The sequence below is a fragment of the Curtobacterium sp. MCLR17_054 genome (assembly GCF_003234335.2).
Lineage (GTDB): Bacteria > Actinomycetota > Actinomycetes > Actinomycetales > Microbacteriaceae > Curtobacterium > Curtobacterium flaccumfaciens.
The window spans coordinates 506,198-1,417,674 of record NZ_CP126263.1 but is presented as its reverse complement, the minus strand read 5'-3'; the positions used below and the strand labels follow the sequence as shown (position 1 = coordinate 1,417,674).

At 71.0% G+C, this 911,477-nt stretch carries 852 protein-coding genes, 10 tRNA genes, 3 rRNA genes, 3 pseudogenes and 3 riboswitches (2 of these 871 running past the window's edge); of the genes and pseudogenes, 327 read left to right on the top strand and 541 right to left on the bottom strand.

Annotated features, from left to right (window positions below):
- Positions 1-1,465, top strand: the 3' portion of a protein-coding gene (locus DEJ08_RS06790; RefSeq protein ID WP_111055051.1) for a DEAD/DEAH box helicase. It extends 3,323 nt beyond the left edge of the window; only the last 1,465 of its 4,788 coding nucleotides appear in the window; the start codon falls outside the window, past its left edge; its stop codon occupies positions 1,463-1,465.
- Between the two features lie 25 nt (positions 1,466-1,490).
- Here the strand turns inward: DEJ08_RS06790 and DEJ08_RS06785 are convergent, their stop codons facing one another.
- The 4 genes from DEJ08_RS06785 to DEJ08_RS06775 all read right to left on the bottom strand — a co-directional run bounded on the left by DEJ08_RS06785 (position 1,491) and on the right by DEJ08_RS06775 (position 7,068).
- Complete coding sequence (locus tag DEJ08_RS06785) at positions 1,491-2,564, bottom strand: McrC family protein (protein ID WP_220035459.1); 1,074 nt, start codon at positions 2,562-2,564, stop codon at positions 1,491-1,493.
- A 115-nt stretch (positions 2,565-2,679) separates the two neighbouring features.
- Positions 2,680-2,838, bottom strand: a complete 159-nt coding sequence (locus DEJ08_RS18955) for a hypothetical protein (protein ID WP_502869458.1) — start codon at positions 2,836-2,838, stop codon at positions 2,680-2,682.
- Between the two features lie 107 nt (positions 2,839-2,945).
- Entirely contained in the window at positions 2,946-4,550 is a 1,605-nt protein-coding gene (locus tag DEJ08_RS06780; protein WP_111055053.1) for a hypothetical protein, read from the bottom strand.
- Positions 4,540-7,068, bottom strand: coding sequence for a GmrSD restriction endonuclease domain-containing protein (locus DEJ08_RS06775; RefSeq protein ID WP_111055054.1), 2,529 nt, complete (start codon positions 7,066-7,068; stop codon positions 4,540-4,542). Before DEJ08_RS06775 ends, DEJ08_RS06780 begins: the two co-directional genes overlap by 11 nt.
- 270 nt (positions 7,069-7,338) lie before the next feature.
- Here DEJ08_RS06775 and DEJ08_RS06770 point away from each other — a divergent pair, with 270 nt between their 5' ends.
- Genes DEJ08_RS06770 through DEJ08_RS06760 form a run of 3 tightly spaced genes read left to right on the top strand, consistent with a single transcriptional unit; the run spans position 7,339 to position 19,420 of the window.
- Positions 7,339-9,447 (top strand): nuclease-related domain-containing DEAD/DEAH box helicase, encoded by a 2,109-nt coding sequence (locus DEJ08_RS06770; RefSeq protein ID WP_220035461.1) that lies wholly within the window; start codon positions 7,339-7,341, stop codon positions 9,445-9,447.
- Entirely contained in the window at positions 9,444-17,438 is a 7,995-nt protein-coding gene (proA, locus tag DEJ08_RS06765) for an anti-phage protein ProA (protein ID WP_111055055.1), read from the top strand. Before DEJ08_RS06770 ends, proA begins: the two co-directional genes overlap by 4 nt.
- A gap of 8 nt (positions 17,439-17,446) precedes the next feature.
- Positions 17,447-19,420 carry a hypothetical protein gene (locus tag DEJ08_RS06760; RefSeq protein ID WP_146248528.1) on the top strand — a complete coding sequence of 658 codons (1,974 nt, stop codon included), beginning with the start codon at positions 17,447-17,449 and terminating at the stop codon, positions 19,418-19,420.
- A gap of 102 nt (positions 19,421-19,522) precedes the next feature.
- Here DEJ08_RS06760 and DEJ08_RS06755 read toward each other — a convergent pair whose 3' ends face one another.
- Positions 19,523-20,455 carry an NADP-dependent oxidoreductase gene (locus DEJ08_RS06755; protein WP_284180515.1) on the bottom strand — a complete coding sequence of 311 codons (933 nt, stop codon included), beginning with the start codon at positions 20,453-20,455 and terminating at the stop codon, positions 19,523-19,525.
- A gap of 139 nt (positions 20,456-20,594) precedes the next feature.
- On the opposite strand from DEJ08_RS06755, the gene DEJ08_RS06750 reads away from it, so the two are divergent.
- Positions 20,595-21,167, top strand: coding sequence for a hypothetical protein (locus tag DEJ08_RS06750; RefSeq protein ID WP_111055594.1), 573 nt, complete (start codon positions 20,595-20,597; stop codon positions 21,165-21,167).
- A 57-nt stretch (positions 21,168-21,224) separates the two neighbouring features.
- Here the strand turns inward: DEJ08_RS06750 and DEJ08_RS06745 are convergent, their stop codons facing one another.
- Positions 21,225-21,695 (bottom strand): hypothetical protein, encoded by a 471-nt coding sequence (locus DEJ08_RS06745; protein ID WP_111055595.1) that lies wholly within the window; start codon positions 21,693-21,695, stop codon positions 21,225-21,227.
- Positions 21,696-21,706: 11 nt separating this feature from the next.
- Entirely contained in the window at positions 21,707-22,291 is a 585-nt protein-coding gene (locus DEJ08_RS06740; RefSeq protein WP_146248573.1) for a hypothetical protein, read from the bottom strand.
- A gap of 57 nt (positions 22,292-22,348) precedes the next feature.
- On the opposite strand from DEJ08_RS06740, the gene DEJ08_RS06735 reads away from it, so the two are divergent.
- Entirely contained in the window at positions 22,349-22,516 is a 168-nt protein-coding gene (locus tag DEJ08_RS06735) for a hypothetical protein (protein WP_284180514.1), read from the top strand.
- Positions 22,517-22,554: 38 nt separating this feature from the next.
- On the opposite strand, the gene DEJ08_RS06730 is transcribed toward DEJ08_RS06735, so the two are convergent.
- From DEJ08_RS06730 to DEJ08_RS06720, 3 genes are read right to left on the bottom strand one after another with little or no spacing between them, the layout of a single operon-like run.
- Complete coding sequence (locus tag DEJ08_RS06730; protein ID WP_111055597.1) at positions 22,555-23,022, bottom strand: hypothetical protein; 468 nt, start codon at positions 23,020-23,022, stop codon at positions 22,555-22,557.
- A 29-nt stretch (positions 23,023-23,051) separates the two neighbouring features.
- Positions 23,052-24,812 carry an alpha/beta hydrolase gene (locus DEJ08_RS06725; RefSeq protein WP_111055598.1) on the bottom strand — a complete coding sequence of 587 codons (1,761 nt, stop codon included), beginning with the start codon at positions 24,810-24,812 and terminating at the stop codon, positions 23,052-23,054.
- Entirely contained in the window at positions 24,812-25,090 is a 279-nt protein-coding gene (locus DEJ08_RS06720) for a hypothetical protein (RefSeq protein ID WP_146248574.1), read from the bottom strand. The genes DEJ08_RS06725 and DEJ08_RS06720 overlap by 1 nt, the downstream gene beginning before the upstream one ends.
- A gap of 207 nt (positions 25,091-25,297) precedes the next feature.
- Between DEJ08_RS06720 and DEJ08_RS06715 the strand changes: the two genes are divergently transcribed.
- From DEJ08_RS06715 to DEJ08_RS06695, 5 genes are all read left to right on the top strand, one after another.
- On the top strand, positions 25,298-26,137 hold the full coding sequence (locus DEJ08_RS06715; RefSeq protein WP_258367308.1) for an ABC transporter ATP-binding protein: 840 nt from the start codon (positions 25,298-25,300) through the stop codon (positions 26,135-26,137).
- Positions 26,134-26,931, top strand: a complete 798-nt coding sequence (locus DEJ08_RS06710) for an ABC transporter permease (RefSeq protein WP_111055611.1) — start codon at positions 26,134-26,136, stop codon at positions 26,929-26,931. Before DEJ08_RS06715 ends, DEJ08_RS06710 begins: the two co-directional genes overlap by 4 nt.
- A 29-nt stretch (positions 26,932-26,960) precedes the next feature.
- Positions 26,961-28,163, top strand: a complete 1,203-nt coding sequence (locus tag DEJ08_RS06705; protein ID WP_146248575.1) for a sensor histidine kinase — start codon at positions 26,961-26,963, stop codon at positions 28,161-28,163.
- Entirely contained in the window at positions 28,160-28,792 is a 633-nt protein-coding gene (locus tag DEJ08_RS06700) for a response regulator transcription factor (RefSeq protein ID WP_111055602.1), read from the top strand. Before DEJ08_RS06705 ends, DEJ08_RS06700 begins: the two co-directional genes overlap by 4 nt.
- A 79-nt stretch (positions 28,793-28,871) precedes the next feature.
- Positions 28,872-30,476: an MFS transporter gene (locus tag DEJ08_RS06695; RefSeq protein ID WP_111055603.1), complete on the top strand. Its 1,605-nt coding sequence runs from the start codon at positions 28,872-28,874 to the stop codon at positions 30,474-30,476.
- A gap of 205 nt (positions 30,477-30,681) precedes the next feature.
- Here the strand turns inward: DEJ08_RS06695 and DEJ08_RS06690 are convergent, their stop codons facing one another.
- Genes DEJ08_RS06690 through DEJ08_RS06665 form a run of 6 tightly spaced genes read right to left on the bottom strand, consistent with a single transcriptional unit; the run spans position 30,682 to position 38,424 of the window.
- The gene (locus DEJ08_RS06690) at positions 30,682-32,820 is read right to left on the bottom strand and encodes a glycoside hydrolase family 36 protein (RefSeq protein WP_111055604.1); all 2,139 of its coding nucleotides are present in this window, start codon (positions 32,818-32,820) and stop codon (positions 30,682-30,684) included.
- On the bottom strand, positions 32,817-33,710 hold the full coding sequence (locus DEJ08_RS06685) for an ABC transporter ATP-binding protein (protein WP_111055605.1): 894 nt from the start codon (positions 33,708-33,710) through the stop codon (positions 32,817-32,819). The genes DEJ08_RS06690 and DEJ08_RS06685 overlap by 4 nt, the downstream gene beginning before the upstream one ends.
- Positions 33,707-34,663, bottom strand: coding sequence for an ABC transporter ATP-binding protein (locus tag DEJ08_RS06680; protein ID WP_111055606.1), 957 nt, complete (start codon positions 34,661-34,663; stop codon positions 33,707-33,709). Before DEJ08_RS06680 ends, DEJ08_RS06685 begins: the two co-directional genes overlap by 4 nt.
- Positions 34,660-35,700, bottom strand: coding sequence for an ABC transporter permease (locus DEJ08_RS06675; RefSeq protein ID WP_084741308.1), 1,041 nt, complete (start codon positions 35,698-35,700; stop codon positions 34,660-34,662). The genes DEJ08_RS06680 and DEJ08_RS06675 overlap by 4 nt, the downstream gene beginning before the upstream one ends.
- A 14-nt stretch (positions 35,701-35,714) precedes the next feature.
- Positions 35,715-36,704, bottom strand: a complete 990-nt coding sequence (locus tag DEJ08_RS06670) for an ABC transporter permease (protein ID WP_071247140.1) — start codon at positions 36,702-36,704, stop codon at positions 35,715-35,717.
- A gap of 34 nt (positions 36,705-36,738) precedes the next feature.
- A complete protein-coding gene (locus DEJ08_RS06665) occupies positions 36,739-38,424 on the bottom strand; it encodes an ABC transporter substrate-binding protein (RefSeq protein ID WP_111055607.1) in 1,686 nt (561 codons plus the stop codon).
- Between the two features lie 116 nt (positions 38,425-38,540).
- Here DEJ08_RS06665 and DEJ08_RS06660 point away from each other — a divergent pair, with 116 nt between their 5' ends.
- Positions 38,541-41,090 (top strand): glycoside hydrolase family 2 protein, encoded by a 2,550-nt coding sequence (locus tag DEJ08_RS06660; RefSeq protein WP_111055608.1) that lies wholly within the window; start codon positions 38,541-38,543, stop codon positions 41,088-41,090.
- Positions 41,091-41,430: 340 nt separating this feature from the next.
- Here the strand turns inward: DEJ08_RS06660 and DEJ08_RS06655 are convergent, their stop codons facing one another.
- From DEJ08_RS06655 to DEJ08_RS06615, 9 genes are all read right to left on the bottom strand, one after another.
- Complete coding sequence (locus DEJ08_RS06655) at positions 41,431-43,590, bottom strand: alpha-galactosidase (protein WP_258367309.1); 2,160 nt, start codon at positions 43,588-43,590, stop codon at positions 41,431-41,433.
- A complete protein-coding gene (locus tag DEJ08_RS06650) occupies positions 43,587-45,602 on the bottom strand; it encodes a beta-galactosidase (RefSeq protein WP_111055609.1) in 2,016 nt (671 codons plus the stop codon). Before DEJ08_RS06650 ends, DEJ08_RS06655 begins: the two co-directional genes overlap by 4 nt.
- A gap of 105 nt (positions 45,603-45,707) precedes the next feature.
- The gene (locus tag DEJ08_RS06645) at positions 45,708-46,838 is read right to left on the bottom strand and encodes an ROK family transcriptional regulator (RefSeq protein WP_111055610.1); all 1,131 of its coding nucleotides are present in this window, start codon (positions 46,836-46,838) and stop codon (positions 45,708-45,710) included.
- Positions 46,839-46,966: 128 nt separating this feature from the next.
- Positions 46,967-47,083 (bottom strand): 5S ribosomal RNA (rrf, locus tag DEJ08_RS06640).
- Between the two features lie 152 nt (positions 47,084-47,235).
- Positions 47,236-50,361 (bottom strand): 23S ribosomal RNA (locus DEJ08_RS06635).
- Positions 50,362-50,793: 432 nt separating this feature from the next.
- Positions 50,794-52,316: ribosomal RNA gene (locus DEJ08_RS06630) — 16S ribosomal RNA — on the bottom strand.
- The 16S, 23S and 5S rRNA genes sit together here, the layout of an rRNA operon.
- Before the next feature lie 560 nt (positions 52,317-52,876).
- Positions 52,877-54,109 (bottom strand): dual-specificity RNA methyltransferase RlmN, encoded by a 1,233-nt coding sequence (gene rlmN, locus DEJ08_RS06625; RefSeq protein WP_111055539.1) that lies wholly within the window; start codon positions 54,107-54,109, stop codon positions 52,877-52,879.
- Between the two features lie 93 nt (positions 54,110-54,202).
- Positions 54,203-55,156 (bottom strand): C40 family peptidase, encoded by a 954-nt coding sequence (locus DEJ08_RS06620; RefSeq protein ID WP_084741318.1) that lies wholly within the window; start codon positions 55,154-55,156, stop codon positions 54,203-54,205.
- A 182-nt stretch (positions 55,157-55,338) separates the two neighbouring features.
- A complete protein-coding gene (locus DEJ08_RS06615) occupies positions 55,339-56,088 on the bottom strand; it encodes a pyridoxamine 5'-phosphate oxidase family protein (RefSeq protein ID WP_111055538.1) in 750 nt (249 codons plus the stop codon).
- A 21-nt stretch (positions 56,089-56,109) separates the two neighbouring features.
- On the opposite strand from DEJ08_RS06615, the gene pdxR reads away from it, so the two are divergent.
- Positions 56,110-57,546, top strand: a complete 1,437-nt coding sequence (gene pdxR / locus DEJ08_RS06610) for a MocR-like pyridoxine biosynthesis transcription factor PdxR (protein WP_111055537.1) — start codon at positions 56,110-56,112, stop codon at positions 57,544-57,546.
- A gap of 22 nt (positions 57,547-57,568) precedes the next feature.
- On the opposite strand, the gene DEJ08_RS06605 is transcribed toward pdxR, so the two are convergent.
- Positions 57,569-57,763, bottom strand: coding sequence for a hypothetical protein (locus DEJ08_RS06605; protein WP_071406076.1), 195 nt, complete (start codon positions 57,761-57,763; stop codon positions 57,569-57,571).
- Between the two features lie 257 nt (positions 57,764-58,020).
- Positions 58,021-58,782 (bottom strand): SDR family NAD(P)-dependent oxidoreductase, encoded by a 762-nt coding sequence (locus tag DEJ08_RS06600; protein ID WP_111055536.1) that lies wholly within the window; start codon positions 58,780-58,782, stop codon positions 58,021-58,023.
- Between the two features lie 80 nt (positions 58,783-58,862).
- Between DEJ08_RS06600 and DEJ08_RS06595 the strand changes: the two genes are divergently transcribed.
- Positions 58,863-60,458: a D-apionate lactonase family protein gene (locus DEJ08_RS06595; RefSeq protein ID WP_111055535.1), complete on the top strand. Its 1,596-nt coding sequence runs from the start codon at positions 58,863-58,865 to the stop codon at positions 60,456-60,458.
- A gap of 32 nt (positions 60,459-60,490) precedes the next feature.
- Here the strand turns inward: DEJ08_RS06595 and DEJ08_RS06590 are convergent, their stop codons facing one another.
- The 6 genes from DEJ08_RS06590 to DEJ08_RS06565 are packed head-to-tail and all read right to left on the bottom strand — an operon-like array spanning position 60,491 to position 66,751.
- On the bottom strand, positions 60,491-61,408 hold the full coding sequence (locus DEJ08_RS06590) for a phosphogluconate dehydrogenase C-terminal domain-containing protein (RefSeq protein WP_111055534.1): 918 nt from the start codon (positions 61,406-61,408) through the stop codon (positions 60,491-60,493).
- Positions 61,405-62,250 carry a sugar phosphate isomerase/epimerase family protein gene (locus DEJ08_RS06585; RefSeq protein WP_111055533.1) on the bottom strand — a complete coding sequence of 282 codons (846 nt, stop codon included), beginning with the start codon at positions 62,248-62,250 and terminating at the stop codon, positions 61,405-61,407. The genes DEJ08_RS06590 and DEJ08_RS06585 overlap by 4 nt, the downstream gene beginning before the upstream one ends.
- Positions 62,247-63,062, bottom strand: a complete 816-nt coding sequence (locus DEJ08_RS06580; protein WP_111040134.1) for a triose-phosphate isomerase family protein — start codon at positions 63,060-63,062, stop codon at positions 62,247-62,249. The genes DEJ08_RS06585 and DEJ08_RS06580 overlap by 4 nt, the downstream gene beginning before the upstream one ends.
- A complete protein-coding gene (locus tag DEJ08_RS06575; protein ID WP_071406070.1) occupies positions 63,062-63,547 on the bottom strand; it encodes a ribose-5-phosphate isomerase in 486 nt (161 codons plus the stop codon). Before DEJ08_RS06575 ends, DEJ08_RS06580 begins: the two co-directional genes overlap by 1 nt.
- Before the next feature lie 25 nt (positions 63,548-63,572).
- On the bottom strand, positions 63,573-65,336 hold the full coding sequence (locus tag DEJ08_RS06570; protein ID WP_111055532.1) for a dihydroxyacetone kinase family protein: 1,764 nt from the start codon (positions 65,334-65,336) through the stop codon (positions 63,573-63,575).
- Positions 65,333-66,751, bottom strand: coding sequence for an MFS transporter (locus tag DEJ08_RS06565; protein ID WP_111024851.1), 1,419 nt, complete (start codon positions 66,749-66,751; stop codon positions 65,333-65,335). The genes DEJ08_RS06570 and DEJ08_RS06565 overlap by 4 nt, the downstream gene beginning before the upstream one ends.
- 216 nt (positions 66,752-66,967) lie before the next feature.
- On the opposite strand from DEJ08_RS06565, the gene DEJ08_RS06560 reads away from it, so the two are divergent.
- The 4 genes from DEJ08_RS06560 to DEJ08_RS06545 all read left to right on the top strand — a co-directional run bounded on the left by DEJ08_RS06560 (position 66,968) and on the right by DEJ08_RS06545 (position 69,889).
- Positions 66,968-67,717, top strand: a complete 750-nt coding sequence (locus DEJ08_RS06560; protein ID WP_111055531.1) for a FadR/GntR family transcriptional regulator — start codon at positions 66,968-66,970, stop codon at positions 67,715-67,717.
- 198 nt (positions 67,718-67,915) lie between these two features.
- Entirely contained in the window at positions 67,916-68,587 is a 672-nt protein-coding gene (locus DEJ08_RS06555; protein WP_111055530.1) for a class I SAM-dependent methyltransferase, read from the top strand.
- 10 nt (positions 68,588-68,597) lie between these two features.
- Positions 68,598-69,407, top strand: coding sequence for a DUF6807 domain-containing protein (locus DEJ08_RS06550; RefSeq protein WP_111055529.1), 810 nt, complete (start codon positions 68,598-68,600; stop codon positions 69,405-69,407).
- A complete protein-coding gene (locus tag DEJ08_RS06545) occupies positions 69,404-69,889 on the top strand; it encodes a tetratricopeptide repeat protein (protein WP_111055528.1) in 486 nt (161 codons plus the stop codon). Before DEJ08_RS06550 ends, DEJ08_RS06545 begins: the two co-directional genes overlap by 4 nt.
- Positions 69,890-69,895: 6 nt before the next feature.
- Here the strand turns inward: DEJ08_RS06545 and DEJ08_RS06540 are convergent, their stop codons facing one another.
- A complete protein-coding gene (locus tag DEJ08_RS06540) occupies positions 69,896-70,108 on the bottom strand; it encodes a PLDc N-terminal domain-containing protein (RefSeq protein WP_239001530.1) in 213 nt (70 codons plus the stop codon).
- Between the two features lie 133 nt (positions 70,109-70,241).
- On the bottom strand, positions 70,242-71,147 hold the full coding sequence (locus DEJ08_RS06535) for an AraC family transcriptional regulator (RefSeq protein WP_111055527.1): 906 nt from the start codon (positions 71,145-71,147) through the stop codon (positions 70,242-70,244).
- A gap of 110 nt (positions 71,148-71,257) precedes the next feature.
- Here DEJ08_RS06535 and DEJ08_RS06530 point away from each other — a divergent pair, with 110 nt between their 5' ends.
- Complete coding sequence (locus DEJ08_RS06530) at positions 71,258-72,055, top strand: SDR family NAD(P)-dependent oxidoreductase (RefSeq protein ID WP_111055526.1); 798 nt, start codon at positions 71,258-71,260, stop codon at positions 72,053-72,055.
- 274 nt (positions 72,056-72,329) lie between these two features.
- Here the strand turns inward: DEJ08_RS06530 and DEJ08_RS06525 are convergent, their stop codons facing one another.
- Positions 72,330-73,742, bottom strand: a complete 1,413-nt coding sequence (locus tag DEJ08_RS06525) for a protein kinase domain-containing protein (protein ID WP_163343492.1) — start codon at positions 73,740-73,742, stop codon at positions 72,330-72,332.
- Positions 73,743-73,943: 201 nt separating this feature from the next.
- The gene (locus tag DEJ08_RS06520) at positions 73,944-75,899 is read right to left on the bottom strand and encodes a glycoside hydrolase family 43 protein (RefSeq protein ID WP_111055525.1); all 1,956 of its coding nucleotides are present in this window, start codon (positions 75,897-75,899) and stop codon (positions 73,944-73,946) included.
- Between the two features lie 104 nt (positions 75,900-76,003).
- Here DEJ08_RS06520 and DEJ08_RS06515 point away from each other — a divergent pair, with 104 nt between their 5' ends.
- Positions 76,004-76,612, top strand: a complete 609-nt coding sequence (locus DEJ08_RS06515; protein ID WP_111055524.1) for a dihydrofolate reductase family protein — start codon at positions 76,004-76,006, stop codon at positions 76,610-76,612.
- Between the two features lie 12 nt (positions 76,613-76,624).
- Here the strand turns inward: DEJ08_RS06515 and DEJ08_RS06510 are convergent, their stop codons facing one another.
- The 10 genes from DEJ08_RS06510 to DEJ08_RS06465 form a co-directional block, all read right to left on the bottom strand.
- A complete protein-coding gene (locus DEJ08_RS06510) occupies positions 76,625-77,113 on the bottom strand; it encodes a hypothetical protein (RefSeq protein ID WP_111055523.1) in 489 nt (162 codons plus the stop codon).
- 94 nt (positions 77,114-77,207) lie between these two features.
- Positions 77,208-78,071 (bottom strand): ABC transporter permease, encoded by an 864-nt coding sequence (locus tag DEJ08_RS06505; RefSeq protein WP_111055522.1) that lies wholly within the window; start codon positions 78,069-78,071, stop codon positions 77,208-77,210.
- A complete protein-coding gene (locus DEJ08_RS06500) occupies positions 78,068-79,000 on the bottom strand; it encodes an ABC transporter ATP-binding protein (protein WP_111055521.1) in 933 nt (310 codons plus the stop codon). The genes DEJ08_RS06505 and DEJ08_RS06500 overlap by 4 nt, the downstream gene beginning before the upstream one ends.
- A gap of 193 nt (positions 79,001-79,193) precedes the next feature.
- Positions 79,194-79,679: a luciferase domain-containing protein gene (locus tag DEJ08_RS06495; RefSeq protein WP_258367291.1), complete on the bottom strand. Its 486-nt coding sequence runs from the start codon at positions 79,677-79,679 to the stop codon at positions 79,194-79,196.
- Positions 79,680-79,728: 49 nt separating this feature from the next.
- Positions 79,729-80,586, bottom strand: coding sequence for a hypothetical protein (locus DEJ08_RS06490; protein ID WP_111055520.1), 858 nt, complete (start codon positions 80,584-80,586; stop codon positions 79,729-79,731).
- A 31-nt stretch (positions 80,587-80,617) separates the two neighbouring features.
- A complete protein-coding gene (locus DEJ08_RS06485; RefSeq protein ID WP_111055519.1) occupies positions 80,618-81,157 on the bottom strand; it encodes a GNAT family N-acetyltransferase in 540 nt (179 codons plus the stop codon).
- A gap of 18 nt (positions 81,158-81,175) precedes the next feature.
- The gene (locus tag DEJ08_RS06480; protein WP_111055518.1) at positions 81,176-82,909 is read right to left on the bottom strand and encodes an AMP-binding protein; all 1,734 of its coding nucleotides are present in this window, start codon (positions 82,907-82,909) and stop codon (positions 81,176-81,178) included.
- Between the two features lie 46 nt (positions 82,910-82,955).
- Positions 82,956-83,606: an HAD family hydrolase gene (locus tag DEJ08_RS06475; RefSeq protein WP_111055517.1), complete on the bottom strand. Its 651-nt coding sequence runs from the start codon at positions 83,604-83,606 to the stop codon at positions 82,956-82,958.
- Positions 83,603-84,274, bottom strand: coding sequence for an HAD-IA family hydrolase (locus DEJ08_RS06470; protein ID WP_111055516.1), 672 nt, complete (start codon positions 84,272-84,274; stop codon positions 83,603-83,605). The genes DEJ08_RS06475 and DEJ08_RS06470 overlap by 4 nt, the downstream gene beginning before the upstream one ends.
- The gene (locus DEJ08_RS06465) at positions 84,271-84,786 is read right to left on the bottom strand and encodes a GNAT family N-acetyltransferase (RefSeq protein ID WP_111055515.1); all 516 of its coding nucleotides are present in this window, start codon (positions 84,784-84,786) and stop codon (positions 84,271-84,273) included. Before DEJ08_RS06465 ends, DEJ08_RS06470 begins: the two co-directional genes overlap by 4 nt.
- Before the next feature lie 198 nt (positions 84,787-84,984).
- Between DEJ08_RS06465 and DEJ08_RS06460 the strand changes: the two genes are divergently transcribed.
- Positions 84,985-85,668 (top strand): hypothetical protein, encoded by a 684-nt coding sequence (locus tag DEJ08_RS06460; RefSeq protein WP_111092026.1) that lies wholly within the window; start codon positions 84,985-84,987, stop codon positions 85,666-85,668.
- Between the two features lie 666 nt (positions 85,669-86,334).
- On the opposite strand, the gene DEJ08_RS06455 is transcribed toward DEJ08_RS06460, so the two are convergent.
- From DEJ08_RS06455 to DEJ08_RS06440, 4 genes are all read right to left on the bottom strand, one after another.
- Positions 86,335-86,556 carry a cold-shock protein gene (locus DEJ08_RS06455; RefSeq protein WP_306789659.1) on the bottom strand — a complete coding sequence of 74 codons (222 nt, stop codon included), beginning with the start codon at positions 86,554-86,556 and terminating at the stop codon, positions 86,335-86,337.
- Between the two features lie 4 nt (positions 86,557-86,560).
- Complete coding sequence (locus DEJ08_RS06450) at positions 86,561-87,670, bottom strand: fatty acid desaturase family protein (protein WP_110864824.1); 1,110 nt, start codon at positions 87,668-87,670, stop codon at positions 86,561-86,563.
- Between the two features lie 134 nt (positions 87,671-87,804).
- Entirely contained in the window at positions 87,805-88,845 is a 1,041-nt protein-coding gene (locus DEJ08_RS06445) for an AraC family transcriptional regulator (protein WP_181438967.1), read from the bottom strand.
- On the bottom strand, positions 88,839-89,171 hold the full coding sequence (locus DEJ08_RS06440) for a hypothetical protein (RefSeq protein ID WP_181438966.1): 333 nt from the start codon (positions 89,169-89,171) through the stop codon (positions 88,839-88,841). Before DEJ08_RS06440 ends, DEJ08_RS06445 begins: the two co-directional genes overlap by 7 nt.
- A 184-nt stretch (positions 89,172-89,355) precedes the next feature.
- Here DEJ08_RS06440 and DEJ08_RS06435 point away from each other — a divergent pair, with 184 nt between their 5' ends.
- The 4 genes from DEJ08_RS06435 (at position 89,356) to DEJ08_RS06420 (ending at position 92,696) form a co-directional block, all read left to right on the top strand.
- Positions 89,356-90,144, top strand: coding sequence for a helix-turn-helix transcriptional regulator (locus DEJ08_RS06435; RefSeq protein WP_111046524.1), 789 nt, complete (start codon positions 89,356-89,358; stop codon positions 90,142-90,144).
- The gene (locus DEJ08_RS06430) at positions 90,137-90,850 is read left to right on the top strand and encodes a GAF and ANTAR domain-containing protein (RefSeq protein WP_111054343.1); all 714 of its coding nucleotides are present in this window, start codon (positions 90,137-90,139) and stop codon (positions 90,848-90,850) included. Before DEJ08_RS06435 ends, DEJ08_RS06430 begins: the two co-directional genes overlap by 8 nt.
- Complete coding sequence (locus tag DEJ08_RS06425) at positions 90,847-91,560, top strand: GAF and ANTAR domain-containing protein (RefSeq protein ID WP_111030378.1); 714 nt, start codon at positions 90,847-90,849, stop codon at positions 91,558-91,560. The genes DEJ08_RS06430 and DEJ08_RS06425 overlap by 4 nt, the downstream gene beginning before the upstream one ends.
- A gap of 89 nt (positions 91,561-91,649) precedes the next feature.
- Complete coding sequence (locus DEJ08_RS06420) at positions 91,650-92,696, top strand: LacI family DNA-binding transcriptional regulator (RefSeq protein ID WP_111054342.1); 1,047 nt, start codon at positions 91,650-91,652, stop codon at positions 92,694-92,696.
- A gap of 71 nt (positions 92,697-92,767) precedes the next feature.
- Here DEJ08_RS06420 and DEJ08_RS06415 read toward each other — a convergent pair whose 3' ends face one another.
- From DEJ08_RS06415 to DEJ08_RS06400, 4 genes are read right to left on the bottom strand one after another with little or no spacing between them, the layout of a single operon-like run.
- Entirely contained in the window at positions 92,768-95,311 is a 2,544-nt protein-coding gene (locus DEJ08_RS06415) for a glycoside hydrolase family 31 protein (RefSeq protein ID WP_284180512.1), read from the bottom strand.
- A gap of 10 nt (positions 95,312-95,321) precedes the next feature.
- On the bottom strand, positions 95,322-96,230 hold the full coding sequence (locus tag DEJ08_RS06410; protein WP_111054340.1) for a carbohydrate ABC transporter permease: 909 nt from the start codon (positions 96,228-96,230) through the stop codon (positions 95,322-95,324).
- Positions 96,227-97,198, bottom strand: a complete 972-nt coding sequence (locus tag DEJ08_RS06405; protein ID WP_111054339.1) for a carbohydrate ABC transporter permease — start codon at positions 97,196-97,198, stop codon at positions 96,227-96,229. The genes DEJ08_RS06410 and DEJ08_RS06405 overlap by 4 nt, the downstream gene beginning before the upstream one ends.
- Positions 97,199-97,223: 25 nt before the next feature.
- On the bottom strand, positions 97,224-98,495 hold the full coding sequence (locus DEJ08_RS06400) for an ABC transporter substrate-binding protein (RefSeq protein WP_111054338.1): 1,272 nt from the start codon (positions 98,493-98,495) through the stop codon (positions 97,224-97,226).
- A 258-nt stretch (positions 98,496-98,753) separates the two neighbouring features.
- Here DEJ08_RS06400 and DEJ08_RS06395 point away from each other — a divergent pair, with 258 nt between their 5' ends.
- Together DEJ08_RS06395 and DEJ08_RS06390 are read left to right on the top strand one after the other, a co-directional pair.
- Positions 98,754-99,038 carry a YrhK family protein gene (locus tag DEJ08_RS06395; RefSeq protein WP_111030383.1) on the top strand — a complete coding sequence of 95 codons (285 nt, stop codon included), beginning with the start codon at positions 98,754-98,756 and terminating at the stop codon, positions 99,036-99,038.
- Positions 99,039-99,092: 54 nt separating this feature from the next.
- Entirely contained in the window at positions 99,093-100,922 is a 1,830-nt protein-coding gene (locus DEJ08_RS06390; protein ID WP_258367034.1) for a BCCT family transporter, read from the top strand.
- Positions 100,923-101,094: 172 nt separating this feature from the next.
- Here the strand turns inward: DEJ08_RS06390 and DEJ08_RS06385 are convergent, their stop codons facing one another.
- Positions 101,095-102,249: a low temperature requirement protein A gene (locus DEJ08_RS06385; protein WP_181438965.1), complete on the bottom strand. Its 1,155-nt coding sequence runs from the start codon at positions 102,247-102,249 to the stop codon at positions 101,095-101,097.
- 151 nt (positions 102,250-102,400) lie between these two features.
- Here DEJ08_RS06385 and DEJ08_RS06380 point away from each other — a divergent pair, with 151 nt between their 5' ends.
- Together DEJ08_RS06380 and DEJ08_RS06375 are read left to right on the top strand one after the other, a co-directional pair.
- The gene (locus DEJ08_RS06380; protein ID WP_111054336.1) at positions 102,401-107,872 is read left to right on the top strand and encodes a discoidin domain-containing protein; all 5,472 of its coding nucleotides are present in this window, start codon (positions 102,401-102,403) and stop codon (positions 107,870-107,872) included.
- Between the two features lie 33 nt (positions 107,873-107,905).
- Positions 107,906-108,652, top strand: coding sequence for an NADPH-dependent F420 reductase (locus tag DEJ08_RS06375; RefSeq protein ID WP_111046533.1), 747 nt, complete (start codon positions 107,906-107,908; stop codon positions 108,650-108,652).
- Here the strand turns inward: DEJ08_RS06375 and DEJ08_RS06370 are convergent.
- Positions 108,649-109,032 carry an ArsR/SmtB family transcription factor gene (locus DEJ08_RS06370; protein ID WP_111046534.1) on the bottom strand — a complete coding sequence of 128 codons (384 nt, stop codon included), beginning with the start codon at positions 109,030-109,032 and terminating at the stop codon, positions 108,649-108,651. The genes DEJ08_RS06375 and DEJ08_RS06370 overlap by 4 nt on opposite strands.
- 89 nt (positions 109,033-109,121) lie before the next feature.
- Between DEJ08_RS06370 and DEJ08_RS06365 the strand changes: the two genes are divergently transcribed.
- The 11 genes from DEJ08_RS06365 to DEJ08_RS06315 all read left to right on the top strand — a co-directional run bounded on the left by DEJ08_RS06365 (position 109,122) and on the right by DEJ08_RS06315 (position 120,196).
- Complete coding sequence (locus DEJ08_RS06365; RefSeq protein WP_220035445.1) at positions 109,122-109,721, top strand: type 1 glutamine amidotransferase domain-containing protein; 600 nt, start codon at positions 109,122-109,124, stop codon at positions 109,719-109,721.
- Positions 109,714-110,661: an SDR family NAD(P)-dependent oxidoreductase gene (locus DEJ08_RS06360; RefSeq protein WP_111054335.1), complete on the top strand. Its 948-nt coding sequence runs from the start codon at positions 109,714-109,716 to the stop codon at positions 110,659-110,661. Before DEJ08_RS06365 ends, DEJ08_RS06360 begins: the two co-directional genes overlap by 8 nt.
- Positions 110,662-110,743: 82 nt before the next feature.
- Entirely contained in the window at positions 110,744-111,703 is a 960-nt protein-coding gene (locus DEJ08_RS06355; RefSeq protein ID WP_111054334.1) for an alpha/beta hydrolase, read from the top strand.
- Complete coding sequence (locus DEJ08_RS06350) at positions 111,696-112,187, top strand: nuclear transport factor 2 family protein (RefSeq protein WP_181438964.1); 492 nt, start codon at positions 111,696-111,698, stop codon at positions 112,185-112,187. Before DEJ08_RS06355 ends, DEJ08_RS06350 begins: the two co-directional genes overlap by 8 nt.
- A 60-nt stretch (positions 112,188-112,247) precedes the next feature.
- On the top strand, positions 112,248-112,604 hold the full coding sequence (locus DEJ08_RS06345; RefSeq protein ID WP_244993449.1) for a nuclear transport factor 2 family protein: 357 nt from the start codon (positions 112,248-112,250) through the stop codon (positions 112,602-112,604).
- Between the two features lie 94 nt (positions 112,605-112,698).
- The gene (locus tag DEJ08_RS06340; protein ID WP_111030391.1) at positions 112,699-113,214 is read left to right on the top strand and encodes a MarR family winged helix-turn-helix transcriptional regulator; all 516 of its coding nucleotides are present in this window, start codon (positions 112,699-112,701) and stop codon (positions 113,212-113,214) included.
- Positions 113,215-113,286: 72 nt separating this feature from the next.
- Complete coding sequence (locus tag DEJ08_RS06335; RefSeq protein WP_220035444.1) at positions 113,287-116,112, top strand: LuxR C-terminal-related transcriptional regulator; 2,826 nt, start codon at positions 113,287-113,289, stop codon at positions 116,110-116,112.
- A gap of 129 nt (positions 116,113-116,241) precedes the next feature.
- Positions 116,242-116,934 carry a hypothetical protein gene (locus DEJ08_RS06330; RefSeq protein ID WP_111054332.1) on the top strand — a complete coding sequence of 231 codons (693 nt, stop codon included), beginning with the start codon at positions 116,242-116,244 and terminating at the stop codon, positions 116,932-116,934.
- Positions 116,931-117,665 (top strand): ABC transporter ATP-binding protein, encoded by a 735-nt coding sequence (locus tag DEJ08_RS06325; RefSeq protein ID WP_111030393.1) that lies wholly within the window; start codon positions 116,931-116,933, stop codon positions 117,663-117,665. Before DEJ08_RS06330 ends, DEJ08_RS06325 begins: the two co-directional genes overlap by 4 nt.
- 1 nt (position 117,666) lies before the next feature.
- A complete protein-coding gene (locus tag DEJ08_RS06320; protein WP_111046538.1) occupies positions 117,667-119,037 on the top strand; it encodes an FtsX-like permease family protein in 1,371 nt (456 codons plus the stop codon).
- A 22-nt stretch (positions 119,038-119,059) separates the two neighbouring features.
- The gene (locus DEJ08_RS06315) at positions 119,060-120,196 is read left to right on the top strand and encodes a glycosyltransferase (protein WP_111054331.1); all 1,137 of its coding nucleotides are present in this window, start codon (positions 119,060-119,062) and stop codon (positions 120,194-120,196) included.
- 12 nt (positions 120,197-120,208) lie between these two features.
- Here the strand turns inward: DEJ08_RS06315 and DEJ08_RS06310 are convergent, their stop codons facing one another.
- Positions 120,209-120,808 (bottom strand): TetR/AcrR family transcriptional regulator, encoded by a 600-nt coding sequence (locus DEJ08_RS06310; protein ID WP_111030396.1) that lies wholly within the window; start codon positions 120,806-120,808, stop codon positions 120,209-120,211.
- Between the two features lie 24 nt (positions 120,809-120,832).
- On the opposite strand from DEJ08_RS06310, the gene DEJ08_RS06305 reads away from it, so the two are divergent.
- The 3 genes from DEJ08_RS06305 to DEJ08_RS06295 all read left to right on the top strand — a co-directional run bounded on the left by DEJ08_RS06305 (position 120,833) and on the right by DEJ08_RS06295 (position 122,616).
- Complete coding sequence (locus DEJ08_RS06305; RefSeq protein WP_146248475.1) at positions 120,833-121,888, top strand: hypothetical protein; 1,056 nt, start codon at positions 120,833-120,835, stop codon at positions 121,886-121,888.
- Positions 121,889-122,056: 168 nt separating this feature from the next.
- Positions 122,057-122,302 (top strand): hypothetical protein, encoded by a 246-nt coding sequence (locus DEJ08_RS06300; protein WP_284180511.1) that lies wholly within the window; start codon positions 122,057-122,059, stop codon positions 122,300-122,302.
- Complete coding sequence (locus DEJ08_RS06295) at positions 122,299-122,616, top strand: hypothetical protein (RefSeq protein WP_111054328.1); 318 nt, start codon at positions 122,299-122,301, stop codon at positions 122,614-122,616. Before DEJ08_RS06300 ends, DEJ08_RS06295 begins: the two co-directional genes overlap by 4 nt.
- Here the strand turns inward: DEJ08_RS06295 and DEJ08_RS06290 are convergent.
- Both DEJ08_RS06290 and DEJ08_RS06285 read right to left on the bottom strand, forming a co-directional pair.
- Positions 122,585-123,505 (bottom strand): NmrA family NAD(P)-binding protein, encoded by a 921-nt coding sequence (locus tag DEJ08_RS06290; protein ID WP_111054327.1) that lies wholly within the window; start codon positions 123,503-123,505, stop codon positions 122,585-122,587. The genes DEJ08_RS06295 and DEJ08_RS06290 overlap by 32 nt on opposite strands.
- Complete coding sequence (locus DEJ08_RS06285) at positions 123,502-124,095, bottom strand: MarR family winged helix-turn-helix transcriptional regulator (RefSeq protein ID WP_071404274.1); 594 nt, start codon at positions 124,093-124,095, stop codon at positions 123,502-123,504. Before DEJ08_RS06285 ends, DEJ08_RS06290 begins: the two co-directional genes overlap by 4 nt.
- A 93-nt stretch (positions 124,096-124,188) precedes the next feature.
- Here DEJ08_RS06285 and DEJ08_RS06280 point away from each other — a divergent pair, with 93 nt between their 5' ends.
- A complete protein-coding gene (locus DEJ08_RS06280; RefSeq protein ID WP_111054326.1) occupies positions 124,189-125,370 on the top strand; it encodes an epoxide hydrolase family protein in 1,182 nt (393 codons plus the stop codon).
- Here the strand turns inward: DEJ08_RS06280 and DEJ08_RS06275 are convergent.
- The 4 genes from DEJ08_RS06275 to DEJ08_RS06260 are packed head-to-tail and all read right to left on the bottom strand — an operon-like array spanning position 125,276 to position 128,341.
- The gene (locus tag DEJ08_RS06275) at positions 125,276-125,935 is read right to left on the bottom strand and encodes a signal peptidase I (RefSeq protein ID WP_181438963.1); all 660 of its coding nucleotides are present in this window, start codon (positions 125,933-125,935) and stop codon (positions 125,276-125,278) included. The genes DEJ08_RS06280 and DEJ08_RS06275 overlap by 95 nt on opposite strands.
- A complete protein-coding gene (locus tag DEJ08_RS06270) occupies positions 125,932-127,200 on the bottom strand; it encodes an RICIN domain-containing protein (protein WP_111054324.1) in 1,269 nt (422 codons plus the stop codon). The genes DEJ08_RS06275 and DEJ08_RS06270 overlap by 4 nt, the downstream gene beginning before the upstream one ends.
- Positions 127,197-127,748 carry a hypothetical protein gene (locus DEJ08_RS06265; protein WP_111033127.1) on the bottom strand — a complete coding sequence of 184 codons (552 nt, stop codon included), beginning with the start codon at positions 127,746-127,748 and terminating at the stop codon, positions 127,197-127,199. The genes DEJ08_RS06270 and DEJ08_RS06265 overlap by 4 nt, the downstream gene beginning before the upstream one ends.
- Positions 127,749-127,771: 23 nt before the next feature.
- Complete coding sequence (locus DEJ08_RS06260; RefSeq protein ID WP_111033128.1) at positions 127,772-128,341, bottom strand: alternate-type signal peptide domain-containing protein; 570 nt, start codon at positions 128,339-128,341, stop codon at positions 127,772-127,774.
- Positions 128,342-128,680: 339 nt separating this feature from the next.
- On the opposite strand from DEJ08_RS06260, the gene DEJ08_RS06255 reads away from it, so the two are divergent.
- From DEJ08_RS06255 to DEJ08_RS06245, 3 genes are read left to right on the top strand one after another with little or no spacing between them, the layout of a single operon-like run.
- Complete coding sequence (locus tag DEJ08_RS06255; protein ID WP_111054323.1) at positions 128,681-129,328, top strand: MerR family transcriptional regulator; 648 nt, start codon at positions 128,681-128,683, stop codon at positions 129,326-129,328.
- Entirely contained in the window at positions 129,325-130,287 is a 963-nt protein-coding gene (locus DEJ08_RS06250; protein ID WP_111054322.1) for an NAD-dependent epimerase/dehydratase family protein, read from the top strand. The genes DEJ08_RS06255 and DEJ08_RS06250 overlap by 4 nt, the downstream gene beginning before the upstream one ends.
- Positions 130,284-131,243 (top strand): hypothetical protein, encoded by a 960-nt coding sequence (locus tag DEJ08_RS06245; protein WP_258367033.1) that lies wholly within the window; start codon positions 130,284-130,286, stop codon positions 131,241-131,243. The genes DEJ08_RS06250 and DEJ08_RS06245 overlap by 4 nt, the downstream gene beginning before the upstream one ends.
- A 4-nt stretch (positions 131,244-131,247) precedes the next feature.
- Here DEJ08_RS06245 and DEJ08_RS06240 read toward each other — a convergent pair whose 3' ends face one another.
- Positions 131,248-131,814: a TetR/AcrR family transcriptional regulator gene (locus DEJ08_RS06240; RefSeq protein WP_111030410.1), complete on the bottom strand. Its 567-nt coding sequence runs from the start codon at positions 131,812-131,814 to the stop codon at positions 131,248-131,250.
- A gap of 78 nt (positions 131,815-131,892) precedes the next feature.
- On the opposite strand from DEJ08_RS06240, the gene DEJ08_RS06235 reads away from it, so the two are divergent.
- The 5 genes from DEJ08_RS06235 (at position 131,893) to DEJ08_RS06215 (ending at position 137,588) form a co-directional block, all read left to right on the top strand.
- Positions 131,893-132,828 (top strand): ketopantoate reductase family protein, encoded by a 936-nt coding sequence (locus tag DEJ08_RS06235; RefSeq protein WP_111054321.1) that lies wholly within the window; start codon positions 131,893-131,895, stop codon positions 132,826-132,828.
- A gap of 116 nt (positions 132,829-132,944) precedes the next feature.
- Entirely contained in the window at positions 132,945-134,117 is a 1,173-nt protein-coding gene (locus tag DEJ08_RS06230) for an ROK family transcriptional regulator (protein ID WP_071404279.1), read from the top strand.
- Between the two features lie 196 nt (positions 134,118-134,313).
- Positions 134,314-135,429, top strand: coding sequence for a sugar ABC transporter substrate-binding protein (locus tag DEJ08_RS06225; protein ID WP_110864793.1), 1,116 nt, complete (start codon positions 134,314-134,316; stop codon positions 135,427-135,429).
- Positions 135,430-135,558: 129 nt separating this feature from the next.
- Positions 135,559-136,323: an ATP-binding cassette domain-containing protein gene (locus DEJ08_RS06220; protein WP_110864792.1), complete on the top strand. Its 765-nt coding sequence runs from the start codon at positions 135,559-135,561 to the stop codon at positions 136,321-136,323.
- Positions 136,320-137,588, top strand: coding sequence for a sugar ABC transporter permease (locus DEJ08_RS06215; RefSeq protein ID WP_071404281.1), 1,269 nt, complete (start codon positions 136,320-136,322; stop codon positions 137,586-137,588). Before DEJ08_RS06220 ends, DEJ08_RS06215 begins: the two co-directional genes overlap by 4 nt.
- A gap of 186 nt (positions 137,589-137,774) precedes the next feature.
- Here DEJ08_RS06215 and DEJ08_RS06210 read toward each other — a convergent pair whose 3' ends face one another.
- From DEJ08_RS06210 to DEJ08_RS06200, 3 genes are all read right to left on the bottom strand, one after another.
- Positions 137,775-138,782, bottom strand: coding sequence for an SPFH domain-containing protein (locus tag DEJ08_RS06210; protein ID WP_152377666.1), 1,008 nt, complete (start codon positions 138,780-138,782; stop codon positions 137,775-137,777).
- 225 nt (positions 138,783-139,007) lie between these two features.
- A complete protein-coding gene (locus DEJ08_RS06205) occupies positions 139,008-139,925 on the bottom strand; it encodes a phosphotransferase family protein (protein ID WP_111054320.1) in 918 nt (305 codons plus the stop codon).
- Positions 139,926-139,947: 22 nt separating this feature from the next.
- The gene (locus DEJ08_RS06200; RefSeq protein ID WP_258367032.1) at positions 139,948-140,079 is read right to left on the bottom strand and encodes a hypothetical protein; all 132 of its coding nucleotides are present in this window, start codon (positions 140,077-140,079) and stop codon (positions 139,948-139,950) included.
- Positions 140,080-140,303: 224 nt separating this feature from the next.
- Here DEJ08_RS06200 and DEJ08_RS06195 point away from each other — a divergent pair, with 224 nt between their 5' ends.
- Entirely contained in the window at positions 140,304-140,453 is a 150-nt protein-coding gene (locus tag DEJ08_RS06195) for a hypothetical protein (protein WP_181438962.1), read from the top strand.
- A gap of 6 nt (positions 140,454-140,459) precedes the next feature.
- Here the strand turns inward: DEJ08_RS06195 and DEJ08_RS06190 are convergent, their stop codons facing one another.
- Positions 140,460-141,059, bottom strand: coding sequence for a hypothetical protein (locus DEJ08_RS06190; protein WP_146248472.1), 600 nt, complete (start codon positions 141,057-141,059; stop codon positions 140,460-140,462).
- The gene (locus DEJ08_RS06185) at positions 141,056-141,922 is read right to left on the bottom strand and encodes an SMP-30/gluconolactonase/LRE family protein (RefSeq protein ID WP_111054318.1); all 867 of its coding nucleotides are present in this window, start codon (positions 141,920-141,922) and stop codon (positions 141,056-141,058) included. The genes DEJ08_RS06190 and DEJ08_RS06185 overlap by 4 nt, the downstream gene beginning before the upstream one ends.
- Before the next feature lie 70 nt (positions 141,923-141,992).
- Between DEJ08_RS06185 and DEJ08_RS06180 the strand changes: the two genes are divergently transcribed.
- The gene (locus DEJ08_RS06180; RefSeq protein WP_111054317.1) at positions 141,993-142,385 is read left to right on the top strand and encodes a VOC family protein; all 393 of its coding nucleotides are present in this window, start codon (positions 141,993-141,995) and stop codon (positions 142,383-142,385) included.
- 63 nt (positions 142,386-142,448) lie between these two features.
- Entirely contained in the window at positions 142,449-143,480 is a 1,032-nt protein-coding gene (locus DEJ08_RS06175; RefSeq protein ID WP_111054316.1) for an LLM class flavin-dependent oxidoreductase, read from the top strand.
- A 99-nt stretch (positions 143,481-143,579) separates the two neighbouring features.
- On the opposite strand, the gene DEJ08_RS06170 is transcribed toward DEJ08_RS06175, so the two are convergent.
- The 3 genes from DEJ08_RS06170 to DEJ08_RS06160 form a co-directional block, all read right to left on the bottom strand.
- On the bottom strand, positions 143,580-144,794 hold the full coding sequence (locus tag DEJ08_RS06170; protein WP_111033140.1) for a glycosyltransferase family protein: 1,215 nt from the start codon (positions 144,792-144,794) through the stop codon (positions 143,580-143,582).
- On the bottom strand, positions 144,791-145,603 hold the full coding sequence (locus DEJ08_RS06165) for an HAD-IIB family hydrolase (RefSeq protein WP_146248471.1): 813 nt from the start codon (positions 145,601-145,603) through the stop codon (positions 144,791-144,793). Before DEJ08_RS06165 ends, DEJ08_RS06170 begins: the two co-directional genes overlap by 4 nt.
- A gap of 185 nt (positions 145,604-145,788) precedes the next feature.
- Entirely contained in the window at positions 145,789-146,481 is a 693-nt protein-coding gene (locus tag DEJ08_RS06160; protein ID WP_111054314.1) for an SDR family NAD(P)-dependent oxidoreductase, read from the bottom strand.
- Between the two features lie 117 nt (positions 146,482-146,598).
- Between DEJ08_RS06160 and DEJ08_RS06155 the strand changes: the two genes are divergently transcribed.
- The 3 genes from DEJ08_RS06155 to DEJ08_RS06145 are packed head-to-tail and all read left to right on the top strand — an operon-like array spanning position 146,599 to position 148,870.
- A complete protein-coding gene (locus tag DEJ08_RS06155) occupies positions 146,599-147,483 on the top strand; it encodes a helix-turn-helix transcriptional regulator (RefSeq protein WP_111054313.1) in 885 nt (294 codons plus the stop codon).
- A 42-nt stretch (positions 147,484-147,525) separates the two neighbouring features.
- Positions 147,526-148,065, top strand: coding sequence for an RNA polymerase sigma factor (locus DEJ08_RS06150; protein WP_083389453.1), 540 nt, complete (start codon positions 147,526-147,528; stop codon positions 148,063-148,065).
- 25 nt (positions 148,066-148,090) lie between these two features.
- Entirely contained in the window at positions 148,091-148,870 is a 780-nt protein-coding gene (locus tag DEJ08_RS06145; protein ID WP_111054312.1) for a hypothetical protein, read from the top strand.
- A gap of 61 nt (positions 148,871-148,931) precedes the next feature.
- Here the strand turns inward: DEJ08_RS06145 and DEJ08_RS06140 are convergent, their stop codons facing one another.
- Both DEJ08_RS06140 and DEJ08_RS06135 read right to left on the bottom strand, forming a co-directional pair.
- On the bottom strand, positions 148,932-150,002 hold the full coding sequence (locus DEJ08_RS06140; RefSeq protein ID WP_111054311.1) for a magnesium and cobalt transport protein CorA: 1,071 nt from the start codon (positions 150,000-150,002) through the stop codon (positions 148,932-148,934).
- Positions 150,003-150,241: 239 nt separating this feature from the next.
- A complete protein-coding gene (locus DEJ08_RS06135; RefSeq protein ID WP_111054310.1) occupies positions 150,242-150,805 on the bottom strand; it encodes a hypothetical protein in 564 nt (187 codons plus the stop codon).
- A 99-nt stretch (positions 150,806-150,904) separates the two neighbouring features.
- On the opposite strand from DEJ08_RS06135, the gene DEJ08_RS06130 reads away from it, so the two are divergent.
- On the top strand, positions 150,905-151,600 hold the full coding sequence (locus DEJ08_RS06130; protein WP_111054348.1) for a helix-turn-helix transcriptional regulator: 696 nt from the start codon (positions 150,905-150,907) through the stop codon (positions 151,598-151,600).
- 112 nt (positions 151,601-151,712) lie between these two features.
- A complete protein-coding gene (locus DEJ08_RS06125) occupies positions 151,713-152,090 on the top strand; it encodes a VOC family protein (protein ID WP_111054309.1) in 378 nt (125 codons plus the stop codon).
- A 10-nt stretch (positions 152,091-152,100) separates the two neighbouring features.
- Here DEJ08_RS06125 and DEJ08_RS06120 read toward each other — a convergent pair whose 3' ends face one another.
- Positions 152,101-152,496, bottom strand: a complete 396-nt coding sequence (locus DEJ08_RS06120; protein WP_111054308.1) for a MerR family transcriptional regulator — start codon at positions 152,494-152,496, stop codon at positions 152,101-152,103.
- A 56-nt stretch (positions 152,497-152,552) separates the two neighbouring features.
- Between DEJ08_RS06120 and DEJ08_RS06115 the strand changes: the two genes are divergently transcribed.
- Positions 152,553-153,263 (top strand): SDR family oxidoreductase, encoded by a 711-nt coding sequence (locus DEJ08_RS06115; protein WP_111054307.1) that lies wholly within the window; start codon positions 152,553-152,555, stop codon positions 153,261-153,263.
- A 9-nt stretch (positions 153,264-153,272) separates the two neighbouring features.
- Here DEJ08_RS06115 and DEJ08_RS06110 read toward each other — a convergent pair whose 3' ends face one another.
- Positions 153,273-153,926: an FMN-dependent NADH-azoreductase gene (locus DEJ08_RS06110; protein ID WP_111054306.1), complete on the bottom strand. Its 654-nt coding sequence runs from the start codon at positions 153,924-153,926 to the stop codon at positions 153,273-153,275.
- Positions 153,927-154,050: 124 nt separating this feature from the next.
- On the opposite strand from DEJ08_RS06110, the gene DEJ08_RS06105 reads away from it, so the two are divergent.
- Positions 154,051-154,485: a winged helix-turn-helix transcriptional regulator gene (locus DEJ08_RS06105; protein ID WP_309146904.1), complete on the top strand. Its 435-nt coding sequence runs from the start codon at positions 154,051-154,053 to the stop codon at positions 154,483-154,485.
- Between the two features lie 230 nt (positions 154,486-154,715).
- On the opposite strand, the gene DEJ08_RS06100 is transcribed toward DEJ08_RS06105, so the two are convergent.
- Positions 154,716-155,198, bottom strand: a complete 483-nt coding sequence (locus tag DEJ08_RS06100; RefSeq protein ID WP_111023238.1) for a MarR family winged helix-turn-helix transcriptional regulator — start codon at positions 155,196-155,198, stop codon at positions 154,716-154,718.
- Positions 155,199-155,253: 55 nt separating this feature from the next.
- Here DEJ08_RS06100 and DEJ08_RS06095 point away from each other — a divergent pair, with 55 nt between their 5' ends.
- From DEJ08_RS06095 to DEJ08_RS06085, 3 genes are all read left to right on the top strand, one after another.
- On the top strand, positions 155,254-156,444 hold the full coding sequence (locus DEJ08_RS06095) for an FAD-dependent monooxygenase (RefSeq protein WP_111054305.1): 1,191 nt from the start codon (positions 155,254-155,256) through the stop codon (positions 156,442-156,444).
- Between the two features lie 55 nt (positions 156,445-156,499).
- A complete protein-coding gene (locus DEJ08_RS06090; protein ID WP_111046568.1) occupies positions 156,500-156,838 on the top strand; it encodes an ASCH domain-containing protein in 339 nt (112 codons plus the stop codon).
- 85 nt (positions 156,839-156,923) lie between these two features.
- On the top strand, positions 156,924-157,487 hold the full coding sequence (locus tag DEJ08_RS06085) for a TlpA family protein disulfide reductase (RefSeq protein WP_258367031.1): 564 nt from the start codon (positions 156,924-156,926) through the stop codon (positions 157,485-157,487).
- Positions 157,488-157,600: 113 nt separating this feature from the next.
- On the opposite strand, the gene DEJ08_RS06080 is transcribed toward DEJ08_RS06085, so the two are convergent.
- Together DEJ08_RS06080 and DEJ08_RS06075 are read right to left on the bottom strand one after the other, a co-directional pair.
- The gene (locus tag DEJ08_RS06080; protein ID WP_111054304.1) at positions 157,601-157,807 is read right to left on the bottom strand and encodes a hypothetical protein; all 207 of its coding nucleotides are present in this window, start codon (positions 157,805-157,807) and stop codon (positions 157,601-157,603) included.
- Between the two features lie 407 nt (positions 157,808-158,214).
- Positions 158,215-158,559, bottom strand: a complete 345-nt coding sequence (locus DEJ08_RS06075; protein WP_111054303.1) for a DUF2750 domain-containing protein — start codon at positions 158,557-158,559, stop codon at positions 158,215-158,217.
- Between the two features lie 87 nt (positions 158,560-158,646).
- Here DEJ08_RS06075 and DEJ08_RS06070 point away from each other — a divergent pair, with 87 nt between their 5' ends.
- Positions 158,647-158,862 carry a hypothetical protein gene (locus DEJ08_RS06070; protein ID WP_111054302.1) on the top strand — a complete coding sequence of 72 codons (216 nt, stop codon included), beginning with the start codon at positions 158,647-158,649 and terminating at the stop codon, positions 158,860-158,862.
- Here DEJ08_RS06070 and DEJ08_RS06065 read toward each other — a convergent pair.
- The gene (locus tag DEJ08_RS06065; protein ID WP_146248470.1) at positions 158,811-159,062 is read right to left on the bottom strand and encodes a hypothetical protein; all 252 of its coding nucleotides are present in this window, start codon (positions 159,060-159,062) and stop codon (positions 158,811-158,813) included. The genes DEJ08_RS06070 and DEJ08_RS06065 overlap by 52 nt on opposite strands.
- Before the next feature lie 68 nt (positions 159,063-159,130).
- Positions 159,131-159,358, bottom strand: coding sequence for a hypothetical protein (locus DEJ08_RS06060; RefSeq protein WP_146248469.1), 228 nt, complete (start codon positions 159,356-159,358; stop codon positions 159,131-159,133).
- Between the two features lie 352 nt (positions 159,359-159,710).
- Between DEJ08_RS06060 and DEJ08_RS06055 the strand changes: the two genes are divergently transcribed.
- The 6 genes from DEJ08_RS06055 to DEJ08_RS06030 all read left to right on the top strand — a co-directional run bounded on the left by DEJ08_RS06055 (position 159,711) and on the right by DEJ08_RS06030 (position 166,132).
- Positions 159,711-161,531, top strand: a complete 1,821-nt coding sequence (locus tag DEJ08_RS06055; protein WP_111054301.1) for a histidine-type phosphatase — start codon at positions 159,711-159,713, stop codon at positions 161,529-161,531.
- A gap of 231 nt (positions 161,532-161,762) precedes the next feature.
- Positions 161,763-162,488: a hypothetical protein gene (locus tag DEJ08_RS06050; protein WP_258367030.1), complete on the top strand. Its 726-nt coding sequence runs from the start codon at positions 161,763-161,765 to the stop codon at positions 162,486-162,488.
- Positions 162,489-162,786: 298 nt separating this feature from the next.
- The gene (locus tag DEJ08_RS06045; RefSeq protein ID WP_111054300.1) at positions 162,787-163,230 is read left to right on the top strand and encodes a hypothetical protein; all 444 of its coding nucleotides are present in this window, start codon (positions 162,787-162,789) and stop codon (positions 163,228-163,230) included.
- A 57-nt stretch (positions 163,231-163,287) separates the two neighbouring features.
- Complete coding sequence (locus DEJ08_RS06040) at positions 163,288-164,193, top strand: hypothetical protein (protein WP_111054299.1); 906 nt, start codon at positions 163,288-163,290, stop codon at positions 164,191-164,193.
- Positions 164,181-165,473, top strand: a complete 1,293-nt coding sequence (locus DEJ08_RS06035; RefSeq protein ID WP_111054298.1) for a hypothetical protein — start codon at positions 164,181-164,183, stop codon at positions 165,471-165,473. Before DEJ08_RS06040 ends, DEJ08_RS06035 begins: the two co-directional genes overlap by 13 nt.
- Positions 165,470-166,132 carry an ABC transporter ATP-binding protein gene (locus tag DEJ08_RS06030; protein ID WP_111054297.1) on the top strand — a complete coding sequence of 221 codons (663 nt, stop codon included), beginning with the start codon at positions 165,470-165,472 and terminating at the stop codon, positions 166,130-166,132. Before DEJ08_RS06035 ends, DEJ08_RS06030 begins: the two co-directional genes overlap by 4 nt.
- 70 nt (positions 166,133-166,202) lie before the next feature.
- Here DEJ08_RS06030 and DEJ08_RS06025 read toward each other — a convergent pair whose 3' ends face one another.
- Complete coding sequence (locus tag DEJ08_RS06025; RefSeq protein WP_111054296.1) at positions 166,203-166,586, bottom strand: hypothetical protein; 384 nt, start codon at positions 166,584-166,586, stop codon at positions 166,203-166,205.
- Positions 166,587-166,668: 82 nt separating this feature from the next.
- Here DEJ08_RS06025 and DEJ08_RS06020 point away from each other — a divergent pair, with 82 nt between their 5' ends.
- Positions 166,669-166,974: a hypothetical protein gene (locus tag DEJ08_RS06020; RefSeq protein WP_146248468.1), complete on the top strand. Its 306-nt coding sequence runs from the start codon at positions 166,669-166,671 to the stop codon at positions 166,972-166,974.
- 49 nt (positions 166,975-167,023) lie between these two features.
- A complete protein-coding gene (locus DEJ08_RS06015) occupies positions 167,024-167,344 on the top strand; it encodes a hypothetical protein (RefSeq protein ID WP_111054294.1) in 321 nt (106 codons plus the stop codon).
- Between the two features lie 540 nt (positions 167,345-167,884).
- Here DEJ08_RS06015 and DEJ08_RS06010 read toward each other — a convergent pair.
- Together DEJ08_RS06010 and DEJ08_RS06005 are read right to left on the bottom strand one after the other, a co-directional pair.
- The gene (locus tag DEJ08_RS06010) at positions 167,885-168,091 is read right to left on the bottom strand and encodes a hypothetical protein (protein ID WP_111054293.1); all 207 of its coding nucleotides are present in this window, start codon (positions 168,089-168,091) and stop codon (positions 167,885-167,887) included.
- 605 nt (positions 168,092-168,696) lie between these two features.
- The gene (locus DEJ08_RS06005) at positions 168,697-169,497 is read right to left on the bottom strand and encodes a hypothetical protein (RefSeq protein WP_146248467.1); all 801 of its coding nucleotides are present in this window, start codon (positions 169,495-169,497) and stop codon (positions 168,697-168,699) included.
- A gap of 1,080 nt (positions 169,498-170,577) precedes the next feature.
- Between DEJ08_RS06005 and DEJ08_RS06000 the strand changes: the two genes are divergently transcribed.
- Complete coding sequence (locus DEJ08_RS06000) at positions 170,578-170,715, top strand: hypothetical protein (RefSeq protein WP_181438961.1); 138 nt, start codon at positions 170,578-170,580, stop codon at positions 170,713-170,715.
- Between the two features lie 16 nt (positions 170,716-170,731).
- Here DEJ08_RS06000 and DEJ08_RS05995 read toward each other — a convergent pair whose 3' ends face one another.
- Positions 170,732-171,568, bottom strand: coding sequence for a hypothetical protein (locus DEJ08_RS05995; protein ID WP_111054291.1), 837 nt, complete (start codon positions 171,566-171,568; stop codon positions 170,732-170,734).
- Positions 171,569-171,731: 163 nt separating this feature from the next.
- Between DEJ08_RS05995 and DEJ08_RS05990 the strand changes: the two are divergent.
- The 3 genes and pseudogenes from DEJ08_RS05990 to DEJ08_RS05980 all read left to right on the top strand — a co-directional run.
- A pseudogene (locus DEJ08_RS05990) lies at positions 171,732-172,007 on the top strand (helix-turn-helix domain-containing protein); the annotation flags it as partial.
- Positions 172,008-172,159: 152 nt separating this feature from the next.
- On the top strand, positions 172,160-172,333 hold the full coding sequence (locus tag DEJ08_RS05985) for a hypothetical protein (RefSeq protein ID WP_181438960.1): 174 nt from the start codon (positions 172,160-172,162) through the stop codon (positions 172,331-172,333).
- Positions 172,334-172,471: 138 nt separating this feature from the next.
- The gene (locus DEJ08_RS05980; protein ID WP_181438959.1) at positions 172,472-174,817 is read left to right on the top strand and encodes an AAA family ATPase; all 2,346 of its coding nucleotides are present in this window, start codon (positions 172,472-172,474) and stop codon (positions 174,815-174,817) included.
- 261 nt (positions 174,818-175,078) lie between these two features.
- Here DEJ08_RS05980 and DEJ08_RS05975 read toward each other — a convergent pair.
- From DEJ08_RS05975 to DEJ08_RS05965, 3 genes are all read right to left on the bottom strand, one after another.
- Positions 175,079-175,152, bottom strand: a tRNA-Pro gene (locus DEJ08_RS05975).
- A 137-nt stretch (positions 175,153-175,289) separates the two neighbouring features.
- Positions 175,290-175,871 carry a DUF2238 domain-containing protein gene (locus DEJ08_RS05970; RefSeq protein WP_146248466.1) on the bottom strand — a complete coding sequence of 194 codons (582 nt, stop codon included), beginning with the start codon at positions 175,869-175,871 and terminating at the stop codon, positions 175,290-175,292.
- Positions 175,868-176,698, bottom strand: a complete 831-nt coding sequence (locus DEJ08_RS05965) for an endonuclease/exonuclease/phosphatase family protein (protein WP_111054287.1) — start codon at positions 176,696-176,698, stop codon at positions 175,868-175,870. Before DEJ08_RS05965 ends, DEJ08_RS05970 begins: the two co-directional genes overlap by 4 nt.
- Before the next feature lie 70 nt (positions 176,699-176,768).
- On the opposite strand from DEJ08_RS05965, the gene DEJ08_RS05960 reads away from it, so the two are divergent.
- Positions 176,769-178,244 (top strand): hypothetical protein, encoded by a 1,476-nt coding sequence (locus DEJ08_RS05960; RefSeq protein ID WP_111054286.1) that lies wholly within the window; start codon positions 176,769-176,771, stop codon positions 178,242-178,244.
- A 76-nt stretch (positions 178,245-178,320) separates the two neighbouring features.
- Positions 178,321-180,477 (top strand): RecQ family ATP-dependent DNA helicase, encoded by a 2,157-nt coding sequence (locus DEJ08_RS05955; RefSeq protein ID WP_258367029.1) that lies wholly within the window; start codon positions 178,321-178,323, stop codon positions 180,475-180,477.
- An 82-nt stretch (positions 180,478-180,559) separates the two neighbouring features.
- On the opposite strand, the gene DEJ08_RS05950 is transcribed toward DEJ08_RS05955, so the two are convergent.
- The 16 genes from DEJ08_RS05950 to DEJ08_RS05875 form a co-directional block, all read right to left on the bottom strand.
- Positions 180,560-181,081: a hypothetical protein gene (locus DEJ08_RS05950; protein ID WP_111054285.1), complete on the bottom strand. Its 522-nt coding sequence runs from the start codon at positions 181,079-181,081 to the stop codon at positions 180,560-180,562.
- Between the two features lie 83 nt (positions 181,082-181,164).
- Entirely contained in the window at positions 181,165-181,791 is a 627-nt protein-coding gene (locus tag DEJ08_RS05945) for a hypothetical protein (RefSeq protein WP_146248465.1), read from the bottom strand.
- Between the two features lie 114 nt (positions 181,792-181,905).
- Positions 181,906-183,426: a ribosome biogenesis GTPase Der gene (gene der, locus DEJ08_RS05940; RefSeq protein ID WP_071405612.1), complete on the bottom strand. Its 1,521-nt coding sequence runs from the start codon at positions 183,424-183,426 to the stop codon at positions 181,906-181,908.
- A 109-nt stretch (positions 183,427-183,535) separates the two neighbouring features.
- Complete coding sequence (cmk, locus tag DEJ08_RS05935) at positions 183,536-184,231, bottom strand: (d)CMP kinase (protein ID WP_111038957.1); 696 nt, start codon at positions 184,229-184,231, stop codon at positions 183,536-183,538.
- 194 nt (positions 184,232-184,425) lie between these two features.
- Positions 184,426-185,538: a prephenate dehydrogenase gene (locus DEJ08_RS05930; protein WP_111030462.1), complete on the bottom strand. Its 1,113-nt coding sequence runs from the start codon at positions 185,536-185,538 to the stop codon at positions 184,426-184,428.
- A 58-nt stretch (positions 185,539-185,596) separates the two neighbouring features.
- On the bottom strand, positions 185,597-186,376 hold the full coding sequence (locus tag DEJ08_RS05925) for a pseudouridine synthase (protein ID WP_349775357.1): 780 nt from the start codon (positions 186,374-186,376) through the stop codon (positions 185,597-185,599).
- Positions 186,373-187,437, bottom strand: coding sequence for a hypothetical protein (locus DEJ08_RS05920; protein WP_284180523.1), 1,065 nt, complete (start codon positions 187,435-187,437; stop codon positions 186,373-186,375). The genes DEJ08_RS05925 and DEJ08_RS05920 overlap by 4 nt, the downstream gene beginning before the upstream one ends.
- Before the next feature lie 167 nt (positions 187,438-187,604).
- Positions 187,605-188,294 carry an SMC-Scp complex subunit ScpB gene (gene scpB / locus DEJ08_RS05915; RefSeq protein WP_258367028.1) on the bottom strand — a complete coding sequence of 230 codons (690 nt, stop codon included), beginning with the start codon at positions 188,292-188,294 and terminating at the stop codon, positions 187,605-187,607.
- A complete protein-coding gene (locus DEJ08_RS05910; protein WP_181438958.1) occupies positions 188,284-189,087 on the bottom strand; it encodes a segregation and condensation protein A in 804 nt (267 codons plus the stop codon). The genes scpB and DEJ08_RS05910 overlap by 11 nt, the downstream gene beginning before the upstream one ends.
- Positions 189,071-189,946, bottom strand: a complete 876-nt coding sequence (locus tag DEJ08_RS05905) for a ParA family protein (protein WP_017885900.1) — start codon at positions 189,944-189,946, stop codon at positions 189,071-189,073. The genes DEJ08_RS05910 and DEJ08_RS05905 overlap by 17 nt, the downstream gene beginning before the upstream one ends.
- 70 nt (positions 189,947-190,016) lie before the next feature.
- Positions 190,017-190,832 carry an SseB family protein gene (locus DEJ08_RS05900; protein WP_111054281.1) on the bottom strand — a complete coding sequence of 272 codons (816 nt, stop codon included), beginning with the start codon at positions 190,830-190,832 and terminating at the stop codon, positions 190,017-190,019.
- Positions 190,833-190,836: 4 nt separating this feature from the next.
- Positions 190,837-191,583, bottom strand: coding sequence for a bifunctional 1-(5-phosphoribosyl)-5-((5-phosphoribosylamino)methylideneamino)imidazole-4-carboxamide isomerase/phosphoribosylanthranilate isomerase PriA (priA, locus tag DEJ08_RS05895; protein ID WP_017885902.1), 747 nt, complete (start codon positions 191,581-191,583; stop codon positions 190,837-190,839).
- 97 nt (positions 191,584-191,680) lie between these two features.
- A complete protein-coding gene (hisH, locus tag DEJ08_RS05890; RefSeq protein ID WP_111030465.1) occupies positions 191,681-192,319 on the bottom strand; it encodes an imidazole glycerol phosphate synthase subunit HisH in 639 nt (212 codons plus the stop codon).
- Positions 192,316-192,918, bottom strand: a complete 603-nt coding sequence (hisB, locus tag DEJ08_RS05885) for an imidazoleglycerol-phosphate dehydratase HisB (RefSeq protein WP_111054280.1) — start codon at positions 192,916-192,918, stop codon at positions 192,316-192,318. Before hisB ends, hisH begins: the two co-directional genes overlap by 4 nt.
- On the bottom strand, positions 192,915-194,021 hold the full coding sequence (locus tag DEJ08_RS05880; protein WP_111054279.1) for a histidinol-phosphate transaminase: 1,107 nt from the start codon (positions 194,019-194,021) through the stop codon (positions 192,915-192,917). The genes hisB and DEJ08_RS05880 overlap by 4 nt, the downstream gene beginning before the upstream one ends.
- 64 nt (positions 194,022-194,085) lie before the next feature.
- Entirely contained in the window at positions 194,086-194,463 is a 378-nt protein-coding gene (locus DEJ08_RS05875; RefSeq protein ID WP_027464774.1) for a LysM peptidoglycan-binding domain-containing protein, read from the bottom strand.
- A 236-nt stretch (positions 194,464-194,699) separates the two neighbouring features.
- Here DEJ08_RS05875 and lexA point away from each other — a divergent pair, with 236 nt between their 5' ends.
- Positions 194,700-195,344, top strand: a complete 645-nt coding sequence (gene lexA, locus DEJ08_RS05870) for a transcriptional repressor LexA (RefSeq protein WP_027464773.1) — start codon at positions 194,700-194,702, stop codon at positions 195,342-195,344.
- 198 nt (positions 195,345-195,542) lie between these two features.
- Here lexA and hflX read toward each other — a convergent pair whose 3' ends face one another.
- A complete protein-coding gene (hflX, locus tag DEJ08_RS05865; RefSeq protein ID WP_111054278.1) occupies positions 195,543-197,084 on the bottom strand; it encodes a GTPase HflX in 1,542 nt (513 codons plus the stop codon).
- A 61-nt stretch (positions 197,085-197,145) separates the two neighbouring features.
- Between hflX and DEJ08_RS05860 the strand changes: the two genes are divergently transcribed.
- Positions 197,146-197,757, top strand: a complete 612-nt coding sequence (locus DEJ08_RS05860) for a class I SAM-dependent methyltransferase (RefSeq protein WP_111054277.1) — start codon at positions 197,146-197,148, stop codon at positions 197,755-197,757.
- A 111-nt stretch (positions 197,758-197,868) separates the two neighbouring features.
- On the opposite strand, the gene dapF is transcribed toward DEJ08_RS05860, so the two are convergent.
- The 14 genes from dapF to DEJ08_RS05790 all read right to left on the bottom strand — a co-directional run bounded on the left by dapF (position 197,869) and on the right by DEJ08_RS05790 (position 212,657).
- Positions 197,869-198,759 carry a diaminopimelate epimerase gene (gene dapF, locus DEJ08_RS05855; protein ID WP_027464770.1) on the bottom strand — a complete coding sequence of 297 codons (891 nt, stop codon included), beginning with the start codon at positions 198,757-198,759 and terminating at the stop codon, positions 197,869-197,871.
- Positions 198,756-199,739: a tRNA (adenosine(37)-N6)-dimethylallyltransferase MiaA gene (miaA, locus tag DEJ08_RS05850; RefSeq protein WP_502869454.1), complete on the bottom strand. Its 984-nt coding sequence runs from the start codon at positions 199,737-199,739 to the stop codon at positions 198,756-198,758. Before miaA ends, dapF begins: the two co-directional genes overlap by 4 nt.
- Positions 199,726-201,222, bottom strand: a complete 1,497-nt coding sequence (gene miaB / locus DEJ08_RS05845) for a tRNA (N6-isopentenyl adenosine(37)-C2)-methylthiotransferase MiaB (protein WP_111054276.1) — start codon at positions 201,220-201,222, stop codon at positions 199,726-199,728. Before miaB ends, miaA begins: the two co-directional genes overlap by 14 nt.
- 26 nt (positions 201,223-201,248) lie before the next feature.
- Positions 201,249-202,163 carry a regulatory protein RecX gene (locus tag DEJ08_RS05840; protein WP_111054275.1) on the bottom strand — a complete coding sequence of 305 codons (915 nt, stop codon included), beginning with the start codon at positions 202,161-202,163 and terminating at the stop codon, positions 201,249-201,251.
- Positions 202,160-203,221, bottom strand: coding sequence for a recombinase RecA (gene recA / locus DEJ08_RS05835; protein WP_027464767.1), 1,062 nt, complete (start codon positions 203,219-203,221; stop codon positions 202,160-202,162). Before recA ends, DEJ08_RS05840 begins: the two co-directional genes overlap by 4 nt.
- A 270-nt stretch (positions 203,222-203,491) precedes the next feature.
- Complete coding sequence (locus DEJ08_RS05830; protein ID WP_071405602.1) at positions 203,492-203,716, bottom strand: DUF3046 domain-containing protein; 225 nt, start codon at positions 203,714-203,716, stop codon at positions 203,492-203,494.
- Positions 203,717-203,802: 86 nt separating this feature from the next.
- Positions 203,803-204,111, bottom strand: coding sequence for a helix-turn-helix domain-containing protein (locus DEJ08_RS05825; protein WP_027464765.1), 309 nt, complete (start codon positions 204,109-204,111; stop codon positions 203,803-203,805).
- Positions 204,112-204,265: 154 nt separating this feature from the next.
- The gene (locus DEJ08_RS05820; RefSeq protein WP_110864739.1) at positions 204,266-204,793 is read right to left on the bottom strand and encodes a CinA family protein; all 528 of its coding nucleotides are present in this window, start codon (positions 204,791-204,793) and stop codon (positions 204,266-204,268) included.
- Positions 204,790-205,434 carry a CDP-diacylglycerol--glycerol-3-phosphate 3-phosphatidyltransferase gene (gene pgsA, locus DEJ08_RS05815; protein ID WP_181438957.1) on the bottom strand — a complete coding sequence of 215 codons (645 nt, stop codon included), beginning with the start codon at positions 205,432-205,434 and terminating at the stop codon, positions 204,790-204,792. The genes DEJ08_RS05820 and pgsA overlap by 4 nt, the downstream gene beginning before the upstream one ends.
- A 5-nt stretch (positions 205,435-205,439) precedes the next feature.
- On the bottom strand, positions 205,440-208,373 hold the full coding sequence (locus DEJ08_RS05810; protein ID WP_111054273.1) for an FtsK/SpoIIIE family DNA translocase: 2,934 nt from the start codon (positions 208,371-208,373) through the stop codon (positions 205,440-205,442).
- 124 nt (positions 208,374-208,497) lie between these two features.
- Positions 208,498-210,174 carry a ribonuclease J gene (locus DEJ08_RS05805; protein WP_027464761.1) on the bottom strand — a complete coding sequence of 559 codons (1,677 nt, stop codon included), beginning with the start codon at positions 210,172-210,174 and terminating at the stop codon, positions 208,498-208,500.
- A 49-nt stretch (positions 210,175-210,223) separates the two neighbouring features.
- Complete coding sequence (gene dapA / locus DEJ08_RS05800; protein ID WP_017885921.1) at positions 210,224-211,201, bottom strand: 4-hydroxy-tetrahydrodipicolinate synthase; 978 nt, start codon at positions 211,199-211,201, stop codon at positions 210,224-210,226.
- A gap of 125 nt (positions 211,202-211,326) precedes the next feature.
- On the bottom strand, positions 211,327-211,827 hold the full coding sequence (locus tag DEJ08_RS05795) for a dihydrofolate reductase (protein WP_111054272.1): 501 nt from the start codon (positions 211,825-211,827) through the stop codon (positions 211,327-211,329).
- Entirely contained in the window at positions 211,827-212,657 is an 831-nt protein-coding gene (locus tag DEJ08_RS05790; protein WP_111054271.1) for a thymidylate synthase, read from the bottom strand. The genes DEJ08_RS05795 and DEJ08_RS05790 overlap by 1 nt, the downstream gene beginning before the upstream one ends.
- 38 nt (positions 212,658-212,695) lie before the next feature.
- Here DEJ08_RS05790 and DEJ08_RS05785 point away from each other — a divergent pair, with 38 nt between their 5' ends.
- Entirely contained in the window at positions 212,696-213,610 is a 915-nt protein-coding gene (locus tag DEJ08_RS05785) for a TIGR01777 family oxidoreductase (RefSeq protein WP_110864735.1), read from the top strand.
- 19 nt (positions 213,611-213,629) lie between these two features.
- On the opposite strand, the gene DEJ08_RS05780 is transcribed toward DEJ08_RS05785, so the two are convergent.
- Positions 213,630-214,094 carry a tetratricopeptide repeat protein gene (locus DEJ08_RS05780; RefSeq protein WP_017885925.1) on the bottom strand — a complete coding sequence of 155 codons (465 nt, stop codon included), beginning with the start codon at positions 214,092-214,094 and terminating at the stop codon, positions 213,630-213,632.
- A 14-nt stretch (positions 214,095-214,108) separates the two neighbouring features.
- Complete coding sequence (locus DEJ08_RS05775) at positions 214,109-214,855, bottom strand: 4-hydroxy-tetrahydrodipicolinate reductase (protein ID WP_228513608.1); 747 nt, start codon at positions 214,853-214,855, stop codon at positions 214,109-214,111.
- A gap of 23 nt (positions 214,856-214,878) precedes the next feature.
- Between DEJ08_RS05775 and DEJ08_RS05770 the strand changes: the two genes are divergently transcribed.
- Entirely contained in the window at positions 214,879-215,370 is a 492-nt protein-coding gene (locus DEJ08_RS05770; protein ID WP_111054270.1) for a GNAT family N-acetyltransferase, read from the top strand.
- Positions 215,371-215,419: 49 nt separating this feature from the next.
- Here the strand turns inward: DEJ08_RS05770 and DEJ08_RS05765 are convergent, their stop codons facing one another.
- Both DEJ08_RS05765 and DEJ08_RS05760 read right to left on the bottom strand, forming a co-directional pair.
- Positions 215,420-216,022 carry a histidine phosphatase family protein gene (locus DEJ08_RS05765; RefSeq protein WP_027464756.1) on the bottom strand — a complete coding sequence of 201 codons (603 nt, stop codon included), beginning with the start codon at positions 216,020-216,022 and terminating at the stop codon, positions 215,420-215,422.
- 8 nt (positions 216,023-216,030) lie between these two features.
- Positions 216,031-217,365 carry a M16 family metallopeptidase gene (locus DEJ08_RS05760; RefSeq protein WP_071405593.1) on the bottom strand — a complete coding sequence of 445 codons (1,335 nt, stop codon included), beginning with the start codon at positions 217,363-217,365 and terminating at the stop codon, positions 216,031-216,033.
- A gap of 251 nt (positions 217,366-217,616) precedes the next feature.
- Here DEJ08_RS05760 and DEJ08_RS05755 point away from each other — a divergent pair, with 251 nt between their 5' ends.
- Positions 217,617-218,264, top strand: a complete 648-nt coding sequence (locus tag DEJ08_RS05755) for a TetR/AcrR family transcriptional regulator (RefSeq protein ID WP_071405592.1) — start codon at positions 217,617-217,619, stop codon at positions 218,262-218,264.
- Between the two features lie 260 nt (positions 218,265-218,524).
- Positions 218,525-219,052, top strand: a complete 528-nt coding sequence (locus DEJ08_RS05750) for a YbhB/YbcL family Raf kinase inhibitor-like protein (protein WP_111054269.1) — start codon at positions 218,525-218,527, stop codon at positions 219,050-219,052.
- Between the two features lie 182 nt (positions 219,053-219,234).
- On the opposite strand, the gene DEJ08_RS05745 is transcribed toward DEJ08_RS05750, so the two are convergent.
- Positions 219,235-221,514, bottom strand: coding sequence for a polyribonucleotide nucleotidyltransferase (locus tag DEJ08_RS05745; protein WP_110864729.1), 2,280 nt, complete (start codon positions 221,512-221,514; stop codon positions 219,235-219,237).
- A gap of 281 nt (positions 221,515-221,795) precedes the next feature.
- Here DEJ08_RS05745 and DEJ08_RS05740 point away from each other — a divergent pair, with 281 nt between their 5' ends.
- A complete protein-coding gene (locus DEJ08_RS05740) occupies positions 221,796-223,013 on the top strand; it encodes a coiled-coil domain-containing protein (protein WP_111054268.1) in 1,218 nt (405 codons plus the stop codon).
- Between the two features lie 34 nt (positions 223,014-223,047).
- Here DEJ08_RS05740 and DEJ08_RS05735 read toward each other — a convergent pair whose 3' ends face one another.
- The 8 genes from DEJ08_RS05735 to DEJ08_RS05700 all read right to left on the bottom strand — a co-directional run bounded on the left by DEJ08_RS05735 (position 223,048) and on the right by DEJ08_RS05700 (position 228,338).
- Complete coding sequence (locus tag DEJ08_RS05735) at positions 223,048-223,335, bottom strand: ferredoxin (protein ID WP_258367027.1); 288 nt, start codon at positions 223,333-223,335, stop codon at positions 223,048-223,050.
- Positions 223,332-224,597: an NADH-ubiquinone oxidoreductase-F iron-sulfur binding region domain-containing protein gene (locus DEJ08_RS05730; protein WP_111054266.1), complete on the bottom strand. Its 1,266-nt coding sequence runs from the start codon at positions 224,595-224,597 to the stop codon at positions 223,332-223,334. The genes DEJ08_RS05735 and DEJ08_RS05730 overlap by 4 nt, the downstream gene beginning before the upstream one ends.
- Complete coding sequence (locus tag DEJ08_RS05725; RefSeq protein WP_111054265.1) at positions 224,594-225,151, bottom strand: ferric reductase-like transmembrane domain-containing protein; 558 nt, start codon at positions 225,149-225,151, stop codon at positions 224,594-224,596. The genes DEJ08_RS05730 and DEJ08_RS05725 overlap by 4 nt, the downstream gene beginning before the upstream one ends.
- On the bottom strand, positions 225,151-226,113 hold the full coding sequence (locus DEJ08_RS05720; protein ID WP_111054264.1) for an FAD:protein FMN transferase: 963 nt from the start codon (positions 226,111-226,113) through the stop codon (positions 225,151-225,153). The genes DEJ08_RS05725 and DEJ08_RS05720 overlap by 1 nt, the downstream gene beginning before the upstream one ends.
- Entirely contained in the window at positions 226,110-226,442 is a 333-nt protein-coding gene (locus tag DEJ08_RS05715) for a hypothetical protein (RefSeq protein ID WP_146248464.1), read from the bottom strand. The genes DEJ08_RS05720 and DEJ08_RS05715 overlap by 4 nt, the downstream gene beginning before the upstream one ends.
- 134 nt (positions 226,443-226,576) lie before the next feature.
- Positions 226,577-227,194 carry a CE1759 family FMN reductase gene (locus tag DEJ08_RS05710; RefSeq protein WP_071245007.1) on the bottom strand — a complete coding sequence of 206 codons (618 nt, stop codon included), beginning with the start codon at positions 227,192-227,194 and terminating at the stop codon, positions 226,577-226,579.
- A gap of 324 nt (positions 227,195-227,518) precedes the next feature.
- Positions 227,519-227,788: a 30S ribosomal protein S15 gene (rpsO, locus tag DEJ08_RS05705; protein ID WP_017885935.1), complete on the bottom strand. Its 270-nt coding sequence runs from the start codon at positions 227,786-227,788 to the stop codon at positions 227,519-227,521.
- 100 nt (positions 227,789-227,888) lie between these two features.
- The gene (locus DEJ08_RS05700) at positions 227,889-228,338 is read right to left on the bottom strand and encodes a VanZ family protein (protein ID WP_111054262.1); all 450 of its coding nucleotides are present in this window, start codon (positions 228,336-228,338) and stop codon (positions 227,889-227,891) included.
- A gap of 182 nt (positions 228,339-228,520) precedes the next feature.
- Between DEJ08_RS05700 and DEJ08_RS05695 the strand changes: the two genes are divergently transcribed.
- Genes DEJ08_RS05695 through DEJ08_RS05685 form a run of 3 tightly spaced genes read left to right on the top strand, consistent with a single transcriptional unit; the run spans position 228,521 to position 231,001 of the window.
- Complete coding sequence (locus tag DEJ08_RS05695; protein ID WP_146245002.1) at positions 228,521-229,597, top strand: glycoside hydrolase family 6 protein; 1,077 nt, start codon at positions 228,521-228,523, stop codon at positions 229,595-229,597.
- A gap of 55 nt (positions 229,598-229,652) precedes the next feature.
- Entirely contained in the window at positions 229,653-230,702 is a 1,050-nt protein-coding gene (locus DEJ08_RS05690) for a M4 family metallopeptidase (RefSeq protein ID WP_111054261.1), read from the top strand.
- A gap of 29 nt (positions 230,703-230,731) precedes the next feature.
- The gene (locus tag DEJ08_RS05685; RefSeq protein ID WP_111054260.1) at positions 230,732-231,001 is read left to right on the top strand and encodes a protealysin inhibitor emfourin; all 270 of its coding nucleotides are present in this window, start codon (positions 230,732-230,734) and stop codon (positions 230,999-231,001) included.
- A gap of 150 nt (positions 231,002-231,151) precedes the next feature.
- On the opposite strand, the gene DEJ08_RS05680 is transcribed toward DEJ08_RS05685, so the two are convergent.
- The 3 genes from DEJ08_RS05680 to DEJ08_RS05670 form a co-directional block, all read right to left on the bottom strand.
- Complete coding sequence (locus DEJ08_RS05680; protein WP_258367026.1) at positions 231,152-233,395, bottom strand: HelD family protein; 2,244 nt, start codon at positions 233,393-233,395, stop codon at positions 231,152-231,154.
- A 78-nt stretch (positions 233,396-233,473) separates the two neighbouring features.
- Positions 233,474-234,310 (bottom strand): aldo/keto reductase, encoded by an 837-nt coding sequence (locus DEJ08_RS05675; protein WP_111054258.1) that lies wholly within the window; start codon positions 234,308-234,310, stop codon positions 233,474-233,476.
- Positions 234,310-234,681 (bottom strand): FKBP-type peptidyl-prolyl cis-trans isomerase, encoded by a 372-nt coding sequence (locus DEJ08_RS05670; RefSeq protein ID WP_173035534.1) that lies wholly within the window; start codon positions 234,679-234,681, stop codon positions 234,310-234,312. The genes DEJ08_RS05675 and DEJ08_RS05670 overlap by 1 nt, the downstream gene beginning before the upstream one ends.
- Positions 234,682-234,750: 69 nt before the next feature.
- Here DEJ08_RS05670 and DEJ08_RS05665 point away from each other — a divergent pair, with 69 nt between their 5' ends.
- Both DEJ08_RS05665 and DEJ08_RS05660 read left to right on the top strand, forming a co-directional pair.
- The gene (locus DEJ08_RS05665; protein WP_111054257.1) at positions 234,751-236,070 is read left to right on the top strand and encodes an MFS transporter; all 1,320 of its coding nucleotides are present in this window, start codon (positions 234,751-234,753) and stop codon (positions 236,068-236,070) included.
- A 198-nt stretch (positions 236,071-236,268) separates the two neighbouring features.
- Positions 236,269-237,354, top strand: coding sequence for a YihY/virulence factor BrkB family protein (locus tag DEJ08_RS05660; protein ID WP_110864715.1), 1,086 nt, complete (start codon positions 236,269-236,271; stop codon positions 237,352-237,354).
- 72 nt (positions 237,355-237,426) lie between these two features.
- Here DEJ08_RS05660 and DEJ08_RS05655 read toward each other — a convergent pair whose 3' ends face one another.
- From DEJ08_RS05655 to DEJ08_RS05645, 3 genes are all read right to left on the bottom strand, one after another.
- Positions 237,427-238,887 (bottom strand): aspartate ammonia-lyase, encoded by a 1,461-nt coding sequence (locus tag DEJ08_RS05655; protein ID WP_258367025.1) that lies wholly within the window; start codon positions 238,885-238,887, stop codon positions 237,427-237,429.
- A gap of 282 nt (positions 238,888-239,169) precedes the next feature.
- Positions 239,170-239,466 carry a hypothetical protein gene (locus tag DEJ08_RS05650; protein WP_111030495.1) on the bottom strand — a complete coding sequence of 99 codons (297 nt, stop codon included), beginning with the start codon at positions 239,464-239,466 and terminating at the stop codon, positions 239,170-239,172.
- Positions 239,466-240,722: an inorganic phosphate transporter gene (locus DEJ08_RS05645; protein WP_035807670.1), complete on the bottom strand. Its 1,257-nt coding sequence runs from the start codon at positions 240,720-240,722 to the stop codon at positions 239,466-239,468. Before DEJ08_RS05645 ends, DEJ08_RS05650 begins: the two co-directional genes overlap by 1 nt.
- 115 nt (positions 240,723-240,837) lie before the next feature.
- Here DEJ08_RS05645 and DEJ08_RS05640 point away from each other — a divergent pair, with 115 nt between their 5' ends.
- The 3 genes from DEJ08_RS05640 to DEJ08_RS05630 all read left to right on the top strand — a co-directional run bounded on the left by DEJ08_RS05640 (position 240,838) and on the right by DEJ08_RS05630 (position 244,361).
- On the top strand, positions 240,838-242,526 hold the full coding sequence (locus tag DEJ08_RS05640; protein ID WP_027464738.1) for a cation:proton antiporter: 1,689 nt from the start codon (positions 240,838-240,840) through the stop codon (positions 242,524-242,526).
- Between the two features lie 229 nt (positions 242,527-242,755).
- Positions 242,756-244,057 (top strand): ABC transporter permease, encoded by a 1,302-nt coding sequence (locus tag DEJ08_RS05635; RefSeq protein WP_071405578.1) that lies wholly within the window; start codon positions 242,756-242,758, stop codon positions 244,055-244,057.
- 16 nt (positions 244,058-244,073) lie between these two features.
- Positions 244,074-244,361: a hypothetical protein gene (locus DEJ08_RS05630; protein WP_027464737.1), complete on the top strand. Its 288-nt coding sequence runs from the start codon at positions 244,074-244,076 to the stop codon at positions 244,359-244,361.
- A 17-nt stretch (positions 244,362-244,378) separates the two neighbouring features.
- Here the strand turns inward: DEJ08_RS05630 and DEJ08_RS05625 are convergent, their stop codons facing one another.
- Positions 244,379-244,903, bottom strand: coding sequence for an 8-oxo-dGTP diphosphatase (locus DEJ08_RS05625; protein WP_181438956.1), 525 nt, complete (start codon positions 244,901-244,903; stop codon positions 244,379-244,381).
- Between the two features lie 64 nt (positions 244,904-244,967).
- Between DEJ08_RS05625 and DEJ08_RS05620 the strand changes: the two genes are divergently transcribed.
- Positions 244,968-245,318, top strand: a complete 351-nt coding sequence (locus DEJ08_RS05620; RefSeq protein ID WP_027464736.1) for a tryptophan synthase subunit alpha — start codon at positions 244,968-244,970, stop codon at positions 245,316-245,318.
- Positions 245,319-245,337: 19 nt separating this feature from the next.
- A complete protein-coding gene (locus DEJ08_RS05615) occupies positions 245,338-246,228 on the top strand; it encodes an aminodeoxychorismate lyase (protein WP_027464735.1) in 891 nt (296 codons plus the stop codon).
- Between the two features lie 88 nt (positions 246,229-246,316).
- Here DEJ08_RS05615 and DEJ08_RS05610 read toward each other — a convergent pair whose 3' ends face one another.
- Entirely contained in the window at positions 246,317-247,516 is a 1,200-nt protein-coding gene (locus DEJ08_RS05610; RefSeq protein ID WP_111054255.1) for an amidohydrolase, read from the bottom strand.
- A 181-nt stretch (positions 247,517-247,697) separates the two neighbouring features.
- On the opposite strand from DEJ08_RS05610, the gene DEJ08_RS05605 reads away from it, so the two are divergent.
- The gene (locus DEJ08_RS05605; RefSeq protein WP_284180510.1) at positions 247,698-248,897 is read left to right on the top strand and encodes a Fic family protein; all 1,200 of its coding nucleotides are present in this window, start codon (positions 247,698-247,700) and stop codon (positions 248,895-248,897) included.
- Between the two features lie 29 nt (positions 248,898-248,926).
- Positions 248,927-251,098 (top strand): S9 family peptidase, encoded by a 2,172-nt coding sequence (locus DEJ08_RS05600; protein WP_111054883.1) that lies wholly within the window; start codon positions 248,927-248,929, stop codon positions 251,096-251,098.
- Positions 251,099-251,209: 111 nt separating this feature from the next.
- On the opposite strand, the gene DEJ08_RS05595 is transcribed toward DEJ08_RS05600, so the two are convergent.
- Positions 251,210-252,739, bottom strand: a complete 1,530-nt coding sequence (locus DEJ08_RS05595) for a CYTH domain-containing protein (protein WP_181438354.1) — start codon at positions 252,737-252,739, stop codon at positions 251,210-251,212.
- A 58-nt stretch (positions 252,740-252,797) separates the two neighbouring features.
- Between DEJ08_RS05595 and DEJ08_RS05590 the strand changes: the two genes are divergently transcribed.
- Positions 252,798-253,070, top strand: coding sequence for a mycoredoxin (locus tag DEJ08_RS05590; RefSeq protein ID WP_071405571.1), 273 nt, complete (start codon positions 252,798-252,800; stop codon positions 253,068-253,070).
- A gap of 107 nt (positions 253,071-253,177) precedes the next feature.
- On the opposite strand, the gene DEJ08_RS05585 is transcribed toward DEJ08_RS05590, so the two are convergent.
- Both DEJ08_RS05585 and DEJ08_RS05580 read right to left on the bottom strand, forming a co-directional pair.
- Positions 253,178-255,304: a DEAD/DEAH box helicase gene (locus DEJ08_RS05585; protein ID WP_181422702.1), complete on the bottom strand. Its 2,127-nt coding sequence runs from the start codon at positions 255,302-255,304 to the stop codon at positions 253,178-253,180.
- Positions 255,305-255,756: 452 nt separating this feature from the next.
- Positions 255,757-257,001, bottom strand: coding sequence for a phosphotransferase enzyme family protein (locus DEJ08_RS05580; RefSeq protein ID WP_071405569.1), 1,245 nt, complete (start codon positions 256,999-257,001; stop codon positions 255,757-255,759).
- An 80-nt stretch (positions 257,002-257,081) separates the two neighbouring features.
- On the opposite strand from DEJ08_RS05580, the gene DEJ08_RS05575 reads away from it, so the two are divergent.
- On the top strand, positions 257,082-258,176 hold the full coding sequence (locus tag DEJ08_RS05575) for an FUSC family protein (RefSeq protein WP_111054892.1): 1,095 nt from the start codon (positions 257,082-257,084) through the stop codon (positions 258,174-258,176).
- A 72-nt stretch (positions 258,177-258,248) separates the two neighbouring features.
- Here the strand turns inward: DEJ08_RS05575 and DEJ08_RS05570 are convergent, their stop codons facing one another.
- A complete protein-coding gene (locus tag DEJ08_RS05570) occupies positions 258,249-258,581 on the bottom strand; it encodes a hypothetical protein (RefSeq protein WP_111030517.1) in 333 nt (110 codons plus the stop codon).
- Between the two features lie 171 nt (positions 258,582-258,752).
- Here DEJ08_RS05570 and DEJ08_RS05565 point away from each other — a divergent pair, with 171 nt between their 5' ends.
- Complete coding sequence (locus DEJ08_RS05565; RefSeq protein ID WP_017885962.1) at positions 258,753-259,430, top strand: response regulator transcription factor; 678 nt, start codon at positions 258,753-258,755, stop codon at positions 259,428-259,430.
- Positions 259,427-260,938, top strand: a complete 1,512-nt coding sequence (locus DEJ08_RS05560) for a sensor histidine kinase (protein ID WP_111054881.1) — start codon at positions 259,427-259,429, stop codon at positions 260,936-260,938. The genes DEJ08_RS05565 and DEJ08_RS05560 overlap by 4 nt, the downstream gene beginning before the upstream one ends.
- A 27-nt stretch (positions 260,939-260,965) precedes the next feature.
- On the opposite strand, the gene DEJ08_RS05555 is transcribed toward DEJ08_RS05560, so the two are convergent.
- The 15 genes from DEJ08_RS05555 to rplU form a co-directional block, all read right to left on the bottom strand.
- A complete protein-coding gene (locus tag DEJ08_RS05555) occupies positions 260,966-264,376 on the bottom strand; it encodes an error-prone DNA polymerase (RefSeq protein WP_111054880.1) in 3,411 nt (1,136 codons plus the stop codon).
- A 34-nt stretch (positions 264,377-264,410) separates the two neighbouring features.
- Positions 264,411-266,039 carry a DNA polymerase Y family protein gene (locus DEJ08_RS05550; protein ID WP_111054879.1) on the bottom strand — a complete coding sequence of 543 codons (1,629 nt, stop codon included), beginning with the start codon at positions 266,037-266,039 and terminating at the stop codon, positions 264,411-264,413.
- Positions 266,036-266,875 (bottom strand): DnaE2-dependent mutagenesis accessory factor ImuA', encoded by an 840-nt coding sequence (gene imuA', locus DEJ08_RS05545; RefSeq protein ID WP_181439018.1) that lies wholly within the window; start codon positions 266,873-266,875, stop codon positions 266,036-266,038. Before imuA' ends, DEJ08_RS05550 begins: the two co-directional genes overlap by 4 nt.
- Positions 266,876-266,951: 76 nt before the next feature.
- Positions 266,952-268,469, bottom strand: a complete 1,518-nt coding sequence (locus DEJ08_RS05540) for an anthranilate synthase component I family protein (RefSeq protein ID WP_111054878.1) — start codon at positions 268,467-268,469, stop codon at positions 266,952-266,954.
- Entirely contained in the window at positions 268,448-269,371 is a 924-nt protein-coding gene (locus tag DEJ08_RS05535; RefSeq protein ID WP_111054877.1) for an aldose 1-epimerase family protein, read from the bottom strand. The genes DEJ08_RS05540 and DEJ08_RS05535 overlap by 22 nt, the downstream gene beginning before the upstream one ends.
- Positions 269,372-269,450: 79 nt before the next feature.
- Positions 269,451-269,523: transfer RNA gene (locus DEJ08_RS05530), tRNA-Ala, on the bottom strand.
- A 108-nt stretch (positions 269,524-269,631) separates the two neighbouring features.
- The gene (gene rsfS / locus DEJ08_RS05525) at positions 269,632-270,006 is read right to left on the bottom strand and encodes a ribosome silencing factor (protein WP_027464721.1); all 375 of its coding nucleotides are present in this window, start codon (positions 270,004-270,006) and stop codon (positions 269,632-269,634) included.
- Positions 270,007-270,138: 132 nt separating this feature from the next.
- Entirely contained in the window at positions 270,139-271,656 is a 1,518-nt protein-coding gene (locus DEJ08_RS05520) for a hypothetical protein (protein WP_111054876.1), read from the bottom strand.
- Positions 271,653-272,252, bottom strand: coding sequence for a nicotinate-nucleotide adenylyltransferase (gene nadD, locus DEJ08_RS05515; protein ID WP_027464719.1), 600 nt, complete (start codon positions 272,250-272,252; stop codon positions 271,653-271,655). The genes DEJ08_RS05520 and nadD overlap by 4 nt, the downstream gene beginning before the upstream one ends.
- 11 nt (positions 272,253-272,263) lie before the next feature.
- Positions 272,264-272,464: a hypothetical protein gene (locus tag DEJ08_RS05510; RefSeq protein ID WP_035807661.1), complete on the bottom strand. Its 201-nt coding sequence runs from the start codon at positions 272,462-272,464 to the stop codon at positions 272,264-272,266.
- A gap of 40 nt (positions 272,465-272,504) precedes the next feature.
- The gene (locus DEJ08_RS05505) at positions 272,505-273,770 is read right to left on the bottom strand and encodes a glutamate-5-semialdehyde dehydrogenase (protein ID WP_111024155.1); all 1,266 of its coding nucleotides are present in this window, start codon (positions 273,768-273,770) and stop codon (positions 272,505-272,507) included.
- A gap of 424 nt (positions 273,771-274,194) precedes the next feature.
- The gene (proB, locus tag DEJ08_RS05500) at positions 274,195-275,013 is read right to left on the bottom strand and encodes a glutamate 5-kinase (protein WP_217499638.1); all 819 of its coding nucleotides are present in this window, start codon (positions 275,011-275,013) and stop codon (positions 274,195-274,197) included.
- Positions 275,014-275,020: 7 nt separating this feature from the next.
- A complete protein-coding gene (obgE, locus tag DEJ08_RS05495) occupies positions 275,021-276,598 on the bottom strand; it encodes a GTPase ObgE (protein ID WP_111054875.1) in 1,578 nt (525 codons plus the stop codon).
- Positions 276,599-276,702: 104 nt separating this feature from the next.
- On the bottom strand, positions 276,703-276,954 hold the full coding sequence (rpmA, locus tag DEJ08_RS05490; protein WP_017885976.1) for a 50S ribosomal protein L27: 252 nt from the start codon (positions 276,952-276,954) through the stop codon (positions 276,703-276,705).
- Positions 276,955-276,966: 12 nt separating this feature from the next.
- The gene (rplU, locus tag DEJ08_RS05485; protein WP_027464715.1) at positions 276,967-277,275 is read right to left on the bottom strand and encodes a 50S ribosomal protein L21; all 309 of its coding nucleotides are present in this window, start codon (positions 277,273-277,275) and stop codon (positions 276,967-276,969) included.
- A gap of 179 nt (positions 277,276-277,454) precedes the next feature.
- Here rplU and DEJ08_RS05480 point away from each other — a divergent pair, with 179 nt between their 5' ends.
- Positions 277,455-277,727 (top strand): DUF4031 domain-containing protein, encoded by a 273-nt coding sequence (locus DEJ08_RS05480; RefSeq protein ID WP_071405560.1) that lies wholly within the window; start codon positions 277,455-277,457, stop codon positions 277,725-277,727.
- A gap of 95 nt (positions 277,728-277,822) precedes the next feature.
- On the opposite strand, the gene DEJ08_RS05475 is transcribed toward DEJ08_RS05480, so the two are convergent.
- Together DEJ08_RS05475 and DEJ08_RS05470 are read right to left on the bottom strand one after the other, a co-directional pair.
- On the bottom strand, positions 277,823-278,746 hold the full coding sequence (locus DEJ08_RS05475; protein WP_111054874.1) for a hypothetical protein: 924 nt from the start codon (positions 278,744-278,746) through the stop codon (positions 277,823-277,825).
- A 1-nt stretch (position 278,747) separates the two neighbouring features.
- Positions 278,748-281,756 carry an Rne/Rng family ribonuclease gene (locus tag DEJ08_RS05470; protein WP_181439017.1) on the bottom strand — a complete coding sequence of 1,003 codons (3,009 nt, stop codon included), beginning with the start codon at positions 281,754-281,756 and terminating at the stop codon, positions 278,748-278,750.
- A gap of 347 nt (positions 281,757-282,103) precedes the next feature.
- Between DEJ08_RS05470 and DEJ08_RS05465 the strand changes: the two genes are divergently transcribed.
- On the top strand, positions 282,104-282,706 hold the full coding sequence (locus DEJ08_RS05465; RefSeq protein ID WP_164941242.1) for a vitamin K epoxide reductase family protein: 603 nt from the start codon (positions 282,104-282,106) through the stop codon (positions 282,704-282,706).
- Positions 282,707-282,737: 31 nt separating this feature from the next.
- On the top strand, positions 282,738-283,601 hold the full coding sequence (locus tag DEJ08_RS05460; protein ID WP_111054872.1) for a DsbA family protein: 864 nt from the start codon (positions 282,738-282,740) through the stop codon (positions 283,599-283,601).
- Between the two features lie 67 nt (positions 283,602-283,668).
- On the opposite strand, the gene DEJ08_RS05455 is transcribed toward DEJ08_RS05460, so the two are convergent.
- From DEJ08_RS05455 to ileS, 5 genes are read right to left on the bottom strand one after another with little or no spacing between them, the layout of a single operon-like run.
- On the bottom strand, positions 283,669-284,517 hold the full coding sequence (locus DEJ08_RS05455) for a DsbA family protein (RefSeq protein ID WP_071405555.1): 849 nt from the start codon (positions 284,515-284,517) through the stop codon (positions 283,669-283,671).
- Between the two features lie 14 nt (positions 284,518-284,531).
- The gene (gene ndk, locus DEJ08_RS05450) at positions 284,532-284,951 is read right to left on the bottom strand and encodes a nucleoside-diphosphate kinase (RefSeq protein WP_111054871.1); all 420 of its coding nucleotides are present in this window, start codon (positions 284,949-284,951) and stop codon (positions 284,532-284,534) included.
- Between the two features lie 35 nt (positions 284,952-284,986).
- Positions 284,987-285,403, bottom strand: coding sequence for a DUF4233 domain-containing protein (locus DEJ08_RS05445; protein ID WP_111054870.1), 417 nt, complete (start codon positions 285,401-285,403; stop codon positions 284,987-284,989).
- On the bottom strand, positions 285,400-286,968 hold the full coding sequence (locus DEJ08_RS05440) for a bifunctional folylpolyglutamate synthase/dihydrofolate synthase (RefSeq protein WP_181439016.1): 1,569 nt from the start codon (positions 286,966-286,968) through the stop codon (positions 285,400-285,402). The genes DEJ08_RS05445 and DEJ08_RS05440 overlap by 4 nt, the downstream gene beginning before the upstream one ends.
- Positions 286,965-290,222, bottom strand: coding sequence for an isoleucine--tRNA ligase (gene ileS / locus DEJ08_RS05435; RefSeq protein ID WP_111054869.1), 3,258 nt, complete (start codon positions 290,220-290,222; stop codon positions 286,965-286,967). The genes DEJ08_RS05440 and ileS overlap by 4 nt, the downstream gene beginning before the upstream one ends.
- Before the next feature lie 244 nt (positions 290,223-290,466).
- Between ileS and DEJ08_RS05430 the strand changes: the two genes are divergently transcribed.
- Positions 290,467-291,489: a cation diffusion facilitator family transporter gene (locus DEJ08_RS05430; protein WP_111030530.1), complete on the top strand. Its 1,023-nt coding sequence runs from the start codon at positions 290,467-290,469 to the stop codon at positions 291,487-291,489.
- Positions 291,490-291,834: 345 nt separating this feature from the next.
- Here the strand turns inward: DEJ08_RS05430 and DEJ08_RS05425 are convergent, their stop codons facing one another.
- The gene (locus DEJ08_RS05425) at positions 291,835-292,434 is read right to left on the bottom strand and encodes an acyl-CoA-like ligand-binding transcription factor (RefSeq protein ID WP_027464707.1); all 600 of its coding nucleotides are present in this window, start codon (positions 292,432-292,434) and stop codon (positions 291,835-291,837) included.
- Between the two features lie 32 nt (positions 292,435-292,466).
- On the opposite strand from DEJ08_RS05425, the gene DEJ08_RS05420 reads away from it, so the two are divergent.
- Genes DEJ08_RS05420 through DEJ08_RS05405 form a run of 4 tightly spaced genes read left to right on the top strand, consistent with a single transcriptional unit; the run spans position 292,467 to position 297,719 of the window.
- Positions 292,467-294,086: an ABC transporter substrate-binding protein gene (locus DEJ08_RS05420; protein WP_111054868.1), complete on the top strand. Its 1,620-nt coding sequence runs from the start codon at positions 292,467-292,469 to the stop codon at positions 294,084-294,086.
- Positions 294,087-294,091: 5 nt separating this feature from the next.
- Positions 294,092-295,087, top strand: a complete 996-nt coding sequence (locus DEJ08_RS05415) for an ABC transporter permease (protein ID WP_111054867.1) — start codon at positions 294,092-294,094, stop codon at positions 295,085-295,087.
- Positions 295,084-295,983 carry an ABC transporter permease gene (locus DEJ08_RS05410; RefSeq protein ID WP_111030533.1) on the top strand — a complete coding sequence of 300 codons (900 nt, stop codon included), beginning with the start codon at positions 295,084-295,086 and terminating at the stop codon, positions 295,981-295,983. Before DEJ08_RS05415 ends, DEJ08_RS05410 begins: the two co-directional genes overlap by 4 nt.
- Complete coding sequence (locus DEJ08_RS05405; RefSeq protein WP_111054866.1) at positions 295,980-297,719, top strand: ABC transporter ATP-binding protein; 1,740 nt, start codon at positions 295,980-295,982, stop codon at positions 297,717-297,719. The genes DEJ08_RS05410 and DEJ08_RS05405 overlap by 4 nt, the downstream gene beginning before the upstream one ends.
- Positions 297,720-297,868: 149 nt before the next feature.
- Here the strand turns inward: DEJ08_RS05405 and proP are convergent, their stop codons facing one another.
- Positions 297,869-299,431, bottom strand: coding sequence for a glycine betaine/L-proline transporter ProP (gene proP / locus DEJ08_RS05400; RefSeq protein ID WP_258367136.1), 1,563 nt, complete (start codon positions 299,429-299,431; stop codon positions 297,869-297,871).
- A 288-nt stretch (positions 299,432-299,719) separates the two neighbouring features.
- On the opposite strand from proP, the gene valS reads away from it, so the two are divergent.
- Both valS and DEJ08_RS05390 read left to right on the top strand, forming a co-directional pair.
- A complete protein-coding gene (valS, locus tag DEJ08_RS05395) occupies positions 299,720-302,314 on the top strand; it encodes a valine--tRNA ligase (protein ID WP_258367134.1) in 2,595 nt (864 codons plus the stop codon).
- A 65-nt stretch (positions 302,315-302,379) separates the two neighbouring features.
- On the top strand, positions 302,380-302,631 hold the full coding sequence (locus tag DEJ08_RS05390) for a hypothetical protein (RefSeq protein ID WP_027464702.1): 252 nt from the start codon (positions 302,380-302,382) through the stop codon (positions 302,629-302,631).
- 145 nt (positions 302,632-302,776) lie between these two features.
- On the opposite strand, the gene DEJ08_RS05385 is transcribed toward DEJ08_RS05390, so the two are convergent.
- Positions 302,777-303,616, bottom strand: coding sequence for an alpha/beta fold hydrolase (locus DEJ08_RS05385; RefSeq protein WP_111033471.1), 840 nt, complete (start codon positions 303,614-303,616; stop codon positions 302,777-302,779).
- 122 nt (positions 303,617-303,738) lie between these two features.
- On the opposite strand from DEJ08_RS05385, the gene DEJ08_RS05380 reads away from it, so the two are divergent.
- Positions 303,739-304,320, top strand: a complete 582-nt coding sequence (locus DEJ08_RS05380) for a TetR/AcrR family transcriptional regulator (RefSeq protein ID WP_111039271.1) — start codon at positions 303,739-303,741, stop codon at positions 304,318-304,320.
- A gap of 227 nt (positions 304,321-304,547) precedes the next feature.
- Entirely contained in the window at positions 304,548-306,572 is a 2,025-nt protein-coding gene (locus tag DEJ08_RS05375; protein WP_111054865.1) for a M3 family metallopeptidase, read from the top strand.
- 102 nt (positions 306,573-306,674) lie between these two features.
- Here the strand turns inward: DEJ08_RS05375 and clpX are convergent, their stop codons facing one another.
- Positions 306,675-307,955: an ATP-dependent Clp protease ATP-binding subunit ClpX gene (gene clpX, locus DEJ08_RS05370; protein ID WP_017886000.1), complete on the bottom strand. Its 1,281-nt coding sequence runs from the start codon at positions 307,953-307,955 to the stop codon at positions 306,675-306,677.
- Between the two features lie 236 nt (positions 307,956-308,191).
- Here clpX and DEJ08_RS05365 point away from each other — a divergent pair, with 236 nt between their 5' ends.
- Positions 308,192-308,920, top strand: coding sequence for a YcnI family copper-binding membrane protein (locus DEJ08_RS05365; protein WP_181433090.1), 729 nt, complete (start codon positions 308,192-308,194; stop codon positions 308,918-308,920).
- A gap of 50 nt (positions 308,921-308,970) precedes the next feature.
- Positions 308,971-309,579 (top strand): copper resistance CopC family protein, encoded by a 609-nt coding sequence (locus tag DEJ08_RS05360; RefSeq protein ID WP_181439015.1) that lies wholly within the window; start codon positions 308,971-308,973, stop codon positions 309,577-309,579.
- A gap of 63 nt (positions 309,580-309,642) precedes the next feature.
- Here DEJ08_RS05360 and DEJ08_RS05355 read toward each other — a convergent pair whose 3' ends face one another.
- The 5 genes from DEJ08_RS05355 to DEJ08_RS05335 all read right to left on the bottom strand — a co-directional run bounded on the left by DEJ08_RS05355 (position 309,643) and on the right by DEJ08_RS05335 (position 312,933).
- A complete protein-coding gene (locus DEJ08_RS05355) occupies positions 309,643-310,302 on the bottom strand; it encodes an ATP-dependent Clp protease proteolytic subunit (protein WP_027464696.1) in 660 nt (219 codons plus the stop codon).
- 26 nt (positions 310,303-310,328) lie between these two features.
- Positions 310,329-310,958, bottom strand: coding sequence for an ATP-dependent Clp protease proteolytic subunit (locus DEJ08_RS05350; RefSeq protein WP_035807635.1), 630 nt, complete (start codon positions 310,956-310,958; stop codon positions 310,329-310,331).
- Positions 310,959-311,125: 167 nt separating this feature from the next.
- The gene (tig, locus tag DEJ08_RS05345) at positions 311,126-312,433 is read right to left on the bottom strand and encodes a trigger factor (protein WP_027464695.1); all 1,308 of its coding nucleotides are present in this window, start codon (positions 312,431-312,433) and stop codon (positions 311,126-311,128) included.
- 53 nt (positions 312,434-312,486) lie between these two features.
- Positions 312,487-312,563 (bottom strand) — tRNA-Pro (locus tag DEJ08_RS05340).
- Between the two features lie 94 nt (positions 312,564-312,657).
- The gene (locus DEJ08_RS05335) at positions 312,658-312,933 is read right to left on the bottom strand and encodes a hypothetical protein (RefSeq protein ID WP_111054863.1); all 276 of its coding nucleotides are present in this window, start codon (positions 312,931-312,933) and stop codon (positions 312,658-312,660) included.
- Positions 312,934-312,987: 54 nt separating this feature from the next.
- Here DEJ08_RS05335 and DEJ08_RS05330 point away from each other — a divergent pair.
- Positions 312,988-313,061 (top strand) — tRNA-Gly (locus DEJ08_RS05330).
- 61 nt (positions 313,062-313,122) lie between these two features.
- Here the strand turns inward: DEJ08_RS05330 and DEJ08_RS05325 are convergent.
- The 7 genes from DEJ08_RS05325 to DEJ08_RS05295 all read right to left on the bottom strand — a co-directional run bounded on the left by DEJ08_RS05325 (position 313,123) and on the right by DEJ08_RS05295 (position 322,224).
- Positions 313,123-313,413 (bottom strand): DUF1905 domain-containing protein, encoded by a 291-nt coding sequence (locus DEJ08_RS05325; RefSeq protein WP_111054862.1) that lies wholly within the window; start codon positions 313,411-313,413, stop codon positions 313,123-313,125.
- 221 nt (positions 313,414-313,634) lie between these two features.
- Positions 313,635-314,612: an endo-beta-N-acetylglucosaminidase H gene (locus DEJ08_RS05320; RefSeq protein ID WP_111054861.1), complete on the bottom strand. Its 978-nt coding sequence runs from the start codon at positions 314,610-314,612 to the stop codon at positions 313,635-313,637.
- 44 nt (positions 314,613-314,656) lie between these two features.
- Positions 314,657-317,677, bottom strand: a complete 3,021-nt coding sequence (locus tag DEJ08_RS05315) for an alpha-mannosidase (protein ID WP_111054860.1) — start codon at positions 317,675-317,677, stop codon at positions 314,657-314,659.
- 14 nt (positions 317,678-317,691) lie between these two features.
- Positions 317,692-319,089 (bottom strand): glycoside hydrolase 5 family protein, encoded by a 1,398-nt coding sequence (locus tag DEJ08_RS05310; protein WP_111054859.1) that lies wholly within the window; start codon positions 319,087-319,089, stop codon positions 317,692-317,694.
- Positions 319,089-320,075: a carbohydrate ABC transporter permease gene (locus DEJ08_RS05305; protein ID WP_204166197.1), complete on the bottom strand. Its 987-nt coding sequence runs from the start codon at positions 320,073-320,075 to the stop codon at positions 319,089-319,091. The genes DEJ08_RS05310 and DEJ08_RS05305 overlap by 1 nt, the downstream gene beginning before the upstream one ends.
- Positions 320,072-320,950, bottom strand: coding sequence for a carbohydrate ABC transporter permease (locus DEJ08_RS05300; RefSeq protein WP_017886011.1), 879 nt, complete (start codon positions 320,948-320,950; stop codon positions 320,072-320,074). Before DEJ08_RS05300 ends, DEJ08_RS05305 begins: the two co-directional genes overlap by 4 nt.
- Positions 320,950-322,224, bottom strand: coding sequence for an ABC transporter substrate-binding protein (locus DEJ08_RS05295; RefSeq protein ID WP_111054858.1), 1,275 nt, complete (start codon positions 322,222-322,224; stop codon positions 320,950-320,952). Before DEJ08_RS05295 ends, DEJ08_RS05300 begins: the two co-directional genes overlap by 1 nt.
- A 118-nt stretch (positions 322,225-322,342) precedes the next feature.
- Between DEJ08_RS05295 and DEJ08_RS05290 the strand changes: the two genes are divergently transcribed.
- Positions 322,343-323,374 (top strand): LacI family DNA-binding transcriptional regulator, encoded by a 1,032-nt coding sequence (locus DEJ08_RS05290; protein ID WP_110864883.1) that lies wholly within the window; start codon positions 322,343-322,345, stop codon positions 323,372-323,374.
- A gap of 220 nt (positions 323,375-323,594) precedes the next feature.
- Here the strand turns inward: DEJ08_RS05290 and DEJ08_RS05285 are convergent, their stop codons facing one another.
- The gene (locus DEJ08_RS05285) at positions 323,595-324,425 is read right to left on the bottom strand and encodes a helix-turn-helix domain-containing protein (protein WP_111054857.1); all 831 of its coding nucleotides are present in this window, start codon (positions 324,423-324,425) and stop codon (positions 323,595-323,597) included.
- A 132-nt stretch (positions 324,426-324,557) separates the two neighbouring features.
- Here DEJ08_RS05285 and DEJ08_RS05280 point away from each other — a divergent pair, with 132 nt between their 5' ends.
- Genes DEJ08_RS05280 through DEJ08_RS05270 form a run of 3 tightly spaced genes read left to right on the top strand, consistent with a single transcriptional unit; the run spans position 324,558 to position 327,699 of the window.
- Positions 324,558-326,126, top strand: a complete 1,569-nt coding sequence (locus DEJ08_RS05280) for a sensor histidine kinase (RefSeq protein WP_111054856.1) — start codon at positions 324,558-324,560, stop codon at positions 326,124-326,126.
- 39 nt (positions 326,127-326,165) lie between these two features.
- Positions 326,166-326,828: a response regulator transcription factor gene (locus DEJ08_RS05275; RefSeq protein WP_027464682.1), complete on the top strand. Its 663-nt coding sequence runs from the start codon at positions 326,166-326,168 to the stop codon at positions 326,826-326,828.
- A gap of 13 nt (positions 326,829-326,841) precedes the next feature.
- Positions 326,842-327,699, top strand: a complete 858-nt coding sequence (locus tag DEJ08_RS05270; RefSeq protein ID WP_111054855.1) for an EamA family transporter — start codon at positions 326,842-326,844, stop codon at positions 327,697-327,699.
- 67 nt (positions 327,700-327,766) lie between these two features.
- Here the strand turns inward: DEJ08_RS05270 and DEJ08_RS05265 are convergent, their stop codons facing one another.
- Both DEJ08_RS05265 and DEJ08_RS05260 read right to left on the bottom strand, forming a co-directional pair.
- Positions 327,767-327,919 (bottom strand): hypothetical protein, encoded by a 153-nt coding sequence (locus DEJ08_RS05265; RefSeq protein WP_163343414.1) that lies wholly within the window; start codon positions 327,917-327,919, stop codon positions 327,767-327,769.
- 101 nt (positions 327,920-328,020) lie between these two features.
- A complete protein-coding gene (locus DEJ08_RS05260) occupies positions 328,021-328,350 on the bottom strand; it encodes a hypothetical protein (protein ID WP_111047786.1) in 330 nt (109 codons plus the stop codon).
- Positions 328,351-328,607: 257 nt separating this feature from the next.
- Here DEJ08_RS05260 and DEJ08_RS05255 point away from each other — a divergent pair, with 257 nt between their 5' ends.
- Positions 328,608-329,189 carry a hypothetical protein gene (locus DEJ08_RS05255; protein WP_146248512.1) on the top strand — a complete coding sequence of 194 codons (582 nt, stop codon included), beginning with the start codon at positions 328,608-328,610 and terminating at the stop codon, positions 329,187-329,189.
- 18 nt (positions 329,190-329,207) lie between these two features.
- On the opposite strand, the gene DEJ08_RS05250 is transcribed toward DEJ08_RS05255, so the two are convergent.
- The 7 genes from DEJ08_RS05250 to DEJ08_RS05220 all read right to left on the bottom strand — a co-directional run bounded on the left by DEJ08_RS05250 (position 329,208) and on the right by DEJ08_RS05220 (position 337,755).
- Positions 329,208-330,869, bottom strand: a complete 1,662-nt coding sequence (locus tag DEJ08_RS05250) for a dipeptide ABC transporter ATP-binding protein (RefSeq protein WP_111054853.1) — start codon at positions 330,867-330,869, stop codon at positions 329,208-329,210.
- Positions 330,866-331,447 carry a GbsR/MarR family transcriptional regulator gene (locus tag DEJ08_RS05245; protein WP_111054852.1) on the bottom strand — a complete coding sequence of 194 codons (582 nt, stop codon included), beginning with the start codon at positions 331,445-331,447 and terminating at the stop codon, positions 330,866-330,868. The genes DEJ08_RS05250 and DEJ08_RS05245 overlap by 4 nt, the downstream gene beginning before the upstream one ends.
- Positions 331,444-332,853, bottom strand: a complete 1,410-nt coding sequence (locus tag DEJ08_RS05240) for a serine hydrolase (protein ID WP_258367133.1) — start codon at positions 332,851-332,853, stop codon at positions 331,444-331,446. The genes DEJ08_RS05245 and DEJ08_RS05240 overlap by 4 nt, the downstream gene beginning before the upstream one ends.
- Positions 332,854-332,937: 84 nt before the next feature.
- Positions 332,938-333,828 carry an ABC transporter permease gene (locus tag DEJ08_RS05235; protein ID WP_042538539.1) on the bottom strand — a complete coding sequence of 297 codons (891 nt, stop codon included), beginning with the start codon at positions 333,826-333,828 and terminating at the stop codon, positions 332,938-332,940.
- The gene (locus DEJ08_RS05230) at positions 333,825-334,766 is read right to left on the bottom strand and encodes an ABC transporter permease (protein ID WP_027464675.1); all 942 of its coding nucleotides are present in this window, start codon (positions 334,764-334,766) and stop codon (positions 333,825-333,827) included. Before DEJ08_RS05230 ends, DEJ08_RS05235 begins: the two co-directional genes overlap by 4 nt.
- The gene (locus DEJ08_RS05225; RefSeq protein ID WP_111054851.1) at positions 334,766-336,160 is read right to left on the bottom strand and encodes a M14 family zinc carboxypeptidase; all 1,395 of its coding nucleotides are present in this window, start codon (positions 336,158-336,160) and stop codon (positions 334,766-334,768) included. Before DEJ08_RS05225 ends, DEJ08_RS05230 begins: the two co-directional genes overlap by 1 nt.
- Positions 336,161-336,168: 8 nt before the next feature.
- The gene (locus DEJ08_RS05220; protein ID WP_258367132.1) at positions 336,169-337,755 is read right to left on the bottom strand and encodes a peptide ABC transporter substrate-binding protein; all 1,587 of its coding nucleotides are present in this window, start codon (positions 337,753-337,755) and stop codon (positions 336,169-336,171) included.
- A gap of 179 nt (positions 337,756-337,934) precedes the next feature.
- Between DEJ08_RS05220 and DEJ08_RS05215 the strand changes: the two genes are divergently transcribed.
- Both DEJ08_RS05215 and DEJ08_RS05210 read left to right on the top strand, forming a co-directional pair.
- Positions 337,935-338,594, top strand: coding sequence for an FMN-binding negative transcriptional regulator (locus tag DEJ08_RS05215; protein WP_111054849.1), 660 nt, complete (start codon positions 337,935-337,937; stop codon positions 338,592-338,594).
- Positions 338,591-340,063: an amidohydrolase gene (locus DEJ08_RS05210; protein ID WP_111054848.1), complete on the top strand. Its 1,473-nt coding sequence runs from the start codon at positions 338,591-338,593 to the stop codon at positions 340,061-340,063. The genes DEJ08_RS05215 and DEJ08_RS05210 overlap by 4 nt, the downstream gene beginning before the upstream one ends.
- A gap of 41 nt (positions 340,064-340,104) precedes the next feature.
- On the opposite strand, the gene DEJ08_RS05205 is transcribed toward DEJ08_RS05210, so the two are convergent.
- From DEJ08_RS05205 to DEJ08_RS05195, 3 genes are read right to left on the bottom strand one after another with little or no spacing between them, the layout of a single operon-like run.
- Positions 340,105-341,034: an Fpg/Nei family DNA glycosylase gene (locus DEJ08_RS05205; RefSeq protein WP_071246661.1), complete on the bottom strand. Its 930-nt coding sequence runs from the start codon at positions 341,032-341,034 to the stop codon at positions 340,105-340,107.
- Between the two features lie 36 nt (positions 341,035-341,070).
- Positions 341,071-341,559 carry a ribose-5-phosphate isomerase gene (locus DEJ08_RS05200; RefSeq protein ID WP_027464669.1) on the bottom strand — a complete coding sequence of 163 codons (489 nt, stop codon included), beginning with the start codon at positions 341,557-341,559 and terminating at the stop codon, positions 341,071-341,073.
- 46 nt (positions 341,560-341,605) lie between these two features.
- A complete protein-coding gene (locus tag DEJ08_RS05195) occupies positions 341,606-342,247 on the bottom strand; it encodes a helix-turn-helix domain-containing protein (protein WP_111054847.1) in 642 nt (213 codons plus the stop codon).
- Here DEJ08_RS05195 and DEJ08_RS05190 point away from each other — a divergent pair.
- The gene (locus tag DEJ08_RS05190; protein ID WP_111054846.1) at positions 342,246-342,764 is read left to right on the top strand and encodes a GNAT family N-acetyltransferase; all 519 of its coding nucleotides are present in this window, start codon (positions 342,246-342,248) and stop codon (positions 342,762-342,764) included. The two genes, DEJ08_RS05195 and DEJ08_RS05190, sit on opposite strands and share 2 nt — an antisense overlap.
- Before the next feature lie 57 nt (positions 342,765-342,821).
- Here the strand turns inward: DEJ08_RS05190 and DEJ08_RS05185 are convergent, their stop codons facing one another.
- On the bottom strand, positions 342,822-343,382 hold the full coding sequence (locus tag DEJ08_RS05185; RefSeq protein WP_245164596.1) for a mycothiol-dependent nitroreductase Rv2466c family protein: 561 nt from the start codon (positions 343,380-343,382) through the stop codon (positions 342,822-342,824).
- Positions 343,383-343,595: 213 nt separating this feature from the next.
- Here DEJ08_RS05185 and pepN point away from each other — a divergent pair, with 213 nt between their 5' ends.
- From pepN to DEJ08_RS05170, 3 genes are all read left to right on the top strand, one after another.
- Complete coding sequence (pepN, locus tag DEJ08_RS05180; protein WP_111039296.1) at positions 343,596-346,175, top strand: aminopeptidase N; 2,580 nt, start codon at positions 343,596-343,598, stop codon at positions 346,173-346,175.
- 73 nt (positions 346,176-346,248) lie between these two features.
- Positions 346,249-347,316, top strand: coding sequence for a mechanosensitive ion channel family protein (locus DEJ08_RS05175; RefSeq protein ID WP_111054845.1), 1,068 nt, complete (start codon positions 346,249-346,251; stop codon positions 347,314-347,316).
- 56 nt (positions 347,317-347,372) lie between these two features.
- Complete coding sequence (locus DEJ08_RS05170) at positions 347,373-347,834, top strand: globin (protein WP_241660472.1); 462 nt, start codon at positions 347,373-347,375, stop codon at positions 347,832-347,834.
- A 208-nt stretch (positions 347,835-348,042) separates the two neighbouring features.
- Here DEJ08_RS05170 and DEJ08_RS05165 read toward each other — a convergent pair whose 3' ends face one another.
- Positions 348,043-348,885, bottom strand: coding sequence for an NAD-dependent epimerase/dehydratase family protein (locus DEJ08_RS05165; RefSeq protein WP_111054844.1), 843 nt, complete (start codon positions 348,883-348,885; stop codon positions 348,043-348,045).
- Between the two features lie 55 nt (positions 348,886-348,940).
- Positions 348,941-349,642: a DUF8185 domain-containing protein gene (locus tag DEJ08_RS05160; RefSeq protein WP_071405518.1), complete on the bottom strand. Its 702-nt coding sequence runs from the start codon at positions 349,640-349,642 to the stop codon at positions 348,941-348,943.
- A 91-nt stretch (positions 349,643-349,733) separates the two neighbouring features.
- On the opposite strand from DEJ08_RS05160, the gene DEJ08_RS05155 reads away from it, so the two are divergent.
- Positions 349,734-350,597 carry an acyl-CoA thioesterase gene (locus DEJ08_RS05155; RefSeq protein WP_111047794.1) on the top strand — a complete coding sequence of 288 codons (864 nt, stop codon included), beginning with the start codon at positions 349,734-349,736 and terminating at the stop codon, positions 350,595-350,597.
- Here DEJ08_RS05155 and DEJ08_RS05150 read toward each other — a convergent pair.
- Together DEJ08_RS05150 and ettA are read right to left on the bottom strand one after the other, a co-directional pair.
- On the bottom strand, positions 350,584-351,036 hold the full coding sequence (locus DEJ08_RS05150) for an acyl-CoA thioesterase (protein WP_111054843.1): 453 nt from the start codon (positions 351,034-351,036) through the stop codon (positions 350,584-350,586). The two genes, DEJ08_RS05155 and DEJ08_RS05150, sit on opposite strands and share 14 nt — an antisense overlap.
- A gap of 32 nt (positions 351,037-351,068) precedes the next feature.
- Positions 351,069-352,754 (bottom strand): energy-dependent translational throttle protein EttA, encoded by a 1,686-nt coding sequence (ettA, locus tag DEJ08_RS05145; RefSeq protein ID WP_071405516.1) that lies wholly within the window; start codon positions 352,752-352,754, stop codon positions 351,069-351,071.
- Positions 352,755-352,943: 189 nt separating this feature from the next.
- Between ettA and DEJ08_RS05140 the strand changes: the two genes are divergently transcribed.
- Entirely contained in the window at positions 352,944-353,681 is a 738-nt protein-coding gene (locus tag DEJ08_RS05140) for a hypothetical protein (protein WP_111054842.1), read from the top strand.
- Positions 353,682-353,753: 72 nt separating this feature from the next.
- On the opposite strand, the gene DEJ08_RS05135 is transcribed toward DEJ08_RS05140, so the two are convergent.
- From DEJ08_RS05135 to msrA, 3 genes are all read right to left on the bottom strand, one after another.
- Positions 353,754-354,431 carry a single-stranded DNA-binding protein gene (locus tag DEJ08_RS05135; protein ID WP_111054841.1) on the bottom strand — a complete coding sequence of 226 codons (678 nt, stop codon included), beginning with the start codon at positions 354,429-354,431 and terminating at the stop codon, positions 353,754-353,756.
- 119 nt (positions 354,432-354,550) lie between these two features.
- Positions 354,551-354,754 carry a hypothetical protein gene (locus DEJ08_RS05130; protein ID WP_027464651.1) on the bottom strand — a complete coding sequence of 68 codons (204 nt, stop codon included), beginning with the start codon at positions 354,752-354,754 and terminating at the stop codon, positions 354,551-354,553.
- Between the two features lie 37 nt (positions 354,755-354,791).
- Positions 354,792-355,319, bottom strand: coding sequence for a peptide-methionine (S)-S-oxide reductase MsrA (msrA, locus tag DEJ08_RS05125; RefSeq protein ID WP_111054885.1), 528 nt, complete (start codon positions 355,317-355,319; stop codon positions 354,792-354,794).
- 150 nt (positions 355,320-355,469) lie between these two features.
- On the opposite strand from msrA, the gene DEJ08_RS05120 reads away from it, so the two are divergent.
- Together DEJ08_RS05120 and DEJ08_RS05115 are read left to right on the top strand one after the other, a co-directional pair.
- Positions 355,470-355,736 carry a hypothetical protein gene (locus DEJ08_RS05120; RefSeq protein ID WP_017886047.1) on the top strand — a complete coding sequence of 89 codons (267 nt, stop codon included), beginning with the start codon at positions 355,470-355,472 and terminating at the stop codon, positions 355,734-355,736.
- Positions 355,737-355,825: 89 nt separating this feature from the next.
- The gene (locus tag DEJ08_RS05115) at positions 355,826-357,154 is read left to right on the top strand and encodes a hypothetical protein (protein ID WP_111054840.1); all 1,329 of its coding nucleotides are present in this window, start codon (positions 355,826-355,828) and stop codon (positions 357,152-357,154) included.
- Positions 357,155-357,216: 62 nt separating this feature from the next.
- Here DEJ08_RS05115 and DEJ08_RS05110 read toward each other — a convergent pair.
- Positions 357,217-357,289: transfer RNA gene (locus tag DEJ08_RS05110), tRNA-Arg, on the bottom strand.
- Positions 357,290-357,441: 152 nt separating this feature from the next.
- Here DEJ08_RS05110 and DEJ08_RS05105 point away from each other — a divergent pair.
- The 3 genes from DEJ08_RS05105 to DEJ08_RS05095 all read left to right on the top strand — a co-directional run bounded on the left by DEJ08_RS05105 (position 357,442) and on the right by DEJ08_RS05095 (position 360,693).
- On the top strand, positions 357,442-358,185 hold the full coding sequence (locus DEJ08_RS05105) for an acylneuraminate cytidylyltransferase family protein (RefSeq protein WP_111054839.1): 744 nt from the start codon (positions 357,442-357,444) through the stop codon (positions 358,183-358,185).
- Positions 358,182-359,054, top strand: a complete 873-nt coding sequence (locus tag DEJ08_RS05100; RefSeq protein WP_111054838.1) for an N-acetylneuraminate synthase family protein — start codon at positions 358,182-358,184, stop codon at positions 359,052-359,054. Before DEJ08_RS05105 ends, DEJ08_RS05100 begins: the two co-directional genes overlap by 4 nt.
- 67 nt (positions 359,055-359,121) lie before the next feature.
- Positions 359,122-360,693, top strand: a complete 1,572-nt coding sequence (locus tag DEJ08_RS05095; RefSeq protein WP_111054837.1) for a DUF6716 putative glycosyltransferase — start codon at positions 359,122-359,124, stop codon at positions 360,691-360,693.
- On the opposite strand, the gene DEJ08_RS05090 is transcribed toward DEJ08_RS05095, so the two are convergent.
- Together DEJ08_RS05090 and DEJ08_RS05085 are read right to left on the bottom strand one after the other, a co-directional pair.
- Positions 360,637-360,897, bottom strand: coding sequence for a thioredoxin family protein (locus DEJ08_RS05090; protein ID WP_111054836.1), 261 nt, complete (start codon positions 360,895-360,897; stop codon positions 360,637-360,639). The genes DEJ08_RS05095 and DEJ08_RS05090 overlap by 57 nt on opposite strands.
- A 29-nt stretch (positions 360,898-360,926) precedes the next feature.
- Positions 360,927-361,217 (bottom strand): hypothetical protein, encoded by a 291-nt coding sequence (locus tag DEJ08_RS05085; protein ID WP_071405508.1) that lies wholly within the window; start codon positions 361,215-361,217, stop codon positions 360,927-360,929.
- An 83-nt stretch (positions 361,218-361,300) separates the two neighbouring features.
- On the opposite strand from DEJ08_RS05085, the gene DEJ08_RS05080 reads away from it, so the two are divergent.
- From DEJ08_RS05080 to DEJ08_RS05060, 5 genes are all read left to right on the top strand, one after another.
- The gene (locus tag DEJ08_RS05080) at positions 361,301-361,750 is read left to right on the top strand and encodes a MarR family winged helix-turn-helix transcriptional regulator (RefSeq protein ID WP_111024208.1); all 450 of its coding nucleotides are present in this window, start codon (positions 361,301-361,303) and stop codon (positions 361,748-361,750) included.
- Positions 361,747-362,988: an MFS transporter gene (locus DEJ08_RS05075; RefSeq protein ID WP_111054835.1), complete on the top strand. Its 1,242-nt coding sequence runs from the start codon at positions 361,747-361,749 to the stop codon at positions 362,986-362,988. The genes DEJ08_RS05080 and DEJ08_RS05075 overlap by 4 nt, the downstream gene beginning before the upstream one ends.
- Positions 362,989-363,781: 793 nt before the next feature.
- The gene (gene orn, locus DEJ08_RS05070; protein WP_111054834.1) at positions 363,782-364,420 is read left to right on the top strand and encodes an oligoribonuclease; all 639 of its coding nucleotides are present in this window, start codon (positions 363,782-363,784) and stop codon (positions 364,418-364,420) included.
- Between the two features lie 75 nt (positions 364,421-364,495).
- A tRNA-His gene (locus tag DEJ08_RS05065) sits at positions 364,496-364,571 on the top strand.
- Between the two features lie 152 nt (positions 364,572-364,723).
- A complete protein-coding gene (locus DEJ08_RS05060) occupies positions 364,724-365,068 on the top strand; it encodes a metallopeptidase family protein (RefSeq protein ID WP_035807616.1) in 345 nt (114 codons plus the stop codon).
- A gap of 34 nt (positions 365,069-365,102) precedes the next feature.
- Here the strand turns inward: DEJ08_RS05060 and DEJ08_RS05055 are convergent, their stop codons facing one another.
- Together DEJ08_RS05055 and DEJ08_RS05050 are read right to left on the bottom strand one after the other, a co-directional pair.
- Positions 365,103-366,368, bottom strand: a complete 1,266-nt coding sequence (locus DEJ08_RS05055) for an acyl-CoA dehydrogenase family protein (protein WP_284180506.1) — start codon at positions 366,366-366,368, stop codon at positions 365,103-365,105.
- Positions 366,365-367,783, bottom strand: coding sequence for an LLM class flavin-dependent oxidoreductase (locus DEJ08_RS05050; protein WP_111055742.1), 1,419 nt, complete (start codon positions 367,781-367,783; stop codon positions 366,365-366,367). Before DEJ08_RS05050 ends, DEJ08_RS05055 begins: the two co-directional genes overlap by 4 nt.
- Before the next feature lie 102 nt (positions 367,784-367,885).
- Between DEJ08_RS05050 and DEJ08_RS05045 the strand changes: the two are divergent.
- A pseudogene (locus DEJ08_RS05045) lies at positions 367,886-369,172 on the top strand (MFS transporter); the annotation flags it as partial.
- Between the two features lie 243 nt (positions 369,173-369,415).
- Here the strand turns inward: DEJ08_RS05045 and DEJ08_RS05040 are convergent.
- The 4 genes from DEJ08_RS05040 to DEJ08_RS05020 all read right to left on the bottom strand — a co-directional run bounded on the left by DEJ08_RS05040 (position 369,416) and on the right by DEJ08_RS05020 (position 373,865).
- Positions 369,416-370,036 carry a nucleoside/nucleotide kinase family protein gene (locus tag DEJ08_RS05040; RefSeq protein WP_258367313.1) on the bottom strand — a complete coding sequence of 207 codons (621 nt, stop codon included), beginning with the start codon at positions 370,034-370,036 and terminating at the stop codon, positions 369,416-369,418.
- Complete coding sequence (locus DEJ08_RS18905; RefSeq protein ID WP_220035480.1) at positions 370,029-372,716, bottom strand: ATP-binding cassette domain-containing protein; 2,688 nt, start codon at positions 372,714-372,716, stop codon at positions 370,029-370,031. The genes DEJ08_RS05040 and DEJ08_RS18905 overlap by 8 nt, the downstream gene beginning before the upstream one ends.
- 2 nt (positions 372,717-372,718) lie before the next feature.
- Positions 372,719-373,357, bottom strand: a complete 639-nt coding sequence (locus DEJ08_RS05025; protein WP_027464637.1) for an ECF transporter S component — start codon at positions 373,355-373,357, stop codon at positions 372,719-372,721.
- A riboswitch (TPP riboswitch) is annotated at positions 373,352-373,463 on the bottom strand. It overlaps the preceding gene by 6 nt.
- Positions 373,464-373,544: 81 nt before the next feature.
- Positions 373,545-373,865 (bottom strand): hypothetical protein, encoded by a 321-nt coding sequence (locus DEJ08_RS05020; protein WP_027464636.1) that lies wholly within the window; start codon positions 373,863-373,865, stop codon positions 373,545-373,547.
- Positions 373,866-373,993: 128 nt separating this feature from the next.
- Here DEJ08_RS05020 and glgX point away from each other — a divergent pair, with 128 nt between their 5' ends.
- From glgX to treZ, 3 genes are read left to right on the top strand one after another with little or no spacing between them, the layout of a single operon-like run.
- Entirely contained in the window at positions 373,994-376,225 is a 2,232-nt protein-coding gene (gene glgX, locus DEJ08_RS05015) for a glycogen debranching protein GlgX (RefSeq protein WP_111055658.1), read from the top strand.
- Positions 376,222-378,723, top strand: coding sequence for a malto-oligosyltrehalose synthase (treY, locus tag DEJ08_RS05010; RefSeq protein ID WP_111055657.1), 2,502 nt, complete (start codon positions 376,222-376,224; stop codon positions 378,721-378,723). The genes glgX and treY overlap by 4 nt, the downstream gene beginning before the upstream one ends.
- Complete coding sequence (gene treZ / locus DEJ08_RS05005) at positions 378,720-380,474, top strand: malto-oligosyltrehalose trehalohydrolase (protein ID WP_111055656.1); 1,755 nt, start codon at positions 378,720-378,722, stop codon at positions 380,472-380,474. The genes treY and treZ overlap by 4 nt, the downstream gene beginning before the upstream one ends.
- Before the next feature lie 106 nt (positions 380,475-380,580).
- Here the strand turns inward: treZ and DEJ08_RS05000 are convergent, their stop codons facing one another.
- From DEJ08_RS05000 to DEJ08_RS04965, 8 genes are all read right to left on the bottom strand, one after another.
- The gene (locus DEJ08_RS05000) at positions 380,581-381,375 is read right to left on the bottom strand and encodes a polyprenol monophosphomannose synthase (protein ID WP_071405494.1); all 795 of its coding nucleotides are present in this window, start codon (positions 381,373-381,375) and stop codon (positions 380,581-380,583) included.
- Positions 381,376-381,420: 45 nt separating this feature from the next.
- The gene (locus DEJ08_RS04995) at positions 381,421-382,125 is read right to left on the bottom strand and encodes a class F sortase (RefSeq protein ID WP_146248585.1); all 705 of its coding nucleotides are present in this window, start codon (positions 382,123-382,125) and stop codon (positions 381,421-381,423) included.
- Positions 382,122-383,276 carry a family 8 glycosyl hydrolase gene (locus tag DEJ08_RS04990; protein WP_111055655.1) on the bottom strand — a complete coding sequence of 385 codons (1,155 nt, stop codon included), beginning with the start codon at positions 383,274-383,276 and terminating at the stop codon, positions 382,122-382,124. The genes DEJ08_RS04995 and DEJ08_RS04990 overlap by 4 nt, the downstream gene beginning before the upstream one ends.
- 99 nt (positions 383,277-383,375) lie before the next feature.
- Entirely contained in the window at positions 383,376-384,200 is an 825-nt protein-coding gene (locus tag DEJ08_RS04985; protein WP_111055654.1) for a DUF4397 domain-containing protein, read from the bottom strand.
- A 371-nt stretch (positions 384,201-384,571) separates the two neighbouring features.
- Positions 384,572-386,560: an ArnT family glycosyltransferase gene (locus DEJ08_RS04980; protein WP_111055653.1), complete on the bottom strand. Its 1,989-nt coding sequence runs from the start codon at positions 386,558-386,560 to the stop codon at positions 384,572-384,574.
- A complete protein-coding gene (locus DEJ08_RS04975; RefSeq protein ID WP_111055652.1) occupies positions 386,557-388,062 on the bottom strand; it encodes a glycosyltransferase in 1,506 nt (501 codons plus the stop codon). The genes DEJ08_RS04980 and DEJ08_RS04975 overlap by 4 nt, the downstream gene beginning before the upstream one ends.
- Positions 388,059-388,556, bottom strand: coding sequence for a GtrA family protein (locus DEJ08_RS04970; protein WP_258367311.1), 498 nt, complete (start codon positions 388,554-388,556; stop codon positions 388,059-388,061). Before DEJ08_RS04970 ends, DEJ08_RS04975 begins: the two co-directional genes overlap by 4 nt.
- Positions 388,557-388,773: 217 nt before the next feature.
- Complete coding sequence (locus tag DEJ08_RS04965; protein ID WP_071405490.1) at positions 388,774-389,778, bottom strand: aldo/keto reductase family protein; 1,005 nt, start codon at positions 389,776-389,778, stop codon at positions 388,774-388,776.
- A 362-nt stretch (positions 389,779-390,140) separates the two neighbouring features.
- Here DEJ08_RS04965 and DEJ08_RS04960 point away from each other — a divergent pair, with 362 nt between their 5' ends.
- The 4 genes from DEJ08_RS04960 (at position 390,141) to DEJ08_RS04945 (ending at position 394,021) form a co-directional block, all read left to right on the top strand.
- Complete coding sequence (locus tag DEJ08_RS04960; protein WP_284180505.1) at positions 390,141-391,073, top strand: putative endonuclease domain-containing protein; 933 nt, start codon at positions 390,141-390,143, stop codon at positions 391,071-391,073.
- 109 nt (positions 391,074-391,182) lie between these two features.
- Positions 391,183-391,743 (top strand): YceI family protein, encoded by a 561-nt coding sequence (locus DEJ08_RS04955; RefSeq protein WP_027464630.1) that lies wholly within the window; start codon positions 391,183-391,185, stop codon positions 391,741-391,743.
- Between the two features lie 683 nt (positions 391,744-392,426).
- Positions 392,427-392,993, top strand: coding sequence for a TIGR03086 family metal-binding protein (locus DEJ08_RS04950; protein ID WP_027464629.1), 567 nt, complete (start codon positions 392,427-392,429; stop codon positions 392,991-392,993).
- On the top strand, positions 392,990-394,021 hold the full coding sequence (locus tag DEJ08_RS04945; RefSeq protein ID WP_084741119.1) for an aldo/keto reductase: 1,032 nt from the start codon (positions 392,990-392,992) through the stop codon (positions 394,019-394,021). The genes DEJ08_RS04950 and DEJ08_RS04945 overlap by 4 nt, the downstream gene beginning before the upstream one ends.
- 82 nt (positions 394,022-394,103) lie before the next feature.
- Here DEJ08_RS04945 and DEJ08_RS04940 read toward each other — a convergent pair whose 3' ends face one another.
- Positions 394,104-395,030, bottom strand: a complete 927-nt coding sequence (locus tag DEJ08_RS04940; RefSeq protein ID WP_111055661.1) for an oxygenase MpaB family protein — start codon at positions 395,028-395,030, stop codon at positions 394,104-394,106.
- 95 nt (positions 395,031-395,125) lie between these two features.
- Between DEJ08_RS04940 and DEJ08_RS04935 the strand changes: the two genes are divergently transcribed.
- Entirely contained in the window at positions 395,126-396,808 is a 1,683-nt protein-coding gene (locus DEJ08_RS04935; protein WP_111022668.1) for a long-chain-fatty-acid--CoA ligase, read from the top strand.
- A gap of 27 nt (positions 396,809-396,835) precedes the next feature.
- Here DEJ08_RS04935 and DEJ08_RS04930 read toward each other — a convergent pair whose 3' ends face one another.
- From DEJ08_RS04930 to DEJ08_RS04915, 4 genes are all read right to left on the bottom strand, one after another.
- Positions 396,836-397,843 (bottom strand): EamA family transporter, encoded by a 1,008-nt coding sequence (locus DEJ08_RS04930; RefSeq protein WP_111046350.1) that lies wholly within the window; start codon positions 397,841-397,843, stop codon positions 396,836-396,838.
- A complete protein-coding gene (locus DEJ08_RS04925; RefSeq protein ID WP_250897460.1) occupies positions 397,840-399,741 on the bottom strand; it encodes an APC family permease in 1,902 nt (633 codons plus the stop codon). Before DEJ08_RS04925 ends, DEJ08_RS04930 begins: the two co-directional genes overlap by 4 nt.
- 154 nt (positions 399,742-399,895) lie before the next feature.
- Positions 399,896-400,174, bottom strand: a complete 279-nt coding sequence (locus DEJ08_RS04920; RefSeq protein WP_111055662.1) for a hypothetical protein — start codon at positions 400,172-400,174, stop codon at positions 399,896-399,898.
- Positions 400,175-400,185: 11 nt separating this feature from the next.
- Positions 400,186-401,586 (bottom strand): PspC domain-containing protein, encoded by a 1,401-nt coding sequence (locus DEJ08_RS04915; RefSeq protein ID WP_181439081.1) that lies wholly within the window; start codon positions 401,584-401,586, stop codon positions 400,186-400,188.
- 114 nt (positions 401,587-401,700) lie between these two features.
- Between DEJ08_RS04915 and DEJ08_RS04910 the strand changes: the two genes are divergently transcribed.
- Positions 401,701-402,936, top strand: a complete 1,236-nt coding sequence (locus tag DEJ08_RS04910; protein WP_111055664.1) for an ATP-binding protein — start codon at positions 401,701-401,703, stop codon at positions 402,934-402,936.
- Positions 402,933-403,595: a LuxR C-terminal-related transcriptional regulator gene (locus tag DEJ08_RS04905; RefSeq protein ID WP_111031130.1), complete on the top strand. Its 663-nt coding sequence runs from the start codon at positions 402,933-402,935 to the stop codon at positions 403,593-403,595. The genes DEJ08_RS04910 and DEJ08_RS04905 overlap by 4 nt, the downstream gene beginning before the upstream one ends.
- On the opposite strand, the gene DEJ08_RS04900 is transcribed toward DEJ08_RS04905, so the two are convergent.
- From DEJ08_RS04900 to DEJ08_RS04860, 9 genes are all read right to left on the bottom strand, one after another.
- Complete coding sequence (locus tag DEJ08_RS04900) at positions 403,596-404,444, bottom strand: ABC transporter permease (RefSeq protein WP_111046345.1); 849 nt, start codon at positions 404,442-404,444, stop codon at positions 403,596-403,598.
- Positions 404,441-405,442 (bottom strand): ATP-binding cassette domain-containing protein, encoded by a 1,002-nt coding sequence (locus DEJ08_RS04895; RefSeq protein WP_111022661.1) that lies wholly within the window; start codon positions 405,440-405,442, stop codon positions 404,441-404,443. Before DEJ08_RS04895 ends, DEJ08_RS04900 begins: the two co-directional genes overlap by 4 nt.
- 59 nt (positions 405,443-405,501) lie before the next feature.
- Positions 405,502-406,293 carry a hypothetical protein gene (locus tag DEJ08_RS04890; RefSeq protein ID WP_071246581.1) on the bottom strand — a complete coding sequence of 264 codons (792 nt, stop codon included), beginning with the start codon at positions 406,291-406,293 and terminating at the stop codon, positions 405,502-405,504.
- Positions 406,294-407,202: 909 nt separating this feature from the next.
- Complete coding sequence (locus tag DEJ08_RS04885) at positions 407,203-408,723, bottom strand: inositol monophosphatase family protein (protein WP_181439082.1); 1,521 nt, start codon at positions 408,721-408,723, stop codon at positions 407,203-407,205.
- A gap of 83 nt (positions 408,724-408,806) precedes the next feature.
- Positions 408,807-409,883, bottom strand: coding sequence for an ABC transporter ATP-binding protein (locus DEJ08_RS04880; RefSeq protein WP_258367317.1), 1,077 nt, complete (start codon positions 409,881-409,883; stop codon positions 408,807-408,809).
- A 71-nt stretch (positions 409,884-409,954) separates the two neighbouring features.
- Positions 409,955-410,767 carry an ABC transporter permease gene (locus tag DEJ08_RS04875; RefSeq protein WP_017886992.1) on the bottom strand — a complete coding sequence of 271 codons (813 nt, stop codon included), beginning with the start codon at positions 410,765-410,767 and terminating at the stop codon, positions 409,955-409,957.
- On the bottom strand, positions 410,764-411,798 hold the full coding sequence (locus DEJ08_RS04870) for an ABC transporter permease (protein ID WP_084741116.1): 1,035 nt from the start codon (positions 411,796-411,798) through the stop codon (positions 410,764-410,766). The genes DEJ08_RS04875 and DEJ08_RS04870 overlap by 4 nt, the downstream gene beginning before the upstream one ends.
- Positions 411,795-412,949 (bottom strand): extracellular solute-binding protein, encoded by a 1,155-nt coding sequence (locus DEJ08_RS04865; protein ID WP_111055667.1) that lies wholly within the window; start codon positions 412,947-412,949, stop codon positions 411,795-411,797. Before DEJ08_RS04865 ends, DEJ08_RS04870 begins: the two co-directional genes overlap by 4 nt.
- A gap of 464 nt (positions 412,950-413,413) precedes the next feature.
- Positions 413,414-414,358 carry a hypothetical protein gene (locus DEJ08_RS04860; RefSeq protein ID WP_111054498.1) on the bottom strand — a complete coding sequence of 315 codons (945 nt, stop codon included), beginning with the start codon at positions 414,356-414,358 and terminating at the stop codon, positions 413,414-413,416.
- 131 nt (positions 414,359-414,489) lie between these two features.
- Between DEJ08_RS04860 and DEJ08_RS04855 the strand changes: the two genes are divergently transcribed.
- Complete coding sequence (locus DEJ08_RS04855; protein ID WP_258367055.1) at positions 414,490-414,912, top strand: DUF3054 domain-containing protein; 423 nt, start codon at positions 414,490-414,492, stop codon at positions 414,910-414,912.
- Positions 414,909-415,922, top strand: a complete 1,014-nt coding sequence (locus DEJ08_RS04850; RefSeq protein ID WP_111054499.1) for a LacI family DNA-binding transcriptional regulator — start codon at positions 414,909-414,911, stop codon at positions 415,920-415,922. Before DEJ08_RS04855 ends, DEJ08_RS04850 begins: the two co-directional genes overlap by 4 nt.
- A gap of 299 nt (positions 415,923-416,221) precedes the next feature.
- On the opposite strand, the gene DEJ08_RS04845 is transcribed toward DEJ08_RS04850, so the two are convergent.
- Together DEJ08_RS04845 and DEJ08_RS04840 are read right to left on the bottom strand one after the other, a co-directional pair.
- Positions 416,222-416,875 (bottom strand): spermidine/putrescine ABC transporter substrate-binding protein, encoded by a 654-nt coding sequence (locus DEJ08_RS04845; RefSeq protein WP_111054500.1) that lies wholly within the window; start codon positions 416,873-416,875, stop codon positions 416,222-416,224.
- A gap of 70 nt (positions 416,876-416,945) precedes the next feature.
- Entirely contained in the window at positions 416,946-417,914 is a 969-nt protein-coding gene (locus DEJ08_RS04840; protein ID WP_111029524.1) for a DUF3097 domain-containing protein, read from the bottom strand.
- An 80-nt stretch (positions 417,915-417,994) separates the two neighbouring features.
- Here DEJ08_RS04840 and DEJ08_RS04835 point away from each other — a divergent pair, with 80 nt between their 5' ends.
- On the top strand, positions 417,995-419,044 hold the full coding sequence (locus tag DEJ08_RS04835; RefSeq protein WP_111054501.1) for a zinc-dependent alcohol dehydrogenase family protein: 1,050 nt from the start codon (positions 417,995-417,997) through the stop codon (positions 419,042-419,044).
- Positions 419,045-419,152: 108 nt separating this feature from the next.
- Here DEJ08_RS04835 and DEJ08_RS04830 read toward each other — a convergent pair whose 3' ends face one another.
- The 9 genes from DEJ08_RS04830 to mnmA all read right to left on the bottom strand — a co-directional run bounded on the left by DEJ08_RS04830 (position 419,153) and on the right by mnmA (position 432,368).
- Positions 419,153-419,875 carry a methyltransferase domain-containing protein gene (locus tag DEJ08_RS04830; protein ID WP_111054502.1) on the bottom strand — a complete coding sequence of 241 codons (723 nt, stop codon included), beginning with the start codon at positions 419,873-419,875 and terminating at the stop codon, positions 419,153-419,155.
- Positions 419,872-421,047, bottom strand: a complete 1,176-nt coding sequence (locus DEJ08_RS04825; protein WP_111054503.1) for a type III polyketide synthase — start codon at positions 421,045-421,047, stop codon at positions 419,872-419,874. The genes DEJ08_RS04830 and DEJ08_RS04825 overlap by 4 nt, the downstream gene beginning before the upstream one ends.
- Before the next feature lie 109 nt (positions 421,048-421,156).
- Positions 421,157-422,662 carry an Asp-tRNA(Asn)/Glu-tRNA(Gln) amidotransferase subunit GatB gene (gene gatB, locus DEJ08_RS04820; protein ID WP_111054504.1) on the bottom strand — a complete coding sequence of 502 codons (1,506 nt, stop codon included), beginning with the start codon at positions 422,660-422,662 and terminating at the stop codon, positions 421,157-421,159.
- Positions 422,662-424,209: an Asp-tRNA(Asn)/Glu-tRNA(Gln) amidotransferase subunit GatA gene (gatA, locus tag DEJ08_RS04815; RefSeq protein ID WP_027464607.1), complete on the bottom strand. Its 1,548-nt coding sequence runs from the start codon at positions 424,207-424,209 to the stop codon at positions 422,662-422,664. The genes gatB and gatA overlap by 1 nt, the downstream gene beginning before the upstream one ends.
- An 11-nt stretch (positions 424,210-424,220) precedes the next feature.
- Positions 424,221-424,520, bottom strand: a complete 300-nt coding sequence (gatC, locus tag DEJ08_RS04810) for an Asp-tRNA(Asn)/Glu-tRNA(Gln) amidotransferase subunit GatC (RefSeq protein WP_017887005.1) — start codon at positions 424,518-424,520, stop codon at positions 424,221-424,223.
- Between the two features lie 137 nt (positions 424,521-424,657).
- The gene (locus DEJ08_RS04805) at positions 424,658-426,979 is read right to left on the bottom strand and encodes a transglycosylase domain-containing protein (protein WP_111054505.1); all 2,322 of its coding nucleotides are present in this window, start codon (positions 426,977-426,979) and stop codon (positions 424,658-424,660) included.
- Between the two features lie 279 nt (positions 426,980-427,258).
- On the bottom strand, positions 427,259-428,671 hold the full coding sequence (locus DEJ08_RS04800) for an alpha/beta hydrolase (RefSeq protein ID WP_111054506.1): 1,413 nt from the start codon (positions 428,669-428,671) through the stop codon (positions 427,259-427,261).
- Positions 428,672-428,864: 193 nt separating this feature from the next.
- Positions 428,865-431,195, bottom strand: coding sequence for an NAD-dependent DNA ligase LigA (ligA, locus tag DEJ08_RS04795; protein ID WP_111054507.1), 2,331 nt, complete (start codon positions 431,193-431,195; stop codon positions 428,865-428,867).
- Between the two features lie 66 nt (positions 431,196-431,261).
- Positions 431,262-432,368, bottom strand: a complete 1,107-nt coding sequence (mnmA, locus tag DEJ08_RS04790) for a tRNA 2-thiouridine(34) synthase MnmA (protein WP_031259645.1) — start codon at positions 432,366-432,368, stop codon at positions 431,262-431,264.
- 56 nt (positions 432,369-432,424) lie between these two features.
- Here mnmA and DEJ08_RS04785 point away from each other — a divergent pair, with 56 nt between their 5' ends.
- The 3 genes from DEJ08_RS04785 (at position 432,425) to DEJ08_RS04775 (ending at position 434,831) form a co-directional block, all read left to right on the top strand.
- Positions 432,425-433,732, top strand: a complete 1,308-nt coding sequence (locus DEJ08_RS04785) for an MFS transporter (protein ID WP_111038788.1) — start codon at positions 432,425-432,427, stop codon at positions 433,730-433,732.
- A 166-nt stretch (positions 433,733-433,898) separates the two neighbouring features.
- Positions 433,899-433,979: transfer RNA gene (locus DEJ08_RS04780), tRNA-Leu, on the top strand.
- Between the two features lie 144 nt (positions 433,980-434,123).
- Positions 434,124-434,831: a DedA family protein gene (locus tag DEJ08_RS04775; protein ID WP_027464603.1), complete on the top strand. Its 708-nt coding sequence runs from the start codon at positions 434,124-434,126 to the stop codon at positions 434,829-434,831.
- A gap of 95 nt (positions 434,832-434,926) precedes the next feature.
- On the opposite strand, the gene rdgB is transcribed toward DEJ08_RS04775, so the two are convergent.
- From rdgB to murI, 3 genes are read right to left on the bottom strand one after another with little or no spacing between them, the layout of a single operon-like run.
- A complete protein-coding gene (rdgB, locus tag DEJ08_RS04770; RefSeq protein ID WP_111054508.1) occupies positions 434,927-435,520 on the bottom strand; it encodes an RdgB/HAM1 family non-canonical purine NTP pyrophosphatase in 594 nt (197 codons plus the stop codon).
- Entirely contained in the window at positions 435,517-436,254 is a 738-nt protein-coding gene (gene rph / locus DEJ08_RS04765) for a ribonuclease PH (RefSeq protein ID WP_027464601.1), read from the bottom strand. The genes rdgB and rph overlap by 4 nt, the downstream gene beginning before the upstream one ends.
- Complete coding sequence (gene murI, locus DEJ08_RS04760; RefSeq protein ID WP_111022679.1) at positions 436,251-437,096, bottom strand: glutamate racemase; 846 nt, start codon at positions 437,094-437,096, stop codon at positions 436,251-436,253. The genes rph and murI overlap by 4 nt, the downstream gene beginning before the upstream one ends.
- Positions 437,097-437,211: 115 nt before the next feature.
- On the opposite strand from murI, the gene DEJ08_RS04755 reads away from it, so the two are divergent.
- Entirely contained in the window at positions 437,212-438,501 is a 1,290-nt protein-coding gene (locus DEJ08_RS04755; RefSeq protein WP_027464599.1) for a nicotinate phosphoribosyltransferase, read from the top strand.
- 172 nt (positions 438,502-438,673) lie between these two features.
- Here the strand turns inward: DEJ08_RS04755 and DEJ08_RS04750 are convergent, their stop codons facing one another.
- The 3 genes from DEJ08_RS04750 to DEJ08_RS04740 form a co-directional block, all read right to left on the bottom strand.
- The gene (locus tag DEJ08_RS04750; RefSeq protein ID WP_099051947.1) at positions 438,674-438,934 is read right to left on the bottom strand and encodes a DUF3039 domain-containing protein; all 261 of its coding nucleotides are present in this window, start codon (positions 438,932-438,934) and stop codon (positions 438,674-438,676) included.
- 146 nt (positions 438,935-439,080) lie between these two features.
- Positions 439,081-440,652, bottom strand: coding sequence for an ABC transporter permease (locus DEJ08_RS04745; protein WP_111054509.1), 1,572 nt, complete (start codon positions 440,650-440,652; stop codon positions 439,081-439,083).
- A complete protein-coding gene (locus DEJ08_RS04740) occupies positions 440,628-441,899 on the bottom strand; it encodes an ABC transporter ATP-binding protein (protein ID WP_258367062.1) in 1,272 nt (423 codons plus the stop codon). Before DEJ08_RS04740 ends, DEJ08_RS04745 begins: the two co-directional genes overlap by 25 nt.
- A 297-nt stretch (positions 441,900-442,196) precedes the next feature.
- On the opposite strand from DEJ08_RS04740, the gene DEJ08_RS04735 reads away from it, so the two are divergent.
- The 4 genes from DEJ08_RS04735 to DEJ08_RS04720 all read left to right on the top strand — a co-directional run bounded on the left by DEJ08_RS04735 (position 442,197) and on the right by DEJ08_RS04720 (position 444,950).
- Complete coding sequence (locus DEJ08_RS04735; RefSeq protein WP_110862735.1) at positions 442,197-442,892, top strand: phosphocholine cytidylyltransferase family protein; 696 nt, start codon at positions 442,197-442,199, stop codon at positions 442,890-442,892.
- A 44-nt stretch (positions 442,893-442,936) separates the two neighbouring features.
- Complete coding sequence (locus tag DEJ08_RS04730) at positions 442,937-443,761, top strand: ABC transporter permease (protein ID WP_084741093.1); 825 nt, start codon at positions 442,937-442,939, stop codon at positions 443,759-443,761.
- Entirely contained in the window at positions 443,761-444,531 is a 771-nt protein-coding gene (locus DEJ08_RS04725) for an ABC transporter ATP-binding protein (RefSeq protein ID WP_071405446.1), read from the top strand. The genes DEJ08_RS04730 and DEJ08_RS04725 overlap by 1 nt, the downstream gene beginning before the upstream one ends.
- Before the next feature lie 116 nt (positions 444,532-444,647).
- Entirely contained in the window at positions 444,648-444,950 is a 303-nt protein-coding gene (locus DEJ08_RS04720) for a hypothetical protein (RefSeq protein ID WP_071405447.1), read from the top strand.
- 47 nt (positions 444,951-444,997) lie between these two features.
- Here the strand turns inward: DEJ08_RS04720 and DEJ08_RS04715 are convergent, their stop codons facing one another.
- The 5 genes from DEJ08_RS04715 to DEJ08_RS04695 form a co-directional block, all read right to left on the bottom strand.
- Positions 444,998-446,230: a CDP-glycerol glycerophosphotransferase family protein gene (locus DEJ08_RS04715; protein WP_111022640.1), complete on the bottom strand. Its 1,233-nt coding sequence runs from the start codon at positions 446,228-446,230 to the stop codon at positions 444,998-445,000.
- A gap of 42 nt (positions 446,231-446,272) precedes the next feature.
- The gene (locus DEJ08_RS04710) at positions 446,273-447,166 is read right to left on the bottom strand and encodes a glycosyltransferase family 2 protein (RefSeq protein ID WP_111054578.1); all 894 of its coding nucleotides are present in this window, start codon (positions 447,164-447,166) and stop codon (positions 446,273-446,275) included.
- Between the two features lie 26 nt (positions 447,167-447,192).
- Positions 447,193-448,014 (bottom strand): CDP-alcohol phosphatidyltransferase family protein, encoded by an 822-nt coding sequence (locus tag DEJ08_RS04705; RefSeq protein WP_110864465.1) that lies wholly within the window; start codon positions 448,012-448,014, stop codon positions 447,193-447,195.
- 4 nt (positions 448,015-448,018) lie between these two features.
- Entirely contained in the window at positions 448,019-449,062 is a 1,044-nt protein-coding gene (locus tag DEJ08_RS04700; RefSeq protein ID WP_071405450.1) for a glycosyltransferase family 2 protein, read from the bottom strand.
- Positions 449,063-449,244: 182 nt separating this feature from the next.
- Positions 449,245-451,227: a S1C family serine protease gene (locus DEJ08_RS04695; RefSeq protein ID WP_258367063.1), complete on the bottom strand. Its 1,983-nt coding sequence runs from the start codon at positions 451,225-451,227 to the stop codon at positions 449,245-449,247.
- A gap of 191 nt (positions 451,228-451,418) precedes the next feature.
- On the opposite strand from DEJ08_RS04695, the gene DEJ08_RS04690 reads away from it, so the two are divergent.
- Positions 451,419-452,627, top strand: a complete 1,209-nt coding sequence (locus DEJ08_RS04690) for an aminotransferase class I/II-fold pyridoxal phosphate-dependent enzyme (RefSeq protein WP_111054510.1) — start codon at positions 451,419-451,421, stop codon at positions 452,625-452,627.
- 32 nt (positions 452,628-452,659) lie between these two features.
- Here DEJ08_RS04690 and DEJ08_RS04685 read toward each other — a convergent pair whose 3' ends face one another.
- The 4 genes from DEJ08_RS04685 to DEJ08_RS04670 all read right to left on the bottom strand — a co-directional run bounded on the left by DEJ08_RS04685 (position 452,660) and on the right by DEJ08_RS04670 (position 458,071).
- On the bottom strand, positions 452,660-453,499 hold the full coding sequence (locus DEJ08_RS04685; protein ID WP_111054511.1) for a carbon-nitrogen hydrolase family protein: 840 nt from the start codon (positions 453,497-453,499) through the stop codon (positions 452,660-452,662).
- Positions 453,500-453,668: 169 nt separating this feature from the next.
- Positions 453,669-453,745 (bottom strand) — tRNA-Met (locus DEJ08_RS04680).
- 63 nt (positions 453,746-453,808) lie between these two features.
- Positions 453,809-456,796, bottom strand: a complete 2,988-nt coding sequence (locus DEJ08_RS04675; protein ID WP_181438987.1) for a UPF0182 family membrane protein — start codon at positions 456,794-456,796, stop codon at positions 453,809-453,811.
- 165 nt (positions 456,797-456,961) lie between these two features.
- A complete protein-coding gene (locus DEJ08_RS04670) occupies positions 456,962-458,071 on the bottom strand; it encodes a YlbL family protein (RefSeq protein WP_111054512.1) in 1,110 nt (369 codons plus the stop codon).
- A gap of 152 nt (positions 458,072-458,223) precedes the next feature.
- Between DEJ08_RS04670 and DEJ08_RS04665 the strand changes: the two genes are divergently transcribed.
- Positions 458,224-459,642 carry a zinc-dependent metalloprotease gene (locus DEJ08_RS04665; protein WP_111054513.1) on the top strand — a complete coding sequence of 473 codons (1,419 nt, stop codon included), beginning with the start codon at positions 458,224-458,226 and terminating at the stop codon, positions 459,640-459,642.
- Positions 459,643-459,702: 60 nt separating this feature from the next.
- Positions 459,703-460,560 (top strand): TOMM precursor leader peptide-binding protein, encoded by an 858-nt coding sequence (locus DEJ08_RS04660; protein ID WP_111046326.1) that lies wholly within the window; start codon positions 459,703-459,705, stop codon positions 460,558-460,560.
- Here DEJ08_RS04660 and DEJ08_RS04655 read toward each other — a convergent pair.
- Both DEJ08_RS04655 and nudC read right to left on the bottom strand, forming a co-directional pair.
- On the bottom strand, positions 460,451-462,217 hold the full coding sequence (locus DEJ08_RS04655) for an ATP-dependent helicase (RefSeq protein ID WP_181436798.1): 1,767 nt from the start codon (positions 462,215-462,217) through the stop codon (positions 460,451-460,453). The two genes, DEJ08_RS04660 and DEJ08_RS04655, sit on opposite strands and share 110 nt — an antisense overlap.
- Complete coding sequence (nudC, locus tag DEJ08_RS04650; protein WP_111054514.1) at positions 462,214-463,149, bottom strand: NAD(+) diphosphatase; 936 nt, start codon at positions 463,147-463,149, stop codon at positions 462,214-462,216. The genes DEJ08_RS04655 and nudC overlap by 4 nt, the downstream gene beginning before the upstream one ends.
- A 116-nt stretch (positions 463,150-463,265) precedes the next feature.
- Between nudC and DEJ08_RS04645 the strand changes: the two genes are divergently transcribed.
- Positions 463,266-464,264: a phosphotransferase gene (locus tag DEJ08_RS04645; RefSeq protein WP_111029543.1), complete on the top strand. Its 999-nt coding sequence runs from the start codon at positions 463,266-463,268 to the stop codon at positions 464,262-464,264.
- A 208-nt stretch (positions 464,265-464,472) separates the two neighbouring features.
- Here the strand turns inward: DEJ08_RS04645 and DEJ08_RS04640 are convergent, their stop codons facing one another.
- Together DEJ08_RS04640 and DEJ08_RS04635 are read right to left on the bottom strand one after the other, a co-directional pair.
- Entirely contained in the window at positions 464,473-467,754 is a 3,282-nt protein-coding gene (locus DEJ08_RS04640) for an ATP-dependent DNA helicase (RefSeq protein WP_258367066.1), read from the bottom strand.
- Positions 467,751-470,906 carry a UrvD/REP family ATP-dependent DNA helicase gene (locus DEJ08_RS04635; protein WP_146248486.1) on the bottom strand — a complete coding sequence of 1,052 codons (3,156 nt, stop codon included), beginning with the start codon at positions 470,904-470,906 and terminating at the stop codon, positions 467,751-467,753. The genes DEJ08_RS04640 and DEJ08_RS04635 overlap by 4 nt, the downstream gene beginning before the upstream one ends.
- 127 nt (positions 470,907-471,033) lie before the next feature.
- On the opposite strand from DEJ08_RS04635, the gene DEJ08_RS04630 reads away from it, so the two are divergent.
- On the top strand, positions 471,034-471,258 hold the full coding sequence (locus tag DEJ08_RS04630) for a DUF3107 domain-containing protein (RefSeq protein WP_031259670.1): 225 nt from the start codon (positions 471,034-471,036) through the stop codon (positions 471,256-471,258).
- Between the two features lie 4 nt (positions 471,259-471,262).
- Positions 471,263-471,559 (top strand): hypothetical protein, encoded by a 297-nt coding sequence (locus DEJ08_RS04625; RefSeq protein WP_111033226.1) that lies wholly within the window; start codon positions 471,263-471,265, stop codon positions 471,557-471,559.
- An 11-nt stretch (positions 471,560-471,570) separates the two neighbouring features.
- Here DEJ08_RS04625 and DEJ08_RS04620 read toward each other — a convergent pair whose 3' ends face one another.
- Complete coding sequence (locus DEJ08_RS04620; protein ID WP_258367069.1) at positions 471,571-472,287, bottom strand: ferritin-like fold-containing protein; 717 nt, start codon at positions 472,285-472,287, stop codon at positions 471,571-471,573.
- A gap of 156 nt (positions 472,288-472,443) precedes the next feature.
- On the opposite strand from DEJ08_RS04620, the gene DEJ08_RS04615 reads away from it, so the two are divergent.
- Positions 472,444-473,961, top strand: coding sequence for a DEAD/DEAH box helicase (locus DEJ08_RS04615; RefSeq protein WP_111054516.1), 1,518 nt, complete (start codon positions 472,444-472,446; stop codon positions 473,959-473,961).
- Between the two features lie 177 nt (positions 473,962-474,138).
- On the opposite strand, the gene DEJ08_RS04610 is transcribed toward DEJ08_RS04615, so the two are convergent.
- Positions 474,139-475,011 carry a PHP domain-containing protein gene (locus DEJ08_RS04610; protein ID WP_071405460.1) on the bottom strand — a complete coding sequence of 291 codons (873 nt, stop codon included), beginning with the start codon at positions 475,009-475,011 and terminating at the stop codon, positions 474,139-474,141.
- A gap of 70 nt (positions 475,012-475,081) precedes the next feature.
- On the opposite strand from DEJ08_RS04610, the gene DEJ08_RS04605 reads away from it, so the two are divergent.
- On the top strand, positions 475,082-476,566 hold the full coding sequence (locus tag DEJ08_RS04605; protein WP_111054517.1) for an aminopeptidase P family protein: 1,485 nt from the start codon (positions 475,082-475,084) through the stop codon (positions 476,564-476,566).
- A gap of 9 nt (positions 476,567-476,575) precedes the next feature.
- Positions 476,576-477,052 carry a GNAT family N-acetyltransferase gene (locus tag DEJ08_RS04600; protein ID WP_111054518.1) on the top strand — a complete coding sequence of 159 codons (477 nt, stop codon included), beginning with the start codon at positions 476,576-476,578 and terminating at the stop codon, positions 477,050-477,052.
- Between the two features lie 348 nt (positions 477,053-477,400).
- Here the strand turns inward: DEJ08_RS04600 and DEJ08_RS04595 are convergent, their stop codons facing one another.
- On the bottom strand, positions 477,401-478,282 hold the full coding sequence (locus tag DEJ08_RS04595) for a YflT domain-containing protein (protein WP_111054519.1): 882 nt from the start codon (positions 478,280-478,282) through the stop codon (positions 477,401-477,403).
- 130 nt (positions 478,283-478,412) lie between these two features.
- On the opposite strand from DEJ08_RS04595, the gene DEJ08_RS04590 reads away from it, so the two are divergent.
- The 4 genes from DEJ08_RS04590 to DEJ08_RS04575 are packed head-to-tail and all read left to right on the top strand — an operon-like array spanning position 478,413 to position 482,293.
- Positions 478,413-479,732 carry a magnesium transporter MgtE N-terminal domain-containing protein gene (locus tag DEJ08_RS04590; RefSeq protein WP_027464574.1) on the top strand — a complete coding sequence of 440 codons (1,320 nt, stop codon included), beginning with the start codon at positions 478,413-478,415 and terminating at the stop codon, positions 479,730-479,732.
- 52 nt (positions 479,733-479,784) lie between these two features.
- The gene (locus tag DEJ08_RS04585) at positions 479,785-480,282 is read left to right on the top strand and encodes a DUF1003 domain-containing protein (RefSeq protein WP_042539423.1); all 498 of its coding nucleotides are present in this window, start codon (positions 479,785-479,787) and stop codon (positions 480,280-480,282) included.
- Positions 480,275-481,435 (top strand): Mrp/NBP35 family ATP-binding protein, encoded by a 1,161-nt coding sequence (locus tag DEJ08_RS04580; protein WP_111054520.1) that lies wholly within the window; start codon positions 480,275-480,277, stop codon positions 481,433-481,435. Before DEJ08_RS04585 ends, DEJ08_RS04580 begins: the two co-directional genes overlap by 8 nt.
- Positions 481,436-481,444: 9 nt before the next feature.
- Positions 481,445-482,293: a class I SAM-dependent methyltransferase gene (locus tag DEJ08_RS04575; RefSeq protein WP_111054521.1), complete on the top strand. Its 849-nt coding sequence runs from the start codon at positions 481,445-481,447 to the stop codon at positions 482,291-482,293.
- Positions 482,294-482,375: 82 nt separating this feature from the next.
- Here DEJ08_RS04575 and DEJ08_RS04570 read toward each other — a convergent pair whose 3' ends face one another.
- The gene (locus DEJ08_RS04570; RefSeq protein ID WP_110894138.1) at positions 482,376-482,744 is read right to left on the bottom strand and encodes a twin-arginine translocase TatA/TatE family subunit; all 369 of its coding nucleotides are present in this window, start codon (positions 482,742-482,744) and stop codon (positions 482,376-482,378) included.
- A 64-nt stretch (positions 482,745-482,808) separates the two neighbouring features.
- Here DEJ08_RS04570 and DEJ08_RS04565 point away from each other — a divergent pair, with 64 nt between their 5' ends.
- Positions 482,809-483,441 carry an O-methyltransferase gene (locus tag DEJ08_RS04565; protein ID WP_017887052.1) on the top strand — a complete coding sequence of 211 codons (633 nt, stop codon included), beginning with the start codon at positions 482,809-482,811 and terminating at the stop codon, positions 483,439-483,441.
- Positions 483,442-483,468: 27 nt separating this feature from the next.
- On the opposite strand, the gene DEJ08_RS04560 is transcribed toward DEJ08_RS04565, so the two are convergent.
- The 4 genes from DEJ08_RS04560 to dapE form a co-directional block, all read right to left on the bottom strand.
- The gene (locus DEJ08_RS04560; RefSeq protein ID WP_071404158.1) at positions 483,469-484,197 is read right to left on the bottom strand and encodes an AAA family ATPase; all 729 of its coding nucleotides are present in this window, start codon (positions 484,195-484,197) and stop codon (positions 483,469-483,471) included.
- A gap of 114 nt (positions 484,198-484,311) precedes the next feature.
- Positions 484,312-484,482, bottom strand: coding sequence for a DUF3117 domain-containing protein (locus DEJ08_RS04555; protein ID WP_017887054.1), 171 nt, complete (start codon positions 484,480-484,482; stop codon positions 484,312-484,314).
- 147 nt (positions 484,483-484,629) lie between these two features.
- Positions 484,630-485,874 carry a hypothetical protein gene (locus DEJ08_RS04550; protein ID WP_111054522.1) on the bottom strand — a complete coding sequence of 415 codons (1,245 nt, stop codon included), beginning with the start codon at positions 485,872-485,874 and terminating at the stop codon, positions 484,630-484,632.
- Positions 485,859-486,941, bottom strand: a complete 1,083-nt coding sequence (dapE, locus tag DEJ08_RS04545) for a succinyl-diaminopimelate desuccinylase (protein ID WP_071404160.1) — start codon at positions 486,939-486,941, stop codon at positions 485,859-485,861. The genes DEJ08_RS04550 and dapE overlap by 16 nt, the downstream gene beginning before the upstream one ends.
- Positions 486,942-487,027: 86 nt before the next feature.
- Between dapE and dapD the strand changes: the two genes are divergently transcribed.
- Complete coding sequence (gene dapD / locus DEJ08_RS04540) at positions 487,028-487,993, top strand: 2,3,4,5-tetrahydropyridine-2,6-dicarboxylate N-succinyltransferase (RefSeq protein ID WP_111054523.1); 966 nt, start codon at positions 487,028-487,030, stop codon at positions 487,991-487,993.
- A 618-nt stretch (positions 487,994-488,611) separates the two neighbouring features.
- Here dapD and DEJ08_RS04535 read toward each other — a convergent pair.
- The 7 genes from DEJ08_RS04535 to typA all read right to left on the bottom strand — a co-directional run bounded on the left by DEJ08_RS04535 (position 488,612) and on the right by typA (position 496,646).
- A complete protein-coding gene (locus DEJ08_RS04535; protein ID WP_111054524.1) occupies positions 488,612-489,910 on the bottom strand; it encodes a citrate synthase in 1,299 nt (432 codons plus the stop codon).
- A gap of 164 nt (positions 489,911-490,074) precedes the next feature.
- The gene (gene dapC / locus DEJ08_RS04530) at positions 490,075-491,193 is read right to left on the bottom strand and encodes a succinyldiaminopimelate transaminase (RefSeq protein ID WP_111054525.1); all 1,119 of its coding nucleotides are present in this window, start codon (positions 491,191-491,193) and stop codon (positions 490,075-490,077) included.
- 13 nt (positions 491,194-491,206) lie between these two features.
- Positions 491,207-491,524: a ferredoxin gene (gene fdxA, locus DEJ08_RS04525; RefSeq protein WP_017887060.1), complete on the bottom strand. Its 318-nt coding sequence runs from the start codon at positions 491,522-491,524 to the stop codon at positions 491,207-491,209.
- A 35-nt stretch (positions 491,525-491,559) separates the two neighbouring features.
- A complete protein-coding gene (locus tag DEJ08_RS04520) occupies positions 491,560-492,744 on the bottom strand; it encodes a PIG-L family deacetylase (protein WP_111054526.1) in 1,185 nt (394 codons plus the stop codon).
- Positions 492,745-492,763: 19 nt separating this feature from the next.
- Positions 492,764-493,312: a hypothetical protein gene (locus DEJ08_RS04515; RefSeq protein ID WP_071404165.1), complete on the bottom strand. Its 549-nt coding sequence runs from the start codon at positions 493,310-493,312 to the stop codon at positions 492,764-492,766.
- Positions 493,313-493,429: 117 nt separating this feature from the next.
- Positions 493,430-494,623 (bottom strand): amidohydrolase, encoded by a 1,194-nt coding sequence (locus tag DEJ08_RS04510; protein ID WP_027464563.1) that lies wholly within the window; start codon positions 494,621-494,623, stop codon positions 493,430-493,432.
- Between the two features lie 100 nt (positions 494,624-494,723).
- Positions 494,724-496,646 carry a translational GTPase TypA gene (gene typA, locus DEJ08_RS04505; RefSeq protein WP_027464562.1) on the bottom strand — a complete coding sequence of 641 codons (1,923 nt, stop codon included), beginning with the start codon at positions 496,644-496,646 and terminating at the stop codon, positions 494,724-494,726.
- 121 nt (positions 496,647-496,767) lie between these two features.
- Between typA and DEJ08_RS04500 the strand changes: the two genes are divergently transcribed.
- The 3 genes from DEJ08_RS04500 to DEJ08_RS04490 all read left to right on the top strand — a co-directional run bounded on the left by DEJ08_RS04500 (position 496,768) and on the right by DEJ08_RS04490 (position 498,854).
- Entirely contained in the window at positions 496,768-497,517 is a 750-nt protein-coding gene (locus DEJ08_RS04500; RefSeq protein WP_035807570.1) for a CPBP family intramembrane glutamic endopeptidase, read from the top strand.
- Positions 497,518-497,629: 112 nt separating this feature from the next.
- Positions 497,630-498,109 carry a peroxiredoxin gene (locus DEJ08_RS04495; protein ID WP_111054527.1) on the top strand — a complete coding sequence of 160 codons (480 nt, stop codon included), beginning with the start codon at positions 497,630-497,632 and terminating at the stop codon, positions 498,107-498,109.
- 193 nt (positions 498,110-498,302) lie between these two features.
- Entirely contained in the window at positions 498,303-498,854 is a 552-nt protein-coding gene (locus DEJ08_RS04490) for a PH domain-containing protein (RefSeq protein WP_181438988.1), read from the top strand.
- Positions 498,855-498,925: 71 nt separating this feature from the next.
- Here the strand turns inward: DEJ08_RS04490 and DEJ08_RS04485 are convergent, their stop codons facing one another.
- A complete protein-coding gene (locus DEJ08_RS04485; RefSeq protein ID WP_111054529.1) occupies positions 498,926-500,644 on the bottom strand; it encodes an ABC transporter family substrate-binding protein in 1,719 nt (572 codons plus the stop codon).
- Positions 500,645-500,899: 255 nt separating this feature from the next.
- Between DEJ08_RS04485 and DEJ08_RS04480 the strand changes: the two genes are divergently transcribed.
- The 3 genes from DEJ08_RS04480 to DEJ08_RS04470 are packed head-to-tail and all read left to right on the top strand — an operon-like array spanning position 500,900 to position 504,959.
- Entirely contained in the window at positions 500,900-501,880 is a 981-nt protein-coding gene (locus tag DEJ08_RS04480) for an ABC transporter permease (protein WP_111054530.1), read from the top strand.
- Positions 501,881-501,883: 3 nt separating this feature from the next.
- Positions 501,884-502,822 (top strand): ABC transporter permease, encoded by a 939-nt coding sequence (locus DEJ08_RS04475; protein ID WP_071404170.1) that lies wholly within the window; start codon positions 501,884-501,886, stop codon positions 502,820-502,822.
- Positions 502,815-504,959: a dipeptide ABC transporter ATP-binding protein gene (locus tag DEJ08_RS04470; protein WP_071404171.1), complete on the top strand. Its 2,145-nt coding sequence runs from the start codon at positions 502,815-502,817 to the stop codon at positions 504,957-504,959. Before DEJ08_RS04475 ends, DEJ08_RS04470 begins: the two co-directional genes overlap by 8 nt.
- Before the next feature lie 105 nt (positions 504,960-505,064).
- On the opposite strand, the gene DEJ08_RS04465 is transcribed toward DEJ08_RS04470, so the two are convergent.
- The 8 genes from DEJ08_RS04465 to gcvT form a co-directional block, all read right to left on the bottom strand.
- A complete protein-coding gene (locus DEJ08_RS04465) occupies positions 505,065-505,571 on the bottom strand; it encodes a PH domain-containing protein (RefSeq protein WP_111054531.1) in 507 nt (168 codons plus the stop codon).
- Between the two features lie 62 nt (positions 505,572-505,633).
- A complete protein-coding gene (locus tag DEJ08_RS04460) occupies positions 505,634-507,376 on the bottom strand; it encodes a dipeptide ABC transporter ATP-binding protein (protein ID WP_111054532.1) in 1,743 nt (580 codons plus the stop codon).
- Positions 507,373-508,323 (bottom strand): ABC transporter permease, encoded by a 951-nt coding sequence (locus DEJ08_RS04455; RefSeq protein ID WP_111022608.1) that lies wholly within the window; start codon positions 508,321-508,323, stop codon positions 507,373-507,375. The genes DEJ08_RS04460 and DEJ08_RS04455 overlap by 4 nt, the downstream gene beginning before the upstream one ends.
- Positions 508,313-509,242: an ABC transporter permease gene (locus DEJ08_RS04450; RefSeq protein ID WP_111022607.1), complete on the bottom strand. Its 930-nt coding sequence runs from the start codon at positions 509,240-509,242 to the stop codon at positions 508,313-508,315. The genes DEJ08_RS04455 and DEJ08_RS04450 overlap by 11 nt, the downstream gene beginning before the upstream one ends.
- A 224-nt stretch (positions 509,243-509,466) precedes the next feature.
- The gene (locus tag DEJ08_RS04445; protein WP_111022606.1) at positions 509,467-511,092 is read right to left on the bottom strand and encodes a peptide ABC transporter substrate-binding protein; all 1,626 of its coding nucleotides are present in this window, start codon (positions 511,090-511,092) and stop codon (positions 509,467-509,469) included.
- 524 nt (positions 511,093-511,616) lie between these two features.
- The gene (gene gcvP, locus DEJ08_RS04440; RefSeq protein ID WP_111054533.1) at positions 511,617-514,538 is read right to left on the bottom strand and encodes an aminomethyl-transferring glycine dehydrogenase; all 2,922 of its coding nucleotides are present in this window, start codon (positions 514,536-514,538) and stop codon (positions 511,617-511,619) included.
- Entirely contained in the window at positions 514,535-514,912 is a 378-nt protein-coding gene (gcvH, locus tag DEJ08_RS04435) for a glycine cleavage system protein GcvH (RefSeq protein ID WP_017887079.1), read from the bottom strand. Before gcvH ends, gcvP begins: the two co-directional genes overlap by 4 nt.
- A gap of 4 nt (positions 514,913-514,916) precedes the next feature.
- Positions 514,917-516,062, bottom strand: coding sequence for a glycine cleavage system aminomethyltransferase GcvT (gene gcvT / locus DEJ08_RS04430; protein ID WP_111054534.1), 1,146 nt, complete (start codon positions 516,060-516,062; stop codon positions 514,917-514,919).
- Between the two features lie 49 nt (positions 516,063-516,111).
- A riboswitch (glycine riboswitch) is annotated at positions 516,112-516,213 on the bottom strand.
- A riboswitch (glycine riboswitch) is annotated at positions 516,214-516,385 on the bottom strand.
- Between the two features lie 96 nt (positions 516,386-516,481).
- Between gcvT and DEJ08_RS04425 the strand changes: the two genes are divergently transcribed.
- Genes DEJ08_RS04425 through DEJ08_RS04410 form a run of 4 tightly spaced genes read left to right on the top strand, consistent with a single transcriptional unit; the run spans position 516,482 to position 518,381 of the window.
- Positions 516,482-516,856 (top strand): BlaI/MecI/CopY family transcriptional regulator, encoded by a 375-nt coding sequence (locus DEJ08_RS04425; RefSeq protein ID WP_110864431.1) that lies wholly within the window; start codon positions 516,482-516,484, stop codon positions 516,854-516,856.
- Positions 516,857-516,869: 13 nt separating this feature from the next.
- Complete coding sequence (locus DEJ08_RS04420; protein WP_071404179.1) at positions 516,870-517,607, top strand: M56 family metallopeptidase; 738 nt, start codon at positions 516,870-516,872, stop codon at positions 517,605-517,607.
- Positions 517,608-517,647: 40 nt separating this feature from the next.
- Positions 517,648-518,130 carry an FBP domain-containing protein gene (locus DEJ08_RS04415; protein ID WP_027464546.1) on the top strand — a complete coding sequence of 161 codons (483 nt, stop codon included), beginning with the start codon at positions 517,648-517,650 and terminating at the stop codon, positions 518,128-518,130.
- Entirely contained in the window at positions 518,127-518,381 is a 255-nt protein-coding gene (locus DEJ08_RS04410) for a hypothetical protein (RefSeq protein WP_017887084.1), read from the top strand. Before DEJ08_RS04415 ends, DEJ08_RS04410 begins: the two co-directional genes overlap by 4 nt.
- A gap of 46 nt (positions 518,382-518,427) precedes the next feature.
- On the opposite strand, the gene DEJ08_RS04405 is transcribed toward DEJ08_RS04410, so the two are convergent.
- On the bottom strand, positions 518,428-519,312 hold the full coding sequence (locus DEJ08_RS04405; RefSeq protein WP_111054536.1) for a LysR substrate-binding domain-containing protein: 885 nt from the start codon (positions 519,310-519,312) through the stop codon (positions 518,428-518,430).
- Positions 519,313-519,380: 68 nt separating this feature from the next.
- Here DEJ08_RS04405 and DEJ08_RS04400 point away from each other — a divergent pair, with 68 nt between their 5' ends.
- Both DEJ08_RS04400 and DEJ08_RS04395 read left to right on the top strand, forming a co-directional pair.
- On the top strand, positions 519,381-519,869 hold the full coding sequence (locus tag DEJ08_RS04400; protein ID WP_111054537.1) for a GNAT family N-acetyltransferase: 489 nt from the start codon (positions 519,381-519,383) through the stop codon (positions 519,867-519,869).
- A 63-nt stretch (positions 519,870-519,932) separates the two neighbouring features.
- Positions 519,933-520,118 carry a hypothetical protein gene (locus DEJ08_RS04395; protein ID WP_017887087.1) on the top strand — a complete coding sequence of 62 codons (186 nt, stop codon included), beginning with the start codon at positions 519,933-519,935 and terminating at the stop codon, positions 520,116-520,118.
- Between the two features lie 105 nt (positions 520,119-520,223).
- Here the strand turns inward: DEJ08_RS04395 and DEJ08_RS04390 are convergent, their stop codons facing one another.
- A complete protein-coding gene (locus tag DEJ08_RS04390) occupies positions 520,224-521,411 on the bottom strand; it encodes a MalY/PatB family protein (protein WP_245164561.1) in 1,188 nt (395 codons plus the stop codon).
- Positions 521,412-521,523: 112 nt separating this feature from the next.
- Between DEJ08_RS04390 and DEJ08_RS04385 the strand changes: the two genes are divergently transcribed.
- Entirely contained in the window at positions 521,524-522,300 is a 777-nt protein-coding gene (locus DEJ08_RS04385) for an isocitrate lyase/PEP mutase family protein (RefSeq protein WP_111054538.1), read from the top strand.
- Between the two features lie 82 nt (positions 522,301-522,382).
- Here DEJ08_RS04385 and DEJ08_RS04380 read toward each other — a convergent pair whose 3' ends face one another.
- Together DEJ08_RS04380 and DEJ08_RS04375 are read right to left on the bottom strand one after the other, a co-directional pair.
- On the bottom strand, positions 522,383-524,284 hold the full coding sequence (locus DEJ08_RS04380) for an amidase family protein (protein WP_111054539.1): 1,902 nt from the start codon (positions 524,282-524,284) through the stop codon (positions 522,383-522,385).
- Positions 524,281-525,090: a hypothetical protein gene (locus tag DEJ08_RS04375; protein WP_111054540.1), complete on the bottom strand. Its 810-nt coding sequence runs from the start codon at positions 525,088-525,090 to the stop codon at positions 524,281-524,283. Before DEJ08_RS04375 ends, DEJ08_RS04380 begins: the two co-directional genes overlap by 4 nt.
- Before the next feature lie 139 nt (positions 525,091-525,229).
- On the opposite strand from DEJ08_RS04375, the gene DEJ08_RS04370 reads away from it, so the two are divergent.
- Together DEJ08_RS04370 and DEJ08_RS04365 are read left to right on the top strand one after the other, a co-directional pair.
- A complete protein-coding gene (locus DEJ08_RS04370) occupies positions 525,230-525,841 on the top strand; it encodes an HD domain-containing protein (RefSeq protein ID WP_111054541.1) in 612 nt (203 codons plus the stop codon).
- A gap of 272 nt (positions 525,842-526,113) precedes the next feature.
- The gene (locus DEJ08_RS04365) at positions 526,114-526,401 is read left to right on the top strand and encodes a hypothetical protein (RefSeq protein WP_017887091.1); all 288 of its coding nucleotides are present in this window, start codon (positions 526,114-526,116) and stop codon (positions 526,399-526,401) included.
- A 164-nt stretch (positions 526,402-526,565) separates the two neighbouring features.
- Here the strand turns inward: DEJ08_RS04365 and DEJ08_RS04360 are convergent, their stop codons facing one another.
- Entirely contained in the window at positions 526,566-526,955 is a 390-nt protein-coding gene (locus DEJ08_RS04360) for a DUF2510 domain-containing protein (protein WP_111054542.1), read from the bottom strand.
- Between the two features lie 627 nt (positions 526,956-527,582).
- Here DEJ08_RS04360 and DEJ08_RS04355 point away from each other — a divergent pair.
- Positions 527,583-527,804, top strand: a complete 222-nt coding sequence (locus tag DEJ08_RS04355; RefSeq protein WP_258367074.1) for a hypothetical protein — start codon at positions 527,583-527,585, stop codon at positions 527,802-527,804.
- 21 nt (positions 527,805-527,825) lie between these two features.
- Here the strand turns inward: DEJ08_RS04355 and DEJ08_RS04350 are convergent, their stop codons facing one another.
- Both DEJ08_RS04350 and DEJ08_RS04345 read right to left on the bottom strand, forming a co-directional pair.
- Positions 527,826-528,188: a type II toxin-antitoxin system PemK/MazF family toxin gene (locus DEJ08_RS04350; RefSeq protein ID WP_181438989.1), complete on the bottom strand. Its 363-nt coding sequence runs from the start codon at positions 528,186-528,188 to the stop codon at positions 527,826-527,828.
- 19 nt (positions 528,189-528,207) lie between these two features.
- The gene (locus DEJ08_RS04345) at positions 528,208-528,852 is read right to left on the bottom strand and encodes a type II toxin-antitoxin system antitoxin SocA domain-containing protein (protein WP_111054546.1); all 645 of its coding nucleotides are present in this window, start codon (positions 528,850-528,852) and stop codon (positions 528,208-528,210) included.
- Positions 528,853-529,197: 345 nt separating this feature from the next.
- Between DEJ08_RS04345 and DEJ08_RS04340 the strand changes: the two genes are divergently transcribed.
- A complete protein-coding gene (locus DEJ08_RS04340) occupies positions 529,198-529,359 on the top strand; it encodes a hypothetical protein (RefSeq protein ID WP_181438990.1) in 162 nt (53 codons plus the stop codon).
- Positions 529,360-529,494: 135 nt separating this feature from the next.
- On the opposite strand, the gene DEJ08_RS04335 is transcribed toward DEJ08_RS04340, so the two are convergent.
- Positions 529,495-529,935 (bottom strand): hypothetical protein, encoded by a 441-nt coding sequence (locus DEJ08_RS04335; protein ID WP_146248488.1) that lies wholly within the window; start codon positions 529,933-529,935, stop codon positions 529,495-529,497.
- A 76-nt stretch (positions 529,936-530,011) separates the two neighbouring features.
- Here DEJ08_RS04335 and DEJ08_RS04330 point away from each other — a divergent pair, with 76 nt between their 5' ends.
- The gene (locus DEJ08_RS04330) at positions 530,012-530,311 is read left to right on the top strand and encodes a hypothetical protein (RefSeq protein ID WP_146248489.1); all 300 of its coding nucleotides are present in this window, start codon (positions 530,012-530,014) and stop codon (positions 530,309-530,311) included.
- 66 nt (positions 530,312-530,377) lie between these two features.
- Here the strand turns inward: DEJ08_RS04330 and DEJ08_RS04325 are convergent, their stop codons facing one another.
- From DEJ08_RS04325 to DEJ08_RS04285, 10 genes are all read right to left on the bottom strand, one after another.
- On the bottom strand, positions 530,378-530,860 hold the full coding sequence (locus DEJ08_RS04325; RefSeq protein ID WP_111054549.1) for a hypothetical protein: 483 nt from the start codon (positions 530,858-530,860) through the stop codon (positions 530,378-530,380).
- Positions 530,861-530,867: 7 nt separating this feature from the next.
- Positions 530,868-531,374 (bottom strand): hypothetical protein, encoded by a 507-nt coding sequence (locus DEJ08_RS04320; protein WP_111054550.1) that lies wholly within the window; start codon positions 531,372-531,374, stop codon positions 530,868-530,870.
- Between the two features lie 278 nt (positions 531,375-531,652).
- Positions 531,653-532,216, bottom strand: a complete 564-nt coding sequence (locus tag DEJ08_RS04315) for an Rv1352/Rv1906c domain-containing protein (protein ID WP_146248490.1) — start codon at positions 532,214-532,216, stop codon at positions 531,653-531,655.
- 87 nt (positions 532,217-532,303) lie between these two features.
- Positions 532,304-533,164, bottom strand: coding sequence for a hypothetical protein (locus DEJ08_RS04310; RefSeq protein ID WP_111054552.1), 861 nt, complete (start codon positions 533,162-533,164; stop codon positions 532,304-532,306).
- Between the two features lie 167 nt (positions 533,165-533,331).
- Entirely contained in the window at positions 533,332-533,781 is a 450-nt protein-coding gene (locus DEJ08_RS04305) for a hypothetical protein (RefSeq protein ID WP_146248491.1), read from the bottom strand.
- A 288-nt stretch (positions 533,782-534,069) separates the two neighbouring features.
- Positions 534,070-534,603: a hypothetical protein gene (locus tag DEJ08_RS04300; RefSeq protein WP_111054554.1), complete on the bottom strand. Its 534-nt coding sequence runs from the start codon at positions 534,601-534,603 to the stop codon at positions 534,070-534,072.
- Positions 534,600-535,010, bottom strand: coding sequence for an excisionase family DNA-binding protein (locus tag DEJ08_RS18950; protein WP_146248492.1), 411 nt, complete (start codon positions 535,008-535,010; stop codon positions 534,600-534,602). Before DEJ08_RS18950 ends, DEJ08_RS04300 begins: the two co-directional genes overlap by 4 nt.
- A gap of 63 nt (positions 535,011-535,073) precedes the next feature.
- The gene (locus tag DEJ08_RS04295; protein WP_111054556.1) at positions 535,074-535,631 is read right to left on the bottom strand and encodes a hypothetical protein; all 558 of its coding nucleotides are present in this window, start codon (positions 535,629-535,631) and stop codon (positions 535,074-535,076) included.
- Positions 535,624-536,055, bottom strand: a complete 432-nt coding sequence (locus DEJ08_RS04290; protein WP_111054557.1) for a hypothetical protein — start codon at positions 536,053-536,055, stop codon at positions 535,624-535,626. The genes DEJ08_RS04295 and DEJ08_RS04290 overlap by 8 nt, the downstream gene beginning before the upstream one ends.
- Positions 536,056-536,209: 154 nt before the next feature.
- Positions 536,210-536,854: an AAA family ATPase gene (locus DEJ08_RS04285; RefSeq protein WP_111054558.1), complete on the bottom strand. Its 645-nt coding sequence runs from the start codon at positions 536,852-536,854 to the stop codon at positions 536,210-536,212.
- A 90-nt stretch (positions 536,855-536,944) separates the two neighbouring features.
- Here DEJ08_RS04285 and DEJ08_RS04280 point away from each other — a divergent pair, with 90 nt between their 5' ends.
- Complete coding sequence (locus DEJ08_RS04280) at positions 536,945-537,490, top strand: hypothetical protein (protein WP_111054559.1); 546 nt, start codon at positions 536,945-536,947, stop codon at positions 537,488-537,490.
- Positions 537,483-538,601, top strand: a complete 1,119-nt coding sequence (locus DEJ08_RS04275) for a tyrosine-type recombinase/integrase (RefSeq protein WP_111054560.1) — start codon at positions 537,483-537,485, stop codon at positions 538,599-538,601. Before DEJ08_RS04280 ends, DEJ08_RS04275 begins: the two co-directional genes overlap by 8 nt.
- A 27-nt stretch (positions 538,602-538,628) precedes the next feature.
- Here DEJ08_RS04275 and ychF read toward each other — a convergent pair whose 3' ends face one another.
- From ychF to DEJ08_RS04260, 3 genes are read right to left on the bottom strand one after another with little or no spacing between them, the layout of a single operon-like run.
- Complete coding sequence (ychF, locus tag DEJ08_RS04270; RefSeq protein ID WP_111054561.1) at positions 538,629-539,702, bottom strand: redox-regulated ATPase YchF; 1,074 nt, start codon at positions 539,700-539,702, stop codon at positions 538,629-538,631.
- Between the two features lie 59 nt (positions 539,703-539,761).
- On the bottom strand, positions 539,762-539,971 hold the full coding sequence (locus DEJ08_RS04265) for a hypothetical protein (RefSeq protein WP_111022593.1): 210 nt from the start codon (positions 539,969-539,971) through the stop codon (positions 539,762-539,764).
- 20 nt (positions 539,972-539,991) lie between these two features.
- Positions 539,992-540,537 (bottom strand): hypothetical protein, encoded by a 546-nt coding sequence (locus DEJ08_RS04260; RefSeq protein WP_111054562.1) that lies wholly within the window; start codon positions 540,535-540,537, stop codon positions 539,992-539,994.
- Between the two features lie 44 nt (positions 540,538-540,581).
- Here DEJ08_RS04260 and DEJ08_RS04255 point away from each other — a divergent pair, with 44 nt between their 5' ends.
- Together DEJ08_RS04255 and DEJ08_RS04250 are read left to right on the top strand one after the other, a co-directional pair.
- Positions 540,582-541,247, top strand: a complete 666-nt coding sequence (locus DEJ08_RS04255) for an exonuclease domain-containing protein (RefSeq protein WP_181435780.1) — start codon at positions 540,582-540,584, stop codon at positions 541,245-541,247.
- 156 nt (positions 541,248-541,403) lie between these two features.
- On the top strand, positions 541,404-542,162 hold the full coding sequence (locus tag DEJ08_RS04250) for a GntR family transcriptional regulator (protein ID WP_027464530.1): 759 nt from the start codon (positions 541,404-541,406) through the stop codon (positions 542,160-542,162).
- 143 nt (positions 542,163-542,305) lie between these two features.
- On the opposite strand, the gene DEJ08_RS04245 is transcribed toward DEJ08_RS04250, so the two are convergent.
- The 11 genes from DEJ08_RS04245 to iolC all read right to left on the bottom strand — a co-directional run bounded on the left by DEJ08_RS04245 (position 542,306) and on the right by iolC (position 554,643).
- On the bottom strand, positions 542,306-542,713 hold the full coding sequence (locus DEJ08_RS04245; protein WP_111054563.1) for a tautomerase family protein: 408 nt from the start codon (positions 542,711-542,713) through the stop codon (positions 542,306-542,308).
- Between the two features lie 61 nt (positions 542,714-542,774).
- Positions 542,775-543,968, bottom strand: a complete 1,194-nt coding sequence (locus tag DEJ08_RS04240) for a Gfo/Idh/MocA family protein (protein ID WP_111054564.1) — start codon at positions 543,966-543,968, stop codon at positions 542,775-542,777.
- A 218-nt stretch (positions 543,969-544,186) separates the two neighbouring features.
- A complete protein-coding gene (locus DEJ08_RS04235; protein WP_111054565.1) occupies positions 544,187-545,299 on the bottom strand; it encodes a transaldolase family protein in 1,113 nt (370 codons plus the stop codon).
- Positions 545,296-546,165, bottom strand: a complete 870-nt coding sequence (locus DEJ08_RS04230; RefSeq protein ID WP_111054566.1) for a sugar phosphate isomerase/epimerase family protein — start codon at positions 546,163-546,165, stop codon at positions 545,296-545,298. The genes DEJ08_RS04235 and DEJ08_RS04230 overlap by 4 nt, the downstream gene beginning before the upstream one ends.
- A gap of 3 nt (positions 546,166-546,168) precedes the next feature.
- On the bottom strand, positions 546,169-547,242 hold the full coding sequence (locus tag DEJ08_RS04225) for a Gfo/Idh/MocA family protein (RefSeq protein WP_111054567.1): 1,074 nt from the start codon (positions 547,240-547,242) through the stop codon (positions 546,169-546,171).
- 44 nt (positions 547,243-547,286) lie between these two features.
- On the bottom strand, positions 547,287-548,240 hold the full coding sequence (locus DEJ08_RS04220; RefSeq protein ID WP_017887103.1) for a sugar phosphate isomerase/epimerase family protein: 954 nt from the start codon (positions 548,238-548,240) through the stop codon (positions 547,287-547,289).
- Between the two features lie 33 nt (positions 548,241-548,273).
- On the bottom strand, positions 548,274-550,163 hold the full coding sequence (gene iolD, locus DEJ08_RS04215) for a 3D-(3,5/4)-trihydroxycyclohexane-1,2-dione acylhydrolase (decyclizing) (protein WP_111054582.1): 1,890 nt from the start codon (positions 550,161-550,163) through the stop codon (positions 548,274-548,276).
- A gap of 17 nt (positions 550,164-550,180) precedes the next feature.
- Entirely contained in the window at positions 550,181-551,104 is a 924-nt protein-coding gene (iolB, locus tag DEJ08_RS04210; RefSeq protein WP_111054568.1) for a 5-deoxy-glucuronate isomerase, read from the bottom strand.
- Positions 551,105-551,112: 8 nt separating this feature from the next.
- A complete protein-coding gene (locus DEJ08_RS04205; protein ID WP_027464521.1) occupies positions 551,113-552,624 on the bottom strand; it encodes a CoA-acylating methylmalonate-semialdehyde dehydrogenase in 1,512 nt (503 codons plus the stop codon).
- Complete coding sequence (locus DEJ08_RS04200; protein ID WP_111054569.1) at positions 552,621-553,610, bottom strand: class I fructose-bisphosphate aldolase; 990 nt, start codon at positions 553,608-553,610, stop codon at positions 552,621-552,623. The genes DEJ08_RS04205 and DEJ08_RS04200 overlap by 4 nt, the downstream gene beginning before the upstream one ends.
- Positions 553,603-554,643, bottom strand: a complete 1,041-nt coding sequence (gene iolC / locus DEJ08_RS04195; RefSeq protein WP_110864409.1) for a 5-dehydro-2-deoxygluconokinase — start codon at positions 554,641-554,643, stop codon at positions 553,603-553,605. Before iolC ends, DEJ08_RS04200 begins: the two co-directional genes overlap by 8 nt.
- A 190-nt stretch (positions 554,644-554,833) precedes the next feature.
- Here iolC and DEJ08_RS04190 point away from each other — a divergent pair, with 190 nt between their 5' ends.
- Positions 554,834-556,096: a DNA recombination protein RmuC gene (locus DEJ08_RS04190; protein WP_111029583.1), complete on the top strand. Its 1,263-nt coding sequence runs from the start codon at positions 554,834-554,836 to the stop codon at positions 556,094-556,096.
- Between the two features lie 23 nt (positions 556,097-556,119).
- Positions 556,120-557,220, top strand: a complete 1,101-nt coding sequence (locus tag DEJ08_RS04185) for a DUF1266 domain-containing protein (protein WP_111054570.1) — start codon at positions 556,120-556,122, stop codon at positions 557,218-557,220.
- Between the two features lie 141 nt (positions 557,221-557,361).
- Here DEJ08_RS04185 and DEJ08_RS04180 read toward each other — a convergent pair whose 3' ends face one another.
- The 10 genes from DEJ08_RS04180 to glpX form a co-directional block, all read right to left on the bottom strand.
- Complete coding sequence (locus tag DEJ08_RS04180) at positions 557,362-557,988, bottom strand: hypothetical protein (RefSeq protein WP_111054571.1); 627 nt, start codon at positions 557,986-557,988, stop codon at positions 557,362-557,364.
- A 192-nt stretch (positions 557,989-558,180) separates the two neighbouring features.
- Positions 558,181-558,957: an ankyrin repeat domain-containing protein gene (locus DEJ08_RS04175; RefSeq protein ID WP_111054572.1), complete on the bottom strand. Its 777-nt coding sequence runs from the start codon at positions 558,955-558,957 to the stop codon at positions 558,181-558,183.
- A 220-nt stretch (positions 558,958-559,177) separates the two neighbouring features.
- Positions 559,178-559,717 carry an RNA 2'-phosphotransferase gene (locus DEJ08_RS04170; protein ID WP_111054573.1) on the bottom strand — a complete coding sequence of 180 codons (540 nt, stop codon included), beginning with the start codon at positions 559,715-559,717 and terminating at the stop codon, positions 559,178-559,180.
- Between the two features lie 3 nt (positions 559,718-559,720).
- Positions 559,721-560,176 (bottom strand): SMI1/KNR4 family protein, encoded by a 456-nt coding sequence (locus DEJ08_RS04165; protein WP_146248493.1) that lies wholly within the window; start codon positions 560,174-560,176, stop codon positions 559,721-559,723.
- Positions 560,177-560,519: 343 nt separating this feature from the next.
- On the bottom strand, positions 560,520-560,801 hold the full coding sequence (locus DEJ08_RS18945) for a YrhB domain-containing protein (RefSeq protein ID WP_111054575.1): 282 nt from the start codon (positions 560,799-560,801) through the stop codon (positions 560,520-560,522).
- A gap of 161 nt (positions 560,802-560,962) precedes the next feature.
- Positions 560,963-561,721: a PoNe immunity protein domain-containing protein gene (locus tag DEJ08_RS04160; RefSeq protein ID WP_111054576.1), complete on the bottom strand. Its 759-nt coding sequence runs from the start codon at positions 561,719-561,721 to the stop codon at positions 560,963-560,965.
- Positions 561,722-562,143: 422 nt separating this feature from the next.
- The gene (locus tag DEJ08_RS04155) at positions 562,144-562,905 is read right to left on the bottom strand and encodes a PoNe immunity protein domain-containing protein (protein WP_111054577.1); all 762 of its coding nucleotides are present in this window, start codon (positions 562,903-562,905) and stop codon (positions 562,144-562,146) included.
- Positions 562,905-564,452 (bottom strand): putative T7SS-secreted protein, encoded by a 1,548-nt coding sequence (locus DEJ08_RS04150; RefSeq protein WP_349775355.1) that lies wholly within the window; start codon positions 564,450-564,452, stop codon positions 562,905-562,907. The genes DEJ08_RS04155 and DEJ08_RS04150 overlap by 1 nt, the downstream gene beginning before the upstream one ends.
- Before the next feature lie 107 nt (positions 564,453-564,559).
- Positions 564,560-565,456, bottom strand: coding sequence for a hypothetical protein (locus tag DEJ08_RS04145; protein ID WP_111038843.1), 897 nt, complete (start codon positions 565,454-565,456; stop codon positions 564,560-564,562).
- A gap of 83 nt (positions 565,457-565,539) precedes the next feature.
- Positions 565,540-566,529, bottom strand: coding sequence for a class II fructose-bisphosphatase (gene glpX / locus DEJ08_RS04140; RefSeq protein ID WP_017886722.1), 990 nt, complete (start codon positions 566,527-566,529; stop codon positions 565,540-565,542).
- A gap of 159 nt (positions 566,530-566,688) precedes the next feature.
- On the opposite strand from glpX, the gene fbaA reads away from it, so the two are divergent.
- Entirely contained in the window at positions 566,689-567,717 is a 1,029-nt protein-coding gene (gene fbaA, locus DEJ08_RS04135; protein WP_017886723.1) for a class II fructose-bisphosphate aldolase, read from the top strand.
- 105 nt (positions 567,718-567,822) lie between these two features.
- Positions 567,823-569,082, top strand: coding sequence for a M18 family aminopeptidase (locus tag DEJ08_RS04130; RefSeq protein WP_111055647.1), 1,260 nt, complete (start codon positions 567,823-567,825; stop codon positions 569,080-569,082).
- Positions 569,083-569,527: 445 nt separating this feature from the next.
- On the opposite strand, the gene DEJ08_RS04125 is transcribed toward DEJ08_RS04130, so the two are convergent.
- Together DEJ08_RS04125 and DEJ08_RS04120 are read right to left on the bottom strand one after the other, a co-directional pair.
- Positions 569,528-570,274 carry a DUF6264 family protein gene (locus DEJ08_RS04125; RefSeq protein WP_146248583.1) on the bottom strand — a complete coding sequence of 249 codons (747 nt, stop codon included), beginning with the start codon at positions 570,272-570,274 and terminating at the stop codon, positions 569,528-569,530.
- A complete protein-coding gene (locus tag DEJ08_RS04120; protein WP_081827167.1) occupies positions 570,271-571,335 on the bottom strand; it encodes a 4-hydroxy-3-methylbut-2-enyl diphosphate reductase in 1,065 nt (354 codons plus the stop codon). The genes DEJ08_RS04125 and DEJ08_RS04120 overlap by 4 nt, the downstream gene beginning before the upstream one ends.
- A 126-nt stretch (positions 571,336-571,461) precedes the next feature.
- Here DEJ08_RS04120 and xseA point away from each other — a divergent pair, with 126 nt between their 5' ends.
- From xseA to DEJ08_RS04095, 5 genes are all read left to right on the top strand, one after another.
- Positions 571,462-572,697: an exodeoxyribonuclease VII large subunit gene (xseA, locus tag DEJ08_RS04115; protein ID WP_111055645.1), complete on the top strand. Its 1,236-nt coding sequence runs from the start codon at positions 571,462-571,464 to the stop codon at positions 572,695-572,697.
- A 71-nt stretch (positions 572,698-572,768) separates the two neighbouring features.
- Positions 572,769-573,014, top strand: a complete 246-nt coding sequence (locus tag DEJ08_RS04110) for an exodeoxyribonuclease VII small subunit (protein WP_017886728.1) — start codon at positions 572,769-572,771, stop codon at positions 573,012-573,014.
- Positions 573,011-573,646: a DUF4245 domain-containing protein gene (locus DEJ08_RS04105; RefSeq protein WP_110864396.1), complete on the top strand. Its 636-nt coding sequence runs from the start codon at positions 573,011-573,013 to the stop codon at positions 573,644-573,646. Before DEJ08_RS04110 ends, DEJ08_RS04105 begins: the two co-directional genes overlap by 4 nt.
- 56 nt (positions 573,647-573,702) lie before the next feature.
- Positions 573,703-574,317 (top strand): carbonic anhydrase, encoded by a 615-nt coding sequence (locus tag DEJ08_RS04100; RefSeq protein ID WP_027464510.1) that lies wholly within the window; start codon positions 573,703-573,705, stop codon positions 574,315-574,317.
- Between the two features lie 126 nt (positions 574,318-574,443).
- Positions 574,444-575,847 carry a class II fumarate hydratase gene (locus tag DEJ08_RS04095; RefSeq protein WP_111055644.1) on the top strand — a complete coding sequence of 468 codons (1,404 nt, stop codon included), beginning with the start codon at positions 574,444-574,446 and terminating at the stop codon, positions 575,845-575,847.
- Between the two features lie 173 nt (positions 575,848-576,020).
- On the opposite strand, the gene phoH2 is transcribed toward DEJ08_RS04095, so the two are convergent.
- The 3 genes from phoH2 to DEJ08_RS04080 all read right to left on the bottom strand — a co-directional run bounded on the left by phoH2 (position 576,021) and on the right by DEJ08_RS04080 (position 579,727).
- Positions 576,021-577,382 (bottom strand): RNA 5'-3' helicase PhoH2, encoded by a 1,362-nt coding sequence (phoH2, locus tag DEJ08_RS04090; RefSeq protein ID WP_181439080.1) that lies wholly within the window; start codon positions 577,380-577,382, stop codon positions 576,021-576,023.
- A gap of 335 nt (positions 577,383-577,717) precedes the next feature.
- Positions 577,718-578,827: an aminotransferase class V-fold PLP-dependent enzyme gene (locus DEJ08_RS04085; RefSeq protein ID WP_071406125.1), complete on the bottom strand. Its 1,110-nt coding sequence runs from the start codon at positions 578,825-578,827 to the stop codon at positions 577,718-577,720.
- Between the two features lie 123 nt (positions 578,828-578,950).
- On the bottom strand, positions 578,951-579,727 hold the full coding sequence (locus DEJ08_RS04080) for an isoprenyl transferase (RefSeq protein WP_111055648.1): 777 nt from the start codon (positions 579,725-579,727) through the stop codon (positions 578,951-578,953).
- Positions 579,728-579,832: 105 nt separating this feature from the next.
- On the opposite strand from DEJ08_RS04080, the gene trhA reads away from it, so the two are divergent.
- Complete coding sequence (gene trhA, locus DEJ08_RS04075; RefSeq protein ID WP_071406128.1) at positions 579,833-580,546, top strand: PAQR family membrane homeostasis protein TrhA; 714 nt, start codon at positions 579,833-579,835, stop codon at positions 580,544-580,546.
- 183 nt (positions 580,547-580,729) lie between these two features.
- Here the strand turns inward: trhA and DEJ08_RS04070 are convergent, their stop codons facing one another.
- Complete coding sequence (locus DEJ08_RS04070) at positions 580,730-581,035, bottom strand: hypothetical protein (RefSeq protein ID WP_017886736.1); 306 nt, start codon at positions 581,033-581,035, stop codon at positions 580,730-580,732.
- On the bottom strand, positions 581,032-581,922 hold the full coding sequence (gene mca / locus DEJ08_RS04065; RefSeq protein ID WP_027464504.1) for a mycothiol conjugate amidase Mca: 891 nt from the start codon (positions 581,920-581,922) through the stop codon (positions 581,032-581,034). Before mca ends, DEJ08_RS04070 begins: the two co-directional genes overlap by 4 nt.
- A gap of 19 nt (positions 581,923-581,941) precedes the next feature.
- Between mca and DEJ08_RS04060 the strand changes: the two genes are divergently transcribed.
- On the top strand, positions 581,942-582,433 hold the full coding sequence (locus DEJ08_RS04060) for a DUF4307 domain-containing protein (RefSeq protein ID WP_017886738.1): 492 nt from the start codon (positions 581,942-581,944) through the stop codon (positions 582,431-582,433).
- Between the two features lie 71 nt (positions 582,434-582,504).
- Complete coding sequence (gene greA, locus DEJ08_RS04055) at positions 582,505-582,993, top strand: transcription elongation factor GreA (protein WP_111055643.1); 489 nt, start codon at positions 582,505-582,507, stop codon at positions 582,991-582,993.
- A gap of 132 nt (positions 582,994-583,125) precedes the next feature.
- Here the strand turns inward: greA and ilvA are convergent, their stop codons facing one another.
- Positions 583,126-584,385, bottom strand: coding sequence for a threonine ammonia-lyase (ilvA, locus tag DEJ08_RS04050; protein WP_071406124.1), 1,260 nt, complete (start codon positions 584,383-584,385; stop codon positions 583,126-583,128).
- 48 nt (positions 584,386-584,433) lie between these two features.
- Complete coding sequence (locus DEJ08_RS04045) at positions 584,434-585,693, bottom strand: AI-2E family transporter (RefSeq protein WP_051596497.1); 1,260 nt, start codon at positions 585,691-585,693, stop codon at positions 584,434-584,436.
- A gap of 92 nt (positions 585,694-585,785) precedes the next feature.
- Here DEJ08_RS04045 and DEJ08_RS04040 point away from each other — a divergent pair, with 92 nt between their 5' ends.
- Positions 585,786-587,084 carry a winged helix-turn-helix domain-containing protein gene (locus tag DEJ08_RS04040; RefSeq protein WP_111055642.1) on the top strand — a complete coding sequence of 433 codons (1,299 nt, stop codon included), beginning with the start codon at positions 585,786-585,788 and terminating at the stop codon, positions 587,082-587,084.
- 4 nt (positions 587,085-587,088) lie between these two features.
- On the opposite strand, the gene DEJ08_RS04035 is transcribed toward DEJ08_RS04040, so the two are convergent.
- Both DEJ08_RS04035 and DEJ08_RS04030 read right to left on the bottom strand, forming a co-directional pair.
- Positions 587,089-587,991: a M48 family metalloprotease gene (locus DEJ08_RS04035; RefSeq protein ID WP_111055641.1), complete on the bottom strand. Its 903-nt coding sequence runs from the start codon at positions 587,989-587,991 to the stop codon at positions 587,089-587,091.
- 19 nt (positions 587,992-588,010) lie between these two features.
- On the bottom strand, positions 588,011-588,592 hold the full coding sequence (locus DEJ08_RS04030; RefSeq protein WP_027464499.1) for a LemA family protein: 582 nt from the start codon (positions 588,590-588,592) through the stop codon (positions 588,011-588,013).
- 239 nt (positions 588,593-588,831) lie between these two features.
- Between DEJ08_RS04030 and DEJ08_RS04025 the strand changes: the two genes are divergently transcribed.
- Positions 588,832-591,210 (top strand): Ig-like domain-containing protein, encoded by a 2,379-nt coding sequence (locus tag DEJ08_RS04025; protein WP_284180503.1) that lies wholly within the window; start codon positions 588,832-588,834, stop codon positions 591,208-591,210.
- A 240-nt stretch (positions 591,211-591,450) separates the two neighbouring features.
- A complete protein-coding gene (locus DEJ08_RS04020) occupies positions 591,451-593,202 on the top strand; it encodes a class I adenylate-forming enzyme family protein (protein ID WP_111054939.1) in 1,752 nt (583 codons plus the stop codon).
- A 67-nt stretch (positions 593,203-593,269) separates the two neighbouring features.
- On the opposite strand, the gene DEJ08_RS04015 is transcribed toward DEJ08_RS04020, so the two are convergent.
- The 8 genes from DEJ08_RS04015 to DEJ08_RS03980 form a co-directional block, all read right to left on the bottom strand.
- A complete protein-coding gene (locus tag DEJ08_RS04015) occupies positions 593,270-594,610 on the bottom strand; it encodes a threonine/serine exporter family protein (protein ID WP_027464496.1) in 1,341 nt (446 codons plus the stop codon).
- A gap of 270 nt (positions 594,611-594,880) precedes the next feature.
- Positions 594,881-594,954, bottom strand: a tRNA-Leu gene (locus DEJ08_RS04010).
- Between the two features lie 71 nt (positions 594,955-595,025).
- Positions 595,026-596,501 carry an NAD(P)/FAD-dependent oxidoreductase gene (locus DEJ08_RS04005; RefSeq protein ID WP_111054894.1) on the bottom strand — a complete coding sequence of 492 codons (1,476 nt, stop codon included), beginning with the start codon at positions 596,499-596,501 and terminating at the stop codon, positions 595,026-595,028.
- Between the two features lie 40 nt (positions 596,502-596,541).
- Positions 596,542-597,090 (bottom strand): DUF501 domain-containing protein, encoded by a 549-nt coding sequence (locus DEJ08_RS04000; RefSeq protein ID WP_071406119.1) that lies wholly within the window; start codon positions 597,088-597,090, stop codon positions 596,542-596,544.
- A 75-nt stretch (positions 597,091-597,165) separates the two neighbouring features.
- A complete protein-coding gene (locus tag DEJ08_RS03995; protein ID WP_111029598.1) occupies positions 597,166-597,699 on the bottom strand; it encodes an FtsB family cell division protein in 534 nt (177 codons plus the stop codon).
- Positions 597,700-598,040: 341 nt separating this feature from the next.
- Entirely contained in the window at positions 598,041-599,324 is a 1,284-nt protein-coding gene (gene eno / locus DEJ08_RS03990; RefSeq protein ID WP_027464494.1) for a phosphopyruvate hydratase, read from the bottom strand.
- Positions 599,325-599,447: 123 nt separating this feature from the next.
- Complete coding sequence (gene hisS / locus DEJ08_RS03985; RefSeq protein ID WP_110865050.1) at positions 599,448-600,692, bottom strand: histidine--tRNA ligase; 1,245 nt, start codon at positions 600,690-600,692, stop codon at positions 599,448-599,450.
- A gap of 251 nt (positions 600,693-600,943) precedes the next feature.
- Entirely contained in the window at positions 600,944-601,639 is a 696-nt protein-coding gene (locus DEJ08_RS03980) for a MazG family protein (protein WP_111054895.1), read from the bottom strand.
- A gap of 90 nt (positions 601,640-601,729) precedes the next feature.
- Here DEJ08_RS03980 and nhaA point away from each other — a divergent pair, with 90 nt between their 5' ends.
- Positions 601,730-602,908, top strand: coding sequence for a Na+/H+ antiporter NhaA (gene nhaA, locus DEJ08_RS03975; RefSeq protein WP_111033598.1), 1,179 nt, complete (start codon positions 601,730-601,732; stop codon positions 602,906-602,908).
- A 159-nt stretch (positions 602,909-603,067) separates the two neighbouring features.
- Here the strand turns inward: nhaA and mfd are convergent, their stop codons facing one another.
- The 15 genes from mfd to DEJ08_RS03900 form a co-directional block, all read right to left on the bottom strand.
- Positions 603,068-606,676 (bottom strand): transcription-repair coupling factor, encoded by a 3,609-nt coding sequence (gene mfd, locus DEJ08_RS03970; protein WP_111047454.1) that lies wholly within the window; start codon positions 606,674-606,676, stop codon positions 603,068-603,070.
- An 82-nt stretch (positions 606,677-606,758) separates the two neighbouring features.
- Positions 606,759-607,343 (bottom strand): aminoacyl-tRNA hydrolase, encoded by a 585-nt coding sequence (gene pth, locus DEJ08_RS03965; RefSeq protein ID WP_111054896.1) that lies wholly within the window; start codon positions 607,341-607,343, stop codon positions 606,759-606,761.
- A 29-nt stretch (positions 607,344-607,372) separates the two neighbouring features.
- On the bottom strand, positions 607,373-607,996 hold the full coding sequence (locus DEJ08_RS03960; protein ID WP_071405234.1) for a 50S ribosomal protein L25/general stress protein Ctc: 624 nt from the start codon (positions 607,994-607,996) through the stop codon (positions 607,373-607,375).
- A gap of 328 nt (positions 607,997-608,324) precedes the next feature.
- Entirely contained in the window at positions 608,325-609,299 is a 975-nt protein-coding gene (locus DEJ08_RS03955; protein WP_111054897.1) for a hypothetical protein, read from the bottom strand.
- An 8-nt stretch (positions 609,300-609,307) separates the two neighbouring features.
- On the bottom strand, positions 609,308-609,964 hold the full coding sequence (locus tag DEJ08_RS03950; RefSeq protein ID WP_111054940.1) for a response regulator transcription factor: 657 nt from the start codon (positions 609,962-609,964) through the stop codon (positions 609,308-609,310).
- A complete protein-coding gene (locus DEJ08_RS03945; protein WP_111054898.1) occupies positions 609,961-611,214 on the bottom strand; it encodes a sensor histidine kinase in 1,254 nt (417 codons plus the stop codon). The genes DEJ08_RS03950 and DEJ08_RS03945 overlap by 4 nt, the downstream gene beginning before the upstream one ends.
- An 84-nt stretch (positions 611,215-611,298) precedes the next feature.
- Positions 611,299-612,213, bottom strand: coding sequence for a hypothetical protein (locus DEJ08_RS03940; RefSeq protein ID WP_111054899.1), 915 nt, complete (start codon positions 612,211-612,213; stop codon positions 611,299-611,301).
- A gap of 31 nt (positions 612,214-612,244) precedes the next feature.
- Positions 612,245-613,597: a D-mannonate dehydratase ManD gene (gene manD / locus DEJ08_RS03935; RefSeq protein WP_258367148.1), complete on the bottom strand. Its 1,353-nt coding sequence runs from the start codon at positions 613,595-613,597 to the stop codon at positions 612,245-612,247.
- A complete protein-coding gene (locus DEJ08_RS03930; protein WP_111054900.1) occupies positions 613,594-614,877 on the bottom strand; it encodes a mannitol dehydrogenase family protein in 1,284 nt (427 codons plus the stop codon). The genes manD and DEJ08_RS03930 overlap by 4 nt, the downstream gene beginning before the upstream one ends.
- Complete coding sequence (locus DEJ08_RS03925; protein ID WP_111054901.1) at positions 614,874-615,761, bottom strand: sugar phosphate isomerase/epimerase family protein; 888 nt, start codon at positions 615,759-615,761, stop codon at positions 614,874-614,876. Before DEJ08_RS03925 ends, DEJ08_RS03930 begins: the two co-directional genes overlap by 4 nt.
- Complete coding sequence (locus DEJ08_RS03920) at positions 615,758-616,969, bottom strand: Gfo/Idh/MocA family oxidoreductase (RefSeq protein WP_111054902.1); 1,212 nt, start codon at positions 616,967-616,969, stop codon at positions 615,758-615,760. The genes DEJ08_RS03925 and DEJ08_RS03920 overlap by 4 nt, the downstream gene beginning before the upstream one ends.
- On the bottom strand, positions 616,966-617,802 hold the full coding sequence (locus DEJ08_RS03915) for a sugar phosphate isomerase/epimerase family protein (RefSeq protein WP_111054903.1): 837 nt from the start codon (positions 617,800-617,802) through the stop codon (positions 616,966-616,968). Before DEJ08_RS03915 ends, DEJ08_RS03920 begins: the two co-directional genes overlap by 4 nt.
- A gap of 93 nt (positions 617,803-617,895) precedes the next feature.
- On the bottom strand, positions 617,896-618,855 hold the full coding sequence (locus DEJ08_RS03910) for a carbohydrate ABC transporter permease (RefSeq protein ID WP_220035455.1): 960 nt from the start codon (positions 618,853-618,855) through the stop codon (positions 617,896-617,898).
- Positions 618,852-619,874, bottom strand: coding sequence for a carbohydrate ABC transporter permease (locus DEJ08_RS03905; protein WP_111054904.1), 1,023 nt, complete (start codon positions 619,872-619,874; stop codon positions 618,852-618,854). Before DEJ08_RS03905 ends, DEJ08_RS03910 begins: the two co-directional genes overlap by 4 nt.
- Positions 619,874-621,229, bottom strand: a complete 1,356-nt coding sequence (locus tag DEJ08_RS03900; RefSeq protein ID WP_181439020.1) for an ABC transporter substrate-binding protein — start codon at positions 621,227-621,229, stop codon at positions 619,874-619,876. Before DEJ08_RS03900 ends, DEJ08_RS03905 begins: the two co-directional genes overlap by 1 nt.
- A gap of 120 nt (positions 621,230-621,349) precedes the next feature.
- Here DEJ08_RS03900 and DEJ08_RS03895 point away from each other — a divergent pair, with 120 nt between their 5' ends.
- The 3 genes from DEJ08_RS03895 (at position 621,350) to DEJ08_RS03885 (ending at position 624,745) form a co-directional block, all read left to right on the top strand.
- Positions 621,350-622,474 (top strand): LacI family DNA-binding transcriptional regulator, encoded by a 1,125-nt coding sequence (locus tag DEJ08_RS03895; protein ID WP_181439021.1) that lies wholly within the window; start codon positions 621,350-621,352, stop codon positions 622,472-622,474.
- 47 nt (positions 622,475-622,521) lie between these two features.
- Positions 622,522-624,018: a glucuronate isomerase gene (gene uxaC / locus DEJ08_RS03890; protein WP_111054906.1), complete on the top strand. Its 1,497-nt coding sequence runs from the start codon at positions 622,522-622,524 to the stop codon at positions 624,016-624,018.
- Between the two features lie 118 nt (positions 624,019-624,136).
- On the top strand, positions 624,137-624,745 hold the full coding sequence (locus DEJ08_RS03885) for a class I SAM-dependent methyltransferase (RefSeq protein WP_111054907.1): 609 nt from the start codon (positions 624,137-624,139) through the stop codon (positions 624,743-624,745).
- A gap of 32 nt (positions 624,746-624,777) precedes the next feature.
- On the opposite strand, the gene DEJ08_RS03880 is transcribed toward DEJ08_RS03885, so the two are convergent.
- From DEJ08_RS03880 to DEJ08_RS03870, 3 genes are read right to left on the bottom strand one after another with little or no spacing between them, the layout of a single operon-like run.
- Positions 624,778-625,155 (bottom strand): type II toxin-antitoxin system death-on-curing family toxin, encoded by a 378-nt coding sequence (locus DEJ08_RS03880; protein WP_111054908.1) that lies wholly within the window; start codon positions 625,153-625,155, stop codon positions 624,778-624,780.
- On the bottom strand, positions 625,152-625,355 hold the full coding sequence (locus DEJ08_RS03875; RefSeq protein WP_175330845.1) for a ribbon-helix-helix protein, CopG family: 204 nt from the start codon (positions 625,353-625,355) through the stop codon (positions 625,152-625,154). The genes DEJ08_RS03880 and DEJ08_RS03875 overlap by 4 nt, the downstream gene beginning before the upstream one ends.
- 42 nt (positions 625,356-625,397) lie before the next feature.
- Positions 625,398-625,937, bottom strand: a complete 540-nt coding sequence (locus DEJ08_RS03870; RefSeq protein WP_111054909.1) for a gluconokinase — start codon at positions 625,935-625,937, stop codon at positions 625,398-625,400.
- Between the two features lie 112 nt (positions 625,938-626,049).
- On the opposite strand from DEJ08_RS03870, the gene gnd reads away from it, so the two are divergent.
- A complete protein-coding gene (gene gnd, locus DEJ08_RS03865) occupies positions 626,050-627,507 on the top strand; it encodes an NADP-dependent phosphogluconate dehydrogenase (protein ID WP_027464472.1) in 1,458 nt (485 codons plus the stop codon).
- Between the two features lie 81 nt (positions 627,508-627,588).
- Here gnd and DEJ08_RS03860 read toward each other — a convergent pair whose 3' ends face one another.
- Positions 627,589-628,281: a hypothetical protein gene (locus DEJ08_RS03860; protein ID WP_146248515.1), complete on the bottom strand. Its 693-nt coding sequence runs from the start codon at positions 628,279-628,281 to the stop codon at positions 627,589-627,591.
- 172 nt (positions 628,282-628,453) lie between these two features.
- Between DEJ08_RS03860 and DEJ08_RS03855 the strand changes: the two genes are divergently transcribed.
- Positions 628,454-630,088 (top strand): molybdopterin-dependent oxidoreductase, encoded by a 1,635-nt coding sequence (locus tag DEJ08_RS03855; RefSeq protein WP_111054911.1) that lies wholly within the window; start codon positions 628,454-628,456, stop codon positions 630,086-630,088.
- 541 nt (positions 630,089-630,629) lie between these two features.
- Here the strand turns inward: DEJ08_RS03855 and DEJ08_RS03850 are convergent.
- The 10 genes from DEJ08_RS03850 to DEJ08_RS03805 form a co-directional block, all read right to left on the bottom strand.
- On the bottom strand, positions 630,630-631,409 hold the full coding sequence (locus DEJ08_RS03850; protein WP_258367152.1) for a putative protein N(5)-glutamine methyltransferase: 780 nt from the start codon (positions 631,407-631,409) through the stop codon (positions 630,630-630,632).
- A 74-nt stretch (positions 631,410-631,483) separates the two neighbouring features.
- Positions 631,484-632,461: a ribose-phosphate diphosphokinase gene (locus tag DEJ08_RS03845; RefSeq protein WP_027464468.1), complete on the bottom strand. Its 978-nt coding sequence runs from the start codon at positions 632,459-632,461 to the stop codon at positions 631,484-631,486.
- Between the two features lie 61 nt (positions 632,462-632,522).
- The gene (glmU, locus tag DEJ08_RS03840) at positions 632,523-633,950 is read right to left on the bottom strand and encodes a bifunctional UDP-N-acetylglucosamine diphosphorylase/glucosamine-1-phosphate N-acetyltransferase GlmU (protein ID WP_111054913.1); all 1,428 of its coding nucleotides are present in this window, start codon (positions 633,948-633,950) and stop codon (positions 632,523-632,525) included.
- Positions 633,951-634,100: 150 nt separating this feature from the next.
- A complete protein-coding gene (locus tag DEJ08_RS03835) occupies positions 634,101-635,483 on the bottom strand; it encodes an MFS transporter (RefSeq protein ID WP_111054914.1) in 1,383 nt (460 codons plus the stop codon).
- A gap of 624 nt (positions 635,484-636,107) precedes the next feature.
- Complete coding sequence (locus DEJ08_RS03830) at positions 636,108-637,139, bottom strand: NAD(P)-dependent alcohol dehydrogenase (protein ID WP_111029621.1); 1,032 nt, start codon at positions 637,137-637,139, stop codon at positions 636,108-636,110.
- Positions 637,136-638,398: an ROK family transcriptional regulator gene (locus DEJ08_RS03825; RefSeq protein ID WP_111047435.1), complete on the bottom strand. Its 1,263-nt coding sequence runs from the start codon at positions 638,396-638,398 to the stop codon at positions 637,136-637,138. The genes DEJ08_RS03830 and DEJ08_RS03825 overlap by 4 nt, the downstream gene beginning before the upstream one ends.
- A 47-nt stretch (positions 638,399-638,445) precedes the next feature.
- The gene (locus tag DEJ08_RS03820) at positions 638,446-639,495 is read right to left on the bottom strand and encodes a sugar phosphate isomerase/epimerase family protein (RefSeq protein ID WP_071405218.1); all 1,050 of its coding nucleotides are present in this window, start codon (positions 639,493-639,495) and stop codon (positions 638,446-638,448) included.
- A 34-nt stretch (positions 639,496-639,529) separates the two neighbouring features.
- The gene (locus DEJ08_RS03815; protein WP_111054915.1) at positions 639,530-640,642 is read right to left on the bottom strand and encodes a Gfo/Idh/MocA family protein; all 1,113 of its coding nucleotides are present in this window, start codon (positions 640,640-640,642) and stop codon (positions 639,530-639,532) included.
- Positions 640,627-641,334 carry a ThuA domain-containing protein gene (locus tag DEJ08_RS03810; protein WP_110865025.1) on the bottom strand — a complete coding sequence of 236 codons (708 nt, stop codon included), beginning with the start codon at positions 641,332-641,334 and terminating at the stop codon, positions 640,627-640,629. The genes DEJ08_RS03815 and DEJ08_RS03810 overlap by 16 nt, the downstream gene beginning before the upstream one ends.
- On the bottom strand, positions 641,331-642,527 hold the full coding sequence (locus DEJ08_RS03805; RefSeq protein ID WP_258367154.1) for a Gfo/Idh/MocA family protein: 1,197 nt from the start codon (positions 642,525-642,527) through the stop codon (positions 641,331-641,333). The genes DEJ08_RS03810 and DEJ08_RS03805 overlap by 4 nt, the downstream gene beginning before the upstream one ends.
- A 97-nt stretch (positions 642,528-642,624) precedes the next feature.
- Between DEJ08_RS03805 and xylA the strand changes: the two genes are divergently transcribed.
- The 3 genes from xylA (at position 642,625) to DEJ08_RS03790 (ending at position 646,379) form a co-directional block, all read left to right on the top strand.
- A complete protein-coding gene (gene xylA, locus DEJ08_RS03800; protein ID WP_111054944.1) occupies positions 642,625-643,818 on the top strand; it encodes a xylose isomerase in 1,194 nt (397 codons plus the stop codon).
- Positions 643,811-645,295, top strand: coding sequence for an FGGY family carbohydrate kinase (locus DEJ08_RS03795; RefSeq protein WP_111054945.1), 1,485 nt, complete (start codon positions 643,811-643,813; stop codon positions 645,293-645,295). The genes xylA and DEJ08_RS03795 overlap by 8 nt, the downstream gene beginning before the upstream one ends.
- A gap of 82 nt (positions 645,296-645,377) precedes the next feature.
- Entirely contained in the window at positions 645,378-646,379 is a 1,002-nt protein-coding gene (locus DEJ08_RS03790) for an acetylxylan esterase (protein ID WP_111054917.1), read from the top strand.
- On the opposite strand, the gene DEJ08_RS03785 is transcribed toward DEJ08_RS03790, so the two are convergent.
- From DEJ08_RS03785 to DEJ08_RS03775, 3 genes are read right to left on the bottom strand one after another with little or no spacing between them, the layout of a single operon-like run.
- Positions 646,372-646,566 (bottom strand): hypothetical protein, encoded by a 195-nt coding sequence (locus DEJ08_RS03785; RefSeq protein ID WP_111054918.1) that lies wholly within the window; start codon positions 646,564-646,566, stop codon positions 646,372-646,374. The genes DEJ08_RS03790 and DEJ08_RS03785 overlap by 8 nt on opposite strands.
- A gap of 10 nt (positions 646,567-646,576) precedes the next feature.
- Positions 646,577-647,539, bottom strand: a complete 963-nt coding sequence (locus tag DEJ08_RS03780; protein WP_111054919.1) for a helix-turn-helix transcriptional regulator — start codon at positions 647,537-647,539, stop codon at positions 646,577-646,579.
- A complete protein-coding gene (locus DEJ08_RS03775) occupies positions 647,536-647,703 on the bottom strand; it encodes a hypothetical protein (protein ID WP_163343324.1) in 168 nt (55 codons plus the stop codon). The genes DEJ08_RS03780 and DEJ08_RS03775 overlap by 4 nt, the downstream gene beginning before the upstream one ends.
- A 196-nt stretch (positions 647,704-647,899) precedes the next feature.
- On the opposite strand from DEJ08_RS03775, the gene DEJ08_RS03770 reads away from it, so the two are divergent.
- The 3 genes from DEJ08_RS03770 (at position 647,900) to DEJ08_RS03760 (ending at position 650,223) form a co-directional block, all read left to right on the top strand.
- Entirely contained in the window at positions 647,900-648,658 is a 759-nt protein-coding gene (locus tag DEJ08_RS03770) for a helix-turn-helix domain-containing protein (protein ID WP_071405212.1), read from the top strand.
- A 106-nt stretch (positions 648,659-648,764) separates the two neighbouring features.
- Positions 648,765-649,142, top strand: coding sequence for a DUF7882 family protein (locus DEJ08_RS03765; RefSeq protein WP_071245963.1), 378 nt, complete (start codon positions 648,765-648,767; stop codon positions 649,140-649,142).
- A gap of 55 nt (positions 649,143-649,197) precedes the next feature.
- Positions 649,198-650,223 carry a glycosyl hydrolase family 18 protein gene (locus DEJ08_RS03760; protein ID WP_111054920.1) on the top strand — a complete coding sequence of 342 codons (1,026 nt, stop codon included), beginning with the start codon at positions 649,198-649,200 and terminating at the stop codon, positions 650,221-650,223.
- Positions 650,224-650,320: 97 nt separating this feature from the next.
- Here the strand turns inward: DEJ08_RS03760 and DEJ08_RS03755 are convergent, their stop codons facing one another.
- Genes DEJ08_RS03755 through DEJ08_RS03740 form a run of 4 tightly spaced genes read right to left on the bottom strand, consistent with a single transcriptional unit; the run spans position 650,321 to position 656,026 of the window.
- Positions 650,321-652,828 (bottom strand): beta-xylosidase/alpha-l-arabinosidase, encoded by a 2,508-nt coding sequence (locus DEJ08_RS03755; protein WP_220035456.1) that lies wholly within the window; start codon positions 652,826-652,828, stop codon positions 650,321-650,323.
- The gene (locus DEJ08_RS03750; RefSeq protein WP_017886791.1) at positions 652,825-653,706 is read right to left on the bottom strand and encodes a carbohydrate ABC transporter permease; all 882 of its coding nucleotides are present in this window, start codon (positions 653,704-653,706) and stop codon (positions 652,825-652,827) included. Before DEJ08_RS03750 ends, DEJ08_RS03755 begins: the two co-directional genes overlap by 4 nt.
- Positions 653,706-654,728, bottom strand: a complete 1,023-nt coding sequence (locus DEJ08_RS03745) for a carbohydrate ABC transporter permease (RefSeq protein WP_027464452.1) — start codon at positions 654,726-654,728, stop codon at positions 653,706-653,708. The genes DEJ08_RS03750 and DEJ08_RS03745 overlap by 1 nt, the downstream gene beginning before the upstream one ends.
- 2 nt (positions 654,729-654,730) lie before the next feature.
- On the bottom strand, positions 654,731-656,026 hold the full coding sequence (locus DEJ08_RS03740; RefSeq protein WP_071405208.1) for an ABC transporter substrate-binding protein: 1,296 nt from the start codon (positions 656,024-656,026) through the stop codon (positions 654,731-654,733).
- Positions 656,027-656,172: 146 nt separating this feature from the next.
- Between DEJ08_RS03740 and DEJ08_RS03735 the strand changes: the two genes are divergently transcribed.
- Positions 656,173-657,216, top strand: a complete 1,044-nt coding sequence (locus DEJ08_RS03735; protein WP_181433144.1) for a LacI family DNA-binding transcriptional regulator — start codon at positions 656,173-656,175, stop codon at positions 657,214-657,216.
- A 13-nt stretch (positions 657,217-657,229) separates the two neighbouring features.
- On the opposite strand, the gene DEJ08_RS03730 is transcribed toward DEJ08_RS03735, so the two are convergent.
- Positions 657,230-658,213, bottom strand: coding sequence for an AraC family transcriptional regulator (locus tag DEJ08_RS03730; protein ID WP_111039977.1), 984 nt, complete (start codon positions 658,211-658,213; stop codon positions 657,230-657,232).
- A gap of 121 nt (positions 658,214-658,334) precedes the next feature.
- On the opposite strand from DEJ08_RS03730, the gene DEJ08_RS03725 reads away from it, so the two are divergent.
- Complete coding sequence (locus DEJ08_RS03725; protein ID WP_111029629.1) at positions 658,335-658,781, top strand: MarR family winged helix-turn-helix transcriptional regulator; 447 nt, start codon at positions 658,335-658,337, stop codon at positions 658,779-658,781.
- Between the two features lie 95 nt (positions 658,782-658,876).
- Here DEJ08_RS03725 and DEJ08_RS03720 read toward each other — a convergent pair whose 3' ends face one another.
- The 4 genes from DEJ08_RS03720 to DEJ08_RS03705 form a co-directional block, all read right to left on the bottom strand.
- Positions 658,877-659,725, bottom strand: coding sequence for a carbohydrate ABC transporter permease (locus DEJ08_RS03720; RefSeq protein ID WP_027464448.1), 849 nt, complete (start codon positions 659,723-659,725; stop codon positions 658,877-658,879).
- Complete coding sequence (locus tag DEJ08_RS03715; RefSeq protein WP_175330840.1) at positions 659,725-660,693, bottom strand: carbohydrate ABC transporter permease; 969 nt, start codon at positions 660,691-660,693, stop codon at positions 659,725-659,727. Before DEJ08_RS03715 ends, DEJ08_RS03720 begins: the two co-directional genes overlap by 1 nt.
- Positions 660,690-662,009 carry an ABC transporter substrate-binding protein gene (locus DEJ08_RS03710; protein WP_111054921.1) on the bottom strand — a complete coding sequence of 440 codons (1,320 nt, stop codon included), beginning with the start codon at positions 662,007-662,009 and terminating at the stop codon, positions 660,690-660,692. The genes DEJ08_RS03715 and DEJ08_RS03710 overlap by 4 nt, the downstream gene beginning before the upstream one ends.
- A gap of 171 nt (positions 662,010-662,180) precedes the next feature.
- Entirely contained in the window at positions 662,181-663,197 is a 1,017-nt protein-coding gene (locus DEJ08_RS03705; protein WP_181437826.1) for a LacI family DNA-binding transcriptional regulator, read from the bottom strand.
- Positions 663,198-663,350: 153 nt separating this feature from the next.
- On the opposite strand from DEJ08_RS03705, the gene DEJ08_RS03700 reads away from it, so the two are divergent.
- From DEJ08_RS03700 to DEJ08_RS03680, 5 genes are all read left to right on the top strand, one after another.
- The gene (locus DEJ08_RS03700; protein ID WP_111024619.1) at positions 663,351-664,583 is read left to right on the top strand and encodes a sugar ABC transporter substrate-binding protein; all 1,233 of its coding nucleotides are present in this window, start codon (positions 663,351-663,353) and stop codon (positions 664,581-664,583) included.
- Between the two features lie 148 nt (positions 664,584-664,731).
- Positions 664,732-665,592 (top strand): carbohydrate ABC transporter permease, encoded by an 861-nt coding sequence (locus DEJ08_RS03695; RefSeq protein WP_017886802.1) that lies wholly within the window; start codon positions 664,732-664,734, stop codon positions 665,590-665,592.
- On the top strand, positions 665,589-666,476 hold the full coding sequence (locus DEJ08_RS03690) for a carbohydrate ABC transporter permease (protein WP_111054922.1): 888 nt from the start codon (positions 665,589-665,591) through the stop codon (positions 666,474-666,476). The genes DEJ08_RS03695 and DEJ08_RS03690 overlap by 4 nt, the downstream gene beginning before the upstream one ends.
- Positions 666,477-666,522: 46 nt before the next feature.
- Positions 666,523-667,371: a ThuA domain-containing protein gene (locus DEJ08_RS03685; protein ID WP_111033626.1), complete on the top strand. Its 849-nt coding sequence runs from the start codon at positions 666,523-666,525 to the stop codon at positions 667,369-667,371.
- A complete protein-coding gene (locus tag DEJ08_RS03680) occupies positions 667,368-668,471 on the top strand; it encodes a Gfo/Idh/MocA family protein (protein ID WP_111054923.1) in 1,104 nt (367 codons plus the stop codon). The genes DEJ08_RS03685 and DEJ08_RS03680 overlap by 4 nt, the downstream gene beginning before the upstream one ends.
- 139 nt (positions 668,472-668,610) lie before the next feature.
- Here DEJ08_RS03680 and opgC read toward each other — a convergent pair whose 3' ends face one another.
- The 4 genes from opgC to DEJ08_RS03660 form a co-directional block, all read right to left on the bottom strand.
- Positions 668,611-671,100 (bottom strand): OpgC domain-containing protein, encoded by a 2,490-nt coding sequence (gene opgC, locus DEJ08_RS03675; protein WP_146248516.1) that lies wholly within the window; start codon positions 671,098-671,100, stop codon positions 668,611-668,613.
- Positions 671,097-671,507, bottom strand: a complete 411-nt coding sequence (locus DEJ08_RS03670) for an ATP-binding protein (protein WP_111054925.1) — start codon at positions 671,505-671,507, stop codon at positions 671,097-671,099. Before DEJ08_RS03670 ends, opgC begins: the two co-directional genes overlap by 4 nt.
- Complete coding sequence (locus DEJ08_RS03665; protein ID WP_258367157.1) at positions 671,504-673,576, bottom strand: glycosyltransferase; 2,073 nt, start codon at positions 673,574-673,576, stop codon at positions 671,504-671,506. Before DEJ08_RS03665 ends, DEJ08_RS03670 begins: the two co-directional genes overlap by 4 nt.
- A gap of 190 nt (positions 673,577-673,766) precedes the next feature.
- Positions 673,767-674,525 (bottom strand): TetR/AcrR family transcriptional regulator, encoded by a 759-nt coding sequence (locus tag DEJ08_RS03660; protein ID WP_111054926.1) that lies wholly within the window; start codon positions 674,523-674,525, stop codon positions 673,767-673,769.
- Positions 674,526-674,680: 155 nt separating this feature from the next.
- On the opposite strand from DEJ08_RS03660, the gene DEJ08_RS03655 reads away from it, so the two are divergent.
- Entirely contained in the window at positions 674,681-675,604 is a 924-nt protein-coding gene (locus DEJ08_RS03655) for an NAD-dependent epimerase/dehydratase family protein (RefSeq protein WP_111054927.1), read from the top strand.
- Positions 675,605-675,720: 116 nt separating this feature from the next.
- Here DEJ08_RS03655 and DEJ08_RS03650 read toward each other — a convergent pair whose 3' ends face one another.
- The 3 genes from DEJ08_RS03650 to DEJ08_RS03640 form a co-directional block, all read right to left on the bottom strand.
- Entirely contained in the window at positions 675,721-677,061 is a 1,341-nt protein-coding gene (locus DEJ08_RS03650) for a fibronectin type III domain-containing protein (protein ID WP_181439022.1), read from the bottom strand.
- A 319-nt stretch (positions 677,062-677,380) separates the two neighbouring features.
- Positions 677,381-679,189, bottom strand: a complete 1,809-nt coding sequence (locus DEJ08_RS03645) for a DEAD/DEAH box helicase (RefSeq protein ID WP_071245939.1) — start codon at positions 679,187-679,189, stop codon at positions 677,381-677,383.
- Positions 679,190-679,280: 91 nt separating this feature from the next.
- Positions 679,281-679,745 carry a MarR family winged helix-turn-helix transcriptional regulator gene (locus tag DEJ08_RS03640; RefSeq protein WP_163343313.1) on the bottom strand — a complete coding sequence of 155 codons (465 nt, stop codon included), beginning with the start codon at positions 679,743-679,745 and terminating at the stop codon, positions 679,281-679,283.
- A gap of 96 nt (positions 679,746-679,841) precedes the next feature.
- Here DEJ08_RS03640 and DEJ08_RS03635 point away from each other — a divergent pair, with 96 nt between their 5' ends.
- Both DEJ08_RS03635 and DEJ08_RS03630 read left to right on the top strand, forming a co-directional pair.
- Positions 679,842-682,031: an MDR family MFS transporter gene (locus DEJ08_RS03635; protein WP_111054929.1), complete on the top strand. Its 2,190-nt coding sequence runs from the start codon at positions 679,842-679,844 to the stop codon at positions 682,029-682,031.
- 76 nt (positions 682,032-682,107) lie between these two features.
- On the top strand, positions 682,108-682,695 hold the full coding sequence (locus DEJ08_RS03630) for a TetR/AcrR family transcriptional regulator (protein ID WP_051596480.1): 588 nt from the start codon (positions 682,108-682,110) through the stop codon (positions 682,693-682,695).
- A gap of 214 nt (positions 682,696-682,909) precedes the next feature.
- Here the strand turns inward: DEJ08_RS03630 and DEJ08_RS03625 are convergent, their stop codons facing one another.
- From DEJ08_RS03625 to DEJ08_RS03570, 12 genes are all read right to left on the bottom strand, one after another.
- A complete protein-coding gene (locus DEJ08_RS03625; RefSeq protein ID WP_111054930.1) occupies positions 682,910-683,410 on the bottom strand; it encodes a flavin reductase family protein in 501 nt (166 codons plus the stop codon).
- A 14-nt stretch (positions 683,411-683,424) separates the two neighbouring features.
- Entirely contained in the window at positions 683,425-685,146 is a 1,722-nt protein-coding gene (locus DEJ08_RS03620) for an MDR family MFS transporter (protein ID WP_258367160.1), read from the bottom strand.
- 1 nt (position 685,147) lies between these two features.
- Positions 685,148-686,482, bottom strand: coding sequence for an NtaA/DmoA family FMN-dependent monooxygenase (locus DEJ08_RS03615; protein WP_111054949.1), 1,335 nt, complete (start codon positions 686,480-686,482; stop codon positions 685,148-685,150).
- Positions 686,479-687,219: a cysteine hydrolase family protein gene (locus tag DEJ08_RS03610; RefSeq protein WP_258367162.1), complete on the bottom strand. Its 741-nt coding sequence runs from the start codon at positions 687,217-687,219 to the stop codon at positions 686,479-686,481. The genes DEJ08_RS03615 and DEJ08_RS03610 overlap by 4 nt, the downstream gene beginning before the upstream one ends.
- The gene (locus tag DEJ08_RS03605) at positions 687,216-688,280 is read right to left on the bottom strand and encodes an LLM class flavin-dependent oxidoreductase (RefSeq protein ID WP_071405189.1); all 1,065 of its coding nucleotides are present in this window, start codon (positions 688,278-688,280) and stop codon (positions 687,216-687,218) included. The genes DEJ08_RS03610 and DEJ08_RS03605 overlap by 4 nt, the downstream gene beginning before the upstream one ends.
- A 48-nt stretch (positions 688,281-688,328) precedes the next feature.
- Positions 688,329-689,486 (bottom strand): ABC transporter substrate-binding protein, encoded by a 1,158-nt coding sequence (locus tag DEJ08_RS03600; protein ID WP_258367163.1) that lies wholly within the window; start codon positions 689,484-689,486, stop codon positions 688,329-688,331.
- A gap of 147 nt (positions 689,487-689,633) precedes the next feature.
- On the bottom strand, positions 689,634-690,482 hold the full coding sequence (locus tag DEJ08_RS03595; RefSeq protein ID WP_111054931.1) for an ABC transporter permease: 849 nt from the start codon (positions 690,480-690,482) through the stop codon (positions 689,634-689,636).
- A gap of 13 nt (positions 690,483-690,495) precedes the next feature.
- On the bottom strand, positions 690,496-691,323 hold the full coding sequence (locus DEJ08_RS03590; RefSeq protein ID WP_071405239.1) for an ABC transporter ATP-binding protein: 828 nt from the start codon (positions 691,321-691,323) through the stop codon (positions 690,496-690,498).
- A 174-nt stretch (positions 691,324-691,497) separates the two neighbouring features.
- Positions 691,498-691,911, bottom strand: a complete 414-nt coding sequence (locus DEJ08_RS03585) for a hypothetical protein (protein ID WP_071405238.1) — start codon at positions 691,909-691,911, stop codon at positions 691,498-691,500.
- A gap of 44 nt (positions 691,912-691,955) precedes the next feature.
- Entirely contained in the window at positions 691,956-692,378 is a 423-nt protein-coding gene (locus tag DEJ08_RS03580) for a hypothetical protein (RefSeq protein WP_111054932.1), read from the bottom strand.
- Positions 692,375-692,980: a nucleotidyltransferase domain-containing protein gene (locus DEJ08_RS03575; RefSeq protein WP_111054933.1), complete on the bottom strand. Its 606-nt coding sequence runs from the start codon at positions 692,978-692,980 to the stop codon at positions 692,375-692,377. The genes DEJ08_RS03580 and DEJ08_RS03575 overlap by 4 nt, the downstream gene beginning before the upstream one ends.
- Before the next feature lie 72 nt (positions 692,981-693,052).
- Complete coding sequence (locus DEJ08_RS03570; RefSeq protein WP_111054934.1) at positions 693,053-693,814, bottom strand: SDR family NAD(P)-dependent oxidoreductase; 762 nt, start codon at positions 693,812-693,814, stop codon at positions 693,053-693,055.
- A 69-nt stretch (positions 693,815-693,883) separates the two neighbouring features.
- On the opposite strand from DEJ08_RS03570, the gene DEJ08_RS03565 reads away from it, so the two are divergent.
- Together DEJ08_RS03565 and DEJ08_RS03560 are read left to right on the top strand one after the other, a co-directional pair.
- The gene (locus DEJ08_RS03565) at positions 693,884-694,462 is read left to right on the top strand and encodes a TetR family transcriptional regulator (RefSeq protein ID WP_111054935.1); all 579 of its coding nucleotides are present in this window, start codon (positions 693,884-693,886) and stop codon (positions 694,460-694,462) included.
- A gap of 47 nt (positions 694,463-694,509) precedes the next feature.
- Positions 694,510-694,920, top strand: coding sequence for a VOC family protein (locus tag DEJ08_RS03560; protein ID WP_111054936.1), 411 nt, complete (start codon positions 694,510-694,512; stop codon positions 694,918-694,920).
- 19 nt (positions 694,921-694,939) lie between these two features.
- On the opposite strand, the gene DEJ08_RS03555 is transcribed toward DEJ08_RS03560, so the two are convergent.
- Positions 694,940-695,209: a hypothetical protein gene (locus DEJ08_RS03555; protein ID WP_071245932.1), complete on the bottom strand. Its 270-nt coding sequence runs from the start codon at positions 695,207-695,209 to the stop codon at positions 694,940-694,942.
- A 94-nt stretch (positions 695,210-695,303) separates the two neighbouring features.
- Between DEJ08_RS03555 and DEJ08_RS03550 the strand changes: the two genes are divergently transcribed.
- The 3 genes from DEJ08_RS03550 (at position 695,304) to DEJ08_RS03540 (ending at position 698,205) form a co-directional block, all read left to right on the top strand.
- On the top strand, positions 695,304-696,179 hold the full coding sequence (locus DEJ08_RS03550; RefSeq protein ID WP_111054952.1) for a DUF808 domain-containing protein: 876 nt from the start codon (positions 695,304-695,306) through the stop codon (positions 696,177-696,179).
- Positions 696,180-696,311: 132 nt separating this feature from the next.
- A complete protein-coding gene (locus DEJ08_RS03545; RefSeq protein WP_111054937.1) occupies positions 696,312-696,746 on the top strand; it encodes a VOC family protein in 435 nt (144 codons plus the stop codon).
- 61 nt (positions 696,747-696,807) lie between these two features.
- A complete protein-coding gene (locus DEJ08_RS03540; RefSeq protein WP_111054938.1) occupies positions 696,808-698,205 on the top strand; it encodes an FAD-binding oxidoreductase in 1,398 nt (465 codons plus the stop codon).
- A gap of 120 nt (positions 698,206-698,325) precedes the next feature.
- Here DEJ08_RS03540 and DEJ08_RS03535 read toward each other — a convergent pair whose 3' ends face one another.
- Positions 698,326-698,721, bottom strand: coding sequence for a hypothetical protein (locus DEJ08_RS03535; RefSeq protein WP_111024640.1), 396 nt, complete (start codon positions 698,719-698,721; stop codon positions 698,326-698,328).
- 277 nt (positions 698,722-698,998) lie between these two features.
- Here DEJ08_RS03535 and DEJ08_RS03530 point away from each other — a divergent pair, with 277 nt between their 5' ends.
- Positions 698,999-699,682, top strand: coding sequence for a hypothetical protein (locus DEJ08_RS03530; protein ID WP_110865654.1), 684 nt, complete (start codon positions 698,999-699,001; stop codon positions 699,680-699,682).
- A gap of 124 nt (positions 699,683-699,806) precedes the next feature.
- Positions 699,807-702,230, top strand: coding sequence for an excinuclease ABC subunit UvrA (locus DEJ08_RS03525; protein ID WP_111055359.1), 2,424 nt, complete (start codon positions 699,807-699,809; stop codon positions 702,228-702,230).
- Between the two features lie 54 nt (positions 702,231-702,284).
- Here DEJ08_RS03525 and DEJ08_RS03520 read toward each other — a convergent pair whose 3' ends face one another.
- Positions 702,285-702,440, bottom strand: coding sequence for a hypothetical protein (locus DEJ08_RS03520; RefSeq protein ID WP_155896774.1), 156 nt, complete (start codon positions 702,438-702,440; stop codon positions 702,285-702,287).
- Positions 702,441-702,673: 233 nt separating this feature from the next.
- Between DEJ08_RS03520 and DEJ08_RS03515 the strand changes: the two genes are divergently transcribed.
- Positions 702,674-703,504, top strand: a complete 831-nt coding sequence (locus DEJ08_RS03515) for a serine hydrolase domain-containing protein (protein ID WP_284180502.1) — start codon at positions 702,674-702,676, stop codon at positions 703,502-703,504.
- 41 nt (positions 703,505-703,545) lie between these two features.
- On the opposite strand, the gene mtnN is transcribed toward DEJ08_RS03515, so the two are convergent.
- Together mtnN and DEJ08_RS03505 are read right to left on the bottom strand one after the other, a co-directional pair.
- Positions 703,546-704,253 (bottom strand): 5'-methylthioadenosine/S-adenosylhomocysteine nucleosidase, encoded by a 708-nt coding sequence (mtnN, locus tag DEJ08_RS03510; protein WP_110864380.1) that lies wholly within the window; start codon positions 704,251-704,253, stop codon positions 703,546-703,548.
- Between the two features lie 57 nt (positions 704,254-704,310).
- Complete coding sequence (locus tag DEJ08_RS03505; protein WP_111055357.1) at positions 704,311-705,267, bottom strand: serine hydrolase domain-containing protein; 957 nt, start codon at positions 705,265-705,267, stop codon at positions 704,311-704,313.
- Between the two features lie 66 nt (positions 705,268-705,333).
- Between DEJ08_RS03505 and DEJ08_RS03500 the strand changes: the two genes are divergently transcribed.
- From DEJ08_RS03500 to DEJ08_RS03485, 4 genes are all read left to right on the top strand, one after another.
- A complete protein-coding gene (locus DEJ08_RS03500) occupies positions 705,334-705,666 on the top strand; it encodes a hypothetical protein (protein WP_146248551.1) in 333 nt (110 codons plus the stop codon).
- Positions 705,667-705,773: 107 nt separating this feature from the next.
- The gene (locus tag DEJ08_RS03495; protein WP_181439056.1) at positions 705,774-706,901 is read left to right on the top strand and encodes an NAD(P)/FAD-dependent oxidoreductase; all 1,128 of its coding nucleotides are present in this window, start codon (positions 705,774-705,776) and stop codon (positions 706,899-706,901) included.
- Positions 706,901-707,923: an arsenic resistance protein gene (locus tag DEJ08_RS03490; RefSeq protein ID WP_181439055.1), complete on the top strand. Its 1,023-nt coding sequence runs from the start codon at positions 706,901-706,903 to the stop codon at positions 707,921-707,923. Before DEJ08_RS03495 ends, DEJ08_RS03490 begins: the two co-directional genes overlap by 1 nt.
- The gene (locus DEJ08_RS03485) at positions 707,920-708,111 is read left to right on the top strand and encodes a hypothetical protein (protein WP_146243421.1); all 192 of its coding nucleotides are present in this window, start codon (positions 707,920-707,922) and stop codon (positions 708,109-708,111) included. The genes DEJ08_RS03490 and DEJ08_RS03485 overlap by 4 nt, the downstream gene beginning before the upstream one ends.
- A gap of 8 nt (positions 708,112-708,119) precedes the next feature.
- On the opposite strand, the gene DEJ08_RS03480 is transcribed toward DEJ08_RS03485, so the two are convergent.
- Both DEJ08_RS03480 and DEJ08_RS03475 read right to left on the bottom strand, forming a co-directional pair.
- On the bottom strand, positions 708,120-708,413 hold the full coding sequence (locus DEJ08_RS03480; protein WP_111055354.1) for a hypothetical protein: 294 nt from the start codon (positions 708,411-708,413) through the stop codon (positions 708,120-708,122).
- 155 nt (positions 708,414-708,568) lie between these two features.
- Complete coding sequence (locus DEJ08_RS03475; protein ID WP_111055353.1) at positions 708,569-709,171, bottom strand: TetR/AcrR family transcriptional regulator; 603 nt, start codon at positions 709,169-709,171, stop codon at positions 708,569-708,571.
- A 154-nt stretch (positions 709,172-709,325) separates the two neighbouring features.
- On the opposite strand from DEJ08_RS03475, the gene DEJ08_RS03470 reads away from it, so the two are divergent.
- The 4 genes from DEJ08_RS03470 to DEJ08_RS03455 all read left to right on the top strand — a co-directional run bounded on the left by DEJ08_RS03470 (position 709,326) and on the right by DEJ08_RS03455 (position 713,282).
- On the top strand, positions 709,326-710,294 hold the full coding sequence (locus DEJ08_RS03470) for an alpha/beta hydrolase family protein (RefSeq protein WP_111055352.1): 969 nt from the start codon (positions 709,326-709,328) through the stop codon (positions 710,292-710,294).
- Positions 710,291-711,268 carry an SDR family NAD(P)-dependent oxidoreductase gene (locus tag DEJ08_RS03465; RefSeq protein ID WP_111055351.1) on the top strand — a complete coding sequence of 326 codons (978 nt, stop codon included), beginning with the start codon at positions 710,291-710,293 and terminating at the stop codon, positions 711,266-711,268. The genes DEJ08_RS03470 and DEJ08_RS03465 overlap by 4 nt, the downstream gene beginning before the upstream one ends.
- 61 nt (positions 711,269-711,329) lie before the next feature.
- Complete coding sequence (locus DEJ08_RS03460) at positions 711,330-711,785, top strand: GNAT family N-acetyltransferase (RefSeq protein WP_111100045.1); 456 nt, start codon at positions 711,330-711,332, stop codon at positions 711,783-711,785.
- Between the two features lie 30 nt (positions 711,786-711,815).
- Complete coding sequence (locus DEJ08_RS03455) at positions 711,816-713,282, top strand: SDR family NAD(P)-dependent oxidoreductase (protein WP_111055350.1); 1,467 nt, start codon at positions 711,816-711,818, stop codon at positions 713,280-713,282.
- Positions 713,283-713,294: 12 nt separating this feature from the next.
- Here the strand turns inward: DEJ08_RS03455 and DEJ08_RS03450 are convergent, their stop codons facing one another.
- Positions 713,295-713,609, bottom strand: a complete 315-nt coding sequence (locus tag DEJ08_RS03450; RefSeq protein ID WP_111055349.1) for an immunity protein TriTu family protein — start codon at positions 713,607-713,609, stop codon at positions 713,295-713,297.
- A gap of 45 nt (positions 713,610-713,654) precedes the next feature.
- Positions 713,655-713,726, bottom strand: a tRNA-Gln gene (locus DEJ08_RS03445).
- A gap of 79 nt (positions 713,727-713,805) precedes the next feature.
- Between DEJ08_RS03445 and DEJ08_RS03440 the strand changes: the two genes are divergently transcribed.
- Together DEJ08_RS03440 and DEJ08_RS03435 are read left to right on the top strand one after the other, a co-directional pair.
- The gene (locus DEJ08_RS03440) at positions 713,806-714,300 is read left to right on the top strand and encodes a MarR family winged helix-turn-helix transcriptional regulator (protein ID WP_027465090.1); all 495 of its coding nucleotides are present in this window, start codon (positions 713,806-713,808) and stop codon (positions 714,298-714,300) included.
- A 47-nt stretch (positions 714,301-714,347) separates the two neighbouring features.
- Entirely contained in the window at positions 714,348-714,824 is a 477-nt protein-coding gene (locus tag DEJ08_RS03435) for a VOC family protein (RefSeq protein ID WP_111055348.1), read from the top strand.
- A 6-nt stretch (positions 714,825-714,830) separates the two neighbouring features.
- Here DEJ08_RS03435 and DEJ08_RS03430 read toward each other — a convergent pair whose 3' ends face one another.
- From DEJ08_RS03430 to DEJ08_RS03400, 8 genes and pseudogenes are all read right to left on the bottom strand, one after another.
- A complete protein-coding gene (locus tag DEJ08_RS03430; protein WP_502869461.1) occupies positions 714,831-716,186 on the bottom strand; it encodes an ABC-F family ATP-binding cassette domain-containing protein in 1,356 nt (451 codons plus the stop codon).
- A 23-nt stretch (positions 716,187-716,209) separates the two neighbouring features.
- Positions 716,210-716,678, bottom strand: a pseudogene (locus DEJ08_RS18940) (ATP-binding cassette domain-containing protein); the annotation flags it as partial.
- A 206-nt stretch (positions 716,679-716,884) separates the two neighbouring features.
- Positions 716,885-717,559, bottom strand: coding sequence for a hypothetical protein (locus tag DEJ08_RS03425; RefSeq protein WP_111055346.1), 675 nt, complete (start codon positions 717,557-717,559; stop codon positions 716,885-716,887).
- A 2-nt stretch (positions 717,560-717,561) separates the two neighbouring features.
- Complete coding sequence (locus DEJ08_RS03420) at positions 717,562-717,960, bottom strand: PLDc N-terminal domain-containing protein (RefSeq protein WP_042537802.1); 399 nt, start codon at positions 717,958-717,960, stop codon at positions 717,562-717,564.
- Between the two features lie 85 nt (positions 717,961-718,045).
- The gene (locus DEJ08_RS03415) at positions 718,046-718,486 is read right to left on the bottom strand and encodes a molybdenum cofactor biosynthesis protein MoaE (RefSeq protein ID WP_111055345.1); all 441 of its coding nucleotides are present in this window, start codon (positions 718,484-718,486) and stop codon (positions 718,046-718,048) included.
- The gene (locus DEJ08_RS03410; RefSeq protein WP_071406005.1) at positions 718,483-718,995 is read right to left on the bottom strand and encodes a MogA/MoaB family molybdenum cofactor biosynthesis protein; all 513 of its coding nucleotides are present in this window, start codon (positions 718,993-718,995) and stop codon (positions 718,483-718,485) included. Before DEJ08_RS03410 ends, DEJ08_RS03415 begins: the two co-directional genes overlap by 4 nt.
- Complete coding sequence (gene moaC / locus DEJ08_RS03405) at positions 718,992-719,507, bottom strand: cyclic pyranopterin monophosphate synthase MoaC (protein WP_284180501.1); 516 nt, start codon at positions 719,505-719,507, stop codon at positions 718,992-718,994. Before moaC ends, DEJ08_RS03410 begins: the two co-directional genes overlap by 4 nt.
- Entirely contained in the window at positions 719,504-720,736 is a 1,233-nt protein-coding gene (locus tag DEJ08_RS03400; RefSeq protein WP_111055344.1) for a molybdopterin molybdotransferase MoeA, read from the bottom strand. Before DEJ08_RS03400 ends, moaC begins: the two co-directional genes overlap by 4 nt.
- Positions 720,737-720,843: 107 nt before the next feature.
- Here DEJ08_RS03400 and DEJ08_RS03395 point away from each other — a divergent pair, with 107 nt between their 5' ends.
- The 8 genes from DEJ08_RS03395 (at position 720,844) to DEJ08_RS03360 (ending at position 730,144) form a co-directional block, all read left to right on the top strand.
- Entirely contained in the window at positions 720,844-721,788 is a 945-nt protein-coding gene (locus tag DEJ08_RS03395; protein WP_111055343.1) for an MTAP family purine nucleoside phosphorylase, read from the top strand.
- Positions 721,785-722,855, top strand: coding sequence for an NAD-dependent epimerase/dehydratase family protein (locus DEJ08_RS03390; RefSeq protein ID WP_111055342.1), 1,071 nt, complete (start codon positions 721,785-721,787; stop codon positions 722,853-722,855). Before DEJ08_RS03395 ends, DEJ08_RS03390 begins: the two co-directional genes overlap by 4 nt.
- Positions 722,856-723,239: 384 nt before the next feature.
- Positions 723,240-723,989 carry a glycosyltransferase family 2 protein gene (locus DEJ08_RS03385; protein ID WP_027465082.1) on the top strand — a complete coding sequence of 250 codons (750 nt, stop codon included), beginning with the start codon at positions 723,240-723,242 and terminating at the stop codon, positions 723,987-723,989.
- Positions 723,986-724,657, top strand: coding sequence for a TIGR04282 family arsenosugar biosynthesis glycosyltransferase (locus DEJ08_RS03380; protein WP_111055341.1), 672 nt, complete (start codon positions 723,986-723,988; stop codon positions 724,655-724,657). The genes DEJ08_RS03385 and DEJ08_RS03380 overlap by 4 nt, the downstream gene beginning before the upstream one ends.
- Positions 724,654-725,316 (top strand): class I SAM-dependent methyltransferase, encoded by a 663-nt coding sequence (locus DEJ08_RS03375; RefSeq protein WP_071406012.1) that lies wholly within the window; start codon positions 724,654-724,656, stop codon positions 725,314-725,316. The genes DEJ08_RS03380 and DEJ08_RS03375 overlap by 4 nt, the downstream gene beginning before the upstream one ends.
- A 126-nt stretch (positions 725,317-725,442) precedes the next feature.
- Complete coding sequence (locus DEJ08_RS03370) at positions 725,443-725,688, top strand: hypothetical protein (protein WP_110864358.1); 246 nt, start codon at positions 725,443-725,445, stop codon at positions 725,686-725,688.
- Between the two features lie 145 nt (positions 725,689-725,833).
- Positions 725,834-727,453 carry a phosphoglucomutase (alpha-D-glucose-1,6-bisphosphate-dependent) gene (gene pgm, locus DEJ08_RS03365; RefSeq protein WP_071406014.1) on the top strand — a complete coding sequence of 540 codons (1,620 nt, stop codon included), beginning with the start codon at positions 725,834-725,836 and terminating at the stop codon, positions 727,451-727,453.
- 222 nt (positions 727,454-727,675) lie between these two features.
- Positions 727,676-730,144, top strand: coding sequence for an MDR family MFS transporter (locus DEJ08_RS03360; protein WP_111055340.1), 2,469 nt, complete (start codon positions 727,676-727,678; stop codon positions 730,142-730,144).
- Between the two features lie 193 nt (positions 730,145-730,337).
- Here the strand turns inward: DEJ08_RS03360 and DEJ08_RS03355 are convergent, their stop codons facing one another.
- Positions 730,338-731,225: a DNA-methyltransferase gene (locus tag DEJ08_RS03355; RefSeq protein WP_111055339.1), complete on the bottom strand. Its 888-nt coding sequence runs from the start codon at positions 731,223-731,225 to the stop codon at positions 730,338-730,340.
- 66 nt (positions 731,226-731,291) lie between these two features.
- On the opposite strand from DEJ08_RS03355, the gene DEJ08_RS03350 reads away from it, so the two are divergent.
- Positions 731,292-731,582 carry a GNAT family N-acetyltransferase gene (locus tag DEJ08_RS03350; protein ID WP_027465074.1) on the top strand — a complete coding sequence of 97 codons (291 nt, stop codon included), beginning with the start codon at positions 731,292-731,294 and terminating at the stop codon, positions 731,580-731,582.
- Between the two features lie 37 nt (positions 731,583-731,619).
- On the opposite strand, the gene DEJ08_RS03345 is transcribed toward DEJ08_RS03350, so the two are convergent.
- The 3 genes from DEJ08_RS03345 to DEJ08_RS03335 form a co-directional block, all read right to left on the bottom strand.
- Entirely contained in the window at positions 731,620-731,949 is a 330-nt protein-coding gene (locus tag DEJ08_RS03345; protein ID WP_111055338.1) for a hypothetical protein, read from the bottom strand.
- A 165-nt stretch (positions 731,950-732,114) separates the two neighbouring features.
- The gene (gene lplAB / locus DEJ08_RS03340) at positions 732,115-733,164 is read right to left on the bottom strand and encodes a lipoate-protein ligase LplAB (protein ID WP_111055337.1); all 1,050 of its coding nucleotides are present in this window, start codon (positions 733,162-733,164) and stop codon (positions 732,115-732,117) included.
- A 131-nt stretch (positions 733,165-733,295) separates the two neighbouring features.
- Entirely contained in the window at positions 733,296-734,165 is an 870-nt protein-coding gene (locus DEJ08_RS03335; protein WP_111055336.1) for an alpha/beta hydrolase, read from the bottom strand.
- A 105-nt stretch (positions 734,166-734,270) separates the two neighbouring features.
- Here DEJ08_RS03335 and DEJ08_RS03330 point away from each other — a divergent pair, with 105 nt between their 5' ends.
- From DEJ08_RS03330 to DEJ08_RS03320, 3 genes are all read left to right on the top strand, one after another.
- Positions 734,271-735,428 (top strand): inorganic phosphate transporter, encoded by a 1,158-nt coding sequence (locus DEJ08_RS03330; RefSeq protein WP_071406018.1) that lies wholly within the window; start codon positions 734,271-734,273, stop codon positions 735,426-735,428.
- An 11-nt stretch (positions 735,429-735,439) separates the two neighbouring features.
- A complete protein-coding gene (locus DEJ08_RS03325; protein ID WP_111055335.1) occupies positions 735,440-735,709 on the top strand; it encodes a hypothetical protein in 270 nt (89 codons plus the stop codon).
- Positions 735,710-735,865: 156 nt separating this feature from the next.
- On the top strand, positions 735,866-736,807 hold the full coding sequence (locus DEJ08_RS03320) for an acetamidase/formamidase family protein (RefSeq protein WP_111055334.1): 942 nt from the start codon (positions 735,866-735,868) through the stop codon (positions 736,805-736,807).
- A gap of 180 nt (positions 736,808-736,987) precedes the next feature.
- Here DEJ08_RS03320 and DEJ08_RS03315 read toward each other — a convergent pair whose 3' ends face one another.
- Complete coding sequence (locus DEJ08_RS03315; RefSeq protein ID WP_111055333.1) at positions 736,988-737,740, bottom strand: SDR family NAD(P)-dependent oxidoreductase; 753 nt, start codon at positions 737,738-737,740, stop codon at positions 736,988-736,990.
- A gap of 95 nt (positions 737,741-737,835) precedes the next feature.
- Here DEJ08_RS03315 and DEJ08_RS03310 point away from each other — a divergent pair, with 95 nt between their 5' ends.
- Together DEJ08_RS03310 and DEJ08_RS03305 are read left to right on the top strand one after the other, a co-directional pair.
- Positions 737,836-738,246, top strand: coding sequence for a MarR family winged helix-turn-helix transcriptional regulator (locus DEJ08_RS03310; protein ID WP_111055332.1), 411 nt, complete (start codon positions 737,836-737,838; stop codon positions 738,244-738,246).
- Positions 738,243-739,580: an MFS transporter gene (locus DEJ08_RS03305; RefSeq protein WP_372439462.1), complete on the top strand. Its 1,338-nt coding sequence runs from the start codon at positions 738,243-738,245 to the stop codon at positions 739,578-739,580. Before DEJ08_RS03310 ends, DEJ08_RS03305 begins: the two co-directional genes overlap by 4 nt.
- A 196-nt stretch (positions 739,581-739,776) precedes the next feature.
- On the opposite strand, the gene DEJ08_RS03300 is transcribed toward DEJ08_RS03305, so the two are convergent.
- Entirely contained in the window at positions 739,777-740,670 is an 894-nt protein-coding gene (locus DEJ08_RS03300; RefSeq protein WP_071406023.1) for an alpha-E domain-containing protein, read from the bottom strand.
- Between the two features lie 131 nt (positions 740,671-740,801).
- Here DEJ08_RS03300 and DEJ08_RS03295 point away from each other — a divergent pair, with 131 nt between their 5' ends.
- Positions 740,802-741,320, top strand: coding sequence for a MarR family winged helix-turn-helix transcriptional regulator (locus tag DEJ08_RS03295; RefSeq protein WP_110864346.1), 519 nt, complete (start codon positions 740,802-740,804; stop codon positions 741,318-741,320).
- Positions 741,321-741,351: 31 nt separating this feature from the next.
- On the top strand, positions 741,352-741,555 hold the full coding sequence (locus DEJ08_RS03290) for a hypothetical protein (RefSeq protein ID WP_027465064.1): 204 nt from the start codon (positions 741,352-741,354) through the stop codon (positions 741,553-741,555).
- A gap of 86 nt (positions 741,556-741,641) precedes the next feature.
- On the opposite strand, the gene DEJ08_RS03285 is transcribed toward DEJ08_RS03290, so the two are convergent.
- From DEJ08_RS03285 to DEJ08_RS03260, 6 genes are all read right to left on the bottom strand, one after another.
- Entirely contained in the window at positions 741,642-742,478 is an 837-nt protein-coding gene (locus DEJ08_RS03285; RefSeq protein WP_258367251.1) for an NAD(P)-dependent oxidoreductase, read from the bottom strand.
- A 73-nt stretch (positions 742,479-742,551) separates the two neighbouring features.
- A complete protein-coding gene (locus DEJ08_RS03280; protein ID WP_220035469.1) occupies positions 742,552-743,166 on the bottom strand; it encodes a M23 family metallopeptidase in 615 nt (204 codons plus the stop codon).
- Between the two features lie 325 nt (positions 743,167-743,491).
- On the bottom strand, positions 743,492-743,848 hold the full coding sequence (locus DEJ08_RS03275) for a hypothetical protein (protein WP_111055330.1): 357 nt from the start codon (positions 743,846-743,848) through the stop codon (positions 743,492-743,494).
- A gap of 135 nt (positions 743,849-743,983) precedes the next feature.
- Positions 743,984-744,730 (bottom strand): lysophospholipid acyltransferase family protein, encoded by a 747-nt coding sequence (locus DEJ08_RS03270; RefSeq protein ID WP_111055329.1) that lies wholly within the window; start codon positions 744,728-744,730, stop codon positions 743,984-743,986.
- 87 nt (positions 744,731-744,817) lie between these two features.
- Positions 744,818-746,686: a DNA helicase RecQ gene (gene recQ, locus DEJ08_RS03265; RefSeq protein WP_111055328.1), complete on the bottom strand. Its 1,869-nt coding sequence runs from the start codon at positions 746,684-746,686 to the stop codon at positions 744,818-744,820.
- 9 nt (positions 746,687-746,695) lie between these two features.
- Complete coding sequence (locus DEJ08_RS03260) at positions 746,696-747,844, bottom strand: CPBP family intramembrane glutamic endopeptidase (RefSeq protein ID WP_111055327.1); 1,149 nt, start codon at positions 747,842-747,844, stop codon at positions 746,696-746,698.
- Between the two features lie 36 nt (positions 747,845-747,880).
- Between DEJ08_RS03260 and DEJ08_RS03255 the strand changes: the two genes are divergently transcribed.
- Positions 747,881-748,804: an EamA family transporter gene (locus DEJ08_RS03255; protein ID WP_111055326.1), complete on the top strand. Its 924-nt coding sequence runs from the start codon at positions 747,881-747,883 to the stop codon at positions 748,802-748,804.
- 176 nt (positions 748,805-748,980) lie between these two features.
- On the opposite strand, the gene DEJ08_RS03250 is transcribed toward DEJ08_RS03255, so the two are convergent.
- Entirely contained in the window at positions 748,981-749,415 is a 435-nt protein-coding gene (locus DEJ08_RS03250; RefSeq protein WP_111053772.1) for a GNAT family acetyltransferase, read from the bottom strand.
- Positions 749,416-749,509: 94 nt separating this feature from the next.
- Here DEJ08_RS03250 and DEJ08_RS03245 point away from each other — a divergent pair, with 94 nt between their 5' ends.
- Both DEJ08_RS03245 and DEJ08_RS03240 read left to right on the top strand, forming a co-directional pair.
- Positions 749,510-750,319, top strand: a complete 810-nt coding sequence (locus DEJ08_RS03245; RefSeq protein ID WP_241660484.1) for a class E sortase — start codon at positions 749,510-749,512, stop codon at positions 750,317-750,319.
- Entirely contained in the window at positions 750,316-750,492 is a 177-nt protein-coding gene (locus tag DEJ08_RS03240; RefSeq protein ID WP_156463787.1) for a hypothetical protein, read from the top strand. Before DEJ08_RS03245 ends, DEJ08_RS03240 begins: the two co-directional genes overlap by 4 nt.
- Positions 750,493-750,534: 42 nt before the next feature.
- Here DEJ08_RS03240 and DEJ08_RS03235 read toward each other — a convergent pair whose 3' ends face one another.
- The 4 genes from DEJ08_RS03235 to DEJ08_RS03220 form a co-directional block, all read right to left on the bottom strand.
- The gene (locus DEJ08_RS03235) at positions 750,535-753,525 is read right to left on the bottom strand and encodes an AAA family ATPase (protein ID WP_111053773.1); all 2,991 of its coding nucleotides are present in this window, start codon (positions 753,523-753,525) and stop codon (positions 750,535-750,537) included.
- On the bottom strand, positions 753,525-754,688 hold the full coding sequence (locus tag DEJ08_RS03230; RefSeq protein ID WP_111039944.1) for a metallophosphoesterase family protein: 1,164 nt from the start codon (positions 754,686-754,688) through the stop codon (positions 753,525-753,527). Before DEJ08_RS03230 ends, DEJ08_RS03235 begins: the two co-directional genes overlap by 1 nt.
- Before the next feature lie 61 nt (positions 754,689-754,749).
- Complete coding sequence (locus DEJ08_RS03225; protein ID WP_111053774.1) at positions 754,750-755,937, bottom strand: S24/S26 family peptidase; 1,188 nt, start codon at positions 755,935-755,937, stop codon at positions 754,750-754,752.
- 68 nt (positions 755,938-756,005) lie between these two features.
- Positions 756,006-756,605: a M73 family metallopeptidase gene (locus tag DEJ08_RS03220; RefSeq protein ID WP_110858866.1), complete on the bottom strand. Its 600-nt coding sequence runs from the start codon at positions 756,603-756,605 to the stop codon at positions 756,006-756,008.
- A 208-nt stretch (positions 756,606-756,813) separates the two neighbouring features.
- On the opposite strand from DEJ08_RS03220, the gene DEJ08_RS03215 reads away from it, so the two are divergent.
- Both DEJ08_RS03215 and DEJ08_RS03210 read left to right on the top strand, forming a co-directional pair.
- Positions 756,814-757,392 (top strand): MarR family winged helix-turn-helix transcriptional regulator, encoded by a 579-nt coding sequence (locus DEJ08_RS03215; RefSeq protein WP_111030860.1) that lies wholly within the window; start codon positions 756,814-756,816, stop codon positions 757,390-757,392.
- Positions 757,393-757,428: 36 nt separating this feature from the next.
- Entirely contained in the window at positions 757,429-757,938 is a 510-nt protein-coding gene (locus DEJ08_RS03210) for a mycothiol transferase (RefSeq protein WP_111053776.1), read from the top strand.
- Positions 757,939-758,084: 146 nt separating this feature from the next.
- On the opposite strand, the gene DEJ08_RS03205 is transcribed toward DEJ08_RS03210, so the two are convergent.
- Together DEJ08_RS03205 and DEJ08_RS03200 are read right to left on the bottom strand one after the other, a co-directional pair.
- Entirely contained in the window at positions 758,085-760,244 is a 2,160-nt protein-coding gene (locus tag DEJ08_RS03205) for a DEAD/DEAH box helicase (RefSeq protein WP_111053777.1), read from the bottom strand.
- A gap of 274 nt (positions 760,245-760,518) precedes the next feature.
- Positions 760,519-761,262, bottom strand: a complete 744-nt coding sequence (locus tag DEJ08_RS03200) for a polyprenol monophosphomannose synthase (RefSeq protein ID WP_111053778.1) — start codon at positions 761,260-761,262, stop codon at positions 760,519-760,521.
- 74 nt (positions 761,263-761,336) lie between these two features.
- On the opposite strand from DEJ08_RS03200, the gene DEJ08_RS03195 reads away from it, so the two are divergent.
- Positions 761,337-762,497 (top strand): mannosyltransferase family protein, encoded by a 1,161-nt coding sequence (locus DEJ08_RS03195; RefSeq protein WP_111053779.1) that lies wholly within the window; start codon positions 761,337-761,339, stop codon positions 762,495-762,497.
- Positions 762,498-762,506: 9 nt separating this feature from the next.
- Here DEJ08_RS03195 and DEJ08_RS03190 read toward each other — a convergent pair whose 3' ends face one another.
- Positions 762,507-763,361 (bottom strand): polyphosphate kinase 2 family protein, encoded by an 855-nt coding sequence (locus tag DEJ08_RS03190; protein ID WP_181433175.1) that lies wholly within the window; start codon positions 763,359-763,361, stop codon positions 762,507-762,509.
- 106 nt (positions 763,362-763,467) lie between these two features.
- Between DEJ08_RS03190 and DEJ08_RS03185 the strand changes: the two genes are divergently transcribed.
- Together DEJ08_RS03185 and DEJ08_RS03180 are read left to right on the top strand one after the other, a co-directional pair.
- Positions 763,468-764,484 carry an alpha/beta hydrolase gene (locus DEJ08_RS03185; protein WP_111091869.1) on the top strand — a complete coding sequence of 339 codons (1,017 nt, stop codon included), beginning with the start codon at positions 763,468-763,470 and terminating at the stop codon, positions 764,482-764,484.
- A 110-nt stretch (positions 764,485-764,594) separates the two neighbouring features.
- A complete protein-coding gene (locus tag DEJ08_RS03180) occupies positions 764,595-764,891 on the top strand; it encodes a hypothetical protein (RefSeq protein WP_111053780.1) in 297 nt (98 codons plus the stop codon).
- Here DEJ08_RS03180 and DEJ08_RS03175 read toward each other — a convergent pair.
- From DEJ08_RS03175 to yczR, 3 genes are all read right to left on the bottom strand, one after another.
- Complete coding sequence (locus DEJ08_RS03175; protein WP_111053781.1) at positions 764,888-768,370, bottom strand: efflux RND transporter permease subunit; 3,483 nt, start codon at positions 768,368-768,370, stop codon at positions 764,888-764,890. The genes DEJ08_RS03180 and DEJ08_RS03175 overlap by 4 nt on opposite strands.
- Before the next feature lie 109 nt (positions 768,371-768,479).
- A complete protein-coding gene (locus DEJ08_RS03170; RefSeq protein WP_111053782.1) occupies positions 768,480-769,154 on the bottom strand; it encodes a DUF6518 family protein in 675 nt (224 codons plus the stop codon).
- Positions 769,155-769,315: 161 nt separating this feature from the next.
- Positions 769,316-770,767 (bottom strand): MocR-like transcription factor YczR, encoded by a 1,452-nt coding sequence (gene yczR, locus DEJ08_RS03165; RefSeq protein ID WP_258366983.1) that lies wholly within the window; start codon positions 770,765-770,767, stop codon positions 769,316-769,318.
- Between the two features lie 61 nt (positions 770,768-770,828).
- Here yczR and yczE point away from each other — a divergent pair, with 61 nt between their 5' ends.
- The 3 genes from yczE (at position 770,829) to DEJ08_RS03150 (ending at position 773,118) form a co-directional block, all read left to right on the top strand.
- Entirely contained in the window at positions 770,829-771,512 is a 684-nt protein-coding gene (gene yczE / locus DEJ08_RS03160; RefSeq protein ID WP_258366984.1) for a membrane protein YczE, read from the top strand.
- 167 nt (positions 771,513-771,679) lie between these two features.
- Positions 771,680-772,540 (top strand): DUF4097 family beta strand repeat-containing protein, encoded by an 861-nt coding sequence (locus tag DEJ08_RS03155; RefSeq protein ID WP_111053784.1) that lies wholly within the window; start codon positions 771,680-771,682, stop codon positions 772,538-772,540.
- Positions 772,537-773,118 carry a PadR family transcriptional regulator gene (locus DEJ08_RS03150; RefSeq protein WP_071405831.1) on the top strand — a complete coding sequence of 194 codons (582 nt, stop codon included), beginning with the start codon at positions 772,537-772,539 and terminating at the stop codon, positions 773,116-773,118. Before DEJ08_RS03155 ends, DEJ08_RS03150 begins: the two co-directional genes overlap by 4 nt.
- A 141-nt stretch (positions 773,119-773,259) precedes the next feature.
- On the opposite strand, the gene DEJ08_RS03145 is transcribed toward DEJ08_RS03150, so the two are convergent.
- On the bottom strand, positions 773,260-773,712 hold the full coding sequence (locus DEJ08_RS03145; RefSeq protein ID WP_111053785.1) for a MerR family transcriptional regulator: 453 nt from the start codon (positions 773,710-773,712) through the stop codon (positions 773,260-773,262).
- Positions 773,713-773,842: 130 nt separating this feature from the next.
- On the opposite strand from DEJ08_RS03145, the gene DEJ08_RS03140 reads away from it, so the two are divergent.
- The 4 genes from DEJ08_RS03140 to DEJ08_RS03125 all read left to right on the top strand — a co-directional run bounded on the left by DEJ08_RS03140 (position 773,843) and on the right by DEJ08_RS03125 (position 777,792).
- Positions 773,843-776,089: an APC family permease gene (locus DEJ08_RS03140; RefSeq protein ID WP_111053786.1), complete on the top strand. Its 2,247-nt coding sequence runs from the start codon at positions 773,843-773,845 to the stop codon at positions 776,087-776,089.
- Between the two features lie 11 nt (positions 776,090-776,100).
- Positions 776,101-776,856: a hypothetical protein gene (locus tag DEJ08_RS03135; RefSeq protein ID WP_111053787.1), complete on the top strand. Its 756-nt coding sequence runs from the start codon at positions 776,101-776,103 to the stop codon at positions 776,854-776,856.
- 99 nt (positions 776,857-776,955) lie between these two features.
- Entirely contained in the window at positions 776,956-777,231 is a 276-nt protein-coding gene (locus DEJ08_RS03130) for a DUF3072 domain-containing protein (protein ID WP_017886246.1), read from the top strand.
- Between the two features lie 120 nt (positions 777,232-777,351).
- Positions 777,352-777,792: a DoxX family protein gene (locus DEJ08_RS03125; protein ID WP_071405836.1), complete on the top strand. Its 441-nt coding sequence runs from the start codon at positions 777,352-777,354 to the stop codon at positions 777,790-777,792.
- Between the two features lie 128 nt (positions 777,793-777,920).
- On the opposite strand, the gene DEJ08_RS03120 is transcribed toward DEJ08_RS03125, so the two are convergent.
- Positions 777,921-779,066, bottom strand: a complete 1,146-nt coding sequence (locus DEJ08_RS03120; protein WP_111053788.1) for an NAD(P)-binding domain-containing protein — start codon at positions 779,064-779,066, stop codon at positions 777,921-777,923.
- A gap of 158 nt (positions 779,067-779,224) precedes the next feature.
- On the opposite strand from DEJ08_RS03120, the gene DEJ08_RS03115 reads away from it, so the two are divergent.
- On the top strand, positions 779,225-779,443 hold the full coding sequence (locus tag DEJ08_RS03115) for a DUF3073 domain-containing protein (RefSeq protein ID WP_017886249.1): 219 nt from the start codon (positions 779,225-779,227) through the stop codon (positions 779,441-779,443).
- A 219-nt stretch (positions 779,444-779,662) separates the two neighbouring features.
- On the opposite strand, the gene purM is transcribed toward DEJ08_RS03115, so the two are convergent.
- A complete protein-coding gene (gene purM, locus DEJ08_RS03110; RefSeq protein WP_110858852.1) occupies positions 779,663-780,778 on the bottom strand; it encodes a phosphoribosylformylglycinamidine cyclo-ligase in 1,116 nt (371 codons plus the stop codon).
- Positions 780,779-780,851: 73 nt separating this feature from the next.
- Here purM and purF point away from each other — a divergent pair, with 73 nt between their 5' ends.
- Positions 780,852-782,309 (top strand): amidophosphoribosyltransferase, encoded by a 1,458-nt coding sequence (purF, locus tag DEJ08_RS03105; RefSeq protein WP_027465037.1) that lies wholly within the window; start codon positions 780,852-780,854, stop codon positions 782,307-782,309.
- Positions 782,310-782,454: 145 nt separating this feature from the next.
- Here purF and DEJ08_RS03100 read toward each other — a convergent pair whose 3' ends face one another.
- The gene (locus DEJ08_RS03100; RefSeq protein ID WP_110858851.1) at positions 782,455-782,856 is read right to left on the bottom strand and encodes a hypothetical protein; all 402 of its coding nucleotides are present in this window, start codon (positions 782,854-782,856) and stop codon (positions 782,455-782,457) included.
- 108 nt (positions 782,857-782,964) lie between these two features.
- Between DEJ08_RS03100 and DEJ08_RS03095 the strand changes: the two genes are divergently transcribed.
- Positions 782,965-785,553 carry a helix-turn-helix transcriptional regulator gene (locus DEJ08_RS03095; RefSeq protein ID WP_146248435.1) on the top strand — a complete coding sequence of 863 codons (2,589 nt, stop codon included), beginning with the start codon at positions 782,965-782,967 and terminating at the stop codon, positions 785,551-785,553.
- A 348-nt stretch (positions 785,554-785,901) separates the two neighbouring features.
- Here DEJ08_RS03095 and DEJ08_RS03090 read toward each other — a convergent pair whose 3' ends face one another.
- Entirely contained in the window at positions 785,902-786,273 is a 372-nt protein-coding gene (locus tag DEJ08_RS03090; protein WP_111053927.1) for a sterol carrier family protein, read from the bottom strand.
- A 57-nt stretch (positions 786,274-786,330) separates the two neighbouring features.
- On the opposite strand from DEJ08_RS03090, the gene purD reads away from it, so the two are divergent.
- Both purD and DEJ08_RS03080 read left to right on the top strand, forming a co-directional pair.
- Entirely contained in the window at positions 786,331-787,599 is a 1,269-nt protein-coding gene (gene purD / locus DEJ08_RS03085; protein WP_110864321.1) for a phosphoribosylamine--glycine ligase, read from the top strand.
- Positions 787,596-788,465, top strand: a complete 870-nt coding sequence (locus DEJ08_RS03080) for a phosphoribosylaminoimidazolesuccinocarboxamide synthase (RefSeq protein WP_111046672.1) — start codon at positions 787,596-787,598, stop codon at positions 788,463-788,465. Before purD ends, DEJ08_RS03080 begins: the two co-directional genes overlap by 4 nt.
- A 506-nt stretch (positions 788,466-788,971) precedes the next feature.
- Here DEJ08_RS03080 and DEJ08_RS03075 read toward each other — a convergent pair.
- Positions 788,972-790,204 carry a PP2C family protein-serine/threonine phosphatase gene (locus DEJ08_RS03075; RefSeq protein WP_111053790.1) on the bottom strand — a complete coding sequence of 411 codons (1,233 nt, stop codon included), beginning with the start codon at positions 790,202-790,204 and terminating at the stop codon, positions 788,972-788,974.
- Positions 790,205-790,292: 88 nt separating this feature from the next.
- Here DEJ08_RS03075 and DEJ08_RS03070 point away from each other — a divergent pair, with 88 nt between their 5' ends.
- On the top strand, positions 790,293-790,610 hold the full coding sequence (locus tag DEJ08_RS03070; RefSeq protein WP_071405843.1) for a hypothetical protein: 318 nt from the start codon (positions 790,293-790,295) through the stop codon (positions 790,608-790,610).
- 22 nt (positions 790,611-790,632) lie between these two features.
- On the opposite strand, the gene DEJ08_RS03065 is transcribed toward DEJ08_RS03070, so the two are convergent.
- Entirely contained in the window at positions 790,633-792,252 is a 1,620-nt protein-coding gene (locus DEJ08_RS03065; RefSeq protein ID WP_181438907.1) for an MFS transporter, read from the bottom strand.
- Positions 792,253-792,333: 81 nt separating this feature from the next.
- On the bottom strand, positions 792,334-793,065 hold the full coding sequence (locus DEJ08_RS03060) for an alpha/beta fold hydrolase (RefSeq protein WP_111053792.1): 732 nt from the start codon (positions 793,063-793,065) through the stop codon (positions 792,334-792,336).
- Between the two features lie 285 nt (positions 793,066-793,350).
- Between DEJ08_RS03060 and DEJ08_RS03055 the strand changes: the two genes are divergently transcribed.
- Positions 793,351-793,890, top strand: a complete 540-nt coding sequence (locus DEJ08_RS03055) for an MmyB family transcriptional regulator (RefSeq protein WP_111029819.1) — start codon at positions 793,351-793,353, stop codon at positions 793,888-793,890.
- A 78-nt stretch (positions 793,891-793,968) separates the two neighbouring features.
- On the opposite strand, the gene DEJ08_RS03050 is transcribed toward DEJ08_RS03055, so the two are convergent.
- The 4 genes from DEJ08_RS03050 to DEJ08_RS03035 are packed head-to-tail and all read right to left on the bottom strand — an operon-like array spanning position 793,969 to position 796,899.
- The gene (locus DEJ08_RS03050) at positions 793,969-794,826 is read right to left on the bottom strand and encodes a helix-turn-helix domain-containing protein (protein WP_181438908.1); all 858 of its coding nucleotides are present in this window, start codon (positions 794,824-794,826) and stop codon (positions 793,969-793,971) included.
- Between the two features lie 38 nt (positions 794,827-794,864).
- Positions 794,865-795,683, bottom strand: coding sequence for a helix-turn-helix transcriptional regulator (locus DEJ08_RS03045; protein WP_146248436.1), 819 nt, complete (start codon positions 795,681-795,683; stop codon positions 794,865-794,867).
- Positions 795,680-796,327, bottom strand: coding sequence for a signal peptidase I (lepB, locus tag DEJ08_RS03040; RefSeq protein ID WP_111053795.1), 648 nt, complete (start codon positions 796,325-796,327; stop codon positions 795,680-795,682). The genes DEJ08_RS03045 and lepB overlap by 4 nt, the downstream gene beginning before the upstream one ends.
- On the bottom strand, positions 796,324-796,899 hold the full coding sequence (locus DEJ08_RS03035) for a hypothetical protein (protein WP_146248437.1): 576 nt from the start codon (positions 796,897-796,899) through the stop codon (positions 796,324-796,326). Before DEJ08_RS03035 ends, lepB begins: the two co-directional genes overlap by 4 nt.
- A gap of 127 nt (positions 796,900-797,026) precedes the next feature.
- Here DEJ08_RS03035 and DEJ08_RS03030 point away from each other — a divergent pair, with 127 nt between their 5' ends.
- Positions 797,027-797,812: an SDR family oxidoreductase gene (locus DEJ08_RS03030; protein WP_111053797.1), complete on the top strand. Its 786-nt coding sequence runs from the start codon at positions 797,027-797,029 to the stop codon at positions 797,810-797,812.
- A 26-nt stretch (positions 797,813-797,838) separates the two neighbouring features.
- Here DEJ08_RS03030 and DEJ08_RS03025 read toward each other — a convergent pair whose 3' ends face one another.
- The 7 genes from DEJ08_RS03025 to DEJ08_RS02995 all read right to left on the bottom strand — a co-directional run bounded on the left by DEJ08_RS03025 (position 797,839) and on the right by DEJ08_RS02995 (position 803,194).
- Entirely contained in the window at positions 797,839-798,723 is an 885-nt protein-coding gene (locus DEJ08_RS03025; protein ID WP_111053798.1) for a VOC family protein, read from the bottom strand.
- Positions 798,724-798,946: 223 nt separating this feature from the next.
- Positions 798,947-800,038: a hypothetical protein gene (locus DEJ08_RS03020; RefSeq protein WP_146248438.1), complete on the bottom strand. Its 1,092-nt coding sequence runs from the start codon at positions 800,036-800,038 to the stop codon at positions 798,947-798,949.
- Positions 800,035-800,637: an ATP-binding cassette domain-containing protein gene (locus tag DEJ08_RS03015; RefSeq protein ID WP_111053800.1), complete on the bottom strand. Its 603-nt coding sequence runs from the start codon at positions 800,635-800,637 to the stop codon at positions 800,035-800,037. The genes DEJ08_RS03020 and DEJ08_RS03015 overlap by 4 nt, the downstream gene beginning before the upstream one ends.
- A complete protein-coding gene (locus tag DEJ08_RS03010) occupies positions 800,628-801,671 on the bottom strand; it encodes a peptidoglycan-binding domain-containing protein (protein ID WP_111053801.1) in 1,044 nt (347 codons plus the stop codon). The genes DEJ08_RS03015 and DEJ08_RS03010 overlap by 10 nt, the downstream gene beginning before the upstream one ends.
- Entirely contained in the window at positions 801,671-802,303 is a 633-nt protein-coding gene (locus DEJ08_RS03005; protein WP_111053802.1) for a hypothetical protein, read from the bottom strand. Before DEJ08_RS03005 ends, DEJ08_RS03010 begins: the two co-directional genes overlap by 1 nt.
- The gene (locus tag DEJ08_RS03000; RefSeq protein ID WP_111053803.1) at positions 802,300-802,854 is read right to left on the bottom strand and encodes a hypothetical protein; all 555 of its coding nucleotides are present in this window, start codon (positions 802,852-802,854) and stop codon (positions 802,300-802,302) included. The genes DEJ08_RS03005 and DEJ08_RS03000 overlap by 4 nt, the downstream gene beginning before the upstream one ends.
- A gap of 55 nt (positions 802,855-802,909) precedes the next feature.
- Entirely contained in the window at positions 802,910-803,194 is a 285-nt protein-coding gene (locus DEJ08_RS02995) for a hypothetical protein (protein WP_110858837.1), read from the bottom strand.
- A 104-nt stretch (positions 803,195-803,298) separates the two neighbouring features.
- Here DEJ08_RS02995 and DEJ08_RS02990 point away from each other — a divergent pair, with 104 nt between their 5' ends.
- Positions 803,299-803,865 (top strand): GNAT family N-acetyltransferase, encoded by a 567-nt coding sequence (locus DEJ08_RS02990; protein WP_181437758.1) that lies wholly within the window; start codon positions 803,299-803,301, stop codon positions 803,863-803,865.
- A 76-nt stretch (positions 803,866-803,941) separates the two neighbouring features.
- On the opposite strand, the gene DEJ08_RS02985 is transcribed toward DEJ08_RS02990, so the two are convergent.
- Positions 803,942-805,459, bottom strand: coding sequence for a catalase (locus DEJ08_RS02985; protein WP_111053804.1), 1,518 nt, complete (start codon positions 805,457-805,459; stop codon positions 803,942-803,944).
- 95 nt (positions 805,460-805,554) lie between these two features.
- Complete coding sequence (locus DEJ08_RS02980) at positions 805,555-806,061, bottom strand: Fur family transcriptional regulator (protein WP_246552610.1); 507 nt, start codon at positions 806,059-806,061, stop codon at positions 805,555-805,557.
- 169 nt (positions 806,062-806,230) lie between these two features.
- Between DEJ08_RS02980 and DEJ08_RS02975 the strand changes: the two genes are divergently transcribed.
- Positions 806,231-807,544 carry an acyltransferase family protein gene (locus tag DEJ08_RS02975; RefSeq protein WP_111053805.1) on the top strand — a complete coding sequence of 438 codons (1,314 nt, stop codon included), beginning with the start codon at positions 806,231-806,233 and terminating at the stop codon, positions 807,542-807,544.
- Positions 807,545-807,710: 166 nt separating this feature from the next.
- Positions 807,711-808,532, top strand: a complete 822-nt coding sequence (locus DEJ08_RS02970) for a cytochrome c oxidase assembly protein (protein ID WP_111053806.1) — start codon at positions 807,711-807,713, stop codon at positions 808,530-808,532.
- Positions 808,533-808,635: 103 nt separating this feature from the next.
- Here DEJ08_RS02970 and DEJ08_RS02965 read toward each other — a convergent pair whose 3' ends face one another.
- Positions 808,636-810,180, bottom strand: a complete 1,545-nt coding sequence (locus DEJ08_RS02965) for a DHA2 family efflux MFS transporter permease subunit (protein WP_111053807.1) — start codon at positions 810,178-810,180, stop codon at positions 808,636-808,638.
- Positions 810,177-810,785 carry a PadR family transcriptional regulator gene (locus DEJ08_RS02960; RefSeq protein WP_181438909.1) on the bottom strand — a complete coding sequence of 203 codons (609 nt, stop codon included), beginning with the start codon at positions 810,783-810,785 and terminating at the stop codon, positions 810,177-810,179. Before DEJ08_RS02960 ends, DEJ08_RS02965 begins: the two co-directional genes overlap by 4 nt.
- A 178-nt stretch (positions 810,786-810,963) precedes the next feature.
- Here DEJ08_RS02960 and purS point away from each other — a divergent pair, with 178 nt between their 5' ends.
- From purS to DEJ08_RS02940, 4 genes are read left to right on the top strand one after another with little or no spacing between them, the layout of a single operon-like run.
- Complete coding sequence (gene purS / locus DEJ08_RS02955; RefSeq protein WP_017886272.1) at positions 810,964-811,215, top strand: phosphoribosylformylglycinamidine synthase subunit PurS; 252 nt, start codon at positions 810,964-810,966, stop codon at positions 811,213-811,215.
- Positions 811,216-811,220: 5 nt separating this feature from the next.
- A complete protein-coding gene (gene purQ, locus DEJ08_RS02950; RefSeq protein WP_027465024.1) occupies positions 811,221-811,916 on the top strand; it encodes a phosphoribosylformylglycinamidine synthase subunit PurQ in 696 nt (231 codons plus the stop codon).
- Positions 811,917-811,933: 17 nt separating this feature from the next.
- Positions 811,934-814,315, top strand: a complete 2,382-nt coding sequence (purL, locus tag DEJ08_RS02945) for a phosphoribosylformylglycinamidine synthase subunit PurL (protein WP_258366985.1) — start codon at positions 811,934-811,936, stop codon at positions 814,313-814,315.
- A gap of 13 nt (positions 814,316-814,328) precedes the next feature.
- Positions 814,329-815,249, top strand: coding sequence for a 2-hydroxyacid dehydrogenase (locus DEJ08_RS02940; RefSeq protein ID WP_111053809.1), 921 nt, complete (start codon positions 814,329-814,331; stop codon positions 815,247-815,249).
- A gap of 16 nt (positions 815,250-815,265) precedes the next feature.
- Here DEJ08_RS02940 and DEJ08_RS02935 read toward each other — a convergent pair whose 3' ends face one another.
- Together DEJ08_RS02935 and DEJ08_RS02930 are read right to left on the bottom strand one after the other, a co-directional pair.
- Positions 815,266-816,354, bottom strand: a complete 1,089-nt coding sequence (locus DEJ08_RS02935) for a lactonase family protein (RefSeq protein ID WP_111053810.1) — start codon at positions 816,352-816,354, stop codon at positions 815,266-815,268.
- The gene (locus tag DEJ08_RS02930; RefSeq protein WP_111053811.1) at positions 816,351-816,674 is read right to left on the bottom strand and encodes a chorismate mutase; all 324 of its coding nucleotides are present in this window, start codon (positions 816,672-816,674) and stop codon (positions 816,351-816,353) included. Before DEJ08_RS02930 ends, DEJ08_RS02935 begins: the two co-directional genes overlap by 4 nt.
- A gap of 60 nt (positions 816,675-816,734) precedes the next feature.
- Between DEJ08_RS02930 and DEJ08_RS02925 the strand changes: the two genes are divergently transcribed.
- Positions 816,735-817,139 carry a DUF1304 domain-containing protein gene (locus DEJ08_RS02925; protein WP_111024254.1) on the top strand — a complete coding sequence of 135 codons (405 nt, stop codon included), beginning with the start codon at positions 816,735-816,737 and terminating at the stop codon, positions 817,137-817,139.
- A gap of 127 nt (positions 817,140-817,266) precedes the next feature.
- Here the strand turns inward: DEJ08_RS02925 and DEJ08_RS02920 are convergent, their stop codons facing one another.
- A complete protein-coding gene (locus DEJ08_RS02920; RefSeq protein ID WP_217499705.1) occupies positions 817,267-818,259 on the bottom strand; it encodes an iron-siderophore ABC transporter substrate-binding protein in 993 nt (330 codons plus the stop codon).
- Between the two features lie 73 nt (positions 818,260-818,332).
- Here DEJ08_RS02920 and DEJ08_RS02915 point away from each other — a divergent pair, with 73 nt between their 5' ends.
- Positions 818,333-819,199 carry a shikimate dehydrogenase family protein gene (locus DEJ08_RS02915; RefSeq protein ID WP_111053929.1) on the top strand — a complete coding sequence of 289 codons (867 nt, stop codon included), beginning with the start codon at positions 818,333-818,335 and terminating at the stop codon, positions 819,197-819,199.
- Between the two features lie 26 nt (positions 819,200-819,225).
- On the opposite strand, the gene DEJ08_RS02910 is transcribed toward DEJ08_RS02915, so the two are convergent.
- The 3 genes from DEJ08_RS02910 to DEJ08_RS02900 are packed head-to-tail and all read right to left on the bottom strand — an operon-like array spanning position 819,226 to position 821,036.
- A complete protein-coding gene (locus DEJ08_RS02910) occupies positions 819,226-820,179 on the bottom strand; it encodes an SDR family NAD(P)-dependent oxidoreductase (RefSeq protein ID WP_111053812.1) in 954 nt (317 codons plus the stop codon).
- Between the two features lie 34 nt (positions 820,180-820,213).
- A complete protein-coding gene (locus DEJ08_RS02905; protein ID WP_111053813.1) occupies positions 820,214-820,600 on the bottom strand; it encodes a YchJ family protein in 387 nt (128 codons plus the stop codon).
- A 10-nt stretch (positions 820,601-820,610) separates the two neighbouring features.
- Positions 820,611-821,036, bottom strand: coding sequence for an organic hydroperoxide resistance protein (locus tag DEJ08_RS02900; protein WP_027465016.1), 426 nt, complete (start codon positions 821,034-821,036; stop codon positions 820,611-820,613).
- A gap of 238 nt (positions 821,037-821,274) precedes the next feature.
- Between DEJ08_RS02900 and DEJ08_RS02895 the strand changes: the two genes are divergently transcribed.
- Both DEJ08_RS02895 and DEJ08_RS02890 read left to right on the top strand, forming a co-directional pair.
- Positions 821,275-821,910, top strand: a complete 636-nt coding sequence (locus tag DEJ08_RS02895; protein ID WP_111053814.1) for a hypothetical protein — start codon at positions 821,275-821,277, stop codon at positions 821,908-821,910.
- A 108-nt stretch (positions 821,911-822,018) separates the two neighbouring features.
- Entirely contained in the window at positions 822,019-822,750 is a 732-nt protein-coding gene (locus tag DEJ08_RS02890) for an SOS response-associated peptidase (RefSeq protein ID WP_110864292.1), read from the top strand.
- 86 nt (positions 822,751-822,836) lie between these two features.
- Here the strand turns inward: DEJ08_RS02890 and DEJ08_RS02885 are convergent, their stop codons facing one another.
- The 3 genes from DEJ08_RS02885 to DEJ08_RS02875 all read right to left on the bottom strand — a co-directional run bounded on the left by DEJ08_RS02885 (position 822,837) and on the right by DEJ08_RS02875 (position 829,373).
- Positions 822,837-828,314: an Ig-like domain-containing protein gene (locus DEJ08_RS02885; RefSeq protein WP_181438910.1), complete on the bottom strand. Its 5,478-nt coding sequence runs from the start codon at positions 828,312-828,314 to the stop codon at positions 822,837-822,839.
- Positions 828,315-828,612: 298 nt separating this feature from the next.
- Positions 828,613-828,942 (bottom strand): hypothetical protein, encoded by a 330-nt coding sequence (locus tag DEJ08_RS02880; RefSeq protein ID WP_217499688.1) that lies wholly within the window; start codon positions 828,940-828,942, stop codon positions 828,613-828,615.
- Positions 828,943-829,043: 101 nt separating this feature from the next.
- Positions 829,044-829,373 (bottom strand): hypothetical protein, encoded by a 330-nt coding sequence (locus tag DEJ08_RS02875; RefSeq protein WP_071248415.1) that lies wholly within the window; start codon positions 829,371-829,373, stop codon positions 829,044-829,046.
- Between the two features lie 259 nt (positions 829,374-829,632).
- Here DEJ08_RS02875 and DEJ08_RS02870 point away from each other — a divergent pair, with 259 nt between their 5' ends.
- The gene (locus DEJ08_RS02870; RefSeq protein WP_111053817.1) at positions 829,633-830,097 is read left to right on the top strand and encodes a VanZ family protein; all 465 of its coding nucleotides are present in this window, start codon (positions 829,633-829,635) and stop codon (positions 830,095-830,097) included.
- 69 nt (positions 830,098-830,166) lie between these two features.
- On the opposite strand, the gene DEJ08_RS02865 is transcribed toward DEJ08_RS02870, so the two are convergent.
- The 18 genes from DEJ08_RS02865 to DEJ08_RS02780 all read right to left on the bottom strand — a co-directional run bounded on the left by DEJ08_RS02865 (position 830,167) and on the right by DEJ08_RS02780 (position 850,226).
- Positions 830,167-830,724 (bottom strand): hypothetical protein, encoded by a 558-nt coding sequence (locus DEJ08_RS02865; RefSeq protein WP_111029789.1) that lies wholly within the window; start codon positions 830,722-830,724, stop codon positions 830,167-830,169.
- A 379-nt stretch (positions 830,725-831,103) separates the two neighbouring features.
- Entirely contained in the window at positions 831,104-832,924 is a 1,821-nt protein-coding gene (locus DEJ08_RS02860; RefSeq protein WP_111053818.1) for a DUF4012 domain-containing protein, read from the bottom strand.
- A 35-nt stretch (positions 832,925-832,959) separates the two neighbouring features.
- Positions 832,960-833,931, bottom strand: coding sequence for a GDP-L-fucose synthase family protein (locus DEJ08_RS02855; RefSeq protein WP_111053819.1), 972 nt, complete (start codon positions 833,929-833,931; stop codon positions 832,960-832,962).
- On the bottom strand, positions 833,931-834,959 hold the full coding sequence (gene gmd / locus DEJ08_RS02850) for a GDP-mannose 4,6-dehydratase (protein ID WP_111053820.1): 1,029 nt from the start codon (positions 834,957-834,959) through the stop codon (positions 833,931-833,933). The genes DEJ08_RS02855 and gmd overlap by 1 nt, the downstream gene beginning before the upstream one ends.
- 21 nt (positions 834,960-834,980) lie before the next feature.
- Complete coding sequence (locus DEJ08_RS02845) at positions 834,981-835,904, bottom strand: beta-1,6-N-acetylglucosaminyltransferase (RefSeq protein ID WP_181438911.1); 924 nt, start codon at positions 835,902-835,904, stop codon at positions 834,981-834,983.
- Between the two features lie 136 nt (positions 835,905-836,040).
- Positions 836,041-837,495, bottom strand: a complete 1,455-nt coding sequence (locus tag DEJ08_RS02840; RefSeq protein ID WP_146248441.1) for an oligosaccharide flippase family protein — start codon at positions 837,493-837,495, stop codon at positions 836,041-836,043.
- Positions 837,492-838,319, bottom strand: a complete 828-nt coding sequence (locus DEJ08_RS02835) for a hypothetical protein (protein WP_111053823.1) — start codon at positions 838,317-838,319, stop codon at positions 837,492-837,494. Before DEJ08_RS02835 ends, DEJ08_RS02840 begins: the two co-directional genes overlap by 4 nt.
- A gap of 143 nt (positions 838,320-838,462) precedes the next feature.
- On the bottom strand, positions 838,463-839,521 hold the full coding sequence (locus DEJ08_RS02830) for a CgeB family protein (protein ID WP_111053824.1): 1,059 nt from the start codon (positions 839,519-839,521) through the stop codon (positions 838,463-838,465).
- Positions 839,522-839,543: 22 nt separating this feature from the next.
- Complete coding sequence (locus tag DEJ08_RS02825; RefSeq protein ID WP_282818471.1) at positions 839,544-840,113, bottom strand: acyltransferase; 570 nt, start codon at positions 840,111-840,113, stop codon at positions 839,544-839,546.
- A complete protein-coding gene (locus DEJ08_RS02820) occupies positions 840,110-841,180 on the bottom strand; it encodes a glycosyltransferase (RefSeq protein WP_111053825.1) in 1,071 nt (356 codons plus the stop codon). Before DEJ08_RS02820 ends, DEJ08_RS02825 begins: the two co-directional genes overlap by 4 nt.
- Complete coding sequence (locus tag DEJ08_RS02815) at positions 841,177-842,478, bottom strand: O-antigen ligase family protein (protein ID WP_111029780.1); 1,302 nt, start codon at positions 842,476-842,478, stop codon at positions 841,177-841,179. The genes DEJ08_RS02820 and DEJ08_RS02815 overlap by 4 nt, the downstream gene beginning before the upstream one ends.
- Entirely contained in the window at positions 842,475-843,341 is an 867-nt protein-coding gene (locus DEJ08_RS02810; RefSeq protein ID WP_111053826.1) for a glycosyltransferase family 2 protein, read from the bottom strand. Before DEJ08_RS02810 ends, DEJ08_RS02815 begins: the two co-directional genes overlap by 4 nt.
- A complete protein-coding gene (locus DEJ08_RS02805) occupies positions 843,334-844,413 on the bottom strand; it encodes a glycosyltransferase family 4 protein (RefSeq protein WP_181438912.1) in 1,080 nt (359 codons plus the stop codon). The genes DEJ08_RS02810 and DEJ08_RS02805 overlap by 8 nt, the downstream gene beginning before the upstream one ends.
- A gap of 25 nt (positions 844,414-844,438) precedes the next feature.
- Positions 844,439-845,533 carry a glycosyltransferase family 4 protein gene (locus DEJ08_RS02800; RefSeq protein WP_111053828.1) on the bottom strand — a complete coding sequence of 365 codons (1,095 nt, stop codon included), beginning with the start codon at positions 845,531-845,533 and terminating at the stop codon, positions 844,439-844,441.
- The gene (locus DEJ08_RS02795) at positions 845,526-846,332 is read right to left on the bottom strand and encodes a WecB/TagA/CpsF family glycosyltransferase (RefSeq protein ID WP_111053829.1); all 807 of its coding nucleotides are present in this window, start codon (positions 846,330-846,332) and stop codon (positions 845,526-845,528) included. The genes DEJ08_RS02800 and DEJ08_RS02795 overlap by 8 nt, the downstream gene beginning before the upstream one ends.
- Positions 846,333-847,829, bottom strand: a complete 1,497-nt coding sequence (locus DEJ08_RS02790; protein ID WP_111053830.1) for a sugar transferase — start codon at positions 847,827-847,829, stop codon at positions 846,333-846,335.
- Entirely contained in the window at positions 847,813-848,760 is a 948-nt protein-coding gene (locus DEJ08_RS02785) for a beta propeller repeat protein (RefSeq protein WP_146248443.1), read from the bottom strand. The genes DEJ08_RS02790 and DEJ08_RS02785 overlap by 17 nt, the downstream gene beginning before the upstream one ends.
- A 14-nt stretch (positions 848,761-848,774) precedes the next feature.
- Positions 848,775-850,226, bottom strand: coding sequence for a tyrosine-protein kinase domain-containing protein (locus tag DEJ08_RS02780; protein WP_111053832.1), 1,452 nt, complete (start codon positions 850,224-850,226; stop codon positions 848,775-848,777).
- A gap of 151 nt (positions 850,227-850,377) precedes the next feature.
- On the opposite strand from DEJ08_RS02780, the gene DEJ08_RS02775 reads away from it, so the two are divergent.
- The gene (locus tag DEJ08_RS02775; RefSeq protein WP_181438913.1) at positions 850,378-851,100 is read left to right on the top strand and encodes a CPBP family glutamic-type intramembrane protease; all 723 of its coding nucleotides are present in this window, start codon (positions 850,378-850,380) and stop codon (positions 851,098-851,100) included.
- Positions 851,101-851,174: 74 nt separating this feature from the next.
- Positions 851,175-852,458 carry a PP2C family protein-serine/threonine phosphatase gene (locus tag DEJ08_RS02770; RefSeq protein WP_111053834.1) on the top strand — a complete coding sequence of 428 codons (1,284 nt, stop codon included), beginning with the start codon at positions 851,175-851,177 and terminating at the stop codon, positions 852,456-852,458.
- A 184-nt stretch (positions 852,459-852,642) separates the two neighbouring features.
- Here DEJ08_RS02770 and DEJ08_RS02765 read toward each other — a convergent pair whose 3' ends face one another.
- Positions 852,643-853,281 (bottom strand): TetR/AcrR family transcriptional regulator, encoded by a 639-nt coding sequence (locus DEJ08_RS02765; RefSeq protein WP_111053835.1) that lies wholly within the window; start codon positions 853,279-853,281, stop codon positions 852,643-852,645.
- Between the two features lie 206 nt (positions 853,282-853,487).
- Between DEJ08_RS02765 and DEJ08_RS02760 the strand changes: the two genes are divergently transcribed.
- Together DEJ08_RS02760 and DEJ08_RS02755 are read left to right on the top strand one after the other, a co-directional pair.
- Positions 853,488-854,348, top strand: a complete 861-nt coding sequence (locus DEJ08_RS02760; RefSeq protein ID WP_111053836.1) for an SGNH/GDSL hydrolase family protein — start codon at positions 853,488-853,490, stop codon at positions 854,346-854,348.
- 32 nt (positions 854,349-854,380) lie between these two features.
- Positions 854,381-854,875 carry a hypothetical protein gene (locus DEJ08_RS02755; RefSeq protein ID WP_111053837.1) on the top strand — a complete coding sequence of 165 codons (495 nt, stop codon included), beginning with the start codon at positions 854,381-854,383 and terminating at the stop codon, positions 854,873-854,875.
- Positions 854,876-854,906: 31 nt separating this feature from the next.
- On the opposite strand, the gene DEJ08_RS02750 is transcribed toward DEJ08_RS02755, so the two are convergent.
- The 5 genes from DEJ08_RS02750 to DEJ08_RS02730 all read right to left on the bottom strand — a co-directional run bounded on the left by DEJ08_RS02750 (position 854,907) and on the right by DEJ08_RS02730 (position 860,155).
- Positions 854,907-855,578: a response regulator gene (locus tag DEJ08_RS02750; RefSeq protein WP_110892023.1), complete on the bottom strand. Its 672-nt coding sequence runs from the start codon at positions 855,576-855,578 to the stop codon at positions 854,907-854,909.
- On the bottom strand, positions 855,575-856,897 hold the full coding sequence (locus DEJ08_RS02745) for a sensor histidine kinase (protein ID WP_146248444.1): 1,323 nt from the start codon (positions 856,895-856,897) through the stop codon (positions 855,575-855,577). Before DEJ08_RS02745 ends, DEJ08_RS02750 begins: the two co-directional genes overlap by 4 nt.
- Complete coding sequence (locus DEJ08_RS02740; RefSeq protein ID WP_111053840.1) at positions 856,884-857,858, bottom strand: CPBP family intramembrane glutamic endopeptidase; 975 nt, start codon at positions 857,856-857,858, stop codon at positions 856,884-856,886. Before DEJ08_RS02740 ends, DEJ08_RS02745 begins: the two co-directional genes overlap by 14 nt.
- Before the next feature lie 399 nt (positions 857,859-858,257).
- Positions 858,258-858,818 carry an arsenate reductase/protein-tyrosine-phosphatase family protein gene (locus DEJ08_RS02735; protein ID WP_258366995.1) on the bottom strand — a complete coding sequence of 187 codons (561 nt, stop codon included), beginning with the start codon at positions 858,816-858,818 and terminating at the stop codon, positions 858,258-858,260.
- 2 nt (positions 858,819-858,820) lie between these two features.
- Positions 858,821-860,155 carry an adenylosuccinate synthase gene (locus DEJ08_RS02730; RefSeq protein WP_017886319.1) on the bottom strand — a complete coding sequence of 445 codons (1,335 nt, stop codon included), beginning with the start codon at positions 860,153-860,155 and terminating at the stop codon, positions 858,821-858,823.
- A 210-nt stretch (positions 860,156-860,365) separates the two neighbouring features.
- Between DEJ08_RS02730 and DEJ08_RS02725 the strand changes: the two genes are divergently transcribed.
- On the top strand, positions 860,366-860,539 hold the full coding sequence (locus tag DEJ08_RS02725; RefSeq protein ID WP_071404361.1) for an antitoxin: 174 nt from the start codon (positions 860,366-860,368) through the stop codon (positions 860,537-860,539).
- Positions 860,540-860,643: 104 nt separating this feature from the next.
- On the opposite strand, the gene DEJ08_RS02720 is transcribed toward DEJ08_RS02725, so the two are convergent.
- Positions 860,644-860,808 (bottom strand): hypothetical protein, encoded by a 165-nt coding sequence (locus DEJ08_RS02720; protein ID WP_155896763.1) that lies wholly within the window; start codon positions 860,806-860,808, stop codon positions 860,644-860,646.
- A gap of 168 nt (positions 860,809-860,976) precedes the next feature.
- Positions 860,977-864,648, bottom strand: coding sequence for a S8 family peptidase (locus DEJ08_RS02715; protein WP_146248445.1), 3,672 nt, complete (start codon positions 864,646-864,648; stop codon positions 860,977-860,979).
- 160 nt (positions 864,649-864,808) lie between these two features.
- Between DEJ08_RS02715 and DEJ08_RS02710 the strand changes: the two genes are divergently transcribed.
- From DEJ08_RS02710 to DEJ08_RS02700, 3 genes are read left to right on the top strand one after another with little or no spacing between them, the layout of a single operon-like run.
- Complete coding sequence (locus DEJ08_RS02710; protein ID WP_111053843.1) at positions 864,809-865,471, top strand: TetR/AcrR family transcriptional regulator; 663 nt, start codon at positions 864,809-864,811, stop codon at positions 865,469-865,471.
- Positions 865,468-866,238, top strand: a complete 771-nt coding sequence (locus tag DEJ08_RS02705) for a hypothetical protein (protein ID WP_111053844.1) — start codon at positions 865,468-865,470, stop codon at positions 866,236-866,238. The genes DEJ08_RS02710 and DEJ08_RS02705 overlap by 4 nt, the downstream gene beginning before the upstream one ends.
- Positions 866,235-868,469, top strand: coding sequence for a YhgE/Pip domain-containing protein (locus DEJ08_RS02700; RefSeq protein WP_111053845.1), 2,235 nt, complete (start codon positions 866,235-866,237; stop codon positions 868,467-868,469). The genes DEJ08_RS02705 and DEJ08_RS02700 overlap by 4 nt, the downstream gene beginning before the upstream one ends.
- Before the next feature lie 117 nt (positions 868,470-868,586).
- On the opposite strand, the gene DEJ08_RS02695 is transcribed toward DEJ08_RS02700, so the two are convergent.
- Positions 868,587-868,961, bottom strand: a complete 375-nt coding sequence (locus DEJ08_RS02695) for an endonuclease domain-containing protein (protein ID WP_111053846.1) — start codon at positions 868,959-868,961, stop codon at positions 868,587-868,589.
- A gap of 768 nt (positions 868,962-869,729) precedes the next feature.
- Here DEJ08_RS02695 and DEJ08_RS02690 point away from each other — a divergent pair.
- Positions 869,730-870,719 (top strand): LacI family DNA-binding transcriptional regulator, encoded by a 990-nt coding sequence (locus DEJ08_RS02690; protein ID WP_111053847.1) that lies wholly within the window; start codon positions 869,730-869,732, stop codon positions 870,717-870,719.
- Positions 870,720-870,822: 103 nt separating this feature from the next.
- On the opposite strand, the gene DEJ08_RS02685 is transcribed toward DEJ08_RS02690, so the two are convergent.
- Positions 870,823-871,470, bottom strand: a complete 648-nt coding sequence (locus DEJ08_RS02685) for a TrmH family RNA methyltransferase (RefSeq protein ID WP_111053848.1) — start codon at positions 871,468-871,470, stop codon at positions 870,823-870,825.
- Positions 871,471-871,534: 64 nt separating this feature from the next.
- Positions 871,535-872,233: a TetR/AcrR family transcriptional regulator gene (locus DEJ08_RS02680; protein WP_163343243.1), complete on the bottom strand. Its 699-nt coding sequence runs from the start codon at positions 872,231-872,233 to the stop codon at positions 871,535-871,537.
- Between the two features lie 178 nt (positions 872,234-872,411).
- Here DEJ08_RS02680 and DEJ08_RS02675 point away from each other — a divergent pair, with 178 nt between their 5' ends.
- Complete coding sequence (locus DEJ08_RS02675; RefSeq protein ID WP_027464991.1) at positions 872,412-873,209, top strand: HAD-IIA family hydrolase; 798 nt, start codon at positions 872,412-872,414, stop codon at positions 873,207-873,209.
- 35 nt (positions 873,210-873,244) lie between these two features.
- Here the strand turns inward: DEJ08_RS02675 and DEJ08_RS02670 are convergent, their stop codons facing one another.
- Positions 873,245-874,174: a CPBP family intramembrane glutamic endopeptidase gene (locus tag DEJ08_RS02670; protein WP_181438914.1), complete on the bottom strand. Its 930-nt coding sequence runs from the start codon at positions 874,172-874,174 to the stop codon at positions 873,245-873,247.
- Between the two features lie 37 nt (positions 874,175-874,211).
- Here DEJ08_RS02670 and DEJ08_RS02665 point away from each other — a divergent pair, with 37 nt between their 5' ends.
- Positions 874,212-874,901, top strand: coding sequence for a metal-dependent transcriptional regulator (locus DEJ08_RS02665; RefSeq protein WP_111053931.1), 690 nt, complete (start codon positions 874,212-874,214; stop codon positions 874,899-874,901).
- Positions 874,902-875,519: 618 nt separating this feature from the next.
- Here DEJ08_RS02665 and DEJ08_RS02660 read toward each other — a convergent pair.
- Positions 875,520-876,164, bottom strand: coding sequence for a HEAT repeat domain-containing protein (locus DEJ08_RS02660; protein ID WP_111053850.1), 645 nt, complete (start codon positions 876,162-876,164; stop codon positions 875,520-875,522).
- A 108-nt stretch (positions 876,165-876,272) separates the two neighbouring features.
- Here DEJ08_RS02660 and DEJ08_RS02655 point away from each other — a divergent pair, with 108 nt between their 5' ends.
- Positions 876,273-877,226: an aldo/keto reductase gene (locus DEJ08_RS02655; protein ID WP_111053851.1), complete on the top strand. Its 954-nt coding sequence runs from the start codon at positions 876,273-876,275 to the stop codon at positions 877,224-877,226.
- A gap of 176 nt (positions 877,227-877,402) precedes the next feature.
- Here the strand turns inward: DEJ08_RS02655 and DEJ08_RS02650 are convergent, their stop codons facing one another.
- Positions 877,403-879,664 carry a septum formation family protein gene (locus tag DEJ08_RS02650; RefSeq protein WP_111053852.1) on the bottom strand — a complete coding sequence of 754 codons (2,262 nt, stop codon included), beginning with the start codon at positions 879,662-879,664 and terminating at the stop codon, positions 877,403-877,405.
- Positions 879,661-880,212, bottom strand: coding sequence for an orotate phosphoribosyltransferase (pyrE, locus tag DEJ08_RS02645; protein ID WP_071404348.1), 552 nt, complete (start codon positions 880,210-880,212; stop codon positions 879,661-879,663). Before pyrE ends, DEJ08_RS02650 begins: the two co-directional genes overlap by 4 nt.
- Before the next feature lie 96 nt (positions 880,213-880,308).
- On the opposite strand from pyrE, the gene DEJ08_RS02640 reads away from it, so the two are divergent.
- Positions 880,309-881,976, top strand: a complete 1,668-nt coding sequence (locus DEJ08_RS02640; RefSeq protein ID WP_146248446.1) for a hypothetical protein — start codon at positions 880,309-880,311, stop codon at positions 881,974-881,976.
- 74 nt (positions 881,977-882,050) lie between these two features.
- On the top strand, positions 882,051-883,403 hold the full coding sequence (locus tag DEJ08_RS02635; protein ID WP_111089396.1) for a M23 family metallopeptidase: 1,353 nt from the start codon (positions 882,051-882,053) through the stop codon (positions 883,401-883,403).
- On the opposite strand, the gene DEJ08_RS02630 is transcribed toward DEJ08_RS02635, so the two are convergent.
- Genes DEJ08_RS02630 through DEJ08_RS02605 form a run of 6 tightly spaced genes read right to left on the bottom strand, consistent with a single transcriptional unit; the run spans position 883,400 to position 886,520 of the window.
- On the bottom strand, positions 883,400-884,209 hold the full coding sequence (locus tag DEJ08_RS02630; RefSeq protein ID WP_258366986.1) for an aminoglycoside 3'-phosphotransferase: 810 nt from the start codon (positions 884,207-884,209) through the stop codon (positions 883,400-883,402). The genes DEJ08_RS02635 and DEJ08_RS02630 overlap by 4 nt on opposite strands.
- Before the next feature lie 11 nt (positions 884,210-884,220).
- A complete protein-coding gene (locus tag DEJ08_RS02625) occupies positions 884,221-884,823 on the bottom strand; it encodes a hypothetical protein (protein WP_181438915.1) in 603 nt (200 codons plus the stop codon).
- Positions 884,820-885,461, bottom strand: coding sequence for a hypothetical protein (locus tag DEJ08_RS02620; RefSeq protein ID WP_111053855.1), 642 nt, complete (start codon positions 885,459-885,461; stop codon positions 884,820-884,822). The genes DEJ08_RS02625 and DEJ08_RS02620 overlap by 4 nt, the downstream gene beginning before the upstream one ends.
- Complete coding sequence (locus DEJ08_RS02615; protein ID WP_111053856.1) at positions 885,458-885,829, bottom strand: hypothetical protein; 372 nt, start codon at positions 885,827-885,829, stop codon at positions 885,458-885,460. Before DEJ08_RS02615 ends, DEJ08_RS02620 begins: the two co-directional genes overlap by 4 nt.
- Positions 885,826-886,017, bottom strand: a complete 192-nt coding sequence (locus DEJ08_RS02610; RefSeq protein ID WP_027464859.1) for a DUF2273 domain-containing protein — start codon at positions 886,015-886,017, stop codon at positions 885,826-885,828. Before DEJ08_RS02610 ends, DEJ08_RS02615 begins: the two co-directional genes overlap by 4 nt.
- Positions 886,014-886,520, bottom strand: a complete 507-nt coding sequence (locus DEJ08_RS02605) for an Asp23/Gls24 family envelope stress response protein (protein WP_111022762.1) — start codon at positions 886,518-886,520, stop codon at positions 886,014-886,016. Before DEJ08_RS02605 ends, DEJ08_RS02610 begins: the two co-directional genes overlap by 4 nt.
- 115 nt (positions 886,521-886,635) lie before the next feature.
- Here DEJ08_RS02605 and DEJ08_RS02600 point away from each other — a divergent pair, with 115 nt between their 5' ends.
- Positions 886,636-887,472, top strand: a complete 837-nt coding sequence (locus DEJ08_RS02600; RefSeq protein WP_071404341.1) for an exodeoxyribonuclease III — start codon at positions 886,636-886,638, stop codon at positions 887,470-887,472.
- Between the two features lie 151 nt (positions 887,473-887,623).
- Positions 887,624-887,872 carry a hypothetical protein gene (locus tag DEJ08_RS02595; RefSeq protein ID WP_027464862.1) on the top strand — a complete coding sequence of 83 codons (249 nt, stop codon included), beginning with the start codon at positions 887,624-887,626 and terminating at the stop codon, positions 887,870-887,872.
- Between the two features lie 33 nt (positions 887,873-887,905).
- Here the strand turns inward: DEJ08_RS02595 and DEJ08_RS02590 are convergent, their stop codons facing one another.
- The gene (locus tag DEJ08_RS02590; RefSeq protein ID WP_111053857.1) at positions 887,906-888,313 is read right to left on the bottom strand and encodes a four-helix bundle copper-binding protein; all 408 of its coding nucleotides are present in this window, start codon (positions 888,311-888,313) and stop codon (positions 887,906-887,908) included.
- Between the two features lie 365 nt (positions 888,314-888,678).
- Positions 888,679-889,602 carry an AEC family transporter gene (locus tag DEJ08_RS02585; protein WP_111022759.1) on the bottom strand — a complete coding sequence of 308 codons (924 nt, stop codon included), beginning with the start codon at positions 889,600-889,602 and terminating at the stop codon, positions 888,679-888,681.
- An 84-nt stretch (positions 889,603-889,686) separates the two neighbouring features.
- Between DEJ08_RS02585 and DEJ08_RS02580 the strand changes: the two genes are divergently transcribed.
- The 3 genes from DEJ08_RS02580 (at position 889,687) to DEJ08_RS02570 (ending at position 891,641) form a co-directional block, all read left to right on the top strand.
- Positions 889,687-890,283 carry a nitroreductase family protein gene (locus DEJ08_RS02580; protein ID WP_027464865.1) on the top strand — a complete coding sequence of 199 codons (597 nt, stop codon included), beginning with the start codon at positions 889,687-889,689 and terminating at the stop codon, positions 890,281-890,283.
- An 82-nt stretch (positions 890,284-890,365) separates the two neighbouring features.
- Positions 890,366-890,800 carry an acyl-CoA thioesterase gene (locus DEJ08_RS02575; protein WP_017886352.1) on the top strand — a complete coding sequence of 145 codons (435 nt, stop codon included), beginning with the start codon at positions 890,366-890,368 and terminating at the stop codon, positions 890,798-890,800.
- Positions 890,801-890,882: 82 nt separating this feature from the next.
- A complete protein-coding gene (locus DEJ08_RS02570; protein ID WP_111053858.1) occupies positions 890,883-891,641 on the top strand; it encodes an HAD-IIB family hydrolase in 759 nt (252 codons plus the stop codon).
- A gap of 100 nt (positions 891,642-891,741) precedes the next feature.
- Here the strand turns inward: DEJ08_RS02570 and DEJ08_RS02565 are convergent, their stop codons facing one another.
- Together DEJ08_RS02565 and DEJ08_RS02560 are read right to left on the bottom strand one after the other, a co-directional pair.
- Positions 891,742-892,362, bottom strand: a complete 621-nt coding sequence (locus tag DEJ08_RS02565) for a phosphoribosylanthranilate isomerase (RefSeq protein WP_111033921.1) — start codon at positions 892,360-892,362, stop codon at positions 891,742-891,744.
- 55 nt (positions 892,363-892,417) lie between these two features.
- Positions 892,418-893,470 carry a serine/threonine-protein kinase gene (locus DEJ08_RS02560; RefSeq protein ID WP_071246475.1) on the bottom strand — a complete coding sequence of 351 codons (1,053 nt, stop codon included), beginning with the start codon at positions 893,468-893,470 and terminating at the stop codon, positions 892,418-892,420.
- A 198-nt stretch (positions 893,471-893,668) separates the two neighbouring features.
- Here DEJ08_RS02560 and DEJ08_RS02555 point away from each other — a divergent pair, with 198 nt between their 5' ends.
- Positions 893,669-893,872, top strand: a complete 204-nt coding sequence (locus tag DEJ08_RS02555) for a hypervirulence associated TUDOR domain-containing protein (RefSeq protein WP_071404335.1) — start codon at positions 893,669-893,671, stop codon at positions 893,870-893,872.
- A 3-nt stretch (positions 893,873-893,875) separates the two neighbouring features.
- Here DEJ08_RS02555 and DEJ08_RS02550 read toward each other — a convergent pair whose 3' ends face one another.
- Together DEJ08_RS02550 and DEJ08_RS02545 are read right to left on the bottom strand one after the other, a co-directional pair.
- Positions 893,876-894,649 carry a DedA family protein gene (locus DEJ08_RS02550; protein ID WP_253183683.1) on the bottom strand — a complete coding sequence of 258 codons (774 nt, stop codon included), beginning with the start codon at positions 894,647-894,649 and terminating at the stop codon, positions 893,876-893,878.
- A gap of 51 nt (positions 894,650-894,700) precedes the next feature.
- Positions 894,701-895,852 (bottom strand): ROK family transcriptional regulator, encoded by a 1,152-nt coding sequence (locus DEJ08_RS02545; protein WP_181438916.1) that lies wholly within the window; start codon positions 895,850-895,852, stop codon positions 894,701-894,703.
- Between the two features lie 62 nt (positions 895,853-895,914).
- Between DEJ08_RS02545 and DEJ08_RS02540 the strand changes: the two genes are divergently transcribed.
- Positions 895,915-897,612, top strand: a complete 1,698-nt coding sequence (locus DEJ08_RS02540) for a beta-N-acetylhexosaminidase (RefSeq protein ID WP_111053860.1) — start codon at positions 895,915-895,917, stop codon at positions 897,610-897,612.
- Between the two features lie 109 nt (positions 897,613-897,721).
- Here DEJ08_RS02540 and DEJ08_RS02535 read toward each other — a convergent pair whose 3' ends face one another.
- From DEJ08_RS02535 to DEJ08_RS02470, 14 genes are all read right to left on the bottom strand, one after another.
- Entirely contained in the window at positions 897,722-899,809 is a 2,088-nt protein-coding gene (locus DEJ08_RS02535) for a PTS fructose transporter subunit IIABC (RefSeq protein WP_111053861.1), read from the bottom strand.
- Positions 899,810-899,888: 79 nt separating this feature from the next.
- A complete protein-coding gene (locus DEJ08_RS02530; RefSeq protein ID WP_071404330.1) occupies positions 899,889-900,884 on the bottom strand; it encodes a 1-phosphofructokinase family hexose kinase in 996 nt (331 codons plus the stop codon).
- Complete coding sequence (locus DEJ08_RS02525; RefSeq protein ID WP_071404329.1) at positions 900,881-901,669, bottom strand: DeoR/GlpR family DNA-binding transcription regulator; 789 nt, start codon at positions 901,667-901,669, stop codon at positions 900,881-900,883. Before DEJ08_RS02525 ends, DEJ08_RS02530 begins: the two co-directional genes overlap by 4 nt.
- Positions 901,670-901,781: 112 nt before the next feature.
- Positions 901,782-902,669 (bottom strand): carbohydrate ABC transporter permease, encoded by an 888-nt coding sequence (locus DEJ08_RS02520; protein WP_241660478.1) that lies wholly within the window; start codon positions 902,667-902,669, stop codon positions 901,782-901,784.
- Complete coding sequence (locus DEJ08_RS02515) at positions 902,666-903,691, bottom strand: carbohydrate ABC transporter permease (protein WP_111046172.1); 1,026 nt, start codon at positions 903,689-903,691, stop codon at positions 902,666-902,668. The genes DEJ08_RS02520 and DEJ08_RS02515 overlap by 4 nt, the downstream gene beginning before the upstream one ends.
- 3 nt (positions 903,692-903,694) lie before the next feature.
- The gene (locus tag DEJ08_RS02510; RefSeq protein ID WP_220035430.1) at positions 903,695-905,020 is read right to left on the bottom strand and encodes a sugar ABC transporter substrate-binding protein; all 1,326 of its coding nucleotides are present in this window, start codon (positions 905,018-905,020) and stop codon (positions 903,695-903,697) included.
- 287 nt (positions 905,021-905,307) lie between these two features.
- Positions 905,308-906,495 (bottom strand): ABC transporter permease, encoded by a 1,188-nt coding sequence (locus tag DEJ08_RS02505; RefSeq protein WP_181438917.1) that lies wholly within the window; start codon positions 906,493-906,495, stop codon positions 905,308-905,310.
- The gene (locus DEJ08_RS02500; protein WP_111053863.1) at positions 906,492-907,166 is read right to left on the bottom strand and encodes an ABC transporter ATP-binding protein; all 675 of its coding nucleotides are present in this window, start codon (positions 907,164-907,166) and stop codon (positions 906,492-906,494) included. The genes DEJ08_RS02505 and DEJ08_RS02500 overlap by 4 nt, the downstream gene beginning before the upstream one ends.
- The gene (locus DEJ08_RS02495) at positions 907,163-908,281 is read right to left on the bottom strand and encodes a peptidoglycan-binding protein (RefSeq protein ID WP_111053864.1); all 1,119 of its coding nucleotides are present in this window, start codon (positions 908,279-908,281) and stop codon (positions 907,163-907,165) included. Before DEJ08_RS02495 ends, DEJ08_RS02500 begins: the two co-directional genes overlap by 4 nt.
- The gene (locus tag DEJ08_RS02490) at positions 908,278-908,808 is read right to left on the bottom strand and encodes a hypothetical protein (RefSeq protein ID WP_111039432.1); all 531 of its coding nucleotides are present in this window, start codon (positions 908,806-908,808) and stop codon (positions 908,278-908,280) included. The genes DEJ08_RS02495 and DEJ08_RS02490 overlap by 4 nt, the downstream gene beginning before the upstream one ends.
- Positions 908,805-910,013, bottom strand: a complete 1,209-nt coding sequence (locus DEJ08_RS02485) for a sensor histidine kinase (RefSeq protein ID WP_111053865.1) — start codon at positions 910,011-910,013, stop codon at positions 908,805-908,807. Before DEJ08_RS02485 ends, DEJ08_RS02490 begins: the two co-directional genes overlap by 4 nt.
- On the bottom strand, positions 910,010-910,663 hold the full coding sequence (locus DEJ08_RS02480) for a response regulator transcription factor (protein WP_111029730.1): 654 nt from the start codon (positions 910,661-910,663) through the stop codon (positions 910,010-910,012). Before DEJ08_RS02480 ends, DEJ08_RS02485 begins: the two co-directional genes overlap by 4 nt.
- Positions 910,664-910,708: 45 nt before the next feature.
- Positions 910,709-911,263: a DUF2231 domain-containing protein gene (locus DEJ08_RS02475; RefSeq protein WP_071404319.1), complete on the bottom strand. Its 555-nt coding sequence runs from the start codon at positions 911,261-911,263 to the stop codon at positions 910,709-910,711.
- Positions 911,264-911,337: 74 nt separating this feature from the next.
- Positions 911,338-911,477: the 3' portion of an ATP-dependent Clp protease ATP-binding subunit gene (locus tag DEJ08_RS02470; protein WP_111039430.1), read on the bottom strand. It continues 2,029 nt past the right edge of the window; 140 of the gene's 2,169 nt are visible here — the last part of the coding sequence; its start codon lies beyond the right edge, outside the window; it ends in the stop codon at positions 911,338-911,340.

The window sequence follows — 911,477 nt, the reverse complement described above, 5'->3', positions numbered from 1 at the left end:
TGGTGAGGAGTCCCGACGCGAAGGCGGGAAGGTGTTTGGCTCAGGCAGCCGCGCCTCCGTCGCTATCTCACTGCTGGTGAAGAACCCGGACCGGTCTTCTTCCGGCGCGATCCACTACCGCGACATCGGCGACTACCTGAGCCGCGACGACAAGCTCGGCCTCCTCGACCAGTACCGCGACTCCGACGGCGTGCCGTGGCAGCAGATCGCCCCGAACGAGCACGGCGACTGGATCAACCAACGGAACGACGTCTTCGAGACCTTCACCGCTATCGGGGACCGCAAGGCGCCCGAGTCGGCAATCTTCCGTAGCTTCTCAGCGGGGCTCCAAACCAACCGCGATGCCTGGGTCTACAACTCGTCGGAACCAACGCTTCGCGGCAACGTCACCCGAATGATCGACGCCTACAACGCCGAACTCGACCGATGGGCCGCCGCCGGTAGGCCACAACCCATCGAGGACTTCATCGACACCAATCCGGAGCGCATCAGCTGGGCACGCAGCCTCCGCAATGCCTTTAAGAAAAACCAACGGCTCGCCTACTCGGGCGAAGCGATGACCGTCGGCATGTACCGGCCGTTCAACAAGCAGCGCGTGTACTTCGCCCCGCTGATGAACCACGAACGGAGCCAACAGCCGAGATTCTTCCCGCCAGGTGAACAGAACCACGGCTTCTACTTGACTTCACCGTCAACGCACTTCCCGTCCTTCGCAGTGCTTGCAACGGACGTTCTACCTGACCTTCACACTTTGGACACTGGTCAGTTCTTCCCGCGATACGTCTACGACGTCGAGCAGCAGGACGGAGCGTTTGCGATGTTCGACGGGCCGCAACGCCGTGACAACATCACCGACACCGCGCTCGCCCGGTATCGGGAGCTGTACGGGCAGGAAGTCACGGCTGATGACGTGTTCTTCGCTGTCTACGGCCTCTTGCACTCCGAGGACTACCGGCGCGAGTTTGACGCTGACCTGAAGAAGATGCTCCCGCGCATCCCAGAGCTCACCGATCCCGCCGACTTCCGTAAATTCGCAGATACCGGACGGGCGCTGTCCGAGCTGCACATCGGGTACGAGGCCGCGCCACTGTATCCGTTGACGTTCAGCGGCCCGGTCCCTGCTGACCTCAGGGTGACGAAGATGAAGTACGGCGGCAAACCAGGCAACCTCGACCGGACGCAGATCACCGTCGCGCCGGGCCTGACGATCACCGGCATCCCGGCGGAGGCGCATGACTACAAGCTCGGCTCTCGATCGGCACTCGACTGGATCCTCGAGCGGTACCAGGTCAAGACCGACAAAGCGTCCGGCATCGTCAACGATCCCAACGACTGGGGAGCTGAACATGGCAACTCGGCTTACGTCGTCGAGCTGATCCAACGCATCGTGACGGTCAGCGTCGAAACGGTTCGCATCGTCGCGGCGCTTCCCGCTCTGGACTACCGCAGCGGACCGGACCTGTAGTGGAGCGAGTCACGGCCGACATCGTTCACGATGTCGGCCGTGACCGCTCGCACGGCACCCCGCCTGCAACGCGAGCACTTAATCGAAAGAAGCCAAGTCGGGACGCGACTCCGATTCGATCAAGATCGACCGGACTGCGCGTGACTGTCGGACCGTTCGTCAACTCCGCCGAAGAGTTTTCGCTACCCGTCCTGGCGTATACGAGCCACCCCTCCTCCAACCCGAACCGCCTGCAGTACGCCGCCATCTGGTACAGATCGGCGTTCGGGTACTGCCCGTGCTTCTCGACCTTGTACTTCACGTCGATGCACGCCCGCACCTCGCCGTCCACGAGCCACACGAGTTCAGGCGCGATGTTCACCGTCCCCTCGACGTCGAGCGTCGACTGGTACTGCGACACCAGCAGTCCCCCGTACGGCTTGAAGGCCTCGCGCAGGGCTGCCGGTACGAAGTCCTCGAAGACCCACCACATGTCGTCGAGGAATCCCGACGCGACGACCGAGCCGGCGCGCTGCTCGACCGACGCCCCCGACAGCACGAGGGACGCAAGAGCTAACGCCGACGAGTACCGCGCGTTTCGCCGCTCTGCCCGCACCACCGGCACCGGCGCCCCGACCGGGATCACCGACACCCCATCGAGTACTCGAACGGTCCGCCTCAGCGCCCCGAGCGCGTCCGCTGGCACACCCGGCAGCCGTAACAACAGCGTCGCAGCGGTCAGCAGCACCTGGTTCTCTGCGATGTCCTCGACGTAGTCGTCGAACGACACCTCGACCGGCAGCGGCTGCCCGCCTCGACGCGTCAGCTGGTCTCCGATTCGCGACCAGCCACGCACGAGCGGCAGCGCATCCTCGCGCGTGACGTACCCGCGAAGCGGTCCTCCGGCGAGCGCCCGCGAGGCCTGTCGCACGAACGCGTGCGCCAACGCCGGCACGAAGTCATCGTCCTCCTCGAAGCCGAAGTCGTCTTCGGTCCAGATCGCACTCCCGGCACGGGCGTACCCGAGCATCACGAACAGCCGCCGCACCGGCGTCTTCGGCTTCAACCACACCGTGTGCCCGGCGATCCGCGCGACGCCGACCTTCCGGACACCGCTCACGCGGTACTCGTCAGCGCCGAGCGTCGGCGCGACCGTCGCGATGTTCGCTGAGGCAAGACCGACCGCCACCGCGCGCGGCAGCCGGTGCACCACCGGCTGGTCTGCTTCCCGCAGCTCAATCGTCGAAGGAAACACCTTCGGCCCCGTCCGCAGCGTCGCGCGTCGCCTGGCGACGCAGCGTTGTCAGGCCGTACCGCGCCTCCAGGTCGACGCCTTCGCCGTAGTGGTGCTCCGCCAGGAGCGGCAGGATCTCGTACCGCCACACATCCTGCAGACCGGTCCCCAGCGAGATCGCGCATCAAGAACGACGGCACGACCTTCGCATCGTGCTCCTGGATCTGCGCATTGAGGCGCGTCAGCAGGTCGACGCCGCTATGTGGATCAGCTTCGAACTGAGCGCAATCCGTCATCTGAAGCGGCGGCCTCGAGCAGGCTGACCGCCGGGATCTCCTCCGCAGGCAGGTTCATGAAACTGGCGATCAGCTCCCCGAAGCCTGCCGCGGATCGGCGCGCTGCACCCGTCTTCGCCCACGCGGGGAAGCGGAGGGTTACGTCCGCGCCCTTGGTGATGATCTCGACGACGGGTGGCCGCTCCGGAGCGTCCGAACGACGGACGTACCGGATGTTCGCGAGGCTCAACTCGGAGTCGATCGCACCAACCCGTCGCAACGAGTCCTGCTTGGTCAGGAGCAGACGTCGGTCGGTAACGGCAACCCAACCGTCGCTCAATCGGGGAAGGGTGATCCGGTCGAACGAGACGTCCGCCAGGGCGAGCACCTGCTCCCCCGGCTGGAGGCGGAACGGGAGGATCCGAACGAGCTCCTCCGGAACGTCGTCCTCGAAGACCAGCAACGACGGAAGCTCGAGGGACTCTCGGTCGCGGGCCGCCTCGAGGCCTCGGATGTGCCCGAGGGCGTCCTGGAGCTCGCGCACCATGAGGTGCGACTCCTTCGCCGCTCGTGCGGTACCCCCGATCTTGAACGTCCGCTTGCCCGGCAGTTCGGCGATGATCGCGAACTCTCGAGCGAGTTGGTCCAGCAGCTCGTCTGTCTGGGCAAGCGACTGCTCGTGCAAATCGCGCGCGTCGGTCACCAATCCGTCGAGCAGCTTGGCGTCTGCCTCGTTCGTCTTCGCACTCCGCAACAGGTGGCCTGCGCGGAGGGATTGGTAGACGAACCAGGATGTCTGCGAGAGCAGCAGCGCCTGGACATCGGCGATGATCGCCTGCCCGTTGTCGGCGAGGTACTGCTGGCGGTCCTTGTGCCCGATCTTCTTCTCGAGCTCGTCGACGTATCGCTGGACTGCGTGCTTGTTCGCATCCCACTGCGACGTGAGCTCACCCTGGTAGCCACGCACCTCAGCGAAGACGGCGTCGGTTACTTCCCCGATCCGTCGGGCGTGCCGCAATTCGCGGATGAGGGTCTCGTAGTGTCCGGTCACCGCGGACCACTGGCCCTGGCGCACGACCTGCAGCACCTTCGAGGTCAGTTCCAGATTGTGCTGGGCAACGGCAGCGATCTGGTTCAGCTGGAACTGGATGACCATCAACGTGATCGCGGGCCCCATCGAGGCGAGGACCGAGGCAGTCGTCGCTGCAGTGGCGGGGAGCCAGCGGACCGACGCTGTGAACGAACCGCCGCCGCTCGCGAGGGTCCCGAGGTTCCAGCCGTCCTTGACTATCGGTGTCGCCGTCTTGAGCGCCTCGAGAGTCTGAGGTGCCAGTCGCACGAGTCCCTGGGCCTGCATCGCTGCGTTGACGCCCTGCGCGCCGACGCTTCCAAGGCCGACGGCGTTCCCGACGGCCGTCGAGACTGCGCGCAGCGTTGGCTCGTCGATGAACGAGAACGGAACGACCTCGAGTCCATCCGGGACATCGGTGCCGAAGAAGATGGCGAGACCGTCCTCGAACTCGACCAGCGCCGACGAGGGTGCCTCGTCGTTCTGTGACTCATCCTCGTGCACTTCGTCGTGGAGCTCATCGCTCATCGGTGTCTCCTTCAGCGTTCTGTGTGTTGGGGTTGAGCTGGTCGACAAACCACCGCAGCGCGTCAACGACCTGCTCGCGGGCAGCGGTCGCGTTGAGCACATCGATCGCGAACGACGGCCGCTTGTCGATCCTGCTGGCGGCGAGGTCGATCCCCGGCACGGCGTTGAGTCGGCTACGGAACTCTTGCCGCAGCGCGAGGTCATCGAACGGCGGGCGGACTCGTAGGTGCTGGAACACCACCTCGACGCTCCCGGAGATCGGGTAGATCGCGAAGGGCCAGTGCGACGGCCCTTCCTCGGAGCGACGCGGTGCCGTCATGAACGCGCTGCTCTCCCGGTTCGACCCGAACTCGACAGTGCCGCCGAGTTCCTTCCATGCGGCGAAGAGCTCGGAGACGGCGTGGAACGTCGTCGGCGGGTTCGCGCTGGAGAGTTGGCCCATGAAGGTGCCATCCGACACGGCGTCCGTGCCGTTGACTCCGTCAGTGACGAGGCCGACGCGCTCGGCGAGCGCCGCCGTTGAGAGACGGGCGGCCTCGTCGGCGGCGCCGTTTGTCCAGAACCGCAGGCCCTCCTCTTCCAGAACCGCACGGGGGTCTCGATCATCTGACGGGTCCGGCCAACGGAACCCAGGCGAGATTGTGCCGCCGCCCTGCAGCACCCGGTGTGCTCCGATGACCTCGTGGCTCGCTAGATGAACGCCGAGCGGGACCGGGTGCGTGCCGACGAGAGCAGCGACGTCACCGTACGACGACCAGTGGCCGGCGGGGATGGCCATGATCGCTTGGTGTACGAGCGACCAGTCGCGCCCGGTGTCGGTTGACTGCATCCGTTCGTTCGGGCCGGCCCACTGTTCGACGATCCGTTCAGCGAACCATTCACCACGAGCAAGGATCTCTGCGCGTCCCCACGTCGAAGCTTCGAGGACAAGCCGATTCAGACCGCTGAAGCTGCTCTTCCGGAAATCTTCCTGCTTCGAGGGGAAGGGCCGGTTGCTGAGCTCGGAGTTGTAGCCGGTGAGGGTCAGGTTTCCGAGCGAGTGCACGAGCTGCTCGTGCACCAGGTCGACGGTCTCATCGTCAGCGAGGTCGACATCGAGCGCTGCACGCCATTCCGGGGTCAGCGTCTGCGGCAAGATGTGCTCGATCGTCGACTTCTCGACGTCAACGGGTTCCTTCGAGTTGAGTTCCTCCTGCACCCACTTCAGGATCAGCTTCTGCTGGGTCCGCAGACCACGTAGGTAGAACGGCTGGGTGCGGACTGCGTCGCGGATCTGGTCGTCGGTCGAGAAGTACTTTCGCCCGGTCGAGAAGTAGTCGACGAGAACCCGGTCGACCGGTCGATCATCAAGGACGCCGCACGCCTGCAGGATAGTGCGGTTGAGGCCCTGGCCCGAGCGCCCGCCGATGGTCCGGCGAACGATGTAGGACTCGACTGCTGCGAGCGCGCCCGCGACCTGCTCCGTGTTGCTGGCGCCGGCGGCGCGCCGTGCAAGGAGCCGAAGGGTGAGCGGCACGGTGGTCGTCGATCCCCACTCCGCCAGGTGCTGCAGGTGCTTGCGAACACCGGGGTCAGGCTCGCGGGAAGGCTCCCGGATCACCTCGAGCTGCTCGGACAAACGGCTGAAGCGTTCGATCTCTGCGAGGATCTGCTCGTCGTCCATCTTGGCAAGCCGCGCCTGCTGGTAGCTGTAGATGTCGCCTTGCTTGAGCAGCGGTTCGTCTGCGACGGCGTCGAGCCAGAAGATCAGCTCGAGGTCGTTGACGCTGAGCCGGCGCTGCATCGGGAGCCACCACGACGTGTACACCGACTCCCCACGGGAACCGAGTCGCATGAACAGGTAGTTGCGGACGAGGTCGCCCTGCGTCAGCCGGAGTCCCGTGTTGTTGAGTGACTCGAAGATTCGGTAGACGTTGTCCTCGTCGCGAGCGGTGATGGACACGAAGCTCAGACCGCCGAGGACGGCCTCGCGGATCCGTTCAATGTCAAGAGGGTCCTCTGGGTCGTCGGCGAGCTCGAGCTCGCGACGGAAGAACGAGTAGGCATCGCCCACTCCGGACGTGGAATCGGCACCGACTGCGCCGTCGACGACGGCTCGGAAAGAGTCGCGATCCGCCTGCGTTGGCAGGAGCTTCAGTCGGGCGTCGCCGGGCTTGAAGCGGTCCGCTATGTACTGCTCGTGGATGCTCTCGGCAAGCATTGGTTGGTCGGTCTGGTGCATCCGCAGGTAGTCCCGGAGCGCGCACAGCAGGATTGACAACGTCGTCAGTCGCTGCTGGCCATCAACGACGAGGAACTCCATGCCGGTCGGCACGATTGCTCCGGTCGAGAGCACGAGTGAGCCCATGAAATGCGTCGCGCTCGGGTTCGTCCGGCGGGTCTCGGCGAGTTCGAGGATGTCGCTCCACAGGCGCTTCCGCTGACGCACCTCCCACGCGTAGGGGCGCTGGTAGAGCGGCACCAGGTACTGCTTGGGTCCGCCGAGCAGTTCCTGCAGGGTGGTTTCACGTACGTCCATGTGTCGTCCTCCGTCATCGAGATCCTAGGGACAGAACCGAGTCCTTCTCGACACTGGCGGCCGCTGTCCATGCTTCGTCTCGGCACTTCGGCGGGAACCCGCAAGCGATCGTTCACTGATGTGTAACGTATCGATTGGAAAGCCGTCGCGCCGAAGCACCCCAGAACAGGTGCTCCCGGAGCGGCGTCGCATCCACGAGGATGAATCAGCACCGCACGCTCCGGGGACGGCGAACGGTCGAGACGAACAGATCCTCCGAGGGGCAACACCATGACGATGGCCGGAGAATCCGCAGGGGTCGAGGCACACCGCCAGCGCAGCCATGCACGCGAACTCCGCCGCCAGGCGGACGACGCCGAGCAACGCGCTGCCCGCTTCGAGATCGCCCACCGCACCGAGAGCGAGACCGCGCGGATCCTCGCCCCCCTCGCCGGCATCGGCTACCACCTGCTCGCGGACCGCAGCTGGCCAGGCAGCCGCACAGCGCAGGTCGACATGGTCGTCGTCGGCCGCGCCGGCGTCTTCATCGTCGACACGAAGGCCTGGCGCGAGGTCGCGGTCCACGGCGACCGGATCACCCGCGGCCAAGAGGACGTCACCGACGACATCGCCCGACTCGCCGATCTCGCGTACAGCACCGAGGCAGCACTGGCGGACACGGGCCTGGCGCCCGGCGAGGTGCATGCGGTCGCCGCACTCGCCGGCCAGAAGCGCATGCACGCTCGCGTCGCCTCGGTCGATGTCATCGGGGCGCACGACCTCGTCGGCCACATCACGAAGCGTGGAGCCCGATTGTCCGCGTCCCGCGTCGACGAGGTCCTCGCCGCGATGCTGCACCACTTCCCCGTGATCGGCGACGGCGGAGCAACACCGCCACAGGTCGTCGTCCCGGCACCGGTACTCCCCCGCGAATCCGACGTACTCGTCCCGACGGTCGACACCGCGGACGACGAGCTGACCGACCAGCTCCTCGACGGCGTGCTCGAAGCGCCGATCGAGGACTGGATGGCGTTCCTCGACCCGGCACAGGCCAAGCTCGTCCGCCGCAGCTTCAACGGCCCGGCACGCATCCGCGGCGCTGCCGGCACCGGCAAGACCGTCGTCGGCCTGCACCGGGCCGCGTACCTCGCACGCGCGACCGGCGGTCGCGTGCTGTTCACGACGTACATCAGCACTCTGCCGAAGGTCCTCGAGTGCCTCCTCGAACGCCTCGCGCCCGACATGGTCGGTCGCGTCGACTTCATGGGCGTCCACGCGTTCGCCACGCGCCTGTTGAAGGAACGCGGCATCGCGTTCCGCACTCCTGGACGGGAGGCCCAGCTTGCGTTCGACGACGCGTGGAACGCGATCCGCGCCTCCAGTCCGTTGCGGTCGTCGCGATTCTCGCGCTCGTACTGGGAAGACGAGATCAGCCACGTCATCAAGGGCCGCGGCCTGACGCGGTTCGACGAGTACGCGGACCTGGCTCGCGTCGGGCGCAAGCACGCGCTCCCGCTGGAGACGCGGCAAGCCGTCTGGGACCTGTACGAGGCGTACGCGCGCGGGCTGCGCGAGCGACGGGCGCACGACTGGGAGGACATCGTTCTGCTCGCTCGCGACGCGGTCCGCGCGGTGCCGCTCGAGCGGTACGACGCGGTCATCGTGGACGAGGCGCAGGACCTGTCCTGCGCGATGGTCTCGCTGGTGCACCAGCTCGTGGGTGACCGGACCGACGGCCTGACGCTCATCGGCGACGGCCAGCAGACGATCTACCCCGGCGGGTACACGCTCGGCGAGGTCGGCATCAGCCTGTCCGGACGCGGTGTCGTGCTCGACGTGAACCACCGGAACACCGCCGAGATCCTCGAGTTCGCGAAGGAGATGGTGGCGGACGACCAGTTCGTGGACATCGAGGGTGTCGACGGAGTCGGTGACGCGGTGTCCGACGTCTCCCGCTCCGGTGCCGCCCCGACGACGACGCAGTTCGCGAGTCGTGCGGACCACGACCGGGCGATGCTCGACCGGTTGACCGAGGTCCTCCGGCTGGTCGGGACCGGTCACGGTGACGTCGGCATCCTCACGGCGACGAACCGGCAGGCGAACGATGTCATGGAGGCGCTCGGGCGAGCTGGCGTCGCGACCGTCTCACTGCAGCAGTACGCGGGGCGGAGCTCCGACGGGGTTCGAGTGGGGACCGTCAAACGTGCGAAGGGTTTGGAGTTCAAGCAGGTGCTCCTCGCGCACGTCGACCCCCGGCTGCTCGATGCCGCGGGCGAAGGATGGTCCGACGCAGCCCGTGAACGTCACGAGCGCGGAAAACGAGAGCTGTACGTCGGTATGACACGAGCACGGGACGGGCTCTGGGTAGGAGTCCGCGCCCGGGAAGGAAACAACCGGTGACCAACAAGGGCTTCGCAGTGGTCGACCTCGAGACGACGGGGCTGTCTCCCAAGACAGGCCACCGAGTGATCGAGATCGCCGTCGTCCTCGTCGACGAACACGGGCGGATCGAGCGCGAGTTCGAGACAGTCGTCAACCCGAACCGAGACCTCGGGCCCACGCACATCCACCGTCTCCGCGGAGCGGACGTCATCGGTGCGCCGACGTTCGGGGACATCGTCGGCGACCTGACCGACCTCCTTCAGGGACGGACGCTCGTCGCCCACAACGTGCGCTTCGAGGTCTCATTCCTGCAGGCGGAGTTCGCTCGCGCCGGTGCGCCGTTCCCGTGCACGACGGACAACTCGGTGTGCACGATGCGACTCGCGAGCACCTTCCTGCCCGGCGCCGCGCGGAACCTCGCCGACTGCTGCTCCGCGTTCGACATCGACCTGGTCGACGCGCACGAAGCACTCGCGGATGCCCGCGCGACCGCTCGGCTCCTCGGCGCCTACATGCAGGACCCCGCGGAGGATCGGCGGCGCTGGGACGAACGTCTCGAGACCGGCGTGACACTCACGTGGGGACGCCCCCGAGCGAGTGGACCGGAGTGGCTGCCCCGACGCCGCGCCTCGGCCGCCCCAGAAACGAGCGCGATGGACCGCGCGGTCGAACTCCTGCCTGCGAGCACCGACCACACCGAGCGGGAGTACCTCGCACTCGTCGACCGTGCCGTCGCGGACGGGTTCCTCAGCATCGACGAATCAGTCGCGCTCGACGACCTCGCCGTGCACCTCGCGATGCCGACGGACCAGCGCGCCCGACTCCACCAGGAGTACGTGCACACGCTCGCCCGCGCCGCCCTGCGCGACGGCGTGCTCGATCCCTCCGAACGCGCGCAAGTCGACCTCGTGGCCGAACTGCTGCGCGTCCCGTCCGACGTCGTGCGGGCGGCGCTCGCACGGTCCGCCGGGAGCCCGATGCCGTTCGGCACACCGGCTGCTGAGCCGCGGCCACAGCTCGACGCAGCGACGATCGTCGTGCTGACGGGCGAGATGCGTCGCCCCCGAGCGGAAATCGAAGACGAGCTGCGCGCGCTCGGTGTCACCGTGGGCGCCGCGGTGACGAAGAAGACGACCCTCCTCGTCGCGGCAGACCTGGACAGCCTGAGCGGCAAGGCGAAGAAGGCGCGGCAGTACGGTGTCCCGATGATCGACGAGGCGACGCTCGATTCAGCGCTCATTTCAGCCCGTGCCAGTGATGACGGCGGCTCGTGGCAAGGTGAGTCGGTGTCGGCGGGGGTTCCCGTACAACCGTCGGCTGCTCCGGAAGCGCCGTTCACCGAACCGCGCTCACGACCTGCACGAGAGGACGCTGCGATGATGACCGGCCCCGAGGACGTCGAGTACGTCGGAGCAGCGCTACGAGTCGCGGTCGCCGGCCTGGAGCCGTTCGTCAGTGACGTCCTGCAGCCCCGCATCTCGTCCGGAGCGCGGTGGCCCCAACTCATCCAGCTGCTCGACCAGCAGAAGCACGGCCGGTCGAACACCCAGTACGACGAACACGACCTGCAGGTGGTCCTCCGTGCCCTGACAGAGAAGTTGCCGCAGCTCGGATTCCCCTTCGACCTCGACCACAACGGGCGACGACTCGCCGGCGAGCTGCGCGATGTCCGGAACCGATGGGCACACAACGCCGTCTTCGACGAAGCAGACACCTACCGGGCCCTCGACACGACAGTCCGCCTCCTCGAGGCCGTGGGTGCCGAGGAGCAAGCTGCGGAGGCGACCGAGCTCCGGCGGGCGTTCCAGTCGTCAATGGCAGAGCGGACCGCGACGCGCGCGACCACGGCGCCGGTGGAGGCGACGCACGCAGCCTCGGCAACCGATTCTGCCTCGGCTGCATCGGCATCGGGCGCGGCAGGGGCCGCGACGAGGTCCACGAAACTCGCGATCGAGTGTGCACCGCTCATCAGCTACGCGATGGCGCACAACCGGATCGCGGTGGTGAACGCTGTCCGCATCCGTCACGACGGCGCGAACGTCCGAGACGCGCGGCTCACCATCGAGGTCTCCTCTGCCGGGCTCTCGCTCGGCGAGCCGAGGGAGCACTTCTTCGACCTCGCGCCCCAGTCCGAAATCGAGAAGCACGACCTCGGGTTCCGGCTCGACCCGGCCGTCACCGCGACGGTCGAGGCCGCTCGTCCTGCCGTCGTCACGGCCACGCTTCGCGACGGCGACGAGCTTCTCGCCACGGCCGCCGCTGAGGTTCACCTCGTTGCCGCCCACCAGTGGGTCGACGGCGGCACCCAGCTGTCGGAGGAGATGCTCGCGGCACACGTGCAGCCGAATCATCCGGCGCTGACCTCGCTGCTCGACGAGGCGTCGACGATCTTGGCGGCCGAGACGGGGCGAGCGAGCCTGAGCGGCTACCAGGAGGGGCCGGAGCGCGTCGATGAGACGGTCGCTGCGATCGTGCGGGCGATGCGGGACCGACAGGTCCGCTACAGCATGCCGCCCGCGAGCTGGGCCGGCGCGGGTCAGCAGGTGAGGACCCCGGCAGAAGTGCTCGAAGGCCGGTTCGGCACCTGCCTCGACACGACGGTGGTGTTGGCTGCTGCGCTGGAGTGGGCGGGGATCCGCCCGCTGCTAGTCGTCATGCGCCGGCACGCCTTCCTCGCCTACACGCGCTTCGACACACCGATGCCGTCACTCGTCTCCCCCGGGGTCACGCTGAAGAACCTGGTCGACATCGGTGCCGTGACGCCGATCGAGACCACGATGCTCACCACGGACGGCTTGGCGGCTTCGCTCGCCGACGTGATCGCCGCCGGGGCACGTCACCTGTCGGAGGAGCTCCACGACATCCAGGGTGTCGTCGACGTCTTCCTCGCACGCCGGAGCGAGATCCTCCCGTTGCCAGCGAGGACCGTCACCGAGGACGGAGAGGTGCGAGTCGTCGAGTACCAGGTCGAGCACGCGCGTCTCGCTGAGTACGTACCGGCGGACTCCGGTGCAGCGACCGAGTCCGCAGAGGACTCCACGCCCCCTCGCGTGAAGCAGTGGAAGAACAACCTGCTCGACCTGAGCCTGCGGAACCGCCTGATCAACTTCACGGACCGGGCCCGCTTTGAGCTGCACCTGGCGTCGAATGGACTCGCCGAGTTCGAGGACTACCTGAACTCCGGCAGGCCCTTCACGATCCGGGCCTCGAACGACCTCCCCGAGGTGCTCCTGCAACGCGGAGTGCGGTCAGCGGCGTCCCTCCCCGACGATGACAAGACCGAGCTGTTCCGAGGCAATAAGACGGTCTACGGGGATGTCTCCGTCGACCGCTACTCACGCCACTTCCAGACGCTCGCGCACAAGGCGAAGACCGTCGTCGAGGAGACCGGATCCAACAACCTGTACATCGCACTCGGGTCGATGGTCTGGACGGTCAAGAGCAAGCAGGTCCGTTCCCCGCTCATCCTCGTGCCCGTCACGCTGAAAGCCCGGACGCGCGGCGGCGCGTATGAAGTCGTCCTCGACGAATCCGGCATGTCCACTCCGAACTACTGCCTCCTCGAGAAGATCTGGGCCGAGCACCGCATCCGGATCCCTGCGCTCGCCGACCCGAAGTCCGACGCGTCGGGCATCGACGTGGAGCAGGTCCTGGCGGGCACGCGAGCGGCGATCCTCCATGCCGGCATCGACGCCGTCGTCGAACCCACGGTCGACCTCGCCATCCTGCAGTTCGCGAAGTTCCGCCTCTGGAAGGACCTCGACGAGAACTGGGCGGCACTGTCGACCAATCCGCTCGTGCAGCACCTGATCGAGTCACCGACCGAGCGCTTCGTCGGCGACCAGGTCGACCTCGAACACGCCTCGGCCGGGACGGACGAGCTCGACGAGCTGTTGTCCGACCTCCCCGTGCCGGCTGACTCTTCGCAACTCGAGGCGGTCGCTGCTGCGATGGCCGGCCGCACGTTCGTGCTCGAGGGCCCGCCTGGAACGGGGAAGTCGCAGACCATCACGAACCTGCTTGCGAAGTCGATCGCCGACGGCAGGCGCGTGCTGTTCGTTGCAGAAAAGCGCGCCGCCCTCCAGGTCGTTCAACGACGACTCGACGCGGTCGGACTCGCGCCCTTCACCCTCGACCTGCACGACAAGGGAGCGAAGCCCGCTGAGGTTCGCGCTCGTCTCCGAGAGGCTCTCGCGCAACGGCCGCGGGTCGACCAGGAAGCAGTGGTCCGCACCGGCGACGCAGTCTCGCAGAACCGCCGCGGCCTCAGCCGCTACGCCCGGAGGCTGCACGAGACGAACGAATCTGGTCGCTCGTTCTACATGGCACGCAACTCGGAGCTCGCGACCGCAGACATCACGCGGACACTCGAGATGCCGGTCGACGTCGCGGCACGCATCACCGAGTCGGACATCAACTCGATCCGTCGAGCGCTCAGAGAAGCGCCGGACGTCGCACTGCGGGCGCGCCCGGTCGCCGACCACCCATGGGCCTTCGCCTCGGCCGGTACTGATCCCGAAGTCCTGCGTGCCCGCGCCGTCGCGTTCGATCGTGCGGTCGACATGGTCCCGGCGCGCGACGACCCGACGCTCGGCTCCTACGCCGAAGCCCTGACCAACGCTACGAGGCCAGAGCACTTCCGAGCCCTCGCCTCGATCGTCGAGGCACCGCCCGTCACCGCGGCCGTCCTCACCGAAGCCGGGACGCAGCGGTGGCGTGATGCGACAGCCGCCGTTCAGGACCAGGTCCACTCGTTCTCGCAGCGCTACGCCGACGTGCTCGCAGTGATCCGCCCGGAATCGCTTCGAGCGGATCTCGCTGCGATCGCCAGGGAGGCCGCCACCGCCGCGACGTCGAGCATCTTCGGTCGCAAGAAACGCCTTCAGAGCGTTGCCGACGAACTCGCGCCGCACGGGGTTCCGGGTGTGGTCTTCGACCCGGACCGGCTCGTGGCGCTGACGGCGCGCGCGGCGGACATGCAGCAGGCTGCTCGGGACCTCGCGAGCAGCATCGCTGTGATCCCGGGCCTCGTCATCCGCGCGGGATGGAGTCCGCTCGACCAGGACGCCCCTGCATCGCTCGCGACCGAGGTCCGGTGGTTGAGCTGGTTGGCCGATGTGACCGGCGGTACGAGCGAGGATGCGAAGGACCGACAGTTCCGTCGATCGTTGTTCGCCTACACGACCCGTTCCGGTGCTCCGCAGCCCGAGCTCCGCGACCAGGTCGTCGCATTCTCGTCCGCTCTCGAAGTGCTCGCCTCGAGCGCGGCGTGGCTCCGCTGGCTCGGCGAAGAGCTGCCGACCAACCGCTGGAACGCGACCCGCGACGGGCGTTCGGGAGCATCTCGTGAGGGGTGCACTCCCGAGGCCTGGGCGGACTGGCTGTCGGTCCTCGAGCCGCTCCGCGCCGCGGGACTGCTCGACGCGTACGAGGTCCTGCTGACCGGCGCCCAGGGATCCGAGGACGCGCTCGAGGCCTTCGACCGGGGGCTCGCGACCGCGATGCGACTCGAACGGGCACGCGCCACGGGGCTCGACCAGTTCGACCCTGCCGCCCACGAACACAAGATCGGACGGTACGTCGACGCCGCTCGTGACCTGCGGGAGCACCTCCCGCGTGTCATTCCCGAGAAGGTCGTCAGCCGGCGGACGTTCAACGAGACCACCGCGTCCGGCGGCGCCGGGCAGTTCCTCGCCGAGGTGCGCTCGTCGAAGGTGCGCAAGCTCATGCCAGTCCGCGAGCTCATGTCGCGATACGGCCAGTACGTGACCGAACTGACCCCTTGCGTCCTGGTGAGCCCCGACTCAGTCGCACGGTTCTTCGAAGCAACACCGGGCCTGTTCGACCTCGTCGTCTTCGACGAAGCCTCGCAGGTGCGAGTGGCGGACGCGATCGGTGCCATGGGGCGGGCGAAGGCGGTGGTCGTGGTCGGTGACTCGAAGCAGATGCCACCGACCTCGTTTGCGGAGACCTCGATCGACGACTCGGACGACGACGAGAACGGCGCCGCCGAACAGGTGGCGGTCGACGAGGAGTCGATTCTCGCCCAGTGTGTGCAGGCCCGCGTGGACCGTTTCCAGTTGACCTGGCACTACCGCAGCCAGGATGAGTCGCTCATCGCGTTCAGCAACCGGTACTACTACGACGACCAGCTCACGTCCTTCCCCGCACCTGCTCTCGGTGAGGCATCCGCAGGCGTCGACGGTCACGGGGTGTCCCTCCGACGCGTCGACGGCCAGTTCATGCGCGCAGGGCAGGAGGGTACGACCCGGCAGAACCTCCGGACGAACCCGGTCGAGGCCCGCGCGATCGTCGCGGAGATCCAGCGGCGGTTCGCGGCCTCGTCCGACCTCGTCCCGTCGCTCGGTGTCGTGACCTTCAACGCGCAGCAGCGGTCCCTGGTGGAGGAACTCCTGCGTGCGCTCGAAGACCCACGCATCAACGAGGCGCTCGATTCGGCCGTGGACGGCTTGTTCGTGAAGAACCTCGAGAACGTGCAGGGCGACGAGCGCGACACGATTCTGTTCTCCACCGCCTTCAGCAAGAATTCGCGGGGCATCCTCCCGCTCAACTTCGGGCCGCTCACGAGCCCTGGCGGTGAGCGGAGACTGAACGTGGCGGTGACCCGTGCACGACGGCAGGTGGTGCTGTTCTCGAGTTTCGACCCGCAGGACCTCCGCGCTGACGAGACGACCTCATTGGGCATCAAGCACCTGCGCGCGTACCTCGAGCTCGCACAGCGCGGTGCCCGAGCGGCCCTCGGCGCACGGGACGACGCCATCTTGACGGATCGGCATCGCGACGAGATCGCCTCGGAGCTGGCTGCGCGCGGGCTCGCCGTCCAGACGGACGTGGGTCTGTCCGACTTCAAGGTCGACATCGCGGTGGCCCACGCGTCGAACCCGACGGAGCCGCTGCTCGCGGTGTTGCTCGACACCCCCGCCTGGGCAGCACGCGCTACGGTCGCTGACCGGGACGCACTCCCCCTGGAGGTCCTCGAGAACCTGATGCACTGGCCGAGCGTCCGACGGGTGTGGATGCCGCAGTGGCTGGCGGACCACGACGTCGTGGTCGACTCGATCGTCGACTCGCTCCAGAAGGCGCATGAGGAGCGAGTCGTTGCCGCTGAGGCGACAGCCGCCGTTTCGACGGCGATCGACGAGGTGCTCGAGGAGCTGCCAGGGGAGCTGGCGTTCTCAGGAGGTCCGGACGGGTCCACTGTTGACCACTCGCTTCCGGTGTCCCCGATCGACTTCGCAGCCCGGGCAGACCTCGTCGAACCAACTCCCGAGCCCTCGAATGACCCAGTCGACGTCCGCCTCGACGCTCGCGCTGGGGGCGGCGGCCCCGATGGGCCAGGCACGTCGCGCTCGCACGTCGCCCCTGCCACGCAGGTCGAGCAAAACGACCTCGCTCGTGAAGTGGTCGCGACCGGAGAGGTCGAACGGTTCCGTCCGTGGTCGCAGGCTGATCTGCACGGGGATGTCTCCGTCCTCGACGCGATCGATCTTCCGCAGAACGCTGCTCGTGTCCAGGCGCTGTTGGTCGAGGTGGTCCAGGCGGAGGGGCCGATCGCCGAGGAGCGTTTGGTGCGCCTGGTCGCGAACTCGTTCGGGCTGGATCGCGTGCACGCTGCTCGGGCGCAGGCGATCTCGGCGCTCGTGCCACCCATGCTGCGCTGGAGTGCGTTGGAGCGCTTCGTCTGGCCGATCGGCGTCGACCCCGAAGGCTGGTCGGGCTTCCGGGCATCCACTCCTCAGGACTCCCGGCCGGTCGAGGTCGTCGCGCTCCGGGAGATCGGCAATGCGATGGTCCACCTGGTCCGTCACGGCGGACCTCGGTCCGAGACGTCACTCTTGCGCGAGACGCTCGCGCTCTTCGGTGGAACGAGGATGACGCAGAACGTCAGCGACCGTATGACGATGGCGTTGATGGTAGCGCTGACCTCTCAGCGGGTCGCTCGGACTGCTCAAGGCGATGTTGACCTGGGCCGGATGGCTGATCGATGAGGAGAAACGTGGCAATGCAGGAAGTCGCCGGGAGCGCCGGCGCGTCAGCTGCGCAGGCAGCAGTGCTCGACCACGCAGTCGGCTACCGGGCAGTGCTTCGTCTGCCAGAGGACGTCTCTGCACTGGACTTGTCCGATGAGGAGCTGCGGCAGTGGCTGCGCTCCAAGCTTCGCTCAAAGCGCCGCGGAACTCTCGAATCTGCGGAATGGGACGGCGAAGGCGACGTCCGGCTCGGGAAGAGTGCGGTTGTATCGGTCACCATCGACGACGATGCTCACGGGGCCCGGAGGCGCCTTACGCGTTTCGTCGAGACCAACGATCGTGGTACCTGGCTCATCTCGGTGTTCGCGCTGTCGTCTCGGTCGAACGGCGAGGCGGTGGTGATCGAGGCGGGCATGCTCGACGTTGAGCCGGAGCGAGCGATGCGAGATGTCGCACCTCCTCGCATCGTCAAGAACCTCCTCGCTCGGACCGTCGTCCGCGACGGGGCGGCTCACCTCACATCGGCGCCGGTCCGTGTCGATGTTGATGACGTCGCAGCGCTCGTGGCCGTCATCAACGACGTAGAACGCCGAGTACCGGTGGTCGTGGCGACCTCCCTGAGCCGCGACACGGACGAGGTCTGGCAACGCACGATCGCCGACTTGACCACGATGAGCGTCGGCGTGGCTGCCACGTATGTCGTGACAGATGCCGCTGCCGTTGCTCTCGCTGCAATGCTCCCGCCGTCCCATGCTGTCTCACCGGGACGGGTCCGCACCTTTGTGACGGACGTCGACTTCGCACTTCCCGCCGACGGTGCTCGACACCGTGTCCTCGGCCCGGCGACCTTTGCTCGCTCGATCCGTGCCGGCCGAGTTGCATTGCCCCTCCAGTCTTTGCACGCGGAAGGCATCCGGAAGCACTTCCTCGGCCACGAACTCCCGAAGGACGTTCGCCGTGGAATGCGGCTGCTCATCGACGCCGAAAGTCGGAGGATTCGGGACGCTCGGATCAGTACGATCGTCGCGGAGCGCGTCGAGACAACGCTCGCGACGGACGAGGCTCACGAAACGCCCTCGGTCACGAACACGGGGACAACCGCGGCGACGGTCGGTTCTTCGATTGATTCACCAGAACCGGGTGCCCTCCCCGTCGGCCTGAAAGACCGAATCGCCCGATTCGTGCGACGGTGGCTCGGTGCCTCGAACTTGGAGCACCACCACTTCGATGCTCTGGATTCACTCCTCGCGAAGGCCGCGGGCGAGAAGTCAGCCTACGAAGAGCTGTTCGCTGAAGCCGGTGCCCGAGAGGGTCGGCTCGCCGATCAACTTCTCGCGCTCAACGAGCGCATCGATGAGCTTGAGTTGGTCGCGGCCAGCGAAGCGCAGGAAGCTCTTGACCTGAGACGGGAGCGGGATTGGCTCCGCACTTCGATGACCAGCGAGCAGCGTGCCGCACTGGCGATCGTGCCCGATGACAGCGCCTGGGCTGACCCTGAGAGCGTGAGAGAGCTGGTTGCGCGACTGACGCCCGGTGACGAAGAACACGCGGCGATTGCAAGAGTTCAGTTCACCGGCAACGAGGCTGGTCCCTTGGCTGTCGACGAGCGAGATCCCATCGGGCGCTACGCTTCCGCGCTGTGGTTGTACGTTCGCGTTCTTCACGACTACGCCGAGGCGAAGGCGGGCGGCTGGAGCGGAAACCTACACATGTATCTCACCAATGACGATGGACCAATCGGAACCCGATGCCCACGTGATCGGCACGCCTCCACAGAGAGCGATTCAGTTCTGCAGAACAAGGGTTGGCGTCAAGAACGCGTTTTCGCTATCCCCGACTCCACGGGCGCCCTGGTCCCCACGGAGATGTTCGCGCACTTCAAACCAACCCATCGCGACACGTTCGCTCCGCGCATGCACTACTTCGATGACACGGACCGGACCGGCAAAGTGTTCATCGGCTACATCGGGCCGCACCTCACGAACACGAAAACCAACTAGCCCGCGTCCGCGTACGGCGCGCCCGCCGCAATCTCTCCCCGACGACCGAGAGCCACGGCACCACCCGGCACCGCGCCTCCCGTCCATCACCGCGTCATCAACTCACCACATCAGCACGAACCGCCCCCGCGTCCCCCCAGCCTCCAACCGCTCATGCGCCTCCCCAGCCCGCGCAGCCGGCAGCACCTCAGCAACGCGCGGCGTCAGCGTCCCACTCTCCACCGCATGCCGCAGCTGCTCGAGCTTGTCGAACGACCGGTACTCCGAGAACACCATGATCTGCACGAACTCGATCCCCCGAGCCCCGTTCCCCTGCCACCCCCGCACGTCGAAGAAGACTCCCCCGTCGCGAACGGCGTCCACCACCTCGTCGCGCTGCACGGCAGCGTCGGCGAGCGCATCGACCCCCTCCGGCACGAGTTCACGGACAGCGGAGGCGAAGGAAGCACCACGCGGCACCACGTGGTCCGGCCCGAGCGACCGCACGAGGGCTTCGTCCGCCGAAGCAGCATCCGCGATCACGGTCAGCCCGGCGGCCTTCGCCAACTGCACCACGTAGTTCCCGAGCAGCCCAGCGGCCCCGGTCACTGCGAGTGTCTGCCCCGGCGCGAGCGAGGCGTGCGACAGGATCTGCAACGCCGTCAGCCCGTTCATCGGCACCGTGGAGGCGAGCGGAAGAGACGTCCCACGAGGAATCCGCGTGAACGACCCCACCGGCGCGACGAGCTCCTGCACGTAGGCGCCACCGTGGGCGCTGAGCGGCAGCGCCATCGCCATGACCTCGTCGCCGGCCTGCCATCCAGTGACGTCGAGCCCGACCTCGTCGATGACGCCGGCGGCGTCCATCCCCGGCACGTACGGCGGCGAGGCCTGCGAGCTGTCCCGCTGCCCGGCACGCACCCCCGTGTCGGTCGGGTTCACGGCGAACGCCTGCACCCGGATCCGCACGGACCCCGCACCGGCGTGCGGCTCCGGCACCTCGTGGACGGCGAGGGCCTCGGGCCCTCCGAACTGTTCGACTCCGACGACCTGCATCCCCCCGGTCTACGCGCACGTTGCTTGACGCAACCTGACGCGACCACCCCACGGCCTGGAGGCCCGGCACCACCCCGCCCCGCCCCTCCCGCCCGTCAGGGGGTGCGGTCCACGGCACGTGGTGCGCCATGCTGGCACCGTGCGTCTCGACGAACTCCTCACCCGGTCTGACGGTCCCGCGATCGCCGAGGAGCTCGCCGCCCTCCGTCGACCCGCCCGGTACGTCCTCGAGGGCGTCCACCAGGAGTCCCGGCAGAAGTACTGGCAGTTCCGCCTCGACATCGACGAGGCCGCGCAGACCTGGACCCTCGTGCGCCAGCGGGCCAAGCCGGTCTCCTACCGCGACGGCGTGCTGCACGACCCCGACGACGGTCCGGAGGAGATCTCGTTCGCCCGGAGCATGGTCTCCGATCCCGTCGTCCGGATGGCCGTGCCCGACCTGATGCTCCGATGGGGTCGCGGCCCCGAGAGCTTCCACCCGATCCTGGTCCAGCACATCGGCGAACACTCGATCCTGGTGACCTTCGAACACCGCGAGAACCCGGCGACCCGCGCGACACTGGTGATCGACGAACGCGACGGCATCGCCCGCCGCTTGTCGGAGTACGGCGAGGACACGATCATCACGAGCGTGCGGACCGCCGAGCCGGACGAGTTCCTGCCCCGCGCCCGCTTCGTGCAGCCGACGGACTGGATCCGGCCGCAGTACTGAGACCGTGACGGTTCCGGTTCGCAATCCCCGACGATCGCGAACCAGAACCGTCAGACCTCATTCGTCATCAGGCGAGCCCTCGACACAGGGCGACGTGATCTGCACGGCGACCGACGTTGCGCTCACCTGGTAGGCGGCCCCGGCCCCGCCCTCGGCGACGGCGGTCGCTGAGTAGAGGACACCGCGGGCTTCACCGAAGTCCTCCTGCGACGAGGAGACCGTCAGCCCCTCCGATCTCCACAACCGGCGCAGGGTCTGGGCCACCGAACTCGCATCGGTCTTGACCTCGACCGGAACGAAGTATTTGAAGCGAACGCCCGCCGAGCAAGGCTCGGCCGACGGTGCCGGCGTCTCCGGCCACGGCAGGTCGACCGCCGCCTGGGTCTTCCGCAGGAGCTCCAGGGCTTCGGCCTGCGCTTGCTCCGGTGTCCGTGTCGTGGGTCCGCCACCGGCACATGCGGTCACACCGAACGTGACGATCACCCCGACCGCAATGGCTGACCAGGTCGTCGTGTGCTTCGCCCTCACGGCTGGACCTCCTACCCTGCGTCGGCGTAGGGGATGCAGTCACTCGCGACGAGAAGCGTTCCCTCGCGCCGATCGAACGTGATCGTCGATTCCGCCGACATGTCCTGCAGCTGCGGATTCCCGTTGACAGTGGTGCCGAAATCCCGACGGTTCCCTCCGGTGCTCCACGAGGCCGCCAGGGTCTTCTCCGCTGCGACACGGTCGAGCGCTGAGGGAAGGTCGACCCGTTGACGGAACGACCTGCACCGGTTCCCGAGGGCGGTCGTGCTCGTCGAGAACCACGTCCGCTGCTCGACATCGCTCTCACGCAGATCCAGGACATCGAGCGCGTCGGCGACGTGGGACTGCATGGAAGCGCCGGCCGCCTCGGCCGAGGACGGCCCGTCGTACCCCACGTCTTCGAGCTCCTCCCGCTGCTGTTGCTCGCGGTACGCATCCGCTTGTCGGGCCGACCGCGGCAGCAGGTCGAAGGCGGGGACGACGACCAACAGCGCGACGGCGACCAGTCCGATGCCGCTCACGACGGTCGTCGCCGACGCCAGCCCGACCCAGGCCTTGTCGCGGAGCGCTCGGATGCCTGCGATGAGTGCCGGCACCGTGGCGACCAGACCGATCCCGATCGCGACGAACAGCGGCCCCGCTACTTCGTCTCCGTGGTGCACCCCGGCCCACGCAGCATCGATCTGCACGAGGAACCCGACGAAGAGTGCGATCAGGACCCCTACCGGAGCAACGACGAGGCCGAAGACGAGCCGGTTTCGCCGGAGGGCCGCCCGCTCGGCAGGGGGCGCGTCAGCATCGGCGCCGGCACCGGCGGCTGATCGGAGAGGACTGGGCATGCGTCGGCGCCGGTTCCCGGTTACCGGTAGTCGTCCGGATCGCCGAGCACGCAGACGGAGTCGACGTTGACATGGGCGCGCACCTTGGTCGCCGCGATCGAGGCGCGCGGCTTGTCCTTCGCACGCGCGACGATCGCGTACACCTTCCCGGTGGCGGCGTCCATCTCCGACGTCGTCGTGGAGAGCTCGTATCCGCGCTGCTTCCAGTGGTCGCCTGCTTCCTCGACCAAGGACTCGGGATCGCCCGGCTCTGCGACCTCGACGAAGTAGCTGAACTGGACGGCCGTCTGACCGTCGACCTTGCAGTCATTCGCGACGGGCTTCGGAACCTCCTGCGGCCACGTGTCCGGCGCCAGTTCGAGCACCGAGCGCAGCTCCGTGACGGCTTCAGATCGTGCTTCATCGATCGTCATGGTCTTCCCTGCTCCTGTCGTGCCGCAGCCGGCTGCACCGAGCGCGATGGCGCACGCAACGGCAGCGGCGGTCATGGGTCTCGTTGCTCGCCTCGTCATCATCCTCACCGTAGTGTCGCCTTCGCCGTCTCGAGCAGGGTGTTCGTGTCGAGATCGAGGTAGCCGTGATCAGCATCGGGGTCCCCATCGGGGTTGACGATGAGATCGTGGACGTCCACCGCTGGCGATCGGTCGGCCCCGGAGGCGTCGATCACCGTCGACCCGAAATCAGAGTCGGTGGGATCGAGTCGTTGCGGGTAGCTCAACGACCGCCCGATGTGCGCGACGTTCCAACGTTCTTCCGCCTGAGCGGAGTACACGTGGTCCGCGTTCGTCGCGGCTGCGTCCGGGATGCTGTTCGGGATCCCTGCCGATCCGTGGGTGACGAATGAGTGCACTCCGAGCTCCGGGTGGTCGTGCAAGGTGATCGCTGCGGTCGTCGATCCGTAGGAGTGCGCGACCACGTTGAGCGTCGTGTCCGGGCGGATCGCACGGAATCCACCGAGGTCGTCCGCGAGTCGCTCGGCGCCGGCCCGGGCGTGCGACTCCCCGAACACACCAGGGTCACCCGTCGTGAGCACGTTCCCGGGCGCCTCGTACCCGATCCACGAGACCATCGCCGTGTTCTGTCCTGCTTCGGACAGCCGCTGGGTGGCGGCCACGTTCGCACTCGCGCGCATGAGCACGGTCGTGTCCTGCAGGGTGGTCCCCATCCCCGGCACGAGGTAGCTCACGTTGTCGGCGGTGTCGAGGTCGCCGATGGAGATGGCACCGAGCGGTGGCTGCGCATCGCTGAAGGAGACCATCTGGCGAGGCATCCCGTCGACACCGTTCAGGCCGGTCCGGACTCCTGCGACGAAGTTCTTGAGCTGGTCGTACCGACGCTCCGCGGCGTTCAGCTTCTGCTGCGCCGCAAGCTGCGCGGTCCGACCGATCGCCGTCTTGAGGTCCTTCTTCGCGGCCTTCACCGCTTCCTTCGCCTGCACGTACGCCCGCTGCGCACTCAGCCGGTTCGCCTGGTCACGCGCCCAGTACGGCACCCCGTTCAGGTTGCCGATCACCGCGGGCAACGCCGTGATCAGCGCGTCCTGCGCCGCCGAGTGCTCCCCCGCGGTCCCGCGTCCACCGAGCCCGTCCCACCACGCCTGCACGACCTCGGGCGGCATCCCGGCGATCCGGTCGGCGACGGCCTGGTCCTGCGCCGCGAGCACTTCCGGCGGCATCCCGGCCACCGCCCGCAGGAAGTCGGCGTCGCTCATCGCGGCGAGCGTCCCCGCGTACCCGACGGCGACCCCGAGCACCTCACTTTCGGTGAGGCCCGCGGCTGCTGCCCGGTCCGCAGCAGCCCGCCGCTCCACGAGGGCGTCCCACTCCGCGTCGAGTCGCTTCGCAGCGGCGGCGAGGTCGCCGGCGTCGGTCTGCAGACGATCGACTCGTCGGTCGTCGGCTTCGGTGGCGTCGCTGCCCGCGGCGGTCGACTGAGCGCTGCCCAACGAGACGGCGTTGGCGATCGAGTCGACGGCGTTGGTCAGCTGAGCGGCTTGGATCCGTTCGGCCTCGTCCTGGATCTGTCGGACGGCCTCGGCGTAGGTGTCGAGCACGTCGATCGCTGCGTCGAGTCGACTGATGATGCGCTGCGCGGCGGGCGCGATCGTCCCGACGGTGGTGGTGAAGCGGTCCTTCGATGCGCCTTCCCACCCGTCGGCGTCGTGCAGCGCGCTGGCGACGTGATGCGCGCCCGTGCGGATGTCGTCCTGGTGATCGGCAAGCGCGCTCGAGAGCCTGGTGATCGCGCCCGGGTCGCCGGCGAGTGGATCGGCCGCCATCACTTGCCCCCGGCTTTGCCGGCCAGGTCGTCGTCGGCGTCGGCGAAGAGCGACTTCGTGTCCTTCGCGTACTCGCCGAGCGTCCGGCTCGTGTCGGCCAGCCACTCGTCCGAACGCTGTTGCGCCGTCCGGAAGGTCGCGAACGCCTGCGCGACGTCCTCTGCTCCGGACGCGCCGCCCTCGGCCGGGAGCGAGGCGCCCGTGAACGTGCCCGTCGCCTTGTCGAGCGCACCGTGGACGGCTTCGAGCGTGCTCCACGACACTGTCAGATCGGCCATCGTCTCCCCCGTCTCGCCGCAGCGGCCCCGCGCCACTTCCCCGCAGGCAACATATCAAAGAGTTGCCGGACACAACCAGTAATGGAGTGGTCTGTGAACGACCAACCTGCACCGCGCCTCCGATCCGGCACCATCCCCCGATCGGACGATGCCGAGACCACCGCCCCGGCCGATCCCCCCTGGCAGCCGGGCGGCGAAGCTGGACCCATGCCCGAGTCCCCCGCCATCGAGGTCCAGCACCTCGGCAAGCAGTACGCCACCGGCAAACGTGCCGTGGACGACGTCTCCTTCACGATCGAACGCGGCGAGACCTTCGCGCTCCTCGGCCCCAACGGGGCCGGCAAGTCCACGACGGTCGAGATCCTCGAGGGGTACCGCTCCCGCACCGCCGGCGAGGTCCGAGTCCTCGGCCACGACCCCGCACGGACGAGCCGCAGCCACAACGCACGGATCGGCATCGTCCTGCAGACCAGCGCGGAGTCCCCGAACGTCACCGTCGCCGAGCAGCTGAACCACTTCGCGACGCTCTACCCGAAGCACCGCAGTACCGAGGAGCTCCTCACCGCGACGGGGCTCGAGACGCAGCGCAACACCCGCATCAGCCGCCTGTCCGGGGGCCAGCGCCGCCGCGTCGACGTCGCCCTCGGCATCATCGGCCGCCCCGAGGTCCTGTTCCTCGACGAACCGACCACGGGCTTCGACCCCGAGGCCCGCCGACAGTTCTGGGACCTCCTGCGCCAGGTGCAGCACGAGGGCACGACGATCCTGCTCACCACGCACTACCTCGACGAAGCCGCCCAGCTCGCCGACCGGGGCGCGGTCATCGCCGACGGGAAGCTCCTCGACCTCGCACCCATCGACGAGATCGGCGGCGCCGAGGCACGCACGCCCCGGGTCCGCTGGCGTGACGACGACGGCGGACACCACGACGAGCGCACGACCGACCCGACGGCGCTCATCCGCAGCAGCACCACGCCCATGCACGACCTCGAAGTCATCCGTCCGTCCCTCGAGGACGTCTACCTCGACATGGTGGGACAGCAGTGAAGACAGCGACCAGCCGCATCTCGTACGAGATCCGCACCTACTTCCGCGCTCCCGACGCGGTCTTCTTCACCTTCCTGTTCCCGATCATCATGCTGGCGCTGTTCTCGGTGGCGTTCTCCGGCGCCGCCGACATCCAGGCCGGCCCCGACGTCAGCGTCGACTACGCCACCTACTACCTGCCCGGCCTGGTGGCGACGGGCATCCTTCTGTCCGGCACGCAGTCACTCGGCGTCGACATCGCCACCGAGCGCAGCGACGGCACGTTGAAGCGACTCGGCGGCACACCGCTCCCGGTCCTGTCGTACTTCGTCGGCAAGATCGGCATGGTCCTCGTCACCACGCTCGTGCAGACGGCCCTGCTGCTGGCGATCGCGAGCCTGGTGTTCGGCGTCGACCTGCCGACCGACGCGGGCAAGTGGGGTGTCTTCGCCGGCGTGATGGTCCTCGGCATCGCCACCAGCTGTGTCCTGGGCATCGCGGTCTCGGCGCTCCCCCGCGAGAGCCGGCGCGCCACCGCCACCATCGTCCCGATCGTGCTGGTGCTGCAGTTCATCTCCGGCGTCTACCTGCCCTTCACGCAGCTCCCCGCCTGGTTGCAGGACGTCGCGTCCGTCTTCCCCCTGCGCTGGATGGCCTCCGGCATGCGGTCCGTCTTCCTGCCCGGTGCGTTCGAGTCGGGTGAGCCGGGAGGCGCGTGGCACCTCGGCCTCGGAGCCCTCGTGTTGGCAGCATGGCTGGTCCTGGGCACGGTGGCCTGCCTGCTGACGTTCCGGTGGAACCGCAAGGACGCCTGATGGCGCCCCGCTGGTGGGATGCTGGGCACATGAACGGCGAGACGTGGATGCGCAACCGGTGGTTGCACGTCTTCTTCGCGGGCACGATGCTCCTCACCGCCGTGATCACCGTGTTCGGGTGGTCGCCGTGGGGTACTCGCTGGCCGGCGTACACCGCGGTCGTGGTGCTCGTCGTCGCCTACGCCGTGTTCGGCCACCGCGGCTACGACAGCCCCCGTGCCGCCGCGGCCTTCCTTCCGCTGGTCCTCGTCGCGGCCCTGGTGTTGCCCGCCGTCGTGCCGAGCACCGCGTTCGTGCAGTGCATCGCGTTCCCCCTCGTGTGGGTGCAGTCCGAGCGCGTCCGCACCGCCGGCCTGCTCTCGGTCGCGGTCGGCATCGCGAGCGGCATCGGCCTGCAGGTCTCCGGCGGCCCGGACGCCCTCGTCAGCACCCTGCTCATCGAGGGCATCAGTGTGATCGGTGCCTGCGCGATGGGCGTGTGGATCTCGAGCGTCGCCGGCCTGTCCGAGGAGCGCCGCCAGCTCCTCGACGAACTCCGCGCCACCCAGCAGTCCCTCGCCGACGCCCACCGCAGTGCCGGTGTGGCGAGCGAACGGGAGCGCCTGGCCCGTGAGATCCACGACACCGTCGCGCAGAACCTCGCCGGCATCGTCATGCTCACCGAACGTGCCCGCAAGGACCTGGCGAACGACCGCGGTGCCGCCCTCGACGAACGACTGGCGGTCCTCGAAGAGTCTGCACGAGCGGCGCTCGAGGACTCCCGCGCCCTCATCGCCGCCGGGCTCGCCGGTGCCACGAGCGGCAGTCTGGCCGGAGCCCTGCACCGCCTGGCCGAGCGCTACACCCGCGAGAACGGCACGCCCGTCGCCGTCGACGCGACCGACGGCCCGCTCGACCGCGACGCCCAGGTCGTGCTGCTCCGGGTCGTCCAGGAGTCCCTCGCGAACATCCGTGCGCACGCCGACGCCGGCTCCGTCCGCATCGTCCTGCAGCACGCGCGCGAACACGTCGGCGTCCGTGTGACCGACGACGGCGTCGGCTTCGACACCGGCGTCCCGACGGCCGGGCACGGTCTCCGGGGCCTCCACGAACGGTTGGCGCTCTCCGGCGGTGCCTGCACGATCACGAGCAGCCCGGGCCGGGGCACCGTCGTCGACGCGAGCCTGCCCACCGGACCCGAGCCGAGCCTCCCGGCCGTCGATCGTGACCCCGTGGCAGAGGTGACCCGGTGATCCGCGTCGTGGTCGCCGACGACCACCCGATCGTCCGCTCGGGCATCGTGGCCCTGCTACAGGACGCCGACGACATCGAGGTCGTCGGCCAGGCCAGTGACGGCCGCGCCGCGGTGACGGTGGCGCTGGCCGAACGCCCCGACGTCGTGCTCATGGACCTCCGGATGCCCGTGCTCGACGGCGATACGGCGACGGCGGAGATCCTCGCCGCCGACCCCGGCGTCCGCGTCCTGATCCTGACCACGTACGAGTCCGACGACCAGATCCTCGCCGCCATCGAGGCCGGCGCCACCGGCTACCTGCTCAAGGCCGCGCCGGAGTCCGAGATCCTCGCGGGCGTCCGGGCGACCGCACGGGGCGAGACGGCGCTGGCCCCCTCGGCTGCCGCAGCACTCGTCCGCCGAGCAACGGGTTCGCTCCCCGCCGCGGCCGGCCCGTCACTGACCCCGCGCGAGCTCGACGTCCTGCGCCTCGTCGCCCAGGGCAACAGCAACCCGGCGATCGGCCGCGCGCTGTTCCTCAGCGAGGCCACGGTGAAGACGCACCTCGGCCACGTCTTCGAGAAGCTCAGCGTGAACGACCGCACCCGCGCCGTGACCCGCGCGATGGAACTCCAGCTCCTGCCGTGAGTCCCCGGTCCGCCGGTCACCGGAAGCGGGTGTACCGTCAGGTCGTCAGCATGCTGACCATCTGAGAGGAACCACCGGAATGAGCGCTCCCGCCGCAGCACCCGCCACCACGCCGGACCGTCGTCGTTGGCTCGGCCTGGTGGTGATCAGCCTCGCCGTGGCGCTCATCATCGTCGACTCCACGATCGTCAACGTCGCGATCCCGAGCATCGTCGCCGACCTCGACATCGGCTCGACCCTGGTGCAGTGGGTGCAGGAGAGCTACACGCTCGTGTTCGCCGCCCTGCTGCTCGTCTTCGGGTCCGTGGCCGACCGGTTCGGCCGCCGACGCCTGCTCACCACCGGCGTCATCGTGTTCGCGGTGGCGTCGGTGCTCGCCGCGCTCTCGCCGACCGGTGAGCTCCTCGTCGTGTCCCGCGTGCTGCAGGGCATCGGCGGCGCGATGGTCCTGCCCACCACGCTCTCGATCCTCAACGCGACGTTCACCGGCCGGGAGCGTGGCATCGCCTTCGCCGTGTGGGGCTCGACGATCGGCGGCATGGTCGCGGTCGGCCCGCTGCTCGGCGGCTGGCTGACGACGGACTTCTCGTGGCGGTGGGCCTTCGGCATCAACGTCCCGATCGTCGCGGTCATCCTCGTCGGGCTCGCCGTCGCCGTGCAGGAGTCGCGGGATGCTCGGCACACCGGCCGCATCGACCTCGTCGGAGCGCTGCTGTCCGTGATCGCGAGTGCCGCCCTGGTGTTCGGGCTCATCGAGGGCCGGACCTACGGCTGGTGGACCCCGTCGTCGACGCCGCTCACCATCGGCTCGTGGTCGTGGGACGGCCCGGTCTCCCCGATCCCGGTCGCGTTCGTGATCGCGGTCGCTGCCGGAGCCGCCTTCGTGGTCCGTTCCCTGCGCCGGCAGCGGGCCGGACGCTCGACCCTGATCGCACTCGACCTGTTCCGCATCGGCTCGTTCCGGAACGGTTCCGTCGCAGCACTCATCGTGTCGCTCGGCGAGTTCGGCATCATCCTGTCGCTGCCGCTCTGGCTGCAGAACGTGCTCGGGTACTCCGCCCTGCAGACCGGCTTCGTGCTGCTCGCACTGGCGATCGGGTCGTTCGTCGCGAGCGGGTCCGCCGCCACGGTCGGGCAACGCGTCGGAGCACTGCCGATCGTCCGGATGGGCATCGGCGCCGAGATCGTCGGGGTCGCCGCGATCGGGTTCGTCGTGACGTCGTCGACGCCGTGGTGGGCGATCGTGCCGTGCCTGTTCGTCTACGGTTTCGGCGTCGGGCTCGCGACGGCCCAACTCACCGGTGTGGTGCTGCAGGACGTCCCCGTCGAACGCAGCGGTGAGGCGTCCGGCGCCCAGAGCACCGCGCGCCAGATCGGCTCGGCGCTCGGCATCGCCGTCCTCGGCACCGTCCTGTTCACCTCGACCGGCAGCATCCTGGAGCACCGCCTGCAGGACGCGGGCACCCCGGCCGCCACCGCGACGAAGATCGCCGACGCCGTGGTGCAGTCCTCCGGCGGAGCCATCTCCGGCCTCGACGGGGCCACGCGCGCCGACGCCGCCGACGCGTTCTCCGACGGCACCCGCGCCGCCGCCTTCTCCGCCGCCGGCTTCCTGGTCATCGGCCTCGGCGCCACCCTGCGCCTCCGGGCTCCACGACGCCCCGACGACGAGGACCAGGCGTGACCGGGGACCCCGTTCTGCAGCGCTCCTGACGGTTCTGGTTCACGATCCCCGAGGATCCTGAACCAGAACCGTCACCGCGCGGACACGAACCCGCGTCCCCCGCGCCGTGGACGCGACCACCGACGAAACGGGAGGCACGGTGCCTGCCCGCACCGTGCCTCCCGTCCGCTCCAGCGCGCGCCCTGCCATCGCGACGCGCGCCCGCTCAGGCCCCCGCGTCCGCCTCCTGCGACCGGACGCGGAGCACCCGCGCTGTGGGGGTCGATCCGCCGTTCGCGACCTCGAGCGAGCCCGAAGCGGCGTCCCACGCCACGGACCACGACCCGAGTGCCGTCGGGAACAGTGGCTCGACGACCACCGCCTGCCCGGCGAACACCGGCAGCGGCAACGACACCGACGCCGACGCACCGGGCAGCGACCACACCGACAGGTACAGGTCGCCCGAGGAGGCGCGCAGGCCGAGTGCGGTCCACGGGTCCTCCCAGGCGGGCAGCCCGAGGGGCCAGATCGGGACGGACGCCTCGACGACCTCCAGGACCTGCCGGTGTGCCGCGATCGCGTCACCGACCACCGCACGCTGCGACGACGACATCTCGTTGAGGTACCCGGACAGGTACATCCGCCCGAGCACCCCGTTCACGAGCGACAGTGTGAACAACTCCGGGTCCATCGTCGGCGCCGGGTACGCCCAGTTCCCCGCCTGTTCGGGCAGCATCGCAGCGGGAGCGGCGGCGGCGATCGTGGCGGACAGCACCGGGTCCTGCTGGTCCGATGTCGACTGCATGTGCAGGCGGGACAGCATGGCCCAGTCGGCGCGCATCGCTCCCGAGGCGCAGTTCTCGATGAGCAGTGCCGGGTACCGCTCCTGCACCGTGTCGAGCCAGTGGAGCAGCGCCCGCTGGTGGTCGAGCATCCCGACGAACGGCCCGGTCATCGTGTTGTTGTCCATCTTGAAGAACGTCACCCCGAGCTCCCCGACGAGCCGGTCGACCACCGAGTCGAGGTGTGCGCGGGCCTCCGCCGAGCGCAGGTCGAGCAGGTGCCGCCCGTGCTCCGCGACCCGGACCCCGTGGTGCTCGACGAACGCGGACGACGGCAGGGTCCCGGCCAGCGGCGAGTGGATGCCGATGACCTCGGGCTCGAGCCAGAGGCCGGCCAGCATGCCGCGCGCACGGATGTGGTCGATGACGGCCCCGAGCCCCGTCGGGAACCGCGACGCCGCTTCCTCCCACGCTCCGACGGTGTCCCACCAGTGTCCCTCGGCGTACCAGCCGGCATCGATGCAGAACAGGTCCGCGCCGGCGTCGGCGGCCGCGTCGATGAGCGGCAGGAGCTTCTCGGTGGTCGGGTCGCCCATGAGCGTGTTCATGTAGTCGTTGAACACCAGGGGCAGGGCACGGTCGGCCTCCCGCACGTGCCGGAACGCCCGACGCTGCCGGGTGAGCACCCCGAAGGCGTCGTCGATCGACCCGGCGATCCCGACGGACACCGGCACCGAGGTGAACGGCTGCTCCGGCGTGACGACGGTGGTCCACTGGTGTTCCTGGTCGGTGGGGCCGCTCAGCAGCACGTACGCGTGCCGCCGGGTCTCGCCGAGCTCGTACAGCCACGGCCCGTTGTGCTCGACCTGCCAGACGAGCGCGTACGGAAGCGACACAGCGTCCTCCGCCCGCAGCACCCCGATCGGCAGCGCCTCGCCGGTCGACCACGAGCCGCGGTTCTGCACGACGGCGCGGCTGCGGGGCGGGTGGTGCTGGGCCTCCCGGTCGATGCGCGCGAGCCCGATCGATCGCAGCGGATCGGTCCGCCACCGGCTCTCCGCTGCCCAGTCGTTGTCGGCGTGCACGAGGGCGAGCTCGTCGACGGTGGCGCCCGAGTCGGTCAGGAACGCCCCGGTCGCGAACGACGACAAGGAGTCCACGACGTGCTCACCGTGCTCGGCCGACACCTCGGTCCACGTCTGGAACGCGGGCACGCCAGCGCGCGCCCGGAACACCGACTCGGTCTGGAGGCCCGTGGCCGCGTCCGCCTGCACGATCCGGAACCACAGGTCGGTCCCGTCGTCGTGCACGTGGTGCGACACGGGCCGCAGTCGTGCCCCGATCGTGGAGTCCACGTGCCGGAACCCGCCCGGGAACCGCCCGTGCCCGATCGTCGTCAGCTCGACGAGCGGCTGCGGGTCGTCCGGCCCGTCAGCGAGCGTGCCACCGGCGAGCGCTCCGCCGGCCGACGCTCCGCCGGCCGGCACGAACGACACGAGCGCCGCGGGCTGGTCCGCACCGACCCGGAACCGTGCCGCGAACCCGTCGGCGACCCAGTCGACGAACGTCGGCCCGTCGCTCATCGCGCCCCGACCGGTGCGGGCTGGCTCGACACCCAGTCCCCGATCGTGTGGTCGTAGCAGGTGGTGTTGTCGATCTTCGTCCGGTCGAGCGGCGGCCCCGCGGTGATCCGGCGCTCGGTGCGCTCCGGGTCGGGGGCGGCCTCGGCGAGCAGCCGGGTGTAGTCGTGGTGCGGGTCGAGGATGACGGCGTCCGACGGTCCCCGCTCGACGACCCGGCCGCGGTAGAGCACGAGGATCTCGTCGGAGAAGTGCCGCGCGGTCGCCAGGTCGTGCGTGATGTAGAGCACGGCGAGCTCGTCCTCGCGCTGCAGCCGGCCGAGCAGGTTGAGCACGCTCAGGCGGATCGAGACGTCGAGCATCGACACGGGTTCGTCGGCGATGAGCACCTGGGCGCCCGGGGCGAGTGCGCGGGCGATGGCGACGCGCTGCCGCTGCCCGCCGGAGAGCTCGTGCGGCCGCCGTGACGCGAAGTCCTCGTCGAGGTTCACCCTGCCGAGCAGTTCCCGCACCTTGTCGGCGGTCTCGTCGGCGCCGCGGGCCCGGTGGTGCAGCTGCAGCGGTCGGGCGATGTGGTGCTCGATCGAGTGGAACGGGTTGAGCGAGGCGAACGGGTCCTGGAACACCATCTGCACGTGCCGCCGGTACATGCTGCCCTCGACGGGGGTGCCGTCCTCGAGCCGCACGTCGATCGAACCGCGCGTCCGGGTCTCGAGCTTGGCGAGCATCCGCGCGATGGTGGACTTGCCCGAGCCGGACTCCCCCACGAGCGCGACGGTCCGGCCGGGCAGCAGGTCGAACGACACGTCGTCGACGGCCCGCAGAGTGGTGCGCTTCAGGCCCTTGCGGGTGTGGAAGTCCTTGCCGAGGTGGCTGACGGTCACACTGGTCATCGGTCCGTCTCCTGTGCTGCCTGGACCACGACGGCCCGGGTGTCGGTCTCGGGTTCGGCGCCGTCCTCGACCCCGGTGCGGATGAACGCGCCGCGGGCCCCGGACAGGCTCGGGAACGACTGCAGCAGCTTCCGCGTGTACGGGTGCTGCGGGTCGTGCTGGATCACGCTGGCACGGTCGCACTCGACGACCTCGCCGCGGAGCATGATCGCGATCCGGTCGCTGATCTCGAGCAGCAGCGGCAGGTCGTGCGTGATGAACACGACGGCGAACCCGAGCTCGTCGCGCAGTCGGACGATCTCGCGCAGGATCTCCCGCTGCACCACGACGTCGAGCGCGGTTGTCGGCTCGTCCATGATCATGATCTGCGGTTCGAGCAGCATCGCCATCGCGATCATCACGCGCTGCCGCATGCCGCCGGACAGCTCGTGCGGGTACGCCGTGATGCGGGACGGGTCGACGCCGACGCGGCGCAGGGCGTCCTCGGCGATGGCCCGTCGTTCCTTGCGGGGCAGGCCCTTGCGGTGTTCGACCAGGGCGTCGTCGAGCTGGGCACGGATCGTGGTGACCGGGTTGAGCGCGTTCATCGCCCCCTGGAACACCATCGACAGCTTCGACCACCGCACGGCGCGGAGCTGCTCGTGCGGCAGGCCGAGCAGGTCGACGTCGGTGCCGTCGCGGTCGTGGAACGTGATGCTGCCCGACGTGACCTTCGCCGGCGGCCGGTGCAGCCGGGTGATGGCGTACGCCAGGGTCGTCTTGCCGCAGCCCGACTCCCCCGCGAGTCCGAGGATCTCGCCGGGCGCCAGGGTGAGCGAGACGTCCTTCACGGCGTGCACGGGGTGCTCGGTCTCGTAGACGACGTCGAGGTGGTCGATGGTCAGCACGGCCGGCCGGCGGCCGTCGCCCGTGACGTCGGAGGTGACCGGTCGTGCGGTGTCGGTGGCGCTCATCGGGCGACCCCCTTCGTGTCGTGACCGGCGGTGGCGACGCGGGTCGGGCCTCCCGAGCGGGCCGCACGCTTCGCACGACGGTCGCGCCGTCGCTGCGCACGCACGTTCGCGAGTCGCGGGTTGATGACCTCGTCGATCGAGAAGTTCACCAGGGACAGGCCCATGCCGAGCAGGGCGATGAGCAGGCCCGGCGGCACGAACCACCACCAGGCGCCGTTCGCCAGCGCGAAGCCGTTCTGGGCGTAGAAGAGCATGGTGCCGAGCGTCGACGAGTTCGACGCCCCGAGCCCGAGGAACGACAGCCCCGCCTCCCCGAGGATCGCGGCGATCACCGCGAACACGAACTGCGACGCGAGCACCGGCAGCAGGTTCGGCAGGATCTCGACGGCGATGACCCGCCAGGGCCGTTCGCCGGCGACCCGGGCAGCGGACACGTAGTCGCGGTTGCGGATCGACATCGTCTGCGCCCGCAGCACCCGGGCGGACCCGGCCCACGACGTGATCGCCAGGACGACCGCGATGGTCCAGAGCCCGCGGGCCTCACGCGGCACCAGGCCGGAGATGACGATGACGAGCGGCAGGCCGGGGATGACGAGGAACACGTTCGAGAACAGCGAGAACGCCTCGTCCATGATCCCGCCCAGGTAGGCGCCGAGGATGCCGAAGAACGCGGACAGCACCGTGGCGAGGACGCCGACGATGAGCCCGATCTGCAGGCTGCCCCGGGTGGCGAAGGCGAGCTGGGCCAGGACGTCCTGACCGGTCTGGGTGGTGCCGAGGACGTTCGAGCCGCTCGGTCCCTGCAGCCCGGTGTCGCGGATGGTGGTCGGGTCGCCGACGAGCAGCGGTCCGATCACCCCGAACAGCGTGACGCCGGCGACGAGCGCGATGCCCGTGACGAGCCAGGGGGTGAGGGTGGGGAGGAACCTGCGGATGCCGCCCTTCGACGCGCGCCGGGTGGCGATCGACGTGGTGCTGTCGGCCTCCTCGGTCAGCGCGCCGATGGTGGGCTCGGTCTCCTGCTGGATGTTGGTCATGGTCGTCTCCTCCCCTAGCTCCGGGCCCGCGTGCGCGGGTCGATCAGTCCGTACAGCAGGTCGACGACGAGGTTCGCGCCGAGGACCGCCAGGGTGATGAACAGGAAGATGCCCTGCATGAGCGCGTAGTCGTTGTTCGTCACCGCGGACAGCAGCTTCGACCCGATGCCCGGGTACGAGAACACCTGCTCGGTGACGACGGAGCCGGACACGATGAACCCGAGGGAGATCGCGAACCCGGCGACGGACGGCAGCACGGCGTTCCGTGCGGCGTAGTTCCGCAGGATCTTGCCGTCGGACAGGCCCTTCGCCTGCGCGGTGGTGATGTAGTCCTCGGACAGCGTCGACACCATCATGTTGCGCATGCCGAGCAGCCAGCCGCCGAGCGACGCGAGCACGATCGTCACCGCCGGCAGCACTCCGTACTGCACCGCCGAGACGATGAAGTCCCAGTTGAACCCGGGCGTCAGGATGACGTCGTAGCCGCCCTGTGCCGGGAACAGGTGGAGCCCGGTCGCGAAGAAGTACACCAGGATCAGCGCGAGCCAGAAGTACGGCACCGCGGCGAGCAGGGTGGTGGCCGGCACGAACGAGTCGAGCCAGGTGCCGGGCCGCCACCCGACGAAGGCCCCGAGGCCGACGCCGATGATCGCGGCCACGATGGTGGCGATCCCGACCAGGGCGATGGTCCACGGCAGCGAACTGCCGATCACCTCGGTGACGGGTGCCGGGAAGTAACTGACGGAAACGCCGAGGTCACCGCGGAACACGTTGACCAGGTAGTGGCCGTACTGGGAGATGAGCGGCTCCGAGGAATCGCCACCGAGGAGCAGCTCGTACGCCTCCCGGGTCGCCGGGGTCACCTGCCCGCCGCGCTGCTGGAGCTTGGCGAGCAGGATGTCCACCGGGTTGCCGGGCAGGAGCCTGGGGATGATGAAGTTCAGCGTCAGGGCCGCCCACAGTGCGACGACGTAGAAGCCGATCTTGCGCAGGAAGTAGGTCATCGTCGAGTGCCCCTCGGTCGCGATCCCATCGGTGTCAGCCCTTCGCCGGCTTGAGCGCCTTGAAGATCTCGGCGTTGTCCGGGCTCGCCCAGACCGCCGGGAACGCGTACAGGTCGTCCTCCGTCGGCCAGCCGGTGAACTTCGCCGCGTGGAACTCGCTCGTCGTGCCGCCGGTCATCACGGGGATGTAGGGCAGGTCCTCGACGATGTGCTCCTGGATCGTGTCGAGCTCGGGCTGGGTCGCCGCGGTGTCCTCGGGGTTGATCGTGGCGAGCTTCGCGATGGCCTTGTCGACGTCGGGGTTGCTGTACCGCGAGATGTTCATCGGGGCTGCTTCGCCGACCTTCGCGGTGTTCGCCGTCGTGAAGTAGTTGTTGTACAGGTAGTACGGGTTCGCCGTCGGGCCCTGGCCGAGCGAGTCGATCGCGAGCTCGAAGTTGCCCTTGGTCTTCTTGTCGGTCCACTCGTTCCACGACGACTGCTGCGCCTTGAGCTCGATGCCCGCAGCCTTGAGCTGCTGCGTCATCGTGTCGATCGCGGTGATGTAATCGGTCCACCCGGTGACGACCTCGACCGTGAGCGACAGCTTCTTGCCGTCCTTGGCGTAGATGCCGTCGGAGCCCTTCTTCCACCCGGCGTCCTCGAGGGTCGAGGCGGCCGCGTCGGTGTCGGCGGTCTCCGGCATCACGGCCGGCTCGATGTCCTTCGAGATGGTGTCCTTCTGCGTCGTGGTGAGCGCGAAGGTCGGGGAGATCTCGCTCGCGGTGTTCTCGAACGCCAGCGAGTTGAGCTGCTTGCGGTTGATGGCGTCGGCGATCGCGTGGCGGACGGCCGGGTCGGTCTGCGGGCCGGCGCAGCCCAGGTCGGTGTTCGCGCAGGTCAGCAGGGCCATCTGGTTCTGGCCGACGGTGATGCCGTCGTAGCCGTTGTAGTTGGCGGGGATGTCGTCCATGTTCGGCACCGGGCCGGTCTGCCAGTCGATCGACCCCTGCTTCAGTGCGTCGGCGCCGGCGGTGTTGCCGGAGAGCGACAGGTAGCGGATGGTCTTCACGGCCGGGGCGCCGTCCCAGTACTTCTTGTTCGCCTCGAGGGTGAACGCCTGCGCCTTGAAGGTGCCGAGCGTGTACGGGCCGGTGCCGACGGGCTCGCGCACGACGTCGGTGGTCGGGTCGATGTCCTTCCACAGGTGCTCGGGCACGATCCAGGTCTTGCCGAGCAGGTTCGGGCCGAGCACGAACGACGGCTTGTCGAACGAGACGACCACCTTGTCGTCGCCGTCGGCCTTCGCGGTGCCGTCGTAGCCGATCGAGTTCAGGGCCTTCTGCTTCTTGAGCATGTCGAGCGTGAACACGACGTCCTTCGAGGTGAAGGGCTCGCCGTCGCTCCAGGTGGCTCCGTCGCGCAGCGTGATGGTGAGCTGCGTGCCGTCGTCGTTCCACTCGTACGACTTGCCGAGCAGCGGCTTCGGGTCCTTCGTGTTGACGTTGGTGATGAAGAAGAGCGACTCGTAGATCGTGCCGACGCCGCCGATGTTGGACGGCGACCACGGGTTGAAGTTGATCTGGTAGTCGCCGGACTGGCCGGTGTACGCCACCAGGGTCGAGGCAGCGGCGTCGTTCGTGCTGGCGGTGCCGCTGGAGCTGCAGCCGCTGAGCGCGAGGCCGGCTGCGAGGAGAACGGCGCCGCCGATGGCGAGCCGTGAACGGGTTGGGTTGAACATCGTTGTCCTCTCGGTCTGCGTCGTCGCAGGGTCCACGTTGTGAGCGTGATTGTTACACGCGTAAACTAAGGCGGTCAAGGGGTCGGGTCACGGCCCCGTAACGATGAGGAGACGCAATGGAGCGGACCACCCTGGACGGCACGTGGACCCTCGAGGCGGTGACCGGGCCCGAGCAGTCGGCGGAGCACCGCGAACCGGTCGAGGCACAGGTCCCCGGCTGCGTGCACACCGACCTGCTGCGGGCCGGCCGGATCCCCGACCCGTTCGACGGCGACGGTGAGGCCGCCACCCAGTGGATCGGTGACACCGTCTGGCGCTACCGCCGCACGTTCGAGTGGACCGCGCCGGACGAGACCCGCCACGACCTCGTCGCCGAGGGTCTCGACACCCTCGCCACGATCGAGCTCAACGGCATCGTCGTCGCGACCACCGCCAACCAGCACCGCTCGTACCGGTTCCCCGTCGGGCACCTGCTCCGACCGGGCACGAACGAGCTCGTCGTCACGTTCGACGCGCCGGTCCCCGCAGCCGAGCGCCTGTCCGCCCTGCACGGCGGCGAGCTGCCGCACGTCAACCACCACCCCTACAACGCGCTCCGCAAGAACGCGTCGAACTTCGGGTGGGACTGGGGCGTCGACGTCGCGACGAGCGGCATCTGGAAGTCGATCGGCATCGAGTCCTGGAGCGGCGTCCGCATCGCGGCCGTCCGCCCGCTCGTCGACCTCGACGGCACCACCGGGGTGCTGACGGCCCACGTCGACGTCGAGCACGCCGGCTCCACCGGCTCCTTCTCGCAGGCCATCGGCAGCGCGCCCGTCGCGTCCGCGGACGGTTCCGCGGGCACCGGCCTGGAGGCCCGGATCACCCTGGCCCCGCACCCCGCGTCCGCAGGACATACCGGTTCCGACACCGACGGCCCGGTCGTCGGCGCACGTCCCGTCGTCGACGGCGCCGCGACCGTCCGCCTCGAGGTCCCCGACGTCGCCGTCTGGTGGCCCCGCGGCGAGGGCGACCAGCCGCTGTACGACGTCCGGGTCGAGGTCGGCGACGACGTGTGGACCGGCCGCGTCGGCTTCCGCACGGTCACGCTCGACACCACCGCCGACGCCGGCGGTGCGCCGTTCCTGCTCCGCGTCAACGGCCGTCCGGTCATGGTGCGCGGGGCGAACTGGATCCCCGACCACGCCTACCTGACCGAGATGACGCCCGAGCGGTACGCGGACCGGATCCAGGACGCGATCGACGCGAACATGAACCTGCTCCGCATCTGGGGCGGCGGCATCTACGAGTCCGACGACCTGTACGACCGGTGCGACGAGCTCGGCGTCCTGGTGTGGCAGGACTTCCTGTTCGCCTGTGCCGCCTACGCCGAGGAGCCCTGGCTCGCCGACGAGGTCGACCCCGAGGTCCGCGAGGCCGTCACCCGCCTCAGCCCGCACCCCTCGCTCGTCGTGTGGAACGGCAACAACGAGAACCTCGTCGCCTACGCCGAGTGGGGCTGGCGCCCGTCGCTCGTCGGGCGGACCTGGGGCAACGGCTACTACCGTTCCCTGCTGCCGTCGGTCGTCGCCGAGCTGGACCCGACCCGGCCGTACACGCCGGGCAGCCCGTTCTCGTTCGACGAGTACCTGACGCCGAACGACCAGCGGAACGGCAGCGTGCACATCTGGGACGTCTGGAACCGGCTCGACTACGGCGCCTACGCCGACTGGGAGCCGCGGTTCGTCGCCGAGTTCGGGTTCCAGGGCCCGCCGGCGTGGTCGACCCTGACCGCGGTGGTGCACGACGAGCCCCTCGACCCGGACGGCCACGAGATGCTCGTGCACCAGAAGGCCGACCAGGGCAACCGGAAGCTCGCCGACGGCATGCGGGGGCACCTGCCCGAGCCGACCTCCATCGAGGACTGGCACTTCGCCGCGCAGCTCAACCAGGCGCACGCCATCCGCTTCGGCGTGGAGTGGTTCCGCTCCCGCACACCCGACAACACCGGCATGGTCGTCTGGCAGCTCAACGACGACTGGCCCGTGGTGTCCTGGGCCCTCGTCGACCACGCCGGCATCCGGAAGCCCGTCTGGTACGCCGTCCGGCAGGCCTACCAGCCCGTGCTGCTCACCGTCCAGCCCTCGTCCGGTGCCCAGGGTGACGACGGCGACGGAGGTCTCGACGTCGTCCTCGTCAACGCGTCCGGGGCGCCGGTCGCGGACGAGGTCACGGTCTCCCGCGTCACCTTCGACGGCGCCGTGCTCGAGTCGTCGTCGTTCATGCTCGCGGCCGCCCCCGCCGATGCCGACCGGGTGCAGCTGCCGTCGTCGCTCGCGGCACCGGGCGACCCCGGTTCCGAGGTCCTCGTCGTCACGGGAGCCGGCACCCGCACCGTGCACGACTTCGCCGAGGTCGTCGACCAGGCACTCGAGCCCTCGCCCCTGTCCACGGTGGTGTCGGCGACGGACGACGGCGCAACGGTCACCGTGACGGCGACGGCGTACGCGCGCGACGTTTCGCTGTTCCCCGACCGCGTCGATGCGGCCGCCCGCGTCGACGACGGGTTGGTGTCCCTGCTCCCCGGCGAGTCGGTGACCTTCACGGTGACGGGTGCGCCGGGCATCGCTGCACAGGAGCTCGTCCACCCGCTCGTCCTCCGCCACGCAGGTTCGCTCCTGCCCTGACCCGGGTGCCCTAGGGGGACGGCGACGTTCCCTCGCGCCGCTGACGGTTCCGGTTCACCATCCCCCGGGTTCGCGAACCGGAACCGTCACCCGAGCACGCCCGCACACCTCCGCTGCACCCGCAACCCGGCAGCCCGCAGCACCGCAGCCCGCGGACGGAGTGATCGTCCCGCACCGCCGCCTCGTTCACCGCGCGGCACCCCACCGATCGCCCCGGGACGGCCATTTCCTCTCGACGCGTGACGGTTCTGGTTAACGATCGCCGAGGATCGCGAACCAGAACCGTCACGTCGCCGGTCAGGAAACGCTTCCCCGGCCGAAGCAGGGCGGCTGACGGCGCTCAGTCGATCGCGCGGAGCTCCAGCACGATCGCGGTCGCGGGTGCGAGCAGTGGCAGCCGGGCGCCGACGTCCTCGAACACGGCGCCGGTCAGTTCCAGGTGTCCGCGCACGAGCCACTCCGGCGGCACCATGTCGAGCCCGCGCGGGACAGCGAGCCCGGACACCGGGGCGAGCCGGTAGCGCCGCGACCGGTCGAGTCCGCGCACCCGGAGCGGCACCGGCAACGACCTCGGCCCCGTCTCCGTCCGCGCCACCCGCACCAGCGCACGCGAACGGTCGGTGTCCACGACCGACGTCGCCACCGTTCCCGGGTCTCCGAGGTCCAGGTGCCGCAGCCGCCCGGAGTGCAGCAGCCCGCGCACCCGTCGGTACAGCGCCGTCCAGGCCCGGAGCCGGTCGAGCTCCTCGGGCGACAGCTTCGTGATGTCGGTCTCGATGCCGGCCGAGCCGAACAGCGACACCGCCATCCGGAAGTCCAGGTCGAGGTGCCGGCCCGTGGTGTGCGAGACCTCCGGCCCGACGTGCGAGCCGATCAGCTCGAGCGGGAGCAGTGCCTCGGTCCAGCGCTGGATCGGCAGTCGCTCGAAGGCGTCGTTCGAGTCCGACGGCCACACCCGGTCGGTCCGCTCGAGCACACCGAGGTCGATCCGGGCGCCGCCGCTCGCGCACGCCTCGATCTCGAGCCGCGGGTGCCGCGCACGCAGCTCGTCCATCAACGCGTACACGCCGCGGGTGTGCGCGTCGATGCCGGCGCGTCCCGCGTGCACCGCGTGCACGATGTCCCGGTTCTGGTCCCACTTCACGAAGTCGACGTGGTGCTCGCCGATCACGCGGGACATGCTCTCGAGCACGTGGTGCCGGGCCAGTGGGTTCGCCATGTCGAGCACGTACTGGTTCCGCCACGTGCGGACATCATCCTCGGGGCGCTGCAGCATCCACTCGGGGTGTGCCGTGGCCAGCTCGGACACCGGGCTGACCATCTCGGGCTCGAACCACAGGCCGAACTCCATGCCGAGCGCGCGTACGCGGTCGACGAGCGGTGCCAGCCCGTCCGGCCACACCGACGGGTCGACGCGCCAGTCCCCGAGCGAGGTCGAGTCCGACCGCCGGCCGAGGAACCACCCGTCGTCGAGCACGAACCGCTCGACGCCGATGTCCGCCGCCGTCTCGGCCAGGGCCACCAGGGGCTCGAGCTCCTGCCGGTAGTAGACGGCCTCCCACGTGTTGAGCACCACGGGCCGGGGTCGTCGCGGGTGCCCCGGGCGGCTGCGCAACGAGTCGTGCAGGCGGTCGGACAGCCCGTCGATCCCGGCGTCGCTCCAGACGAACACGGCGTCGGGGGCGGCGAACGACTCCCCCTCACCGAGCACGACCTCGCCGGCACGCAGCAGTTCTCCGGCACCGAGCAGCGGTCGCGCCTCGGCGAGCTGGTCGTACCGGTACACGGAGTCCGCGCTCCAGGCCAGGTGCACCGCCCACAGCTCGCCCTCGGCATCCGAGAACCCGGGCGTCCCGAGCACGAGCAACGTCGGCGAGTCGTGGCCCGTCCGCCCGCGACGGCTCTCCCGCGCGTGGCTCCCGGCCGTCGCCGATCGGCGCTGCGGTGTGCGCTCACGCGTCCACCGTCCGCCCAGGTCGAGCACCTCGGTGATCCGCTCCCCCACCGGCAGCGCCGCCTCGAGCGCCTGCACGTGCACGGGCTCGGCGTGGGTGTTCGTCACCGTGTGCCGCACCCGCAGCACCCCCGCGGAGTCGAGCGCGAACTCGCTCCGGAGCGCCAACGAGTCCGACTCGGCGGTCACGACTATCCGATCGTCGTCACCGATCACCACCACGTCACGCCACCGCGGCACGAGCGGCATCCCGTCCACGTGCCCCGCGATCCCCGGTCGCCCCTCCCACCCGTCGCGCTCGGTCGGCAGCACCGTGAGCGGCCACCGCGCGTCCAGCGCACTCGGTCCGAGCGGCCGTCCGAGTGCGAGCAGCAGGTCGGCCGCATCGTCCGGCGCGACGGGCCCGACGTCCCGACCCCAGTGCAGCACCTCGGGCAGCCCGTCCGCCGCGGAGGCCAGCACCAGCGACACCCCGGCTGATCGCAGCACGTGCAGGCGTCGATCGCCGGCACCGACGGCTGTCGACTCGCGCTCCACGACGGTCACGAGACCCGCTCCTCGCGCAGCACGCGGACGCGTCCGGCCGGCACGACGGTGTCCGGCCCGTGGCCGGACCCGTCGAGCAGGTCCGTGCCGGACGCGACGACCGTGACGTCGTCAGCACGGTGGTTGACGAGGAACAGGAAGGCGGAACCGTCGTCGCCGACGCGACGCACCGCCTCCAGGCCGGGAGGCCCGGTGACCGTCCGCAGGATCCCCCGCTCCGCGATCACCCCGTCCACGAGCCGTTGGATGCTGTCGTCCGCGAGCATCGCGGACACGTACCAGGCGCCGCCGCCGACGGCGCGGCGCGTGACGGCGGCCCGGCCCGCGAGCGGGCCGTCGGTGTACCGGAGCACGGACTCGGCGTCATCGAGCACGACCGCCTCGGCCCAGTCGGTGACGACCTCGCCGTCGTCGAGGGTCCAGCGTTCGTCGCGCTGCAGCGGGGTGAACTCCTCGCTCCAGGCGCCGAGCACCTCGCGGAACGCGCCCGGGTAGCCGCCGGTGCGGATGCGGGCGGTCTCGTCGGCGACGCCGGACAGGTACGTGACGATCAGGGTGGCGCCGCGGTCCACCACGCCGGACAGCCGCGCGGCGGTCGCGTCGTCGACGATGAGCATCGTCGGCACGACGACCACGTCGTAGCCGTCCAGGTCGGCGTCGGCGGGGACCACGTCCGTGAGCACCTGCCGGTCGTGGAACGCGCGGTGCCAGGCGCGGAGTTCACGACCGTAGCGCAGGCCCCGGTGCGGCTTGAGCCCCGACTGCACGGCCCACCCGGAGGCCTCGTCCACGACGATCGCGACCCGGGCCGGCTCGACTCGGGTGCCCTGCACGGGTGCGAGGGCCTGCAGCGCCCGGCCGAGGGCGAGCACCTCGGGCCAGATGCGTGTGCGGGTGCCGGCGTGCGGGAGCATCGCCGAGTGGAACTGCTCCGCGCCCGCGGTGGAGGCCCGCCACTGGAAGAACAGCGCCCCGTCGGACCCGTGCGCGACGTGCGCCAGGGCGTTCCGGACGAGCTCCGCGGGTTCCTTGGCGCGGTTGCGCTGCTGCCAGCTCGGGCCGCCCGTCGAGTGCTCCATGAGCAGCCAGGGACGACGATCCGCCGACATCCCGCGCATCCGGTCACCGGCCAGCGCGAGGTCCTGCTCGCGGCGGGCGTCGTCGACGAGCGTGTAGTGGTCGTTCGCGACGATCGCCACGTGCTTCGCCCACCCGGCGTAGTCGACGACCTGCGACCCGGCGCCCACCATGAAGTTCGTCGTGACCGGCACGTCCGAGTGCTGCTCGATGACGGCCTTCTCGGCGTCGTACTGGCGGAGCAGGGCGTCGGACGAGTACCGCTCGAAGTCCAGCGCGAGCCCGGGGTTCGGTGCCCCGCCCACACCCCGTGGCGGCGAGACCTCGTCGAACGAGGTGTACGTGTGCCCCCAGAAGGCCGTGCCCCACGCGTCGTTCGCGGCCTCGACGTCGCCGTACTTCGCGACGAGCCAGTACCGGAAGTCCGCTGCCGACTCCTCGCAGTAGCACCGGCCGTTGCCGCCGCCGAGCTCGTTGCTCACGTGCCAGAGCCGCACCGCGGGGTGTCGGCCGTACCGCTCCGCCAGCGCGTCGACCACGCGGAGCGCGTGCTCCCGGAACAGCTCGGAGGCCGGGCACCACCCGAGTCGCCCACCGGGTCGTTCCCGCCGCTCGGTGGCGTCCACGGGCAGGATCTCCGGGTGTGCGGTCAGCAGCCAGTTCGGTGGTGCAGCGGTCGGCGTCGCGAGGTCAACCGCGATGCCGTGCTCGTGCAGCAGCGCGAGGACGTCGTCGAGCCACTCCCACGTGAAGTCCCCCGGCGACCGCTCGAGCAGTGCCCACGAGAACACCCCGACGGTGACCAGGTTCACCCCGGCCTCGCGCATCAGTCTGACGTCCTCGAGCCAGGTCTCCCGGGGCCACTGCTCGGGGCTGTAGTCGCCGCCGAACGACAGGCCGTCGGTCGGCCACGGGACGGTGGGGGCAGCGGTCACGGCATCTCCTTCGATGGTGTGGACCGCTCAAGCCTCCCGTCTGCGTCCGCGTTTGTCAACGTGTGTAACTAACGCGCCGAGACCTCTGCCTGATGCCTCGGCCGCTCACTCCCCCAGCAGCCGACGGATGGCGAGGACCGCCCCGGCGCGTGCCCACTCCGAGAACTCGAACGGCTGTACCTCCACCGTCACCGGCTCGGTGTACGGCGCCAGTGCGGCTCGCATCGACTCGTCGACGGTCGCCCGCGCCAGGTCGTACACGGGCAGCCCGTCGCCCGTCAGGACGACCGCCGAGGGGTCCGCGATGTGCACCGCGGTGGCGAGCAGGACCCCGAGGGCGCGGCCGGCATCCTCGAACGCAGCGAGGGCACCCTCGTCGCCGTCCCGCGCGAGCTCGACCACCTGGTCGTAGGTCTTCCCCTCGTGGCCGGCGTTCCGCACGATGACCGGGCTGGGAAGGTAGCTCGAGGCGCACCCGGCGTGACCGAGGCCACAGTCCGGACCGCCTCCGAGGACGGGAAGGTGCCCGATGCGCCCCAGTCGCCCGTGCTCCCCGGTGGAGACCTGCCCGTTCGCGATGAGCCCGAGGCCGAGGCCCTCACCGACCGTCACGAGCACCATCGACCCACGGCCGGCGCCCGCACCGAACCAGTGCTCCTTCGCCGTCAGCGCGTGGACGTCGTTCGCGGTGAACGTGGCGATGCCCGTCCGCTCCTCGAGCATCCGGGCGAACGGCACCTCGTGCCACCCGAGGAACACCGACGCCGCGACGACGGACTCCCCCGCGCGGACCATGACGTCTCCGGGCAGCGAGACCCCGATCGCACAGATGGCCGGGTGCGCATCCCGGAGCCGCTCGAGCACCAGGGCGATCTGCTCCGCGAGGGACTCGGCGGCGGTGTCGTCGATCGCCTCTTCGTGCAGGGCGAGGACCCGTCCGCCCAGGTCCGTGACCGCGGCGTACAGGCGGTCCTTCGTGAGCTTGACGCCGAGGAACTCCCACTGCCCACTGCTCACCTGCAGGAGCTCCGACGGACGACCGGTGGCACCGCGCACGTCAGTCCCGACCTCGACCACGAGCCGCTGTGACACGAGGATGCGCATCGCCCGCGTGAGGCTCGCCCGTGAGAGCCCGAGTGACCGAGCGATCTCGGCACGGGAGAGCACCCCGTGGATGAGGATCTCCCGCAGCGCCAGTCGGGAGCCGTCGGGCAGGGCCGGCCAGGCTTCGGTCATCGTTCCTCCGTCGTCGGCTGATCCTACGGCCTCACCGGTCCCCGTCGACAAGGACCCAGAACGGGCGGTAAACGCAGAAAACCCCTGACCACGAATGGTCAGGGGTTCCCTGGTTCTTCATACGTTAAGTCCGGCGGCGTCCTACTCTCCCACAAGGTCCCCCTTGCAGTACCATCGGCGCTGAGAGGCTTAGCTTCCGGGTTCGGAATGTGACCGGGCGTTTCCCTCTCGCTATGACCACCGGAACACCTTCGACCATGATCTGGTCTCAAAGCTGTTCCGACTGCTGCCCTCCGTGAAGAGGGCAGAGCGGTGTATTCAGTTTCGATTCCCGATCGTCTGTCGGGAACCACAAAGTGGACGCGAGCCCGTGCAACAAGTGCACGGAAATCAGTGTGTTATCAAGTCTTCGGCTTATTAGTACCGGTCAGCTCCACGGGTCGTTAGTCCCCGCTTCCACATCCGGCCTATCAACCCAGTAGTCTGCTGGGAGCCTCTCACACTCAAGGTGCATGGAAATCTCATCTCGAAGACGGCTTCCCGCTTAGATGCTTTCAGCGGTTATCCGGTCCGAACGTAGCTAATCAGCGGTGCCCTTGGCAGAACAACTGACACACCAGAGGTTCGTCCATCCCGGTCCTCTCGTACTAGGGATAGATCTTCTCAAATTTCCAACGCGCGCAGCGGATAGGGACCGAACTGTCTCACGACGTTCTAAACCCAGCTCGCGTACCGCTTTAATGGGCGAACAGCCCAACCCTTGGGACCTACTCCAGCCCCAGGATGCGACGAGCCGACATCGAGGTGCCAAACCATGCCGTCGATATGGACTCTTGGGCAAGATCAGCCTGTTATCCCCGAGGTACCTTTTATCCGTTGAGCGACAGCGCTTCCACAAGCCACTGCCGGATCACTAGTCCCGACTTTCGTCCCTGCTCGACCTGTCAGTCTCACAGTCAAGCTCCCTTGTGCACTTACACTCGCCACCTGATTGCCAACCAGGTTGAGGGAACCTTTGGGCGCCTCCGTTACTCTTTGGGAGGCAACCGCCCCAGTTAAACTACCCATCAGGCACTGTCCATGAACCCGATCAGGGTCCTACGTTAGACATCCAAAGTGACCAGAGTGGTATTTCAACAATGACTCCACGAACACTAGCGTGCCCGCTTCACAGTCTCCCACCTATCCTACACAAGCCACTCCGAACACCAATACCAAACTGTAGTAAAGGTCACGGGGTCTTTCCGTCCTGCTGCGCGTAACGAGCATCTTTACTCGTAGTGCAATTTCGCCGAGTTCGCGGTTGAGACAGCTGGGAAGTCGTTACGCCATTCGTGCAGGTCGGAACTTACCCGACAAGGAATTTCGCTACCTTAGGATGGTTATAGTTACCACCGCCGTTTACTGGGGCTTAAATTCAGAGCTTCGCCCAAAGGCTAACCCTTCCTCTTAACCTTCCAGCACCGGGCAGGCGTCAGTCCGTATACATCGTCTTGCGACTTCGCACGGACCTGTGTTTTTAGTAAACAGTCGCTTCCCACTGGTCTCTGCGGCCTTCAACGCTCACGGAGTAAATCCGGTCACGTGTCCGGCCCCCTTCTCCCGAAGTTACGGGGGCATTTTGCCGAGTTCCTTAACCACGATTCTCTCGATCTCCTTGGTATTCTCTACCTGACCACCTGAGTCGGTTTCGGGTACGGGCGGCTGCAACCTCGCGTCGATGCTTTTCTCGGCAGCATAGGATCACTGATTTCCCCTTACGGGTACGCGTCGGATCTCAGGCATACAGACGACGGATTTGCCTATCGTCAGCCCTACATCCTTACACCAGGTTCACCTTACGGATACCATCGCCTGGCTCAGCTACCTTCCTGCGTCACACCTGTTCATACGCTAACCGCACCAGCATGGGGTCGAGCGTTAGACCGGCCACCATCACCCCGAAGGGATCCGGATGTACCGGGTTAGGACTCTTAGCACCACTGGATTAGCTTGGGCGGTTGTTCGCCGGTACGGGAATATCAACCCGTTGTCCATCGACTACGCCTGTCGGCCTCGCCTTAGGTCCCGACTTACCCAGGGCGGATTAACCTGGCCCTGGAACCCTTGGTCTTTCGGAGGACGGGTTTCTCACCCGTCTTTCGCTACTCATGCCTGCATTCTCACTCGTGTAGCGTCCACGGCTGGATCACTCCGCCGCTTCACTCGCCACACGACGCTCTCCTACCACTCCGCACGACTGAACCACGAAGGCTTGTCTATAGTGCGAAATCTACAACTTCGGTGGTGTGCTTGAGCCCCGTTACATTGTCGGCGCGGAATCACTTGACCAGTGAGCTATTACGCACTCTTTCAAGGGTGGCTGCTTCTAAGCCAACCTCCTGGTTGTCTGTGCAACTCCACATCCTTTCCCACTTAGCACACGCTTAGGGACCTTAGTTGGTAGTCTGGGTTGTTTCCCTCTCGACGATGAAGCTTATCCCCCACCGTCTCACTGCTGCGCTCTCACTCACCGGCATTCGGAGTTTGGCTGACGTCAGTAACCTGTTGAGGCCATCGGCCATCCAGTAGCTCTACCTCCGGCGAGAAACACGCAACGCTGCACCTAAATGCATTTCGGAGAGAACCAGCTATCACGAAGTTTGATTGGCCTTTCACCCCTATCCACAGCTCATCCCCTCCATTTTCAACTGAAGTGGGTTCGGTCCTCCACGACGTCTTACCGTCGCTTCAACCTGGCCATGGATAGATCACTTCGCTTCGGGTCTAGAACATGCGACTCAAACGCCCTATTCAGACTCGCTTTCGCTACGGCTGCCCCTCACGGGTTAACCTCGCCACATATCACTAACTCGCAGGCTCATTCTTCAAAAGGCACGCCGTCACCCCTACTAAGGAGGCTCCGACGGTTTGTAAGCAAACGGTTTCAGGTACTATTTCACTCCCCTCCCGGGGTACTTTTCACCTTTCCCTCACGGTACTTGTCCGCTATCGGTCATCTGGGAGTATTTAGGCTTATCAGGTGGTCCTGACAGATTCACACGGGATTTCTCGGGCCCCGTGCTACTTGGGATACACATCCGGCCATAACACCATTTCGTCTACGGGGCTGGCACCCACTACGGCCCGGCTTTCAAACCGGTTCGACTATGATGCGCTGTAACCGTCCCAGTCCGGCAGAACTGAGTGACGTGTCCCACAACCCCGACCATGCAACGCCCGCCGGCTATCACACATGATCGGTTTAGCCTCATCCGCTTTCGCTCGCCACTACTCACGGAATCACATGTTGTTTTCTCTTCCTGTGGGTACTGAGATGTTTCACTTCCCCACGTTCCCTCTACCCGCCCTATATATTCAGGCGGGAGTCACCAGGTCGCAAAACGCCTGGCGGGGTTTCCCCATTCGGAAATCCTCGGATCGAGGCTCGATTATCAGCTCCCCGAGGCTTATCGCAGATTTCTACGTCCTTCATCGGCTCCAGATGCCAAGGCATCCACCGTTTGCTCTTAGAAACTTGACCACAAAGATTAAAATTGCGATCCAACGTCACCAATCAGCAGCCCGAAGGCTGATCATGGATGACGCGAATCAAGATGCTCGCGTCCACTGTGTAGTTCTCAACATACGATCGGCACCAGCACTCCCCCACCACAACGGTAGGTTCACCCTGGCCCGACGAAGGACCCGTAGGCCCAACCCCCACCACCACTCACGTGACAGCAGGAAGCCTGGTCCCTCAGGACCCAACAACGTGCACCAGCCAGCAGCTCCACCCACGACCCGTCCCAACCCTGCAAGCAGAGCGTACTGAGGTCGGAGGCATCACTCCCAACTGCACTGTCAATGTTCCACCCATGAGCTACCCGTCGGACACGTTCGGTCCGAAACAGGCGCCTGGACCAGCAACCAACCACCCCTAATGGGCGACCAGCACTGACCAGATGCTCCTTAGAAAGGAGGTGATCCAGCCGCACCTTCCGGTACGGCTACCTTGTTACGACTTAGTCCTAATCACCGATCCCACCTTCGACGGCTCCTTCCACAAGGGTTAGGCCACCGGCTTCGGGTGTTACCGACTTTCATGACTTGACGGGCGGTGTGTACAAGGCCCGGGAACGTATTCACCGCAGCGTTGCTGATCTGCGATTACTAGCGACTCCGACTTCATGAGGTCGAGTTGCAGACCTCAATCCGAACTGAGACCGGCTTTTTGGGATTCGCTCCACCTTACGGTATCGCAGCCCTTTGTACCGGCCATTGTAGCATGCGTGAAGCCCAAGACATAAGGGGCATGATGATTTGACGTCATCCCCACCTTCCTCCGAGTTGACCCCGGCAGTCTCCTATGAGTCCCCGGCATAACCCGCTGGCAACATAGAACGAGGGTTGCGCTCGTTGTTGGGACTTAACCCAACATCTCACGACACGAGCTGACGACAACCATGCACCACCTGTACACCGACCACAAGGGGGCGACCATCTCTGGCCGTTTCCGGTGTATGTCAAGCCTTGGTAAGGTTCTTCGCGTTGCATCGAATTAATCCGCATGCTCCGCCGCTTGTGCGGGCCCCCGTCAATTCCTTTGAGTTTTAGCCTTGCGGCCGTACTCCCCAGGCGGGGCGCTTAATGCGTTAGCTACGACACAGAAACCGTGGAAAGGTCCCTACATCTAGCGCCCAACGTTTACGGCATGGACTACCAGGGTATCTAATCCTGTTCGCTCCCCATGCTTTCGCTCCTCAGCGTCAGTTACGGCCCAGAGATCTGCCTTCGCCATCGGTGTTCCTCCTGATATCTGCGCATTCCACCGCTACACCAGGAATTCCAATCTCCCCTACCGCACTCTAGTCTGCCCGTACCCACTGCAAGCCCGAGGTTGAGCCTCGGGATTTCACAGCAGACGCGACAAACCGCCTACGAGCTCTTTACGCCCAATAATTCCGGACAACGCTTGCACCCTACGTATTACCGCGGCTGCTGGCACGTAGTTAGCCGGTGCTTTTTCTGCAGGTACCGTCACTTTCGCTTCTTCCCTACTAAAAGAGGTTTACAACCCGAAGGCCGTCATCCCTCACGCGGCGTTGCTGCATCAGGCTTTCGCCCATTGTGCAATATTCCCCACTGCTGCCTCCCGTAGGAGTCTGGGCCGTGTCTCAGTCCCAGTGTGGCCGGTCACCCTCTCAGGCCGGCTACCCGTCGTCGCCTTGGTGAGCCATTACCTCACCAACAAGCTGATAGGCCGCGAGTCCATCCCCAACCAAAAAATCTTTCCACCACCAGACCATGCGGCCAGTGATCATATCCAGTATTAGACGTCGTTTCCAACGCTTATCCCAGAGTCAGGGGCAGGTTACTCACGTGTTACTCACCCGTTCGCCACTAATCCACCCAGCAAGCTGGGCATCATCGTTCGACTTGCATGTGTTAAGCACGCCGCCAGCGTTCGTCCTGAGCCAGGATCAAACTCTCCGTAAAAAAATACAGACCCAACACCCGAAGGCATCAGACCGAGTTGATTCTGACTGTTGACTGTCTACTGACAATCTTCAATCCAAAAGGAATTGCTTCATGACCCAGTCAGCAAGCCGACCAGGCACGAGGTCAATCAATAAATTGGCATTGACAATGTGCACGCTGTTGAGTTCTCAAGGACCAGACGCACTCCCCGCTCGACCCACAAAAGGTTCCGCCAGAGAGGCATTCGTCTTGTTCCACCGTCAGACACGTCGAATCACTTCGACTTCTTCGGGGGGATGTTGCCTGAGCGGGACCCCGTCCGGACTGCGCATCCAGGGCTTGCACCCTGTGACCGTCTCGGCCGTTCAGTTCTCCGCCTCAGCGGCAACGAGTGATTACTTTACACACGCCCCAGGGGCCCTGCCAACCGTCGTCCCTCCCGGGCGTGTCGCAGTCGGGTGAACGGCACGTGGCCCCCGGGTTTCCGGGGATCGACGGGGGTGAGCGCGACCCCGGGAACGACGGAAGGCACGGTGCGAACCCGCACCGTGCCTCCCGACTGAACGAACAGGACCGACCTACTCGGCCGCGGCCAACTGGCCGCACGCCCCGTCGATCTCCTTGCCGCGGGTGTCGCGCAGGGTCGTCGGGATGCCGGCGGCGTTGAGTCGGCGGACGAACTCGTCCTGCACGTGCACCTCGGACGAGGTCCACACGGAGCCCGGCGTCGGGTTGAGCGGGATCGGGTTGACGTGCACCCACCCCTTGCCGCGCTTGTTGAGCTTCTCGGCGAGCAGGTCGGCTCGCCAGGCGTGGTCGTTCATGTCCTTGATGAGCGCGTACTCGATCGAGACACGACGGCCCGTCTTCACGTAGTAGTTGTGCGCGGCGTCGATCGCCTCGTCCGCCTTCCAGCGCGAGTTCACCGGGATGAGCTCGTCGCGGAGCTCGTCGTCGGGAGCGTGCAGGGACAGCGCGAAGGTGAGCGGGATCCCTTCGTCCGCGAGCTTGATCATCGCGGGCACCAGGCCGACGGTCGACACCGTGATGCCGCGGGCACTCATGCCGAGACCGTTCGGCTGCGGCGCGACCATCAACCGCACGGCGTCCATCACCCGCTTGTAGTTCGCGAGCGGCTCCCCCATGCCCATGAACACGATGTTCGTCACGCGCTCGGCGTCGACGCGGTCGTTGCCGCCCTTGCGGGGATCGCCCCCGAGCTCACCAGCGGCGATCGCGGCGTTGGCCCGGACGATCTGCTCGATGATCTCGGCGGTGGACATGTTGCGGGTCAGCCCCGCCTGGCCGGTGGCGCAGAACGGGCAGTTCATGCCGCACCCGGCCTGGGACGAGACGCACAGGGTGATGCGGCCCGGGTAGCGCATGAGGACCGACTCGACCAGGGCGCCGTCGTGCAGCCTCCAGAGGAACTTGATCGTGTCGCCGTTGTCCGTCGCCAGCCGCCGGGTCTCGGTGAGGAGCGGCGGCAGCATCCCGGCGACGAGCTGCTCCCGCTGGGCGGCGGGCAGGTCGGTCATCTTGGCCGGGTCGGACGTGTAGTGCTGGAAGTAGTGGGTCGCGAGCTGCTTGGCGCGGAACCCGGGCAGGCCGAGTTCCTTCACGCGGGCCTCGCGTTCCTCGGCCGTCAGGTCGGCCAGGTGCACGGGCGGCTTGCCACGCTTCGGGGACGCGAACTGCAGGAGCGGACGACCGTCGGTGTCGGTGGCCTGCTTCCAGCCCTCGGTGCGCGGGCGCACCTGCGGACGAGCAGACTGCTGCTGTTCGAACGGGGTGCGGGTGTCGGAAGCCATCACTCCAGGATACGGGAGGCCCGTGATCGGTGGGGACGCCCCGTCCGGGTGGTCCTGCTGGTCACCACCAGGGCCGCACCACGGCTGGTCGGGTCAGCTGCCGGCGGGCAGGACGCGCGCGAAGTGGTGCGCCGCCGAGTACATCGGGACGATGTCGACGACCTCGCCCGGGTGCGGTGCCTGCAGGACGAGTCCCTGGCCGAGGTACAGGCCGACGTGGTCCTCGTCGTCGTACACGACGAGGTCACCAGGGAGCGCCTCGGACTCGGGGATCGTGGTGGCGACGGCGTCCTGCGTCGGCACGTAGTGCACGAGCTGGATCCCCACCGCCTGGTACGCGACCATCGTGAGCCCGGAGCAGTCGATGCCCGCGTGGCTCGCGCCGCCCTCGACGTACGGGTCCCCCATGTACTGCAGGGCGGTCTGCACGATCGTGGCCCGGTCGCCGCCGGCCGAGAGTGCGGCGGACAACGCGGACTGTGCCTGCGCGGTCGTCACCCCGAAGCGGAGGTCGAGCGTCGGGTACGACACGATCGTCGTCGTCGTGGTCATGCCGTCGGTGGAGACCACGGGGACCTGGACGTCGTGCGCCACCGTGAAGGTCTGAGCGGCCTGCGCCGTGGTCGTGCCCGAGCGGGTGTCCGCGGGCAGGGTGTCGGCGTTCGCGGGCAGGGCGAGCGTCAGGCTCGAGGTCACCGCGATCGCGGGGGCGAGCAGGATCGCCGCGCGCTTCGCGTTGGCGGAGCGACGGATGTGCCGCGGGTCGACGGCGCGCTCGGCACGCAGGGTGGCGGTCCGGCTCAGCACCGCACTGCCGGCCGACGACGCGACGGGGGCGGGACGCGGCTGCATCCGCACGGTCCGGGCCGGCTTCGGGTGCTCGACGAAAGTGGAGCGGGCGGCCGCCGGGCCGAGGGCCGAGCGGCGGCCACGGGGACGGGACTGCTGCGTGTCCGGCGTCAGCGGCGCGGGGTCGACCGCGGGGTGCGTGTGCGTTCGCGCGGGCTGACGGTCGTCGGCTGCTGCAGGCAGGGTGTGGCGTCCCATGGGTCCTTCCGGGTCGGGACCACTCGGCGGTCCGGAAAGTAACGTATTGGTCACGACGGTGCTCGCGGCTGGGCAGCGCCGGAGTGTTCCTGCGGCTGGTCACAGGAACGAGCACCGCTCGCAGGCCACTCCGACGGCGCGCACGGGCGTTCCGGAGCCGGCCCGCGGCGGTGGACCCGGGCTCAGACCGGCGTGACCCGCATGACGGCGGCGATCCGGGCCTCCCGGTCGGCGGCCAGGCGGTCGAGGCGAGCCGACAGCGCGACGACCGACGCGTCCACCGGGCTGTCCCCCGAGATGTCCCCCGGGATCGGGACACCGGCGCGCACCGCGAGTGGCAGGACGCCCGCCCAGACGGAGTGGTCCTCACCGTCCGCCGGGTCCTCGCCGACACCGTGGGCTCGGACCTTGACGCTCGCGCGGTCGAGGGGCAGCTGGAGGACCTGGGTGGCGCGGACCTCCTTCGCGGTCATCTCTCGCACCTCGGCTCGGCGGCCCGGCATGAGGTGGTCCGCCACCTGCCAGAGGGCTTCGGCGCGGAGGTCGGTCGGCACCACGGTCGCGCGCCCGGCGATCATCGCGCTGCGGTAGTTCGCCGAACTGTCGTTGGTCGAGCGTGCGAACACGAGGCCGTCCAGGTGGGTGACGGTGGCGGCGACCGGGACGCCCTCGGCCCCGGCGTCGAGGAACAGCCCACCACCGGTCGAGCCGTGCAGCAGCAGGACGGAGCCGTCGCCGAGGTCCCCGACGGCGCAGAGGAACGGCAGGACGACGGGGTGGCCGCCGCGGACGATGCCGACGTGGGCGAGGTGGGCCTCGGCGAGGATCGCGTGCAGGACGGCGGGGTCGTCGGACTGACGGTCGCGCAGGCGGCGGACGTGGAGCGAGGGGCCGTCGGTGGGCGGTTCTGGTTCGGGGCTCGAGGTGGGCATGCCGTCACGCTAGGGTCACCAGTGGTCCGGTGCCTGGACCAGATCGGGGCGATCACGGTGGACCAGTCGAGCAAGGTGTCGGGTGTGGTGGCACGGGTGCGTGGGATGGTGCACGACGGCACCCTGCGCGAGGGCGATGCGCTGCCCTCGACGCGGGCGCTGGCGGCGGAGCTCGGGGTGGCCCGGGGCACCGTCGTCGCGGCGTACGAGCAGCTCGACGGCGAGGGGTACCTGCGGACGCGGCACGGTGCCCTCGCGCGGGTCGCGGCGAGTGTGACGGTGGACGCGGGCATGACGCCGGCTTCGGTCGGCGCCCGCTCCCCCGATCCGGACGCTCCGGCCCTGACGTCCTCGCTCATCGACTGCCGTCCGGGCATCCCCGCCGTCACCGCCATCCCGCAGCGGGACTGGCGGGCAGCCTGGCACGCAGCGGCGTCGGCCCCGCTCCGGAACGCGATCGCGGACCCGCTCGGCTCCCCCGACCTGCGCGCACAGGTCGTCGCCCAGCTCGGCCTGACCCGCGGGTTCACGACGTCGGTCGACCGGGTGCTCGTGACCGCGGGGACCTCGGAGGCGCTGTCGCTCGTCACCGAGGCGCTGCGGGGGCTGCTGGGTCGCGCTCCCGTCGTCGCCGTCGAGGACCCCGGGTACCGCACCGGACACCGTGCGGTCACGAGTGCGGGTGGGTCCCTGGTGGGCGTCCCGGTCGGCGAGGACGGCCTCGACCTCGACGCACTCGAGGCCGCCGGACCGATCGACGCCGTCCTGGTCAGCCCGACCCACCAGTACCCGCTCGGATCGGTGATGCCCGTCGCCCGGCGCCGGCGGCTCCTCGCCTGGGCCGCCAGCACCGGCACCGTCGTGGTGGAGGACGACTACGACTCCGAGTTCCGGCACCGCGGCACGCCCGTGCCCGCGCTGGCCGCGCTCGACGCCGAGGGTGTGGTGCTGCACGTCGGCGGCTTCTCGAAGACCCTCGACCCCCGGCTGCGCTGCGCGTACGTCGTGCTGCCGACGGTGGCAGCGACGGGCCCTCTGGTGGCGGAGGCGGTCGTGGCTGCTCGCCGTGCGCGCGGCGCCGTGGTCGCCGAACCGGTGCAGGCCGCGCTCGTGCACCTGCTGCGGACGGGTGCGCTGCGGCGACACCTGGGTCGGGTGCGCCGCGACTACACGCACCGCCGGGCCCGGATCGCGGCTCGGCTCGGCGGCGTCGCCGGCCTGGAGGCTCGTGCCCTGAACGGCGGGCTGCACGCGGTGGTCACGTGGTCTGGTCCGACCACCGGGACGCAGATCGCGCGTCGGCTGGCGGACGCCGGGGTGCTCGTCGCGACGCTCGAGGAGTACGGGCTCGCTCCCGGCAGCACGCCGCCGGGCATCGTGTTCGGCTACGGCGCCGTGACGATGCCGGAGCTCGACCGGGCGCTCGACGCCCTGGTGACGGCGGTCACGCGCGACTGACCGGGCGCAGGACCCGTCACGGTCAGCGGGAGTCGGCGGTGCCGTTCTTCCGGGCGTTCACGAGGTCGGCGAGCGAGGGTTCTCCGGCGTCGCCGGGCAGTGCGTGTCCGCGACGGGCGGCCTTGCGGACCTGTCGGTAGGTGGTGACGTGCAGGGGGTCCACACCGTCGGCGGACTCGTAGTTCGACGGGGCAGTGGTGGTGGGTGATTCGGTCATCGCGACGGACGGTACGCGTGCCGGGAGCCGCGGAACCACGTGCTGCGTTCCGCGGCCAAACGGCGGGCGCGAGACGGACTGACGGGGACGCGCCGGGCCTCCAGGGCGGTGTGGCGGTTCGGCGGCGGGCGGGACCTGTCCGCGGAAGCGACAGACCTCGTCATCGCTGCGGCGACTGTCCCGTCAGGGCGACAGTGTGCCGCGAACGTTCGGTGGAACACTGTCGCTTTCGCAGGACGGGCAGGCCGTGCGCCGGGTCAGAGGCTCGTCATGCCGCCGTCGACGCGGAACTCCGCCCCGGTGGCGTAGGACGACTCCGGGCTGGCCAGGTAGACCATGATCCCGGTGACGTCGTCCGGGGTGCCCGGGCGTCCGAGGGGCGTGCGGGCGACGATCGCGGTTCGGGCCTCGGGGTCACCGGAGATCGCCGACACGAGGCCGGTCTCGGTGTAGCCCGGCACGACCGTGTTCACCCGGATGCGGTCCCGCGCGTAGGCCATCGCGGTCGCCCGGACGAGTGCGTGGATGCCGCCCTTGGTCGAGGAGTACGCAGCGAAGTCGGCGCCCTCACCGTTCAGGCCGGTCGGCGACCCCGTGGCGATGACCGACCCGCCGGCGCCGCTCGCGAGCATCGCCCGGACGGCGTGCTTGATCGTCAGGAACGTGCCGGTGAGGTTGACCGCGAGCGTGCGGTCCCAGGTCTCGAGCGACACGTCGGCGACCTTCGCGTCGTGGCCGAACAGCTGCACTCCGGCGTTCGCGACCACCACGTCGGGGCTCGCGTCACGGTCAGCCAGTCCGGCGAACCCCGCGGCCACGCTCGCCTCGTCGGCGATGTCCATCGTCAGGCCGATCGCGGTCGGGCCGGCTGCGACGGCGGCACCGGCGGCCGCGTCGGCGTCGCGGTCGGCGTAGACGACGGTGGCCCCCTCGGCCACGAAGCGGTCGGCGATCGCGCGGCCGATGCCGGATCCCGCTCCCGTGACGAGTGCGGTCCGGCCGTCGAGTCGTGCGGTCATGTGGGACTCCGTCCTCGGAGCAGCGCTGCTCCGTCACCCCCATCATTGCCCAACCGGTTGACCGGTGCTAGGCATGCACCATGACTGCGACGTCGAACGACGAGATCGTGTCCGTCGGGCCCTGGCGTCTGGCCCTGCGCGGAGCCGAACTCGCCGACGTCACGTTCCGGGGGACGCTCGTCCTGCGCGCCTTCCGGTTCGTCGTCCGCGACCACGACTGGCGCACCGCCGACGACACGGTCTCGACACGGACGGTGGACGGCGACGAGAGCCGCATCCGCATCGAGACCAGCGCACGGTACGACGGCGTCGAGGTCGTGCGCACCGTCCTCGAGGCCACGCTCGAGGACGACACCCTGCGGATCGCCGCGGTCGGGACGGTCACGCGGGCCTTCCGCCGCAACCGCATCGGACTCGTCGTCCTGCACCCGCCGACCCTGGCCGGGCAGCCGCTGACGGTGCGGCATCCGTCCGGTAGCAGCACGGCGACCGCGTTCCCGTTCTGGATCGCGCCGCACCAGCCGGCCGTCGACGTCGCCGGGCTCGACTGGTCGGTGGGCGCGACCGCGCTGTCGCTCGACCTGACCGGCGACGTGTTCGAGACCGAGGACCAGCGGAACTGGACCGACGCCTCGTTCAAGACGTACTCGACGCCGCTCGCCGAGCCGTTCCCGGTCGCCCTCTCGCCGGGGACGACGGTTCGGCAGGGGCTCACCCTGCGTGCGACGGCGGGCGGTCCGGCAGGGGGTCCGGGCACCCGGTCGGGAGGCGCGGCCTCCCCCGCCCCGGACCTCGCGGCGCTCGACGGGCCGGGTCCCGGTGCCGTGGTCACGCCCCCACCGACGCTCCAGCTGCTCGCGGGCTCGGCGCCGGTCGCTGCGCGCCCGGACGACGCCGACCTACTCCGCGGGTTCCCGATCCTGGTCGAGCCGGTCCTCGGGGCCCCGAACGTCGAGGCGGTGCTCGCCTCGGCCCGGCGTGACGCGGGTGGCGCTCCCCTGGACGTCCGGTTCGTCACCGACGACCCGGTGCTGCTGCGCGCGGCGATCGACGAGGTGCTCGAAGCCGGGCCGGTGGCTCGCGTCGGGGCGTTCGACCCGGTGTCGCACGTGACGACGCCGGCGCTGCAGCGGGCACTGCGCGAAGCGGTGGCAGCGGTCGGCGCGCTGGAGGTCGTTGCCGGCACCCGTGCCCACTTCACCGAGCTGAACCGCTCGATCGCGGTGTTCTCGGGCTGGGACGGCCCCCTGACCTGCAGCGTGACGCCGCAGATGCACGACCGGTCGCCCGAACAGGTGACCGAGTCGATCCGGATGCAGCGCTGGGTGGTGAGCAGTGCCTCCAGGCTGGCCGCCGGCAGGGCGCTGCACGTCGGACCGGTGACGCTGCGGCCACGGTGCAACGCGGTGGCGACGGCGCCGACCCCGGTCGTGACGGACGCGACCGTCGAGCACGGGTACGGGCCGGAGACCGTTCCGGACGCGACCGACCCGGCGCAGCACACGCCGGCCGCCGAGCGGTGGTTCGCCGACGCGGCGCGAGCGCTGACGGTGCCGGGCGTGGCCTCGATCACGCTGGCCGAGGCGTGGGGGCCGCGCGGGTTCGTGGCCGCCGACGGCACGGGGAACGCCCCGCCGGAAGGGGGTCGGCGGGGCGTTCCGGTCCGGGTGCGCTGACGGGTCGGCGCGGTGGTCGGTGGCGGTCCGGCTCAGCGCCGGACTGCGTCGATCTTGAGCATCTTCGCGATGACCGAGTCGAGTTCGCTGTCGTCGAAGACCTGCTTCCAGTCCTCCTTGATGAGCTTCTCGCGGCCGTAGCCCATCGCGATGTGGCAGGCGTCGGAGAACGGGTTCGAGCCGCGCAGGCCGTTCGTGAGCGCGATCCACGTGTGGCCGTAGAGCATGGCGCGGGCGGCCTCGCGGGGTACGCCGACACCGGTGACGGTCTCCTCGAGGGCGTCGTTGAGGAAGTCGCCGATCATGCAGGCGATCGTCTCGACCAGGGTCGGCTCGAGCACGGCGAGCTGCTTCACCGTGACCCAGTGCACCTGGATGACCGGGGCGTACATGGTGGTGATGACGGCCTCGGCGACGGCCTTGGCGCGGTCGCCCTCGTCGCCGAGCGACTCCGAGGCGTCGAAGGCCGCGATGACCTCCTGCGGGGCGGCGATGCCACCGAAGGTGTCGTCCCACTCAGCCTTGGTGGTGCGCTCGAGGAACACCGACGGGTGGCACGGGTGCGCCACGGCGTAGTGGATGTCCTCGCGCTTGGCGAGGAGGCCCGCGTAGGCGGCGGCCGGGTCGAGCGTCAGGATCGACGCGCCGGGCTTCATGACGGGGACGAGCTGCTCCGAGATGGTGCCGAGCAGGACGTCCGGGACGGCGAGGATGACGACGTCGGCGGCCTTCGCGGCGTCGAGGCTGTCGGTGATCTCGCGGCCGAGGGCCTGGATGCGCTCCTGCCCGGCGGGCGAGGCCTCGCTGTACAGGGTGGTGTACTCGCTCTTCGCGAAGTTGTTCGAGACGCGGGTGCCCATCTTGCCGCCGGCACCGATCACGGCGACGGTGACGTCGGCCGTGCCGGATCCGGCAGCGACGGTGTGGGTGGTGGTGACGGCGTCGGTCATGATTCCTTGCTCCTGATGTACTCGATGGTGTGTTCGGTCCACGCCGCTTCGATGCGGGTGGTGGTCTGTGCGGGGGTCTCCCCTGGCAGCGGTTCGGCGCCGGCGTACTCGTCCTGCCACGGCAGCCAGAACTCGATGACGCGGTTGATCCCCCGGGTGTCCGGCTCGAGCGCGGCACGGACGGCGTCGTGGTCGAGGACCCCGGTGCCGATCGGGACGCCGGTGTACTGGAACCCGACCCAGCCCGGCGAGCGGGTGAAGGCGGAGTCCTTGACGTGCCAGTTGACGACGTACGGGGCGGTCATCGCGACGACGTCGGCCGGGTGTTCGAGTCGGGCGACGGTGTTCGCCGGGTCGAGGCAGATGCCGAGGCGGTCGGAGCCGATCGCCTGGACGACGGCGACGAGGTCGGCGGTGGCGACGACCTCGTAGGTCTCCAGCGCGAGGGTCACGCCCGCGCGCTCGTAGGCGGGGAGCGCCTGCCGCAGGCGTCGTTCGGTCTCGGCCGCGTCGGGCTGGTCGTCGCCGCTCGTCCACATGCTCCGCACGAGCGTCGCACCGAGCTGCTGCGCGACGTGCAGGTACCGGGCGAGGTGCTCCGGCCGGGTGCCGCGGGTGCCGACCTCGAGCGTGAGACCGAGGTCGGCGGCCAGGGACCGGATCGCGGCCAGGCGCTCGTCGGTCGCGGTGTCGAGCGGCAGGTGGTCGCAGATCTGGAACAGGTCGACGCCGTCGTGCGAGGCGGCGGCGCGCAGGGCGTCGTCGAGGGACATCGGCGACGGGATGCGGTCGGACATGCGCCAGAAGTAGGCGTAGGTGGAGAGGCCGAGCAGGGACGTCATGCCGGTGCTCCGTCCTGCGTCGCGGCCAGCGCCTCGGCTTCGTCGAGGATCGTGCGGATCGCCTCGGGGTCGTGGGCGAAGCGGCCGAGGAACAGGCCGCCGATGCGTCCGGCACCGCGGGCCAGCAGGCCCGGACCGGCACTGCCGCCGTAGATCGCGACGGAGCCGGCGAGCTCCGGCCGGGTCGCCAGGTGCTGCTCGATGCCGGCCAGGACCGCGACGATGTGCTCGTCGGGTGCGGGTTGCGGGGCACCGATCGCCCACACCGGCTCGTACGCGGCGATGAGCGGTCCGGCCAGCCCGTCGGCGGTCGCGGTGGCGGTGAAGCGGTCGAGCTGCGCGGTGACCTCGGCGATCGCTGCCGCGGGGTCGCCGTCGGCGGCGCGCTCGGTCTCGCCGATGCAGATCAGGGGCCGCAGGTGGTTGCGGTACGCCGCGTGTACCTTGCCGGCGATCTCGTCGTCCGTCTCGTGGAACAGTTCGCGTCGCTCGGCGTGTGCGATCTCGACGAGGTCGACCCCGATCTCACGGAGTTCGGCGCCGGAGACCTCGCCGGTGAAGGCGCCGCTGTCCGCCCACGCCAGGTCCTGCGCGCCGAGCGTCACGGGGGCGTCCCCGATCACCGCACGGACCGGGACGAGCGACGGGAACGTCGGCACCACGAAGAGCTCGACCGCGCCGGACCGCACCGCCGGGTGGCTCCGGGCGATGTCGGCCACGGCGGCCGCCCACTCGAGCGTCCGGGCGTGGCTGAAGTACATCTTGAGCGACACCCCGATCGTCACCGGGGCGGCTGCCGTGGTCGCGGGCATCAGGCGTCGGTCCCGACCGGGGCGGAGCCGTCGTAGGCGCAGATCGCGTTGACCTTCTCGGCGCTCGCGCTCGTCTGGTCGAAGGTGTAGCCGAGCCACTCCTTCGCCATCCGGCGCGCGACCTCGACCCCGACGACGCGCTGCCCCATGCAGAGGACCTGGGCGTCGTTCGACAGGATCGAGCGCTCGACCGAGAACGAGTCGTGCGCGGTCACGGCGCGGATGCCCGGGACCTTGTTCGCCGCGATCGCGACGCCGAGGCCGGTGCCGCAGATCAGGATCGCGCGGTCGGCCTCGCCGTTCGCCACCAGACGGGCGGCGTCGACGGCGACGTGCGGGTAGGCGGTGTGGCCGTCGGCGTCCACGCCCACGTCGACGACGGAGGCCACGCGGGGGTCCTTCGCGAGGTCGGCCTTGATGACCTCCTTGTAGTCGAAGCCGGCGTCGTCCGAACCGACGACGATGCGGAACTGCTGCTCACTCATGCGGGTGTGCCTTTCGTGGTGGGGGTCAGGCGGGGACGGCGATGGTCGCCAGGACCGCGGCGGTGATGAGCGCGAAGGAGATCGCGCCGGCGTCCGGTGTGCCGACGGCGTCCTCGCCGTGGGTGCGGGCGCGGCCCATCCGGGGCAACAGGTCGGCCGTGGCGTCCGCCGCGGTCTGTGCTGCAGCCGAGGCGGCCGACCAGGCGTCGACGAGTTCGTCACCGGCGTCGACCCGGGCGGAGAAGACCTGGTCGAACGGCACGAGCGCGTCGACCATCGTCTTGTCGCCGGGGACAGCCCCGAATGCCAGGACGGCTTCGGTGGCGGCGTGCACCGCGCTCTGGACCGTGGCGGCCGACGGGCGTTCGTCGTCGCCGAGGACGCGACCCAGTGCCTCCAGGGCGGCACCCCAGATCGCACCGGACGTCCCACCGGCCTTGTCGGACCAGGCGTCTCCGGCGATAGCGAGGACCGAACCGGCGCCGGCGCCACGGGCGGCGGCGTCCTGTGCCGCACGGTCGGCGGCGGTGGAGCCGCGCTGCATGCCGATGCCGTGGTCGCCGTCACCGGCGACGGCGTCGATGCGGCCGAGCTCGTCGGCGTGGTCGCCGATCGTGGCGCGGATCGCGGCGATCGCGCTCGCGACGCGGACTGCTGCGGCCTGGGACTCCTCGGTGCCGGGCGTCACGGGCACGACCACGCCGGCTTCGAGGACCTCGACCGGCACCGGCTGCTGCGGGACGGCGCCGCCCTTGCGGTACGCGGGGGCGTCGGCGGGGGCGGCCCAGAGCTGCTCGAGTTCGTCATCGAGCCAGAACAGGGTGAGCGAGACGCCCGCCATGTCGAAGCTCGTGACGAGTTCGCCGACCTCGGGCTCCACGACGACGATGCCGGCGTCGGTGAGCTTCCGCTGGACGGCGCCGAAGACGACGAAGAGTTCCTCGTACTTGACCGAGCCGAGGCCGTTGAGGATCGGGACGACGCGGGGGCCGGGGCGTGCTGTCGTGCCGTCTGGTGCGGTGCCGGTGCCGGTCCCGGTGCCGGTGCCGTCGGGTCGCTCGGTGAGGAGTTTGTCGACGAGCAGGTCGGCCAGGCCGTCCGCGGTGGGGACGTCGGCCTCGGCGATGCCGCGTTCGCCGTGGATGCCCATGCCGATGGCCATGCGCCCCTCGGGGACGGTGAAGAGCGGCTCGTCGGCGCCGGGCAGGGAGCAGCCCGAGAACGCGACCCCGAAGCTGCGGGTGCGGTCGTTGGCGCGGGTCGCGATCGCCGTGACCGCGTCGAGGTCGTCGCCGCGTTCCGCGGCCGCGCCGGCCACCTTGAACACGCAGAGGTCCCCCGCGATGCCGCGGCGCTTGTGTGCCTGGTCGGCGGGCGCGGACGCGACGTCGTCGGTCACGCGGACCGTGCGGACGTCGATGCCCTGTGCCTCGAGTGCCCGTGCCGCCGCGTCGAAGTTGAGGACGTCACCCGCGTAGTTGCCGTAGCTCAGCAGCACGCCGCCGCCGTGCTCGGACGCCTTCGCGACCGCGGTGACCTGCTGGGCGCTCGGGCTGGCGAACAGGTTGCCCATCGCGGCACCGGCCGCCAGGCCGTGCCCGACGAGGCCGCCGAAGGCCGGGTAGTGGCCGGAGCCACCGCCGACGACCAGCGCGACGGTGCCCTCGGGACTGGTGGTCGAGCGGGCGACCCCGCCGTGCACCCTGCGGACCCGGGCGTGGTTGGCGGCGACGAAGCCGTCCACCATCTCGTCCGCGAAGTCCGCCGGGTCGTTGAACAGGCGGGTCATGCGCCGGCCTCCTTCGCGATGGCGGTCGGTCCGTCCGTGGCGGCGACCGCGGTGTCGGCTCCGGACGCCGCGGCAGCTGCTTCGTTGCGCTTCGTGTTCCGGCCGAGCACGAACATCAGCACGCTCGACAGCACCATGAAGAAGCCGACGATGAACATCGGGACCTGGTACCCGCCGGTCCACTCGCTGACGGCACCCGTGATGTACGGGGCGGCGAACCCACCGAGGTTGCCGACGGTGTTGATGAGGGCGACCCCCGCGGCTGCGGCGGCACCGGTCAGGAACTGCGTCGGGACCGTCCAGAAGTTCGGCAGGGCCGCGAAGATCGCACACGCGGTGATCGCGATGACCGCGACGGTGGCGGCCGGGCTGTTCATGTAGAGCGCGACGGGGATGCTCAGGCCACCGACCAGGGCCGGGACGGCGATGTGCCAGACCCGGACGCCACGACGGAAGGCGTCACGCGACCAGAAGTACAGGACGACCGCGGCCGGCACGTACGGGATGGCCGTGATGAGGCCCTTCTGGAACAGGTCGAACGTGGTGCCGAACTGCTCCTGGAAGCCGTCGATGATCGTCGGCAGGAAGAAGCTGAGCGCGTAGAGGCCGTAGATGAAGCCGAAGTACACCGCGGCGAGCATCCAGACGCGGCCGGAGCCGAAGGCCGCACGCAGCCCGCCCTTGCCGTGGCCGTCACCGCCGCCCTTCGCCGCGCTCTCGGCAGCGAGCGTCGTCTCGAGCCAGACCTTCTCGTCCTCGTCGAGCCACTTCGCCTGCGACGGCTTGTCCTTGAGCACGAAGAGGCACAGGACGCCGACGATGATCGCCGGGATCGAGACGCAGAGGAACATGAAGCGCCAGCCGGCCAGGCCGCCGAGGATCCCCTCGTGGGTCATCAGCCACCCGGCGAGCGGGGAACCGATGACGCTCGTGAGCGGCTGCGCCAGGTAGAAGAGCGCGAGCATCTTGCCGCGGTGCCGGGCCGGGACCCACGTCGACAGGAACAGGATCGCGCCGGGGAAGAAGCCGGCCTCGGCGATGCCGAGCAGGAAGCGCAGGCCGACGAGCTGCGGGTAGTTCTGCACCCACGTGAAGAGCAGGGACACGATGCCCCACGTGATCATGATGCGGGCGAGCCAGATCCGGGCGCCGAACTTGTGCAGCGCCAGGTTGGACGGCACCTCGAGCACGAGGTAGCCGATGAAGAACACACCGGACGCGAAGCCGAACTGGGCGGCGGTCAGGCCGAGGTCGGCCTCCATGCCGTTGGGGGCGGCGAAGGAGATCGCGGTGCGGTCGAGGAAGTTGATGAAGAACATCAGTGCCACGAACGGCACGATGCGGATCGCGATCTTGCGGATGGCCGTCTTCTCGACGACCGAGGTGGGGATGCCTCGCGTGGCGGGGATGTCCACGATGACTCCTGCTCGGTGGGGGTGGTACGACCCTCGTCCTGGCGGCTGCGCCGGGATGGTCCGTGCTGCTGCGCGGATCGGGAGCGGGCGCATCGGTGCGCCTGATCCAGTGTGCGTCGCGCTCGGCCGACTTGTCAACCGGTTGACCATTCCGCGCACTCGGCGCCTCGGCGCTGCTCCCGCCGCAACCGGTTGACCGACCGGTACGCTCACTCCATGCCCGCGTTCAGCCCGGACGACCCCCTCAACATCCGACTCGAGCTCGAGTCCGTGCCCGTCGGGTCCCCCGCCTCGGTGGTCGCCCGACAGCTCGTCTCGCTGCTCACCGCCGGCGAGCTGGCCCCCGGCTCGCGGCTGCCCTCGGAGCGGGTCCTGTCCGAGCGGCTCGGCGTCGGACGCTCGGCGGTCCGTGAGGCCCTCGCCGCCCTCGAGATCCTGGGCATCGTGCAGATCCGCCCCGGCTCGGGCACCTACCTGCGCGGAGGCACCTCGGACCTGCTCCCGACGACCCTGTCGTGGGGTCTGATGCTCGCGTCGAACCGCACCCGCGAGCTGCTCGAGATCCGGTCCTCGCTGGAGCGCACGGCCGCGATCCTCGCCGCACAGCGCGCCACCGACGAGCAGATCACCGAACTCGGCGAGTACCTGGTCCGGCAGGAGGCGACGCTCGACGACCCGCAGGCCTTCATCGACGCCGACGTCCGGTTCCACGTCCTGCTGGCGCGTGCGTCGGGCAACGACGTGCTCGCCGACCTGCTGCAGAGTCTGCGCTCGATGCTGAGCGTCTGGGTCGCGCGGCGCGTGCAGACCCGGCAGGCGACCGAGGCCGCGTTCCACGAGCACCGCGCCGTCTTCGAGGCGTTGCGGGCCCGCGACGTGCCCGCCGTGCAGCGCGCGATGGACGAACACATGGCCACGGCGAGCGCCCGCATCGAGCACGCCGAGCCGCTGCCCGCCGACGAGTAGCGGGCGCGCGCGCTCGTGCTCGCGCTCGCGCTCGCTCCGTGAGCAGGAATGGTCGGGTCCGTCGAGCCGACCCGACATCTTCTGCTCACGATCGGGGCGGACGGGAGGCCCGGGGCGCGCCCGCCCCGCACCGTGCGGTGTTTGCCGGGTCGGCAACACCGCTTGGGTCCGGCCCGGCAGGTGCGCTGGAGTAGGTGCATGCACACCCATGACGACGGCTCCGCCGCCGGATCTGCCACCGCCGCACCGTCCGCCCGGGAGTGGTGGGAGGCCCGCTACGCCGAGCGCGACGGCATCTGGTCGGGCCGGGTGAACGTCGTGCTCGCCTCGGTGACCTGGGGGCTGCCGGTGGGGCGGGCGCTCGACCTCGGCTGCGGCGAGGGCGGCGACGTGGTGTGGCTCGCCGAGCAGGGGTGGGACGTGACGGGCATCGACCTGTCCGTGACGGCGCTCCAGCGTGGTTCGCGGGCTGCCGTCGCCGCCGGGGTCCAGGAGCGGACGGCATTCGTCGCCGCGGATCTCGCCCGGTGGGACACCGCCGCGCGGTTCGACCTGGTGACGGCCTCGTTCCTGCAGTCGTGGCCGGTGGAGATCCCCCGAGCCGACATCCTGCGTCGGGCCGCCGGCTTCGTCGCCGCAGGCGGGCACCTGCTCGTCACCGCGCACGCCGCTCCGCCGCACGACGACCTGCCGCCGGAGCTGCGGGAGTACCGGTTCCCCGCGCCGGCCGACGACCTCGCCGCCCTGCAGCTCGACGACCGGTGGGACGTCCTGGTCGCCGAGGTCCGGCCGCGCACTGCGACGACGCCGGAGGGTGATCCGCACGAGGTCCTCGACAGCGTCGTGGTCGCCCGGCTGACGCGCGGGTAGCGTCGGTGGCGTGAGCACCGACGACGGCATCCGCGGACTCGTCGTGGACGGTGTCGAGGTCGCCGTCGAACGCAGCGGCGCCGGCACGATCGCCACATCGTCCCCTCGGCCGTACCTGCACCCGGTCCGGACCCTCGGCGGCACCGTGGTCAGCGCACACCACCCGGGCGACCACGACTGGCACTGCGGGGTCGGCGTCGCGATCCCCGACGTCGACGGCGTGAACTGCTGGGGCGGACGGACCTACGTCCACGGCCCCGGCTACGTCTGGCGCGACGACCACGGGTCGGTCGAGGTCGTGCACGCCGCGCAGCACGGACTCGGGTCGACGGAGGAGCTGGTCTGGCGAGGTCCGGACCGCGCGGTGGTCCTGCACGAGGACCGCACCCTGCGCTGGCGCTCGGTCGGAGCCGGGTGGGAGTTGTCCTGGTCGTCGTCGTTCCACGCCCCCGGCGACTCCCCCGTGCACCTCGGCGGCCCCGGCAGCAACGGCCGGACCGGAGCCGGCTACGGCGGCTTCTTCTGGCGGTTCCCCGAGTGCACGGGAGCGGTCATCCGGACCGCCGATGCCGAGGGCGAGGCCGCCGTGCACGGCTCGGTCGCCCCCTGGATCACCTGGTCGGCGGTGTTCGACGGCGGTCTGGCGACGATCCGCATCGAGGCCCTCGACCACCACGACCCCTGGTTCGTCCGCGCCGAGGAGTACCCGGCGATCGGCTCGGCACTGGCGTGGGACTCCCCCGCCGTCGTGCAGCCCGGCGCTCCGCTGATCCGCTCGTTCCGCGCGACGATCACCGACGGCGGTACGCTCGCCGCATGAGCACCGGGGACTGGGAGTCACGCGTCGCGGCACTGTGGGACGACGAGACGATCGACGATCAGCAGCGGATCGAGTGGATGCGCGACCTCGCCGCCGACGCTCCGCATCCCGCACTCGGCGCGTTCGAGCTCGGCGGCGCCTTCGACTCGGGCGGACACGAGGCCGACGCCGACGTGCAGTACGCCGCCGCGACCACGGCTGGCCTGGACACGGTCGACCCGGACCGCGCCGCCAGGATGGTCGTCCAGCACGCCTCGACGCTGCGGAACCTCGGCCGGATCGACGCGGCCATCGCGATGCTCCGCGACGCGCCGGAGCACCCGGCCACCGGGGCGGCGCCGCGGGTGTTCCTCGCGCTCGCCCTGCACAGCGCGGGACGCTCCGCCGAGGCACTGCGCGTCGCGATCGAGGCCGTCGAGCCGACGCTCCCCCGGTACCACCGGTCCGTCCGTGCCTACGCTGCGGCCCTCACCGAGGACTGACGCGCGTCAAGCGTTCCGGCGCTGGAGCGCGTCCGCAGCCTTGCCGAGCAGCCAGTTCACGGCCCACCCCAGCACGCCGATCACGGGCAGCGCGAGGATGACCACCGTCCACAGCACCTTGACCACCTGCGTCCGGCGACGGTCGCGCCAGACCTGCACCAGCGCCACGGCCTCGAGCGCCAGCAGCACGAGGAGCACCACGGCGTGTGCCCCCGACACGTTCGTCAACACGAGCGGTCCTCTCCGCGGCGACGGTCGTCGCCCGCATCGATGACAGTAGGGCCTGCCCGGACTCGTCCGCGTCATCCGTCCGACTGACCGCGCGGGTCGGTCTGGCGATCACGCCGGTAGATCAGGCGACCGCGACCTCACCCCGCGCGAGCAGCTCGCGGGCCCGACCGGCATCGGCAGCCGGTGGCCGGCCGTGCAGGGCGCGGTAGTCACGCGAGAAGTGCGAGGCGCTCCGGTACCCCACCGCGACCGCAGCCTGGGCGGCGGTGTCACCGAGCACGATCATCCGCCGCCGGGCCTCCCCGAGCCGCAGCCGCCGCAGGTACTGCACCGGGCTCATCCCGGTGACCTGCCGGAAGCGCGCGAACAGCGTCGACTCGCTCGTCCGGACCGCCGCGGCCAGGCCCGCCACCGACCACGGTTCCGCCAACCGGTCGGTGAGCAGGGCCGTGGCCGCTGCGACGACGTCGCCGTCGCGGTTGCCGATCGCGGCCAGGATGCGCGGTGCCTGGTCGGTCTGCAGCAGGCGGAGCACGACCTCGCGGGTGACGAGCGGGGCGAGGACCGTCATGTCCTCCGGAGCATCGAGCAGTCCGACGAGTCGGGCGAACGCGTCCGCCAGGGCCGGGGTCCAGCTGCCGAGTCGTGCCGGCGGCGCCTCGTCCTGGTGGGGGCGGGACATCGCCGTCGCGACCTCGGCCACCACCGCGGGGTCGAGCTGCCAGACGACCGCGACGAACCCCGCGGGTGGTTCGACCTCGACCACCCCGGCGATCACGGGCAGGTCGACGGGCGTGATGATGAAGCGTTCCCGACCCCAGAGCTGGTCGTCATCCCCCACTATCGAGCGCTTCCGTCCGGCGAGCACCACCGACACCGACGGCGTGTAGCGCTGGTACCCAAGGTCGGTCGGACGGTCCACCCGGGCCAGGCGGAGACCGATCCGTCCGGCGCGCTCCGTGTCGTCCAGGTGGGCGAGGACGCTCTGCAGCGCACGGTCCAGCCGGTCCGAGGTGACGTCGTCCATGTGCCCATTCTGTCGAGGCATGCGAGGCAAGGAATGCCCGTGCAGGATTCGGCAAGCACTCCGGAGTCCTGGGCAATCACCGCCGGGTCCGTCGGACCGAGCATCGGAGCATGCAGACCAACGAAGCACTCCTCGACTCCCTGACCACCGACGACCGACTGGCCGGCCGCACCGCACTGGTGACCGGCGCCTCGAGCGGCATCGGCGAAGCCGTCGCCCGTGTCCTCGCCGCCTCCGGCGCCACCGTCGCGGTCGCCGGCCGCGACCCCGAGCGGACGCAGGCCGTGGTGGACGCCATCGGCGCCGCCGGAGGAACCGCCGTGGCCGTGGTCGGCGACCTGAACACCCACCCCGACGCGGTCCGTGACCTCGCCGCCCGCGCCACCGAGGCCCTCGGCGGCCGGGTCGGCGTCCTCGTCAACAACGCAGGCGTCTACCCGGTCGGCCCCACCGCGCTGCTCGCAGACGACGACGCCGAAGCCCTCTGGGCCACGAACGTCCGCGCACCCCACGTGCTGGTCGGAGCGCTGGCGCCTGCGATGGTCGAACGCGGCTCGGGCGTCGTCGTGAACATCGGCTCGTGGATGTCCCGCGTCGGCGTCCCGTTCACGGCGCTCTACCCGGCGACGAAGGCGGCCGTCGAGCAGCTGACCCGCGCCTGGGCAGCCGAGTTCGGACCGCACGGCGTCCGGGTGTCGACCGTGTCGCCCGGGGCTACCGCGACACCGGGCAACGCGGACTCGCACGACGTCCTCGCGCAGATGACGGCCGGCACCCCGGCCGGTGCACCCGTCCGACCGGTCGACGTCGCGTTCGCCGTGCGCTGGCTGGCCTCTGACGAGGCGACCTTCGTGCACGGCGCCACCATCGACGTGGACGGCGGCCTCGCCGCAACCCGCCTCGGCTGAGCCCGCCCCGCACGAGCGGGCGAAACAACCGGGTCGGCTCGCGGAGGCACCCCGGCATTTCGCCCGCTCGTCAGCGCCAGCCGACCCGCGCGAACCCCCACCACCACGAGGGGTCACGACACACCGCCGGCAGGTGGCCGTGCGGTCACGGACCGTCGCGCGGGAGCCCTCCAGGCGACGGGGCGCGACCGCTCGGCGGACGGCGTGGGCGCGGCGGTGGGCGCGACCACCACACGGTCGGGAGGCGCGGTGCGGGCTTGCACCGGGCCTCCCGTCAGGCGGTGTGGTCGCCGACCACCCGTGGGACCGGCAGCGAGTCGCTGGTCGTGCGGAGGGACTCCTGGCGGATCTCGAGCTGCGAAACGGCGAGCGCCGCCAGGTCGCGGAGGTTCGCGAGGTCGTCCTCGGTGGCCTGCCGCGGACGGGTGTCGAGCACGGCGAGGGTCCCGATCGGTGCGCCGTCGTGCTTGACGAGCGGGACGCTGACGTAGAAGCGGATGCCGAGCGGACCGGTGACCAGGGGGCTGTTCCGCATCTCGGGGTGCGCGGAGCCGTCCGGGATCACGACGGGGACGGGGACCGGGGCGAAGCCGTTGCGGAAGCTGATGCTGCGGGCTGCCTCGTCGACGCCCTCGGCGATGTACGACTGGGACCACTCGCGGTCCTCGTCGAGGACCTCGACCAGGGCGATCGGTGCGTCGAAGAGCCGGGCCGCCATCGCCGTGGTGCGCTGCAGCGACTCGTCGGGCAGGGTGTCGAGGGTCGCCGGGCGGTCCGTCTCGGAGCGCGTCGGCACCGGTGCCGTCTCGTCGGTCGGCTCGACCACGTGGTCGGCCGTGGCGGTCTCGGCGATCACGACGTCGCGGAGCATCGTGACCAGCTCGGCGCCGAGCGGACGGGCCGCGGGGTCCTGCGCGGTCATGGCACGGAGCAGGTGCTTCCAGTGCTCGGGCAGGGGCTCGGGGACCACGGGGTCGCGCGACAGCCGGGCGACGGCGGACTCGACGAGCGAGCCCGGGAACTCGCGACGGCGGGTGAAGCACTGCAGCAGCACGAGGCCGAGCGAGTAGACGTCGCTCGGCGGGCCCACCTCGCCGCCGCGCGCCTGCTCGGGGCTGAGGTAGGCCGCGGTGCCGGTGGTGACGCCGTCGGCGGTCAGGCGTTCGACACCGGCGGCGAGCGCGATGCCGAAGTCGGTCAGGCGCGCCCGGGCCCGGTCGGAACCGTTGCCGTAGTCGACGAGCAGGATGTTCGACGGCTTGATGTCGCGGTGCACGACGCCGTGGGCGTGGATGTAGTCGAGGGCCTCGGCCATGTCGTAGCCGATCTCGGCGATGTGCCGCGAGGCGAGCGGGCCCACGGCCAGGCGCTCCTCGAGGTCCTGCCCGACGACGAGCGACATCACGATGTAGCGCTGCTGCGTGCCGTCCTGCCCGGTGACGACTCCGGCGTCGAGCAGGCTGACGAGGTTGTGGTGCTCGAGCGACGCCAGCACGCCGAGTTCGGCCTCTTGGCGGGCGATGTCGACGATGCCCGCGTGGAAGAGCTTGATCGCGACCGGGCGGTGCAGGCTCTCGTCCACACCCCGGTAGACGACGGACATGCCGCCCTGGCCTATCGCTTGCTCCACGCGGTACCGACCGTCGAGCAGCGGCGCACTCGCGTCGTGGTCTTCCGTCGGGATCATCCAACCCTCGTTCTCGGCTCCGGCACCAACGATGCATCTTCGCATCCCGACGGGTATCTCGTTCGCCGACGTCGTTCTCCGGCTGAACGCGGGGGGTGGTGGTGCGCAAGACACCGGTGTTCGCGGGTCGAACACGCGCAGACCGCGGTTCAACGTGCGAACACCGGTGTCTTGCGATCCCGGCGCCACCCGACCACCCCGTCAGCGACGCGTCGCGACCGTGCTCACGCGGAGGTCCTCGAAGGTGCTGGTGAAGCCGGAGCCTCCGAGCGAGATGAGCCCGACGCGCGGTGCACTGCCGAGGTCCGCCGTCCAGGTCCCGCCCCGGACGAAGTGCCGACCGTCCAGGCTCGTGTAGGCCGTGTACCGGTCCTCACCCCGGACCTGGCGGTGGACGATCCGGAGCGTGGTGGTGTCCCCGACCGGACCGACGACCATGTTGCCGTAGCTCGGCGCCCCGGCCGGTTGCCCGGACACCTGCTTGCCGAACTCCGTCTGGCGCGTGTTGAAGATCGAGTTCGAGGTGAGCCGGACGTAGTTGCCATCGTCACCCCAGACGATCAGGCCGCCCTGCACGTAGTTCAGACCGTCGCCGGTGGCCGGAGTGTCCACCCCGACCGTGGTCTGGAGCACGTAGTCCCCACGGGGCGCCGGTTCGGACAGCACCGAGGCCAGCGGCGTCGCCGGCGGGTGGATGTCGGCGTCCTGCGTCTGCCAGCGGAACGTGCCGTCGGCAACGGTCCAGGTGGACGGGTCGGGCGCACGCGTCCAGGCGAGCTGGGCCGGCAGCGCTCCAGGCTCTGCCCCGGGCGCCGCCCCCGGCAGCGCTGCGCCGTCGAACGAGGTCGACAGCGCCCGGATCGTCCGACCCGGCACGTCGACGGGTGCGGTGGACGCCCGGTAGGTCGGCCGTTGCCCCGGCTGCGCGACCGGCCCCGGCTGCACCGTGTCGGACGGCCCGGCACCACCGCGGACGACCGGCCAGCCGCCCTGCCAGTCGAGCGGGTCGATCAGCGCCGGCCGCTTCGTGTAGGTCGACTGCCCCGCGTAGTACGGGTCGGTGCGATCGGCCGCGTGGTAAATGATCCAGTCCTGCCCGGCGAAGTCGGTGACCACGGTGTTGTGGCCGGTCCCGACCCACCGGTTGCCGTTCTGCGCGAGCAGGGGCGTGCCCCCGACCCGGGTGCTCGTGATCGCCACGCCGTCGCGGTCGGTGAACGGTCCCAGCGGGCTGCGCGAGCGGGCGACGAAGACGCCGTAGCCGGTCAGGGCGCCGTTGCAGCAGTTCGTGGCGGAGCCCATGAAGTACCACCAGCCGCCGTGCCGCATCAGGTACGCACCCTCGTAGCGGTTGTCGATCGCGATCTGCCGCTCGGTCGACGGGTCGGAGCGCAGGCCGTCGGCGCTGAGGCGTCGGACGTTCACGCCGCCGAAGTAGCTGCCGAAGTACAGGTAGGTCGTCCCCTTGTCGGTGATGACCTCGGGGTCGAACGCCCACCGTGCTCCGTCGCCGTTCGGTGCGGTCTGCGGTGCCACGACCGGGCCGCCGGAGTCCTTCCACGGGCCCGTCGGGCTCGAGCTCGTCGCCACCCCGACCGCGGAGCCGCCGCCGCTCGGCCCCGTCGCCGATGGGGTGTCCGAGGCCGCGTAGTACAGGTACCAGGTGCCCGCGCGGCCACGGTCCCCGGCGCGGTACACGACGTCCGGCGCCCAGATCCCGTTCGCGTCACCCACCCAGGCGGGCTTCGTCGGGAACGCGTCGTTCACGTACGTCCAGTGGGTCAGGTCGGTCGACCGGTACGTGGGCACGGCGTGCTGCACGAGGGACCCGTCCGGGTTCTGCTCCGTCGCGGTGAGCGCGTCGGTGGTGCAGTACAGGTACCAGTTGCGGTCGCGTCCGGCTCCGTGGATCACGGTCGGGTCCGCGCAGCTCGCCGCCGTCTGCCCGTCCGGCAGGCTGAGCGCGACCGGGTTCCGGTGGCTGGGTGCCGCGCGGCCGTGCCGGCTGGCGGCGTTCGACGCCGCGGTCGTGGTGGTGGTCGCCCGGGTGGTCCCGCCCGGCACCGCGGACGCATCCGCTGGCCCGGCCTGGAGGCCCGTGGTCGCGACGCCGAGGAACGTCACGACGGCGAGGAGTGCGGTGGACGATCGGCGCATGCCGGACCTGCTCTCGTCGTTGAGGAAGGTGCTGCTGGAGGGACTGCGGGTGTCGCCTGGCGACGTGCGCGAGCGTACGCTCGGCTCGACGAAGGAGTCATGCCATGCCCGCGAGGTTCGTCTACTGGATCAACGTCTCCGTCGACGGGTTCGTCGAACGGGCCCCCGGCGAGCACGACGGCCTGGACGGGCCCGACTGGATCCGGATCGACGAGCCGCTGCACCGCGAGTTCAACGCCCGCGCCGCCGCGATGACCCTGTCCGTCGAGGGCCGGGTGGTGCGCGACATGATGGACCCGTTCTGGCCGGATGCCCGGCACGACGAGTCGATGCCGCAGTACCTGCGCGAGTACGGCGAGATCTGGACGGCGCAGCCGAAGATCCTGGTGTCCCGCACACGAACCACCGCCGACCACGACACCCGGGTCATCGGCGGCGACGACGGCGACGCGATCGCCGAGCTGGCCGCGATCCGTGCCGCCGGCGACGGCGACGTCGGCGTGGGCGGGCCGAGCATCGCGAGTCAGCTGCTCGATGCCGGGCTGCTCGACGAGGTCATGCTCTTCACGCACCCGTCGGTGCTCGGCGCCGGCCGACCGCTGTTCGATCCGCCGCGCTCGGGGCACCGCCCGCTCGTGCAGCTCGACCTGCTCGAGCAGCAGCGCTACGACAACGGTGTCACCCTGCACCGGTACGACGTCCGGCGGTCCTGAGCGCTCGGGGGGTCAGTCCTCGACGGGCTCTGCGCCGATCACGCGGACGTTCCAGGCGCTGTCCCGGTCGCTGTCGAACCCGTTGAAGGAGACGCTGTCGACGTCGGCACGCCAGGTTCGCCGCAGGTCGATGCGTTGCTCTCCGTCGCCGCAGGGCATCGCCTCGGTGATGTGGTTCCGAGAGGTGCCACCGGAGACGATCATGACGGAACCGCTCATGTGCCCGTCACCGAAGCACGAGAACTCGAGGTGGTCGACCGTTTTCGGGTGCGCGAACGTGATCGTGACACCACGGTCGATCTCGTCGTCGTTCCCCGTCGCGCTCTGCCCGGCGGATTCCGGGGCGTACATCGCCCCGAGATCCCGGTCCGACTCGACTGCTCGCTGCCGCTTCTCCCAGGCGGACAGCGCTGCCTCGTCGACGGGCGGCGGACCGGCGCAGCCGGCCAGCAGGAGCACGCCCGCGATCGCGGGCAGGAGCAGGGCGGGGACGGAGCGCACGCTGTGAGCCTAGTGACGCGGTGGACCCGCCCGCGGAACGACGGGAGGCGCGGTGCCGGCTGGCACCGCGCCTCCCGGCCGTGGGGTGGTCGCGTCAGACGTCGCGACGGCGCGCGAGCGTCAGGGCGAGGCCACCCACGACGAGCACCTCGGCGGCGAGGACGCCGAAGCCGCCCCAGCCGTTCAGCACGACCCCGCTGTTGTCGACCGTGCTCGCGCCGTCGTACGAGTAGGCGTAGAGCTGGCCGCCGGCCGAGTCGGGCAGGAACGCCGCGATGTCCATCGGCCAGTCGACCTTCATCAGTCCGCTCATGAGTGCGAGCACCCCCGGAACGACCAGCAGGAGGCCGAGCGTGATAGCGATGCCGCCGGCGCTCGACCGGACGAGCAGACCGATGCCGTACGCGAGGAGCGCCAGCAGGGTCAGGAAGACCGACGAACCGAGGATCGGCAGGAACACCGACGGGTCCCCGAGCTCCGGCTCGACACCGTTGCCGGCCAGCAGCGGGAGCGAGATGAGGACGCCGATCCAGGTGGCGACGGCGCTGACGACGAAGGTCGCGATGGCGAGGACGGTGGCCTTCGCCAGGATCACGCCGGTGCGCCGCGGGTCGGCGGTGAACGTCGAGCGGACCTGGCCCGTGCCGTACTCACCGGTGATGATGAGGACGCCGAGCACGCCGACGACGAGCGACGAGAGCAGGACACCCACGGCGTTGGCGTTCACGAAGGTGCCGTTGGCGAGGTCCGTCGGCAGCTCCTGGCCGCCGCTGTTCGTGTTCGCCCCGATCAGCGCGGCCATGCCGATCGTGAGGACGACCAGGATCGCGTAGCACCAGAACGTGGACCGGATGCTGCGCAGCTTGATCCACTCGCTCCGCACCAGGTGCGGGAACGACAGGCGGGTCGAGCCGGACATCCGGGTCGACGGCGTGGTGGGCGAGGTGGTGGCGCTCATCGGGTGCCCTCCGATCGGTACTCGACGTCGTCGCGGGTGAGGGCCATGTAGGCCTCCTCCAGGCTCGCGCCGGTCGGGGTGAGTTCGTGCAGGGGGACGCCTGCCTGTGCGGCGATGTTGCCGACCGTCGGTGCGTCGGGCCCGACGACGAGGAACGAGCCGTCCTCGCGCTGGGTGACCGCGGCGTTCGGGCCGATGGCGGTGAACAGGCTGTTCGGGTCCGGCGTGCGGACGATGACGCGGCTGACGGCGGCATCGGTGCCTGCAGCGGCGCCGCCACCGGCGACGAACTCGGCGATCGGGGCGTCGGCCAGGACCTTGCCTCGGCCGAGCACGACCACGCGGTCGGCGGTCTGCGCCATCTCGCTCATCAGGTGGCTGGAGAGGAACACCGTGCGGCCGTCGGCGGCCATGCGCCGGGCGAGCTGACGCACCCACACGACGCCGTCGGGGTCGAGGCCGTTGACGGGCTCGTCGAGGATCAGGGTCTTCGGGTCGCCGAGCAGTGCGGCAGCGATTCCCAGGCGCTGCCCCATGCCGAGCGAGAACCCGCCGACGCGCTTCTTCGCGACGGAGTCGAGGCCGGTCATGTCGATGACCTCGTGCACGCGGGACTTCGGGATGCCGTGGGTCGCCGCGAGGGAGAGCAGGTGGTTGTAGGCGCTGCGGCCCGAGTGCACGGCCTTCGCCTCGAGCAGGGCGCCGACCTGCCGGAGCGGGTCGCGGAAGCTCGTGTAGGGCTGGCCGTTCACGGTGGCGCTGCCCGACGTGGGCCGGTCGAGCCCCATGATCATGCGCATCGTGGTGGACTTCCCGGCGCCGTTGGGCCCGAGGAAGCCGGTCACACTGCCGGGACGCACGACGAAGGAGACGTCGTCCACGGCGGTCTTCGGACCGTACTGTTTGGTGAGATGGCTGACTTCGATCACGGCCTCGACGCTACGGGAGGGGCCGTCGGCGCCGCGTCCGCCGTTGGGGGGAGATGTGTGCTCCCACAGGGTGACGCGGGGGGGCTTTCGCGGGGGCGGCATCGGCGTCGCGCGGGTTTTCGTGCTGGGCGACAGTTCACGCGCGCGGCCGGCCGTGAGGTGTCGCTGGACGCGAAAGGCCGGCGCGCCGTGCTCAGACGGGCTGGTGGGCCGGACGCTCATCCCCAGGGTCGCGAGCGAACGCAAGGCTCTCCTCGATGATCGACAGCACGACCGCGAGTTCCTCGGCGTCGCGCGGGCCGTAGACCATGAACTCGGTCCCGTGGTCCTCGTACTGGTGCGGGATCGCCCACCCGAGTTCGGTCAGTTCGGCTCCACGTGCGACCGGGAGGCAGAGGTGGACGGAGGTGTCCTCGACGCCGTGCAGGTGCACGGGCTCGAGTCGTCCGTCCGGCGCCAGTGACGTCCACGGGACGACGTGGTCGTGCTGATCGCGCAGGAACAACGCGCGTGACGACGCCGGCGACACCTGGCTGTGCCCCTCTTCGACGCCGGGCAGCGCGACGGCACTCCCGACGAGCGCTCCCCACAGTTCCGGCGTCGCGCGGTCGGTGAGCTGCCGCTGGGGACCGGCGTCGGACACGGCGGGCCGTTCGCCGCGGCGGATGGACCTGATCACCGCTCGACGATACCGTCTCGGCCGGGTTGCGTCGCTCCTGTTCGGGCCCTCACGAGGAGGGGGAAGCGTCCGCGTCGACCTCGTACGCCTCGAACCGGGCGTCGGCGAGGATCGCGTCGATGAGCGACCGCGACCCGGCGACGATCGTCGAGTCCCAGTCGATCTCGGTGGCGAGCACCCACTCGTGCCCCTCGGGCCAGAGCATCTGCGGGGTGTGCCCGACATCGACGTAGGTGCCCACGCGGGCGTCGTCCGTCCAGGACGGGTCGCTGAGCTGCGGCAGGGACATCGAGAGCAGGAAGCACTCGCGGGCCGGCCACGGGAAGCGCGGACCCGCGAGCGACTCTCGGAGCGCAGCCTGCTCCCGCCGGTGCTGCGCCTGGGCCTGGGCCATGTGCGCTTGCATCTCCACGCGCTCGGCCGCCGTCGGCTCGCCGTTCCCCTGCCACCCGAAGCCCAACGTCGACGCGTTCAGGTCGCCCCATCCGTCCCAGACCGCCCCGACCAGGTCGTCCGGCGTCGACGTGGCCTCGGCGAGGAGCCCGGTGAGCGCGGCGAGCTGTTTCGGCTCGTACCAGCCCTCTTCGGGCGGATGGACGACCCAGCCGTCCTCGAAGGGCAGGTCCGACTCGTCGTCCCGACCGCTGAGCGTCTGCCACGACACGAGCGGGTCGATCGTCCGACGGGTGCGCTCGGCGACGTCGGCCCAGCGCCACTCGGCCGACTCGAGGACCGGGTGCTCGTCGTACTCGTCCACCCTCGTACGGTCCTCGCGATCCGCTCGGAGCGGGTGCAGGATCCGGGCGGACGCCTCGAACCCGGTGCCCGCGACGCCGCCGAACGTGGCGAACGCGCCGGCCCGGGCCAGCAACCAGTCGCCGCGCGAGACGTCCTTGATCAGTTCCACGTATCGAGCCTAGGACTGACCGGGGCAGCCGTCAGGACGTCGTCCGGACCTCGAAACCGGGCAGGTCCGGCACCGGATCGGTCGCCAGCCGGGCGTGCGTCTCCACGTCGAACCGCTCCGAGCCGTACCGGAGCTTCTGCCGTTCGACGCCCTCCGCGCGGAACCCCGCGGTCGCGGCGACTCGGCACGAGGCCGGATTGTTCGAGCGGTGTCCGAGTTCGAGGCGGAAGAGCCCGGCGTCGAACGCCCAGGTCGACACACTCGTCAACGCACGAGTGGCGAGCCCACGGCCGCGAGCACCGGCCGCCAGCCAGTAGTGCGCCCAGGCCGTGGCGTGCAGGAACTCGATCGCCGACAGCCCGACGTTCCCGACCGCGACTCCGTCTTCCACGATCGCCCAGTTCTTCGCCCGCTCGTCGAACCGCAGGGCGCCCCTGATGTGCGCGCGGGCCTGCTCCTCGTCATCGAGCCCGACGTCCGGGAACTGCGTCGCGAGGTCCGGGTTCGACCGGCTGGCGACGAAGAGCGCAGCCGCGTCGTCGAGCGACCACGGGCGCAGCACGACGACCATGTGTGGTCTCCCCGACCGTCAGCCGGCAGCGGGTCCGGCCTGCGGGCGGGGTGCGCGGAGGCCTGGGAACTCATCGTCGCGCCACTCCGCCTCGGCGCGCGTGCCGTTGGTCACCGACCGCTCCTCGCGCTCCCGCAGCTCCACGCGGCGGATCTTGCCCGAGATGGTCTTCGGGAGCTCCGCGAACTCGACGCGGCGGACGCGCGCGTAGGCGGGGAGAGCCGTGCGTGCGTACTCCAGGACCTGCCTGGCGGTGTCGGCCGACGCCTCCCATCCGGTGGCCAACGCGACGTACGCCTTGACGACGTTGAGACGGGCGTCGTCGGGTGCCGGGACGACCGCGCTCTCGGCCACGGCCGGGTGCTGCAGCAGGGCGCTCTCGACCTCGAACGGCGACACCTTGTAGTCCGAGGACTTGAAGACGTCGTCGGTGCGGCCGATGAAGGTCAGCTCGCCGTCGGCGTCGCGGACGGCGATGTCGCCGGTGTGGAAGAAGCCGTCGCGCATCGACGAGGCGGTGCGGTCGGGGTCGCCGAGGTACTCGGCCATCAGGTTGACGGGCCGCTCGGTGAGGTCGAGGCAGACCTCGCCCTCGTCGCCCGGTTCGCCGGTGACGGAGTCGAGCAGCGTCACGGTCACGCCGGGGAGCGGCTTGCCCATCGCGCCGGGCGTCACGGCGGCGCCCGGGGCGTTGCCGATGATCGCCGTGGTCTCGGTCTGCCCGTAGCCGTCGCGGATGGTGAGCCCCCACGCCGCCTCGACCCGGCCGATGACCTCGGGGTTGAGCGGCTCGCCGGCCGAGATGAGCTCACGGAGCGCGCGCGGCTTCACGCCGAGGTCGGACTGCAGCATCATCCGCCACGCGGTCGGCGGCGCGCAGAACGTGTTGACCTCGGCCTGCTCGAGCTGCGCGAGGAGTGCGGCGGGGTCGAAGCGCGCGGTGTTGTGGATGAACACGGTCGCCTCCGCGATCCACGGCGCGAAGAAGCAGCTCCAGGCGTGCTTGCCCCACCCGGGCGAGCTGATCGTCAGGTGCACGTCACCGGGCCGGACGCCGAGCCAGTACATCGTGCTGAGGTGACCGACCGGGTACGACGTCTGGGTGTGCACGACCATCTTCGGCTTCGACGTCGTGCCGGACGTGAAGTAGACCAGGCACGGGTCGATCGTGCGGGTGACGACGTGGGGGCGGACCTCATCATTGGGAGCGGGCTCACCCAGGTCGCTCGGGTACTCCGTCCACCCGTCAGCGGGACCGCCGATGACGATGCGCGTGAAGGACCCGCGGACGTCGTCGTACTTGTGCGTCTCGCTCCGGTTCGTGACGACGTGCGCCACCGAGCCCCGGTCGACGCGGTCCTGCAGGTCGGCCGTGTCGAGCATGGTCGACGTCGGCAGGATGACCGCACCGAGCTTGATCACGGCGAGCATGGTCTCCCAGAGCTCGAGCTGGTTGCCGAGCATGACGAGGACGTGGTCGCCCTGCTGGACGCCGAAGCCGTGCAGGCGCGCGGCGAGCCGATCGGACCGTGCGGCCATGTCGGCGTAGCTGAGCCGCTGCTCACGGCCGTCCTCCTCGACGATCCAGAGCGCGGTGCGGCTGTTGTCGGTCGCGATGACGTCGAACCAGTCGGTCGCCCAGTTGAACGTGTCGCCGACATCCGGCCAGCGGAACCCGGCGCGTGCCGCTTCGGGAGAGTCCGCGGCGAGGAGCTGGTCGCGGGCGGCACGGTACGCGTCGGTCGGGTTCACAGAAGACACGGACCGATCATGCCGTATCCGCCTCGGAGCCGATCGATCAGCCGAGTCCCCGGAGCCAGCGGTCGAGCCAGGGGATGGTGCTCGAGAGGTCATCCGCATCGATCACGTCACTCGCGGCCGCGCGTGCCGTCGGACTCGCGTTGAGCGCCAACGCACTAGGGAGCGCCTGGAAGAGCGGGATGTCCGAGCGGCTGTCCCCGACGGCGCAGCAGCGTTCGATCGGTACATCGAGGTCACGAGCGAGCGCGAGCGCCCGGTCCCGCTTGTCGAACTCGTCGAAGTGCTCGGCGACGGTGCCGTCGTGGACGCCGCCGTGCTCGCCGACTCGGGGCCCGCCGTTCGGGACGAACCCGAACCGCCGCGCGAGGGAACGGGTCACGGGTTGCCACGCGAGCGACGCGAGCACGGGTTCGACGTCGTGGGCACGGCACCACGCGACGACGGTCTCGGTTCCGGGCAATACCGGCAGGCCGTCGAGCCACCGGTCGACCGTCGCGACGGACGTGCCACGCCACCCGCGTGCGTCGACCTTACTGACCTGCTGGTTGGTGAGATCGCCGGCGGCGTAGCGCGCTTCTGCATCGTCGAGCGCGTCCTGGTGCCCGAACCGGGCGGCCAGGAAACTGCTGCTGGAACCGGGGCTGACGAGGGTTCCGTCGACGTCGAAGAACACGATGCCGACGGTCACTGCTGACCGCTCCCCCGCACGACCGCTTCGAGCACCCGGATCGTCTCGTCGGTGTCGACGTGCAGGTGCGCCCCGATGCCGAGCGCACGTGCAGCCTCGATGTTCTCCGGCACGTCGTCCACGAAGAACACCTCGTCCGGGTCCGCCCCCAAGCGCTCGAGCGTGATCCGGAACGCCTCGGCATCGGGCTTGTTCACACCGATCTCATGGGAGTAGCAGATCGGGTCGAACACCGCCGAGAACCTGAAGCGCCGTTCCTCTTCCTCGCGAGCACCATCGCCAGAATTCGACAGGATCGCGAGGCCGATCGTTCCGCGGAGTCCGGCGAGGAAGTCGTACAACGGCTGGTTCAGCGTTCCGCAGTACGCATCCCAGAAGTCGGCCCGCATGACGGCGAGCTGGTCGGCCCCCAGCCCGAGCGCCGTACCGATCGCACCCCAGTACCGGTCGACGACGCCGGTCTGACGGGAGGCGTCGGGCAGGTCCGCTGCGACGAGGCGTGCGGAGAAGTCGTCCGTCGTCATCCCGAGACGCTCGGCCCACCGCGCCCGGAAGCGTCCGGGCCAGGCAGCGTCGTCCACGAGTTCGAGGACGCCGCCCACGTCGGACAGCAGCCACCGCACGACGGGCCCGGCAGCCCCGGCAGCTCCGTCCGTCCCGCCGCTCACAGCGATCCCCGCAGCTGTCGGATCATCTCGAGCTCGAGTTCGCTCGGATCGAGGACGTACGCCTCGGTCGCACCCGTCGGCTCGTAGCCACGTCGGGCGTAGAAGGCCTGCGCGCGGGTGTTCCCCTCGTGCACGTGCAGCCGAAGGGCCGATCCGTGCGCCGCCGCCCACACCTCGATCTCGTCGAGCAACGCATCGGCGACACCGGCGGAACGACCCCGGTGCGACGGTGCGACGTAGACGCCGACCAGGAGCGGCCCGACGCGGGGGCCGGGGACGAACACCCCCATCGTCCCGAGCCACCGGCCGTCGGCACCGATCGCGGCGAGGGTCGTCCCGCCGACGTCGTGCTCACGGCGACCGCGTCGACGCCAGTCACGCTCCTGCAGCCGCTCCGCGTCGGCGAGCCGCTCCCCGTACGCCTTCGGGGTGTCCCGGAGCATGTCCAGCCGCAGCGCCCGAACGGACTCCCAGTCGTCCTCCGTGGTCGGTCGGATCGTCGTTCCCCGCATGACCCGAGCCTAGGGGTGGCAGGCCCGGAGAAATCGTTCCAATCCGACTGGCGGACGACGCCGAATCACCTGCAACGACCGGGAAACACCCGGAGCGCTCACCAGCCGCACATCGCTGGTTCTCCACCCCACCAAGGGTGTGTTCGGCGCGCACACAGCAGCCGCGCCGAGCGCGACAACAGCAAAGGACTGATCACGATGCGTAAGAGCCTCAAGACCTCCATCACCCTCGCCACGACCGGCGCCCTCGTCCTCGGCGGTGCCGCGTTCGGGATCTCCTCCGCCCAGGCCGCGACCCCGAACGTGCACACGGTGTCCTCGTCGTCGTCGTCGAAGATCCCCGCACCCGTCGCCTCGGTCCCCGAGGTCCTCGGTGGCTCCACCGCCGTGAAGCTCGACTCCGGCTTCACCGACGCCCTCACCGCCCTGAAGCTCACCCCCGGCGTCTCCGGTGACGCAACCCTGGCTGACGGGTCGGTGTCGTTCCCGATCACCGCCGGGTCGGTCACCTACTGGTCGCCGGATGGCAACTACCGCCCGTACGTGCAGGGCCTGCTGAACCACGACGACTCGGGTCTGACCCTGAAGGCCGGCGACACCACCGTCACGCTGGAGAACTTCGTCGTGAACCCGGGCTCGTCCAAGCTCTACGGCGACGTCCTCGTCAACGGCAAGGTCGCCGCGGCCAACGCGTTCCTGTTCGAGCTGCACGGCGGCTCCCTCAAGCCCCTCCAGCTCGAGGGCGACAACGCCATCCTCACCGGCACCACCGTCCACATCTCCGAAGACGCCGCCGGCCTGCTGAACAAGACCTTCGGCACCGACGCCGTCAAGCGCGGCCTCCTCGTCGGCACCGCCACCATCACCGCCCAGATCAAGTAACACCCCGCACCACCAGTCGGCCCGGACCACGCAGCAGCGTGGCCCGGGCCGACTTGCGTTGCGGCTCGTGCGTCGAGCGGTACCGGGCGTACCTGGCGGAACCGGCCATACCTGGCGGAACCGGGCGTACCCGCTCGAACCGGGCGTACCTGGCGGAACCGGGCGTACCTGGTCGGTTCTTTCGACCAGGTACGCCCGTTCTTGCGAACCAACGCGCGCGCGATGGGAAAGAACGGGCGCACAGACGGACGGGAGGCCCAGTGCCAGCTGGCACCGGGCCTCCCGTCCGTCATGTGGGCACGCCGGGCCGGCGGCCGGCGTCGTCACGGGCTGGGCGACACCTCACGCGGTCGCGTCCGCGTGGTCTGTCGCTCAGCGCGAAAGACAGCCCAGCCCGCAGCTATGGACCGGGTGCAGGCGGCACGACGGCCGTGCCGGGAGGGACGGCGCCAGCTGGCACCGGGCCTCCCGTCCGTCATGTGGGCGCGCCGGGCCGGCGGCCCCCACCGAGACTCGGTCCCGCGGACAGGTTGCGGGTGCCGGGACGCGCGGTCTGTCCGGCAGGGCGAGACTCGGTCGGCCGCGGGCCGCGGCCGCGGGCACGCACGCGCGCAACGAGCAACGCCCCGACCGGACCGGTCGGGGCGTTGCTCGTGGTGGTGCCGATCAGCGGATGATCGAGATGTTGTCCGCCTGCGGGCCCTTCTTGCCGGGCCCGATCTCGTACTGCACGTGGTCGTCCTGGGCGAGCGGCCGGGAGCCGGTCGCCGCGACGATGCTGGAGAAGTGCGCGAACAGGTCCTGGGACCCGTCGTCGGGGTGGATGAAGCCGAACCCCTTGCTGTGGTCGAACCACTTGACGGTGCCCGTGGGCATGGCGGTCAGCACGGCGTCAGTGGATGCGCAGCTGCGCGACCATGGGGCACGCGAAGGGGTCGCGGGCGGCGAGGCCGACGCGGTTGAGGTACCGGACGACGATCCCGTACGAGCGCAGCAGCGTGGTCTCGGTGTACGGCACGTCGAGGGTGTCGCAGTGGTCACGCACGAGCAGGCGAGCCTGCTTCAGCGCCGGACGCGGCATCGACGGGAACAGGTGGTGCTCGACCTGGTAGTTCAGGCCACCCATCAGGAACGACACCCACCAGCCGCCACGGATGTTGCGCGACGTGCGCACCTGGCGGGAGAAGAAGTCGACCTTCGCGTCGTGGGCGATCGTCGGCATGCCCTTGTGGTTCGGGGCGAACGAGGCACCCATCATCACGCCGAACACGGCCAGCTGCACCCCGAGGAACGCGCACGCCATCCCGAACGGCAGGAACCAGAACACCACCGTCAGGTAGATCGCGAAACGGGCAACGAGCAGGGCGCCTTCGATGAGGCGGTGCTTCTTGTCGGCCTTGGTGCCGTTGCCGGTGACGATGGACATCACGGCGTAGCGGTGCAGGTTCAGGCCCTCGAGCGTGAGGAGGGGGAAGAAGAGCCACCCCTGGAAGCGCATGAAGGTCTTCATCGCGCCGCCCTTGACGGCGGCGGCGTCCTCCGGCAGGAACCGGATGCCGTCGGGGGCGATGTCCGGGTCCTTGCCGACGGTGTTCGGGTTGCCGTGGTGACGGGTGTGCTTGTTCATCCACCACGAGTAGCTGAGGCCCACCAGGAACGTGCCGAGCCAGCGGCCCGCGCGGTCGTTCCACTTCTGGGACTCGAACACCTGACGGTGCGCGGCTTCGTGCGACAGGAACGCGAACTGCGTGAACAGCACGCCCAGCGCACCGGCCACGATCAGCTGGAACCACGAGTCACCCAGGAACGCGAACGCGACCCAGGTGAGGGCGAGGCTGCCGACGAGTGCGCCGAACAGTGCCCAGTAGAAACCGGTACGACGGCGCAGGAGGCCGTTCTCCTTCACCTGCGCCAGGAGCGCGGAGTAGGTCGAGGTGCCCTTGCGGGCCCCCGTAGCGGGACGAGTGCGGGTGTAACCCGGAGCGAGCGGAGTGGTGGTCATGTGGACCGCCTTCCGGTACGGATCGGTCCTTCAACCGGTTCGAGGGAGTTCACGCGATTGCGCTTGCGGCGACCCTAGGGGCCGAACTTGCGTGTTCACCGTGGTGTCCAGAACACGTTGCGCAGTGCACGAACTCAGCCCGCGTGGCGCTCCGGACCGTCCGCGCACCGACCGGACGATGCGCGCAACGTCTGCCCCGGGTACTCCCCGAACCGACGGAAGTACGTGCCCGAGAACCGCCCCAGGTGCCGGAAGCCCCAGGCCATCGCGGCCTCGCTCACACTCGTCTCGTGCCGGCTGCTGGACTCCAGTGCCGCGCGCACCCGATCGAGCCGCATCCGCAGCAGGAACGTCATCGGCGACACACCGTGCTCCCGCATGAAGGCCGTCTGCAGGGTCCGCGGGCTCACGCCCACGGCGTCGCAGATGTCGGCCAGGCACAACGTCCGCTCGCAGTGTCCTTCGAGGTAGGCCTCGGCGAGCTCGACCGTCGACGGCGTCACCGCACGGCGGAGGACCGCGGGCGTCCGCACGCCGAAGGCTCCGAGTACGGCCTCGACCAGCGCGACCTGCGCACCGGTCCGGGCACCGGACGTGAACCCGTCGCGCGTCGCGGTGACGGCCACCTGCTCGACGCACCGGCGCAGGTGTTCGAGGGCCGCGACGGCGGGCTCAGCACCCCGCGTCGGCAGTTCGGACGCTGCTCCCAGCGACGAGCGCACCTGGTCGAGGAGCGACCGGTCGATGCTCACGAGCTGCAGCGTGCCCTTCGGGGCGCGCACCGAGAACTCCCCGGACGTCGGCATCAGGACGGGCATGCCCGGGCGGGTCTCGAGGACGACGCCGTCCTCGACGGCGATGCGGACACCGCCGGTGCTCGACCACCCGACGACGATGCGGTCGATGGGCTCGAAGACCCCGGAGAAGCCGGAGGTCGCCGACGCCGTGACGAGGCTCACGCAACCGTCCCGTCGGGTCCGGTAGCGGAAGCGGAACGGCAGCCGGAAGGCGTCGTCCTCGACGTCGAAGCGCACGTCACGGCCGTGCCCGGCCTGGGCGAGCACGCGTGCGGCGAAGGCCCGGTCGGTACCGGATCGTTCGGTGCGGCGTCGCTGCGCGTCGGTCCTCGCGGTGACGGTCCGGGCGGCGTCGGTCCCGTGCACCGCGGTCAGCACGGCGCCTCGTCGAGGTGCTGTCCGCAGCGGTGTTCGAACCAGGCGCGGGCGTCCTGCAGGCTCGCTCGCCGGTCGTTCTCGTGCAGCGCCGCCATGAGCGTGCAGTCGAACCCGTCCACCGTGCGCTCGATGAAGCCGAGGAGCATGTCGGGGTCCCCCCATGCAGCTGCGGCGTCGACCACCCGCCAGCACCCGGCGTCGACCGGCTGGACGCGGATGTCCGTCGGGTCCGTCGCGGCGAGCGCACGGATCCGATCGGTGTGGACGACCTGCTGCCAGACGGCGGCCTCGGTCATCACGGTCGTGGACCCCTGGCGGTGTCCCATCGCGCCCTCCCTGTCGGTTCGGTGTGGCGCATCGCTTCGACCGCGATGCACGAGACACTTTCAGTATCGACAGGACGATTCCGGTCATGTCAGGGGTTGACTTCGTACCGCGCAAGGTGGATCATCCGTCGCCTCGATCGGTGCCCTGGGAGCGCGCCATCGGCGGGTCCCGTACGGTCGGCGCATGAGCGACGGGAGCAGCGCGACCCAGGACGGCCCGCCCCGACTCTCGCGTGCGGTCCGGGATGCGATGCGGTTCGTCCACGAGCAGGCTGCGACCCACATCACCGTCGCCGACGTCGCCGCGGCCGTGCAGCTGTCGCCGCGGAGCCTGCAGAAGCGGTTCCAGGCCGAGATCGGGCAGTCCCCGGGAACCTTCCTGCGCGCCGTGCGCCTGGAGGGTGTCCGTCGCGACCTGCAGGAAGCCTCCGGTGCGCCGGACCGGCGGACGATCGCGGAGATCGCGGAACGCTGGCAGTTCAGCAACGCGGGCCGGATGGCTGCGGCGTTCCGTGCGGCGTACGGCATCGCGCCCTCGTCGGCGCTGCGGTCCTTCGTTCCCGAGGACGACGAAGACGGCGCACCGAGCCTGTCGGACCGGAGCCAGCGACGCTTCCGCCTGGTGCTCGACTGCGAGGTCGACGTCGACGACGCGAAGGCGGTGCTCGCCGGTGCCCTGCAACGCGCGGGGACCGGTCCGTGGCGGGACTACCGGCCGGACGGCGGCAGCGAGGACCTGATGGCGTTCCTGCTCGGCAACGCGGTGCGGACGGTGGTCCGTGAGACCTCCGGCGTGACGCTGGTGGCCCTGGACGCGATGCTCCGGGTGCAGGACGAGCAGGGGTCGTACCCGCCCGCAGAGCTGCCGGCCTGGCGCGCGGGCCCACCGCCGAACGTCCCTGCGCCGTCCGGATCGTCCGACACCGACCAGCGCGTAGGATCGAGAGACGGCAGGGAAGGCGCCCATGGATGACGCATTCGAGCGTGCACTCCGTGCGCTCCGGTCGGCGGAGATCGCCGACGACGAACTCAGTCGGCCGTTCGCGCTCGCGCTGCCGATGGGCGGTGTCTCGATCTCGACCTTCGGTGACCTGTGCCCGAGCGAGACCGTGTCCGCGACCGACGAGGTCGCCACCCGGATCGACGAGATCCAGCTCGACCTGTCCGAGGGACCGTGCTGGACCGCGCTCGCGACCGATGCCCCAGTGCTGGAGACGGATCTCGTGCAGCGTCCGAACGCCGCGTGGCCCGCCTTCAACGATGCAGTTCGGAGCGAACCCGTCGGCGCGGTCTTCGCGTTCCCGGTCGCCTTCGGGCCGTTCCCGCTCGGCGCGATCGACGTGTACGTGCCGGAGCCCGCGACGATCGAGGACGACACCGTGCGGCAGGCCATGACCCTCGCCTCGGCCGTCAGCCGCCGGGTCCTGCGCCGAGCCCTCCGCTCCATCGCGGACGAGGACGACGCCCTGCTCGACCGCAGTCCGTCGTCGCGGCGCGTGGTGCACCAGGCCACCGGGGTCGTGCTCGCGCAGCTCGACATCAGCCCCGAGGACGCCTACCTGCTGCTGCAGGGCCACGCCTTCGCCCGCCGGACGACGATGCGGCGGGTGGCGGAGGAGATCCTCGACGGCACGGTCCGGTTCGAGAAGCGAGGCGACCTGATCGAGGAGGTCCAGTGACGACGGCAGGCCGAGAAGCCCGGATCCTCGAGACGTTCACGTCGCTCGCCGACACCCTGGTGGACGCCTACGACGTCGTGGAACTCCTGCAGACCCTGGTCGAGACGTGCGCCGACGTGCTCGACATCGACGCCGCGGGCATCCTGCTCGCGAACGACGACCAGGAGCTCGAGGTCGTGGCCTCCACCTCCGAGGCGACCCGGCTCGTCGAGGTGCTGCAGCTCGACGCCGAGGCCGGCCCCTGCATGACCTCGTTCGCGACCGGACGGGTCGTGACGTGCCCGGACATCGAGGTCGCCCCGGCGGAGTGGGCGATGTTCCGCACGGGTGCGCTCGCGCTCGGGTTCCGGTCGGTACACGCCGTCCCGCTCCGGCTGGGGAGCAACGTCATCGGCACGCTCAACCTGTTCGGGGCCGGCGTCGGTGCCCTCGCGGAGTCGGACCTGCGCGTCGCCCGGGCCCTGGCGGACGTGGCCACGATCGGCATCCTGCACGAACGGTCGCTGCGCGAGCACGAGGTCGTCCGCGCGCAGCTGCAGCGGACCATCGGGTCACGCGAGGTCATCGAGCAGGCCAAGGGCGTCGTGTCGTACCTGCGCGGCGTCTCGATCGAGGACGCCTTCGCGGTGATCCGTGGGTACGCGCTCGAGCACCACGAGCCGCTCTCCGAGGTCGCCCGCGCGATCGTGCAGCGCCGACTCGTCCCCTGACGACCGCGGGCGAGCAACCCCGGCCGCGGGCGAGGACGCACGACCGCGGGCGAGCAACCACGGCCCCCTCCGCCCGCTACGGTGAGCGGATGGGCAAGGTCACGCTGCAGGACGTCGCCGCACACGCCGGCGTCTCGATGAAGACCGTGTCCAACGTCGTCCGCGGCTACCAGCACGTCAGCGACCCGATGCGCAGCCGGGTGCAGGCCGCCATCGACGAGCTGGGCTACCGCCCGAACGTCTCGGGCCGGTCCCTGGCGACCGGACGCTCGAACATGCTCGCCTTCGCGTTCCCCGACCTGCGGCGTCCGTACTTCGCCGAACTGGCCCACGTGTTCTCGCGGGTGTGCGCCGACCGCGGCTACCAGCTCCTGCTCGAGGAGACCGGCGGCGACCCCGACGGTGAACGCTCAGCGGTGCGGGGACGCGAGGCCGGTGTGGTCGACGGGGTCGTGATCCACCCGCAGGTGCTCACGCCCGAGGCCATCGACCGGATCCGCGGGGACACCGCCGTGGTGTTCCTCGGCGAGGACGTCCGGCCCCCGCACGCCGACCAGGTCGTCATCGACAACGCCGGGGCCGCGACCGAGGCCGTCGCGCACCTCGTGGCGCTCGGCTGCCGCCGCATCGGGTTCTTCGGGCACGAGACCGGCCCCTCGTCGCGCACGTCCGGACTGCGTCTGGACGGCTACCGCGCCGGACTCGTCGCCGCGGACCTGCCGCTCGACGACGCGCTGCTGGTCCCCCGCGAGGTCGGTGACGCCGCCGGTGCCGAGGTCGCCTTCGGCGCCGCGCTCGACGCCGGGTTGCGGGTCGACGGTCTGCTCTGCCGCGACGACCTGGCCGCGCTCGGGGCGCTCCGGGCGATGCGCCTGCGCGGACTGGACGCCCCCGGCGACGTCGCCGTCGTCGGGTGGGACGCGGTCGGCCTCGGGTCGAGCCTGGTGCCGAGCCTGACCTCCGTCGCGCCCGACACGGTCGCCCTCGCAGACACCGCGCTCGACCTGCTGGTCGAGCGGATGGACGGCTCCGACGTGCCGGGCCGGCTGGTCACGGTCGGCCACCGCCTGCTCGTCGGGGAGAGCGCGCCGTACGCGGACGGCACGTCGGACCGGGCGGCGCACCAGGGCGCGTGAAGGGCGGACGGGAGGCACGGCGCGCGCCCGGCCACGAGCCTCCAGTCCGCCTCTTCCCCCGTCGCGTGCCGTCAGCGGCCTGCGGGAGCCGACTCCCCCGGGTGCACGCTGCCGAGCAGCTCGACGACGACGTCCCGCAGGGCCTCGGGCAGCCCGACGGTGCCGAGCTCGACGATGCGGTCCGCACGCGGCAGGTCCTTCGCCACGACCTCCCACGCTCCGAGCTTCTCCGGGTTGCCGGCCTGCGCGCCCTCGAGAACCCGCCGCACGGCCTCCCGCGCGTCGACACCGATGATCGGAGCGCCGACCAGCGTGACCGATCCGCCCGACGCCGAGTCGACGGACAGGTCGACCGAGAACCGGTCGGCCGAGCGTGCCGACGTCGATTGCCCGTCGGCCGGTGCGGCGAGGAACGTGATCCGCCAGTCGCGGTGGGCGGGGACGACGTCGAGGGCTCCGGTGGTGGCGTGCACCCGGAACTCGGCGTGCTCGGGATCCCAGGTCAGACGGGTCCGGGCGGTGCGGCTGCCCTCGCCCTCGTGGTCCTCGACCAGGGTGAACTCGCCGGGCGCACCCGGTGCGACGAGGACCTCGAACGCCGTCGGGTTGACGGTGGCGTCGAGCTGGTCCTCCGCGGCGAGCGGCAGGATCCCACCGGCGCGCAGCAGGACCGGCACCGTGTCGAGGGTGCGGTGCAGGTCGACGAACCGGTCACCCGCGTACACCGTGCCGGTGAAGACGTCGGTCCAGGTGCCCGGCGGCAGCCAGGCCCGGGCGACCCCGTGCCGGCTGACCGGGTCGCGCGGTGCCACGATCGGGGCGACGAGCAGCTCCGAGCCGAACGCGTAGGTGTTCGGCACCCGGTACGCCTCGTCGCGGCGCGGCTCCAGGTGGTAGAGCGGCCGGACCAGCGCGGTGCCCTCGGCGGTGCCGTGGTTCATCGTGTGCAGGTACGGCACCAGGCGGTGACGGAAGCGGAGTGCCTCCCCCATCGCGGCGCGGGCGTCGGCGGGGAACGCCCACGGCTCCTTGCGGATGAACGGGTTGTTCGCGGAGTGCAGGCGCATGATCGGCGAGAACACCCCGAACTGCACCCAGCGGGTGGCGAGTTCGTCGTCGCGGACGCCGCGGGTGTGGCCACCGATGTCGTGGCTCCACCAGGGGTAGCCGATGTTCGCGGCGGTGGCGGTGAACTCGGGCTGGAACGCCAGGGACGCCCACGACACGACGGCGTCACCGGAGAACCCGACGGCGTACCGGTGGCTGCCGGGGCCGGCGTAGCGCGAGAAGGTCATGCCGTCGACGGGGGCCGGGGCCGGGGCCGGGGCCGGGGCCGCATCCTCGGCCGAGGCCGGGGCCGAGGCCGGGGCCGAGGCCGTCTCCGCGCCGTCGTCACCCCTTGCGTCGGCGTCCCCCGATGCCGCGTGCCGCGCCGAGTCGAGCAGGTGGAAGTGGTTGAGCAGCCACAGCGGGTCGACCCCGGGCAGCCCGGTCTCACGGCCCTGCTGCCAGTCGATCCACCAGAAGTCGACTCCCTGCTCCTCGAGCGGGCGGTGCAGCTGTTCGAAGTAGGCCTGCAGGAACCGCCGGTCCGTCGGGTCGAACGGGATCGGCTGCTCGGTCTCCGGGTCGACGCCCACCGCCCGGGCCACCGCGGGGTAGGCGTCCTCGAACGCCCGCACGCCGTCGGCCGGGTGCAGGTTCAGCGTCGTGCGCATCCCCCGGCGGTGCAGCTCGGCGAGGAAGGCCTCGGGGTCCGGGAACAGCGACGGCTCCCAGGAGTACCCCGTCCAGCCGTTGCCGAAGCGCGGCGGGACCGAGTCCACCCGGTGCCAGTCCATGTCGATGACGGCGACCGAGAACGGCAGGTGTTCGGCGGCGAAGCGGTCCAGCAGCTCGAGGTACGAGGTGTCGCTGTACGGGTGGTACCGGCTCCACCAGTTGCCGAGTGCCCACCGCGGCATCCGTGAGGGCGGCCCGGAGACGGCGTGGTACGTGCGGAGCGCGGCGTCGTAGTCGCGGCCGTACGCGAAGACCGTGACGTCGCGGCGCCCGGGGACCCGTGTGCCGATCCAGCCGTCGTCCGCGAACAGGAACGACTCGCTGTCGTCGAGCGCGGTGATGCCGTCGCGGGCCAGGATCCCCGGCTCGAGCGGCATCCGGCCGTCGACGTCGTCGAGGGTGCGGCCGGTGCCGCCGAGGTCGCGCGGCTCCTGCCCCCAGCGCCAGCGGTTGGCGTCCGGACCGGTGGTCTCGACGACCAGGCCGCTCGGGCTGAAGGGACGGCCGTCGTAGCGCAGGCGGGCACGGTCCGTGGTGACGACGACGCCGGCGGCGGTGCCGGTGCCGTCGGCGGCGACCGTCCGCTCCACGGTGAAGGCCGGCACGGGCAGGCGTCGGCGCATCGCGAAGGTCGACGCCCGGTCCTCGAACCCGCCGTCGTCGCTCCACTCGATGCGGAACGCCCCGGCGTCGAGCACGGTGATGCGCCAGTGGTCGCCGGTGACGACGGCTGCGGGGTCGGCGACCGGGTCCGAACCCGGGAACGGACGGATGGTGGGGAGGACGGCGCCGGTGGTGCCGGTGGTGCTGGTGCCGGTGGTGCTGCTGCTCACGTGGTGCCTCTCAGCTCTTGACCGCGCCCTGCGTCACGCCGCTGATGACCCAGCGCTGCGCGAACAGGTAGACGATGATCGTGGGCGCCATCGCCATCAGGTACGAGGCGAAGGCGACGTTGTAGTTGGTGCCGAACTGACTCTGGAAGATGTTCTGCACCACGGGCAGGGTCTGCAACCCCGGATCCGCCGTGATGAGCGACGGCATCATGAAGTCGTTCCACGATGCCAGGAAGGCGAAGATGCCGACCGTCGCGTTCATCGGGCCGAGGAGCGGCAGGATGATCCGCCAGAAGATCTGCCACGTGGACGCCCCGTCGATGCGGGCGCTCTCCTCGAGTTCGACCGGGATCGACCGCAGGTACGCCGAGTAGAGCAGCACGCTGAACGACAGTTGGAACATGGCGTGCAGGATCCCGACGCCGATCGGGTTGTCGAGGCCGATCTCGGCGGTCAGCTTGATCTGCGGCAGCGCCACCACCGGGAACGGCAGGAACATCGCCGCGAGCAGGTAGACGAACGAGTACCGGAAGAACCGCTTGTGCCAGTTCCGGACGATCGCGTACGAGGCGAACGAGCTGAGCAGCAGCGTCGCGACGACGGTGAGCGCCGCGACGCCCAGGGACACCGAGAAGGACACCGGGAAACGGGTCAGCTGCCAGGCCTCGGCGAACGAGCCCGGGTTGAACGGGAACGGCAGCGAGAGCGCGTTGCCGTCGACGGACTGCTCGGTCGTCTTGAACGCCATCGAGAGCGTCACGTACAGCGGGATGAGCACGGTCAGCGACGCGAGGCCGAGGACCACGGTCAGCGTCCAGTTCGTGCCGCCCAGCCGTCGGCGGGGGCCGCGGCCGGAACGTCCGCCGCCGGTGGTCACGGCGCGGGTGTCGGTCGGGGGTCGTGTGTCGATGGCGGTCATGCGAGTCGCAGGTTCCTTCCGCGGGTCGCCGCGAGCTGCAGCACGGAGATGAGGACGGTGATGATGAAGAACACGGTCGCGTTCGCCATCTGGTAGGCGTAGTCGCCGCCGGTGAAGCCGCCGAAGATGGTCATCGCGACGCTGCTCGTCGCGCTGCCGGGGCCGCCGTTCGTCAGACCGACGATCACGTCGTAGGCGCCGAGGTAGCCCTTCACACCGAGCACGGTGTTGATGACGATGAAGCCGCCGAGCAGCGGGAGCGTGATCGAGCGGAGCTGCTTCCAGCCGGTCGCGCCGTCGAGCGCACTGGCCTCGTACAGCTCTTCGGGGATGGACGTCAGGCCCGCCGTGTAGATGAGGAGCGCGCCGGGCACGGTCTGCCAGGCGGACACGATCACGATCGCGAGCCAGGCGAGGTTCGGGTCGCCGAGGATGCTCTGCTCGAGCGGGCCGAAGCCGACGCTCGTGGCCAGGGCCGGCACGGTGTTCGAGAACAGGAAGTTGAACACGTAGGCGACGATGATCCCCGAGATCACCATCGGGATGACGAACACCGACCGCAACCCGGCGGCGAACCGGATCTTCTTCGCCAGGGCGATCGCCAGGGACAGCGCGACGACCTGCGTGACGACGACGGTGACGGCCGCGAAGCCGAGCGTGAAGCCGTACGACGCCAGGATCGCCGGGTCGGAGACGAGCGCCTTGTAGTTCTCGACGCCGATGAAGTCCCACTGCCCGAACCCGAGGTAGTCGGTGAAGCTGTAGAAGACGCCGACGCAGGCGGGGGCGACGACGAACGCCGTGAACAGCACGAGGGCCGGCACGAGGAACAGGTAGTACATGCCCTCGGTGCGGCTGAGTGAACCGACACCGCGGGAACCCACACGCCGGTGCGTGCGGGCTGCGTCGGTCGCCGGTCCGGGGGTGTCCGGGTCGGTGTCGCGGGAGAGCGGGGTCTGCATGGTCATGGTGACTCCTGTGTCCTGGTCCGGCTCAGACCGTCGCGGAACGGCCGGCGAGCCGCCGCCAGTCCGAGTCGAGCCGCTGCAGCATCGAGGTGAAGTCCCCGCTCCGGATCGCCGACTGCAGGTAGTTGCCGAGCGGGATCGACGTGGGGATGAAGGTGCCGGCGCCCTGGTAGAACGCGGCGTCGTCGACGTACTGCTGCAGGCCGGCGAGGCGCTCGTCCTGCTGCGGGGGTGCGTCGATGCGGGGCGAGTACGCCAGGTTGTCGCGGTTGTAGGCGTCGATGACGTCGGGCTGCATGAGGAACTCGACGAGCTCCTTCGCCTGCTCCGGGTGCTCGGACGCCGTGGGGATCCAGAGCCCGAGGTCGATGTTGACCCGGGCCCTCCGGTCGGCCGGGTCGTTCGACACCGGCAGGGCGAAGGTGCCGACGGGCAGCTCGTCGTCGATCAGCGCGATCTGCCCGAGCGCCCACGGGCCCTGCAGGTACATCGCGGCCTCGCCCTTGCCGAACGCCAGGTTGCCGTCGGCGTAGGCCCGGGTGGCGTGGTCGCGGTTGAAGAACGACGAGATGGTCTTCGCGCGCTCCATCGGCACCGCGAAGTCCTTCTCGAACGACACCTCGGAGTCCGGGCCGACGTCGGCGCCGAGAGCATTCATCTTCCGGAAGAACGAGCCGGTGTCGACGAGGCTGCCCACCGAGTAGTCGAACAGGCCCTGCCAGAGCGTCCAGGTGTCCCGGTCGGTGGCGTAGATCGGCGTGATGCCGGCCTTCTGCAGCGTCCGGCAGACCTCGACGAACTCGTCCCACGTCGTCGGGACCGGCAGGTCGTGCTCGGCGAAGATCCGCTTGTTGTAGATCACCCCGGCCGCGGCGAGCGAGTACGGCAGCACGCTCGTGCGGTCCTCGAACTTCGCGTACTGGTTCGTCAGGGTGTCGATGTCCGGTCGGACCCGCGCCGCCGACGGCAGTTCGCTGAGGTCGCTGAGCACGCCGCGCGAGATGTACCGGGCGAGCTCGAGGTTGTCGTTGAAGCAGCCGACGTCCGCCGGTTCACCGCGGACGAACTGCGGGGCGATGGCCGCCGTGCTGTCGTGCACGACCGACAAGCCGGTGTGCTCCCCCTCGAACTTCCGCAGCAGCTTGTCGAAGTAGGCGATGACCTCCTGCTTCTGCTCGTAGAAGCGGAGCGTCGTGGCACCACCGGCGGCACGCCCCGGGGTCGCGCACCCGGCGAGCGCCATCGTGCCGAGTGCGATGCCACCGGCCGCGCCCGCGAGGAACCCTCGCCGGCTCACCGCCGCCTGGAGTGTTGCGGTCCTGCTTCCCACCATCGGGTCTCTCCCTCGTTGCGCATCGTCGCGCAGGCTCCTGTTTACAGCGCTGTAAAGCGTACGTCAACGTTGTAATCGCATGTGGCAGTAGTCGGTGCACCCTACGGACAGGAGGCACGGTGCCAGCCCGCCCCGCGCCTCCCGTCCGCCGCGCAGCGCGTCCACCGCCGCGCGCCGCCGCCCACCGAGACGGACACGGCACGGAGCTGGCAGGATCGTCTGATGGCTGAGGACGAACGGGACATCGCACTCCGGGTGGGGCACGAGGAGCTCCGCATCCGCGGGGTCTACGAGACCATCAGCATCATCAACGACGTGATGGTGGCGCTCTGGTTCATCGTCGGCAGCGTCCTCTTCTTCTCCGAGACCACCACGACGGCTGGCACCTGGCTGTTCCTGATCGGGAGCGTCCAGCTGCTCATCCGTCCCGTGATCCGGCTGTCGCGGAGGCTCCACCTCGGTCGGGTCGGCCGGGGGAACCCCACGGAGTCCGCGCGCGATTTCTGAACCACGACACGCCTGGGCGAACACACAGGAACGCGAGCAGGCACCATGGACTGCATGGCAAGCACCACTCCTCCCCTGCCCGGACCCGTGACCACGACACCGCAGTTGCGGCGGTGGGTGTTCTGGCCCGCCGCCGTCATCGTGCTGGGGTTCGTGGCCTTCACCCTGATCTCCCCCTCCACCGCCGAGGCGCTGTTCCTCGGTCTGCAGGACGGCATCGTCAAGAACTTCAGCTGGTACTACGTGCTGATCGCCGCGTTCTTCGTCGGCTTCTCGCTGTTCGTCGGCTTCAGCCGCTTCGGTGACATCAAGCTCGGCAAGGACCAGGACGAGCCCGAGTTCTCGACCGGTTCCTGGTTCGCACTGCTCTTCGCCGCCGGCATGGGCATCGGCCTCGTCTTCTACGGCGTCTCCGAGCCCCTCAGCCACTTCGCCTCCCCGCGCCCCGGCGTCACCGGCACCGAGAAGGAGCTCGCGCAGCAGGCACTGACCCAGACGTTCCTGCACTGGGGCCTGCACGCGTGGGCGATCTACGACGTCCTCGGCCTGGCCCTGGCGTACGCGATCCACCGCCGGGGTCGCCCGGTCTCGATCCGCTGGGCCCTCGAACCGCTGCTCGGCAACCGGGTGCGCGGTGGCTGGGGCAACCTGATCGACGTGATCGCCCTGGTCGGCACGCTGTTCGGCGTCGCGACCTCGCTCGGCCTCGGGGTCATCCAGATCGGCGCCGGACTCGAGAGCGCCGGCATCGCCGACAGCAGCATCGTCAGCCAGATCGCGATCATCGCGGTGATCACCGCCGTCACGATCGTGTCGCTCGTCACCGGCGTGACCAAGGGCATGAAGATCCTGTCGAACTTCAACCTGCTGCTCGCCGCTGCACTGCTGCTCTTCGTGCTCATCGTCGGCCCGACGCAGTTCCTGCTCCGTGACTTCGTGCAGTCGATCGGCTCCTACCTGCAGAACATCGTCGGCCTGTCGTTCAACGTCACCGCCCAGCAGGGCGCCGAGGGCGAGGCCTGGCAGGGCGCCTGGACCACCTTCTACTGGGGCTGGTGGATGTCGTGGGCACCGTTCGTCGGTGTCTTCATCGCACGCATCTCCAAGGGCCGCACCGTCCGCCAGTTCGTGTTCGGTGTCCTGCTCGTGCCGACCGCGCTCACGTTCCTGTGGTTCGCCGTCCTCGGTGGCACCGCGATCCACCGCCAGACCGACGGCTCGGGCGGCCTGATCGGCTCGGACGGCTCGGTCGACATCGAGGGCTCGCTGTTCGCGGTCCTCGGTGACCTGCCCGCCGGCATGGTCCTGACCTACGGCGCGATCCTGCTCATCGGCGTGTTCTTCGTGACCTCGTCGGACTCCGGGTCGCTCGTGATGGCGATGATCGCGTCGGGCGGTGACATCGAGCCGAAGAACTGGCTGCGGGTCTTCTTCGCCGGTGTCGCTGCGCTGCTCGCCGTCGCCCTGCTGCTCAGCGGTGGACTGAACGCGCTGAAGACGGCGGCGATCACGACCGCGTTGCCGTTCAGCATCGTCCTGTTGCTCACCTGTTGGTCGACGATCATCGCCTTCACCCGCGAGCGCCGTGCCTACGACAAGGCCGAGCGCGAGGTGTTGCTCGAGCACGTCGGCGCCTACTACGGCCTCGAGGTCGAGGCGCCGACCGAGCGTCCGGCACGGTCCGGCCTCGGCCGTCCGTGGGCCGCGGTGAAGAACCGTGTGCGCGGCGGCCGCGGAACCACCTCCCCGACGGTGGGCGCCGGTGCGCTCGACGACTTCCCGGTGCGGCCCGAGTCGATCTCGGCCGACCCTGCGGTCGACCCGAGCCTCGACGCGCGACCGGCAGCGGACGACGGGCCCGCCACGGAGCAGCCGGAGCGCTGACGCGGCGCGCCACGCGCCGCGCGCGCACGCGCCATGTGGTGCGAGGTTCCGTGTTCGGTGCGACGAACGTGCCCTCGCACCAGAGACGGAACCGCGCACGGGCCGTCGACGCGACCACCTGACGGACGGGAGGCAGTGCCAGCTGGCGCCGTGCCTCCCGTCCGTCAGTGCGTCAGGTGTCGGTCCGTGCGGACGCGACCTCGAGGGTCACGACGACCGCCACCACGGCGAGCGCCGTGACCGGCAGCGACACCGCCGGCACCGCGATCGACGCGAGGACGACGAGCACCAGGGCCACCACGACGGCGTTGGCCCGTGCCGACAGCGACGGCCGGATCGCGAGCGCCCAGATCGACAGCACCAACACCGCGACCGGCACCGCGACGGTCGCGGCGACCGAGGCGGACGACAGCGCGACGTGTCCGGCGTCGGCGCTGACGGCGACCTCGATGCCGGCGGGCAGGGCACCGGCGGCGGCGAAGACGAAGTAGTGGCCGTAGCCGAAGACGAGCGCGGTGGGCAGCGAGCGGATGTGTGCGTGCTGCTCACGGGAGAAGTAGATCCACCACATGCCGACGGTGATCACCAGCGCGCACCCGGCGAGCGCCAGCAGGGCTCCGAGGTGCTCGGTGTGCGCGAGGGCATCGATCACCGCGCCGGCCGAGGCCACCAGCCCTTCGCCCAGGACGATGAGGGTGAACAGGGAGAACCGCTCGGCCAGGTGCCGGGTGTGCCACGGGGCCGTCCCCGTCGAGGTCTGCGCCCAGATCGGCACCGACAGCTCGGCGAGCACGAGGAACGGTGCGGCGTACCCCCAGACGTCGTCGGGCAGGGCGAGTGAGACCACCCAGAGCAGCTGCACGACCGTGACGCCGACGGCGTGCAGGATGGCGGTCCGCCGGTACCGGGTGGAGGACGCGGCGGCGCGGATCCACTGCCCGACCAGGGCCAGCCGCATGACGACGTAGCCGATGACGCCGATCGTGAAGTCGTTCTCGACCATGGCCGCGTGCACCCCGGCGGCGAGGACGAGCACCCCCGCCATCTGCACGAAGGTCATCACCCGGTAGAGCCAGTCGTCGGTGTCGAACGACGTGGCGAACCAGGTGAAGTTCATCCACGCCCACCAGATCGAGAAGAACACCAGCCCGTAGGCCAGGACGGCGGAGGCGACGTGGCCCTCGAGCTCGATCTCGTGCAGGTTCGTCGCGGCGAAGCCCACCGCGACGACGAACACCAGGTCGAACAGGAGCTCCAGCGGGCTCGCTGCCCGGTGTCGCTGGTCGGGGTCGCGCGGCACCATCCGGCGCAGTCCGATGGTCGGCATGGGGCCAACGGTAGGGCATCCCCAGAACGCGGACTGCTGACGGCGGGACCGGCCCGGCCGATCTGTCCGTGTGCAGGCCCCGCACCACCAGACCCAGCCCGTCTCGGCCGTGTACGTCGTGTCCGGCCGAACCCCTCCGACAGGAGTCCCGGTGACCTCACCGCGTCCCGCCGTCCGTCCCAGGTCGTTCCGCCGAGCGGCCGTCAGCGCCACCGCCGGCGCACTGACCGCCGCCACGCTGCTGGCGTTGGCCGTCACCCCGGCGCACGCCGCGACCTCGGACATCCCGCGCTCACCGGCCGATCCGACCGCTGCGGTGGCCGCACCGCAGGAAGACCCTGGAGGCTCGTCCCGCGTCGGTCCCGCCGCGGACGGCGTGCAGGTGGGTTCCGGCTCCTACGCGCCGGCCCCGCCGGACGAGATCACGGACATCGCCGACGTGCGGAAGACGCTGGACCAGCGGCTGTACATCGACCCGTCGAAGGCCGGCGAGCCGGTGCCGACGAACCAGTGGTGGACGGACCTGCTGGTCAGCAAGTACTCCGGCGACATGTGGGCGTACCCGTTCGTCTCGTCGAACAGTGCCGCGGGCACGAAGCTCACGATCCCGACGCGGTGGAACAGCGACGGCACGGCGATGCGCCTGGAGTCCCCCGTGACGGTGGGCGGGACGGTGGAGCCGACCCCCGACGCGAGCGACCGCACCCTCGCCGACTTCGAGGACGGCCTGCCCGACGGCTGGACCGCGACCGGTGACGCCTTCACCGCCACCGCCACCGGGACGGCCGCCGGGCAGAGCGCGGTCTCCGGGTGGCTCGGCGGACGCTTCCTGAACTCGTTCAGCGACGAGGACGGCGACGGCGCGACCGGCACGCTCACCTCGCCGGCGTTCACGATCGACCGTTCGACCCTGGCGTTCCTGGTCGGCGGTGGCCGACACCCCGACCACGAAGCCGTGCAGCTCCTGGTCGACGGCGACGTCGTGGCGAGCAGCACCGGGACGGACAGCGAACAGCTGCGCTGGGACAGCTGGGACGTCTCCGCCCACCGAGGGCAGTCCGCGCAGCTGCGGATCGTCGATGACCTGCGTGCCGGGTGGGCACACGTGCTGGTCGACCAGGTCCTGCTCACCGACGCCCCGGACGGCCTCGCTGACCGCTTCGCGACCACGTTCCGGGCGAAGCAGGCCGATGCGCTCCGCTGGGGCGACTGGAACGTCAGCTGGCGGATGCCGCAGGACGGCCCGGGCGGGCAGTACATGGACGTCACGAGCGTGCAGGGTTCGCCGTACGAGTGGTTCGAGTTCCACGGCATGACCCCGCGCCTCACCCTGCAGGACGGTGCTGAGATCACCGACGGGGACGGCGAACCGCTCGACCTGCCGGTGACGACGGACCGGTTCGAGATCCGCCAGGACGGCCACGTCTTCGGCGTGCACGCCCCCGACGGGACGACCTTCACCCGTGTCGGGAACGCGCTGGAGGTCTCATCCGGCACGCCCTACCTGGTGCTCAGCGCGGTGCCCGAGCAGGGGCTGTCCCTCGATGACCTGCACCGCACCGCCTTCGCGGTCCCCCGTGACACGACGATGACGTACTCGTACGACCCGGCGGCGGCGAACGTCCGCCAGCAGTGGTCGATCCGCACCGACACGCTGCAGGGCGACGACCACGACACCGTGCAGGGCTGGCTGCAGCACCAGTACGCCGACGCCACCACGAACCTGCGCTTCACCGGCGCCACCTACGAGACCCCGCGCGGCACCATGCGGACCACCGTCGGCCACGACGGCTGGACCCTGGACTACGCGTTCACGGGCATCACGCCGATCGGTGCCACGCCCGAGGCGGTCGGGGAAGACCCGTACTCCGAGCAGGTCATGCGCGAGTACCTGCACGACTACGCCGCGAAGACGACGTACGGCGGGGACACCTACTGGGGCGGCAAGGACGTCCTGCAGCTCGCCGAGTACATGACGATCGCGCGGCAGATCGGTGCCAACGAGGACGCCCGGACGCTGCAGGACACCCTCGAGCGCGCCCTGACCGACTGGTACACGTACACGGACGGCGAAGCGGAGCACTTCTTCGCGATGTACCCGACGTGGAAGGCCCTGATCGGGTTCGCCGACTCGTACGGGTCGGCCCAGTTCAACGACAACCACTTCCACTACGGGTACTTCGCCGTCGCGACCGCCATGCTCGGCCGGGTCGACCACGAGTGGGCCGCGAAGTACCAGGGCATGGCGACGCTCGTCGCGAAGCAGTACGCGAACTGGGACCGCGACGACGCCCGGTTCCCGCACATGCGCACGTTCGGCGTCTGGGAGGGCCGGTCGAACGCCGGCGGCGTGTCGTCACCCGGCGGCAACAACCAGGAGTCGTCGTCCGAGGCGATCCAGTCCGAGGCGGGGCTCTTCCTGCTCGGCTCGGTCCTCGGCGACGAGGAGATGCAGGCCGCCGGTGCGGTGCAGTACGTCACCGAGCGCGCGGCCGTCCGCGACTACTGGCAGAACGTCCGCGGCAACCCCGCCTCGGCGTCGTACGACGGCAACGGCGCGTTCCCGGACGAGTACGAGCACGGGCAGGCGGGGATCCTGTTCGACTCCGGGCAGGCCCACGCGACGTACTTCTCCGGCGACCCCGCCTGGATCTCCGGCATCCAGTGGATGCCGATCGCCCCGTGGTTCGACTACTTCGGCTGGGACCCGGGCTTCTCGAAGGCCCTGATGCGCGAGATGATGGCCGCTCGCCCGGAGTCCATCGGGCAGGCCGGCGTCACCGACGGCAACGCGGCACGCATCCAGATGCTCACGAAGAAGTGGTGGGGCGTCGGCAGCTACGGCGACGTGAAGATCACCCGCGACCGCCCGGCCGCGATCGGTGAGCTGCAGGACGCGATCCGCGCGGTCGAGACGAACCACCCCGGGTACATCACCCGACGAACCGCAGCGAACCCCCTGTACGTCCCGGCCACCGACACCTTGCTGGTGAGCGTGGAGGACGACGGACGGGTGGTGTTCCCGGACCGGTACTGGACCCCGGAGAACCTGCCCGACTCGCTGGTGCCCACTGAGCTCGACGGTCCCACCGCCGACCGGAAGCCCCAGGACTGGCCGACGCCGTCCCCGCTGATGCCGTTCCTGGTGGACGACTTCCGCGCCGACACCGCGACCATCGACCAGCTGTACGGCGTCGACCTCACCGACCACACCCCGGGCGAGGACACCGAGCACGCCGCACGGGTGTTCAGCGGCATGGGTGACGCCCTCGGCAACGTCGTGCTCGGGTTCCTCGGGCAGTACGACCCGGACACCTACGCCGACGTGCACGCCGCTCTGTGGGCCGCCGACGACCCGGCCGTGACCGGACAGTCGATGGCTGGCCTCGTCTACCACCAGGCGATGTCGAACCGGACCGTCGGCACCGAGGTCACCGACCGGCACACCTCGGACCCGCTCAGCCAGGTGTTCCGCGCACCGGACGGCACGATCAGCTACGTGCTCGACAACCCCGACACCGTGCAGCACACGTACGACGTCTACGAGGGCACCGAGGTGATCGGCCAGATCGCGGTCCCGGCCCAGACGCAGATCACGTCGCACCTGGACGCGCGGCTCACCGAGGTGGTCGTCAGCACCCAGGGCGCCCCGAAGACGATCGTCCCCGGCGCGACCACGACCTTCACCGCCACCGGCTACGACCAGTACGGCGCCACCGTCGCGCTGGACGAGGTCACCTGGTCGACCGACACCGGCACGATCAGCGCCGATGGCCTCCACCGCGCATCGGAGCGCGCGGAGCAGGCGACGGTCACCGCCACGATCGGCGGGGTGCACGGGTCGTACGCCTTCCGGGTCGCACCGGCACCGGTCCTCACCGGGTTCGACGTCACGCCCGGCTTCGACCGGCTCGTCGTCGGGACGCCACAGCGGTTCCGTGCCGCCGGCCACGACCAGTACGGCGACCCGGCGGCCCTGCCCGCCGACGTCACCTGGTCGTACACCGGCGCCGGGAGCGCCGGGACCGACGGCACCGTGACGACCACCGCCGCGGGCTCCGGGTACGTCGTCGCGACCGGTGGCGGTGTCGAGGGCTCGGCGGTCGTCGCCTCGGTGACGTCGATCCCCGACGCCGCAGCGGGTGCCGACGTCGACGCGAGCTCCTCGGACGGCGGGAACGTCGCCGGGAAGGCCGTCGACGGGGACCGCAGCACCCGGTGGGAGAGCGCGCACGGTGTGGACGAGGTCGACTACACGATCGACCTCGGGCGGCTGACCGACGTCGGCACCGTGCGGGTGGACTGGGAGAACGCCGCCGCCGCACGGTACGTGCTGCAGGTCCGGGACACCGCCGACGGCCCCTGGCGCGACGTGCGGACCGTCGACAAGACAACGGCCGACATGGACACGGTGCCCGTGGGCGAGACCGCCCGGTTCGTGCGCCTGCACCTGACCGACCGCCTCACCGGGTACGGGTACTCCATCTGGGAGGTGCACGTGTCCGGCACCCCGGCGGCCTCGACCGTCGACGTCGAGGACGTGCTCGTCGCACCGCGCAGCGCGACCGTCCGCACCGGTGACACGGTCCGGATGGCGGCCTACGGGTTCGACCGCCACGGGTTCGGCGGGCGGCTCGCCGCGGACCGCCCGGAGTGGGCCGTCGACGGCGGCGGAAGTGTCGAACCGGACGGCGTCGTCACCGCAGCGACCGAGGGCGGCGTGACCGCGACGGTCACGGCCACCGTGCCAGGAGCATCCGGGACGGCCACCGTCACGACCCTCGACGAGGCGACCGACGGTGACGACGACGGCGGAACGGCACCCGCCCGCTCTCGTGACATTGCCGCCGGCAAGCCCGTCACCACCTCGTCGGACGAGCGCGGCGACCTGTCCGGCGGCAACTCGGTGGACGGCGACGACCGGACCCGGTGGGCCAGCGCAGCACGCGACGGTGAGTGGTTGGCGGTCGACCTCGGGCAGGTCGTGCCGATCGACCAGGTGCAGATCGACTGGGAGGCCGCGTGGGCCGAGGCCTACCGCGTCCAGGTCCGCGACGACGAAGACGCCCCCTGGCAGACCGTCGCGGAAGAAGCCCACGGGACCGGCGGCGAGGCGACCCACCGGTTTGAGGGCGACGACGTCACCGGCCGCTGGGTCCGGGTCGTCGCAGACCTCCGGCACACCGCGTTCGGGGTCTCCCTCTGGGACCTCCGCGTCACCTCGACGCAGGGCAAACCGACGCCGGACCTGGCACGACGGGCGACCGTGTCGTCGTCGGCCGACGAGGGCGACGGCGTGCCCGCGCACAACGCCGTGGACGGCGACCCGGGATCGCGCTGGGCGAGCGGGCACACCGACGACCAGTGGCTCGCCGTCGACCTCGGCGCACCGCACCGCCTGCACGGCGCGGTGCTCCGGTGGGAGGACGCCTTCGGACGCTCCTACCGGATCGAGGCGCGGAACGCGGGCGACGACGGGTGGACGACGCTCGCCACCGAGACCGACGGTGACGGCGGGACCGACCGGCACGCCCTGGACGGCTCGTGGCGGTACGTCCGCGTGCACGGTGTCGAACGGGCGACCCCGTACGGCTACTCGCTGTACGACCTCGAGATCCGGTAGCCGGGGCAGCACCCGTCGGACGACGCCGCCGCGGTGCGGTTACGTCGTCCGACGGATGCCCCCGACCGGCCGGACCACGGATCCTGGCGGGACACCACCCGCACCACGTCAGGAGCACGGACCATGACCAGCACCCCCCTCGAGACCCTCGGCATCATCGGCGCCGGCAACGTCGGCGCGCAGATCGCCCGCCGCGCGATCGCCGTCGGTCTCGACGTCGTCCTCGCGAACTCCCGCGGGCCCGAGACGCTCGAGTCCCTGATCGACGAGCTCTCCCCCGGTGCCGGAGCAGCCACCGTCGCCGACGCCGCCCGGGCCGGTGACGTGGTCGTCGTCTCGATCCCGATCAACGGCTACCGGGACCTGCCGGCCGAGGCGTTCGCGGGCAAGGTCGTCGTCGACACCGGCAACTACTACCCGGAGTTCTTCGGACCGGTGGACGAGCTCGAGCAGGGCGCGGTGCCGACCACCTCCGAGCTGCTCCAGCAGTCGCTGCCGGATGCTCGCGTCATCAAGGCGTTCAACAACCTCGGCGCCGCCGACGTCACCACGGACGGGTCCCCCGCCGGAACGCCGGGGCGCCGAGCCCTGACCGTCGCCGGGGACGATGCGGACGCGAAGGCCGTCGTCACCGAGCTGCTCGACCGGTTCGGGTTCGACGTGGTCGACGTGGGACCGCTGAGCGAGGGCTGGCGGTACGAACGCGACCAGCCGGCGTACGGCGTGCGGCACGACCGGGCCGGCATGACCGCCGCTCTGGCGGCAGCGGCTCGCCGCTAGCCCGCCGCCGTCACCCCGGGCGCCGCCTGCGCCTCGGGGTCGTCCCGCACCGCAGCCGCGACGAGGGTGTCGAGCAGCCCGGGCCAGCGCGCCTCGAGCGCGTCCCGGCGCAGCTGCACGGCGTGCTCGCGTCCCGTCACACGGGTCCGGGTCAGTCCGGACTCGCGCAGCACCTTGAAGTGGTGCGAGAGCGTCGTCTTGTGGATGTCGAGTCGGTAGTCGGTGAGGTTGCACGGGTGGTAGTCGCCGTCCGACAGTCGCTCGATGATCACGAGTCGCGCGGGGTCACCGGCCGCCCGGAGCACCCGAACGAGTTCGAGGTCGTCGACGTCGGGCAGCGGGAAGGGGTCGTGCCCGACCTTCGACTCTTCGTTTGACATGCATCAAACCTATCAGGAATGATCTCAATGGTTTGATGCTTGTCAAACAAAGCCGAGGCAACGACCTCGGAACCGAAGGAGTGACCACCGTGCCCACCACCACCGACCCCCGCGTCACCGACAACCGTGCCGCGATCCGCGCCGACCGACCGCCCATCGGCCGCATCGCGATCGTCACCGCGGACCGCGTCGAGGACGTCGAGTTCTTCTACCCCTACTACCGGTTCGTCGAGGCCGGCTACGACGTCGACGTCCTGACGCCCGACGGCGGGACCGTCACCGGGTACGTCGGCCTGTCCCTGCGGACCGGGCTGCAGCGCGTCGCGGACGCCACCGCCGAGCACTACGACGCGGTCTTCATCCCCGGCGGCCTGGCCCCGGCCGAGGTCCGGACCGTCCCCGAGGCCCTGGCGTTCCTCCGGGACTTCGCCGCCACGGGCCGACTCATCGGTGCCGTGTGCCACGGACCCCAGGTCCTGGCCTCCGCCGGGCTGGTCGACGGACGCAGCCTGACGTCCTGGCGCGAGGTCGCCGACGAGGTCCGTGCGGCCGGCGGCACCTGGATCGACGAGCCGGTCGTCGAGGACGGCCAGTTCGTCACCGCCCGGAAGCCCGGCGACATGCCGCAGCAGCTGGCCCGGATCCTCGAGCGGCTCGCCACGGCACGGACGGAACGCGACGATGTCTGATCCCGTCCGCACCCCCTTCTCCGCGTCCGCCACCGCGGCCGACGTCCTCGCCGACGTGGACCTGCACGGCCGCCGGTACCTGGTGACCGGCGGCGCCTCCGGCATCGGCGCGGAGACCGCCCGCGCCCTCGCCGGTGCCGGAGCCGAGGTCGTCGTCGGGGTGCGCGACACGGCCCGCGCGGACGCGGCGTTCGCCGACCTGGAGGCCCATGGCCTGGTCGTGCCACGTGCGCTCGACCTCAGCGACCTCGGTTCCGTGCGCCGGTTCACGGACGCGTGGCAGGGCACGGTCGACGGGGTGGTCGCCAACGCCGGCGTGATGGCCCTGCCCGAGAAGCAACTCGCGGCATCGGGTTGGGAGATGCAGCTCGCGACGAACCACCTCGGCCACTTCGCCCTGCTGCTCGGGTTGCGGGAACACCTGTTCGCCGCCGGGTCCGCCCGGGTGGTGACGGTGAGCTCGACCGCGCACCTGCGCTCCCCGTTCCACTTCGAGGACCCGCACTTCGCCGTGCGTCCGTACGACCGGTGGGCCGCCTACGCGCAGTCGAAGACGGCCGACGTGCTCCTCGCGGTGGGCGTCGCGGACCGCTGGGCGGAGCACGGCGTCACCGCGAACGCGGTCATGCCCGGCTGGATCACGACCCGGCTGCAGCGCCACCTCGACGACGCGACGCTCCGGGCGATGGGCGCACTCGACGACGACGGCAACCGGATCGAGCAGCCGTTCTTCAAGACCGCGGCGCAGGGCGCGGCGACGTCGGCACTGCTGGTCGCCTCCCCTCTGGTCGCCGGCGTGACCGGGCGGTACTTCGAGGACAACCAGGAGTCGCCCGTGCTCGACGACGGCACCGGCCACGACCGCGGGGTGGCGCGGTACGCGCTGGACCACGGTGCCGCGGAGCGGCTCTGGACGCTGGGTTCCGGATACGTCACCTGACGGATGCTGCCGGGACGGGCCTCCTGTCAGCGTGGAGCACGCCACGCACCATCCGTCACCAGCGACCCACGAGGAGCCCACCATGACCGGAAACCCGAAGCACATCGCCCTGGAGCCCGCCGCCCAGGAGTTCGTCGACGCGACGTCGAACCCGCCGTTCCTGAACGACCTGCCGCCCGCCGAGGGACGCAAGGCGGTCGACTCCGTGCAGGACTCCCCGATCTTCAAGCCCGAGGTCGACGAGGAATGGCTGGAGATCGAGGGCGGTCCCACCGGCACCGTGAACATCCGCCTGGTCAAGCCGGCCGGCACCACCGCGAACCTGCCCGTGATCCTGTACGTGCACGGTGCCGGCTGGGTCTTCGGCGACGCCCACACCCACGACCGCCTGGTGCGCGACCTCGCCATCGGGTCGAACGCCGCCGTCGTGTTCCCGGAGTACGACCGCTCCCCCGAGGTCGGCCACCCGGTCGCGCTCGAGCAGTCCTACGCCGCAGCCCAGTGGGTCGTCAAGGAGGGCGGCGAGAAGGGGTTGGACGCCTCGCGCTTCGCGGTCTCGGGCGACTCGGTCGGCGGCAACATGGCGATCGCCCTGGCGCTCCTCGCCGCCGAGCGCGGGGACGTCGAGTTCGTGAAGCTCGTCGCCTTCTACCCGGTGACGAACGCCGCGTTCGACACCGGCTCGTACGAGGAGTTCGCCGAGGGCTACTTCCTCACCCGTGCCGGCATGCAGTGGTACTGGGACCAGTACACGACCGACGAGGCCGTGCGCGCCCTGCCCACGGTGTCGCCGCTCCGCGCACCGCTCGAGGTGCTCGCGACGCTGCCCGACACCCTCGTCATCACCGGTGAGGCCGACGTGCTCCGCGACGAGGGCGAGGCCTTCGCGGCACGCCTGCGCGAAGCCGGCGTCAAGGCGACGAACGCCCGCTTCGGCGGTATCGTCCACGACTTCGTGATGGTGAACGCACTGCACGACACCGAGGCCGCGAAGCACGCGCTGATGCTCGCCACCGCGTCGCTCCGTGCCGCCCTTGCCTGAGCAGGAGCGTGCCCGCGCGAGCACCCCGGAGACGCTCGAGACGCTCGTCGCGCGCGAGGAGATCCGGACGCTGCTGGCGACCTACGCCCGCGGGGCCGACCGACGCGACGCCGTGCTCGAGGCGTCCGTGTTCACCGAGGACGGGGTCGTCGTGTTGTACGAGGGCGACCCCTCCTCGCACGAGCCGGTCGACACGATCCACGGTCGAGCGCACCTGGCCGAGACGTTCGCCGGACTGATCGCCCGGTACGACGTGACGACGTACCTCAACGGCCAGTCCACGATCCGGTTCACGGGGCCCGACACCGCCGACGGCGAGACGTACTGCCTCGCGTTCCACGTCCTGCACGACGGCGGCGAGCGGGTGCTCCTGACGATGTCCATCCGCTACCTCGACCGGTTCGTCCGGGTCGAGGGCGCGTGGGCGATCGCCCACCGGGACCTCGTCTTCGACTGGACCGACCGGTCCCCGTCGCACACGTGACTGAGACCGCCACCGCACACCGACACCGACCACCGACCACCGACCACCGACGGAGACACCATGTCGCAACCGCTCGAATCGCTCATGCACGCCAACCTGTTCGAGGTGTTCGGGGAACGCGACCCGGACCGCCGCCGCGCCGCCATCGAGCGGACCTACGCCCCCGACGTCGAGTTCCTGGACCCCGACGAGGTCGTCACCGGCCACGACGCCCTGCACACCAAGGCGCAGCGCCTGCTCGACGAGGCTCCCGGTTTCGTGTTCTCGCCGGCCGGCCCGGTCTACGAGAACCACGGGATGGGGTACCTCGCCTGGCACTTCGGACCGGAGGGAGCGCCGCCCGTCGTGTCCGGGATGGACATCTGCTTCGTCGAGGGTGACCGCATCGCGAAGGTCTACACGCTGCTGACCAGCTGAACCCACCCGCAGACGCCCGACCCGCCGCAGTGTCACGCACCCTGCGATGATGGTCGGGCGTCTGGACGGTGGGCGAGGCAGGAGGACACGGGCGATGTCGATGCAGCACGAGGTGCCCCCGGAGTCCCCGTACGCCTACATGAGCGCCGAGCAGGTGCGGACCTGGTACGCCTACATGAAGCTTCAGCTGCGCCTGCGGTACGAGATGAACCGGCAGTTGCGCGCCGACAGCGACATCTCGCTCGCCGACTACGACGTCCTCGTCGCCCTCACGAGCGAGCCGGGCGGCGAGATGACGATGTCGGCCCTGGCGACCCGCATCGGGTGGGAGCGCAGCCGTGCCTCGCACCACGCGAAACGCATGGCCGAACGCGGGTTCCTCGAACTCCGTCGGAGCGAGCACGACCGGCGCACCACCGCCGTCGCCCTGACCGACACGGGCTGGCGGACGCTCCGCGAAGCCACGCCGCGCCACACCGAACTCGTCAAGGACATGTTCTTCAGCGACCTGCGCGAGGACGAGCTGGCGGGCTTCGCCGACGTGCTCGAGCGCGTGTACGAGTCAGTGCTCGAGCACGGCACCCTGCCCCGACCGGCCGACCACCCCTAGCTCCGCTTGCCCTCACGCACCAGCGCGACGTAACTTAGGTGAAAGATCACCTAAACGAGCGAAGGGCAGCGTGTGGACGCCGAACGAGCCGTGTCACCGCCGCTCCCCGACCGTGCACTGTTCGGCCGCGCGGACGAACTCGCGGCCCTCACGCGCCTGCTCGACGACGCCGCGGCGGTGACTGCGGACGGGGCGGCCGAGGACGAAGCGGCAGAGCGCGGCGCCGCGGTCCTGGTCGAGGGTGAGGCGGGCATCGGCAAGACGACGCTGCTCGCCGCCGTCGAGCGGCACGCGCGGCGGACCGGCTTCCGCGTGCTGACCTGCACCGGCATCCAGGGGGCGAACAGCGTGGGCTTCGACGGCCTGCACGAGCTGCTCCACCCACTGCTCCCCTTCGCGTCCGCCCTGCCGCCGCGCCAGCGCACCGCACTGCTCACGGCCCTCGCGGTCGAGGACGGCCCGAGTCCGGACCGCCTGCTGGTGAGCACCGCGACGCTCGGGCTGCTCGAGGAGGCCGCGTCGCACCGTCCGGTGTTCGTCCGCGCCGAGGACCTGCAGTGGCTCGACCGGTCCACCACCGAGGTGCTCGACTTCGTGGGACGCCGGCTCACGCACACCCCGGTCGTCGTCATCGCGGCGGTCCGGACCGGACACGCCCCGGACGCCGTGCCCCCGTGCAGCTTCACGCGGTTCGAGCTCGGACCGCTCGCCGACGACGCCACCGAGGCCCTGCTCGACGCCCACGCCGGCACCCTGTCCACCTCGGTCCGGCGACGGGTGCTGGCCGAGGCCGGCGGCAACCCACTCGCCCTGCACGAACTGCCCGTCACCTGGACCACGGGCGGCCCGGCCACCATCGCGTCCCGGCTCCCCACCACGCGGCGGCTCGAGCAGGCGTTCCTCGAGCAGGTCGCCGCCGTCCCGTCCGGCAGCCGCTCGTTCCTGCTGCTCGCCGCGGCGGCCGACGACGCCGGCCTGCAGGACGTCATGGCGGCGGCCCGCACGATGGACCTCGGGGTCGACGACCTCGAGCCGCTCGAGGAACTCGGGCTCCTCCGCACCGACCTCGTCTCCTTGCGCTTCCGCCACCCGCTCCTGCGCTCGGCGGTGATCGGCAACGCCTCGGCCGCTGCACGGTCCGCGGCGCACCGGGCACTCGCGTCGGTGGTCACCGACGGCATGCGCGCCGCCTGGCACCGGGCTTCGGCGACGTTCGAGCGGGACGAGTCCATCGCCGCCGACCTCGAGACCGCCGCGGACCGCGCGGCACAACGGGGTGCCCGCCCCGAGGCGGTCCGGGCCTACGAGCGTGCGGCCACCCTGTCGCAGGGGGTCACCGGTCGGGCACGTCGGCTGGGCCGGGCTGCCGAGACCGCACGGGCCGCCGGCATGACGGCCGAGGCGATCGAGCTCCTGGAGCAGGTCGACTCCCTCGCCGCCGACCCCGAGACGGTCACCGAGACCGCCGTCACGCAGACGGTGCTGAGCCTGACCACGGGTGCTGCCGGTCGACCACGCATCGAACTCCGCCGGATCCGGCCCGTGCTCGCCGGCCCGGAGCACGCGGACCGGCTCGTGCGGGTGCTCTGGGCGGCGGCCCTCAACGCCCGCGGCCGCAACCTGCCGCGATCGGAGTGGAAGGACATCGAGGCGGCCCTGCTCGCGACACGCTCGGCGAGCCCGCTGAAGTCGGTGGCCCTCGCCGTGCTGGCGCCGCTCGGCTCCGCCCAGCACCTGCGCACCGAACTCGCACACCTGGTGCCGCAGCTCACCGAGCAACCGCTCGCGATGGCGTCCCTCGCGATCGCAGCCGAGTCCCAGCAGGACCTCGAGACCGCGCTGACGTGCTGGGAGCTGGCGTACGAGCGTGCACACCAGCTCGGCGCCGTCGCCGACGAGACCCAGGCGCTCCGCGGCCGGGCGACGGTGCTCATGCTGCGCGGGCGGGTGCGGGACGGTCTGGCCGACGCCGAGTACGCCGTCCGCATCGCCCGCGACGTCCAGCTCCCGCTCATCGCCGGGATGGCCTACGCCACGCTCGCCCGGGGCCACGCCCTGCTCGGCGACGACGAGGCCGCGCTGGCCGCCCTGCGCGAGGGCTCGGAGTTCGCGCACGGCGGGCGGCTCGCCCTGGCCAGCGCCGACGCGCGGTGGGCAGCGGGACTGGTCGCCCTCGGTCAGCGGCGCCACCGGGACGCCCAGATCGAGTTCACGCACATGACCGTCCACGCGACCCGGTCCCTGTGGGCGATCGCCGACCGCGCCGAGGCCGCGGTCCGGGGCGGTCGACCCGATTCGGTCGTCGAGAACCTCGCCGAGGCCGAGGCGGTCGCCCGTACCACCGGGTCCGCGCACCTGACCGCCCTCGTCGTGCGGAGCCGGGCCCTGCTCGCCGAGGGCACGGACTCGACGGGAACCGACACCGACGGCGCGGGCGGCGCGGACCCGGAGTCCCTCTACGCCCGCGCGATCGAGGCCGGCCGCCTCGCGGACTCCCCGGTCGAACTGGCGAGGACCCAGCTGCTGTTCGGCGAGTGGCTCCGCCGCGAGCGTCGGGTGGTCGAGGCTCGGCTGCACCTCCGCGAGGCGCTCCACGCGTTCGACGCCGCCGGCACCGCGGGCTTCGCCGCCCGCGCCGCGGCGGAACTCCGCGCAGCCGGCGAGGCCCCGGAACGGGCCGACAGCACGACGGCGCCGACACGCGAACGGCTCACACCCCAGGAGCTGCAGATCGCGCGGCTCGCCGCCGCCGGCATGACGAACCGCGAGATCGCGGACCGCATCTACCTGTCGCACCGCACCGTCAGCACCCACCTGTACAAGGTGTTCCCCAAGCTCGGCGTGACGAGTCGCACCGAGCTGGCGGCCGCGCTGGCGGCGTCCGGTCCGACGGACTGACGCACCGGGCGACGACCTGGAGGCACGGGTTACGTCACGCAACGGATGCACCGTGGGCGGACCAGCTGCGAGCCTCGTGGCGGCGACCCGGCATCGGGTCGCGACCACGACGACCACCGGGAGGCGCCCATGCCGGAAGGCTCCGCCGACGACACCGCCGACCACGCGGCTGCGCGGCTGCCGGACGCGCCGAGCGCGTTCTTCACGGCCCTCGTGACCGAGCACTTCGTGCTCCAGACCGCGCGCGGCATCACCGTCTCGGAGTCGTCGACCCGGGCAGCGATCTACCTGACGACACTGTCGAGCGCCCTGGTGGCGTTCGGGTTCCTGGCCGACACCGACTTCGCCACGGGCTACCTCGCCGTGGTGATCCCGGTCGTCGTGCTGCTCGGGGTCTTCACCTACGAGCGACTCGTCCAGACCTCGCTGGAGGACGTGGTCGCCCTCGCCGCGATGCAGCGGATCCGCCGCTGGTACGGCACGATCCTGCCCGGCGCCCGGCGGTACTTCCCGGTGCCCGAGGACCGGATCGCGCCGAACGAGCTGCTCGACATCGGGCTCCGGCTGTCCTGGCGCGGGGTGTTCTTCACGCTGTCGAGCGCGATCGCGGTCGTGAACTGCATCGTCGCCGGTGCCGGGGCGGCACTGCTGACCGCGAGCACGTGGGCGCCGTCCGGGTCCCTGGCGACCGGGGTGGTCACGGCCGTCCTGCTCGCCGGTGTGCACGGGGTCTACCAGGAGCGTCGGTACGCGCGGGTCCTCGGCATCCTGCGGTCCGACACCCGAGAACGACGACGAGAACGAGACGGACTGACACCATGACCGAACCCCTCCTGCAGGCACACGACCTGACGAAGTCGTTCCCCGGGCCGGAACAGTCGAGGGTCCCGGTGCTCCGGGGTGTCTCACTGTCCGTGCTGCCGGGCGAGTTCGTCGCCGTCGTCGGCCCCAGCGGCTCCGGCAAGTCGACGCTGCTGTACTGCCTGTCCGCCCTCGAGCCCTACGACAGCGGATCGGTGTCGATCGCCGGGCAACGCCTCGAGACCCTCCGACCGAAGCAACTGCAGGCACTCCGCCGTTCGACGGTCGGCTTCGTGTTCCAGTCCTTCAACCTCATCCCGTCGCTGACCGCGCGGCAGAACATCGCGCTGCCCGCCAGCCTCGCCCACCGGCCGGTCTCCGCGGACCAGGTCGACGCGGCGCTCGCCTCGGTCGGACTCGCCGACCGCGGCGACCACCGACCGGGCGCGCTGTCCGGCGGGCAGCAGCAGCGGGTCGCGATCGCCCGGGTCCTGGCGTCCGAACCGCACGTCGTGTTCGCCGACGAGCCGACCGGCGCGCTCGACACCACCGCCGGTGACGCGGTCCTCGACCTGCTGCGCCGGGTGGCCGACGGTGACAGGTCGGTGGTGATGGTCACGCACGACCTCGAAGCGGCTGCGCGTGCCGACCGTGTGCTCGTCCTGCGCGACGGGGCCGTGCACCGCGAGCTGGCGCACCCGGACGCCGCCGCGGTCCTCGAAGCACTGACCGCCGCCGCGCAGGAGGCCTGACGTGCTCCGACTCGTCCTGAGCGACCTGCGGCAGAACGCCGGCATCTGGATCGGCGCACTCGTCGTCAGCGCAGCCACCGCGGCGGCTGCCGCCATCGCGGCCGGGATGCTCGAGACCGGCTTCGCGCTCATCGGGTCAGGCAGGCCGACGGACCTGCTCCGGGCCGGCGGCCTCGCCACGCTCGCCTCGCTCGTCGTCGTGCTGACGATCATCGCCGTCACCGCCGTCCTCGGCAGCGTCACCCGCCTGACGATCGACCTGCAGCGGCGGGGCTACGCGCTCTGGCAGCTGGTGGGGGTGCCGTCCCGCACGGTCACGGTCGTCGTCCGGCTGCAGCTCGCCGTCGTGGCACTGGTCGGCAGCACGATCGGCTGCCTCGTCGTGGCCCCGTTCGTGCCGGCGTTCCTGCACTTCGGGCTGTCGGAGTCCGACGGGCTCCGGGACCTCGACGAAGGGTTCGGACCGACCAGCGCCGTCGCGGTCGTGCTCGCGGTGACGCTCGTCGTCGTCCTGAGCAGTCTCCGGCCGTCGCGCCGAGCCGGTCTCGTCCGCCCGATCGAGGTCCTGCGGGAGCCCGAGTCCGTCCGCACCCGGACGACCTGGACCCGCTGGGCCGCGAGTGCCGTCGCACTGCTGCTCGCCGGGCTCCTGACCAGCTCGATCGTCGACGCCGGCGTCCGGACCGGTGGCCAGGTGCTGCTGATCGGGCCGCTCCTGACGGCGGCCTGCACCGCGATCGGCCACGCGGTGTTCCCGGTCGCCCTCCGGGCATGGACCGCGGTGGTGCCCACGCACCGATCGGCATCGTGGTTCCTCGCACGCAACGCCGCCGCGTTCTCCGTCGACCGGAGCAGCGCCACGGTGAGCGCGCTCGTCATCACGATCGCCCTGCCCGGAAGCCTCTTCGCCGGCTTCGACACCCTGGGTGACGCCGTGCACCGGACCACGGGGTCGTCATCGGGTGGTGGACTCGACCTGCAGAGCGTCCTGCTCATGCTCGGCGGGCCGCTGCTCGTTTCGCTCTTCGGCGCGGCCGCCACCGTCCTGATGGCCGGACGCACCCGCGAGCAGGAGGCCGCGCTGGTCGAGGCCGCCGGCGGGTCCCGCGCCACCGTGCTCGCCCGCGCAGCCTGGGAGTCCGTCATCCTCGTCGGCACCGCGGTCCTCGTCGCCGCCGTCGTCCTCGTGCTGACCGGCTGCGGACAAGCCGTCGCGCTCGCGGTCACCGTCCCCGGCACGCAGCCCCACCTGGGTCTGCGAGCCGCCCTTCCGGCCGCCCTCGTGAGCCTCGTGCTCATGGTGGCCGCCGGCACGATCCCCCTCCTCGCGGGACGCAGACGCAGCATCCCGCTCGTCCTCGCCGCCGACTGACCCCGAACCAGGAAGACCCCTCTTGCGCATCCTCTTCTCCGGCGTCCCCGCACTCGGACACCTCCTGCCCCTCGTCCCGCTCGCCCGTGCCGCACAGGCGGCCGGCCACGACGTCGCCCTGCTCACCAGTGGTGGGATGCGCGAGCCCATGGCGACCGAACTGCCCACGGTGCCGGTCCTGGCGGCCGGACCCATGCCTCCCGACCTGTTCGCCGAGGTGGCCCGCCGCATCCCCGGCAGCGACCCCGCGAACCGGCCCGAACCGGCGGCCGTCGCCGAGTTCTTCGCTGGCACCCGCGTCGACCTGACCGCCGACGACGCCGAGCGCGCAGCGCGCGGGTGGGCGCCCGACGTGGTCGTCGCGGACGCCGTCGACCTGGTCGGACCGCTCGTCGCCGCGGAACTCGGCGTGCCGTACGCGATCGTCGCCTTCGGCCCCGAGGTCCCCGAGGAGTTCCGCCGCCCGATGGCCGAGCTCGTCCTCCCCCGCTACGCCGAGCGAGCAGTGGTGCCCACCCCGCCCATCGCCCTGCTCGACCCGACGCCGGTGTCGCTGCAGGCACCCGGGTGGACGCAGCCGCCCGTCACGATCCCGTTCCGTTCCGAACCGCACAGCCGACCCGACACCGCCGCCGCCGAGCCGCTCGCACCGGTCTCGGTGCGCGGAGGACGACCGCGGGTGCTCGTCACCCTCGGCACGGTCTTCGGCGACGCCGCGCTGCTGACGGCGATCCTCGACGGGTTCCAGCCCGACGAGGCCGACCTGGTGGCGACCGTCGGGGTCATCGGCGAGCGCCTCGACGACAGCGAGCACGTGCACTTCGTGCCGTTCCGCCCGATGCGCGAGCTGCTCGAGGGCGTGGACCTGGTCGTCGCAGCGGCCGGCGCCGGCACGGTGCTCGCCGCGGCCAGCGTGGGCGTGCCGATGGTGCTGCTCCCGCAGGGCGCGGACCAGTTCATCAACGCCGCCCGTGCCGCCGAGGCCGGTGTCGCGGTCGTGGTCGACGAGCCGTCGGCGGTCGGTCCTGCGGTGCACCGGATGCTCGCGGAGCGCAGTCACTTCGCCGCGGCACGGCGACTGGGCGACGAGACCGCGCAGCGCCCGAGCGCGACGGACGCCGTCAGGGAGCTCGTCGAACGGGTCGAGCGCGTCGCCTGACGACGACGCTCGTCAGCGGTCGGTCGGCCCGGGTCCTGTGGGGTCCGGGCCGAACACCGTCTGGGTGAACCGCTGCGCGAGCGGGTCGTCCTGGTCCCCGAGCCGGATGCCGAGCAGCGTGTTGATGAGCATCCCCTTGGCCAGGAACGACTCCGCCGCGGACTCCGACAGCCCGGCCTCCTCGACCAGGAAGTGCAGGATCCGGGTGAAGCCGTCTCGGGCGACCGGTCCGACGACGGGGTCGGCACCGAGCATGTACGACTGCATCACGATGAGGTGCACGCCGTCCTCGGTCGCGAGCGCACGGTACGCAGCGCCGAGGCGGGACGCGACGGTGCCCGGCTGCCCGTCGTCGAGTGCCGCCCGGAACGCGTCGAGCACGGCTTCGAGGCACCCGTCGACGACGGCGAGGAACAGGTTCTCCTTCGAGCCGAACATCCGGACGACGTACGGCTGGCTGATGCCCGCGGCCTGGGCGATGCGCTCCGTGGTCGCGCCGTGGTACCCCTGCCGGGCGAACACGGCGGCCGCCGCGGTCAGGGTGGCCTCGCGCCGCTGGCTGCCGGCCATGCGCTCCGCACCCTTCGGGACCGGACCCCTTGCTGTCTCCATGCCGCGAGGGTATCATCCGATTCCATGAGTAATGAATCGATTACTAACAACGCTGCGAAGCCCGCCGGCTTCCCCCCGGTCCGCCGGGTCCTGCCCGTCCTCGTCACCCAGATCCTGGTCGCGATGACCGTCGCCGGAGCGTTCGCCGGCCTGTACATCGGCCTGCAGAAGGCCCCGACACCCCACCACCTGCCCATCGCCGTCGTCGGCACCCAGGTGGCCGACGCGGCGGGCGAGGCGCTCGGCGACCGCGCCGACGTGCGCACCGCCGGTTCCCCCTCCGACGCACGCGACCTCGTCCGGTCCCGCGACGCGGTCGCAGCCCTCGTCCCCGGCAGCGACGGTTGGTCCCTGTACACGGCAGGCGCCGAGGGACGGAGCGCGACGACCGCCGCGACCACGATGCTCTCCGGGGTCGCGGCCGGCGCCGGTGCCTCCGTCACCAGCACACAGGACGTCGTCCCGCTCGCGACGAACGATGCCCAGGGCATCGCGGGGTTCTACCTGGTCTTCGGCACGACCCTGGCGGCGTTCATCCTGGCGCAGGTCATGAACTCACTCGGCGCCCTCGCGCGCCTCCGCACCCGGATCGTCGTCACGGTGGTGGGGAGCATCGCCGCAGCCGCGGTGGTCGCCGTCATCGCCGGGCCGATCGACGGCGCCGTCCCCGCAGCGACGGGCGCCGTGATCGTGGTGCTCTCGCTCCTCGCCGTCGCCGTCTCGCTGTCCACGATGGCGATCACCTCGATCGTCGGACCGATGGGCGTGATCGTCTCGACGCTCCTCTTCACCACCCTCGGCAACGCGACGAGTGGCGCGACGATCAGCACCCACCTGTTGCCGCCCGTGCTCGCCACCGTCGGACAGGCCCTCCCACCGGGTGCCGCGTTCGGCGCCGTCACCGGGTTCAGCTACTTCGACGGGGCCGGCGCGACGGGCGCGCTCCTCACATTGGGTGCGTGGATCGTCGCCGCAACCGTGTCCCTGTCGGTGGCGCACCGGGTGCGGACCGGCGCCGCACGGCGACGGCATGTCGCGGCGAGCGCCGCACCGGTGCCGCCGGCCGCCGTCGTGGCGTGAGCGATGCAGTCACCGCGAGCGGCTGACGGACTGGAGGCCCGGTACCAGCTGGCACCGGGCCTCCAGTCCGCCTGTCGGCACGGCCGATTCGTTGCCGGATCGAGACACCGGTCCGGTCCGTCGTACGGCATGGTTGACCCACCGATGGCAGGCAGAACGGAGCGCACGGTGGAACGAGTGGTGGGGTGGGCCACGGTCGCGGTGGTCGTCACCGTGACGGTGTCGATGTTGCTGGTGGTCCAGACGACCACTTGTCTCGACGCCGTCCCCGGAGCGGGCACGAGCTCCTGCACGACCACGCCGATGATCGGTGTCGCCGGCACGTGGGTCGCGGCTGTCACCGGCGCCGTCGTGCTCGCGGTCTGCGTCTGGCAGATCGTCCGGGCGGCCCGGTCTGGCAGGGCCGTCCGATGACGAGCACGGGTCCTGCGGCGAATCCGCGTCCGTGGACGCTGATCGCCGTCGTGGTGCTGGTCGGCTGGGCGATCGTGACGGCGCTGCTGTTCCCGGTCACGGGGATGGACGAGCACGAGGGGCCCGGCGACCAGGTGTGGCGGACCTCGTCGAGCACACTCGGCGTGCCGCTCTCACCGGAGTGGGACGTCCTCGTCTGGCTCGCCGCGCTCGCGCTGGTGCCGGTCGTCGTCGTCGGTCTCGCGTTCCTGCTCCGCCGCCGACGACCGCACACCGCGCCCGTCAGTCCGTCGCCGGGTGGCCCTGCCCACTGAGGTGCGCGCGGAGCACGTCACGGACGCTCGTCCACGACTGCACGCCGTAGCGGTCGTTGTCGACGTGGTGCAGCTGCGCCTGTCCGCTGAACATGCTCACGAAGTACTGCATCCCCTGCCATGCCGGGAACGTCTCGTCGGGGTCCTTCGACAGGCGCTTGCCGACGGCGCTCATCGCGGACAGGGTCCCGGTCGTGCCGGCCCACTGCAGCCGGAAGCGCTCCCCCGTCAGCTCGCTCATGGTGCGTGCGACGTCACGTGCGGTGACCTGGTCGCCCGCCATCTCGATCACCCGCGGAGCGTCGTCGTCCAGGGCGGCGAGCGCCGTGACCCTCGCGACGTCGTCCTTCGTGGTGAAGTCGAGCACCTGGTCCGCCGACGACCAGAACAGGACGAGCCGACGGCCGAACAGGATCATCGGGGCCTCGCCGGTCAGCAGGTCGGTGAACATGCCGGTCAGGATCGAGGTCGCCTGCACCGGGGCAGCGTCGAGGTCGGCGGCGAACTCGCGCCGCAGCTCGAAGTTGCGGTTGGTGCCGGGTGCGATCCGCCGGTAGTCGGCCGAGTAGTCGGACGGGATGAACCGCCGGACGCCCGCCGCCACGGTCGCCGCGAGCAGCGCGCGCTGGGCGTCGACGATCACCGGACGGGTCCCGCTCACGGCGGAGACCACGACGTCGGCCCCGCTCACGGCCCGGGTCAGGGCGTCGTGGTCGCCGTACTCGGCGGCGACGACGTCGACACGGGGGCCGTCGCCGAAGCGCTCTGCGGCGGTCGTGCTGCCGGGCCGGGTGAGGACCCGGACCCGCACGTCGTGCTGGGTGAGCTCGCGGACGATGCGGTGCCCGAGGTCGCCGGTGGCGCCGGCGACGAGGATGGTGGTGGTCATGGGCGGGGCCTCACTGCAGTGGTGGTCGACGTGGTCGTCGCGGTGCGCCGTCGGGATCGCTCCGGGACGGCGAGGGGGTGTTGGAACGTGGGGTCCGCCTGGTCCGGTCCGGCGGTGCCGAGCCCGGCGGTGAGCGCGACGCGGGCCAGCAGCCGGCGCAGTGTCGTCTGCTCGTCGTCGTCGAGGTGCCGCATGAGCACGCCCTCGGCGCCGCGCAGGGCGGACCGCGTCCGGGCGAGCAGGGCACGGCCGGCGTCGGTGGGGTGGACCTGCCGCACCCGCCGGTCCGTCGGGGCGGGGCGGCGTTCGACGAACCCGCCCGCCTCGAGCGCGTCGACGATGTAGGTCATCTGGGTCTTGTCGATCCCGAGGCGCTGCGCGAGTCCGAGTTGCGACGACGGTTCCTCGGTGGTGGTCGCGACGAGCACCTGGTAGCCACGGGGGCCTCCCGGCACGTCGGCGACCGCCTCGCTGCCCAGCCGTGTGAAGCCCTGGAGCGCCAGCGGCAGCGCCCACCCGAGTTCGGATTCGATCCCTTCGGCACCCCAGTCGATCTCGGGGAGTGCGTCGGTCGGCGTCGGACTGTCCATACCAGAGACCGTACCGGAACAAGATCGTCTTGTGCAAAGATCATCTGCGATCAAGACGGACAGCCGTCGCGACGCCGAGCACTCGAGGACCCGATGTCGGACACCGCAGCCATCACCCCGTTCACCCTCGACGTCCCCCAGGCGGAGCTCGACGACCTGCGCCGCCGTCTGCTGGCCACCCGCTGGCCCGATGCCGAGACCGTCGGGGACACCTCGCAGGGACCCCGACTCGAGAAGGTCCGCGCCCTCGTCGAACACTGGACGACGGAGTACGACTGGCGCCGGACCGAGGCGCTGCTGAACGGCTGGGGCCAGTACACGACCCACATCGACGGGCTCGAGGTCCACTTCCTGCACGTCCGGTCCGCCGTCCCCGGCGCCCGTCCGCTCCTGCTCACCCACGGCTGGCCCGGTTCCGTCCTGGAGTTCCGCCACGCGATCGGTCCGCTCACCGACCCGGTGGCGCACGGCGGCGACGCGGCGGACGCCTTCAACGTCGTGATCCCGAGCCTGCCCGGGTTCGGCTTCTCCGGGAAGCCGACGACGACCGGGTGGAACACCGCCCGGACCGCGAGGGCCTGGTCGGTACTGATGTCCCGGCTCGGGTACGCGGACTGGTTCGCCCAGGGCGGTGACCTCGGCGCCACCGTCACCGCGGAGCTCGCGGCACTGCAGGCCGCCGGGGACATCGGGCTCGCCGGGATCCACCTCAACATGGCGCTGTTCATGCCGACCGACGACGAAGCCCGGAACGCCTCCCCCGACGAGCAGGTCATGCTGCAGGAGAGCGGCCACTACTGGCAGGAGCTGTCGGCCTACTCGCAGCAGATGTCGACCCGCCCGCAGACCATCGGGTACTCGTTGGCGGACTCCCCCGTCGGGCTGGCGTCGTGGATCTACGCGATGTTCCAGGACGTCGGCGGCTCCCACGACGAACACGGCGATGCCGAACGGCTCTTCCCGCTCGACGAGATCATCGACGACGTCCTGCTGTACTGGCTGCCGAACACCGCTGCGTCCTCGGCGCGCATCTACTGGGAGGCGACGCGGACCGGCTGGGCCACCCCGGGCACCGTCGAGGAACCACTGACCCTGCCGGTCGGGCTGAGCATCATGCCCGGCGAGTACGTCCGCCGGTCGCGCCGCTGGGCAGCGCGCCGGTACACGGACCTGGTGTTCTTCAACGAGGTCGCGCGCGGCGGCCACTTCGCGATGCTCGAACAGCCGGAGCTGCTCGTCGACGACGTCCGTGCGACGTTCCGCGGGCTCCGGTGACGGCGACCGAGCGGATCACCAGCAGCAGGGCGTACCCGATCATCCCGCCGCCCAGCGTCGGCACGAGCCAGGCCCGCGTGTCGCCCGCGACGGCGGTGTTCACGAACCCCAGGCCGGGGATCGAGTACCAGACACGGCCCATGACCTGCGCGGCGACGACCCGTTCGGGATCGACGGCGGAGTTGTTGTCCCCCTTGAACGTGAACAGGCGGCGACCATCGGCCCCGATCGCGACGGCGACCACCCGGTGCGAGATCACGCCGGGCCGATCGACCCGGATCTGGTAGGTGACGATGTCGCCGACACCGATGTCCGAGGGGTCCACCGGGCGGACGACCGCCAGGGTGCCCGGTGGCATCCCCGGTTCCATCGAGCTCGTCAGCACGGTGAGCGGCACCGAACCGGTGATCCGCGGCACGAGGATCGCCAGCGCCGCGAGCCCGACCACGACGATCAGGAGCAGGACCGCGGCCGTCTGCCCCAGCAGCCGGAGGGCGCTCGACCAGCGGGCACCCTGCGGCTGCGGCTCCCGCTCCGGCTTCGCCTGCGGCACTGCGTTCGTCACGACGTGGCCCGGAGGGAGAACAGCTGGAGCCCGGACGTGCTGCAGTCGGCGACGGTCATCGGGTTGGTGGTGGCGGACCCGTTCGACGCCGTCAGGCAGAGGTCGTTCCGGTTGCGGAACCGGAAGAGCCCGGTGCCCGCGCCGACCGCTTCGGCCGTCCACTTCTGGGCGCTGATGTCGTTGTCGGGACGGAGCAGGGCGGAGCGGTCGCTCGGGGCGTCCCAGTACAGCGACGGGTTCGAGGGCGACGTGATCCGGAGCCAGTCGTCCTCGGGCGTGAAGCGCCAGGTCTGCGTCGCGCTGGTCGTGCAGGACGTCGTGGTGATCGGCGAGCCGGACGCCGACCCACCACTCGCGACGCACGTGCCGGTGGCGTCGTTCCGCAGGACGTACCGGCTCGTGGACGTGTACCAGCCGGTGGCGTGCTGGATGCCGGGAGACGACGGCGACGCGTGGCCGCCCGTCCCGCTGGCGACCGCTCGCACCGTGTACGCGTAGTACTTCGAGACCTGCAGACCGGTGTCGGTGAAGGACCGGACGGACGCCGACGTCACGCTGACCAGGACGCCGTCCCGGTACACGGCGTAGGACCCGATGCCGCTGGTGTCCGCGGGCGCTGCCCAGGTGACGGTGATGCTGCTGTCGGTCTCGGCGGTCTTCGACGGCACCGACGGGGTGACGGTGTCGGCGATGCTCTGCGCCGCGCGGGCGTGCGCGGTGCCGACCCAGGATCCCTGGCGGGCGGTGACGGTCGCATCGAGGGTGGTCGCGCCTCCGGAGAGGTCGAAACGTTGACCCTGGCTGACCGACGTCCGCACACAGGTCGAACGGCTCGCGCCAGCGGCGAGGGTCGCGACCACGGGGGCGATCGTCGTGCCCGAACCGGTGATCGCCGCACTCGACGGAGCACCGGAGCAGGGGTTGGCGTTCGTGGACTGCCAGACGTCGACCCGGACGGCGCTCGACACCGCTGACCCGGCGGTCGCCGCGAGCGAGAGCGAGGTGGTCGCGGGGACGGACCCCGAGTTCGACACCGTGACGAGCGCCGTGTGGGACAGCGCGGCCGAGGAGTACGTCGTGGCGAGGTCCTCGACGCCGCGGATGCCGACCGAGACGGAGCCGGTCGTCGCGGCGGCCCGGACGGACTGTGCCGGGGCGGTCCACGTCGCCCACGCCGTCCCGCCGCTCACGAGTTCGAGCGCGACGACCGCGGCGGCCGTCGCTCCGAGCAGGAGCACGCGTCGACGTGGAGTGCGGTCGGTCATGATCCTGCCTGCGTCCCGCTGATGGTCGTGGTGAAGTCGGTGGAGAGGCCCTGCTGCGAGGCGGCTGCATCGGCCGGCATCGCGACGGCGAGGCAGAGGACGACGGCGGCACCCGGGGGCAGTGCGATGCCCGCGGACCGCGGCGAGGTCGAGTCGAGCGTGCCGGACCACGTGGGGCGCACGCTGCCGGCCCGGCACACGGCCGCCGACGTCGCAGCACCGACGGTCACCCGCAGGTCACTGCGGACACCGGAGGCCGACGTCGTCGTGCCGGCTCGCGCCATCGCGACACCGAGGTCGAGGGGGACGTCGCCGGTGTTCGTCGCGGTGACCACGCCGAACTCGGTGGCACCGGGGTAGAGCGGTGCGGACGGCAGCGCGAGACTGCTCAGCGACAGGTCCGCGGACCCGGCGGTGATCGTCGCGGGCTCGGTCGAGGACCGGGCGCTGAGGAGGGCGAACGTGCCACCGTCGGTGGAGATGGCGACGACCGCCACGATCCCCACCGCGGCGACGGCGAGCAACGTCGCCGTCGGCCAGCCGGTCATCGCGCCCCCTCGGCGCCGGCGGCTCACGCCTGGGTCAGGGTCACGGCGATGGCGTCGAGGTCGACCGACCCGTTCTGCGTGCCGTCCTCGACACCGGGGGTGGTGCTCTTCGGGAAGGCGATGGTCACGCCGACGCGGACGTCCTGCTGCGAGCCGGTCTGCCCGGTCACCGTGTACGGCGCAGCGGCACCGGAGACCCCGTCACCGGACGCGGTGAGCACCGCGTTCGCCGACAGGTACTTCGCCAGTGCGACGTCCGCCGGGGCCGACGTCGAGGTGGCCTCGACCGAGGCCGGGTCCACGGCCAGGGTGGCCTTCAGACCCTTGCCGTTCGCGGTGACGACCATGTCCTGCGAGTAGGTGACGACGTCGCCCGGCACGATCGGGTAGCCGTCCAGCGTCGAGAGCGGCGACCCGCCGTTGACGGTCCAGCTCGCCGCCTGCGTGGTCGGCTTGATCGAGAGCGCGCCGGCGACGATGGTGCCCCCGGCGGTCTCGGCGCTGGAGTTCCAGAGCGCGAACGTGCCGGCGCCTCCGAGCAGGAGGGCGACGCCCGCTGCGCCGATGATCGAGGCGGTGATGATCTTCTTCATGGTGTGCTCTCTGCGACGTCGAACGTCGGATCTGCGTCGACCACGTGCGGGCGGACAGCTCGATGAGCTGCTGGCAGCCACGCCCCGGGGAAGGGCGCGGCGCATCGACCGGAGAACGTGGTGCTCGACCTGCTGGGAGCGGCAAGTGCAGGAGACGAAGCCCTGCGAGCAGGGACCCGCCGACGGCCGGTCGTGCTGCTTCGCTGAGTATGACATGACAATTCCCCGCGTGCCGATCTGCGCGCAGACACAGGCGGACTGGCAGGTTGACACACCCTCACCTGCCCACCCAGAGGCGAGAGCCTTGTGGACATAACTAGATACCGGTACTCTCCGATAGTGCGAATATCCGAACTTGCCCGAGCGGCGTCCACGCCGGTCACCGCCGTCAAGTACTACCAACGCGAAGGCCTGCTGCCTCCCGGCGAGAAGTCGGCGCCGAACCAGACCGCCTACGACGACCGGCACGTCGAACGGGTCCGGCTCGTGCGGGCCCTCCTGGAGACCGGCGGGCTCTCGGTCGCCGTGACGAAGCAGGTCCTGGCCGTGCTCGACGCCGAGACCGCACCGCTGGCCGAGGTCTTCGCCGTCGCCCAGTACGCGATGACCACCCCGCGCTCCCCCGAATCCGAGGCGACCCCGGAGGCCCGTAGCCGGATCGAGGAACGGGTGTCGGCCGCCGGCTGGTGCGCGACGTCGGACAACCCGGGACTCGAGACCGCGGCCCGGGCACTCGACGGGCTGCGCACGATCGGGTTCGACGCTCCGGACGACTACCTCGACGCCTACGTGTCGGCAGCGGCGAGCGCGGCACGTGCCGACGTCGCCGCGCTGCAGGACCGCGACGGCCGGACCGCGATGGCGGAGTTGATGGTGATCGGCACCGTCCTCGGCGATCCGCTCTTCGCAGGACTCCGGCGCCTGGCGCAGCAGGACGCCACCCACGACCTGTTCCCCGTCGCCGACACGGACGAGGCCGGCGCATGACCGCTCCACTGCACGTCGTCCTGGGCGGCAACGGTGTCGTCGGCCGCGAGACGCTCCGAGCCCTCCGCGAGCACGACGTCGCCGCCGTGTCCGTCGGCCGGCGCCCGTCGACACCAGCAACGGCAGGCAACAACGAGAGCGAGAGCGCCGACGCCCGCACCGACCACGTCATCGCCGACCTGCTCGACCCCACCGCGGTCCGCCGCGCACTGCACGGCGCCGACGTCGCGTACCTCGTCGCCGGCCTGCCGTACTCGTCGGGGGTCTGGGCCGACCAGTGGCCGCGGATCGTCGACAACACCGTCGAGGCAGCCCTGGCCGAGGGCACCCACCTGGTGTACCTCGACAACGTCTACGCCTACGGCCGCGTGTCCGGGCCGATGACCGAGGCGACCCCGATCAACCCCTCCGGCCGGAAGGGTGCGGTGCGCGCGGCCGCCCTCGAGCAGCTGCGGACCGCGGCCGACCGCGGACTGGCCGTCACCATCGGGCGGAGCGCCGACTTCACCGGCCCCGGGGCGACGACGAGCGTGTTCAACGGGTTCGTCGTCGATCGGATCGCCGCCGGCAAGCGGCCGACCTGGCTGCTCGACGCCGACCAGCCGCACTCCCTCACCGCCACGACCGACATCGGCGACGCGCTCGTGGTCCTCGGCACCGACGACCGTGCGACGGGCCGGACCTGGCACCTGCCGACCGCCCCGGCGCTGACCGGGCGGCAGTACGTCGAGCTCGCCGGGGCACCCGCCGCCGACACGGCCGTGATGTCGTCGGCCACGCTGCGCTTCGGTGCCCTGTTCAACACGTCCGCCCGCGAGACGCTCGAGCTGCGGTACCAGTACACCGACCCCTACGTCTTCGACTCGTCGGCGTTCGAGCAGGCCTTCGGCGTGCACCCGACCCCCACCGCCGACGTCGTGGCCGCCGCCCTGCTGCACGCCCGGAGCGTGACCCGGTGATCGCCGCCGTCCGCCGAGCGGTCACGTGGCACCCGGCACTCATGGCCGTCGCCGGCCTGATGGTCGTGTCCACCGCGGTCTGCCTCGTCGGACTCGTCGTGGATCCCCGGACCATCCTCGGAGCACCGGCGTGGATGAAGCCCCTGAAGTTCTCGCTGTCGATCCTGCTCTACGCCGTCACGTGGGCGTGGCTCATCGCCCACCTGCCGAAGTGGCAGACGCTGGCTCGCCGACTCGGCACCGTGGTCGCCGTGGCCCTGGTGGTGGAACAGGTGCTCATCGTGTGGGCCGCCGCCACCGGCACGACGAGCCACTTCAACGTGTCGAACAGCGTGCACGTGGTGGTGTGGGCGGTGATGGCGGTGGCGATCACGACGCTCTACCTCTGCACCTTCGTCACCTCGATCGCGCTGTTCTTCCTGCGCCTGCCCACCCCGGCACTGACGGTCGCCGTCCGTGCCGGTGCCGTCATCGCGCTCGGCGGCATCGGGGTCGCGTTCCTGATGACCGGCCCGACCCCCACCCAGCTCAGCGCCCCGGACGGGATCGTCGGCGCCCACACGGTGGGGATCGCGGACGGCGGACCCGGGGTGCCGCTGCTCGGGTGGAGCACGGTCGGCGGCGACTACCGGGTCGCCCACTTCGTCGGCATGCACGCCCTGCAGGTGCTCCCGCTGGTGGCGCTCCTGGTCGCCGCCGCCGGTCGGCGCCTGCCGTGGCTGGCGCACCCGACCACGCAGGTGCGGATCGTGGTCGTCGTCGCGGTCGCGTGGGCGGCGGGCACCGTGCTCCTCACCGTGCAGGCCGCGGTCGGACAGTCGGTGATCCACCCCGCCGGCGCGGTGGGCGCGGTGGCGTGGTCACTCGTCGTGGTCGCCGCAACTGCGAGCGCGGCCGTGCTGCTCCGTGCCCGCCTGCTCCGTGCCCGCACCGCTCCGGCGGCGCGACTGCACTGACGGATCAGCGGACCCGGAGCCCTCGGGAGATCAGGTCGGCGGCAGCACGGGCTTCCGTCGCCCACCCGGGGCGATCGATCCCGGCCCCGATGCCGTGCAGCAGCATGAGCACCGTCCCAGGGGCGACGTCGGACCGGATGGTCCCGTCGGCGGCAGCGCGCGCCATCAGCTCGGCGAGTGTGCGCTCCAGGTCTCCCCCGCCCTCGGCCTGCGTGGTGGCGTCGACGACGGCGGCGAGGGTGCGCGCGAGCCCCGCGTGGTCGACCACGTACTCCACGAACCCGTGCAGGAAGTCGTCGAGGCTCTCGGCCGCTGGGCGCGTCGAGTCGCGAGCACGGCGGCAGAGGACGTCGACCTCACCCCGGTAGACCGCAGCCGCCAGCGCTTCGCGTGTCGGGAAGTGTCGGTAGAGGGTGCCGACGCCGACTCCCGCGCGTCCGGCGAAGTCGTCGAACCGGAGCTGCTCGTCACGCTCGAACGCCGTCCGGGCAGCGGCCACGATCGCGTCACGGTTCCGACGGGCGTCGGCGCGCATCGGCTTCTCGGCAGGCAGGGGTTCCTCGACCGGCACGGGCACTCCTTGACAAGTGGAAACAATCTCCATATCTTCAAAGTGGAGATCGTCTCCAGACTAGCGGACAGGTGCCTGATGCGGATCCTCATGCTCGGACGGGGCATCATCGCGACGATCTACGGCCAGGCCTTCCAGCACTCCGGGCACCAGGTCGACCACCTGGTGCGGCCCGGGCGCGCTGCCGAGGACGGCGACAGCGTGCAGACCGACGTCATCGACGGCCGCCGCGGACCCCTGGGTCGGCGGACCCGATCGACGTCGCCGACGCGACTGGTCGAGTCGATCGACACGGACGACGCCTACGACCTCGTCGTCCTCAGCGTCGGCCACCACCGACTGCAGGAGGCCGTGGCCACCCTGTCGCCCCGCATCGGCGACGCCACGGTGCTGGTCCTCGGCAACGTGTGGGACGAACCCCTCGCCGCGGTCGCACCGCTCGCCGCGGACCGGGTGCTGTTCGGGTTCCCGGGCGCCGGCGGCGGGTTCGACGCCGACGGGGTCCTGCACGGCGCCGTCCTCCGTTCGGTCCGGCTCGGGACGACCGGCACGGCTCCGGACCGGCGGGAGCTGGTGCGGTCGGTGTTCCAGCGGGCGGGGTTCACCGTGCAGGACGAGGACGACATCCGCGGCTGGCTGTGGCTGCACTTCGTGCTCGACGCCGGCATGTTCGCACAGGCCCTGCAGAGCGGTGGCCTGGCGACGATGGTCGGGGACCGGCACGCGCTCCGCGAGGCGTTCCTGACCGGCCGCGAGCTCCGCCCGGTCCTGGAGGCACGGGGCGTCGACCTCTCCCGACACCGCTCCACGACCCTGCCCGTCCGGCTGCCGGGGACGACGGCAACGCTCGTCGCCGCGGCCACGGCGCTCGTCCCGATCGCGCGGGCGAGCCTCGCCGCGCACGACGACCCGACCGCCGCCGAACCCCTCGCGGTCCTCGAGGACGTCCGGCGCACCGCCGCCGCCCTGGGCATCCCGACCCCGCGCCTCGACCGGACGGCGCGACGCGTCTGACGACGGGTGCGGGCGGTGGACGCGACCACCCACGGCCTGGAGGCACGGTGCCAGCTGGCACCGTGCCTCCAGTCCGTCACGGCGAGCGTTCCGGACCCGCCCGTTACGCTGTCCCCGTGTCAGAGCCGCGCCGCAGTCCGGGGAACCAAGCTTCACTGCGTGAAGCCAACCGGGGCCGGGTCGTCAGCGCGGTGAAGCGGCACGGCGGGCTGACGCAGGTCGAGCTCGCCGGGGTGACCGGACTCTCCCCCGCGACCGTCTCGAACATCGTCAAGGAACTCGTCGCGACGGGCGCCCTGCACGCGACGCCGAGCACCTCGAGCGGACGTCGGGCGCTCCGCGTGACCCTGCCGCACGGCCTCGGGCTGGTCGCCGGGGTGCACGTCTCGCCGCGGCACCTGCGGCTGGCGCTGTCGGACCTGAACGGCGCCGTCCTGGCCGAGCGGCACATGCCCCTGGCACGGGACCACCGGGCGGACGCCGAGCTCGACAAGACCGCGCTGCTCGTGCTGGACATGGTGGAGTCGATCGAGTCGTCGATGGACGAGGTGCTCGCAGTCGGCCTCGCCGTGGCCGCCCCGATCGACGCCCGCACCGGGATGACGGCGCGCGGCGGGATCCTGCGGGGTTGGGACGGCGTCGCGCTCGGCCAGTCGCTCGCCCGGCGGATGGACAAGCCCGTGCAGGTCGACAACTCCGCCAACCTCGCCGCCCTGGCCGAACACCGGAGCGGAGCGGCACGCGGCCGCGACACCGTGGTGACGCTCGACGTCGGCAACGGCATCGGCGCCGGACTCGTGCTGGGCGGGCACCTGTTCCGTGGGCACCACGGCATCGCCGGCGAGTTCGGGCACACCCCCGTCCTGCCGAACGGGCCCCTGTGCCGGTGCGGCAACCGCGGGTGCCTCGAGGCGATCGCCGGCGCACCCGCCGTGCTCGAGGGCGTCCGCGACGAGGTCGGCACCCTCAAGCTGGCGGACCTGATCCTGCGCGCGATGGGCGGCGACCAGGTCTGCATGCGCGCCGTGGCCGACGCCGGGCGGGCGATCGGTTCGGCGGCGGTGGGGCTCTGCAACGTCCTCGACCCGGAGCGGGTGGTGGTCACCGGCGAGTTCGCACGAGCCGGGGAACTCCTGCTCGGCCCGATGCGGCAGGCCCTCGAGTCGTCGTTGATCGTCGACGTGGACGGCACGCCGGACGTGGTGCAGGGGCAGCTCGGCGAGAAGGCCTCGGTGACCGGGGCGCTGGCCCTGGCGATCGAAGCGGTGGACGTGACGCGCGCGCGCTGAGCGGAGACGGTCGCTGCCGACCCGCACGCGCCCGCCGACGTGGCCGCCCCGCCGCTGGCCTGGCCGCCCCGCGCCCTCCGGATAACGTTTTCGTCACGGCGCGCGGTCCTTGCGTTCAACTCTTGCAGCCAAGAACGCTCGCTGTCACACTCAGGGCACCGCCGATGGGGGCGGTCCACTGTTGGAGGACGTTTCAATGAAGAAATCCACCACACGAGCGATGCTGGGCGTCAGCGCCCTGCTGCTCGCGATCACCACCCTGGCGGGCTGTTCCAACGGCGCGGACGCCGGGACCGGTTCCGGCGGAGGCGGCGGCGACGCGTCGAAGGCCAAGATCGGCCTGCTCCTGCCCGACTCCGTCACCGCCCGCTACGCCAGCGCCGACCGTCCGCTCTTCACCGCCGAGGTGAAGAAGCAGTGCAGCGGCTGCTCGGTCATCTACGCGAACGCCGACGGCGACGCGTCGAAGCAGCTGCAGCAGGCCCAGTCGATGCTCACGCAGGGCGTCAAGGTCCTGGTCCTCGACCCGTTCGACGGCGAGGCCGCAGCGTCCATCGTCCAGCAGGCGAAGGCGAAGAAGGTGCCGGTGATCTCCTACGACCGGCTCATCAACAGCCCCGACCTGAGCTACTACATCTCGTTCGACAACGAGAAGGTCGGTGAGCTGCAGGGCCAGGCACTCGTCGACGCCCTCAAGGCGAAGAAGGTCCCGGAGGGCTCGGGCATCATCATGGTGAACGGCTCCCCCACCGACAACAACGCCTCGCAGTTCAAGAAGGGCGCCCACTCGGTCATCGACGACAGCGGCTACAAGGTGCTCGCCGAGTACGACACCCCCGGGTGGGACCCCGCCAAGGCGCAGGACTGGGCAGCCGGCCAGATCAGCAAGCTCGGCAAGGACAAGATCACCGGCGTCTACGCGGCGAACGACGACACCGGCGGCGGCGTCATCGCGGCCCTGAAGTCGGCCGGCGTCACCGAGCTCCCGCCCGTCACCGGGCAGGACGCCTCGCTCGCGGGCATCCAGCGGATCCTCGCCGGTGAGCAGTACATGACCGTCTACAAGGCCTTCAAGCCCGAGGCCTCGAAGGCCGCCGACCTGGCGATCCAGTTCGCCAAGGGTGAGACCCCGAAGGGCGACACCACCGTCGACACCGCCGGCGGCGCCAGCGTCCAGTCGACGCTGCTCGACCCGGTCGCCGTCACCACGGACAACGTCCAGTCGACGGTCGTCAAGGACGGCCTGTACGAGGTGTCGAAGATCTGCACCGCGCAGTACAAGTCGGCCTGCGACAGCGCCGGCATCAAGTAGGTCCGACCCCCTCTGCCCGCCCGGTCCGACTGCGGACCGGGCGGGCCTCACCGATCGAGGACGACACCCGTGAGCACGACACCCGTGAGCAACGCGTCACCAGCAGCACACCCCTCCGCCGACCCGGTGATGTCCCTGCGCGGGATCACCAAGCGGTTCGGCGCCGTCCAGGCCCTCAGCGACATCGACTTCGACGTCTACCCGGGCGAGGTGGTCGCCATCGTCGGCGACAACGGTGCCGGCAAGTCGACGTTCGTGAAGATCCTCGCCGGGGTCTACACACCGGACGGCGGCACGATCACCTTCGGCGGCGACGAGGTCAGCGTCCCGAACCCCGCCGCGGCCCAGACCCTCGGCATCGCCACGGTGTTCCAGGACCTCGCCCTCGCCGACAACCTCGACGTGGTCTCGAACCTGTTCCTCGGGCGCGAGATCGCCCACCCGTTCCTCGACGAAGAGGAGATGGAGCGCCGATCGTGGGAGCTCCTCCAGCAGCTCGCCGCGCGGATCCCGTCGGTGCGGATCCCGATCGCGTCGCTGTCCGGTGGCCAGCGGCAGACCGTGGCGATCGCCCGCTCGCTGATCGGCGACCCGCAGGTGGTCGTCCTCGACGAGCCCACCGCCGCACTCGGTGTCGCACAGACCGCCGAGGTCCTCAACCTCGTCGAACGCCTGCGTGAGCGCGGGCTCGGCGTCGTCCTCATCAGCCACAACCTCGCGGACGTGCAGGCCGTCGCCGACCGGGTCGCGGTCCTGCGGCTGGGGCGGAACAACGGCACGTTCCGCATCGACGACGTCTCCTACGAGGAGATCATCGCGGCCATCACCGGCGCCACCGACAACGCCGTCACCCGTCGCGCCGCCGCCCGCACCGAGCAGGAGACCAGCGCATGAGCAAGACCGACGAGACCCTCACCGCAGCGACCCCGACCCCCTCGGCGGCGGACCTGCAGGACGAGCGGCTCCTGCGCGACCAGGGGATCGGCGGCGCCGCGAAGGCGTTCGTCCGACGGGTCCGCGGCGGTGACATCGGCTCGCTGCCGGTGGTCGTCGGGCTCATCGTCATCTGGGCGGTGTTCCAGGCGCTCTCCCCCGACTTCCTGTCCCCGGGGAACCTGGTCAACCTCGCCCTGCAGTGCGCCGCGGTCGGAACCATCGCGATCGGCATCGTCCTCGTGCTGCTGCTCGGCGAGATCGACCTGTCCGTCGGCAGCGTCAGCGGGCTCTCCGCCGCGATCCTCGGCCAGGGCCTCACCACGCTCGGCTGGCCGCTGTGGCTCGTGCTCACCGTCGCCCTGGCCGTCGGTGCCGCCGCCGGTCTGCTCTACGGCCTGCTGTTCACCCGCTTCGGGGTGCCGAGCTTCGTCATCACGCTCGCCGGTCTGCTCGGTTTCCTCGGGCTGCAGCTGCTCATCCTCGGCCCGAACGGCTCGATCAACCTGCCGTACGACTCCCCGATCGTGCAGTTCGCCTCGGCCTCGTACCTGCCGCCGTGGCTCGCCTACCTGCTCGCCGTCCTGGCCGCCGGAGGACTCTTCTTCACCGAGATCCGACGCGCTGCCCGCCGCCGCCGTGCCGGGCTGTCGACCGGGGCGATGTCGCTGACCATCGTGAAGGCCGTCGCCCTGTTCCTCGGCCTCGCGCTGATGGTCTGGTACCTGTCGCGCGACTTCGGCACCGGCACCTCGTTCGTGTTCTTCATCGTGCTGGTCGTGCTGATGAACTTCGTGCTGAAGCGCACCCGCTGGGGGCGCTCGGTCTTCGCGGTCGGCGGCAACGTCGAGGCCGCACGGCGCTCCGGCATCCGGGTGAACCGCATCTACATCTCGGTGTTCATGCTGACCTCGCTCTTCGCCACCGTCGGCGGCATCCTCGCCGCCGCCCGCCTGAACTCGGCGAGCCTGTCCTCCGGCGCCGGTGACACGAACCTCAATGCGATCGCCGCAGCCGTCATCGGCGGGACCAGCCTGTTCGGTGGCCGTGGCAGCGCCTGGTCGGCACTGCTCGGCATCATCGTGATCCAGTCGATCTCGAACGGGCTCACCCTGCTGAGCCTCGACTCGTCGATCCGCTACATGATCACCGGCGCGGTCCTGCTGCTGGCCGTCATCATCGACTCGCTCTCGCGGCGCAGTCGCGCCAGTCACGGCGCGGCCTGAGCGGGGCCCCGGACCCCGCCACGCGGACGGACGGGAGGCACGGTGCCAGCTGGCACCGTGCCTCCCGTCCGTCTCGGCGCGCGTCTCGGATCCGGAAGACGCCGTCGTGTGCCCCCGACGCCGCCCCGTGCGCGAGACGCCTCCGAAAACGGAGGCGTCTCGGCGACTGGGCGGCGTCTCGGCGCGCTACTTGCTCTTCGAACCCGAGGTACCGGGCAGGCTGAGGATGTTGTCGGTGCCCTGCGGCACGACGATCAGCGAGCCGTTGTCGCCGGCGCTCTTGAGCGCCTCGATCTCGCGCTGCTTGAGCGCGGCGTCGGAGAGCGGGTGCTCGTTGAGGACCTCGTTGGCGTCGGCCTGACCCTGCGCCTCGGCGACCTGCTGCTGCGCCTGCACCTTCTTGGCATCCAGGAGCGCGCGCTCCTTCGTGACCTGGATCTGCGCCTGCTGCGCCGTGGCGTAGGCGTCGATGACCGACTTCGGCGGCGTGATCTCCTGCAGGGCGAAGTTGTCGACGTGCACGCCCGAGCCCTTCCAGCGCGTCTCGAGCGCCTGGATCATCGCCTTCTCGACGGTGCCGCGCTTGGTGATGAGCTCGATGGTGGTGAAGTCGTTCGGCACCTGACGGACGACGCTGCGCACCGAGTTGCCGATGAACTGCGTCTTGAAGTTCTCCTCGGTCTTGTACGACCGGTAGATGTCGGTGACCGACTTCGCGTCGATGCTGTACTGCAGGTTCAGGCTGACGTTCGACGAGACGCCGTCCTGGTCCTGCACCGTGACGTACGGGCCGGAGCGGACGTTGCCGTTGTTGTCCGAGTCGGAGCCGTTCACCGCGTTGATGTAGGTGACGGTCTGGTTCCGGATGTTGAACGTGTGGAGCGTGGCCCACGGTGCCTTGAAGTGGAACCCGGAGTCCGTGGTCTGCCCGACGATGTTGCCGGAGATGTCCACCTGGACCTTCGACTCGCCCGTGTCCTGCGCGTACAGGGTGCTGCCGAGCGTGAGCCCGACGAACAGGACGCCCGCGGCTGCTGCTGTCCACGTCGCGATGAGGTTCGGGCGGCGAGTCGGGACGGCGGGACGTGCCTCGCGACCGGGCGTGGCCGGTCGTGCGGGGGTGGAGTAGGTGCGTGTTCGGAAGAAGAGCGCGACGAGCGCGATGACGAGGAAGACGATGGCGGCGACGAACATGACGATCACTCCTGGATGCTTGTCCGTGCAGTCTGCCGTACCCGGAGGGGTGCGGGTGACGTGGGGGTGCGTGGTGGCGGGCGCGCGTGGCGTCCGTGTCGCCCCGGTCGCCTGGCGCCGGTTCCGTCTGGTGCAAGGTTGCACACGTGGTGCGAGCCTGGATGCCTCGCACCACGTGTACAACCTCGCACCGCGCGGACGCGCTCGGGGTCGGGGCCGCGTGGGCTAGGCCGGTCCGACGATCTCCTCGATGCGCTCGAGTCCGCTGCGGCAGCGTCCGAGGTACTCGTCGTACAGGTCCGGTCGCCGGTCACGCGCCCACCGTGTGACGTCGAGCAGGTGCAGCGCAGTCATCGACGCGAGCCGCCGGTGGTCGTCGTCCGACGTGAGTCCGGCAGCCGTCATGAACTCGTCGTGGTCCGCGCGGGTGACGGACCCGTCGATGAACGTCCACGTGAACACCCGGCGGGCATCCGTCCACGGTGCCGGCCCGGTCTCCGCGGCGCCCCAGTCGATGAGCACCGGCCGCTGGCCCGGACCGCGGGAGATCAGGTTGCGAGGTGCGAGATCGCCGTGGGCCAGCCCGAACTCGAACTGCGCCTCCGACAGCGGAGCGAGACGATCACGCAACCGGTCCGGCGACGCGTAGGCACCGTCACGGAGCAGCGGATCGTCGTCGCCGAGCGCATCGAGGTTGTAGTCGAGGTGCGCCGTCCAGGCGAGCCGGAGGTCGTCGCCGAACCTCGTGAACAACGACCGAGGCGCATCGACGAGCGGGATCATGGCGACGGCTCGCGCGGAGCGACCGAGCCACCGCCACGGGCGGTCGATCGGTCGTGGGTCAGGTGCGACGTACGCCGACACCGAGAAGTGGACACCGCCCTCCGACCCGTGGGCGAGCGGTTCGGGGACCGGGATGCCGACCCGGCTCGCACTCCGTGCTGCCCACGACTCGACGGGGTACTCGTCCTGTCGAAGCGGGTCAACCGGGAAACGCAGTACGACCGGAGCAGCACCCGCACGGTCCACCCGGTAGGTGTGGTTCACCGCCCCGCCGTGCAGCCGTTCGATCCGGTCGACCGATCCGCCGACGGAGCGCAGGACGACTCGGAACCACTCCTGCTCGACCACCTCGTCCGACATGGGACCAGCATGGCCGCTCCGATCAACCGTCGCGCGGAACGCTGTTCGCAGCGCGGGATGCGGCAGCGACCGACACGATGCCCCAGATCGCCGCGTCGACGATGAGCAGGAGCACGGCACAGCCGATCGCCGCCCACCAACCCGGACTGCCCATCACGACCTCCCCGCACCACGCTGACGGGCGCGAGGAGAACGACCAGCACCACCAGGTTGACGACGCGGTTGCCCCAACCGGTCGTCGGGAGCGCATGATGACGTGTGCGAATCCTGACGATCAGTGCGACGACGATGCGTGTCTCCGCACAGCAAGAAGCTGTGTGGCCGCAGCTGGCTGATGCGGCGCTCCGCGATGCGCGCGCAGGTCGGACGCCCGCACCGATGGTCTGGTTCAGGACCGACCTCGGAGTGTCCGGCGTGATCCCGATCTCCCCTGCCGACCCGGTCCGCTTCGACGAGGTCGACATGGAACCGGAACGGTTCCTCGGCACGGTGATCGCGCTCGGGCCGGGAGCGCAGCCGAGCGACTGACCCGGCTCAGGAGACGGGCGCACCTGCCCGATCGAGCTCGGCCAGGACTCGGCGGCTTCGACGTACGCCGATCACCGTCGCGACCGTGACGAACACCACGACGACGGCGATGAACACCAGGAACGCCCAATCCGAACCGAACGTCGGGGCTGTGGCGCCGCCGAGTCCCAACAGGCTCAGCCCGGTGCCGATCAGGGCCGGGGCCGAGGTCCGGGTGGAGCGTCGCTGCCACGCGAGCATCGCCCGCACCAGCGGCACGGCCTCGGGCGGCACCGGTGCCCGTCCGCTGACCTGTCGGGTCACGGACTTGCGGTCCGCCGGCGTGAGCGCGCCGAGCGGCTGTTGCGGCGTCTCGACGAGGTACGGCAGCAGCCTGCGGTGGCGTCGAGCACGGACCCATGCGGTCACGTTCACGACCGCTCCGGCCAGGGCGAACAGGAACCAGATCACCGAGTCGGTGCGGAGCACGGAGGGAACGCTGATGAACGCCCACAGGATCGACATGCCGGCGAACCCCGCCTGCTGCGACATGACGACCACCGTCGGCCCGTGCTCGACCAGGTACTCGGCACGACGCGTCGCCTCGGCGAGGTCGCTCGGGTTCACCACCCGGGCACCTCGACCCGCACCGAACTGATCCGACCGGCGCGCGTCGTCGCCGTCACGGCCGGGTCGTAGCTGTCGGCGGTCGCCAGGTAGAGGGTGCGACCGTCCTCGCCACCGAGCGCACAGTCGATCGCGCAGTCCCCGGGTGCGTCGATGCGGTCCGTCACCTCGCCACCCTCGACGACCCGCAGGAACTCCCCCGTGTCGACCGAGCAGACCCAGATCGCGCCGTCACGGTCGACGGTGCTGCCGTCCGGGGTCACGCCGCCGGGCAGGGCTGCCCACTCGCGCCGCCCGGTCAGCGAACCGTCGTCCTCGATGTCGAAGGCGGTGAGCCGGCCGCCCCACGTCTCGCTGACCACCAGGGTCCGGGTGCCGGGCAGGATGTTGGCGCTGTTCGGGAACACCAGGCCCTCGGCGGCGAGGCGGACGGAGCCGTCGGTGCCGATCACGTAGAGCGGGCCGGGGCGCAGTTCCTCGCCCGCGTACAGGTCGTAGCCGAAGGCACCGATGTAGGTCCGCCCGGTCTGGGCGTCGACGACCAGGTCGTTCACGAGCGACGACTCGATCGTGGTCAGGTCGGCGAACACCGAGGTGCTGCCGTCCGGGTCGACGGCGACGACCGTGCGGGACTCCATCGAGCTGATGATGAGCCGCCCGTCGGCGAGCCACCCGAGCCCCGACGACTGCCCGTCGACGGTGGCCTCGAGCCGGGGGCCGTCGGTCGAGGACGGGTCGACCGAGAAGACCTGGCCCGTGTGCATGTCCGAGTACCAGAGCCGTCCGTCGTGCCAGCGGTTGCCCTCCGGGAAGCGGATGCCGGAGATGACGATGTCGGTCGCTGAGTCCAGGGTGATGTGCACGGATCCAGCCTGCCAGCGGGACCGGGAAGCTGCCCGGACGGATGCCGTGACGGCGGCCTAGGGTCGTCCCATGCCGGGTCGTCACCTCATCCACCACCTGGGCGTCTTCGCCAGCGACTTCGCCGCGAGCGACGCGTTCTACACCGCCGCCCTCGCGCCCCTCGGCATCGGAGCGGGCTACCGCACCGACTCCGTCGCCGAGTTCTGGCAGCACGGGGACGACACCCCGAGCGTCTCGCTCGAGACCGCCCGGACCCCCGAGGCGACGACCCGCGGACTCCACCTGGCGTTCGAGGCGGGATCGCGGAGCGAGGTCGACGCCTTCCACCGCGAAGCCGTCGCCGCCGGCGGGGTGTCACGGCACGAGCCGCGCTACTGGCCGGAGTACGGCGCGTACACCGCGTTCGTGTCCGACCCGGACGGCAACAACGTCGAAGCGCTGATCAAGGAGAGCGGCGACTGACCCGGCGGCTGCACGACGGTCATCGACAGCCGCAACGGACGACGCATCTGGCACGATCGACCCATGCCCCTCGACGGAACTCCCCTGCACCGGCTCGGCTTCCTGACGATCGGGTCGTTCGACCCCGCCCGACCGTCCGAGGGCCACGAGGACACCCTGCGCGTGATCGAGCGCGCCGAGACCCTGGGCTTCGACAGCGCCTGGCTGCGCCACCGGCACCTGCAGCACGGCATCTCCTCCCCCGTCGCGGTGATGGCGGCCGCCTCGCAGCGCACCTCGCGCATCGACCTCGGCACCGCGGTCACCCCGATCGGCGCGGAGAACCCGTTCCGCCTCGCGGAGGACCTCAGCACGGTCGACGTCCTGCTCGGCGGCCGCCTGAACCCCGGGTTCTCCGTCGGCACGCCGATGAACTTCGACCTGTACCGCGACGCGATCTACCCCGACACCCTGGAGCACGAGGACCTCGGCAACGACCGGCTCCTGCGCTTCCGCGACCTGGTGCGCGGTGACCCGGTGACGGCGACCGAGACCGTCGAACGGCGTGGCATCGAGGAGTTCGCGAGCACCGTCCAGCCGCACAGCGCCGGTCTGGCCGACCGGATCTGGTACGGCACCGGCAGCACGAAGTCGGCCGTGTGGGCGGGTGAGAACGGCTTCCACCTGCTCACCTCGAGCGTCACCCGCAGCGAGGTCGGCACGGACTTCGCCACGAACCAGCGCGCCCAGATCGACGCCTACCTCGACGTCCACCCCGACCCCGCTGCCGCCCGCGTCTCGCAGGGCTTGGTCGTCATCCCGACCGACACCGCGACCGCCGAGCAAGCGGCCCGCTACCGCGCCTACGTCGAGAGCCGCTCGGGTCGCGTCGGCGTGCCGCAGGGCCCTGCCGGGATGCTCTTCGCCGCCGACCTGGTGGGCACGTCCGCCGAGATCGCCGACCGGCTGCGCGCCAACGTCGGCTACCAGGCGGTCACCGAGGTCGCCTTCGCACTCCCGTTCTCGTTCGAGCCCGACGACTACGCGCAGATCATCACGGACATCGCCGAACGGCTTGGTCCGGAACTCGGCTGGGCGCCGAAGCGCGCGGCCTGAGAACGGCGCCAGACCGACGGACGGGAGGCACGGGGCCAGCTGGCACCGTGCCTCCCGTCCGCAGTTGACTCGCGCCCAGGGCGCGCGCTCTGGGCCGGGTCAGTCCTGCTGGTCTGCCTCCACCGCGTCCCGCAGCCGGTCGAGCACGTCCGGAACCGCTGAGCGCACCCGGCTCCAGCTCGGGATGAACGGCTTGTCGTTCGGCCGCGCCGTGAAGGCGCCGCCGGCGTCGAGGATCGCCTTGGTGAAGAGCTCCACGGCGGCTTCCTCGGCGTGCTGGTCGAACGCGAGCCCGCTCATCTCGGCTTCGTGCCGGTAGACCTCGACGATGTCGAGCGCGTTCCGGTAGTACGTCGCCTTGAGCACCCGGAACGAGTCGGACGTGAGCGGGACGCCCATGGTCGCGAGCTTCCGGAGCAGCGACTGCACGATGTCATTGCCCATCCGGGCGAGGCCGCCGGTGCCGTCGGCTTCGGCGAGGGGCTGGTGCTTGTGGTCGTACGCGTCGGCGATCTCCACCTGGCACACCTGCCGGGTCGCGTAGTCGCGGTAGACCTCGGAGAGCATGCCGATCTCGAGTCCCCAGTCGCCGGGGATCTTCAGCCCGTTCAGCACGTGGGCGCGCATCGCGAACTCGCCGGACAGCGGGTACCGGAAGCTGCTGAGGTACTCCAGGTACTCGGACTCCCCGTAGACCTGGCGGAGCGAGCGGAGCAGGGGCCCGACGAGCAGCCGTGCGGCGCGGCCGTTGATCCGACCGTCGGCGACGCGGGCGTAGTAGCCCTTCGAGAACTCGTAGTCGAACGCGGGGTTCGCGACCGGGTAGAACAGCCGCGCGAGCATGCCACGCTCGTAGGTGGTGATGTCGCAGTCGTGCAGGGCGATGCAGTCCGCCCGCTCCGACGCCAGGGCGTACCCGGTGCAGTACCAGACGTTCCGGCCCTTGCCGGGCTCCCCTGGCGCCAGGCCCGCGCGCTCCAGTTCGGCGTCGAGCTCGCGCAGTCGCGGCCCGTCGTTCCACAGGATCCGGTGCCGCTGCGGCAGCCGCGAGAAGAACTCGCGGGCGTGCTCGAACTGCGAGCGGTCGGCGCGGTCGAGCCCGATCACGATCTCGCTGAGCCAGTCGGCCTCGGCCAGCTCGTCGACGATCCGCGACAGGGCCGGACGCTCGAGCTCGGAGTACAGCGCCGGCAGGATCAGGCTCATCGGACGCTTCTCGGCGAAGCCCCGCAGGTCGTCCTCGAGGCTCGCGGTGCTGCGGCGACCGAGGTCGTGGAACGTCGTGATGACGCCGTTCTGGTGGAAGTCGCTCATCGGTGGCTCCTGACGGACGGGGTGGTGAACCGGGTGAGGCCCTCGGTCCAGCCCTGCGGGCCGGGGGCGGTCGTGCGGTGGACGCGCTCGGGGCGGTCGTCGGCGAGCGGTCCGGGTGCCGGGCCGTGTCCGCGGACCACGACGGCGAAGTCGACGACGTCGAGCAGCGCGGTGTCGTTCGGGCCGTCACCGAGTCCGATCGTGCGCGGGACCGAGCCCGTCCGACGCTCGTGGTCGGCGATCAGCGTCCGGACCGCCGCGCCCTTGTCGCGGCCGGCCGGCAGCACGTGCCAGAACCGGCCGCCGCGCACCAGGTCGAGGCCGACCGCGGCGAGCGCCGCGCGGAACGCGTCCGCCCGGTCGTCGTCCTCGGCGTGCCAGAGCAACACCTCGGACGCCTCGCGCTGCTGCGCTCGTCCGGCCGCTTCGAGGTCGAGGCCGGTCCACGCGGCGACGACCGCGTCGGTCACGCCGCCGAAGGTCTCGAACCGCAGCTGCAGTGACTGGCGGATGCGGTCGAGTTCTGCGTGCAGCCGCTCGACGTCGCCGGCGACCGGTCCGACCAGCACGTCGCCCGCTGGCCCGACGACGACCGCGCCGTTCTCCGCCACGAACGCGTGTCCGTCGAGCCCGGTGCGCGCCTGCAGCGCCGTGATCTCGGCACGCGTCTTGCTGCTGCAGAACACCACGGGGACGTCGTCCGCCCGCAGCTGTTCCAGCATCGGCAGGGTCGCGTCGAACGAGTAGTCGTGGTGGTCGAGGAACGTCCCGTCGAGGTCCGTGACGATCATCAGGTCGCGTGTTGGCATCGTGCTCCGCTGGCGGCTGGCTGGGCTGCGGGCGACGATGCCCCGGACCACCCTGCCATGCGCATGCGTCGGTTGGGTGAACAAGCCGGCGTCGGTCGCGCGACGTGACCAGCGGACGGACAGGAGGCACGGCGCCAGCTGGCACCGCGCCTCCAGTCCGTCACGGCGTGGGGACCGCCGCGCGGTCACCAGGGCAGGGTGCCCTCGCGATCCGTGACGGTGCCGGTCGGCGTGTCCGCGCCGAGGGTCGCGACCCGGACGGCCGCGTCGGCGCCCTCCTCGACGCTGTGCCCGAGGTTCCCGGTGAACTCCGTCGCGGTCTGGCCGGGGTCCACCGCGTTGAAGCGGACGTCCGGCGTCGTCTTCGCGTACTGCATCGTCAGCATCGTGACCGCGGTCTTCGACGACCCGTACGCCGCGAGGGGGTACTGCGACTCCACGCGTTCGGGGTCGTGGATCATCGTGAACGACCCGAGGCCGCTCGTCACGTTGATCACCGAGGGCGCAGCGGACCGCCGGAGGACCGGTAGGAACGCGTTCGTCACACGGACGACCCCGAAGACGTTCGTCTCGTAGACGTCGCGGAGCTGGTCGACGGTCATGTCCTCGGGTGCGGTGACGTCCCCGAGGATGCCGGCGTTGTTGATCAGCACGTCGAGGTGCCCTGCCTGGTCACCGATCGTCGCGGCGGCCGCGGCGACGGAAGCGTCGTCCGTGACGTCGAGCTGCACGAACGAGGCGCCGAGTTCGTAAGCGGCTCGCCGACCGCGATCGGTGTCGCGGGCGCCGATCCACACGGTGTGCCCGGCGGCGATCAGCCGTCGCGCGGTCTCCCGGCCGATGCCCTTGTTGCCGCCGGTGATGAGGGTGTTCGTCATGGTGTTCCTTCGAGCTCGTTGCTGGTGGTGAGGTGACCAGCGTGCGGCGCTGCCGGATCTCCAGCCACGGAAGGACAGTCCTACCCAGCGGCGGGTCCACACGCGGAGAATGGTCGGGTGTCCGCAGACCAGGTCGAAGCCCTCGGCGATCTCCTCCGATCGTGGCGGGGGCGGCTGACCCCCGAGGACGTCGGGATGGAGTCGTACGGTCGACGCAGGACGGCGGGACTCCGCCGTGAGGAACTCGCGCAGCTCGCCGGTGTCAGCGCCGACTACGTGATGCGGCTCGAGCAGGGCCGCTCCCGCACGCCCTCTGCCCAGGTCGTCCAGGCACTCGCTCGTGCGCTCCAGCTCGACCGCGCCGAGACGGACCTGTTCCACCGCGCCGCCGGACTGGCGTCTCCCCGGGCTGGTGTGGTGTCCCGCCACATCCCGCCCGGGGTCCAGCGGATGCTCGTCCGGATGGGTGACCTGCCGCTCGCCGTGTTCGCCGCCGACTGGACACTGCTGCACTCCACGCCGCTCTGGCAGGCACTCTTCGACGCGCCGTCGGTGCGCAAGGACCCCGAACAGAACCTGATCGTGCAGACGTTCCTCGACAACAGCGTCGCCGAGATCGCGACGGCGCACGGTGGACCGGAACCGTTCGAGCGGGCGCTCGTCGCCGACCTCCGGCGCACCGCCGGAAGCCTCGGCGGCGACCCGGCGTTCCGCGCGTTCATCGTCCGGCTCCGGACCGAGAGCGAACGCTTCGCCGGGTACTGGGACGAAGGACGAGCCTCGGCGCACCAGTCGCTCGTGAAGACGGTCCACAACCCGATCGTCGGTGACGTGGTCCTGGACTGCGACGTCGTCACCGTTCCCGACTCGGACATCAAGCTCGTCGTCTACTCCACGCCCGAGAGCGGCCCCGACGCCGACAAGCTCGACTTCCTGCGGGTGCGCGCCGTCCGTGCAGCGGCGGCCCCGGTCGCGACACGCCCGGCGGCGAAGGATCTGTGAGGATGTCCCCTCCGTGCACACTGCGGAGTGAAGGGGGTGGACATGAACCGATCAGCCGAGCCGGACAGCGCGCTCGTGGCGGCAGCCGCGCGCGGCGACCGCAGTGCGGTCACCGCGTTGTTCGACCGTCACGCCGAGACCATGACCCGCTACACCTGGGCACTGGTCACGCGGCGCATGGACGTCGAGGAGATCGTGCAGGACGCGTTCCTGACCCTCTGGCAGAAGGCCGACACCGTGGAGGTCCCCGGGGAGTCACTCCTGCCGTGGCTGCTCGTCGTGTGCCGGAACCACGCCGCGAACCTGCGGCGACAGCAGCGGCGACACGAGGGTGTCGACCTGCCCGACGAGCTCGCCGCGCCCGAGCCGGACGACGACGCCCGCGAACGGCTGCGGTGGGTCCGCGCCGAGATCGACGCGCTCGCACCACTCGATCGCCAGGTGTGCGAGCTCTGCCTCATCGAGGGCCGCTCCTACGCCGAGGCCGCCGACCTGCTCGGCATGAGCGTCGGCGCCGTCACCCAGCGCGTGTGGCGGTCCCGTGCACGGATCAAGAAGGCGGTGACGAACGATGAACGATGAACGACGAACCGACCACGGGTCCCCGATGAGCAACGAGCCGCCCGGAGGCGACGAGATGCAGCGGATGCTCGCCGGCATGCGGCAGCAGGTCGTCCGGGGCATGCACGACAAGCCTCGCCCGGCTTCCACACACCGTCGCGTCGGCCTCATCGTGGCGTTGATCGGCGTGCTCGGCATCGGCACCGCGAGCGGTTCGGTGGCGCTCGGACTCGTTCCGACGCCCTTCGCCGCAGCACCTGCACCCGCGCCGTCCTCTGCACCGCCGACACCGACACCGACCCGGTCACCGTCCCCGTCCGCGGCCCGCATCACGCCGACCCCCGCGCCGGCTGACACCACGGCGACGATCCCCGGGGCGTGCACCGATGCCGTGCCGGCCGCCGATGCTCCGCGCTTGTTCGGTTCGCTGGAGATCACCCAGTTCCGCCCCCAGGTACCGGGCGGCAGGACCGACTACTACATCGACCCCGAGATCCCGTTCAAGGAGGACGCGGAGCTGGTCTGTGCCTGGACACCGGGCGGTACCTCCGAGGGCGACGAGGGGCTGTTCCTCGAGATGGGCACGGCAGATCGTGACGTCCTGCAGGCTCGCCTCCGCGTCGTCGCCGACAAGGACTGGACCTGCACCGACACGCTCGGTGGACGTTCGTGCCAGCACACCGAGACGTCGATGTACTACTCGGATCAGGTGGAGACGACGCACACGTTCTTCGTGCGCGGCGACACCTGGATCTCGATCACGCAGTCGAACGTCCCGACCGACGGCCTCCTGAAAGCGCTCGTCCAGCAGACCTGGACGGACTGACCGGCGGACTGGAGGCACGGTGCCAGCTGGCACCGTGCCTCCAGTCGGTCGTCACGCACGCTCAGAGCCAGTGCCGCCGCTTGAACACCGCCCACAGCACGACCGCCAACAGGACCATCGCGACGATCGCCGCCGGGTACCCCCACACCCACCGCAGCTCGGGCATGTGCTCGAAGTTCATGCCGTAGATCGACGCCACCAACGTGGGCGCGAACAGGATCGCCGCCCACGACGAGATCTTCTTCACCTCTTCGCCCTGCTCCATCGACGCCCGCGCCAGCCGCCGGCTCTCCTCCCCCTGTGCCAGGCTCGCGCTGGTCATCCGGCGCATCGCGTCGTTCTGCTCCTGCGTCACCAGGGTCGAGTGCAGCGTGAGCGCGTTCTCGAGCAGCGTCCGGAACGTGTCGACCCGCTCGGTCACGCGGATCGCGTGGTCGAGCACGTTCCGCAGCTGGTTCTGCACCTCGGTGTCCGTGCCGTACTTCTCGGCACCGCGCAGCAACGCGTTGAGCATCCCGGGCAGCGGGCCGATGGCGCGCTGGAACCCGATGACCTCGCTCAGCAGCTGGTAGATCCGCCGCGAGGACGCCGGGTCGACGTCACCGTCGAACAGGTCGTCCTCGATGTCGTCGATGTCGTCCTGCAGCCCGGCGACGACCGGGGCGTAGCTGTCGATGACCTCGTCGAGGACCGCGCCGAGCACCGCCTCGGATCCGCGCCCCAGGGCTTCCGGATCGGCTTCGAGTCGTTTCCGCACGTCGGCGAGGTTCGGCTGCTCCGCATGCCGGACGGTCACGACGAAGTCGCGCCCGGTGAACAGGTGCACCTCACCGAACTCGACGGTCTCCTCGTCCTCGTCGTACCAGGCGGGTCGCAGCACCACGAACAGGGTGTCGCCGTAGCGCTCGAGCTTCGCCCGCTGGTGTCCCTTGTGCGCGTCCTCGACGGCGAGCGGGTGCAGCCCGAACTCGTCCGCGACCGAGGCCAGCTCGGTGGCCGTCGGTCGGAACAGCCCGATCCAGGCCATCGCGCCGCTTCCGGCAGCGTCGAGCGCCTCGTCGGTCAGGCTGAGGTCCTGCGGCGACTCCGTTCGGGTTCCGTTGACGTAGATGCCGTTGTCGATGAGGGCCACCGGTGTCCTCCTGGTTCCGTGGTGCATGCGGGCAACCTGCCGAGCATGCCGGACCGCCGACGGCGGGCGCGCTTCCCTGACGGAGCCCTCACGCTTTGCGCCGGATTCCTGTCGGAGTCCTGACACGCCCTGGGCGCGACCGCAGGACGGACTGGAGGCACGGTGCCAGCTGGCACCGTGCCTCCAGTCCGTCAGCCGTCGCGTTCAGGACCGCCGGCAGTCCGATCCGCTCGTTGCGTTCAGGGCACGTCCTCGCCGAAGGCGAGCAGCGTCCACGGCTCCAGGTCGTGCATCCCGACGCTGGTCTCCCGCTCGGTACGATCCGGCCGGAACTCCCGCTTGACGTAGTCGACGAGATCATCGCCGTAGATGACCACGTCCGTCTGGTGCACCGAAAAGACGGGCGCCCCGCTGCCGAGCGGCGCGGCAGGCAGGTAGCGGTGCGAGTACAACGGCACCAGCTGCGGCCACTGCCGCAGGTGCCGCGCAGCCGCCTCGAGACGCTGCGACTCGTCGCCGGGTCGCTCGCCCCACGACCCGGGCCAGAAGGCGTCGTGACGGACGTCGAACAGGGCGCCCTCGACCGGCCACCGGATCGCTCGCCGCAGTCGTTCGTCGTTCCGCGCGCGCCAGTCGAACCAGCCGTCCCCGCTCGGCAGCGCGAGGGAGAGCAGGGCTCGGTGGTCCGCGCCGAACCGGACGCCGTACCGACGCTCGGCCCGCGCCAGTTCCCGTTCCGTCAAGCCGGGTTCGAGAGCAACACCGAACGTCCGGAGGAGTTCGACGGTCAGGGCTGCGGACACCCTCGAAGCCTAGGCCGACGGACACGAGCCCCACGAGCACGTGGCAGGCGAGACGGCGTGGATCTGACGGAACGTCGGGACGACAGCGAAGATGGCGAGGTGAATCGCACCGATCGGCTCTACGGCCTCGTGGAGGAGTTGCGCGCCGTCGCCCCGCAGCCGCGGAGCGCTCGTCGTCTCGCGGAGCGGTTCGAGGTGTCGGTGCGGACCATCGAACGGGACATCTCCGCGTTGCAGCAGTCGGGTCTGCCCATCTGGGCGGAGCCCGGCCGGAGGGGCGGGTACGTCATCGACGCGTCCGCCACGCTCGGCCCGGCGGGCTTCACGCCGGACGAGGCCCTCGCGGTGCTGATCGGGCTCGGCTCGCTCGGGCGCAGTCCGTTCCGGCAGGCGGCGCAGACCGCGGCCAGGAAGACGCTCGCGGTCATGCCCGCCGGGGATGCCGCACGAGCCAGCGCGCTGGCCTCGCGGGTGCACTTCCTGGAGGACGAGGAGGACACGGTCGCCCCGGCCGAGTTCGCGGCTGCCCTGCGTGCGGATCGAGTCGTGCGGCTCCGGTACCGGGATGCCGGCGGAGCGGAGTCCGTCCGCGACGTCGAACCGCTGGGGTCGATCGGGAAGGACGGTCAGTGGTACCTGATCGCCTGGTGCCGGACCCGCGACGGGGTGCGGGCGTTCCGGGGCGACCGGATGCTGTCGGTCGAGGTCACCGACGAGCGGCCTGCGCAGCGCATCCTGCGATCCGAGGACCTCGCGATCCAGTACGGACGACTCCGGCCGGTCCTCGACGACTAGCGCGGTCGGTTTCCGGAAACGCGGTCGGTTTCCGGAAACACCGACAGGACGGTGTCGCGGCGGCCGGTGAAGCTGGTCGCTCCGAGTCAGCAGCACCACCGTGAGGAACCCCATGTCGTTCGCATCCGTCCGCATCATCACCGACGACCTCGAGGGCATGGTCGCCTTCTACGAGCGGATCACCGGCCAGCCGGCCGAGCGCCCTGCACCGGTCTTCGCGCAGTTCATCGGCCCAGGCGGGACCCTCGCGATCGCCAGCACCGCCACGGTCGCCATGCTCAGCGGCGCGCTGACGCCGGCCACGAACCGTTCCGTGCTCATCGAGTTCGAGGTCGCCGACGTCGACGGCGACTTCGCCGGACTGCAGCTCGGCAGCGACGACGTCGTCCTGGAGCCGACCACGATGCCGTGGGGCAACCGCTCCGCACTGGTCCGCGACCCGGACGGCAACGTCGTCAACCTGTTCAGCAGGCCCGCCGCCGCCAACTAGGCGGAGCGGCTCAGGCGGCGGCGGCGTTCGCGGACGAGCGGCACTCCTCCGGTGGTCGCCCAGCAACGGACTCCGCAGCGATGTCACGGAGCCGTGTAAGCCGGTCGTGGGTGGCGCCGAGGGCCTCGATCTGGCGTCGGATGCGATCGCTCTCCTCGTCGAAGTGGTCGAGCATCGTCCGCGTCGCGACCCCGGTGTCGAGGAAGGGCAGGATCTCGACGATCCGACGACTCGGCATGCCCGCCGCGTAGAGCATCTGCATGAAGCGCACCCGCGCGACATCGGGCTCGCGGTACTCCCGGTGTCCGCCCGCGGTCCGCTCCGACTCGAGGAGCCCCTGCTCCTCGTAGTACCGCAGTGACCGGACGCTGACGCCGGCCCGTTCTGCGAGTTCACCGATCCGCATCGTTCTGTCCCTCGGGCTTGATTCTCACGTTGACGTCAGGTTCTACCGTAGCGGGCATGAACCTCTCTGGAGCCACCGCCCTCGTCACCGGCACGAACCGCGGTATCGGACGCCACCTCGCCGCACAGCTGATCGCACGCGGGGCGAAGGTCTACGCCACCGCCCGACGCCCCGAACTGATCGACCTCGAGGGCGTCGAGCGCCTCGCCCTCGACATCACCTCCCCCGCGTCGGTCGCAGCGGCCGCCGCGGTCGCGACCGACGTCGATATCCTGATCAACAACGCCGGGATCGCGACCACGGCGACCCTGCTGGGCGATCTGGACGCAGCCCACGCCGACATGGACACGAACGTCTGGGGCACCCTGTCCGTGATCCGCGCGTTCGCACCCGTCCTGGCGGCGAACGGCGGTGGGAGCATCGTGAACATCGCCTCGGGTGCCTCGTGGCTCGCCATGCCCGGAGCCTCCGCCTACGCGGTGTCGAAGGCCGCCCTGTGGAACATGGGCAACGCGTTGCGGCACGAGCTGGCCGGCCAAGGGACCGCGGTGATGTCCGTGCACCTCGGAGTGGCCGACACCGACATGACCGCGGGGATCTCGATGGCCAAGACCGACCCTGCGGATGTGGCGCGCGCCACCCTGGACGGGGTCGAACGTGACGACTACGAGGTCGTGGTGGACGAGCAGGCCGCGTTGATCAAGCAGATGCTCGCCGGGGACCCCAAGGAGCTGTACGCGGTGGTGGCGCAGATGCTCGCGTCGTAGGAGCCGGCTTCACGCAGCCTTCGGCACGGCCGCCAACGTGCGGCCGTGCCGGGCCGCCTGCTCTTCGGCGCGGACCCGCAGTTCGTCGGCCAGCTCCGTGAACTGATCGAGGGCGGGGTTCACCCCGACGAGCGTGAACTCGCGCGTCACCACGTCGAGGTCGAGCTGCCAGACATCCTCGAGGATGCGGCGCATCCAGGCCGTGGCGTGGTCCCAGCCCTCACGGGGTGTGCCTGCGGAGTAGTTGCCACCCTGCACCGTGACGAGGACGGCCGGCTTGCCCGCGGTCGCGGGCACGGCGCCGGGTGCCATGCGCGGGTCGGTCAGCACGAGGTCCACGTAGGACTTGAAGTGCTGCGAGACGCCGAAGTTGTAGAGCGGCACGGCGAACAGCAGGGCGTCGGCACCGGCGAGCTCGTCGGTCAGCTCGGCGGCCAGGGCGACCGCGGCGACCTGGGCCGCAGTGCGCTCGGACTCGGGCGTCGCAGATGCGGCGACGGCGTCGGCCCAGCTGTCGGCGGGCACGGGATCGGTGCCGACGTGACGGCGGGTCACCTCGGAGCCCGCGTGCACGGCACTCCACTCGGTCTCGACGATGTCGCCGAGTGCTCGGCTGGTGGAGCCCTCGGTGCGGATGCTGGCGTCCAGGCGGAACAGGGTCATGACACTCCTTCGATCGTTCCCGGGTCGACGACGCGGGCTTCGGTTACGATGAGTAACCCTGCCCGCCGGGTTCCCGTTACCGCAAACGATCCCCTGTTACCCGGCAGTAACCACGGGAGACCCCATGACGGACCAGACCGCGCTGGACCAGTTGCAGGCCCGACTCCACCAGTCGATGCCCACGATGGCCGAGCTGTGCACGAGTGAGGACCCGGAACTCTTCCGGTCGCTGCTGTCCCGGATGGGCGACAAGTGGACGCTGTTGGTGATCGGCGTGCTCGGTGACGAGCGGCGGCGGTTCACCGAGCTCTCCGAGGTCATCCCCGGCATCTCACGCCGGATGCTGACCGTGACGCTGCGCGCACTCGAGCGCGACGGGCTCGTCTCGCGGACGGTCCACGCCGAGGTGCCGCCGCGCGTCGAGTACGAGCTCACCGACCTCGGACGGTCGCTGCAGTACGTGGCCCTCGCCCTCGCCGACTGGGTGCGGGAACACCAGCAGGTGATCGCCGGCAACCGGCAGGTCTTCGACGGAGACGGTGACGCCCCAGATCGATGACGACGACCCTGGCGCCAGCCCCCGGTCGGGTCCTGAGCGGAAAGCACAGCGCTGGCACCCGAGCTCAGGAGGCGAGGGGCTCCGGCTCCCATGCCGGGTCCGCTGACGGGTGCTCCTCGACGGACCGGCGCGCGCGGCGGATCCGGACGATCGTGGGCGGTAGCACCCAGACGAGGACCCCGGCCATGAGTGACCGACCGATCCACGCCGCTCCCCGCAATCGACGGCCGCTACCTGCGGAGCCGGTCCGCGGCGTCCGTCGCGGCACCGACCATGCGGCGGATGAAGGCGGCGTGGTGCTCGAGCTCCGCTGCAGGCACCTGTTGCAGGGCGGCAGCGATCTCGGCGGTCGACCGCTCCGTGAACGCCCGCGCACGTTCCCGTGCCGCCGGTGTCGGACGGAGCGTCACCCGGCGCCGGTCGGTGTGCTCGCGGCTGCGAGCGAGCAGTCCGGCCGCCTCCAGGCGGTTCAGCAAGACCGTCACGGATCCGGAGGTCATACCGATCCTCTGCCCGAGTCGTGCGGGCGACAGCGGGTCGCCAGAAGAGTCCGCCCAGAGCACCTGCCCCAGGGCGTTCGCATCGGTCGTCGGCAGGTCGAGCCACGAGGACATCAGCTGGTTGAGTTCCGCGAACGCCACGGCCCATGTCTGTAGCGCTTCCATCACCTCGACCTGGGGTGCGTCCCACTCCGTCTCGAACACGTCGTCCATCAGATTCCTTTACTGTGTAGTATCTTTACTCTAAAGCTCACGACGGAGGAACACCATGGCAAACCGCACCGCTGTCATCTCAGGAGCCAGTATCGCTGGCCTGTCGACCGCATACTGGCTCCGCCGGACCGGATGGGACGTGACCGTCATCGAACGCGCCGCTGCGTTCCGTGACGGCGGACAGAACGTCGATGTTCGAGGCGTCGCGCGCGACGTGCTTCGCAAGATGGGCTTGTTCGACGCCGTGAAGGCACGGAACACCACCGAGACGGGCACCGTGCTCGTCGACGGGCGAGGGGCCGTCACCGCCGAACTGCCCTCCGACGGGGCCGGCGGTGCGACCGCGGAACTCGAGATCCTGCGCGGCGACCTCGCTCGGACGATCCTCGACAACCTGCCGGCCGGCGTCTCCTTCATCTACGGGGACACCGTGTCGGACGTCGCCGACGACGCTGCGGGAGTCACCGTGACGACCGCGAATGGACAGCGCCTCAGCGCGGACCTGTTCGTCATCGCCGAGGGTGTGCGGTCTCGGACCCGTGCGATGGTCTTCGCCGAGGGCGACGTCGACCAGCGCGACCTCGACGTCACCATGGTGTTCGGGACCATCCCGCGGACCGACAGCGATGACGACCGTTGGCGGTGGCACAACGCCGTTCGCGGACGCCAGGTCCACCTGCGACCCGACCCGTACGGCACCACCCGCGCGATCCTCGCCTACTCTCCCGGGGACGACGTCATGGGTCTGACTCGTGAGCAGACACTGGCGGCGGTGCGGCGCAGGTACGACGGAGTCGGGTGGGAGGCGCCGCGGGTCCTGGACGCGCTCGACACGTCCCCGGACGTCTACATCGACCAGCTCCAGCAGATCCGGATGCGGACCTGGCACCGCGGCCACGTCGTGATGGCCGGTGACGCCGGATGGTGCGTCACACCGATGGGTGGCGGCGGCGCCTCACTCGCGCTCACCGCCGGGTACGTCCTTGCCGCCGAGCTTGCCGACGTGACGCAGGACCAGGCAGCAGCGCTGACCGCGTACGAGAAGTGGATGCGTCCTCTGGTCGACGATGTGCAGGACCTCCCTCGCGGACTCAAGGCCCTGGCGTACCCGCAGTCCCGACTCGCGCTCGCACTCCGCGGGCTCCTCAACAAGGTGTTGATGTCGCGGCCGCTCCGACCAGTCGCCATGAAGCTCACCCAGGTCGCCGAGACCGATCGCGAGTTGCCGGTCCTCCTCGATCGTTGAGTCCTCAGCGTGACAGGGGACGCACTCACTCCGCGACGTCCGGCAAGCTGGGAGCGTGGCCGACACAGCCCCAGGTACCGTCCACTTCCATCAGAAGCACCACGAAGCGATAATCCGCGGCGACAAGGTCACCACCGTGCGGTGGAACGAGTCTGTACAGGTCGGCGCGGCGACGTTCGTCTTCGACGATCACCCGACCGCCGAACCGTTGACCGGCGCGATCACCGCCGTGCACCGGTACCGGCTCGACACCCTCACGGCAGAACAGGCGCATCAGCCTCCGGGGACGGACATGCGGCGCTTCGGGGAACAGCTCCGCGAGAACTACTACCCCGAGATGCCGGACGACGCGGTCGTCGAAGTGGCAGAACTCATGACTCGGCCATCTCTGTAGGGCATCTGCTGACGGACACCAGAGTGGCCGCCAGCGCGCATACCCTGGCGCAATGAGGCAACGTCGAGTCGGGGGTCCTGCACTGTTGGTCGGCGTCGCCGTCGCGGTCGCGGTGACGCTCACCGGCTGCACGGGAGGCAGCGACGGCCTCGCGAAGCAGTACCGCGAAGGCGGCACGCAGAACTACATCTCGGGAGACGGCGCTGTCACGGAGTTCGCCGCGAACGATCGTGGTGAACGGGTCACTTTCGAGACCCATGACCTCGACGGCAAGGTCATCCGTGCCGATCAGTACCGTGGCAAGGCGCTCGTCCTCAACTTCTGGTACGCGTCGTGCGCACCCTGCCGCGTCGAGGCGAAGGACCTCCAAGCCGTCAGCGATGATCGGCACGCCCAGGCGTCGTTCCTCGGTGTCGATGTCCGGGACTCGGCAGCGACGGCGCGTGCCTTCGTGAAGGAGCACGACGTCTCGTACAGCAACGCCGTTGATCAGGACGCGGCCGTGCAACTCGCGTTCTCCGGGACGAACGCCCCCAACTCGACGCCGGCAACCATCATTCTCGACAAGGAGGGCCGGGTGAGCGCCCGCATCCTCGGGCCGATCAATCGCAGTGTGTTGACGACGTTGATCGACGAAGCCAACAAGTGACGACGTGACGTCGGAGTCCTGAACAACGAGCCAGTCAGTGCGCCGAGCGCGGACGGCGGGGTGCCCCGTGGAGGTATCGCCTGACGGTCCGGCAGGAGTGACGGGCGTCGTGGCTACTTCTTCTCGAACTTTTCCCAGTAGCGGGCGAGAGCCGCTTGGCCCGGTCGAGCCGTCGTGAACAGGACTACAGCGAACCCGATGAAGATGACGAGAACCGCGACCACCAGGTCGAGCGTGCCGTCGGAGTGAGCCATCAACACGAAGCCGATGACGATGACCAGCGCACCCAGTGTCGCGAGTACGACGCGTCGAGGGGTCATGAGTGCAAATCTATCGTCACCGTCATGGATCGGTATCAATTCGCCTCGCGGTCAACGGCATTCGTTCAGCGACGAGGCCGGTGGAGACCTCCCGTGAGCCGATCGGCTTGCGGTACTGCTTCCATCGCTTGCGCTGCGCGACCGCGCTACGCTCAGCGAGGTGGGCACGTTCTTGATGGGCTGGCAGTGATCGGCGTCACATGGGGCTGTGTTCTCGTACTCTTCCCGAGGACGATCTCCCGCTTCGCGCGGAAAGTGCAAGGGGAGTTCTGGGGAGGGCAGTTGACTCCGGAGCGCACACGATTCATCGGCTGTGGTTTTGTTCTCGGAGGCGTCATCGCAACTGGGACGTTCGTCGCCGAGTTCCTCAGGCGCTGAGGGCCGGAGGAACGCCGCGTACGGGATCGCTAGGCGGTCAACTGGGCTCGGAGCTCTTCTGGCGTCAGGTCGTAGCCCGTCGCACGAGGTCCCGACCAATTCAGGCCTGCGTTCAGTCCGTCCTTCTCGATTCCCGGAAGCCATCGGCTCTCGAAGTCAACCCGCGAAATCTCCAGGGGTCGAAAGCCCTTGTAGGCCGGAACCTGTGCGATGACGCGCTCCGCGCGCGACCGCCGAGACCAGAACGGCATTGCCCGGCGGCCATCGGCTGCCTTCGGTGCCGGCACACCGTTGTTGTCTTCGACCGTCCACACCGGACCGTTGCTGCCGATCTCACGAAAGAACGACGACGCCTGTGCAGCACTGACAGTCACACAACAAAACTAGCGCAGACCCTCGTACCGGTAGCCGATCGCCCATCGGGACGTCGGTCGGGTGGTTCCACGGGTAGCTTGAGCATCATGACGACTCACGAGTGGCTGGGCCGACGCCTGCCGCTGTGGGCGCTGGTCCTCGTCGGTGTCGTTCTTCTCGGCGTCGCCGCGTCGCTGTTGGTCCTCGTCGACTCGATGTTGGTCTTCTTGGCTATCTCACCACTCACCATCGTGGGGCTGTACACGCTCGCCTACGCCGGCGGCGAGTGGCGACGACGAAGCGACAAGCAGAGCTCCCGGTAGCCGATTCGCCAGCGGTCTTCGCCGTCCCGCAAGCTTTTCAAGCCCGCGTACAGCGGCCACGGCATGAGCACGATCAACAGGAGCCACGACCCGGGTTGGGTGGTGTTGATGATGAGGTTCAGCAGTCCGAGCGCGAGCAGAAGACTGGCTGCGATCACCATGAACCACGCAAACGGGCGCGGATACTTCGGCGGCTTCACCAGCTCAACGTAACGGCGAGCGGATTGTCTCGCACAACGATCGACCGCCGAACGAGCCTGCCAGCGACTCAGGTTCGCTTCGTCCGGTCACGCTCGGATCGGGCGGACCCGTGGAGTGCGAAGCCGATCGCACCGACGATCGCAGCCAGCAATCCCATCGCCGCGATGACCAGCCCTCCGGCCACGAGCCCGATGTACTGGACGCCCGCACCGAGGAGCGCCATCACGAGCCCCGCGACCAGAGCCCCGAGGCCGAACGCAAGGCCGAACACACGGGGCGGAATGCGAGAGAACATGATTCCATCCAACTATCAACGAGCGGCGCCGGAACGTTTTCGGGTTGGAACCCGTTCGTCCTCGACAACGGCGCCAGCCAGTGCAAGGAACGAAGGTCTGATGTCTCCTCGCAGCTACAGGCAGGTCTCGGTTGCCGGCAACTGACGGACTGGAGGCCCGGTACCAGCTGGCACCGGGCCTCCAGTCCGTCAGTGGCACGCGTCCAGGGCCTGCGCTCCTGTCGTCGCATCCCACGCGCGCCGCCGTACCCGGCAGCACCGTCCGGTCACCCCCAGGTCAAGGGCTGTTCACCCGCTGCCGCTACCTCTGCTTGTCGGACCGCTGCCCGAGGGTCCCGATACCGGAGGACCCATGAACACCCGCACCGCACTGTCCTGCGTTGCCGTCGCCGCCCTCGCCTCGCTGGTTTTCGCGGTGCCGGCACACGCCGACGAGGCCAGCTTCACCAGCAGCAAGCAGCCCTACATCGCCCCCAGCCAGTCGGACATCGACGCCTACTCGCCGGCGCCGACGGGCTACGCCCCCGTCGCCACGGAGTCGGTCGCCCGACACGGATCCCGGGGACTCTCCGCGTACAAGTACGACGCACTGCTGCACCGTCTCGCCGCGACCGCGCAGGCCGAGAACGGGTTCCTGACGCCGGAGATCGGGAAGGAGTTCTCCGCAAACCTCGACGCCATCACCGCGGCGAACGTCGCGAACGGCTACGGCATGCTCACCGGTCAGGGCGCCACCCAGCACCAGGGCATCGGAGCACGAGCCGCGCAGCGCAACAAGCAGCTCTTCGCAGCTGCGGCGAAGACGGGCGGGCGTGTCGTCGCCGAGACATCGGGTGAGTCTCGCGCGACGGAGTCCGGCGAGAACTTCTTGCGGGGCTTCGGGGCCACGGGTGTCAAGCTCGAGCCGCGCCCTGACCTGCTCTACTTCCACGAGGTCGAGAACCCGGACGGCACCGAGAAGGCCGAAGGGTCGCCCGAGCGCCAGCGCGCCCAGGCGTACGAGGACTACGTCGCCGCACAGACCGGTGACGGCGGCACGATCGCCGCGGCCTTGCAGTACATCGAGGCGAAGCCGCGATCCGTCGAAGCGGCGCAGGATCTGCTCTCCGGGATCTTCACGCCCGGGTTCATCGCCGCGATCGGCACGGACAAGGCACACACCTGGTACAACACTGCCGACGGCTCGAAGGGCGGCGCGGTGGCGTGCGCGCCCGGCGCCGACACCAAGGCCGATCCCGATGCCTGCGGCGATCCGAGGAAGTCGATCAAGAGCACCGTCGATGCGGCGATGTCGCTGTACAACCTGTACATCATCGCGGCCGACATGCAAGAGGAGAACGTCGCTCCGCACCAGTTCGACTTCGCGCAGTACTTCGCTGGCCGGCCAGCGGATGCCGAGTGGTTCGCGTACCTGCTCGACGCCGAGGACTTCTACGAGAAGGGCCCGAGCCTCGCCGGGCACGACGAGACGTACTCGATCGCCGAGCCCCTGCTCGACGACTTCTTCGCCATGATCGACGCCCGCGTCGCCGGCGGTGACGTGGTCGCGACCTTCCGCTTCGCGCACGCCGAGACGATCATCCCGTTCGCGGCGCTGCTGCGGCTGCCGGGATCCACCGTCGCCGCGCCCGACAATGCTGCTCCGACCTCGGACGCCGACGTCTACGACGACGCCACCAACCCGTGGCGAGGCTCCCAGGTGACGCCGATGGCGGCGAACGTGCAGTGGGACGTCGTGTCGCGAACGGGCATCGACCCCGCTACCGGAGCCGCCTACACGCCGCTCGTGCGCATGCTCTACAACGAGCGGGAGATCGCGTTCGCCTCCGGGTGCCGTGCGGTCGCCGCAGGGTCGCACTGGGTCAAGGAGACCGAGCTCAAGCACTGCCTCACCGGCACGGCGATGACCGAGAACCCGCTGATCGCTGCAGCCGTGCCAGGACCGACCGCGACGCCCACCGCGGAGCCCACGCCGACGCCGACGCCGACCGTGACACCAGCGGCGCAGGGAGCCGGCGCACCGACGACCCCGGCGACGACGGGGACGGGCACGCTGGCCGCGACCGGAGCGGAGTCACCTGTCGGACCGGCATTGCTCGCGACACTGCTCCTCCTGGCCGGCGCCGGGACGCTGGTGCTGCGTCGCCGGCGTCGCCTGCGACCCACCGAGTGACACCGACGCGGGTCCGCGGCTTCTCGAGATGACCAGCCGGTACCGGCGCCCCGCGCCAGCGGGGTGACGGCCGGACTGGAGGCACGGTGCCAGCTGGCACCGTGCCTCCAGTCCGTCCGTGGTTGCGCTCCAGGTCCTCGCCGAGTTCACCCGCTCCGGGCGATGGGCGCCTCCCCCAGCACGACGAAGGTGGTGTTCCGTTCAACGGACCGACGGCCGGGAGCAGAAGGCATGAGCAGTACAGGGCAGTCCGATCGCCGGACACGTTGGCGCTCGAACCGCGACCTCATCACCGTCCTCATCCTCTCGATCACCGCGGTCCTCACCGCCTGGTGCGGGTTCCAGGCATCGAAGTGGAGCGGCGAGATGTCGATCGCCTTCAGCCAGGCCTCGAGCGCTCGGGTGCAAGCCGCCGACGCGACCTCTGAAGCGCGCGACGCCCGGCAGTGGGACCTCACCATCTGGGTGCAGTGGGTCCTCGCTGATGCACGCAACGACACGGTGCTCCGGGACTACGTCGAGCAACGGTTCACCCCGGAGCTCCGGACCGCGTTCGAGGCGTGGCAGGCAGACGGGAAAGCAGCGGCCGGACCGTTCGCCGAGCGGTCCTACGTCTCCGAGGGCACCGCCACCGCTACCGCACTCGCCGATCGCGCGGATGGACGCTTCGCCCGGGCGCTCGAGATGAACCAACGGGCGGACAAGTACTCCATCCTCACCGTCCTCTTCGCCCTCGTCCTGTTCCTCACGGCCCTGTCCCAACGGGAACTGCGCGAGCGACTGCGAGATGTCCTGTTGATCACAGCCGTCGCTGCGCGCTCGCCGGCGTCGCCCTGCTCGCCACGTTCCCCGTCAAGCTCTGACCAGCCGGAGCGAGTGCTGCGACCAGTGCGGTCGATCGGGAGAGCACCTCGCTCGGACGAGGACATCGCTCGGCTGAGGACATCGCTCGGATGAGCGATGAGCGTCACGGCACCAGCACGGCCCTTCGGATGGAAGGCGCCTGAAGCAGAACGACACTTCTGCGGCGATCCAGCAGCAGGCTGCACTCCTGTCCGATCTGGCCGCGAAGCAGGGGCTGTTCGCAGTCACCGACGGTGTGTACCACCGGGCCTCTCGTCCGTCCGTGGTCGCGCTGCAGATCCGGATCACGTCTCCGCCGAACGGTTGCGAACCACGATGGACTCGCTAGACAAAACGTTCTACGTCTGACATGTTAACGGCTGAACGTCAGCATTGAGAGAAGGAGCAGTCGATGAGCAAGATCGGTCAACAGGCTCGGCGTATCACCGCCGGCTTCGCCGCAGCGGCCGTCGGGGGGATGGTGTTCCTCGGCACGGCCCCCGCGCACGCGCAGGACGTTGCAGGGAGCCAGGGAGTCATCGGCGGATGGTCGGAGAGCACCGGGACCGTCGAGGGCGCAGAAACCGGGATGACAGTGTTCGCGGTGAACCACCGTGGCGCTTCGGAACGGAAGACCATCAGCGGGACGACGCACAAGCGTTCGCATGGTTGGACGACCTGGGCAGGGGTGCAGCACTACACGCGCGCGCGGCTCGAGCACGGCAGCAGGATCATCGCTGACTCCGGCCGGAAGTGGGGCAAGTCCGGCACGGAAGCAGTGACCGCGTGGAAGCCATACCGACCGAACCAGCCCGGCAACGGTGTCGGTAGCGCGAAGACCTACTACGGCAGGTGACACATCGCAGCGGGTGCGAGCCGACGGCTCGCACCCGCTGCTGCGTGAGGAGAAGACGTGACGAAGCAACAGATCACGGCAATCGCGGGCCTGCTCCTGCTGGCCATGCTGTTGACGGTCTTGATCGGGGTGTTCGACGCTCGCCGACGTGTCATCGCCGCGGAAGGCAACGACCTCCGTACGGGCCAGAGCGCGTGGGTGACCGCGACACTCGACGAGCTCGAGCGTGTGCGGAGCACGTTCGAACCGGGAACCAAGGTGTTCGCGGAACTCGAGGATGGTGTCCGCGCCGTCGCGATCCTGTCCGGACGTTGGACAGACGTCCCGCTGCACGACGGGCACGCACTGACCGGGCGCCCCGGCGAAGCCCTCGCCGGCGCTGACGTTGCCATCCGCGGCGACGACATCGCCGTCGATGGCAAGCCGTACAACGTGGTGGGGCGACTCGGCGCCCGGGCCGACAGCCTGCTGTCCGACGATGTGGTCCTCGCTGATCCTTCGCGGTTCTCGGCGTCACCACAGCGACTACTCCTGGACGGCCCGCACAGCGTCCGCCACTACAGCGCAGAGTTCCCCGGCAGGAGCATCGAGATCATCGACGACGGCACGAACCGCAGGACGAACGTCGACGCCGTGTCGCCGGTCCTGGTCGCGCTCGGCGCGCTCGTCATCATGCTCATCGCCGTGGTCGCAGGTCTTCAGGCCGGACGATGGGAACTCCGCACCGCCGCCGTCCGCTTCACCACCGGGATCCGACCGCTGAACACCCTGCGCAGCGCGGCCGCCAGAGTCGCAGTGATCGGCACCGCCGCCTGCACGACCGCACTCGCGGGCGCGGCAGTCGTCAGGCAGACCACCATCCTCGACCTCGAAGTCACCACCGCAGTCGTCGCGGTCGGAACCGTCGTGCTCGCCGTGTCCGTCGCTTCGTTCTTGCAAGGAAGCCGTCGATGGAACTGCTGAACGACCTTCGGTCCAACTGGGCGATCATCGTCGCCAAGATCGTCCTGCTCGTGCTGCTCGCGCTCTGCTGGTACAACGTGGCGTCGTTCACCCAGTCCACATCGCAGGCCGTGGCCCAGGGCCTGTCCGCTGATGCCGATGTCGACCTCTACACGGTGGTCGACGATCTCGACCCGGATGCTTTCGAAGCGATCCGGCGAGACCAGCACGCGCTCGACGACGTCGCCTCGTTCGTCGACCGCGTCGATGACGAGCCCGGATTCGACTTCATCTCCTCGTACGACCAGCCCGTCACCGTCCAGGACTTCCGCGGCGACGACCGCTTCGACGTCGGTTACGGCACCGAGTACACGCTCAACGGGAAGTACCAGGACGAGTCCGGACGAAGTGTCCAGGACATCAAGTCCATCCAGCTCAACGAGACCGCGTACGAGTTCGCCGGGCTCTCCGTGCAGGACGGCAAGCCGATCGAGTGGAGCGCCGTCGACTGGGGATCCGGCCGGATCCCGGTGCTGCTCGGCCACGAGTACCGAGGCGTGTACGAGCTCGGAGAGCGACTCACCGGAGCGGTCATCCTGCAGGAACAGGAGCTCGAAGTCGTCGGCTTCCTCGAACCGAACAGCGCCATGTACTTCCGCGGTGAAGCCACCCGCTACCTCGACGACACCGTCATCGTGCCCTACCCGCCGACACTCGCCGGACTCGACCGAGCAGCACTCGACCGACTGGATCCCGAGCTGTTCGGGCGCCTGGTGTTCCAGGTGCTCAACGCCGATCTCGCCGTCGATCACAGCCTCGATTTCGGGGACGTCGTCGCGCGTCTCGACGCGATCGGAGACGACACCGGCTTCCGGTCGTACACGTTGCTCGGAGTTCCGGCCTACCTCGTGCAGCTCTCCCTCGTTCGCCAGCTCATCCAGGACAACCTGGTGCTCGTCACCACGCTGCTCGTCGTCCTCACCGCGGGCGTGGGCATCATCACGGCGTTCCTCCACCGGCTCCTGCATCACCGTCGAGCGCCTGTGGCGCGGGTCCACCATCTCCTCGGGAGGAGCCCGGATGCCACGAACCGACTGTTCCGCGCAAGCCGCCTGACCGAGTACACCGCCGCGCTCGGGCTGTTCCTCACGTCCAGCACGCTGCTCCCCAACGACAGTGCGATGGCACGACTCGGAGCCGGCACCGCCCTGCTCCTCTGGTGTGTGGCGGACGGCGTACTCGGTCGACGAGTCGTCCGCATCGAACTGACCACCCAACGCCGAAGAGGTACCCCACGATGATCGTGCTGCGCGACGTCTCGAAGACCATCACCGAGCCCGACGGATCGACCCGAGCGCTGTTCGACCGACTCGACTTCGACCTTCGCGAAGACGATCGCTCCGTAGCGATCACCGGGCGCAGCGGATCCGGCAAGAGCACGCTGCTCCGGATCCTCGCCGGCCTCGACACCGACTTCGGCGGGACCTACGAGCACGACGGGCACGTGCTCGAGCGCACCGCACGGAGGATGGCGGCGCACCGACTGCGACACATCGGCATCGTCACCCAGGACCACGGCCTGCTCGGCGACCGCAGCGTGCTCGACAACGTCCGGCTCGGCGTTCCTGCTCGCGCTGACTCCGCTGACCGAGCACATGAGGCTCTCGAGGCGGTCGGCATCAGTCACCTCGCTGGCAAGCGCCCACGACGACTGTCAGGAGGAGAAGCGCAGCGCGTCGCGATCGCTCGAGCCATCGCGAAGCGCCCTGCCGTCGTCCTCGCCGATGAGCCGACCGGCGCACTGGACGAGACGACCGAAGACGACGTGCTCGCCCTCTTCGATCGGCTGCAGCAAGCGGGAACCAAGTTCGTGATCGTCACCCACAGCGAGCGCGTTGCACAGCGATGTGGACGTCGACTGCAGCTACAACACGAGCAGCTCATCGCGCGCGGCACGTGACGGACTGGAGGCACGGTGCCAGCTGGCACCGGGCCTCCAGTCCGTCAGCGGTTACGCTCCAGATCCCCGATCACGCGTGCGCAGTACGGTCGCGGCTGAAGAACTCGGCGAACATCTCCCGTTTCGCCGCATGCGAATCGGGCTCGAGCTCGAGTCCCTCCACGTTGAGGTCGGTGCCGAACAGTCGCAGGATCCCAGGACCACTCGGCTCCGCGGTCTCGAGGGACACCGAGAACAGTGTCGGCAACACCTCGCCTGCGGCGATCCGCCGGGCCTCTGCAAACGCCGCACGGTACGTCGCGTCGGTGACGCGGATCACGCTGACCGAGCAACTCGTGGCGTCCCAGTCGGGCGCGACCGTCTCGCCGCTCGGTGCATGGAAGAAGTGCACGACGAAGGTGTCGCGCTCGCCTTCGGTGCCGTAGTGCCGCTCGTCCGCTTCTTCGATCCGCACGAACTCATCTTGTCAGCGTCAGCCGGGGCGTTCGAGGCCGCGGACCAGCCGAAGCGTGCACCTTCGCCGGTACCATCTCGCCATGGCTGAAGCAGGTCTGCTCGCAGCGAGCATCGCAGTCCTGGTGGGTACGGTCGCGATCCTCGTGAATCGTGTGCGGACCCCGGCCTGGGTGCGTGACGCGCAGCTCACGTTGAACGCCAGCCCCGTGACCAGCCTGCTGCTGTTCCTAGCCGGTGCGCTCCTGGTCGCCCTCATCCTCGCCTTCGGGATCTTCTTGGTCGTCACCAGGCACGGCGTCGTCGGGTGGGCCATGGTCTGTCTCGCTGCGACCGGCATCGCTCACCTCGGGGTGACCGTGTGGATCCGGCGACAGCCGCTCTCGTGATCAGGTGCAGAGCTCGCCGGTGGAGAAGAACCGATCGAGGCACTCGTGAATGAGGACACGCACCACAAGCACACCTCGGGAAGGGCATGCTGCTCGCGGCGACCTGGTCATCATCTGGGCTTTCGTCGTGGTCGGGATCGTCGCCGTGGTCATCTCAGCCGGCTACGTGTTCAACGGGAACCTGTACGCCTACGGGCTCTGCTCGACACCTCCAAACACCGGGTGCTCGGACACGCTCTGGTTCAGCAGCATGAGCCTTTCGTTCTTCGGAGGCATTGCCGCGGTGGGTGTCGGCGCATTCCTGGGCCTGCGAATGGCCGACACGGGCGTGTGGTTCCCGCTCGCTGCGCTCGGAGCGGTGGCTGCGTAGACGGGATTGTCGATCGCCATCCTCAAGATCGCGACCCCGCTGTAGGGCTGTCACGCCTCTGCGCGCGCAACACAAGCCATCGCCTATTGGCTCCCTGAGTAGCCCGGCTCGCCCGACGAAGCGTGGGCGACGAAGTTCGAGAGTTCCGCCCCCGAGGTCGCAGACGCCCTTCGGCAAGCCGAGGCTGGAGTCGCGCGCGATGCATGTGCTTCTGACGCTGTCCACGAGGAGGACGCGCGAAGGGCCGCGCGCTGAGCGGTCCGCTGCGGGCGGCACGCGAGCGGAAGAACTAGTCTGAAAAGACGACTCGACGAGGGATCATCTCGGCGGATTGCGATCGATCGGAGCGTTGTGTTCACCCAAACCTCTCACTACTCAGCAGTGATGAACCCTGGCGGGGGCATGCCGTTTCCCATTTGGATAGTCATCGTTCTGGCACTCGTGGCGGTAGGCGGTGTCCTCGCCTTCAGACGAGGACGACGCAAGTGACATCATTGGCCTGGCTCCAGCCGGCACGATGCGGGGCGGTTGGCTCCGTGCTCATTCGAACCCTTGCCCGTGTGTGGCGAACATCCCGATGAGGACCCCGGCCGCGGCGAGCACCCAGCCGCTGATGATGATCGGGAACCAGGGAAGCTTCTTCCGGTAGAGCTTGCCTGTTCGGCGGTAGTCGACGAGGTAGTAGACGATGCCGCTCGCGAACGGCAGTGCGCCAACAATGAACAGCGTGATGGCGAGAGAACGCATGCTTCCGATTTTACCGAAGCGGTCGAGTCTTCGCCGCCAACGTCCTGGCGGACCGCCCTCGGCGTCTCTCGATAGCCGATCGGCAAGTGAAACGGATGACGTTGCTCGGCGATCGCACCAGCGCCACGAGTTTCGGCGCCCGTTGTGCGACCGGCTCACAGACACCACCGATGCGAACCGGCGCCGCCGGCCCGGGGTTGCGGGACCGCTCCTACTTGTTCAGATCACGTCGATTCGCACTGGTCGCACGCACAATGCGTGAGCGAGCCGAGAAGAACCTTTCCTCTACGAGGAACAACTCGAAGCTCATAGTCAGTGCTACGCAGCAAGCCGGGGTACTTGTAGAACGTGAGGCGATCGTCGTTATTGGGTCAGTGCAGGCCGCACTGACCGGACCAACCCTTGTCTTCTTCGCGCTCGGGACGACCCTGGCGACGCTCGAGCTGTTGCCCTGGACGGCAATTGTTAGCGCTGCGGGTTCACCGTCGCCATGCCCGTGTGGCTGTGGGCACGTCGACATGACAGTTTAGGACCCTTCCTCTTGACCGGCGAGCGGACACCCGTCTCACTCCTCGAGCGTGATCAGCGGCGTGCCGCCCACTAGCTCACAGCGATAGCCAGGTGCACGCCGTCGACTTTCCGTCCGTAGCGGTGCACACCTTGACGAATCCGATCGTGGCGGAGGGCACTTTGACCACTGCATACTTGACGCTCCCGTATTGCTTAATCTCGGCTGGGAAGTGCGCGTACCAATCGTTTAGCTTGGCGCCCGCCTCGTTCTTGATATCGAAGTACTCGTAGGCGAATGTGAGACTCCCCTCCGCTGTGTTGTCTACGGAACGAAGTCGCAGCACAACCGTTTGCCACTTCCGGCTCGGGTCTTGTATCGATCCAGCTAGCTGAACGTGGAGCTTCGCATCGGTATTAGCCTCAAGGTATGCGTCGGAAGGTTTCGTGTTGAGAAGTCGAATCGGCGCATCATCGATTGTGAAGCTCTGGATGGAGGTCAAGTCCTCGCTGAATTTGAATTTGCCGAACGTCTGGCACTTCGAAGGAAGCGTATCGAGCTTGACAAAGCAGACTTTATACGTTTCCTTAGCCACCTTCCTGAACGTACTGCTTCGCCCCCCGAAAGTGTTATCCCCAAACGAGTCTTCTGCCGACCAGAGACGCTCCAAAGTCTGGGCGTACAGGTCTGCGTCAGTGCCGTCTTCGGTACTCGCCCGACCTGCCCTGACATCGAGATAGTTCGTCGCCGTAATTCCGGTTAGGTACGTCTCGATGAGGTTTGTTTTCGTAGCCGCGGCGTTGTTGTTCGGAATTTGAAAAGTCATCCAACTGATGCCAGCCGACACAAGTGACACGACCAAACTGAGGATGAGAAGTGCCTTTTCGAACCCTGTCACGTGAGACCCCTTCGCTTGCGCTGCAACACAAAGTCCCGAACGCGCCTGTTCCTAGTTCCACGTCGCCAGGACCACCGGTTCGGTTTGCCGGCTCCGTCCAGACGCACGTTACGGAGGATCATCTCGTCGGCGATAGGTGGGCGGCGCTGGTTTGCGTGAAGCCGCACGTGCGTCGCGACTCTTCGTCAGCAGATCGTGTGGTGATGCATCGAGAGCCTTGTACGGACTGTGTGCCGGGCGCGATGCGCGCGCGGATCGTACGGTTTGAGCGCGGAACCACGGACGGTTTCCGGGTGCTGACCTACCTGGCTATGGGTTAGTGCGCCGAACGGCGCAAGAACTGACGTGCCCGATGGCAGCGTTCGCAACTGTCCTGAAGAGCGCGACACCGAGCAACGAGTTACCGCTGAGCGAGGAGGGCCGGCGCGAACTCACATCTTCGGGGACAGCATGACTGCGTAGCCGCGTCACCGGGCCGAGACCTCGTTCCGGTAGGGGATCCTCTACCGGTCCGCCATTGCGCCCGAGCCGCAGACGAAGTGCAGGTCGGACGGGACGGCGAGGCTGCCTTGGCGTCGGCGGAGCCCGTGGTCTCGGTTGTTTCCGCGGCACCGAGGCGCTTCTGGGAGGTGTCAAGGTCGCGGGCGGTGGTGATCGCGTGTGCCCGCTTCCCCTCGGCTGTTGTGGCCTCTATCTGCGGGCCAATCGACGGCCTCCTCGCGGTTATCTGTGAAGCCGCTGTGCGCCCATTTCATGACGCACGAAGGCGCGCAGATGCACCTCGACGACCGCGACAATCTGTTGACCGACACCCGCGGTCACCTTCCCACGATGGGCTCCCCCCGACACACCAGGTCGCGGACCCGACCTCGACCGCATCGCGCAGGCACTCGTACTCATCAGCGAGGAGCTGCGAGAGCTGTCGGCGGAGGTTTGAGGCGGCGGCACCATCGCCGCTGGCGGCATAGGGGTCGACTTCTGAGCGGCACCCGAACGCTCACTACTGCGCGTCACTAGCCTTGCTTCCACCGCGCCCACCTGCGCAACGAGAGAGAGCAGTTATCGGCGAACCGATTCAAGATGTTGCGAGAAATTGAGGCAGCACGAGACGCCGCGCAGGAAGTGGCCGAGCAGTCTGATGACGAGCAGACGAAGAAGCTCGCTGCCGCCCTCGACAAGCTTGCGACGCAGATGGTCTGGTTGCTGCCGGAGTCCTGAGCTGCTTTCCGCGCGGTTAGTTCGACGGCCAGTCGAGGGATTGGCCGCGGCCCGCGGCAAGGTCGAGAAAGTCGCTGAAGCTGCTCGCTTCAAGCTTGATCCGCACATGCGGCGAGTCTTCAGCGAAGACCAGCCCCGTTTCCGCACCGGGAACCCAGATGCCGAGCGCGCCCGGCGTCGAACGCGAGCCCGGAACGATCCGAGCTTGAAACACACTCGAGCCCGCACTTGCATCGAACGACGCCGAGATGCTCATCGCCTTCTCGTCATCAACCGTCAGGGTGGCGTCCCGGAGATCGGGGAATACCGTAAACTCGCGCGGCACGAACCGGAAGCCGGATTGGTCTGAGCCAGTTACCGCCAGCGAGAAGCCACCGACGGACGCTACCTGCCCCCACTGCACGAGACTGTCCATGCTCGACATCAGCTTGAAGCCGAGTGACACTCCGTCACCCCAGTCCAGTTCTAACGACCTGAAGCGTTCATGCCCGGCCGAATCACCGTCCCACGCGCGCGGCGGACTTGATCGTTCCTCGACCTTCCCGTCGCCCACCCAGACTAGCCGCGGGGGCTGCAGCGCGGCCACGACGAAACCGTTCTGAGGCAACGTCGTGAGATGGTCGAGAAGGTCCGCAACATCGGAGTCTCTGTGCGAGACAAGGTCTTCAAGCACGCGCTCCGGGTCTTCCCCGGTGAGACCGACGGCGAGATCCGGGCGGAGGATCACGATCTTTGGGACCGCGCTCTTGAACGGGTGCCGACCCCTAGCTTCATCCTGAGGCCACGTGACCTTCGTATCCGCGACCATGATGACGCGACCGTCATCGTCGATCCCCGCCTCGATCAAACTCACGGTCTAACTATGCTCCACCCCGAGCCAGGCAGGAAGCGACCACCCGTCAGCCGATTAGCCGTCCTAATAGGGCCCGCGACCGTAAGCGTTCACCACGTCGAGCGCACAGGCTGCAACCGCATTGAGACGAATCATTCATCGGGAGCTCTGTCCACAATTCAATGACCCCGGCGGCAGACTGCTCTTCAACGCCCTGGCGATGGTCGCGGAGTTCGTATCGGACCTGATCCGTGCCCGGACCAGAGAGGGCATGCGGGTCGCACGAGCGAAGGGCCATCTGAAGGGCCGACAACCGAAGCTCAGCACCGCGCAGCAGCGACACCTCTTTGAAGTGCACCAAGCCGGCACGCACTCGGTACAGGAGCTCGCTGAACTCTTCGCCATCGGCCGAGCCACCGTCTACCGCTGCATCGAGCGGCAGTCCCACCTCAACCACTAACCGAACCGGCGTCCGCTCGCGGACCTCGTCCGAGAGGAGATCGGCTTCCGGACGGCGGTGTGCCAAGGGGCATTACTCGTCACCGCGATCTGGTTGAGCGGGCTGTGTGTGGATTCCGGGACTCATCGCTGGTCCGCTGATCATTGCGAGCTGTGATCGCGTTTCTGCGCCCTGCGCCGATCGCACAGTTCTTCGTGAACGCGCAGCAGTTCCGCCACGGTCCGCAGAGTGCGATGACCCCGTCGCTCGTGCGTGTGCTCGCGATCGGGCTGGGGCTCATCGGCATCGTTTGGACGCTCGTATCCTTCTTCGGCCACCCCGAGTAGACCGAGCGCCCAGCGAGGCACGGCGGCGATCAATAGCCGATCGACTACTGAGACGGTGCGATAGAGCCGATAGCCGAGGATTCGCCAGATTAGCCACTAGCCTCATCCCAGCGCTCACCCCTGTTGCTCTGGAGAACTGTGACGACGGCCAAAATCACCCGCATCCGCAAGATTCACGACTATCGCGTCTTCCAACGATGGAGCGACGATCCGCGGACAAGCAACTTCGAACGCGTCAACCTGCTCTACGGCACCAACGGCAGCGGGAAGAGCACGCTCGCGAGTCTGCTGCGATCCTGCGCCGCATCAGATGCCGAGGCGGCACGCGCCAAGCTCGAGGTCGCGGCGTCCATCGACGGCACCGAACACATCGTGACGCACGCCACCGAAGCCTTCTGGAGCCGCGTTCAGGTCTTCAACGCCGAGTACGTCCGTGAGAACCTCCGCTTCGATGACAGTCAGGGTCCACGCTCCGGAAGCCTCCTGACGCTCGGCAAGGCGAATGTCGATGCAGAGCTTGAGCTGGCAGCAGCAGAGCGTCGCCGGGCAGACGTGGAGCCCCAGGCGGCTGAAGCCCGCGCTGCAGCCAAAACAGCAGAGACCAACATCGAGCGACGTATGACCGAGGTCGCTGGCCACGTCGTTGAAGACCTCCGCATGTCCTCCGTCGCCACCTATCGTGCCACGAACACCTACACGCGGAAGAACGTACGCGGCTTGCTAGTTGGCGATCGAACGCTCTTCGACTCGGCGTCTGTTGACATTGCAGCCGACCGCGCATTGTCCACATCGAGTGCACCCCGCGCCTTCACGGGGATGTTTCGAGGAGAACTGACGAGCGCCGACGAGATCCTTCGCAGCTCAGTCGCGCTCCTGGAGACCGACGTCATCTCGCAACCGCTCGCGCGTCTTGCTGATCATCCCGCCGAAGCCGAATGGGTGCAGGAAGGTCTACCTCTCCACGAGCACGAGACCCAATGCTTGTTCTGCGGCAACGAGATCTCCGACGAGCGCCGAGAGGCACTGGCAGCGCACTTCGACCGGTCAGTAATCGATCTACAGGCCCGCATCGACGCGCAGCTCGACATCCTGAAGGAATGTGGGCAGCGCGCGGCAAGGCTTGCTGACAGCGTTCCTGGCGATGGTGATCTGTATCCCGACCTGGCCGGAGCGCTGCGAACCGCACGCAACGAGATCCAGACCCAGGTTGACCACTACCAGCGACTGCTCTCCGCGCTTGGGGTGCTCCTCGAAGCCAAGCGCTCGAACCCCTTCGCCAAGCCAGGACTCGATCTCGCCGCTCCGGACATGCCCACAGGAGAGGCCGTCGCGGAGGTCATCGCTCGTCACGAAACACGTCGGTCGGCGCACGAGGCGGAAGCCGCGTCAGCTGCTCGCAGAGTCGAGCTGGCCAGGGTGAAGGCGTTCGCCGAGGAGTACGACCGGCTTGCAACCTCTTCTCGCGATCTCAGCGAGAAGGCGACCTCCCTCGAGGACGAACTGCGAACGCTCAACCATCGCATCATCACGCTCAGCAGCCTCGATGCCGACCCAGTGCCCCAAGCTGCCGAGCTGACCGAAAGCGTCGCTCGTCTGCTCGGGCGTTCGGAGCTCGCTTTCACCCCGAGCGACGATGGCAACCATTACAGGATCGAACGATCGGGTCTGCCCGCTACCCATCTGAGCGAGGGCGAGCGGACTGCGATAGCGCTCCTCCACTTCCTCGCGAGCATTCGCGAAGGCGTCGTCACCGGCGACGCGCCCATCGTCGTGATCGACGATCCGGCTTCGAGCATGGACGAGGGCATCCTATTCGGGATCTCGTCGTTCCTCTGGTCCTCCCTCGTAGGAAACACGTACGCCAGCCAAGTCTTCCTGCTCACGCACAACTTTGAGTTGTTCCGTCAGTGGGTCGTCCAGCTCGAAGGCGCAGCTAGCCACCTTCGGGGCGGCTACACGATTCACGAGATTCGCATGCGCCATCGCCGCATCGGATCCAGCGCACCCCGTCGCTCCCCCGAACTTGACCCCTGGACCACTGATCGCCAGCAGTCCAGCCGACTTCGATCGCTCTACCACTTCCTTTTTGCGCGAGTAGCGACAGCGGTCATCGACTCGAAGCCCGATCTTGGTTTGGCCGAGCGCATGGACCTCCTCGCCCTCGCGCCCAACGCCGCACGGAAGATGCTGGAGGCGTTCCTCAGCTTCCGCTTCCCGCAACACATCGGCAAGTTCCACAACGGCATGCGGGAAGCAATCAAGGTGGTCGACGACGCCACCATCCGCGTGCACGTCGAGCGCTACCTGCATGCCTACTCCCACAACGAGGAGGGGAATGTGTCGGCAATGATCGACCCAAGCGAGGCCACAGCTGTCCTCAGGTCGCTCTTCTTGCTCATCCGCGCGAACGATCCGCGGCATCTGTCCGCGATGTGCGCGGCACTGGGCATCAACGAATCCGATCTCTTCGCACTCGAGGGTTGATCCGGTGGTGAAGAGGGGCGTGCGGCAACGTCTCGATGGCCGGTCCTCCCACGGACCTCGGTGTCCAACTCGGACTCGGACTCGGACTCGGGCTCGGGCTCGAACCGGACGATCCGCGAAAAGACTCTTGTCGCACATAGGGGGTCCGCTGAACGTCGCAATGAGGCGGCCCTGTGCGGACGACCCCACGACAGGCACAGGAACGAAGAAGCCCACCGAGATCCTCGGTGGGCTTCTGTCGTCGTGTCACACACGTTTCGGTCGGGCTGACAGGATTTGAACCTGCGACCCCTTGACCCCCAGTCAAGTGCGCTACCAAGCTGCGCCACAGCCCGCGAGTTCCGGAGAACTCAGGATCCCGGAGGATCCTCGCCCACGTCCGACCGGAGCGCGAGCGACCGGTCCAGCATAGCGGACGTCAGGCCCCCTCCGTGCCACGGCGAGTCGGAGCAACGCGACGCGAACGACACGCTCAGCCCGGCCGCACCACCTCGCGCCGCGCCGCCAGCAACGGCAACCCGAGCCCGACGAGCAACCCGCCGGACCCGTCCGCCGCCAGGTCCCCGATCGTGTCGTCGTACCCGACGAAGATCTTCGAGTCGACGAAGTTGTGCCCGAGCCACTCCCCCATCTCCCAGACCGCCCCGACCGCGAGTCCCGCACACAGCGCGAGCACCGCGACGACCACCCGGCGCTCGGCGTGCGGCGGCGGCACAGCGCGCAGGTCGGCACCGATGACGTAGAGCACCGCCGCGAGCAGCCCCGTCAGCACGACGTGCATGAACTTGTCCCACAGGAACACGGTCGTGTACCACTCGAGCACGCTCGACCACCCGGCGACGAGCACGAGCACGCACACCGCCACGTCGAACGCGGGCCGCAGCCCGAGCATCCGCGGCACCACGACACCGAGCAGCGCCAGCGCCATGACCGGGAACGCCGTCCCACCCCACCCGACACTCGCCACGACGACACTCACGAGCGTCAGCGCCCGCACCACGTCGGCCACCAGGAACCGCGGCCGCAGGAACGTCGGTCCGAGCGTGGCGATCACGACGCCCACCGCACGACCGCGTGCACGGCGGCGTGGTCGGACGGCCACACGCCGCCCGGCCGCCGCACGTCGACCGCGACGCGTTCCACCTCCGCTTCGGACGTCACGAGCACCCCGTCGATCCGCCGGCCACCAACACGCGGACTCCCGTAGTGCGGGTACGTCCCGTAGGGCTCACCCACCTGCCTGGAGGCCCGCCCCCAGCTGTCCTCGACCCCAGCCTCCGCCAGGGCTCGCCATGGTGCGGAACCGGCGGGGCTGTTCCAGTCGGCCATGACCACGGCGGGCAGGCCGCGCTGCCGGACGATCCGGCCGAGCAGTTCGGCGGACCGGAGTCGGGCCCACGGCGAGGCGACGTCGAGGTGGGTGGCGATCGCCAGGAACCGCACGCCGGTCGCGCGGTCGTCGACGACGGCTCCGACGGCGTGCCGGGGGAAGGACGTGGCCCACGACCGCGAGCCGGGGCGGTGGGGCGTGCGGGAGAGCGCCCAGGTGCGGCGCTCGACGACGTCGAGGCGGGAGCGGTCGAGGAACAGGCCGACCTGTTCGCCACCGCCGCGCGGTCCCCGTCCGGCCAGGACGGGCTCCCAACCCGACCCGAGGCCGGACGTCAGGTCGTCTGCCTGCGTGGGCAGGGCCTCCTGGACGGCGAGGACGGTGGGCGCTTCGGACGTGACGAGCGCGAGCACGGCGTCGCGGCGACGCTCCCAGGCGTCGGGGTGGGTCGGCTGTCGCGGCACGCGGCGACGCACGTTGAGCGTCATGCAGTGCACCTCGGGCGACCGGACCGGTCCGATGAGCGGGCGGTCGTCGGGGTGGTGGGGCATGCCTCCCTTCTACGAGACGACACCCGTCGGATTCCCAGGGACCTCTCCGTCTGGCTCGTATGGTGGCTCGATGCGTTCTCGTTCCACCCCTCGTCTCCTGGTCGCGATCGCGGTCTCCGGCCTGCTGCTCGGAGCCGCCGGGTGCACGTCGAGCGGACCGGACACGAGCCGCCCGACCCTGGCGAAGGCCTCGGCCGACACCGTCACGGTGGCCGACGCCGCGGACGCCGCAGCCCGCTCGGTCCGCGTCAGCAAGGCGCTGTTCGCGAGTGCCCCGGGAGCGGTCGTCGCCCGGGCCGGCGACACCGACGGCATCCGCGATGCGGCGAAGGCTGCGGCGAGCGCCCACGTCCCGGTGCTGCTGACGGCCAAGAACAAGAGCACTGCCGTCGCCCGCGAGCTCGACCGGCTCGGTGCCGACTGGTACCAGGCCGAGGGCGACCTGTCGCTCGACACGGACGTCGAACAGCGGCAGGCGCCGGACGGCGGTGACGCGCCGGAGTCGACCCGCGCCTCCCGGCAGGCGACGGTGGTGGTGGCGGACGCGAGTGCGGACGCTGCTGCCGTGGCGACCGCGAAGGCCGCCGGCGCTCGCGTCGTGACCATGCCGAAGGGCGTGACCGACCCGGCTGCTGCGCCCGACGTGGTGACCGCGCTGCACGAGCGGGCGAAGCACCCGACCGTCCTGGTCGGTGCGGCGTTCGAGGCCCTGCCGGATCCGGAGTGGACGGTGCGGGCGGCCGAGGGCGGGTTCCAGCTGCGGAACGGCGGCCAGCGGCCGTTCGACGGGCACCGGTACGTCGCGCTGTACGGGGCTCCCGGGGCGCCGGCGCTGGGCGTGCTCGGCGAGCAGCGGCCGAAGGAGACCGTGCAGCGTGCCGAGCAGGTCGCGAAGCCGTACCGGGCGGAGTCCGACGAGCTCGTGACGCCCGCGATGGAGGTCATCGCGACCGTCGCCGCCGGGGACGCCGGCGCCGACGGCGACTACTCGACGGAGCTGCCGGTGTCGACGCTCGAGCCCTACGTCGACGCCGCGCACGAGGCGGACATGCCGGTCATCATCGACCTGCAGCCCGGGCGGTCGGACTTCCTGTCGCAGGCCAAGAAGTACGAGTCACTGCTGAAGAAGCCGGGCGTGTGGCTGGCGCTCGACCCGGAGTGGCGGCTGACGAAGGACCAGGTGCCCCTCAAGCAGATCGGGAGTGTCTCGGCCTCCGAGGTGAACGAGGTGTCCTCGTGGCTGGCTGCGCTCGTGCGCGACGAGGGGCTACCGCCGAAGGCCCTGGTGCTGCACCAGTTCCGGCTGTCGATGATCCAGGACCGCTCCGCGCTGCAGACCCACCCGGAGCTCGACATGCTCGTGCACGTCGACGGGCAGGGGTCACAGCCGGACAAGCAGGCGACGTGGAAGGCACTGCACCAGGGCGCGCCGGAGGGGTTGCACTGGGGCTGGAAGAACTTCACCGACGAGGACACGCCCATGCTGACGCCCGCGCAGACGATGCGGGACGTGCAGCCGACGCCGTCGTTGGTCACCTACCAGTAGGGCCCGGTTGGTCCGGTTGTCCACAGCCTGGAGGCGCGGGTCGGGTTTCGTCGGTTGCTCCTGACAGCATGGGGGCATGTCTGGTCTTGGTGTCGGGTCCACCGCGTCGTCTTCCGTGTCCCCCTCTGCGGACATCGCCGCCGAGGCGCAGCAGGCGCTCGCTGCGCTCACGGGGCGCCCCGACGCGGTGTTCCACCCCGGTCAGCTCGAGGCCATCTCGGCGCTGGTCGAGCACCGGCAGCGTGCCCTGGTCGTGCAGCGCACCGGGTGGGGCAAGTCGGCCGTGTACTTCCTGGCGACGCTGCTGCTGCGCCGACGCGGGGGCGGCCCGACGGTCCTGGTCTCGCCGCTGCTCGCCCTGATGCGTGACCAGGTCGCCGCTGCCGCGCGGGCCGGTGTCCGCGCGGTGTCGATCAACTCCGCGAACGCCCACGAGTGGGGCGAGACCCAGGCCGCCCTCGCCCGTGACGAGGTCGACGTGCTCCTCGTCTCCCCCGAGCGCCTGAACAACCCGAAGTTCCGCGACGAGCAGATGCCGACCCTGATCGCCCGGATGGGCATGCTCGTGGTCGACGAAGCGCACTGCATCTCGGACTGGGGCCACGACTTCCGGCCGGACTACCGCCGACTGGCCGAGCTCATCCGGTCGCTCCCCCATGGCGTCCCCGTCCTGGCGACCACTGCGACGGCGAACGAGCGCGTGGTCGAGGACGTCGCCGAGCAGCTCACCGCCGGCCCGGCCGACCCGGTGTTCACGATCCGCGGATCCCTGGCCCGCAAGTCCCTGCGCCTCGGTGTGCTGACGCTGCCCGATGCACGGCAGCGGCTCGGGTGGCTCCTCGCGCACCTCGGCGACCTGCCCGGCAGCGGCATCATCTACACGCTCACGGTCTCGGCGGCCGAGGACATCGCACGGCTGCTGCGCGACAACGGGTACGCCGTCCGTGCCTACACCGGGCGCACCGACACCGACGAGCGCGAACAGCTCGAGCAGCAGCTCAAGGGCAACGAGCTGAAGGCCCTGGTCGCCACGAGCGCGCTCGGCATGGGGTTCGACAAGCCCGACCTCGGGTTCGTCGTGCACGTCGGGGCTCCCTCGTCGCCCGTCGCCTACTACCAGCAGATCGGTCGCGCGGGTCGTGCGACCGACAACGCCGACGTCCTGCTCCTGCCCGGGCGCGAGGACCGCGAGATCTGGCAGTACTTCGCCAGCGCCTCGATGCCGACCGAGGCCCGCGCCGCCGCCGTGCTCAGTGCCCTGTCCACCGACACCGCGATGTCGACCGTGGCGCTCGAGGGCCTGGTCGACATCAAGCGCTCCACCCTCGAACTCCTGCTCAAGGTGCTCGACGTCGACGGCGCCGTCCGCCGCGTCACCGGCGGCTGGGTGTCGACCGGGCAGCCGTGGGAGTACGACGCGCCCCGGTACGAGCGGGTCGCCGCGGCCCGCGCTGCCGAGGCCGCGTCGATGCTCGACTACGAGTCCACCTCGGCCTGCCGCATGCAGCTGCTGCAGCAGGACCTCGACGACCCCTCGGCCGAGCCCTGCGGCCGGTGCGACAACTGCGCCGGCGCCTGGTTCCCGACCGCCGTGTCCGACACCGACTCGTCCGGAGCCGCGGCCGCGCTCGACAAGGTCGGCGTCGAGATCGCCCCGCGTGCCCAGTGGCCCTCAGGCATGTCGTCGCTCGGTGTCTCGGTGCGGGGCAAGATCGGCGCGGACGAGCTCGTGCAGCCCGGCCGTGCGGTGGCGCGTCTGACCGACCTCGGCTGGGGCGGTCCCCTGCGCGCACTCTTCTCGACGTCCACCCCCGATGCCCCGATCTCGCGGGAGCTCGTCGACGGCTGTGTCCGGGCGCTCAAGGACTGGCCGTGGGAGACCCGGCCGACCGGCGTCGTGGCGATGTCCTCGCGGTCACGGCCCGAGCTCGTGGGGTCCCTCGCCCAGGCGCTGTCCACCATCGGGCGGCTGCAGTTCCTCGGCACGCTCGGCCGTGCCGGCGGGACCCCTCGTGGCGACGGTGCGACGAACAGCGCCTACCGACTGTCCGGCGTGTGGGACACCTTCGTGGTCGATCCGTCGCTCGCCGCCGCCCTGCAGGCACACGAGGGCCCGGTGCTGCTCGTCGACGACCTGGTCGACAGCCGGTGGACGATGACCGTCGCCGGCCGGGAGCTCCGGCGCGCCGGGGCCTCCGCCGTGCTCCCGTTCGCCCTGGCCACGGTCGCGTAGCCTCCGCACCTGTTTTGCGACACTCCACGCGTCGATCGACTCGTGTTCTGTCGCGGAGCCGGTCCACCCGCCCGCCTGAGCCCTACCGCCGCGCGGGCTTCGGGAACGTGGCCCGCATGTGGTCGCTCGTCAGCACGTCGCCGATGCCGACCATGAGCACCGAGAACAGGATCTGCTCGATGACCATCCAGAACGGGTAGAGCCCCGGGATCGCCGCGACGATCAGCGTCACGATCGGGAAGATCCGGCTGAACAACCGCAGCCGCTGGTACGCCCAGTAGTACCCGAGCTGTGCCCGCCAGGCGAACACGTAGAGCGTCAGGGTGATGAGCAGCACCACGGTGGACCGGAACCACACCGCCCACGACAGGGACTCCCCCGCGCGGGTCAACAGCACGGCGACCACGATGGCGGTGAGGCCGACGACGGTCTCCGCGACGAGCAGCCACCGGATCCACCGGAACGAGCGGACGGTGTCGGGGTGTTCGAGCATGTCCTCGCGGATCACGTACCCGGACTGCCGACCTCCGGCCAACCGGTCGAGCCGCAGACGGCACCACACACGGTCGGCGAGCACACCGAATCCGTCGTTCTGCTGCGTCACCAGTACATCGTGCCCCATCCCGGCGGTGGCGGTGGACGCGGCACAGCCACGAGCACCCCAACCCCGCACAACCCCGGCCCCGCTCAGTCCGACGGGACGAGTGCCGCGCCGCCCAGCACGGTGCCGGTGCCGGCGTCCAGCAGGACCAGGGAACGGACCTCGTCGGGCAGTGACCACGGATCGCTGAGCACGACGGTCAGCCCCTGTTCGACCCCGGCGGCCTGGAACAGGTCGTAGGACTCCCCGGCGGGGGTCCACACCGGCTTCGAGCCACCGCGCACCGTCCCCGCGGACAGCACGACGTCGACCGGGCCGTCCCCGCCGGTCTCCAGGTGGTCGATCTGCACCGCGAGGGTCTCGTCGCCCGTGTTCCCGGCGATCCGGACGTGCCCGGAGGCCGCAGCCCCGATGCCGACGATGTCACCGGAGACCGGCGGGACGCGGCGCCACCACGGGTCGATGGGCGAACCGTCGACCGGACGGACGGGTTCGGGGTCGATCGGTTCCTCGAGGCCGTCGGACGGCGGCAGTCGGACGTCCGGCGACTGCGCCGGCTCGGAGGGCACGGAGTCGGCACGGGTGACCGTGTCGCTGTCGTCCGGAGCGTGCGAGATCGTCCACAGGGACGCCGACCCCACGACGACCACACCGACGAGGACACCCACCAGGGCGAGCCGACGTCGGTCCGCTGTCCACGGCCCGGTACCCACGCCCCCATGATGCCGCACCGGCGCGCCGGACCGGCTGCGGGCCTCCATGCCGAACGCGAACGCAGAACGCGCCCCGACGGATCGAGGCGCGTTCTGCGTGACGGGTGGGAGCGCTCAGCGCTTCCGGCGCTCGCGCACCCGCATGTTGACGTTGATCGGCGTGCCGGAGAAGCCCCAGACCTCGCGGAGTCGACGCGTGATGAAGCGTCGGTACTGCGGGTCGAGGAACGCCGACGTGAAGAGCACGAAGGTCGGCGGCTGGCTCGACGCCTGGGTCCCGAACAGGATGCGGGGCTGCTTGCCGCCGCGCACGGGGTGGGGGTGTTCCTGCACGAGCTCGGCGATGAAGGCGTTGACCTTGCCGGTCGGGATGCGGGTGTCCCACGACTCGAGGGCGGTCTCGAGCGCCGGCACGAGCTTCTCGAGGTGACGGCCGGTGCGGGCCGAGATGTTCACGCGCGGGGCCCAGGCGACGTGCGCCAGGTCCTGCTCGATCTCGCGCTCCAGGTAGCGGCGGCGCTCGTCGTCGAGCAGGTCCCACTTGTTGTAGGCCAGCACGAGGGCACGGCCGGACTCGAGGACGAGGTCGATGATGCGGAGGTCCTGCACGGAGACCGGCTCGGTGACGTCGAGGACGACGACGGCGACCTCGGCCTTCTCGAGCGCGGCGGTGGTGCGGAGCGAGGCGTAGAAGTCGGCGCCCTGCTGCATGTGGACGCGCTTCCGGATGCCGGCGGTGTCGACGAAGCGCCACACCTTGCCGCCGAGCTCGATCTGCTCGTCCACCGGGTCACGGGTGGTGCCGGCGATGTCGTTCACGACGACCCGCTCTTCACCGGCAGCCTTGTTGAGCAGCGAGCTCTTGCCGACGTTCGGACGGCCGAGGATGGCCACACGGCGGGGGCCGCCGACCTCCTGCTTGGCGACGGCCGAGGTGTCGGGCAGCGTCTTGATGATCAGGTCGAGCAGGTCCGCGACGCCACGGCCGTGCAGGGCCGACACCGGGTGCGGCTCCCCGAGCCCCAGGTTCCAGAGTTCGTAGGCGTCGAGTTCACGGCGCTCGTCGTCGGCCTTGTTCGCGACGACGATGACGGGGCGGTCGGTGCCGCGGAGCATCTTGACGACGTGCTCGTCGGTGGCGGTGATCCCGACCGTGACGTCCACGACGAACAGCACGGCGTCGGCGAGGTCGATCGCGACCTCGGCCTGCGCGGCGACCGAGGCGTTGATGCCCTCGGCGCCGGGCTCCCAGCCGCCGGTGTCGACGAGCGTGAAGCGCTTGTCGTTCCAGTCGGCCTTGTAGCTGACACGGTCGCGGGTGACGCCGGGGACGTCCTGCACGACCGCCTCACGACGACCGAGGATGCGGTTCACGAGCGCGGACTTGCCGACGTTCGGGCGGCCGACGATCGCGAGCACCGGGTAGGCGGGCAGGTAGTGGACGCCGTCCTCGCCGACCTGACCGGCCTCGAGCAGGGCGAGGTCCTCGTCCTCGAGGTCGTACTCCTCGAGTCCGGCGCGGAGCGCGGTCGCGCGCTGCTCGGCCTCGGCCTCGTCGAGTCCGGCGAGCCGCTCGCCGAGGGCGTCGTCGTACCGGGGGAAGTCGTCGTTGTCCGGGTTGTCCAGCTGAGCCATCTTGGGTTCCTCGCGAGCGGCCGGGGCCGCGGTGTCGGTGGCCGTTATCGGCCGGGGCCGGGGGTCCGGCCGTGGTGTGACCAGGCGGCCGAGGCCGTCCGGTCGTGCGTCAGTGCGTGGCCGCGCGGGCCAGGTCGACGACCGCCTGCACGGTCTGGTCGAAGTCGAGGTCGGTGGAGTCGAGCGTCGTGACGCCGTCGGCGGCGTTCATGAAGTCGACGACCTTCGCGTCCGCCGCGTCGCGACGAGCGAGTGCTGCGGAGGTCTCGGCGGCCGACTGGGTCGTGACCTCTGCCGAGCGTCGGGCCATTCTAACGGACTCGTCGGCCGTCAGCAGGATCCGGACCTCGGCATCGGGTGCGACGACCGTGGTGATGTCCCGGCCCTCGGTGATGATGCCCGGGGCGTCGGTCTTCCGCATGACGTTCCGGAACAGCTGAACCAGGCGCTTCCGGACGTCCGGGAGCTTCGCGATGTGGGCGACCGCCCCGGTGACGTCGGGGGTGCGGATGGCCTCGGTCACGTCGGTCTCCCCCACCTTGACGTAGTAGTCGTCGGGGTCGGTGCCGATGGCGTAGTCGAAGGTGTCCCAGCTCGCCAGGACCGCCGCGGCGTCGTCGAGGTCGACCCGCTGCTGCAGGGCGTGCCACGCGAGTGCACGGTAGGCGGCGCCGGTGTCCTGGTAGCCGTAGCCCAGGGCGCGGGCGGCCGCGCGGGAGACGCTCGACTTGCCGCTGCCGGCGGGGCCGTCGACCGCGATCACGATCTTCGCTACGTAGGCACCGTCGGCCAGGCCGGACGGCATCGGGGCGCTGGTCGAGCCGGGCTCCCCGCCGGGTTCGCCGAGGCCGCCGGCCGGGCCCCCGAGTGCGCCGCCGTCGCCGCTGCCGCTGAGCGGGCCGCCGGCACCGCCCTGGCCCGGGGTCGGGAGGCCGGAGTCGGGCCCGTCCGGTCCGCCGGTCACACCGGAGTCGTTCGTCGCTGCGTTCGTGTCGTCGTTCAGGCCCATGCTGCTGCGATCCTCCATCCGCGCCCCTCGAGTTCCTCGACGAGTCGCTGTTCCTGCTCGGGCAGCACCGACACCTCGACGATGCCGATCTGTGCGCCCGGTGAGTGCTCGAGGCGCATGTCCTCGAGGTTGATGCCGATCTCCCCGATGAACGTCAGGAGCGCGGCGATCTGCCCGGGGGTGTCGTCGACCAGGACGACCACCTGGGCGAAGCGCTTGGTGGTGCCGTGCTTGCCGGGGAGCCGTTCGACCCCGCGGTTGCCGTCGGCGATCGTCTCGGCGATGGTGCGCGGCGAACCGGCACCGTCCGGGTCGCCGAGCGCGTCGATCACACGGGACAGATCGTCGCGCAGGTCGGTGAGCACCGGCCGGATGTGCCCGGCGTTCGCCCCGATGATCTGCACCCAGAGCCCCGGGTCGCTCGCGGCGATCCGGGTGACGTCGCGCACGCCGCCGCCGGCCAGGCCGAGCGACCCGTCGGGGGCGTCCCGCAGGCGCGAGGCCATCAGCGTCGACACGAGCTGCGGCGCGTGCGAGACGTAGGCCACGGCGAGGTCGTGCGACTCGGGGTCCATCGGCACGACGGTGGCGCCGACGTCGAGCGCGAGGTCCTCGACCACCGCGGCGCGCTGGAACGTGATGCCGTCGTGCCCCGCGATCACCCACGGGCGACCGACGAACAGGTCGGCGCGGGCGGCGGTCGGACCGCTGCGCTCGCGTCCGGCCATCGGGTGCGACCCGATGTAGCGGGAGACGTCGGCCCCGGCCGCCACCAGGGCGGCGAGCGGCCCGGACTTCACGCTGGCGACGTCCGTCACCACGGCGTCGGGGTGGGCAGCGAGCTCGCGCTCCACCACCGTCGCCACGACGTCCGGCGGCACCGCGACGACGATGAGCTCCGGCTGGTCGCCGGCGGCCGGTCGGCGCCCGGCGCCGTAGTCCACGGCGAGCGCCAGCGCGGCGGGCGAGACGTCGTCGAGGACGACGTCCACGCCCTTCTCACGCAGGGCGAGACCGATCGAGGCCCCGAGCAACCCGGCACCGACGACCCGGACCGGGCCGCGCAGACGGCGGTCGATGTCGGTCGGGGTCACGTCGGTCACCGGGCAAGCCTACCGATCGAGGCTCGGGCATCGGTCGATGCCCGAGCGCCGGGTTCGGTCAGTCCGCCGACTCGTCCTCGTACTCGTCGTCGTCCTGGTCGAGCGCGACGTCGCGGTCGTCACGAGCGGACGGCTTCGCGTCACGGACGGTGCTGAGCAGCTTGCCGACCTCGACGGTGCCGAGCTCGCGCATCTTGCCCGGCGGCAGGCTGCCCAGGTGCAGCGGTCCGAACGACCGGCGGACGAGTTCGAGGACCGGGTGGTCGACGGCCTCGAGCATGCGACGGACGATGCGGTTGCGGCCGGAGTGCAGCGTGATCTCGACGAGCGACTCACCCCGCGAGGACTCGAGCAACCGCACCTTGTCGGCCTTGATCGGACCGTCCTCGAGCTCGACGCCCTCGGTCAGGCGCTGCACCACGGCGGGGTTCACGTTGCCGTGGACCTTCGCGATGTACGTCTTCTGCACGCCGAACGACGGGTGCGCGAGCACGTGTGCCAGGTCGCCGTCGTTCGTCAGGACGAGCAGCCCGGAGGTCTCGGTGTCGAGACGGCCGACGTTGAACAGGCGCTCCTCGTAGCGGTCCACGAACTCGGTCAGGTCGCGGCGACCGCGCTCGTCCTGCAGGCTCGAGACGACACCGGTCGGCTTGTTCAGCACGATGTAGCGCCGCGACGAGTCGATCTGCACGGGCACGCCGTCGACGCTGATCGCGTCCTTCTCGGGGTCGACGCGGCGCCCGAGGGCGTCCACGACCTCGCCGTTGACCGTCACGCGGCCCTCGACGATCAGGTTCTCCGCGACCCGGCGGGATGCGACGCCGGCAGCGGCGATCACCTTCTGCAGGCGCTCACCCTCTGCCTGGAGGCTCGGCTCGGCCCCGGCAGGAGCCGTTCCGTCCGCCGCGTCCCAGTCCTCGATGATCGGCCGTTCGGGCGTGCCCTCGGCCGGGTTGCCCCGGTCGTCGCGCTGCCCGCTCGGCTTCGGCGTCGTGCGGTCGCTGTTGCGGACGCTCGTGGTGCCGCCGACGTAGCGGCGGCCGTTGTGCCAGACGCGGCTCTGCTGGCCGTCCGGGGTGCGGCGGTCGTCGCGGCCGCGGTCGTCGCGTCGGTCGTCGCGGGGAGCGGAGCTGCCACGGTCGTCGCGTCCGCGGTAGCCACCACGGTCGTCACGCGGAGCCGAGCTGCGGTCGTCGCGACCCCGGTAGCCACCACGGTCGTCACGCGGAGCCGAAGCCCCACGGTCATCCCGCCCGCGGTACCCACCGCGGTCGTCACGCGGAGCGGAGTTGCCACGGTGACCACCGCGGTCGCCGCCACCGGATCGGTCGTCGCGACCCCGGTACCCGCCACGGTCATCGCGAGGTGCCGAGCTCGCACGGTCGTCACGGCCGCGGTAGCCACCACGGTCGTCACGCGGCGCCGAGTTGCCGCGGTACCCACCACGGTCATCGCGGGGTGCCGAGCTCCCACGGTCGTCGCGACCCCGGTAGCCACCGCGGTCGTCACGCGGAGCGGAGCCCCGGTAGCCACCACGGTCGTCACGCGGAGCCGAGTTGCCGCGGTACCCACCACGGTCATCGCGAGGTGCCGAGCTCCCACGGTCGTCGCGACCCCGGTAGCCACCACGGTCGTCACGCGGAGCGGAGTTGCCGCGGTACCCACCACGGTCGTCGCGCGGCGCGGAAGCCCCACGGTCGTCACGGCCCCGGTAGCCACCACGGTCGTCACGCGGAGCGGAGTTCCCCCGGTAGCCACCACGGTCGCCGCCACCGGAACGGTCGTCACGGCCCCGGTACCCACCACGGTCGTCACGCGGCGCCGAAGCTCCGCGGTACCCACCACGGTCGCCGCCGCGGTCGTCGCGCGACGGGTACCCGCCACGACGGTCGTCGTCACGCGGCGGGCGTGCGCCCCCACGGTCGTCGCGACCGTACCCGCCGGAGCGGCCACCGGCACTGGAGCCGGCCCCGCCGCGTCCGCCGGCCGGGCGGCCGGAGCGATCCGGGCCTCCCGAGCGTCCGTTGCGGTCGTCTCGGTCTCGGGGCGCGCCGCGCCCCCGGTCGTCAAACCCTGCCATCGGGGATCCCTTCGTTCTGCTCGAAGCCGTCCGCACCGTCGTCCAGGAGGGGCGAGATGAGCGGCAGCTCATCGAGCGAGTTGATGCCGAGCTGCTGCAGGAGCAGGTCGGACGTGACGTAGTTGATGGCGCCGGTCTCGGCGTCGGTGAACGACTCCTCGATGAGGCCGCGTGCCACCAGGGTTCGGACGACGCCGTCGACGTTGACGGCGCGGATCGCAGCGATCTGCGAGCGGGTGATCGGCTGCTTGTAGGCGACGACCGCGAGGGTCTCGAGTGCGGCCTGCGACAGCCGCGAGGGGCGCTCGGCCTCGACGAACTGCTCGACCACGGGGTCCAGGTCGGCGCGGACGTAGAAGCGCCAGCCGCCACCGACCTCGCGCAGTTCGAAGCCACGGCGGATAGTGCCGTCGACGCCGTCGAAGTCCGCGACCAGGCGTTCGATCGCCTGGCGGACGGCGGGGACGGGCGAACCGACCGCAGCACCGAGGGCGACGAGCGACTGCGGCTGGTCGGCGATCATCAGGATGGCCTCGAGCTGCCGATCGATGGGGATGGCGGGGTGGGCCTCGGACGCGGTGCGCTCGTGGATCTCGCGCTCGATGGCGCGGGCATCGGCCATCTCGTCAGCGCCGCCGGGTTCGGCGCTGGACGTGTCGTGCACGTCATCCGTCATAGTCGGCTCCCAGGTTCGCGAGGCTCTCGTCGGACCAGTCCTCGGCGGTCCACCGCAGTGTCAGCTCCCCGAGCGGCTCGAGCTGATCGAACGAGATCGACGCGTTCCGGTACAGCTCGAGGATCGCGAGGAAGCGAGCCACCACGATACCCGTCTGGTCGACGCCCGCGACCAGTTCACGGAACGAGACGCCCTCACCATCGCGGGTGCGCAGGATCGAGACGACGATCGCCGCCTGCTCGCGGATGCTGATGAGCGGGGCGTGCAGGTGGTCGAGGCCGACGGTCGGGATCTCCCGCGGGGCGAAGGCCAGCGCGGCCAGTGCGGCGAAGTCCTGCACCGACAGGGTCCAGACGAGCTCCGGCGTCCGCGCGCGGAACCGCTCCTCGAGCCGGACGCTGCGGACGTGCCGGCGCGACTCGACGCCCCAGCGCTCCCCGAACCAGTCGGCGGCCTGCTTGAACGCGCGGTACTGCAGCAATCGGGCGAACAGCAGGTCGCGGGCCTCGAGCAGGGCGACGTCCTCGGCGTCCACGAGCTCACCCTGGGGCAGCAGCCCGACGATCTTCAGGTCGAGCAGGGTCGCCGCGACGACCAGGAACTCGCTGGCCTCGTCGAGCTCGTCGGCGGACTCGGCCTGCCGGACGTACTGGATGAACTCCCCCGTCACGGCACCGAGCGACACCTCGGTGATGTCGAGCTCGTGCTTCGTGATGAGCGACAGCAGGAGGTCGAACGGTCCGTCGAAGTTGGCGAGCCGGACCCGGAACCCCGCGTCAGGCGACGGCGCCACGCTGGACGAGCTCTCGTGCGAGCTGCCGGTAGGCGTGGGCGGCAGGGTGGTCCGGCGCGGTCTGCGTGATCGGACGTGCGGACACCGTGGCGTCCGGGAACTTCACGGTGCGGCCGATGACGGTGTCGAGCACACGGTCGTCGAAGGTGTCGACGACCCGCTCCATGACCTCGCGCGAGTGCAGCGTGCGCGAGTCGTACATGGTCGCCAGGATGCCGTCGAGCTTGAGCGCCGGGTTGAGGCGGTCGCGCACCTTGTCGATCGTCTCGATGAGCAGCGCGACACCGCGGAGCGCGAAGAACTCGCACTCGAGCGGGATGAGGACGCCGTGCGCCGCCGTCAGGGCGTTCACGGTGAGCAGGCCGAGCGACGGCTGGCAGTCGACCAGGATCACGTCGTAGTCGTTCGCGACCTTGCGCAGCACGCTCGCCAGGATCTGCTCGCGGGCGACCTCGTTGACCAGGTGCACCTCGGCCGCGGACAGGTCGATGTTCGCCGGGATGACGTCGAGGCCGGGGGTGTTCGTCGGCTGGATGACCTGGTTCGGGTCCTTCACGGCACCCATGAGCAGGTCGTAGACGGTGTGGATGTCGTGCGTCCGGACGCCGAGGCCCGCGGACAGCGCACCCTGCGGGTCGAAGTCGACGGCCAGGACCTTGCGGCCGTACTCGGCGAGCGCAGCGCCCAGGTTGATGGCGGTCGTGGTCTTGCCGACGCCGCCCTTCTGGTTGCAGAGCGCGATGATGCGGGCGGGTCCGGTGCTGTCGAGTTCCTCGGGCACGGGGAAGTCCCGGACGGGACGCCCCGTCGGACCGTGGGTGGTCGCGCCGGTGGGGTTGGTCGTCGGGTTCGGGCTCACCCCGTCATCGTACCGGCGACCTCGGGCTGGGCCGGGTCGCACCGCCGCGGGACCGCCGCGCTGCTGCTCGTCAGGCAGCGCGCAGGGCGACGCGCATGCTGTCGACCCGCTCCGCGATCACGGGGTCGGTCGACCACCGCTGCTGTAGTCGGCCCACGAGCTCGCCGACCTGCTCGCGGTCGAGCCCCGGGTGCAGCGCCAGGCCCACCGTCAGCTCCGGCCCGGCGAACCGGCCGACCGGGTCGCCCGGCGCGAGTTCGACACGGGCGACGCTGGACTCCCCCTCGACCGAGGCCGCGAAGGCGCGAGCCACCTCGGGGTCCTCGAAGCACGGCGTCCACGGCAGGTCCTGCCCGAGCGCCCACACCGCCGGACGTCGCAGCACGAACTCGGTCGGCGACTTCGGGTCGAGCACGACGAGCTGGGTGTCCTCGCTCGCCGCGGCCATCGCCACACGGCGGGACTCCACCGGCACCGGACGCGCGTCCGGGTCCCACGCGTGCATGGCGTCCACCGAGGTGAACGCCGGCATCACGCTGCGACCGTCCGGACCGGCGACCGTCACGATCGAGAGTTCCTGGGTCTTGTCGACGAGCTTGCCCTGATCGGTCTCCCCCACGTCGCCGGCCTCGGCGATGAGCGGGATGAGCAGGCGGGCGGTCCGGAGCGCCTCGACGATCGCCGCCTGGGAGGCACCGTCGGCGATCGCACCGATGGCCGCGACCACCGCGGGGTCGGCGAGTCCGTCGTCGTCGGCGAACGCGGTGTCGTGGTGGTCGAACGTGCGGCCTTCCCACGAGAAGCCCGCCGAGTCCGCCGCCCCGCCGGGGGTGTGCGCGTCGTCGGCGTCCGGCCCGGTGCCACGGCCGTTCGAGATGCCCGCCACGGCGTTACTCGGAGGCGATGTCGAGTGCGGCCGGCAGCGTGAACGCCCCGGAGTACAGCGCCTTGCCGATGATCGCGCCCTCGAGCCCGTACGGCACGAGTTCGCGGAGCGCACGGAGGTCGTCGAGCGTCGAGATCCCGCCGGAGGCCACCACGGGCTGGTCGGTCCGGTCGCACACCTGGCGGAGCAGTTCGACGTTGGGGCCCTGCAGCGTGCCGTCCTTCGTGACGTCGGTCACCACGTAGCGGGCGCACCCGGCGGCTTCCAGCCGGTCGAGCACCTCCCACAGGTCACCGGCGTCCTCGGTCCAGCCGCGGCTCGAGAGCGTGGTGCCGCGGACGTCCAGCCCGACGGCGATCTGCTCGCCGTACTCACCGATCACCCGCGCGGCCCAGTCCGGGTTCTCGAGCGCCGCGGTGCCGAGGTTCACGCGCGCCGCACCGGTCGCCAGTGCCGCTTCGAGCGAGGCGTCGTCACGGATCCCGCCGGACAGCTCGACCGAGACACCCTCGACCTCGCGGACGGCGTGCGCGATCACGCGGCGGTTGTCGCCACGGCCGAACGCCGCGTCGAGGTCGACGAGGTGGATCCACTCGGCGCCCTGGTCACGCCAGGTCCGGGCAGCGGCGACGGGGTCGCCGTAGCCGGTCTCGCTCCCCGCCTCGCCCTGGGTGAGTCGCACGGCCTGTCCGTCGACGACGTCGACAGCCGGCAGCAGGACGAGGGGCGGGGTGTCGGTGAGGTCGGTCATGGTCCTGTCGGTTTCGTTGCGGTGGAGAAGGGGCTGCGGACAGCCGGGAGGCCCGGTGCGCGTCCGGCACGGCCGTCGCGCCCGGTGCCAGCCGGGTTCAGAGCGAGCGGACCCAGTTGGAGAGCAGGCGGATGCCCGGCTCGCCGGACTTCTCGGGGTGGAACTGCGTGGCTGTGAGCGGTCCGTTCTCGACCGCGGCGATGAACGGCTGCCCGTGCTCGGCCCAGGTCAGACGGGGCGCGCGGAACGGCCCGTACGCCTCGAGCGGGAAGTCGGTCACCCCGTAGGAGTGCACGAAGTAGAAGCGCTCGTCGTGCAGCCCGTCGAACAGCACGGAGTCCTCGGGCGCCTGCACGGTGTTCCAGCCCATGTGCGGCAGCACCTCGGCCTGGATCTCCTGCACGGTGCCGGGCCACTGGCCGAGCCCTTCGACGTCGGCACCACGCTCGATGCCGCGCGAGAACAGGACCTGCATGCCGACGCAGATGCCGAGCACGGGTCGCCCGCCGGCCAGACGGTGGTCGACGATCTCGCCACCCTGCACGCCCTCGAGCTGGTCGATCACGGCGGCGAACGCCCCGACGCCGGGGACGAGCAGGCCGTCGGCCTTGAGTGCCGCCTGCTTGTCCGAGGTCAGGGTGACCTCGGCGCCGGCGCGCTCGAGTGCCTTGGCGGCGGAGTGGACGTTCCCCGACCCGTAGTCGAGGACGACGACGTTCGGCTTGGCGGTTGTCACAGGGCGCCCTTCGTGGAGGGGATGCCGTCGACGCGCGGGTCCAGCTCGACCGCCTTGCGCATGGCTCGGGCGAACGCCTTGAACTCGGCTTCGGCGATGTGGTGGGGGTCGCGGCCCTCGAGCACGCGGACGTGGACGGTGATGCCGGCGTTGAATGTGATCGCCTCGAACACGTGGCGGACCATCGAGCCGGTGAAGTGGCCACCGATGCGGTGGAACTCGAAGCCCGCGGGCTCGCCGGAGTGCACCAGGAACGGGCGCCCGGAGACGTCGACGACGGCCTGGGCCAGCGCTTCGTCCAACGGGACCAGGGCGTCGCCGTAGCGGCCGATGCCGGCGCGGTCGCCGAGGGCCTGCTTGATCGCCTGTCCGAGCACGATGCCGGTGTCCTCGACCGTGTGGTGCACGTCGATGTCGGTGTCACCCGTCGAGCGCACCCGCAGGTCGATCAGGGAGTGCTTGCTGAACGCGGTCAGCATGTGGTCGAAGAACGGGACGGAGGTCGAGATCGACGAGGTCCCGGTGCCGTCCAGGTCGAGCTCGAGTTCGACACTCGATTCGCTCGTCGAACGGCTGATCGAGGCGGTGCGGACGGTCATGCCTCAACCCTAACCGGCGGCTGCTCGGCGGCGACCTGCCGCATCGCGTCGAGGAACGCGGTCGTCTCGGCTTCGGTCCCCGCACTCACCCGCAGGTGGTTCGGGATGCCGAGGTCGCGCACGATGACGTCACGCTCGAGCAGCGCCTCGAACGCGGCGTTCGGGTCGGCGACACCACCGAAGAGGACGAAGTTCGACCAGGTCTCGTAGGTGCGGTACCCCATGGCCTGCAGCTCGGTGACCATGCGGTCACGCTGCCCCTTGATGTCGTCGACCATCGCCAGCATCTCTGGGGCGTGCCGGAGTGCCGCGATCGCTGCCGCCTGGGTGAGCGCGGACAGGTGGTACGGCAGCCGGACCAGTCGGACGGCGTCGACGACGGCGGGGTGCGCAGCCATGTACCCGACCCGGGCACCGGCGAACGCGAACGCCTTGCTCATCGTGCGGGAGACCACCAGGCGCTCACGACCGGGCAGCAGCGTGAGGGCACTCGGGGCGTCGGACGGCATGAACTCGGCGTACGCCTCGTCCACCATCACGATGCCGTCGGTCGCGTCGTAGGCGGCCGCGATCGTCTCGATGTCGAGCGGGGTGCCGGTCGGGTTGTTCGGCCCGCAGAGGAACACGATGTCCGGCTGGTGCTCTCGGATCGCCGCCACGACGGTCTCGGGCGAGATGCGGAACTCGTCGTCGCGCTGGGCAGGGATCCACCTGGTGCCGGTGCCCGACGCGAGGATCGAGTGCATCGAGTAGGTGGGCGGGAACCCGAGCACCGAGCGACCGGGTCCGCCGAACGCCTGGAGGAGTTGCTGCAACACCTCGTTCGACCCGTTCGCCGCCCAGAGCTGCTCGGCGATCAGGTCGTGCCCGAGGTAGTCGGCAAGGGACTGCCGGAGCTCGGTGAACTCGCGGTCCGGGTACCGGTTGACCGTCAGCAGGGCCTGCCGGATCGACTCGACGATGTCGGCAGCGACGTCGTCCGGAACGGGATGCGTGTTCTCGTTGACGTTGAGCTGCACACGGACGTGCTTCTGCGGGGCGCCGTAGGGGCTCTGCCCGCGCAGGTCGTCTCGGATCGGGAGGTCTTCGAGCGTGAATGCCACCGATCCATCGTAGGCCGCTGTCACCGTGCGACGACCAGCCGTCTGGACGGCGCTGCCCGAGTGGCTACTCGCCGTCGGTGTACTTGGTGGGGATGGCGATCTCTTCGCCGGCCTGCAGCGCGGAGCCGTCGAGCGCGTTGAGGCTCACGACGTCCTGCACGAAGTCACGCGGGTCCGAGTTCGGCGCGGTCTGCTCGGCGAGCTGCCAGAGCGTCTCGCCCGGCTGGATCGTCACGGTCTCGAACTGGGTGCGTGCGCCGCCGGCGGTGGCGTCTCCGGCGGAGGCCTGCCCGCCGTTCAGTACGCCGAGGGCGACGACGATGAGGAGCGGGAGCGCGGCGAGCGTCGTGAAGACGATGCGGCCGCGCCGCGTCAGACGCAGGCGGGTACGCACGGCGGGCGCCGCGGTGCGCTGGATGTCAGCGATGGCGATGGTGCTCATGTCGTTCTTGCCTTCCCGTTCGGTGGAACCGAAGTCGTGTACCGAACATAGTTTCGAATCAGACGACGCACAAGTCCTGGGAGTGGATTTCTGCGGGATTTTCTTGCGACACGCTCGAACAGGTGTTTGTCCGGCCCTGACTGGTCGGATACTGTTTCGATCGACTGGGACAAGCCTGACGGGGACCACCGACATTCCCGCCGCGGCCGGACCGGCACCGACGAAAGCGAGACGACGTGGTGGACGAACTGCGGGGCCAGAAGCCGCTGACGCCGAAGCAGCAGGCGATCTTCGACGCGATCCGTGCGTCGATCGCCTCACGGGGCTACCCGCCGAGCATGCGCGAGATCGGCGACGCCGCCGGGCTCTCCTCACTCTCCAGCGTCTCCCACCAGCTCGGCCAGCTCGAGCTCGGAGGCTGGATCCGCCGCGACCCGAACCGACCGCGCGCGCTCGAGGTCCTGGTCGACGAGCCGTCGTCCGACGTCGGCGGCCCGGACATCGACGCCACCACGCTCGTGCCGCTCGTCGGCCGGATCGCCGCCGGTGTCCCGATCACCGCCGAGCAGCACGTCGACGAGATCATCCCGCTCCCCCGACAGCTCGTCGGCACCGGCGAGCTCTTCATGCTCAAGGTCGTCGGTGAGTCGATGATCGACGCCGCGATCTGCGACGGGGACTGGGTCGTCGTCCGGTCGCAGCAGACAGCCGAGAACGGTGACATCGTCGCGGCCATGCTCGACGAAGAGGCGACCGTCAAGGTCTTCCGCCAGCGCGACGGTCACACGTGGCTGCTGCCGCGCAACTCCGCCTTCGAGCCGATCCTCGGCGACGCGGCCTCGGTGCTCGGCAAGGTCGTCGCGGTCCTCCGCTCCCTCTGACCGCGGCTCGCGCTGCACCGACGCGAGACGCCGTCGTCACCGCACGACGCCCCCAGCACGACGAAACGCCGCCGGATCCGGCGGCGTTTCGTGTGTTCCGGGGCGTCTCGGCGACGTGACGGCGTCCGGCGGACCCGTGACGGGCCTCCAGGCCGCGCGGCAGCGCTCCCCAGCGCCAGCGCCCGCCAGAGCCGGTCGTCAGACCGTCGGCACCGGCGTGACCACGTAGGGCTCGAGCTCGGCGACCTGCCGCTGGAAGACGCGCACCCGCAGGCGCGTGCCGTCCTCGACGTAGTCGACCGACTCGACCGAGCCGGTGTCGTGCAGCGACGACACCAGGTCGCCGCGGTCGTACGGCACGACGATGGTCAGATCGACGTCGGGCTCGGGAAGGCGGTCCTCGATGACGCCGAGGAGCTCCGGGATGCCCTCACCGGTGCGCGCAGACACGAACACCGCGTCCGGCACGAGTCCGATGAGCACGAGGCGCTGCGCGTCGTCGATCAGGTCGGCCTTGTTGAAGACGACGATCTCCGGGATGTCACCCGCACCGACGTCGCCGATGACCTCGCGCACGGTGGACAGCTGCGCACCGGGGTCGGGGTGCGAGCCGTCGACCACGTGCACGATGACGTCGGCGTCGCCGACCTCTTCGAGGGTGGAGCGGAAGGCCTCGACGAGCTGGTGCGGCAGGTTGCGGACGAAGCCGACCGTGTCGACGAACGTGAACTCCCGGCCCTTGGCGCTCTCGGTCCGACGGACGGTGGCGTCCAGCGTCGCGAACAGCTGGTTCTGCACCAGCACGCCCGCGCTCGTCAGCCGGTTGAGGAGCGACGACTTGCCGGCGTTGGTGTAGCCCGCGATCGCGACGCTCGGCACCTCGTTGCGGTTGCGCTCGGCACGCTTGGCCTCACGGGCCGGGGTGAACCCGGCGATCTGCCGGCGGAGCTTCGCCATCCGCGTGTGGATCTTGCGGCGGTCGAGCTCCATCTTCGTCTCACCGGGGCCACGAGAGCCCATGCCAGCGCCTCCGGAGACCTGGCCACCGGCCTGTCGGGACATCGAGTCACCCCAACCGCGCAGTCGAGGCAGCAGGTACTGCAGCTGGGCGAGTTCGACCTGCGCCTTCCCCTCGCGGGTCTTCGCGTGCTGGCTGAAGATGTCGAGGATCACGGCCGTGCGGTCGATGACCTTCACCTTCACGACGTCCTCGAGCGCACGACGCTGCGAGGGTGCCAGTTCGGTGTCGGCGATGACCGTGTCGGCGCCGGTGGCCTTGACGACCATCGCGAGCTCCTGGGCTTTGCCCTTGCCCAGGTAGGTGGCCGGGTCCGGGTTCGGCCGACGCTGGAGGAGCCCGTCGAGCACCACGGCGCCCGCGGTCTCGGCGAGTGCCGCGAGCTCGCGGAGGGAGTTCTCGGCGTCCGAGGCATCGCCCTGGGGGTAGACGCCGATGAGGACGACCTGCTCGAGCCGCAGCTGGCGGTACTCGACCTCTGTGACGTCCTCGAGTTCGGTGGAGAGGCCGGCGACACGGCGCAACGCCGCACGGTCCTCACGGTCGTACTGGTCGCCGTCGCCGGTCCAGCTGCGGTCGTCGACCGACTGCGTCTGGATGGCCTGGGCGGGTGCGAAGATGGACGATGCTGCGCGGTGGTCTGCGTTGCGCAACACCCTCTCGACGACACCGTCTGCGCTGTCGTCGTTGGTCTGGTGGTTCTGCTGATGGGTATCCGTCATCCTGTGCACAGGCTACCTCTGGAGGCCCTGCGACACACTCGGTTGCCGGTACGGTTCATCCATGGCGAACGACCACTACTTCTCGGCCAGCCCCGAGAGCGAACTCCGGCCGCGCCAGGTGCACGTCACGCTCGCCGGTCAGCCCCTCACCCTGTCGACCGCGGCGGGGGTCTTCAGCCCCGACGGCGTCGACCGCGGCACGAAGGTCCTGCTCGGTTCGGTGCCCGCACCCGCTGCCGACGGTGCCCTGCTCGACATCGGCTGCGGCTGGGGCCCGATCGCGATCACGATGGCCCTGCAGTCCCCCGACGCCCACGTGTGGGGCGTCGACGTCAACGAGCGGGTGCTCGGGCTCGCGCGCGCCAACGCTGCTGCTGCGGGGGCATCGAACGTCACGGTCGCGCTGCCCGACGACGTGCCGGCCGACCTGCGCTTCCGCACGATCTGGTCGAACCCGCCGATCCGTGTCGGCAAGGACGAGCTGCACCAGATCCTGCTGACGTGGCTGCCCCGGCTCGAGGCCGGGGGCGACGCCTGGCTCGTCGTGTCGAAGGACCTCGGGGGTGACTCGCTGCAGAAGTGGCTCGTCGGGGCGCTCGGCTCGGGGTTCGCGGTCACGCGGGAGTCGACGGCGAAGGGGTTCCGCGTGATCCGGGTGCAGCGCAGCGCGTAGGGCGCGTGCGCGAGCGCGGGCGCTCACATCGTGAGCACAAATGGTCGGGTCGCCGCTGGGCACCCGACCATTTCTGCTCACGAAACGGCAACGAGGCTCCGCGTCAGACCGTCAGACCGTCAGGTCGCCGGAGAACACGAGCTCGGCGGGACCGGACAGCGACACGTGCTCGCCGTCCTCGGTCGCCGTCATCCGCACCGTCAGCAGCCCGCCCGGCACCCGCACGCGCCAGGTGTCCGGCGCCCCTGCACCGACCCAGTAGCGCGTGGCGAGGGCCGCAGCGACGGCCCCGGTGCCGCACGAGAGCGTCTCACCGCTCCCCCGCTCGTGCACCCGCATCGTGATCTCGCCGACGCCGTCCTTGATCAAGGGGTCGCCGGGCAGCACGAACTCGACGTTCGCACCGTGCTCCGGCGCCGGGTCGAGCACCGGCAGGAACGTCAGGTCGAGGTCGGCCAGTTCGTCCTCGGTCTCGACGGCGACGACCACGTGCGGGTTGCCCACGTCGATGCCGATGCCGGGCCGCGCGCCGTCGAGGTTCTTCGCCCGGACGAGCACGTCGTCGGAACCACCGCCCTCGATGCCCAGGCCCCAGCGACCGAGGTCGGCGGCGAACCCGTTCGTGGTGCGCTGGATGTCGACCAGCCCCTTGCGACTGCCGACGGTGAGCGTCTCGCCGGGAGCGAGCTCGACCAGGCCGGACTCGGTCAGGTACCGGGCGAACACGCGGATGCCGTTGCCGCACATCTCCGCGACCGTGCCGTCGGCGTTGTGGTAGTCCATGAACCAGGTCGCCTCGGGCTCGACGGCCACGAGCGCCCGCCCCTCGGGGATCGCCTCGGACCGCACCGCGCGGATCACGCCGTCGCCGCCCACGCCGAAGCGTCGGTCCGCGATGGCGCGGATCCGCTCGGGGGTCAGGTCGACGGTGGCGTCGGGGTCGGCGAACAGGACGAAGTCGTTGCCGGTCCCCTGGCCCTTGGTGAAGTGCAGCTCGGTCACGGCACGATCCTACGGGCCAGTTCCGACAGGTCGCCGCGGTCCGCCCCCGTGACGTCGAGCGTCTCGGCCTCGGCGTACCGGCGGAACCACGACACCTGCCGCCGGGCGTACTTGCGGGTCGCGATGCCGGTCGCCTCGACCGCCTGCTCGCGGGTCGCCGTGCCGGCGAGCACCTCGAGCGCCTGCGAGTACCCGATCGCGCCCCGCGCGGTCTTGCCCTGCTCGAGTCCCTGCTCGCGGAGGGCCGCGACCTCGTCGACGAGTCCGGCCTCGAACATCCGCGCGGCCCGCTCGTGCAGCGCCGACACGAGCTGCTCGCGGTCACGCCGCAGGTGCAGGATCCGGGACGGTCGCCAAGCGCTGGGCGCGGCCGGGAGGCTCGGGGTCACGACCTCGGAACGGCTCGCGATCTCGAGTGCACGGATCAACCGCCGTGGGTTGCGCGCGTCGATCGTCGCGGCAGCTGCCGGGTCCAGAGCGCGGAGTCGCTCGAGCAGGATGCCCGGGCCGAGCTCCTCGTGCTCGCGCTCGAGCTGCGCACGGAGCGCGGGGTCGGTGCCCGGGAACGCCAGGTCGAACAACACCGCGGAGACGTACAGGCCGCTGCCGCCGACGAGGACGGCCACACCACCGTCGGACTGGATCCGGTCGACGTCGGCCCGGGCGGCGACCTGGTAGGCGGCGACACTCGCCTCGTCGGTGACGTCGAGCACGTCGAGCTGGTGGTGCGGGATGCCGTGCCGTTCGGCCGGCGGCAGCTTCGCGGTGCCGATGTCCATGCCCCGGTACAGCTGCATGGCGTCCGCGTTGATGATCTCGGCATTCCGGCCGGTAGCACGCAGCCGTTCCGCGATCGCGATGCCGAGGTCGGACTTCCCGGTGCCCGTCGCCCCGACGACTGCGATCAGGTCCGCGGCGTCACCGGGTGCGGGCGACGCGGCACTCGTCGGCACAGCCCCGGGGAGCTCAGCGCCCGACACGGAACGTCGGCAGCCCGAGCGAGACCGGACGGGGCCCGTCGCCCGTGGCGGCAGCGGGCGTGGGCACGCCGCAGCTCTCGGCCTGCGCGCGGTCCCAGGCGTCGCCGGCCCGGGTGCGTCGGATGCGCAGCGGAGCGTCGTCGTCGGCGAGCAGGAAGTGTGGCGCGGCACGGGTGATGTCCACAGTCACGACGTCGCCCGGGCGCGGGACCTCGGACCCGGCGGGCACGGTGAAGTGCACGAGCCGGGAGTCCTCGGCGCGACCGGAGAGCCGGCGGGTGGCGTCGTCCTTACGCCCTTCGCCCGAGGCGACGAGCACTTCGACGCTCCGGCCGACCTGCAGCGCGTTCTCTTCCGCGGTGATGTGTTCCTGCAGGGCGACGAGTCGCTCGTAGCGCTCCTGCACGATGTGCTTCGGCAGCTGGCCGTCCATCGTCGCGGCCGGGGTGCCCGGGCGGATCGAGTACTGGAACGTGAACGCCGAGGCGAACCGTGCCTGCTCGACGACGCGCAGGGTGTCCTCGAAGTCGGCGTCGGTCTCGCCGGGGAACCCGACGATGATGTCGGTGGAGATCGCCGCGTGCGGGATCTTCGCGCGGACGCGGTCGAGGATGCCGAGGAACCGCTCGCTCCGGTAGCTCCGGCGCATGGCCTTGAGCACCCGGTCGGAACCCGACTGCAGCGGCATGTGCAGCTGGGGCATCACGTTCGGGGTCTCGGCCATCGCGTCGATGACGTCGTCGGTGAACGCCGCCGGGTGCGGGCTCGTGAAGCGGACGCGCTCGAGGCCCTCGATGGCACCGGTGGCCCGCAGCAGCTTGCCGAACGCCTGTCGGTCGCCGAACTCGACCCCGTAGGAGTTCACGTTCTGCCCGAGCAGCGTGACCTCGATCGCGCCGTCGTCGACGAGCGCCTGGATCTCGGCCAGGACGTCACCGGGACGGCGGTCCTTCTCCTTGCCACGGAGCGAGGGGACGATGCAGAACGTGCAGGTGTTGTTGCAGCCGACGGAGATGGAGACCCAGCCGCTGTGCGTCGAGTCGCGCTTGGTGGGCAGCGTCGACGGGAAGACGTCGAGCGCCTCGAGGATCTCGATCTGCGCCTCGTCGTTGTGCCGCGCCCGCTCGAGCAGGGTCGGCAGCGACCCCATGTTGTGCGTGCCGAAGACGACGTCGACCCACGGCGCCTTCTCGAGGATGACGTTCTTGTCCTTCTGCGCCAGGCACCCGCCGACGGCGATCTGCATCCCGGGGTGCTCGCGCTTGATCCCCGCGAGCTGCCCGAGGTTGCCGTAAAGACGATTGTCCGCGTTCTCGCGCACGGCACAGGTGTTGATGACGACGACGTCGGCCTGCGCACCGTCCGCCGCGGTGTAGCCCGCGGCCTGCAGTGACCCGCTCAACCGCTCGGAGTCGTGGACGTTCATCTGGCACCCGTAGGTGCGGACTTCGTAGGTGCGGGGGCGCGCTTCGACGGTGGCCATGGTCGTCCCAGTGTAGGTCGGAGCGGCTACTCGAACCGGACGGTCCCGCGGCCGGAAGGCGGCCGTTTCCCGCCGCCGTCGAGTGCCCGCGCGACGGCGATCCGGACGACACCGGAGCTGTAGCCCTTGCGCATCAGGAAGCCGGACAGCCGGCGTTCAGCGGTCGCCCGGTCGAGTCCGCGCATCTGCGGCGCCCGCTTGTCGGCGAGTTCCTGCGCGCGGAGGAACTCGTCGTCCTCGTCGTCGGCGGCCTCGTCGAGTGCGGTGTCGATCGCCACCTGGTCGATCCCCCGGCGACGGAGCTCCGTCACGACACCCTGTCGACCGAGGCCCTTGCGGGCGTGCAGCCGATCCACCAGGTCGGTGGCGAGGGCGACGTCGTCGAGGAGCCCGACACGGGTCAACCGTTCGATCTCGTGCTCGACCACGTCGGGGTCGAGGTCCTGCTGCAGCAGCAGGGTCCGCATCTCGGACTCGCTCACGCCCTTGCGCCCGAGGGCACGCAGGCTGAGCCGTTCGGCGTCCGCGCGCTGTTCGTCGAGCGGACGGGGTGCGTCGGCCGGGTCGATCTCCTCGCCGCCGGCGATGGAGAACACCGACGCCGTGGTGGCGTCAGCCGTCTCGGAGTCGTAGCCGTCCTGCTCCGCACGGTTCGAGCGCCCGCTGCCGTCTCCGATGACGGGCGACACCCACGCCGCCGGCCCGCGGGCACCGTGCAGGGGCACCGGCGAATCGGCGTCGAACGATGCGGGGAACTCGTCCGCACGACCTTCGTACGACTCGGGCAGTGCCCAGCCGTCGGTGTCGCGCGGTTCGTCCGGTGACACCGGAGGATCGGGGATGGCGGGCATCACCGGCGTGACAGGAGCGCGACGACGAGACCTCGCACCGAACAGGTCGGTGACCGGTGCGAGGCCGTCGTCGTCGTGATCGGTGCTCACGCGCCCTTGCGCTCCGCGAGCTTCGGCGCGATCGACTCGACCGGGGCGTCCTCGGCCTTGGCGCCGCCGACGCCGAGCTTGGCGAGGATCTTGCCTTCGATGTCGGCAGCGATCTCGGGGTTCTGGATCAGGAAGGAACGCGAGTTCTCCTTGCCCTGCCCGAGCTGGTCGCCGTCGTAGGTGTACCAGGCGCCCGACTTCTTGACGATGCCGTGGTCGACACCGAAGTCGAGCAGCGAGCCTTCGCGCGAGATGCCGACGCCGTACAGGATGTCGAACTCGGCCTGCTTGAAGGGCGGCGCCATCTTGTTCTTGACGACCTTGACGCGCGTGCGGTTGCCCACTGCGTCGGTGCCGCTCTTGAGCGTCTCGATGCGGCGGATGTCGAGGCGGACGGACGCGTAGAACTTCAGCGCCTTACCGCCCGAGGTGGTCTCCGGCGAACCGAAGAACACGCCGATCTTCTCGCGCAGCTGGTTGATGAAGATCATCGTGGTCTGCGTCTGGTTCAGGCCACCGGCGAGCTTTCGCAGCGCCTGGGACATGAGGCGGGCCTGCAGACCGACGTGCGAGTCACCCATCTCGCCCTCGATCTCGGCACGGGGCACGAGGGCCGCGACGGAGTCGATGACGATCAGGTCGATGGAGCCGGAGCGGACCAGCATGTCCGCGATCTCGAGCGCCTGCTCGGCGGTGTCGGGCTGCGACACGAGCAGGGCGTCGATGTCGACACCGAGCTTCTTGGCGTACTCGGGGTCGAGCGCGTGCTCGGCGTCGATGAAGGCCGCGATGCCACCGGCGCGCTGGGCGTTGGCGATGGCGTGGATGGTGAGGGTCGTCTTACCCGACGACTCCGGGCCGTAGATCTCGACGATGCGGCCGCGGGGCAGGCCACCGATGCCGAGCGCGACGTCCAGCGCCACCGACCCGGTCTGGATGACGTTGACGGGGGCGCGTTCGTCCGAACCGAGGCGCATGATCGCACCCTTGCCGAACTGCCTGTCGATCTGTGCGAGTGCGGTCTCGAGGGCCTTTTCGCGGTCTGCCGGTGATGGCATGGGTGCTCCTTCGTGCTCGTGTTCGGCCGCCTGTAGGCTGTCGCGTCCACGCCGGCCGGTGGTGCAAGGCCGATGGTTCTGCGACAAGGCTTCGGGCTGTTCCCGATGTCCATCAACCTACGGCGAGCCACCGACATCACTGCCGACGGTCACGCGATCTGTGGATGGAACATCCGGGCGACGCCGCTGTGGAGGAAGCTACCACCGATCGAACACGCGTTCGAGCAACACGCCGAACACAGTTTCGGGTCCGCGGCCCGCGGGACCCGCTCAGTCCTGGGGTTCGGCGAGGCCCTTGCCGTGCCGTCGGTCCATCGGGACGTCCTGCGAGTCGCACAGTGCGTCCCACACCCGGCGGGCCTCAATGCCAGCCGCGAGGGCGTCCACGGCGGAGCGACCGCCCAGCCCTTCGAGCACGACGTCACGGGTGACCACGGAACCGTAGGCCTCACCGAACACCTGGTCGACGGCTCGCCAGAACTCACTCACGCGCATCCGACCAGCCTAGGCGCGTGGTCGTGGGCCGGAACGCAGAACGCCCCCGCCGGGAAGGACCGGCGAGGGCGTTCGGTGCGGTGCGCTCAGCGAACCGCGAGGTCGTTGTCGAACTCGGCGACGAGGTCGTCCGGGAGCGTGTCGGGGACGGGGGTCAGCCCCTCGACGATCGCGAGGCGGTCGCCCACTTCGCGCATGATGGTCGAGATGGGCGTGTCCAGAGCATCCGCGACGGACGCGAGGATCTCCGAGCTGGCTTCCTTCTGCCCGCGCTCGACCTCACTGAGGTACCCGAGCGCGACACTGGCCTTGGACGCGACCTGACGGAGGGTCCGGCCCTTCTGCAAGCGGAAGTCCCGGAGCACATCGCCGATTTCCTGACGAACGAGAACCATGAGAACTCCTCCTCTCTGTCGTCTCCGCGCCCGCTCGGTCCGGTGGATCGAGTTCGGGTTCAGCAACAATAGCGTTGCCGGTTGCAGCATGTTAGCCAGGCTGGCTGCCGTACTGCTGGAGATTTCGTGAGATGTAACCCAGTGGAAACGGGACCTATTCCCGGCCCCGGACCTCGGACGACATCCGTGCAAGGAGTTCGGAGACGGTGGCGTGCCGGATTGCTCCCCGGTCACCGTCGAGGTGCAGCTCGAAGGCCTCAGCCCCCGCGGCGGAGGCGATCCCCACGTAGACGGTGCCGACGGGCTTGCCGTCCTGCGGGTCCGGGCCGGCGACGCCCGTCGTGCTGATCCCCCACGTCGCGGGTTCCCCGTCGACGGACAGCGCGATCCGGACACCCGCGGCCATCTGCCGAGCGACCTCCGGGTGCACCGCGCCCTCGGCCTCGAGCAGCTCCGCCGAGACCCCGAGCACGGAGTGCTTCACGGGCGTCGCGTAGGCCACGACGCCGCCGCGGACGACGGCACTCGCGCCCGGCACGTCGACGAGGGTCGCGACCACGAGGCCGCCGGTCAGCGACTCCGCCACGGCGAGGGTCTCGCCCCGTGCCGTCAGCTCGGCGATGAGTCCCGGTGCGACCGGGACGGGAGGCGCGGCCTGCGTCGAGCGGTCGGGCCCGGTCATGCGGTGGTGCGGTTGTGCTTCCATGCCTGCCAGAGGTAGTCGATCCCGCTCAGGATCGTTGCCAGGAACGCGGCCGTCATCAGGATGCCGTTGACCCAGTGCGCCCAGTCGCCCACCAGGTTCCACCACGGGAACAGCGCGGCCGTCAGGGCGACGGCCTGCAGCACGGTCTTGATCTTGCCGCCGCGGCTGGCCGGGATCACCCGGTCGGAGAGCACCGCGAACCGGAAGACCGTGATGCCGATCTCGCGCACCATGATCAGCACGGTCACGTACCAGGGCAGCTCCTGCAGGATCGACAGCGCGACGAGCGCACCACCGATGAGCACCTTGTCGGCGATCGGGTCGACGAGCTTGCCGAAGTCCGTGACCAGGTTCTGCCGACGGGCGATGATGCCGTCGGCGCTGTCCGTGACGATGGCCACGACGAAGACGACCGCGGCCCAGATGCGCAGCGGCCCGTCGTTGCCGGCGTCGGTGAGCAGCAGGACGAAGAACAGCGGCGCCGTGAGGATGCGCACCACCGTGATGATGTTCGCGACGTTCGCGGTCGACGCCGGGCCGGGGCCCTTGCGCAGCAGCCGCCCGCGCCACGGGAACCGTGCGCCGTGCGTGGTGTTCGTGCTGTCCGAGGCGGTCATCGCCGTCACTCCCTGCCCGTCAGTCCCCACGCGTCCTCATCGGGCTCGTCGTGGACTTCATCGTACCCGCGGGTCATGTCGCCGACGGGGTCTGCTCCGTACCGGTCGCCGTCGCCGGACGGCGTCGGGGCCGGCGCTGCCGGAGCGGCCGCGGCGGGCGGCTCCTCGCCACGGAGCTTCGCGAGCACCGCGGGCAGCTGGTCGGCGGTCACCAGGACGTCGCGGGCCTTCGACCCCTCGGACGGCCCGACGATGTCGCGCGACTCCATCAGGTCCATCAGGCGACCGGCCTTGGCGAAGCCGACGCGGAGCTTGCGCTGCAGCATCGACGTCGAGCCGAACTGGGTCGACACGACCTGCTCGACGGCCGCGAGCAGCAGTTCGAGGTCGTCACCGATGTCGGCGTCGATCTCCTTGCGCTCGACCACGGCCTGGACGTCCTGGCGGTACTCGGGCTGCGCCTGCCGCGTGACGTGCTGGACGACCTCGGCAACCTCGCCCTCCTGCACCCAGGCGCCCTGCACGCGGAGCGACTTGGACGAGCCCATCGGCAGGAAGAGCGCGTCGCCCTGACCGATGAGCTTGTCGGCGCCGGGCTGGTCGAGGATGACGCGGGAGTCCGTGACGCTCGTCACCGCGAAGGCGATGCGCGATGGCACGTTCGCCTTGATCAGGCCGGTGATGACGTCGACCGAGGGGCGCTGCGTCGCGAGCACCAGGTGGATGCCGGCGGCGCGGGCGAGCTGGGTGATGCGGACGATCGACTCCTCGACGTCACGCGGCGCCACGAGCATGAGGTCGGCGAGCTCGTCGACGACGACGAGCAGGTACGGGTACGGCTTGAGCTTCCGCTCGCTGCCCGCCGGCAGGACGATCTCGTTGTTCTCGATCGCCTTGTTGAAGTCGTCGACGTGGCGGAACCCGAACGACGCCAGGTCGTCGTACCGCATGTCCATCTCCTTCACGACCCACTGCAGCGCTTCGGCCGCCTTCTTCGGGTTCGTGATGATGGGCGTGATGAGGTGCGGGACACCGGCGTAGATCGACAGTTCGACGCGCTTCGGGTCGACCAGGACCATGCGGACCTCGGACGGCTTCGCGCGCATCAGCAGCGACGTGATCATCGAGTTGATGAACACCGACTTGCCGGAACCGGTGGAGCCGGCGACGAGCAGGTGCGGCATCTTCGCCAGGTTCGCGACGACGAAGCCGCCCTCGACGTCCTTGCCGACGCCGATCGTCATCGGGTGCTTCGACTTGCGGGCGGCGTTCGAGCGCAGCACGTCACCGAGCGAGACGATCTCGCGGTCGGTGTTCGGGATCTCGACGCCGATGGCACTCTTGCCCGGGATCGGCGACAGGATGCGAACCTCGTTCGAGGCGACCGCGTACGACAGGTTCTTCGACAGGGCCGTGACCCGCTCGACCTTGACGCCCGGGCCGAGCTCGATCTCGTACCGGGTCACCGTCGGCCCGCGGGAGAACCCGGTGACCTTCGCGTCGACCTTGAACTCGGTGAGCACCCCGGTGATGGCGGCGACGATGTCGTCGTTCGCCTGGCTGCGCGCGACCGAGGGCGTTCCGGAACTCAGCGTCGTGGCGGCGGGCAGTCGGTAGGGCTTCGACGGATCGTCGTCGGAACCGGCGGCGGCTGCGCTCAGCTCGGCGGCGGCGTCGATGTCCTCCGGCTCGTCGGCGATCTCGGGCTCGGACAGCACCTCGGGCACCGCGGGACGGATGTCGGCGGTCGGCTCCGGCCGCGCGGGGACGTCGGTGCCGAACGCGCGGAGCGCCTGCTCGGCGTCCTGCAGGTCCTGCTCGACGGAGTCGTTGAGGTTGACCGACGCGGGCTCGGCCGGCGTGAGGTCGACGAGCCCGGCGGCGGCACCGGCGTTCGGGCTCACGGCGGGCGCAGCGGGCACGACGGGGGCAGCTGGTGCGACGGCAGCGGCAGCCGGGGCGACCCCGGTGGCCGGGGGCAGCACGGGGCTGTCGTACGCCGGGTCCTCTTCGCGCCCGGACTTGTTCCGGCGCCACCACGGCACGTTGTCGCCACCGGCTTCGGCGTCGGCAGCGGCCTGCTCGTCACCGAACCCGAGGTCGTCGAACAGCTGGAAGTCGGTGTCGCCCTTCTTGCCGCGCTTCGACGTGCGGGCGCGGGCGGCGGGCGCCGCCACGGCGGCGGCGTCGGCCTCGGGTTCTGCTGCGGGGGCCGGGGCGCCGAAAAGGTAGGCGTAGAGCTCGTGCAGGCGTCGCCCGAGCTTGTTCGGCGGCGTCTTGGTGATGATGAAGAGCGAGAGCACCAGCAGCACGATCGCCACGGGGACGGCCACCCAGGCGGTCGCGATCGTGACGAGCCAGCCGATGACCACCCAGCCGAGCACCCCACCGGCAGCGGCCAGCGCGGGCATGCCGTCAGCGGCGCTCGGACGGCCGCCGAAGACGTGGCAGAGCGAGGCGATCGACACGATCAGGATGCCCAGGCCGATGCCGATCCGGGTGTTGTCGTGCACCGAGGCCGGGTGCCGGAACAACCATCCGGCGAACACGATCATGATGACGGGCAGGGCGAACGCCAGGCGGCCGAACAGCCCGCCGAACGTGTACGCGTCGAGCGCAACGGAGACACTGTTGGTCGGGTTGAGCCACTCGACGACCCCGCCGGCGATGGCCAGCAGGAACAGCAGGAACGGGAACCCGTCGCGCCGCTGGTCCTTCTCGAGGGTCTCCTTGCCGAGCAGCCGGAACATCGCGCCGACGCCGTGCGCCATCGCGAGCCAGAAGGTCACGAGCGGGTTCTGCTCGCGGAACACCGGCGTGGGTGCGGCCTGCGGCAGCTTCTTCGTCGTGGCCTGGGTGCGCGACGAACCGCGCGTCCCGTTGCCACGGGACGACGTGGACGCGCGCGAGCGCGTGGTCGACTTGGTGCCTCCGGCCATGGGCAGAACCCTAACGCCCGCTCAGGACAAACGCAGGAAGGCCCGCCGCAGCGTCCGTGACGGACGCTGGACGGGCCTCCCGGGCCGGACGGACGCGAACGCGCGCCCACCCTGCGAACGGGCCCTACGCCTCGATGACCACCGGGACGATCATCGGACGACGGCGGTGCTTGGTGTTCACCCAGCGACCGACCGTGCGACGGACGACCTGCGCGAAGGCGTGCGAGTCGCGCGTGCCGTTGGCCGCGGCCTCGGAGATCGCCTTGGCGATCTGCGGGCGGACGTCGTCGAACACGGAGTCGTCCTCGGCGAAGCCACGCGACTGGATCTCCGGGCCGATCACGCACTGCCCGGTGGTGAAGTCCACCGCGCAGAAGATCGAGATGAAGCCCTCTTCCGCCAGGACGCGGCGGTCCTTCAGGTCGGCGTCGGTGATCTCGCCGACGGTGGAGCCGTCGACGTAGACGTAGCCGATGTCGAGCTGGCCGGCGACCGTCGCGACGCCGTCCTTCAGGTCGACGACGATGCCGTCCTGCCCGAGGATCACGTTGCGCGGCGGGACACCCGTCTGGATCGCCAGGTCGGCGTTCGCGTACAGGTGGCGGTGCTCGCCGTGGACGGGGAGCACGTTGCGCGGCCGCAGGATGTTGTAGCAGTAGAGCAGCTCGCCGGCGGAGGCGTGTCCGGAGACGTGCACCTTCGCGTTGCCCTTGTGCACGACCTTCGCACCGAGCTTGGTCAGCCCGTCGATGACGCGGTACACGGCGTTCTCGTTGCCCGGGATGAGCGACGACGCGAGGATGACGGTGTCGCCCTCGCCGATCTCGATCTGGTGCTCGAGGTTCGCCATGCGGGCCAGGACGGCCATCGGCTCACCCTGCGACCCGGTCGACATGTAGACGATCTGGTCGTCGGGGACGTTCTTCGCCTTCTTCGTGTCGATGAGCACGTTCTCCGGCACCCGCAGGTACCCGAGGTCGGCGGCGATCGTCATGTTGCGGATCATCGAGCGCCCCATGAACGCGACCTTGCGGTTCGCGGCTGCGGCGGCGTCGAGGACCTGCTGCACGCGGTGCACGTGCGACGAGAAGCTCGCCACGACGACCTTCTTGCGGGCGCGCATGATGATGTTCTCGAGCACCGGGCCGATGTCGCGCTCCGGAGCGGTGAAGCCCGGCACGTCGGCGTTCGTGGAGTCCGGCAGGAACAGGTCCACGCCGGCCTCGCCCAGACGGGCGAACGCACGGAGGTCGGTGATGCGGTCGTCCAGCGGGAGCTGGTCCATCTTGAAGTCACCCGTGTGCAGCACACGACCGGCGGGGGTCGTGATCGCGACGGCGAGGGCGTCCGGGATGGAGTGGTTCACGGCGACGAACTCGAGGTGGAACGGGCCGATCTGCTCGGTCTGGTCCTCGGCCACGACGAGCGTGTACGGCTTGATCCGGTGTTCCTTGAGCTTCGCCTCGACCAGCGCGAGGGTCAGCGTGGAGCCGATCAGCGGGATGTCGTCGCGGAGCTTGAGCAGGTACGGGACGGCGCCGATGTGGTCTTCGTGGCCGTGCGTGAGCACGACACCGAGGACGTCGTCGAGGCGGTCACGGATCGGCGAGAAGTCCGGCAGGATCAGGTCGACACCGGGCTGGTGCTCCTCGGGGAACAGCACGCCGGCGTCGACGATGAGCAGCTTGCCCTCGTACTCGTAGACGGTCATGTTGCGACCGATCTCGCCGAGGCCCCCGATGGGGACGACGCGGAGGGTGCCGGCTTCGAGCGGCTGCGGTTCGGAGATCTGTGTGGGCATTCGGTCCTACGGATTCGGGCGACGCGCGCGCTGCGCGCCGCGGTGTTCGCTAGCGGGTGGTGCCTGGCACCTTCGGTAGTGCACCGCCGGCCGCCGCGTTGCGGTCGGGGCGGAAGTTCGAGAAGTCGGCGCCGGGCACGTCGCGCACGGCTTCGAGGGAGGTCTCGATGGCGTACGCCTCGGAGTCCTCGGGGCCGACGAGCGGCAGTCGGACGCGCGGGCTGCCGATGCGGCCGAGCCCGTGCAGGATGTACTTGGCGGCCACGGTACCGGGAACGTGCGTCATCACGGCGCGGACGAGCGGCTCGAGTCGCTTGTGCTCGGCAGTCGCGGTGGCCAGGTCGCCCCGGTTCACGGCGTCGACGATGGTGCGGTACGGCGCGCTCGTGATGTTCGCGGTCACGCCGATCAGGCCGGTGGCGCCGATCGACAGGTGCGGGAGCACGTTCGTGTCGTCGCCGGAGAAGTACATGAGGTCGGTGTTGTTCAGCACCCGCGAGACCTCGGCGAAGTCGCCCTTGGCGTCCTTCACGGCGAGGATGTTCGGGTGCTTGGACGCACGCAGGATCGTGTCGTACGTGATCGGGATGCCGGTGCGGCCCGGGATGTCGTACAGGATCACCGGCAGGTCGGTGGCGTCCGCGATCATCCGGAAGTGGGTGAGGACACCCGACTGCGTCGGCTTGTTGTAGTACGGCGTGACGATCATCACGCCGTCCGCGCCGGCCTTCTCGCTCTGCTTGTACAGGTGGATCGCGTGCGCGGTCTCGTTCGAGCCACCGCCCGTGATGATCTTCGCGCGGCCGGCAGCGACGGACTTGCCGACCTCGACCAGACGGAGCTTCTCCGGGTCGGTCAGCGTCGACGTCTCACCGGTCGTGCCGGTGACGACGATGCCGTCGGCGCCGGCGGTGATGCAGTCGTCGATGTGCTGCTCGACGCCGGGCCAGTCGACCTCGCCGTCGGCCGTGAACGGGGTCACGAGGGCGACGAGGACCTGACCGAAGGGATTCTCACGCGGGGACACGGGCACCAGCGTACCGGGGATGCGCGCGAGGACCGCCGTCCGTGTGGACGGTGGACCGCCTGCGGCGCGGACGGGAGGCCCGGATCACGTCCGTCCCGCCGGTCACGCCCGCCCCGTGCGGGCGCTCAGGCGCGGCGTTGCCACTCCAGGAACCGGTAGCGGGTGCCGCCGTTCCGGGACTCCTGCCAGGGGCCCTCGTCGGTGAGCGTCCAGCCGGCCGCCTCGTCGAGCGTGGGTGCGACGGTGTCACCGGGCACGTCGACGTCGATCAGCGTCTCGGAGACGTGGTCGGCCGCGTCGAGTGCGGCGGCGTAGACCTGACCGCCGCCGATCACCCACACGGTCGCGTCGGCGCTGTCGGCACGCTCGAGTTCGGCCTGCAGGTCGTGCACGACCTCGGCGCCGTCGGTCGTCCACGTCGTGTCCCGGGTGAGCACGACGTTGCGCCGACCGGGCAGCGGCCGGAAGCGCTCGGGCAGGGACTCCCAGGTGCGCCGGCCCATCAGCACGGTCGCGTCGCCGGTGACGTGCTTGAAGTGCGCCAGGTCCTCGGGCACGTGCCAGGGCATGCCGCCGTCGGCACCGATGACGCCGGTGGTCGAGCGGGCCCAGACCATGCCGATCATCAGACGGCGACCGCGGCCTTGATCGCCGGGTGGTGCTCGTAGCCGACGACGGTGAAGTCCTCGTACTCGTAGTCGTCGATCGAGTCGCGCGGAGCGAGTTCGAGCGTCGGCATCGGGTACGCCGTGCGGGACAGCTGCTCCTCGACCTGTTCGACGTGGTTGTCGTAGATGTGGCAGTCGCCGCCGGTCCAGACGAAGTCGCCGACCTCGAGCCCGGTCTGCGCCGCGATCATGTGGGTCAGCAGCGCGTACGAGGCGATGTTGAACGGGACGCCGAGGAACATGTCGGCGCTCCGCTGGTAGAGCTGGCACGAGAGCTTGCCGTCGTTCACGTAAAACTGGAAGAAGGCGTGGCACGGGGCGAGCGCCATGTCCGGCACGTCGGCGACGTTCCAGGCCGAGACGATGAGCCGGCGGCTGTCCGGGTTGGTCTTGATCTGCTCGATGACCTGGGCGATCTGATCGACGTGCTCGCCCGAGGGGGTCGGCCACGAGCGCCACTGCACGCCGTACACCGGGCCGAGGTCACCGTCGGCGTCCGCCCACTCGTTCCAGATCCGGACACCGTGCTCCTGCAGCCAGGTGGCGTTGCCCTCGCCACGCAGGAACCAGAGGAGCTCGTACGCGACCGACTTGAAGTGCACGCGCTTGGTGCTGACGAGGGGGAAGCCCTTCGACAGGTCGTAGCGGAGCTGTGCGCCGAACAGGCTCCGGGTGCCGGTGCCGGTGCGGTCACCCTTCGGCGAGCCCTCGGTCAGGACCCGGCGGAGCAGGTCTTCGTAGGGCGTCGGGACGGAGGCGTCGGGCTGTACGGTCTCGCTGTCGGTCACACACAGAAGCCTACGTCGGTGTGAGTAGCGTTGCGGGCATGCCCGACACGACGGAACAACCGCTCTCGATCCTGGTGGCCGGCTCGTCCGGGTTCATCGGGACGCCCCTCGTCCGCGCCCTGCGCGAGGCGGGGCACCACGTCACCACGCTCGTCCGCCGCGAAGCGCGCACCGCGACCGAGTTCCGCTGGGCACCGGGGCGGCGTCCGCTCGACCCGGCGATCCTCGACGGTGCCGACGTGGTGATCAACCTGGCCGGCGCGAACATCGGCAAGCTGCCGTGGACGGACGCGTACCGCAAGGAGATCCGCAGCTCGCGCATCGACGCCACCGACACCCTGGTCGAGGCGATGCGGCACGCCGCCACTCCCCCGGCGCTGTTCCTGTCGGGCTCGGCCTCGGGCGTGTACGGCGACCGCCCGGCCGACGTGCTGCAGGACGACGCCGCCCCGGGCACGGGGTTCCTCGCCGACGTCTGCACCGCGTGGGAGGCCGCCGCGAACGCCGCTCCCGCCGGGGTCCGGGTCGTCACGCTCCGTACCGGCATCGTCATCGGCAAGGGCGGCGGTGCACTTGCGCCGCTCGTCCCGCTGACGAAGCTCGGCGTCGGCAGCCGGCTCGGCACCGGTGGCCAGCACTGGCCCTGGATCGCGCTCGAGGACGAGGTCGGCGCCATCGTGCACCTGGCGACCGCGGCACCGGACGTGTCCGGTCCGGTGAACCTGGCCGGCCCTGAGCCCGTCGTGGCCGACCGCATCACGAAGCACGTCGCCGAGGTCCTGCACCGCCCGTACCTCTTCCGGATCCCCGAGTTCGCCCTGCGCCTGGCGCTGCGGGACGCCGCCGACGACATGCTCCTGTCGAGCCAGCGGATGGTGCCCACGAAGCTGCTCGAGTCCGGCTACACGTTCCGGTACACGCAGGCCGCGGACGCGATCGACGCCGTCTTCTGATCCGCCTCCGGCCCCGGGGTCAGCGGTCGGCGGCGCGCGCCAGGGCGGTGCGCATCGCCGACCGTGCGCGCTTGCGGTCACCGGCGGCGTCGTAGACCACACCGAGCCGGTACCAGGCACGCCAGTCGGCCGGGTCCTGCTCGACCGCGTCGCGGTACCGCGGGAACAGCTCGTCGGCGGCGTCGCGGATCGGCCGGCCCGACGGCCGCACCGGGACGACGTCGTCCGGGGTGCCGCCCTCGGCCTCGAGCCGCGCGCCGAGCCGGGTGATGCGGATGCCGAAGCGGAACTCCAGCACGAGCAGGAGCGCCCCGATCGCGGCGACGACGAACAGCGCGACGCCGATGCCGATGCCGATCGGGATCCCGGTCGCGATGAAGGCGACGGCGCGCTGCCCGACGAGCACGATGTACAGGGCGAGCAGCACCGCCATCAGCGCTGCACCCCAGAACGGCGAGCGGATCGTGCGTCCGGCCCGCTCCATCCGACCCACGGCGGTCAGCCGATGCCGAGGACGCTGCCGAGGCCCACGGTGAGGCCCCGCGCCGACACCACGTTCGCCAGCGCCGCACGGATGCCCGCGACGTAGGCGACGTCGTCGTTGGTGTCGTGTCGGATCGTCAGCGTCTCGCCGGGGCCGCTCAGCACGACGTCCTGCACGGCCTTCACCCCGGGGAGCCGGAGCGAGTGGATGGGCACGCTGGCGACCTGCTGGCCGCGGGCGCGCTGGTCGACGTGCGGGGCGTCCACGGGACCGACCTCGCGCCGGGCGTCGGCCATCAGCTCCGCGGTGCGCACCGCGGTGCCCGACGGCGAGTCGATCTTGCCGGCGTGGTGGGTCTCGACGATCTCGGCGGCGGGGAACCACGGTGCCGCGATCGTCGCCAGGTGCGTGCCGAGCACGGAGCCGATCGAGAAGTTCGGGACCACGAGCACCCCCTGGTCCGGGCGTTCCCGCAGCCCGGTGCGGAGCTTCGCGAGCCGGTCGAGCGACCAGCCGGAGGTGCCGACGAGCACGTTCGCGCCGCTCGAGAGCGCGTTCTCCACGATCGCCGGGCTGAGCGACGGCACCGTCACGTCGACCACCAGGGCCGCGCCGCCGAAGACCGACGGCGGCGCCTCGTGCGCGCCGTCCTTCGACGACAGGCGGGCGACGAGCTCGAACTCCGGGAGTTCCTCGACGACGGACGCCACGAGGCCCCCGAGACGACCGGTGGCGCCGACGACGGCGACGGGAGTGACCATGCGGTCCATCCTAGGATCGACGCATGTCAGTCGAGGTCAGGACCGTGCCGGCCGATCTGCCCGAGGTCGACGCGCTGCTCGACGCGTACCTGGACGAGCGCGAGGCGACGTTCCCGAGCGCGCAGGGCACGTACTCGCGGAAGCGCACCCCCGCGGCCGAGTTCACGCCGCCGAACGGGGTGTTCGCGGTGGCGTACGACGACGGCGTCGCGGTCGGCTGCGGCGGCCTCCGTCGGATCGCGGACGGGGTCGACGCGACCGGTGCCGTCGACGTCCGGTTCGAGGTCAAGCACGTCTTCGTGGCACCGGCCGGGCGCGGCACGGGCGTCGCGACGGCCGTGATGGACCTGCTCGAGCGGGCCGCGGCCGACCTCGGTGCGACGAGCATCGTCCTCGACACGAACGACTCGCTCGTGGCGGCCGGTGCGATGTACCGCGGCCGCGGGTACCAGCGGGTCGAGCCGTTCAACGACAACCCCAACGCGACCGCCTGGTACCGCAAGCCGATCGCCTGAGCCGCCACGGGCCTCCCGGCCGCGCCACCGCGGACCGGACGGGCAGCCGCTAGACGGGCTGGTCGACGGGCAGACCCGTGCGCAGCTCCACCGGCAGGTGGGCCAGGTCGTTCAGCGTGACGACCTCGGCGGGCTTCGCCGAACGGATCCGGATGATCGTGAGCGCGGTGTGGGCGACGTTCGTGCCCATCCAGCGCCACTCGGGGGCTTGGAACGCCTCGCGCACGAACCAGCCGATCACGGCGTTGTGGGTGATCAGCAGGTCGTGCCGGTCCTCGCGCGCCGGGGTGAACCACTCCGACACGGCGTCGCCCATCTGGGCCTGCCCGGCGACGATCTCCTCTTCGGTGATGCCGCCGTACCAGCCCTGGTAGGCGTGCGGCATGTCCGGGGTCGGGCCCGAGGGGATGCAGTCGAACAGCAGTGTCGAGGGCTCGGGCTGGATCGACGGCAGGCGCTGCGACAGGAACGCGGCGGTCTCGCTCGGGGCCTCGAGCGGCGAGTGGTACACGCCGTCGAAGGGCACGCCGCCGAGACGGTCCGCGATCAGGGTCGCCTGACGCTTGCCGCGTTCGGAGAGCTTGCCGTCCCGCAGGCCGTGTTCGGCGTCCTGGTGTTCGCCGTGCCGGACGAGGTACAGGTAGTGCGACATGTCCGTGCTCAGCTGCCGATCCCGATGGCCGCGGCGAGTTCGTCCTGCTGCACGGCACCGACGACCGAGGTGATCGTCGGCCGGGTGAGCAGGTCGCGCGCGAGTTCGAGCACGCCGTCGGTCGTGACGCCGTCGACACGCTCGAGCGCCGTCGACAGGTCGGTGTACTCGCCGGTGCCGAGCTCGGAGCGGCCGAGGCGGGTCATGCGGGCGTCGGAGTCCTCGAGCGAGAGCGTCAGCGCGCCCTCGATCTGGCCCTTGGCACGTCGGAGCTCGTCGTCGGTGATGCCGTGGTCGACCATCCGGCGGAACTCGGCGTCCACGATGTCGATGACGCCGGCGACGTTGTCCGGCGCGCAGCCGGCGTAGACACCGAAGGCACCGTTGTCCAGGTACGCGGGGGCGAACGACGACACCGCGTAGGCCAGACCGCGGCGCTCGCGCACTTCCTGGAAGAGACGCGAACTCATGCCGCCACCGAGCACGGCGTTCAGGACGCTGAGCGAGGGACGGCGGTCGTCACGCAGGTCGAGGCCCTGCGAGCCGCGGAGCATGCTGACCTGCTCGGTCGGGCGGTGCACCACGGTCAACTTCGCCTCGACCGGGTCGGCCACGGTCTCGGGCGTGCGGCGCGGCAGCGGCTCGGCGTCCGGGGCGTCGTGGAAGACGCCGGCGACGAGCTCGCAGAACCGGTCGTGGTCGACGGCACCGGCGGCGGTCACGACGATGCCGTTCGGCGCGTAGTGCTCGCGGTAGTGGGCCAGCACCTCGTCGCGCTGGACCGCACGGATGCTGTCCGGGGTGCCGCCGATCGGACGGCCGAGCGGGTGTCCGCCGAAGGCCGCGGCGAAGAACGCCTCGCCCGCGACGTCGGCCGGGTCGTCGGCGGCCATCGCGAGCTCTTCGAGGATGACCCCGCGCTCGACGGCGAATGCGTCCGGTTCGAGCACCGAACCGGTGACCATGTCACCGATGACGTTCACGGCCATCGGGACGTCGGTGTCCCGGACCCGTGCGTAGTAACAGGTGTACTCCTTGGCGGTGGCGGCGTTGTGCTCACCGCCGACCGAGTCGAACGCGATGGCGATGTCGAGCGCCGACCGGGTCTCGGTGCCCTTGAAGAGCAGGTGTTCGAGGAAGTGCGTCGACCCGAACTGCCCGTCGCGCTCATCACGCGAACCGACGCCGACCCAGAACCCGATGCTCGTCGACGCGGCACCCGGCACCGCCTCGGTCAGCACACGGACGCCCGAGGGCAGCACGGTGCGACGGACGAAGGCCCCGCCGGACGTCAGGAACGACGTGTCCGGGGCCCCGAGCGGCAGTGGCACTGGCTGGTTCATCGCAGACGAGCCTAGTGATCCGTCGATGCCTCCCGCCCAGTTTCCCGGTCTCGGTCGCATGCCACTCGAAGTGGGGTACAGAAAATGTGGACAGACCGACTCGTCTGTCTGTCCTCCTTGTGCTACTGTTGGTCACGCCGGATCGAAAGCCCCCCTAAGTTCCGATCCGGCGGCTCGGGACATCAGTCCTGCGCGACCACCGAGTCCCCCCACTCCGGTCGCGGAGCCGATGAGTCCGAGGAGTACACGCTGTGACGGTCGATTCCCCCCAACCGGCCGTCCAGCGTCTCCCCGGCCCGAGCACGAACCTCGCGTCGCCGGACGGGTCGAGCGTCCCCCCGACTCCCCGCTCCGGCGGCGCGAAGGTCCGTGTCCTCGAGACCGCCACGCGACTCTTCTACGAAGAGGGCATCCACAGCGTCGGCGTCGACCGTCTCATCTCCGAGGCGAGCGTCACGAAGGCGACGTTCTACAAGCACTACGGGTCGAAGGACAACCTGATCCTGGCCTACATCCGCACCCAGCACGAGCGCGTGCAGGAGCGGATGGAGCAGCTCATCACCGACGCCGGCTCCCCCGAGCGGGCCGTCCGCGCGTGGGTTGCCGCGCTGGCCGACGACGTCAACGACCCGGCGTTCCGCGGCTGTGCGTTCCTGCACGCCGCCGCCGAGTACCACGACCCGCGCGACCCGGTCCGCCAGGTCGTCGCCGTGCACCGCGACTGGTACACCGAACGGCTGGCGACCCTGCTGCAGGAGGCCGGACACCCCCTGCCCGGCGACGGCGCCGACGAGCTCATGCTCGCGCGCGACGGTGCGATGGCCGGCGCGTACGCCGGTGACGCGATCGCCGCCACCGCTGCGCTCAACCGCGTGGTCGACCGGGTGCTCGCGGGCTGACGCCTGGCTGTCACCGGATCTGTCGCTTTCGCGAAAGCGACAGATCACCGCGAACAGTTCGCGGCATCCTGTCGCCTTCGCGGCACGGACGCACCCGCGCGACGCGCATGTGTCGCTTCCGTGGGGCGGTCGAGGCGACCGCGGCCGGACGGGAGGCCCGTGGCGGGCCCGCACCGCGCCTCCAGGCCGTCACGTGCGAACTCCCACAGCCCCGCGTGCGCACCGAGCGCAGCCCGAGCCGGCGGGTGTTGGCTGGGGGCATGGCCAACGACCCCAACTGGAACCTGCCCGACGTCCCGTCCTTCACCCTGACGAGCCCCGACTTCACCGACGGAGGCGAGCTGCCCACCTCGGCACGCGGCTCCGACGTCGGCGGTGAGGACCGCTCCCCCGCACTCGAGTGGTCGGACGCGCCCGAGGGCGCGAAGAGCTTCGTCCTGACCGTCTACGACCCCGATGCCCCGACCGGCTCCGGCTTCTGGCACTGGAGCCTGACCGACATCCCGGGCTCGGCGACCTCGCTCCCCGCAGGCGCCGGTACCGACGACGCCCTGCTGCCCGCCGAGGCACTCCGCCGCCGCAACGAGTTCGGCACGGACACGTTCCTCGGGGCCGCTCCGCCCGCGGGCCACGGTGTGCACCGCTACTTCTTCACGCTGAGCGCCCTCGACGTCCCCGTGCTCGAGGTCCCCGCCGACGCGACCCCCGCGGTCGTGGGCTTCATGCTCCGCGGGCACCTGCTCGGGCGCGCGCAGCTCATGGGCACGCAGGAGACCCCCGCGGCCTGACCGGCACGTGGCACGGCGCCGCGATCGTTCGCACACAGCGACAGTTCACGCGGCGCCGTGCCCGTGAGGTGTCGCTGGCCGCGAAAGCACGCGCGGCCAACGCGCACACACGCCCCGCAACGGCGAACGGCCGCCGCCCCGGAAGGGACGGCGGCCGTTCGTGCGTCAGGACGCGGGGAGGATCAGCCCTCGGCCGGGTCCTCGGCGTGGGCGCGGACCGTCTCGGCCGAGGTGGAGTCACCCTCGGTCTCGTCGGCCACGACCGGCGCGAGCGACAGCTTGCCGCGGTCGTCCACCTTGGTGACCTCGACCAGGACCTTCTGGCCGACGCCGAGCACGTCTTCGACGTTCTCCACACGCTTGCCACCGGCGAGCTTGCGGACCTCGGAGACGTGGAGCAGACCGTCACGGCCCGGGAGCAGCGACACGAAGGCGCCGAAGGTGGCGATCTTCACGACGGTGCCGAGGAACTGGTCCCCGATCTCCGGGTTCGTCGGGTTCGCGATCGCGTTGACCTGGGCACGAGCGGCCTCGGCCGACGGACCGTCGACGGCGCCGATGTAGACGGTGCCGTTGTCCTCGATCGAGATGTCGGCACCGGTGGTGTCCTGGATGCCGTTGATCGTCTTGCCCTTCGGGCCGATCAGCTCGCCGATCTTGTCGACGGGGATCTGCACCGAGATGACGCGAGGAGCGGTGTCCGCCATCTCGTCGGGGGCGTCGATGGCCTCGTTCAGCACACCGAGGATGGCCGAGCGGGCCTCCTTGGCCTGCTTGAGCGCCGCGTCGAGCACCGTCGACGGGATGCCGTCGAGCTTGGTGTCGAGCTGGATCGCGGTGACGAACTCCGAGGTACCGGCGACCTTGAAGTCCATGTCGCCGAGGGCGTCTTCCGCACCGAGGATGTCGGTCAGGGCCGCGTAGCGGGTCTGGCCGTCGACGGTGTCGGACACGAGGCCCATCGCGATGCCGGCGACCGGGGCCTTGAGGGGCACACCGGCGTTGAGCAGCGACAGGGTCGAGGCGCAGACGGAACCCATCGAGGTCGAGCCGTTGGAGCTGAGCGCCTCGGAGACCTGACGGATGGCGTACGGGAACTCGTCACGCGACGGCAGCACCGGCACGAGGGCGCGCTCGGCGAGGAAGCCGTGCCCGATCTCGCGACGCTTCGGCGAACCCACGCGGCCGGTCTCACCGGTCGAGTAGGGCGGGAAGTTGTAGTGGTGCAGGTAGCGCTTCTTCGTGACGGGCGACAGCGAGTCGATCTGCTGCTCCATCTTGAGCATGTTCAGCGTGGTGACGCCGAGGATCTGCGTCTCGCCGCGCTGGAAGATCGCCGAACCGTGGACGCGCGGGATCACGGCGACCTCGGCGTCGAGCGGACGGATGTCGGCCAGGCCGCGGCCGTCCATGCGGATCTGCTCGGTCAGGATGCGGCCGCGGACGACCTTCTTCGTGACCGACTTGTACGCGGCACCGACCTGCGAGTTGGCGACCTCGGGCAGCGAGCCCGCGGTGACCTGCTCGGCGATGGCGGCCTTGACGCGCGACTTGAGCGCGTCGTCGGCGTCCTGACGCTCGGTCTTGGCGGCGATCTTGTAGACGTCACCGAGCTCGGAGAGCGCGAGGGCCTCGACGGCCGAGTAGACCTCGGGCGCGTACGGCGGGAAGACCGGGAAGTCCTGGATCTCCTTGGCCGACTGCGCGGCGAGCTTGGCCTGCGCGTCGACGAGGGACTTGAGGAACGGCTTCGCCGCCTCGAGACCCTGCGCGACGATGGCCTCGTCGGGCTTGGTGGCGCCGCCCTGGATGAGGTCCCAGGCGTGCTCGGTGGCTTCCGCCTCGACCATCATGATCGCGACGTCCTCGTTGCCGGCCTCGTCCGTGACGACACGACCGGCGACGGTCAGGTCGAACACGGCGTCGGCGAGCTGCGAGGCCTTCGGGAACGCGACCCACTGGTCACCGATGAGCGCGAGGCGCACACCGGCGATCGGGCCGGAGAACGGCAGACCGGAGATCTGCGTCGACGCGGACGCGGCGTTGATCGCCAGCGCGTCGTAGAACTCGTCCGGAGCGATGCTCAGGACGGTGATGACGATCTGCACCTCGTTGCGGAGGCCGTCGACGAACGACGGACGCAGCGGCCGGTCGATGAGACGGCAGACGAGGATGGCCTCGGTCGACGGACGGCCTTCACGACGGAAGAACGAACCGGGGATCTTGCCGGCGGCGTAGGAACGCTCTTCGACGTCGACGGTCAGCGGGAAGAAGTCGAAGCCCTCACGCGGGTGCTTGCCGGCGCTGGTGGCCGAGAGGAGCATCGTTTCCTCGTCCAGGTACGCGGCGACCGCGCCCTGGGCCTGCTGTGCGAGCCGACCGGTCTCGAACCGGACGGTGCGCTTGCCGTACTTGCCGTTGTCGATGACGGCTTCGGCGAACTTGATCTCGGGACCCTCCAAAAGGGCGCCTCCTTGATGTGTTTCCGGCAGGCCGTGGCGACGGCACTCGATGGTGCGTGCGCGCCGATCGTTCCGGACGCATGTCTGGCCAGCAGTAGAAGCACTCGGGAAACCGTTCCGGCCCGCGAGCCACCACCGATGACCAGCTCCGTGCCCGGCCTGCGCAGTGTTGTGTGTGACGTCCGGGGAATGAGTCCTCGGACACGATGGACTTTACCAGTCCTCAGGCTGTCGGCGGCGCGGCTCGCTGGACTCCTGGTGAACATCGGTAGCCTGCCGACATGCGCCTCACCCCCTCGCGGGGCGTGCTCGTCGCGGCCGCCGTGGTCGTCGGCGCGCTCGTCGCCCCGGCCCTGACCGCTGCCCCCGCGAACGCCACCGAGTACCCCACCTGGCAGGACGTCCAGCGCGCCAAGGGCAACGAGACCGCCAAGCGCGCCGAGGTGCAGAAGGTGCAGGCCGCATTGCAGTCGGCGCAGGACGAAGCCGCCGCGAAGTCGCAGGCCGCCCTGGTGGCCTCGTCGAAGGCGGACGCGGCCGAGTCGGAGTTGGCGTCGGCCACCCAGGCCGCCACGAGCCTCCAGGCCCAGGCGCAGCACGCGAGCGAGACGGCGGACCGGGCCCAGCAGCGGGCCGGCCAACTGGCCGCGAACCTGTACCGCGACGGCAGCACGAACCAGATGACCACCCGCATCGCGACCGCGAAGAACCCGGACCAGCTGCTCTACCAGCTCGGCGCGCTCGACCAGCTGTCGGAGACCTGGGCCGGCGTCATGGACGACGCGTCCGTCGCGGCCGGCACGGCGTCGTCGCTGCACGAGCAGGCCGAGCGGGCCGAGACGGAACGCGCGACGCGCGCGCAGGCGGCCGAGGAACGCTCGGCCGCGGCGAAGTCGGCGCAACAGGCGGCGGACGCCGCCGTCGAGTCGACGGAGCAGCACAGCGACGAGCTGTACGCGCAGCTCGCGTCGCTCAAGGACAGCACCGCGAAGCAGGAGGCCGGGTACGAACTCGGCCAGCGGGTCGCCGCGCAGAAGGCGGAGCAGCAGCGCAAGCGGGCCGCAGCGGCTGCGGCCGAGGAGGCGGCGAACGCGGCCGCGGCGAACGCCGGCAGCAGCGCTTCCAGCGGCGGCGCGACCAGCGGCGGCACCGGCTCGTCCTACCCGAGCACCGGAGGCGTCGCCGTGGACCCCGCGGCCGCGCAGGCCTACGCACGGAGCGCGCTCGGGTCGTACGGGTGGGGCTCCGACCAGTTCTCGTGCCTGGTGTCGCTCTGGACGCAGGAGTCCGGGTGGCGGGCGAACGCCCTGAACGCCTCGAGCGGCGCCTACGGCATCCCGCAGTCGCTGCCGGCCGAGAAGATGGCGGTCGCCGGAGCCGACTGGCGCACCAACGCGAACACGCAGATCGACTGGGGGCTCGCGTACATCAAGAGCGCCTACGGCTCACCCTGCGGGGCGTGGGGCCACGAGATGAGCGTCAACCCGCACTGGTACTGAGCGCTGGGCCGGCCGGGCGCCGGTCGCCGGCTGCTCACCGCTCCACCAGTCGGAGCGCCTGCAGGGGGCACATCGCGACGGCGTCGGCCGCAGCGGCCCGCTCGTGCGGACGGACCGGGACGTCGCGGGTGCCGGTGTCGGGGGCGCCGGGGTCGCCGCCGACCCGGGCGCCGGGGGTGCTGACCCGGGCGATCGGGTAGCCCCACTCGTCGCGCTCGAGCCGCTCGGCGAACAGTTCCGTGCACAACCCCCGGCCCCGGCAGCGCGTCCAGTCGACGTGCAGCGAGACGACACCCGCGCCTGCGCCCGCGCCCCCGCTCACCACGCACCCCCGCGCCGCAGCAGGCACCGGCCACCGAGGTGCGCCTGCACGTCGTCGTGGAACACGTCGAGCGCGCTCCGCACCATCCGCGCCACCCCGTCCGGGTGGTGACACGCCCCACGCCCGTCCACCAGCGCGGCGACCCGACGCACCTCTCCCGCCAGGTCCCCCGCTGCTCGCCCCGACGCCAGGTCCCCGACGACGTCGGCGATCCGCGGCAGTCCGTTCACGCAGGGTCCGCACCGTCCGGCGGACGCTCCGGCGAGCGCCGCCGCCAGCCGTGCCGTCACCGCGATCGGGCAGGTCCGGTCGTCGAGCACGGCGAGCACCCCGGCCCCGGGCGCGGCACCCCACCGAGCCAGTCCCTCGGGGTCGAACGACGCGTCGAGGGCCGCGGCCGGCAGCCATGTCCCGCCCCATCCGCCGACCAGCACGGCGCGCGTGTGCGCCGGATCGGTCACCGGCAGCCGGGAGGCCCGAAGCAGTTCCCCGAGCGGCGCACCCCCGGCGGTCTCCAGCACCACCGCGGTGGTCGGGTCCGTCACGTCGCTCACCGTGACGAGCCGGGTGCCGGGGGCACTCGGGCTGCCGACGCCCCGGGCCCACGCCGCCCCGAAGCGCACGACGAGTGCTGCCTGGGCGAGGGTCTCGACGTTCGACACCAGGGTCGGTCGCCCGCTCGGGCCTCGTTCGGCGAGCCGCACCACGCGGTCCTCGGGCACACCCTGGCCACCGGCGACGGCCGAGGCGAGGGCGCTGGCCTCCCCGGAGACGAAGGAGGCGTGGGGCAGGACCCGCAGGCTGATCGGCACGGGGTCGCCGCCGCGGTCGGTGCGTTCCGCCAGTGCCCGGCGGACCGGACCGGCGAGTCGGTCGCTCGTGGCGAGGACCGCCTCGGACGCACCGACCGCGGCGGCCGCGACGACGATGCCGTCGAGTACCAGGTGCGGTGCGCGCTCGAGCAGGACGGCGTCCTTGCGGCTGGCGGGTTCCCCCTCGGCGGCGTTCGCGACCACGAGGGGCGCACCCCGACCCCGACGGCGGCCGCGGACGGTCACGGCGGCGAGCTTCCGGGCGAGCGGGAACCGGGCTCCGCCGCGGCCGTCGACGCCGGCGCGGCCGAGTTCGTCGACCAGCCACGGGCCGAGCTGCGGCAGCGGGCCGAAGGTGTCCTCGTGGTCGGTGCGGGCCGGACCGGGTGCGGCCAGGAGCCGTCGGGTGCCGGTGGGTGGGACGACGGTGCGGGGGTGGGTCAGGGTCATCGGACGACCTCCAGCTTCGCGGAACGGAATTCGGTGACACGGGCGGTGCAGCGCCAGACGACGCCGCCGACGACGGCCGCGGTGCAGACGCCGGCGAGCACGAGGAACCAGGCGGAGGTGCCGTCGGTCCCGGTGCCGACCGCGTGGGCCAGGGCGATCGGCCACATGGCGTAGGCCGTCCAGTGCACCGCCCGGAAGGCCCGCGGCCCGATCACACGGCGGAGCAGTGCGGTGACGACGAGCACGACGAGCAGGTCGACGGCCAGGGTGCCGAGCCCCAGCCAGAACCACCGGTCGGCGCCGACGAACGGCACGACCGTGTCGAGGAGGCGCAGCTCGGCCTCGGTGTCGAGCAGCAGCGACCCCACGTGCACCGCGACGAACACGGTGGCGGCGAGGGCGACGTCCCGGTGCACGAGCTGCACGGCGAACCGGGGCAGTCCGGGCAGCGGTCGTCCGCCCCTGGTGACGATGCCGAGGAGCACCGTGAGGGTGAGGAGCAGGACGGCGGTGACCCCGAAGCCCCGGCCGATCACCCAGAGAGCGGTGTCCATCAGGCGACCGCCGATCGGGCGTCGTCGGCGCGCTGGCCGTCGGTGCCTCGGTCGTCGGGCCGGCCGCCGAGCCGCACGACCGTGCCGTCGGCGGCGACGAGGCGGGCGGCGCGACCGCTCTGCCGGAGCCACTCGGCGGCGGTGCGACCGCGCACCACGGCGGCCGTCGTCATCGTGTTGGCCGTGGTGCACGACGGGGCGACGACGGTCACCGTGCGCCAGACCGGCTCGGCGGGCAGACCCCAGCGGGGGTCGAGGATGTGGTGCCGGGCGGTGCCGTCCTGCTCCCAGCGGCGCTTCTGCGTGCTCGAGGTCGCCACGGACCACCCCGAGGCGATCCGGACGTGGTCGACCGGGTCACCCTCGAGGTCCTCCACCCGCACCTGCCAACCGCCGGACGGATCCGGGCCGGCGGTCGCGACGTCACCGCCGAGGGACACCAGCGCCCCGATGCCGAGCCGTGCGGTGATGCTCGCCGCGGCCATGTCGGCGGCAGCGGCCTTCGCCGTGGCACCGAGGTCGAGGGTGACGCCCTCGGGGATGCGCAGGAACGTGCCCGACAGCAGGATGCGCTGCCACGCCGGACGGTCGTCGAGTGCACGCGACAGGGCCTCGGGCGACGGGACCGGCCGGGCGTCGGCGAAGGCGGCGTCGTACCCGAGGGACACCATGCGGCGCCCGAGGGTGGGGTCGACGTCGCCGTCCGAGAGCCGCGCTGCGTCGAGCGCCTGCTGCACCAGTGCGGCGAGGAGCGGCGACACCTCGGTGCCACGCACGAGGTCGTCGGCGCGTGCGGTGAGTTCGGAGTCGTCGCGGAAGCGGCTGCACGCGGCGTCGACGGCGGAGGTGACCTGCCGGACGCAGGACTCCGCGGCAGCGAGGTGCCGACGGTCCCGGTGGTCGAGGACGACCCGGGCGGTCGTGGTCCAGAGGCCCCACTCGGTGGCGGCGCGCACGGTCACGACCCCGTCGTCGTGGTGTCGGAGGTCCCGCCGGTGGTGCCCTGCGACACGCCGGTGTCCGAGTCGCTCGTGCCGGAGTCGGTCGTGGCGGAGTCGGTCGGCTGGGTCGACGAGTCGGTGCTCGTGTCGGCACTGCTACTGGACTCGCTGCTGCTGGAGTCGCTGTTGCTGGAGCTGCTCGTGCTCGTGTCACTGCTCGTGCTCGTGCTCGCCTGCTCGTGCCCGAGCCAGAGCCCCGCACCGGTGACCATCGCCACCACGAGCCCGCCCACGCTGACGAGCGCACTCGTGATCCGTGCGGATCGCCTGCCGCTGCCTCTGGTGTCCATCGGTGCTCCTCGTCGTCATGACGAGGTTCCCGAGGGCACCGATGAGCCAGCCGCGCACCCGCCGCGCACCGACCGTACGAACCCTGTGGTCCGTCTAAGAGCACGCGCTCCCGTCGACGGCGGTGGGACGCGGATCAGTGACCGAGGCCGCCGAGCAGGCTCGCGAAGTCCGGCGTCGCGGGGAGCGCGTCGGCTTCCTGCGGGGCCCGCCTGGAGGCCCGGATCGCCCAGGCCAGGTCGGCTCCGGCCCGGCGGATGCGACCGTCCAGGGCGGCCGCGTCACCGTCGGTCCCCCAGTCGTCGGTCGCGGCGAACACCCCGGTGGGCACGATCGCCGCACGCAGGTACGCGAAGACCGGCCGGAGGGCGTGGTCGATCGCGAGGGAGTGCCGCGAGGTCCCGCCGGTGGCCCCGAGCAGGACGGGCATGTCGGCCATCGAGTCCTTGTCGAGCACGTCCAGGAACGACTTCGCCAGTCCGCTGACGCCCGCGGTGAAGATCGGCGTGACGAACACGACGGCGTCGGCCTCGACCACGGCGGCCATCGCTGCCGAGAGTGCCGGGGCCGCGAAGCCGGTGAGCATCGCGTCGGTGATCTCGTGCGCGAGCGGCCGGAGTTCGACGTGCACGACGTGTGCCGGGGTGCCCTCGGCGACGAGTGACGCGACGGCGGCCTCGCCCAGGCGGTCGGCGAGCAGGCGGGTGGAGCTGGGCTCGGAGAGTCCGGCGGAGACGACGGCGATGGTGGTCATGATGCTTCCCGACTTTCGATGCGTTTGCATGAACATAGCATCCAACCGGGTCCCCCTCGCAACCATTCCCGCCATCGAACAGCGTGCCGATCGGTCACGACTCCCCGCGCGGTGACTACGGAGCGGTCACGAAGTGTCGACTGGGACCGTGGTGGCCGACGAGTCGTGACCGCGGGACGAGCGCGGGCGACGTGTCGTGACCGACCGAGGACGGAATGCGGACTGAGCGGGGCCCCCGCCGACCGTCGAACGCCCCGCGGAACGAAGAACGCCCCGGTCCTCACGAGGAGGACCGGGGCGTTCGGTCAAGCGTGTGTCGGTCGACTAGCGACGCAGGCCGAGGCGCTCGATGAGCGTACGGTAGCGGGCGATGTCGACGTCGGAGAGGTAGCCGAGGAGACGGCGACGCTGACCGACCATGAGGAGCAGGCCACGACGCGAGTGGTGGTCGTGCTTGTGCTCCTTGAGGTGCTCGTTCAGGTCGTTGATACGACGCGTCAGAACGGCGACCTGGACCTCGGGGGATCCGGTGTCGCCCGGGTGGGTCGCGTACTCTTCGATGATCTCCTGCTTGACCTGTGCGTCAAGTGCCATGGTGATCCCCTTCCTGTCCGTTGCGCGGTGCCCGTGCCTGATGCACGAGCGCTCTTTGTCCGCGGCCGTTCGACGGCAACCGCACAAGGCTACCAGAGTCCTAGGCGGTCCTGGGGCGCAGACGGCGTCGGCGACGACGCTCCGGCAACAGGCTGCGGACGAGTCCGACCAGCGTCGCGCCGAGCAGTCCGCCGAGGCCGTTCGACAGCACGTCGCGCGGATCCGCGACGCGGTACGGCAGGTACGTGGCCTGCGCGAACTCGATGCCGGTCGACAGCGCGACCGCGACGAGCGCGCCGAGGATCCACCAGCGCCGGGGCAACCACAGCGCCGCGAGCATCCCCACGGGCACGAACATCGCGATGTTGGCGAGGAACTCGGTGCGCTCGTACGTGAACCAGGCACCGTGCGGCAGCTGCTGCACCCAGGCGATCGCGTGCAGCACGAGGGAGTTCTGGGCCGAGGTGAAGACCTGCGGGGTCAGCGTCATCCGCCAGATCACCCAGGCGTAGCCCGCGGTCAGGGCGAGGAGGAGGAGTCGACGGAACATCCGCACAGTGTGCTGCACGGTCCTGCGCGGTCGCTGGAGCGCTCCTGTCAGCCGTCGGTGCGACACCTGGGCGATCGCGGATCGGCGCTGGTCAGGACTCCCCCGCACCTGTCAGCATGGGTCCGGGCGCGATCGGTGCCCGCACCACCGACACCGCACGGTCAGATCAGGAGCACCGCAGCATGCCGGAGCACGAGGCACCCAGCACCCCACGCCGCAACCGCACCGGCGGCCTGCGGCAGTGGGGGTGGATCGCCGCTGCGGCCGTCGTCGTCGCCGCGGTCGTCACGACCCTCGTGGTCGTCGGCCCGTGGAACGGCGGCCAGCCGGACGGCGACCGTACCCCGAGCGGCCGCAGCGTCGCCGAGCGGAAGTCCGCGGCCGAGGCGTTCCCGGGCGGGCTCGCGCGCCAGCCGACCGCCGTGAACCAGGCCGGCCTCCGCGAGCGCCAGGCCCGTGCCGACGGTGACACCCAGACCGCCGAGCAGATCGCGGTGATCGCCGACCAGCCGATCGCGACGTGGCTGACGAACACCTCGCGGGCCGAGACCCGCTCGACGATCCGGTCGGTGGTCAGCACGGCCGAGCAACGCGGTGGCACCCCCGTGTTCGTCCTCTACAACATCCCGGACCGTGACTGCGGCAGCTACTCGAAGGGCGGCACCGAGGACGACGCCTACCTGCCGTGGGTCCGGTCCGCCGTCCGGGCGATGGCCGGTTCGCACGCGGTCGTGCTCGTCGAACCCGACTCGATCGCCCAGATCCAGAACTGCGAGCGGCTGCGCGACGAACGCCTGCCCCTGCTGCGGAAGGCCGTCGATGCCCTGACCGGCCACGGGCTCACCGTGTACCTGGACGGCGGCAACGAGAACCGCGTGCCGACCGCCACCATGGCGGACTGGCTGCGGCAGGCCGGCGTCGACGAGGTGCAGGGCTTCTTCACGAACGTGTCGAACTTCTACCGGGTCGACCAGGAGCGCGCGTACGCCGACGAGCTCGCCGACGCGATCGGCGGCGACCCGCACTTCGTCATCGACGTCTCGCGCAACGGGCAGGGGTGGCGGGGCACCTGGTGCAACCCCGAGGGCGCCGGCCTCGGCCAGGAGCCGCACGTCACCGGCGGCAGCACCCGGCTCGACGCCCTGCTCTGGGTGAAGACGCCGGGGCTCAGCGACGGCACCTGCAACGGCGGCCCCGCGGCCGGCCAGTGGTGGGAGTCGTACGCGCTGGCCCTCGTCGAGCACCGCAAGCGCGACTGACCACGCCACGAGACGGCCCGCGCAGGGTGTCGGTGCCCGGTGGTTGCATGTGCGCATGACCGCGACCGACCGCATCCGCTCCGTCGTCCCGCCCTACCTGCTCCGCGCCGTCGCCGACGCCGACGCGTTCCCCCGGGCGGCCTCGGCGGCACGCACCGCACTGGCCTCGCTCGACGCCGTGCAGGCGCCGAAGCACGAGCACCTGGTCGCACCACGCGGCGTCAGCGGTGCCGTCGACCGCTCCCCGCAGCGGACGATCACCGACGCCCACGGCACCACGACGCTGCCCGGCACCGTCGTCCGGCGCGAGGGCGACGCCGACTCCGGTGACGCCGCGGTCGACGAGGCGTACGCGGGCCTCGGCGCCACGCACGCCTTCTGGCTCGAGGTGTTCGGCCGGGTGTCGATCGACGGCGCCGGGCTCCCCCTCGACGCGACCGTGCACTACGGCCAGGACTACGACAACGCCTACTGGGACGGCAACCGGATGGTGTTCGGCGACGGCGACGACGAGGTGTTCCGCCGCTTCACCGTCGCGCTCGAGGTCATCGGCCACGAGCTCGCGCACGGCGTCACGCAGTACACCGCCGACCTGACCTACCAGGGCCAGTCGGGCGCCCTCAACGAGTCGATCAGCGACGTCTTCGGTTCCCTGGTCGCCCAGTACGCGGCGGGGCAGACGGCGGAGCAGGCGAGCTGGCTCATTGGCGAGGGGCTGTTCACCGACGCCGTGCAGGGCGACGCGCTCCGGTCGATGCGGGCCCCCGGCACCGCGTACGACGACCCGGTGCTCGGGAAGGACCCGCAGCCGGCGACCATGGCCGGTTTCGTCGTCACCACGGACGACGCCGGCGGGGTCCACACGAACTCCGGCATCCCGAACCACGCGTTCTTCCTGGCGGCCACGGCGATCGGCGGCCCCGCGTGGCTGGGTGCCGGCGCCGTGTGGTGGGACGCCCTGACGTCGGCCGAGGTGACCGCCTCGATCGACTTCGCGGGCTTCGCCACCGTCACCGTCGACGCGGCCGGGCGGCGGTTCGGGGACGGTTCCGCCGAGCAGACCGCGGTCCGTCAGGCCTGGCAGCGGGTGGGCGTCCTCGACTGATCGCGCCACCCGGGCGTAGCGTCGAGGGCATGCGCATCGAGGTCCGCCGCTCCGGGGGCTTCGCCGGCACCACACGGCGCTGGCGGGTCGACACCGACACGAGCAGCGACCCCACGGCGTGGTCCGACGTCGTCGACGCGCTGCGGCGTACCCCGGCACCGACAGCTGCGCCCGTCCCCGACGACTTCAGCTGGACGATCACCGTCGAGCGCGCCACCGTGACGATCCCGGGACGCCGCCTCGACGGTCCGTGGGCCGATCTGGTCGCGCGGGTGCGGTCCGAGGGCGACCCGACCTGATCCGGGAGGCCCGTGGCGGGCCCGCACCGGGCCTCCCGTCCGCCCCGCGGGGACGCCACCACCCACCGATCGTGCGCAGGAACGGTCGCGTGGGACCGACGGACCCGACCGTTCCTGCGCACGAAGTGCGCGGGGACACACGCGCGACCGTCAGTCGACGTCGATGACCGTCAGGCGACGTGTCGGACGCGTCATCGCGACGTACACCGCGGCGGCGGCGCGGGCGGCGTCGGCACCCACGCCGTCCGGGTCGACGAGCAGCACGCCGTCGAACTCCAGGCCCTTGGCGTCCGCACCCGTCAGCACCGTGAGCGAGCCGGCGTTCGGCGAGGCGAGGCCCCGGACGTCCGCCTCGGTGCGGGCGAGCCGCTGCCGGACCGTGTCGACCTGGGCCTCGGGGACGATGACGCCGATGGTGCCGGAGCCGATCCGGGCACGCTCGGCGTCGGCGACCGCCACGACGGTGTCGAGCAGGTCGGCCCGGGCGACGCGGACGCGCTCGACGGGGTCACCGTCTCGAACGGCCTCGTTGCGGGTGACCGTGAGGCCGGCGCTGTCCGCGAAGGCCCCGGCGGCCTCGACGATGGAGCGCGGGGTGCGGTAGTTCACCGTGAGCTGTTCGATGCGGTGGTCGAGCGGCACCTGCGGCGCACGGCCGCGTCGGCGACGCGCGAGCGCCCCGATGACGTCGTCCCAGGTGCGTGCGGCACCCGGCGAGGAACCCTGCGCCATGTCGCCGACGATCGTGAACGAGCGCAGCGGGTTGCGGCGGGCGAGCACGCGCCACTGCATCGGCGAGAGCTCCTGCGCCTCGTCGACGACGATGTGCCCGTAGGTCCACTCGCGGTCGTCGGCGGCGCGCTCGGCGGTGGAGCGGGGGTCGCCGCCCTCGGCGAACGAGCCGGCGACCTGCTCGGCGCTGACGATGCCCTCGACGCCCATGTTCTCGATCGCCTGGCGGGCGTTCTCGATGTCGCGGTTCCGGCTGGCCTTCGCGGCGCGCTTGGCGGCGCCGCCGGTCGGGTCGAACGGGCCGAGCAGTTCGGCGGCCTCGTCGAGCAGGGGGACGTCCTCGACGGTCCAGGCCGTACCGCGGGCGCGCTGCAGCAGGGCTCGGCGCTCCGGGGTCCAGTCGGGGGTGAGCGAGGCGAGCCAGTTCGGCCGGGCGTAGAGGTCCTCGAGGAACTTCTCGGGCGGCAGCGGCAACCACGCGGTGTTGAGCAGCACACGGGCGTCGTACGAACTCCGGATGTCCTCGCGCAGGACCTTCTCGTCGGCCTCGTCCACCGTGGTGCCGCGCTCCCGCAGCTGCTCGGCGAGCAGGCGGGTCATCGCGTCGAGGGCGGTCTTGTTGAACGTGACGCGGGCGGCGTTGTGCGGCTTGCCGCGGTCCTGCGCACGCTTCATGGCGTCGGCGACGAGCTGCGGCGGCACGACGAGCCGCTCGCCCTCGATGTCGAGCGTGACCGACTCGGTCGGCACGACCTGGCGCGAGCGCACGGCCCGGCGCAGCAGTGACGCCATCTGCGCCGCGCCCTTGACGGCGGCGACGTCGCGGGTGTCGTGCGTCGTCGCGTGCACGCCCGGGTAGAGCGAGCCGAGCGACGCCATCACGACACCGGTCTCGCCGAGCGACGGGAGCACCTGCTCGATGTACGTCAGGAACGCCGGCGACGGGCCGACCATGAGCACGCCGGAGCCCCGCAGCCGCTCGCGGTAGGAGTAGAGCAGGTAGGCGGCTCGGTGCAGCGCCACGGCGGTCTTGCCGGTGCCGGGGCCGCCCTGCACGATGAGCACGCCCTCGAGCGGGGAGCGGATGATGCGGTCCTGCTCACCCTGGATCGTCGCGACGATGTCGGTCATCCGGCCGGTGCGCTCGGCGGTCACCGCGGCGAGCAGCGCCCCTTCACCCTGCAGGTGGGTGCGCTCGTCGTCGTAGAGCGCGGCGTCGAACACCTCGTCCTCGACGCCGACCACGCGACGGCCCTGCAGGGACAGGTGCCGACGGGAGCGCATGCCCATCGGGTGCGCGGCGGTGGCCTGGTAGAAGGCGCTCGCACCGGGGACGCGCCAGTCGAGCAGCAGCGGCCGGTGCTCGGCGTCGCGCAGCCCCACTCGGCCGATGTACCGGAAGGTGTCGTCGGGGTTGTCGGGCTCGGCGACCTCGAGCCGGCCGAAGACCAGACGGTCCCCCACCCGCTCGAGCGTCGCGACGGTGTCCTCGTAGAGCCGCGCGTACGCGTCGCGCTCGCTGCGGCTCTGGTGGTTCCCGCCGACCGCCTGTCGGCGGGTCTCGGCGAGGCGCTGCTCGGCCTCGGCGGTCAGCTCGTCGAGACGACGGAAGAGGCCGTCGACGTAGCCGCGTTCACGGTCGATCTCGGTCGGTTCGGACACACGCAACCCTTCGGGAAGAGGGGGAACCAGTGTACTGCCCACCGGGAGCCCCGCTGTCCCCGAAGGGTCGCGTCGGAGTCACATCTCTTCGTGCGTGTCCGGGTTGCCGTCCCACAGACGACCGCGCTCGAGCGCGGAGATCGCCTGCACCTCGTCGTCGGTCAGCTCGAAGCCGAAGACGTCGAGGTTCTCCTTCTGGCGGGCGGCGTCACCCGACTTCGGCACCGGCACGGCACCGAGCTGGACGTGCCAGCGCAGCACGACCTGGCCGGGTGCCACACCGTGCGCCGCGGCGGCGTCGACGATCGGCTGCTCGGTGAGCAGTTCCGACCGCTTCGCGAGCGGGCTCCAGCTCTCGGTCACGATGCCGAGCTCCTGGTGCACCTTCCGCAGTTCCGCCTGGGGGAAGTACGGGTGCAGCTCCACCTGGTTGACGGCCGGGGCGACCCCGGTGGCGTCGACGATCCGGCGCAGGTGCTCGGGCGTGAAGTTCGAGACGCCGATCGAGCGGACCTTGCCGCTGTCGCGGAGGTCGACGAACGCCTTCCAGGTGTCGACGAACTTGTCCACCGACGGGTTCGGCCAGTGGATCAGGTACAGGTCGACGTGGTCGAGCCCCAGGTTGCCGAGGGTCTCGTCGATCGAGCGGTGCGCCTCGTCGTAGCCGTGGTGCCGCCCGGGGAGCTTCGACGTGACGACGAGGTCCTCGCGCGCCACCTCGGACTCACGGACGGCCTTGCCGACGGCGTCCTCGTTGCCGTAGTTCAGCGCCGTGTCGAGCAGCCGGTAGCCGCTCGCGATCGCGGTGCCGACCGCCGCAGCGCCCTCGTCGCCGTTCAGGCCGTAGGTGCCGAGGCCGAGCTCCGGGAACCGGTGGCCGTCGTTCAGCTCGATCGTCGGGGCACCGACCTGCATCAGCGGACCCCGAGCAGGTCGATCACGAAGATGAGGGTCTTGCCGGACAGGAAGTGGCCACCACCGGCGGGGCCGTAGGCGAGCTCCGGCGGGACGACGAGCTTGCGGCGACCGCCGACCTTCATGCCGGGGATGCCCTCCTGCCACCCGCGCACCAGGGCCGCGAGCGGGAAGTCGATGGGCTCGCCGCGGTTCCAGGAGCTGTCGAACTCCTCGCCGGTCTCGTACTCGACCCCGGCGTAGTGGACCTTGACGGTCGAGCCGGCGGACGCTTCCTCGCCGGAACCCTCGACGATGTCGGTGATGACGAGCTCGGTGGGGGCGGGGCCCTCGGGGGCGTCGAACTCGGGCTTGCTGTTCAGGTCAGTCATGCCGATCAGTCAACCAGAGGGCGCACCGGGCACGCGCAACGAGCGTCCAGCCCGCAGAATGGTTCCACCGTGACACCATCGACTCCCGCACCGCCGCGCCGCCGCCTGCTCGCCGACCTCACCCCGCTCCGCCGCTCCCCCGCCTTCGCCCGGCTCTGGGCCGGCACGGCGATCGCCGGCATCGGTACCCAGATGACCACCGTCGCCGTCGGGCTCGAGGTCTACGAGATCACCCGATCGACCTTCGCCGTGGCCCTGGTGGGTGTCATCGCGCTCGTGCCGATGATCGTCGCCGGCCTGTACGGCGGGATGCTCGCGGACGCCTTCGACCGACGCCTCGTCGCGCTCGTGTCGTCGATCATCGCCTGGGTCGCCGTCGCACTGATTGCCACGCACGCCTGGCTCGACCTGCACAGCGTCGCACTGCTCTACGTGCTCGCGACGGTGAACGCCGTGGCCGCCACCGTCGGCAACGCCTCCCGCTCGGCGATCGTCCCGCAGCTCGTCGGCACCGACCTGCTGCCCGCGGCGAGCGCCCTGGGCGGGATCGCGTCCGGGTTCCAGGTCACCGTGGGTCCGGCGATCGCCGGCGTGCTCATCGCGACCGTCGGGTTCGCGCCGACCTACACGATCGACGTCGTGCTGTTCACGTTCGCGTTCCTCGGGGTGTTCACGCTGCCGCGGATGGCCGCCGACCACGACGCACTGCGGCCGGGGCTCGGCTCGCTCATCGAGGGCGCGAAGTTCCTGCGGCGGTCGCGCAACATCACGATGACGTTCGTGCTCGACATCATCGCGATGACCTTCGGGCAGCCGCGTGTGCTGTTCCCCGCGATCGGCGCGCTCGTCATCGGCGGCGGGTCGATCACCGTCGGCACCCTGACCGCCGCGTACGCGATCGGGGCGCTGCTGTCGAGCGTGTTCTCCGGGCCGCTCGGGCACGTCCGACGCCAGGGTGAGGCCGTCGGCTGGGCCATCACGGCGTACGGCGGGGCGATCGCGGCGTTCGGTGTGGTCATCGCGCTGGCGCACGTGCTCGGCGGCCGCTCGGGCGAGGCGTTCGGCGTCGAGATCCTGCCGGCGCTCGGGCTCGCGGCGCTGTTCCTGGCGATGGCCGGCGGTGCGGACAACGTCAGCTCGGTGTTCCGGAACACGATCCTGCAGGCGGCGTCGCCGGACGGCATGCGCGGTCGGCTGCAGGGCATCTTCATCGTCGTGGTCACGGGCGGCCCGCGGCTCGGTGACCTGTACGCCGGCCTGGTCGTCGCGGCCGGCATCGCGTACCCGCCGGTCATCGGCGGCGTGCTCATCATCGGCCTCGTCGCGCTGCTCCTCCGGATGGTCCCGTCGTTCCGCCGCTACGACGCCCTGCACCCGCACGCCAACTGACCGCGGGCCGCGGGCCGCGGTCGAGTGCGGGTCCGCAAGACACCGGTGTTCGCACGTTGAACACCCGCGTTCCGCGGTGCGGAGCGTGAACACCGGCGTCTTGCAGGGGCTCGCGACGCGACCGAAGGGCGGACGGGAGGCGCGGGGCGGGCCCGCCACGGGCCTCCAGGCCGTCACGTGTCGGGTACCGTACGACACATGCCGGACAGCGCATCGCGCGACCTCCAGCGGACGGGAGTCCGCGCCGTCGTCCGGCGCACCTACCACTCGGTCATCCGGCACCGCGTCGTCGACGCGGCCGCGTCGCTGACGTTCTTCGCGCTCCTGACGGTGTTCCCGACCGCGCTGGCGGTCGTGTCGGCGCTGTCGATCGTCGACCGCAAGGGCGACAGCCTGACCGACATCGTCGAGGTCCTCGGGTTCATCGTCCGGCCGGAGACCGCCGAGCACCTCGAGGGGCCGCTCCGGCAGCTGCTGACCCTGGACAACCCGTGGCTCGGGTTCACGATCGGCGTCGTGCTGACGCTCTGGTCGCTGTCCGGCTACGCGACGGCGTTCGGGCGGGCGATGAACACCGCCTACGAGGTCGAGGAGGGCCGGCGGATCTGGAAGTTCCGCAGCATGATGCTCCTCGTCACGCTGCTCGTCATGGTCGGCGGTGCCGTCGCCATCGTCATCCTGCTCGGCACGCCGACGATCTCCGAGGCCGTCATCCGACAGCTCGGGTGGGCGCCCTGGATCGACGACGTGTGGAACGTGGTGAAGTGGCCGGTGCTGGCGGCCGACCTCGTCGTGATGGTGGCGGTGCTCTACTACGCGACGCCGAACGTGAAGACCCCGCAGCTGCGGTGGGTGTCGGCCGGTGCCGCGTTCGCGATCGTGACCTGGGCCATCGCGACGGTGGGGTTCGCGCTCTACGTGGAGACCCTCGGTGGCGGGAACCGCGCCTACGGGTGGCTCGGTGGCGCGATCCTGCTGCTCGTGTACCTGTACATCTCGAACTTCGTGCTCGTGGTCGGCGGGGAGCTCGACTCCGAGGTGATCCGGATGCGGCAGCTGCTCGCCGGCATCGAGGCGGACGAGTCGATCCGGCTGCCGCTGCGCGACGTCACGCGGAACTTCACGCTCGCGCGCTGGCGGGACCAGGACATCGCGGCCGCGCAGCACGTGCGGGCCGAGGCCGCGCGGGTGGCCGAGGAAGAGGACGCCGAGCTGACCCCGAACGAGGAGCACCTGCGGGCGATGGCGCAGCAGGTGCGGGTGGGCGAGCGGCCGCTGCCCTGACGGGCGTGTGTGCGTGCGCGGTGCTTGCGCGCGGTGCTTGTGCGCGCGTTCCTGTGGTGCGGACGCCCCGCGTCAGCGCTTGCGCGCCTCGGCGTCCAGCATCTCCTCGGTGATGATCGGGATCGCACCCGTCGCCAGCTCGATGCCCGACAGCCGTGCCGGGCTGAGCACGCGCATGACCTGGTCCTCCTCCATCAGGCCCGCGGCCACGACGAGCGTCGAGATCGGCGTCGAGGTGGTCAGCGCCGTGTGCGCGATCGACGCAGCCGCCGCGTACCCGATGTACGGCGTCAGCGCGGTGACGACGCCGACGTTCGTGTCCACCTGGGCCGCGAGCTTCGCCTCGTTCGCCTCGATGCCGACGACGCAGTGCTCACGCAGGGTCGCGCAGCCGCGGGACATCCACTGCAGCGACTGCAGGATCGAGTGGGCGATGATCGGCTCGAAGGCGTTGAGCTGCAGCTGCCCGCTCTCCGCCGCCATCGTCACGGTGGTGTCGGCCCCCGCGACCGCGTAGGCGATCTGGTTCACGACCTCGGGGATCACCGGGTTGACCTTGCCCGGCATGATCGACGAGCCGGCCTGGCGAGCCGGCAACGTGATCTCGCCGAGGCCCGCTTGCGGACCGGACGACAGCAGCCGCAGGTCGTTGCAGATCTTCGAGAGCTTCGCGGCGCTGCGCTTCACCGTGCCGGACAGGGTCATGAACGCACCGGCGTCGCTCGTCGCCTCGATGAGGTCGGGGGCGGTGACGACATCGATGCCGCTCGCCTCCTGCAGCTGTCGGCGGACCTCGTCGCGGTAGAGCGGGTCCGCGGTGATCCCGGTGCCGATCGCCGTGGCGCCGAGGTTCATCTCGGCGAGCAGCGGCATCACCTTGCGGAGCAGGTCCGCGTCCTCCTGGATCGTGTGCGAGAACCCGGTGAACTCCTGCCCGAGGGTCATCGGCACCGCGTCCTGCAGCTGCGTCCGGCCCACCTTCAGCACGTCGGCGAAGGCGCGGCCCCGCTCGGCGAACGCCGCGGACAGTTCTTCGAGCTGCACGATCAGACGACGGACCCCGAAGATCATCGCGATCTTGATGCTCGTCGGGTACGTGTCGTTCGTGGACTGGCTGCGGTTCACGTGGTCGATCGGGTGCAGGTACGCGTAGTCGCCCCGCTCCCGCCCGAGGAGTTCGAGGGCCCGGTTCGCGAGCACCTCGTTCGTGTTCATGTTCGTGCTCGTCCCCGCGCCGCCCTGCACGACGTCGACGACGAACTGCTCGCGGAGTGCTCCGTCGCGGACCTCCTGCGCTGCACGGTCGATCGCGTCGGCGCGCTCCTCGTCGAGCACACCGATCGCCCGGTTCGCCCGCGCCGCCGCCTGCTTCACGGTGACGAGCGCCTCGATGAGGTCCGGGTACACGGCGATCGGCACGGAGGTGATCGGGAAGTTCTCGAGTGCCCGCAACGTGTTGATGCCCCAGTACGCGTCGTTCGGGACCTCCCGTGATCCCAGCGAGTCGCTCTCGGTCCGCGTCGTCGTCGTCACAGGTGCCTCCTCGTTGCCGGTCACACGTCGAGGCTAGTCCCGTCCGTCCGGCCGGTCCGGGAACGCGCCGGGGGCTGGGCGGAGCGGGCGGCGTGCCCGCCTCGGGCCTCCCGTCGCTTCGTGAGCAGAAGATGTCGGCTCGCGCTGCGGGACTCGACATCTTCTGCTCACCAAGCGCGCCGCCCGCACGAGCGGGCGCGGCGAACGCGCGACGAGTGAGCAGAAGACGCCGGGTCGCGAGGGGCGACCCGGCGTCTTCTGCTCACACGGTGAGCGTGCCCGTCAGTGGAACTGCGGGACGATGAGGTAGATGCCGTAGAGCACGACGGCACCGCACACGACGAAGCACGCGATGGCCGCGGCGCGGAGTGCGCGTGCTGCCGCCGAGGCTCCGGCGGGGTTCGGGAAGCCGGCGGTGGCCGGGCCGATCGTGCCGTCCTCCTTCACGGTGAACTTGCCTTCGCGGGTGTCGGCGGCGCTCCAGAGACGGAGGCCGACCGAGTACACGGCGACGACGAAGCACGACGAGACCACGGCGACGAGCGCCACGGTGAGGAATGCGAACCAGTCGATGCCCATCAGCGACGGCCTCCCTTGCGGGCCGCCATGCGACGGAGCGTGCGCTCGCGGCTCAGTTCGGCGCGACGCTGGGCGACCGCGTCGGCACGCTTCTTGCGCTGCATGTCACGCAGCTCCTTGCGGGTCAGGACCGCGTTCGCGGCGACGTCGACCTCGATCGCGGAGGCCTGCTCGTGCGGCTTGCGGAGCGACCACAGGTACAGGCCGAGGATCACGACGGCACCGATCACGGCGTCGAGCACGAGCCCGATGACGCCGAGGCGGGCGATGCCCGAGGCGACCGCACCGACCGCGGCGGCCGCGGGCAGGGTGATGAACCAGGCGATGACGATCTTGCCGGCGGTCGACCACTGGATCTTCGAGCCGCGGCGGCCGAGACCTGCACCGATGATCGAGCCCGAGGACACCTGCGTGGTCGACAGTGCGAAGCCGAGGTGGCTGGAGGCGAGGATCGTCGCGGCGGTCGAGGCCTCGGCGGCGAAGCCCTGCGTCGCACGGATCTCGGTGATGCCCGAGCCGAGGGTGCGGATGATGCGCCAGCCGCCCGTGTAGGTACCGAGGGCGATCGCGAGGGCACAGGCGACGACGACCCAGAACTGCACGCCCTGGTTCGACGACTGCGCGCCCGAGGCGATGAGCGTCAGCGTGATGACACCCATCGTCTTCTGCGCGTCGTTCGTGCCGTGCGCCAGGGACACCATCGAGCTGGTGAAGACCTGCCCGATGCGGAACCCGCCGCGCTCGTTCGGGAACACCGGACGCTTCGTGATCCGGTACGCGATGCGCGTCGACAAGAACGACACGAGCGCGGCGATCACGGGCGAGGCGAACGCCGGGATGATCACCACCGTCAGCAGCGCGACGTAGTTGACCGACTGGAACCCGGCGCCGACGATCGCGGCACCGATGAGCCCGCCGAACAGCGCGTGCGACGACGATGACGGCAGCCCGCGGAGCCACGTGATCATGTTCCAGACGACTGCCCCGATCAGGCCCGCGAAGATCATCTCGGGGCTGATGGCGACGCCACCGGGCCCCTCGTTGATCAACCCGTGTGAGATCGACGTCGCCACGGCGGTGCTGAGGAACGCACCGACCAGGTTGAGCACCGCAGCGACGGTGACCGCCACCTTGGGCTTCATGGCGCCGGTCGCGATCGGGGTCGCCATCGCGTTGGCGGTGTCGTGAAAACCGTTTGTGAAGTCGAAGAAGAGGGCCAACGCGATGACCAGGACGACTATGAGTGTGATGTCCACCGCGGGCAAGTGTCCCAGGCGTCGGCCCTTCGAGCAAACCTGATCGGCAACCTGTTGTTCACCGCAGCTTCACACTCGTTCAGCTTCGGAACCATGCCGATGGGAGAATGCGTCCATGGACACCGCTGAGCTCCTCATCCTGCTGATCGGATCGCTCGCGGTGACGGGGTTCGCCCGAGCCAAGGGGCTCCCCGCTCCGCTGCTCGTCACGGCGGTCGCCCTGGCCGCCTCGTTCCTGCCCGGGCTGCCGCCGATGGAGATCGACTCCGAGGTCATCCTCACGGTGATCCTGCCGCCGCTGCTCTACTCGGCGGCCCTCGACGTGTCGTGGCAGAGCTTCCGCGGCTCGATCAAGCAGATCCGACGGCTCGGCATCTTCCTGGTGATCGTCACCGCCCTGGTCGTCGGCGGGGTGGCGTACCTGCTCATCCCGGACATGACGCTGCCGGCGGCGATCCTGCTCGGCGCGATCGTCGCCCCGCCGGACGCGGTGTCCGCCGCCGCGATCGGCCGGAAGCTCGGACTCCCCCGCCGCGTCATGACCGTGCTGTCCGGCGAGAGCCTGATCAACGACGCGGCCTCGCTGACCCTGGTGCGGGTGTTCACGCTCATCATCGCGGGCACGTCGCTGACGATCTGGCAGGACCTCGGCATCTTCGGCCTGGCGATCGGCGTCGGTCTGGTCGTCGGCATCGTGCTCGGCGTCGTCGTGCACTGGATCCGGATGCGCATCAACGACCCTGTGGTCGAGACGATCATGAGCATCCTGCTGCCGTTCGTCGCCTACATCCTCGCCGAGGACCTGTCCGGCTCCGGCGTCATCGCGGTCGTCACGGCCGGCCTGTACATCGGCTACAACTCGCCGAAGGAGGGCTACGCCACCCGCCTGCAGGAGCGCCCGCTCTGGACGAGCATCGACGTCATCCTCGAGGGCTTCGTGTTCGCGCTCATCGGCCTGCAGCTCAACACCGTCGTGCAGGACCTGGTCGAGAGCGAGCGGAGCCTCGGGCAGACGCTCACCGCTGCGGCCGTCGTGCTCGCGGTGGTGATCCTGGTCCGGCCGCTGTTCGTGTTCGAGTCCTACGCGCGCAACCGGTTCAACGGGAAGTGGCTCCGGCCGCTGCGGATCAAGCTGTCCCGCGGGCATCCCTCGCTTCGGTGGATGCGCGGTTCCGCGGAGCCGAAGCTCAACTGGCGGGAGCTCACCGTCATCTCGTGGACGGGTATGCGCGGTGTGGTGACCCTGGCGGCTGCGGTCTCCGTCGTGGCGAGCCCGACGCAGATCCCGGCGCAGGACACGATCTTCATCATCGCCTTCTTCGTGACCGTCGGCACCCTGCTGCTGCAGGGACTCACCCTGCCGTTCGTCATCCGCGCACTCAAGGTGCAGGACCCGGCCGAGGGCGAGGAGGACGTGCGCAGCGAGATGCGGCTCAACCAGCGCACCACCGAGGCCGCGATCGAGCTGCTCGAGAAACGGCGTCCGGCGTGGGCGAAGCAGTACGGCTCGGAAGCCGTCGACTCGGTGGTGAACCGGCTGAAGGCGCGGCTGGAGCGCCAGGCCGAGACGTTCCGTCAGGACGCCGAGGAAGAAGAGGACGAGGGGCGGAACGTCGCACTGCGCCTCCGGGGCTCGCAGATCCAGGACATCCGACGCGAGCTCCTCGACCGCCGCCGCGAGATCGTGCTCGAGGAGCGCGAGAAGGGGAACCTCGACGAGGAGGTCATGCGCCGCGTGCTCGTGACCCTCGACGCGGAAGAACTCGCCATGGACTCGGCGCAGGCGTCGCGCAGTCGCTCCTGAGCACCCCGGGCGTATCCTGGCGCTCCGATCGAGAGCAGGAGCAGAGCGCCGAGTGAGCACGCCGCGGAACGACGTCCCCAGGAACGACGACGGACCGGAGCGCCCCGGCGGTTCCCGTCCCACGCCGCCGAAGCCGCGCGGGACCCGTCCCTCCGCACGTGGGACCAAGCCGCGCCGTGGCGGCAAGGTCGCCGGGCACACGCGTTCGGGACCCCGGCGACAGGCTCCGGTGCCCGCGCCCCAGCAGCACGGCGCCTACCGCCGGTGGTACTCGACCCTGCACCCGTCGCTGCAGCTGATCGGCCTGCAGCTCTGGATGCCGCTGTTCTTCATCGTCGGGTTCTGCCTGTGCTACGTCTTCGCGTTCCACGCCCCGCACCCGCACGACGTCCCGATCGCCCTGATCGGCAGCGACCCGGCGTTCGTGCAGGCGGTGCAGCAGGCGTTGCCGGGCGAGTTCGTGTTCCACACGTACGACTCGCTCGCGCAGGCGAAGCGCGACGTGGTGGGTGGCTCGATGGCGGTCGCCTACGACCCCGCTGCGAACGAGTTCTTCAAGGCGAGCGCGCACCAGTTCCAGGTCGCGAGCCTCGTCCCGGCCACCCTCACCGCGGTGCTGACCGGCCTGGGCGTGGCGACCCCGAAGGTCACCGAGCTCGCACCGCTGCCGGCGTGGGACGAGTACGGCACCGTCGCGATGTACGTCATGCTCGCGTGGTGCATCGGCGGCTACATGGTCGCGATGTTCATCGGCATCATGGGCGGCCCGCTCCGGCACCGCACCCGGATGACGGTCATCGTGGTCGGCGGCCTCGTCATCTCGCTCATCACGAACACGCTCGCCGGGCCCGTGCTCGGCGCCATCCACGGGCACTGGATCCAGCTCGTGCTCATCGCCTGGGGCTGGATCGTGGCGATCGGCCTGGCGGTGAACGGCCTGAGCTACTTCGTCGGCCGGTTCATCGCCGCACCCGCGATGATCTGCTTCGTCTTCCTGTCCATGCCGTCGTCCGGCGGCGCCTACCCGAAGTGGTTCATGCCCGAGCCCTTCGCCTGGCTGAACAACGTCGTCGTCGGCTCGAGCATGGTCGACATGATCAAGCACCAGGTCTACGGCGTCGGCCCCGGCCCGGCTCGCGGCCTGATCACGATGGCCTGCTACGCCACGGCCGGCCTGGTGCTGATGTACTTCGGCAAGAAGTGGTGGGAGCGCCGACGGATCCGCGCGATCGTCACCGGCCGGACCACGATGTTCCAGGACGCCAACACCGCCAACCGCGAGTTCCTCGGCGGGCAGCGCGACGCCGAGCTCGAGCGCCACGGCCTGACCTCCACCGAGACCGGCACCCTGAGCGTGCTGCGGGACGACGACTGGGAGGACGACCGCACCGGCGGTGACGTCTTCACCGGCGGTCGCGACGGCCTCGAGCCGGATGCGACGCCGACCGGGCGCATCGCCGTGCAGCGCCCCGCGAACCGGAAGGAACCGCGACCAGCGGCGGCTCCGCACGGCAAGCACGCCGACCGCTGACGCGTATCCTGATCGGATGAACCCGCGCATCACCTGGCACCGCGTCCTCATCACCGTCGTCGTCGTGTTCCTCGTGCTGACGGTGGGCTTCTACGCCGCGAGCGTCCTGCTCGCACCCGCCGACGGCCGCGGCACCGCCGGGCTGTTCGTCGGGTGGGCGATGTTCTCGATGATCGGCGCGATCGTCGTCGGCATCATCGACTTCTTCGTGCGACCCCTGGGCGGCCGGAGCGGCGACGCCGACGTCATGGCCGCCGCCGAGGAAGCGCGCACCGGCAGCACCCGCACCCAGCAGCCGCGCTAGCAGCAAGCAGCAAGCAGCTACTCACCCACGCCGACACCGACACCCGTCCCGGTGAACCCGGCGACGGTCGCGTCGTCCTCGGCGAACGTGAACCGCGCGCGGACGCTGCCGCCCGCGAGCACCCCCGGCAACCAGTACCGGGCGTCGTCCCACATGGCGTCGTACGGGACGGTGTCGACGGGGATCCACCGCGGCTCCAGTTCGTCGGAGCCCGACGGGTCTCCCTGCCAGCGGCGGCAGACGAAGACGTCCGAGACCTGCGACCAGGACGGTCGGTACGGGAACCGGTAGTCCAACGTGCCACGGGCCTCCAGGTCGACAGCGTCGAGCCGCAGGCCGACCTCTTCACGCACCTCGCGCACGGCGGTCTCGACCGCCGACTCACCGGGCTCGCGCTTGCCGCCGGGGCCGACCAGACGGCCCGTGCCGAGACCGCGGCGCTTCTCCCCCAGCAGCACCTCGGGGCCTGCCTCGCCGTCGCGCAGCAGGTACACGACCACCACCCGGGGATGCTGGGACTTGCTCTCGTCGCGAAGGGTCACGCGTCCAGTGTGACCGATGGAGTGTCGTACGCTTTTCCCATGGCAGGCGTGCTGCGGGGGCACCATGGCTGAGCCCCGCAGGACCGGGCGCAGCCTCGAAGTGCTGCGCGCCGAGGCCGCCGAGGAGATCTCGATGCTCGTCGAGCACCGCAGTCGTCAGGGCGAGGACCCGTGGGAGTTCATGCCGACGCTCCCCACCGTCGACGAGCAGGTCGTGCTGATCCTGCGCGCGGACGCCGTCGACCTGGACGAGGCGATCGGCAAGCGGCACGCGCAGTGGTCGAGCCATCCGGCGTCCGGGCAGGGCACCCGGCTGGGCGAGGAGTACCACCGGCTGCGCCGGATCGCGCTGCAGCACCCCGAGCTGACGCCCGCCGTGTGGAAGCTGCTGGGCGCGCTGCCCGAAGCCGGCTGAGCTGCGGTTGGATGGACGCATGACCGAAACCGTGCTCGCCGTCCTCAACCAGCCCTCCCGCGACGCCGCGCCGCACGACCCCGCGGCGGACGCCTTCACCTGGGCGAAGCCGCTCGAGGAGCACGTGCAGGTGCAGGACCTCGGCGTCACGCGCGGCGACGGCGTGTTCGAGACGATCACGGTGATCGACGGTCGGCCCCAGGCCCTCGAGGCGCACCTCGCCCGCTTCGGCCGCTCCGCCGCGATGCTCGACCTGCCCGCCCCCGACCCGGAGGCCTGGCGCCAGGCCATCGAGGCCGTCTGCGCCCGCCTCGACCCGGTGCGCGAGGCCTTCGCCAAGACCGTCCTGACCCGCGGCGTCGAGGGCACCGACCGTCCGACCGGGTGGGTCTACGCCGCGCCGTCGGGTGACTCCACGGCCGCCCGCACCGAGGGCATCTCCGTCGTCGTCCTGGACCGCGGGTACCGGCACGACGTCGAGCGCACCTCGCCGTGGCTGCTGCAGGGCGCGAAGACGCTGTCGTACGGCGTCAACATGGCCGCCCTGCGCGAAGCCGTCCGCCGCGGCGCCGACGACGCCCTGTTCGTCTCGAGCGACGGGTACGTGCTCGAGGGCACGCGCGCCAACCTGATCATGAAGGTCGGCGACCGGCTCGTCACGCCCCGCACCGACATCGGGATCCTGGCCGGCACGACGCAGGCCGACGTGTTCCGCTTCGCCGAGCAGGAGGGCATCGAGACCGCCTACGAACTCGTCACGCTCGCCGACCTGGCGGCCGCGGACGCGCTCTGGCTCGTGTCGAGCGTGCGGCAGGCTGCGCCGATCCGTTCGGTGAACGGCGACGCGCGTCCAATCGACGCCGAACTCACGACCCGCATCAACGACTTCCTGCTGGCGCGCGAGGTCTGAGCACGCGGCGCCCCCGGCGCAACGGCCTGGAGGCCCGGATCGCGACTCGCAGGCACGTCGCGATCCGGGCCTCCAGGCTCTGCACCCGCTACCAGCGCGGGGTGGTGACGCCGGCTCCGTCGGCCCACGTGAAGACGGACTTGCCGTCGATCCAGACGCGCGTCGCGCGGCTGGTCGCGTCGAGCGGATCGCCGTCCCAGAGCACGAGGTCGGCGTCGTAACCCTCGGCCAGGCGCCCGACGCGGTCCCCGAACCCGAGGAACTCGGCCGGGTTGACGGTGAGCGCCTCGAGTGCGGTCTGGGCGGGCAGGCCCTCCTTCACGGCGGCGGTCGCCTGGTCGACGAGCATGTTGATCGGCACGACCGGCGCGTCCGTCGTGATCGCGACTCGGACCCCGGCTGCCGCGATCGTGGCGAGGTTCGGGATGCCGCGGTCGCGGAGCTCGACCTTCGAGCGGCTGGTGAAGAGCGGGCCGTAGATGACCGGGATGTCCTTGGCGGCCAGCACGTCGGCGATCTTGTGCGCCTCGGTGCCGTGGTTCACGACGAGGCGGTAGCCGAACTCCTCGGACAGGCGGATCGCGGTGGCGATGTCGTCGTGGCGGTGGGTGTGCTGGTCCCAGACGAGCTCGCCGTCGAGGACCCGGACGAGCGTCTCCTTCGTCAGGTCGCGGGCGAACGGCTCGTCCTTCGCGGCTGCTGCGTCGCGGGCGGCCTTGTAGTTCTGCGCCTCCACGAAGGCGTCACGGATGATCTTCGCGACGCCGAGCCGGGTCGAGGGCGTCTGGCCCTTGCCGCCGTAGACGCGCTTTGGGTTCTCGCCGAGGGCGCTCTTCACACTGACCGAGTCGGAGATGAGCTGCTCGTCGATCGTCCGGCCGCCCCAGGTCTTGATGGCGACGCTCTGCCCGCCGATCGGGTTGCCGGAGCCGGGCTTGACGACGATGCTCGTGATCCCACCGGCGAGCGCGTCCCGGAAGCCCTCGTCGTCGATGTCGATCGCGTCGATCGCGCGGACGCCGGCCATGTTCGGGGCGGTCATCTCGTTCGTGTCGTTGCCGGCCTCGCCGTTGGCCTCCTCGTGGATGCCGACGTGGCCGTGCGCCTCGACGAAGCCGGGGACGAGCCAGGAACCCGCGGCGTCGAGGACCGTCATCCCCTCGGGCGGGGAGACGTCCGGACCGATCGCGGTGATCCGGCCGTCCTCGACGACGACCGCGCCGCCGTCGAAGGCTGGAGCGGAGACGGGGACGACGTGGGCACCGGTGATCGCGAAGGAGTTGCTCATGGCACCAACGGTACGCGGGGGCGCGGTGCGCGGGCGGGCGCCGTCGCAGGGGCGCGCGGCGGGGCCGGGGGGTCGGGACGGCGGCGCCGGGCGGGCCCGCGGCGGCAAGCGGCGGCAGGCGGCGAGCGGGCGAAATACCGATTCCTGGCGTCGAGCGTCCGGGTGGCTCTACCGTCGCGGGATGGCACACCGGAGCGACACCTGGCCCACGCACGAACGCAGCGAGCGACCGTGGCGGAGCACCGTCCGCGGGTGCCGTGACGACCGGCTGGTGACCACCGTGCGGGTGTCGCTGGCCCCGTCCATCGCGAGGGCTCGGTGGACGCCCGACGACGACACCGTCGCGCTGCTCGACCGGAGCGCCACGGCCCTGCGCGCCCTCGACGTCCACCACGGCTCCCGGCTCGCGCCGCTCGGGTCCGTGCTCGGCCGGACCGAAGCCGTGGCGTCGTCGCGGATCGAGGACGAGTCCGCGTCGATCGACGACCTGGCACGGGCCCTCGTCGGCATCCGGGCGAACGCCGGTGCCACCGCGGTCGTCCGGGCCGGCGGCGCCGTCGAGCACCTGGTGTCCGGAGCGGACTCGGGCACCGTCACCGAGGCCTCCCTGCTCGAGGCGCACCGCCTGCTGATGCGCGACGACCCGGTGGACGGACGGTACGCCGGCCGGTACCGCGACGTGCAGAACTGGATCGGCGGCGGTGCCACGCCCCGCGATGCCGTGTACGTGCCACCACCGCCCGAGCTCGTGGCACCGCTGATGGCCGACCTGTTCGCGTTCGTGCACCGTGTGGACCTGCACCCGATCGCCCAGGCCGCGATCGCCCACGCCCAGTTCGAGTCGATCCACCCGTTCACCGACGGCAACGGTCGGATCGGGCGCGCGCTGATCGGTGCCGTGCTCCGGCTTCGCGGGGTGACGACCACGGTCACGGCACCGGTGGCCACCGCGCTCGCGGCGGATCGGCGGCGGTACTTCCGGCACCTCGAGCAGTACCGCGACGGCAAGGTCACCGGGTTCGTGGTCGACCTGGCCCTGGCGATCGGGACGGTGTGCGACGAGGCGACGCTGAGCGCCCTGCTGCTCGCCGAGCACGACGCCGATCGGTCCGTCGGCCCCTGCGCCTCGGGCCCGCACGCCGTCGTCGGCCGTGCGCTCGCCGACGACCCCGTCCTGACCGAAGCGCACCTGGACACCCTGCTCACCACCGACGAGGTCGAGTGCGTCACCCACGACCTGGTGCTGGCGGGAGTGCTCCGTCCGGTCACCGATCGTCTCCGAGACCGGGCGTGGGTCGCACCGGCCGTGGTCGACGAGCTCGAGGCGTTCGAGCAGCGGGTGCAGGCGGCGGCGGGCGGCTGCGAGCGCACGGCGGCCTGACCGGGGGTGCGGGCGAATAGGGTGGGACGGTGAGCAACGAGCACACCGCATCCACCCCGCCCAGCGCCGCCAAGCGGCCCGTGACACGGACCCACCACGGCATCGACTTCGTCGACGACTACGAGTGGCTGCGGGACAAGGAATCCCCCGACACCCTGGCGTACCTCGAAGCCGAGAACGCCCACACCGACGCCGCCACCGCGCACCTCGCGCCGCTGCGCGACCGCATCTTCGCCGAGGTGAAGAGCCGCGTCCAGGAGACCGACCTCTCCGTGCCGGTCCGCATGGGCGACTGGTGGTACTTCACCCGCACCGCCGAGGGCAGCCAGTACGGCGTGCACTGCCGCGTGCCCGTCGCCGGCCCCGACGACTGGACACCGCCCGCCGTCGTCGAGGGCGAGTCGACACTCCCCGGCGAGCAGGTGGTCCTCGACGGCAACGCCCTGGCCGACGGCCACGAGTTCTTCTCCCTCGGCACCTACGACATCAGCGACGACGGCACCCGCCTGGTCTACGGCATCGACGTCGAGGGTGACGAGCGGTACACCCTGCACGTGCGCGACCTGGCCTCGGGGACCGACCTCGGCGACGCCATCCCGAACACGGGCGCCGGCGCCACGTTCGACCCGGCCGGCCGCTACGTCTTCTACCCCACGGTCGACGAGTCGTGGCGTCCGGACAAGATCTGGCGCCACACGGTCGGCACCGCGGCGTCTGAGGACGTCCTGGTGTTCGAGGAGCCCGACGACCGCTACTGGGTCGGTGTCGGTGTCACCCGCTCATCGCAGTACATCGTCATCGAGCTCGGCTCGAAGATCACGTCCGAGGCGCACGTCCTCGACGCCGCGGACCCGACCGGTGAGTTCCAGGTCGTCTGGCCCCGGCGCGAGGGTGTCGAGTACGAGATCGAGCACGCCATCGTCGGCGGCAGCGACCGGTTCCTGGTGCTGCACAACGACGGCGCCGAGAACTTCGAGCTCGTCGACGTCCCCGCCGACGACCCGACGTCCGAGCGTGACCGCCGCGTCGTCGTGGCGCACCACACCGAGCGCCGCATCGAGTCGGTCGACGCCTTCGCCGGACACCTCGCCCTGGAGTACCGCTCCGAGGCACTCCCCCGCGTCGCGATCATCCCGATCGAGGGCGACGGCTACGGCGACGCGCACGAGGTCCCCTTCGACGAAGCACTGTTCTCGGCGGGGCTCGGCGGCAACCCGGAGTGGGAGCAGCCGACGCTCCGGATCGGGTACACGTCGTTCGTGACCCCTTCCGAGGTCAGCGACCTCGACCTGGCCACCGGCGAGGTCACGGTCCTGAAGCGCCAGCCCGTGCTCGGCGGCTACGACCCGGCCGACTACGTGCAGGAGCGCGACTGGGCGACCGCCTTGGACGGTACCCGCGTGCCGATCTCGCTCGTCTGGCGTCGTGACGCCGTCGAGGACGGCACCCCGGCACCGCTGCACCTCTACGGCTACGGCTCGTACGAGCACTCGATCGACCCCGGCTTCAGCGTCATGCGCCTGTCGATGCTCGACCGCGGTGTCGTCTTCGCCGTCGCGCACATCCGTGGTGGTGGTGAGCTCGGCCGGCACTGGTACGAGAACGGCAAGACCCTGACGAAGAAGAACACCTTCACCGACTTCGTCGCGGTCGCCGAGCACCTGATCGAGTCCGGCCGCACGAGCGCCGACCGCCTCGTGGCCGAGGGTGGCAGCGCGGGCGGGCTCCTGATGGGTGCGGTCGCCAACCTCGCACCCGAGCGGTTCGCCGGCATCCTGGCCGCCGTGCCGTTCGTCGACGCGCTCACGAGCATCCTCGACCCGGACCTGCCCCTCACCGTCATCGAGTGGGACGAGTGGGGCGACCCGCTGCACGACGCCGAGGTCTACCGCTACATGAGCGAGTACACCCCGTACGAGAACGTCCGCGACGACGTGCAGTACCCGCAGATCCTCGCCGTGACCTCGATCAACGACACCCGCGTGCTCTACGTCGAGCCCGCGAAGTGGACCGCGAAGCTCCGCGAGGTCGGCGCTCCGGTGCTGCTGAAGACCGAGATGTCCGCCGGCCACGGTGGTGTCAGCGGTCGCTACGCGTCGTGGAAGGAGCGGGCGTTCGAACTCGCCTGGCTGCTCGACGTGCTCGGGCTCGCCGACGAGACGCCCGCCGCCGCGACCGCCAACCCGATCGCCGCGGGCTGAGCGACGCCTCGCACTTCGTGAGCAGAAGAGGTCGGGTCCGAACGCGGGACCCGACCTCTTCTGCTCACCAAGCGAGCGAAGCGCACGCAGCGCACGCAGCGCGCACCCCGCTCACACGCGGTTGAGCGCGTGCACCGCCTCGTCGTAGGACTCCTCGGCCAGGCGCACCCGGTCCCCCGCGAGCACGCCGTACCCGAACGTGCCCTCACCCCCGCGCTCCGCGATCGCCGCGTTCGCCCGCAGGATGTCGAGGGCGTGCAGGGACCGCACCCGTTCGGTCAGCACGTCGGCAGCGGTGCCGATCCGCTTCCACAGCGCGTGCGGGAACGCGTCGTCGCCGAGCACGTCCATCGCCATCCGGGCGCGCATCGTCTCCTGCCACGCGGCCTCGGTGGTGGTCCGGTCGGCGGCCTCGCGCTCGGCAGCGGTGTCCGAGGTGTCGTCGGCGACGGCGGCCCGGACGAGCTCGCGCACACGCGGCTTCACGTCGGCGCCGACGTCCTGCGCGACCTGCTTCGGTGCGCGGAGCGACCACGCCGTCGGAGCCGGGCGCTCGGCAGCGTCGTCGAGGGCGTCGAGCAGCTCGAGGAACGGCTCGCCGTGCAGGAACGCGACGACGTCCCGCACCGCCTGGTCGCGACGTTCCCGGGTCGAGGCGAGGATGCGCTCGCGGGTCATCGCGTCGACCAGGTCGTCCTGCGCCGGCGACGACGCCCGCGGCAGCCGGTCGATCAGGTACTCGGCCAGCGCCGCACGCGCGGTGACGCCCGCCAGGCCGTCCGCCGCCTCGGCGGCGCGGTCGACGGCCTCGCCGTCGGGGAACGCCGGGCGGTACGCGCCCAGGATCGCGGCGATCTCGAGGGTGGTGTCGGCCGCCTGCCGGAGGTCGGCCGTGTCGCCGGAGCGGAGCCGGGCCTCCTGGCCGAGCAGCGCGACGCGCAGCTTGCGCACCCGCTTCGCCAGGATGCGTGCGGTCGTGCCCTTGGCCGGCTTCTCCTCGGTCTGGAGGCGCGGTGCCGGTGCTCCTGCCAGCCCGCGTGCCAGCTTGGACGCGACGGCGGCGGGGCCGGCGCCGACGGCCGCGAAGCGTCCGTCGAGGGCCGCGAACAGCTCGTGGGCGATCTGCGGGTCGACGCCGTGGACGGTCTCGACCTCGACCTCGCGCCAGGTGCGCGGGGTCTCGGGGGCGTCGTCGTCGAGACGCTGTGCGGTGACCTGGTCGTCGGCGAGCTCGGCGATCTGGTCGCCGTCCTCGTCGAGCAGTCGGGTGACGGTGCGGGTGGTCGTGATCCGGACGACGGGACGCAGCCCGCGGCCACGACGCTCCGTGAAGAGCGCGGCGAGGACCTCGTCGGGCACCGTGTCGGCGTCGTCGGTCAGGGGGAACTGCTGCTCGTGGCGGACCGTGTCCGACTCCGAGCGCTTGATGTGCCAGCCGGCGTCGGGGCCACCCGTGCGGCGGCGCACGGTCACCCGCGCGGCCACCAGGTCGTACCGCTCGGTGTCCCAGTAGGTCGCGTCCAGTTCGAACGGCTCCTGGTGCTCGGTGCGGAGGATGCCGCCCGCGCCGACGAGGTCGGGGAGGGCACCGCCCTCGGGCAGGTCGTAGGTGCGCTCGATCTCGAGGTGCGTGTGGCTCACACGCTCTTGTCTACCAGGCGCTGCGAGGTTTCCCCGCACCCGGGGTTAGCCTGCAGGGATGAGCGACACGATCACCCGCGAGCAGTTCACGCCCGAAGCCGGCGGCGTCACGATGTTCACCACCACGTGGTGCGGCTACTGCGCCCGCCTGAAGAACCAGATGTCGAAGGCCGGGGTGCCCTTCACCGAGGTCGACATCGAGCAGACCCCGGGTACCGCCGAGCTCGTCGCCGAGGTCAACGGCGGCAACCAGACCGTGCCGACGCTCGTGTTCCCCGACGGCTCGACGGCGACGAACCCGTCCCTGGCCGAGGTGCAGTCCCGCATCTGAGCAGGCGGCCCTCCGCAAAACACCGGTGCTCACGCTCCGAACACGCGCATGACGCGGTTCAGAGTGCGAACACCGGTGTTTTGCTGTCAGCGCCGGACGCGCCGGCGCTAGCCGCCGAGCGCCTCGGTCAGCAGCGCAGCCATCGCGTCGAGCTGGATGTCACCGGAGTCGACGACCTCTTCGTCCGAACCGTCGAGCGCGCGGGCGGCCAGGGACGCCTTCGAGTCGATGAGCTCGGCGATCTTGGTGTCGATCGTCTGCGCGGCGATGATGCGCCACGCGGTGACGGGCTCTTCCTGCCCGATGCGGTGCACGCGGTCGATCGCCTGGGTCTGCTCGGCGCTCGTCCACGACAGCTCGGCGAGGACGACGTTCGACGACACCTGCAGGTTCAGACCGACACCGGCCGCGGTCAGCGAGCAGACGATGACGGCGACGTCGGGGTCGTTCACGAACGAGTCGATCTCGGCCGTGCGCTGCGTCGGGGTCTGGTCGCCGCGGATCGTGGCGGTGCGCAGCCCGCGACGGGCGAACACCTCTTCCGCCTGGTCCATCACGTCGAGGTGCTTCGCGAAGAACACGACCTTGCCGACGTTCGAGGCGAGCTGCGCCGCGTAGTCGGCCGCGAGCTGGGCCTTGGCACGGCCGATGCGGCGGACCATCGAGAACACGTTCTCGCCGGTCGACGAGGCGTCCTGGTCCTCGAGCTCCCAGCGGGCGACCTGGCGGACCAGCTTGTGGTCGATGCCGACGACCGGGTCCTGCCCGGTGCGGGCGTCGAGCGCCTGGTGGTAGCGGCGGACGAGCTTCGCGGTGAGCTCGCGCTCGGCGTCGCGGATGGAGCGACCCTCGTCACCGTCGAGCTCGACGGGGATGTCGGCGATCCGGCGTGCCGGGATGTCCGCGGCGACGTCGACCTTGCGGCGTCGGACGATGCCCTGGTCGATGACGGCACGGCGGGCCTCGACGAAGAACCCGGGGTCGGCCGGCGTCAGGCCGATCTCCTCGAGCTCGTTCATGAGCTTCGCGCGCGGCTTCTTGTCGTCGATCCAGCCGAGGTACTCCCAGATGGTGCGGAAGTCCTCGACCGAGTTGATCAGCGGGGTACCGGTCAGCGCCATGAGCAGCGGTGCGGCGGTGCGCTGCCGGATGCGCTCGGCGATCTGCAGCACGAACCGGGCGCGCTGCGAGTCCCTGTTCTTGATGAAGTGCGCCTCGTCGACGACCATCCCCTTGAACCCGAAGTTGCCGAGCCACCCGGCGTGCCGGTCGAGGATCTCGTAGTTCACGATGACGATGTCGGCGAACCCGTCGAGGTCGTTGCCGTCCCCGTGGATCACCGTGGCGCGGTGGTTCGGCACCCAGCGCTCGGCTTCACGCGCCCAGTTCGTCTTGACGACGTTCGGCACGACGACGAGCAGCGGGAACGCGTTCGCGGCGTCGGCGGCGAGCAGCGACTGTGCGGTCTTGCCGAGGCCGGGCTCGTCGGCGAGCAGGAACGTGCGGTGTCCCTGCGCAGCGGCGGCGACGAGTTCCGCCTGGTGCTTCATGAGCGTGGTGCCCGAGCGCGAGTGCAGCGTCGTGGGCTCCGGCAGCGGCATCGTCGCCGCTCCCCCGCCCGCGCCGTACTCGAACGACTTGAACAGCGGCCCGAACAGCTCCCAGTTCGCCAGGCGACGCGGGTGCGCGACGGGCTGGTCGGCGAGGGCGAAGTCCGGTGGCATGAAGGGGTTCGCGAGCTGGCGCTGCACGACCGCCTGCGGCACGACGGCCCGCACCGGGGTCTCGACCACCGCGGCGGGCTCGGACGCGATGACGAGGTCCTCCGGCTGCAGTTCCATGCCGCCGGCGATCATCATGTCGCGCTTGACCGCACGCGTCGCCTCGGACACCTGGACCTCTTCGGCGAGGAGCTGGATGACGCTGGTGTCCCGCGCCGCCGTCTTCGCCAGGATCGTGGCCACGCCGTCGAGCCGCTTGAGCTGCTCGGCGCGCTGCGCGTCGGTGAGCTCCGTGTCGGCCTTCACCCGTGCGCGCTCTTCGCGCATGAGCAGGGCGACCGCCTGGAACTTCGTCCGGTTCGATGCCTTGAGCGGTCCGCGCTGCGCCGCGGCCTCGACCTCGCGCACAGCGCGGGCGAGGACGGGGATGACGCCGTCGTTGTCCAGCGGCCTGGTGCGGCGTGACGCGGTCCGCGTCCCGCCGGCAGCACGCCGGGTGCCTGATCGAGCCAACGCTCCTCCTGTTCCGCCCACACGTCGGGGCGATCCGCCCGTGGGGCGGGAAGTCCTGCACCGGTGCCTGGCGCGGCTCCGGTTCAGCTGCGGGCCACCGTGGCCCACCGCATCGCCGGTCCCCGCATCGGGACGTCCGGTGGACTCCCGCGAGCCGTTCCACACGAGCACCTGCCGGGAGCAGGTTCGGACGGTCCGCGCCGGGATCCGGCGTGGTCACACGCACGTGATGCCCCCTCGGGGCGGTCACGGCCCGGTCCCCGCGTCGATCAAGTGATCGACGGCTGCGTCCGGAATCGACGCGGCACGCGGGAACGCGGTGCGTGCGCACTCAGTTTACTCCCGGACCACCGACGGAGGCGACCGGCGCGTTGCCCGCGCGCGTCGCGACGGCGGACGGGAGGCCCGTGGCGGGCCCGACCCGGGCCTCCAGTCCGTCCTTCGGTCGTGTCTCAGACCTGCGGTGCGGACCGCGGGCGGGTCGAACCGCCGGTCGGGAGGCTCGGGGCCGCGTCCGCGAGGGCGGCCTGCGTCGCGGCGAGGAGCTGCTGGGCCGTCTGGATCCCGTTGGCGGAGCCGGTGGTCGCCTGGCCGCCGGCGTGGGCGAGCAGCTGGGCGCCGATGGCGGGTCCGATGCGGTCGGCCTCGCGCGGGTTGCGCGCGACCCAGTCGCGGGCGATCGCGTCGGCGAGGCGCTCGGCGGCGGCGCCGCGCTCGGCGTCGCCGCGGGACCGGTGCCAGAGCCCGGTGACCACGAGGTGGGCGACGACGGCACCGACGTCACGGACCGGGAAGCCCCAGCCCGCGGTGTCGATGTCGAGCAGGCCGGAGATGCGCCACGGCTCGTCCTCGTCGACGAACACCTGCTCCAGGTGCAGGTCGCCGTGCACGACCTGCTTGGTCGAGCTCGACCAGCCGATGGAGCGGCGGCCGATGGCGTCGTACAGGCGGTCGATCTCCTCGGCGTCACGCGGCAGGGCGGCGATGAGCGTGCGACGGTGCCAGTCGGCGTGGTCCATCGCGTCGGCGCGCGCCTGCTGGGTCATCGGGACGGTGGCGACCCGGCCGCTCAGCGCGGCGAGCGACGCCACGAAGCGGGGGTCGTCGGCGATGTCGAGGATGCGGCTGCCGGCGGGCACGCCGCGGATGCGCTCGAGCACGAGCAGGCCGTCGCCACGGCTGGACAGCACACGCGGCACCGGCAGACCGGCCGCGACGAACTGCTCGTGCGACTGCACGATCGGCGCGACCCGGTGCGGACGGACGATCTTCAGGAACAGGGTGCGCTCGGGGGCGTCGACGCGCACGACCGCGCGCTTGCCGGGCCGGTACGCCGCCACGGTGAGCACCGGGTCGGTGACGGGCATGCCGAGCGTGGTCAGCAGCTCGGCGACGGCGTCGCGGTAGGTGACCTGCGGCAGCACGGGCAGGCCGGGGTCGTTGGGGTACGCCCACACCGACACCGGGTCGCCCGTCGCCGGGTCGGTGACGATCGCGCTGTTCTGGTCGTGGGTGCCGCCGGTGTCGACGTAGGTCAGGACCGTGGCGCGCTGGCCGTTGCGGTCCACCGTGTCGACCTCGTAGCCGTACAGGTAGCCGTTGCCCGAGGGCTCGACGGAGTGCGCCCGCGCGGCCACCACGGAGGTCCCGGAGCCGGCGAAGGCCTGCGGGATGACGCGCTCATGGTTGGGCCACACGACATCAGTCAACCGTGTCGCGCGGGTTTCGTCGCGTTCGTGCACGGCTCGGCGCGCGGCCGGTGGCTACCGTGGTCGGTGTGAACCCGGTCGCGCGTCTCCGCAGCTCCAGTCGCACGCCGTTCCTGCAGGTCGTGAAGACCGCCGTCGCGGTGGTTGCCGCCGTGCTCCTCTGCCGCCTGGTCATCCAGGGGCCGTTCCCCACCTTCGCGGCGATCGCTGCACTGCTCGTGGTGCAGCCGAGCATCAACCAGTCGTTCGTGAAGGGGCTCGAGCGGAGCGCGGGCGTGGTGATCGGCGTCGTGCTCGCCACCGGGTTCCACATGCTGCTCGGCGACGGCGTGTTCGTCGTGCTGCTCGTCATCGTGCTCGCGATCCTCATCGCGTGGGCGCTCCGGCTCACCCCGACCTCGGCCACCCAGGTGGGGATCAGCGGGATGCTCGTGCTCACTGCCGGGGTCGTGACGCCGAACTACTCCGCCGACCGGATCCTCGAGACCGTGATCGGTGCGATCGTCGCCCTGGTCGTGAACGCGCTCATCGTGCCGCCCGTGCTGCTCGAACCGGCGCACCTCGCCGTCGCCCGGCTCGCCCGTGACACCGCGGTGGCGTTCGAGCGGATCGCGATCGGCCTGACCGAGGGGTGGGACCGCGAGCGCTGGGACGAGGCGCTCGTCGCGGCCCGCGCACTCCGGCAGCAGCACGCCAAGGCCGAAGCGTCCCTGGGGTCGGCGCGCGAGTCCCTGACGATGAATCCCCGCAGTGGCCGGCACCGGACGATCCTCGACCGCGACGTGGTGACCACCGACCACCTGCGCGTCCTGGTGACCCGGGTCACCGGGATGACCCGGGCGATCCGTGACAACACCGCACCGGACCTGCGCGACGACCCGGTGGTGCACGGCATCGCGACCGAGGTGGCACGGATCGGTGCGGACGTCCGGGCCCTCAGTGCGCGGGTCGAGTCGACACGGCTCGACCCGGTGGACGGGGTCGGCGGAGCGGACACTGCTGCCTCCGGGCCGGACGTCGGGCCGTGGGCGGAGGCTTCCGAACCGGCGCTCACCGCGCCGCTCGAGGTGGTCCGACCGAACTCCCGGCACTGGGTGCTCATCGGGGCACTGCTCGAGGACATCCGACGGGTGCGTGGCGAGCTGCTCGGCGAGGACGACTAGTCAGTCCGCGTCAGCGCGCTGCGCAGGCCGCTCGGTCTGCTTCAGCGCGCTGCGCAGGCCGCTCGGTCCGCTTCAGCGCGCTGCGCAGGCCGCTTCCGACGCCGTCCGCACGACGTCCGACCAGATCACCGCGGTCGGCACGACGTCGGTCGCACCCGGGATGCCGGCGTCGGCGTACCGGCTGATCTCGGCGACGACGGCCTCGGTACCGACCTCGCGTGCAGCACGGCTCGCCACGTCCGGCACGGCCGTCCGCAGTTCCGCGACCACGCGGTCGCGCGGAGCGTCCTCCAGCTGCGCGAGCGCGCCGATGCCCTTCCACGCGGCGTCCAGTTCGGCGCGCAGGCGCACGATGGCCGGGTGGTCGATCGAGTCGTTCATGATCCCCCAGTGCGGGCGGCGCATCGGGTCGCGCTGTCCGCTGCCGGAGCCTAGCAACGAAGCAAGCGGCGCTCACGTCCCTAGAACGCGGGACAGACCGTTCTGCTTTGTCCTGTGACGAGATTCAGCGAGTCGGACCCGCAGAACGGCCGTCCGCGCCGGTTCGATGCCACGATGGGTCCGAGGAGGTCCACTATGCGGCTGTTGGTGGTCGAGGACGACGACGAGATGCGTGCCCTGATGGAACGCGGACTCGCGGCCGAGGGGTACCGGGTCACGGCCGTCGAGAACGGTGTCGAGGCGCTCATCGCCCTCGGCGAGCAGGCGTTCGACCTGGCGGTCGTGGACGTGATGATGCCCGGCATGTCCGGCTTCGAGCTCGCCCGGCGGATCCGTGAGCGCGAGGACCCCGTGCGGATCCTGCTCGTGACCGCGCGCGATGCCGTCGACGACCGCGTGTTCGGGCTCGACGCGGGCGCGGACGACTACCTCACCAAGCCCTTCGCCTTCGCCGAGCTCACCGCTCGGCTGCGTGCGCTGGGCCGTCGTGAGTCCGCCGGGGCACCCCGCACGATCGAGGTCGGGGACGTGTCGATCGACTCCGAGGCCCGCCGCATCTCGATCAAGGGCCAGCGCGTCGCCGTGAGCCCCACCGAGTTCGCCCTGCTCCGACTGCTCGCCCGGTCCGCCGGCAGTGTCGTCGACCGCCCGAAGATCCTCGAAGAGGTCTGGGACGGTTCGCAGCACGTCGACCCGAACGTGGTCGAGCAGTACATCTCGTACCTCCGCAAGAAGCTCACCGCGCACGAGGCCACCGTCGCCATCGCCACGGTCCGCGGTCGCGGGTACCGCCTGGATCTGCTCGGGGCGTGAGCGGGGCCGACGACGCCCCACGATCGGACCGCCGACGCGGCGGTCCGATCCGGCCGCTGCGTCTGCTGTCGCTGCGTGCCCGGATCACGATCGGCTCGACAGCGATCGCCGCGATCGTCATCCTGCTGCTCGTCCTGGTGATGCGCTTCCAGGTGGTGAGCGTCGTCGCGAGTGCGACCCGCACCCTGCTCGACGCCGATGCCGACCCGTACGTCGCCACGCTCGAGGTCGACAGCGACCCCGACCTCTCGCCGCCGGGCAACGCGCAGCTCGTCGCCGTCGTGTCCCCGTCCGGCGAGATCGTGCTGTCGACGATGCCCGATCGTGTCGAGCAAGCGCTCGGCAGTCTGCGGTCCACCCCCGCCGGCACCTCGATCATCACGGCATCCGGCTCGGAGTACCGCGTCGTGGTGGAGCACCCCGTCAACGAGGCCGGCCGCTGGACCGTCGTCGCCGCCCGCAACTCGCAGGCCGAGGCCATCGTCGTCGACGACCTCACGACGACGCTGTCGCTGACCGGCCTGGCCATCCTGCTCGCGTTCGGCGTGGCGTCCTGGGTGCTCGCGACCACCGCGCTGCGCCCGGTGAACCGGATGCGCCGCGAGGCCGAACGGCTCTCCGTGGCCCCGGAGCGTGCCGAACTGCCGGTGGGCCCCGCCCAGGACGAGCTGGCGTCCCTGGCGACCACGCTCAACGCCTTCCTCGCCCGGACCCGGCAGGCGACCGAGCGCGAACGCCAGATGGTGTCGGACGCCAGCCACGAGCTCCGGACGCCCCTGGCCATCCTGACGACCCAGCTGGACCTCGCCTCGCTCGACGGCAACGACGCCGCCGCCCTCGCCGCCCACATCGAACGCGCCAAGCACAGCGTCGCGCGGTTGTCACGGCTGGCGAACGACCTGCTCGCCCTGTCGCGGATCGAGGAGTCGGAGCGCCGTGAACAGGACGGCGACCGGCGCCCCGAGACCGCGTGGTCGGACCTCGGCGACGAGGTGATGGCCGCGGTCGACCGCGTCCGGCTCATCGCGTCGGCGAAGGACGTCACCGTCGACTTCGACCTCGAGCCGCCCGTCGCCGTCGGTGGTTCCGGCCCGGGCATCGGCGGCGGCACCGTCGAACCGCGGTACCGGATCGACACCGGCGGGATGGCCCAGCTCGTCACGAACATCGCGGGCAACGCCGTGGCCGCAGTCCCCCGCGGCGGCGGCATCTTCGTGTCCTGGCGGAGCACCGGCGGCGAGGGCGTGCTGCAGATCACCGACGACGGCCCCGGCGTGCCCGAGTCCTTCATCCCGGTGGCGTTCGACCGCTTCACCCGTCCGGACGAGGCCCGGACGTCCCGCCCGAACCCGGACCCGTCGACCGGTGCCGGCGCCCTGCCCGGCGGCTCCGGGCTGGGACTCGCGATCGTGCGTGCGGTGGCGGAACGGGCGGGAGGCACGGCGTCGCTCCGCAACGTGCCCGCCGGTGGGCTCGAGGTCACGATCCGCCTGCCCGAGGTGCGCTGAGCACGACGGCTCGCCTGAGCAGACCACTCACTGGAAGTCCCGCGAGCGGGTGCGGACGGACAGCGACAGGTGCTCGATGCGGTCCGCCACCAGGTTGACCACCCCGTCGGGCGAGCGCTCGAGGATGCCCCGGACGATCACCGCCGGGGACTCCCGCGCCACCCGGCGGAAGCGCCCCCAGACCCCGACGCTGCAGATGACGTTGACCAGCCCGGTCTCGTCCTCGACGTTCAGGAACGTGATGCCGGAGGCCGTCGCCGGACGCTGCCGGTGCGTCACGATCCCGCCGACCTCGACCCGTCGTCCGGTCTCGGCGGTCGCGGTGTCCTGCACGCTGAGCACCCGGCGGGCTGCGAGCCGGTCGCGCACGTGCCGGACGGGGTGGTCGTCGGTCGTCATGCCCGTCGACCACATGTCGGCGATGAGCACGTCCCCGCTCGTCATCTGCCCGAACAGCGGCGGCTGCACGAACACCTGCGTGTCCGGCAACTGGTCCGGACGCTCGGCGGCCGCCTGGGCAGCCGACCACATCGCACCGCGGCGGTCGATGTCGAACGGGGCGAAGGCGTCGGCGGCGGCGAGGGCCTCGAGCTGCGGCGTGGTGAGCCCGACCCGGCGGGCCAGGTCCGACATGTCGCGGAAGGGGCCGTTCGCGTCCCGCTCCGCGACGATCTTCTCGGCGCTCTTCCGGCTGAGCGACGCGACCTCGGCGAGCCCGAGCCGCACGGCGAAGGCACCGTCGCGTCGGTGGCTCGCGGTGTCGTCGGGGAGCGCCTTGTCGAAGGGCAGCACCGGTGGCTGCTCGGTGGCCAGGCACGCGTCGTCACCGGCAGGGGCGTCCCCGTCCGGCAGCGGTTCGAGCGTGGCGTCGACCCCGGACCGCAGGATGTCCGGTCGCAGTACGCGGACGCCGTGCCGCCGGGCGTCGGCGACCAGGGTCTGCGGTGAGTAGAACCCCATCGGCTGCGCCCGGAGCAGTGCCGCCAGGAACGCCCCCGGGTAGTGCAGCCGCATCCACGCACTCGCGTAGACGATGAGGGCGAAGCTGATCGAGTGGCTCTCCGCGAAGCCGAAGTTCGCGAACGCCTGGATCTTCGCGTAGATCGCGTCGGCGTCGGCCCCGTGGATGCCGTTGTCCGCCATCCCCGTGTAGAGCTTGTCGCGCAGTCGGTCGATCTTCTCGTGCCCGCGCTTCGACCCCATCGCCCGTCGCAGCAGGTCGGCGTCGTCACCGGAGCAGTTGCCGACCGCGATCGCCATCTGCATCAGCTGTTCCTGGAACAGCGGGACCCCGAGGGTGCGTTCGAGCACGGGTTCGAGCGCCGGGTGCATGTAGGTGATCGGTTCCTCGCCCGTGCGCCGGCGGATGTACGGGTGCACCGCGCCGCCCTGGATGGGCCCGGGGCGGACGAGTGCGACCTCGATCACCAGGTCGTAGAACCGCCGCGGGAGCAGTCGGGGCAGGGTGCCCATCTGCGCACGGGACTCCACCTGGAACACCCCGATCGTGTCCGCGCGGCAGAGCTGGTCGTAGACCCCCTGTTCCTCCTTCGGGATGGAGTGCATCTCCCAGCGCTCCCCGCAGTGCTCTGCCGCCAGGTCGAACGAGTACTGCAGGGCCGCGAGCATGCCGAGCCCGAGCATGTCGAACTTCACGAGCCCCATGTACGCGCAGTCGTCCTTGTCCCACTGCAGCACGGTGCGGCCGTCCATCCGGGCGTGCTCGATCGGCACGACCTCGCCCACCGGACGGTCGGTCAGCACCATGCCGCCGGAGTGGATGCCGAGGTGCCGCGGGAACCCGAGGACGTCGCTCGCGAGCCCGACGACCGCCGGCGGGATGTCGTGGTCCTGGCTCTCGGTCACCGACCCCCACCGCTCGACCTGCTTCGACCAGGCGTCCTGCTGCCCGGGGCTGTGGCCGAGCGCCTTCGCCATGTCGCGCACCGCGCCCTTGGGCCGGTAGGTGATGACGTTCGCGACCTGGGCGGCGTTGTGCCGGCCGTACTTGGCGTACACGTACTGGATCACCTCTTCGCGGCGGTCCGAGTCGAAGTCGACGTCGATGTCGGGTTCCTCGTCGCGCATCGCCGACAGGAACCGCTCGAACGGCAGCCCGTACCGGATCGAGTCCACCGCGGTGATCTCGAGCAGGTAGCAGACCGCCGAGTTCGCCGCCGAGCCCCGCCCCTGGCAGAGGATGCCCCGACCGCGGGCGTACTGCACCATGTCGCGCACGATCAGGAAGTACCCCGGGAAGTTCTTCTCCTCGATCACGGACAGCTCACGCTCGATGCGCTCCCGTTTGCGGGGGTCGACGCCGTCCGCGCTGCCGGGGTAGAACCGCCGGGCACCCGTCCACGTGAGCTCGCGGAGCCACGACATCGCGGTGTGTCCGTCCGGGACGTCGAGGTCGGGCAGCCCGGGCTGCACGGTCTTCAGCTGGAACCCGAGCTCGTCGGCGAGCTCCACGGTCCGCTCGATCGCGCCGGGGTAGCGCCCGAACCGTCTGGCCATCTCGGCGCCGGAGCGCAGGTGGGCGGTGTCGGCGGCGGGCAACCAGCCGTCGATCTCGTCGAGGCTGCGGCGGGCACGCACCGCCGCGAGCGCGGTCGCCACCGGGAACCGGTCGGGGGTGGCGTAGTGCACGTTGCCGGTGGCGACCAGGGGCAGCGCGTGCTTCGCGGCGAGGGTGGCCAGGGCGTCGTTGCGGGCGCTGTCGAGCGGGTCGCCGTGGTCGAGCAGCTCCACGACGACGTTGCGGCTGCCGAACCGGTCGAGCAGCACCCGGAGCGCCGTCTCGGCGGCGGACTCGCCACCCTGCTCGAGGGCCTGCCGCACGGAGCCCTTCCGGCAGCCGGTGAGGACCCGCCAGTGCCCGTCCGCCCGCGCGGCGAGGTCGTCGAGGTCGTACTGCGGGCTGCCCTTCTCGGACCCGGCTGCCAGGTGTGCGCTCGTCACCGCGCCGGCGAGCCGGTGGTAGCCGTCCTGGCCGTCGGCGAGCAGGAGCAGGTGCGAGCCCTCGGGGTCGGGCACACCGTTCTGCGGCTCGGTCAGCCCCAGGGACAGCTCGGTGCCGAAGACGGTGCCGACCTGCGGGTACGACTCGGCGACCTCGGCCATCCGGGCAGCCCCGTAGAAGCCGTCGTGGTCGGTGAGCGCGAGGGCGTGCAGTCGGAGCCGAGCGGCTTCTTCGAACAGGTGCTCGGGCTGACTGGCGCCGTCGAGGAAGCTGAAGGCCGAATGTGCGTGCAGTTCGGCGTACGGCACGACGGGCCCGCCGTCGGTGTCGAGCGGCGACGGGACGTACGGCTCGCGCTTCCGCGACCACGCCGGGCTGTCGCCGCCGTCGCCGTCGTGGGCCGTGCCCGGGCTCCGCTTGTCGGACAGCGCGCGCTCGAACTGCGACCACGGGATGGGTGGGTTGCTGTAGCCCATCAGGTCACGCTCCTGTCGGTGGTGGTGGTCGGGGTCACGTCGCGATCGCCTCTGCCCACCAGCGGTGGTCCGCCAGCACCAGGTACCAGGCGCGCCCCTCGGCGTCGACGAGCTGCAGCCGGTGCAGGCGTCGGCCGCCGGACTCCCACCACCGGACGACGAGCGGCCACGGGCCCGCCCAGGCCGTCACGGCCGAGAAGCCGCCGCCCCGGTCACCCTCGGCACGGAACCGTTCGGGTGCGCCGGACAGCACGCCGCGCTCGTCGACGTCGACGCTCGCACCGCCGGCGGCGACGACGTCGACCGGTCGGGGGCGCTCGAGCACGGTGGCGGGGGGCGGGCCGGGCAGTTTGCCGGGCCACGGACGGTCGCGGACGGTCGCCAGGGCTCGCTCACCGCCGGCGGGTGCGTCGCCCCACGGCACGAGCACCACGCGCTCGGACAGGGTGCGGCCCCCACCGATGCGCGGACTCACCACACCGTCGTGGCCGACCATGCCCTGGATCCGGGCGAGGCCGTGGTGCACGCGCTCGTCCGGGCCGGAGCCCCACAGCCCGCGCTCGTGGTTCGCCATGTCGTCGACGGCGACCGGCTCGAGCACGACCGAGGTGACCGGCGCCTCGAGCCCGCTGGGGTCCACCCCGCCGGCGAGCTGCCACCGCACCCGGTCGACCACGTCGGCGGCGTCGAACCAGCGCGGGTGTGCCCAGGTCCGTTCGAGCAGGATGTCGCGCTCGTCGACGATCCCCACACGGATGGTCGTCGCCACGAGCCCCGCGGCCCGGAGTCGCTCGGCGAAGTCGTCGGCGGAACGCCGGAACGCGAAGGCGATCTGGTCGGCACGGTCCAGCGGGGGTTCGAACGACGCCTCGACCCGGAGCTCCGGCGGGATCTCCCGCGCCGCGATCTCGCGGGGGTCGCGGCCCCCGGCCAACCGGTGCAGGAACGCCCCGGCCACGCCGAAGCGGTCCCGCACCTGTTCGTCGCCGAGTGCCGCGAAGTCGCCGAGCGTGGTGATGCCGAGCCGGTCGAGCACCGTCGTGAGGTCGGGGTCGCCGAGCACACCGAGCGGCAGGTGCGCGAGGAAGTCCGCCGATCCCCCGACGGGCACGAGCCGCACCCGTTCACCGGGACGCACCGGACGGGCACGGGCGGCCTGGTCCGCCGCGAACGGGGTGTCGGCCACCCCGGCCCGCACCGCGGGGGCGCCGTGGTCGGCCGCGATGCCGGCGAGGGTCGCCGCCGCCGCGCGCTCACCGCCGTAGTACCGGGCCGGCCCGCGGGCGCGGAGCGCGAGGGTGCCCGGCCGCAGCACCTCGACCCCCGGGACAGCCGCCTCGACCGCACGGATGACGGGCTCGAACGCGCGGTGGTCGAGGGCGTCGTCGTAGGGCTGCACGAGGAGCTCGGGGCACCGCGCCTGCGCCTCACGCACGCGGAGCCCCCGCACGACACCCTGCTCACGCGCGGACGCGGAGCTCGCGAACACGAGCCCCTTCGCGGTCAGGGCGAGGGGCTGCTCCGGCGGGGTGCCACCGGCCCGAGCCGCCGCGATGACCGGCCAGTCCGGGCACCAGAGCACGATCGTCCGGGTCGGGGGTGGTTCGGGCAGTGCCGCTCCCCGCGTGATCGCGTCGGTCCGGACGCGCCCGGAGGCGATCACGACGCCACCGCCACGGGCCGCAGCACGCGGGTGTCCCCGGAGCCCACCATCGGCACCGGTGTGGCGGCCCGGACCGCACCGTCGGCCGCGGGCAGGAGCAGCTCGGCGGTCGCCGGACGCACCGCGCCGGCACGCCCGGTCGCGGTCACGGTGGCCCGGCGCTCCGTCAGGTGGCCGTGGCCCTGACCGATGCCGCTCCACGTCGAGGACGTGACCCGCAGCGTGACGTCCGCCCCGGGCCAGGAGCCGAGCGCGACGAGTGCGCCACCGCGCTGTCGCAGCCGGGCCGACAGCCGTGCCACGTCGCCCGGCACGACCCGGCCGAGCGGTCGGGTGAGGACGATCTGGGCGACGTCGGCCATCGCCGCCGTCACGGCGAGCCACTGGTCACCCGGATCGGGGACGAGCACGAGCCGTTCGAGGTCGATCCCCGCGGCAGCGGCGGCTTCGATCCCGAAGGACGGCACCCCGACGACCGCACACCACGCCCCGGCCGCCGAGGCCGCCTGCAGCATGGTGATCGCGAGCAGCACCGACTCGGGGACGGCGTAGGTGCCACCGACCCGGATCGCGCCGCCGGGCAGCAGGGGTTCGAGTGCCGAGGCGGTGGGGAGCCCGGCGGTGTCGACCCGGGTGGACTCCATGTCGGCCACCCGGGACCGCAGGGACGTGATGCGGTCGAGCGCGGCCCGGGCATCGCTCAGGTGGTCTGGCCCCCGGCGCGCACCGCCACCGCCCGCACCGCTGCCGCCGCGTGCAGCACCGCTCCGCCCGCCCCGGTCCGGGGTGGGCGACCGGAGTGCCGCCGCCGTCTGCATGCCCTCATATTCGAACATGTGTTCGATGATGTCAATCGCGTCCGACATCCGTGGACAGTCCTGGTCGAACACGTGTTCGGATCAGGGCATCAGCTCACCAGCTGGCAACCGCCCCGACCCCGCCGAGCACCGACCGCGTCTTGGTCTCGACCTCGTCCGCCTCGTCCGCGGGCACCGACGACCAGGTCACCGCTCCCCCTGCTCCGAGGGTCCGGGAACGCACCGCCCCCGACTCGTCGAGCACGGTCACGAGGCTACGGATCGCCACCGACAGGTCGACCGCCCCGCTCGCCGAGAAGTACCCGATCGCGCCCGAGTACACCCCGCGCGGCGCCCCCTCGAGCCGGTCCGCGATCGCCGTGGCACTGCTCTTCGGCGCGCCGGTCATCGACCCCGGCGGGAACGCGGCGTGCACCACGTCGGCCCGAGACGTCCCCGGCGGCAGCACCGCCCCGATCGTCGAGACCAGCTGGTGCACGCTGGCGTACGTCTCGACGGCGCACAGCCGCTCGACGTGCACCGATCCGGGCACCGCGGTCCGCAGCAGGTCGTTCCGCAGCAGGTCGACGATCATCACGTTCTCGGCGCGGTCCTTCGGGCTCGCCGCCAGGTCGTCCCGCGCAGCCGCGTCCGCCACCGCGTCGGCGAGCCGCCGCCGCGTGCCCTTGATCGGCTCCGCGAGCACCGCTCCGGCCGCGTCGATCCGCAGGAACCGCTCCGGTGACCGGCTCGCCACGCGCAGCGGGCCGAGCCGCAGGAACGCGCCGAACGGCACCGGGTCGGCCGCCCGCATCCGCAGGTACTCGCCCAGGTGCGGGTCCGTACCGGGGCCGCCACGGGCCTCCAGTCCGACCGCGAAGGCGGTGGTGAGGCAGACCTGGAACGCGTTCCCCTCGCGGATCTCCGCGCGGCACGCGTCGACCGCCCGCTCGTAGGCGGCGCGCGTGACGCGTCCGGTCGCCGTGGACACCCCGGCCAGGAGGCCCGTGGCCGCGTCCACGACGCCGATCGACGTCGCGGGGGTGGGCACTTCCTCGAGCCACGCGCGGTTCCGCGCGCTGGCCGCCGGTTCCGCGTCGGCGACCAGCGCGAGCGCCCAGGCGCCACCGGTGTGGTCGACGACGACGGCTCGGTCGACGAACCGCAGGTCGGCGTCGGCGTGCCCGTCGGCGGTCCGGTCCGGGCCGCCGGACTCGCGGCCGAGCTCGTAGCCGAGGAACCCGACCCAGCCCAGCGCGAACCCGCACCCGACGACCGGCTCGGGCAGGCGGGGCGTGCGTCGGAGCAGGTCCGCCAGCACCGCGAAGGCCGGACGCTCCTCGGACCGGGCGGGCCCGAACCACCCCTCGGCGGGCGCGGCGACCGTCAGGTGCGCGCGACGGTCCTGGTGCCGGAACCGGGCGGCGAACGGCCCGTCCGTCCACGCCAGCACAGAGAAGCGCGCCCGGGGCCGAGCCGTGGCGGGAGCACCGTCGGGCAGGCCGGAGTCGAGCCACACCAGGTCCCCGGCGACCTGCGCCGCCAGGGCCGCGAGGTCGGGGACCGGGTCGAGTCGGCGGACCTCGACGCGGACGCCGGGGTCGGGGGTGCTCAGATCGCGGCGATCGTCCATGCGGCGGCGTGCGAGGCACCGGGCGCGAGCACCACGAGGCCGCAGTCCTCGCCGTCGTTGAAGGCGTCGGGGGCGCACGTCATCGGCTCGACGGCGAGACCGGCGCGGTGGTACTCGGGGACGACGTGGTCGGCGGTGTGCACCTGGGCCCAGCCGCACTCCGGCCCGAAGGTCGCACGGACCCCGCGACCGTCCGCCGCCGTCACCGCGATGGTGGCGAGGCCGGCGGCGTCACGGTCGAAGCCGGTGAAGGCGTGGTCGATGAACCGGTCGCCGATCAGGGTGGGCGTGCGCAGGTCGAACTCGTCGTGCACGGGGACCAGGTCGGTCGGGACGAGCCGGTCCGGCGTCACCTCGAGCACCTGGGCGGCGGGGAGCGTCAGGGTCCAGTCGTCGACGGTGCCGGTACCCGCGACGAGGTACGGGTGCGGGCCGGTCCCCCACGGTGCGTCCTCGGCCCCGGTGTTCGTCCCGGTGATCGTCGTGTGCAGCCCCTCGGCGTCGAGCCGGTACTCCACGGTGACCTCGACGCGGTACGGGTAGCCCTGCTGCGCCTGGACGGTCGTGGCGAGCACCACGTGGTCGTCCGCCTGCTCCTGCACGCGGAAGTCCGTCCACGCGACGAGTCCGTGCAGGGCGTGGTGCCGTGCGGGCTCGGTCAGGGCCAGCTCGTGGTCGACGCCGCCGAAGGAGTACTCGCCGTCGACGATCCGGTTCGGCCACGGGGCCAGGACGGCACCGCGGAAGACCGGGCGGACCTCGTCGGCGTCGAACGGGACGACCAGGTCTCGCCCCTCGTGCCGCAGGGTCCGCAGTGTCGCTCCGACGGTGGCGATGTCGGCCGTGTACCCGGCGGAGGCGATCGTCAGCGGGGACCCGGACAGCGGCGCGTCGTTGCTCATGCGCTCAGCGTATCGGGCCGCCGAGGCCCGCCGGGTGCACGAAAAACCCCGCCGTTCCGAGGAACGACGGGGTTGAGGGTGGATCTGAGGGGACTCGAACCCCTGACCCCCTGCATGCCATGCAGGTGCGCTACCAGCTGCGCCACAGACCCAGATCGTGCTGCTTCCGTGCCAACCGGTTCCCCGGAGGCACCATAGAAGCGTACACCATGCGAACGCCGGGCAACGAAATCGAAGCCGTCACCCGGGCGCGTCGCTGATCAGGCGGTGTGGTCCACCGGGAGCTCGAGCGGGATCGTCGGGCAGTCGGCCCAGAGACGCTCGAGCGAGTAGTACTGGCGGTCTTCGTCGTGGAAGACGTGCACGATGATCTCGCCGAAGTCGATGAGGACCCAGCGGCCCTCGGTACGGCCTTCGCGGCGGAGCGTCTTGGCACCGAGCTCGAGGAGGCGTTCCTCGACGGCATCGGCGATGGACTGCACGTTGCGCTCGTTCCGACCGGTTGCGAGCAGGAACACGTCCGTGAGCTGCAACGGCCCGGTCACGTCGAGAGCGACGAGGTCCTCGGCCTGCTTGGCGTCGGCCGCGAGTGCTGCGGCCTGCACGAGTTCCAGTGCGCGAGTGGAGGCGGTCACGGATTCCTTCCGGTCGTCGAACCGACGGACAGCCGGTTCGCTTGATGGGTCACGATCATAAGCCACCCCGCCGACAGCGGCCAGGCCAGGGTCGGCGGGGTGGTGGAGAACGGACGTCGAGGACGGCAGCGGTCAGCCGCCGAACGCGTGGGTGGTGAGCAGTGCGGTGATGATGACGCCGGCCGCAGCCAGCCCGACCGCGCCGACCGTCACACCGAGGATCAGCGGCGTGCGCGACTCCTTCGGCTTGGCGGCGGCGAGCACGACCTGACGGGTCGAGGTGTGGCTGGACACCGCGCGGCTGGCCCGCACCGGGCTGGCGTCGGTCTCGGGCTGCTCGTCCTGCTGCTCGAGCAGGCGGTCGACCTCGGCGCCGTCGATCGGCCGGTGCGACCCCGTCGACGACAGCGACGCCGGCAGGTCGATCGACCCGGTCAGGATCACCTCGCCCGTCGCGTTGAGGGCACCGGTGGGGTCGGCCAGCGCCGAGTTCGGCAGGATGATCGCGTTCGTGTTCGTCACCGCGACACGGCGGGTGCCCGTCTCGGCGTCGTGCACCTCGGAGTCGTTCGAGTCGTGCGCCTGCTGCGACCAGTGGCCGGCGGGCGGCGCGAAGGCCGTGGTCACCGGCTTCGGCTCGGTCGGACGCTGGAACGCGGCGGGGACCTTCGGGGCCTCGGTCGCGGGCTCGGGCAGCGGCACCTCGTTGGTGTCGTCGTCCTCGGCGTCGAGCGAGAGCGGGAACACCGCGGGGGTCGCCGCGGCGGCGTTCGTCGGGATCGGCACCGGCGTGATGGCGGGCTGCGACCCGGCAGCGGGAGCGGGAGCGTCGTCGGCAGACCGATCCGGAGCGTCCTCGGACGACTCGTCCGCCGGTGCGACGTCGGTCGTCTCGTCCGCAGGGGCGTCGGACTCGGGGACGTCGCCCGCCGGGGCGTCGGTCTCCGGCGCACCGGAGTCGGGGACGTCGGTCGCGGACGCGTCGGACTCGGTGACGTCGGCGGGCGGCGACCACGTCGACCGGTGGCGGCGGGGCTCCTCGGCGTGCGCGGCGGCCTCGTCGAGGGGCTCGAGCGCGTCCGGGGACCCGTCGGCCTCGGTGGCCTGGGCGACGGCGGCCTGGTCGAGGACCGTCGGGGCAGCGGGCTGCTCGTCGTGCGCGGCCTCGGCGTCCGGAGCGCTCTGCGGCGCGGCGGAGGGGTCGATCGTGTCCACCGACCCGAGGACGTCCTCGACGGTGCGGTCGGACGACTGGGGCGTGGGGTTCTGCAGCGGGACCGGCAGGACCGCCTGGCGCTCTGCGGCACGGAGCTGCCGGATCTGGCGACGGGTGAGCCCACCGCTACCGGGGACGATCTCGGTCGCGGAGGCCGGCGGGAACGGCGGCACACCGGCCGCGGGCGCCGACACCGGGACGGACTGGTCAGACCCGGACTCGGTCTGCGCCGATGCCGGCGCGGACGACTGGGCGGGGCCACCGGGGGCCGGGGCGACGTGCGACCCGGGGCGGCGACGAGACTCGGGGGTCTCGGCGGCGGGTGCGGCGACGGTCGGGGGCGGCGTCGCGGGCTGCGAACCGGCCGCGGCGGCACGCTCCCGCTCGCGCGCCTGGCGCCGCGACAGGGGCGGCTGCGCGTCGGACGAACTCATGCAACGCTCCGATACAGATGGTGCTTGGAGATGTACTGGACGACACCGTCGGGAACCAAGTACCAGACGGGGAACCCCCGTCGAACCCGGTCACGGCAATCCGTCGAGGATATGGCCAGTGCAGGGACTTCGAGCAAGCTTACGTCCCGCTCGGGCAATCCGGTGAGGCTCAAGGCGTGTCCCGGACGCGTCACGGCCACGAAGTGCGCGAGGTCCCAGAGACCATCATGGTCTTTCCAGTCGACGATCTGCTGAACGGCGTCTGCGCCCGAGATGAAGACGAGCTGGGCATCCGGTCGCTGTTCGTGCAGGTCCCGCAGGGTGTCGACGGTGTACGTCGGCCCCGGGCGGTCGATGTCCACGCGGCTGACGGTGAACATCGGGTTCGACGCGGTGGCGATCACGGTCATCAGGTACCGGTGCTCGGCGTCGGTGACGTCGGACTTCATGTACGGCTGTCCGGTGGGGACGAAGACGACCTCGTCGAGGTCGAACGCCCGCGCCACCTCGGACGCCGCGACCAGGTGCCCGTGGTGGATGGGGTCGAACGTGCCACCCATCACGCCGATGCGTGGCCGTCCGGTGGTCTCGAGCATCGAGTGGTCGGTCAGATCTTGGTGTGACCGAACTCGTCGACACCCGTCTCGTGGTGGCGGGTGGCCTCGAACTTCTGCGAGTGGCGGTAGGCCACGTCGCGGAAGCTCCAGGTCACGAAGCCGAGGAAGATGAAGAAGAGGGCGCCGACCATCGGGAACACGAACGCGGGCGCCCCGGAGGCGTGCTCAGCAGCTTCTGCGAGGAGGGTCATCGTTCGTGCTCCGTTCGGTCGGGGAAAGACGCCGTTCAGTCTAGCCGCGGATCTGACCGGACCCGCGCACGATCCACTTCGTGCTCGTGAGCTCCGGCAGGCCCATCGGACCGCGCGCGTGCAGCTTCTGCGTCGAGATGCCGACCTCGGCACCGAAACCGAACTCGCCGCCGTCGGTGAACCGGGTGGAGGCGTTCACCATCACGACCGCCGAGTCGACGGTCGCCAGGAACCGTTCGGCGGTGTCGACGTCGTTCGTGACGATCGACTCCGTGTGGTGCGTCGACCACCGGGCGATGTGCGCCATCGCCGCGTCGACGTCGGGCACGACACGGATCGACAGGTCGAGGTCCATCGACTCGGTCGCCCAGTCGTCGTCGGTGGCGCGGAGCACCCCGGGCACGATCGCCCGCGTGGCGTCGTCGCCGCGCAGCGTCACACCGGACGCCCGCAGCCGGTCGGCCAGCACCGGCAGGAGCCGTTCGGCCGCGGCCTCGTGCACCAGGAGGGTCTCGAGGGCGTTGCACACGCTCGGCCGCTGCACCTTGCTGTTCAGGACGATGTCGACCGCACGCTGCTCGGGTGCGGACGCGTCGAGGAACACGTGCACGACGCCCGCACCGGTCTCGATGACGGGCACCTGCGACTCGGTGACGACGGTCTGGATGAGCGCGGCGCTCCCCCGCGGGATCAGCACGTCGACCAGGCCACGTGCGCGCATGAGCTCGGTGGCACCGGCGCGGCCGAACTCGTCGATGGTCTGCACCAGGTCGCGGGGCAGCCCCACCGACTCGACCGCGTCCTGGATCCGGGCGACGAGCACGGCGTTCGTGTGCTGGGCTGCCGACCCGCCACGGAGCACGACGGCGTTGCCCGACTTGAGCGCGAGGGAGGCGATGTCGACGGTGACGTTCGGGCGTGCCTCGTAGATGGCCCCGACGACACCGAACGGCACGCGCACCTGGGTGAGCTGGAGTCCGTTCGGCAGCTGCGACCCGCGCACGTGCTCCCCCACGGGGTCGGTCAGCCCGACGACGTGTTCGACCGCGGCGGCGAGGGCCTCGATCCGGACGGGGTCGAGTCGCAACCGGTCGAGCAGCCCGGACGAGAGCCCGCCGTCCTCGCCGGCGACCAGGTCGTCGTGGTTCGCGGCGACGATCTCGTCGGTCGCGGCACGCACCGCCGAGGCGATCGCGCCGAGGGCGGCGTCCTTGACGGCGGTCGTCGCGGTCGCGAGCGCCGACGAGGCGGCCCGTGCCGCCACGAGCTTGTCGGTGAGGGTCGGGGCGGGCGCGATCGACGACATGGACCGATTGTAGGTCCGCCCCTCGGTTCGTGACGGGCGTTGCTGACGCTCGCCGTGCCTCCAGGCCCGGTCCGCCGCTCCGAGCGGGCACGACACGTCGTCACCCGCCTGCCGAGCGGTCACAGATCGTCGCTCCGCGCCGCCCGCACCGACGGTTCCCGACCGTTCGACGGCGTCCCGTCGGTGAGCCGTGACCGCCTGGAGGCCCGGCACCGGTTCCCGGGACCGGCGCCGGGCCTCCAGGCGGTCACGCCCGCCCCGTCAATCGGTCACGACACGTCGTCCTGCGCCACGCGAGCGGTCACAGACCGTCGCTCCGCGACGTCCACACCAACGGTCTCCGACCAGTCGGCACCGTCCCGACGGGGAGTCGTGACCACTCGCTGCCACCGGCGCGACGCGGCGCGGCGCGGTGCGGACTGCGTCAGGGACGCGGCGCGGCGTGGAACCAGGTACCGAGGTGTTCCCCGGCCAGCGCGCGGTCGACCAGCGCCGTGTCGGTCACGAGCACCGCGGTGCCCGCCTCGGCCGCGAGCCGCGCGGCGGCGACCTTGGTCCCCGCTCCCCCGGTGCCGACGCCGGCGGTGCCGATCGAGCCGAAGGTGACCCCGGCGAGCTCGTCGCCGAACGGCACCTCGTCGATGCGGGTCGCGCCGGGCTGCTCCGGGGGTGCCGTGTAGAGCGCCTCGACGTCGGAGAGCAGCACGAGGGCGTCGGCCCCGAGCAGCCGGGCCACCAGGGCCGCGAGCCGGTCGTTGTCGCCGAAGCGGATCTCGTGCGTGGCGACGGTGTCGTTCTCGTTCACGATCGGGAGCACGCGCAGGGCGAGCAACCGGTCGATGGCGCGCTGGGCGTTCACCCGGTGCGTGGGGTTCTGCAGGTCACCGGCGGTGAGCAGGATCTGCGCCGCGACGACACCGTGCCGGTCGAGTTCCTTCTGGTACCGGAACATCAGGACGTTCTGTCCGGTGGCGGCCGCCGCCTGCTGCGTGGCGAGGTCGTCCGGCCGGCCCTCGAGTCCGAGGAACGGGAACCCGGTCGCGATCGCACCGGACGACACGAGCACGACCTCGGTCCCCCGGCCGTAGGCGGCGGCCAGCGCGTCCACCAGGGGGCCGATCTGGCCTGCGGCGTCACCGCTGACCGAGGACGAGCCGACCTTGACCACGATCCGCCGCGCACGCGGGATGTCCTCCCGCCGTGTGACGGGTCCGAGGTCGGTGCGGGCGGTCGTGTCGGTCATGCCGCGGTCAGTCCTTCTGGTCGCTGGTCTCGACCTGGTCGGCGTCGAACTGGTCGCCGGTGCCGAGCTGGTCGCTGGTCACCACCTCGTCGTCCACCCAGAGCCCGGAGACGCGCTCCTGCTCGAGCTCGGCACGGGCGGCCGCCTTGGCGTCCATCCGCTCGAAGTACTCCTCGCGCCGCTCGTTGCGGGTCGGACGCGACGTCGCACCGATGCGGGCGTCGGTGCCACGGGCGCTCGTGATGAGCTCCGCGGTCGACGTGAGCGTGGGCTCCCAGTCGAACACCATGCCGCCGTCGCCACCGATGACGACGGTGGAGCCGGCGACGGCTCCGGCCTTGAACAGGCCGTCCTCGACGCCGAGCTTCGCGAGCCGGTCGGCCAGGTAGCCGATCGCCTCTTCGTTGGTGAAGTCCGTCTGCTGGACCCAGCGCTCCGGCTTGGCACCGCGGACGCGGTAGAAGCGGTGCTCCTCGCCGCCCTCGGCGCGCACGGTGAACGGCTTCTCGTTGACCGAGCGGGGGCGGAGCACGATGCGCTCCGGCACCGGCTCGGCCGCACGGGCGGCACGGGCCTGCTCGACGATGTCGGCGAGGGCGAACGTCAGCTCGCGGAGCCCCTTGCGGGACGCCGTGGAGATCGGGAAGACGCGGTAGCCGCGGCCCTCGAGCTCGGCGGTGACGAACTCGGCGAGCTCCTGCGCCTCGGGCACGTCGATCTTGTTCAGGGCGATGAGCTGCGGGCGCTCGAGCAGCGGCACCTGGCCCTCGGGGACCGGGTAGCGCTCGAGCTCGCCGAGGATGACGTCGAGGTCGCTGATCGGGTCACGGCCCGGGTCGAGCGTGGCGCAGTCGATGACGTGGAGCAGCGCCTCGCACCGCTCGACGTGGCGCAGGAACTCGAGCCCCAGGCCCTTGCCCTCGGACGCGCCCTCGATCAGACCGGGGACGTCGGCGACGGTGAAGCGGGTGTCACCGGACTCGACGACACCGAGGTTCGGCGTGAGGGTCGTGAACGGGTAGTCCGCGATCTTCGGCTTGGCGGCGGAGACGGCCGCGATCAGCGAGGACTTGCCGGCGCTCGGGAACCCGACCAGGGCCACGTCGGCGATGGTCTTCAGCTCGAGGCTGATGTCCCCCGCCCAGCCCTCGGTGCCGAGCAGCGCGAAGCCGGGGGCCTTGCGCTTCGTGGTGGAGAGCGCCGCGTTGCCGAGGCCGCCCTGTCCACCGGGGGCCACGACGACGCGCATGCCGGGCTCGGTGAGGTCGGCGATGACCTCGCCGGACTCGTCGTACACCACGGTGCCGACGGGCATCGGGAGCTCGAGGACCTCGCCGCTCACACCACTGCGGTGGTCACCCATGCCGGGCTGCCCGTTCTTCGACGAGCGGTGCGGGGAACGGTGGTAGCCGAGCAGCGTCGTCACCTGCGGGTCGGCCACGAGCACGATGTCGCCGCCGTCACCGCCGTTGCCGCCGTCGGGCCCGGCGAGGGGCTTGAACTTCTCACGGCGGACCGACACGCAGCCGTTGCCGCCGTGCCCCGCGCTGAGGTGCAGGGTCACGCGGTCGACGAAGGTCGCCATGGGTCCACTCCAGGTGTTTCGTTGTGCCGACGGGATCGTCGGCGGGAAAAGCGAAGGAGGGGCGGGCACTCGGCCCGCCCCTCCAGCTGCAGTCGTTCGAACGACTACGCGTTGACGATGTTGATGACCTTGCGGCCACCCTTGGTGCCGAACTCGACCGAACCGGACGAGAGGGCGAACAGCGTGTCGTCGCCACCGCGGCCGACGTTGGCGCCCGGGTGGAAGTGCGTGCCGCGCTGGCGGACGATGATCTCGCCGGCGTTGACGACCTCGCCACCGAAGCGCTTCACGCCGAGGCGCTGTGCGTTCGAGTCACGACCGTTGCGAGTGGAACTCGCACCCTTCTTGTGTGCCATGAGTTGACTCCCTTACGCGATCTTGGTGATCTTGACGCGGGTCAGCTCAGCGCGGAAACCCTGGCGCTTCTTGTACCCGGTCTTGTTCTTGAACTTCTGGATGATGACCTTGGGACCACGGAGGTCGTCGAGCACCTCGGCGGTGACGGTCACGTTCGCGAGCTCGGAAGCCGCCGACGTGATCTTGTCACCGTCCACGAGGAGCACGGGGGCGAGGTCGATGTTGCCCTTGTCGTCCGCCTTGGCACGGTCGATGGTCAGGATGGTGCCGACCTCGACCTTCTCCTGACGGCCGCCGGCGCGCACTACTGCGTAAACCACGTGGAAATCCTTACGTAACTCTGCTTGAGGGAAGTCTCGGGTGCCCACTTCTGCACGAGCGGCTCCCGGAAGGCCGGGCCCGATCGGCGACGCAGGCAGAACGGCCCGCTGACACCAGGGACCGAGAATACTCGATCACCCTGGGTCCGGTCAAACGGCGACACCCGTACGATTGCACGGTGACCGTGTTGATCGACCCACCGACGTGGCCCGCCCACGACACACTGTGGTCGCACCTCGTCAGTGATGAATCCTACGCGGAACTCCACGCGTTCGCTGCGCGGGCCGGTGTGCCGCGCCGTGCGTTCGACCACGACCACTACGACGTCCCGCTCTCGCGGTACGACGAACTGGTGGCCGCTGGCGCCTCGGCCGTGACCGGACGCGAGCTCGTGCTGCGGTTGATCCGCAGTGGGCTGCGCGTGGCGCAGCGGGACAAGCGCGGTCTCTGACCGACCGTCCGGACGCCCGGGAGGCGCGGAGTGCGTCCGCCCCGCCCGGCGCCGCACAAGGTGCGCCGCCGGCCTGCAGGGCCGCGCGAACGGGCTCAGCGGGGCGCTGGACCGCCCCAGGGGTTCGCCGGGGGCTGCTGCTGGTCTGGGCGTGGCCCGGCGCCGTACTGGCCGCCGTACTGGCCGTGGGGGTCGGGCTGCACGCGCCCCTGCCCGTACGGTGCCGGCGGCTGCGGCTGCTGTGGTGCCTGCGGCTGGATCGTCGAGGGCGGGACCGCGTCGGCGGGTCGGACGGTGCCCGGCATCCCCGGGGTTGTCGGCGTGCCTCGTCCGCGGCGCGGCCGACCGAGCCAGAGCCAGGCGGCCGTGGCGGTCGCCAGGAGCATCACGGTGAACGGCAGACCGTTCTGCAGCGGTCGCGTGAGCACGTCGATGACGAGCTGGGAGCCGCCGGCGGTGGCCGCTCCGAACGAGCCGGTGAAGACCCCGACGAGCATCAGGGCCACCGTGCCCGCGGCGCCGGCGAGGACCACGCGGAGCAGGAGCCTCGGCAGCGGGCTGCGGCGGTCGATCGGCGTCAGGAACGCCAGGGCCAGGAACGCACCGACGTAGTACGGGAACGGTGCCACGAAGACCCCGGTCGTGAAGCTGCCGAGCAGACTCGTGCCGGCGCCGTAGTGCCGGAACGGACTGACCACGAGCGAGGTGCCGAGCAGCCCGAAGAGCCCGGACACGAACTCGACGAGCACCAGGGCCACCACGGCGATGAGCGCACCGGCCGTGTTCGTCACCGAGGCACCGGGCGCGAAGGCCCGGCGGGGATCGGCCGGGGCACGGGGCGGCCGCGGCGGGGCGTACGGCGCGCCGGCACCGGGCTGACGCCCGTACTGCGGCACACCGCCCTGCTGCGGCGGCACCGGGCCGCCGGGCTGCTGGGCACCCGGGCCGGGCGGTGCGGGCTGGGACCAGCCCGCACCGTAGTACCCACGCTGCTGCTGCGGGTCGCCCGGGTTCGTCACGTCAGTTCCCCAGGATCACTGCGCCGTCGGAGCCGTCGGCGTCGTCGGTCGACTCCTCCGTCGGCGTGGCGGGAGCGCTGATGCTCGGCGACGAGACCCGGCGGGAGCGCGAGCGCCCCTGTCCGGGCTGCTTCGGCTCCGGGAGCGCCTGGAGCACCGAGTCGAGCAGGGACTCGGCGTCCGGGGCGACCGCGCGGGGCTCGCGCTTCGGTGCCGCGGCGATCGGGATGTCCAGGATCGCGACGGTGTTGTCGGTCGGCGTCACGGTGGCGCTCGAGCTCACGCGACGGCGGGCCGGGGCCTTCGCCTTCGGTGCGGCTGCGGGCTCGGTGACGGCCGGAGCGGCGACCTTCGGCGCGCGAGCCTCGGACTCGATGATCACGGCGGGCTCAGCGGTGACCGACGACCGCGGCGCGTCCGACTGCTCGGCAGCGGGTGCCTGCGGCGCATCGGTGGCCCGAGCGTCGGCAGCGGCCTGCTGGTCGCCGCTCTGCTGGTCTCCGCTCTGCTGCTCTGCCCCGCGGCCGCCACGGCCACGGCGACGACGCTTCGAACCGGTCGGCTGCTCGCCACCCGTGCTGTCCGGGCCGGTCGACGCGTCGGCCGACGACGGTGCCGTGGCCTCCGTCGCGGTCACGGCAGCCGCTGCGGCCTCTTGCTCGTCGTGCGACAGGGTCGATGCGGCGATCCGCGACAGCGCGTTCTTCACGTCGTCGGTGATCTGGTGCGCCTGGCCGGAGGCACCGTTCGACTGCCCCGAGGAACCGGAGTTCCCCTTGCCACCGTTGCCGTTGCCGTTGTCGGATCGGCCGTTCTCGTTGCCGTTCCCGCCGCGGCCCTTGCGACGGCCCTTGCTCGGGCCCGGGTCGGCGTTGTTGTCGTTGATCTTGGCGTTGACCTCGTCGAGGGACTCGCGCAGGCCGACACCGATCTTCTTGCGGGTCATCTGCACGAGGCCGAGCGAGGTGATCTCGGCGACCTGGTGCTTCGTGCGGTCGCGGCTCAGGCACTCGACCAGGCGGCGGAGCACGAGGTCGCGGTTCTCCTCGAGCACCATGTCGATGAAGTCGACGACGATGATGCCGCCGATGTCGCGCAGGCGGAGCTGGCGGACGAGCTCCTCGGCGGCCTCGAGGTTGTTCTTCGTGACCGTCTCTTCGAGGTTGCCCCCGGAACCGACGAACTTGCCCGTGTTGACGTCGACGACCGTCATGGCCTCGGTGCGGTCGATGACGAGCGAACCACCGGAGGGCAGCCAGACCTTGCGGTCGAGCGCCTTGTCGATCTGCTCGTTGAGGCGGAACTCCTCGAAGGAGTCGGGGCCCTCGTACCGGACGACGCGGTCCTTGAGGTCCGGGGCGACGGCCGACAGGTACTCGTCGATGGTGCCGCCGGCGGCCTCGCCGTCGATGATCAGCTTCGTGAAGTCCTCGTTGAAGACGTCGCGCACGATCTTGATGAGCAGGTCGGGCTCGGAGTGCAGCATCACCGGGGCGTGGCCACCGGCGACCTTCTTCTGGATGGCCTCCCACTGGCTGGTCAGGCGCTGCACGTCGCGGGTGAGCTGCTCCTCGGTCGCGCCCTCGGCAGCGGTGCGCACGATGACGCCCGCGTGCTCCGGCAGGACCTCCTTCAGGATCTTCTTCAGTCGGGCACGCTCGGTGTCCGGCAGCTTGCGCGAGATCCCGTTCATCGAGCCGTTCGGCACGTAGACCAGGTAGCGACCCGGCAGCGAGATCTGGCTGGTGAGGCGGGCACCCTTGTGGCCGACCGGGTCCTTCGTGACCTGCACGAGGACCTTGTCGCCCGGCTTGAGTGCTGCTTCGATCCGGCGACCGTGGTTGCCGGTCTCGACGGAGTTCCAGTCGACCTCACCGGCGTAGAGCACGGCGTTGCGCCCGCGACCGATGTCGACGAACGCCGCCTCCATCGAGGGCAGGACGTTCTGCACCTTGCCGAGGTAGACGTTGCCGATGAGCGACACGTTCTCGGACTTGGTGATGTAGTGCTCGGCGAGGATGCCGTCCTCGAGCACGCCGATCTCGATCGTCGACGAGCTGGAGCGGACGATCATCTGGCGGTCGACGCTCTCGCGGCGGGCGAGGAACTCGTCCTCGCTGACCACCTGGCGGCGGCGTCCGGCGTCGCGGCCGTCACGACGGCGCTGCTTCTTCGCCTCGAGTCGGGTCGAGCCCTTGATGCGCTGCGGCTCGGTGATGAGCTCCGGCTCGCGGCGGCGCGGCTCCTGGTGGTCGCGCGGCTCGCGGGCCTCGCGGTCGGCGCTCGAACCACGGCGACGCGAGCGACGGCGCGAGCCGCCCTGGTCGTCGCGGTCGTCACGGTCGCGGTCGAAGCGGTCCTCGCGGTCGTAGCGGTCGTCCTCGTCGCGGTCACGGTCGCGGTCACGGTCGCGGTCACGGTCGCGGTCGCGGTCACGCTCGAACCGGGGCGCGCGCTGCGGCAGCTCCGGCAGCACCGGCGCGTGGAAGATCAGGCTGAGCGTGCTCGTGGCCTTCGGCACGAACGGCTCGTCGGCGGGTGCGGCGTCGTCGCTCGCCTCGGCCGTCGGTGCGGCGTCGGCCGGACGGGAGGCGCGGTCCGCGTCCGCCCCGTCGGTCGCGGTGCCCGACCGGTTACCCGTCACGACCGGCAGGTCGCCGGTCAGCGTGCTCACGTCGTGCGGCTCGGCACCGCTGTCGGCGACCGCCTCGACCGCGACGGAGACCGCCCCGGTGTCGGTCGGCTCGACGGGCGACGCGGGCGAGGCCGGAGAGTCGGGCGAGTCCGGCGAACCGGGAGAGTCCGGCGAACCGGCCGACGCGACGCTGGCCGCGGGACGGGCGTCAGCGCCGCCCGTCAGCGCGAGGGTCTCGTCGGCGTGGGGTGCCTGCTCAGCGCCCCCACGGGCCTCCTGGCCGGACGACCGGGCGCGGCGACCGCCGAACAGGCGGCTCCGGCGCTTCGGCGCGTTCTCGTCGTTGGTCGTGTTGTCGTTGTTCTGCTCCACCATGGACTGGTGCACTCCTCGGCCCCACTCGCACCCTTTCGGGTGGCGGGAATTCTGTGTCGTGGCGGGCGGCGTCGACGCCCCCGCGCTCGCTGTCTCGTGATCGGTCCGCGTCAACTTCTCGTTGCGTCCGCGCCCGTTCCGGTCCGGGCACCCGGCCCGTTCCGGCTCGGCATCGGAGTGACGCTGCCCGACCACAGTGCGCTCTCACCGCACCGGATCGTCCGGGTTCGGCCCGGTGGGGCGTCACTCGGAAAGCTCTCTTCGGTGTGCGGTTGGCCGCACGACCTCCAGGCATTATCGCATGCCGCACCCGGAAAGCACCGGAACCCGCATGCGATGATGACCGCGTGACCGCGTCTGCACCTGCCCCCCGTCGTCCGATCGCGATGGCGGTCTTCCTGCTCGTCACCGGGATCGTCGGCCTGTTCGGCTCGTTCCGGCTCGTCCTCGACGAGTTCACGAAGTACGAGAACCCGAAGGCCGTCCTGAGCTGTGACGTGAACCCGTTCATCAACTGCTCCGACGTGATGGCCAGCTGGCAGGGGCACCTGTTCGGGTTCCCGAACCCGCTGCTCGGCGTCATGGGGTTCGTCGCCCCGATCGCGGTCGCCGTGCTGCTGCTCGCCGGGTTCCGGAACGGTTCGCGCTGGTTCTGGATCGTCTTCAACGCCGGGGTCTTCCTGGCGTGGGTGTTCGTGACCTGGCTGTTCACGCAGACCGTCTTCGTCATCGGCGCCCTGTGCCCGTGGTGCATGCTCGTCTGGTCGATGACGATCCCGATGTTCTGGGTGTTCACGATCTGGAACGCCGCCCAGGGGCGCTTCGGCGCCGGGGCACAGCGTGTCGGGCGGTCGCTCCTGCCCTTCAGCTGGGCGTTCGTGCTGGCGAACTACCTGGTCATCATCGTCACGATCATCATCAAGTTCCCCGCGGTCCTCACCAGCTTCTGAGCCGTCCCCGCTGCCCCTACGCTCGGGATCGATGAGCGAGATCGAGAGCAGCAGGGCGCGCCGGGACGCCGCACGGGAACGTGCGCGAGCGGCACGGGCGGCAGAGCAGTCTCGACGCCGGCGCCTCCGCACACTCGGCATCAGCGGGATCATCGTCGCGGGCCTCGCGGTGGTCGCGGTGGTCGTCCTGGTCATCGCGAACTCCGTGCAGCCCGCCGGGCCGGGTCCGCGGAACGCGGTGAGCGACGGTGTCCTGCTCACCGGGGTGCACGGCAGGATCGTGCCCGTCGAGACGCGAGCGGTGCCCGACGGCGGGACCCCGACGCCGACCGCGCAGGACGGCTCGAGGACCGCCATCACGATCTACGCGGACTACATGTGCCCGTACTGCAACCAGTTCGAGACGGCCCAGATGCCCCGGATCCGACAGTGGGTCGAGGACGGCACCGCCACCCTCGAGCTGCATCCGCTCGGGCTGCTCGACCGCGTGTCGCTCGGATCGCGGTACTCCACTCGCTCGGCCGCGGCTGCCGCGTGCGTCGCGGACCACGACCCGGACGCGTTCCTGGCCTTCAACAGCTCGCTCTACGACCACCAGCCCTCGGAGAGCACGCGCGGACTCACGAACGACGAGTTGGCGTCCCTCGCGCACGAAGCCGGGGCGACGGACCCGGCCGTGACACCGTGCATCACCCGGCAGGACTTCGCCGGGTGGGTCGCCGACGCCACGAACCGGGCGATGAACGACCCGGTGCCGAACTCGTCGCTCGACGGGATCACGAGCACGCCGACGATCATCGTCGACGGCGAGCAGTACAACGCGGACGGTGCGGCGTCCCTCGCCGACGTCGACGCGTTCGCGGCCTTCGTCCGGCAGCACGGCGGGACGTCCTAGCCCCCCCTCACGACGAACGGCCCCCGCTCCCGGATGGGAGCGAGGGCCGTCGGTCGTTCGGGGAGTGCTACTTCGCCGCGGCGTCGATCGCGGTGATGACGGTGCTCAGGTCGTCCAGGCGCTTGCCGTCGACGACGATCGTCGGCGTGCCGAAGCCCTGCGTGCCCGCGAGCGCCTCGTTCGTGGTGACGGCCTGCGTCGACTTCGTCACCCAGCCCTTGAACTGCTCGGACGACAGGCACTGGGACAGGTCCGAACCGGTCGCGCCGCCCGCCTTGACGAGCTTCGCGATCTCGGAGTTGGTCAGGCCCTTGGTGCCCTCGGCCGGCTGGTTCTCGAAGAACTGCGTCTGCACGTCGAGGAACTTGTCCGGCGCGTAGTTCGCCACGCACATGGCGGCGTTCGCGGCACGGCTGGCGTAGCGGGAGCCCGCGTAGCTGCGGTCGAGGATCGACACCGGCTGGATCGCCAGGGTTGCGTCGCCCGACTTCACCTTGTCGAGGATCTGGTCGGAGTAGGCCGCCTCGAACTGCTTGCAGACCGGGCAGGCCCAGTCGACGTACTCGGTGACCGTCACGGCACCGTCGCTGTTGGCCGTCGGGACCGGCGAGGCCGAGCCCGTCGCGGACACGGCCGGGGTGGTCACCGGGGTGACCTTGCCGTCCTGGCCGGTGAACTGGATCGCGCCGGTGGCCATGTTCTTCGGCCCGGCTGCGGACACCACGGGCGCGTTGTTCACGTTCACCACGACGATCGCGATGATCGCGGCGATCGCCACGATGCCCAGGCCGATGCCGCCCTGCAGGAACCACTTGTTGCGGCGCTTGCGGCGCTTCTCGGCGTCGGCGCGCTGGCGTGCGACCTCTCGGGCGTGCTGACGCCGCTCGTTCTTGGTGGGTCGGTCGTTGTTCGTCACGTCGTCCCCGTCGCTCAGGCGAACCAGAGCGCGAGCTCGCGCGCGGCCGACTCGGGGCTGTCCGAACCGTGGACCAGGTTCTGCTGCACCTTGAGGCCCCAGTCGCGGCCCAGGTCACCACGGATGGTGCCGGGAGCGGCCGAGGTCGGGTCGGTGGTGCCGGCGATCGAGCGGAAGCCCGCGATCGCACCGTTGCCGGCGACGCGCACGGCGACGACGGGCCCGGACTGCATGAACTCGACGAGCGGCTCGAAGAACGGCTTGCCCTGGTGCTCCTCGTAGTGCGCGTCGAGCAGGTCACGCGGCGCGGTGAGCATCTTCAGGTCGACGAGCTCGTAGCCCTTCGCCTCGATCCGGCGGAGGATCTCACCGGTCAGCTGGCGGGCGACGCCGTCGGGCTTGACGAGGACGAGGGTCTCTTCGAAGTCGGACACGCAGTACTCCCTGTGTTCGGGGTCGAATGTGGTGGTCAGTCCTCGCCCATGGCCGCTCGGCGCGCGGCGTTCTGACGGTCCAGTTGACCGCCCTTGACGAAGCAGAAGACCCACAGCGCCAGGAACACCACGGCGACCGCGAACACGAACGGTTCGATGAACCCGGTGGCGAGGATGGCCGCCTGCAGCAGCCACCCGAACCATACACCGGCCCGGTTGCCCGTCAGACGTGAGGCAGCTGCGAGGACGATGATCGCGCCGATGCCCCCGCCGAAGGCCGCTGCGGGCGGCAGCGTGCCCTTGCCGAAGACGACGAGCATGGGGAAGAAGAACATGATCGCCTCGAGCACGAGCGTGATCGAGAGCAGGCTTTCCTGCGCCCCGCGTTCGCGGCGCGGCTTCCGGGTGCGCGGTGCGCGGCCCGGCCGGGAGGCCCGTGGTGCGTCCGTCACTTCGCCTCCCCTTCGCGGTGCACGAGGTCCATGACCGCGCCCACCATCACGATGGAGCCCGCGACGAGCACGAGGGCGTCCTCGGCGTCCGCCTCGTCGGCCAGGCTGCGCGCTTCCTGCAGTGCTGATGCCAGGGACGGCTCGACGACGACGCGGTCCTCGCCGACCTCGTCGACGACGACCCGGGCGAACTCGTCCGCGTCGAGCGCACGCTCCCCCGGCGGCTGCGTCACGACGAACGTGGCGACGGTGTCCTTGAGCGCGCGGACGAACCCGCGGGCGTCCTTGTCGCCGAGGATCCCGACGACGCCGACGACGTGCTCGGACGGGAACGCGACCGGCAGCGCCTCGGCCAGGGCCTTCGCACCGTGCGGGTTGTGCGCGGCGTCGACGACAACGGTCGGGTCGGTCGCGATGGGCTGCAGGCGACCGGGGCTGGTCGTGCCGGCGATGCCCTCGGACAGGACGTCCTCGTCGAGGGCCTGGGCCCCGCGGCCGAGGAACGACTCGACCGCCGCGATCGCCACGGCGGCGTTCTCGGCCTGGTGCCGGCCGAACAGCGGCAGGAACAGGTCGTCGTAGCGGCCGGCGATGCCCTGCACGGTGATGAGTTGTCCGCCCACGGCCGGGGTGACGTCGACGACACTGAATCCCTGCGAGCTCGGCCTGCCCGCCGCTTCGCGACGGTCAGGTACCGGCTCGAAGGAGCCCACCGAACCTTCGACGGCCAGGGTGGACTCGGTGAGCTCGGCGGCGCGCTCGAGTTCGGCGAGGGCCTCGGGGACCTGTCGGCTCGACACCACGGCGGACGACGGCTTGACGATGCCCGACTTGGTGCGGGCGATCTCGGCCACCGTGGCACCGAGCTGCTTCGCGTGGTCGATGGCGATCGGCGTGAACACCGACACCTGGCTCTGCACGACGTTGGTGGAGTCCCACTCGCCGCCCATGCCGACCTCGATCACGGCGACGTCCACCGGGGCCTCGGCGAAGCACGCCAGGGCGAGGACCGTGAGCGCCTCGAAGAACGTCAGCGGGAGTTCGCCCTTGTCGGCGAGCTCGCGGTCGGTGATCTCGAGCACCGGGGCGATGTCGTCCCAGTTCTCGACGAACCGGTCGGCCGCGATCGGCTGGCCGTCGACCACGATGCGCTCCCGGATCGACACCAGGTGCGGGCTCGTCATCAGGCCGGTGCGCAGACCGTGGGCCCGGACGATGCTCTCGATGGTGCGCGCGGTCGACGTCTTGCCGTTCGTGCCCGTGACGTGGATCACCGGGTACGCCAGGTGCGGGTCGCCGAGCAGCTCGACGGCGCGGCGCGTGGCGGTCAGCCGGCGCTCGGGGGCCTGTTCGCCGATGCGGGCGTACAGGGCGGCCTCGACGCGCCGGACCTCGTCGTCGTCGCCGCCGTAGGGCACGGCGTCGGCCGGAGCGTCGCCGGAGGGGCCGACCGGGATCCGGATGCCGTCCGCGTCGCGCCCGTCAACACCGTGACCGTCGAGCTCGTCGTGTCCGACGAACTCCTCGTTCGCCTCGTGGTCGTCGTACTGGTCGTGGTCACTCATGCGCGTGCTACCTCCACGGATACCTTCGCACCGTCACCGACGTCGGTGGTGGTGTCGTCCGCCCCGAGGGGCACGATCTCGACGCTCGTCGCCAGGGTCTCCCCGGCGATGAGCTCCTGGTGCGCGCGGACCGCGCCGTCGGCCGTGTCGTCCACCCGGAGGGTCAGGGCGATCCGGTCGCTGACGTCGAGGTCGGCGTCGCGGCGGGCCTGCTGGACGGCGCGGACGACGTCACGGGCGAGCCCCTCGGCCTCGAGCTCGGGCGTGGTCACGGTGTCGAGCACGACGAAACCGCCCTCGTCGAGGAACGCCACGGCCACCGAGGCGTCGGCCACGGTGAGGTCGAGCGAGTACTCGCCCTCGATCAGGTCGACGCCACCGACGGTCACGCCGGAGTCGGTCGCGGTCCAGTCGCCCTTCTTGGCGGCCGGGATCACCTGCTGCACCTGCTTGCCGATGCGGGGGCCGGCGACGCGGGCATTGACGGTGAGCTTCCGCTCGATGCCGTACTGCGCCAGCGATTCCTCGGCCTGGGCCTCGAGCACCACGCGCTTGACGTTGAGCTCGTCGCGCAGGATGTCGGCGAACGGTTCGACCGCGGCCGGGTCCGGCACCACCAGGGTCAGCGTGGCCAGGGGCAGGCGGACGCGCTTGCCGGTGGCCTTGCGGAGCGCCAGACCCTTCGAGGCGACGTCGCGCACGCGGTCCATCGCGTCGACGAGGGCGTCGTCGGCGGGGAACTCGTCGGGGTCCGGGAAGTCCGTCAGGTGGACGCTGCGTCCGCCGGTCAGGCCCTTCCAGATCTCCTCGGTGACGAGCGGCGCGAGCGGGGCGGCGACCCGGGTCAGGGTCTCGAGCACGGTGTACAGCGTGTCGAACGCCGCACGGGTCTCGGCGCCGGCGTCCGCGTCGGCCCCGGTCCAGAACTTGTCGCGCGAGCGGCGGACGTACCAGTTCGTGAGCACGTCGGCGAAGTCGCGGACGGCCTGGGCTGCGAGCGGGGTGTCGAGCGCGTCGAGGTGCGTCCGGACGTCGGTGACGAGGACCCGGGTCTTCGCGAGCAGGTAGCGGTCGAGCACGTCGGTCGAGTCGGTCCGGCGCTGGGCCCGGTACCCGTCGGGGCCCGAGGCGTTCGCGTACAGGGTGAAGAAGTAGTACGTCGACCACAGCGGCAGCATGAACTCGCGGACGCCCTGGCGGATGCCCTCCTCGGTGACGACGAGGTTGCCGCCGCGGATCACCGACGAGGACATCAGGAACCAGCGCATGGCGTCGGCGCCGTCGCGGTCGAAGACCTCGGAGACGTCCGGGTAGTTCCGGAGCGACTTCGACATCTTCTGGCCGTCCGAGCCGAGGACGATGCCGTGGCTGATGACGTTCTGGAACGCCGGCCGGTCGAACAGCGCGGTGGAGAGCACGTGCATCACGTAGAACCAGCCGCGCGTCTGCCCGATGTACTCGACGATGAAGTCGGCCGGGCTGTGCGACTCGAACCACTCGCGGTTCTCGAACGGGTAGTGCACCTGGGCGTACGGCATCGAGCCGGAGTCGAACCACACGTCGAACACGTCGGTGATCCGGCGCATCGTCGAGTTGCCCGTCGGGTCGTCGGGGTTCGGCCGCGTCAGGTCGTCGATGAACGGCCGGTGCAGGTCGACTTCACCCTCGGCGTTCACCGGCAGGCGACCGAAGTCGCGCTCGATGTCGGCGAGCGAGCCGTACACGTCGGTGCGCGGGTACTCGGGGTCGTCGGACTGCCACACCGGGATCGGCGTCCCGAAGTAACGGTTGCGCGAGACCGACCAGTCGATGGCGTTGCCGACCCACTTGCCGAACTGGCCGTCCTTGACGTTGTCCGGCACCCAGTTGATGTCCTGGTTGAGCTGGCCCATGCGGTCACGGAGCTCGGTGACGCGGACGAACCACGACGAGACGGCCTTGTAGATGAGGGGCTTCCGGCACCGCCAGCAGTGCGGGTAGCTGTGCTCGTAGGACGCCTGGCGGAGCAGTCGCCCGGCGTCGCGGACCGCCTTGGTCAGCGGCTTGTTCGCGTCCGACCAGAGCATGCCGGCGACCTCGCCGAACTGCGACGTGAAGACGCCGCCCTCGTCGAGGGACAGCACGACGGGGATGCCGGCGGCGGCGCAGACCTCCTGGTCGTCGGCACCGTAGGCCGGGGCCTGGTGCACGATGCCGGTGCCCTCACCGGTCTCGACGTACTCGGCGACCAGTACTCGCCAAGCGTTCTCGTACCCTTCTTGGTCGGCTAGGAAGTCGAACAGCCGCTCGTACTCGACGCCGTCGAGCTCGGCGCCCGTCAGCGTGCGCGCGACGGCGGCGAGCGCCTCGTCACCCGAGGCGTAGCCGAGCTCCTTCGCGTGCGCGGCCACGGTGTCGGACGCGAGCAGGTAGGAGACGGAACCGGCGTCGGCACCGTCAGCCGCGCCTCCAGGCCCTGCCGGGACGACCGCGTACGCGATCTCCGGACCGACCGCGAGGGCGGCGTTCGTCGGGAGGGTCCAGGGGGTCGTCGTCCAGGCGAGCGCCCGCACACCGGTCAGGTCGAGCGCGGCAGCGCGGTCGCCGTGCAGCGGGAACGAGACGGTGACGGACTGGTCCTGGCGCATCTTGTAGACGTCGTCGTCCATGCGCAGCTCGTGGTTGGACAGCGGTGTCTGGTCGTTCCAGCAGTACGGCAGGACCCGGAAGCCCTCGTACGCCAGGCCCTTGTCCCAGAGCTGCTTCCACGCCCAGAGCACGCTCTCCATGAAGGTGACGTCGAGGGTCTTGTAGTCGTCCTCGAAGTCGACCCAGCGCGCTTGACGGGTGACGTACTCCTGCCACTCGTCGGTGTACTGCAGCACCGACTTCTTGGCGGCGGCGTTGAAGACGTCGATGCCCATGGCGTCGATCTCGTGCTTCTCGGTGATGCCGAGCTGGCGCATCGCCTCGAGCTCGGCGGGCAGGCCGTGGGTGTCCCAGCCGAAGCGGCGGTGCACCTGCTTGCCGCGCATGGTCTGGTAGCGCGGGAAGACGTCCTTGGCGTAGCCGGTCAGCAGGTGCCCGTAGTGCGGCAGGCCGTTGGCGAAGGGCGGGCCGTCGTAGAAGGTCCACTCCGGGCAGCCCTGTCGCGCGTCGATGGACGCCTGGAACGTGTCGTCGCGCTTCCAGAAGGCGAGGATGCCCCGCTCGACGGCGGGGAAGCTCGGCGAGGGGACGACGCCATCGGCATCGGCGTTCAACGGGTACGGCACCGGGACTCCTTGTGGGTTCGCTCGATCTCCACGAGGACGGAAACAGGTTCCGCGGTACCACCTCGTTTGCCGCCCAACGTGCGCTGTGCGACCACTCTGTGTCGGGGGTGGTGACGGTCCCGAACCCGCCCGGTTCTACTGACGGAGCCGCTGGTGCGCTCCGCGTTCTTCCGGAAGCTCCCCGGTGATGGCCGGATCGACGCTCTTGGAACACGACTTTACCGGACGGGAGCATGCTTGAGTGATGCCCGCAGAAGAACGTCCCGAGTCACTCGTCACCGTCCTGATCGCGTTCGGGGCGAACCTGCTCGTCGCGATCGCGAAGACGATCGCCTCGCTCGTCTCGGGTTCGGCCTCGATGGTGGCCGAGGCGGCGCACTCGTGGGCGGACACCGGCAACGAGGTGTTCCTGCTCGTCGCGGAACGACGGGGCGGCAAGAAGCGGGACACCGCGCACCCGCTCGGGTACGGACGCGAGACGTACATCTGGTCGATGTTCGCCGCGTTCGGCCTGTTCACGGCCGGTGCGATCGTGTCGATCTACCACGGCATCTCGGAGTTCGGGGACACCGGGCCGGCCGAGGACGTCGTGCTCAACTACGTCGTGCTCGGGGTCGCGTTCCTGCTCGAGGGCACGAGCTTCCTGCAGGCGTACCGGCAGGCGCACGGTGCCGCGACGAAGCGCAAGGTCCCGGTGCTGCGGCACGTGCTGCAGTCGTCGAACCCGACGCTCCGTGCGGTGTTCGCCGAGGACGCGGCGGCGCTGATCGGCCTGGTCGTGGCGTTCCTCGGGGTGTTCCTGCACCAGGTCACCGGGCTGGCGGTCTTCGACGCGCTCGGCTCCATCGCGATCGGTGTGCTGCTCGGGGTCGTGGCGATCGTCCTGATCGACCGCAACCGCCGGTTCCTGCTCGGCGAGAGCACGTCCCCCGAGCTCGAGAACGCGGTGCTCGTCGAGCTGCTGGGCCGGTCGCAGGTCGAGCGGGTCACCTACCTGCACCTGGAGTTCGTGGGGCCGTCGCGGGTGTACCTCGTCGCGGCCGTCGACCTGACGGGCAACGAGACCGAGGAGCACGTGGCGGTGCGGTTGCGCGACGTCGAGCAGTCGCTCGAGGACAGCCCGTACATCGAGGAGGCCGTCCTCACCCTGAGCTACCCGGGCGACGAGTCGCTGGTGCCGACCGACGGCGACGTGCCCGAGGTCGTGCGCGACGGCACGGCTTCGGACGTGGCTTCCGGGGGCGCAGGGACCCTGCGCACGGAGTGAGCGTCGACTGGGTGGGTGGCCGGCGGCGGGGTTCGTGTCGCAAGACGCCGGCGTGTCAGCAAGACGCCGCCATGTGCTCGAGACGCCGCTGGATAAGGCGGCGTCTCGCCGTCGAGGCGGCGTCATGTGAAGACGCCGGCGTGCTCCGTGGGCGACCGAACGTCGGACGGGAGGCGCGGTGCCAGGCTGCCACGGGCCTCCCGTCCGCCGCCCGTCCCGTCCACCGCCCCGCGCGCGGCCCGTGGGACGCCGGCGTGCCAGCAAGACGCCGCCATGTGCTCGAGACGCCGCAGGATTCAACGGCGTCTCGCCGTCGAGGCGGCGTCGCGCGAAGACGCCGGCGCGTCAGCGGGCGTCGAGGCCCGCGACCACCGGGGTGAGCGCCGCCGCGACGTACTCGACGAGTGCACGGCGGCCGACCCCGTCGGTGACCCACACCCCGAACGCCGCGGCGGCGGCACCGAGCATCGCGCCGGACACCGTCTGCGGCCAGAGCGAGCGCGGCTGCTCCCCCGTGCGGCCCGCGACGAAGGCGGCGACGGCCTCGTGCTGCGCCGTCACCCGGACCGCGACGCCCGCCACCAGCTCGGGCCCGATGCCCATCACCTCGGCCTGCGCAACGGCCCACGGCACCCGCTCGGGGTCGTGGGCACGGGCTGCCGCGAGCAGCGCCTGCTCGACGGCCCGGACGACGCTCGGCTCGGTCGACGCGGCGAGGTACCCGGGCAGCCCGGCGACGGCGGCGTCGAGTTCGAGCCACATCACGTCGGCCTTCGCCGGGAAGTAGTTGAAGAACGTCGCGCGGCTGACCCCAGCGCGGGCGGCGATCTGGTCGACCGTGGTGCGTCCGTACCCCTGCTCGAGGAAGAGCTCGGCGGCGGCGTCCGCGAGCACCTCGGCGCTCGAGCGTCGGGGTCGGCCACCGCGGCGGATCGGTTCGTCCATGGGCCCCAGTAAACCGCTAGACTCGGTCAGCCATGATCTTGGACTCAGTACAGAAAACCCTCGCCGCCGTCGCGAGCGCCTCCGCGGTCCTGCTCGTCCTGGCTGCCTGCAGCGGACCGGGCACGAGCACCGGGAGCAGCACCCCGGTCGCGGGCGGCACGCTCACCTACGCCTCCGGCGACGCCGAACCGACCTGCCTCGACCCGCACGTCGGCGGCAACTACCCGCAGGCACTCCTGGCGACGCAGTACATCGAGGAGCTCGTCGGGCTCGAGGACGGAAAGCCCACGCCGGAACTCGCGACGAAGTGGAGCACGAGCGACGACGGGAAGACCCTGACGTTCACCCTGCGTGACGACGTCTCCTTCGCCGACGGCACCCCGTTCGACGCCGCCGCGGTCGTGGCGAACATCGAGCACGTGCAGGACCCGGCCACCGCCTCGAGCACCGGCTACCTGGCGCTGCAGTCCATCACGAAGGCGACCGCCACCGACGAGCACACCGTCACGCTGACGCTGAGCCGACCGGACAGCGCGCTGCTCGAGTCCTTCTCGCAGCCCTGGGTGGGCATGGAGTCCCCGAAGGCGCTCGAACGGAAGCAGGCGACGAACTGCGAGTCCCCGGTCGGCACCGGACCCTTCGAGGTCACCGGTTGGAAGCACGGCGACCGCGTCACCCTGACGAAGAACACCGACTACTGGGGTGCGACGAAGCCGCGCCTGTCCGGCATCACGTGGCGGTTCCTGCCGGACTCGACCTCGCGCTACGCCGCGCTGCAGTCCGGTCAGGTCGACGTGATCGACAACGCCCAGCCCGACCAGCTCAAGGCCGCGTCGGCGAAGGGCGCCATCCGCGACCTCGACGCCCCGCGCCCCGGCGCCTCGAACCGGCTCGAGCTGAACTCCGGGCACGGGGTCTTCCGTGACGAAGCGGTGCGCCAGGCCTTCATCGCCGGTGCCGAGATCGACCCCGGCCTGCAGTCGCTGTTCCTCGGCACCGCGAAGCGCTCGTACTCGGTGCTCTCGAGCGCGGAGCCGCTCGCGTACTCCGAGAAGAGCCGGTTCGACTACTCCCTAACCAAGGCGAAGCAGCTCCTCGACGACGCCGGGTGGAAGGTCGGGTCCGACGGCATCCGCGAGAAGGACGGCCAGCAGCTCACCGTGACGTTCCCCGTCTCGACGAACCAGTCGGTGCCGGCCGAGCGCAGCCTGTTCCAGCAGATCCAGGCGTCCGAGAAGGCCGTCGGGTTCAAGGTCGTCCTCGACGAGCTCGACCTGTCCAGCTGGTACGCCGCCCTCGCCGCGAACGAGTACGACGTCGTCAGCGCCCCGTACACGAAGGTCGGCCCCGACGTCCTGCGCATCCTGTACGACAGCGCGAGCATCGAACCCGCACCGTCCGGCTACTTCGCGAACCTCGCCCAGCTCGACGACCCCGCCGTCGACCGGCTGCTCGAGCAGGCGGCCCGCACCTCGGACGCCGACGAGCGCGCCGACCTGTACGAGCAGGCCCAGAAGGCGATCCTGGCGAGCGACACCGTGCTCCCCCTGTACGACCAGCAGAACCACTTCCTGGTGCGCTCGTCCGTGCACGGCATCCGGACCACCCCGGTCTCGACGCCCTGGTTCGGCACCGCCTGGATCGACCGCTGACACGGATGCGATGGGTCTGGTGGGCCCTCCGGCGGCTCGCCGGGGGCATCGGCGTGCTCTGGGCCGTCGCGACGATCGTCTTCGTCGCGATCCGGCTCATCCCCGGTGACCCGGCGCTCGCGATCCTCGGCGGACCGGGCTCGCAGGCCTCGTCCGAGGCCGTCGCCCAGGTCCGCCACGAGTACGGCCTCGACCAGCCGGTCCTTGTTCAGTACGCGGTGTTCCTCGGACGCCTGGCATCCGGGCAGCTCGGCGACTCGTACGCCTTCCGCACCCCGGTCGCGACGCTCCTCGCCCAGCAGCTGCCCGTCACGCTGACGCTCGCGGTCGCCGGCCTCGTCGTCGCCTGGGTGCTCGCGATCGTCGCCGCGTGGGCCTCGACGCAACGCGGCCGGATCGCCGCCGGGCTCACCAGCGCCCTGAGCGTCACCGCGAGCGTGATGCCGCACTTCTGGCTCGGCAGCGTGCTCATCGTCGTGTTCGCCACGTCCCTGGGGTGGGTGCCGGCGGTCAGTGACGGCACCGCGCGCGGCTGGGTGCTCCCGGTGCTGACCGTGGCCGTGCCGGTCGCCGGGTACCTGGCCGAGACCGTGCGTGACGGCGTGGTCGACGCGCAGCGCTCCGCCTTCGCACTCGCCGCCCGGGGTCGGGGCGAGACCCGCCTCGGCCTGTTCGGACGGCACCTGCTCCGGCACGCCGCCCTGCCCGGGATCGCGCTGTCCGCGTGGGCCTTCGGGTCGCTCGTCTCCGGAGCCGTGGTCGTCGAGTCCGTGTTCGCCCTGCCCGGCATCGGCCGCGCCCTGGTCACCGCCGTCACCCAGCGGGACATGCCGCTCGTCGCCGGCATCGCGATGGTGTCGGCGGCCGCGTACGTCGTCGTGCTCGCCGTGGCCGACCTGGTCGAGCGTGCCGTCGACCCGCGCAGCACCGCACGGAACGCGACCCCGCGCCCCGGTGCTGCGCGACGCCGTGGGCCCGGCCGTCCGGCGGACGCGCGGTGAGCGGGATCGCCGACCCGGGCCTCCAGACCGGAGCGCCCGGCCACCAGACCGCCGCCGGCACCGAGCGCGTCCGTGGGGGGACGCTCGGCGCCGGCGGCATCGCCGCGGGGGTGGTCGTCCTGGTCGCCGTCGTGGCGGCGGCGTGGCCCGCCCTGCTCGGCGGCGGGGACCCACTCGCGGTGCACCCCGCAGATGCCCTGGCCGCCCCGAGCGGCGCGCACCCGTTCGGCACCGACGAGTCCGGACGCGACGTCCTGGCGCGGGTGGTCGCGGGGACCCGGGCATCGCTCGTCGTCGGCGTCGCCGCGACCCTGATCGGCGGCGGCGTGGGCGTCCTGCTCGGCGTCGTCGCCGGGCTCGGTGCCGGGGCCGGACGACTCGGACGCCTGCTCGACGCCGTCATCGGCCGCGTCACCGAGGTCGCGTTCGCCCTGCCGCTGCTGCTCGTCGCCCTGGTCGTCATCGCCGTGACCGGTCCGGGTCCGGTGCCGGCGGTGCTCGCGGTCGGATTCGCGACCGCTCCCGGCTACGCCCGGATCGTGCGCGGCCTGGTCCGCGCCGCCCGGGGTTCGCAGGTGGTCGAGACGGCGGTGCTGCTCGGCCGCTCCCCCGCCCGCACCGTGGTCCGGCACGTGCTGCCGACGGCGCTCTGGCCCGTCGTCGCCGTCGCCACGCTCGGGGTCGGGCAGGCGGTCGTGTGGGCCTCGGCGCTGAGCTACCTCGGCGTCGGCACGCCCCCGCCCGCGCCGGAGTGGGGCGCGATGCTCGCCGACGGTCGCACCTACCTGCAGACCGCGCCGTGGATGAGCACCTTCCCCGGACTCGCGATCGTGGTGCTCGCGACCGCCGTGACCGTGCTCGGCCGGGCGATCCGACGGACCGGGGCCGCGCGGTGAGCGCCGTCCTCGACGTCCGCGGGCTCACCGTCGCCATCGGCGGCACCCCGATCGTGCACGGTGTCGGCCTGCGCGTCGACGCCGGCGAGTGCGTCGCCCTGGTCGGGGCGTCCGGCTCCGGAAAGACCGTCACCGCCCGCGCCGTGCTCGGCCTGTCCGCGCCCGGCGCCGCCGTGCACGCCGACGTGTTCACGGTCGACGGCGTCGACGTCGGCGGGTACACGGACCGGCGGTGGCGTCGGCTGCGGGGATCGCGGGTCGGCTACGTCGGCCAGGAGGCCCTGGGCGCGTTGGACCCGCTGCGCCCCGTCGGGCGCGAGGTCGCCGACAGCCTCCGCCTGCACACCGAGATGCGTGCGGCCGAGCGCGTGGACGCCGTGCGCGACGCCCTGGCCGCCGTGGGCCTCGACCCGGACATCGCGACCGACGGCCGCCTCGCCGGGACGCTGTCTGGTGGGATGCGACAGCGGGCCCTCATCGCCGCGGCCACCGTCGGGTCCCCCGCGCTGCTGGTCGCCGACGAACCGACGACGGCGCTCGACGCCGGGGTCGCCGTCACCGTGATGGAACAGCTGCGAGCCGCGCAGGCCCGCGGTGCCGGAGTGCTCGTAATCACGCACGACCTGGGGCTCGTCGCGGGGTGGGCGGACCGGGTCGCCGTCGTGCACGAGGGCCGCATCGTCGAGCAGGGTGCGGTCGCCGAGGTCTTCGCGGCGCCGCAGCACCCCGCGACCCGGGCGCTGGTGCGCGCGGCCGGTGCTGCTGCGGCGGCTGCGCCCGCGCCGGCGCACGGTGCCGATCTCGCAGACCGGTGCGAGGTCGATGGCTCCGTGCAGCCGTCTGACGATGCACCGAGCGGCCAACCTCGCACCGACCGCACGACTCCGCACCGTGCGCCGATCGGCAGCCGCGGCACCGAGCGGGCAACCTCGCACGGTGCGAGGGACGTGCTCGCGGCGCAGGGGCTCTCGCGGGAGTACGACGGTGTGCTCGCAGTGGACGACGTGTCGTTCGGGCTCGAGCGCGGCCGAGTGCTCGTCGTGATCGGCGCCTCGGGCTCGGGCAAGACGACACTGGCGCGGATGCTCCTCGGGCTCGAAACACCCGACGCCGGCACGGTCACGCTCGACGACGAACCCTGGGTCCCACTGCCCGAGCGCGAGCGACGCCCCCGACGGCACCGGCTCGCGGCCGTCGTGCAGGACCCCGGCGCGACGTTCGACGAACGGTGGAACGTGGAGCGGGTCCTCGCCGACGCGTTCTCACGCGGTGACGAACGGCGGGCGCGCGGTGCGCTCGGCGAACGGGTCGACGCGGCACTGCGGCAGGTCGACCTCGACCCCGTGCTGCGGTCCCGCTCCCCCCGCACCCTGTCCGGCGGGCAACGACAGCGGCTCGCGATCGCCCGTGCGCTGGCGACCGACCCCGAGGTGATCGTGCTCGACGAGCCGGTGACCGCCCTCGACGCCACGGTGCAGGACGCCGTGCTGCGGCTGCTCGAACGGCTCCGCGACGAGACCGGCGTGGCGATGGTGTTCGTGTCGCACGACCTGCGGGCGGTCCGGCGGATGGCCGACGACGTCCTCGTGGTGCACCGCGGCGCGGTCGTCGAGCACGGCCCCGCCGCCGAGGTCTTCGCGCGCCCGGCGCACCCGGTGACCGCGCGGCTGCTGCACGCCGCGGAGCGGCTGGCAGCCGGCCCCGCAGCGGGGACCGAGGCCGACCTCACGGACTGAGCGACAGTCCACGCGCGCTCCTGCCCGTGGACTGTCGCTGCGCGCGTGACGTCACCGACGGCCCTGAACGGCCAGGAGGCCCGGCACGCGTTCCGAGACGGAACGTGCACCGGGCCTCCTGGCCGGGTTGCCGCGGGGCGGCCCCGTGGTCAGGAACCGGAGGGTTCCTTCTGGGCGTCGGCCGAGATGATCGGGATCTCGCTCGTCGAGAAGTCCTTCGCCCAGTCGGACTGCGCGAGCTCCGACGTCGGGTCGTTGTAGTCCTCGATCACGCCGGCGATCTCGTCCTCGGAGCCGACCGTCGGGCCGGAGCCCATGAGCGGGCTCGCGGCGGTCTCCTTGGTGAAGTACACCGCGACCAGGCCGATCACGGCGGCGAGCATCAGGTAGAACGCGGGGATGTCCTCGGCCCAGCCGTACCCGGCGTCCTTCGCGGCGTTGATCAGCGCGGCGGTCGCGAGCGGGGTGGTCCCGCCGAAGAGCGACACGGACACGTTGAACGCGATCGCCAGGGCGCCGTAGCGGATGATCGTCGGGAACAGCGCGGGCAGCGTCGACGGCATGGTCGAGGTGAACGTGACCAGCACGACGCCGAGGATCAGCAGGCCGGCGAAGACGCCGACACCGGTGCCGGTCTGGACCAGCTTGAGGGCCGGCCAGGACAGCAGGATGAAGCCGATGCAGCCGGCGGCGAGCACCGGACGGCGCCCGAACTTGTCGGACAGCCGGCCACCGAAGGTGATGACGACCATCATGAGCAGCATCACGATGACGATGAGGATCAGGCCGAAGGTGGCGTTCTGGCCGAGGTTCTGCTCGAGGTAGGTCGGCATGTACGACAGCAGCATGTAGTCGGTCACGTTGAAGACCAGGACCAGGCCGATGCAGATGATGAGCGAGCGCCAGTTCTCGGCGAAGAGCTTGAGGAACGGGGTCTTCCGGCCCTCGCGCTCGGCGGCCTGCTCCTGCTGCTTCTGGAACGCCGGGGTCTCCTCGAGCTTGAGGCGCAGGTAGAGGCCGATCAGGCCGAGGGGGCCCGCGATGATGAACGGGATGCGCCAGCCCCAGCTGAGCAGGGCGTCCTCGGACAGGCCGAACTGCAGGCCGGTGACGATCGAGGCGCCGAGCACGTAGCCGGCGAGGGTGCCGAACTCGAGCCACGAGCCCATGAAGCCGCGGCGCTTGTCGGGCGAGTACTCGGCGATGAAGGTCGCGGCGCCGCCGTACTCACCACCGGTCGAGAAGCCCTGCACGAAGCGGGCGACGAGCAGCAGGACCGGGGCCCAGAAGCCGATCGTGTCGTACGACGGGATCAGGCCGATCATGAGCGTGCCCGCGGCCATCAGGATCATCGTCAGCGCGAGGACCTTCTGGCGGCCGATCTTGTCGCCGATCGGGCCGAACACGGCACCGCCGATCGGGCGCACGATGAACGCTGCGGCGAAGAAGCCGAACGTGGCGACGATGTTCGCGGCCGGGTCGCCCTGCGGCAGGAACACCTGCGAGATGGTGACCGTCAGGTACGCGAAGATGCCGAAGTCGAACCACTCCATGGCGTTGCCGAGCGCGGCAGCCGCGACGGCACGCTTGAGCAGCGACTCCTCGACGACGGTGACGTCGTCCTTCGTCAGATCGCGACGAGCGCGCTTCGCGGCGCCCTTCGTGCGCAACGGCCGATCGCCGTGCGGGTGGGGTGCGTTGTTCGGTGCCAAGTCGTTCCTCCGGGGTGCGGTGCTTCCTTCGGGCGTCCGGCGGACGGCGACGTTGCAGCTCCTGCGAACCCTGCGCTCGCCGGACAAACCCAGGAAGACTAGCAGGCTCCGGGCGTGTCCGACAGTTCGGTGTGCTAGGCGCTGCTCGGCGATGGCCGCGTCCGACCGGTTCGTCCGCCTGCGTGCGCGTGCGCGGCCGCTACGATTGGGGCACCGCGCGTCAGGCGCGGAACACTCAGGCACCTCATCACGGACTCGGTGCCGCACACACGTACGGAAGGCACACCCATGACCAAGCCCATGCCCGAGAAGCCCAGCGTCGACGGACTGGAGCAGGTCTGGGGGCCGGTCTGGGAACAGGACGGCACCTACCGCTTCGACCGCGACGCCGCCGGTCACCGTGACGCCGTCTGGTCAATCGACACCCCGCCGCCCACCGCCTCCGGCTCGCTGCACATCGGGCACGTGTTCTCGTACACGCACACCGACCTCAAGGCCCGGTTCGAGCGCATGCGCGGCAAGCACGTCTTCTACCCGATGGGCTGGGACGACAACGGTCTGCCCACCGAACGCCGTGTGCAGAACTACTACGGCGTCCGCTGCGACCCGACGCTGCCGTACGACCCCGAGTTCACGCCGCCGTTCGAGGGCGGGGACGGCAAGTCCTCGAAGGCCGCCGACCAGCTGCCCGTGTCGCGCCGCAACTTCATCGAGCTGTGCGAGCGCCTGACCGTGCAGGACGAGCAGCAGTTCGAGGAGCTCTTCCGCACGCTCGGCCTGTCGGTCGACTGGACCCAGTCGTACCGCACCATCGACGACACCTCGCGGGCCAGCGCCCAGCGCGCGTTCCTGCGCAACCTCGAGCGCGGCGAGGCCTACCAGGCCGACGCCCCGACCCTGTGGGACGTCACGTTCCGCACCGCGGTCGCGCAGGCCGAGCTCGAGGACAAGGAGATGCCCGGCGCGTACCACGGCATCGCCTTCCACCGCACCGACGGCGGCGACGACGTCGTCATCCAGACCACCCGCCCCGAGCTCCTGCCGGCCTGCGTCGCCCTGGTCGCGCACCCGGACGACGAGCGGTTCCAGGACCTCTTCGGCACCACGGTCCGCTCCCCCCTGTTCGACGTCGAGGTCCCGGTGCTCGCACACCACCTGGCGCAGAAGGACAAGGGTGCCGGCATCGCGATGGTCTGCACCTTCGGTGACACCACCGACGTCGTGTGGTGGCGCGAGCTGCAGCTGCCGAACCGCGCGATCATCGGCTTCGACGGCCGCGTGCGTTCGGACGAGCCCGCCTGGATCGAGTCCGCGACGGGCCGGGAGCTGTACGCCGAGATGGCCGGCAAGACCGTGTTCTCGGCCAAGAAGGTCGTCGTCGACGCGCTGACCGAGTCCGGCGAGCTGATCGGTGACGTCAAGACCATCCAGCACCCGGTGAAGTTCTTCGAGAAGGGCGACAAGCCCCTCGAGATCGTGTCGACCCGCCAGTGGTACATCGTCAACGGCGCGCGCGACGAGCAGCTGAAGAGCACGCTCCGCCAGCGCGGCGAGGAGATCGCGTTCCACCCGGACTTCATGCGCGTCCGCTACGACAACTGGGTCGGTGGCCTGTCCGGCGACTGGCTCATCTCGCGCCAGCGCTTCTTCGGCGTGCCGCTGCCCGTCTGGTACCCGCTCGACGCCGACGGCAACCCGGTGTTCGACCAGCCGATCGTCCCGACCGAGGCGCAGCTGCCCGTCGACCCGGCCTCCGAGCCCGCCCCCGGCTTCACCGAGGACCAGCGCGGCGTGGCCGGCGGGTTCCAGGGCGAACTCGACGTCATGGACACCTGGGCCACCTCGTCGCTCACCCCGCAGCTCGCAGGCAAGTGGGAGACCGACCCGGCGCTCTACGACCTGGTGTACCCGTACGACGTCCGCCCGCAGGCGCAGGACATCATCCGCACCTGGCTGTTCACGACCGTGCTCCGCAGCCAGCTCGAGGCCGACGTGGTGCCGTGGAAGCACGCCTCCATCTCCGGCTTCATCGTGGACCCCGACCGCAAGAAGATGTCGAAGTCGAAGGGCAACGTCGTCACGCCGCTGTCCATCCTCGAGCAGCACGGCGCCGACGCGGTCCGCTACTGGGCGGCCTCCTCCAAGCTCGGCACGGACGCAGCCTTCGACCCGCAGAACCCGAAGCAGATCAAGGTCGGCCGTCGTCTGGCGATCAAGGTGCTCAACGCGGCGAAGTTCGTCTACGGCTTCCCGCTGCCCGAGGGCGCCACGAGCGTCACCGAGGCGCTCGACGTCGACATGCTCGCCGAGCTCGGTGCGGTCGTCGAGCAGGCCACCGCGGCGTTCGACGGGTTCGACCACGCGCGTGCCCTCGAGATCACCGAGCGCTTCTTCTGGACGTTCTGCGACGACTACCTCGAGCTCGTGAAGGAGCGCGCCTACGGCACCGCGTCCGACGCGACGCACGAGACGCAGGCGAGCGCGGTCCTGGCGCTGCGCGGCGCGATCGACGTGCTGCTCCGCCTGCTGGCACCGTTCCTCCCGTACGCGACGGAAGAGGTGTGGGCCTGGACCCACGACACCAGCGTGCACCGGGCCTCCTGGCCGACCGCGGCCGACCTGCCGACCGACGCGGCCCCCACCGGGCTGCTCGCGGCCGTCGGACAGGCGCTCATCGGGATCCGCGGTGCGAAGACGGCGGCGAAGGCGTCCCAGAAGACGCCCGTGACGCGTGCGGTCGTCGCGGCACCCGCCGAGACGCGGGTGCTCATCGAGCGCGCGGCGGTCGACCTGGCGGCCGTCGGCCGCATCGAGAACCTGTCGTTCGTCGACGGCGACGAGCTCGCCGTCACCGAGATCGAGCTCGCGGAACAGCAGGCGTAACGTCGGTTGTCCGGGCCGGGTCGCCTTGGTGACCCGGCCCGTCAACCACCGGACTGGAGGCACGGATGCAGTTGGGCACACGCTGGAACGTGGGTGGGGAGCCGCCTGCGCGACTGCCCGAGACGATGGTCGTCGCCGTGCGCGGGGTCGAGGACGAACTCGCGGCGGAGTCCGTCGACACGGCGACGTGGGGCTGGACCCTGACGTTCCTCGAGGGCAAGCCGATCGTCGAGCTCGACGACGGCACCTCGATCCACCTCGACGCGCTCGGGCACGCCCAGGTGACGAACCCGGACGACGCGGGCGAAGAGGACTAGCGCGGCGCGCTGCGCGGGCGCTGCGCGCTGCGCGCTGCGCGGCGCTTGGAGTGCAGAAATGGTCGGGTCCCCGGTGGGAACCCGACCATTTGTGCTCACGATGCGGGCGCCCCCGCCGGGGAGCGCCCGCGTGATCGCCGAGGGATCAGGACTCGGCGAGCCAGGTGCGCAGGACCTCGTTCACCTCGGCGGTGTGCGTGGTGAGCAGGCCGTGCGGGGCGCCCTCGATCTCGACGTACTTCGCCGCGGGCAGCGCCTGGGTGAAGCGTCGGCCGGTGGCGTCGATCGGGAGGATGTTGTCCGACGTGCCGTGCACGATCAGGGCGGGGACGGTGACCTTCGGGATGTCCTGACGGAAGTCGGTCGGCCAGGTCAGGGGTGCTGCGGCGGACGCGATCGAGCCGGAGCCGGCCGCGATGTTCCAGGCGTTGCGGACCTGCTCCTCGGAGATGCGGGTGCCGAGGTTCTCCGACAGGTTGAAGAAGTCCTGGTAGAAGTTCGTGAAGTACGCGTAGCGGTCCTTCGCCACGTCGGCGGCGATGCCCTCGAAGAACGACATCGGGCCGGCGCCGTCGGGGTTGTCGTCGGTGATGGCGAGGAACGGCTCGAGCGAGGCGAGGAACGCGACCTTCGCGATCCGGTCCTCACCGTGGCGGCCGATGTAGCGGGCGATCTCGCCGGTGCCCATCGAGAAGCCGACGAGGATCACGTCGCGCAGGTCGAGGGTCGTCAGGACCGTGTGCAGGTCGTCGGCGAAGGTGTCGTAGTCGTAGCCGGTGGACGGCTGCGAGGACTGGCCGAAGCCACGGCGGTCGTACGTGATGACGCGGTAGCCGGCCTCGAGGAGCATCGGGACCTGCCCCTCCCACGAGTTGCCGTCGAGGGGGAAGCCGTGGATCAGCACGATCGGCTGCCCCTGGCCCTTGTCCTCGTAGTGGAGTTCGATGTCGACGCTGTTCTCGGTTCCGACGGTGATGGCACCCATGATCGTTCCTTCCCTGAGTATCGCGGAGAACGATCGTTCTCCGCCGATGTGGACTACAGTAGAGAACGCCCGTTCCCAGCGCAACTCGAGAACGGTGAACACTCAGGGAACGGGGTACACACATGGCCACCAGCACCGTCGAGCCGGACGTCCGAGCACACATCGTCGAGGTCGCGGACCAGCTGTTCTACACGCGCGGGATCCAGTCCGTGGGGATGGACGAGATCCGCACGGGCGCCGGGGTCTCCCTCAAGAAGCTGTACGCGGCGTTCCCCGGCAAGGAGCAGCTCATCGCCGCGGTGCTCGCCGGCCGCCACGACATGTGGGAGCAGGGCGTGCACGGCGCGGTCGAGGCTGCGACCAGCCCGCGCGACAAGCTCCTGGCGGTCTACGACTTCCTGGAGTCGTGGTTCGGCGACGACACGTTCCGCGGCTGCGGGTTCATCAACGCGTTCGGCGAGCTCGGTGCGACCTCGCCCGCCGTCGCCGAGATCGCGCGTGCGCACAAGGACTCGTTCCAGCAGTTCGTGCAGCGCCTCACCGCCGAGGTCGTCGCCGACCCCGAGCACGCCGAGGAACTCGCCGCACAGCTCGCGCTGCTCGCCGAGGGCGCGCAGACCACCGCGGCCATCGCTGGCACCACGGCACCGGCCGCGCACGCGCGTCGTGCCGCGGTGACCCTGATCGACGCCGCGATGCGCTGACACGCGACCGCGATGCGGACGGGAGGAGCGTGGCGGCGCCGCCACGAGCCTCCCGTCCGTCTGTGGGTCGCGCCGGGCGCGGGTGCGCCTGCCGGGCCGATCCGGGCGTACCTGGTCGTTCCGGGCGTACTCGGTCGGTTCTTTCGACCAGGTATGCCCGATCCCGCTTCCCAGTCCGGGTGTCATGGGAAGGAACGGACTCCAGCACCCGTGCATAGGGTGGGCAGATGGCAACCCCGTTCGACGTCCCGAGCACCCTCCCCTACGCCCTGCCGCCCTTCGGCGACGTGCGACTCGAGCACTACCGACCGGCGTTCGAGGCCGGCATGGCCGAGCAGCGCGCCGAGGTCGAGGCCATCGCCACCGACCCGCACGCCCCGACGGTCGAGAACACCCTGGTCGCACTCGAGCGATCCGGGCAGCTGCTGACCCGCGTCAGCCACGTGTTCTTCACGCTGTCGTCGGCCGACTCGACGCCGGAGCTGCACGACCTCGAGGCCGAGGTCTCCCCGCTCCTCGCCGCCCACCGTGACGCGATCACGCTCGACTCCCGCCTGTACGCCCGCGTGCAGGAGGTGCTCGACGGCGCCGAGGCCGCCGGGCTGACCGGTGAGGCGCTGCGCCTGGTCGAGCGGACCCACGCCGAGATGACCCTGGCGGGCGCGGGCCTCGACGACGCGGGCAAGGAGCGTCTGACCGCGATCAACCAGGAGCTCTCGACCCTCACGACGACCTTCGAGCGAAACCTGCTCGAGGACACCAACGACTCCGCCGTGCACGTGACGAACGAGGACGAGCTCGAGGGGCTCGACGACGGGGCGAAGTCCGCCGCGGCAGCCGCTGCCGCCGACCGGGGCCTGGACGGCTGGCTCATCACGCTGCCGCTCTACACCGGACACCCGTGGCTGTCCTCGCTGGCGAACCGCGACCTGCGCGAGCGGATCATGCGCGCCTCGCTCGCCCGCGGTCGTCGCGGCAACGAGTACGACAACCGCGAGGTGCTGCTGCGCATCGTCCGGCTGCGGGCCGAGCGCGCCGAGCTGCTCGGGTTCCCGAACCACGCCGCGGTGGTCACCGCCGACGAGACGGCGAAGACCCCCGAGGCCGTCGACGGGCTGCTGTCCTCACTCGTCGGCGCCGCCGCCCGGAACGCCGACGACGAACGCGCGGTCCGATCGCGCACGGTCGGGTTCGACATCGAGTCGTGGGACTGGGCGTACGCCACCGAGATCCTGCGTGGCGAGCAGTTCGCCGCGGACAGCACCGCGCTCCGCCCGTACTTCGAGGCCGACCGGGTCCTGCACGACGGGGTCTTCCACGCCGCCGGCGCCCTGTACGGCCTGACCTTCACCGAGCGCCCGGACCTGCACGGCTACAACGACGAGGTGCGGGTCTTCGAGGTCACCGGCGACGACAGCGAGCCCGTGGGGCTGTACCTGCTCGACCTCTACACACGTGACGGCAAGCGCGGCGGCGCGTGGATGAACCCGGTCGTCGAGCAGTCCGAGCTGCTCGGCACCCTGCCCGTCGTGGTCAACAACCTCAACGTCGCGAAGCCGTCCGCCGGCTCCCCCACCCTGCTCATCCAGGACGAGGTCGAGACGCTCTTCCACGAGTTCGGCCACGCGCTGCACGGCCTCATCGCCCGCACCACCTACCCGCGGTTCTCCGGCACGAACGTCGAGCGGGACTTCGTCGAGTTCCCGAGCCAGGTGAACGAGATGTGGCTGTCGTGGCCGTCCGTGCTGGCGAACTACGCGAAGCACCACGAGACCGGAGCACCCCTGCCGCCCGAGCTCGTCCTGGGGCTCAGCGAGTCCGAGGGGTTCAACGAGGGCTTCGGCACGACCGAGTACCTCGCCGCAGCGCTGCTCGACCAGGCGTGGCACCGGCTGTCGGCGGCCGACGCCGCGGCGGTGACGTCCGTCGAGGACTTCGAGCGGGACGCCCTGGCCGCCGCCGGCATCGCGGTCGAGGCCGTGCCGCCGCGCTACTCGTCGACGTACTTCGCGCACACGTTCTCGGGCGGGTACGACGCCGGGTACTACGGGTACATCTGGTCCGAGGTGCTCGACGCCGACACGGTGGAGTGGTTCCGCGACAACGGCGGGTTGGACCGTGCAGCCGGCAAGCGGTTCGCCGAGCGTCTGCTCGGGGTCGGCGGGGCGAAGGACCCGCTCGAGGCGTACCGGGACTTCCGCGGCCGCGACGCCGAGGTCGGCCCGCTGCTGCGGCGCCGCGGGCTCGAGTAGCCGCGCCGGCGCACGCCGCCGCGCGCCGTCGCATCGCACCACGAAACGGACACAGCACCACGGAATCCCGTGGTGCTGTGTCCGTTCGCTGGTTCCGGAGGGCTACGCCGACTTCTCGACGCGCTTGGCCCGCGGCCGCGGCACGATCGTCGGCGCCGCGTTCTCGAGCACGGACTCGCGAGTGATCACCACTCGGGCGACGTCGTCGTCGGACGGGACGTCGAACATCACCGGGCCGAGGACCTCTTCGAGGATCGCCCGGAGCCCGCGGGCACCCGTCTGGCGCAGCACCGCGAGGTCCGCGATGGCCTCGAGCGCGCCCTGGTCGAACTCGAGCTCGACGCCGTCGATCTGGAACATCCGCTGGTACTGCTTGACCAGCGCGTTCTTCGGCTCGGTCAGGATCTGCATGAGCGCCGCCTGGTCGAGCTGCGACACCGTCGTGACGACGGGCAGACGACCGATGAACTCGGGGATCAGACCGAACTTGTGCAGGTCTTCCGGCAGCACCTCGGAGTACAGGTCCTGGTGGTCGGTCGCGCTGTGCAGGGGTGCCCCGAAGCCGATCCCGCGCTTGCCGACGCGCGAGGACACGATGTCCTCGAGCCCGGCGAACGCACCAGCAACGATGAACAGCACGTTCGTCGTGTCGATCTGGATGAACTCCTGGTGCGGGTGCTTGCGGCCGCCCTGCGGCGGGACCGAGGCGACCGTGCCCTCGAGGATCTTGAGCAGCGCCTGCTGCACGCCTTCACCGGAGACGTCGCGGGTGATCGACGGGTTCTCGGCCTTGCGGGCGATCTTGTCGACCTCGTCGATGTAGATGATGCCGGTCTCGGCACGCTTCACATCGTAGTCGGCGGCCTGGATGAGCTTGAGGAGGATGTTCTCGACGTCCTCGCCGACGTAGCCGGCCTCGGTCAGGGCGGTGGCGTCCGCGACGGCGAAGGGCACGTTGAGGCGCTTCGCCAGGGTCTGCGCCAGGTACGTCTTGCCGCAGCCGGTCGGGCCGATGAGCAGGATGTTCGACTTGGCGATCTCGATGTCGTCGCGGTCTTCGGCGGCGGTGATCTGCCCCTGCGCCCGGATGCGCTTGTAGTGGTTGTAGACGGCCACGGCGAGGGCGCGCTTCGCCGGGTCCTGCCCGATGACGTACTCCTGCAGGAAGTCGAAGATCTCCCGCGGCTTGGGCAGTTCGAAGTCCCCGCTCGAGGTGTCCTCGCCGGCTTCGGCCAGACGTTCCTCGATGATCTCGTTGCAGAGCTCGACGCACTCGTCGCAGATGTAGACGCCCGGTCCGGCGATGAGCTGCTGGACCTGCTTCTGGCTCTTGCCGCAGAACGAGCACTTGAGGAGATCGCCGCTCTCTCCGATGCGTGCCATTCCCGTGCCTCCCTGATTGGACATGCCGGCCGCGCTGTCGCACCACCGCTGGTGCACCGCTGCTGGTGGGCACCTCGTCGTGGACACGAGCCTAACCGCAACCGGTGACACCGACCGCGATGCCCCTCCGGAATCCGCCCGCGCGTTCGCCCAGGGCGTGCGAGCCTGCTACGGTGATCCGGACTTCTCTACATCTTGTAGAACAGCAGGTGCAGAACCACCCCGGAAGGAACCCCATGCAGAAGCGTCTCGCCGCCGGCGGCGCCGTCACCCTCGGTGTCGCAGCCGTCATCGTCCTCGGCAGCGCCACGGCGGCCAGCGCGCACGTGTCCGCCACGGCCACGTCGACCGCAGCGAACTCGTACACCACGGCGACCTTCTCGGTCCCGCACGGCTGCGACGGCTCCCCCACGACGAAGATCCAGTTCCAGGTGCCGGAGTCCGTCATCGAGGTCACCCCCACCGTGAACCCGAACTGGACGATCACGAAGGCGACCGAGCCCTACACCGACCCCTCGGCCTCGGCCTCCGACGAGGACCACGCCGAGACGGCCGCCGAGCGCGTCACCAGCGTCACGTACACCGCGAAGACCCCCCTGCCCGCCGACGAGCGCGACACCTTCGCGCTCTCGTTCTCGCTGCCGGACGGCAAGGCCGGCGACCTGGTCGAGTTCCCCGCGATCCAGACCTGCGAGAAGGGCAGCGTCGAGTGGAACCAGGAGCAGAAGGCCGGCGAAGCCGAGCCCGAGCACCCGGCACCCTCGATCACGCTGACGGCCGCCGAGGCGACGGACGACGACGGTGACCCGATCGCCGCGACCCCGACGGCCGAGGCCGCCGGCTCGACCGCCTCGAGCGACCCCGACCTGGTCGGTCGCTTCCTCGGCCTCGGCGGCCTGGTGCTCGGCGCCGTCGCCCTGGTCGTCGCCGTCGCCGGCACGCGTCGTCGGAGCTCCGCCAAGTGACGCAGCGCGGCTCGCGTCGGTCCCGGTCACGGTCCTCTGCCTGGAGGCTCGTGGCCGGGACCGCCGCGGCCGTCGCGATCGCCGGTGGTGCGGTCCTCGGACTCGCCGGTCCGGCCAGCGCGCACAACTACCTGATCTCGTCTGACCCGGAGGTCGGCGGCACCCTGACCGAGCTGCCGGAGAACTTCGACATCACGACGAACGACAAGCTGCTCGACATCGGCGACTCGGGGTCGGGCTTCGCGTTCCGCATCGTCGGCCCCGACGGCAGGTACTACGAGGACGGCTGCGTCGACGTCGAGGGGCCGTCGATGACCACGGCCGCCGCACTCGGCGACTCCGGCAAGTACACCGTCGAGTGGCAGATCGTCTCCGCCGACGGGCACACCGTGTCCGACGAGTACCCCTTCACGTGGAAGGCGCCGTCGGGCTTCACCCCGGCCTCGGGTGCGGCGAAGCCCCCGACCTGCGCCACCGCCGGTGACGACGACGCCGGCTCGGACACCACCACCGGCACCGCCTCGGGATCGAGCGATTCGGCGGCGTCCGACGCGATCTGGATCGGCGCCGGTGGCGTCGTGCTGGTCGGCGTGGTCGTCGCGGTACTGCTGCTCCTGCGCCGCAAGCCGGCCCCGGAGTCCGACGACACCGACGACTGACCACCGCGCAACGACGAAGGCCCCGCACCGTTCGGTGCGGGGCCTTCGTCGTTCCTGCTGGTGCTACTTGACGAGCGCCGGCAGGTTCTTGCGGCTGGTGAGGACCTGGTCGATCAGGCCGTACTCCACGGCTTCCTGCGCGGACATGATCTTGTCGCGCTCGATGTCGTGGTTGATCTCCTCCGGCGTCTTGTTGGAGTGCTTCGACAGCGTCTCCTCGAGCCAGGTGCGCATGCGGAGGATCTCCGCCGCCTGGATCTCGATGTCGGACGCCTGACCGCCACCCTGCTGGGTCGCGGGCTGGTGGATCAGCACACGGGCGTTCGGCAGCGCGAGACGCTTGCCGGGGGTGCCGCCGGCGAGCAGCACCGACGCGGCCGAGGCAGCCTGGCCGAGGCAGACCGTCTGGATCTGCGGACGGATGTACTGCATCGTGTCGTAGATCGCCGTCATCGCGGTGAACGAGCCACCGGGCGAGTTGATGTACATCACGATGTCGCGGTCGGGGTCCATCGACTCGAGCACGAGCAGCTGGGCCATGACGTCGTCAGCCGACGCGTCGTCGACCTGCACGCCGAGGAACACGATGCGGTCCTCGAACAGCTTGGCGTACGGGTCCTGGCGCTTGTAGCCGTAGGCCGTGCGCTCTTCGAAGCTCGGCAGGATGTACCGATTGGACGGAGCCGGGACGTTCTGCGCGCCACCGAGCATGGGGAGATGCATTCTCGTTTCCTTTTCTTCGGTGGTGATCAGGACTGGGCGTCGGGCTCGGCTGCGCTGGTGGGCGTCTCGCCGTCGCCGACGGTGCCACCACCGCCGATGACCTCGGCACTCGAGGCGCGGAGGTGGTCGACGAAGCCGTACTCGAGCGCTTCCTGCGCCGTGAACCAGTTGTCGCGGTCGTTGTCCTTGAGGATCTGCTCGACCGACTTGCCGGTCTGCTCGGCCGTGAGCTCCGCCATGCGCTGCTTCATGTCGAGGATGACCTTGGCCTGCGTCTGGATGTCGGCAGCGGTGCCGCCGAAGCCACCGGACGGCTGGTGGAGCAGCACGCGCGCGTTCGGCGTGATGTAGCGCTTGCCGGGCGTGCCGGAGGACAGCAGGAACTGTCCCATCGACGCGGCGAGGCCGATGCCCACGGTGACGATGTCGTTCGGGACGAACTGCATCGTGTCGTAGATCGCCATGCCGGCGGTGATCGAACCACCGGGCGAGTTGATGTAGAGGTAGATGTCCTTCTCAGGGTCCTCGGCGGCGAGCAGCAGCAGCTTGGCTGCGATCTCGTTCGAGTTGTCGTCGCGGACCTCGGAGCCGAGCCACACGATCCGGTCTCTCAGAAGGCGGTCAAAAACACTGGGGTTCAGTGTTGCTTCGGCCATGGAAAAGCTCCCGTTCAGTTGTCGCTTGTTGTCGAACTTATCGGGTGCAACGCACCAGTTCTCGTCTGTTCGCCGACAGCAATGCGGTGGTGCGGAAATACGGACGGGAGGCGCGGTGCCAGCTGGCACCGCGCCTCCCGTCTGTCGTACTGGTGGCGTCGAGATCGTTACTCGGCGTCCCCTGCCGGCTCCTGCGCGACGCCCGCCGTGAAGGCGGACAGGTCGACGGCGTCGCCGTTGGTGTCCTTGACGGTCACCTTGGACAGGACGGTCGCGACCGCCTTCGAACGAGCGACCTCGCCGACCATGCCGGGGATCTGGCCGTTCTGGTCGATGACCTTGATGAACTCGGCCGGCTCCATGCCGTACTGCGCGGCGGCCTGGATGAGGTACTGGGTCAGTTCCTCCTGCGAGACCTGGATCTCTTCCTTCTCGGCGATCGCGTCGAGGAGGATCTGCGAGCGGAAGGCGGTCTCGCTGGACTCGGAGACCTCCTTGCGGTGCTCCTCGTCCTCGAGGCGGTTCTCCTGCTCGAGGTGACGGTGCACCTCGTCGGCGATGAGCTGCTCCGAGATCGGGATGTTGACGTCCTCGGTGAGCTTCTCGACGAGCTTGTCGCGAGCCGCGGCGCCCTGACCGAAGGTCTTGGACTTCGCGATCTGCTCCTTCAGGTCGGCCTTGAGCTCGTCGATGGTGTCGAACTGGCTGGCGATCTGGGCGAACTCGTCGTCGGCCTCGGGGAGCTCGCGCTCCTTGACGGCGGTGACGGTGACGGCGATCTGAGCGGTCTCGCCCTCGCGGTCGCCACCGACGAGCTTCGACTCGAAGGTCGTCGACTCACCGGCGGTCAGGGACTCGAGCGCCTCGTCGATGCCCTCGAGCAGGTCGCCGGAGCCGATCTCGTAGGAGACGCCGGTGGCCGAGTCGACCTCGTCGTCGCCGATGCTGGCGGTGAGGTCGATCTGCGCGAAGTCGCCGGTCTTCGCCGGACGGTCGACCGTCACGAGCGTGCCGAAGCGGGTACGGAGGTTCTGCAGTTCCTCTTCGATCTCGTCGTCCGACACCTCGACGGCGTCGACGGTGAGCTCGTACGAGGAGTAGTCCGGCAGGTCGAACTCGGGGCGGACGTCGACCTCGAAGGTGAGGACGAGGTCGCCGGTGAAGTCCGCGACGTTCGGCAGCTCGGCGACGTCGGCCTCGGCACGGCCGAGGATGCGCAGCTCCTGCTCTTCGACCGCCTGGCGGTAGAAGTTGTCGATGGCGTCACCGACGGCGTGGTTCAGGACCTCGCCGCGGCCGACGCGCTGGTCGACGATCGCCGGCGGGACCTTGCCCTTGCGGAAGCCGGGGATGTTGATCTGCTCGGCGATGTGCTTGTAGGCGTGGTCGATGCTCGGCTTGAGATCGTCCGGCGTCACGTTCACGGTGAGCTTGACGCGGGTGTCGCTCACCTTGTCGACGGTGCTGGTGGCCAAGGGATGTTCTCCTGTTGGTTGACGTTCGTGTGGTCGGTGGTGCTCGGAGGACCTGGTCGGGGCGACAGGATTTGAACCTGCGACCTCCCGCTCCCAAAGCGGGCGCTCTACCAAGCTGAGCTACGCCCCGTTGCTTCGTGCCAGGGATCAGCCGCGCACGCCGAGGGGCGCATGCGACCCCGGTGAGTCTAGCGGTCCGACGGCGCGCTGTTCCCGGGGGTTGCTCAGTCGTCCTCCGCGGCGCGTCGCAGACCCCGCCGCCACCGGATCCCGACGGCCACCTGGACCCCGAGGGCAGCCACCGCGAGCAACAGTCCGACGACGATCCGCCAGACGTGCAGCAGGGCATGCGCGGGTTGCGACTGCGGATCGCCGAACAGGTCGGGGCGCAGGGACAGCACCGCGGCGGCAAGGACCACCAGCACGTACGAGACCACCCGCGACCAGCGGATGGTGCGCTCGGCACCGGCGTCCGGCTTCGGAATGACGCGCGTCGGCATGTCGGTGCTCGTTCGTCCGCTACGATGGTCGGGCTGCGCCGGGTGCGCAGGCGCGGGGATGTAGCTCAATGGTAGAGCCCCAGTCTTCCAAACTGGCTACGCGGGTTCGATTCCCGTCATCCCCTCCACAACACGGGCGCTCCGCCGACAGCGATTCCCGACATCCCCTCCACAACCTCACCTCTCGTGTCAGGGGTCGGCGAACTCGAGGGTGATCTCCGGGGAGTCGCCGAGTTCCACCCGGGCACGCTTCCGCTCCGCCGCCCGCAACGGCACGAGGTACCCGCCGTCCTTCGGGAACAGCGACGTCGTCCACATCACCGAGCCGATCGTCACGCGGGCCGGGATCACACCCCACCCGTAGGTGAGCACCGGCGCGAGGTCGGCGATGACCTCAGCGGCGTCCGGTGGCACGACGGCGAAGAAGAACGGTGACGGGCCGCGCCACTCGGTCACCTCGCCGCGGAACTCGAGCTCCATGCGGCGATCGTACGGCCGCGGCGTCGAGCGCGCCGGGTCGGTATTTATTCTCGGTGGATGACGGTTCCGGTTCACGATCGCCGGGTTCTGCGAACCGGAACCGTCATTCGCGAGGAGGAACTGGTGCCTCCCCCGGGCCAGCGGGACCTGGACGACGCGCCCCGTGCCTCCAGGCCGGAGCCGGGGAGCACGGGGCGCGAGTCGCCGTCAGGACGGACGCGTCAGCGGTATGACGCGGCCTGTCCGTACAGCACCTTGGTGAAGGAGGAGACGTAGGAGGACTCGTCGCCTCCCGGCAGGTTGTACGTCATGAAGACGCCGTACCCGTCGGCCTTCGTGCGCTGTGCGAGCGACACTGCCGTCGCCTGCGGGGTGTTCTGGATGTCGACGGCGGCGGCGGAGATCTTCGACTTCGGCAGGCCCGGGATCGTCGGTGCCGTGTAGGTGCCGTAGTAGGGATTCCAGGCGTAGTCGAGCTTGCCGCCGATCGACGGGTTCGCGGTCTTCAGGGCATCGGAGGACGGGCCGATGTCGTAGAACGAGATGATCTTGCCCGGCATGTCCGCACGCAGGGCGCTGATGAGCCAGCCGACGGACTGCTGGTTCGGCTGCGGGGTGCCGTTCACGCCGTAGTCGGAGTACTCGTCGTCCAGGTCGACGCCGTCGAGTCCGTACTTCTTGACCGTCGCGGAGACCTGCGCCGCGAAGTCCCGTGCCGCGGCCTTCGTCGGGAAGTTCGCCAGGCCGGCGCCCTGGTGGTTGCCGAGCACCGAGAGCGTCACCTTGATGCCCTTGGCCTGCAGCGGGCGGATCTGCGTGGCCGCCTGGTCGAGGGTCCGCTGCACGTTCTCGTTGTTGTACAGGACCGCCTTGCCGTCCTCGTAGTTGATGTTCGCGGCGAAGATGATCGCCACGTCGAACGCGTTCGCGCCGTTCTCCAGCGTGTACCGCCCGACGTTGGCGAGCTCGTCGTTGTTCACCTCGACGTAGGCGATGCTCGTCGGCCCCGACTTGGTGGGCGCAGCCTGGTGCCCGTGGCCATGACCGTGGCCGTGCCCGCCGCCGTGGGACGAACCGTGTCCGTGCCCGTGGCTGGACCCGGACGAGGAGGGCGCCGCGGACGCTGCGGCGGGCACCAGTGGTGCCGCGAGCATGGCGACCAGTGCGGTCGCGATGCTGAACTTCGTGGACTGCTTCATGTGGTTCCTCCTTGGGTGGGACGGGCGGTCGGTCAGTCGGTCGGTCAGTTGCGCGGGAACCGGAAGGTGCGGACCTCGTAGGCGTCGACGGCGAACGAGGACGCGGCGGCGCCGGACGACGCGTCACCGAGCGGTTCCTCGAGCAGGGTCACCTCGGCGCCAGCACCGAAGGTCGCCTCGTCGGCCGAGACCGCGATGCCCCCGGTCCCCCGCTGCCCCGACGGCTCGTAGACGCGCACGACCAGGTCACCCGACCGGTCGTCGGCGAGCTTCACGCTCGACAGCACGACGTCGCCGGAGACCTGCACCAGCGGGTCGAAGCCGTGCGCCCCGGTGATCGTCCGCGCGCCCGCGTTCATCCGCACGCCGGCCGACGTGGCGCCGAGCTGGTCGGTGCCGATGACGATGCCGTACCGGTGCGTCTGCACGCCCTGGTCGGTCTCGGGGTCCGGGAACCGCGGTGCGCGCAGCAGCGACAGTCGCACGGTGGTGGTGACGTGCCCGTCGACGGCGTCGCGCGTGGTGTCGAAGCCGTGGATCGAGTCGTTCACGAGGGCGACACCGAAGCCCGGTTCGGACACCAGCACGTAGCGGTGCATCGAGGTCTCGAACTTCGCGGCCTCCCACGAGGTGTTGGTGTGCGTCACCCGCTTCTGCGCGCCGAACTGCGTCTCGGCGACGGTGTGCTCGGCGCGGACGTCGAGCGGGAACGCCACCTTGAGGAACTTCTCGGTCTCGTGCCAGTCGGTCACCTGGTCGAACTCCAGGGTGCGGGACCCCGGCGCCAGGACGATCTCCTGCGTCACCGTCGAGTCACCGAACGCCCGGGACACGACGACCCGTGCGACCCCGGACTCGTCGACCGACGCGGTCAGCCCGGTGGTCGACACGAGGTCCTCGACGCGGTTGCGGTAGTACCGGTCGACGTCCCACGCGTCCCACATGTTCGGGAAGTCCTGGTGCAGCTGTAGCAGGTTCGCCGCCTGGCCGGCCGCGATCGCCTCGCGCCCGCTCGCCAGGTCGACGGCGCTCGTCACGAGCCCCTGCGCGTCGACGACGACCCGTACCAGGTCGTTCGCCAGCACGTACCCGCCGTCCTGCTCGGTCAGGGACACGTCGGTCGCCGCCGCCACGTCGGTCGCCACGACGGCGCCCTGCGCGGGTGCACCGGCCTGGAGGAACGGGGCCGGGTTCACGACGACGGCCGCGTCCCCGGTGCCGGCGAGCGCCGAGAGCGCCTGGTCGATGATCGTGGTCAGCGCTGCGGCCGTCTCGGCGTACCGCTCGACCGCTTCGCGGTGCACCCACGCGATCGAGGTGCCCGGCAGGATGTCGTGGAACTGCTGGAGCAGGACCTGCTGCCACAGGGCGTCGAGCTCGTCGTAGGGGTAGGTGAAGTCGGTCCGGGCGGCGGCGGTCGCGGCCCAGAGTTCGGCCTCGATGAGCAGCTGCTCGCACCGGCGGTTGCCCTGCTTCGTGCCGTGCTGCGACGTGAGCGTCGCCCGGTGCAGCTCGAGGTACAGCTCCCCCACCCACACCGGCGGATCGGTCAGCTCGGACTTCGCCCGGTCGAAGAACGTGTCCGGATGCTCCCAGCGGACCTTCGCGCTGCCCTCGAGGTCGGCCAACCGTGCGGCGGTGCCGGTCATCTCGCGAGTGGTGCCACCACCGCCGTCGCCCCAACCGACCGGGGCGATCGAGCCGGTGGCGAGCCGGTTCTCGCGGAACTGGCGGGAGGCCTTCGCGACCTCGGAGCCGGACAATCGCGAGTTGTAGGTGTCCATCGACGGGAAGTGCGAGAACACCCGCGACCCGTCGATGCCCTCCCACAGGAACGTGTGGTGCGGGAACTTGTTGACCTGGTTCCACGAGATCTTCTGCGTGAAGAACCACTCGAAGCCCGCACGGCGCATCAGCTGCGGCAGCGCCGGCGAGTACCCGAAGCTGTCCGGCAGCCAGACGCCCTTGGGCCGGATGCCGAACTCGCGCTCGAAGAACCGCTGGCCCTGCGAGAACTGCCGGACGATGCTCTCGCCGGTCGGCATCACGGTGTCGGACTCGACCCACATGCCACCGATCGGCAGGAACCGGCCGGCCTGGACCGCGGCCTTGACCCGGGCGTAGACCTCGGGGCGGTGCTCCTTGATCCACGCGTACTGCTGCGCGCTCGACATGCCGTACAGGAAGTCGTCGGTCTGGTCGATGAGCTCGGTCATGGTCGACGTGGTGCGGGCGACCTTGCGGACGGTCTCGCGCACGGGCCAGAGCCAGGCGGAGTCGATGTGGGCGTGCCCGACGGCCGAGATCGTGTGCGCCGAGGCCTCGGCGGGAGCGGCCAGCACCTCGGCGAGCGCCGCACGGGCGTCCCCGGCGGTCTCCGGGATGTGCTGCAGGTCGAGCGCGTCGAGGGCGTCGTCGAGGGCCTGCAGGATCCGCATGCGTCGGGGTCCGGCGGGCAGCTCGGCCTGCAGTTCGAGCAGGACGTCGATGTCGAGGGCGAGTTCGTGCACCTCGGACTCGAAGACGGCGAGCTCCATCCGGCGGGTGGCGTAGAGGCGCTTCGAGGACGAGGTCTGCACGTCACCCTCCTGCGTCGGCAGGAAGGGGTGGTAGTCGAGCAGGACGGGGTTCGACGCGGCCTCGACGAACAGTTCCACGGTCTCGCCGCCCTCGGCCCACTCGGTGACCAGGACCCACTGGTTGCGCGGGTTGATCGACTTCACGGGGGTGCCGTCGGCCAGGTAGACGAGTCCCTCGCACTGGAACCCGGGCATGTTCTTGTCGAAGCCGAGGTCGATCACGGCCTCCACCCGGCGTCCGGCCCACTCGGTCGGCACGGTCCCGGTCAACCGGAACCACGTCGTGCCCCAGGCCGCGCCCCACGGGGTGCCGACCTCGTAGGGCTCGAACGTGAGCGCGAGCCCCTCGGTCGGCGGGACCGGCTCCCCCGGCAGCTCGTGCCACGCGGCCTCCAGGGCCGTCGTGGTCGCGTGCACCGCGGGGGTGATCCGCTCGTCGAGCACCCGTCGGGCGCGTCCGGTGGTGAGGGGGATGTCGTCGTGCATGGGGCCTTCCGGGGTCAGGGCGTGGTCGCCGGGTGGGCGACGCGGACGGTGGTGGTGTCGAGGTCGGAGGGCACGTCGACGCAGCGGTCGACGCCCCGCGCGGCCAGCAGCGCGGTGTCCGACAGCCGGGAGCGCAGGACGACCTGGGGGCCGCGGCCGTCCGGTGCGGCCTCGGCCAGGGCGAGCCAGGCGGCGGCGAACCGACCGCCGGGGGCGCAGTCGGCACGGGTGCCGTGCCGGTCGGTGCCGTCGGACAGCACGTCGTCGAGGACGAGCGCGGTGGTCGGCGGTGCGGCGCGGGCGTCGCGGGTGTGCTCGGCGCGGGCGACGGCGGCGAACGCCTCGCCGGCGGGCTTCAGCCGTCCGTCGTTCGTGAACAGCCCGAGGTCGTACTCGAGCTCCGGGAAGTCCGCGAGCGACCGGGCGACGTCGTGGGAGCACCACCACGTCACCCCGAGCACCTGCTGCGCGTCGAGGACGTGCCGGATGGTCTGCTCGGTGAACGCGGCGGTGTCGGCGGGGCCGACGACGTTGGTGGGGGCACCGACCTCCTGCAGCCAGTTCGGTCGGGCGGCGTCGCGGTTCCAGGCCGCGGCGAGCTGGAGCAGGTACTCCCCGTGCCGCACCGACCCGGCTCCGAGGGCGCCGTGCAGGGCCGCCGAGCCGTTGAACACCCACGAGTGCGTGACCGTGGCGTCACCGTGCTCCGCCGCGTGCTCGGGGCCGAAGGGCTGGGCGTCGTCGTACCAGGCCGCGTCGTACTGCGCGACCGTGACCAGCGGCCCTGGGCGCGACCCGGTGGCGGAAGCGACCGACGAGGCGGGGTCGAGCCGTGCCTCCAGGCCGACCGACACGGACGACGCGACCGACCCCGACGACCCGTCCGACAGCCCCGCCCGCGCCGCCGCGACCATCGCCGCCGCCCACGCGTGCCCCTGCTCCGCCGTGATCGCGTGCGGCGTGGGGTGCGGCGCGTGTGCGAACTGGTTGACCTCGTTGCCGATGGTGATGCCGAGCAGGTTGGGCTTGTCGGCGACGGCTCCGGCGAGCGCCCGGACGTACGCGGCGGTCGACGCGACCACGTCCGGGTCGGTGAACATGTTGCGGCGGTGCCAGCTGTCCAGCCAGGACGGCACGAAGTCGAAGCTCGACAGGTGCCCCTGCAGGGCATCCACGTTGACGTCGAGTCCGAACGAGCCGGCGAGGTCGACGACCGTCGCGACGTCGTCGAGGGCCTGCTGCCGGATGAGCGTCCGGTTCGGCTGGACGACCGGCCAGAGCGGGAAGATCCGCACGTGGTCGGCGCCGATCGACGCGATGGCCTCGAGGTCCCTCGCGGTGTCCGACCGCGAGAAGTCGAGCCACGAGTGGAACCAGCCGACCGAGGGCGTGTAGTTGACCCCGAAGCGCATCAGCCCTTCACACCGCCCTCTTCGACGCCCTTGAAGAAGAAGCGCTGCAGGACGGCGAAGATCACGGCGATCGGGATGAAGGCGATCATGGTGCCGGCCGCGATCATCCGCTGGTCGGTGGCGAACGTACCCTGCAGGTACTGCAACCCGACGGTCAGGGTGAGGTTCTCCGGCGACTGCAGCACGATGAGCGGCCAGAGGAAGTCGTCCCACGCGCCGATGAACGAGAAGATCGCGATGACCGCGATGGTCCCCTGCACGGCGGGCAGCGAGATGTAGCGGAGGCGCTGCATCGCGTTCGCACCGTCCATCACCGCTGCCTGGTCGATCTCCTCGGGGATCTGCCGGAACGCGTTGAACATCAGCAGGACGTTGAGCGCCGCGATCATGCCGGGCAGGGCGACGCCGACCAGGTTGTCGGCGAGGCCGAGGTCCTTCACGGTGACGAACTGCGAGATGATCGTCGCCTCGCCGGGCAGCACGAGGGTGCCGAGGAACAGGCCGAGCACGAGCTTCCGGTGTCGCCACTGCAGACGGGCGAGGGCGAAGCCGGCCAGGGTCGCGAACACGATGTTGCCGAGCACGTCGATCGCGGCGACGAGCAGGGAGTTGCCGATGTACCGCCACACCGGGATCGCGGCGGCGACCTTCAGGTAGTTCTCGATGGTCGGTTCGGACGGGATGAACGACGGGTTCGCCGTGTAGATGTCCTCACCGGCGCCCTTGAGTGACGTGGACAGCTGCCACAGGAACGGGCCGATCGTGATGAAGAGCACGACGATGAGCAGGACGTAGCGGACGACCTTCTCGCGGGTGGACATGACGCCCCAGACCGCGCGGCGCCGCTTGCGTCCGTCGCGTCCGCCCCGTCCGTTCTGCCTGGAGGCCCGTCCAGCGCCCGTCGCGCCGGTCACGTCCGGCGTCGGGCTGGCTGCGCCCTGCGCGCCGCCGATGACGGGTTCGGTCGTGCTGGTCGTGTTCGTCACTTGTCCGCCTTGCTGTTCATCCGGGCGAGGGCGAGCATCGGCACGAGCGTCACGACGAAGAGCAGGAGGCTCAGGGCGGACGCGTAGCCGAGGTTGCCGGTGAAGCCGCGGGCGTACTGCTGGATGAGCATGACGAGCGAGTTGTCCTGCCCGCCGGGTCCACCGGTGCCGTTCGTGAGGATGTAGAGCTCGCTGAACACCCGGAGCGCTGAGACGCACACCAGGATCCCGACGAGCGTCATGGTGCCGCGGACCCCGGGCATCGTGACCGACCAGAAGCGTCGGACGGCACCGGCGCCGTCGAGGGCGGCGGCCTCGTGCAGGTCCTTGCCGACGTTCCCGAGGGCGGCCAGGAAGATGATCATGTAGTAGCCGAGCCCCTTCCACACCGTCAGGCTGATGGCGCTGAGGAGCAGCAGCCACCGGTCGGTCAGGAACGGAACGCTGCCCTGTACGACGCCGAGGGCCTGCGCCATCTCGTTGATGACGCCGCGGTCGTCGAGGATCCACGTCCAGATGAGCCCGACGACCACCGCGGACGCGATGACCGGCGTGTAGAACGCGGTGCGGAAGAACGCGATCCCGGGCAGCTTCTGCTGCACGAGCACCGCGATGAGGAGCGGGAGGACCGTCAGCAGCGGCAAGCACACCGCCATGTAGATGACGCTGTTGAGCAGCGCCTCCCACACCTGCGGATCAGCGAGCAGGGTCTCGAAGTTCTTGACCCCGACCCACTGGCTGACGCCGCCGAGTGGGCTGGCGTTCGTGAACGACAACCGCACCGTGTTGATCGAGGGCCACAGGCTGAACGCGACGAGCCAGATCAGTGCCGGCAGGACGAGCAACCAGGGCGTGTACCAGCGGTTCGCACGCATCAGCCGTTGGCCAGCAGGCTGTTCATCTTGGTCTGGGCGGTCTCGAGCGCCTGCTTCGGCGCCACCTGGCCCTTCATCGCGAGGGCGATCTGCTGGTCGAGGAAGTCCGTCATCGCGGAGTTCGCCTCGACCGGGTTGATGACCTTCGCCGTCTTCAGGGCCTCGTTCGCGAGGACCCGGGCCTCGCCGTTCACGGTGCCGTCGTCCTTCGAGAAGTACGGGTCGGACTGCGACGACGTGGTGGACGGGAAGATGTTGACCTTGTGGGCGAACGCCTCCTGGTTCTCCGCGTTCGTCATGAACTTCGCGAAGGCCTCGGCGGTGGCGAGGTGCTTCGACTTGCTCGAGACCGACAGGCCCTGCACGTAGAGCGGCGGGGTGTCGAGTGCGGGGCTGACGGTGACCTTGCCCTTGAGCGACGGGTTGTTCTTCTCGAAGTCGGCGAGCGAGGTGGCGCCACCGGTGGTCCAGGCGACCTTGGCCTGCGTGAACAGGGTGGAGTTGCCGAGGTAGTCGCTGTTCAGCACGTTGGAGGGCATGTAGCCGTCCTGGTACGCGTCCTTGTAGCGGTCGATCAGGTCGGCGGCCTTCGACGAGTCGGCGAAGGTGAACTTCGTGCCGTCGGCGTTGAGCACCTTGACGCCGGCGAGGGTGAAGTCACCGAGTCCGGGCTTCCGGCTCATCAGGTAGTCGGTCGGGCAGTTGTCGTGCATGGTCTTCGCCTGCGTGAACAGCTCGTCGGTGGTCTTCGGCGGGTTCTTCGCGTCGAGGCCACACTTGGCGAACATCGTCGAGTTCCAGTAGTTCACGTCGGTGTTGAGGTACCAGGGGTACCCGAACGTGCCGTCGACGCCCTTGTACTTGTAGGAGTCCAACGCGCCGGCGACGTACGTGCTGGCGAGCTTCGAGTCGTCCTTCGCGACGTCCTGCAGGAACCCGCGCTTCGCGAGGGGCAGGGCGATGTCCGGCGGCAGGTTGATCACGTCGGGCAGGCTGTTCGACGAGGCCTGGCTGAGCACCTTGTCGGCGTACCCGTCGCCGGGCTGGTCCTGCAGCTTGACCTTCGCGTCCGGGTGGGCCTGCTCGAAGTCCTTGATGACCCCGTTGAGGTAGCCCGTGTAGGTCGGCGTGAGCGCCCAGGTCTGCAGGGTGATGGTGCCGCTGACCTCGCCGCCGCCGTTGTCGGCCGCGTTCCCGCCGCTCGAGCAGCCGGTCAGGACGAGCGCCGTGGCGGCGGCCGTCGCGAGCAGCGCGGTGGCGCGGCCCCTCGTCATGCGTGTGGTGGTCCTCATGGCGTCTGACTCCCTCGTCATAGCTGAACCGGTTCAGCAGCAGTCACCGAACCCGTGTGTGGCAGCCACTGTGAATGACTAAAGCGCTATAGTCAACCCCGTGGCCACCAAGCGTCGAACGACGATCGCCGACATCGCCGCGCGGGCCGGCGTGTCCATCAGTGCGGTCTCGTTCGCGTTGAACGACCGCCCCGGCGTCTCCGACGAGACCCGTCGCCGCGTGCGCGAGATCGCCCGCGAGCTCGACTGGCAGCCGCACACCGCGGCCCGGGCACTCGGCGGCGCGAAGGCCGGTTCCATCGGCTTCGTGCTGAACCGCCCGGCCCGGACCCTGGGCACCGAGTCGTTCTTCGGCGACCTGATCTCCGGCATCCAGCTCGGGCTCGCCGGCACGCACGTCGGCATGAACCTGCTCGTCGCGCGCGATGCCGAGGAAGAACTCGAGACCTACCGGGACTGGTGGCGCGGACACCGTGTCGACGGCGTGATCGTGATCGACCCCCGTCGCGACGACGCCCGGCTCGCCCTGCTCGCCGACCTCGGCCTGCCCACCGTCGTCGTCGGCTCGCACCCCTCCCCCGACGGCGCCGCCCCCACGGTCTGGATCGACGACTCGGACGCCACCGACACCGTTCTGCGGTACCTGCACGCCCTCGGGCACCGACGCATCGCGCACGTCGCCGGCCGGCCCGAGTTCGAGCACACCGCCATGCGCATGGACCGGCTCCGGGCGTTCGCTGCCGACGAGGGGCTCGACGACACGGTCTCGGTGCCGACGGACTACTCGGCCGAGGCCGGCGCCAGCGCCACCCGCACCCTGCTGTCCCGGAGCGTCCGACCGACCGCGATCGTCTACGACAACGACGTGCTCGCCGTCGCCGGGCTGGGCGTGGCGAGCGAGATGGGCGTCGCGGTGCCCGGCGACGTCTCGATCGTGTCCTTCGACGACTCGGCGATGATCCGGCTCGTCCGCCCGGCGATCACCTCGCTCACCCGCGACACCGTCGAGCTCGGACAGCGTGCAGCGACCCTGCTGCGCGCGCAGATCGACGCCAGCGCCCCGCTCCCCTCACGCCCGGGCCCCTCGCTCACCCTGAGCGTCCGCGAGTCCACCGGCCGCGCCCCCGCCTGACCCGCTCCGGACGTCGGCGCCGACGACCCGCTCCCGCCGCTCCCCCTCCCGAAGCGCGGCGCGGCTGCCTGCAACTGGCGCACGCACCGCACTGCACTGCACCGACGCGGGACGACGTGGTCTTCTCCGCGCCGTGACGGTTCTGGTTCACGAAGCCCGAGGATCGTGAACCAGAACCGTCATCGACGCGGAGCGGAACCTCCTACCCCGCGGGCAACGGTCACCGGCGGTTCGTCGGAGGTCGGACCCGCTCGAGGGCTCGACGCATGGACGACGTCGTGCTGAAGCCGAAGCGGGTCGCGACGTCGGACGGGCGGTCGCCTCGGGTGAGTGCGTTGCGGACGGCGAGACTGCGGTACCAGCGGCCGAGCTGCGCGGGCGAGCATCCCGTCGCTGCGGCGCACCGGCGCTCGAGCGTGCGCTCCGACATCCGGACACCGACGAGGAGGGCCTGCAGAGACGACGGACCGGCCGGATCGAACAGGCGGTCGAGGATCCGCGCGAGACCGTTGTCGCCGAGCATCGGGGGCGGGTTGTCGCGGAGCACCGTCGTGACGACGAGTCGGGCGAGGGCCTGCTGCTGCGCGCCGTGCCACCTCCCGCCGTCGAGGTGCCCGACGTGGCGCAGCGCGAGGCCGACGTCGGGCGAGGGCGCACCGGGTGGGCCGGTGCTCGCGATGGGCGGGAGTGCGAGGACCTCGTCGACGAGCGGGCCGAGCGTTGCGGCACCGACGAGGACACCGGTGAGCGCGAAGAGCGCCTCGTGCGGGAACGCGTACGTCTCCGCGACGCGGGGCGGGCCGGAGCGCTCGGGGCCCGTGCTGATCGTGATCGTCGCGTGCCCTTCGACGAGGGCGGCGGTGCCGGCGTCGACGATCGCGATGTCCTCTCCGTGCCGGATCCACACGGAACGGGACCGCGTCGCCACCCAGACATGGGTGCCCGTCGGTTCGACGTCGAGCGTCCACGCCTCGTCCTCGGACCGGACCTCGGTGCCCGGCCCCACCTGGAGCCCGACGGCGTCGATCAGTGCTCGGAGCGCATCAGCCATCCGACGAGCGTGATCCACGGGCAGGACGCTTGGGCGTGGATCGGGCGACCTGTGGAAGAGGGGGGATAACCCCACCCGGGGTGGGGAGAGGGCAGGATGGGGGAACGGCTCCGCGATCGCGAGGCTGGATGCATGACCGACACCGACCGCCTCGACCAGGCGCGAACCGTCCCGCTGGACGACGTCACGCCTTCGCCCGACCAGGCCCAGACCGTCCCGCTGGGCGACTCCGTGCCCCCTGGAGCCACCAAGCCGATGCCCCAGTACCCGCGCCAGCACCAGCAGGACCCCCAGGACGCCCCGCAGTCCCCGCCGGCGTCGTGGAGCGCCACCCCGCGAGTCGGGTCCGGTCCGGTCGGTGGTTCCGGTCGCGGGTCCGGCATGACCGCCGGGCAGTTCTACCGTGACGCGTGGAAGCGCCTGCCGCGGGACTTCGGCTACATGGCGCTCACCGCCGTGCTGCTCTGCACGCTGTACTTCGCGTTCCCGACGGCGATCTTCGGTGGCGGGTTCCGCGACCTCTTCAACCCCTTCGTCCTGCTCATGTTCTTCATCGCGCTGTTCGTGGCGCGGTGGCTCGGACAGTTCGAGAAGCTCCGCATGAGCTGGGCCGACCCGAGGCCGATCCGCCCGGTGGACTGGACGCCCCGCTGGCAGCAGAACTGGTGGACCCGCACGGGGTCGGCCGTCGCCAACCCGCACTACTGGCTCTACCTGCTGCACGCCGCGGTCGTGTACCCGCTCGTCGCGGTCGTGACCGTCGGGGCCGGCGCACTGCTGCTCGTCGGCTTCGCCTGGCCGATCGTCGTGGGCGGACTGTACTTCGCGAACAACGTCCGGGTCGGCTACTTCACGGACAGCGTCGGGTTCGTGACCGGCGTCGGCGCCCTCGGCCTGCTGTCGATGGCCGCCTCGGTCGTGCTCTTCCCGCTCTGGGCCCGCGGGTCCGTCCTGGCGCACTACTGGGTCGACTTCGGCCTGCTGGGCGGCTTCCGCGCCGAGCAGCTCGAGCAGCGCGTCGCCGGCCTGCAGGCCTCCCGCGCCGGTGCCGTCACCGCCGAGGGGCAGGCACTCCGCCAGATCGAGCGCGACCTGCACGACGGCCCGCAGCAGCGGCTGGTGCGGCTCCGCATGGACCTGTCCGCCGCCGAGCGCGCCTTCGAGAAGGACCCCGAGAAGGCCAAGCAGCTCATCGGTGAGGCGTCCGAGCACGCCCAGGACGCCCTCGACGAACTGCGCGCACTGTCCCGCGGCTTCGCCCCGCCGATCCTGCTCGACCGCGGACTCGTCGCGGCGCTCGAGGCACTGGTCGCCCGCACCCCGATCCCGGTGGGCCTGGACGTCCGGCTGCCCGAGGGCCTGGAACTCGCCACGGAGATCCAGCGCAACGTGTACTTCACGGTGAGCGAGCTGCTGACGAACACCATGAAGCACGCCGGCGCCACCACCGCCGGGGTGTACCTCGGCCTGGTCGTCGACGCCTCGGGCCTCTGGTACCTGACGGTCAGCGTCACCGACGACGGCCGGGGCGGTGCCCGACCGCAGCAGGGCCACGGGATCGAGGGCCTGATCGGCCGCATGCGGGCCCTCGACGGCGACCTGGTCGTCTCGAGCCCCGAGGGTGGCCCGACCGAGGCCACCGCCCGGATCCCCCTCGGTGCCCTGAACGGCGTCCCGACGGCGGCGAACCAGCGGTCGTGACCCCACGGGGGCGTCCGCGCTCCCACTAGGCTGGTCGGCATGACAGACGGCCCGGATGCAGCACGCATCCGGGCCGTCGTCGTCGACGACGCCGTCCTGCTGCGCGAGGGCCTGGCCCGCGTGCTCGACGAGGCCGGCATCGACGTCATCGGGCAGTACTCCGACGCCCGGGCCTTCCTGGCGACGCTGCCCGAGGGTGCGCCAGACGTCGTGGTGATGGACGTGCGGATGCCGCCGACCTTCACCGACGAGGGTGTCCGCGCCGCCGTCGAGACCCGCCGGATCGCTCCACGGACGGGTGTGCTCCTGCTCTCCCAGTACGTCGAGGCCACCTACGCCGAGGACGTCCTCGCGGCCGGCGCGACCGGCATCGGCTACCTGCTCAAGGACCGCGTCACCCGGCTCGAGGAGATCGACGACGCCGTCCGCCGCATCGCCGCCGGGGGCACCGTGCTCGACCCCGAGGTCGTCACGCAGCTGATGAGCCGCCGCCGCGACCCGCTCGCAGCCCTGACCCCGCGCGAGCGTGACGTGCTCGGGCTGATGGCCGAGGGCCGCACGAACGCCGCGATCGCCCGCGCCCTGGTGATCGGTACCGGTGCCGTCGAGAAGCACGTGTCGAGCATCTTCGGCAAGCTCGCGCTCGAGGACACCGGAGAGGACCACCGCCGCGTCCTCGCCGTCCTCGCCTACCTCGGATGAGCCGAGCCCTCGGATGAGCCGGGTCCCCGCACCCCTGCTGGCCCTCACCGCGATGGTGTCCGTCCAGCTCGGCGCCGCGATCGCGAAGACCCACTTCGACGACGTCGGCGCGGTCGGGGCCGCCACGCTCCGGCTCGTCATCGGTGCCGTCGTGCTCGCCCTGGTGGTCCGTCCCCGCGTCCGGCACTGGACGCGGGCGCAGTGGCTCGGTGCGGTCGGCCTCGGCCTGGCGCTCGGCGGCATGAACGTCTTCATCTACCTGTCGTTCGCGAGCATCCCGATCGGTGTCGCCGTGACGATCGAGTTCCTCGGGCCGCTCGCCCTGTCGCTCGTGCACACCCGGCGCTGGCGCGATGCCCTGTGGGCCGTGCTGGCGCTCGCGGGGGTCGTGCTGCTCGGCGTCGGCCCGACCGCGGTGACCGAGGTGGGCGGGGTCGTCTGGGCGGTCCTCGCCGCTGCGTGCTGGGCGGGCTACATCGTGATGAACCGGCACGTCGGCGCCGCGATCCCCGGCGTCGACGGTCTCGTCGTGTCGATGGTGGTCGCGATGCTCGTGTCGTTGCCGTTCGGGCTCCGGTCCGCGGTGGACGGCGTCCTGCGCGAACCGACGCTCCTGATCGTCTTCGGCGCCGTCGCCGTGCTGTCCAGCGTGCTGCCGTACGCCCTCGAGATGCTCGCGCTCCGCCGGATGCCGACACGGGTGTTCGGCGTGCTGCAGAGCCTCGGCCCGGCGATCGCCGCCCTGGCCGGTCTCGTCGTGCTGGCCGAGGGGCTCTCGGTGCTCGAGACGGTCGCCCTGGCGTGCGTCACCGCCGCGAGCGTCGGCGTGACGCTCTCGGCCCGTCGCCGACGCGGCGGACCGGTGGGATGAACGAAGAGGAGGCCCGGATCACGTCCGCCGACGGCGGTGCGTGATCCGGGCCTCCTGAGAAGACCGTCTACTCGTCGCGCAGGAAATCTGCGTACGTGGGTTCCGACTGCTCACCCGACAGGAGGGACGGATCGTTGATCCGCCGCTCGACGTAGGCGCTGATGACCTCGGGCGGGGTGAGCACGTGGGCGACCCAGGACGGCACCGCTGCGTTCTTCATGGTGCCTCCTTCGTGGGTACGGGTCCGGATCGAATGCCTCGATCAGTGAGTTACTTGCTGAACCCGCGTTCGCTAAACCATCCTCGGGGTGCAGGTGGAAGTCAATGCAGTGCGTTCTGCGGACTCCGGTTCGCGCTGTCGCGGTCGGCACGGAGCGTGCGGTGCTTCACCGCTGAGCGCCACACCCATGCCTCGGCCTGCTGCCCGAACTGCGCCCACTCCACCAGCACGGCATCCCGGGTCCAGCTCTTCGCGAAGGCCTTCACCCGGACGTGGAAGGTCGGGAACTGGATCCACGCCCAGACCGGCTTCGGGGTGACGGCGTGGCAGACGTCGCCGCCGCGGGCGTCCTCGGACAGGGAGTACGCGCGCGGACGCTCGACCTCCGGGTGTTCCGGGGGCTGCCACCGGTTCTCGCGACGCCGTCCCACGACGGTATTCGAACGTGTGTTCGAACGACAGTCAAGTCGACCGCGCCGTCTGGACGACGACCTGGCATCGGACGGGCGTGTCGTCGTCGGGCGGCGGGGCGGGGCGGACGGGCACGCGTTCCCGTGTCGTTGACGGTTCTGGTTCACGATCCCCGGGCGGCGCGAACCGGAACCGTCATCGCGCGGACACGAACGTCCGTCCCTCGCCGGGCGGAGAGGTGTTCCGCTGGCGGGGTCCCGGGGCATAGTGTGCGGGCATGCAGAGCAGCACGGGGGTACGGGTGGTGTCGGCGGCCGCGGTGGTGGCGGCGCTGGTGTTCGGAGCGGCCGGACTGGTCGGGACGGTCTGGCTCGCGCCCTGGGACCTACCCCGCGGGCTGCTCCTCGGCGCCACGGTCGTCGGGGGCATCGCCGCAGTCGTCGTGCTCGTCGCCGCGGTGCGTGCTCGAGACCGCCGGGCGCTCACGTTCGCGGTGTCCGTGCTCGCGTTCGCGCTCGTGTCGCTGGTTCCCGGACTGTTGATCGACGTGTTCCTCGTCGTCGCGCAGGCGGCGCTCGTGGCCTTCGGCGTCGTCACCGTCCGGAGTGAACCGGGTGCGCAGCGGGCCTTCGGCTGGATCGTCACGGTGGCGGCTGCGGCGTGGTTCGTCACCGCGCTGCTGTCGGGGACCGTGCTCCTCACGGCGCTCCCGCAGGAGTCGCTCGGTGTCGCCTTCGCGGTCCCGGGCCTGCTGCAGACCGTCGCCTACCTGGCCGCGGCCGTGCTCGTCGCCGTGCCGCTGCTGCGCCCGGTGGGCCGCGGGGCCGGCGTGCTGTGGGCCTCGGCCGAGGTGCGCTGACCCGGACTCTCGCCCGCCTCAGCCCGCGCGAGCGGCCAGGCGCTCGGAGCGTCGGCGTGCCTGCTCCGCGGGGTCCGGCACCGGGGCGGCCTGGATGAGCCGTCGTGTGTACGGGTCCTGGGGCGAGCGCAGGATGGCGTCGCGCGTGCCGTGTTCGGCGACCCGGCCGCCGTGCAGCACGACGACCCGGTCGCACAGGGTGTCGACCACGGCGAGGTCGTGCGTGACGAACAGGCACGCGAACCCGAGGCGCTCCTGCAGCTCGCGGAACACGTCGAGCACGCGGGCCTGCACCGACACGTCGAGTGCGCTCGTCGGCTCGTCGGCGATCAGGAGGGCGGGGTCGAGCGCCACCGCGCGGGCGATCGCGACGCGTTGCCGTTGGCCCCCGGAGAGCTCGTGCGGGTAGCGCTCGGCGTACCCGCCGTCGAGACCGACGTCGGCGAGGAGCCGTTCGACACGCTCCTCGACCTGCGCCGCCGGCAGCCGGAGGATCTGACGGAGCGGCTCGGCGACGGTCTGCCCGACCGTGTACCGGGGGTTGAGCGACCGGAGCGGGTTCTGGAACACCACCCCGACGTGCTGGCGCATCTGCCGGCGGGCGGCTCGTCGTGCCCCGGCGACGTCGGTGCCGTCGACGACCACCGAGCCGGAGGTGATCGGCGCGAGGCCCACCGCGGCCCGGCCGATGGTGGTCTTGCCACTGCCGGACTCCCCCACCAGGCCGACGATCTCGCCACGGCCGACGGTGAACGACACGTCGTCGACGGCACGGAAGCGCCCGCGCAGGGCGCCTCCGTACTCGACCACGAGGTGCCGGACGTCCAGGACGGCGGCCGGGGGCGACGTGGCGGAGCCGAGCCGGGCCTCCAGGCCGGACCCGGTGCCCATGCGCGGGACCGCAGCGAGGAGTTCGCGCGTGTAGTCGGCGGACGGTGCGGCGAAGACCGCCTCGGCGGTGCCGGTCTCGACGACGCGGCCTCGGCGCATCACGACCACGCGGTCGGCGAGGTCCGCGACGACGCCCATGTCGTGGGTGATGAGCAGGATCGCGGTGCCGGTGCGCTCGCGCAGCGCGCGGAGGACGTCGAGCACCTCGGCCTGCACGGTGACGTCGAGGGCGGTCGTCGGCTCGTCCGCGATGAGCAGGTCCGGGTCGGCGGCGAGCGCCATCGCGATCATCACGCGCTGGGCCTGCCCGCCGGAGAGCTCGTGCGGGTACTGGCCCAGGCGGCGTTCGGGTTCGGGGACCTCCACGGCGCGGAGCAGCTCGAGCGAGCGCTCCCGGACGGCGGCGCGGTCGTGCTGGCCGTCGGTGCGTCGGACGGCCTCGGCGAGCTGGAACCCGATGGTGAACACCGGGTTCAGGGCCGCGGACGGGTCCTGGAAGATCATCGACACGCTGCGGCCCCGGACCGACCGGAGGGTGCGCTCGTCGGTGCCGATGACCTCGAGGTCGCCGAGCCGGATGCTCCCCGAGGCGCGCGCACCGTCGGGGGCGATGCCCATCGCGGTCATCGCGGTCATGCTCTTGCCGGAGCCGGACTCCCCCACGACCGCGACGACCTCGCCCCGGGCCACGGTGAACGAGGCGTCGTCGACGGCGCGGACCACCTCGCCGTCGACGTCGAAGGTGACGGTGAGGTGCTCGACGGTCAGGACGTCGGTGGTGCCGCTCATGGGGTCTCCGGGGGGTCGGTGTCGTCGCGGGCGGCCTTGAAGGCCTCCCACTCCTCGAGCATCTTGCGGTGGTAGCCCTGCAGCCACTGCATGTAGTCGCGGCCGTTGAGCAGTCGCTCGCGGACCTCGGCGTCCACGTCGCCCGTGCCGGTGCGGCCCGCACCCTCGACGACGGCGAGCCCGCGGCCGATGATGTCGCGCTGCCGGTCGAGGTACTTCCGTTCGCTGGCGAGCCAGGAGCCCCAGACGTCGGCCTCGGCGCGGAAGTAGTGACTGCGCTCGCCGGGGACGATGTGGCGCTTCACGAACCCGGAGTCGACGAGCCGTCGGGTGGCCATCGACACCGACCCCGAGCTGGCGCCGAGCGCTGCCTGCAGGTCGGACGACGACGAGTGCGGTGCGCGGGTCATCATCAGGTAGCCGAGCACCCGGGCGTCGGTGAGGGGCATGCCCGCGCCGTCGTTGAGCATCAGGGCGAACTCCTCGACGAACGCCTGGCGCTCCGGTCCGAGCAGCCGGTCGTCGGCGGCGTCGGTGCCGGCGCCGTCGGTGCCGTCGGTGCCCCGGTCGTCGGTCACGAGGCCAGCCCGGCGGCCACCTCGGGTCGCTCGTCCGGGATCGACCACGGCTCCTGCGACATGCCGCCCCCGCCGCGGATCGCCCGCACGGTGCCGTCCTCGTCGCGGGTGTAGGTGATGTCCTCGTCGACGGAGCCGAAGCGGTTGCCGTGGGTCATCCGCAGGGTGTCGGCGTCGACGACCTCGAGCCGGGTGGGGGTGTCCATCGGCTCGGGGCCGGACGGGTCGACCTCGACGAGCCGGTCACCGATCCGGGCGACGTCGGTGACGCCCCACGGGTTGGCGAAGCGTCCGGTGAAGGCGGCGGTGTCGACGTCGTCGGGTACCGGGGTCCCCGGGGCGTCGGCGTCGGCTGCGGCGTCGAGCATGGCGACGACCGCGGTGGCGATGAGCGTGGCGGGTCCGGCGGCGGCACTCGTGAGCACGGACACGACGAGCCCGGACGCCGGGTCGAACATCGACTGGGTGATGTGGCCGGGGAACCCGCCCGAGTGGCCGCGGATCTCCCGTCCGCCGATCCGGTCGACGATGAACCCGGCACCGTAGCCCCGGGCTGCGGGGTCGTCGGTGGCGCTCCAGGCCTTCCGCTGCGCGAGGCGCTTGGAGTGGTCGTCGAGCAGGGTGCCCTGCCCGATCACGTGCTGCGAGAAGTAGCGGACCAGATCGGACGCGGTGCCGTGGAACCCGGTGGCGGCGGCCATCGCGCGGGTGTCGACGTGGTCGATGCGCTGCCGGTGCCGTGCGGTGTGGAAGCCGGTGTACCCGACCACGAAGTCGTCGGCGCGTGCGGGGTCCCAGTCGGGGCCGGTGTTCCGCAAGCCCAGGGGTTCGGTGATCGACTCGCGCACGAAGTCGTTGTACGACTGCCCGGACACCGCGGCGATGACCAGGCCGAGCAGGGAGTAGCCGAGGTTCGAGTAGTTGAACGACGAGCCGGTCGGCACCTTCTGGCCGCGGTCGAGCACGAGCGCCAGGAGTTCCTGCTCGTCGGGGAACGGGCGGAGCAGGGACCAGTAGTCGCCGTCGTGTCCGTCGCGGATGACGCCGGCGCCCATCTCCATGAGCTCGCGCAGGGTGGCGTCGGCGAGCGGGGAGCCGCCGTCGACCAGTGCCGGGACGTACGTGCCGACGGTGTCGTCGAGCCGGAGCGACCCGCGCTCGGCGAGCTGCAGCAGGGCCGTCGCGGTGAAGGTCTTCGAGTGCGAGGCGATGCGGAACAGGTCGGTGGTGGTCAGGCGGCGCCCCGCCTCGACGTCGGCGTAGCCCCAGGCCTCGTCGAACAGGACCTCGCCGCCGTACCCGACGGCGACCTGCACGCCGGGCACCCGCAGCTGCCACACCTTGTACGACACCCACTCACGGATGTAGGGCAGGGTCTTCCGGTACGCGGAGAGGGTGTCGGTCACGGTGGTCCTTTCGAAGGGCGGTGGTTCGAGTCTGGCGCGTCGGTCGCGACGGTGCCCGCCGCGACGCGGTGTGTGCCGTGCCGGTCAGCGCCGACGTGGGTCGAGCGCGGCGCGCAGCGTGTCGCCGAGCGCGATGACGGCGAGCACCGTCACGGCGAGGAACGCCGCCGGGGCGATGAGCATGTGCGGGGCCCGGAGGAACTGCGACGTCGCCGCGGACAGCTGCAGCCCCCACGAGATCGCCGGACGTTCCAGCCCGATGCCGAGGTAGGTCAGCGACGACTCGGACACGATGACCCCGCCGACGGTGATGGTGGCGAGCACGAGCAGCGGCGAGATCGACGACGGCAGCACGTACCGGGTGGTGATCCGCCACGTCGACAGCCCCATCGTCCGGGCGGCGAGCACGAACTCGGCTCCCCGGACGCTGCGGACGCTCGACCGCACGAGCCGGGCCATCGTCGGCCACCCGAACAGGGCGAGCACGAGCGACACGGTGAGCACCGACCGCTCCCCCACGCTGTTCAGCACGACGACCGCGCCGAGCAGGAACGGGAACCCGAGGAACACGTCGGTGAGCCGGGCGAGGACGGCGTCCACCCACCCGCCGACCATGCCCGCGACGGTCCCGACGACGACCGCGACCATGCCGGCGAGCAGGGTCGTGAGCACCGCGACGGCGATCGACGACCGGGTGCCCCAGATGACGTTCGCGTACACGTCGCAGCCCTGCAGGTCGAAGCCGAACGGGTGCCCGGCGGTCGCTGACGCCCCGCTCCGGCCGAGGTCGCACACCCGGGGGTCGCCGTGGCCGAACAGCCCGGCGAACAGCTGCGGGAACGCCGCGATGAGCAGGACCACCACGAGCACCGACGCGGGCACCCAGAACCCCGGCGTCCGTGCGGCGGCGAGCAACGGCCGACGCCGGACCCCGACGACGGGTTCGACGGTGGCGCCGAGGGCTTCGGTGGTCATCGGGAGGCTCCTGTCCGGACGCGCGGGTCGAGGGCGGCGTGCAGCAGGTCGACGAGCACGCTCGTGACGAGGAACACCAGGATGAGGGCGGTCGAGATGCCGACGACGACGGCACCCTCGTGCGAGCGGATGCCCTGGAACAGCAGGTTCCCGACGCCCGGCAGGTTGAAGATGCCCTCGATGATGACGGTGCCGCCCATCAGGTACCCGAGGTCGGTCGCCAGGTAGGTGGCGGTGGGGATGAGCGAGTTCCGCAGCACGTGCACGCCGACGATCCGGCCCGGCGCGAGCCCCTTGGCGCGGGCCGTCCGGACGTAGTCGGCGTCGAGCGTCTCGATCATCGACGTCCGGGTGAGCCGGGACACCGCGGCCAGGCCGAACAGGGCGATCACGAACGCCGGCAGGACGTACGCGGTCGGCCAACCCGCGGTGACGCCCGCGACCGGGAACCAGTGCAGCCGCACCGAGAACACCAGCTGCAGGGCCACGCCGAGCACGAACACGGGGACCGCGCCGACGACGATGGTGCCGACGAGCACCGTCTTGTCGAGCACGGTGCCGCGCCTGAGCGCCGAGACCACGCCGAGCCCGATGCCGAGGACGATCTCGAGCGCCCACGCGCTGAGCGCCAGCGTGATCGTCACCGGCCACCGTGAGGCCATCTGCTCGCCGACGGACTGCCCGTTGAAGTCGGTGCCGAAATCACCCCGGAACAGGCCGCCCAGGTACTGCACGTACTGCAGCCACAGCGGCTGGTCCAGGTGGTACTCGGCCCGCAGCGCCCGCACGACCGAGTCGGTGAGGGGGCGCTCACCGCCGAGCGCCTTGATGGGGTCGCCGGGCAGCGCGAACGTCATCGCGTAGATGAGGAAGGTCACCCCGAGGAACACGATGACCAGGCCGCCGAGTCGGCGACCGACGGCGAGCGTCGGACGCATCACGCGCCTCCCGACACGGCCGCCGACACCGGACGGGAGGCGCGGGTCGGGTCCGCCACGTGGCTCGCGCAGGCGAGGATCGCCCCGTACTGCACGCCCACGAGCTTCCCCACCGGGATCGGCTGCGCACCCGTCGACGCGTCCGCCTGCCAGCGCGCGTAGCGCTCGGCCAGGCGGTCGCGGAGCCGTCGGAGCGGCGCGGACGCCGTGCCGGCGGTCGTCTCCGCCTCGACGGCGCGCAGGAGCATGCCGCCGTAGCGCAGGCGGAAGCAGCGGACAAGGTCCTCGCAGCCGAAGCGCTCCGCGACGGTGGCCGTCCGGTCGGCCGGTTCCCGTTCGGCGCGGCGGCGGTCGGTGTCCGCCATCCCGACGAGCATCGGCACGAACGCCCGGGAGGCCTCGACGAACGGGGACGGGATCGAGAGCATCGGCGACGCCTCGTCGAGGAACGCCTGCAGTTCCGCACCCGAGGCACCGAGGTCGTCCGCGCACCGACGGAGCAGGTCGGCGTACGACTCGTCGGTCGGGGTCTGGTCGTCGGCGTCGGGGTGGCTCCAGTACGGCAGCTCGGCCACCATGCAGAGGGCGCCGTGCCGCATCGCCCACGCCGCGCTCGACCCACCGTGGATGTGCTCGCCTGGGTCGACGCCGAGTTCCTCGAGGTAGGCGTACGCCGTCTCGATGCCGTCCATCGCGAACACCGCCGGGGCGAGCTCCCGCAGGTACGGGGACTCCGGCTCCCCCGTGTCGAGCGGCAGCCCGAGTGCGGCCGGCACCGCGTGCAGCGTGTCGACGACGTCGGGCAGGTCCTCGGACAGGTAGTAGTAGACGCCGCCCATCTCGCCGTTGTGCAGGCTCACGAGCAGGTCCGGCTCGGTGTCGTCGATGAGCCGCATGAACGCGAGCGTCTCGGGCAGCACCTGGTCGAAGTACACCGACTTGTAGCTGTTCGGGAACGTCCACTCGACCTGGCTGTCCGGGGCCGGCCGGTAGAAGTGCCGCGAGTAGAACACGCGGTCGTGCGGGTCGTGGAACCACGCCTCGTTGAGCCGCATGCCGTCCGGGTCGATCGTCGGGACGATGTGCCAGGTGACGTCGAGCCCGGCCACCCGCTCGTCACCGAGGGCCGTCTCAGCGAGGTGCAGCGCCGTCCACGAACCGATCGGCTCGTTCGGGTGCACCCCGCCGACCACGACGGCCGCGTGCGACCCGGTGCCGATGCGGTAGCTGTGCAGGGGTTCGCCGAGGCGGCTCGTGCCGATCCGGGTGACCGTGACCCGGTCGGGGTGCGCCGCGGCGAGCGCGGCGAACCGGGCGTGCAGGTCGTCGACGAGCGGGAAGCCGTCGCGGTCGGGGACGTCGCGGACCAGGTCGAGGACGGTGTGCTGCTCCATGCCCCGCCCTACTTCACGGCGATCTGCGCGATCACGGGGCTGCCCGCCACCGCCGGCAGCTTCGCGATCTTGTCGCTCGTGACGTACGAGTACTTGTCGAAGAAGGTCGGGACGATCGGGAAGTCCTGCAGGACCGCCTGCTGCGTCTTCGTGTAGTACCCGTTCGCCTCGTCCTGGGACCCGGCGGAGTCGGCCTTCGCGAGCAGCGAGTCGACGTCGTCGGACTGGTAGTAGCCGGTGCACGGGGAGCAGCCACCGGCCGTGGTGAACAGCGCACGGAGCGTGTTCTGCTGGCTGATGTACAGCGCGCCCCAGTGGCCGAAGTGCGGGCCGGCGACGGTCTTGTCGGTGAGCTCTGAGTAGTAGGACGCCCAGTCGGTGGTGGCCTTCGCCTCGGCGTCGACGCCCAGGTTCTGCCGGATCTGGTTGGCGTACGCCTCGTACAGGGAGTCGAGGCCGGTGCCGCCCGGGTAGACGAGCGTCATGGTGCCGTCGAACCCGCCGGCGCTGGCGAGGAGCTTCTTCGCCGCTGCCGGGTCGAACTCGCAGGCGTCGCCGCAGATGCCCTCCTCGGTGCCGGACATCGACGGCGGGGTGAGTGCGGTGGCCGGGTCGTACAGGCCGCCGTAGATCGCGTCGTTGACCTCGTCACGGTCGATCGACATCGAGATCGCGCGGCGCACGTCGGGGTCGGAGTACCGGTCGTCCCACAGCGGGAACCCGAGGTAGTCGATGCCGGGGGCGTCGAAGGAGTGCAGGCGGTCGCCGAAGTCGGCCTTCGCGCTCGTCATCTTGTCGGTCGGCAGGAACAGCACGTCGGCGTTGCCGGCCAGGACGTCGGTGTACGCGGTGTTCATGTCGGAGTAGCTGCGGAAGGTCACCTCGTCGGTGGCGGGCTTCGTGCCCTCGTAGTCCTTCCAGGCCGTGACGGTGAACTCCTGGTCCGCCTTCCACGCCTTCGTCATCTCGTACGGGCCGTTGCCGATCGGCTTCTTGTCGTACGCCTTCAGGTCGTCGTAGGCAGCCTCGGGCATCGGGTAGAACGCCGTCTGGGCCTGGCTGAGCTGCAGGGGGAACTGGCTGTCCGCGTGGGTGAGCGTGACCGTGAAGGTGTCCTTGCCGGTGACCTTCAGCCCCGACATCTCCTTGGTCTTCGGGGTGCCCTTCGCCGGGTTGAGGTCCGTGTACCCGACGATCCCGGCGAGCTGACCGCTGTTCTCCCACGCGTTCGGGCCGTAGGCGACGTGGTTCCAGGCCTTCACGTAGCTCTCCGGCGTCACGGCCTCGCCGTTCTGGAACGTCCAGCCGTCCCGCAGCGTGATCGTCCACGTGGTGGCGTCGTCGCTTTCGACGCTCTTCGCCGCCACGTCCTGCAGGTCACCGTCGGCGTCGGTCTGGGTGAGCGGCGCGAAGACGCTCATCACCTGGTCGAAGGCCACGGTCTGCCGGCCCGGGGTCAGGTGGTCGGGTTCGCCGGTCGCGTAGACCAGGCTCGAGGGAGCGTCGTCGTCAGCCGCGCCGCCCGCCGAACAGCCGGTCGCCACCAGTGCCAAGGTTGCCGCCGCGGCCAGCGCGGCGATCGTCCTGCGTCGCATGATCTCTCCTCGATCGGGTGCGGCCGGATCCCTGCCCGGTCGTCGTGGTGGGAAAGCTAGGACGGTTCGAATCCCGACCACAAGACTTCTTTCAATGCACTCTGAGAGTTTTACCGCGCAGAAACACTGACGAAACGACACCCGTCGCGCGACCGGGCCCGTTGTGCCACGCTCGGAACATGCGCCACACACCGCACTTCCTGATGACCGACGTCGACGAGGTCCGACGCCTCATCACCGGGAACCCGTGGGCGACGATCGTGTCGCACACCGCGGCCGGGCTGGTGGCGTCGCACTACCCGGTGCTGCTCGAGACCCCCGGCCCCGACGACGACCCGGACGCCCTCGTCCTGGTGTCCCACGTCGGCCGCCCCGACGAGGTCGCGCACGAACTCGGACGGCACGAGGTCCTCGTCGTGTTCCAGGGCCCGCACGGCTACGTCTCCCCCGCCTGGTACCCGCCGGAGCAGTTCGTGCCCACCTGGAACCACGTCACCGCCCACGTCTGGGGCACCCCCGAGATCCTCTCCGACGACGAGAACTTCCGGGTGCTCGGCGAACTCGTCGACCACTTCGAGCACGTCATGCCCTCGCCCGTGTCGTTGCAGATCGACGAGGAGACCGCCCGCCGGATGGCCAAGGGCACCGTGGGCATCCGGATCCGCGTCACCCGGTTCGACGCCCGCGCCAAGCTGTCGCAGAACAAGGCCCCCGAGGTGATCGACCGCATCGTCGCCGGGCTGCGGGGCGACGGCCCCTACGCGTCGCCGGCGCTCGCCGACGAGGTCGAGCGGGTCCGGCCCGTCCCATCCTCGGCGAACGGCCTGGAGGCGTCGTGACGGACATCCTGCTCCGCACCGTCCGGCGTGTGGGCACCTCCGGGGCCCCTGCCGACGTCCGCATCGTCGACGGGCGCGTCACCGAGATCGCACCGACCGGCACCCTCGACCCCACGAGTGTCGACACCGACGTGGTCGAGGCCGCCGGTGCCTGGCTCGGCCCGGGGCTCCGCGACCACCACACGCACTTCGACCAGTGGGCACTCGTCCGTCGCCGTGTCGACGTCACCGGCTGCGACTCCGCCGAGGCGACCGCCGACCTGCTCGCCGCCGTCGCCCGGGCGGGCGTGACGGACCGCGTCCTGGTCGGACACGGCTACCGCGACGGGATGTGGCCGCGCCCGGCACGACGCGAGCTGCTCGACCAGGCCGCACCGGGCTTCCCGGTCGTCGTCATCAGCGCGGACCTGCACGCGGTGTGGTGCAACGCGCTCGCGCTCGCACACTTCTCGGCCGCTGTCGGCCGCCCGCTCGAGGCGGGTGAGGACGGGGTCCTGCGCGAGCAGGACGCGTTCGACGTGACCGGAGCGCTGTCGCAGGTGCCGGACGACCTGCTCGACGCCTACGTGGCGGACGCTGCCGAAGCCGCGGCCGCCCGCGGGGTGACGGGCGTGGTCGACCTCGAGATGCGCTTCGGACTCGACCGCTGGCGCCGCCGGATCCACGCCGGCACCGACGCGATCCGGGTCGCGTCCGGGGTGTACCCGGCCGAGCTCGACGAGGCCATCGCCCGGGGGCTGCGGACCGGCGCCGTGGTCGACGGCACGCGGGGCCTGCTCACGATGGGGCCGTTCAAGGTGGTCACGGACGGGTCACTCGGCACCCGGACCGCCGCCATGACCGACGGCTCCGGTGTGCTCGCCTGGCCGTTCGAGGACCTCGTCGCGATCACCCGCCGTGCCGTCGACGCCGGACTCGTCCCCGCGATCCACGCGATCGGCGACCGGGCGAACACGCTGGCCCTCGACGTCTTCGAGACCGTCGGGACCCGCGGCACGATCGAGCACGCGCAGTTGCTCGTCGACACCGACGTCGACCGGTTCGCCCGGCTCGGGGTCGCCGCGTCCGTGCAGCCCGAACACGCCATGGACGACCGGGACATCGCCGACCGGCACTGGGCCGGGCACACCGACCGGGCGTTCGCCTTCGCCTCGCTCGCCCGGGCCGGAGCGCGGCTGCTGCTCGGGTCGGACGCGCCGGTGGCGCCGCTCGACCCGTGGGTGTCGATGGCGGCGGCGGTCGGGCGGGACCGCGACGGGCGGGACCCGTGGCACCCGGCCGAGCGGCTCTCGGCACTCGTCGCGTGGCAGGGGTCGACCGACGGGCGCGTCGGCGTGTCCGTCGGCGACGTGGCGGACCTGGTGCTCGTCGAGACCGACCCGCTGGCCGCGTCCTCGTCCGCCGCACTGCGTGGCATGCGGGTGCTGGGGACGGCCGTCGCCGGACGGTTCACGTACCGGGAGCTGTGACCGGGCGGGTGTGCCCGGGCGGGTGTGCCCGGGCCCGTGGGCTACTTCTGGTCCTTCGGGCACCAGTAGAGCTTCCGGCCAGCCATGTCCGCCATCCGGATCTCGGTGCCGCAGACCCGGCACGGCTCGCCCTGCCGGTGGTACACCCAGTGGCGGTCCTTGCGGGAACGCAGGGCCTTCTTGTGGTCGGCCTCGGACAGGTCGTCCATCGTCATCATCAGGCCGTCGCGGACGCCGTCGTGCAGCAGCTTCGACCAGTCGGCCCAGAGCGCCTTGGCCTGCTTGACGGTGATCTTCTTGCCCGGCTTGTACGGGTCGATGCGCTGCCGGAACAGCAGCTCGGCGCGGTAGATGTTGCCGATGCCCGCCACGACGGACTGGTCCATGAGCAGCTGCCCGATGGCGACGTTCCGACGGCGGACGTTGTCGACGAAGGTCTTCTCGGCCTCGGGCCCGTCGTCGTTCATCGGGTCGGGGCCGAGCTTGTCGAGCGCACGCTGCACCTCGGCCGGGGTCTCCACCACGCACGCCGTCGGGCCGCGCAGGTCGGCGACGGTGTCCTCGGTGAGGATCCGCACCCGGACCTGGCCCACCGGGTCCGGCGGGAAGGACTCGATCGGGTCCTCAGCCTTCTCCTGCTCGGCCATCCGGTAGCGGGCGAGCCGCGGTGCGCCGATCGAGCTGAGCGACTCTTCGCGGTCGTCGTCGTCGGACAGCGCCTCGGCGGTGGAGATCACGCCCGCGAAGTCCCACGCCCCGTACAGGCCGAGGTGGACGCGGAGGAACAGGTCGCCCTCGAACTCCAGGAACATCTGCTTCGCCACCGCACGCGCGGCGATCATCCGCTTGCCGTCGAGCTGCGCGGCCCCGGCGGCGAAGCGCCCCTGGGGGCTCGACACCTCGCAGCGCTTGCCGACGAAGTGCCGGGTGAACTGGTTGGCGATGCGGTGGACGGAGTGACCCTCGGGCATGACTACCGTTCTACCCGGTACCCCTGACGAGCCGGACTACGCGTCGATCTGGCGGCCGGCGATCAGCCCGGTGGTCTCGTACTCGGCCAGCTGGGCGATGCGGCGGGCGTGGCGCTCTTCGCCCGAGAACGGCTCGGCGATGAACAGGTCGACGAACCGGATCGCCTCGTCCTCGGTGTGCTGGCGCGCACCGATGGAGATGACGTTGGCGTCGTTGTGCTGACGGGCGAGCAGGGCGGTCGACTCGTTCCAGACGAGCGCGGCGCGGATGCCCTCGACCTTGTTGGCGGCGATCTGCTCGCCGTTGCCGGAACCGCCGAAGACGACGCCGAGGGCCTGGACACCGGCGCGCTGGTCCTGCACCACGGCGTGCGCGGCGTTGATGCAGAACGAGGGGTAGTCGTCGAGCGCGTCGTACTCGGTCGGACCGTGGTCCACCACCTCGTGCCCGGCTTCGGTCAGGTGGGTTGCGAGGGTCTTGTTGAACTCGAGGCCGGCGTGGTCCGTTCCGAGGTGGATGCGCATGGAACCGATCCTATTCCTGCGGCTCCGGGGCCCGGACCACGACGGACTACGGTGCGCGGACCACCACCACGAGGTACCGGGTGGGGTCCTCGCCCGGGTTGCGGTAGACGACGTCGGCGGGGTCGCCGAGCTCGATCCGGTCCCCCGCCGCCAGACGCGTCGGCTCGCCGCCGACGACGACCTCGAGCACGCCCTCGACGACCCAGATGCAGTGCCGCAGGAACGCGTAGGCGGACGCCGGGTAGGCCACCTCGCGGCCGGCCGGGAGGCGCACCTCGGTGACGTCAGCGGGGAACGCCGCGCTCGAGACCGGACGGCGGCGGTACCCGGTGTCGGGATCGGTCCAGGAATCGGCGGTCGCGCCCCGTTGCACCCCGCGCGCCTCGTCGGGGTCCGTCACCCTGGGCACCTCGTGCTCCAGGGCATCGTCGAGGAGCTGCGAGATCGTCAGGCCGAAGGCACCGGACAGGCGACCGAGGATCGTCGCGGTGGGGCTGGAAACTCCGCGTTCGACCCGGTTGATCATCGCGCGGGAGACGCCGGACTCCTCGGCGAGCTCGGTGAGGCTCCACTTCCGCTCGGTGCGGAGGCGCTGGAGGCGTTCACCGAGCGCCCGCTGCTCGGCGACCGAGGTGTCGTCGGCGCCGGTTGCGGGATCGGCGTGCGCGTCGTCTACGATGTGAGACATGACGACAGCATATGCGACGAACGGGGTCGTGATCCGCGACTGCACCCCGACCGACCTCGACGTCGTGCACGCCCTGCACGTCGATGCCGTCCTGCACTCCACCGCCATCTGGCAGGACACCCCGCACCCGCGTGCGTACTTCGACGGGTGGCTCGCCGAGCGGCAGGGCGGCGGGTACCCGGTGGTCGTGGCCGAGGTCGACGGCACCGTGGCCGGCTACGCCACGTACTCGCAGTGGCGGCCGCACCAGGGGTACCGGCTGACCGTCGAGCACAGCGTCTACGTGGTCGAGGCGTTCCGCGGCCGGGGCATCGCGACGACCCTGATGGCCGAGCTGGTCGCGCGGGCCACCGCCGAGGGCCGGCACGTCATGATGGCCGGGATCTGCAGCACCAACACGGGGTCGATCGCCCTGCACGAACGCGTCGGGTTCACCACGGTCGCGGTCGTGCCCGAGGTCGGACGCAAGTTCGACCGCTGGCTCGACCTGACGCTCATGCGCCTGCCGCTCGTCTGACGCGACGGGCGCACCACGGGCCTCCCGGCCGCCCGTCCCCCGCTGGTCGGTACCGGTTCAGTCGGTGGTGTCGAAGATCGGGCCGACGGTGCGCGAGCGCTTGAGCTCGAAGAACCCGGGGTACTTCGCGACGGCGACGACGCCGTCCCACAGGTCGAGCGCCTCCTGGCCCTTGGGCGCCGGGGAGATGACCGGTCCGAAGAACGCGGTGCCCTCGACGGCGATGACCGGCGTGCCGACGTCCTGTCCGACGCGGTCGATGCCGTCCTGGTGGCTGGCGCGCACGGCGGCGTCGACCTCGTCCGTCCAGGCGTACTCGAGCAGGTCGGCGTCGAGGCCGAGCTCGGCGAGCACGGCGGGGACGACCTGCTCCGGGTCGGACTCCTGGCGGTGGTGGATGTGCTCGCCGAGGGCGTCGTAGAGCGGCTTCACGATGTCCTGCCCGAGCCGGAGCCGCGCCGCCGTGACGATGCGCGGGTAGACCTGACCGGCGTGCAGACGCTCCTTGTAGCTCTCCGGCACGTCCTGGTCCTCGTTGAGGACGAACAGGCTCATCACGTTCCAGGTCACGTCGAGGTCGCGGTGCTCGGCGACCTCACCCACCCAGCGGCTCGTCATCCAGGCCCACGGGCAGTTCGGGTCGAACCAGAACTCCACGGCGGTGCGCTCGGTGGTGGGGTCGGTCGGGTTGTCCACAGTCGTCTCGGTCACGATCCGAGCGTACGCGGCGTCGCTAGGCTGGAACCCATCGTCCCGCCGGCGCACGACGCCGTCCGGGGCCCCGTACGCGGACACCGATCGTCCGCGTCCCCAGCGAAGATGGAGCGTTGCGTGCCCGGAGAGAACCTCACCCGAATCGAAGCCCAGGAGCGCGCGGCCGTCGTCGCCGTGCAGACGTACGACGTCGAGCTCGACCTGACCCGCGGCGCCGACAGCTTCGGCAGCACCACGCGGGTGCGCTTCACCGCCACCGCCGGCGCATCGACCTTCATCGACGCCATCACGAAGACCGTGCACTCGATCACGCTGAACGGCTCGGCGCTCGACGTCGCCGCGGTGAACGACGGCGTGCGCATCCAGCTCGACGACCTGCAGGAGCAGAACGAGCTCGTGGTCGTCAGCGACGCGCTGTACACGAACACCGGTGAAGGCCTGCACCGCTTCGTCGACCCGGTGGACGACGAGGTGTACCTGTACTCCCAGTTCGAGGTCCCCGACTCCCGCCGCATGTTCGCGGTGTTCGAGCAGCCTGACCTGAAGGCCGAGTTCTCCTTCACCGTGACGGCGCCGTCCCGGTGGCAGGTCGTCTCGAACTCCCCCACGCCGGAGCCGCACGTCGACGGCGACGTCGCGACCTGGGCCTTCCCGCCCACCGCGCGCATCTCGAGCTACATCACCGCGCTCGTCGCCGGCCCGTACGAGGTCGTGCGCGACGAGCTGACCAGCCGCGACGGCCGGACGATCCCGCTCGGCGTGTTCGCGCGCAAGTCGCTCGCTTCGTACCTCGACCCCGAGTACGTGTTCGACATCACGAAGAAGGGCTTCGCGTACTTCGAGGAGAAGTTCGACGTCGCCTACCCCTTCGACAAGTACGACCAGCTCTTCGTGCCGGAGTTCAACGCCGGTGCGATGGAGAACGCCGGCGCGGTCACCTTCACCGAGACCTACGTGTTCCGGTCGAAGGTCACCGACGCCATCAAGGAGCGCCGGGTCGTCACGATCCTGCACGAGCTCGCCCACATGTGGTTCGGCGACCTGGTCACCATGAAGTGGTGGAACGACCTGTGGCTCAACGAGTCCTTCGCCGAGTGGGCCTCCACGATCGCCACGGCCGAGGCCACCGAGTGGACCGAGGCCTGGACCACGTTCCAGGCGATGGAGAAGTCCTGGGCCTACCGCCAGGACCAGCTCCCCTCGACGCACCCGATCGTCGCGACGATCAACGACCTCGAGGACGTCCAGGTCAACTTCGACGGCATCACCTACGCGAAGGGTGGCTCGGTCCTCAAGCAGCTCGTCGCCTGGGTCGGCATCGACGCGTTCTTCGCCGGTGTCTCCGCGTACTTCAAGAAGCACCACCACTCGAACACCGAGCTCCGCGACCTGCTCGTCGAGCTCGAGGCGACGAGCGGCCGTGAGCTGACCGAGTGGTCGAAGCTCTGGCTCGAGACCGCGGGCGTCAACACCCTGCGTCCCGAGATCGAGACCGACGAATCCGGCGTCATCACGTCGTTCACCGTCCTGCAGGAAGCCCCCGCCGACTACCCGACGCTGCGCCCGCACCGTCTGGCAATCGGCGTGTACGCCTTCCGGAACGACGAGTCCGCTCCGTTCGGCGCCGACACGGCCTCCGCCGGCGGCAAGCTCGAGCGGGTCCACCGCGTCGAGATCGACGTCGACGGTGCCCGCACCGAGGTGCCCGAGCTCGTCGGCGTCCAGCGCGGCGACCTCGTGCTGCTGAACGACGACGACCTGGCCTACGCCAAGATCCGTCTCGACGAGCACTCCCGGCGCACCGCGATCGAGCACCTCGCGTCGATCGCGAACCCGCTCGCCCGCTCGATCGTCTGGGGTTCCGTGTGGGACGCCACGCGCGACGCCGAGTCCCCCGCCAGCGACTACGTCCGCCTCGTGCTGGGCAACATCGCGACCGAGACCGAGTCGACGACCATCCGCACGACGCTCTCGCAGCTGCTGCTCACCGCACGCAACTACGTGGCACCGGGGTCGGTCGAGGCCACGGTCCGCACCGTCGGCGACACGCTCTGGCAGCTCGCGTCCTCGGCCGAGGCCGGTTCGGACGCGCAGTTCCAGTTCGTGAAGTTCTTCGCGCAGGTCCCGTCCACGCCCGAGCACGTCGCGACCCTGCAGGGCCTCCGCGACGGATCGGTCACGCTGCAGGGCCTCGAGATCGACACCGACCTGCGCTGGGAGCTGCTCGAGGGCCTCGTGCTCGCGGGTGCTGCGGACAACGCCGAGATTGACGCCGAGCTCGCCGCGGACAAGACCGCGTCGGGCGAGCAGGCCGCGGCCCGCGCCCGGGCGACGATCCCCACGGCCGAGGGCAAGCTGGCGGCGTTCTCGTCACTGGTCGACTCGTCCGAGCTGCCGAACGCCATCGTGCGCCAGACCACGGTCGGGTTCCAGCACGTGAACAGCCCGGTGCTGCTCGAGGGCCTCGTGCCGAAGTACTTCGAGGTGCTCACGCGCATCTGGGCCGAGCGCAGCTACCACATGGCCGACACCATCGTCTCGGGCCTCTACCCGGCGCCGCTCGCGTCGGCCGAGCTCCGTGACGCCGCCGCCGCGTGGCTCGAGGAGCACCCGGAGACGCCGGCGCTGCGCCGCATCGTGTCCGAGAGCCTCGCGGGCACCGAGCGCGCGCTCCGGGTCCAGGCCGCCGACGCCTGACCCCTGCTCTGATCCGGCGGGGTCTTGGTGTTCCTCCAGGGATGCCGAGGCCCCGCCCTTTACGATCGTCCGGATGATCTTCCTCGCTGCTTCGACCGACGACGCGTCCAAGTGGATGTCGAGCTCCTTCACCGAGTTCGTCACCGTCTGGCGTGTGCCGATCGTCATCGTGGTGACCGTGCTCGTCGCCATCGTCGTCCGGCTGATCCTGCGGCGCACGATCAAGCAGGTCGTCGACCGCATCGTGAACGGCGTCAAGAAGCGTCAGGGCGCCGCCGATACCCAGGCCCTCATCGCCTCACCCGTGCAGACCGCGCGGGTGGTGCAGCGGACCCGGACGCTCGGCAGCGTGCTCGAGAACCTGGCGACCGTCGCAGTGGTCATCATCGCCCTGGCCGTGATCATCCCGCAGGTCCTCCCGAACGCCGCGGTCGGCATCGTCGGTGGTGCGTCCCTCGTCGCAGCCGGCCTCGCCGTCGGCGCCCAGTCCATCGTGAAGGACCTGCTGTCCGGCATCTTCATGATCCTCGAGGACCAGGCCGGCGTCGGTGACGTCGTCGACACCGGTCAGGCCACCGGCGTCGTCGAGAACGTCGGGCTGCGCGTCATGCAGATCCGCGACGTGAACGGCATCCTGTGGTTCGTGCCGAACGGCCAGATCCTGCGCGTCGGCAACCTGTCGCAGGGCTGGTCGCGCGTGCTCGTCGACATCACCGTGCCCTACGACACCGACATCGACGCCGTGCAGGACGCCCTGCTCAAGGCCGCCGTCACGATGTCGCAGGAGTCCCGCTGGCGGCAGCGGATCGTCGAGAAGCCCGAGATCTGGGGGCTGCAGTCGATCACCGACGCCGGCATGGTCTTCCGCCTGGTCGTGAAGACCCGGGCGTCCGAACTCGACGTCGTCGGTCGGGAGCTCCGCACCCGCCTGAAGCACGCGGTCGACGAACTCGGCATCACCCTGCCGGCGATGGCGATGATCATGCCCGAGGGCTGGGAGAACGCCACCTCGATCAACGGCCTGCGCACCGTCCGGACCCAGCCGACGCCGGCACCCACGAAGCCCCGGCGCACCAAGCGCAACATCCTCGGGCAGCCGATCCGCACCGACGACCCCGACAGCGGGAAGGACCCCCGATGACCGACCCCGCACCCCCGAGCGGCACGGGCGCGCCCGGAGCACGCGGCTCGCTCGGCATGCCCGGCGCCCCCGGGATGCCAGGCTCCGTCGGCGTCCCGGCGCAGCCGATCACCCTGCGCGTCGGGGAGCACGGCGCCTCGGCCACCGGGTCGCTGTACGAGCGGATCGGCGGCGCCCCGACCTTCGACCGGCTCGTCCGGCGCTTCTACGAGGGCGTGCAGCAGGACGAGGTCATCTGGCCGATGTACCCGGCCGACGACCTCGAGGGTGCGATCTGGCGCCTCTCCGCGTTCCTGCAGCAGTACTGGGGCGGCCCGGGCACCTACAGCGAGCAGCGCGGCCACCCCCGCCTGCGGATGCGGCACAACCCGTTCCGCATCACGTCCGAGGCGCGGGAACGCTGGCTCCACCACATGCACGAGGCGGTCGAGTCGCTCGAGCTCGCGCCCCTCGACGAAGCCGAGCTCTGGGGCTACCTCGACCGCGCTGCCCACGCGATGACGAACACCTTCGACTGACCCGCGCGGCACACGCCGTCGTGTCGTCGAGACGCCGCCGAATCCGGCGGCGTCTCGACGCTCCCGCGGCGTCTTCCGCTGACGCCGGCGTGCAGTGATCGTCGCGAGCGGCGGACGGGAGGCCCGTGGCGGCGCCGCCACGGGCCTCCCGTCCGTCGCTCCCCGCGTTCTCGTGCCCGCGGGACGCCGGCGTCTTCGGGCAGCGCGGTCAGCGCACGGACGAGCCGGAGGCGAGGTCCTCGACCAGGGACGGCCGCGACGGTCGCCAGCCGAAGGCCGACCGGGCGTGTGCGCCGGACGCCTCCTGGTGCAGCAGCAGGGCGTCGGCGAAGTCCCGCCCGAGCCGTTCGCGGCTCGCGTCCACGCTCTCGGCGACGACCGGTGCACCGTGGGCCCCGGCCTCGGCGATCTGCCGGACGGTCGGGTTGTCGCCGGTCGCGGCGACGATGTACCCGTCGGGCTCGCCGCGGTGCAGCGCGAGGACGTAGAGCTCGCCGAGGTCGTCGACGTGCACCGTCGTCCAGCGCTGCGAGCCGTCGCCCACCAGCCGCACCGGCTGCTCGCCGTCGCTGACGAACATCGCCGGGATGCCGGCGCCGCGCCCGTAGACGATGCCAGGGGCGACGATGGTGCTCCGCACGTCGCTCGCCCGCAGCAGGGCCTCGTTCGGTCCGCGCCAGGCGGTCAACGCTGGCGGGTCGGTCGGCGACTGCTCGGAGATGTCCGTCGAGTCGCCGAAGGTGAAGATGCCGCCGGTGTGCACGAACGGCTTCGGTGTGCCGGCCAGGGCACCGATCGCGGTGCGGATGAAGTCCGGGTCGACGCCGGCCGCCGATGCTGTGTGGACGACGCCGTCGCTCTCGTGCAGCAGGCGTTCGACGACGTCGGTGTCGGTGACGTCGCCGACCAGGGCCCGGCCACCGGCGTCACGGACGTGCTGGGCCTTCTCGTCGGAGCGGACGAGCGCGGTCACCTCGTCGCCGTGGGCCACGAGGGAGCGGAGGACGGAGGAGCCGATGTAGCCGGACGCACCGGTGAGGAAGACGTGCATGCGGCCAGCCAACCACGGCGGCCGGGCGGTATGGTCGTCGTCGCCGTCGTCTTTGCTAGGAGCTCAGGGTCCAGGCGCGGCGCTTGACGAGCACGTGGCCGCGCGAGGTCGTGAGTCGGCTCCACGGACCCGTCTCGAACAGGCGGACCGGGTCGTGCCCGAGGAACCCGAGGCTCTCGCCCGCGAAGCCCGCACCGGCGGGCAGGTGCTCGACGCCGGGGACCGGTCGGCCCCAGACCTCGGCGCGGATTCGCCGGACGATTGCCTCGCCCGCGTTGGACGGCACGGCGTCGGCGACCTCGGCGATGCCGTCGCGTGTGGCGCGGCGGAGGAGTTCCGGTGAGACGTCCGGCAGCGGGACCCAGCCACCGCGGGGCGGCGAGATGGCTGCCCACGTCACGGTGTGCACCTCGTGCGGCAGCTCGACCTCGATCGGGGTGGCCCGCGTGGGGTCGGCACCCTCGGCGTGTTCGGCGTCCTGCGCCTCGGCGAGCAGGCGGAGGCGCTCGAGGAGCGACTGCAGCGGGACCACGGTGTCGATCGACGCGGGTTCGGTGAGCGAGAACGTGCGGAGCCCGAGCACCGTCGGCAGTTCGTCGAGCAACCCGAGCGGGTAGAGGATCGCCGTGTAGACGGCCAGGACGCCGGAGTCGGCGATGAGCCGGACCGAGCCGTCCTCGATCCGGGCGGCACGTCCGAGGTACGTGCGGAGGTCACCGAGTGAGGCGGCGTCGGGAAGCGTGAACGAGTTGCCCATGTCGCCACCGATCCTACCGGCCGTCGATGCCGCAGCACCTGGGCGTGGCGACCTGCGACGGCGGCGGGCAGCCGTTCGTAGACTGCACAGCGTGAACGGCGAACCCGACTTCCTGCGGACCCTGCGACTCGAGGACACCGGCGCGAGCACGGGCGAGACGATCCTGACCGGTGCCAGCCACTGGTCCCCCGGCGGACGGGTGTTCGGCGGGCAGGTGCTGGCGCAGTGCATCGTCGCCGCGCAGCGCACGATCGAGGGACGCGACGTCCACTCGATGCACGGCTACTTCCTGCGGCCCGGCGACATCGACGTGCCGATCACCTTCGGCGTCGAGCGCATCCACGACGGCCGGTCGTTCGCGGCCCGTCGCGTGCAGGCCTACCAGCGCGGTGTCCCGATCTTCTCGATGATCGCGTCGTTCCAGGTGCCCGACACCGGCATCGAGCACCAGGACCCGTACCCGGTGGACACCCCGGACCCGGAGTCCCTGCCGTCGGCCGCGTCGATCCTGTCCGCGATCGACCACCCGGTCGCACGTGCCTGGGCCGCGCGGTCCATCGACCTGCGACACGTCGAGGGCCCGGTGTTCGTCGACGTGCAGGGCGAGCACGTGCCGCACCAGGCGGTCTGGTTCCGCGTGCAGGGCGACCTGCCGGACGACCCGGCGCTCCACCGCGCGGTGCTCGGGTACGCGAGCGACCTGTCGATCCTCGAGCCGATCATGCGGCGGCACGGCGTCGCCTGGGGCACCCCGGGGGTCAAGAGCGCGAGCCTCGACCACGCCATGTGGTGGCACCGTGACGGTCGCGCCGACGAGTGGATCCTGTACACGCAGGAGTCCCCGAGCGCACAGGGCGGCCGGGGACTCGCGTTCGGTCGGATGTTCTCCCGCGACGGCACGCTGCTGGCCACCGTCGCCCAGGAGGGCATGATGCGGGTTCCTACGGCCGGCTGAACTGCACCGGTTCCTCGAGGTATCGCTCGCACGCGGCACGCTCGGTGTCGGTCAGCCGACGCGGACGGTTCGTCGCCGCGTCGACCATCACGAGTGCCGTCGTCGCCCGGGTGTACAGGACGGCGGGGTGCTGCCCCACCGTCGACCAGACCTCGTACGAGACGTCGATGCTCGCGCCCCCGAGCCGCCCGATCCACATCTGGATGTCGAGCGGTTGGCGGAGGTACGGGATCGACGCCAGGTACTCCAGGCGCTGGCCGGCGATCACCGTCATGGTGCCGGAACCCGGCCGGCCGTCGATGATCGGCTCGGGCAGGTCGCCGTCGGGGTCTTCACCGGGGTCGGCACCCCAGAACCCCACGATGCGCGCCTCTTCGAGGAGGCGCAGCATCGCGGAGTTGTTGACGTGACCGTAGGCGTCGATGTCGCTCCACCGCATGCGGATGGGAGCGTGCAGTCTCGCCACGAGGATCAGTCGCGGGTGAGCTTGCGGTACGTCGCGCGACCGGGCTTCGCGGCATCGGCACCGAGGCGCTCGATCTTGTTCTCCTCGTAGGCCTCGAAGTTGCCCTCGAACCAGTACCAGTTCGGCGTGCCGTCCTCGTTGAGGCCTTCCCACGCCAGGATGTGCGTGGCGATGCGGTCGAGGAACCACCGGTCGTGGGTGATGACCACGGCGCAACCTGGGTACTCGAGCAGGGCGTTCTCGAGGCTGCCGAGCGTCTCGACGTCCAGGTCGTTGGTCGGCTCGTCGAGGAGCAGCAGGTTGCCGCCCTGCTTGAGCGTCAGCGCCAGGTTCAGACGGTTGCGCTCACCACCGGACAGGATGCCGGCGCGCTTCTGCTGGTCCGGGCCCTTGAAGCCGAACTGCGACACGTAGGCGCGGGACGGGATCTCGGTCTTGCCGACCTGGATGTAGTCGAGTCCGTCGGACACGACCTCCCACAGGTTCTTGTTCGGGTCGATACCGCCGCGGGTCTGGTCGACGTAGGAGATCTGGACGGTGTCGCCGATCTTCAGCGTGCCGCCGTCGAGGGGCTCGAGGCCGACGATCGTCTTGAAGAGCGTGGTCTTGCCGACGCCGTTCGGGCCGATGACGCCGACGATGCCGTTGCGGGGCAGCGTGAACGACAGGTCGCCGATGATGACGCGCTCACCGAACTGCTTGCGCAGGTGCTCGGCGTCGATGACCTGCGAACCCAGACGCGGGCCGACCGGGATCACGATCTCCTCGAAGTCGAGCTTGCGGGTGCGCTCGGCCTCGGTGACCATCTCCTCGTAGCGGGCGAGACGGGCCTTCGATTTCGCCTGACGGCCCTTGGTGTTGCTCCGGACCCAGTCGAGCTCGGACGACAGGCGCTTCGCGAGCTTGGCGTCCTTCTTGCCCTGGACCTCGAGGCGAGCACGCTTCTTCTCGAGGTAGGTCGAGTAGTTGCCCTCGTACGGGTACAGGCGGCCGCGGTCGACCTCGGCGATCCACTGTGCGACGTGGTCCAGGAAGTACCGGTCGTGGGTCACGGCGAGGACGGCACCGTGGTACTGCTGCAGGTGCTGCTCGAGCCAGAGCACGCTCTCGGCGTCGAGGTGGTTGGTGGGCTCGTCGAGGAGGAGCAGGTCGGGCTTCTGGAGCAGCAGCTTGCAGAGCGCGACGCGGCGCTTCTCACCACCGGACAGGTGGGTGACGAGTTCGTCCCCCGGGGGGCACTGCAGCGCGGCCATGGCCTGCTCGAGCTGGGAGTCGAGGTCCCACGCGTCGGCGGCGTCGATGTCCTCCTGCAGGGTGCCCATCTCGGCCAGGAGCGCGTCGAAGTCGGCGTCCGGCTCGGCCATGAGCGCCGAGATCTCGTTGAAGCGTGCGAGCTTGCCGTGGATCTCGCCCACGCCTTCCTGCACGTTCTCGAGTACGGTCTTGCTCTCGTCGAGCTCCGGCTCCTGCATGAGGATGCCGACGCTGAAGCCCGGCGTGAGCTTCGCCTCGCCGTTGGACGGCTGGTCGAGACCCGCCATGATCTTCAGGATCGTCGACTTGCCCGCACCGTTCGGTCCGACGACGCCGATCTTGGCACCGGGGAGGAACGACATCGTGACGTCGTCGAGGATCAGCTTGTCGCCGACCGCCTTGCGGGCGCGGACCATCTGGTAGATGTACTCAGCCATATCGGCCCCAAGTGTAGTGACACCGCCGGAGCACCGCTCGCCCGACGCCGGATCGCCGCTTCCCGCACCTGTACGAACAAGCCTGTTGTTCGCGACACGGACGACGTAGCTTGGCCTCACCCCGCTACCTCGGGCCCGTCACCCACCACGACGAGGACCAGGATCAGGACCACGGACAGGACGAGGACCATGACCACGCACACGACCACGACCCCGTCGCGGCTCCGCCGCCTCGCGCTCCCCTTCGTCGGAGCGATCGCACTCACCGTCGCGCTCATCGCCCCGGTGTCGCCGGCATCGGCCGCCGGTGCCGTGCCGAAGGGCAGCCCCTACCTGCTGTACACGGCGAGCATCAGCGCCAACGGCACGGGCACCGGCTACTCGTCGTACATCAACGTGCACGACGCCCACAACAACGCCTACGCGTTCGGGATCCAGTCGGACAAGGGCTCCCCGCAGAGCAAGGGCAAGCCGCGCTACATCTGGGAGCGCGTGCAGAACGGCAAGTTCACCTACGGCTACCTGGGCCCGGCCACCAACAAGCTCACGCCCATCGGCATGCGCTGGTACAAGAACGACGTCGCGACGATGATCGTGAACCACAAGACGATCGGCACCCTCAAGCTCAACCTCGACGGTCGCCTGTTCTTCAACGCCGAGGCCAACGCCCGCCTGAACGGTGACGTCGTGCACTCGACGGTGCAGAACACCCGCATCACGGTCGGTGACCGCAAGTCGAACACCGGCCTGAACGGCAAGTGGGACACGAGCTTCTCGTTCCACGGACTGAAGGCGAAGCAGACGAACAGCCCGCGGGTGCAGGGCGCCAGCTTCACGATCGACGGCCGCGTGACCGGGCTGCCCCGCGGCGGCAACTGGGACACCGCCCAGGTCTCCGGCATCGGGATGATCGCGCAGAAGTGGTGACCGACGCGACGCGGTGAACCGCACGCGTCCCCGGCGGCCTGACCCGCACCCCGACTCCGGTCGGCGTGCGGGTCAGGCCGCTTCGGCGTCGTGGGCGTGGTCGTCGAGGGGCGGCGCGGGGTCCCAGGGGGCGGCGTCCTGTTCGAGGACGTGCTCGGACGGCCCCGCGGGCTCCTCGCCGTCGCCGGGCGGCGGTGCCCCGTGGACCCCGTCGACGTCGCCGTCACCGTCCGGACCGTGCTCGGTCGCCGGTGCGTGGTCGTGCGGACCGTCCGGCTCCGCCCCGTGGTCGGACCCGTGACCGGCGCCGTGCCCCGCCGGGTCGCGGACCTCGCCGGTGCGGGGGTCCACACCGCGGAGGCCACCCTGCCCCGAGGCACCGTCGCCGACCTGCCGCGGCACCCGCAGCCAGTTGCTGATCCCCCACGCGAGGTCGTGACCGATGCCGTCGGCGTCGATCTCGACCGAGGTCCCGCCGCGACCGTCGCGTTCCCACGTGCGGATGCGGACCCGTCCGGCGACGACGATCCGGTCGCCCTTCTTCAGGGACTTGTACACGTTCGACGCGAGCGACCGGAACGCGGTGACGGTGTACCAGTTGGTGGCGCCGTTGACCCAGGCGGCGGTGGCCCGGTCCCAGCGGCGCGAGGGTGAGGCGAGTCGGAGACTCGTGATGGCGATGCCGGTCTCGGTGACGAGGTGCCGGGGCTCGGTGGCGACGATTCCGCAGACGGTGATGATGTCGTTCATGCGTCGATCGTCACGGAGTCCGGGGCCGCGTCAGCGACCCGGGGCTCGATCTGTGGCGTGTGGACCCGATCAGGTGACCTGTGGAGGACGAGTCCCCCGGGCCTCCTGTCCGGACCCGGTCAGTGCGCTCGGAACTCGGGCCGGGCGGCCAACGGTCCGAGCGCGGCGTGGACCGCGCCCTTCGCGGACTCGAGGGACGGGTACGGCCCGCCCGCCCGTCGTCGCCCGTAGAGCTCGACCTGGAACCCGTCCGCCGCGCGGTGGATGCTGCCCACCGCTCCGGCCGGACCGATCGCAACCCAGGTTCCCGTGTTGTCCGTCATGTTCGAACCACCTCCTTGTGGCCCTGCCGCCCCGGGGTCAGGACGCCAGGATGTACTGACTGTAGGCCTTCCGCACCTTGTTCACCTTGGGCAGCGCGACTGCGAGGCAGTAGCCCTGCCCGGGGTTCTTCGCGAAGAAGTCCTGGTGGTACTCCTCTGCCGTGTAGAACGTCGAGAGCGGCTCGATGGTGGTGACGATGCCGCCGTCCCAGATGTCCGACGCCCGCTCGATGGCGCGCTCGAACAGCTCGCGCTGCGCGTCGTCGGCCGGGAACATCGCCGAGCGGTACTGCGTGCCGACGTCGGCCCCCTGGCGGTTCAGCTGCCGTGGGTCGTGCAGCGTGAAGAAGACGTCGAGGATCACGTCAGCCGGGATCACCGACTCATCGAACGTCACCGCGACCGCCTCGGCGTGGCCCGTCGTCCCGGTGCACACCAGTTCGTACGAGGGGTCCTCGACCTGTCCGCCGACGTAGCCCGACACCACGTCCTGCACACCCTGGAGCGTGCGGTACACGGCGTCGAGACACCAGAAACATCCACCTGCGAGCACGAACGTGGTCATGGCCACAACCTCTCTCCGGGCTGCCCGTGCAGCCCCGTCGTTCCTCCACAACAGTGTGCGCGGGGACCCTGTTCCCCAGATCGGACGTTGCCCCTCGGCGTGTCGGTGGTCCCCCGTAGCGTCGGCACCACACCGACCAGGAGGCCAGCGATGCAGACCATCACCGAACCCGCACTGCGGATCCGCACCGTCCCGCTGGCCCGCGCCCGGGGCGACTACCGCATCCTCGACGTCCGCGACGACCTGAGCCGGGTCACCCGGGCCAACGGTGAGATCGTCGGGTACGTCGACCGCATCGACGTCGCCGGTGACACCGCCTACCGTGCCCGCCGGTACGTCGCGACCGAGCGCCGGTTCGTCGAGCTGCCGAGCGTGTGGTCCGCCGACGACGCCGTGGACACCCTGCGCTGGTCATGATGTTCCACATTGGAATCATCTGCACCGGGATGCACGGAACGCCGTCCGGCCTCCCCGACGCCTGACCGTTCCGTGGGTATGGTGCGCGCATGGACTGGTGGAACGACCTGACCGACTGGACTTCGTCCGACACGGGTTGGCGGGTGCTCTCGGGCGCTGTGATCCCCTTCGTCGCCATCGTCGTGGCGGGCGTGATCGCGGCGCTCATCGGGCGCAGCGCGACCAAGCGGGTCGTGGCGCTCCAGGAGCGGGAATCGAAGAACGCGGCCGTCGCCGCGATCCTGACGGCTGCGCGCAAGGCAGCGGCATGGGGATCGCTCGGACACGACGAGCGTGCGTACGCGGACCACCTCGCCGAGGACGCCGACATCCGGCTGCGCCTGCTCCCCGTGCAGGGTGCGCCGCTGGCCGCCAACTGGGCCCAGCACGAGATCGCCGACATCAAGAAGAACTCGTCGACGTTCAGCTTCCAGGCGGACCAGTCCCTCGCCGAGTTCCGTGACCGCCTGCTCGACTGGCAGGCGCGACCGAGCCGTGCGCGCAAGCTCTTCAAGGCCGACCTCGAGCGCTGGAAGTTCGAGTCCCCGGACCCCGACGCCGACCTGATCAAGCGCCAGCAGGACTGGAACGCCGACCAGGCCGAGCCCCCGCGCACGCAGGCACAGGCCCCGGCGCCGGCTCCGGCTGCTCCCGCCGAGCGCCCTACCCCGACGACGACCTCGCTGCGTCCGGCCCAGCGCCCCGCGTCCGCACCCTCGACTCCTCCGGCGCCGACCGCTGCAGCTGCCGCAGCCGGTGCTGCCGCGCCCGCTGCGTCTGCCGGTGCCGCCGGCGGGACGACCCCGTCGTTCTCCGTGAACCGTGGAGCGGGCACGAACCCGAACCGCGGCAGCGCCGACCAGAACGCCACACGCTCCTTCGGTGACAACACCACCCGCGTCTACGGCGACGACGAGGCTGCACCCCCGGTCCGTCCGGCACTCGGCACCCCGACCTCGCCCGCCCGCTCCGTCCAAGGCCGCGGCACGGACGACACCGAGGTCGTGGACGACGACCGCGCCACGCGGGCCTTCGGCGACGCGAGCGCCACCCGCGCGTCCGGCGACGCCAGCGCCACCCGCGCCTTCGGTGACTCCGACCGCGCTCCGCGGAACGACCGTCCGTCCTCGTCCGACCGCCCCGTCGCGACGCCCACCGCGGCCGACGCCCACGTCAACCGGGCGCCCGCGAACGACGTCCCGCCCGCATCGGCACCCCGGGTCGACACCCCCGGCGCGACGAACACCACGTCCGTCCCGACGCGTCTGAACCAGGCCCCCGCCGAGCCCGCGGACGCGAACGAGACGTCGGAGGCGCCGTACACGCAGCCGATCAGCGCCGCCGAACTCCGACGCCGCGCCGCGGACGACGACGAGTAACCACCCCCACGACGAGAACAGGGCCGCCATCCGGAGAGGATGGCGGCCCTGTTCGTCTTCGGCGCCCCCGGCAGGAATCGAACCCGCGGCACGGTGGGTAGAAACCACCTGCTCTATCCACTGAGCTACGGAGGCGAGCAGCGTCGATTGTAGCGGCGAGCAGCCCCCGGACGCTCGATGCGCGCCCCGCCGCGTCGCCGTGACAGGACCCGGCGGTCGCCCAACGGTCGGCCGCCGTCTGCTCCCCGTTCCCCTCCGCGACACCCGCGCTTCGTAGCGTCCGGAGCATGCGCACCACCGGTTCCGTCCTCGCCGTCGTGCCCGCACGTGCCGGGTCGAAGGGGATCCCCGGCAAGAACCTGCGCACGGTCGCGGGTCGTTCGCTGGTCCGTCGGGCGGTCGACTCGGCACGACGTGCCACCCGCATCGACGAGGTCGTCGTCACGACCGACGGCGACGCCATCGCTGCCGAGGCCGTCGCGGCCGGTGCCGCCGTGGTCCGCCGTCCGGCCGAGCTCGCCGGCGACGAGGCGTCCTCGGAGTCCGCCCTGCTGCACGTCCTCGACGCGATCAGCACGCCGCTGCCCGAGGTCCTCGTGTTCCTGCAGGCGACCTCGCCGTTCATCGACCCGGCCGACCTCGACGCCGCCGTCGCGCGCGTGGTCGACGGGCACGCCGACGCGGTGTTCGCCGCCACGCCGTCGCACGCGTTCCTGTGGCGGACCGCCCAGGACGGCACCGCGGTCGCGGTGAACCACGACGCTGCGACCAGGCCCCGTCGGCAGGACCGCGAGCCCGAGTACCGCGAGACCGGCGCCTTCTACGTCATGCGGACGGCGGGGTTCCTCGAGAACCGGCACCGGTTCCACGGCCGCGTCGAGCTGGCCGTCGTCGACGGTGCCGGCGCGATCGACATCGACGACGAGGCCGACCTGGCCCTCGCCGAAGCCCTCGCCGAAGCGCCCGCGCCCACCACGACCCGAGACCCATCCCCGACGCGGGCCACCCCCGCACCGAACGGAGCACCATGACCGTCACCATCGGTACGTCCACGATCGGCGCGGGCCACCCCGCGTACCTCATCGGCGAGATCGGCCTCAACCACAACGGCGACGTCGACATCGCGAAGCAGCTCATCGACGTCGCCGCCGACGCGGGCCTGCAGGCCGTGAAGTTCCAGAAGCGCACTCCCGCGATCTCCACGCCGGAGCACATGAAGAACACCCCGCGCAGCACCCCGTGGGGCGACATGACCTACCTGGAGTACCGCTACCGCGTCGAGTTCGACCGCGACCAGTACATCGAGATCGGCGACCACGCGACCCTCCGCGGGCTCGACTGGTTCGCGTCGCCGTGGGACGAGCCGTCGGTCGACTTCCTCGAGGACCTCAACGTCGTCGCCTACAAGATCGCCTCGGCATCCGTCACGGACCTCGGCATGCTCCGCGCCGTCGCCGCGACCGGCAAGCCCGTCATCCTGTCGACCGGCATGTCCACGCTCGAGCAGATCGACGCCGCCGTCGAGGCCCTCGGCACCGACCGCCTCGTCCTCATGCACGCGACGTCGACCTACCCGCTGCCGGCCGAGGAGGCGAACCTCCGCATGATCGACACCCTCGCCCACCGCTACGCGGGCGTCCCCGTCGGCTACTCCGGCCACGAGCCCGGCCTGCAGATCTCCATCGCCGCGGTCGCCCTCGGTGCCACGGCCGTCGAGCGCCACATCACGCTCGACCGCACGATGTGGGGCTCCGACCACGCCGCGTCGCTCGAGCCGCACGGCCTGAAGACGCTCGCCCGTGACATCCGCATCATCGAGACCGCCCTCGGCGACGGCGTGAAGAGGATCTTCCCCGGCGAGCAGGCACCGCTCGCGAAGCTGCGTCGCGTCGGCGCGTGAGCGGATGCAGTCCCCATCCGACCGCTGGCGAGCAGGCACTGCTCGCGAAGCTGCGTCGCGTCGGCGCGTGACCGGCCCGGTCGACGGGACCAGCGCCTTGGACGCGCCGGCTGACGGCGGTGGGTCGACGGTCGGACTGGAGGCGCGCCTCCCGTCCGACGCGTCACCACGCGTCCGACGCGTGGTCGGCCTGGTCGACACCGACTCGTTCGCGAAGTGGGGCGCCCACCTGCTGGCGAGCGCACCGGCGGACTGGGACCTGGAGCTGCGCACCGTGGCGACCCCGAGGTCGGCGAGTCCGAAGCAGCTGCGGTCGGCGTTCCGCGGGCTGGACCGGCGCCTCGCCCACCTGCACCGCGAACCGCCCGCTCCGAAGGACGTCGACGCCGTCGTCGAGGAGCTCCGACAGGACCCGCCGGACGCCGTCCTCGTGTCGTTGATCGGACCGGTGGCCGAGCTCGTGATCGACGAGGTGCACCGGCGGATCCCGGACCGGCCGGTGCTGGTCTCGGGGCTGCCGGGGATCTCGTTCCCGTCGAAGTGGAAGGGCATCTTCTTCCGCGCCCGGGCCGACCTGTTCGTGCTGCACAGCCATCGTGAGGTCCGCGCGTACGAGGAGATGGCGCGCGAGGGCGGCGTCGAGCCGCACTTCGCGCTCGCCACGCTGCCCTTCGCGCGGGGTGCCGGCGTTGTCGGCGGTGCCGGCGCGACCGGCGGTGCCGGCGCAAGCCATGGTGCGGGCTCGACCGGCCGCGACTCCGTCGTCTTCGCTGCGCAGCCGAGTGTGCCGTTCGAGCGGGCCGACCGGGCCCTCGTCGTGCGGTGGCTCGTCGAGACGGCGCGGGCGCACCCGGAGTGGCGCGTCGTCATCAAGACGCGCGCTGCGGCAGGCGAGCACCAGACGCACCGCGAGGAGCACCCCTACCCGGACCTGGTGCCCGCGGACGGGCCGACCAACCTCGTGGTGGAGAGCGGCCCGATGGCCGAGCACCTCGACCGGGCGGTGGCGCTCGTGACGATCAGCTCGACCGCGGTGCTCGAGGCGGCGGCACGGGGCGTGCCCGCGCTCACGCTGACCGACTTCGGCATCGGGCGGCACCTGATCAACGAGGTGTTCGTGGGGAGCGGCCTCGAGGGTGACGCCGTCGACCTGGTCGACGGACGGTTCGGTGTCGTCCGGCCGGAGTGGATGCGGGACAACTACTTCCACCCGGCCGCGGAGGACGACTGGCAGCACCGGCTCGTGGAGCTCATGGCCCGACGGGACGCCGGCACGCTGGTGGACCGGGCACCGGCTCGGCGGAGTCGCGGTGGCGTGCTGCGCCGTGCGTGGGAGCGGAAGAACGCCCTCGGTGGGGCCGATCGCAGCCCGCTCGGACTGGTGGCACTGGGCATCGGGGCGCCGATCCGGGGCGCGAAGCGACTGGCGCGACGCGTGCGTGCGCTGGTCGATCCGCCGGAACCCGTGGTGGTGGCGGCGCCGACGTCGCAGCGTGCGGGGGCGCGGGCCGCTCTGCCCGCGCCGGGGACCGCCGCTGGGACGGCTGCGGCGGCGGCCGCCCCGGCCGCGGCGGCGACTCGTTCAGAGTGCCTTGGCCACCGCGAGCAGGAGTTGGTCGCGGGTCGGGACGCCGGGTGAACGGAAGACCTCGGTGCCGTCGTCCTGCCGCACGATGATCGTGGGCGTGGACCGGATACCGAGGCCTTCCGCGTCGTCGGGGTGTGCCGCCACGTCGCGTTCGGTCACGGTGAGCCCGGGGACGAGCGCCGACGCCTCGGCCGACACCCGGCGGGCGGCGGCGCACGGCGCACAGAAGGCGGACGTCCAGAGGTCGAGCTGCATGTGGTCCTGCAACGCGGCGGGTGGGGGTTCTACTCCCGGTCGAACTCGCCGCTGCGGTCGCCGCGGTCCTGCAGGTCGTCGACCGGGTCGGACTCGCCGGGCTCGTAGGTGAACTCGACCGAGATCTGGTCGAGGACCTGGCGGGACTTGGTGGCGCGGTAGGTGAAGGCCGTCTGCAGGCCCTCGACGTCGGCGAACACCGTGACCTCGTCGTCCAGCGCGTCGCTCGTGGCGGTGCGGGTGTCGGTCGTGCCGTCGAAGGGACCGCCGTGGAAGATCGCGGTGTACTCGTCGCCTTCGTGGATGGTGATGTCGCTCATGCCTCCCTTCTACCAGGCGGTGGCTGGTGCAGTCTGTCGAGCCCGTCATTGCGCTATGCATAGCACGGCTATATAGTTCAGCTATGGAAACACCGCGTGAGCAGACGATCGAGACCCTCCTCGTCTCCGTCAACCGCCTGATCCGCAGCGCCGTCCAGTCGACGGGCAACACCACGTCCACCGCGGTCTGGCGCACGCTGGGCATCCTCGAGACCGACGAACCCCTGCGACTCGGTGAGCTGGCCACCGCCTCCCGTGTGGCGCAGCCCACGATGACGCGACTCGTCGCCGGCATGCTCGCCGACGGCCTGGTCAGCCGCAGCGTCGACCCGGACGACTCCCGCGGGCAGCTCATCGAACTCACCGAGGCCGGACGCGAACGGCTCGCTTCCTGGCGCTCCACCCTCACCAGCACGGTCGGTCCGTTGTTCGCCGACCTGACCGACGACGACTGGGACGTCCTGCACCACGCGGCGAACCTGATCGCCCAGCGCACCCGGACAACCCCCAACGGAACGGAGATCCCCGCGTGAACGCCCACGCACCCGCCGGCCAGTCCGGCTCCATCCTCAAGCAGTCGTCCGCGGTCTGGGCGATCGCCTTCGCCTGCGTCGTCGCGTTCATGGGCATCGGGCTCGTCGACCCGATCCTCCCGGCGATCGCGGCGTCCCTCAAGGCGACTCCGGCGCAGACCGAGCTGCTCTTCACGAGCTACCTCGCCGTCACCGGTGTCGCGATGTTCTTCACCAGCTGGGTCTCCAGCCGCATCGGCGCGAAGCGCACCCTGCTCATCGGACTCGCCCTGATCGTGCTCTTCTCGGTGCTCGCGGCGACGTCGAACAGCGTGTGGAGCATCATCGACTTCCGTGCCGGCTGGGGCCTCGGGAACGCGCTCTTCATCTCCACCGCGCTCGCGACCATCGTCGGAGCAGCGTCCGGCGGCACCGCCTCGGCGATCATCCTGTACGAGGCAGCGCTCGGCCTCGGCATCGCCGTCGGTCCCCTGGTCGGAGGTCTGCTCGGCTCGGTGAGCTGGCGCGGCCCGTTCTTCGGCGTCACGACCCTGATGGCCGTCGCGTTCATCGCCATCGTCGCCCTGCTGAAGACCGGCAGCCTCGAGAAGCCCACGCCGACGAAGCTCTCCGCACCCTTCCGCGCCCTGACCCGTCCGGCACTCGCCGCCCTCGCCGCGACCGCGCTGTTCTACAACATCGGCTTCTTCGTCCTGCTGGCGTACACGCCGTTCCCGCTCGGCTTCGGCGCGCTCGGCATCGGGTTCACGTTCTTCGGCTGGGGTGTCGGTCTCGCGATCACGTCGGTGTGGGTCGCCCCGATGCTCACCGCCCGGATGCGGAGGACGACGGTGTTGAAGATCGCGCTGCCCTTGCTCGCGCTCGACCTGTTCGCCGCGGCCCTCGTCGTGCGCTCCCAGGTCGGCCTGATCATCTGCGTCGTGATCGGCGGCCTCGTGCTCGGTGTCCTGAACACCGTACTCACCGAGTGCGTCATGGAGGCCACCGACCTCCCCCGCTCCGTCGCCTCGAGCGCCTACTCCGCCGTCCGCTTCATCGGCGGCGCCATCGCCCCGCCCGTCGCGACCCTGCTCGCCGACGCGTACTCCCCCTCGGCGGCGTACGTGTTCGCGGGCGCATCCGTCGCGGTCGCCTTCGTCGTGATCCTCTGCACCACCAGGGTCCTGCGCCGCGTCGACGACGGTCCCGAGCCGGAGCGCGTCGAGGCCGAGGCCATCACCGCCGGCGACATGGCCTAGTCGCCGAGGCGCGCGGTGGGGGCCTTCCCCCTTCCCCACTTCTCCACGAACGGGCGAAATGCCGGAGTTTCCCCCGTGGGCACCCCGGCATTTCGCCCGTTCGTGCGTCCGCGCGTGCGCTCGCTCGCCCCTCGTTCCACGCTCCACCCGCGAGCGGGCGAAATACCCGGCCTCGACCGCGGATCAACTCCGGCATTTCGCCCGCTCGTGCGGGGTGGCGAGAACCGTGCGGTAGGCGGGGTGGAGGGCGACTGCCGGGAGGCGCGGGTCAGCCTGCCGGGGTCGCCCCGGGCCTCCAGGCGGTCGCCTGCAGTGCCCGCGGCTCGCGTCCCGGACGAGCGGGCGAAACATCCGGGTCCGTCCGCAGGGCGACCGCGGCATTTCGCCCGCTCGGCTGGACGCGGGCGGGGCGGAGCCGCGACCGCAGCGCGGCCGCAGTCGGCGAGCGGGCGAAATGCCCGGGTGCGTCCGCCGGGCGACCGCGGCATTTCGCCCGCTCGTGGTGAGGAGGCGGGAGCGGGCGGGATCGGCGCGGCAGGCGGGTGGAGGGCGACCGCCTGGAGGCGCGGGGCGGCCTGTCGGGGTCGCCCCGGGCCTCCAGCGGCCGCCTGCACCGCATGCGGCTCGCGTCCCGGACGAGCGGGCGGAATGTCCGGGTGCGTCTGCAGGGCGACCGCGGCATTTCGCCCGCTCGCGCCTCCGACGCACGGAACGGGCGCACAAGGGTGGGTCGGCTTGGGCGGGCGCAGCGGCACGTACGGGACGCACGCGGGGCGGGAATAGGATCGGGGACATGGCAACCGCGAATGACCGCCTCGTCTGGATCGACTGCGAGATGACCGGCCTCGACCTCGAGGTCGACGAACTCGTCGAGGTGGCCGTGGTCATCACCGACTTCGACCTCGAGCCAGTGCACCCCGGCTTCGACATCGTCATCAAGCCGGACCAGTCGGCGCTCGACAACATGAACGAGTTCGTGACGAACATGCACGTCAACTCGGGGCTCATCGACGAGATCCCGAACGGCGTGAGCCTGGCGGACGCCGAGTACCAGGTGCTCGAGTACATCCTCCAGCACGTTCCCGCCGAGGGCTCCGCACCCCTGGCCGGCAACACCATCGGCACCGACCGTGCGTTCCTGTCGAAGTACATGCCGCGGGTCGACGGGCACCTGCACTACCGCAGCGTCGACGTGTCGAGCATCAAGGAGCTCTGCCGCCGCTGGTTCCCCCGCGTGTACTTCAACGCGCCGGAGAAGCACGGTGGGCACCGGGCCCTCGCGGACATCCTCGAGTCGATCCGCGAGCTCGAGTACTACCGCCGCGCCGGCTTCGTCGCCGAGCCCGGCCCGAGCACCGACGACGTGCGTGCCGTGCAGGCCGACGTCGTGGCGAAGTGGGAGTCACGACTGGCGCAGCCCGCGGCCGAGTAGCGACACGGGTGGTCCGCACCCCGTCCCGCATGTACTACTATTGAGTGGTCGCGCCGGTCCGCCGGTTCGAACATGGTGGATATAGCTCAGTTGGTAGAGCGCCTGGTTGTGGTCTAGGAGGTCGCGGGTTCGAGACCCGTTATTCACCCCAGTCGAGGGAGAGTCCTGTTGCGTGTGACGCAACCGGGGCTCTCCCTCAGTGTTTGTCTGGGCGCCTCCGGCGCCGTGCGGCTTCGCCGCGAGTGGCCAGCCACGAGTAGTGAGCCGCGAGTGATCAGCGCGGTGTGGGACGATCCCTGCGTGATGGAGATGTCCGCCGACGCGTTCGAGCAACTCGTGACCGACGAACTCGACCTGCTCCCCGACGAGATGGTCGACGGGCTCGACAACGTGGTGTTCGTCGTCGAAGACGAACCGGAGAACGGCGAAGAGCTCTTCGGCGTGTACGACGGCATCGCGGCCACCGAGCGAGGGCAGTACGGCTTCGGCGAGCTGCCCGACCGCATCGTGGTGTTCCGCAAGCAGCACCTGGCCGAGTGCGACACCGTCGAGGAGCTCAAGGACGAGGTGCACACCACCCTCGTACACGAGATCGGCCACTTCTACGGCATCGACGACGAGCGGCTGCACGAGCTCGGCTGGGCGTAGCGGCCAGCGACGCGCGCGCGCACCCGCCCGCACCTCAGAACCGCGTCGGCCCCACCTCGTGGTACTTCTCCCACGCCCCCACCGGCCCCCGCCCGTGCAGCGCGTACTCCCCCACCATCCGCTCCTTGTAGACCGCCGGGTTGTGCGACGCCACCACCCGGGCGTTCCGCCAGTGCCGGTCCAGCCCACGCGTCCGGTCGGCCGCTGACGCCCCGCCGACCTCGAACAACTCGGACGCCGACCGCAGCACCCGCGGCCCGATCTCGACCTGCGCCTGGTACACGGCGTTCTCGGCCGCGTCGAGCAGCACGCGGTCGACGCCGACCCCGGGCTCGTTCGTGGCGACGACCCCGTCGAGCAGCCCCGCGGCGGCGACGACGAGTGACCGGGCGGTGAACGCCCCGGCGGACAGCCGCCCGAGCACCGAGAGCACCTGCGGGTCCTCCCCCGGCACGGCCGCGTTGGCGTGGATGTACGTGCGGGTCCGTGGCCGCACGAAGGCCACGGCGTCGTCGGACACGGCCTGCCCGATCCCGGCGAGGACCGCCAGCAGGTACAGCTGGTAGAAGGCCTGGATGTGCGACAGCGGGGCGTCCCGGTACGCCGACACCACCGACGGGTCGACCGACACCCCGTCGAACACGGTCGTGCCGGAGGCGGTCAACCGCTGCCCGAACCCGTCCCAGTCGTCGATGCTCGTCACGCCCGGCGCGGAGGCGTCGACGGCGAACGTCACGCGCTCCCCGTCACGGTCCGCCGCCAGGTAGATCCAGTCCGCGTAGAGCGTGCCGGTCGAGTAGAACTTCCGCCCGTCGAGGCGGAGGGAATCACCAGCCGGCGTCACCGTCGTCGAGATGTCGGCCAGGGTCGTCCCGGTCCGCTCCGAGGTCGCGTTCCCGATGATCGCTCCGTCGACGATGCGCCGGAGCCACTCGTCCCGGCCGGCGGACGACGGCCGCAGCAGCACGAGCTCGGTGTACCCGAAGTGTCCCCGCCACAGGTGCGCGATGTTCGAGTCCGCCGCTGCCAGGTCCGCCACCAGGTGCGCGAGTTCGACGAGCGTCACGCCGAAGCCCCCGCGGTCCTCCGGCACGCGCAACCGCCCGAACCCCGCGTCGGCGAGCGCCCGGACCTCGGCGTGCGGCAGCGGCCGGTCGCCGGGCTTCCCGGACGCGAGCTCACGCTCGACCGCGCCGTCGCGGATGGTCGCGAACACGGGCGCGAAGCGTTCGCGCAGGGTCGCCAGACGGTCGGCCGGGAGGCCCGTCACGCGTCCGTCGATCGTCGTCGCGTCCGTCATGCGGGCACCTCCACCGCGTCGCGCGCCTCGGTCGCGCCGGCACCGCCCGAGAACGCCCCGCGCCACTGCCGGGCGGGGTGCGAGTCCGGGAGCTGTGCGTGGCCGAAGAGCTTCTCGCGCAGGGTGCCCTCGCGGTACTCGGACTGCATCAGGCCGCGTTCCTGCAGGGTCGGCGCGATGTGGTCGACGAACTCCTCGTAGGAGCCGGGCAGCGTCCAGTTGATGACGTTGACGCCGTCGACGCCCACCCGCTGCCAGTCGGCGAGCTCGTCGGCGATCTGCTCCGGCGTGCCGACGACCCGGGCGCGGAGCTTCGCGGACAACCGGGCGAGGTCGGCGATGGTCGGTTCGCGGTCCCCAGCGGCCTCGCGGAGCCACTGCAGGTGCGACTGTCCGGCGTGGGTGCGGACCTCGGACAGCGGGGTGTCCGGGTCGAGGGGCTCGCCGGTGTCCGGGTCGAAGCCGAGGTTCGAGTGCACCAGGAACCCGTCGGCGGCCAGGTACTCGTCGATCTCCGCTTCCTTGGCCTTGGCCTCGGCTTCGGTGGAGCCGGTGACGAAGGTCAGGCCGAGGAAGAACGCGATGTCGTCCCGCTGTCGACCGGCGGCCTCGGCCAGGTCGCGGGTCTCGCGGATGAGCTGTTCGGTGGCGTCCCGGTTCGAGGTCAGGATGAACTGGGCCTCGGCATTCCGGGCGGCGAAGGCACGGCCCGCCGGCGACGACCCGGCCTGGAACAGCACCGGGGTCCGCTGCGGCGACGGTGCCGACAGGTGCGGGCCCTGCACGTCGTAGCGCATGCCGTGGTGGTCGATGCGGTGCACCCTGTCGGGGTCGGCGTAGCCACGGACCGGGTCCTTCAGCACGGCGCCGTCCTCCCACGAGCCCTCCCAGAGCTTCGCGCAGACCTCGAGGTACTCCTCGGCCCAGACGTAGCGCTCGTCGTGCTCCTCGAGCCGGTCGGCGCCGAAGTTCCGGGCGGCGCTGTCGAGGGCGCTCGTGACGACGTTCCAGCCGATGCGGCCCCGGGTGATGTGGTCGAGCGTGGAGACCTTGCGGGCGAAGTCGAACGGGTGCGCCTGGATGACGCTCGAGGTGAACGCGAGCCCGAGGTGCTCGGTCGACACGGCGAGCGCGGAGAGCAGCACGGAGGGGTCGTTGGAGGGGATCTGCAGCCCCTCGCGCAGGTTGGTCGAGTAGTCGCCGCGCCCGGGGCCGTAGGTCCCGACGACGTCGGCGAAGAACATCGCGTCGAACTTGCCGCGCTCGAGGGTCCTCGCCAGGTCGGTCCACAGGGTCACGTCGTCGAAGTCCGCCTGCCGGGCGTCGGGGTGCCGCCACAGGCCGTGCTGGATGTGCGAGGTCGTGTTCATGACGAAGGCCGCGAAGCGCAGCGGGCGGTTCGGTGCATCGCTCATGTGTCCCATCGTGGTCGGCGGGCACCGTCCGACGACAGCGACGTGACCTCCCGTTACGCGCGGTGTTCCCCGCGGCCCTGGACGCGACCATGCTCCTGAGGCATGCCGAGCCAGACCACCCTCACCGCGCCTCCAGGCCGTCCCGCTGCACCGTCGACCAGCGCGACCCGTCGTCGGGTCGCCCTCGCGTCGTTCGTCGGCACGACCGTCGAGTACTACGACTTCTACCTCTACGCGACGGCCTCGGCGCTGGTGTTCGCGCCGACGTTCTTCCCGTCCGTGACACCGGCCGTCGGGGTCATCGCGTCGTTCGCGACCTACGGCGTCGGGTTCGTGGCGCGGCCGCTCGGCGGCGTGATCGCCGGCCACCTGGGTGACCGGATCGGGCGGAAGAAGCTGCTCGTCGCGTCGCTCGTGCTGATGGGCATCGCGTCCACGCTGATCGGGGTCATCCCGTCCGCCGCGACCATCGGTGTCGGTGCCGTCGTGGCGCTCGTGTTCCTGCGGCTGCTGCAGGGCGTCGCGGCCGGTGCGGAGTGGGGCGGCTCGGCGCTGCTGTCCGTCGAGCACGCGCCGGAGCGGCACCGGGGGCTGTTCGGGGCGTTCACGCAGATGGGGTCGGCCGGTGGGATGCTCCTGGCGACCGGGGTCTTCACGCTCGTGCGGTCCCTGCTCGGCACCGAGGCGTTCCTGGCCTGGGGATGGCGGCTTCCGTTCCTGTTCTCGGCGGTGATCGTGGCGGTCGGGCTCGTCATCCGGCTCGGTGTGCAGGACGCCCCGGTGTTCCAGGAGCTGCGCGCCTCGGGCGGGGTCGAGCGGTTCCCGGTGTGGCAGGCGATCCGGCAGCACCCGCGGTCGATCCTGGTGACGGCGGGCCTGCGCCTCGTGCAGCCGGCGCTGTACTCGATCCTGACGACGTACTCGCTGACCTACCTCGGCAACGTCCGGGGGCCATCGGGCTCGGACGCGGGGCTGCAGGCCGTGCTCGTGATCTCGGCCGTGTCGCTCGTGTCCACGCCGTTCTGGGGGTGGCTGTCCGACCGGGTCGGGCGGCGGGTGCTCACGATCTGGTCGGCGGTGGGCATCGCGGTGCTCATCTGGCCGTTCTTCGCGTTCCTCGACGCCGGGCCGCTCGTGCTGTTGCCGCTCGTGGCGCTGATCGGGATGTGCGTGTTCCACGACAGCATCTACGGGCCGCAGGCGGCGTGGTTCGCGGAGCAGTTCCCGACCGGGCGGCGGTACTCGGGGATGTCGCTCGGGTACCAGATCGGGTCGATCTTCTCGGTGGGGCTGACGCCGCTGCTGGCCGCGGTGTTCGTGCAGCTCGGGGGTGGGTCGCCGTGGATCCTGTGCGGGTACCTCGGGGTGTACGCGGTGCTGACGATCGTGGCGGCGGTGTTCGCGGTGGATCCGCGGGCGGTGGCGCGGCGGGAGGCGCGGGCGGGCGCGGGTGCGGGCGGCGCCGGCACGGCGGGCACGGGCGGCGCGGGCGCGGCGCGGCTGACGTTTCGCGCTGGGCGGCAGTTCTCGCCTTCCGGAGGCCGTGAGGTGTCGCTCAGCGCGAATCCTCGGTGCCGCCACGCGCGCGGGCCCGCCGCGTGGCGCCGCGCGGCGCCGCGGGCCCGCCGCGCGCTACGTCCGCAGGACCACGTCGGCCAGGGCAGCCGGGTCCTCGGCGGCGATGAAGGCCTGCTCCTGCGCGGCCCAGCGGTCCCACTCCCGTGCGAAGACCTCGCCGTCGCGGCCGATCGCCCGGTCCCAGCGCACGGCGTCGTCGGCGTCGAGCCACACCCGCAACGACGCCAGCGGTGCCGATGCCCGCGACAGCGCACCGCACCCCTCGACCACGATCGGCTGGTCGGGGTCCACCGACGCCCAGTCCGTGGGCGCATCGGCCGCCCAGTCCCAGCGTCGGTACCCGCTCGGCGCTCCGAGGACGTCCGTCACCACGGCATCGGCAGCCGCACGCAGGCCGTCCCACCCCGGGTACAGGTCGTCCAGGTGCACGAGCTGCGCGCCGAGCTGCTCCGCGACCTGTGCTCCGAGGGTGGTCTTGCCCGTGCCGGACCGGCCGTCGATGAGCACGACGGCGCGCCGGCCCGTGGCAGCGGCGACACCGGCAGCAGCAGCGGCCAGGCCGGGGGCGAGGTCACCGGCGGCGGTGCCCGTCGCGCCCGTCGCGCCGTCGCCGGCCGACGTCTGCGTCGGCCGGTCGCCGCCCGTCGCGCCGGCTGCGCGTTCCGCGTCAGGCACGCCACGTCCCCACGCTCACCGCGACCGCGATCGACACCATGCCGACGCCGACCATCGCCGCCACCATCGCCCACTCCGGCCCGGCGAACCGTGCGACCCGCGCCCAGGTCCGCCGTCCGGGAGCACCGAACCCCCGCGACTCCATCGCCACCGCCAACGTCGTCGCACGCCGCAGCGCGAGCACGAGCAGCGCGAACGCCATCGTCGCCCCGCGGCGGAGCCGTCCGGAGTCAGCCAGTCCTCGCGCGCGTCGCGCCATCGCGAGCTGTCGCCAGTCGTCGACGAGCAAGGTCATCATCCGGACGGCGGCGAGCGCCCCGAGCACGAAGCGCGCGGGCAGCCGGAGCACCTGCGCGAGCCCGTCGGCCAGGTCGGTCGGGTCGACCCGCACGAAGAGCGCGATGGCCGGCACCCCCACCGCGAGGACCCGGAGCGCGGTCGCCAACGCGAGCGTGAGCGACCCGTCGGTGACGTGTGCGAACCCGAGGTCGAACCACTCCCGACCCGAGGGCCTGCCGTACAGCGCGATGCTCACCGCCGTCAGCGGCACCGCGAGGAGCACCGGTGCGAGTCGGAGCAGCAGGGTCCGGACCGGCAGGCGCAGGAGCGGCAGGAGCGCGAGTTCGAGCGCCAGGGCGACGGCGGCGGAGACGACGTCGAGGCTGAGCACCAGGCAGACGCCGAGGGCGAGCACACCGATCAGCGACGCGACCGGCTGGACACCGGGGATGCCGGTCGCGCGGGCCGGCAGCGGTCGTCGCACGGGGTTCGTCCGGTCGGTTCCGTCCGCCGCGTCCGCCGCGTCCGCCGTGTCCGTCCGGTCGGCCGCGTGGTCGGCCGTGTCGGTCCGGTCTGGAGGCCCGGGGCGGCTCCGGGCTGTCGGTCCCGTCTCCGGGGCGGTCGCGACCGACGGCCCCTGGTCGCGACCGACGGTCAGGGCACCGTCCGGCCCGAGCACGACCTCGTCGGCGTCGAGTGCCCGGACGAGATCGCGGTCGTGGGTGACCGCCACCACCGCGGTGCCGGCGTCGGCGAGGGCCCCGAGCCGACCGACGACGGCCTGCCACGTGGCACGGTCCTGCCCGGAGGTCGGCTCGTCGAGCACGACGACCGGCGGCCTGGCCGCGATGACCGAGGCGATCGCGAGTCGTCGTTGTTCGCCCCCGGACAGCGTGAAGGGGTTGGCGTCGGCCAGGTGTGCGAGCCCGAACTCGTCGAGCAGCGCGGTGGCTCGTTCGGCGGCGTCCGGCGCGTCGAGTGCTCGGGGTCCGGCCTCGATCTCCTCGCGGACGGAGCGGGCGACGAACTGGTGCTCGGGGTCCTGGAACACCGTGCCGATCCGGGCGGCGAGTTGACGGCTCGTCCAGGCGTGGGGCGCTGTGCCGATGCCGTCGGCGAGGGCGTCCGTGGCGTGGAGCTCACCGGCTGCCGGTGTGAGCAAGCCCGCGAGGGTCAGCCCGAGCGTCGACTTGCCGACGCCGTTCGGTCCGGTGACGGCGAGGACCTGCCCGGCCCGGAGCTCCAGGTCGATGCCGGTCCCGACCGGTTGCTTCCCCCGTGCCGTGCCGAGCCCCCGGGCGTCGAGCAGTACCGCAGCCGCCGCCGCGTCGTCACGCTCCCCCGCGCCGACCCCCTCGCCGAGCTCCCCATCGCCGAGCGGGCGGAATGCCGCGGTCGCCCCACCGGACGCCCAGGGCATTTCGCCCGCTCGTCCCGCCGACGTCATCTCCCGCGCTCCCTCGCCGGGTTCCCCCTCGCCGAGCGGGCGGAATGCCGCGGTCGCCCCGCCGGACGCCCCGGGCATTTCGCCCGCTCGTCCGCGCGCACGCCGCAGCCGCCGCGCCGAACCACGCGCCGGCTCGACACCGGGCACCCAGACCCCGGCCGCCGTGAGCGCCTCGCCGTGGTCCGCCAGCACCCGGGCCGGCGGACCGTCCGCGACCACGCCGCCGCCCGGTTCGAGCAGCACGAGCCGATCGACCAGGTCCAGCCAGGTGCCGATCCGGTGCTCCACCACGAGCAGCGTCGCCCCGGTCTCGTCGAGCAGTGCCCGGACGGCGTCGTGCACCTGCGCCACGCCGTCCGGGTCGAGGTTCGCGCAGGGTTCGTCGAGCACGAGCGCACCCGGCCGCATCGCGAGCACGCCCGCGAGCGCCAACCGCTGCCGCTGCCCACCGGACAGCTGCGCGGTGGAGCGGTCGAGCGGCAGGTCGAGGCCGACGACGTCGAGCGCCGTCCGCACCCGGTCCCAGGTCTCGTCGCGGGGGACGCCGGCGTTCTCGCAGCCGAAGGCCACGTCGTCGCCGACCCGGGACATCACCGTGTGTGCCTCGGGGTCCTGCATGACGAGACCGACACGCCCGCGGACCGCGCGGGGGTCGGCCTCGTCGACCAGGAGTGTCCCCTGCACCGAAGCAGCGGTGTCGTCGGTGGCGTCGGGCTCGTCGGGCAGCACGCCGGCGACCGCTCGCAGGAGCGTCGACTTGCCGGCACCGGACGGCCCGACGACGGCGACCCGCTCCCCCGGCTGGACGGTCAGGTCGACGTCACGGACGGCCCAGGCGTCGCGCTCCGGGTACCGCCAGCCCCAGCTACGGAACACGATGCGCGCCCCGCGGACGCCGGCACCTGCGCCGGCGTCGCCGCCGGTGGAAGGGGACGTCGCCGACGGAGCGGGCACGGTCACACCAGGGCGCGGGGTTCGCGACGGCTGTGCTCGCGGCCGGCCGCGAAGGACGACAGCACCCCGGTGCGGGCGAGTGCCCGGACGATGAGCCACGAGCCCGCCCCCGCGATCACCGCACCGGAGATGACCGCACAGATCACGTACACGACCTTGAAGGCGACGTCGAGCCCCGGGTACCAGAGGACGGTGTCGTTGATGCCGAGCGCGAGTCCGGCTGCGGCACCGGCGAGCACGACGACCGGCAGGCGGTAGACGCGGTACAGGAACAGCGCGAGGACGATCTCCGCGCCGAGACCCTGGACGAGCCCCGCCTCGAGCGTGAGCCATCCCCACTGGGTGCCGAACAACGCCTCGACCGAGGCGGCGACCATCTCGCCGTAGAGCGCGGCGCCGGGCTTGCGGACGACGATCGCGACGATCGGGCCGGCGAGCAGCCAGACCCCGCCGAACAGGGCCTTCGTGCCGGGGAGCACGAGGTCCATGACGGCGCTGATGGGTTCGTAGCCGAACTCCCATAGCCGGAAGACGACTCCGAGGGCCACCGCGAGGACACTCGCGACGACGATGTCGACGACCCGCCAACGCAGCGATCGCCGCGGGGCGGTGGTGACGGTTGTGGACGTGCCTGAAGGCATGCTGCTGACTCCTCCCTGCGCCGGCATGATCCGGATCAGGTTCGACGGTCGGAGCGCCGATCGCTCCCTCTCAGCCCGGCGGTCCCGGACTCCCGTGTGTGTGCCAGCAGTCTAGACGCGGTCGCGACCGCGTGACGGACGGGAGGCCCGTGGCGGCGTCGCCACGGGCCTCCCGTCCGTCAGGTGGTCACTTCTTGAGCGCGCGCACCAGCTTGCGGAGGACACGCCCGGCCACCCACACGAAGGGGATGCCCACGACGATCAGCGAGATCGGGTTCGGCTCGAACACGAGGTCCTTGCCCGGACGGCGCACGTAGGCGCCGACGGGGGCCGACAGGCCGCCGCCACCGCCGCCACCGTTCTCGTCGTCCCCGCCGCCACCGAAGCCGAACCAGCTGACGGACACGGGGATGAGGGTCTGGTCGCCGACCTCGACGGGTTCTCCGTAGTTCGTGGAGACCCCGAGCGGGCGGACCTGGTCTGCGATCTTCGAGACGATGTTGGCCATGCGCGCGACGCTACTCGTCCGTTCCTCCACAGGCCGCGGGGCGCATCACGCATCCACAGCTGGGGCTTGTCTGCGGACGCGGACGAGCGCCGCCGATATGTTGGCCGCACCCACACCTGGAGGACCGTTTGCACACCTGGCCCGGAAACCCGTACCCGCTCGGGGCGACCTACGACGGGAGCGGCACGAACTTCGCGCTGTTCTCCGAGGTCGCCGAGCGCGTCGAACTCTGTCTGTTCGATTCCGACGGCAACGAAGAATGCGTCCGCCTGCTCGAGGTGGACGCCTACGTCTGGCACGCGTACCTCCCCAACATCGGCCCCGGGCAGGAGTACGGCTTCCGCGTGCACGGCCCGTACGACCCGGACTCCGGCGCGCGCTGCAACCCGTCGAAGCTCCTGCTCGACCCGTACGCCAAGGCGACGAGCGGCGAGATCGACTGGGACCAGTCGCTCTTCTCGTACACGTTCGGCGACCCGGACTCGACCAACGACGAGGACTCCGCGTCGCACATGATGAAGGGCGTCGTGATCAACCCCTTCTTCGACTGGCAGGGTGATCGCCCGCCGCGCACGCCGTACGGCGAGACCGTCATCTACGAAGCGCACGTCAAGGGGCTCACGGAGACCCACCCGGATGTGCCGGAAGAGCAGCGCGGCACCTACGCCGGCGTCGCCCACCCCGCGGTCATCGAGCACCTGCAGCGCCTCGGCATCACCACGCTCGAGCTCATGCCGGTGCACCAGTTCGTGAACGACTCGACCCTGCAGGACAAGGGGCTGTCGAACTACTGGGGCTACAACACCATCGGTTTCTTCGCGCCGCACTCGGCGTACTCGTCGTCGGGCGACCAGGGCCAGCAGGTCCAGGAGTTCAAGACGATGGTGCGCGAGCTGCACCGCGCCGGCATCGAGGTCGTCCTCGACGTCGTCTACAACCACACCGCCGAGGGCAACCACCTCGGCCCGACGCTGTCGTTCCGCGGCATCGACAACGCGGCCTACTACCGCCTGGTCGATGACGACAAGAAGTTCTACATGGACTACACGGGCACGGGGAACTCGCTCAACGTCGGGCACCCGCACTCGCTGCAGCTCATCCTCGACTCGCTCCGCTACTGGGTGACCGAGATGCACGTCGACGGGTTCCGCTTCGACCTCGCCTCGGCGCTGGCCCGCGAGTTCTACGAGGTCGACCGGCTGTCGGCCTTCTTCGAACTGGTGCAGCAGGACCCGATCGTGTCGCAGGTCAAGCTGATCGCCGAGCCGTGGGACGTCGGCCCCGGTGGCTACCAGGTCGGCAACTTCCCGCCCCAGTGGTCCGAGTGGAACGGCAAGTACCGCGACACCGTCCGTGACTTCTGGCGCGGCGAATCGTCGACGCTCGGCGAGTTCGCCTCCCGGATCTCCGGCTCGGCCGACCTGTACGAGCACGACGGCCGCACGCCCAAGGCGAGCATCAACTTCATCACCGCGCACGACGGCTTCACGCTGTACGACCTGGTGGCCTACAACGAGAAGCACAACGAGGCCAACGGCGAGGACAACAACGACGGCGAGAGCCACAACCGGTCGTGGAACTCCGGCGCCGAGGGCCCGACCGACGACGAGTCCGTGAACGCCCTGCGGCTGCAGCGTCGCCGGAACTTCCTGGCGACCCTGCTCCTGAGCCAGGGTGTGCCGATGATCGCGCACGGCGACGAGCTCGGCCGGTCGCAGTCCGGCAACAACAACGTCTACGCGCAGGACTCCGAGCTCAGCTGGATCGACTGGGACAGCGCGGACGAAGACCTCATCCAGTTCACCGCCGACGTGGTGAAGCTGCGGCACGACCACCCCACGTTCCGCCGGACCCGGTACTTCAACGGCCGTCCGGTCCGTCGTGGCGAGGGCGAGCCACTGCCCGACGTGGTCTGGCTGACCCCCTCGGGTGACGCCATGGACCCCGAGGACTGGGACTCCGGCTTCGGCAAGAGCGTCGGCATGTACCTGAACGGCGAGGGCATCCGCGGACGCGACGCCCGTGGTGAGCGCGTCACCGACGTCGGCTTCATCACGTACTTCAACGCCCACGACGACGTCGTGACGTTCACGCTCCCGCCCGAGGAGTACTCCCCCGGCTGGACCGTCCGGATCGACACCGCCGACCCCGGTGCCCGCGACGAGGTGCTCGACGCGGGTACCCCGCTCGACGTCCCCGCCCGGTCGATGATCGTGCTGCGTGCCGAGCCCGACCACGAGGTCACGAGCACCCCGGTCGACGCCGAGCAGGACGGCGCCCCCGAACCGGACGCCCCGCAGGACGCCGTCACCCCGGTGAACCCGGCCGGTTCCACCGCACCGAGCGGAACCGCCCGATGACCGCCGGAACGCCCGGCGCCGCGAACCGCGTCCCCGCGTCGACGTACCGGCTGCAGGTCTCGGCCGACTTCGACCTCGACGCTGCCCGCGACCTGGTCGACTACGTGCACGACCTCGGCGCCGACTGGCTGTACCTGTCGCCGGTGCTGCAGGCCGAGTCTGGGTCGAACCACGGCTACGACGTGGTCGACCACACGCGGGTCGACACCGACCGCGGCGGCGACCAGGCGATGCGAGCGTTGGCCGAGGCCGCGCACGCCGTCGGGCTCGGGGTCATCGTCGACGTGGTGCCGAACCACGTCGGCGTCGCGACCCCCGAGTCGAACCCGTGGTGGTGGTCCCTGCTCGAACTCGGGCAGGGCTCCCCCGTGGCGTGGGCCTTCGACGTGGACTGGGAGGCCGGCGACGGCAAGCTCCGGGTCCCCGTGCTCGACGACCGGCTGCTCGAGGCGATCACGCTCGACACCTCCGACGCCGAGCGTCCGGTGCTCCGCGTCGGCGAGACCGCCTACCCCACCGCACCCGGGACGGTGCACGACGGCGACACCGTCGAGATCGTCCACGACCGCCAGCACTACGCGTTCGTGCACTGGAAGCGTGCCGACCACGACCTGAACTACCGCCGGTTCTTCGCGGTGAACACCCTCGCGGCGATCCGGGTCGAGGAGCCCGAGGTCTTCGCGGCCTCGCACGGGGTCATCGGCGGCTGGTTCCGCGACGGGCTCGTCGACGGCCTGCGCATCGACCACCCGGACGGGCTGTACGACCCGGCGGGCTACCTGCAGGACCTGGCGGACCTGACCGGTGGGGCGTACACCCTCGTCGAGAAGATCCTCGAGCCCGGCGAGCAGCTGCCGAGCTCGTGGCCGGTCGACGGCACCACCGGCTACGACGCCCTCGGGGTGCTCGACCGCGTGTTCGTCGACCCCGCGGGCGAGCAGGCGCTGACCGCGGCGTCGGGCGCCGAGCCGACCGACTGGCAGCAGCTCACGCACGACACCCGACGGGGCATCGCGGACGGCATCCTCGGCAGCGAGGTCGAGCGGCTCGCACGCCTGCTCGCTCCGAGCGCCGCGACGGAGACGATCACGCACGAGCGGATCGTCGATGCGGTCGCCGAGATCGTGGCCTCGTTCGACGTGTACCGCACGTACCTGCCCGAGGGCGCCCACCACCTCATCACCGCGCTCGAGCGCGCCGCCGAGGCCCGCCCGGACCTCGACGACGTCATCGACCGGATCGCACCGGCACTCGTCGACCCGACGAACGCGGCGGCGGTCCGCCTGCAGCAGACCAGCGGCATGGTGATGGCGAAGGGCGTCGAGGACACGGCGTTCTACCGCACCTCGCGCCTGTCGTCCCTGAGCGAGGTCGGCGGCGACCCGAGCGTCTTCGCCGTCTCGGTGGCGGACTTCCACCGGGCCCAGCGCGAACGGCTCGGCAGCTGGCCGCACACCATGACGACGCTCACCACGCACGACACGAAGCGCAGCGAGGACACCCGCGCCCGCATCGCCGTGCTGGCCGAGCTCGGCGACGAGTGGGCCGCGACGCTCGAGCGTCTGCAGTCGCTCGTGCCGTTGCAGGACCGTGTGTTCGCCGACCTGCTCTGGCAGGCGATCGTCGGCGCCCGGCCCGCCAGCCGTGAGCGTCTGCACGCCTACGCGGAGAAGGCCTCCCGCGAAGCCGGTGACAGCACCACCTGGACCGAGCCCGACCAGGCGTTCGAGCAGCAGATGCACGCGATCGTCGACGCCGCGTTCGACGACCCGGACGTGGTCGCCGTGCTCGACGCCCTCGACGAGCAGATCGACGCCGCCGGGTGGTCGAACGGTCTCGCCCAGAAGCTCGTCCAGCTCACCGCCCCGGGCGTCCCCGACGTCTACCAGGGCACCGAGTTCTGGGACCGTTCGCTCGTCGACCCCGACAACCGTCGTCCGGTCGACTACGCCGAGCGGCGCCACGTGCTCGCCGAGCTCGACGGCCCGGACGACGACGGCCCCGAGGACCTGCCGGCCATCGGCATCGACGGTGCCGCGAAGCTCCTGGTCACGACCCGTGCACTGCGCATCCGTCGGGACCACCCGGAGCTCTTCACCCGGTACCTGGAGCTCGAGGCCACCGGCAGCGCGGCCGACCACGTCATCGCGTTCGACCGCGGCGGTGCCGTGACGATCGCGACGCGTCTGCCGATCGGCCTCGACCGGGTCGGCGGCTGGGGCGACACACTGGTGCACGCCGTCCCCGTCGAGCGCATCGACCTGCTCACCGGCCGACACGTCCCCGCCGACCGCGGGATCCCGCTGGCCGACCTGCTCACCACCTACCCGGTCGCGCTCCTCGTGCCCGCCGACGCGGTCGGTGCAGCCGGCCACGCCGACGCGGTGGCCGCCGTGTCCGACGCGAGCGCTGCCTCCCGGCCCGCCGCCGACCGCACGACGGACGCCACCGAGACCGACGCGCAGGCCGAGATCGACATCCTGGAGGGTCACGCATGACCGCACCCGACCGTTACGCCGTCTGGGCACCCGAGCCGGACCGGGTCCGGCTCGTCGTCGACGACGTCGAGTACCCGCTCACCAAGGGCGGCGACGACTGGTGGTCCACCGACGCCGTGATGCCGGTCGTCGGCGCACGCTACGGGTTCCGCATCGGCGACGACGACGCGGTCCGACCGGACCCGCGCAGCCGCTACCAGCCCGAGGGCGTGCACGGCCCGTCCGAGGTCGTCGACCCCGCACGGTTCGCGTGGACCGACGAGTCGTGGACCGGACGCCCGGCCCGCGGCGCCGTGATCTACGAGATGCACATCGGCACCTACACGCCCGAGGGCACGCTCGACGCCGCCGCCCAGAAGCTGGACCACCTGGTCGAGCTCGGGGTCGAGTTCGTCGAGCTGCTCCCCGTCAACGCCGTCAACGGCGAGTGGAACTGGGGCTACGACGGGGTCGGCTGGTTCTCCGTGCACGCCCCGTACGGCGGCCCGGACGCCTACGACCGGTTCGTCGACACGGCGCACGCGCTGGGGCTCGGGGTCATCCAGGACGTCGTCTACAACCACCTCGGACCGAGCGGCAACTACCTGCCGCTGTACGGCCCGTACCTGCTGGCCGGGCTCGGCAACACCTGGGGTGACTCGGTGAACGTCGAGCACCCCGAGGTCCGTCGGTACGTGCTCGACAACGTGCGCATGTGGTTCCGCGACCACCACGTCGACGGGCTCCGGCTCGACGCCGTGCACGCGATCCGCGACACCACCCGCCCGCACGTGCTGGCCTCGATGGCCGACGAGACCGACGCCTACTCGTCGTTCATCGGGCGTCCGCTGTCGCTCATCGCGGAGTCCGACCTCAACGACCCGGTGATGTTCCGGCCGCGCGAGGCCGCCGGGTACGGCCTCGCCGGGCAGTGGTCGGACGACTTCCACCACGCCGTGCACGTGGCGCTCACCGGCGAGACGAACGGCTACTACGCCGACTTCGCTCCGCTGTCGGCGCTGGCGAAGGTGCTCGAGGACGGTTTCTTCCACGACGGCACCTGGTCGTCGTTCCGCGGCAAGCGGCACGGCCGGCCGATCGACCGCGGGACCTCTCCCGTGACGGCCCTGGTCGTCGCGAACCAGAACCACGACCAGATCGGCAACCGCGCCGCCGGCGACCGGCTCGCCGCGACGCTCGACGACGAGGGGCTCGTGATCGCCGCGGCCCTGACGCTGCTCGGGCCGTTCACGCCGATGCTGTTCATGGGCGAGGAGTTCGCGGCCTCGACGCCGTGGCAGTTCTTCACCTCGCACCCGGAGCCCGAGCTCGGCAAGGCCACCGCCGAGGGGCGCATCGCGGAGTTCGCCGAGCACGGGTGGGACGAGTCAGCGGTGCCGGACCCGCAGGACCCGACGACGTTCACCAACTCCAAGCTCGACTGGGCCGACGTCAGCTCGGAGCGCGGCGCGGCGATCCTGCGTGCCTACCGGGTGCTCATCGCCCTGCGGCGCACCGACCAGGCGTTCGTCGACCACCGCTACGAGGCGAACGCCGTCCGCTTCAGCGAGGACCGCCGCTGGCTGGTGCTCACCCGCGGGCTGCTCGACCCCGACGTGGCACCGGTGCACGTCGTGGTGAACTTCGCCGACGACGCAGCCGAGGTCCCGGTGCCCGACGCCGTGGGCGAGGAGCTCTACGGCTTCGGCGCGACCGAGGTCGATGCCGGCGTCGTCCGGTTCCGCGGCCGCGGCGTGGTCGTGCTGCGCTAACCGACCGCGGGCTGCGCGAGCCACCCGCTGGCAGCACACACGAACGGCGACGAACCCACTGGGTCCGTCGCCGTTCGTGTGTTCAGACGTTCGCGTGTCCCCGGTCTCAGCCCGCGTGGTCGGCGACCGCGTGCGCGTTCTTCCGCACGGACGGCAGCTTGCGGTGGTCCTTCACCAGGGAGCGGGTCTCGCGGATCCGGCGGTCGATGCCCCACTTCGTCACGAGTGCCAGGCTCTCGCGCACGATGTTGCCGCTCATCTTCGAGACGCCGAACTCCCGCTCGGTGAACGTGATCGGGGTCTCCACGACCCGCAGACCCGCCTCGAGGGCGCGCCAGCACAGGTCCACCTGGAAGCAGTACCCCTTCGACGCGACCCCGGCGAGGTCGATCCGCTCGAACGCCCGCGAGGTGAACACCCGGAACCCGCCGGTGGCGTCGCGCACCGCGATGCCCAGGGCGAGGCGGGTGTACAGGTTGCCGCCACGGGAGAGCAGGAGGCGGTACCAGGGCCAGTTCTCGACCTTGCCGCCCTTGATCCACCGGGAGCCGAGCACCAGGTCGTTCGAGTCGGCGAGCTCGAGCATCCAGGGCAGGTACTCGGGGTGGTGGGAGCCGTCGGCGTCCATCTCGACGAGCTTGGCGTAGCCGTGTTCCAGGCCCCACGCGAAGCCGGACAGGTACGCCCCGCCCAGGCCGTCCTTGACGGTGCGGTGCATGACGTGCACCCGGTCGGTCTCGCGGGCGATGGCGTCCGCGATGTCGCCGGTGCCGTCGGGTGAGTTGTCGTCGACGACGAGCACGTGCACGGAGTCGTCGGTCGCGGCCAACGTGCGCTCGACGATCGGCCGGACGTTCTCGGCTTCGTCGTAGGTCGGGATGATGACCAGGGTCTCGCTCATGGTGCTCCTCGTGCTCGCAGTCGAATGTATCGCTGGCTTGGTGGGTCAATCCGACGAGAGGTCTGCGAACACGATCAGATTGTCCGTGTAGTGCCCGGTGGCGGTGTCGAACGTGCCGTCGCAGGTGATGAGTCGGAGTTGCGGGGTGGGGGTGGGGCCGTAGACGTCGCTCGTCGGGAACGCCGACTTGGCGGCGCGTTCGGAACGGTCGACGGTGAAGGTGCGGGTGGTGCCGTCGGACATCCGGACGTGGACCTCGTCGCCGGCGACCAGTTCGTCGAGCCGGAAGAACACCGCGGCGCTCGTCGGGCTGTCGACGTGACCGGCGATGACGGCGGGGCCGACCTCGCCGGGGACGATCCCGTCGCTGAACCAGCCCGCGCTGTCCCAGTCGACGGGCGGGTCGAGTTCTCCGGCAGCACCGCGGTGCAGGTCCTCGAGCGAGGACCGCACGCCGATGGCCGGGATCGACACGCTGACCGGGGTGGCCGTCGAGCGGGCCTCGGGTGCGGCCGGGTCCTGGAACCCGTCGGTGCCGGAGCCCGAGGACGAAGAAGAGGACGAGGACGACGACGACTGCGACGGAGACGACGAGGACTGCGGCGGGGACGACGCGCCACCGCCGACGGTCGACGCGACCGCCACCCCGGCCACGCCCCCGACCACCACGACGGCGGCGACCACGGCACCGATCACCACGCCTCGGCGCCGGACGGCCGAGACGCGCCCGGCGCTCCGACGGCCGCTCACGAGCCGCCTCCCACGTCGCTGGCGCATCCCCCGAGCACGTCGGAAGTCAGCATGGTCGAACCGATGGCCAACCAGGCGTCGCCGTAGTAGGTCGGTGTGGTCGCCGCGGTACGGTCGGCCCGCTCGAGGTCGGCGGCAGCCGCACGGGAGGAACCGGCAGCCTGCTCGGCCGCGGCCCGCGCGGTGTAGGCCAGCGCGTTCGTGTCCTGCGTCACCGGGGTGCCACCGAGGTCGAGCTGCGAGGCGAGGCGCGTCGTCCGTCCGAGCGTGGGCGCGAGCGCCGCCGCGAGCTCCCGGTCGGGCGCCGAACACGCCTCGGCGTACCGGAGCGGCGTCCGCATCGCGTCGTACCCGTAGAGCACGCGCCCGTCGCCACCGACGGCCGGCATCGGGTCCACCGATCCGTTCGCGTGCACCTGGGACCAGTCGCTGGGCAGGTCGGTGGCGTCCAGCACGGCGGCCGTCACGGCGCGGGAACCCCGGTTCAGCGCGTTCCACCGGTCGTCCCCGGTGGCGTCCGCCAGCACCGAGAAGGCCGCGGGCGAGGCGTACGACGTGTTGTAGCTGTAGGGCTCCTGATCTGCCCACGGTCCGGGCAGCAGGATCGTGCCGAGGTCCGTCCGGGCCGTCTCGTGCTGGAGGATCGCCGCCGCGATGCGCTTGCCCGCGGCGGTGTACCGGTCGTCGTCCCAGGCCTTCCCCGCCAGCACGAGCGCCCGGGCTGCGTCGAGGTCGGCGTCGCTCGCGGACTGCTCGTCGGCGACGCCCTCGTCGGACGTCCACCGCCACGCCAGCAGGTCGTCACCGGTGAGCAGGTGGTCCTTCGTCCACTCCCAGATCGCGTCGAAGCGTGCACGGTCGTCGTTCGCGTAGGCGATGAGCAAGCCGTACGCCTGCCCCTCGCTGACGGTGTCACCGCCCTGGTCGGTGCGGACGACGCGACCGCCCTCGACGTAGCGGTCCAGGAACGCCGACCGCAGCTGCTGCGGTGAGCGCGCCCCGTCGGGCGCGGTGGTCGAGGTCGGGGTCGCCGTGCCGCGAGCGGCGGTCGTGGTGCTCGACGACCAGGGGCGGACGGCGACGATCGCGACGACGACGGCGACGAGCACCGCCGCCACTGCGACGACCGGTATCCAGGTCCTGCGGGTCATGCTGGCCTGCCTCTCCGGGGATGGTGGGGGGGGTCGGAGGGGAGGCGCGGATCACGTGGGCCGTTCAGCGCACGTGATCCGCGCCTCCAGTCCGGGGCGTCAGCGGAACAGCGAACGGAGCATCGCGACGGCCGCGTGGACCGCCTCCGTCACCGGTCGGTCGGCGGCTGCGCCGCCACCGCCGGTCTGCACACCGCCGGACGGGGTGGCGGCGGTCGCCGCGGCGTCCGTCACGGGCACGACCGTCAGGTTGCCCTTGCTGTCGTCGAGGACGAACAGGGTCGAGACCGTGTTGCCGGCGAGGTCGAGCTCGGCGGTGCCCCGCTGGCCGCTGCCGGAGACGTCGAGCGACCACTTGCCGGCGTCGACCGTTGCGTACTTGGTGGCGCTGCCGAAGGTGGCGTCCTCGGCGATGGGGGTGCCGTCGGAGGTCTGCACGTCGACACGCTTCGCGGTGGTGGCGGCCTGGACGAGCCGGAGCTTCGCCTTGCCGTCGCCGGGCTGCTGCAGGTCGTCTGTGAACGCGGTCGTCTTCAGCCCGTCGTTCTTGCCGTAGGCGACGACGGTGCTGGCGTCGCCCTTCTGCACGGTGACGTCGGTGGAGATGACGGGGGTGGCACGCGGGGCATCGGCGGCGCGCATCGACAGGACGTAGGTGCCGACCGGCAGCTTCTTGTACGGGCTGACCTGGCCGTAGGTGACGTCGTCGAGTTCGAAGACGGTCTTCCCCCCGGCGAGGCTGGACAGTTCGACGTCGACGCCCTTCGTGTCCGGCGACAGGTGTCCGACGCGGAGCCAGCCCTGGTCGGCCGTCGCGGCGGAGGCGGTCTGCGGGGCGGCGAGCCCGACCGTCGCGGCGACGAGTGTGGCGGCGAGCGCTCCGACGACGACGGTGCGGCGGCGGTTCGTGGTGCGTGCGGTCATGATGGTGCTCCTTCGGGTCGAGGTGCGGTTGGCGTGCGGGTGTCCGTGCGGGTGTCGTGTCGAGGTGCGGGTCGTGCGGTTCGTGTGGGCCGTGCGGGTCGTGTGGGCCGTGCGGGCCCCCGGACGAGCGGGCGAAATACCGGGGTCCACGCCGGAGCCCTCCGGGCATTTCGCCCGCTCGGCCAGCGGGCGCTCCGCCCCGACGTGTTCGCGGAGAACGGTTCCGCGGCCGCCCCGGCGAGCGGGCGAAATGCCAGGGTCCACGCCGGAGCCCTCCGGGCATTTCGCCCGCTCGCGGAACGCCCGCTCGGGGGTTGCCCGCTCGCGGGACGCCAGCTCGGCCGGCTCCCACTCGGCCGAGCGATCGGGGGTCACGAGGCGCTCGTCGCGGTCGTCGTCGGGTCGGCCGGGGCGTACGTCACCGTGAGCCGTGCTCCCTCGCGCTCGACCGAGTCCGGCCGGAACGCCTGGGACATGGCGTCGAAGGTCCGAGCGACCCGTGCTGCCGAGGCGTCGTCGCTCGTGTGCAGGACGACGGTGCGGAACGGCTGGCCGGTCTCCCCGGTGCGCGGGGTGAACCGGTCGACCCGCACGTCCTGGTCGGCGAGCACCTGACCGAGCGCGATCATCGCCCGCGAGTCGACCTGTCCGGCGCGGAACTGCGACTTCGTGCCGTCGTCCGCACGCAGGGCCGGGTTCGAGGCGAGCTCGGTCCCCAGGGTCTTCCGGACGTCGGTGGCCCGGGTGATCGCGGTCTCGGCGGCACTGGCTCCCTCGGCGTGGACCCGGCGGACCTCGACCTGCTGGTCACCGGTGCCGAAGGTCGCGACGGCCGTGGAGTTCTCGATCGCCTGCCGCACGTCGGTGGACGAGTTGCCGCCGGTGCGCATGGAGTCCGTCGTGATGACGTAGTCCGAGTCCTTCCAGCCGTTCGGGTTCTGCCGTTCCACCGCTCCGTCGGTGTCGAGCTTGTAGTACCAGACGACGTTGTTCCGGGCGAAGCCGTCGTCCACCAGGTCGACCCACATGGCGTCGTCGACCAGCAGACGCGAGGACTTCGGCACGTTGTCGCCCACCCACTGCTCGGCCTGCTGCATGGGCAGGTCGAGGTTGCCGAGCAGGAACCCGCGCAGCTGGGTCCCCCACAGCGGCACCGCGACGACGAGCGCCGCAGCCGTGACGACGGCCCAGGTGATGCCGAGGCCGCGCCGTGCCCTCGGGCCGAACCGGCTCCGGGTGTGGACCCGACCGGCGATCGTCAGGACGGCACGCTCGGCGGTGTACGCGACGAGGAGCGCCGCGAACGGGATGAGCATGATGACGTACGGCACCGGCAGGTACCCGTTCGGCCGGAACATCACCGCGAGCAGGAACACGAGCATCGCGGCGATCGGTCGGACCCGGCGCAGGAACAGCCCCACGACTGCGGCGACCGAGCCGAGCACGATGAACACCGGGTCGAGTGCCCACCACTGCGCGGCGGCCTCGTTCGCCAGGCTGCCCCCGTCGAACACCGATCCGGAAGCGGTCCGCGAACCGAGCTGGTAGGTGACGCCCTCCCACAGGCTGACCCGCCCGGCACCCGGAACGAGTTCGCCCTTCACCGCGGCGAGCAGCAGGTACCCGCCGCCGATCAGCACGAGCACGGCCCCGGCGACGCTGAGCGTGTACCGGCGGGTGCTCTTGTCGGCGCGACGCACGGCCATCCAGATGAGGAACGGCAGCGCGAGCAGGTAGGTCTCCTTGGACAGCACGGCGATGCCGAGGCAGGCAGCGGCACCGGCGAACCCGGCGAGCTGCTGGCGACGGCTCAGCACGAGGACGAACGCGGCGAGCAGCCAGGGCGTCGCGACGTTGTCGATGTACACGGTGCGGTGGTACTGGAGCGCGAGCGGTGACAGCGCGAAGACGAGTCCGGCCACGGCCGCCGTGATCCGTCCGGCACCGAGCCGCCGGGCCAGGACGAACAGCAGGATGCTCGAGACGGCGGAGAAGAACACCATGGCCTCGCGCCCGGCCTCCACCGCGAAGGGGTACCGCGCGAACGCCCCGGTCAGCCCGGTGTACCCGGCGATCTGGATCCATCCGAGCGGCGGGTGGTCGTACCAGTACGTGTAGTGGGTGAGCTCGCCGAGGTTCGTGATCGCCCACGCCTGGGCGGTGTACGTCCCCTCATCGTCGATGCGCTGCGGTGTGCCCGACATGTTCCAGGCCTGGACGAGCACGGTCACCGCGACGACGGGCAGCAACCACGTCAGGCTGGCTGCGTGCCGGCGGAACCACGCCCCGATGCCGGTGCGGTGGGCGGTGGAGCCACCACGGATCGGGATGCCCGTGGTGTCGGTGATGCTGGCGGTCATCGGGTGCCTCCCGTGGTGGTGCCGGCGAACGCACGATCGGACGACGCTGCGCCCGCGGACGACGCTGCGCCCGATCCGTCCAGGTCCGAGGCGAAGCCGACCACCTGTCCGGTGCGGTGCTGGCCGGTGTGCTCGGTCTTCTCCCACCCGTTCTGGCCCTTGGCGTGCCGGACGACTGCCCGGACCGCCGCTGCGGCGAGGAACACCTGGTACGGCACCAGGCCGAGCACGAGCCGCACGTAGTCGCGGAGCCGGACCTTCTCGCCGTACAGGCGGCCGAACTCGTTCAGCCCGACGATCTCGACGGCCAGCAGCATCAACGTCGGTGCGACCGGGATGAACGACACCAGGGCGATCGCCGTCGGCACCTTGACGAACAGGATCATCAGGACGCTCAGCGGGATGAGCAGCCCGGTGGCCGCCTGGATGAACGGCATCGTGAGCATGTAGCGGGCGAAGAACCGCTGCCGGAAGGACGGCAGCTTCTTCCACTCCCCCTTGCCCAGCACCTGCAGGAAGCCCTGGTTCCACCGCGTGCGCTGCTTGAGCAGCGAGGCGAAGGTCGGCGGGGTCTCCTCGCGGGTGACGGCCTCGGGACTGTAGGCGACGACGACCTTCGCGCCGTCGGCGGAGAGCCGCACGCCGAGCTCGCAGTCCTCGGCGAGGCAGTGCGCGTCCCAGCCGTTCGACCACTCCAGGCGGGAGCGCGTCACGAAGACGGTGTTGCCCCCGAGCGGGATGAACTTGGACCCGGCGTGGAAGTGCAGGCGCGAGCGGAACCAGAAGTAGTACTCCAGGACGTTCCGGAGCGACCACCAGCTCGACGTGAAGTTCATCAGCTGGACGCCGCCCTGCACCACGTCGGCGTCGGTCTCCTGGAACCGCGAGTCGACGAGGGAGAGCAGCCGCGGGTAGACCTCGTCCTCGGCGTCGAACACCCCGACGATGTCGCCCGTCGCGTGCTGGAGCGCCAGGTTCATCGCCTTCGGCTTGTTCTTCGGCAGGGTGTCGTCCACCACGACCTTGATCAGGGAGGGGTGCCGAGCCGCCGCAGCACGCACGACGGCGTCGGTCTCCGGGTCGTCCTCCCCGACGATCGCGATGATCTCGAAGTCGGGGTGGTCCTGGGTCGCGAGCATGTCGAGCGTCTGCCCCATCACGTCCTGCTCGTGCCGACCGGGCACCAGGAGCGTGAACCGGTGCGCCGCCGGCCGCGGGGTCTGGCTGAAGCTGGTGGACTTCAGCGCGTCCCGCGAGCGCCAGGCGTGCAGCATCCACCAGAGGGTGGTCAACGCGATGATCGTGAGCAGCACGGAGAGGGCGATGAGGGTCGAGTAGCCGAGCCACTCGCCCAGCGACCAGGCGGCCTGTGGGAGCTGCCCCGAGCCTCCCGTCGGCACGTCCGTGGTCCCGCGGTTCGGGACGTCCCCGGTCGTGCCGGGGCGTTCGTCGGGCTGGAGCAGCGGCCCTGCGGCCGTCAGCAACACGGCTGAGATGGTCATTCGGGGAACCCCTTCGGACGTGTGTCGGTGGACCGGAAGACGAGGGCCTTGTACGCGGCGAACCGGAACGCGGTGCCGAGGACGAGGCCGACGCCGTTGCCGGCGACGTTGTCGGCGAGGGTGGACGTGAAGCCGAGGACGTAGTGCGAGACGAACAGGCAGGCAGCGGCGATGCCGAGACCGACGAGGTTCGTGGCAGCGAAGAGCAACCCCTCGCGGACGGTCTCGCGGCGGCCGGTCTGGCGCTGGGAACGGAAGGTGATGAAGCGGTTTCCGAGCCACGCGACCGAGGTCGCCACGATGGCCGACACGATCTTCGCGGTGATGGGGCCGTCCGACATGACGGTGGCGCGGAGCAGGTTGTAGACACCCAGGTCGATGACGAAGCAGACGGCACCGATGGTGCCGAACGACGCGAGTTGCCTCGCGGTGGCGAGCAGGCGCGGGACCGTGCCAGGGCGCACGGTCCGCACCGCACCGGTGTCGGGTGACACCAGAACGGGGGTACGAGTTCGGGTCATGCCCCCGATTCGGGGGGCGTGGTTGGGTGGTTTGGGCGGGGTACGCGACTTGCCAGGCCTCTGCCAGATGCGCGACACATGCCGTTCATCTTGACGATCCGTCAGCTGCGGTGGTCAGGGGCGCACGGACGACGGACGGGAGGCCCGGTGCCAGCTGGCACCGGGCCTCCCGTCCGTCGGTCGGTTGCGTCTACGCGGGGCGCGACGACGGGGACACGTTCTTCGACGCGTCCCGTTCCGGGATGTCGCCGAGTGCCTCGTCGATCGCCGCGAGGGCGTCCGCGTCGAGCTTGACGCCGGCGGCCTTCACGTTGTCGGTGACCTGCTGCGGACGCGAGGCGCCGACGATGGCGCTCGCGACGTTCTCGTTCTGCAGGGTCCACGCGATCGCGAGCTGCGCGAGCGTGAGGCCGGCCTGGTCGGCGACGGGCTGCAGGCGCTGCACGGCTTCGAGGACCTCGTCGCGCATGAACCGCTTGATCATGTCCGCGCCGCCCTTCTCGTCCGTGGCACGCGAACCCTCGGGCAGGGGCTGACCCGGCTTGTACTTGCCGGTCAGGACGCCCTGCGCAATGGGCGACCAGACGATCTGCGACAGGCCGAGCTGCTTCGAGGCGGGGACGACCTCGCCCTCGATGACCCGCCACAGCATCGAGTACTGCGGCTGGTTCGAGATGAGCTGGAAGCCGAGCTCCTTGGCGAGTGCGGCACCGGCGCGGATCTGCTCGGCGGACCACTCGCTGACGCCGATGTAGAGCGCCTTGCCCTGGCGGACGACGTCGGCGAAGGCCTGCATCGTCTCTTCGAGGGGGGTCTCGTAGTCGTAGCGGTGTGCCTGGTAGAGGTCGACGTAGTCGGTCTGCAGTCGCTCGAGCGAGCCGTCGATCGACTCCATGATGTGCTTGCGGCTGAGGCCGACGTCGTTGTGTCCCTTCGGGCCGGTCGGCCAGTAGACCTTCGTGAAGACCTCGAGGGACTGGCGCCGCTCGCCCTTGAGCGCCTCGCCGAGGACGGTCTCGGCGGCGGTGTTGGCGTACGTGTCCGCGGTGTCGAACGTGGTGATGCCGGCGTCGAGCGCTGCCCGCACGCACTGGGTGGCGACGTCGTTCTCGACCTGCGAGCCGTGCGTCAGCCAGTTGCCGTAGGTGATCTCGGAGATCTTGAGTCCGGAGTTGCCCAGGTACCTGAATTCCATGGTCCCGACGCTACTGGAGTGAGCGCGCACGTGAGGGGTCCCGCGAGTGCCTGTCGGGGGTGGTGGGGCGTGTGGGTGCGGGTCGGATCCGCGAGCGGGCGAAATGCCACGGTGCTCTTGCCAGCCCACCCATACCTTTCGCCCGCTCGCCTGGATGACCCCGGGCTGCGACTTCCGCGCTCCCTGCGATCGCCTCGACCCCCGCGAGCGGGCGAAACACCGCGGTGCGGTCGGCAGCCGGCACGGTGTTCCGCCCGCTCGCGGGGGCAACCGTCCCTCCACAGCGGCGAGAGCGGGCAAAGCCGTCCACAGAGGAGGCCCGACTCCCGTCCTCGGGGTCGGCTCGCCGTCACGCTGTGGAGATGACCGCAAGACGCCGACTCCCGATGGCACTCCGCGACGCTTCGTTCCGGGTACGGGATGCGCTGCACAGAGGCGTTTCTCGTGGCCGACTCGACGCTCGAGATCTCGTCCGCCCGTTCCACGGCGTCCGTTCAGCGTTCCCACCGGAGTCCGTGGATGAACGCGCAAGGGCGCTCGCTCCTCGACTCCGCCCCGATCAGGTCTTCAGTCACGTCACTGCGGCAGCGATCATCGGCGTCCCGCTCCCCCGTCGTCTCGAACGCGATCAGCGGTTGCACGTCACGACGATCGGGACCGACCAAGCGCTCCGGGTTCGCGGCACGGTCGGCCACCGAGCCCGGTACGGGTCAGTCCGCGCGACGATCGCACGAGGAGTGCCACTGACCACTCCGGCCGACACGTTCGTCGCACTGGGCTCGATGCTGACGCTCGACGAACTCATCGTCGCGGGCGATGCGCTCGTGGGGTGGCTCGGCTGGGCGACGCTCGAAGAACTCGCCCAGGCCGTCCGACGACGACGGGGCATCCGCGGGATCGTGAAGCTCCGCCTCGCGCTCGACGAGATCCGGAGGGGATCTCGGTCTCCCGGAGAGACCCGGACACGGCTGGCACTCGTCCGCCGCGGACTCCCGGAACCGGCACTCAACCACGATGTCGTCGTCGACGGGCAGTGGGTCGCATGTGTGGACCTCGCCTACCCCGAGGCCAGGGTCGCGATCGAGTACGAGAGCGATCTGCACCGCACCGATCCAGCCACCTTCCGGAAGGACCTGACGCGCGGGGAGCACCTCAAGGACGTCGACTGGTGGCTCGTCAGAGCAACAGCAGACGACGTCGCGCACGGCGTCGTCCGTTTCGTGGACCGCATCCGTCGGCTGCTCGAGGCCGGCGCCAGAGGAGCCCACGACACGCGGTTTGCGACACTTGGGTGAACAATGGTTGACGCTTCAACCAAAACGGTGCACACTGGCGTAGTATCAACTCGATGCAGGCGCATGGAACGCGTCGCACCGCAGACTCTCGTTCGGAAGAAGGACCACCATGACGCTCACCGCTGACACCGTTCCCGGCTACAAGACCGGCACCTGGAAGATCGACCCGACCCACTCCGAGGTCACGTTCTCGGTCCGCCACCTCGCCATCAGCAAGGTCAAGGGCAAGTTCGAGACGTTCGACGCCACCGTCGTCACCGCCGAGAACCCGCTCGAGTCGACCGTCGAGGCCAACATCGACGTCGCGTCGATCAACACCGGCCAGGAGCAGCGCGACCAGCACCTCAAGACGAGCGACTTCTTCCTCACCGAGGAACACCCGCAGCTGACCTTCCGTTCGACGAGCATCGAGGCGAAGGGCGACGACCTGCACATCGCGGGCGACCTGACCCTGCGCGGCGTCACCAAGCCGGTCGTCCTCAAGGCCGAGCTGGGCGGCTTCACCACGGACGGCTACGGCCAGGTCAAGTTCGGTGCCGAGGCGACCACGAAGATCGACCGCACCGAGTTCGGTGTGAACTGGAACGCGGCGCTCGAGGCTGGTGGCTTCACGCTCGGCAACGACGTCACGATCAACCTCGACGTCCAGTTCGTCCTCCAGGCGGCCTGAGCCACCTCTGACTCAACGCCCGACTGAGGGCACCGAGCGGCACTCCCCGAACCCGAGAAGAACGCCCCGACTCCGCACGGAGTCGGGGCGTTCTTCGTTGTCGGCCCCGCTCCGCCGACCACGAGCGGGCGAAACACCCCGGCCCTTCGTCCTGTCTCATCAGGCATTCCGCCCGCTCGACGATGCCGGGCGCCGAGGCCGACGCTGACGTCAATCCACGCGATCACGTCCACGCCGGCACCCATGCGCATGCCCATGCCCATGCCCATGCCCATGCAAACACCCACGCCACGAGCGGGCGAAACACCGTGAAGATCCCCGTAGCACGCCGGACATTTCGCCCGCTCGCGCAAGGACCCGAGCGCGAGGCGGGCGAGCGACCCCGGCGAAGATCGGGAGCGCGGCCGAGCGGGCGGAATGCCCGGGACACGGCGGGGACGAAGTGCGGCATTTCGCCCGCTCGCGGAACGGGGCGCGAGCACGCGCGGGACAGTGAGCCAGCGGGCACGAGCGCCCGGGCGCCCCGGCCCCCGCCCCGGCACCGCCCCGCCCCCGCCCCCGCCCCCGCCCCCGCGTAACGTTGGCACGTGCGACGGCACCGAGGGGAATCCGCACGCCGGACCCCGAGTTGCACGAGAGGCACCAACCACGAGCACGCCCGCACGACGAACAGGAGCACCACCATGGCCACCGACTGGATCGCGATGCAGGCCCTCGCGGCAGCCGAGTTCGGCCGCCGCGTCGCCGCCGTCACCGATTGGGACGCCCCCACCCCCGACTCCGAGTGGACCACCCGCGACCTCGTCGCCCACGTCGTCGACGAGCAGCGCTGGATCCCGAAGCTCCTGACCGGGTGCGACTACGCCCAGGCCCAGGCCGACCTCGAGCCGATCGGCGACGACCTGGTGGCCGAGTGGCACCGGTTCGCCACGGCGGCCACCGACGCCTGGCGGAACGCACCGCAGGACACCCCCGTGCACCTCAGCACCGACGTCGTCCCCGCCGCGCAGTACCTCACCGAGCAGACGAGCGACATCACGATCCACACGTGGGACCTCGCCCGGGCGACCGGCACCGAGGAGTCCCTGCCCGACGAGCTCGTCCGCGCCGTGTGGGAGTACTTCGAGCCGCAGATCGAGGACCTCGCCGCCACCGGCCTGTACGCACCCCCGGTCGACGTCACCGAGGACTCCCCGCTCCAGGTCCGCCTGCTCGCCGTCACAGGCCGCGATGCCAGAGTGACGGCATGACCACCGACACCAGCGGCACCACCACGGAGACGAGCAGCATGACCACCGACACGAAGCGCCTCGGCAACTCGGGGCTCGAGATCAGCAGCGTCGTCCTCGGCATGATGTCGTACGGCGACCCGGACCGGGGCTCGCACGCCTGGAGCGTCGGCATCGACGAGGCCCGCCCGTTCGTCCGCCGCGCGTTCGAGGCCGGCATCACGACCTTCGACACCGCGAACGTCTACTCCGACGGCAGCAGCGAGGAGATCACCGGCACGCTCCTCGCCGAGCTGGCTCCGCGCGAGGACGTCCAGGTCTTCACGAAGGTCTTCAACCGGATGCGTCCCGGCCGGAACGGCGCCGGGCTGTCCCGCGCGGCGATCATGCACGAGATCGACGCGTCCCTGACGCGCCTGGGCACGGACTACGTCGACCTGTACCAGATCCACCGCTTCGACCCGGTGACGCCGATCGAGGAGACCATGGAGGCCCTCCACGACGTCGTCAAGGCCGGCAAGGCGCGCTACATCGGCGCGAGCAGCATGTGGACGTGGCAGTTCGCCGAGATGCAGCACACCGCGGAACGCCACGGCTGGACGAAGTTCGTGAGCATGCAGGACCAGTACAACCTGCTCGAACGCGAGGAGGAGCGCGAGATGCTCCCCTTCTGCGAGCACACCGGCGTCGGCGTGATCCCGTGGAGCCCCCTCGCCCGCGGCCGCGTCACCCGCCCCTGGGACGCCTCCGGTTCGGGTTCGCGCGCGCAGACCGACGAGTTCGGCAAGACCCTCTACAAGCAGGACGAGGACGCCAACCGCGCGATCGTCGACGCGGTCGAGGCCGTCGCCACCGAGCGCGGCGTCCCGATGGCGCAGGTCGCCCTGGCCTGGGTCGCCGGCAAGCCCGCGGTCTCCGCGCCCATCGTCGGCGCGACGAAGGAGCACCACATCGACGACGCGGTGGCCGCAGCGTCGCTGACGCTCACCGACGACGAGGTCACGCGACTCGAGTCCGCGTACACGCCCCGGGTGCCGTCGGGTTTCTGACGCCCCCACGAGCGGACGGGAGGCACGGTGCCAGCTGGCACCGTGCCTCCCGTCCGTCAGGTGGTCGCGGTGACGGCCGTGGTCAGGCGAGCGCGCTGCCGTCGGCGCGCTGCAGGCGCGCGATGCGCCGCCGCGCGGCCCGTTCGGAACCGGTCTGGTCGTCGAGCACCGCACCGATCCCGTCGAGCACGAGCTTCGTGGTGCGGACCACCGGCAGCTCCACCGGGCCGACGATCGGCGCACGGAGGCCGAGGAGCGACCGGTGCCGCGGGTCGAGCGTGGACACGGCGCCCTGGAACACCGCGCGGTAGCCGGGTCGCAGCAGGCGGGAGAGCGGCGGGTCCTTGATGAACCGGACGACGTCGCGGGTGCGCGAGTCCACCAGGAGTTCGCCGCGGTCGAGGTACCCGTTCATCTGGGCACGGAGCTCCGCCTCGGACTCGGGCGGGTCGACGATGCGCATGAGGCGCCCGGCCTCGGCCCACTCCCGCACGTAGGCGTCGGCGCCGCCGGGGATCGGGCCGCCCCACCGCTGGGCGGCGCGGAGGAACGCGTCGGTGAAGGCGAGGTGCACCCAGCGCGCCAGGTCTGGGTCGTTCGCCGCGTAGGGGCGGGTGGTGCCGTGCGCGTCGACGTACTGCCCGCGGACCCGCTCGTGGAGCCGGAGCACCCAGTCGCTGCCGCTGCGGGCGGTCTGGCGGTCGCCGTACGTGACCGTCGCGATCCACCGGCTGGTGCCCGCCAGGCGACCGAACGGGTCCTCGCGGTACCGGGAGTGGTCGGCGACGCCGGCGAGCGCGCCGGGGTGCAGCGCCTGGACGAGCAGTGCCCGCACGCCGGCGACGATGCCGTGGCTCCCACCGTGCACCGCCCACGTGGCCGAGCCCGGACCGAAGAAGCCCGCGTCGGTGCCGTGTTCCAGGTCGTCCATCCAGGCTTCCGTGCCGGTCGAACCACCCGTGAACGTCTGGTTGAGGCGGGACCGGAAGACGTCGGAGACAGTGGACATGTCGTCATGTTCCGTCCGTCACCTGGGCACGGGGGTGGCATCGCGCAAAGTGGCCCTCCCAGCGTGCACGGGGGTGGCCCACTAGGTTGGGTCGGGTGAGCATCGACACGCCTCGTCCCTGGCTTGCCTCGTACGCCCCGGGGGTCCCGCACGACATCGAGGAACAGAGTGGTTCCCTGTACGACCTGGTCGAGCAGTCGGCCCGGAAGTTCCCCAGGCAGGTCGCCCTCGAGTTCTTCAAGCGCACCACGAGCTACGCCGACCTCGAGGAGCAGATCCTCCGCGCGGCGAACGGCCTGCGGAAGCTCGGCGTGGGCGCGGGTGACCGCGTCGCCATCGTCCTGCCGAACTGCCCGCAGCACATCGTCGCGTTCTACGCGGTACTGCGGCTCGGCGCGATCGTGGTCGAGCACAACCCGCTGTACACGCCGCGGGAACTCCGCCACCAGTTCGAGGACCACGGCGCCAAGGTCGCCATCGCGTGGGACAAGTCCGTCGCGACGCTGCAGGACTTCCCGGCCGACGTGCACCTCGACGCGATCGTCTCGGTCGACATCACCCGCGCCATGCCCCGGAGCACCCGGCTCGCCCTGTCGCTGCCGGTCGCGAAGGCCCGCGAGTCCCGCGCGAAGCTGACGGCGAAGGTGCGCGGCACGGTCAAGTGGGACGACCTCGCCGACACCCGCAAGCTGTCGAAGCGGCACCCGCGGCCGGCCACCGACGACGTCGCGCTGATCCAGTACACGTCCGGCACCACCGGGACGCCCAAGGGCGCGGTACTGAGCCACCGCAACCTGCTGGCGAACGCCGCGCAGGCCCGGGCATGGGTGCCGCAGATCCGCCGCGGCGACAACGTCGTGTACGCGGTGCTGCCGATGTTCCACGCCTACGGCCTGACGCTCTGCCTGACCTTCGCGATGAGCATGGCCTCGCGGCTCGTGCTCTTCCCCGCGTTCGACCCCGCCCTCGTCCTGACGGCGATCAAGCGCCACCCACCGACGTTCCTGCCGGCCGTGCCGCCGATCTACGCCCGGCTGCAGCACGCGGCCGACTCGGCGAAGGTGTCGCTCAAGGGCATCGAGATCGGCATCTCCGGCGCGATGCCGCTGTCGCAGGACATCGTCGAACCGTGGGAGGCCCGGACCGACGGCTACCTGGTCGAGGGCTACGGCCTGTCCGAGTGCTCCCCGGTCCTGATGGCCAACCCGGTCTCCCCCGAGCGTCGACTCGGATCGATCGGCCTGCCGCTGTCCTCCACCGAGGCGCGCGTGGTCGACCCCGACGACGACACGAAGGTGCTCGGCATCGACGAGCCCGGCGAACTGCAGGTCCGTGGCCCGCAGGTGTTCCGCGGTTACTGGGGCAAGGCCGAGGCCACCGACGAGGTCTTCACGCCCGACGGCTGGTTCCGCACCGGTGACATCGTGGCCATCGACGCCGACGGGTACGTCCGGATCGTCGACCGCCTCAAGGAACTCATCATCACCGGCGGCTTCAACGTGTCACCGTCCGAGGTCGAGGACACCCTGCTCAAGCACCCCAGCGTCAAGGAGGTCGCGGTCGTCGGCATCACGCAGGGCGGCAACGAGCAGGTCGTCGCGGCGGTCGTGCCGAAGGACCCCTCGACGTTCGACGCGGCCGCGCTCCGGGCCTGGTCACGCGAGCACCTGGCGGCGTACAAGGTGCCGCGCCGGGTCGTCGTGGTCGAGGACCTGCCGCGCTCGATGATCGGCAAGGTGCTGCGGCGGAAGGTGCGGGACCAGATCCTGGACGGCTGACGCGCGGCGGCCGGGCGCCGGCGCTGATCAGCGGGCGCGCCGCGCGGGCAGCGCCAGCACGGACAGCCCGGCGACCACCAGCACGATGCCGGCCCATCCGCCGACCCCCAGGCGCTCCCCCACCACGAGCACCGCGAGCACCGCGGCCACGACGGGCTCGAGCAGGGACAGCAGCGTCGCGACCGACGCCGTCACCGTCCGGAGGCCGAGCGCGTACAGCGAGTGACCGATCACCGTCGGCACCAGCGCCAGGTAAAGGAACACCGGCCAGTTGCCGGCGTCGGTCAGGAACGGCCCGCCCGCCACCACGGCGAGCACGACGAGCGGCACCGCGGCCACCCCGAACACCGCGCCGACGAGCCCGCGTTCGTTCGGCCCGCGGGCAGCCCGTGCGGCCGCGACCCCGACGTCCCCACCGACCGGCATGCTGTCGGACTCCGCGCGACCGACGGCGATCGGCATCCGGCTCGTCGCTGCGTGCATCCCCCGCGCCACCGCCCACGAGTACAGCGCGTACGTCAGACCGGCGACCAGGGCGCTGCCGACGCCGACCGCGAGTGACCGCCCGCCGCCGTCGTGCTCGGAGCGCGCGAGGGTGACGACGACCATGCCGACCACGCTCACCAGGGTGGCGACGACCCACCGCCGGGTGACGCGCCTCCGGTCGGCGACCCACTCGACCAGGCCGGCGAAGACGGGCGACGAGCCGATGGCCAGGGTCGTGCCGAGCGCGACCCCGGCGTCGGCGAGGGCCGCGTAGAACGCGACCGCGTAGACCACGAGCGACGCGGCACCGAGCAGTGCCCAGCCGCGGGTCCGGCGCTGGGCGACGGCTCGCAGCGTGCCCCGACCAGCGGTCGCGGCGAGCACGAGGCCGCCGAGCCCGAAGGTGACCGCACCGAACACGAACGCCGGCACACCGGGCGCGAAGTGCGTCGCGGTCCCGGTGGTGCCCCAGACCGCCGCGGCGACCGCGATCGCCGCCAGGCCGCCGACGGGCCTGGAGGCACGCCCCGCGCCCGGTCCGTGGCTCACGAGACGTGGACGCTCGGCCGTCGGTTCACTTCGGGTTCCGCTTCGCGCAGGACCTCGCGCGTGACGGGGGCGACGTCGCCGGCACCGGTGAACACGAAGCGCAGGGCGTTGCGGATGGGGCTGCCCTCGTTCCACTCGAAGTAGATGCTCGGCACCACCCCGGCGAGGTCGCGGATGGCGAGGAGCGTCGACGCGATGGTGTTCGGGACGTTCCCGGAACGGACCTTGAGCACGCGGAACCCGTGGATGACGTGGCCTTCGACCACCAGGTCCTCTTCGAAGTCGGAGGAGTCGGCGGGCAGGACCTCGAGGAACATCGTCGGCACGCGGGCCGGGATGCCTGAGTCGCGGCGCTCCTCGCGCCCCTTGGCCCGGTATGCCTCGGCGGTGCCGGCACCGGGTTCGTTCGCGATGATGCAGACGGAGCTGAACTGGTCGGCGTCGGCCTCGACGAACTGGCGGGCGGTCGCGTCGAGCTCGATCGACGACGCCCGGAGCTCGAACGAACGCCGCACGCGCGAGATGAGCGACACCACGACGATCGCGATGATGAAGATCGCCGCGATCCGCACGCCGTCGGGCCGCTCGATCACGTTGGCGACCGTGGTGTAGACGAACACGACCGAGATCACGCCGAACGCGATGGTGCGCTTGCGCTGTTGCTTGCGGCGCGCGGACAGCGTCACCGCGACCGCGGCGCTCGTGATGAGCACGAGCACGCCGGTGGCGTAGGCGCCGCCCTGCGCGTCGACGTCGGCCTGGAAGATGATCGTGATCACGAACGCGATGAGCGTGAAGATGATCACGAGCGGACGCACCGCACGAGCCCACTGCGGTGCCATGCCGTAGCGCGGCAGGAACCGCGGCACCAGGTTGAGGAGCCCCGCCATCGCACTCGCGCCGGCGAACCACAGGATGGCGACGGTCGAGAAGTCGTAGATCGACCCGAACACGCCGCCCATGTACTCGTGCGCCAGGTACGCCAGGGCGCGCCCGTTCGCACCGCCGCCCGGCTGGAACTCGCGCTGCGGGATGAGGAACGTCGTCACGATCGACGACGTGATGAGGAACGAGCTCATGATGAGCGCCGCGACGGTCAGCAGGCGCTTGGTGCCACGGATCCGGCCCTCGGGTCGGTCGCTGGTGTCGTCGGTGGCGTCGCCGCGGACCTGCGGCATCACCGCGACACCGGTCTCGAACCCGGAGAGCCCGAGCGCGAGCTTCGGGAACACGATCAGGGCGATGCCGACCATCACGAGCGGGTTGCCGTGCTGCGCCGTCAGCCCGGACCACCAGTCGCTCGCCACCATCGGGTTCTCGAACACGTGCCAGAGGGCGACGATGATGACGACGGCGTTCAGGGCGAGGAACACCGCGACGAGGCCGACCGCGATGCCGATGGCCTCCTTGAACCCGCGCAGGAACACGATGCCGAGCAGGAGCAGCAGCGCCAGGGTGAGCGGCACCGGGATCTCGGTGAACCAGTGCGGCGTGTACGGGTTCTCGGCGATGTGCGCCGTGGCGTCGGCCGCCGACAGGGTCATCGTGATCATGAAGTCCGTCACGGCGAACCCGAGCAGCACCAGCACGAGCAGCTTGCCCGCCCACCACGGCAGGAGCTTCTCGAGCATCATGATCGACCCGGCGCCCCGGAAGCTGTCGTGCGCGATCCGGCGGTAGACCGGCAGCGCCCCGAACAGCGTGACGAGCACGAGGACGATCGTCGCGATCGGCGACAGCAGCCCCGCGGCGAGCGCGGCGATGGCGGGCTGGTACCCGAGGGTGGAGAAGTAGTCGACGCCGGTCAGGCACATGACCCGCCACCACGGGTGAGTCTTCTCGACCTCGACCTGGTGCGGGCCCTGGTGGGAGGCTCCCTGGTCGGCCCCGTGCAGCATCCACCGGCGCAGGCGGGTGCTGCGGTCGAGGGGCTGCTCGGTGGCGTCGCGCTGGGCGGCCCGCTCGGCGTCTGTCGCGGTCACGTGGATGATGCTAAGCCGTCCGGGTGACCCCCGTGCACACCCGGACGGTCCTGTGGACGGGGCGCTCCCACTACCGCCGTGTGCGGGACAGTGTCGCCACGATCCCGGCCACGACCAGCAGCACACCGGCGGCGATGCAGGCGGCGAGCAGCAGGGTCGTGGTGTCCACTGAGAACATCGGCAGCGCACTCACGGCCATCGCCCCGGCGAACACGAGCATCAGGACGCCCCACAGGATCGTGCCGAACCGTGGACCACCTCGACGGGGCCGTGCCGTCGGCCCGTCGGGAGCCGCCGGTGGAGCCATCGGCGCAGTCGTCTCGTCGTTGGTCGTTCCGTCGTTCGTCATCGTCCCGTTCCTCACTCGCCGACCGTGATCGCCCGCGGCACGTCCACGCCGCCGCCGAGGATCCACAGGTGCACCGTCGTCGTCTCGTCCGCATCGGCCGTGCGTGCCGCACGGTTCTCGAGCGTGGTGGTCCGGAGCACCCCACCGGCGCCGTCGTCGTCGCCTCCGCCGGTGTCGATCCCGTAGCCGACACCGCTCACCTCGACCCGCACCGGCAGGTCGGTCGGCAGCAGCACGTCGGCCCCGCCGGCGCCCAGCCAGAGGTTCACGTCGCCCCCGACCGCCGACGGTTCGAGCTCGCGGAGGTCCAGCGTCGGACCGCCGGCCAGCATCGCGAAGTTCCGTTCAGTCCCCGGGGCGGCCCGTTCCACCTGCCACGTGGTGCCGCCGATCAGCGAGACCTGCGTGCCGGCGGGCAGGACCCCGGTGACCACCAGGGCCACCGCTGCGACCGTCGAGAACAGTCCGAGCACGTCGTCATCGCGGCCGCGGATCCCGGCGACGATCGTGGCGATCGCCAGCACCGCGAGCGCCGCGGCGATCCCGAGGACCGGGACGGACCACCCGGCCTGCTGCGCCCAGAACGCGACCCCGGCTCCGGCGACGAGCGCGAGTCCGAGGGACACGGCGACGTACGCCGCCCCGGGTCGCCGCTCCACCCGCTCGGCCCGCCGTTCGGCCGCCCGCTCGCGTTCGGCGCGCATCCGCTCCTCCTGCTGCCGTCGCCGGTCCTCGGGGCTCGCGGGTGCACCCCACTGCCAGGAGGCCCGTCCCGCGTCCGTCGCGCCGGTCGCCTCCGCGGTCCACGCGTTCCGGGCCGGGTGCGGCTCCTCGGGGCTGGTCCAGAAGTCGCCCCGCGGTGCAGCGGTCGGTCCGGTGCCGGTGCCGGTGCCGGTGCTCGCGGTCCGCTCACCGTCCACCCCGCGTCGGGCCAGGACCACGATGAGCCAGACGATCCCGCCGACGAGCACGATGCTCCACGCGGTGGCCAGGGTCGCCTCGAGCCAGCCGGGCATCCCCCAGGCGTCCGGGACCCCCTGCCACCAGAGGCCGCGGGCGGCAGGCACGAAGGTGAGCGCCACGAAGGCGCCGATCGCGATGAGCGCCGGGTCCAGGACCCCGCGGATCATCCGCTCGACGTGGATGCGTCCGGCGGTGTCGGGCAGCAGCGCCCAGCCGACGGCGTAGGCGAGGAAGACCGGCCCGCCCAGCAGCGCGACGACGATCGTCACGCCGCGGACCACGAGCGGGTCGAGCCCGGTGCGGCGGGCGACGGCACCGCACACGCCGGCGAGCCAGCGGTCGTCGGTGCGCGCGATGCCGAGGCCGCGGACCCAGTCGAAGAACCGGGTCGTCGAGTCGGCGCTGCCGGCGGCGGTGCCGGGAGCGGAGTCGTGCTGGTGATCGGTCATGGCCACCAGCATCCCGGCAGTGCTGCGCCGACACCATCGGGGTTCCCCCTGACCGGTCCCTGATCTCGGCCCCGGACCCTGCTGCGACCGCCGTCCGGGTGCCAGGATTGCCCCATGGCCACCGCGACGATGACGCGCCCGACCCCCAGGGTCGTCGGCGGGGTCTGCAGCGGGTTCGCGGCGCACACCGGGCTGCCGGTCGGGGCCGTCCGGCTCGCCACCGCGGTCCTGGTGGTCTGCGGTGGCGCCGGGCTGCTGCTCTACGCCTGGCTCTGGGCGACCGTGCCGAGCGCCGCCGCCGGGGCAACCGCCGGACGTGCACCGCTCAAGTCCGTGCTGACCCCGGCCGCCGTCGTCGACCAGGACGAGACCACCGCGTCCGCCCGGCATGCCCCGGTCGTCGAGATCCTGCTCGGCCTGGCCCTGCTCGCCGCCGCCGGCGCGGTGGTCGCAGCGCGGATGGGGGTGGCCGTCCCCCTCGAGGTCATCGTCCCCGGCGTCGTGGTCGTCACCGGCGCCGCACTCGCCTGGCGGCAGTTCGACGCGCTCCGCAACGTCCGCACGGCCGGGTCCTCCGCCCTCGTCGTCCGGGCGCTCGGGGCCCTGGTGCTCGTCGTGCTCGGCATCCTGCTGTTCTTCACGACGAGCAGCCGCCCGAACGTCTGGACCGTGCTCACCGCGGCGGTGGCCGTCCTGGTCGGGGTCGCCGTCGTGGTCGCCCCGTGGGTGGTCCGACTCGTCCGCGACCTCGCCGAGGAACGCGCCGCCCGCGTCCGCGACCTCGAGCGCGCCGAGTTCGCGGCGCACCTGCACGACTCGGTGCTGCAGACCCTCGCCCTCATCCAGCAGAAGGCCGAGCCGGGTTCGGACGCGGCACGGCTGGCGCGGGCGCAGGAGCGCGAACTGCGGTCCTGGCTCTTCACCGAGCGGGCGGAACCGGCGCGCGACCTCGGCGCGCAGCTGCGGGACACAGCCGTGGACATCGAGGCCGAGTACCCCGCCCGCATCGAGGTCATCGCGGTCGGACCCGCCCGCAGCGACCTGCCGGACGGGCTCGTCGCCGCCGCCCGCGAGGCGATGCTCAACGCCGCCCGGCACGCCGGTGGGACCGTGAGCGTGTACGCCGAGACCGCCGGTGACCGGGTCGAACTCAGCATCCGCGACCGCGGCCCGGGCTTCGACGTCGACTCCGTGCCCGCGGGCCGGTACGGCGTCCGCGAGTCGATCATCGGCCGGATGCAGCGCCTCGGCGGCCACGCGACCATCGCGCCGGGGCCGGGGCACACCGGCACCGAGGTCCGGCTGACCCTGCCGCTCGCACCCGCGGCCCAGGACGAGGAGCACGCATGACCGAGCCCGCCCCGTTGACCGTCGCGATCGTCGACGACCACTCCATCTTCCGAGCCGGCGTGCGCGCCGGGCTGCCACCGGGCCTCCAGGTCGTGGGTGAGGCGGCGACCGTCGACGAAGCCGTGACGCTCGTCGCGGCCACCCGCCCGCGGGTCGTCCTGCTCGACGTGCACCTGCCGGGCGGCGCCGGCGGCGGCGGTGCCGAGGTCATCACGCGGTCCGCGCCGGGGAACCCGGACACCCGATTCCTCGCGCTGAGCGTGTCGGACGCCGCCGACGACGTGGTGCGGGTCATCCGCGCCGGCGCCCGCGGCTACATCACGAAGAGCTCGTCGAGTGCCGAGGTCGCCGAGGCCGTGACCCGTGTGGCGGACGGGGACGCGGTGTTCTCGCCGCGCCTGGCCGGCTTCGTGCTCGACGCGTTCGGAGCGGTCAGCGGCGAGACGGCGCAGCACGACGCCGAGCTGGACCGCCTGTCCGCCCGCGAACAGGAGGTCATGCGGCTCATCGCGCGCGGGTACGCCTACAAGGAGGTCGCGACGGAGCTGTTCATCTCGGTGAAGACCGTCGAGACACACGTGTCGAAGGTCCTGCGGAAGCTCCAGCTGTCGAACCGGCACGAGCTGACGGCGTGGGCGCTGCAGCGCAAGCTGCTCTGATCACTTCGCGCTGATCCTGGTGTACTTGTTGACCGCCCACGGCACGAAGACCACGAGCATCACGGCGATCCCGATCAGCACGGTCAGCACGGGGTGCTGCATCGTCCAGATGTCCGGCACCGGCGCGGACCCGACGTTGCCGAAGAGCTCTCGCGCGGCCTGCACGAGCGACGACACCGGGTTCCACTCCGCGAACACGCGCAGCACCAGCGGCAGGGTGTCGCTCGGCACGAACGCGTTCGAGATGAACGTCAGCGGGAACAGGATCATGAACGAGGCGTTGTTGATGACCTCGGGCGTCTTGACGCTCATGCCGAGCAGCGCCATGACCCAGCTGAACGCGTAGCTGAACAGCAGCAGCAGGGCGATGCCGGCCAGGAACTCGAGCGGCGACGAGTTCACCCGCCACCCGACCGCGAGCCCGGTGAGCATCATGATCGCCATCGAGATCGAGTTCAGGACGAGGTCGGAGTTGGTGCGCCCCACCAGCACGGCGGACGCCGACATCGGCAGCGTGCGGAACCGGTCGATCAGCCCTTCCTTCAGGTCCTGCGCCATCGCCGACCCGGAGAACGTCGCGCCGAACACCACGGTCTGCGCGAAGATCCCCGCCATCAGGAACTGCGTGTAGTCGGTCCCCTGCACCTGGATGGCGCCGCCGTAGACCTGGCTGAACAGCAGCACGAACATGATCGGCTGCAGCACGGCGAACACGAGCATGTCCGGCGACCGCTTGAGCTTGATGAGGTTCCGCTTGGTGACGGTCCAGCCGTCCTCGATCCAGACGGCGAGCGGCGAGGTGACGACGACGGGCAGCTGGCGGCCCGGCGCGAGGGACGTGGTGGTCATCGTGCCGTCTCCTTCTGCTTGGTGGCCGCGGGTGCGCCGGCGTCGTCGTCCGTCGCGGCGTGCCCGGTCAGGCGGAGGAAGACGTCGTCGAGGGTCGGGCGCCGCATGCCGGCGTCGTGGAGTTCGATACCGGCCTCGCCCAGGTCGGCGAGCACGCGCTGCAGGGCGGCCGGACCGGCCTCCACCGCGATGGCACGGGTGCGGCCGTCGCCCGAGGTCTCGACCTCGCCGACCCCGTACCGCCGCAGCACCGTCGTCGCCGCGTCGCCGTCGGCCTCGTCGACCAGGGTCACGACCACGCGGTGCCCGCCGACCTGCGCCTTGAGCTGGTCCGCGGTGCCCTCGGCGATGACGGCCCCGTCGTCGATGACCGCGATGTCGTCGGCGAGCCGGTCGGCTTCTTCCAGGTACTGGGTGGTGAGGAGCACCGTCGCTCCTTCGGCCACGAGGTCCTCGATGATGCCCCAGAGCGCCAGACGGCTTCGGGGGTCGAGGCCCGTCGTCGGCTCGTCGAGGAACAGCACGCGCGGGTTCATCACCAGCGCACCGGCGAGGTCGATGCGTCGCCGCATGCCGCCGGAGAAGCCCTTCACCGGACGGTCCCCCGCCTCGGACAGGTCGAAGACGTCGATGAGCTCCCGGGCACGATCGCGCGCTGTCCGGCGGCCCAGGTGGTAGAGCCGCCCGATCATCTCGAGGTTCTCGAACCCGGTCAGGTTCTCGTCCACCGCCGCGTACTGCCCGGACACCCCGATCGACCGCCGGGTGGCCTGCGGGTCGGCTATCACGTCGATGCCGTCGATCGTCGCGGTGCCCGAGTCGGGCGTGATGAGGGTGGTCAGCACCTTCACCACCGTGGTCTTGCCCGCGCCGTTCGGCCCGAGCAGCGCCTTCACGGTGCCCTGCGGCACCGACAGGTCGAGTCCGGCCAGCGCGTGCACCGGCCCGGACTTCGACTTGTAGGTCTTGGTCAGCCCGGAGGCTTCGATGATGGCCATGTCGCTCCTTCGTCGGACACGGTGGGTACCCGGGGGTCCGGTGGAGCGACGGACGTCACTCAGACGTCGAAGTCACCACCACCGAAGTCGCTGAAGCCACCGCCGAAGTCGGATCCGCTGTCGCCCCAGCCCGCATTGTCGAAGCCGCCGCCGTCGGATGCGCCGCCGTCGGACGCCCCGGCATCGCCGGATTCAGCACCAGTGTCCTCCGAACCACCGTCACCCGCAGCGTCGGTACCGCCATCGAACGAACCGGGGTCCGGCAGGAACGCGCTCATGATCGCCGAACCGATGACGTAGCCGGCCACGGTCCCGAGGATCGAGGCACCGATCATGCTGCCGAACGACGGACCGCCGCGCTGGCCACCGAAGCGTCCGCCGCCACCGCCGACGCCGCCGAGCGAGCGCTCCATGAAGCCCGGCTGGCGGATCTCGGAGCGGGTCGCCGACTGGGCGAGCGAGCGCGGGTCGTCACCACGGGGCGCCTCACCGGGAGGCGCGGTCCGGGTGAACTCGTCGTAGACCATGCGCCGCTGCTCGTCGGTCAGCTTGGCGAAGGCCTCGGCGTGGACCTCTTCGATGCGCTCCGGCGGTGCCGTGCGGAGCAGGTAGCGGTAGCGCTCGACCGCACGCTCGTCGTCGGTCGTCGCACCCTGCTGCTGCGTCGGCGCACCGCCCCACTGCGGGACGCCGTACTGACCGCCCTGCGGTGCGGACGGCGCCGGCTGCTGGTAGGACTGCTGGCCGTACCGGTAGCCCTGCTGCTGCGGCGGCTGCCCCCACTGGTTCTGCTGTGCGTCAGCGGATCGGTCACGCTCCGGACGTCCGAGCAGGCGGTCGAGGAATCCCATGGTCGATGCTCCTTCGGGTGCACGGTGGGCCCGGTCGGCCCCGTCGTGGACTGCAACACTACGAACCCCCGGCGTCGACTGACTGAGCGCCCGCTCAGAGTCGGCCGGGAGGCGCGTGCCGGGCTGGCACCGCGCCTCCAGTCCGCACCGTGCGTACCTGCACACCCCGTGCGCGGTTCGCAGCACCGCGCGCTTGCAGCGCCGCACCCAGCAGCCAACCCCACACCGCATCGCCGACCCCGCACCGTGCCCACCACCCACCGGCCGGGAGGCGCGTGCCGGTCTGACACCGCGCCTCCAGTCCGCACCGTGCGCACCTGCGCACCCCGTGCACGGTTCCCAGCCCCGTGCACGCTTGCAGCGCCGCACCCGGCAGCTAACCCCGCACCGGATCGCCGACCCCGCACCGAATCGCAGACACCGCACCGTGCGCACCTGCACACCCCGTGCGCGGTTCCCAGCCCCGTGCACGCTTGCAGCGCCGCACCCAGCGGCCAACCCCGCACCGAATCGCAGACACCGCACCGTGCGCACCTGCGCACCCCGTGCGCGGTTCCCAGCCCCGTGCACGCTTGCTGCACCGCACCCAGCAGCCAACCCCGCACCGGATCGCCAACACCGCACCGTGCGCACCTGCGCACCCCGTGCGCGGTTCCCAGCCCCGTGCGCGCTTGCTGCACCGCACCCAGCAGCCAACCCCGCACCGGATCGCCAACCCCGCACCGTGCCCACCACCCACCGGCCGGGAGGCGCGTGCCGGGCTGGCACCGCACCTCCAGCCCGCACCGTGCGTACCTGCGCACCCCGTGCGCGGTTCCCAGCCCCGTGCCCGCTTGCAGCACCGCACCCAGCAGCCAACCCCACACCGCATCGCCAACCCCGCACCGTGCCTCCGGTCTGCGCCGCGGCTCACCCCGCGGCGAGCGCCGCCGTCCACACCGCGTGCAGTTCGTCCGCGGCCCCCGGGTGCGCCACGAGGAACGGCTCCCCCACGGGCGGGAAGCCCTCGACGGGGCCGGACCGCGTCAGCACGACGCCCCCGGCCTCGTGCACGAGCAGCACCGCGGCACCGTGGTCGACCGGGTTGAACGCCGAGACGCAGCCGCCGATCCCCCGCCCGGCCGCGACCTGGGCGATCGTCAACGTTCCCGATCCCTGCACCCGGAGCGTGCACGACCGGTCGGCCAGGGCGTCGAGGAACGCCCCGAACCCCGGCCACGGGCGGTGTCCGTCGAGCTCGGTGCCGACGACGGCGCCGGCGAGCGGCCGGGGTGTGTCGTCGAGTCGGAGCTGGCGGTCGCGCAGGGTGGCGCCGCGGCCGCGTCGGGCCTCGAGCACCTCACCGCGCCAGGGGTCAGCGACGACGCCGACGAGCGGGCGGCCGCCACGGGTCAGGCAGAGCGACATCGAGGTCCACGGCACGCCGTTCGCCAGGTTGGTGGTGCCGTCGACGGGGTCGAGGAACCAGCGGTGCCGGTCGCCGGGGGCCTCGCCGTACTCCTCACCGGTGAAACCGTGCGTCGGGAACACCATCCGCACGCGGGAGCGGACGTGCTGCTCCACCAGGCGGTCGACGTCGGTGACCAGGTCGGCGGGGTTCGCCTTGGTGTGGACCTCGCTGACCGGGTGTTCACGCGTGTAGGCGATGACCTCGTGGGCGATGCGGTGGGCCAGGGCCTGGGCGCGCGAGGCGACCTCGGTCTCGGTGGGCTCGCGGTCGCGCTCGGGCCAGCCGTCGCGCTCGGCCGCCGACAGGGCTGCCCCGATGGACCCGACGTCGTTGGTGGTGATCGAGTCGACACCGAGCCGGGCTGCCCAGATCGCGGGCTCGACGTCGTCGATGGTCCAGACGGCGACGCGCAGACCCAGGGCGTGCGCGACCTCGACGGTGCGCGGGGTGAGGAACGCGACGTCGAGGTTGAGCGTCGAGGGGTCGAGCGCCTCGAGGTCCGCCGACACCGGCGGGTCGAGCGACTCCCACGCCAGCCAGACGTCGGCATCGGGCAGCACGGAGCGGACGGCTGCCATCGCCGCCGGCGCCCCGCACCAGGCCACCGCGGTGGAGCCGGTGAAGCCCGCGACGGTGCGGGCGGCGACCAGGGCGTCCGCGGCGTCGGTCAGGTCGACGAGCAGGGTGGACCGGCAGCCGTCGAGCCGTTCGAGCGCCCCGTCGAGCCGCGGGATCCGGTCGAGGCCGTTGCCGAGCCGGGCGACGTCGCACCAGTCGACGTCGGACACCCGGCGGGCGTCGCCCCACATCCGGCCGAGGGTCTCGTCGTGCAGCAGGACGGCGACGCCGTCGGCGGTGCGGCGGACGTCGACCTCGATCACCTCGGCGCCGAGTGCCTCGGCGACCGCGATGGCGGGCAGGGTGTTCTCACGCCGGACGCGCGGCGCACCGCGGTGGGCGACGAGGCGTGGCGGGCGCACGCCGGGCCTCCCGTCCGGACTGGTCGAGACAACACGGTCGACCGCAGCCGCAGCGGAGACCGTCGACGTCGGCACCCCCGCGCTCATCGGGCGGCCTCGAGCAGCACGCCGTCGCGGTGGACGAGCACCTCGCCCAGCCGCACCCCGGTCTCGGTGCCGACCGCCGGCGGCGGCCCGGTGACGTAGGCGCGGAGCTCCGCGCCGTCGGTGCTGAGCACGACCTCGGCGAAGTGCCCGCGCATGAGCACCCGCGCGACCGTCGCACGGATCGGCGAGTCATCGGTGAGCACGACCTGCTCGGGGCGGATCACCACCGTGTCGGCCGCCGTCGGGCTGACCGAGGTGCCGGCGAGGAACCGGCCGGTGACGACGCTCGTCGACCCGATGAACGACGCGACGAAGCTCGTGGCGGGGCGGGCGTAGAGCTCGGTCGGGGTCGCGATCTGCTCGATGCGGCCGTCGTGCATCACGGCGATCCGGTCCGAGATGCTGAGCGCTTCGTCCTGGTCGTGCGTGACGATCACGGTCGTGATGCCGAGCCGCTGCTGGATGCGGCGGATCTCGTCGCGGACGCTCACGCGGAGCTTCGCGTCGAGGTTCGACAGCGGCTCGTCGAGGAGCAGGACGTCCGGCTCCTGCACGATGGCGCGGGCCAGGGCCACGCGCTGCTGCTCACCGCCCGAGATCGCGGTCGGCTTCGAGCCGGCGTGGTGGCTCAGGCCGACGAGCTCGAGCGCGTCGCGCACCCGCTCGGCGACCCGCTGCTTCGGCACCCGTCGGGTCCGCAGCGGGAACGCGACGTTCTGCGTCACCGTCATGTGCGGCCACAGCGCGTAGTTCTGGAACACCATCGCGCTCGGCCGGCGCTCCGGACCGAGCGACGTGACGTCGCGGTCCCCCATGGTCACGACGCCGCCGTCGGCGGGCAGGAACCCCGCCACCATCCGGAGCGTCGTGGTCTTGCCGCAGCCGGACGGACCGAGGAGCGAGACGAGCTCGCCCTTCGCGACGTCGAGGTCGATGCCGGCGACGACGTCGCGCCCGCCGAGCGTCTTGCGCAGTCCGCGGATGGTGAGGCCGCCGGATCGGGTCCGGTCCGTCGTGCTGCCGTCGGCCTGGAGGCCCGGTGCGCGTTCCGCGACGAGCGTTGCGTCCGTCATCTGGTCGCCTTTCGTGCTGGTGTGGGTCATCGGTGTCTGTCCGGGTGTCGGCCCGGTCGGTCGCGGCCGGGTCATCGGATCTGGAAGCCGTCCGCCAGTCGGCCGCCCATGATGTGCTTCCGGGCGAGCAGCAGCAGGACCACGGACGGGATGCTCAGCGCGATCGCGAACACCGCCGAGACCTGGCGTGGGGAGTTCAGGACGAGCGAGTACATCGCCGTCGGCATCGTCATGTACGTCGGGGCGCCGACCAGGTACGTGCCCTGCGCCTCGTCGAAGGACGCCAGGAACGACATCACCATCGCGACGAGGATCCCGGGCCAGGCGATCGGGAACGTCACCTTCCAGAAGGTGCGCCAGCGGCTGGCCCCGGCGTCGCGGGCGGCTTCCTCGAGGGACCGCGGCACGGCCGAGAAGGCAGCGGCGGGCAACCACGTCATGAACACGACGCAGCCCAGGACGTGGACGATCAGGATGCCGGTGACCGTGTTCATGAGGTTCAGCGCGGTGAACATCGCCGACATCGTGACGAAGAGGCCCATCTTCGGGAACGCGTTCGTGGCGAACAGCCCGACGAGCACGAGGCGCCGCCCCGGGAACTCGATGCGGCTGATCGCCCACGCGGCGGGCAGGCAGACCACCGCGGCGATGAGGACCGTGAGCGGGGCGAGGACGAGCGAGTTCTGCACGGCGACGGCCAGACTGCGGTCCTCGAACACGGTGCCCCACCACTGCAGGGTCCAGCCGTCGGGCAGCAGGTTCGGGTAGGTCCACGTCGTCGCGAAGGCCCGGGCGGCCAGCCAGACGAGCGGCCCGAGGATGAACACGGCCAGCACGATCGCGGTCGCCCAGACGAGGGCGTTGCCGGTCAGACGCTTGATCACTGCTGCTCCTGACGCTTCTTGTCGAGCTCGCCCGCGTTCGAGCGGACCGTCGAGCGGAGGTAGAAGACACTCGCGGCCGCGGCAAACGCGAACACGATGAACGCCATCGCCGTCGACTGCTGCGGACGGTTGTAGGCCTGGAAGTACTTCGAGATGTCGACGCCGAGCATCGTCGGCGCGTTCGGACCGGTGAAGTACGGCACGGTGAACGAACCGAGCACCCCGATCACGGTGAACGTCGTCGCGATGACGAGCGGGGTCGCGGCCATCGGCAGGAGCACCTGCCAGACGACGCGCCAGGTGCTCGCCCCGGCGTCCTTCGCGGCCTCGACCAGGGCGTCCGGAGTGCCCTGCAGCGCCCCGGCGATCATCAGCACCGCGAACGGCAGGCTGGTCCAGACGCTGCCGAACACCACGGCGACGAGGGTGTAGCCCCACACCGGGACGTCGAGGCCGAACTGCGCACCGAGGCTCCGGAGGAACCCCTGCGCGTCGGTGAAGGTCAGGATCGACCAGCTCGCGATGACCACCGGCACGAAGATCGGCACCACGGCCAGGACGCTGAGGGTCTTGCCGAGGAAGCCGCCGCGGAGCCGCAGGATCACCGCGACGACGACGGCGAGCCCCACCGTCAGGCCGGTCGACAGTGCCGTCACCCCGAGGGTCGCGACCAGGTCACGCAGGAACGTGGCGTTGCCGAGCAGGGTGGCGTAGACCGCGAACGAGAAGCCGCGCACGGTGTCGCCGCCGATGTCGGCGAGCGCCTGGTTCAGGCCACCGGTGAACCCGAGGCTGAACAGGGCGGCGTTCACCACCGGGACGCCGACGAACAGGACGACGACCAGCACCGGGGCGGCGACGAGGGCGAGGCCCTGCCACCGCCGGCGGCGGGCCAGCCGCTCCTGCGCCGTGCGCCCGCTGGCGGGGTGCGCCGGGCCCTGGGCGTGGGGCGGGACGGGCGGGAGGCCCCTGGCGGAGTCGCCACGGGCCTCCCGGCCGGTTGCCGGGCCGTCCTGGACGGTCTGGGTCACTGCGGGACCTTCGCGTCCCACGCCGCGTTCATGTCGGCGGCGAAGTCGCTCTGGAACCCGAGGCGGAGCTGCGAGGGGTTCGCGTCGGCGAACTGCTCGGCGACCGACTTGGGCAGGCTGTCGAGCGGGATCACCGGGTAGCCGGAGACGGCGCTCGCGACGAGCTGCTGCCCCTTCGCGCTGAGCACGAAGTCGGCGAGCTTCTCGGCTGCCGCCTTCTTGGCCTTCGGCTCGGTCTTGGGGATGCCGAGGAAGCTCGCGCTGCCGGTGAACGACGGGTCCTCGATCTGCACGGCCTTGGTGGTCTTCGGGATGATGCCGGTCTTCTGCGAGGTGATGAACTGGTCGCTCCAGACCGGGGCCATCGCGATCTGGCCACTGCCGAGCAGCTGCACGACCTGGTCGTTGCCGTTCGGGTAGACGCCCTTCTGGTACGTCGACGGGCCGAGGTCCTTCAGAGCCGCGAAGCCCTTGTCCCACTTGGACTCGAGCGACTTGTCGTACTTCGTCTGCATCGTCTCCTGCTCGGCGGGCGTCAGGTACTTCGCGAGCACCGTGGCCACGAACGAACCACCCGAACCGCCGGACGACGGGGAGTTGTAGGCGAACTCGCCCGGGTTGGCCTTGATCCAGGCGAGCAGGTCGTCGAGGGTCTTCGGCGGGTCCGTGACCTTCTTCGCGTCGTACGCCAGCAGCACGCTCGAGGCGCGGTACGGGATGGCGCTGTCGCCGCCCTGCTGCTTCGTGGCGTCCGGGACGTCCTTCAGGTTCGGGATCGAGCTGTCGCTGACCGGTGCCATCAACCCGGCTTTGCCGGCGGTGGTGACGAAGCCGGCGTCGACGAGGTCGTACGCGACGGACTTGCCGGCCTTGACCGCGGTGGCGAGGTTCGCCTGGGTCTGGGCGTCGTGCTCGCCGTGCAGGTCGATGCTCGTGCTGACGTGGATCTTCGGGTTGGCCTTCTCGAAGGCGGGGATGAGCGACTTGTCCCAGAGGTCCTGGACGTTGGTGTCGCCGCTGATGAACACGGTGAGGTCGGTGGTGCCGTCGGTGTCGGAGGCGTTCGAGGCGTTGGCGCTCTGGACGCAGCCGGAGAGTGCGACGGTCGCGGCTGCCGCGATGGCGAGGCCGGCGAGGACTCGGGTCTTCACGTGGGTTCTCCCTGTTCCGTGGTGCGTGGGGTGTGCGGGGTGGGGGCGTGGGGGCGTGCGGGCGTGCGGGGTTCGTGCGGGCGGGACGTGTGGGAACGTTCCCGCGCCGGGGTCGAGTGTGGCGCTGCCGGGTGAACTCCGGGTGCCTCCGGCGTCGCCGCCGGGTGAACTCCGGGTGCGGTGGGGCGCGGTGCTGCGGTGCTGCGGTGCTGCGCGTCGGATGCGGTGACGGCGCACGGTGCGAGTTCCGCCGACCCGTGCGAGGTTGACCGCTTCGTGCCCGGCTACAACCCTGCACGGAGCGGTCTACTCGCCCCCGACCGGCGAAGGATGCACCGTGCGCGGCCCCGTTCGCTGCCGACGACCCCGCACCCAGCAGCCAGGTCTGCCCTGGGCGACGAACCGCGCACCGTGCGCACCGGCAAGAGGCCGAACAAACTCGCACGGTGCGTGGCTGAAGCCCCTCAGCGCGACATGCGGACTCCGGCCCGGCGGAGCTTCGCGCGGAGGACCCACTCGTTGCGCAGGTCCGACCAGGTGAGCCGCACCACGGTTCGCACCTCGGGGAACGCGCGGAGCCGGTCTTCCCGGATCTTCTCGTCGAACAGCGCTTCCTCCGGCGTCCGTCCCCGCAGGTACGCACTGCTCCGGTACTTCACGGCTCCGTCGAACTCGACCACGACCCCGGCGTCCGGGAACCAGAAGTCCACGACGATGTCCGGCTCGCCGGGCGCTCGGAAGCGGTGCTGGAGGACCGGCGGTGGTGTCCCGAACTGGTCGAACCGCGCTCGTGCGTACGACTCCCCCGGTGAGTCCGATGCGGGATCGGCGAACCCGATCGCCCGGAGCGCCCGACGTCGTCCCTTCTGCCCGCGCCGCTCGATCGCCGACCGGACGTCCTCGCGCTCGACCTCGCGACGGAGGAGCGCATCGAGGGACACGACTGCGTCGGTGAACGGCAGTGTGAGTGCGAGGTCGGTCGCCAGCCGGTCGAGTCCGCACAACACCAACCCGTCGGGCGTGGCGACCGGACGCTCGTTCCGTTCGGCGTCGAGGTCGGCGTGCACCACGAAGGTCGCGTTCGTGGTGCGCCGGTCGGCACCGCGTGAGGTCACGTGGATCCGTGTCGGTGGTGGGGTGAGCAGGGGCACACCGAAGACGACGGCGGCGGAGACGTGCGAGATCAGGTCTCCGGCACGGATCCGGTCGGCGAACGAGCGCAGCCGAACGTGGTGCTGCTCGCTGGGGCGGAGTGCGGCCCATCCCGCAGACTCCGCGTACAGTCCGCGTGCTACCCGTGTGAGCTCCCCCGCAGCGGCCCGACGTCTGATGACATCGGACTCGTCGGGGCGCTGGGCGGACGTTCGGAACGTGAGGACTTCGGGGACCGGTGCGAGCTTGAGGTTCATTGACATACTCGTGATGCTCCGGATCCTCCGCCTTCGGAGCAGCACCGCGTGGGAGTGCTGTGGAGGACCAGCCCCGCCGACCACCTTGTGGAGGAATGAGCGAGCAGCCGGGGGCCTGCGAGAATGAGCGGGTGAACGCACGCACCTGGGGTTGGCTCGCAGCCGTCATCGACGTCGTCCTCATCGTCGTCTTCGCGCTCATCGGGCGCTCGTCGCACGGTGAGGCCAACACGGCGCTGGCGCTCTGGACCACCGCCTACCCATTCCTGGCGGGTTGGGCGATCGGGTACGTGACGAGCGGCGCCTGGGCTCGACCGCTGCGCTTCTGGCCGACCGGTGTCGTGGTCTGGGTCCTCACGGTCTTCGTCGGTCTGGCCATCCGCGTCGCCACCGGGCAGGGGGACGTCGACGGCAACCCGCTGCCGATCTCGTTCGTCATCGTCGCGACCATCGTGCTCGGGGTGTTCCTGCTCGGCTGGCGCGCGATCGCCCGCGGTGTGCTCCGGTTCACCGCGTCGCGGTCGCGACGGGACGCCGCAGCGTCCGACGCGTGAACGGCAGCCGCGGTTCCCAGCCGACCATCCTCGACGTCGCCGCACGTGCGGGGGTCTCGAAGTCGGCGGTGAGCCGCGTGCTCTCCGGGACCGGACGGTTCTCGGACGAGACCCGCGAGCGCGTCGAACGAGCGGCAGCCGAGCTCGGGTACGTCGCGAACGCGATGGCTCGCGGGCTGGTCAGCGGGCGGACGAACACGATCGGGATGCTCGTCCGAGACGCCTCGTCCATGGTCTACACCGCACTGCACGCCGTGATGGAGCGCCGCGCATCGGAGCTCGGCTACCGCGTCGTCACCACGACGGGCGTCGGTCGGGTCGAGGACGAGAAGTCCGCCCTCGCCGCACTCGTGTCCATGCGCGTCGACGGGCTCGTCGTGTGCAGCGGCCTGATGCCGTCCGCCGACATCGCCGAGTTCGCGCCCCGCATCGCCACCGTCGTCGCGGGTCGGCCCGAGCTGCACCCGGCGCTCTCGAGCGTCTACTGCGACGAGGTCGACGGTGGGGCTTCCATCGCGGACGCCGTCGCCGATGCCGGCCACGCCACGGCCGTGGTGTTCACCGTCCCGCTCGACAACGCGATCACGCAGCACGCGCGATCGTCGGCGATGCTCGAGCGGCTCCGAGCACGAGGCGTCCGGGTGATCGACATCGACGCGAGCTTCGTGCGGCCACCCGACGACCTCGCCGCCGACCTGGTGGACGTCGTGCAGGAGTCGGGCGTGACCGCGGTGATGTGCCCGACCGACCGGCTCATGCTCGACGTGTGCGAGGCGCTCGCCCGCCGCGGTGTCAAGGTCCCGCGCGACCTCTCCGTCACCGGGTTCGACGGCGTCTACCCACTGGCGAGCGACTGGATCGGCTTCACGACACTCGAGCAACCGATCGAGCGCATCGGCCGCGAGGCCATCGACCTCGTCATCGGCCGCATCGACGACCCCACGCGCCCGGTCGAGCACCGCTCACTGCGCGGCACCGTGATCCCCGGCCGCACCCTGCTCCCCCGCTGACGCCGATCCCCCGACCCGCCGACCTCGCACGGTGCGCGTCGACTCGACCCGTGCAGGCTCCGGGACTGGCGCACGGTGCGAGGTCGCTCGGACCGCGCACGGTTCGTGTTGCGGTGCGAGGCTCGAGAAGCACGCACGGTGCGAGGTTCGTCAAGTGGCGCCACCGTAGTGGCTCGGTGCGGCGCTACAAGCGTGCACCGAGCGGACAACCTCGCACGGGCCGACACAGACAGCACCGTGCGGCTTCGGCCCACGGCCGCAGCCGCGCACCCGCACCCGCACCCGCGCCCGCACCGCACCTAGAACAGCCCGCTGCGCGGCCCGTCCTCCGGCCCGTCGAACCCGCGGAACATGTCCGACACCAGCGCCTCGATCTGCGGCTCCACCAGGCGTTCCACGGCCTCGGCGATCCGCGGCCGGTGGTCGAGGAGCGCCAGGCACACGGCGGTGCCGGTCGACCGCGCACACTCGTCGGACAGCGCGATCTCGTGCCGGAGCGCGGCCTTCGCCTCGTCGGACAGCGGCTCGCGCGGCGTCTGCTCCCCCGCACCGGTGCCGGCCAGCTCGCCGAGGGTGAACAGGAACGGCGACCCCGGCGACGGCTCGGGGTCCACGTCGAGGCCCTGGAACTCCGGCGACAACCCCTCGGCCGGCTGGTACCCGGCATGCCGCTTCCGCGCCGCCGCCCGCTCGAGTTCGCGCTGCAGCAGCGGCAGGTTCTTCGCCGTGTAGTCGTCGACGGCGTCCTCGACGATGGTCGAGATCCGGCCGATCAGCGCGTGCTGGACGGCGTGCGGCACGTCGGGTCCGAACCCCGCGGCCGCGGCGATCGGGGACCCGGTGCACTTCCGGCAGATGCGCGTGCGCGGGCGGGCGGTCCCGATCTGCCAGCGCGGCAGCCAGCGCAGCCACAGGTCGACCGCGCCCCGCACGCGACCGTCGATGCCGTCCATCCCTCAACAGTAGGCCTGGAGGCGCGGATCACCCCCGGCACACCGCGCCGGTCGGGCAATCCACCGGTTCTCAGGCCTGTGGTTCCGTCACGAAGTCGATCAGCTCCTCGACACGGCCGAGCAGCTCCGGCTCGAGGTCGGCGAAGGTGCGCACCTGCCCGAGGATCCGCTGCCATGCCCGGGCGATGTCTGCCTGCTCGGCGTGCGGCCAGCCGAGCGCCTGGCAGATGCCCGCCTTCCACTCGATCGAGCGCGGGATCGTCGGCCACGCCCGCAGCCCCACCCGCGCCGGCTTGACCGACTGCCAGACGTCGACGAACGGGTGCCCGACGACGAGCACGTGCGCGCCCCACTTGCCACGCATCACGGCGTCGGCGAAGCGGGACTCCTTCGACCCGGGCACCAGGTGGTCGACCAGGACCCCGACCCGGCGCTCCCGCGTCGGCTGGAACTCGTCGAGCACCGCGGCCAGGTTGTCGACGCCGGAGAGTTCCTCGACCACGACGCCCTCGACGCGCAGGTCGGCGCCCCAGACCTTCTCGACGAGTTCCGCGTCGTGCTTCCCCTCGACCATGATGCGGCTGGGGAGCGCCACCCGAGCACGCTGCGACTCCACGGCGAACGATCCGGACGCGGTGCGGAGGCGACCGCCGTCGGACGCCTGCCGCACGGCGGGCGCACCCCCGGGCCTCCAGTCCGAATGAACGGAACCGACGGAACCAGCGGCACCCGCACGGCCAGCAGCACCAGCCCCAACAGCACCCCCGGCAGACCGGCCGACCGGCGCCGACGGCCGCCCCAGCGTCACCAGCTCACCCTCGAGCAGGAACTGCCCGGTGAAGGGGAAGGAGCGCGTGCGGCCCTTCCAGTCCTCGAGCGCGATGTTGCCCGCCTCGAGCCCCACCACGGCACCGGCCCACCCGGAGTCCGGGTCCTCGAGCACCATGTCCCGTTCGAGCGGCACCTGCCGCACCTTCTTCACCCCGCGCGAGCGCCAGTCCCCCGAGAGCACATCGCCGCCGTACCGGTCGTCGTCCACCCGCACGAGGGTACTGTCGACGACGGCCCGGACGACGTCGACCGCGCCGGTTCCCCATCATCTCGACGGAAGGCCCGCCCGTGCGCGCAGCGATCATCCACGCCCCGAACGACATCCGCGTCGAGGAGCGCGACCGACCCGGGCTGCTGTCCGGAAAGGACGTCGTCGTCAAGGTCCTCGCGGCCTGTGTCTGCGGATCGGACCTCTGGCCTTACCGCGGCGTCACCGAGACGAAGCAGCCGCGGCCGATCGGCCACGAGCTCGTCGGCGAGGTCGTCGCCGTCGGTGACGACATCACCGGCCTGCACGAGGGCGACTTCGTCATCTCCCCCTTCACCATGAACGACGGCACCTGCCAGGCCTGCCGCAACGGCATGACCACCGGCTGCGACCACCTGTCCGGGTTCGGCAGCACGGACGCGTACGGCGACCCCGTCGGCGGCGCACAGGCCGAGTACGTGCGGATCCCGGACGCCGACGCCACGCTCGTCGCGGTCCCCGGTCCGGTCGACCCGGCCCTGGTGCCGTCGCTGCTCACCCTGTCCGACGTCTTCTCGACCGGTCACCACGCCGCCGTGTCGGCAGCGGTCGGCCACGGCAAGACCGTCGTCGTGGTCGGCGACGGCGCGGTCGGCCTGTCCGCCGTGCTCGCCTCGAAGCGGCTCGGGGCGGAACGCATCATCGCGATGAGCCGGCACGCCGACCGTCAGGCGCTCGCCCGCGAGTTCGGTGCCACCGACATCGTGGCGGAGCGCGGCGACGAGGGCGTCGCGGCGGTCCGCGCGTTGCTCGGCGGCGACCTGGCCGACTGCGGGGTCGAGGCCGTCGGCACCGAGGAGAGCATGGACCAGGCGCTGCACTCGGTGCGCCCCGGTGGCAACGTCGGCTTCGTCGGGGTCCCGCACGGGGTGCCGACCATCGGCACGCGCTACCTGTTCGACACGAACATCGCGATCGCGGGCGGCATGGCCCCGGCACGGAAGTACATCCCGGAGCTGCTGCCCGACGTGCTGTCCGGCGCGATCGACCCCGGTCGCGTCTTCGACCTGGAGCTGCCGCTCGACGAGGCCGCCGAGGCCTACCGCGCGATGGACGAGCGCCGGGCCATCAAGGTGCTGCTGCGCCCGTAGCGGCGCGCGTCGTGGACGCACCGGCAGACGGACGGGAGGCCCGTGGCGGCGTCGCCACGGGCCTCCCGTCCGTCGTCTGGTCGCGTCGACAACCGGCGGCCCGCCCGCTCACGCGTCGCGGATCGCCAACACCCGGTGCGGCGAGGCCGCCTCGGCCCGCCATCCGCCGGGCAGCACGTCGCGGAGTTCGGGCACGGTGAAGCTCCGGCGGATCGACCGCAGGCCGTCGACCCGGATGAACGTCCCCGCCGCCACGAGCGGTGACGCCAGCGCGTACGCCCGGTAGGCCGCCGGCGACCGCCGGATGTCCGAGTGCAGGCTGCGCCCGCTCGCGAGCAGCTCGGAGTCGGCCAGGAACCCCCGCCGTTCCTGGTCGCCCAGGTGGTGCAGCACGTGGTTCGACACGACGACGTCGAACCGCTCACCCGCCGCGACGAGGTCACCGCTCGACTGCTGCCGGAACGTCACGCCGGTCGGGGACGACCGCCGTGCCGCGGCGATGGCACGTTCGTCCGGGTCGACCCCGACGACCTCGAGGTCGAAGCCGTCGCTCGCCGCCCAGCGCACCAGCGAGCGGGCCAGGTCGCCGCCGCCGCACCCTAGGTCGAGCACCCGGCCGCCCCCGCTGGCGGGTAGGGCCGGCACGACGTGGGACCGCCAGGCCGCGCGCCAGCCGCTCACGAGCGCGTTCACGACGGCGAATCGTCGGAAGGTGCGCGCGAGGGCGCGCGGGTCGCAGTCCGGGTCGTCCATCAGTTCGGTCAGGTCGAGCGCGCGGGTGCGCAGGTCGACGGCCGGGAGGCCCGTGGTGCCGCCGCCCTGACGGCTCACGCCGAGCCCGTGGTCGCGACGGGCACGCGGGCGGGCGAGACAGCGGGCTCCGCCGCGGGCAACGCCGCGGGTTCTGCCGCGGGCGACGCCTCGGTCCGCACCGCGGTGAGCCGTGCGCTCTCGACGGTGAGCCCGGGGCCGAAGGCGAGCGCGACGACGGCGCTGCCGTCCTCGAGACCGGCGTCGACGGCGTCGCGCAGCACGAAGAGCACGGTGGCGCTCGACATGTTGCCGTGTTCCCGCAGCACCCGCCGGCTCGACTCCATGGCGCTGTCGGGCAGGCCGAGCGACTCCTGCGTGCGGTCGAGGATGGCCCGGCCGCCCGGGTGCACCGCCCACACCGGCACGTCCGACGCCGGCCCGCCGTCGAGCAGGGGTTGCACGGCGCTCGGGACGTGCAGGCCGACGAGCTTCGGCACGGCGGTGGACAGGACCATCTCGAAGCCCTCGTCCCCGATGTTCCACGCCATCTCGGACGCCCCTTCGGGCACCACGGCCGTCGTGAAGTCGTCGAAGCGCAGACCGGCTCCGTCCCGGGCGACGACCGCGGCGGCCGCACCGTCACCGAAGACGCTGTTCGCGACGATCTGGTCGGGGTCGTTCGAGGCGCGGACGTGCAGGGTGCAGAGTTCGCCGCAGACCACGAGCACGACGGCGTCCGGGTCCTGGTCGACGAACGCCGCGGCGATCCGCAGCGCGGGGAACGCGGCGCAGCAGCCCATGAAGCCGATGTGGTGCCGGAAGACGCCCCCGGGGAGCCCGAGCTGCTCGACGACGTCGATGTCTGGCCCAGGCTGGGTGAACCCGGTGCACGACACGGTCACCAGGTGCGTGACGGCCTCCGGCGCGATGCCGGCACGTTCGACGGCGTCACGGGCGGCCGCGACGAACAGCGGCGGGGCGAGCTCGCGGTACCGGTCGTTGCGCGAACCGGTGGACGGCGAGCGCAGGGTGCCGTCGTCGTCACGGAAGGCCCCACCGGCACGCGCGGAGTCGAGTTCCTCGAGGACGGTGTGCCGCTGGTCGACCGCCGACCCGTCGAACGCGGCGGGGACGAGCCGTTTGCCGAGCCGCCCGAGGTCGGGTTGGGCGGAGAACAGGTCACGCACCCGGGGCTGGTCGAGGGTCGTCTCGGGGACGGCGGTTCCGATGGCGCGGATCGTTGCGGACACGACTCATCCTGTCACCGGATCGCTGACGCGTCCCCAGGATGCACACGGCGACCGGGATGCATGGAGGGCACGGCACCGACCGGTACCGTGCCCTCCGTGGTGGGACTGCCTAGGACTGCTGCGCGCGCTCCAGCACGAGTTCTCGCACACGGGCGGCGTCGGCCTGGCCCTTCATGGCCTTCATGACCGCACCGATGATCGCGCCGGCTGCCTGGACCTTGCCGTCCTGGATCTTCGCCAGCACGTCGGGCTGCGCCGCGAGTGCTTCGTCGACCGCGGCCGTCAGGGCGGAGTCGTCCGAGACGACCTTGAGCCCGCGGGCCTCGACGACCTGCGCCGGCGAGCCCTCGCCCGCGATGACGCCCTCGAGCACCTGGCGTGCCAGGCGGTCGGTCAGGTCGCCGGACTCGACGAGCGCGATGACCTCGGCGACGTGCTTCGGCGACACCAGGTCACCGGGGGCGGCGTCCTGCGCGTTGGCGACGCGGCTGATCTCACCGGTCCACCACTTGCGGGCGGCCTGCGGTGCGGCGCCGGCGGCGACGGTGCCCTCGACCTCGTCGAGCAGCCCGCCGTTCACGACGTCCTGGAACTCCAGGTCGGCGAAGCCCCAGTCACCCTTCAGGCGACGGCGGCGTGCGACCGGGGCCTCGGGCAGCGAGGCACGGAGCTCGGCGATGACGGCCGGGTCCGGCACGACGGGCAGCAGGTCGGGCTCCGGGAAGTACCGGTAGTCGTCGGCGTCCGACTTCGGACGACCGGCCGAGGTGCGGCCGGTGTCCTCGTGCCAGTGGCGGGTCTCCTGCGTGATCGTGCCCCCGGCGGCGAGGATCGCGGCCTGGCGCTGGATCTCGTAGCGGATCGCCCGCTCGACGGCGCGGAACGAGTTCACGTTCTTGGTCTCGGTGCGGGTGCCGAGCTTCTCCTGCCCACGGGGGCGCAGCGAGATGTTCGCGTCGCACCGCAGGTTGCCGCGCTCCATGCGGGCCTCGGAGACACCGAGCGCCCGGACGAGGTCGCGGATGACCTGCACGTAGGCGGCTCCGAGCTCGGGGGCACGGTGCTCGGCGCCGAAGATCGGCTTCGTGACGATCTCGACCAGGGGCACACCGGCACGGTTGTAGTCGACGAGCGAGTACTCGGCGCCCTGGATGCGGCCGGTGGCACCACCGACGTGCGTCAGTTTGCCGGCGTCCTCTTCCATGTGGGCGCGTTCGATCGGGATGTTGTAGATCGTGCCGTCGGAGAGCTCGACCTCGACCTCGCCCTCGTAGGCGATGGGCTCGTCGTACTGCGAGACCTGGTAGTTCTTCGGGTTGTCCGGGTAGAAGTAGTTCTTCCGGGCGAACCGCGAGGACTCGGCGATCGAGCAGCCGAGCGCGAGCCCGAGCTGGATCGAGTACCGCACGGCCTGCGCGTTCACGACCGGCAGCGACCCGGGCAGCCCGAGGTCGACCGGGGTGACGTTCGTGTTGGGCTCGCCGCCGAAGAAGTTCGGGGCGTCCGAGAACATCTTGGTCTTCGTCGCGAGTTCGACGTGGACCTCGAAGCCGAGCACCGGCTCGTAGCGCTCGAGCGCCTCGTCGAAGTCCATCAGCGCGTCCTTCTGCGCCATCAGATCACACCTTCCTGCGCAGCGGACTGCTGACTCTGGTCGAGGTCCGGGACGGACGCGATGAGCGGCGCGCCCCACTGCTGTTCGAGCAGACGCTCGAGGGCGGCACCGTAGCGGTACAGCCGGGCGTCCTCACGCTGGGGCGCCATCAGCTGCACACCGACGGGCAGGCCGTCCTCGGGCGCGAGGCCATTCGGGATGCTCATGCCGGGAACGCCGGCGAGGTTCGCCGGGATCGTCGTGAGGTCGTTGAGGTACATCGCCAGCGGGTCGTCGATGCGCTCCCCGATCGGGAACGCGGTCGTCGGCGCCGACGGGCTGACGAGCAGGTCGACCTGCTCGAAGGCGGCCTGGAAGTCCCGCTGCACGAGCGTGCGGACCTTCTGCGCCGAGCCGTAGTAGGCGTCGTAGTAGCCGGCGCTCAGGGCGTAGGTGCCGAGGATGATGCGCCGCTTGACCTCGGGCCCGAAGCCGGCTTCACGCGTGGCGGCCATGACGTCCTCGACGGTGGCACCGTTCTCGGGCGTGACCCGGAGGCCGAAGCGCACCGAGTCGAACTTGGCGAGGTTCGACGACGCCTCGGCCGGGAGGATCAGGTAGTACGCGCTGATCGCGTACGCGAACGACGGGGCGTCGATCTCGACGACGACCGCACCGGCCGACTCGAGCAGCGCGACCGTCTCCTGGAAGCGCTGGGTGACACCGGCCTGGAACCCGTCGCCCCCGGCGAGTTCCTTCACCACGCCGACGCGCAGGCCGCGGAGCGTGTCCGCCTGCAGCCCTTCGCGTGCGGCCGCGGCCATCGAGGGCCAGGCGTCCGGGATGGACGTGGAGTCCTTCGGGTCGTGCCCGCCGATGACGTCGTGCAGGAGCGCGGCGTCGAGGACGGTGCGGGACACCGGGCCGATCTGGTCGAGGCTGGACGCCAGGGCGATGGCGCCGTAGCGGCTCACCCCGCCGTAGGTCGGCTTCACACCGACCGTGCCCGTCACGGCACCCGGCTGGCGGATGGAGCCACCCGTGTCCGAGCCGAGGGCGAAGGGTGCTTCGTGCGCGGCGACCGCAGCGGCCGAACCACCGCCGGACCCGCCGGGGATCCGGTCGAGGTCCCACGGGTTGCGGGTCGGCCCGTAGGCCGAGAACTCGGTGGTCGAGCCCATCGCGAACTCGTCCATGTTGGTCTTGCCGAGCGGCACGAGGCCGGCGGCGCGGAGCTTCGCGACGGGGGTGGCGTCGTACGGCGGCACCCAGCCCTCGAGGATCCTGGACCCGGCGGTCGTGGGCATGTCCTGCGTGCACAGGACGTCCTTGACGGCGATCGGCACACCGGCGAGCGGCCCGAGGTCGTCGCCCGCGGCACGGCGGGAGTCGATCGACTTCGCCACCGCCAGGGCGTTCTGGTTGACGTGCAGGAACGCGTGCACGTCGCCGTCGACGGCGGCGATCCGGTCGAGGTGGGCCTGGGTGGCCTCGACGCTCGAGACGTCGCGCGCCACGAGGGCGTCGGCGAGCGCCGCGGCGCTCAGCTTCGTGATGTCGTCAGTCACTGTTCTTCGCCCTACTGTTCTTCGCCGAGGATGGCGGTCACGCGGAACCGTTCGCCGTCGGAGTCGGGCGCCCCGGAGAGCGCCTGCTCCTGCGTCAGCGTCGTGCCGACCACGTCGGGTCGGGTGACGTTGCCGAGCGGCACGGGGTGGCTCGTCGCCGGGACGTCGTCGGTCGCGACCTCGGCGACCTTGGCGACGCTCTCGACGATGTGCGACAGCTCCCCGGTCAGCTTCTCGATCTCGTCGGGCGTGAGTGCGATACGTGCGAGGTTCGCCAGGTGTGCGACCTGCTCGCTCGTGATGTCAGGCATGGTGCTCCGTCGATCGGTTCGTGGAATGCCCCACAGTCTATTGGCTGCGTCGGGCGCGCAGGCGCGGCTGTGGACAACCCCCTGGAGGCCCGGTGCCGGTCCGCCGGACCGGCACCGGGCCTCCAGGGGGTCGAGGGTCACTTCCCGTTCTGGTCCCCCGCAGCCGGTGCCGCCGGGGCCACCGTCGCGGCGGGCGCCGGCGCAGCCGGGGCAGCGGGTGCAGCAGGCGCAGCCGGAGCAGCCGTCGGCGTCGTCTGGTCGTCCTGCGCCGTCCCCTGCCCGGACGAGGACCCCGACGAAGACGAAGACGAAGACGACGACTTGCTCGCCTGCCCGATCATCGCCTGGTTCGGCGCCGGCAGCGCTCCCCCGCCGACGGTCTGGTCGAGGTACGCCATCATCGACTTCCCGACCCCGAACTTCGCGCTGTACCCGGTGGTGCCCTGCAGGAACGGCCAGTTCGCCAGGCTCACGCTCCCCTGCACGTTGCCGACCCAGGTGGCGTTCGTGTACTTCGTCGACGACGCGACCAGCCAGTTCTGCACGTCACCGTCGGTGGTGCCGGTCTTCGCGAACTTCGCCACGCTGTCCCCGGGGTTCGCGCTCGCGGCGGTGCCCGAACCGGACAGGACGCCCTGCAGCGCGTAGTCGACCGTGCCCGCGACGTCGGCGGAGACGCCCTGCGTGCAGGACGACGGCGTCGGGGTGATCTTCGTGCCGTCCGCCTCGGTCACCGAGTCGATCGCGGTGGGCGTGCACACGATGCCGCCGTTGGCGAAGCCCGCGTAGGCCTCGGCCAGGTCGATCGGCGACAGCTCGTTCACGCCGAGGATCGAGGACGGCGTCTGGCCGAGGGCAGCCCCGTCGGCACGGTGGATCCCCATCGCCTGCGCGAGCTGGGCGATCTTGCACAGGTCGAGCTGCTTGCCCATCGCGCCGAAGGCCGTGTTGATCGACTCGACGGTCGCGGCCTGCACGGTCATCGACGCCGGCACGGACTCCGCGTTCGCGACGGGCCAGACCCCGCCGCTGACGTTCTGGCAGGAGTTCGTGAACTCGGAGTTCTGGAACGTGTGCTCGGTGGTGGAGACGGACTCGGACAGGGTGTGCCCGCTGGCGAGCCACTCGGCCAGGGTGAACACCTTGTAGGTCGAGCCGGTCTGGAACCCACCGGAGTTGCCGTACCCGGAGTCGGCGCTGTAGTTCACCGCCGTGGCACCGGCTGCGGCGTTGTCCCCCTGCGTGTAGGTGGTGTTCTGGACCATCGACATGATCCGGCCGGTGCCGGGCTCCACGGTGACGTTCGAGCCGCCGACGTCGACGCCGGCCATCGTGGCCGGCACGTAGGTGGACAGGGCGGACTGTGCCTGGCCCTGCAGGTCGAGGTCGAGCGAGGTGTGGATCTGCAGGCCCTTGGTGTCGAGTGTGGCGATGCGTGCCGCCGCGGTCTTGCCGAACGCGGGGTCCTGCAGCACCTGGTCGCGGACGTAGTCGCAGAAGTACCCGGCGTCGTAGTGCGTCGCGGCGGTCGAGCACCCGTTGGCGGTCTCGGTGATCTTCGGCGTGACCGGCGTCGCGATCGCCTTCGTCATCTGTGCCTTCGTGATCGACCCGTGCGCCTGCATCCGGCGGAGCACGTAGTCGCGGCGCTCCTTCGTCAGCTCGTACCCGTTGGCCTTGCCGTTGTCCTTGTCGCTCGGCACGTCGATGCGCAGGTTCGACGGGTTGTTGAGGATCGCGACGAGCGTGGCCGACTGCACGAGCGACAGGTCCTTCGCGTGCACGCCGAAGTAGTACTCGGCCCCGGCCTCGGCCCCGTAGACCCGCCCGCCGAGCCCGACGATGTTGAGGTACCCGGTCAGGATCTCGTCCTTCGAGTACTTCTTGTTCACCGCGATCGCGTACCGCATCTCCTGCAGCTTGCGCTGCGGCGTGACGCCGGCCGCGTCCTCGTAGCAGGCTTCGACCTTCTTCTCGGTGGCGGCCTGGTCCTTGCCCGTGAGCTCCTCGCACTGCTGCACCAGGACGTTCTTGACGTACTGCTGCGTGATGCTCGAGCCGCCCTGCACGTCCCCGCCGACGACGGTCGCGGCGACCCCGCGGAGCGTTCCGAGCACGTCGATGCCGCCCTCGTCGTAGTAGCGCGGGTCCTCGGTGTCGATCGCCGCCTGCTTGAGCGAGTCCGCCATCTGGTCGGCCGTCACGTTCGTGCGGTTCTCGGCGTAGAACGAGGCGATCTTGACCTGCTTCCCGCCCTGCTCCGCGTACACGGACGACACCTGCTGCGGGGTCTGCACGTCGAGGTAGGTCGGCAGGTCCTCGAAGAACGAGACCGCCCCGGAGGTCCCCTCACCCGCGACGGCGACCGCCGGGGTCACCGCGACGGCGACGAGCATGCCGGCGAGCACGGACATCACCACGAACATCAGGAGAGCACCAGGCCATCGCACCACACGCATGACGGCACCGTAGGCAGCAGGGCTGTACTGGTTCTGCCCTGGAACGAGTGCAGGCTGCGGTCGCGTTCAGGTTGCCACCCAGCCCGTTCCGAGAACGGGTCGCGATCCGTGCGTGCGCGCGGATCCGGCCGGGAGGTCCGCAACGGCTCCACCACGTCGGCCGCCGGTCACGATCGGGTCACGACCACCGCGTCGCCACGACCGGTGGGTCCGCCCGGTCGGCGGTCGGGCACAGCCGGCCGCTCAGGGCACCTCGGCTGGTCGGTCGGTCACGGCCGGTCAGTCACGGGGCTGCAGGTCCTGCGGGCGCACGAGGTACATGTCCGGCGAGGCGCCGACGATGCCGTCACCACCCGACTTGCCGCGTCGGACCTGCTCGCGCACCAGGTCGCCGCGGCCGATGCCGATCAGGGCGACGTCGTGCAGCGATGCCGTGCCCGGCTTGAGGTAGTCGTTGTGCCCCACGGGGCGGCGGAACACGTCACCGGCCGACAGCGCATCGGCGCCCCCGGCCAGGTCGAGCACGGTCGACCCGAACGACGCCCCGCCCGGGTCGGTGCCGAAGTACCCGGAGCCCGCGATGGGGTCGCTGTGCGCACCGCCGACGAAGACCTGCCCGGTGGCGACGGCGAGGTCGTCCGCCGTCCGGACGTCGCTGCCCGGCGACCCGAGCACGGTCAGGGTGTCGGCGGTCATCCGGCCCGACGCCAGGGCCGTCATCGCCGTGGTCGACCCGTACGAGTGCGCGACGATGTTCACGCGCGGTTGGTCGCCAGCGCGGATCACGCGCAGCCCTGCGACGGTCCGTTCGAGCCGCTCCGCCCCGGTCCGGGCGAGCCCGAGCGACAGGATGTTCGACAGGTCCGGCGTGCGGTACCCCATCCACGCGACGACGGCGGCTCCCGACCCGTTGCCCGTGGCGGCGAGCGGCGCCAGGGTGGCCTGCTCGCGGGACAGGTCGTTGGCGGTGTTCGTGAAGTCGGTCATCTGCCCGGTGACCGTGAAGAACATGCCCGGCACCACGACGGTGACGTCGGCCGCGGTGTCGAGGTCGCCGATGCTGATCGCCGCCCGCCCGGACCCCCGGGTGTCGAGCGCCACCAGGAAGCGCCGCGGGTCGCCGGCTTGCTGCAGCAGGGAGTCCCGGACCTGCCCGAGCATCGCGGCCCGGGCTGCGCCGAGGTCGGCGTCGGCGAGGCCGGAGGTCAGCGTCGCGCGGTTGGCCTGGTCACGGACGGCGTACGGCACGCCCTCGAGGTTCCCGACCAGGGCGGGCGCGTGCACGACGAGTCGGTCCTGCTCGTCGGCGGGCAGGTGCGACCACCACTGCGCGACGGTCTGCGCGGGCGGCGGGTCGTCCTGCACCGTCGCCACGACACGACGGTCGGTGGCCGCGCTGCGCAGGTCGGCGGCGCCGAGTGCACCGAGGTCCTCGACGAAGGCGCGCCCGTGCGCGGCGGCGAGGTCGTCGACCCCCACCGTGGTCGACGACGACGCCGCTGCCGCCACCGGCGTCGCCACGGGAGCCGACACGGATGCCGATGCCGACGAGAGCGTGTCGTCGACCGGGACGATGCGGGTCGTGGCGGTGCTGGCGACCGTGACCTGGTGCGCCGGGGGCATGCCTGGGGCCTCGATCACTCCGAGCGAGTGCACCGAGGCGGTGAGCAGAGCCGCAGCGATGAGCAGCATTCGGGTCTCCCCCGGGAAGGCCGTCCCGACGTCCCCCTGCAGACGACGGGTGATGCTCGGTCGAGTCTATGGAGATGTCCGCGGATCATCCATGCGCGATGCAACTTGTCCCCCGAACTGGGCGCGTTCGACGGCGCGCCGCGCTCAGCGGATGCGACCGGGCGTGCTGCGCGCCCCGGTCGGTCCTCAGTCCTCAGTCCTCGGTCGTGGGCGCTTCCGGTTCGGCGAGCGCCGCGGGCCCCTCGGTCACGAGCAGGTGGAACTGCTCGGCGTCGATGATCCGGACGCCCAGCTGCTCGGCCTTCGTGAGCTTCGAACCGGCACCCGGACCGGCCGCCACGAAGTCGGTCTTCTTGCTGACGCTCGAGGCAGCCTTGCCACCGGCGGTGAGGATCGCCTCCTGTGCACCTTCGCGCGTGTAGCCCTCGAGTGACCCGGTCGCGACGACGGTGACGCCGCTCAGCACGCCGCCCTCGACGTCGGCGCTGCCCGGGCCGGGGTGGCCCGGGGTGGTGAACTGCACGCCGGCCGTGGTCCAGCGGTCGATGATCTCGCGGTGCCAGTCGACGTCGAACCAGGCGAGCAGGGCGTCGGCGATGATCCCGCCGACCCCGTCGACGGCTGCGAGGTCCTCGCGCGATGCCGACCGGATCGCGTCGAGGGACCCGAAGTGGTTCGCCAGGGCCCGGGCGGCGACGGGTCCGACGTGGCGGATGCTCAGGCCGACCAGGATCCGCCAGAGGGGCTTCGTCTTCGCCGCGTCGATGTTCGCGAGCATCTCGAACGCGTTCTTCGACGGGTAGCGGCTCGGCTCACCGGTGTAGTCGGCGCCGCGTGCCTCGGGGTCGAACGGCGGGTCGGTCTTCTTGCGCGCCCGGCTGAACGGCGTGACGCGCTTCGGGGTGCCGTCGTCGTCGACCTTCTCCATGCCGGTCTCGGCGTCGCGGACGATGACCTCGATCGGGACGATGTCCTGCATCGTCAGGTCGAACAGTCCGGCCTCGGTGACGAGCGGCGGGGTCTCCGGGCGGAGGGGCTGCGTGAGCGCCGCGGCCGCGACCTCGCCGAGCCCCTCGATGTCGAGCGACCCGCGCGAGGCGATGTGCTCGACCCGACCGCGCACCTGCGCCGGGCAGCTCTTCGCGTTCGGGCAGCGCAGGTCGATGTCGCCTTCCTTCGCGGGGGCGAGCTCAGTGCCGCACTCGGGGCAGTTGGTCGGCATCACGAACTCGCGCTCGGAGCCGTCACGGAGCTCGACCACCGGGCCGAGCACCTCTGGGATGACGTCGCCGGCCTTCCGCAGCACGACGGTGTCGCCGATCAGCACGCCCTTCGCCTTGACGACCTGCTGGTTGTGCAGCGTGGCCTGGCGGACGACGGACCCGGCGACCTCGGCCGGGGCCATCACCGCGAACGGGGTGGCACGGCCGGTGCGGCCGACGCTGACCACGATGTCGGTGAGCGTCGTGTGCACTTCTTCCGGCGGGTACTTGTACGCGATCGCCCACCGCGGCGCCCGCGACGTCGACCCGAGTTCCTCGTGCAGGGCGAGGTCGTCGACCTTCACGACGACGCCGTCGATCTGGTGCTCGACCGACGAACGGCGCTCCCCCGTGGTCCGGACGAAGCCGTTGACCTCGTCGATGGTGTCGAACACCCGGTAGTGGCTGCTCGTCGGGAGTCCCCAGGTCTGCAGTAGCTCGTAGACCTCGGACTGGCTGCGGACGTCGGTGCCCTGCTCGAGTTCACGGACGGGCCACGCGCCGATGCCGTGCACGAGCATCCGCAGACGCCGCAGCCGGTCGACCATCAGGGCCCGCTTCGCCTCGGACTTGCCCTCTTCCTTCTGGCGGAGGGACCCGGCGGCGGCGTTGCGCGGGTTGGCGAACACGCGCTCCCCCGCCTCGCGCTGGTTCGCGTTGAGCTCGTCGAACTCGGCGACCGGGAAGAAGATCTCGCCCCGGACCTCGACCAGGGGCGGGTGACCGGTGCCCGACAGGCGGTCCGGGATCGTGCCCATCGTGCGGACGTTGCCGGTGACGTCCTCGCCGACCACGCCGTCACCGCGGGTGGCGGCCGAGACGAGCCGACCGTGCTCGTACCGCAGGTTGATGGCCAGGCCGTCGATCTTCAGCTCGGTCAGGAACCGCACCCGCTCGGCGCCGGCGTCCCGCTGCACCTTGAGGGCCCACTCGGTGAGCTCGTCGGGGCTGAAGACGTTGTCGAGCGAGAGCATGCGCTCGGCGTGCTCGACCGGCGCGAACTGCGTCGTCTGCGCCTGCCCGCCCACGGTCTGCGTCGGGCTGTCTGGCGTCAGGAGTTCCGGGAACCGCCGTTCGATCGCGTCGAGGCGGTGCACCAGGGCGTCGTAGTCGGCGTCGGACAGGGGCGAGGCATTGCCCTCGTAGTAGTCGTGGCGCAGCTCGGTGACGCGGGCGCGCAACCGGTCGACCTCGCGCGCGGCCTGGGCGGCGTCGAGCCCGTCGGGGTCGATGGTCTCGAACGTCGCGTCGGTCTCGCTCATGGCATCAGTTCTACCGTGCACCACCGACGCGGCGTGCAGCGAGCGTGTGCCCCGGGAGCGGCGGGGTCAGGCGTCGACGGGGACGGCGCTGACCGTGGTGTCGATCGTGCACTGGCCGAGCACCCGTGTGCCGACGTAGACCACGGCCGTCTGGCCGGGAGCGACCCCGTGCAGCGGCTCGTCGACGTCGATCACGAGCACGTCGTCCTGCACCCGGGCGGTCGCGGGCACCGGGTCGGCGTGCGCGCGGATCTGCACGTCGCAGGCGAACGGCGTCGCGGGGTCGGCCGGCGCCGTGCCCGCCCAGGTGAACCGTGAGCCGGACATCGAGGTGACGGCGAGGGCCTCCTTCGGGCCGACGACGACGGTGTTGTCCTTCGGGCGGATCTCGAGCACGAACCGGGGCTTGCCGTCCGGTGCCGGGCGACCGAGGGCCAGGCCGCGACGCTGTCCGACGGTGTAGCCGGTGGCGCCCTCGTGCGAGCCGACGACCGTGCCGTCGCGCTCGACGACCTCGCCCGGGGCGGTGCCGACGCGGTCCGCCAGCCAGCCGCGGGTGTCGCCGTCCGGGATGAAGCAGATGTCGTAGGAGTCCGGCTTCTGGGCGACCGTCAGCCCGCGCTCGGCGGCCTCGGCCCGGACCTCGTCCTTCGACGGCGTCGCGCCGAGCGGGAACATCGCGTGCTGCAGCTGCTCGGCGGTCAGGACTCCGAGCACGTACGACTGGTCCTTCGCCCACGCGGCCGACCGGTGCAGCTCGCGGGAGCCGTCCGGACCGGTGACGATCGAGGCGTAGTGCCCGGTCGCGACGGCGTCGAAGCCCAGGGCCAGTGCCTTCTCGAGCAGCGCCGCGAACTTGATCCGCTCGTTGCAGCGCATGCAGGGGTTCGGGGTGCGGCCGGCCTGGTACTCGGCCACGAAGTCGTCGACGACGTCCTCCTTGAACCGGGCCGAGAAGTCCCACACGTAGTACGGGATCCCGAGTGCCGACGCGGCGCGCTGGGCGTCCATCGAGTCCTCGATGGTGCAGCACCCGCGACTGCCGGTGCGCAGGGTGCCGGGCATCCGGCTCAGGGCCAGGTGCACACCCACCACGTCGTGGCCGGCGTCGACCGCCCGGGCTGCGGCCACCGCCGAGTCGACACCACCGCTCATCGCCGCAAGAACACGCATGCGTCCAGGGTAACCCGCCGACGAAGCGGTACCGCTGGCGTACCGTTGGTCGGGCGATGGCCACGACGGGGAACGACTCATTCGACTTCCGGTCCGTCCTGCTGTCCGGGTTCCTGCCCGCCGCGCTCTTCGCGATCGGCGAGGGCGCGATCATCCCGATCATCCCGATCGCGGCCGACTCGCTCGGCGCCAGCCTGGCGTTCGCGGGCTTCGTCGCCTCGCTCATCCTGGTCGGGGAGCTCATCGGCGACGTGCCGTCCGGCATCGTCGTCGCCCGCATCGGCGAGCGGAACGCCATGATCGGCGCCGCGCTCGTGTCGGTGGTCGGGCTCGTGGTCGCCACGACGGCCGCGAACGCCTGGGTCCTGGCGCTCGGGGTGTTCCTGGTCGGCGTCTCCACCGCGGTGTTCGCCCTCGCCCGGCACGCCTACATGACCACCGCGATCCCCCTGCGGATCCGGGCCCGGGCGCTGTCGAGCCTCGGCGGCGTCTTCCGCTTCGGCTACTTCGTCGGCCCGTTCATCGCCGCCGGCGTCATCCACCTGACCGGCACCACCAGCAGCGCCTTCTGGATCCACGTCGTCTGCTGCCTGGCGGCCGCGACCGTGCTCCTGGTGCTGCGCGACCCCGCGACGGGCACACGCGGCCTGCGGTTGCCGCCACGGGCCTCCCGGCTGTCGGCCGACCACGCGACGGACGCGAGCGACCACGCGACCGAACCGCCCGCCGACACCGGGGCCCAGTTCGTCCAGCAGGAGGCGCAGGGCCTCTTCCGCACCATCCGCGCGAACGGGGCGGTCCTGCTGCGGCTCGGCAGCGGCGCCGGCCTGATCGGTGCGATGCGCGCCGGGCGGCAGGTGATCCTGCCGCTCTGGGCGGTGAGCGTCGGCCTCGACGACTCGACCGCGGCCCTCGTGATCGGCATCGCCGGAGCCGTCGACTTCGCGCTGTTCTACACGAGCGGGCAGATCATGGACCGGTGGGGACGGCTCGCGAGCGCCCTGCCCTGCATGCTCGGCCTGAGCATCAGCTACTTCCTGCTCGCCTGGAGCGGCCACCTGGACGCCCGGATCGGCTGGTTCGTCGCGATCGCGATGGGCATGTCCCTGGCGAACGGGGTCGGTTCCGGCATCCTCATGACGCTCGGCGCGGACCTCGCCCCGCGCGACGCCCCGGCACCGTTCCTGGGGGCGTGGCGGTTCACCGGCGACTTCGGGTCGGCGGCCGCACCGCTCCTCATCTCCGGCGTGACCGCCGTCGCGTCCATCGCCGTCGCGAGCGGGGTGATGGGCGTGCTCGGCCTGGTCGGCGCGGGCATCCTGCTCCGGTACGTGCCCCGGTACCTGCCGCGCCCGCTGCGCTGACGCGCTGCCGTCCCGTGCGAGGTTCCGTACTCGGTGGCACTCGGCCCACCCCGCACCACGTCCGGTTCCTCGCACCGGGTCACGGAGTGCGCACGGTGCGTCCCACGGCCTGGAGGCCCGGCGCACGTCCGCCCCGCACCCCGCGCTCGGTAGACTGCCGCTGCTCGCGGGAGTGGTGGAATCGGTAGACACGCAGGATTTAGGTTCCTGTGCCCCAGGCGTGAGGGTTCGAGTCCCTCCTTCCGCACCGAGTCCGTCCTGGCGCACCGTTGCGGTCATCCGCACGCCTCGTGCAGGTCAACCCTGCGAGGGATGGCCCGGTCACTTCCGGGCGGTACCCTCATCCCGCGGGAGTCCTCCCCGTGACTCCCGCTCCACGACCGGAAGAACCATGCACTCCGTCGCACTCGCCCTGATCCCGTGGCTCGATCCGCAGTACATCCTCGACCACTTCGGGGCCATCGCCGTGCTCGTGGTCTGCGCGATCGTGTTCGCCGAGACCGGTCTGCTCATCGGCTTCATCTTCCCGGGCGACAGCCTGCTGGTCATCACCGGCCTGTTCGCCTTCGACCGCGGTGGCGAGATCGGCGGCATCCCGATCTGGGTCGCGGCGCTGATGATCGGCGCCGCCGCGTTCCTCGGTGGCGAGCTCGGGTACTACATCGGCAAGAAGGCCGGGCCCCCGATCTTCGAGCGGAAGGACAGCGGGCTCTTCTCGAAGGCGAACGTCGAGCGCACCAACGCGTTCTTCCACCGCTTCGGCCCCTTGGCCGTGATCCTGGCGCGCTTCGTGCCGGTCGTCCGCACCTTCGCCCCGATCGCGGCGGGCGTCGGCCGGATGGACTACAAGAAGTACTCGCTCTACAACGCGATCGGCGCCGTGGTCTGGGGCGTCGGCGTGACGTTCCTCGGGTACTTCATCGGGCACATCCCGTTCGTGGCGCACATCGTCCGCGAGTACATCGACATCATCCTGCTCGCCGCGGTCGTCGTGACCGTCGTGCCGATGGCGCTGACGTACCTGCGCAACGCCCGCAAGGCGAAGCACACGAACGAGGCCGAGGCCACCACGGCCCCGACGGTCGACCCGACGCTCTAGCCGCAGCACCGGCGCACAACCAAAGTCGCCCCGAACCACGTGATCACGTGGTTCGGGGCGACTTCGGTTCTGCGGGACGAAGAGAGCGCCGGCGCTCAGACGCCGAAGTGCTCCCGCACGATCGGCGCGATGCCCCGGAACGCCTTGCTGCGGTGCGACAGGGCGTTCTTCTCGTCGCGGGTGAGCTCCGCCGACGAGCGGTCGGCGTCGTCCGGCCGGAACACCGGATCGTAGCCGTGGCCGCCGTCACCGACGGGCTCGGTCAGCACCTCCCCGTTCCAGACCGCCTCGACGACGTGCTCCTGACCGTCGGGCGTCACGAAGGCGGCAGCGCACACGAACGCGGCGGTCCGCTCGACGACGCCCTGCAGGTTGGTGAGCAGCAGCGCGATGTTGTCGGCGTCCGAGCGGGTACCGGCGTAGCGGGCCGAGTGGATGCCCGGTGCGCCCCCGAGGGCGTCGATGGCGATCCCGGAGTCGTCGGCGAGCGCCGGCAGCCCCGTGTGTGCGACGGCGGCACGCGCCTTGATCAGGGCGTTCGCCGCGTAGCTGTCGCCGTCCTCGACCGGTTCGGGGCCGTCGTACCCGACGAGTTCGACACCCTCGCCCAGCGCCGACCCGAGGATCTCGCGCAGTTCGACGACCTTGCCCTGGTTGTGGGTGGCCAGCACCACCTCGCGGGACGTCACGCCAGACCCAGGACCGAACGCTGGATCGCCGCGAGCGACTGGTTGCCGGCCAGGCCGAGGTCGAGCAGGACGTTCAGCTCGTCACGGTCGAACGGCGCGTGCTCGGCGGTGCCCTGCACCTCGATGAACTTTCCCGACCCCGTCGTGACGATGTTCATGTCGGTGTCGGCGGCGGAGTCCTCGGTGTAGGCCAGGTCGAGCATCGGCTCCCCCTTGACGATGCCGACCGAGATCGCCTGCACGCTGTCGGTGAGCGGGGTGGCCTTCTTCGCGATGAAGCCCTTGGCGCGGCCCCACTCGATCGCGTCGGCCATCGCCACGTACGCGCCCGTGATCGACGCCGTGCGGGTGCCGCCGTCGGCCTGCAGCACGTCGCAGTCGATGACGAGGGTGTTCTCGCCCAGGGCCTTCGTGTCGACGACCGCGCGGAGCGAACGACCGATCAGGCGGGAGATCTCGTGGGTGCGGCCGCCGACCTTGCCCTTGATGGACTCGCGCTGCATGCGCTCGTTCGTCGACCGCGGCAGCATCGAGTACTCGGCGGTGACCCAGCCGGTGCCCTTGCCTGCGAGCCAGCGGGGCACGCCGTTGGTGAACGACGCGGTGCAGAGCACCTTCGTGTTGCCGAAGGAGATGAGCGCGCTGCCCTCGGCCTGCGTGCTCCACCCCCGCTCGATGGTGACGGGACGGTGGTCGGTGGCGGTGCGGCCGTCGACGCGGAGGTTGTCGGTCATGGGGTCCTTTCGGTGCGGGGCAGCGTGATGGCCCCCGTCTGGAGGTGGCCGACGCTCGAGACCTCGGGACCGAGGAAGCGCCGGGCGAGCCGGATGAAGCCGTTCTTGTCGTCGCCCGTCGCCTCGAACGAGTAGGTCGGGGCGGTGGTCGCGGTGCGCTCGAGCCCGTGCTCCACGAGCCGGCGGTAGACGTCGTTCGCCGTCTCCTCGGCGCTGGAGACGAGCGTGACCTCCGGACCCATGACGAACTGGATCGCGGCGGACATGAGCGGGTAGTGGGTGCAGCCGAGCACGAGGGTGTCGACGTCGGCGGCACGGATCGGGTCGAGGTAGCCGGCCGCGATCTCGCGCAGCGACGGCGACGAGGTGTCCCCGGCCTCGACGAACTCGACGAACCGGGGGCACGCGGCGGTGGTCAGCGTGACGTCGGCGGCGACCGCGAAGGCGTCCTCGTAGGCGCGCGACGCGATGGTGCCGACGGTGCCGATGACCCCGACGCGGCCCGTTCGGGTCTGCTTGACGGCGGCGCGGGCCGCGGGCTGGATGACCTCGACGACGGGGATGCCGTAGGCCTGCTCGTACCGTTCGCGGGCGTCGCGGAGCACGGCGGACGAGGCGGTGTTGCACGCGATCACCAGGGCCTTCACGCCCTGCTCGACCAGGTCGTCCATGACCTCGAGCGCGTAGCGGCGGACGTCGGCGATGGGCTTCGGGCCGTAGGGCGAGTGCACGGTGTCGCCGACGTACCGGATGCTCTCGCGCGGGAGCTGGTCGATGATGGCGCGGGCCACGGTGAGGCCGCCGACCCCGCTGTCGAAGACTCCGATCGGTGCATCCGTCACGGCACCAGCGTACCGACGCAGGCCGACCAGCACCGACGCGGCCACGCGCGCCACGCAGGCCGGGCGCACGGGGTGATCCGGGCCTCCCCACCGGTACGTCACTAGTGTCGGAGACGTGACCAGCGCGCTCCTCACCGACCAGTACGAGCTCACCATGGTGGACGCCGCCCTGAAGGACGGCACCGCCGACCGCCGATGCGTCTTCGAGGTGTTCGCCCGGCGGCTGCCGGACGGCCGCCGCTACGGCGTCGCGGCCGGGCTCGGACGCTTCCTCACCGCCCTCGGCGACTTCCGCTTCGGCGACGAGGAGATCGGGTTCCTGCGCGACCGCGGTGTCATCGACGCCGGCACCGCCTCGTGGCTCGCCGACTACCGGTTCAGCGGTGACGTCCGCGCCTACCGGGAGGGCGAGGTCTACTTCCCGAACTCCCCCATCCTGCAGATCGAGGGCACCTTCGCCGAGGCCGTCGTGCTCGAGACCCTCGCCCTGAGCATCTTCAACGCGGACTCCGCGATCGCCTCGGCCGCCGCCCGGATGGTGTCCGCCGCCGACGGCCGCCCGCTCGCCGAGATGGGCTCCCGCCGCACCGGCGAGTGGAACGCCGTCGCCGCCGCCCGTGCCGCGTACATCGCCGGCTTCGGTGCGACGAGCAACCTCGAGGCCGGGCGCACCTGGGGCATCCCCACGATGGGCACCGCCGCGCACGCCTTCACGCTGCTGCACGACTCCGAGGAGCAGGCGTTCCGGTCGCAGCTCGACGCGCTCGGCAGCGGCACGACCCTGCTCGTCGACACCTACGACATCGAGGCCGCGGTCGAGACGGCCGTCCGGCTCACCGACGGCAAGCTCGGCGGCGTCCGGATCGACAGCGGTGACCTGCCGTCCGTCGTCGCCGCCGTGCGTGCGCAGCTCGACCGCCTCGGCGCGACGGGAACGAAGATCACGGTGACGAACGACCTCGACGAGTACACGATCGCCGCGCTCCGGGCCGCCCCGGTCGACTCGTACGGCGTCGGCACCTCGGTCGTCTCCGGCTCCGGGCACCCGGCCGCCGGCATGGTGTTCAAGCTCGTCGCGCACCGGGACGCGGACGGCGGCGACTGGGTCCCCGTCGCCAAGAAGTCGGCCGACAAGGCGTCGATCGGCGGCCGGAAGGAAGCGGGTCGACGACTCCGCAACGGCGTCGCCACCGCCGAGATCGTGCTCACGGGTGCGCAGGTCGGTCCGGACGAGCGGCCACTGCTGGTCCCCGTGGTCACCGGCGGCGAGGTCGACCCGGCGTTCCTCGGCACGCAGGGCGTCGAGGCCGCACGCGCGCACCACAAGCGCGCGAAGGCGGAGCTGCCCGCCGACGCGTCGCGCATCGGTCGCGGCGACCCCGCCATCCCCACCCTGGTGATCTAGGGCGCGCGCGTCGCGCGCGCGTCGCGTCGCGTCGCGCGACGCCGCTTCGTGAGCAGCAATGGTCGGGTCTGCGTGACGGACCCGACCATTGCTGCTCACGAAGCGACCGGATGACGGACGGGAGGCCCGTGGCGGCGTCGCCACGGGCCTCCCGTCCGTCTGCTGGTCGCGGCTACTCGGCCTTCATCTTCTCGTAGATGGCCTTGCAGTCCGGGCAGACCGGGAACTTCTCCGGGTCGCGACCCGGGATCCACTTCTTGCCGCACAGGGCCTTGACCGGCTTGCCGGACAGGGCCGACTGCAGGATCTTGTCCTTCTTCACGTAGTGCGAGAACCGCTCGTGGTCACCGGGTTCGATCGCTTCGTCTTCGAGGAGCTTCTCGAGCTCCCGGTCCATCACGTCGAGGCCGCCGCCTGGTTCCGTCATGCTCATGGGTCCAGGGTACGACGGTCCGCCCTCGGGCGCGCCGCTCGTCCGCGCTGGGCGATCGTCGCGCGGAGTCGCTCGGTGCTCGGTGCGCTGCGCCGCTCGTTGCGCTGCGCCGCTCGTTGCGCTGTGCCGCTCGTTGCGCCGAGCCGCTAGTTGCGCTGTGCCGCGGCGAGCAGGTCGGGGCCGCGGCGGTCGAACAGGCGTCCGCCGGCGGAGACACCGATCACGAGCACGACGGCACCGACCCCGATGCCCACCAGGAGCGTCAGGACCGACCAGGGCTCCGGACCCTGCACGACGGCCAGCACCGCGAGGCAGGCTGCGGGGACCGTGCAGAGCACGATGCCGATCACCATGGACGCCTGCGCGACCGTGGCGGTGACGCCGGCGGCCTGGGGCTGCTGGAAGGGGTGGTCGCCCGGCCGCACCGTCGGGTAGGGCATGAGCACCGACAGGACGCTCGACAACCCGAGGCCGGACAGCAGCGCGCTCGCACTCACGCCGATGAGCAGCGGGAACGCCGCCCAGTCCCCGAACAGCCGGGCGGACAGCGCGGCCCCGGCGACGATCGCGGGCGCCCCCACGACGAGCACGGGCACGACACGACCGAGCCGGTCGCTCCACCCGGGCGCACCCGAGGCGACGTGCAGCCACACGGCGGTGTTGTCGTACGAGACGTCGTTGTGCGGCAGGAACCCGGCGATCAGGGCCATCAGCGGCAGCGGCACGAGCGCGGTCCACTGCCACGGCACCCCGGCGACACCGAGCGGGATGACGACGATCGGCACGAGCAGGATGATCAGGTACGACGTGCGGTACCGCGGGTCGCGGACCCAGTAGGTGAGCGCCCGGGCGGCGACGGCCGACACCGGGGCCGAACCGAACCGGTCGAACCAGCCCAGGCCCTGGTAGCGGCGGGTGCGGGCGCGGTCGTCGACGGTCTCGAGCGCTCGGCCGACGAGTGCCCACCACGCCCAGGCGAGGAGCGCGACGACGGCGACCGCGACGAGGAGCTTCAGGACACCCGCGCCGACGTGGCCGCTCGCGACCTCGGCGGGCACGGCCCACGCGGCACCCCACGGGGTCCACCCGGCGACGTCCGCGACGCGCTGCATCTCGGCACCCTGCGGGTCGAGCCAGTCCACGCGCAGCAGCAGCGCCACCGTCGGGATCGAGAGCGCGATGATGACGAGCGCCACCAGCCACCCGGCGTCGCGGGAGCGGTCCGGCCCGATCAGCCGGGAGCCGACGGTGCAGCAGACCCGGATGAGGAGCGCGCACGTGGCGACGCCGAGCAGCCCGCCGAGCACCGCGAGCAGCCCGAGACCGGGGTCGCGGGCCCAGGCGACGACCTGGCCGACCGCGACGACGACCACGCCGATCACCGGGATGCCGACGAGGCCGGCGACGACGAGGCCGATCGCCAGGCGACGGCGCTCGATGCCGAAGACCGCGAAGCGCCGCGGGTGGAGCTGGTCGCTCCGGCCGACGACGAGCGGCACGACCGTGAAGCCGAAGGTGATCAGGGTGCTGACGGGCACGATGACGGCACGCGCGACGTCCGGGTCGGCGTCACCGAGGGCGATGGTCTGCGACGCGACGAACACGGCGGCGAGGAGTCCGACGAGGCTGGCGAGCACGACGGCGACGGACCGGCGGGCGGTGCCGCGGACCTCGCCCGCGAGCAGGTCCGCCCTCAGCCGGAGAAGCTGTGCAACCATTCCATGCTCTCCGCGACGACACGACCGCCGGCGAGTTCGACGAACTTGTCCTCGAGGCTCTTGCGCCCGCGGACCTGGGCCATGGTGCCGGACGCCAGGACCTTGCCGCCGACGATGATGGCGACCGAGTCACAGGTGCGCTGCACGAGCTCCATCGAGTGGCTGGACAGCACGACCGTGCCGCCACCCCGGGTGTACCGGCGCAGGATGTCCGTGATCGTCGCCGCGCTCACCGGGTCGACCGACTCGAACGGTTCGTCGAGCACGAGCACCCGCGGCGAGTGGATCAGGGTCGCGGCCAGGGCGATCTTCTTCGCCATGCCGACGGAGTAGTCGGCGACCTGGCGGCCGAGCGCCTCGCCCAGCCCGAAGGCCTCGGCGAGGTCGGCACTGCGCTTCCGGGCGGTGGCCCCGTCGAGCCCGCGGAGTGTGGCCGAGTAGTAGAGGAGCTGCGCGCCGGTCAGCCGGTCGAACAGGCGGAGCCGGTCCGGCAGCACACCGAGACTGCGCTTCGCCGCCGTCGGGTCGGCCCAGACGTCGTGGTCGAGCACCGTCACCGAGCCGGCGTCGGGGCGCAGCAGTCCGGTGATCATGGAGAGGGTCGTCGTCTTGCCGGCGCCGTTCGGGCCGACCACGCCGAAGATGGAGCCCTGCCGGATCTCGAGGTCGACCTCGTCGACGGCCAGGGTCTGCCCGTACCGCTTGACCAGGCCGTTCGCCGCGAGCACCACGGGCTGGAGCGTCTGCGGCTGCTTCGGGGCGGCGGTGCGGGGCGCACGCTTCTTCGCCGCGGGCGCGGCGGTGCTCGCCCGGTCGGCGACGTCCGTCGCGTCGTCCGCGTCGGTCGGGACGGGAGGCGCGGCGTCGGTCCGCGGGGCGGCCTTCGTCGGGCGCTTGGTGCGTCCCTTGCCGTTGCGCGCCTTCGCGGGGCGGGGCGCTGCGGCCGTCGTGTCGTCGGTGCGGTTGTCCGTCGTCGTGTCGTCGGTGCGGGTCTCGGTCGCAGCGTCGGTGCCGGTCGTCGCGTCGTCCGGGTGGGTCGCCGTCGTCGCGTCGGTGCGGACGGCCGTCCCGTCGGTCATCGCGTCATCAGTGGCGGCGTCGTCCGCATCAGTGTCCCCCGTGTCGTCGTCGGCTGCGTCGTCCTCAGCAGCCGCGGCGGTGTCCGCGTCGTCGGCGTCCCCCGCCTCGGTCATCCAGGCAGCGTCGGCCGTGGCGTACACGTCCTCGTCCTCTGCTCGCGCTGGCATCGACCCACCGTACCAACGCTCTCCGATCGTCGGGAACCGTCGCGGCCAGGGTCACGAATTGAGTACGAAGCACGCAGACCCGTACCCCGCGAGGGGGTGTTTCCGTATCATTCACCAGGGCACGAAGGAGTGTTCACCACTTGGAAACCTGCTCCAGCAGGCGATCCCGGCAGCCTCCTCGCTGCGACGACCACGTCGACGCGACCGGTTCTCGGGCAACTCGGACGTTGGAAGCGCAGACTCGACGAGGCCCGCCCGTACCCCAGGGTGCGCGGGCGGACACCAGAAGGGACCAGCATGACCACGCAGATCGTGATCCTCGCAGCGGGGATGGGCAGCCGTCTCGGCCGCAGCCTGCCGAAGCCGCTCACGGAGCTCAGTGACGGCCGCACCATCATGCAGCAGCAGTTCGACAACATCCGCGCCGCGTTCGGTTCGAGTGCCCGCGTGACGATCGTCGTCGGCTACAAGTCGGAGCACATCGTCGAGGCGTTCCCCGACGCGAACTTCGTCTACAACGAGTCCTACGACTCCACCAACACCTCGAAGAGCCTGCTGCGTGCCCTCAAGGCCACCGGCAAGAGCGGTGTCCTCTGGATGAACGGCGACGTGGTCTTCGACCCGATGGCGCTCGTCCGTGCGGCCGACATGATCGACGAGGGCCGTTCCTTCGTCAGCGTCAACACCGACAAGGTCTCCGACGAAGAGGTCAAGTACACCGTCGACGCCGAGGGCTTCATCCACAAGCTCTCCAAGCAGGTCGTCGGGGGTCTCGGCGAAGCCGTCGGCATCAACTACGTCTCCGCCGCCGACAAGCAGGCCCTCATCCGCCAGCTCGGGCGCGTCGACGATCAGGAGTACTTCGAGGGCGGCATCGAGGCTGCCATCGCCGAGGACGGGCTACGCTGGACGCCGATCGACATCTCCGACCTGTACGCGGTCGAGATCGACTTCGCCGAGGACCTCGAGCGCGCGAACAACCTGTTCGCCTGAACCACCGTCAGGACCCCCTCGGCGGTTCCGCCCGGAGGGAAACCGTGACCACAGCGAGTGCGCCGACCGCGCCCGTGGCTCCCGCACCCGCGAAGGCCCGGAGCGCCGGTCGGCGCTATCGTCAGGCCCTGTGGTTGCTGACCGTCCGCGACCTCCGGGTCCGCTACTCGACGTCGGCGCTCGGCTACGTGTGGTCGATCCTCGACCCGCTCGTGATGTCGGGGATCTACTGGTTCGTCTTCACGCAGGTCTTCCACCGCGGCTCGGTCGGTGAGGATCCGTACATCGTGTTCCTGCTGTCCGCGCTGCTGCCGTGGATGTGGTTCACCGGCGGCGTCTCGGACTCCACCCGGGCGTTCATCAAGGAATCGAAGCTCATCCGCTCGACCACCATCCCCCGCACCATCTGGGTGGCACGGATCATCGCGTCGAAGGGCATCGAGTTCCTGCTGAGCCTGCCGGTCCTGGCGGCCTTCGCGATCGCGACGGGCGCCCACCTGCACTGGCAGGTCGTGTTCTTCCCGCTGGCGATCGTGCTGCAGTGCGCGCTGGTCTACGGCCTGGGCCTCATCGTCGCGCCGCTGGTGGTCTTCTTCCGTGACCTCGAGCGCGCCACCAAGCTCGTGCTGCGCTTCCTGTTCTACGCGTCCCCGATCATCTACGGCACGCACGCGCTGCCCTCCGCCCTGCGTGACATCGCCGCGATCAACCCGCTCACCGGCATCTTCGGCATGTACCGCGCGGCGTTCTTCCCCGGCCAGCTCGACTGGCTCGAGGTCGGCGCCTCGGTGGTCGTGACCGGCATCGTCCTGGTGATCGGGTTCGCGGTGTTCCGCCGCAGCGAGCACCGCGTGCTGAAGGAGCTGTGATGACCGCGACCGACCAGACCCGTCGCACCGAGACCGTCGCACCGGTCATCTCGGTGCGCGACGCCGGCATCTGCTTCAAGCGCAACCGTCGCGCGAGCCGGAACTTCAAGGACCTGTTCGCCGGACGCGGGCGCCGGAAGCGTGCCGATGAGTTCTGGGCGCTCCGCAACGTGTCGTTCGACGTCCGCCCTGGCGAGGCGATCGGCGTCGTGGGACGGAACGGCCAGGGCAAGTCGACCCTGCTGAAGCTCGTGGCCCAGGTCATGCTGCCCGACGAGGGCCGCGTCGACGTGGGTGCCGGCGTCGCCCCGCTCATCGAGATCACCGGTGGCTTCGTCGGGGACCTCACGGTGCGCGACAACGTGTACCTGACGGCGGGCCTGCACGGCATGTCACGGGCCGAGATCCGCGACGCCTTCGACGAGATCATCGACTTCGCTGAGATCGCCGACTTCGTGGACACCCCCTACAAGCACCTGTCGAGCGGCATGAAGGTCCGCATCGCGTTCGCGGTGATCTCGCGGCTCGACGAGCCGGTCATCCTGGTCGACGAGGTGCTGGCGGTGGGCGACAAGGCCTTCCGCGAGAAGTGCTACAAGCGGATCGAGCAGCTCCTGGCCGGCGGCCGGACGCTGTTCTTCGTCTCCCACAGCGACAAGGACCTCCGTCGCTTCTGCGACCGGGGGCTCTACCTCGACAAGGGTCGTCTGCAGCTCGACGGCACCATCGAGGCCGCGCTGGCCCGGTACGCGGCCGACTACGGCTCCTGACCGGCCGGGGTACTCCCCCTGCACCAACACCGGTATCGCTGGCTCCCTCCACAGCCCCGGCCCTCGTGAGCGCCCCCGGGGTCCCGCCGTCGGACCCTCCCCCTAGCGTTCCACCCATGCACCACCCACCAACCGCGTACGCCGTCCCGTTCGCCGTCGACCGATCGCACGCACCGCGTCGGTACGACCTCGTCAACACCGGCCCCGAGCCGGTCGACGGGCTCTCCCTCACCCATCTGGGCAACGGCTACTGCCCGCCGCTCGCGGTGCGCCGCCTCGACCCGGGCAGGTCGTTGTCGCTGGCGGTGTTCGGCGCCGACCCCGAGGACACGGGGGTCGTCATCGTGCGGTGGCGTCGGCCCGACCGGTCCGAGTACCTCTGGCGGATGTCACTCGTCGGGCCGGGGCTCCAGCCGTGACCCTGCGCCGACCTGCGCCACGGAGCACCCGGGGTGACGATCGGCCGTCAGCGCCCGTCGCGTTCGGCCGCGACGGTCCGCCACCGCTCGAGCAGCCACTCCACGGCCTCGTGGAACCGCTCCGTGGCGGCACCCGGGGTCGTGTCGCCGAAGTACCGTGCGACCCAGTGCTGCAGGCGTGCGAGCTCCTCGGCGTCGCTCGCGGCCGCGTCGACACGGGCGAGCACCGACGGGGCATCGGCCGCGGTCAGCCAGTTCGCGTCGCTCAGGTAACCCCGCTCGTCGACGTCGGCCTCGGGCGAGACCGGTCGCGTGACGATGAGCGGCTTGCCGACCGCCAGCCGGTCGTAGATCATCGCGCTGATGTCCGTGATCGCCACGTCGGCGTCCGCCAGCTGCCAGCCGAGGTCACCGCCGTCGTCGTACAGGTGGTGCGCGGCGGGATCGGCGGCGTTGGCTGCGCTGATCGCCGCCACGATGCGCTCGTGCGCCGCGCGGTACGCCGGGTCGAGCACACCGCTGCGCGGGTGCGGGCGGTAGACCAGCCGGTGGCGGGGCGACGCCAGCACCTGCTCGGCGATGACCGTGCCGTGCGACGCGATCGACCCGTACGCTGCGGCACCGCGGTCGCCCTCCCACGTCGGGGCGTAGAGCACGACGGTCCGGTCGTCGTCCGGGTACGGGGCCGCTCCGGCGAAGTGGTCGGCTTGCGGGCGTCCGATCGCGATGGTCCGGGCGTCCAGGTCGTAGTCCCACAGCGCCTCGGCCAGACGATCGCGTGCTGCGTCCCCCGCGATCAGGGCGTAGTCGTACGCCTTGAACTGGTTCGTGGTCATGTACATCTTGTCGCTCTCGCCGTGGTTGACGAAGACGTGCCACATCCGCCCGTACCGCATCATCTGGAAGTTGCGGGCGTTCTGGTTGACGTACAGCACCACCTTCGGCGCCTGGGTGTCGACGAAGTGCTCGAGGTCGACCACCTGCCGGGCGTAGACCGCGGGCACTGGCGACTCGTCGAGCAGGGTCAGCATGGTGCCCGGGCTCCGCGAGACGATCGCCACCGGGTGCGTCTTCGCGAGTTCGGCCAGCGGCGCGTACCACTGGCGCACCTGGTACATGTTGACCGGACCGTCGGCGAAGTACACGGCGATCTCGACCGAACCGGGCGCCGGCTTCGGCGCGGACGGCAGTCGCTGTGCGAGCTGCCGCCGGCTTCGGCGCGACGTCAGGAGTCGCTCGACGAGCCGCAGTGCGGTCCGCAGGTCGCTGATGATCGACATGGTCGTTCTCCGGGTCTGCTCGGGCGGTACGGGGCGGGCGGGTCAGACGACCGGCGGCCGCCCTGCGATGGTCATCCGTGCGACTGTGAGCCAGCCCATCGGGCGGACCGGACCGCAGTCGGTCGTCCATCCTTCACGGATCCCACCGAACCAGGTGGCCAGTCGGCGGGGGTGACGCCACCAGCGCGCGATCTGGATCGCGGCCCACGACCCCACGTACAGCGGTCGCAGCACCGTCGGCAGGTTGCGCCGAGCGAGCCACACCCGGTTCCGGGCGTTCAACCGGTAGTACTCGGCGTGCCGCGCCGGGTCTATCGCGGGGTGGTGCGCGACGAGGTCCCCGGCGTACCAGGTCCGACGGCCGGCGTCCCAGACGCGCCAGGCGAGCTCGATGCCCTCGTGGGCGTAGAAGTACTCGGCACCCCAGCCGCCGACGGCCCGGTACACGTCCATCGGCAGCACGACGGCGCCTTCCCAGACCGAGAAGACCGGCGACGAGTGGTCCGGCTCGCCCTTCCGGATCCGCGGCACCCACCGGCGGGGGTTCGCGGCGCCCGTGGGGTCGACGACCCGCGGCTGCACGAGGCCGAGCGACGGATCGTGCTCGAACACCGCGATCGCGTCGCGCAGGAACGTCGGCGACGGCACCGACGCATCGTCGTCGAGGAAGAACACGTAGTCGCCGTCGACGACCTCGGCCCCGGCGTTGCGCCCGGCCGGGATCCCGACGTTCTCGGGCAGGGCCAGCGCCCGAACGCCGTCCGGCAGTCCGGTCGGCGCCCAGCCGTTGCCGACGCAGACGACGTCGAGCTCGACGTCCTGCTGCGCGAGCACGCTGTCCAGCCCGCGGCGCAGGTCGTCCGGCCGGGTGCCCTGCGACAGGCTCACGACGGCGACGCGCGGTCGTCCGCGGTGCGCCACCGCGTGGCGGCGCATCGTTCCGGGCACGGTCGTGTCCTCGGTCACGCCTTGACCCGCTTCGAGGCGATGATCGCCAGGAAGTGCCCGACCGTCGCGAGCACCGCGAGCGGCAACAGCGCACCGACCAGGATCCTGCTGGCGAGCGGGTCGCCGATCACCAGGGCGAGCAGGGCGAAGACGAACGCGAGCATGCTCAGCTCGACCGAGTGGTACAGGCGGTGGAACGGCAGGAACTTCGCCAGACGGCGGAGCGATGCGAGCTTCCGACCCGACGGCGCGGTGGAGGCGTCCCGCCGGTCGACGAGCTTGTCGAGCCCGGCGTTCGCGCGGGCCACGTGCACCATGTCGTTCAGGGCCTTGTTCAGCACGATGACCAGGCCGAGTGCGCAGCCGATCGTGGTCCACATCCAGTCGGCGTCGTGGATCGGCCAGGTGGCTGCCCGGATGCCGAGCGCGACCGGGATCAGGCCCTCGGTCGTGTAGTGCCCCACCTTGTCGAGGAACACCCCGGCGGGCGACTTCGTGCCGCGCCACCGGGCGACCTCGCCGTCGGAGCAGTCGACGAGCATCTGCAGCTGGCCGAGCACGAGCGCCAGCGCGGCGCCCCAGATGCCGGGGATGAGCAGGGCGGCGGCGACGCTCCAGCCCACCAGGATCATCAGGCCGGTGACCTGGTTCGCGCTGACGCGGGTCTTCAGGAGCACCCAGGTCAGGTACGGCGAGACGTCGCGCAGGTACAGCGAGGCCGTCCAGTGCTCGGCGTTGGCGCGGGCACGGACCTCGTCCGGCTGGGCGACGGCCCGGAGCTCGGCGATCGAGGTCGGCCGTGCGGATCCGCGGCCGGTCGTGGGCTGGTCGGTCATTCGGTCACCGTCCCGTGTGGGTGGTCAGCTCGGACGTGCGGGTCAGGAACCCGATGATGAACCCGAGCCCCCAGCCCACGTGGATGCACGGCAGCACGACGAGCAGCCAGAGGAGCGTCGGCAGCCCGGAGCGGCGCGCCACGGCGATCGACCCCAGGACGACGAAGAGCAGGTAGACGACGGGCACCACGAACCCGAGCAGCGCCCAGGCGAGCGGGGTACCGAGCACGGCGCCGACGATGCCGACGAGCCCGGCGACGATGCCCAGCGCCATCGCCGCCACCATGGCCGGCGGCACGAAGTAGCGCAGGCCGTTGTTGGCCGGGAACCGACGCGCGAGCTCGCCGCGCCACAGCCCGGTGGCGACGAACTGCCGCACCAGGCGCTTCAGGCTCGGCCGCGGGCGGTACGTGACGACGAGTTCGGGCGTGAACCAGACGGTCCCGCCGGTCTGGCGCAGCCGCCGGTTGAGTTCCCAGTCCTGTCCGCGCTTGATGCCCTCGTCGAAGAGTCCGACGTCGAACAGCCGCTCGCGTCGGAACACGCCGAGGTAGGCGGTCTCGGCCGGGCCCGCGGTGCCGCCGACGTGGTGCGGCGTGCCACCGAGCCCGACACGGCTGCCGTAGGCCAGGGCGACGGCCCGCTCGAAGGGGGTCCGGCCCTCGGCGCGCATGATGCCGCCGACGTTGTCCGCACCGGACTCGAGGAGCGTGTGCACCGCGATGCGCGTGTAGTCGGTCGGCAGGACCGAGTGCGCGTCGACCCGGATGACGACCGGGTGCACGGACGCACGGATCGCCACGTTCAGCCCGGCGGGCGTCGACCCGACCGGGTTGTCGATCGCGCGGATCCGGGGGTCGGCAGCGCTCATCTCGGCGACGAGCTCGTTCGTGCCGTCGATCGACGGCCCGAGCGCGAGGATGACCTCGAACGGGCCCGTGTAGTCCTGGTCGAGCAGGCTGCCGACGGCGGCCCGGACCTCGGTGACCTCGTTGAGCACGGGCATCACGTACGAGACGCCCGGCAGGGGCTGTCCGTCTGACTGCATGCGTACCTCGGGGTGCTGGCTGGCGGCACGGGACGCACCGGGGCGGTGCCGCCCCGCAGAGCGACCATGAGCCTATCAAGAGGCCGAACCGCCCACCTGCGCCGGCGCGGGACGCGCCCCGTGACGGACTGGAGGCCCGGCGCACGTCGTGCCCCGGGCCTCCTGTCCGTCGTGTGGTGGCGTCAGCCCTTGCTGTCGAACGTCCCCAGCTTCACGTCGGCCTGTCGGGTCTGGCCGTCGCGGACGTAGCTGATCGTCGTCGAGGCGCCACCCGCGAAGAAGCGCACCTGCGCGGTCAGGTCGGTGGCGTCGGAGACCGACGCCGAACCGATCTTCGTGACGACGTCGCCCTTCTGCAGACCGGCCTTCGCCGCGGCACCGCCGTTGGACACCGACTTGATGAGGGCGCCGACCTGGGTGGCGCTGGCGTCCTCGGTGGCGTCGCCGACCGTTGCGCCGAGGAGACCGTGGGTCGCCGACCCGTTGTCCTTGATCTCGTTCGCGACCCGCTTGACCAGGTTGGCCGGGATCGAGAAGCCGACGCCGATGCTGCCGGCGGCCGACTCCGACGACGACGAGCTGCCAGCCGAGGCGATGGCCACGTTGATGCCGATCAGCCGGCCCTTCGAGTCGAGCAGCGCACCGCCGGAGTTGCCCGGGTTGATCGATGCGTCGGTCTGGATGACCGGGAGCGAGACGGTGGTGTTCGCGGACGAGCTGCTGCCGTTGTCCCCGTTGCCCCAGAAGTCGAAGGGACCCGAGCCGCCGTTGCCGCCCTCGTTCGAGTCGCCGCCCTCACTGGGGGCGCTCGAGGTGACCTGGATGCTGCGGTTCAGCGTCGAGACGATGCCGTCGGTGACGGTGTTCGACAGGCCCAGGGGCGCGCCGATCGCGACCGCGGTGTCGCCCACGTTGAGCTTGGACGAGTCCGCGAACTCCATCGGCTTGAGGTCGGTCGCGTCGATCTTGATGACCGCGAGGTCGACCGTCGGGTCGGTACCGATCAGCTTGCCCGCGTAGATCTTGCCGTTCGAGGTCGTGACGGTGATCCGGCCGTTCGAGCTGTCGCCGTCGAGGGTGACCACGTGGGTGTTCGTGACGATGTAGCCGTCCTTGCTCATCACCACGCCGGAACCGGTGCCGGCCTCGTTGCTCGCGGACACGTTGATCGTGACGACGGACGGGGTCGCCTGTGCCGCGACGGCCGTGACCACGGTGGCGGAGTCGTAGTCGTTGACGGTCAGGTTGCCGCCCTGCGACGAACCGGAGGACACCACGCTGCCACCGTCGTTGGTCGCCGACGAGGCGAGCCATCCGGCGCCGCCACCCACGAGCCCAGCAACGACCACGCCGGCGATGATCGGCAGGACCAGCTTGTTGCGGCCCGAGCGGTCCTTGGTCGTCGTGGTCGCCGCGGCGCCCGAGGCGTCGTCGCTGAAGTAGTGACCATTGCGCTGGTTCGCGCCGTCGACGTCACCGAAGCCGCTCGTGGCCGACTGCGGAGCCTGCGCGGACGCGTTTGCGTACTCGGAGGACGAGCTCGGAGCGGTCGAGGACGTCGGCTGGGCGTACTCGCCGTAGCGGGGGCGTTCGCCGCCCGGCTGGCCGTACTGGGACTGCTGGCCGTAGGGGTTCTGGGGCTGCTGGCCGTACTGGGACTGCTGGCCGTACGGGTTCTGGGGCTGCTGGCCGTACTGGCTCTGCTGCCCGTACGGGTTCTGGGGCTGCTGGCCGTACTGGCTCTGCTGGCCGTACGGGTTCTGGGCCTGCGGCGTCTGCTGGCCGTACTGCGACTGCTGGCCGTACGGGTTCTGGCTCTGCTGGGGCTGCTGGCCGTACGGCGACGTCTGCTCGCCGTAGCCGCCCTGCTGCGCTCCCGAGAAGTCGCCCGAGACCGCGGGGTACGGCGCGGTGTACCGGTCGGTCGGGTGGTCCGTCGACGACGGGATCACATCCGTGTGGTCCGGGGTCGTCTCGTCGTTCTGGTTCTGGTTCTGGTTCTGGTCCTGGTTCGGGCGACGGGTCTCGTCCGGCTGGTCGGAGTCGTTCGGCATCGACGTGTTCCCTCTCGTGGCCGCTGCTGCGGCGTCCTCACTGGCGGCAGGCGGAGCCGCATCGTCCGGACGGCGGTCGTCGCCCTGCCCGTTGGGCGTGGTGTCGGTCATGCTGGACGTGCTCCTTTCAAGCTCGTGCAGTCTGTCGCAAGCACCTGAGCGGTCCTTCTGGCGAGGCTGCGAGCCACCCCTGGCGATCTTATGCGTGCGCTGTACACGGTGGCCCGGTCCGCCGCGGGACGGACAGCTAGGTTGGGGTCCGTTCAGCGCGACGCGTCGTCGCCCGCACGGGAGGGAACCACATGCGCCAGGCAGGACCGTGGCTGCGAGCCGCCGACGGAGCGATGCTGCTGGGACCGGACGGGGTCCCCGCACCGACGGTGTTCGCCGAGATGAGCGCCCTCGCCGCCAGCACCGGCGCGGTCAACCTGGGGCAGGGCTTCCCCGACGAGGACGGGCCGGCCGAGGTGCTCGAGGCCGCGGTGCAGGCGATCCGCGACGGCGTGAACCAGTACCCGCCGGGCCGGGGCACCCCTGACCTGCGGGCGGCGATCGCCGAGCACCAGCAGCGGTGGTACGGGCTCGAGGTGGACCCCGACCGCGAGGTCCTCGTCACCGCCGGCGCCACCGAGGCGCTGGCCGCCACGGTCCTCGCGCTGGTCGAACCCGGTGACGAGGTGATCACCTTCGAGCCGTTCTACGACGCCTACGGCGCGCTCATCCGGCTGGCCGGCGGCGTGCACGTCACGGTCCCGCTCACCGCGCCCGACTTCCTGCCCGACGAGCGCACGCTCCGCACGGCCTTCACCGACCGCACCCGCGCCGTGCTCGTGAACACCCCGCACAACCCGACCGGCCGGGTCCTGCCCACCGAGGTGCTGCAGACGATCGTCGACCTGGCCACCGAGCGCGACGCGGTGATCATCACGGACGAGGTCTACGAGCACCTGACGTTCGACGTCCCACACACGCCCATCGCGACCCTGCCGGGCGCCGCCGTGCGGACGGTGTCGGTGTCGAGCGCGGGCAAGACCTTCAACACGACCGGGTGGAAGGTCGGCTGGCTCACCGCTCCGCCGGCACTCGTCGACGCGATCACGACGGTGAAGCAGTACCTGACCTTCGTGAACGGCGCGCCCTTCCAACCGGCCGTCGCCGTGGGACTCCGCCTGCCCGACGCGGTCTTCACCGGCATCGCCGCCGACCTGCGCGCGAAGCACGAACTACTCGCCGACGGACTGACGGCGGCGGGGTTCGACGTGATGCGACCCGACGGCGGCTACTTCGTGCTCGCCGACGCCGCGCCGCTCGGGTACGACGACGCCCGTGCGTTCTGCCTCGAACTGCCCGCGTTGGCCGGTGTCGCGGGCGTGCCGGTCTCGGCGTTCGTCCGCCCGGACCGGGTCTCCGGCTACCGGTCCCTGGTGCGCTTCGCGTTCTGCAAGCGCCGGAGTGTCCTGGAGGACGCCGCCGCACGCCTGGCGACCCTCGGAGCGCGCCCCGGCGCCTGAGACGCGACCGCGTCGGGGACGCGACCGACGCATCAGGGCTGCCCCGGGCCTCCAGGCAGGGTGCGCAGTGCGACGTCGTAGCGCCGCAGCGACAGCGACGGGTTCACCCGTCGGACGGCGTCGGTGACGGTGGTGTCGATCGTGGCGGTGAGCGTAATCGGCGAAGCGCCGGCCGAAACGACCGCGACGCCCGACGGGTCGAGGACGACCGAGCCGCCGATCCCGATCGGCGGCGTCTGCCCGACCCCGACGACCCAGACGGTGTTCTCGATCGCGCGGGCGGTGAGGAGCGTGCGCCAGTGGTGCTCCTTGCCGGGGCCGCGCACCCACTCCGCCGGGAGGACGACGACGTCGGCCGCGCCGGTCTCGGGAGCGGCGAGCCGTCGCGTGACCTCGGGGAATCGCAGGTCGTAACAGGTCTCGAGCCCGACACGGACCCCGCCGAGGTCGAAGACCGGCAGCTGCTCCGGGTCGCCGGACTCGATGCGGTCCGACTCCCGCGAGCCGAAGGCGTCGTAGAGGTGGACCTTCCGGTACGTCGCCGCCAGGTCGCCCGACGGGAGCACCGCGACCAGGGTGTTCCGGAAACGCTCCGGCGAGTCTGCCGACTCGGCGACCCCGACGACCAGGGCGATGCCCGTCTCGCGGGCGATGTCGCGGAGGCCGGAGACGAACGGACCGTCCAGGGACTGCGCGGCCGCGACGAACCGATCGTCGATGTCGGCGGTGAAGTACGAGGTGTACTCCGGCGTGACGAGGAGGTCCGCGCCACGGTCCGCCGCGTCGACCGCGGCGGTGCGCACCGTGTCGAGGTTGGCGACGGGGTCGTCCACGGGGGCGAACTGCGCCGCCGCGATCGTGAGGGTGGCCATGGAGCCGAGCGTACCCGGGGGTCTGCGGCGGGCGGGCCTGCGGCTGGGCGTCCTGCGCCGGGTGTCCTGCGCCGGGCGTCTCGCGACTCGCGTCTCGCGTCGGGGCGTCTCGCGGCGGGGACACGATGAAGGCCCCGGTCCTGTTGGACCGGGGCCTTCATGTGACGCTTGGTTGCGGGGGCAGGATTTGAACCTACGACCTCTGGGTTATGAGCCCAGCGAGCTACCGAACTGCTCCACCCCGCGGCACGTTTAGAAGCCTACACGGGGCCGTGGCGGGACACAAATCGAGTGCCCCGCCACGGTGTGTCAGTTGCCGTTCTCGGCTGCCGTGGCGGCCTCGATCGCGTCCTGGAGGCGCTGGTCGGCTTCCGCCGCGGCGACCAGGTCGTTGTCGGCGTAGGCCTCCTGGCGGTCCTGCAGGGCTGCCTTGGCGTCAGCCAGAGCTTCCTGCAGGGCGTCGTTGTCCGTCGAGCCGGAACCCGTGGAGCCGGTCGAGCCGGAGCCCGAGGAACCCGTGTCGGAACCGGACCCCGTGTCGGAGCCGGACCCGCTGTCGGAACCGGAACCGGAACCGCTGCCGGAACCGCTGCCGCTCGCGCCGGAGTCGCCCGCCGCGGCACCGGAGTCGCCGCCGAACAGCGAGTTCAGCGCCTCGTCGAGGGTGTCCTCGAACGCGATCTTGTCGCCGAAGGCCACGAGGACCTTCTGCAGCAGCGGGTACGAACCACTCGAGGTCGACTGGACGTAGACGGGCTGCACGTAGAGGAACCCACCGCCGACCGGGAGCGTGAGCAGGTTGCCCTGCTTCACGGTCGAGTTGCCCCGCTTCAGGATGTTCAGCTCCTGCGACACGGTCGAGTCACCGTTGAAGAGGCTCTGCACCTGCCCGGGGCCCGGGATGTTGTCGGTCTTCGGCATCGTCAACAGCGTGAGTTTGCCGTAGCCCGACGCCTTCTCGCCCTTGCCGGCACCACCCGCGTCGGAGTTCACCGCCAGGTAGCCGGTCAGCACGTTGCGGTTGTTCGCCCCGGCCGACTGCTGCGGGATGTAGGTCGTGTACAGCGAGTACGCCGTCCCCTGCCCCGGCACCTTCATCGTCAGGTAGTACGGGTCCTGCAGGTTCGCCCTGTTGGCGGTCGTCGTCGTCTGCGCGCCGAGCGCGTTCGTCGACGTCGCCGCGGTGTCGGCGTCACTGTCCGACGTCGCCGTGCTGGTCGGTTCCTGCGGGGTGTTCCACGCGTCGTCACCCGAGTAGAACGAGTTGGCGTTGGTCACGTGGTACGTCCCGAGGATCGAGCGCTGCACCTTGAACAGGTCCGTCGGGTACCGCACGTGGTCGAGGAGTTCGGCGCTCATGCTCGACACCGGCTTCATCGACGTCGGGAAGATCTTCTGCCACGTCTTCAGGACCGGGTCCTTCGTGTCCCACGTGTACAGCGTCACCTTGCCCGTGTAGGCGTCGACGGTGGCCTTCACCGAGTTCCGGATGTAGTTCACCTGGTCGGTGCGGTACGTCGAGGACTCGGCGCCGGCGATGCTGTCCGACAGGCTCTGGCTCTGCGAGTACGGGTACGCGTCGCTCGTGGTGTATCCGTCCACCACCCACTGGATGCGGTGGTCGACGATCGCCGGGTAGGCGTCGCTGTCGACGGTCAGGTACGGTGCTGCCTTCTGCACGCGGGTGATCGGGTCGCGGTCGTAGAGGATCTGCGAGTCCTTGTTCACCGCGTTCGAGAGCAGGATCTGCTCGGACTGGAACTTCGCGGCGTAGACGAGCCGGTTGAAGAAGTTGCCGAGGCTCGGACCGCCGTCGCCGGCGTAGGTGGTGGTCGCGTTGCCGCCGTTGTCGTCGTCGGAACCGGACGGGTAGTCGAGCTCCACGTCCTTCGTGCCCTTCGGAGCACCCACGATCGAGTAGGGCGGCGAGGTCTCACCGAAGTACACGCGCTGCTGGAAGTCGCCCAGTGCACCGTTCGACGGGATGCCGGACTCGAGGAACACCGGCTTGCCGTCGCTCGCGCGCTGGTTGCCGTAGGCCGCGGTGACGCCGTAGCCGTGGGTGTAGACGAACGCCCGGTTGTACTGCGTGTTCGCGGCCGAGCTGAGCCCGGCGAGGTCGATGTCGCGGACCGCGATGACGGTGTCCTCGGTCTCGCCCTTGACGTCGTAGCGGTCGACGTCCAGCTCCTTCGGGAACTGGTAGTACTGCCGGTACTGCTGCAGCTGGCTGAACGTGTCGGAGACGATCTTCGGGTCGATGAGACGGATGTTGGCCGTGGTCTGCGCGTCCTTCGCGAGCGCACCCGAGCTCGTCTCGGTCGTGGCGTCGTAGTTCTGTTCCTCGACGCCGGCGACGCCGTAGGCGTCACGCGTGGCCTTGATGTTCCGCTCGATGTAGGCGGACTCGAAGGTGCGCTCCGAGGGCTTCACCTGCAGACGCTGGACGACCCACGGGTAGATGCCGCCGACGACGATCGCGGCGACGAGCAGCAGGCCCGTGCCGACGATCGAGATGCGCCAGCGGCCGATGACCGCCGTGACGATGAAGAGCAGCGCGACGATCGCCGCGATGCCCGCCATGATCTCGCGGCCCGGGATCACCGCGTTGACGTCGGTGTACTGGGCACCGGTGATGAGCGAGTTCGACTTCGTCAGCGCCGCGTACTGGTCGAGCCAGAGGCTGACGGCCTGCAGCGCGATGTAGAGCGCCGCCGTGACCGCCAGCTGGATGCGCGCGGCACGGGAGATCCGGACCTCGCGACCACCGAAGCGGAGCGCACCGTAGAGGTAGCTCGCAGCGAGCGCGGCGAGGCCGGCGATGAGGACGACGGCCGACGAGTAGGCCACGATCGAGCGCCAGAACGGCAGCTCGAACACGTAGAACCCGATGTCCAGTCCGAACTGCGGGTCGGTCTTGCCGAACGGCGTGCGGTTGAAGTACTCGAGGACCATGCTCCAGCGGCCCGCGGTCGAGAGCCCGGCGAAGATGCCGAGGACCACGGGGATGCCGATCATCACGGCGCGCCGCAGCGGCTCGATGACCTGCTGGTAGCGGTCGAGCTGCGAATTGAGCTTCGCGTAGACCGGCCGGAACCGGAACGCGAGCGCGATGCTCACGAAGACCGGGACCGCCATGCCGAGGAAGCCCGCCAGGAACATCAGGGTCCCGGCGACCCACCGGGTGGTGAGGACCTGCTGGAACCCGAGCTGCGCGAACCACGCGTAGTCGGTGTACAGGCTGGCGAAGATGAAGAAGGCGATCACCAGTGCGGCCAGCACGATGATCGTGACCACGATGGGGACCCGCGGCGAACGCCGCCCCGAGGTGGACGAGGTTGTCGTCACTTGATGTGCTCCAGACGTGTCGGACCGGCGGGCCCGGCTCGCGGCGGGCCGTCAGTGACACTGATCCTATGGGACCGGACCGAGCGTGAACCTGTACGGGGGCTCAGGACCGGGTCAGGACCCGCAGCGAGCGAGCTTCGCGGTGCTCCCGCCGTCGGCGATCGTCTGCAGGTCGGTGACGGCCTGGTCGAGCGTGGAGACGCTGTAGACGTCGAGCCCGTCCGGCACGTGCCCGACGACCTCGTCGCAGTTGTCCGCGGGGGCGAGGAACACCGTGGCGCCCGCGTCCGCGGCACCGTAGAGCTTCTGCCGGATCCCGCCGATGGGGCCGACCTCGCCGGCCGCCGTGATCGTGCCGGTGCCCGCGACGTGCTTTCCGCCGTTCAGCTTGCCCGGCGTGATCTCGTCGATGATCCCGAGCGCGAACATCATGCCGGCGGACGGACCGCCGACGTCCTGCAGGCGGATCGACACCTTGAAGGGGAACTCGTAGCGCTCGGTGACGCCGACCCCGAGCAGCGCCGTGCCCTGCTCGCTGCGCGGCGTCACCCGGACGTCCTTCGTCGCGCCGTCCCGTTCGACGGTGACGGTCGCGGGGCTCGAGGTGCCGTGCTGCGCGACGGCTTCGCGCAGGCTCACCGCGTCGGCGTTGGTCGTGAGCGACTTGCCGTCGAACGCTGTGATGACGTCGCCCTTCTCGATCGTGCCGTCGGCCGCTGAGCCCGCCTGTACGGCGCTGACCTCGAGTTCGGTGGGCAGGTCGTTCCCCTGCTGGATGAGCGCGGCGGCGACGGCTGACTGCTGCGACGCCTGCATGTCGGCGGAGTCCTGCTCGTTCACCTGCTCGGTCGTGGTGCCGCTCGGGTAGATCGCCTCGACCGGGATCACCGCCTGCGACCTGGTGAAGATCGCGCGGATCACGCTGGTCCACGACGGGCGGTTCGTGGCGTCGCCCTGGATGCCGACGGTGAGCATGTCGAGGGCGCCGGCCGTCGGGTACGTCTCGTGGCCGGACACCTGGATGAGCTTGACGTCCTTCGCGTCCTTGCCCGTCCCCTGCTCCTGCGTGCCGATGGTGTTGTAGACCGGCCCGGGGACCTCGATGAGGTACGGGCTGGGCAGCAGGCTCGCCAGCAGTCCCAGCACGACCGCGCCGATCAGGAACGCCCACCCGACGGTCCGGGCACGCGAGCGACGACGGGGCGCGGGGGCGAAGAGGGTCACGCGGGGTCCTTCCGAGGTGGGCACCCGCGCCTGGCGGCAGGGTGGTCGCCCGCGCCTCGCGACGGGGCTGTTCGCCCTGGGCGCAGCGCTTCGGGCGTTCCCACGGGGGCATCCCAGGTGCGGCCCCGTGAGCAGCGATTAGCGTAGTCGGCATGCCTGATGAACCACAGCCGGGGCCGGACGACGACTTCCAGGAGATGCTGCGCAAGCTGCTCTCGGGCGAGGGGCAGATCGACCCGTCGCAGCTCGCCGGTGCCGCCGGTCTGCCGAACGACCCGGCCTCCGTGGCGAACCTGATGAGCCAGCTCCAGCGTGCCGCGCAGTCCGGCGGTGACGGCATCGACTTCTCGGCCACCGTGGAACGCGCCAGCGCGATCGCTCGGGACGGCGGCCACCCCGTCGACCCGGCCACCTCGCAGGCGGCCGACCAGGCGTTCCAGGTCGCCGCGCTGTGGCTCGACGAGGTCACGACCGTCGCCGAGCTCACCGCGACCCCGAGTCTCTACACGCGTGAGCAGTGGGCCAAGGCGACCGTCCCGGTGTGGACGCAGATCGCCGAGCCGGTGGCCTTCAGCATCGCCGATGCCCTGACCGAGGCGATCGACCAGCGTGCTCCCGAGCAGCTCAAGGCGATGCTCGGCGACGTCTCGAAGGCGATGCGCGGCATCGGCGGGGCGCTGTTCGCGATCCAGCTCGGCCAGGTCGTCGGGCAGCTGTCGAAGGAGGTCGTGTCCGGCGGTGACGTCGGCGTGCCGCTCCTCGACGAGCAGGTCGCAGCACTCCTGCCCCAGAACGTCGCCGAGTTCGCCGAGGGCCTCGACGTCTCCGAGGACGAGGTCCGCATCTACCTCGCGGTCCGCGAACTCGCCCACGCCCGGCTCTTCCGGTCGGCACGGTGGCTCCGGCTGCACATCATCTCGTCCATCACGGACTACGCGCGGGGCATCCACATCCCCTTCGACCGCGTCGAGGAACTCGCGGCCGACATCGACCCGACCAACCAGGAGCAGCTGCGCGACGCACTCGCCTCGGGTGCCCTCATCCCGCCGCGGACCGCCGAGCAGGACGCCGCGCTCGCCCGACTCGAGACGATGCTCGCCCTGGTCGAGGGCTGGGTGGACACGGTCACCGCCGCGGCCACGGTCCGTCTCCCCAAGGCCGGAGCGATCGCCGAGATGGTGCGCCGTCGCCGTGCGGCCGGCGGCCCGGCCGAGTCGGCGTTCGCGACACTCGTCGGCCTCGAGCTGCGTCCGCGTCGTCTGCGTGAAGCCGCCGCGATGTGGCAGCGGGTGACCGACGAGCTCGGCGCCGAACAGCGTGACGCCCTCTGGTCGCACTTCGACCTGGTGCCGACCTCGGACGACGTCGACGCACCCGATGCCCTCGTCGCACGGCTGCGGAACCCGTCCCAGACCGACGAGGACGACGCGTTCGACAAGGCCCTCGAGGACCTGCTGAACGACTCGACCGGTGCACGTCCGCACGAGGACGAATCCGGCCGCGTGGCCGACGACACCGAGGGTGGAGCGGGCGACGAACCCGGGAACGACACGGGCGACCAGCCCCGCTGAGTTCTCCACAGATCCCCCTGGTGACCCCACGCGAGCCGCACACTCCGGCACCGTGGGGTCATGGGCATCCGCATCGATCCGACGCTCGAGTTCGTCTGGCGTGACCCCGCCACGGTCCAGCTCGGGGTCGATCCTCCACGCGCCGTCGTCGCGGTGCCCACCACGGGGGAAGAACGGTTCCTCAACGGTCTGCGACGCGAGACCGGGCACGACGTGCTGTCCGGGCTCGCGGCAGCGTCGGGGTGTTCCCCGGAACGTGCTGCCGGGGTGCTCGGTGCCGCGTCGCCCGCGGTGGTCGAGGTCCTGCCCGAGCCGCTCGAACGCATCGAGGTGCACGGCGCCGGTGTCCTCGCCGACGCCGTGGCGACGTTCCTGTCCGGCGAAGGCGTGACGGTCAGCCGCACCACCGCGCCCGCCGGAGGGCCGATCGTGCTGCCCGAGCCCGAACCGCGCCTGGCCGTGGTGGTGGCCGACCACGTCGTCGACCCGGCGCTCCGCGCCGCGTGGACCCGCCGGGGTGTGCCGCACCTGGCGGTCGTCGTCGGCGACGGACGCGTCCGTCTCGGTCCGTTCGTCGTGCCGGGAGCCGGGCCGTGCCTCCAGTGTGCTGAGTACGCACGCGTCGACGACGACCCGGCCTGGCCGGCCATCGCCGCCCAGGTGTGGGGGCGGCACCCGACACCGCTGTCCCCGTGGCGGGCGGCGGCGGTGGCCGCTGCCACGACGCGGATGCTGCTGGAACGACTCCCGCTCCGGACGCAACGAGCCGACCCCGACCAGCTCGTCTTCGAGCGCGACGACCTGTCGGTCAGCCGTTCGCCGGTCCGGCCCCATCCGCGGTGCGCGTGCCGAGCGCTGCCAGGAACCGACTCGGAGCCCGGGCTCCCCCACGCGTGGAGCCCTGTTGCGACCACGTGATCGTGACGGAACGGCGGGCGCGTGTCAGCCCGACGTAGAACAGGCGTCGTTCCTCGTCCACCTCGGTGTCGGTCGACGCGTGCGAGATCGGCAGGAGCCCCTCGGCGGCGCCGGCGATGACCACGTGCGGCCACTCCAGACCCTTCGACGAGTGCAGCGTCGCGAGCGTGACGGCATCGACCTCGGGCTCGTGGTGCGTCGCCGCACGGTCCACCAGGTCCTGGGTGAACTGCTGCATCGTCGTGCCGGCGGGGGCGTCCTCGGCCAGGCCCATGATCGCCTGCAGCGCTTCCCACTGCTCACGGACTGCGCCGGTGCCCTCCGGCGGCGTCTCCGTCCAGCCGCTGACCTGCAGCACCAGCCGGACCCGTCGGGTCAACTCGTCGTCGGTCTGCCGGATCGCCTCGCCGCGCATGTGGTGGACGGCGAGCTTGACCTCCGGGCGGTTGAAGAACCGGGTGCCGCCCTGCACGCGGTAGGGGATGCCGTTCCGGCCGAGCGCGGACTCGAGCGCAGCGGACTGCGCTCCGACGCGGAAGAGCACGGCGCAGTCCCCGTAGGACGCTCCGGCCCCGACGAGCTCGGCGATGCGCCGGGCGATGGTCTGTGCCTCGTCACCGTCGTGGACGCAGGCCAGCACGACCGGTTCCGGGCCCGGCTCCTGGCTCTGGGCCACCAGGTCGAGCGCGCCGGGCTGGCCGCGCATCAGCGTGTTCGCCGCGGACACGACCTCGCGGGTGGAGCGGTAGTTCCGCTCGAGGCGCAGGACCGACCCGCGCGGGAACTCCGACCCGAACCCGAGCAGGTAGTCGCTCGAGGCGCCGGCGAACGAGTAGATGGTCTGACTGGCGTCACCGACGACGCACAGGTCGTCACGGCCGCCCAGCCAGGCCCGCAGCAGGTCGTGCTGCACGGGCGAGACGTCCTGGTACTCGTCGACGACGAAGAACCGGTACTGCTGCCGCACGTACGACGCCACGCGGGGCTCGGACTCGACCATGCCGAGGGTCGCCAGCAGGACGTCCTCGAAGTCCAACTGCCGCCGGTCGTCCTTCAGTCGCTCGTACGCCTTCATCAGGTCGATGACCCGGCGCGGCGTGGTGTCGCGCGGCATCACCCGGTCGGCGGCGGCGGCCTCGTACTCGTCGAGCGAGAGCATCTGCACCTTGCGCCACTCGACCTCGGCGGCCAGGTCGCGGAGCACCGGGGTGTCGACGTGCATGCCGACCGTGTCCGCGGCGTGGGCGATCATCCGCCCCTTGGACTCGACGATCTTGGGGGCGTGCCCGCCGACGGTGTCCGGCCAGAAGTAGCTGAGCTGCGCCATCGCCGCGGCGTGGAAGGTGCGCGCCTGGACCGTCCCGGCCCCGAGCGCGCGCAGGCGCGACCGCAGTTCGCCTGCGGCACGGGTCGTGAAGGTCAGCGCGAGGACGTGGTTCGGCGCGTAGGTCCCGGTGGCGACGCCGTAGGCGATCCGGTGCGTGATCGCGCGGGTCTTGCCCGTCCCTGCGCCGGCGAGCACGGCGACCGGACCGAGCAGGGTGCGGGCGACCGTCCGCTGCTCGGCGTCGAGCGCGGCGAGCAGTTCGTCGGGCGACGGCGGCCGGGGCTCGACTGCCCCGGCACCCGTTGCACCGCGCGGACCGGTGACGCTCACGGCAGGTCCAGCGGCCCGCCGTACCACTCCTCGATGATGGCGCGGGCGATCGAGGTGCGTCCCGGCAGCAGCAGGGTGTCGCCGGCGCGCTCGCGGATCTCGTCGCGCGAGAACCACCGGACGTCCAGGATCTCCACGCCGTCGGGGCGGGCGGTCGTCGGGTCACCGCCGGCTGCGCGGGCACGGAAGCCCACCATCAGCGACGCCGGGAACGGCCACGGCTGCGAGCCGAGGTACTCGGGCTCCTCGACACGGACGCCGGACTCTTCCCAGACCTCGCGGCGGACGGCGTCCTCCAACGACTCCCCCGGCTCGACGAACCCGGCCAGCAGCGAGTACCGGTCGGCGTCCCACGCGGCGTTGGAACCGAGCAGGATCCGGTCGTCGGCGTCGACGACCCCGACGATGATCGCCGCGTCCGTGCGCGGGAAGAGGTCGTGCCCCTCGGGGTCGCGGCGGACCCATCCGCCGCTCACGACGGCGGTGGGCGACCCGGTGCGCGGCGAGAAGCCGTGCACGGCGTGCCAGTTGGCCATCGCGACGGCTTCGACCGCCAGGCCCTGGTCGCGCGGCGAGAGCTCGGTGCCGAACATCCGGAGGCTCTGCCAGGCGTCGTCGTCGGGTTCGATGGCGGTCGCCGTCGCGCCGTCGATCAGGGCGGCGACGAAGCGGGTACCCGCCGGGGCATCGGCGGCGTCCGACACCGCACGGCCGAGGTACAGGGTCACGGTGTCGACCGGGATCTCCGTCGCGGTCACGAAGCGCAGGGTGCCGTCGGCGTTCCGGAGCATCTCGGCACCGCGCACCGGCAGGTACCGGGTGCGCTCGTCCTCGCGCAGGACACGCTCGACGTCGTCGGTCGTGCGGAACTCGGCGTCGCGGTCGAGTTCGTTGCGGGAGAGCGGGAGCCGGGCGGCGAACTCGACGGTCACGGCGGGAGAGCTCCTCGGATCGGGTGCGGACGTGCAGGAGACGTGCGGTGGGCGTGCGGGCCGCCGAACAGCGTGGCGTGCAGCCGTGCACGCGTCACGCGCCTACCCTGAGGGGCATGGCGGGATCCCAGTTCACTCTAGCCGCGTTGGCGACGACGGCCGTTCCAGGTCTCCTCGTCACGGGCACGCGCACGCTCGGCTCGGCCGCGGCCGGCGACTACGAGTCGGCGCTCCTCCGCGACGCCGACGGCACCGAGATCGTCATCCGCCGCCCCCGGAACCAGCGTGCCGAGGCGCGGCAGTCGGCCGACCTCGTCGCCATCCGCGCGCTGAGCGCCGGCATCCGCACACGCCTGCCGTTCGGCGTCGCCGAGTACCGCGGCCAGGCGCCGATCGGGTCGACGCGCGCCATCGTCACGACGCGGCTGGCCGGGGCTCACCCGACCCTCGCGTCGCTCGTCGAGCGCCCCGACCTCGCCACCAGCGTCGGCCGTGCCCTCGCCGCGATCCACCAGCTGCCGACGAGCTTCGTCTCCGACGCCGGCCTGCCGTCGCTCACGCCGTTCGAGGTGCTCCGGTCCGCCGTCTCGGTGATGGACCGCGCCGTGGCGACCAAGCTCGTCCCCGCCGCGCTCGTCGAACGCTGGGAGGGTGCCGCCCGCGACCAGCAGCTCTGGCAGTTCACGCCGACCGTCGTGCACGGTTCGCTCGGCACCGGCGCCCTGCTCGTCGACGGCGACGCGGTGACCGGGGTCCTCGACTGGGGCGAGCTGCGGCTCGGCGATCCGGCGAAGGACCTCGCCTGGGTGCTCGCCGGCCGCCGCGACGCCTTCGACACCGTCCTCAGCGCCTACGAGGCGAACGGCGGCGGACGCGACCGCCAGCTCGCACAGCGTGCACGCGTGCACCACGAACTCGAGACGGCGCACTGGCTGCTGCACGGCGTCCAGGCGAAGAGCACCGAGGTCGTCGACGACGCCGTCGCGATGATGCACCGATTGGTCGACGCGGTGCACGCCCCGAGTGCGGAACCACTGCAGTCCGTGTCACCCGAGACGATGGAGATCGGCGAGGTGGAGCAGCTGTTGTCCTCCACCGAACGCCGCCACGGCTGACGCTTCGTGAGCAGGAATGGTCGGGTCGCTGCGGCGCACCCGACCATTTCTGCTCACCAAGGTGCGGCAGGAGTCGTGGACGCGACCGCCTGGAGGCCCGGCGCGGGTCCGGCGGACCGGCACCGGGCCTCCAGGGCGGAGCACGACACGGGCGCGGAGCACGACACGGGGGCGGAGCACGACACGGGCGCAGCGCGCCCGCAGGACGTCAGCCGATGGCCTCGGACCACGCACGCTCGAGTCCGGCGCGGTCGAGCAGCTCGGTCGGACGGACCTCCAAGTCGTCGGCGACGAAGTAGAACACCGCGTCGACCTGGTCGAGCGGTCGCCCGGTGAACTCGGCGTAGGCGACGCGGTACAACGCGAGCTGCAGGGTTCGGCGGGCCAGGTCGTCCGCCCCCGACGGCGCCTTGCCCGTCTTCCAGTCGACCACCTCGGCGCGCCCGTCGATCTCGTACACGGCGTCGAGCTTGCAGACCACGCTGTGGCCGAGGAACGGGATGTGGATCTCGCGCTCGACCTCGATCGGCGTCAGCCCCGCCCACCGTGAGCCGGCGAACGTCGCCTGGAAGTCCGCGAGTCGACGGGCGTCGTCGTCGGTGACCACGGCGTCCGGCGACGAATCGGCCAGGTCGTCGGCATCGAGGTCGAGCTCGCCGTCCCACACGTCGAGCGTCTCGAGCGCGCCGCCGCTCCGTGCCCGCTGTTCCACCCACTGGTGGAACAGCGTGCCGAGCCGGGTGGCGCGGTACGGGCGCTCCGGCATCGGCCGGCGGAGCCGCTCGGCCACGGAGTCGGGTTCGGTCAGGTAGTCCTTGAAGCCCGACGCCGGGACCCGGTGCGGGACGGCGACCGCGTGCTTCGCGTTCCGGGTGGCGTGCCGTTCGGCGAGCAGCAGGTCGATGTCCGCAGCGAAGCGCCCCGCGGCACCGGGGTTCGCGTTCCGCACCCGCTCGGCGGCAGCCAGGACCCGCGGCGCACGCTGCCCGAACGGCACGTGCGGCCAGGTCTGGGTCGCGCCGCTCTCCCCCATCGGGTTCTCGTCGTGCACCGTCGTCTCCGGGATCGCCGCACCGTCGATGACGCCGGCGTCCACCAGGTCGCGCAGGTAGCGGCTCGGCTCGGTGGGTCGGACCCCGCCCGCCCAGAACGAGCCGGACACCAGCAGGTCGTGCTTGGCACGGGTCAGGGCGACGTAGGTGAGCCGGCGTTCCTCGTCCTCGTTGCGGGCCTTCACCTGTTCCTTGAAGGCGTCGATCGCCGTGGTGACGTCCTTCTGGGTCTCCTGCCCGCGCCATGCGAGTCGCGGCAGCTCGGCGGCGTCTCCACGGAACTCGTACGGCAGTCGGCCGAACCCGAGCCAACCCGACGAGCCCTCCTGCGGACGCGCCGGCAGGCCGCCCTCGACCATCCGGGGCACTGCGACGGCGTCCCACTCGAGCCCCTTGGACCCGTGGATCGTCAGGATCTGCACGGTGCCGGCCTCGGGCTCCTCGGACCGCGGGCCCATGTCGTCCCGTCGGGCTGCGGCGTCGATCCACCCGAGGAACGAACCGAGGTCGGCGCGGTCGTCGGTCGACACGAAACCGGCGAGCTCGTCGATGAAGGCGTCGAGGTACGCGCCGCTGCCCTGTTCGTGCGCGGCGACCTCGATGTCGAGTCGCATCTCCTGCACGACGAGCGTCACGAAGTCGACCAGGTCGCTCCCCGCGCGTGAGCGGAGCATCGCGAGCTGCCCGCCGAGCGCACGCATTCGGCTGCGACCCGCGGGGGTGATGCCCTCGAGCGCGCCGTGCTCGTCGGGTGCGGTCGCGACGAAGTCGAGCGCGTCGACGATCGACCCGTGCTCCCCGGCAGCAACCGATGCACGGAAGGCCGCGGTCAGGTCGTCGTCGAGGCGCTGCTGGGTGTGGTCGCGCTGGAACAGCCACCGGGCGAGCTGGTGCAGGGCGACGATGTCCGCCGCCCCGACCCGCCACCGTGCACCCGCGAGCAGCCGGATCAGGTCGTTGCCGGCCGCCGGGTCGTGCAGGACGCGCAGGCACGCCACCAGGTCGACGATCTCCGGACGCTGGAGCAGTCCGCCGGTGCCGAGCACGTGGTACGGCACCCCACGGGCACCGAGCGCCGCCGTGAACGCCGCGAGGTCCTTCCGAGCCCGCAGCAGCAGCGCCATCGAGCCCGCCGGGTTCTGCCTGCGGTGGTCCTGGAACCACGCCGCGACCTCGTCGGCCTCTTCCGGCAGGGTCTCGGGGAACACCACCCGCACGGTGCCGGCGTCCGCACCCGGCCGGGGCGAGAGCCGTTCGACGTCGACCTCGGACGCCTCGGACAGCGGTGACACGATCGCGTTCGCCCCCGCGAGAACGTCCACCGGGTTCCGCCAGCTGGTCGACAGCGCGAAGGTGACGGGTTCGGCCACGCCGGGTTCGTCGCCGCCGAAGTCGTGCGGGAACCGGGCGAGGTTCGCGGCACTCGCACCGCGGAACCCGTAGATCGACTGGTGCGGGTCGCCGACCGCCATCACCGAGTGCCCGCGGAACAGCCGGGCGAGGAACCGGGTCTGCACCACCGAGGTGTCCTGGTACTCGTCGAGGAGCACCACGCCGTACCGGCTCCGCAGGTCCGTGACGACCCGCGGCGCCGACTCCGCCGCGGCGAGCGCCAGGGCGATCTGGTCGGAGAACTCCACGAACCCGCGGTCGACCTTCTGTCGTCGGAACTCGGCGACCAGGTCGGCCAGGGGTTCGAGGGCGCCGATCGCGGCGACCGCGTCGGTGATCGCCTTGTACGGCTTGCCGCGGTTGCCGGGGAGTTCGAGCAGCTCCGAGAACTCGATCGCGAACCGGCGCAGGTCCTCCGGCTCGACGAGGTGCTCCGAGGTGGCACCGGCGAGCGCGACCACGGCTGCTGTCAGGGTGTCGACGTCGCGGTCGAGTCCGGCGAGCCGGTCGTCGCGGGCGGCCACCACCACCCGACGGGCGAGCTGCCAGGCCGACGGTTCGGTCAGTACCTGGGACTCGCCGTCACGCCCGACGAGCAGGGCGTTCTCGCGGAAGACCGCGTTGGCGAAGGCGTTGTACGTCGAGACCGTGGGTGCCTCGAAGGCGTCCCCGGGGGTGATCAAGCCCACGTCCTCGAGCGCACGGATGCGGTCGTTGATGCGGACGGAGAGCTCGCCGGCGGCCTTGCGGGTGAAGGTCAGGCCGAGGACCTCGTCGGGGCGGACGAGTCCGTTGGCCAGCAGCCAGACGACGCGCGAGGCCATCGTCTCGGTCTTCCCGCTGCCGGCACCGGCGACGACCAGCGCCGGCACGAGCGGTGACTCGATGACGGCGCGCTGTTGGGCGGTGGGACGGGGGCGGCCGAGGGCGTCGGCGATGGCGTCGGCGCCGTGCTGGATGACGGGCGGAGCAACAGCAGTCGTGTCGGCAGCAGTAGCCGTGCCGGTCGTGTCCGCCGTGTCGGTCGTGTCCGCCGTGTCGCTCACCAGGTCACCTCCGCCACCACGTGGATCCGGCACTCGACCCCGGTCCGGGCCTTCTCGCAGTGGTCGTCCACGTTCGCCACGAACGTGCGTCCGGCCATGCCCCGCGCCACCCCGTGCAACCGCTCGCGGTAGGCCTCGCGCGCCTCGGCGTCGAACGCGTGCTGGGTCCGCTCGGAGTACGCCTGTCCGCCGCGGGGGTTCTGGACGAAGACCAGCCGGGCGTCGGTCATCGGCGACCCCGCCGGCACGCCCTCGACCGCGCCGTCCTCGACTGCGAGTTGGTAGGCGCCGAGCTGCGGGTGTTCCGGCATGTCGTTCTTCTCGCTGGGCATCGAACGGCCGGTCTTCAGGTCGACGACGCTCACCCGCCCCTCGGGGTCGACCTCGATGCGGTCGATGCTCCCCCGGATCCGGGCGGGCCCGGTCACGAGCGCGAACGAGGTCTCGGCGCCGAGCAGTCGACGGCCGGCGCTGGCGAAGGTGCGGAGGTAGTCGCTCAGCCCCTCGATCATCCGCCGGGTCCGGGCACGTTCGCGGTCGGCGACCCAGGGCGACTCGAACGTGAGCTCGTCCCACCGCGCCTCGACCCGCTCCCACAGCGACTCGACGTCGATCTCGGTGGCGTGCTCCATCGCTTCGTGCACGATCGTGCCGATGCCCATCGCCGGGCTCGGGGCACCGCCGCCGAAGGTCTGCGCGAACCAGTGCACCGGGCACTCCTCGAAGGTGCCGATCCGCGACGGCGACACGGATACTGCCGGGGCGACGGGCTCGCCGCCCTCGACTTCGGGCGCGGGCTCGGCGTCGAGGTCCACCAGGGGGTCGTCCGTGGTCGGCTCGGCGAGCCCGTACCACTCGTCCGGGTCCGCCCCGGGGACCTCGGCCTCGGCCAGGCGGGCCAGCGCGGACGCGGCCTCGTGGTCGCCGGAGCCCACCACGCGGCGGCGCAGCGACCCGGCGAGCCCACGCAGGGACAGCGGGTGGACGGTCGGCTGACGGTCCGGCGGCACCGGGACGAGCCGGACGAAGGGTGACGGCGACTCGTCGTCGTTCGCGACCGTGCCGATGACGACCTGGGTGGTGGCGCGCGAGACGGCCCGGGCGAACAGCCGGAGTTCGTCGGCGACCACGGCGGCACGGTCGTCGATGGGCGAACGCTCGACCCCGGCGGCAGCGCGGACCAGTCCGTCCGGGTCGAGCAGACTGCCGCGCACCCGGGTGTTGGGCCAGACGCCGTCCTGCAGACCGAGCACCACGACCACGTCGCACTCGAGCCCGATCGTCGCCGACGGCGTCAGTACCCGCACCCGGCCGGCGGTCCGGTCGGGTCCGATCGAGTCCTCCGGTAGGTCGGCGCCGAGTAGGTCGTCGACGAAGACCCGCGCGGGGGCGTCCGGCGTACGCTCGACGAAGCGCTTGGCGGCGGTGAACAGGCCGACGACGGCGTCCAGGTGCCGATCGGCTTCCCCGGCGCCGACCCCACCGGCGGCGGACTGGGCGCCCCATGACTTCGCGAGACCGCTGCGTTCCCAGAGGCCCCAGAGGATCTCCTCGATGCTCGATCCCGTCTGGGCGTCGGCACGCGCCTGCACCAGGCTCCGGGCCAGCCGGGTCGCTCGTCGTGCGAACCCGGCGTCCACCGTCGCCAGGCGCTCCGGTGCGCCCAGGGCATCGACCAGCAGTTCGTCGGCGGTGCGGCTGCCGTCGCCCGCGAGTTCCTCGCGCCGCAGGGCGAGCCGGAGCCGACGCATCGCCAGGGTGTCGAGGCCGCCGAGGGGCCCCGTGGCGAACGCGGTGGCCAGGGCGGCGTCGAGCGGCAGGACGTCGAGCGCCACCGCGGCCGCGTCGAGCAGCGCCCGCGCCGCCGAGTCGTCGCGCGGACGGACGGGCGCGGCACCGGCGGTCGCCGGGACCTCGGCCACGGAGAGTGCCCGGACGAGTTCGGGGATGGCAGCACCGCTCCGGGTGACCACGGCCATCCGGTGCCACGGCACACCATCGAGCAGGCGGTGTTCGCGCAGTCGACGGGCGATCGCCACGACGAGCGCGGAACGGCTGGCGGCTTCGAGGTGCACGACGGCGTCGGACCGCGCATCCTGGTCGCCCGCCGACGCGCTGCGCTGCCGACCGGCGGCCGCGGTGCCGATGCGACCCGTGACGCCGGTGACCAGGGCACGGATCGGCGCGGGGTGCCGGTGCACCGCGCCGAGGAACAGCTCGTCGACGCGGTCCACCCCGAGGCGCACGGCCAGTCGACCGAGCACGTCCGGTTCGGCGCCGCGGAACGCCGAGGCGGCGATGTCCGGGTCGCCGAAGGCCACCACCTGCACGCCGGAGCGCGCGAGTGCCCCGAGGAGCGCGATCTCACCCTCCACCAGTTCCTGCGTGTCGTCGAGCACGACCAGGCGCAGGGCGGCGATGCTCGCGGGGAGCTCGTGCCGCAGCACCGCGGCGGTGGCGTACGCCACGAGTTCGCCGGAGTCGAGTCCGGTCGGTCGGAACGCGGTGACCGATGCCCGGTAGTCGTCCACGAAGTCCCCGACGGCCCGCCACTCGGGCCGTCCGAGCTCGTCGCCGAGTTCCCGCATGTCGTCGGGCTCGACGCCGGCGGCCACCGCACGCATCATGACGTCGCGCAGGGCGGTACGGAACCCCGCTCGCTCACGGACGACGGCGGTGATCGGGTCGGGCCAGGTCGGTCCGGCTCCGTCGAGTTCGTGGCCGCCGAGCAGGTCGGCGATGATCCGGTCCTGCTCCCCGCCGGTCAGCAGCGTCGGGGGTTCCTGTCCCTGCACCGACGCCGCGTGGGTGACGATCTGGAACGCCAGCGAGTTCACGGTGCGGGCGAGTGCACCCGGCACGACCCGGTCGACCGCCCGAGCGAGCCGGTCGCGCAGCGCCGTCGCGGCCGTCCGCGCCGAGGTCAGGGCGAGCACCGTCGCGTGGCCGTCGGGGGTGATCGCGTCGGGTCGGGTCAGCCGGTCGGCGACGAGCCGCGCGAGCGTGGTCGTCTTGCCGCTGCCCGGCGCACCGATCACCGCGGCGTGACGGCCGTCCGGCAACGCGAGCACCGCGGCCTGCGAGGGGTCGTCGACCAGTGCGCGCGCGAACCCGGTGTCCTCGGGAGCGGGCATCAGCGTGGTCTGCGGCACGCTCGTACGGTACCCAGGACCGCCGACAGCACCGCTGCTGACGCGCGGGGCACCGGTCGTCACGCCGTCGAGTGCGCCCGCGGCGAACGCCCGATGCCGCACGGGACCGCTCGGATACGCTGTGCTCGTGGACATCAAGATCGGCATCATCAACAGCCCCCGCGAGATCGCCTTCGAGACCGCCCAGACCGCGGACGAGGTCGAGAAGGCCGTGTCCGAGGCGCTCACCGCCAAGTCGACGCACCTGTCGCTGCAGGACGACAAGGGCCGTCGCTTCATCGTCCCTGTCTCGGCCCTGGCGTACGTCGAGGTCGGCGCGGAAGAGGCACGGCGCATCGGCTTCGTCGCCTGACGACGTGGAACTGCTCTTCGCCGTCCTCGGCGGCATCATCATCGGTGCGGTCGCGCACGTGATCCTGCCGTGGCGGTCGAACCGTGGCGTGCTCGTCGGCCCAGCGGTCGGCGGCATCGCCGCAGCAGTGCTCTGGGAAGCGCTGACCTGGGCCGGGTGGCGGTACGACGGCACCTGGATCTGGGTCGTGGCCCTCGTGGGGTCCGGCGTGGTCGTCCTCGTCGTCGAGTGGCTCCTCGGCACGCAGCGCGACAAGCGCGACGCCGAGTACTACGAGCAGCTCAAGACGCGCGGCGCCTGACGCTCGACCGCTCAGGCCGTCAGCCCGAGCGCATCCATCCGTCGGGTGTGCGCGGCGATGAGTTCGGTCCAGACCGGCTCGAGCCGCTCCTGGTCCTCTCGGGCGTGCGACGCCAGCGCCGACCGGGCGACGAGCAGGGTGTCGCCCACCAGACGGCGTCCCCACATCGCCAGACGCGAACCGATCTGCGGGTCGTCCTCGATGTGAGCCGTCAGCTCCTCGACGACCGCCGCTTCCTCGCGCGCGTCGAACACCGACCGCAGTCGCTGCCGCACGTCGAGCGGCAGCGAGCGAAGCAGGTTGCCGAACAGGTCGTTCAGGATGCCGGCCGTCACATAGCCGGTCAGCATCGACTCGTACCAGTCGGCGCCGCTCGTCCGTTCGAGGAACAGGTCGATCGCCTCGCGGTGCGGGGCCATCAGCGCCGCCGGGTCTCCGCCGCTGCGCTCGATCTCGGCCACGATCGTGCGGTGCCGCTCGAGCGCCGTGGTCGCGAGGACCCCGGTGACCAGACGGCCGGAGAGCGTCGGGGCCGAAGCACCGGCTCGTCCCATCGTCTCGTAGACGGAGAGCTGCAGGTACGCGGCCTGCCCGAGGTAGACGTCGAGCTCCGGGGTGACGTCGTCGAGCGCGAGCCGCTTGACCTGCGCGGCTCCGCGCGGGTTCCGCGACGCGAGCCATGCTGCAGCGAGCTGCGCCGCGCGCTTCCGGTTCCACCACGAGACCACCCGACCAGCATAGAGGGCGCGCCCCGTGGGACCCGCCGGTCGCCCCGCTCGGCGCCCGGACCGGACCGCCCGACTCCCCGAAGCACCCCGCCGCGCCCCGGACCACGCGCCCGTCGGTAGACTGGCCCGGACTTCCACCAGAACTAAGGTGATTCTTTGACTTTCTCAGACCTCAACATCGACCAGGACATCGTCGATGCACTGGCCGGCAAGGGCATCATCGAGCCCTTCCCGATCCAGGAACAGACCATCCCGCTCGGCCTGACCGGCCAGGACATCATCGGCCAGGCCAAGACGGGTACCGGCAAGACGCTCGGCTTCGGCCTGCCGCTGATCCAGCGGCTCGGTGCCGACCCGGCGCACGGCGTGAAGGCGCTCGTCGTCGTCCCGACCCGTGAACTCGCGGTCCAGGTCACCGAAGACCTCGAGCTCGCGGCCTCGAACCGCCCGACCACGGTCGTCTCGATCTACGGCGGCAAGGCCTACGAGGGCCAGGTGGAGCAGCTCAAGGCCGGTGCCCAGATCGTCGTCGGCACGCCCGGGCGGCTCATCGACCTGCAGCGGCAGCGGCTGCTCGACCTCTCCCACGTGCAGGAGGTCGTGCTCGACGAGGCCGACCGCATGCTCGACCTCGGGTTCCTGTCGGACATCGAGCGCATCTTCCAGGCCGTCCCCGAGGTGCGGCACACGATGCTGTTCTCGGCGACGATGCCCGCGCCGATCGTCGCCCTCGCCCGCCGGTTCATGAGCCGTCCGGTGCACATCCGGGCGACCGACCCGGACGAGGGCCTCATGCAGGCCAACATCAAGCACCTCATCTACCGTGCGCACTCCCTGGACAAGGACGAGGTCATCGCCCGCATCCTCCAGGCCGAGGGCCGCGGCAAGACCGTGATCTTCACCCGCACCAAGCGTGCCGCGGCGAAGCTCGTCGAGGAACTGAAGGACCGCGGGTTCAACGCCGCAGCGGTGCACGGCGACCTCAACCAGGAGCAGCGCGAGCGCGCGATGGCGGCGTTCAAGGCCGGCAAGCGCGACGTGCTCATCGCCACCGACGTCGCCGCCCGCGGCATCGACGTGGACGACGTCACGCACGTGATCAACCACACGATCCCGGACGACCCGGACACGTACCTGCACCGCGCCGGCCGCACCGGCCGCGCCGGCAAGACCGGCATCGCGGTCACGTTCGTCGACTGGGACGACCTGCACAAGTGGACGCTGATCGACAAGGCGCTCGAGTTCGGCATCCCCGAGCCCGTCGAGACCTACTCGTCGTCGCCCCACCTGTTCGAGGAACTCGACATCCCCAAGGGCACCAAGGGCCGTCTGCCCGGCTCGTCGTCGCACGCCGCCTCGGCTGGCGCCCCCGTCGAGAAGCGCAGCAGCGACCGCCCGGCATCGGGTTCGGGTTCGGGTTCGCGTGACGCGTCGCGTTCGCGGTCGCGCAGCCGCACCCGGTCAGGAGGCTCGGAGCAGTCCGCCCCGCAGGCTCCGGCCACCGAGTCGGTCGCCCCCACCACCCCGGCGGGCACCGAGGACGGCTCGGCCGTCGAAGGTGGTTCCACTGACGGCGCCGCGAAGCGTCGTCGCCGTCGCCGCCGTCGCGGAGCCGGCACCGGCGATGCCTCGGCGACCGCCTCGGCACCGCAGGGCACGTCGGACGGCGAGTAGCGCCTCCAGACCGAAGGGCCCGTCGCTGACGCGACGGGCCTTTCGTCGTCCCCGCCCGCCGACTGCCCCGCGAGGGCGACAGATCGCCGCCAACTGTCAGCGGGTATCTGTCGCTTTCGCGGATGGGTCAAGCCGCGCCGACCGAGATCTGTCGCTTCGGTGGGACGACGCGACGCGTCAGGACAGGCGCGAGCCGGGTCCGACCACGGGAGCGCTGCCCGTCGCCTCGGACACGATCGCGTCGAAGGAGACGCGTGCGGTGCGGTGCTCCCCCAGCCGGTTCGGCTTGCCGGTGCCGTGGTAGTCGCTCGAACCGGTGACGAACAGGCCGTAGCGCGTCGCCCAGTCGAGCAGGGTGCGCTTGCCGTGTGCCAGGTTCTCACGGTGGTCGACCTCGAGCCCGCCGAGCCCGGCGTCGACCAGGTCGCGGAGCATCGGCTCGTCGATGACGATCCCGCGCGAGGACGCCGCCGGGTGCGCGATGACGGGCACGCCGCCGGCCTGCCGGATGAGTTCGACGCCGCGCAGGGGCGAGGGTGCCTCGTGGGGTTCGTAGTAGCCGGACGCCGGGTGCAGGATGCCGCGGAACGCCGCGGACCGGTCGGACTCGAGCCCGCGGGCGACCAGGGCGTCGGCGATGTGCGGACGGCCGATCGTGGCACCGGGGCTGGACTGGGCCAGGACGTCCGCCCAGGTGATCGGGTGGTCCTCGGCGATGCGGTCGACCATGCGGTGCGCGCGGGACAGCCGGCCGTCGCGGATCCGGGTCGTCTCCTCGACCAGTCCGGGGTGCTCGGGGTCCACAAGGTAGCCGAGCACGTGCACGCTGCGGTAGCCGATCCGGGTGCTCAACTCGAGGCCGGGCAGCAGGGTCAGGGGCAGCTCGTGCGCCGCGGCCGTGGCATCCGCCCACCCCGCGGTCGTGTCGTGGTCGGTCAGCGCGACGGCGTCGAGTCCGGCGGCCGCGGCCGCTCGGACGAGCTCCGCGGGACGCTCGGTGCCGTCGGAGACACTGGAGTGCGCGTGCAGGTCGATGAACGGGTCTGGCACGTGGCCAATGCTATCCACAGGTGAGCGGCCGCACAGGCCGGGTGTCGCCCGGCGGTGCGATGATGGACGCATGGCCGACACGACTCCCCGCGCGACGAGCAACCGATCCACGACCCCCGGGTCCTCGACCTTCAAGGACTTCATCGGGTCGCAGTGGGCCGAGCGCTCGGAAGCGCAGCCCGAGCCCCGCGAGCAGGCCGCGTTCGCCGCCGAGCGTCGCGCGCGCATCTCCGAGCTGCACCCGGGCCGCACGATCGTGGTGCCGGCCGGGCAGGCCAAGGTCCGATCGAACGACTGCGACTACCCGTTCCGCCCGCACTCCACCTTCGCCCACCTGACCGGTTGGGGCACCGACACCGTCGTCGGCTCCGTGCTCGTGATGACGCCGAACGGCTCCGGGCACGACGCTACGCTGTACTTCCGTGCCACCGCAGGCCGCGACTCGGAAGAGTTCTACGCCAACCCCGAGATCGGGGAGTTCTGGGTCGGTCCGCGCCCCTCGCTCGACGCCGTCGCCGCCGACCTCGGGCTGGCCACCGCCGACCTCGGGGCGTTCACGGCCGTCGCCGATGCCCTCGACGCGTCGGCGTTGCTCGTCCGCGAAGCCGACGACGACCTGACCCGTTCCCTCGATGCCCGCATCGGCGCGGCCATCGGTGGCGCGGACGAGACCGAGGGGTCGCCGGCCACCGACGACCTGCTCGCCCGCGACCTGTCCGAGCTGCGACTGGTCAAGGACGCGTACGAGGTCCGCGAGCTCCGCAAGGCCGTCGACGCCACGAAGCACGGGTTCGACGACGTCATCGGCGACTTCGACGCCGTGCTCGCGCACCCGCGCGGTGAGCGCATCGTCGAGGGCACGTTCAACCGCCGGGCGCGCGCCGACGGCAACACCGTGGGCTACGACACCATCGCCGCCTCGGGCCACCACGCCTGCATCCTGCACTGGACCCGCAACGACGGCGCCGTACAGCCGGGCGATCTCATCCTCATCGACGCCGGGGTCGAGGTCGACTCGTTCTACACCGCCGACATCACCCGCACGCTCCCGGTGAGCGGCACGTTCTCCCCCGTGCAGCGGATGGTCTACGAAGCCGTGCTCGAGGCCGCCGACGCCGCGTTCGCGATCGTCAAGCCGGGCATCACGTTCCGCCAGGTGCACGCCACCGCGATGAAGGTCATCGCGCGCAAGACCGCCGAGTGGGGCTTCCTGCCGGTCTCGGCCGCCGAGTCGCTCGAGCCGGACAACCAGTTCCACCGTCGCTACATGGTGCACGGCACGAGCCACCACCTCGGGCTCGACGTGCACGACTGCGCGAAGGCCCGCCGCGAGATGTACCTCGACGGCACCGTGCAGGCCGGCATGGTCTTCACGATCGAGCCCGGACTGTACTTCCAGCAGGACGACCTGACCGTGCCGGAGGAGTTCCGCGGCATCGGTGTCCGCATCGAGGACGACATCCTGGTGACCGAGGACGGCGCCGAGAACCTGTCGGTCGGCATCCCCCGGACCCCCTCGGAAGTGGAGGGGTGGATCGCCCGCTCGGGCCGCTAGCCTGATCGGGTGACCACGCCCGAGGCCTCCCCGAACACCATCTCGATCGAGGTCGAGCACTTCGACTCCCCCGACGCCCAGCGACTCCGCGCCGCCCAGCGCCTGGAGATCGACCGGGCGCACGGCGGCGACACCGAACCGGGTGAGAAGCCGACCGCCGAGTCGATCGCGGTGTTCTTCGTCGCACGGGACGAGTCCGGGACTCCCCTGGGGTGCGGGGGCCTGCGCATCGTCGACGACGGCATCGCCGAGATCAAGCGGATGTACGTCCGGCCGGAGTCCCGCGGGTCCGGCGCCGCGGCTGCGTTGCTGCGCCGGCTGGAAGAAGCGGCGCTCGACCTCGGGTCCCCGGCGCTCGTCCTCGAGACGGGCACGGAGCAGCAGCGCGCCGTCGGGTTCTACCAGCGCGAGGGGTTCCGGCGGATCGCGAACTTCGGGCCCTACGTCGGGGCGCCCCTGTCGGTCTGCTTCTCGAAGGTCCTCTAGCCTGCCCGCGCGCAAGCCCGGCTCGCGCGCGCCCGAGCCCGCTCGGCTCTCGGTCACGACGTGCCGTCGGTCCGAGGTCGAGCGGTCACGAACCGTCGTCTGGGCCGGCGCCGAACGACGATCTCCGACCGCTCGACGCCGGGCGCGCGGGGTGTTGCGACCACTCGGTCCACCCGGACTCCGCCGCCGAGGTCGCACGAAGTGCCGCCCGCGCAGCTCGGGGGCGACAGTTCGTGCGACCTCGGCGGACGTGAACGGCGTGTCGAGCGATCTCGCACGACCCGATCTCGCACGACCGGATCTCGCGCGACCGCAGGACGAAGCCCGGTCGCGCGAGCCGGAGCGCGGCTAGCGGCGGTCGCTGTCCCCGTCGCGCGCGGCATCCGGCGAGGACGAGGGCTCCGGCGGCGTGGCACCGGCGACCCGCTCGCCGTAGCGCGGCGGCTCCTCGGGTCGACGCTCCGGCACCGGCGGGGCCGCGGGGGCGGCAGCCGTCTCGGGGGTCTCCCCGTACCGGGGTCCGTCGTTCGTGCCGTAGCGCGGGGGGCCCGAAGGCGCACCCGTCTGCGCGCCGGGGGCCGACGTGCCGGGGTGTTGCGGGCCTCCCGGCTGCTGGTGCGGCGTGGCGTGCCCGCCGTACGGCGACTGCTGCTGCGGCGGGACCCCACCGGGGCCCGGACGCCACTGCTGCTGCTGCTGCTGCTGCTGCTGCTGGGGAGCGTCGTTCCAGTGCGTGGACGGGGTCGCCCCGTGCTCGCCGAGGATGCGCTGCGCCTGCCCGGTCAGCTGCGGGTCGACGACGATCTGGTAGTTCGTGGCGAGCACCTGGTGCACGCTCGTGAAGTCGCGCTGCCGCTTCGTGATCGCGAACGAGACGATGCCGTAGAGCATGCCGAACGCGGCACCGATGATCGCGGCCGCCAGGATCAGGCCGCCGGCGCTCGGCGAGAAGAGCGTGAGCACGATGCCGAAGAAGATGCCGAGCCACAGGCCGGACAGCGCACCGGCGATGGCGGCACGGCCGTAGGTCATCTTGCCGGTGACCCGCTCGACCGTCTTCAGGTCGTTGCCGACGATCGAGAGCTGGTTGACGGGGAAGTCGGCCTCGGCCAGCTTCGCCACCACGCGCTGCGCGTCGGGGTAGCTGTCGTACGTTCCCAGGACGTCGCCCTTGGGCAGCGTCGGGAACGCCTGGGCGGTCCTGCCGGCGAAGGGGCTCTGATTGCTCACACAGCCATCATTCACCGCACACCTTGCAATCGCACGTGCACTCTCAGGGAAGCAGCCGATCGCAAGCCGTCGACCGGTGCCGTCGGCGGCGCGAGCGAACGCGCACACCCGAGCGACTACGCTGGGTCGGGTGAGCGCCACGAAGGTCTTCGTCGCCCGCCTCGCCGGGTGCTCCGTCTTCGACCCCGCGGGCGACCGCGTCGGCAGGGTCCGGGACGTCCTGGTCGTCTACCGCCGGGCCGATCCCCCGCACGTCGTCGGGCTCATCGTCGAGGTGCCCGGCAAGCGCCGCATCTTCGTGAGCATCGGCCGCATCACCTCCATCGGTGCCGGGCAGGTCATCACGACCGGTCTGGTCAACATGCGCCGCTTCGAACAGCGCGGCGGCGAGGTGCGCGTCATCGCCGAGATGCTCGGCCGCAAGGTGCTCATCAAGAACCAGCGGATCCGCGCCACCATCGAGGACGTCGCGATCGAGGACCGCGGGCAGGGCGACTGGGAGGTCGCGCAGCTCTTCCTCCGCAAGCCGAAGACCACGCCGTCGCCGTTCGGCAAGGGCCCGACGACGTTCGCGACGTGGAACGAGGTCACCGAGGACGAGCTCCCCGGCGAGGCCCAGTCCGCCGAGCACGTCATCGCCGCCTACTCCGACCTGCTGCCCGCCGACCTCGCGTCGACGCTGCTCGACCTGCCCGCCGAGCGACGGTTCGAGGTCGCCGAGGAACTGCCCGACGACCGCCTCGCCGACGTGCTCGAGGAGATGCCCGACCAGGAGCGCATCGAGATCCTCACCCGGCTGGTCGACGCCCGTGCCGCCGACGTCCTCGACCAGATGCAGCCGGACGACGCGGCCGACGTCCTCGCCCAGTTCTCCGACGAGCGGAGTGAAGCCCTCCTGCAGCTCATGGAGCCGGAGGAGGCGCAGGACGTCCGCATGCTCCTGGAGTACGAGCCGGACACCGCCGGTGGTCTGATGACCACCGAACCGGTGATCGTCTCGGCCGACGCCACCGTGGCCGAGGGCCTCGCGCTGGTCCGCCGCCACGAGCTCGCACCGGTGCTCGGCGCCGCCGTCTGCGTCACCCTGCCGCCGTACGAGCCGCCGACCGGTCGGTTCCTCGGACTCGTGCACTTCCAGCGGATGCTCCGCTACCCGCCGAACGAGCGGCTCGGCACGCTCATCGACCAGCAGACCGAACCGGTCCGGGTCGACGCGAGCGCCGCCGAGGTCACCCGCATCATGGCGACCTACAACCTGCTGTCCGTCCCCGTGGTCGACGACGCCCACCGTCTCGTCGGGGTGGTGACGATCGACGATGTCCTCGACCACGTCCTGCCGGACGACTGGCGAAGTCAAGGCGAGGGGGAACCCTCACCGCTTCCACGCCAACGCCCGCGCAGGACACCCGTGACGACGGGAAGGAGGACCACCCGTGGCCCGAACGGATGACAACCGTCGCGACCGTGACCGGCAAGAGGTCCGGCTCGACTCCCCCAAGGGCATGCGCACGCGTGTGCTCCCCAGCCGCCGCCGTGGTCGCGGGGACACCTTCGGTCGTGCGACCGAGGGCATCGCCCGCGGGATGGGCACGCCGTGGTTCCTCATCGGCCTCACGCTGTTCTGCGTGGTCTGGATGGGCTACAACACCCTGGCGCCGAAGCCGTGGCAGTTCGACTCGGCGGCCATCGGCTTCACGGCTCTGACGCTCGTGCTCTCGCTGCAGGCCTCGTACGCCGCCCCGCTGATCCTGCTCGCGCAGAACCGGCAGGACGACCGCGACCGCGTGCAGTTCGAGCAGGACCGCCAGCGCGCCGAGCGCAACCTGGCCGACACCGAGTACCTGGCCCGCGAGGTCGTGGCCCTGCGCCTGGCGATGCGGGACATGGCGTCGAAGGACTTCATCCGCGCCGAGCTCCGCTCCCTGCTCGAGGAGCTCGACCGCCGCGACGCCGACGAGGCCGGGTACGCGGACGAACACGACAGCTCCACCCGTGGCTGAGGCCGCCCACACCGACGAACAGCTCGGCACGGCGGTCCTCGCTGCGCTCGGCCGCGTCATCGACCCCGAGATCCGCCGCCCCGTCACGGAGCTCGACATGATCCGTGGTGTCGACGTGCAGCCAGGAGGCGCGGTGCGCGTCGACCTGCAGCTCACGATCGTGGGGTGCCCCGCCGCCGACACCATCGAGCGCGACGTCCGCGTCGCCACCGGGTCCGTCCCGGGGGTCGCCGCAGTCGACGTCGACGTGTCCGTGATGGACCCGGCCACGCGCGCCGCACTGACCGAGCGGCTGCGAGCCGGCCGCCCCAAGGGCATCCAGTTCACCGCGGACTCGCTCACGCGCGTCATCGCCGTCACGAGCGGCAAGGGTGGCGTCGGCAAGTCCACCGTCACCGTGAACCTCGCCGTCGCGCTCGCCCGCCGGGGCCTGCGGGTCGGGATCGTCGACGTCGACGTGCACGGCTTCAGCGTCCCCGGCCTGATGGGTCTGACCGACGAGCACGGGGTCGCACCCCGTCCGACCCGGGTGGACAGCATGATCCTGCCGCCGGTGGCGTACGACGTGAAGGTGGTCTCGATCGGCATGTTCGTCGACGACGTCTCGACCGCGGTGTCGTGGCGCGGACCGATGCTGCACCGCACCGTCAACCAGTTCCTGACCGACGTGTTCTTCGGCGACCTCGACGTCCTGCTGCTCGACCTGCCCCCGGGAACCGGCGACGTCGCGATCTCGGTGGGGCAGTTGCTGCCGCACGCCGAGGTCCTGGTGGTCACGACCCCGCAGGCCGCCGCGGCCGACGTCGCCGAGCGCAGCGGGATCGTCGCCCGGCAGACCGGACAGCGGGTCATCGGCGTGGTCGAGAACATGGCGGGGCTCGTGCAGCCCGACGGCTCGGTGCTGCACCTGTTCGGCGAGGGTGGTGGCGCCGAGACCGCCGCACGGCTGTCCCGCGGGCAGGACGTCCCCGTCCCGGTGCTCGGCACCGTGCCGCTGTCCGTGCCGCTACGCGAGGGCGGCGACGCAGGCGTGCCCGTGGTGCTCGGTGCCCCGGAGGACCCGTCCGCCGTGGCCCTGACGGCGATCGCCGACCGGATCACCACGATGGGACGCGGGCTCGCCGGCCGGAAGCTCGGGTTGTCGCTGTCCTAGGCTCGGGGCATGAGCACCGATCACGTCGATGTCGACTGGGACCACGCACGCGCCACCAACCGCGCGAACTGGGACGACCGGGTGCCGATCCACGAGGGCGCCTACGCGATCGACGCACTCGCCGACCCCGGCCACCGCTCGGACGTCGTCCGTGAGGACCTGCCGGTCCTGACGCCCTGGTTGCCGAACGGCTCGCTCGCGGGCCTCGACGTCTGTCACCTGCAGTGTCACATCGGCACCGACACGGTGTCGCTCGCCCGCGAGGGTGCCCGACTGACCGGTGTCGACTTCTCCCCCGCCGCCCTCGCCTCGGCCGCCGGACTCGCATCGCGCCTCGGGCTCGACGTCACCTGGGTCGAGACCGACGTCCTCGATGCCCGGGCCGCCGTCACCGGCGACTTCGACGTCGTGTACACGAGCATCGGCACGATCTGCTGGCTCCCCGACCTCGACCGCTGGGCTGCGCAGGTCGCCGGCCTGCTGCGCCCCGGCGGGGTGTTCTTCATCCGCGACGGACATCCGGCGCTGTACGCCCTCGACGAGGACGCCGACGAGCTCGTCACCCGGTACCGGTACTTCCCGGACGGCACCGCGCAGCAGTGGGACGACGCCGGCACCTACGCCGGCGACGGGACCGTGGCGAACACCCGCACCTTCGAGTGGCCGCACCCGCTGTCCGAGATCGTGAACGCCCTGCTCGGTGCCGGGCTGCGGCTCCGACGGCTCGACGAGGGCCGGACCCTGCCGTGGCGCTTCAGCTCCCGCATGGTCGAGACCGACACCGGCTCGTGGGCCTGGCCGGAACACGACCGCGACCGGATGCCGACGACCTACACGATCGTCGCCACCCGCGACTGACGACGCGACCCCCTGACGGACTGGAGGCCCGGTGCCAGCTGGCACCGGGCCTCCAGTCCGTCAGGTGGGGACGTGACGGGCGTCAGGTCGCCTCGGCGTCGAAGGGTGCCGGTTCACCGGCGGCCAGGGGCACGACGGGAGCCGTCGCGCGAACCTTGGAGGCCGTCACCTGCGCGGTCTGCACCGCGGCCGCACTGGAACCGGAGTCGAGCAGGGCGTCTCGGATGATGCGGCGCGGGTCGTACTGGCGCGGGTCGAGCTTCTGCCACTCGATGTCGTCGAACTCGGGGCCCATCTCGTCGCGCATCCGCTCCTTCGCGGTGTCGGCGAAGCGACGGACGGCCTTGACGAACTCGGCCAGCTTCTGGGCGTACATCGGCAGGCGCTGCGGCCCGAGCAAGAGGACGCCGATGACCCCGATGATCAGGATCTTGTCGAGCGGGATGTCCACGCGAGCGAGCCTAACGCGTGCTGCTGCGTTGCACCTCTAGAGTTGTCTCCCGAACGGAGTGTGCGTGTCAGAGAAAGAGTCGAACTGGAAGTTCGCCGAGGACATCGTCTCGGAGACCGAGGCGATCGCCCGTGCTCGTGAGCACTCCCTGGAACTCGGGGTCGAAGCGATCTCGCCCGCGATCGGTGCGCAGATCGGGGTCATCGCGGCAGCTTCGCGAGCCACGAGCATCATCGAGATCGGCACCGGCCTCGGGGTCTCCGGCCTGTACCTGCTCGCCGGCGCCCCGAACGCGACCCTGACGACGATCGACGTCGAGGTCGACCACCAGCAGTTCGCCCGCGACGCCTACATCAGCGCCGGCACCGCCCCCGCACGGATCCGGCTCATCCCCGGCCGGGCGAACCAGGTGCTCCCCCGCATGAACGAGGCCTCGTACGACGTCGTGCTCGTCGACGCCGACCCCGAGCACGTCATCGAGTACGTCGAGCACGGTCTGCGGCTCGCCCGCCTGGGTGGCACCGTCCTGGTGCCGCACGCCCTCTGGCGCGGACGCGTGGCCGACCCGGTGAAGCGCGACCGCGCCACCACGGACTTCCGCCTGCTCCTGACCGAGGTGTCGACCTCGGGTGCGGTGCGCAGCGCGCTGTCGCCCGCCGGTGACGGGCTGCTGCAGTTGACGAAGGTCACCAACTAGCGCTCGACCCGCCGGCGCTCGCGCAGGTCAGTCCAGGTGCCGCAGGTACCGCTCGGGCGACTCGAGGAACGCACGCTCGTTCCGCACCAGGTCGAGGTCGCGCCACTCGGTGCGCCGCAGGCCCCACTCGCCGACCTCGTGGATCGTCGCGCCCGGGAAGGCGGCGAGCACGGGTGAGTGGGTCGAGAGCACGACCTGGCCGACGCCGCTCTCGACGATCGAGCGCAACAGTGCGATCAGGGTGAGGCAGCCCGAGAACGACAGGGCGGACTCGGGCTCGTCGAGGATCCAGAGGCCGGGCCAACGCGCCCGGTCGATGACGAAGTCCAGGAACGCCTCGCCGTGGCTGCGCTCGTGGAACACCGGCTCGGGGCGACTGCGGTTCGGGTGCTCCTCGAGGTAGGTGAAGAAGCCGTGCATCGTCTCAGCACGCAGGAAGAAACCACCGCGGGGCGCACCGAAGTCACGTCGCAGGGCGATGTGCTGCCACAGGTCCGACTCGGACGGACGGGTCGAGTGGTGTGCCCCGGTCGAGCCGCCTTCCGGGGACATCCCGAACGCGAGCGCGATGGCCTCGATCAGGGTCGACTTGCCGACACCGTTGTCCCCGACGAACACCGTCACCGGGTCCAGGTCGAGGCCCTCGTCGAGCAGCTGCCGGATCGGCGGGAGCGTGGCCGGCCACTCGTCGCGCGGCATCGGGTCCGGGTCGCGGTACTCCTCGACGCGTCGGATGGGCAGGTGGGTCCTCGGCACGGCCCCATCCTGCCGGAGCCGACCGACACCGCGTGTGGGCGCCCGCTACCGGCGGGCAGACGGAAGGCCCGGAGCGTACACGCTCCGGGCCTTCCGTTCTGGTGCTTCGACGTACTAGGCCGAGACGACCTCAGCGAGTGCGTCGTGGAGTTCCTTGGCCTCGGCATCGTTGACCGAGACGACCAGGCGGCCTCCACCTTCGAGCGGAACCCGCACGATGATGAGTCGACCCTCCTTAACAGCCTCCATCGGCCCGTCACCGGTCCTCGGCTTCATGGCTGCCATCAGATGTCCCCTTTCGTGCAGTAAATGCAGCCCCATTATCCCGTATGGAGGGGGCAACTGCGAAACCGCCCAGGTTGGGGGTGTCGGATGCGCCGTCCGGATGCTCCGCAGAACGCGGATCCGCGGGCCTCCGGTACCCCGCATCGATCACGGCGGGGTCCAGTCGTAGCCGTCGATCCACCACGTGTAGTACAGCCAGACCCACTGCAGCCCGACGAACGCGACGACGACGGCCACGCGGTACACCCGCGACCGCGGCAGCGCCACGATGCCGAGCAGCGGTGCGATCGGCACGAGGATGCGCCAGGTGCTCGACTGCGGGAAGAACACCGCCAGCAGGTACACCAGGTACGCCACACCCCAGAGTCGGAGCTCGATGCCGATCCGGCGTGCGGCCGGCATGCACACGAACGCCGCGAACCCGACGAGCACGACGACGAGCAGCACCGTGCCGGCCGGCTGCCCGAACCACCACCCGAACCCCTGCACCCACGGCGCGAACGGCACGAGTTCCTTCCACCCGATGTACGACGACCGCCAGGCGAGCTCGGTGTCGGTGTAGGCCTTCGGCACCCCGGTCACCGCCCACGCGATCGCCGGCCATGCCAGACCGACCAGACCCGACACCGTGGCGACCACCGCGGGTGGGACGAGCCGGCGGAGGGTCAGCGGTTCCGACGAGCGCACCCACGCCGGGCGGATCGCCCACGCGGCCACGAAGAGCACCACCAGGAACGCGAAGGCGAGCCCCGTCGGTCGGGTCATGCCGAGCAGGAGCACGACGGGCAGCATCGCCCACCACCGTCGATCCACCATGAGCAGCAGCGCGACGAGCAGCAGGAACAGGCCCATCGACTCCGCGTAGGCCACCTGGAACATCGCCGACACCGGTGCGACGCAGAACAGCACCGTGGCGAACGTCGCCCGTGCGGGGTCGAGGAACCGTCCCATGAGGCGGCGGAACACCAGCGCGGCCCCGAGTCCGGCGAGCAACGACACCGAGACCGCGACGAACTCGAACGATGCTCCGGTGAGCAGCGTGAGCGCGCGCACCAGGAACGGGTACGCGGGCATGAACGCCCACGCGTTCTCGGTCACGTGTCCGGCGGCGTCGACGGGCAGCGTCGACGGGTACCCGCCCGTGGCGATCACGCGGTACCAGGCGCCGTCCCAGATCGACGCGAACGACAGGTAGACCGGGCTCTGCACGGTGAACGAGTTCGCCGCCTGCACGCGGGCGAAGGCGAGCATCATGGCGCCCGTGACGAGCCGCGCCAGCACGTACACGACCGTGATGCGCACCCACCACGGGACGACCCGGTACCGGGCCCGCCAGCGGTTCCGGGCAGGGGTCCTCCGGGTGGCCCCCGCCGTCGTCAGGCCGTCAGCCACCGACGCAGCCCGGCCTCGACCGCGGTGATCTGCGCGACCGGGACCTGCTCGTCGTCGTGGTGGGCGAAGACCGGCTCGCCGGGGCCGTAGTTGACCGCGGGGACCCCGAGCGCCGAGAAGCGTGCGACGTCGGTCCAGCCGTACTTCGGACGGGGCTCCGGTCCGCCGACGGCCGCGACGAAGTCCTGCGCGAGCGGGGCGTCGAGTCCGGGGCGGGCACCGGCGGCGAGGTCGACGATCGTGACCTCGTACCCGTCGAACAGCTCGCGGATGTGGGCGACGGCTTCGTCGGCCGAGCGCGAGGGGGCGAACCGGTAGTTCACGTGCACCATCGCCTCGTCGGGGATGATGTTGCCCGCGATGCCGCCGCTGATGCCGACCGCGTTCAGGCCTTCGCGGTACTCGAGCCCGTCGACCGTGACGGTGCGGGGCTCGTAGGCGGCCAGGGTGGCCAGGATCGGGGCGGTCTTGTGGATCGCGTTGTCGCCGATCCAGCTCCGGGCGCTGTGCGAACGCTTGCCGAACGTGCGGATCTCGGCGCGGAGGTTGCCGTTGCAGCCACCCTCGATCTGTGCCCCGGACGGCTCGCCCAGGATCGCGAAGTCGGCGGTGAGGAGTTCGGGTCGCGTCCGGGCCAGACGGCCGAGGCCGTTCAGGGCGTCGCTGACCTCCTCGTGGTCGTACCAGACCCACGTGACGTCGACCGAGGGGTCGACCAGGTCGTACGCCAGCTTGAGCTGCACCGCGCAGCCGGCCTTCATGTCGACGGTGCCGCGGCCCCAGAGGATCTCGGTGCCGTCCTCGGTGGTCCGGAACTCAGTCGGCAGGTTGTCGTTGAGCGGCACCGTGTCGATGTGACCGGCGATGACGACCCGGCGGTCGCGGCCCAGGTTCGTCCGCGCCACGATCGCGTCGCCGTCGCGGATCACCTCGAGGTGCGGCAGCGGTGCGAGCACGGCCTCGATCGCGTCGGCGAGGGCCTGCTCGTTGCCGGACACCGACTCGATGTCGCAGATGGCACGGGTGATGTCGATGGACGAGGCGGTGAGGTCGAGGTGCTCCGGCATGCGGGCAGCCTACCGGCCGCCCCTCGCACCGCCCCGGCAGTCCGGCCGGACGGTGCCCGCCGACGGCCGCTCGGTACCCTGGAGCCGTGACCGACACGACTGCCTCCGACCGCCCGACCCACGCCTGGGGCCACGGCCTCGCGACGATCGCCGCCGACGGCACGACGCTCGACACCTGGTACCCGGAGACGCACCTCGGCCCGCTGCCCGCCGACGCCGTGTTCCCCGCCGAGCTGCAGGCGCACGTCGGTGACGACCCCCGCCGCGAGGTCCGGATCGAGGCCGTCACCACCGAGATCACGATCGACGCCGGCCCGACGAGCACCCCGGACGCGTACCTCCGCCTGCACCTGCTGAGCCACCTGCACGTCCGCCCGAACGAGGTCTCCCTCGACGGCGTCTTCGGCCACCTGCCGATCGTCGCGTGGACCAACGCCGGCCCGGTGCACCCCGATTCCCTGACGCGCCTGCGCCCGTCCCTGCAGCGCGCCGGCATCGCCGTGCACGCCATCGACAAGTTCCCGCGCCTGCTCGACTACGTCGTTCCGGACCGCGTCCGCATCGGCGACGCCAACCGCGTCCGCCTCGGCGCACACCTGGCGCCGGGCACGACGGTCATGCACGAGGGCTTCGTGAACTTCAACGCCGGCACCCTCGGTGACGCCATGATCGAGGGCCGCGTCTCGCAGGGCGTCGTCGTCGGCAACGGCACCGACATCGGCGGCGGCGCCTCGATCATGGGCACGCTGTCCGGCGGCGGCACGCACCGTGTCTCGCTCGGCGAGCGCGCGCTGCTCGGCGCGAACGCGGGCCTCGGCATCTCGCTCGGTGACGACTCCGTCATCGAGGCCGGTCTCTACGTCACGGCCGGCACGAAGGTGGTGCTGGTCGGCGCGGCACCGAACCCCGACGGCACCCCGAAGACCGTCAAGGCCGCGGAGCTCTCCGGCACCCCGAACATCCTGTTCCGCCGCAACAGCATCAGCGGCGCCGTCGAGGCACTGCAGCGCAAGGGCGAGGGCATCCAGCTGAACACCGCGCTGCACGCGTAGCGCTCGGCCAGCGGTCACGACGCGCCGCCTGCGCGCGCCGAGGGCGCACGAACTGTCGCTCCGGCACCCGCCGGACGACAGTTCGCGATCACTCGGCGGAGGTGAGCGGCGCGGCCCACGATCGCGCTCCCACCGACGCACCCGCCGGGAGGCCCGGTGCCGGTCCACCAGACCGGCACCGGGCCTCCAGGCGGTCGCGTCCAGGGCCGCACCCCGCCCCGCGAGTGGTCACAACACGCCGCCTGCGCGCGCCGAAGGCGCACGAACCGTCGTTTCGACACCCTCCCGACGACAGTTCGCGACCACTCGGCGGAGGTGAGCGGCGCGTCCCGCCACGCCGCGCCCGACGCACCCGCCTGGAGGCCCGGTGCCGGTCCACGAGACCGCCACCGGGCCTCCAGGCCGTCGCGTCCAGGGCCCCACCCCGCCCCGCGAGCTGTCACAACACGCGGCCTGCGCGCACCGAGGGCGCACGAACCGTCGTTTCGACACCCGCCGGACGACCGTTCGCGACCACTCGGCGGAGGCGAGTGGCGCGTCCCGCCGGACGGCGGCACGCGGCGCACACGCACGAGCGCCCCGCGCCACGGAACCGTGGGGCGGGGCGCTCGGGGTCGATCAGCGCGCGGGGACGTCGCGCTCGGGCGCGCCCACGTAGAGCTGCTGCGGGCGACCGATCTTGTTGAGCGGGTCGTTGTTCAGCTCGCGCCACTGGGCGATCCAGCCCGGCAGGCGACCGATGGCGAACAGGACGGTGAACATCCGCGGCGGGAAGCCCATCGCCTTGTAGATGATGCCGGTGTAGAAGTCGACGTTCGGGTAGAGCTTGCGGCTGACGAAGTACTCGTCCTCGAGTGCGATCTGCTCGAGTTCCATCGCGATGTCGAGCAGGTCGTCCTGCACGCCGAGGGACTCGAGGACCTCGTGCGCGGACTCCTTGACGAGCTTCGCGCGCGGATCGTAGTTCTTGTAGACACGGTGCCCGAAGCCCATGAGCTTGACGCCCTGCTCCTTGTTCTTCACCCGCTCGACGAAGCGCGTCACGGGCTCGCCCGAGTCCTTGATCTGCTGGAGCATCTCGAGCACGGCCTCGTTCGCGCCGCCGTGCAGCGGGCCGTACAGGGCGTTGATGCCGGCCGAGATCGAGGCGAACATGTTCGCCTTCGTCGAGCCGACCATGCGCACCGTCGAGGTCGAGGCGTTCTGCTCGTGGTCCTCGTGCAGGATGAGGAGCCGCTCAAGCGCCTTCGAGAGCACCGGGTTGGGCTTGTAGGTCTCGGCCATGGTGCCGAAGTTCAGCCGCAGGAAGTTGTCGACGAACGACAGCGAGTTGTCCGGGTACAGGAACGCCTGCCCGATGGCCTTCTTGTGGGCGTACGCCGCGATGACCGGGAGCTTGGCGAGGAGCCGGACGGTCTGCAACTCGACCTTCTGGGGGTCGTCCACGTCCATGTCGTCCTCGTAGTACGTGGACAGGGCGCTCACGGCGCTCGAGAGCACGGACATCGGGTGCGCCGAGTGCGGCAGGGCGTCGAACAGGCGGCGGAGGTCTTCGTGCAGCAGGGTGTGCCGACGGATGCGGGCGTCGAACTGCTCGAGCTCGGTGGGGGTCGGCAGCTCGCCGTAGATCAGGAGCCACGCGACCTCGAGGAAGGTGCAGTTGCCGGCGATCTGGTCGATCGGGTACCCGCGGTAGCGCAGGATCCCCTGGTCGCCGTCGATGTAGGTGATCGCGCTCTTCGTCGCACCGGTGTTCACGAACCCGTAGTCGAGCGTGTTCATCCCGGTCTGCTTCTTGAAGGTCGAGATGTCGATCGCGGACGCGCCGTCGACGCTCTGCAGGATCGGGAACTCCGCCGTGCCACCCGGGAACGTCAGCGTCGCGGTCGCGCCCTGCTGTTCGGCGGCGGGACTCACGGGGACGGGCGTGGTGGGCGGTGTGGCCGTCTTCTGAGCGTCATTGGCAGTGTCAGTCACGAGGACAGCCTAATCGCGGCACCTGTCGGTCGTGCACACATCCCAGGTGACGATTTGGTGGTTCCCAGGGATTGCGGGCACCACCGGAACAACTCGTGTCCGTGCTACGCGGTGCCGAGGCGACGGCTGCTCGCCAGTCGCTGCGACGCTGCGGCGATGCGCTCGTCGGTCGCCGTCAGGGCCACGCGGACGTGCTCGCCCCCTGCTGCGCCGTAGAACGTGCCCGGTGCGACGAGGATCCCGCGGTCGGCGAGCCAGGCCACGGTGTCGAGTGCGGGTTCACCGCGGGTGGCCCAGAGGTAGAGCCCGGCCTCGCTGTGGTCGATCCGGAACCCGGCATCCTCGAGTGCTCGCCGGAGCATGTTCCGGCGCGCTCGGTAGCGGGCCTTCTGCTGCTGCACGTGGGTCTCGTCCTGGAGCGCGACGACCATGGCCTGCTGCACGGGCAGCGGCGGCATGAGCCCGGCGTGCTTCCGGACGGCCAGGACATCGGCCAGGATCGCGGCGTCACCGGCGACGAAGGCCGCACGGTAGCCGGCGAGGTTCGACTGCTTCGACAGCGAGTACACGCTGAGCACGCCGTCGAGCGAGTCACCGACCACACGGGGGTCCAGGATGGTGGGCGTCGGGGTGGTGGCGTACTCCGGGTCCCACCCGAGCTCGGCGTAGCACTCGTCGCCGACGATGACGGCTCCGAGCTCGCGGGCGCGCACCACGGCGGCGCGGAGCTCGTCGATGGTCAGCACGCGGCCGTCGGGGTTGCCCGGGGAGTTCAGCCACACGAGCTTCGTGGTGGACGGCCACGCGGCGGGGTCGTCCGACGCGAGAGCCTCGGCCCGGACCAGTGCGGCGCCGAGCTCGTACGTCGGGTACGCGGCGGCCGGGAACACCACGGTGTCACCGGGCCCGATGCCGAGCCAGAGCGCCAGGCCCGCGATGAACTCCTTCGAGCCGATCGTCGGCAGCGCGTTCGCCTCGGTCAGGGCGACGCCGTGCCGACGGCCGTACCAGTCGGCGATGGCCTGTCGCAGCGCCGGAGTGCCGGCGACCTGCGGGTAGGCGTGCGCGTCGGTCGCGGTGGCCAGGGCGGTGCGGACGACCTCGGGTGTGGGGTCGACGGGCGATCCGACGCTGAGGTCGACGATGCCGCCCTCGTACGCCGCAGCGCGCTGCTTGAACGGGATGAGCTGGTCCCAGGGGAAGTCGGGGAGGTCGAGCGCCACGAGGGGGGTCCGGTCAGCCGCGCACGGGCTCGGCCGCGACGACGGGGTGGTCCTTGTGGATCACGCCGACCTTCGCAGCGCCGCCGGGCGACCCGACCTCGTCGAAGAACTCGACGTTGGCCTTGTAGTAGTCGGCCCACTGGTCGGGCAGGTCGTCCTCGTAGTAGATGGCCTCGACGGGGCAGACCGGCTCACACGCACCGCAGTCGACGCACTCGTCGGGGTGGATGTAGAGCGAGCGGTCACCCTCGTAGATGCAGTCGACCGGGCATTCGTCGATGCAGGCACGGTCCTTGACGTCGACACAGGGCTGGGCGATCACGTAGGTCACGGTTCGGGTGCTCCCTTCGACGAGCGGGTTCGAGTCTACTCGCGGCCCGGGGCCGTCCGGGACCGCAGCCCCGACAGGTCCGGCCACGCGAGGACCAGGGCGGCGATCACCGCGGGGGCGAAGGTCCAGACGTACCCGGCCGCGTTGGCGAGGACGAGCGGCGAGCTCTCCCCGCCGACCGACACGAGCACCTGCGTCGCGACGAGGATCCCGATGCCGATCGCGGCGACCATCGCCCGCGAGCGGTAGACGAGCCGCACGCCCACGGTCAGGCCGAGCACGATGAGGGTGGTGATGACGAGTCCGACCGGGAACGCGCCGAGCGTCTGCTGGTGCGTGACCGTCCCGAGCCCGCCCGCGAGCAGCCCGAGCAGCAGCGAGACCACGACCGCCGCGGCCTTGCCCTGGCCGGACATCTCGGCGTAGGTCTGCGGGGCCGCCGGCTGCGGGGCCGCGTCGTGCCGGAACGCCTCGACCGCCGGGGCGTGCTGCCGGACGCCGTGCGGCATCACCCACGACAGAGCGCTCGGGTCGGCGGGGTCCACGGGGTCGACGGCGACCTGGGAGCGGTACTGCTCGACGGCCGCGCGCACCTTGGCGCGGACCGGCAGGACGTCGACCGTGAGGTCGGCCTGGCCGCTGCCGGGGTCGACGATCATCGAGAAGGGGACCTCTTCGGCACGGGCCGCGTACTGCGCCGCGTGGTGCATCCGCACGTGGTCGGGGTGCCCGTAGCCGCCGTCGTCGGCGTAGCTGATCACGGCGTCGGCACCGGTGGAGCGGATCGCGGCGCGGACGTCGTCCACGACCTCGCCCAGGTCTGCCGCGGTCAGCGAGTCGGCCGGGGCGTCGTCCGCGGCGGTGGCCCGCCCGTCCGGGCCCCACTGCATGCCGGAGTCGACGTAGCGACGCTCCGGCAGGTCGGTCGGCCGGGCACCGCGCCCGCCGAGCCACAGGTGCTGCGGCCCGCCGAGGGCGGCGAGGGCCGCGGCGATCTCGGTCTCGCGGTGCCGTGCCACCCGCGCGGGGTCCCCGGCCAGCGGAGCCAACTGCTCCGTGAGCATCTCGCCGCGCTCGCCCCGGGTCGCGGTGAGCACGGTCACCTCGGCGCCGCGCTCGAGCAGGGTCGCGATGGTCCCGCCCGACGAGAGCGTCTCGTCGTCGGGGTGGGCGTGCACGATCAGGACGCGCTCCGGGCGCGTGGCGGGGGCCTTCGACATCGTCCCCAAGGGTACGGGACTAGCGGGGCGTGACGATGTAGGTCGCCGTGACGCCGCCGCTGTCCTTGGTCTCCGAGAAGGTCAGGACGACGCGGTAGGCGTCGCTCCGGAACATGCCGAACGCGCTCGACGAGTCCGCACGCTTCGCCGACTCGGTGTACCCGGCGTCGGTGAGCTGTTGCACGGCGGCCTGGAAGTCGTCGACCGAGGCCGCCCGGACCTGCGCGACCCACCCGGAGCCGTTCGGGCCGGCTCCCCCGCCGAGCACGGTGCCGTCGACGAGCGGGACGTCGGCCGACGGGAACCCGTCCGGCACCTTGCCGTCGGACGTCACGTCGGCGCCCTTGAGCGCCGTGTCGAGCGCGCCGTCGATGCCCCCGGCGACCGAGGACATGCCGTCCTGGATCGCCTTGCCGTCGATGCCGGCGACCCCGTCCGCGACGTTCGACGCGACGGAGGACCCGAGGTCGGTGGCCTGCTGCACGGCCTGGGTCGAGCAGCCGGTGAGTCCGGCCAGGGCGATGCCGGCAGCGACGGCGGCGATCAGCGGGGTACGGAGGGAACGCATGGCGCGACCGTAACGGACGAGCCGGGAGGCCCGGCGCGAGTTGGCTGTGAACGTGCCGTCCCCGGGGCGGTCACGTGCGCGGCGGGGCCGCCCCGTGCCTCCTTGCCGACGGACGGTTCAGGCGACGTAGGCGCGCGTCGCCGCGACCAGGGCGTCGACGCCGACCGGGATCGCGGTCTCGGCCTGCGGCGCGTAGAACGGCGAGTGGTTGCTCGGGATCTCCTCGCCGCGGCGGAAGCGCTCCGGGTCGGTGATGCCCGTGAACCAGTACACGAGCGGCGCTCCGGCTGCGGTGGCGAGCTGGCCGACGTCCTCCGACGCCATGGCGAGCCCGATCTCCAGGTCGCGGGCTCCCGGCACCTCGGCGCGGATGGCCTCGAGCACGGTGGCGGCGGCCTCGGCGTCGTTCACGGTGACCTCGGCGCCCGGCGCGCGCACGATCGTCGGCTCGGACAGGCCTCCGGCCGTGCTCTCGGCCCGGACGATGCGCTCAATCGAGGCGATGATGCGCTGGCGCGTCTCCTCGTTGCGGGCCCGGGTCGAGATCTCGATGACGGCCTCGTCGGGGATGATGTTCGCCCGCGTGCCGGCGTGGAAGCTGCCGACGGTGACGACCCCCGCGTCGCTCGGCGAGACCTCGCGGGCGACGACCGTCTGCAGCCGCACGACGGCCGAGGCCGCGGTGACGACCGGGTCGAGCGAGGCCTGCGGCGCAGAACCGTGCGCCCCACGGCCGTTGAAGGTCACCGTCAGCCGGTCGCTCGACGCCATCACGGGGCCGGTGCCGACCGCGACGATGCCGACCGGTGCGGGTGCGGAGTGCTGCCCGAGCACGACGTCCGGCTTCGGGAACCGCTCGACCAGGCCGTCCTCGACCATCGCGCGGGCGCCGGAGATGACCTCTTCAGCAGGCTGGAAGACGGCGACGACCGTGCCGCGCCAGTCCCCCGTGGTCGCCACCAGGCGCTCGAGCGTGCCGAGCAGCCACGTGACGTGGATGTCGTGGCCGCAGGCGTGCATGGTGGGGACCTCGCGGCCCTCGTCGTCGGTGCCGACGTGCTCGCTGGCGTAGGACAGGCCGGTGCGTTCCTGCACGGGCAGGCCGTCCATGTCGGCGCGGAGCCAGACCACCGGGCCCTCGCCGTTCGACACGACACCGACGACGCCGGTGCCGCCGACGCCCGTCGTCACCTCGATCCCGCCGATCTCGGCGAGCTTCGCAGTGATGACACCGGCGGTGCGGTGCTCCTGGAAGCCGAGCTCCGGGTGGGCGTGCAGGTCCTGGTAGATCGAGAGCAGGTCGAGAGTCACGCTGACCACGGTACAACCGCGAACGGCCCGGCCACCTGTTGCAGGTGACCGGGCCGTCGGACGGAGGACGGGCCTCCGCGGGTGTTGCTCGTGCTGGTGCTTACGCGTCCTGGCGCTTGAGACGCGCGTAGGAGCGCTGGCGAGCCGAAGCGTCCAGCTCGACCTTGCGGATGCGCACGGCGGCGGGGGTGACCTCGACGCACTCGTCCTCACGGGCGAACTCGAGGCACTCCTCCAACGAGAGCTGACGCGACGGCGTCATCGACTCGAACGTGTCGGCGTTGGCCGACCGCATGTTGGTGAGCTTCTTCTCCTTGGTGATGTTCACGTCCATGTCGTCGGCGCGCGAGTTCTCGCCGATGACCATGCCCTCGTAGACCTCTTCGGTCGGGTTGACGAAGAACGACATCCGCTCCTGGAGGTTCGTGATGGCGAACGGCGTCACCACACCGGAGCGGTCGGAGACGATCGAGCCGTTGATGCGGGTCTGGATCGCGCCGGCCCACTCGTCGTAGCCGTGGAAGATCGCGTTGGCGATGCCGGTGCCGCGGGTCTCCGTGAGGAACGACGTGCGGAAGCCGATCAGGCCGCGCGACGGGACGATGAACTCCATGCGCACCCAGCCGGTGCCGTGGTTCGTCATGTTCTCCATGCGGCCCTTGCGAGCGGCCATGAGCTGCGTGATCGCGCCGAGGTACTCCTCCGGCGTGTCGATCGTCATGTGCTCGTACGGCTCCTGCAGCTTGCCGTTCTCGTCACGCTTCGTGACCACCTGCGGCTTGCCGACGGTGAGCTCGAAGCCCTCGCGACGCATCTGCTCGACCAGGATGGCGAGTGCGAGCTCACCACGACCCTGGACCTCCCACGCGTCGGGGCGGCCGATGTCGAGGACCTTGAGCGAGACGTTGCCGACGAGCTCGCGGTCGAGGCGCTCCTTGACCATGCGGGCGGTCAGCTTGTGGCCCTTGACCTTGCCGACGAGCGGGCTGGTGTTCGTGCCGATCGTCATCGAGATCGCCGGGTCGTCGACCGTGATGGTCGGCAGCGGGCGGACGTCCTCGGGGTCGGTCAGGGTCTCGCCGATGGTGATCGTGTCGAAGCCGGCGACGGCGACGATGTCACCGGGGCCTGCCGACTCGGCCGGGTAGCGGTCGAGCGCCTTCGTGATGAGGAGCTCGGTGATGCGGGCGTTGACGACGGTGCCGTCGTGCTTGACCCACGCGACCGTCTGGCCCTTCTTCATGGTGCCGTGGAAGATGCGCAGGAGCGCCAGGCGACCGAGGAACGGGGAGGCGTCGAGGTTCGTGACGTGCGCCTGCAGCGGGTGCTCGTCGTCGTACTTCGGGGCCGGGACGTGCTGGAGGATCGCTTCGAACAGCGGCTCGAGGTCGTCGTTGTCGGGCAGCTCGCCGTCGTTCGGCTTGTTGCGCGACGCGGCGCCGTTGCGACCCGAGGCGTAGACCACCGGGACGTCGAGGATCGCGTCGAGGTCGAGGTCGTCGACCTCGTCCGACAGGTCGGAGGCGAGGCCGAGGAGCAGGTCCTGGGACTCGGAGACGACCTCGTCGATGCGGGAGTCGGGCCGGTCCGTCTTGTTGACGAGCAGGATCACCGGGAGCTTCGCGGCGAGCGCCTTGCGCAGCACGAAGCGGGTCTGGGGCAGGGGACCTTCGGAGGCGTCGACGAGCAGCACGACACCGTCGACCATGGAGAGGCCGCGCTCGACCTCACCACCGAAGTCGGCGTGGCCGGGCGTGTCGATCACGTTGATGGTGATGGGGCCGTCCGCGCCGAACTCGGTCGCGTGCTTGCCGTTGTAGAGCACCGACGTGTTCTTCGCGAGGATCGTGATGCCCTTCTCGCGCTCGAGGTCGTTCGAGTCCATCATGCGGTCTTCGCCCTCGAAGTGGGCGTCGAACGAGTTGGTCTGCGTGAGCATCGCGTCGACGAGGGTGGTCTTGCCGTGGTCGACGTGTGCCACGATGGCGACGTTGCGCAGGTCGGACCGGGTGGCGAGCGCCATACAGGACATCCTTCAATTTCTGGGAGAGTGTCGGGCCAGTGTTTTCACAGCACCGCACCCGTGGGCAGAACGCCCGACACGCCAGTCTACCGGTAGTTCGCAAGCGACAGGAGTACAGCGCATGAGCCGTCGGCGAACGTGGGTCGAGATCACCATCGTCCTGCTGCTCTCGCTCGGTGCCAGCGCCCTCTACTCGATCCTGCAGATCATCGACGACCTGTCCCAGACGACCCCGCTCGGCGAGCAGTCGACGGCGCTGAACACCTCGTCGACGACGGTGCAGTACGTCGACCTCGCCCGGCAGCTCCTCGGCATCGCGGTGGACCTGGCCCCGGTCGCGCTCGTCTGCTACCTGCTGTGGAGCACGTCGCGACCGCACCTCGGCCGGCTCGGGATCGATCGGTTCCGGGCGAAGCCGGACCTGGGCGGCCCGGCACTCATCGCCCTGTGCATCGGGATCCCGGGGCTCGCGCTGTACTTCGCGGGGCGGGCGCTCGGCATCACGGTCGCGGTCGACCCCGCCGCGCTGAACTCGTACTGGTGGACGGTCCCGGTCCTGCTGCTGTCCGCGATCCGCTCGGGCCTGCAGGAAGAGGTGATCGTGATCGGGTACCTCTACGCCCGTCTCGGCGACCTCGGGTGGGGCCGCTGGCAGATGATCTTGTCGACCGCCCTGCTGCGCGGCAGCTACCACCTGTACCAGGGGTTCGGGGCGTTCATCGGCAACGCGGTGATGGGCGTCGTGTTCGGCTGGATCTACACGAGGTGGGGCCGGCTCCTGCCGCTCGTCATCACGCACGCCCTGCTCGACGCGGTGGTCTTCGTCGGGTACCCCTGGGTGGCGCACGCGTTCCCGCAGTTGTTCTCGTAGGCGGCGGCGCGTCGACGCTCCGCTGGCCGCTCAGCGCGTCGCGAGCGCATCCACAGCCCCCGCTCAGCGCGCCGAGGGGCAACCCCCGCCGGGCCGCCCTACCGTGAGACGCATGAGCATCCCCGCGATCGGCGAGTCCGCCCCGTCGTTCACCCTGCCGGGGATGGTCGTGCGCGGCGGCGTCCGCTCCGACGACGAGTACGACCTGTCCGCCGAGATCGGCCGCACCGTGGTACTGGCGTTCTACCCGGGCGACGCGACGGCGGTCTGCACGGCCCAGCTCTGCAGCTACCAGGCCGAACTCGACGAGTTCACCGACCTCGGCGCGACCGTGTGGGGCATCAGCCCGCAGGCACTCGACTCGCACGAGGGGTTCGCCCGGGGGTCCTCGCTCGTGTTCCCGCTGCTCAGCGACACCGCGGGCTCGGTGATCCGCGCCTACGGGGTGCAGGCACCGGGCATCGGCCTGCGTCGGTCGGTCTTCGTGATCGGCCCCGACGGCGTGGTCCGGTGGCGGCACGTCGGCCTGGTCGGTCTGCGGTTCCCGAAGGCCGAGACGATCCGCGAACAGATCGAACTGCTCGTTTCGTAGTCCTCGGCGTGGGATTCCCCTGAATGCGTCGCGATGGGGTATTGACACCCCAACTGGGGGCGACGACCATTGACGGCACGAGGGTCCGTCCAGGATCTGCCTCCTCGGGGAATCGGGTCGTCCGGAGATACGCGCCGGTGTGTCACACCCGCTCCCCGGGCGTCTCCGGGGAGGCATCTCGTACCCTCGTCCGGTGCACACCACCATCGTCGCCCTCGGCCTGCGCGCCCTCGCCGTCGTCCTCTGGGTCGTGGCCGTCGCGCTCGTCCCGCTGGCGCTGCTCGGCGGCGGCGCCTCCTGGCTCGTGCCGATCCCGAGCATCGCCGTCGCGTTCGTCGCCTGGGCAGCGCTGTGGCGTCCCCGGATCGAGCTGACGCCGGAGCACCTGCGCATCGTGGACGTCCGGCGGACCAGCACCTACACCTGGTCCCGCATCAGCGAGGTGCGCACGAAGTACGGCATCGAGGTGGTCACCAGCGAGGGCGTCCGCCGCGTCTGGATCGCGACCCGCCCGACGGCGCGTCTCGCCGCGCACACCGGTGACCAGCCGGGAGGCCCGGATCGCCTGGACGTCGACGCTGCGGCCGCGCGGATGCTGGCCCACGTGCCCGCCCCGGCCGAGCAGGACGGCCCACCTCCGTCGACCGTGACGGCTGCGCCGATCACGCACCGCACCCACGGCTGGACGATCCTGGCGATGGTCGTCCTCGGGGTCGCGGCGTCGCTGGCGGCGGCACGGTTCTGACGGTCACGACGCAGAACGACACCCCCGACGTCGTGCGACGTCGGGGGTGTCGTTCGTGAACGGGGCGGCGACTACTTCTTGTAGCCGACGTCCTGCCACTTGACCGAGGACTGCTGGAACTGCGCCGGACCGTAGTTCACCAGGTCCTTGCGCACACCCCAGGCGTACGGCTCGGCGAACAGCGGGATGGTGCCGGCGACCGCGACGATCTTCTTGTCGATGGCCTGCGCGTCCTTGATGCGGGCATCCGGGTCGAGCTCGCCGTTCGCCTTGTCCCACGCGGCACCGAGCGAGTCGTCCGTCACGCCGGTGTAGTTCTGGCCGGCGTCGGCGGGGTAGTAGATCGACTTCAGCGACGAGATCGGGAACGGGGTGCCCTGCCACGCGAAGTACGTGGCGTCGAAGTCACGGGTCGTCGTGGTGATGTACTTCGTGAAGAAGTCGTCGGTGGGCACGGTGTCGATGGTCACCTTGAAGCCGGCGAGCTTGGTCTGCTGCTGCACGAGCTGCGCGACGTTCGCCGAGTTCGGGTTGTCCGACGGGATCACGAAGCGGACGTCGAGTTCCTTGCCGCCCTTGGTCGCGTAGCCGTCCGAGCCGATCTTCCAGCCGGCGTCCTCGAGCTTCGACTTCGCCTTGTCGGTGCTGTAGCCGTAGACGCTCGACGCGTCGTCTTCGTAGCCCTGCTGTCCGGGCAGGTAGACGAGGTTGTTGAGCACGTCGCCCGGGCTCTTCACCGGCGACAGGATCGCCTGGGCCACGACCTTGCGGTTGATGGCCTGTGCGAACGCCTGGCGCACGTCCTGGTCCTTGAAGACGTCCGAGGTGCCGTTCAGCGTGATCTGACGCTGCGTGGTGCCGAGCGAGCGCTCGATCTTCGAGTCGGACCGCGAGTTCGCCGTCTTGAGGTTGTCGGCGCTGCCGTTCAGGTTGAACGCGTCGAGCTCCTTGTTGCCGTACGCCTGGGCGACGCCGTCACGCGAGACCGTCTTGAAGACGATTGTGTCGAGCTTGCCCTCGTCACCCCACCACTTCGAGTTCTTCTCGAAGGTCACGACGCCACCGTTGGTGTCGAAGGACTTCAGGATGTACGGACCACCGGAGACGTAGGTCTTGCCGTCGGCGGCGTACGGCGCCTTGGCCCAGGCCTTGTTGAAGTGGTCCGGGGTGTCGACGGCCCAGTACGGGTAGATGGCGGTCAAGACGCTCGCCCAGTCGGCGTTGGTCTTCGAGAACGTCATGATGACGTCACGCTCGTCGGAGCCCTGCTTGACCGAGTCCACGTCCTCCCACACGTTGGTGGACAGCGGCGCGAAGGCCTTGTCGGAGCCGTTCAGCGCCTTCCAGTTCGCGATGACGTCCTTCGCGCTGATCGGGGTGCCGTCCGACCACACGGCCTTCGGGTTGATCTTGATCTCGACGGTCTGGGGCGAGTCCTTGGTCAGCTCGACCGACGTCGCGTAGTCCTTGTTCGCCTCCCACTCGCCGTTCTCCTTGAACTGGATGAAGCTCGGCAGGTAGGTCTGCGAGATCGTCGTGTCGTCGACGGTCCCCGAGTCCAGGTTGAGCAGCTGCCAGTTCGCCGGAGCGGTGTCGATCGGCAGGGTGATCGACCCGCCGTCCTTGACGTCGGCGCGATCCGCGACGGTCCAGCCGGTCGACTTCAGCGACGACTCGGCGACCGCGGAGTTGTCGCCGCCCGCTTCTCCGCCGCCGGAGCAGCCTGCCAGCACGACGGCAGCTGCCGCAGCGGTGGCCAGGACGGCGATGCCCTTGATCCTCTTTCGCATGGCGAGGATTCCCTTTCGTTGTGGTTCGCGCAGATCGCGCTGGACCGCGGCGGCCCCCGCCGTCGCGCCTGTTGGTTGAGAACCCTAGCCACATCCGAAGGCGGCACAAGGGTCTGTGCGATGAATCGAAACACGCTCGTAACGAATGTTGCATAGCGTCACTTCCGTTGTCCCACCCAGTCGCTCGAACGGCTAGCCTGTCGCCACCGACAACGCCGTCCGGTCGGACGGCCGCACCCAGAGGTCACGAACCACATGCTCGCCTTCATCGCAAAGCGGATCGTCAACTACATCGTCCTGACGATCGTGGCGACCACGCTCGGGTACATCCTCGCCAGCACGACGCTCAACCCGGCCGCCCGGTTCCTGGGGCGCAACCCGGCCGTGCCGCCGGGCACCATCCAGGCGTCGCTCCGCAAGCTCGGCGCCGATCCGGACACCCCGCTCCTCGTCCGCACCTGGGACTGGTGGGTCGGTCTGGTGACGCACGGCTCACTCGGCATGAGCACCCGCGGCACCGAGGTGACGGCCGACATCATCGCCCGCTCCGGGACGAGCCTGCGGCTGCTCGTGATCGGCACACTCCTCGGCGCGATCCTCGGGGTGCTCCTCGGCGTCTGGAACGCGGTCCGGCAGTACCGCACCTCCGACCAGGTGTCGACGTACCTGTCGTTCGCGGTGCTCGCCACCCCGACCTTCGTGATCGCGGTCGTGCTGATGATCCTCGCGACCACGCTCAACCAGGGCGTCGGGACGCAGGTGATCCGGTTCACCGGCGAGTACACGCCGGGGGTGAGCGGGTTCTTCCCGGTGCTCGGCGACCGGCTCGTGCACCTGTTGTTACCGACGATCTCGCTGACCATCGGCGCCGTCGCCACCTACTCGCGCTACCAGCGCTCGGCGATGCTCGACGTGCTGTCGAACGACTTCATCCGGACCGCACGGTCGAAGGGCCGCACCCGCGGCTCGGCGATCATGCGCCACGGTGTGCGGGTCGCCCTCATCCCGATGTCGACCTTCTTCGCGTACTCGTTCGGACTCATCCTGACCGGCGCGAGCATCACCGAGCTGGTCTTCAGCTGGCACGGCATGGGCGAGTACTTCGTCCAGAGCATCAGCAACAACGACATCAACGCGGCGTCGGGCACGATCCTCTTCACGGCGATCCTCGTGCTCATCGCAGGGACCCTCGCGGACCTGCTGTACGCCGCGCTCGACCCGCGAGTGAGGGTGTGACCCGTGTCTGTTCTCGACCCCACGACCACGACCACCGCCGGTGACCCCGGCGACGGCAACGCCGGGACGCCGGCGCACGTCATCGAGGTGAAGGGCGGCCGCACCCCGCTCTGGCGCAAGGTGTTCGGCACCTGGCGCGCACGCATCGGCGGCAGCGCCCTGCTCCTCATCATCCTCTGGGCGTTCCTCGGCCCGTACCTGTACCACTGGAACGCCGTCGACTCCGACGGGCTGGCGTTCGGCATGCCGCCGAGCGCTGCGCACTGGTTCGGCACGAACGACATCGGCCAGGACATCTACGCGCAGACCCTGGTCGGCCTGCAGAAGTCGCTGCTCATCGGCCTGATCGCCGGACCGGCAGCGACCCTGATCGCCGGCATCGTCGGCGCGATCGCCGGGTACTTCGGCGGCCTCACCGACCGGCTGCTCGTGTGGGTCATCGACCTGCTGCTCGTGATCCCGTCGTTCTACGCGCTCGTGCTGCTCAGCCCGGTGTTCAAGAACCTGACGTGGGTTGCCCTCATCGTCGGCCTCGCGGTGTTCAGCTGGATGGTGATGGCCCGGGTGATCCGCGGTCAGACGATGTCGCTCCGCGAACGCGACTACGTCAAGGCCGCCCGGTTCATGGGCGTCCCGGCGTTCACGATCATCCGTCGGCACATCCTGCCGAACGTGGCGTCGCTGCTCATCATCGACGCCACGCTCGGCGTCGGAGCCGCGATCCTGGCGGAGAGCTCGCTGAGCTTCTTCGGCTTCGGCATCCAGATCCCCGACGTGTCGCTCGGCACCCTGCTCGCCGCCGGCAGCCAGTCCGCCGTCACCCGCCCGTGGCTGTTCGTCCTGCCCGCCGCGACGCTCGTCGCGACCGTGCTCTCGACCAGCCTGCTCGGCGACGCCCTGCGCGACGCCATCGACCCCACCTCCGGAGCCAACCGTGACTGAGCCGCTGCTCACCGTGTCCGACCTGTCGGTCACGTTCAACCCGAAGACCAAGCCCGTCTACGCGGTCCGGGGTGTCGACTACTCGGTGGCCCCCGGTGAGTTCCTCGGCATCGTGGGCGAGTCGGGTTCCGGCAAGTCGGTGTCCTCGATGGCCGTGATGGGCCTGCTGCCGTCCTCCGCCCAGGTGCAGGGCAGCATCCGGTTCGACGGGCAGGAGCTCGTCGGCAGGAACGATCGCGAGATGTCGGCGCTGCGCGGCCGGGACATCGCGATGGTGTTCCAGGACCCGCTGTCCGCATTGACGCCGGTGTACACGATCGGCCAGCAGATCATCGAGGGCCTGCGCCTGCACGACCGCTCCCTCACCCAGCACGCCGCACGCACCCGCGCCGAGGAACTCCTGCGCATCGTCGGCATCCCGAACCCGGCGCGACGACTGGACGCGTTCCCGCACGAGTTCTCCGGCGGCATGCGCCAGCGCGCGATGATCGCCATCGCCATCGCGAACGACCCGAAGCTGATCATCGCGGACGAGCCCACCACGGCGCTCGACGTGACGATCCAGGCGCAGATCCTCGACGTGCTGCAGACCGCCAAGGACATGACCGGTGCGGCCGTCGTGCTCATCACGCACGACCTCGGCGTCGTCGCCGGCAACGCCGACCGCGTCGCAGTGATGTACGCCGGCCGGATCGTCGAGACCGCGCCGGTGCTCCCCCTGTTCCGCGAGCCGGTGATGCCGTACACGATCGGGCTGCTCCGCTCGATGCCGAACATGACGTCCGCCCGCACCGAGCGGCTCGTCCCGCTCGACGGCCGCCCGCCCCTGCTCACGCAGAAGCCGACCGGCTGCCCGTTCGCCGACCGCTGCCCCGCCGTCATCGACGCCTGCCGCGACGGCGAACCCGCCCTCGTCGCACCGTCGGTGCCGCAGAGCGCCGACAACCCGGTCCTGACCGGTGCCGTCCAGACGATCGGCAACGGCACCCTGCTCGACGACCACACCGCCGCGTGCATCCGTCGCGACGAGATCGCCGCGGGCACCCTCGAGCGCTCGGAGATCTTCCCCCGCCCCGAGGACGTCCCCGAGGCAGCGGTCGACCACGGCGACGAGGTCGTGCTCGAGCTGCAGGACGTCGTCAAGACGTTCCCGCTCACCAAGGGCGCGCTCTTCCGCCGGCAGATCGGCGAGGTGCACGCGGTGGACGGCATCTCCCTGACGCTCAAGCGCGGCCAGGTGCTCGGTCTGGTCGGCGAGTCCGGCTGCGGCAAGACGACCACCATCATGGAGATCCTCGAGCTCGCCGGTGCCCAGCACGGCACCATCCGGGTGAACGGCGTCGACACCGCCTCGCTGTCCAAGAAGGACCGTCTGGCACTGCGCCGCGACATCCAGGTCGTGTTCCAGGACCCGATGGCGTCGATCGACCCGCGCCTCGACATCGGCTCGGTGATCGGTGAACCCCTCACCGTGCACGGCGTCGCGAAGGACGAGATCCGCCGGCGGGTGCGCGAGGTGCTCGAGCTGGTCGGACTCGAGCCGAGCTACATCGACCGGTACCCGCACGAGTTCTCCGGCGGCCAGCGACAGCGCATCGGCATCGCCCGAGCGCTCATCGTCGAGCCGAAGATCCTGGTGCTCGACGAGCCGGTCTCCGCGCTCGACGTCTCGGTGCAGGCCGGTGTGATCAACCTGCTCGAGGACCTCAAGCACCGCCTCGGGCTGTCCTACCTGTTCGTGGCGCACGACCTGTCCGTCGTCCGGCACATCGCCGACGACGTCGCGGTCATGTACCTCGGCCGCATCGTCGAGTACGGCGACGGCGACGCGGTCTTCTCGGACCCGCAGCACCCGTACACCCGGGCCCTGCTGTCGGCCGTGCCGGTGCCGGACCCCATGGCCGAGGCCGCCCGCGGGCGCATCCTGCTCGACGGCGACCTGCCCTCCCCCACGGAGCGCATCGACGGCTGCCGGTTCCGCACGCGCTGCCCGCTCTACCAGCTCCTCGACGAGGGCCGGCAGGAGCAGTGCCGCACGATCGACCCGGGTCTCGAGCCCGTGCACGGCCGCGGTGTCGCCTGCATCCAGACCGACCAGGAGCACCTGCTCACCGAGCGGGTGGGCGCGGTCGTCTGACGACGCCGGTCACGCCGTGGACGTGACCAGCAGACGGACGGGAGGCCCGGAGCACGTCGTGCGCCGGGCCTCCCGTCCGTCCTGTGGTCGCGATCGCGAGCCGCGTCAGGCTCCCAGCCACAGGCTGAGCAGCGAACCGGCGAGCAGCGCCAGCGCCGCTGCGCCGACCGCCAGGGCCGGCACGTCCCAGCCGCGCACGGCGTCGCCGGCGCCGGTGCCGTCGCGGTGCTCGGACCAGCGGTCGAGCAGCACCGTCATCTCGTCGGGCTGGCGCAGGACGGCCCGCTCACCGCGCCGGGCCGGTTTCGGCCGCGGCAGCGACGGCCCACCCCAGCACTGGACCTTCCGGCCGGCGACCGTCTCGATCACGATCTGCCAGCGGAGCCGGACGTCGGCGACGGCCTGCCACGGCACCACGGTTCGGCGGAGCGGGTTGACCACGGTGACCGCGCGCTCGTCGATGACGATGCACGGGCGGTAGGTCAGGACCCAGAGCGCCCAGACGAGCACGGCAATCGGGCCGGCGGCGCGGAGGACGACGTCCCAGCTCCCCCGGAACGCCGCATCGCCGAGCAGGAACAGGCCCAGGACGGCGACGAGGCCGGACGCCACCGCGCCCCCGCGACCAGCGCGGAGGACGACGGGGCGTCCGGCCTCGTTCGTGTCCAGGTGGATCAGCGTCCGAACTCGAACCCGGCGCCGGGGATGGCGGCCAGGAGGTCCTTCGTGTACTGCTCCGTCGGGGCGGCGAAGACCTCGTCGGTCGTCGCCTTCTCGACGATCTGCCCACGGCGCATGACGCACACGTTGTCCGCGACGAGGCGGACGACCGCGAGGTCGTGCGTGATGAACAGGTACGTCAGGCCGAGCTCGGTCTGCAGCTCGGTGAGCAGGTCGAGGATCTGCCCCTGCACGAGCACGTCCAGCGCGGAGACGGCCTCGTCGAGGACGATGACCTCCGGCTTGAGCGCCAGCGCGCGGGCGACGGCGATGCGCTGTCGCTGGCCACCGGACAGCTCGTTCGGGTAGCGGTTCACCATCGACTTCGGCAGCGCGACCTGGTCGAGCAGCTCGAGCACCCGGGCGCGACGCGAGGCCTTGTCGCCCACCTTGTGCGTGGCGAGCGGCTCGGCGATCGTGTTCCCGACGTTGTACATCGGGTCCAGGGAGCCGTACGGGTCCTGGAACACCGGCTGCACGCGACGGCGGAAGTCGAAGAGGTCCTTGCCCTTCAGCGCGCCGATGTCGATGCCGTCGAACTGCACGGTGCCGCTCGTGATGCTCTCGAGCTGCAGCACCAGCTTGGCGACGGTCGACTTGCCCGAACCGGACTCGCCGACGAGCGCCGTGGTGGTGCCCTTCTGGATCGAGAACGACACGTCGTCGACGGCCTTGAGCTCACGGGTGGCGAGGCTCTTGCCGCGCAGCTTGTAGACCTTCTCGAGGTTCTTCACCACGATGAGGTCCTCGGCCGGACGGTGCTCGCGTTCCTGGGCCCGGGCGATCAGCTCGGCGTCGTCGTTGCCGGTGTCGGCGATGTCGACGCGCGCGTGCTGCACCTTCGACTGGATGCGACGGCTGGCCAGCGACGGGGCCGCCGCGACGAGCCGCTGCGTGTACGGGTGCTGCGGGTTGGCGAGGATCTCCTTCGAGGGACCGGCCTCGACGACCTGGCCCTTGTACATCACGACGAGCTTCTCGGCGCGCTCGGCGGCGAGGCCGAGGTCGTGCGTGATGAACAGCACCGAGGTGCCGAAGTCGCGGGTCAGGCTCTCGAGGTGGTCGAGGATGACGCGCTGGACGGTGACGTCGAGCGCGCTCGTCGGCTCGTCGGCGATGAGCAGCTGCGGGCGGCTCGACAGACCGATGCCGATGAGCACGCGCTGGCGCATGCCGCCGGAGAACTCGTGCGGGTACTGCTTCAGGCGGGTCGAGGCGTCGCCGAGGCCGGCTTCCTGCAGGACCTCGACGGCACGGTCACGGACGGCCTTCTTGCCGGTCGCCATGCCGTTCGCACGGATCGCCTCTTCGACCTGGAAGCCGATCGACCACAGCGGGTTGAGGTTCGACATCGGGTCCTGGGGGACGTAGCCGATCTCCTTCCCGCGGATCTCCGACATCTCCTTGTCGCTCAGCCCGACGAGCTCACGCCCGTTGAACTTGATCGAGCCGCCGGTGACCTCACCGGTGCCGGGGAGCAGCTTGATGATCGCCTGGGCGCTCGTCGACTTGCCCGAACCGGACTCGCCGACGATGGCCAGGCGCTCGCCCTGCTCGAGGGTGAGGTTGACGCCGCGGACGGCCTGCACGAGGCCGCTCTGGGTCTTGAAGCCGACCTGCAGGTCGGTGATCTCGAGCAGCGGGGCGCCGGAACCGCCGGTGCGGCTGCTGTTCGTCTGGGTCAGTGTCTCGCTCATCGGCGGGCCCTCGCCTTCGGGTCGAGCGCGTCGCGCACCACGTCACCGAGGAGCAGGAACGCGAGCACGGTGATGGACAGGGCTGCCGACGGCCAGAAGATCGTCGACGGTGCCGTTCGGATCGAGACCTGTGCGGTTCCGATGTCGAGGCCCCAGCTGAGCGCTGAGTCCGGGAGCCCGATGCCGAGGAACGACAGGGTCGCCTCAGCCACGATGAACGTGCCGAGCGACACCGTCGACACGACGATGACCGGGGCCACGGAGTTCGGGATCACGTGACGGACCAGCGTCTTGAAGCGGCTCACGCCGAGCGCGGCCGAGGCCATCACATAGTCGGACTGCTTCGCGCTGAGCACGGCACCACGCATGATGCGAGCGATCTGCGGCCAGGCGAACGCGGCGAGGACCAACGCCACTGTGATCGCGTTCCGCGCCGGGATGACCGACATGATCACGATTGCGCCGAGCACGGTGGGGATGGAGAAGAAGATGTCCGCAATGCGGGACACGATCGTGTCGAGCCATCCGCCGTAGAAGCCGGCGAGAGCGCCGATGATGACACCGACGATCGTGACCAGCACCGTGGCGACGATGCCGACGATCAGCGAGTTCCGTGCACCCCAGATGACACGTGAGTACACGTCGTAGCCCTGGCGGTTGTACCCGAAGATGTGGCCTGCTTCCGAGCCTTCGTTGCTCTTGGCGAGGATCGCCTTCCTCGGGTCGATGTGCGTGAAGAGGCCAGGGAACAACGCCACGACGATGATGAGCAGGATGAGCACGGCGGACACCCAGAACATCGGGCGGACACGCATGGAGTCCCAGGCATCGGTCCAGGTGGACCGGGTCTTCTCGTTCTCGTCGACCTGGTCGACCGCTTGGAGCGGGGTCTCCTCGATCGGAGCGACGTAGTGCGTCGCCGAGCGGGATGCGGCGTTACTTGGCATAGCGGATCCTCGGGTCCAGGACGGCGTAGAGCAGGTCGACCAGGAGGTTGGCGAGCATGAAGATGATGACCATCACGGCGACGAACGACACGACGGTCGGTCCTTCGCCGAGCTTGACGGCCTGGAACACCGTGCCACCCACACCGTGGATGTTGAAGATGCCCTCGGTCACCACGGCGCCGACCATCAGGTTGCCGATGTCGACACCCAGGTACGTCACCACGGGGATGAGTGAGTTGCGGAAGATGTGCACGCCGACGACACGACGACGGGGCAGGCCCTTGGCCGTCGCGGTGCGGACGAAGTCAGCACTCATGTTCTCGGCGACGCTCGCGCGCGTCAGACGCACGATGTACGCAAACGACACCGAGGCGAGCACGATCGCGGGCAACACGAGTTCGTCCCACGGCGCTTCGCCGGACACCGTCACCCGGAACAGTCCGAGGTTGATGCCGAAGACGTACTGCAGCAGGAACCCGACGACGAAGGTCGGGACCGAGATGAGCAGCAGCGACACGACGAGTGCGGTGGCGTCGAACAGCTTGCCCTTGCGCAGACCAGCGATGACACCGACGACGATGCCAGCGACCGATTCGAAGAGCAGCGCCAGGATCGCCAGACGGGCGGTGATCGGGAACGCCGAGGCGAGCTGCGAGCTGACCGGCAGACCCGAGTACGTCACGCCGAGGTCGCCGCGGAACACGCCGCCGATCCAGAGCAGGTACTGCACGATGAACGGCTTGTCGAGGTTGTACTGCTGTCGCAGCTGCTCGATCACCTGCGGTGTCGGCTGGCGGTCGCCGAACAGCGCGGCGATCGGGTCGCCGGGCAGCGAGAAGACCATGAAGTAGATGAGGAACGTGGCCCCGAAGAACACGGGGATGAGTTGCAGGAGGCGCTTGCCGAGGTACCAGAGCATCAGATCACTGCCCGGTCCGGAGCGATGTCGATCAGGTTCATTGTGGTGAGGGGTGGACGGTCCGAGGGTCGGCACGGAAGTCCGGTGCGGGAGGGCGCCCGCGGTGTGGGGGAAGGTCTTACCGCCGCGGTACGGGGGTTCGGGGGCCATGTGGCCCCCGAACCCCCGTCCGGTGGTCGCGAGGCAGGATACCTGCTCGCGTGGTGGTCTCTACGAGACCAGGGTCAGTTCTTGACCTCGACGTCGTAGTACAGCGGCACCGAGTTCCAGCCGAACTTGACGTTCGACACCTTGTCCGCGTTCCAGACACCGGTCACGTTGGAGTACCAGAGCGGGATCTCGGGCAGGTCCTCGAACAGGAGTTCCTGAGCCTGGTCGAAGATCTTGTTGCCCTCTTCGACAGTGGCTGCCGAACGGCCCTTCGCGAGCAGCTCGTTGTACTCGGCCGAGTCGTAGCGCGCGTAGTTGCTCGACGAGCCCTTGCCCATGGTCGGGCCGAGGAAGTTGTACAGCGACGGGTAGTCGGCCTGCCAACCGGTGCGGCTGCCGCCCGTGAGCTTGTCGTTCGTCTGGAGGTCGAGGGCCTCCTGGAACGTCGGGATCGCGTTGCCTTCGGCCTTGATGCCGAGCGTGCTCGAGATCGAGTTCGTGACCGCGGTCACCCATGCCTGGTGGCCACCATCGGCGTTGTACGTGATGGTGAGGGTGTCGTCGTACTTCGAGATCTTGTCGGCCTCGGCCCAGAGCTTCTTGGCCTCGGACTTGTCGTACTCCAGGACGTCAGAGCCCTCGAGGTCGTCGTTCCAACCGGCGATCACCGGCGAGGTGAAGTCCTTGGCCGGGGTGCGGGTGCCGTCGAAGATCTTGTCGGTGATCTCCTTGCGGTTGATCGCCATCGAGACGGCCTCGCGACGGAGCTTGCCCTCTTCACCCTTCCAGTGGTCCAGGTAGTAGGGCAGGTAGATGCCCTGGAAGATCGCGGCGGGCTGGTTGACGTTCGAGTCCGGGAAGTCGGACTTGTACGTCTGGAAGTTGGCGTCCGGCACGGCGTCGAGGACATCGAGGTTGCCGCCCTGAGCATCCGCGTAGGCGGTGTCCTGCGAGGTGTAGAACGTGATCGTCAGACCACCGTTCTTCGGCTTGCGCTTGCCCTCGTAGTCCTTGTTGGCGACGAGCTTGATGGACTGGTTGTGGGTCCAGGCCTTCTTGCCGTCGAGCTTGTACGGACCGTTGCCGATCGGGTTCTCACCGAACGCCTTGGTGTCGTCGTAGAACGCCGACGGCAGCGGCACGAAGGCCGAGTAGCCGAGCGAGAGCGGGAAGTCGGACTGTGCCGACTTCAGCTTCACGGTGAACTCGTCGTCGTTCACGACCTTGAGGCCGGTGAGCTCGGAGTCCTTCTCGGCGTTGTACCCCTCGATGTTCTCGAAGAAGTACGAGGCGCTCTGCTTGTTCGAGAACTGGGCCGCCCAGTTCCACGCCTTCGTGAAGGACTCGGCGGTGACCTTCTCGCCGTTCGTGAAGGTGTAACCCGTGTTCAGTTTGATGTCGAAGGTCTTCGAGTCATCGGTGTCGATGCTCTTCGCGACCTCGTTGACGGGCTTGCCGTCGGCGTCGTACGAGACGAGGCCCTCGAACAGCGAGTCGATGACCTTGCCGCCACCGGTCTCGGTGGTGTTCGACGGGATGAGGGGCTTCTGCGGCTCACTCCCGTTCGTGGTGACGATCCCGGACGCGTTCGCCGAGCCCGAGCCACCCCCGTCGGAGCTGTTGCTGGAGCAGGCGGTCAGGGCGAGTGCTGTGGCCCCGAGCACGGCGAGGGCGGAAAGCCCGGCGCGCTTCTTGATCAAGGTTCCTCCTGGTGCATGGGACGCGCAGGGCACAGCGGTGTCGCCCGGGCGCGTTTGACCTTTGCAGCGTAGGCAAGGTGAACAGCGGCGTCCAAACCCAGGGGCGAACGGTTACACGCCGGTAACCAACTTGCACGATCCTTGCGACAAGATGCAACATTCGCGCGCGTGCCGGTGAAGGGTGCGTTTTTGTTGCATCCGCATGAAATCCATTGCACTCCGTCACACTTCTGTGCAAGTCGGGGGACGGCCGAGCACCGCTCAGGGGTACGGCTCGGGGGCTGCGTCGAGCGGTCAGGACCTGCCGTGGGTGGCGCGCCGAGTGGTCACGAACTGTCGGTTGGCGCGGGTCCGGACGACGGTTCGTGACCGCACGGCGGAACTGAGCGGGGTGTCGTGACCAGCCGGGACACGACCGTGCCGCCGGCCGGACACGACCGTGCCCCGCCCGGAGGACCGGACGGGGCACGAGGCGCTCGGTGACGGAGCGCACGGCGACGACGGGGTGTCGGCGCCGGTCGGGATCAGGCGAACGCCTCGATCGGCGGGCAGGCACACACCAGGTTGCGGTCCCCGTACGCCTGGTCGATGCGGCGCACCGGCGGCCAGTACTTCCGGCCGCTGATGCCCGGCAACGGGTAGACGGCCTGCTCGCGGGTGTAGGCGTGTGCCCACTCCCCCGAGATCACCGACGAGGCGGTGTGCGGGGCGTGCACGAGCGGGTTGTCGTCCGCCGGCCACTCCCCGCGCTCGACCGCTGCGGCCTCGGCCCGGATCGCGAGCATGGCGTCGACGAAGCGGTCGAGCTCGGCGAGGTCCTCGCTCTCGGTCGGTTCGACCATGAGCGTGCCCGCCACCGGGAACGACATCGTCGGCGCGTGGAACCCGTAGTCGACCAGGCGCTTCGCGACGTCGTCGACCGTGATGCCGGTGGTGTCGCGCAGCGGGCGGAGGTCGAGGATGCACTCGTGCGCGACCAGTCCGTCGTCGCCCGTGTACAGCACGGGGAACGCGTCGCGTAGACGGGCCGCGATGTAGTTCGCCCCGAGGACCGCGGCCTCGGTCGCACGGGTGAGGCCCTCGAGCCCCATCATCCGGACGTAGGTCCACGTGATCGGCAGGATGCTCGGGCTGCCGTACGGCGCCGCACTGACCGGGCCGCCGGCGTGGGCCAGGCGGTCGTCCGCCTCGGCAGCGGTCGCGCCGGAGCGCCGGTCGGCCTGCTGCGCGAACGGGTGACCGGGCAGGAACGGTGCCAGGTGCGCCTTCGCGGCGACGGGTCCCACGCCGGGGCCGCCACCGCCGTGCGGGATGCAGAAGGTCTTGTGCAGGTTGAGGTGCGACACGTCGCCCCCGAAGTCGCCGAAGCGGGCGTGGCCGAGCAACGCGTTGAGGTTCGCGCCGTCGACGTAGACCTGGCCGCCTGCGTCGTGCACGGCGTCGCAGATCTCGCGGATGTCGTGCTCGTAGACGCCGTGGGTGGACGGGTACGTGATCATCAGGGCCGCGAGGGTGTCGGCGTGTGCGGCGACACGGGCCCGGAGGTCCTCGAGGTCGACGTTGCCGTTCTCGTCGCAGGCCACCACGACGACCTTCATGCCGGCGAGCACCGCGGACGCGGCGTTCGTGCCGTGCGCGCTCGACGGGATGAGGCAGACCGTCCGGTCCTCGTCGCCACGAGCCTGGTGGTACCCACGGATGGCCAGCAGGCCGGCGAGCTCACCCTGGCTGCCGGCGTTCGGCTGCAGAGACACGGTGTCGTAGCCGGTGACCTCGGCGAGCCACGACTCGAGGTCGCCGATCATGTCGAGGTACCCCTCGACGTCCTCGCGCGGTGCGAACGGGTGGATGTTCGCGAACTCCGGCCAGGTCACGGCGGCCATCTCGGTCGCCGCGTTGAGCTTCATCGTGCAGCTGCCGAGCGGGATCATGCCGCGGTCGAGCGCGTAGTCCTTGTCGGACAGGTGCTTGAGGTACCGCATCATGCGGGTCTCACTGCGGTGTGCGCTGAACACGGGGTGCGTCAGGTAGTCGCTCTCGCGCTGCAGGGCGGCCGGGAGGCCCGTGGCCGCGTCGCGCACGGCGGTCTCGGTCGCGGGGACGGTGACGTCCACCGCCCCGAGCACGCCCGCCAGCGCCACGACGTCGTCGGGCGTGGTCGTCTCGTCGACGGACAGCTGGAACGTGTCGGCGTCCACGACGTGCAGCAGGTAGCCGGCGTCCTGCGCTGCCGCGACGATCGCCTCGGCGCGACCGACGGCCCGCAGGGTGAGTGTGTCGAAGAAGGCGTCGTGCACGACCTCGACCCCGGCGTCACGCGCCACGGCGGCGAGTGCACCGCTGGTCCGCGCGACCCGGGCGGCGATGAACCGCAGGCCCTCGGGCCCGTGGTAGACCGCGTACATCGAGGCCATCACGGCGAGCAGGACCTGCGCGGTGCAGATGTTGCTCGTCGCCTTCTCGCGGCGGATGTGCTGCTCGCGGGTCTGCAGGCTGAGGCGGTAGGCCATCTGACCGTCGGCGTCGAAGGACACCCCGACCAGGCGACCGGGGAGCTGGCGCTCGAGGCCCGCGCGCACCGCGAGGTAGCCGGCGTGCGGGCCACCGAAGCCGAGCGGGACGCCGAAGCGCTGGCTCGTCCCGACGGCCACGTCGGCACCGAGGTCGCCGGGGCTGGCGAGCAGGGTCATCGCGAGCAGGTCGGCTGCGACGACGGCGATGCCGCCACCGGCGTGGACCCGCTCGATGACGGACGACGGGTCGACGATGCGGCCCGAGGCGCCCGGGTACTGCACGATGACGCCGAACGCGCCGTCGAGCTGGTCGTCGCTCGGGCCGGCGGCAGCGTCGAACGCGCGCAGTGTGATGCCCACGGCGTCGGCACGGTGGTCGAGCAGTGCACGGGTCTGCGGCAGCAGGTCGGCGTCGACGAGGAACGCGTCGCCCTTGACCTTGGACGCACGGCGGGCGAGGAGCATGCCCTCGACCACTGCGGTGCCCTCGTCGAGCATCGAGGCGCCGGCGGTGGCCATGCCGGTCAGGTCGGACACCATCGTCTGGAAGTTGATGAGCGCTTCGAGGCGGCCCTGCGAGATCTCCGGCTGGTAGGGCGTGTACGCCGTGTACCAGCTCGGGTTCTCGAGCACGTTGCGCTGGATCACCGCGGGCGTGTGGGTGCCGTGGTAGCCGAGGCCGATCATCGCGCGGCGCACGGTGTTGCGGCCGGCCTTCGCGCGGAGCTCGGCGAGCGCTTCGGTCTCGCCGACGGCAGCCGGGATCACCGAGTCGGCGACGGGGCCGACGTGGATGGACTCCGGGATCGCCGCACGGACCAGCGCGTCGAGCGACGGCTGTCCGACGACGTCGAGCATGGCCTGCTGGTCGGCCGGGGTGGTGCCGATGTGGCGGTCGGCGAAGGACGTCTGGAGGTTCTCGAACGCGGTCATGCGATGGAGGCCCGGTACGCGTCGTGGTCCATCAGGTCCTCGGGGAACGAGGTGCCGTCGACCTTGATCTTCACGAGCCAGCCGGCACCGAACGGGTCCTGGTTGACGGTGTCGGGGGTGTCGACGACGGCGTCGTTGACCTCGACGACCTCGCCCTCGATCGGGGCGAAGAGCTCGCCGACGCTCTTGGTCGACTCGATCTCGCCGATCTGGTCGCCGGCGGTGGTGGCGGTGCCGACGGCGGGGAGCTCGACGTAGACGACGTCACCGAGCTGCTCGGCGGCGTGGTCGGTGATGCCGACGGTGACGGTGTCGCCCTCGACGAGCAGCCACTCGTGGTCGGCCGTGTACTGGAGTGCGGTCTGGTCGGTCATGGGGTCAGCCTTTCGAGGCGCGGCGGTAGAAGGGGAACGCGGAGACCGTGCTGGGGACGGCAGTCCCGCGGACGTCGATGTGGAGGACCTGTGCCCCGTCCGACACGGCGGCGAGCGCAGCCGGGTCGACGAAGGCCATCGCGACGGGGTGTCCGAGCGTCGGCGAGAGCGCGCCCGAGGTCACGGTGCCGACGACCGTGCCGTCGAGCACGACGTCGTAGCCGGCTCGGGGAGCACGGCGGCCCTCGGTCACCAGACCGACGAGCACCCGGGCGTCCGCCGACGGGGTGACGCCGGCCGCACCGACGAAGTCGCCGTCCTTCGCGACGACGCGGCCGAGGCCGGCCTGGGCCGGACGGACGTCGGTGCCGAGCTCGTGCCCGTAGAGGGGCATGCCGGCCTCGAGCCGCAGGGTGTCGCGTGCGGCGAGCCCGGCGGGGACGACCCCGCGGTCGGCACCGGCCTCGAGCAGCGCGTCCCAGAGCACCGGGGCGGTGTCCGGGTCGGTGTAGACCTCGAAGCCGTCCTCGCCGGTGTACCCGGTCCGGGCGACGAGCACGTCGGCACCGTCGAACAGCGCGTGCAGCACGCGGTAGTAGCCGAGTTCGTCGAGCGGGGTCTCGGGCTGCAGGCGGTCGGCGACGACGAGCGCGTCGAGCGTGCCGGCAGCCGCCGGGCCCTGGATCGCGACGAGGGCCGTCGTGTCGGAGTCGTCGGAGACCTCGACGTCGAAGCCGTCGGCCCGGGCGGTGAGCGCGGTGACGGCCACGTCCCGGTTGGACGCGTTCGCGACGACGAGGAAGACGTCGTCGTCGGTCCGGTACACGACGAGGTCGTCGAGGATCCCGCCGTCCTCGGCGAGCAGCAGCGAGTACTTGGCGCGGCCGATGGGCATCGTGCCGAACGAGCCGGCGAGCGCGTGGTCGAGGAAGGCGACGGCATCGCTGCCGGTCACCCCGATCTCGGCCATGTGCGACAGGTCGAAGACGCCGGCGGCCTGGCGCACGGCGTGGTGCTCGGCGAGGTCCGACGAGTAGCGCACGGGCATGCGGTACCCGGCGAAGTCGGTGAAGGTCGCACCGGCGGCCTCGTGCACGGCTTCGAGCGGCGACGAACGCTGACCCGGCGTGGGCAGTGGGGACGGACTCATGGCGGAGTTCTCCTGGCATCGGCAGGGCCCGGCGACGATCGCCGGGTGGAACTCCCCCTCTGTCATGGGCCTGAGAGTTTCACCGCGGCCCGTGAGGTCCGGCGGCTTTCACCGTGGGCGAGACGACCGAGCGTCTGCTTTTCAGAGTGGCCTGTCCGCTGCGGTGTGGGACCTGAGAGATTGACGGGGGGATTGCTCCTTCGGTGCCGTGCGTGCGCCCGAGGGCACGACGTACCCAGAGGCACGACGTACCCAGAGGCACGACGTACCCAGAGGCACGACGTACCCAGAGGTACGTGCACGGCGTCTCCCGCGACGGATGAACGGCCGGTGTGTTCAGTTGTCCGCGACGAGCATACCGAGGCCGCGTTTCGAGCGTGTGTCGCGAGCGAGCCTTCGACATCTCGTAGAATGCGGGGATGGCCGGACAACGATCGCGCCCCCGCGGGCAGCTGGAGCAGGCGGTGCTCGACGCCCTCCGCTCCGCCGACTCCGGGCGCACCGCACGCCAGGTGCTCGACGCGTTCCCGGAGCCCCGCCCCGCGCTGACGACCGTCCTCACCGTGCTCGACCGCCTCGGCCGCAAGGGCCAGGTGGAACGGGAGCAGCACGACGACGCTCCCCTGACGTTCCGCGCCGTGCACAGTCGTGACGAGCAGACCGCGTCGCTGATGTCGAGCGCACTGGCCGCGTCGTCCGACCGCGAGGCCGCACTGCTGCAGTTCACCGGCTCGCTCGCCTCGGACGACCTCGAGGCCCTGCGCCGCGCCCTCGACGCCCGCGCCCGCTCCTGACCGGCTGCGCACCGTGGTCGTCGCCGGCATCGCGCTCATCGTCCTCGCACTCGCGGTGGTGGTGTTCGCGCCCCGGGTCCTGACCCGCTCCGCCTGGACGATCGACCTGCCCCGCACCGCGCTGGTCTGCTGGTCGGTCGCGGTCCTGCTCGGCGTCGTCGGCTTCGTGGCCGGCATCACCCTCGTGGTGCTCGCCGACCGTCCGGTCACCGAGCTGTTCGGCGGGGACGGCTCCCCCACGCACGGCTTCAACGTCGGCGTCGCGCTCCTCGCGGTCGTCGCGTTCGTCGTCGCGGTCCGGGTGCGCCCCGGCCCGGAACACGAGGCCGTCCGGCAGGCGATGCGTTCCGGCGTCGCCCCGCACCGCGAGATCGACGGCACCCCCGTCGCCGTCGTCGAGGCCGACCATGCACTGGCGTGCGCCGTGCCGGGTCGGAGCGGTGGTGTCCTCGTCAGCACCGGCTTGGCAGACCGGTTGCGCACCGACGAACTGGAGGCCGTGGTCGCCCACGAACGCGCCCACCTGACCCAGCACCACGCGGCTGCGGTCGCGGTCGCGGAATCGATCGAACGTGCGGTCCCGTGGGTGCCCGGTGCGCGCGCCATGGCGCGGTCGACGCGTGTGCTCGTGGAGTTCGCCGCGGACGACGCGGCGGCCCGTCGCGTCGGACGCGACGCCCTGCGCCGGGCGGTGCTGGTGGCGGACGGGAGCAGCGCGCTCGGCGCGATCCGCGCCTCCAGGCTGTCGTGACGCACCATGTGTCGGGGGCGAGGCATATGGTGATCGGACCGTGAAGCCACTGACCGAAGCCGACATCCGATCGTCGTTCGTGAACGCCACCCCCGACGAACTCGCACAGCTGCCCATCCCGGGCCTGCACGAGACACTCTGGGACGAACGCGAGTTCCTGGGCTGGCGCGACCCGCAGGCCGCCCGCCGCGGGTACATCGTGTCCTGGATCGACGAGCGCCCCGTGGGCATCGTCGTCCGGTCCGCCGGTGGCTCGCTGCGCCCCGGCATCGCCGCGATGTGCTCGTTCTGCCACTCGCCGCAGCCCGCGACCCAGGTCCGGCTGTTCTCCGCAGCGCGTGCCGGCGAGTCCGGGCGCAACGGCAACACGATCGGCACCTACATCTGCGAAGACCTCGGGTGCCCGATGCTCATCCGCACCGCGCCCCCGCACCTGAACCCGCCCGCGACCATCGCGATGCGTGGTGCCTCCCTGCTGCAGCGCGTGCAGAACTTCACCGCGGACATCACCAAGACGGCGTGAGCCGGTTCGGCACCGCCCGCTGGGCCGTGGTCGAGGAACTCGGCGACGGACGGTGGCGGCTGACGCTGCGGGACGAGGCCGACGACGAACTCGGCGCGTTCGGTCTGGGCGTCGAGGGGCCGTGGGACCCCGACGTCGAGCCGCACGTCGGGTTCGTGCTCGTCCAGCTCGGCTTGACACTGCGCGGGGCTCGGCCGTGGCGCATCGACGAACTCGGTGACCACCGGGCGCCCGTGCTGTCGCTCGGCTGAGCGAGGACGCCCGACCGGCGTCCGCTCGCGCACCCGGCCCGCTCGGTCAGTCCGCGGCGACGAAGTTGCGCAGGATCTCGCGGTCGTCGTCGGCGCGCATCGCCCAGGCGAGCTCGCTGCGGTGGTCGCTGCCCTCGAGCGGCAGGAGCGCCACCGTGTCGGGTGCGGCGCGCGCGGCACTCTCCGGCACCACCGTGACACCGAGGCCCACCCCGACCAGGTGCAGCACGGTCGCCCAGGTCGTGGCCTCCTGCACGATGACGGGCAGCCGGCCACCGGCGGTGACCGGCGCGAGGTTGCGCTCGGTCGCCAGAGCCCCCGCGACCGCCGGGAAGAACACGAACGGCTCGTCGACCAGCTCGGTGCCGCGGATGCGATCCCGATCCGCCAACCGGTGCCCGCGCGGGACAGCGGCGACGAACGCCTCGGACCGGAACGGCAACAGCCGCACGGCGGGGTCCGGGTCGGCATCGCGGACGACGGCGAGGTCGAGTTCGCCGCGGACGATGCGGGCGAGCAGGGTCGACGAGTACCCCTCGGTGAGTTCCACCCGGACCAGGGGGTAGCGCTCCCGGAACGCCTGCACGCGTTCGATCGGGCCGAGAGGCAGCGCGGAGACGACGAACCCGACGTCGAGCCGACCGACTTCGCCGCGCCCGACCCGCACCGTCTCGTCGAGGTCCCGTCGCACCTGCCCGAGCAGCGACCGCGCACGGCCCTGCAGCACCCGGCCGGCGGCGGTCAGGGCGACGCTGCGGCTGGTCCGGACGAACAGGTCGACGCCGAGCGCGCGTTCGGTCCGCCGGATCTGCTGGGACAGTGCGGGCTGCGCGATCCGCAGCTGCTCGGCCGCGCGGCCGAAGTGCAGCTCGTCGGCGACGGCGAGGAACGCCCGCAGCTGCCGGAGGTCGACGTCCGGTTCTCGATCCATGCACACAGGCTATCGATCAGCTCGAACGAGTATTGGACGTGACTGCATCATCGGTCGAGGATTGATGCATGCCCGAAGCGACCTCCACCGTCACCATCGCCGACCTCGCCACCCCCGCGGACGCCGAGGCGTTCCGCACGCTCAACGAGGCGTGGATCACCCGGTACTTCACCCTCGAGGACGAGGACCGCGTGTTCCTCTCCGATCCCGTCGGCCGCGTCGTGGAGCGGGGCGGGGCCGTCCTGGTCGCCCGGCTCGACGACCAGGCCATCGGGTGCATCGGGGTCGTGCCCACCACCCCCGGCGTGTTCGAGCTCGTGAAGATGGCGGTCTCCCCCGACCACCAGGGGCACGGCACCGGGCGGAAGCTCATCACCGCGGCGCTCGACCGGGCACGCGAGCTCGGCGCCCGCCGCATCGACCTGGAGAGCAACGCGCAACTGGCCAGCGCCGTGCACCTGTACGAGGCGTTCGGGTTCCGGCACCTGCGCGAGGACGAGATCACCCCGAGCCCGTACGTGCGGGCCGACGTGCACATGACACTCGACCTGCACTGACGTTGGACCTGCACCGCCGTTCGAACTGCACTGACGACGGCCCGTCCCGGTACGCTCCGCGGCATGGCGACGTACGAGGTGCAGGCGGTCCGCGAGGCCGGCGCGTGGCAGGTCTTCATCGACGGCTTCATGGTGACCGAGGTGTCCCGGTGGCCGTCCGTCGGGTTCGTGGCCCGCGAGCTCCTCGCGATGGACCGTGACGACGACCTGCGCATCCGCGTCGTCGGCCGCAACCAGTACGTGGCCTGACCGCAGCGGGCTCGAGTGTGCAGAAGACATCGAGTGCGTGCAGCCGACCCGACGTCTTGTGCTCACTCGATGCTGCGTAGCCGGCAAACGACGCCGTTGAGCAGGTCAAGCGACGTGCCAGACCAGCCCTTCCTGCGCGCTCGACGGGTACGCCGAGGCGATCCGGAACACGGCCTCGCGCAGGGTCTCCGGTGAGCACGCCAGGTTGAGCCGGACGAACCCGCGCCCCTCGGACCCGAACCCCAGCCCGGAGTTGAGCGCGACGTACGCGTTCTCACGCAGCGGCACCGCGGGGTCGTCGCCGAGGCCGATGCCGCGGAAGTCGAGCCACGCCAGGTACCCGGCGCGCGGCCGCGTGTAGACGACCCCGGGCAGGTGCTCGGCGAGCAGCTTGGCGAGCAGCCGGTCGTTCGCCACGATGCGCGCCACGACGTCGTCGAGCCAGTCCGTCGCCAGGGTGAATGCCGCCAGGTTCGCGTGCAGCCCGAGGATGCTCGTGCGGCAGGCGACCTCCTCCCACAGGGTGTCGAGGAGCGCGGCGGTCCGGGGATCGCCGGCGACGATGACCGAGCACTTCACACCGGCGAGGTTCCAGCCCTTGCTCGCCGAGGTCACGCACACGCTGCGGGCACCGAGCGGCTCGGCGACGGCGGCGAACGGGGTGAACTGCACGCCGGGGTGGGTCAGGGGCGCGTGGATCTCGTCGCTGATGACGAGGACGTCGTACTTCGCAGCGAGTTCGGCGATCGCGACGAGGTCGGCCCGGTCGTGCACGAGCCCGACCGGGTTGTGCGGGTTGCAGAGCAGGAAGACGCCGACCCCGCCGGCGAACGCCCGCTCGAGGCCCTCGAGGTCGAGCCGGTACTGCCCCCACTGCTCGAGCAGCGGGACCTCCTCGACCTGACATCGAGCCTCTTCGACGAGCTCGAAGAACGGCGGGTACACCGGCGGCGTGATCGCGACCCGGCCGCCGTCGGGCAGCGCGAGCCGCAGCGACTCGACGATCCCGACGCTGACGTCGGTGGCCAGGTGGATCCGCGACGGGTCGATCTCCCAGCCCCAGCGGTCCAGCGCGAACTGCGCGAACGCGGGAGCGAGCGGCCCGGGGCCGTCGAGGTACCCGAGGTCGGACTGCGAGACCCGCTCGATCAGGGCCTGCCGGATCGCCGGCGCGACGTCGTGGTCCATCTCGGCGACGAACAGGGGCAGCACGTCGGGCGCGTACCGCGTCCACTTGATGCTCGTCCGGACCCCGCGGAGCGTGCCGACCGGGTCCTGCTCGTCGCTCGCCATGCGTCCCAGCATGCCCCTGCCAGGAGGCCCGGCGCGACTCCCGACGTCATCCCACGTCGTCTTCGGCTGGGCTCGCGGCCGGGGGCCGTCCCGTCGGCCTACTGTCGGCAGCATGAGCACGAGCACCGCCGACAAGGCCGTCACCCTCAAGCAGCTGCACGAAGCCCCCGAGATCCTGCGCGTCGTGAACGTGTGGGACGCGATCACCGCCAAGGTCGTCAGCGACCTGCCCGGCACGAAGGCGATCGCCACCGCCGGGCACTCGATCGCCGCGTCGTACGGCTACGAGGACGGCGGCATGCCCCTCGACCTCGCCCTGTCCGGGGCGGCGATCGTCGCCGCCGCCACGGACCTGCCGGTCACCGCCGACCTGGACGACGGCTACGAGGACCCCGCCGAGACGATCCGCCGCGCCATCGGCTCGGGCGTCGTGGGCGCCAACGTCGAGGACCGGCTGCGTCCCTTCGACGAGGCGGTCGCCCGCGTCGCCGCGATCACCGCAGCGGCAGAGGCCGAGGGCGTCGACTTCCAGCTGAACGCGCGCACCGACGCGATCGTGCGCGGCGGCGAGCGCCCGATCGACGAGAGCATCGAGGACGCGATCGCCCGCGGCAAGGCGTTCCTGGACAACGGCGCCGCCCTGGTCTTCGTGCCCGGCGCGATCGAGCGTTCGGTGGTCGAGCGGCTCGTCGCCGGTCTGGGCCGCGGCAAGCTCTCGGTCATCGGCCTGCCCGGCGCCCTGCCCGCCGCCGAGTACGAGGCGCTCGGCGTCGCCCGCATCTCCTACGGTCCCCTCACGCAGCGGGTCGCGCTGCGCGCGCTCCGCGACCTGGCGACCGACCTGTACGCCGACGGCGTCGTGCCGGAGGACACCCCGACCCTGAACTGAGCCCAGTGCAGACGGGAGGCCCGGTGCCAGCTGGCACCGGGCCTCCCGTCCATCACATGGTCGCGATCGCGACCCGCTCAGCTCAGCCGAGCGCCGGGTACAGCGCGGGCGTGGTGCGCGCGTGCGTCACCTGCTCGAAGGCGTAGCCGAGGCCGATGACCGTGCTCTCGTCGAAGGAGCGGCCGAGGAACTCCAGGTTCACGCCGGCACCGGTGATGGTGTTGTCGGCAGCGGTCGCCTGGCCCATCGGGACGGTGATCGCCGGCATGCCGGTGTTCGGGCTGAGGCGCATGTTCGTCGACTGCGTGCCGTACGGCGTGCCCGACGGGTAGACGAGCGCGTCGAGGTCCTGGTCGTCGAGCATCTGCGTCACGAGCTGCTTGCCGGTGGCGAGCTGTGTCGTGTGCGACCCCGTCGGTCCGGCCCACGCCTGGTACTGCGTGTCGGTGATCAGGTCGCGCGACTGGTAGGTGCTCTTGCGGCTCGGCACGTACTCACCCGAGGCCAGGACGCCCTGCAGGGAACGTGCGGTGACGTCGGGGTCGAGGTGCTTCGCGACGTACTCGTCCAGGTCGTGCTTGAACTCGTTCGTGCTGCCGCTGCCCTCGGACAGGACCCGGTTGAAGGCCGTCGTCGCGGTGATCGGGACGACGGTGGCACCGGCGGCCTCGAGCTTCGCGACGGCGGCGTCGAACAGGCGCTTCGTCGTGGCGTTCGTGCCGACCATGCTCGTCACGTAGCCGATGCGGGCGCCCTGCAGTGAGTCGGCGTCGAGCGACGACGTGTACGACGTCGGCACCTTGCCGGCCTGCGCACTCGTCGCCGGGTCCGCCGCGTCCACGCCGGTGACGGCGTCGAGCGCGACCGCCGCGTCGGTGACCGAGCGCGTGATCGGGCCGCCGGTGTCCTGCGACAGGGCGAGCGGGATGATCCCGTCACGGCTGGTCAGTCCGACCGTGGGCCGGATGCCGACGAGCTGGTTGTACGTCGACGGCACGCGGATCGAGCCGCCGGTGTCGGTGCCGAAGCCGATCCCCGCGAGGTTCGCGGAGATCGCCGCACCGGTGCCGCCGCTCGAGCCACCGGCCGTCTGCGCCGTGTTGTACGGGCTGGCGACCAGGAGCGACGAGCCGGCGGGCTGGTTCGACGAGAATTCGGAGACGAAGCCGAAGGCGAACTCGTCGAGGCTGGCCTTCGCCAGGATCACGGCGCCGGCGTCGCGGAGGCCGGTGACCATGGCGGCGTCGGTGTCGGTCTGGTTGTCGTCCCAGCAGCCGCAGCCACCGGTGGTCGGCATGTCCTTCGTGTCGTAGTTGTCCTTCACAGCGATCGGCACGCCGAGCAGCATGCTCGTCATCCCGTGCTCGGCGCGCTCGGCGTCCGCGGTCTTCGCGGCGGCCAGGGCGTCGGCGCTGGTGGTGACGATCGAGTTGAGCGGGCGCCCGGCCGACGCGGTGTCGACCGTCGTGCGGTCGTACGCGGCGATGCGGTCGAGGTAGTCCTGCGTGATCGCGACCGACGTGGTGACCCCGGCGTTCATCGCGGCCTGCATGTCGATCGTCGACGCCTCGACGAGCTGGAACGGGCCGTCGTCGTAGATCATCCGCTGGGACAACCCGGCCAGGTCCGCGACCGTGATGGTGCCGTCGGCGTCGGTGTCGGCGGCGCTGACCGTCGCCCAGTCGGTGCTCGCGGTCGTCGCACCGAGGTGGTCGGTGAGCAGGGCGAGGTCGGCCTTCGTCACCTGGTCGTCGCCGGTCAGGTCGAGGTCCGTGTAGTACGGCGCGAGCATGGCGGCGGGGCTGGCGTCGACGGCTGCGGGTGCTGCGGCGGCCGTGATCGCGGGGGTCGCGGCGAGGACGGTGCCGACGAGGGCGATGAGCGATGCGCCGGCGACGGTGGTGCGCTTCTTGCTGGCGGCCCGCTTCGTGGCGGCCTGCTGCGTGGCGGCCTGCTTGCGGGAGGCCTGCTTCGTGGCGGTCATGCGGAGGCTCCGGTGCGGTCGCGGCGGGCACGACGAGCCCGCAGGGTGATCAGGGTGCCGCCGGCTGCGAGCAGGGCGCTGGACGCGGCGATCCACGGCGCGACGTCGGCGCCGGTCCAGGCGAGGTCGCCTCCGGTCGGACGGTCGTCCCCGCCGGCTGCCGCCACGGCGGTGGCGCTGCTGGTCGGGTCGGTGCCCGGGGCGGTCGGGTCACCGGGGGCGCTGGGGCCACCCGTGCCGCCACCGGCGCCGGGCTGCGTGGTCGCACCCGGTGTCGGTGTGGCCGTCGGGGCGGTGGTCGCGGCCGCGGCGACCACGACGGTGGTGCTCGCCGGGTCGTCGAGGGTCGTCGACGTGCCGTCGGAGCCGACGAGGGTGATGCCCGTGACGTCGAGGTCGACGCTGCCGACCGCGGTCGGGGTCAGCGAGATCGAGGTGGTCAGGTCGCCGTCGAGTGCCGGCGAGGTGCCGAGGCGGGTGTGCACGATCGTCAGGGCGTCGCCGTCCTGCTCGACAGTGTCGAAGCCGCCGTCCGGGCCGGTGACGCTGTCGTCCCGGTACTCCACCGAGTCGGCCTCGAGCGTGATCTCGTACGCGTAGACGTCGGCGGTGTCCGGGATCGTCAGGTCGACGTCGAACGCCGTGCCGACGGTCACGGTGGCCGGGGCGTCGATGGTGGCGGTGGTCGCGGTGGGCGCTGCCTGGGCCGGAGCGGCCGTCAGGACGGCGAGGCCGAACGCCCCGGCGGCGACGAGCGTCGAGGAGACGATCGTCGCGCGTGGGCGCAGCCGTGGTCGGTGCTGCATGGGCGCAGTTCCTTCGGGTGGGGTGGAGGGGTGCTGAGCGGGTACTCAGTGAACCGAAAGCTAACGGGGCGCTGTTTCCGGTTCTGGCCCGGCACGTTTCCGCCCCGTTACGGCTCGTCCCTGCCGCTACTGTCGTGCCATGTCGGTCGATGTCGAAGCCCTGCTCACCCCGCCCTCCCCCGTGGCTGCGCGCGCACTGGACGTCGTGCGGGCATGGTCCGAACCCGCCCTCGTGCACCACTGCCTGCGCTCGTGGGCCTGGGCCGTCCTGCTCGCCCCGACGGTCGACCTCGAACCGGACCCCGAGCTGCTCTTCGTCGCGACGATGCTGCACGACCTCGGTGTGACCCCGTCGTTCGACGCCCAGGCGGTGCCCTTCGAGGACGCCGGCGGCGCGGTCGGTTCGGTGTTCGCGCTCGGTGCCGGGTGGGACGCCGTGCGAGCCCGTCGGGTCGGGGAGATCATCGAACGGCACATGTGGCGGTCCGTCGACCCGGAGCTCGACGCCGAGGGGCACCTGCTCGAAGTGGCGACCTCGCTCGACGTCTCCGGCGTGGGCTTCGACAGGTGGTCGTCGGACGCCTTGCGGGACGTCACGGCCGCGCTGCCCCGCCTGGACTTCTCGGCGTCGTTCGACGGGCTGATCCGCGAGCAGGCCTCGCGCAAGCCGTCGTCCGCGGCCGCTCGCCTCGACGGCTCGGGCAACGTGATCGCAGGCGGGGAACGCTGGGCAGCCTTCCTGGCGTCCTGACGCTCGGTCCGGTCGCTCACTGGACTTCTCGGCGGGGTGGGCGTATAGTCTCTGGTTGGTGCACTGCAGCGAACCCATCTGACTCGCGCACACCAACCTCTCGACACCGACTCACCCGAGTCGCATTCCACTCGAGACACCGCTTGATCCGAACGGACGAGCTGCACGTTGAAACTCGACGTGCGCGCCCCGCACTCGATGCGTCGCGCTGGACTGAGACGTCCGCCGACACCGAGTCGCCCTGGCGCCGAATGACCAGGAAGTACAGCACCATGACCAGCAACGAACGAATCACCGTGTTCGGGACCGCACTCGCGGCCCCGACGATCACCCCCGACCGCATCGCCGAGTTCCCGGTGCGCGACGACCGCTCGCAGCGCGAGTACCTCGTCCGCATCGCAGCCGACGACCTGGGGACCTTCGTCACCCGGGGCACCCGGCTCGACGCCGTCGGCGAGGCCGGCTGGACCGTCCCGGGCCGCTCCTGGGCGGGCGAGGCCAGCCGCACCCTGCTGCAGGCACAGTCCGTGCAGGCGGGCGAGATGGCCCTCGCGGCCTAGGTCCCACCAGCACCACCACGAAGCGCCGCCGAGTCCGCTCGGCGGCGCTTCGTCGTTCACGGGGCAGCGTGGGTCACTGCGGGCTTCGTGCGAGGTTCCGTGAATCGTGCGAGGCGGCGGTCGTCGCACCGTTCACGGAACCTCGCACCGTTCGTGGCGTCGACTCAGTTCAGGCGCTCGAAGACCATCGTGGCCTGCACCCGGTCGCCGCCGCCGAAACCCGTGCTCCCCGAGGAAGCCGTCGTGATCGTGTGCAGCCGGTACCCGAGCGCAGCCTGCGCGTTGATCGCCTTCTCGAGCTCGGTGAGGTTGCCCGAACCGGTCCCGAAGAACTTCTCCTTGAGCACCACCTGCAGCACGACGTAGCTCATGCCGTTCTGTGCCGGACGCGGCTGACCACCCGAAGCAGCCTCGGCCTGGATCCGGCCGATCACTCCACCGACGCCGGACGCCCCGGGGGCCTGCTGCTGCACCTGCTCCGTCCACGCGGAACCGTCCCACCACCGCATGGTGCCGGAGCCGTCGTCGTACCACCCTGCCTGTGCATTCGTCATGCGCTCATCCTGGCGCACGACGAACCACCCCGGCAGATCAGTTGTTGAAGCGGAACGAGTGCCCCTGTTCACGTGAGTCCAAGCTAGTGCAGAGATCCCCAGAACGACGGGGCTTTGGGACTCGCCAGCTTCACGTGAGAGCACGCCATTTCAGGGGCGATTGCGGCACCAGTGCGGCACGACGCCGGGCTGGTGCCGCACTTCCTGCGGACTAGGACCGCATCTGCCTAAGCTGCGACGGCCCGTCTCCGTCCCTCTTGCGCCGACGCCCAAGTGACTGCGGCGACTGCTTCCACGGATCCCGTGGCTGCTGAGTCCAGGCTTTGACCTCGGAGGGCCAGAAGCGGTGCTGGTTGCCGTTGCGGAAGGACGGGAACAGGGGATCCTTCCCCAGTTCCCGCGCCTTCCACTCGGAGATCCGCAGCCATGCTGCGAGCTCGGCGACCGTCAACGCTTGCTCGTCCATGCCGCGCAACCTACGTGTGACCGCTCGATCGCCGCTGTGCACGCCTAAGGGGTTGGGAGTGTCTTTGACGTCGGGGAGGCTGCTTGTTATCCATCAGATCTGCGCCTGATACGTCAAATTTGACTATGGCGCTATCACTCGGCGCGGAGGACCATGGACACATGCACGAGCTCGAGCCATCCTGCACCGATCGGCTCGCCTACTCGATCCCCAACTTTGCGAACGCTGTCGACCTGTCGGTTGACACGATCCGCAAAGCGATCGACAACGGCGATCTGATCCCGTCCTACCCCACCAAAGCAGGTAGGAAGCCGATCATCATGCAGGAGGAAGGGTTGCGGTGGCTGCGATCGCTACCACAAGAGTCGCCGCACTACCGATGACCACCGGCTAAACAGACGAGCTTAATCTTCGTCTGTAAGACCCATGAACTCAAGAACCCTCGCCTGCGCTTCTTCAAGCCGAGCGGCGTCAAGCGTGCCGGTTAGATCCTCGAGGTCAGTCTTGAGGATTGGCTGCAAAGCCGGAATGCGTATCCAGCATTTCTTGGTTGCGCCAAATTCCCCCTGCGCGAGCTTCACGTCGAACTCAGTCCGATAGCTAGTCGACGAAGATATAGGACAACCGAGAACCGTTTTCCAATCGATCCTACTATTTGTGCCTGCCCCTGAGAGCACAACGAAGGGACGGCGTTCTGCATGCTTCGTACGCGACGCTTCGGGCGGCAACGTCAACGCATCTTCCTTGACGAGGTAGATGCCCCCCACTCGTATATTTACCACGCGATCAGTCTAGAAGAGCCTGGTTCGCCCGGCCTCGCGTTGCGCGCGTCGCCTCAATGTCGGCAACCAGCTCATCCATGGCTTCAGGCGAAGTGGTCCGCTCAGGAAGCCGCTGTGAGATGGCACGGAATTTTGCCAGCGTCGAGCCGACCTTCGGCAGCGGCCGTTGAGCACTTAGGTCCAGCCGGACGTTGCGGCGACCCTTTGCCTGCGCAATAAGCATAGGCGGCGTCTGATAGGTCAAATCCTTCAAAGTGGTCGGCGAAAACCGTCCGTACTCAGTGACGACTTCCTCAACAATCCTCGCAAAGCGAGCATCGATCTGATACTGCGGGGCGTCTCTGATGGCGAGACGATACTCGGGGCTTCCGTAGAAATTGACGACGGTCTCAACCTCGATCGCTGAGACGTCAGAAAGCGACCGCTCGACCGAGTCGAGTGTGCGATCGTAAGGACCGTAGTGGTACCAAATCCACGTCAGACCCGAACCTGCTGCGGTGTCGGACTGAACAGCACGAAGATCCGCTAGGTAAAGCAATTTGGCTAGCTTGATCCGGGTGATCGTGGCACCAACGCGACGAGCTGTCGAAAGGACGGCCAGCACTGAAGCTGGAGCGCCCTCCCAAATTGCCTCGCTGTGAGTGCTCATCTCCCCTTGCTTCCTCAAGTATCGAGGGCGACGGACTCGTGACCACGTGACCCCTACTTGACAAGTCTATATCGCGCGTGTACCCAAGTCCATCTTGCACTGTAGGTAGTGCCGCGTACCCACCGAGCACTGCGGTATCTGTCCCGACGTCGGGCTCGCTTGTCAGGAGTCAACCGCATCGTGGCACCATGTCCGAGCACAGGTGGGCTACCCCGAGGGCCGGCTGCAGCAGGTGCTGGTGTCGCGCGACAAGGTGACTCGACGTGCACTCGACAAGCGGACGCGGTGATGGCCCGTAGGCGGCGGGATAGGTGGTCACTCGGACCGGCGCTTGGCCTCCCCGAGGTGGCCTACGGAGGCCCCGTCTACGACCTCGCAGAGCCCGATCCGGTCTTCGCCTGGGTGACGTTCCCCGACCGCTCTCTCGAAGTCGAGGCGCGCGTCAGCGCGTACACGGAGCGGGCCGCACCCGTCGAGTGGGGCTTCGGCCAAGCAGCCGAGCGCTGAGCCAGGGCCACGTCTCCGTCGACAATGCAGCCCACCTCGCACTGCGCGCGAGTGGATCGAGCCCGGGTGCGCATCGAAGAATGACGCGGCGATGATGTTGGGACCACCACGGGGTCTCGCGGATGGGTCGGTTGGCTAGACGTACTTGACCGGGACCATGCCTGTCACACCGACATCGAAGAGCGCCGTAGCTCTGTGTCGCCCGTTGTTAAAGATGCTGGTGCCGTGCAGTTCGATCGGATCGGTTAGCAATGAGAGCGCCAGCTCTGCCGTTGCTGAGCTGGGGATCAGTATCGGACTGACTTGGGTCGCTTGGAGAGTGCCGGGGAATCGGTGGCCCTGGTTGGTCCGGACGAAGTCCGTCGCCGCGTCGACCGATTGCTGGTGGTCGACCCCAAAGATGTAGTCACAGGTTTCAGGGCAGTGAAACCTTGAGGGGTTGCTTCGGCAGAACCCGCTGCACTGGTGTAGATCTCGCAGTAGAGGCGGCGATGCATCCCAAGCCCCTCGAAGCGCAGCCATGCCAATGATCGTCAGCGCCCCAACATCGACGGGGTCTTCTCTTCGCTTCTTCACGCCCCCATCTATCGGCTAACAGGCTGAAACCGTCACGGCCCGTGACGAACGGTCTGCCGCATGCTTAGCTTCGGACATGAACAATCGTCAAGCAGCACTCATCGCGGCAAGCAGTCTCGAAGCCAACCCGATCAAAGCATCTAGAACCGCTCGCCTACTGTCAGCCTGGCTGGATGAACTCGATTTGGCCCAAGAGGAGCAGCGGTTGCCGATCACGTGGGACGTGCTCGCGAAGGCGGTCGATGCCGGCGCTGATCTCGAGTTGGTGCAGCGTTCCCCGATCGTCAAGATCAGGTCGGTCGATGACCGCGCGGTCGTAGAGTTGGCCAACGGGCGCAGCTACACCTGGTACGGATCGTGGTCCCGAGATTCCTGACGGGAGCTGCGGGCTAGGAGCCCAACGGGCGGCCCGCAAGGGCCTGAGCGCCTGGGTCGTCGGCCCTCAGTAGGTGCCATGGTCGGCGCGGAGTTGCTGTAGGTAGTAGCTGCTCCAGTCCCCGTGCGCACCCCATATGCCCTGCAGGCCGCTCACGAGACCTGCGACCGAGCGATCCCACGTTCGGGTAATCCACCTGCCTTCGAACTTCTCTGGCACGGGAAGGTACGCACGCCCGCCGTCTACACGTAGAAGAATGAGCCGTTGAACTAGCTCCCCGTTCAGCCGCACATCGACCCAAACTTCCGCGATCGTCGGGTTCTTGAAATTCGCGATTGAGCCCCAGTCGTAGTCGTCGGTTTCGGCGTCATCGTCGTCGTCGGCGCGGAGGCCCCACTCGAGTGCCACTTCGAGGGCGTCGTTGAGTACGGCGTGATGTGAGTGTCCGCGGCCGTCGACGTCAGCACGGAACAGGGGGCCGTCATCGATGACGGACCAGGACTTCGCCGAGCTGTCAATGATCAGCGCTCGGAGTTCGTGTAGTTGCATCGGCGTCTCAGCTCTTGGCGAGGTGCTTCAGGAGGGTTGGGTAGTAGTCCAGCAGGTGTTCCGCGTTGGTGGTGTAGGTCTGCTCGTTGTCAATCGTGACGACGTCGCCATGGGCAAAGGTCAGCTCGAGCCGAGCCCGCTTGGACACCATCCCTCGGCCATCGCTGAACACCGACGGAGCTCGCACGACCCGAATGGCTTCTAGCGTGTCGAGGGCGACCACCTCAGGGACCGGGTCGGGGTGTTCGTGACTGATCTTCACCCGCACCAAAGTCGTGCTGGTGAAGAGGTGGATCTCGATGAGACCGCTGTCGCCGAGCACTTCCACCCGCGAGTGCACGTACGCCAGGTCCTTCCCGCCAAGGGCCCAAACGAGTGCGCTGATGAGATGCTGCCACCGGTTCGGGGATCCGCCAGCTTCGATCGCTTCAAGGCGCAACCATGAGTGTTCCCAGTTCGAGCTGCTGTCCGCGAGTCGATCGTCGAGTATCGCCGCGTCGTCTCGGTCTGTCATAAGTCTTCTCCTCGTTCAAGGCTGATGTGGGTAGCGGCAGCGTACGGGCACTGATGAATCCGCGCGACTGTCTGGGGCAGCCGGCTTCCATTCCCGTCCTTGGTCCACCGGTTGGCCGCGCCAGCTGAATAGGACGCCGCCGTCCGCGAGTGGCAGCCGGCGACGTAGTGGACCCCGGGACTACAGCACTGGCTGAACCGCGCCGAGAGCGCTTGGGCCGACACGACGCGGGGGCTGCGGAGCTATTGCCGTCAACGCCGCAATCGGAGGATCCGCGATCAGCCGACCTTGGTCCAAGCACCACAACCGTTGGTCTCAAACACCTCGCCCGCCTTCAACGTGACAGTCGCAGGTCCGCTGACGATGTTGTTGTCCACGATGTCAGCGTCCGAACCGGTGCCGGTCTTCCATACGTAATAGCACTCGGACGAATCGGTCAGTGAGTAGACGCCCGGGGCGGTGTCAGTTCCTACCAGGTGCACCCCGTCGACCATTTCGGACGCTTCAACCTTCTGCTGCCGAGCGTCGAGGGTCTTCTGCTGCTCGTCGACTGCGTCGATTTTCTCTTGCAGCTCGTCCTGCTTGTCTTGCGCCTTCTTCTGCTCCGCTGCGGCAGCGTTCTGTTCATCGATGGATGCCCGCTCGTTGTCCCGATAGCGCTCGAGCAAGGAGTTGGCGTCCTGCAGCCGGCCCTGGGTCGCTTCGAGTTCGCGGCTTGCGCTGCTTGACTGGCTGCTCCAACCTGCCGCGAGCCCGCCCGCGAGAAGCAGACCCGCGATGCCGACCGCGATCGCCGGCAGGCGGGGTGAGCGGCGGATGCGTTGCAAGCGTGACTGATCCATGGTGAGCATGACTCTAGGTCGACCAAGGCAGACGCCGCGGCCCCGAAACGGGGGCAATCGTTGCGACTGCCCCCGCTCTGGTCTCGCCTAGCGGCCCCCTCGAATCTTCGTGCGGTACATGAACATCGCCTGGTCCATGTCCTTCTGCTGACTACCCGAGGACGGGAACGAGAACGCGACTGACTGCGGACCGTCATAGCCCGCTGCCTGCACCGGCATCGAGAAGTACGGAGCCGCTGGCTGCGTGGTCGGGATGTTGAACCCGCCCGCAGCGAACGCCTGCAGCCGCTTCCCCGTCTCTTCCCACACCGCCAACGACCGGGCACGCTTCGACGGCGCAAGCGGGATGTACGCCTCACCGCCCGTTTCCGGTTCAGCCCACACACGCCACGCACCAGCCGGCGCGATCTCCGCAATATGGTTCTCACGCATGCCACCATCGGCGTAGTAATCGACAAGGCCACCGTCAGCCTTCGTCACACCACCAGTCCACGACGAGGCCGGACTGTCATTCGTGGCCTGCACCGAAATGCGAACCACGCGCCCATTGTTCAACGTGATCAGGTTGTTGATCTTGTTCTGCGCATCCGACGTTTCCGCCAGGATCTTGATGTCCTTCGACGAAGGCAAAGCGAACACCTGATCGGCGAGCTGCAGCAGGTTCATGTTCTCGGCGGTCTCATGCGTCGCCGCCTGCACCGCCGACATCTGCTTGTCGAACTCGGTGTACTTCGCGACCGCGATACCCACCGCAGCGACAGCGACCGCACTAAAGGCAGTTAGTCCCCGGCCGACCTGCTCCATCGCCTGGTTCTGCTGCTCAAACTTCTGCTTCGCGTCCTCCGCGGACTTTGACACCTTGCGATTTGCAGATTCCGCTTGCGCGAACCCCTGCACGTAACCAGCGACCTGAGCCGTCAGCGTTACGCTTGTGACCCTTTCGACCATTCCTTCATCTCCAACCGGAGAATCAAGGCGCACAAAAGAAACCCGCCGGGGACCCGAGCGCGCCGAGACTTCTCATCTCGTTCACGCCCGGGTGGTTTCCGGCAGCCTTACTTACGTGGTAATTCTATCGCAGAATTAGCTACATCGAGGCTAGTAGCCGCTCTTCCTTATTCGGATTCCTGACTCTTGTCATTGGAGGCACGTTTGATCTCAATTCCGTTAGTCCCGCGCTCCCGCTTCGGCGCATACACAGCCAATCCGCTGATACCAAAAACCACGAGGAACAGCGCAATCGCAAGAAATACCCAGCGCCACCATTCCGAGGTGATCACGAAGTAGTAGCCGAACCACAATCCGGCTCCACCAAGCACGAGGCTAAGAACGATCCCAAACCAGTACCGAGAATGTTGCTGCTTCTCGAATCGGAGCAGGACACGCCGATCGATGTCGGCTAGAAGGTCAGTCTTCGACTTGGACTCAGCGGGCAACATCTTGAGAAGTTCGATGTCCTGCTCGAGGTCGGACTTAGCAGCCGCCCGGCTGAGGGCTGACTGCACGATGTTCGCGATGACGAGTCCCAGTGCAGCGATGATGGCCACGACGATTGTTGGATCCACGACCACAACGTAGCAACACGGCTGCACTCGCACCCGAAGGGCATAGTTCGGCATCGAGAAGCTTCAGTGGAAAAATTCTTGGGGACAGATGTTACCTATCCCCGGAGGGCTTCCAGGTGGCGCTGAGGGGGCAGTCCCCCACCCTGAGGCTTTGAGACGTGGCGGATCATCTGTGTGTGAAAGCCGCCTAGCCCCGGAGGGCCAAGCATCACAGTGCAGGGGAACCGCCCTACCGCCAGTGCGCTCTGTCTAGTTGCGCAGAGGCACTGGCGGTGATTGCGCGCAAGCTCAGACCATGTAGGCCATGTTGCGCTGCCAGGTATTCTTCAGGTAATCGTCGAGGATCTGGATCTCCTTCGCTGCCGTCGCGGAGTCTGGTCGTTCGGCGGCGAAACCGTCGACTACGCCACCCCAGCGCTGGTCGATGGCCTTTCGAAAGAGCGCGTGGGCAAGCGTGTGATCGTTGCTTCGTAGAGCTAGGCTCATCAGGCGAGACGCTCCTTCCTTGTCCTCAACTCGATCAGCCCGCTCCTGAGCATCACGGAAGGCAATCATGTCCGTGGCTCCGGATCCGACCTTCGCGTCGAGCTGCGTCTCGAGCGTGCGGATACTGTCCTTCACGAGCTGCGTTTCCTTATTCCGCAACACAGCGACCTGAGTGCGGGCATAGGCAGTAGCTGCCTCCGCCTGCTGTCGCTTGCCCTCCTCGGACAGTGCGGTGTCCGCAGCGATGTTCTTCCTTTCCTGGTTGGTGCTCCGCTGAAGCTGGGTGGCCTGCTCGCGCAGACCCTCGATCTGGGCGTTGAGTGCGTCAAAGCTCACGGTGTTCCCTTTCGTACTTTGAAGTGCGCGAGTTGTTCGCGGTTGATTCGGTAGGCGCGGCCAACGGTGTTCGCTTGAAGGCGCTTCTCACGGATGGCCTTGCGTATCGCTCGGTCTGTCATCGCGAGGGCATCAGCTGCTTGTTTCGTGCTGAGCCATTCAGAGTCTGCCGCTAGTTCCGGTCTTGCCGCATTCTTGGTTCCGGTGGCGGTATATCTCCAGATGAGCGCGGCGGTTTTCAGAGCGATGAGGGATTGGTCAATCTCGGCGTCTTCGCCTCGGTGGTCGAGGTGGTAACGGTCTAGTTCTGCGTATCGCAGGAGCCAGGCGCATGCTCTTGCACTCAGGAGAACTACAGGGCCGTCTACACCGGTCAGTAGTTCTGAGGCTTGCTTTACTCTTCGCAAGGTTCCCCTTTGCAACAGAAAGGACCCGCACCTGAGCAGGTGCGGGTCCTCGATGGTCGGGAATTAAGCTTGTGCGGTTTCTTTCATTGCGGATACGGCACGATCACGGTACTCCGTCAACCGGGCGTAGTGATTGTCGATGCTCTCGTTGTGTTCCCGTAGATACGCGCCGAGAACATCGCGTATGTGGCCGGCGATCCAGCGGCACTCTTGCGCTGGCGAGTCCTTGTCGATGTCTCCGATTGCGTAGCGGGCTGAGACGCCTTCGATGCCGGAGATGCCGTGGTAGACACCGTGGCGGACCCGCTGGTCGGAGATGATGGCGGCGCGGGTGCTGATGCGTCGAAGGATCGTCTCGTGGAGGTCCTTGAATCGTCCCTCGTCATCCGGGGTCTCGGCATGCCATGTGTCGAGCAGTTCCAGCGTGCTCTCAAGAGCTTTCTCCGCTGCGATCATGCCTCGGTCGCGCAGTTCATCTTCGAGTTCGTGGGCACGGCGGGTTTTCGCGTTCTTGCCCTCACGGAAGCTCGTCGCGAGCTGATTGATGAGCGCGCCAGCGATGGCGGCTCCGGCTCCGATGCCTCCGCTGACTACGGAGGCCCAGGGGAACGGGTCAGTCATGGTGTGACGGTACTGACTCTTCGTCGCCTTCGGTGCCCCCAGTTAGCGTCCCCCACCAGGCACGAGCGGCGGACCGCATGTCGAAGTCGCTCGCGTCTGTGATCTTGTATGCGGGCTCGAGGTACAGGACGGTGAGGTGGAGGGTGACGCCGAAGAGGACGTCGGGCCATGCGTCGGGACCGAGCGTGCGGTCGACGTGCCATTTGTGCTTGGACACGATCGCGCTGAGCTCAGGTGGGTTGTCCGACGTAGCGGCGAGCTCGGTGGCAAGGGTGAACGCTGCGAGGCCGATGGATCCCATGCCGGCGACGCTGCTGGGGTTGCCATCCTTGTCTTCGTAGAGCTGACCGGCGAGTGCCCGGTTGCCCGCCGCTTCAAGTTCACTGAGGTAGATGTCGACCCAGCGGTTGCTGTCGTTGGTCACGGTTCGTCCTAACGGTCGTGGTGCAGCCCGAAGGCTGGGTGATTGAGTCGCGGGCACGTGGGGTCGTGCTCGAGGACGGCATGGGTGATGCCGGGCCCGGAGATGTCGATGACTGCAGCGGCGGAGCAGTCGGGGCAGGCAACGGTGATCGGGTTCATGCCACGCCCTCGAACATGTCGCCCTCGTAGGGGGTGTTAGAAGCGTTAGGAGTGTTAGAACCGGCTTCGGTACTAACAGATCTAACGGAACTAACAGGGCCATAGAGGCCTCGTGATGGCTGCAAGATGCGCCTCGCGTCCACCGCGCGCTTGAGGTACACGTCGAGCTGAGCCACCGGGATAGTCGGCAGCAGGTGCTGAATCTCCTGACGCGAGACCGGAGCATCGGCCTGGTAGATGACGCCGATGATGTCGACCATCCGGTCCCCCACGCCGGTGGACACCTTGATTGCTTCAGCCGCCGCGCGGGCAGCTTCCAGCCCTCCGCCGTTGAGCGCCCAGGCTCCGGAGTCGGACAGCAGCAGTGCGTACTCCCCCTCTTTCGCATCACGGGAGGTGACATGCAGCGTCGCGCTCTGCTCCTGTCGCTCACGGCGCAGCACGAGAACGGTGTCAGCAGCTCCTGCGATGCCCTGGGTGCCGCTCACGGCATCCAGGAAATCGTCTCCGCCGCTCTTGCGGGTGTGGTGGACGATGATGAGGGACGAGCCCGGTTCGGCGTCTGTGGTGGCCTTGAGCGCGCCAAGGAACTCGTAGTCTGCGGCGTACTGCGACTTCGTTGCTGCGGTACTCGGCAGCACCTTCCCGAGGGTGTCGAGGATGACGACGGGGTTCTGGTCAATGTTGCGGGAGATGAACTCCCTGATGGCTGGGATGACCTGACCGCCATCATGTCGATGCGCATTGAGGGCGAGGCGAACACTGACTACGAGCCCGAGATCGAAGTCACCTTCGATGTGTCCGAGAGCCGGTATCGGCCGACGTTCATCGGCGTCCGCGCGGATGAAGTCAACGGAACGATGCTGCGCACGGTGCGGGTGACGGACTACCTCCGCGGAGCCGCGCGGCTTGCGATCTTCTCTTCGATCGATGCCGACGACGAGCAGGAACCACTCGCTGCGCTATTCGACTTCGCGGGCGGAGAATCGATTTTCGGGAACGAGTTTGCTTTGTGGCTTGCCTCGAACGGCCCATCCGACCTCGCGATCGCTCACGTCGGCTTCAGCTACGTGTTCGCTCTCCTAGCCGCGGAGCCGCCAGCGAAGTCCGTGCAGCGCGACCTCCGGCTGACTGCGCGCACCGCTGACAACTGGATTGCCAGGGCTCGTAGCCGTGGTCTGCTCGAACCAGCTGCCGAAAGCGAGAATCCGCAGGCGCAGCTCGACGCTTGGCGCGATGTGATGAGCCGCTACGAAGGGATGCCGGCGGATGAGTGACGTCTACAAGCGCCCGGATGGGAAGTATCGAGCTCGATTCGAGTGGCGGGACGATGAGGACCGGAGACGCGAGTCGACGAAGGTCTTCCGTCTAAAGAGCGACGCGCAGAACTGGCTCGACGATCAGCGCGTTGCTTGGAAGACCGGCGGCTGGGTCGATCCGAACGTCAGCGTCGCCACGCTCCAGCAGTTCTTCGACCAGTGGGCACCACGTCAGGTTTGGGAGCCGACGACGGCCACCGCGATGACGCTCGCCGTGAACAAGTGCACGTTTCGCTCGGTGCGGCTCGACAAGCTGCGCCGGTCCCATGTCGAGCAGTGGGTCAAGACCATGACGGCGGATCTCGCCGCGTCCACTGTGCACACTCGGGTGAACAACGTGCGCAGCGTTCTGCGAGCCGCGGTGCGGGATAAGTACCTTGCCGCTGACCCATCCGAGGGAGTCGTGCTCCCGCGACGCCGCCGTGCTGCTCAGGCGATGAGGATCCCAACTCCGGCGGAAGTCGGAGCCGTGATCGATACCGCGGACGACTGGTTCAAAACCTACGTTCGTCTCTGCGCATTCGCCGGCCTCCGCCTGGGAGAGGCTTCGGGCATTCAACTGGGTGACGTCGCGTTCCTCGAGCGGCGTCTACAAGTCCGCCGTCAGGTTCAGCGTGCGGTTGGTCAGGACGTCCGCGTGTCCCCTCCGAAGTACGGTTCGGAGCGCGACATATACATCCCATCCGAGCTCACGGAAGCGATTCCTACGCACGTCTCCGAGATCGGAGTGCGCGGTGCCGAGCAGCGGCTGTTCATCGGCTCTGGTGGCAACCCGCCCCACGGGAACACCATCCACTACTGGTGGACGAAGACGGTTGCCGCCGCCGGAGTCGAGCCGTTCAAGTTGCACGACTGCCGGCACTTCTTCGCGTCGGGCCTCATCGCAGAGGGATGCGACGTCGTGACGGTGCAGCGGGCGCTTGGGCACCACTCTGCGACGGTGACGTTGAGCACGTACGCGCACCTCTGGCCGAACGCCGAGGACCGTACGCGTGCTGCGACGTCGAGTCTGATGCAGCAGGTTTCGGATGCAAATGCGGCACCAGTGCGGCACGCGGACGCTCAGTAGCCCTACAGCCGCTTGTTCTAACCAGTCTCAGTTGTTGAAGCGGAACTCCACCACGTCGCCGTCCTGCATGACGTAGTCCTTGCCCTCGATGCGGGCCTTGCCGGCAGCGCGGGCGTCGGCGATCGAGCCGGTCGCGACCAGGTCGTCGAACGAGATGACCTCGGCCTTGATGAAGCCCTTCTCGAAGTCGGTGTGGATGACGCCGGCAGCCTGGGGAGCCTTCCACCCCTTGCCGATCGTCCACGCACGGGCTTCCTTCGGACCGGCCGTCAAGTAGGTCTGCAGTCCGAGGGTGTCGAACCCGATGCGGGCCAGCTGGTCGAGGCCCGACTCGGTCTGACCGGTCGACTCGAGCAGCTCGGCGGCGTCGGCAGGGTCGAGGTCGATGAGCTCCGACTCGACCTGGGCGTCGAGGAACACGGCCTGCGCCGGTGCGACGAGCGCGGCCAGTTCGGCCTTGCGGGACTCGTCGGTCAGGATCGCCTCGTCGACGTTGAAGACGAAGATGAAGGGCTTGGCGCTGAGCAGGCCGAGCTCGGCGATCGGCGACAGGTCGATCTTGGTGGCGGACAGCAGGGTGCCCTGCTCGAGCGCGGCACGGGCCTCGCGAGCGGTCTCGAGCACGATCGGCTCGGTCTGCTTGAGCTTCACGGTCTTCTCGTACCGCGGGAGCGCCTTGTCGATGGTCTCCATGTCGGCGAGGATCAGCTCGGTGTTGATGACCTCGAGGTCGTCCTTCGGGGAGACCTTGTTCGCGACGTGCACGACGTCGTCGTCGGTGAAGCCTCGGACGACCTGCGCGATGGCGTCGGCCTCGCGGATGTTGGCGAGGAACTTGTTGCCCAGGCCTTCGCCCTCGCTCGCGCCCTTGACGATGCCCGCGATGTCGACGAACGACACCGGCGCCGGCACGGTCTTCTCCGAGTGGAAGAGCTCAGCGAGCTGGTCGAGCCGCGAGTCGGGCAGGTTCACCACCCCGACGTTCGGCTCGATCGTCGCGAACGGGTAGTTCGCGGCGAGGACCTGGTTCTTGGTCAGGGCGTTGAACAGGGTCGACTTGCCGACGTTCGGGAGACCGACGATTCCGATGGTGAGAGCCACGGAAGAAGAGCCTACCGGCGGCGGCCCGTCGGAGCCGACCCGGGCCTCCAGTCCGTCCGTCAGGACAGCGGAGGCGATCCGCCCAGCGTGACGAGCCACAGGATCGCGACGAGCAGGCCGTGCGCCGATCCCGTCACCACGATCGCGACGGCGGCACCGGCCGCGATCAGCGCGGCGGCCACCCCGACGGCACGTCGCGTGGTGTGCGGCGCTGCGTCGACGCGCTCCGCCTGTGCCAACAGCTCGTCCATGTCCTGCGGTTCCCCCATGCGCCGAACCTAGTCCGTCGTCATCGGCGGACGAAGGGCCGTGATGCGGCGCTCGACGACGTCGAAGACGTCGGCCTGCAGCCGCTGCGATCGCCGCCAGTCCCCGGCACCTGCAGCGAGTGGTCGGCATGGTCGACGGTCTGGAGGCGCGCAGCCGTCCCCGAGACCCGCTCCGGCCGCCACATGGTGTCGTCTCCACCCCCGATCGCGTCGTGCACGTCGGTGGCAGCGGCGAGCGCTGTGGCCACGTCGTCATGGGTGAGGACCGGGGTGAGCCAGACGCCGGGCACCTCGTGGCGGATCGCCCACGGCAGGGCGAAGCAGCCGAACGACTTCGCGACGACGAGGTCGGGCAGCCGGTCCCCCAGGGCGGCGGCGACAGCGGTCTCGACGAACCTGACCGGATCGGCACCGGCAGCGTCGTCGACGTGCCACCGTGGCGCGAGGACCTCGCACCCGGCCGCGGCGGCGATCTCGTTCGTCCACCAGAGCAGCGGCGCCTGCTGCCCGTAGCCGGACCCGGCGAGCACCAGGACGAGCGGACGGCGGTCGGTCTCGTTCCCCATGCGCCGACAGTAGCCACACGCAACGCCGACGGGAACGGAGGTCGATGTCGGAACCCCGTGCGACGATCGGGACCGTGCCGTTGAACTTCACCGCGATCGACTTCGAGACCGCCAACAGCTCGCCCGCCAGCGCCTGCTCCGTCGGGCTCGTGAAGGTCCGCGCCGGCCGGGTCGTCGATCGTGCGTCGTGGTTCATCCGCCCGCCGTTCGGGCACGACGCGTTCCTGGAGTGGAACACGCGGATCCACGGCATCGTCGCCGAGGACGTCACGCACGCCAAGACGTGGGAGCAGCAGTACCCCGACCTGGTGGCCTTCGCCGAGGGTGACGTCCTGGTGGCGCACAACGCCCGCTTCGACATGGGTGTCATCGCCGGTGGGTGCTCCGCGACGGGGATCGACCTGGCCGAGCACCACTCGCTGTGCTCCCTGGCGGTCGCCCGCAAGACCTACACGCTCGACTCGTACCGTCTGCCGGTCGCCGCGATGGCCGCCGGCTTCGAGGGCTTCCAGCACCACGACGCCGCCGCCGACGCCGAGGCCTGCGCCGCGATCGTCGTGCACGCAGCCGGGCACCACGGGGTCGAGACGGTCGAGGCGCTCGGCGCGGTGACCCGGGTGACGATCGCCCCGGTCCGTGCGCGTGCCGAGAAGCCGAAGGCCGCGAACCAGCCGCGGCTGTCGAACCGGCCGATGGTGTTCGCCGACTGAGGGTCTGCGCTGACTGACGGTCTGCGCTGACTGACGGTGTTCGCCGACTGACGCAACGCCCGCTGCGCGCGGCCGGGGTGCCACATCCCCGGTGGTATTGTCACGACAATGCCGTCGGCACCGACGCCGGCATCTCCGCACGTGTGAAGGACCGCGATGACCAACGAAGGCCAGCTGCCGTCCGACCTGTTCATGGACCTGGACCGGTCGGGTCCCATGCCCCTCTACTTCCAGGTCGCCTCGCGCATCGAGGAGTCGATCCGCTCCGGCGCGATGCCACCAGGGGCCCGGCTCGAGAACGAGATCGCCCTCGGTGAGCGTCTCGGTCTGTCGCGGCCGACGATCCGTCGCGCGATCCAGGACCTCGTCGACAAGGGTCTGCTGGTGCGCCGCCGGGGCATCGGGACCCAGGTCGTACATGGGCCGGTGACCCGCAAGGTCGAGTTGACGAGCCTGTACGACGACCTGGCGCAGGGTTCGCAGGCTCCGGCGACGAAGCTCCTGCAGCGCAACGACGTCCCCGCGTCCGACGAGGTCGCCGCGGCGCTCAGCATCGAGCCCGGCACGACCGTCGCGCACATCCGGCGGGTGCGGTTCGCCGAGGACGTCCCGATGGCGATCCTCGAGAACTACCTGCCGCCGGAGTTCCTCGACCTGACCGACGAGGACCTGCAGGCGTACGGGCTGTACCAGCTGCTGCGCGGCCGCGGCGTGACGATGCGGGTGGCGAAGCAGCGGATCGGGGCCCGTGCGGTCACCGACGAAGAGGCCGGCCTGCTCGAGATCGAAGACGGCGACCCGGTGCTCACGATGAGCCGCACCGCGTACGACGCCTCGGGCCGTGCGGTCGAGTACGGCGTGCACTGCTACCGCCCCGACCGGTACTCGTTCGAGGTCACGCTCGTCGACAAGTAGGTCGCTCGGCGAGGGGTCACGACACGCTGTCGGTGATGCGCCGAGTGGTCACGAACTGTCGCCCGGAGGCCCGGCCACCGACAGTTCGTGACCACTCGGCGGAACTGAGCGGGGTGTCGTGACCACCCCGCACCCGCACCACCTCAACCGAGCGCGGGCACCCCGAGCTCACCGGTGACGTACTGGGCCCGTCCGAATCCGAACGACCAGTCCTGCGGCCCGTTCTCGACGTAGCCGATGAAGACGTCCTCGGACGCGACACCGACCGTTGCCAGGGCGTCGTGGATCGCCCGGTACAGCGCCGCCTTCGCTTCGTCGGTCCGCCCGCGCTGCGTGAACACCTGGATGACGATGACACCCTCGGTGCGCTCGAACCCCAGGCCGGCGTCCTCGGCGATGATCTGCTGCGCCGGGTGCTCGGTGATCACCTGGAACCGGTCCCGCACCGGGATCCCGTACACGTCGACGATGGCCTGGTGGATGGCGTCGGCGATGCCACGGACGGCCTCCGGCGTGCGGCCGGTGGCGAGGTTGATACGGACGAGCGGCATGGTGCCTCCTGGTTGCTCGGACTTTGTCCTTACATACTAACAAGCAGACGCCGCCACGTGTCTAGAACCTCGGCGTCGGTGCCCCGTACGTCAGCGGCCCGTCGACACGAGCGACGTCGTGCCACGCGCCGTCGACCAGCGAGGCCTCCGCTGCCTCGACGATCGACGCCGCAGCCAGCCCGTCGGCGACCGAGGGTGCGAGCTGCTCCCCGCGCCGCACGCTCGCGATGAACTGCGCCGCCTCGATCGTCTTCAGGTCGTCGTAGCCCATCGCGGTCCCGGCGCCGGGCTGGAAGCGACCGAAGTCGCCGTCCCCGGGAGCGACGTAGTGCGTGGCGTACCCGTCGACCTCTTGCCCGTCCAGGTACACCTCGAGCTCGTTGAGGCGTTGGAAGTCCCACCGGACCGAACCGCGGGTGCCGTAGATCTCGAGCGTGTACTCGGCGTGCGGCCCACGCATGACCCGACTCGAGTCCATCGTGCCGACCGCACCTTCCTCGAACCGGAACAGCAGGGCGGCGTAGTCCTCGTTCTCGACGGCACCCAGCTCGCCGGTCGCCGCGGCACTGCGGTCGACGATGCCGGCACCCGGGCGGGGCCGCGACTCGATGAACGTCTCGGCGAGCGCACTGACCGAGGCGATCCGGCCGACCACGTACTGCGCCAGGTCGAGTCCGTGCGACAGCAGGTCGCCGAGCACACCCGATCCGGCACGCTCACGCTCGAAGCGCCAGGTCAGCGGTGCAGCAGGGTCGGACGAGTAGTCGGCGAGCAACGATCCGCGCACGTTCGTGATGCGTCCGAGCCGCCCGCTGCGGACGAGTTCGCGGGCGCGATCGATCGCCGGGGCGTGCCGGTAGTTGAAGCCGACGCTCGTGATGACGCCGGCCCGCTGCACCGCCTGGTGGATGGAGCGCGAGTCGCTGGCGTACCGGCCCATGGGCTTCTCGATCCAGAACGGCTTGCCCGCCTCGGCCGCGGCGACGGCCATCTCGCGGTGCAGGAAGTTCGGCGAACAGATCGACACGACGTCGACCGCCGGGTCGGCGAGGACCTCGTGGTAGTCGGCGACGGCCCGCTCGTACCCGAGCCGGGTCACCGCCTGGTCGCGTGCCGCCTCGATCGGGTCGGCCGCGACGACGAGCCGCGGCTGGACGCCGAGCTCCGGGAAGTGGTCCGGCAACGCTCGGTAGGCACGCGAGTGCAACCGCCCCATCCAGCCGACCGAGATCAGCCCGACGCCGATGCTGTCCATGGAGAACTCCTTCGTTCAGGTGACGCGCATTGGAGCGCGACAACGAGCGTAGCCGATGCGGCGGACTTTGTCAGCACATGAAGCAACCGCCTGGAGGCCCGGTGCCGGTCTCGGGGACCGGCACCGGGCCTCCAGGCTGGTGCGTCAGCGCGCGGGGCGCGACCCGTGGTTGCGACCGCGGATCGCACCGCGCATCAGACCGCGTCTTGGATCGCTTCTCAGATCGCGGGGACGATGATGTCGCGGACCAGGGCATCGAGCTTCGCGTCGGCGTCCAGGAACTGCCGGAGCGTCGTCACGGTCGCACCGAAGCGGTCGAACTCGTCGATCGTCATGCCGTCCACGTCGTAACCGCGGGCGAACTCCGGCGTCGCGGCCCGGAGCGCCTCGATGACGTGCACGGGGACCTCGTCGTCGATGGCGTGCGGACGGAACGGGAACGCGTTGTCGTTGATGTCCTTCGTCCACTGGAACGGCGGCGACACCACCAGGTCCCCGCCCTGGAACTCCGACCACTGCAGTGCGTTGCGGAACGCGGCGACCAGCACGCGCGACCGGAACCCACGCTCCTGGAAGACGCGGTAGGCGTTCTTCACCGCGGCGACACCGGCCCACTCGAGGATGCCCGGGTCCACCATCACGTGGTCGCGCTTGACGACGGTCTTCAGCCAGTCGTCGAAGCGGCCGGCCATCAGGGTGACGACATGACCGAACTCCTGCTCCGGCTGGCCCTCGGCAGCACGGCGGTCGAGGGCGCGCTCGATGGCCTCGCCCACGGCGACGACCTGCGGCACGGTGAACGACACCGTGGCGTTGATGGAGACCCCGCGGTAGGCGGCTTCCTCGATCGCGGCGATGCCGACCTTGGTGGCGGGGATCTTCACGATGATGTTCGGCGCGAGCTGCGAGAACCGGACGGCCTGCTCGACGAGCGCGTCGGCATCACGGTGGAACCGGGGGTCCGTCTGCATGGACAGTCGACCGTTCCGGCCGCCGGACGCCTCGAACGCGGGCAGCAGCTGCGCCGCGGCGGCGATGGAGAGCTCCTCGACGGCCTTCCAGCCGATCCAGGACTCCCCCGCCGTCGGGTGCTCCTCGGCGATCTCGCGGATGCGCGGGACCCAGGTCTCCGGGTCCTGCTGGATGCAGGTGTACGCGATCACCGGGTTGCAGGTCGCACCGACGGCACCGTACTCGTGGATGGCGGTCGACAGTTCGCGCGGGTCGGCGGAGTCGTTCCACAGGGCGGTCGGGGTCTGTTCCGCGGCCTGCAGGGTGACCGGACGGGAGTCGGCGTCGGTGGACGCCTGCGTCTCGAGGGTGGTGGTCATCGGTGGAGTCCCTTCGTGATCGTGTCGAGCTGGAACCGCGACACCGCGTCGGCGTTCTCGTCCTCGGCGAAGACGCTCGAGACCGCGACGGTGTCCTCGCGCGCCGAGAAACCGACCCGGTCGAGTGCCGCCCAGAAGGCGTCGAAGTCGACGTCCGCCTGGCCGGCCGGCAGGTGCTGGTGCACGCGGACCGGGTTGCCGGGCGGGTTCGTGATGTAGCGCAGGCCGTGCGAGCGGCGGTGGTCGTACGCGTCGGCGACGTGGACCAGCTGCAGTGAGTCACCGGCGGCGTCGATGATCTCGTCCATGTTGCCGCCGTAGTGGAACGTGTGGCAGGCGACGTAGACGAAGCCGACGTGCTTCGAGTTCAGGCCGCGGATCACCCGGAGCGCCTCGAGCCCGTCCTCGACGAAGTCGTCGGGGTGCGGGTCGATGAGCACACGGATGCCGGCGTCCTCGATGATCGGCAGCAGTTCCTCCATCGACCGGTAGAACTGGTCCTCGGACTCCTCGGCACGCTCGGGGCGGCCGGAGAACTCCGTGTTGATGGTGTCCACGCCGAGGCGCTTCGTGATCTCGATGACCCGCTTCCACTTCCGCACCGCAGCCTGTCGGGCGTCCTCGTCCGGGCCCGACCAGCGCAGCACCGGCAGCACGCTCGCCACCTGGACCCCGGCGTCACGGCAGGCCGCGGCGAACGCGTCGACCAGGTCGTCGTCGGCCTTGGGGTGCCGGTAGAAGGGGATGAAGTCCTTGTGCGGGGTGAGCTGCAGGTACTCGTAGCCGAGCTCCGCGACCTTGCGCGGGAACTCGAGCAGCGACAGGTCGTGGTGGAACGGGGTCGGGTCGAGCGCGATCTTCGGCATCGATCAGGCCCCGGCGAGCGCGGCGGTCGCGTCGCTCGTCGCGTCGCTCGTCTCGTCGTAGAACGCCGGCTTGGTGACCGCGTACTCGACCACTTCGTGCGCGCCGGACTGCTGGGCCCGGACCGCGACCTCGGCGACGACGGAGGCGGTGTAGCCGTCCCAGGCACTCGGCCCGTCGATGCCACCGGTCCGGGCAGCGTCGACCCAGCGCTGGACCTCTTCGTCGTAGGCGGCACCGAAGCGCTCCTTGAAGGACGGCGTGACGCCCTGCGAGGTCGCTCCTGCTGCGACGAGCGAGAGCGACGTGTCGCGGCCGATGTAGGCGACACCGGACTCGAACACGGCGTCGGTGGTCACCTGGTAGCCGAACTGGGCGTTGACGTTGATCTCGACGATCGCCATGGTGCCGGACTCGGTGGTGAACAGGACGAACTGCGGCTCGGGCAGGTCGGCCGGCGCGAGGGAGTTCTTGCGCGGCTTCTTCACCTCGACGCTCGTGATCGCTTCACCGGTGAGGAACGGGATGATGTCGATCTCGTGGATCACCGAGTCGTGGATGAGCATCGGCTCGCTGAAGTTCGGCGGCGTCGTCGGGTTGCGGTGCGCCTGGTGCAGGGCGAGCAGGGCGCCGTTCGCCCCCGACTCGCGCAGGGCCTTGAGCTCCTGGTACCCGGCGTCGAACCGGCGCATGAAGCCGACCTGGATGACGGGCCGGGCGGCGTGCTGCTGCTCGAGCTCGACGATGCGCAGCGAGTCCTCGGCGCTGGTCGTCAGCGGCTTCTCGCACAGGACGGTGAGCCCGCGCTCGAGCGCGGTCACCAGGATCGGCTCGTGCAGGAAACCGGGCGTCGCGATGATGACGGCGTCGATGTCGGTCTGCTCGAGCGCCTCGTCGAAGGACGCGGCGGTGATCGCGCCGGGCGCCAGGGCGGCTGCCGCGGCGGCACGGGCCTGGTCGGGCTCGACGACGGCGACGACGTCGGCGTTCGAGATCTTGGCGGTGATGCGGCGGACGTGGTCGGCGCCCATCATGCCGGCGCCGACGACGGCGACGCGGAGGTTCTGCGTGGTGGTCATGGTGGTGTTCTCCTGGTGGTTGTTGACGCTGCGTGGACGGCGCGTCAGGAGGCGCGGGCGGCCGAGGTCGAGCCGAAGATGTGCTGGAAGGTGCGCTCGGCGATCGGGCCGGGGGCGTCGACGGAGCACCCGTACATGTCCTGCTCGACGATGCCGAAGACGTCCGGGTTGATCGCGGCGACGGCCTCGATGATCGGGGCGAGCTCCGGGGTGCCGTGCGGCGGCTCGGTCATGATGCCCTGCGACACAGCGGTGGCGAACGGCACGTCGTTCTTGAGCACGTCGAACAGCAGGTCGGTGTCGACCTGCTTGAGGTGCAGGTAGCCGATGCGCTCCGGGTGGGCGGCGATGAGCTTGAGGTTGTCGCCGCCGTAGTAGGCGAAGTGGCCGGTGTCGAGGCAGAGGTTCGTGTACTCGGGGTTCGTGACCTCGAGGAACCGCACGGTCTCCTTGTAGGTGCCGACGTGGCTGTCCGCGTGCGTGTGGAACTGCTGGTGGACGCCGTACTCCTCGAGCAGCGCCTTGCCGAGCTGGTCGTGGCCCTTGCCGAGCCGCTCCCACTGCTCGTCGGTGAGCGTGCGCGCCTCGAGCACCTCTTCGGTGGCGTCCGAGCGCCACAGGTCGGGGATCGTCACCAGGTGCTCGGCGCCGAGCTTCGCTGCCAGACCGGCGACCGCGACGGCCTGGTCCCACGCGCGCTGGAACTGGTCCTCGCCCTTGTGGAACCCGGTGAAGACCGTGCCCGCCGACAGCTTGAGCCCGCGGGACTCGAGCTCGTCGGACAGCTGCGACGGGTCGGTCGGCAGGTACCCGTACGGCCCGAGCTCGATCCACTCGTAGCCGGCGGCGGACGCCTCGTCGAGGAAGCGCTGCCACGGCACCTGCTTCGGGTCGTCCGGGAACCAGACGCCCCACGAGTCCGGGGCGGTGCCGATGCGGATCGAGGCGGGCGCCGCGTCGGTGGCGGGGCTGCCGATGGGGGTGGCGGTGTCGGTCATGACGTCGCTGTCGCTTTCTGTCTCGTGAACGGTTCAGCCGAGCAGCGGACGCTGCGTGGCGACCTGCTGCTCGTACTCGGCGCGGGCGGCCTGGGTGCTGGGGAGGGTGGAGGTCTGCGCGACCGGCACGTCCCACCAGCCTTCGCCCTCGGGGGCGTAGACCAGCGGGTCGGAGTTGATGTGCACCAGGGTGGTGTGGTCGTTCGCCTTCGCCTGACGCAGCGCGGCCTTCAGGTCCTCGATGCTGTCCGGGCCGGGCTGCACCTCGATGACGTCGACGCCGTACGAGCGGGCGTTGGCGGCGAGGTCGACGGGCAGGGGCTCGCCGTTCTCGAACGACTCGGTCTCGTCGAGGTACCGGTACTTCGTGCCGAAGCGCTCGGAGCCGACGGTCTCGGACAGGTGCCCGATCGACGCGTACCCGTGGTTCTGGATGAGCACGACGATGATCTTGATGCCCTCGGCCACGGCGGTGACGAGCTCGGTGTGCAGCATCAGGTAGCTGCCGTCACCGACCATCACGATCGCGTCGCGGTCCGGAGCCCCGCGTCGGACCCCGATGCCGCCGGCGATCTCGTAGCCCATGCAGGAGAACGCGTACTCGACGTGGTACCCGAGCTCGTCGCGCACCCGCCAGAGCTTGTGCAGGTCGCCGGGCAGCGAGCCCGCGGCCTGGATCACGACGTCGCGCGGGTCGGAGACCGACTGCACGGCGCCGATGATCTCGGGCTGGCCGGGCAGGTCCGCGCCGGACGGCGCGAACGCGCCGTCGACGGCGGCGTCCCACGCCGCCTTCAGCGCGGCGATCTCGGACGCGTAGCCGGGCTCGACGACGTACGCCGTGTCCGAGGTGAGCGACTCGGTCAGGGCGACCAGGGCCTCCCGGGCGTCCGCGATCAGCGGCAGCTGCGAACCGTGCTTGTAGGCGTCGAACGCGGCCACGTTGACGTTGACGAACGTGACGTCCGGGTTCTGGAACGCCGTGCGCGACGCCGTGGTGAAGTCGCTGTAGCGGGTGCCGATCCCGATGACGACGTCGGCCTGGGCGGCGATCGCGTTGGCGGCCGCGGTGCCGGTCGCACCGATCCCACCGAGGTACTGCGGGTGGTCCCAGACCAGGGATCCGCCGCCGGCCTGCGATGTACCGACCGGGATGCCGGTGGCCTCGACGAAGGCGCGGAGCTCGTCGGCGGCGTCCGAGTACAGCACCCCGCCGCCGGCCACGATGACCGGACGCCGACCGGCACGGATCGCGGCCACGGCACGCTCGAGCGGGCCACGCTCGGGCAGCGGACGGCGGATGTGCCACTCGCGCGGTTGCAGGAACGCGACGGGCACGTCGAACTCCTCGGCCTGGACGTCCTCGGGCAGGGCGATCGTCACCGCACCGGTCTCGGCCGGGTCGGTGAGGACCCGCATCGCGGCGAGGGCGATCGAGAACAGCTGCTCCGGACGCTCCACACGGTCGAAGTAGCGCGACAGCGGACGGAAGGCGTCGGTGACCTGCAACGACGTGTCGTGCGGCAGCTCGATCTGCTGGAGCACCGGGTCGGTGGTGCGCGTGGCGAAGGTGTCCGACGGCAGCAGCAGGGCCGGCAGCCGGTTCGTGGTGGCGAGTGCCGCGGCGGTCAGCATGTTGGCGGCACCCGGGCCCACCGACGCGGTCGACGCGTAGGTCGCACGGCGGCGGTGCATGCGGGCGAAGCCGACGGCCTCGTGCACCATCGCCTGCTCGTTGCGGGCCTGGTGGTACGGCAGCAACCCGGGCTGCTCGACGTGGAGCTGCTTGATGGCCTGACCGACCCCGGCGACGTTGCCGTGCCCGAAGATGCCGAAGATCCCCGGGATGGTGCGTTCGCGGACGTCGCCGTCGACGGTCCACTGGTTGGCCAGGAACTCGACGAGTGCCTGGCCGACCGTCATCTTCCGCGTGGTGGTGGTCACGCCTGCTTCCTTTCGTAGGGCAGTCGTGGGTCGATCGATTCCGATGCCCACGCCTGCCGGACCCACCCGTGGGCCGGGTCGTCGGTGATGTTCCAGACGCGCTCCGGGTCGGGCCCGGCCATCACGTTCAGGTAGTACATGTCGTAGCCCGGAGCGGCGACCGCCGGACCGTGCCAGCCGTACGGCACCAGGGCGACGTCGCCGGTCCGGACCTGCCGGAACTCGTCGATGGCGCGGTCGTCCGAGGCGTACGTGCGGTGCAGGGCGAACGGGTCGGCGGCCTCGGGCGCGATCGACTCGAGCCCACGGGACACCGCCGCCTCGTAGTAGTAGATCTCCTCGAGGTTCGACTCCGAACCGGGCACGTTCGTGTCGTGCTTGTGGGGCGGGTACGACGACCAGTTGCCGGCCGGCGTGATCACTTCGCACACGATGAACTTGACGGCGTCGAGCGCGGCCGGGGTGCCGAAGTTGTGCACCTGACGGCTCGACTGCCCGGCACCGCGGAGTTCCACGGGCACGTCCTGCCGGGCCACGTACGTGGTCGGCTTGACGGTGTCGGTGGGGGCTTCCGCGACGGCGAACCGACCGTTGCCGGTGATGGTGGCCGCGGAGCCGGAGCCCAGGTACAGGACGTCAGTGGGACCGTCGAAGACGCTCCCCCGCCCCTGCAGGGCCTGCTCGCCGTCGCCGGCAGCGCCCGAGTGGGTCACGTGGAACGACCCGGCGAGCGGCACGACGATGCGCTCCACGGCGTCGGCCGGGAGGCGCAGCTCGCCCCCGTCGGTCAGCGCGCCGGTCCGGAGCCCGGTGTGCGCCCACCCCTCGATGCGACCGTCGACCACGTCGGTCCAGCCCGCCTCGGGCCGGGAGCCCGCCGGGATGAACCACTGGTCGTGCTGGTGCTGTTCGTTCGCCATGCCGCGGGTCAGTTGTTCGACGGGAAGCCGAGGTTGATGCCGCCGTGCGACGGGTCGAGCCAGCGGCTCGTGATCGCCTTCTGGCGGGTGAAGAAGCTCACGCCGTCGGCCCCGTACGCCTTGTGGTCACCGAACAGCGAGTTCTTCCAGCCACCGAACGAGTAGTAGGCGACGGGCACCGGGATCGGGACGTTGATGCCGATCATGCCGACCTGCACGTCGCGCTGGAACCGTCGGGCGGCGCCACCGTCGTTCGTGAAGATGGCGGTGCCGTTGCCGTACGCGCCGGAGTTGATGAGCTCGAGGCCCTCTTCGTAGGTGGCGACCCGCACGACGCTCAGCACCGGACCGAAGATCTCCTCGGTGTAGACGCGGCTGGTGGTGGGCACCTGGTCGATCAGCGTCGGGCCCAGCCAGAAGCCGTTCTCGTCACCGTCGGGTCGGACGGTGCGGCCGTCCACCACAACCACCGCACCGTCCTGCTCTGCGACCTCGATGTACGAGGCGACCTTGTCACGGTGCTGCTTCGTGACGAGCGGGCCCATGTCGCACCCGCGACGACCGTCGCCGATGCGCAGGGTCGCCGCGCGGTCCTTGATCTTCTGGATGAGCTCGTCGGCCACCGGCTCGACGGCGACGACGACCGAGATCGCCATGCAGCGTTCACCGGCCGAACCGAAGCCGGCGTTGATCGCGTTGTCGGCGACCAGGTCGAGGTCGGCGTCCGGCAGGACGAGCATGTGGTTCTTCGCGCCACCGAGGGCCTGCACGCGCTTGCCGTGCTTGGTACCGGTCTCGTAGACGTACTGCGCGATGGGCGTGGAGCCGACGAACGAGATCGACTCGACGTCGTCGCTGGTGAGCAGGCCGTCGACGGACAGCTTGTCGCCGTTGAGGACGTTGAAGACGCCGTCGGGCAGCCCGGCCTCCTTGAACTTCTCGGCGAGCCAGATGGCCGCCGACGGGTCCTTCTCGCTCGGCTTCAGCACGACGGTGTTGCCCGCGGCGATCGCGATCGGCAGGAACCAGAGCGGCACCATCGCCGGGAAGTTGAAGGGGCTGATGATGCCCACGACGCCGAGCGGCTGGCGGATCGAGTAGACGTCGATGCCGGTCGAGACCTGGTCGGAGAACTCGCCCTTCATCAGGCTCGGGATGTTGGTGGCGAGCTCGACGACCTCTTGCCCACGGGCGATCTCACCCAGGGCGTCGTCGATGACCTTGCCGTGCTCGCTCGTGATGATCTCGGCCAGCTCGGCCTTGTCGCGGTTCAGGATCTCGCGGAACGAGAACAGGATCGCCTGGCGCTTGGCCAGTGACAGGTTGCTCCAGCCGGGGAACGCCGCCTTGGCGCTGCCGATGGCCGCCTGGATCTCGGACTCGTCGGCCAGCGCGACCTGCTTGGTCGCGACGCCGAGCGCCGGGTCGTACACGGGGGCGGTGTTGCCCGACGCGGATTCGACGCGCTTGCCGTCGATCCAGTGCCCGACGGTGGTGGTGGTCGTGTCGGTGAGCGTCATGCGTTGCTTCCTTCCGAGATGGACGAGTCCATGGTGGTGGCGCCCGCGAGCCGAGCGGCTGGGTCGTGGGCATCTGTGGAGAACCCGCCCCGGGCCTCCTGGCTGTGGACGAGACCGGCGGCCACGTCCACGGCGGCGGCGACGTCGCCGTCCGAGGGGTAGAGCAGGGTGCGTCCGACGACCAGGCCGCGGACACCGGGCAGGGCCAGGGCGTCAGCCCACTTGGCGTACGTCTCCAGCGGGCGCGAAGCCGGGTCGCCGCCGAGCAGCAGCGTCGGGAGCGTCGTCGCGGCCATCACGCGCTCCATGTCGTCGACGACGGGGATCTTGAGCCAGCTGTAGGCGCTGGATTCGCCGAGGCCCGCAGCGATCGCCATCGAGGTGATCACGGCGTCGGCCGACAGGTCGTTGACGACCCGGCCGTCCCGCCACTCGGACATGAACGGCTCGAGCATGATCGGCAGCTGGAGCGCCGCGGCCTCGCTGACGGCGCGGGCCGTGGCCTCGAGCGTCGGCGCGGTGCCCGAGTCCTCCAGGGCGATGCGCACCAGCAGCTTGGCGAAGTCGAGCCCGGAGTCCTTGATCGCCTGCGCCGAGTACGCCGTGTACCGGTCGTCCATCTCGAAGGTCGCGCCGCGGAGTCCACCGCGGTTCATCGACCCGACGACGACCTTGCCGTCGAGGGCACCGAGCAGCGCGAGGTCCTCGAGGATGTCGGGGGTGCCGAGCACGCCGTCGACCCCCGGCCGGCCGAGGGCCGTGACGAGCCGCTCGAGCAGGTCGTAGCGGTCCGCCATCGCGGACTCGTCGTCGCGCACCGCCAGCGCACCGCGTGCGGGGTGGTCGGCGGCGACGATGAAGAGCTTGCCGTCGTCGGCGAGCAGGGAGCGCTTGCGGCGGGCACCGAGCGTGGCACGCACCAGGTCCGGCTGGCCCGCACGGATGTCGCGGAGGCGCTGGAAGTCAGCGGGGCTGAGCTCAGGCATGGGTCTTCTCCTCGGTGTGCGTCTCACCCGTGTGCGTCGCACCCGTGTGCGTCGTGCCCTCGGCCGGGTTGTCGGTCAGGAACTGCTCGATCTCGTCGCTCGTCGGCATCGCCGTCGAGCACTCGAACCGCGTCGCGACGATCGCGCCGGCGGCGTTGCAGAACGCCAGGATCCGCTCGAGGCTCCAGCCCTGCAGCAGTCCGTGGGTCAGCGCGCCGCCGAAGCCGTCGCCCGAGCCGAGCCCGTTCACGACGTCGATGTGGTGCGGACGGAACTCGACGAACTCGTCGCGGGTCTTCGCCAGCACACCCTTCGGCCCCTGCTTGACGATCGCGATCTCGACACCGCGGTCGAGCAGCGCGTCGGCGGCGCGGACCGGGTCGGTCTCACCGACCGCCACCTCGCACTCCTCGCGGTTGCCGACGGCGACGGTGGCGTGCTCGAGGGCGATCGCGACCTCGCGCGTCGCGGCCTCGGGGCTCGACCAGAACATCGACCGGTAGTCCAGGTCCAAGACGGTGTGGGTCTTCGTGCTGTTCTGCGCGGCGGACCGGGCTTCGTACGCGACGTGATGCGCCTGTCGGCTCGGCTCCTCGCTGAGGCCGGTCACCGTGGTCCAGAAGATCTTCGCGCGCTCGATCTCGTGCAGCGGCAGGGACTTCGCCGTGATCATCAGGTCCGGCGCCTTCGGGGCCCGGTAGAAGTAGAGCGGGAAGTCGTCCGGCGGGAAGATCTCACAGAAGGCGACGGGGGTGTTCAGCCCCTCCACCGTCTCGACGAACGCGTTCGCGACCCCGTACTCGGGCAGTGTGCGGGCGATGTACCGGCCGAAGGGGTCGTTGCCCGTCCGGGTGATGACCGCGGCGTCCGCGCCGTGTCGAGCAGCGGCGATGGCGACGTTCGTGGCGCTGCCGCCGACGGACTTCGAGAAGGTCGAGACGTCCTCGAGCGGGCCGGTCTGCTGCGGGTAGATGTCGACGCTGACGCGTCCCATCGTGATCACGTCGTAGGCGTGGGGAGCTTGGTTCGTCATGCGACGCGGTGGACCTTCCGTGCGGCTTCATCGGCGGACGATCACGACTGTACACCCTGTTTGCCCTAATGTCATGACATGGATTCCGTGGTCCGTCACGTTGGTCCCGTGGCGCTGGTCACGCTGGTTCTGCGGGGCGCGCCGGAGTGCCGGGAGGCGCGGTGTCGGTGGGTTCTGCCAGGGTCGCGACATGCAGATCCTCGCCCTGGTCATCGGTCTCGTGATCGGCATCGCCGTCGGTGCGGTCGTCGCCTGGTCGCTCGCCCGCTCGCGCGCGGGCGTCGACGCCGCGTCGTCCCGTGCGACGGCCGAGGCGCTCCGCGGCCAGCTCGAGGCGGCCCGACGCGACGCCGAGGAACGCCTCGACGCCCAGGACACGCAGTACCGTCGCCAGGTCGACTCGCTCGAGCGGCGCTCCGCCGAGCTCGAGCACCTGGTGCAGCGCATGCACGGCGTCGACGCGGCACGGAACCAGAACGAGTCCAAGGTGCTCTCCGCGCTCAGCCCCGTGGCGCAGACGCTCGACGTGATGCGCACGAAGATCGCCGAGCTCGAGCAATCGCGGAGCGAGCAGTACGGCGCGCTGTCGGCGCAGCTCCGGTCGGCCGCCGAGTCGGAAGAGCGCCTGCGCGCCACTGCCGACACCCTGGCCAGCGCCCTGTCGTCGAACAGCACGCGCGGCGTCTGGGGCGAGACGCAGCTGCGCAACGTTGTCGAGGCCGCCGGGCTGCTCGAACGCGTCGACTTCGACGTGCAGTCGTCAGTCACCACCGCCGTCGGCTCCGCCCGCCCGGACATGGTCGTGCACCTGCCCGGCGGCAAGACCATCGCCGTCGACGCCAAGGTGCCGTTCAGCGCCTACCTGCAGGCCGCCGAGATCCCGGCGACCGCCACCGGTGCCGAGGCAGCTCGACGCGACCAGCTCATCGCCCAGCACGTCAAGGCGCTCCGAGCGCACGTCGACGCCCTTGCCGCACGGGAGTACTGGACCGGCTACGACGCCTCCCCCGAGCTCACCGTCGCCTTCATCCCGTCCGAGTCGCTCATCTCGAGCGCACTCGCCGCCGACCCCGGCCTGCTCGACCACGCCTTCCGCAAGCGCATCGCGCTCGCCTCTCCCGTGACCCTGTGGTCCGTGCTCAAGACCGTGGCGTTCTCGTGGCAGCAGGACGTCGTCTCGCAAGAGGCGCACGAGCTCTTCAAGGTGTCCCGCGAGCTCTACGGCCGGCTGTCCACGATGGCGGGGCACGTCGACAAGCTCGGCCGCTCGATCCGCGGCTCCGTCGTCGACTACAACCGCTTCGTCGGGTCGCTCGAACGCCAGGTGCTGCCGAGCGCCCGTCGGCTCTCGCTGCTCGACGAGTCGAAGGTCATCGCGGACCCGTCCTCGATCGAGGACGAGCCGCGGCTGCTCACGGCGCCGGAGCTCGTCGGCGCCGTCGACGAGGACTGAGCTGCTCGCTACGATCGATCGTCATGGGGGAAGCACTGCAGAACCATCCCGGCGACCGCGAGTTCCCGGTCCGTCCACGCTGGCGGCACCGGGCGATGGTCGCCAAGGCGCGGAAGCAGACCGGGCGACGACGGGACCGCGCCGCAGCGTGGATCATCATGGCGATCGCGATCGTGGCGTTCTTCGTCGTGCTCCTGATCTCGATCCTCGCCCCGTACGACGTCCGGCAGCACTTCGGGTACGGCATCCAGGCGGTGTGGCGCTGCTTCCTGATCGCCGTCGTCGTGTGGTTCGTGCTGACCTTCATCACCTCGCTCCGTGACATCGGGCTGCCGGTGCGGGAACAGCGGCGGTACCGGGAGCGCACCGGTGCCCGCGAGCTGCCCGTCCACCGACTGCAGCAGCTGGCGCTCGCCTCGTTCGGCGACTTCCACGAAGGATGGTGGCCAGCGTCGCTCGCCCCGTACGGTTCGCGAGTGGAGCTCGGCGGCGAGTACCTGCAGGACACCACGCCGTCGCCCTTCGTGACCATCCCCCTGCCCCCGCTGACGTTCCTGCGCCGCGAACTCGACGAGACCTACAAGATCGCCAGCGGGCGGGACGCACAGGCCTTCGCCGTCGACCTGCTCGGTCCGAAGAGCGTGTCGTGGCAGTTCCTCGCGTTGAGCCGATCCGCCGAGGGTGAGACCAGGCTCACCCGGCTGTCCTCACTGCTCGGCACCGACCCTTGGGCAGGCTCGAGCCTGCTCGAACGCCGAGCGGACCGCCCGCCGAAGCTGCTCTGGTCGATGGACGTCAAGAACGCGGTCACCGCCGTCCGAGGTGCGTACGCCGCCGGGCTCCTGAGCGAGGACGACGCGTGGTCGTCGATCGACCTGGTCTCCGATGTCGCCTTCACCCTGTTCGGCTCGTGGGACGACTACTTCGACAACCTGCGGGCCGCGTACGCCCTGGTCTACGACGAGCTCAAGACGGTGCAGGAGTTCGATGCCGGGCGGCGTGAGCTCTTCGCCTCGAACTGGCCGGTCACGCGGTTGCCGTGGCCGGGGTCGCCGGGGGCGCTGCTGCCGCGGACCGTCAGCGACCCGCTGTGGGCGGACGAGGACGACGCGTCGGTCTCCTGACCACGACAGGATCACCCTCGGGGCGACGGCTCATGCGTCGGAGTACCCGGGGAGCGCGCGGACGGCCTCGGCGTTGCGGGCCCACACATGTTCTTTCGCAACGAGAAGGCCATCGGTCATTCTGCCTGGTCAGCTGACGAATCAGATGAGGGGGTTACCCTCGAGGACCTTCTTCGGTAACGCTTCCCAATCACCAAAATCCGGCGTGTCCGCCCAGTTCGGCTCGACGTCAACTCCGTGGAACTGCTCCAGGTCTTTTGTATGTTTGGAGTGATCGATCCGCGTGCGCTGCCCCTCGCCGTTCGGAGACAGGTGCAATTGATTGGAGAACAGGGGCTTGTTGGACAGTGCACGTTCCTTCGGTCTGAAGTCATCAGGTTCGGGGAAGATCTTGTAGATCACTTCGCTGAGGAACAGCCGTCCGCCCCACCGGTTCGAATACGTGGCAAGGGTCACATTGCGATTGTTTGCGTCCCAAACGAACACTTGGAAAGCTGGCCCGTCGATGGCAATTCCGCCCCGAGGCGTGACCTCCATGGTCCAGGACGGTACAGCGGATGCGGGATCGATTTCAAAGCCGCCGTCGTCCCGCCTCACGAAGGTGCCGACACTCGGTTCGGCGGGGACCACAGTGAACCAGTCCATCTGGTCATCCTGATGCTGGTGCCAACGCCCGCGACACTCTTGCTCGCTCAGGAATCCTCTCGGATCCGGCGTCCGGGTGAAGTGATTCCACTTCTGCATGTAGAGGTATCCGTGCTCGATCACGGGTTCCTCAATTGTCCTCGAGTTCTCGGCTCTACCGAATCTGAACATCAATCACCCTCGGCATTGAAAGAAGCACCGCGCAAATGTGCGTCAGCCCGCGCTGGGGGAAAGTTTCTGGGCACATATCGAGCGCCGACGCCATACACGCTCTCGTCAAGCCGTAGTTCAGTCAATTGAATGCCTCTAGATCATTCACGCTGTCTGCCTCCGCTCGAGCTTAGCCGCACGATCGAGCACCTTGATCAACGGCTTCGGCGCCAGGAACGCTCGTGCCAGCCCTTGAGCGGTGAAGCCGTCTGCACCGACCAACCTGGCCTTCGCTCCGGCACTCAGCATTGCACTGGCGCCAGCCACCGCGTCGTCCACAGAGACCGGATGTGGGTTCGATCGATTCGGTCGCACGGGGAGAGAACGTCGTACGAGCAGTCGGAGCGGTGTCTCTCCAGCCACGGCAGAGTTGAGCAGAGCCGCATCGGCATGAACTGCTGATTGGATGTCGATGAGGGACCCATGCGTAGCGGCCTCGAACACGACCGATACGCCCGCCTCATCATGCTCGAACACCCGATCCTGCTGCAGCATGGCGATGAGCCCGGCTGGTGCGTCCCCCAAGATTCGGGCATAGCTCAGTGGGGTCGCACCAAAGTCGTTGACATGGCACGGATCAGCGCCGGCGTCGAGCAAGACGGCGACCGGATCAAGTCTGTCGCCTGAGTTCGTCACTGCGAGCTGCAGCGGCGTCGTCCCCCAACGGTCCGGTGAGTCCACCTCCGCCCCGAGGGCCAGGAGTGCTCGCATCGCATGCACCGCACCGGTCTGAGCCGCGAAGTGGAGGGGCGTGAGGGCGTCGGCATTGGCGCGTGATGCTGAAGACACTTCGAAGCCTTCCGACGCGATCCTCGTGATCGCCTGCGCATCGTCCGCGATGATCGCATCCCAGAACGCAGAACTGTCCATCGCTGTGCTCATCGGATGATGCTATCCAGGACGTCCACGCCACCCGACTGCAAGCCCAGCTGGTCGGGCCTTCGCTTCTTCCGAGCAGTCTCACGTCTGATGAGATGAGACTGCCGTCGCCCCCTGCACTCGCGGGAGACTGAGAAATCGATCCGTTCGACCGGTGACCGTCTCGAGCGCATCGCCCAAGCAATGCAGGAGCCCCGCTACTCGCGCGGCTGAGGCAGGCGCGTCATTCCGCCGAGATGTACCGCGCGGGAACGAGCAAGGCCAGGGTCACCCGGCCGTGGCCCTCCGTGAACTCCACGCCCTCCCGGTGCGCGCGAGCTGCATCAATTCGCAACAGGACGGGAGCGGTGGACTTGCGCCGCCCAGCCTGCATAGCCAACTCGCGATCGGTCGTCAGATGCGCGTACTGGCGCCCCATCGGCAAGAGCCCTTCGCGCAGGATCGGCTCAGCCGCAGCGGGGGAAATTGCATGCCAGAGCACCGGCTGCGGAACGATCGCCGGCTTCACGATGCGCTCGTCCGTCGAGTGCCCGTACTGAGCACGGATCCGGTCGCTTTCGACGGCGAAGCGCTGCTTGTCGGACTCGGCGACCACTCGGCGCAGATCTTCCAACGATGCCTGAATGCCCGACCGCTCCAAAGCGTCGGCAAGATCTGCGAGCGGGACGCTCCCGTCAGCACCGAGTTCCAGCCCGTACGCACCCGGTTCGTGCCGCAACGCGTGCGACATCGCCTTGCTGATCGACGCGTCCCTACGAGGCATGTCTCAGTCCTCTTCCTGCTCCGCGAGCCACGCTGCTCGATGCTCCTCCATCTCCTCCCACCAGACGTCGAGGGACGTCCACTGCCCCCGGTACTCCGTCCCAGGCGAAGCAAACGTATGGATGATCAGCACGGGGGGGTCGCCCGAATGGTCGCCACCGTCAAAGCAGAACACATCGTCAGTGTCCTGTTGCTTTGCGAAGGGTACGAGGGAACGGGCCGGATACTGCTCCCCAACGATGTCAACCCAGTTCTTTGTCTGGTTCTCGTACTCAGACGTCCACATGAAGGGATCGATGTCGGGAAGCGGGTCTTGTGCAAGGGCACGTTGGAAGCGCTCGGGGTACTGAAATCCCTCGGGCGCAATCAAGCGCGCCTCGACTTGCCGTTCCTCGACGGTTGTTAGTCGATGTTCCCTCACTGTGGTCCTTCGGGGAGCTTCGGGGGTCGTGAGACCCATCTGGATTCGCTTTCAACCAATTCGCGCCTTGCGACTTTATCCGACCCTCAGCGCCCCCAGCATTCTGGGCTCGGCGTGGCCACGCTTCGTGAAGCGTTCAACCTCTTTTGCCGTCAACGATTGATGAGGTTCGTGTACTCGGCCCCTGCACCGGAAAATCAGTGTGAGACTTGGCCGATCGTCGGATCAATTCAGATTGGCGCTTGATCAGTTCCTGCCTTGCCCTGCTACCCGACCAACGGTCAACGGAATCCCGAGCAATCGCAAAGAGTTCCAGCTAAGAACTCTGCGGGTGGACCCTCGACCGTCACCTCGTTCTCCTCCGCTCGAGCCGGAACTGGCTTCACCGAGACCGACTGATGACCCGCTGGCCCCGTTCCTCTATTTGTGATTCAACCGATGTGTTCGTTTGAAGAGCAAAACAGGCACTGCCGTCTTTTGGTACAACAAAGGGGGCATTTCCAGCTAGGCTAAACAATGGGTTTTGTGTCTCGTAATACTCTCGACTGTTGTATAGAACGATCCACCAATCGTCGGTCTCGATCCATCCCTTATCCCAAATAAGGTCTTCATCAGCGCGCACTTCCTTCGCAAATTCGTCCCGAGCATCCTTCAGAGTTCGCATGCAAAATCACCGTGTCTTGAGTAGGAAGAGTTGATCGAAGTCACCCCTGTCCCGCGGATGGACCGGATGCGCGCAGCGTCTGCCTCCACGATGGCCGCCCGGTACATCTTTGAATCAGCCGCGGCCCCTCCCCGAGGTCCTCGTTCGAAAAGGTAGGCAACTCATCTGTACCGCTGGACGTCGACGAGATCGACTGGGTAGTACGGCGACGACCGCAGCGCTGAATCGTCAAGCCCCCGCGCCACCACGAGCCCAGCGGCTTCCCAAGCCCAGTATCCAAAGTACGCCTCGAACCGGTCTCCCTGCACTGCCTGCAGAGCCGGTGCCCACCAGATGAACGAGATGTTCTTCTGCCACGCGTGCACATACCTGTTCAACGCAGACACGGCACGATCGGGCGGAGCACTTGCTGCCGTAGCAAGGTTTTGGAACGGTCGCCTGTGCCACACGGTGTCCCGCTCCGGATCAACCTCCAGCAGCACCCCGAGCACTGGATCAGCACCGCCAGCAGCAGCAACAATCCCGATCAACCGATCCATCAACTCCGGAGCGACACCGATGCACCGCGCTACAGACGACAGCCACAACGCGTTGTAGTACGTCGACTTGTTGTCGAACTCCAATGGATCCAATGGGAATCCCGCATCCGTCACCGCCGCGTAGCGGTTCCAGGTCTCCCAGACCGTCACGGCCGACTCGACGTCCGCCGCGAGCTCGAGCACGGGCGCTCCGGCTGAATAGCGCGCTCCCAGCAGGAACAGCACATTCTCCAAGTTCGCCGTGGTCCGCATGATGCCAGCCCTGACGTCATCCGACCGGAAAGTATGGCTGAACGGACGAAACTTCTCGATATCCCGCTCGAGGACTCTGAACGCGTCGTCCCAGTAGGCAGCATTCACTCGGTCATCGCGTGGAGTCATGATGTTCCGCTCTTGCGGAACCGCTTGACTTCGTCCGCGGTCAACGCCTCGTTGTGCTCGTGCGCCCGGGTCCGCACCGGAGTACCAGTTTCGCGCGCCGTCCTGATCCGTGTGTTGTCCATACTCGTGACAGCTCCGTCGGGCATTTCGGCGACATCCACAGGGTGACCGCGCCAACCGCCGTCGCGTATGCTGTTGGTGATGTCGTCGTGGTTGCATGGTTCGCCGGTAGTCCGGTCGATCTTGTTTGCAGGAGATGGACTTCTGCGAGAACCGAACGGCCCCAGGTTCCACGATGGCCGCCCATTACACCTTTGAATCACTCCCTGTCCCTTCCAGAGGTCCTTCGTTCGAGCGAGAACGCCACCGGCGTCGGGCCGTCTGGTAGGTCATTTCAGATGTGGTCCGGAGGGTCCCGCCTCTTACAGGAGATCGAGCGGCAGGAAGGGCGATGTCATCTCATCTAGGTGCATGCCGGTCGCTTTCGCGATCGCCGGCAGTTCCAGTGCCCAATACCCGACGAATCCCGCACCGTAGCTGTCGCCCGGGGCGACTGCTTCCAGCGACCCCATCCAATCCATCGGTTTCATCCGCGATGGCCAGTCTGCGAGATACGTCTCGATTGCATGGCTGGCTTCGACTGGCTGCTCGAGCGCCGTGAGCAGGGGCCGCGCGAACCGCGGCGTCGAATGCTTGTTCTGATCCCAGGAGTGCTGAAGTCCGGTCGCAGACGCAAGCGCCGAGAACAGCGGGTCCGCCCCCTGGCGAACCACCGTCTCGAGGACCGTCCGCGCATGAGTCGTCCGGCCACAGCCCATCGTGATGCCGAGAAGCCGCAGCACACTGATGTAGTACTCGTTTCCGTCGCCGAGGCTGGGCGACGGCTTCTGGTCGGAGGACGCTAGGTCGACCCACGTGCAGTACGCATCCGCCACCGATTCAGCGACATCTCCGATGACGTCCAGGCCGACGCCCGCGGAGTACTGCGCGGCCAGGTAGCGGAGGCCCATGTGCCACTCGCCACGAACGGCGCTCAAGCGCTTCGTGGGATCGGTTGCTCGCTGCGCGGCCGCCTTGCGTCCTTCCCAATTGGTCGAGGTCACCTCGATGGCGCTCTGCCAGTATCGCGCATCGAACTCGGCGGCCCGCTGCCGGAATGCAGTCTTGCGCCGGAAAAGCGGCATCAGGGGATCACCTTTCCACCCGTATCGACCATGAATCGTGTTGAACCTCCATCATGTCCGACGACGACGACACTTCGGGGGAGCTTTCCCTCGTCGAGCAGCTTCTGGATCGCGTCGAAGTGGCGCTCGTCCACGGCTCGTTCCAAACGAGTCAGGGCATCCCGCCCCGCTGGAGAGTCGATCCACTGATCACTCAGCTGACGCCCGCTCAGTTTCGTGTTCTTCAACAGGCTGTTCGGAGCAGCATCATCGTGCTTCGAGAACTTCGCCTCGCCGATCTCGTACTCGCCGGTCTTCTTGTTGAAGTAGACACCGTCGAGCCCGTTGGCACTGGTGCTGCCCTTCGTGTCGATCCGGTCGAAGCCGGAGCGAGCGTAGAGGTCGTGCATCTGCTGCTCTCCGAAGGCAGCCTTCTCGTCCTTGGTCGCGGTCCGTGCCAGGGTCCGCCCGTTCGGGTTGACCCTGACGCCGAGGGGCAGTTCGACCCGACGCCCGAACGGAACGGCAGACTTGGCCTTCCCGATGACCGATCTTCCCGCGGCGAGGACCCGGCCGCCTGCGCGAGAGATCCCACCCATGCCTCTCGCGTACTTGCCCAAACTCGCCAACCGCCCCAGTGCGCCGGCTGCGGGGACGCAGTCGAGCAGGGAGAACGCAAGGTCCCACCCGTCGGCTTCGCCCTTGCTCATCTTGTACAACGTGTCCGCCAACACCACGAGCGCGATCGCCGCGATGATCAACGTCCACGGCCCCGGGATGATCATCGCGATGATCCCACCCACCGCCACAACGACCTTCGCCACCGACACGATGGTCTCCCACGCCTCGGACCCGAAGATCTTGTCCCACGTGGACTGCTTCCCGAGGCCCGCGTCCGCTGCTTCACCGATCTTCGTCGCAGTCCGCTGCTCCGCGTCCTGCCAATCACCCTTCGCATCCGCCACGAGCCGCTTCGCCGCATCGATCCGCGACTGCGCCGCCGAGATGTCCCCCTGCGCCGACGACACCGACCCCTGCGCGACGGACGCGTTGTCGGACGCTGCCCGCAACTGCGCCGGCGAGGGAACATCCACCCCGTCCGGCACGTCGGAACCCGCCGGGTACTTGTCCGCGACCTTCGACAGGTCCTTCGACGCCGACTCGTAGTGCGACAACGTCGACTGCGCATCCGCCAACCGGTCCTGCGCCGCGGCGAGGTCCCCGGTGGCGTCCTTCGCGTCCGCCAACGCACCATCAGCCCGGTACTGGGTGTCATCGACCGTGTCCGCCCACCCCGACAACGCCGTCGCGGCGAGTTCGTACGAATCGACGAGCTTGGTCAGGTCCGACGGGGTGTCCTCGATCGCGTCGACGAACACATCCGCGGCCTCACCCTCCCAGTCGGTCAGCCACCCGGAGCCCTTCACCGACTTCAGCCGCGTCGAGGCGTCATCGGCCGCGTCGGAGATGCGCTGGTACTCCCGCGCCATCATCCGCAACGTCAACGGATCCCCCTTGACCGGATCATCACCCTGATCGACAACGTCCCACCCCGACGGTCGCCCCATCATTCCTCCCCAGGTCCGATCTCTCGCGCCGTTGTCCACAAGCGCGCGAGTGTGACCATATCAGGGGGCAGCGACGGGGACGAGTTCCACCGACCGATGTCGACCCGTCAGAGGGCTGCGCGGACCGACTCGAGGTCCGGGAACCCGCGGAGCCGGTAGCGCGTCGGGCGGACCTCGAGTTCCTCGATCAACCCGGACGCCAGCTCCCGCAGCCGACCGAACGGCACGGGCTGCGTCTGCCCGTCGAGGGTCACGAGCACGATCGTGTCGACCGCGGCGACGACGGTCTCGACGTCCTCGGTCCACGACGAGTACGAGAAGGCCGGGTCGTCCTCGGCGAGCCGGGCGACCGAGACCGCACCGACGTGGACGTCCTCGCCTCGCCGGTCGAACGACTCCTGCAGGGCGTCCTGCTGCAGGTTCGCGGCGGTCGCCGTCCAGAGCGCGCGGATCGTCCGGAGCTCGCCGTCGAGTGACGGGTGCTCGAACCGCACCCACCCGTCACCGCGCAGCACCATGGGCGGTCCGCTCAGGACCTCGCCCTCGTCGTCGGCCAGGATCTGCTGGGCGACACCGGCCGCGACCTGGAGCCCGTCCTCGTCCTGGTCGCCGGTGACGATGAACGTCGTCGGCGCGACCGGGAAGACCACTGCGCTGCCGCGGAACTCGATGCCCTGGAACGCCTGCGGTGCGAGTACGAGCACCACGGCGAGGTCGGGGTCCTGGATGACGATCGTTCCGGGCTGGATCACCGCGACGTCGCCTCCGGCCTGCTCCTGCGCGGCGGCGACGGCTGCACGCAGGACGTCGTCGTCCGCCCAGCCCATCTCGGCGAGCGCCGGCGCGGTGAGGATCGCACCGTCCTCGTCCGCCAGGATCACGCCGAGGTCGGGTGCCACCGGCACGACGTGCGGCAGCCGGTCGGCCGTGCCGTCCGCCTCCGCGTGCAGCGTGCGGATGCCCGCGGTGTCCAGTCCGACGATCCGTGCCGTTGTCGCAGTCATGCGTCGAGCCTACGCAAGGGCTCGTACAACGGGGCGCCGCCGGAAGACCGGCGACGCCCCGAAGCGGCGGACGATCGTCCGGCCTAGAACCACTTCTCCGCACGGTGGTCCGCCTGGATGCGGCGGATCGTGTTCGAGCGCGAGCGGAGCACGAGCGAGTCGGTGTGGATGACGCCGCGCGAACGACGGACACCGTCGACCAGGACGCCGTCAGTGACGCCGGTGGCGACGAAGAACGTGTTGTCCCCCGTGACCAGGTCGTCCTGGTCGAGGACCTTGTCCAGGTCGTGGCCGGCAGCGATGGCGCGCTCGCGCTCCTCGTCGTCCTTCGGCTGGAGCTTGCCGAGGATCACGCCGCCGAGCGCCTTGATCGCGCACGCCGTGATGATGCCCTCGGGGGTGCCGCCGACACCGACGCACATGTCGATCGTCGAGCCGGGCAGTGCGGCGGCGATGCCACCGGCGACGTCACCGTCGAGCAGCAGTCGCGTGCCGGCACCGGTCGCGCGGATGGCGCGGATCAGCTCGTCGTGGCGCGGGCGGTCGAGCACGGCGACGACCATGTCCTCGAGGTCCTTGCCCTTGGCCTTCGCCAGCGCGCGGATGTTGTCGCCGATCGGCTTCTCGAGGTCCAGGACACCGCGGCCCTCGGGGCCGGCGGCGATCTTGTCCATGTAGAAGACGGCGGAGGGGTCGTACATCGAGCCACGGTCCGAGACGGCCATGACGGAGATGGCGTTCTGGCGGCCTGCGGCGGTGAGCGAGGTGCCGTCGATCGGGTCGACCGCGATGTCGCAGGCCGGACCGTGACCGTTGCCGACGTGCTCGCCGTTGTAGAGCATCGGGGCGTTGTCCTTCTCGCCCTCGCCGATGACGACGACACCGTCGAAGTTCACCGTGCCGAGGAACTTGCGCATCGCGTCGACCGCGGCGCCGTCGGCGAGGTTCTTCTCACCACGCCCGACCCACGGCTGCGCACGGATCGCGGCGGCCTCCGTCGCACGCACGAGCTCGAGCGCGAGGTTGCGGTCGGGCTGGAGGAACAGGGAGCCGGTCTCAGTCGTGGGAGTCACGACCCGAGCCTACCGACCGGCGGCCGACCGACGGTCCGGACACCGGGCCCGTGCACGCATGTGCACGCCGGACGTGAGCCGACCGCGTAACCCGGACCGCGCCTCCAGAGCTTCTGACTACGATCGGCGGGGACATCACCGAAGTCGAAGGAGATCCACGTGCCCATCGCAACGCCGGAACAGTACGCCGAGATGATCGAACGCGCGAAGGCGGGCAAGTTCGCGTACCCCGCGGTCAACGTCTCCTCCTCGCAGACCATCAACGCGGTCCTCCAGGGCCTGCAGGAAGCCGGTTCCGACGGCATCCTCCAGGTCACGACGGGCGGTGCCGACTACTTCGCCGGCCACACCATCAAGAACCGCGCAGCTGGTGCCCTCGCGATGGCGAAGTTCGCCCACGAGGTCGCCAAGAACTACGACATCACGGTCGCGCTGCACACCGACCACTGCCCGAAGGACGCCCTCGACGGCTTCGTCCTCCCGCTCATCGCGGCGAGCGAGGAAGAGGTCCGGCAGGGTCGCAACCCGATCTTCCAGTCGCACATGTGGGACGGTTCGGCCGTGCCGCTCGACGAGAACATCGAGATCGCGAAGACCATGATCGAGAAGACGCGGAACATCAACGCGATCCTCGAGGTCGAGATCGGCGTCGTCGGCGGCGAAGAGGACGGCGTCCAGCACGAGGGCACGAACGACGCGCTCTACACGACCCCGAACGACGTCGAGAAGGTCGTCGACGCGCTCGGTCTGGGCGACAAGGGCCGCTGGATCGCGGCGCTCACCTTCGGTAACGTGCACGGCGTCTACAAGCCGGGCAACGTCAAGCTCCGTCCCGAGCTCCTCGGCGAGATCCAGGCGTCCGTCGCGGCGAAGCACGGCACCGGCGAGAACCCCCTCGACCTCGTCTTCCACGGCGGCTCCGGCTCGACCGACGACGAGATCCACGAGGCCGTCCGCAACGGCGTCATCAAGATGAACATCGACACGGACACGCAGTACGCGTTCACCCGCTCGATCGCGGACTCGATGTTCCGCAACTACGAGGGTGTCCTGAAGATCGACGGCGAGGTCGGCAACAAGAAGCAGTACGACCCCCGCGCCTGGGGCAAGGTCGCCGAGACCGCTATGGCGGCTCGCGTCGTCGAGGCCGCGAAGGTCCTCGGCTCGGCCGGTCACGCCAAGGGCTGAGCAGGTCCGTCCGGTCGGGTCCACCGGCCTGGAGGAACGGGGTGCGTCCGACGGACGCGCCCCGTTCTGCGTCGGGTCGCCTCCACCGCGTGCCACGATGGGCGGGTGACCGTCGACGCCATCGCCTCCGAGTTCGCCCAGTTCGTCACCGAGTCGCCCACCGCGTTCCACGCGGCGGCGGCGACCCGTGACCGTCTCGTCGCAGCCGGGTTCACCGAGCTGTCCGAGCTCGACGCCTGGCCGACCGAACCCGGTGCGTACGTGGTGGTCCGCGACGGCGCCGTCATCGCGTGGCGTCTGCCCGACGGTGCCGGCCCGACGACGCCGTTCCGGATCCTCGGCGCCCACACCGACTCCCCCGGCTTCCGCGTGAAGCCGAACCCCGGCGTGCGCACCGGGGGCTGGGAGCAGCTCAACGTCGAGGTCTACGGCGGCGCGCTCCTGTCGACCTGGTTCGACCGTGATCTGCGGATCGCCGGCCGGGTCGTCGACGCCGACGGTAGCCTGCGGCTCGTCAGCACCGACGCCGTCGCCCGCATCCCGAACCTCGCGATCCACCTCGACCGCGGGGTGAACGACGGCAAGGAGATCGACCGCCAGCGCCACACCCTGCCGATCGTCGGGGTCGACGGCGACGCCGGTGGGACCTCCGTCGTGGAGTGGCTGCTCGCCCGGCTGGGCGAGGGCGCGGTGTCGTGGGACCTGTTCCTCGCCGACACCCAGGCGCCGGCCCGGATCGGCATCGAGCGGGAGTTCCTGGCGTCCGGCCGAATGGACAACCTGACGAGCGTGCACGCCGGACTCCGGGGCATCGTGGACGCTCCCACCGACGGTGACCACATCCCGGTGTTCGCGGCGTTCGACCACGAGGAGATCGGGTCGTCGACGCCGTCCGGTGCCGGCGGTCCGTTCCTCGAGGACGTCCTCGGCCGTGTGCAGGAGGGCCTCGGCGCCACCCGCTCCGAAGCGGCCCGGGCGTTCCGTGGGTCGTGGCTGCTGTCGAGCGACGCCGGGCACCTGGTGCACCCCAACCAGCCGGAGAAGCACGACCCGACGAACCGCCCGCGCCCCGGGGCCGGACCGCTGCTGAAGATCAGCGCGAACCAGCGCTACATGACCGAGGCGAAGGGCGAGGCCGTCTGGGCCGCCGCGTGCGAGACCGCCGGTGTGCCGTGGCAGCCGTTCGTCAACGTCAACACGATCCCCGGCGGCTCGACCATCGGCCCGATCGCGGCGACCCGGCTCGGGATCCCGACGATCGACATCGGCGTCGGGCTGCTGTCGATGCACTCGATCCGGGAGCTCGTGCACGTCGACGACCTGGCTGCCCTGCACGGAGCGGTCGCGGCGTTCCTGGCCGGCTGACCTCCGGCTGCTGGCTGGGGTGGTCACGACTCCCCGCGCCCGCAGAGCCGAGGGGTCACGAAGTGTCGGTTGCGCCGGTGCCAGACGACACTTCGTGACCGCTCGACGGCGGGCCCGCGGCGTGTTGCGACCACTCGGCGGTGGCTGCTGCGCTCGCCCGCGAGGCTGACGACGATCGTTGGAGGCACACCGGCACCGCGGCTGGCCGAGGGAGGGGCTGCCGAGAGGTCACGACTCCCCGCGCGCGCAGGGTCGATGGGTCACGAAGTGTCGGTCGCGCCGGTGCCAGACGACACTTCGTGACCACTCGACGGCGGGGCCGCGGCGTGTTGCGACCACTCGGCGCCGCGAGCAGCCCGACGACGCGCGGAGACCGGCGCCGCGAGCAGCCCGACGGTCAGGCGGTCAGGCGGTCAGGCGGTCAGGCGGTCAGGCGGTCAGGCGGTCAGGCGCCGGACTGTCGCAGCATGAAGTCGACGAAGGCCTGGTCCTGCATGACCACGACGACGAACGCGATCGTGCTGATCGCCGTGGCGACGACCGCGCCGACCAGCGGCACCCAGAACGTCCGCTTCCGTGCTCGGAGCCGACGGATGGACCACCAGGCGACCAGGGCGAAGACGACGACGTTGGTGATCGCGGCGATGGCGGCCGCCGTGCTCAGGGCACTCGGGTCGTTCAGCGCCGTGTACTGGGTCTCGAGGGTGCGCCGCACGGTGGAGGCGACCTCGCCCACGGACAGGGACTGCACCACGGAGACCAGCCCGAAGGCGAGCAGCCCGACGGTGAGCACGAAGTCGGCCGGTGTGCGACCGAACCGGCTGCGGGCCATCGACCGCTGCGCCCCGGCAGGGACTGCACCAGAGCGAGCGTCCGCACCGGCGCGTTCGCCGCGGACGCCGTCGCTCGGAGCAGCGTCGCGCACGCCGGTGGCGGGGGCCTGGTCCTGCCGCTCCCGTGCCTGGCGCTCCCGCTCCTGGCGTTCCTGCTCGACGAGGACCGGGTTCACCCAGCCCTCTGGTGCGTACTCGCCGTAGCCGGGGGCGGGACGGCCCTGGGGCCGACCGTTCGCGGGACCGGCCGCCGACGTCGCGGACGCACTCCGGGCCTCCTGGCCGCTACCAGCGCCGGCGTCGCCGTGGTTCGCCGGGTCGCGACGCGGGACCGAGGACCAGCCGTCCGAGCCGCTCATGCCCGACGCCCGCCGAGCGCGCGCGTCGGGTTGCCCGACGCGTCGGTGCGGAGCTCCTTGGGGAGCGAGAACATCAGGTCCTCGTGTGCGGTGACGACCTCTTCGACGGCGGCGTAGCCGGCGTCGGCGAGCTGTTCGAGCACCTCGGCCACGAGTTCTTCCGGCACGGACGCACCGCTGGTCACGCCGACCGTCTCGACACCGTCGAGCCACTCCTGCTGGATCTCCTCCGCGTAGTCGACGCGGTGGGCGGCACGGGCACCGTGCTCGAGCGCGACCTCGACGAGGCGGACGCTGTTCGACGAGTTCGCGGAGCCGACCACGATCACCAGGTCGGCGCCGGGCGCGACCTTCTTGATCGCGACCTGGCGGTTCTGGGTGGCGTAGCAGATGTCGTCCGACGGGGGGTCCTGGATGGCCGGGAACTTCTCGCGCAGCAGCCGCACGGTCTCCATCGTCTCGTCGACGCTGAGCGTGGTCTGCGACAGCCAGACGAGGTTGTCCGGATCGGGGACCGACAGCGCGGCGACGTCGTCGGGACCGTTCACCAGGATCGTGCGGTCCGGGGCGTGCCCCATCGTTCCCTCGACCTCTTCGTGGCCGGCGTGGCCGATCAGGATGATGGTGCGCTCGGCCTTGGCGAACCGGGTGGCTTCGCGGTGGACCTTGGTGACGAGGGGGCAGGTGGCGTCGATGGCGTGCAGGTCGCGCTCGGCGGCACCCGCGACGACGGCCGGCGATACCCCGTGCGCGCTGAAGACGACGTGCGAGCCCCGGGGGACCTCGGCCACGTCGTCGACGAAGACGGCACCGCGCTGCTCGAGCGTCGACACCACGTGCACGTTGTGGACGATCTGCTTGCGGACGTAGACGGGCTCGCCGTACTGCTCCAACGCCTTCTCGACCGCGACGACCGCACGGTCCACCCCGGCGCAGTAACCACGGGGGGCTGCGAGCAGCACCTTCTTGGGGCCGGCGACCGGTTCGTCACGCAGTCGACCCCGTGCCGCGTGCACACGCGGCGGGGCGAGCGGGACCGTGTGGCCGTTGGTGATCGTCACGTCCCCGATGATAGGTGAGCGGCACGCACGCGACCTGGGCGCGCGGGGTGCCTGTGGAGAACACGACGTCCGTCGCCTGTCACCGGTCTCGGGCACGATGGACGTCCCAGCAGGACGAGGAGCGACATGGCTATCGAACAGGGCCCGCCGACGGCCGACAACCCGTGGCCGGTGGCGCTCCTCGGCGCGAAGCTCCGCGACTGGATCGACCGACTCGGCACCGCGTGGGTCGAGGGCGAGATCACGCAGTGGAACGTCGCCGGCGGCAACGTGTACGGCAAGCTCAAGGACGTCGAGGTCGACGCCACCGTGTCGTTCTCCATCTGGTCGAGCGTGCGCTCCCGGGTGCCGGCGGACATCAAGCAGGGCGACCGGGTCGTCGCCGCCCTCAAGCCGAACTACTGGGTCAAGGGCGGCTCGCTGACCATGCAGGTCGTCGAGATGAAGCACGTCGGGCTCGGTGACCTGCTCGAACGCCTCGAGCGCCTCCGTCGCACCCTCGCCGAGGAAGGGCTGTTCGACCCGTCCCGGAAACAGCGTCTGCCGTTCCTGCCGCACCGCATCGGCCTCATCACCGGCAAGGACTCCGACGCCGAGAAGGACGTCAAGCGGAACGCACAGCTGCGGTGGCCCCAGGTTGAGTTCCGCACCGTGCACACCGCCGTGCAGGGCGAACGGACCGTCGGAGAGGTCACGGCGGCGATCCTCGAGCTCGACGCCGACCCCGAGGTCGACGTCATCATCATCGCGCGCGGCGGCGGCGACTTCCAGAACCTGCTCGGCTTCAGCGACGAAGGACTCGTCCGTGCAGCGGCCGCGGCGTCGACCCCGATCGTCTCGGCGATCGGCCACGAGGCCGACCGCCCGATCCTCGACGAGGTCGCCGACCTCCGTGCCTCGACCCCGACGGACGCCGCCAAGCGGGTCGTGCCCGACGTCGCCGAGGAGCTCGCCAACGTCCGGGCGGCCCGCGCCCGACTCGGGCTCCGGCTCTCGCACACGCTGTCGGTCGAGGCCGACCGGCTCGCCGCGCTGCGGTCGCGCCCGGCCCTGGCGTCGACCGCGTGGCTCGTCGACACCCGTGCGGAAGAGGTCGCCCGCGACCTGTCCCGCGCCCGCGAACTGCTCGACCGCCGGCTGGAGCGCGGGCACTCCGAGGTCGGGCACCTGACCGCCCGGCTCCGGGCACTCTCGCCGCGCGACACCCTGCGCCGCGGGTACGCCATCGTGCAGCGCGCCGACGGCGGTGTGGTCCGCGGCACCGACGACCTGTCCGGAGCGACGCCGGTGCACGTCACGCTCGGTGCCGGCACGGCCACGGGCACGCTCGAACCGGACGGCCCCGGCCCGGACGGCTCCTGACCACCACGGGTGTTCTCCACAGCCTGGGACCGGGCGACGGATCGTCGGTGGACGCTCGGTAGGATCGACCCGTGCCATCCCAGCAGGAACCCGAGCAGACCGACGTCCAGTCGCTGAGCTACGAAGCGGCCCGCGACGAACTCGTGCGCGTCGTGAGCGAGCTCGAACAGGGCTCCGCGACCCTCGAGCGTTCGCTGGCGCTCTGGGAGCGGGGCGAAGCCCTCGCCGCCCGGTGCGAAGAGTGGCTCGTCGGCGCCCGCGCACGGCTCGACGCGGCCCGTGCCGCCAGCGACGCCCAGGACGGCTCCGGCCGATGACCGACGCCGACGGCCGCCCGATCGTCGCCGAGCTCGGTCGCCCCGAGACGGCAGAGGAGACGTGGGCCCGCAAGGACGCCGCCCGGACCGCCCGCCGGCAGCACCAGACCGCGTTCAACCTGGTCATCGCGCTCATCGCCTCGCTCGGCATCGTGCTGTTCCTGGTGGCGGTCGTCGTCCGGCCCGACACCACGGTGGACCGCACCGTCGACTACCAGCAGATCGCGGCGAAGGCGAACGTCGACGACGTCACCCTGGTGGCGCCGCCGCTGCCCGACGGCTACAGCGCCAACCGCGCAGACTTCGCCAGCAAGACCACCGACGGCGTGGACGTCTGGACCGTCGGCTTCGTGACGCCGGACAAGCAGTACCTCGGTCTGCAGCAGGGCATCGACGCCAACGCCTCGTGGGTGTCGAACCAGCTCGACCAGCGCCCGTCCACCGGTGACCGCACCATCGGCGACACGGAGTGGACCGTCTACGACCGCCGCGCCGAGGGCACCGATGCCGGCAACCACGCGTACTCGCTCGTCTCGACGTTCGGCAAGAACACGATCGTGCTCTCCGGCACCGCCGACGACAAGGCGTTCCGGACCGTCGCGACCGCCGTCTCCCGAGAACTGACCGAGTAGACGACGGGCACCGCCCCGCCAGTCACCACCCCGTCCCACCCGAACCGAGGAGCCCCATGCCCGACCGCGCCGCCTCCACCCCGTCCGACGCCCTGCGCCTGCTGGTCGACGGCAACGCCCGCTTCGCCGCCGACAAGCGCCGGATGGGCCGCGTGGACCCGGACCGCCGCACCGAGCTCGAAGGATCGCAGTCGCCGTTCGCGACCGTCCTCGGCTGCTCGGACTCGCGGGTGCCGTTCGAGCACGTCTTCGACGCCGGCATCGGTGACCTGTTCGCCATCCGCAACGCCGGTCAGATCGTCGACGACGTCGTCCTCGGCTCGATCGAGTTCGCGGTCGTCGCCCTGGGCACGCCCCTGGTCGTCGTGCTCCGGCACACCCGGTGCGGTGCCGTCGCAGCAGCGCGCTCCGGCGAGCCCGTCCCCGCCCCGCACCTGCAGGCCCTCGTCGACGCGATCGCCCCGAGCGTCGAAAAGGTCCGACTCACCGACGCCGAGCTCCCGCAGGAAGCCGTCGGCGCCGCACACCTCGAAGCCACTCTCCGCCAGGTGATCGAGCGCTCCGGCGCGGTCTCCGACGCCGTGGCCGAGGGTAGATTGGCCGTCGTCGGGGCGACGTACGACCTCGCCACCGGAGAAGTCACCATCGACACCGTCGTCGGCCAGGTCTGACCGACCCGACGACGACCGAGCCAGACGAAGAGCGACTCCGACGACGACCGCCCCGGCGACCCCGGGGCGCAGGCACGGGCCGGCGCGACCGCGACCGGCGAGCACCCCAGGAAGGACCACGACGACGTGACCGACACCACCCCGACCGAGTTCCGCATCGAGCACGACACCATGGGCGAGGTACGGGTGCCGAAGTCGGCGCTCTACCGTGCCCAGACCCAGCGCGCCGTCGAGAACTTCCCCATCTCGGGCACCGGGCTCGAGTCGGCGCAGATCGTGGCGCTCGCCCGGATCAAGCGTGCGGCGGCCATCGTGAACGGTGAACTCGGCATCGTCGAGCCCGCCGTCGCCGACGCCATCGCCGGCGCCGCCGACCTGATCATCGGCGGGCAGCACCACGACCAGTTCCCGGTCGACGTCTACCAGACCGGCAGCGGCACGTCGTCGAACATGAACATGAACGAGGTGCTCGCGACACTGGCGTCCGACATCGCGGGCTCGGCGGTGCACCCGAACGACCACGTCAACGCCTCGCAGTCGTCGAACGACGTCTTCCCCACCTCCGTGCACGTCGCCGTGACCGAGGCGCTCCTCCGCACGCTCGTGCCCGCCCTCGAACACCTCGCCGAGTCCCTCGAAGCGAAGGCCACGCTCTGGGCCGACGCAGTGAAGTCCGGCCGGACGCACCTGATGGACGCCACGCCCGTCACCCTCGGGCAGGAGTTCGGCGGCTACGCCCGCCAGATCCGCCTGGGCATCGAGCGGGTGCAGGCGACGCTCCCCCGCGTCGCCGAGGTCCCGCTCGGCGGCACCGCGGTCGGCACCGGCATCAACACCCCCAAGGGGTTCCCCCAGCGGGTCATCGCCCAGCTCGCGAGCGACACCGACCTGCCGATCACCGAGGCCGTCGACCACTTCGAGGCGCAGGGCGCGCGTGACGCCCTGGTCGAGGCCTCCGGTGCGCTCAAGGTGCTCGCCGTCAGCCTGACGAAGATCAACAACGACCTGCGCTGGATGGGCTCCGGTCCGAACACCGGCCTGGGCGAGCTGCACATCCCCGACCTGCAGCCCGGCTCCTCGATCATGCCCGGCAAGGTGAACCCGGTGATCCCCGAGGCCACCCTGATGGTCGGCGCCCGGGTCATCGGCAACGACGCCACCATCGCCTGGGCCGGTGCCTCGGGTGCGTTCGAGCTCAACGTCGCCATCCCGGTGATGGGCACGGCGCTCCTCGAGTCGATCCGCCTGCTGGCGAACAGCTCGCGGGTGCTCGCGGACAAGACCATCGACGGGCTGCAGGCGAACCTCGAGCGTGCCCGCGCCTTCGCGGAGTCCTCACCGTCGATCGTCACCCCGCTCAACCGGGTCATCGGCTACGAGGCTGCGGCGAAGGTCGCGAAGTACGCCGTCGCCGAGGGCATCACCGTGCGCGAAGCCGTCGTGGCCCTCGGCCACGTCGAGCGCGGCGAGGTCACCGAGGCGCAGCTCGACGAGGCGCTCGACGTCCTGAGCATGACCCACCCGAACTGACGCGACGCTCCTGACGCACCCCCAGGACGGACGGGAGGCCCGGTGCCAGCTGGCACCGGGCCTCCCGTCCGTCCGATGGCGGGTCTGCCCGCCTCACGCGCTGAGCGACAGGTCACGCGTCCGGAAGCGCGTGACCTGTCGGTGAGCGCGAAAACCCGTCAGTGTCTGCCGCGCTACACAAGGTCCGGCGAGTCCAGCAGGTCCGTGACCAGGGCGGCGATCGCGGAGCGCTCGGACCGCGTCAGCGTGACGTGCGCGAACAGCGGGTGCCCCTTGAGCCGCTCGATGACCGACGCGATCCCGTCGTGCCGGCCGACCCGCAGGTTGTCGCGCTGCGCGACGTCGTGGGTGAGCACGACCCGCGAGTTCTGGCCGATGCGGGAGAGCATCGTGAGCAGCACGTTCCGTTCGAGCGACTGCGCCTCGTCGACGATCACGAAGGCGTCGTGCAGGGAGCGGCCGCGGATGTGGGTCAGGGGCAGCACCTCGATCAGGCCGCGTTCGACCACCTCGTCGAGGACGTTGTCCGACACCACCGAACCGAGGGTGTCGTAGACGGCCTGCGCCCACGGGTTCATCTTCTCGCCGGCGTCGCCGGGCAGGAAGCCGAGGTCCTGCCCGCCCACCGCGTACAGCGGCCGGAACACCATGATCTTCTTGTGCTGCTGCCGTTCGAGCACGGCTTCGAGTCCGGCGCACAGGGCGAGCGCCGACTTGCCCGTTCCGGCGCTGCCGCCGAGCGAGACGATGCCGATCTCGGAGTCGAGCAGCGCGTCGATCGCGAGCCGCTGCTCGGCCGAGCGCCCGCGGAGGCCGAAGACCTCGCGGTCGCCGCGCACCAGGGCGACGGCACCGGCGACGTGCACGCGGCCGAGGGCCGATCCGCGTTCGGAGTGGATGACGACGCCGGTGTTCACCGGGACGCCGTCGAGCTTCGAGGACCGGATGTCCTCCTTCTCGTACAGGTCGGACATCTGCTCGCCGGACACCTGCAGGTCGGCGATGCCGGTGTAGCCCGAGTCGACCGCGAGTTCGGCGCGGTACTCCTCCGCCGCCATGCCGATCGAGGACGCCTTGACCCGGAGCGGCAGGTCCTTCGACACGACCACGACGTCGAGTCCGTCGTTCTTGAGGTTCGACGCGACGGCGAGGATGCGGGAGTCGTTGTCGCCGAGCTGCAGGCCCGACGGCAGGACGGACTGGTTGGAGTGGTTCAGTTCGACGCGGAACGAGCCGCCGTCGCCGATCGCGATCGGGAAGTCGAGCCGCTCGTGCTCGATGCGCAGTTCGTCGAGCAGCCGGAGGGCCTGCCGGGCGAAGTACCCGATCTCCGGGTCGTTGCGCTTCGCCTCGAGTTCGCTGACGACCACCACGGGCAGGACCACGGCGTGCTCGGCGAAGCGGAACAAGGCCCGCGGATCGCTGAGCAGCACCGATGTGTCGAGCACGTACGTGCGCTGGGCGACCGATGTGGACGAGTCCGCGGTGTGCTGCTGCTGTGCTCCGCGAGAGACGTTCTGAGAGGTCACGACCACTCCATCCCCGGGCCGCGACCGGCCCGGTCCTGTCCTCGAACGCGGCCACGGAACGGGTCCCGAAGCACCGACTGTGGCCGCTTCGATCGGGCGCGGTGCCCGATGGGGACAACGTACGTCCGGCCCCCGACACCCCGACAGCGACACGCGGTTTCCGGAGTTACGGTCGCGTGAACAACGCGAGCGCGGCTCGCGACGCCGCGCGCGGCGGTGGCGTCGAGTGGTCATGAACCGTCGGGTGCGACGGCGCCAGCCGACAGGTGGTGACCACTCGGCGGACGTGAGCGGGGTGCCGTGACCGCTCGCGGGACGCGGACGGGAGGCACGCGCCGCTGCTACTGCATCGTGGCGTACGAGACGCAGGCGTCGCGGAACATGTCCAGGGTCTCGTCGGTGGTCGACGGGAACACGGACACCCGCGCGACGCCGAGCCGCGTGGTCGCGGTGACGCCGTGGTTGTGCATCGCGGCGGACAGGGCCGTCACGCGACCCTGCGTCGGCCGGAGCACCACGATGCCGGCGCGTTCGGCCGGGTCGCGGCTGGACTCGACCTCGAGCCCGAACTCGTCGGCGATGGCGAACACGCGCTCGACGCGGTCGGTGACCCGCTCCTGCACGGCGGCGACGCCGACGGCGGTGAGGCGCTCGAGCGACACCGCGAGCCGGGCCTGCGCGACCGGGTCGATGCGGGACATCTGGAAGCCGGCGGCCCCCGGACGCACCGCGGGGACCTCGGTGGGCCAGCCGGACGTGCCGTGCGGGCCGGACAGCGCCGGACGGATCCGGTTCAGGGCGCGGTCGCTGAACGCCACGAACCCGGTGCCCCACCCGGCGTGCAACCACTTCTGCCCGCCGGTGGCGACGACGTCGGCGACCTCGTACGGGGCGTCGACGACGCCGAAGCCCTGGATCGCGTCGACGATGAGCAGGCGGTCGCCGATGACCTCGCGGATGGCCGCGAGGTCGGTCAGGTAGCCGGTGCGCCAGTCGACCAGGGACACCGCGACGGCGGTCACCTCGTCGGACAGGCGCTCACGGATCAGCTCGGGCGTCACCCAGCCGGCGCCCGACTCGATGACCACGGGCTGCACCCGTCCGCCGGTGGCCGAGGCGGCGCTGGCCAGTGCCAGCGGCAGCGACGGGTACTCGTCGGCGGACACGAGCACGCCACCGGTCAGACCGAAGGCGGTGTGCAGCAGGCCCGGGGTCGTCGCGGCCTGCGAGACGACCTGGTCCTCGCGGCGGCCGACCAGGCGGGCGGCGACGGTGCGGACGCGGGCGTCCTGCTCGTCGAGGGTCTCCATCGCGCCGAAGCGCATGTGTGCCTGGATGGTGCCGAGCACACGCTGCTCCTCGAGCACGGCGGTCTGCACGGGGCCGAACGCAGCGTGGTCGAGGTAACCGGGGTCTTCGGAGAAGCCGGCGGCGTACTCGTCGATGTTCACAGGTGGTGCACCTTTCACAGGGTTGAACCCTGAGAGCCTACTGGGACGCGGCTCCGCCGACGAACCCGGTGCGGGAGGTGGCTGCTGGCTGGTGGCTGGGCAGTCGGCTGCGGAGGTGGCTGCTCAGCCGCCGAAGCGACGCGACCGGAGTCCGAAGTCGCGGACCGCTCGGAGGAAGTCGACCTCACGCAGGTCCGGGTAGAACGCCTCGACGAAGTAGAACTCGCTGTGCGCGCTCTGCCACAGCATGAAGTCGGAGAGCCGCTGCTCGCCCGAGGTCCGGATCACCAGGTCGGGGTCGGGCTGGCCCTGCGTGTACAGGTGGTCGCCGATGAGCTCCGGCGTCAGGACCTCAGCCAGGGTGTCGATGGTGCCGCCACCCGCGCCGTGCGCCTGCACGATGCTGCGCATGGCGTCCGCGATCTCACGCCGCCCGCCGTACCCGACGGCCAGGTTGACGTGCAGCCCGGTGCGGCCGGCGGTGCGCTGCTCGGCCTGTTCGAGCGCGGTCACCAGGTTGTCCGGCAGCCCCTCGTTCGACCCGACGTGCTGCACGCGCCAGTCGCGGTTGTCGGCCAGGACCCCGGCGAGGTCGGCGATGATGCCGACTAGTTCCTCGAGCTCCTCGCCGCCACGACCCGTCAGGTTGTCGGCCGACAGCAGGTACAGCGTCACGACCTCGATGCCGAGGTCGTCGCACCACGTCAGGAACTCCGGGATCTTCGCGGCGCCGGCGCGGTGGCCGTGTGCGGCGGACTCGAGCCCGAGCTGCTTCGCCCAGCGGCGGTTGCCGTCCACGATCATGGCGACGTGCTTGGGCTTCGCTGCACCCTCGAGCTGGCGGCGGATCCGGCGCTGGTAGGCGCGGTAGAGGATCCCTCGCCCTGTCCATCCCGCCATCCCGGTCACGCACCGAGCGTAGTGCACCACCGACACCGGGTCCCTGAGGCTCCCGCTCTGCGGACACGTGGCTGTCGTTCGGGGTCAGGCCCTATGGTCGGGACCATGCAGGACGAGCACGAGACCGGAACACTCCCCCACGTCCCGTTCACGGAAGAGGCGTCGGCGACCGCGACCGCCGCCGAACCCCGTCCGGCCTGGCGCGGCTGGATCCACCTCGGTGCGTTCCCGTTCGCGATCGCGATGGGGATCGTCCTGATCACCCTCGCCGACAGCACCGCGGCGAAGGTCGGCAGTGCCGTGTTCATGGCGACGTCGTTGGCGATGTTCGGTGTCTCCGCGACCTACCACCGGTTCCCGTGGGGGCCGAAGGTGAAGGCCGTGCTGAAGCGCATCGACCACACCAACATCCTGCTGCTCATCGCCGGCACCTACACACCCGTCGCGATCTGCGCCCTGCCGCACACGCTCATGGTCGTCGTGCTCTGGGTGATGTGGTCGGGTGCTGCGCTCGGCATCGCGTTCCGGGTGCTCTGGATCAACGCGCCCCGCTGGCTGTACGTCCCGATCTACCTGGTGCTCGGGTGCGCTGCCCTCGGGCTGCTGCCGCAGTTCTTCGCGGCGAGCGTCCCGATGACCGTGCTCATCCTGTCCGGCGGCGTCGCCTACATCATCGGCGCCCTGGTCTACGGCTTCAAGCGGCCCAACCCGGTGCCGACGCAGTTCGGGTTCCACGAGGTGTTCCACGCCCTGACCGTGGTGGCCTTCGGTGCGCAGTGGGTCGGCGTGCTCATCGTCGCGCTGGACCCGGTGCGCTGACCGTCGCACGTTCCTTCCCAGAACGCGTGCGATGCCTGGTGGTTCCGGGCGTACTCACCCGGAAGTTGCGACCAGGTACGCCCGATTCGACCAGGTACGCCCGGTTCCGGTAGACGCACGCACAAGGCGGACTGGAGGCCCGTGGCGATGCCGCCACGGGCCTCCCGTCCCTACCCGCTCGCGTCAGCCGCGCTCGGTGTCGTCGCCGACGTCGGCCCGGCCGTCCTCGGCCGCCCGCCGCTCCGGCTCGTCCGTCGCGGTGCCGTCGCCCGCGGTGCCGTTCGCCTCGGCCTCGAGCCGCTCACGCACCTCGGCGCGGTAGCGGGTCCGACGGATGCGTCGGGTCATGTCGACCACGAGCAGGATCGTCACGATCGCGACGAGTGCGATCGCGATGAACCCGACGACACCCGGGGTGACGTCGACGTCGGGGACGACCGAGGGGCTGGGGCTGGGAGTGGCGGCGAGTGCCGCCGCGATGGTGCTCACGAGGTCGGTTCCTTGTCGGCTGGGATCCCGGCGAACAGGTCGGTCTCCGGGAGCTCGGTCGGCACGCGTGCCTCCACGAGCTGGTAGTCCTCGGTCGGCCACACCGTCGCGAGGAGGTCGTTCGGCCAGTAGAAGAAGGCACTGTCCGGTGCGACCTGGCTGGCGTGCGCGCGGAGTGCGGCGTCACGCTGGTCGAAGTACTCGTGCACGTCGACGTGGGTGGTGGCGAGGTCGGGCCGGTCGGCGAACCGCTCGACCCACTCGCGCAGCTGCTCGATCGCGGGGCTGTCCGGGTCGCGCTCCTGCAGGGCTTCGAAGATCGTGCTGAAGCGGCGCGGGTTCATCGTGCGCTCGTAGTAGAGCTTCGCGATCGACCACGGGGCACCGGCGGACGGGTACGCCGACGGGTCGGCGGCGGCGGACCACGCGGCCATCGACACCTCGTGCGTGCGGATGTGGTCGGGGTGCGGGTAGCCGCCGTTCTCGTCGTAGGTGACGAGCACGTGCGGGCGGAACCGGCGGATCACGCGGACGAGGGCCTCGGTGCTGTACTCGAGCGGCACCGTGGAGAACGTGCCCGGCCGGACCGTCTCGCCCTTCTCGGCGTCGGGCAGCCCCGAGTCGTGGTAGCCGAGCCACACGTGGTCGATGCCGAGCGCCTGCTGCGCCGCGGCCATCTCGGTGCGGCGGTACCCGGCCATGTCACGGTGGGCACGGCTCGTGGCCGGCTCGCCGAGCTGGTCGTTCAGGATGTCGCCGGCCTCGCCACCGGTGCAGGACACGACGAGCACCTGGTGCCCGTCGGCCACGTACTTCGCGGCGGTCGCGGCACCCTTGCTCGACTCGTCGTCGGGGTGGGCGTGGACGGCCAGCAGACGGTAGGGCACGTGGGGTTCCTCACTGCGGGTGAGCGGCGTCGGACGCGGGCAGCGCACAGCATCGCGTGAACTACCCTGGGATCAGGATATCCACCCCGGGAGCCCCGAACTGTCCGAACAGCACCAGACCGCCACCCTCGACGAGCGCTACGGCCGCACCCCGGCCCGCAAGCGCCGCAGCCGCCTCTTCGCGATCGTCGCAGCCATCGCGGTCGTCGTGGTCTTCGGTGCATGGGTGATCTGGGCCGGGCTCGACCAGTCCGACCGTGGCCTCGACCAGGACGTCATCGGGTACGAGGTGCTGTCCGAGCACAGCACCGTCGTCCACTCGCAGGTCTCCGTCGACCCGGGCGTCGAGGCGAAGTGCGCCGTGCAGGTCCTCGACAAGAGCTACTCGATCGTGGGCTGGAAGGAGATCACCGTGCCGGCGTCCGAACAGCGCAGCCGGAGCATCTCCACACAGGTCACCACGACGACGCGGGGCGTGACCGGGTTGATCCACGACTGCTGGATTCCCTAGACTGTCCTGATTCGCCTCTCGAGACCGACCACTCGGCCGGTCTCGTTTTTTCATGGTCGAAGGGACAGAACATGAGCAACGACACGCAGGTCACCTGGCTGACCCAGGAGGCGCACGACCGTCTCAAGGCGGAGCTCGACGAGCTGAGCGGCGAGGGCCGTGCCGAGATCGCGCGCCGCATCGAGGCCGCTCGCGAAGAGGGCGACCTCAAGGAGAACGGCGGCTACCACGCCGCGAAGGACGAGCAGGGCAAGATCGAGGCCCGCATCCGCGTCCTCACCGAGCTCCTCAAGCACGCCACCGTCAGCGAAGCGGAGTTCGACGGCACCGTCGAGCCGGGCACCGTCGTCACGGCGGTCATCGCCGGCGACGAGTCCACCTTCCTGGTCGGCAGCCGCGAGATCGTCGCCGAGGGCTCCGACCTGACGGTCTACAGCCCGGTCAGCCCCGTCGGCGCGGCCATCGTCGGCCTCAAGGCCGGCGACAAGGCCATGTACACGGCGCCGAACGGCAAGGAGATCGCCGTCGAGGTCGTCAAGATCGAGCGCTACGAGCCGTAGACCCGGCCCACTGCAGACGGGAGGCCCGTGGCGACACCGCCACGGGCCTCCCGTCTGTCCGCTGGTCGCGCCCAGAGCGCGCGCCGCACTTCCGACAGTCCACACGTCGAACGACTCGTGGATCGTCGCGGACTAGTGCTCGAGCAGCTCCGGGCGGAAGCCGACCTCGTGCAGGCGCTGGATGACCTCCTGCGCGTGCTCGGGGCCGCGCGCCTCGATCGACAGGTCCAGCGCGACCTCGTTGATGACCAGACCCTGCCCGTGACGGGTGTGCAGCACCTCGACCACGTTCGCGCCGGCGTCCGAGATGACCTGAGCGACGCGGGCGAGCTGACCCGGGCGGTCCGGCAGCATGATGCGGATGCCGATGTAGCGCGAGGCCGCGACGAGCCCGCGGGTGATCACGCGTTCCATCATGAGCGGGTCGATGTTGCCGCCGCTCAGCAGCACCACGGTGCGGCCGGTGTCGCGGACGGCACCGGACATGATCGCGGCGACGCCGACGGCCCCCGCTGCCTCGACCACGAGCTTGGCGCGCTCGAGCAGGACGAGGAGTGCGCGGGCAGTGTCGTCGTCCGAGACGGTGACGATGTCGTCGACCAGGTCGCGGATGATCGGGAAGTTCAGGTCGCCGGGGCGCGCCACCGCGATGCCGTCGGAGATGGTCGGCTTCGTGGTGATGGTGACGGGCTCGCCGGCGGTGATCGACGACGGGTAGGCCGCAGCGTTCTCCGCCTGCACGCCGATGACCCGGATCGGCCGTCCGAGCCGCTCGGCCATGCCCTTCACCGCGAGTGCGATGCCGGAGATGACGCCGCCGCCACCGATCGGCACCACGACGGTGTCGACGTCGGGCACCTGGTCGATGATCTCGAGGCCGAGCGTGCCCTGCCCGGCGATCACGGCCGGGTGGTCGAACGGCGGGATGAACACGGCGCCGGTGTGGGCGGCGAAGTCCTTCGCGGCGCTGAGCGCCTCTTCCACGGAGTGGCCGCGCAGCACGACGTCGGCGCCGTAGTGGCGCGTGGCCTGCAGCTTGGGCAGGGCGACCCCGACCGGCGTGAAGATCGTCGCGGGGATGCCGAGTTCGCGGGCGGCGAGGGCGACACCCTGCGCGTGGTTGCCGGCGCTCGCGGCGACGACGCCCTTGGCGCGCTGCTCGGCGGACAGGGTCGAGAGCCGGTTGTAGGCACCGCGCACCTTGTAGGCACCGGTGCGCTGCAGGTTCTCGCACTTCAGGTGCACCGGCGACCCGAGCAGCTCGGCGAGGAACTGCGACGTCTCCATCGGGGTGACGCGTGCGACGCCCTTGATGGTCTCGCGCGCCGCCTCGATGTCCGCGAGGGTCGGGATCGCGGCGAGCGTGTGCGGGGAGGCGCTGGTGTCGGTCACTCCCCCATCATCGTCGTTCCGGGGCCCCGCGGCGAACTCGTGTGACGCTCAGTTGGTGCTGGCGGTGTCTTCTTCGGCCGAGGGACCCGAGTCGACGCCCGGCGCCGGGACGTCGTCCCCGACCTTGTGCCGACGTCGTCGGAGCAACTGGATCTGCCCGTGCTGCCCGCGCTTGGGCGTCGCTTCGAGGACGTGGTCGGAGTCGAGCCGTCGCCAGCGTCCGCTCGCGATGGTGGTGACCATGGCGTTCAGCGTCGCGATCAGCGGCACGGCGAAGAACGCTCCGGCGATGCCGGCGAGCCCGGAGGCCGCGGTGACCCCGAGGACGACCGCCAGCGGGTGGACCTTGACCGCGTTGCCCATGACGAGCGGCTGCAGGATGTGGCCCTCGATCTGCTGGACCAGCAGGACGACGCCGAGCACCAGGACCGCCGCGAGGGGACCGTTGAAGATCAGCGCGACGAACACCGCCAGGAAGCCCGTGACGATGGCACCGACGACCGGGATGAACGCACCGAGGAACACGAACGCGGCGATCGGGATCACCAGCGGCATGCCGCCGAAGAAGAGCCCGACGATGAAGGAGCCCAGGCCGATGCCGACCGCGTCGACGAAGGCGACGAAGATCTGCACGCGGATGAAGCTCGTCAGGGTGATCCAGCCGGCGACACCGGCGCCGTCCACCGCTGCGCGGGCCTTCTTCGGGAACAGCCGCACGGACCAGCGCCAGACGTTCTTGCCGTCGATCAGCAGGAAGATCGTGGTGAACAGGATGATGAAGAGCGCCTCGAAGGCGTGCGTCGCACCCGAACCCGCGCTGGCGACCCCGGACAGGATCGACGCGGAGTTGTCCTGCAGCCACTTCGTGCCGTCGTCGAGCCAGCCGTTGACGTCGGACTGGCTGATGCCGAACCCGGAGCTCAGGACGAAGTCCTTGATGTTCGCGTACTGGTCGACCGTCCGGTCACGCAGGGACGGGTAGGACGCGATGATCTGGTCGACGACGAGCCAGATCAGGCCACCGAGCGCCGCGATGCCGCCGAGCAGGCTCATCACGACGGCGAGCCACTTCGGCACGTGGTGCCGCTGCAGCCAGTTGGAGATCGGCACGAGGAGCGCCGAGACCACGATGCCGACCAGGAACGGGATGAGGATCTCGCTGAAGACCGTGACGAGCCAGATGAAGACGGCGATCACGCCCACGACGACGAGCGCCCGCCACGACCACGCGCCGGCGATGCGCACGCCGACCGGGACGGATTCCTCGACCACGGGGTCGGGGTGTGTCTGCTTGCTTCCCCATGCCATGGCCCGAGTGTATCGATGTGCTTCCCGTCAGGTGCCAGATACGGCATACGTTCGTGGACGCTCATGTCGGCGGGGTTCGGTAGCGTCGAGGCATGCCCAGGTCGACGCTCTCCGCCGCCGAGGCCCGCCGGGTCGCACTCGCCGCGCAGGGGTTCGGACGGCCACCCGCTGAGCCGGTCTCGACGCGCGCGCTGAACGCCGCGTTCGGCCGGCTCGGGCTGCTGCAGATCGATTCCGTCAACGTGTTCGAACGCAGCCACTACCTGCCGCTCTTCGCCCGGCTCGGGGCCTACGACCGGCCGACGCTCGACCGGCTGACGCTCGACCGGCTGACGCTCGGACGCTCGGGTCCGTACACCGAGTACTGGGCGCACGAGGCGGCGTTCATCCCCCGCGACGACCTGCGGCTGTTCCGGTGGCGGATGGACGCCCTGCGGGAACGGGACGCCGGCCCGACCCGGGTCGACGGCGTCACCCGGACCGCTGCCGTCCGGCGCGAACTGCACGCCCTGCTCCGGGCCGAGGGGCCGATGCGGGCGAGCGCGGTGGAGCACGAGTCGAACGTGCGACGCGGCCCCTGGTGGGGGTGGAGCGACGTGAAGCTCGGGCTCGAGCAGATGTTCCGCTGGGGCGAGGCGGTGAGTGCCGGACGAGCCGGGTTCGAGCGGGTGTACGCCCTGCCCGAGCAGGTGCTGCCCGCAGGCTTCCTCGAGACCGCCCCGCCGCGTGCCGACGCCGTGCTCGAGCTCGTGCGCCAGGCCACACGGGCGCTCGGCATCGGCACCCGAGCGGACATCGCGGACTACTACCGGCTGCGCTCCGACGACACGGCCACCGCGATCGCCGAGCTCACCGACGCCGGCGAGCTCCTGCCGGTGCGGGTCGAGGGCTGGGGCGAGCGCGCCTGGCTGCACGCGGGGGCTCGGGTCCCCCGGCAGCTGACGGCGGACGCGGTGCTGAGCCCCTTCGACCCGGTCGTCTGGTTCCGGCGACGGGCCGAGCGGATGTACGGCTTCCACTACCGTATCGAGATCTACACGCCGGCCCCGAAGCGGGTGTTCGGCTACTACGTGCTGCCGGTGCTGCAGGACGACCGGCTCGTCGGGCGGATCGACCTGAAGAGCGACCGGCAGCGCGGGGTGCTCCGCGTCCGGACCGCGTGGCAGGAACCCGGCGAGCACCTGGACCCCGAGCGGCTCGCCGACACACTGCGACGGACCGCGAGCTGGCAGGGCCTCGGCGCGATCGAGGTGACCGACCGAGGAACCGCTGCTGCGGCCGTCGCCGGGGCGCTCGGAGTGCCCCTGGTGCCGCACGAGTCCGCTGACGACGCGGACACCCCCGAACCGATCGAGACGGCCGACGACACGGCCGCCGACGGCATCGGCTGACCCGTCAGAACCGGTCGGCGTTCGCCCGCAGCCGCGCGATGCGGTCGGGCAGCGGCGGGTGCGTCGAGAACAGTCGGTCCATCACACCGGGGCGCATCGGGTCGGCGATCCACAGGTGCGCCATCGAGGAGTTCTGGGTCTGCATCGGTCGGCCGTAGGCACCGAGCTTCTCGAGGGCCCGGGCCAGGCCCTCCGGGTGCCGGGTCGTCATCGCCCCGGTCGCGTCGGCCAGGTACTCGCGCTGCCGGGACACCGCCGCCTGCACGCCTGCCGCGGCGATCGGGGCCACGATGACGGCGACGATCCCGGCGATGAGCAGCACCGGGTTGGCGCTGCCGCCGTTGTCCGAGTTGCGGTTCCGCCCGCCGGACAGACCGCTGAAGATCGAGATGCGGAGCAGGACGTCGGCGATGAGGCCGACGGCCACGACGAGACCGAAGACCATCGTGGACACCCGGATGTCGTAGTTCCGGACGTGTCCGAGCTCGTGTGCCATCACGCCCTGCAGCTCCTGGTCGTCCATGAGCTCGAGCAGCCCCGTCGTCGCCGCCACCACCGCGTGCTCCGGGTCACGTCCGGTCGCGAAGGCGTTCGGCGAGGGATCGGGGATGACGAACACCCGGGGCATCGGCATGCCGGTCGCGATGGCGAGGTTCTCGACGGTGCGCCACAGCCGTGGTTCGGAGGCACGGTCGACCTCGACCCCGCCGGCGATCGCGGTGGCCTGCCGTGCCGCCAGGAAGTACTGCAGCACCGCGTACGCGAGCGCGACCACGAGCACGATGAAGCCGATCGAGACGTTGCCGGCGAGGTACCCGCCGAGGAACCCGAGCGCGCCGATGATCAGCAGGAACACCAGGACGATGACCACGGTGTTGCGCTTGTTCCGCGCGATGGCGCTGTACACGTCGGATCCGACGCTGGGGTCAGAACTGGACGCGCGGCGGCTCGGCGATGGCCGCCGGCTCGTTCGTCTCGAAGAACGGGGCCTCGGAGAAACCGCGGTTCTTCGCGAACGTGGAGTTCGGGAACACCCGGATCTTCGTGTTCAGCTCGCGCACTCCGCCGTTGTAGAAGCGGCGGGCGGCCTGGATCTTGTCCTCGGTGTCGACGAGCTCGGACTGCAGCTGCAGGAAGTTCTGGCTCGACTGCAGCTGCGGGTACCCCTCGGCCACCGCGAACACGCTCTTGAGGGCCTTCTGCATGTGCCCCTCGGCGGTGGAGGCCGTGTCGGCGTCACCGGCGGACAGGGTCTCGGCGCGGGCCTTCGTCACGTCGTCGAAGACCGCCTTCTCGTGCGTGGCGTACCCCTTGACCGTGTCGACGATGGTGGGGATCAGGTCGGCGCGGCGCTTCAGCTGCACCGAGATGTCGCTCCAGGCCTCGTCGACCCGGACCTTGAGCGTGACGAGGGAGTTGTACGTCACCCAGAGGTAGATCCCGATGATCACCAGGACGACCACCACCACTCCGACGACGATGAGCGTCGTGACGAGTCCGGTGTCCATGCGGGCGTACTCCTTTGCGCGTCGGGATCCGCGGTGCTGCGTTGGCCTGAACGGCCATCGTGAAGTCTATCGACGCGCTGAGCATGCTCCGTTCCGTGAGCAGTGTTCACGGCCGATTCCCGAGTCACGCACACCGGGTTCCCGGACTGCGGCCCGATCCCGAACCTCATCCGCGAGGTGTATTGACCGGAGGCCGCCGATCCCGTGGGATGGGTCCGGTGAACACGAGCGGGGAGAAAGTGGACGAGAGGGCTGTCGGGGGCGACAGCCCTCGTCGTCGTCCCCGCTTCGCCCTGCTCGCAGCTGCGACGACGGTCCTCGTCGCCGCCCTCCTCGGGGCCGCAGCAGCCCCGGCCATCGCGGTCGCCGCGGACGGCACGTCGGTCGACGCTGCCGCTGCGGACGCCCCGGCAGCCCCCGCCGCCCGGGCAGGCGCCACCCCCACCGCCACCCCCGAGCCGAGCGAGATCGCTCCGCCGAGCCCCGGCCGGCCGGGCGCCCCGACGCCCACCCCCACGCGTCCGGCCGTTCGGCCCACCATCGCCGACCCGGGTGACGTCACGACGGGGACGACGCGCTTCCACGGCACCGGCACCCCCGGGCACACCGTCCGGGTGACCGGCCCGGCCGCGACGGGCTCGTCCGGGTGCACGACCCGGGTGGCCCCGAACGGTTCCTGGGCCTGCCTCGGCACCGTGCGCTCCGGCCCGCAACAGGTCTTCACGGTGCGCGACCTCGTCGCCGCGCTGCCCGTCGCGAGTGCACCGGCCTCGGACGTCATCGTCCCGCCGACCCTGGCGGCCGCCGGGCCCACCGGCGGCACGGTCTCCGGCACGGGGTACCCCGGATCGACGGTGCTGCTGTCGGTGTCCGGCTCCTCGGCCCAGCAGACCGCCCGGGTCGGTGCGGACGGTCGGTGGGTCGCCGCCCTCGGGTCGCTCGCCGACGGCCGGTTCACCGTCACCGCGTCGCAGACCGCCAGCACGGCGCGCGGCTACCGGTCGGACCTGCGGAGCGCGGCCTCCGCTCCCGTGACGATCACGGTCGACCGCACGGCGCCCGCTGCCCCGCGCATCACGACGCCGGACGACGGCCAACGGATCGGCACCCGCTCGACGACGGTGGCCGGGACCGGTGAGCCGGGCGCCCGCGTGACCGTGTACGTCGACCGTGCGCCGGTGTGCGGCGTGGTGGTCGCGTCGGACGCCTCGTGGTCGTGCTCCACCGCGGGGTCGACGCTGCGCGCCGGCGGGCACCAGGTCACCGCGACGCAGCACGACGTCGCCGGCAACTACTCCCGGTCGTCGACCGCCGTCCGGGTCACGGTGTGGTCCACCACCACGGCCCCGACCGCCACACCGACCCCGGGCGCCACGGACACCCCGGGGACGCCGGGCACGTCGACGCCGGGATCCGGCGCGACGACGGGCACCCCCGGCGCGACCGGCCACGGTGGAACCGGCACCGGCACCGGCACGAACGCCGCCGGCCACGGGGGCGACGGCGGCAACGGCAACGACGACGGCGGCGCAGCAGGCACCGCCAACGGCAACGGGTCCAACAACGGCGACGGCACCGGCACCGGCAGCACCCCGGCCGGCAACGGCAGCGCCGGAGGCCACCCCGACTGGTCCGGCCCCGCCGGCGACTGGACCGCGGCGACGACGTACGACCGCACCGTCCCGACCATCCAGGCCGCGTTCTCGTGGCGGACCGTCCTGGTCGCCACCGCCGTCGCCGCCGGGTTCCTCCTGCTGATCGCGGCGCCGCTCGCCCTCGTGGCCGCGGTCACCCGGGGTCGCCTCCGCTCGCCGTTCGCCGGGCTGCTCGGCCGCAACCGCTCGCGGTCGGACCGCGCACGCGGCGACGACGTCCTGCCGACCTGGGCGTCGATCACCATCGCGGTGTCCGTCGCAGCGCTGTGCACCCTGCTCGGGGTGGGCGTCGAGCTCGAGGCGCGGTACGCCCGTCTGGCGATCGCCGTCCTCGCCGGGACCGGGGTCCTGACCGCCGCCGTCGTGTTCGCCACGCGGTGGGCAGCCGGCAGCGACCACCGAACCATCGGGTTCCGGGTGTCGCCGTGGCTCGTGCTCGCAGCCCTCGTGGCGTGCGGCGTCACCCGCGCGGCGGACCTGTCCCCCGCACTCATCGTCGGGGTCGTCCTCGTGCCGTCCGTCCGCCCCGGACTGGGGACCGGACCGCTCCGCCTCGGTACGGGGATCGCCGCGAGCGCCCGGGGTGCGACCTGGCGGGTGCTGGCCCTCCTCGGACTCGCCGCGGCCGGCTGGGTGCTGCACAGCCTGCTCGCGGGCGGTGGTTTCTGGGTGTCGCTCGGGTCCGAGTTCGCCATCACGCTGTGCGTCGGCGGCCTCGGTGCCGTCGTCGCGACCCTGCTGCCCGTCGCGGGGTCCGCAGGCAGCGCGCTGCTCGCCGCCTCCCGCGGTCGGTACGTCGCGCTCGCAGTGGTCGCCGTCGCGCTGACCACCGCGGTCTACTCGGGGACGACCGGCACGCACGCCGCACCGGCCCTGCTCGTCGGCATCGCCGCGGCCTGCGTGGCGGCCGCGATCGCGGCCCTGGTCTGGCTGAGCACCGACCGGCGCGCGGCCCGCGTCTGACCCGCGCCGGGCCTCCAGAGCGGCGCACCGCACCGCCCCCGGGACAGAAGACGCACTTCCGGGCCGGTTCGCGGACAGCGGGCTAGTGTGACGATCGGTGCTGGTCGCACCGCACGGAGGACGCTCGCCGTCCCACACGGACGACCGACGCCGCACCGGACCAGCGGTGCAGCAGTGCCGCGCGACCGGTGCCCGCGCAGCATCGACGGTGTGCACCGCACGACCGCGGCAGGAGCGATGATGACCGACACCCGACCCGACCCGGGACCCCGCACCGACACCCGACGCGATCCGGAACCCCACGCCGACACCCGGTCCGACCCGGAACCCCACACCGACACCCGGTCCGACTACGACGCGACGCGCTTCCGCGAGGTGTTCGAGGGCAGCTTCACCTACGCGAACGGCTTCGCCCGCAACACCCACCGCTTCGCCGGCCGACCCGCGCTGCGCGAGCCGGAGACGGACCGCTCGTGGACCTACGCCGAGCTCGGCGACGCCGTCGACCGGGTCGCCGGGTGGCTCGTCCGGCACGGTGGCGGACGGGGTTCGGTCGTGATGGTCGAGCTGTTCAACACACCCGAGTTCGCGATGCTCTACCTGGCCTGTCACCGCATCGGCGCGGTGTTCTCGCCGACGAACTTCCGGCTCGCCCCGGACGAGGTCGCGTTCATCATCGAGGACTCCGCACCCGCTGTCCTGGTGCACGACACCGAGCGGACGAGTGCGATCGCCGCCGCGATCGAGTCCTCGCCGCACCGACCGGACCACGTCGTCCCGATCGGCGGCGACCACGACCGGTTCGTCGAGCTGCTCGCGTCCGATCCCGTCTCCCCCGAGGAACTCGCGGCGATCGGCCCGCGCAGCACCTACGACGAGTCCACCCGGCTCTACACCTCGGGCACCACCGGTCGGCCGAAGCCCGTCCCGCTGCCGAGCCTGGTCGAGGTGCTCAGCGCGCACGACGTGGTCATGCACTTCCCGCTCAGTCCGTTCGACAAGACGCTCAACATGTCGCCGCTGTTCCACCGCGGCGGCCTGTACTCCGGCGGCCCGAACCCGGTGTTCTACGTCGGCGCGGAACTCACGACGCTGCGACACTTCGACGCCGACCGCGTGCTCGACCTGGTGGAGTCCGAGCGACTGACGTTCCTGATCGGGGCCCCGCCGAACCTGGTGCAGCTCGCCGACGCGCAGGAACGCCGGGCGCGGGACCTGTCGAGCCTCAACGGCATCGTCACGATGGGCGCACCGCTCGACCGAGCCGCGGCGCTGCGGTACCAGGAGCTGCTGTCGCCGCGGATCTTCAACGGCTACGGCACCACCGAGACCTTCTGGAACACGTTCCTGCGCCCCGAGGACTTCCCGGACGGCGCCGGCTCCACCGGTCGCGCATCGACCGACGACGACGTCGCCGTCGTCCGCGTGCACGAGGACCGTCTGGCCGACCCGACCGACACGGTGGCGAAGGACGGCACCGAGATCGGCGAGTTCGCCGTCCGCACCGTGAAGTCCGGCTACTCGTACCGGAACCCCGGGCTCGAGGCGGAGAAGTTCGCGAACGGCTGGTTCTACCCGGGCGACCTCGCCACGTGGGACGAGCACGAGCGGGTCACGATCGTGGGCCGCAAGGATGACATGGTCATCTCCGGCGGCGAGAACGTGCACCCCGTCCAGGTCGAGGCGGTGCTGCAGGAGCACCCCGGGGTCGCCGACTCCATCGTGGTGGGCGTGCCGGACCCGCGGTGGGGCGAGGTCATCACGGCGTACGTCGTCCGTGCCGGCGACCGGCTGCCGGCCGACGACACCGAGGCAGCCGCCGCGCTCGAGGACTGGACGGGGTCCCACCCGGGCCTCGCCCGGTACAAGCGCCCGCGGCGGTACCGCTTCGTCCCGGACCTCCCCTACAACGCCACCGGCAAGAAGGTGCACTACCTGGCGAAGGACACGGCCGCGGCGGATGCGGCAGCCGGCCGGCTGATCGAGCCGTAGCGGGCCCGGTACCCGGCCGGTGACGGCCTGGAGGCCCGTGGCGGCGCCGCCACGGGCCTCCAGGCCGTCAGCTGGTCGCGTCCACCGCGCGCCGGGGCGCGTTGCGGGCGAAGAGGCCGGGCAGGAGCCCGCCGATCTTCGTCCCGATGCACAGGCTGACGAAGGTCGCGAGCGGGGTCGCGAGCGCCTCGGGATCGAAGGTGGCCACCGCCACCAGCCCAACCGTCCCCGGCACGAGCAGCAGGAACGCCGGGAAGAACGACACCGTCGCCGGGATCGCCGGCACGAGCCGCTCGAGCAACCGGGTCGCGACGAACAGCAGCGCCGCTGCGGCCCCGGTCGCGACGACGCTGCCCCAGAGCGGCGTCGTCGTGCTCACCACGGCGTAGGCGGTGACCATGACCGCCACCGACACGAGCGTCAGGCGCCACCCGGACCGGAACACCAGACCGAGCCCGACCGCGAGCACCACGACGGCCACCCACGACACCCAGTACGCGGGCACGGACTCCCAGCCGGCCAGGTCGGTGCCGACCCCCGCGACCTCGCCGACGAGCGCGGCCGACGACGGGTCGACGTGCAACCCGGTCAGGGCGCTGCCGGACGCGATGCCGGCGGCCATGAAGCCGAGCATGATGAGCCCCTGCACCAGGCGCGACGACCCGGTGACGATGTCCGCGGCGGTGAGTTCGAGCAACGCGTTGGTGATGAGCGCGCCGGGGACGAACACCGCCACCGGGGCGCAGACCGCGAAGAGCGGGACCTGCTCGAACCCGGTGCCCGCGGCGACCAGGCCGACGATCGCCGTCGACACGAACGCGGCCAGGAACGGGATGATCGCCACGGCTTCGCGGAAGCGCCGGAGGACCAGTCCGATCACGCCGACCAGGCCGCCGACGACGAGCGCCAGGACGATCGCCCACCAGGGGCAGCGGAAGACGACGGCCAGGCCGGCCGAGGTCAGGGCGTTGCCGAGGATCCACGGCAGGGCTGGCGGCGGGACGGTGCCGGCCCGGATGGCCCGGACGCGGGCGGGGATCTCGGCGAGGGCGATGGAGCCACTCTCGAGCCCGAGCACGACGCGGTTGGCGCGGGCGGCCTGGCGGGACGACAGTTCGACGCCCTCGGCGTTGACGATGGTGGCGGCGCCCGTCGAGACCTCGCTCACCATCACCAGGGCGGGCAGGACGCCGATCGCGAGCGTCGGTCCGACCCCGGCGGCGTCCCGGGCCTTCTCGAGCGCCGACCGGACGTCGGTGACGGAGCTGCCGGCGTCCAGGAGCAGGGCTCCGAGGGTGCCGAGGAGCATGCCGACCGGGACGCTCTCGCCGTCGACGACCTCGACGTGGGCCTCCGGTCGGCGGAGGGCGTTCTGCAGGTTGGCGAGTGCGCTTCCGAGTCCGACCACGATCGTCGATGCTACTGGGCGGCGAGCCGGTCGTGCAGTCGCGCCGTCTTCGCGGGAAGGCGACGGTCCGCGGGCCGGGAGGCACGTGGCGGGCCGGTCCCGCGCCTCCAGTCCGATGCCCAGGGCGACCCGATCCCACCGTCGAAGCGACAGATGGCAGGACCATCGCTCGGACTGTGCGGCCGGAGCGACAGAACGACGCGAACTGTTCGCAGAGTTCTGTCGCTTTCGCAGCGGCACGCGGCGGGCGCCGCGGCAGAGCCTCGGCGGTACCCCCGGTGGGACTCGAACCCACAACTCAGCGATTTTAAGTCGCGTGCCTCTACCGATTGGGCCACGGGGGCGGGCCGCAACAGCCTACCGATGCACGAAGGCGGCCACCCTTCACGGGTGACCGCCTTCGTGACGAGCGTTGCTACTTGGCGTCGGCCGGGGCCGTCACCGGCTCGGGGGCGTTGGAGACGTCCTTCGCGGGCTCGCCGTAGACGGGACCGGCGGCACCGGCGACCTTGCCCTCTTCCGGAGCCGGGGCCGCGGCGGGCGCGGCCGGAGCCTCGGCGGCGGGCTTCGGACGGGACGCGAACGCCTCGAACGCGGCACGCGGGGTCTCGCGGTCGTCGAGCGACACGATGTCGCGGCCCAGGAAGAAGCCACCGACCCAGTCGCCGATGACGCGCCACTTGCGCTCCCACGACGGCATGGCCAGGCCGTGGTAGCCGCGGTGGGCACCCCAGGCCAGGAAGCCCTTCATGGCGAACTTGCCGGACTGGAACACACCGGTGCCCAGGCCGAGACCCGCGACGGCGCCGAGGTTCTCGTGCTTGTAGTCGGTCGTCGCCTCGCCACGGATGGTCGCGACGACGTTCTTCGCGAGCTGCTTGGCCTGGCGCACGGCGTGCTGGGCGTTCGGCACGCAGAACCCGCCGACACCGCCACCGGTCAGGTCCGGCACGGCTGCGACGTCGCCGCAGGCCCATGCATCGGCGATCACGCCGTTGTCGTCCACCACGCGCAGGTCGGGCTGCACGCGGATGCGGCCACGCTGCTCGAGCGGGAAGTCGGTGCCCTTGACCATCGGGTTCGCCATGACTCCGGCGGTCCAGATGATGAGGTCGGACGGGATGGTCTCGATCGCGCCGTCGCTCGTCTTGAGCTCGCAGACGCCACCCACGGCCGAGGCCAGCTGGGTCTCGAGGTGCACGGTCGCGCCACGCTCGGCGAGGTTCTTGAGCACCCAGTGCGAGGTCTCGAGCGAGACCTCGGGCATGATGCGGCCCATCGCCTCGACCAGGTGGAAGTGCGTGTCGTCGAAGGACAGCTGCGGGTGGCTCTTCAGCAGGTCGGTGACGAAGGAGCGGAGCTCGGCGAACACCTCGATGCCGGCGAAGCCACCACCGACGACGACGACGGTGAGCAGGCGGTCGCGCTCGGGACCGGCCGGCAGGTTCGCCGCCTTGTGGAAGTTGCTGAGGATGCGGTCACGGATCGACGCGGCTTCCTCGATGTTCTTCAGGCCGATGGCCTCGTCCGCGACGCCCGGGATCGGGAACGTTCGGGACACCGCGCCGGCGGTCATGACGATCTGGTCGTAGGACTCCTCCCACGCCTCGCCCTCGGTCGGGGTGATCGTCGCCGTCTTGGTGGCGTGGTCGACCTTGGTGACCTTCGCCGTGACGACGCGGGTCTTCTTGAGGTGACGACGGTGCGCGACGACCGCGTGACGCGGCTCGATGGAACCGGCGGCGACCTCGGGCAGGAACGGCTGGTACGTCATGTACGGCAGCGGGTCCACCATGACGACCTCGGCTTCGCCCTGGCGAAGGTGCTTCTCGAGCTTCCATGCGGTGTAGAAACCGGCGTAACCGCCGCCGACGACGAGGATCTTGGGCACGGGGGATGATCTCCTTGGATGGGGGTGTGCGGGAGTCGGGTCAGACTTCGCCGCCACCCGCCCCGACTCCAGCGTCTGCACCGTCATCATACGCCCGGCACTCACACCGGGAGGGCGACCAGTCCGCGCGCTCGAGCGCGAGGTCGCCGATGGGGTTGACGCCGGGTCCGGCGGCGAGGGCGTGGCCGACGAGGGCGTGCAGGCACTTCACGCGGGTGGGCATGCCACCGGCGCTGATGCCGTCGATCTCGTCGACGTGTTCGATCGACTCGCGATCGGCCAGGTAGGACTCGTGGGCCGCGCGGTACTGCGCGGCGACTTCGGGGTCCTCGAGCAGGGCTGCCAGCTCGGGCATCACCTGGTTGGCCTCGAGGGTGCTGACCGCAGCGGTGGCCGCGGGGTGGCACAGGTAGTAGAACGTCGGGAACGGGGTGCCGTTCGACAGCCGGGGCTTCGTGGAGACGACGGTGGGGTTGCCACAGACGCAGCGTGCCGCGATCCCGATGACGTCACGTGCCGGTCGGCCGAGCTGCGCCGACACGACCTGGACGTCGCGGTCGGAGGGCGGGTCGAAGGGAGGGGTCGTCACGGGAACGTGAGCCTACCGGAGAAGCGGAACCCCTCGCACCGTCGGGCCGGACGGCTCCGCGCCCTGCGGTCCGGACTACTTGCTGTCGCCCGTGCCGGAGACGTCGGGGGCGACGAGGTCGGCGGCACGCTCGTCCGTCAGTCCGGACTGCAGCACCGACGAGAGCATCGCCTGCACCCAGTCGACCTTGGGCGTCTGCACCTTCGCACTCACGGGGGTGCCCGAGTCGGTGGTCGGGGTCTTCTCGGCCCGCTTGTCCTCGGTGCCCATCACGAGGTAGCTCTCCTCGCCCGGGTACACGTAGAGCAGTCGGTCGCGGGCCTGCGCCTCGATGTACGCCGGGTCGTCCCAGCGTGCGACGTCCTGCTTCTTCTGCGTGACGTCGGCCTTCTGGCTCGCGACCTCCTGCTGCTGCTGGGCGATCTGCTCCTGCTGCTGGATGAGCGTCCGGAGCGACGGCGCGAGCACCACCACGAACAGCACGATGATCGCGAGCATGAGCAGGCTGAACCCGGAGAAGTGGATCGAGCGGTACCAGGGCTGCGCGGGTGTGCTGCCGTCAGGCATCGCCACGGGGACGCGGCGGACGCGGGGCTTCTGGCTGGGCACGGTCCGACGATAACCCGGCACGGTCGGTCGGGCCGCCCGGCACGCGGCCGTTCGGCGCCCTCTCAGCGTCTCGCGTCGTGACGTCGAGGCAGCCGGGAGGCACGGCTCCGGCCCGCCCCCTCCGTCCCGCACCCGGAGTGGTCACCACACACCGCCAGACGCACGTCCGGTGGTCACGTCCTGTCGGCCGGGCCCGGACCAGCCGACGACTCGCGACCACTCGACGCAGCGCGCGCGGCACGTCCTGACCGCTCGGCACCTCGGGACCGCACACACGACGAGACGCCGCCCTCCTGGAGGAGGACGGCGTCTCGGTGGTGCGGGTACTGCTGAGCGGCTGGCTACAGCGACGCGGCGCGCGGGAAGGCCGAGCGACCGGCGTACACCGCGGCGTCGCCGAGTTCTTCCTCGATGCGGAGCAGCTGGTTGTACTTCGCGACGCGGTCCGAGCGGGCCGGGGCGCCGGTCTTGATCTGACCACCGTCGACCGCGACCGCGATGTCGGCGATCGTGGTGTCCTCGGTCTCGCCGGAGCGGTGCGACAGGATCGAGGTCAGGCCGTGACGGTGCGCGAGCGAGACCGCGTCGAGCGTCTCGGTGAGCGTGCCGATCTGGTTGACCTTGACGAGGATCGAGTTCGCGGCCTTCTCGTCGATGCCCCGCTGCAGACGCTTCGGGTTGGTGACGAACAGGTCGTCCCCGACGATCTGGACCTTGTCGCCGAGCTCGGCGGTCAGGTGCGACCAGCCCTCCCAGTCATCCTCGGCCAGCGGGTCCTCGATGGTGACGAGGGGGTAGTTCGCGACGAGCTCGGCGAAGTAGGAGGTGAACTCCTGGCTCGAGAGCTGCTTGCCCTCGAACTGGTACTTGCCGTCCGAGAAGAACTCGGTGGACGCGACGTCGAGGCCGACGGCGATGTCCTTGCCGGGCGTGTAGCCGGCCTTCTCGATCGCGGTGAGCAGGAAGTCGAGCGCAGCGCGGTTCGACGCGAGCTCCGGCGCGAAGCCGCCCTCGTCGCCGAGGCCGGTGGCCAGGCCCTGCTTCTTCAGCTCGCCCTTGAGGGCGTGGTAGGTCTCGACGCCCCAGCGGAGTGCCTCGGAGAAGGACTCGGCGCCGTAGGGCACCAGGAAGAACTCCTGGATGTCGACGTTGGTGTCCGCGTGGGCACCACCGTTGACGACGTTCATCAGCGGGACGGGCAGCGTGTGCGCGTTCGGGCCGCCGAGGTAGCGGAAGAGCGGCAGGTCGACCGAGTCGGCTGCGGCACGGGCCACGGCGAGCGAGGCGCCGAGGATCGCGTTCGCGCCGAGGCGGGACTTGTTCTCGGTGCCGTCGAGCTCGATGAGCGCGGCGTCGACGAGGCGCTGGTCGGTGGCGTCGAAGCCCTCGAGCGCCGGGCCGATCTCGTCGAGGACGGCGTCGACGGCCTTGAGGACGCCCTTGCCGCCGTAACGCGAGGCGTCGCCGTCGCGCAGCTCGTACGCCTCGAACGCGCCGGTGGATGCACCGGACGGGACGAGCGCGCGGGACACGACGCCGTCGTCGAGGAGGACCTCGACCTCGACCGTCGGGTTGCCTCGGGAATCGAGGACTTCGCGTGCGCCTACGGCATCGATCAGGGCCACGGGGTACTCCCTACACATTGGTTGTGGTGATTGCGGTGTCGATCCTAGCGAGCGGAGGTGAACACGACGTCGGCCGTGACGCCCCGCTGTGGATGAGTCCGTGCTGGAACGAGGACTGGGTGCTCAGTCGAGCGGGCGGAACTCGACGCCCTCGAGCGACGCGGTGTCCGCGGAGACGGTCGCGAACGCCGTGAAGCCCTGGGCAGCGAGGCCGGCGAGCAGGTTCTTGGTGTTCTTCGTGCGGCGCTCGAGCCGGACGCGTCGGTGGGACGCCAGCGCCTCGGTCTTCAGCGCGGCGAGCCGGACCGGATCGACGTCCTTGTCGTACACGAGCACGACGGCGTCGGCCTCGGCGGACTCCGGGAGGGTCACGAGGTCGACGAGCCGCTCGAACCCGAGCGAGAACCCGACCGCGGGGACGTCCTGCCCGAGGAACCGGCCGATCATGCCGTCGTACCGGCCGCCGCCACCGAGGCTGTAGCCGAAGTCGGGGTGCGCGACCTCGAAGATCGTGCCCGTGTAGTAGCCCATGCCGCGCACGAGCGTCGGGTCGAAGCGCAGGTCCACCCCGGGCAGCGCCTCGCGCAGGCGGAGCAGGTCGGCGAAGGCCTCGGCGTCGAGCCACGGCGCCCCCTCGACCGACGTCCAGTCGGCGGCCTCGAGCGCGCGGATGGTGTCCTCGAGCCCGGGCAGGTCGGCACCCACGGTGCTGCGGAGCTCCGCCGCGACGCCGTCCGCACCGATCTTGTCGAGCTTGTCGATCGTGATGAGCGCGCGGTCCGCGGCGGCCGGCTCGGTGATCCCCCACGACGCGAGGAGCGCGAGCAGGATCCGGCGGTCGTTGATCCGGATCGTCGTGCCGCGGACCCCGAGGGCGTCGAGGGCCGCGGTCGTCGCGCGGATGAGCTCGATTTCGGCGAGCTGCCCGGGCTCCCCCAGGATGTCGATGTCGCACTGCACGAACTGGCGGTAGCGACCCTTCTGCGGGCGCTCGGCACGCCAGACCGGCGCGATCTGCACGGACCGGAACACCGACGGCAGCTCCGCACGGTGCGAGGCGTAGAACCGGGCCAGCGGGACCGTCAGGTCGAACCGGAGACCGAGGTCGGCGAGGTCCAGCGGCGCTTCGGCAGCCTGCAGGTCCTCGGTGGTCAGCCCGCGCTTCATCACCGCGAACGCCAGCTTCTCGTTGTCACCGCCGAGCCCGGAGTGCAGCCGCGCAGCGTCCTCCACCACCGGGGTCTCGATCTCGTCGAAACCGTGCCGCGAGTAGACGTCCCGCACGACACCGAGCACGTGCTCGCGCCGGGCCTTGTCCGCCGGGAGGAAGTCACGCATGCCACGGGGTGCCGTCACGGTCGTTGCCATGCGGTCAATTCTGGCAGACGGGCGTCTCCGGCTTGCGCGCCTGCCGACCCACTGGCATACTGCATGCAGAACCTCGGTCCGGATCGTGCCTGATCCACGCTCCGGACCGATTCGCGGGGCGACGTGCTGCAGTGCGTCCCGCGGTTCGAGCGGGCTTCCCTGTCGGCCCCTCTCCCTGGTGGAGCCGACGCCCGCTCACGGGCGCCCTCTCTTTTTCGGGTTGGGAGGGCGCCCGTTCTCCCGCGCGGGGATCACTCCACGGCGCGACCGGCTTCCTCGAGCGCAGACACCGCGGCCCGCAGACTCGCGACCGGGTCCACCCCGCGTCCCGCCGCAGCCGCGACCTCCCCGAGCACCGCTCGCCCCCACCCGGCGTCGACCATGCTGACCCCGTCGTCCGCAGCGGGCGCGGCGGACGCACCACGGGCCTCCGGGCCGACGCCGGAACCGGCCCCGACGACGGACGCGACGACCGCGTCGGCGTCCCCACGTTCCTCCAGGCGTTCCAGCAGCTTCACCGCGCGCTCCAGCGGCGGCATCGCCCGCGGCACCCCGTCGAACGCACTCCGCCGACTCGCCTTCTCGGCCGCCTTGGCCGCACGCCAGACCCGCACGACGTCCTCGACGGTGTCCGCCGTCTCGTCGCCGAACACGTGCGGGTGCCGCCTGGTCATCTTGTCCCGGGCCCCGGCGGCGACGTCCTCGAGGGTGAAGTCCCCCGCGCGGGCAGCGATCCCCGCGTGCAGGACCACCTGGTAGAGCAGGTCGCCGAGTTCCTCGCGGACGTCGTCCGGGTCGCCGTCGTCGATCGCGTCGACGAGTTCGTACGACTCCTCGACGGCGTAACGGGCGAGCGAGGCGTGGGTCTGCGCCCGGTTCCAGACGCACCCGCCGTCCTCGGCGAGCAGGCGGTCGACGACGGTCACGAGGTCCGGTACGGCGGTCATCACGTCATCGTGCCACCCGCGTAGAATGGTCGTGGTGTGTCGGGAAGTCTGGTCGACGGACACTCACCCGACCCCTCGAGACGGAGATCCATGTCGTCCCTCGTCCGCTCCCCCCGCTTCAGCGCCATCGCGCTCCTCACCGCCGCCGTGCTCGGCCTGGTCGTGGCGAACTCCCCGATCGGCCCCGGCCTCGAACGGCTGCTCGACGCGCACCTGCCGCTCGGGGCCCTGGGCCTCGACCTGTCGATCGCGCACTGGATCAGCGACGGGCTGCTCGCGGTCTTCTTCCTGCTCGTCGCGATCGAGCTGAAGCAGGAACTCGTCGACGGCGAGCTGTCGAACCCCAAGACGGCGATCATCCCCGCCATCGCGGCGGTCGGCGGCGTGCTCGTCCCGGCCGGCATCTTCCTGCTCGTCACCGCGGGCACGCAGTACACGCACGGTTGGCCGATCCCGACGGCGACGGACATCGCGTTCGCGCTCGGGGTGCTCGCCATGTTCGGTCGCGGGCTGCCGAGCGGTATCCGGGTGTTCCTGCTCGCGCTGGCCGTGCTCGACGACCTCATCGCGATCATCATCATCGCCGTGGTGTTCGCCCACGACACCGACTTCCTGGCCCTCGCGGGCGCTGTCGTCACCCTCGCGGCGTTCTGGCTGCTCGGCCGGATGCTCCGTCCGGGGCGCAGCGGGCAGACGCTCGTCATCGTGGCGATGGTCGTGGTCGGGCTCCTGACCTGGTGGCTCGTCTACCACTCCGGTGTGCACGCCACGATCGCCGGCGTCGCCCTCGGGCTCGTGCTGCCCCGCCGCCCGGGCCACACCCTGCACGAGAACGTCGAGCCGTGGTCGAACGCCATCGTGCTGCCGGTGTTCGCGTTCGCGTCAGCCGCCGTCATCATCCCCTCGGTCGGCATCAGCGAGCTCTCCCCCACGTTCTGGGCGGTCGTCCTCGCGCTGCCGGTCGGCAAGGTGATCGGCATCACGCTGTTCGGCACGATCGCCACGCGGATCTTCCGCTCGCCCGGCCGCTCGTCGCTGTCGTTCTTCTCGATCATCACCGTCGGCGTGCTCGGCGGCATCGGGTTCACGGTGTCGCTGCTCATGAACGAGCTGGCGTTCGCCCGCAACGAGGAGATCCTCGACGAGGGCGTCCTCGCCGTGCTCGTCGGTTCGGGCATCGCCATCGTCGCGTCGGCGGTCGTCGTCACCCTGCGGGCGCGGGCGTACCGCGCGCGCCGCGAGCTGTCCGAGGCCGAGGACACCGAGTAGCGGCTCGCGGCCCGCGGTTCGCACCCGTTCCACGACAGGCCACGCGTCGTTCGACGCGTGGATCGTCGCGAAGGGCGTGCACGCCGTGGACGTGGCCACGGACGGCCTGGAGGCACGGTGCGGGCCCGCACCGTGCCTCCAGGCCGTCTCCGCTCGCGTCTACGCGGCCGGTGCCTCGGCCGGGGTCGTCGCCCCGTAGACGGCGGTGAGGATGCTCTCCACCCACTGGATGAGGGCATCGTCCGGCAGCGCCTGGTCGTGCGGACGCGGCATCGGGATGCTCGTCGCGTTCTGCTGCGGGAACCAGCGCGCACCCGGGAACATGCGCTTCAGGCGCACCTGCGACGAGTCGGCGAGCTCCTTGCCGGCGACCCGCAGGTTCGAGCCCATCACCACGACGTCGGACAGGCCGACCTGCTGCGCCATACGACGGAGGCGAGAGACCTCGACCAGGGTCTGCACGGCCTGCGGCGGCTGCCCGTAGCGGTCGGTGAGCTCGTCGAGCACCATGTCGATCGCGTTCGGCTGCGCCGTCGGGGCCGAGGCCGCCGACAGCTTCTGGTACGCCTCGAGCCGGAGTCGCTCGGACTCGACGTAGTCCTCGGGGATGTGCGCGTCGACGGGGATCTCGAGCCGGAGCTCGGTCTGCCCCTCGGCGACGTCGCCGCGGAACTGCGACACCGCCTCGCCGATCATCCGCAGGTACAGGTCGAACCCGACGCCCGCGATGTGGCCGGACTGCTCCCCGCCGAGCAGGTTGCCGGCCCCGCGGATCTCGAGGTCCTTCATGGCGACCTGCATGCCCGCGCCGAGCTCGTTGTTCGCGGCGATGGTCTCGAGGCGGTCCTGGGCGGTCTCGGACAACGGCTTCTCGGAGTCGTAGAGGAAGTACGCGTACCCGCGCTCCCGCCCACGACCGACACGACCGCGCAGCTGGTGCAGCTGCGACAGGCCGTACTTGTCCGCCTTGTCGATGATCAGCGTGTTCGCGTTGGCGATGTCCAGGCCCGTCTCGATGATCGTCGTCGAGACGAGGACGTCGAAGCGGCGCTCCCAGAAGTCGACCATGACCTGCTCGAGGGCGGTCTCCGACATCTGCCCGTGCGCGACGGCGATGCGCGCGTCCGGCACGATCTCGGCCAGGTGCGCGGCGACCGACTGGATGTCCTTCACGCGGTTGTGCACGTAGAACACCTGGCCCTCGCGCAGCAGCTCGCGGCGGATCGCCGCCGCCACCTGCAGGTCGGACTGCGGCCCGACGAAGGTCAGGATCGGGTGGCGGTCCTCGGGCGGGGTGGCGAGGGTCGACATCTCACGGATGCCCGTGACCGCCATCTCGAGCGAGCGCGGGATCGGGGTCGCCGACATCGCCAGGACGTCGACGTTCGTCTTGAACTTCTTGAGCTGGTCCTTGTGCTCGACCCCGAACCGCTGTTCCTCGTCGATGATGACGAGCCCGACGTCCTTGAAGGTGATGCCCTGCGACAGGATCCGGTGGGTCGCGATGACGATGTCGACCGTGCCGTCGGCGAGCCCGGCGATGGTCTCCTTCGACTCCTTCTCGGTCTGGAACCGGCTCAGGGCGCGCAGGTGCACGGGGAACCCGGCGAAGCGCTCCTGGAACGTCTCCATGTGCTGGCGGACGAGCAGGGTCGTCGGGACGAGCATGACGACCTGCTTGCCGTCCTGCACGGCCTTGAACGCGGCACGGATCGCGACCTCGGTCTTGCCGTAGCCGACGTCACCGGACAGCAGGCGGTCCATCGGGATCGGGCGTTCCATGTCGCGCTTGATCTCGTCGATCGTGGTGAGCTGGTCGGCGGTCTCGGCGAACGGGAACGCCTCTTCCAGCTCGCGCTGCCACGGGGTGTCCGGACCGAACGCGTGCCCCTTCGACGCCATGCGCGCCGAGTACAGCTTGACCAGGTCCACGGCGATGTCGCGGACAGCCTTGCGGGCCTTCGACTTGGCGGCGGACCAGTCCGAGCCGCCCATCTTCGACAGGGTCGGGGACTCGCCACCGACGTACCGCGACAGCTGGTCGAGCTGGTCGGTCGGCACGAAGAGCTTGTCGCCCGGGTAGTTGCGCTTCGACGGCGCGTACTCGAGCACGAGGTACTCGCGCTGCGTCTTCACGGCGTTGCGGCCGCCGCTGGAGACCTCGCGGCTGACGAGCTCGACGAACTTGCCGATGCCGTGGGTTGCGTGCACGACGACGTCGCCCGGCTTGAGCTGCAGCGGGTCGACGACGTTCTTGCGGCGGCTCGCGAGCTTCTTGACGGTGCGGGCGCCCTGCTGGACGCTGCGGCCGTAGAACTCCGCCTCGCTCAGGACCGCGATGCGGGGGTCGGGGATCGCGAAGCCGTGCTCGACGGTCGCGGTCGTCACGACGGCGAACCCCGGCTCGGGCGGCGCGTCGACCGCTGCGGCACGGGCGGCGACCCCGGCGTCAGCGAGAACCTGCACCGCACGCTCGACGAGGCCCTGGCCCTGCGCGGTCACCACCACGGCCCACCCGTCGTCGGTCAGCGACTTGACGTGCGCGATCGCCCCGTCGGCGCTGCCGGCGAAGCTCGGCACCGCCTCGGCCCGGACGCGGATGTACTCGCCGGCCTCGGCAGCGGCCTCGGCGTCGGTGAGGACGCGCTCGGTGTCCCCTTCGTCGAGGCCGGAGTCGAACGGTGACACCGTCCACCAGGTGCGCTGCCCCCGGGTGTTCTTGAGCTGCTGCACGGTCAGGAAGTTGCCGGCGTCGAGGTCGATCGGGGCCTGGGCACCGGCGACCGCTGCACTCCAGGCCGCCTGCAGGAACTCGGTGTTCGTCTCGGCGAGGCTGTTCGCGCGGCCGTTCACCCGCTCGGGCGAGAACACCGCGATGGTGGCGTCGTCCGGCAGGTAGGAGGTCATCGGCACGAGGTCCTGCACGAGCGCCGGGGCGAGGGACTCCATGCCCTCGACCGGGATGCCCTCGGCGATCTTCGCGAGCATCTGCGACAGGTTCGGGAACTCGTGCAGCATCTCGCGCGCCCGCTGCCGGACGTCGTCGCTGAGCAGGAGTTCGCGCGAGGCGGTCAGCTCGACCGAGCCGAGGTCGTCCTCGGTCGTGCGCTGGTCGGCGACGGAGAACGCCTTGATCGCCTCGATCTCGTCGCCGAAGAAGTCGACGCGTGCCGGGTGGTCGGCCGTCGGCGGGAAGACGTCGAGGATGCCACCGCGCACCGCGAACTCACCACGGCGGGTGACGAGGTCGACACGCGAGTAGGCGAGGTCCACCAGCTGGGACGCGATCGCAGCCAGGTCGTTGCCCCGCGAGTCGGTCCGCAGCACCACCGGCGCCAGGGACGTCAGGTTGCTCGCGATCGGCTGCAGCGCGGCGCGGACGCTCGCGACCACGATGGTCTGGCGGCGCTCGGCCGGGTCCGCCGCCTGCCACGCCGCGAGCTTCCGGAGCGTCGCGATGCGCGTGCCGACGGTCTGGGCACTCGGGCTGAGGCGTTCGTGCGGCAGGGTCTCCCACGCCGGGAACTCGAGCACGTCGGCGTCGGGGACGTAGCTGCCGAACGCTTCACGGACCGCCTCGGCTTCACGCCCGGTCGCCGTGATGACGAGGACGCACTGCGGACCGTTGCGCTCGGCGAGCAGCGCGCCGAGCAGCGGCACGCGCAGGCCGTCCACGACGGAGAAGTCGGCGTCGCGCGGTGCGGCGCGCAGCACGCGATCGAAGGCGGAGGCGCGCGAGAGCGCAGGGATGATGCCCGAGATCGTCACTCAGGAGATGGTACCGGCCGCCACCGACACCGGCCGCGACGTGCGCGACGGGCGAACAGCACCGACGCCCGGCACGGAGCGCTCAGGACGGAGCGTGCACGCGCTGCTGTGCGGCGAGCAGCCCGACCTCGGCGATCGCCTCGACCGCGTCGGCGGCGTCGGCCAGCAGGATCGGCAGCGTCTTCTTCTCGGCTGCGGAGAAGTCACGCAGCACGTAGTCGGCCGGGTCCTGCCGACCGGGCGGACGCCCGATGCCGACCCGGACGCGCATGAACTCGTTCGTGCCGGTGGCCTTGATGATGTCGCGCAGCCCGTTGTGCCCGCCGTGCCCGCCACTGCCCTTCAGGCGGACGGTGTCGAACGGCAGGTCGAGCTCGTCGTGCACGACGACGAGGTCGGCCGGGGTGGCGCTGTAGAACCCGAGCACCGAGGAGACCGGTCCGCCCGAGGTGTTCATGAACGACCCGGGCTTCGCCAGCACGAGTCGGGTGCCGCCGGGCACCAGGCGCCCCTCGGCGACCTGGTTCGGCGTCTTGTGCTTCTTGAACGTCGCTCCCATGCGGGAGGCGAGTTCGTCGAGGACCATCTGGCCGACGTTGTGGCGGTTGCCGGCGTAGTCGGGCCCGGGGTTCCCGAGCCCGACCACCACGAGGATTCGATCCGTCACAGCGTCGACCAGATGTCTTCGAAGGGGTGTTACTCGGAGTCCGCGGCGCCCTCGGCACCCGACTCGGCGCCGGCCTCGGCCGAGGCCTCGTCCGCAGCGTCGTCGTCAGCGGTGCCACGCGGGGTGACGATCGCGACGACCAGCGCCTCGGGGTCGGTCTCGAGCTCGGCGCCCTCGGGGAGCTCGAGCTGCGCGGCGTGGATCTGCACGCCGTCCTCGAGGCCCTCGACGTTCACGGAGACGTGCTCCGGGATGTCGGTGGCGAGCACGAGCAGCGAGATCGTGTTGAGGTCCTGCACGTGGATGGTGCCGGAGAAGGACTCGCCCTCGATGACGACGGGCACGTCGACCGTGACCTTCTCGCCGCGGCGGAGGACCACGAGGTCGATGTGCTCGATGATCTGGCGCACCGGGTCACGCTGGACGTCCTTGACGAGGGCGAGCTGCGCAGCACCCTCGATGTCGAGGTCGACGACCGCGTTGGCGGTACGGACGAGCAGCATGGTCTCGTGACCGGGCAGCGAGATGTGCTTCGGCTCGGTGCCGTGGCCGTAGACGACCGCGGGGATCTTGTCGGCCGCGCGGAGCTTGCGAGCAGCGCCCTTGCCGAACTTGGTGCGGACTTCCGCTGCGAGCTTGGTGTAGTCGGCCATGGTGCCTCCTGGTGTCGGGGACGACGCCGGGGTGCCGGCATCGTGGGGGTCTGTGGTGTTGCAACTCGAACGCGTGCACGCGTGAGGAACGATCCCAGGGTCTTGCCGGGTATCCCACCGCGTCGATCACGGCCGCGCGTACGCAGCCCTCGCCGAAGTCAGGGACTGAGTCTAGCAGGGCCGTCCGGGCGTGTCGCGCGTCACGATCCGGACGCACACCGGGACGGACGGGAGGCCCGTGGCGGTCCTGCCACGGGCCTCCCGTCCGTCGTCCCCACGCGGCGGGCGCGGGGCGCTCCCCCCAGGACCGCTCCCCGCGACCGCCGCGTCAGTCGACGTCCGTCGGTGTCGCCGGCGCGAGCCGCGCGATCACCCGGTCGAGGCGGGCGTCCACCTGCGGCTGCCGCGTCGAACCCTTCCGGAGCACGGCCGCGTCGGTCGCGGTGACGTGCAGCAGCCGTTCCCACTCCGCCGCGTACAGCGCGCTGCGGTAGCCGGATGACTCCTGGCACGCGACGTCCCGTTCGGCGACGGCGACCTCGGCCTTCCCAGGATCGTCCGAGAACAGGACGACCTGGTCGCCGTCACGGGCGCTGACGTGCATCGAGGGGGTCGGCATGCCCTCCGGACCCTCCGGCAGGTCCGGCACACCGGACGGCGCCATGCAGGTGCGCCACCCGGCCGCGGCCGTGCGGACCGGGTCGTCCTGGCGTGCGTCCAGCGCCGCCAGGTACGTCAGGCGCTGGGCGAGTTCGGACGCCGACTGCTCCGTACCGCGCAGTGTGGTGCCGAGCGTCTTCCGGGCTGCCTTCCAGCAGCGGGCGGCCACGTCGTCCGGGAGCGCGGCGAACGCGGCCTGGCGGTCTGGGTCGTACCCCCACTTCCGCATGCCCTCCTGGTTCGCACCGGCGACGGACGGCCCGTGGTAGCCGCGGGCCTCGGCGAGCGCCGTGGTGAGGGGCCGGGTGGTCGCGAGTGCGGGTGCGGGGTTCGCCCGGGCGGCGGTGTCGGCCGCGTCGTCGTCGGCCTGCAGCCCGGCCGCGGTCGCCCAGGGAGCCGGGTCGTCGATGCCGGCCTTCCGCAGGCAGGGCTCAGCCACGAGGTCCTCCGCGTACGTGGTCTTCGACGAGGCCGGTGCGACGAAGGCGTCGAGCGGCATCGCCCACGCCGTGCTGTCCTGGTCGACGGTGGGTGCGACCGCGACGTCGGCACGCTCGGGCAGGCCGTGGACGACGGCGGTGGCCAGTCCGGCGAGGACGACGACGAGGGTGCCGGTCTTCGCGACGCGGTTCGTGATCTGCATGGTTCCCCCTAGGCGCGGACGAGGCCGCGTTCGTGTGCGGTGATGACGACCTGGATCCGGTTCCGGAGTCCGAGCTTCGTCAGGACGGCGCGGACGTGGGTCTTCACGGTGGCGTCGCTCAGGAAGACCGACTCGGCGATCTCGGCGTTGCTGAGCCCCTTCGCGACGAGCAGGAAGACCTCGCGCTCGCGAGCCGTCAGCGCGTCGAGCACCTCGTCGCGCCGATCGGTCACGGCCGGGGTGCCCTGCGCGCGCAGCAGGTCCAGCGCCTCCGCTTCCGTCGGTGCAGGTCGGCCCGCGTGCACGTCGCGGATGGTCGCGGTGACGACCTCGGGCAGAGCGTCCTTCGTCAGGAACGCTGCGGCGCCGGCGCGGAGAGCAGCGAGCACGGCGTCGTCGCGGCGGATGGTCGTGAGCGCGACGACCCGCGGGCGGTCCTGGGTCGACCCGGCGAGACGCGTCAGGGTCTCGATGCCGTTCATGACCGGCATCCGCAGGTCGAGCAGCAGGACGTCGGGGTGTTCGGCGGCGCAGAGCTCGAGGGCGGCGGCACCGTCGCCGGCGGTCCCGACGCAGGTCATGTCGTCCTGGGCATCGACGAGCATCTGCATCCCGGTGGCGAACAGCCGCTGGTCGTCGACGACGGCGACGCGGACGGCGCTCATCGGACGTGCTCCGGCCGGACGGCCTCGGTGTCGGTGTCCACCGTCGCCGTGGTCGGCACGGCGGCGGTCGTCGGCAGCCACGCGGTGACGACCCACTCGTCCGGGGTGTCGCCGACACCGGCACGCAGCCAGCCGCCGGCCAGTCGGGCACGCTCCTGCATCCCGGCGACACCGGACCCGACACCGTCGAGCTCGACGAGGGGTTCGGTCCCCCGTGACGTCACGACGACGCCGAGCCCCGGGCCGCGCCAGTCGAGCGCCACCCGGGCCGTCGCTGTCCGCCCCTGGTGCTTCAGCACGTTCGTCAGGCTCTCCTGCACGATCCGGTGCACCGCGCTGGCACTGCCCGCGGGCAGGAGTCCGGCGCCGTGCTCCTCGAACGTCGCGGTCATCCCGAGCTCCCGCATGTCCTCGACCAGGTCGGGGACGTCGAGCAGACCGTGGCGGTCGGCGTCGTCGCTCGCCTGGATGCGTTCCACCAGGGCCCGGACGTCACCCAGTGCCGAGCGGCTCACGTCGGCGATGTCCTGCAGTGCCCGGGCGGCGTGTTCGTCCCGCACGGCGATGGCCGCGGCACCCTGGGCCTGGGACACGACGACGGCCAGTGAGTGGGCGAGCGAGTCGTGCACGTCGCGGGCGATCCGCGCGCGGTCCTGCTCGGCCCGGAGTTCGGTGGTGGTCACCTCGGTGCGGCGTTGCGCCTCGACCACCCGGACCCTGGCGAGGCCGATCCGCCACGCGGCACCGATGGCCACGCCGACCGCCCAGGCGACACCGCTGACCCCGACGAACGCGAAGGTGATCGTGACGAGGTCGGAACGGGTCCCGCCGGAGTTCCCCACCCAGCTGCCCCAGACGTCCTGGTCGGCAGCGGTCGGGACCGCCATCGCCCAGGCAGCTGCCGCACTCGCGAGCAGGAGCACGGGGACCGCCACGTAGCGGAGCAGGTCGGACCGACCGGCGCCGACGATGCCGACGACGATCGCGATCGCCAGGTACTCCGGCCAGGTCGTGTCGGTCGGTCGGGTGAGCAGCCGGGCCGCCTGCAGGAGCGGGATGCCGACGACCAGTCCGAGCGCGGTCGCGGGCATCCACGCGGCGAGGCCGATGGCGACGGCGAAGGCCGACACCACGACGACGTGGTCGGCGAGCCCCGCGCGTCCGGCTTCGGCGACGATCCAGAGCACGAGGTACACGGCGCCGGCGGCGGGGGCCAGCAGGTGCCGGTACCGGCGGAGGAGGGATGTCATGACGCGAGCGTATGGGCCTCGCCGGACGGGGACCGAGCCGTGCGGCCGCTTTTCATCCGAGGTGATGAGGTCGCGCCGGACGGCTCAGCGGCCGACCTGCCGACGGTGCTCCTGCGCGGCGTGGAGGACGTCGCGCGCCCGGTCGCTCGCTGCCTCGGCCTCGTCGCGGGCTGCCTCGAGCCGGGTGATCTCGGCCTCGGCCTGCTCGAGGGCACGCTGGAGCTCCGCGCGGCGCTCCTCCGCCTGTTCGAGATCGGCCTCGGCGGTGTCGAGTGCTGCGTCGGCGTCGCGGGACTCCGTGCGCGCTGCGGTCTCGGCCTGGCGCGCGGCCTTCCGGTCGGCGGCCGGGTCGCGCTTCGGTTCGGGTTCGGGTTCGGCGTCCGGCTCCGACTCCGGGGCGTCGCGCTGCGCGGGCCTGGAGGCACGGCTCGCCTTCCGCGCACCCCTCGCCTGGGAGATGGGGATGGGTGGGGCATCGCTGCCGGACCAGGCATCGGGCACCGCGTCCGGATCCGCGAGCGCCCCGTCGAGGTCGACCGCGTCGAACCCCACGCTCTCGAGCGCCGTCACGAGCAGCCCCGACCGGACGGCCGCGCCGGCGTGCGGGTCCGCCATCGCCGCCTCGATCGTCGACCGGACCTGCTCGAGCACCGCCGGGGTGACGGAGTGCCCGGCGTCGGACGCCAGGTCCGCACCGGCCTGCGCGAGGGCGTCGACGACCTCGGCGCGCTGCCGACGGAGGGTCCGGATCGCGTCGGGGTCGGCGTCGGCTTGGGCCTGGCGGAGCGCCGGTCCGAGGTCGACGGCGTCGTCGAGGGCACCGTCGTGGGCGAGCAGGTCGATCACCCAGGCGGCCGGTGAGGGCTTCCGGAGCTTCCCGATCGCCGTGGCGAGGGCACGGTTGTCCTGCCGCACCGCGCGCTGCCGTGCGGTGCGCTCGGCGACGAAGTCCTGCGGCGCGACGAGCAGCAGCTCCCTGGCGACGTCGGCGAACTCCATGCGACCACTGTGCCAGCCAGGGTGCCAGGGACTACCAGTCGTGGACGGTGCCGTCGGCCAGGCGGTTGAAGGGCAGGTACGCCTGCTCGTAGGGGTACTTGCCGGCTTCGTCGACGTCGAGGCTGACCCCGAGGCCCGGCTCGTCACCCGGGTGCAGGTAGCCGTCGGTGAACGTGAACGTCTGGTGGAACACCTGGTTGGTCTGCGGTCCGTGCTGCATGTACTCCTGGATGCCGAAGTTGTGGATCGCGAGCCCGAGGTGCATCTGCGCGGCAAGGCCCACCGGGGAGATGTCGGTCGGCCCGTGGAAGCCGGACTTGACCTGGTACAGCGCCGCGTACTCCATCGTCTTCTTGAGCGGGGTGACGCCGCCCATGTGCGTGACGGCACCGCGGACGTAGTCGATGAGCTGGTCGCGGATGATGTCCTTGAAGTCCCAGATGGTGTTGAAGACCTCGCCGATCGCCAGCGGCGTCGTAGTGTGCTGCCGGACGAGCTTCAGGGCCTCCTGGTTCTCGGCGGGGGTGCAGTCCTCGAGCCAGAACAGGTCGTAGGGCTCGAGCGACTTGCCGAGCTTGGCGGCCTGCAGCGGGGTCATCCGGTGGTGGCCGTCGTGCAGCAGCGGCAGTTCGGGGCCGAACTCGTTGCGGACGGCCTCGAACACGGTGGGCACGTGGCGCAGGTAGGCGCGGGTGTCCCAGTCCTCCATCGCCGGGTGCGCACCGCGCTGGGCGGGCTCGAAGTCGTAGCGGACGCCGGCGTTGCCCTCGGTGGTCCTGTTCGAGGCGATGCCGTAGATGGACTCGAGGCCGGGGACACCGGTCTGCACCCGGATGGAGCGGTAGCCCTCTTCCTGGTGCTCGCGGATGGAGTCGAACAGCTCGGGCAGCTCCTTGCCCGAGGCGTGGCCGTACGCCATGAGCCCGGTGCGCGATGCCCCGCCGAGCAGCTGGTACAGCGGCATCCCGGCGACCTTCGCCTTGATGTCCCAGAGGGCCATGTCGACGGCGGCGATCGCGGCCATCGTGACCGGACCACGGCGCCAGTACGACGACCGGTACAGGAACTGCCAGGCGTCCTCGATGCGGCTGGCGTCACGGCCGACGAGCAGCGGGACGACGTGCTCGGACAGGTAGGCGGAGACCGCGAGCTCGCGGCCGTTCAGGGTGGCGTCGCCGAGCCCGGTGACGCCGTCGGCCGTGGTGAGCTTGAGCGTCACGAAGTTCCGGTTCGGGCTGGTCACGATGACCTCGGCCCGCTCGATCAGCTGGCCGCGGTCCGCCGAGGCCCAGGTGTCCGGACGGCCGGCGGTGGTCTCGGCCGGCCCGCTGTCGGTGGCGCCGGGGACCGGGGCCGCGGGGTTGGTGGTGGTCGTGTCGGTCATGCGTGGACTCCTCCGTTGGAGCGTTCGCGGGCGCGTGCCGCGGCGGTGCGGATGCGGTCGGCCGCCGCCGTCACGGCGGCGACCACGGGGGTGGTGTCGAGTTCGGGCGCGACGACAGCCAGGACGTCGTGCACGTCCGAGTCTGGCCCGGGGGCACCGGGGTCGTCCACCAGGTCGGACTGCTCGGTGACGTGCAGCCACCACGCGGCGAGGGCGGTGGCCGCTCCGGTGCCGATGCCGGCCGAGGGGTCGCGGGCGAGCCGGTGCCGCACGACGTCGACGACACGGACGGGCAGCTTCTGCGAGCCGCCGGACGCGATCTGCCGAAGCGTGTGCCGGATGCGCGGGTTGGCGAACCGTTCGACCAGGGCCGTGCGGGCGTCTTTGACCTCGGCCTCGGGCAGCGGGAGTTCGAGCGCGGCTTCGTCCCAGAGCTGCTCGACGGCGGTGCGGCAGACCGGGTCGTCCATCGCCTCGGCCACGGTGTCGTGGCCGAGCTGCAGCCCCAGGTAGGCGAGGAGCGAGTGCGAGCCGTTCAGCAGCCAGAGCTTCCGCTGCTCGTACGGGGTGACGTCGTCGACGATCCGGACGCCGGCCGTCTGCCACGCGGGCCGGTCGGTGCCCGCGAAGGCGTCCTCGAGCACCCACTCGGCGAACGGCTCGGTGACGACGGGGACCCGGTCTCCGGCGAGCGCACCCGGCAGTTCCGACAGGCGCGCGACGTCGTCGTCGGTGGTGGCCGGGGTGATCCGGTCGACCATCGAGCTCGGGAACGTGACGTACGCCTCGATCCAGTCGTGCAGGGCGTCGTCGGTGACGGCGTCGAGCACGGCGTCCCGCAGGACCGCCCCGTTGTGCGTCAGGTTGTCGAGACTGACCAGCGCGATGCGCCCGGAGCCGGCGGCACGGCGGGCGTCGAGCCCCGTGACCAGCCGCGCCGGCACGTCGGAACCGGACCGGTAGCCCTGCTCGGTGACCGTCAGCGTGACGATGGTCGTCTCCGGGGACGCGACCACGTGCCTCCAGGCCGTGTCGTCGCTGCCCGGGTGGGCAGCCACGATCGTGTCGACCACCTCGGCTCCGTCGCCGGACGCGGCTCGGGTGACGAGCGTGTACCGGCAGTCCTGCGCGGTCAACGCGTCCGCGGCCGCGGCCGAGCGGCCGGTGAAGGCGGTGATGCCCCACGGCTCCCCCGTGGTGTGGGCGGTGTACCAGGCGAGGTGGGCGCGAGCGAACGCGCCGACCCCCAGGTGGACGATGCCCGGACGGCGCTCCGTCATGCGGTCACCGGCACGAGGGAGCGGAGGTACGCCAGGTTGTCGGCGGTGCGGGTCTCGAGCGGGAGGTCGGTGGAGAAGTCCTCGATGGTGACCCACCCGTCGTAGCCCACTTGGCGGAGCGCGTCGAGGTACTCGGACACCGACGCCTGGCCGGTGCGCAGGGGTGCCCACTCGTGCTGCCAGATCGAACTGCCGTCGGCACGGGTGTCGCCGGTGTCGACCCAGCGGGCGTTCTTCACGTGGGCGTGTGCCAGGTACGGCCCGAGCAGTTCGAACGCGGCCAGGTGGTCCTCGTACCCCTCGATCACGAGGTTGCCGAGGTCGTGGATGACGCCGACGTGTGCGGGGTCGAGACCGTCGATCAGTCGCAGTGCCGCGGAGGCCGACGGCGTGATCGTCATGTGGTGCAGCTCGACCAACACCTTGACGCCGAGTTCGGCCGCGCGGTCCGCCGCCCACTCGAGGTCCGTGCGGGTGCGGTCGAAGAGCTGCGGGTAGGTCTCGCCGGTGCGTTCCTTCTCGGCACGGTAGTGCGGCATCGTGACGCGGACCTGCCGGGCGCCGAGTTCGCTGGTCACGCGCAGCATCGTCTCGACACCGTCGTGGTCGGCGGCCGGCTGGTAGCCGCCGATGCCCGAGTACTCGAGCCCGGCGGCGTCGGTGACCCGGGCGATCTCGCCGACCCGGTCGCGGATGCCGGTGTACTGCCAGGTCGAGTTGTTGCCCGCCCAGAACGACCGCTCGGCGGGGACCTCGACGCCGTCGGCCGGGCGGTCGTCGACGATGCGCCACTCGATGCCGTCCCAGCCCTGTGCGGCCAGGGTCTCGGCGGCTTCGGACGGGGTCCAGTCGGGGGTGGAGGCGGTGAACACGGAGAACTTCATCGGGTGGCTCCTTCGGTCGCGCTGGCGGTGGCGGGTGTGCCGACGACGGGCACCACGTCGTCGTACTTCCCCTCGATCACGTCGTCGATGCGCACGGGGTGTCCGAGCGTCGCGCTGACGTAGAGCCCGCGGACGGTGGCGAGCGACACGAGGGCCGCGTCGACGGTGACACCCGGTTCGCGTCCCTGCCGGATCGCGTCGACGATGTCCGTGTACTGCCGAGCGTGCCCCGCGGCGAAGTGGTCGGGTTCGGCCGGGCCGCCGACGACGTGCTCGGGCGGGACGACCTGGTCCTTCTGGTCGACCGCACCGGCGACCGCGGTGGCGTTCGACGTGGTGGACGCGGACTCGAGCGTGGCGGTGTCCGGGGCGATGTGGAAGTACGCGAGCCGGTCGTCGTCGACGATGGCGGAGCCGTGCGTGCCGTACACGGCGTACCGGGCGGAGAGCCCCGGGTACGCGGCGGTCGTGCAGTGGACGACCCCGAGCGCCCCGCCGGCGAACCGGACGGTGGCGACGGCGGTGTCCTCGACCTCGATGCGGTCGTGGGCGAGGAGCCCCGTCTGGGCCGAGATCTCGACCGGACGACCGAGCGCCCAGACGAGCAGGTCGACGGTGTGCACGCCCTGGTTCATCACCGCGCCGCCGCCGTCGAGCGCCCAGGTGCCGCGCCAGTCACCGGAGTCGTAGTACCCCTGCGACCGGTACCATGCGACGCTCGCGAGCCCCGAGGTCACGGTGCCGAACCCGCCGTCGTGCGCGGCCCGGGCGACGGCTGCCGACGCCGGGTCGAAGCGGTGCTGACTGATGACGCTCGTGACGAGCCCGCGGTCACGAGCGGCTGCGGCGAGCGCCGCGATCTGCCGTGCCCGGGGCATCGTGGTGTCGAGCGGCTTCTCGATGACGACGTGCTTGCCGGCGGCCAGGGCGGCCTCGGCGAGCTGCACGTGCATGCCGGACGGCGAGCAGATCGCGACGACGTCGATGTCGGTCTGGTCGATCGCTTCCTCGATGGTGGTGGTGGTGATCGGGCGGGCGGCCCCCAGCTCCTGTACCGCGTCCGCGGCGCTCGTGGCGGCTTCGGGCACGGCGTCGACGAGGGCGACGACCTGCAGGTCGGGGTGGTGGACGGCGACGGTGGCGTGGTGGCGTCCGATGACACCGGCGCCGACGACGGCCAGGCGGAGCGGGTTGGTGGGTTCGGTCATCGCAGGGTGACTCCGATCTGGTCGGTGAGGGTGCGGAAGGCCCGGCCGGCACGACCGAAGGCCGCGGGGCCGGAGAACCCTCCGAGGGAGGTGAAGTCGCTGAGGTGCGGTTCGAGCGAGGCGTACCCGGAGTAGCCGGCGTCGCGGAGCGCGGTGAGGGTCTGGAGCAGTTCGCCGTCACCCTCGCCCGCGGGGACCACCGACGAGTCGGCGGCGAGGGCGTCCTTGACCTGCAGGTAGTCGACGTACGGGGCGAGCTGCTTCCAGCCGTCGGTGAAGGGCCGGACGCCGCACTGCACGTAGTTCGCGTTGTCCCAGGCCAGGCGGAGCGCGGACGAACCGACGCTCTCGACGATGTCGAGCACCCGCGCGGGGACGTCGCCGTAGATGTCCTTCTCGTTCTCGTGCAGCAGGGTCATGCCTTCGCGCTCGGCGAGGTCGGCCAGCGCCCGCATCCGGACGAGGACGTCGTCGCGGACGTCGTCGGGGCTGCGGCCGTCGAAGTAGAACGAGAAGATCCGGATGTTCGTCGTGCCGAGGGCGTGCGCGGCACGGATCGCACGGGCGAGCCGTGACACCTCGTGCTCGACGGGTTCGTCGACGGGCACCTTGCCGATCGGCGAGGCGATCGCGGACACGGTCTGCCCGCGCTCGTCGAGCAGCCGGTGGAGTCCGGCGAGCTGGTCCTCGTCCAGGTCGACGACGTTGACGCCCCAGGCGCTGCGGACCTCGATGGCGCTCGCGCCGAGCGCCTGGAGGACCGCGACCTGGACGACCGGATCGGCGTCGATCTCGTCGCCGAAACCGGAGAGTTCCCAACTGGGCTGGGTCATTGCATTCCCTTCATGCGACCAGCCTGGAGGCGCGGGGCGGGCTGGCACCGCGCCTCCAGGCAGTCTGTGGACAAGTCGGCAGACTGCACAGCGCTACTTGACGGAGCCGGCGGTGAGCCCGCCGACCAGGTAGCGCTGGAAGATCAGGTACAGGGCGACGACGGGGACCGCGCAGACGATCGAGGCGGCCATCATCTGGCCGTAGATCGGGACGGCGCCGCCCTCCTGGGTGGTGCCGAGCACCTGCAGGACCACGGCGACCGTCCGGGTGTTCGGGGTCGTCATGATCGTGGAGAACAGGACGTCGTTCCAGCCGAGCAGGAAGGCGAAGATCGCGGACACGACGATGCCCGGCCACGACAGCGGGAGGACGATCTTCGTCAGGATCTTCGTCGAGCTGGCGCCGTCGATGCGCGCCGCTTCCTCGAGTTCCTTCGGCAGGCCGCGCAGGTACGTGACCATCACCCACGTCGAGAACGGCAGGGCGAAGGTCAGGTAGGTGACGAACAGGCCCCACCGGGTGCCGATGATCTGCACGCCGGTGGCGCTGGCGATGTTCGAGAACACCACGAAGACCGGCAGGAGCAGGAGCGTGCCGGGGATCGACTGCAGCGCGAGGAGCCCACGCAGGATGGTCAGCCGCCCGAGGAACCGGAACCGGACGAGCACGTAGGCCGTGGACACGGCGAGCGCGGCGCTCGCGACCGCGACGGCACCGGCGGTGAGCATCGAGTTCACCAGTCCCTCGCCGAGGGCGACCGTTGACCAGATGTCCGCGTAGTTCGACAGCGTGAACTCGGACGGGAAGTACTCGCCGCGAGCGACGGCGACGTCGGAGTTGACCGAGCCGAACAGGATGTAGAGCACCGGGACGGCGATGAACGCGATGATCACCGCGATGACGGTGACGAGCAGCCAGCGCGGCAGCAACCGGGTGACGTCGGTGTCGTAGGGACGCTTGCTCCGTCGGCCGCCGCTGCCGGTCGTGATGCTCTCGGTGAGCGTCGCGGTGGGGCGGGTGCGGGTACTGAAGGACGTGCTCGGGGTGGTCATGCGCGTGCTCCGTCGATGTCGGCGGCGGTCGGGGCGGCGGCGAGCGTGGCGCGGTCGGCGCGACGCTGCTTCCGGTTGGGGCCGGCGTCGTCGCCGGTGTCGAGCTTGACCGCCCGCAGGTAGACGAACAGCGGGATCGCCACGATCACGAGCGAGCAGATCGCCATCGCCGCGGACAGACCGAAGCGGAACGACTGGAAGCTCGCGATGTACGTCAGGACGGGCATCACCTCGACGCTGGACGGCAGCGGGATCCCGAACAGCACGAACGGCAGCGTGAAGTTGTTGATGTTGTGCAGGATCGAGATGATCACCGCGAGGCTGAGGGGTCCGCGCAGGTACGGGAAGATGATGTACCGCAGCTTCGCCCACCAGGTCACCCCGTCGAGCGCTGCGGCCTCGTGCACCTCGTTGTCCACGGCCTGCAGTCCGGCCAGGGACAGCAGGTAGACGAAGGGCCAGCTCGTCCAGATCATCACGCCGGCGAGCGCCCAGTACGACGCCGAGCCGTTCAACCACAGCACATCGGTGTGCAGGATCGAGTTCACGACCCCCTGCGGCTGGAGCATCGTGCGGAAGAACGTGCCGACGACGAATGCCGGGAGCACGTACGGGATCAGGTAGATCGAACGGACGAGCCCGCGACCGGGGAACCGGTTCTGCGTCGAGACCGCGGCGGCGACACCGATCGGCACGGTCACCGCGGTGACGAGCACCGACAGCGACACCGAGATCCAGATGGAGTGCAGCAGCGGCGAGTTCGTGAACGCCTCGGTGAAGTTGGCGAACCCGACGAACGGGGCGCTGAACCACTGGCGGAGCGTGTACTGGTCGAGGTCGAGCATCGCGATCCAGAAGCCCACCAGGAGCGGCACCACGATGACGGCGAGCATGAGGACCCCGCCGGGCAGGAGCATCCACAGCGGGCGCTCGCGTTTGTAGAGGGGCGTCTTGCCGGCCGGGCGGACCGGCCGGGGCGACGCCGCGTCGGTGCGGGGCCTGGTCTGCGTGCTGGTCATCACAGACCTCCGTTCTTCTGACGGTCGAGGGTGGCCTGGGCGTCCTTCTGGGCGTCCTGCAGTCGCTTGCGGAGCTGGTCGTCGGTGACCTCGCCGGACTTCAGCGACGGGATCGACTGCACGACCACGTCGACCAGGGCGAGCTGGATGTCGGACCAGGCGCCGGTGAACGCGGTCGGCTTGGACAGGCGGCCGGCGTCGATGATCGGCTTGAGCTGCGGGTTGTCGGCTGCAAGGTCGGCGGCGGCCGACGCGTTGGTCGGCAGGTTGCCGAACAGGTCGTAGTACTCGAGCTGGGCCTTCGGGGCGCTGAGCTGCTTGACGAACGCGAACGACAGCTCCTGCTTGCTGCCGTAGTCGGCGACGACCCAGTTGTCGCCGGACAGGATGCTGGCGGCCTCGATCCCGTCGGACGGCCGCTCGGACGCCCCCGGCGGGACGGTGGGCAGCAGGGCGAACTCGTACTTGCCGTCGACCTTGGTGTCCGTGAAGGAGTTGATGGCGGTGGTGGTCGTCATCGGGAAGAACGCGGCCTTGCCCTCGGTGAACTGCGCGAGGGCCTGGGCGTTGTTCCAACCGATCGCGGCCGGGTCGACGACACCGTCCTTCGTGACCCAGTCGAAGTAGGTGCGGTACGCGTTCTCGACGGCCTTGCTGTCGATCTCGGCCTTCGAGCCGTCGACGATCGTGTTGCCGGCGTTCTGGGCCATCCCCCACACGAACTTCCAGGGGTCGAAGCCGTCGGCGTAGGCGATCGCCATTCCGTGGCGACCGTCACCCGTGGTGGCCTTCGCGTCGGCGGTGAGCTCGTCCCACGTCGTGGGCATGTCGGTGATCCCCGCCTTGGCGAGCAGGTCCTTGTTCACCGCCATCACGAACGGACGGCTGGCGAACGGGATCCCGATCTGCTTCGACGCACTCGGACCGGAGATGCCGAACGACGCCGGGTCGAACTGGTCCTTGCCGCCGATCGCGTCCCACTCCTTCGTGCCCATCTCGACGAAGGCACCGGTGGCGTACGCGGTCGGGGTGAACGTGGTGCCGATCGCGTAGACGTCCGGACCCTGGCCGGAGATGACGCTCGTCTGGATCGCGGTCAACTCCTCCTGCGCGGACGAGTAGGTCTCCCACTGGATGTCCGCACCGGTCGTGCGCTTGAACTCGGCGGCGGTCTCCCGCTGCCACTGCTTGCGTTCCTTGGGGTAGGTGGTGTCCGCGCCCATCATCACGCGGAGGGTGTTCGGGTCGTCGCCGCTGCCGTTCACCACGGCGCATCCCTGCAGGGACAGTGCGGTGAGGGCGACCACGGCGACGGCACCGACGAGGGTGCGGACTTGCAGTCTTCGCGTCTTCACGGGGGTTTCCTCCTCGAGACCTCCTCCGAGCGGCGCTGCTCGGTGGCACCACTGTTCCGCCGATGGCAACATGCGGCAACCGGTTGCCACTTGTTGCCAGAGGCGAATACGTTCGGCCTCGTGAAGGACCTCTCGACGGACGGCGGCGGGCGCACGGGCGGTGCCGCAGGCACTGCTGGTGGCGCCGCCGCTGGTGCTCGCGCTGCCGGCGCCGCCGCTGGTGCCGCGCGTCGCGTCACCATCCGCGACATCGCCGACGCCACCGGGGTCGCCGCATCCACCGTCTCCCGCGCCCTGTCCCTGCCCGACCGGGTCAACCCCGTCACCCAGGAGCGCATCCAGCGGGCGGCCCGCGAGCTCGGCTACGTCGCCAACTCGCAGGCCCGGGCGCTGACCTCCGGCCGCACCCGCGCCGTCGCCGTGCTCGTGTCCGACATCACGAACCCCTTCTACTTCGACGTCATCCGCGGCACCCAGCACCAGCTCGCCGGGGCCGGCTGGACGCAGCTGCTCGTCGACACCGAGGAGTCCGCCGACGCCGAGATGGCCGCACTCACCGCCGTGGGGGCGAAGGCCGACGGGGTCGTGCTCACGGCGTCACGACTGTCCGACGCGCAGATCGCACGGTTCGCCGAACGGATCCCCCTGGTCGTCGTGAACCGTCGGCCCACCGGCGTGCCCTCGGTGCTCATCGACACCCCCGGCGGGGTGGAGCAGGCGGTGCAGCACCTGGTGTCGCTGGGACACCGGGAGATCCTGTACGTCGCCGGGCCGGACAGCTCGTGGTCGAACGAGCGTCGGTGGCGCGCGCTCGTGCAGGTCGCCAAGCGCCTGGGGATCCGCGTCGCCCGGGTCGGGCCGCACGCACCCTTCGTCGACTCCGGCGCCGCGGCCGCCGACGCCGCCGTGCACGCCGGTGCGACCGCGTGCATCGCCTTCAACGACCTGATCGCCATCGGGATGCTCGCCCGGCTGCGGGAGCGCGGAGTCCGCGTCCCCGAGGACATGAGCATCGTCGGTTGCGACGACATCTTCGGCGCCGACTTCTGCAACCCGCCGCTCACCACGATGACCTCGCCGATCGAACGTGCCGGCCGGGTCGCGATCCGGATGCTGCTCGGACGGCTCGGCGCCCTGCCCGCCGACGAACTGCCCGGGGAGCACATGTCCGGCGCCGTCGCCCTGCCCACCCACCTGACCGTGCGCGAGTCGACCGGGCCGGCACCGCGCGCCCACAACGACTGATCCCGCACTCGCCACCGGCGAACCCGCCGCCCTCGAAGGAGTCGATGATGACCCGCACCAGCACCCCCACCCGGCTCGCACCGCACCCCGACCGGCTGTTCCCCGCCGACCCCGGAGCGCGAGCCGTGGCACGCACCGTGTACGAGGCGGTCAAGGACGCCCCGATCATCTCGCCGCACGGGCACGTCGACGCGGCGCTGATCGCCTCGGACCAGCCGTTCAGCGACCCTGCGTCGCTGCTCATCACGCCCGACCACTACGTGCTCCGCCTGCTGCACGCGAACGGGGTGGACCTGGCCGCGCTGGGACGCGCGGACCTGTCGGGGCCCCGCCCGGGCTCGCAGGCTCGCCCGGCGGCGTCGGCGCATCGCTGGCGCGATGCCGCTGAGCCGACGCCGCCAGGCCGAGCCATCTGGCGGCAGCTGGCGGAGCACTGGGACGACTTCCTCGGGACCCCCGTGCGCTACTGGTTCGAGACGGAGCTGCACGACGTGTTCGGGCTCGACCAGGCGCCGTCCGCGGCGAACGCGGACGACCAGTACGACCACCTCGCCGGCCTGCTGGCGTCGCCCGCCTTCCGGCCACGCGCGCTCTTCGACGCCTTCGGCATCGAGGTCCTCGCCACCACGGACGGCCCGGCGGACGACCTCGCTGCGCACGCGCAGCTCGCGGCGGATCCCGGCTTCACCGGCCGGGTCCTCCCCACGTTCCGCGCGGACGCCGTGTTCGACCCGACGCGGTCGGACTGGAGGCCCGTGATCGCGTCGATCGGCGAGGCCGCCGGCATCGACACGGGCAGCCACGCAGGGCTGTTGGCGGCTCTCCGCGCACGTCGCCACTACTTCATCGAGCACGGTGCGACCGCCACGGACACCGGAGTGCTCGACGCGGGCTCCGCTCCCCTGCTGTCGAACGAGCGGGAACGCATCCACGCGGCGGCGCTGCGCGATGCGTCCTCGGTCACCGAGGCCGAGGCGACGGCGTACCGGCACGACATGCTCTACCGCTGGGCGGAGATGAGCGTCGAGGACGGCCTCGTCATGCAGCTGCACCCCGGGGTGATCCGGAACCACCACACCCCGACGCTCGAGCGCTTCGGGCCGGACACCGGGCACGACCTGCCGGCCGTCGGGTCCTTCACCGAGCCGCTCCGGCCGCTGCTCGAGTCCTTCGGCACCGCTCCCGGGTTCCACCTCGTGCTCTTCACCGTCGACGAGACCGTCTTCTCGCGCGAGATCGGGCCGCTCGCGGGCTTCTACCCCGCCGTGTACGCGGGCGCGCCGTGGTGGTTCATCGACACCCCGGCGGCCATCGGGCGCTACCGGTCGGCCGTCACCGACTCGGCGTCGTTCACCAAGACCTCCGGGTTCATCGACGACACCCGCGCGTACTGCTCCATCCCCGCGCGGCACGACATGGCGCGGCGGGCGGACGCGGCGTACCTGGCGTCGCTCGTGGTCACGCACCAGATCTCCGAGGAGGACGCCGTCCGCACCGCCCGGCGCATCGTGTCCGACATCCCTCGGGCGACGTTCAAGCTCTGACGCTGGCGGCGCCGCCCTGCCGCGTGGTGCGAGGTTCCGTGCCTGGTGCGAGGGTTGCCGGGTCGCACGGAACACGGAACCTCGCACGCTTCGGCGCCGCGGCGGTACGGTCGTGCGCATGACGGAGCGGGTGACGGCGGCGTACAGCGCTCGGGCCGACGAGTACGCGGCGCTGCTCGGGTCGATGGACACCGTCCACCCCGACGACCGAGCCCTCGTCGACGCCTGGGCAGCAGGTCGCAGCGGTCCGCTGGTCGACGCCGGGTGCGGCCCCGGTCACTGGACGGCGCACCTCGCACGGCAGGGGCACCGTGTCAGCGGCATCGACGCGGCGCCGGAGTTCGTCGAGCACGCACGACGGACGCACGGCGCCGTGGACGCGGACATCGACTTCCGGGTCGCGTCGCTCGACGCGCTCACGCTCGCGGACGGCAGCGTCGGCGGGGTCCTGGCCTGGTACTCGGTGATCCACCACGAACCGTCGCAGATCGGTGGGGCACTCGCCGAGTTCCATCGGGTGCTCGCGCCCGGCGGTGGGCTGCTGCTCGGGTTCTTCGAGGGTCCCGCGGTCGAGGCCTTCGACCACGCGGTCGTCACCGCCTACCGCTGGCCGGTCGCGTCCCTGGCGGCGCTGCTGGACGGAGCGGGCTTCGACGTCGTGGACGTCCACACCCGCACGGCTCCGGAGCACCGGCCGCACGGGGCGATCAGTGCGGTGCGCCGCTGATCGCCGACGGCTGACGGCCGCCGCGCTGTCGATCAGGCGTCCGAGACCATCGAAGTCAGAGCAGCAGCGATCTCCGGCACGGAATCGAGTTCCCCCTCGGCGATCGCGACGATGAAGTCGTACGCCTGGTCGTTCGAGGCGTGGAGCCGGACGCCGTTCACGCCGAGGAAGACCACGAGCAGCATGAGCCCGAGGCGCTTGTTGCCGTCGACCAGGGCGTGGTTCCGGACGACGGAGTGGACGAGCGCCGCCGCCTTCTCGACCAGCGTCGGGTAGGCGTCGTTCCCGCCCACCGACGCGGCGGGTCGCGCGACCGCCGCCTCGAGCAGTCCGACGTCGCGGATCGCGTAGTCAGCTCCCAGGGTCCGACGAGCGACGTGCAACGCCTCGTCGGACGTGAGGTGGATCACTTGCCGAGTCGTTCGAGCGCCTCGGCGTAGCGCGGGAGTTCTCGGTCGAGGATGCCGTCGATCAGATCGCTGCGGCTGTGCTGCTCGACGTACTCGCGGATGGCGGCGCGCGCGACGTCCTGCATCGAGCGCTCCTCGAGGTCAGCACGCTTGCGCAACGCCGCTGCCTCGTCGTCGTCGAGTCGGAGGGTCATGGCCATGGGGTCGATGGTATCAAGAGTGGTATCTGAACGGGACGCTGGTCAGGCGGTGGTGACCGCGAGCGCGGCGAGGATCTCCCGCACGGTGTCGTCGACCGATCCGTCGATCGACACCGCGACGGCGGCCTCGTCGGGCTGCGGCCGCTCGAGGGTCGCGAACTGCGAGTCGAGCAGCGTCGTCGGCATGTACTCGTGCTGGCGGTGGGACTGCCGTTCGGCGATCAGGTCGCGCGACCCGTCGAGGAAGGCGATGACGAGACCCGGCGCGGACTCGCGCAGCCGGTCCCGGTAGGCACGCTTGAGCGCCGAGTTCGCCATCACGCACCGGGAGCCGTCCGATTCGACCGCGGCGATCCGCTCGGCGCAGGCGTCGAGCCACGGCCAGCGGTCCTCGTCGGTGAGCGGGATCCCCTGCCGCATCTTCTCCTTGTTGGCGACCGGGTGCAGGTCGTCGGCGTCGACGAAGACGCACGGTTCGCCCTGCGCGACCAGGGCGTCGGTGAGCGCCTGGCCGATGGTGGACTTGCCGGAGCCGGAGACCCCCATCACGAGGACGGGCGGGTGGACAGCGAGCTCGCTCATCCCTCCACAGTATTGATCCGGTGAACTCTGGTCCCCAGTTCCCGCAACACCTGTGCGATCCCAGACCGCCGGTCGTAGGTTGGGCGCCAACGTCAGGACAAAGGAGGCCCTCGTGGCAGACAACAACGGTCAGGCGAACATCGGAGTCGTCGGACTCGCAGTGATGGGCTCGAACCTCGCCCGCAACCTCGCATCGCGCGAAGGCAACACGGTGGCGGTCTACAACCGCACCTACGCCCGCACCGAGGAGCTGCTCCAGGAGCACGGCGACGCCGGGTTCATCGCGTCCGAGGACATCGACGGGTTCGTCGCCTCGCTGTCGAAGCCCCGGACCGCCATCATCATGGTGCAGGCCGGCAAGGGCACCGACGCCGTGATCGGACAGCTCGCCGAACGCTTCGAACCGGGCGACATCATCGTCGACGGCGGCAACGCGAACTTCCACGACACCATCCGACGTGAGCACGACCTGCGCGAGAAGGGCCTGAACTTCGTCGGCACCGGCATCTCCGGTGGAGAAGAGGGCGCACTCAAGGGCCCGTCGATCATGCCCGGTGGCTCGAAGGAGGCCTGGGAGACGCTCGGGCCGATCCTGAAGTCGATCGCCGCGGTCGCCGAAGGAGAACCGTGCGTGACCCACATCGGCACCGACGGCGCCGGGCACTTCGTCAAGATGGTGCACAACGGCATCGAGTACGCCGACATGCAGCTCATCGCCGAGTCGTACGACCTGCTCCGTCGCGTCGGCGGGCTCTCGGTGGAGGACCTGGTGCAGGTCTTCGACGAGTGGAACAAGGGCGACCTCGAGTCCTACCTGATCGAGATCACCGGTGAGGTCCTCAAGCAGCGCGACGCCGACACCGGCAAGCCGCTCGTCGACGTCATCCGTGACGCGGCCGGCTCGAAGGGCACCGGCGTCTGGACCGTGCAGAACGCCGTGGGCCTGGGCATCCCCGTCTCGGGCATCGGCGAAGCCGTGTTCGCCCGCGCCGTGTCGTCGAAGCCGACGCAGCGTGCCGCGGTGCAGCAGTCGGTCAAGAACCGTCCGCAGATCGCCGAGGTGCCGGACACCTTCGCCGACGACGTGCGTGCGGCGCTGTACGCCTCGAAGGTCGTCGCGTACGCACAGGGCTTCGACCTCATCATCGCCGGGGCGAAGGAGTACGGCTGGGACATCGACCTCGGCAACGTCGCGAAGATCTGGCGGGGTGGCTGCATCATCCGAGCTCAGTTCCTGAACCGCATCGTCGAGGCGTACGCCGAGAACCCGAAGCTCGAGTCGCTGCTGGTCGACCCGTACTTCGCGAACGCGGTGGCCGAGGGCGAAGCCGCCTGGCGCCGCATCGTCGGCATCGCGGCTGCGTCGGGCGTCCCCGCTCCGGGCTTCTCGTCCGCGCTGTCGTACTTCGACTCGCTCGCGTCCGACCGTCTGCCGGCGTCGCTGATCCAGGGCCAGCGCGACTTCTTCGGCGCGCACACCTACCAGCGCATCGACAAGGACGGCACCTTCCACACGCTGTGGTCCGACGACGACCGCCGCGAGGTCGAGCAGGAGCCGTCCACGCACTGACGACCGCACCCCCAGCCGATCACGGAGGTCGGTGCAGGTCCTGCAAGGAGGGCCTCGCTGACCGCGGGGCCCTCCGTCGCGTCAGGCGACGATGCGTTCCCGTGCCAGGTCGGCCACGAGCCGGTCCAGCCGTGGACCGCGCCCGAGCAGCCGACGCGAACCCGGCGCGGTCCGGACGAAGAACGTCGCCACGGCGGGGGTGTCGTCCGGTCGCACGTGGTGGATCGCCACCGCACACGCACGGCGAGCACCACCGGGACCGCCAGGGCGCTCGGAGCCACCGTCTCGCCCCGAGCCGACCGAGCCGTCGACGCCGTCCGCCACGTCTTCCAGCCCGACGTGCACGACACGACTCCACCGGATCACGAGCAGCCGGGTCGCCCGCCGTTCGTCGAGTTCCCACAGGGAGGCCTCGGTGGCACCGAAGGCCCAGGTCACGCGCGAACCGAGGTGGGTGTCCGGACGGACTTCGTCGACGATGCCACGGAGTTCCGGTGTCGGCGCCGCCGGGACGAGCCACACCGTCGGGTCGATCCGCCGGATGGCGAGCGCGAGGGCCTCGTCCGCCTGCCGCCGCCGTGCCGTCGCGGTCCGCACGACGGCGACCACGATGACCACGACACCGAGGGCGATCGCGCCGAACTCCACGATGCCGTACCAGGAGAGGTCGACGCCCGGCGCCGTCGAGACCACGACGATCCGGGTGATCAGGAGGACCAACCAGACAGCGACGATCACCCAGCGCAGGGTGGCGAGTCGACGTGCCGGAGACATCGGTGTCCGCCGTGCACCGCGGGCACGACCGGACCGCGGGACACCATCCGGACGCTGCAGCACGGTCCGATCCTCCCACGAGCCGCGCGCCACCTGCAGGCCGAACCCGATGAACGCGCGGGGAAGCGCGCACACACAGCCCACGAGCGGCCGGGCGACCTACGCTCGGGCGGTGACCACCGAGACGACGGACGAACCGATCGGTCGACCGACGGCGGGCCCGTCGGACAGCCCGGGCGGGCCCGATGCCCCTTCGACCCGACGTTGGACGCTGATCGCCGCGATCGTCGGCGTCGTGGCCGCCGCCGCGTTCCTCGGTGTCGCCGAGTTCGGCGCGCTGCTGCTCGGCGGAGCGGGCAGCCCCCTGGTCGCCGTCGGGTCCGCCGTCATCGACCTCGCTCCCCCGGGTGCGAAGGACTTCATGGTCGCCGTGTTCGGCACCGGGGACAAGGTCGCCCTGTTCGTGCTCATGACGGTGATCGTCATCGCGATCAGCGCCGGTGCCGGTGTCCTCGAACGTGCACGACCGCCCTTCGGTGCCCTCGTGTTCGCCGCCGGTGGTGTGCTGGCGCTGCTTGCCGTCAGCACCCGCTCGGGCAGCGGGACCCTCGACGGCGCCCCGACGGTCCTCGGCATCGCGGCAGCGGTGGTCGTCCTGCGCCTGCTGCTCCAGCGGCTGCGCCGGTGGGAGGCCGCGGCGACCGTGCCGACGGCGGCACCGCGACCCGCCTCCGCGGAGCGCCGCACGTTCCTGGTCTGGGGCGTCGCGACGGCGACCGTCGCGGTCGTGGTGGGCACCGCCTCCCGGCTGGGGTCGTCCGCGATGCAGGCGGCCGCTGCTGCCAGGCGGGCCATCCGGCTGCCCGCCGCGGCGACCGCTGCACCGGCGGTCCCCGCGGGTGCGTCGCTCGACGTCGACGGCATCACCCCGTACATCACGCCGAACGCCGACTTCTACCGGATCGACACGGCCCTCCGCGTGCCGCAGGTCGACCCCGCCGATTGGTCGCTCCGCATCCACGGTGCGGTCGCGAACGAGATCACCCTGACGTGGGACGAGCTGCTCGCGCTGCCCCTCGAGGAGCACGTGGCCACCCTGAGCTGCGTGTCGAACGAGGTCGGCGGTGACCTCATCGGCACGGCCCGCTGGCTGGGCTACCCCATCCGGGAGCTCCTCGCCCGGGCGCGTCCGACGGGCGATGCCGACATGGTGCTCTCACGGAGCATCGACGGATTCTCCGCCGGCACCCCGCTCGACGTGCTTCAGGACGACGGCACCGCGGCGCTGCTCGCGGTCGGGATGAACGGCGAGCCCCTGCCGACCGAGCACGGGTTCCCGGTGCGGATGGTCGTGCCGGGCCTGTTCGGGTACGTCTCGGCGACGAAGTGGGTCACCGAGCTCGAGGTCACCCGGTTCGCCGACGCGCAGGGCTACTGGACCCCGCGTGGCTGGTCGGAGCGTGGCCCGGTCAAGCTCGAGTCCCGCATCGACACCCCGCGGAACGGGTCGACCGTGACCGCGGGCAAGCCGGTCGCGATCGCGGGGGTCGCGTGGCAGCCGCACAAGGGCGTGAAGGCCGTCGAGGTCCGCGTCGGTGGCGGCGACTGGCAGCGCGCCGAACTCGCCGACTCGGTCTCTGCGGACACCTGGCGGCAGTGGGTGGTGCGGTGGACGCCGACCGCCGGCTCGCACCGCATCGAGGTGCGCGCGACCAGTGCGGACGGCGAGGTGCAGACGAGCGTGGACCGGCCGCCGGCGCCCAACGGTGCGACGGGCTGGCACACGGTGACGGTCGACGCGCGCTGACGCTCCGGCGCAGGATCGCGCGACACGCCCGCTGACTGCCGTCGAGGTGGCAGAAAGCGTCGGTTCGCGGACGCGCAGACGACACTTCGTGCCACCTCGGCGAACCTGAGCGGCATGTCGTGACCGCTCGGTGCCGGCGCGCTCCGGCCAACCGACGGCCTGGAGGCCCGGTGCCGGCCCGCCCCGCCCCTCGCCGTGGTCGCGCGACACGCCACGTGCGTCGCGCCGGGGGTGCAGAAAGCGTCGGTTCGCGGACGCGCAGGCGACACTTCGTGCCACCTCGGCGAACCTGAGCGGCATGTCGTGACCACTCGGCGCCGGCCCGCTCCGGTCACCAGACGGCCTGGAGGCCCGGTGCCGGCCCGCCCCGCCCCTCGCCGTGGTCGCGCGACACGCCACGTGCGTCACGCCGGGGGCGCAGAAAGCGTCGGTAGGCGGACGCGCAGGCGACACTTCGTGCCGCCTCGACGAACCTGAGCGGCATGTCGTGACCACTCGGCACCACGGCCAGGCAGACCAGGGTCAGGCGGGCAGACCGCGGTCAGGCGGGCAGGGTCGCGACGACGCAGGTGCCGTCGACCTCGGCGTCCCGCTCGACCTCGGCGGAGAAGCCGGCGGCCGTGAACGCAGCGGCGGACGCCTCGGCCTGGGCCTCGGACACCTCGATGACCATGGCGCCACCGGGACGGAGCCACTCCCCCGCACCCGCTGCGATCCGGCGGTGTACGTCGAGGCCGTCCGCACCACCATCGAGCGCGACACGGTGTTCGTGCTCGCGGGCCTCGGTCGGCATGAGCTCGATCGAGGCCGTCGGCACGTACGGGGCGTTCACCGCGATGACCGCCACGGCGCCGCGGAACCGATCGGGCAACGGCGCGAACAGGTCACCCGCGACGACGATGCCGCGGTCGCCGATGTTCTCGGCTGCGACGTCGACGGCATCCGGGTCGATGTCGGTCGCGACGAGGTCGAGCGCGCCCACCCGACCGAACAGGGCCACCGAGATCGCACCCGCGCCGCAGCACAGGTCGACCACGCGGTCGTAGCGCTGCAGCCGACGCGCAGCCTGCTCGACGACGACGGTGGTGCGGGCTCGCGGCACGAAGACCCCGGGGGTCACCCGGATGCGGTGCCCGTCGAAGGCAGCCCAGCCGAGCACGTACTCGAGCGGCTCACCGGCCAGCCGACGCTGCACGAGGCTCCGGAGTCGCACCGGCTCACCGTCACCGGCCTCGAGCAACAGGTCGGCTTCGTCCTCGGCGAAGACGCTCCCCGCGGCCCGGAGCCGGGCCGCGAGGGCGTCACGCGCGGGATGGGTCACCACGGGCAACGGGACACGTCACGTCGCGGAGATGGTCCTGCGCCGTCGGCTGTGCCCATGGTTCGACGGCTCCGCTACGCTGCGCCGTCGAACATCGACGTCACGGAACCGTCGTCGAAGACCTCGTGGATGGCACGGGCGATGAGCGGGGCGATCGGCAGGACCTCGAGGCGGTCCCAGCGCTTGTCCATCGGCAGGGGCAGGGTGTCCGTCACGACCACGCGGTCGATGAACTCGCTCTGCAGCAGCTCGGTGGCGGGGTCGGAGAACACGGCGTGGGTCGCGGCGACGACGACACCCGTGGCGCCGGCGTTCTTCAGCGCCTCGGCAGCCTTGGCGATCGTGCGGCCGGTGTCGATGAGGTCGTCGACGAGCAGGCACACGCGGCCGCTGACGTCTCCGACGATCTCGTGCACCGAGACCTGGTTCGGCACGAGCGGGTCGCGGCGCTTGTGGATGATGGCGAGCGGGGCGCCGAGCTTCTCGGACCAGATGTCGGCGACACGGACGCGGCCCATGTCGGGCGACACGACGGTGAGCGTCTTCGGGTCGAGGATCTGGCGGAAGCGCTCGAGCAGCACCGGCATGGCGAACAGGTGGTCGACGGGGCCGTCGAAGAAGCCCTGGATCTGCGCGGCGTGCAGGTCGACGCTCATGATGCGGTGCGCGCCGGCGGCCTTGAACAGGTCGGCGACGAGGCGAGCCGAGATCGGCTCGCGGCCGCGGCCCTTCTTGTCCTGGCGGGCGTACGGGTAGAACGGCGCCACGACCGTGATGCGCTTCGCCGAGGCACGCTTCAGTGCGTCGACCATGATGAGCTGCTCCATGAGCCACTCGTTGATCGGCGCGGTGTGCGACTGGATGACGAAGGCGTCGCAGCCACGGACCGACTCGTCGAAGCGGGCGTAGAGCTCACCGTTCGCGAAGGTCCGGGCATCGGTCGGCACGAGGTCGACCCCGAGCTCCTCCGCGATCTCGGCAGAGAGCGCCGGGTGTGCTCGCCCCGAGACGAGGACGAGTCGTTTCTGGCCGGTTGTCTTGATTCCGGACAAGTGCGGTGCTCACTCCCTGACCCACGAGGGGTCGATGTCGGCGACGGGTGGTCGCCGGGATCTATTCGCCGTTCGCGAGCCGAGCAGCCTCGGCCGCCGGTGTGCCGGGTCGGTGTTCCTCGACCCATCCGTCGGTGTTGCGCTGTGGGGCGTAGCTGATCGCGAGCGATCCTGCCGGAACGTCCTTGCGGACGGTGGTCCCGGCACCGGTGTACGCACCGTCACCAATCCTAACGGGGGCGACGAACACGTTGTGCGAGCCTGTACGGACGTTCGAGCCGACCTCGGTGCGGTGCTTGTGCACGCCGTCGTAGTTCGCGGTGATGGTGTTCGCGCCGATGTTCGAGTCCTCGCCCACCTCGGCGTCGCCGATGTAGGACAGGTGCGGGACCTTGCTGCCCCGCCCGATCCGGGCGTTCTTCGTCTCGACGAAGGTGCCGATCTTGCCGTCGTCACCGAGGATCGTGCCCGGCCGCAGGTAGGCGAACGGGCCCACCGAGGCACCGTCCCCGATCACGGCGAGGGTGGCGTCGACGCGGTTCACGGTGGCGCGGGCGCCGACTTCGGTGTCGCGCAGCGTGGTGTCCGGTCCGACGACGGCACCGGCGGCGATCGCGGTGGCGCCGATGAGCTGGGTGCCGGGCAGGACCTCGGCGTCGGGCTCGATGGTGACGTCGAGGTCGATCCAGGTGGACGCCGGGTCCTGCACGGTGACGCCGGCGAGCTGGTGGCGGCGGACGATGCGGGCGTTGAGTTCCCGCGCGGCGTCGGAGAGCTGGGCACGGTCGTTGATGCCGGCGACGAGCCACGGGTCGGTCAGGGTGACCACGTCGATGCGCCCGCCGCGCTCGCTGATCAGCGCGGGAGCGTCGGTGATGTACTTCTCGCCCTGGGCGTTCGCCGTGGTGAGCGACGGCAGGGCCGCCCGGAGGCGTGCCACGTCGAACGCGTAGATGCCCGCGTTCGCCTCGGTGATGGTCAGCTGCTCGGCTGTCGCGTCCTTGTGCTCGACGACGCTGACGAAGGCGCCGGAGGCATCCCGCACGATCCGTCCGAGGCCGGTCGGGTCCGGGGCGATGGCACTCACGAAGGTCGCGCCGTTGCCGCCGCCGACGTGGGCGTCGACGAGGAGCCGGAGCGATGCGGCGTCGAGCAGCGGGACGTCGCCGGACAGCACCACGACGGCGCCGTCGAAGTCGGCGGGCAGTGCTTCGACCGCGACCTCGACCGCACGGCCGGTGCCGGGGACGTCGTCCTGGTCGACGACGATCGCGTCGGGGGCGCGCTCGACGACCTCGGCCGCGACGAGGTCACGCTCGTGCCGCACGACGACGACGACGTGCTCGGGGCTGAGCGACGACGCCGTGCGCAGGACGTGCCCGATGAGCGGCAGTCCGGCGAGCCGGTGCAGCACCTTGGGCGTGGACGACTTCATGCGCGTGCCCTGCCCGGCGGCGAGGACGACGACGGCGATGCGCTGGTCGGTCATGCACCCATCCTGGCGCACCGCAGCCCGGGCCGCCCGACGCGACCACGGCCCTGTGCGGAACCGTGCGCACAACCGCAGCCTGTGGACGGACGGGCACCGAGCCTCCAGGCCGCCTGACGGGGAGCTCTGGCAGACCCCGCACGCCGAGGATCAGGCCCGCGCGCCCTGCGGTTCCCGCTTGACGAACGCCATCAGCACCAGCCCGGCGACGAGCACGACGACCACGCCGAGGATCCCGAACCGGGTCGACCCACCGACGGTCACCGCGACGCCGAACAGCGCCGGCGCGAGGAACGACGCGGCCCGGCCGGTGGTGGCGTAGAGGCCGAAGAGCTCGCCCTCGCGGCCGGGGGTCGTCAGCCGCGCCAGATACGCGCGGGACGACGACTGCACCGGGCCGACGAACACGGCGAGGGTCAGCCCGAGCACCCAGAACCACTGCGTCTCGTTGCCGGCGGCGAAGACCCCGACCCCGCACACGGCGAGGCCGACGAGCGAGACCATGATGAGCGCACGCGACCCGAACCGGTCGTCGAGGCGTCCCGAGACGAACGTCGCGATGCCGGCCACGACGTTCGCGGCGATGGCGAACAGGATGACCTGCGACGGCGTGAACCCGAACACCTGCGCGGCGACGATCCCGCCGAACGTGAAGACGGCCCCGACGCCGTCGCGGAACACCGCGCTGGCGAGCAGGAACGCGAGGACGTTGCGCCGCTCGCGCCAGAGCCGCGCGATGTCCCGGCCGAGGTCCGCGTAGGCACTGAACACGCCGCCGCCGCGGGTGCGGTCGGGCACCGCCTCGGGCACGGTGAGGAACAGCGGGATCGAACTGACGGCCAGCCAGACGGCGGCGATGCCGATCGCGACGCGGACGTCCCACTGCCCGGTGGCGACGGTGGCCGGCAACTGCAGGAGCCCGCCGACGACCCCGTCGCCCCGGAAGTCCTGGATGCAGAGCACGAGCAGCAGGACGAGCAGCACGATCCCCCCGAAGTACCCGGCCGCCCACCCGATGGCGGAGACGCGGCCGGTGCGTTCCCCGGAGGCGACCTGCCCGATCATGGCGTTGTAGCCCACGCTCGCGATCTCGTAGGCGACGGTGCCGATGCCGAGCAGGGCCGCTCCGAGCAGCAGGTACGGCTGGCTCGGCGCGACGAAGACCATGCCCCCGATCGACAGCGCGACGCCGATCGTGGCGATGAGGACCGTCCGACGGCGGTGTCCGGACGAGTCCGCGAGCCGCCCCATGGCCGGCGCCACCAGGGCCACGACGATGCCCGCGATGGTCAGTGCGGTGGACACGACGGCCGCGTTGTGCGCGAGCTCACGTTCAACGATCGCCTTGCCGGCCGCGGATGTGTCGCCGACGAGCGCCGGGTCCACGAACGCCCGGCTGGCCAGGTACGTGCTGAACACGAAGGTGGTGACGACCGCGTTGAACGCGGCGGAACCCCAGTCCCAGAGCGCCCAGGAGACGAGCGCGCGCCGGTCGGTGCGCTGCGGCACGACGGCGGCCGGTGAAGCGGTCATGCGCGAACCGTAGCGCGTCCCGGTGACGCGGCGGTGGCCCCGTTCCGGGTCACGTGCGGGACGGGAGGCGCGGGGCGGCCTGGCCCCGCGCCTCCCGTCCGCACCGTGCGTGCGTTGCCACCCGGTGCGAGCTTCCACGCACCGTGCCCGGCTGCAACGCCGCACCAGGCGGCTCAGCCCGCACCGTCCGACAAGCCGCGCACCGTGCGGGACGGGAGGCGCGGGGCGGGCCTGCCCCGCGCCTCCCGCCCGCACCGTGCGTGCGTCCTCACCCGGTGCGAGCTTCCGCGCACCGTGCCCGGCTGCAACGCCGCACCAGGCGGCTCAGCCCGCACCGTCCGACAAGCCGCGCACCGTGCGGGACGGGAGGCGCGGGGCGGCCCTGCCCCGCGCCTCCCGCCCGCACCGTGCGTGCGTCGTCACCCGGTGCGAGCTTCCACGCACCGTGCCCGGCTGCAACGCCGCACCAGGCGCTCAACGCGGCGCGGGGCCCTGCCCCGCGCCTCCCGCCCGCACCGTGCGTGCGTCGTCACCCGGTGCGAGCTTCCACGCACCGTGCCCGGCTGCAACGCCGCACCAGGCGCTCAACGCGGCGCGGGCCGGCGAAAGCCGCACCGTGCCCGCTCAGGCGGGGACGCCGCCGGGGTAGACGACGGACTTGAGCGACTCCGGGTCGGTGTCGCTCTCGAGAGCTTCGCGGACGTCGTCGAGCCCGAAGCGACCGGTGACGAGCGAGTCGAGGTCGACCTGCCCGGATGCGACCAGCTCGATGGCGACCGGCCACGTGTTCGTGTACCGGAAGATCCCGGTGACCGTGACCTCGAGGTTCTGGATGTGCTCGACCGGCAGGGTCATCTCGGAGTTGCCGAGCCCGACCAGCACCGCGGCACCCGCCGGACCGACCGCCTTGATGCCGTCCGACACCGCTCGGGGTGCACCGCTGGCGTCGATGAACGCGTCGACGGGGACGATGTCGGACGCGACGGACACGGCGGTGGGGTCGACGACCTCGGTGGCGCCGTACTCCAGGGCCCGCGCACGGCGCTCCGGCACCAGGTCGCTGACGACGATGCGCGAGGCACCGAAGGCCTTCGCGACCTGGGCGCAGATGATGCCGATGGGACCGGCGCCGGCGATGAGCACCGACGAACCGGGCACGATGCCGGCCTTGCGCACGGCGGCGATACCGACGGACAGGGGTTCGAGGAGCGCGCCGGCCTCGAACGAGACGGCGTCGGGCAGGACGTGCGCGAACTCGGCCTCGATGGTGACGAACTCGGTGAAGGCCCCGTCGACCGGCGGCGTCGCGTAGAAGCGCATGTGCGGGCAGAGGTTGTAGCGGCCGGCCAGGCACTGCGCGCAGCGGTGGCAGGGGCGCTGCGGCTCGATGGCCACGCGCTCCCCCACGCGGGACGGGTCGACGCCCTCGCCGACGGCCTCGATCGTGCCGGAGAGCTCGTGGCCGAGGACGAGGGGCTCCTCGACGACGAAGTCGCCGATGCGACCGTGGCGGAAGTAGTGCACGTCTGAGCCGCAGACACCCACGGCGGCGACCCGGACGAGCACGTCGCCGGGGTCGACGGCGGGGACGGGGCGGTCCTCGACGGTGAGGTCCTGGGTGCCGAGCAGGACGCTGGTGCGCTGGGTGGAGGTCATGCGGTTCTCGCTTCCTCGGCCGCGTCGTCGCGGCCGGACGTGTGGGTGGTGGAGGGGGCGGCTGCGGGCGCCGCGGACATGGTCGCCGGTGCCGGTGCCGCCGGCATCGTGGCGTCGCGCAGCAGCTCCGCGAAGCCGATCTCGGCGGCGCCACGGACCAGGACGTCGCGGCCGAGTGCCGCCGGGACGATCCGGAGCCGATCGGTCATCGCGGCCATCGTCTGCGCCCGGACGTCGGTCTCGACCCGGTCGCCGACGTGTCCGAGCAGCGCACCGAGGAACCCGCCGAGCACGACGACCTCGGGGTCGACGGTGTGGATGGCGTTCCGCAGTGCGGTCGCGAGTGCGGTGACCTGTCGGTCGACGACCCGCTCGACCTCGGGTCGGCCCTCGGCGAGCGCCGCGGCGAGCGCATCGAGGTCGTCCGGCGGGGTCCCGGTCACCGCGGTGAGGGCGGAGCGTGAGGCCTCGGTCTCCAGGCAGCCGACCGCACCGCAGTGGCAGCGGATCCCGTTCGCCGCGACGAAGGTGTGCCCGAGCTCGCCCGCGTACCCGTCGGCGCCGCTGAAGGGCCGGCCGGCGCTGACGATCCCACCGCCGATGCCGCTCGCGCCGCCGTTCAGGTACACCAGGTCGTCGACGCCCCGGGCGCTGCCGTACAGCCGTTCCGCCCAGGCACCGAGGTTGGCGTCGTTCGCGGCCCGGACCGGCAGCCCCAAGCGTTCCGCGAGCGGTGCGGCGAGGGGTTCGTCACGCCATCCGAGGTGCGGGGCGTCGCGCACGGTGCCGTCCTCGACCCGCACGATGCCGGGCACGGCGACGCCGACCCCGACGATCCGGGCCGCCGGTCCGGTGCGGGCGAGGAGTGCTGCGAGGACCCGGGCGACGGCGTCGATGGCCTGCGCCGCGGTCGGCACGGTGGTCTGCGGCTCGACCAGCCGGTCGCGGACGGTGCCGTCGAGGCCGACGAGGGCGACCCCGACGGCGTCGATCTCGACCGTGACCGCGGCGGCGAGGACGTCGGCGGACGCCCGGACGACCCCGCTCGGCCGTCCGACACCGGCACCCGGGGTTCCCGCGGCGGGGGTCTCCTCGTGCACGAGCCCGGCGTCGACGAGTTCCCCGACGAGCGCGAGGATCGTCGAGCGGTTCAGGCCGGTGCGCCGGGTGAGCTCGGCGCGGGTGACGGGGCCGTCCTCGTGGACGAGCCGGAGGACGCGCGCGGCGTTGCCCGGCGTCGCCGTGGGCTGCCGTGCCATTGGTCCTCCTCGGTGGTGGGTGGGGTCCTGCGGTCGTGGTCGGCCGGTCAGCGCGACTGCGAGAACGCGGCGTCGAACGAAGCGTCCGGCGGCGCGATGGTACCGAGCTGCCGGACGAACGCCAGCGCCTCGGGCCCGCCGACGAGCCGGTCCATGCCGGCGTCCTCCCACTCGACGCTGGTCGGTCCGGTGTACCCGATGTGGTTCAGCACGCGGAACACCCGCTCCCACGGCACGTCCCCGTGGCCGGCGGTGACGAAGTCCCACCCGCGCCGGGGGTCGCCCCACGGCAGGTGCGAGGACAGCCGCCCGTTGCGCCCGTCGAGCTGCTTCACCGACTCCTTGCAGTGCACGTGGTACACCCGGTCGGCGAAGTCGAGCAGGAACGCCGCGGGGTCGAGGTCCTGCCAGACGAAGTGCGACGGGTCGAAGTTGAAGCCGAACGCCGGCCGGTCGCGGAACACCTCGAGGGTCCGCGCAGCGGTCCAGTAGTCGTAGGCGATCTCGGACGGGTGCACCTCGAGCGCGAACCGGACCCCGACCTCCTCGAAGACGTCGAGGATCGGCGACCAGCGGTCGTGGAAGTCCTGGTACCCGGCGTCGATCATCCCCGGGGGCACGGGCGGGAACCCGGCGACGGTCTTCCAGATCGACGAGCCGGAGAAACCCGTGACGGTGTCGACCCCGAGCGCCGCGGCGGCACGGGCGGTCCACTGCAGTTCCTCGGCCGCACGCTGCCGCACGCCCTCGGGGTCGCCGTCGCCCCACACGTGCGGCGGGACGATGTCCTCGTGCCGCTGGTCGATGGGGTCGTCGCACACGGCCTGGCCGACCAGGTGGTTGGCGATCGTCCAGACCTGCAGCCCGTTGCGTTCCAGGATCGCCTTGCGCTCGGCGACGTACGAGGGGTCCGTCGCGGCGCGGCGGACGTCCAGGTGGTCACCCCAGCAGGCGATCTCCAGCCCGTCGTAGCCCCACTCGCCGGCGAGCCGGGCGACCTCCTCGAAGGGCAGGTCGGCCCACTGTCCGGTGAACAGGGTGACCGGCCTGGAGGCCCGGGTCGTCTCCGTCGTGTCGCTCGCGTCCGTCGTCGTCATCGTCGTCGTCCTTCTTCGCGGTGGTCGGGTTCCGTCACCAGGATCCGGGTGCGGACCCGGCGGGGACGGTGGCGGGTCGCTCGACGCGCGAGTGCACGTCGACGACCGAGTGGTCTCGGGCGGCAGCGGAGACCGCCTCCATGACTTCGAGCACGTGGAACGCGAGGTCACCGGAGGCTCGGTGCGGCCGGTCCGTCGCGATCGCGTGGGCCATGTCGGCGAGACCGTAGCCGCGGCCGGCATCGGCGTACCCGGCGGCGACCGGCAGGTCGCGCCACGAGCGGTCGTCGGCGGTGGCGATCGACACGGTGTCCGAGAACCGGTTCGGGTCCGGGACGCCGAGGGTGCCCGCGGTGCCGTACACCTCGAACAGCGGGGCGCGGGTGGCCCACACCTCGAACGAGACGGTCACGGTGGAGACCACGCCGTTCTCGTGCTCGAGGATCGCGACGACGTGCGTGTCGATGTCGACCGGGATCGACGTGCCGGCGTTCGGCCCGGTGGCGATCGTCCGTTCGCGGGTGGAGCGGGTGGCGCTGCCGCTGACCCGGACGACCGGCCCGAAGAACGTGACGAGGCTGGTCAGGTAGTACGGCCCCATGTCGAGGAGCGGTCCGCCGCCCGGCTGGTAGTAGAACGCCGGCGCGGGGTGCCAGAGCTCGTGCCCGGGTGCGCTCCAGGCGACGGCGGCACCGACCGGGGTCCCGATCGCGCCGTCGTCGAGGGCGGCCCGTGCGGTCTGGATGCCCGTGCCGAGGACGGTGTCCGGGGCGCTGCCGACGCGCAGGCCGGCTGCGCGGGCTGCTTCGAGCACCGGTGCGGCCTCGGCGGTGGACATCGCGAGCGGCTTCTCGCCGTAGACGTGCTTGCCGGCGGCGAGGGCCCGGGTGGCGATGTCGGCGTGCGCGGCCGGGATCGTCAGGTTGAGCACCACGTCGACGTCGTCGGCGGCGAGCAGGTCGTCCACGGTGGTGCCGCGAACACCCTGTGCCGCACCGACCTGCTGGGCACGGGCGACGTCGAGGTCGGCGACCGCCACGAGCGACAGCCCGGGCAGCGCCGGGAAGTGCTCGAAGTACTGCTGGCTGATGACCCCGACGCCGACGACACCGACGCGGAGCACCCCTTCGTTCACCGTGCTGCCCACAGGAGTCCCCGTTCGATGATGGTGCGGAGTGGCTGCGACTCGACGACCTCGAGGCGGTGCCCTGGTGCGGAGACGAACACGCGGCCCTCGCCCCACTGCCGTGTCCAGATCGCCGGTGCGGTGACCGGGCGGTTCCAGGCGTCGAAGTCGCGCGCGTCCTGGGTGGTGGTCGCGAGGACGTCGTTGTACTCGTCGGACAGCACCCAGTACTGCTCGGTGACGAGGTCGAAGTCCTCGATGCCCTGCGTGATCGGGTGTTCGTGCCCGAGGTCGGTGAGGTGCACCGTGTAGGGGATGTAGTTGTCGGACTGTTCCCCGACGCGCTCGTCGGGGTGCTTGCCGGCGTGGTGGGCGAACTGGCCGCCGACCATGTGCAGGTAGTCGGCGGTGTTCCGGAACGCGTCCGCGATGCCGCCGTGCCAGCCGGCAAGTCCGGCGCCGCCCAGGACCGCGCGCTGCAGCCCGGCGAACTCGTCGTCGGCGATGGTCGACATCGTGACGACCTGCACGATCAGGTCGACCTCGTCCATGACGGCGGCGTCGGCGTAGACGGCCGTCGAGTCCGACACCCGGACCTCGAACCCGTTCTCGCGCAGGAACGGGACGAACAGGTCGGTGGTCTCGACGGGCTGGTGGCCGTCCCACCCGCCACGGACGACGAGCGCCTGGCGGGTCTGCTCGGCGGCGCTCACGAGGTCGCCGTCCAGGTGCTGCCGGCGGCGGCGCTGCGTTCGACCGCGTCGAGGACCCGCTGCACGTGCAGGCCGTCGGCGAACGACGGCGACGGGTCGGTGCCGGCGACGATCGCGTCGACGAAGTCCTTCACCTGGTGGCTGAAGGTGTGCTCGTACCCGATGAGGTGCCCGGTCGGCCACCACGCGGCCATGTAGGGGTGCTCGGGTTCGGTGACGAGGATGCGGCGGAACCCCTGCTCCCCCGCCGGGGCGTTCGACTCGTACAGCCGGAGCTCGTTCATCGCCTCGAGGTCGAACTGGATCGCGCCCTCGGACCCGCTGATCTCGAGCGTCAGACCGTTCTTCCGCCCGGTCGCGTAGCGCGTGGCCTCGAACGTGCCGATCGCACCGTCGGCCGCGCCGCCGTCGAGCCGCGCGGTGAAGAACGCGGCGTCGTCGACGGTGACCTGCCCGCGCTCGCTCGACGCGGTGCCGGAGAGCCCGACCCCCTCGGCCATCAGCGGACGCTCGGTCACGAAGGTCTCGAGCGTGCCGGAGACGGTGGCGAGCGACGCGCCCGTGACGTGCTCGACCAGGTCGATGGCGTGCGCGCCGATGTCACCGAGCGCACCGGAGCCGGCGAGCGACTTGTCGAGGCGCCAGGTCATCGGGCCCTCGGCGTCGGCGAGCCAGTCCTGCAGGTAGAGCGCGCGGACCTGGCGCACGGTGCCGATCCGGCCGTCCTGCACCAGCTGGCGCGCGAACGCGATGGCCGGCACCCGGCGGTAGCTGAACCCGACCATCGCCCGGACACCCTGTGCACGGGCGGCGTCGGCGGCGGCGGTCATCGCCTCGGCCTCGGCGACGGTGTTCGCGAGCGGCTTCTCGCACAGGACGTGCTTGCCGGCCTGGAGCGCGGCGATCGCGATCTCGACGTGCGAGGACCCCGGGGACACGACGTCGACCACGTCGATGTCCGGATCGGCCACGACGGCGCGCCAGTCGGTGGATGCCGCCTGCCAGCCGTACTGCTGCCGCGCGGCCTCGGTGCGTTCGGGATCACGCCCGACGATCACCGCCATCTCCGGCTCGGCTCCGAGGTCGAAGAACCTGGGGGCGGTCCGCCACGCTTGTGAGTGTGCGGCTCCCATGAAGCCGTGACCCACCATCGCGACCCGCAGTCGTTGCTGCACCGTCGACACACTTGCCATCCGCTCGCTCCTTTGCGATCACGTGCTTGCTACAGCCAACACTACCGCTTATGTTGGGCACGGCAACATTTTGTTTCGACGACGAACGGTGACCACCATGGCAACGACGCCCACCCGTGCAGACAAGTTCTCCTTCGGTCTCTGGACCATCGGCTACAACGGCTCCGACCCCTTCGGCGGGCCGACCCGACCCGCCCTCGACGTGGTCGAGGCGGTCGAGAAGCTCGACGAGCTCGGGGCCTACGGCCTGACCTTCCACGACGACGACCTGTTCGCGTTCGGTTCGACCGACGCCGAACGCCAGACCCAGATCGACCGCCTCAAGGGTGCGCTCGAGTCGACCGGGCTCGTCGTGCCGATGGTCACGACGAACCTGTTCTCCGCCCCGGTCTTCAAGGACGGCGGCTTCACCTCGAACGACCGGCAGGTCCGCCGCTTCGCGCTCCGCAAGGTGCTCCGCAACATCGACCTCGCCGCCGAGCTCGGCGCGTCGACGTTCGTGATGTGGGGTGGCCGCGAAGGCTCCGAGTACGACAGCGCCAAGGACGTGCAGGCCGCGCTCGAGCGCTACCGCGAGGCCGTCAACCTGCTCGCCCAGTACGTCACCGACAAGGGCTACGGCATCCGGTTCGCCATCGAGCCGAAGCCGAACGAGCCCCGCGGCGACATCCTCCTGCCGACCCTCGGCCACGCGATCGCCTTCACCGAGACGCTCGAGCGCCCCGAGCTGTTCGGCATCAACCCCGAGGTCGGCCACGAGCAGATGGCGGGCCTGAACTTCACGGCCGGCATCGCCCAGGCGCTCTACCAGGGCAAGCTCTTCCACATCGACCTCAACGGCCAGCGCGGCATCAAGTACGACCAGGACCTGGTGTTCGGTCACGGCGACCTGCAGAACGCGTTCTCGCTCGTCGACCTGCTCGAGCACGGCGCCCCGCAGGGCGGCCCGGCGTACGACGGCCCGCGCCACTTCGACTACAAGCCGAGCCGCACCGAGGACATCACCGGCGTCTGGGACTCCGCGTCGGCCAACATGCGCATGTACCTGCTCCTGAAGGAGCGTGCGCAGGCGTTCCGTGCCGACCCCGAGGTGCAGGCAGCGCTCGAGGCCTCCAAGGTCGGCGAGCTGTCGACGCCGACGCTGAACGACGGCGAGTCGTACGACACGTTCCTCGCCGACCGGTCCGCCTACGAGGACTTCGACGCCGACGCCTACTTCGGCGGCAAGGGCTTCGGCTTCGTCCGCCTGCAGCAGCTCGCCATCGAGCACTTGATGGGTGCTCGTGGCTGAGAACACGGACGAGCGCCAGCTCGTCGCCGGCGTCGACTCGTCGACCCAGTCCTGCAAGGTCACCATCCGTGACGCCGCGACCGGTGCGGTCGTCCGCGAGGGACGCGCGTCCCACCCGGACGGCACCGCCGTCGACCCCCGTCACTGGTGGGACGCGCTCGGTGCCGCCGTCGCGGACGCCGGTGGCCTCGACGACGTCGGTGCCGCCGCGATCGCCGGGCAGCAGCACGGCATGGTCGCGCTCGACGCCGACGGCCGCGTCGTCCGCGACGCCCTGCTCTGGAACGACGTCCGCAGTGCGGACGCGGCCGCGCAGATGGTCGACGAGCTCGGCCAGGAGGCGTGGGTCGCCCGGACGGGGCTGGTGCCGGTCGCGTCGTTCACCGGTACCAAGCTGCGGTGGCTCCGTGACGCGGAGCCCGAGAACGCGGCCCGCGTCGCGGCCGTGGCGCTCCCCCACGACTGGCTGTCGTGGCGGCTCCGCGGGTACGGACCGGCGGACGAGAGCCCGCTCGGCCCCGACCTCGAAGCCCTGGCGACGGATGCGTCCGACGCCAGCGGCACGGGGTACTGGGACCCGGTGCGCCGCGAGTACGACCCGGAGCTGTTCGAGCTCGCGCTCGGGCGGCCGATGCGGCCGGCGTCGATGGGTGACGACGACGCCGTGGTCGTGCCCCGCGTGGTCGCTCCCGACGAGGCGATGGGCACCCTGTCCACCGACGTCGAACTGCCCGGCGGCGCGGTCGCCCGGTCCGGCCTCGTCATCGGCGCCGGACTCGGCGACAACGCCGGGGCAGCGCTCGGCCTGGGTCTCGGCCCGGGTGACGTCGCGGTGTCCCTCGGCACGAGCGGCACGGTCTTCGGGGTCAGCGACGCCGAGGTGCGTGACCCGAGCGGGACCGTGGCGGGCTTCGCCGACGGGACCGGGTCGCGCCTCCCGATCGTCACGACGCTCAACGCGGCCCGCGTGCTCGAGGTGATCGGCGGCCTGCTCGGCGTCGACCACGACGCACTCGGCGAGCTGGCGCTGCAGGCGCCGGCCGGGGCCGACGGCCTCGTCCTGGTGCCGTACTTCGTCGGCGAGCGCACGCCCAACCGGCCGGACGCGACCGCATCGCTGCTCGGCATGACGCCGGCGACCACCGACCGGGCGCACCTGGCCCGGGCAGCCGTCGAGGGGATGCTCTGCGCCCTCGCCGACGGACTGGCCGCGGTGCAGGACACCGGGGTGACCGTCGAGCGGCTGCTGCTCATCGGCGGCGCTGCGCGGAACCCGGCGGTCCGCGCCGTCGCCGCACAGGTGTTCGGCCGTGACGTCCTGGTGCCGGAGCCCGGCGAGTACGTCGCCGCGGGTGCTGCGAAGCAGGCCGCGTGGGCGCTCACCGGCGCACTGCCGACGTGGGACACCGCGACGACCACCGTGCCGTCCGACCCGCACCCCGAGGTGCTCGAGCAGTACCGCGCCGCGGCGCGCTGACCGACGCACCGGATCCGACACTCCCCGCCCCCGGCGCCCTCCACCAGGGTGCCGGGGGCATCATCGTCCCCGGAGGACACCCATGCCACTGACCGACCTGCCCCTCGACGCGCTCCGCGCCCACCACTCGGACGTCCGTCGTCCCGCTGACTTCGACGCCTTCTGGGCGGACACGATCGCCGCCGCCCGGACCGCGGGCGAGGGGTTCGAGACGACCCTCGTGCCGGCCGAGACCCCGGTGACCGGGCTCGTCGTCGAGGACCTGACGTTCCCCGGGTTCGCCGGTGACCCGGTGCGGGCGTGGGTCAACCGTCCCGTGACCGACGACCCGGGCGCGCTGCCGGTCGTCGTCGAGTTCCTCGGCTACGGCGGTGGCCGTGGTCGCCCGGGCGAGCGCGTGCACTGGGCCCTCGCCGGGTACGTGCACGTGGTGATGGACACCCGCGGCCAGGGCTCCGGGTGGGCCGGCGGCGACACCCCGGACCCGCACGGCTCCGCACCGCACGCCAGCGGCTGGATGACGAGCGGCATCGGCTCGCCCGCCGACCACTACTACCGCCGCGTCTACACCGACGCCGTGCGGCTCGTCGAGGCGGTGCGCACGCTGCCCGGGATCGACCCCGAGCGCATCGCCCTGACCGGCGGCAGCCAGGGCGGCGGCATCACGATCGCCGCAGCGGCCTTGGTCGAGGCACACGTCGGACCGGTCGCCGCGGTGCTGCCCGACGTGGCGTTCCTGGCCGACTGGCGGAACGGCACCGACGTCGCGGTCGGCGGGCCGTACCTGGAGCTCGCGCAGTACCTCGCCGTCCACCGCGACGCGGCCGACACCGTGTGGGCGACCGCCGCGTACCTGGACGGGGTCAACCACGCCGCCGGCATCACCGCCCCGGCACTGTTCTCGGTCGCGCTGATGGACGACGTCGTGCCGCCCCGCACGACCTTCGCCGCGTTCAACGCCCTCGGCTCCAGCGACCGCGAGATCGTCGTGTACCCGTACAACGGGCACGAGGGTGGCGGCTTCCGGCACTGGGAGCGTCAGGCGGCGTTCCTGGCGGACCGGCTGCAGCGCTCCGTCAGATGAAGTAGTGGTGCCGGTGGTGGGGGCCGGCGCTCCCGCCACCGACGTCGTAGTGCACGGTGAGGGTCTGCTCCCAGTCGCGTCCGCGGTGGTCGCCCCACTCGAACAGGATGCTGTCCGGCACGACGTCCGGCTGGTGGAGCAGGACCCGCTCCGCCAGCCCGATCAGCCGCTGTTGTCGGGTACGCACGGATCGGCGCTCAGGTGCTCGTCTGGAGCGTCTTCTTCGGGTACTCGTCGAAGCGCTGGAAGTACGTGCTCGAGAACCGCCCCATGTGGCGGAACCCCCACCGGTGCGCGACCTCGGCCACCGTCGTCTGCGCACAGTCGGCGAGCTGGAGCGCGATCCGGACCCGGTCGAGGCGGACCTGCAGCAGGTAGGTCATGGGGCTCACGCCGACGTGCTGCACGAAGTTCTCCTGCAGCGTGCGGGAGCTGACCCCGACGGCCCCGCAGACGTCCGCGAGCTGGAGCGGCCGGTCGCAGTGCTCCGCGAGCCAGGCCTGTGCGAGCTGCACGGTGTTCACCGTCCGGCGGACCGGCGATGCGTCGGGTTCGGCGTCCGTCCCGCCGAAGGCCCGCAGCACGGACTCGGCCAGCAGCACCTGTGCCGACAGGTGCCCGCCCGGGTTGCGGTCGGGGTGCAGTGCGTTGACGGCGACCGCGTCGATGCGGGCGACCAGGTGGGACACCTCGGCCTCGGCCGGGCGGGATCGCAGTCGGCCGGCGAAGCGGTGGTCGAACACGACCCCGTTGACGGCGTCGAGGAATCCGCGGTCGACCCGCAGGACCTGGACGGTCCCCGCCGGCACGAGCAGCGTGAACGGCCGGTCCGTCGGCAGGAGCACCGGCACACCGGGCCGGGCGGGCGCGTCGTCGTCGACCCGCAGGCACCCCGCGGTCGACCACGCCAGCACCGGCGTGCCGTCCGGCGTGAACGAGGCGGCGGCGGCGGTCGACACCGCCGACGACAGCAGCGCGACGTTGTGGTGGCGCACCGTCCGGTGGCGGAACGCGAACCGGTCGGTGGGCGCGAACCGGACGTCGCGGCCGTCGTACACGGCACGCACCGTCCGGACGGCGTCCGCGGTGGTCCGGCCGCACCGCTCGGCGGTCCGGGGCGCGTTGCCGACGGCGACCCGCGGGACGGTGTCGCTGCTCACTGGCCCGACCCTCGCCGGGCGCGGAGGTCCGCGAAGGTGAACCGCTCACGGTCGACGTCGTCCTCGGACTGCACGATCCACCCGCGTCGGGCAGCGCGTGCGCGAGCCCGGTAGGAGGTGATGTGGACCGGGGCGACCCCCGGTGCACGCTCGTAACCACTCATCAGATCCTCCGATCTGTCCCCGTGCCTCCGACCCTGTTCGGAGGGGGACAGTTTGAGTACCTCTTGGACGATAAGCGCCCTCACCGGGGTCCACAATGACCCCCGAACGGGTGCGATCCACATCCGCGCACGCCGGATAACGGCGGCGTCGTGGCGTCGGAGGCCGATCGGCCCGACCGACTCGTACTCTCCACGTATGGACCAGGCACCGACCACGGCGAGTGGTCCCGAGCACGGCGGAGCACGGCTGTCCCGCACCGTGCACGAGGCGCTGCGGTTCGTGCACGCCCACGCCCGCGAAGCGATCTCCGTACCGGACATCGCCGCCGCCGCACACCTGTCGACCCGCGGCCTGCAGAGCGCGTTCCGGCGGGAGCTGCAGACCTCACCCGCGTCGTACCTGCGCGGGGTGCGACTCGAGGGCGTCCGCCGCGACCTGCTGTCGATGACACCGGCCGACCGTCGCACCATCGCGGACGTCGCCAAGCACTGGCACTTCAGCAACGCCGGCCGGATGGCGGCCGAGTACCGCGCGGCGTTCGGCACCGCACCGTCGGCGGCGCTCCGGTCGTTCGACCCGGAGGACCCGGACCCCCGCGCCACGTCGGACCTCGCCGGGTCCCCGGGCGAGGGATCACGCTTCCGGATCGTGCTCGACTGCGAGGTGGAGGTCGACGACGCCGACGCGACGTTCGCCCATGCCCTGCGCCGCGCCCAGGGCGACGACCGCCCCTGGCACGGCTACGACCCCGACGGCAGCACGGCCGACGTCGTCGCGTTCCTGCTGGCGAACGCCGTCCGCGGGGTCGCCGAGGACACCTCCGGCATCCGGCTGCGTGCGGTCAACCCGATGCTGCGGGCGCCGGACGAGCACGGCGGGTACCCGTCGGCCGAGCTCCCGCCGTGGTCGGCACCGGCCGTCCCGCCGTCGGGCACCGGCACGGAACGGGACTGATCACGCCGTCGATGGACGGAATGCGCCACACTTCGTGGATCCGCGGGAGGATGGACCCCGCGGGCCCGGCACGTGCGGCGGGCCCCGGCAAACGGAAGGCAGCGCCATGGGCCAGCTCATCTACGACTCGCAACCCCTCGAACTCCGCCTCGACGATCGCGCACTCACGCACCTGCAGATCGTCATCGTGAACCTCATCCGCCGCGGGGAGAGCTTCGTGTTCTCGTGGAAGGACGACCCCGCCGTCGGCGGGGGCCGCAGCAGCATCTGGATCCACCCGTACTGTGGACTGCACTTCAAGTTCGCCGGCGGCAAGTCCCCGAGCGTGAACCGCTCGTGGCTCGACGAGCTCTACGCCAGCGCGGCGAGCGGCTCCGGCCTCGTCCTGAGCCCGGAACCGACGGACGCCGAGGGCCCGGTCTCCGCCGACGACGTCGCCGGCGCCCCACCGGCACGACCAACCACGACCATCAGCGCCTCCTGACCGGAGCGCCGACGACGCGCCCCGACCGGGCACGAACGACAGGACGCCCCTCCCCGTGACCACCACCCCGCGTCGACGCCGCTCCGCGCTGCTCGCCGCCGCGCTCACCACCGGACTCGCACTCGCCGGCTGCACGGCCCCGACCGCCGCCCACGCTGACGGGTTCGACGTGACCGGCTTCCAGCCCGAGAACGCCGACACCGCCCTGGTGGACGCGAACGCCGCCGCGATGGACGTGGTCGGCGTCGACGGGCTGCTGGTGAACCGCACGGGCACGAAGGTCACCGCACCGTCGCGCGCCGCCAAGGCCCAGCGCAACCGGGCGCACGCCAACGGGCTCACCGCGCAGCTGCTCGTCAGCAACTACTCCGAGGCCGACGGGGACTTCAGCGAGCCGATCGCGCGGAAGCTGCTCACCTCGCCAGCGAACCGCGCCCGGGTCGTCCGGTCGCTCGCCGCCGACGTGGCCACGGGCGGCTGGGACTCGGTCATGATCGACCTCGAGGCGCTGACCCCGGCCGAGAAGCCCGGTCTGACCGCCTTCGCCCGGGAGCTCCGGGCCGCCGTCGGCGACGGCGTCCGGCTCGACATCGCCCTGTCCGCGTCGACCACCGCCGCCGGGTACGCCCGCCTCGGCTACGACGTCCGCGCCCTCCGCGCCCCGCTCGACCACCTGACGCTCATGGCCTACGACCAGCACGGCCCCTGGGAGCCGGACGCACCCGGCCCGGTCGGGTCGCTCGCGTGGTCGTCGAAGGCAGCCCGTGCACTCGCGACCCTCGCTCCCGCCGACCAGATCGTGCTCGGTGTGGCCGGGTACGGCTACCACTGGAAGGGCACGCGCCCGGCCGGTCAGCTGTCCGACGCCCAGGCCCGGCTCCGGGTCCGGAAGGCGGGCGCGACCGCCCGGTGGGACGCGACGGTCGGCGAGTGGACCGCGACCCTGCCGAGCGGTGAGGCGCTCCGGTGGTCCGACGCACGCTCGCTGCGCGAACGGGTCGCCCTGGCGGAGCGGCTCGGCCTGACGGGCGTCGCCGTCTGGTCGCTGGACCTGTCCGACCGGATCGAACCGGTCGGGTGATCCCGACCCACTGACGGACAGGAGGCGCGGTGCGAGCCCGCACCGCGCCTCCTGTCCGTCACTCGGTCACGCCCAGGGCGCGTGGTCCGTCACCAGGTCAGACGAGCGACCACTCCACCAGGCGGGGGTCGTCGAGGGTGACCTCGTGCACCGCGCCCGTGACCGCGACGGTGGCGCGCTCCGTGGCGGTGCCGGGGACGGGGTGTCGGACCGGCCCGTCGCCCGAGGCGACGATCCCACCCGCTGCCACCGGGCCTCCCGGCCGGGACGCCGCCGCGTGCGACGCGACCCAGACCTGCACGTCGCCGGGTTCGACCACCTTGCGCATCCGTCGGTCGGTGAACGCGAAGCGCTGCACCGGGACGCGGAAGCGGACCCGCGCGGACTCCCCCGCGGCGAGCGCGACCCGCGCGTAGCCGAGGAGCTGCACCTCGGGCCTGGTGACGCTGCCGTGCACGTCGTGCCCGTAGAGCTGCACGACGTCCTCGCCGGCACGGGACCCGGTGTTGCGGACCGTCACCGACGCGGTGAAGACGCCGTCGGAGCGGACGTCCGGGTCGACGACGAGCTCGTCGTAGCCGAAGTCGGTGTAGCCGAGGCCGAAGCCGAACGGTCGCACCGGCGTCGAGTCGGCGGCCGTGACGTCGGACGGACCGCCGAGCCGCGGGTGCAGGTACGTGAACGGCTGCGCGCCGGCGGACCGGGGCAGGGACAGTGGCAGCCGGCCCGAGGGCGAGGCCGCGCCGGTGAGCAGGTCGGCGATCGCCAACCCGCCGCCCTCGCCCGGGAAGAACGCCTGCACGACCGCGGCCGGACGCGGCTGGTCGCCGTCGAGCGCCCAGCCGATCGCGTACGGCCGGCCGGTCAGCAGCACCATCACGGTGGGGGTGCCGGTCGCGACGACGGCCTCGACCAGCTCGCGCTGCACGCCGGGCAGGTCGAGCGACTCGGTGTCGTTGCCCTCGCCGACCGTGCCGCGGCCGAAGAGTCCGGCCTGGTCGCCGATGACGACCACAGCGACGTCCGAGGCGGAGGCCACGGCGACCGCGTCGGCGAAGCCGGCCCGGTCGTCGCCCGTGACGCCGCAGCCCGCGGCGAAGCGGACCGCCGACGGGCCGAGGGCCCGGGTGACGGCTTCGCGGACGGTCGGGATCGCGAAGCCGAGCGGCAGGTCGGGGTGCGAGGCGAGCACGTGGTTGGCGAACGAGTAGCAGCCCTGCAGGGCCTCGGCGCGGTCGGCGTTCGGGCCGATGACCGCGACGGACGCCCCCGGTGCGAGCGGGAGGACGGGGGTGGTGCTGTCGACGGTGCCACCGTCGGCGGTGCCGCTGTCGGCGCTGCCGCTGTCGTTCGACAGCAGCACGAGCGACTTCGCCGCCAGCTGCCGTGCGAGTGCCTGGTGCAGCGGGGTGTCGAGGTCGATCCCGGTGGGGGCGTCCTCGGCGAACGCGTCCGGTTCGAGCAGGCCGAGCCGCTCCTTCTGCCGGAGCACCCGGAGCACGGCGCGGTCGACGAGTGCCTCGTCCACCTGCCCGCTGCGGACCCGCTCGACCAGCGGCGCGAGGTACGCGTCACCGGTCGGGAGCTCGACGTCGATGCCGGCCTCGAGCGCCAGCGCCGCGGCCTCGCCACGGTCGGCGGCGATGCCGTGCATGACCTCGAGGAACGCCACCGAGAAGTAGTCCGCCACGACCGTGCCGTCGAAGCCGAGCCGGTCGCGGAGCAGGCTGGTCAGCAGCTCGCCGTTCGCCGCGACGGGCACGCCGTCGATCTCGGCGTACGAGTTCATGACGCTCCGGGCGCCGCCGTCGCGCAGCGCCATCTCGAACGGCGGCAGGTACACGTCGGCGACCTCGCGGGCCCCGGCGTGCACGGGGGCGTGGTTCCGCCCCGCCTGCGACGCCGAGTACCCGAGGAAGTGCTTCAGGGTCGCGTCGACCCCGGCGGACTGCAGCCCGCGCACGTACGCGGTGCCGACCGTGCCGACCAGGTACGGGTCCTCGGCGATGCACTCGTCGACCCGCCCCCAACGCGGGTCGCGGATCACGTCGAGCACCGGTGCGAGCCCCTGGTGGACGCCGAGCTGGCGCATGGATGCACCGATCGCGGCGCCGACCTGCTCGACGAGTTCCGGGTCGAACGACGCGCCCCACGCCAGCGGGGTCGGGAACGTCGCGGCCTTCCACGCGGCGAGGCCGGTCAGGCACTCCTCGTGGACGAGCGCCGGGATCCCGAGCCGGGTCTCGCGCTGCAGGCGGCGCTGTTCGGCCCAGAGCCAGGCAGCACGTTCGTCGGGTTCGACGGGACGGGTGCCGTAGACGCGGGTGAACTGCCCGATGCCGTCGCGCGTGATGTCCGCCAGGGTGCTGCCCTGCTGCACGGCCGCCATCTCGCCCTGCATGGGTGCGACGACGCCGTTCTGGTCGAGCCAGTAGCCGACGAGCTGGGCGACCTTCTCGTCGAGGGTCATCTCGGCGAGCAGGGCGTCGGCGCGGGGTCCGGCGGTGGTCGCGTCCGCCGCGGTCGCGGTCGTCGCGTCCGTCGTGCTGTCGGCCTGGAGGCGCGGATCGCGTCCGGCGGTCCGCGTCGCGTCGGTCGCGGTCACCCCTTCACCGCCCCGGTCAGGCCGCCGACGATCCGGCGCTGGAAGATCGTGAAGAACACGAGCGCCGGGATCATCGACATCGAGGTGAACGCGAGCACCTTGGCGGTGTCGACGGAGTACTGCGACGAGAACGACTGGACCCCGAGCGGCAGCGTGTACGCGGCCTCGTTGTTCAGGATGAACAGCGGCAGGATGTAGCTGTTCCAGCTGGCGATGAACGCCAGGATGCCGACCGTGACGACGCCGGGCAGCGACAGCGGCACGACCATCCGGAAGAAGAACCCGAGACGGCTCGCTCCGTCGATCGACGCGGCCTCCTCGAGCTCGTCGGGGATCGCCCGCAGGAACGGCACCAGGATGATGACGGTGGTCGGCAGCGCGAACGCGATCTGCGGCAGGATCACGCCGGCCAGGCTGTTCGTCAGACCGAGGTCCTTGACGAGCAGGTACAGCGGGGTGATCGCGACGGTGATCGGGAACATCAGGCCCGCGGCGAACAGGGCGTAGAGCGCCCCGCGGCCGGCGAACCGGTAGCGGGCGAGCACGAAGCTCACCATCAGCCCGAGCACGACGACCCCGAGGGTGGTCGTGACGGCGCTGATCGTCGAGTTGCCGAGCTGCTGCCAGAAGATGCCGCTCGACAGCACGGAACCGTAGTTGCCGAACTCGAACGGTGCCGGCAGCCCGGCGGGGCTCGTGGTGATCTGCGAGTTGGTCCGGAAGCCGCCCAGCACGATGTAGAGCACGGGTGCCAGGTTGGCGGCGACGAACAGGATCGCGACGACGTACGTCAGCGGGTTCGCGCGTCCGATCGCGGCACTGGACCGGCGCTCCCGCACGGCCCGGCGCCCGGGGGCGACGATGCTCGTGGTGGCCATCAGTTCTTCCTCTCGGTGAGTGCACCCGCGGTGTCGCGGCGGAGCACGAAGCGCTGGTAGATCAGGGCGACCACGAGCGAGATCACGAACATCACGACCGCGACGGCGCTGCCGAAGCCGAAGTTGCCCGAGGTCCGGCCGTTGGCGACCATGTACGTCGCCATCGTCGAGGTGCCCGCGGTCGACGCGATGTACTGCCCCCAGATGATGTAGACGAGGTCGAACAGCTGCAGCGAGCCGATGATCGACAGGAACGCCCAGATGCGGATCGTCGGGCCGAGCAGCGGCAGCGTGATGCGCCGCTGGATCTGCCAGTAGCCGGCGCCGTCGATGGCTGCGGCCTCGAACAGTTCCTCGGGGATGCTCTGCAGGCCGGCGAGGAACAGGATCACCGCGAAGCCGATGTACTTCCACGAGATGATCACGAGCAGCGTCCAGATGGCGATGTCGGGGTTCGACAGCCAGTCCGCACGGAGTCCGCCGAGGCCGATGCTCTGGAACAGGTCGTTCACGGCGCCGTTCGACTGGAGCATCAGGCTCCACCCGGTGCCGACGATCACCTCGGAGATGACGTACGGCACGAAGACGAGCACGCGGACGAGCCCGCGGCCGTGCATCTTCTGGTTGAGCAGCAGCGCGAGCACGATCGCGATCGGCCCCTGCAGCACCAGCGAGAGCACGACGATGAAGCCGTTGTGCATCAGGACCGCGTGGAACGCCTTGTCCTGGAAGATGATCAGGTAGTTCTGCAGCCCGACGAAGTCGGTGGGTGGGCCGTAGCCCTGCCACTTGAAGAACCCGTAGTAGGCGGCGAGCGCCACGGGCAGGATCACGAACGTGACGAAGACGATGACCGCGGGTCCGGCGAGGACCGCGATCTCGACGCGCTTCCGCCAGTCCGCGATGCGGCGCTTGGTCCGCCGACCGGCGGGGAGCGGCGAACCGCTCCCCGCCGGGGACGTCCCCGCGGCCGTGTCCGACCCGGTGGTCGGAGTCGTACCGAGCGAGGTGTCGAGGGTCATGCTCAGCCCTTGGCCGCAGCCTGGTTGGTGGTCTCGACGATGTCCTTCGCGCTGCCCTTGTCGGCGAGCAGGTCGACGACGCTGGTGTTCAGCGCGTTGCCGACGTTCTGGCCGTACAGGGTGTCGAGGTACTGCGAGACGAACGGGGCCTCCTGGTAGGCGGCCAGGGCCGACTTCAGGTAGTCCGAGTCGACGACCGACTGGGCCTCCTTGTTGACCGGGATGGCGTTGAAGGCCTTGTAGTAGGCCTCCTGGTTGTCCTTCTGCACGATGAAGTTCAGGAAGTCGGTGCACGCCTTCTTCGGGGCCTGTGCCGAGCAGGAGTTGCCGTCGACACCACCCATCATCGACTTCGGGTCACCCTTGCCACCGTCGATCGCGGGGAACGGGAACCAGCCGAGGTCGGGCAGCGGCTTGGCGTCCGGCGTCAGCGACGCGATCACGCCCGGGTCCCACGCGCCCATGAGCTCCATGGCGGCCTTGTGGTTGGCGAGGAGACCGGCCGAGCTGCCGGCGCCCTGCTGTGCGGCGGTGGTCAGGAAGCCGTTGTTGAAGGGCTTGGTGGCGTTGAAGTCCTCGAGCTGCTCGCCGGCCTTCGTCCAGCAGGCGTTGTCGAACTTCAGCGACTTCGCCGTGTCCTCGAGGGTCTTCTGGCTGCACTCGCGGAGCGCGAAGTTGTAGTACCAGTGGGCGGCCGGCCACGCGTCCTTCGCGCCGACGGCGACCGGGTCGATGTCCTTGGCCTTGAGCTTCGTGATCGCGTCGTTCAGCTCGTCCATGGTCGTGGGCGTTCCCTCGATGCCGGCTTCCTTGAACAGGTCCTTCGAGTACCAGATGCCCTCGGGGAGCACCGCGCCCGGCATGGCGTAGGTCTTGCCGTCCTTCTCGTACCCGGCGAACGTGCCCGCGCTGATGGACTTCTTCGCGTCGGCGCTGATGGAGTCGGAGATGTCCATGAGCTGCCCGGCAGCGATCATCGCGTCCATCTTGCCGCCGCCGCGCTGCAGGAACACGTCGGGGGCGTCGCCGGAGTTGAGGGCGGTCTGGAGCTTGCCGTCCAGGTCCTCGTTCTGGATCGCCTGGGTCTTGATGGTGACGTTCGGGTACTTCTCCTCGAACGCCTTGACCGTCGAGGCCCAGTAGGCCTTGCCCGGTCCGGTGGTCGAGTTGTGCCAGAAGGTCATCGTGACCTTCCCGCCGTCCTCGGAGGCATCGCTGCCCGCCGAGCACCCACTGGCCACCAGTGCTGTGGCCCCGATCAGCGCGATGGCTGCCGCGGCACGGATCTTCCTCGTCATCGTGGAACTCCTGAAGTGTCGTCGTTGACATGCGCGACATCGACTGCCGCTGCGGAGAGCATGCCTGCTGCTCCAGGTCCATGTCAATCGATATCGATAACGTTTTCTTTACCGATGACATGGTGCCGCAGCGGTACGGTGTGCACATGGACTCGGCACTCGGCGCGCGTCCCGGTGCCGGCCGGGTGACGATCGGCGACGTGGCGCGGGTGGCCGGGGTCTCGATCCCGACGGTGTCCAAGGTGATCAACCAGCGGGACGGGGTCGCACCCGCCACGATGCTCCGCGTGCAGCAGGTGGTCGACGACCTGGGGTACGAGACGTCGCTGGTCGCCCGGAGCCTGCGGAGTTCGCGGACCGGGGTCGTCGGCATCCTGGTGCCCGAGTTCGAGCCGTTCTCGACCGAGCTGCTCCGCGGCATCTCGCGGGCGGCCACCGGCACCGGCTACGAGCTCCTCGCCTACGCCGGCCTGATGACCGGCGCCGACCGACCCGGGTGGGAGCGCCGGTCGCTGTCCCGCCTGTCCGGCACCCTGATCGACGGCGCGATCGTCGTCACCCCGACCACGGCACTGTCGAGCTCGTCGATCCCCGTCGTGGCGATCGACCCGCACACCGGGCCGGAGGGGCACGCCACCGTCGACGCGGACAACGAGGCCGGCGCGGTGCAGGCCGTCGAACACCTGCTGTCCCTCGGGCACACCCGCATCGCGCACCTGCAGGGACGCGCCGACCTGGCCTCCGCCCAGCTGCGCGCGGCCGGGTACCGCTCGGCCCTGACCGCCGCGGGCATCACGGTCGACGAGTGCCTGCTGCGTGACGGCGGCTACCAGGAGGACCAGTCCGCGGCCGTCGCCCGCGAGCTCCTGACCCTCGCCGACCGCCCCACCGCGGTGTTCGCCGCGAACGACTCGTCGGCGATCGGTGTTCTCCGCGCCGCGGCCGAGGTCGGGCTCCGCGTCCCCCAGGACCTGTCCGTCGTGGGCTTCGACGACGTGCCGCAAGCGTCCACCACGACCCCGCCGCTCACCACGGTGTCGCAGCCGCTCGCCGAACTCGGGTCGCACGCCGTGCAGATGCTCCTGACGATGCTCCGTGGCGAACCGACCACGGACCACGTCCGGCTCCCCACGACCCTGCGGGTTCGGGCAAGCACGGGCCCCGCGCCGAGGCCGACGCCCGGCCGCTGAGCACCCGCCGCCGTCAGCGGCGCAGGGTCTGCTTCGGGTACTCGCCGAACCGGGCCGCGTACGCCGCCGAGAACCGGCCGAGGTGGGCGAACCCCCAGCGGCGGGCGACGTCGCCGACGACCCCGGCCTGCGGGTCAAGCTCGAGCAGTTCGCCGCGTACGCGGTCGAGCCGGACCTCGCGCAGGTACGTCAGCGGCGACACGTCGAAGACCCGGCGGAACGACTCCTGCACAGACCGCACGCTCAGGCCGGCGACCTCGGACAGCTCCTGGACCGTGACCGGCTCGGCAGCGTGCGCGTGGATGTACTCCACCGCTGCCCGCAGCCGGGCGTTCCGGGGCAGGCCGAGCACCGCAGGCAGGTCGTCGGCCTGCGGCGGGAAGGTGTCCAGGAACGCGGTGGCGGCCGACCGCTTGGCCGCGTGCCACGCGTCCGAGTCGGGGCCCTCGGCGCGAAGTGCCCGGGATAACGCCACGAGCGCCCCCTGCCAGCGCTCGGCGGTCTCCGGTTCCGGCATGCGGGTCGGGTCGAACCGCAGCGGTGCCGCTTCGACCTCCAGGTGCTCGAACGCGACGCGGTGCACGTACTCCCGCCCGAAGTGCACCAGGCGCTGGTCGTGATCCTCGGCCGTGAACACGAAGTCGTCCTCGGGCGGCAGGAGCACGGGGACGTCCCGGCGCAACTCCATCCGGACGCGCCCGGAGTCCAGGTGCGCGGTCCCGCTGGTGATCCACGTCACCACGTAGTCGGCACCGACGGGCACCGAGCCGCGCACGGCACCGCGGAGCTGCGAGCGCCGGATGCTCACGTCGGAGTCGCCGACAGCCGTGTACCGGTACGAGAAGTCCTCGTCGATGCGCCGGACGGACCACCGATCGGCGCCGTGGACGGCGGCGAGGTCGCGCTCGGCCGAGTCGGGGTCCCCGCCGGAGACCTCGAAACGGACCGGTTCCCCGGCGGGTGCAGCGGACTGTGGACTCGGGACGGGGTCAGCCACGGTGCCCCGCTCCCGATGCCGTCACCCGCACCGTTCCACGCTCCGCGTTATGTGGATACGCTGGTGCGGTGACTGCGGCGTATCGTGACCCGGACGAGACCCGTGCAGAGGGGACGTTGTCGTGAGCGATGTCGACCTGAACGCGGCGCTGACCCGGCTCGAGGCCGCGGTCTCCGAACTGCGCGGTCGACTGCGCGACGAGCTCGGCGTCTCCGGCGGCGACCTGACGCTGCTGCAGTTCGTCTCGCGTGCCGAGGAAGCAGGTCGGACGGTGCGCGTGAAGGACCTGTCGAAGCACCTGGGACTCACCGGCCCGGCGGTCACCGGCATGGTGGACCGCCTCGAGCACAGCGGACACCTCAGCCGTGTCCCGAACCCCGACGACGGCCGCAGCCGGTACATCGAGCTGACCGATGCTGCCCGCCGCGACTACGCGCGCGCGATGGACGGCACGAACAAGCACCTGCACGACCTGATGGCCTCCTTCTCGGAACGGGAGCGGGCCAGGTTCGTGCGGATCATCGACCGCATCGTCGCAGCCGTCGATCTCGGCGCACCGAGCCCCTGACGGCAGGGTACGGGCGGTCAGGACGGCGCTCGGACGAATGTCCAGCATGCGCAGCTAGGTAAGTTCTCTACCTATCTCCGCATGCCGGACACCCGTCACCCCTTGACGGCTCCGGAGGTCAGACCGGACACGATCGAGCGGCGGAACACCAGCACCAGGATGACGATCGGCACCGTCGCAGCGACGCTCGCGGCGAAGATCTGCGCGAACGGCACCGTGAACTGCGTCCCGAAGAGCGCGATGCCGACCGGGATCGTCCGGAACGAGTTCTCGCTGTTGAACGTCAGGGCCATCAGGAACTCACTCCACGAGGCCGTGAAGGTGAAGACGCCGACCGTGAACAGGCCCGGCTTCGCCATCGGCAGGATCACCGACAGCACGGTCCGCCACGCCCCGGCCCCGTCGATCTCGGACGCCTCCTCGATCGTCGACGGGATCCCCTGCAGGTAGTTCCGCATGATCCAGATGGCGAACGGCAGGTTGAACGCCACGTACGGCACGATCAGACCCGGGTACGAGTTGAGCAGCCCGAGGTTGCGCTCGAGCAGGTACAGCGGCGTCAGCACCGCGATCGCCGGGAACACCGACAGCATGAGCAGCGAGGTCATGATCGCCGTCCGTCCCCGGATGAACCGGCCGGCCAGGGCGTACCCGGCGAGGAACGCCAGCGCGAGCACGATCACCGTGGTCGACACCGACACGATGACGCTGTTCACCATGTACTGGCCGAGCGCGTTGTCGCGGAAGGCCACCACGAAGTTGTCGAAGGTGAACGACTGCGGCCAGACGGTGGGCGGCGACTGCCCGATCTCGGACGCCGGCTTGAGCGACGTCGTGACGAGCCAGTAGAGCGGCAGCGCGGTGAGCACCGCGATGACGACACCGCTGACGTTGACGGTGTTGACCCACTTGCGCCAACCCTTGCGCACACGTTGACGGGGCATCAGTCGTCCCCTCCCTTCGCCTGGTTCCGGAACGCCCGGAGGAACAGCAGACACCCGGCCGCGACGATGACCGCGGTGGAGGTCGCGATCGCCGCGCCCGGTCCGATGTTGATGTCCTGGAAGAGCACCTTGTACCCCATGATCGCGAGCGACTGGGTGGCGGTGCCCGGCCCGCCGTTCGTCAGCACGAACGGCAGGTCGAAGACGCCGAACGCCTGCAGGATGCGGAACAGCACCGCGATCGTCAGGGTCGGGGTGAGCTGCGGCAGCACCACGCGCCAGAACGTCTGCCAGGTGCTCGCGCCGTCGAGCTCGGCGGCCTCGTAGTGGTCTTCCGAGATCTGCACGAGCCCGGCGAGCAGGATGATCGCGACGAACGGCGTCGTCTTCCAGATGTCCGCGACCATCAGCCCGGTGATCGCGGGCACCGGTTCGCCGAGGATCACCGGAGCGTCCCCGAACAACCCGAAGAACCACGTCGCGACGCCGTAGGTGCTGTCGTAGATGTACTTCCACAGCTGCGCGTTGACGATGGTCACGAGCGACCACGGGATGAGCATGAGCGCGAGCATCCAGCCGCGGGTGGCCCCGAGCCGCTCGAGCACCAGTGCGACGAGCATGCCGAGCACGAGCTCGACCGACACCGTCACCACCGTGTAGAGCACGGTGAAGCCCAGCGCCCGGTACCAGTCGGCGCTCTGCAGCAGGGCCGCGTAGTTGTCGAACCCGAACGACTGGATCGTGAAGCCCTCGTAGCCGACCTCGACGTCCGCGAAGCTCAGGACGACCGAGTACACGACCGGGAAGATCGTCACCGCTGCGACCACCAGGAGCGCCGGGGCCGCGAAGCCCCACGCGCCCCGCGAGCGGATGCGGTCGAGACGCGACCGCCCCGAAGGCCGGGGCGGCGGATCGACGCGACCCGTGCCTCCAGGCCGTGCCGGTCGTGTCGCCGTGCCGGCGCTCACAGCGCTGCTCCCTGCAGGGCGAGCGAGATGGCGGAGGCCATCGCGCTGGTGCCACCGTCGACGGACGCCTGCCCGCCGAGGATGCTGTTGCCGTTCTGGTAGACGCCCTGCGAGACCTTCGGGTAGTAGGCCGTCGAGGTCGGGCGGGGCACGAGCGTGATGCCCGCCGCCGTGTCGTAGGTCGGGCGCTTCTGCCGCTTCGCGTCCTCGCTCACGAGCGAGGCGCTTCGGGCCGGCAGGACCCCGCCCTCGCGGGTCAGGAACTGCTGCGCGGTCTCGCTCGACATCCAGCGCGCGAAGGTCAGTGCCGCCGCGGGCTCCTGGGTGTGCGGGTTGATGTAGTTCCCCCACCCACCGATCGTCGAGTGGTGCTCGTCCATGCCGTCGAACGTCGGCCGGGCGGCGAGCCCCACCTTGCCGGCGACCTGGCTGTCCGGGCCGTTCGCGATCCCCCACGCGTACGACCAGTTGCGGAGGAACGCCGCGCGGCCGCCGGAGAAGGCGTCGTTGGTGTCCTGCTCCTGGTACGTCAGGGTGGCCCGTGGCGACGCTCCCGACGTGACCAGCGACCGCATGAACTCGAACGCGCGCTTGGTCTCGGAGCTCGTCGTCTCGGGCTTCGTGAGGTCGTCGTTGAGCAGCGACCCGCCCGCGTCGGCGACGAACTCGGTGACGTTGCAGGTCAGTCCCTCGTACACGTCGCCCTGGAACGCGAACCCGTACGACACGTCGCCGGTGTCGACGAGCTTCGCGGCGGTCTCGCGCACTTCCTCCCACGATCCCGGCACCTGCAGGGAGTGCTTCGCGAGCAGGTCCTTCCGGTACAGGAAGAACGACTCGTCGATGTAGAGCGGGAACATGTAGTAGGTTCCGTCGACGCTCGCCGCCAGCCGCAGGCCCTCGGGGAACTGGTCGAAGAAGTGCTCGCCGACGAGCTGGTTCACGGGGGTCGCGAGCTTGTTCTTCGCGAACTGCCCGGGCCAGGCGACGTCGCCCAGGTAGACGTCCGGCGTGCTGCTGCCGGCCGCGATCTGGGTCGTCAGGCTGGTGCGGTTCGTGTCGGTGTCGCTCGGGGCACTGACGATCCGGACGCGGATGTTCGGGTGCTCCTTCTGGAACTCCGCGATGAGCCGGCGGCGCAGGTCACCGCCGTCCTTCGAGGCGACCTGGCCGGCCCACCAGCTGATCGTCGCCTCGCCCTCGGGCGGTTCGGTGGGCCAGTCCTCGACGCGCGTGCGCTCGGGTCGGGTGGAGCAGCCGGCGAGCAGCAGCACCCCCGCTCCCCCGAGCATGAACGTCCTCCGGTCGATTGCCATCCGTCCTCCTCGACGTGTGGTGCTGCGAACCTGTGCATCCACACAACCAGGCGGAGCCTGGTCTGTCCGCCAGGCGGCGGCGGGTGGTGCCGCGCTTTCGCGGTGGACGACAGTTCACGTGTTCGCGGCCCCGCGAACTGTCGCTCAGCCCGAAACGTGGCCGGCGGGTGGTCAGGCCGGGGCGGGGGCCGTGGACTCGGCGATCCGCAGCGTGCACGGCAGCAGGAAGTGCGGCAGGTCCTCGGAGGTGCCATCGAGCTGCTCGATGAGGGCGTCGGCGGCCCGCACACCGAGCTCCGGGCCCGGAGCGACCATCGTCGACAGCCGCGGGTAGTGCTGGTCCGCGTTCGCCTCGGACGACGCGATGCTGAGCACCGAGACGTCCTCGGGGACCCGCCGCCCAGCGGTGTAGAGCCCGACCAGGACGCCGGCGGACGAGTCGTCCTTCATGACGAGCACGGCGGTGACGTCGGGGTCCGCCGCGAGCAGGTCACTCGTGGCCTGCCGCCCGCCGTCACTGCCGGGCCCAGCCGTGACGATCGTCCCGGTCAGTCCGCGCTCGACCATCGCCTGCCGGAACGTCGAATCGACGCGCAGGTGCGGTGCGTAGCCGGCCATCGGGGTGCCCTCGAGGTCCTCGAGGACGAGCCCGAACCGCCGGTGCCCGAGGGCCTGGAGGTGGTCGAGGCTGTCCTCGATCGTCGTCTCGAAGTCGATGTCGACGAAGGGCAGCCCGCTGCTGTCACGGGTCCGGCCGATCAGGGTGAACGGCACGTCCAGGTCGGTGAGGACGGCGACGCGAGGGTCGTCCATCCGCACCTCCATCAGGATGACGCCGTCCACGAGCCCGCCGGACACGAGGTCGTCGAGGTCGTCTCCCGCGGGGTCCACGGGCCAGAGCACGAGGTGGTACCCCCGCTCGGACGCACGCTCCGCCGCGCTCATGAAGAACTGCGAGGTGGTCGGGCTGAAGCGGTTGCCGGTGGTCGGGAACAGCAGTGCGATGATCCGAGTCCGCCGGCTCGCGAGCGCACGGGCGACGACGTTGCCGCGGAACTTCAGCTCGCGCATCGCGGTCCGCACCCGCGCCGTGGTTCCGGGGGTCACGTACTTCGTCCCGTTCACCACGAAGGACACGGTGGCGATCGAGACCCCCGCCCGATCGGCGACCTGCTGCATCGTGGCCATGCCGCCGATCCTAGCGCTCGTCAAGTCAGAAAAGCGCTTTACAGGTGAAGCGCTTATCTGTTAGCTTCTCGCCCCAGGAGCACAGCGACGATGACGTCAGCGGCCTCGTCGATGCGTGCCTGTCCCAGCATCCGTCAAGAGAAGAGCTCTGCAATGAAGCAAAGATTCCCCTCCCAGTCGCGCCGGACCCGCGCCCTCGTCGGCGCCGTCGCCGTGCTCGCCACGGTCCCCCTGGTCCTGTCCGGGTGCTCCGGCTCCGGCTCGGCCTCGTCGGGCGGCAGCAAGGCCCTGACGATCGAGGACTACTACGACGCGAACTACAACCCGGTCTACAAGCAGTGCGCCAAGGAGGTCGGCGCGACGGTCACGATCAACCACGTCGCCGGTGCCGGCCTGATCTCGAAGGTGCTGCAGCAGGCGTCGTCGAAGACGTTGCCCGACGTCCTCATGCTCGACAACCCCGACGTGCAGCAGATCGCCTCGTCTGGTGCGCTGTCCGACCTGTCGGCCTACGGGCTCGACGCCGACGGCGACGTCCCCGGCGTGAAGGCGGCGAGCACCTACAAGGGCAAGCTCTACGGCCTGCAGTCGAACACGAACTCCATCGCGCTCTACTACAACAAGAAGCTGCTTTCGGACGCCGGTGTCCAGCCGCCCAAGACGTGGGACGAACTCAAGGCCGCCGCGAAGAAGCTCACCAAGGGTTCGACCTACGGCTTCGCGATGAGCAACATCAACACGTACGAGGGCACCTGGCAGTTCCTGCCCTTCTTCTGGTCGAACGGTGGTGACGAGAAGAACATCGCCACCGCGGACGCCACCCAGGCCCTGCAGCTCGTCGAGGATCTGCAGGACGACGGCTCGATGTCCAAGAGCTCGATCAACTGGGCCCAGGCGGACGTCAACAACCAGTTCCTGGCCGGCAAGGCCGCGATGATGATCAACGGCCCCTGGCAGCTCCCGGCGCTCAACGAGAAGAAGAGCCTCGAGTTCGACAGCGTGCCGATCCCGACACGCACCGGCGAGGCCACGGTCGCACCGCTCGGCGGCGAGGCCTTCACCGTCCCGCAGACCGGCGACAAGGACAAGATGCAGCTCGCCGGCAAGTTCGTCGGCTGCCTGCACACCCAGAAGATGCAGAAGGCCCTGTCCGAGGTGAGCGGCAACGTGCCGACGAACCTCGAGGCCGGCGCCGCGTGGGCGAAGGACCACCCGCAGGTCGCGTCCTTCGTGACCACGGTGCAGACCGCTCGCGCCCGCACCGGTGAGCTCGGACCCGACTGGCCCAAGGCCGCCACGAAGATCTACACCGCCGTCCAGCTCGCCCTCACCGGCAAGGCCAGCCCCGAGGCAGCGCTCAAGCAGGCGCAGTCCCAAGAGCAGTAGTCCACGGGGAGCCGGCCGACCGGTCGGCTCCCTCCGGCGACGAGGAAAGGACCCCGGCGTGAGCGCCTCGACACAGACACGACCACGGACGATCCCGCCCGTGACGACACCACGACCCGGGCAACGACGAGCCCGGTTCCGATCCGGCGTGACCCGATGGCTCTTCGTGGTGCCAGCGGCGGTCTTCGTGGCCGTCTTCTTCGGCTACCCGGTGGTGAAGAACATCGTCATGTCCTTCCAGGACTACACGACGGCGACCTTCTTCACCGGCGAGGCCCCCTGGGTGGGACTCGCCAACTACATCTCGGTGTTCCAGAGCTCGGTCTTCACGACGAGCCTCGTGAACACCGCATTGTTCACGGCGGGCTCGATCATCCTGCAGTTCGTCATCGGGCTGAGCCTGGCGCTGTTCTTCCGCCGACACTTCCCGCTGTCGGGCTTCCTGCGGGGGCTCCTGCTCCTGCCGTGGCTCCTGCCGCTCATCGCGTCGAGCGCGGTGTGGAAGTGGCTGCTCGACCAGGACAGCGGCGCGCTCAACCAGCTCCTCGGAGTGGTGGGCATCGCCCCCGTGCCGTGGCTGGTCAGCCCGAGCCTGGCGCTCATCGCCGTGATCGGCGTCAACGTCTGGCTCGGCATCCCGTTCAACACGACGATCCTGTACAGCGGTCTGCAGTCCGTGCCCCCGGAGCTCTACGAGGCCGGCTCGCTCGACGGCGCCACCGGGTTCAAGGCGTTCTGGTACATCACGTGGCCGAGCATCCGGTCGGTGGTCAGCGTCGTGATCGTGCTCGGGGTCGTCTACACGTTGAAGGTCGTGGACATCATCCTCGGCCTGACCGGCGGCGGCCCGGCGAACTCGACCCAGACCCTGGCCACGAACGCCTACCACCAGTCGTTCATCAACTTCCAGTTCGGCATCGGAGCCGCGGTCAGCAACGTGCTGATCGTCGTCTCGTTCGTCTTCGCGATGGTCTACATCGCGATCTCACGGAAGGCGGTCGACGAATGAGCGTCGGACTCGCGAACCAGACCGTCACCGCCACCCGCGCGATCACGACCAAGAGCGCCCGTGCTCCCCGGCCACGCGGTTCGGCCAAGGGCGTCCCGTTCACGATCCTCGGCTGCGTGTTCCTCGCGATCATGGTGTTCCCCGTCTACTGGATGGTGAACACCAGCCTGCAGGCGACGTCCGGGGCCGCCACGGCGACGTGGTTCCCGTTCTCCCCCACCTTCGCCGGGTACCAGGCCGCGTTCGCCCAGCAGGGGCAGAACTTCGTGTCGAGCATGATCATCGGACTCGGTACCGTCCTGCTGACGCTGGCCATCGCGACACCCGCCGCGTACGGGCTCGCACGGTTCCGGATGCGCGGCGGCCGGGTGTTCCTGCTCGTGCTGCTGATCACCCAGATGATCCCGGCGATCGTCATCGCGAACGCGCTGTACACGCTGTTCAACAACATCGGGCTGCTCAACAGCTACGTCGGCCTGATCCTGGCCGACAGCGCGGTCCAGGTGCCCTTCGCCATCCTGCTCATGCGGGCGTTCATGGAGTCAATCCCGCCGAGCCTGGTCGAGGCCGCACTGGTCGACGGCGCCAGCGACTTCCGGGCGTTCGTGTCGATCGTCGTGCCGATCAGCCGGAACGCCATCGTCACCGCGGCGCTCTTCACCTTCCTCGGCGCGTGGGGCGACTTCCTCATCGCACTGACCCTGACGTCGACGACCGCGGTCCGACCGATCACGCTCGGCATCTACAACTACATCGGGTCGAACGTCACCGACTGGGGGCCCGTCATGGCGACCTCGGTGCTGGCGTCCCTGCCCGCTGCTGTCCTGCTCATCTTCGCGCAGAAGTACATCTCCGCTGGTGCCCTCGGCGGTGCCGTCAAGTGACGGCACCGGACCGACGCCGCCACGCATCCCCCGAAAGGCACACACCATGACCACCACCCCGCTCCGCATCACCGTCTGGGGCGAGAACGTCCACGAACAGGTCGAGCAGCACGTCGCCGAGCGGTACCCCGACGGCATGCACGGCGCGATCGCGGACGGCATCCGCGAGCACCTGCCCGAGGCCGTCGTCCGGACCGCCACCATGCAGGAGCCCGAGCACGGCCTCACCGACGAGGTCCTCGCGAACACCGACGTCCTCACCTGGTGGGGGCACGCCGCACACCAGGACGTCGACGACGCCGTGGTCGACCGCGTGCACAAGCACGTGCTCTCCGGCATGGGGCTGCTCGTCCTGCACTCCGGGCACTGGTCGAAGATCTTCGGCAAGCTGATGGGCACCACCTGCACCCTCCGCTGGCGCAGCGAGCACGACCAGGAGCTCGTCTGGACCGTCAACCCGCAGCACCCGATCACCCGCGGGGTGCCGAACCCGATCGTCATCCCCGAGCAGGAGATGTACGGCGAGTACTTCGACGTCCCGACGCCCGACGAGCTCGTGTTCATCTCGGGCTTCACGGGCGGCGAGGTGTTCCGGAGCGGCATGACGTACCGCCGCGGCCTCGGGAAGATCTTCTACTTCTCCCCCGGTGACCAGGACTTCCCCGTCTACCACCACCCGGACGTCCGCCGCGTGATCGCGAACGGCGCCGAGTGGGCCCGGCCCGAGCGGGAGCGGGAGATCCCGACACTCCGCCGCTACGACCTGGGCGAGTACTTCGACGGGCAGCACTACCGCGGCCCGTTCGACGACGCCGAGCCCGAGACCGCCGAGCCGGCAGCCAGCGAGCCGGCGGCCAGCGAGCAGGCAGCCGAGCGCGACGGGGCGCAGGCGTGAGCCCCCTCCGCGTCCTGCAGGTCGGCGCCGGCGGGATGGGGCGGGCCTGGCTCGCCACCGTCGCCGCCGACCCCGAGGTCGAGCTGGTCGGCATCGTCGACCTCGACCTCGACGCCGCACGCGCCGGGGCGGAGCACGCCGGCGACCCGTCGATCCCGGTCGGCACGGACCTGACCGCGCTGGCCGCCGAGACCGGTGCCGAGGCCGTCCTCGACATCACCGTGCCGGTCGCGCACCACCCGGTCACCCTGCAGGCGCTCCGTGCCGGGCTCCCCGTGCTCGGCGAGAAACCAGCCGCGCAGACCGTCGCCGAGGCGCTCTCGCTCGCCGCCGCCGCCGAGGCCACCGGCAAGCTGTTCATGGTGTCGCAGTCCCGTCGGTACAACGACCAGCTCGTCGCGTTCCGGCAGCACGTCCGCGACCTCGGTGCGGTGGGCGGGCTGAGCACCCGATTCGCGAAGGCGCCGCACTTCGGTGGGTTCCGCGAGGAGATGGACGACGTCCTGCTGCTCGACATGGCCATCCACGCCTTCGACTCCGCCCGGTACGTGCTCGAACGCGACCCGGTGTCGGTGTACTGCGAGTCGTGGAACCCGTCGTGGTCCTGGTACCGGGGCGACGCGGCCGCCGCAGCCGTCTTCACGTTCGAGGACGACGTCCGCTACGTCTACGACGGCTCGTGGTGCGCGCCGGGTGCCGAGACCTCGTGGAACGGCGACTGGCGTGCCTCCGGAGCGGCCGGCACGGCGCTCTGGGACGGCGACCACGACCCGTCGAGCGACCTCGACGGCACTCCCGGTTCCCCTGCCGCTGCGCCGTCGGTCGGGCACGAGATCGCCGGGTCGCTGGCGTCCTTCGTCCGGGCGGTCCGCTCCGGCGAGGTGCCGGACGGCGAGGTGCACGGCAACGTGATGAGCCTGACCATGGTCGATGCGGCCATCACGTCGGCGCGCAGCGGGCGCCGGGTCGTCATCGACGAGGTGCTCGAACAGGCGCACCGGGACGCCCTGGCCGCCGAGCAGGACGACGCGATCCGCGACCGCCTGGCCGGGTGGGAGTCGGTCCGCGGCGCCCTGCGCGAGCGCCTGCCCGCGTCCTGAGACGCGACCGCAGGACGGACGGGAGGCCCGTGGCGACGCCGCCACGGGCCTCCCGTCCGTCTGCCCTCGCTTCGTGAGCAGGAATGGTCGGGTCCGCACGTCGGACCCGACCATTCCTGCTCACCATCCGTGCGCGCGGTCAGCGCGGGATGACCGAGAACAGGAACTTCTTGCGGACCATGTACCAGGCCAGCAGGATCAGCGCGGTGTGCACCACGAACCCGATCCAGAAGTCCCCCCACGGCACACCGGGGATCGACGCGATCGCCAGGGCGAAGAACACCTGCCAGACGAACACGTACAGGCTCGCCTGCCCGAGCGGGATCCAGAGCCAGCCGATCGCTGCGGCGATGGGCTTCCAGAACACGGTGAGGATCGCGTACGACACGACCGCGAAGAACGCGATGTCCACCAGGCGGCCCCACTGCAGGTCCACCCGCTGGTACGCCGTGTTGTACAGGGACTCGTACATCGTCGCCGGGAACGGCACCGGGGTGAACCCGAAGTGGTCACCGGCCCACACGTAGACCAGGAACGCCGCGTACCCGCCGACGGCGACGCCGACCAGGACCTTGCCGAGACGTCCGGTGAGCGCGCCGACGATCTGCCGCCGGTAGTACCCGAGCACGAGCCCGTGGGTGAACACCACCTGCCAGGTGAACAGGGGGAACACCGCCTCGAACTGTGAGTTCAGCGGACGGAAGTCGGGGTTGAGCGCCTGGAACACGTAGAGCGCCCAGCTGGCGGCGAGGACCACCCACCAGAACCCGCGGCGGATCACCCAGATCAACGCCGGGATGAACAGGCTCAGCACCACGAACAGGCCCATGATGTTGAACGGCCACGGCCCCATCTCGAGCAGCAGGAACTGCCGGATCGCGTACCAGGGCGGCGGGTAGGCGAGCAGCTGCATCGCGTTCGGGTACAGGTCGTAGACCCGGCCCTCGGCCTCGACGCCGCCGGTGCCCGTGCCGCGGTCGGTGAACGTGGTGATGGCGTCGGTGTTCAGGAACGGGACAAAACTCAGCGCGAAGACCACCAGGATCACCACGAGCGTGACGACGTACTGCTTGCGCGCGCGCTTCCACGCCCCGATCGCGGCCGCCCACTCGCCGAACTTCTTCACGGCGAACGGGTACGTCATGCCGAGGACCATGCCGGACAGGAACACGAACATCTCGGCGCCGGTGATCGCCCCGACGGCGTGCAGCGTGAGGTACGAGTACGGCCCGCCGATCTCGATGTGGGTGATCACCACGGCGAGGATGATGAACCCGCGGAACAGGTCGAGGCGCAGGTCACGGCCGGGCTTGCCGTCGTCGGGGTAGCGCCAGCTCGGCAGCAGCCGACCGAACACCCCGCTCAGCAGGAACACGATCGCCAGGCCGGCGGCCAGCCAGACGATCCACGCCATCTGGTCGCCGCCGGTCTCGTACTCCTGGGAGATCGCGGCGTTGCCCTGCTGCACGGTCACGCGGTCGGTGACCGGGCCGAAGGCGAAGTCACCGGACCGCTCGAGATCGGCGCGGAAGGCCTCCGCGACGTCCGGGTCCGCGGTGAGCCGCCAGTCGGCCACGCGGTTGCCGGCCTCGGGCTCGCGTCGCTCCGCCTCGAGCACGGTCATGCCCCGGATCAGCGGGCGCTCCTGCACGGCGGCGAGCACCTGCCGCCACCAGCTCCGCTTGACCTGGAGCTCGGCGTCGCCCTGCAGCTCGCGGTTGTACAGGGCACCGGTGTCGAGCAGCATCGGACGGTCGTCGGCCACCGCGAACCGGTCGTAGAACGTGCCCGACTGCGGCTGGTCGTAACCCCAGTCCTCGTCGAACCGCGACTCGACCTCACCGCTGCGGGTGAGCGGCACGGCGCGACCTGCGGCTTCGGTCGGGTCGCCCTTGCCGTACGAGAACATCGAGAGCCCGACCCAGTCGACGGCCTCGGCGCCCGGCCAGTACGGCCCGTACGGGTCGTCGGCACCGGTGAGCTGTCCGTCGCCGTTCGTGTCCGCCTTCGCGACGTCGACCGGGGACAGGTTCCGCAGCCGCCCGGCGGACTCGCCGAACGGGTAGCCGGCACCGTACCCAGGCGACCAGACCATGAGCGCGTCCGACGTGCCCGCGTGCACGGCCGTGCCGAGCGCCCGGAACGCCCGGACGAACTCCGTCGGCTGCTGGCCCCAGCGGACCCACGTGCCGTTCATCTGCGGTGCGAACCGGACGAGCACCTGGGTGTCGTACTGGTCGTGCAGGTCCTCGAACACGGTGTTGACGGCACGGGTGTCCGCGGTGTCGAGCGACCGCAGTTCGCGGTCGGGTTCGAGGCTCACGACGAGCACCGCGCCCTGGGTCGCGGCCGCACGCGCCGAGCGGAGGAGTTCCTGCTTCGCCGTGCCGTCGAGCGGGTAGTCGACGGAGACCCCGTACATCGACGGCGTCGCGCCGAGCCGTCCCTCGTACCCTTCGGGCGAATCGCTGGCCCAGTCGAGGTCGGGGCCGAACCACGTCGTCCCCTCGGCCGGCTGCACGGCGGCGGCGGTCTGCACGGACGCAGCCGACGCCGGCAGCGCACCACCGAGCAGGAGCGTGGCGATCGTGACGAGGAGGGCGACCGCACGGACCACCGGCTGCTTCACCGGTCGCACGCAAGCGTCCAGACGTTGTGGCCGGGCTCGTGCCGGTGCTCGAGGCGGTCGAGCGCGGCGATGGCGAGGGCGAGACCGCGCCCGCTCTCCTGCTCGACGTCGGCCATGGTGACGGCACTCAGGTCGATGTCGACGGGCATCCCGTTGTCGGTCAGCACCGCGGTCAGGGCCTGGTCGGTGGCCTCGAGGTGCACCGTGTACCGGCGCCCGGTCCCCCGGTCGGCGCGGACGGTGTGCTCGACGATGTTCGCGGCGACCTCGGCCAACGCGGTCTCGAGTGCGAACCGGAGCCGCACGTCGTCGATGCCCAGGCTGTCCCACCACGCGGCGAAGCGGTCCTGCACCTCGTCGAGGGAGTCGGGCGTCGCGGCGACCTCGAACGTGGTCTCGGTGCTCACAGGGGTCCTCCGGCGGTGCTCGACTCGTGTTCGGACTGGGCTGGGGTGGCCGGGCCGCGGTACCGGACGGCCCGGATCACGATGCTGAAGATGAACAGGTCGAAGACGACCCACGCGGTGTTCACGAGCGGTGCGATCCCCTCGGCCTGGCCGGTCAGGTAGCGGATGCCGATCATGACCAGGGCGGCGACCAGGGCACCCATGGCGTACAGCTGCGGCTTGACCAGGTCCCACCGCGGCTTCTGCTCGGTCTCGTCGCGCACCTTCGGGGTGACGCGGAACCCGAGCGGCTTGCCCCGGTAGACGTTCTGGAACGCGCTGGTCACCGACTCGATCCAGACCGGGAACAGGGCGAGCGAGTACTGCTGCCCGCGCCAGGTCGGTCTGCCGGCGGCCACCACCCAGAACAGCAGCTGGTTGCACACCAGGAACGGGATGAGCCGGGCGAAGAAGTCGACGCTGTAGGCCTGCACCGGGATGACCCCGAACGACAGGCAGAGCACCGGGGCGGCGATGTAGACGATCGCGGCGAACCCCGACAGGTAGCTCCACATCGTCGAGAAGTACATGAGCCGCTGCCCCCACGACAGCCCCTTCTGCACCAGGGGGTTCTCGCGGAAGAACACCTGCATGGTGCCCTGCGCCCAGCGGAGTCGCTGCACGAGCATCGTCGGCAGGTCCTCGGGGGCCAGGCCCTTCGCCAGGATCTCGTCGTGGTACGCAGACTTCCAGCCGAGGCCGTGCAGGCGCATCGCCGTGGCCATGTCCTCGGTCACCGAGATCGTCGCCAGCGGCATGATCGGCTGCGCCTCGTCGTCGCGGTTGACGTCGAGGGCACGGGCGAGCACCGCGATGGACTCGATGGCGGCGACCGGTGAAGCCTCGCGCCGGCCGAGCACGTCGAGCGCGGCGTCGTCGAGACCGGCGAAGGTGTTGGCGTCGGTCGACATCGCCGCGAGCTCCTGCAGGTCGTTCCGCACGGACTCGAGGTCGGCGGCGGCGAACCGGAACGCGATGGCGTCGATCCCTCGCTGGAACGCGTAGGTCACGTCACCGAGGGGCTCACCGGCGCGGACCTGTTCGCGCGCCTGGTCCACCACGGCCTCGGCGTCGTCGAGGGCGGCGAGCACGCGCGGGTCGGTCTCGGTCTCACGGGAGCGGGCGAGGAGCTTGCGCGAAGTCGCGAGGGTGCGCTGCACGGACGCCTCGACCTCGGCCACGTAGCGCGAGATGCCGAGCTGCATGAGCGCTTCACGTCGCAGGATGGCGTTCGACCCGCAGAAGAACGCGGCGTTCCAGCCGTCCTTCGACTGCTGGATCGGACCGTAGAACAGCGGCGCCTGGCTGCCGAGGGGGTCGTCGTCCGGCACGTTCTCGAACCACTGTGGCGTCTGCACGAGCGCCATCTTCGGGTCCTTGAAGTAGCCGAGGGTGCGGTCGAGGATCGCCGGATCGGGCACCTGGTCGGCGTCGAGGATGAGCAGGAACTCGCCCTGGGTCGCGAGCAGGGCGTTGTTGAGGTTGCCGGCCTTGGCGTGCCGGGGTCGGTCCACCCAGTCGGCGCCGCGGGTGATGACGCCGATGCCGAGCGCGTCGGCCGCCGCACGCATCTCGGGGCGGTTGCCGTCGTCGAGGATCCAGGTGGTGTGCGGGTGCGTGATCGCCTTCGCGGCCCGGGCGGTGCGCTCGACCAGGTCGATCGGCTCGTTGTAGGTCGTGATGAAGACGTCGACGGTGACGTCGGTGGACGGCTTCGCCGGTGGTTCGCCGCGCTCCCGGAGCCGCCAGGCCCCGAGGGCGAAGAGCAGGGAGTCGATGACGCTGTAGGTCTCGGCGAGGATCAGCGGCACCGCGATCCACCACGAGTGCCAGTTCACCGAGGCCGCCCAGCGCCACACGATGTAGTTGACCCCGGCGAGGGACGCCAGGAGCGCCACCGTCCGCACGGTCACCAGGCGTCGGCGGGCGGTGCCGGTGGTCAGGCGGCGGCGGTCCTGTCGGCTGACGTCGAGCGCGGTCACCGGGTCGCCCCGTCCGTCGTGCCGCCGCACGTGCTGCGTCGCAAGCATGCCTCCTGATCAGCGCGGGCCCCGGCCGCGTCGCACACGCCCGAGTGTGGTTCCGGCCGGCAGCTGCCCCGAGGGCACCGTGCCGGTCGTCCGCTCCGGTCATCGGGCACGACCTCGGCGTGACGACCTGTCTACCGCACGGGCGGGGCCTCTGTCAGGCTGCGCACCCGATCTGGGGACAGCACGCGCGTCAGAACGTGGCGGTGAACCCCAGGTCATCCGCCAGGCGCACGATGACCTGGTCGAAGTAGGCGGCTGGGTCGGACACGGAACCGACCAAGTGCCCGAAGAGCTCGAACGAGATCGTCCCGAACACCGTCGTCCAGGCCATCAGGGTGCGGACCAGGACCTCGTCGGGCAGGGTGATGCCGAACGAGCGCAGGGTGGCGACCCCGTCGGCGACGGCGGGACCGGCCACCCCGGGAGCCGCCGTGGGCGCGGTGGGTGATCCGGGCCTCCCGGCCGCCCCCGGCGTCGACGTGACGGACGAGTCCGACGCACCAGGCGCACCGGACCCGACGGCGTCCGCGACCACGCGCACCAGCGCCAGCGCCGTCCGCGACGCGGGCACGACGGTCTCGCGCGGCGCCGCGTAGCCCGGCACGGGCGAGCCGAACAGCAGCGCGAAGTCCCCCGGGTGCGCGATCGACCAGTCGCGGATCGCCCGGCACATCGCGACCCAGCGTGCACCGGGAGCCGGTCCGGCCGCGGCACCGGCGGCCTCGACCGCGGCGCCGAGTTCGTCGTAGTCGGTGATGAGCAGGGCCGTCAGCAGGTCGTCGCGGCTCGGGAAGTACCGGTACACGGCCGACGAGACCATCCCGACGTCACGGGCGACGGCACGCAGGCTGAGGGCGGCCGGACCCTCTTCGGTCAGGCGGGTGCGTGCCGCGGCCAGGATGTCCGCGGTGACCGTCTGCCGTGCGAGTGCTCGGGCGGTGGGTGCCATCCGACGATCCTGGCACGAGAGAGCAGCGCACACAAAGGAGAGCACTGCTCTTGCTTTCGCGTAGGCGAGCCGTCATGCTCGATTCCGAGAGCGGTGCTCTCGCAACGACCACGAAGCGATCGACCAAGAAGCGATCAACCAGGAAGCAGGAGCCCATGCCCCACCACCTCATCGTCGGCGCCGGCCCCGTCGGCCGGCACGTCGCGGAGCTGTTGACCGTCCGGGGCGACCGCGTCACCGTCGTCTCCCGCTCCGGTCGCAGCACGGGCATCGCCGGTGTCGAGCACCTCGCGCTCGACGCCTCCGATGCCGACGCCCTCTCCCGCGCCACCGAGGGAGCAGCCACCCTCTACAACTGCGCGAACCCCGGCGACTACACGCAGTGGGAGCGCACCTGGCCCCCGCTCGCCGCAGCCCTGCTCACCGCGGCCGAACGCACCGGGGCGACCTACGCCATCACCGGGAACCTGTACCCGTACGGCCCGGTCGACGGGCCGATGCACGAGGGACTGCCGGACGCCGCCACCGACCACAAGGGGGTGCTCCGGGCGACGCTGTGGGCCGATGCCCTCGCTGCGCACGACGCCGGCCGGGTCCGCGCCGTCGAGGTCCGCGCCTCGGACTACCTCGGCCCCGGGATCGGCGCGAACGGGCACGTCACCCGCGTGCTGCCGGCGGCACTGCGGGGCCGGGCGGTGTCGATGGTCGGTCGCACGGACCTGCCGCACACCTTCACCGACGTGCTCGACGTCGCCCGGACCCTCGTCGCCGCCGCCGAGGACGAGAGCGCCCACGGCCGCACGTGGATGGTGCCGAGCAACGCAGCGCGGACGCAGCGGCAGGCCCTCACCGACGTCCTCGCGGCGGCGGGGACGCCCGCGGTGCCGGTGCGCCGGATGCCCGCGGCCCTGTTCCGCGTCGGCGGGCTCGTGTCGCCGATGATGCGCGAGCTGGCCGACCTGACCTACCAGTGGACCGCGCCGTACGTGGTCGACGACCGCGAGAGCCGGGCGCACTTCGGCATCGAGCCGACCCCGTGGGACGAGGTGTGCCGCCGGACGGCCGCCGGCGCGGCCTGAAACAAAGCCGCCGACACCGCCACCGCCACCGCCGGCGCCACAACCCGCCGACGCCACACACGGAAGAGGGTGGGACGCGCCGTTGCGTCCCACCCCCTTCCGCCTCGCACCGCCGGTCAGATCACCAGCAGCCTCGAGTACTGCGCCGCGTCGAGCTGCTGCGCAGCTCCACCCGCAGCGGGGACCTTCCACAGCCCGACCGAGGGGCCGCTGTCGATGGAGACGAACACGTCCCCGTCGGCGGAGGCGGCACCCAGGTGCTCGCCACGCGACCCGGCGGTCAGCCCGGTGACCGGCACGGTCGACGTCCCGCCGCTGCCCACCACGAGCTTGTCCGGGATGCCGCGGTCGATCGTGCAACCGGTCGGGCTGGTCGGGTACTCCGACGGGGCGGGGCAGAACTGCGCCGACTGCAGGAGCGAGAAGCCGTCCGCGTTCGCGGCGGCGTACTCGAACGCGTACCGCGGTTCGATCTTCGTCAGTTCGGTCGCCCCGGGCTTGAGCTGGTACCAGATCCACGACCCGGCGGCACCGGGCGAGCGGATGTCGACGTAGACGTTGCCCTGCGAGTCCGCGAGCACACCGGCGGGGTAGCCGACGGTCGAGCCGGCGGGCCCGGTGAACGTGCGGGGCGCGATGCCGGTGCCCTTGACGTACGGCTGGCTGACGGTTCCGCCGAGCACGACGACCTTGCCGTCCGGGGTGACCGTCCAGAAACGCTGATCGCTCCCGACGGCCTTGCCACCCAGGTCCAGCACGACCTTCGGGGTCGAGGTGCCGACGGACAGCTTCTGCACCGCACCGCTCACCGAGTCCACCCAGTACAGGTTGCCCTCGGCGTCGGAGCGCAGGTCCGGGGTCAGGTGCAGGCCGGACGCGATGATCGAGACCCCGCTGCCGTCGGCCGGGTCCCGCAGGATCTCGGTGCCGTCCGCCGACGGGGTGAACACGTCACCGTCGGCGTTCGCGGTGAAGCCTTCGCCGTCCGTCGCGACGACGGTCTCCGCACCGCTGCCGGAGTCCGCGAACCGCACGACGTCACCGTTGCCGTCGAGCGCGAACAGCGACTGCGTCGTCTCCGGCTCGGGCACCGACGGTGACGTCCAGCGCAGCGTGATCGTGCGGCCGGTCCCCCGGTGTCCGAGGGCACGCACCGAGAAGCGGTACGTGGTCGCGGGCGAGAGCTCGTCGAAGCGGTCGGAGCGGGCGCGCGGGTGGAGTCGGTCGACCTGGCGGTCGTGGCGGTTCGCGACGGCGGCGACCGCGACCTTCCAGCCCGTCACCTTCGCGCCGTGCTTCGGGCCGCGCCACGTCAGCGTGGCACTGTCCGCGTCGCCGGTGACGCGGACGGCGGTCGGTGCTCCCGGCACCGACGGAGAGGTGTGCGCCGTCGCCGGCACCGCACCTCCGAAGACGAGCGCCGCGGCGGCGACCGCGGTGATGAGTGCTCGGTACACGATGGTTCCCCTGCCTTCCCCGCGGCTCCCTGCGTCACGGCTCCACGTATCACAGCACCGCGCTGACCCCAGGGGAACGCCTGCGGGTCGGATCTGCGGTTCCCCGCACCGCAAGATGCCGCATGGCCAGACCGGCAGACGCCGTCGTGTTCCCGAGACGCCGCTGAATCCGACGGCGTCTCGCCGACTCGGCGGCGTGGAACCGACACGACGGCGTCTCGCAGGCACGGGACCCGCACCGACGACGGACGGGAGGCCCGGTGCCAGCTGGCACCGGGCCTCCCGTCAGAAGGTGGTCGCGTCTCGGACGCGGCGCGTCTCAGTAGCGCGGCTTGCGCTCCGGACGGTCGTCGCGGTCGTCGCGGCGGCCACCACCACGGCGGTCCGCACGGATCTCGATGAGCTTGCCGCTGATCCGGGTGTCGGTCAGACGGTCGAGCACACCGGGGTCCATGTCGGCCGGCAGTTCGACGATCGAGAAGTCCGGTCGGATCTGGATCGCACCGAAGTCGTCGCGGCGCAGGCCGCCCTCGTTGGCCAGGGCACCGACGATCTGGCGCGGCTCGACGCGGTGACGACGGCCGACCTCGATGCGGTACGGGGACATCGGCTGCGAACGGCGCGGGCCACGGTCGCCGCGGTCACCACGGTCGCGGTCGCCACCACGGTCGCCGCGGTCGTTGCGGCCGCCACGGTCGTCGCGGGCACCACGCTCGTCACGCTCGCTGCGGCGGGCGTCGCGCTCCATCTGGCTGCGGAGGGCGTCGTCGGCTGCGGTGAGGAGCAGCGGCGAGTCGCCCTGCGCCACGACGGCCAGGGCGGCGGCGACGTCGTCCGAGGGGACGTCGTGGTGCTCGACGTAGTGCGCGATGACGTCGCGGAAGGCCGCGATCCGGCCCTGGTCCTCGAGCGCCGCGGTGATGGCGTCGTCGAAGCGGGTCAGGCGCGTCTCGTTGACGTCGTCGATGGTCGGCAGCTGCATCTGCGTGAGCGGCTGCTTGGTGTGGCGCTCGATCGCGGACAGCAGGCGACGCTCACGCGGGGTGACGAAGCTGATCGAGTCACCCGAGCGACCGGCACGGCCGGTACGACCGATGCGGTGCACGTAGGACTCGATGTCGACCGGGATGTCGAAGTTCACGACGTGCGTGATGCGGTCGACGTCGAGGCCACGGGCGGCGACGTCGGTGGCGACCAGGATGTCGAGCTTGCCCGACTTCAGCTGGTTGACCGTGCGCTCGCGCTGGGCCTGGGCGACGTCACCGCTGATCGCGGCGGCGGCGTACCCGCGGGCACGGAGCTTCTCGGCCAGGGTCTCGGTCTCGCTCTTGGTGCGGACGAAGATGATCATGCCCTCGAAGTCCTCGACCTCGAGGATGCGGGTGAGCGCGTCGACCTTCTGCGGGTACGAGACCATCAGGTAGCGCTGCGTGATGTTCGCGGCGGTCTTCGTCTTGGTCTTGACGGTGATCTCGGCCGGGTCGGTCAGGTACTGCTGCGAGATGCGGCGGATCTGCGCGGGCATGGTCGCCGAGAAGAGCGCGACCTGCTTGTCGTCGGGGGTGTCGGCGAGGATCGTCTCGACGTCCTCGGCGAAGCCCATCTTGAGCATCTCGTCGGCCTCGTCGAGCACCAGGTACTTCAGCTCGGACAGGTCGAGCGTGCCCTTCGCCAGGTGGTCCATGATGCGACCGGGGGTGCCGACGATGACGTCGACGCCGCGGCGCAGGGCGGAGAGCTGCACGCCGTACGCCTGGCCGCCGTAGACCGGCAGGACGTGGACGTTCTTCATGTGGGACGCGAACTGCTCGAACGCCTCGCACACCTGCAGGGCGAGCTCGCGCGTCGGGGACAGCACGAGCGCCTGGGGCTTCTTGCTGCCGGACTCCATGCGGGACAGGATCGGCAGCGCGAAGGCCGCGGTCTTGCCGGTACCGGTCTGCGCCAGGCCGACGACGTCGCGCCCGGCGAGGAGGGTGGGGATGGTGGCTTCCTGGATGGCGGAAGGGGTCTCGTAACCGATGTCCTTGACGGCCTTGAGCACAGCGTCGCTCAGGCCGAGATCGGCGAACGTCACCACGGGCCCGTCGTCGAGGGTCTCAGTGGTGGGGGTGGTGTCCGTGCTCATACCACCAACGGTATCTCGAATGCGCGCTCCGCAGGGACGGGAGGCCCGTGGCGGCGCCGCCACGGGCCTCCCGTCCGCCGTGTTGGTCACGTCAGGAGCGCGTGGTGCCGATCCCCAGGACCGCGTCCGCCCGGTCGTTCAGTCGCGTCAGCATCTCGGCGAGCGAGCGCAGCTCGTCCGAGGCGAACTCCTCCGTCAGGTCGTCGAACACCTCGGCGCCGGCGGCGTCCAGCTCGTCGAGCAGCCGTCGGCCGGCGGGGGCGAGCGTGACGAGCGTGGCGCGGCCGTCCGCGGGGTCGGGCGACCCGATCAGGTGCTCGGCCTCGATCAGCGAGGCGACCCGGCGGCTGATCACCGGGCGCGACAGCCCCGTCGCGTCGGCGATCGCGGTCGCCCGGACCGGCCCGTGCCCGGCGACGGCACGCAGGATCACGCGGGCCGTCGGGTCGAGGCCGCCGCGGGACTCGATGAGCGAGGAGCGCAGGGTCTGCCGGACCCACAGCCGGTCGAGCTGGGATCGCAGGAGTCGCTCAGCGGCACGCCGGTCGTCGGTCACGCGCTCAGCGTAGCGGGCACATTTAGTTGCTTGCCGGAAGCAACAGATGTATCGTTGCGCGGTCTGCAAAGTTTCACAGCCAGAAAAAGGAGTTCGATGACCGCCACCGCACCCGTCTCGGTGCAGCACGGTCGGCACACCGCCGAGGCCCCCGCGGCCTCCGGAGGCGCCGGCCAGCAGCCGCTGATGACCCACCGTCAGATCCTCCTGGTGATCTACGGCCTGATGGCGGGCATGTTCCTGTCCTCGCTCGGCCAGACGGTGTTCGGCACGGCGATCCGCACGATCGGCGACGACCTGCACGGGCTCGACCAGCAGGCCTGGGTGACGACCGCGTACCTCATCACCTCGACGATCGCGACGCCGATCTACGGCAAGCTGTCCGACATCTTCGGCCGCCGCCCGCTGTACATCTTCGGCATCGTCGTCTTCATCCTCGGGGCCGTCCTGTCGTCGATGTCCACCTCGATGCTCATGCTCGCCGCCTTCCGTGCGGTGCAGGGCATCGGTGCCGGCGCGCTGATGTCGCTGCCGCTCGCGATCATGGGCGACATCCTCGCCCCGCGTGAGCGTGCCAAGTACCAGGGGTACTTCCTCGCCGTCTTCGGCATCTCGTCGGTCATCGGCCCGCTCATCGGCGGTCTGCTCGCCGGTTCCTCCGAGATCCTGTGGATCACGGGCTGGCGCTGGGTGCTCCTGATCAACGTGCCGATCGGTGTCGCGGCGCTCCTCATGGTCATCGTGTTCCTGCACCTGCCGAAGGTGCACGGCGCCGGCGACGCGAAGCCGAAGGTCGACTGGTGGGGCGCGACCGCCGTCATCGTCACCCTCGTGCCGCTCCTGCTCGTCGCCGAACAGGGCCGCATCTGGGGCTGGGGCTCCCCCGCCGCCATCGCCTGCTACGTCGTCGGTGTCGTCGGCCTGATCGGTCTGCTGCTCATCGAGTCGAAGATGGGCGACGCGGCGATCATCCCGCTCAAGCTGTTCCGCTCGGGCACGTTCTCGATGGCGACCGTCATCGGGTTCCTGGTCGGCTTCGCGATGTTCGGCGCGATGCTCACCATCCCGCTCTACCTGCAGATCGTCGTCGGGCTCACCCCGACCGAGTCCGGTTTCGCCACGCTGCCCCTGGTCGGCGGTCTCATGATCGCCTCGATCACGAGCGGTCAGATCGTCGCCCGCGTCGGCCGCTACCGGATCTTCCCGGTCATCGGCACCGCGCTCGTCTCCGCCGGCTACGTCGTCCTGACCTTCATGTCGATCGACAAGCCGCTTTGGTTCCTGATGATCGGCATGTTCCTCATCGGTCTCGGCCTCGGCTCGGTCATGCAGTCGCTGACCCTGGCGTCGCAGGGCTCCGTGGAGGCCCGTGACATGGGCGTTGCCACGTCGTCCGCCACGTTCTTCCGCCAGATCGGTGGCACGCTCGGCACCGCCGTCCTGCTGTCCATCCTGTTCTCGGTGATGCCGGCGAACATCCTGACCGCGACCGCGAACCAGAAGGACCTCGGTCCGGCGCTCGACGCCGCGCTCAACCCGACCGTCGCCAGCGCGAAGGCGAACCAGGGCGCCATGGACAAGATCTGGACGCCCGTCGTCACCCCGCTGACGAAGACCGTGCAGTCGCAGCTCGACGCCGCCTCGGCCAAGGCGAAGCAGGCCGCCGACGCCGCGGTCACCGAGCAGGTCACCGCGGCCGTGCAGCAGCAGGTCGCCGCGGGTGCCGTGCCCGCCGCAGCCGCGCAGACCGTCATCGACCAGCAGGTCGCCGCGGCCACGCCGGCCGCCGAGCAGTCCGCACTCGAGCAGGTCGCCGACCAGGCGCACGCCAGCGTGCAGGGCGACACCGTGTCCGTCGACTGGGCGGACGCCGACCAGCGCTCCTACTGGGTCGACGAGCTCACCCCGGAGCTGGCGAAGAAGATCGACGACGGCAACACCACGAGCGACAGCGCCACCAGCACGAACGACACCTCGTTCCTGACCGGTGCCGACAGCCGCCTGACCCGGCCGTTCATGGCGGGCTTCAACGCCTCGTCCGTGACGATCTACTGGGTCGGACTCGGCGTCATCCTGCTCGCGTTCGTGCTGACCTGGTTCTTCCGGGTGCCGCCGCTGCGCCAGCGTTCCGCGCTGCAGGAGCAGGCCGACATGTCCGCCGAGGCGCAGCTCGAGGCCGAGGCGGGCGCCGCCGCAGCCGAGGCCGGCTCGTTCACCGGACCGATGACCGGGTCCGTGCCGACCGGGTCCGTGCCGACCGGATCCACGCCGACGCACCGTCGGTGACCGACCGGGGCGTCCGTCCGTGCCCCCTTTCCGGGCGGGCGCCCCTCCCACACACTGCAAACCACCAGGAGTCCACGTGATCACCACCCCGGCAGCGGCTGCGGCAACGGAGCCGTGCACGCTGCGTGAACGGAAGAAGCAGCAGACCCGGCAGGCGCTGCACGACGCAGCGCTCACGCTGGTGTCCGCGCACGGGCTCGACGGCGTCACGGTCGAGCAGATCTGCGCCGACGCCGACGTCTCCCCCCGCACCTTCTTCAACTACTTCTCGTCGAAGGCGCACGCCGCGCTCGGGCTCGACTCGGTCGAGGTCCCGGAGCGCTCCGCGGCCTGGTTCGCCGAGGCCGACGGTGCCCTGGTCGACGACCTGTGCGCCCTGGTCGCGGCCACCGTCCCGCTCTCGCAGGACCGCCGCCGCATGAAGGAGCTGCTCGTGCTCCGGCCGGAGATGTCCTCGATGGTGATGCAGTGGATGGCCGAGTCGCGCCAGTCCCTGCTCAGCGTCGTCGGCACCCGCACGGACGCGCAGACCGCCCGCACCGCGGTGACCCTGGTGATGTCGGCGCTCAGCGAGGTCGCGCACCGCGAGACCGTGCGGAGCAACGACGAGCTCGCGGACCGGCTCCGTGCCGTCGTGCGCGAGATGGCGGCGCTCGTCTCCTGACGCGGGGGTAGCGGGGCCCTTCGGGTCGAACCGGGCGTACCTGGTCGAATCGGGCGTACCTGGTCGAATCGGGCGTACCTGGCAGGAACTTCCTGCCCGGTACGCCCGATTCCACTTTCCAGTGCGCGCGCAATGGGAAGGAACCGCGCGTCGTCGACGCGAGCGAAGGGCGGACGGGAGGCCCGTGGCGGCGTCGCCACGGGCCTCCCGTCCGTCAGGTGGAGACACCCTGACGCCGCCGCGCCGGCCGGTGCCACACGAGGGCGTCACGCGAGCGGTCGCGGGCGAACCGGAGCACGCGCAGCACGACGATGTCGTGGTCGCCCGCTCGGTGGGTGGCCTCGACGACGCACTCGAGCCACGAGTGCGCGCCGTCGAGCAGGATCGCTCCCCCGGCCGTCTCGACCGTCCCCACGCCGTCGAGCCGACGCCCGCGGTCACGCGACGCCAGCTGCGCGGTGTGCGCAGCGTGCTCGTCGCCGAGGACGGAGACCCCGATGACCGGCGCCGCGGCGAGGTCCGGCCAGGTGGTCGAGGAGTGCTGCACGGCGAACGTCACCAGCGGCGGGTCGTACGAGACCCCCACCGTGAAGGACGTCGCGACCATCACCACCGGGACGCCCGTGACGCGGGCGGCGATCGCCACGACGACCGAGGGCACCTCGGCGATCGCCTCGCGGATGTCGAGCGGGTCGTCGGTGAACTCGTCGTGCATGGTGGGTCCCTCGTTCAGGAGCGGGCGAGAAGTGTCCGGGCGCGGCGCTCGTCGGCACGCATGGCGGCGACGAGGGCGTCCGGACCGGGGAACGTGCGCTGTCGTCGGATGCGCCGGCCGACGGTGAGCTCGACGACCGTGCCGTACAGGTCGCCGTCGAAGTCGAGCACGTGGATCTCGACGGTGCGCGGCCGGTCGGCGAAGGTGCTGTTGCTGCCGACGGACACCAGGGCCTCACGGGCGGCGGGCCAGGTCGCCGCCGTGAGCCAGCCGACGTAGACCCCGTCCGCCGGCACGGACCGGACGACGTCGGCGTCGGGCAGCAGGTTGGCGGTGGGGAACCCCAGGCCATGGCCGACCCCGGCGCCGTGGACCACGGCACCGGTGAGCACCGTGCTCGCTCGACGGGGCGCGGGCAGGGACCGTGCCGCCACCACCGCGACGACCGCGACCAGGGCGAGGACGCCGAGCGCGACGGCGTCGGTCGCGGTGGCCAGCAGGACCGCCGTGACGGTGCTGCCGAGCACGGCGCCGAGCTGCTTGACGGTGTTGAAGGTGCTCGAGGCCGCCCCGATGGTGCTCGGGCCGGCGGCGAGCACGGCGGCGAGCGAGAACGGCGACCAGACGAAGGCGTTCGCGACCCCGAAGCCGGTGAAGGCGCTGGCGACCGCCCAGAGCGGTGCACCGGTGCCGATCAGCAGGGCCGTCAGGGCGACGGACACGACGAGCAGGACGGCGCCGACGGTGGCCGTCGCCCGGGGGCCCGCGGTGTTCGTCATGCGTCCGACGAAGGGCGCGGCGGCCAGGCACGCGACGCCCATCGGCACGAGTACCAGTGCGGCTGCTCCCGCACCGAGGCCCCGCTCGGTCTGCAGGTCGAGCATCAGCGGGATCGGTGCGGACCCGACGCAGAACGACGCCGCGGTCGCGCCCCACGAGCCGGTGACGAAGCCGCGGTCGCGGAACAGCCCGAGGGGGACGAGCGCCCGGTCGCCGGCCCGACGCTGCACCGTGAGCACCACCGCGACGACCCCCGCACCCAGCACCACCAGGGCGGCCCGGGGCAGCGGGGCGGCGAGCAACCCCGCTCCGGTCCCCTGCACGCCGACGACGACCGCGAGGACCCCGGCCGTCACCCCGGTGACCGCGAGCACGGGCAGCGGGACGACGATGCGCGGGGACACCGGCACGAACCGGAGCACCGCGATCGCCGTGACGATCCCGACCGGGACGTTCACGAGGAACACCGACGGCCATCCCCACGTCTCGACGAGCAGCCCGCCCACGATCGGCCCGGCGACGGTGGCAGCCCCGCCTCCGGCGCTCCACACGGCGAGCGCGACGGCCAGCCGCGGCGGGTCGAACAGCGACCGGATGACGGTCAGGCACTGCGGGGTCAGCAGCGCCGCACCGAGCCCCTGGACCGCTCGCCAGGCGACGAGCGCACCGATGCTCGGTGCCGCCGCGCAGCCGACGGACGCGATCGTGAAGATCGCGAGCCCGACCATGTAGACGCGGCGGTGCCCGAACCGGTCACCGAGCCGCCCGGCCACGAGCAGCGGCACCGCGAAGGCGAACAGGTAGGCGCTGTTGACCCACACGGACGTCGACGCGTCGGAGCCGAGGTCACGCCCGACGTCAGGGAGTGCGACGGACACGATCGTGCTGTCGAGCAGCAGCATGAAGAAGCCGAGGCAGAGCCCGCCGAGCGCGAGCCACCGACGGGCCGGGGTCACCTCACACCGCCAGGTTCTCGCGGAGCGTGGTGCCCGGGTACCGCGGTGCGAGGGCCCCGCGGTCGCGGAGCTCCGGCACGAGCAGCTCGCTCAGGTCGGCGAACCCGGACGGCATGCCAAGGGGGCTGGAGAGCATGTAGCCACCGCGTCCTCCCGTGGCGGCGAAGTTCTCCTGCAGTGCGTCGGCCACCGTGGCGGCGTCACCGACGAGCATGTGGTCGAGCCCGGTCGCGGCCCGCCAGCCGTGCTCGAAGAAGTCGTCACGGTCCATCGTGTGGTCCGCGCCGAACTCCGCGACCAGGCTGCCGACCAGGCCTGCCGGGCTCGCCTGCGCGGCGACGATCTCGTCGCGCAGTTCGCCGAGCCGGAACGACGCCGGCAGGGTCGAGAAGTCGTACCCGGCGTTGTGCGAGATGAAGGTGCCCACCGCCTCGCGGTTCCAGAACGACAGCAGGGAGTCCCGACGGGTGACGGCCTCGGCCTCGGTGGTACCGACGATCGCCTGGGTGGCCCAGAGGATCCCGACGCCGGCGGGGTCACGGCCGGCTTCGGTGAGCGCCGCGTCGAGGGCGTCGCGGTGCCGGAGCTGCCCGGTGACGCTCGCGCCGAACCCGAACACCAGGTCGGCGAACGACGCACTCGCGGCGATGCCGCGCGGCGAGTTGCCGGCCTGCACCACCACGGGGTGCCGCTGCGGGCTGGGCACGCTCGCCAGGGGCCCGCGCACCTTGAAGAACCGTCCGTCGTGGTCGATGGGGTGCACTCCGGCGGGGTCGGCGAACCGGCCGGTCGCACGGTCGCGGACGATGGCGTCCGGTGCGACGGAATCCCAGAGCGCACGGCAGACGCCGATGAACTCCTCCATCCGCTCGTAGCGCAGGTCGTGGTCGACGAGGTGGTCGGACCCGTAGTTCGCGGCGTCCGCACCCCGTGACGAGGCCACGACGTTGAACGCCATCCGACCACCGGTGACGTGGTCGAGCGAGTTGAGCAGTCGGGCGACCGAGAACGGGTGGGTGAACGTGGACGAGTAGGTGAGCCCGAAGCCGATGTGCTCGGTCACCGTGGACATCGCGGCGATCACCGGCGCCATGTCCTGCCGGGGCCACTGGATGCCCCACTCGACGGCCGGGTCGATGCTGCCGCGCCAGGTGCTCGGCACGCCGGAGCCGTCGCCGAAGAACAGCATGTCGACGCCGGCGCGTTCGGCGGTCCGCGCCACCTCCATGTACATCCGGACGTCGGGGAAGTCCTGGCCGACCCAGCTGCCGGCCGCCGCCCACCGCCCCTCGGTGTGGGTGAAGGACAGGTCGTAGGCCAGGTGCATGCCGGTCATCGGGCACCCACCGTCTCGGCCGGAACCGCTGCGCGCCACAGCGCCACGGCGTCGTCGGCGTCGGTCACGACGCCGACGTTCAGGCCGATCATCGTCAGCGCGGCCTCGTGCACGTCGGTGTCGTACGCGGCGGTGGCGTCCCGCGGGACCACCACGGGCCAGCCGAGCTGCATCGCGTCCTGTGCGGTGGCGAGCACGCAGCACTCGGTCGTGAGCCCCACGACGGTGACCCAGCCGATGCCGGCGGAGGCGAGCCGGGCCTCCAGGTCGGTGCCCAGGAACCCGCTGTAGCCGCGCTTCACGACGCGCATCTCGCCGGACGCGGGCGCGGTGCGGAACCACTCGGCACCCTCGGTGCCGATGCGGCAGGGTTCGTCGTCGGGCATCGGCCCGTCGAGGTCGCCGCCACGCAGCCAGGTGCTCGAGCGCCACGGTCGAGCCGGGTCGCTGCCGAGCTCGACCCAGACGACGGGGACGCCGGCGGCGCGGGCCTCGTCGACCAGGGTGCCGATGCGGGTGACCGCGGCGTCGACGGCGGCCGACGCACGGTCGTCGAGTCCGTACGGGGCGATGCGCGCCGGCTCCCCGAAGTCGCGCTGCACGTCCACGACGACGAGCGCGGGGCGGAGCGCGGTGTCGGGTGCGGGGCGCAGCGCGGCGTCGGCTGCCGCCGGCGGCGCGGTGCCGAGCAGGCGGTCCAGCCGCGCGTCGCGGCCCTCCGTCGTCGCCCCGGTCACCGGAGCACCGCCGCGTCGTGCTGCCGGAGGGCCGGCAGGACCGTCTCGCCGAACAGCACCATGTCCTGGTCGTACTCGGGGAAGATCAGCATCAGACCGTCGAGCTCGCCCTGGTCGACGATGTACTCGATGTGCTCGGTGACGGTGTCGGCCGCACCCGCGACGTACGCCGTCTGGAACGCGTCCTCGCCGACGGCGCCGTCCGCCCACGCACGTGCCTGCGCGGCGGGGACGCCCCACGACGACCGCATCGAGGCCAGTGCCTCGCGGTCGACGCCGACACCCCACTCGCGCACCTTGCGCTGCGCGGCGGCGTCGGTCTCGCCCTGCACGACGGTGAGCATCGAGTAGGTCTTGCACTCCCGCCCCTCGGCGGCCGCGCGGTCGTGCACGTCACGCGACAGGTCGCGCATCTCGTCCAGGCTGTCGGCGGCGAGGAACGCACCGTCGGCGTGCTTCGCCTGGAACGCCCGGGCCGCCTCGGACTTGCCGGCGCTGATGATCGTCGGACGGGCCGACGGGTGCGGACGAGACTCGCAGCCGTCGAGGTCGAAGTACGGCGTGTGCATGGTGACGCTGTCCTCGGTCCACAGGCGCGTGACGGCCTCGGTCCAGAGCTCGGTCATCCGGTACCGGTCGGCGTGGCTGAGCGCCGCGTCCCAGATCCCGAACTGCTCGAACTCCGCCGCGTAGGCACCGTTCACGATGTTCATGCCGGCACGGCCGCCGGAGACGTCCTGCAGGGTGGTGTACATCTTCGCCGCGACGGCGGGGTTGTGGACGTTGGCGTGCATCGTCGCCCAGATCTTCACCCGCTCGGTGGCCTCGGCGATGCCGGCCATCATCGTCATCGACTCCAGGGACCGGCCCCAGTGGTCGGTGGTGCCGCCGAAGCCGCGCCACTTCGCCATCGACATCACGAAGTCCAGGCCGATCGCCTCGGCGTGCAAAGCCGCGCGCTTGTTCCAGGCGTAGGTCGCCTCGGGGTGGGGTGCGGTGGTGGAGAGCATCCACCCGCCGTTGCCGATCGGGAGGAAGATCCCGTACTCCTTCGCGGGCATCTCACGCCGCCTCTCTGGTCATTGCGGAACACTCGGTCACGACGGGGCTCACGGTGCCGGCCAGACCGTCTCGCCGTCCTTCGTGACGGCGTCGACGTACTCGTTCGTGAACCAGGCCTTCGCGTCGGCACCGGTCACGGAGGGCTTCACGATGCCGAACTGGTGCAGCATGTCGACGAGCTTCGACACGTTCTCCATGTCGATGCCGCCGAGCGGCTGCTCTGGCGTGGGGTTGTCCGCGATGACCTTCGTCTCGGTGGTCCAGATCTTCGCGTTCTGGGCTTCGTCGTAGGTCGCGCCGGAGAGCTTCGCTGCGTAGCCGACGCACTGCTTCGTCTTCGCCGCGCTCGCGGAGCAGAAGTCGTAGGCGTGCAGGGCTGCGCGCAGGACGTCCTCGACGGCGGTCGGGTGCGCCTTCGCGAACGCCGGGTTCACGGCCATCGCGCCGATCGACGAGGGGATGCCGTAGTCGACGGGCTGCCAGACCTTGACGTCGTCACCGGCGGCCTGCAGCAGGTTCGGCTCGTTCGACACGAAGCCGGTCAGCGCCTCGAGCCCGTTCTGCTTCCGGGGCAGGACCGAGGGGTCGTAGCCCTCCTTCACCAGCGTCAGGGAGTCCCAGTCGACACCGGCCTTGACCATCATCGCCTGGACGGACGCGGGCACGTACCCCTTGTGCCCGACGACCTTGCCGTCGAGCTGCTTCAGGTCCGTGACGTCGTCGCCGTTGGTCATCAGGATGTCGAGCCCGGCGTTCGAGTAGGACGAGATGCCGGTGATGTCGATGCCGTTCGCCCGGGCCTGGATGAGGTCCTGCTCCGCGACCGCGGACACCGTGGCCTGGCCGCTGGCGAGGAGCTTGGTGTTCTGCGCGGTGTCGCCGGAGCCGGGCTTCAGGGTGACGTCGAGGCAGAGGTCCTTGAAGTAGCCGAGCTCGTCCGCCGCGATGTACTCGAGGATCGACGCCGACGACTGGTACTGGTAGCCGGACAGGTACGTGATCTTGCCGGCGTCCTTGTTCTCCTTGCACCGCTCGGACGAGATCGCGCTGCCCTCGGCCGATGCGCTGCCGGCGCTCGAGCCGGCGCTGCAGCCGGTGAGGGCGAGGGCGACGGCGACGGTGGCGAGGGCCGCGACGGCGGCCTTGGTGCGGTGCTGCTTGCTGCGGGGCTGCGTGGTGCTGTGCTGCATGGTGCTGTGCTGCATGGTCACTCCTGTGGGAAGGGATGGGTGGTGCAGGGCGGGTGCGGGTGGTGGGACGGGTCGCCGGGGTCGGCCTGGAGGCGCGGCTGACGTCGAGCGGGCGGGCTCGCTCCGGCGGGTGGTGCGGTCGGGCCGCGGGGCGGCCGCGGGTCAGTCGTTCGCGCTGCGGTGCCAGTGCAGGACGCGTCGCTCGACGAGCGTGATGAGGCCGAGCAGCACCACGCCCATCACGGCGAGGATCGCGATGGCCGCGTAGACGACGGCGAGCTGGTTCATCGACGACGCCGTGCTGATCACGGTGCCGAGACCGCCGGTCGACCCGGACGCCGACAGCTCCGCGACGACCGCGCCGATGATGGACAGCGGGAACACGATCCGCAGTGCGGCGAAGACGAACGGCAAGGCGTTCGGGATCCGCAGGTGCACGAGCATCTCGAACCGGGACGCGTCGATCGTCCGGTACACCTGCAGCACGGGCTGCGGCACGGACCGCAGTCCGGCGGCGGTGTTGATCAGGATCGGGAAGAAGCAGATCAGGGCCGTGATCACGAGCTTCGGCAACGGCCCGAACCCGAACGCCACGACGAGTGCCGGGGCGATGGCGACGAGCGGGGTCACGTTGAGGACGATCGCGATCGGCATGACCGCCCGGCGGACGATCGGCAGTTCGCTCGTCAGCACCGCGAGCACGAAGGCCGCCAGGAACCCGATCGCCAAGCCCACGAGCGACTCGGCCAGGGTGATGCCGGCGTTCTGCAGGTAGTAGGGCAGCTGCGTCGCCAGGGTCTCCCCCACCGCGGGCAGCGGCGGCAGCAGGTACGGCATCGCGGACGCCCCGAGCTGCCAGAGCACCGCCAGGACGGCGAGCATGACGACGAGGGGCAGCCAGACGACGGGCCGGAGCCAGCCGGGCACGGGCCGACGGGTGCTGCGCCGTTCGGCTTCAGCCGTGGTGCCGGTCGCGGTGACGGTGGACGCCGAGGTGGAGGTCGCGCTCATGGTCCCGTCCTCCTCAGGCCGCATCGGACGTGCGCCAGGCGCTGTGCAGTCGGGTCCGGACGAGGTCCTCGTACTCGTGGAACCGCCGTTCCTCGAACAGGCGCTGGTTCCGCGGGCGGGGCAGGTCGATGTCGATCACGTCGACGATGCGGCCGGGGCGCGGGGCCATCACGACCACGGTGTCGGACATCCGGACCGCCTCGGACACCGAGTGCGTGACGAACAGCACCGTGGTGCGCAGTTCGTCCCACAGGTCGAGCAGCTGGTCCTGCAGGCTCTCGCGGGTGAACTCGTCGAGCGCCGAGAACGGCTCGTCCATCAGCAGGACGTCGGGCCGCAGACCGAAGGCCCGCACGATCGCGGCGCGCTGCTGCATCCCGCCGGACAGCTGGGCGGGGAGCTTGTCCATCGCCTCGCCGAGTCCCGCCATCCGCAGCAGCTCCCGCATGTCCGGGCCGGCTCCGGTGGTGCGTTCCTCGAGGTCCCCGATGGCCGCTCGGCGACGCCCGGCTCCGGGGTTCACCCGGGCGGCGAGCGAGACGTTCTGCAGCACGGTCAGCCAGGGCAGGAGCGCGGGGGCCTGCGGCACGAGTCCGATGAGCTTGGCGGCGCAGGCCTGCGCCGGTGTGACGCCGTGCACCCGGACGTCGCCGCGGTCAGCCGGTTCGAGCCCGGCGACCAGACGGAGCAGTGTCGACTTGCCGCAGCCGCTCGGGCCGATCAGCGAGACGAACCGTCCGGGTTCGATCGTCAGCTCCACGTCGTCGAGGGCCACCATCGCACTCGCGCCGCTGCCGTACACCTTGCGCACCGCGTCCACGCGGACCGCTGATGTGCTCATCCGTTCCTCCATACCGTCGGCGAGCACGCAGGCTCGGTCTCGTATGGCGGAGAGCGTGCGTCGCGAGCTCGGGTTCGTCTGCGACGCGGAAATCCGCTGCTGGTGACGAGGTTAGGACGCCCGTGTTACGGAGCCGGACCACATGTGTTGCGAACGTGTGAACGGGTGCGGAGCTCAGCGCGACGAGGGCGCTGCGGTGGTTCCGTCCCACACGAGCACCTCGACGCCCAGGTCGGCGGCGGCGACCGAGACCCACCCGGCGAGTGCCCGGGCAGCGGGCTCGGCCACGACGAGCACCGCTCGTTCGACCCCGGGCACCGAACGGCGCAGCCACAGGAGCTTGAACAGGTCCGCCATCACCTTGTTGCGCCACGCGGGCTTGTAGGCGCCCTGGTTCGCGACGAGCTGCACGACCACCCGGTCGCCCTCGTCGATGCCCTCGACCTCGACCCGTGCGCGGTCGAGCACGACCGTCCGGGGCCGCAGGACGACACCGAGTGCGGTGCCGGCGTGCTCGAGCATCCGGCGTTCGACGGAGTCGGGGGCGAACCGGCCCCACTCGGAGCGCTCGGCGGAGACCTCGGTCATGTCGGCAGTGTAGGCGGGCCAACCGCCCCGGATCGACCAGCGCGTCAGACCGACCGCGCGGCCGCCTCGAGTGCCTCAGCGGCTTCGCCGGCGCGCACGATGTCACCGTCGCTGACCGACCTCGCGTTGTACTCGGCCTTGGTCTTGACCGTCAAGAGCACCTCGAGGTGCTTCGCGACCGCCGGCCCGGCAGCTGCACTGAGCACGGGCACGGCCTCGTCGTGCGCTCCCGATCGCGAGTACCTGCCGGTCCGAGCCACGCAGATCGCGTCAGCCGCGGCGATGCCGCTGAGGACGCACTGTGTGACGAACGCGTTCGCGAACTGCGACCCGGCACTGAGGACCCCTCCGTCACCACCGAACGCGCGGAGGACGTCAGCGGCGTCGAGGAACTCCGTCGCCTTGGCGAGCCGGCCCCTCCGGAACGAATCGTCGCCCGGTGCGGTCGCGCCGGTTCGCGGGGTCATCCGTTCAGCGTACGGAGCTTCCGGGACAGCCATCGACCGTCACCTGCGATGGGAATCCCGTCCCGAGCAACCGACGCGAGGAGCGGATCCGTGCCCTCGAACTCGTCCTCGTCGAAGACGACCGGCCGCACGGCGTTGCCGGTCCAACGACCGGCTGCGCGGCACAAGGCGTGGATCTGGTCCTCGGCGTCCGGGCGTCGGCCGCGAGTGACGACGAAGCAGAGATCGAGATCGCTGTCCGGGCGCATCGCACCGCGGGCCCCGGATCCGAAGAGCGCGGCGTACCGGAGGGGGATCGACCGACAGCCGGAGCGGAGTCGTTCGAGCAGGGCACGCCGGAGGTCGGCCAGGGCGGTGACCGCATCGGCGGCGAGGTGCTCTCGGTTCAGGGTGAAGGACTTCGTCCGTCCGGTCCGATGCCCGTCGACGAGGCCCTGCTCGACCAGCCGATCCGCACTGTTCCGGACCCCGGCGTACGACCGGTCGGGCACCAGGCTGCAGATTCCCGCGATCGTCAGGGGTCCGGGGGCCAGTGCCAACACCGCGAGGACATCGCCGTCTACGGAGGTGGTGACCGTCGCGAGGGGAGATTGCAACTGCATGGAGAGGTCCGATCAGATCGAGTAGAAATCTACCACTCCAGGTAGATTTCTACTCGTATCTGAGCAAATCCATCAGACGACGGACCAGCCACCGTCGCTCGGCAGCACCGCACCGTTGACGTTCGCCGAGTCGTCGCTCAGCAGCCAGGTGATGGCGGCGGCGAGCTGCTCGGGCTGGGCGACCGGCGGGATGGTGGTCTGCATGATCGGACCGACCCGGCGAGCCGCGTACTCGCTGCGCATCGGCGCCTCGATGTTCGTGGCGACCGCACCCGGCGCCACGGCGTTCGCCCGGATGCCCTGCGGCCCGTGGAAGAACGCGACACTCTTGGTGTACCCGGCGATGGCGTGCTTCGACGAGGTGTAGGCAGCACCGGCAGCCGAGGCCTTCAACGCAGCCTCGGACGCGACGTTCACGACCGATCCCTTGCCGGCGGCGATCATCAGCGGCAGCACCGCGCGGGTCAGGCGCATCGGGCCGGTGACGTTGACGCTGAAGACACGCTCCCAGGTGGCGTCGTCGACCTCGTCCGGCGGCAGGAACGCGTCCATGATGCCGGCGACGTTGGCGAGCCCGTCCACCCGGTCGCCTGCGGCGGCGATGAGCGCGTCGATGGTCTCGCTCGCGGCGACGTCCCCGACGACGGTCTCCACGGCGAAGCCCTCGAGCTCCGTGCGGAGTGCGTCGAGCCGCTCGGCCACGACGTCGGTCGCGATGACCCGCCCGCCCTCCTTCGCGATGCGCGTCGCCGTGGCGCGTCCGATGCCGGAACCCGCTCCGGTGACGATGATGGTCCTGCCGGTGAACCGTCCGGCGGTGGTGGTGTCGGTCATGTCGTCTCCTCGATGAGAGGCGCTCGCTGCGCCACACCCGGTTATAGCACTCAGTGCCGAAAGGTCTCCATGAGCTCGACGAACGACCGTCCGACGGGGCGCCCGCGCACCATCGACCCCGACGCCGTGTCCCTCGTCGCACTCCGGCTGTTCGACGACCAGGGCTTCGACGCGGTGTCGATGGACGACGTCGCCGCGGCGGCCGGGGTCAGTCGCCGGTCGCTCTTCCGGTTGTTCCCGAACAAGGCGGCGCTGGTGTGGGGCGGTCTCGACGAGTTCGCCGCACGCTTCCGCGAGGCCCTGCGGTCACGGCCGGCCGACGAACCCTCGGCGGTGGCGCTCCGGGCGGCCTACCGGATCGGAGCGACGTTCCCGGACGACGCCGTCGAGGTCACCCGACACCGCCTCCGGGTCATCCGCGCGAACCCGTCGCTCGAGCACGTCGGCGCCGCGACGGTCACGGCCCTGACCGACGAGATCCTGCGGTACGTGGCTGAGCGGGACGGGGTCACCGCCGACGACCTCGCCGTCGCGGTACGCGCCCACACGCTGGCCGCCGCAGCGAGCGCCGCACTCACCTGGTGGGCGCTGCACGGCGACGGCCGTCCGGAGGACGTCGTGGAGCGCGCACTCGCGCTGCTCGACTGACGAGCCCGGGGTTCCCCCACGCCGCACCCCGGAGTACCTTGCCGGGCATGCACACGACCGGACCCGCGCCGTACTTCCAGTTCGCCGGCACCGCCAGGCAGGCCCTCGAGCACTGGCACCGGGTGTTCGGCGGCGAGGTGCAGATCGCGACCTACGCGGACTTCTCCCGCACGGACGGCCCGGCCGACGCCGTCGCGCACGGCCAGCTCACCGGCGAGCTGCAGCTGTTCGCCGCGGACGCGAGCGAGGGCGACACCCCGTTCTCGGCGACCGGGCTGCTGTTCTCACTGCTCGGCGCTGCGGAACCGGACGTCCTGCGTCGGTGGTTCGACCAGCTCGCCGAGGGCGGCACGGTGATCGACCCGCTGCAGCAGCGCCCGTGGGGCGACTGGGACGGCACCGTCCGCGACGCGCACGGGGTCACCTGGCTGATCGGGTTCGAGGACTCCGCGCGCTGAGTCCCGCGCGCTGCAGCGCCTACTGCTGGTCGGACGGCAGCAGCGGTGCCCAGAAGGCGTCGGGACCGTCGGCCTGCACCGCGTCGCGCTCGAACCGGAACCCGTAGTCGCGCACGAAGTCGAGGGCCGCGGCCTGCTCGTCCTCGGCGTCGTCGTGGTCCGCGTCGAACAGGTACACGCCGTGCCCCATCGCGACACCGGCGTCGCTGATGACGGAGAGGTCCCAGCGCCCCTGCTCGGAACGCTCGATCCGGACGACGGCGGCCTGGGATGCGGTGAAGTCAGCCATGCCGCGAGCCTACGGACGCCCCGCGGCTGGCGTTCAGGATGGTCCGCGGCCACTACGCTGTGCACGGTCACAGGTCAGACGAGTGGAGAACGCATTGTCAGTCGGATTGCTCGCCGTGGTGGACGACATCCTCTCCGCAGCCCTCAAGGCCAGCGCGAAGACCGCCGGGGTCGTCATCGACGACGCCGCCGTCACGCCCCAGTACGTGCAGGGCCTCGAGCCCGCTCGTGAACTCCCCGTCGTCGGGCGCATCGCCCTCGGCAGCCTGTTCAACAAGTTCATCATCATCATCCCGCTGGCGTTGCTGCTCACGGCCTTCGCGCCCGGCGTGCTGCCGTGGCTGCTGCTGCTCGGTGGCACGTACCTGTGCTTCGAGGGTGCCGAGAAGGTGACCGAGTGGTTCGGTGTGCACCACGAGGGCGGGTCCGACGAGGCCGTCACCGAACCGAAGCTCGTCTTCGGCGCCATCCGCACCGACCTCATCCTGAGCACCGAGATCATGCTCATCGCGCTGGCGGGCCTCGACCCCGACCTGGGGCTCTGGCCGACGCTCGGCGCCCTGATCGTGATCGGTCTGGTCATGACGGCCGTCGTCTACGGCGCCGTGGCACTGCTCGTGAAGGTCGACGACATCGGCCTGCAGATGATGAAGAACTCCGTCCGCCGCACCCGTCGGATCGGTGCCCGCATCGTCCGCGCAATGCCGATGGTCTTCCGGGTCATCAGTGTCATCGGGACCGTCGCGATGCTCTGGGTCGGCGGACACCTGGTCATCGCGAACCTCGCCGAGACCGTCTGGCACGGACCGTACGACCTGCTGCACGTGATCGAGCACGCACTCCAGGGGGCGGGCCCCGTCGTCGTCTGGATCGCCGACACCGCCGTGTCGGCCGTGGCCGGCCTCGCGCTGGGCATGGTCGTCGTCGGCATCGTGCTGGGCATCGGCCGCCTGCGCGGCACGCAGCACTGACGCGGCTGCACGGCGGACGGGAGGCCCGTGGCGGCCTGGCACCGTGCCTCCCGTCCGGCGCACCGTGCGCCCACCGCTGACGGGGCGGACGCTGAGCGGACGCCGGTCGTGCATCGTCGTATCCTCGGCGCCATGGCAACGGTGCGACAGGTCCAGGTGACGTTCGACTGCGCCGAGCCGGAGCGTGTCGCCCGGTTCTGGTGCGAGGTCCTCGGCTACGTGGTGCCACCGCCCCCACCGGGCTTCGCCGACTGGGACGCGTTCGACCGGTCGCTGCCGCCGGAGCACCAGGGCTCGGCCTTCGCGTGCGTCGACCCGACCGGTGCCGGCCCCCGCCTGTTCTTCCAGCGCGTCCCCGAGGGCAAGACGGTGAAGAACCGCGTGCACCTGGACGTCCGGGTCGGCACCGGGATGACCGGCGCCGAACGGCTCGCGGCCCTCGACGCCGAGAGCGCCCGCCTGGTCGGGCTCGGCGCCACCCGGGTCCGTCGGATGACGGCGGACGAGGTGAACGAGTCGTGCATCGTCATGCAGGACGTCGAGGGCAACGAGTTCTGCCTGGACTGACCGGCGTATCGTCGACGGACCCGAACCGCATCGCCGCGCCCCGGAAGGACCCGCACCCCGCATGACCGTCACCGCCGCATCCGCCACCGCAGCCGACGCCACCGCCCTCGAACACCTGCTGGGGTCCGACCAGGTCCTCCGCGACCCGGAGTCGCTCGAGCGATACCGCCACGACGACGCCGAGTGGGCCGACTCCACGGCACCGCTCGCCGTCGTCCTGGCACGCAGCACCGACGACGTCGTCACCGCCGTCCGCTGGGCAGCCGCCGCCGGTCTCCGGGTCGTCCCCCGCGGTGCCGGCACCGGTCTGTCCGGCGGCGCCAACGCGATGGCCGACTCGATCGTCGTGTCGCTCGAGCGGATGGACCGGGTGCTCGAGGTGAACACCGACGAGCGCTACGCGGTCACCGAACCCGGCGTCATCAACGACGCACTCCGCGCCGCGGTCGCCGAGCACGGCCTCTGGTACCCGCCGGACCCCGCGAGCTCGGCGATCTCGACGATCGGCGGCAACGTCGCGACGAACGCCGGCGGCATCTGCTGCGTCAAGTACGGGGTCACCCGCGACTACGTGCTCGGCATGACCGTCGTGCTGGCCGACGGGTCGGTGGTCGAGCTCGGCCGCCGGACGGCGAAGGGCGTCGCCGGGTACGACCTCACGGGGCTGATGGTCGGTTCCGAGGGCACGCTCGGCATCGTCGTGTCGGTCACCGTGCAGCTGCTCCCCCTGGCCGGCCGTGACGAACGGGCGGTGATCGGGTACTTCCCCTCGTTGACCGCCGCGGGCGACGCCGTGGCCGCGATCTCGCGCGCAGGCATCATCCCCGCAGCACTCGAGATCGTCGACCGCACCTGCCTGCGCGCCGTCGACGACTGGATGCACCTCGGGCTGCCGGCGGACGTCGACACCCTGCTGCTCGCGCGGGTCGACGAGCGCGGTGCCGCCGGGGACGCGATCGCCGACCACGTCGCGGACGTCTTCGCCGAGGCCGGCGGCACGGACGTCGAGCGGGCCACCGACCCCGGGGACATCGACCGGCTGTTCCAGGCCCGCCGGCTCGCCTACCCGGCGCTCGAACGGCTCGGTCCGGTGCTGACCGAGGACATCTGCGTGCCGCGGAGCGCGGTGCCCGAGATGCTCCGGCGGATCCAGGTGACCGCGGACGCGCAGGACGTCACGATCGCCAACATCGCGCACGCCGGCGACGGCAACCTGCACCCGCTGATCATCGCGCCCGAGGGCGACGACGCCGCGAAGGCCCGAGCGAAGACCGCGTTCGACCAGATCGTGGCGGACTGCCTGGCGCTCGGCGGGACGGTGACCGGTGAGCACGGTGTCGGGCTGCTCAAGCTGCCGGGCCTGCGCGTCGAGCTCGGCGACCGCGTGCTCGCGATGCACCGCTCCGTCAAGGACGCGCTCGACCCGGCGGGGACCCTGAACCCGGGCAAGGCGTTCTGACCCGAGCGGACGACGGACGGGAGGCCCGGTGCCAGCTGGCACCGGGCCTCCCGTCCGTCAGGTGGTCGCGTTCAGCGACCGGTGTGCGTCACGCAGGAGCGCATCCGCACGCACGCGCGCTCAGTGGCGACGGAAGTACCCGTTCGCGCCGCCGACGTACATCAGGATCGTCGCGATGAGCACCGCGACGCCACCGATCCAGCCGAAGGCGTTGCCACCCGAGGCCGCGCCGACGCCGACACCGATGAGCTGCAGGACCGCGAGGACGGTCAGCACGATGCGGGCCCAGTTGCGGCCGTCGCGCATCTTGAAGACGATGATGAGCTCGATCACGGCGAGGATGAACGCGAAGATCGCGCCGCCGACGAGCGGGGCGGTGCCGACACTGTCAGCGACGTCGGCGGAGGAGCCCGACGTGAGGTTGATGATGCCCTGCAGGATGTTCGCCAGGACCACCACCAGCCAGATGACGAACGCGACGGTGACGGACGTGGGACGACTGGACGTCGATGCCATGGGGAGTGCCTTTCTCGATGGACCACGTTCAGCGGCCTCTCAGAGAACGTACTTGCGGGCGTGAGCGCTGTCCGGATGCGCCCGAAGGTCACAGAGCGGTAACGACAGCAGATCCGTCCAAACCCTTCGCCGCAGGGTGCCGAATCACCTGCAACGACCGGGAAACACCCGGAGCGCTCACCAGCCGCACATCGCTGGTTCTCCACCCCACCAAGGGTGTGTTCGGCGCGCACACAGCAGCCGCGCCGAGCGCGACAACAGCAAAGGACTGATCACGATGCGTAAGAGCCTCAAGACCTCCATCACCCTCGCCACGACCGGCGCCCTCGTCCTCGGCGGTGCCGCGTTCGGGATCTCCTCCGCCCAGGCCGCGACCCCGAACGTGCACACGGTGTCCTCGTCGTCCGAGTCGAAGATCCCCGCACCCGTCGCCTCGGTCCCCGAGGTCCTCGGTGGCTCCACCGCCGTGAAGCTCGACTCCGGCTTCACCGACGCCCTCACCGCCCTGAAGCTCACCCCCGGCGTCTCCGGTGACGCAACCCTGGCTGACGGGTCGGTGTCGTTCCCGATCACCGCCGGGTCGGTCACCTACTGGTCGCCCGATGGCAACTACCGCCCGTACGTGCAGGGCCTGCTGAACCACGACGACTCGGGTCTGACCCTGAAGGCCGGCGACACCACCGTCACGCTGGAGAACTTCGTCGTGAACCCGGGCTCGTCCAAGCTCTACGGCGACGTCCTCGTCAACGGCAAGGTCGCCGCGGCCAACGCGTTCCTGTTCGAGCTGCACGGCGGCTCCCTCAAGCCCCTCCAGCTCGAGGGCGACAACGCCATCCTCACCGGCACCACCGTCCACATCTCCGAAGACGCCGCCGGCCTGCTGAACAAGACCTTCGGCACCGACGCCGTCAAGCGCGGCCTCCTCGTCGGCACCGCCACCATCACCGCACAGATCAAGTAACACCTGCCGCAACACCGCACGACGCGAAGAGTCGCTCCGCCGATCAGGGCGGAGCGGCTCTTCGTCGTTGGCGGTCCCGTCGGCGGTACTGCTTCTCCCAGTGGCCGAGCCTACGATCGAGCGAATGCCCGCTCCTCGCTCGACCCCCACCGACGACCGACCCGGGCCGGACGACTTCATCCGCGTCCGTGGTGCCCGCGAGAACAACCTGCGCGACGTCGACGTGGACATCCCCCGCGACCGGATCGTCGCGTTCACCGGCGTCTCCGGCTCCGGCAAGTCCTCACTCGCCTTCGGCACCGTCTTCGCCGAGGCCCAGCGCCGGTTCCTCGAGTCCGTCGCCCCGTACGCGCGGCGGTTGATCGCGCAGGGTTCCACCCCGCACGTCGACTCGATCACCGGACTGCCGCCCGCCGTCGCCCTGCAGCAGCGTCGCGGTGCCCCGAGCTCCCGTTCCACCGTCGGCACCATGACCACGCTGTCGAACTCGATGCGCATGCTCTACTCGCGCGCCGGCACGTACCCGTCCGGTGCTGACCGGCTCGAGTCGGACTCCTTCTCGCCGAACACCGTCGCCGGCGCCTGCCCCCGGTGCCACGGCATCGGGACCGCGCACGAGGTCACCGAGGCATCGGCCGTGCACGATCCGTCGCTGAGCATCCGCGACGGCGCGATCACCGCCTGGCCCGGGGCATGGCAGGGCAAGAACCTGCGCGACGTCACCGCCGTGCTCGGCTACGACATCGACCGCCCGTGGCGCGAGCTGTCGCGCGAGGACCGCGACTGGCTGCTCTTCACCGAGGAACAGCCCGTCGTGCAGGTGCAGCCGAAGCGCGATCGCGTGGCGAAGCCCTACAAGGGTCGGTTCTGGAGCGCCCGCCAGTTCGTGCTGCACACCCTCGCCGACTCGCAGAGCGAGACCCAGCGCAAGAAGGTGCTGCAGTTCGTCGAGTCCGGCCCGTGCGGGCTCTGCGGCGGCACGGGCCTGACCCTAGCCGCCCTCGCCGTGACGATCGGCGGCCACTCGATCGCCGAGCTGAACGCGCTGCCGCTGACCGGCCTGGCTGACGTCCTGCGCCCGATCGCGGCGATCACCGACGCGGCAGCGGCGACGTCACGGGCATCGTCCGGCGAGCACACCGAGGTCGCCGTGGCGATCTCCCGCGACCTGCTCACCCGCGTCGAGGTCCTGGTCGGCCTGGGTCTCGGCTACCTGGCGCTCGACCGCGCCACCCCGACGCTCTCCCCCGGTGAGAGCCAGCGGCTGCGGATCGCGACGCAGCTGCGCTCCGGCCTGTTCGGCGTCGTCTACGTGCTCGACGAACCGAGCGCCGGGCTGCACCCCGCCGATGCCGAGTCCCTCGTCGACGTCCTCGACGACCTGCGTGCCGGCGGCAACAGCGTCTTCGTCGTCGAACACGACATGAGCATCGTGCGCCGAGCCGACTGGATCGTCGACGTCGGACCCCGTGCGGGCACCGGTGGCGGCACCGTCCTGTACAGCGGCCCGGTCGCCGGCCTGGCCGAGGTCGAGGCGTCGGTCACCCGGCGCTTCCTGGAGCCCCGGCAGCCGACCGCCGACCGCGCCGTCCGGACCCCGATCGGCACGCTCGAACTCCGCGACCTCACCCTGCACAACCTCCGTGGGCTCGACGTCGACCTGCCGCTCGGTGTCCTCACCGCGGTCACCGGCGTCAGCGGGTCCGGCAAGTCGTCGCTCGTCGGCGGCGTGCTGCCCGGCGTCGCGACGTCGCACCCGCTCATCGACCGCGTCGTGCAGGTCGACCAGAAGCCGATCGGCCGGACCCCCCGCTCGAACCTCGCCACCTACACCGGCCTCTTCGACGCGGTCCGGGCCGCCTTCGCTCAGACCGACGAAGCGAAGGCCCGCGGTTGGGGCGCCGGGCGGTTCTCGTTCAATGTCGCCGGCGGCCGGTGCGAGGTCTGCCAGGGCGAGGGGTCGGTGTCCGTAGAACTCCTCTTCCTGCCCGGCAGCTGGGCCCCGTGCCCCGAGTGCCACGGCTCCCGCTACACCGCCGAGACGCTCGAGGTCCGGTGGAACGGGGCATCCATCGCCGACGTCCTCGGCATGACCGTCGACGAAGCGGCGCCGTTCCTGGCGTCCCTGCCCGCAGCCGGGCGCGGACTCGAGACCCTCCGCGAGGTCGGGCTCGGCTACCTGCGGCTCGGCCAGCCCGCTCCGGAGCTGTCCGGCGGCGAGGCGCAGCGCATCAAGCTCGCCACGGAACTGCAGCGTGCGCGGACCGGCCACACCCTGTACCTGCTCGACGAGCCCACCACCGGCCTGCACCCGGCCGACGTCGAGCTGCTCACCGCCCAGCTCGCCCGACTGACCGACGCGGGCAACACCGTCGTCGTGGTGGAGCACGCCATGGACGTCGTCGCGAGCGCCGACCACGTCATCGACATGGGCCCGTCCGGCGGTGTCGAGGGTGGCCAGGTGGTCGCCTCCGGCACGCCAGCCGAGGTCGCCGCCTCGACCACCAGCCGGACCGCCCCGTACCTGCGGGACCAGCTCGGTCGCTGACGCAGAAGTGCCCGCCAGGATCGCTCCTGGCGGGCACTTCGTGGCTGCCGCTGGTTACCGCTGGACCGCTTCCGGAGCGTCGTCGCGGAAGAAGTCGCTGCCACTGTGTGTGTAGCCGACCTCACCCGTCCGACGCCACTGCTTGCGGACGCGCTTGAAGGTGGTGATGCGTGCAGGTTCGACGTTCTCGTCGCTCGTGTAGGCGCTCATGGCTGATCTCCCTGTGTGATTGGCCGTGGTTCCTTGGCCCCCCGAAATGGAGGCTAGCGAGGGGCTCGGAGGCGAGTTCGCGATCCGTCCCGGAACGTCCGTGGAACGCAATCCCGGCCGTGCCGAAGGCCGGAACGCGCCCCTCCGGCACCTGGTGCTCGTCCACGCGGAACGAGGATCCCCGCATGACCGGCTGCGATCATGGTGGCTTCGACCAGATCAGGAGGACGAGCGTGGCCGCTGCGAACCGAGCCGTGATCATCGACACAGGGGGCGACGTCACCGCCGACCTCGGCGATCGCTACGAAGCGGGCGCGCTGGTGGAGTGGGCGAGCGTGACGAAGACCGTGACCGCCGCCGCCGTGCTCGTTCTCCTCGCTGAACGGGACATCCCACGGGACACCCCCGCCCGGGACCTGTTGCCGGACGTCCCCGTCGACGCCACCTACACGGTCGACGACTTGATCCGACACCGCTCGGGTCTGCCCCGTGTGCACCAGGGCATGTCGGCCGGGATCGTCGGCGACCCGTACGCGGACGTGTCCGAGGCGGACATCACGCGTGTGCTGCGCCAGACCCCGACGACGCCGGGTGAGCGGGACTACTCCAACCTCGGCTACGCGGTGCTCGGTCGGCTGCTCGAGCACGTCGCGCAGGAGGCATGGTCCACGGTCGCCGAGCGGACGGTCCTGGCTCCGCTCGGCATCACCAGCGCCACCCTCGACCCGGCACCCGAGCGACGAACGCTGCTCCGATCGTGGCGGGGCCGCCCCCGTGCACCCTGGACCATCGGATCAGGTCCCTACGCACCGGCCGGCGGGATCTGGTCGACCATGTCCGACCTCCTGCGATTCGGCGTGGGGATCGGACGCATCGAGCCGGACTTCCTGGCGTGGGAGCACCGCGACGGGCTGATCTGGCACAGCGGGCAGACACGGGACGCCGGCGTCTGCCTGCTCCGTCACGGCGACGTCACGATCGCGTCGCACGCCCTCGGCGCAGCGCCCGGAGCTGCTGACCGGCTCGCCGTCCGACGCCTCCGTGCCGTGGGAGTCGTCGCGTGAGCGCCGGCACGCGAGCTGGCTGAGGGAGCGCGCGGGCGGACTCAGGAACGCAGGCCGAGCACCAGGTCGTGGACCACGCGCGCTGCGCGTGCCGCGGCGTCGTCCAGGTGCTCACGGAACTCGGCGCCGTCCGGCGCGCAGAGGTCGCTGATGCACCGGACCGACACGAACGGCATGTCGTGCACGTGGGCGAACTGCGCGATCGCGGCCGACTCCATGTCGACCGCGGCCACCTCGGGGAACGCGACCCGGAGCGCGCGGGCACGGCCTTCGGTCACGAAGACCTCGCTCGAGCCGATCGTCGCCGACCGCAGGGGCCACGCGATGTCGGCACCCATCGCCAGCTCGACGAGCCGGGCGTCCGGCGCGTAGCCGGTCGGCATGCCGGGGACCTGGCCCAGGGCGTAGCCGAACGCGGTGGCGTCGGCGTTGAGGTTGACGTACCGGTCGCCGACCACGACGTCACCGATGGCGACACCGTGCATGAGCCCACCGGCGGTCCCGACGCTGATCACCGGGATGCCCGGGCCGAAGTCGTGGAAGCCGTGGGCAACGGCGGCCGTGGCGTTCGTGAAGCCGATGCCGCTGCGGCGCACGACGACCGTGGCGCCGCCGATGTCGAGCAGCTGGTGCGGGTCGTGGCCGCCGACCGGGCCGTCGAGGACGGGGACACCGCCGAACAGGTCGGCGAAGGCCGAGACCTCTTCGCTCATGGCCGCGATGATGATCGCGACGGGTTGCTGCTGCACTGATCGATCCTCCCACGCCGGGCGCGCGCGGACGTGCAGGTCGGATGGTCGCGGTCGCTACCGGCGGGGGTCCTGGCGGACCAGCTCGTCGGCGACGAAGGCGGCGAGCGCGTCGGCGCCGAAGTGGTCGTCGGCAGTGATGGTGACGACGGTGCCGGAGTCGTTGCTCGCCTCGGTCTCGTCGAACAGCAGCATCTGACCGTACGCACCGTGCAGTCGCCAGAGTCGGCCGGGACCACCCCATCCGGCCATCGCGTACCGCTCGTAGCCGGGGCCGGTGCCCTCGCGCTCCACCCAGTCGGTGTGCATCGCGTCGCACCACCGCGCGCTGACGATCCGCTGTCCGTCGACGACCCCGCGGTCGCGGATCAGCCGACCGATGCGGGCGAGTTCCTCGGTTCGGAGCGACAGTCCCTCGCCGCCGGCGACGAACCCGTTCGGGCAGCGTTGCCACTCGACGTCCTGGATGCCGAGCGGCGCGAACAGTCGCTCGGTGACGAACGCGCCGACGTCGCCGACCCGGGTCTCGAGCACGCGCATCGCCGTGTAGGTGCTGGCGTTCGCGTACTGGAACACCCGGCCGCGGGACGGTCGCCGCAGGAACTCGGCCGCCAGGTCCGGCCAGTCCGTCAGCTCGGTCGCCGACCAGGGCATGTCGATCCCGCTGGTCATGGTGAGCAGGTGGCGGAGGGTGACCCGGTCGACGCCGTCGCCGAGCTCGAGCCCGGTCTCCGCACCGAGGCCGGTGCCGACCAGGGACGTCGCGATCGGTTCGTCGACGTCGACCAGGCCGTCGTCGGCGGCGATGCCGGTGGCCAGGACGCAGACGCCCTTCGCGGCGGAGTGGATCTCGCGTCGGACGTCGGGGGTCCAGTGGTGCTCGGCGACGTCGTCCGCGGTGCTCTCGGTGCCCGGAGCCGCAGTCCGCGTGCGCACGTGGATGCCGTGTGCGGCGAACCCGGTGGTGTCGATGTGCCGGACGACGGCGTCGAGGATGGTCGCGGCAGTGTGCACAACCCCATCCTCTCGTGGCCGAGCGCCTGCGGGCACGGGCAGGGGCCGCCGCGTACCGTCCGGCTCGTGTCCGACGAACAGCCCCGCCGCCCCGATCCCACCCGCGTCGGCGACCAGCCCGCACTCCGGACGGCGTCGGGCTCGAACTGGCTCGTGTGGGGAGCCGTCACGGCCGTGATCGTCGCCGCGGTGATGGTCCTCATGGCGATCCGGGCGCCGGCGATCGGCTGGCCGGCGCTCGTGCTCGTCATCGTGTTGTTCGTGACGATGGTCGTGGTGCGGGCCTCCGTGCGGCCGCAGCGCACCCGACTCGTCACCCTGGCCCTGCTCGACCTCGGCATCGTGGTCGTCGGACTGGTGGCGACCCTGGCGGTCCTGTACTCGTCGCCGGTCGGCTGATGCCGTGATGGCATGTTGATAACGGTTCTCACTAAGATGGTGTGCAGCGACCACACCATGGTGGCCGTTCCATCGACGCAGCCGCAGCTGCTGGGAAGACCGACCCCATGCCAGCACCACACCCCACCGAGACCCTCGACGCCCTCGTGGTCGGAGCCGGACCGGCCGGCGTCGGCACCGGCCTGGCACTCCACGCCGTCGACGGCCTGCTGTTCGGCGTCGTCGAACGCGGCGTCGTCGGAGACACGTTCCGTCGGTGGCCGGAGCACCAGCGGTTCCTGACGCCGTCCTTCACCGGCAACGGGTTCGGGGCCACCGACCTCAACGCAGTCCACCCGCGCACCTCACCCGCCTACAGCCTGGGGACCGACTACCCCTCGGGGCCCGAGTACGCCCGGTACCTGCGGGGCGTCGTCGCGGCCTTCCACCTGCCGACCCTGCTCGACACCGAGGTCGAGCGCATCGAGCCGGACGACGACGGCTTCCGCGTGACCACCAGCCGCGGCCCCGTCGTCACCCGGAACGTGGTCTGGGCCGGCGGCGAGTTCTCCGACCCGCTCCTGCCCCGTTGCGCGGGCACCTCGCTCGGGGTGCACGCCTCCGCCGAGGCAGCCTCGGTGGCACGGCCCGGCCACGTGGTGGTCGTGGGTGGCTTCGAGTCCGGCATCGACCTGGCGTGCCACCACGTCGAACAGGGGGCGGCGGTGACGGTCGTCGACCCGTCCCACCCCTGGGACGCCGGCAGCGGGTCGGACCCGTCGTTCCGCCTCGCCCCGCGGACCCGTCAACGGCTCGGGGCCGCGCGGGCCAGTGGACGCCTCACCCTGGTCGACGACGGCCAGGTCACCGGCATCAAACGGTCCGGAGAGGGGTTCACCGTCGGGGTCGCCGGACGGACCGCCCTGGTGGCGGACGCGCCACCGATCCTCGCCACCGGGTACGGCCCGGGGCTCGGGCCGGCCGCGAGCCTGTTCGACACCCGCGCGGACGGCTGGCCGCTGCTCACCGAGGACGACGAGTCGACCACCACGCCCGGACTCTTCCTGGCCGGCACCGCGCTCCGGCACGGCGCACTGCAGTTCTGCTTCGTCTACAAGTTCCGGCAGCGGTTCGCCCACGTCGCCCGCGTCATCGGCGAACGAGCAGGGCGCGACTGCGGTGCCCTGCAGGAGTGGGACGACGCCGGAATGCTCACCGACGACCTGAGCTGCTGTGGTGTCGAATGCGCGTGCTGATGCCGGCACAGCGGCCCGCCCGCCCCGCCGGTGCACGGCTCTGGGCCACCCCCGCGATCGTCGGCGGCGCCATCCTGCTCGGGTCGGTGATCGGCGGCGCCTCACCCTCGGCCGGCGACGCGATGGGCTCGGTGGTGGATGCGTTGGTGATCACCCTGGTCGTCGCCCTGTTCGTCGACGTCCCCCTGCACCGCCTGCCACGGACGCCCGGCGCCTGGAAGGTCATCGGCATCGCCTGGAGCATGAACTTCCTGCTCGCCCCGCTCGTCGCGTTCCTGCTCACGCGCGTGGCCCTGCCCGGACACCCGGCAGTCCAGCTCGGCGTGATGCTGTACTTCCTGGCGCCCTGCACCGATTGGTTCCTGGCGTTCACCCGACTGAGCGACGGCGACACCGCCGTTGGGGCGACCCTGCTGCCGATCAACATGGTCACCCAGCTGCTGCTGTTCCCGGTGTGGATCACGGTCCTGGGCGGCAACGTCGGCATCGATGCCGTGGGCACCATCGGCACCCTGCTGCAGTGGTTCGTCCTGCCCGCCGCGATCGCCGTGGTGATCCGCCTCGGGATCTCGCTGCTGCCGGACGGCGCTCGAGCCCGCACCGCCGCCCTGCCCGGCCGAGCGGTCCCCTGGATCGTGGGCGCGATGGTCGCCGGGCTCTTCGCCTCGCACATCGGGCTGCTGCTGGCGAACCTGCCGGTGTTCGTCGCCGTGCTGGGGAGCGCGGTGGTCTTCTTCGCCGTGATGTTCATTGCAGCCGAGTGGGCGTCACGCCTCGCCGCCCTGTCGCACCCGCGGTCGGCGCTGCTCGCGATGACGACGGCGGCCCGCAACGCACCCCTGATGATCGGGCTGACGAGCGCCGCACTCCCCCACCAGCCGCTGGTCACCACGGCAATCGTCGTCGGCATGCTCGTCGAGTTCCCGCACCTGCTCGCGGTCCGCCACCTGCTGCTGCGTCGGCGACGTGGTCAGCACGCCGGGCGACGCTCGCGCGGCACCGCCGCATGGGGGCACCCGTGACGCACCGGGTCCGACTCGTCGTCGTCCCGACCGAGCGGCGGGTGATCGAGACCGAGCACGACGACCGGCGGACGGCGCTCCTGCTCGCGCTGGGCCAGGTGCCGCTCGGGTACACGGTCACCGACGTCGACGTGCTGCCGGAGCACGGGGACACCGAGTCCGACCCCGCGGAGCCGGGCCGACGCTGAGCCGGCCGTCAGCGGCGGACGAGCACCCCGGCGACGAGTCGGAGCAGCAGGGCGACCACGCCGACCACGGCGATGCCGACCGACACGACCGTCGCCATCAGCAGTCGAAGGCCGTCCGGCACGGCCGTCTCGTCGGACGTGGGGAGGAACGCCGTCGCGACGAACACGCAGCCCGCGGCGATCAGGAACAACACCCCGATGATCGTCACGGCCCGCAGCGCGGCCGGCGCCGGTTCGTGGTCACCCGGTCGAGCCGGACGAGCCCTGGCCCCCTCGGTCTCCCAGTCCGCCAGTTCCGTCATGGTGGTCCCCCTTCGTCGGGACGATCGTAGGGCCCGGACCGGCCCCGACGCCGCTGGTGCGGCCCGAGACGGTCACGATGCCGGACGGGAGGCCCGTGGCGGGCCCGCCCCGTGCCTCCAGTCCGGTGCCGGTCGCGACCAGTGCACGTGGCCGGCTACGCGCTGTCGGTCATCGTCGGCTGCGCCTGCCGCAGCCCGGTGACCAGGAGGGTCACGATCGTCCGGACGTCGTAGTCGGGGTCCTGGGGACTCCACGCCACCAGGTCGCCGACGGCCCGGAGCAGCTGGTACGGCGGGGTCGGTGCCGCCACCTCGCCGGACGCCCGCGCGGCGTCGAGCAGCCGGCCGAGCACGGGCACGAGCTCGTCGACGAACAGCGTGTGCAGCGCCGTGAAGCCGTCGGCGTCGCCCTCCCAGACGCGCGCCAGACCGTGCTTGGTGCCGAGGAAGTCGACGAACTGGTGCACCCAGCGCAGCAGGGCGGCGAACGGCGTCGGCTCCGAGCCGAGCAGCGCCGGCCCCGCGTCGACCAGGGCCTCGATCTGGTGCCGGTAGACGGCGACGACCAGGTCCGAACGGGTCGGGAAGTGCCGGTAGAGCGTGCCGACCCCGACCCCCGCGGCGGTGGCGACCTCGCGCACCGGTGCGCCGACGCCCGAAGCGGCGAAGACCGCGGCAGCGGCGTCGAGGATCGTGCGCTCGTTGCGCTCGACGTCGCGACGGCGACGCGGCGCGGGGTCGGGCGACGGGGTGCTCATTCGTCGATCATCGCACGACACCGACGCGATGCGGAACAGCGCTCCGCTTCCTCTTGCAATCCGGATCATTGTTCCGTATCGTTCCGGAACGTCGCTCCGTTTCGGACGACGATCGCTCCGACACGGGCGACACCGCATCCCGGAAAGGCCCCGCATGGCACCCACAGCACCCCGACCGCAGGTCATCAGCGTGCGCCCCGTCACGCTTCCCGCACCCTCGCGCGGTCAGGACCTCGAGGTCCGGATCACCGCACCGACGACCGGCACCGACCTGCCCGTCATCGTCTTCGCCCACGGCTTCGGCCAGTCCATGACCGGCGGCGACCCCCTCGTCGACCACTGGACCGCGAACGGCTTCGTCGTCGTCCAGCCGACGTTCCTCGACGCGAAGGCCTACGGACTGACGCTCGAGGACCCGCGCTACCCGACCATCTGGCAGACGCGCGTCGACGACCTCGAGCGGGTGCTCGACGACCTCGACCAGATCATCGACGCGGTCCCCGGCCTGAGCGGACGCGTCGACACCGCGCGCATCGCCGCGGTCGGACACTCGTGGGGCGGACAGTCCGTGGGGATGCTGCTCGGGGCCCGCGTCCTGGACGCCGACGGGCGGCCGGGCGAGGACCGCACCGACCACCGCGTGCGCGCGGGGGTCCTGCTGTCCACCACCGGGATCGCGCGCGGCGACCTCGTGCCGTTCGCGCAGGAGCACTTCGCGTTCATGAGCCCCGACTTCAGCCAGCTGCACACCCCGTCACTCGTCGTCGCCGGCGACCACGACCAGTCGCAGCTCTCGACGCGAGGTCCGGACTGGTTCACCGACGTCTACCACCTGAGCCCCGGCGCACGGCACCTGGTGACCGTCCACGGCGGCGAGCACCTGCTCGGCGGGATCCAGGACTACGAGTCGACCGCCACCACGGACGAGAGCCCCGAGCGTGTGGACCTCATCCGCCACACCACGACGGCGTTCCTCCGGACCGAGCTCGGCCTCGACCCCGACGCGTGGTCGGCGGTCGCCGACGCCGTCGGCCCAGCCACCGCCGACGCGGCCGACACTGCTGCCGCGGTAGGCCCTGCTGCCGCCGTCGGCCACATCGAATCGAAGGAGCACCACTCGTGATCACCCACCAGCACCCCCTGCCCACTCCGTTCACCGCCGCGTCCACCGCCGCCGACGTCCTGGACGGCGTCGACCTGACCGGCCGGAACGTCGTCGTGACCGGCGGACACAGCCGCCTCGGCCGCGAGACCAGCCACGCCCTCGCGGCGGCCGGCGCCGACGTCACCGTCGCCTCCCGCGACGTCGAGCGGGCATCCGCCGCCGTCGCCGACATGCCGGGCATCCGCGTCGAGGCCCTCGACCTCACCGACCCGTCGTCGGTCGACGCCTTCGCCGCGCGCTGGTCGGCCTCCGGCCGCCCGCTGCACATGCTCGTGAACAGTGCCGCGATGCTCTTCACCCCAGACCGTCGGCTCGACGGCCGCGGCAACGAACTGGCGTTCTCGACGACGCACCTCGGGCACTTCCAGCTCACGCGGGCGCTCCTCCCCGCCCTCCTGGAGGCCCGTGGTGCGCGGGTCCTGACCGTCACCTCCGGCGCGGCGCGGTTCGGGCAGATCCGGTGGGACGACCTGACGTTCGCGCACGGGTACGACCCGGTCACCGCGTACGGCCAGTCGAAGCGCGCCAACGTCCTGTTCACGGTGGAGCTCGACCGGCGGTACGCCGACCAGGGCATCCGCGCCTTCGCCGCACACCCGGGCGTCATCATCGGACCCGGCCCGCACGACGCTTCTCGGATCGCCTCCTACCGCGAGCAAGGACTGGTCGACGACCACGGGGCGACCGTCATCGACCCCGAGGTCGGCAAGAAGACCGTCGAGCAGGGCGCAGCCACGCTCGTGTTCGGTGCCGCGAGCCCGCTGCTCGACGGCGTCGGCGGGGTCTACCTGAAGGACAGCGACGTCGCCGTGATCGACGACCGGGTCCTGCCCCTCACCGCCGACCGCATCCCGTCGGACGCGAACTCCGCGATGCTCGACGCCGACGACGCCCGGCGGCTGTGGGAGGTCAGCGAGGGGCTCCTGGTCTGATCGCCGTCGGCCGGGGGCCTCGTCTGCCCACTGTTCTCGTCGTCCTCGCTACTGTGTGACGGTGCTGACCGTGCGGATCGAGAGCCCCCGGCAGGACGACGTCCTGCACCTGCTACAGCAGGGCGACGACTACGGACTGAGCCTCTACCCGGCCGAGAACTACCACGCCCTCGACGTCGACGACCTGGACCAGCCCGACGTCACGTTCCTGGTGGCGCGCGAGGACGGCACCGCCCTCGGCACGGTGGCGCTCGTCGACGCCGGCGACGGCACCGGCGAGGTGAAGCGCATGTTCGTGAGCGACGCCGCGCGTGGGCTCGGCGTTGGGACGCGGCTGCTCGACGCCCTGCACGACCGGGCCCGCGCGGTCGGCATCGGGACCGTCCGGCTCGAGACCGGCCTGCCGCAGGCCGCGGCCATCGCGCTGTACCGGAAGGCCGGGTACGCGGACATCCCCCGGTTCGGCCCCTACGTCGACGACCCGACGAGCGTGTGCATGGAGCAGCAGCTCGTCTGACCGGTGGTCGGTCCCGACGTAGGATCGCGTGTGAGCTCCGAGCACCCCGAACCCAGCGGCATCGACCCCGACGACCTGACCGTCGCGCTCCGGGTGCTCGAGCAGCTGCCGTCGATCGACGAGACGCACCCGGACTTCATCCGGGTCCGGCAGGCCACCGCGAAGATGTTCAAGGCCGTCAAGCGTGCGCACCGTCTCGAGAAGCGCGGCGTCATCGCCGAGGCCGACCGCCGGGTGATCGCCGCCACCGCCACCGGGGCCGCCGACCGGATCGACGACGAGACCCGCGGCGTCCCGATCAGCGCCTCGACCGCATCGACCACCGCGGGCACCCTGCTGAAGTCACGGCCCTGCTACATGTGCAAGCAGCACTACACGGTCGTCGATGCGTTCTACCACCAGCTCTGCCCGGCGTGCGCCCGCATGAGCCACGCGAAGCGCGACGCCCGGACGGACCTGACCGGCAAGCGGGCGCTGCTCACGGGCGGTCGCGCGAAGATCGGCATGTACATCGCCCTCCGGCTGCTGCGCGACGGGGCCCACACCACCATCACCACGCGGTTCCCCCGCGATGCAGTGCGCCGGTTCGCGAGCCTGCCCGACTCGGCCGACTGGATGGACCGACTGAAGGTCGTCGGCATCGACCTGCGTGACCCCGCCCAGGTGATCGGACTCGCCGAGGACGTCGCCGCATCCGGTCCCCTCGACATCCTGATCAACAACGCCACGCAGACCGTGCGCCGGTCGACCGGCGCCTACCAGCCGCTGGTCGACGCGGAACTCGCGCCGCTGCCCGACGGACCGCTGCCCGAACTCGTGACCTTCGGGCACACGAACGACCAGCACCCGCTGGCGCTCGCCCGTTCAGTTGCCGCGCACCCGATCCTCGCGGCCGCCGCAGCCCGAGCCGACGAGCTGACCGAACAGGCGATGGCGCCGGGATCGAGCTCGCTCGAACGGCTCGCCCTGGGCACCGCCATCGACGCCGGCGGCCTGGTCCCCGACCTGCACGACGAGAACTCGTGGACCCAGCAGGTCGACGAGGTCGACCCGCTCGAGATGCTCGAGGTCCAGCTGGCCAACACCACGGCTCCGTTCATCCTCATCTCGAAGCTCCGCCCCGCGATGGCCGCCAGCACCGGACGCCGCACCTACGTGGTGAACGTCAGCGCCATGGAAGGGGTGTTCGGCCGCGCCTACAAGGGGCCGGGTCACCCGCACACGAACATGGCGAAGGCCGCCGTGAACATGCTCACCCGCACGAGCGCGCAGGAGATGTTCGAGACCGACAACATCCTGATGACGAGCGTCGACACCGGGTGGATCACCGACGAACGGCCGCACCCCACGAAGGTCCGGCTCGCCGAGGAGGGCTTCCACGCGCCGCTCGACCTGGTCGACGGGGCAGCCCGTGTCTACGACCCGATCGTCCGGGGCCAAGCGGGCGAGGACGTGTTCGGCGTCTTCCTGAAGGACTACGCGCCGAGTTCGTGGTGACCGGCCGTCTCCTCAGCCCTGGAGCCGCCGCCCCGCGGCCCTCGATGCGCCACTGACGAACCGCTCGAAGAGTGCACGGGCCGACAGGTCTGCGCCGATGTCGAGGTGTGTCGGGACGGTTCCCCGTTCGTCGGACACCATGAGCTCGGCGTCGCCCGAATCCCAGACGAGCAAGTCGTAGGCGATCAGATCGGACTCCACCAACAGGTGGGTGCTCCGGTTGTCCCGGTCCTCGGGCGAGCGCCGCAACTCGGTGTTCACGGCGTCGGCCTCGAGCTGCGCCATCAGCAGCGAGCCCCAACGGTGGAAGTCATCCGAGATGGTCACTGCGCACACCCGCTCTCGCTCCCGCCGCGACGGACGACCCGCCCGCTCCGCCTCCAGGATTCGAACCCGGACCTAACGGCACCAAAGGCCGTCGTGCTGCCATTACACCAAGGCGGAACGCACCCGGAGGTGCTCCTCCATCCTCCCACGACCGACGAGGCTGGCTGTCCGCTCCGGGTTCGGCCAAGATGGAGGGATGCCGCATGAGGACGAGGTCGATCGCATCGTCGCGGCGTGGGGTCGTGAGCGTGCCGACCTCGACTTCGGCCCGCTCGAGGTGCTGTCCCGCGTGGACCGGCTCGCCCGGCACCTGGACCGCGCCAGGCGGACCGCGTTCGACGCGAGCGACATGGAGCCGTGGGAGTTCGACGTCCTGTCGGCTCTGCGGCGCGCGGGTGAGCCCTACGAGCTGAGCCCGAAGACCCTGCTGCAGCAGACCCTGGTGTCGAGCGGCACGATGACGAACCGGGTGGACCGCCTGGCGGCCCGCGGCTTCGTGGGGCGACGGACCGACCCGAAGGACGGCCGCGGCATCCTCGTCTCGCTGACGGGCAAGGGCCGGGTTGCGGTGGACGCGGCGATCGCGGACCTGCTGGCCGCCGAGCGCGACATCCTGTCCGGGGTCTCCGCCGACGAGCAGGGCCAGTTGGCCGGGCTGCTCCGCCGGCTCATCCTGGGCCTCGGGGACTGACCGACAGCGTGACACGGGCCGAGCGGCCCCGGCGTATCGTGCGCCGCATGCACGCCATCACCCTCGCCGTCGCCGACGTCGCTCGATCGGCCGAGTTCTACCGCGCCCTGCTCGGCATCGAGGGCAGCGGCGTCATCGGGACCGAGTACCCCGCCACGGAAACGCAGGCCGGCGGCACCACGGCGATGTTCACCCTCGACGACGGCCTGATCATCAGCGTCTACGGCCGTGACGACATGGCGAAGGACTCCGGCGTGCAGCTGGCCACGGCACCGAGCAGCACGATCGGGCACTTCACGAGCAGTCAGGCCGAGGCCGAGGCGTTCCTCGAACGGGCGCAGGCAGCGGGCGCCACGATGCCCGAACCGCCCTACACGCGCCCGTGGGGCATGTGGTCCGGCTTCTTCCAGGACCCGGACGGCCACCTGTGGGAGGTCGTGGCGAACCCCGGCGGTGGGGCCCCCGAGGACGCCACGCCGACGGACAGCGGCCAGGACGCGGTCGACCACGCGTCCGTCGAGTAGACCGCCTCAGACCCCGAGCAGCTCCGCGACCTCGAGCCAGCGCTCCTCGAGCTCCTCGACCTCGGCCTCGAGCGCACCGAGCTTCGCCTGCAGTTCGCCGAGTCCGGCGTAGTCGGACTGGTCGTGCGTCGCGAACTGGTCGAGCAGCTTCTTGCGGTCCGCGCCGACCTTCGCGATCTTCCGGTCGAGCGCCGACAACTCCTTCTCGGCCGTCCGCCGGTCCGCTCCCGACAGGGCGGACGCACCGGCGGCCGTGGACCCGGCCACGGCACCGGCCGAGCCGGTCCCGCCGACGGTGTCGGGCCTCCCGGCAGACGCGGCGGCAGCCGCAGAGGCGGTCCCGCCACCGGTGCCGGCCTCGCGCAGACGCATGTACTCGTCAACGCCGCCGGGCAGGTGGCGCAGGTGCCCGCCGAGCACGGCGTACTGCTGGTCGGTGACGCGCTCGAGCAGGTACCGGTCGTGGCTGACGACAAGCAGGGTGCCGGGCCAGGTGTCGAGCAGGTCCTCCATGGCGGCGAGCATGTCGGTGTCGAGGTCGTTGGTGGGCTCGTCGAGGATGAGCACGTTCGGCTCGTCGAGCAGGATGAGCATGAGCTGCAGGCGCCGCTTCTGCCCACCGGACAGGTCCTTGACCGGCGTGGAGAGCTGCTCCGAGGTGAAGCCGAGCCGCTCGAGCAGCTGCGACGGCGTCATCTCCTTGCCGTCGGCGACGTAGCTCGTCTTCTTGCGGGCCACGACCTCGCGCACGCGGTCGTCGGCGAACTGCTGCAGGTCGGCGAGCTGCTGGTCGAGCACCGCGACCTGCACGGTCTTGCCGGTCTTCACCCGCCCGCTCGTCGGCTGCAGCCGGCCGGAGACCAGGTTGAGCAGCGTGGACTTGCCGGCGCCGTTCGGGCCGAGGATGCCGGTCCGCTCCCCCGGTGCGATGCGCCACTCGATGCGGTCGAGGATCTGCGTGCCGTCGAACGAGACGCTCACGTCGAGCAGGTCGACGACGTCCTTGCCGAGGCGCGCGGTCGCCGTCCGGGACAGCGCAACCGTGTCGCGGATGGGCGGGACGTCGTCGATCAGGGCGTTCGCCGCGTCGATGCGGAACTTCGGCTTGCTCGTACGGGCCGGGGCGCCGCGGCGGAGCCACGCGAGCTCCTTGCGGGCCAGGTTCTGGCGGCGCTGCTCGATCGTGGCGGCCTGCCGGTCACGCTCGACGCGCTGCAGGATGTACGCGGCGTAGCCACCTTCGAAGGGGTCGACGACGCCGTCGTGGACCTCCCACGTGTCGGTCGACACGGCGTCGAGGAACCACCGGTCGTGCGTCACGACGACCATGCCGCCCTGGTTCGACGACCAGCGGCGGTTGATGTGCCCGGCGAGCCACTCGATGCCCTCGACGTCCAGGTGGTTGGTCGGCTCGTCCAGGAACAGGACGTCCCAGTCGCCGACCAGCAGCCGCGCGAGTGCCACACGACGACGCTGCCCACCGGACAGCTCGTCGACGCTGACGTCCCACGGGATGTCCGAGACCAGACCGCCGATGATGTCGCGGATCTTCGGGTCACCGGCCCACTCGTGCTCCTCGAGGTCGCCGACGACGGTGCTGCCGACGGTCGCGCCCTCGGGCAGGATGTCGCGCTGGTCCAGGTAGCCGATGGTCAGCCCGCGGCGGTGCGTGACGCGGCCGCCGTCCGGCTCGAGGCGCTGGGACAGCAGTGCGAGGAGGGTCGACTTGCCGTCGCCGTTCCGGCCGACGACGCCGATCCGGTCACCCTCGTCGATGCCGAGGGTGACGTTGTCGAAGACGACCTTGGTGGGGAACTCGAGATGCAGGTTCTCGGCGCCGAGGAGATGTGCCACCCGTCAAAGGGTAGGTGGCGCGGCGGGGTGGTGGGTGCGGGGCGGGTTGGTTCGGGTGTTTGGCCGGCCGGCTCTGGTCGCACGGTGCGCGCTTGTTCGAGTGGTGCGAGGTTGCCCGCTCGGTACGAGCCTGGAGCGGCACACGGAACGCGCAACCTCGCACCAGCCGACGGACCGCGCACGGTGCGACCGCCTGGAGGCCCGGGTCAGCTCGCGGGGGCCGGCTCGGCCCGGGCGCGGGGCTCGGTCTCCTGCAGGAACGCTCGCCACTGCTTCCGCTTGCTGACGGTCCAGAGCAGCATCGCGAGGAAGAACACGGTGAGGAGCGCGTACAGCAGCCCGAACATCGTCGCCCAGTTGAGCAGGAACTGCGCGAACGCGAACGGCGTCCATCCGAGGGCGAGCCAGAACGTCGATGTCGATTGACCGAGCCGACGGCCGGCGAGTGCGACGAGCGCGGTCCGGTGCTGCGGATCGGTGGGCTGCTGCCCACGAGCCATGCGCTCGATCCGTCGGCGGACGGCACGAGGAAGCCCGATCATCGGGTCGGACAGCGCGCTCTGGAACTTTCCACCGCCTCGGACGATTGCGGTGACCCAGCAGACCGGGCCAACGATCATGAGCGGGACGATGACGAAGAACGCCCAGTCCGGCAGGCCACTTCCGGTCGAGGGCAGCTCGAAGCGCGGCAGGTGTTCGGCGCTCAGCCACCCGGCTGCAACCGCGGCGACGACGGCCAGCACGATCCAGATGACCCGCCGGACCATCGAACGGCGGACACGCGGTCCGACTGGCGCCCCCGCGAGACGGTCCTCCACCTGCTGCCAGGTCTCCTCGGAGACGGTGGCTCCGGCGAACTCATGCGGGGCCGGCGTGGACACGATCAGCTCGCGGGGGCGGTGTCGCCCTCGCCCGCGGCTTCCTTGGCACGCTTCAGGCGGGCCTGCGCCTCCCAGTACTCGATCTCGCGCTCGAGCTCGGCGAGCTCCTGCTCGGTACCGGTGACGCGCTTGGCGCCGTGCGCGCTGCGGGCGTCGCCGAGGGTGGCGTACCGGTCCTCGTGGCGGGTGGGCTCGATGTACCGACCGTGGTTCCGTTCGCCCGGAGCCCAGTCGTGGCCGATGGCGAACCAGACGATGCTGCCGACGACGGGGACCAGGATCACGAGGATCACCCACGCGATCTTCGGCAGGCCGCGGATCTGGTCATCCGTCTTCGTCAGGATGTCGATCAGGGCGAAGACCAGCAGGATGACGGTGATCCCGGGCAGCAAGACGCTCATGTTCGCGATTCTATGGATCCGCTTGGAGTCTCACCATGCCCCGAACGAGCGTCCCGGTTGCGAAGGTGCACAGGGTGGTGGCCGGTCACAGCGCCGCGACCCACTCGTCCGTCCCGTCGGTGAACCGCTGGTGCTTCCAGATCGGCACGCGCTCCTTCACGAGGTCGACCAGCGCACCGCACGCGGCGAACGCCTGCGCCCGGTGCGACGACGACACCGCTGCGGCGAGCGCGACGTCCCCGATGCCGAGCGCCCCGACCCGGTGCAGCACGGCGATCCGGACGTCGGGGTGGTCCTCGGCGATGGTCCGGGCGACCTCGGTGATGACCTCGCCGGCACTCGGATGCCCCTCGTAGTCGAGCGTGGTGACGCCCTTGCCACCGTCGTGGTCACGGACGATGCCGGCGAAGGTCACCACGGCGCCGTCCTGTTCGGTGGCCACCACGGCTGCGACCTCGTCGACGCTGACGTCGCGGTCGACGACGTCGGCCAACACGACCCGTGCGGCGGCCTCGGTGGCGCTCACGAGGCGCTCCGCGGGGCGTGGCCCTCGCCGTGCACCTGGGCGACCACGTGGTCGAGCACCCCGTCGAGCACGGCGAGCCCGTCGGACACCCCACCGCGCGACCCGGGCAGGGTGACGAGCAGACAGCCGGCGTTCGTGACCCCGGCGACGCCGCGGGTGAGCAGGGCGGTGGGGCCGGCACCCGCGAGTCCGCGTCGACGGATCTCCTCGGTGATGCCGGGCAGTTCGAGGTCGATCAGGCCCGCCACCGCCTCGGGGGTCCGGTCGGTCGGGGTGACCCCGGTGCCGCCGGTGGTGATCACGACCCGGGCGTCGGCCAGGAGTTCCGCGGTGACGGTCTCGGTGATCGCGCCGCCGTCGGGGACGATGATCGGGTCGCTCGTGGTGAACCCGTGGTCGCGCAGCCAGTCGGCGATGACGGGTCCGGTGCGGTCGAGTGCAGGGTCGGCGGCGGCCTGCGTGGACACCACGACGACGGCGGCCCGGCCCCTGGTCGGCTCGGCGGTCATCGGTTGCTCCAGTCCCCGGAGCGTCCGCCGTGCTTCTCGAGCACGCGGACGTCCGTGATCACGGCCGCTCGGTCGACGGCCTTCACCATGTCGTACACCGTCAGGGCGGCGACGCTCGCCCCGGTCAGGGCTTCCATCTCGACGCCGGTGCGGGAGGTCGTGCGGACCGACACCTCGATCAGCACGCGGTCGTCGGAGCCGGTGATGTCGACCTGCACGCCGGCGATCGGCAGCGGGTGGCACAGCGGGATCAGGTCGGAGGTCTTCTTCACCGCCATGATCGCGGCGATGCGGGCGGTGCCGACGACCTCGCCCTTGGGCAGCGAGCCGTCGAGGATGCGTGCGACGACGTCGGGACGGGTGACGACGGTGGCGGTGGCGGTGGCTGACCGGTCGGTGACGTCCTTCGCGGAGACGTCGACCATGTGCGCGGTGCCGTCAGCGCGGACGTGCGACAACTCGTCGGTCGGCGTCGGTTCGGACCGCATCTGGTCAGCGGACGGGTCGGTCATCGGAGGCTCCAGACGGTCAGGGGGTCGCCGACCTCGACGGCGTCGACCCCCACGGGGACGTGCACCAGGTGGGTGGCGGCGGCGTAGTGGACGAGCAGGTGCGAACTCGGGCCACCGACGAAGTGCACGGCACCGTCCTGCACCCGGCCGCGACGGACCTGGTGCTTGCCGGCGGGTGAACCGGCAGCGGACGCCGCCGGCAGGACCTGCGTGGGCCGGTCCGGCACGAGCCCGACGGCGGCAGCGAGCAGCGGGCGCAGGAACACCTCGAACGAGACGAGCGCCGACACCGGGTTGCCGGGGAAGGACACGACCGGCACGGCGCGACCGGCACCGAACACGACGCTGCCGAACGCCTGCGGCCCACCCGGTTGCATCGCGACCGGCGTCACCGCGAGCCCCCGGGGTTCGAGCGCCTGTCGCACGACCTCGTACGCCCCGGCGCTGATGCCCCCGGTGGTCAGCACGAGGTCGGCCCAGTCCCCCACGGCTGCATCGAGCGCCCGGTCGAAGGCAGCGACGTCGTCGGGCACCCGGACGGCTCGCGAGTCCGCACCGACCTGGGCAAGGGCTGCCCGCAGCGCGATGCCGTTCGCGTCACCGATGGTCGCCGCGTCCGTGTCGGCGCCCTGAAGCTCCGAGCCGGTCGACACGACGAGGACACGCAGCGGTCGGCGCACCGACACGGTCGCCACCCCCGCAGCAGCCAGCGCCCCGAGCAGCGCCGGCGTGACCGCGGAGCCGGCCGGTGCGAGCTCGGCACCGGCAGGCAGGTCGCTGCCCGTCACCCGCACGAAGGTGCCGGCGGTCAGGTCGGCGGGCACCGTCACCCGGGGCAGCTCGAGCGCCGCCGGGAACGCACCGGGCTCGGTCGCCTCGACCGGGAACACCGCGTCGGCACCGGCTGGGATCCGTGCACCGGTCATGATCGGCGCGGCCGTGCCGGGTTCGAGCGGTTCGGGCACCACGCCGGCCGGGATGGGTGCGACGACCCGGACGGCCTGCCCCGCGTCCGCGGCCTGCACGGCGAACCCGTCCATCTGACTGTTGTCGAACGGCGGCAGCGGAACGGGCGACAGGACGGCCGCCGCGAGCACGCGGTGAGCGAACCCGGCACCGGCACCGGCACCGGCGAGTTCGTCGAGCGGCAGTTCTTCTGCTCCGAGGCCCGCCACCACCGGCGCGAGCAACGCCGCCAGGTCGTCGCGGTGCTGACCGATCGTTCGCACAGGTGCCTCCGAACAGGGGGTTGGTGGCGCCGCTCCCGGTTCGCCCGGTGGCGCCGTCAGTAGCGTATCCAGCGCGCAGCCCGCGCCGACGACCAACCGGAGGACCTGTGGAGAACGACGAAGCCGTGACGATCGGTGTCATCGGAGGCTCCGGCCTCTACCAGCTGTTCGAGGAGGGCACCGCCGACGAGCTCGACGTCCCGACCCCGTTCGGCCCGACGTCGAGCCCGATCAGCATCGGCACGATGGCCGGACGACGGGTCGCGTTCCTGACCCGCCACGGCCGTGAGCACTCCGTCGCCCCGCACCGCATCAACCACCGTGCGAACGTCTGGGCGCTCCGTTCGCTCGGCGTCCGCGCGATCGTGTCCTCGAGCGCCGTCGGCGGCCTGCACCCCGACTACGCCCCGGGCACCTTCGTCGTGACGGACCAGCTCATCGACCGCACCTGGGGCCGCGCCGACACGTTCTTCGCGGACGACGTGCAGCACCTGTCCTTCGCGGACCCGTTCGACCCGACGCTCCGGCGCGCGGCGATCGACGCCGTCGCCGGACTCGACGTGCCGTTCCGTCCGACCGGCACCTGCGTCGTCATCCAGGGTCCCCGGTTCTCCACCCGCGCCGAGTCCGTCTGGCTCCGCCAGGCCGGCGGCCACACCATCAACATGACGATGACGCCCGAGGTCCCCCTGGCCGCCGAACTCGGCATCGCCACGGTGAACCTGTCGTTCGTGACCGACGCCGACGCCGGCCTGGCCCCGACCGAGGACGAGGCCGCAGCTGCCGCCGCATCCGCAGCCGCAGCCAGCGGCCCCGACGTCGACGACGCCGGAGCCGTCGTCACCCACGCCCTCGTCATGGAACGCCTCGCCCGCGCCAACGAGGTCATCGTCCGCGCCATCGGCCAGATCGTCGCCGCCATCCCCGCCGACTTCACCCCCCGCGAGCTCGTCCCCACCAGCGCGAGCGCCAGCATCATGCAGGCCCAGCCCACGGGCCCCACCACCACGAAGGCCCAGCCCGCCTCCACCACCACGGGCGCCACCGCATGAGCCGCCTCCTCGTCACCGGCGGCGCCGGCTTCATCGGCTCCGCGATCGTCCGCCGCGCCCTGGCCGACGGCCACGAGGTCCGCGTCCTCGACTCCCTGCGCGACGACGTGCACGGCGACCCCGCCGAGGTCATCCGCGCCCACCAGCAGCAGGGCATCGCGTTCGTGCACGGCGACGTCCGCGACCGGGTCGCCCTCGACGCCGCCCTCGACGGCATCGACGTCGTGTGCCACCAGGCCGCCAAGGTCGGCCTCGGCGTGGACTTCCAGGACGCCCCCGACTACGTCTCGTCGAACGACGCCGGCACCGCCCACGTCCTCGCCGGCATGGACCGGCACGACATCGGCCGGCTCGTCGTCGCCAGCTCGATGGTCGTCTACGGCGAGGGCGCGTACACCACGGCCTCCGGCGAACCCACCCGTCCGCCGGCCCGCCGCCGCGAGGACCTCGACGCCGGCCGCTTCGACCCGATCGGCCCCGACGGTCATCCCCTGCTGCCCGGCCTGATCGACGAGTCCGCCGCGCTCGACCCCCGCAACGTGTACGCGCAGACGAAGGTCGCGCAGGAGCACCTCGCCTCCAGTTGGGCCCGAGCCACGGGGGGCCGCGCGATCGCGCTCCGCTACCACAACGTCTACGGACCGGGCATGCCTGCGAACACCCCCTACGCCGGTGTCGCGTCCCTGTTCCGCTCGGCACTGGCCCGCGGCGAGGCACCCCGCGTCTTCGAGGACGGCGCCCAGCGACGCGACTTCGTGCACGTCGACGACGTCGCCGGCGCGAACGCCGCCTCCATCGCGGCGACCGCCGACCTGCCGTCGGACACGTTCCGCGCGTACAACGTCGGCTCCGGCACCGTGCACACCATCGGGGACATGGCCGCCGCGATCGCCGGACCCGACGGCCCGCAGCCGGTCGTCACCGGCGAGTACCGCCTGGGCGACGTCCGCCACGTCACCGCGAGTTCGGCGCGCATCGCCGCCGAGCTCGGCTGGCACGCCGAGGTCGACTTCGAGGCCGGCATGCGCGACTTCGCGACGGCACCGCTCCGCAGCGCCGTCCGCTAGCCGGAACGCGTGCGCGAGCGGCGCACCGCTGGCCGCGCCTGAGAGCGCGACCAGCCACCGGACGGGAGGCCCGTGACGGCGCCGCCCCGCGCCTCCCGTCCGCAGTCCCCGCCCCCAGGGCCACGCGAGACGCCGTCGTGTCGGCACCACGCCCCCGGGTTCGCGAGACGCCGCCGCATCCGGCGGCGTCTCGACGACACGACGGCGTCTTGCGACACCCACTCGCGGACCCACGCGCACACCTGTCCCCCGTTCTGGGGACCGAGCGCGCGCCGAACGCGCTGAACGACCAGGACCCGGCAGTTTCCTGTACCCCGCAGCGCGTCGTCGTGTTGTGTCGAGTGCATGCCAGGACAGACCCGTCGATCCGACCGACCGCACCGAATGACGGACATGACTGTCGACGTGATCCTGCCGTGCCTCGACGAGGCGGACGCCCTGCCGAAGGTCATCGCACGGCTCCCCACGGGTTACCGGGCCATCGTCGTCGACAACGGATCGACCGACGGATCGGCCGACGTCGCCCGCGCCCACGGTGCCCTCGTGGTGACGGAACCCGTCAAGGGCTTCGGTTCGGCCTGCGCCGCCGGGGTCGCCGCAGCGACCGCCGACTTCGTCGCCTTCTGCGACGCCGACGCCTCGATGGACCCGGCCGAGCTCCCGCCCCTGGTCGACCGCGTGGCCAGTGGCCGCGTCGACCTGGCTCTCGGCCGCCGCGTCCCGACGGGCCGCGGTGCGTGGGCTCCGCACGCACGCTTCGCGAACCGCGTCCTCGCCGTCCTCATGCACCGCGCGACCGGCTACCGCCTGCGCGACCTCGGCCCGATGCGCGTGATGCGCCGCGAGGACCTCGTCTCCCTCGACCTGCGCGACCGCCGCAGCGGCTACCCGCTCGAGATGGTCCTCGCCGCGCACGCCGCCGGCTGGCGCGTCGACGAATCCGACATCGGGTACGCGCAGCGCATCGGCGACAGCAAGGTCACCGGCACGCTCCGCGGCACGATCAACGCGGTGCGGGACATGTCCCGTCTGCTCCGTGCGTACCGCCGGGAGGCCCGTGTCCGGGTCGTCGCACCGGGACCGCTCCGCCAGGCGGCCGAGTCCACCCCCGTGGTCGAGGAGGCCCGCTCGTGACCGCCGACCCCACCCACGTCCACGCCGGCGACGCTTCGCGCACCGACGTCACCGTCGCCGTCGTGGCGAAGGAGTGCCTGCCCGGCAAGGTGAAGACCCGGCTGACGCCGGCGCTCTCCCCCGAGGGCGCCGCACGCGTCGCGTCCGCGAGCCTCGGCGACACCCTGGCGACCGTCCGCGCACTGCCCGCGGCCCGCAGGGTCCTGTTCTTCGACGGCGACGTCGTGCCGGCTTCGGCCGAGGGGTTCGACGTGCTGCACCAGCCCGGTGGCGGCCTCGACGAGCGCCTCGGGTTCCTGTTCGACGCCGTCGACGGTCCCCTGCTGCTCGTCGGCATGGACACCCCACAGGTGTCCACCGCGGACCTCGCCCCGGTGTTCGACGACGCCGCCCGCGATGCCTGGTTCGGCCCGGCCGAGGACGGCGGCTTCTGGTCGCTGTACCTCCGACAGCCCACCGGCGACCTGCTGCGCGGCGTTCCGATGTCGCGCGACGACACCGGAGCCGTGCAGCTCGCACGCCTGACCGACGCCGGACTCGACGTGGGCGTGCTCGGCGAATTGCTCGACGTCGACACCATGCCGGACGCCGAGCGGGTCGCCGACCTCGCAACCGACTCCGACTTCACCCGGGCACTCCGTGCCGAGACCGTGGGGAGCACCCGATGACCATGCACGCACCCGTCTCGTTCGGTGCCGGCGGCGGCGAGCCGTACGCCCGTGCGCTCCGCACCGACGGCCACCTGCGCCTGACCGACGCCGACCGTCCCGACGCCGTCACCACGATGGACGTCGGCCGCTGGAGCGCCGCCGCCGACCGTGTCGACCGCTCGCTGCTCGACGACGTCGACGGCGGCGTCATCGACATCGGCTGCGGCCCGGGCCGGATGCTCGTCGCCGCCCGCTCCCGGGGCATCCCGGCGCTCGGCGTGGACGTCTCCGCCGAGGCCGTCGCCATCGCGCAGCGCTCCGGCGGCACGGCCCTGCAGGGTTCCGTGTTCGACGCCGTGCCCGACGAGGGCCACTGGGACACCGCGCTCGTGATCGACGGCAACATCGGCATCGGCGGCGACCCCACCGCCCTGCTCGCCCGCTGTCGTGAGATCGTGCGCGCCGGAGGCCGGGTCATCGTCGAGACGAACCCCGAGGTCACGGCCGACCGCGTGTACACCGCCCGGGTGGTCGACGCCGACGGCAACGAGAGCGCCGGGTTCCCCTGGGCCGAGGTCGGCCTCGACGCCCTGCACCGGCACGCGGCGGAAGCCGGACTGGTCGCGCGGCAGAGCTGGACGGCCGAGGGCCGGAACTTCTGCGAGCTGCTCGCCTGAGGCTCCGACACGCGCTTGTTTTGCACGATGCAAGACAAGCGCGTAGAGTGGTGGTCATCCAGCCGACGGCGTCGCGGTCGCCGGCTCGGTGACCTGCGGACCTCGGCACGACGACGAGGAGCACCCATGCAGAACCGTCAGAACCCCCTGGGCGGCGCCTACGTGACCGGCCTCGAGACCCGCGCCGAGCTCGGCGCCTTCACCGGCGACGCGACCCGCAGCCCGATCGGCAGCTACACCGGCACCGGCACCGGCCGCGCACTCGGCCGCTTCGTCGACACGCAGTTCCGCCGTCCTGGCACCGCGACGTCCTCGACGCGCACCGTGACCGGCTCGTTCCGCACGGCGACGGGTTCGTTCCGCACCGCCTGAGGCACCTGCCTCCACAGACCGCGAGCGGTCGTCCACCCCGGGGGTCCCCCCTCAACCCGGGTGGGGCGGCCGCTCGCTCGCGTTCCCCCGACCTCCGGTGCACTTCCCCCGAACGCGCCAGGGCGGCCGATGCCAGGATGGACGCATGAACGACCGCGCCGGCACCCCAGCGACCGCAGACGACCTCGTCGACCTCGACGAGCTCCTCGCCGCCTACCACGACCGAGTGCCCGACGTCTCGGTCCCCGAGCAGAAGGTCGTGTTCGGCACGTCCGGACACCGCGGGTCGTCGCTCGACACCGCCTTCAACGACACCCACATCGCCGCCATCACGCAGGCGATCGTGGAGTACCGCCGCGACCAGGGCACCGACGGGCCGCTCTTCATCGGCCGCGACACCCACGCGCTCTCGGCCCCCGCCGAGCAGACCGCGCTGCAGGTCCTCGCCGCCAACGGCGTCCGCGTGCTCGCCGACAGCGAGGACGGTTTCGTGCCGACGCCCGCGCTGAGCCACGCGATCATCCGCTACAACCGCGCCGGCAACCCGGACACGGCCGACGGCATCGTCATCACGCCGAGCCACAACCCGCCCCGCGACGGCGGCTTCAAGTACAACCCGCCGCACGGCGGTCCCGCCGACAGCGACGCCACGAGCTGGATCGCGAACCGGGCGAACGCGATCATCGAGGGTGGCAACGCCGAGGTGCAGCGCACCGAGGACGCTGAACCCGAGCGCTACGACTTCCTGAACACGTACGTCGCCGACCTCGAGAACATCATCGACATCGCCGCGATCAAGCGTGCCGGCGTGAAGATCGGTGCCGACCCGCTCGGTGGTGCCTCGCTGCCGTACTGGAACGCCATCCGCGACCACTACGGCCTCGACCTGACCGTCGTGAACCCCGAGGTCGACCCCACGTGGGCCTTCATGACGCTCGACTGGGACGGCAAGATCCGGATGGACCCGTCGAGCCCCTCGGCGATGGCCTCGGTACTCGCCCGCAAGGACGACTTCGACGTGCTCACCGGCAACGACGCCGACTCCGACCGGCACGGCATCGTCACGCCCGACGGCGGGCTGATGAACCCGAACCACTACCTCGCGGTCGCGATCGAGTACCTCTACGCGCACCGGCCCGAGTGGCGCGACGACGCCGCGATCGGCAAGACCCTGGTGTCGTCGAGCATCATCGACCGCGTCGCCGAGTCCCTGGGCCGTCGCCTGTGGGAGGTCCCGGTCGGCTTCAAGTGGTTCGTCCCCGGCCTGATCGACGGTTCCGTGGCCTTCGGCGGCGAAGAGTCCGCGGGTGCGTCGTTCCTGCGCACCGACGGCACCGCGTGGACCACCGACAAGGACGGCATCATCCTGGCGCTCCTGGCGTCCGAGATCGTCGCCGTCACCGGCAAGACCCCCTCGCAGCTCTACGCCGAGCTGACCGAGCGCTTCGGCGCGCCGGTCTACCAGCGCGTCGACGCCGCGGCGTCGAAGGAGCAGAAGGCCCGCCTCGGCAAGCTCGACGGCGACGCCATCACCGCGGACACCCTGGCCGGCGACCCGATCACCGCGAAGCTGTCGAAGGCCCCGGGCAACGACGCAGCCGTCGGCGGCGTCAAGGTCGTCACGGACAAGGCGTGGTTCGCCGCACGCCCGTCGGGCACCGAGGACGTCTACAAGATCTACGCGGAGAGCTTCGTCGGGCAGGAGCACCTCGAGCAGGTGCAGCGCGAGGCCAAGGAGATCGTCGACGCAGCACTGGGCGCGTAGCGCCCTCGTCGGACGGGCTGCGGGTCTCGGAGACCGCAGCCCGTCCGACGGAACCGAGCCGGGCCTCCAGGCCGTGTGCCACCGGGGCCCACTGGGCGTACCGTGACTGCCGATCCACTCAGGAAGCCGTCTCGGTGCGACCGAGCACTTGCGGCAGTTGTAACTTTGCAGGCAGCGCAAAAATCGTTCTGCCAGCGCATCGGTACCCGGGAGACCCTGCTCATGACCCAGACGGCGACCGCACCCGCGGCCCCCACCACGGCGTCCAACGTCGTGATGAACCACCGACAGATCCTGTTGGTGATCTACGGCCTGATGGCCGGCATGTTCCTCGGCGCCCTCGACCAGACGATCGTCGGCACCGCGATCCGCACCATCGGTGACGACCTGCACGGGCTCGACCAGCAGGCCTGGGTCACCACGGGGTACCTCATCGCGTCGACGGTGACGACACCGATCTACGGCAAGCTCTCCGACATCTTCGGTCGCCGGCCGCTCTTCATCACCGCGATCGGCATCTTCATCGTCGGTTCGTTCGCGGCGTCGTTCTCCGACTCGATGCTCATGCTCGCCGGGTTCCGCGCGCTGCAGGGCCTGGGTGCCGGTGGCCTGATGTCCCTGCCGCTGGCGATCATGGGCGACATGCTCGCCCCACGCGAGCGGGCGAAGTACCAGGGCTACTTCCTGGCGGTCTTCGGCATCTCGTCCGTCATCGGGCCGCTCGTCGGCGGCGTCTTCGCCGGCGCGGACCAGCTGCTGTTCATCGCCGGCTGGCGCTGGGTGTTCCTGATCAACGTGCCGATCGGCATCATCGCCCTGTTCATGGTGCTGACGTTCCTGCACCTGCCGAAGTTCGGCGACCGGGGCAAGCCCCGCATCGACTGGTGGGGCGCGACGCTCGTCATCGTCACGCTCGTGCCGCTGCTGCTCATCGCCGAGCAGGGCCGTGAGTGGGGCTGGGACTCCCCCGCCGCCTTCGCCTGCTACGCCATCGGTGCCCTCGGCCTGATCGCGTTCATCATCGTCGAGCGGGCCATGGGCGACGACGCGATCCTGCCGATGAAGCTGTTCGGGTCACGGGTGTTCTCGATGTCCGCGATCCTGTCCGTGCTGGTCGGCTTCGGCATGTTCGGCGCGATGCTGACGATCCCGCTGTACCTGCAGATCGTCAAGGGCGTGACCCCGACCGAGTCCGGCTTCGCCATGCTGCCGATGGTGCTCGGCCTGATGATCTCGTCGATCGCCTCCGGTCAGATCATCTCGAAGACCGGCAACTACCAGGTCTTCCCGATCACCGGAACGGCGTTCACGGCGATCGGCTTCACGGTCCTGACGTTCCTGACCGCCGACCGGCCCCTGTGGTTCCTGATGCTCGGCATGTTCGGCATCGGGCTCGGACTCGGGCAGCTCATGCAGACGCTGACCCTGGCCGCGCAGAACTCGGTCTCGCCGCGGGACATCGGTGTCGCGACGAGCGCGGCGACGTTCTTCCGTCAGATCGGCGGCACGATGGGTACCGCCGTCCTGCTCTCCGTGCTGTTCACCCTGATGCCGACGAACATCAGCGCCGCGATGCAGAACGAGTCCGACCTGAAGAGCGCGCTCAACGCCGCGATGACGCCCTCTGTCGCGAACGCGTCCAAGAACAAGGGCGTGATGGACGAGATCTGGACGAAGATCGTCGACCCGGTGCAGAAGAACGTGCAGGACGGTCTCGACCAGGGCACCGCCCAGGCGAAGCAGGCCGCCGACGCCGCCGTGACCAAGCAGGTGACCGCAGCCGTGCAGCGGCAGGTCGCCGCGGGCACGGTCCCCGCCGCCGCAGCGGACACGATCATCGCCCAGCAGGTCGACGACGCGAAGCCCGCAGCCGAGCAGCAGGCGCTCGAGACGGCGGCCACGAAGGCGAACGCCTCGGTCGTCGACGGCACGCTGCAGATCGACTACTCGGACGATGCTCAGCGGGAGAACGTCGTCGACCAGGTCGCCCCGACGCTCATCAAGCAGCTGAAGAGCGGCGACTCGGCCGCGAGCTCGTCCACCGATTCGGCGACGAGCGACACGTCGTTCCTGAACGGCGCGGACCCCCGGCTCAGCCGTCCGTTCCTGGTCGGGTTCAGCGACTCGGCCGTCCGCGTCTACTACGTCGGCCTCGCGGTGATCCTGCTCGCGTTCGTGCTGACGTGGTTCTTCCGGGTGCCGCCGCTCCGCAAGACCTCGGCGCTGCAGGAGCAGGCGGATGCCGCACGCACGGCTGCCGGGGCGGGGTCGGACGGGAGTGCCGCCGCAGCCGCTGCCGCCGCGGCACCCGGGGCCGGTCCGGTGCCGTCGGGGGCGGCGTCCGCCGAAGTCCCGACCTCGCCCGACGTTCCGACGTCGCCGGACGTGCAGCCGCGGTCCGCCCGGGCCGCGGGAGCGTCGGACGTCTCGGTGCTACCGCACGGGGTCGACGACACCCGCGCGCCGCTGCCGAACGCCACCACGCACGGTGCGCACTCGGCGGCTGCGCCGGTCGACGAGCCACCGACGACGACCGGTGCCATCCGGACCCGGGCTGCCCACGCGGCTGCGGTCGTGGAGCCGGACGCTCCCGGGGCCGGAGCCGACGCGGCGGAGGCGAGCCGGGCCTCCCGGACGGACGCTGACGACGCTGGCGACGCGCACGCGCACGGGCGGCACTCGGCGGAGTAGTCGGTGCGGGCGCTCGCTCGGTGTGTGTGCATGTTCCGACGATCCACGCGTCGAACGACTCGTGGATCGTCGCAGCATGCACCCGCATCGTGTGCGTGTGCATCTTCCGACAGAACGCGCGTCGAACGACTCGTGGATTGTCGCTCGGTGCACCCGTATGCACCATGCGCACCGGTCGCAGGCCCCGCCAGCCTCAGACCGCCGGCGCCGCGTCCCCCGCTGCCGCCGGCGCTCCGGCCACCTCGAACGACGCACCCGGCAACCGCTTCCGCATCACGTCGATCGCCGCCGGGTTGTCGTCCACCAGCACGTACCGCCGCCCCAGTGCCTGTGCCACGGCGCCCGTGGTCCCGCTGCCCGCGAAGAAGTCGAGCACCCAGTCCCCCTCACGTGAGGACGCCTGCACGATCCGCCGCAGCACCCCCTCGGGCTTCTGCGTGGGGTAGCCGGTCTTCTCGCGGCCGGTCGGCGAGACGATCGTGTGCCACCACACGTCGGTGGGCAGCTTGCCGCGCTCGCGCTTCTCGGGCGTGACGAGCCCCGGCGCCATGTACGGCTCGCGGTCGACGGCCTCGGAGTCGAACCAGTACCGAGACGGGTCCTTCACGTAGACCAGGATCGTGTCGTGCTTCGTGGGCCAGCGCGTCTTGGACTTGGCGCCGAAGTCGTAGGCCCACACGATCTCGTTCAGGAACGACTCACGGCCGAAGAGCGCGTCGAGCAGCACCTTGGCGTAGTGCGACTCGCGGTAGTCGAGGTGCAGGTACAGCGTGCCGTCAGTGGCGAGCAGCCGCCAGGCCTCGATGAGTCGGGGTTCCAGGAACGACCAGTAGTCCTCGAACCGGTCGTCGAAGCGCATCAGGTCGCCGCGCACCCGCTCGTAGGTCCGGCCGTGGAAGCCCATCACGGGGCCGTCGGCCTTCGGCACGGCGGAGGTCGCGTGCCGACGCTGGTACCGGCCGGTGTTGAACGGCGGGTCGAGGTACACCAGCGTGAAGGAGCCGTCCGGGTACGCGGGGACCACGTCGAGAGCGTCGCCGAGGACGACGCGGTCCGGGCCTCGGTCGTCTCCCCTGCGCACGGACCCATTGTCGCGCACCGAGCGAGCATGCACCGCACGCTCAGGCCCCGGCGTACGGTCGAGTGCATGGCAGCAGCACCCGAGGTCCGCAACGACACCGACAAGCAGCAGTACTCCCTGATCGAGGACGGCGAGGTCATCGGCCTCGCGGCGTACGAGATCGACGGCGACGAGATCCGCTTCGTGCACACCGAGGTCGATCCCGAGCACCGCGGTGGTGGGCACGCGTCGATCCTGGTGCAGCACGCCCTCGACGACGTGCGTGCGAGTTCGTCACGCCGGGTCGTCGCGCAGTGCAGCTACGTGCACGCGTGGATCGAGCGGCACCCGGACTACCAGGAGCTCACGACGCGCTGACACGAGCGAGGCACACACGAGCACGGCGCCCGTCAGCTCAGTACGACCGGTCGTGCGTCCCCGCGCGGGCCTCGTGCCGCTCGGCGCTCCGCACCGCCGGCACCCGGATGAGCACGCTGCCGCTGAGCAGGTCGTGGTCGTGGCCCGCCGGAGACGGGGCCTGTTTCGGCAGGCGCGCCTGCCGCTCGTACTCAGCTTGCGTCTCGTGCCGGGTCGGTGCGAACACCTCGTCCAGCATCCCGCCCATGCCTCCGGATCCGCCGCTGCGCTGGGACTTGTTCGACAAGTCGATCCACCCCATGCGATCGGCGATCCACACCACGACGGCCACGGCGGCCACCGCCCCCAGGAAGATCAACCAGTTCACGGCAGCGACGCTACGTGGGCTGCGCGGCGAGCGGATCAGCCGCGCGGGGGATTCTCATCATCCACACGTCTGGTTCATGAGGTCGAGGCGCACACTCGAAGCAGCGGCGGCCGGGACGTCCCCCCTCAGCTCCGGCCGTCGCGTCCACCGTCGACCGAGCAGGGCTCACGGCACCCGCTCGAGCCACTCCTTCGTCGCGAACTTCGTCCGCACCAGCTCCTGCGCCCGCTCGCGCTCGGCCTCGGTCACGTGCCCCTCGGTCGCCCCGTACAGGCGGGTGAAGGTGCCGATCAGCCGCTCGATGATCTCGGCGCGGGACAACCCCGTCTGCGAGCGGAGCGGGTCGACGCGCTTCGCAGCGCTGGTGGTGCCCTTGTCGCTCATCTTCTCGCGCCCGATGCGCAGCACCTGGACCATCTTCTCGCCGTCCATGTCGTAGCTCATGGTGGCGTGGTGCAGCAGCGACCCGGTGCCGAGGCGCTTCTGGGCGGCCCCGCCGATCTTGCCCTTGGTCGAGGTGATGTCGTTGAGGGGCTGGTAGTAGGCCTCGATGCCGAGCGACTTGAGCGCCTCGATCACCCATTCGTCGAGGAACGCGTACGAGTCGGCGAACGTCATGCCCTGCACCAGGTCGGACGGCACGTAGAGCGAGTAGGAGATGACGGCGCCGGCGTCCATGAACATCGCGCCACCGCCGGAGATGCGTCGGACCACCTGCACGCCGTACTTCTCGGCGCCGGCGGGGTCGACCTCGTTCTTGAGCGACTGGAACGACCCGATCACGACGGCCGGCTGGTCCCACTCCCAGATGCGCAGCGTGGGACCGCGACGGCCGGCACCGACCTCTTCGGTCAGCACCTGGTCGAGCGCGAGGTGCTCGTTCGGGCTGATCGGCCCCTCGTGCACGATCTGCCAGTCGTGGTCGCGCCAGGTCGAAGCCCGCGACAGCGCGCGGCGCACCGCGACGCCGACGGACTCGGGCGTGAAGCCGAGCAGCACCGCATCGGTCGGCAGCGCCGCCCGCACGGCTGCGGCGATGCCCGCGGCGTCGGTGGTGGCGGGGAGCCCGTTCACGGCCGCGTCGATGAGCGGCAGCGCGTCGTCGGGTTCCAGGAAGAAGTCACCCGCCAGGCGGAACTGCTGGATCGTGCCGTCGTCGACCTCGAGGTCGACGACGACCAGCTTGCCTCCGGGGACCTTGTACTCACCGTGCATGCCGCAACCTTATTCCGGACGGCCGACGGCCCGGCAGTGAGCCGGCCTGGTGACGGCCTGGAGGCGCGTGGCGGCGCCGCCACGGGCCTCCCGTCGGTCACCGGTCGCGTCGCAGGACGCGGCGAGCGCCGTCAGCGCGCCGTCACCCGGTCGAGCCACGCGACCAGGTCGCCGATGACCTCTGCGCGGTTCGTCTCGTTGTAGACCTCGTGCCGCGCGCCCTCGTACACCTGCACGGTCACGTCGGACAGCCGGCCGCGTCGGCGGTAGGCCTGCGCCAGACGCTCGATCGAGCGCGGACCCCCGAGGCTGTCGTCGGAGCCGACCTGCAGCAGCATCGGCAGGTCGTGCGGGATGCCCCGTCGCGGGACCCCGAGCAGCCGGAGCGTGTCGGCGAGCCCGAACAGCCCGATGACGTCGGCCTCGACCGCCAGAGGGTCGACCGCCATCGCGTCGATGATCTTCCGGTCGCGGGTGAGCCACTCGTACTTGGTGGGCCCCGACCCCGCGTGCCGGGCGTTGAGGTCGCCGCTGTTCATCCAGCCGGGCAGCCGGTAGGCGCTCGCGGACAGGACGACGCCGTCGTAGCGGTCCGACGAGGTGTTCACGATCCGCTGCGCCATCAGCGACCCCCACGAGTGCCCGAGCAGCACGAGCGGCAGCCCGGGTTCGTCGGCCCGCGCGACCGCGCTCATCTGCTCGACCGCGGCGATCGCCGCGCGCAGGCCGCCGGGGCCGAGCCGACCGAGCTTGGCGTGATCGCCGTCCCACTGGGTCAGGCCGGTACGTCCGTGCCCGCGGTGGTCGTTCGCGTGCACGGTGTAGCCGGCGCGCACCAGGTCCTGCGCGAGCGGTTCGTACCGGAGCCCGTGCTCCCCGACCCCGTGCGCGATCTGCACGACACCCTTCGGCCGCGCCGCACGCCAGGTCGAGTAGACGATCTCGACGCCGTGGGCGTCGGTGAACGAGGCGTCGCCGCGAGCGGCGGAGAAAGTCGGCACACCCGCATCCTTCCAGACACTGCCATCCTCGCAGACGCGCTCCATCCCGGACCTGTTCACCCGGCGTTCATGCAGCGGGTTCCAGGCGGGCCTAGCGTCCTGCGCATGGACGTCATCGTCATCGTCACGCTGGTGATCGTCGTGGCCCTCGTGTTCGACTTCACGAACGGCTTCCACGACACCGCGAACGCCATGGCCACGTCGGTCGCCACGGGAGCGCTCAAGCCCCGGACCGCCGTGCTCATCTCCGCCGTGCTCAACGTGGTCGGCGCGTTCCTGTCCACCGAGGTCGCCAAGACCGTCTCGCAGGGCATCATCCGCGAGGGGCAGGACGGCATCCACATCTCGCCCACGATGATCTTCGCGGGGCTCGTCGGCGCGGTGCTCTGGAACCTGGCGACCTGGTACCTCGGGCTGCCGTCCTCGTCCACCCATGCGCTGTTCGGCGGGCTCATCGGCGCCTCGATCATCGGCGCGGGGCTGAACTCGATCAGCTGGGCGACGGTGGTGTCGAAGGTCGTGCTGCCGGCGCTGCTCTCCCCGGTCATCGCCGGGGTGATCGCCCTGGTCGCGACGTACCTGGCGTACGTGCTCACGAAGAACGCGACGACGCACGGTGCCGCGACCGGGTTCCGACACGGGCAGACGATCTCGGCGTCGCTGGTGTCGCTCGCACACGGCACGAACGACGCGCAGAAGACGATGGGCGTCATCACGCTGACCCTCATCGCCGCGAACTACCAGGCCGCCGGCACCGGCCCGGCGCTCTGGGTGATCCTGGCCTGCGGGCTCGCGATCGGCCTCGGCACGTACATGGGCGGCTGGCGGATCATGCAGACCGTCGGCAAGAAGATCTCCGACGTGCAGTCGCCGCAGGGGTTCGCCGCCGAGACGAGCTCCGCCGCGACGATCCTCATCTCGTCGCACCTGGGCTTCGCGCTCTCGACGACCCACGTGACGAGCGGCGCGGTCGTCGGCTCGGGCCTCGGCAAGAAGCTCGCCGACGTGCACTGGTCGGTCGTCGGCCGCATCGTCATCGCGTGGGTGATCACGCTGCCGGCCGCTGCGGTGGTCGGGGCGCTCGCCACCTGGCTCGCGTCGACCTCGGCCTTCGGGCTGGTGCTCGTCGCGGTCCTCGCCCTGGCCGGCGGGCTCACCTTCTACGTGCTCGCCAAGCGCAAGCCGATCTCGCACGAGGACATCACCACCGAGTCCGGGCCGGCCGAGCAGGCCGAGCCGCAGCCGACCGGCGCGACGAACTGAGGGGAACGACGATGCACATCGACTTCACCGCGATCGGCACGGTCGCCGGCGTCGGCTTCGTGGCCGCCGTGGGCCTGGTGCTCGTGTACACGCTCGGCCTGCGGCTGCTCGGCACGGGGCAGCCGGACGACGCGGGCGGCGAGCGCACGCAGTACTCCGACGAGACCCCGCGCTCCGGGCACACCCCGCCGGCGGCACTGGCGGGAGCCGTGCTGTGCTTCGCGCTGTGCATCATCGCCGTGCTGGCCGGCATCTGGTTGACGATCCCCCAGTTCCACTGAGGACGTTCCTTCCCAGAACACCCGCGATGGCTGGTGGAATCGGGCGTACCTGGTCAGAACTTCCGACCAGGTACGCCCGTTCCGACCAGGTACGCCCGATTCCGCCAGGTACGCCCGGAACCGCCCCGCACCCGCCCCGCCTGGGATGATCGAACGGTGACCACCCACCACCTCGACGCCACGGTCGACTCCGCCGTCGACGTCTTCACCGCCGAACGCCAGCCGGTCCTGACCGTCGAACCGGGCGACACGGTGACCGTCCGTACCCTGAGCGCCGCGGGCTACACGGAACGCCAGCCGGGCCCGGGCGTCGACGCCCCGACCCTGATCGACCCGCGCCGGGGCCACTGCCTGGTCGGGCCGATCGCCGTCGCGGGAGCACGTCCGGGGATGGTCCTGGCGGTGCACTTCGACGACCTCGTGCCCGACGACTGGGGCTACACGGCCTCGGGCGGGGTCGACTCCCCGGTGAACCGCGCACTCGGCCTGACCGATCCGGCGTCGCGCGGCCCGCTGCTCTGGGACATCGACGCGTCCGCCGGAGTCGCCGTGAACCAGCTCGGCCTCGGGGTGCGGACGGCACCGTTCCTCGGCGTCGTCGGCGTCCCACCCGAGCCCACCGGTGAACACTCCACGATCCCGCCCCGCACGGTCGGCGGCGGCAACGTCGACTGCCGCGAGCTGATCGCCGGCTCGACCCTGTACCTGCCCGTGACGGTGCAGGACGCCCTGCTCCACGTCGGCGACGGGCACGGGGCCCAGGGCGACGGCGAGGTCTCCGGCACGGCGGTCGAGTGCGGCATGACCACGACGATGACCCTGACGCTCCTCGATGCGGCCCCGGTCGAGGGTGTGCACGCCGACACCCCCGCCGGACGCATCACCTTCGGCTTCGACGCCGATCTCAACGTCGCGACGGCCACGGCGCTCGACCGGATGGTCGACTGGATCGCCGGGCTGCACGGGATCGGCCGCGCTGAGGCCCTCGCGATGGCGAGCGTGGCGGTGAGCATGCGCATCACGCAGGTCGCGAACCGCACGTGGGGCGTGCACGCCCTGCTCCCGCACGACGCGATCCTGACGGACGCGCGGCTCTGAAGGCCGGGAGGCCCGCCCAGCGCGAGCCGACCGGCGCACGCTGGGCGGGCCTCCCGTCCGACGTTCCTTCCCATCGCACCCGCGCTGGAAAGCGGAAACGGGCGTACCTGGTCGGGAGAACCAACCAGGTACGCCCGTTTCGACCAGGTACGCCCGGAACGACCAGGTACGCCCGACCCGTCAGTGGGCGGAGTAGCCGCCGTCCACCAGGTGGTAGCTGCCCGTGATGAACGAGGCCTTGTCGCTCAGCAGGAACAGCACGAGCGCGGCGACCTCGGCGTCGGTGCCGAGCCGCTTCGAGGCGTGCTCGTCCTCGAGTGCCGCGATGGCCTCGGGCGAGAGCGACTTGCGGAGCAGCGGGGTGTCGATGAACCCGGGGCCCACGGCGTTCGTGCGGACGCCCTGCGACGAGTACTCGAGCGCGGCGACCTTGGTCAGCCCGGCGAGCGCGTGCTTCGAGGCGACGTAGGCCGCGTTCTGGGCCATGCCGACCGTGCCGAGCACCGACGCCATGTTCACGATCGCGCCACCGCCGGCGGCCACCATCGCGGGGATCTCGTAGCGCAGCCCGTAGAAGACGCCGTCCAGGTCGACCGCACGGACGCGGTCCCAGGCGGCGATGTCGTACTCGCCGATCGGCTGCGGCGCCGCAGCGATGCCGGCGTTGTTCACGGCGAGGTGCAGCCCGCCGAACGTGTCGACCGCGAACTGCACCATGCGCTCGTTGTCCGCGGCGACCGCGGAGTTCGCCTCGAACGCGCGAGCGGTGCCACCGGCCTCCACGATCGACGCGGCGACGCGCTCGGCGCCCGCCAGGTTGATGTCGGCGACGACCACCGTGGCGCCCGCCGCGGCGAGCTCCTTCGCGACGGACTCGCCGATGCCGCTGCCACCACCGGTGACGACGGCGACCTTGCCCTCGAACTCGGACATGTTCTCCTTCTCTCTCGGCAACACGTGTTGTCTACAAACACGGTACACCCGAAATGAAGTTCGTTCGCTGAACTAATGAGATAGGCTAACGACCGATGACCGACGCCACCGACCTCCGCATCGCGGTGAACCGGCTGTCCCGCACCCTCCGTGCCCAGAAGGCCGACTCGAGCGTCACGGACGCGCAGTTCTCCGCCCTCGCCCGCCTGCACCGCGACGGCGCCATGACCCTGGCCGACCTGAGCCGACAGGACGGCGTCACCCCGCCCTCGATGACGAAGACGGTCGCAGTGCTGGTCGAGCGGGGCCTGGTGTCCAAGTGCGGGCACGGCGACGACCGCCGCAAGGTGCTGCTCGGCGCGACGCCCGCCGGAGCCGCCTTCGTCGAGGAGACCCGACGCCGCCGCGACGGCTGGCTCTCCCCGCGGCTCGCAGCACTCACCGCCGACGAGCGGGGCACCCTCGCCGACGCCACCGAGATCATGAGGAGGCTGGCCCAGCAGTGACCGCCATGTTCCGCTCCCTCGCCGGACGCAACTACCGCATCTGGTTCGCCGGAGCCCTGGTGTCGAACGTCGGCACCTGGATGCAGCGCACCGCCCAGGACTGGATCGTGCTGACCCAGCTCTCGGACAACAACGCCGTCGCGGTGGGCATCACGATGGCCCTGCAGTTCGGCCCCCAGCTGCTGCTCCTGCCGCTCACCGGGCTCGCCGCCGACCGGTTCGACCGCCGGAAGATGCTCATGCTCACCCAGGGCCTGATGGGGCTGCTCGGGCTGGGACTCGGCGTCATGGTCCTCACGCACACCGCCACCCTGCTCGCGCTGTACGGCTTCGCCCTGGCACTCGGCATCGTCGCCGCGTTCGACGCCCCGATCCGGCAGGCCTTCGTCTCCGACGTCGTGCAGGGCGAGGACGTCTCGAACGCCGTCGCCCTGAACTCCGCGTCGTTCAACGCCGCACGCCTGATCGGCCCCGCGGTCGCCGGTGTGCTCATCGCGGCGATCGGCTCCGGATGGGTGTTCGTCATCAACGCCGGGTCGTTCCTGGCCGTCCTGCTCGCACTCCGGTTCGTCGACCCCGCCCAGCTCGCCGAACGGGTCCGGGCGGGCCGCGGCAAGGGGCAGATCGTCGCCGGCTTCCGGTACGTCCGCACCCGGCCGGACATCGTCGTCGTGCTCTGCATGATCTTCGTCGTCGGCACGTTCGGCGTGAACTTCCCGATCTTCACCTCGACGATGGCGCGGGTCGAGTTCCACCAGGGCGCCGGCGAGTTCGGACTGCTCAACTCGGTGATGGCGGTCGGCTCGGTGCTCGGTGCGCTGCTGTCCGCCCGACGGGACAAGCCGCGGATGCGCACCCTCGTCCTCGCGGCGGGCGGGTTCGGGCTCGCGTGCACCGCCGCTGCCCTCGCCCCGACGTACTGGACCTTCGCGATCGTGCTGGTGTTCGTCGGGCTCGCGTCCCTGACCTTCATGACCACGGCGAACGCCCTGGTGCAGACCACGACGAAGCCCGCGATGCGCGGCCGCGTGATGGCGCTCTACATGGCGATCTTCGCGGGCGGCACCCCCATCGGCGCCCCGCTCGTCGGTGCCGTCGCCGACGCCTTCGGCCCACGCTGGGCGATCGTCGTCGGCGCGGCCTCGGGCTTCGTCGCACTCGGGATCGCGCTCGTCTGGCTCGTCCGGTACCAGCGGGTCCGGCTGCGCTACGACGCCGACTCGCGGCTGCACCTGGCGATCACGCACGCCGTGCCGGTGGTCGGCTCGCGCGCGGCGCTCCGCCGCGAGCTGGAACGCGACGAGACGCTCGCCGACCGCTCCAGCGCCGTCTGACGGACCGGCGGGCCGCCCTGCCCGTCGGCTGACGGCCCGTGACGCACGGACCGTCGGACGGGAGGCCCGCACCGGCGCCGCCACGGGCCTCCCGTCCGGCGCCACCCGGGCACACCGCCGCGGTCGCGACGCGCGGACCGACCCGGTTCCGCCGCACGTGCGCCGAGCCGGCACCGGACACGCGCGCCGGGCGGGCTCAGAGCACGGGTGCGGACGACGCGAAGACGCGCTCGTCGAGGGCCGCGGCGACGCGGTCGGCAGCCACCGCCAGCCGTTGCCCGACGTCACCCGCCACCGCGAGCGCCGACTCTTCCGGGATGCCGTCGAGCAGGGCGCGGACCTCGTCGAACCCGGCGACCTCGTCCGCGACGCAGGACGGGGCGACGTCGGCCAGGCACTCGGCCGCGCGGTGCACCGTGAAGCGCAACGACCGCGGGCTGTGCGCGTCGAGGAGCAGGAAGGCGGCGGCGTCGGACGGCACCGGGGCGTGGTCACGGCCGCGCAGGAAGGCCTCGCCCGCGCCGCACGCCCGGAGCGCCGCCGTCCACGAGGTGACCGCATCCGGCTCGAGCAGCCGCGACGCCAACAGCCGTGCGGTGGAGGCGCAGCGGGTGAGCGAGCGTCCGAGGGTGAAGAACTCCCACACCTCGTCACGGCTGGCATCCCCCTCGACCACCCCGATGGCGAGGGCACTGCGCTCCCGCACCCAGCCGAGGAACTCGTGCGCCCGGTCGGGGGCGATCTTCCGGGGCATCCGCGACCGCGTGACGTCGAGGCAGTCCCAGAGCTCGCTCGAGACGACCTCGCGGGCGCGGCGTGCGTGGTCGCGGGCGACGGCGACCGCGGCGGCGATGGACGCGGGTTCGTGCCGGTCGAGTGCGAGGGCGTCGACGGTGGCGGCACGGTCCGGGTCGTTCGCGGGGCCGGTGGTCCCGATGACGCTGCGGAGCTCGGTGGACACGAGCCGGTCGTCGTCGAGGGTGCCCGGTTCGCGACGCGCGACGTAGACGTCGAGCAAGCGTGCGACGACGTCGGTGCGCTCCACCGCGCTCCCCACGTGGAAGACGTTCCCCGCGAGGCGGCTCAGCACGGCTGCTCCTGCATGTCCAGAACCTAACGAGCCGGCGTTGCCGGGGTGTTACAGAACCGCGTCACGGGTGTTGCAGGTGTCCCGTCTCCGCGCTCGCTAGACAATCTAACTAGAGCGTCTAGCATTGGGGCATGACGTCCGAGGTGATGACCAGCACCGCGGGGTACTGGTACGAGGACTCCGCGGTCTCCGCCGTGGACGTCCTCAACGCCCTGCGGCGGTACCGGACGGCCGAGAGCGCTGCGCAGCGCCGAGCGCGCGAGGCACTGGGGATCGGCGAGAACGCCCTGCTGGCGCTCCGGTTCCTGATCGACGCCGAGCACGACGGCCGCACCGTCAACGCGAAGGACCTCGCCGAGCGGCTCGAGATCACCGCGGCGTCGACGTCGGCGCTCGTCGACCGGCTCGTCCGCAGCGGCCACGTCGAACGGCACGCCGATCCGAACGATCGCCGTGGTGTCATCCTCACCGCCACCGGCACCTCGATGCGGCACGCGCTCCGGGTCATCGAGGAGCTCGACGCCCGCGCGCTCGAGGTCACCGAGCACCTGCCGAGCAACGAGATGGCCGTCGTCGTGGACTTCCTGGACGAGATGGTCCGCGTCGTGGACGAGCTCGACGCCGGGTCGGACCACCTCCGTCGCGCGTAGCCTGGACTCCGTCGCGCGTAACCTGGACCGCATGGACCCTCGCGGCGAACACCACCCCGAGGACGACATGCCGTTCGCCGAGCTCGACTCGCGGGCCCGTGCCGACGCCGCGCTCCGACGGATCCAGGCCGGGTCAGATCCGGCTCGTGAGGCGTTCGACCTCGCCAACACCATGAACGACGAGGCCGTGGGGCGGCTCACGAAGCGCCTGCGGCGGCTGTTCCGTCGGGGCTGATCGGTCGGCGGATCCCTGCGTGTGCGCGTGCGGGTGCGCGTGTCCGTGCGGGTGCGCGTGTCCGTGCGGGTGCGTGTGCCCGTGTGTCAGAACGCGGTGCCGACCGCGGCGATGTCGTCGCCCCCGTGGCCCGCTGCGCTGGCATCGGCGTAGACGCGTCCGAGGGCCTCGAGCAGCGTGGTGGACACCCCGGTGGTCCGGGCGGCATCGGTGATGAGCTCGATGTCCTTCCGCAGGCCGTCGAGTGCGAACTGGGCGGGGAACTCGCGGGCGATCATCGCGGCGCCCTTGGTGTGGGCGTAGGCGGAGTCGCTCGCGCTGCCCTCGATGGCCTGCAGGAACAGCGCGGGGTCGAGCCCGAGCGCCGCCGCGAGGGCCAGGGACTGCCCGGTCGCCGCGGTGATCGAAGCGATCCAGGCGTTGGCGGCGAGCTTGAGGGCGGTGCCGTCGCCGACGTGGTCACCGGCGCGGACGGTCTTCGCGCCGATCGCGTCGAGCACGGGGTCGACGCGGTCGAGCAGGTCCGCCGGGCCGGCCGCGAGCATCGTGAGCTTGCCCTGCTCGGCGGGGGCCTTCGTGCCGAGCATCATCGCCTCGACGAGGGTGATGCCGTACTTCTCGGCCAGCTGCACGATCGTCGCGGTGCCGTCGACCCCGATCGTCGAGGCCTGCACCCACACGGCGTCGGCCGGGGCGTCGCCGGCAGCCTGCTCGAGGACGTCGACGACCGCATCGGTGTCGAACAGGGTGAGCAGGACGACCTCGGCGTGCTCGACGGCAGTGCCCGGGTCGCTCGCCACCGTCGCGCCGCGGTCACCCAGGGGCGAGGCCTTGTCGGCACTGCGGTTCCAGACCGTCACCTCGTGGCCGTCGCGGAGCAGTGATCCCGCCACGCCGGCGCCCATCGCACCCGTCCCCAACACCGTCACTCGCACGTGCGTCTCCGTCCTGGCGCGACACCGTGCCGCGACCGCTCCGACGCTACGCCCGACGCCGTCAGAGGAGCCCGCGAGCCTGCAGCCAGGCGGCCGGGTCGATCGGGGTGCCGGCCGCGATGACCTCGAAGTGCAGGTGGGCGCCGGTCGAGACGCCCGTGTTGCCGACGGCCCCGAGCCGCTCCCCCGCGCCGAGGACCTGGCCGGGGCGGACGTCGATCGCCGACAGGTGCCCGTACCGCGTCGCGGTGCCGTCGGCGTGCTGCAGGAGGACCTGGTTGCCGTAGCCACCGAGCACACCCGCCGAGACGACCCGGCCGGGCAGCGCGGCGACGACCGGGGTCCCGATGGCCGCGGCGAAGTCGACCCCCTGGTGGTTCGACGAGCAGGCCGCGCAGCCGACGACCCAGCGGGAGCCGAAGCCACCGGCGTCCGGGATCGCACCGACCGTGGGGCGGGCGGCGCCACCGGTCGAGCCCGAGCCACCGGGGACCCGGAGCGCTGCGGCAGCACGGCCGACCGAGAAGTCGTCGCGGCCGGCGGTCGGACCGGTCGAACCGTCGGCGACGAAGTGCTGCGTGCCGATGGCTGCCGACGTGGGTTCCGGAGCGGCCGGAGCTGCGACGGCGGTCTGCGGGGAGCCGACCGCGACGAACAGGCACGTGACGGCGGTCACCGCCGCGGCGGGAAGGGTCCGCCGCGCGGGGATCCGGAAGGACGCGGGGCGGCGGCCCGCGGGAGCGGCGGGATGCTCGGGTGCGGCGGGATGCTCGGGAGCGGCAGGCTGCGTGGGCCGGATGCGTCGTGCGGGCTGGGTGGAAACCGGGGTGGCGGGAGGGGGCACCGCCACCCCGGCGGCTCGGAGCGGCCCCGGCTGTGCAGCGTGCCGTGCACGGCGCGGCCGGGGCGCGGTCGGTCGGTCGGCGGCGCGACGCTCGGCACCGCGTGGGCGCCGGGGCAGGCCGTCGTCGGGGGTCGTCATCGTGCGGCGCCCGGCCCGGTCAGACGCGGACGACGCCGTCACGGGCGATCCGGTCCAGCTCGCACACGACGGCGTCGACGACCGCGCGGGTGATGGCGTCGGCGACGGTCTCGACCAGGACGAGGTGCTCGGGGCGGATCGTGACCTCGGTCACCAGGGCCGATGCCACCCGCACCGGGATCTCGTCGATCGCGGCGACGAGCGCGGCCGGCACCAGCGTGGAGTCACCCGGGCGGACGGGCGCGGACATCGGCGAGGTCGGTACCGGGGTCACGACGGCGATCGCCGGCGACGGGGCGGAGCGCACGGTGGAGTGCGGAGCGTCGGCCTGATCGCGACGCTGGGCGATGGAGTCGAAGAGCGGGGTGGAGGACATGCTGCGGACGGTCCGATCTGGATGTCGTGGCTGGTCGTTCTCGGGCGACCGGCGATGGCGGCGTGCCGAGCGGCACGTCCGCCATTCAACCATCGATATTTCAGATGTGCAATAGTGACCGGACAGTCGCAGCGATCAGTCCGGGTCGACGGCAGCCGCGGTCGGGTCGTCCGGCTGCAGTGCACGACGGACCCGTTCCACGATCGTCGCGGGCGGGTTGTTGTAGGTGTTCGCCGGCTCCTGGCCGCTGAGCTCCTGGATCGCCGCCATCACGGCATCGGTCGCGTGACGCCGAGCACGACCGGACGACGCCTCGCCGAAGGACGACAGGTCGATCGGCTGCCCGAACTCGATCGTCACGCGGGCGAGCTTCGGCAGCCGGGACCCGACGGGCTGGACGTCCTCGGTGCCGGTGAGCGCGACGGGCACCACGGGGGCGCCGCTCGTCAGCGCCAGCCACGCCACACCCGTGCGGCCCTTGTAGATCCGGCCGTCGAGCGAGCGTGTGCCCTCCGGGTAGATCGCGAACGCCTCGCCCTCCTGCAGTCGTGCCAGCCCGAGGTCGAGGGCCTGCTGCGCCGCCGCACCCGCGCCACGTTCGACCCCGATGGCGCCGATGCCCCCGAAGAACGCCCGCGAGACGGCTCCCTTGAGGCCCGAACCCGTGAAGTACTCCTGCTTCGCCAGGAACGACACCTTGCGCGGTGCCATGAGCGTGATCGCGGGCGAGTCGATGAACGAGCGGTGGTTGCTCGCGAGGATCACCGCACCACGCTTCGGGACGTTCCGACGACCGATGATCTTCGGGCGCCACAGCAACCGGGCGAGCGGGGTCACCACCACGCGACTGAGCACGGTGGCGAACTTCGTCGAACCGGACACCGGACCTCCTCGTGGTGACGAGCTACCGAGTGTAATGAGGCGCGCGGAGGGCACATGCCCGGAACGGCATGCAGTGCTGGTCGGGGATCAGTCGGCCGCGGCGACGACGTCGAGGACCGCGCGCCCGTACCGCTCGAGCTTCGCCGCGCCGACGCCGGAGATCTCGCCGAGCTGGTCGACGTCGGCAGGTCGGACGGCGGAGATCCCCCGGAGCGTCGCGTCGTTGAAGACCACGTACGCGGGGACGCCCTGCTCGCGGGCTTCGGCAGCACGCCAGGCACGCAGGGCCTCGAACAGGCCGACGGCTTCCTGCGGCATGTCGGTGACGACCGTCCGTCGGCTGCTGCGTCCGGCTCGCGGAGCCTTGACCGGGTCGCGACGCATCCGCACCTGCACCTTGCCCGTCAGGACCTCGGCGCTCGTCGGACTGAGGACGACCGTGCCGAAGCCGTCGCCCGACACCGCCGCGTAGCCCTGGGCCAGCACCTGTCGTGCGACCGCGCGCCACTCGCCCTCGGACAGGTCGGCGCCGATGCCGAAGGTCGCCAGGGTGTCGTGTTGGAGTTCCTGCACGCGGGGCGATCGCTTGCCGATCAGGATGTCGACGAGGTGCGAGACGCCGTACCGCTGGCGGCGCTCGCGCTCGAGCCGCACGACGGTGGACAGCAGCTTCTGCGCGGGGACCGTGCCGTCCCACGACTCCGGCGGCGCGATGCACGTGTCGCAGTTGCCGCACGCCGTGCTCTCCTGCCCGAAGTACGCGAGCAGCCGCACCCGGCGGCACTCGATCGTCTCGCACAGGCTGAGCATGGCGTCGAGGTGGGCGCTGAGCTGCCGACGGTGTGCGGCGTCACCCTCGGACTGGTCGATCATCCGCCGCTGCTGCACGACGTCGTTCAGGCCGTACGCGAGCCAGGCGGTGGCCGGCAGCCCGTCACGACCCGCACGCCCGGTCTCCTGGTAGTAGCCCTCGACCGACTTCGGCAGGTCGAGGTGCGCCACGAACCGGACGTCGGGCTTGTCGATGCCCATGCCGAACGCGATCGTCGCCACCATGACGACGCCGTCCTCGCGCAGGAACGTCGACTGGTTGCGGGCACGCACCCGGGCGTCGAGGCCGGCGTGGTACGGCAGGGCGTTGATCCCCTGCTCGGACAGGGCGGACGCGGTGCGCTCGACGGAGTTGCGGGACAGGCAGTACACGATGCCCGCGTCGCCGCTGTGCTCCGTGCGGATGAAGGTGAGCAGCTGCTGCAGCGCACCGGTCTTCGGTTCGATGCGGTACTGGATGTTCGGCCGGTCGAAGTCGGCGACGAAGTGCGCGGCGTCGTCGAGGCCGAGCCGTGCGGAGATCTCGCGGTGGGTCTGCGGCGTTGCGGTGGCGGTGAGGGCGATACGCGGGACCGTCGGCCACCGCTCGTGCAGGACGCTCAGCTCGAGGTAGTCCGGGCGGAAGTCGTGGCCCCACTGGGCGACGCAGTGTGCCTCGTCGATGGCGAACAGCGAGACGCGCGCCCGGTCGAGGAGCGCACGGGTGGACTCGAGCCGCAGCCGCTCGGGCGCGAGGTAGAGCATGTCGACCTCGCCCTGCACCACGGCACGCTCGACCCGGGACCGTTCGTCGGGGCCCTGCGTGGAGTTGAGGAACGCGGCGCGCACGCCGTTCGCGGCCAGGGCGTCGACCTGGTCCTGCATGAGGGCGATGAGCGGCGACACCACGACCCCGACGCCGTCGCGGACGAGCGATGGCACCTGGTAGCAGAGGGACTTGCCGCCACCGGTCGGCATGAGCACCAGGGCGTCGCCACCGGCCACCACCTGGTCGATGATGGCCGCCTGCTCGCCGCGGAAGTCGTCGTAGCCCCACACACGGTGCAGCACGTCGAGCGCAGCGGCACGGGGTCTGGACACGGCGGCGGGAGCAGGCACGGCAGCGGACGCGGGCGTGGTGCTCATGCCACGAGCCTACGGGCGACCGGCGACACCCACCGCACTGTCCACAGCGCCGTCCGTGTCGGAGCCGGCACGGTGGTCGGACCCGGCCACGTCGTCGGCGCGGGCCGGCGTGGTCGCCCAGCCCGTGCCTCCAGGCCGGGTCCAGCGGACGCCGCCCGCCCAGGCCGGGGTCACACCGCGGAACCGGGGCGCCTCGTGGCCGGCGAACCGGCGGTCCAGCCCCCGCCACCACGCCAGGAACTCGACCATGCCCCAGAACGCGAGCGACGTGACGAGGGTGACGAGCGTCCCCTGCCACGTGCCGTTCGCGTCCGACGAGGTCAGGTCGATCCCGGACCAGCCGGGCGCCTGCAGCACGAAGATCATGATGTTGTTGAACGCGTGCTGCAGGACCGTGGCCTCGAGCCCGCCGGTCCGGAGGACGATGATCGCCGCGATCAGACCGAACGAGCCGACGTCGAGGATGCCCCAGACGTTGTAGCCGTTCGGGATGTGCAGCACCGCGAAGACGACCGTCGAGACCGCCACGGCGATGATCGTGCCGACGCGACGCGGGATCCACGACGCGACGGTCTGCATCAGGAAGCCGCGGAAGATGTACTCCTCGGCAGCGCCCTGGAACGGGACGAGCAGCACGACGAGGACGATCGTCAGCGTGAGGGTGCCGAGGGAGACCGTCGACTGGCCGATCGCGTCGTGGTTCCAGGCGAAGCCGCCGTCGGTCGTGATCATCCCGCCGTCCCAGAACAGGCCGGTCTGGACGACGAACATGACCGCGGCGATGACGAGCGTCGGCAGCAGGCACCAGGCAGTCCAGGCCCACCGGACCCGGAACCGCGTCGACGACAGGATGCCGGCCGGTCCGATCCGCGCGATCTTCACGGCGAGCAGGATGCCCGGCAGCAGGACCACGAGCGAGACGAGCGACATCGAGAGCACGACCGGGTCGGTGGGGTCGAGCGCACCGCTCGCCAGGTCGTTCTGCAACTGGATCAGACCGTCGGCGCCCTGTGCGCGGAGGATCGGCACGAAGTACGCGACCGCGATGACGATCTGCGACACGAGGTACCACCCCGCCAGGAACGCGAGGGCGACGAGCGGCCGCCACCACCTCCACCGTCCGTCGATCCGGGGCAGGCGCTGGTAGGGAACACTCACGCACCGCAGGGTACCGGGCCGGGCAGGATGGGAGCCGTGCTCACCGTCCTGTTCGGCCTGTCCGGTGCAATCGTCTACGGGTTCGCCGACTTCCTGGGCGGACTCGCCTCGCGCCGGGTCCGCCCGATCGTCGTCACGGCGGTGGTCGCCGCGATCGGGATCGTGCCGTTGCTCGTCGGACTGGTGGTCCTGGGTGGCGTGTTCTCGTGGCCGGCCGCGGTCTGGGGTGCGGTCGCCGGACTCTCCGGCGGCGTCGGGGTGCTGCTGCTCTACGCCGCACTCGCGATCGGACCGATGAGCCTGCTCTCCCCCGTCACCGCCGTCTTCGCGGCCGTCGTGCCGGTGCTCGTCGCGGTGTTCCGCGGCACGGTGCTGTCACCCGTGGCGACCGGCGCGCTCGTGGTCGCGGTCGTCGCGGTGGTCCTGGTCGCGGTGGTCCGGGACGCCTCGGGTGCGCGGCTCACCGCCCGGGGCGTGGTCGCCGCCGCCGTCGCCGGGTGCGGCTTCGGCGGGATCGTGCTGGCCTACGACATGACGCCGTCAGACTCGGGCATCGCACCCCTCGTGGTCGCGCGGGTGCTGCAGGCGGTGCTGCTGGGTGCGGCGGCGATCGTCGTCGTGCTCCGGACGGGAGGCCCGGTGTCCGCCCCGACGTCGGCCCGCCCCGACGGGGCTGCCGCCGTCCGCGAGCCTCGGCCGGGTGGCGCATGGGGTCCGCGGCTGCTGGTCACCGTCGCCGTGTGCGGCGTCTTCGACGCGATGGCGAACGTGTTCATCCAGGCGGGGCTGCACAGCAGCGACGACCCGGCGACCCTGCCCGTCGTGAGTGTGCTCAACGCGCTCTACCCGATCGGCACGGTGGTGCTGGCCGGGGTGGTGCTGCGGGAGCGGTTGACCGCGCAGCAGTGGATCGGCATCGTGCTGGCGTTCGTGGCGTCGGTGGCGCTGGCGTTGGCGTAGCGCGTGGGTCGCGGCGGGGTCGGGCGGGGCCGGGCGGGGCCGGGCGGGGCCGGGCACGGTGCCGAGTCGTTCGAACCGTGCGAGGTTGACCGCCCGGTGCGGACTTGCAGCACCGCACCGAGCCGCCAACGCCGCACCGGATGAGCGAACCCGCACGGTGCGACGGGTGAGCGCGGTCAGGCGTCGGGGATGAGGCGCTTGCCGAGCGAGACCGTGCGGTCGTCGGTGTAGCCGAGGGACGCGTAGAACCCGAGCACCTGCTCGTTGCCCGCCCGCACCTGCAGGTTGAGCTTCGGGCAGCCGAGGTCGGTCAGGAGCCGCTCGAACTCGGCCATCAGGGTGCGACCGAGGCCGGAGCCCTGCAGGTCGGGGCGCACGGCGAGGTAGTTCACCCAGCCGCGGTGCCCGTCGAAGCCGGCCATGCCCGCGGCGACGACGTCGGCGTCGGCGGCCTGCGGCTCGGCGACCAGGAAGAGCTCGGGCTGGACGGTCAGCTTGCGGGCGATGTCACGTCGGGGGTCGTTCCAGGGTCGGACGAGGCCGCACGTTTCCCACAGGGCGACGACCGCGTCGGTGTCCTCGGTGCGGAAGGGGCGGATCCGGTACTCCATGCCCCCACGTTAACGGGGGTGGGGAGAACGTCGTCACCGGCCTGTCGCCGTGATCTGATAGACCTGTCCGACCACCCAGCCGATCAGGAGCCCCGTGACCGCACACGACACCCTCCCGTCGCGCCGCAGCGCACGGGACGACGAAGCCGGTTCGCGGTCCCGGCGTTCCCCGCGCAGACGGCAGACGGTCGGCGGTGCGATCGTGTCGCTCGTCGCCGAGTTGCTCATCATCGCGGGCGCCGGCACCGGCCTGTACGTCGTGTGGACGGCGTGGTGGACCGACGTGGTCGCCGTGAACGAGCAGACGAAGCTCGTGCAGGGCCTCGACCAGGTCAAGACCCCGAAGGTCGAGGGCACCGAGCACCGCGGCACCGCACCCGTGCTGGACGAACCGCCGGGGTTGTCGGACGTGTTCGGCACGATGCAGATCCCCCGGTTCGGCAAGGACTACAACCGGCCGATCGGCGAGGGCACGGATCGTGAGAAGGTCCTCAACACGATCGGGCTCGGCCACTACCAGGACACCGCGATGCCCGGCGCCCCCGGCAACTTCGCCGTCGCCGGACACCGGGTCACCTACGGCAAGCCCCTCAACCAGATCGCGGAGCTCAAGAAGGGCGACTCGGTCGTGGTCCGGGTCACCGACGCGAAGACGAAGTTCGACGTCTGGTACGTCTACAAGGTCACCGACAGCCAGATCGTGACGCCCGACAAGATCGAGACGATCGCGCCGGTGCCGAACAAGCCCGGTGTGGAACCGACCCCCCAGGACCGATGGCTCACGCTGACTGCCTGCCACCCGATGTGGTCGGCGGCGGAGCGGTTCGTGACGCACGCGAAGCTCGACTACTGGATGCCCGCGTCCGAGGGCACCCCGAAGGAACTCTCGGAGACCGCCAAGTGATCTTCCCCCTGGTCTGGCGGCTGCTGCCCGGCCCCACCGCCCTGAAGGTGCTCGAGCTGCTCGTGCTCCTCGTCGCCATCGTGTTCGTGCTGTTCCAGTGGGTGTTCCCGTGGATCGCGGCGGACATCCTGCCGCCGCCGGACGGCACGGTGGAGTCGACGCCGACCCCGTAGCGTCGGGTCAGGTCAGGTCTGGTCGGGTCAGGTCAGGTCAGGTCAGACCGTGGTCGTCACCTGCGACCCGCCGGCCGGGGTGCGTCGCACCGCGATCCGCTCCGGGATCCGCTGCTTGAGTTCCTCGACGTGGCTGACGATCCCGACCTGTCGCCCGCCCGCGGTCAGTCGCGAGAGCTGCCCGATGACGTCGTCGAGGGTCTCTGGGTCGAGCGTGCCGAACCCCTCGTCGACGAACAGGGTGCCGAGCGAGACCCCGCCGGCCTCGGCCTGCACGACGTCGGCCAGGCCGAGCGCCAGGCACAGCGACACGGTGAACGTCTCGCCGCCGGACAGGCTGCGGGGATCGCGGACGGTGTCGGTCGTGTGGTCGTGCACGGCGAGGGCGAGCCCCGTCCGTCGCGCCCGTGACCCGGATTCCCGTTCGTCGGAGGTCTCGAGGGTGAACCGCCCGGCGAGCATGCCGCGCAACCGGTCGTTCGCCGCCGCCACGACGTCCTCGAAGCGCCGCATGAGCACGTACGTGCCGAGCGTGATGCCGGTCGGGTTGACCGAAGCCACCCCGTTCGCGACGTCGGCGAGCCGGACGACCGCGCGGCTGCGGGCCGAGGTCTCCTGTCGCGCACGGACGGTGCGGTCGACCTCGGTCGCACACTGCTCGACGGCCTCGGCACGGTGGGCAGCGGTCACCGCGAGCCGGGTGGCCTCGTCGAGCTCGGCCGTTGCGCGGACCCGTTCGGCCTGGGCCGCCGGCACGTCCAGCTGCTCCGGATCATCGTCGGCCGCCTGCACCACCGCGGGGTCGTCGAGCCCTGCCCGCACGACGGCGCGTTCGGCCTCGGCTGCGCTGATGCTGCTGCGGAAGCGTGCGACGGTGTCGGGCTCGAGCAGGCCGGCTCGTGCGGCGTCGACGTCGGGGAACCCCTGCTCGTCGAGGACCCGGGCGACCTCGGCGCTGCGCTCGTCGCGGGCGCGGGCAGCGGCAGCCGCGCGGTCGTCGGCCTCGGCGACGGCGCGGAGCACCGTCAGCCGTCCGTCGAGCTCGTCGACCACGGCCCGGAGCGACACAGGCGAGCTGCCGTCGTCGCTGTCGAGCAGTGCTGCGAGCCGGTCGATCGCCTCGTGCACGGATCGCAGGTCGGCCTCGAGCCGCTCGGCGTCGGAGGCCGCGGTCGACGCGAGCACCGTGCGCCGGGCGTCGAGGTCGTTCCGCTCGCGCTCGAGCGCCCGCGTCGCGGTGTCGTGCGCCGTCCGCTCGCGCTCGTGCTCCAGCACCAGCGCCGCGGCGTCGTGCGCCGCTCGGACCCGCTCGTCGGCGGCCACCGCCATGGCGTCGAGGGCGACCGTGTCGACGGCGCCGACGACGTCGGTCAGCCGGAGGTGCTCGGCGCGCTCGACGGCCAGGTCGGCCGCGGCGTCGGCGAGCTGCTGGTCGGCCGTACGCGTGGCGTCGCCCGCTGACTCCACCGCCTGGATCGTCGGGTGGTCGTCCTGTGGCGCGGCCACCGACGGGTGCGCCGTCGATCCGCACACCGGGCAGGGGTCGCCGGGGGTCAGCGCGGCACCGAGCTCTCCGGCGAGTCCGGCGATCCGCCGCTCGCGCAGGGAGCGTTCGGCGTCGAGCGCCTCGGTGGCCCGACGGCGGGCCTCGGCCACGATGCGTTCGGCACCGGCGACCCGCTGTTCGGCGCGGTCGCGGGCGGCCAGGTCGGCGCGGAGCGACTGCACCCGGGCGACCTCGTGCGCGGCGGCGTCGGCGTCGGCAGCGGTCGTCGAGGCGGTGCGGGCGGCCTCGACGATCCGGGCTCGTTCCGTCGGCCGGGCCTCGAGCGCGGTGTCGAGGGCGGCGAGGTCGTCTGTGAGGCGCGATGCGGTCGCAGTGGCCTCGGCGATGGCGGTGCGCCTGGCGTCTGCGTCGGCCTCGACCGCGACGAGGTGCCGGACGTCGGACAGGGCGTCGGTCAGCGAGTCGCGGCGCCGGGCGACCTGCTGTGCGTCGACGGCGCCGAGTGCGTGCTGCTCGCGCAGTCGGGCGGCTGCCGCGGCGGTGTCGTCCGCCCGGACGGTCGCGGCGTCGAGGCCGTCGGCCACCGCGGCGACCCGGGCGGCGCGCTCGGCCGTCGCGACCGCGGCCCGTGCCTGCTCGATCGCCGGGGCGTCGTCGTCGAGGAGCGCCTGCCGCCGCAGCAGCGCCGCTCGTCGCTCGAGGGCGGCCGCACGGGCCGTCACCGATCGTTCGTGTTCGGTCGCCGCCGTCGCAGCGGCAGCCGCAGCCGTCCGGGCCGCCCCGGCGGCGTCGGCCGTCGCGCGGAGGGACGCCACCGTGCCGGGGACGACGGACTCGTCGGCGTCAGCGAGGTCGGCGGCCTGCGCGAACCGGGCCAGGGCCTCGCGGACGCGGTCGTCGGCCCCCTCGACCTCGGCCTGCACGGCCCGGCGGCGAGCGGCGAGCTCGTCGGCGGTGCGGTCGTAGACCTGCGTGCCGAACAGCGACTGCAGGAGCTTCCGGCGGTCTTCCCCCGGGGAGCGGAGGAACCGTGCGAACTCTCCCTGCGGCAGCACCACGGTCTGCAGGAACTGCGCGCGGTCGAGCCCGACGATCCGGGCGATCTCGACCCCGACCTCGGGGATGCGGGACGACATGGGTTCGCCGGCGACGTCGGTCGGCGCGGCGAGCCGGAACAGCTGCACCGACGCCTGCTGCTTCACCGTGCCGGTCCCCCGCTGCTTCGGGCGGTCGTACTGCGGGGTGCGACGGACCCGGTACGTGCCAGCACCGGTCTCGAACACGAGCTCGACGAACGGCTCGACCGCGGGGTCGGCGTGCTGGCTGTGCAGCCGGTCGGAGCTGGCGTCGGAACCGGCGAGTCCGCCGTACAGGGCGAACACGACGGCGTCGATGATCGTCGACTTGCCGGAACCCGTCGGCCCTTCGAGCAGGAAGACCCCGGAGGCGGCCAGCGCCGCGAAGTCGATGGTCACGAGGTCGGGGTAGGGCCCGATGGCGCGCAGTTCGAGTCGGTGCAGGTACATCAGCGGTCCCCCTCACGCTGCAGGGCGAGCACCGCGGCCTCGTACGCCTCGGTCAGCACCGCCCGTTCGTCGTCGTCGGGCAGCCCGCCGGTGGCGAAGGCCACGAAGTCGCCGGCGACCTCGACCGGGTCGGACGTCGCGGTGACGGCCCGCGCGGCGGTGGCGGCCGGCCGGTCCGCCGGTTCGTGCGTGATCGCCAGGGCGTGCGGGAAGTGGTCCTTCACGCGGGCGTACATGCGTTCCGGGTGCACGGTGTCGGTCACCGCGACGCGGACCCAGGCGTCGGCATCGGCCCGGAACTCCCCGGACTCGATCGCGTCGATGCTGCCCCGCACGTCGACGAGCCGCCGCGGCACCGGGGTCGGTACGAGCTCGACGGTGACGGCACCCGCCGCGTCGAGGTCGGCGATCGTCACGGACTTCCGCTGGTGCCGCTCGCCGAACGAGAACGCCAGCGGCGACCCGGCGTACCGGATCCGGCCGTCGTCGCCGACGCGCTGCGGGCCGTGCAGGTGCCCGAGGGCGACGTAGTCGAACCCGTCGAACACCGACTCGGCCACGCGGTCGACCCCGCCGACGCGGATGTCCTGCTCGCTGTCGCTCGGGTCGGCGCCCCCGACGAAGGCGTGCGCGACGACGACGCTCCGGGTGTCGGCCCGCGTCGCCAGGTCGGCGCGGATCCGTTCGGTTGCGGCGTGCACGACGGCGTGGTGCGAGCGGGCGAGGGGTTCGTCGGGGACCGCAGCCAGGGCGTACCGCGTGAGGTCGGGGTGCAGGTACGGGATGCCGTACACGGCCACCGGGCCGTCGTCGTCGGGCACGAGCACCGGATCGGCCACGTGGGCGGGCTCGGCGAGGATGCGCACGCGCTGCCCCATCACGCCGGCACCGAAGCCGAGCCGCGCGGCGGAGTCGTGGTTGCCCGGCGTGAGGACCACCGTCGTGGTCTCGGCGAGGCGCTCCAGCACGCGGGAGAGCATGCGGACGGCGTCCACCGGCGGGATCGCACGGTCGTAGACGTCGCCGGCGATGACGACGAGGTCGACCGCGCGCTCGCGGGCGAGGTCGACGAGCCAGTCGGTGAACGCGGCCTGGTGCTCGAGCAGGTCGGCACCCAGCAGTGTGCGGCCGAGGTGCCAGTCGCCGGTGTGCAGGATGCGCATGCGGCCACGGTAACGCCGGCCGGGGACATCTCCGGACACCTCGCGGTGCCCTGTGGAGGACTCAGGCGGTCACGCAGCTGGCGGACGCCAGGCCCAGCACCGAGACGACCCGGACCTTGACGGTCGGTGTGCTCGTCGCCGTCCAGTTGTTGCCGAGGTTCGTGCGGAGGTGCAGCGTGTAGGTGGTGCCGAGGTTCAGGAGTCCGGCGCCCCCGTAGACCATCGAACGGGCACCGACGGTGGTCGTGCTGGCCACCTGCGTCGTCCCGTTCATCAGGTCGAACGACACCGGCACGGTCGCGCCGTTGTCGTAGGTCCAGGCGATCGTCACCGTGTTCGACCCGGCCGGGGCGCAGGTCAGGGTGGGGACACCGGTCGCCGTGCCCGCCGTGAAGGTCGCGGTCGGTGCGACGGTGGTCCGTGACCACGGGGCCGCGTCCGCCGCTCCGGGCAGCAGGACGCCGGCGGCCGCCGCGAGCACGAGCACCGCGGCGCCGCCGCCGACACGGCGGAGCCGCCGCCTGCGACGCGCTCGTCGACGCAGCGCGCGACGGGTGAGGACGCTGGACGCAGCGGTCGGGAGGCCCGTGGCGGCGCCGTCCCGCGCCTCCAGGCCGTCGTCCGTACCGCCCACCGGACCGGCAGCGTCGTCGGGGCCACCGGCCGCACCGTCGGCGTCGGCCTCGGCCTCGGCCTCGACGAGTCGCCGGAGCGACCCGTCGATCGTGCAGAGCGCGAGCACCGCGGTCAGACCGAGCGCGAGCATCGCGACCAGGCCCCACTCCCCCGCGCTGATCCACCGGATCGGTGTCCCGATGAACGGGATGCGCAGGAAGGCGATGCCGTGCACGGCGGAGCGCTCGATCGGTGTGGAGTCCTGCTGCGGGTTGGCGTCGCCCTTCGTGACCATGGTGCCGCCGGGCCCGTCCTCGACGTAGCGGTGCATGCGCAGGTGGTCCGCCTGGTCCGGGTCGTCGGCCAGCAGGACCTTGCCCGTCGCGATCTCGCCCGAGCCGACCGGGCGCGAGACGACCACGTCGCCGGGGACGATCCGCGGCTCCATCGAACCGGTCATCACGGTGGTCGGCTGCCACCCGATGAGCGCCGGCGCGGCCGCCCAGAGCGCGAGTCCGAGCAGCGTCGCGACCACGCCGCGGGCGAGGGTGGCGACGACGACGCGCCCCCAGTCGACGGCGTCACGGACCGCTGCGTGCGGTGCGGGACCACCGTGCACTGCGATGCTGCTCATGACTGCCTTCGACCGGGGGCGCGTTGCGGGGAGGGAACGGACGGGGCTGGTTCGGCCCCGGTCCCGGCTCAGCTGTTCTGGGCCTCCCAGGTGAAGCCGAGGGCTGCGGTGCCGCCCTGCACGGTGTTCGGGGCGGTGCTCGAGACCGTGTAGGTGACGCGGTAGACGCGCGTCTCGGACGCGGTGCCGGTCGGGGCCCAGGTGCCGACGCCGGTCGCGTAGTTGGTCGAGGCGGCGCCGAAGCCCGCGACGGTGCCGCTGTAGAGCGAGCCGCCGGTGGCGGCCGGGGTGAAGCCGGAGCAGGAGCCGAAGCCGCCGCCGGTGCCCTGCTCGATGGTCAGGTTGACGTTCGCCGCCAGGTCCTTCGTGGTCGAGACGTTCGTGCCGTAGAGCTTCACGGCCGAGGGCAGCGAACCGGTCGAGGTCACCGCGATGCAGTTCGCACCGGTCGAGCCGGGCTTCAGGTTGTTCGCCGTGAACAGCGCGGTGTTGTTGTCGTCGTCGGACAGGGCGACACTGCCGGCCGTCCAGTTGTTCGTCGGGTTGACGGTGGTCGAGGAGAACGCCGCGTACGAGGCCGTCGAGACGACGACCCCCGAGGCGACGAGGGCGGCGGGGATGGCGATCCAGGCGGCGAGGCGGGCAGCACGAGGCGTGACACGAGACATGGTTGGACTCCGTGAGGAAGAGGTCTGATCGGTGGTTCGGACGGGCCCGCGGTGGTTGGTCGCGCTACGTGCCGAGGTGGTACGACGATCAAGCTACTTGGCCCTCGAGCAGCTCACAAGACCTGAGATGTCCCCACTGATGGGGGTGTCTTGACGAGTGAGTTACTTGTTGACTGAAGTTCCCACCCTGTACCCGAGAAGAGCTCCCATGACGGACACCGACCCGGTCGTCCTCCCCCCGCACGCACCCGCCGTCCCCGCGGCACGCGTCGCCCCCACCACACCGCCGGCACCGATGTCGCCCGACGTCACTGCGCTCGACCCCGTCACCGCCGACACGGACCCCGACGCCGACCTGCCGCGACTGCTCACCGCCTTCCGCGTGCTCCAGATGCAGCACGCGCGCGTCCTGCACCACGAGAGCACGGTCCGCGCACTGAACGCCACGGACACCCGCTTCGTGTTCTTCCTCAGCGCCGCCGGCGGCCACGGCGTCACCCCGAAGCAGGCCGGCGAGTACCTCGAGCTCACCACCGGCGCGATGACGTCGCTGATCGACCGGCTCGAGAAGCACGGACACCTGGAGCGTCGCCCGAACCCCGAGGACCGCCGGAGCGTGCTGCTGCACCTCACGCCGTCGGGCACGGCAGTCGCCCGCGAGGTCGGCGCCGTGTACTCCGATGCGTTCCGGCAGGTCGTCGCACCGTCCGACCGCGCCGTGGTCGCCGCCGCGTTCGAGGGCCTCGGCGCCGCCCTGGAGCGCCACCACCGCAGCGCCGCCGTGTGACAGCGGGTGTCACGGCCCGCGCGTAGCGTGAGCGCCATGACCCCCTCTGAACTCCTCACCGAAGCGTTCTCCCGCGTCCCCGAGACGGTCGAGCGGGCCGTCGACGGGCTCTCCGAAGACCAGCTCGCGGCACGACCTGCCGCCGGGGCGAACACCCTCGCGTGGCTCGCGTGGCACATCGCGCGTGGCCAGGACGTGCAGATCGCCGAGCTCGCCGGCTCCGAGCAGGTCTGGACGGCGGACGGCTGGTACGACCGGTTCGGGCTGCCGTTCCCGGCCGAGGCGCTCGGGTACGGCATGTCCCGCGACGACGTCGGGCGGGTTCGGGCCTCTGCCGAGCTGCTCACCGGGTACCTGCGTGCGGTGCACGAGCGCACCGTCGCGTACGTCGGCACGCTCGGCCCGGACGACCTCGACCCCGTCGTCGACGACGCGTGGGACCCGCCCGTCACGGCCGGCGCGCGGCTCGTGAGCATCCTGGACGACTGCACGCAGCACGCCGGGCAGGCCGGCTTCGTGCGCGGGCTGCTGTTCTTCAACCGCTGAGCGCGCGGGGCGCGCGCGGTCGCGCGTCCGGTGAGCAGAAGACGACGAGTCTGCCGCGGCGACCCGACGTCTTCTGCTCACTCGACGACGGACGGGAGGCCCGGTACCAGCTGGTACCGGGCCTCCCGTCCGTCGTGTGGTCGCGACTAGCGCGCGGCGAGCTCCGACACGATGCCGTCACCGGGTGCGGCCTGCACCAGGTCCGCCTCGATCTCGGCGCGCTCGAGGATGCCCTCGATCTTGCGGATGCGGCCACGCGGGACGATCGTCACGACCGTGCCCTCCTTGCCGGCACGACCCGTGCGGCCGGAGCGGTGCATGTACGCCTTGTAGTCGTCCGGGGCGTCCGCCTGCACGACGAGCGAGACGTCGTCGACGTGGATACCGCGGGCGGCGACGTCGGTGGCGACGAGCACGTTCACGCGGCCGCTCGTGAGCAGCTGCAGGTTACGCGTGCGGCGCGACTGGTTCAGGTCGCCGTGGAGCGACGTCGCGCGGATGCCGGCGTCCTCGAACTGGTCGGCCAGGCGCTCGGCGTAGGCACGGGTCCGGGCGAAGACGATGGTCTTGCCGTCGCCGGCGACCAGCTCCTCGAGGAGACGGTCCTTCTCGCGCTGCTCGACCACGAGGACACGGTGGTCGATGGTCGAGGACGCCTGGTCCTCACCCGCGACCTCGTGCACGCTCGGCTCGTGCAGGAACTGCTCGACGAGCGCCGCGACCTGGGTGTCGAGCGTCGCACTGAACAGCAGCTTCTGTGCGCGGTTGCCCTGCGGGGTGACCTCGGCCGTGGCGGAGAGGATCTCCTGCACCGGCTCGAGGAACCCGAGGTCGCACATGTGGTCGGCCTCGTCGAGCACGGAGATGATGACCTCGCTGAGGTCGAGCTTCCCCTTGTTCATGAGGTCCTGCACACGGCCGGGGGTGCCGACGATGATGTCGACGCCGCGCTCGAGTGCGCCCTCCTGGCGGCCGTAGGGGACGCCGCCGTAGATCTGCGTCGTGAACAGGCCGACCGAACGGGCGATCGGCTGCACCGTGCGGTCGATCTGCAGGGCGAGCTCACGGGTCGGCGCGAGGATGAGCGCACGCGGGGCGCGGCCCATCTTGCGCTTGGTGCCGCCGCCGTGCTCCATGAGCTTCTCGACCAGCGGCGCACCGAAGGCGATGGTCTTGCCGGAACCGGTGCGGCCACGGCCGAGGACGTCCTTGCCGGCGAGCACGTCGGGGATCGTCGCCGCCTGGATCGGGAACGGGCTCGAGGCGCCGAGCTCCTGCAGGGCGCGGGAGATGTTGCCACCGATGCCGAGGTCGCCGAAGGTCACGCCCTCGACGTCGGCCGCGATGGTGGCCTCGGCCTGGAGCTTCTCGAGCTTGACATCGTCTGCGGGCACGAACTTGCCGCGCTCGGGCTCGTCGAACGAGCGGCGCGGGGTGCGGTCGCTGCGGTCGTCGCGGTCGAACTTGCGCGGGGCGCGGTCGTCGCGGTCGAAGCTGCGACGGGGACGGTCGTCGCTGTCCCGACGGGGCGCACGGTCGTCGCGGTTGAACGAACGAGGAGCGCGGTCATCACGGTCGAACTTGCGCGGAGCGCGGTCATCACGGTCGAAGCTGCGACGGGGACGGTCGTCGTTGTCACGACGGGGCGCACGGTCATCGCGGTTGAAGCTGCGCGGCGCGCGGTCGTCACGGTCGAACGAACGACGCGGTCGGTCATCGTTGTCACGACGCGGTGCACGGTCGTCACGGTCGAACGAACGACGCGGACGGTCGTCGTTGTCACGACGCGGGGCACGGTCATCACGGTTGAAGCTGCGCGGGGCGCGGTCGTCGCGGTCGAAGCGACGCGGACGGTCATCGTTGTCACGACGGGGCGCACGGTCATCGCGGTTGAAGCTGCGCGGCGCACGGTCGTCACGGTTGAACGAACGCGGAGCGCGGTCGTCGCGGTCGAACGAACGACGCGGACGGTCGTCATTGTCACGACGGGGCGCACGGTCGTCACGATCGAAGCGACGCGGGGCGCGGTCGTCACGGTTGAAGCCGCGACCACCACGGTCGTCGCGGTCGGGTCGACGCTGGCCGCCACTGTCACGCGGCTCCCAGTTCGGACGGGCCGGACGCTCGCCCTGCGACGCGCGACCGCGACGCTCCTCGGCGTCCCAGCGCTGCTTCTGGCGCGGCTGCGACGAGTCGGCGGCGCGGAACCCGCGGTGCTTGCTGCTGCGGGCGGCGGGGGTGCCGTTCGGGTGGCGGACGCGGTCGGAGGCGCGGTTGTCCGCGCCGCCCTTGTTGTACGGGGCCATGGCTGCTTTCTCGGGTGCGCAACGTACCGCAGCGCCCGACAGCGACATCGGCGGGGGCTGCTTGCGGAGAGGGGGTTCATCCCGTCGCGAGTCGACGTGATTCCAGCCCTCGAGCAACACACACCCAGCAGAATTTCCGTGATCACAATGTCACGACGTCGAAGGCCGACCGAGCGAGTCTACGCGAGCCGGTGCCGTGACGCCAGCCCCGAGGCGAACGCAGGCCGGTCGAGCGGGGTGATCCGCGCCTCCTGGCCGCACCGGACGCGACGCGTCACGGCGAGCCCAGCCGGAACAGCCGTTGCAGCCCCCACCCGGTGACGCGCACGAGTGCTTCGACCACGATCCCCCCGCTCATCTTCGACTCGCCCCGCTCGCGCTCCACGAAGGTGATGGGGACCTCGGCGACGACGGCACCCGCCCGGAGCGCGCGTCGGGCGAGGTCGACCTGGAAGCAGTAGCCGGCCGAGGCGATGCCCTCGGCGACGAGCGAACGGAGGAGGTCCGCGCGGATCGCGCGGTAGCCCCCGGTGAGGTCGCGGACCCGGACACCGAGCACGAGCCGACTGTAGAGCGAGCCGCCGCGCGACAGGGCGATCCGGTGCCACGGCCAGTTCACGACCGAGCCACCGCGCACCCAGCGCGAGCCGATGACCAGGTCGGCACCCGCCGCCGAGCGCTCGAGCAACCTGCCGAGTTCTTCGGGCCGGTGCGAACCGTCGGCGTCCATCTCGACCAGGACGTCGTGGTGGCGCTCGAGCCCCCAGGCGAACCCCGCCAGGTAGGCGGCACCGAGACCGGCCTTCTCGGTGCGGTGCAGGACGTGCACACGCTCGTCGTCCTGGGCGAGGTCGTCCGCGATCGCGCCGGTGCCGTCCGGGCTGCCGTCGTCGACGACCAGGACGGTGACCTCGGGGCGTGCCGCGAGGACGCGGGCGACGACCGACTCGATGTTCTCGCGCTCGTCGTACGTGGGGATGACGACGAGCACCCCTCCACCGCCACTGCGAAGTTTCAAGGATTACCCCGTTGCTGTGTGCTTCGAATTGGATATCAGAACAACATATACGCAACGACACCACGGAGGCCAGCATGCGAGACAGCACGGCGACCCGCACCCTGCCCGATTGCCTCATCACCCTCGCGCTCTACGCCCTCGCGCGGGTCGTGACGACCGTCACGCTCACGGTGGGGTTCGCGTTCAGCGACCCGGTCGGGTTCGGCGACCCGCTCGGCTGGAAGGGGTTCTTCGAACGCTCGACCGCCTGGGACGGCCAGTACTTCCTCGAGATCGCGCGGCAGGGCTACCCGAGCGCGCTGCCCGTCGACGACACCGGCGCCGTCCAGCAGAACGCCTGGGCGTTCTTGCCCGTGTTCCCGGCGGTCGTGCGGGCGGCCAGCACGACCGGCGCCGACCCCGCGGTGGTCGCGGTGCTGCTCGCGACGGCGTTCGGCGGCGCGGCGTCCGTCGCACTCATGGTCCTGGTCCGTCCACATGTCGGACGGACCACCGCGCTGTGGTCGAGCGTGTTCTTCGCCTTCGGGCCGATGTCGTTCGTCCTGCAGCTCGCCTACGCCGAGTCGCTCGGCCTGCTGCTCGCGTTCGCCGCACTCATCGCGATGCAGCGGCGGCACTACTGGACGGTCCTGCCGATCGTCACGGTTCTCGCGTTCACCCGGCCCGGGGCGCTCGCGATCCCGTTGGCGCTCGCGCTGCACGCCGTGCTCCGGCTCGTGCAGCACGACCCGGTGCCCGTGCGGGAGCGTGTCGCGATCGTCGTCACCGGCGTCGTCACGGCAACGGCCGGCCTGGCGTGGCCGGTCGTCGCTGCGCTCGTCACCGGGCTTCCCGACGCCTACTTGCAGACCGAACTCGCGTGGTGGCGGCTCCACCTCGACGTGCAGCACTTCGTGCCGCTGACACCGTGGTTCCTGCAGGCCGACCGGGTCGCGGGCGCGCTCGGCGTGGTCGCTGTGCTCGTCGCGGTCGGCGCCACCGGGTGGTGGCTGTCGTCACGCTCGACCCGCCGGATCGGCTCGGTGCCGCTGCTCGGCTCGGCGTCGTACCTGCTCTACCTCTTCGCGACGTTCCTGCCCCAACAGAGCCTGCCGCGGCTGCTGCTGCCGGCGGCCCCGTTGCTCGGTGCGCCGATCCTGCACCGCACCGCGCTGCGACGGGGGGTCGTGCTCGGTGGCTGCGTGCTCGCGCAGCCCGCGGCGGTGTGGGTGCTGTTCCTCACCCACAATCCCTGAGCCGGTGGCTCAGGACTCCGCGAGCCGACGACGCTGCTCGGCGACGTCGAAGTCCGCCTTCGGCCACGACAGGTGCATGTCCTCCAGCGCCCGGAGCAGGAGCTGCTGCACGGCGAGGCGGGCGTACCACTTGCGGTTCGCGGGGACGACGTACCAGGGCGCCTGCGGGGTCGACGTGCGGTCGAGGGCGATCTGGTACGCCTGCTGGTAGCGGTCCCAGAGCAGGCGGTCGTCGATGTCGCCCGGGTTGAACTTCCAGTGCTTGTCGGGGCGGTCGAGCCGGTCGCCGAGACGCTCGCGCTGCTCGTCCTTCGAGATGTGCAGCATCACCTTGACGATGGTCGTGCCGGCGGCGGCGAGGCCGTCCTCGAAGGCGGTGATCGCGCCGTACCGGCGTTCGATCTCGTCCGGTGCGGCGAGCCCGCGGACGCGCTGGGCGAGCACGTCCTCGTAGTGCGAGCGATCGAACACGCCGAGCTGCCCGGCTGCCGGCAGCTGCTTCTCGATGCGCCAGAGGAAGTCGTGCTCGCGCTCCTCGGCCGTCGGGGCCTTGAAGCCGGCGTAGTGCACGCCGTTCGGGTCGACCGCACCGACGACGTGCGAGACGATGCCGCCCTTGCCCGCGGTGTCCATCGCCTGCAGCACGAGCAGCACCCGGCGCTCGTCGCCGGCCGTCGACGCCGCGTACAGGCGCTCCTGCAGGGCGGCGAGACGGGAGGCACCGGCGGCGAGGGCCTCGAGGCCGTCGATCTTTCGGCCGGGGAAGCCCGGGGTGCCGTCCGGGTCCACCTGGTCGAGGCGGAACCCGGGTTCGACGCGGAGCAGTGGTTCGGGATCGGCGTTCCAGGCCTTGCGATTGCTCACGGGTCCTCCTGCGGTGCTCCGGTCGGCGGCTGCCGTCCTCATCCTCGCACTGCCGTCCTCCGCTCGGGTGACGTGGGCGGTCGCCGGGGCGGCTAGCGTGGACGTGATGAAGTCCGGCCGCCGCTCAGTGCTCGCGCTCGTCGCCGCGGTCGTGGCGCTCGGCGCGATGGCGTCCTGCAGCACGGACCCGGTCGGCGACGAGAACGCCACCGTGACCGCGGACAGCGTCATCTACCCGCTGTCGCTGCGGTACCACGGCATCGACGTGGTGGCCGACGTGCCCTACGGCACCGACCCGCTGCAGCGCCTCGACGTGTGCCTGCCCGCCGACAGCGACCCCGCGACGACGGCGACGCCCACTGCGACGCCGTCCGCCTCGGCCACCGCCGACCCCGATGCCGAAGCGGTCGAGGCCACCACCGGACGCCCGGCGGTCCTGATGATCCACGGTGGCAGCTGGTCGCACGGCGACAAGGCGACGGCCGCGTACCGGTCCGTGTGCAAGTACCTGGCGTCCGAGGGCTTCGTGACGTTCAACGTCGACTACCGCCTGGCCCCGACGGACCCGTTCCCGGCGGGGCTCGACGACGTGCGCCGTGCGCTCGACTACGTGTTCCGTCCCGCGACGCTCGAGACCTACGACGTCGACTCCCAGCGCGTGGGCGTGTTCGGCGGGAGCGCCGGCGGCAACCTCGCCGCGATGCTCGCCGTCACCGACCACGACTCCGCCGCGTACGCCGACGGCGACCGGATCCGTGCCGTGGTCGACCTGAGCGGGCCGACGAACCTGACCACCCGGTCCACCGAGCCCGACGGGGTGTCCGCGGCCTTCCAGCGCAAGCAGCTGCTCTACCTGGGGTGCCGGTCCTATGCCAGGTGCCCGGCGGCCACGCGGGCGTCGCCGGAGTTCCACGTCACCTCGGACACCGCGCCGTTCTTCATCGGGCACTCCACCGACGAGTTCATCCCGATGTGGGAGTCGCAGGAGTTCGCCGCGACGCTCCGCTCCCACGACGTCCCGGTGACGTTCGTGGCGGTCGAGGGCACGGCCCACTCGATCGCCCAGCTCGACGAGGCGATGAGCCGCCGGGTGGTCACGTTCCTGCGGACGCAGCTGGGCTGACTGCGGGCGCCGACCAGCTGCCGGCTGCCGGAGACCGACCGCGTGCCCCGGGTGGGTGCCACCCGGAGTCGGGACTGCCGCTGCCGACCCCCTGGCCGCAGACTTCGGGGGTGACCGACACCTCGACCCGCCCTGCCAGCGCCGCTGCGACCCGCTGGGACCGCCCTGCGCTGCAGACGTTCGGGGAGCTGCTGCTCGGGCTGTCGTTCGTCGCCGCGGTGTCGTTCGGCGGGTACGCCTCGGTCACCGGACAGCTGGCCGTCGTGTCACAGGTCGCCGCCGTGGTGTTCCTCGTGACGCTGACCCTCGTGCTGGTGTCCTGGTTCCGGGCCGTCGAGCGCGAGGAGCGGACCGAGCGCGTCGTCGTCTCGCCCCTCGCCGCCATCGACGCCGAGTACCGCCGCTAGGCAGCGCTGCCGGAACGCGCCGCTCGTCGCCGCTGTCGTTCCTGCCGGAGTTCCACGCGTTCCTGGCGTCGCTCAGCGCGCGCCTGCTTCCGGGTCTTGCCCGCGGCGATCCGGTCGTCGTTGCGCTCGCGAGCCCGCTCGACCACGAAGTACAGCGCCGGCAGCACCACGAGCGTCAGCAGCGTCGAGGACACCAGGCCGCCGATCACGACCAGCGCCAGCGGCTGCGAGATGAAGCCGGACTTGCCGGTCAGCCCGATCGCCATCGGCAGCAGCGCGAAGATCGTCGCCATCGCCGTCATCAGGATCGGACGGAGGCGTCGTGTGGCGCCCTCGATCAACGCCTCGCGCACCCGCAACCCGCGCCGTCGGTACTGGTTGACGAGGTCGATGAGCACGATCGCGTTCGTCACGACGATGCCGACGAGCATGAGCAGACCGATCAGCGACGCGACACCGATCGGGACGCCCGACGCGATCTGCAGCAGGATCGCGCCCGTCGCCGCGAACGGCACCGACACGAGCAGCAGCAGCGGCTGGAGCAGGCTCCGGAACGTCGCGACCATGATCACGTAGACGATCAGCACGGCGACCAGCACCGCGAGCCCGAGCTGCGAGAACGCCGACGACTGGCTGGCGGCGACGCCACCGATCGAGGCGGTCGCACCCTTCGGCAGGTCGAGCTCGTCGACGGCGGTCGTGACGGACTGCACGGCCGCACCGAGGTTCGTGGCGTCCGGCGTCACGGTGATCGTGGCGGTGCGGGCCGCGTTCGTCGTGGTGACCGTGGTGGGGCCCTCGGACTCCTCGACCGTGGCGACGTCGGACAGCGGGACCGTGCCGGTGCTCGTCGGCACGTCGAGTGCACGGAGCGCGGCGATGGTGGTCGGCGGCTCCGGGTCGGCGATGTAGACGTCGAGCGTCGCGTCGTCGATCTCGATGCTGCCGGTGTCCCGCGGCGAGACCGCGGCGGCGACGAGGCCACCCACCTGGGTCTCGGTGAGGCCGAGTGACGCGGCCTCCTGGCGGTCGACCCGGACGGCGAGGAACGGTTCTGCCGCGGACAGGTTGCTCGTGGCGCCCGTGGTGTCCGGGACCGACTGCATGGTCTTCAGTACTTGGCGCGACGCCGTCTCGAGCTGCGACTGGGTCGGCGCGGTCACGTCGACCTCGATGTCGCTGCTGCCACCGAACCCGCCGCCGGAGGACGCGATGGTGACCTCGCCGACGTCCTTGATCGCGCCGATCGACTTCCGGGCGTCGGCCTGGATCGTGGGCTGGTCGGCCTCGGCGTCGGTCGTGACGGCGTACTGCACCGAGGCGCTGCCGCCCCCGCCGAACGCCGCCTGGATCGACTGGCCGCTCGTGCCGATGGTGGTCTGCACGGTCTCGACGCCGTCGACGTCCTGCAGTGCCCGTTCGACCTTGCGTGCGGACTCGGACTGGACGGCGAGGCTCGAACCGGCCTTCAGGTCCTGCGTGACCGTGAACGTGTTCTGCCCCGAGTCGCCCAGGTAGTTCGTGGTGACGAACGGCAGCGTGGCGACCGTTCCGCCGAGCACGATCACGGCGAGCAGGATGACGACGACCGGCTTGCGGACGACCCACCGGAGCACCGGCAGGTAGACGCGTCGCAGGCGGTCGACCCGGCCGGCGTCGTGCAGGTCCGCGGCGGAGGCGAGCGCACCCTCCGAGCGGTCACCTTCGTACCCGCGCTCGGCATCGATCGCCGACGGTGCCGCTTCCGCGTCCGTGGGCGCTTCCGCTGCCGCCGTCGCGTCACCCGGCTTCACCTTCGGCGGGCGCAGCCACCAGTACGCCAGCACCGGCACGATGGTGAGCGAGACGAACAGCGACGCGACGAGCGCCAGGGTGACCGTCACGGCGAACGGTCGGAACAGCTCCCCCACGAGTTCTGCGACGAAGGCGACCGGCAGGAACACCGCGACGGTGGTCAGGGTCGAGGCGGTGACCGCGCCGGCGACCTCTCGCACGGCGTCCCGCACGGCCTGGCCGCGGTCGACACCGGGGAGCATGTGCCGCTTGATGTTCTCGATGACGACGATGGAGTCGTCGACCACCCGGCCGATCGCGATCGTGAGGGCCGCCAGCGTGATGATGTTGAGCGTGTACCCGGCGGCGCGCATGCCGATCGCGGCGAGGAGCACCGACGTCGGGATCGAGATCGCGGTGACGAGCGTGGAGCGCCACGACAGCAGGAACACCAGGATGACGAGCACCGCGAAGGCGAGCCCGAGCAGGCCTTCCTCGGCCAGGGAGTCGATGGACTGCTGGATGTAGGGCGCCTGGTCGAAGACGACGGTGAAGCGGGGGTCGCCCTCGATCTTGTCCTCGATGCCGGGCAGGGCGTCGCGGACGGTGTTCGAGACGTCGACGGTGTTGGCTTCCTGCGTCTTCGTGATCGAGATCGTCAGCGCCTGCTGCCCGTCCACGCGGCTGATGGAGGTGCGCGGCGACTCGGTGATGGCGACCTTCGCGACGTCGCCCAGGGTGGTGTCCGTCGGCGTGGCCGCGGGTGTCGCCCCGCCCGTCGCGGCGTCACCCGTGGGAGCGGTGCCGGTCGCACCCGTGCCGGTCGCGCCCGTGCCGGTCCCGGTCGCACCGGCGCCGGTCGCCCCCGTGCCGGTCGCACCCGCAGCCGTGCCGTCACCGGACGAGGCCGTCCCGTCTGCGCCGGCGGCACCCGACCCGGACCCGGACCCGTCCGAACCCGACGAACCCGACGAGCTCGTCAGCGGCAGCGCGCGGATGTCCTTGAGCGAAGCGATCCGCTCGCCCGTCTGCACCGACAGGGTCGAGCCGTCCTCGGTGATCGTGCCGCCGGGGATCAGGGTGCCGTTGTCGTCGAGCGCGTCCGAGATCGCCGTCTGGCTGAGGCCGCGGGCGGCGAGCTCGTCCTGGTCCGGCGTGATGACGACGCGACGACCCGGGTTGCCGAAGACGTCCGCCTGCCGCACACCGTCGAGCTTCTCGAGGTCGGGGATCGCCGAGGCCTGCAGCCGGTCGACGAGCTGCTCCTGGTTGCCGGACGCCGAGACGGCGACCTGCAGCACCGGCAGGTCGTCGAAGGACCCGGTGACGATCTGCGTCTGCACCGAGTCGGGCAGCGACAGCGCGTTCACCGCGGTCTGGATCTTGTCCTCGGCGCTGGCCAGGTTCGATCCGTACTGGAACGACGCCGACACCACGCTCTGCCCGGTCGACGAGGTCGCACTGGTCGACTCGAGGTCCGGGACGACCTGGATCGCCTGTTCGATCTTGGTCGAGACGTCGTTCGAGACGACCTCTGGCGTGGCCCCGGGGTAGGCGCTGACGATCGCGACCTGCGGGAACTCGACGCTGGGGATCAGCTCCTGCTTGAGGCTCGAGAGCGCGATGCCGCCGAAGACCGCGACCACGATCGTGACGAGCGCGATGAGGGCCCGGTTGCGCAGGCTGAAGACCGAGAGGAGGTGCACGTCATCGATCCTCGCAGGACCGACCGACGAACGCTCGGCTGGCAGCCAGAACCCGCCGTCGGATCAGGACGGAGCGGCGAGGACCCGCCGTCGGATCAGGACTGCAGGATCAGAACCCGCCGAGCACCAGGTACGCCCCGAGCACCGCCACCGTGCCGACCACCCCGGTGCCGAGCGCCACCACGCGCCCGACGGGTGAGCGGGTGCCGAGGACCCCGATGCCGAGCAGCACCACGCCGACGACGATCTCGACGGCCCAGGTGACGTGCCTTGTCGTCGCGGCGACCTGCAGCAGCCCGCGGATCCCCTCGCCGACGAGCACCGCGGCCGTCACACCGAACGCCCCCGCGCGCCACCGGGCGTCGCGGGACCGCACCGCCACGGCGGCCGCTCCGGCCAGCAGCCCGGCCGGCACCCCGAGCAGCACCCAGGGGTTCGTGATCGACAGCACGTCGGGGAACCCGCGCAGGACCGTCGTGGCCCAGTACCCGACGTGCATGAGCTCGAGGAGCACGACGCCGAGCACCATCGCCAGCGGCAGGGCGGCCCGGCCCCCTCGTGCTCCGGCCACCAGGCACAGCAGCGCGGCGACGAGGAACCACGGTCCGGCCGAGTTCGACACGGAGGCGAGTGCGGGCACGGCCTGCCCGAACGAGGTCAGGACGCCCGCCAGGAGCGCCCCGCTCAGCGCGATGGTGACCCGCACCACGGCGGGGACCGCCGCGGGCGGCTCGACGGGCGTCGGCACAGCGGAGCGGGTTCCGGCGGACAGGGTCGCGTTCATGGCACCAGCCTCGCCGGACCCCGCCGACGCCGCATCACCCCGAGGAGCGAGAACCCCCGACCCGACCTCACCCCAGAGGATGACGCCGAGCCCCGCAAGACACCGAGTCCCGCAAGACACCGAGCCCGGCGGACAACGCCGACCCCCGGACGACGCACCGCTCAGACCACCGCCGCCAACGACCCCCGCACGCCGCTCGTCTCGCCACCCACCCGTTCCCACGACCGGGACAGCACGTCCACCAACCGCCCCCGATCGGCCGGCGCCATCGTGAACGGCACCCGCAGGAACCGCTCGAACCCACCGTCCGGCCCGAACACCCCGCCCGAGGCCAGCACCACACCCTCGGCCCGCGCGGCGAGCACGAGCGCACTCGACACCGGTCGGCCGAGCCCCACCCACGTCGTCAACCCGCCCGCCGGCGCCGGGACGTCCCACTCCGGGAGCCGCGCCCGGAGCGCCCCCACGACCGCGTCGCGACCTTCGCGCAGGGACGCACGCCGCGCCTCCAGGAAGGCCGCCGTGCGCGGGACCAGCTCGCGCACGACCAGCTGGTCGAGCACGGGGGTGCCGAGGTCGCCCGTGGGGCGGGCGAGCAGCAGCCGCTGCAGCAGCGCCGGGTCGGCACGGATCCAGCCGATCCGCAGGCCGCCCCAGAAGACCTTGGCGGCGGAACCGATCATCACGACCGACGACCCCGACGGGTCCGCCGCCGCCAACGGCGGCGACGGCTCCCCGTCGATCCGGAGCTCCCCCATCGTCTCGTCGGCGATCACGATCGTGCCGACCGAGGACGCGACCGACAGCAGGAGCCGGCGGGTCGACGCGGACATGGTCGCACCGGTCGGGTTGTGGAGCTCGGGCATGACGTACGCGACGGAGGGCGCGGTGCGACGCAGCGTCGTCTCGAGCGCGGCGGCGTCCCACCCGGTCCGCGCGTCGACGGGGACGCCGACCAGGCGGCCGCCGGCCTCGCGGAAGGCCTCGTGCGCGTGCGGGTAGGTCGGGGACTCGACGAGCACGGCGTCGCCACGGCGGACGAGCACGCGCGCGAGCAGGGCGATCGCGTGCTGCGCGCCGAGGGTGACGATGACCTGGGCGGGTTCGGTCGGCAGTCCGCGCTCGGTGTATCGCGCGGCGATCGCGGCGCGCAGGCCGGGGTCGCCGACGGTGTCGTAGCCGATCCCGGCGAGCGCCGCGGGCACGTGCCGGACCGCCCGCTCGACCGCCTCGTCGATGCCGGGGGCGGCGTGCAGGGCCGCCTTGCGCAGGTCGAGCAGGTCCCCCTCGACGACTCCGCCCAGGCGTTCGGGGTCGGGCCGGCCGACCAGGTCACGGGGCAGGTGGACCACGCTGCCGGAGCCACGGACGGACACCAGGAACCCGTCGGAGCGCAGGCGGGCGTAGGCGTTCGCGACGGTGGTGCGCGAGACGCCGAGGGCTGCGGCCAGTCCGCGCTCGGCCGGCAGCCGGACGCCCTGGGCAACCCGTCCGTCGATGACGAGGACCCGGAGGGCATCGGCGAGCGCCTCGTAGGCCGGGGTGTCGGTCCCGGCGCGCCAGTCGGTCAGCAGGTGAGAGGCGGCGCGGGCACTGATCAGGACAGGGGGCACGGGTCCACGGTAGCGCGATTGGCTCTCGACCAGCAGGCCAATCTGTCGGGACGATGGCCACATGTCCCGCCGCACCGCCCTCACCCTGCGCTTCGTCCAGCTCTTCGTCGGACTGTTCCTCTACGGCGCCTCGACCGCACTGCAGGTCCGAGCGGTCGTCGGCGTGAGCTCGTGGACCGTGCTGACCCAGGGGCTCGAGAACGTCGTGCCGTGGTCGTTCGGCGTCATCACGGTGGTGTCGAGCGGCGTCATCCTGTTGCTGTGGATCCCGCTGCGCCAGAAGCCGGGCATCGGGACGCTGCTGAACGCCCTGGCGATCGGGCCGAGTGCCGACCTGGTGCTCTGGCTGGTGCCGGAGCCGTCGGGGATCGTCGCCCGGATCGGGCTGTTCGCGGCGGGACTCGTGCTGCTCGCGGTCGCGACGGCGTTCTACATCGGTGCGGGGTTCGGCACCGGGGCACGGGACGGCCTGATGGTCGGGTTGCACCAGCGGCTCGGCTGGCCGATCTGGCTCGCCCGGACCCTGGTCGAGGTCACCGTCGTGATCGTCGGGTGGATCCTCGGCGGGGACGTCGGCGCGGGCACCGTCATCGCGGCGTTCGCGATCGGCCCGATGGTCCAACCGCTCATGCCGCACTTCCGCCGGTTCCCGTGGAGCCCCGAGCGCACGGCGCCGGCGCCGTCAGCGAACGTCGCCACACCCACCCTGGAGGCCCGCCCCACCCCCGCCACGCCCGCTTCGTGAGCAGGGATGGTCGGGTCCACGGCCCGCACCCGACCATTCCTGCTCACGATCGCCCGGCGATCGCCCGGTGATCGCCCGGTGATCGCGTGCGACCCCTTGCGGCCGTGCGGAACGCGATATAGCGTGACCTCCACAGACGCGATACATCGCGAGTTCCAGGAGGCAACATGGCGCAGGAGAAGTGGCTCGTCGACGAGCCCAAGGTCATCGACACCGGCATCGTGCGCACCGTGCGTGTCGGCCTGGTCGGCGGGCAGGTGGACGTCGTCGCGCACGACGAACCCACGGCCCGGGTCGAGATCCACAGCGTGTCCGGCAAGCAGATGCTCATCGAGGTCGACGGCGACACCCTCACCGTCGACCACCCCCAGGTCCGGTGGGACGACCCCATCGGGTTCCTGAAGTCCTTCCGCGGCAAGGCCCACGCCGACGTCAGCATCCTGGTCCCCCGCGACGCCGGCATCACGCTCGGTGTCGTCTCGGCCGGTGCGCTGCTGTCCGGCACGAACCGCGGTGCCACGCTCAACACGGTGTCCGGCGACCTCGTCGTCGACGGCGTCGCGGGTGACGTCACGGTCAACGCCGTCTCGGGCGCCACCACGATCCGCGACCTCGACGGCGCGCTCGCGGTGCACACCGTCTCCGGCGACGTCGTGGCCACCGGCGAGATCCCGCGGTTCCAGGCCGACGGCGTCTCGGCCGACGTCGTGCTCGACCTGCACGGGGTCCCCGAGTCCGCCCGCGTCAACACGGTGTCCGGGTCGGTGAACGTCCGCCTGGCGGACGGCGTCGCCTACAAGTGCACGGTGAACACCGCGACCGGCAAGCTGCAGTTCGACGACGCCGAGATCCGCGGGGTGCGCGGTTCGTACGTCAAGCAGGGCGGCGAACTGTCCGGCCAGTGGCTCGACCTGCGGGTGAACTCCGTCTCCGGCGACATCGCGGTGCTGCACGCCCCGCCGGTCGCCGAGCCGACACCCCCGACGACGCCGACCACCCCGACGAACGAGAGCGAGGTGCCCGAATGAGCCCCGTCTTCGCCCACGGCCACCTGCGCCTCTACCTGCTCGTCCTGCTGGCCGACCACCCCATGCACGGCTACGAGCTCATCCAGGCACTCGGCGACCGCTTCGGCGGCACCTACGTGCCGAGCGCCGGCACGGTCTACCCCCGGCTCGCGAAGCTCGAGGACGACGGCCTGGTCACGAAGACCGCCGACGGCCGCAAGACCGTCTACGCGATCACGGACGCCGGCCGTGCCGAGCTCGCGGCACGTGCCGACGAGATCGCCACGGTCGAGTCCGGCGTCAGCGACTCGGTGAAGTCGTTGGCCGACGGCGTGCGCGCCTCGGTCGGCGAGGCCATGCGCTCGCTCCGTGCCGACCTGGCCGCAGCCGCCGAGAGCCCGGCGACCGGTTCCGCCGAGGAGCCCGTGTCCGTCCCGTCGGACAGCGCCCGCGCATTGCGCGAGCTCGAGATGGCGCTGTCGTCGTTCCGGCAGCAGGTGCGTGCGGACCTGCGCCGTCGAGCAACCCGCGGCACGCTCGGTGCGGACACCGTGACGCGCCTGCGTGACGGCCTGGAGGCCCTGCGCAAGTCGCTCTGACGGCCGACGGCCGACAGGCGGTGGCGACCAGGGCCTCCCGGCCGTCACCGGGACCGCCTGCGGAACCGGGACCGCCCCCGGAACCAGGTTCCGGACACAGCACCGTGCAGATGCGCGGTGTGGTGTCCGGAACCTGGTTCCTCAGCGCCCTGCACCCGGCGGATCGGAGTCCGGCAGCCGCGTCGGCGGGAAGCCGGCGAACGCCTCGCCTGCCGTCAGGTCCTCCCCGTGCTCGACGCGCGCCACGGTGGTGCGAACCGCGGCCAGCTGCCGGGCCAGCCGGTCCCGTTCGTGCTCGAGCCACGTCAGGTGCGCCGTGAGCGCAGCGACGTCATCGCCCTCGTCGTCGAGCCGTCGCGCGATCTCCGGCAGCCCGAGTCCGAGCCCGCGCAACAGCAGGATGCGCTGCAGCCGGACGAGCGCACGGTCGTCGTAGCGCCGCAGCCCACCCGCGCCGACGGCGGTGACCGGCAGCAGTCCGACGGCCTCGTAGTGCCGAAGGGTCCGACTCGAGACACCGGCGGAACGCGCCACCTCGGTGATGGCGTGGGGAGCTTTCGCAGCTGCGTCACCCGGGCCTGTCGATGCGCTCATGCTGGCGACTGTAATGCTTGACGCTGCGTCAACCGCAAGGGGTGTGCGACACCCAGGGTGGCGCGCCCGCAGCCGACCGGGAATGTGCGGCAGGCGAACCGTGTTGACTCGCGCCCGGAACTGAGTAGGTTTGCCGCTCGTGACGAACGAGATCCGGTCGTTGAAAGCACGACTGATCGGGGATCCCCTCCCCTCTGAGAAGCTCGAAGGACAGCTCCTCCCGAAGCACCTGGCCCTGCCGATCTTCGCGAGTGACCCGCTGTCCTCTGTCGCGTACGCGCCGCAGGAACTCCTGATGATCCTGCTGCTCGGCGGCATGGCCTTCCTGACGTTCGCGCCGTGGGTCGCCGCACTCGTCGTGCTGCTGCTCGTGGTCGTCGTCGCCTCGTACCGGCAGCTCATCAAGGCGTACCCGTCGGGTGGTGGCGACTACGAGGTGGCGCACCGGAACCTCGGCGAGAAGGCCGGGCTGGTCGTCGCGAGCGCACTGCTCGTCGACTACGTGATGACGGTGGCCGTGTCGGTCGCCTCCGGCGTCGACAACATCATCTCGGCGCTCCCGATGCTCGACCACTTCCGCGTCGAGCTCGCCCTGCTGTTCGTCGTGCTGCTCGCCGCCGCCAACCTGCGGGGTGTGCGGGAGTCGAGCAAGGCCTTCGCGATCCCGACCTACCTGTTCGTGGCGAGCGTCTTCGTGATGGTCGTCACCGGGCTCGTCCGGGTCGCCGCCGGCAACGCCCCGGTCGCCGAGTCCGCGGCGTACACCGTGCAGAACGTCGAGCACACCACGCAGGCGGCGTTCATCCTGCTGCTCCTCCGCGCCTTCGCCTCGGGCTGCTCGGCCCTGACCGGCGTCGAGGCCATCGCGAACGGCGTGCAGGCGTTCCGCCGGCCGAAGATCAAGAACGCGCAGGCCACCCTGGTCGCGATGGGCGGCATCGCGATCGTCCTGTTCATCGGGCTCATCACCCTGGCGCTCGTGTCGCACGTGCACTACGCCGAGCGCGCCTGCGACCTGCAGGGCTTCGCGAACTGTGCCACCACGCCGCAGCGCTCGCTCATCGCGCAGATCGCGGCCGCGACCTTCGGCAACAACTCGGTGCTGTTCTTCGTGATCCAGGCGACCACTGCGGCGGTCCTGCTCCTCGCGGCGAACACGGCCTTCAACGGGTTCCCGCTGCTCGGCTCGATCCTGGCCCGCGACTCGTACGCCCCGAAGGCGCTCTCGACCCGCGGCGACCGGCTCATCTACTCGAACGGCGTCATCGTCCTGGCCCTCGTCGCCGCGGCGCTGCTCGTGGTCTACCGGGCGAACGTCACGAGCCTCATCCAGCTCTACATCATCGGTGTCTTCGTGTCGTTCACGCTCGGACAGACGGGCATGGTCGTGCACTGGACGCGGCTGCTCCGGGCCGATCGAGACCGGGACGGGGCGCCCACCGCAGACGGCGAGCCACCCGTGAACCGCGGGCAGGTCGTCCGCTCCCGCACGATCAACGCGATCGGTGCGACCTTCACCCTCGTGGTGCTCGTCATCGTCACGATCACGAAGTTCACCCACGGCGCCTGGCTGGTCTTCCTGATCATGCCGGTGCTGTACGTGCTCATGCTCGGCGTGAACCGCTACTACCGCGACGTCTCGCACGAGATCGAGGCCGACGTCGAGACGAAGTTCGGCGCCACCGGGGACCACGCCATCGTCCTGGTGAACAAGCTGCAGAAGCCCGTGCTCAAGGCGCTCGACTACGCGGTCGCCGCCGAGCACGCGAGCATCGAGGCGGTGCACGTCGCGATCGACGACGCCGAGTCCCAGCGCCTGCGCGACCAGTGGGCGGAGTACGGCATCCAGGTGCCGCTGACGATCGTGCCGAGCCCGTACCGCGACATCTCGATGCCCCTGATCAAGTACATCAAGGCGCACCGGAACGAGCACGGCTCCGAGGTCGTCACGGTCTACACCCCGATCTTCATCGTCGGGCACTGGTGGGAGGGTCTGCTCCACAACCACCGCGGCCGCCGCATCCGCAAGAAGCTGCTGCTCGTGCACGGCGTCACCGTGGCCCTGGTGCCGTGGCTGCTCGACTCGTCCGAGCTGTTGTACGGCCGCCGTTCCCGCCCGCTGCCCGGCCAGGAGCGCCGTGGCGAGCCCGTCCGGCCCCCGCTCCGCCGGCCCGCGCAGCCCGGTTCGTCGGCCGAGGCCGCGGCCTCGGCTTCGGCCGAGGACCGCCTGCTCCGCTCCGCCGAGCGCAACAGCATCCAGCCGCGCCGCGCGACCCGTCCGGCCGGCCCCGCCGAGGGCGTCGACCCCGCGCTCTGCACGGGCGAGATCCACGCCCTCGTGCCATCCCCGCCGCGACGGGGAGCCGACGAGTCGTAGCATGTGGCCCCATGACCATCAGTGACCTGCGGACGTTCGCCACGTTCGACGGACACGGCGGCAAGGTCTCGAAGCGCGTCGAGGTGCTCGACCACGAACCGCCGGCCGGCAGCCCGCTCGAAGGACTCGTCGCCGTGCGCGGCGAGCACCCGCTCGGCGCGCGCGACGAGCGCGCCGCCGACGAGTCCGCCGCGCTCTCCCGCGGCGTCCCGAGCGTCGGCTGGGTGGACCCGGCCGCGCTCCGCGACTGGTACCGCCCGGACCGCGTCGTCCTCACCCGGCTCGAGGCGCGGCAGTCCGGCATCGAGCCCGGTGTCTACGCCGACTCCCGTGGGCGCGGTCGCGTCCGGATCGACGGCCTGGAGGCCCACCTCGCCCCCGACGGTCGGCCCGCCTTCCGCGCACTGGCCGGCCCCACCGCCGCGCCCGTCGTCGACGTGCCGCTGCCGACCGACCAGGCCGTCCGCCTGGTGGCGGTGACCGCGGTCGACGAGGGACTCGAGGTCGTCACCGCCCCGGTGTCCCCGTTCCTGCAGCCCGGCGAGCACCCGGCGTACGGCGACGACGTGGTCGGGTTGCCGCCACGTCCGGCGAGCGCCCGGGTCCGGGTCACGGCGTCGGTGCTGCTCGACGGCGAGCTGCACGAGGTCGACCGGATCGACGAGCGTGCGGCGACCATCTGGATCCGGCGGGACGACCGCGTCGTACCGATCGCCACGAGTGCCGTCGGGCCCGATCTGGTGCGGTACGCGGCGACGGCCGTCTGAGCCGCTTCGGTGCGGATGCGTGCCGTCGTGCGCGCTGAGTCGCTTCGGGGGACGTCGCTGCTGCGTGTCGTGACGGGGGTGCGGCGTACCGTCGCGGACATGAGTGACGCAGACCGCGACCAGCAGCAGACCCCGGACGCACCGATCCAGGGCGAGACCCTCGGCGGCCCCCGACCCGACCCCTCCACCGACGCGAGCAAGGACCCCGAGCAGTGGGTCACCGGCGACGAGCCGATGACCGGACCGCAGCGCAGCTACCTCGACACCCTGGCCCGTGAAGCCGGCGAGGAACTCCCCGCCGACCTCACCAAGGCGCAGGCGTCTGAGCACATCGACCGTCTCCAGCAGCAGACCGGCCGCGGCGCCGATTCCTGAGAAGCAGTCCGCCCTTCGGCGGACCGCTGTCTGGGCATGCTCTGGGCATGTTCTGGCGAAGCGCGGTCAGTCCCCTGTTCGAGGACGATCGATGACGCGTCACCGGCTACCTTCGTGGCCATGCGAACGACATCGACCTCCATCGGCCTGACCGCGCTCCGCATCGTCCTCGGGGTGGTGTTCATCGCCCACGGCGCCCAGAAGTTCGCCCAGGGCATCCCCAACGTGGTGCAGGGCTTCTCGGGCATGGGCGTCCCCCTCGCCGAGGTCGCAGCACCCCTCGTCGCCGGCCTCGAGCTGGTCGGCGGCGTCCTGCTCGTGCTCGGCGTCGCGACCCGCGTCGTCGGCGTGCTGCTGGCCGTCGACATGGTCGTCGCCGGGTTCCTTGCCCACGGCACCGCGGGCTTCTACTCGCAGGACGGCGGGTTCGAGTACGTGCTCGTGCTCGCGGTGGCCTCGCTCGCTGTTGCATTGACCGGGCCCGGGCGGTTCTCGCTCGACGCCCTGGTGCTCAAGTCGTCGCGCCGTCGTCGTGGCGTCGAGGAGCCCCTCCCCGCCTGAGCCGCGCGTCCCGGTTTCGTCTGGTGCGAGGTTCCGTTCCCGGTGAGAGCTCACGAGGCCCGCACCGGGAACGGAACCTCGCACCGTTCACGCTGCCCCTCGCACCGTGCGAGGGGCCGCGCGGCCGTTCAGCCCGCCAGCGCGTCCATGACCTGGCGGGCGATGCGTCGGCCGGCCCGGTTCGCACCGATGGTCGATGCCTGGGGACCGTAGCCGGCCAGGAACAAGCGCGGCTCCTCGGCCGACCGGCCGTCCTCGACCACCACCCCGCCCGCCGTGGTCCGCAGGTGCAGCGGCGCGAGGTGCCGCAGGTCGGCCCGGAACCCCGTCGCCCAGATCACCGCGTCGGCGTGCACGTGGGTGCCGTCTGCCCGCACCACCCCGGTCTCGTCCATCCGCGTGAACATCGGCTCGTCGCGCAGCACGCCGCGGTCGATGCCGGCGCGGATCCGTCGCGACACCGGGACCCCGGTGCCGCTGACGATGCTCGGCAGGACCTCGCCGGCGCGGGCGGCCCGGTCCTGTTCGTCGACGGCGGCCACGGCGGACTCGACGTCGAGCGACGCGGTCCCGGCCCAGACCATCGGGCGCCGGGTGAACCAGCGCGTCGAACGGGCGACGCCGTCGAGTTCGAGCAGGAACCCGATCGCGCTCGTCCCACCGCCCACCACCACGACGTCCTGGCGGGCGAACTCGGCGGCGCTGCCGTACTCGGTCGTGTCGACCTGGCGTCCGCGGAACACGTCGCGCCCCGGGTACCACGGCACGAACGGGGTGCCCCACGTGCCGGATGCGTTCACCACGACCTCGGCACGGATGCGTGTGACGGTGCCGTCGGCGCTCCGGGTCGTGACGCAGAGCCCGCCGTCCGCCGGAACGTCGCCCGCCACGCCGCCGTCGCCGCCGATGCGTGAGATGGACGTCACCGTGACCGGGCGCCGCACCCGCAGGTCGTAGTGCTGCTCGAACCGCCGGTAGTACTCGCCGACGACGTCCCGCGCGGGTCGTGACCGGTCGGCGTCGTCGAACTCCAGGCCCATCGCGCGCATGCCGGGCAGGTCGTGCACCCGGTGCGCCGCTCCGAGCCGCAGGGCCTCCCACCGGAACTGCCACGCCCCACCGGTGCTCGGCGCGCGGTCGAGGATCACCAGGTCACTGCCGGGGACGAGCCCGAGACGGCGCAGGTGGTATCCCACGGAGAGCCCCGCCTGCCCCGCACCGATCACCACCACGCGGGCGTGCTGGTCGACCGGGGGCTCGAGGGGTTCCGTCATCAGTTCGATTCTGCTGTGCGGGCCAGCCGTCGCGCGACGTCCAGATCGAGGTACATGGTAGAGTGATCGGCAGATTTCAAACCACGAACCGTCTGGTTCCCCGAGTGATCTTCCGTCATTCGCCAGGACCGGACCAGAGCCGAACGAGGGGGTCACGCATGGGGCGCGGCCGTCAGAAGGCGAAGCACACCAAGGTCGCCCGTGAGCTGAAGTACTTCAGTCCGCAGACGAACTACGGTGCGCTCGAGCAGGAGCTCTCCGCCGGACAACACTCCGACGAGAACTACGTCGACCGTTGGGCGGACCAGTACGGTCCGGAACCGGCGGAAGACGAAGACGAGTTCGAGACCCAGGCAGACCAGAACAAGTCCGCCTGACCTCTCTTGCAGTGACGCCGCGCCGCCCTCGGGCAGCGCGGCGTTTCCGCGTGCCCGAACGCCCGTCGGCGCGCTCGGGTCCCGGCCTCGAGTGGTCACGACTCACCGTGCGCACGACGCCGAGGGGCCACAACCCGTCGGTTGCAGGCCCGCCAGGCGACGGTTCGTGACCACTCACCGCACGCAGAACGGCGCGGCGGCAGCACGCCACCCGGCGGGTCAGCCCGCGTAGCTCCCGACGAGCCGGACCGCGCCGCCGTCGACACCCTTGGCGCCCTGCTCGAACCCGGTCAGGTCCCGTGCGGACGTGGCGATCGTGCCCACGGGCCACGTGGGCATGCCGGCGGCACCGAGCGAGGCGATGACCTCGGCGGCAGCCCCGGCCGAGACGACGGCGAACATGCCGATGCCCAGGTTCCAGGTGCCCTCGGTGTCCTCGATCGGGGTACCGGCCATGTCGGCCAGGACCCGGAACACCGGGAGCGGCTGCCAGGTGGAACGGTCGACCTCGACCCAGGAGCCGACGGGCAGCACACGCGCCAGGTTCGCGGCGATGCCACCACCCGTCACGTGCGAGAGCGAGTGCACCGCGCCCGGGTGCTGCTCGAGCAGTGCCAGGAGCGGTGCGGTGTACAGGCGGGTCGGCTCGAGCAGGGCTTCGCCGACGGAGACCGCGCCGCCGAACCCGACGCCGCTCAGCTCGGGCAGCTGGTCCGTGAAGCCGACGCCCCGTGACGCCAGGATGTGCCGCACGAGGGAGTACCCGTTGGAGTGCAGGCCCGACGACTCGATCGCCAGGACCACGTCGCCGTCCTGCACCAGGTGTGCTCCGAGCTGCGCGTCGGCCTCGACGACACCCGTCGCCGCGCCGGCCACGTCGTAGTCGTCCGGGCCGAGCAGCCCCGGGTGCTCGGCGGTCTCGCCACCGACCAGGGCGGTGCCGGTCTCCGAGCAGCCGCGGGCGATGCCGGCGACGATGTCGGCGATCCGGCCCGGCACCACGCGACCGCACGCGATGTAGTCGGTCATGAACAGCGGCTTCGCGCCGACCACGACGATGTCGTCGACGACCATGCCGACCAGGTCCTGCCCGATGGTGTCGTGCTTGTCGATCGCCTGCGCGATGGCGACCTTGGTGCCGACGCCGTCGGTCGACGTCGCGAGCAACGGGTGTGAGAAGTCCTTCAGGAACGACACGTCGTAGAGCCCGGCGAACCCACCGACGCCACCGAGGACCGAGGCGTTGTGGGTGGCCGCGACCGCGGACTTCATCAGTTCGACGGCCAGGTCACCGGCAGCGGTGTCCACTCCGGCTTCGGCGTACGGGTTGGGCATGCGGAGTCCTTCGCGGTGACATGGCAGACTTGTTCGGTACCCCCCGATTCTACGGTCTGGAGCACACCCGCGAATGTGCGGCATCGTCGGCCTTGTTGCGCAGGGCCCCGCCAACCAATCCATCTACGACGCACTGCTCCTCCTGCAGCACCGCGGGCAGGACTCGACGGGCATCGCCACGGTCGAGGGTCACGTGCACCACATGCACAAGACCCGCGGCCACGTGCGTGAGGCGTTCCGCACCCGCGACATGCGTGCCCTCCTCGGCACCATGGGGCTCGGACACGTCCGCTACGCCACCAAGGGCGCCGCGACGAACGAGGAAGAAGCCCAGCCGTTCTACGTGAACGCGCCGTACGGCATCGTCCTCGTCCACAACGGCAACCTCACCAACACGCGGGAACTCACGCGTGAACTGTTCGACATCGACCGTCGTCACCTGAACACGACGAGCGACACCGAGCTCCTGGTGAACGTGCTGGCGCACGAGCTGCAGGGCCAGGTCCGCGGCGCGAACCTCGACCCGGGTCAGGTCTTCGACGCCGTCGAGCGCGTGCACGAGCGGGTCGAGGGCTCCTACGCCACGATCGCGACCATCGCCGGGCACGGGCTGCTGGCCTTCCGCGACCCGTTCGGCATCCGCCCGCTGATCCTCGGCCACAAGTTCGACGAGGCCGGGCAGCCGGAGTGGGTCGTCGCGAGCGAGTCGCTCGTGCTCGAGTCCGGCGGCTACGAGATCGTCCGCGACATCGCTCCGGGCGAGGCCGTCTTCATCGAGATGAACGGCCAGATGCACGCCCGCCAGTGCGCGAAGAACCCGCGCCTGGTGCCGTGCTCGTTCGAGTACGTCTACCTGGCTCGTCCCGACTCGGTGATGAACGGCATCTCGGTCTACGACGCACGTCTGCGCCTCGGCAACCGCCTCGCCGACACCATCGAGCAGTACGCGCCGACCGGTGACATCGACGTGGTCATGCCGATCCCGGACTCGAGCCGTCCGGCGGCCATGCAGGTCGCCCGGAAGCTCGGCATCGAGTACCGCGAGGGCTTCTACAAGAACCGCTACGTCGGCCGCACCTTCATCATGCCGGGGCAGGCGGAGCGCAAGCGTTCGGTGCGCCAGAAGCTCAACGCGATGTCGTCCGAGTTCAAGGGCAAGAACATCCTGATCGTCGACGACTCGATCGTCCGCGGCACCACGAGCCGCGAGATCGTCGAGATGGCCCGGGCCGCGGGCGCGAACGAGGTCACGTTCACGAGCGCCGCTCCTCCTGTCCGGTTCCCGCACGTCTACGGCATCAACATGCCGACGCGTGCGGAGCTCATCGCGCACGACCGGAAGATCCCGGAGATCAACCGCGTGCTCGGCAGCGACCACCTGATCTACCAGGAGGTCGGGGACATGCGCGACGCCATCATCGAGGGCTCGGACGTGACCGACCTCGAGATGAGCTGCTTCACGGGCGAGTACGTCACGGGCACCGTGAGCCCGGAGTACCTGTCCTGGGTCGAGGCGAACCAGCTCAGCTGAGTGGTGGTCGCGATCGCGACCACCAGACGGACGGGAGGTGGGCCCCACCAGCCGGTACCGGCGCACCGCGCCAGCGGGGTGACGGCCGTGCCTGGAGGGACGGTGCCAGCTGGCACCGGGCCTCCAGTCCGTTGATCGGGAGCGGCTACGGCCGCTGGTCACCGTGGTCGTCGAGCTCACCGTCGACCGTCTCGGGCGGCAGTTCGACCTCGACGCGCTCCGCCGTCAGGCGGGCCGACCGCCGGGCGTAGACCCGGTCGAACACGACGGCGACGACCGCACCGACGAAGGCGCCGATCGTGACGCCCCACAGGCTGAAGTAGCCGACCAGGCTGCCGAAGCTGGTCTGGTCCCGCTGGCCGCCGAGGTTCATGGTGAGGGCGACCACGACGAGGGTCGCGAGGAACCCGAGCACGGCACCGCCGACGATGAACACGCCGAACTTCGGTGCACGGCGGATGGTGACCTCGTCGGGGCTGGCGACCGCGCTGGGAGCCGGTGCCGGCGTGGGGAGCGGCTGCTCGTCGGGTTGATCGGTGTTGCTCACCTGTCCATTGTCCCCCACTGTGGGACGTCCCGCGGCCTGTGCGCGGCGACCGATCCGGGAGAGGATGGACGCTACTGGTCGGTATCCCAAGCGGAGGAGGTGTGTCGGATGCGTGAACGAACCGCACCCGCCCGCCGACGCCGACCGGCCGCCCCCGCCCGCGTGGCCTGGCCCGTCGCGCAGCGCGCGGAAGAGGACCGCGCCGTCGCCGTCGTCGCCGAGCACCGGTGGAGCGTCGCGCTCGTCGGTGCCCCCGGCATCGGCAAGAGCACCGCCGCGGCGCGGGTGACCGACCGCGTCGCCGGTCGCGACGGCACCGGCCGCACGGTCGTCGTGCCGATCACGGCGGTCGCCGCGAGCCGGTCGATGCCCTTCGGTGCCGTCGCCGAGCGCTTCGGCGAGCTGCCGGCGTCCATCTCGGAGCTGTCCGACGACACCGGCGCCGAGCAGCGCTTCCGTGCGATCGAGGACCTCGTCGACCGCGACGTCCTGCTCCGCGTCGACGACGCAGACCACCTCGACGCGATCTCCGCGCGGTACGTCGCCTGGCTGGTCCGCCGGCAGGGCGCCCGGCTGGTCCTGACCTGCCGCGACTTCACGGCCCTCCCCGAGCCGCTCCGCGCGCTGTGGCAGGACGACCTGCTCGAGCGCATCGACCTGCAGCCCCTGGCGCTGCACGAGACCGCGGCGCTCGTGGCCGAGGCACTGGGCTCGCCGCTCGAGAACGCCTCGGCCGAGCGCGTCCACCGCGCCACCGCCGGCAACCCGCTGTACCTGCGCGAGGTGGTCCGTGCGGCGCGGGTCTCCGGCGCCCTCGACCACACCGCGACCGGGTGGTACTGGCGCGGGCGGGTGACCGCGTCGGACAGCCTGGCCGACATGTACCGCACCGAGCTCGGGTCGCTGCCGGAGGACCTGCGCGACGTCGTCGACATCGTCGCCCTCGCCGACCCGATCCCGCTCGCGCGCCTGCTCGGCCTGGTGACCGGCGGGGACGTCGACCGGGTCGTCGCGCTCGGCCTGGTCCGCATCGACTCGCTCGACGACGGTGCCGCGGTCGTCCGGCCGTCGCACCCGCTCGTCGGCGAGGTCATCCGGACCCTGGTGCCGGTGGCCCGGCGAACGGCACTCTTCGCGCGCGCCAACGCCTTCCGCACCGACCGGCCCGAGGGCGCACCGCCCGCCGCACGCCTGCGTGCCGCACTGTGGTCGCTCGAGTGCGGGGTGCTGCCGTCGGTCGACCAGCTGCTCGACGCGGCGCAGGTCGCCGTGCGGCTGCAGGAGCACGAGAGCGGGATCGCCCTGGCCTCGGCAGCGCTCCGCACGACGCTCACCCCCACCGAACAGGTCGCGGCACACTGCCTCCGCTCGCTGGCGTACTCGTACTCGGACGGCCGTGAAGCCGGCCGCGCCGACGCCGAAGCCGCCTGGGGCGTGGCGAAGCGGCACGTCGGCGACGTCACCGACGAGGCCGTCATCGAAGCGTGCGAGACCCTGGCGAACATCCGCCAGTTCCACGATGACGACGTCGCGGCGGCGGTCGCCCTGACCGATGCCGCCACGCGCCTGGTGGTGTCCGACGAGGCCGTCGAACGGCTCCGGCTGCTGCGGATGGCGCACCAGGGCTGGGGCGGCGACTTCGCCGAGGTCCGGGCCGAGATCGAGCGCAGCGGCATCGTGGACGCCCCGACGATGCCGATGTCGTTCCTCGCCGTCGCACCCTGCGCGGTGATGGCGTTGGCGACCGCCGGCCGGCTGGACGACGCGTCCGCGCTCGGTCACCGCGCCCTGGCCACCGCCGTGGCCCACGTCGAGGCAGCACCCTGGAGCGTCGGCGAGAACTCCTCCGTCCTGCACCAGGTGCAGATGTGGCGCGGCGACCTCGACGACCTGATCATCGAGGTACCCGCGGGTCGGTCCAGCCCCTACCTGAAGTACGACTTCACGCTCGAGCTCATCGGTCAGGGCAACCTGGCGATCGCACAGCGCCGCTGGGACGACGCCGTCGCCGCGTTCTCGGCGGCGTGCGAACGGTACGACATCGCCGACCACGGCGGGTTCGCGGCCTACCCCTGGGCACGTCTGGCCCTGGCGCTCGCGTACGGCGGACGCCCGGAAGCAGCCGCCAGCGCGCTCGACCGTGCCCGGACCACCCCGCAACGGGCGATGCGCATCACCGGCGAGCAGGTCGCCGTGTCGATCGCCTGGACCGAGGCCGTGCTCGGCAACCCGGCGGGGCTGCAGCACGCCGACGAGATCATCGAACGCAGCACGGCCAACGGCTCGTGGACGCACGTGATGTACGGGTACGCCCTGCACCACGCGGTCGGTATGGCGCAGGGGCGCGACTCGACCGGCTCGCTCGAGCGGATGCGCGAGGCCGCCACCCGCGTCGACGGACCGCTCGCGGCCGCGGTGATCGAGTACGCCGACGCCGTACGCGCCGGCGACCGGACGCGGGTGATCGCGGCGCAGGGACTGCTCGCGGCACACGGCATCTCCGTGACCGCGGGACACTCGAAACCGCCGCTGACGAAGCGCGAGTACGAGGTCGCCGAACTCGCCGCGCAGGGGCTGAGCAACCGGCGGATCGCGGAGTCCCTCGGGCTCTCGACGCGGACGATCGACGCGCACCTGTCGCGTGTCTTCGCGAAGTGGGACCTGCACGCGCGGTCGGAGCTCAGCGAGCTGCTCTGAGCTGCTCGGTACCCGGCACGGCCGGTTCCGCGTTCCGCGTCAGCTGTCGCGCACGCAAGAACGTTGCGGATTGCAGCACGACGCGCCGCCACGATTGACACGTTGTGTGGAACATCGCGTACCTTGGTGCCTGTCGCCGGGTTCGGACCCGTTCGGGTCGGGTCCGAATCCCGGCGACTTCAAGCTTAGGAACCCGGTCGATGCGGGCGCATCGGTAGGCACTACCTAATTCGCGTGGGAGTTCTCCGCAGACGCTTTCGCCGCGGCGGATCGGTGCTGGCGGATCGGTGCTGGCGGATCGGTGCCGACGGATCGGTGCCGGCGGATCGGTGCCGGCGGCTCGCAGGGTCAGGCGCCGGGGGCGGGCAGCCGGACCGGCAGGAACGCCGTCAGGTCGGCGCGCGAGCCCGAGGCGCTGACGCGCGACTGCGCGACCGCCTCGGCCCAGGTCAGCTCGCCGGACGCGAGCGCCAGCCACGTGGTGGCGTCGGTCTCGACCACGTTCGGCGGCGTGCCACGGGTGTGCCGGGGTCCGGGCACGGCCTGGACGGCGGCGAACGGCGGCACCCGCACCTCGACGCTGTTGCCCGGGACCTCGTCCGCCAGGCACTGCAACGTCCACCGCACCGCGGTCGCGACGGCCGGTCGGGCCGTGTCCCCACGACGCACCGCGGCCAGTGCCGCGCGCCCGTCGGCGTCCTCGATCCTCCTGGGTGGCATCTCCACAGGCTAGCCCTCGCATCGCGGGCGGCGAGTCGGGCTGGGTAGGGTGATCGGGTGCGAATCCTCGTCCTCGGTTCCGGTGCCCGCGAGCACGCGATCATCACGGCCCTCCTCGCTGAGCATGCGGGCCACGTCATCACGGCAGCGCCCGGCAACGCCGGCATCGCCGCTGACGTCGAGACCGTCTCCCTCGACCCCACCAACGGTGCGCTCGTCGCCGAGTACGCGATCGAGAACGACGTCGAGCTCGTCGTCGTGGGCCCAGAGGCCCCGCTCATCGCCGGCGTGGCCGACCCGGTGCGCACGCGCGGCATCCCGGTGTTCGGGCCGGGCAAGGCCGCCGCACAGCTCGAGGGCTCGAAGGCGTTCGCCAAGCGGATCATGGGCGAGGCCGGTGTGCCCACCGGGCGTCCGGTCTACGCCGGCACGGCGGACGAAGCCGTCGCCGCGATCGACGAGCTCGGCGCCCCGTACGTGGTCAAGGCCGACGGGCTCGCCGCCGGCAAGGGCGTGCTCGTGACCGATGACCGCCAGGCTGCGATCGACCACGCCACCTACTGGCTCCAGCACGGACACGTCGTGGTCGAGGAGTTCCTCGACGGCGAAGAGGTCTCGTTGTTCTTCCTGAGCGACGGGCACGACGTCCGCGCGCTCAGCCCGGCGCAGGACTACAAGCGCCTGGCCGACGGAGACCTCGGACCGAACACGGGCGGCATGGGCGCGTACTCGCCGCTGCCGTGGCTCGCCGACCGCTGGCCGTCCGAGCAGGCCTTCGTCGACGAGGTCACCGAGCTCGTCGCGCTGCCGACCGTCCGTCGTCTCGAGCACGAGGGCACGCCGTTCGTCGGACTCCTGTACTGCGGCCTCATCGTCACCGAGCAGGGCGTCCGCGTGATCGAGTTCAACGCGCGCTTCGGTGACCCGGAGACGCAGGTCGTGCTCCCCCGCCTGGCCACGCCGCTCAGCGAACTCCTGCTGGCCGCCGCCACTGGGCAGCTCGGTGCCGTGCCCGCGCCCGTGTTCCGCGACGAGGTCGCCGTGACCGTCGTCCTGGCGAGCGAGGGCTACCCGGAGAACCCGCAGACCGGTCGACCGATCACCGGCATCGACGACGCGAACGCCCGCGACGGCGTCTCGGTCGCGCACGCCGCCACCGGCGTCCTCGACGACACGCTCGTCGCCACGGGTGGCCGGGTGCTCAGCGTCGTCGCGACCGGGTCGGACTTCGCCCAGGCCCGTGAACGTGCCTACGCCGGGCTCGGCGACATCACGCTCGAGGGCGCGCAGTTCCGCACCGACATCGCCGCGAAGGTTGCGAAGTGACCGCCCCCGCGCCGATCGCCGGCTGGCGGCACGTCTCGTCCGGCAAGGTCCGCGAGCTCTACGTGCCCGAGGGCACCGCCGACCTGGCGAGCGCGTCCGAGCTGCTGCTCGTCGCCTCGGACCGGGTCAGCGCGTACGACTTCGCGCTCGAGCCGCCGATCCCGGGCAAGGGCGAGCTGCTGACCCGCCTGTCGCGGTTCTGGTTCACCCAGCTGAGCGACGTCCCGAACCACATCATCGGTCCGTCCTCCGGTGGCACCCCCGTGCCGGCCGAGGTCGAGGCACGGTCGATGCACGTCATGCCGCTCACGATGTTCCCCGTCGAGTGCGTCGTGCGCGGGTACCTGGTCGGCAGCGGCTGGGCCGAGTACCAGGAGACCGGCAGCGTGTGCGGCGTCGCGCTCCCCGCGGGCCTGTCCAACGGTGACCGCCTGCCGGAACCGATCTACACGCCGGCGTACAAGGCGGCCCAGGGCGAGCACGACGAGAACATCTCGTACGAGCGGACCGTCGACCTGGTCGGTGCCGAGACCGCGGCCACCCTGCGCGAGCTCTCGCTGCACGTCTACACCGAGGCCGCGGCCATCGCCCTCGAGCGGGACGTCGTCATCGCCGACACCAAGTTCGAGTTCGGGCAGGACGCCACCGGCCGGATCCGCATCGCCGACGAGGTCCTGACGAGCGACTCCAGCCGCTACTGGGACGCCCGTTCCGCCGACCGCACCGACTCGTTCGACAAGCAGATCGTGCGGGACTGGCTCAGCGCGCACTGGGACCGCCAGGGCACGCCGCCGGTGCTCCCGGACGAGATCGTCGAGCGCACGGCTGCGCGCTACGCCGAGCTGATCGAGCGCCTCGGCGCCTGACGCTGCGCCAGGCCGGCGCGTGGTGTCGCGTGGCGTGGCGTGGCCCGGACGGTCACGACACCCCGCTCAGGTCCGGCGAGCGGTCACGAACCGTCGGCCAACGCCCCGCCAACCGACAGTTCGTGACCACTCGGCGGCCCACGCACGACGCGTCGCGACCCCTCGCCGCGTGACGCCCGTCGCCGGCCGAACGGTCACGACACCCCGCTCAGCTCCGGCGAACGGTCACGAACCGTCGGCCAACGCCCCGCCAACCGACAGTTCGCGACCACTCGGCGGCCCACGCACGACACGTCACGACCACTCGCCGCGTGACGCCCGTCGCCGGCCGAACGGTCACGACACCCCGCTCAGGTCCGGCGGACGGTCACGAACCCTCGGCCAACGCCCCGCCAACCGACAGTTCGCGACCACTCGGCGCCCCACGCACGACACGTCGCGACCCCTCGGCCGGCGACGAATCGCCGCGTGACCGGCCGACGAGCCAGCCGACAGTTCTCGACCGGTCAGGCCTCGAGCGCCCCGAACGCGCCGAGTGCGTCGCGCGCCACGACGACGACGGTCAGGTCGTCGCCCGGGTCGTGCTCGGCGACACGTGCGCGCACCCGCTGCAGGAACGTCTCGACGTCCGGGGACTCCCGGTACAGCGACCCCAGCTCGGACAGCGACGCGAGTGTGGAGTCCCAGAGCTCGAGCGCGCCGTCGGTCACGACGATGAGCACGTCACCGGGCCGGAGCACGAGCGAGCCGGCGGCGCGGGGCATCCCGGCGGGGTGCAGCCCGATCGGCAGGTCCGACGACCGCAGGATCCGCTCGGCACCGTCGTCGCGGAGCTGCAGCACGAGCCCGTGGCCGGCGTCGGCGAAGTCGAGTCGCCCGGTGGACGGGATCAGCCGGCCGTGGAACATCGTCGCGAAGGACTCGGCACGGCTGAGCTCGGGGGCGACCTGCGCCTCGAGCTCGGCGACTGCGGTGCCCGGGTCCTGGTCGCCGCGGGCGAGCAGGCCTCCTCGGATGTTCGCGGCGAGGAGCCCGGCGGACATCCCCTTGCCCATGACGTCCGACACGGTCAGGTGGATCGAGTCCTCGCCGGAACGGTGCCAGTCGTGGAAGTCGCCGGAGACGAGCCCGTGCGGGATCGACATCCCCGTGATCCGGTAGCCGGGAACCTGCACCTCGGCCGGCTGCAGGCCGTCGAGCACGGTGCGCAGGCGGTCCTCGTCGGCTCCGGCGAGCAGTTCGCGCTCTGCCCAGATGCCGAGTTCCTGCAGCAGTTCGAGCTCGTCGGCGTCGAGGGTGCGCGGCTCGGGGTCGATCAGGCAGAGGGTGCCGATCTTCAGGTCGTCGTCGCCGGCACGGAGCCCGACACCGGCGTAGAACCGGACGTTCGGATCGCCGAGCACCATCGGCAGGTCCGCGTACCGGGCGTCCACCCGGGCATCCGGGACGACCACGGGCCCCTGCTCGCCCAGGGTCCGGCCGCAGAAGGTGTCCTGCAGCGGGATGACCGGGCCGAAGGCTGCGTCGCTCTGCTGCGACTTGATCGTCAGCGTGGTCTCGCCGGCCAGGTTGAGGAACGAGCCGGAGACCCCGAGGGCCTCGCGCGCGATGCGGGTGATCCGTTCGAACCGTTCCTCGACGCCACCGTCGACCACGTCGAGTGCCGCGATCAAGGCCGCTCGCCGGACGGCATCGGCCCCGGTCGGCGCGGGCACGGACATCGCGGTTTCCGGCTGCATGCTCCCACGGTAACGCGCTGAACGGACAGGGCCTGGCCCCAGTCCGGAGGGCGCAGATCGTCGGGCGCGTCGGCGTACCCTGGTCGTCGTGCTCCGAGTCGTCCCCGCAACCGTCCTCGGCGTGGCCGCGCTCCTGGCCCTCGCCGGCTGTGGCGCCCACGACTCCACCGGCCAGGTGTCGGTCACGGTGTCGTCGAACGCCGCCGACCACCCCTACGAGGTCAAGGTGTTCGCCTCGACCGGCAAGCTCTCCGAGCACCAGCGGGTGTTCCCGGGCGGCACGGCCGACTTCGCGGGCGTCCCCCTCGGCAAGGTCACGGTCCGCGCCGGCGACCTCTGCCCGCAGACGACCAAGGTGTCCGACGGCACGGTCGCGACGGTGACCCTCACCACGACCGGCTGCTGACACCGGCCGCTGACCCCACCCGTCACCCCGACGACGGACTGCCGACCCCCTCCGCGACCAGGTGCTCGACACGCGGCTCGCCCGCGACCTCGCGCACCGCCTGCAGGGTCCGCGCGTCGTCCCCGGTCTGCCGGACCTCGTGCTGGTCGACGTGCTCCTGCCACGACCCCACCCGGAACGCCTCCACCCAGGCGTCCGGCCCGGTCGCGGCGTCCCGGTAGAGGTTCCAGTCACGGGCACCGGTCCGCCGACGACTCCGCCCGAGCCGTTCGGCGCGCGCCCGGAACTCGTCGACCGCATCCGCAGGGACCGTCCAGTGCAGCAGCACGAGGGTCTCCCCCGTCGCCGCGCCGTGGTCGTCCGCCACGAACACCTCGTCCCCGAACGGCATCGGCGTCACGGCACGCTGCCGGTCGGTGAGCACCGGGAACCCGGACACGAGCAGCGCTGCGGCGCTGAGCGCGGTGAGGACGCCGGCCCCGGCGAGCACCCCCGTCACCCCGAGCGGCGTGGCGACCGCGCCGGCGAGCGCCGCGCCGATCGCGGTGCAGCCGAAGAGCACGAGCTGGTAACCGGCGAGCCCGCGGGTCCGGACCCAGGCGGGCAGGAACGCCTGCACGGTGCCGTTCAGCGTCGTCACCACGGCGATCCAGGCCACCCCGCCGACCAGCAGCGCGACGAGGACGACCGCAAGCACGGGGACGAGCGCGACGACGGTGGTGCAGACACCGAACACCACCGAGGCGATGCCGACCGTGCGGCCGATGCCGAGCCGCGCACGGACCGCCGGCATCAGGAACGCCCCGCCGACGGACCCGATGCCGACGGCGGCGAGCAGCAGTCCGTACCCGCCGGAGGACAGGCCGAGCGAGCCGTCGGCGACGAGCGGCAGGAGTGCCCACAGCGCGTTCGCGGGCACCATGAAGACGGCGAGCTGCACGAGCAGCCGGCGGACGACCGCCGCGTGCAGGACGTACCGCAGCCCGGCGCGGGTGGCGTCGATGAACGGTTCGGCCCGCGTCTCGGGGCGCTGGTAGCCGCGCCAGGCGACGAGCACCACCAGGAAGAGCGCGAACGACAGCGCATTGGCGGCGAACACGAACGGCACGCCGAGCTGCGCGATCACCACCCCGGCGAGCGCCGGTCCGATCGCCCGGGCGACGTTGACGCCGACGGAGCTGAGCGCCGCGGCGTCGGTGATCGCGGCGCGCGGCACGATCTCGGGCACGAGCGCCTGGTACGCGGGCAGCTGGAGCGCCGAGGCGGTCCCGAGCAGGAACGTGACGGTGAGCAGGAGCGCCGGGGTCATGTCGCCGGTCGCGGTGAGCACGGTCATCACGACGCCGACGACCACCTGGAACGCCTGCACCCCGATGAGCAGCCGCCGCCGGTCGACGAACTCGCCGATCACCCCGGCGGGGATCCCGACGAGCAGCACCGGCAGGCTCGACGCGGTCTGCACGAGGGCGACGACGACGGGTGCGGCGTGCTCGTCGACGAGCAGCCACTGCGCGCCGACGGTCTGCATCCAGCTGCCGATGTTGCTCACCAGCACCGCGATCCACAGGGCGCGGAAGACCGGGATCACGAGCGGCGCCAGGGCGCCGCCGCGGGGTGCTGGGGTGGTGCGTTCCGTGGTCACGTCGCCTCCTGGGGTGGAACGGGGACATCCTGGAGGCGCGGTGCGCGTCGGGCGCACGCCGCGCCTCCAGGGATGGTCGGGTCAGGCGGCGGCGTCGGTCGCGCTGGTCGCGGCGACGGCGCGCTCGATGACGTCGGCGACGTCCTTCGGGTGGGTCTGCATGACGAGGTGCGGGGCGGCGAGCTCGGTCACGTCGGTGATGCCGGCGCGGGAGTAGCCGAAGCGCTCCACCTCGGGGTTGATGGTGTGGTCGTCGGACGAGACGATCGCCCACGCGGGGGTGGTCTTCCACGCAGCGGCGGAGGCCGGTTCGCCGAAGGCGGCACCGGACAGCGGGCGCTGCGAGACGGCGAGCACCTCGGCGACGCGCGGGTCGACCCCGGCGGCGAAGACCTGCGGGAACGCGTCGATCGCGACGGAGACGTCGGTGCCGTCCTCGGCGCCGGCGACCGGGTACGGCGTGTACACCAGGTTCGCGGCGAGGTCGGAGTCGGGGAACCCGCCCTGCAGCTGCCCGAGGCTCTCGCCGACCTCGAGCACGTAACCGGAGACGTAGACGAGTCCGACGACGTTCTCGGCCTCGCCGGCGACGGTGATCACGGCCCCGCCGTACGAGTGACCGGCGAGGACGACCGGCCCGTCGACGTGCTCGGCGACGGCGCGGATCGAGGCGGCGTCCTCGGCGAGGCTCCGGTTGTAGACCGGCGGGACGAGAACGGTGTGGCCGCGGTCGAGCAGCTCGCGGGTGACGGGTACCCAGCTGCCGGAGTCGGCGAACGCGCCGTGGACGAGGACGATGGTGGGTGCAGCCATGTGCGGGTCTCCTTCGTGACGAACGTCTGGGGTGGTGCGGGGACCGGGGGGGGTCCCGGCGTCGTCACGCTAGGGCTGGGGGTGCTGCGTCGTCGTGTCCCTGTCGTTGCCCGTCACCCCCGACGACAGCCCGTGCCGGCGGCCCCGGGTTCGGCGCACGGTGCTCTCCGACGGTCGGACACACCGTGCCGGGGTCCCCCTGCGGGGCGGAGGCTCCGCGACGGGGTCCCCGCCGGGGCCCCCTTCTCCCCCCTGCTCCACGGCCCGGCCGGTTAGCGTGATCGCATGGAACACGAGGACGGCACGACGACGACGTCGGCCCAGGACTTCGTGGACGCGCTCGCCGAACCGGTCGTGGTCTTCGACCGCCACCTGGACGTCGTGGCGGCGAACCGGCTCGCCGGTGCCCTGTCCGCGTCCCTCACCGTCGGCACGAACCTGGCGCGGTTCACCTTCCTGAACCCCTGGGTCGAGGACTCGGTGGACGGCTGGGAGGCCGAGGCGCACCGCACCGCCGCGATGCTCCGGGACTCGCTGGACGAGCACGACGCCGACGACCGGTTCCAGGAGCTCCTGGGCGAGCTGATGGCCCGGAGCACGACGTTCGCGACCGAGTGGGCCGGCGGAGCGGTCCGGCCGACTCGCCGCGGGGAGTCGGCGTTCGAGAACCCGCTCGTGGGCCGGATCGACCTGCGGTGGGAGCAACTGCGTCGGCTGGAGGACCCCGAGCACGTGCTCGTGGTGTGGACGGCGGCGGACGACGAGTCCGCCGCTCGGCTCACGACGCTCCGGGGGCTGCTCGACGAGGGCGCGACGACCGCCTGACCGGCGAGCGCGGCCACCACGGCAACCGCGGCGAGCGCGGCGGCCGCCGTGACCGCGGTGACCGCGGTGACCGCCTGGCTACCCCACCGCGGTCTCGCCCGCGAACGGTTCCCGGCGCGCGGTGCCCTGCTGCACCTGCGCGGCGAGGTACGCGACGGCCGCGGCTGCGGGGGTGCCGGGGTCGGCCCAGAAGGTGACGAGCACGTGCGAGCTACCCGGGATCGCGAGGTTCTGCCAGCGGAACTCGACCCAGCCGATCGGGTCGATCCAGTGCCGCGAGACCCCGGTGCGCTGCACGGCGACGTCGTGCCGGGCCCAGATGCGGGCGAAGTCCGGGTCCTGCAGGGTCAGGGTGCCGACGATCTCCTGCAGCCGGGGGTCCTCGGGCTCGGCGTGCAGCCGGAGTGCAGCGACGACCCGGTGCGCGGTGGGGTCCCAGTCGGCCGCGTGCTGCCGGGACGCCTCGGAGAACATCTGCAGGACGAGGTTCGCGCCCGGCTCCATGTAGCCGGGGCCGAGGGCGCTCGCCAGGGCGTTGGACAGGATGATGTCCTGGTTGCGGTCCATCACGAACGCCGGGGTGTGCGACCACTGCGCCAGGAGCGACCGGACCGAGTCGTCGAGCCCCGGTGGCACGACCCCCTCCGGGCGGCGGCGTTCGGCGTGTGCGAGGCGGCGCAGGTAGTCGACCGCCTCGTGGTCGAGCCGCAGGGCCCGGCCGAGCGCCACGAGCACCTGGTCGGACGGCTGGTGGTCGCGGCCGCGTTCGAGCCGCAGGTAGTACTCGGGGCTGATGCCCGCGAGCCGCGCAACCTCTTCACGGCGCAGGCCGTCCACTCGTCGTCCAGGCTCGCGAGTGAGGCCGACGTCCTCGGGCTGGACGAGTGCCCGACGGGCGCGGAGGTACTGCCCCAGTTCGGACCGTCGCGCATCCACGCGAGCAGGATAGCCGGAATCCGCAAAGAACGCGAGAACTACCGTTCTCCGGGTGTGCCGCTCCGGGCGATGGTCTGGTGCGGCGGCTCCCCGAACCGTTCCCGGTAGTACGCCGCGAACCGCCCAAGGTGGGTGAACCGCCACCGCCGCGCGACCTCGCTGACGAGCAGCGCGCGGGAACCCGGCCGCCCCAGCTCCAGGTGCACCCGGTCGAGCCGGACCTCACGCAGGTACTGCATGGGCGTGACGCCGAGACGACGGCGGAACAGGTCCTGCAGGCCGCGCTCGCTCAGGTCGCAGGCCGCCGCGACGTCCGCCACGGTCAGCGTCCGGTCGGCGTGGTCGTGCACGAAGCCGATCGCGCGCCGCATCCGGTCCGCGACGTCCGATCGCGACCGGGCGAAGGTCGACAGGACGACGGTCGCGATCCGCCGGTTCAGGGCCGCACGGTCGGCGGCGGGCAGAGCCGGGTCGAGGATGCGCCCGGAGGCCTCACGCAGGAGTGCCCGCAGCGGTTCGAGTGCGGGATCGGCCGCGTCCGGCTGCCCGAACACCGAGGACTCCCCCGTGTCGCCGAGCAGCGACGGCGACAGGTGCAGCAGCGTCGTGGCGGTCGCGTCGGTCTCGAACCCGTACGCGACGGACGCCGAGAGCATCATCGGCCGCTCGGCGCCGACCTCCCAGTGCTCGCCGTCGTCGGCGGTCAGGCTGGCCCGGCCGTCCGCGAGCCAGAACACGACGTGGTCGGGCCGCGGACCGATCGTCCCCGACCGCTTGCCCGGTGTCGCGATCCGGTGGATCGACAGGTCGTCGTCCCCGCCGGTCTCGTAGCCGAAGCCCTCGTCGTCCGTGGTCACGGCGTCGGGACCCGGTCCCACTCGTCGCCGTACCGGGACAGCACCGACCACCGCGAGATCGGCCACGTGGTCACGAAGGCCCGCCCCACGACGTCGTCGACCGGCACGGTGCCGTGCACGCGCGAGTCGGCGGAGTCGTACCGGTTGTCGCCCATCACCCAGATGCGCCCCTTCGGCACGGTGATCTCGAAGTCCTTCCCGGCGACACGGTCCGACCCGCGCTCGAGCACGACGTAGGGCTCGTCCACCGCGTGCCCGTTCACCGACAGACGGCCCCGGGCGTCGCAGCACGACACCGTGTCGCCCGGCAGGCCGATGACCCGCTTGATCAGGTCATCGCCCTGGCCCATGCCGAGCCAGCCGCCCGGGTCCTGGAACACCACGACGTCACCGCGCTGCAGCGGGACGACCCCGGGCACGAGCTCGTTGACGAGCACCCGGTCCCCGATGAGCAGCGTGTTCTGCATCGAGCCCGAGGGGATGGAGAACGCGCGGACCAGGTACGCCTTGACCAGGAAGGACGCCAACAGCGCCACGACGACGATGATGACGAGGTCGCGCAGGAACCGCAGCCCGCCGCGCTTCGGCTCGCTGTCGGGGGCGGGTTCGGAGTGAGGTTCGGCGTGGGCGTGCGTGTCACTCAATGCGTCAACACCACCTTGACGACACCGATCACGAACGCCACCGCGGCCAGCACGATGCCGCCCCACAGCCCGAGGAACGTCGGCTGCTTCCCGCTGAACCGCTGCATGAACACGCCCACCAGCCCGATGCGCACGACCAGGATCACCGTCGCCGCGATCTGTGCCCACTCCGCCGGCAGCCACCCGATCCAGGCCGCCGCGTAGAGGACCGCCGGGATCAGCCCGGAGGTCGCGATCGGGTTGGCGTTCCGGACGATGGTCGCGACGGACTCACGGCGCGCGGCACGCTCGACCGCAGTCTCCTCGCCGTCGTCGCCGAGTCCGTGCGCGACCAGGTGCGCGAGCACGTGCGCCAGGTACGTCAGCACCGCGGTCGCCAGGACGGTCGCCACCGCGGCGCCGTGGTGGATCTGCTCCGGGCTCACCGCGATCGCGACGGCGAGCACCGTGATGTTGCCGTAGATGTACGACGACATCCGGTCGCGGACGTGCTCGAGCGGCAGGTCGCGGGGGTCCGGGCGACCGCCGCGGGGTCCGCGCCCCGGTCGGGAGGGCCGTCGTGTGCGTGGCATCCGTCCATCTTGGCCCCCGTGGTCGGCCGTCCGCCGACAGGACACCGGGTGCGATGGTCACACGGGTGGCCGGTTCCGGCAGACTGGGTGCCGATCGGTGCGACGGAGCGCCGGACAGGAGGCACGGATGACGTCCGCACGACCACTCGCCCTGGTGACCGGGGTGGGCCGCAGAGCCGGCATCGGCGCAGCGCTCGCCACCCGGCTGGCGACCGACGGCTGGGACCTCGCCATCTCGTGGTGGGGCCCCTACGACGACCGCGTGAGCGGCGGGGCGGACCCGGACGGGGTCGAGTCGGTGGTGCAGGAGTGCGAGGCGGCGGGAGCACGGGTGACGCGCCTCCCGGTCGACCTGGAGGACCCGGAGCAGGCGGCCGCCCTCGTCGGCCGCGCCGAGGCGGAAGCCGGCGCCCCGGTCACCGCCCTCGTCATGTCGCACTGCGAGTCCGTCGACTCCGACTTCCGCACCACGACCGTCGAGTCGTGGGACCGCCACTTCGCCGTGAACGCCCGCGCACCGTTCCTGCTCGTGCAGGCCTACGCGGCCGGGCTCGAGCTCGCCGGGGACGCCGCACCGCGCGACCGACGCCGGATCGTCGCCCTGACGAGCGACCACATCGCGTACAACCTGCCGTACGGGGCGTCGAAGGGCGCGCTCGACCGGATCGTGTTCGGCGCCGCGAAGGAGCTCGGCAGCCTCGGTGTCAGCGCCAACGTGGTGAACCCGGGCCCGAACGACACCGGCTGGATGTCCGACGAGGTCAAGGGCTGGGCCGTCGAGGGCACACCGCTCGGCCGGCTCGGACGCCCGTCGGACACCGCCGCGCTCGTCGGGTTCCTCTGCTCGGAGCAGGGCGCCTGGGTGAACGGGCAGCTGCTGAAGTCGGACGGCGGGATCTCGAACAGCGCCTGACCTGTCGGCCCCTCGCGACCCGCTCGTCAGCCGCGACCGGGCGCGGTCACCTCGATGCGGTTCGCCCACGGGTCCTCGAACGCGACCGTCCGGCCGTCGTCCGCGGTCTGCACCCCGGTGTCGTGCATGCGTGCGACGAGGGCACCGAGGTCGTCCGACCCGGGCACCTCGATCCGCACGAGTCCGAGCCCGAGCGCGAGCTGGCGGCGCCCGGCCCCACGTGAGTTCCAGGTGTTCATCGCCATGTGGTGGTGGTAGCCGCCGGCGCTGACGAACAGAGCCTCGCCAAAGCCGGCGGTGGTCTCGAAGCCGAGGGTGTCCACGTAGAAGGAGCGCGCGGCGTCGACGTCGCCGACGGACAGGTGCACGTGGCCGACCTTGCCCGGGCGTGCCGCGGCGGTGTCCAGGGCATCCTGCGTCAGGTGCTCCTGCAGGAACGCGTTCGGGTCGACGTACTTCGTGTCCATGTCGACCATGCCGTGCGTCCACGACCACTCGGTGCGGTCGCGGTCCCAGTACAGCTCGACGCCGTTGCCCTCGGGGTCGGTGAAGTAGAACGCGTTGCTCACCAGGTGGTCGGCGCTGCCGGTGAAGGTCTGCGGGAACTTCGTCGCGACCGAGTACAGCGCCGCGGCGAGGTCTGCCCGGGTGTCGAACAGGATCGCGGTGTGGAACAGGCCGGCGTCGTGGGGGGCCGCGTGCTGCATCGACGGCGCGTGCTCGAGGATCACGATCGGGATCGCCAGACCACCGGCGCCCGGTCGCCCCAGCACGGCGACGCCGCCCTCGTTCGAGAGCAGCGCGAGCTGGACGCCGTCGCGGTAGTAGCCGATCATCCGGTCGAGGTTCGCGACGCGGAGGGTGACGGCACCCATCCCGGTGTCGGCGGCGAGGAGGTCCTGCGTGTGCATGGCACCAGTGTGCGCCCATTTAGTTGACGCGTCAACCAAATGGGCGTCGGTCGCCTGCGCCAAAGCGACAGATCCACGCAATCCCGGCGCGAGGCACCCGCCAACGCGACAGATGACTGCGAACGGTTCGCGGCGATCTGTCGCTTTGGCGCACGGGGGCGCACAGCGGACGGGGCGCGCAGGCGACGGGAGGCCCGGCGCGCGTCCGCCCCGCCGGCCGCGGTCAGCGGGAGCGGAAGTAGCGGTGCAGCGCGCGCTCGCGGATCGCGGCCGCGGCGAGCGCCCCACCGAGCAGCGCGCCCACGAGCCCGAGGGACGCGATCGCGATTGCCTCGCGCACGATCGGCAGCGCGTCGTCGACGACGAGGCCACGCACCGACACCACCGCGACGCTCGTCGCGACCACCGCCCCGACAGATGCCCAGACCAGGTGCTGCAGGACGACGCCGAGGACCTGCGCACTCCGCGGTACCCCGACGTGCCGATCGGAGGCCAGGGTGAGCCGACGCCGTGCGACCGCTGCCCCGCCGATCGTCAGCCCCGCGAGGGCCGCTGCACCGAACGGGACGAGCGCTGGCTGCCGCGCCGCGGGCGTGAAGACCGCGCCCAGCGTCGGGTTGAGCTGCCCGGCGGTCGGTCGGTCCTCGCCCTCGGCCCCGCTCGCCGGCAAGACGGTGCGCCGGAGCATCGAGACCGTGTCGTCGCGCTGCGGCCACACCGTCGCCCAGCAGGCGTCGAACGGCGACCCGTCGTCGACCGTCGGCGCGAGGACCGAGTACTCCAGGTCGGGGTCCCGGCCGTCGTCGGGGTAGTCGTACACGCCGGCGACTCCGGTGCCCGCGCCGCCCACCGTCACGAGGCGATCGCCGGCAGCAAGGCCCAGGGTCTCGTGCACCGCGGGCGAGACGATCACTCCCGCGGTGCCGTCGGCATCGGAGCCGCCGAGCAGACCACGCACCCCGGCGGTCACCTCGTAGGTCGGGATCGCCGAGCCCGGCAGCGCGGCGGGGACGACCCCGGCGTCGAGGCGCCGGAACGCACCGGACGCGATGACCCCTTCGGTGTCCACGAGCGCATCGCACACGCGGCCGTCGATCCGGCCCTCGGCCCGCTGGACGGTCGTCGCCGCACCGCTCGCGACGAACACCGCAGCCGCTCGGACGTCACCGGCGACCGCTCCGGCGCGCATGCCCACGACGCCGCTGAGCAGCACCGCGAGGACGACAGCGGCCGTGGCTGCCCACGAGGCTCCGGAATCGATGTCGCGCCACGCCTCCCGCCAGACCTCGGTCACCTGCATCCGGCGAGGGCTCATCGGTACCGCCCGAGATCGAGCACCCCGTCGCAGGCGTCACGGGTCGCGTCGTCGTGCGTGGCGACGACGACGACCGTCCCCGACGCGGCGAGCGCACCGATCCCACGGTTCACCTCGATCGCGGTCGCCCGGTCGAGTTGCGCCGTCGGCTCGTCGACCAGCATCAGACCCGGCGCGCTGGCGATGGCGCGCGCGAGCATCAGGCGTTGCGCCTCACCACCGGACAGCTCGGCGAACCGCGCGTGCGCCCGCGAACCGAGCCCGAAGCGCTCGAGGACCCCGAACGCGCGGACGTCCGCGGTCCGACGATCCGCGCCCTGGGCGACGAACGGCAGCGCGACGTGGTCGAGCACGCGGCGGCGGGCCACCCCGTACGGGTTCTGGAAGACCCAGAGCGGCCGACAGCCCGGCGGACGGACGGCGGCACCGCGCGTCGGACGGAGCATCCCGGCGAGGATCGCGAGCAGCGTGGACTTGCCGGAACCGCTCGGCCCGACGACCGCGGTAACGGTCCCCTCGGCGAAGGTGCGGTCGACGCGGTCGAACAGCACGGTGCCGTTCGACCAGACGTGTCCGACGCCCTCGAGCGTCACCGACACGAGCTGGACCGGTCCGGCACGGCACGGATCCGGTCGAGCGTTCGTCCGCCGGGCACCCGGACGAACGCCTGCCCGAGTTCCGACCCGAGGACCTCGACCCGGAGCGGCCGCCCCGTCGTCGGTTGCACGCACGCCCGGTCACCTTCGAGGTCCCAGAGGGCCGTCGGTGGCACCACCTGGACGGTTCGTGGGCGACTGAGCGTCCACGTCGCGGCCACCGTCGGTGCGCCGTCCGCCGAAGCGACCGTCGCCGCGTACTCCGGCAGGGCGGTGATCGCAGCGAGGTCCGTCGGCGCGGAGACCACCCCTTCGGTGTCGATCGGGACGTCGGCGTTCCCGATCCCCAGCACGCGCTCCCCCGGCGCCGGATCGACCGGGAGCGCCTCGATGCGTGCACCGCGGAGTTCGGCCGGGAGTTCGACGAGGACACCGTCGGCGCCGACCGCTGCCCCGACGACAGCCACGCACGCCAGGACGGCGTTCTCGGCGGCTGGCACCCATGCGAACGAGTCCCGCAGTACGACGTCGTCGGGCAGGTCGTCGCGGTCGACGCCTCGGTCGACCAGGAACTGCTGCGCAGCACGGAGTGTGCCCCGACCGAGGATGCCGTCGATGCTCAATCCAGCACCGAGTCGCGTGAGTTCCCGCTGCAACCCCCTGACGTCGGCCCCGCGGTCGCCGAGCTCGAGGTCGCGCCACAGCGGCTCGTCACTGGCAAGTGCGAGCACCGGCTGTCCGTCTACCCGCGCGAGGACGTCCCCGCTCCGCACGGGTGCCCCGGTCGAGCACGTCGATGTCGTCACCGTGCCGCTCCGCGACGTCACGACCGCCCGTGGGGCACCGGTGTCGAGTGCGAGCTGCACCTGTCGTTCATCGGCATCGGTGCGCTCGGTCACCCGGACGGTGCTCGCGGGGGCAGCCGTCCGGAGTGCGGCCGGGACCTCGGCCGGCACAGCGACGACGATGACTGCGGCCGTCGCCGCTGCGACCACCATCGCGCCGAGCGCCAGGAGTGCGGCAGACGGGAAGCGCATCACTGCCGCCAGAGCGCGAGCGGATCAAGGGCGCACTGCTTCGCCTGCTCGCCCATCGAGTCGAACGGGAAGGCGTCGGCGTCCTGGTCCTTCCGCCACTGTTCCTCGGTGTAGTCCCTTCCGACGAGGCCGGCCTTCCGCAGACACGGAACGGTGATCTTCGCATCGTCCAGCTTGCCGGGGTTCCTGCGCGTCTCCTCGAACAGGAACGTGATGCTCTGGTCGAACTTCGACTCGCACGCTTCGAGGATCTTGTTGGTCCTCCCGATGTCGTTGCTCGGCGACTTGCCCACCGTGCTTCCCACTTCGAACCCGCCGTCGGCGAAGTACGAGATCGTGAGCTCGGAATCGCGGAGGCACTTGTCGACCTTCGCGTGAGCGTCCTCGAGTTCCTGAGTCGTGACCCGACCGTCAGCCAAGACCCTCGCCTCCGAGTCCGACACGTCCGCGTCGAGTGCCTCGCGGAACGCATCCGCCCAGGGGCCCGCCGCCTCGAGCGACGCAGGAGCCAGCTCGGAGGGCCTCGGCGTGTCCGCGTCACCCGCCGAGCAGCCAGAGAGCGCGAGCGCCGAACCGAGCAGGAGAACGAGTTTCGCCGTCACGATGGACGGTGCGGCGAAGACCCTGGTCATTGCTGCCGCCAGAGTCCGAGGGGGTCCAGCCGACACTGTACGGCTGCGGGATCCCACGGCGAGAAGGAGAAGTTCCCGTCGTCGTTCTGATCACGCCAGTCACGTTCGGTGTACGTGTCGTCGACGAGTCTCGCAGCACGGAGGCACGCGACGGTGATCGTTGCCTCGTCCTGCTTCTCCGGGTTCCGCCGGACCTCGTTGAACAGGTAGGTCACGTCGCTGTCGAAGTCCTTCGCGCACTTCGACTTCGAATCGTTCATGGCCGTGGCGTCTTCAGCCTTCCGCACGGGGAGCGGCGAGGCTTCGGACGTGCCGTCCTCCGCTGTCGTGTAGTCGTAGCCGAGATCCCGCATGCATGCGCTCATGCGGGACTGCGCATCTGCGACCTCCCGCGCCGAGATCGTTCCGTCCGAGAGGATCTGCCGCTGGTAGGAACTGGTGTCGGAGGCCGATTCCGCGAACTCACCCGCCCACGGCCCGGCCGCGGAGAAACCTGACGGATCGACGACCCGGGGTGCAGCATCCGCCTGGGCACAGCCGACGAGCCCCACGGCGGCGATAGCCCCGACGATCGTTGTTCCCCGAAGCCTGCTCCGAATCACCGCGTCAGGCCCGGGTCATGCCGTACTGGGCGATGTTGGTCCAGCAGGCAGCCTGGTAGGACCACTTGTTGCCACCGACCACGTTCCCCCACTTCATCGTCCCGCTCCGCAGACGGTTGAAGTGCTGAGCGCGACCACAACCGGACTCGTTGAAGCCCGTGCTCTGCGTCACCTTCCGCCAGCACGTCGCCGCACTCGCCTCCGGCGCCGTCACGGTGTCGACCGCGATCCCGCCGCCCACGACACTCCCCAGCACGACCGCACCCAGTACGACGTTCTTGATCGACATCGATCTCCCCTTTGATTGTGACACCACTCAGATGTCACCGTTAACGTATTACCGGTCGGTACGAGAACGCAACGATCACCACCACATCCGTGCAGGATGGACCCGTGACTGACGACATCCGGTGGGAGGTGGTCGAGGAGAGCACGCTGTCGCTCCCCGACCACGAAGCGATCGCAGCGCTGCTCGGGCAGGCCTTCCCCGACTGGTCGCACTGGTACGTGGGCGGCCGGAGCTGGTCCGGCATGCAGCCGGAACGCCGGGTGCTCGCGCACGACGCCGACGGGGTCGTCCTGGCCCACGTCGGCATCCGCCGCATGTACATCTCCGTCGGCGGGCAGGACGTCCTGGTCGGCGACACCGGCCTGGTCGCCGTGTCGCCCCGGCTGCAGGGCACCGGCGTCGGCCGTGAGCTGATGACCCGGACCGCGGCGGTCCTCGAGGGACTCCGCGTGCCCTTCGGGTTCCTCGGCGCGGGCGAGGACCGGATCCCCTTCTACGCGAAGCTCGGCTGGCACGAGTTCCCCGAGGCTGTCGGCACCTTCTCGGCGTTCACCGCCGAGGGCGCGGGCGTCAGCAACACCGAGCAGGGCGGCTGGATGGCGCTGCCGGTGGCAGCGCAGCTCGAGGACTGGCCCGCTGGCCCGATCTGGCTCAACGGCCAGCAGGTCTAGACGCAACGACCAACGGACGGGAGGCCCGGTACCAGCTGGTACCGGGCCTCCCGTCCGTCAGGTCGTCAAGTGGGGCTTACGCCTCGACCGCGACCTTCTCCGGGTCCTCGTTGGAGCCCGGCGCGCTCGGCGCGACCGCGGCGCGCACGCGCGCACCCAGGTCGGCGTCGACGTTCGTCCAGTAGGCGAACACGCGCTCGCGCAGGTCGTCGCGCGTCACCTTCGAGACGTGACCGGCGATGTTGCCGACCAGGCGCTCGCGGGCGGCGTCGTCCAGGACCTCACGGACGAGCGTGCCGGCCTGGCCGAAGTCGTCGTCCTCCGGGTGCAGGGTCGCGGCGGAACGCTGCAGCGCACCGTCGGACTCCCAGCCCGGGGCGTCGTCGGTCGCGTTCGGGTCGGCGTGCGCACCACCGAGCGAGTTCGGTGCGTACACCGGCACCTCGGACTTCTGGAAGTCGAAGCGCATGCCGCCGTCCTTCGAGTACGAGTGGACCTCGTTCTTCGGGGCGTTCACCGGCAGCTGGGCGTGGTTCGTGCCGACGCGGTAGCGGTGGGCGTCCGCGTAGCTGAAGATGCGCGCCATGAGCATCTTGTCGGGGCTCGCCGCGATGCCGGGCACGAAGTTCGAGGGGGCGAAGGTCGCCTGCTCGATCTGCGCGAAGTAGTTCTCCGGGTTGCGGTTGAGCTCCATCGTGCCGACCTCGATGAGCGGGTAGTCCGCGTGCGGCCACACCTTCGTCAGGTCGAACGGGTTGAAGCGGTAGGTCGCTGCGTCCTCGTAGGGCATGACCTGCACCTTGAGGGTCCAGCGCGGGAAGTCCTGACGCTCGATCGCGGCGTGCAGGTCACGGATGTGGAAGTCCGCGTCCTCACCGGCGATGCGGTCGGCGTCCTCCTGCGTCAGGGTCTTGTGGCCCTGCTCGGTGATGAAGTGGTACTTCACCCAGAAACGCTCGCCCGCGGCGTTGATCCACTGGTAGGTGTGCGAGCCGAAGCCGTCCATCTCGCGCCAGCTCGCCGGCAGGCCGCGGTCGCCCATCAGCCACGTGACCTGGTGCGCCGACTCGGGCGACAGGGTCCAGAAGTCCCACTGCATGTCGTGGTCGCGCAGGTGCGAACCCGGCAGACGCTTCTGCGAGCGGATGAAGTCGGGGAACTTGATGCCGTCGCGGATGAAGAACACCGGGGTGTTGTTGCCGACGAGGTCGTAGTTGCCCTCTTCGGTGTAGAACTTCAGCGCGAAGCCGCGGGGGTCGCGCCAGGTGTCCGGGGAGCCCTGCTCACCAGCGACGGAGGAGAAGCGGGCCAGCATCTCGGTCTGCTTGCCCGGCTGCAGGAACGCGGCACGGGTGAAGCGGGAGACGTCCTGCGTGACGGTGAAGGTACCGAAGGCGCCGCCGCCCTTGGCGTGCACGACCCGCTCCGGGACACGCTCGCGGTTGAACTGGGCGAGCTTCTCGACCAGGTAGTGGTCGTGCAGCGCGAGGGGGCCGTCGGCCCCGACGCCCATCGAGTGCTCGTCGCTCGAGACGGGTGCGCCGCTGTTGGTCGTGGTGGTCGGGGTGCCGGTCGGCGTGTTCTGGTCGGACACGGTTCCTCCTGGAGGTGGGACGTTGGTTCGGTCAGGGGTGCTCGGGTGGTTCGGGGTCCGGCGCGTCGTGCGGCCGGTGCGGTGGGCGGTCGCCGTCAGGCGGGCGTGGGGGCTCCGGGGGCCTGCGCGTTCGCGCCGGGCGCGTCTGGGTGATCGCGCTCTGCGTCGTCGTGTTCCGCGTCGTCGCGCTCTGCCGCTGCACAGCGTTCGCAGATGCCCCAGTAGGTGACCTCGGCGGTGGTGACCGCGAAGCCGTGGGTCTCGGACGGCGTCAGGCAGGGCGAGTGGCCGACCGCACAGTCGACGTCCTCGATCGCGCCGCACAGGGTGCAGACGATGTGGTGGTGGTTGTCACCGGTGCGGCGCTCGTAGCGCGCAGGGCTGCCGGCCGGTTCGATGCGGCGGACGAGCCCGACGCCGGTCAGGGCGTTCAGCACGCCGTAGACGGCCTGGTGACTGGTGGTCGGCAGCTCCACGGCCAGCGCGGTGACGATGTCGTCCGCGGTGGCGTGCGGCATCGAGTCGGTCGCTCGGAGCACCGCGAGTCGTGGGGTCGTGACCCGGAGCCCCGAGGAACGGAGCAGATCGGCGTCGGCGTCCATGCTGAGCCTTTCTTTTGCAGGAATCAAGACAACGCGTTCACTGTACACGAGCTTCTGCTGCCGGCCAGCGAGGGGACGCATGCCGCCACCGGAATACGAAGTGTCACGATCCGATCGCGATCAGCTGGGACGACACTGGACCGACCGTTCCGCACGCTAACGTCCGGACATGTCCACGAGCCAGGGTCTGCCTGAACAGGCGAACAGCACCGCGGACGTCCGGGGGATCATCGCGAAGCGGGACCTGGTCGTAGACCTCATCCGGACGGCCTGCGTCGTCCTCGTCGTCATCGTGCACGTCACGATGGTCGGCGTCGCCGCCGATGACCAGGGGGTGCGGGTCACGAGCCCGCTGCAGGAACTCCCCTGGTACGTCGCTGCCACCTGGGTCGGGCAGGTGATGCCGCTGTTCTTCGTGGTCGGCGGGTTCGCGAGTGCCGTCGGCTGGCGCAGCACCGTCGCCCGTGGTGCGCCGAGCCCCGCCCGCGACTTCCTGGCCACCCGCCTGGTGCGGCTGTTCCGGCCCGCGGTGCCGCTGTTCGTGTTCCTCGCGCTCGGGCTCGGGGTCGCCACGGCCGCTGGCACGCCGCCGGAGCTCCTGGCCGAGGTCGCGTTCGGCATCGGTTCGCCGCTCTGGTTCCTGGCGGCCTACGGCATCACCCAGTGCTGCGTCCCCGTGATGATGCGCCTGCACGAGCGAGCACCGTGGGCCACCCTCGCCGTGCTGCTCGTGCTCGCCGGGGCGGTCGACGCCGTCCGCCTGGCCACCGGGGTCGCCGAGGTCGGGCTGCTCAACCTCGGCCCGGTGTGGCTCTTCGCGCAGCAGCTCGGGTTCCTCTGGGCCGACGGCTGGTTCGCTCGCCGGTCGAAGGTGCTCCTGCTCGGCATCGCCGTCGCCGCGTACGCCGTGCTCGTGCCGATGACCTCGGTCGGGCTCTGGGCACCGGACATGCTGCAGGACCTCAACCCGCCGATGCTCCCGCTGGCGTTCCTGGCGATCGCGCAGGCCTGCCTGGTCCAGCTCGTGCACGCGCCGCTCACCCGGCTGATGCGCACCCGTGCCGCGCTCGGGGCCGTGTTCGTCCTCGGCCGCGACGGCATGACCATCTACCTGTGGCACCTGCCGCTGTTCATCGCGCTGAACGGCGTCGCCCTGCTCGTCGGGGTGCCGTTCCCGGCGCCGGGCTCCGGTCCGTGGTGGGCGTCGCGCATCGTCGCACTCGTGGTGGTGCTCGCCGTCGCGATCGGGGTGGCCCGGGCCCTGCGCTGGTTCGATCGGCCGCTCCCCCGGCTGCTGCCGTCGGCCGACCGTCCGTCGTGGCCGGTCGTCGCGGTCGCCGCCCTCTGCACGATCGGCCCGGCGTTCCTCGTGATGCAGCTGCACCTGTCGTTCGGCGTCGCGCTCGTCGGCGCCGTGGCCGTGCCGGTGGGCGTCTGGCTGCTGTCACGGACCGTCCCGGCACCCGGGGTCGCCCGGATCTGAACCGGTTCTCACCGTCGCGGGGCCACGACGGACCCCCGGTGGCCGTCGGGCGGACGGAGGATGGTTCCGGCGGCGCGAAGGACGAGTCCGCCTGATCCCCAGGAGGCTCCCCACGCCGTCGACACCCGAGTTCTGGAGCACCTGGCGGTTCGACCCCCTGGCGGCGGTGCTCCTCGTCGTCGCCGCGGTCGCCTACGGCCGGTGGGTCGTCGGCGCGGCTCGACGGGGTGCCCGGTGGCCGTGGTGGCGCACGCTCGCCTTCGCTACGGCACTCGTGCTGTTCGGCGTGCTGCAGTTCGGCATCGTCGGCGTCGACGACGAGCGGTTGCGCTGGGCGTTCGTCCTGCGGGCCGCCCTGCTGTTCTTCGCGGTCCCCACCTTCGCCGCGCTCGGTGCGCCCGTCGCACTGCTCCGGATCGGAGGCCCGGCTCGCCTCGCGCAGGTCGCCGACGCGGTCATGGGGTCACGACCGGTGCGCCTGCTCGGCAACGCGATCGTCGCCCCGCTGGTCGCGCTCGCGCTGTTCGCCGTCCTGCTCACCCCGTTCTCGGCGGTGATCCGGGAGTCCCCCGCCTGGGCCGCCGTCATCACCGTGGCGGTGCCGGCGCTCGGGTTCGGCCTGCTCGCGCCGCTGTCCGAGGTCGGCGTGCTCGTCTCGTCGACGTTCGCCACGGCCGAGTTCCTGCTCGCGTTCGTCGAGCTCGTCATCGACGCGGTGCCCGGCATCGTGCTGCGGATCACGAACCACGTGCTCGACGGGTCCCTCGTGCCGGTGGTCGGGCGGGCCTGGTACCCGTCGCCGCTGCAGGACCAGCACCTGGCGGGCGACCTGCTGTGGTTCATCGCCGAGGTGGCGGACATCCCCGTGCTCGTCGCCCTGTTCATCCGGTGGCAGCGGACCGACCGCCGCGAGGCCCGGGACGTCGACGCCCTGACCGACGAACAGATGGACGAGCTCACACGAGCGCACCTGCAGCGCCGCAGTTGACGGGCGGGGGTAAGTCCCCGACACGAGTGAGCAGAAGAAGTCGAGTACCCGGAGGTGACTCGACTTCTTCTGCTCACTCGTTGGGCGCCGAAGCGCTCGTGCCCTACTTCGACGGGGCCCCCGCGGGCTCGGCGTCGGGCTGCGTGGTGACCGAGCCGGTCTGCTGCCAGGCGACGGTCTGCTTCGGCTTCGCCAGGAACAGCGCCGCGACGATGGCCACTATGAGCACGATCGCCGGCAGGTAGAGCGACTCACCCATGGCCTTGGAGAACGGCTCGAGCAGGAAGCCCGGCAGCGCGCCGACCTGCTGCTCCGCGCCACCGGCCGTGGCCCCACCGGACGACGCCGGGAAGTTCGCGGTGATCCGGGCCTCCATCAGGGCGGCGATGCCGGCGGAACCGAGCACCGCACCGATCTGGCGGGTGGTGTTGTAGACGCCCGAGCCGGCACCGGCCAGCTTCGGCGGCAGGTTGCGCGTCGCCGAGACGGACAGCGGTCCCCACATGCAGGCGTTGGCGAGGCCGAGGAGCGCGCTCGGCAGGAGCACCCAGCCCCACTCGGCACCGCTCGACAGCAGGGCGCCGAACCAGAACAAACCGGCCGAGAAGCAGGCGAGCCCGAACGAGGCGACCCAGCGCGGGTTCCAGCGGTTCAGGTTCTTGCCGACGATCGGCGCGAGCGCGGCGGACAGCACGGCCTGCGGCACGAGGAGCAGTGCGGCCTGGGTCGGCGAGAAGCGCAGGACGTCCTGGGCCCACAGCATGATCGGCAGCGCGAACGAGGCGATCGCGACACCGACGGCCGTGATGGCGACGTTGGCCAGCGTGAAGTTGCGGTCCTTGAACAGGCCGAGCGGCAGCAGCGGCTCGCCCTTCTGCACACCCTGCCAGACGACGAAGCCGGCGAGCACCACGAGGCCGACGATGATGAGCGACCACACCGAGATCGGGCCGGCGATGACGCCCCAGTCGTAGGTCTCGCCCTCCTGGATGCCGAAGACGAGCAGGAACAGGCCCGCTGCCGACAGGAAGATGCCGAGGTAGTCGAAGCGGTGTCCGTGCCGCTCGAACGACGGCACGAAGCGCTGCGCGAGCACGAACGCGACGACGCCGACGGGCACGTTCACGAAGAAGATCCACTCCCAGCCGAAGCCGTCGACGAGCAGGCCGCCGACGATCGGGCCGACGAGCGACGCGACACCGGCGACGGCGCCCCAGAGGCCCATGGCCGCGCCGCGGTTCTGCGGCGGGAAGATGCGCGTGATGACCGACATGGTCTGCGGGCTCATCATCGCGGCGCCGAGACCCTGCACGACGCGGGCGACGATCAGCACCTCGATCGAGCCGGCCAGGCCGCACCACAGGCTGGCGAGCGTGAAGACCACGAGGCCGATCTGGTACATGACCTTCGGGCCGAAGCGGTCGCCGAGCCGGCCGGTGATGAGCAGCGGCACGGCGTAGGCGAGCAGGTAGGCGCTCGTCACCCAGATCACGGAGTTGATGTCCGCGTCGAGCTCCTGGGCGATGGTGGGGGTGGCGACCGACACGATGGTCGAGTCGACGAGGATCATGAAGAACCCGACGACGAGTGCCCACAGGGCAGGCCACGGCTTCTTCTCGGTCGTCCGCGGAGGCGTGACGGTGGTCATCGAGTGGTTTCCTTGCTGTTCGTGGTGGTGTCTGCGGACGCGACGGAGGCGTCCCAGGGGATGTGGCCGGCGGCGATCCGGTCGGCCGTGGCGGCGAGCCACTCGATCTGCGTCGTGAGCATGGCACGCACGTACGACACGTCGAGCCAGTACCGCTCGGGCAGGTCCTTCGCTCGGACGATCCCGAGGATCTCGTCCGCCTCGTCGCGCTGAGCCTGGAGTGCGGTGACCCGCGCACGGAGGGCGGACTCGGCCTCGTCGACCGACAGGTTCTCGATCTCGGCGACGGCCAGGTGGAAGACGGGGTACTCCTCGGCCGGTTCGGCGATCAGCCGGACGAGCCCGTCGTGCAGCGCCGTCCACCCGTCGTCCGTGATGGCGTAGGTGGTGCGTTCCGGACGGTTGCCCGCCCGGTCGGTCCCCACGACCTCGGCGAGGCCGAGCTCCACCAGGCGGCCGACCTGGTGGTACAGGGTGCCGGGCCGGACCTTGACGTTCCGGCCGTCCCGGCGGTGCGTCATCGTCTGGAACATCTCGTAGGGATGCGTCGGCCCCTCGGCCAGGAGCCCGAGCGCGGCGAACGCGAGTGGCGTGAGCGACGGCACACGTGCCTCCAGTCCGCTTGTTCGTTGTTGACTATTCGAAGTGGAATATACGCGTTGGAACAGACATGAACAACCGCACAGCAAGCGCCGGCCTGGAGGCCCGTGGCCGTCCCGGCGTGTCGCGCGCGCCCCGTAGACTGGTCGCGTCCCCCCACCCCTGAAGTGCTGGAGAGAACACGTGCCAACGATCGTCGTCGAGGTCATGCCCAAGGCCGAGATCCTCGACCCCCAGGGGAAGGCCGTGGGCAACGCCCTGGCCCGCCTCGGCAAGGCCGACCTGACCAACGTCCGCATCGGCAAGCGCTTCGAGGTGACCGTCGACGGCCCCGTCGACGACGCCAAGCTCGCCGAGGTCCGCGACATCGCAGCCGACGTCTTCTCGAACGCGGTCATCGAGGACGTCGTGTCCGTGACCGTCGAAGGCCAGTGACCCGGATGCGCATCGGCGTCATCACGTTCCCCGGCTCGCTCGACGACCGCGACGCTCAGCGCGCCGTCCGTCTCGCCGGTGCCGACCCCGTCGCCCTCTGGCACGGCGACCACGACCTGCAGGGCGTCGACGCCATCGTGCTGCCCGGCGGGTTCTCGTACGGCGACTACCTGCGTGCCGGCGCGATCGCCGCGAAGGCCCCGATCATGGCCGAGGTCATCGACGCCGCCGGCAAGGGCATGCCCGTGCTCGGCATCTGCAACGGGTTCCAGATGCTGGCCGAGGCCCGCCTGGTCCCCGGCGCACACACCCGCAACGCGCACCAGCAGTTCATCCGCCGCGACCAGAAGCTCCGCGTCGAGACCACCGCGACCGCCTGGACCTCCGGCTTCAGCGCCCAGCAGGAGATCACCATCCCGCTGAAGAACGCCGACGGCCGCTTCGTCGCGGACGCCGACACCATCAAGCGCATCGAGGACAACGGCCAGGTCGTGTTCCGCTACGTCGGCGTGAACCCGAACGGCTCCATCGACGACATCGCCGGCGTCTCGAACGAGCGCGGCAACGTCGTCGGCCTGATGCCGCACCCCGAGCACGCGACCGAGGCCGGGTTCGGCCCGGACACCCCCGCTGCGATGGCCTCGGGCACCGACGGCCTGACCTTCTTCACCTCCGTGATCGAGCACGCGCTCGTCAAGTGACAGGGAACAACGACACCGTGACGACACCCGTTCGCCCGAAGCCCGACACCGTGCAGGACGCGGCAGCCACCCCCGACAAGGAGCAGCCGTACGACGCGCTGGGCCTGAAGCCGGACGAGTACGCCCGCATCAAGGAGATCCTCGGCCGCCGCCCCACCTCGGGTGAGCTGGCGATGTACTCGGTGATGTGGAGCGAGCACTGCTCCTACAAGTCCTCGAAGAACTACCTCCGTCAGTTCGGCAATAAGGTCACGCCGGAGATGACGAAGAACCTGATGGTCGGCATGGGCGAGAACGCCGGTGTCGTCGACGTCGGCAACGGCTGGGCGGTGACCTTCAAGGTCGAGTCGCACAACCACCCGTCCTACGTCGAGCCGTACCAGGGCGCGGCCACCGGTGTCGGCGGCATCGTCCGCGACATCATCTCGATGGGCGCCCGCCCCGTCGCCGTGATGGACCAGCTCCGCTTCGGCGCGATCGACCACGAGGACACCGCGCGCGTCGTGCACGGCGTCGTCGGTGGCATCTCGTTCTACGGCAACTGCCTCGGCCTGCCGAACATCGGCGGCGAGACCTACTTCGACCCGGTGTACCAGGGCAACCCGCTGGTCAACGCCCTCGCGGTCGGCGTCCTGCGCCACGAGGACCTGCACCTGGCCAACGCGTCCGGTGCCGGCAACAAGGTCGTCCTGTTCGGTGCCCGCACCGGTGGCGACGGCATCGGCGGCGCGTCGATCCTGGCGTCCGACACCTTCACCGAGGGCGGCCCGACCAAGCGTCCGGCCGTGCAGGTCGGCGACCCCTTCGCCGAGAAGGTCCTGATCGAGTGCTGCCTCGAGCTGTTCCAGAAGGACCTGGTCGAGGGCATCCAGGACCTCGGCGCCGCGGGCATCTCCTGCGCCACCTCGGAGCTCGCGAGCAACGGCGACGGCGGCATGCACATCTCGCTCGACGACGTCCTGCTCCGCGACCCCACGCTCACCGCCGAAGAGATCCTGATGTCGGAGAGCCAGGAGCGCATGATGGCGGTCGTCCGCCCCGACAAGCTCGACGAGTTCCTCAGCGTCGTCGGCAAGTGGGAGGTCGAGACCAGCGTGCTCGGCGAGGTCACCGGCACCGGCCGACTCATCATCGACTGGCAGGGCCAGGAGATCGTGAACGTCGACCCGCGCACCGTCGCCGTCGACGGCCCGGTCTACGACCGCCCGGTCGCCTACCCGACCTGGATCGACGCGCTGCAGGCCGACACCGCTGCCTCGCTCGACCGACCGGCCGACGGCCCCGCGCTGAAGGCACAGTTCCTCAGCCTGCTCGGTTCGCCGAACCTGGCGTCGAAGAACTGGGTCACGAACCAGTACGACACCTACGTGCTCGGCAACACCGCGCTGTCCTTCCCCGACGACGGCGGCATGATCCGCGTCGACGAGGAAACGGGCCTCGGTGTCGCGATCGCCACCGACGCCAACGGCCGCTACTGCCAGCTCGACCCGAAGCAGGGTGCACGTCTGGCCCTGGCCGAGGCCTACCGCAACGTCGCCGTCACCGGTGCCGTCCCCGCCGCCGTCACCGACTGCCTGAACTTCGGCTCCCCCGAGAACCCCGAGGTCATGTGGCAGTTCTCCGAGGCGGTCGAGGGCCTGGCAGACGGCTGCATGGAGCTCGGCATCCCGGTCACCGGCGGCAACGTGTCGTTCTACAACCAGACCGGCTCGACCCCCATCCACCCGACGCCCGTCGTCGGCGTGCTCGGCATCATCGACGACGTCGCCAAGCGCGTGCCGTCCGGGTGGCAGGACGACGGCCACAACATCTACCTGCTCGGCACCACGAGCCTCGAGCTCGACGGTTCCGCGTGGGCCGGCACCGTGCACGGGCACCTGGGCGGGCGTCCGCCGGCGGTCGACCTCGAGCGCGAGAAGGCCCTCGCCGAGCTGCTGTACGCGGCGTCCGGCGAGCAGCTGCTCACCAGCGCGCACGACCTGGCGGACGGCGGCCTCGGCCAGTCCCTCGCCGAGTCGGTGCTCCGCTTCGGCATCGGCGCTCGCGTGGTCCTCGACGAGCTCGAGACCCGCGACGGCATCGACACCGCGACCGCGCTGTTCTCCGAGTCGACCGGTCGCGTCATCGTCACCGTCCGCCGCGAGGACGACGTGCGGTTCCAGGGCATGTGCGACGGCCGGGGCTTCCCGGTGCTGCGCATCGGCGTGACCGACGCAACGTCGAGCACGCTCGAGGTCCAGGGCGCGTTCGAGGCCACGGTCGACGAGCTGCGCGGCACCCACGCCGCGACGCTGCCGGCCCGCTTCGGCGACGTGATCGTCGAGGACGTCACCGAGGGGTACGTCGGCCGCGGGCCGCTCGACTCCGACGGTGCCTTCTCGCCGCGCACCGACGCCTAGGCCCGGGTCGCGGATGTCGATCGTCACCCTGCCCTTCGCCGAGCTCGTCGACCGGTTCGGCCCCGTGCCGGACGGCATCGAGCTGGACGTCTGGGACGTCGAGTCGCCGTACGGTCGCCCGGACGACGTCGCGATCACGTTCCTGCCGTTCTACTTCGAGGGGCGGCACCGCTGGCAGTTCGTGCACGACCTGCCCGAGCTCCAGCTGCTGCAGCTGCCGAGCGCCGGGTACGAGCACGCCGTCCCGCACGTGCCCGGTCACGCGCAGCTGGCGAACGGTCGCGGCATCCACGACGACGAGACCGCCGAGCTCGCGGTCGGCCTCGCGCTGACGTCGCTCCGTGAGATCTCGGCGTTCCAGATCGACCGTACCAACGGCGTCTGGGACGCCCGCGAGACCCGATCGCTCGCCGACCGCCGGGTGACCGTCGTCGGCTACGGGGCGATCGGGTCCGCGATCGCCACCCGGTTCGAGGCGTTCCGCACCGAGGTGACCGTGGTCGCCCGGACCGCGCGCGAGCAGGACGGCCGGCACGTGCACGCGTTCGGCGAGCTGCCCGAGCTGGCTCAGACGACCGACGTCCTCGTGCTCATCGCGCCGCTCACCGCCGAGACCGAACGCCTGGTCGACGCGGAGCTGCTCGCGGCGCTGCCGGACGGTGCCCTCGTGGTGAACGTGGCGCGCGGCAAGGTCGTCGACACCGACGCCCTGGTCGCCGAACTGCGGTCGGAGCGGCTGTTCGCGGCCCTCGACGTCACCGACCCGGAGCCCCTGCCCGCCGGACACCCGCTCTGGACGACGCCGAACACCGTGCTCACCCCGCACGTCGGCGGCAACACCGACCTGAGCGTGCCGCGGTCGATCGAGCTGATGCGCAAGCAGGTCGCCGCACTGGCCGAGGGTCGCCCGTTCGAGAACCTGATCGAGTTCTAGCCGGCTGTTCCCGGCGTCAGAGCGGGACGACGCACGTCGGCGTGCCGACCGGGATCTGCGCGACGGCTTCGCCGGGCATGCCCTCGGCGTCGAGCGGGAGCACGGCGACGGCGTCGGACATCTGGTTCGCCACCAGGACGAACCCGGGCACCCGCGCGAAGTGCCGCGGCCAGACCCCACCGCAGGGCACCGAACTGACGACGGCGAGCCCGCCGTCACGAGCGTCGAGCACCACGAGCAGGTCCCGCCCGCGCACAGCCACGTACACGCGGCCGGCCTCGTCGACCTCGATGTGACTGAGCAGCGACTCCCCCACCGCACCGTCGAACGTCGGCACGGCAGCGATCGTCACGAACGACCCGGAGTCGTCGCGGCGCAGGCGGTGCACACGCCCGTCGAGCTCACCGGCGACGAGCAGGTCACCGTCAACCCAGGCCATGTGCCTCGGGCCGGCGCCGGGTGTCACGTGGTGCACGCGGAGTGCCTCGATGGCGGGGACCCCGTCGGCCGACACCGTGACGCGGAACTCGTGCAGGGCATCGCCGCCGAGGTCGGCGACGAGCACCGTGCCGTCCGGGGTGGCGATCGATTGGTGGGCGTGCGGGCCGTCCTGGCGGTCGTCGTCAGGACCCGTGGCGTCGGGCAGCACGGCGACCGCGACGGCCTCGGCCGGCACCGAACGCTGGTCGGCGTCCCCGTGCAGCACCACGCCGTCGCTGGCGGTCACCGACGCCGCGTGTGACTCGGCCGGCGCGAGGGAGATCGCCGTGACCGTGCCCGAGACGTAGTTCGTGACGACGAGCGCGCCCGAGGGGTCGACCCGCAGGTGGCACGGGGCGTCTCCGCCGGCGGGGGCGTCCCACAGGTGTTCGAGTGCGCCGCCCTGCAGCCGGAAGGCCGACACGGCACCGTCGTTCGTCTCGGAGACCGCGTAGACCCGGTCACCCGAGACGGCGAGGAACGAGGGGTCGTCGAGCACCGCGACGGTCCGGGGTGCCGGAACGGCTCCGACCGGTCCGGCGTCGACCAGCGAGATGCCCGTGGCGTTCCCGCCACCGGTCGCCGTGTACGAACCGATGAGCAGCGACGGCAGCTCGGCGCTCATTCGTCGCGGCCCGCGATGCGCTCGTGGTGGTGGATGACCTCGGCGACGATGAAGTTGAGGAACTTCTCGGCGAAGGCGGGGTCGAGGTGGGAGTCGGCGGCGAGCGACCGGAGCCGTGCGACCTGGATCCGTTCGCGGTCCGGGTCGGCGGCGGGCATGCCCGACTCGGCCTTCAGGTGCCCCACGCGCTGCGTGTACTTGAAGCGTTCCGCGAGCATGTGGATCACGGCGGCGTCGATGTTGTCGATGCTCTGCCGGATGCTCCGCAGTTCGTCGACGGCGCTCGCGTCGGCCTCGGACAGGGTGACGTCGTCGTTCATGGTCCGAGCCTACTGGCGGACGTGCAGCGGAACCCGGCCCGCTGCTGCGAGAATGTGCACATGTCGGTCCTGCTGGTGATCTCGGGTGTCTGTGCGGTCCTCGCGGGCCTCATCCACGTGTACATCTTCTTCCTCGAATCGGTCATCTGGACCAGTCCGCAAGCGCGCCGGATCTTCGGCATCGCTTCCGAGACCGAAGCCGTGGCGACCCGTTCGCTCGCCTTCAACCAGGGCTTCTACAACCTGTTCCTGGCGATCGGGGCGATCCTCGGCGTCGTGCTCGTGCTGGCCGGCAACACCGTGAGCGGCTGGACCCTCGTGGTGTTCTCGACCGCGAGCATGCTCGGTGCCGCGGTGATCCTGATCGGCTCGGGTCGCAAGTACGTCAACTCCGCGTTCAAGCAGGGCACGCTCCCCCTGATCGCGCTGCTCTTCGCGCTGCTGGGTTCCACCATCGGCGTCTAGCCCAGCTCACCCTCCCCCGAACTGCGAAAGCGACAGGGTGCCACCGAACATCGGCGGCACCCTGTCGCTTTCGCGGTGCTGACCAGCGGTGCTGACCAGCGGAACCGGCCAGCAGCGACGACCAGCCCTAGCCGAGCTTCTCCTCGAACTGCGCCGGCAGCTTGTCGAGCGCCCACTCGATCGCAGCCGTGGTGCCCATCGAGAACGCGGACGAGACGTCCTTGTCGTCGAAGACGATCGAGTGTCCGGCCTCGACCGACGGCACCTTCTGGAACAGCTTGTTCGACGAGGCCTCCGACGCGTCGACGTAGATCGGCAGGATCAGCGTCAGGTCGGCGTCGAGCAGGTCGAGGTTCTCGTCGGACAGGTGCACGGAGAACTCCTTGCCGGCCTGCTCGTCGATGGCCTTCGGGATCTCGAAGCCGAGGTTCCGCATGAAGGTCGAACGGCTGTCCGTGGAGGCGTACGCCCCGAAGCCCTCGGAGCTGTAGGCACCGACGACGGCCGTCTTGCCCTCGAAGTCCGGGTGCGCCTTGCGTGCTGCGGCGTAGGCGTCGTCGAGGCCGGAGAGCAGCTTCTTGCCCTCGGACTCCTTGCCGAGCGCCTTCGCGATCATGGTCGTCTGCTGCTCGGTCGACGCGAGGTAGTTCGCGCCGCCCTTCGGGATCGCCACGGTCGGCGCGATCGCGGAGAGCTTGTCGTACCGCTCCTTGTCACCCGAGGACTTCACGTCGAGGATGACATCGGGGTTGAGCTTGAGGATGTCCTCGTAGCTCGGTTCGAGCGTCTGGATGATCTTCGGCGACTTGTCGTACGCACCCTTGAGCCAGGGACCGACACCGTCGCCGCCGAACGCGAGCCAGTCGCTCGCACCGACCGGCTGCACACCGAGCTCGAGCGCGGTCTCGGCGTCCCCCCACCCGAGCGCGACGACGCGCTTCGGTGCCGACTCGATGGTGGTGGTGCCGAGGCCGGTCGTGATCGAGACCGGGAACGCGGCATCGGACGACCCCGACGACGCCGAGTCGGTCGAGGAGCCGGAGCCGGACGCGCAGCCGGCGAGGACGAGGGACGCTGCGACGACGGCGCCGGCTGCGGCGAGCACGCGTCGGAGACGCAAGGGAGAACGGTTCACGAAGGGTAGCCTAACCTAACGGGGTGCGCAGGAAAACGGCTGGCTAGGCTGGGTGACCGTGGCGTTCACCGATCCAGGCCGCACGCACCTCGCGGTGCTCGGCTCCCCCATCGCGCACTCGCTCTCGCCCACGCTCCACGCTGCGGCCTACGATGCGCTCGACCTGCCCTTCACCTACGGGAGGCACGAGGTCGCGTCCGGCGAGCTCGCCGCGTTCGTCGCGGGGCTGGGTCCGGAATGGCGTGGGCTGAGCCTCACGATGCCGCTCAAGCGCGAGGTGCTACCGCTGCTCGACCGCACCACTCCGCTCGTCGACGAGCTCGGGGTCGCCAACACGGTCGCGTTCCGCCACGAGGGCTCCACGATCGTCCGAGCCGGCGCGAACACCGACGTGCAGGGCCTCGTCCGCCCGGTCGAGGCGCTCGGACACCTGCCCGGCGAGGCCACGATCCTGGGCGGCGGAGCCACCGCGGCGAGCGCCCTGACCGCTGCCGTCCGGCTCGGGGCGTCGCTCGTCCGGGTGTTCGTCCGCGACACCGCGAAGACGCGTGCGCTGGTCGACCTGGCCGTCCGGCTCGGGGTGACGCTCGAGGTGCATCCCCTGACCGAACTCGCCGGCACGCACCACGGGTTCGTCCTCTCGACGCTGCCGGGCGGTGCAGCTGACCCGCTCGAGTTCGGTCCGTCGGGGCCCGAGGCCGTGCTGTTCGACGTCGCCTACGAACCGTGGCCCACCGCGGTCGCCAGCCGCTGGACCGACGCCGGGGGCCGCGTGCTGAACGGCCTCGACATGCTCACCGAGCAGGCGATCGGACAGATCCGGTTCTTCCTGACCGGTGACGAGGACGAGCTACTCCCCGACGAGGCCGGGGTCCGCCGGGCGATGCGCACCGCGGTCGACCTGCCCGCCGTCATCGGCAGCTAGCCGACGACGACGCTGGCGCCCCGCGGTCAGCCGCGGGACCGCGCCTCGGCGTCGAGCAGCGCGACGGAGACGTCCCACAGCCGATCGGCCTGGTCCGGATCGAGCGCCCAGTGCAGCACGCCGTGCAGGCCGTCCTCGATCCGCTCCACCACCGCCGCTTCGTGGCAGTCCTCGAAGTACCGGCCCGTGACCCCGTCGAGTTCCGGTGCGGTGGCGAGCAGGACCGAGGTCGCGGCTCCCTGCTCCGGGGTCTTCACGGCATCGGCCGCGGCGATCTTCGTGGCGGCCAGGACCTCCGGGTCCCAGTGCTTCTGCAGCCCGGTCCAGATCCCGCCGGGCATGAGGGCGTTCGCGGTGATGCCGTCGGCGGCCCACCGGCGGCCGGCAGCGACGGCGAACAGCACGTTGGCGGTCTTCGACTGTCCGTACGCGAGTCCGGGCTCGTAGCGACGCCGGCGGAAGAACAGGTCGTCGAACACGACGGGCGAACCACCGTGTCCGCTCGACGACACCGAGACGATCCGTGCCGAACCCGAGGCGGCCAGGGAGTCGTGCAGCCCGAGCGCGAGGGCGAAGTGCCCGAGGTGGTTCGTCGCGAAGTGTGACTCCCACCCGGCGGGCATGTACGACTCGGGTGCGTCCATGATGCCCGCGTTGGCGACGAGCACGTCGAGCGGCCCCGACCACGCTGCGGTGCAGGCCTCGACGGAAGCCGGACGGTCCAGGTGCAGCTCCAGGACGGCCGGCGCTTCCGTCCCCGTCGTCCGGGCGATGTCGTCCGCCACCCGTCGGCCGGCATCGACGTCCCGCACCGCGAGCGTCACGCGTGCCCCGGCTCCGGCGAGTGCTCGGGAGGTCTCCACGCCGATGCCGGACGCAGCGCCGGTGACGATCGCCGTGCGCCCCGTCAGGTCGAGGCCGTCGACGACCTCGGCGGCCGTGGTCCGGTCACCGAAGCGGGTGAGGTCGCGTGCGGGCATGTGGGCTCCTGTCAGCTGGCGCGGTGCGCAGTCGTCAGGCGACCACGCCGTCCACGTAGAACCATCGTCCCTGCTCGCGGACGAAGTCGCTCGTCTCCTCGAGCGTGCCGCGCTCGTCGTCGGAACGCCACCACGCGCGGAACGTGACGGTGCCGTGGGAGTCGAACGGGCCTCCCGAGGTGGTCGCCAACACGTCCAAGCGGGTCCAGCGCTGGGTCGGGTCCAACTCGAGACCCGCCGGGCGGGTGCGCGGATGCCAGGTGAGCAGCAGGTACTCCGGCAGGCCCAGCGCGAAGGCGCTGAAGCGGGAGCGCATGAGACGTTCCGCGGTCGGCGCGACGGCCCCGGCGTGCAGGGGGGCGCAGCACTCGCCGTAGGGGTTGCCGCTCAGGCAGGGGCAGCGCGTCGTGTCGGTGACCACCGGCCGAACGCTAGTCGACGATGGACAGCGTGACGGTGATGTTGCCGCGGGTGGCGTTCGAGTACGGGCAGATCTCGTGTGCACGCTCGGCCAGGCGCTGGCGCTGCTCCTGCGGGGCGTTCGGGGCGTAGACGTCGAGCTCCACGGCGAGGCCGAAGGCGCCGTTGCCGGTGCCGCCGATGCCGACCTCGGCGGAGACCTCGGCGCCGGTGGTGTCGACCTCGAGCTCCTTGCCGGCGGCGTGCAGGGCACCGAGGAAGCACGCGGCGTACCCGGCGGCGAAGAGCTGCTCGGGATTGGTGCCCTCGCCGCTGCCGCCCATCTCCTTGGGCGGGCGGGTGTCGAGGTCGAGCCGGTCGTCCTCGCTGCGGACGTGCCCGTCGCGGCCGCCTCCGGTGGCGTGGGCAGCGGCGGTGTAGACGATGTCGAGACTCATGGTCCGAGGTCACCGTGCTCGCCTGGACGAATCCTGAGCGGCAGCATCACGTCGCGGGTGCGGCGGCTCCGGGCGCGCAGCGCTCGGGCGTGTCCGGGTGTGGGATGCGGGGCGGCGTGTGCGAGCGCGTCGCTTGGTGAGCAGAAGATGTCGGGTCCCCCGCCCGCACCCGACATCTTCTGCTCACTGAACGCAAAGCGCGCGGGCACCCCGCACCAGCACCGGGTAGACATGATTGATGTTCACGCTCGGCTGGCAGGTCTTCCGCCGGCACGTCACGGACGTGCTGGATCCGGCACGCGTCCGCCGTGCTGCTCTGTGGTCCGGCATCGCGGCGGTCGTCGCGCTGGTCGGCATGGCCGTCCTGGAGGCCCGGGTCGACTGGACGGGGACCACCCCGGTCCGCAGCGTGGTCGCGATGGTGCTGCTGGCGCTCGGCGTCGGGCTGCTCACCTTCGCGTGCATCCCGACGTGGCGGCCGCCGGACCCCTCGACGACGATCAACGGTCGGCAGGTGCGGCCCTCGTGGCAGCTCGCAGCGCGGCGTGCCACGCAGCTGTACGTGCAGCGTCGACCCGTGCCGGTCCTGCCGGAGCACCGTGAGATCGTCCGCACCGACACCGTCCTCCTGCGGCGGGGGCTGATCGGCATGCTCGCCCGCGTCACACCGTTGCTCGGTTCGGGGCTCGTCGCCGTCCTCGGGGCGTTCGTCCTCGGGGCCGCCAGCGGGTTCCAGGTGCTCTTGATCGCGGTGTACACGATCGGGCTGTCGGAGTACGTCGTCCGCCTCGGCCGCTCCGAACGAGCCCGCCTGGCCGCCGATTCCCTCGAGCCCGCACCCGCACCCGAGACCCCCGCACGCCCCACTTCGTGAGCAGAAGGGGTCGAGTTGCTGTGGGGCACGCGACCATTCCTGCTCACGAAGCGTGAACGGCGCACCCCGACGCGCACCACTGTCGGCGGCGACGGGCACACTGGGCACATGTGTGGAAGGTTCGTCGTCTCCGACACCACGGCCGATCTGTTGCCCGAGCTCATGGGCGAGCTCGCCGCCCGGACCGAGCACGTCGACGAGGACACCGGCGAGGTGCACCCCGGCCTCGCCCCGAGCTGGAACGTCGCCCCGACCGACCCCGTGTACGCCGTCCGCCAGCGGCACGGCGAACGCGAGCTGCCGCAGATCAGCTGGGGCTTCGTGCCGAGCTGGGCGAAGGACTTCCAGAAGCAGCGCCCGAAGCCGATCAACGCCCGCATCGAGACGGTCGCGACGAGCGGCATGTTCAAGCGGGCCTTCGCCACGAACCGCTGCATCGTCCCGGCGCAGGGGTACTACGAGTGGGTGGTGCGCGAGGACGGCAAGGAACCCCACTTCGTGCACGAACCCGGCGGCGCCCTGGCGATGGCCGGCGTGGTCAGTGCCTGGCCCGACCCCACGAAGCCCGAGGGCGACCCGGACAAGTGGCGGCTGTCGCTCGCGATCATCACCCGTGACGCCCACGTCGCCCCGGGCGAGGTCCACGACCGCATGCCGGCGTTCCTGACGCCCGACGGCTACGACGACTGGCTCGGCGGCGACCTCCGGTCAGACGACTTGCTTGCCCTGCTCGACCACGAGTCGCTGGCGGTGGCCGCGGGCCTTGCGCAGTACGAGGTCTCCCGCACGGTGAACAGCGTGCGGAACGACGGACCGCAGCTCATCGCGCCCGTCGCGTAGGCGGTCGCGCCCCGCGCGCAGACAGCAGGCCCGGATCACCGCAGCGGGTCTGATGCGGTGATCCGGGCCTCCAGTCCGGTGCCCTGTTACGGACGTGCGCTGCGGCGGATGCCCGGCGCGACGCGGACCGCGATCCGTCGTCGGGTCACCAGGAGCACGCCCGCCAGCATGAGCGCGAGTGCCGCGAGCCCGAGGCCGACCAGCCCGGTCACGCCCGTGAAGGCGAGCTCGGTGTCGTGCACGATCGCGGCGAGCCCGGTCGGGAACCGGACCGTGACGGTCGCGCTGACCGTCTGTCCCGCGCTGTCGGTGACCTCGTAACCGACGAAGGTGGTTCCGGTGAAGCCTTCCTGCGGGGTGAAGACGACCCGGCCGTCGCGGATGGTCCACGTGCCCTGGTCGGCGACGACCACGCGGTCGGTCGGTGTGCCGGACTCGGGGTGGAGCAGGTGCAGCGTGCCCGGCTCGAACGTGGCGCCGCCGGTGGCGGAGTCGTTGTCGAGCGGATCCACGACGACCCGGTGTCCGACGATCCCGGTGGCGGAGTCGTCGGTGGCGACCGCCGCGGCGACCACGGTCATGGTCGCGGTGGCGGTGGCCGTCTGCCCCGAGGCGTCCGTCACCGTGTAGGTGAAGGTGTCCGTGCCGGTGAAGCCGGCGGCCGGCGTGTAGACGTACGCGCCGTTCCGCTGGATCGTCACGGTTCCGTGGGCGGGCTTCCGGGCCGGGGCGGCGGTGAGGCCGGCGCCCTGGTCGTCGGCGAGCAGGCCGTGGCGGGCGTCGCGGGTGACGGGCGTGCCGGACACGGTGTGCCCGGAGTCGTCCGCCGCGGCGATGCCGACCGTGATCGTGACGGTGGCGTCGACCTGCTGCTCCATCGAGTCCTGCGCACGGTACGTGACGGTGTCCGTGCCCGAGAAGCCCTTCGCCGGGGTGTAGACGAACGTGCCGTCGGCGGCGATGGAGGCCGTGCCGTGACGGGCCTGGCCCACCGCGACGACCGTCAGGGCGTCACCGTGGTCGTTGCCGAGCACGCCGTGGCCGGCGACCCGGACCGTCTTGCCAGCCGTGGTCGAGGCCTTGTCGTCCTTCGCGGCCGGGGCGACGTCGATGACGACGCGCGCGAACGCCGCGGTGCCGTCGGCATCGTTGGCCGAGTAGGTGAACCAGTCACGACCGGACCAGTTCGAGGTGGGCGTGTAGACGTACGAGCCGTCCTTCTCGAGCGACAGCTTTCCGTTGAACGGCTTCGTCTCCATGGCGGCCCAGAGCCCACGACCGGAGTCACCGACCAGCACGCCCTTGTCGGCGGTCATGCGCATGCTGCGGTTCGTCGACATGGTGTGCCAGTGGTCGACCGCGGCGACGCCGACGACGACCGTGACCGTCGCGGTCGAGGTCCGTCCGGCGCCGTCGGTCACCGTGTACTCGAACGTATCCGCGCCGGAGAAGCCCTTCGCCGGGGTGTAGACGAGCGAGCCGGGCTCGGTGCCCTCGGTCACGGTGCCGTGCTCGGCGCGACCGTGCGCGGTGACGGCGAGACCGGTGCCGCGGTCGTTGCCGGTCAGGGTCGCGCCGCTGATCGGCAGCGCGGTGTTCGCCGCGGTGCGCAGGGCGTCGGCGACCGCGGTCGGCGTGACGGTCACGGTGACGGTCGCCGTCGCGGTGCCGCCGGTCGGGTCGGTCACCGTGTAGGTGAACGTGTCCGTGCCGGAGAACCCGTCGGCGGGCGTGTACGTGACCGAGCTGGCACCGGTCGGGCCGGTTGCGCCGCCGCCGGTGCCGCCGGGCGTCGTGCTGCCGGTGATCGTCGCGGTGCCGTGGCCGGGCTTCGAGACCGCGGTGACGGCGAGCTTCGTGCCCGAGTCGTTGCCGGTGACGGCGACGTCGACCGGGGTCGCGGCGCTCGTCGTCGTGGTGTCCGCGGCGGCCTTCGGGGCGACGACGATCGTCACGGTGCCCGTGGTCGTCCCGCCGGAGCCGTCGGTGACCGTGTAGTCGAACCCGTCCGGGCCGGAGTATCCCGGCTCGGGCTTGTACGTGTACGAGCCGTCCTCGTCGACCGTCACGTCACCGTGCGAGGGCTTGGTGTGGTCGGTGACCGCCAGGTCGGTGCCCTTCGCACCGTCGAGCAGTCCGGTGCCGGCCGGCACGGTGGTGGTGGCGTCGGCCTCGGCCGAGGTCGATCCGCCGCCCGCGACCGGGGTGACGGTGACCGTCACGGTGCCGGTGTTCGTGGTGCCCGACGGGTCCGTCACCGTGTAGGTGACGGTGTCCGTGCCCGAGAAGCCGTCCTTCGGCGTGTACGTGATCGTGCCGTCGTCGTTGCGGGTCGCGGTGCCGTTCTTGCCGTCCGTGACGGACACGACGGTCAGGCCGGTGCCGTGGTCGTTGCCCGTCAGGGCGCCGGAGGTGACCGTGGTGCTGCCGCCCGCCGCGACCGTGATGGTGTCGGGCTCCGTGCCGGGGCGGACCGTGACCGTCACGGTGCCGGTGGTGGTGCGGCCGGCAGGGTCCGTCGCCGTGTAGGTGAAGGTGTCCGTGCCCGAGAAGCCGTCCTTCGGCGTGTACGTGTACGAGCCGTTCGCGGCGAGCTCGACCGTGCCGTGTGCGGGCTGCTGGTCGACGGCCGCGGTCAGGCCGGTGCCCCGGTCGTTCGCGAGCACGCCGTCGCCCTTCGCGACGGTCAGCGTCGAGCCGGCCGTGGCGGTGACGGTGTCGGCCGTGGCGCGGGGGCCGACGACGACCGTGACCGTGCCCGTGGTGGAGCGACCTGCTCCGTCGACCACCGTGTAGGTGAAGGTGTCCGTGCCCGAGAAGCCGTCGGCCGGGGTGTAGACGACGCGGCCGGTGGCACGGTCGAGGGCGACGGTACCGCGGGCGGCGCCGGTCTCGCCGGTGCTGTTGCCGGTGCCGCTGCCGGCGGCCCCGCCTGCGGTCACGTCGGTCACGGTCAGCCCCGTGCCCCGGTCGTTGCCGGTCAGGGTGGCGGCGTCGATGGTCAGCGCCTCGTCGGCCCGGGTCGACACCGTGTCGGCGGTCGCGACGGGCCGCACGGTGATCGTGACGGTCGCCGCACCGGTGGTGACACCGCTGCCGTCGGTCACCGTGTAGGTGAACGAGTCGGTGCCGGACGCTCCGGCGGTCGGCGTGTACTCGACCGAGCCGTCCGCTGCGACGACGGCCGTGCCGTGGGACGGATCGGTGACGATCGTGGTCTCGAGGTCCGAGCCACGGTCGTTGGCCTGCACGTCGATCGTCACCGGGGTGCCGGAGTCCGTCGACGCGGTGTCGGCACCGATGGTCGGGTTGACCGTGATGGTGACGGTCGCGGTGCTCGGCGAACCGGAGCCGTCGACCGCCGTGTACGTGAACGCGTCGGGGCCGGAGTAGCCCTCGGCCGGCTTGTACGTGAAGGTGCCGGTGGCCTTGTCGAGCGTCAGCGCACCGTGCGAGGGGGACGTGTTCGACGCCACGGTGAGCCCGGTGCCGGAGTCGTTGCCGAGCACGCCGGTCGCCCGGGTGCCGGCGGTGGCGGTGCCGCCCGCGGCGACCTTGACGGTGTCGTCCTGTGCCGCAGGGACGACCTGCACGGTCACCGTGACGGTGTCGGTCCCGCCGCTGCCGTCGGTCACGGTGTACGTGAAGGAGTCGGTGCCGGAGAACCCGGCGGCCGGGGTGTACGAGTACGAGCCGTCCGGACGCACCGTCGCCGAACCGTGCGCGGGGGTGCTGTTGCCCGTGACCGTCAGGCCGGTGCCCAGGTCGTTGTCGAGCACGTTGCCGGTCGTCGATGACCCGGCCGTCGCGGTGACGGCATCGGCCGTCGCGGTCGGCAGGACGGTGAGTCGCACCGTCGCGGTGACGGTCGCGCCGGAGCCGTCCTTCGCGGTGTACGTGAACGAGTCCGAGCCGGAGTACCCCTTGTCGGCGCCGTAGGAGAACGACCCGTCGGAGCCGATCTTCACCAGACCGTGCGACGGCCGACCGTGACCGGTGAGGGTCAGGTCCGACCCGCGGTCGTTCGTCAGGACGCCCTCCGCGGCGTTCACCGTGAGCACGGTGCCCGCGTGCACGCTGTAGGCGTCGTCGGAGCCCTTCGGTGCGACGGTGACGGTCACGGTGCTGGTCGAGGTCTGCCCCGACGAGTCCTTCGCCGTGTACTGGAACGTGTCCGAGCCGGAGAACCCGCCGGCCGGGGTGTACGTGTACGAGCCATCGGCCGCGACCGTGGCGGTGCCGTGGGCCGGCGTGGTGTTCGAGACCACGGACAGGCCGGTCCCCTGGTCGTTCGCGAGCACGCCCGAGGATGCGGACACCGACAGCGCCGTGCCCGTGGGGGTCGTAGCGGTGTCGCTGCTGGTGGTGACGTGCGTGGCCTTCAGCGTGTTCGTGAAGGTGACCAGGACGTCCGTGCCGTCCGCGGTGGTGGCCGCCGGGAACGTGAAGGTCCCCGTGGTGCCGGTGCCGCTGGCGACGACCGCGTCGCTGTTCAGGTTCACGGCCTTCCACGTGGTCGTGTAGTTCGACGGGTCGGTGGTGCCCACCGCCGTCTGGCGGGCCGTGTAGGTCTTGTTCGGAGTCGACAGGACCGCGCCCGCCTTCTGGGGCTGGGTGCCGGCGGCCGTGCCGTTGGTGGTGGCCGTGTTGCCCGTCGAGACGCCGCCGCCGGTCACCGCCAGGCCGAACTGGTCGGACGGACTCCACCGCTGATCGACACTCGACTGCGCCGCCAGGGTGTTGGCGTAGTTGCAGGACGCCAGGTCGCTCGGTGCGTAGCCGTTCGCGATCGTGAACGTGCTGACCTGCGCGCCCGAACCCGGATCGATCTTGTACATGGTGGAGCCGACCGAGGCGAACAGGTAGCCGTCGGACGAGAACGCGATGCCGGGGCTGCCGCTCGTGCTCGCGTCGATCGGCAGGGTCGCGACCTTCGAGGTGGTCAGAGCCGTGGTGCCCGCGGTCGTCGGGACCGTCTCGGTGTCGACACGACGGATCTCGTTGCCGGTGACGACGAACAGCAGCCCGCGGGTGCTGAACGCCATGTCACCGTTCTTGTTGGTGAGCAGGTTGCCGATGGTGCCGACCTGGCCGATCTTCGCGCCGGTCTTCGTGTCGTACGCACCGAGGTACGCGGGGTTCGCGCCGCTCGCGTAGTAGTAGATGCCGGTCGCCGGGTTGATCGCACCACGGAGCAGCTGGTGGCTGCCGTTCGGGTCCGCGGCGGTCACGTCGGCAATCCGGGCATCGTTCACCGCGTCGTACCCGGTGATCGTGTTGCCGTTGTTGATCGACGCGTACGCGGCGACACCGTTGCGGGCGACCGCGAGGGCGTTGTCGCCCGGCGCCATGCTCGTGACGTTCGTGACGGCACCGGTGGTGGCGTCGATGGCGGCGAGCTGGTTCGCGGCGGTGTTGATGCCGTACAGCGTGTTCTGGTCGCAGGCGAGCGCGCCGGCTGCGGCGGCGGGGTCGGCCACGACGGCCTGGGTCAGACCGACGCCGGCGAGGAGCGCGGCGCCGAGCATGGCGACGGCGCGCAGGCCGGGACGGCTTCTGGGCACAGCGGTGCCCGGGTTCGTACGCTGCATGATCACTTTCGGGTCGAGACGATGCGGGCACCGAGACCGACCGGAGGATCAGCGAGAACGGTCGTTGGCGCCAGGTTGATCCTGGCAGTTCCTCGTGTTCGGATGGGGACAATCCGGGTCCCCAATAGGGGGGACCACTCGTTCAGGGGGTACGCGGCGGTCCGGCACGTCTCGGTCCACCGTCGCGACCCGTTCGCGCCCCGGGCGCACGGAAGAACCCCCGCCGGCAGGCCGGCGGGGGTTCGAGGATCACCGAGCGATCAGCAGTGGATCACGCGGTCGGACGGATCACGTCCGGCAGCAGCACGTGCAGGCGCTCGGACAGGCGCGCCTTCGCCTCGTCGAGGGAACGGAAGTCCCCGACGTACTCACCGAAGGTGTCGGAGACGAAGAAGTGGGTGCCCTGACGGTCGACGGTGCCGCCGTAGTACCCGCCGTAGTTCGCGACCCACAGGCCGGTGTCGGCCTGGGCCCACGAGATGCGGACGGGGGCTGCCTGCACGGGAGCCACGACCTGGGCCTCGATCTCGGCGATGACCTCGATCGTCTGGGTGTCCAGGGTCACCTCGGCCTGCTGGCGGTGGGCGACGGTCGTGCTCATGGTGCTGCTCCTTCGTGCTCTGCTGCGTACTGGGTGGTGCCGGTGGTTCCGGGTGGTGCGGGCGTCGCGATCGACGCCGGTGGAGCTGGTGTCCGTCGTCGTCACTCGACCGGCCGGATGACCGGCGGGAGCATGACGTGCAGCTGGTCCTCGAGCTTGGTCTGTGCCTCCTCCAGGGAGGAGAACTCGCCCACGACGAGCCCGAAGGTGTCGGAGGCCACGTAACGGTCGTCGCGCTTGTCGACGCTGCCGCCGAAGTACCCGCCGTAGCCGGCGATCCACTCGCCCTGGTCTTCCTGCACCCAGGTGACCTTGGCGCGCTTGGGGCGCGAGGAGAGCGCTGCATCGGCCTCGAGGATCGCGATGGTGTCCACGGTGTCGGTGTCGAGGGTGACCTCGGCCTGCGTCGCGTTGTTCACGGTGATGCTCATGTCGCTCTCCTTCACGATCCGGGGTACATCTGCTGACACCAGAACGCTACGAGAAGTGCCGAGGGGATCGCCAGCCAGGCCCGTCGATTCACGGGTTTCGTCAATGCCATCCATCGGGCAGCCCCGGATTTCCGGGCAGGTGCGTCGCACTTCCGGGGTACAGCGCCAGGATCGGGGTACTCGTTTTCCGGATCGCCGCGATCGGGGGACGAGATGGTGCGGACATCTGCCTGGAGGCGCGACTCGCTAGCGTCGGCACGTGACCTCCGACAAGCCCCGCGTCGACGACCGCGCCCCGGCCACCTGGCGCAGCCGTCGGTTCGCGACGGGGCTGGCGATCGCCTACGGCGTCGCCCTGGCGCTCGTCGGGTTCTGGGGCTCCCCCGTCGACGCCGCAGGGGCCCCGTGGCTCACCCGTGTCCTCGCAGCCGCGCACCGTCACGGCCTGCCGGAGCGCATCGACTACGCCACCGTGGAGTCCCTGGCGAACGTGGTCTACTTCGTGCCGCTCGGCCTGCTCGTGGTGCTGCTCGCCGGTGCCCGCTGGTGGTGGGCCGTCATCGCCGCGGGGCTCGTCGTCAGCACGTGCATCGAGACCGGTCAGGCGCTATTCCTGCCCGCCCGCACCGCGACCATCGACGACGTCGTCGCGAACGGCGTGGGGGCGCTCCTGGGGGCCGTGGTGGGCGTGCTGCTGCTCAGCCGTGCGGCCCGGCGTCGCTGAGGACGATCCCCGGACACGAAGAAGCCCCCGGAGCAGATGCTCCGGGGGCTTCGTTCAGTGTGTCGAGACTCAGACGGACTCGCGCTGGCGGCGGACCGAGCCGCGGACCAGCAGGAGGCCACCACCGAGGACGACTGCGCCGCCGGCGACCCAGAGGGCCAGGGCGGAGACGGTCGAACCCGTGAAGGCCAGCGTGCCGTCGGTGCCGTTGCCAGCGCCGGCTGCGGGAACCGCAGCAGCGTCAGCCGGGGCGACGGTGAAGGCCGCGAAGCCGACGACGCCCGAGGTGGCGCCGGTGGCGGTCAGGTTGTAGGTACCCGAGGCGCCCTGGGGGAACGTGACCTTGACGACGAGCGAGCCGTCCGAAGCGGCCGTGTAGGTCTTCGAGACGGTCGTGGTCGGCAGCGCGCCGAGCGTGACCGCACCGGCACCGGTGACCTGGACGTTGACGGTCTCGTTGTCCTGGAACGCACCCTCGGTGAAGTTCACCGAAGCGGTGCCACCGGCAACGGCGGTGCCGGAGACGGAGACGTCGGAGTCAGGCGTGTAACCGGCGGCGTTGGCGACGGCCGGAGTGGCGAGCAGTGCGGCGCCAGCCAGCACCACCGCTGCGATGAGCTTCTTCATGAATGGTTCCCCTAAAGATCTGAAAATCCAGACCCTGACACCCAGAGCCCGCTGTTCGCCGGTGGTTGACCCCAGCCACAGAAATGGCGGTTGTTATGGCGAAGTTGTCTCAATCTAGCGGAGTTTCCCAGCTTGATACCAGATCACGTGGATTTTGTTCATTGGTCGACGTGTGTTCATCCACGTCCGCTGCCCGTCGCCCGGCTCTACCGTCGGTCCATCGAGGCTTCACACACCCGAAACCCCAGTTGAGAGGCCCCAGCGGTGTGAACCAGAGCACGCTGTGCGTCCGATCAAGGGCCTTTGCACCCGGACAGGTTGGCGCGTTGCCCCTCGGAGTGGGGGCTCACCCTCGGTTCGTTTTGCGGAGGTTCCGTTGTCAGCCCGCGGCAAGCGGCTGCTCGCAGTCGAACGTGAGGGGCTTCGTCTCGGTCTGCCGGACGCCAGGAGTCGAGTTCGCCTGCACCCCCGCCTTCGCGTACTTCGCCTCGCCGAGGAACGCGACGCGGTAGGTCAGGCTCTCGCCGGGGGCGAGCAGGGTCTGCAGCTGGGCCACCGGGTGCCCGCCGTCGGTCGCTGTCTGCACCGGAGTGGTCTTGCCGTCTTTCGTGGCGCCGAGGAAGATCGCGTTCTCGGGCGCGTACGCAGCGAGCAGGGTCTTGATCTTGCCGGGCTCCACGCCGAAGTCACCGCCCCCGGTGACGTAGCGCGGCAGGGTCGTCGCGGCATCGGCCGGTGCCGCGTTCTTCACGGTGATCTCGACGACCGACGTCGGTCGTCCGTCCTTCCGGCACACCGAACTGCCAACGGAGACGCGCTTCTGGAGGTAGTAGTCCATCTTCGCGCCGGTGCCGTCGTTCAGGTAGACGGCGTACTGGTTCGAGTCGACGCTGGCCGTCGGTAGTTCGCCCGCGACCGGAGTCCCGCTGATGCGGCGCTGCTCCGCCTTGTCGGCGCTCCAGAGCCGCAAACGGCCCTCGTCAGCGCTCTGCGTCAGCGCCGACACGAATGCCTTCGCGTCGAATCCGCCAGAAGAGACCTTGGCGAACACCGCGCTGGCGGCGGACGCGAAGAAGGCGTCCTGCACCGCCGGGTCGGGGTACTTGGCGTAGACGTCGCTGAGCAGCAGCTGCACCGCGTTGTCGGAGTTCAGAGTGTCTCCGGTCGGCAACTGCACGGGGCCGGTCGCCTTGAGGATGAAGCTGAGTGTCACCGGGTCCATGGCGAGCACGCCGTCCACCTGCTGGCCGAACTTCTGCTTCCACATCTCCCGCGCGAGCTTTGCCGACACGTCGAAGCGTGGTGTGAGGGTGACATCCTGCATGTACTCCCCGGTGATCTCCCCGTAGAGCCCACGCGTGTCAGCCGTCAGTGGCAGGACCGGTTCGTCGTACGGCCCGAAGTCCCCGCTCGAGGCCTGGGCCGACAGACGGAGCGACCCGTCCTTCGCGTCGAGCGCCGCCACCGCACCGGGGATACCTCCCCCGGCTCGCAGTTCGGCGTTGTTCTGGAAGAGCAGCAGATACCGCCGCTGCCCGTCGTGACCGAGCATGGCCGGCGCGAGCTGCACGATGCGGTTCGCCGCCACCGCCTGCTCGGACGCTGACGACAGCGCGTTCCGCAGCTGTCCCACGGCGGTGGTGACCGGCGACAGCGTTCCACTGGTGTCGATCCGCGCCGCGTCGGCACGAGCCTGCTCGAGCGTCTTCGTGGCCTCGGCGACCGCCGGCTGCGCGTCCTCGATCGGCTGGAGATTGATCTTGCCGTTCTTCGGCGCGAACGAATCCGACCCGAGGCCGTCGATGACGCCGGCGACGGGACGGACGGCATCGCTGGCGACGTCGTCGACGATCACCGAGATGTCGCGCACGGCCCGCAGGTTGGTCCCGAAGAAGGGTACGGACTGTGCTGCGCCCCACACGGGGTCGCCGGTCAGTGATCGAGCCGACGCTGCTTCGTCCTCGAGATGCCTCGCGGTCTTCTGCGCGGCGCCGGTGTCACCACTGGTCAGCTGCGACCGGAGGGTGTCGACGTCCCCGACGGCCCGCTCCAGGTGCCCCTTTGCGAGCATGCCGCGGACACCGACCCAGGCGACGGCGAGGATCAGCAGCAGGACAAGGGCAAGGACGACCCACAGGACGATCCGGGCCCTGGACCCCCGGCGTACTGCAGTGCGTCGCGACTCGGGCTGGTCGGACATGAGGCGATCCTACGGTTCCGTACGTCCCACACCCGTCACTGACGGACGGAGTCCGCGTGTTCGCGGTACCAGTCGACGGTGCTGCGGAGCCCGTCCTCGAGGCCGATCTGTGCCGTCCAACCGGCATCCGCCAGCTTCGACACGTCGAGCAGCTTCTGCGGGGTCCCGTCCGGCTTGGTGGTGTCCCAGACCGTCTCGCCCTCGAACCCGACGATCCTGCCGATCGTCTCGGCGATCTCCTTGATCGTGACGTCCGACCCGGTACCGACGTTGACCTGGTCAGGACCGTCGTAGTGCTCCATGAGATGGAACACCGCCGCCGCCATGTCGTCGACGTGCAGGAACTCACGACGAGGCGACCCGGTCCCCCAGTTCTCAACGGTTGATGCACCGCTGCGAGCGGCTTCGTCGTACCGGCGGATGAGCGCCGGCAGGACGTGGGACCCGGTCGGCGAGAAGTTGTCGCCGGGGCCGTAGAGGTTGGTCGGCATCGCCGAGATCCACGGGCGGCCGAACTGCCGACGGACGGCCTGCACCTGCAGGATGCCGGCGATCTTTGCGATGGCGTAGGCGTCGTTCGTCGGCTCGAGGTGGCCCGTGAGCAGTGCGTCCTCGTGGATCGGCTGCTCGGCCATCTTCGGGTAGATGCAGGACGAGCCGAGGAACACGAGCCGTTCGACACCGTGCTCCACCGCGGCGTCCATCACGTTGACCTGGATCTGCAGGTTCTCGCTCAGGAAATCGTGCGGGTACGTGTTGTTCGCCATGATCCCGCCCACCTTGGCGGCGGCGAGCACGACGTGCTTCGGCTGCTGGTCCGCGAAGAAGGCGAAGACCGCGCCGCGGTCCTTCAGGTCGAGCTCGGACGAGGTCCGTCCGACCACGTCGGTGAAGCCCTCCGACTCGAGCTTGCGCCAGACCGCCGAACCCACCAGGCCGCGGTGCCCCGCGACGTAGACGCGGTCAGCTCGATCGATCGGACCGGGGGTGAAGTCGGTCGTGGTCATCAGGAACCCCAGCTCTCGAGACGGACGGTGTCGATCCAGGGACGGCCCTCGTGCTCGAGGGCGGAGATGTCGGCGTCGACCATGATCCTCGCCAGCTCGGCGGTGTCGACGGTCGCCTCCCAACCGAGCTTCTCCTTGGCCTTCGAGGCGTCGCCGACCAAGGCGTCCACCTCGCTCGGTCGCAGGTAACGCTCGTCGAACCGGACGTGGTCTTCCCAGTTCAGCCCGGCGTGCGAGAACGCGGTGGTGAGGAAGTCCTTGACCGTGAAGTCGCCACCGGTCGCCAGCACGAAGTCGTCCGGCTCGTCGACCTGCAGCATCCGCCACATGCCCTCGACGTACTCAGCGGCGTACCCCCAGTCGCGGACGGAGTCGAGGTTGCCGAGGTACACGTGGTCCTCGAGGCCAGCCTTGATCCGAGCGACCGCGCGGGTGATCTTCCGGGTGACGAACGTCTCACCGCGACGCGGTGACTCGTGGTTGAACAGGATGCCGTTGACCGCGAACATCCCGTAGGCCTCGCGGTAGTTCCGGGTCACCCAGTAGCTGTAGACCTTCGCGGCACCGTACGGAGAACGCGGCCAGAAGGGCGTCTCCTCGTTCTGCGGCGGCGGGGTCGCGCCGAACATCTCGGAGGAGGACGCCTGGTAGAAGCGCGTGTGGATGCCGGACACCCGGACGGCCTCGAGCATGCGCATCGTGCCGACACCGGTCACGTCACCGGTGTGCTCCGGCTCGTCGAACGAGACCCGCACGTGCGACTGCGCCGCGAGGTTGTAGACCTCGTCGGGCTTCAGCTCGCTGAGGAGACTGACGAGCCGCGCACCGTCGCCGAGGTCCCCGTAGTGCAGGAAGAGCTTGGCGTCGGGGTTGTGCGGGTCCACGTACAGGTGGTCGATCCGCGAGGTGTTGAACGTGGACGCACGACGGATGAGTCCGTGCACCTCGTACCCCTTCCGGAGCAGCAGCTCGGCCAGGTACGAGCCGTCCTGTCCGGTGATGCCTGTGATCAAGGCCTTCTTGGGCAACTGGTTCCCGTCCTCACGTCGTTAGTTGGAGCGCGCGGCCGTCAGCCGCTCGGTCTTGATCTTGGTGCGAAGACCGGTGCTCGGTCCGGTCACGATCTTCCGGATGAAGAAGGCATCGGAGGACGCCACTTCCGGCCAATCCTCTTCGGTGAACACCCGGATGAGAGTCGGGTCGATCAGGTGAAGGTTGGCGTATCGCCAGTTCCCCGGGCCGACGTAGTCCTCGAAGCCGCCTGCTGGCGTCGCCGAAGCGAAGCGGGTGCACATGACCAGGGATTGGTAGAACTTTTCCTCCGGGCAGAATATCGCTGCGAAGTAGCGCTCGATTTCCGGCGTTACCAGGGCTTCCATCTCGCGGAGACACGATGCTGTCACCGCGAAGTGCGTACCGCCGTGACCAACGCGCAGCCCGCCCGGGAGAGCCGGAGGTTGCTTCACGCTGAAGGGGCCGTCGATGAGCCGGATGATCCCGTTACGGAGCTTTCGGAGAGCTTTGTTACCGGTCCGGGTCGACAAGAGACGCATGTCACGGTGGTGATGCCGGTCGACTTGACTACGGTACTTCTCTTCACTCGCCGAGATTTCGAATGCGCGGAGGAACTGCCGACCCTGGTGCTCCTCCAGGTGGGCAATCAAGTGGTCGACGGTACGGAGTGGGTAGTCAGACCCGGAGAGCAGGACGAGGTAGTCGTCGTCGTCCGCGAACTCGAGTCCGTGCCGAACGAGGGCTCGGATCGCACGGACCTGCGAGTAGCCACCCCAGTTGACCTGCACCCTGTCCCTCACCATTCGGACGTTGGCACAGTCCTCGACAGCGACTGCGAACGGGGACAGATCGACCTTCGCGTCAACGTGCACGATCACTTCGTACGGTGACAGCGCTTCGACGAGTTCCCGGAGGTGTTCCGCGTCCTGGAAGGTGTAGACGAGGAAGATCGGTTTCACAGCCGCCCCTTCGTGATCGAGAGGGATCAACCGGAACATCCGACCTCTCGGCCCCCTGATCGGCTGAATCTACCGTACGAGCGTCAGCGAAGACCGCCAGACCGAACTCCTTTGCGTCCCGCGGAGGTTCCGAGCCTCACGGCGCACCTTCGCCGCGACGACCGAGAATCCCCCGGCGGTGGAGGATCTCCAGTGGCGGGAAGGATCGACGCGTCACGCCCACCCATGCAGCGAGGGCAGCAAGGCCGATGAGTCCTACCGCCACGCGGACGGGGCCGACGCCGAAATCGTGGAACAGCACCACGAGTGAGCCGTAGAGAACCAGGGCGAATCCCGCTGGCTGTGCGTACCCGAGCGCGAGTTGCCGGAAGCCGAGCGCTCGGACGCGTTGCGCCTGGATGATGTGGACCACGTGCCGACCGATCATCGCCGCGATGAGTGCTAGGAGGGCGAAGACGTACTGCTGATGGACCACGACCATCGTGACGCCGACAGCACTGATGACGAAGGCGACGGCCTCGGACAGCCAGATCGCTTTGAACAGCGCCGCGGACTCGAGGGCGCCGGCGAGGAGGATCATCAACGGTTGCACGGCTCCCAGCACCGCGAGCAGCGGCAGGATTTGGCCTGCGAGTTCCCACCCCGGCCCGAGCGCGAGGTGGACGACTTCCGGTCCTACTCCAGCGATGACGGCACCGATTGGCAGGGTGAGCCATGCGACCAGGGTCAGCATGTCCAGCCACACGGCTTTCGCATCGGACGTGCCGACCTCGTAGCGACGGAATTCCGGGTAGATCACCTGCATCAGCGCGTTCTGCAGCTGCGAGAACGGGACCGTTGACAGGACATCTGCCCGGTTCCATGCCCCGAGCACGCCGGCTCCGACGAACTGGCTCACGCTCCACCGCGGAGCGTTGCCGGAGATGTACTGGAAGACAGATACTGCGACGAGCTTGGTGCTGAACCGAACGTTGTCCGATCGGAGGGCGAGCCGCCCCGGAACCAGAGCGCCGCGGAGCCGGGAAGCCGCCCAGAGCAGGGTGCCCCACTGTCCGATGATTGCGGACACGGCGAGTGATTCCGGGCTTCGGAAGAGGAGCACGGCTCCGGCACCCGCGACCATTCCGACGACGTTGGAACAGAAGGTGGCGATCGCCATCTCACGAAAAGCGCCTTGGCGGCGCAGAAGGCCCGTACTCAGGCTGAGGAACGGCATCACCAGCGCGCTCACGGCGAGGAGACGAACAGCACCGGCGGCCTGCGGAGCGCCCCAGAATGCGCTCCAGAGATCGGCTGTGACCAAGGTGAAGAGGGCAGCCGCCACTCCGAGGAGCAGGGCGTAGGTCGCGAGGGGCCGTGTCGACGAACGTTCCGCATCAGGTGCACGAGCGGCCGTCTGCGACAGTCCACCGGACCCCAGGAGGTTGACGAGCGCCGCGATGGAGAGCGCAACGCTGTACGCACCGAAGACGCCCGGAGCAGCGAGCCTCGACGTCAGGGCCGCGTAGCCGAGTTGCACGACGACGGTGAGGAGTTGCAGCCCGTAGACCCATGACGCCCCCGCCATGAGGCGTCGCCCGTTCGAGGTCACGAAGGGGCACCGGCGACCAGACGGCCGAGACGAGCGATGTCGAGGCCTTCGTCAGCCTGGTAGGCAAGCCAGCGGCCGGAGTCGGGCACATGGTGCCACCAGGGGGTCCGGGCGATGACAGGTGCACGCGACACGAGCGCGGCGAGGAAACCGAACGAACTCGGTGCCGCTACGACCACCCGAGCTGCCGCTATCTCGATGAAGTCCTGATCGCGCTGCCCTCCGTCACTGATCGACACTCCGACGCGCTCCAGGTCGCGCAGGTCCGCAGCATCTCCCGACGTGAAGAGCCTGATCGGCATGCTGCTGAGTGCTGGCACGCCCCTGATCTCGTTGATCAGGCCTTGGTAGTAGTCGAGACCGATCCAGCGGTCGGGATGTGACTGAGGGCCGATGTCACCGCGCCGAGCGTGGACAGCGATGTAGTCCGCCTCCGACTCGAGGCTCCGGAGCTGGTCGCCGAGGTATCCTCCGAGGACTGCGCGTCGGAGCGGTTCTGCAGCCGTCGTTTGGTCCCAGCGACGCTGGTCCAAGGCCAGGCGCCCGATCCACGGACGGCCCGAACGAGGTGCTGCACGGCTCGTCGATTCTTGGAGAGCGTGAAGCGACCAATCGTCGGTCTCGAACCCAGTCGCGGCGATGCGATGCTCGAGCACGTTCCCGGACGGTGCGGCAGCGGTCAGCTGCGCCAGGTCGAAGAGCCCCTTCGTGTCCTTCGTCACTTCCCCGCCGAAGTACGGCACCCCGAGATCGCCGGACCAGAGGTACCCCGCGATCCACGTCGACAGCTGATGGCCGAGATCGGGGTACGGATCGATGCGCACACGGAGTCCCAGCAAGTTTCGCGGAGGTGTCCAGTCCCCGGGCGCAGTTCGTCCATCACTCTTCCTGCGGAGCTCTTTGGCGTTCTTGCCCCGCTCGATCCGAAGCGAAGCACGCAGGGGAAGCGTACTGATCGGTCCGATCCTCACAGCCGTCCTCCCGTCGTCCGGCCCCAGACTGCGCGGGCGTCCGCTGGGTCGATCCACCGGGTGCGCCAGTTCAGCATCTGGACCATGAGATCGTCCTGCCGAAAGTTCTCGTCAGCGAAGCGACGACCCGCGGCGATCGAGTCGAGGCGGTCGTTCGTGGTGGTCTCGGCCAGCACCTGCTCGATGGAACCGATGAGGGCCTCCGGCGTCTGTCCGCGCAACAGGAATCTGCTGCTGCTCGCGGGGAAGATCTCGTCGTATCCGGGGTGTTCGGTCGTCGCATGGATCGACCCTGCAGCCAACGAGATGGGCAGCCTGTTCGAGAAGTAGGACGCTTCGCCCGCGAAGTGATCCCAGTTGGCGCTGACCCAGCCTGAGGTGATGGCCTCGTCTTGCGCTTCGAAGGGCACGGGCCCCTTGGCCGTCGTTCCGTCCCAGCCTCTCCCGAAGACAGCGAGCCGGTCTCCGAAGTGCTGCTGCATCAACTCGACGAATCGAATGCGTTCCCGCCAGTCCGGCAGACCTCGGAGCCGAGGACGATTCCGATTGGCGACGATGACGACGTCGTACGGGCGGTCCTTCCGGATCGGTCGGTCGAAGTTGGCGCTCCTCGTCGGTTCGTAGGCCGAGGGGATCCAGCGGACGTCGGCGCTCCCCGCCCTCCGGAAGTTCTCGCTGAACCCGCTGCTCCCCACGGTGAATACGACGTCCGCGGCCCTGCCTGCCGCCTTCGCTTCGGGAGGGATCGGATGGAGGTACCTCGAGTAGGGATCAGCCTCGTGGTAGATGAAATCACCAGGACAGGCTGCGCGCAGGGCCGCGAAGTGCTGCCGACGCAGTCCGGTGTGTCCGAGGTGCTGCATGAGCAGGATGTCCGGGCGGAAATCCGACACCCGTCGCACGAGCTCCTCCCGGTGACGCTCGGCATCTCCACCGTTCCGGATCGCGTCCAGGACGCTGAAGGTCGCGAGTGAAGCGACGCGACCGGCCCTGACCAGCGCTTCCAGCGGATCACGGAAGCCGAGCTGGCGGAAACCGCCGAACTCGTTCGGCACGTAGAAGATCCGTGGAGACGATTCAGACATCGGGTGCACCTGCCGCCTCGTCAACGGCGAGCCGGACACCCTGTCCTCGCAAGGCGTCCCAGTGCGCGCTCAGTTCTCCTTCGCGGAATCGAGGCCTGAGGACCTTCGCCGGGTTGCCGGCGACGACCGTGTTCGCCTCGACGTCCTGCGTGACGACTGAGCCAGCCGCGATGACGGAGCTGTCCCCGACCGTCACGCCGGACAAGATGATCGCTCCGAACCCGATCCAGACGTCACTTCCGATCGTCGTGACGGCGCTGAGGGCCGGAGTGTCACCCACCCAAGGACTCGCGGTGATGGGGACCCCCACGACAGTCATGTCGTGATCACGTCGACCGATGATGGCCGCCCGATTGGCGATGAGAACCGCGTCGCCGATGCTGCCGTCGACTTCGATACGGACGTCGGACCCGAGATGGACATCCGAGCCGATGGTCAGCGACGTCGGCGCCCAGAGACGGACGCGTGCGCCGAAGCGCAGGCCGCGCTCGCACGCCACGGTCGTCGGCAGCGCCCGGAACCACCGCCGCCGCCGGATGCCTGTCAGCACTCCTCGGATCACGGGGCAGCCCTTCTTCGTCGTCTGGTGGTGGTGGTGGCTCGGTACACCGCCGTGTACTCGGCGACTCCCCTGGAGGCATGGAAGTCGATCGTCGGACCGCTACTCGCCACGGCTCCCGCGCGGAGACGTTCGCTCCACTTCGCCGGTTCCCGGTCTGCGAGTGCGACGACACCACTCTGCCCCACGGCCCACCGGAGCCCCGGAACGTCCGAAACGATCGCGGGCAGGCCGACGACCAACGCTTCAGCAAGCGCAACAGGCATGCCCTCGTGACGGCTGGGCATCGCGAACACGCGCCCAGCGACGAGCGCTGCTCCCGGATCCGCTACCCCGCGAGCGACGAGGAGTCCCGCTCGCTCGAGTCGTTCGAGGAGTTCCCCTTCAACGGGCCCGGCATCTTCTTCGGAACCGACGTGGGCAACGCGGAGGTTCCCGAGGAGCGCTGCCTCGAGTGCCACTTCGTGGTTCTTGATCCTCGAGCAGTTCCCGACGATGACGATCGGGGCCGAGGGCGCCACCGCCGCTTCGGCACGCTGCCTCGCCAGATCGAAGAACCGGTCCTCCACCCAGTTGTAGATCACCTGGGGCCGACGGCCGAAGCGCGTCTCATTCTCCGCCACGTCAGGGCTCGGAGCGATGAGAGCGCTGATCAACCGGTCAGCGACGAGCGCCTGCGCGGCACGACGGACAAACCACCGACCGCGCGCGTCGAACACGTTGTGGATGGTCCTCACGACGGGCAGTCGCCGGTTCAGCCTCCGGAAAGCGAGCACCGTCTGCAAGTACCGGCCCTCGGTGTGGATGTGGACGACATCCGGTTCGACGTCAGCGAGGAGGCGTCGCAGCATCTCGCGCCCAGCGGCTGTGTGCAACGCGCGGTCGGTGGTGGTCACCGAGTAGCCAGCGTCCCGGATCGCGCTCTCGAACGGGTGATGTAGGCCCACGCCGAGGACATGACCGTCGACACCCGCCGCTTCGAACTCCTGTGCTCCGGAGACGAGCATTCGCTCCATGCCGCTCGGTTTGAGTTCCCCGAGGACGTGCAGGACCCGAATCCCGGGCTTCACCTGTGCACCTCAAGCCGCCGGGAGCCATGGAGCGCGGGCTTCTGCGGGGAGATCGCCTCGGGGAAGTCTCGGTCGAGGAACGCCAGGGCGAGGGGCAGACAGGTCCACCACTGCCACGAGTACGTCCATCCGTAGACGAGGAAGCACACGAGAACGGCAGTCAGGAAGACATCTCGCTTGGCCCTGAACCCGGCGAAGAACCGGGGCAGGAAGATGACCAACATCGCGCCGAGCCCGATCAGCCCCTCCCGCAGGTACACCGTGACGTACCAATTGTGGGGAGCGAAGACCACCCATCGGCCGACGCCCTCGAACCTGCCGAACCCGTGACCGAAGGGTGCTCCGAACAGGACGGTCAGCACGCCCTCGCCCACCGATTGCACGATGAGCCCGATCCAGCTCGTGAGTCGCGCGGAGTACGTTCCGGTGTTCGATGCTGAGCCGGCGAACTCAGCCACGATGCTGCTCGTCGACGACTGGGCTGCCGACACCAGGACGCCCCCGACGAGGAGCACCCCGAAGAGCAGCACGAGCTTCTGGCGAAGCGCACGAGGTCCGCGGACCAGGAGGACGAGTGCGACTGCAAGGGCCGTCAACCAGACAGTCCGCTGCTGACTGACGATCACGAACACCATGAACAAGCCGAACAACCAGACCCAGCGCGATTGCGCATTGCGCTGCCAGAGCCGGAGAGCAAGAACCGCACAGAGCGTGAGGAGCAGGGCTTGCCCCGAGACCAGAGGCCGGCCAGTCTGGCTGAGTTCTCCGCTGACGAGAACGAAGTCGGCGGTCCCGCCCAACCCGTACCGCGCGACGTGGTACAGGCCCACGACGCACAGTCCGACGCCCTGCACGATGACGAGGAACTTCTCCGCGTAGACGACCTCGGATTGCGGCCAGGGACGCGTCACCGCCCAGAACAAGATGCCGAGGACGTACAAGAAGCCACGTGCTTCGTTCACGGCGACGCCGAGGCCGAAGGTCGCGATCCCCTGAACGAGCGAGATCGCGAGCAGTGCGACGAGCACCGCACCAGCGATGACAGCAACAGGTGGGAAACGCCGGACCACCGCCCGAGCGTCCAGGAGTCCCGCGACGATCAGGCTCACCGCTAGCCCGTCGCCAAGGGTGATGGTCGTACCTCCGAAAGTGCCGATCGTTCCGAAGTTCGGGTACTCCCATGCCGTCACGGCGTACAAGGACGCGACCCAGTAGACGACGCGCGGCTGCATCCGCACCAGACCGATCGCGAGGACCATGAAGATGATCGCCACGACGAGGAAGAGCAAGGTCGTCATCGGCTTGCTCCTTCGCCGCGCGCTGTCCGACGGAGGGTCCGAATCCACCAGAGCGCGTAGGACGCTGTGTAGAAGAACCACCACGAGCGTGCACTGTGCCGGCGCAGGTACCGCCGCAGCGAGCGCGGATTGCCCGCCCCTTTCTGACTGGTGAAGGACCGCCAGGCGGTGATGAGGGATCGGTGCGAGACGGTCGGGTTCCGGCTGCAGTAGCCGACGGTGCCCCCGGTCACCCAGATCGGCACACCTGCCGAGGTCGCCCGCATCCCGTAATCGACATCCGCGTACGCGTGACTGAATCCTCCGTCGATCGATCCGACCGCCCGAGCGACATGGACGGGTAGGAGCACGATGTTGCCGTTGAACGCGTCGACTTGCTTCGCTTCCTCGACGAGTCCTGACGGCTCGACGAGAGCGAACGAGAGCGGGTGGACACCCGCGCGCCGGAGACCTCCGTAGGTCAGCTCGCCCGAAACAGCGTCGACGGTACTCCCGATGAGGATGCCATCCGGGAGGCGTGATGCTGCTTCGAACAGTGCCCGGAGCCCCGAGCGCTCGAGCTGGACATCGTCGTTGAACCAGAGCAACCAGTCGTCGTCCCGGACGTCGTCCCGTGCCAGCACCGCTGCCTCTGCAGTGGCCATGGACAGCGCCCAGAAAGCCGAGCCGTCACCTTGCAGCACCGTCAGTCGACCCACGGCGGCGGTGGCTTGCGCGATGGTGTCGTCTGACGAACCGTCGTCGAACAACGTCACGTCGTACTCGACACCCGCACCGGAAGCCGCCTCGTGGAGCGACCGCAACGCGTCTCCGGTGGTCTCAGCGCGGTTGTGGCTGGCCACGATCACGTGCAACTTACTCATCGTCGTCCTTGATCGCTTCCTTCAGCCCGCCGTGGAAATACTGCGCCATGTTCTCGATGGAGTACTTCTGAGATGCCCGGCGGCAGCTGTCTTGCATTGTCGCAAGTGCCTGTCGATCGCGAAGGAGCGTCACGATAGACCGGGCGGCGTCCTCGACACCATCAGACACGACGCAGGTCCGGCCTGGCTCGAGGTACCCGAACTCCGGTCCGTGCAGGGAAGAGGCGAGCGTGACGATCGGCCGGCCTGCTGCGAGGCTGTCGATTGCTGTCAAGCCGACTCGACCTGGAAGCAGGAGCAACTCGCTTTCGAAGAGCATCGACGCTTTCGCGCGTCCTGACACGGGGCCACGATAGTCGAGCCAGGGAAAACGGTCAGCAGCGGACTGGACCGCACCTCGAAGCTGTCCGTCGCCCCCGACCGCCAGGCGGAAGGCAGGATCCGCACGGTGTGCGGCCTCTCCGATCGCGATCAGCTCGGATATCTTCTTGCTGGCGTCGAGCCCGCCGATGAAGCAGACCTGGTGCGCCGACGTCGTTGTCTGAACGGATCGAAGGTCCTCCTGTAGCTGCCCCACGTCGATGCTGTTGTACAAGATCGTGGTACGCCGTGGATCCCTACCGATCTCGGCTGCCCACTCGGCACCGGAAGGCGTGTACGCAAAGAACCAGGCGGCCTTTCGCGTGATCAGGCGGCTGTACAGGCGTTCGAAGCGGGACGGCACCTTCACGACGTCAGCACCGTGACCCCACAGCGCTGTCTTCCGCGCGGTGCGGGGCCAGAGGAGCAACACTGGGACGTCGAGATTCCGTCGGGCCTGCTCCAGGACGATGAGGTCTGCTCGCCAGATGTCGCGAGGCAGAGCGCGGATGGTCAGTCGCTTCCCGAGCAAGCTCAGCTCCCGCTGCCGGATCTTCCGCAACCACGGGCGGGTGCGAATGCCGTCTCGTCGTTGTGCGAGAGTGCCCGCTGGTTCTCCTGCGAAGACAGTGAGCTCATCGCCCTCCGCCGACAGCGCCGCCGCCAGCCTGTCGAAGAGTGGCGCACGGTATTCCGGGACGTACTCCTGCACGATCGCGAATCGTCGGCCCGCCACGTCACACACCTCGCTCGAGGAGCGCGACCCATGCGGCGCTGTACTGGGCGAGTCCGAAGCGCTCACGCGAGGTTGCGAGGGCTCCGGCTGCGAGGCGTTCGCGATCACGCTGTGACGACAGGATCTCCCGACAACGTTCGGACGCCGCCTCCCAGTCACCCAAGCCGACGAGGAATCCGTTCTTGCCGTCTTCGATGACATCGCGGAGGCCTCCGACGTCGTAGGCGACGACCGGAACACCCAACCGCATCGCTTCCAACACGGTCAACGGTTGTGCCTCGTAGCGGTAGGTGCTGGGGAAGACGAGCACGGCTGCTGTCGAGAGAACATCGTCGCGGTCCTCATCGAACCGAGCACCCGTGAAGTTCACTCGATGGCGAACGTGCGGGTCGAGGAGCGCACGGAGACCGTCGAGGTACTCGTCCGACGAAGCACGCCCGATCACGACCGCGCGCGATCCCGGCGTGCTGTCCAGGCATCGGTTCGCGATGCGCATGAAGTCCTCCGCACCCTTGCCGGGGATGAGGTTCGACAGAAAGACGATTGACGATGCTTCGGCCACAGGTGTGGCTTTCCGCTGCCGCTCCGGCACGGCGTTGGGGATCGTGCGGATCGAGTCGTTGAACCGCCGTACGTCAGCGACCATCGACTCCCCGAGGACGACCACGGACGCAGCACCGCCGAGGAGGAGAGCGACCCCGCGACGTTGTCCTGCGCCTCGGTCAGCGAGTTCCTGGTACCCCGACGTGTGCACGTACGCGATGTAGGGACGGCGCAGCACCTGGAGCGTTGCGCTCATCATCACATCCACCCAGAACGATGGCGGCCGGTTGGTGGTGAAGAACACCACCGCCGCTCCTCGGTTGCGTCGGAGTGCGTTCCCGAGTCGCAACAGAAGCGAGAAAGCGCTGAGGATCTTCTTGAGGCTCGTACCGCCGATCTCGTCGACTGACTTGCTGAAGCGACGATCCACGAGGACCGCCCGCAGGCCGGAGCGGTGAAGTACCTCCAGGAACGTCCGCGTCATGATGGTCGATCCGTGCACCGGTGGAGGAAGCTGGCTGATCACCACGACGTCCGCGCTTGCCTCAGCCATGTCGTCTCCGAAGGGCGAGGAGCAGGAACTTCACGTTGCCCAGCAAGTACCGTCGCCAGAGGCGTCGTGGCTCACGGAAGAGCCGGTACAACCATTCCAGGCCCGTCCGGCGCCACAGTCTCGGAGCTTCGACCACGTCTCCGGACACGAAGTTGAAGGCGGCTCCAACCGCCAACACGACTGCGGGGTGCCGCTCGGCGAGTCGCTGGACCTCGTAGTCCTGCTTGGGAGTCCCGATACCGACCCACAGCATGTTCGCCCCCGACTCCCGGATCAACGAGTCGATCAGTTCTCGATCGCTCGTTCCGAAGTCAGTGAACGGCGGGCTGAACGACCCCACCACCACTGCGTCGGGGTAGTCCCGCGCGATCGCGCTTTCGAGACGGGCCAGCGAAGCATCACTTCCGCCGAGAAGGAAGTGCCGGATGCCGTGCGACGGGTTCGACGAAAGCAGCTCACGGAACGCATCTGGACCACGCAGATGTGCCACCTGGCCACTCGTCCGACGGGCAATCCAAGCGAGGGGCGTCCCATCGGCGATGTTCAGCCCGTCCGACTGGAACAAGCGCAAGTAGCGCTCGTCAGCGGTCAACGAGACGGTGTAGGCGTTGACGAAATGGACCGGCACGCCTGCGTCGTCCAGGTGATCGGCGATGAGTCTGAGCTCGTCGAGGATCTTCGAGCCGGGTATCGCGACCAGTGGTACGCCCGCGGCACGCACCGTGGGAAGAGCCAGCAGGGTGTCGCGGGGAGTGGCTTCGTCCCCGCCGTCGGGCCGGACGTCGTTGTGATCAACCATCTAGTACGCACCCCGGCTGTTGGCGATTGCCTTGAAGGTCTTCCAGAGGATCAGGAGGTCGGCCACGATCGACCAGTTCTCCACGTAGTACAGATCGAGCCGCACCGAATCCTCCCACGACAGGTCGGACCGACCGCTCACCTGCCACAGGCCGGTCATGCCCGGCTTCACCAGGAACCGACGGTGGACGTGTGTGTCGTAGCGGGCGACCTCGCGTGCCAACGGCGGTCGGGGCCCGACCAGGGACATGCTGCCGGCCAGGACGTTGAACAGCTGCGGCACCTCGTCCAGGCTGTAGCGGCGCATGAACCCGCCGACCCGGGTGACCCGGGGGTCGTTCCGCATCTTGAACAGGACGTCGTTGCCCTCGGCCCGGTCGAGCGCGCTGAGCTCCTGCAGGCGTTCCTCGGCGTCGACGACCATCGAGCGGAACTTGATCATCCGGAAGGTGCTGCCGTTCAGGCCGACGCGCTCCTGCCGGAAGAACACCGGACCGGTCGAGGTGGTCTTCACCAGCACGGCGAGCACGAGCAGCAGCGGCGACAGGACGACGACGAGCAGCGCCGCGCCGACCAGGTCGAAGGCACGCTTCGTGTAGAGCTTGCGCCCCGAGTAGGTCGGCGTCTCGACGTGGATGAGCGGCAGGCCCTGCACCGGTCGGGTGTGGATGCGGGGACCACCGATGTCGGTCAGGCTCGGCGCGACCACCAGGTGCTGCCGGCCCGGCTCGAGCGACCAGCTGAGTTCGCGGACGCGCTCCGGCGGCAGGTCGTCGGAACTGGTGATCACGACGGTGTCGGCGCCGGTCTCGCGCAGCGCGGAGCCGACGTCGTCGAAGCCGCCGTGGCTCTGGATGGTCGAGCCCGTCAGCAGACCTCGGTGGTTCGTCGACACGACCGCCCCGACCACGCGGTAGCCGGCTTCGGGGGAACGTGCGAGTTCGCGGCCGATGTGCAGCACGCTGGCCGGCGACCCGACGAGCAGCACGGTCGCCGAGTACGCGCCCTGCTGACGCTGGGCCACGAGCCACTGTCGCCAGATCCACCGCGACAGCAGGAGGACGAGGATCCCGATCGGGAACGCGATGAGCACGTAGCCGCGGGCCAGGTCGACGTGCAGCAGGAACGCCGCGATCGCGAGCAGGCCGAACACCCGGACGCTGGAGTCCGCGACGAGCCGGTACTCGGTGCTGCCGACGCCGATGACGCGTGCGCCGCGGGTGTCGTACAAGGCGAGCGCGCTCATCCACACGACGATCACGACGATGGAGATGGCGAAGTAGCTCAGCCGCAGGTCGGCGGTGTTGGTGGCCAGGTTCGACTTCAGCCCGAGCCAGGCGATCTGCACACCGAAGACGACCCAGATCAGCGCCAGCAGGTCGGTGAACAGCACGCGGCGCGAGTACTTGCGGCTCCACTCGTCGGTGGCGCCGACGGCGCGCGGTGCGCGGAGCGCATCCGTCGTCACGAGGACGACCCGGTCACCACGTCGCGCCACCGTCCGACGAGACCCGCACGGTCTTGCCGTCCCACAGCCACACGTCCTGGCCGGCACGGTCGATGGTGACGGTGTTGTCGGTGTCCGCGCCGTCGGCACAGCCGATCGGCGTGGTGGACGACGAGGGCGTCACGTCCGACGCGGACATGGTCTCGATCTGCACGCCGTCGCACGCTGCTGCACCGACGCGGGCGAGCGTGTAGTTGCCACCGTCGACGCCGATCGACCGGACGCCGCCCATCGGCACGTCGACCCACGCGGCATCGCCGGTGCGCCACTCGAGCTGGCCGTCGCAGATGACGACCGCGGTCTTCTCGCCCTGGAACGCGTCGATCGGGTCGCCGCACGGCGCCTGCTCCGTCCCGCTCGCGAGCACGACACCGTCGGTGCTGATGCCGGCGCCGGCGGCGCCGGGCGCCCCGGCTTCCCACGTCACGCCGGCGTCGGTGCTGGTCCGCGCCGTCGTCGTGCAGTCGTCGCCGACACCCACCAGGACCGAGAGCTCCGCACTGGAGGCCCGGATCGCCATGAGCGATCCGACATCCGTCCCGAGTCCCACCGGGACCCACGTCGCCCCACCGTCCACGGAGTGTTCCAGCACCGGCCGCGGGCCGCCGCACGACCCACCGGACGCGCGCCACGCCTCCTGGCCGTCGACCGCTGCCAGCAGGCGGCGACCCTGCTGCTTGGTGGAGGCGGCGTCTGCGTCGGCAGACGCACTCGGTCGCGGTGTCTCGCGCCGGTCGGGCGTTCCCGAGAAGGTGGGGATGGGGCCGGCGGGTCCGTTCTCCTCGGGCGCCGTCCGGCCCAGGGCGAGCGCGACGAGCACGACGTCGACGACGATCAGCGCCACCACCACGACGGCCACCAGGATGAACGTGGTCCGGGGCAGTGCGCGGCCGAGGCTTCGGGTTCCCCGGCGATTCTTCATCTGATCGGCCCCGTTCAGCGCCCGGCGCGGCGGAGCACGCCCAGCTTCTTGCCGGAACGCTTCGGCGGGTGCGTCGACGTGGTCACCGTGTTGTCGTCCTCGTCGTGGCCGTAGCTGTAGCCGTAGCCGTAACGGCCGTGTCCGTAGGCGCCCGGGCCCTTCAGCGGCATCTTCGTCAGGACGAAGCCGGAGACCGGGGCCCCCACGTTCTCGAGGGTGGCGACGGCCGCGGCGAGCTGGCCCTTGAGCGTCTGTCCCGAGGCGACCGCGACGATCGCGCCCGAGGCCTTCTTGGCCAGGATCGCCGCGTCGGTGACGGGCAGCAGCGGCGGCGCGTCGAACAGGACGTAGTCGAACTGCTGCTCGAGCAGGTCGATCAGGTCCTGCATCGCGCCCGAGCCGAGCAGCTCGGACGGGTTCGGCGGGATCTGACCGGCAGGCAGGACGACGAGCTTGCCGCGTCCCCACGGGTGGGCCACGTCCTCCAGGTCGGCGCGGCCGATCAGCACGTCGGTCAGACCGGCGTTGCTCTCGACGTCCATGTACTCGGCGACACGGGGGCGGCGTAGGTCGGCGTCGATCAGGATGACGCGGAACCCGGCGCTGTCCAGGGCGATCGCCAGGTTCGCGACGGTGGTGCTCTTGCCCTCGGACTGCATCGACGACGTCATGACGAAGGTGCGGGCGCCGGTGCCGATGTCGAGGAACTGCAGGTTGGTGCGGAGCGTGCGGAACGACTCGGCACGGGGGCTGCGCGGGTCGACCTGCACGATGAGCGGGCGTTCGGCGGCCTTGGCGTCGAAGGCGATCCCACCCACGACCGGCTTGTCGCTGATCTTCTCGACGTCGAGTTCGGTGCGGATCCGGTTGTCCAGGGTCTGGCGCAGCACGGCGATGCCGATGCCCAGGGCGAGCCCGACGAGCAGACCGAGCGCCACGTTGACGGGCACGTTCGGGCTGACGGGGACGCTCGGCACGTCGGCCTGCTTCACGCGGGTGAGCTTGACCGTGCTCTTGCCGCTCGCGTCGGTGGCCTCGATGTCCTGCACGACGTTGGTCAGGCTCTGCGAGGTCGCGTTCGCGATGTCGGCGGCCTGCACGGGGTCGGTGCCCTCCACCGAGATGGAGATGAGGGTCGTGCTCGTCGGCGCCGTCGCCGACACCATCGTCGCGAGCTGGTCCGCGTTCATGTCGAGCTTGAGCGACGAGATGACCGGCAGCAGCACGATCGGCGTCGACACCAGGTTCGAGTACGTCAGCACCCGCTGCTGGGTGAACGTGTTGCCCTGCGCCAGGTCACTGGCGCTGCCGGACGTCTCCGTGGAGACGAAGACCTGCGCCGATGCCGAGTAGACCGGCTTCTTCAGCAGGGAGAACCCTGCGGCTGCGGCCACTCCCACCAGGGCGAGTACGACGATCAGCACCCATCCCTTGCGGAGCACCGTGATGTAGTCGCGGAGTTCCACGCCTTTGCCTTCCCCGATCATGGCCGCCCCGTGGTCCCGACACAGGCACGCCGGGGTACTCCCAGCGCACGGCATACAAATAGTGCCACAGGAACGAGCACTGCTCGGGGGAAGTCGCCATCCGGCGCGCGGTGTCCTCTACGGTGGCCCCATGCGCTCCGAGCCGGCCACGACCACCACCGAGCCCAGCGTGCGGCGACAGCGGGACCTCATCGTCATCCTCGTCGCACTCGGCGTCGCCGTGATCCTGACCCGGATCGTCGGACAGGTCACCCGGACTGGGGGCATCCCCTCGCCGGTCCTGCAGGTGCTCGCCGCGGACGCCGCCGTGTGGCTGCCGCTCGTCGTCGCGGCCGCCGTGGTGCTCCGTCGGACCCCGCGATCGGCGATGGTGTCGCGGCTGCGGCTCGACCTGGGGATCGTGGTCTTCGCGATCGGCATCGTGATCGTGTGCCGCGCGGTGGACGTCGTCATGTCACTCGCGTTCACGGGGACGACCGGGCTGGTCCCCGCACCGTCCCTCGGCACGCCCGACGTCGGGCTGCTGCTCGTGTCGGCGATCGGCATCGTCGTCGTGAGCCCGGTGCTCGAGGAAGTGGTGTTCCGCGGGCTGTTCCAGCGCCGGCTCGCCGCCGAGCTCACGCCCCGAACCCGGTTCCTCGCGGTGCTGGTCACGGCGCTCCTGTTCGCGCTGCTCCACCTGCTGCTCGGTGCGGGCGGCACCACGCTCGGCGGGTTCCAGGTGTTCGTGACGACGTTCCTGCTCGGCCTGCTCACCGGCACGCTCGTCGCGATGACCGACCGCATCGGCGGCGCGATCCTGGCACACGTGCTGTTCAACGCGGTCGCTGTCGTCGCCACCTGGCCGCGCTGAGCGGCCAGAGCCGCGTCCCCAGATCGGGTCAGCGCCGGTCCCTGGGCCGCGCGGACCACTAGCCTGCACTGAGCATGACTCGCCCAACCAGCATCGTCGACAACCCTCTCGTCCGTCAGGCTCCGATCAGCGGCCTGTTGGCCCTGTCGGCGTTCCTGAGCGTCGTGATGCCGACGCTGGCGATCACCCAGCACCACCTGTTCGTCGCGAGTGTGGTGGGCGTGGTGGTCGCGACGCTGATGAGCGCGATCCCCGCACTGGTGCGCCGCGCGGCCTGGGTGGTGCCGGTCCTGCTCACCGTCGACTTCCTGACGATCGCACTGCTGCGCACCGGGACGGGCTCCGGCTCCTCGCTGTTCACGGCGATCGTGGTGCTCCCGGTGGTCTGGTGGGCGTCGCTCGAGGGCCGTCGCACCGTGCTCTTCGCGATCGCGGGCATCGTGGTCGTGATCCTCGCCCCGTACGTCCTGACCCCGTCCGACGCGCCCGGCGCGAGTGAACTCGTCCGTCTGGGCATCCTCGTCGTCGTGTTCGGCACCGTCGCCGTCGTCGTGCACGAGCTCTCCCGCCGGGCCCGACGGAGTCTGCGGTCCGCCGAGGCACGTGAGGGCAAGGTCCGCGCCGAGATCGACCGGGCAGCCGCGGTGCAGCGGTCCCTGCTCCCGACGACGACCGGCCGCATCACCGAGGACGTCGTCGTCGCGGGTGCCTGCCTGCCGGCCCGGAGCGTCGGCGGGGACTTCTTCGACTGGTACCCGACGCCGACCGGCGTGGCAGTGAGCCTCGGTGACGTCATGGGCAAGGGCGTCGGTGCGGGGCTGATCGCGGCCGCGGTGCGCGCGACACTGCGCAGCGCCCGGACCGTCGAGGACCCCGGCGAGGCGCTGAAGCGGGCCTCCGACGGGCTGACCGCCGAAGGCGTCGGACCCGATCTCGCCTTCACCACGCTGTTCCACGCCCGGATCTCCGACGACGGCACCCTCCAGTGGGCTGATGCCGGTCACGGACTGAGCTTCGTCCTGCGCGCCGACGGACACGTCGACCGGCTGCGCTCCGGCGACATGCCGCTCGGGCTCGGCATCCGCGAGGAGTGGGCGACGACCGACGGCACCCTCGAACCGGGCGACCTGCTCGTCTCGTTCAGCGACGGTGTGCTCGACCTGTACGACGACCTGGACGACACGATCGAGTCCGTCGCCGCGATCGCCCGCGCCGGCCGCGACCCGCACGCGGTCGTCCTCGCGCTGTCGGCCCGCGCCGACGAGGTGCCGCACGACGACGACGTCACGGTGATCGCGATCCGCCGGCAGCCGGTCGAGGTGGACACCGAGCGTCCGCTCGCGATGCACGCGGACTGACGGCGCGGAACGAGCGACCGGCGCACGGCGACCGGTGCGCAACGCACGTCCGTCTCGCAGAGATTGGTACGCGCCGCCGCTCGAACCCGAATCGTGCGGCGACGCGTGCAGACGGTGAGCGTCTGCCCTCGGACGCCCTAGCGTCCTCGGTCTGTGGGGGCGGCCCGACGAGCCGCCCGGAGGGTCAACCGACCCGGGCGAGGTCCCAGACGGGCGGCACGTACGCGCGGGACCAGCCCTCGCGCAGGCGCGTCACGGCGCGGTCGAAGGCCTCGAGCAGGTCCATCTCCGGTCGCACCATGGACTGCAGCTGCAGCCCCTCGTAGGTCGCGAGCAGCTGCTCCGAGCCGCGGGCCGGTTCCATCGTGCTCGGCTCACGCCCGAGCAGCACGTCGCGCTCCAGGGCGTGCTGCACGAAGGCGTGGAACCGTCGCCACCGGGCGTGCAGCATCGGCGCGAGCGGGTGCTCGGGCGATGCCGCGATGTTCAGCGTCGCCGTCAGGAACCGCATGAGCGACGGGTCGGCCACGTTCGCGGTGACGATCGCGCGCAGGAACCGGATGGTGCCGTGCTGCTCGGCCAGGGGCATGAGCGGCACGGTGCGGTCCTCGTTCCACCGGTCGATGGTCGCGAGCAGCAGGCCGTCCCAGCTCGGGAACGTCCGGCCGACGACGTCGGTGTCCACTCTGGCCGCAGCCGCGACGACCTCGGGGGTCACCTCGTGCAGCGGACGGGAACGCAGCGCCGTGATCATCCCGTGGATGACCTCACCCCGCAGGGCGGGGTCGTCGGGGGTGGTCACCGGCGGCGTTTCGATGTGCATGCATACACTGCACCAGCCAGACGCGTCGGTGCACAGTCCCCCGAACGGGAACGCGCGTTCCCCGGACAGCGACCGGATCGTGTAGCACGGGGAACGATCTGTCTGTCCGCGGAGCGCGAGCCGTGCGGCCCCCCAGACCTGGGGGACGATGACATGTCACGGAACTTCTAGGGTGGTGAAGTTCGCACCCGAAACGAAAGCTCACGTTGCCTCACCACCAGCGCTCCTCCCGCCTGCCCTTCATCGCCGCAGCCGCATCCGTCGCCGTCTTCGCTGGCACCCTGCTCGCCGCAGTCCCGAACACCGCGACCGCCGTGGAGGGAACCGGGACGAGCGCCCCCGCCCCCGCGCCGACCGACGTTCCGGCACCGTCCCCGACCACGGAGCCGACGAGCCAGCCGAGCCAGCCGAGCGAGCCCACGCCCGTTCCGACCAGCGCCCCGACGCCGAGCACCGCCCCGACGGCCACGCCGAAACCGGTGCCGACCCCGACGCCCGCGCCGACACCGAGCAAGCTGACGTTCACCTACGCCGGCGACTCGCTCACGGCCATGGACGCCTCGTGGATGCGGCAGCTGAAGGACCCGACGATGGCCAACGTCGGGGGCACCTCGATCGGAGGAGCCACCTCGACGCGGATCCTCGAACGGAGCTCGGCGCACGATGCCGACGTCCTCGTCGTGATGGCCGGCACGAACGACCTGCGCTACGGGTACAGCACGAAGTCGATCCTGAACAACATCGACAAGATCACGAAGAAGGTCGGCGCGCGCCACGTCGTGATCGCCGCGATCGCGCCGTCGAACATCACGAACTACAGCAAGAAGCACATCGACCGCCGCAAGCAGGGCGAGATCCTGAACCGCGACCTGCAGAACCACGCACTCACCCGCGGCTGGATGTTCGTCGACCCGTGGGCAGCCGACCGCCGGCTCGACGGCGGCTGGCCGTCCTCGCGCACGTACGACGGCGTCCACCCGACGGTCGCGATGTCGAAGAAGGTCTCGGTCCGGATGCAGCAGGCCATCCACATCGCCGCAGAGGGTGCCAAGGGCGCAGCGGGCTAGCCCCCGGTCGCGTCGTGAGCCATACTCGCCCCATGCAGTGGGGACGGATCGCACCGGTCGTGGCACTCGTCATCGTGCTCGGCGGTACTCTGGCGGGCTGTGGCAGCAAGACGAGCGGCGATGCCGGCCCCACGAACCCGAGCACCCAGGCCGGGCCGCTGCACTCCGGGTTCTGCACCGACTACGTCTCCCTGAAGACCCCGGCCGAACGCCGCGACGCCGCTGAACTCGTCGTCGACGCTGACGTCACCAAGACCGACCGCACCGTGGAACCCCAGGGCATCTACGAGGTGTACGAGGCGACGGTCACCGACGTCACGAAGGGTGACGCCGTCGCCCCCGGCGACACGATCCAGGTCATCAGCACGTCGGACCAGTGCGAGACGAGCGGCGAACCGGTCGAGTACCTCTCGGGCGACCCCCTCGCCGACGAGGGCGCCTTCCGCCTGTACCTCTCCCCCGGCGGAGACGACGACGTCTGGAAGCTCGTCGTCCCCGGCGCCGCGGAGCCGCAGCCCGCCGGCTGACGCCGCAGCCCGCCGGCTGACTCCGGGCCCGCTACGGCTGCTCCGGCACCGTCACGATCCGGTTCTGGTACGCCCACACGACGGCCTGCAGCCGCGACCGTACCCCGAGCTTCGGCAGCATCCGCGCCAGGTGCGACTTGACGGTGGAGACCTCGAGCACCAGGGCTGCGGCGATCTCCTCGTTCGACATCCCCTGCGCCAGCAGCAGGAGCACCTCGCGCTCGCGGGCGGTCAGCACGCCGTCGGCCCGGTCGCCGGACACCGGCTGCAGGCTCCGCCGCGACACGAACTCCCGCAGCACCCGCCGGGTCAGGGCCTGGTCGAGCGTGCCGTTGCCGGCGGCGACCTGCCGCACGGCATCGACGATCGTGTCCGGCTCGGCGTCCTTGAGCAGGAACCCGGAGGCACCGGCCTCGAGCGCCCCGAACACGTAGTCGTCCAGGTCGAACGTCGTCAGCATGAGCGCGGGGATCGCCGGATCGGCGTCCGGGGCGCAGAAGATCCGGGCGAGTTCGATGCCGTTCATCACCGGCATCCGGATGTCCAGGCAGGCGACGTCGGGTCGCGTCTCGCGCGCCAGCGCGAGCGCCTCGCCGCCGTCGGCGGCCACGCCGACCACCTCGATGTCCGGCTCCGCACCGAGGAGCGCGGACACCCCGGCGCGGACCAGGGGCTGGTCGTCCGCGACCAGCACGCGGATCACGCGACCACCCCGGTTCCGTCGGCGGCCTGCGCGGGTGCGGGAGGTGCCTCCCGGCCGAGCGCCAGCTCCACCAGCCATCCGCCGGTCGCGGTCGGGCCGGTCTGGAGGCGCGCCCCGACCAGGTCCGCCCGCTCGCGCATCCCCCGCAGGCCGTTGCCGCCCGAGGGAGAGGTCCCCGCTGCCGGCACGGTGGCCGGTGCGTTCTCCACCCGGATCACCACCCGGGTCGCGTCGCGGTCGTCGATGGTGACGGTGCACGGGGCGGACGGGGCGTGCAGGGCGGCGTTGGCCAGCGCCTCCTGGACGGTGCGGTAGGCGGCGAGCTGCGCGAGCGGGCCGACGCCGTCGGCCAGCGGACGGTCCCCCGGCAGCACGTCGAGCCGGACGTCGCTGCGGAACCGGGCGCGTTCGGCCAGGTCGACGATCCCGGCGACCGTCTCGACGGCGCGCTCGGCAGGGGCGTCGTCGCGGAGCAGGCCGGCCAGGCGGCGGAGGTCCTCGAGCACGGCGGTGCTCTGCTCCCGGACCTGGCGGGCACCCTCGTGGGCACGCTCCGGGTCCGCGTCGATCTGCCGGTCGATGACGGCGGCCATCAGTGCGATGCCCGACAGGTGGTGGGCGGCGATGTCGTGGAGCTCACGGGCCATCGCGGCACGTTCGCGGGACACCGCGGCGTCGACCAGGGCGTCCTGCTCCCGGTTCACGGCGCTGGCCTCGGCGGTGCGGGCGACGCGGACCTCGCGGCGGGACTGCACGAGCAGGGTGACCAGCAGGGGCAGGCAGACCGCGCCGATCGCCTGCAGCACGCCCTGCCCGAGCGAGCCGGACACGGCGGCGGTGGTGTCACCGGTGACCGCCAGCACCACATTGCCGGCTGCCGCCAGGGCAGCGGCGACCACGAGTGTCGACCAGAGGCGGGCCAGCGGGACGCGGAGCGCGGCGAGGACGACGGCGACGACCACGGGCAGTGCGGTGAGGCCGAACAGGTCGGACGACTGCGGGGCGAGCGCCGCGACCACCACCGGCAGGGCGGCGACCACGATCAGCACGGTGCGCGGTGCCCGGCGGGCGGCGAGCAGGGCGGCCGACTGGGCCAGCAGGCCGAGGGCCAGGACGCTCCACGCCAGGGTGAACGGTGCGGGGACCCGCATCGCCAGGGCGGGGCCGTCGGGCTCGAGGGCGTCCAGCGGCGGCAGGCCGAGCAGCAGCCCGAGGGCGACGACGGCCGTGCCGAGGGCGACGAAGACGTCGACGCGGCGGGCGCGCTGTGCTGCCGGCTCGGCCGGTGCGCGCAGCGCGTCGTGCTCAGCGGGTGCCATCGTTGGATCCTACGAGGCGGGCGCGGGTGGGGACCGGTGCGTCGAGGGGCAGGGCGCGTCGGGCGGGGTCGTAGCCCAGGCGGCCGCGGGTCGCGACGAGGAGCACCACGGCGGCGATCGTCGACATGATCGTCAGGCCGATCATCAGCGTGCCGGCGGTCATGCTCGGGTACATCTCGGGGAACAGCGTCGAGATCGTGTTGTTCACGCCGACGTGCAGCAGCAGGGCCAGGGGCAGGCTCTCGCGGGTCTTGTTGAAGACCTGGATCATCACGACGTTGAAGGTGATGGTGAACAGGGCGAACACGACGGGCTCGCTCCAGTGCGCGTTCGGCCAGCCGCCCCAGTCGCTGAAGTACAGCGGCATGTGCCAGAGCGCCCAGATCGGGCCGAGGATCGCGGCGGCGCCGAGGCCCCCGAAGCGGTGCTGCAGGCGGGGCAGGGCGAAGTCGCGCCAGCCGGGTTCCTCGCTCAGGCCGGTTGAGAACAGCTGGATGATCAGTCCGGGCACGAGCATGGCGAACGCCAGGGCCGAGGGGGCCCGCACGTCACCACCGGCGAACGGCAGCGCGGACACGACGATCAGGGCCGGCACGACGACGAGCGCCAGCGCGTACCAGTACCAGGCGACCCGCCAGCGGAACAGCCGTCCCACCCAGCGGCGGAGCCCCGCGCGACCGTCAGCGACCGCGGTGACGATGAACGCACTGCCCAGCGGGCCGAGGAGCGCCCCGGGCAGGACGCCCGTGAACTGTCCGCTGCCCAGGACCTCGGGGAAGTGGATGTCCCACACGCCCATGCCGTGCGGCGACAGGATGTACGGCACCCACGCGAGCCAGCTCAGGCCGAGTGCCATGGTGAAGAAGGACACGAGCGGGTGCCGGGCGATGAGGCCGCGGACACCCCCTCGGTCGCGGGCTGCGGTGCCGGCGGTGGGCCGGACTTCGGTGGTGTTCGTCATGTACACGACGCTAGGAAACGGGGCGCTCGGGGACGACCGGCTTCGGGATGCACGTGCGGGAGTTCCATCGAAGGATGCAAGTGCCGGTCGGTCAGTTCGGCACTCCTGAACACGCCGTCGTCATCGCTCGACGCCGCTGTGCGCTCGAATCGCCGCCGAATCCGGAGGCGTCTCGAGCACTCGGCGGCGTCTGCGCACGACGACGGCGTCTTCCGAACCGACTCGGCCCGCAGGACCCCGACGTCTCGCGGGTCCGGTCAGGCAGCGCGCTGTGCGGCCACGTGCGAGCTTGCTAGCTCCGTGCGCCGCTACAGCCCTGCACCAGGCCGCCAACCTCGCACCGGGCGAACAACCGCGCACCGTGCGCAGCGCAACGGCACGGCAGCAGCGGCGGCGGCGTCAGCGTAGCGTTGCCCGGAGTGCGTCGGCGATGAGCGCGAGCGCCACGTCGACCTCGTCGGCCACGCGCTGGTGCGTCGCCGTCGAGCGACGGTAGGGGTCGTCCACGTCGTCGTCGGCCGGGTCGGCGGGCGGCGGGACGGTGCCGCGCAGCCGCGCGACACGCTCCACGAGCTCCTGCGGGGTCGTCACGTCGGCCAGGTCACCGGGCTCGAGGCCGGCGAGCACCCGCGCGAACTGCTTGATCGTGAAGGTCCGCTTGGATGCCCGGGGCGCCAGGGAGACGGCGGCTGCACGGTGCGATCGCTCGGCGGTCAGCACCAGGTCGGCGCTCGCGACGATCTCGGCCGTCAGGTACCGCGACCGGTGGGCCGACGGGTCGCCCCCGAGCCGGACGGACTGCTCCGCCGCGGCGGCGTCCATCGTGGCACCGTCGTCGGCGATGGTGCCGGCCGACTCGACCACGAACGCGGGGGTGTCCGGGCCGAGTCGTGCCGTCAGGACCTGCGCGCCGAGCGGCGACCGGCAGATGTTGCCGCTGCAGACGAACAGGATCCGCATCGTCACGCTGCGTCGGTGCGTTCGCCGGCGCGCTGGTCGGCACGCTCGTCGTCGCCGAGCAGGTCGTGCCGCACGACGATGGCGTCACGGCCGGGTCCGACACCGATCGCCGAGATCCGTGCGCCGGACATCGCCTCGATCGCCAGGACGTAGTCCTGCGCGTTCTTCGGCAGGTCGTCGAAGGTGCGGGCTCCGGTGATGTCCTCGGTCCAGCCGGGGAACTCCTGGTACACCGGCTTCGCGTGGTGGAAGTCGGACTGGTTGACCGGGACCTCGTCGACGCGGACGCCGTCGACCTCGTACGCGACGCACACCGGGATCGTCTCGAGCCCGGTCAGGACGTCGAGCTTGGTGAGCACGAAGTCGGTCACACCGTTGATGCGTGCCGTGTAGCGGGCGATCGGGGCGTCGTACCAGCCACAGCGGCGCGGGCGGCCGGTGGTGGTGCCGAACTCGAAGCCGTTGGCGCGCAGGAACTCGCCCGACTCGTCGAACAGCTCGGTCGGGAACGGACCGGCCCCGACGCGGGTCGTGTACGCCTTGACGATGCCGATGATCCGCTCGAGCTTGCCCGGGCCGATGCCCGAACCGGTCGCGGCGCCACCGGCGGTCGCGGACGACGAGGTGACGAACGGGTAGGTGCCGTGGTCGACGTCGAGCATCGTGGCCTGGCCGGCTTCGAACAGGACGGTCTCGCCACGCTCCAGGGCACGGTGGATCTCGAGGGCGGTGTCGGCGACCATCGGGCGCAGGCGCTCGGCGAACGAGAGCAGCGACTCGACGACTTCTTCCGGGTCGATCGCGCGGCGGTTGAAGACCTTGACCAGCAGGTGGTTCTTCTGGTCGAGCGCCGCCTCGACCTTCTGCCGCAGGATGTTCTCGTCGAAGATGTCCTGGATCCGGATGCCGACGCGGTTGATCTTGTCGGCGTAGGTCGGGCCGATGCCGCGACCGGTGGTGCCGATCTGGCGCTTGCCCAGGAACCGCTCAGTCACCTTGTCGACGGTGCGGTGGTAGTGCGTGATGACGTGGGCGTTGGCCGACACGAGGAGCTTCGAGACGTCGACGCCGCGGGCGCGCAGGGCGTCGAGCTCCTGGAACAGCACCTCGAGGTCGACAACGACGCCGTTGCCGATGATCGGGGTCACGCCGGGCGTCAGGATGCCGGAGGGCAGCAGGTGCAGGGCGTACTTCTCGCCGCCGACGACGACGGTGTGGCCGGCGTTGTTGCCGCCGTTGAACTTCACGACGTAGTCGATGCGGGAGCCGAGGAGGTCGGTGGCCTTCCCCTTGCCCTCGTCGCCCCACTGGGCTCCGATGATGACTGCTGCGGGCATCTGGTTCTCCTCACGTTGGCGGAGGACCGCACACGGCCGTCCGGGCCGGTGGTCCACCCGAGTCTATCGGCTGGTCACCTGCGCGTCACCCGCTGTGACGTCCGGTGGACGGCGGGTCGCTTGTCCACATGGAGCGCACCTGGATGTCCGTCCGGATCGGTCGGAGCACGGTCGGACGCGTCCAGATCCACGACGCGAGAGGAGCACGACATGAGCGGCATCGGAGACAAGGCGAAGGACTTCGCCGACAGCGACAAGGGCGAGCAGGCAACGGACGCCGGCCTCGACAAGGCGGGCGACGCGGCGGACAAGGCGACCGGCGGCGGGCACGGCGACCAGATCGGCAAGGCCGAGGACGCGGCCGACGGCAAGATCGGCAAGTGACGTCCGAGACGTCACCGACGTATAGACGGGAGGCGCGGTGCCAGCCGGCACCGCGCCTCCCGTCTGTCCGCCGGTGCGTCCCGGATCACCCGGCCGACCCCGGATCAGCTCCGGAAGAAGTCCTGGTACGACGGGTCACCGACGGGCTGGGAGTGCCCCGGCTCGGCCAGGCGCTGCTCGATCATGGCCTGGATGACGTCCGGCGGGGTGAGTCCACGACGGCGCCACTCGACCGGGTTGGACCGGAGCTGGTTCAGCGTGTTCTGCATGGGACAAACAGTGGCACCACTTCACTAGTTTGTCTAACTACCTGTCCCGAACACGCGTTCGCGGGGTGGGATGCCCCGCGCTTCGTGAGCAGAAGAGGTCGGATCCCCACTCGGGACCCGACCTCTTCTGCTCACCATGTGGCGCGTGAACCGCGCGCGCACCCTGTCCTAGCGGCGCGTGACCTTCGCGGTCGCCCCGGACTTGGCCGTGCCGTCCTCGTACCCGGAGGCGTGGGCCGTCACCTGCACGCTGATGCGGTGCCCGACGTCGGACGAGCCGAGCTTGTACTTGGTACCCGTTGCCGACTTGACGACCTTGCCGTCACGCAGCCACTGGTACTTGTAGGTCGCCTTCGTCGTGCTCCACGTACCGTGCTTCGCGGTGAGGGTCGAGCCGACCTTCGCCGTCCCGCTCACCGTGACCTTGCTCCCCTTCGCGAGCGCGAGCTTCGGCGGGACCACGTTGATCGTCGAGGTGTCGGCCTGCTTGCCCGCCGCGTTGTCGAGGTGGAGCAGCAGCACCGTCGCCTTGGTGACACCCGAGGCACGGGTGACCGTGAGCGAGTCGGCGTCGGCGAACAGCACGCCGGAGGTGCCGTCCTGCGAGAACGACAGCTTCGGCTTCGACGGGTCGAACGTGGCCGTCTTCGTCTCGTCCACGACCGAGGAACCGCTGGTGGCAGCACCCGGGGCGTAGGCCGACTCCGTCAGCACGGTGTAGTCGAACTTCTTCGACGAACCGATGGCCTTCGCAGCGACGGTCAGCACCTTCACCGAGCTGTCGAAGGTGTTCACGTCCTGTCCGGGCGCACCGCCGTTGAGCGGCTGGACGTCGACGACGGGGTCGACGTCCGGGTCGTCCAGGGCGGCCTTCGCCAGGTCGACCGTCGTGGCGAACGTGGCGTCCACGGCAGCCGACTTCGCGTTGTACACCAGGAAGTCGGGCTCGCCGTCACGGTCCGTGTCGATGAGGACCTCGACGTTGGTGACGGCGCCCGGGTTCGCGTCCGGACCAGCGGTCTGCACGCCGAACGCCAGGGTTCCCGACGACTTGTCGTACGACGCACCGTAGGAACGGACGTCGGCCGCCTGCAGCGAGCGCGTCGCCGAACCCTCGGGGAACGCCTCGGCCGGGTCGGTGCCGCCGAGCACGAACGGAGCGACGGCGGCGTGGTAGCCGGTTGTCAGTCCGCCCTGGTCGAGCGTGCGGCCCTTGAGCGTGAGCTCGGCCGACTTGCCCGGTCCCGTGAACGAGACCGTGGTCCGTGCCCGCACCGCGCTGACGGGCTTCGGCGCCACGTAGGCGCCGAGGCGCATCGGGTTGAGCGAGCTGTCGGTCGGCGCGAACGCCACGATGCCGGAAGCGGCGGCCACGAACTCGCGCTGGTAGCCCTGCTGGACGGCCTCCTGGGTCGGGTCGATGACCCGGCGGAGCTTCGTCGCGTCAGCGACCGAGAACGTCAGCGTGACCGACGCGGTGCCGTTGGCGGGCACCGTGACCTGCTTCGAGCTGAGCGCGAAGGTCACACCCGGCTGCGACACCTGCGGCTGGTACGACACGTTGTACGTGTGCGCCGTGCTGTCGGTGTTGTCGATCTGCAGGGTGCGGGTCTCGCTCGTCCCGCTCGCGACCTCGACGACGCCGAACGACGCGGTGACGAGCTGGTCGTTCTCGGCGCTGCGGACCGTGGTGCCGGCGGTGACCGCCTGCAGTGCGTCCACGCGACCGGTGCCCTGGCGGAGCAGGGTCGCCGAACGGTTGCCGTCCTTCACGTCGTGCGTCGCCGTGTTCATCAGGGCCGCCTTGACCTGCGGGGCGGACCAGGTCGGGTGCGACTGGAACGTCAGCGCCGCGATGCCCGCGACGTCCGGCGTGGCCATGGAGGTACCGCTCATCGACATGCGGCCGTCACCGGTGCCGTTGGCCGCGGAGATCACGTTGACCCCGGGGCCGGCGATGTCCGGCTTGACGATGTCGTCGAACGATCCGTGCACACCACGGCTGGTGAACGACGCGAGCGTGTTCACGGCGTCCGCCTCGATGGCGACCTCGAAGCCCTTGAGCTCGTCCGCGAAGCGCACGTGCAGGGTCCCCGCCTTGGCGGTGGCCTGGAGGCTCGCCACGCTCTTCGCGGTCAGCTCGGCACCCGGGATGGTCGCGTTGCCACCGATGCCGGATTCGAACGTGTCGAGCGTGCCCGCCAGCAGGACGCCGACGCCGCCAGCGGCCTCGACGTTGTTGAAGCGCACGAGGGAACCGCACTCGAGCGCGGCGTCCGTCCACTTCAGCCAGACGACCTTGCCCTTGATCTTCGCGGCGTCGGCGGCGCTGAACGCGGCACAGCCGTCGATGTTCGCGGTCGGGACGACGACGTCGCCCTCGACCGGCAGGGTGCCCTTGAAGTTGGACGAGTACTGCGAGCGGTAGGTCTTCGCGACGTCGGCCGGTGCGGTGACCTGCACGCCGTCGTAGAGCGACTGGCCGGTGGCGCTCGCGGCGACGGTGAGCGCGCCCTCGGCGTTCCCCGGCGAGCCACCGATGTCGGTGAAGTCGTCGGCGTTGCCCGAGGCGATCACGGGGAGCACGCCGCGAGCGGTCAGTGCGTCGATCTTGGCGTTGTCGGGGTCGTCCGGTGCGCCGTAGTCGGAGCCGAGCGACAGGTTCAGGACGTTGATGTCCTTGCCCTCGGTGAGCGCCTGGCCCACCCAGTCGAGCGCGGCACCGGTGACGTCGGTCGAGCCACCGTTGTCACCGAAGACCTTCAGGGCGTACAGGCCGGCCTCGGGCGCGGTGCCCGGACCGATCCACATGTCCTGCACCTGCTGCGTGGTGAGCTTGGTGTAGTCGCCGTCGAACTGCTGCTTGTCGGCGGTCAGGCCGTAGCCGGCGATCGAGCCGGACACGTGCGTGCCGTGGTCGCCGCCCTTGCCGTCGATCGGGTTGTCGTCGGGAGCCGGCACCGGGTCGTAGGCGTCCGGGTCCGACGGGTCGGCGTTGTAGGTCGCACCGGCGAAGTCGTACCCGCCCAGGAACTTCGACGCGTCGTACAGGCTGGGGTCCGGCGCGCCACCGCTCGCGTTCGCCAGGGCCTGCTGGTACGCCTCGGTGGTGCCGGGGCCACCGAAGTCGGCCTGCGTGTAGTCGAGACCGGTGTCGAGGACGGCGACGTTGACGTCCTTGCCGGTGTGGCCGGTCTGCTGCCAGGCGTTGAGCGAGCGCGTGTAGACGTCGCTCGCGGCGTTCTTCGGCGCGACGCCGTCGGCACCGGGCTGGACCAGGCTGGGGTCGACACCCGAGGGAGCGGCGTCGGCGTTCTCGTTGACCGTCGGCTCGACGATCTTCTTCGGCGTGAGCGGGATGATGCTCTCGACGTCGGAGCGCTCCGCGATCTTCCGGAACGCGTCGACGTCGGCGACGACCGCGACGCCCGGGACGGTGTACTCGGTCGAGTAGAGCTCGGTCGCGTCGGCGTCGGCGCGCTTGACGGCCGACCGCACCGCGGCGACGGTCGACTGGATCGCCTCGACGCGGTCCTTGGCCGCGGAGGACTGGGTCCGCGACTTCGTCAGGTCCCCGCCCTTCGCCTTGGCGTCCACTTCGAGGGCACCCTGGCCGGTCGTGCGCACGAACGCGGCGACGGTCTTCGTCGGCTTGGCGTCACGGAGCGGGGCGGAGAGCTTGAGGTCGGCCACCGAGATCCCGGCCGGAGCTGCGGAGGCCGCGCCCCCGACTGCGAGACCGCCACACGCGAGGGCCGCGACGGCGATGCCGGCGGTCAGGACGCGGGTGAAGCGATGGGGGGTTGGGTTCGGGTCGGTGTTCGGTGTTGCACGGTTCAAAGAGGGCACTCCTGGCTCAGTCCGTGGTTCGCATGAGATTCCTGTGAAGCTATGCGTTCGTTCTCAGGGAAGACAGTCCGCTCTTTGGGGGACTCCCCTCGTCCGGGGGACCGAACCTGTTAAGTTGCACACCCGTGTGCACGTTATTACGATGGGGTGTGTGACCACCACCGAGCAGCCCTCCCGCGCGCCCCGCCGCGACGCCACGGAGAACCGGGCAGCCCTCCTCGACGCGGCGAAGACCTGTCTGCAGCAGGACCCGGACGCCTCGATCGAGACGATCGCCGCGTCTGCGGGACTCTCGCGCCGTGCGGTGTACGGACACTTCCCCTCCCGCGACGACCTGGTGCGCGAGGTCGTGACCGCCGGTGCCGCCCGGATCGCCGCGGCCATGCCCACCGCATCGGACCTGCAGGAGCTCCCGCCGGCCGCACGCCTCGCCGCCATCGCGGTGACGCTCTGGACCGAGGTGTCGCACGTCCGCTCGATGGCCCGGGTCGCCGTGCGCAGCCCGTTCGCCGAACCCGTGGCCGAGGTGTTCGCGCCGCTGCGCTCGCAGGTGCGCCAGGCGTGCGCGCTCGGGATCGCCGACGGCGCCATGCGGGACGACGTCGACCCCGAGACCCTCGGCCGTCTGGTCGAGGGCGCGTGCATCGCCGTCCTCGACGAGGCCACCCGTTCCGGCACGAGCGACGAGGACGGACGGCGCATGGTGGTGGTGTCGGCGCTGGGCATGGCCGGCATCGACTGGCGCACGGCACTGCTCTCCGAACCCGCTGCTCCCACTCCCACTCCCAATCCTGCCCCGAAGGACCACGCATGACGCTCGAACTCGACCACGTGGGCATCGGCGAGGAGCCCGGCGCACCCCTGCCCGTCGTCTCCGCCGTCGCCGCCCCGGGACGCCCCGGGGTCCTCGCCGTCGAGACCGAGCAGGCGCCCGTGCTCGCGTCACTCGTCGCCGGCGGCCGCATGCAGCCCGACACCGGCCGGCTGCTGCTCGACGGCCACGAGGACCCGGCAGCCGTCCGTCGCTCGTTCGCCCTCGTGGACACCCCCGGGGTCGCCGAGCCCTTCCCCGTCATGACCCTCAAGCAGATCGTGCGCGAGGAGCTCGCGTTCGCCGGGCAGCGCCCGAACCGCGAGCACGTCGACACCGTGCTCGACGAGCTCGGACTGCGGGACTACGTCGACACCGCCGTGCAGCGGGTGCCGACCGTCGTGCGCATTCGACTGCTCGTCGAACTCGCCCTGCTCCGCGACGGTGTGACCGGCATCGTGATCACCTCGCCCGAGCGGCACGGCGGCGCCGTCGAGGACTGGTTCCAGGTGGTCCGCGACGTCGCACGACGGGGCGTGACCGTGGTCCTCGTGACCTCGAAGGCCGCGGCCACCACGGTCGAGCACCTGCTCGACACGATCGACACGCACGACGGCGTCGAGACGCACGACGACGTCGCGACGCTCGCGACGCCCCAGACCGAGGACCCCGAGGACGTGGCCCGAACCGACGGAACCGAGCCGGGCCTCCCGGCCGCTCCTTCCGTCACCGAAGCATCCGCAACCGTCCCGACGGAGGCACAGAAGTGACCACCACCTCGCTCGTCCGCGCAGAACTCGCGCGGCTCACCGCGACCCCGCTCGCACGCCTGGCGTTCATCGCGCTGATGATCGTGCCGCTGCTGTACGGCGGCGCCTACCTGTGGGCGAACCGCGACCCGTACGCGAAGCTCGACCAGATCCCCGCCGCGATCGTGAACCTCGACGCCGGTGCGACGCTGGACGGCGACCACGTCGACTACGGCAAGGACGTCACGAAGGAGGCCATCGACGGCGCCGACTTCAAGTGGACGAAGACCAGCGCCGCCGATGCCCGCTCCGGCGTCCGGAACGGCACGTACGACTTCGTCGTCACCATCCCGCACGACTTCTCCGAGCACCTGGTGTCCGCGCAGTCCGACGACCCGACGCAGGCGAAGCTCGTCATGACGACGGCCGACACCAACTCGTACCTGGCCTCGACCATCGCCGAGCAGGCGGGCAAGACCATGCGCACCGCCGTCGCCGAGCGCGTCGGCAAGCAGGCGGCGAAGACCCTGCTCGTCGGGCTCGCCGACGTGCGGGACAGCCTCGGCGACGCCGTCGACGGGGCCGATGAACTCGCGTCCGGAACGGCCAAGGCGGACAAGGGTGCGCACCAGCTCGCCGACGGTACCGGCAAGCTGTCGTCCGGCGCAGCTGAGCTCGCGTCCGGCACGGCCGACCTGCCGTCGCAGACCCAGCAGCTCAACAGCGGGGCGCAGCAGGTGGCGTCGGGGGCGTCGACCCTGGCGTCCGGGCTGGCCAGCGCGCAGCAGCAGACGGCTGCGCTGCCGTCGCAGACGCAGCAGTTGGACAGTGGGGCGCAGCAGCTGCAGTCCGGGCTGCACCAGCTCCGTGACCAGACGGCTTCGCTTCCCTCCGACTCTGCGCGCCTGTCCACTGGTGCGTCGCAGGTCGCCGCCGGGAACGCCACGCTGGCCGACGAGGCCGCACCGTTCATCGCGGGCGTCCAGCAGCTCTCTGCGCAGTCGCCGGAACTCGTCGCGTCGCTGAAGCCCGTCGTCCAAGCCTCCACGGTGCTCTCCGCGGAACAGAAGACCCGGCTGCTCGCCGGGCTCGACAACCTGCAGGCCGGCAGCACCGAGCTCGGTACCGGTGCCGGCGACCTGTCCGGCAACCTGCAGAAGCTCAAGACCGGCAGCGCGCAGGTGTCCGCGGGCGCCTCCCAGCTCGCCGAGCAGGCCCCGGCGCTGACGAGCGGCATCCAGCAGCTCTCCGACGGCTCGGACACGCTCGCCGCCGGCACCGGCAAGCTCGCGGCGAAGGCACCGGAGCTGTCGTCCGGGATCGCGGACGCGGCCACGGGCGCCTCGACGCTCTCGTCGGGGGCTTCGAAGGTGGCCGACGGCACATCGAAGCTGGCCTCGGCCGCTCCGACCCTGTCGTCGGGTGCGTCCCAGCTCGCGACCGGTGCGAAGACCGCTGACCAGGGCGCTTCGTCGCTCGCATCGGGGTTGGACAAGCTCACGACCGGCTCGTCGAAGCTCGCGTCGTCGCTCGACCAGGGCCGCACGAAGATCCCGGCGTCGAACGCCTCGGAGCGGGAGTCGCAGGCCTCCGTCATCTCCGACCCGGTCAAGGTCGGGGACGACAACGTCGCCGCCGCGTCGAACTACGGTGCCGGCCTCGCGCCGTTCTTCATCTCGCTCGCGGCCTGGATCGGCATGTACGCGCTGTTCCTCATCCTCAAGCCGATCTCGAAGCGTGCGATCACGGCGGTGCGGAAGCCCCTCGCCGTGGTGTTCGGCGGCTGGCTGACGCCGGCACTCCTCGGCCTGGTGCAGATGGTGGCGCTGTTCTTCATCGTGCGCTTCGCCCTCGACCTGAACGTGGTGCACGTCGGCGGCACGATCGGGATCATGGTGCTGGCCTCGGCGACCTTCGCGGCGATCATCATGGCGCTCAACGTGCTGCTCGGATCGGTGGGGCAGTTCCTCGGCCTGGTGCTCATGCTCGTGCAGCTCGTCACCGCCGGCGGGACGTTCCCGTGGCAGACGTTGCCGGGGCCGTTGGCGGCGCTGCACTTCGCGCTGCCGATGACGTACTCGGTCGACGCGATCCGGCAGACGATGTACGGCGGGAACCTCGGCGCCGCGTGGTCCGACGCGGGCGTGCTGCTCTGCTGGCTGCTCGGGGCGCTCCTGGTGTCCTTCGTGGTCACGGCGCGGCAGACCCGCTCCCGCACGCTGCGCGACCTGCGCCCGAGCCTGATCGGGTAGCGGGGCGCCGGGCGGCGCGCGGGCGCTCGCGCGCAGGGCCGCCCGCGCGCAGGGCCGCCCGCGACATCGAGTGAGCAGAAGACGACGGGTGTGCAATAGCGACCCGTCGTCTTCTGCTCACTCGACGCGACCTCCGCGTGCAAGGAGCGCCTGCAGGTGCGCCACTGCGGCTGAGCGGTGCAGCGTCAGGTCGGACTTGGTCCACCGGACGACTGCCCAGCCGAGTCGTTCCATCTCGCGGTAGCGGCGGAGGTCACGGCCCCACTGCTCGGCGTCGGTCCGGTGGTGGTCACCCTCGTACTCGATGACGATGCGGTGCTCCGGGTACGCCAGGTCGACGCGGCCGACGAACCGACCGGCTTCGTCGAGCACGTCGACCTGCAGTTCGGGCTCGGGTAGCCCCGCGCGGACGATCGCCAGCCGCGCTCGGGTCTCCTGCGGTGACCCGGCCCCCACCCGCACGAGCTCGAGTGCCACGCGCAGCTTCCGCACGCCACGACGATCCCCGCCCCGGCGAGCGCGGCGGCGAGGTCCTCCAGCGCGGTCGCGCAGGCCCGCGACGTGACGATGGCGTCACCCAGGACGACGAGCTCATCGAGTCCGAGCAGGTCCCCGCACTCCACCCACAGCGCCGCGGGGCTGCTGGACGGAACACCCCAGCGCTGCCGGGTGCTCACCCGGTCAGCAGCCACACGGTGCCCGACCACGCCGACGCGCCGGGGCTGCGCCTGCGGGTGCACGCTGGTGATGTGCACCGGTGTGTCAGGGCCGCACGGCACCGGCAGACCCCACAACACTCCAGCAGAGGTGTGGCTGACGAACTGTCCGGGCAACAGGACCGGCCGCAGTGCCTGGATGCGGCGGATCGGATCGGGTGGTCGGTCCCGGGGCCATCGAATCGATCGCGTCGGGCACGTCAGGTCCTTCCGCTGGAGTCGTTGTCGGGGAACTCCGGCTCGATCAGCCGCGCCGATGTCGAAGGCCCGGCCTCGCAGCGCCGAAGGGAGTGGTCGTGGTCGCATGCCGACACGCTCGCGCCCCGCGCCGACGCCCCGCTCACCGAACCGGAGTTCCGTGCAGAACCGGCACCGTGCCTCCCCTGTGGAGGACTCGCGAACCCAAGGGAATGAGCAGAAGACGACGAGTGACTGTTCGAGACCCGTCGTCTTCTGCTCACTCGACGCCCCCCACACCACCGCCGGCCCATGTCACGTCAACCGCTACGATCGACGCACGAGCCAACGGAGGTCGAAGCGCATCATGGGAGACGGCAAGCCCGCGACCATCTACGACGTCGCCGCACGCGCCGGGGTCTCGAAGTCCCTCGTCTCCCTCGTGCTGCAGCGCTCCCCCCGGGTCAGCGACCAGCGCCGGGCCGCCGTGCTCAAGGCCATCCAGGAGCTCGACTACCGCCCCTCCACCGCGGCCGTCTCCCTCGCCGGCACGCGCAGCCGCACCATCGGCGTGGTGCTCGACGACTTCCGCAACCAGTGGTTCGTGGACCTGCTGACCGGTCTGCGCGAGAGCCTGCAGGACCAGGGGCACCGGCTCGTGGTCGCCGACCGGTTCCTCAACACGGGGCTCGATGCCTCTCCGGTGGAGGGCTTCCTCTCCATGCGCGTCGAGGGCATCGTGATCGCCGGCGAACCCACCACCGACCTCGCGATCCCCGCCTCGATGCCGCTCGTCATCGCCGGTGGCCGTGTCGCGATCCCCCGCGCGGACACCGTGGCGAACGACGACCACGCCGGCGGGGGCATCGCGGCGCAGCACCTGCTCGACCTCGGCCACACCCGACTCGGGTTCGTCGGTGCGAGCTCGGCGGCCTCGGCCGAACGCCAGTCCGGGTTCGAGCAGGCCGCAGCAGCACGCGCCTCTGTCGTCACGACGGTCCTGCCGGGTGAGCCCACCGAGGAGGCCGGTTCCCGCGCCCTCGGCATGCTCCTCGACGAGCACCCGGACGTCACCGCCGTCTTCGCCGCGAACGACGTGATGGCCCTCGGCGCCCTGTCCGAACTCGCCGAACGCGGGTTGCGCGTCCCCGAGGACGTCTCCGTCATCGGCTACGACGACACCCCGGTGGCCGCGATGCGGTACGTCGGCCTGACGAGCATCGACGACCGCAGTGTCGAGATCGGCCGCGGCGCCGGCGAGCGCCTGCTGGCCCACATCGCCGATCCGCGGATCGCCGCCACGGAACTCCTCGTCGAACCCCGCCTGGTCGCGCGCCGCACCACCGCCGCGCGCTGACGCGGCAGCACGGACCCCGGCCGGGAGGCCCGCCTCGCCTCCGTCTCGCCCGCTTCGTGAGCAGAAATGGTCGGGTCCAGGGCCCGTACCCGACCATTCCTGCTCACGAGGTCGCGCCCGGCAACTCCGCGTGCTGGACGACCCAGCTGTGCATGACGATCGCGGCCGCCGCCGAGGCGTTGATGCTCCGCGTCGACCCGAACTGCGTGATCTCGAGGTGTGCGTCGGCACCGGCGACCGCCTGCTCGGTGAGCCCGGGGCCCTCCTGTCCGAACAGGAACACGCAGCGCTCCGGGATCGTCGCGGTCTCGATGCGCTCGGCCCCGGGGGTGTTGTCGATCGCGACGACGGGTCGCTGTTCCTCGGCCATCGCGGCGAGGAAGGCCTCGACGTCGGGGTGGTAGCGGACGTGCTGGTACCGGTCGGTGACCATCGCTCCGCGCTTGTTCCACCGGCGTCGCCCGATGATGTGCACGGTGCCGGCCAGGAACGCGTTGGCGCTCCGCACGATCGACCCGATGTTCAGGTCGTGCTGCCAGTTCTCGATCGCGACGTCGAACGCGTGCCGGCGGGTGTCGAGCTCGGCGACGATCGCGTCTATCGACCAGTACCGGTAGCGGTCGAGCACGTTCCGGGAGTCCCCGGCGGCCAGCAGCTCCGGGTCGAGCCTCGGGTCGTCGGGCCAGGGTTCCGGGTGCGGCCCCACCCCGTTGGTCGTCAGCTCGTGCGACGGTTCGGGCGCAGTGGTCACCCGACCAGCGTACGGCGCACACGGCACCGACCCGACGACCGCAGCGCCCGGCGGCGCCGCGGGCTCAGGCGGTGCCGGCCCCGTGGGCGATGCGCGACTCGATGCCGGCGATCAGGATGTCGAGGCCGAGCGCGAACCGGTCGTCGTAGGAGTGCTCTCCGAGGATCTCGCCCACCAGCCGGTGCCGCTCGGGGCGTCCGGCCTCGGAGTCCCCGCGCCCGACCTGCACCCCGGCGTGCCCGACCACGAAGTCGTAGACGACGAAGAAGGTGTACATCGCCTCGGCCGGCGGCAGCCCGGCGTCCTGCAGGGCACCGACGACCTTCGCCACGACGGCGTCGGACTCGGTCGAGGCGAGCGGGGCGCGCTGGCTGTGCGACTCGAGCACGAGGGGGTGCGTGCGCATCAGGTCGCGGAACGTGGTGGCGAAGGTGCGGACGACGGCGTGCCACTCGTCCGGCCAGACGAAGGTGGCGGTGAACTCGTCGACGGTGCGGCGGACGAGTTCGGCGTGCAGGTCGTCCAGCCCGCCGATGGTCCGGTGCACGGTCATCGGGGCGACCCCGAGCCGCACGCCCAGGGCTCGGAAGGACAGCCGGTCGAGGCCGTCCTCGTTCGCGATGGTCGTGGCGGCGTCGATCACCTGCTCGCGGGAGAGCACGTTCGGGCGGCCTCGGCGTCGTCGCGGCGTCACCTCGAGCTCCGTCTCCGACACCGGGGTGGGTCGGGGCGCGGCGGACGGGGTTCCGGGTTCGACGAGCACGAGGGGCCTCCTTGATTCGGTACGTGTCCCGAAAAGCGTAGGGCAAAAGCCGACCGCGGTTCGGTGTCTCGACCTTCTCGGGTCTCGGAGCAGCGCGCAAGAGCCGCCCCGGGCCTCCCGGCCCTTTCCGAGCCGGCCACGAGCCGGGCCTGAACCCCTGCGCAGTAGGGTGAGGGCCATGGCGACCCGAGACGACGTCGAGTGCTGGCTGACCGACATGGACGGCGTGCTCGTCCACGAGAACCAGGCGCTCCCGGGCGCGCCGGAACTCATCCAGCAGTGGCTCGACGACGGCACCGAGTTCCTCGTGCTGACGAACAACTCGATCTTCACGCCGCGCGACCTCAGTGCCCGGCTGCGGGGCTCGGGCCTGCACGTGCCCGAGGAGCGGATCTGGACGAGTGCGCTCGCCACGGCCGACTTCTGCAAGTCGCAGATGCCCGGCGGCTCGGCGTTCGTGATCGGTGAGGCCGGCATGACGACCGCCCTGCACGAGGCCGGGTTCATCATGACCGAGACCGCTCCCGACTACGTCGTCGTCGGCGAGACCCGCAACTACTCGTTCGAGGCGATCACCAAGGCCGTCCGGCTCATCCGCGCCGGCGCCCGGTTCATCGTGACGAACCCCGACGCCACCGGCCCGAGCGCCGAGGGGGTCCTGCCGGCCACCGGCGCCATCGCGGCGATGATCGAGAAGGCCACCGGCAAGCAGCCCTACGTGGTGGGCAAGCCGAACCCGATGATGTTCCGCTCCGCGATGAACCGGATCGGCGCGCACTCCGAGAACACCGGCATGATCGGCGACCGCATGGACACCGACGTGCAGGCCGGCATCGAGGCGGGGCTGCACACCGTGCTCGTGATGACGGGCATCAGCGACCAGGCCGAGATCGACCGGTACCCGTTCCGCCCGAGCGAGGTCATCTCCGGCGTGCACGAGCTCGTGCGCACCGAGCCGTTCGAGGTCGAGCTCTAGCCGGTCGCACGCGACCGCGCGCGTCGGCGCGGCCGCTACCGCGCGTCGACCCCCGCACCGGACGCGACCGCGGCACCCGCCGCAGCCGGTTCGTGGGACGCGCCACGGGCCTCCAGGGCGAAGGCCGCCATCGGCGGCACCGTCCGCCACCGCTTCGCCAGCCGACGGGGCCGGTCGTCGTACCAGGCGACGATCCCGCCGGCCACGATGCCGAACGCGAGCACCCCGAACGAGAACAGCCCGATCAGACCGAGCAGCGTCAGCTTGCCGAAGTCGCCCGTGTCCGCGGTCGCCGAGAACCCGATCGACCCGAAGTCCCAGAAGGCGTGCAGCAGCACCGGGGCGAGCAGCGACCCGGTCAGCCGGCGCGCGACGTACAGCGTCGACCCGAACGACGCCGCGAACACGACCTGGATGAGCGTCGGCCCGATCCCGGCGCCGGCGAGCGCGTTGAGCAGGTGCAGCAGCCCGAACAGTGCGCACGACACGGCCCACACCCCCATCTCCGGCAGGCGCCGCCGCAGCCCGACGAGCAGGGTGCCGCGGGCCATCAGCTCCTCGAAGACCCCGACGAACAGCACCCCGACGGCGAGCAGCAGGAAGTAGTGCGCCGGCAGCGCCGTCCAGTCGATCAGGGGCAGCCGGACGATGCACACCACGAGCACGAGGATCGGCGCGAGCATCGTCCACCGCAGCCGCGTCCGGACCGGGTCGACCGTGCCGATCCGCCACCAACCGAGCGCCGTGACGAACAGGGCGAGTGCCACGACGGCGATGCCCTCGGGGATGACCAGGGCGTGCACGACGCTGTCGACGGTCTGCCCGAGGGTCGCGTAGTCGTCGCTCGGCCGTGACCGCCAGGCGCTGATCGCCGCGAACACCACGATCGGCGCGAGCCCGAGCAGCAGCGACGGGGGCACCGGCCAGCGACGGCGGCGGGCTCGGACGGGGGCGGTGGTGGTCATCTGCTGGTTGTACCAGGCGGGTCGTACGATTGGCGGTATGCGCCTGCCATCCCTGTCCACCATGGCAGAGGACTACGTCAAGCTCATCTGGAAGGCCAGCGAGCGCGGCGGGCCCGGCCTGGCGACGCGGGACATCGCGGCGTCGCTGAAGGTCTCGGCGTCGACGGTGTCGGGCAACCTCAAGAAGCTCGACCGCGACGGCCTGATCGAGCACACCCCCTACTACGGCGTCGTGCTCACCCCGCTCGGGCAGCAGGTCGCGGTGGCGATGGTCCGGCGGCACCGGCTGATCGAGACGTTCCTGGTGGAGCGGCTCGGCTACTCGTGGGACGAGGTCCACACCGAGGCCGAGGCCCTGGAGCACGCCGTGTCCGAGCAGTTCCTCGACCGGGTCGACGCCGACCTCGGCCACCCGACGCACGACCCCCACGGCGACCCGATCCCCGGGGCGGACGGCATCGTGCCGGACTCCCCCGGCACTCTGCTCGGCGCGATCGAGCCGGGAGTGTGCGGCACCGTCGACCGGGTCTCGGACGACGACCCCTCGCTGCTGCGGTACTTCGACGAGCTCGGGGTGGGGCTGGGCACGCACCTGCGGGTCGAGCGGGTGCGGGACTACGCCGGCGTCATCGCGGTGTCGCGGCGGGCGATCGACGGCTCGGAGTCCCTCGTCGACCTACCGGCTGCCGCCGCGTCCTCCATCTGGCTCGCGCCCGACGGCGACTGACCGCGCGGCGTGCGCGGGCGGGATGGTCGCGTGGTCTGCCGGTCACGACACCCCGCTCACGTCCGCCGAGCGGCCACCACCTGTCGCCCGGCAGCCCCGCAACCGACAGTTCGCGACCACTCGGCACCCAACGCACGGGGCGTCGTGACCGCACCGCGGCCCGCGAACACGCGTGGCGACGGACGGGAGGCCCGGCGCCCCACCGCCACGCGCCTCCCGTCCGACGCCCCCACCGGTCACAACACCCCGCTCACGTCCGCCGAGCGGTCACCACCTGTCGCCCGGCAGCCTCGCGGGCGACAGTTCGCGACCACTCGGCACCCAACGCACGGGGCGTCGTGACCGCACCACGGCCCGCGAACGCGCGTGACGTCGGACGGGAGGCCCGGTGCGCGGCCGCCACGCGCCTCCCGTCCGACGCCCCCACCGGTCACGACACCCCGCTCACGTCCGCCGAGCGGTCACCACCTGTCGCCCGGCAGCCCCGCAACCGACGGTCCGCGACCACTCGGCACCCCGCCCACGGGGTGTCCTGACCGCGCGACGCACCCACCCCACCACCGTGACAGCGACGGTTCGCGACCACTCAGCCCGCCCGGCCGCGCGCGCCCGCCGGCCCTAGCCCTTCACGGAGCGCGTCCGGCCGAGCGCGACCTCACGCCGGGCCCGCTCGAGGGCGAGCGCGGATGCCGCATCCGGGTCGTGCAGCAGCCGTTCGGTCTCGTGCACGTGCTCCCGGACGGCGTCGGTCCCCCGGTCGGCGGCCGCGTCGAGGACCGGTCCGACGGTGTCCTCGCCGAGTCCCACCAGGGCACGCGACAGGCTGAGCCGACGCTCGCGGTCACCGATGCCGAGCTGCACCGCGAGGGTCCGTGCGAGCGACGCCCGCTCGTCGTCCGGCACCAGTGCGACGGCCGTCCGCCAGGCGGCGCGGAGGACCTCGTCGTCGTGGTCCTCGAGCAGCGGGCGCACCGCCGGCCACGCCTCCGGGTCGCCGATCTTCGACAGGGTGTGGAGCGCCTGGCTGCGGGCCTGCGGCTCGGGGCGCTCGAGCTCGGGCAGGACGCGGGCGACGACGTCGTCGGCGGGGTGCCGGGTGAGCGCCCACGTCAGCATGTCGCGGACGAAGAAGTCCGGCTCGACGGCGCACTGCGCGACGAGCACCTCGAGGTCCGCGGGGTCCGGGGTGGTCCCCGCGGCCATCACGGCCTGGAGCCGGGCGGAGGATCGCGGATCGGCGAGGGCATCGGTGAGCGTGGTCATCCGTCCATCGAAGCCCCTCGCGCCGGGGCCGTGTCAAGCATCGGGGCATAGCGTCGGGAGACGTGCGGTCCGCTCCCACCGCACCTCCGACCACGAAAGGACCTCCGCATGCCCCGCATCGGTACCAGTGACCTGCACGTGTTCCCCCTCGCCCTCGGCGGCAACGTCTTCGGGTGGACGGCGGACGAGTCGACCTCGCACCAGGTCCTCGACGCCTACACCGCGGCCGGTGGCGACTTCATCGACACCGCGGACGTGTACTCGGCCTGGGCACCGGGCAACTCGGGCGGTGAGTCCGAGCGGGTCATCGGTTCGTGGCTGCACGCCTCGGGCAAGCGGGACGACGTCGTCATCGCCACGAAGGGCTCGCAGCACCCGGAGTTCCAGGGCCTCGCCGCGGACACCGTCGCCGCCGCTGCCCGCGCGAGCCTCGAGCGCCTCGGCACCGACCGGATCGACGTGTACTACGCGCACTTCGACGACCAGTCGACCCCGCTCGAGGAGACCGTCCGCGCCTTCGACCAGCTCGTGCAGGACGGCCTGGTCCGCTACACCGCGATCTCGAACTACTCGAAGGACCGCGCCGCGGAGTGGATCCGCATCGCGACGGAGAACGGCCTCGCCCAGCCCGTCGCCATCCAGCCGCACTACAACCTGGTCACCCGCCAGCCGCACGAGGCCGAGATCGCACCGCTCGCGCACGAGCACGGACTCGGCGTCGTGCCGTACTTCTCGCTCGCCGCGGGGTTCCTTACCGGCAAGTACCGCTCGAAGGACGACTTCGCCGGCAAGGACCGCGAGGGCCAGGTGTCCGGCTACTTCACCGACGAGGGGCTCGCCGTCGTGGACGCGCTGTCCTCGATCGCCGATGCACACGGTTCCGAGATCGCCACCGTCGCACTCGCCTGGCTGCAGGCGCAGCCCGACGTCGTCGCGCCGATCGCGAGCGCCCGGAACACCGAGCAGCTGCCGGCGCTGCTGGCCTCGGCGGAGCTCGAGCTCACCGCCGACGACCTGCAGACGCTGTCCGACGTGTCGGCGAAGGTGCCCGCGAGCGCCTGACACCCGCGCATCTCAACCGATGCGCGTGCATGTTCCGACATCCCACTCGTCGTTCGACGGGTGGGATGTCGTTCGTTGCGCACGCAGTCGCTGCATGGGCGTGTTCCGACAGACCACCAGTCGATCACGGGGTGGATCGTCGCAGAACGCGTGCGACCCGCGCCGACAGACCGCGCCTACGCCCCCGGCGCCAACGACCCGGTCAGCGGCTGCCCCGACGACCGCGTCACGAAGCACGCGATGAACCGGTCACCCTGGTCCCACGTCGCCTGGTCCGGCGCGTAGGAACCCTGCACCTGCACGTCCCCCACGGCAGCGGCGGCCGAGGCGTTCAGCGCCGTGTCGGACTGGCACTGGTCGGCCGCCTGGGTCGCCAGGGCCTCGGCACCCGGGTAGGTGTCGCCCTCGACCGCGAGCCGTGCGGTCAGCTGCCCGATGTGCGGCGTCGCGCAGTCCACCACCGTGAAGGTCTGCGCCCACGCGTTCGTGAACGGCGACAGGCACTCCCCGCCGGCCAGGTCGGTCCACGGGTGCTCGCCGGGCAGGGCCGGGGTCGTGGCGAACTGCAGCGTGGCGGCCGGTGCTGCGGCGTCACCCGGCTGCGAGGCCGACGCCGACGGCGCAGCGCTCGGTGTCGCCGGCGCCGACGAGGCAGCCACCGGCGACTTCGTCGGCACGGCCTGGTCGGCGATGTTGTTCCCGAGGATCCACTTCGACAGCAGGAACACCAGCACGATGAGCACGAGGATCAGCGCGATCGACCCGTAGATCAGCAGCTGCTTGCCGCGCTTGCCCTCGTTCCGCAGCCGCGCGAAGCCCTCGTTGATGAAGTTGTCGCGATCGCCGGGCTGCCGGTCCGGACCGCCGGCCGGCCGTCCAGCAGCAGCGGGCGCGGGGACAGCAGCAGGAGCGGCAGCAGCCGCGGGCACGGCAGCCGCCGGCATCATCCGTGTCCCCGTGTCCTCCGGGTCGTAGCCGGTCCCGCCGAGCTGCCCGACGGCCTCGGTGCCGAACAGGTCCTTGATGGCACTCGTGTCACTGGTCTCGCGGCCGTCCCACTCGGACTGGTCCAGGTCGTCCGGCGCCGCAGCGGGAAGGGACTCCGGCTGCGGACCGGTGTCGTTCCCACGCAGGCCGAGCACGGCGTCGAGGTCCTGCCCCACCGACGGCGGCAGGTGCGCCGGGTACTCCTGGGCACCCGCAGCCGGCTCGACGAGCGGCGGCGCGGCGGTCGGCGGCACGGTCGCGTCGGGCTCGGACCACCAGGGCGTCCCGGCCGCCGGCATCGCGGTGGTCGGGGCATCGGCCTGGAGGCCCTCGGTCGCGTCCGGCACGTCGTCTCCGGCGGGCTCACGGGGCACGTCCACGGCCTCGGTCGCCTCCGACGGCGCACCAGCGGCAGCGGCACCAGCACCAGCACCAGCACCAGCAGCCGGGACCGCCGGGGGAACCACCGGCGGCACGGGGACCGCCGGCGGCACCGGGTAGGTCCGCGGTGCCTGCGGCAGCCCGGAGGCCGGGGTGTCGACCTCGCCGGCGACGACCTCGTCCTCGTCGTCCAACTCGTCGGCGAGCGACCAGGACCCGGCGGACAGCGCGGTGGTGTCGAACGAGTCGGTGGTCAGCGTCGCCGGGACCTCGCCGGGCTCGTCGTCACCGAGCGCCCAGTCGAACGGCCGGTCGTGCGCGCCCGTCTGAGTGGGGACCGGCCCGGTGCTGGTGATGCGCAGCAGATCGGTGAAGGTCGGCGGTTCCTCGGTCGGCGGCAGCACGTTCTCGACGCCGAGGGGCTGCGGGGCAGCGGGAGCAGCGGGCGCCACGGACTCCGGGTGGTTCCCGGTCGCACGGCCGAGCCAGTCGACGTCTGCGCGGCCCTCGCCGAACGGGTCGACGCGGCGACGCTCGTCCTCGATGGCCTTCGACGCGGCAGCTCGTTCGTCGCGGTGGGTCTGCGCCGTCGGCAACACGATCGACGACGGGTGCGGCGCGGTGGAGTCCGGCGCGACGTCGGCGGCGGCCGGGATCCGGTCGTGCAGTGTGGAGCGCTCGTGCTCGACGACGGCGTCGGGGTTCTCGGAGGGTGCGAGCAGCTCGGGCGGCATCGAGATGGCCTGGGTCGCGCCGTCGTCGAGTGCCGGAGCAGCAGGCGCGGGCGCGGCAGGCTCAGGAGCAGCAGCCTCCGCCTCCCCCTCGGCCACGAACGGCTCCGGCAGCGGCGCGCCCGTCTCGCGGGCGGTGCGCTCGGCCTCGCGGCGCTCCCGCCGCGACGGCCAGTCCTCCTCACCGCGCGGAGCCCCGAAGATGTCCGCAGCGCTGCGGAGACCGTGGAACGGAGCGTCCGATCCGGACGCACGCCGAGCCTCCAGGCCGTCGTCCCCGTCTGCCGGGCCGGCGGTGCCGTCGGGTTCGCGTGCGTCGTCCGGACGCTCCTCGGTCACGCGGTCAGCCCCAGATCAGCCAACCCGATGGCCGCGAAGTACGGGTAGCCAGCCGCCTCGATCGTCTCCTTGGCACCGGTGTCCCGGTCGACGACGACCGCGACGGCGGCGATGATCGCGCCCTCGCGCTCGAGCGCCTCGGCCGCCTTGAGCGGCGAGCCGCCGGTGGTGGAGGTGTCCTCGAGCACGACGACGCGCTTGCCCTTGAGGTCCGGTCCCTCGACCTGCTTGCCGCGGCCGTGGTCCTTCGGCTCCTTGCGGACGACGAAGGCGTCGTAGGTCAGGCCCTGGGCGGCGGCCTGGTGCAGGACGGCGCTGGCGATGGGGTCGGCGCCCATGGTCAGGCCACCGACGGCGGAGACGTCCGGCACCTGCTGTACGAGCTCGGTCATGACCTGGCCGATCAGCGGCGCGACGCGGTGGTCCAGGCTGACCTTCCGCAGGTCGATGTAGTACGTCGCCTTCTTCCCGCTGGTCAGGGTGAAGTCGCCGTGGAACACCGCTTCGGAGGAGATGTACTGGATCAACTGTTCGCGCGCGTCGGTCACAGCGCACAAGGGTAGTCGGTCGGGCCCGCAACGCGCTCCCCCAGCCTGTGGGTCCGTGCGTACCGGCACCGAGGCGGCCTCGGTACGCTCCGGGGCATGTCCCGAGCACCGCGTCGCCCCGCCGTGGAGCCGGCTCCGTCCGGCGGCCGCCGGACCGGTGGGGTGGCCGTCACGATCGGACGGGAGGCCCTGGGCGGCCTGGTCGCGCTGGCCCTGGCCGTCATCGCCCTGCGCCACGTCGTCGCGACGGAACGGGTGGCGTTGCTCTGGTACGACGGCGACTCGGTGCTGCTGCCGCTCGTCGAGCGCTCGCTGCAGGCCGGCCAGCCGTTCGAGTGGGCGATGTCGCCCGCGCTGTTCTTCTTCCCCGAGCTGCCCGTGTACCTGTTCTGCTCGCTGGTGACCGCCACGCCGCAGCAGGCCCTGGCGCTGAACGGGGTCCTCGTGCTCCTCGCCGTCTACGCGCTGGTGCGGGCAGCCGCGAACGAACTGATGCCGTCCGCCGGGCGCCCCGCCCGGATCGCGGTGTCGGCCGGGGCGCTCGGCCTCGTCACGCTGCTGGTGCTCACCGAGTCGTCGGCGACCGCGACCTCGCTCGAGCTGGCGTCCCTGCTGCTCACGACGACCTACTACTACGGCGCCGTGCTGGCGGTGCTCGGCACCGCGGTGCTGGTGCTGCGGGCGGTGCGCCTCGGTCGGGCGTCGGTGCCCCTGCTCGTGGTGCTCGGACTCGTCGCCGCGTGCACGACCGCGTCGAACCCGCTGTACGTGCCGTGGTCGGCGGCCCCGGTGGTCGTCACCCTCGGGCTCCTGGTGCTGGCACGGCGGGTGCCGTGGCGCCCCGCTGCGCTGCTCGCCGGTACCGTCACGGTCGGATCGGTCGTCGGGTACCTGGTGCGGATCCCGCTCCGGCCCTTCGTCTCCCTCGACCCGGCGACGTACGTGCAGCCGTCGCAGGCCGGCGAGACCCTGCGGTTCTTCGCGGCGCTGACCGACGACCGGGCAGGCACGGCACCGGGCGACCTCGGGCTCCTGCTGCTGTTCGCCGGGGTGCTCGTCACCGTCGGCGGCACGGTCTGGGCCTGGCGGGTCCGCACCGCACGCACCGTGCTGGTCGCGACGGTGCTGCCCCTGGTGACCGTCGTCGCCGTGTCCGTCGGGGTCGTCGTCGCCGGGTCCGAGACCCCGCGCTACCTGCAGCCGATCGTGACGGCACCGCTGCTCGCGCTCGTCGCCGTGGCCGAGCTCACCCGCACCGCGGTCCGCCGTACCCGCGTGCACCGCCCGCACCGCGGGGTCCGGGCGGGGGTGGCGGTCGCGATGGCCGCCGTCCTCGCGACCGGGATCGCCGTGGCCCCAGGCACCGCCCACGCCGTGTCGACCGCGCGGTACCCGGCGGCCGCGTGCCTGGACCGCTGGGCCGACGGACGCCAGGTCACCGGCGTCGGGCAGTTCTGGACGGTCCGGCCCCTCGCCACCTACGCGGCGGCGAACGTCGGGCTGCTGCAGGTCCGCGACACCTTCGAGACGTACCCGTGGCTCGTCGACCTCGGCGCCTACCGCGACGCCGACCCGAGCTTCGTGGTGGTCGGGTCGCACGACCTCTGGACCACCGCGGTCGAGGACTCCCTCGGCCCCCCGGCGACGATCACCCACTGCACCGGGTTCGACGTCTACGACTACGCCGGCACCGCCGGGCAGGCGATCCTGCGGCGCGACGTCGTCGGGAGCGCCGACGTCATCCGGCGTGACCGCGGCTTCTGATCCACTGCTGAAGTTGTCCACAGCGGCGCGTTGCCGTCCGATGCTCGCTGTACGGATGTATAGGCTCGTGCTCGATGTCTCGCCCCACCAGCCCCCGCGCCCACCGTGTCCCCGTGCGCCTGCGCCTCGCCGTCACCGGCCTGGCACTCGCGGGCCTCGTCGGCACGGTCATCGCCGACGCTCCGGCCGCCCAGGCGGTGACCTACCCCACGTGGGACGAAGTGAAGTCCGCCCGCGGCAAGGAATCCGCGAAGCAGGGCCAGATCACCGAGATCCGGGGCATCATCAGCGAACTCGACGCCAAGGTCGATGCTGCCGAGGCGAAGGCGCAGAAGCTCGGCGACGTGTTCTACAAGGCACAGCGCAAGGCCCAGACGGCGGCCGAGAAGGAACAGCAGCTCCGCGCCGACGCGAAGGACCACGCCAAGGTCGCCGACCAGAGCGCCGCGCAGGCCGGGCAGTTCGCCGCGCAGATGTCCCGCTCCGGTGGCGCCGACGTCACCACCTCGGTGATCACCCAGGGCGAAGACGCCAGTGATCTGCTCTACAACCTCGGTGCGCTGAGCAAGCTCTCCGAGCAGGCCGAGCGTGTGCAGGCCGCCGCGAGCGCCGACGCCGCCGTCGCCAGCTCGCTCGAGGCACAGGCCGACCGCGCCGCCGAGGCGCTGGGCGACCTCGCTGCCGAAGCCGAAGACCGCATGCAGGAAGCCCAGGCTGCGTCCGACGCCGTGCAGGCCGCCTACGACGAGCAGCAGTCGAACAAGGCCCGACTCGACGCCCAGCTCGCGACCCTGACCTCCGGCCGCGTCCGGACCGAAGCCGAGTTCGCCAAGGGTGAGCGCGTCCGCAAGGCGGCGGAGGAGAAGGCCGCACGCGAAGCCGCAGAGCGCGCAGCCGCCGCGCAGCGAGCAGCCGCCGCACAGGCCGCCGCGAACTCCGGCGGGGGCGCTCCGTCAGGCGGCGGCTCGACCGGCAGCAGCGGCTCGGGTGGCGGCGGTTCCGTCGGCGCGGGCTCCGGGACCGGCTGGGTCCGGCCGGCCAGCGGCTACGTCATCAGCCCCTACGGGTACCGCGTCCACCCGATCACCGGCGTCGTCACCATGCACGAGGGCACCGACCTGGCGAGCGGCTGCTACACGCCCATCGTCGCGGCCTCGGCCGGCACCGTCGACTACGTCGGCTGGTACGGCGGCTACGGCAACTACGTCCGCATCAACCACGGCGGCGGCGTGCAGACCGCGTACGGCCACATCGTCGACGGCGGCTTCCGGGTCGCCACCGGCCAGCAGGTCTCCGCGGGGCAGCTCATCGCGCTCGTCGGCTCCACCGGGGCGTCGACCGGCTGCCACAGTCACGTCGAGGTGCACATCAACGGCGCCACCACCGACCCGGTGCCCTTCATGGGCGCTCGCGGGGTCGCCTTCTAGCCGACCGGCCCCGACTCTGGGTCGTCGATCCCGTCGTCGCCGGCGTTCCACAGCGCCCGGTACCACGCGGTGCGCTCCGGGTCGTCCGGCAGCCCGTACGCCCGGTGGAACAGCGGCTCCCACCCGGGTCCGTAGTTCCAGCCGAGCGCCATCGTCGCCACAGCGATGTCCGCCCAGCGGTCCGCAACCCCCATCGCGTCCAGGTCGACGTGCCCGCTCCACCGCCGGTCCGCACCGATGAGCGTGTTCGGCGTGCACGGGTCACCGTGACAGACGACGATCCGGTCACTCGTCGGCTCCGGACCGAGACCGCCCGGGCCGCGGACGGCGTCGGCGTCGGCGCTCGCCCCACGCGCACGATCGAGCCGGTCCGCGGTCGCCCACGTGAACGGGCAGTCGTCGACGGGCAACGCGTCGTGCAGCGCGCGCAGTCCCTCGCCCACGGCGACCACCGCGGTCCGGGGTTCGTCGTGCCAGCGCGGGTCGACGGCACTCCACCCGGGCACGGCACGGGTGTGCAGCCAGACGCCGGCCTCGTCGGCGCCGTGGTCGAGCACCTCGGGGACCCGGGCGTACCGGGACGCCCACGTCAGCCGCTCGGCTTCGCCGCCGATCCACGAACCGTAGGCGCGCGGCAGCACCTTCACGAACTCCTCGGCGTGCGCGTCCGGTCCGATGCGGAACGTCGTCCCGCCGATCTGGTTGTGCCAGACGAGCGCGACCTCACGCCCTCGCGCGACCTCGGTGACGATGCGCGGCACCGGGACGGTCTCGCCCGGCCGGGGCAGTCCGCCGATCGAGCGCACGACGGCGACGCTCAGTGCACGCGGACCGGGCGGGAGGACCCCGACCCACCACGGGCGATCTCGAGCAGCACGGGCAGGCGTTCGCCGAGCAGGGCGTCCAGGTCGGCGACCACAGCCTCGACCCGTTCGGTGATCTCCCGCGGCGCGGCACCCCGGCGCGGACGGACCCGAACCCGGATCGCCCGACCACCACGGACCCGGTAGACGTCGACGGCGAGCGAGCCGACCTGGGGCATGTCGCCGATGGCCGAGGAGAGCGCGTGCTGCACGGCGGTGGACTCGATGCGCACCGAGCCGGCGACGCCGTCGGCCGAACCGTCGCTGTCCACGACGGTGCTCTCGCGGCCACCGCCGAGCGTCGTCAGCACGACGAGTGCGAGCACGCCGAGCACGACGCCACCGCCGAGCACGCAGGTCCACGCGAACACCGAGTCGTCTCGCGACGCCCCGGTGCCGAGTCCGGCGAGGGCATCACCGACCGCGCGCCACCACGATGCGACGAGGGGCACCCCCTGGGCGGTCTGCACCAGGATCGCGGCGACCCCGGCGACGAGCAGCACGAGCCCGAGCACGACGAGCGCCGTCCGGCCGAGCGCGCGGTTCGTGGCGTTCATCCGTCCACCCGTCCGGTCGGCTGCACACGGACCCGCGCGGCCAGCGGCGGCTGCGCGTCGATCGCGGCGAACTCCCGCTCGACGGCCTCGGTCGCGGCGACCGCGGGGACGTCCACCCCGGCTGCGGGACGGAGCACGACGTCGACCGTGCGGCCGCCGACGGTGCCCACGGCGGCGTCGGCGCCCAGACGGGTCGCGGATCGGGCGGCTCGGGCCGCAGCCGAGGCCAGGACCTCGTCGTCGACGACCACTGCGAGCCGGTCGGACGACATCACGTGCCGCGGACGGCGCTGGGGCAGGATCCCCTGCAGCAGGAGGACGAGGCCGATCAGGGCCACGACGGCGCCGATGCCGATCACGATGGTGGTGTCGAGGCCGTCCGGAGCGGCGAGCGCGGCGTCGACCACGGCACGGGGGTCGACGCCCAGGACGTTCTGGTCGAGCAGGACGAGTGCACCGGCGAAGACCGCGGCGACAGCGAGCACCAGGGCGATGAGCATCGCGACGACGACCGCGCCGGAGCGGGAGACGTGGGTCTCGCGGCGCAGCAGGCGGCGGTAGGTGGCGTGGTGGTCGTCGTGCGAGGGGCCGGCGGGGACGACCGGCTCGGTGCTCCCGACGGCGGGGGCGGCGGTCACCGGACCCTCCGCGGGGTGTCCACGACTGACGACGCGAAGGTCACGGTCACGCGGGCGACCTGTCGGCCGGTGATGGTCCGGAAGCGGTCGGCGATCGTGCCGCGAGCGCGGTGCGCCGTGGCGACGACGGGTTCGTCGGGGAGTGCGTGCGAGCCCAGCACCGGCAGGGCGAGCGGGGCGGTGATCTCGACCGCCAGCGCGCCGCGACCGTCGTCGGCGACCCGGGCACGGACCTCCCGGAAGGCCACGCGCAGCGCTTCGGCGGCGACCGCCTGGGCGGTGTGCACCAGCGCGGACGTACCGATGCGGTCGGAGCCGCGGAGCCGGACGCCGCTGTCGCCGGCCGTGGCGACGGCGGCGTCGCTCACGACGAGCTCCGGCGTCCGCGCAGCACGTCGAGCAGGCGACGGAAGTCGACGTCACCCGTGACGATGCGGGCGACCAGTGCACCGACCGCCATGCAGACGGCCACGACGACGAACGCCCAGAACCCGAGCGTCACGGCGACGATCGCGAGCAGGGCGCCGGTGCCCATCCCGACGACGGTGGCGTTCACCGGACTCGACCGTCCCGGGTGTCGAGCTCGTCCGCGACGCCGTTGAGCGCCGGGATGTTCACGTCGTTGATGGCGATGTTGACCTCGGTGACCTCGAGGCCGACGAGTTCGGTGACGGCGTTCGTGACGGCGGCACGCACAGCGGAGGCGACCTCCATCATCGGCGTCGGGTAGTCGACGACGATGGTCAGGTCGACGGCGACCTGGGTCTCACCGACCTCGACGCGGACGCCCTGGCCGAGCGCGCTCGAGCCGATGGCGTCGCGGATGGCGCCGAACGCCCGCGAGGCGTTGCCGCCGAGTGCGAACACACCGGGGACGTCGCGGGCGGCGATGCCCGCGACCTTCGCGACGACCGTGTCGTCGATGATGGTCCTGCCCTTGGCGGTGACCTGCGTCGTGGTGGTGCCGGCGGGCTGGGTGCTCCCGGCCCCGGTGCCGAGCGTGGCTCCGGTCGTGGTCCCGGTCGGGGTCCCGTCGACGCGGTTGGTCGTCGATGCCATTGCTGCCTCCGTGCGGTCGATTGCTGGCCTCCAGCGAACACCATCGTGCCGTACGCCGCACAGGCGGCGCACGTGCCGACCTCGTCGTCAGTCGGCACCGGTAGGTTCTTGTTCCATGCGCGTGGCGACCTGGAACGTGAACTCCGTCCGCACCCGAGTGGGTCGGATCGTCGACTGGCTGGTGCGTGAGGACGTCGACGTCCTCGGCATGCAGGAGATCAAGTGCAAGCCGGAGCAGTTCCCGGTCGAGCAGTTCGAGGCCGCGGGGTACCACGTCGAGGCGCACGGCCTGAACCAGTGGAACGGCGTCGCGTTCGCCAGCCGGCTGCCGATGGAGGACGTCACCCGCGACTTCCCCGGCCAGCCCGGGTTCCTGAAGGGCCACGAGGGGCCGGACCTGCCGGTCGAGGCCCGCGCGATCGGCGTCACGGTCGACGGCGTGCGGCTCTGGAGCCTCTACGTGCCGAACGGCCGCGAGCTCGGCGACCCGCACTACACGTACAAGCTCGACTGGCTCGCCCAGCTGGCCGACCGCACCTCGGAGTGGATCGAGGCGTCGCCGGAGACCCCGCTCGCGCTGATGGGCGACTGGAACGTCGCACCGCTCGACCAGGACGTCTGGGACATGCGGGTCTTCGAGGGGTCCACCCACGTCAGCGACCCCGAGCGGGCCGCGTTCCGCGAATTCGAGGCGCGGGGTCTGCAGGACGTCGTCCGCCCGATCGTGCCCGACGGCTACACCTACTGGGACTACAAGCAGCTGCGGTTCCCGCGCAACGAGGGCATGCGCATCGACTTCGTGCTCGGTTCGCAGGCCTTCGCGGACGTCGTCACCGACGCCTCGATCCACCGGAACGAGCGCAAGGGCGACGCCCCGAGCGACCACGTCCCCGTGGTGGTCGACCTCGACCTGGACACGTCGCTCGACGACGACCGCCCGATGATCTTCTGATCGGAGTCGGGTCACCTGCCCCGTCCGGCCCGGCCCGGCCCTGGATCGGCGTCCGTCCGGCTCTGTTACGCCCGGCGTCCGCCGTGATTGAGCCGTCCGTCACGCCGACGTAGGTTTCCTGCACCGAACCCCTTCGAGAGCAGGTGAAGCCATGTCCCGCACGACGATCCTTCCCATCCAGCGCCTCATGGCGACCGCAGCCCCCGGTGCGTGGCGCGACGGCATCGTCGTCGAGACCCGCGCAGCCGACGCCGTGGTGCTGTTCCTCGACGGGAGCATCACCCAGCTGCGGGTGGCGGACGCCGACGGCGTCCTGTCGGTCGGCGAGCCGGTCGCCCACCACCCGGTCGCGGAGATCCTCAGCGCCGGCGGTCGACAGACCACCGCACGCGTCGCGTAGCGCGCACGCGTCGCGGAGCGCGCACGGAGCGGGTCAGACCGCCATCGAGTCGAGCATCGCCTGGCACTTCGACACCATCTCGTCGCAGGCCATGGCGCAGTAGCGGCACGACTCGTCCATGTCCTGGTGCTGACGGCACTCGGCGGCACACGCGGTGCCCATCGCGACGACGGCCATGAGCATCGCCTGCATCGCGGCGGTGTCCATCCCCATCGGACGCATCATCATCCGCATGCCGGTGTCGGCGAGCATCGCGGTGTTCGAGCACATCGCGGCGCAGGTGGCCATCTCGCCGCCCATCCGCATGTCGGCAGCCGAGCACATCGTCGCCGCCATCGACGCGGCGTTCATCGCCATCATCGTGTCCTGCATCATGTCCATGTCCATCTCCATGGGCATGTCCGTCATCGACATGTTCTTCATCATCGCCATCGTGTCCATCGCCGGTCTCCTCGTCGTGGTCATCGGTCACGAGGCGGTCCGCCCCGCGTGCCCGCCAGGGTACGCGCGTGCCGTCCGCGCTTCGTGGGCAGGAATGGTCGAGTCGGCGACCGCGACTCGACCTTTCCTGCTCACCATCCGCGGTGGTCGCCACCACGGCCGGACGGGAGGCCCGGTGCGGCCCCGCCACGGGCCTCCCGTCCGCCGCGTCGCGCGACCACGGCGCGGAAGACGCCGGCGTGTCCGCAGGACGCCCGCAAGAGCGCGAGACGCCGCCGTATGCGGCGGCGTCTCGGCGACATCGAGGCGTCTCGACAACACGACGGCGTCAACCGGAAGCCCACGCGCCGGCGTCTCGACGACCGCTACGGGTGCAGCAGGGCGGCGATCGCGACGAGCACGGGCACCGAGCCGAGCGTCGAGATGAGCACGACGTCGCGCGCCACCGGCACCGCGGCCCCGTACCGCTGCGCGTAGTTGAAGACGTTCTGCGCCGCCGGCAGGGCGCCGAGGGTGGTGAGCACGAAGACCTCCTGGTCGCCGAGCCCGAACACGAACCGGGCGAACACGAACGCCACGGCCGGCATCACCACGAGCTTGATCGACGACGCGACGATGACGTCGGTCCGGATCGCCGGGTCCCGCAGCGGGGTCGCACCGTGCAGGCTCATCCCGAACGACAGCAGCACGACGGGCACCGCGGCCGCGCCGACGAGCGAGAACGGCTCGAGCACCGGGTCGGGCAGCGTGATCCCCGTCGCCGAGCACACGAGCCCGACGAGCGAGGCGATGATGATCGGGTTCCGGAACGGCCCCGCGATCCGCCTCCCCCATCCGCCGCCACCCGCGGTCGCCGCGTCGAGGATCGTCAGCGCGATCGGGGCCATCACGACGAGCTGCAGCAGGATCACGGGCACGACCGCGGTCGCCTGGCCGAGGACGTACACGGCCACCGGCAGCCCGATGTTGTTCGCGTTCACGTAGCTCGACGCCAGGGCCCCGACGGTGGTCGTGGTGACGGGGCGGCGCAGCACGAAGCGGAACACGGCGGCGGCGCCGAGGGCGACCACGGCGGCGCTCAGCAACGAGACCCAGAGCATCGAGGACAGCAGCGACGCGATGTCGGCGGTCGCGATGGTGTGGAACAGCAGGCACGGCATCAGCACGAAGAAGGCGAGCCGGCTCATCACGAACTGCGCGTGCGGGCCCAGCAGGCCGATGCGTCCGACGACGTACCCACCGGCGATGATCGCGCCGATGATCGCGAAGCCGGTCAACACGCCACCCATCCCGTCCATCCTGGCACCTGCCGGCGGTGATGTGACGTCACTCAGGTCGGAAATGCGTACGCATCGAATACCGTTGAGCGCATCATGACCTCGACGAACGCCGACACCCTCACCCGGTCCACCGACTCCAGCCAGCCGCTCGTGCCGCTGCTCGAGGAGCGCTGGAGCCCCCGCTCCTACGACGAGACCGCGACGATCTCGGACGACCAGCTCGACGCCGTCCTCGAGGCCGCTCGCTGGGCACCCTCGGCCATGAACTTCCAGCCCCGCCGCTTCATCGCCGGCCGCCGCGGCACCGAGACGTTCCGGAAGATCAACGAGAACCTGCTCGGCTTCAACGCCGCCTGGGCCTTCCGTGCCAGCGCGCTCGTCGTCGGCGTGCTCGAGACCGTGACCGCCGACGGCGAGGAGCGCCCCTTCGCGCAGTACGACCTCGGCCAGTCGCTCGCCGCCCTCACCGTGCAGGCGCACGCCGAGGGCCTGCACGTGCACCAGATGGCGGGCATCGACGCCGCCGGGCTCCGTGCCGCGTTCGACCTGCCCGAGCGCTTCCTGCCGTACACCGTCACGGCCGTCGGCACCGTCGCGCACCCGTCGCAGCTCGACGACAAGGCCGCCGAGCGCGAGGTCGCCCCGCGCACCCGCATCCCCCTCGACGAGGTCGTCCTCGTCAAGGAGTGATCACCGGCGGCACCGCCGCCCGCGATCGCCACGACGGCCGCGTCCCTGCGGGGGCGCGGCCGTCGGCGTACCATGACGTGACATGGATCAGCACCAGGACGACGCCCCGCCGGAGATGAACTTCTACACCCGGAAGTGGGTGCGACCGGAGGACCTCAACGCCAACGGCACCCTGTTCGGCGGCAGCCTGCTCCGCTGGATCGACGAGGAAGCCGCGGTCTACGCGATCATCCAGCTCGGCAACGGCAAGGTCGTCACGAAGTACATGTCGGAGATCAACTTCCTGTCCTCGGCGAAGGAGGGCGACATCGTCGAGATCGGCCTCGTCGCCACCCGGTTCGGCCGCACGTCGCTGACCATGCGGGCCGAGGCGCGCAACCTCTTCACGCACCGCAGCATCCTGACGATCGACGAGGTCGTGTTCGTGAACCTCGACGAGGACGGCAACCCCGCCCCGCACGGCTACACGGACATCACCTACGCCCGCGACCGGGTCCCCGCCACGCACCGCGCGTGACCCCGCAGACTTCGCGCAGCACCGGGGCACCCTGTTGGTCGCACCCTGCGGGTGGTCGGCGGGCTCTGGCAGGATCGGGGGCATGACCACGCCCCGCCTCGTCGCCTTCGACCTGGACGACACGCTCGCCCCGTCGAAGTCCTCCCTCGACCCCCGCATGCTCGAGACCTTCGCGTCCCTGCTCGAGGTCGTGCCGGTCGCGGTCATCTCCGGCGGCAACTTCACCCAGTTCGAACAGCAGCTCGTCACCCCGCTCCGGCAGCGCGACGGCCTGACGCTCGACGCCCTGCACCTCCTGCCGACCTGCGGCACCCGGTACTACCGCTGGGAGGACCAGGACTGGGCACTGCAGTACGCCGAGGACCTCACCGAGGAGCAGAAGGACCGCGCCCTCGCCGCGGTCGAGGCCCGTGCGCAGGAAGCCGGGTACTGGGAGTCCGAGACCTGGGGCGCCATCCTCGAGGACCGCGGGTCGCAGATCACGTTCTCCGCCCTCGGCCAGGCCGCCCCGGTCGACGTCAAGAAGCAGTGGGACCCGACCGGCGAGAAGAAGGACCACCTGCGCCGTCTGGTGCAGCAGGACCTGCCCGACCTCGAGGTCCGCTCGGGCGGCTCCACGAGCATCGACATCACCCGCAAGGGCATCGACAAGGCCTACGGCATGCAGCGCCTCGCCGAGATCACCGGCATCGCGCTCGACGACATGCTCTTCGTGGGCGACCGGCTCGACCCCGAGGGCAACGACTACCCGGTGAAGGCGCTCGGCGTCCCCTGCCACGCGGTCGAGGGCTGGGAGGACACGGACGCGTTCCTGACGGAGCTCATCCCCACCCTGCGCTGACCGCGCGGCGGACGGGAGGCCCGTGGCGGGCCCGAACCGCGCCTCCTGTCCGTCCGCGGTCGCGTCCAGAGCCGCGAACGCGACCGACGCGGCCGGGCGCTCAGCCCAGGCTGCGGACGGCCTCGACGAAGGCGCGGATCTTGGCGGGGTCCTTGACGCCGCGCTCGGACTCGACCCCGCTCGACACGTCGACGCCGTCGGGGTCGAGCGCCTCGACCGCAGCGACCACGTTGGCCGGGGTCAGCCCGCCGGCGAGGATCCAGGCCTCGTCCACGCCGTCGATCGTGGCCGGGTCGATCAGGCGACCGCTGCCGGGCACGGCGGCGTCGAGCAGCAGCAGGTCGTGGTCGAACGCGGCGCGCTGCTCGGGCGTCTCGCGCAGGTAGTCCTCGGCCGCGATGGCCCGGATGGTGAAGAAGCCGGCGTCGCGCGCGCGGGCGAAGTCGGACGCTGACTCGCCACCGTGCAGCTGCAGCGTCGTGAGCCCGACCTCGGAGGCGATGCCGACGATCTCGTCGATCTTCTGGTCACGGAAGACCCCGACGGCGTCGATGCCGTCCGGCACCCGCTCGACGAGTTCCTTCGCCAGGTCGGCGGTGACTGTCCGGGGGCTGCCCGCCGCGAAGACGAACCCGACGGCGTCGGCACCCGCGTCGATGGCGGCGTCCACGGTGTCGGGCGTCGACAGGCCACAGATCTTGATCCAGCGCTGGTCGGTCATGCTGTCCATCCTGCCAGGGCGCTCCGGTACCCGGAGCACGGAGCCGCCGAGCAGGTCAGTGCAGGGCGCCCGCGACGTAGGCGGCAACGCAGGCCGCGGTGACGCCGAAGGCCGCGAAGGACCCGACCAGGACGTTCCGCCGGCGCCAGCGACGTACCGCCGAGAACGTGCCGCGCTTGGCGTGCCGGTGTGCGGCGCGGTGCATGCGGTGGTCACGCTGGTGCTTCACGCGTTCCGGACCGAGCGGCACCGGGCCGGTGATCTGGGTGGACCCGCCGCGCAGCGCGTTGGCGATGGCGACCGCCGTGGGCCGGCGCTCCGGATCGCGGGCCGTCATCCGGCTGAGCAGCTCGCGCCACTCGTCGGCGACGTCGTCCGGGATCTCGGGATCGCGGCGGAGCCGGGCGAGTGCGGCCTCGATCAGGGTGCCCGAGTACTCCTGCTTGCCGGTCAGCGCCTCGAGCAGGACGAGCCCGAGCGAGTACACGTCGGTGGCGAAGCTGATCGGTTCGCCGGCGACCTGCTCCGGGCTGAGGTAGGCGGCGGTGCCGATGACCGTGCCGTCGTTCGTCAGGCGGGAGCCGTCGACGAAGTGGGCGACGCCGAAGTCGGTGAGCTTGACCGTGCGGGCGAACCCGGACGAGCCCTCGTCGCTGATCAGGATGTTGGCGGGCTTGACGTCGCGGTGCACGATGCCGCGGGAGTGCACGTAGGCCAGGGCGTCGGCGAGCTGCGCACCGAGGTCGGCCACCTCGTAGTTGTGCAGGGCACCCTCGGACAGACGGCGGAGCAGCGTCGTGTCGGCGATGAGCTCCATCACGATGAACCGGTGCGGGCCGTCCTCGAACTCGTGGGTCCCGGCGTCGTACAGCGGGATGAGCCCCGGGTGGGAGAGCATGCTGAGCAGCCGGATCTCGCGCTCCTGGCGGACGCGGTCGGCGGTGGTCATCTTGTCCGGGGTCGCGAAGAGCTTCACGGCCACGGCCCGGTACGTGTGCTCGTCACGGGCTTCGTAGACGGATCCCATGCCGCCGGTGCCGATGAGCTTCACGAGCCGGTACCGCGCAGAGAGGACGGTGTCCGCCCGCGCGCTGTCCAGCAGGGTCATGGTGTCCGTCGTCCCGTCCGGAGCCCGTGGTTCCGCGGCGCCTGCCAGCGTGTGGGCTCATGGGAAACGGTACGCGTCCGACTCTCGATCCGCATGGCCGTTACGACATCGTGATCGCCGTACTTCCCTGAGTTCCCGGGGATCGACGGGGTACAGTCCGACCTCCACCAGGACGAGGAATCGCGCAAGGAGGACAGCATGGCGTTGTCGAAGGGTGACGAGGTGCACTGGAACACCTCGCAGGGCAGGACGACCGGCACGCTCGTGCGCAAGCGGACGAGCGACTTCGAGTTCGACGGGCAGCACTTCACGCCGACCGACGACGACCCGTACTGGATCGTCGAGTCGGAGAAGAGCGGCAAGCAGGCCGCCCACAAGGAGTCGGCGCTGACGAAGGCCTGAGGCTCAGTCGCGGGCGGGCTCGGCGCGACGACGACCCCGGGCACCGCCCACGGCAGGGCTGCCGGCGGCGTCGTCGTGGTCGTCGTCGGGGCCGCCCGTACGCCGCTCGGCGCGGACACGGCGGACCCGGCGCACGACGAAGGTCACCACGACCGCGGCGATCGCGACGTAGAGCACGCGGTCGATCCACTCGGTGTACGCCTCGACCTGGTCGTACTGCGACCCGAACGCGGCACCGAGCAGCACGAGCGCGCTGTTCCAGATGCCGCTCGCGATGATCGTGAACACCGAGAACGTGCCGAGGTGCATGCGGTCGGCGCCGGCCGGCAACGAGATGAGGCTGCGGACGATCGGGACGAACCGGCCGAAGAACACCGCGCTCTTGCCGTGCCGGTGGAACCAGCCGGCTGCCTTGCGGAAGTCGTCCTCGTCGACGAGGGGCAGCTTGCCGAACCACCGCGTGGTGCGTTCGAACCCGATCTTCGCGCCGAGCCAGTACAGCACCAGGGCCCCGAGGTACGAACCGATCGTCGCCAGCACCAGGACCAGGACCAGGTTCATCTGGCCGGCACCCGCGAGGAACCCGGCCAGCGGCAGGATGACCTCGGACGGGATGGGCGGGAACACCGTCTCGACGAAGAGCATCAGCCCGACGCCCCACTCCCCGAGCGCGTCGATCAGCTGCAGCACCAGGCCGGAGAGCCCGCCGAGGTCCGACGGGGCGGTGGAGTCGCCACTGGCGACGGTCATGGCACGGGCGGTCACGGCAGTCGTCATGCCCCCAGCATCCCTGAACGCCCTGTCAGGACCCGGCACGCTCCCTGGGTGTCAGCCGAGTCCCATGTGAGCGGACCGGACGTGCGCGAGCGACCGGGCGAGCGCGCCCCGGGCGACGGCGTCGCGACCGACGGTCGACGGGGCGAACACCACCGGGTGCCGGAGCTGTGGCGTGACGATCTCGTCGAGCGCGGCGCAGAACACGTCGGCAGCCGGCAGGACCTCGCCACCGACGACGACGACCTCGGGGTCGATCGTCGTCACGAGCTGCACGACGCCGGGTGCCACGTCGGCCGCGAACGCACGGACGGTCTCGACGGCCGACACCGAGCCCTGGGCCGCCGCGGCGAAGACGGACTCGAGGTCCGTGCCGGACGGGATCCGGGCCTCCAGGCGGGCGGGCGCGGCGGGCCAGCCGGTCGAGGCGATGCCGCCCATCTCGCCGGCCGCACCGCGCGCACCGCGCGCCAACGAGCCGTCGACCACCAGGGCGGCACCGATCTGCCGACCCATCACCAGGTACAGGGCATCCCGGACGCCGTGGAACCGCCCCCACCGCGCCTCGGCCGTGGCCGCCAGCTTGGCGTCGTTGTCGAAGAAGGTGGCGACCCCGGGGAAGAGGTCCTGGATCCGGCCGGGCACCCGCCGCTCGACCCACTCCGGCACCGCGACCGTGTAGTCGATCGCGCCGTCGCGGTCGACGACCGCCGGGACCCCGAACGTGGCACCGAGCACCGGCGCACCACCGGCGGAGCCGCCGACCGTACCGCCGACGGGCGCCGTCAGCCGACGGACGACGTCCTGCACGCTCGACCAGGCCTGTTCGGCGTCGGCGAGGTCGGTGTAGCGCTCCTCGACGCGGGCGAGCGTGACGCCGCGCAGGTCCGCGCGCACGCCGACGATCCCGTGCAGGCCGAGGTCCACGCCGAGCACGGAGCCGGCCGACGCGTCCGCGGCGAAGCGCTTGGCGCGACGACCGGCCTTGTTCGGGGTGGCGATCGCCTCGGCCTCGGTCACCCAGCCCTCGTCGACCAGGTCGGCGAGCGCCGCCTCGACCGTGGGGCGGGAGAGTCCGACCGTGCGCCCGAGCTCGGTGACCGTGCGGGAGACGTCATCGCGCAGGAGCTCGTCGAGGATCGCCCGCGAGTTCATCTGCCGCAGGACGCCGGGGGTCGTCCCCACGACACCGGGGGTCGTTGACACGGTCTGCTCCACGGTCATAGCCTCCACATTACGAAAGATCATTGAGGAATGGTGGCTCCGACATGCTCGTCCCACGACCGCGCCGCACCGCTCCCGGTGTCGGGGCCTTCGCGATCACCCCGTCGACCCGGATCGCCGCCGACCCGGCGAGCGAGTCCGTCCGACTGTACCTGCAGCAGACCCTGCGGGGATCGACCGGGTTGCCGGTGCGGGACGCCCTCGACGACACGGCACCGGGGGCCGGCACGATCGCGCTGCGCGTCGCCGACGACCCGTCCCTGCCCGCGGGCCCGACGACGCCGGAGGGCGACCGGGCGGAGTCGTTCCGCCTCACGGTGACGCCGGACGGCGTCGACGTCGTCGGCGGCTCGCCCGCCGGGGTCTTCTACGGTGTGCAGGCCCTGCTGCAGCTGCTGCCCCCGGACGTGTACCGCAGCGGCCGGGTCGCGACCGGCCCGTGGTCCGTCCCCGCCGTGGTCGTCGAGGACGCCCCCGCCTTCGCCTGGCGCGGCGTGATGCTCGACGTCGCCCGGCACTTCCGCACGAAGCACGAGGTCATGCGAGTGGTCGACCAGCTCGCCGCGCACCGGATCAACCGCCTGCACTTCCACCTCACCGAGGACCAGGGGTGGCGCATCGAGATCCGGAAGTACCCGCGCCTGACCGAGGTCGGGTCCTGGCGTCGGGAGTCCCAGGTCGGCGCGCACGTCCCCGGGCCGGACGGCACACTCGTCGTCGCCGGGTTCGACGGCCGCCCGCACGGCGGGTACTACACGCAGGACGACGTCCGCGAGATCGTGGCCTACGCGGCCGACCGGTTCGTCACCGTCGTCCCCGAGATCGAGACCCCCGGGCACGTCCGCGCGGCACTGGCGGCCTACCCATCGCTCGGCGTCACGGGCGAACCGGTCGAGGTGTGGACGGAGTGGGGCATCGCCGACGACGTCCTGAACGCCGAGGACGCCACGATCGACTTCTTCAAGGACGTCCTGGACGAGGTCATCGCACTCTTCCCCTCCGGCTACATCGGCATCGGCGGCGACGAGTGCCCGAAGGTGCAGTGGGAGACCGACCCCCGCACCCAGGAGCGCATCCGCGAGCTCGGGCTGCAGGACGAGGAACAGCTGCAGGCCTGGATCATCGGACAGCTCGCCGCACACGTCGAGTCGCACGGCCGGCGGGCGTTCGGCTGGGACGAGATCCTCGAGGGCGGCACGCTCGACCCCTCGGCGACCGTGGTCTCCTGGCGCGGGCTGACCGGCGCACGCACCGCCGCCCGCCGCGGGCACGACGTCATCTCGTCGCCGGACGACCAGGTGTACCTCGACTACCGCCAGAGCGACCTGCCGACCGAGCCGATCCCGGTGTCGATCGTGCTCACCGTCGACGACGTCTTCGCCTTCGACCCGGTGCCGTCGGGGCTCACCGACGACGAGCGCGCCCACGTCATCGGCGGCCAGGGCAACATGTGGACGGAGCACGTCGACTCCGCCCGTCGGCTCGACTACCAGCTCTTCCCCCGCGTCGCCGCCCTCGCCGAGGCACTGTGGTCGGCGGACGTCACCGGACCGCGCGACCTCGCCGAGTTCCGCGGACGCCTGGCCGAGCACACCGCCCGCCTCGAGGCCATGGGCATCGAGTACCGGCACGAGGCCGGGCCGTTCCCGTGGGAGCAGCGGCCGGGCGTGCCGGGGCGCCCGCACTCGCGCGAGGAGCGTGCGGCGTACATCGACGCGGTCACGGCGAACATCGCCGAGTAGCGCGCGTCGAGCGGTCGCGACACCCCGCGCGGTGTCGCGACCGGACGACGGACGGGAGGCCCGGTGCCAGCTGGCACCGAGCCTCCCGTCCGTCGTGTGCTGCGGTCGACTACGCGGCGACCGGCGCGCGCTGGCCCACCGTCTCGCCGGCCACGGCAGCCTCACCGGCCGCAGCGGCCTCGTCGACGGGGCGACGACGGACCCACTTCTTCAGGGCGACGAGCACCAGCGCGGACACCACGGTCCCCGCCAGGATCGCGACGACGAACATCAGGACGTCACCGATCGCGAAGAAGACGAAGATCCCGCCGTGCGGCGCTCGCGAGGTCACGCCGGCAGCCATCGAGATCGCCCCCGTGATCGCGGCACCGACCATCGACGCCGGGATGACGCGCAGCGGGTCGGCTGCGGCGAACGGGATCGCACCCTCGGAGATGAAGGACGCGCCGAGGAGCCACGCGGCCTTGCCGTTCTCGCGCTCCGGCTTCGTGAAGCCCTTGCGGTAGAGCACGGTCGAGGCGAGCGCGAGTGCGAGCGGCGGCACCATGCCGGCCGCCATGACGGCGGCCATGATCTCGAACGGCACCACGTTCGTGGCGGTCCCGGCACCGAGCCCGGCGACGGCGAACGCGTACGCCACCTTGTTCACCGGACCACCGAGGTCGAACGCCATCATCAGCCCGAGGATGATCCCGAGCAGGACGGCCGAGGCACCCGACAGGGAGTTGAGCCAGGCGGTGAGCTCGGTCATGACCCAGGCGATCGGACCGCCGAGCACCAGGAGCATGAGGCCCGAGGCGATGATCGACGCGAACAGCGGGATGATCACGACCGGCATCAGACCACGCAGCCAGCGCCAGGTCGGGATGCGCCCGATCCAGTACGCGGCGGCACCGGCGATGAGGCCACCGACCAGGCCACCGAGGAACCCGGCGTTCATGAACACGGCGATCGACCCGGCCACGAAGCCCGGTGCGATGCCCGGACGGTCGGCGATGGCGTAGGCGATGTACCCGGCGAGTGCTGCGACCAGGAACCCGAGCGACACCTGTCCGATCTGGAACGCGGCGGCGCCGAGGTAGTAGCCGAGGCCCTCCGGCGGCAGGTTCAGCAGCGTCGAGTTCGTCAGCGTGTAGGCGGCGTTGCTCATGCCCGAGTCGCCGTGGTTCAGCGCGATGCCGTACCCGGAGAGCAGGAAGCCGAGCGCGATGAGCAGTCCGCCGCCGGCCACGAACGGGATCATGTAGCTGACGCCGGTGAGGAGCCAGCGCTTGAGCGACTGGCCGAAGTGCTCGTTCTTGGCGGTGGACTCGCCCTCGACGGCGGCACCACCCTGCACGCGTGCGGCGTGCGGGTCCTCCGAGGCGCGGATGGCCTCGGCGATCATCTTGTCGGGCTCGTCGACACCGCGCTTGACGGGTCCGGACACGAGCGGCTTGCCGGCGAACCGACCGCGGTCGCGGACGTCGACGTCGACCGCGAACACGACGGCGTCGGCACGGGCGATGAGGGCCGGGTCGAGGGGTTCGACCTGCGAGGACCCCTGCGTCTCGATGTGCATCTCGGCACCGGCACGCTGGGCTGCGGCGACGAGGGCATCCGCCGCCATGTAGGTGTGCGCGATGCCGGTCGGGCAGGCGGTGACGCCGACGAAGACCTTGCGGCCCGCCTCGGGTGCGGTGGCCGGTTCGGAGGCACCGCTCGCCTTCCCCACACCGGCCTCGGCCACTTCGCCGCTCACCTCGTTGTCGACGAGCCGGACGATCTCGTCGGGGGTGGTCGCGGCGCGGAGCGCGGCGGTGAAGTCCTCGCGGATGAGCGCGCGGGCCAGGGTCGAGAGGACCGTCAGGTGGTCCTTGTCCGCCCCCTCGGGCACGGCGATCATGAAGACGATGTCGGCGTCGCCGTCCGGAGCGCCGAACGGTACCTTCCGGGCCAGGCGCGAGAACGCCAGCGTCGGCTCGGACACTGACGCCGACCGGGCGTGCGGGATGGCGATGCCGCCGGGGACGCCCGTTCCGACGCTCGCCTCGCGCTTGATGGCGTCGTCGGCGAGCGTCGCGCCGTCGGCGGCGCGGCCGGTCGCGGCGACGCGATCGGCGAGCACCCGGATGACGTCGGTCGACGTGGCGCCGAGGTCCTCGTCGAGGCCGACGAGCTGTGCGCTGATGAGGCGCGGACTCGAGTCTGCGGACATGTGCTTGCTCCTTCGCAATGGCGCTGATCGCGCGGTGGTGCAGGTGTTCGTGGGGTGGTCGGGCGGGGTGGGGAGGGGATCAGGCGGGTTCGGGGGCCGGGTGCGTGTGGAGCACCCGGACGGAGACCGCCGTCGGGTCGGTGTGGTCGAGTGCCGGCACGTCGCTGCCGGGCAGGGCTGCGGCCGCGGCACCGGTGGCGACGGCCTGTGCGAGACGCTGCTCGGGTGCGGCTCCGGCGACCTCGGCGAGCAGGTAGCCGGCGAGGGAGGAGTCCCCCGCTCCGACGGTCGACCGGGCGACGATCTTCGGTGCAGCGGCGGCGAACGCGCCCTCGTCGGAGACCAGCACGGCGCCGGCGCTGCCCAGGGTGAGCAGGACCGTGCCGACGTTCTTCCGCCGCAGCCGCTGGGCTCCGGCCACCGCGGCGTCGAGGTCGCGCTCGTACTCCTCGGGGTCGCCGCCGACGACCTCGGCGAGTTCCTCGGCGTTCGGCTTCACCAGGTCGATCCGTTCGCCCGACTGCAGCAGCGCGGTGAACGGCACCCCGGACGAGTCGACGGCGATCCGGACGTCGGCACCGTGGCGGGCACGGACGGCACGGACGAGCACGGCGAGTGCGTCGTCGGGCAGACCGGGCGGCAGCGACCCGGCGACCACGACCCAGCGTGCGGCGGGGCCGGTGGCGGTCGCAGCGGCGGTGTCGGCGACCAGCGCAGCGAGGTCGTCGAGGCGGCCGGCGAGCGAGGGGCCGGGTTCGTTGAGCTTCGTCGTGGTGCCGGTCGGCTCGGTCACGGTGACGTTCGAGCGGAGGGGCGCCCCGATCGGCAGCGCGGCGGTCGGGATGCCGCGGGTGGCCAGGCCGAGCAGGACCGGGTCGAGCTCGTCGCCGGGCAGGACGGCGACGGTGTCCCCGCCGCTCGCGACGACCACGCGGGAGACGTTGACGCCCTTGCCGCCGGGTTCCGCGGTGGACCGGGTCGCACGCTGGACGGCGCCGCGCTGCAGTTCACCGGCGAGCTCGATCGTGCGGTCGAGCGACGGGTTGGGGGTGACCGTGACGATGCGGGCGTTCATGCGACGACCACCTCGACGTCGGCGTCGGCGAGCGCGCCGGCGAGGTCGGCCGGGGGCTGCTCATCGGTGACGAGCGTGTCGATCTCGTCCAGGCGCGCGAACCGCATCAGGGCCTCCACGCCGTGCTTGGCGGCGTCGGCGAGCACCACGGCCCGTCGGGCGGCGAGCACGTAGGCGCCCTTCACGGCGGCCTCGTACTCGTCCGGGGTGCTCAGACCGAAGCCGGCGGACAGGCCGTTCGTGCCGATGAACGCCACGTCGGGCCGGAGCGCGCCGATCTGCTCGACGGTGGCCGTGCCGACGGCGGCGCTCGTGACGCCACGCACGCGGCCGCCGAGCAGGTGCAGTTCGAGGTGCTCGCTGTGCTGCAGGGTCGCGGCGATCGGCACCGAGTTCGTGATGACGGTGATGGTCGAGCCGGCGACCTCGGGCTCCCAGCGGGCGAGTTCGGAGGCGACGGCGGCGCAGGTGGTGCCGGCGTCGAGGGCGATCGAGCCGGTGAAGGTCGGCGGCACCAGGCGCATCGCGGCGCGGGCGATGGCGGACTTCGCGGTGCCGTGCTGGCCCTCGCGCTCGGCGACGCTGAGTTCGACGACGCTCGAGCGGCCGACGGGGACCGCTCCCCCGTGCACCCGGCGCAGGACCCCGGCGGACTCGAGGGCGTCGAGGTCACGGCGAACGGTCTCGGTGGTGACGTCGAAGTGCTCGGCCAGACCGGCGACCGACACGCGACCGGCGGACTGCAGCTCGGCGGCGATGGCGGTGTGCCGCTCGGTTGCGTACATGCCCGAACTCCTTCGTTCCGTTGGGTTTCGAGCACTGTACGTCTGAAACCCACAAGAACGCAACCGTTCCGTCACACAACCAACACGTCCACAGGTGCTGGACGTCCGAGCGCTACCCCTTCACGGCACCCGCCGTCATCCCGCTGACCAGCCGGCGCTGCACGATGAGGAAGAACACCACGACCGGGATCGAGAACAGCACGCTCGCCGCCATCAACCCACCGAAGTCGGTGCCCTTGTTCGTCGAGAACCCGGCGAGCCAGACCGGCAGCGTGTACATCCCCTGGTCCTTGAGCATCACGTACGCGATCAGGTAGTCGTTCCACGCCGCGATGAACGCGAACACGCTCGTGGCGATGACCCCGGGCATGACGAGTGGGAACAGCACGCTCCACAGGATCCGGAAGGTGCCGGCGCCGTCCACCTTCGCGGCCTCTTCGATCTCGACGGGGACGGCCACGAAGAAGCCGCGCATCACCCAGATCGAGAAGGGCAGCACGCTCGCCACGTACGCCAGGATCAGCCCGACGTAGCTGTTCAGCAGCCCCAGGGTCTGGAACGACAGGAAGAGCGGGATGAGCAGTGCGCCCGACGGGATCATCTGCACGAACAGGATCGCGACCAGGATCGCCCGCCGTCCGCGGAACCGGAACCGCGACAGTGCCGCCGACGCCAGGAACCCGACGACGATCGACAGCAGCACGGCCGCCACCACGACGATGGTGGAGTTCCGCAGGTAGACCAGGAAGCCCTCCTGCGTGAGCGCCCGCGTGAAGTTGTCGAGCGTCGGGTGCAGCGGTGCCCAGATCGGGGTCATCGTGGTGACCTCGTCGGCGGGCTTGAAGGCCGTGTTCACCATCCAGTAGATCGGGAACACCCAGACCAGGCAGAACACCACGGCGATGGTGTTCGCGACGATGCGCGGCTTGCGTTTGCGCACCCGCACGGGGCCCGGCGCGGATGCGCTGCCCGCACGGGGCGCCGTTCTCGAGACGGTCACAGGTCCTCCTCACCGCTGCGGACGAGCCGGCGGATGTAGTAGCTGGTGAGCACCCCGAGGATCAGGGTCGAGATCACGGCGATCGCCGCGCCCTGCCCGTAGGCGTTGGACACGAACGACTGCACGAAGGTCCAGATGCCGAGGGTCAGCGTGGCCTCCTCCGGTCCGCCGCGGGTGAGCAGCCAGATCTGGTTGAAGACGTTGAAGTCCCAGATCACCGACAGGATCGACACGAGCAGCAGCGTCGGCGCGAGGGCCGGCAGCGTGATCGCGCGGTACATCGTCCACACCGAGGCCCCGTCGAGCGCACCGGCCTCGTAGTACTCCGGCGCGATCTGGGACTGCGCGGCGTACAGCGTCAGCGCCACGAACGGCACGGCCTGCCAGATGACGAGCGTCAGCACGATCGTGTACGCCTGCCCCGGATGCGAGGCCCAGTTGTCCTGCGTGTGGTCGCCGAACACCCGCAGCTGCGTGATGAGCCAGTTGAGCACGCCGTAGAACGGCTGGAAGAGCCACTGCCAGACCAGGCTCGAGGCCACGTTCGGCATCGCCCAGGCCAGCACGAGCACGACGCTGACGACCGTGCGCATCGCGACCCCGAGACGGGTGAGCAGCTGCGCCACCCCCATGCCGATGACGATCGTGCCGAGGACCATCGCGCCCGTCACGAGCACGGTGCGCAGGATGACCGGCCAGAACGACGCGTCGGTCAGGACGTCCGTGTAGTTCGTCAGCCCGGTGAACCCGGCCTGCCCGGTGAAGATCGCCCGCAGCCCGTAGTCCTGGAACGAGATGACGACGAGCCGGACGAGCGGGTAGACGACGAGGGCCAGGAGCAGCAGCGCCGCCGGGGCCAGCAGGACGAGCGGCGCCCGCGACCCGACCGGCGACCGACGACCCGTGCCCCGCCCGCCTCGACGGGAACCCCGCGACGGACCCTGAACCGGTCCGCCGGCCTGCCCGCCGGTGACCGGCGCGGGCTGCTCCGCGTCGGTCACCGGCTCCGCAGTGGACGTCATCGCCTACGGCTGCGCGTTCAGCGCGGTCGTGAGGTGCTTCGAGAAGCCCTCGGCGGCCTGCTCCGGCGACTTCCGACCGGTGGCGACGTCGGCGAACATCGACTGGAACGAGGCGTCGCCCTCGATGGTGGCCCAGCCCGGGGTGGCCGGGGTCGGTCGGCTCGTACCGGCCGCCTCGAAGTACGGCTTGTGCAGCTCGTCGACGTCGCCGGCGACCGCGTCGAGCATCTCGGTGGAGTTCGGCTCCCAGCCGTCGACCCCGAACACCTGGTCCTGCTGGAACTCCTTCGAGGTCAGGATCTTCAGGTAGTACAGCGCGAGTTCCTGGTTCTTCGCCTTGGCCGGGATCCCCAGGTCGGAGCCGCCGAGGAACACCGGCTGCGTCTTCCCCGCCGTGGACGACGGCATCGGGAACGTGCCGATGCGATCGGCGAGCTCCGGCTTCGCCGTGGTGATCGAGCCGATCTCCCAGGCGGACCCGAGGAACGCCGAGGTGTTGCCCTGTGCGAAGACGTCGCTCTGCGAGGGCTTGTCGGTGTTGATGTCCTGGGTGGACTTCGCCGAGTACGCGTTCTGGAAGTCCTTCCAGGCGGTCAGGCCCTTCACCGCGTCCGCGGAGTCGAGCGTGCCGGTCCACTTCCCGCCCTTGTCCGTGGCGATCTCGCCACCGGCGTCCCAGACCCACTGCAGCCCGCCGTACCAGTACTGCCCGGGCATGTAGAAGGCGGAGAAGTCACTGGCCGGGTTGGCGGCCTTGACCTTGTCGAGGTCGGCCGTGAGCTCGTCGTAGGTGGTCGGCACGTCGGTCACACCGGCGTCCTTCCAGACCTGCTTGTCGTAGACCACGGCCCGGTTGCCGGCGAACAGCGGCGCCCCGTAGAGCTTGCCGTCGACGGTGGCGGGGCCCTCGAGCCCGGTGAGCCAGGTCTGGCCGTCCTTGAGCTCGTCGCGGTACGGCGTCAGGTCGGTCAACCCGCCGGCTGCCGCGTAGACCGGCACCTGCGTGTTGCCGAGGTCGACGACGTCGGGGGCGTCGCTCTGCGCGAGCGCCGTGGTGAGCTTGGTGGTGATCCCGTCCCACTGCTGGGTCTGGATCTTCACCTTCGCCCCGGTGTCGGCGGTGAACTGCTTGCCGGCGGCGTCGAGCACCTTGTCGCTCAGGTCGCCGTTCATCATCCAGACGGTGATGGTCTTGCCCTTGCCATCGGGTGTGCCGATGGACTTCGTGCCGCCGTCGGAAGCGGCGTTGCTCCCGGCGGAGCACCCGGTGAGGGCGAGCGCGCCTGCGAGGGCGAGCGCACCGAGTGCGGCGAAACGCGTTCGTGTCACGATGACTCCCTTGGTCCGACCTTTATGAAAGGACGTTGCGTATTCGCAATAGAAGACCCTGCACGGCCCCTTGTCAACCGTTGGATCGGTCCCTGTGACCGCTTTCGATCCGCGTGTTTCCGGGGCATCACGGATGTCGAACAGAACGACGCAGATGCTTGACCAGGTGGTCATGACCAGGCATGATCTGCGACTCACGTCCGGCGTGCGGAAGCGACCGCCTGGAGGCCCGGTGCCGGTCCGCCGGACCGGCACCGGGCCTCCCGTGCGCGCCTCCACCGCGCGCGTCAGACGGCCGCCAGGGCGGACGTCGGCGGGATCCGCGCCGCGCGTGCCGCCGGGTAGAGCCCGGAGACCCCGCCGATGACGACCGTGGCACCGAGTCCTCCGACGACGGCCCACACCGGCAGTGCGACCGGCCACCCCTGCGTGACGGCGAAGACGACCGTCACCGCGACGCCGAGCACGACGCCGGCCAGCCCGCCGAGGAACGACAGCAGCAACGACTCGACCAGGAACTGGTCGCGGATGCTCCGACGACGGGCCCCCAGCGCACGGCGGACGCCGACCTCGGCGCGGCGTTCCAGGACGGTGATCACCATCGTGTTCGCCACCCCGATGCCACCGACCAGCAGCGCCACCCCGCCGATGCCGACCAGCAGCCCGGTGAAGGAGTCGTCCGTGGCGTCCTTCGCGGCCAACGCGTCCGACGGCCGTGTCACGCCCACGTCCTGCGGTGCCCCGGGTCGGACCGCACCGGCGAGCAGGTCCCTCGACCGTTCGACGTGCGCCGGGTCGACACGCGTGTAGACCGCGGTCGGGGCCCCGTCGAAGCCCAGCTGCCCGGCGAACCCGCGCGGCACGAACACCCGCGAGTCGAGGTCCTCGGCGAGCGCGACGGGGTCGAGCACCCCGACCACCTGCACCCACCGCCCGCCGATCCAGACCCGGCTGTCCGGATGCAGGTCCTCCATGCCGAGGACCGCGGCCGCCCGTGCCCCCAGCACGACCTGCGGCGGCGCCCCGGCGGCGTCGTCGATCCACCGCCCGGCTGCGAGCTGCCCGCCGAGGACCCGTGGCACGTCGCCCCACGCGGCGAGCACCCCGAGGCCCTTCGTCTCGGGCGCCGGCACGCGGTCGTTCCGGTACACGCCGGTGTCCGGCACGGTGCCGACGGCGGCGGCCGACTCGACGTCGTCCTGCCGCAGCACCGACTCGAGTGCGGTGGACGGCAACGGGACCGGTTCACCGAGGCCCTGCGCCTGGGTGAGGGTGAGCACGTTCGTGCCGAGGGTGTCGAGCACCTGGTCGACCTTCGCCTTGCTCGACGACGAGATCCCGACGACCGCGAGCATCGCCGCGATGCCGATCGCGATGCCCAGCGCCGACAGCACGACACGTCCGGGCCGGGTCCGCAGCCCGAAGACGCCGAGGCGGAGCAGGTCGACCGCGCCCACGGACCGACGCCGGCTCATCGGGCGACCTCGGGCTCGATCATGCCGTCGCGCATCCTGACCTGTCGTGGCAGCGACGCCGCCAGGTCGAGGTCGTGCGTGATGACCACGACCGTCGTGCCCGCCGCGTTGAGCTCGCGCAGGAGCGCGACCACCGCGGCACCGGACGCCGTGTCGAGTGCACCCGTCGGTTCGTCGGCGAGCAGGATCGTCGGGTCGCCCACGACGGCCCGCGCGATGGCGACGCGTTGGCGTTCCCCGCCGGAGAGCTGGTGCGGTCGGTGGTCCACCCGGTGCGCCAGGCCCACTCGTCCCAAGGCCTCGACCGCTAGTCGGTGCCGCTCGCGCCGGGGCACGCCCTGGTAGAGCAGGCCGTCGGCGACGTTCTCGGTGGCGGTCGCGCCGGCCTGCAGGTGGAAGTGCTGGAAGACGAACCCGATGTGGTCAGCACGGAGTCCGGACAGGGCGTCGTCGGACATCGTCGCGACGTCGTTGCCGGCGATCGTCACCGTGCCGGACGTCGGACGGTCGAGGGTCCCGACGACGTTGAGCATCGTCGACTTGCCCGACCCCGACGGGCCGACGACCGCGACGAGTTCACCCGCGGTGACCTCGAGCGACACCCCGCGCAGGGCCCCGACGTCGCCGTAGGTCTTCGTGACGTCCCGGAGCGACAGCACGGCGGCGTTCATCCGGGGACCACCACGCGGTCGCCGGCGGCCAGGTCACCCGTGACCGCGATCCGTCCGTCCGCGCTGAAGCCGGGCTCGACCCGGACCCGCTCCGTCGTGCCGTCCCGCTGCACGACGTCGACGGCGTACCGACCACCGGCGCCCGCGACGAGTGCGGCGACCGGCACGGACAGGACGTCGTGCTCGGTGGTGCCCTTCGCGTCGACCTGCGCGGACGCTGCCGCGGGCAACGTGCGCTTCCCCGGGTCGAACGACACCGAGACGTCGACGGCCGTGCCGCCGTCCTCGCTCGTCGTCGGCTGCACGTCGACGACCGAACCGGGCATCGCCGCCCCGGCACCGTTCACCCGGACCTCGACGTCGGTGCCGACCGCGAGCCGCTCCGCGTCGCGCTGGGGAACGGTCGCCGTGACGACGCGCCGGGTGCTCGTGACCTGCAGCACGGCGGCCGCCGCACCCGCGCCGGCACCAGCGCCACCGGCCCCCGCCCCTGCGCCCGCTCCGCCGGCGATCCGTTCGCCGAGCCGACCGTCGACCGAGGCGACCCGGACCGCGCCGTCCACGAAGGCGACGTCGTCCGCCGTCAGCACCCCCGTCATCTCGTGTCCGCGGTCCTGCTGCCACTGCCGGACGGCTCGCGCGGTCCGTGGACCGAACCGGTCGTCCACGGACACGTCGTACCCGAGCGCGGCCAGGTTCTCGTTGAGCTGCCGCACGTCGGCGCCCTGCAGCCCACGCTGAAGGTCCCGCCAGAGCGGCACGGTGCCGTACATCGCACGGACGTCCCGCTCGTCGACGGCGTACAGGGCCCCGTCGCGTTCGATGACGTCACCCGCACGGGGCAGCCAGGTGATCGTGCCGGCGGCGGCACCGGGGACCCCCCTCCCCGCGCCGTACCCGAGCGTCCCGGCGAACACCTTCGAGTCGGTCAGGTCGCCGCGCGTGACCGTGGCGGTGGCTCCGGTCGACGCGGTCCCGCCGCGCGACCCGCTGCTGGCCGAGGCTCCCGGACCGCTCGGCACCGTGGCGAGGGCCCACGTCCCGGCCCCCGCGGCCACCGCCGCGACGAGGCACACCGACACGATCACCCGGCGACGGACGCGACGGTGGGTCACGACCCGGCTCCGCCCTGGACGGCCTCGAAGGCCGCGTCGGTGCAGGTGTGGGCGGCCTCGTCGAACGCCTCTTGGTCGTCGGGCTGGAACCGGTTCTGCGCCTCCTGGTCGTCCGGGAAGTCCGGGAACCCCTGCTCCCGCAGGCACTCCGCCGTCTTCCTCGCGATCTCCTCGCTGCCCGGCATCGGTTGCGCGGCCTGCGCGTCGCCGGCCGCTGCGGAGTCGTCGAGGCAGCCCTTGAGGTCCTCCTGGTACTGCTCGGGATCGACGCCGTCGGGTGCGCTGAGCTGCATCGACCCGCCACCCGTGCCGGGGTCGGGCATGTCGTAGCCGCGGTCGCGCATGCACTCGGCGAGGGCGACGCCGGGTGCCGCACCGCCGGACGCCGCAGTCCCGCCGGCGTCCGGTGACGCGTCCGGTGACGCGTCCGAGCAGCCGACCAGGAACAGGGGCAGCAGGACGACGGCCGCGGCCGCGCTCATCAGGGACCGGGTGCGCCGGGTGGTCGTCTTCGTGGTGTGGTTCATGCCTCCAGCACACCGGAACGGCTGTTTCGCCCCTCGTGCACGTCGGGTTGCACCGACGAAACACGGACCCGCACGAACAGCCCGCCGGTCGGCCGTGCGGTGATCGACAGCTGCCACCCGTGCGCGTGCACGATGGCGGCCACGATCGACAGCCCGAGACCGCTGTGCTGCCCGCGTGCGCCGTCCGTCCCGCCGCGGCGGAACGGTTCGACGAGCAACTCCGCCTCGTCCGCCGCGACCACCGGCCCACCGTTCTCGACGACGAAGCCGTCCGGCTCCGTGGTCACCAGGACGGCGCCGCCGGCTTCGTTGTACTCGACGGCGTTGCCGACCAGGTTGCGGAGCAGCTGCCGCAGCAGCGTCGGCTCCCCCGGGACGACCAGGCCGGGAGGCCCGGTGCAGCACTCGTGGGTCAGCGTCACCCCCGCCTCGGCCGCGTCCCGGGCCGCCCCCGCGACGACCTCGGCGGTCACCTCGTCGAGGTCGACGGCGCGCGTCGCGCCCGCCAGGCCACGATCGGCCTCGGCGAGCACGAGCAACGACTCGACCAACCGCTCGGTGCGGCGGTTCTGCTCCAGCAGCTCCGCCCGGACCGCTCGGACCTCCGCGGGGTCGGCGTCGTCGTGCAGGCCGATCTGCACCGCCGCGCGCTGCACCGCCAGGGGCGTCCGGAGTTCGTGGGACGCCTGGGCGACGAACCGGCGCTGGCTCTCGAACGCGGTCTCCAGGCGGGCCAGCAGGTCGTCGACGGTGTGCGAGAGCCGCCGGAGCTCGTCGTCGGGACCGTCCAGCGCGATGCGCTCGTGCAGGTTCGACGCCGAGATGCGGTTCGTGGTCGCGGTGATCCGGTCGATGGGCCGGAGGACCCGGCGGCTGACGAGCCAGCCGATGCCCCCGGCCGCGACCCCGGCACCCGCGATCCCGATCGCGGACCACTGCCACTGCTGCACGGCCACGAGCCGGATCACCGCCACCGCACCGTCGTCGTCGGTTCCGTCGACCTCGATCGGCGCCGGAGCGGTCGTGGCACCCGGCGATCCGGACGGCGGGCGCTGCACGGCCGCGGTGTCGAGGCCGGCACCGACACCGGCCAGCGACATGGTGTTCGTGAACAGGACGACCCCGGTCGCCAGCGCCATGGCCGCGAGCGCGAACGTCAGGGCCGTCCGGGTGCGGATGTTCCAGCCCCTGGCCCACCGGCTCACAGCGCGTAGCCCTGGCCGGGCACCGTCCGGATCGGGTCCGGGTCCCCGAGCTTCCGGCGGAGCTTCGACATCGTCACGCGGACCGCGGCGGTGAACGGGTCGGTGTTCACGTCCCAGACCTTCTCGAGCAGGTGCTCGGCGGAGACGATCCGACCGTCCGCGCGGAGGAGGGTCTCGAGCACCCCGAGTTCCTTCGAGGTCAGGTCGAGCGGCCGTCCGTCGCGCGTGGCCATCCGCCGGTTCGTGTCGACGACGAACCCCGCACGCTCGAGCACCGGGGCGACGGGTGCGACGCTCCGCCGACCGAGCGCGCGGACCCGGGCGACGAGTTCCGGGTACTCGAACGGCTTGGTCAGGTAGTCGTCGGCACCGAGCTCGAGCCCGTGCACACGGTCGCTCAACGTCGTCGCGGCGGTGAGCAGGAGGATCCGCGTGAGGGCGCCGCGCGCGGTGAGCCGCCGTGCGACCTCGTCGCCGTGCAGCCCGGGGACGTCACGGTCGAGCACGACGACGTCGTAGTCGTGCACCGCCAGCAGCTCGTCGGCGTCGTCGCCGCGGTAGGCGACGTCCACCGCCATGTCCTGCCGGGTCAGGCCCGTCGCGACCAGGTCGGCGAGGGCCCGTTCGTCGTCCACCACGAGTACGCGCATCGATACATCACACGTGACGTACCTTTGCCGGACCTGGGAAGCGGATCAGGCGTCGAACGGCACCTCACCGTGGTCACTGACGCCGGCACGCTGCCGGTAGGACAGGTGTCCGCCGAGGTACCCGCCGACACTGACGACGGCGAGACCCGCGAAGCCGAGCAGCTTGCCGGCACCGTGGTTGCCGCGCTTCCGCTGCAGCCACGACAGGCCGTACAACGACAGGCCGGTCCAGTTCACGGCCTGGTGCACCCATCCGGTGCGGAGCTGCTCGCGGTTCAGTTCGGACCAGTCGACGTAGCCGGCGACCGACGCGCTGCTCGCCGAGACGACCCCGACACCGACCAGGGTCTTGGCGGCCTTCGCGTTGCCCTTCCCGCCGACCAGGTCGAGCACCGCGGCGGAGATCCAGGCACCGAGGGGCACCTGCACCATGAGCGGGTGGATCGGGTGGCCGAACGGCACACCGTGCAACAGCTGGCGCAGCGCCTTCGGCTTGGCGAGGGCGTTCACGACGGCACGGTCGATGTCGACGGCCTTGTCGAGCACGCTCGCGTGCTCGACGGCGTCGGTGAGGCGACGGATCGCGCGGATCTCAGGCATGCCGTGGACGGTAGACGAACGGCCCGTCACCGGTCCCAGGAACCGGTGACGGGCCTCCTGTCCGTCGTGGTGGGCTACTCCTCGACGATCTCGGCCAGCTCGAAGGGCTCGACGGTCAGGCCGTCGCCGTCCGCGGCGACGTCCACCCGGACGGTGTCGCCGTCACGGACGTCACCCGACAGGATGGCGCGTGCCAACCGGTCGTCGATCTGCC

Coding starts and splice junctions, on each gene's coding strand:
- DEJ08_RS06780 (WP_111055053.1), bottom strand. CDS start 4,550: ATGAGCGATGAGCTCCACGACGAAGTGCACGAGGATGAGTCACAGAAC.
- DEJ08_RS06775 (WP_111055054.1), bottom strand. CDS start 7,068: ATGGACGTACGTGAAACCACCCTGCAGGAACTGCTCGGCGGACCCAAG.
- DEJ08_RS06770 (WP_220035461.1), top strand. CDS start 7,339: ATGACGATGGCCGGAGAATCCGCAGGGGTCGAGGCACACCGCCAGCGC.
- DEJ08_RS06755 (WP_284180515.1), bottom strand. CDS start 20,455: ATGCAGGTCGTCGGAGTCGAACAGTTCGGAGGGCCCGAGGCCCTCGCC.
- DEJ08_RS06730 (WP_111055597.1), bottom strand. CDS start 23,022: ATGACCGCCGCTGCCGTTGCGTGCGCCATCGCGCTCGGTGCAGCCGGC.
- DEJ08_RS06725 (WP_111055598.1), bottom strand. CDS start 24,812: ATGGCGGCCGATCCACTCGCCGGCGACCCGGGCGCGATCACCAGGCTC.
- DEJ08_RS06720 (WP_146248574.1), bottom strand. CDS start 25,090: ATGGCCGATCTGACAGTGTCGTGGAGCACGCTCGAAGCCGTCCACGGT.
- DEJ08_RS06715 (WP_258367308.1), top strand. CDS start 25,298: ATGCCCGAGTCCCCCGCCATCGAGGTCCAGCACCTCGGCAAGCAGTAC.
- DEJ08_RS06705 (WP_146248575.1), top strand. CDS start 26,961: ATGAACGGCGAGACGTGGATGCGCAACCGGTGGTTGCACGTCTTCTTC.
- DEJ08_RS06695 (WP_111055603.1), top strand. CDS start 28,872: ATGAGCGCTCCCGCCGCAGCACCCGCCACCACGCCGGACCGTCGTCGT.
- DEJ08_RS06690 (WP_111055604.1), bottom strand. CDS start 32,820: ATGAGCGACGGGCCGACGTTCGTCGACTGGGTCGCCGACGGGTTCGCG.
- DEJ08_RS06685 (WP_111055605.1), bottom strand. CDS start 33,710: ATGACCAGTGTGACCGTCAGCCACCTCGGCAAGGACTTCCACACCCGC.
- DEJ08_RS06680 (WP_111055606.1), bottom strand. CDS start 34,663: ATGAGCGCCACCGACACCGCACGACCGGTCACCTCCGACGTCACGGGC.
- DEJ08_RS06675 (WP_084741308.1), bottom strand. CDS start 35,700: ATGACCAACATCCAGCAGGAGACCGAGCCCACCATCGGCGCGCTGACC.
- DEJ08_RS06670 (WP_071247140.1), bottom strand. CDS start 36,704: ATGACCTACTTCCTGCGCAAGATCGGCTTCTACGTCGTCGCACTGTGG.
- DEJ08_RS06665 (WP_111055607.1), bottom strand. CDS start 38,424: ATGTTCAACCCAACCCGTTCACGGCTCGCCATCGGCGGCGCCGTTCTC.
- DEJ08_RS06660 (WP_111055608.1), top strand. CDS start 38,541: ATGGAGCGGACCACCCTGGACGGCACGTGGACCCTCGAGGCGGTGACC.
- DEJ08_RS06645 (WP_111055610.1), bottom strand. CDS start 46,838: ATGACCGAAGCCTGGCCGGCCCTGCCCGACGGCTCCCGACTGGCGCTG.
- rlmN (WP_111055539.1), bottom strand. CDS start 54,109: ATGGCTTCCGACACCCGCACCCCGTTCGAACAGCAGCAGTCTGCTCGT.
- DEJ08_RS06620 (WP_084741318.1), bottom strand. CDS start 55,156: ATGGGACGCCACACCCTGCCTGCAGCAGCCGACGACCGTCAGCCCGCG.
- DEJ08_RS06615 (WP_111055538.1), bottom strand. CDS start 56,088: ATGCCCACCTCGAGCCCCGAACCAGAACCGCCCACCGACGGCCCCTCG.
- DEJ08_RS06605 (WP_071406076.1), bottom strand. CDS start 57,763: ATGACCGAATCACCCACCACCACTGCCCCGTCGAACTACGAGTCCGCC.
- DEJ08_RS06600 (WP_111055536.1), bottom strand. CDS start 58,782: ATGACCGCACGACTCGACGGCCGGACCGCACTCGTCACGGGAGCGGGA.
- DEJ08_RS06595 (WP_111055535.1), top strand. CDS start 58,863: ATGACTGCGACGTCGAACGACGAGATCGTGTCCGTCGGGCCCTGGCGT.
- DEJ08_RS06590 (WP_111055534.1), bottom strand. CDS start 61,408: ATGACCGACGCCGTCACCACCACCCACACCGTCGCTGCCGGATCCGGC.
- DEJ08_RS06585 (WP_111055533.1), bottom strand. CDS start 62,250: ATGACGTCCCTGCTCGGCCTCTCCACCTACGCCTACTTCTGGCGCATG.
- DEJ08_RS06580 (WP_111040134.1), bottom strand. CDS start 63,062: ATGCCCGCGACCACGGCAGCCGCCCCGGTGACGATCGGGGTGTCGCTC.
- DEJ08_RS06575 (WP_071406070.1), bottom strand. CDS start 63,547: ATGAGTGAGCAGCAGTTCCGCATCGTCGTCGGTTCGGACGACGCCGGC.
- DEJ08_RS06570 (WP_111055532.1), bottom strand. CDS start 65,336: ATGACCCGCCTGTTCAACGACCCGGCGGACTTCGCGGACGAGATGGTG.
- DEJ08_RS06560 (WP_111055531.1), top strand. CDS start 66,968: ATGCCCGCGTTCAGCCCGGACGACCCCCTCAACATCCGACTCGAGCTC.
- DEJ08_RS06555 (WP_111055530.1), top strand. CDS start 67,916: ATGCACACCCATGACGACGGCTCCGCCGCCGGATCTGCCACCGCCGCA.
- DEJ08_RS06545 (WP_111055528.1), top strand. CDS start 69,404: ATGAGCACCGGGGACTGGGAGTCACGCGTCGCGGCACTGTGGGACGAC.
- DEJ08_RS06535 (WP_111055527.1), bottom strand. CDS start 71,147: ATGGACGACGTCACCTCGGACCGGCTGGACCGTGCGCTGCAGAGCGTC.
- DEJ08_RS06530 (WP_111055526.1), top strand. CDS start 71,258: ATGCAGACCAACGAAGCACTCCTCGACTCCCTGACCACCGACGACCGA.
- DEJ08_RS06525 (WP_163343492.1), bottom strand. CDS start 73,742: ATGATCCCGACGGAAGACCACGACGCGAGTGCGCCGCTGCTCGACGGT.
- DEJ08_RS06520 (WP_111055525.1), bottom strand. CDS start 75,899: ATGCGCCGATCGTCCACCGCACTCCTCGCCGTCGTGACGTTCCTCGGC.
- DEJ08_RS06515 (WP_111055524.1), top strand. CDS start 76,004: ATGCCCGCGAGGTTCGTCTACTGGATCAACGTCTCCGTCGACGGGTTC.
- DEJ08_RS06505 (WP_111055522.1), bottom strand. CDS start 78,071: ATGAGCGCCACCACCTCGCCCACCACGCCGTCGACCCGGATGTCCGGC.
- DEJ08_RS06485 (WP_111055519.1), bottom strand. CDS start 81,157: ATGGTCGTCGTGCTGCGCCCGTGGTCGCTCGACGACGCGGCTGCGCTC.
- DEJ08_RS06465 (WP_111055515.1), bottom strand. CDS start 84,786: ATGCGGGGAACGACGATCCGACCGACCACGGAGGACGACTGGGAGTCC.
- DEJ08_RS06460 (WP_111092026.1), top strand. CDS start 84,985: ATGCGTAAGAGCCTCAAGACCTCCATCACCCTCGCCACGACCGGCGCC.
- DEJ08_RS06450 (WP_110864824.1), bottom strand. CDS start 87,670: ATGACCACCACTCCGCTCGCTCCGGGTTACACCCGCACTCGTCCCGCT.
- DEJ08_RS06440 (WP_181438966.1), bottom strand. CDS start 89,171: ATGGGACACCGCCAGGGGTCCACGACCGTGATGACCGAGGCCGCCGTC.
- DEJ08_RS06435 (WP_111046524.1), top strand. CDS start 89,356: ATGAGCGACGGGAGCAGCGCGACCCAGGACGGCCCGCCCCGACTCTCG.
- DEJ08_RS06430 (WP_111054343.1), top strand. CDS start 90,137: ATGGATGACGCATTCGAGCGTGCACTCCGTGCGCTCCGGTCGGCGGAG.
- DEJ08_RS06420 (WP_111054342.1), top strand. CDS start 91,650: ATGGGCAAGGTCACGCTGCAGGACGTCGCCGCACACGCCGGCGTCTCG.
- DEJ08_RS06410 (WP_111054340.1), bottom strand. CDS start 96,230: ATGACCGCCATCGACACACGACCCCCGACCGACACCCGCGCCGTGACC.
- DEJ08_RS06405 (WP_111054339.1), bottom strand. CDS start 97,198: ATGACCATGCAGACCCCGCTCTCCCGCGACACCGACCCGGACACCCCC.
- DEJ08_RS06395 (WP_111030383.1), top strand. CDS start 98,754: ATGGCTGAGGACGAACGGGACATCGCACTCCGGGTGGGGCACGAGGAG.
- DEJ08_RS06390 (WP_258367034.1), top strand. CDS start 99,093: ATGGCAAGCACCACTCCTCCCCTGCCCGGACCCGTGACCACGACACCG.
- DEJ08_RS06385 (WP_181438965.1), bottom strand. CDS start 102,249: ATGCCGACCATCGGACTGCGCCGGATGGTGCCGCGCGACCCCGACCAG.
- DEJ08_RS06370 (WP_111046534.1), bottom strand. CDS start 109,032: ATGTCAAACGAAGAGTCGAAGGTCGGGCACGACCCCTTCCCGCTGCCC.
- DEJ08_RS06360 (WP_111054335.1), top strand. CDS start 109,714: ATGTCTGATCCCGTCCGCACCCCCTTCTCCGCGTCCGCCACCGCGGCC.
- DEJ08_RS06355 (WP_111054334.1), top strand. CDS start 110,744: ATGACCGGAAACCCGAAGCACATCGCCCTGGAGCCCGCCGCCCAGGAG.
- DEJ08_RS06345 (WP_244993449.1), top strand. CDS start 112,248: ATGTCGCAACCGCTCGAATCGCTCATGCACGCCAACCTGTTCGAGGTG.
- DEJ08_RS06340 (WP_111030391.1), top strand. CDS start 112,699: ATGTCGATGCAGCACGAGGTGCCCCCGGAGTCCCCGTACGCCTACATG.
- DEJ08_RS06330 (WP_111054332.1), top strand. CDS start 116,242: ATGCCGGAAGGCTCCGCCGACGACACCGCCGACCACGCGGCTGCGCGG.
- DEJ08_RS06325 (WP_111030393.1), top strand. CDS start 116,931: ATGACCGAACCCCTCCTGCAGGCACACGACCTGACGAAGTCGTTCCCC.
- DEJ08_RS06310 (WP_111030396.1), bottom strand. CDS start 120,808: ATGGAGACAGCAAGGGGTCCGGTCCCGAAGGGTGCGGAGCGCATGGCC.
- DEJ08_RS06305 (WP_146248475.1), top strand. CDS start 120,833: ATGAGTAATGAATCGATTACTAACAACGCTGCGAAGCCCGCCGGCTTC.
- DEJ08_RS06295 (WP_111054328.1), top strand. CDS start 122,299: ATGACGAGCACGGGTCCTGCGGCGAATCCGCGTCCGTGGACGCTGATC.
- DEJ08_RS06290 (WP_111054327.1), bottom strand. CDS start 123,505: ATGACCACCACCATCCTCGTCGCCGGCGCCACCGGCGACCTCGGGCAC.
- DEJ08_RS06285 (WP_071404274.1), bottom strand. CDS start 124,095: ATGGACAGTCCGACGCCGACCGACGCACTCCCCGAGATCGACTGGGGT.
- DEJ08_RS06280 (WP_111054326.1), top strand. CDS start 124,189: ATGTCGGACACCGCAGCCATCACCCCGTTCACCCTCGACGTCCCCCAG.
- DEJ08_RS06270 (WP_111054324.1), bottom strand. CDS start 127,200: ATGACCGACCGCACTCCACGTCGACGCGTGCTCCTGCTCGGAGCGACG.
- DEJ08_RS06265 (WP_111033127.1), bottom strand. CDS start 127,748: ATGACCGGCTGGCCGACGGCGACGTTGCTCGCCGTCGCCGCGGTGGGG.
- DEJ08_RS06260 (WP_111033128.1), bottom strand. CDS start 128,341: ATGAAGAAGATCATCACCGCCTCGATCATCGGCGCAGCGGGCGTCGCC.
- DEJ08_RS06250 (WP_111054322.1), top strand. CDS start 129,325: ATGACCGCTCCACTGCACGTCGTCCTGGGCGGCAACGGTGTCGTCGGC.
- DEJ08_RS06235 (WP_111054321.1), top strand. CDS start 131,893: ATGCGGATCCTCATGCTCGGACGGGGCATCATCGCGACGATCTACGGC.
- DEJ08_RS06225 (WP_110864793.1), top strand. CDS start 134,314: ATGAAGAAATCCACCACACGAGCGATGCTGGGCGTCAGCGCCCTGCTG.
- DEJ08_RS06220 (WP_110864792.1), top strand. CDS start 135,559: ATGTCCCTGCGCGGGATCACCAAGCGGTTCGGCGCCGTCCAGGCCCTC.
- DEJ08_RS06215 (WP_071404281.1), top strand. CDS start 136,320: ATGAGCAAGACCGACGAGACCCTCACCGCAGCGACCCCGACCCCCTCG.
- DEJ08_RS06210 (WP_152377666.1), bottom strand. CDS start 138,782: ATGTTCGTCGCCGCCATCGTCTTCCTCGTCATCGCGCTCGTCGCGCTC.
- DEJ08_RS06205 (WP_111054320.1), bottom strand. CDS start 139,925: ATGTCGGACGAGGTGGTCGAGCAGGAGTGGTTCCGAGTCGTCCTGCGC.
- DEJ08_RS06200 (WP_258367032.1), bottom strand. CDS start 140,079: ATGGGCAGTCCGGGTTGGTGGGCGGCGATCGGCTGTGCCGTGCTCCTG.
- DEJ08_RS06195 (WP_181438962.1), top strand. CDS start 140,304: ATGGTCTGGTTCAGGACCGACCTCGGAGTGTCCGGCGTGATCCCGATC.
- DEJ08_RS06180 (WP_111054317.1), top strand. CDS start 141,993: ATGCCGGGTCGTCACCTCATCCACCACCTGGGCGTCTTCGCCAGCGAC.
- DEJ08_RS06175 (WP_111054316.1), top strand. CDS start 142,449: ATGCCCCTCGACGGAACTCCCCTGCACCGGCTCGGCTTCCTGACGATC.
- DEJ08_RS06170 (WP_111033140.1), bottom strand. CDS start 144,794: ATGAGCGACTTCCACCAGAACGGCGTCATCACGACGTTCCACGACCTC.
- DEJ08_RS06165 (WP_146248471.1), bottom strand. CDS start 145,603: ATGCCAACACGCGACCTGATGATCGTCACGGACCTCGACGGGACGTTC.
- DEJ08_RS06160 (WP_111054314.1), bottom strand. CDS start 146,481: ATGACGAACACCCTCATCACCGGCGGCAACAAGGGCATCGGCCGGGAG.
- DEJ08_RS06150 (WP_083389453.1), top strand. CDS start 147,526: ATGAACCGATCAGCCGAGCCGGACAGCGCGCTCGTGGCGGCAGCCGCG.
- DEJ08_RS06145 (WP_111054312.1), top strand. CDS start 148,091: ATGAGCAACGAGCCGCCCGGAGGCGACGAGATGCAGCGGATGCTCGCC.
- DEJ08_RS06125 (WP_111054309.1), top strand. CDS start 151,713: ATGTCGTTCGCATCCGTCCGCATCATCACCGACGACCTCGAGGGCATG.
- DEJ08_RS06120 (WP_111054308.1), bottom strand. CDS start 152,496: ATGCGGATCGGTGAACTCGCAGAACGGGCCGGCGTCAGCGTCCGGTCA.
- DEJ08_RS06115 (WP_111054307.1), top strand. CDS start 152,553: ATGAACCTCTCTGGAGCCACCGCCCTCGTCACCGGCACGAACCGCGGT.
- DEJ08_RS06110 (WP_111054306.1), bottom strand. CDS start 153,926: ATGACCCTGTTCCGCCTGGACGCCAGCATCCGCACCGAGGGCTCCACC.
- DEJ08_RS06105 (WP_309146904.1), top strand. CDS start 154,051: ATGACGGACCAGACCGCGCTGGACCAGTTGCAGGCCCGACTCCACCAG.
- DEJ08_RS06100 (WP_111023238.1), bottom strand. CDS start 155,198: ATGGACGACGTGTTCGAGACGGAGTGGGACGCACCCCAGGTCGAGGTG.
- DEJ08_RS06095 (WP_111054305.1), top strand. CDS start 155,254: ATGGCAAACCGCACCGCTGTCATCTCAGGAGCCAGTATCGCTGGCCTG.
- DEJ08_RS06080 (WP_111054304.1), bottom strand. CDS start 157,807: ATGACCCCTCGACGCGTCGTACTCGCGACACTGGGTGCGCTGGTCATC.
- DEJ08_RS06070 (WP_111054302.1), top strand. CDS start 158,647: ATGACGACTCACGAGTGGCTGGGCCGACGCCTGCCGCTGTGGGCGCTG.
- DEJ08_RS06060 (WP_146248469.1), bottom strand. CDS start 159,358: ATGTTCTCTCGCATTCCGCCCCGTGTGTTCGGCCTTGCGTTCGGCCTC.
- DEJ08_RS06055 (WP_111054301.1), top strand. CDS start 159,711: ATGAACACCCGCACCGCACTGTCCTGCGTTGCCGTCGCCGCCCTCGCC.
- DEJ08_RS06050 (WP_258367030.1), top strand. CDS start 161,763: ATGAGCAGTACAGGGCAGTCCGATCGCCGGACACGTTGGCGCTCGAAC.
- DEJ08_RS06045 (WP_111054300.1), top strand. CDS start 162,787: ATGAGCAAGATCGGTCAACAGGCTCGGCGTATCACCGCCGGCTTCGCC.
- DEJ08_RS06035 (WP_111054298.1), top strand. CDS start 164,181: ATGGAACTGCTGAACGACCTTCGGTCCAACTGGGCGATCATCGTCGCC.
- DEJ08_RS06030 (WP_111054297.1), top strand. CDS start 165,470: ATGATCGTGCTGCGCGACGTCTCGAAGACCATCACCGAGCCCGACGGA.
- DEJ08_RS06020 (WP_146248468.1), top strand. CDS start 166,669: ATGGCTGAAGCAGGTCTGCTCGCAGCGAGCATCGCAGTCCTGGTGGGT.
- DEJ08_RS06015 (WP_111054294.1), top strand. CDS start 167,024: ATGAGGACACGCACCACAAGCACACCTCGGGAAGGGCATGCTGCTCGC.
- DEJ08_RS06010 (WP_111054293.1), bottom strand. CDS start 168,091: ATGCGTTCTCTCGCCATCACGCTGTTCATTGTTGGCGCACTGCCGTTC.
- DEJ08_RS06000 (WP_181438961.1), top strand. CDS start 170,578: ATGTTGCGAGAAATTGAGGCAGCACGAGACGCCGCGCAGGAAGTGGCC.
- DEJ08_RS05965 (WP_111054287.1), bottom strand. CDS start 176,698: ATGCCCCACCACCCCGACGACCGCCCGCTCATCGGACCGGTCCGGTCG.
- DEJ08_RS05960 (WP_111054286.1), top strand. CDS start 176,769: ATGCGTTCTCGTTCCACCCCTCGTCTCCTGGTCGCGATCGCGGTCTCC.
- DEJ08_RS05955 (WP_258367029.1), top strand. CDS start 178,321: ATGTCTGGTCTTGGTGTCGGGTCCACCGCGTCGTCTTCCGTGTCCCCC.
- der (WP_071405612.1), bottom strand. CDS start 183,426: ATGGCTCAGCTGGACAACCCGGACAACGACGACTTCCCCCGGTACGAC.
- cmk (WP_111038957.1), bottom strand. CDS start 184,231: ATGCCGTCCGGCCTGGCCGACGGTGCCTACGTAGCGAAGATCGTGATC.
- scpB (WP_258367028.1), bottom strand. CDS start 188,294: ATGACGGATGACGTGCACGACACGTCCAGCGCCGAACCCGGCGGCGCT.
- priA (WP_017885902.1), bottom strand. CDS start 191,583: ATGACCGACCTCACCGACACCCCGCCCCTCGTCCTGCTGCCGGCTGTC.
- hisB (WP_111054280.1), bottom strand. CDS start 192,918: ATGACCGTCCGCACCGCCTCGATCAGCCGTTCGACGAGCGAATCGAGT.
- DEJ08_RS05875 (WP_027464774.1), bottom strand. CDS start 194,463: ATGAGCACCATCGCCATCGCTGACATCCAGCGCACCGCGGCGCCCGCC.
- hflX (WP_111054278.1), bottom strand. CDS start 197,084: ATGACGGATACCCATCAGCAGAACCACCAGACCAACGACGACAGCGCA.
- DEJ08_RS05860 (WP_111054277.1), top strand. CDS start 197,146: ATGGCGAACGACCACTACTTCTCGGCCAGCCCCGAGAGCGAACTCCGG.
- miaB (WP_111054276.1), bottom strand. CDS start 201,222: ATGGCCACCGTCGAAGCGCGCCCCCGCACCTACGAAGTCCGCACCTAC.
- recA (WP_027464767.1), bottom strand. CDS start 203,221: ATGCCATCACCGGCAGACCGCGAAAAGGCCCTCGAGACCGCACTCGCA.
- DEJ08_RS05830 (WP_071405602.1), bottom strand. CDS start 203,716: ATGCGCGTGAGTGAGTTCTGGCGAGCCGTCGACCAGGTGTTCGGTGAG.
- DEJ08_RS05825 (WP_027464765.1), bottom strand. CDS start 204,111: ATGGTTCTCGTTCGTCAGGAAATCGGCGATGTGCTCCGGGACTTCCGC.
- DEJ08_RS05820 (WP_110864739.1), bottom strand. CDS start 204,793: ATGACCGGGCCCGACCGCTCGACGCAGGCCGCGCCTCCCGTCCCGGTC.
- pgsA (WP_181438957.1), bottom strand. CDS start 205,434: ATGACCGCCTCGGACAGCACGAACACCACGCACGGCGCACGGTTCCCG.
- DEJ08_RS05810 (WP_111054273.1), bottom strand. CDS start 208,373: ATGGCCGGAGGCACCAAGTCGACCACGCGCTCGCGCGCGTCCACGTCG.
- DEJ08_RS05805 (WP_027464761.1), bottom strand. CDS start 210,174: ATGCCCACACAGATCTCCGAACCGCAGCCGCTCGAAGCCGGCACCCTC.
- DEJ08_RS05795 (WP_111054272.1), bottom strand. CDS start 211,827: ATGATCGGCATGGTCTGGGCCCGCTCGACCACCGGCGTCATCGGTGCC.
- DEJ08_RS05785 (WP_110864735.1), top strand. CDS start 212,696: ATGCCCGACACGACGGAACAACCGCTCTCGATCCTGGTGGCCGGCTCG.
- DEJ08_RS05780 (WP_017885925.1), bottom strand. CDS start 214,094: ATGGAGCGGGCCGGACGCACGATCCGCTCGCCGTTCTGGGGTGCAGCG.
- DEJ08_RS05775 (WP_228513608.1), bottom strand. CDS start 214,855: ATGGTCACTCCCGTCGCCGTCGTCGGCGCCACCGGTCGTCTCGGGGGC.
- DEJ08_RS05770 (WP_111054270.1), top strand. CDS start 214,879: ATGTCAGTCGAGGTCAGGACCGTGCCGGCCGATCTGCCCGAGGTCGAC.
- DEJ08_RS05765 (WP_027464756.1), bottom strand. CDS start 216,022: ATGTCGCACTACCTGTACCTCGTCCGGCACGGCGAACACCAGGACGCC.
- DEJ08_RS05760 (WP_071405593.1), bottom strand. CDS start 217,365: ATGAACCAGCCAGTGCCACTGCCGCTCGGGGCCCCGGACACGTCGTTC.
- DEJ08_RS05750 (WP_111054269.1), top strand. CDS start 218,525: ATGGCCAACGACCCCAACTGGAACCTGCCCGACGTCCCGTCCTTCACC.
- DEJ08_RS05740 (WP_111054268.1), top strand. CDS start 221,796: ATGCGCCTCACCCCCTCGCGGGGCGTGCTCGTCGCGGCCGCCGTGGTC.
- DEJ08_RS05730 (WP_111054266.1), bottom strand. CDS start 224,597: ATGACCCTGACCCACCCCCGCACCGTCGTCCCACCCACCGGCACCCGA.
- DEJ08_RS05725 (WP_111054265.1), bottom strand. CDS start 225,151: ATGGACACCGCTCTCTGGGTGATCGGCCGGGGCTTCGGGGTCACCGCC.
- DEJ08_RS05715 (WP_146248464.1), bottom strand. CDS start 226,442: ATGGACACCAGAGGCAGCGGCAGGCGATCCGCACGGATCACGAGTGCG.
- DEJ08_RS05710 (WP_071245007.1), bottom strand. CDS start 227,194: ATGACCACCATCGCCGTCGTCTCCGCCGGACTCTCCGAGCCCAGCTCC.
- rpsO (WP_017885935.1), bottom strand. CDS start 227,788: ATGGCACTTGACGCACAGGTCAAGCAGGAGATCATCGAAGAGTACGCG.
- DEJ08_RS05700 (WP_111054262.1), bottom strand. CDS start 228,338: ATGTTCCGTCGACTCCTCCTCCTCGCCCTGACCGCGGGCTACGCCTGG.
- DEJ08_RS05695 (WP_146245002.1), top strand. CDS start 228,521: ATGCCGGAGCACGAGGCACCCAGCACCCCACGCCGCAACCGCACCGGC.
- DEJ08_RS05690 (WP_111054261.1), top strand. CDS start 229,653: ATGACCGCGACCGACCGCATCCGCTCCGTCGTCCCGCCCTACCTGCTC.
- DEJ08_RS05685 (WP_111054260.1), top strand. CDS start 230,732: ATGCGCATCGAGGTCCGCCGCTCCGGGGGCTTCGCCGGCACCACACGG.
- DEJ08_RS05675 (WP_111054258.1), bottom strand. CDS start 234,310: ATGCAGGTCGGTGCCCCGACGATCGAGCTGAACGACGGCCACCGGTTC.
- DEJ08_RS05670 (WP_173035534.1), bottom strand. CDS start 234,681: ATGACTGACCTGAACAGCAAGCCCGAGTTCGACGCCCCCGAGGGCCCC.
- DEJ08_RS05660 (WP_110864715.1), top strand. CDS start 236,269: ATGCCGGACAGCGCATCGCGCGACCTCCAGCGGACGGGAGTCCGCGCC.
- DEJ08_RS05650 (WP_111030495.1), bottom strand. CDS start 239,466: ATGGGCATCGACTGGTTCGCATTCCTCACCGTGGCGCTCGTCGCCGTG.
- DEJ08_RS05640 (WP_027464738.1), top strand. CDS start 240,838: ATGGACACCGCTGAGCTCCTCATCCTGCTGATCGGATCGCTCGCGGTG.
- DEJ08_RS05630 (WP_027464737.1), top strand. CDS start 244,074: ATGAACCCGCGCATCACCTGGCACCGCGTCCTCATCACCGTCGTCGTC.
- DEJ08_RS05620 (WP_027464736.1), top strand. CDS start 244,968: ATGGCTGAGCCCCGCAGGACCGGGCGCAGCCTCGAAGTGCTGCGCGCC.
- DEJ08_RS05615 (WP_027464735.1), top strand. CDS start 245,338: ATGACCGAAACCGTGCTCGCCGTCCTCAACCAGCCCTCCCGCGACGCC.
- DEJ08_RS05610 (WP_111054255.1), bottom strand. CDS start 247,516: ATGAGCAACTCCTTCGCGATCACCGGTGCCCACGTCGTCCCCGTCTCC.
- DEJ08_RS05605 (WP_284180510.1), top strand. CDS start 247,698: ATGGCACACCGGAGCGACACCTGGCCCACGCACGAACGCAGCGAGCGA.
- DEJ08_RS05590 (WP_071405571.1), top strand. CDS start 252,798: ATGAGCGACACGATCACCCGCGAGCAGTTCACGCCCGAAGCCGGCGGC.
- DEJ08_RS05570 (WP_111030517.1), bottom strand. CDS start 258,581: ATGCGCCGCCCGCACTGGGGGATCATGAACGACTCGATCGACCACCCG.
- DEJ08_RS05565 (WP_017885962.1), top strand. CDS start 258,753: ATGCGGCTGTTGGTGGTCGAGGACGACGACGAGATGCGTGCCCTGATG.
- DEJ08_RS05555 (WP_111054880.1), bottom strand. CDS start 264,376: ATGGGCTACAGCAACCCACCCATCCCGTGGTCGCAGTTCGAGCGCGCG.
- imuA' (WP_181439018.1), bottom strand. CDS start 266,875: ATGTTCGAATATGAGGGCATGCAGACGGCGGCGGCACTCCGGTCGCCC.
- DEJ08_RS05540 (WP_111054878.1), bottom strand. CDS start 268,469: ATGGACGATCGCCGCGATCTGAGCACCCCCGACCCCGGCGTCCGCGTC.
- DEJ08_RS05535 (WP_111054877.1), bottom strand. CDS start 269,371: ATGAGCAACGACGCGCCGCTGTCCGGGTCCCCGCTGACGATCGCCTCC.
- DEJ08_RS05520 (WP_111054876.1), bottom strand. CDS start 271,656: ATGAGTTCGTCCGACGCGCAGCCGCCCCTGTCGCGGCGCCAGGCGCGC.
- nadD (WP_027464719.1), bottom strand. CDS start 272,252: ATGCTCGAGACCACCGGACGGCCACGCATCGGCGTGATGGGTGGCACG.
- DEJ08_RS05510 (WP_035807661.1), bottom strand. CDS start 272,464: ATGACCCTCCTCGCAGAAGCTGCTGAGCACGCCTCCGGGGCGCCCGCG.
- DEJ08_RS05505 (WP_111024155.1), bottom strand. CDS start 273,770: ATGTCGTCGATCGCGCCCGCCCCGACCCTCACCGACAAGCTCGTGGCG.
- proB (WP_217499638.1), bottom strand. CDS start 275,013: ATGACCGACACGACCGCCCGCACCGACCTCGGACCCGTCACACGGCGG.
- obgE (WP_111054875.1), bottom strand. CDS start 276,598: ATGGCGACCTTCGTCGACCGCGTGACCCTGCACCTCAGCGCGGGGCAC.
- rpmA (WP_017885976.1), bottom strand. CDS start 276,954: ATGGCACACAAGAAGGGTGCGAGTTCCACTCGCAACGGTCGTGACTCG.
- DEJ08_RS05470 (WP_181439017.1), bottom strand. CDS start 281,756: ATGGTGGAGCAGAACAACGACAACACGACCAACGACGAGAACGCGCCG.
- DEJ08_RS05460 (WP_111054872.1), top strand. CDS start 282,738: ATGAGCGAGATCGAGAGCAGCAGGGCGCGCCGGGACGCCGCACGGGAA.
- DEJ08_RS05440 (WP_181439016.1), bottom strand. CDS start 286,968: ATGAGTGACCACGACCAGTACGACGACCACGAGGCGAACGAGGAGTTC.
- DEJ08_RS05430 (WP_111030530.1), top strand. CDS start 290,467: ATGCCCGCAGAAGAACGTCCCGAGTCACTCGTCACCGTCCTGATCGCG.
- DEJ08_RS05425 (WP_027464707.1), bottom strand. CDS start 292,434: ATGGACGAACCGATCCGCCGCGGTGGCCGACCCCGACGCTCGAGCGCC.
- DEJ08_RS05420 (WP_111054868.1), top strand. CDS start 292,467: ATGATCTTGGACTCAGTACAGAAAACCCTCGCCGCCGTCGCGAGCGCC.
- DEJ08_RS05415 (WP_111054867.1), top strand. CDS start 294,092: ATGCGATGGGTCTGGTGGGCCCTCCGGCGGCTCGCCGGGGGCATCGGC.
- valS (WP_258367134.1), top strand. CDS start 299,720: ATGACCAAGCCCATGCCCGAGAAGCCCAGCGTCGACGGACTGGAGCAG.
- DEJ08_RS05390 (WP_027464702.1), top strand. CDS start 302,380: ATGCAGTTGGGCACACGCTGGAACGTGGGTGGGGAGCCGCCTGCGCGA.
- DEJ08_RS05385 (WP_111033471.1), bottom strand. CDS start 303,616: ATGGGTGCCATCACCGTCGGAACCGAGAACAGCGTCGACATCGAACTC.
- DEJ08_RS05380 (WP_111039271.1), top strand. CDS start 303,739: ATGGCCACCAGCACCGTCGAGCCGGACGTCCGAGCACACATCGTCGAG.
- DEJ08_RS05375 (WP_111054865.1), top strand. CDS start 304,548: ATGGCAACCCCGTTCGACGTCCCGAGCACCCTCCCCTACGCCCTGCCG.
- clpX (WP_017886000.1), bottom strand. CDS start 307,955: ATGGCACGCATCGGAGAGAGCGGCGATCTCCTCAAGTGCTCGTTCTGC.
- DEJ08_RS05365 (WP_181433090.1), top strand. CDS start 308,192: ATGCAGAAGCGTCTCGCCGCCGGCGGCGCCGTCACCCTCGGTGTCGCA.
- DEJ08_RS05355 (WP_027464696.1), bottom strand. CDS start 310,302: ATGCATCTCCCCATGCTCGGTGGCGCGCAGAACGTCCCGGCTCCGTCC.
- DEJ08_RS05350 (WP_035807635.1), bottom strand. CDS start 310,958: ATGGCCGAAGCAACACTGAACCCCAGTGTTTTTGACCGCCTTCTGAGA.
- DEJ08_RS05335 (WP_111054863.1), bottom strand. CDS start 312,933: ATGCCGACGCGCGTCATTCCGAAGCCGGACGCCGGTGCCGAGCGCACC.
- DEJ08_RS05325 (WP_111054862.1), bottom strand. CDS start 313,413: ATGGAGCTCGAGTTCCGCGGCGAGGTGACCGAGTGGCGCGGCCCGTCA.
- DEJ08_RS05320 (WP_111054861.1), bottom strand. CDS start 314,612: ATGAAGCAGTCCACGAAGTTCAGCATCGCGACCGCACTGGTCGCCATG.
- DEJ08_RS05315 (WP_111054860.1), bottom strand. CDS start 317,677: ATGCACGACGACATCCCCCTCACCACCGGACGCGCCCGACGGGTGCTC.
- DEJ08_RS05310 (WP_111054859.1), bottom strand. CDS start 319,089: ATGCGCTTCGGGGTCAACTACACGCCCTCGGTCGGCTGGTTCCACTCG.
- DEJ08_RS05300 (WP_017886011.1), bottom strand. CDS start 320,950: ATGCGTGCGAACCGCTGGTACACGCCCTGGTTGCTCGTCCTGCCGGCA.
- DEJ08_RS05295 (WP_111054858.1), bottom strand. CDS start 322,224: ATGACGAGGGGCCGCGCCACCGCGCTGCTCGCGACGGCCGCCGCCACG.
- DEJ08_RS05285 (WP_111054857.1), bottom strand. CDS start 324,425: ATGGCTGATGCGCTCCGAGCACTGATCGACGCCGTCGGGCTCCAGGTG.
- DEJ08_RS05280 (WP_111054856.1), top strand. CDS start 324,558: ATGACCGACACCGACCGCCTCGACCAGGCGCGAACCGTCCCGCTGGAC.
- DEJ08_RS05275 (WP_027464682.1), top strand. CDS start 326,166: ATGACAGACGGCCCGGATGCAGCACGCATCCGGGCCGTCGTCGTCGAC.
- DEJ08_RS05270 (WP_111054855.1), top strand. CDS start 326,842: ATGAGCCGGGTCCCCGCACCCCTGCTGGCCCTCACCGCGATGGTGTCC.
- DEJ08_RS05265 (WP_163343414.1), bottom strand. CDS start 327,919: ATGAAGAACGCAGCGGTGCCGTCCTGGGTCGCCCACGTGCTCACCCCG.
- DEJ08_RS05255 (WP_146248512.1), top strand. CDS start 328,608: ATGCAGAGCAGCACGGGGGTACGGGTGGTGTCGGCGGCCGCGGTGGTG.
- DEJ08_RS05250 (WP_111054853.1), bottom strand. CDS start 330,869: ATGAGCGGCACCACCGACGTCCTGACCGTCGAGCACCTCACCGTCACC.
- DEJ08_RS05235 (WP_042538539.1), bottom strand. CDS start 333,828: ATGACCACCGAAGCCCTCGGCGCCACCGTCGAACCCGTCGTCGGGGTC.
- DEJ08_RS05230 (WP_027464675.1), bottom strand. CDS start 334,766: ATGCGTCCGACGCTCGCCGTCGGTCGCCGACTCGGCGGCCTGGTCATC.
- DEJ08_RS05225 (WP_111054851.1), bottom strand. CDS start 336,160: ATGGAGCAGCACACCGTCCTCGACCTGGTCCGCGACGTCCCCGACCGC.
- DEJ08_RS05220 (WP_258367132.1), bottom strand. CDS start 337,755: ATGCGACGCAGGACGATCGCCGCGCTGGCCGCGGCGGCAACCTTGGCA.
- DEJ08_RS05215 (WP_111054849.1), top strand. CDS start 337,935: ATGCGCCACACACCGCACTTCCTGATGACCGACGTCGACGAGGTCCGA.
- DEJ08_RS05205 (WP_071246661.1), bottom strand. CDS start 341,034: ATGCCCGAGGGTCACTCCGTCCACCGCATCGCCAACCAGTTCACCCGG.
- DEJ08_RS05200 (WP_027464669.1), bottom strand. CDS start 341,559: ATGCGCATCCACCTCGGAACGGACCACGCCGGCCTCGAGTTCAACAAG.
- DEJ08_RS05190 (WP_111054846.1), top strand. CDS start 342,246: ATGACGACAGCATATGCGACGAACGGGGTCGTGATCCGCGACTGCACC.
- DEJ08_RS05195 (WP_111054847.1), bottom strand. CDS start 342,247: ATGTCTCACATCGTAGACGACGCGCACGCCGATCCCGCAACCGGCGCC.
- DEJ08_RS05185 (WP_245164596.1), bottom strand. CDS start 343,382: ATGACGAGCCGCTGGGTGGGTGAGGTCGCCGAGCACCGCGACCTCGAC.
- DEJ08_RS05175 (WP_111054845.1), top strand. CDS start 346,249: ATGATCTTCCTCGCTGCTTCGACCGACGACGCGTCCAAGTGGATGTCG.
- DEJ08_RS05170 (WP_241660472.1), top strand. CDS start 347,373: ATGCCCGGCGCCCCCGGGATGCCAGGCTCCGTCGGCGTCCCGGCGCAG.
- DEJ08_RS05165 (WP_111054844.1), bottom strand. CDS start 348,885: ATGCACGTCTTCCTCACCGGTGCGTCCGGCTACATCGGCTCCTCCGTC.
- DEJ08_RS05160 (WP_071405518.1), bottom strand. CDS start 349,642: ATGGGCAACTCGTTCACGCTTCCCGACGCCGCCTCACTCGGTGACCTC.
- DEJ08_RS05150 (WP_111054843.1), bottom strand. CDS start 351,036: ATGCGGTGGAGCGACATCGACGCCTACGGTCACGTCAACAACTCCGCG.
- ettA (WP_071405516.1), bottom strand. CDS start 352,754: ATGGCTGAGTACATCTACCAGATGGTCCGCGCCCGCAAGGCGGTCGGC.
- DEJ08_RS05140 (WP_111054842.1), top strand. CDS start 352,944: ATGACCACGCACACGACCACGACCCCGTCGCGGCTCCGCCGCCTCGCG.
- DEJ08_RS05135 (WP_111054841.1), bottom strand. CDS start 354,431: ATGAACGACATCATCACCGTCTGCGGAATCGTCGCCACCGAGCCCCGG.
- DEJ08_RS05130 (WP_027464651.1), bottom strand. CDS start 354,754: ATGACGGACAACACGGGAACCTGGGTTGCGATCGGTCCGGCCGGAGCG.
- msrA (WP_111054885.1), bottom strand. CDS start 355,319: ATGACCACGTTCGTGCTCGCAGGTGGATGTTTCTGGTGTCTCGACGCC.
- DEJ08_RS05120 (WP_017886047.1), top strand. CDS start 355,470: ATGCAGACCATCACCGAACCCGCACTGCGGATCCGCACCGTCCCGCTG.
- DEJ08_RS05115 (WP_111054840.1), top strand. CDS start 355,826: ATGGACTGGTGGAACGACCTGACCGACTGGACTTCGTCCGACACGGGT.
- DEJ08_RS05105 (WP_111054839.1), top strand. CDS start 357,442: ATGCGCACCACCGGTTCCGTCCTCGCCGTCGTGCCCGCACGTGCCGGG.
- DEJ08_RS05100 (WP_111054838.1), top strand. CDS start 358,182: ATGACCGTCACCATCGGTACGTCCACGATCGGCGCGGGCCACCCCGCG.
- DEJ08_RS05090 (WP_111054836.1), bottom strand. CDS start 360,897: ATGCAGCTCGACCTCTGGACGTCCGCCTTCTGTGCGCCGTGCGCCGCC.
- DEJ08_RS05085 (WP_071405508.1), bottom strand. CDS start 361,217: ATGAGCGACATCACCATCCACGAAGGCGACGAGTACACCGCGATCTTC.
- DEJ08_RS05080 (WP_111024208.1), top strand. CDS start 361,301: ATGGAAACACCGCGTGAGCAGACGATCGAGACCCTCCTCGTCTCCGTC.
- orn (WP_111054834.1), top strand. CDS start 363,782: ATGGCAACCGCGAATGACCGCCTCGTCTGGATCGACTGCGAGATGACC.
- DEJ08_RS05060 (WP_035807616.1), top strand. CDS start 364,724: ATGGAGATGTCCGCCGACGCGTTCGAGCAACTCGTGACCGACGAACTC.
- DEJ08_RS05055 (WP_284180506.1), bottom strand. CDS start 366,368: ATGACGGACGCGACGACGATCGACGGACGCGTGACGGGCCTCCCGGCC.
- DEJ08_RS05050 (WP_111055742.1), bottom strand. CDS start 367,783: ATGAGCGATGCACCGAACCGCCCGCTGCGCTTCGCGGCCTTCGTCATG.
- DEJ08_RS05025 (WP_027464637.1), bottom strand. CDS start 373,357: ATGCCTTCAGGCACGTCCACAACCGTCACCACCGCCCCGCGGCGATCG.
- DEJ08_RS05020 (WP_027464636.1), bottom strand. CDS start 373,865: ATGGCCAACATCGTCTCGAAGATCGCAGACCAGGTCCGCCCGCTCGGG.
- treY (WP_111055657.1), top strand. CDS start 376,222: ATGACCGCCGGAACGCCCGGCGCCGCGAACCGCGTCCCCGCGTCGACG.
- treZ (WP_111055656.1), top strand. CDS start 378,720: ATGACCGCACCCGACCGTTACGCCGTCTGGGCACCCGAGCCGGACCGG.
- DEJ08_RS05000 (WP_071405494.1), bottom strand. CDS start 381,375: ATGAGCGAGACCCTGGTCATCATCCCGACCTACGACGAAGCCGAGAAC.
- DEJ08_RS04990 (WP_111055655.1), bottom strand. CDS start 383,276: ATGACCCGCAGGACCTGGATACCGGTCGTCGCAGTGGCGGCGGTGCTC.
- DEJ08_RS04985 (WP_111055654.1), bottom strand. CDS start 384,200: ATGACCGCACGCACCACGAACCGCCGCCGCACCGTCGTCGTCGGAGCG.
- DEJ08_RS04980 (WP_111055653.1), bottom strand. CDS start 386,560: ATGACCGCCAGCATCACCGACACCACGGGCATCCCGATCCGTGGTGGC.
- DEJ08_RS04975 (WP_111055652.1), bottom strand. CDS start 388,062: ATGACCATCTCAGCCGTGTTGCTGACGGCCGCAGGGCCGCTGCTCCAG.
- DEJ08_RS04965 (WP_071405490.1), bottom strand. CDS start 389,778: ATGGAATTCAGGTACCTGGGCAACTCCGGACTCAAGATCTCCGAGATC.
- DEJ08_RS04960 (WP_284180505.1), top strand. CDS start 390,141: ATGACCGCAAGACGCCGACTCCCGATGGCACTCCGCGACGCTTCGTTC.
- DEJ08_RS04955 (WP_027464630.1), top strand. CDS start 391,183: ATGACGCTCACCGCTGACACCGTTCCCGGCTACAAGACCGGCACCTGG.
- DEJ08_RS04950 (WP_027464629.1), top strand. CDS start 392,427: ATGGCCACCGACTGGATCGCGATGCAGGCCCTCGCGGCAGCCGAGTTC.
- DEJ08_RS04945 (WP_084741119.1), top strand. CDS start 392,990: ATGACCACCGACACCAGCGGCACCACCACGGAGACGAGCAGCATGACC.
- DEJ08_RS04940 (WP_111055661.1), bottom strand. CDS start 395,030: ATGTCCACTGTCTCCGACGTCTTCCGGTCCCGCCTCAACCAGACGTTC.
- DEJ08_RS04925 (WP_250897460.1), bottom strand. CDS start 399,741: ATGCTGCACGGGGCCGACCAGGGAGCCTCCCACCAGGGCCCGCACCAG.
- DEJ08_RS04920 (WP_111055662.1), bottom strand. CDS start 400,174: ATGACGAACGACGGAACGACCAACGACGAGACGACTGCGCCGATGGCT.
- DEJ08_RS04915 (WP_181439081.1), bottom strand. CDS start 401,586: ATGACCGATCACCAGCACGACTCCGCTCCCGGCACCGCCGCCGGCAGC.
- DEJ08_RS04910 (WP_111055664.1), top strand. CDS start 401,701: ATGGCCACCGCGACGATGACGCGCCCGACCCCCAGGGTCGTCGGCGGG.
- DEJ08_RS04905 (WP_111031130.1), top strand. CDS start 402,933: ATGACCGAGCCCGCCCCGTTGACCGTCGCGATCGTCGACGACCACTCC.
- DEJ08_RS04900 (WP_111046345.1), bottom strand. CDS start 404,444: ATGACCACCACGTCCCTCGCGCCGGGCCGCCAGCTGCCCGTCGTCGTC.
- DEJ08_RS04895 (WP_111022661.1), bottom strand. CDS start 405,442: ATGGCCATCATCGAAGCCTCCGGGCTGACCAAGACCTACAAGTCGAAG.
- DEJ08_RS04890 (WP_071246581.1), bottom strand. CDS start 406,293: ATGGGATTCCTCGACCGCCTGCTCGGACGTCCGGAGCGTGACCGATCC.
- DEJ08_RS04880 (WP_258367317.1), bottom strand. CDS start 409,883: ATGACGGACGCAACGCTCGTCGCGGAACGCGCACCGGGCCTCCAGGCC.
- DEJ08_RS04860 (WP_111054498.1), bottom strand. CDS start 414,358: ATGAACCTCAAGCTCGCACCGGTCCCCGAAGTCCTCACGTTCCGAACG.
- DEJ08_RS04845 (WP_111054500.1), bottom strand. CDS start 416,875: ATGGACGGCATCGACGGTCGCGTGCGGGGCGCGGTCGACCTGTGGCTG.
- gatB (WP_111054504.1), bottom strand. CDS start 422,662: ATGGCGCAGAAGGACGCGCTGATGGACTTCGACGAGGCGCTCGAGCGC.
- gatC (WP_017887005.1), bottom strand. CDS start 424,520: ATGCCTGACATCACGAGCGAGCAGGTCGCACACCTGGCGAACCTCGCA.
- DEJ08_RS04805 (WP_111054505.1), bottom strand. CDS start 426,979: ATGCGTGTGGTGCGATGGCCTGGTGCTCTCCTGATGTTCGTGGTGATG.
- DEJ08_RS04800 (WP_111054506.1), bottom strand. CDS start 428,671: ATGCTGCTCATCGCTGCGGCTCTGCTCACCGCCTCGGTGCACTCGCTC.
- ligA (WP_111054507.1), bottom strand. CDS start 431,195: ATGAGCGAGACCGACGCGACGTTCGAGACCATCGACCCCGACGGGCTC.
- mnmA (WP_031259645.1), bottom strand. CDS start 432,368: ATGCGTGTTCTTGCGGCGATGAGCGGTGGTGTCGACTCGGCGGTGGCC.
- DEJ08_RS04785 (WP_111038788.1), top strand. CDS start 432,425: ATGGCCACGACGGGGAACGACTCATTCGACTTCCGGTCCGTCCTGCTG.
- DEJ08_RS04775 (WP_027464603.1), top strand. CDS start 434,124: ATGCACTCCGTCGCACTCGCCCTGATCCCGTGGCTCGATCCGCAGTAC.
- rph (WP_027464601.1), bottom strand. CDS start 436,254: ATGACCGACAACCTCCGCGTCGACGGCCGCACCGCCACCGACCACCGT.
- DEJ08_RS04750 (WP_099051947.1), bottom strand. CDS start 438,934: ATGAGCATGACGGAACCAGGCGGCGGCCTCGACGTGATGGACCGGGAG.
- DEJ08_RS04745 (WP_111054509.1), bottom strand. CDS start 440,652: ATGGTTGCACAGCTTCTCCGGCTGAGGGCGGACCTGCTCGCGGGCGAG.
- DEJ08_RS04740 (WP_258367062.1), bottom strand. CDS start 441,899: ATGCCAGCGCGAGCAGAGGACGAGGACGTGTACGCCACGGCCGACGCT.
- DEJ08_RS04735 (WP_110862735.1), top strand. CDS start 442,197: ATGACCACGCAGATCGTGATCCTCGCAGCGGGGATGGGCAGCCGTCTC.
- DEJ08_RS04725 (WP_071405446.1), top strand. CDS start 443,761: ATGACCGCGACCGACCAGACCCGTCGCACCGAGACCGTCGCACCGGTC.
- DEJ08_RS04720 (WP_071405447.1), top strand. CDS start 444,648: ATGCACCACCCACCAACCGCGTACGCCGTCCCGTTCGCCGTCGACCGA.
- DEJ08_RS04715 (WP_111022640.1), bottom strand. CDS start 446,230: ATGTCGATCATCAGCGACCTGCGGACCGCACTGCGGCTCGTCGAGCGA.
- DEJ08_RS04710 (WP_111054578.1), bottom strand. CDS start 447,166: ATGCGCCGCCACGCGGTGGCGCACCGCGGACGACCGCGCGTCGCCGTC.
- DEJ08_RS04705 (WP_110864465.1), bottom strand. CDS start 448,014: ATGACCGACCAGCCCACGACCGGCCGCGGATCCGCACGGCCGACCTCG.
- DEJ08_RS04700 (WP_071405450.1), bottom strand. CDS start 449,062: ATGCAGTCAGACGGACAGCCCCTGCCGGGCGTCTCGTACGTGATGCCC.
- DEJ08_RS04695 (WP_258367063.1), bottom strand. CDS start 451,227: ATGACCGACACCACGCCCAACGGGCAGGGCGACGACCGCCGTCCGGAC.
- DEJ08_RS04690 (WP_111054510.1), top strand. CDS start 451,419: ATGCGCCAGGCAGGACCGTGGCTGCGAGCCGCCGACGGAGCGATGCTG.
- DEJ08_RS04685 (WP_111054511.1), bottom strand. CDS start 453,499: ATGGCCACCCTCACGATCGCGGCGGCGCAGTTCGCCCCCGTGGACGAC.
- DEJ08_RS04665 (WP_111054513.1), top strand. CDS start 458,224: ATGCCTGATGAACCACAGCCGGGGCCGGACGACGACTTCCAGGAGATG.
- DEJ08_RS04660 (WP_111046326.1), top strand. CDS start 459,703: ATGGGCATCCGCATCGATCCGACGCTCGAGTTCGTCTGGCGTGACCCC.
- DEJ08_RS04645 (WP_111029543.1), top strand. CDS start 463,266: ATGGCGGGATCCCAGTTCACTCTAGCCGCGTTGGCGACGACGGCCGTT.
- DEJ08_RS04605 (WP_111054517.1), top strand. CDS start 475,082: ATGGCCGACACGACTCCCCGCGCGACGAGCAACCGATCCACGACCCCC.
- DEJ08_RS04585 (WP_042539423.1), top strand. CDS start 479,785: ATGCGCACGCGTGTGCTCCCCAGCCGCCGCCGTGGTCGCGGGGACACC.
- DEJ08_RS04575 (WP_111054521.1), top strand. CDS start 481,445: ATGAGCACCGATCACGTCGATGTCGACTGGGACCACGCACGCGCCACC.
- DEJ08_RS04555 (WP_017887054.1), bottom strand. CDS start 484,482: ATGGCAGCCATGAAGCCGAGGACCGGTGACGGGCCGATGGAGGCTGTT.
- dapE (WP_071404160.1), bottom strand. CDS start 486,941: ATGCCGGAGCACCTCGACCTCACCGCCTCGTCCATCGACATCACCCGT.
- DEJ08_RS04520 (WP_111054526.1), bottom strand. CDS start 492,744: ATGTCGAAGGCCCCCGCCACGCGCCCGGAGCGCGTCCTGATCGTGCAC.
- DEJ08_RS04515 (WP_071404165.1), bottom strand. CDS start 493,312: ATGCGTTCCCTCCGTACCCCGCTGATCGCCGCCGTCGCTGCCGGCATC.
- typA (WP_027464562.1), bottom strand. CDS start 496,646: ATGGCGCTCGCCACCCGGTCCGACCTGCGCAACGTCGCCATCGTGGCA.
- DEJ08_RS04500 (WP_035807570.1), top strand. CDS start 496,768: ATGAGCCGTCGGCGAACGTGGGTCGAGATCACCATCGTCCTGCTGCTC.
- DEJ08_RS04495 (WP_111054527.1), top strand. CDS start 497,630: ATGAGCATCCCCGCGATCGGCGAGTCCGCCCCGTCGTTCACCCTGCCG.
- DEJ08_RS04485 (WP_111054529.1), bottom strand. CDS start 500,644: ATGCGAAAGAGGATCAAGGGCATCGCCGTCCTGGCCACCGCTGCGGCA.
- DEJ08_RS04480 (WP_111054530.1), top strand. CDS start 500,900: ATGCTCGCCTTCATCGCAAAGCGGATCGTCAACTACATCGTCCTGACG.
- DEJ08_RS04460 (WP_111054532.1), bottom strand. CDS start 507,376: ATGAGCGAGACACTGACCCAGACGAACAGCAGCCGCACCGGCGGTTCC.
- DEJ08_RS04455 (WP_111022608.1), bottom strand. CDS start 508,323: ATGCCAAGTAACGCCGCATCCCGCTCGGCGACGCACTACGTCGCTCCG.
- DEJ08_RS04450 (WP_111022607.1), bottom strand. CDS start 509,242: ATGCTCTGGTACCTCGGCAAGCGCCTCCTGCAACTCATCCCCGTGTTC.
- gcvP (WP_111054533.1), bottom strand. CDS start 514,538: ATGACCGCGTTCGAGAACCTCCAGACGTCCTTCGCCGACCGCCACATC.
- gcvH (WP_017887079.1), bottom strand. CDS start 514,912: ATGACCGACCAGACCGCACTCCAGTACACGGCCGACCACGAGTGGCTG.
- gcvT (WP_111054534.1), bottom strand. CDS start 516,062: ATGAGTCCGTCCCCACTGCCCACGCCGGGTCAGCGTTCGTCGCCGCTC.
- DEJ08_RS04425 (WP_110864431.1), top strand. CDS start 516,482: ATGGCCGGACAACGATCGCGCCCCCGCGGGCAGCTGGAGCAGGCGGTG.
- DEJ08_RS04405 (WP_111054536.1), bottom strand. CDS start 519,312: ATGGATCGAGAACCGGACGTCGACCTCCGGCAGCTGCGGGCGTTCCTC.
- DEJ08_RS04400 (WP_111054537.1), top strand. CDS start 519,381: ATGCCCGAAGCGACCTCCACCGTCACCATCGCCGACCTCGCCACCCCC.
- DEJ08_RS04395 (WP_017887087.1), top strand. CDS start 519,933: ATGGCGACGTACGAGGTGCAGGCGGTCCGCGAGGCCGGCGCGTGGCAG.
- DEJ08_RS04390 (WP_245164561.1), bottom strand. CDS start 521,411: ATGGCGAGCGACGAGCAGGACCCGGTCGGCACGCTCCGCGGGGTCCGG.
- DEJ08_RS04385 (WP_111054538.1), top strand. CDS start 521,524: ATGAGCACGAGCACCGCCGACAAGGCCGTCACCCTCAAGCAGCTGCAC.
- DEJ08_RS04380 (WP_111054539.1), bottom strand. CDS start 524,284: ATGACCGCCACGAAGCAGGCCTCCCGCAAGCAGGCCGCCACGCAGCAG.
- DEJ08_RS04375 (WP_111054540.1), bottom strand. CDS start 525,090: ATGCAGCACCGACCACGGCTGCGCCCACGCGCGACGATCGTCTCCTCG.
- DEJ08_RS04370 (WP_111054541.1), top strand. CDS start 525,230: ATGTCGGTCGATGTCGAAGCCCTGCTCACCCCGCCCTCCCCCGTGGCT.
- DEJ08_RS04365 (WP_017887091.1), top strand. CDS start 526,114: ATGACCAGCAACGAACGAATCACCGTGTTCGGGACCGCACTCGCGGCC.
- DEJ08_RS04360 (WP_111054542.1), bottom strand. CDS start 526,955: ATGACGAATGCACAGGCAGGGTGGTACGACGACGGCTCCGGCACCATG.
- DEJ08_RS04355 (WP_258367074.1), top strand. CDS start 527,583: ATGCACGAGCTCGAGCCATCCTGCACCGATCGGCTCGCCTACTCGATC.
- DEJ08_RS04345 (WP_111054546.1), bottom strand. CDS start 528,852: ATGAGCACTCACAGCGAGGCAATTTGGGAGGGCGCTCCAGCTTCAGTG.
- DEJ08_RS04330 (WP_146248489.1), top strand. CDS start 530,012: ATGAACAATCGTCAAGCAGCACTCATCGCGGCAAGCAGTCTCGAAGCC.
- DEJ08_RS04325 (WP_111054549.1), bottom strand. CDS start 530,860: ATGCAACTACACGAACTCCGAGCGCTGATCATTGACAGCTCGGCGAAG.
- DEJ08_RS04320 (WP_111054550.1), bottom strand. CDS start 531,374: ATGACAGACCGAGACGACGCGGCGATACTCGACGATCGACTCGCGGAC.
- DEJ08_RS04315 (WP_146248490.1), bottom strand. CDS start 532,216: ATGGATCAGTCACGCTTGCAACGCATCCGCCGCTCACCCCGCCTGCCG.
- DEJ08_RS04310 (WP_111054552.1), bottom strand. CDS start 533,164: ATGGTCGAAAGGGTCACAAGCGTAACGCTGACGGCTCAGGTCGCTGGT.
- DEJ08_RS04295 (WP_111054556.1), bottom strand. CDS start 535,631: ATGACTGACCCGTTCCCCTGGGCCTCCGTAGTCAGCGGAGGCATCGGA.
- DEJ08_RS04280 (WP_111054559.1), top strand. CDS start 536,945: ATGTCGATGCGCATTGAGGGCGAGGCGAACACTGACTACGAGCCCGAG.
- DEJ08_RS04275 (WP_111054560.1), top strand. CDS start 537,483: ATGAGTGACGTCTACAAGCGCCCGGATGGGAAGTATCGAGCTCGATTC.
- DEJ08_RS04265 (WP_111022593.1), bottom strand. CDS start 539,971: ATGGGGGAACCGCAGGACATGGACGAGCTGTTGGCACAGGCGGAGCGC.
- DEJ08_RS04260 (WP_111054562.1), bottom strand. CDS start 540,537: ATGGGGAACGAGACCGACCGCCGTCCGCTCGTCCTGGTGCTCGCCGGG.
- DEJ08_RS04255 (WP_181435780.1), top strand. CDS start 540,582: ATGTCGGAACCCCGTGCGACGATCGGGACCGTGCCGTTGAACTTCACC.
- DEJ08_RS04250 (WP_027464530.1), top strand. CDS start 541,404: ATGACCAACGAAGGCCAGCTGCCGTCCGACCTGTTCATGGACCTGGAC.
- DEJ08_RS04245 (WP_111054563.1), bottom strand. CDS start 542,713: ATGCCGCTCGTCCGTATCAACCTCGCCACCGGCCGCACGCCGGAGGCC.
- DEJ08_RS04240 (WP_111054564.1), bottom strand. CDS start 543,968: ATGGACAGCATCGGCGTCGGGCTGATCTCGGTCGGCTGGATGGGGCGG.
- DEJ08_RS04235 (WP_111054565.1), bottom strand. CDS start 545,299: ATGACCACCACCCTCGAGACGCAGGCGTCCACCGACGCCGACTCCCGT.
- DEJ08_RS04230 (WP_111054566.1), bottom strand. CDS start 546,165: ATGCCGAAGATCGCGCTCGACCCGACCCCGTTCCACCACGACCTGTCG.
- DEJ08_RS04225 (WP_111054567.1), bottom strand. CDS start 547,242: ATGACCACCACGCAGAACCTCCGCGTCGCCGTCGTCGGCGCCGGCATG.
- DEJ08_RS04220 (WP_017887103.1), bottom strand. CDS start 548,240: ATGACCGACACCGCCACCCCCATCGGCAGCCCCGCCACCGACGCGGCG.
- iolD (WP_111054582.1), bottom strand. CDS start 550,163: ATGACGGTCGGCCAGGCACTCGTCGAGTTCCTGGCCAACCAGTGGACC.
- iolB (WP_111054568.1), bottom strand. CDS start 551,104: ATGGCGAACGAACAGCACCAGCACGACCAGTGGTTCATCCCGGCGGGC.
- DEJ08_RS04205 (WP_027464521.1), bottom strand. CDS start 552,624: ATGACGCTCACCGACACGACCACCACCACCGTCGGGCACTGGATCGAC.
- DEJ08_RS04200 (WP_111054569.1), bottom strand. CDS start 553,610: ATGCCTGAGCTCAGCCCCGCTGACTTCCAGCGCCTCCGCGACATCCGT.
- iolC (WP_110864409.1), bottom strand. CDS start 554,643: ATGACGAACCAAGCTCCCCACGCCTACGACGTGATCACGATGGGACGC.
- DEJ08_RS04190 (WP_111029583.1), top strand. CDS start 554,834: ATGCAGATCCTCGCCCTGGTCATCGGTCTCGTGATCGGCATCGCCGTC.
- DEJ08_RS04185 (WP_111054570.1), top strand. CDS start 556,120: ATGGGGGAAGCACTGCAGAACCATCCCGGCGACCGCGAGTTCCCGGTC.
- DEJ08_RS04175 (WP_111054572.1), bottom strand. CDS start 558,957: ATGAGCACAGCGATGGACAGTTCTGCGTTCTGGGATGCGATCATCGCG.
- DEJ08_RS04170 (WP_111054573.1), bottom strand. CDS start 559,717: ATGCCTCGTAGGGACGCGTCGATCAGCAAGGCGATGTCGCACGCGTTG.
- DEJ08_RS04165 (WP_146248493.1), bottom strand. CDS start 560,176: ATGGGTCTCACGACCCCCGAAGCTCCCCGAAGGACCACAGTGAGGGAA.
- DEJ08_RS18945 (WP_111054575.1), bottom strand. CDS start 560,801: ATGCGAACTCTGAAGGATGCTCGGGACGAATTTGCGAAGGAAGTGCGC.
- DEJ08_RS04160 (WP_111054576.1), bottom strand. CDS start 561,721: ATGACTCCACGCGATGACCGAGTGAATGCTGCCTACTGGGACGACGCG.
- DEJ08_RS04155 (WP_111054577.1), bottom strand. CDS start 562,905: ATGCCGCTTTTCCGGCGCAAGACTGCATTCCGGCAGCGGGCCGCCGAG.
- DEJ08_RS04150 (WP_349775355.1), bottom strand. CDS start 564,452: ATGGGGCGACCGTCGGGGTGGGACGTTGTCGATCAGGGTGATGATCCG.
- DEJ08_RS04145 (WP_111038843.1), bottom strand. CDS start 565,456: ATGACTGCGACAACGGCACGGATCGTCGGACTGGACACCGCGGGCATC.
- DEJ08_RS04125 (WP_146248583.1), bottom strand. CDS start 570,274: ATGAGCGGCTCGGACGGCTGGTCCTCGGTCCCGCGTCGCGACCCGGCG.
- xseA (WP_111055645.1), top strand. CDS start 571,462: ATGGCTATCGAACAGGGCCCGCCGACGGCCGACAACCCGTGGCCGGTG.
- DEJ08_RS04105 (WP_110864396.1), top strand. CDS start 573,011: ATGACCGACGCCGACGGCCGCCCGATCGTCGCCGAGCTCGGTCGCCCC.
- DEJ08_RS04100 (WP_027464510.1), top strand. CDS start 573,703: ATGCCCGACCGCGCCGCCTCCACCCCGTCCGACGCCCTGCGCCTGCTG.
- DEJ08_RS04080 (WP_111055648.1), bottom strand. CDS start 579,727: ATGGCGGGATGGACAGGGCGAGGGATCCTCTACCGCGCCTACCAGCGC.
- trhA (WP_071406128.1), top strand. CDS start 579,833: ATGCAGGACGAGCACGAGACCGGAACACTCCCCCACGTCCCGTTCACG.
- greA (WP_111055643.1), top strand. CDS start 582,505: ATGAGCAACGACACGCAGGTCACCTGGCTGACCCAGGAGGCGCACGAC.
- DEJ08_RS04045 (WP_051596497.1), bottom strand. CDS start 585,693: ATGGCATGGGGAAGCAAGCAGACACACCCCGACCCCGTGGTCGAGGAA.
- DEJ08_RS04040 (WP_111055642.1), top strand. CDS start 585,786: ATGCCCAGGTCGACGCTCTCCGCCGCCGAGGCCCGCCGGGTCGCACTC.
- DEJ08_RS04030 (WP_027464499.1), bottom strand. CDS start 588,592: ATGGACACCGGACTCGTCACGACGCTCATCGTCGTCGGAGTGGTGGTG.
- DEJ08_RS04020 (WP_111054939.1), top strand. CDS start 591,451: ATGACCGACACCCGACCCGACCCGGGACCCCGCACCGACACCCGACGC.
- hisS (WP_110865050.1), bottom strand. CDS start 600,692: ATGGCAACGACCGTGACGGCACCCCGTGGCATGCGTGACTTCCTCCCG.
- DEJ08_RS03980 (WP_111054895.1), bottom strand. CDS start 601,639: ATGACCGCCGTACCGGACCTCGTGACCGTCGTCGACCGCCTGCTCGCC.
- nhaA (WP_111033598.1), top strand. CDS start 601,730: ATGTCGTCCCTCGTCCGCTCCCCCCGCTTCAGCGCCATCGCGCTCCTC.
- DEJ08_RS03960 (WP_071405234.1), bottom strand. CDS start 607,996: ATGGCCGACTACACCAAGCTCGCAGCGGAAGTCCGCACCAAGTTCGGC.
- DEJ08_RS03955 (WP_111054897.1), bottom strand. CDS start 609,299: ATGCAGATCACGAACCGCGTCGCGAAGACCGGCACCCTCGTCGTCGTC.
- DEJ08_RS03950 (WP_111054940.1), bottom strand. CDS start 609,964: ATGAGCGCCGTCCGCGTCGCCGTCGTCGACGACCAGCGGCTGTTCGCC.
- DEJ08_RS03945 (WP_111054898.1), bottom strand. CDS start 611,214: ATGACATCCCTCCTCCGCCGGTACCGGCACCTGCTGGCCCCCGCCGCC.
- DEJ08_RS03940 (WP_111054899.1), bottom strand. CDS start 612,213: ATGGAGTTCGCCGACGTCGCCAGGGAGCTGCTGCTCGTCGCGCCGCAG.
- manD (WP_258367148.1), bottom strand. CDS start 613,597: ATGACCGACACGACCACCACCAACCCCGCGGCCCCGGTCCCCGGCGCC.
- DEJ08_RS03930 (WP_111054900.1), bottom strand. CDS start 614,877: ATGACGGAGCGCCGTCCGGGCATCGTCCACCTGGGGGTCGGCGCGTTC.
- DEJ08_RS03925 (WP_111054901.1), bottom strand. CDS start 615,761: ATGAAGTTCTCCGTGTTCACCGCCTCCACCCCCGACTGGACCCCGTCC.
- DEJ08_RS03920 (WP_111054902.1), bottom strand. CDS start 616,969: ATGACCGAACCCACCAACCCGCTCCGCCTGGCCGTCGTCGGCGCCGGT.
- DEJ08_RS03915 (WP_111054903.1), bottom strand. CDS start 617,802: ATGACCCAGCCCAGTTGGGAACTCTCCGGTTTCGGCGACGAGATCGAC.
- DEJ08_RS03910 (WP_220035455.1), bottom strand. CDS start 618,855: ATGACCACCCCGAGCACGTCCTTCAGTACCCGCACCCGCCCCACCGCG.
- DEJ08_RS03905 (WP_111054904.1), bottom strand. CDS start 619,874: ATGACCAGCACGCAGACCAGGCCCCGCACCGACGCGGCGTCGCCCCGG.
- uxaC (WP_111054906.1), top strand. CDS start 622,522: ATGACCCGCACCAGCACCCCCACCCGGCTCGCACCGCACCCCGACCGG.
- DEJ08_RS03885 (WP_111054907.1), top strand. CDS start 624,137: ATGACGGAGCGGGTGACGGCGGCGTACAGCGCTCGGGCCGACGAGTAC.
- DEJ08_RS03875 (WP_175330845.1), bottom strand. CDS start 625,355: ATGGCCATGACCCTCCGACTCGACGACGACGAGGCAGCGGCGTTGCGC.
- DEJ08_RS03870 (WP_111054909.1), bottom strand. CDS start 625,937: ATGAGCGAGCTCGCTGTCCACCCGCCCGTCCTCGTGATGGGGGTCTCC.
- DEJ08_RS03860 (WP_146248515.1), bottom strand. CDS start 628,281: ATGTCTCCGGCACGTCGACTCGCCACCCTGCGCTGGGTGATCGTCGCT.
- glmU (WP_111054913.1), bottom strand. CDS start 633,950: ATGACCGACCAGCGCATCGCCGTCGTCGTCCTCGCCGCCGGGCAGGGC.
- DEJ08_RS03835 (WP_111054914.1), bottom strand. CDS start 635,483: ATGACCGCTTCACCGGCCGCCGTCGTGCCGCAGCGCACCGACCGGCGC.
- DEJ08_RS03830 (WP_111029621.1), bottom strand. CDS start 637,139: ATGACCTCCACCCAGCGCACCAGCGTCCTGCTCGGCACCCAGGACCTC.
- DEJ08_RS03825 (WP_111047435.1), bottom strand. CDS start 638,398: ATGGCACGGCAGCCCACGGCGACGCCGGGCAACGCCGCGCGCGTCCTC.
- DEJ08_RS03820 (WP_071405218.1), bottom strand. CDS start 639,495: ATGACGACGACGGACGCGAGCGACACGACGGAGACGACCCGGGCCTCC.
- DEJ08_RS03805 (WP_258367154.1), bottom strand. CDS start 642,527: ATGGCAAGTGTGTCGACGGTGCAGCAACGACTGCGGGTCGCGATGGTG.
- xylA (WP_111054944.1), top strand. CDS start 642,625: ATGGCAACGACGCCCACCCGTGCAGACAAGTTCTCCTTCGGTCTCTGG.
- DEJ08_RS03790 (WP_111054917.1), top strand. CDS start 645,378: ATGCCACTGACCGACCTGCCCCTCGACGCGCTCCGCGCCCACCACTCG.
- DEJ08_RS03775 (WP_163343324.1), bottom strand. CDS start 647,703: ATGAGTGGTTACGAGCGTGCACCGGGGGTCGCCCCGGTCCACATCACC.
- DEJ08_RS03770 (WP_071405212.1), top strand. CDS start 647,900: ATGGACCAGGCACCGACCACGGCGAGTGGTCCCGAGCACGGCGGAGCA.
- DEJ08_RS03765 (WP_071245963.1), top strand. CDS start 648,765: ATGGGCCAGCTCATCTACGACTCGCAACCCCTCGAACTCCGCCTCGAC.
- DEJ08_RS03750 (WP_017886791.1), bottom strand. CDS start 653,706: ATGGCCACCACGAGCATCGTCGCCCCCGGGCGCCGGGCCGTGCGGGAG.
- DEJ08_RS03745 (WP_027464452.1), bottom strand. CDS start 654,728: ATGACCCTCGACACCTCGCTCGGTACGACTCCGACCACCGGGTCGGAC.
- DEJ08_RS03740 (WP_071405208.1), bottom strand. CDS start 656,026: ATGACGAGGAAGATCCGTGCCGCGGCAGCCATCGCGCTGATCGGGGCC.
- DEJ08_RS03735 (WP_181433144.1), top strand. CDS start 656,173: ATGGACTCGGCACTCGGCGCGCGTCCCGGTGCCGGCCGGGTGACGATC.
- DEJ08_RS03720 (WP_027464448.1), bottom strand. CDS start 659,725: ATGCCCCGTCAACGTGTGCGCAAGGGTTGGCGCAAGTGGGTCAACACC.
- DEJ08_RS03710 (WP_111054921.1), bottom strand. CDS start 662,009: ATGGCAATCGACCGGAGGACGTTCATGCTCGGGGGAGCGGGGGTGCTG.
- DEJ08_RS03705 (WP_181437826.1), bottom strand. CDS start 663,197: ATGGCCACGATGCAGCAGGTCGCCGATCGGGCGGGGGTCTCGATCGCC.
- DEJ08_RS03700 (WP_111024619.1), top strand. CDS start 663,351: ATGAAGCAAAGATTCCCCTCCCAGTCGCGCCGGACCCGCGCCCTCGTC.
- DEJ08_RS03690 (WP_111054922.1), top strand. CDS start 665,589: ATGAGCGTCGGACTCGCGAACCAGACCGTCACCGCCACCCGCGCGATC.
- DEJ08_RS03685 (WP_111033626.1), top strand. CDS start 666,523: ATGACCACCACCCCGCTCCGCATCACCGTCTGGGGCGAGAACGTCCAC.
- DEJ08_RS03665 (WP_258367157.1), bottom strand. CDS start 673,576: ATGCTTGCGACGCAGCACGTGCGGCGGCACGACGGACGGGGCGACCCG.
- DEJ08_RS03660 (WP_111054926.1), bottom strand. CDS start 674,525: ATGGCACCCACCGCCCGAGCACTCGCACGGCAGACGGTCACCGCGGAC.
- DEJ08_RS03655 (WP_111054927.1), top strand. CDS start 674,681: ATGCCCCACCACCTCATCGTCGGCGCCGGCCCCGTCGGCCGGCACGTC.
- DEJ08_RS03645 (WP_071245939.1), bottom strand. CDS start 679,189: ATGAGCACGGACACCACCCCCACCACTGAGACCCTCGACGACGGGCCC.
- DEJ08_RS03635 (WP_111054929.1), top strand. CDS start 679,842: ATGACCGCCACCGCACCCGTCTCGGTGCAGCACGGTCGGCACACCGCC.
- DEJ08_RS03625 (WP_111054930.1), bottom strand. CDS start 683,410: ATGCACGACGAGTTCACCGACGACCCGCTCGACATCCGCGAGGCGATC.
- DEJ08_RS03615 (WP_111054949.1), bottom strand. CDS start 686,482: ATGACCGGCATGCACCTGGCCTACGACCTGTCCTTCACCCACACCGAG.
- DEJ08_RS03605 (WP_071405189.1), bottom strand. CDS start 688,280: ATGCCCGCGAAGGAGTACGGGATCTTCCTCCCGATCGGCAACGGCGGG.
- DEJ08_RS03600 (WP_258367163.1), bottom strand. CDS start 689,486: ATGCAGCACAGCACCATGCAGCACAGCACCACGCAGCCCCGCAGCAAG.
- DEJ08_RS03595 (WP_111054931.1), bottom strand. CDS start 690,482: ATGAGCGCGACCTCCACCTCGGCGTCCACCGTCACCGCGACCGGCACC.
- DEJ08_RS03590 (WP_071405239.1), bottom strand. CDS start 691,323: ATGAGCACATCAGCGGTCCGCGTGGACGCGGTGCGCAAGGTGTACGGC.
- DEJ08_RS03585 (WP_071405238.1), bottom strand. CDS start 691,911: ATGACCGAGGTCTCCGCCGAGCGCTCCGAGTGGGGCCGGTTCGCCCCC.
- DEJ08_RS03580 (WP_111054932.1), bottom strand. CDS start 692,378: ATGACCCCGCGAACCGGCGCGACCGCACCGGGCGACGATTCGTTCCGG.
- DEJ08_RS03575 (WP_111054933.1), bottom strand. CDS start 692,980: ATGCAGTTGCAATCTCCCCTCGCGACGGTCACCACCTCCGTAGACGGC.
- DEJ08_RS03570 (WP_111054934.1), bottom strand. CDS start 693,814: ATGACCGACACCACCACCGCCGGACGGTTCACCGGCAGGACCATCATC.
- DEJ08_RS03565 (WP_111054935.1), top strand. CDS start 693,884: ATGAGCTCGACGAACGACCGTCCGACGGGGCGCCCGCGCACCATCGAC.
- DEJ08_RS03560 (WP_111054936.1), top strand. CDS start 694,510: ATGCACACGACCGGACCCGCGCCGTACTTCCAGTTCGCCGGCACCGCC.
- DEJ08_RS03555 (WP_071245932.1), bottom strand. CDS start 695,209: ATGGCTGACTTCACCGCATCCCAGGCCGCCGTCGTCCGGATCGAGCGT.
- DEJ08_RS03545 (WP_111054937.1), top strand. CDS start 696,312: ATGGCAACGGTGCGACAGGTCCAGGTGACGTTCGACTGCGCCGAGCCG.
- DEJ08_RS03540 (WP_111054938.1), top strand. CDS start 696,808: ATGACCGTCACCGCCGCATCCGCCACCGCAGCCGACGCCACCGCCCTC.
- DEJ08_RS03535 (WP_111024640.1), bottom strand. CDS start 698,721: ATGGCATCGACGTCCAGTCGTCCCACGTCCGTCACCGTCGCGTTCGTC.
- DEJ08_RS03530 (WP_110865654.1), top strand. CDS start 698,999: ATGCGTAAGAGCCTCAAGACCTCCATCACCCTCGCCACGACCGGCGCC.
- DEJ08_RS03525 (WP_111055359.1), top strand. CDS start 699,807: ATGCCCGCTCCTCGCTCGACCCCCACCGACGACCGACCCGGGCCGGAC.
- DEJ08_RS03520 (WP_155896774.1), bottom strand. CDS start 702,440: ATGAGCGCCTACACGAGCGACGAGAACGTCGAACCTGCACGCATCACC.
- DEJ08_RS03495 (WP_181439056.1), top strand. CDS start 705,774: ATGCCAGCACCACACCCCACCGAGACCCTCGACGCCCTCGTGGTCGGA.
- DEJ08_RS03490 (WP_181439055.1), top strand. CDS start 706,901: ATGCCGGCACAGCGGCCCGCCCGCCCCGCCGGTGCACGGCTCTGGGCC.
- DEJ08_RS03480 (WP_111055354.1), bottom strand. CDS start 708,413: ATGACGGAACTGGCGGACTGGGAGACCGAGGGGGCCAGGGCTCGTCCG.
- DEJ08_RS03475 (WP_111055353.1), bottom strand. CDS start 709,171: ATGAGCACCCCGTCGCCCGACCCCGCGCCGCGTCGCCGTCGCGACGTC.
- DEJ08_RS03470 (WP_111055352.1), top strand. CDS start 709,326: ATGGCACCCACAGCACCCCGACCGCAGGTCATCAGCGTGCGCCCCGTC.
- DEJ08_RS03440 (WP_027465090.1), top strand. CDS start 713,806: ATGCCGCATGAGGACGAGGTCGATCGCATCGTCGCGGCGTGGGGTCGT.
- DEJ08_RS03435 (WP_111055348.1), top strand. CDS start 714,348: ATGCACGCCATCACCCTCGCCGTCGCCGACGTCGCTCGATCGGCCGAG.
- DEJ08_RS03420 (WP_042537802.1), bottom strand. CDS start 717,960: ATGAGCGTCTTGCTGCCCGGGATCACCGTCATCCTGCTGGTCTTCGCC.
- DEJ08_RS03410 (WP_071406005.1), bottom strand. CDS start 718,995: ATGACCGCCGAGCCGACCAGGGGCCGGGCCGCCGTCGTCGTGGTGTCC.
- moaC (WP_284180501.1), bottom strand. CDS start 719,507: ATGACCGACCCGTCCGCTGACCAGATGCGGTCCGAACCGACGCCGACC.
- DEJ08_RS03390 (WP_111055342.1), top strand. CDS start 721,785: ATGAGCCGCCTCCTCGTCACCGGCGGCGCCGGCTTCATCGGCTCCGCG.
- DEJ08_RS03385 (WP_027465082.1), top strand. CDS start 723,240: ATGACGGACATGACTGTCGACGTGATCCTGCCGTGCCTCGACGAGGCG.
- DEJ08_RS03375 (WP_071406012.1), top strand. CDS start 724,654: ATGACCATGCACGCACCCGTCTCGTTCGGTGCCGGCGGCGGCGAGCCG.
- DEJ08_RS03370 (WP_110864358.1), top strand. CDS start 725,443: ATGCAGAACCGTCAGAACCCCCTGGGCGGCGCCTACGTGACCGGCCTC.
- pgm (WP_071406014.1), top strand. CDS start 725,834: ATGAACGACCGCGCCGGCACCCCAGCGACCGCAGACGACCTCGTCGAC.
- DEJ08_RS03360 (WP_111055340.1), top strand. CDS start 727,676: ATGACCCAGACGGCGACCGCACCCGCGGCCCCCACCACGGCGTCCAAC.
- DEJ08_RS03350 (WP_027465074.1), top strand. CDS start 731,292: ATGGCAGCAGCACCCGAGGTCCGCAACGACACCGACAAGCAGCAGTAC.
- lplAB (WP_111055337.1), bottom strand. CDS start 733,164: ATGCACGGTGAGTACAAGGTCCCCGGAGGCAAGCTGGTCGTCGTCGAC.
- DEJ08_RS03330 (WP_071406018.1), top strand. CDS start 734,271: ATGGACGTCATCGTCATCGTCACGCTGGTGATCGTCGTGGCCCTCGTG.
- DEJ08_RS03325 (WP_111055335.1), top strand. CDS start 735,440: ATGCACATCGACTTCACCGCGATCGGCACGGTCGCCGGCGTCGGCTTC.
- DEJ08_RS03315 (WP_111055333.1), bottom strand. CDS start 737,740: ATGTCCGAGTTCGAGGGCAAGGTCGCCGTCGTCACCGGTGGTGGCAGC.
- DEJ08_RS03310 (WP_111055332.1), top strand. CDS start 737,836: ATGACCGACGCCACCGACCTCCGCATCGCGGTGAACCGGCTGTCCCGC.
- DEJ08_RS03295 (WP_110864346.1), top strand. CDS start 740,802: ATGACGTCCGAGGTGATGACCAGCACCGCGGGGTACTGGTACGAGGAC.
- DEJ08_RS03290 (WP_027465064.1), top strand. CDS start 741,352: ATGGACCCTCGCGGCGAACACCACCCCGAGGACGACATGCCGTTCGCC.
- DEJ08_RS03275 (WP_111055330.1), bottom strand. CDS start 743,848: ATGTCCTCCACCCCGCTCTTCGACTCCATCGCCCAGCGTCGCGATCAG.
- recQ (WP_111055328.1), bottom strand. CDS start 746,686: ATGAGCACCACGCCCGCGTCCGCTGCCGTGCCTGCTCCCGCCGCCGTG.
- DEJ08_RS03250 (WP_111053772.1), bottom strand. CDS start 749,415: ATGGAGTACCGGATCCGCCCCTTCCGCACCGAGGACACCGACGCGGTC.
- DEJ08_RS03235 (WP_111053773.1), bottom strand. CDS start 753,525: ATGTACCTGCACCGACTCGAACTGCGCGCCATCGGGCCCTACCCCGAC.
- DEJ08_RS03230 (WP_111039944.1), bottom strand. CDS start 754,688: ATGCGCATCCTGCACACCGGCGACTGGCACCTCGGCCGCACACTGCTG.
- DEJ08_RS03225 (WP_111053774.1), bottom strand. CDS start 755,937: ATGAGCAGCATCGCAGTGCACGGTGGTCCCGCACCGCACGCAGCGGTC.
- DEJ08_RS03220 (WP_110858866.1), bottom strand. CDS start 756,605: ATGTCTCGTGTCACGCCTCGTGCTGCCCGCCTCGCCGCCTGGATCGCC.
- DEJ08_RS03215 (WP_111030860.1), top strand. CDS start 756,814: ATGACGGACACCGACCCGGTCGTCCTCCCCCCGCACGCACCCGCCGTC.
- DEJ08_RS03210 (WP_111053776.1), top strand. CDS start 757,429: ATGACCCCCTCTGAACTCCTCACCGAAGCGTTCTCCCGCGTCCCCGAG.
- DEJ08_RS03205 (WP_111053777.1), bottom strand. CDS start 760,244: ATGGCCCCGTACAACAAGGGCGGCGCGGACAACCGCGCCTCCGACCGC.
- DEJ08_RS03195 (WP_111053779.1), top strand. CDS start 761,337: ATGCGAGACAGCACGGCGACCCGCACCCTGCCCGATTGCCTCATCACC.
- DEJ08_RS03185 (WP_111091869.1), top strand. CDS start 763,468: ATGAAGTCCGGCCGCCGCTCAGTGCTCGCGCTCGTCGCCGCGGTCGTG.
- DEJ08_RS03170 (WP_111053782.1), bottom strand. CDS start 769,154: ATGAACGCGACCCTGTCCGCCGGAACCCGCTCCGCTGTGCCGACGCCC.
- yczE (WP_258366984.1), top strand. CDS start 770,829: ATGTCCCGCCGCACCGCCCTCACCCTGCGCTTCGTCCAGCTCTTCGTC.
- DEJ08_RS03155 (WP_111053784.1), top strand. CDS start 771,680: ATGGCGCAGGAGAAGTGGCTCGTCGACGAGCCCAAGGTCATCGACACC.
- DEJ08_RS03150 (WP_071405831.1), top strand. CDS start 772,537: ATGAGCCCCGTCTTCGCCCACGGCCACCTGCGCCTCTACCTGCTCGTC.
- DEJ08_RS03145 (WP_111053785.1), bottom strand. CDS start 773,712: ATGAGCGCATCGACAGGCCCGGGTGACGCAGCTGCGAAAGCTCCCCAC.
- DEJ08_RS03135 (WP_111053787.1), top strand. CDS start 776,101: ATGACCATCAGTGACCTGCGGACGTTCGCCACGTTCGACGGACACGGC.
- DEJ08_RS03130 (WP_017886246.1), top strand. CDS start 776,956: ATGAGTGACGCAGACCGCGACCAGCAGCAGACCCCGGACGCACCGATC.
- DEJ08_RS03125 (WP_071405836.1), top strand. CDS start 777,352: ATGCGAACGACATCGACCTCCATCGGCCTGACCGCGCTCCGCATCGTC.
- DEJ08_RS03120 (WP_111053788.1), bottom strand. CDS start 779,066: ATGACGGAACCCCTCGAGCCCCCGGTCGACCAGCACGCCCGCGTGGTG.
- DEJ08_RS03115 (WP_017886249.1), top strand. CDS start 779,225: ATGGGGCGCGGCCGTCAGAAGGCGAAGCACACCAAGGTCGCCCGTGAG.
- purM (WP_110858852.1), bottom strand. CDS start 780,778: ATGCCCAACCCGTACGCCGAAGCCGGAGTGGACACCGCTGCCGGTGAC.
- purF (WP_027465037.1), top strand. CDS start 780,852: ATGTGCGGCATCGTCGGCCTTGTTGCGCAGGGCCCCGCCAACCAATCC.
- DEJ08_RS03095 (WP_146248435.1), top strand. CDS start 782,965: ATGCGTGAACGAACCGCACCCGCCCGCCGACGCCGACCGGCCGCCCCC.
- DEJ08_RS03090 (WP_111053927.1), bottom strand. CDS start 786,273: ATGCCACCCAGGAGGATCGAGGACGCCGACGGGCGCGCGGCACTGGCC.
- DEJ08_RS03075 (WP_111053790.1), bottom strand. CDS start 790,204: ATGCAGCCGGAAACCGCGATGTCCGTGCCCGCGCCGACCGGGGCCGAT.
- DEJ08_RS03060 (WP_111053792.1), bottom strand. CDS start 793,065: ATGGCTGCACCCACCATCGTCCTCGTCCACGGCGCGTTCGCCGACTCC.
- DEJ08_RS03055 (WP_111029819.1), top strand. CDS start 793,351: ATGGAACACGAGGACGGCACGACGACGACGTCGGCCCAGGACTTCGTG.
- DEJ08_RS03035 (WP_146248437.1), bottom strand. CDS start 796,899: ATGCCACGCACACGACGGCCCTCCCGACCGGGGCGCGGACCCCGCGGC.
- DEJ08_RS03030 (WP_111053797.1), top strand. CDS start 797,027: ATGACGTCCGCACGACCACTCGCCCTGGTGACCGGGGTGGGCCGCAGA.
- DEJ08_RS03025 (WP_111053798.1), bottom strand. CDS start 798,723: ATGCACACGCAGGACCTCCTCGCCGCCGACACCGGGATGGGTGCCGTC.
- DEJ08_RS03020 (WP_146248438.1), bottom strand. CDS start 800,038: ATGAGCCCTCGCCGGATGCAGGTGACCGAGGTCTGGCGGGAGGCGTGG.
- DEJ08_RS03010 (WP_111053801.1), bottom strand. CDS start 801,671: ATGCGCTTCCCGTCTGCCGCACTCCTGGCGCTCGGCGCGATGGTGGTC.
- DEJ08_RS03005 (WP_111053802.1), bottom strand. CDS start 802,303: ATGACCAGGGTCTTCGCCGCACCGTCCATCGTGACGGCGAAACTCGTT.
- DEJ08_RS02995 (WP_110858837.1), bottom strand. CDS start 803,194: ATGTCGATCAAGAACGTCGTACTGGGTGCGGTCGTGCTGGGGAGTGTC.
- DEJ08_RS02980 (WP_246552610.1), bottom strand. CDS start 806,061: ATGGACGCCGACGCCGATCTGCTCCGTTCCTCGGGGCTCCGGGTCACG.
- DEJ08_RS02975 (WP_111053805.1), top strand. CDS start 806,231: ATGTCCACGAGCCAGGGTCTGCCTGAACAGGCGAACAGCACCGCGGAC.
- DEJ08_RS02965 (WP_111053807.1), bottom strand. CDS start 810,180: ATGACCACCGTCACGCCTCCGCGGACGACCGAGAAGAAGCCGTGGCCT.
- purQ (WP_027465024.1), top strand. CDS start 811,221: ATGCGCATCGGCGTCATCACGTTCCCCGGCTCGCTCGACGACCGCGAC.
- DEJ08_RS02940 (WP_111053809.1), top strand. CDS start 814,329: ATGTCGATCGTCACCCTGCCCTTCGCCGAGCTCGTCGACCGGTTCGGC.
- DEJ08_RS02935 (WP_111053810.1), bottom strand. CDS start 816,354: ATGAGCGCCGAGCTGCCGTCGCTGCTCATCGGTTCGTACACGGCGACC.
- DEJ08_RS02930 (WP_111053811.1), bottom strand. CDS start 816,674: ATGAACGACGACGTCACCCTGTCCGAGGCCGACGCGAGCGCCGTCGAC.
- DEJ08_RS02925 (WP_111024254.1), top strand. CDS start 816,735: ATGTCGGTCCTGCTGGTGATCTCGGGTGTCTGTGCGGTCCTCGCGGGC.
- DEJ08_RS02910 (WP_111053812.1), bottom strand. CDS start 820,179: ATGCCCGCACGCGACCTCACCCGCTTCGGTGACCGGACCACGGCCGCC.
- DEJ08_RS02900 (WP_027465016.1), bottom strand. CDS start 821,036: ATGAGTCTCGACATCGTCTACACCGCCGCTGCCCACGCCACCGGAGGC.
- DEJ08_RS02895 (WP_111053814.1), top strand. CDS start 821,275: ATGTTCACGCTCGGCTGGCAGGTCTTCCGCCGGCACGTCACGGACGTG.
- DEJ08_RS02890 (WP_110864292.1), top strand. CDS start 822,019: ATGTGTGGAAGGTTCGTCGTCTCCGACACCACGGCCGATCTGTTGCCC.
- DEJ08_RS02880 (WP_217499688.1), bottom strand. CDS start 828,942: ATGAGCACGACCGTCGCCCACCGCCAGCAGGCCGAGGTGACCCTGGAC.
- DEJ08_RS02875 (WP_071248415.1), bottom strand. CDS start 829,373: ATGAGCATCACCGTGAACAACGCGACGCAGGCCGAGGTCACCCTCGAC.
- DEJ08_RS02865 (WP_111029789.1), bottom strand. CDS start 830,724: ATGAAGAAGCTCATCGCAGCGGTGGTGCTGGCTGGCGCCGCACTGCTC.
- DEJ08_RS02860 (WP_111053818.1), bottom strand. CDS start 832,924: ATGTCCGACCAGCCCGAGTCGCGACGCACTGCAGTACGCCGGGGGTCC.
- DEJ08_RS02855 (WP_111053819.1), bottom strand. CDS start 833,931: ATGACCACGACCGACTTCACCCCCGGTCCGATCGATCGAGCTGACCGC.
- DEJ08_RS02815 (WP_111029780.1), bottom strand. CDS start 842,478: ATGACGACCTTGCTCTTCCTCGTCGTGGCGATCATCTTCATGGTCCTC.
- DEJ08_RS02810 (WP_111053826.1), bottom strand. CDS start 843,341: ATGAGTAAGTTGCACGTGATCGTGGCCAGCCACAACCGCGCTGAGACC.
- DEJ08_RS02800 (WP_111053828.1), bottom strand. CDS start 845,533: ATGGCTGAGGCAAGCGCGGACGTCGTGGTGATCAGCCAGCTTCCTCCA.
- DEJ08_RS02795 (WP_111053829.1), bottom strand. CDS start 846,332: ATGGTTGATCACAACGACGTCCGGCCCGACGGCGGGGACGAAGCCACT.
- DEJ08_RS02785 (WP_146248443.1), bottom strand. CDS start 848,760: ATGAAGAATCGCCGGGGAACCCGAAGCCTCGGCCGCGCACTGCCCCGG.
- DEJ08_RS02775 (WP_181438913.1), top strand. CDS start 850,378: ATGCGCTCCGAGCCGGCCACGACCACCACCGAGCCCAGCGTGCGGCGA.
- DEJ08_RS02770 (WP_111053834.1), top strand. CDS start 851,175: ATGACTCGCCCAACCAGCATCGTCGACAACCCTCTCGTCCGTCAGGCT.
- DEJ08_RS02765 (WP_111053835.1), bottom strand. CDS start 853,281: ATGCACATCGAAACGCCGCCGGTGACCACCCCCGACGACCCCGCCCTG.
- DEJ08_RS02755 (WP_111053837.1), top strand. CDS start 854,381: ATGCAGTGGGGACGGATCGCACCGGTCGTGGCACTCGTCATCGTGCTC.
- DEJ08_RS02745 (WP_146248444.1), bottom strand. CDS start 856,897: ATGGCACCCGCTGAGCACGACGCGCTGCGCGCACCGGCCGAGCCGGCA.
- DEJ08_RS02740 (WP_111053840.1), bottom strand. CDS start 857,858: ATGACGAACACCACCGAAGTCCGGCCCACCGCCGGCACCGCAGCCCGC.
- DEJ08_RS02735 (WP_258366995.1), bottom strand. CDS start 858,818: ATGCGGATCCTGTTCGTCTGCAGCGGCAACATCTGCCGGTCGCCGCTC.
- DEJ08_RS02730 (WP_017886319.1), bottom strand. CDS start 860,155: ATGCCCGCAGCAGTCATCATCGGAGCCCAGTGGGGCGACGAGGGCAAG.
- DEJ08_RS02725 (WP_071404361.1), top strand. CDS start 860,366: ATGAGCGGCATCGGAGACAAGGCGAAGGACTTCGCCGACAGCGACAAG.
- DEJ08_RS02720 (WP_155896763.1), bottom strand. CDS start 860,808: ATGCAGAACACGCTGAACCAGCTCCGGTCCAACCCGGTCGAGTGGCGC.
- DEJ08_RS02705 (WP_111053844.1), top strand. CDS start 865,468: ATGACGCTCGAACTCGACCACGTGGGCATCGGCGAGGAGCCCGGCGCA.
- DEJ08_RS02690 (WP_111053847.1), top strand. CDS start 869,730: ATGGGAGACGGCAAGCCCGCGACCATCTACGACGTCGCCGCACGCGCC.
- DEJ08_RS02675 (WP_027464991.1), top strand. CDS start 872,412: ATGGCGACCCGAGACGACGTCGAGTGCTGGCTGACCGACATGGACGGC.
- DEJ08_RS02670 (WP_181438914.1), bottom strand. CDS start 874,174: ATGACCACCACCGCCCCCGTCCGAGCCCGCCGCCGTCGCTGGCCGGTG.
- DEJ08_RS02665 (WP_111053931.1), top strand. CDS start 874,212: ATGCGCCTGCCATCCCTGTCCACCATGGCAGAGGACTACGTCAAGCTC.
- DEJ08_RS02660 (WP_111053850.1), bottom strand. CDS start 876,164: ATGACCACGCTCACCGATGCCCTCGCCGATCCGCGATCCTCCGCCCGG.
- DEJ08_RS02655 (WP_111053851.1), top strand. CDS start 876,273: ATGCCCCGCATCGGTACCAGTGACCTGCACGTGTTCCCCCTCGCCCTC.
- DEJ08_RS02640 (WP_146248446.1), top strand. CDS start 880,309: ATGTCCCGAGCACCGCGTCGCCCCGCCGTGGAGCCGGCTCCGTCCGGC.
- DEJ08_RS02635 (WP_111089396.1), top strand. CDS start 882,051: ATGTCTCGCCCCACCAGCCCCCGCGCCCACCGTGTCCCCGTGCGCCTG.
- DEJ08_RS02625 (WP_181438915.1), bottom strand. CDS start 884,823: ATGAACGCCACGAACCGCGCGCTCGGCCGGACGGCGCTCGTCGTGCTC.
- DEJ08_RS02605 (WP_111022762.1), bottom strand. CDS start 886,520: ATGGCATCGACGACCAACCGCGTCGACGGGACCCCGACCGGGACCACG.
- DEJ08_RS02600 (WP_071404341.1), top strand. CDS start 886,636: ATGCGCGTGGCGACCTGGAACGTGAACTCCGTCCGCACCCGAGTGGGT.
- DEJ08_RS02595 (WP_027464862.1), top strand. CDS start 887,624: ATGTCCCGCACGACGATCCTTCCCATCCAGCGCCTCATGGCGACCGCA.
- DEJ08_RS02590 (WP_111053857.1), bottom strand. CDS start 888,313: ATGGACACGATGGCGATGATGAAGAACATGTCGATGACGGACATGCCC.
- DEJ08_RS02585 (WP_111022759.1), bottom strand. CDS start 889,602: ATGGGTGGCGTGTTGACCGGCTTCGCGATCATCGGCGCGATCATCGCC.
- DEJ08_RS02580 (WP_027464865.1), top strand. CDS start 889,687: ATGACCTCGACGAACGCCGACACCCTCACCCGGTCCACCGACTCCAGC.
- DEJ08_RS02575 (WP_017886352.1), top strand. CDS start 890,366: ATGGATCAGCACCAGGACGACGCCCCGCCGGAGATGAACTTCTACACC.
- DEJ08_RS02570 (WP_111053858.1), top strand. CDS start 890,883: ATGACCACGCCCCGCCTCGTCGCCTTCGACCTGGACGACACGCTCGCC.
- DEJ08_RS02565 (WP_111033921.1), bottom strand. CDS start 892,362: ATGACCGACCAGCGCTGGATCAAGATCTGTGGCCTGTCGACGCCCGAC.
- DEJ08_RS02560 (WP_071246475.1), bottom strand. CDS start 893,470: ATGACCCTGCTGGACAGCGCGCGGGCGGACACCGTCCTCTCTGCGCGG.
- DEJ08_RS02555 (WP_071404335.1), top strand. CDS start 893,669: ATGGCGTTGTCGAAGGGTGACGAGGTGCACTGGAACACCTCGCAGGGC.
- DEJ08_RS02550 (WP_253183683.1), bottom strand. CDS start 894,649: ATGACGACTGCCGTGACCGCCCGTGCCATGACCGTCGCCAGTGGCGAC.
- DEJ08_RS02540 (WP_111053860.1), top strand. CDS start 895,915: ATGCTCGTCCCACGACCGCGCCGCACCGCTCCCGGTGTCGGGGCCTTC.
- DEJ08_RS02535 (WP_111053861.1), bottom strand. CDS start 899,809: ATGTCCGCAGACTCGAGTCCGCGCCTCATCAGCGCACAGCTCGTCGGC.
- DEJ08_RS02530 (WP_071404330.1), bottom strand. CDS start 900,884: ATGAACGCCCGCATCGTCACGGTCACCCCCAACCCGTCGCTCGACCGC.
- DEJ08_RS02525 (WP_071404329.1), bottom strand. CDS start 901,669: ATGTACGCAACCGAGCGGCACACCGCCATCGCCGCCGAGCTGCAGTCC.
- DEJ08_RS02515 (WP_111046172.1), bottom strand. CDS start 903,691: ATGACGTCCACTGCGGAGCCGGTGACCGACGCGGAGCAGCCCGCGCCG.
- DEJ08_RS02505 (WP_181438917.1), bottom strand. CDS start 906,495: ATGAGCCGGCGTCGGTCCGTGGGCGCGGTCGACCTGCTCCGCCTCGGC.
- DEJ08_RS02500 (WP_111053863.1), bottom strand. CDS start 907,166: ATGAACGCCGCCGTGCTGTCGCTCCGGGACGTCACGAAGACCTACGGC.
- DEJ08_RS02490 (WP_111039432.1), bottom strand. CDS start 908,808: ATGAACCACACCACGAAGACGACCACCCGGCGCACCCGGTCCCTGATG.
- DEJ08_RS02480 (WP_111029730.1), bottom strand. CDS start 910,663: ATGCGCGTACTCGTGGTGGACGACGAACGGGCCCTCGCCGACCTGGTC.
- DEJ08_RS02475 (WP_071404319.1), bottom strand. CDS start 911,263: ATGCCTGAGATCCGCGCGATCCGTCGCCTCACCGACGCCGTCGAGCAC.